The sequence below is a fragment of the Methanolobus sp. ZRKC2 genome, assembly GCF_045291185.1.
Classification (GTDB): Archaea; Halobacteriota; Methanosarcinia; order Methanosarcinales; family Methanosarcinaceae; genus Methanolobus.
This window is the reverse complement of sequence record NZ_CP146980.1, coordinates 1,441,527-2,364,272: the sequence shown is the minus strand read 5'-3', so window position 1 is coordinate 2,364,272 and position 922,746 is coordinate 1,441,527. Positions and strand designations below refer to the sequence as shown.

General features: G+C 42.7%; 896 protein-coding genes, 19 tRNA genes, 6 rRNA genes, 1 other RNA gene and 14 pseudogenes (2 of these 936 running past the window's edge). 462 read left to right on the top strand and 474 right to left on the bottom strand.

Annotation, left to right across the window (positions count from 1 at the left end; genetic code table 11):
* From V7O62_RS11385 to V7O62_RS11335, 11 genes are all read left to right on the top strand, one after another.
* Positions 1–919, top strand: the 3' portion of a protein-coding gene (locus V7O62_RS11385; protein WP_406656447.1) for a U32 family peptidase. Its footprint begins 116 nt before the window's first position; the window shows 919 of its 1,035 coding nt (coding positions 117–1,035); its start codon lies beyond the left edge, outside the window; the stop codon is at positions 917–919.
* Positions 916–1,302, top strand: coding sequence for a DUF5402 family protein (locus tag V7O62_RS11380; RefSeq protein WP_406656446.1), 387 nt, complete (start codon positions 916–918; stop codon positions 1,300–1,302). Before V7O62_RS11385 ends, V7O62_RS11380 begins: the two co-directional genes overlap by 4 nt.
* A gap of 255 nt (positions 1,303–1,557) precedes the next feature.
* Entirely contained in the window at positions 1,558–2,469 is a 912-nt protein-coding gene (gene mtrE / locus V7O62_RS11375; RefSeq protein WP_406656445.1) for a tetrahydromethanopterin S-methyltransferase subunit E, read from the top strand.
* A gap of 5 nt (positions 2,470–2,474) precedes the next feature.
* On the top strand, positions 2,475–3,185 hold the full coding sequence (gene mtrD, locus V7O62_RS11370) for a tetrahydromethanopterin S-methyltransferase subunit D (protein WP_406658291.1): 711 nt from the start codon (positions 2,475–2,477) through the stop codon (positions 3,183–3,185).
* A 1-nt stretch (position 3,186) separates the two neighbouring features.
* Positions 3,187–4,071 (top strand): tetrahydromethanopterin S-methyltransferase subunit MtrC, encoded by an 885-nt coding sequence (mtrC, locus tag V7O62_RS11365; RefSeq protein ID WP_406656444.1) that lies wholly within the window; start codon positions 3,187–3,189, stop codon positions 4,069–4,071.
* Positions 4,068–4,382: a tetrahydromethanopterin S-methyltransferase subunit B gene (locus V7O62_RS11360; protein ID WP_406656443.1), complete on the top strand. Its 315-nt coding sequence runs from the start codon at positions 4,068–4,070 to the stop codon at positions 4,380–4,382. Before mtrC ends, V7O62_RS11360 begins: the two co-directional genes overlap by 4 nt.
* 1 nt (position 4,383) lies before the next feature.
* Complete coding sequence (mtrA, locus tag V7O62_RS11355) at positions 4,384–5,112, top strand: tetrahydromethanopterin S-methyltransferase subunit A (protein WP_406656442.1); 729 nt, start codon at positions 4,384–4,386, stop codon at positions 5,110–5,112.
* Between the two features lies 1 nt (position 5,113).
* Positions 5,114–5,341: a tetrahydromethanopterin S-methyltransferase subunit F gene (locus V7O62_RS11350; RefSeq protein ID WP_406656441.1), complete on the top strand. Its 228-nt coding sequence runs from the start codon at positions 5,114–5,116 to the stop codon at positions 5,339–5,341.
* Position 5,342: 1 nt separating this feature from the next.
* Positions 5,343–5,573: a tetrahydromethanopterin S-methyltransferase subunit MtrG gene (mtrG, locus tag V7O62_RS11345; RefSeq protein ID WP_406656440.1), complete on the top strand. Its 231-nt coding sequence runs from the start codon at positions 5,343–5,345 to the stop codon at positions 5,571–5,573.
* Between the two features lie 15 nt (positions 5,574–5,588).
* Entirely contained in the window at positions 5,589–6,545 is a 957-nt protein-coding gene (gene mtrH, locus V7O62_RS11340) for a tetrahydromethanopterin S-methyltransferase subunit H (RefSeq protein ID WP_406656439.1), read from the top strand.
* Between the two features lie 309 nt (positions 6,546–6,854).
* Positions 6,855–7,421: a hypothetical protein gene (locus tag V7O62_RS11335; RefSeq protein ID WP_406656438.1), complete on the top strand. Its 567-nt coding sequence runs from the start codon at positions 6,855–6,857 to the stop codon at positions 7,419–7,421.
* A gap of 27 nt (positions 7,422–7,448) precedes the next feature.
* Here V7O62_RS11335 and V7O62_RS11330 read toward each other — a convergent pair whose 3' ends face one another.
* The 5 genes from V7O62_RS11330 to V7O62_RS11310 form a co-directional block, all read right to left on the bottom strand.
* The gene (locus V7O62_RS11330; protein WP_406656437.1) at positions 7,449–7,664 is read right to left on the bottom strand and encodes a PspC domain-containing protein; all 216 of its coding nucleotides are present in this window, start codon (positions 7,662–7,664) and stop codon (positions 7,449–7,451) included.
* Positions 7,665–7,863: 199 nt separating this feature from the next.
* A complete protein-coding gene (locus V7O62_RS11325; protein ID WP_406656436.1) occupies positions 7,864–8,142 on the bottom strand; it encodes a DUF1894 domain-containing protein in 279 nt (92 codons plus the stop codon).
* Between the two features lie 20 nt (positions 8,143–8,162).
* A complete protein-coding gene (gene purM, locus V7O62_RS11320; RefSeq protein ID WP_406656435.1) occupies positions 8,163–9,164 on the bottom strand; it encodes a phosphoribosylformylglycinamidine cyclo-ligase in 1,002 nt (333 codons plus the stop codon).
* A 13-nt stretch (positions 9,165–9,177) separates the two neighbouring features.
* Positions 9,178–10,572: an aspartate kinase gene (locus V7O62_RS11315; RefSeq protein WP_406656434.1), complete on the bottom strand. Its 1,395-nt coding sequence runs from the start codon at positions 10,570–10,572 to the stop codon at positions 9,178–9,180.
* A gap of 105 nt (positions 10,573–10,677) precedes the next feature.
* A complete protein-coding gene (locus V7O62_RS11310; protein ID WP_406656433.1) occupies positions 10,678–11,895 on the bottom strand; it encodes a hypothetical protein in 1,218 nt (405 codons plus the stop codon).
* A 110-nt stretch (positions 11,896–12,005) separates the two neighbouring features.
* On the opposite strand from V7O62_RS11310, the gene V7O62_RS11305 reads away from it, so the two are divergent.
* From V7O62_RS11305 to V7O62_RS11295, 3 genes are all read left to right on the top strand, one after another.
* Positions 12,006–13,217 (top strand): cofactor-independent phosphoglycerate mutase, encoded by a 1,212-nt coding sequence (locus V7O62_RS11305; protein WP_406656432.1) that lies wholly within the window; start codon positions 12,006–12,008, stop codon positions 13,215–13,217.
* A gap of 153 nt (positions 13,218–13,370) precedes the next feature.
* Positions 13,371–13,829, top strand: coding sequence for an Hsp20/alpha crystallin family protein (locus V7O62_RS11300; RefSeq protein WP_406656431.1), 459 nt, complete (start codon positions 13,371–13,373; stop codon positions 13,827–13,829).
* 208 nt (positions 13,830–14,037) lie between these two features.
* The gene (locus tag V7O62_RS11295) at positions 14,038–14,799 is read left to right on the top strand and encodes a coenzyme F420-0:L-glutamate ligase (RefSeq protein WP_406656430.1); all 762 of its coding nucleotides are present in this window, start codon (positions 14,038–14,040) and stop codon (positions 14,797–14,799) included.
* Between the two features lie 10 nt (positions 14,800–14,809).
* On the opposite strand, the gene V7O62_RS11290 is transcribed toward V7O62_RS11295, so the two are convergent.
* Positions 14,810–15,259: a deoxycytidylate deaminase gene (locus V7O62_RS11290; protein WP_406656429.1), complete on the bottom strand. Its 450-nt coding sequence runs from the start codon at positions 15,257–15,259 to the stop codon at positions 14,810–14,812.
* Between the two features lie 103 nt (positions 15,260–15,362).
* Here V7O62_RS11290 and V7O62_RS11285 point away from each other — a divergent pair, with 103 nt between their 5' ends.
* The 6 genes from V7O62_RS11285 (at position 15,363) to V7O62_RS11260 (ending at position 22,016) form a co-directional block, all read left to right on the top strand.
* On the top strand, positions 15,363–16,265 hold the full coding sequence (locus tag V7O62_RS11285; RefSeq protein WP_406656428.1) for a protein translocase subunit SecF: 903 nt from the start codon (positions 15,363–15,365) through the stop codon (positions 16,263–16,265).
* Complete coding sequence (locus tag V7O62_RS11280) at positions 16,262–17,959, top strand: preprotein translocase subunit SecD (protein WP_406656427.1); 1,698 nt, start codon at positions 16,262–16,264, stop codon at positions 17,957–17,959. The genes V7O62_RS11285 and V7O62_RS11280 overlap by 4 nt, the downstream gene beginning before the upstream one ends.
* Positions 17,960–17,985: 26 nt before the next feature.
* On the top strand, positions 17,986–19,014 hold the full coding sequence (locus V7O62_RS11275; protein ID WP_406656426.1) for an AAA family ATPase: 1,029 nt from the start codon (positions 17,986–17,988) through the stop codon (positions 19,012–19,014).
* 53 nt (positions 19,015–19,067) lie between these two features.
* On the top strand, positions 19,068–20,732 hold the full coding sequence (locus tag V7O62_RS11270) for a tRNA uridine(34) 5-carboxymethylaminomethyl modification radical SAM/GNAT enzyme Elp3 (protein ID WP_406656425.1): 1,665 nt from the start codon (positions 19,068–19,070) through the stop codon (positions 20,730–20,732).
* A 97-nt stretch (positions 20,733–20,829) separates the two neighbouring features.
* Positions 20,830–21,174: a transcriptional regulator gene (locus V7O62_RS11265; protein ID WP_406656424.1), complete on the top strand. Its 345-nt coding sequence runs from the start codon at positions 20,830–20,832 to the stop codon at positions 21,172–21,174.
* Between the two features lie 95 nt (positions 21,175–21,269).
* On the top strand, positions 21,270–22,016 hold the full coding sequence (locus V7O62_RS11260; RefSeq protein WP_406656423.1) for a MinD/ParA family protein: 747 nt from the start codon (positions 21,270–21,272) through the stop codon (positions 22,014–22,016).
* A gap of 20 nt (positions 22,017–22,036) precedes the next feature.
* Here V7O62_RS11260 and V7O62_RS11255 read toward each other — a convergent pair whose 3' ends face one another.
* Positions 22,037–22,846, bottom strand: coding sequence for a hypothetical protein (locus V7O62_RS11255; RefSeq protein WP_406656422.1), 810 nt, complete (start codon positions 22,844–22,846; stop codon positions 22,037–22,039).
* A gap of 551 nt (positions 22,847–23,397) precedes the next feature.
* Between V7O62_RS11255 and V7O62_RS11250 the strand changes: the two genes are divergently transcribed.
* On the top strand, positions 23,398–23,799 hold the full coding sequence (locus V7O62_RS11250; protein ID WP_406656421.1) for a DUF1699 family protein: 402 nt from the start codon (positions 23,398–23,400) through the stop codon (positions 23,797–23,799).
* 57 nt (positions 23,800–23,856) lie between these two features.
* Here the strand turns inward: V7O62_RS11250 and V7O62_RS11245 are convergent, their stop codons facing one another.
* Together V7O62_RS11245 and V7O62_RS11240 are read right to left on the bottom strand one after the other, a co-directional pair.
* Complete coding sequence (locus tag V7O62_RS11245) at positions 23,857–24,276, bottom strand: secondary thiamine-phosphate synthase enzyme YjbQ (RefSeq protein ID WP_406656420.1); 420 nt, start codon at positions 24,274–24,276, stop codon at positions 23,857–23,859.
* A gap of 14 nt (positions 24,277–24,290) precedes the next feature.
* Positions 24,291–24,476, bottom strand: coding sequence for a hypothetical protein (locus V7O62_RS11240; protein WP_406656419.1), 186 nt, complete (start codon positions 24,474–24,476; stop codon positions 24,291–24,293).
* 90 nt (positions 24,477–24,566) lie between these two features.
* On the opposite strand from V7O62_RS11240, the gene V7O62_RS11235 reads away from it, so the two are divergent.
* On the top strand, positions 24,567–25,067 hold the full coding sequence (locus V7O62_RS11235) for a hypothetical protein (protein WP_406656418.1): 501 nt from the start codon (positions 24,567–24,569) through the stop codon (positions 25,065–25,067).
* Positions 25,068–25,074: 7 nt separating this feature from the next.
* On the top strand, positions 25,075–26,457 hold the full coding sequence (locus V7O62_RS11230) for a DHHA1 domain-containing protein (protein WP_406656417.1): 1,383 nt from the start codon (positions 25,075–25,077) through the stop codon (positions 26,455–26,457).
* A gap of 16 nt (positions 26,458–26,473) precedes the next feature.
* Here the strand turns inward: V7O62_RS11230 and V7O62_RS11225 are convergent, their stop codons facing one another.
* From V7O62_RS11225 to V7O62_RS11210, 4 genes are all read right to left on the bottom strand, one after another.
* A complete protein-coding gene (locus V7O62_RS11225; protein ID WP_406656416.1) occupies positions 26,474–27,226 on the bottom strand; it encodes a DUF128 domain-containing protein in 753 nt (250 codons plus the stop codon).
* A 70-nt stretch (positions 27,227–27,296) separates the two neighbouring features.
* Positions 27,297–28,025 carry a glucose-6-phosphate isomerase family protein gene (locus V7O62_RS11220; protein ID WP_406656415.1) on the bottom strand — a complete coding sequence of 243 codons (729 nt, stop codon included), beginning with the start codon at positions 28,023–28,025 and terminating at the stop codon, positions 27,297–27,299.
* Between the two features lie 106 nt (positions 28,026–28,131).
* Complete coding sequence (uvrC, locus tag V7O62_RS11215) at positions 28,132–29,928, bottom strand: excinuclease ABC subunit UvrC (RefSeq protein ID WP_406656414.1); 1,797 nt, start codon at positions 29,926–29,928, stop codon at positions 28,132–28,134.
* A 1-nt stretch (position 29,929) separates the two neighbouring features.
* Positions 29,930–30,685: a ribonuclease H-like domain-containing protein gene (locus V7O62_RS11210; protein WP_406656413.1), complete on the bottom strand. Its 756-nt coding sequence runs from the start codon at positions 30,683–30,685 to the stop codon at positions 29,930–29,932.
* 160 nt (positions 30,686–30,845) lie between these two features.
* Here V7O62_RS11210 and mdh point away from each other — a divergent pair, with 160 nt between their 5' ends.
* The 6 genes from mdh (at position 30,846) to V7O62_RS11180 (ending at position 36,477) form a co-directional block, all read left to right on the top strand.
* A complete protein-coding gene (gene mdh / locus V7O62_RS11205; RefSeq protein WP_406656412.1) occupies positions 30,846–31,760 on the top strand; it encodes a malate dehydrogenase in 915 nt (304 codons plus the stop codon).
* A 96-nt stretch (positions 31,761–31,856) separates the two neighbouring features.
* Positions 31,857–32,126 carry a PRC-barrel domain-containing protein gene (locus V7O62_RS11200; protein WP_406656411.1) on the top strand — a complete coding sequence of 90 codons (270 nt, stop codon included), beginning with the start codon at positions 31,857–31,859 and terminating at the stop codon, positions 32,124–32,126.
* Between the two features lie 7 nt (positions 32,127–32,133).
* Positions 32,134–32,880, top strand: coding sequence for a tRNA(His) guanylyltransferase Thg1 family protein (locus V7O62_RS11195; protein ID WP_406656410.1), 747 nt, complete (start codon positions 32,134–32,136; stop codon positions 32,878–32,880).
* A 59-nt stretch (positions 32,881–32,939) separates the two neighbouring features.
* Entirely contained in the window at positions 32,940–33,890 is a 951-nt protein-coding gene (locus V7O62_RS11190; protein WP_406656409.1) for a tyrosine--tRNA ligase, read from the top strand.
* A gap of 73 nt (positions 33,891–33,963) precedes the next feature.
* Complete coding sequence (locus tag V7O62_RS11185; protein ID WP_406656408.1) at positions 33,964–35,097, top strand: hypothetical protein; 1,134 nt, start codon at positions 33,964–33,966, stop codon at positions 35,095–35,097.
* A 96-nt stretch (positions 35,098–35,193) separates the two neighbouring features.
* Positions 35,194–36,477, top strand: coding sequence for a methanogenesis marker 16 metalloprotein (locus V7O62_RS11180; protein ID WP_406656407.1), 1,284 nt, complete (start codon positions 35,194–35,196; stop codon positions 36,475–36,477).
* Here the strand turns inward: V7O62_RS11180 and comE are convergent.
* The 10 genes from comE to V7O62_RS11130 form a co-directional block, all read right to left on the bottom strand.
* Positions 36,440–37,009 (bottom strand): sulfopyruvate decarboxylase subunit beta, encoded by a 570-nt coding sequence (gene comE / locus V7O62_RS11175; protein ID WP_406656406.1) that lies wholly within the window; start codon positions 37,007–37,009, stop codon positions 36,440–36,442. The genes V7O62_RS11180 and comE overlap by 38 nt on opposite strands.
* A complete protein-coding gene (gene comD / locus V7O62_RS11170) occupies positions 37,006–37,524 on the bottom strand; it encodes a sulfopyruvate decarboxylase subunit alpha (RefSeq protein ID WP_406656405.1) in 519 nt (172 codons plus the stop codon). Before comD ends, comE begins: the two co-directional genes overlap by 4 nt.
* A gap of 6 nt (positions 37,525–37,530) precedes the next feature.
* A complete protein-coding gene (locus tag V7O62_RS11165) occupies positions 37,531–38,166 on the bottom strand; it encodes a (Fe-S)-binding protein (RefSeq protein ID WP_406656404.1) in 636 nt (211 codons plus the stop codon).
* Between the two features lies 1 nt (position 38,167).
* The gene (locus tag V7O62_RS11160) at positions 38,168–38,866 is read right to left on the bottom strand and encodes a GTP-binding protein (RefSeq protein WP_406656403.1); all 699 of its coding nucleotides are present in this window, start codon (positions 38,864–38,866) and stop codon (positions 38,168–38,170) included.
* Positions 38,863–39,627, bottom strand: coding sequence for an ATP-binding cassette domain-containing protein (locus V7O62_RS11155; RefSeq protein ID WP_406656402.1), 765 nt, complete (start codon positions 39,625–39,627; stop codon positions 38,863–38,865). The genes V7O62_RS11160 and V7O62_RS11155 overlap by 4 nt, the downstream gene beginning before the upstream one ends.
* On the bottom strand, positions 39,624–40,880 hold the full coding sequence (locus V7O62_RS11150) for a cysteate synthase (protein WP_406656401.1): 1,257 nt from the start codon (positions 40,878–40,880) through the stop codon (positions 39,624–39,626). Before V7O62_RS11150 ends, V7O62_RS11155 begins: the two co-directional genes overlap by 4 nt.
* Before the next feature lie 170 nt (positions 40,881–41,050).
* Positions 41,051–41,404 carry a hypothetical protein gene (locus V7O62_RS11145; protein WP_406656400.1) on the bottom strand — a complete coding sequence of 118 codons (354 nt, stop codon included), beginning with the start codon at positions 41,402–41,404 and terminating at the stop codon, positions 41,051–41,053.
* Between the two features lie 107 nt (positions 41,405–41,511).
* Positions 41,512–42,234: a tetratricopeptide repeat protein gene (locus V7O62_RS11140; RefSeq protein WP_406656399.1), complete on the bottom strand. Its 723-nt coding sequence runs from the start codon at positions 42,232–42,234 to the stop codon at positions 41,512–41,514.
* A 41-nt stretch (positions 42,235–42,275) separates the two neighbouring features.
* Positions 42,276–42,923, bottom strand: a complete 648-nt coding sequence (locus tag V7O62_RS11135; RefSeq protein ID WP_406656398.1) for an HAD family hydrolase — start codon at positions 42,921–42,923, stop codon at positions 42,276–42,278.
* Between the two features lie 61 nt (positions 42,924–42,984).
* Entirely contained in the window at positions 42,985–46,200 is a 3,216-nt protein-coding gene (locus V7O62_RS11130; protein WP_406656397.1) for a tetratricopeptide repeat protein, read from the bottom strand.
* 749 nt (positions 46,201–46,949) lie between these two features.
* Here V7O62_RS11130 and V7O62_RS11125 point away from each other — a divergent pair.
* A complete protein-coding gene (locus tag V7O62_RS11125; RefSeq protein ID WP_406656396.1) occupies positions 46,950–49,595 on the top strand; it encodes a tetratricopeptide repeat protein in 2,646 nt (881 codons plus the stop codon).
* A 614-nt stretch (positions 49,596–50,209) separates the two neighbouring features.
* On the top strand, positions 50,210–50,908 hold the full coding sequence (locus V7O62_RS11120; RefSeq protein ID WP_406656395.1) for a dihydrofolate reductase family protein: 699 nt from the start codon (positions 50,210–50,212) through the stop codon (positions 50,906–50,908).
* 611 nt (positions 50,909–51,519) lie between these two features.
* On the opposite strand, the gene V7O62_RS11115 is transcribed toward V7O62_RS11120, so the two are convergent.
* Positions 51,520–51,660, bottom strand: a complete 141-nt coding sequence (locus tag V7O62_RS11115; protein WP_406656394.1) for a hypothetical protein — start codon at positions 51,658–51,660, stop codon at positions 51,520–51,522.
* Positions 51,661–52,083: 423 nt separating this feature from the next.
* Between V7O62_RS11115 and V7O62_RS11110 the strand changes: the two genes are divergently transcribed.
* Both V7O62_RS11110 and V7O62_RS11105 read left to right on the top strand, forming a co-directional pair.
* Positions 52,084–52,905 (top strand): hypothetical protein, encoded by an 822-nt coding sequence (locus V7O62_RS11110; protein ID WP_406656393.1) that lies wholly within the window; start codon positions 52,084–52,086, stop codon positions 52,903–52,905.
* Positions 52,906–52,984: 79 nt separating this feature from the next.
* Positions 52,985–53,497, top strand: a complete 513-nt coding sequence (locus V7O62_RS11105) for a gamma carbonic anhydrase family protein (protein ID WP_406656392.1) — start codon at positions 52,985–52,987, stop codon at positions 53,495–53,497.
* Positions 53,498–53,523: 26 nt separating this feature from the next.
* Here the strand turns inward: V7O62_RS11105 and V7O62_RS11100 are convergent, their stop codons facing one another.
* Together V7O62_RS11100 and V7O62_RS11095 are read right to left on the bottom strand one after the other, a co-directional pair.
* Complete coding sequence (locus V7O62_RS11100; RefSeq protein WP_406656391.1) at positions 53,524–53,898, bottom strand: hypothetical protein; 375 nt, start codon at positions 53,896–53,898, stop codon at positions 53,524–53,526.
* Between the two features lie 74 nt (positions 53,899–53,972).
* Positions 53,973–54,653 carry a PEF-CTERM sorting domain-containing protein gene (locus tag V7O62_RS11095; protein WP_406656390.1) on the bottom strand — a complete coding sequence of 227 codons (681 nt, stop codon included), beginning with the start codon at positions 54,651–54,653 and terminating at the stop codon, positions 53,973–53,975.
* Between the two features lie 569 nt (positions 54,654–55,222).
* On the opposite strand from V7O62_RS11095, the gene V7O62_RS11090 reads away from it, so the two are divergent.
* Entirely contained in the window at positions 55,223–55,873 is a 651-nt protein-coding gene (locus V7O62_RS11090) for an undecaprenyl diphosphate synthase family protein (RefSeq protein ID WP_406656389.1), read from the top strand.
* A 39-nt stretch (positions 55,874–55,912) separates the two neighbouring features.
* Here V7O62_RS11090 and V7O62_RS11085 read toward each other — a convergent pair whose 3' ends face one another.
* The 10 genes from V7O62_RS11085 to V7O62_RS11040 form a co-directional block, all read right to left on the bottom strand.
* Positions 55,913–56,386 carry a VOC family protein gene (locus V7O62_RS11085; RefSeq protein WP_406656388.1) on the bottom strand — a complete coding sequence of 158 codons (474 nt, stop codon included), beginning with the start codon at positions 56,384–56,386 and terminating at the stop codon, positions 55,913–55,915.
* Between the two features lie 49 nt (positions 56,387–56,435).
* A complete protein-coding gene (locus V7O62_RS11080) occupies positions 56,436–56,777 on the bottom strand; it encodes a DUF3795 domain-containing protein (protein WP_406656387.1) in 342 nt (113 codons plus the stop codon).
* 454 nt (positions 56,778–57,231) lie between these two features.
* Positions 57,232–57,546 carry a hypothetical protein gene (locus tag V7O62_RS11075; RefSeq protein WP_406656386.1) on the bottom strand — a complete coding sequence of 105 codons (315 nt, stop codon included), beginning with the start codon at positions 57,544–57,546 and terminating at the stop codon, positions 57,232–57,234.
* 269 nt (positions 57,547–57,815) lie between these two features.
* Positions 57,816–58,931 (bottom strand): DUF3179 domain-containing protein, encoded by a 1,116-nt coding sequence (locus tag V7O62_RS11070; RefSeq protein ID WP_406656385.1) that lies wholly within the window; start codon positions 58,929–58,931, stop codon positions 57,816–57,818.
* Entirely contained in the window at positions 58,928–59,629 is a 702-nt protein-coding gene (locus V7O62_RS11065) for a cytochrome c biogenesis CcdA family protein (RefSeq protein WP_406656384.1), read from the bottom strand. Before V7O62_RS11065 ends, V7O62_RS11070 begins: the two co-directional genes overlap by 4 nt.
* Position 59,630: 1 nt before the next feature.
* Positions 59,631–60,155, bottom strand: coding sequence for a redoxin family protein (locus tag V7O62_RS11060; RefSeq protein WP_406656383.1), 525 nt, complete (start codon positions 60,153–60,155; stop codon positions 59,631–59,633).
* Between the two features lie 131 nt (positions 60,156–60,286).
* Positions 60,287–61,081: a helix-turn-helix transcriptional regulator gene (locus V7O62_RS11055; RefSeq protein WP_406656382.1), complete on the bottom strand. Its 795-nt coding sequence runs from the start codon at positions 61,079–61,081 to the stop codon at positions 60,287–60,289.
* 540 nt (positions 61,082–61,621) lie between these two features.
* Positions 61,622–62,524, bottom strand: coding sequence for a CBS domain-containing protein (locus V7O62_RS11050; RefSeq protein WP_406656381.1), 903 nt, complete (start codon positions 62,522–62,524; stop codon positions 61,622–61,624).
* A gap of 210 nt (positions 62,525–62,734) precedes the next feature.
* Positions 62,735–63,511, bottom strand: coding sequence for an HPP family protein (locus V7O62_RS11045; RefSeq protein ID WP_406656380.1), 777 nt, complete (start codon positions 63,509–63,511; stop codon positions 62,735–62,737).
* A gap of 186 nt (positions 63,512–63,697) precedes the next feature.
* Positions 63,698–64,306: a YkgJ family cysteine cluster protein gene (locus V7O62_RS11040; RefSeq protein WP_406656379.1), complete on the bottom strand. Its 609-nt coding sequence runs from the start codon at positions 64,304–64,306 to the stop codon at positions 63,698–63,700.
* Between the two features lie 475 nt (positions 64,307–64,781).
* Here V7O62_RS11040 and V7O62_RS11035 point away from each other — a divergent pair, with 475 nt between their 5' ends.
* The 3 genes from V7O62_RS11035 to V7O62_RS11025 all read left to right on the top strand — a co-directional run bounded on the left by V7O62_RS11035 (position 64,782) and on the right by V7O62_RS11025 (position 67,537).
* Positions 64,782–65,573 carry an archaellin/type IV pilin N-terminal domain-containing protein gene (locus V7O62_RS11035; protein ID WP_406656378.1) on the top strand — a complete coding sequence of 264 codons (792 nt, stop codon included), beginning with the start codon at positions 64,782–64,784 and terminating at the stop codon, positions 65,571–65,573.
* Between the two features lie 347 nt (positions 65,574–65,920).
* Positions 65,921–66,307 carry a winged helix-turn-helix transcriptional regulator gene (locus V7O62_RS11030; RefSeq protein ID WP_406656377.1) on the top strand — a complete coding sequence of 129 codons (387 nt, stop codon included), beginning with the start codon at positions 65,921–65,923 and terminating at the stop codon, positions 66,305–66,307.
* 18 nt (positions 66,308–66,325) lie between these two features.
* Positions 66,326–67,537 carry a low temperature requirement protein A gene (locus tag V7O62_RS11025; protein WP_406658290.1) on the top strand — a complete coding sequence of 404 codons (1,212 nt, stop codon included), beginning with the start codon at positions 66,326–66,328 and terminating at the stop codon, positions 67,535–67,537.
* Positions 67,538–67,599: 62 nt separating this feature from the next.
* Here V7O62_RS11025 and V7O62_RS11020 read toward each other — a convergent pair whose 3' ends face one another.
* The 5 genes from V7O62_RS11020 to V7O62_RS11000 all read right to left on the bottom strand — a co-directional run bounded on the left by V7O62_RS11020 (position 67,600) and on the right by V7O62_RS11000 (position 73,321).
* On the bottom strand, positions 67,600–68,706 hold the full coding sequence (locus tag V7O62_RS11020; RefSeq protein WP_406656376.1) for a COG1361 S-layer family protein: 1,107 nt from the start codon (positions 68,704–68,706) through the stop codon (positions 67,600–67,602).
* A gap of 22 nt (positions 68,707–68,728) precedes the next feature.
* Positions 68,729–69,799, bottom strand: a complete 1,071-nt coding sequence (locus V7O62_RS11015) for a COG1361 S-layer family protein (protein WP_406656375.1) — start codon at positions 69,797–69,799, stop codon at positions 68,729–68,731.
* The gene (locus tag V7O62_RS11010) at positions 69,792–72,056 is read right to left on the bottom strand and encodes a hydrophobe/amphiphile efflux-3 (HAE3) family transporter (RefSeq protein WP_406656374.1); all 2,265 of its coding nucleotides are present in this window, start codon (positions 72,054–72,056) and stop codon (positions 69,792–69,794) included. The genes V7O62_RS11015 and V7O62_RS11010 overlap by 8 nt, the downstream gene beginning before the upstream one ends.
* Positions 72,057–72,234: 178 nt before the next feature.
* On the bottom strand, positions 72,235–72,735 hold the full coding sequence (locus V7O62_RS11005; protein WP_406656373.1) for a GbsR/MarR family transcriptional regulator: 501 nt from the start codon (positions 72,733–72,735) through the stop codon (positions 72,235–72,237).
* A gap of 214 nt (positions 72,736–72,949) precedes the next feature.
* Positions 72,950–73,321: a winged helix-turn-helix transcriptional regulator gene (locus V7O62_RS11000; RefSeq protein ID WP_406656372.1), complete on the bottom strand. Its 372-nt coding sequence runs from the start codon at positions 73,319–73,321 to the stop codon at positions 72,950–72,952.
* 135 nt (positions 73,322–73,456) lie between these two features.
* Here V7O62_RS11000 and V7O62_RS10995 point away from each other — a divergent pair, with 135 nt between their 5' ends.
* On the top strand, positions 73,457–74,032 hold the full coding sequence (locus V7O62_RS10995) for a flavodoxin family protein (RefSeq protein ID WP_406656371.1): 576 nt from the start codon (positions 73,457–73,459) through the stop codon (positions 74,030–74,032).
* 303 nt (positions 74,033–74,335) lie between these two features.
* Here the strand turns inward: V7O62_RS10995 and V7O62_RS10990 are convergent, their stop codons facing one another.
* A complete protein-coding gene (locus tag V7O62_RS10990; protein ID WP_406656370.1) occupies positions 74,336–74,752 on the bottom strand; it encodes an ester cyclase in 417 nt (138 codons plus the stop codon).
* Between the two features lie 163 nt (positions 74,753–74,915).
* Here V7O62_RS10990 and V7O62_RS10985 point away from each other — a divergent pair, with 163 nt between their 5' ends.
* The 4 genes from V7O62_RS10985 (at position 74,916) to V7O62_RS10970 (ending at position 79,835) form a co-directional block, all read left to right on the top strand.
* Entirely contained in the window at positions 74,916–75,443 is a 528-nt protein-coding gene (locus V7O62_RS10985; protein ID WP_406656369.1) for a GNAT family N-acetyltransferase, read from the top strand.
* A gap of 247 nt (positions 75,444–75,690) precedes the next feature.
* Positions 75,691–77,271 (top strand): phosphoenolpyruvate carboxylase, encoded by a 1,581-nt coding sequence (gene ppcA, locus V7O62_RS10980; protein WP_406656368.1) that lies wholly within the window; start codon positions 75,691–75,693, stop codon positions 77,269–77,271.
* Between the two features lie 242 nt (positions 77,272–77,513).
* Entirely contained in the window at positions 77,514–78,143 is a 630-nt protein-coding gene (locus V7O62_RS10975; RefSeq protein WP_406656367.1) for a type 1 glutamine amidotransferase family protein, read from the top strand.
* Between the two features lie 573 nt (positions 78,144–78,716).
* Positions 78,717–79,835, top strand: coding sequence for a hypothetical protein (locus V7O62_RS10970; RefSeq protein ID WP_406656366.1), 1,119 nt, complete (start codon positions 78,717–78,719; stop codon positions 79,833–79,835).
* Between the two features lie 164 nt (positions 79,836–79,999).
* Here the strand turns inward: V7O62_RS10970 and V7O62_RS10965 are convergent.
* The 14 genes from V7O62_RS10965 to V7O62_RS10900 form a co-directional block, all read right to left on the bottom strand.
* Positions 80,000–80,070, bottom strand: a tRNA-Gly gene (locus V7O62_RS10965).
* 85 nt (positions 80,071–80,155) lie between these two features.
* A complete protein-coding gene (locus tag V7O62_RS10960) occupies positions 80,156–81,109 on the bottom strand; it encodes a mechanosensitive ion channel domain-containing protein (RefSeq protein WP_406656365.1) in 954 nt (317 codons plus the stop codon).
* A gap of 65 nt (positions 81,110–81,174) precedes the next feature.
* On the bottom strand, positions 81,175–82,338 hold the full coding sequence (pscS, locus tag V7O62_RS10955) for an O-phospho-L-seryl-tRNA:Cys-tRNA synthase (RefSeq protein WP_406656364.1): 1,164 nt from the start codon (positions 82,336–82,338) through the stop codon (positions 81,175–81,177).
* A 71-nt stretch (positions 82,339–82,409) separates the two neighbouring features.
* Entirely contained in the window at positions 82,410–82,985 is a 576-nt protein-coding gene (locus V7O62_RS10950) for a flavodoxin family protein (protein ID WP_406656363.1), read from the bottom strand.
* A gap of 136 nt (positions 82,986–83,121) precedes the next feature.
* Entirely contained in the window at positions 83,122–83,400 is a 279-nt protein-coding gene (locus V7O62_RS10945) for a DNA-directed RNA polymerase subunit L (RefSeq protein ID WP_406656362.1), read from the bottom strand.
* Positions 83,401–83,444: 44 nt separating this feature from the next.
* Positions 83,445–84,251, bottom strand: a complete 807-nt coding sequence (locus V7O62_RS10940; RefSeq protein WP_406656361.1) for an exosome complex RNA-binding protein Csl4 — start codon at positions 84,249–84,251, stop codon at positions 83,445–83,447.
* 97 nt (positions 84,252–84,348) lie between these two features.
* Positions 84,349–84,936 (bottom strand): METTL5 family protein, encoded by a 588-nt coding sequence (locus V7O62_RS10935; RefSeq protein WP_406656360.1) that lies wholly within the window; start codon positions 84,934–84,936, stop codon positions 84,349–84,351.
* Entirely contained in the window at positions 84,937–85,929 is a 993-nt protein-coding gene (gene dph2, locus V7O62_RS10930) for a diphthamide biosynthesis enzyme Dph2 (protein ID WP_406656359.1), read from the bottom strand.
* Between the two features lies 1 nt (position 85,930).
* Positions 85,931–86,485 (bottom strand): hypoxanthine/guanine phosphoribosyltransferase, encoded by a 555-nt coding sequence (hpt, locus tag V7O62_RS10925; protein ID WP_406656358.1) that lies wholly within the window; start codon positions 86,483–86,485, stop codon positions 85,931–85,933.
* Positions 86,486–86,561: 76 nt separating this feature from the next.
* Entirely contained in the window at positions 86,562–88,142 is a 1,581-nt protein-coding gene (locus V7O62_RS10920; protein ID WP_406656357.1) for a VWA domain-containing protein, read from the bottom strand.
* A gap of 13 nt (positions 88,143–88,155) precedes the next feature.
* Complete coding sequence (locus V7O62_RS10915) at positions 88,156–89,277, bottom strand: ATP-binding protein (protein WP_406656356.1); 1,122 nt, start codon at positions 89,275–89,277, stop codon at positions 88,156–88,158.
* A 43-nt stretch (positions 89,278–89,320) separates the two neighbouring features.
* Positions 89,321–89,728, bottom strand: coding sequence for a hypothetical protein (locus tag V7O62_RS10910; RefSeq protein ID WP_406656355.1), 408 nt, complete (start codon positions 89,726–89,728; stop codon positions 89,321–89,323).
* A gap of 150 nt (positions 89,729–89,878) precedes the next feature.
* Positions 89,879–90,808, bottom strand: a complete 930-nt coding sequence (gene cofD / locus V7O62_RS10905; RefSeq protein WP_406656354.1) for a 2-phospho-L-lactate transferase — start codon at positions 90,806–90,808, stop codon at positions 89,879–89,881.
* A 158-nt stretch (positions 90,809–90,966) separates the two neighbouring features.
* Positions 90,967–91,455, bottom strand: coding sequence for a DUF4231 domain-containing protein (locus V7O62_RS10900; RefSeq protein ID WP_406656353.1), 489 nt, complete (start codon positions 91,453–91,455; stop codon positions 90,967–90,969).
* A 187-nt stretch (positions 91,456–91,642) separates the two neighbouring features.
* Between V7O62_RS10900 and mutS the strand changes: the two genes are divergently transcribed.
* The 8 genes from mutS to V7O62_RS10860 all read left to right on the top strand — a co-directional run bounded on the left by mutS (position 91,643) and on the right by V7O62_RS10860 (position 101,529).
* Entirely contained in the window at positions 91,643–94,306 is a 2,664-nt protein-coding gene (mutS, locus tag V7O62_RS10895) for a DNA mismatch repair protein MutS (RefSeq protein WP_406656352.1), read from the top strand.
* 6 nt (positions 94,307–94,312) lie between these two features.
* Positions 94,313–96,211: a DNA mismatch repair endonuclease MutL gene (gene mutL / locus V7O62_RS10890; RefSeq protein ID WP_406656351.1), complete on the top strand. Its 1,899-nt coding sequence runs from the start codon at positions 94,313–94,315 to the stop codon at positions 96,209–96,211.
* A 41-nt stretch (positions 96,212–96,252) separates the two neighbouring features.
* The gene (locus tag V7O62_RS10885) at positions 96,253–97,269 is read left to right on the top strand and encodes a cobalt-precorrin-5B (C(1))-methyltransferase (RefSeq protein ID WP_406656350.1); all 1,017 of its coding nucleotides are present in this window, start codon (positions 96,253–96,255) and stop codon (positions 97,267–97,269) included.
* Positions 97,266–97,847, top strand: coding sequence for a cobalt-precorrin-7 (C(5))-methyltransferase (locus V7O62_RS10880; protein ID WP_406656349.1), 582 nt, complete (start codon positions 97,266–97,268; stop codon positions 97,845–97,847). The genes V7O62_RS10885 and V7O62_RS10880 overlap by 4 nt, the downstream gene beginning before the upstream one ends.
* 265 nt (positions 97,848–98,112) lie before the next feature.
* A complete protein-coding gene (locus V7O62_RS10875) occupies positions 98,113–98,808 on the top strand; it encodes an energy-coupling factor ABC transporter permease (RefSeq protein ID WP_406656348.1) in 696 nt (231 codons plus the stop codon).
* Positions 98,805–99,089, top strand: coding sequence for an energy-coupling factor ABC transporter substrate-binding protein (locus V7O62_RS10870; protein ID WP_406656347.1), 285 nt, complete (start codon positions 98,805–98,807; stop codon positions 99,087–99,089). The genes V7O62_RS10875 and V7O62_RS10870 overlap by 4 nt, the downstream gene beginning before the upstream one ends.
* A 295-nt stretch (positions 99,090–99,384) precedes the next feature.
* Positions 99,385–100,167: a cobalt ECF transporter T component CbiQ gene (gene cbiQ, locus V7O62_RS10865; protein WP_406656346.1), complete on the top strand. Its 783-nt coding sequence runs from the start codon at positions 99,385–99,387 to the stop codon at positions 100,165–100,167.
* Between the two features lie 9 nt (positions 100,168–100,176).
* Positions 100,177–101,529 carry an energy-coupling factor ABC transporter ATP-binding protein gene (locus V7O62_RS10860; RefSeq protein WP_406656345.1) on the top strand — a complete coding sequence of 451 codons (1,353 nt, stop codon included), beginning with the start codon at positions 100,177–100,179 and terminating at the stop codon, positions 101,527–101,529.
* Between the two features lie 238 nt (positions 101,530–101,767).
* Here the strand turns inward: V7O62_RS10860 and V7O62_RS10855 are convergent, their stop codons facing one another.
* From V7O62_RS10855 to V7O62_RS10840, 4 genes are all read right to left on the bottom strand, one after another.
* On the bottom strand, positions 101,768–102,442 hold the full coding sequence (locus tag V7O62_RS10855) for a hypothetical protein (RefSeq protein ID WP_406656344.1): 675 nt from the start codon (positions 102,440–102,442) through the stop codon (positions 101,768–101,770).
* Positions 102,443–102,897: 455 nt separating this feature from the next.
* Positions 102,898–103,515, bottom strand: a complete 618-nt coding sequence (locus tag V7O62_RS10850; RefSeq protein WP_406656343.1) for a hypothetical protein — start codon at positions 103,513–103,515, stop codon at positions 102,898–102,900.
* A gap of 132 nt (positions 103,516–103,647) precedes the next feature.
* The gene (locus V7O62_RS10845; protein ID WP_406656342.1) at positions 103,648–104,199 is read right to left on the bottom strand and encodes a winged helix-turn-helix domain-containing protein; all 552 of its coding nucleotides are present in this window, start codon (positions 104,197–104,199) and stop codon (positions 103,648–103,650) included.
* Between the two features lie 531 nt (positions 104,200–104,730).
* Positions 104,731–104,925: a hypothetical protein gene (locus V7O62_RS10840; RefSeq protein WP_406656341.1), complete on the bottom strand. Its 195-nt coding sequence runs from the start codon at positions 104,923–104,925 to the stop codon at positions 104,731–104,733.
* 188 nt (positions 104,926–105,113) lie between these two features.
* Between V7O62_RS10840 and V7O62_RS10835 the strand changes: the two genes are divergently transcribed.
* On the top strand, positions 105,114–105,305 hold the full coding sequence (locus tag V7O62_RS10835) for a hypothetical protein (protein WP_406658289.1): 192 nt from the start codon (positions 105,114–105,116) through the stop codon (positions 105,303–105,305).
* Positions 105,306–105,762: 457 nt separating this feature from the next.
* Positions 105,763–106,449, top strand: coding sequence for a sulfite exporter TauE/SafE family protein (locus V7O62_RS10830; protein ID WP_406656340.1), 687 nt, complete (start codon positions 105,763–105,765; stop codon positions 106,447–106,449).
* A 10-nt stretch (positions 106,450–106,459) separates the two neighbouring features.
* Here V7O62_RS10830 and V7O62_RS10825 read toward each other — a convergent pair whose 3' ends face one another.
* The 4 genes from V7O62_RS10825 to V7O62_RS10810 all read right to left on the bottom strand — a co-directional run bounded on the left by V7O62_RS10825 (position 106,460) and on the right by V7O62_RS10810 (position 108,806).
* The gene (locus V7O62_RS10825) at positions 106,460–107,293 is read right to left on the bottom strand and encodes a TIM barrel protein (protein WP_406656339.1); all 834 of its coding nucleotides are present in this window, start codon (positions 107,291–107,293) and stop codon (positions 106,460–106,462) included.
* Positions 107,293–107,625 carry a hypothetical protein gene (locus V7O62_RS10820; protein WP_406656338.1) on the bottom strand — a complete coding sequence of 111 codons (333 nt, stop codon included), beginning with the start codon at positions 107,623–107,625 and terminating at the stop codon, positions 107,293–107,295. Before V7O62_RS10820 ends, V7O62_RS10825 begins: the two co-directional genes overlap by 1 nt.
* A gap of 60 nt (positions 107,626–107,685) precedes the next feature.
* Positions 107,686–108,147, bottom strand: a complete 462-nt coding sequence (locus tag V7O62_RS10815) for a phosphopantetheine adenylyltransferase (protein WP_406656337.1) — start codon at positions 108,145–108,147, stop codon at positions 107,686–107,688.
* 116 nt (positions 108,148–108,263) lie between these two features.
* Complete coding sequence (locus V7O62_RS10810) at positions 108,264–108,806, bottom strand: GNAT family N-acetyltransferase (protein ID WP_406656336.1); 543 nt, start codon at positions 108,804–108,806, stop codon at positions 108,264–108,266.
* A gap of 128 nt (positions 108,807–108,934) precedes the next feature.
* Here V7O62_RS10810 and radA point away from each other — a divergent pair, with 128 nt between their 5' ends.
* On the top strand, positions 108,935–109,912 hold the full coding sequence (radA, locus tag V7O62_RS10805) for a DNA repair and recombination protein RadA (protein WP_406656335.1): 978 nt from the start codon (positions 108,935–108,937) through the stop codon (positions 109,910–109,912).
* Between the two features lie 147 nt (positions 109,913–110,059).
* A complete protein-coding gene (locus V7O62_RS10800; RefSeq protein WP_406656334.1) occupies positions 110,060–110,752 on the top strand; it encodes a phosphoglycolate phosphatase in 693 nt (230 codons plus the stop codon).
* 46 nt (positions 110,753–110,798) lie between these two features.
* Here V7O62_RS10800 and V7O62_RS10795 read toward each other — a convergent pair whose 3' ends face one another.
* Both V7O62_RS10795 and V7O62_RS10790 read right to left on the bottom strand, forming a co-directional pair.
* On the bottom strand, positions 110,799–111,074 hold the full coding sequence (locus V7O62_RS10795; protein ID WP_406656333.1) for a PRC-barrel domain-containing protein: 276 nt from the start codon (positions 111,072–111,074) through the stop codon (positions 110,799–110,801).
* 48 nt (positions 111,075–111,122) lie between these two features.
* Positions 111,123–113,360, bottom strand: a complete 2,238-nt coding sequence (locus V7O62_RS10790; protein WP_406656332.1) for a CDC48 family AAA ATPase — start codon at positions 113,358–113,360, stop codon at positions 111,123–111,125.
* A gap of 273 nt (positions 113,361–113,633) precedes the next feature.
* On the opposite strand from V7O62_RS10790, the gene V7O62_RS10785 reads away from it, so the two are divergent.
* The 3 genes from V7O62_RS10785 to V7O62_RS10775 all read left to right on the top strand — a co-directional run bounded on the left by V7O62_RS10785 (position 113,634) and on the right by V7O62_RS10775 (position 115,048).
* A complete protein-coding gene (locus tag V7O62_RS10785; protein WP_406656331.1) occupies positions 113,634–113,843 on the top strand; it encodes a TRAM domain-containing protein in 210 nt (69 codons plus the stop codon).
* A gap of 170 nt (positions 113,844–114,013) precedes the next feature.
* Positions 114,014–114,664, top strand: a complete 651-nt coding sequence (locus V7O62_RS10780) for a flavodoxin family protein (protein ID WP_406656330.1) — start codon at positions 114,014–114,016, stop codon at positions 114,662–114,664.
* Between the two features lie 186 nt (positions 114,665–114,850).
* Complete coding sequence (locus V7O62_RS10775; RefSeq protein WP_406658288.1) at positions 114,851–115,048, top strand: DUF378 domain-containing protein; 198 nt, start codon at positions 114,851–114,853, stop codon at positions 115,046–115,048.
* Between the two features lie 34 nt (positions 115,049–115,082).
* Here V7O62_RS10775 and purL read toward each other — a convergent pair whose 3' ends face one another.
* Positions 115,083–117,230 carry a phosphoribosylformylglycinamidine synthase subunit PurL gene (gene purL, locus V7O62_RS10770; protein WP_406656329.1) on the bottom strand — a complete coding sequence of 716 codons (2,148 nt, stop codon included), beginning with the start codon at positions 117,228–117,230 and terminating at the stop codon, positions 115,083–115,085.
* 89 nt (positions 117,231–117,319) lie between these two features.
* Complete coding sequence (locus tag V7O62_RS10765; protein ID WP_406656328.1) at positions 117,320–117,676, bottom strand: DUF192 domain-containing protein; 357 nt, start codon at positions 117,674–117,676, stop codon at positions 117,320–117,322.
* 83 nt (positions 117,677–117,759) lie between these two features.
* Here V7O62_RS10765 and yciH point away from each other — a divergent pair, with 83 nt between their 5' ends.
* From yciH to V7O62_RS10730, 7 genes are all read left to right on the top strand, one after another.
* Positions 117,760–118,068, top strand: a complete 309-nt coding sequence (gene yciH, locus V7O62_RS10760) for a stress response translation initiation inhibitor YciH (RefSeq protein ID WP_406656327.1) — start codon at positions 117,760–117,762, stop codon at positions 118,066–118,068.
* Between the two features lie 158 nt (positions 118,069–118,226).
* On the top strand, positions 118,227–119,396 hold the full coding sequence (gene nifS, locus V7O62_RS10755; RefSeq protein WP_406656326.1) for a cysteine desulfurase NifS: 1,170 nt from the start codon (positions 118,227–118,229) through the stop codon (positions 119,394–119,396).
* Between the two features lie 22 nt (positions 119,397–119,418).
* A complete protein-coding gene (locus V7O62_RS10750; RefSeq protein WP_406656325.1) occupies positions 119,419–119,826 on the top strand; it encodes an iron-sulfur cluster assembly scaffold protein in 408 nt (135 codons plus the stop codon).
* A gap of 4 nt (positions 119,827–119,830) precedes the next feature.
* Positions 119,831–120,160, top strand: coding sequence for a transcriptional regulator (locus V7O62_RS10745; protein WP_406656324.1), 330 nt, complete (start codon positions 119,831–119,833; stop codon positions 120,158–120,160).
* 8 nt (positions 120,161–120,168) lie between these two features.
* On the top strand, positions 120,169–121,392 hold the full coding sequence (locus tag V7O62_RS10740; protein ID WP_406656323.1) for an Nre family DNA repair protein: 1,224 nt from the start codon (positions 120,169–120,171) through the stop codon (positions 121,390–121,392).
* Positions 121,393–121,555: 163 nt separating this feature from the next.
* Complete coding sequence (locus V7O62_RS10735) at positions 121,556–122,542, top strand: inorganic phosphate transporter (RefSeq protein WP_406656322.1); 987 nt, start codon at positions 121,556–121,558, stop codon at positions 122,540–122,542.
* On the top strand, positions 122,539–123,231 hold the full coding sequence (locus V7O62_RS10730) for a TIGR00153 family protein (RefSeq protein ID WP_406656321.1): 693 nt from the start codon (positions 122,539–122,541) through the stop codon (positions 123,229–123,231). Before V7O62_RS10735 ends, V7O62_RS10730 begins: the two co-directional genes overlap by 4 nt.
* Positions 123,232–123,247: 16 nt before the next feature.
* On the opposite strand, the gene V7O62_RS10725 is transcribed toward V7O62_RS10730, so the two are convergent.
* Together V7O62_RS10725 and purC are read right to left on the bottom strand one after the other, a co-directional pair.
* Entirely contained in the window at positions 123,248–124,699 is a 1,452-nt protein-coding gene (locus V7O62_RS10725) for a phytoene desaturase family protein (RefSeq protein WP_406656320.1), read from the bottom strand.
* A 56-nt stretch (positions 124,700–124,755) separates the two neighbouring features.
* Positions 124,756–125,472: a phosphoribosylaminoimidazolesuccinocarboxamide synthase gene (gene purC, locus V7O62_RS10720; RefSeq protein ID WP_406656319.1), complete on the bottom strand. Its 717-nt coding sequence runs from the start codon at positions 125,470–125,472 to the stop codon at positions 124,756–124,758.
* Positions 125,473–125,615: 143 nt separating this feature from the next.
* On the opposite strand from purC, the gene nikR reads away from it, so the two are divergent.
* Positions 125,616–126,035 carry a nickel-responsive transcriptional regulator NikR gene (gene nikR, locus V7O62_RS10715; protein WP_406656318.1) on the top strand — a complete coding sequence of 140 codons (420 nt, stop codon included), beginning with the start codon at positions 125,616–125,618 and terminating at the stop codon, positions 126,033–126,035.
* Positions 126,036–126,039: 4 nt separating this feature from the next.
* On the opposite strand, the gene V7O62_RS10710 is transcribed toward nikR, so the two are convergent.
* From V7O62_RS10710 to V7O62_RS10660, 11 genes are all read right to left on the bottom strand, one after another.
* Positions 126,040–126,411: an ArsR/SmtB family transcription factor gene (locus tag V7O62_RS10710; RefSeq protein WP_406656317.1), complete on the bottom strand. Its 372-nt coding sequence runs from the start codon at positions 126,409–126,411 to the stop codon at positions 126,040–126,042.
* 88 nt (positions 126,412–126,499) lie between these two features.
* Positions 126,500–126,907 carry a bacteriohemerythrin gene (locus V7O62_RS10705; RefSeq protein ID WP_406656316.1) on the bottom strand — a complete coding sequence of 136 codons (408 nt, stop codon included), beginning with the start codon at positions 126,905–126,907 and terminating at the stop codon, positions 126,500–126,502.
* Positions 126,908–126,993: 86 nt separating this feature from the next.
* A complete protein-coding gene (locus tag V7O62_RS10700) occupies positions 126,994–128,340 on the bottom strand; it encodes a hypothetical protein (protein ID WP_406656315.1) in 1,347 nt (448 codons plus the stop codon).
* A 4-nt stretch (positions 128,341–128,344) separates the two neighbouring features.
* Entirely contained in the window at positions 128,345–131,038 is a 2,694-nt protein-coding gene (locus V7O62_RS10695) for a cation-translocating P-type ATPase (protein ID WP_406656314.1), read from the bottom strand.
* A gap of 36 nt (positions 131,039–131,074) precedes the next feature.
* Positions 131,075–132,010: a carbohydrate kinase family protein gene (locus V7O62_RS10690; protein WP_406656313.1), complete on the bottom strand. Its 936-nt coding sequence runs from the start codon at positions 132,008–132,010 to the stop codon at positions 131,075–131,077.
* Between the two features lie 26 nt (positions 132,011–132,036).
* Positions 132,037–132,504: a PAS domain-containing protein gene (locus tag V7O62_RS10685; RefSeq protein ID WP_406656312.1), complete on the bottom strand. Its 468-nt coding sequence runs from the start codon at positions 132,502–132,504 to the stop codon at positions 132,037–132,039.
* A gap of 102 nt (positions 132,505–132,606) precedes the next feature.
* Positions 132,607–133,779 (bottom strand): cation:proton antiporter, encoded by a 1,173-nt coding sequence (locus V7O62_RS10680; RefSeq protein WP_406656311.1) that lies wholly within the window; start codon positions 133,777–133,779, stop codon positions 132,607–132,609.
* A gap of 3 nt (positions 133,780–133,782) precedes the next feature.
* On the bottom strand, positions 133,783–134,265 hold the full coding sequence (locus tag V7O62_RS10675) for an HPP family protein (RefSeq protein ID WP_406656310.1): 483 nt from the start codon (positions 134,263–134,265) through the stop codon (positions 133,783–133,785).
* A 118-nt stretch (positions 134,266–134,383) separates the two neighbouring features.
* Positions 134,384–134,659 (bottom strand): ferredoxin-thioredoxin reductase catalytic domain-containing protein, encoded by a 276-nt coding sequence (locus tag V7O62_RS10670; protein ID WP_406656309.1) that lies wholly within the window; start codon positions 134,657–134,659, stop codon positions 134,384–134,386.
* Positions 134,660–134,707: 48 nt separating this feature from the next.
* Positions 134,708–135,922: an FprA family A-type flavoprotein gene (locus V7O62_RS10665; RefSeq protein ID WP_406656308.1), complete on the bottom strand. Its 1,215-nt coding sequence runs from the start codon at positions 135,920–135,922 to the stop codon at positions 134,708–134,710.
* A 15-nt stretch (positions 135,923–135,937) separates the two neighbouring features.
* Positions 135,938–136,426, bottom strand: a complete 489-nt coding sequence (locus V7O62_RS10660; protein ID WP_406656307.1) for a ferritin family protein — start codon at positions 136,424–136,426, stop codon at positions 135,938–135,940.
* A gap of 291 nt (positions 136,427–136,717) precedes the next feature.
* Between V7O62_RS10660 and V7O62_RS10655 the strand changes: the two genes are divergently transcribed.
* The gene (locus V7O62_RS10655) at positions 136,718–137,821 is read left to right on the top strand and encodes an inositol-3-phosphate synthase (protein WP_406656306.1); all 1,104 of its coding nucleotides are present in this window, start codon (positions 136,718–136,720) and stop codon (positions 137,819–137,821) included.
* An 11-nt stretch (positions 137,822–137,832) separates the two neighbouring features.
* Positions 137,833–138,654, top strand: a complete 822-nt coding sequence (locus V7O62_RS10650; RefSeq protein ID WP_406656305.1) for a hypothetical protein — start codon at positions 137,833–137,835, stop codon at positions 138,652–138,654.
* A 30-nt stretch (positions 138,655–138,684) separates the two neighbouring features.
* On the opposite strand, the gene afpA is transcribed toward V7O62_RS10650, so the two are convergent.
* The 8 genes from afpA to V7O62_RS10610 form a co-directional block, all read right to left on the bottom strand.
* Positions 138,685–139,230, bottom strand: a complete 546-nt coding sequence (afpA, locus tag V7O62_RS10645; RefSeq protein WP_406656304.1) for an archaeoflavoprotein AfpA — start codon at positions 139,228–139,230, stop codon at positions 138,685–138,687.
* A gap of 52 nt (positions 139,231–139,282) precedes the next feature.
* Positions 139,283–139,990, bottom strand: coding sequence for a ferredoxin--NADP reductase (locus tag V7O62_RS10640; protein WP_406656303.1), 708 nt, complete (start codon positions 139,988–139,990; stop codon positions 139,283–139,285).
* Positions 139,987–140,613, bottom strand: coding sequence for a flavodoxin family protein (locus tag V7O62_RS10635; protein ID WP_406656302.1), 627 nt, complete (start codon positions 140,611–140,613; stop codon positions 139,987–139,989). Before V7O62_RS10635 ends, V7O62_RS10640 begins: the two co-directional genes overlap by 4 nt.
* 21 nt (positions 140,614–140,634) lie before the next feature.
* Complete coding sequence (locus V7O62_RS10630) at positions 140,635–140,826, bottom strand: ferredoxin family protein (protein WP_406656301.1); 192 nt, start codon at positions 140,824–140,826, stop codon at positions 140,635–140,637.
* A gap of 15 nt (positions 140,827–140,841) precedes the next feature.
* Positions 140,842–142,227 (bottom strand): multiheme c-type cytochrome, encoded by a 1,386-nt coding sequence (locus V7O62_RS10625; protein WP_406656300.1) that lies wholly within the window; start codon positions 142,225–142,227, stop codon positions 140,842–140,844.
* Between the two features lie 180 nt (positions 142,228–142,407).
* Positions 142,408–142,779 (bottom strand): carboxymuconolactone decarboxylase family protein, encoded by a 372-nt coding sequence (locus V7O62_RS10620; RefSeq protein ID WP_406656299.1) that lies wholly within the window; start codon positions 142,777–142,779, stop codon positions 142,408–142,410.
* A 26-nt stretch (positions 142,780–142,805) separates the two neighbouring features.
* A complete protein-coding gene (locus V7O62_RS10615; RefSeq protein ID WP_406656298.1) occupies positions 142,806–143,024 on the bottom strand; it encodes a DUF2180 family protein in 219 nt (72 codons plus the stop codon).
* Positions 143,025–143,032: 8 nt separating this feature from the next.
* Positions 143,033–143,272: a DUF2180 family protein gene (locus tag V7O62_RS10610; protein WP_406656297.1), complete on the bottom strand. Its 240-nt coding sequence runs from the start codon at positions 143,270–143,272 to the stop codon at positions 143,033–143,035.
* A 432-nt stretch (positions 143,273–143,704) separates the two neighbouring features.
* Between V7O62_RS10610 and V7O62_RS10605 the strand changes: the two genes are divergently transcribed.
* The 4 genes from V7O62_RS10605 (at position 143,705) to V7O62_RS10590 (ending at position 146,968) form a co-directional block, all read left to right on the top strand.
* Entirely contained in the window at positions 143,705–144,178 is a 474-nt protein-coding gene (locus V7O62_RS10605) for a GyrI-like domain-containing protein (RefSeq protein WP_406656296.1), read from the top strand.
* Positions 144,179–144,395: 217 nt separating this feature from the next.
* A complete protein-coding gene (gene mer, locus V7O62_RS10600; RefSeq protein WP_406656295.1) occupies positions 144,396–145,376 on the top strand; it encodes a 5,10-methylenetetrahydromethanopterin reductase in 981 nt (326 codons plus the stop codon).
* A gap of 29 nt (positions 145,377–145,405) precedes the next feature.
* Positions 145,406–146,434, top strand: coding sequence for a F420H2 dehydrogenase subunit FpoF (gene fpoF / locus V7O62_RS10595; protein ID WP_406656294.1), 1,029 nt, complete (start codon positions 145,406–145,408; stop codon positions 146,432–146,434).
* A gap of 12 nt (positions 146,435–146,446) precedes the next feature.
* Positions 146,447–146,968 carry a nicotinamide-nucleotide adenylyltransferase gene (locus V7O62_RS10590; protein WP_406656293.1) on the top strand — a complete coding sequence of 174 codons (522 nt, stop codon included), beginning with the start codon at positions 146,447–146,449 and terminating at the stop codon, positions 146,966–146,968.
* Between the two features lie 13 nt (positions 146,969–146,981).
* Here the strand turns inward: V7O62_RS10590 and V7O62_RS10585 are convergent, their stop codons facing one another.
* Entirely contained in the window at positions 146,982–147,524 is a 543-nt protein-coding gene (locus tag V7O62_RS10585; protein WP_406656292.1) for a (2Fe-2S)-binding protein, read from the bottom strand.
* 20 nt (positions 147,525–147,544) lie between these two features.
* Positions 147,545–148,573, bottom strand: coding sequence for an arsenite methyltransferase (gene arsM, locus V7O62_RS10580; RefSeq protein WP_406656291.1), 1,029 nt, complete (start codon positions 148,571–148,573; stop codon positions 147,545–147,547).
* Positions 148,574–148,738: 165 nt separating this feature from the next.
* Here arsM and V7O62_RS10575 point away from each other — a divergent pair, with 165 nt between their 5' ends.
* Complete coding sequence (locus V7O62_RS10575; RefSeq protein WP_406656290.1) at positions 148,739–149,377, top strand: LysE family translocator; 639 nt, start codon at positions 148,739–148,741, stop codon at positions 149,375–149,377.
* Between the two features lie 59 nt (positions 149,378–149,436).
* Here the strand turns inward: V7O62_RS10575 and cysS are convergent, their stop codons facing one another.
* Together cysS and V7O62_RS10565 are read right to left on the bottom strand one after the other, a co-directional pair.
* Entirely contained in the window at positions 149,437–150,870 is a 1,434-nt protein-coding gene (gene cysS / locus V7O62_RS10570) for a cysteine--tRNA ligase (protein ID WP_406656289.1), read from the bottom strand.
* Positions 150,871–150,913: 43 nt separating this feature from the next.
* Positions 150,914–150,986: transfer RNA gene (locus V7O62_RS10565), tRNA-Cys, on the bottom strand.
* A 220-nt stretch (positions 150,987–151,206) separates the two neighbouring features.
* On the opposite strand from V7O62_RS10565, the gene V7O62_RS10560 reads away from it, so the two are divergent.
* Together V7O62_RS10560 and V7O62_RS10555 are read left to right on the top strand one after the other, a co-directional pair.
* Entirely contained in the window at positions 151,207–151,545 is a 339-nt protein-coding gene (locus V7O62_RS10560; protein WP_406656288.1) for a hypothetical protein, read from the top strand.
* Positions 151,546–151,811: 266 nt separating this feature from the next.
* Complete coding sequence (locus tag V7O62_RS10555) at positions 151,812–152,108, top strand: hypothetical protein (protein ID WP_406656287.1); 297 nt, start codon at positions 151,812–151,814, stop codon at positions 152,106–152,108.
* A 42-nt stretch (positions 152,109–152,150) separates the two neighbouring features.
* Here the strand turns inward: V7O62_RS10555 and V7O62_RS10550 are convergent, their stop codons facing one another.
* The 7 genes from V7O62_RS10550 to V7O62_RS10520 form a co-directional block, all read right to left on the bottom strand.
* Complete coding sequence (locus V7O62_RS10550; protein ID WP_406656286.1) at positions 152,151–152,702, bottom strand: adenylate kinase family protein; 552 nt, start codon at positions 152,700–152,702, stop codon at positions 152,151–152,153.
* Between the two features lie 24 nt (positions 152,703–152,726).
* Positions 152,727–153,314, bottom strand: a complete 588-nt coding sequence (locus tag V7O62_RS10545) for an anthranilate synthase component II (RefSeq protein WP_406656285.1) — start codon at positions 153,312–153,314, stop codon at positions 152,727–152,729.
* Positions 153,314–154,882: an anthranilate synthase component I gene (gene trpE / locus V7O62_RS10540; RefSeq protein ID WP_406656284.1), complete on the bottom strand. Its 1,569-nt coding sequence runs from the start codon at positions 154,880–154,882 to the stop codon at positions 153,314–153,316. The genes V7O62_RS10545 and trpE overlap by 1 nt, the downstream gene beginning before the upstream one ends.
* Complete coding sequence (locus V7O62_RS10535; RefSeq protein ID WP_406656283.1) at positions 154,875–155,552, bottom strand: phosphoribosylanthranilate isomerase; 678 nt, start codon at positions 155,550–155,552, stop codon at positions 154,875–154,877. The genes trpE and V7O62_RS10535 overlap by 8 nt, the downstream gene beginning before the upstream one ends.
* Complete coding sequence (gene trpD, locus V7O62_RS10530) at positions 155,545–156,567, bottom strand: anthranilate phosphoribosyltransferase (RefSeq protein ID WP_406656282.1); 1,023 nt, start codon at positions 156,565–156,567, stop codon at positions 155,545–155,547. Before trpD ends, V7O62_RS10535 begins: the two co-directional genes overlap by 8 nt.
* A 196-nt stretch (positions 156,568–156,763) precedes the next feature.
* On the bottom strand, positions 156,764–157,069 hold the full coding sequence (locus V7O62_RS10525; protein ID WP_406656281.1) for a hypothetical protein: 306 nt from the start codon (positions 157,067–157,069) through the stop codon (positions 156,764–156,766).
* Positions 157,070–157,659: 590 nt separating this feature from the next.
* A complete protein-coding gene (locus V7O62_RS10520) occupies positions 157,660–159,141 on the bottom strand; it encodes a cobyric acid synthase (RefSeq protein WP_406656280.1) in 1,482 nt (493 codons plus the stop codon).
* 122 nt (positions 159,142–159,263) lie between these two features.
* Between V7O62_RS10520 and cbiT the strand changes: the two genes are divergently transcribed.
* The 7 genes from cbiT to V7O62_RS10485 are packed head-to-tail and all read left to right on the top strand — an operon-like array spanning position 159,264 to position 163,550.
* Positions 159,264–159,821, top strand: a complete 558-nt coding sequence (gene cbiT, locus V7O62_RS10515; protein ID WP_406656279.1) for a precorrin-6Y C5,15-methyltransferase (decarboxylating) subunit CbiT — start codon at positions 159,264–159,266, stop codon at positions 159,819–159,821.
* Between the two features lie 15 nt (positions 159,822–159,836).
* Positions 159,837–160,448, top strand: coding sequence for a cobalt-factor II C(20)-methyltransferase (locus tag V7O62_RS10510; protein WP_406656278.1), 612 nt, complete (start codon positions 159,837–159,839; stop codon positions 160,446–160,448).
* An 18-nt stretch (positions 160,449–160,466) separates the two neighbouring features.
* A complete protein-coding gene (gene cobM / locus V7O62_RS10505) occupies positions 160,467–161,210 on the top strand; it encodes a precorrin-4 C(11)-methyltransferase (protein ID WP_406656277.1) in 744 nt (247 codons plus the stop codon).
* Positions 161,211–161,254: 44 nt separating this feature from the next.
* Positions 161,255–161,725: a cobalamin biosynthesis protein CbiG gene (locus tag V7O62_RS10500; protein ID WP_406656276.1), complete on the top strand. Its 471-nt coding sequence runs from the start codon at positions 161,255–161,257 to the stop codon at positions 161,723–161,725.
* Positions 161,722–162,075 (top strand): cobalamin biosynthesis protein, encoded by a 354-nt coding sequence (locus tag V7O62_RS10495; protein ID WP_406656275.1) that lies wholly within the window; start codon positions 161,722–161,724, stop codon positions 162,073–162,075. The genes V7O62_RS10500 and V7O62_RS10495 overlap by 4 nt, the downstream gene beginning before the upstream one ends.
* Positions 162,044–162,841, top strand: coding sequence for a precorrin-3B C(17)-methyltransferase (gene cobJ, locus V7O62_RS10490; protein ID WP_406656274.1), 798 nt, complete (start codon positions 162,044–162,046; stop codon positions 162,839–162,841). Before V7O62_RS10495 ends, cobJ begins: the two co-directional genes overlap by 32 nt.
* On the top strand, positions 162,831–163,550 hold the full coding sequence (locus tag V7O62_RS10485; protein WP_406656273.1) for a precorrin-8X methylmutase: 720 nt from the start codon (positions 162,831–162,833) through the stop codon (positions 163,548–163,550). Before cobJ ends, V7O62_RS10485 begins: the two co-directional genes overlap by 11 nt.
* Before the next feature lie 64 nt (positions 163,551–163,614).
* Here V7O62_RS10485 and V7O62_RS10480 read toward each other — a convergent pair whose 3' ends face one another.
* From V7O62_RS10480 to V7O62_RS10455, 6 genes are all read right to left on the bottom strand, one after another.
* Positions 163,615–164,271, bottom strand: a complete 657-nt coding sequence (locus V7O62_RS10480) for a cytochrome c biogenesis CcdA family protein (protein WP_406656272.1) — start codon at positions 164,269–164,271, stop codon at positions 163,615–163,617.
* Between the two features lie 20 nt (positions 164,272–164,291).
* Positions 164,292–165,194 carry a thioredoxin family protein gene (locus V7O62_RS10475; RefSeq protein ID WP_406656271.1) on the bottom strand — a complete coding sequence of 301 codons (903 nt, stop codon included), beginning with the start codon at positions 165,192–165,194 and terminating at the stop codon, positions 164,292–164,294.
* 113 nt (positions 165,195–165,307) lie between these two features.
* Positions 165,308–165,985 (bottom strand): 2,5-diamino-6-(ribosylamino)-4(3H)-pyrimidinone 5'-phosphate reductase, encoded by a 678-nt coding sequence (locus V7O62_RS10470; protein WP_406656270.1) that lies wholly within the window; start codon positions 165,983–165,985, stop codon positions 165,308–165,310.
* A gap of 59 nt (positions 165,986–166,044) precedes the next feature.
* Positions 166,045–166,899: a CBS domain-containing protein gene (locus V7O62_RS10465; RefSeq protein ID WP_406656269.1), complete on the bottom strand. Its 855-nt coding sequence runs from the start codon at positions 166,897–166,899 to the stop codon at positions 166,045–166,047.
* 15 nt (positions 166,900–166,914) lie between these two features.
* Complete coding sequence (locus V7O62_RS10460; RefSeq protein ID WP_406656268.1) at positions 166,915–167,370, bottom strand: universal stress protein; 456 nt, start codon at positions 167,368–167,370, stop codon at positions 166,915–166,917.
* Positions 167,371–167,401: 31 nt separating this feature from the next.
* Positions 167,402–168,505 carry an amidohydrolase family protein gene (locus tag V7O62_RS10455; RefSeq protein ID WP_406656267.1) on the bottom strand — a complete coding sequence of 368 codons (1,104 nt, stop codon included), beginning with the start codon at positions 168,503–168,505 and terminating at the stop codon, positions 167,402–167,404.
* Between the two features lie 338 nt (positions 168,506–168,843).
* Here V7O62_RS10455 and V7O62_RS10450 point away from each other — a divergent pair, with 338 nt between their 5' ends.
* Both V7O62_RS10450 and V7O62_RS10445 read left to right on the top strand, forming a co-directional pair.
* A complete protein-coding gene (locus tag V7O62_RS10450; RefSeq protein WP_406656266.1) occupies positions 168,844–169,170 on the top strand; it encodes a DUF167 domain-containing protein in 327 nt (108 codons plus the stop codon).
* A 405-nt stretch (positions 169,171–169,575) separates the two neighbouring features.
* Positions 169,576–170,028: a toprim domain-containing protein gene (locus V7O62_RS10445; protein ID WP_406656265.1), complete on the top strand. Its 453-nt coding sequence runs from the start codon at positions 169,576–169,578 to the stop codon at positions 170,026–170,028.
* 22 nt (positions 170,029–170,050) lie between these two features.
* Here the strand turns inward: V7O62_RS10445 and V7O62_RS10440 are convergent, their stop codons facing one another.
* The 3 genes from V7O62_RS10440 to V7O62_RS10430 all read right to left on the bottom strand — a co-directional run bounded on the left by V7O62_RS10440 (position 170,051) and on the right by V7O62_RS10430 (position 171,961).
* Positions 170,051–170,428 carry a DUF356 domain-containing protein gene (locus V7O62_RS10440; protein WP_406656264.1) on the bottom strand — a complete coding sequence of 126 codons (378 nt, stop codon included), beginning with the start codon at positions 170,426–170,428 and terminating at the stop codon, positions 170,051–170,053.
* 191 nt (positions 170,429–170,619) lie between these two features.
* Positions 170,620–171,435: a pyrroline-5-carboxylate reductase gene (proC, locus tag V7O62_RS10435; protein ID WP_406656263.1), complete on the bottom strand. Its 816-nt coding sequence runs from the start codon at positions 171,433–171,435 to the stop codon at positions 170,620–170,622.
* A gap of 43 nt (positions 171,436–171,478) precedes the next feature.
* Positions 171,479–171,961 (bottom strand): multiprotein bridging factor aMBF1, encoded by a 483-nt coding sequence (locus V7O62_RS10430; RefSeq protein ID WP_406656262.1) that lies wholly within the window; start codon positions 171,959–171,961, stop codon positions 171,479–171,481.
* A gap of 81 nt (positions 171,962–172,042) precedes the next feature.
* Between V7O62_RS10430 and V7O62_RS10425 the strand changes: the two genes are divergently transcribed.
* Positions 172,043–173,332 (top strand): proteasome-activating nucleotidase, encoded by a 1,290-nt coding sequence (locus tag V7O62_RS10425; RefSeq protein ID WP_406656261.1) that lies wholly within the window; start codon positions 172,043–172,045, stop codon positions 173,330–173,332.
* A gap of 106 nt (positions 173,333–173,438) precedes the next feature.
* On the top strand, positions 173,439–174,029 hold the full coding sequence (locus tag V7O62_RS10420; RefSeq protein WP_406656260.1) for a DUF99 family protein: 591 nt from the start codon (positions 173,439–173,441) through the stop codon (positions 174,027–174,029).
* 14 nt (positions 174,030–174,043) lie between these two features.
* Here the strand turns inward: V7O62_RS10420 and glmM are convergent, their stop codons facing one another.
* Positions 174,044–175,387, bottom strand: coding sequence for a phosphoglucosamine mutase (gene glmM, locus V7O62_RS10415; RefSeq protein ID WP_406656259.1), 1,344 nt, complete (start codon positions 175,385–175,387; stop codon positions 174,044–174,046).
* 105 nt (positions 175,388–175,492) lie between these two features.
* On the opposite strand from glmM, the gene larE reads away from it, so the two are divergent.
* From larE to V7O62_RS10395, 4 genes are read left to right on the top strand one after another with little or no spacing between them, the layout of a single operon-like run.
* Positions 175,493–176,293, top strand: a complete 801-nt coding sequence (gene larE, locus V7O62_RS10410; protein ID WP_406656258.1) for an ATP-dependent sacrificial sulfur transferase LarE — start codon at positions 175,493–175,495, stop codon at positions 176,291–176,293.
* A complete protein-coding gene (locus V7O62_RS10405) occupies positions 176,290–176,715 on the top strand; it encodes a GNAT family N-acetyltransferase (protein WP_406656257.1) in 426 nt (141 codons plus the stop codon). Before larE ends, V7O62_RS10405 begins: the two co-directional genes overlap by 4 nt.
* A 21-nt stretch (positions 176,716–176,736) precedes the next feature.
* The gene (locus V7O62_RS10400) at positions 176,737–177,294 is read left to right on the top strand and encodes a DUF531 domain-containing protein (protein ID WP_406656256.1); all 558 of its coding nucleotides are present in this window, start codon (positions 176,737–176,739) and stop codon (positions 177,292–177,294) included.
* Positions 177,295–177,318: 24 nt separating this feature from the next.
* On the top strand, positions 177,319–178,068 hold the full coding sequence (locus V7O62_RS10395; protein ID WP_406656255.1) for a DUF166 domain-containing protein: 750 nt from the start codon (positions 177,319–177,321) through the stop codon (positions 178,066–178,068).
* Positions 178,069–178,159: 91 nt separating this feature from the next.
* Here the strand turns inward: V7O62_RS10395 and V7O62_RS10390 are convergent, their stop codons facing one another.
* Positions 178,160–182,785 carry a fasciclin domain-containing protein gene (locus tag V7O62_RS10390; RefSeq protein ID WP_406656254.1) on the bottom strand — a complete coding sequence of 1,542 codons (4,626 nt, stop codon included), beginning with the start codon at positions 182,783–182,785 and terminating at the stop codon, positions 178,160–178,162.
* A 341-nt stretch (positions 182,786–183,126) separates the two neighbouring features.
* On the bottom strand, positions 183,127–183,621 hold the full coding sequence (locus V7O62_RS10385; RefSeq protein ID WP_406656253.1) for a PEF-CTERM sorting domain-containing protein: 495 nt from the start codon (positions 183,619–183,621) through the stop codon (positions 183,127–183,129).
* A 228-nt stretch (positions 183,622–183,849) separates the two neighbouring features.
* Between V7O62_RS10385 and V7O62_RS10380 the strand changes: the two genes are divergently transcribed.
* On the top strand, positions 183,850–184,971 hold the full coding sequence (locus V7O62_RS10380; RefSeq protein WP_406656252.1) for a DUF362 domain-containing protein: 1,122 nt from the start codon (positions 183,850–183,852) through the stop codon (positions 184,969–184,971).
* A gap of 10 nt (positions 184,972–184,981) precedes the next feature.
* On the opposite strand, the gene V7O62_RS10375 is transcribed toward V7O62_RS10380, so the two are convergent.
* Both V7O62_RS10375 and V7O62_RS10370 read right to left on the bottom strand, forming a co-directional pair.
* Entirely contained in the window at positions 184,982–186,460 is a 1,479-nt protein-coding gene (locus V7O62_RS10375) for a phenylalanine--tRNA ligase subunit alpha (RefSeq protein WP_406656251.1), read from the bottom strand.
* A gap of 19 nt (positions 186,461–186,479) precedes the next feature.
* Entirely contained in the window at positions 186,480–187,778 is a 1,299-nt protein-coding gene (locus V7O62_RS10370; protein WP_406656250.1) for a tryptophan--tRNA ligase, read from the bottom strand.
* Positions 187,779–188,011: 233 nt separating this feature from the next.
* On the opposite strand from V7O62_RS10370, the gene V7O62_RS10365 reads away from it, so the two are divergent.
* Positions 188,012–188,569, top strand: a complete 558-nt coding sequence (locus V7O62_RS10365; protein ID WP_406656249.1) for a hypothetical protein — start codon at positions 188,012–188,014, stop codon at positions 188,567–188,569.
* Positions 188,570–188,575: 6 nt separating this feature from the next.
* Here V7O62_RS10365 and V7O62_RS10360 read toward each other — a convergent pair whose 3' ends face one another.
* The 5 genes from V7O62_RS10360 to V7O62_RS10340 form a co-directional block, all read right to left on the bottom strand.
* Positions 188,576–189,778 carry a radical SAM protein gene (locus V7O62_RS10360; RefSeq protein ID WP_406656248.1) on the bottom strand — a complete coding sequence of 401 codons (1,203 nt, stop codon included), beginning with the start codon at positions 189,776–189,778 and terminating at the stop codon, positions 188,576–188,578.
* On the bottom strand, positions 189,759–190,643 hold the full coding sequence (locus V7O62_RS10355) for an RAD55 family ATPase (RefSeq protein ID WP_406656247.1): 885 nt from the start codon (positions 190,641–190,643) through the stop codon (positions 189,759–189,761). The genes V7O62_RS10360 and V7O62_RS10355 overlap by 20 nt, the downstream gene beginning before the upstream one ends.
* A 59-nt stretch (positions 190,644–190,702) precedes the next feature.
* Positions 190,703–191,311: a translation initiation factor IF-2 subunit beta gene (locus tag V7O62_RS10350; RefSeq protein WP_406656246.1), complete on the bottom strand. Its 609-nt coding sequence runs from the start codon at positions 191,309–191,311 to the stop codon at positions 190,703–190,705.
* A gap of 30 nt (positions 191,312–191,341) precedes the next feature.
* Positions 191,342–191,860, bottom strand: coding sequence for a 50S ribosomal protein L16 (locus V7O62_RS10345; protein ID WP_406656245.1), 519 nt, complete (start codon positions 191,858–191,860; stop codon positions 191,342–191,344).
* Positions 191,861–192,030: 170 nt separating this feature from the next.
* Positions 192,031–193,110, bottom strand: a complete 1,080-nt coding sequence (locus tag V7O62_RS10340) for a DUF1786 domain-containing protein (protein ID WP_406656243.1) — start codon at positions 193,108–193,110, stop codon at positions 192,031–192,033.
* Positions 193,111–193,155: 45 nt separating this feature from the next.
* Here V7O62_RS10340 and V7O62_RS10335 point away from each other — a divergent pair, with 45 nt between their 5' ends.
* From V7O62_RS10335 to V7O62_RS10325, 3 genes are all read left to right on the top strand, one after another.
* Positions 193,156–193,695, top strand: a complete 540-nt coding sequence (locus tag V7O62_RS10335; protein WP_406656242.1) for a molybdenum cofactor biosynthesis protein B — start codon at positions 193,156–193,158, stop codon at positions 193,693–193,695.
* A gap of 182 nt (positions 193,696–193,877) precedes the next feature.
* A complete protein-coding gene (locus tag V7O62_RS10330; protein ID WP_406656241.1) occupies positions 193,878–194,585 on the top strand; it encodes an RAD55 family ATPase in 708 nt (235 codons plus the stop codon).
* 138 nt (positions 194,586–194,723) lie between these two features.
* Complete coding sequence (locus tag V7O62_RS10325; protein ID WP_406656239.1) at positions 194,724–194,984, top strand: YhbY family RNA-binding protein; 261 nt, start codon at positions 194,724–194,726, stop codon at positions 194,982–194,984.
* Between the two features lie 14 nt (positions 194,985–194,998).
* Here V7O62_RS10325 and V7O62_RS10320 read toward each other — a convergent pair whose 3' ends face one another.
* Complete coding sequence (locus V7O62_RS10320; RefSeq protein ID WP_406656238.1) at positions 194,999–195,331, bottom strand: DUF190 domain-containing protein; 333 nt, start codon at positions 195,329–195,331, stop codon at positions 194,999–195,001.
* A gap of 185 nt (positions 195,332–195,516) precedes the next feature.
* Between V7O62_RS10320 and V7O62_RS10315 the strand changes: the two genes are divergently transcribed.
* Together V7O62_RS10315 and V7O62_RS10310 are read left to right on the top strand one after the other, a co-directional pair.
* A complete protein-coding gene (locus V7O62_RS10315; protein ID WP_406656237.1) occupies positions 195,517–195,969 on the top strand; it encodes a hypothetical protein in 453 nt (150 codons plus the stop codon).
* Positions 195,932–197,068: a cytochrome c biogenesis protein CcdA gene (locus V7O62_RS10310; RefSeq protein ID WP_406656236.1), complete on the top strand. Its 1,137-nt coding sequence runs from the start codon at positions 195,932–195,934 to the stop codon at positions 197,066–197,068. The genes V7O62_RS10315 and V7O62_RS10310 overlap by 38 nt, the downstream gene beginning before the upstream one ends.
* A 24-nt stretch (positions 197,069–197,092) precedes the next feature.
* On the opposite strand, the gene V7O62_RS10305 is transcribed toward V7O62_RS10310, so the two are convergent.
* The 9 genes and pseudogenes from V7O62_RS10305 to V7O62_RS10265 all read right to left on the bottom strand — a co-directional run bounded on the left by V7O62_RS10305 (position 197,093) and on the right by V7O62_RS10265 (position 202,634).
* Positions 197,093–197,470, bottom strand: coding sequence for a fluoride efflux transporter FluC (locus tag V7O62_RS10305; protein ID WP_406658287.1), 378 nt, complete (start codon positions 197,468–197,470; stop codon positions 197,093–197,095).
* Positions 197,471–197,593: 123 nt separating this feature from the next.
* Positions 197,594–197,959, bottom strand: a pseudogene (gene crcB, locus V7O62_RS10300) (fluoride efflux transporter CrcB); the annotation flags it as partial.
* Positions 197,952–199,142 carry a gephyrin-like molybdotransferase Glp gene (glp, locus tag V7O62_RS10295; protein WP_406656235.1) on the bottom strand — a complete coding sequence of 397 codons (1,191 nt, stop codon included), beginning with the start codon at positions 199,140–199,142 and terminating at the stop codon, positions 197,952–197,954. The gene glp and the pseudogene crcB, both read right to left, overlap by 8 nt.
* A 22-nt stretch (positions 199,143–199,164) precedes the next feature.
* Positions 199,165–199,446, bottom strand: a complete 282-nt coding sequence (locus V7O62_RS10290) for a ubiquitin-like small modifier protein 1 (protein ID WP_406656234.1) — start codon at positions 199,444–199,446, stop codon at positions 199,165–199,167.
* Between the two features lie 113 nt (positions 199,447–199,559).
* Positions 199,560–199,637, bottom strand: a tRNA-Pro gene (locus tag V7O62_RS10285).
* A 108-nt stretch (positions 199,638–199,745) separates the two neighbouring features.
* Positions 199,746–200,519: an ABC transporter permease gene (locus V7O62_RS10280; RefSeq protein ID WP_406656233.1), complete on the bottom strand. Its 774-nt coding sequence runs from the start codon at positions 200,517–200,519 to the stop codon at positions 199,746–199,748.
* Position 200,520: 1 nt separating this feature from the next.
* Positions 200,521–201,072 carry a UbiX family flavin prenyltransferase gene (locus tag V7O62_RS10275; protein ID WP_406656232.1) on the bottom strand — a complete coding sequence of 184 codons (552 nt, stop codon included), beginning with the start codon at positions 201,070–201,072 and terminating at the stop codon, positions 200,521–200,523.
* A gap of 1 nt (position 201,073) precedes the next feature.
* Complete coding sequence (locus tag V7O62_RS10270) at positions 201,074–201,439, bottom strand: hypothetical protein (protein WP_406656231.1); 366 nt, start codon at positions 201,437–201,439, stop codon at positions 201,074–201,076.
* Positions 201,432–202,634 (bottom strand): HD domain-containing protein, encoded by a 1,203-nt coding sequence (locus V7O62_RS10265; protein ID WP_406656230.1) that lies wholly within the window; start codon positions 202,632–202,634, stop codon positions 201,432–201,434. Before V7O62_RS10265 ends, V7O62_RS10270 begins: the two co-directional genes overlap by 8 nt.
* Positions 202,635–202,918: 284 nt before the next feature.
* On the opposite strand from V7O62_RS10265, the gene V7O62_RS10260 reads away from it, so the two are divergent.
* The 3 genes from V7O62_RS10260 to V7O62_RS10250 all read left to right on the top strand — a co-directional run bounded on the left by V7O62_RS10260 (position 202,919) and on the right by V7O62_RS10250 (position 204,453).
* Positions 202,919–203,593 (top strand): winged helix-turn-helix domain-containing protein/riboflavin kinase, encoded by a 675-nt coding sequence (locus V7O62_RS10260; protein WP_406656229.1) that lies wholly within the window; start codon positions 202,919–202,921, stop codon positions 203,591–203,593.
* A complete protein-coding gene (ribB, locus tag V7O62_RS10255) occupies positions 203,593–204,342 on the top strand; it encodes a 3,4-dihydroxy-2-butanone-4-phosphate synthase (protein ID WP_406656228.1) in 750 nt (249 codons plus the stop codon). Before V7O62_RS10260 ends, ribB begins: the two co-directional genes overlap by 1 nt.
* A 33-nt stretch (positions 204,343–204,375) precedes the next feature.
* Positions 204,376–204,453: transfer RNA gene (locus V7O62_RS10250), tRNA-Pro, on the top strand.
* 156 nt (positions 204,454–204,609) lie between these two features.
* On the opposite strand, the gene V7O62_RS10245 is transcribed toward V7O62_RS10250, so the two are convergent.
* Together V7O62_RS10245 and V7O62_RS10240 are read right to left on the bottom strand one after the other, a co-directional pair.
* The gene (locus V7O62_RS10245; protein WP_406656227.1) at positions 204,610–204,792 is read right to left on the bottom strand and encodes a CxxC-x17-CxxC domain-containing protein; all 183 of its coding nucleotides are present in this window, start codon (positions 204,790–204,792) and stop codon (positions 204,610–204,612) included.
* 139 nt (positions 204,793–204,931) lie between these two features.
* Complete coding sequence (locus tag V7O62_RS10240) at positions 204,932–205,339, bottom strand: fasciclin domain-containing protein (protein WP_406656226.1); 408 nt, start codon at positions 205,337–205,339, stop codon at positions 204,932–204,934.
* Between the two features lie 102 nt (positions 205,340–205,441).
* On the opposite strand from V7O62_RS10240, the gene V7O62_RS10235 reads away from it, so the two are divergent.
* The 3 genes from V7O62_RS10235 to V7O62_RS10225 all read left to right on the top strand — a co-directional run bounded on the left by V7O62_RS10235 (position 205,442) and on the right by V7O62_RS10225 (position 208,205).
* Positions 205,442–206,422, top strand: coding sequence for an ABC transporter ATP-binding protein (locus tag V7O62_RS10235; protein ID WP_406658286.1), 981 nt, complete (start codon positions 205,442–205,444; stop codon positions 206,420–206,422).
* Positions 206,419–207,210: an ABC transporter permease gene (locus V7O62_RS10230; protein WP_406656225.1), complete on the top strand. Its 792-nt coding sequence runs from the start codon at positions 206,419–206,421 to the stop codon at positions 207,208–207,210. Before V7O62_RS10235 ends, V7O62_RS10230 begins: the two co-directional genes overlap by 4 nt.
* Before the next feature lie 77 nt (positions 207,211–207,287).
* On the top strand, positions 207,288–208,205 hold the full coding sequence (locus tag V7O62_RS10225) for a DUF5803 family protein (RefSeq protein WP_406656224.1): 918 nt from the start codon (positions 207,288–207,290) through the stop codon (positions 208,203–208,205).
* Positions 208,206–208,242: 37 nt separating this feature from the next.
* Here V7O62_RS10225 and V7O62_RS10220 read toward each other — a convergent pair whose 3' ends face one another.
* From V7O62_RS10220 to V7O62_RS10210, 3 genes are all read right to left on the bottom strand, one after another.
* The gene (locus V7O62_RS10220; protein WP_406656223.1) at positions 208,243–208,983 is read right to left on the bottom strand and encodes an MBL fold metallo-hydrolase; all 741 of its coding nucleotides are present in this window, start codon (positions 208,981–208,983) and stop codon (positions 208,243–208,245) included.
* Between the two features lie 11 nt (positions 208,984–208,994).
* Positions 208,995–210,272 (bottom strand): ATP-binding protein, encoded by a 1,278-nt coding sequence (locus tag V7O62_RS10215; protein ID WP_406656222.1) that lies wholly within the window; start codon positions 210,270–210,272, stop codon positions 208,995–208,997.
* Between the two features lie 194 nt (positions 210,273–210,466).
* Positions 210,467–211,003: a DUF5817 domain-containing protein gene (locus V7O62_RS10210; RefSeq protein WP_406656221.1), complete on the bottom strand. Its 537-nt coding sequence runs from the start codon at positions 211,001–211,003 to the stop codon at positions 210,467–210,469.
* A gap of 57 nt (positions 211,004–211,060) precedes the next feature.
* Here V7O62_RS10210 and rimI (V7O62_RS10205) point away from each other — a divergent pair, with 57 nt between their 5' ends.
* On the top strand, positions 211,061–211,480 hold the full coding sequence (gene rimI, locus V7O62_RS10205) for a ribosomal protein S18-alanine N-acetyltransferase (RefSeq protein WP_406656220.1): 420 nt from the start codon (positions 211,061–211,063) through the stop codon (positions 211,478–211,480).
* A gap of 11 nt (positions 211,481–211,491) precedes the next feature.
* On the opposite strand, the gene V7O62_RS10200 is transcribed toward rimI (V7O62_RS10205), so the two are convergent.
* Positions 211,492–212,157 (bottom strand): undecaprenyl diphosphate synthase family protein, encoded by a 666-nt coding sequence (locus V7O62_RS10200; RefSeq protein ID WP_406656219.1) that lies wholly within the window; start codon positions 212,155–212,157, stop codon positions 211,492–211,494.
* Between the two features lie 33 nt (positions 212,158–212,190).
* Entirely contained in the window at positions 212,191–213,372 is a 1,182-nt protein-coding gene (locus tag V7O62_RS10195; protein ID WP_406656218.1) for a redox-regulated ATPase YchF, read from the bottom strand.
* A gap of 126 nt (positions 213,373–213,498) precedes the next feature.
* Between V7O62_RS10195 and V7O62_RS10190 the strand changes: the two genes are divergently transcribed.
* A tRNA-Arg gene (locus V7O62_RS10190) sits at positions 213,499–213,570 on the top strand.
* A 709-nt stretch (positions 213,571–214,279) separates the two neighbouring features.
* Here V7O62_RS10190 and V7O62_RS10185 read toward each other — a convergent pair.
* On the bottom strand, positions 214,280–214,567 hold the full coding sequence (locus V7O62_RS10185; protein WP_406656217.1) for a hypothetical protein: 288 nt from the start codon (positions 214,565–214,567) through the stop codon (positions 214,280–214,282).
* A gap of 92 nt (positions 214,568–214,659) precedes the next feature.
* Between V7O62_RS10185 and V7O62_RS10180 the strand changes: the two genes are divergently transcribed.
* Complete coding sequence (locus V7O62_RS10180; protein WP_406656216.1) at positions 214,660–215,046, top strand: hypothetical protein; 387 nt, start codon at positions 214,660–214,662, stop codon at positions 215,044–215,046.
* Here the strand turns inward: V7O62_RS10180 and V7O62_RS10175 are convergent.
* Positions 215,031–216,281 carry an ATP-binding protein gene (locus V7O62_RS10175; RefSeq protein WP_406656215.1) on the bottom strand — a complete coding sequence of 417 codons (1,251 nt, stop codon included), beginning with the start codon at positions 216,279–216,281 and terminating at the stop codon, positions 215,031–215,033. The genes V7O62_RS10180 and V7O62_RS10175 overlap by 16 nt on opposite strands.
* A gap of 307 nt (positions 216,282–216,588) precedes the next feature.
* On the opposite strand from V7O62_RS10175, the gene V7O62_RS10170 reads away from it, so the two are divergent.
* The 10 genes from V7O62_RS10170 (at position 216,589) to V7O62_RS10125 (ending at position 225,467) form a co-directional block, all read left to right on the top strand.
* On the top strand, positions 216,589–217,914 hold the full coding sequence (locus tag V7O62_RS10170) for a hypothetical protein (protein WP_406656214.1): 1,326 nt from the start codon (positions 216,589–216,591) through the stop codon (positions 217,912–217,914).
* Between the two features lie 177 nt (positions 217,915–218,091).
* Complete coding sequence (locus V7O62_RS10165) at positions 218,092–218,247, top strand: hypothetical protein (RefSeq protein WP_406656213.1); 156 nt, start codon at positions 218,092–218,094, stop codon at positions 218,245–218,247.
* A 218-nt stretch (positions 218,248–218,465) separates the two neighbouring features.
* Positions 218,466–218,876 (top strand): hypothetical protein, encoded by a 411-nt coding sequence (locus tag V7O62_RS10160; RefSeq protein ID WP_406656212.1) that lies wholly within the window; start codon positions 218,466–218,468, stop codon positions 218,874–218,876.
* Between the two features lie 191 nt (positions 218,877–219,067).
* The gene (thsA, locus tag V7O62_RS10155; RefSeq protein WP_406658285.1) at positions 219,068–220,666 is read left to right on the top strand and encodes a thermosome subunit alpha; all 1,599 of its coding nucleotides are present in this window, start codon (positions 219,068–219,070) and stop codon (positions 220,664–220,666) included.
* A gap of 289 nt (positions 220,667–220,955) precedes the next feature.
* A complete protein-coding gene (locus V7O62_RS10150; protein WP_406656211.1) occupies positions 220,956–221,501 on the top strand; it encodes a biotin transporter BioY in 546 nt (181 codons plus the stop codon).
* Positions 221,502–221,509: 8 nt separating this feature from the next.
* Positions 221,510–222,325 (top strand): energy-coupling factor transporter ATPase, encoded by an 816-nt coding sequence (locus tag V7O62_RS10145; RefSeq protein ID WP_406656210.1) that lies wholly within the window; start codon positions 221,510–221,512, stop codon positions 222,323–222,325.
* Positions 222,310–223,140 (top strand): ATP-binding cassette domain-containing protein, encoded by an 831-nt coding sequence (locus tag V7O62_RS10140; RefSeq protein WP_406656209.1) that lies wholly within the window; start codon positions 222,310–222,312, stop codon positions 223,138–223,140. Before V7O62_RS10145 ends, V7O62_RS10140 begins: the two co-directional genes overlap by 16 nt.
* The gene (locus V7O62_RS10135) at positions 223,137–223,913 is read left to right on the top strand and encodes an energy-coupling factor transporter transmembrane component T family protein (RefSeq protein WP_406656208.1); all 777 of its coding nucleotides are present in this window, start codon (positions 223,137–223,139) and stop codon (positions 223,911–223,913) included. The genes V7O62_RS10140 and V7O62_RS10135 overlap by 4 nt, the downstream gene beginning before the upstream one ends.
* 82 nt (positions 223,914–223,995) lie before the next feature.
* Positions 223,996–224,349, top strand: coding sequence for an ArsR/SmtB family transcription factor (locus V7O62_RS10130; RefSeq protein WP_406656207.1), 354 nt, complete (start codon positions 223,996–223,998; stop codon positions 224,347–224,349).
* Entirely contained in the window at positions 224,349–225,467 is a 1,119-nt protein-coding gene (locus V7O62_RS10125; RefSeq protein WP_406656206.1) for an SO_0444 family Cu/Zn efflux transporter, read from the top strand. Before V7O62_RS10130 ends, V7O62_RS10125 begins: the two co-directional genes overlap by 1 nt.
* A gap of 27 nt (positions 225,468–225,494) precedes the next feature.
* Here V7O62_RS10125 and V7O62_RS10120 read toward each other — a convergent pair whose 3' ends face one another.
* The 4 genes from V7O62_RS10120 to V7O62_RS10105 all read right to left on the bottom strand — a co-directional run bounded on the left by V7O62_RS10120 (position 225,495) and on the right by V7O62_RS10105 (position 227,014).
* A complete protein-coding gene (locus V7O62_RS10120) occupies positions 225,495–225,701 on the bottom strand; it encodes a hypothetical protein (RefSeq protein ID WP_406656205.1) in 207 nt (68 codons plus the stop codon).
* A 116-nt stretch (positions 225,702–225,817) separates the two neighbouring features.
* Positions 225,818–226,366, bottom strand: a complete 549-nt coding sequence (locus tag V7O62_RS10115) for a TOBE domain-containing protein (protein ID WP_406656204.1) — start codon at positions 226,364–226,366, stop codon at positions 225,818–225,820.
* A gap of 21 nt (positions 226,367–226,387) precedes the next feature.
* Positions 226,388–226,594, bottom strand: coding sequence for a helix-turn-helix transcriptional regulator (locus V7O62_RS10110; RefSeq protein ID WP_406656203.1), 207 nt, complete (start codon positions 226,592–226,594; stop codon positions 226,388–226,390).
* A gap of 21 nt (positions 226,595–226,615) precedes the next feature.
* Complete coding sequence (locus tag V7O62_RS10105; RefSeq protein WP_406656202.1) at positions 226,616–227,014, bottom strand: hypothetical protein; 399 nt, start codon at positions 227,012–227,014, stop codon at positions 226,616–226,618.
* Between the two features lie 186 nt (positions 227,015–227,200).
* On the opposite strand from V7O62_RS10105, the gene wrbA reads away from it, so the two are divergent.
* The 3 genes from wrbA (at position 227,201) to V7O62_RS10090 (ending at position 233,174) form a co-directional block, all read left to right on the top strand.
* Positions 227,201–227,818, top strand: a complete 618-nt coding sequence (gene wrbA, locus V7O62_RS10100) for an NAD(P)H:quinone oxidoreductase (protein ID WP_406656201.1) — start codon at positions 227,201–227,203, stop codon at positions 227,816–227,818.
* Between the two features lie 240 nt (positions 227,819–228,058).
* Positions 228,059–228,733 carry a hypothetical protein gene (locus V7O62_RS10095; protein WP_406656200.1) on the top strand — a complete coding sequence of 225 codons (675 nt, stop codon included), beginning with the start codon at positions 228,059–228,061 and terminating at the stop codon, positions 228,731–228,733.
* Between the two features lie 220 nt (positions 228,734–228,953).
* Complete coding sequence (locus V7O62_RS10090; RefSeq protein WP_406656199.1) at positions 228,954–233,174, top strand: alpha-2-macroglobulin family protein; 4,221 nt, start codon at positions 228,954–228,956, stop codon at positions 233,172–233,174.
* A 40-nt stretch (positions 233,175–233,214) separates the two neighbouring features.
* Here the strand turns inward: V7O62_RS10090 and V7O62_RS10085 are convergent, their stop codons facing one another.
* A complete protein-coding gene (locus tag V7O62_RS10085) occupies positions 233,215–233,703 on the bottom strand; it encodes a small multi-drug export protein (RefSeq protein WP_406656198.1) in 489 nt (162 codons plus the stop codon).
* 108 nt (positions 233,704–233,811) lie between these two features.
* Here V7O62_RS10085 and V7O62_RS10080 point away from each other — a divergent pair, with 108 nt between their 5' ends.
* Entirely contained in the window at positions 233,812–234,495 is a 684-nt protein-coding gene (locus V7O62_RS10080) for an SAM-dependent methyltransferase (protein WP_406656197.1), read from the top strand.
* A 10-nt stretch (positions 234,496–234,505) separates the two neighbouring features.
* Here the strand turns inward: V7O62_RS10080 and V7O62_RS10075 are convergent, their stop codons facing one another.
* Both V7O62_RS10075 and V7O62_RS10070 read right to left on the bottom strand, forming a co-directional pair.
* The gene (locus V7O62_RS10075; RefSeq protein WP_406656196.1) at positions 234,506–234,820 is read right to left on the bottom strand and encodes a DUF86 domain-containing protein; all 315 of its coding nucleotides are present in this window, start codon (positions 234,818–234,820) and stop codon (positions 234,506–234,508) included.
* A 30-nt stretch (positions 234,821–234,850) separates the two neighbouring features.
* Positions 234,851–235,153, bottom strand: coding sequence for a nucleotidyltransferase family protein (locus V7O62_RS10070; protein ID WP_406656195.1), 303 nt, complete (start codon positions 235,151–235,153; stop codon positions 234,851–234,853).
* 109 nt (positions 235,154–235,262) lie between these two features.
* Between V7O62_RS10070 and V7O62_RS10065 the strand changes: the two genes are divergently transcribed.
* Positions 235,263–236,858, top strand: a complete 1,596-nt coding sequence (locus V7O62_RS10065; protein ID WP_406656194.1) for a DUF2254 family protein — start codon at positions 235,263–235,265, stop codon at positions 236,856–236,858.
* Between the two features lie 3 nt (positions 236,859–236,861).
* On the opposite strand, the gene V7O62_RS10060 is transcribed toward V7O62_RS10065, so the two are convergent.
* The 7 genes from V7O62_RS10060 to V7O62_RS10030 form a co-directional block, all read right to left on the bottom strand.
* On the bottom strand, positions 236,862–237,554 hold the full coding sequence (locus tag V7O62_RS10060; RefSeq protein ID WP_406656193.1) for a fibrillarin-like rRNA/tRNA 2'-O-methyltransferase: 693 nt from the start codon (positions 237,552–237,554) through the stop codon (positions 236,862–236,864).
* Positions 237,554–238,597: an NOP5/NOP56 family protein gene (locus tag V7O62_RS10055; protein ID WP_406656192.1), complete on the bottom strand. Its 1,044-nt coding sequence runs from the start codon at positions 238,595–238,597 to the stop codon at positions 237,554–237,556. The genes V7O62_RS10060 and V7O62_RS10055 overlap by 1 nt, the downstream gene beginning before the upstream one ends.
* Before the next feature lie 3 nt (positions 238,598–238,600).
* Positions 238,601–239,560: a beta-ribofuranosylaminobenzene 5'-phosphate synthase gene (locus tag V7O62_RS10050; protein ID WP_406656191.1), complete on the bottom strand. Its 960-nt coding sequence runs from the start codon at positions 239,558–239,560 to the stop codon at positions 238,601–238,603.
* Between the two features lie 50 nt (positions 239,561–239,610).
* Positions 239,611–240,291 carry a DUF2953 domain-containing protein gene (locus V7O62_RS10045; protein ID WP_406656190.1) on the bottom strand — a complete coding sequence of 227 codons (681 nt, stop codon included), beginning with the start codon at positions 240,289–240,291 and terminating at the stop codon, positions 239,611–239,613.
* A gap of 78 nt (positions 240,292–240,369) precedes the next feature.
* On the bottom strand, positions 240,370–240,795 hold the full coding sequence (locus V7O62_RS10040; protein ID WP_406656189.1) for a GerW family sporulation protein: 426 nt from the start codon (positions 240,793–240,795) through the stop codon (positions 240,370–240,372).
* Positions 240,796–240,884: 89 nt separating this feature from the next.
* Positions 240,885–243,074, bottom strand: a complete 2,190-nt coding sequence (locus V7O62_RS10035) for an ATP-dependent DNA helicase (protein ID WP_406656188.1) — start codon at positions 243,072–243,074, stop codon at positions 240,885–240,887.
* 47 nt (positions 243,075–243,121) lie between these two features.
* Entirely contained in the window at positions 243,122–243,766 is a 645-nt protein-coding gene (locus tag V7O62_RS10030; protein ID WP_406656187.1) for a type IV pilin N-terminal domain-containing protein, read from the bottom strand.
* A 262-nt stretch (positions 243,767–244,028) separates the two neighbouring features.
* Between V7O62_RS10030 and V7O62_RS10025 the strand changes: the two genes are divergently transcribed.
* The 3 genes from V7O62_RS10025 (at position 244,029) to pyrH (ending at position 245,784) form a co-directional block, all read left to right on the top strand.
* Positions 244,029–244,205, top strand: a complete 177-nt coding sequence (locus V7O62_RS10025; protein ID WP_406656186.1) for a DUF362 domain-containing protein — start codon at positions 244,029–244,031, stop codon at positions 244,203–244,205.
* Positions 244,206–244,329: 124 nt separating this feature from the next.
* The gene (locus V7O62_RS10020; protein WP_406656185.1) at positions 244,330–245,064 is read left to right on the top strand and encodes a hypothetical protein; all 735 of its coding nucleotides are present in this window, start codon (positions 244,330–244,332) and stop codon (positions 245,062–245,064) included.
* A gap of 15 nt (positions 245,065–245,079) precedes the next feature.
* Complete coding sequence (gene pyrH / locus V7O62_RS10015) at positions 245,080–245,784, top strand: UMP kinase (protein WP_406656184.1); 705 nt, start codon at positions 245,080–245,082, stop codon at positions 245,782–245,784.
* Positions 245,785–245,823: 39 nt separating this feature from the next.
* On the opposite strand, the gene V7O62_RS10010 is transcribed toward pyrH, so the two are convergent.
* The 3 genes from V7O62_RS10010 to V7O62_RS10000 all read right to left on the bottom strand — a co-directional run bounded on the left by V7O62_RS10010 (position 245,824) and on the right by V7O62_RS10000 (position 248,036).
* Positions 245,824–246,120, bottom strand: a complete 297-nt coding sequence (locus V7O62_RS10010) for a hypothetical protein (protein ID WP_406656183.1) — start codon at positions 246,118–246,120, stop codon at positions 245,824–245,826.
* Between the two features lie 261 nt (positions 246,121–246,381).
* Positions 246,382–247,509: an isocitrate/isopropylmalate dehydrogenase family protein gene (locus V7O62_RS10005; protein WP_406656182.1), complete on the bottom strand. Its 1,128-nt coding sequence runs from the start codon at positions 247,507–247,509 to the stop codon at positions 246,382–246,384.
* A gap of 47 nt (positions 247,510–247,556) precedes the next feature.
* On the bottom strand, positions 247,557–248,036 hold the full coding sequence (locus V7O62_RS10000; protein ID WP_406656181.1) for a 3-isopropylmalate dehydratase small subunit: 480 nt from the start codon (positions 248,034–248,036) through the stop codon (positions 247,557–247,559).
* A 172-nt stretch (positions 248,037–248,208) separates the two neighbouring features.
* Here V7O62_RS10000 and V7O62_RS09995 point away from each other — a divergent pair, with 172 nt between their 5' ends.
* Positions 248,209–248,652 carry an Lrp/AsnC family transcriptional regulator gene (locus V7O62_RS09995; RefSeq protein ID WP_406656180.1) on the top strand — a complete coding sequence of 148 codons (444 nt, stop codon included), beginning with the start codon at positions 248,209–248,211 and terminating at the stop codon, positions 248,650–248,652.
* Between the two features lie 23 nt (positions 248,653–248,675).
* Here V7O62_RS09995 and ablB read toward each other — a convergent pair whose 3' ends face one another.
* The 4 genes from ablB to V7O62_RS09975 form a co-directional block, all read right to left on the bottom strand.
* Positions 248,676–249,512, bottom strand: a complete 837-nt coding sequence (gene ablB, locus V7O62_RS09990; protein WP_406656179.1) for a putative beta-lysine N-acetyltransferase — start codon at positions 249,510–249,512, stop codon at positions 248,676–248,678.
* Positions 249,502–250,818, bottom strand: coding sequence for a lysine 2,3-aminomutase (ablA, locus tag V7O62_RS09985; protein WP_406656178.1), 1,317 nt, complete (start codon positions 250,816–250,818; stop codon positions 249,502–249,504). Before ablA ends, ablB begins: the two co-directional genes overlap by 11 nt.
* 587 nt (positions 250,819–251,405) lie before the next feature.
* On the bottom strand, positions 251,406–252,809 hold the full coding sequence (locus tag V7O62_RS09980) for an NAD(P)/FAD-dependent oxidoreductase (RefSeq protein ID WP_406658284.1): 1,404 nt from the start codon (positions 252,807–252,809) through the stop codon (positions 251,406–251,408).
* A 43-nt stretch (positions 252,810–252,852) separates the two neighbouring features.
* Complete coding sequence (locus tag V7O62_RS09975) at positions 252,853–253,920, bottom strand: formate--phosphoribosylaminoimidazolecarboxamide ligase (RefSeq protein ID WP_406656177.1); 1,068 nt, start codon at positions 253,918–253,920, stop codon at positions 252,853–252,855.
* Positions 253,921–254,056: 136 nt separating this feature from the next.
* Here V7O62_RS09975 and V7O62_RS09970 point away from each other — a divergent pair, with 136 nt between their 5' ends.
* The 3 genes from V7O62_RS09970 to V7O62_RS09960 are packed head-to-tail and all read left to right on the top strand — an operon-like array spanning position 254,057 to position 256,497.
* A complete protein-coding gene (locus V7O62_RS09970; protein ID WP_406656176.1) occupies positions 254,057–255,058 on the top strand; it encodes an ArsR/SmtB family transcription factor in 1,002 nt (333 codons plus the stop codon).
* A 16-nt stretch (positions 255,059–255,074) separates the two neighbouring features.
* Complete coding sequence (gene truA / locus V7O62_RS09965) at positions 255,075–255,884, top strand: tRNA pseudouridine(38-40) synthase TruA (protein WP_406656175.1); 810 nt, start codon at positions 255,075–255,077, stop codon at positions 255,882–255,884.
* Positions 255,885–255,930: 46 nt separating this feature from the next.
* Positions 255,931–256,497, top strand: a complete 567-nt coding sequence (locus V7O62_RS09960; protein ID WP_406656174.1) for a M48 family metallopeptidase — start codon at positions 255,931–255,933, stop codon at positions 256,495–256,497.
* Positions 256,498–256,531: 34 nt separating this feature from the next.
* Here the strand turns inward: V7O62_RS09960 and V7O62_RS09955 are convergent, their stop codons facing one another.
* From V7O62_RS09955 to V7O62_RS09935, 5 genes are all read right to left on the bottom strand, one after another.
* Positions 256,532–257,569 (bottom strand): N-6 DNA methylase, encoded by a 1,038-nt coding sequence (locus V7O62_RS09955; RefSeq protein ID WP_406656173.1) that lies wholly within the window; start codon positions 257,567–257,569, stop codon positions 256,532–256,534.
* Between the two features lie 71 nt (positions 257,570–257,640).
* A complete protein-coding gene (locus tag V7O62_RS09950) occupies positions 257,641–257,928 on the bottom strand; it encodes a YunC family protein (RefSeq protein WP_406656172.1) in 288 nt (95 codons plus the stop codon).
* A 37-nt stretch (positions 257,929–257,965) separates the two neighbouring features.
* Positions 257,966–258,580, bottom strand: a complete 615-nt coding sequence (locus tag V7O62_RS09945; protein WP_406656171.1) for a hypothetical protein — start codon at positions 258,578–258,580, stop codon at positions 257,966–257,968.
* A gap of 169 nt (positions 258,581–258,749) precedes the next feature.
* The gene (map, locus tag V7O62_RS09940) at positions 258,750–259,649 is read right to left on the bottom strand and encodes a type II methionyl aminopeptidase (RefSeq protein WP_406656170.1); all 900 of its coding nucleotides are present in this window, start codon (positions 259,647–259,649) and stop codon (positions 258,750–258,752) included.
* Between the two features lie 44 nt (positions 259,650–259,693).
* Entirely contained in the window at positions 259,694–260,869 is a 1,176-nt protein-coding gene (locus V7O62_RS09935; protein WP_406656169.1) for a M24 family metallopeptidase, read from the bottom strand.
* A 242-nt stretch (positions 260,870–261,111) separates the two neighbouring features.
* On the opposite strand from V7O62_RS09935, the gene V7O62_RS09930 reads away from it, so the two are divergent.
* Positions 261,112–261,498 (top strand): hypothetical protein, encoded by a 387-nt coding sequence (locus tag V7O62_RS09930; protein WP_406656168.1) that lies wholly within the window; start codon positions 261,112–261,114, stop codon positions 261,496–261,498.
* Positions 261,499–261,548: 50 nt separating this feature from the next.
* On the opposite strand, the gene V7O62_RS09925 is transcribed toward V7O62_RS09930, so the two are convergent.
* Together V7O62_RS09925 and V7O62_RS09920 are read right to left on the bottom strand one after the other, a co-directional pair.
* Positions 261,549–261,989 carry a hypothetical protein gene (locus V7O62_RS09925; RefSeq protein WP_406656167.1) on the bottom strand — a complete coding sequence of 147 codons (441 nt, stop codon included), beginning with the start codon at positions 261,987–261,989 and terminating at the stop codon, positions 261,549–261,551.
* A 95-nt stretch (positions 261,990–262,084) separates the two neighbouring features.
* Positions 262,085–262,870, bottom strand: a complete 786-nt coding sequence (locus tag V7O62_RS09920; RefSeq protein WP_406656166.1) for a helix-turn-helix transcriptional regulator — start codon at positions 262,868–262,870, stop codon at positions 262,085–262,087.
* A 1,201-nt stretch (positions 262,871–264,071) separates the two neighbouring features.
* Between V7O62_RS09920 and V7O62_RS09915 the strand changes: the two genes are divergently transcribed.
* From V7O62_RS09915 to V7O62_RS09870, 10 genes are all read left to right on the top strand, one after another.
* Positions 264,072–265,367 carry a hypothetical protein gene (locus V7O62_RS09915; protein ID WP_406656165.1) on the top strand — a complete coding sequence of 432 codons (1,296 nt, stop codon included), beginning with the start codon at positions 264,072–264,074 and terminating at the stop codon, positions 265,365–265,367.
* A gap of 9 nt (positions 265,368–265,376) precedes the next feature.
* Positions 265,377–265,595, top strand: coding sequence for a hypothetical protein (locus V7O62_RS09910; protein ID WP_406656164.1), 219 nt, complete (start codon positions 265,377–265,379; stop codon positions 265,593–265,595).
* A gap of 639 nt (positions 265,596–266,234) precedes the next feature.
* Entirely contained in the window at positions 266,235–266,474 is a 240-nt protein-coding gene (locus V7O62_RS09905) for a hypothetical protein (RefSeq protein ID WP_406656163.1), read from the top strand.
* Between the two features lie 21 nt (positions 266,475–266,495).
* A complete protein-coding gene (locus V7O62_RS09900) occupies positions 266,496–268,286 on the top strand; it encodes a hypothetical protein (RefSeq protein ID WP_406656162.1) in 1,791 nt (596 codons plus the stop codon).
* Position 268,287: 1 nt separating this feature from the next.
* On the top strand, positions 268,288–268,590 hold the full coding sequence (locus V7O62_RS09895) for a hypothetical protein (protein WP_406656161.1): 303 nt from the start codon (positions 268,288–268,290) through the stop codon (positions 268,588–268,590).
* Positions 268,587–268,781: a hypothetical protein gene (locus V7O62_RS09890; RefSeq protein ID WP_406656160.1), complete on the top strand. Its 195-nt coding sequence runs from the start codon at positions 268,587–268,589 to the stop codon at positions 268,779–268,781. Before V7O62_RS09895 ends, V7O62_RS09890 begins: the two co-directional genes overlap by 4 nt.
* 154 nt (positions 268,782–268,935) lie before the next feature.
* Positions 268,936–269,109, top strand: coding sequence for a hypothetical protein (locus V7O62_RS09885; RefSeq protein ID WP_406656159.1), 174 nt, complete (start codon positions 268,936–268,938; stop codon positions 269,107–269,109).
* 8 nt (positions 269,110–269,117) lie between these two features.
* Complete coding sequence (locus tag V7O62_RS09880) at positions 269,118–269,291, top strand: hypothetical protein (protein ID WP_406656157.1); 174 nt, start codon at positions 269,118–269,120, stop codon at positions 269,289–269,291.
* A 91-nt stretch (positions 269,292–269,382) separates the two neighbouring features.
* Positions 269,383–270,135 carry a zonular occludens toxin domain-containing protein gene (locus V7O62_RS09875; RefSeq protein ID WP_406656156.1) on the top strand — a complete coding sequence of 251 codons (753 nt, stop codon included), beginning with the start codon at positions 269,383–269,385 and terminating at the stop codon, positions 270,133–270,135.
* 544 nt (positions 270,136–270,679) lie between these two features.
* Entirely contained in the window at positions 270,680–271,582 is a 903-nt protein-coding gene (locus V7O62_RS09870) for a tyrosine-type recombinase/integrase (RefSeq protein WP_406656155.1), read from the top strand.
* A gap of 101 nt (positions 271,583–271,683) precedes the next feature.
* On the opposite strand, the gene V7O62_RS09865 is transcribed toward V7O62_RS09870, so the two are convergent.
* The 3 genes from V7O62_RS09865 to V7O62_RS09855 all read right to left on the bottom strand — a co-directional run bounded on the left by V7O62_RS09865 (position 271,684) and on the right by V7O62_RS09855 (position 273,349).
* Positions 271,684–271,756 (bottom strand) — tRNA-Asp (locus tag V7O62_RS09865).
* Positions 271,757–271,829: 73 nt separating this feature from the next.
* Positions 271,830–271,940, bottom strand: a tRNA-Tyr gene (locus tag V7O62_RS09860).
* A gap of 212 nt (positions 271,941–272,152) precedes the next feature.
* A complete protein-coding gene (locus V7O62_RS09855) occupies positions 272,153–273,349 on the bottom strand; it encodes a methionine adenosyltransferase (protein WP_406656154.1) in 1,197 nt (398 codons plus the stop codon).
* 254 nt (positions 273,350–273,603) lie between these two features.
* Here V7O62_RS09855 and hisG point away from each other — a divergent pair, with 254 nt between their 5' ends.
* From hisG to hisB, 3 genes are read left to right on the top strand one after another with little or no spacing between them, the layout of a single operon-like run.
* Positions 273,604–274,458 (top strand): ATP phosphoribosyltransferase, encoded by an 855-nt coding sequence (gene hisG / locus V7O62_RS09850; protein WP_406656153.1) that lies wholly within the window; start codon positions 273,604–273,606, stop codon positions 274,456–274,458.
* Between the two features lie 9 nt (positions 274,459–274,467).
* Positions 274,468–275,205: a 1-(5-phosphoribosyl)-5-[(5-phosphoribosylamino)methylideneamino]imidazole-4-carboxamide isomerase gene (gene hisA, locus V7O62_RS09845; protein ID WP_406656152.1), complete on the top strand. Its 738-nt coding sequence runs from the start codon at positions 274,468–274,470 to the stop codon at positions 275,203–275,205.
* 26 nt (positions 275,206–275,231) lie between these two features.
* On the top strand, positions 275,232–275,807 hold the full coding sequence (gene hisB / locus V7O62_RS09840) for an imidazoleglycerol-phosphate dehydratase HisB (protein ID WP_406656151.1): 576 nt from the start codon (positions 275,232–275,234) through the stop codon (positions 275,805–275,807).
* Between the two features lie 7 nt (positions 275,808–275,814).
* Here hisB and V7O62_RS09835 read toward each other — a convergent pair whose 3' ends face one another.
* The 10 genes from V7O62_RS09835 to V7O62_RS09790 form a co-directional block, all read right to left on the bottom strand.
* Entirely contained in the window at positions 275,815–277,929 is a 2,115-nt protein-coding gene (locus V7O62_RS09835) for a MutS-related protein (protein WP_406656150.1), read from the bottom strand.
* A 20-nt stretch (positions 277,930–277,949) separates the two neighbouring features.
* On the bottom strand, positions 277,950–278,786 hold the full coding sequence (locus tag V7O62_RS09830) for a DUF4130 domain-containing protein (protein ID WP_406656149.1): 837 nt from the start codon (positions 278,784–278,786) through the stop codon (positions 277,950–277,952).
* Positions 278,786–279,925 carry a radical SAM protein gene (locus V7O62_RS09825; RefSeq protein WP_406656148.1) on the bottom strand — a complete coding sequence of 380 codons (1,140 nt, stop codon included), beginning with the start codon at positions 279,923–279,925 and terminating at the stop codon, positions 278,786–278,788. Before V7O62_RS09825 ends, V7O62_RS09830 begins: the two co-directional genes overlap by 1 nt.
* Positions 279,926–280,039: 114 nt before the next feature.
* On the bottom strand, positions 280,040–280,594 hold the full coding sequence (locus V7O62_RS09820) for an ArsR/SmtB family transcription factor (RefSeq protein WP_406656147.1): 555 nt from the start codon (positions 280,592–280,594) through the stop codon (positions 280,040–280,042).
* Between the two features lie 127 nt (positions 280,595–280,721).
* Positions 280,722–281,711 (bottom strand): sugar phosphate isomerase, encoded by a 990-nt coding sequence (locus V7O62_RS09815; protein ID WP_406656146.1) that lies wholly within the window; start codon positions 281,709–281,711, stop codon positions 280,722–280,724.
* Between the two features lie 19 nt (positions 281,712–281,730).
* A complete protein-coding gene (locus tag V7O62_RS09810; protein ID WP_406656145.1) occupies positions 281,731–282,918 on the bottom strand; it encodes an adenosylcobinamide amidohydrolase in 1,188 nt (395 codons plus the stop codon).
* Between the two features lie 130 nt (positions 282,919–283,048).
* Positions 283,049–284,482 carry an MATE family efflux transporter gene (locus V7O62_RS09805; RefSeq protein WP_406656144.1) on the bottom strand — a complete coding sequence of 478 codons (1,434 nt, stop codon included), beginning with the start codon at positions 284,480–284,482 and terminating at the stop codon, positions 283,049–283,051.
* On the bottom strand, positions 284,479–284,961 hold the full coding sequence (locus V7O62_RS09800; RefSeq protein WP_406656143.1) for a MarR family winged helix-turn-helix transcriptional regulator: 483 nt from the start codon (positions 284,959–284,961) through the stop codon (positions 284,479–284,481). The genes V7O62_RS09805 and V7O62_RS09800 overlap by 4 nt, the downstream gene beginning before the upstream one ends.
* Before the next feature lie 88 nt (positions 284,962–285,049).
* Positions 285,050–285,964: an ATP-binding cassette domain-containing protein gene (locus V7O62_RS09795; RefSeq protein WP_406656142.1), complete on the bottom strand. Its 915-nt coding sequence runs from the start codon at positions 285,962–285,964 to the stop codon at positions 285,050–285,052.
* Between the two features lie 84 nt (positions 285,965–286,048).
* On the bottom strand, positions 286,049–286,855 hold the full coding sequence (locus V7O62_RS09790) for a mechanosensitive ion channel family protein (protein ID WP_406656141.1): 807 nt from the start codon (positions 286,853–286,855) through the stop codon (positions 286,049–286,051).
* A gap of 131 nt (positions 286,856–286,986) precedes the next feature.
* Here V7O62_RS09790 and V7O62_RS09785 point away from each other — a divergent pair, with 131 nt between their 5' ends.
* Genes V7O62_RS09785 through V7O62_RS09770 form a run of 4 tightly spaced genes read left to right on the top strand, consistent with a single transcriptional unit; the run spans position 286,987 to position 292,187 of the window.
* Positions 286,987–288,807, top strand: coding sequence for an ABC transporter permease subunit (locus V7O62_RS09785; RefSeq protein WP_406656140.1), 1,821 nt, complete (start codon positions 286,987–286,989; stop codon positions 288,805–288,807).
* Positions 288,800–289,906, top strand: coding sequence for an ABC transporter permease (locus tag V7O62_RS09780; protein WP_406656139.1), 1,107 nt, complete (start codon positions 288,800–288,802; stop codon positions 289,904–289,906). The genes V7O62_RS09785 and V7O62_RS09780 overlap by 8 nt, the downstream gene beginning before the upstream one ends.
* A 19-nt stretch (positions 289,907–289,925) precedes the next feature.
* Entirely contained in the window at positions 289,926–291,758 is a 1,833-nt protein-coding gene (locus tag V7O62_RS09775; RefSeq protein WP_406656138.1) for a hypothetical protein, read from the top strand.
* A gap of 24 nt (positions 291,759–291,782) precedes the next feature.
* Positions 291,783–292,187, top strand: coding sequence for a hypothetical protein (locus tag V7O62_RS09770; protein ID WP_406656137.1), 405 nt, complete (start codon positions 291,783–291,785; stop codon positions 292,185–292,187).
* A gap of 386 nt (positions 292,188–292,573) precedes the next feature.
* Here V7O62_RS09770 and V7O62_RS09765 read toward each other — a convergent pair whose 3' ends face one another.
* From V7O62_RS09765 to V7O62_RS09735, 7 genes are all read right to left on the bottom strand, one after another.
* A complete protein-coding gene (locus V7O62_RS09765; protein WP_406656136.1) occupies positions 292,574–293,386 on the bottom strand; it encodes an AIM24 family protein in 813 nt (270 codons plus the stop codon).
* A gap of 240 nt (positions 293,387–293,626) precedes the next feature.
* Positions 293,627–293,896, bottom strand: a complete 270-nt coding sequence (locus V7O62_RS09760) for a ferritin family protein (RefSeq protein ID WP_406656135.1) — start codon at positions 293,894–293,896, stop codon at positions 293,627–293,629.
* Positions 293,897–293,911: 15 nt separating this feature from the next.
* On the bottom strand, positions 293,912–294,196 hold the full coding sequence (locus V7O62_RS09755; RefSeq protein ID WP_406656134.1) for a ferritin-like domain-containing protein: 285 nt from the start codon (positions 294,194–294,196) through the stop codon (positions 293,912–293,914).
* A 229-nt stretch (positions 294,197–294,425) separates the two neighbouring features.
* Complete coding sequence (locus V7O62_RS09750; RefSeq protein WP_406656133.1) at positions 294,426–296,192, bottom strand: ribosome biogenesis/translation initiation ATPase RLI; 1,767 nt, start codon at positions 296,190–296,192, stop codon at positions 294,426–294,428.
* 44 nt (positions 296,193–296,236) lie between these two features.
* Positions 296,237–296,641 carry a hypothetical protein gene (locus tag V7O62_RS09745; RefSeq protein ID WP_406656132.1) on the bottom strand — a complete coding sequence of 135 codons (405 nt, stop codon included), beginning with the start codon at positions 296,639–296,641 and terminating at the stop codon, positions 296,237–296,239.
* Positions 296,642–296,732: 91 nt separating this feature from the next.
* On the bottom strand, positions 296,733–297,737 hold the full coding sequence (locus tag V7O62_RS09740) for an MBL fold metallo-hydrolase (RefSeq protein WP_406658283.1): 1,005 nt from the start codon (positions 297,735–297,737) through the stop codon (positions 296,733–296,735).
* Between the two features lie 111 nt (positions 297,738–297,848).
* Positions 297,849–298,118, bottom strand: coding sequence for a thioredoxin family protein (locus V7O62_RS09735; RefSeq protein ID WP_406656131.1), 270 nt, complete (start codon positions 298,116–298,118; stop codon positions 297,849–297,851).
* 305 nt (positions 298,119–298,423) lie between these two features.
* Here V7O62_RS09735 and V7O62_RS09730 point away from each other — a divergent pair, with 305 nt between their 5' ends.
* Positions 298,424–301,177 (top strand): PKD domain-containing protein, encoded by a 2,754-nt coding sequence (locus V7O62_RS09730; protein WP_406656130.1) that lies wholly within the window; start codon positions 298,424–298,426, stop codon positions 301,175–301,177.
* A 109-nt stretch (positions 301,178–301,286) separates the two neighbouring features.
* Here the strand turns inward: V7O62_RS09730 and V7O62_RS09725 are convergent, their stop codons facing one another.
* The 6 genes from V7O62_RS09725 to V7O62_RS09700 form a co-directional block, all read right to left on the bottom strand.
* On the bottom strand, positions 301,287–302,078 hold the full coding sequence (locus V7O62_RS09725; protein WP_406656129.1) for a nicotinate-nucleotide pyrophosphorylase: 792 nt from the start codon (positions 302,076–302,078) through the stop codon (positions 301,287–301,289).
* A gap of 92 nt (positions 302,079–302,170) precedes the next feature.
* Complete coding sequence (gene acs, locus V7O62_RS09720) at positions 302,171–304,060, bottom strand: acetate--CoA ligase (RefSeq protein ID WP_406656128.1); 1,890 nt, start codon at positions 304,058–304,060, stop codon at positions 302,171–302,173.
* Between the two features lie 318 nt (positions 304,061–304,378).
* A complete protein-coding gene (locus V7O62_RS09715; RefSeq protein WP_406656127.1) occupies positions 304,379–304,729 on the bottom strand; it encodes a nascent polypeptide-associated complex protein in 351 nt (116 codons plus the stop codon).
* 65 nt (positions 304,730–304,794) lie between these two features.
* Complete coding sequence (locus tag V7O62_RS09710; RefSeq protein ID WP_406656125.1) at positions 304,795–305,121, bottom strand: HesB/IscA family protein; 327 nt, start codon at positions 305,119–305,121, stop codon at positions 304,795–304,797.
* A gap of 120 nt (positions 305,122–305,241) precedes the next feature.
* Entirely contained in the window at positions 305,242–306,396 is a 1,155-nt protein-coding gene (locus V7O62_RS09705) for a hypothetical protein (protein WP_406656124.1), read from the bottom strand.
* Between the two features lie 110 nt (positions 306,397–306,506).
* A complete protein-coding gene (locus V7O62_RS09700; RefSeq protein WP_406656123.1) occupies positions 306,507–307,271 on the bottom strand; it encodes an RAD55 family ATPase in 765 nt (254 codons plus the stop codon).
* A 153-nt stretch (positions 307,272–307,424) separates the two neighbouring features.
* Between V7O62_RS09700 and hisI the strand changes: the two genes are divergently transcribed.
* The 3 genes from hisI to V7O62_RS09685 all read left to right on the top strand — a co-directional run bounded on the left by hisI (position 307,425) and on the right by V7O62_RS09685 (position 311,471).
* On the top strand, positions 307,425–307,787 hold the full coding sequence (hisI, locus tag V7O62_RS09695; RefSeq protein WP_406656121.1) for a phosphoribosyl-AMP cyclohydrolase: 363 nt from the start codon (positions 307,425–307,427) through the stop codon (positions 307,785–307,787).
* A gap of 116 nt (positions 307,788–307,903) precedes the next feature.
* A complete protein-coding gene (locus V7O62_RS09690; protein ID WP_406656120.1) occupies positions 307,904–309,754 on the top strand; it encodes a PINc/VapC family ATPase in 1,851 nt (616 codons plus the stop codon).
* A gap of 133 nt (positions 309,755–309,887) precedes the next feature.
* Positions 309,888–311,471, top strand: a complete 1,584-nt coding sequence (locus V7O62_RS09685) for a hypothetical protein (protein ID WP_406656119.1) — start codon at positions 309,888–309,890, stop codon at positions 311,469–311,471.
* 220 nt (positions 311,472–311,691) lie between these two features.
* Here V7O62_RS09685 and V7O62_RS09680 read toward each other — a convergent pair whose 3' ends face one another.
* Complete coding sequence (locus V7O62_RS09680) at positions 311,692–312,252, bottom strand: class I SAM-dependent methyltransferase (RefSeq protein WP_406656118.1); 561 nt, start codon at positions 312,250–312,252, stop codon at positions 311,692–311,694.
* 220 nt (positions 312,253–312,472) lie between these two features.
* On the opposite strand from V7O62_RS09680, the gene V7O62_RS09675 reads away from it, so the two are divergent.
* Positions 312,473–312,931, top strand: coding sequence for a GyrI-like domain-containing protein (locus V7O62_RS09675; protein WP_406656117.1), 459 nt, complete (start codon positions 312,473–312,475; stop codon positions 312,929–312,931).
* A 168-nt stretch (positions 312,932–313,099) separates the two neighbouring features.
* Here V7O62_RS09675 and V7O62_RS09670 read toward each other — a convergent pair whose 3' ends face one another.
* Positions 313,100–313,507: an HNH endonuclease gene (locus V7O62_RS09670; RefSeq protein WP_406656116.1), complete on the bottom strand. Its 408-nt coding sequence runs from the start codon at positions 313,505–313,507 to the stop codon at positions 313,100–313,102.
* 129 nt (positions 313,508–313,636) lie between these two features.
* Here V7O62_RS09670 and V7O62_RS09665 point away from each other — a divergent pair, with 129 nt between their 5' ends.
* The 4 genes from V7O62_RS09665 to V7O62_RS09650 all read left to right on the top strand — a co-directional run bounded on the left by V7O62_RS09665 (position 313,637) and on the right by V7O62_RS09650 (position 317,531).
* Entirely contained in the window at positions 313,637–314,932 is a 1,296-nt protein-coding gene (locus V7O62_RS09665) for a UDP-glucose dehydrogenase family protein (protein WP_406656115.1), read from the top strand.
* A gap of 46 nt (positions 314,933–314,978) precedes the next feature.
* A complete protein-coding gene (locus V7O62_RS09660) occupies positions 314,979–315,239 on the top strand; it encodes a hypothetical protein (RefSeq protein ID WP_406656114.1) in 261 nt (86 codons plus the stop codon).
* A 348-nt stretch (positions 315,240–315,587) separates the two neighbouring features.
* Positions 315,588–316,196: an imidazole glycerol phosphate synthase subunit HisH gene (gene hisH, locus V7O62_RS09655; RefSeq protein WP_406656113.1), complete on the top strand. Its 609-nt coding sequence runs from the start codon at positions 315,588–315,590 to the stop codon at positions 316,194–316,196.
* Between the two features lie 12 nt (positions 316,197–316,208).
* Entirely contained in the window at positions 316,209–317,531 is a 1,323-nt protein-coding gene (locus tag V7O62_RS09650; protein ID WP_406656112.1) for an AIR synthase-related protein, read from the top strand.
* A gap of 7 nt (positions 317,532–317,538) precedes the next feature.
* On the opposite strand, the gene V7O62_RS09645 is transcribed toward V7O62_RS09650, so the two are convergent.
* Together V7O62_RS09645 and V7O62_RS09640 are read right to left on the bottom strand one after the other, a co-directional pair.
* Positions 317,539–318,876 (bottom strand): NfeD family protein, encoded by a 1,338-nt coding sequence (locus V7O62_RS09645; protein ID WP_406656111.1) that lies wholly within the window; start codon positions 318,874–318,876, stop codon positions 317,539–317,541.
* Positions 318,877–318,890: 14 nt separating this feature from the next.
* Positions 318,891–319,643, bottom strand: coding sequence for a slipin family protein (locus V7O62_RS09640; RefSeq protein ID WP_406658282.1), 753 nt, complete (start codon positions 319,641–319,643; stop codon positions 318,891–318,893).
* A 383-nt stretch (positions 319,644–320,026) separates the two neighbouring features.
* On the opposite strand from V7O62_RS09640, the gene V7O62_RS09635 reads away from it, so the two are divergent.
* The gene (locus V7O62_RS09635) at positions 320,027–322,150 is read left to right on the top strand and encodes an OB-fold nucleic acid binding domain-containing protein (protein WP_406656110.1); all 2,124 of its coding nucleotides are present in this window, start codon (positions 320,027–320,029) and stop codon (positions 322,148–322,150) included.
* 30 nt (positions 322,151–322,180) lie between these two features.
* Here the strand turns inward: V7O62_RS09635 and V7O62_RS09630 are convergent, their stop codons facing one another.
* Positions 322,181–322,792, bottom strand: coding sequence for an orotate phosphoribosyltransferase-like protein (locus V7O62_RS09630; protein ID WP_406656109.1), 612 nt, complete (start codon positions 322,790–322,792; stop codon positions 322,181–322,183).
* 56 nt (positions 322,793–322,848) lie between these two features.
* Positions 322,849–323,328 (bottom strand): NOB1 family endonuclease, encoded by a 480-nt coding sequence (locus tag V7O62_RS09625; protein WP_406656108.1) that lies wholly within the window; start codon positions 323,326–323,328, stop codon positions 322,849–322,851.
* A gap of 156 nt (positions 323,329–323,484) precedes the next feature.
* On the opposite strand from V7O62_RS09625, the gene V7O62_RS09620 reads away from it, so the two are divergent.
* Both V7O62_RS09620 and V7O62_RS09615 read left to right on the top strand, forming a co-directional pair.
* Positions 323,485–324,207 (top strand): RAD55 family ATPase, encoded by a 723-nt coding sequence (locus V7O62_RS09620; RefSeq protein WP_406656107.1) that lies wholly within the window; start codon positions 323,485–323,487, stop codon positions 324,205–324,207.
* A 41-nt stretch (positions 324,208–324,248) separates the two neighbouring features.
* Positions 324,249–325,046, top strand: a complete 798-nt coding sequence (locus V7O62_RS09615; protein WP_406656105.1) for an NAD+ synthase — start codon at positions 324,249–324,251, stop codon at positions 325,044–325,046.
* Positions 325,047–325,052: 6 nt separating this feature from the next.
* Here V7O62_RS09615 and V7O62_RS09610 read toward each other — a convergent pair whose 3' ends face one another.
* Positions 325,053–326,357: a DUF1743 domain-containing protein gene (locus V7O62_RS09610; RefSeq protein ID WP_406656104.1), complete on the bottom strand. Its 1,305-nt coding sequence runs from the start codon at positions 326,355–326,357 to the stop codon at positions 325,053–325,055.
* A gap of 55 nt (positions 326,358–326,412) precedes the next feature.
* The gene (locus tag V7O62_RS09605) at positions 326,413–328,293 is read right to left on the bottom strand and encodes a GAF domain-containing protein (protein WP_406656102.1); all 1,881 of its coding nucleotides are present in this window, start codon (positions 328,291–328,293) and stop codon (positions 326,413–326,415) included.
* A gap of 266 nt (positions 328,294–328,559) precedes the next feature.
* On the opposite strand from V7O62_RS09605, the gene V7O62_RS09600 reads away from it, so the two are divergent.
* From V7O62_RS09600 to V7O62_RS09575, 6 genes are all read left to right on the top strand, one after another.
* The gene (locus V7O62_RS09600) at positions 328,560–329,531 is read left to right on the top strand and encodes a transcriptional regulator (RefSeq protein ID WP_406656101.1); all 972 of its coding nucleotides are present in this window, start codon (positions 328,560–328,562) and stop codon (positions 329,529–329,531) included.
* Between the two features lie 62 nt (positions 329,532–329,593).
* Positions 329,594–330,202: a phosphoribosylglycinamide formyltransferase gene (gene purN / locus V7O62_RS09595; RefSeq protein WP_406656100.1), complete on the top strand. Its 609-nt coding sequence runs from the start codon at positions 329,594–329,596 to the stop codon at positions 330,200–330,202.
* A 53-nt stretch (positions 330,203–330,255) separates the two neighbouring features.
* The gene (gene glyA / locus V7O62_RS09590; RefSeq protein ID WP_406656098.1) at positions 330,256–331,491 is read left to right on the top strand and encodes a serine hydroxymethyltransferase; all 1,236 of its coding nucleotides are present in this window, start codon (positions 330,256–330,258) and stop codon (positions 331,489–331,491) included.
* A 46-nt stretch (positions 331,492–331,537) separates the two neighbouring features.
* Positions 331,538–332,398 carry a bifunctional methylenetetrahydrofolate dehydrogenase/methenyltetrahydrofolate cyclohydrolase FolD gene (gene folD, locus V7O62_RS09585; protein ID WP_406656096.1) on the top strand — a complete coding sequence of 287 codons (861 nt, stop codon included), beginning with the start codon at positions 331,538–331,540 and terminating at the stop codon, positions 332,396–332,398.
* Positions 332,399–332,469: 71 nt separating this feature from the next.
* Entirely contained in the window at positions 332,470–333,705 is a 1,236-nt protein-coding gene (gene folP, locus V7O62_RS09580) for a dihydropteroate synthase (RefSeq protein ID WP_406656095.1), read from the top strand.
* Entirely contained in the window at positions 333,702–334,313 is a 612-nt protein-coding gene (locus tag V7O62_RS09575) for a methylenetetrahydrofolate reductase C-terminal domain-containing protein (RefSeq protein ID WP_406656094.1), read from the top strand. Before folP ends, V7O62_RS09575 begins: the two co-directional genes overlap by 4 nt.
* Here V7O62_RS09575 and V7O62_RS09570 read toward each other — a convergent pair whose 3' ends face one another.
* A complete protein-coding gene (locus V7O62_RS09570) occupies positions 334,314–335,054 on the bottom strand; it encodes a winged helix-turn-helix transcriptional regulator (protein ID WP_406656092.1) in 741 nt (246 codons plus the stop codon). It abuts the gene before it with no gap.
* A gap of 319 nt (positions 335,055–335,373) precedes the next feature.
* Here V7O62_RS09570 and V7O62_RS09565 point away from each other — a divergent pair, with 319 nt between their 5' ends.
* From V7O62_RS09565 to cofE, 7 genes are all read left to right on the top strand, one after another.
* Entirely contained in the window at positions 335,374–335,574 is a 201-nt protein-coding gene (locus V7O62_RS09565; RefSeq protein ID WP_406656091.1) for a hypothetical protein, read from the top strand.
* Between the two features lie 9 nt (positions 335,575–335,583).
* Positions 335,584–336,279, top strand: coding sequence for a hypothetical protein (locus V7O62_RS09560; protein ID WP_406656089.1), 696 nt, complete (start codon positions 335,584–335,586; stop codon positions 336,277–336,279).
* Between the two features lie 247 nt (positions 336,280–336,526).
* Entirely contained in the window at positions 336,527–337,174 is a 648-nt protein-coding gene (locus V7O62_RS09555) for a hypothetical protein (protein WP_406656088.1), read from the top strand.
* Positions 337,175–337,215: 41 nt separating this feature from the next.
* Positions 337,216–337,842 carry a hypothetical protein gene (locus V7O62_RS09550; protein ID WP_406656087.1) on the top strand — a complete coding sequence of 209 codons (627 nt, stop codon included), beginning with the start codon at positions 337,216–337,218 and terminating at the stop codon, positions 337,840–337,842.
* A 61-nt stretch (positions 337,843–337,903) separates the two neighbouring features.
* Positions 337,904–338,785 (top strand): methylenetetrahydrofolate reductase, encoded by an 882-nt coding sequence (locus V7O62_RS09545; RefSeq protein ID WP_406658281.1) that lies wholly within the window; start codon positions 337,904–337,906, stop codon positions 338,783–338,785.
* Entirely contained in the window at positions 338,785–340,032 is a 1,248-nt protein-coding gene (gene thiC / locus V7O62_RS09540; protein ID WP_406656086.1) for a phosphomethylpyrimidine synthase ThiC, read from the top strand. The genes V7O62_RS09545 and thiC (V7O62_RS09540) overlap by 1 nt, the downstream gene beginning before the upstream one ends.
* Complete coding sequence (gene cofE, locus V7O62_RS09535) at positions 340,033–340,809, top strand: coenzyme F420-0:L-glutamate ligase (RefSeq protein WP_406656084.1); 777 nt, start codon at positions 340,033–340,035, stop codon at positions 340,807–340,809.
* A gap of 75 nt (positions 340,810–340,884) precedes the next feature.
* On the opposite strand, the gene V7O62_RS09530 is transcribed toward cofE, so the two are convergent.
* Positions 340,885–341,529: a hypothetical protein gene (locus V7O62_RS09530; RefSeq protein WP_406656083.1), complete on the bottom strand. Its 645-nt coding sequence runs from the start codon at positions 341,527–341,529 to the stop codon at positions 340,885–340,887.
* 246 nt (positions 341,530–341,775) lie between these two features.
* On the opposite strand from V7O62_RS09530, the gene V7O62_RS09525 reads away from it, so the two are divergent.
* Both V7O62_RS09525 and V7O62_RS09520 read left to right on the top strand, forming a co-directional pair.
* Positions 341,776–341,910 (top strand): hypothetical protein, encoded by a 135-nt coding sequence (locus V7O62_RS09525; protein ID WP_406656081.1) that lies wholly within the window; start codon positions 341,776–341,778, stop codon positions 341,908–341,910.
* Between the two features lie 189 nt (positions 341,911–342,099).
* Positions 342,100–343,542, top strand: coding sequence for a PAS domain-containing sensor histidine kinase (locus tag V7O62_RS09520; protein WP_406656079.1), 1,443 nt, complete (start codon positions 342,100–342,102; stop codon positions 343,540–343,542).
* A gap of 16 nt (positions 343,543–343,558) precedes the next feature.
* Here V7O62_RS09520 and V7O62_RS09515 read toward each other — a convergent pair whose 3' ends face one another.
* The 7 genes from V7O62_RS09515 to V7O62_RS09485 all read right to left on the bottom strand — a co-directional run bounded on the left by V7O62_RS09515 (position 343,559) and on the right by V7O62_RS09485 (position 350,947).
* Complete coding sequence (locus tag V7O62_RS09515; RefSeq protein WP_406656078.1) at positions 343,559–344,992, bottom strand: dihydrolipoyl dehydrogenase; 1,434 nt, start codon at positions 344,990–344,992, stop codon at positions 343,559–343,561.
* A gap of 175 nt (positions 344,993–345,167) precedes the next feature.
* Entirely contained in the window at positions 345,168–345,542 is a 375-nt protein-coding gene (locus tag V7O62_RS09510) for a hypothetical protein (RefSeq protein ID WP_406656076.1), read from the bottom strand.
* Between the two features lie 395 nt (positions 345,543–345,937).
* A 5S ribosomal RNA gene (gene rrf, locus V7O62_RS09505) occupies positions 345,938–346,059 on the bottom strand.
* Positions 346,060–346,090: 31 nt separating this feature from the next.
* Positions 346,091–346,162, bottom strand: a tRNA-Cys gene (locus V7O62_RS09500).
* Positions 346,163–346,261: 99 nt separating this feature from the next.
* Positions 346,262–349,189: ribosomal RNA gene (locus V7O62_RS09495) — 23S ribosomal RNA — on the bottom strand.
* A gap of 125 nt (positions 349,190–349,314) precedes the next feature.
* Positions 349,315–349,387 (bottom strand) — tRNA-Ala (locus V7O62_RS09490).
* 85 nt (positions 349,388–349,472) lie between these two features.
* Positions 349,473–350,947, bottom strand: a 16S ribosomal RNA gene (locus tag V7O62_RS09485).
* 647 nt (positions 350,948–351,594) lie between these two features.
* Here V7O62_RS09485 and V7O62_RS09480 point away from each other — a divergent pair.
* From V7O62_RS09480 to V7O62_RS09450, 7 genes are all read left to right on the top strand, one after another.
* Positions 351,595–353,133, top strand: coding sequence for a 2-isopropylmalate synthase (locus V7O62_RS09480; protein ID WP_406658280.1), 1,539 nt, complete (start codon positions 351,595–351,597; stop codon positions 353,131–353,133).
* Between the two features lie 509 nt (positions 353,134–353,642).
* Positions 353,643–355,814: a methyl-accepting chemotaxis protein gene (locus tag V7O62_RS09475; RefSeq protein WP_406656075.1), complete on the top strand. Its 2,172-nt coding sequence runs from the start codon at positions 353,643–353,645 to the stop codon at positions 355,812–355,814.
* Positions 355,815–355,999: 185 nt separating this feature from the next.
* Positions 356,000–356,758 carry a TatD family hydrolase gene (locus tag V7O62_RS09470; protein WP_406656074.1) on the top strand — a complete coding sequence of 253 codons (759 nt, stop codon included), beginning with the start codon at positions 356,000–356,002 and terminating at the stop codon, positions 356,756–356,758.
* Between the two features lie 27 nt (positions 356,759–356,785).
* Positions 356,786–357,421, top strand: coding sequence for an MBL fold metallo-hydrolase (locus V7O62_RS09465; RefSeq protein ID WP_406656073.1), 636 nt, complete (start codon positions 356,786–356,788; stop codon positions 357,419–357,421).
* A 66-nt stretch (positions 357,422–357,487) separates the two neighbouring features.
* Positions 357,488–359,290 (top strand): YgiQ family radical SAM protein, encoded by a 1,803-nt coding sequence (locus V7O62_RS09460; RefSeq protein WP_406656072.1) that lies wholly within the window; start codon positions 357,488–357,490, stop codon positions 359,288–359,290.
* Between the two features lie 115 nt (positions 359,291–359,405).
* On the top strand, positions 359,406–360,302 hold the full coding sequence (locus V7O62_RS09455) for a hypothetical protein (RefSeq protein ID WP_406656071.1): 897 nt from the start codon (positions 359,406–359,408) through the stop codon (positions 360,300–360,302).
* A gap of 150 nt (positions 360,303–360,452) precedes the next feature.
* Entirely contained in the window at positions 360,453–361,304 is an 852-nt protein-coding gene (locus V7O62_RS09450; RefSeq protein WP_406656069.1) for a hypothetical protein, read from the top strand.
* Between the two features lie 17 nt (positions 361,305–361,321).
* Here the strand turns inward: V7O62_RS09450 and V7O62_RS09445 are convergent, their stop codons facing one another.
* Together V7O62_RS09445 and V7O62_RS09440 are read right to left on the bottom strand one after the other, a co-directional pair.
* A complete protein-coding gene (locus V7O62_RS09445; protein ID WP_406656068.1) occupies positions 361,322–362,380 on the bottom strand; it encodes a (Fe-S)-binding protein in 1,059 nt (352 codons plus the stop codon).
* Positions 362,381–362,382: 2 nt separating this feature from the next.
* Complete coding sequence (locus tag V7O62_RS09440) at positions 362,383–363,765, bottom strand: FAD-binding oxidoreductase (RefSeq protein WP_406656067.1); 1,383 nt, start codon at positions 363,763–363,765, stop codon at positions 362,383–362,385.
* A gap of 85 nt (positions 363,766–363,850) precedes the next feature.
* Between V7O62_RS09440 and arcS the strand changes: the two genes are divergently transcribed.
* Both arcS and rimI (V7O62_RS09430) read left to right on the top strand, forming a co-directional pair.
* Positions 363,851–365,692, top strand: a complete 1,842-nt coding sequence (gene arcS, locus V7O62_RS09435) for an archaeosine synthase subunit alpha (RefSeq protein WP_406656066.1) — start codon at positions 363,851–363,853, stop codon at positions 365,690–365,692.
* A gap of 28 nt (positions 365,693–365,720) precedes the next feature.
* Entirely contained in the window at positions 365,721–366,194 is a 474-nt protein-coding gene (gene rimI, locus V7O62_RS09430) for a ribosomal protein S18-alanine N-acetyltransferase (protein ID WP_406656064.1), read from the top strand.
* A gap of 41 nt (positions 366,195–366,235) precedes the next feature.
* Here rimI (V7O62_RS09430) and V7O62_RS09425 read toward each other — a convergent pair whose 3' ends face one another.
* Positions 366,236–366,520: a UPF0058 family protein gene (locus V7O62_RS09425; protein WP_406656063.1), complete on the bottom strand. Its 285-nt coding sequence runs from the start codon at positions 366,518–366,520 to the stop codon at positions 366,236–366,238.
* Positions 366,521–366,786: 266 nt separating this feature from the next.
* The gene (dnaG, locus tag V7O62_RS09420; RefSeq protein WP_406656062.1) at positions 366,787–368,145 is read right to left on the bottom strand and encodes a DNA primase DnaG; all 1,359 of its coding nucleotides are present in this window, start codon (positions 368,143–368,145) and stop codon (positions 366,787–366,789) included.
* A gap of 693 nt (positions 368,146–368,838) precedes the next feature.
* Between dnaG and V7O62_RS09415 the strand changes: the two genes are divergently transcribed.
* Positions 368,839–370,212: an FAD-dependent oxidoreductase gene (locus V7O62_RS09415; protein ID WP_406656060.1), complete on the top strand. Its 1,374-nt coding sequence runs from the start codon at positions 368,839–368,841 to the stop codon at positions 370,210–370,212.
* Positions 370,209–371,204: an RNA 3'-terminal phosphate cyclase gene (gene rtcA / locus V7O62_RS09410; RefSeq protein ID WP_406656058.1), complete on the top strand. Its 996-nt coding sequence runs from the start codon at positions 370,209–370,211 to the stop codon at positions 371,202–371,204. Before V7O62_RS09415 ends, rtcA begins: the two co-directional genes overlap by 4 nt.
* Here the strand turns inward: rtcA and V7O62_RS09405 are convergent, their stop codons facing one another.
* Complete coding sequence (locus V7O62_RS09405) at positions 371,205–371,840, bottom strand: RNA 2'-phosphotransferase (protein ID WP_406656057.1); 636 nt, start codon at positions 371,838–371,840, stop codon at positions 371,205–371,207.
* 142 nt (positions 371,841–371,982) lie between these two features.
* Here V7O62_RS09405 and V7O62_RS09400 point away from each other — a divergent pair, with 142 nt between their 5' ends.
* The 7 genes from V7O62_RS09400 (at position 371,983) to V7O62_RS09370 (ending at position 379,241) form a co-directional block, all read left to right on the top strand.
* Positions 371,983–373,107: an OB-fold nucleic acid binding domain-containing protein gene (locus V7O62_RS09400; protein WP_406656056.1), complete on the top strand. Its 1,125-nt coding sequence runs from the start codon at positions 371,983–371,985 to the stop codon at positions 373,105–373,107.
* Between the two features lie 256 nt (positions 373,108–373,363).
* Positions 373,364–373,972 carry a cyclic nucleotide-binding/CBS domain-containing protein gene (locus V7O62_RS09395; RefSeq protein WP_406656055.1) on the top strand — a complete coding sequence of 203 codons (609 nt, stop codon included), beginning with the start codon at positions 373,364–373,366 and terminating at the stop codon, positions 373,970–373,972.
* 328 nt (positions 373,973–374,300) lie between these two features.
* A complete protein-coding gene (locus V7O62_RS09390; RefSeq protein ID WP_406656053.1) occupies positions 374,301–375,263 on the top strand; it encodes a CBS domain-containing protein in 963 nt (320 codons plus the stop codon).
* Between the two features lie 38 nt (positions 375,264–375,301).
* Positions 375,302–376,141 carry a CBS domain-containing protein gene (locus V7O62_RS09385; RefSeq protein ID WP_406656052.1) on the top strand — a complete coding sequence of 280 codons (840 nt, stop codon included), beginning with the start codon at positions 375,302–375,304 and terminating at the stop codon, positions 376,139–376,141.
* 54 nt (positions 376,142–376,195) lie between these two features.
* A complete protein-coding gene (locus V7O62_RS09380; protein WP_406656050.1) occupies positions 376,196–376,972 on the top strand; it encodes a CBS domain-containing protein in 777 nt (258 codons plus the stop codon).
* Positions 376,973–376,987: 15 nt separating this feature from the next.
* The gene (locus V7O62_RS09375; RefSeq protein ID WP_406656049.1) at positions 376,988–378,148 is read left to right on the top strand and encodes an RNA ligase; all 1,161 of its coding nucleotides are present in this window, start codon (positions 376,988–376,990) and stop codon (positions 378,146–378,148) included.
* Between the two features lie 55 nt (positions 378,149–378,203).
* Positions 378,204–379,241, top strand: coding sequence for an EF-Tu/IF-2/RF-3 family GTPase (locus V7O62_RS09370; protein ID WP_406656047.1), 1,038 nt, complete (start codon positions 378,204–378,206; stop codon positions 379,239–379,241).
* Between the two features lies 1 nt (position 379,242).
* On the opposite strand, the gene V7O62_RS09365 is transcribed toward V7O62_RS09370, so the two are convergent.
* Positions 379,243–379,758: a hypothetical protein gene (locus tag V7O62_RS09365; RefSeq protein ID WP_406656046.1), complete on the bottom strand. Its 516-nt coding sequence runs from the start codon at positions 379,756–379,758 to the stop codon at positions 379,243–379,245.
* A gap of 12 nt (positions 379,759–379,770) precedes the next feature.
* Complete coding sequence (locus tag V7O62_RS09360) at positions 379,771–380,514, bottom strand: RAD55 family ATPase (RefSeq protein WP_406656044.1); 744 nt, start codon at positions 380,512–380,514, stop codon at positions 379,771–379,773.
* 106 nt (positions 380,515–380,620) lie between these two features.
* On the opposite strand from V7O62_RS09360, the gene V7O62_RS09355 reads away from it, so the two are divergent.
* Positions 380,621–381,652: a stage II sporulation protein M gene (locus V7O62_RS09355; RefSeq protein WP_406656043.1), complete on the top strand. Its 1,032-nt coding sequence runs from the start codon at positions 380,621–380,623 to the stop codon at positions 381,650–381,652.
* A gap of 20 nt (positions 381,653–381,672) precedes the next feature.
* Here V7O62_RS09355 and V7O62_RS09350 read toward each other — a convergent pair whose 3' ends face one another.
* The 4 genes from V7O62_RS09350 to V7O62_RS09335 all read right to left on the bottom strand — a co-directional run bounded on the left by V7O62_RS09350 (position 381,673) and on the right by V7O62_RS09335 (position 385,679).
* Positions 381,673–382,707 (bottom strand): methionine synthase, encoded by a 1,035-nt coding sequence (locus tag V7O62_RS09350; protein ID WP_406656042.1) that lies wholly within the window; start codon positions 382,705–382,707, stop codon positions 381,673–381,675.
* Between the two features lie 84 nt (positions 382,708–382,791).
* The gene (locus tag V7O62_RS09345; protein ID WP_406656040.1) at positions 382,792–383,178 is read right to left on the bottom strand and encodes a VOC family protein; all 387 of its coding nucleotides are present in this window, start codon (positions 383,176–383,178) and stop codon (positions 382,792–382,794) included.
* A 72-nt stretch (positions 383,179–383,250) separates the two neighbouring features.
* The gene (locus tag V7O62_RS09340) at positions 383,251–383,556 is read right to left on the bottom strand and encodes a hypothetical protein (RefSeq protein ID WP_406656039.1); all 306 of its coding nucleotides are present in this window, start codon (positions 383,554–383,556) and stop codon (positions 383,251–383,253) included.
* 155 nt (positions 383,557–383,711) lie between these two features.
* Positions 383,712–385,679 carry a sodium:solute symporter gene (locus tag V7O62_RS09335; RefSeq protein WP_406656037.1) on the bottom strand — a complete coding sequence of 656 codons (1,968 nt, stop codon included), beginning with the start codon at positions 385,677–385,679 and terminating at the stop codon, positions 383,712–383,714.
* Between the two features lie 364 nt (positions 385,680–386,043).
* Here V7O62_RS09335 and V7O62_RS09330 point away from each other — a divergent pair, with 364 nt between their 5' ends.
* Both V7O62_RS09330 and V7O62_RS09325 read left to right on the top strand, forming a co-directional pair.
* On the top strand, positions 386,044–387,327 hold the full coding sequence (locus V7O62_RS09330) for a DNA double-strand break repair nuclease NurA (RefSeq protein WP_406656036.1): 1,284 nt from the start codon (positions 386,044–386,046) through the stop codon (positions 387,325–387,327).
* Positions 387,317–389,176 (top strand): ATP-binding protein, encoded by a 1,860-nt coding sequence (locus V7O62_RS09325; RefSeq protein ID WP_406656035.1) that lies wholly within the window; start codon positions 387,317–387,319, stop codon positions 389,174–389,176. Before V7O62_RS09330 ends, V7O62_RS09325 begins: the two co-directional genes overlap by 11 nt.
* 64 nt (positions 389,177–389,240) lie before the next feature.
* Here V7O62_RS09325 and V7O62_RS09320 read toward each other — a convergent pair whose 3' ends face one another.
* Entirely contained in the window at positions 389,241–389,735 is a 495-nt protein-coding gene (locus tag V7O62_RS09320) for an RDD family protein (RefSeq protein WP_406656034.1), read from the bottom strand.
* Positions 389,736–389,966: 231 nt separating this feature from the next.
* Between V7O62_RS09320 and V7O62_RS09315 the strand changes: the two genes are divergently transcribed.
* Together V7O62_RS09315 and V7O62_RS09310 are read left to right on the top strand one after the other, a co-directional pair.
* Positions 389,967–390,040: transfer RNA gene (locus V7O62_RS09315), tRNA-Lys, on the top strand.
* Between the two features lie 124 nt (positions 390,041–390,164).
* On the top strand, positions 390,165–390,335 hold the full coding sequence (locus V7O62_RS09310; RefSeq protein ID WP_406656033.1) for a ribbon-helix-helix domain-containing protein: 171 nt from the start codon (positions 390,165–390,167) through the stop codon (positions 390,333–390,335).
* 24 nt (positions 390,336–390,359) lie between these two features.
* On the opposite strand, the gene V7O62_RS09305 is transcribed toward V7O62_RS09310, so the two are convergent.
* From V7O62_RS09305 to V7O62_RS09295, 3 genes are read right to left on the bottom strand one after another with little or no spacing between them, the layout of a single operon-like run.
* Entirely contained in the window at positions 390,360–391,133 is a 774-nt protein-coding gene (locus tag V7O62_RS09305) for a sugar phosphate isomerase/epimerase family protein (RefSeq protein ID WP_406656032.1), read from the bottom strand.
* A gap of 12 nt (positions 391,134–391,145) precedes the next feature.
* Positions 391,146–391,589, bottom strand: coding sequence for an RNA-binding domain-containing protein (locus V7O62_RS09300; RefSeq protein WP_406656031.1), 444 nt, complete (start codon positions 391,587–391,589; stop codon positions 391,146–391,148).
* 5 nt (positions 391,590–391,594) lie between these two features.
* Positions 391,595–392,131 (bottom strand): dephospho-CoA kinase, encoded by a 537-nt coding sequence (locus V7O62_RS09295; RefSeq protein WP_406656030.1) that lies wholly within the window; start codon positions 392,129–392,131, stop codon positions 391,595–391,597.
* 99 nt (positions 392,132–392,230) lie between these two features.
* On the opposite strand from V7O62_RS09295, the gene dusB reads away from it, so the two are divergent.
* From dusB to nth (V7O62_RS09265), 6 genes are all read left to right on the top strand, one after another.
* Complete coding sequence (dusB, locus tag V7O62_RS09290; RefSeq protein ID WP_406656028.1) at positions 392,231–393,190, top strand: tRNA dihydrouridine synthase DusB; 960 nt, start codon at positions 392,231–392,233, stop codon at positions 393,188–393,190.
* Positions 393,191–393,451: 261 nt separating this feature from the next.
* On the top strand, positions 393,452–393,997 hold the full coding sequence (locus V7O62_RS09285; protein WP_406656027.1) for a pyruvate ferredoxin oxidoreductase subunit gamma: 546 nt from the start codon (positions 393,452–393,454) through the stop codon (positions 393,995–393,997).
* The gene (gene porD / locus V7O62_RS09280) at positions 393,994–394,254 is read left to right on the top strand and encodes a pyruvate synthase subunit PorD (protein ID WP_406656026.1); all 261 of its coding nucleotides are present in this window, start codon (positions 393,994–393,996) and stop codon (positions 394,252–394,254) included. Before V7O62_RS09285 ends, porD begins: the two co-directional genes overlap by 4 nt.
* Complete coding sequence (gene porA, locus V7O62_RS09275) at positions 394,255–395,469, top strand: pyruvate synthase subunit PorA (RefSeq protein WP_406656025.1); 1,215 nt, start codon at positions 394,255–394,257, stop codon at positions 395,467–395,469.
* Entirely contained in the window at positions 395,466–396,341 is an 876-nt protein-coding gene (porB, locus tag V7O62_RS09270) for a pyruvate synthase subunit PorB (RefSeq protein WP_406656023.1), read from the top strand. The genes porA and porB overlap by 4 nt, the downstream gene beginning before the upstream one ends.
* Before the next feature lie 185 nt (positions 396,342–396,526).
* Entirely contained in the window at positions 396,527–397,186 is a 660-nt protein-coding gene (gene nth, locus V7O62_RS09265) for an endonuclease III (protein ID WP_406656022.1), read from the top strand.
* Positions 397,187–397,216: 30 nt separating this feature from the next.
* Here nth (V7O62_RS09265) and V7O62_RS09260 read toward each other — a convergent pair whose 3' ends face one another.
* Complete coding sequence (locus V7O62_RS09260; protein WP_406656021.1) at positions 397,217–397,924, bottom strand: DNA alkylation repair protein; 708 nt, start codon at positions 397,922–397,924, stop codon at positions 397,217–397,219.
* Positions 397,925–398,265: 341 nt separating this feature from the next.
* Positions 398,266–399,114 (bottom strand): TIGR02391 family protein, encoded by an 849-nt coding sequence (locus tag V7O62_RS09255; RefSeq protein ID WP_406656020.1) that lies wholly within the window; start codon positions 399,112–399,114, stop codon positions 398,266–398,268.
* A 260-nt stretch (positions 399,115–399,374) separates the two neighbouring features.
* On the opposite strand from V7O62_RS09255, the gene V7O62_RS09250 reads away from it, so the two are divergent.
* Positions 399,375–400,085: a 4Fe-4S double cluster binding domain-containing protein gene (locus V7O62_RS09250; RefSeq protein ID WP_406656019.1), complete on the top strand. Its 711-nt coding sequence runs from the start codon at positions 399,375–399,377 to the stop codon at positions 400,083–400,085.
* A 27-nt stretch (positions 400,086–400,112) separates the two neighbouring features.
* On the opposite strand, the gene V7O62_RS09245 is transcribed toward V7O62_RS09250, so the two are convergent.
* Both V7O62_RS09245 and V7O62_RS09240 read right to left on the bottom strand, forming a co-directional pair.
* Positions 400,113–400,526: a GNAT family N-acetyltransferase gene (locus tag V7O62_RS09245; protein ID WP_406656018.1), complete on the bottom strand. Its 414-nt coding sequence runs from the start codon at positions 400,524–400,526 to the stop codon at positions 400,113–400,115.
* Between the two features lie 116 nt (positions 400,527–400,642).
* Positions 400,643–401,848, bottom strand: a complete 1,206-nt coding sequence (locus V7O62_RS09240) for an aldo/keto reductase (RefSeq protein WP_406656016.1) — start codon at positions 401,846–401,848, stop codon at positions 400,643–400,645.
* A gap of 100 nt (positions 401,849–401,948) precedes the next feature.
* On the opposite strand from V7O62_RS09240, the gene V7O62_RS09235 reads away from it, so the two are divergent.
* Positions 401,949–402,650 carry a class I SAM-dependent methyltransferase gene (locus V7O62_RS09235; protein WP_406656015.1) on the top strand — a complete coding sequence of 234 codons (702 nt, stop codon included), beginning with the start codon at positions 401,949–401,951 and terminating at the stop codon, positions 402,648–402,650.
* 53 nt (positions 402,651–402,703) lie between these two features.
* On the opposite strand, the gene V7O62_RS09230 is transcribed toward V7O62_RS09235, so the two are convergent.
* Both V7O62_RS09230 and V7O62_RS09225 read right to left on the bottom strand, forming a co-directional pair.
* Positions 402,704–404,722 (bottom strand): nitrous oxide reductase family maturation protein NosD, encoded by a 2,019-nt coding sequence (locus V7O62_RS09230; protein ID WP_406656014.1) that lies wholly within the window; start codon positions 404,720–404,722, stop codon positions 402,704–402,706.
* Position 404,723: 1 nt separating this feature from the next.
* Positions 404,724–404,858 carry a hypothetical protein gene (locus tag V7O62_RS09225; RefSeq protein WP_406656013.1) on the bottom strand — a complete coding sequence of 45 codons (135 nt, stop codon included), beginning with the start codon at positions 404,856–404,858 and terminating at the stop codon, positions 404,724–404,726.
* A 197-nt stretch (positions 404,859–405,055) separates the two neighbouring features.
* Here V7O62_RS09225 and V7O62_RS09220 point away from each other — a divergent pair, with 197 nt between their 5' ends.
* The 3 genes from V7O62_RS09220 (at position 405,056) to V7O62_RS09210 (ending at position 407,687) form a co-directional block, all read left to right on the top strand.
* Complete coding sequence (locus V7O62_RS09220) at positions 405,056–405,877, top strand: TrmB family transcriptional regulator (protein ID WP_406656012.1); 822 nt, start codon at positions 405,056–405,058, stop codon at positions 405,875–405,877.
* A 177-nt stretch (positions 405,878–406,054) separates the two neighbouring features.
* The gene (locus V7O62_RS09215; RefSeq protein WP_406656010.1) at positions 406,055–407,347 is read left to right on the top strand and encodes a hypothetical protein; all 1,293 of its coding nucleotides are present in this window, start codon (positions 406,055–406,057) and stop codon (positions 407,345–407,347) included.
* Between the two features lie 16 nt (positions 407,348–407,363).
* Positions 407,364–407,687 carry a hypothetical protein gene (locus V7O62_RS09210; RefSeq protein ID WP_406656009.1) on the top strand — a complete coding sequence of 108 codons (324 nt, stop codon included), beginning with the start codon at positions 407,364–407,366 and terminating at the stop codon, positions 407,685–407,687.
* Between the two features lie 6 nt (positions 407,688–407,693).
* On the opposite strand, the gene V7O62_RS09205 is transcribed toward V7O62_RS09210, so the two are convergent.
* Positions 407,694–408,848 (bottom strand): Vms1/Ankzf1 family peptidyl-tRNA hydrolase, encoded by a 1,155-nt coding sequence (locus tag V7O62_RS09205; RefSeq protein ID WP_406656008.1) that lies wholly within the window; start codon positions 408,846–408,848, stop codon positions 407,694–407,696.
* Between the two features lie 290 nt (positions 408,849–409,138).
* Here V7O62_RS09205 and V7O62_RS09200 point away from each other — a divergent pair, with 290 nt between their 5' ends.
* From V7O62_RS09200 to fhcD, 11 genes are all read left to right on the top strand, one after another.
* Positions 409,139–410,104, top strand: coding sequence for a serine O-acetyltransferase (locus V7O62_RS09200; protein ID WP_406656007.1), 966 nt, complete (start codon positions 409,139–409,141; stop codon positions 410,102–410,104).
* An 18-nt stretch (positions 410,105–410,122) separates the two neighbouring features.
* Complete coding sequence (gene cysK / locus V7O62_RS09195; protein ID WP_406656006.1) at positions 410,123–411,070, top strand: cysteine synthase A; 948 nt, start codon at positions 410,123–410,125, stop codon at positions 411,068–411,070.
* A 90-nt stretch (positions 411,071–411,160) separates the two neighbouring features.
* The gene (locus V7O62_RS09190) at positions 411,161–412,219 is read left to right on the top strand and encodes a GNAT family N-acetyltransferase (protein ID WP_406656005.1); all 1,059 of its coding nucleotides are present in this window, start codon (positions 411,161–411,163) and stop codon (positions 412,217–412,219) included.
* Positions 412,220–412,271: 52 nt separating this feature from the next.
* Entirely contained in the window at positions 412,272–413,360 is a 1,089-nt protein-coding gene (gene dinB / locus V7O62_RS09185; protein ID WP_406656003.1) for a DNA polymerase IV, read from the top strand.
* A gap of 9 nt (positions 413,361–413,369) precedes the next feature.
* Entirely contained in the window at positions 413,370–414,224 is an 855-nt protein-coding gene (locus tag V7O62_RS09180) for an ion transporter (RefSeq protein WP_406656001.1), read from the top strand.
* Positions 414,225–414,410: 186 nt separating this feature from the next.
* On the top strand, positions 414,411–416,012 hold the full coding sequence (locus V7O62_RS09175; protein ID WP_406656000.1) for an ATP-binding protein: 1,602 nt from the start codon (positions 414,411–414,413) through the stop codon (positions 416,010–416,012).
* A gap of 109 nt (positions 416,013–416,121) precedes the next feature.
* The gene (cooS, locus tag V7O62_RS09170) at positions 416,122–418,026 is read left to right on the top strand and encodes an anaerobic carbon-monoxide dehydrogenase catalytic subunit (protein ID WP_406655999.1); all 1,905 of its coding nucleotides are present in this window, start codon (positions 416,122–416,124) and stop codon (positions 418,024–418,026) included.
* A 317-nt stretch (positions 418,027–418,343) separates the two neighbouring features.
* Complete coding sequence (locus V7O62_RS09165; RefSeq protein WP_406655998.1) at positions 418,344–419,714, top strand: monomethylamine:corrinoid methyltransferase; 1,371 nt, start codon at positions 418,344–418,346, stop codon at positions 419,712–419,714.
* 129 nt (positions 419,715–419,843) lie between these two features.
* Entirely contained in the window at positions 419,844–421,025 is a 1,182-nt protein-coding gene (locus V7O62_RS09160; protein ID WP_406655996.1) for a Cdc6/Cdc18 family protein, read from the top strand.
* 220 nt (positions 421,026–421,245) lie between these two features.
* Entirely contained in the window at positions 421,246–422,922 is a 1,677-nt protein-coding gene (locus tag V7O62_RS09155; protein WP_406655995.1) for a hypothetical protein, read from the top strand.
* 162 nt (positions 422,923–423,084) lie between these two features.
* Complete coding sequence (gene fhcD, locus V7O62_RS09150) at positions 423,085–423,978, top strand: formylmethanofuran--tetrahydromethanopterin N-formyltransferase (protein WP_406655994.1); 894 nt, start codon at positions 423,085–423,087, stop codon at positions 423,976–423,978.
* 458 nt (positions 423,979–424,436) lie between these two features.
* Here the strand turns inward: fhcD and V7O62_RS09145 are convergent, their stop codons facing one another.
* Complete coding sequence (locus tag V7O62_RS09145; protein ID WP_406655993.1) at positions 424,437–424,655, bottom strand: hypothetical protein; 219 nt, start codon at positions 424,653–424,655, stop codon at positions 424,437–424,439.
* A 149-nt stretch (positions 424,656–424,804) separates the two neighbouring features.
* Positions 424,805–425,680 (bottom strand): hypothetical protein, encoded by an 876-nt coding sequence (locus tag V7O62_RS09140; protein ID WP_406655992.1) that lies wholly within the window; start codon positions 425,678–425,680, stop codon positions 424,805–424,807.
* A 348-nt stretch (positions 425,681–426,028) separates the two neighbouring features.
* On the opposite strand from V7O62_RS09140, the gene V7O62_RS09135 reads away from it, so the two are divergent.
* The gene (locus V7O62_RS09135) at positions 426,029–426,397 is read left to right on the top strand and encodes a hypothetical protein (protein ID WP_406655990.1); all 369 of its coding nucleotides are present in this window, start codon (positions 426,029–426,031) and stop codon (positions 426,395–426,397) included.
* Positions 426,398–426,829: 432 nt separating this feature from the next.
* Here the strand turns inward: V7O62_RS09135 and V7O62_RS09130 are convergent, their stop codons facing one another.
* A complete protein-coding gene (locus V7O62_RS09130; RefSeq protein WP_406655989.1) occupies positions 426,830–427,132 on the bottom strand; it encodes a winged helix-turn-helix domain-containing protein in 303 nt (100 codons plus the stop codon).
* A gap of 862 nt (positions 427,133–427,994) precedes the next feature.
* Between V7O62_RS09130 and V7O62_RS09125 the strand changes: the two genes are divergently transcribed.
* The 9 genes from V7O62_RS09125 to V7O62_RS09085 all read left to right on the top strand — a co-directional run bounded on the left by V7O62_RS09125 (position 427,995) and on the right by V7O62_RS09085 (position 435,535).
* Positions 427,995–428,729 (top strand): ABC transporter ATP-binding protein, encoded by a 735-nt coding sequence (locus V7O62_RS09125; protein WP_406655988.1) that lies wholly within the window; start codon positions 427,995–427,997, stop codon positions 428,727–428,729.
* Positions 428,730–428,735: 6 nt separating this feature from the next.
* Complete coding sequence (locus V7O62_RS09120) at positions 428,736–429,986, top strand: COG1361 S-layer family protein (protein ID WP_406655987.1); 1,251 nt, start codon at positions 428,736–428,738, stop codon at positions 429,984–429,986.
* A 27-nt stretch (positions 429,987–430,013) separates the two neighbouring features.
* On the top strand, positions 430,014–431,279 hold the full coding sequence (locus V7O62_RS09115) for an ABC transporter permease (protein WP_406655985.1): 1,266 nt from the start codon (positions 430,014–430,016) through the stop codon (positions 431,277–431,279).
* A gap of 150 nt (positions 431,280–431,429) precedes the next feature.
* On the top strand, positions 431,430–432,029 hold the full coding sequence (locus tag V7O62_RS09110) for a transglutaminase family protein (RefSeq protein WP_406655984.1): 600 nt from the start codon (positions 431,430–431,432) through the stop codon (positions 432,027–432,029).
* Between the two features lie 24 nt (positions 432,030–432,053).
* Positions 432,054–432,413 carry a nuclear transport factor 2 family protein gene (locus V7O62_RS09105; protein ID WP_406655983.1) on the top strand — a complete coding sequence of 120 codons (360 nt, stop codon included), beginning with the start codon at positions 432,054–432,056 and terminating at the stop codon, positions 432,411–432,413.
* A gap of 133 nt (positions 432,414–432,546) precedes the next feature.
* Positions 432,547–432,987 (top strand): universal stress protein, encoded by a 441-nt coding sequence (locus V7O62_RS09100; RefSeq protein WP_406655982.1) that lies wholly within the window; start codon positions 432,547–432,549, stop codon positions 432,985–432,987.
* Positions 432,988–433,223: 236 nt separating this feature from the next.
* Positions 433,224–434,528, top strand: coding sequence for a hypothetical protein (locus V7O62_RS09095; RefSeq protein WP_406655981.1), 1,305 nt, complete (start codon positions 433,224–433,226; stop codon positions 434,526–434,528).
* A gap of 133 nt (positions 434,529–434,661) precedes the next feature.
* Positions 434,662–434,982, top strand: a complete 321-nt coding sequence (locus tag V7O62_RS09090) for a DMT family transporter (protein ID WP_406655980.1) — start codon at positions 434,662–434,664, stop codon at positions 434,980–434,982.
* A gap of 58 nt (positions 434,983–435,040) precedes the next feature.
* Positions 435,041–435,535, top strand: coding sequence for a GbsR/MarR family transcriptional regulator (locus tag V7O62_RS09085; RefSeq protein WP_406655979.1), 495 nt, complete (start codon positions 435,041–435,043; stop codon positions 435,533–435,535).
* 75 nt (positions 435,536–435,610) lie between these two features.
* On the opposite strand, the gene V7O62_RS09080 is transcribed toward V7O62_RS09085, so the two are convergent.
* The 3 genes from V7O62_RS09080 to mfnA form a co-directional block, all read right to left on the bottom strand.
* Positions 435,611–437,026, bottom strand: a complete 1,416-nt coding sequence (locus V7O62_RS09080; protein ID WP_406655978.1) for a TraB/GumN family protein — start codon at positions 437,024–437,026, stop codon at positions 435,611–435,613.
* Between the two features lie 27 nt (positions 437,027–437,053).
* Positions 437,054–438,145, bottom strand: a complete 1,092-nt coding sequence (locus V7O62_RS09075; protein ID WP_406655977.1) for a CBS domain-containing protein — start codon at positions 438,143–438,145, stop codon at positions 437,054–437,056.
* Between the two features lie 218 nt (positions 438,146–438,363).
* Positions 438,364–439,530 (bottom strand): tyrosine decarboxylase MfnA, encoded by a 1,167-nt coding sequence (gene mfnA / locus V7O62_RS09070; protein WP_406655976.1) that lies wholly within the window; start codon positions 439,528–439,530, stop codon positions 438,364–438,366.
* A gap of 561 nt (positions 439,531–440,091) precedes the next feature.
* Here mfnA and V7O62_RS09065 point away from each other — a divergent pair.
* Positions 440,092–441,327: an ORC1-type DNA replication protein gene (locus V7O62_RS09065; protein WP_406655975.1), complete on the top strand. Its 1,236-nt coding sequence runs from the start codon at positions 440,092–440,094 to the stop codon at positions 441,325–441,327.
* Here V7O62_RS09065 and V7O62_RS09060 read toward each other — a convergent pair whose 3' ends face one another.
* A complete protein-coding gene (locus tag V7O62_RS09060; RefSeq protein WP_406655974.1) occupies positions 441,328–441,888 on the bottom strand; it encodes a signal peptidase I in 561 nt (186 codons plus the stop codon).
* Positions 441,889–442,033: 145 nt separating this feature from the next.
* On the opposite strand from V7O62_RS09060, the gene V7O62_RS09055 reads away from it, so the two are divergent.
* Positions 442,034–443,551: a DNA-directed DNA polymerase II small subunit gene (locus tag V7O62_RS09055; protein WP_406655973.1), complete on the top strand. Its 1,518-nt coding sequence runs from the start codon at positions 442,034–442,036 to the stop codon at positions 443,549–443,551.
* A 7-nt stretch (positions 443,552–443,558) separates the two neighbouring features.
* Here V7O62_RS09055 and V7O62_RS09050 read toward each other — a convergent pair whose 3' ends face one another.
* From V7O62_RS09050 to V7O62_RS09000, 11 genes are all read right to left on the bottom strand, one after another.
* Positions 443,559–445,190 carry a methylamine methyltransferase corrinoid protein reductive activase gene (locus V7O62_RS09050; RefSeq protein WP_406655972.1) on the bottom strand — a complete coding sequence of 544 codons (1,632 nt, stop codon included), beginning with the start codon at positions 445,188–445,190 and terminating at the stop codon, positions 443,559–443,561.
* A gap of 328 nt (positions 445,191–445,518) precedes the next feature.
* Positions 445,519–447,600 (bottom strand): methyl-accepting chemotaxis protein, encoded by a 2,082-nt coding sequence (locus V7O62_RS09045; protein ID WP_406655971.1) that lies wholly within the window; start codon positions 447,598–447,600, stop codon positions 445,519–445,521.
* A 482-nt stretch (positions 447,601–448,082) separates the two neighbouring features.
* The gene (pylD, locus tag V7O62_RS09040) at positions 448,083–448,862 is read right to left on the bottom strand and encodes a 3-methylornithyl-N6-L-lysine dehydrogenase PylD (protein ID WP_406655970.1); all 780 of its coding nucleotides are present in this window, start codon (positions 448,860–448,862) and stop codon (positions 448,083–448,085) included.
* A 2-nt stretch (positions 448,863–448,864) separates the two neighbouring features.
* Positions 448,865–449,971: a 3-methylornithine--L-lysine ligase PylC gene (gene pylC, locus V7O62_RS09035; protein ID WP_406655969.1), complete on the bottom strand. Its 1,107-nt coding sequence runs from the start codon at positions 449,969–449,971 to the stop codon at positions 448,865–448,867.
* Positions 449,968–451,035: a methylornithine synthase PylB gene (gene pylB / locus V7O62_RS09030; RefSeq protein ID WP_406658279.1), complete on the bottom strand. Its 1,068-nt coding sequence runs from the start codon at positions 451,033–451,035 to the stop codon at positions 449,968–449,970. Before pylB ends, pylC begins: the two co-directional genes overlap by 4 nt.
* A 21-nt stretch (positions 451,036–451,056) precedes the next feature.
* Entirely contained in the window at positions 451,057–452,400 is a 1,344-nt protein-coding gene (gene pylS / locus V7O62_RS09025) for a pyrrolysine--tRNA(Pyl) ligase (RefSeq protein WP_406655968.1), read from the bottom strand.
* A 586-nt stretch (positions 452,401–452,986) separates the two neighbouring features.
* Positions 452,987–453,211 (bottom strand): hypothetical protein, encoded by a 225-nt coding sequence (locus V7O62_RS09020; protein WP_406655967.1) that lies wholly within the window; start codon positions 453,209–453,211, stop codon positions 452,987–452,989.
* 353 nt (positions 453,212–453,564) lie between these two features.
* Positions 453,565–453,969 carry a response regulator gene (locus tag V7O62_RS09015; RefSeq protein ID WP_406655965.1) on the bottom strand — a complete coding sequence of 135 codons (405 nt, stop codon included), beginning with the start codon at positions 453,967–453,969 and terminating at the stop codon, positions 453,565–453,567.
* 10 nt (positions 453,970–453,979) lie between these two features.
* Positions 453,980–456,856 (bottom strand): PAS domain S-box protein, encoded by a 2,877-nt coding sequence (locus tag V7O62_RS09010; RefSeq protein WP_406655964.1) that lies wholly within the window; start codon positions 456,854–456,856, stop codon positions 453,980–453,982.
* 49 nt (positions 456,857–456,905) lie between these two features.
* On the bottom strand, positions 456,906–457,706 hold the full coding sequence (locus tag V7O62_RS09005) for a helix-turn-helix transcriptional regulator (RefSeq protein WP_406655963.1): 801 nt from the start codon (positions 457,704–457,706) through the stop codon (positions 456,906–456,908).
* Positions 457,707–458,531: a helix-turn-helix transcriptional regulator gene (locus V7O62_RS09000; RefSeq protein WP_406655962.1), complete on the bottom strand. Its 825-nt coding sequence runs from the start codon at positions 458,529–458,531 to the stop codon at positions 457,707–457,709.
* Between the two features lie 377 nt (positions 458,532–458,908).
* Here V7O62_RS09000 and V7O62_RS08995 point away from each other — a divergent pair, with 377 nt between their 5' ends.
* From V7O62_RS08995 to V7O62_RS08950, 10 genes and pseudogenes are all read left to right on the top strand, one after another.
* Positions 458,909–459,559 (top strand): methyltransferase cognate corrinoid protein, encoded by a 651-nt coding sequence (locus tag V7O62_RS08995; RefSeq protein ID WP_406655961.1) that lies wholly within the window; start codon positions 458,909–458,911, stop codon positions 459,557–459,559.
* Between the two features lie 14 nt (positions 459,560–459,573).
* Positions 459,574–460,950: pseudogene (locus V7O62_RS08990) on the top strand (monomethylamine:corrinoid methyltransferase).
* Between the two features lie 285 nt (positions 460,951–461,235).
* On the top strand, positions 461,236–462,615 hold the full coding sequence (locus V7O62_RS08985) for an APC family permease (protein WP_406658278.1): 1,380 nt from the start codon (positions 461,236–461,238) through the stop codon (positions 462,613–462,615).
* 5 nt (positions 462,616–462,620) lie between these two features.
* On the top strand, positions 462,621–462,884 hold the full coding sequence (locus V7O62_RS08980; RefSeq protein WP_406655960.1) for a monomethylamine permease: 264 nt from the start codon (positions 462,621–462,623) through the stop codon (positions 462,882–462,884).
* Positions 462,885–462,895: 11 nt separating this feature from the next.
* Entirely contained in the window at positions 462,896–463,141 is a 246-nt protein-coding gene (locus V7O62_RS08975) for an AcrB/AcrD/AcrF family protein (protein ID WP_406655959.1), read from the top strand.
* 75 nt (positions 463,142–463,216) lie between these two features.
* A complete protein-coding gene (locus V7O62_RS08970; protein ID WP_406655958.1) occupies positions 463,217–463,663 on the top strand; it encodes a desulfoferrodoxin family protein in 447 nt (148 codons plus the stop codon).
* A 26-nt stretch (positions 463,664–463,689) separates the two neighbouring features.
* Positions 463,690–464,709 carry a methylcobamide:CoM methyltransferase MtbA gene (gene mtbA, locus V7O62_RS08965; protein ID WP_406655957.1) on the top strand — a complete coding sequence of 340 codons (1,020 nt, stop codon included), beginning with the start codon at positions 463,690–463,692 and terminating at the stop codon, positions 464,707–464,709.
* A gap of 360 nt (positions 464,710–465,069) precedes the next feature.
* Positions 465,070–465,714 (top strand): dimethylamine corrinoid protein MtbC, encoded by a 645-nt coding sequence (mtbC, locus tag V7O62_RS08960; RefSeq protein WP_406655956.1) that lies wholly within the window; start codon positions 465,070–465,072, stop codon positions 465,712–465,714.
* 14 nt (positions 465,715–465,728) lie between these two features.
* Positions 465,729–467,132, top strand: a pseudogene (gene mtbB, locus V7O62_RS08955) ([dimethylamine--corrinoid protein] Co-methyltransferase).
* Positions 467,133–467,250: 118 nt separating this feature from the next.
* Positions 467,251–468,735, top strand: coding sequence for an APC family permease (locus tag V7O62_RS08950; RefSeq protein WP_406655955.1), 1,485 nt, complete (start codon positions 467,251–467,253; stop codon positions 468,733–468,735).
* 145 nt (positions 468,736–468,880) lie between these two features.
* Here V7O62_RS08950 and V7O62_RS08945 read toward each other — a convergent pair whose 3' ends face one another.
* From V7O62_RS08945 to V7O62_RS08935, 3 genes are all read right to left on the bottom strand, one after another.
* On the bottom strand, positions 468,881–469,660 hold the full coding sequence (locus V7O62_RS08945) for a helix-turn-helix transcriptional regulator (RefSeq protein ID WP_406655954.1): 780 nt from the start codon (positions 469,658–469,660) through the stop codon (positions 468,881–468,883).
* Between the two features lie 83 nt (positions 469,661–469,743).
* Positions 469,744–470,145: a response regulator gene (locus tag V7O62_RS08940; RefSeq protein ID WP_406655953.1), complete on the bottom strand. Its 402-nt coding sequence runs from the start codon at positions 470,143–470,145 to the stop codon at positions 469,744–469,746.
* Positions 470,146–470,165: 20 nt separating this feature from the next.
* Complete coding sequence (locus tag V7O62_RS08935; protein ID WP_406655952.1) at positions 470,166–472,208, bottom strand: histidine kinase dimerization/phosphoacceptor domain -containing protein; 2,043 nt, start codon at positions 472,206–472,208, stop codon at positions 470,166–470,168.
* 326 nt (positions 472,209–472,534) lie between these two features.
* On the opposite strand from V7O62_RS08935, the gene V7O62_RS08930 reads away from it, so the two are divergent.
* The 6 genes and pseudogenes from V7O62_RS08930 (at position 472,535) to V7O62_RS08905 (ending at position 483,261) form a co-directional block, all read left to right on the top strand.
* Complete coding sequence (locus tag V7O62_RS08930; protein ID WP_406655942.1) at positions 472,535–473,185, top strand: methyltransferase cognate corrinoid protein; 651 nt, start codon at positions 472,535–472,537, stop codon at positions 473,183–473,185.
* A gap of 14 nt (positions 473,186–473,199) precedes the next feature.
* A pseudogene (locus V7O62_RS08925) lies at positions 473,200–474,576 on the top strand (monomethylamine:corrinoid methyltransferase).
* A 92-nt stretch (positions 474,577–474,668) separates the two neighbouring features.
* Positions 474,669–475,688 carry a methylcobamide:CoM methyltransferase MtbA gene (gene mtbA, locus V7O62_RS08920; protein WP_406655951.1) on the top strand — a complete coding sequence of 340 codons (1,020 nt, stop codon included), beginning with the start codon at positions 474,669–474,671 and terminating at the stop codon, positions 475,686–475,688.
* 521 nt (positions 475,689–476,209) lie between these two features.
* Complete coding sequence (locus V7O62_RS08915) at positions 476,210–478,138, top strand: hydantoinase/oxoprolinase N-terminal domain-containing protein (protein WP_406655950.1); 1,929 nt, start codon at positions 476,210–476,212, stop codon at positions 478,136–478,138.
* Between the two features lie 21 nt (positions 478,139–478,159).
* Positions 478,160–480,079 (top strand): hydantoinase/oxoprolinase family protein, encoded by a 1,920-nt coding sequence (locus V7O62_RS08910; protein ID WP_406658277.1) that lies wholly within the window; start codon positions 478,160–478,162, stop codon positions 480,077–480,079.
* 545 nt (positions 480,080–480,624) lie between these two features.
* Positions 480,625–483,261 carry a PAS domain-containing protein gene (locus tag V7O62_RS08905; RefSeq protein WP_406655949.1) on the top strand — a complete coding sequence of 879 codons (2,637 nt, stop codon included), beginning with the start codon at positions 480,625–480,627 and terminating at the stop codon, positions 483,259–483,261.
* Positions 483,262–483,297: 36 nt separating this feature from the next.
* Here the strand turns inward: V7O62_RS08905 and V7O62_RS08900 are convergent, their stop codons facing one another.
* Positions 483,298–485,223: a hydantoinase/oxoprolinase family protein gene (locus V7O62_RS08900; protein WP_406655948.1), complete on the bottom strand. Its 1,926-nt coding sequence runs from the start codon at positions 485,221–485,223 to the stop codon at positions 483,298–483,300.
* A 697-nt stretch (positions 485,224–485,920) separates the two neighbouring features.
* Here V7O62_RS08900 and mttB (V7O62_RS08895) point away from each other — a divergent pair.
* From mttB (V7O62_RS08895) to V7O62_RS08855, 9 genes and pseudogenes are all read left to right on the top strand, one after another.
* Positions 485,921–487,411, top strand: a pseudogene (mttB, locus tag V7O62_RS08895) ([trimethylamine--corrinoid protein] Co-methyltransferase).
* Positions 487,412–487,428: 17 nt separating this feature from the next.
* A complete protein-coding gene (locus V7O62_RS08890) occupies positions 487,429–488,076 on the top strand; it encodes a methyltransferase cognate corrinoid protein (protein ID WP_406655947.1) in 648 nt (215 codons plus the stop codon).
* 401 nt (positions 488,077–488,477) lie between these two features.
* Positions 488,478–489,524 (top strand): hypothetical protein, encoded by a 1,047-nt coding sequence (locus V7O62_RS08885; protein ID WP_406655946.1) that lies wholly within the window; start codon positions 488,478–488,480, stop codon positions 489,522–489,524.
* A 1-nt stretch (position 489,525) separates the two neighbouring features.
* Complete coding sequence (locus V7O62_RS08880; RefSeq protein WP_406655945.1) at positions 489,526–489,816, top strand: hypothetical protein; 291 nt, start codon at positions 489,526–489,528, stop codon at positions 489,814–489,816.
* A gap of 13 nt (positions 489,817–489,829) precedes the next feature.
* Positions 489,830–489,979, top strand: a complete 150-nt coding sequence (locus tag V7O62_RS08875; RefSeq protein ID WP_406655944.1) for a hypothetical protein — start codon at positions 489,830–489,832, stop codon at positions 489,977–489,979.
* A gap of 305 nt (positions 489,980–490,284) precedes the next feature.
* Positions 490,285–490,929, top strand: coding sequence for a dimethylamine corrinoid protein MtbC (gene mtbC, locus V7O62_RS08870; protein WP_406655943.1), 645 nt, complete (start codon positions 490,285–490,287; stop codon positions 490,927–490,929).
* Between the two features lie 14 nt (positions 490,930–490,943).
* Positions 490,944–492,347: pseudogene (gene mtbB / locus V7O62_RS08865) on the top strand ([dimethylamine--corrinoid protein] Co-methyltransferase).
* 272 nt (positions 492,348–492,619) lie between these two features.
* Positions 492,620–493,270: a methyltransferase cognate corrinoid protein gene (locus tag V7O62_RS08860; RefSeq protein ID WP_406655942.1), complete on the top strand. Its 651-nt coding sequence runs from the start codon at positions 492,620–492,622 to the stop codon at positions 493,268–493,270.
* Positions 493,271–493,284: 14 nt separating this feature from the next.
* A pseudogene (locus V7O62_RS08855) lies at positions 493,285–494,661 on the top strand (monomethylamine:corrinoid methyltransferase).
* A gap of 146 nt (positions 494,662–494,807) precedes the next feature.
* Here V7O62_RS08855 and V7O62_RS08850 read toward each other — a convergent pair.
* On the bottom strand, positions 494,808–494,939 hold the full coding sequence (locus V7O62_RS08850) for a hypothetical protein (RefSeq protein ID WP_406658276.1): 132 nt from the start codon (positions 494,937–494,939) through the stop codon (positions 494,808–494,810).
* A 284-nt stretch (positions 494,940–495,223) separates the two neighbouring features.
* Here V7O62_RS08850 and V7O62_RS08845 point away from each other — a divergent pair, with 284 nt between their 5' ends.
* Positions 495,224–495,823, top strand: coding sequence for a 4Fe-4S binding protein (locus tag V7O62_RS08845; protein ID WP_406655941.1), 600 nt, complete (start codon positions 495,224–495,226; stop codon positions 495,821–495,823).
* A 56-nt stretch (positions 495,824–495,879) separates the two neighbouring features.
* On the opposite strand, the gene V7O62_RS08840 is transcribed toward V7O62_RS08845, so the two are convergent.
* On the bottom strand, positions 495,880–497,253 hold the full coding sequence (locus V7O62_RS08840) for a monomethylamine:corrinoid methyltransferase (RefSeq protein ID WP_406655940.1): 1,374 nt from the start codon (positions 497,251–497,253) through the stop codon (positions 495,880–495,882).
* 576 nt (positions 497,254–497,829) lie between these two features.
* Between V7O62_RS08840 and mtbA (V7O62_RS08835) the strand changes: the two genes are divergently transcribed.
* The 4 genes from mtbA (V7O62_RS08835) (at position 497,830) to argS (ending at position 503,038) form a co-directional block, all read left to right on the top strand.
* Complete coding sequence (mtbA, locus tag V7O62_RS08835) at positions 497,830–498,849, top strand: methylcobamide:CoM methyltransferase MtbA (RefSeq protein WP_406655939.1); 1,020 nt, start codon at positions 497,830–497,832, stop codon at positions 498,847–498,849.
* Between the two features lie 149 nt (positions 498,850–498,998).
* Positions 498,999–499,937 carry a 4-demethylwyosine synthase TYW1 gene (gene twy1, locus V7O62_RS08830; RefSeq protein WP_406655938.1) on the top strand — a complete coding sequence of 313 codons (939 nt, stop codon included), beginning with the start codon at positions 498,999–499,001 and terminating at the stop codon, positions 499,935–499,937.
* Positions 499,938–500,069: 132 nt separating this feature from the next.
* Positions 500,070–501,314, top strand: a complete 1,245-nt coding sequence (prf1, locus tag V7O62_RS08825) for a peptide chain release factor aRF-1 (protein WP_406655937.1) — start codon at positions 500,070–500,072, stop codon at positions 501,312–501,314.
* A 20-nt stretch (positions 501,315–501,334) separates the two neighbouring features.
* Entirely contained in the window at positions 501,335–503,038 is a 1,704-nt protein-coding gene (gene argS, locus V7O62_RS08820; protein WP_406655936.1) for an arginine--tRNA ligase, read from the top strand.
* A gap of 14 nt (positions 503,039–503,052) precedes the next feature.
* On the opposite strand, the gene V7O62_RS08815 is transcribed toward argS, so the two are convergent.
* The gene (locus tag V7O62_RS08815; protein WP_406655935.1) at positions 503,053–503,856 is read right to left on the bottom strand and encodes a class I SAM-dependent methyltransferase; all 804 of its coding nucleotides are present in this window, start codon (positions 503,854–503,856) and stop codon (positions 503,053–503,055) included.
* A gap of 119 nt (positions 503,857–503,975) precedes the next feature.
* Between V7O62_RS08815 and V7O62_RS08810 the strand changes: the two genes are divergently transcribed.
* Positions 503,976–504,527, top strand: a complete 552-nt coding sequence (locus V7O62_RS08810) for a peptide-methionine (S)-S-oxide reductase MsrA (protein WP_406655934.1) — start codon at positions 503,976–503,978, stop codon at positions 504,525–504,527.
* Positions 504,528–504,585: 58 nt separating this feature from the next.
* Here the strand turns inward: V7O62_RS08810 and V7O62_RS08805 are convergent, their stop codons facing one another.
* Entirely contained in the window at positions 504,586–506,223 is a 1,638-nt protein-coding gene (locus V7O62_RS08805) for an acetolactate synthase large subunit (RefSeq protein ID WP_406655933.1), read from the bottom strand.
* A 2-nt stretch (positions 506,224–506,225) separates the two neighbouring features.
* Positions 506,226–507,593 (bottom strand): NAD-dependent succinate-semialdehyde dehydrogenase, encoded by a 1,368-nt coding sequence (locus V7O62_RS08800; protein WP_406655932.1) that lies wholly within the window; start codon positions 507,591–507,593, stop codon positions 506,226–506,228.
* 174 nt (positions 507,594–507,767) lie between these two features.
* On the opposite strand from V7O62_RS08800, the gene V7O62_RS08795 reads away from it, so the two are divergent.
* The 4 genes from V7O62_RS08795 to V7O62_RS08780 all read left to right on the top strand — a co-directional run bounded on the left by V7O62_RS08795 (position 507,768) and on the right by V7O62_RS08780 (position 510,119).
* Positions 507,768–508,148 (top strand): hypothetical protein, encoded by a 381-nt coding sequence (locus V7O62_RS08795; RefSeq protein ID WP_406655931.1) that lies wholly within the window; start codon positions 507,768–507,770, stop codon positions 508,146–508,148.
* Positions 508,149–508,159: 11 nt separating this feature from the next.
* Positions 508,160–508,576, top strand: coding sequence for a DUF3795 domain-containing protein (locus V7O62_RS08790; protein ID WP_406655930.1), 417 nt, complete (start codon positions 508,160–508,162; stop codon positions 508,574–508,576).
* Between the two features lie 169 nt (positions 508,577–508,745).
* Positions 508,746–509,522 carry a YoaP domain-containing protein gene (locus tag V7O62_RS08785; protein WP_406655929.1) on the top strand — a complete coding sequence of 259 codons (777 nt, stop codon included), beginning with the start codon at positions 508,746–508,748 and terminating at the stop codon, positions 509,520–509,522.
* Between the two features lie 123 nt (positions 509,523–509,645).
* On the top strand, positions 509,646–510,119 hold the full coding sequence (locus V7O62_RS08780; RefSeq protein ID WP_406655928.1) for a GNAT family N-acetyltransferase: 474 nt from the start codon (positions 509,646–509,648) through the stop codon (positions 510,117–510,119).
* A gap of 35 nt (positions 510,120–510,154) precedes the next feature.
* On the opposite strand, the gene V7O62_RS08775 is transcribed toward V7O62_RS08780, so the two are convergent.
* From V7O62_RS08775 to V7O62_RS08765, 3 genes are all read right to left on the bottom strand, one after another.
* On the bottom strand, positions 510,155–511,522 hold the full coding sequence (locus V7O62_RS08775; protein WP_406655927.1) for an NAD-dependent succinate-semialdehyde dehydrogenase: 1,368 nt from the start codon (positions 511,520–511,522) through the stop codon (positions 510,155–510,157).
* An 87-nt stretch (positions 511,523–511,609) separates the two neighbouring features.
* Complete coding sequence (locus tag V7O62_RS08770; RefSeq protein WP_406655926.1) at positions 511,610–512,038, bottom strand: DUF61 family protein; 429 nt, start codon at positions 512,036–512,038, stop codon at positions 511,610–511,612.
* 139 nt (positions 512,039–512,177) lie between these two features.
* Complete coding sequence (locus V7O62_RS08765) at positions 512,178–513,956, bottom strand: histidine kinase N-terminal 7TM domain-containing protein (protein ID WP_406658275.1); 1,779 nt, start codon at positions 513,954–513,956, stop codon at positions 512,178–512,180.
* 208 nt (positions 513,957–514,164) lie between these two features.
* Here V7O62_RS08765 and V7O62_RS08760 point away from each other — a divergent pair, with 208 nt between their 5' ends.
* Positions 514,165–515,085, top strand: a complete 921-nt coding sequence (locus V7O62_RS08760; RefSeq protein ID WP_406655925.1) for a ribose 1,5-bisphosphate isomerase — start codon at positions 514,165–514,167, stop codon at positions 515,083–515,085.
* 21 nt (positions 515,086–515,106) lie between these two features.
* On the opposite strand, the gene V7O62_RS08755 is transcribed toward V7O62_RS08760, so the two are convergent.
* Genes V7O62_RS08755 through V7O62_RS08745 form a run of 3 tightly spaced genes read right to left on the bottom strand, consistent with a single transcriptional unit; the run spans position 515,107 to position 516,807 of the window.
* Positions 515,107–515,385, bottom strand: coding sequence for a helix-hairpin-helix domain-containing protein (locus tag V7O62_RS08755; RefSeq protein ID WP_406655924.1), 279 nt, complete (start codon positions 515,383–515,385; stop codon positions 515,107–515,109).
* Positions 515,382–516,119 (bottom strand): SagB/ThcOx family dehydrogenase, encoded by a 738-nt coding sequence (locus V7O62_RS08750; protein WP_406655923.1) that lies wholly within the window; start codon positions 516,117–516,119, stop codon positions 515,382–515,384. Before V7O62_RS08750 ends, V7O62_RS08755 begins: the two co-directional genes overlap by 4 nt.
* A 46-nt stretch (positions 516,120–516,165) precedes the next feature.
* Positions 516,166–516,807, bottom strand: a complete 642-nt coding sequence (locus V7O62_RS08745; protein ID WP_406655922.1) for a class I SAM-dependent methyltransferase — start codon at positions 516,805–516,807, stop codon at positions 516,166–516,168.
* 79 nt (positions 516,808–516,886) lie between these two features.
* On the opposite strand from V7O62_RS08745, the gene V7O62_RS08740 reads away from it, so the two are divergent.
* Positions 516,887–517,462, top strand: a complete 576-nt coding sequence (locus V7O62_RS08740; protein ID WP_406655921.1) for a DNA-3-methyladenine glycosylase I — start codon at positions 516,887–516,889, stop codon at positions 517,460–517,462.
* 3 nt (positions 517,463–517,465) lie between these two features.
* Here the strand turns inward: V7O62_RS08740 and V7O62_RS08735 are convergent, their stop codons facing one another.
* Both V7O62_RS08735 and sppA read right to left on the bottom strand, forming a co-directional pair.
* Complete coding sequence (locus tag V7O62_RS08735) at positions 517,466–517,993, bottom strand: metal-dependent hydrolase (RefSeq protein WP_406655920.1); 528 nt, start codon at positions 517,991–517,993, stop codon at positions 517,466–517,468.
* A 6-nt stretch (positions 517,994–517,999) separates the two neighbouring features.
* Positions 518,000–519,181, bottom strand: coding sequence for a signal peptide peptidase SppA (gene sppA, locus V7O62_RS08730; protein WP_406655919.1), 1,182 nt, complete (start codon positions 519,179–519,181; stop codon positions 518,000–518,002).
* 134 nt (positions 519,182–519,315) lie between these two features.
* Between sppA and metG the strand changes: the two genes are divergently transcribed.
* The 3 genes from metG to V7O62_RS08715 all read left to right on the top strand — a co-directional run bounded on the left by metG (position 519,316) and on the right by V7O62_RS08715 (position 522,499).
* Positions 519,316–521,355: a methionine--tRNA ligase gene (gene metG, locus V7O62_RS08725; RefSeq protein ID WP_406655918.1), complete on the top strand. Its 2,040-nt coding sequence runs from the start codon at positions 519,316–519,318 to the stop codon at positions 521,353–521,355.
* Positions 521,356–521,600: 245 nt separating this feature from the next.
* Positions 521,601–522,092: a hypothetical protein gene (locus V7O62_RS08720; RefSeq protein ID WP_406655916.1), complete on the top strand. Its 492-nt coding sequence runs from the start codon at positions 521,601–521,603 to the stop codon at positions 522,090–522,092.
* Positions 522,089–522,499 carry a hypothetical protein gene (locus V7O62_RS08715; protein ID WP_406655915.1) on the top strand — a complete coding sequence of 137 codons (411 nt, stop codon included), beginning with the start codon at positions 522,089–522,091 and terminating at the stop codon, positions 522,497–522,499. The genes V7O62_RS08720 and V7O62_RS08715 overlap by 4 nt, the downstream gene beginning before the upstream one ends.
* A gap of 100 nt (positions 522,500–522,599) precedes the next feature.
* On the opposite strand, the gene cyaB is transcribed toward V7O62_RS08715, so the two are convergent.
* From cyaB to V7O62_RS08690, 5 genes are read right to left on the bottom strand one after another with little or no spacing between them, the layout of a single operon-like run.
* Positions 522,600–523,115 (bottom strand): class IV adenylate cyclase, encoded by a 516-nt coding sequence (gene cyaB, locus V7O62_RS08710; RefSeq protein WP_406655914.1) that lies wholly within the window; start codon positions 523,113–523,115, stop codon positions 522,600–522,602.
* Positions 523,116–523,505 (bottom strand): Zn-ribbon domain-containing OB-fold protein, encoded by a 390-nt coding sequence (locus V7O62_RS08705; protein WP_406655913.1) that lies wholly within the window; start codon positions 523,503–523,505, stop codon positions 523,116–523,118.
* A gap of 5 nt (positions 523,506–523,510) precedes the next feature.
* Entirely contained in the window at positions 523,511–524,683 is a 1,173-nt protein-coding gene (locus V7O62_RS08700) for a thiolase domain-containing protein (RefSeq protein WP_406655912.1), read from the bottom strand.
* 9 nt (positions 524,684–524,692) lie between these two features.
* Positions 524,693–525,742, bottom strand: coding sequence for a hydroxymethylglutaryl-CoA synthase (locus V7O62_RS08695; protein ID WP_406655911.1), 1,050 nt, complete (start codon positions 525,740–525,742; stop codon positions 524,693–524,695).
* 34 nt (positions 525,743–525,776) lie between these two features.
* Positions 525,777–526,517, bottom strand: a complete 741-nt coding sequence (locus V7O62_RS08690; RefSeq protein ID WP_406655910.1) for a helix-turn-helix domain-containing protein — start codon at positions 526,515–526,517, stop codon at positions 525,777–525,779.
* A gap of 134 nt (positions 526,518–526,651) precedes the next feature.
* Between V7O62_RS08690 and V7O62_RS08685 the strand changes: the two genes are divergently transcribed.
* From V7O62_RS08685 to V7O62_RS08670, 4 genes are all read left to right on the top strand, one after another.
* Entirely contained in the window at positions 526,652–527,470 is an 819-nt protein-coding gene (locus V7O62_RS08685) for a Dna2/Cas4 domain-containing protein (RefSeq protein ID WP_406655909.1), read from the top strand.
* Between the two features lie 56 nt (positions 527,471–527,526).
* Positions 527,527–529,431, top strand: a complete 1,905-nt coding sequence (locus V7O62_RS08680) for a phosphoadenosine phosphosulfate reductase family protein (protein WP_406655908.1) — start codon at positions 527,527–527,529, stop codon at positions 529,429–529,431.
* Between the two features lie 109 nt (positions 529,432–529,540).
* Entirely contained in the window at positions 529,541–531,157 is a 1,617-nt protein-coding gene (purH, locus tag V7O62_RS08675) for a bifunctional phosphoribosylaminoimidazolecarboxamide formyltransferase/IMP cyclohydrolase (RefSeq protein WP_406655907.1), read from the top strand.
* Between the two features lie 263 nt (positions 531,158–531,420).
* Complete coding sequence (locus tag V7O62_RS08670; RefSeq protein ID WP_406655906.1) at positions 531,421–532,179, top strand: helix-turn-helix transcriptional regulator; 759 nt, start codon at positions 531,421–531,423, stop codon at positions 532,177–532,179.
* A 7-nt stretch (positions 532,180–532,186) separates the two neighbouring features.
* Here V7O62_RS08670 and V7O62_RS08665 read toward each other — a convergent pair whose 3' ends face one another.
* Complete coding sequence (locus V7O62_RS08665) at positions 532,187–533,107, bottom strand: UbiA family prenyltransferase (protein ID WP_406655905.1); 921 nt, start codon at positions 533,105–533,107, stop codon at positions 532,187–532,189.
* A gap of 415 nt (positions 533,108–533,522) precedes the next feature.
* Between V7O62_RS08665 and V7O62_RS08660 the strand changes: the two genes are divergently transcribed.
* Complete coding sequence (locus V7O62_RS08660; protein WP_406655904.1) at positions 533,523–534,017, top strand: hypothetical protein; 495 nt, start codon at positions 533,523–533,525, stop codon at positions 534,015–534,017.
* On the opposite strand, the gene V7O62_RS08655 is transcribed toward V7O62_RS08660, so the two are convergent.
* On the bottom strand, positions 534,014–534,532 hold the full coding sequence (locus V7O62_RS08655; RefSeq protein WP_406655903.1) for a hypothetical protein: 519 nt from the start codon (positions 534,530–534,532) through the stop codon (positions 534,014–534,016). The genes V7O62_RS08660 and V7O62_RS08655 overlap by 4 nt on opposite strands.
* 10 nt (positions 534,533–534,542) lie before the next feature.
* Here V7O62_RS08655 and V7O62_RS08650 point away from each other — a divergent pair, with 10 nt between their 5' ends.
* The 6 genes from V7O62_RS08650 to V7O62_RS08625 all read left to right on the top strand — a co-directional run bounded on the left by V7O62_RS08650 (position 534,543) and on the right by V7O62_RS08625 (position 539,101).
* Complete coding sequence (locus tag V7O62_RS08650) at positions 534,543–535,646, top strand: PhoU domain-containing protein (protein WP_406655902.1); 1,104 nt, start codon at positions 534,543–534,545, stop codon at positions 535,644–535,646.
* A gap of 156 nt (positions 535,647–535,802) precedes the next feature.
* Positions 535,803–536,438: an Era-like GTP-binding protein gene (locus V7O62_RS08645; RefSeq protein ID WP_406655901.1), complete on the top strand. Its 636-nt coding sequence runs from the start codon at positions 535,803–535,805 to the stop codon at positions 536,436–536,438.
* Between the two features lie 5 nt (positions 536,439–536,443).
* Positions 536,444–536,806: a DUF2073 domain-containing protein gene (locus tag V7O62_RS08640; RefSeq protein ID WP_406658274.1), complete on the top strand. Its 363-nt coding sequence runs from the start codon at positions 536,444–536,446 to the stop codon at positions 536,804–536,806.
* A 14-nt stretch (positions 536,807–536,820) separates the two neighbouring features.
* On the top strand, positions 536,821–537,330 hold the full coding sequence (locus V7O62_RS08635) for a hypothetical protein (RefSeq protein ID WP_406655900.1): 510 nt from the start codon (positions 536,821–536,823) through the stop codon (positions 537,328–537,330).
* A gap of 37 nt (positions 537,331–537,367) precedes the next feature.
* Positions 537,368–537,976 carry a 6-phospho-3-hexuloisomerase gene (gene hxlB / locus V7O62_RS08630; protein ID WP_406655899.1) on the top strand — a complete coding sequence of 203 codons (609 nt, stop codon included), beginning with the start codon at positions 537,368–537,370 and terminating at the stop codon, positions 537,974–537,976.
* A gap of 12 nt (positions 537,977–537,988) precedes the next feature.
* On the top strand, positions 537,989–539,101 hold the full coding sequence (locus V7O62_RS08625; protein ID WP_406658273.1) for a pyridoxal phosphate-dependent aminotransferase: 1,113 nt from the start codon (positions 537,989–537,991) through the stop codon (positions 539,099–539,101).
* A 53-nt stretch (positions 539,102–539,154) separates the two neighbouring features.
* On the opposite strand, the gene V7O62_RS08620 is transcribed toward V7O62_RS08625, so the two are convergent.
* Complete coding sequence (locus V7O62_RS08620) at positions 539,155–540,117, bottom strand: NOG1 family protein (RefSeq protein WP_406655898.1); 963 nt, start codon at positions 540,115–540,117, stop codon at positions 539,155–539,157.
* A 155-nt stretch (positions 540,118–540,272) separates the two neighbouring features.
* Here V7O62_RS08620 and V7O62_RS08615 point away from each other — a divergent pair, with 155 nt between their 5' ends.
* On the top strand, positions 540,273–541,148 hold the full coding sequence (locus tag V7O62_RS08615; protein ID WP_406655897.1) for a CBS domain-containing protein: 876 nt from the start codon (positions 540,273–540,275) through the stop codon (positions 541,146–541,148).
* A gap of 83 nt (positions 541,149–541,231) precedes the next feature.
* Here V7O62_RS08615 and hisE read toward each other — a convergent pair whose 3' ends face one another.
* The 4 genes from hisE to V7O62_RS08595 all read right to left on the bottom strand — a co-directional run bounded on the left by hisE (position 541,232) and on the right by V7O62_RS08595 (position 546,130).
* Positions 541,232–541,531: a phosphoribosyl-ATP diphosphatase gene (hisE, locus tag V7O62_RS08610; RefSeq protein ID WP_406655895.1), complete on the bottom strand. Its 300-nt coding sequence runs from the start codon at positions 541,529–541,531 to the stop codon at positions 541,232–541,234.
* Between the two features lie 215 nt (positions 541,532–541,746).
* Positions 541,747–543,030 (bottom strand): 3-isopropylmalate dehydratase large subunit, encoded by a 1,284-nt coding sequence (locus V7O62_RS08605; RefSeq protein WP_406655893.1) that lies wholly within the window; start codon positions 543,028–543,030, stop codon positions 541,747–541,749.
* A 28-nt stretch (positions 543,031–543,058) separates the two neighbouring features.
* The gene (locus tag V7O62_RS08600) at positions 543,059–543,784 is read right to left on the bottom strand and encodes a YkgJ family cysteine cluster protein (RefSeq protein ID WP_406655891.1); all 726 of its coding nucleotides are present in this window, start codon (positions 543,782–543,784) and stop codon (positions 543,059–543,061) included.
* Between the two features lie 921 nt (positions 543,785–544,705).
* A complete protein-coding gene (locus tag V7O62_RS08595) occupies positions 544,706–546,130 on the bottom strand; it encodes a DHH family phosphoesterase (protein ID WP_406658272.1) in 1,425 nt (474 codons plus the stop codon).
* A 638-nt stretch (positions 546,131–546,768) separates the two neighbouring features.
* Between V7O62_RS08595 and V7O62_RS08590 the strand changes: the two genes are divergently transcribed.
* The 8 genes from V7O62_RS08590 to V7O62_RS08555 all read left to right on the top strand — a co-directional run bounded on the left by V7O62_RS08590 (position 546,769) and on the right by V7O62_RS08555 (position 552,847).
* Positions 546,769–547,557, top strand: coding sequence for a helix-turn-helix transcriptional regulator (locus V7O62_RS08590; RefSeq protein WP_406655889.1), 789 nt, complete (start codon positions 546,769–546,771; stop codon positions 547,555–547,557).
* A gap of 220 nt (positions 547,558–547,777) precedes the next feature.
* A complete protein-coding gene (locus V7O62_RS08585) occupies positions 547,778–549,253 on the top strand; it encodes an NAD(P)H-hydrate dehydratase (RefSeq protein ID WP_406655887.1) in 1,476 nt (491 codons plus the stop codon).
* Between the two features lie 2 nt (positions 549,254–549,255).
* Positions 549,256–549,438 carry a hypothetical protein gene (locus V7O62_RS08580; RefSeq protein WP_406655885.1) on the top strand — a complete coding sequence of 61 codons (183 nt, stop codon included), beginning with the start codon at positions 549,256–549,258 and terminating at the stop codon, positions 549,436–549,438.
* A 12-nt stretch (positions 549,439–549,450) separates the two neighbouring features.
* Entirely contained in the window at positions 549,451–549,927 is a 477-nt protein-coding gene (gene moaC / locus V7O62_RS08575) for a cyclic pyranopterin monophosphate synthase MoaC (protein WP_406655884.1), read from the top strand.
* A gap of 55 nt (positions 549,928–549,982) precedes the next feature.
* Positions 549,983–550,831 (top strand): ribose-phosphate diphosphokinase, encoded by an 849-nt coding sequence (locus V7O62_RS08570; protein WP_406655882.1) that lies wholly within the window; start codon positions 549,983–549,985, stop codon positions 550,829–550,831.
* Positions 550,832–550,863: 32 nt separating this feature from the next.
* On the top strand, positions 550,864–551,406 hold the full coding sequence (locus V7O62_RS08565) for a hypothetical protein (RefSeq protein ID WP_406655880.1): 543 nt from the start codon (positions 550,864–550,866) through the stop codon (positions 551,404–551,406).
* Positions 551,407–551,430: 24 nt separating this feature from the next.
* A complete protein-coding gene (locus V7O62_RS08560) occupies positions 551,431–552,078 on the top strand; it encodes an endonuclease III domain-containing protein (protein WP_406655878.1) in 648 nt (215 codons plus the stop codon).
* Complete coding sequence (locus V7O62_RS08555; RefSeq protein WP_406655876.1) at positions 552,068–552,847, top strand: C15orf41 family protein; 780 nt, start codon at positions 552,068–552,070, stop codon at positions 552,845–552,847. The genes V7O62_RS08560 and V7O62_RS08555 overlap by 11 nt, the downstream gene beginning before the upstream one ends.
* Here V7O62_RS08555 and V7O62_RS08550 read toward each other — a convergent pair.
* Together V7O62_RS08550 and V7O62_RS08545 are read right to left on the bottom strand one after the other, a co-directional pair.
* Positions 552,838–553,110, bottom strand: a complete 273-nt coding sequence (locus V7O62_RS08550; RefSeq protein ID WP_406655874.1) for a hypothetical protein — start codon at positions 553,108–553,110, stop codon at positions 552,838–552,840. The two genes, V7O62_RS08555 and V7O62_RS08550, sit on opposite strands and share 10 nt — an antisense overlap.
* Positions 553,111–553,277: 167 nt before the next feature.
* On the bottom strand, positions 553,278–553,706 hold the full coding sequence (locus tag V7O62_RS08545) for a metal-dependent transcriptional regulator (RefSeq protein ID WP_406655872.1): 429 nt from the start codon (positions 553,704–553,706) through the stop codon (positions 553,278–553,280).
* Between the two features lie 230 nt (positions 553,707–553,936).
* On the opposite strand from V7O62_RS08545, the gene lysS reads away from it, so the two are divergent.
* Together lysS and V7O62_RS08535 are read left to right on the top strand one after the other, a co-directional pair.
* Positions 553,937–555,529, top strand: a complete 1,593-nt coding sequence (lysS, locus tag V7O62_RS08540) for a lysine--tRNA ligase (protein WP_406655870.1) — start codon at positions 553,937–553,939, stop codon at positions 555,527–555,529.
* Position 555,530: 1 nt separating this feature from the next.
* Positions 555,531–556,160 (top strand): class I SAM-dependent methyltransferase, encoded by a 630-nt coding sequence (locus V7O62_RS08535; RefSeq protein WP_406655868.1) that lies wholly within the window; start codon positions 555,531–555,533, stop codon positions 556,158–556,160.
* On the opposite strand, the gene V7O62_RS08530 is transcribed toward V7O62_RS08535, so the two are convergent.
* The 8 genes from V7O62_RS08530 to hisF form a co-directional block, all read right to left on the bottom strand.
* Positions 556,157–556,405: a pro-sigmaK processing inhibitor BofA family protein gene (locus V7O62_RS08530; protein WP_406655866.1), complete on the bottom strand. Its 249-nt coding sequence runs from the start codon at positions 556,403–556,405 to the stop codon at positions 556,157–556,159. The two genes, V7O62_RS08535 and V7O62_RS08530, sit on opposite strands and share 4 nt — an antisense overlap.
* A 101-nt stretch (positions 556,406–556,506) precedes the next feature.
* Entirely contained in the window at positions 556,507–556,935 is a 429-nt protein-coding gene (locus tag V7O62_RS08525) for a nucleoside 2-deoxyribosyltransferase (RefSeq protein ID WP_406655864.1), read from the bottom strand.
* On the bottom strand, positions 556,932–559,394 hold the full coding sequence (locus V7O62_RS08520) for a DUF3656 domain-containing protein (RefSeq protein WP_406655862.1): 2,463 nt from the start codon (positions 559,392–559,394) through the stop codon (positions 556,932–556,934). The genes V7O62_RS08525 and V7O62_RS08520 overlap by 4 nt, the downstream gene beginning before the upstream one ends.
* 62 nt (positions 559,395–559,456) lie before the next feature.
* Complete coding sequence (locus V7O62_RS08515; RefSeq protein ID WP_406655860.1) at positions 559,457–559,792, bottom strand: hypothetical protein; 336 nt, start codon at positions 559,790–559,792, stop codon at positions 559,457–559,459.
* Positions 559,785–560,765 carry a hypothetical protein gene (locus V7O62_RS08510; RefSeq protein WP_406655858.1) on the bottom strand — a complete coding sequence of 327 codons (981 nt, stop codon included), beginning with the start codon at positions 560,763–560,765 and terminating at the stop codon, positions 559,785–559,787. Before V7O62_RS08510 ends, V7O62_RS08515 begins: the two co-directional genes overlap by 8 nt.
* A 97-nt stretch (positions 560,766–560,862) precedes the next feature.
* Positions 560,863–561,321 carry a peroxiredoxin gene (locus V7O62_RS08505; RefSeq protein ID WP_406655856.1) on the bottom strand — a complete coding sequence of 153 codons (459 nt, stop codon included), beginning with the start codon at positions 561,319–561,321 and terminating at the stop codon, positions 560,863–560,865.
* Positions 561,322–561,381: 60 nt separating this feature from the next.
* Positions 561,382–561,669, bottom strand: a complete 288-nt coding sequence (locus V7O62_RS08500; protein ID WP_406655854.1) for a MazG nucleotide pyrophosphohydrolase domain-containing protein — start codon at positions 561,667–561,669, stop codon at positions 561,382–561,384.
* Between the two features lie 10 nt (positions 561,670–561,679).
* Entirely contained in the window at positions 561,680–562,501 is an 822-nt protein-coding gene (gene hisF / locus V7O62_RS08495) for an imidazole glycerol phosphate synthase subunit HisF (protein ID WP_406655852.1), read from the bottom strand.
* Positions 562,502–562,708: 207 nt separating this feature from the next.
* On the opposite strand from hisF, the gene V7O62_RS08490 reads away from it, so the two are divergent.
* Entirely contained in the window at positions 562,709–563,665 is a 957-nt protein-coding gene (locus tag V7O62_RS08490) for an Acg family FMN-binding oxidoreductase (RefSeq protein WP_406655850.1), read from the top strand.
* Positions 563,666–564,052: 387 nt separating this feature from the next.
* Positions 564,053–564,883: a UbiA family prenyltransferase gene (locus V7O62_RS08485; RefSeq protein WP_406655848.1), complete on the top strand. Its 831-nt coding sequence runs from the start codon at positions 564,053–564,055 to the stop codon at positions 564,881–564,883.
* On the opposite strand, the gene V7O62_RS08480 is transcribed toward V7O62_RS08485, so the two are convergent.
* Positions 564,872–565,534, bottom strand: a complete 663-nt coding sequence (locus V7O62_RS08480; protein ID WP_406655846.1) for a hypothetical protein — start codon at positions 565,532–565,534, stop codon at positions 564,872–564,874. The genes V7O62_RS08485 and V7O62_RS08480 overlap by 12 nt on opposite strands.
* 280 nt (positions 565,535–565,814) lie before the next feature.
* Here V7O62_RS08480 and V7O62_RS08475 point away from each other — a divergent pair.
* Positions 565,815–565,953: pseudogene (locus V7O62_RS08475) on the top strand (IS1 family transposase); the annotation flags it as partial.
* 85 nt (positions 565,954–566,038) lie between these two features.
* On the opposite strand, the gene V7O62_RS08470 reads toward V7O62_RS08475, so the two are convergent.
* The 3 genes from V7O62_RS08470 to V7O62_RS08460 form a co-directional block, all read right to left on the bottom strand.
* A complete protein-coding gene (locus V7O62_RS08470; protein ID WP_406655844.1) occupies positions 566,039–566,746 on the bottom strand; it encodes a DUF1614 domain-containing protein in 708 nt (235 codons plus the stop codon).
* A 49-nt stretch (positions 566,747–566,795) separates the two neighbouring features.
* The gene (locus tag V7O62_RS08465) at positions 566,796–567,206 is read right to left on the bottom strand and encodes a bifunctional nuclease family protein (protein ID WP_406655842.1); all 411 of its coding nucleotides are present in this window, start codon (positions 567,204–567,206) and stop codon (positions 566,796–566,798) included.
* Between the two features lie 114 nt (positions 567,207–567,320).
* The gene (locus tag V7O62_RS08460) at positions 567,321–570,950 is read right to left on the bottom strand and encodes a hydantoinase B/oxoprolinase family protein (protein WP_406655840.1); all 3,630 of its coding nucleotides are present in this window, start codon (positions 570,948–570,950) and stop codon (positions 567,321–567,323) included.
* Positions 570,951–571,328: 378 nt separating this feature from the next.
* Here V7O62_RS08460 and V7O62_RS08455 point away from each other — a divergent pair, with 378 nt between their 5' ends.
* From V7O62_RS08455 to V7O62_RS08425, 7 genes are all read left to right on the top strand, one after another.
* Positions 571,329–572,189 carry a class I SAM-dependent methyltransferase gene (locus V7O62_RS08455; RefSeq protein ID WP_406655838.1) on the top strand — a complete coding sequence of 287 codons (861 nt, stop codon included), beginning with the start codon at positions 571,329–571,331 and terminating at the stop codon, positions 572,187–572,189.
* A complete protein-coding gene (locus tag V7O62_RS08450) occupies positions 572,179–573,747 on the top strand; it encodes an ABC transporter substrate-binding protein (protein WP_406655836.1) in 1,569 nt (522 codons plus the stop codon). The genes V7O62_RS08455 and V7O62_RS08450 overlap by 11 nt, the downstream gene beginning before the upstream one ends.
* Before the next feature lie 89 nt (positions 573,748–573,836).
* Positions 573,837–574,769, top strand: a complete 933-nt coding sequence (nikB, locus tag V7O62_RS08445; protein ID WP_406655834.1) for a nickel ABC transporter permease — start codon at positions 573,837–573,839, stop codon at positions 574,767–574,769.
* On the top strand, positions 574,762–575,673 hold the full coding sequence (nikC, locus tag V7O62_RS08440) for a nickel transporter permease (protein ID WP_406655832.1): 912 nt from the start codon (positions 574,762–574,764) through the stop codon (positions 575,671–575,673). The genes nikB and nikC overlap by 8 nt, the downstream gene beginning before the upstream one ends.
* Complete coding sequence (locus V7O62_RS08435) at positions 575,670–576,617, top strand: ABC transporter ATP-binding protein (protein WP_406655831.1); 948 nt, start codon at positions 575,670–575,672, stop codon at positions 576,615–576,617. Before nikC ends, V7O62_RS08435 begins: the two co-directional genes overlap by 4 nt.
* 2 nt (positions 576,618–576,619) lie before the next feature.
* On the top strand, positions 576,620–577,318 hold the full coding sequence (locus V7O62_RS08430; RefSeq protein WP_406655830.1) for an ATP-binding cassette domain-containing protein: 699 nt from the start codon (positions 576,620–576,622) through the stop codon (positions 577,316–577,318).
* A 45-nt stretch (positions 577,319–577,363) separates the two neighbouring features.
* Complete coding sequence (locus V7O62_RS08425; protein WP_406655828.1) at positions 577,364–578,389, top strand: methyltransferase dimerization domain-containing protein; 1,026 nt, start codon at positions 577,364–577,366, stop codon at positions 578,387–578,389.
* 396 nt (positions 578,390–578,785) lie between these two features.
* Here the strand turns inward: V7O62_RS08425 and V7O62_RS08420 are convergent, their stop codons facing one another.
* From V7O62_RS08420 to V7O62_RS08380, 9 genes and pseudogenes are all read right to left on the bottom strand, one after another.
* Positions 578,786–579,436 (bottom strand): methyltransferase cognate corrinoid protein, encoded by a 651-nt coding sequence (locus V7O62_RS08420; protein WP_406655826.1) that lies wholly within the window; start codon positions 579,434–579,436, stop codon positions 578,786–578,788.
* Between the two features lie 31 nt (positions 579,437–579,467).
* A pseudogene (gene mttB, locus V7O62_RS08415) lies at positions 579,468–580,928 on the bottom strand ([trimethylamine--corrinoid protein] Co-methyltransferase).
* A gap of 358 nt (positions 580,929–581,286) precedes the next feature.
* Positions 581,287–581,493 (bottom strand): annotated as a pseudogene (locus V7O62_RS08410) (uroporphyrinogen decarboxylase family protein); the annotation flags it as partial.
* A gap of 137 nt (positions 581,494–581,630) precedes the next feature.
* A complete protein-coding gene (locus V7O62_RS08405; RefSeq protein ID WP_406655824.1) occupies positions 581,631–582,728 on the bottom strand; it encodes a hypothetical protein in 1,098 nt (365 codons plus the stop codon).
* A 177-nt stretch (positions 582,729–582,905) separates the two neighbouring features.
* Positions 582,906–583,193, bottom strand: a complete 288-nt coding sequence (locus V7O62_RS08400) for a hypothetical protein (protein ID WP_406655822.1) — start codon at positions 583,191–583,193, stop codon at positions 582,906–582,908.
* A 30-nt stretch (positions 583,194–583,223) separates the two neighbouring features.
* Positions 583,224–584,291: a hypothetical protein gene (locus V7O62_RS08395; protein ID WP_406655820.1), complete on the bottom strand. Its 1,068-nt coding sequence runs from the start codon at positions 584,289–584,291 to the stop codon at positions 583,224–583,226.
* A 153-nt stretch (positions 584,292–584,444) separates the two neighbouring features.
* Positions 584,445–585,833 (bottom strand): annotated as a pseudogene (mtbB, locus tag V7O62_RS08390) ([dimethylamine--corrinoid protein] Co-methyltransferase).
* Positions 585,834–585,856: 23 nt separating this feature from the next.
* A complete protein-coding gene (locus V7O62_RS08385; protein WP_406655818.1) occupies positions 585,857–586,507 on the bottom strand; it encodes a corrinoid protein in 651 nt (216 codons plus the stop codon).
* A gap of 399 nt (positions 586,508–586,906) precedes the next feature.
* The gene (locus V7O62_RS08380; RefSeq protein WP_406655816.1) at positions 586,907–587,857 is read right to left on the bottom strand and encodes a tyrosine--tRNA ligase; all 951 of its coding nucleotides are present in this window, start codon (positions 587,855–587,857) and stop codon (positions 586,907–586,909) included.
* A gap of 309 nt (positions 587,858–588,166) precedes the next feature.
* Here V7O62_RS08380 and V7O62_RS08375 point away from each other — a divergent pair, with 309 nt between their 5' ends.
* Both V7O62_RS08375 and V7O62_RS08370 read left to right on the top strand, forming a co-directional pair.
* Positions 588,167–588,946 (top strand): helix-turn-helix transcriptional regulator, encoded by a 780-nt coding sequence (locus V7O62_RS08375; RefSeq protein WP_406655814.1) that lies wholly within the window; start codon positions 588,167–588,169, stop codon positions 588,944–588,946.
* Positions 588,947–588,967: 21 nt separating this feature from the next.
* Positions 588,968–589,750, top strand: a complete 783-nt coding sequence (locus V7O62_RS08370) for a helix-turn-helix transcriptional regulator (protein ID WP_406655812.1) — start codon at positions 588,968–588,970, stop codon at positions 589,748–589,750.
* Positions 589,751–589,897: 147 nt separating this feature from the next.
* On the opposite strand, the gene V7O62_RS08365 is transcribed toward V7O62_RS08370, so the two are convergent.
* Together V7O62_RS08365 and V7O62_RS08360 are read right to left on the bottom strand one after the other, a co-directional pair.
* On the bottom strand, positions 589,898–590,554 hold the full coding sequence (locus V7O62_RS08365) for a protein-L-isoaspartate O-methyltransferase (RefSeq protein ID WP_406655810.1): 657 nt from the start codon (positions 590,552–590,554) through the stop codon (positions 589,898–589,900).
* Positions 590,521–591,174 carry an HVO_0476 family zinc finger protein gene (locus tag V7O62_RS08360; RefSeq protein WP_406655808.1) on the bottom strand — a complete coding sequence of 218 codons (654 nt, stop codon included), beginning with the start codon at positions 591,172–591,174 and terminating at the stop codon, positions 590,521–590,523. Before V7O62_RS08360 ends, V7O62_RS08365 begins: the two co-directional genes overlap by 34 nt.
* Positions 591,175–591,424: 250 nt before the next feature.
* On the opposite strand from V7O62_RS08360, the gene V7O62_RS08355 reads away from it, so the two are divergent.
* From V7O62_RS08355 to V7O62_RS08340, 4 genes are all read left to right on the top strand, one after another.
* Complete coding sequence (locus tag V7O62_RS08355) at positions 591,425–592,255, top strand: hypothetical protein (protein WP_406655806.1); 831 nt, start codon at positions 591,425–591,427, stop codon at positions 592,253–592,255.
* A gap of 65 nt (positions 592,256–592,320) precedes the next feature.
* Positions 592,321–592,590: a hypothetical protein gene (locus tag V7O62_RS08350; protein WP_406655804.1), complete on the top strand. Its 270-nt coding sequence runs from the start codon at positions 592,321–592,323 to the stop codon at positions 592,588–592,590.
* 6 nt (positions 592,591–592,596) lie between these two features.
* Positions 592,597–593,121 carry a winged helix-turn-helix transcriptional regulator gene (locus V7O62_RS08345; protein ID WP_406655802.1) on the top strand — a complete coding sequence of 175 codons (525 nt, stop codon included), beginning with the start codon at positions 592,597–592,599 and terminating at the stop codon, positions 593,119–593,121.
* Positions 593,122–593,383: 262 nt separating this feature from the next.
* Complete coding sequence (locus tag V7O62_RS08340; protein WP_406655800.1) at positions 593,384–594,073, top strand: hypothetical protein; 690 nt, start codon at positions 593,384–593,386, stop codon at positions 594,071–594,073.
* A gap of 127 nt (positions 594,074–594,200) precedes the next feature.
* Here the strand turns inward: V7O62_RS08340 and speB are convergent, their stop codons facing one another.
* The 3 genes from speB to V7O62_RS08325 all read right to left on the bottom strand — a co-directional run bounded on the left by speB (position 594,201) and on the right by V7O62_RS08325 (position 597,403).
* A complete protein-coding gene (gene speB, locus V7O62_RS08335; protein WP_406655798.1) occupies positions 594,201–595,076 on the bottom strand; it encodes an agmatinase in 876 nt (291 codons plus the stop codon).
* Positions 595,077–595,103: 27 nt separating this feature from the next.
* Positions 595,104–595,487 (bottom strand): translation initiation factor IF-5A, encoded by a 384-nt coding sequence (locus V7O62_RS08330; RefSeq protein ID WP_406655796.1) that lies wholly within the window; start codon positions 595,485–595,487, stop codon positions 595,104–595,106.
* A 188-nt stretch (positions 595,488–595,675) separates the two neighbouring features.
* Positions 595,676–597,403: an aldehyde ferredoxin oxidoreductase family protein gene (locus V7O62_RS08325; protein WP_406655795.1), complete on the bottom strand. Its 1,728-nt coding sequence runs from the start codon at positions 597,401–597,403 to the stop codon at positions 595,676–595,678.
* 376 nt (positions 597,404–597,779) lie between these two features.
* Between V7O62_RS08325 and V7O62_RS08320 the strand changes: the two genes are divergently transcribed.
* Positions 597,780–598,547: a UbiA family prenyltransferase gene (locus tag V7O62_RS08320; protein ID WP_406655793.1), complete on the top strand. Its 768-nt coding sequence runs from the start codon at positions 597,780–597,782 to the stop codon at positions 598,545–598,547.
* Positions 598,548–598,555: 8 nt separating this feature from the next.
* Entirely contained in the window at positions 598,556–599,233 is a 678-nt protein-coding gene (locus V7O62_RS08315) for an undecaprenyl diphosphate synthase family protein (protein ID WP_406655791.1), read from the top strand.
* Between the two features lie 85 nt (positions 599,234–599,318).
* On the opposite strand, the gene V7O62_RS08310 is transcribed toward V7O62_RS08315, so the two are convergent.
* Both V7O62_RS08310 and V7O62_RS08305 read right to left on the bottom strand, forming a co-directional pair.
* Positions 599,319–599,672 carry a methylated-DNA--[protein]-cysteine S-methyltransferase gene (locus tag V7O62_RS08310; RefSeq protein WP_406655789.1) on the bottom strand — a complete coding sequence of 118 codons (354 nt, stop codon included), beginning with the start codon at positions 599,670–599,672 and terminating at the stop codon, positions 599,319–599,321.
* A complete protein-coding gene (locus V7O62_RS08305) occupies positions 599,669–600,424 on the bottom strand; it encodes a matrixin family metalloprotease (RefSeq protein WP_406655787.1) in 756 nt (251 codons plus the stop codon). Before V7O62_RS08305 ends, V7O62_RS08310 begins: the two co-directional genes overlap by 4 nt.
* A gap of 74 nt (positions 600,425–600,498) precedes the next feature.
* Between V7O62_RS08305 and V7O62_RS08300 the strand changes: the two genes are divergently transcribed.
* The 9 genes from V7O62_RS08300 to V7O62_RS08260 all read left to right on the top strand — a co-directional run bounded on the left by V7O62_RS08300 (position 600,499) and on the right by V7O62_RS08260 (position 608,994).
* Complete coding sequence (locus V7O62_RS08300) at positions 600,499–601,308, top strand: HAD family hydrolase (RefSeq protein ID WP_406655785.1); 810 nt, start codon at positions 600,499–600,501, stop codon at positions 601,306–601,308.
* Positions 601,309–601,568: 260 nt separating this feature from the next.
* The gene (gene atwA, locus V7O62_RS08295; RefSeq protein WP_406655783.1) at positions 601,569–603,185 is read left to right on the top strand and encodes a methyl coenzyme M reductase system, component A2; all 1,617 of its coding nucleotides are present in this window, start codon (positions 601,569–601,571) and stop codon (positions 603,183–603,185) included.
* A gap of 41 nt (positions 603,186–603,226) precedes the next feature.
* Positions 603,227–604,789: a methanogenesis marker 3 protein gene (locus V7O62_RS08290; protein WP_406655781.1), complete on the top strand. Its 1,563-nt coding sequence runs from the start codon at positions 603,227–603,229 to the stop codon at positions 604,787–604,789.
* On the top strand, positions 604,789–605,220 hold the full coding sequence (locus V7O62_RS08285) for a methanogenesis marker 6 protein (protein WP_406655779.1): 432 nt from the start codon (positions 604,789–604,791) through the stop codon (positions 605,218–605,220). The genes V7O62_RS08290 and V7O62_RS08285 overlap by 1 nt, the downstream gene beginning before the upstream one ends.
* A 24-nt stretch (positions 605,221–605,244) precedes the next feature.
* Positions 605,245–605,706 carry a methanogenesis marker 5 protein gene (locus V7O62_RS08280; protein WP_406655777.1) on the top strand — a complete coding sequence of 154 codons (462 nt, stop codon included), beginning with the start codon at positions 605,245–605,247 and terminating at the stop codon, positions 605,704–605,706.
* Entirely contained in the window at positions 605,703–606,944 is a 1,242-nt protein-coding gene (locus tag V7O62_RS08275; RefSeq protein WP_406655776.1) for a methanogenesis marker 15 protein, read from the top strand. Before V7O62_RS08280 ends, V7O62_RS08275 begins: the two co-directional genes overlap by 4 nt.
* A 5-nt stretch (positions 606,945–606,949) precedes the next feature.
* Entirely contained in the window at positions 606,950–607,549 is a 600-nt protein-coding gene (locus V7O62_RS08270) for a methanogenesis marker 17 protein (protein WP_406655774.1), read from the top strand.
* A complete protein-coding gene (locus V7O62_RS08265; protein ID WP_406655773.1) occupies positions 607,549–608,484 on the top strand; it encodes a methanogenesis marker 7 protein in 936 nt (311 codons plus the stop codon). Before V7O62_RS08270 ends, V7O62_RS08265 begins: the two co-directional genes overlap by 1 nt.
* Before the next feature lie 39 nt (positions 608,485–608,523).
* Entirely contained in the window at positions 608,524–608,994 is a 471-nt protein-coding gene (locus tag V7O62_RS08260; RefSeq protein ID WP_406655772.1) for a carboxymuconolactone decarboxylase family protein, read from the top strand.
* Positions 608,995–609,007: 13 nt separating this feature from the next.
* On the opposite strand, the gene V7O62_RS08255 is transcribed toward V7O62_RS08260, so the two are convergent.
* Positions 609,008–609,922 carry a presenilin family intramembrane aspartyl protease PSH gene (locus V7O62_RS08255; protein WP_406655771.1) on the bottom strand — a complete coding sequence of 305 codons (915 nt, stop codon included), beginning with the start codon at positions 609,920–609,922 and terminating at the stop codon, positions 609,008–609,010.
* A 141-nt stretch (positions 609,923–610,063) separates the two neighbouring features.
* Here V7O62_RS08255 and V7O62_RS08250 point away from each other — a divergent pair, with 141 nt between their 5' ends.
* The 3 genes from V7O62_RS08250 to fen all read left to right on the top strand — a co-directional run bounded on the left by V7O62_RS08250 (position 610,064) and on the right by fen (position 611,842).
* Entirely contained in the window at positions 610,064–610,387 is a 324-nt protein-coding gene (locus V7O62_RS08250) for a hypothetical protein (RefSeq protein ID WP_406655770.1), read from the top strand.
* Positions 610,388–610,497: 110 nt separating this feature from the next.
* Positions 610,498–610,788 (top strand): hypothetical protein, encoded by a 291-nt coding sequence (locus V7O62_RS08245; RefSeq protein WP_406655769.1) that lies wholly within the window; start codon positions 610,498–610,500, stop codon positions 610,786–610,788.
* A gap of 37 nt (positions 610,789–610,825) precedes the next feature.
* Positions 610,826–611,842, top strand: a complete 1,017-nt coding sequence (gene fen / locus V7O62_RS08240) for a flap endonuclease-1 (protein WP_406655768.1) — start codon at positions 610,826–610,828, stop codon at positions 611,840–611,842.
* Positions 611,843–612,191: 349 nt separating this feature from the next.
* Here the strand turns inward: fen and V7O62_RS08235 are convergent, their stop codons facing one another.
* From V7O62_RS08235 to V7O62_RS08220, 4 genes are all read right to left on the bottom strand, one after another.
* Entirely contained in the window at positions 612,192–613,052 is an 861-nt protein-coding gene (locus V7O62_RS08235; RefSeq protein ID WP_406655767.1) for a hypothetical protein, read from the bottom strand.
* 599 nt (positions 613,053–613,651) lie between these two features.
* Positions 613,652–615,196, bottom strand: coding sequence for a 2,3-bisphosphoglycerate-independent phosphoglycerate mutase (gpmI, locus tag V7O62_RS08230; RefSeq protein ID WP_406655766.1), 1,545 nt, complete (start codon positions 615,194–615,196; stop codon positions 613,652–613,654).
* 79 nt (positions 615,197–615,275) lie between these two features.
* The gene (locus V7O62_RS08225; protein WP_406655765.1) at positions 615,276–616,637 is read right to left on the bottom strand and encodes an MATE family efflux transporter; all 1,362 of its coding nucleotides are present in this window, start codon (positions 616,635–616,637) and stop codon (positions 615,276–615,278) included.
* A 129-nt stretch (positions 616,638–616,766) separates the two neighbouring features.
* Positions 616,767–617,096 (bottom strand): hypothetical protein, encoded by a 330-nt coding sequence (locus V7O62_RS08220; RefSeq protein WP_406655764.1) that lies wholly within the window; start codon positions 617,094–617,096, stop codon positions 616,767–616,769.
* A 198-nt stretch (positions 617,097–617,294) separates the two neighbouring features.
* On the opposite strand from V7O62_RS08220, the gene msrB reads away from it, so the two are divergent.
* A complete protein-coding gene (msrB, locus tag V7O62_RS08215) occupies positions 617,295–617,693 on the top strand; it encodes a peptide-methionine (R)-S-oxide reductase MsrB (protein WP_406655763.1) in 399 nt (132 codons plus the stop codon).
* A 41-nt stretch (positions 617,694–617,734) separates the two neighbouring features.
* Here the strand turns inward: msrB and V7O62_RS08210 are convergent, their stop codons facing one another.
* On the bottom strand, positions 617,735–618,130 hold the full coding sequence (locus V7O62_RS08210; protein ID WP_406655762.1) for a hypothetical protein: 396 nt from the start codon (positions 618,128–618,130) through the stop codon (positions 617,735–617,737).
* A gap of 113 nt (positions 618,131–618,243) precedes the next feature.
* Between V7O62_RS08210 and V7O62_RS08205 the strand changes: the two genes are divergently transcribed.
* Positions 618,244–618,531, top strand: a complete 288-nt coding sequence (locus tag V7O62_RS08205) for a DUF1294 domain-containing protein (RefSeq protein WP_406655761.1) — start codon at positions 618,244–618,246, stop codon at positions 618,529–618,531.
* A 7-nt stretch (positions 618,532–618,538) separates the two neighbouring features.
* Here V7O62_RS08205 and V7O62_RS08200 read toward each other — a convergent pair whose 3' ends face one another.
* Entirely contained in the window at positions 618,539–618,898 is a 360-nt protein-coding gene (locus V7O62_RS08200; RefSeq protein ID WP_406655760.1) for a carboxymuconolactone decarboxylase family protein, read from the bottom strand.
* A gap of 241 nt (positions 618,899–619,139) precedes the next feature.
* Between V7O62_RS08200 and V7O62_RS08195 the strand changes: the two genes are divergently transcribed.
* Positions 619,140–620,165, top strand: a complete 1,026-nt coding sequence (locus V7O62_RS08195; protein ID WP_406655759.1) for a DUF2278 family protein — start codon at positions 619,140–619,142, stop codon at positions 620,163–620,165.
* Between the two features lie 655 nt (positions 620,166–620,820).
* On the opposite strand, the gene V7O62_RS08190 is transcribed toward V7O62_RS08195, so the two are convergent.
* A complete protein-coding gene (locus V7O62_RS08190; RefSeq protein WP_406655758.1) occupies positions 620,821–621,477 on the bottom strand; it encodes a DUF2284 domain-containing protein in 657 nt (218 codons plus the stop codon).
* A 168-nt stretch (positions 621,478–621,645) separates the two neighbouring features.
* Here V7O62_RS08190 and V7O62_RS08185 point away from each other — a divergent pair, with 168 nt between their 5' ends.
* Positions 621,646–622,464 carry a plastocyanin/azurin family copper-binding protein gene (locus tag V7O62_RS08185; protein WP_406655757.1) on the top strand — a complete coding sequence of 273 codons (819 nt, stop codon included), beginning with the start codon at positions 621,646–621,648 and terminating at the stop codon, positions 622,462–622,464.
* A 347-nt stretch (positions 622,465–622,811) separates the two neighbouring features.
* Here V7O62_RS08185 and V7O62_RS08180 read toward each other — a convergent pair whose 3' ends face one another.
* Positions 622,812–624,206, bottom strand: a complete 1,395-nt coding sequence (locus V7O62_RS08180; RefSeq protein ID WP_406655756.1) for an MATE family efflux transporter — start codon at positions 624,204–624,206, stop codon at positions 622,812–622,814.
* A 435-nt stretch (positions 624,207–624,641) separates the two neighbouring features.
* Between V7O62_RS08180 and V7O62_RS08175 the strand changes: the two genes are divergently transcribed.
* Positions 624,642–626,210: an ankyrin repeat domain-containing protein gene (locus V7O62_RS08175; RefSeq protein ID WP_406655755.1), complete on the top strand. Its 1,569-nt coding sequence runs from the start codon at positions 624,642–624,644 to the stop codon at positions 626,208–626,210.
* Positions 626,211–626,303: 93 nt separating this feature from the next.
* Here the strand turns inward: V7O62_RS08175 and V7O62_RS08170 are convergent.
* The 5 genes from V7O62_RS08170 to ilvE form a co-directional block, all read right to left on the bottom strand.
* Positions 626,304–626,376: transfer RNA gene (locus V7O62_RS08170), tRNA-Gln, on the bottom strand.
* Positions 626,377–626,438: 62 nt separating this feature from the next.
* Positions 626,439–627,530 carry an OBG GTPase family GTP-binding protein gene (locus tag V7O62_RS08165; RefSeq protein ID WP_406655754.1) on the bottom strand — a complete coding sequence of 364 codons (1,092 nt, stop codon included), beginning with the start codon at positions 627,528–627,530 and terminating at the stop codon, positions 626,439–626,441.
* Between the two features lie 60 nt (positions 627,531–627,590).
* Positions 627,591–629,507 carry a molybdopterin biosynthesis protein gene (locus V7O62_RS08160; RefSeq protein ID WP_406655753.1) on the bottom strand — a complete coding sequence of 639 codons (1,917 nt, stop codon included), beginning with the start codon at positions 629,505–629,507 and terminating at the stop codon, positions 627,591–627,593.
* A gap of 9 nt (positions 629,508–629,516) precedes the next feature.
* Complete coding sequence (locus V7O62_RS08155) at positions 629,517–629,765, bottom strand: sodium:proton antiporter (RefSeq protein ID WP_406655752.1); 249 nt, start codon at positions 629,763–629,765, stop codon at positions 629,517–629,519.
* Positions 629,766–629,896: 131 nt separating this feature from the next.
* Positions 629,897–630,775, bottom strand: a complete 879-nt coding sequence (gene ilvE / locus V7O62_RS08150; RefSeq protein WP_406655751.1) for a branched-chain-amino-acid transaminase — start codon at positions 630,773–630,775, stop codon at positions 629,897–629,899.
* 151 nt (positions 630,776–630,926) lie between these two features.
* Here ilvE and V7O62_RS08145 point away from each other — a divergent pair.
* A tRNA-Arg gene (locus tag V7O62_RS08145) sits at positions 630,927–631,001 on the top strand.
* A gap of 66 nt (positions 631,002–631,067) precedes the next feature.
* Here the strand turns inward: V7O62_RS08145 and V7O62_RS08140 are convergent.
* The 14 genes from V7O62_RS08140 to V7O62_RS08075 all read right to left on the bottom strand — a co-directional run bounded on the left by V7O62_RS08140 (position 631,068) and on the right by V7O62_RS08075 (position 645,059).
* Positions 631,068–631,874, bottom strand: a complete 807-nt coding sequence (locus V7O62_RS08140) for a PKD domain-containing protein (RefSeq protein WP_406655750.1) — start codon at positions 631,872–631,874, stop codon at positions 631,068–631,070.
* A 235-nt stretch (positions 631,875–632,109) separates the two neighbouring features.
* Complete coding sequence (locus tag V7O62_RS08135; protein WP_406655749.1) at positions 632,110–632,727, bottom strand: superoxide dismutase; 618 nt, start codon at positions 632,725–632,727, stop codon at positions 632,110–632,112.
* Between the two features lie 274 nt (positions 632,728–633,001).
* Positions 633,002–635,410: a phosphoenolpyruvate synthase gene (ppsA, locus tag V7O62_RS08130; RefSeq protein ID WP_406658271.1), complete on the bottom strand. Its 2,409-nt coding sequence runs from the start codon at positions 635,408–635,410 to the stop codon at positions 633,002–633,004.
* 165 nt (positions 635,411–635,575) lie between these two features.
* On the bottom strand, positions 635,576–636,868 hold the full coding sequence (locus V7O62_RS08125) for a hypothetical protein (RefSeq protein ID WP_406655748.1): 1,293 nt from the start codon (positions 636,866–636,868) through the stop codon (positions 635,576–635,578).
* An 88-nt stretch (positions 636,869–636,956) separates the two neighbouring features.
* Entirely contained in the window at positions 636,957–638,081 is a 1,125-nt protein-coding gene (locus V7O62_RS08120) for an ABC transporter ATP-binding protein (RefSeq protein WP_406658270.1), read from the bottom strand.
* A 9-nt stretch (positions 638,082–638,090) separates the two neighbouring features.
* Positions 638,091–638,759 (bottom strand): molybdate ABC transporter permease subunit, encoded by a 669-nt coding sequence (gene modB / locus V7O62_RS08115; RefSeq protein WP_406655747.1) that lies wholly within the window; start codon positions 638,757–638,759, stop codon positions 638,091–638,093.
* Between the two features lie 16 nt (positions 638,760–638,775).
* Positions 638,776–639,585, bottom strand: coding sequence for a molybdate ABC transporter substrate-binding protein (gene modA, locus V7O62_RS08110; RefSeq protein WP_406655746.1), 810 nt, complete (start codon positions 639,583–639,585; stop codon positions 638,776–638,778).
* A gap of 239 nt (positions 639,586–639,824) precedes the next feature.
* Positions 639,825–640,256, bottom strand: a complete 432-nt coding sequence (locus tag V7O62_RS08105; protein WP_406655745.1) for a peptidylprolyl isomerase — start codon at positions 640,254–640,256, stop codon at positions 639,825–639,827.
* Between the two features lie 85 nt (positions 640,257–640,341).
* Positions 640,342–641,826 carry a hypothetical protein gene (locus V7O62_RS08100; RefSeq protein WP_406655744.1) on the bottom strand — a complete coding sequence of 495 codons (1,485 nt, stop codon included), beginning with the start codon at positions 641,824–641,826 and terminating at the stop codon, positions 640,342–640,344.
* A gap of 20 nt (positions 641,827–641,846) precedes the next feature.
* Complete coding sequence (locus V7O62_RS08095; RefSeq protein ID WP_406655743.1) at positions 641,847–642,617, bottom strand: hypothetical protein; 771 nt, start codon at positions 642,615–642,617, stop codon at positions 641,847–641,849.
* A 14-nt stretch (positions 642,618–642,631) separates the two neighbouring features.
* Complete coding sequence (locus V7O62_RS08090; RefSeq protein ID WP_406655742.1) at positions 642,632–643,108, bottom strand: hypothetical protein; 477 nt, start codon at positions 643,106–643,108, stop codon at positions 642,632–642,634.
* The gene (locus V7O62_RS08085) at positions 643,105–643,956 is read right to left on the bottom strand and encodes a hypothetical protein (RefSeq protein WP_406655740.1); all 852 of its coding nucleotides are present in this window, start codon (positions 643,954–643,956) and stop codon (positions 643,105–643,107) included. The genes V7O62_RS08090 and V7O62_RS08085 overlap by 4 nt, the downstream gene beginning before the upstream one ends.
* Positions 643,957–643,969: 13 nt before the next feature.
* Positions 643,970–644,584: a hypothetical protein gene (locus tag V7O62_RS08080; protein ID WP_406655739.1), complete on the bottom strand. Its 615-nt coding sequence runs from the start codon at positions 644,582–644,584 to the stop codon at positions 643,970–643,972.
* 1 nt (position 644,585) lies between these two features.
* Positions 644,586–645,059 (bottom strand): hypothetical protein, encoded by a 474-nt coding sequence (locus tag V7O62_RS08075; protein WP_406655738.1) that lies wholly within the window; start codon positions 645,057–645,059, stop codon positions 644,586–644,588.
* A gap of 202 nt (positions 645,060–645,261) precedes the next feature.
* On the opposite strand from V7O62_RS08075, the gene V7O62_RS08070 reads away from it, so the two are divergent.
* Both V7O62_RS08070 and V7O62_RS08065 read left to right on the top strand, forming a co-directional pair.
* The gene (locus V7O62_RS08070; protein ID WP_406655737.1) at positions 645,262–650,781 is read left to right on the top strand and encodes a VWA domain-containing protein; all 5,520 of its coding nucleotides are present in this window, start codon (positions 645,262–645,264) and stop codon (positions 650,779–650,781) included.
* 281 nt (positions 650,782–651,062) lie between these two features.
* On the top strand, positions 651,063–651,956 hold the full coding sequence (locus tag V7O62_RS08065) for an SdrD B-like domain-containing protein (RefSeq protein ID WP_406655736.1): 894 nt from the start codon (positions 651,063–651,065) through the stop codon (positions 651,954–651,956).
* A 115-nt stretch (positions 651,957–652,071) separates the two neighbouring features.
* On the opposite strand, the gene V7O62_RS08060 is transcribed toward V7O62_RS08065, so the two are convergent.
* The 11 genes from V7O62_RS08060 to V7O62_RS08010 all read right to left on the bottom strand — a co-directional run bounded on the left by V7O62_RS08060 (position 652,072) and on the right by V7O62_RS08010 (position 660,157).
* Positions 652,072–652,803, bottom strand: a complete 732-nt coding sequence (locus V7O62_RS08060) for a hypothetical protein (RefSeq protein ID WP_406655735.1) — start codon at positions 652,801–652,803, stop codon at positions 652,072–652,074.
* Entirely contained in the window at positions 652,787–653,230 is a 444-nt protein-coding gene (locus tag V7O62_RS08055; RefSeq protein ID WP_406655734.1) for a hypothetical protein, read from the bottom strand. Before V7O62_RS08055 ends, V7O62_RS08060 begins: the two co-directional genes overlap by 17 nt.
* Positions 653,231–653,232: 2 nt before the next feature.
* Positions 653,233–653,694: a hypothetical protein gene (locus V7O62_RS08050; protein WP_406655733.1), complete on the bottom strand. Its 462-nt coding sequence runs from the start codon at positions 653,692–653,694 to the stop codon at positions 653,233–653,235.
* Positions 653,682–654,194, bottom strand: a complete 513-nt coding sequence (locus V7O62_RS08045) for a hypothetical protein (RefSeq protein WP_406655732.1) — start codon at positions 654,192–654,194, stop codon at positions 653,682–653,684. The genes V7O62_RS08050 and V7O62_RS08045 overlap by 13 nt, the downstream gene beginning before the upstream one ends.
* A complete protein-coding gene (locus tag V7O62_RS08040; RefSeq protein WP_406655731.1) occupies positions 654,191–655,156 on the bottom strand; it encodes a hypothetical protein in 966 nt (321 codons plus the stop codon). The genes V7O62_RS08045 and V7O62_RS08040 overlap by 4 nt, the downstream gene beginning before the upstream one ends.
* 269 nt (positions 655,157–655,425) lie before the next feature.
* Positions 655,426–656,898 (bottom strand): hypothetical protein, encoded by a 1,473-nt coding sequence (locus V7O62_RS08035; RefSeq protein ID WP_406655730.1) that lies wholly within the window; start codon positions 656,896–656,898, stop codon positions 655,426–655,428.
* A gap of 18 nt (positions 656,899–656,916) precedes the next feature.
* The gene (locus tag V7O62_RS08030) at positions 656,917–657,705 is read right to left on the bottom strand and encodes a hypothetical protein (RefSeq protein ID WP_406655729.1); all 789 of its coding nucleotides are present in this window, start codon (positions 657,703–657,705) and stop codon (positions 656,917–656,919) included.
* 13 nt (positions 657,706–657,718) lie between these two features.
* Positions 657,719–658,192: a hypothetical protein gene (locus V7O62_RS08025; RefSeq protein ID WP_406655728.1), complete on the bottom strand. Its 474-nt coding sequence runs from the start codon at positions 658,190–658,192 to the stop codon at positions 657,719–657,721.
* Positions 658,189–659,052: a hypothetical protein gene (locus V7O62_RS08020; RefSeq protein ID WP_406655726.1), complete on the bottom strand. Its 864-nt coding sequence runs from the start codon at positions 659,050–659,052 to the stop codon at positions 658,189–658,191. Before V7O62_RS08020 ends, V7O62_RS08025 begins: the two co-directional genes overlap by 4 nt.
* An 18-nt stretch (positions 659,053–659,070) precedes the next feature.
* Entirely contained in the window at positions 659,071–659,688 is a 618-nt protein-coding gene (locus V7O62_RS08015) for a hypothetical protein (RefSeq protein ID WP_406655724.1), read from the bottom strand.
* A gap of 1 nt (position 659,689) precedes the next feature.
* On the bottom strand, positions 659,690–660,157 hold the full coding sequence (locus V7O62_RS08010) for a hypothetical protein (protein WP_406655723.1): 468 nt from the start codon (positions 660,155–660,157) through the stop codon (positions 659,690–659,692).
* A 163-nt stretch (positions 660,158–660,320) separates the two neighbouring features.
* On the opposite strand from V7O62_RS08010, the gene V7O62_RS08005 reads away from it, so the two are divergent.
* The 11 genes from V7O62_RS08005 (at position 660,321) to V7O62_RS07955 (ending at position 677,221) form a co-directional block, all read left to right on the top strand.
* On the top strand, positions 660,321–661,832 hold the full coding sequence (locus V7O62_RS08005) for a metallophosphoesterase (protein ID WP_406655722.1): 1,512 nt from the start codon (positions 660,321–660,323) through the stop codon (positions 661,830–661,832).
* The gene (locus V7O62_RS08000; protein ID WP_406655721.1) at positions 661,829–664,489 is read left to right on the top strand and encodes an AAA family ATPase; all 2,661 of its coding nucleotides are present in this window, start codon (positions 661,829–661,831) and stop codon (positions 664,487–664,489) included. The genes V7O62_RS08005 and V7O62_RS08000 overlap by 4 nt, the downstream gene beginning before the upstream one ends.
* A gap of 156 nt (positions 664,490–664,645) precedes the next feature.
* On the top strand, positions 664,646–665,470 hold the full coding sequence (locus V7O62_RS07995; protein WP_406655720.1) for a hypothetical protein: 825 nt from the start codon (positions 664,646–664,648) through the stop codon (positions 665,468–665,470).
* A gap of 57 nt (positions 665,471–665,527) precedes the next feature.
* Entirely contained in the window at positions 665,528–669,052 is a 3,525-nt protein-coding gene (smc, locus tag V7O62_RS07990) for a chromosome segregation protein SMC (protein WP_406655719.1), read from the top strand.
* Positions 669,049–669,882, top strand: a complete 834-nt coding sequence (locus tag V7O62_RS07985; protein WP_406655718.1) for a segregation/condensation protein A — start codon at positions 669,049–669,051, stop codon at positions 669,880–669,882. The genes smc and V7O62_RS07985 overlap by 4 nt, the downstream gene beginning before the upstream one ends.
* Positions 669,883–669,899: 17 nt before the next feature.
* Positions 669,900–671,003 carry an SMC-Scp complex subunit ScpB gene (scpB, locus tag V7O62_RS07980; protein WP_406655717.1) on the top strand — a complete coding sequence of 368 codons (1,104 nt, stop codon included), beginning with the start codon at positions 669,900–669,902 and terminating at the stop codon, positions 671,001–671,003.
* 133 nt (positions 671,004–671,136) lie between these two features.
* Positions 671,137–671,688 (top strand): TATA-box-binding protein, encoded by a 552-nt coding sequence (locus V7O62_RS07975; protein WP_406655716.1) that lies wholly within the window; start codon positions 671,137–671,139, stop codon positions 671,686–671,688.
* Between the two features lie 26 nt (positions 671,689–671,714).
* Entirely contained in the window at positions 671,715–672,632 is a 918-nt protein-coding gene (gene aglJ, locus V7O62_RS07970; protein ID WP_406655715.1) for an S-layer glycoprotein N-glycosyltransferase AglJ, read from the top strand.
* A gap of 308 nt (positions 672,633–672,940) precedes the next feature.
* Positions 672,941–674,230 carry a phosphomethylpyrimidine synthase ThiC gene (gene thiC, locus V7O62_RS07965; RefSeq protein ID WP_406655714.1) on the top strand — a complete coding sequence of 430 codons (1,290 nt, stop codon included), beginning with the start codon at positions 672,941–672,943 and terminating at the stop codon, positions 674,228–674,230.
* A gap of 117 nt (positions 674,231–674,347) precedes the next feature.
* Entirely contained in the window at positions 674,348–675,118 is a 771-nt protein-coding gene (locus V7O62_RS07960) for an S-adenosyl-l-methionine hydroxide adenosyltransferase family protein (protein WP_406655713.1), read from the top strand.
* Positions 675,119–675,226: 108 nt separating this feature from the next.
* Positions 675,227–677,221: a methyl-accepting chemotaxis protein gene (locus V7O62_RS07955; protein ID WP_406655712.1), complete on the top strand. Its 1,995-nt coding sequence runs from the start codon at positions 675,227–675,229 to the stop codon at positions 677,219–677,221.
* A gap of 48 nt (positions 677,222–677,269) precedes the next feature.
* Here the strand turns inward: V7O62_RS07955 and V7O62_RS07950 are convergent, their stop codons facing one another.
* Positions 677,270–678,244, bottom strand: coding sequence for a radical SAM protein (locus V7O62_RS07950; RefSeq protein ID WP_406655710.1), 975 nt, complete (start codon positions 678,242–678,244; stop codon positions 677,270–677,272).
* Between the two features lie 246 nt (positions 678,245–678,490).
* Here V7O62_RS07950 and cbiM point away from each other — a divergent pair, with 246 nt between their 5' ends.
* A complete protein-coding gene (gene cbiM, locus V7O62_RS07945) occupies positions 678,491–679,150 on the top strand; it encodes a cobalt transporter CbiM (RefSeq protein ID WP_406655709.1) in 660 nt (219 codons plus the stop codon).
* The gene (locus tag V7O62_RS07940; protein WP_406655708.1) at positions 679,147–679,455 is read left to right on the top strand and encodes a PDGLE domain-containing protein; all 309 of its coding nucleotides are present in this window, start codon (positions 679,147–679,149) and stop codon (positions 679,453–679,455) included. The genes cbiM and V7O62_RS07940 overlap by 4 nt, the downstream gene beginning before the upstream one ends.
* Before the next feature lie 56 nt (positions 679,456–679,511).
* Here V7O62_RS07940 and cbiQ (V7O62_RS07935) read toward each other — a convergent pair whose 3' ends face one another.
* Together cbiQ (V7O62_RS07935) and V7O62_RS07930 are read right to left on the bottom strand one after the other, a co-directional pair.
* On the bottom strand, positions 679,512–680,318 hold the full coding sequence (gene cbiQ / locus V7O62_RS07935) for a cobalt ECF transporter T component CbiQ (protein WP_406655707.1): 807 nt from the start codon (positions 680,316–680,318) through the stop codon (positions 679,512–679,514).
* Positions 680,299–681,183 (bottom strand): energy-coupling factor ABC transporter ATP-binding protein, encoded by an 885-nt coding sequence (locus V7O62_RS07930; RefSeq protein ID WP_406655706.1) that lies wholly within the window; start codon positions 681,181–681,183, stop codon positions 680,299–680,301. Before V7O62_RS07930 ends, cbiQ (V7O62_RS07935) begins: the two co-directional genes overlap by 20 nt.
* A gap of 245 nt (positions 681,184–681,428) precedes the next feature.
* Here V7O62_RS07930 and V7O62_RS07925 point away from each other — a divergent pair, with 245 nt between their 5' ends.
* Positions 681,429–683,051 carry an ABC1 kinase family protein gene (locus V7O62_RS07925; RefSeq protein ID WP_406655704.1) on the top strand — a complete coding sequence of 541 codons (1,623 nt, stop codon included), beginning with the start codon at positions 681,429–681,431 and terminating at the stop codon, positions 683,049–683,051.
* Positions 683,052–683,208: 157 nt separating this feature from the next.
* Here V7O62_RS07925 and rpl12p read toward each other — a convergent pair whose 3' ends face one another.
* The 8 genes from rpl12p to V7O62_RS07885 all read right to left on the bottom strand — a co-directional run bounded on the left by rpl12p (position 683,209) and on the right by V7O62_RS07885 (position 689,375).
* Positions 683,209–683,523 carry a 50S ribosomal protein P1 gene (gene rpl12p, locus V7O62_RS07920; protein WP_406655703.1) on the bottom strand — a complete coding sequence of 105 codons (315 nt, stop codon included), beginning with the start codon at positions 683,521–683,523 and terminating at the stop codon, positions 683,209–683,211.
* Between the two features lie 57 nt (positions 683,524–683,580).
* Positions 683,581–684,618 carry a 50S ribosomal protein L10 gene (locus V7O62_RS07915; RefSeq protein ID WP_406655702.1) on the bottom strand — a complete coding sequence of 346 codons (1,038 nt, stop codon included), beginning with the start codon at positions 684,616–684,618 and terminating at the stop codon, positions 683,581–683,583.
* Entirely contained in the window at positions 684,619–685,260 is a 642-nt protein-coding gene (locus tag V7O62_RS07910) for a 50S ribosomal protein L1 (protein ID WP_406655701.1), read from the bottom strand. It lies immediately after the preceding gene.
* A 164-nt stretch (positions 685,261–685,424) separates the two neighbouring features.
* Positions 685,425–685,910, bottom strand: a complete 486-nt coding sequence (locus V7O62_RS07905; protein WP_406655700.1) for a 50S ribosomal protein L11 — start codon at positions 685,908–685,910, stop codon at positions 685,425–685,427.
* Between the two features lie 40 nt (positions 685,911–685,950).
* Positions 685,951–686,418 (bottom strand): transcription elongation factor Spt5, encoded by a 468-nt coding sequence (locus tag V7O62_RS07900; RefSeq protein ID WP_406655699.1) that lies wholly within the window; start codon positions 686,416–686,418, stop codon positions 685,951–685,953.
* 2 nt (positions 686,419–686,420) lie between these two features.
* On the bottom strand, positions 686,421–686,600 hold the full coding sequence (locus V7O62_RS07895; protein WP_406655698.1) for a protein translocase SEC61 complex subunit gamma: 180 nt from the start codon (positions 686,598–686,600) through the stop codon (positions 686,421–686,423).
* Between the two features lie 214 nt (positions 686,601–686,814).
* A complete protein-coding gene (gene ftsZ, locus V7O62_RS07890) occupies positions 686,815–687,924 on the bottom strand; it encodes a cell division protein FtsZ (protein WP_406655697.1) in 1,110 nt (369 codons plus the stop codon).
* A 29-nt stretch (positions 687,925–687,953) separates the two neighbouring features.
* The gene (locus V7O62_RS07885; RefSeq protein ID WP_406655696.1) at positions 687,954–689,375 is read right to left on the bottom strand and encodes a D-aminoacyl-tRNA deacylase; all 1,422 of its coding nucleotides are present in this window, start codon (positions 689,373–689,375) and stop codon (positions 687,954–687,956) included.
* Between the two features lie 204 nt (positions 689,376–689,579).
* Here V7O62_RS07885 and V7O62_RS07880 point away from each other — a divergent pair, with 204 nt between their 5' ends.
* A complete protein-coding gene (locus V7O62_RS07880; RefSeq protein ID WP_406655695.1) occupies positions 689,580–690,233 on the top strand; it encodes an MBL fold metallo-hydrolase in 654 nt (217 codons plus the stop codon).
* Between the two features lie 24 nt (positions 690,234–690,257).
* Positions 690,258–690,605 (top strand): ribonuclease P protein component 4, encoded by a 348-nt coding sequence (locus V7O62_RS07875; RefSeq protein ID WP_406655694.1) that lies wholly within the window; start codon positions 690,258–690,260, stop codon positions 690,603–690,605.
* Here V7O62_RS07875 and V7O62_RS07870 read toward each other — a convergent pair.
* The 3 genes from V7O62_RS07870 to ffs all read right to left on the bottom strand — a co-directional run bounded on the left by V7O62_RS07870 (position 690,591) and on the right by ffs (position 691,354).
* Positions 690,591–690,821 (bottom strand): hypothetical protein, encoded by a 231-nt coding sequence (locus V7O62_RS07870; protein WP_406655693.1) that lies wholly within the window; start codon positions 690,819–690,821, stop codon positions 690,591–690,593. The genes V7O62_RS07875 and V7O62_RS07870 overlap by 15 nt on opposite strands.
* Before the next feature lie 72 nt (positions 690,822–690,893).
* Positions 690,894–690,978 (bottom strand) — tRNA-Ser (locus V7O62_RS07865).
* A gap of 61 nt (positions 690,979–691,039) precedes the next feature.
* Positions 691,040–691,354, bottom strand: an RNA gene (ffs, locus tag V7O62_RS07860) — signal recognition particle sRNA.
* A 120-nt stretch (positions 691,355–691,474) separates the two neighbouring features.
* Here ffs and V7O62_RS07855 point away from each other — a divergent pair.
* Positions 691,475–691,714 carry a winged helix-turn-helix domain-containing protein gene (locus V7O62_RS07855; RefSeq protein ID WP_406655692.1) on the top strand — a complete coding sequence of 80 codons (240 nt, stop codon included), beginning with the start codon at positions 691,475–691,477 and terminating at the stop codon, positions 691,712–691,714.
* Between the two features lie 23 nt (positions 691,715–691,737).
* Here V7O62_RS07855 and V7O62_RS07850 read toward each other — a convergent pair whose 3' ends face one another.
* Complete coding sequence (locus tag V7O62_RS07850) at positions 691,738–693,114, bottom strand: RAD55 family ATPase (RefSeq protein WP_406655691.1); 1,377 nt, start codon at positions 693,112–693,114, stop codon at positions 691,738–691,740.
* A gap of 95 nt (positions 693,115–693,209) precedes the next feature.
* On the opposite strand from V7O62_RS07850, the gene V7O62_RS07845 reads away from it, so the two are divergent.
* Entirely contained in the window at positions 693,210–693,353 is a 144-nt protein-coding gene (locus V7O62_RS07845) for a hypothetical protein (protein WP_406655690.1), read from the top strand.
* Between the two features lie 26 nt (positions 693,354–693,379).
* Here V7O62_RS07845 and V7O62_RS07840 read toward each other — a convergent pair whose 3' ends face one another.
* The gene (locus tag V7O62_RS07840) at positions 693,380–694,159 is read right to left on the bottom strand and encodes an ATPase domain-containing protein (protein WP_406655689.1); all 780 of its coding nucleotides are present in this window, start codon (positions 694,157–694,159) and stop codon (positions 693,380–693,382) included.
* A 525-nt stretch (positions 694,160–694,684) separates the two neighbouring features.
* On the opposite strand from V7O62_RS07840, the gene V7O62_RS07835 reads away from it, so the two are divergent.
* From V7O62_RS07835 to V7O62_RS07820, 4 genes are all read left to right on the top strand, one after another.
* Entirely contained in the window at positions 694,685–696,664 is a 1,980-nt protein-coding gene (locus V7O62_RS07835; RefSeq protein ID WP_406655688.1) for an S-layer protein domain-containing protein, read from the top strand.
* Positions 696,665–696,767: 103 nt separating this feature from the next.
* A complete protein-coding gene (locus tag V7O62_RS07830; RefSeq protein WP_406655687.1) occupies positions 696,768–697,349 on the top strand; it encodes a hypothetical protein in 582 nt (193 codons plus the stop codon).
* A gap of 77 nt (positions 697,350–697,426) precedes the next feature.
* Positions 697,427–697,535, top strand: a tRNA-Met gene (locus V7O62_RS07825).
* A gap of 118 nt (positions 697,536–697,653) precedes the next feature.
* The gene (locus tag V7O62_RS07820; protein ID WP_406655686.1) at positions 697,654–700,374 is read left to right on the top strand and encodes a DNA-directed DNA polymerase; all 2,721 of its coding nucleotides are present in this window, start codon (positions 697,654–697,656) and stop codon (positions 700,372–700,374) included.
* 40 nt (positions 700,375–700,414) lie between these two features.
* Here the strand turns inward: V7O62_RS07820 and phoU are convergent, their stop codons facing one another.
* From phoU to V7O62_RS07795, 5 genes are read right to left on the bottom strand one after another with little or no spacing between them, the layout of a single operon-like run.
* On the bottom strand, positions 700,415–701,065 hold the full coding sequence (phoU, locus tag V7O62_RS07815; RefSeq protein ID WP_406655685.1) for a phosphate signaling complex protein PhoU: 651 nt from the start codon (positions 701,063–701,065) through the stop codon (positions 700,415–700,417).
* A gap of 6 nt (positions 701,066–701,071) precedes the next feature.
* Positions 701,072–701,842, bottom strand: a complete 771-nt coding sequence (gene pstB, locus V7O62_RS07810) for a phosphate ABC transporter ATP-binding protein PstB (protein WP_406655684.1) — start codon at positions 701,840–701,842, stop codon at positions 701,072–701,074.
* 59 nt (positions 701,843–701,901) lie between these two features.
* Entirely contained in the window at positions 701,902–702,759 is an 858-nt protein-coding gene (gene pstA, locus V7O62_RS07805) for a phosphate ABC transporter permease PstA (protein ID WP_406658269.1), read from the bottom strand.
* Positions 702,760–702,764: 5 nt separating this feature from the next.
* Positions 702,765–703,658 (bottom strand): phosphate ABC transporter permease subunit PstC, encoded by an 894-nt coding sequence (gene pstC / locus V7O62_RS07800; RefSeq protein WP_406655683.1) that lies wholly within the window; start codon positions 703,656–703,658, stop codon positions 702,765–702,767.
* A 22-nt stretch (positions 703,659–703,680) separates the two neighbouring features.
* Positions 703,681–704,586: a PstS family phosphate ABC transporter substrate-binding protein gene (locus tag V7O62_RS07795; protein ID WP_406655682.1), complete on the bottom strand. Its 906-nt coding sequence runs from the start codon at positions 704,584–704,586 to the stop codon at positions 703,681–703,683.
* A 255-nt stretch (positions 704,587–704,841) separates the two neighbouring features.
* Between V7O62_RS07795 and V7O62_RS07790 the strand changes: the two genes are divergently transcribed.
* Complete coding sequence (locus V7O62_RS07790) at positions 704,842–706,212, top strand: dihydroorotase (RefSeq protein ID WP_406655681.1); 1,371 nt, start codon at positions 704,842–704,844, stop codon at positions 706,210–706,212.
* An 83-nt stretch (positions 706,213–706,295) separates the two neighbouring features.
* Positions 706,296–707,204 carry an RAD55 family ATPase gene (locus tag V7O62_RS07785; RefSeq protein WP_406655680.1) on the top strand — a complete coding sequence of 303 codons (909 nt, stop codon included), beginning with the start codon at positions 706,296–706,298 and terminating at the stop codon, positions 707,202–707,204.
* Here the strand turns inward: V7O62_RS07785 and V7O62_RS07780 are convergent.
* The 4 genes from V7O62_RS07780 to eif1A all read right to left on the bottom strand — a co-directional run bounded on the left by V7O62_RS07780 (position 707,190) and on the right by eif1A (position 709,638).
* Complete coding sequence (locus V7O62_RS07780; RefSeq protein ID WP_406655678.1) at positions 707,190–707,882, bottom strand: DUF1614 domain-containing protein; 693 nt, start codon at positions 707,880–707,882, stop codon at positions 707,190–707,192. The two genes, V7O62_RS07785 and V7O62_RS07780, sit on opposite strands and share 15 nt — an antisense overlap.
* A 65-nt stretch (positions 707,883–707,947) precedes the next feature.
* Positions 707,948–708,484, bottom strand: coding sequence for a KH domain-containing protein (locus V7O62_RS07775; RefSeq protein ID WP_406655677.1), 537 nt, complete (start codon positions 708,482–708,484; stop codon positions 707,948–707,950).
* A gap of 32 nt (positions 708,485–708,516) precedes the next feature.
* On the bottom strand, positions 708,517–709,314 hold the full coding sequence (locus V7O62_RS07770; RefSeq protein ID WP_406655676.1) for a serine protein kinase RIO: 798 nt from the start codon (positions 709,312–709,314) through the stop codon (positions 708,517–708,519).
* Between the two features lie 6 nt (positions 709,315–709,320).
* Positions 709,321–709,638 carry a translation initiation factor eIF-1A gene (gene eif1A / locus V7O62_RS07765; RefSeq protein WP_406658268.1) on the bottom strand — a complete coding sequence of 106 codons (318 nt, stop codon included), beginning with the start codon at positions 709,636–709,638 and terminating at the stop codon, positions 709,321–709,323.
* Positions 709,639–710,349: 711 nt separating this feature from the next.
* Between eif1A and V7O62_RS07760 the strand changes: the two genes are divergently transcribed.
* The 5 genes from V7O62_RS07760 (at position 710,350) to rrf (V7O62_RS07740) (ending at position 715,359) form a co-directional block, all read left to right on the top strand.
* Positions 710,350–711,824: ribosomal RNA gene (locus V7O62_RS07760) — 16S ribosomal RNA — on the top strand.
* Positions 711,825–711,909: 85 nt separating this feature from the next.
* Positions 711,910–711,982: transfer RNA gene (locus V7O62_RS07755), tRNA-Ala, on the top strand.
* Positions 711,983–712,107: 125 nt separating this feature from the next.
* Positions 712,108–715,035 (top strand): 23S ribosomal RNA (locus tag V7O62_RS07750).
* 99 nt (positions 715,036–715,134) lie between these two features.
* A tRNA-Cys gene (locus V7O62_RS07745) sits at positions 715,135–715,206 on the top strand.
* Between the two features lie 31 nt (positions 715,207–715,237).
* A 5S ribosomal RNA gene (gene rrf / locus V7O62_RS07740) occupies positions 715,238–715,359 on the top strand.
* Positions 715,360–715,598: 239 nt separating this feature from the next.
* On the opposite strand, the gene V7O62_RS07735 is transcribed toward rrf (V7O62_RS07740), so the two are convergent.
* Positions 715,599–716,621, bottom strand: a complete 1,023-nt coding sequence (locus V7O62_RS07735) for a DUF21 domain-containing protein (RefSeq protein WP_406655675.1) — start codon at positions 716,619–716,621, stop codon at positions 715,599–715,601.
* Positions 716,622–716,882: 261 nt separating this feature from the next.
* On the opposite strand from V7O62_RS07735, the gene tgtA reads away from it, so the two are divergent.
* From tgtA to V7O62_RS07720, 3 genes are all read left to right on the top strand, one after another.
* Positions 716,883–718,358: a tRNA guanosine(15) transglycosylase TgtA gene (gene tgtA / locus V7O62_RS07730; RefSeq protein ID WP_406655674.1), complete on the top strand. Its 1,476-nt coding sequence runs from the start codon at positions 716,883–716,885 to the stop codon at positions 718,356–718,358.
* 309 nt (positions 718,359–718,667) lie between these two features.
* Complete coding sequence (locus V7O62_RS07725) at positions 718,668–718,907, top strand: hypothetical protein (protein ID WP_406655673.1); 240 nt, start codon at positions 718,668–718,670, stop codon at positions 718,905–718,907.
* A gap of 448 nt (positions 718,908–719,355) precedes the next feature.
* Positions 719,356–720,384, top strand: a complete 1,029-nt coding sequence (locus tag V7O62_RS07720; RefSeq protein WP_406655672.1) for a hypothetical protein — start codon at positions 719,356–719,358, stop codon at positions 720,382–720,384.
* 67 nt (positions 720,385–720,451) lie between these two features.
* Here V7O62_RS07720 and V7O62_RS07715 read toward each other — a convergent pair whose 3' ends face one another.
* Positions 720,452–722,422, bottom strand: a complete 1,971-nt coding sequence (locus V7O62_RS07715) for an ATP-binding protein (RefSeq protein WP_406655671.1) — start codon at positions 722,420–722,422, stop codon at positions 720,452–720,454.
* Between the two features lie 281 nt (positions 722,423–722,703).
* Here V7O62_RS07715 and V7O62_RS07710 point away from each other — a divergent pair, with 281 nt between their 5' ends.
* Genes V7O62_RS07710 through V7O62_RS07700 form a run of 3 tightly spaced genes read left to right on the top strand, consistent with a single transcriptional unit; the run spans position 722,704 to position 725,991 of the window.
* Entirely contained in the window at positions 722,704–723,648 is a 945-nt protein-coding gene (locus V7O62_RS07710; protein WP_406655670.1) for a UbiA prenyltransferase family protein, read from the top strand.
* A 38-nt stretch (positions 723,649–723,686) separates the two neighbouring features.
* Positions 723,687–724,844: an NAD(P)/FAD-dependent oxidoreductase gene (locus tag V7O62_RS07705; RefSeq protein ID WP_406655669.1), complete on the top strand. Its 1,158-nt coding sequence runs from the start codon at positions 723,687–723,689 to the stop codon at positions 724,842–724,844.
* A 1-nt stretch (position 724,845) separates the two neighbouring features.
* Complete coding sequence (locus V7O62_RS07700) at positions 724,846–725,991, top strand: radical SAM protein (protein WP_406655668.1); 1,146 nt, start codon at positions 724,846–724,848, stop codon at positions 725,989–725,991.
* Positions 725,992–726,043: 52 nt separating this feature from the next.
* Here the strand turns inward: V7O62_RS07700 and V7O62_RS07695 are convergent, their stop codons facing one another.
* Both V7O62_RS07695 and serB read right to left on the bottom strand, forming a co-directional pair.
* Positions 726,044–726,904: a coiled-coil protein gene (locus V7O62_RS07695; protein WP_406655667.1), complete on the bottom strand. Its 861-nt coding sequence runs from the start codon at positions 726,902–726,904 to the stop codon at positions 726,044–726,046.
* Positions 726,905–726,973: 69 nt separating this feature from the next.
* Positions 726,974–727,639, bottom strand: coding sequence for a phosphoserine phosphatase SerB (serB, locus tag V7O62_RS07690; RefSeq protein WP_406655666.1), 666 nt, complete (start codon positions 727,637–727,639; stop codon positions 726,974–726,976).
* 199 nt (positions 727,640–727,838) lie between these two features.
* On the opposite strand from serB, the gene V7O62_RS07685 reads away from it, so the two are divergent.
* Together V7O62_RS07685 and V7O62_RS07680 are read left to right on the top strand one after the other, a co-directional pair.
* Positions 727,839–728,660, top strand: a complete 822-nt coding sequence (locus tag V7O62_RS07685) for a F420-dependent methylenetetrahydromethanopterin dehydrogenase (RefSeq protein WP_406655665.1) — start codon at positions 727,839–727,841, stop codon at positions 728,658–728,660.
* Between the two features lie 34 nt (positions 728,661–728,694).
* A complete protein-coding gene (locus tag V7O62_RS07680) occupies positions 728,695–728,880 on the top strand; it encodes a hypothetical protein (protein WP_406655664.1) in 186 nt (61 codons plus the stop codon).
* Between the two features lie 89 nt (positions 728,881–728,969).
* Here the strand turns inward: V7O62_RS07680 and V7O62_RS07675 are convergent, their stop codons facing one another.
* Positions 728,970–729,563 (bottom strand): pyruvate kinase alpha/beta domain-containing protein, encoded by a 594-nt coding sequence (locus V7O62_RS07675; RefSeq protein ID WP_406655663.1) that lies wholly within the window; start codon positions 729,561–729,563, stop codon positions 728,970–728,972.
* 325 nt (positions 729,564–729,888) lie between these two features.
* Between V7O62_RS07675 and V7O62_RS07670 the strand changes: the two genes are divergently transcribed.
* The 5 genes from V7O62_RS07670 to V7O62_RS07650 all read left to right on the top strand — a co-directional run bounded on the left by V7O62_RS07670 (position 729,889) and on the right by V7O62_RS07650 (position 735,183).
* Complete coding sequence (locus V7O62_RS07670; RefSeq protein ID WP_406655662.1) at positions 729,889–731,760, top strand: AAA family ATPase; 1,872 nt, start codon at positions 729,889–729,891, stop codon at positions 731,758–731,760.
* Positions 731,761–732,060: 300 nt separating this feature from the next.
* Complete coding sequence (locus V7O62_RS07665) at positions 732,061–732,633, top strand: TetR/AcrR family transcriptional regulator (RefSeq protein ID WP_406655661.1); 573 nt, start codon at positions 732,061–732,063, stop codon at positions 732,631–732,633.
* An 88-nt stretch (positions 732,634–732,721) separates the two neighbouring features.
* Positions 732,722–733,927, top strand: coding sequence for an aldo/keto reductase (locus V7O62_RS07660; RefSeq protein ID WP_406655660.1), 1,206 nt, complete (start codon positions 732,722–732,724; stop codon positions 733,925–733,927).
* A gap of 115 nt (positions 733,928–734,042) precedes the next feature.
* Positions 734,043–734,789, top strand: a complete 747-nt coding sequence (locus tag V7O62_RS07655; protein WP_406655659.1) for a proteasome assembly chaperone family protein — start codon at positions 734,043–734,045, stop codon at positions 734,787–734,789.
* Positions 734,790–734,793: 4 nt separating this feature from the next.
* Complete coding sequence (locus tag V7O62_RS07650; RefSeq protein ID WP_406655658.1) at positions 734,794–735,183, top strand: DUF473 domain-containing protein; 390 nt, start codon at positions 734,794–734,796, stop codon at positions 735,181–735,183.
* Positions 735,184–735,197: 14 nt separating this feature from the next.
* Here V7O62_RS07650 and V7O62_RS07645 read toward each other — a convergent pair whose 3' ends face one another.
* From V7O62_RS07645 to V7O62_RS07625, 5 genes are all read right to left on the bottom strand, one after another.
* Positions 735,198–735,827: a DUF169 domain-containing protein gene (locus V7O62_RS07645; protein ID WP_406655657.1), complete on the bottom strand. Its 630-nt coding sequence runs from the start codon at positions 735,825–735,827 to the stop codon at positions 735,198–735,200.
* Positions 735,824–736,525 carry an endonuclease V gene (locus V7O62_RS07640; protein WP_406655656.1) on the bottom strand — a complete coding sequence of 234 codons (702 nt, stop codon included), beginning with the start codon at positions 736,523–736,525 and terminating at the stop codon, positions 735,824–735,826. Before V7O62_RS07640 ends, V7O62_RS07645 begins: the two co-directional genes overlap by 4 nt.
* The gene (gene sepS, locus V7O62_RS07635; RefSeq protein ID WP_406655655.1) at positions 736,518–738,137 is read right to left on the bottom strand and encodes an O-phosphoserine--tRNA ligase; all 1,620 of its coding nucleotides are present in this window, start codon (positions 738,135–738,137) and stop codon (positions 736,518–736,520) included. The genes V7O62_RS07640 and sepS overlap by 8 nt, the downstream gene beginning before the upstream one ends.
* A gap of 34 nt (positions 738,138–738,171) precedes the next feature.
* Entirely contained in the window at positions 738,172–738,807 is a 636-nt protein-coding gene (locus tag V7O62_RS07630; protein ID WP_406655654.1) for a haloacid dehalogenase, read from the bottom strand.
* A 137-nt stretch (positions 738,808–738,944) separates the two neighbouring features.
* Entirely contained in the window at positions 738,945–739,211 is a 267-nt protein-coding gene (locus V7O62_RS07625; protein WP_406655653.1) for a UPF0147 family protein, read from the bottom strand.
* Positions 739,212–739,329: 118 nt separating this feature from the next.
* Between V7O62_RS07625 and V7O62_RS07620 the strand changes: the two genes are divergently transcribed.
* Positions 739,330–739,845: an Sjogren's syndrome/scleroderma autoantigen 1 family protein gene (locus V7O62_RS07620; RefSeq protein ID WP_406655652.1), complete on the top strand. Its 516-nt coding sequence runs from the start codon at positions 739,330–739,332 to the stop codon at positions 739,843–739,845.
* 34 nt (positions 739,846–739,879) lie between these two features.
* Here V7O62_RS07620 and V7O62_RS07615 read toward each other — a convergent pair whose 3' ends face one another.
* The 4 genes from V7O62_RS07615 to V7O62_RS07600 all read right to left on the bottom strand — a co-directional run bounded on the left by V7O62_RS07615 (position 739,880) and on the right by V7O62_RS07600 (position 745,777).
* Positions 739,880–742,138, bottom strand: coding sequence for a DEAD/DEAH box helicase (locus tag V7O62_RS07615; protein WP_406655651.1), 2,259 nt, complete (start codon positions 742,136–742,138; stop codon positions 739,880–739,882).
* Between the two features lie 72 nt (positions 742,139–742,210).
* The gene (glyS, locus tag V7O62_RS07610) at positions 742,211–743,956 is read right to left on the bottom strand and encodes a glycine--tRNA ligase (protein ID WP_406655650.1); all 1,746 of its coding nucleotides are present in this window, start codon (positions 743,954–743,956) and stop codon (positions 742,211–742,213) included.
* A gap of 464 nt (positions 743,957–744,420) precedes the next feature.
* Positions 744,421–745,212 (bottom strand): 2-amino-3,7-dideoxy-D-threo-hept-6-ulosonate synthase, encoded by a 792-nt coding sequence (locus V7O62_RS07605; RefSeq protein WP_406655649.1) that lies wholly within the window; start codon positions 745,210–745,212, stop codon positions 744,421–744,423.
* 52 nt (positions 745,213–745,264) lie between these two features.
* Positions 745,265–745,777 carry a deoxyuridine 5'-triphosphate nucleotidohydrolase gene (locus V7O62_RS07600; protein ID WP_406655648.1) on the bottom strand — a complete coding sequence of 171 codons (513 nt, stop codon included), beginning with the start codon at positions 745,775–745,777 and terminating at the stop codon, positions 745,265–745,267.
* A 248-nt stretch (positions 745,778–746,025) separates the two neighbouring features.
* Between V7O62_RS07600 and V7O62_RS07595 the strand changes: the two genes are divergently transcribed.
* The 3 genes from V7O62_RS07595 to V7O62_RS07585 all read left to right on the top strand — a co-directional run bounded on the left by V7O62_RS07595 (position 746,026) and on the right by V7O62_RS07585 (position 747,455).
* Positions 746,026–746,232: a hypothetical protein gene (locus tag V7O62_RS07595; protein WP_406655647.1), complete on the top strand. Its 207-nt coding sequence runs from the start codon at positions 746,026–746,028 to the stop codon at positions 746,230–746,232.
* A gap of 292 nt (positions 746,233–746,524) precedes the next feature.
* Entirely contained in the window at positions 746,525–746,887 is a 363-nt protein-coding gene (locus V7O62_RS07590; protein ID WP_406655646.1) for an STAS/SEC14 domain-containing protein, read from the top strand.
* A gap of 208 nt (positions 746,888–747,095) precedes the next feature.
* Complete coding sequence (locus V7O62_RS07585) at positions 747,096–747,455, top strand: STAS/SEC14 domain-containing protein (protein ID WP_406655645.1); 360 nt, start codon at positions 747,096–747,098, stop codon at positions 747,453–747,455.
* A gap of 23 nt (positions 747,456–747,478) precedes the next feature.
* Here the strand turns inward: V7O62_RS07585 and V7O62_RS07580 are convergent.
* The 6 genes and pseudogenes from V7O62_RS07580 to V7O62_RS07555 all read right to left on the bottom strand — a co-directional run bounded on the left by V7O62_RS07580 (position 747,479) and on the right by V7O62_RS07555 (position 753,373).
* Positions 747,479–747,552 (bottom strand) — tRNA-Val (locus V7O62_RS07580).
* Between the two features lie 61 nt (positions 747,553–747,613).
* Positions 747,614–747,811 (bottom strand): hypothetical protein, encoded by a 198-nt coding sequence (locus tag V7O62_RS07575; RefSeq protein ID WP_406655644.1) that lies wholly within the window; start codon positions 747,809–747,811, stop codon positions 747,614–747,616.
* Positions 747,812–747,984: 173 nt separating this feature from the next.
* Complete coding sequence (locus V7O62_RS07570; RefSeq protein ID WP_406655643.1) at positions 747,985–749,370, bottom strand: monomethylamine:corrinoid methyltransferase; 1,386 nt, start codon at positions 749,368–749,370, stop codon at positions 747,985–747,987.
* Between the two features lie 190 nt (positions 749,371–749,560).
* Entirely contained in the window at positions 749,561–750,652 is a 1,092-nt protein-coding gene (locus tag V7O62_RS07565) for a uroporphyrinogen decarboxylase family protein (RefSeq protein WP_406655642.1), read from the bottom strand.
* 612 nt (positions 750,653–751,264) lie between these two features.
* Positions 751,265–752,653 (bottom strand): annotated as a pseudogene (gene mtbB / locus V7O62_RS07560) ([dimethylamine--corrinoid protein] Co-methyltransferase).
* Between the two features lie 30 nt (positions 752,654–752,683).
* Positions 752,684–753,373 (bottom strand): methyltransferase cognate corrinoid protein, encoded by a 690-nt coding sequence (locus V7O62_RS07555; RefSeq protein WP_406655641.1) that lies wholly within the window; start codon positions 753,371–753,373, stop codon positions 752,684–752,686.
* Positions 753,374–753,693: 320 nt separating this feature from the next.
* Between V7O62_RS07555 and V7O62_RS07550 the strand changes: the two genes are divergently transcribed.
* The 4 genes from V7O62_RS07550 (at position 753,694) to V7O62_RS07535 (ending at position 757,617) form a co-directional block, all read left to right on the top strand.
* Positions 753,694–754,764 carry a hypothetical protein gene (locus V7O62_RS07550; protein ID WP_406655640.1) on the top strand — a complete coding sequence of 357 codons (1,071 nt, stop codon included), beginning with the start codon at positions 753,694–753,696 and terminating at the stop codon, positions 754,762–754,764.
* 17 nt (positions 754,765–754,781) lie between these two features.
* Positions 754,782–755,066 (top strand): hypothetical protein, encoded by a 285-nt coding sequence (locus V7O62_RS07545; RefSeq protein ID WP_406655639.1) that lies wholly within the window; start codon positions 754,782–754,784, stop codon positions 755,064–755,066.
* A 139-nt stretch (positions 755,067–755,205) separates the two neighbouring features.
* On the top strand, positions 755,206–755,352 hold the full coding sequence (locus tag V7O62_RS07540) for a universal stress protein (protein ID WP_406655638.1): 147 nt from the start codon (positions 755,206–755,208) through the stop codon (positions 755,350–755,352).
* Positions 755,353–755,493: 141 nt separating this feature from the next.
* A complete protein-coding gene (locus tag V7O62_RS07535) occupies positions 755,494–757,617 on the top strand; it encodes an S-layer protein domain-containing protein (RefSeq protein ID WP_406655637.1) in 2,124 nt (707 codons plus the stop codon).
* A 912-nt stretch (positions 757,618–758,529) separates the two neighbouring features.
* Here the strand turns inward: V7O62_RS07535 and mtbA (V7O62_RS07530) are convergent.
* The 3 genes and pseudogenes from mtbA (V7O62_RS07530) to mttB (V7O62_RS07520) form a co-directional block, all read right to left on the bottom strand.
* Positions 758,530–759,549 (bottom strand): methylcobamide:CoM methyltransferase MtbA, encoded by a 1,020-nt coding sequence (mtbA, locus tag V7O62_RS07530; RefSeq protein ID WP_406655636.1) that lies wholly within the window; start codon positions 759,547–759,549, stop codon positions 758,530–758,532.
* A 311-nt stretch (positions 759,550–759,860) separates the two neighbouring features.
* Complete coding sequence (locus tag V7O62_RS07525) at positions 759,861–760,508, bottom strand: methyltransferase cognate corrinoid protein (protein ID WP_406655635.1); 648 nt, start codon at positions 760,506–760,508, stop codon at positions 759,861–759,863.
* 39 nt (positions 760,509–760,547) lie between these two features.
* Positions 760,548–762,002: pseudogene (gene mttB, locus V7O62_RS07520) on the bottom strand ([trimethylamine--corrinoid protein] Co-methyltransferase).
* Between the two features lie 351 nt (positions 762,003–762,353).
* On the opposite strand from mttB (V7O62_RS07520), the pseudogene V7O62_RS07515 reads away from it, so the two are divergent.
* Positions 762,354–762,674: pseudogene (locus V7O62_RS07515) on the top strand (IS5/IS1182 family transposase); the annotation flags it as partial.
* A gap of 32 nt (positions 762,675–762,706) precedes the next feature.
* Here V7O62_RS07515 and V7O62_RS07510 read toward each other — a convergent pair.
* The gene (locus V7O62_RS07510) at positions 762,707–763,159 is read right to left on the bottom strand and encodes a YqaA family protein (RefSeq protein WP_406655634.1); all 453 of its coding nucleotides are present in this window, start codon (positions 763,157–763,159) and stop codon (positions 762,707–762,709) included.
* A gap of 222 nt (positions 763,160–763,381) precedes the next feature.
* On the opposite strand from V7O62_RS07510, the gene V7O62_RS07505 reads away from it, so the two are divergent.
* The 5 genes from V7O62_RS07505 (at position 763,382) to tpiA (ending at position 769,281) form a co-directional block, all read left to right on the top strand.
* The gene (locus tag V7O62_RS07505; protein WP_406655633.1) at positions 763,382–765,295 is read left to right on the top strand and encodes a PAS domain S-box protein; all 1,914 of its coding nucleotides are present in this window, start codon (positions 763,382–763,384) and stop codon (positions 765,293–765,295) included.
* A gap of 113 nt (positions 765,296–765,408) precedes the next feature.
* Entirely contained in the window at positions 765,409–766,020 is a 612-nt protein-coding gene (nth, locus tag V7O62_RS07500) for an endonuclease III (RefSeq protein ID WP_406655632.1), read from the top strand.
* Positions 766,021–766,059: 39 nt separating this feature from the next.
* A complete protein-coding gene (locus tag V7O62_RS07495) occupies positions 766,060–767,037 on the top strand; it encodes a ketopantoate reductase family protein (protein ID WP_406655631.1) in 978 nt (325 codons plus the stop codon).
* Between the two features lie 283 nt (positions 767,038–767,320).
* Entirely contained in the window at positions 767,321–768,499 is a 1,179-nt protein-coding gene (locus V7O62_RS07490; protein ID WP_406655630.1) for a bifunctional 5,6,7,8-tetrahydromethanopterin hydro-lyase/3-hexulose-6-phosphate synthase, read from the top strand.
* 113 nt (positions 768,500–768,612) lie between these two features.
* On the top strand, positions 768,613–769,281 hold the full coding sequence (tpiA, locus tag V7O62_RS07485; protein ID WP_406655629.1) for a triose-phosphate isomerase: 669 nt from the start codon (positions 768,613–768,615) through the stop codon (positions 769,279–769,281).
* A 271-nt stretch (positions 769,282–769,552) separates the two neighbouring features.
* Here tpiA and V7O62_RS07480 read toward each other — a convergent pair whose 3' ends face one another.
* The 8 genes from V7O62_RS07480 to V7O62_RS07445 form a co-directional block, all read right to left on the bottom strand.
* Positions 769,553–770,272, bottom strand: a complete 720-nt coding sequence (locus tag V7O62_RS07480) for an AAA family ATPase (protein WP_406655628.1) — start codon at positions 770,270–770,272, stop codon at positions 769,553–769,555.
* A 194-nt stretch (positions 770,273–770,466) separates the two neighbouring features.
* Positions 770,467–770,769: a hypothetical protein gene (locus tag V7O62_RS07475; protein ID WP_406655627.1), complete on the bottom strand. Its 303-nt coding sequence runs from the start codon at positions 770,767–770,769 to the stop codon at positions 770,467–770,469.
* 142 nt (positions 770,770–770,911) lie between these two features.
* Complete coding sequence (locus tag V7O62_RS07470; RefSeq protein WP_406655626.1) at positions 770,912–772,228, bottom strand: prephenate dehydrogenase; 1,317 nt, start codon at positions 772,226–772,228, stop codon at positions 770,912–770,914.
* A gap of 2 nt (positions 772,229–772,230) precedes the next feature.
* On the bottom strand, positions 772,231–773,046 hold the full coding sequence (gene aroE / locus V7O62_RS07465) for a shikimate dehydrogenase (RefSeq protein WP_406655625.1): 816 nt from the start codon (positions 773,044–773,046) through the stop codon (positions 772,231–772,233).
* Entirely contained in the window at positions 773,043–773,747 is a 705-nt protein-coding gene (aroD, locus tag V7O62_RS07460) for a type I 3-dehydroquinate dehydratase (protein ID WP_406655624.1), read from the bottom strand. Before aroD ends, aroE begins: the two co-directional genes overlap by 4 nt.
* Positions 773,748–773,764: 17 nt before the next feature.
* Positions 773,765–774,907, bottom strand: coding sequence for a 3-dehydroquinate synthase II (locus tag V7O62_RS07455; protein ID WP_406655623.1), 1,143 nt, complete (start codon positions 774,905–774,907; stop codon positions 773,765–773,767).
* A gap of 36 nt (positions 774,908–774,943) precedes the next feature.
* Positions 774,944–775,741, bottom strand: coding sequence for a 2-amino-3,7-dideoxy-D-threo-hept-6-ulosonate synthase (locus tag V7O62_RS07450; RefSeq protein WP_406655622.1), 798 nt, complete (start codon positions 775,739–775,741; stop codon positions 774,944–774,946).
* A gap of 175 nt (positions 775,742–775,916) precedes the next feature.
* Positions 775,917–777,284, bottom strand: coding sequence for an RAD55 family ATPase (locus V7O62_RS07445; protein ID WP_406655621.1), 1,368 nt, complete (start codon positions 777,282–777,284; stop codon positions 775,917–775,919).
* A 197-nt stretch (positions 777,285–777,481) separates the two neighbouring features.
* Here V7O62_RS07445 and V7O62_RS07440 point away from each other — a divergent pair, with 197 nt between their 5' ends.
* On the top strand, positions 777,482–778,051 hold the full coding sequence (locus V7O62_RS07440) for a GMP synthase subunit A (protein WP_406655620.1): 570 nt from the start codon (positions 777,482–777,484) through the stop codon (positions 778,049–778,051).
* A gap of 32 nt (positions 778,052–778,083) precedes the next feature.
* Here the strand turns inward: V7O62_RS07440 and V7O62_RS07435 are convergent, their stop codons facing one another.
* The 3 genes from V7O62_RS07435 to V7O62_RS07425 all read right to left on the bottom strand — a co-directional run bounded on the left by V7O62_RS07435 (position 778,084) and on the right by V7O62_RS07425 (position 780,476).
* Positions 778,084–779,403, bottom strand: a complete 1,320-nt coding sequence (locus V7O62_RS07435; protein ID WP_406655619.1) for a signal recognition particle protein Srp54 — start codon at positions 779,401–779,403, stop codon at positions 778,084–778,086.
* Positions 779,404–779,500: 97 nt separating this feature from the next.
* On the bottom strand, positions 779,501–780,349 hold the full coding sequence (locus V7O62_RS07430; RefSeq protein ID WP_406655618.1) for an EamA family transporter: 849 nt from the start codon (positions 780,347–780,349) through the stop codon (positions 779,501–779,503).
* 52 nt (positions 780,350–780,401) lie between these two features.
* Positions 780,402–780,476: transfer RNA gene (locus tag V7O62_RS07425), tRNA-Met, on the bottom strand.
* 143 nt (positions 780,477–780,619) lie between these two features.
* On the opposite strand from V7O62_RS07425, the gene V7O62_RS07420 reads away from it, so the two are divergent.
* The 4 genes from V7O62_RS07420 to V7O62_RS07405 all read left to right on the top strand — a co-directional run bounded on the left by V7O62_RS07420 (position 780,620) and on the right by V7O62_RS07405 (position 783,648).
* Positions 780,620–781,318, top strand: coding sequence for a phosphoribosyltransferase (locus V7O62_RS07420; RefSeq protein WP_406655617.1), 699 nt, complete (start codon positions 780,620–780,622; stop codon positions 781,316–781,318).
* A gap of 58 nt (positions 781,319–781,376) precedes the next feature.
* Entirely contained in the window at positions 781,377–782,240 is an 864-nt protein-coding gene (gene mtnP / locus V7O62_RS07415) for an S-methyl-5'-thioadenosine phosphorylase (protein ID WP_406655616.1), read from the top strand.
* A 172-nt stretch (positions 782,241–782,412) separates the two neighbouring features.
* Positions 782,413–782,856 (top strand): Zn-ribbon domain-containing protein, encoded by a 444-nt coding sequence (locus V7O62_RS07410; RefSeq protein ID WP_406655615.1) that lies wholly within the window; start codon positions 782,413–782,415, stop codon positions 782,854–782,856.
* A gap of 24 nt (positions 782,857–782,880) precedes the next feature.
* A complete protein-coding gene (locus tag V7O62_RS07405; RefSeq protein ID WP_406655614.1) occupies positions 782,881–783,648 on the top strand; it encodes a DUF1624 domain-containing protein in 768 nt (255 codons plus the stop codon).
* A gap of 12 nt (positions 783,649–783,660) precedes the next feature.
* Here the strand turns inward: V7O62_RS07405 and V7O62_RS07400 are convergent, their stop codons facing one another.
* The 3 genes from V7O62_RS07400 to dinB (V7O62_RS07390) form a co-directional block, all read right to left on the bottom strand.
* The gene (locus V7O62_RS07400) at positions 783,661–784,512 is read right to left on the bottom strand and encodes a pirin family protein (protein WP_406655613.1); all 852 of its coding nucleotides are present in this window, start codon (positions 784,510–784,512) and stop codon (positions 783,661–783,663) included.
* 43 nt (positions 784,513–784,555) lie between these two features.
* Positions 784,556–785,752: a glycosyltransferase gene (locus tag V7O62_RS07395; protein WP_406655612.1), complete on the bottom strand. Its 1,197-nt coding sequence runs from the start codon at positions 785,750–785,752 to the stop codon at positions 784,556–784,558.
* 191 nt (positions 785,753–785,943) lie between these two features.
* Positions 785,944–787,032 (bottom strand): DNA polymerase IV, encoded by a 1,089-nt coding sequence (dinB, locus tag V7O62_RS07390; protein WP_406655611.1) that lies wholly within the window; start codon positions 787,030–787,032, stop codon positions 785,944–785,946.
* A gap of 128 nt (positions 787,033–787,160) precedes the next feature.
* On the opposite strand from dinB (V7O62_RS07390), the gene V7O62_RS07385 reads away from it, so the two are divergent.
* The 4 genes from V7O62_RS07385 (at position 787,161) to dapB (ending at position 789,455) form a co-directional block, all read left to right on the top strand.
* Positions 787,161–787,448 carry a hypothetical protein gene (locus V7O62_RS07385; RefSeq protein WP_406655610.1) on the top strand — a complete coding sequence of 96 codons (288 nt, stop codon included), beginning with the start codon at positions 787,161–787,163 and terminating at the stop codon, positions 787,446–787,448.
* Between the two features lie 129 nt (positions 787,449–787,577).
* Positions 787,578–787,772 carry a 30S ribosomal protein S17e gene (locus V7O62_RS07380; protein ID WP_406655609.1) on the top strand — a complete coding sequence of 65 codons (195 nt, stop codon included), beginning with the start codon at positions 787,578–787,580 and terminating at the stop codon, positions 787,770–787,772.
* 19 nt (positions 787,773–787,791) lie between these two features.
* Positions 787,792–788,667, top strand: a complete 876-nt coding sequence (gene dapA / locus V7O62_RS07375) for a 4-hydroxy-tetrahydrodipicolinate synthase (protein ID WP_406655607.1) — start codon at positions 787,792–787,794, stop codon at positions 788,665–788,667.
* Positions 788,664–789,455 carry a 4-hydroxy-tetrahydrodipicolinate reductase gene (dapB, locus tag V7O62_RS07370; RefSeq protein ID WP_406655606.1) on the top strand — a complete coding sequence of 264 codons (792 nt, stop codon included), beginning with the start codon at positions 788,664–788,666 and terminating at the stop codon, positions 789,453–789,455. The genes dapA and dapB overlap by 4 nt, the downstream gene beginning before the upstream one ends.
* A 244-nt stretch (positions 789,456–789,699) precedes the next feature.
* Here dapB and pyrI read toward each other — a convergent pair whose 3' ends face one another.
* The 3 genes from pyrI to V7O62_RS07355 all read right to left on the bottom strand — a co-directional run bounded on the left by pyrI (position 789,700) and on the right by V7O62_RS07355 (position 791,603).
* Positions 789,700–790,167 carry an aspartate carbamoyltransferase regulatory subunit gene (gene pyrI, locus V7O62_RS07365; protein ID WP_406655605.1) on the bottom strand — a complete coding sequence of 156 codons (468 nt, stop codon included), beginning with the start codon at positions 790,165–790,167 and terminating at the stop codon, positions 789,700–789,702.
* A complete protein-coding gene (pyrB, locus tag V7O62_RS07360) occupies positions 790,167–791,093 on the bottom strand; it encodes an aspartate carbamoyltransferase (protein WP_406655604.1) in 927 nt (308 codons plus the stop codon). Before pyrB ends, pyrI begins: the two co-directional genes overlap by 1 nt.
* A gap of 66 nt (positions 791,094–791,159) precedes the next feature.
* Positions 791,160–791,603 carry a DUF5788 family protein gene (locus tag V7O62_RS07355; RefSeq protein ID WP_406655603.1) on the bottom strand — a complete coding sequence of 148 codons (444 nt, stop codon included), beginning with the start codon at positions 791,601–791,603 and terminating at the stop codon, positions 791,160–791,162.
* Between the two features lie 78 nt (positions 791,604–791,681).
* Between V7O62_RS07355 and hxlA the strand changes: the two genes are divergently transcribed.
* From hxlA to V7O62_RS07310, 9 genes are all read left to right on the top strand, one after another.
* Positions 791,682–792,989, top strand: a complete 1,308-nt coding sequence (gene hxlA, locus V7O62_RS07350) for a 3-hexulose-6-phosphate synthase (RefSeq protein ID WP_406658267.1) — start codon at positions 791,682–791,684, stop codon at positions 792,987–792,989.
* Between the two features lies 1 nt (position 792,990).
* Positions 792,991–793,752: an A24 family peptidase C-terminal domain-containing protein gene (locus V7O62_RS07345; RefSeq protein ID WP_406655602.1), complete on the top strand. Its 762-nt coding sequence runs from the start codon at positions 792,991–792,993 to the stop codon at positions 793,750–793,752.
* Between the two features lie 323 nt (positions 793,753–794,075).
* Complete coding sequence (locus V7O62_RS07340) at positions 794,076–795,221, top strand: C39 family peptidase (protein ID WP_406655601.1); 1,146 nt, start codon at positions 794,076–794,078, stop codon at positions 795,219–795,221.
* Positions 795,222–795,292: 71 nt separating this feature from the next.
* A complete protein-coding gene (locus tag V7O62_RS07335) occupies positions 795,293–796,927 on the top strand; it encodes a nitrous oxide reductase family maturation protein NosD (protein ID WP_406655600.1) in 1,635 nt (544 codons plus the stop codon).
* 18 nt (positions 796,928–796,945) lie between these two features.
* A complete protein-coding gene (locus V7O62_RS07330) occupies positions 796,946–797,293 on the top strand; it encodes a hypothetical protein (protein ID WP_406655599.1) in 348 nt (115 codons plus the stop codon).
* A 454-nt stretch (positions 797,294–797,747) separates the two neighbouring features.
* On the top strand, positions 797,748–798,308 hold the full coding sequence (locus tag V7O62_RS07325; protein WP_406655598.1) for a hypothetical protein: 561 nt from the start codon (positions 797,748–797,750) through the stop codon (positions 798,306–798,308).
* Positions 798,309–798,321: 13 nt separating this feature from the next.
* Complete coding sequence (locus V7O62_RS07320; RefSeq protein WP_406655597.1) at positions 798,322–799,098, top strand: hypothetical protein; 777 nt, start codon at positions 798,322–798,324, stop codon at positions 799,096–799,098.
* A gap of 65 nt (positions 799,099–799,163) precedes the next feature.
* Positions 799,164–800,699 carry a NosD domain-containing protein gene (locus tag V7O62_RS07315; RefSeq protein ID WP_406655596.1) on the top strand — a complete coding sequence of 512 codons (1,536 nt, stop codon included), beginning with the start codon at positions 799,164–799,166 and terminating at the stop codon, positions 800,697–800,699.
* 75 nt (positions 800,700–800,774) lie between these two features.
* Positions 800,775–800,900, top strand: coding sequence for a hypothetical protein (locus tag V7O62_RS07310; protein WP_406655595.1), 126 nt, complete (start codon positions 800,775–800,777; stop codon positions 800,898–800,900).
* A gap of 12 nt (positions 800,901–800,912) precedes the next feature.
* On the opposite strand, the gene recQ is transcribed toward V7O62_RS07310, so the two are convergent.
* Positions 800,913–803,009 (bottom strand): DNA helicase RecQ, encoded by a 2,097-nt coding sequence (gene recQ, locus V7O62_RS07305; protein WP_406658266.1) that lies wholly within the window; start codon positions 803,007–803,009, stop codon positions 800,913–800,915.
* 244 nt (positions 803,010–803,253) lie between these two features.
* On the opposite strand from recQ, the gene guaA reads away from it, so the two are divergent.
* Together guaA and V7O62_RS07295 are read left to right on the top strand one after the other, a co-directional pair.
* Entirely contained in the window at positions 803,254–804,168 is a 915-nt protein-coding gene (gene guaA, locus V7O62_RS07300; protein ID WP_406655594.1) for a glutamine-hydrolyzing GMP synthase, read from the top strand.
* Positions 804,169–805,209: an archaeosine biosynthesis radical SAM protein RaSEA gene (locus V7O62_RS07295; protein WP_406655593.1), complete on the top strand. Its 1,041-nt coding sequence runs from the start codon at positions 804,169–804,171 to the stop codon at positions 805,207–805,209.
* Positions 805,210–805,246: 37 nt separating this feature from the next.
* Here the strand turns inward: V7O62_RS07295 and argB are convergent, their stop codons facing one another.
* Positions 805,247–806,131, bottom strand: coding sequence for an acetylglutamate kinase (gene argB, locus V7O62_RS07290; protein ID WP_406655592.1), 885 nt, complete (start codon positions 806,129–806,131; stop codon positions 805,247–805,249).
* A 155-nt stretch (positions 806,132–806,286) separates the two neighbouring features.
* Positions 806,287–806,577, bottom strand: coding sequence for a non-histone chromosomal MC1 family protein (locus V7O62_RS07285; protein WP_406655591.1), 291 nt, complete (start codon positions 806,575–806,577; stop codon positions 806,287–806,289).
* Positions 806,578–806,987: 410 nt separating this feature from the next.
* Here V7O62_RS07285 and mptA point away from each other — a divergent pair, with 410 nt between their 5' ends.
* Both mptA and V7O62_RS07275 read left to right on the top strand, forming a co-directional pair.
* A complete protein-coding gene (gene mptA, locus V7O62_RS07280) occupies positions 806,988–807,941 on the top strand; it encodes a GTP cyclohydrolase MptA (RefSeq protein ID WP_406655590.1) in 954 nt (317 codons plus the stop codon).
* Positions 807,942–808,002: 61 nt separating this feature from the next.
* Complete coding sequence (locus V7O62_RS07275; protein WP_406655589.1) at positions 808,003–808,323, top strand: DUF2098 domain-containing protein; 321 nt, start codon at positions 808,003–808,005, stop codon at positions 808,321–808,323.
* Positions 808,324–808,347: 24 nt separating this feature from the next.
* Here V7O62_RS07275 and V7O62_RS07270 read toward each other — a convergent pair whose 3' ends face one another.
* Complete coding sequence (locus tag V7O62_RS07270; protein WP_406655588.1) at positions 808,348–809,289, bottom strand: nucleotidyltransferase domain-containing protein; 942 nt, start codon at positions 809,287–809,289, stop codon at positions 808,348–808,350.
* A gap of 154 nt (positions 809,290–809,443) precedes the next feature.
* Here V7O62_RS07270 and V7O62_RS07265 point away from each other — a divergent pair, with 154 nt between their 5' ends.
* On the top strand, positions 809,444–810,643 hold the full coding sequence (locus V7O62_RS07265; RefSeq protein WP_406655587.1) for a M20 family metallopeptidase: 1,200 nt from the start codon (positions 809,444–809,446) through the stop codon (positions 810,641–810,643).
* Positions 810,640–811,077 carry a GNAT family N-acetyltransferase gene (locus V7O62_RS07260; RefSeq protein ID WP_406655586.1) on the top strand — a complete coding sequence of 146 codons (438 nt, stop codon included), beginning with the start codon at positions 810,640–810,642 and terminating at the stop codon, positions 811,075–811,077. The genes V7O62_RS07265 and V7O62_RS07260 overlap by 4 nt, the downstream gene beginning before the upstream one ends.
* A 4-nt stretch (positions 811,078–811,081) precedes the next feature.
* Here the strand turns inward: V7O62_RS07260 and V7O62_RS07255 are convergent, their stop codons facing one another.
* From V7O62_RS07255 to hdrC, 4 genes are all read right to left on the bottom strand, one after another.
* Positions 811,082–811,534 carry an N-acetyltransferase gene (locus V7O62_RS07255; protein WP_406655585.1) on the bottom strand — a complete coding sequence of 151 codons (453 nt, stop codon included), beginning with the start codon at positions 811,532–811,534 and terminating at the stop codon, positions 811,082–811,084.
* Positions 811,535–811,570: 36 nt separating this feature from the next.
* Positions 811,571–811,645, bottom strand: a tRNA-Arg gene (locus tag V7O62_RS07250).
* 109 nt (positions 811,646–811,754) lie between these two features.
* Entirely contained in the window at positions 811,755–812,651 is an 897-nt protein-coding gene (gene hdrB / locus V7O62_RS07245) for a CoB--CoM heterodisulfide reductase subunit B (protein ID WP_406655584.1), read from the bottom strand.
* Positions 812,648–813,169 carry a CoB--CoM heterodisulfide reductase subunit C gene (hdrC, locus tag V7O62_RS07240; protein ID WP_406655583.1) on the bottom strand — a complete coding sequence of 174 codons (522 nt, stop codon included), beginning with the start codon at positions 813,167–813,169 and terminating at the stop codon, positions 812,648–812,650. Before hdrC ends, hdrB begins: the two co-directional genes overlap by 4 nt.
* 392 nt (positions 813,170–813,561) lie before the next feature.
* On the opposite strand from hdrC, the gene glnA reads away from it, so the two are divergent.
* The 5 genes from glnA (at position 813,562) to V7O62_RS07215 (ending at position 819,432) form a co-directional block, all read left to right on the top strand.
* On the top strand, positions 813,562–814,902 hold the full coding sequence (glnA, locus tag V7O62_RS07235) for a type I glutamate--ammonia ligase (RefSeq protein WP_406655582.1): 1,341 nt from the start codon (positions 813,562–813,564) through the stop codon (positions 814,900–814,902).
* A gap of 198 nt (positions 814,903–815,100) precedes the next feature.
* Positions 815,101–816,153, top strand: coding sequence for a glutamine amidotransferase family protein (locus V7O62_RS07230; protein ID WP_406658265.1), 1,053 nt, complete (start codon positions 815,101–815,103; stop codon positions 816,151–816,153).
* Positions 816,150–817,658, top strand: a complete 1,509-nt coding sequence (locus V7O62_RS07225) for a glutamate synthase-related protein (RefSeq protein WP_406655581.1) — start codon at positions 816,150–816,152, stop codon at positions 817,656–817,658. The genes V7O62_RS07230 and V7O62_RS07225 overlap by 4 nt, the downstream gene beginning before the upstream one ends.
* Complete coding sequence (locus V7O62_RS07220; RefSeq protein ID WP_406655579.1) at positions 817,658–818,404, top strand: hypothetical protein; 747 nt, start codon at positions 817,658–817,660, stop codon at positions 818,402–818,404. The genes V7O62_RS07225 and V7O62_RS07220 overlap by 1 nt, the downstream gene beginning before the upstream one ends.
* A gap of 5 nt (positions 818,405–818,409) precedes the next feature.
* Positions 818,410–819,432, top strand: coding sequence for a Coenzyme F420 hydrogenase/dehydrogenase, beta subunit C-terminal domain (locus tag V7O62_RS07215; RefSeq protein ID WP_406655578.1), 1,023 nt, complete (start codon positions 818,410–818,412; stop codon positions 819,430–819,432).
* Positions 819,433–819,634: 202 nt separating this feature from the next.
* On the opposite strand, the gene V7O62_RS07210 is transcribed toward V7O62_RS07215, so the two are convergent.
* The 5 genes from V7O62_RS07210 to V7O62_RS07190 form a co-directional block, all read right to left on the bottom strand.
* Positions 819,635–820,168, bottom strand: a complete 534-nt coding sequence (locus V7O62_RS07210; protein ID WP_406655577.1) for a GNAT family N-acetyltransferase — start codon at positions 820,166–820,168, stop codon at positions 819,635–819,637.
* Positions 820,169–821,497, bottom strand: a complete 1,329-nt coding sequence (locus tag V7O62_RS07205; RefSeq protein WP_406655576.1) for a glutamine synthetase family protein — start codon at positions 821,495–821,497, stop codon at positions 820,169–820,171.
* Between the two features lie 227 nt (positions 821,498–821,724).
* A complete protein-coding gene (locus tag V7O62_RS07200) occupies positions 821,725–822,444 on the bottom strand; it encodes an NAD(P)-binding domain-containing protein (RefSeq protein WP_406655575.1) in 720 nt (239 codons plus the stop codon).
* A gap of 255 nt (positions 822,445–822,699) precedes the next feature.
* Positions 822,700–823,221 carry a hypothetical protein gene (locus V7O62_RS07195; RefSeq protein WP_406655574.1) on the bottom strand — a complete coding sequence of 174 codons (522 nt, stop codon included), beginning with the start codon at positions 823,219–823,221 and terminating at the stop codon, positions 822,700–822,702.
* 123 nt (positions 823,222–823,344) lie between these two features.
* The gene (locus V7O62_RS07190) at positions 823,345–824,334 is read right to left on the bottom strand and encodes a hypothetical protein (protein WP_406655573.1); all 990 of its coding nucleotides are present in this window, start codon (positions 824,332–824,334) and stop codon (positions 823,345–823,347) included.
* 59 nt (positions 824,335–824,393) lie between these two features.
* Between V7O62_RS07190 and V7O62_RS07185 the strand changes: the two genes are divergently transcribed.
* The 15 genes from V7O62_RS07185 to V7O62_RS07115 all read left to right on the top strand — a co-directional run bounded on the left by V7O62_RS07185 (position 824,394) and on the right by V7O62_RS07115 (position 840,782).
* A complete protein-coding gene (locus tag V7O62_RS07185) occupies positions 824,394–824,570 on the top strand; it encodes a hypothetical protein (RefSeq protein ID WP_406655572.1) in 177 nt (58 codons plus the stop codon).
* 330 nt (positions 824,571–824,900) lie between these two features.
* The gene (locus V7O62_RS07180; protein WP_406655571.1) at positions 824,901–825,830 is read left to right on the top strand and encodes a hypothetical protein; all 930 of its coding nucleotides are present in this window, start codon (positions 824,901–824,903) and stop codon (positions 825,828–825,830) included.
* A gap of 28 nt (positions 825,831–825,858) precedes the next feature.
* Entirely contained in the window at positions 825,859–826,764 is a 906-nt protein-coding gene (locus V7O62_RS07175) for a helix-turn-helix transcriptional regulator (RefSeq protein WP_406655570.1), read from the top strand.
* 220 nt (positions 826,765–826,984) lie between these two features.
* Positions 826,985–827,359, top strand: a complete 375-nt coding sequence (locus V7O62_RS07170) for a hypothetical protein (RefSeq protein ID WP_406655569.1) — start codon at positions 826,985–826,987, stop codon at positions 827,357–827,359.
* A gap of 9 nt (positions 827,360–827,368) precedes the next feature.
* Positions 827,369–828,121 (top strand): ABC transporter ATP-binding protein, encoded by a 753-nt coding sequence (locus V7O62_RS07165; RefSeq protein WP_406655568.1) that lies wholly within the window; start codon positions 827,369–827,371, stop codon positions 828,119–828,121.
* A 5-nt stretch (positions 828,122–828,126) separates the two neighbouring features.
* Positions 828,127–829,506 carry a COG1361 S-layer family protein gene (locus tag V7O62_RS07160; protein WP_406655567.1) on the top strand — a complete coding sequence of 460 codons (1,380 nt, stop codon included), beginning with the start codon at positions 828,127–828,129 and terminating at the stop codon, positions 829,504–829,506.
* Positions 829,503–830,747, top strand: coding sequence for an ABC transporter permease (locus V7O62_RS07155; RefSeq protein ID WP_406655566.1), 1,245 nt, complete (start codon positions 829,503–829,505; stop codon positions 830,745–830,747). The genes V7O62_RS07160 and V7O62_RS07155 overlap by 4 nt, the downstream gene beginning before the upstream one ends.
* Before the next feature lie 165 nt (positions 830,748–830,912).
* The gene (locus V7O62_RS07150) at positions 830,913–831,899 is read left to right on the top strand and encodes a transglutaminase domain-containing protein (protein ID WP_406655565.1); all 987 of its coding nucleotides are present in this window, start codon (positions 830,913–830,915) and stop codon (positions 831,897–831,899) included.
* A 97-nt stretch (positions 831,900–831,996) separates the two neighbouring features.
* On the top strand, positions 831,997–832,311 hold the full coding sequence (locus V7O62_RS07145) for a Rieske (2Fe-2S) protein (RefSeq protein WP_406655564.1): 315 nt from the start codon (positions 831,997–831,999) through the stop codon (positions 832,309–832,311).
* Positions 832,312–832,343: 32 nt separating this feature from the next.
* Positions 832,344–832,661, top strand: coding sequence for a Rieske (2Fe-2S) protein (locus V7O62_RS07140; RefSeq protein WP_406655562.1), 318 nt, complete (start codon positions 832,344–832,346; stop codon positions 832,659–832,661).
* Positions 832,661–832,909 carry a glutaredoxin family protein gene (locus tag V7O62_RS07135; RefSeq protein ID WP_406655561.1) on the top strand — a complete coding sequence of 83 codons (249 nt, stop codon included), beginning with the start codon at positions 832,661–832,663 and terminating at the stop codon, positions 832,907–832,909. The genes V7O62_RS07140 and V7O62_RS07135 overlap by 1 nt, the downstream gene beginning before the upstream one ends.
* A gap of 10 nt (positions 832,910–832,919) precedes the next feature.
* Complete coding sequence (locus tag V7O62_RS07130; protein WP_406655560.1) at positions 832,920–833,267, top strand: ferredoxin-thioredoxin reductase catalytic domain-containing protein; 348 nt, start codon at positions 832,920–832,922, stop codon at positions 833,265–833,267.
* Positions 833,268–833,272: 5 nt separating this feature from the next.
* The gene (locus tag V7O62_RS07125) at positions 833,273–833,854 is read left to right on the top strand and encodes a nitroreductase family protein (protein WP_406655559.1); all 582 of its coding nucleotides are present in this window, start codon (positions 833,273–833,275) and stop codon (positions 833,852–833,854) included.
* Between the two features lie 195 nt (positions 833,855–834,049).
* Entirely contained in the window at positions 834,050–840,010 is a 5,961-nt protein-coding gene (locus tag V7O62_RS07120; RefSeq protein WP_406655558.1) for a 6-bladed beta-propeller, read from the top strand.
* Between the two features lie 43 nt (positions 840,011–840,053).
* Entirely contained in the window at positions 840,054–840,782 is a 729-nt protein-coding gene (locus tag V7O62_RS07115; RefSeq protein ID WP_406655557.1) for a hypothetical protein, read from the top strand.
* 60 nt (positions 840,783–840,842) lie between these two features.
* Here the strand turns inward: V7O62_RS07115 and V7O62_RS07110 are convergent, their stop codons facing one another.
* From V7O62_RS07110 to nifH, 7 genes are read right to left on the bottom strand one after another with little or no spacing between them, the layout of a single operon-like run.
* Positions 840,843–842,261, bottom strand: coding sequence for a nitrogenase component 1 (locus V7O62_RS07110; RefSeq protein WP_406655556.1), 1,419 nt, complete (start codon positions 842,259–842,261; stop codon positions 840,843–840,845).
* The gene (gene nifE / locus V7O62_RS07105; RefSeq protein WP_406655555.1) at positions 842,258–843,757 is read right to left on the bottom strand and encodes a nitrogenase iron-molybdenum cofactor biosynthesis protein NifE; all 1,500 of its coding nucleotides are present in this window, start codon (positions 843,755–843,757) and stop codon (positions 842,258–842,260) included. The genes V7O62_RS07110 and nifE overlap by 4 nt, the downstream gene beginning before the upstream one ends.
* A 27-nt stretch (positions 843,758–843,784) precedes the next feature.
* A complete protein-coding gene (nifK, locus tag V7O62_RS07100) occupies positions 843,785–845,155 on the bottom strand; it encodes a nitrogenase molybdenum-iron protein subunit beta (protein WP_406655553.1) in 1,371 nt (456 codons plus the stop codon).
* 13 nt (positions 845,156–845,168) lie between these two features.
* Positions 845,169–846,746, bottom strand: coding sequence for a nitrogenase molybdenum-iron protein alpha chain (gene nifD, locus V7O62_RS07095; RefSeq protein WP_406655552.1), 1,578 nt, complete (start codon positions 846,744–846,746; stop codon positions 845,169–845,171).
* Complete coding sequence (locus tag V7O62_RS07090) at positions 846,743–847,123, bottom strand: P-II family nitrogen regulator (RefSeq protein ID WP_406655551.1); 381 nt, start codon at positions 847,121–847,123, stop codon at positions 846,743–846,745. Before V7O62_RS07090 ends, nifD begins: the two co-directional genes overlap by 4 nt.
* Before the next feature lie 17 nt (positions 847,124–847,140).
* A complete protein-coding gene (locus tag V7O62_RS07085; RefSeq protein ID WP_406655550.1) occupies positions 847,141–847,458 on the bottom strand; it encodes a P-II family nitrogen regulator in 318 nt (105 codons plus the stop codon).
* 10 nt (positions 847,459–847,468) lie between these two features.
* Positions 847,469–848,290 carry a nitrogenase iron protein gene (nifH, locus tag V7O62_RS07080; protein WP_406655548.1) on the bottom strand — a complete coding sequence of 274 codons (822 nt, stop codon included), beginning with the start codon at positions 848,288–848,290 and terminating at the stop codon, positions 847,469–847,471.
* 167 nt (positions 848,291–848,457) lie between these two features.
* On the opposite strand from nifH, the gene V7O62_RS07075 reads away from it, so the two are divergent.
* Positions 848,458–849,288, top strand: coding sequence for a hypothetical protein (locus tag V7O62_RS07075; protein ID WP_406655547.1), 831 nt, complete (start codon positions 848,458–848,460; stop codon positions 849,286–849,288).
* A 369-nt stretch (positions 849,289–849,657) separates the two neighbouring features.
* Here the strand turns inward: V7O62_RS07075 and V7O62_RS07070 are convergent, their stop codons facing one another.
* The 4 genes from V7O62_RS07070 to V7O62_RS07055 form a co-directional block, all read right to left on the bottom strand.
* Positions 849,658–849,996: a P-II family nitrogen regulator gene (locus tag V7O62_RS07070; RefSeq protein WP_406655546.1), complete on the bottom strand. Its 339-nt coding sequence runs from the start codon at positions 849,994–849,996 to the stop codon at positions 849,658–849,660.
* A 5-nt stretch (positions 849,997–850,001) separates the two neighbouring features.
* A complete protein-coding gene (locus V7O62_RS07065) occupies positions 850,002–851,339 on the bottom strand; it encodes an ammonium transporter (RefSeq protein WP_406658264.1) in 1,338 nt (445 codons plus the stop codon).
* Between the two features lie 493 nt (positions 851,340–851,832).
* Entirely contained in the window at positions 851,833–852,810 is a 978-nt protein-coding gene (locus tag V7O62_RS07060) for a DUF128 domain-containing protein (RefSeq protein WP_406655545.1), read from the bottom strand.
* Between the two features lie 85 nt (positions 852,811–852,895).
* Positions 852,896–854,545 (bottom strand): ABC1 kinase family protein, encoded by a 1,650-nt coding sequence (locus V7O62_RS07055; protein WP_406655544.1) that lies wholly within the window; start codon positions 854,543–854,545, stop codon positions 852,896–852,898.
* A 238-nt stretch (positions 854,546–854,783) separates the two neighbouring features.
* On the opposite strand from V7O62_RS07055, the gene V7O62_RS07050 reads away from it, so the two are divergent.
* Positions 854,784–855,053, top strand: coding sequence for a DUF3303 domain-containing protein (locus tag V7O62_RS07050; RefSeq protein WP_406655543.1), 270 nt, complete (start codon positions 854,784–854,786; stop codon positions 855,051–855,053).
* A 23-nt stretch (positions 855,054–855,076) separates the two neighbouring features.
* On the opposite strand, the gene V7O62_RS07045 is transcribed toward V7O62_RS07050, so the two are convergent.
* The 5 genes from V7O62_RS07045 to V7O62_RS07025 all read right to left on the bottom strand — a co-directional run bounded on the left by V7O62_RS07045 (position 855,077) and on the right by V7O62_RS07025 (position 858,836).
* Positions 855,077–855,685, bottom strand: a complete 609-nt coding sequence (locus tag V7O62_RS07045; protein ID WP_406655542.1) for a hypothetical protein — start codon at positions 855,683–855,685, stop codon at positions 855,077–855,079.
* A 23-nt stretch (positions 855,686–855,708) separates the two neighbouring features.
* A complete protein-coding gene (locus tag V7O62_RS07040; protein WP_406655541.1) occupies positions 855,709–856,047 on the bottom strand; it encodes a phasin family protein in 339 nt (112 codons plus the stop codon).
* A 110-nt stretch (positions 856,048–856,157) separates the two neighbouring features.
* Entirely contained in the window at positions 856,158–857,876 is a 1,719-nt protein-coding gene (locus tag V7O62_RS07035) for an ABC transporter ATP-binding protein (protein ID WP_406655540.1), read from the bottom strand.
* Positions 857,877–857,935: 59 nt separating this feature from the next.
* Positions 857,936–858,679, bottom strand: coding sequence for a geranylgeranylglyceryl/heptaprenylglyceryl phosphate synthase (locus tag V7O62_RS07030; RefSeq protein ID WP_406655539.1), 744 nt, complete (start codon positions 858,677–858,679; stop codon positions 857,936–857,938).
* A 7-nt stretch (positions 858,680–858,686) separates the two neighbouring features.
* A complete protein-coding gene (locus V7O62_RS07025; protein WP_406655538.1) occupies positions 858,687–858,836 on the bottom strand; it encodes a 50S ribosomal protein L40e in 150 nt (49 codons plus the stop codon).
* A gap of 206 nt (positions 858,837–859,042) precedes the next feature.
* Between V7O62_RS07025 and V7O62_RS07020 the strand changes: the two genes are divergently transcribed.
* The 5 genes from V7O62_RS07020 to V7O62_RS07000 all read left to right on the top strand — a co-directional run bounded on the left by V7O62_RS07020 (position 859,043) and on the right by V7O62_RS07000 (position 863,266).
* Complete coding sequence (locus V7O62_RS07020) at positions 859,043–859,387, top strand: winged helix-turn-helix domain-containing protein (RefSeq protein WP_406655537.1); 345 nt, start codon at positions 859,043–859,045, stop codon at positions 859,385–859,387.
* A 75-nt stretch (positions 859,388–859,462) separates the two neighbouring features.
* Entirely contained in the window at positions 859,463–860,725 is a 1,263-nt protein-coding gene (locus V7O62_RS07015; protein ID WP_406655536.1) for a sulfurtransferase, read from the top strand.
* A complete protein-coding gene (gene egtD / locus V7O62_RS07010) occupies positions 860,722–861,684 on the top strand; it encodes an L-histidine N(alpha)-methyltransferase (RefSeq protein ID WP_406655535.1) in 963 nt (320 codons plus the stop codon). Before V7O62_RS07015 ends, egtD begins: the two co-directional genes overlap by 4 nt.
* Entirely contained in the window at positions 861,681–862,862 is a 1,182-nt protein-coding gene (locus V7O62_RS07005; RefSeq protein WP_406655534.1) for an aminotransferase class V-fold PLP-dependent enzyme, read from the top strand. Before egtD ends, V7O62_RS07005 begins: the two co-directional genes overlap by 4 nt.
* Positions 862,859–863,266: a SufE family protein gene (locus V7O62_RS07000; protein ID WP_406655533.1), complete on the top strand. Its 408-nt coding sequence runs from the start codon at positions 862,859–862,861 to the stop codon at positions 863,264–863,266. Before V7O62_RS07005 ends, V7O62_RS07000 begins: the two co-directional genes overlap by 4 nt.
* A 95-nt stretch (positions 863,267–863,361) precedes the next feature.
* Here V7O62_RS07000 and V7O62_RS06995 read toward each other — a convergent pair whose 3' ends face one another.
* The 6 genes from V7O62_RS06995 to V7O62_RS06970 form a co-directional block, all read right to left on the bottom strand.
* Positions 863,362–864,252, bottom strand: a complete 891-nt coding sequence (locus tag V7O62_RS06995) for a hypothetical protein (protein WP_406655532.1) — start codon at positions 864,250–864,252, stop codon at positions 863,362–863,364.
* A 340-nt stretch (positions 864,253–864,592) separates the two neighbouring features.
* A complete protein-coding gene (gatB, locus tag V7O62_RS06990; RefSeq protein ID WP_406655531.1) occupies positions 864,593–866,014 on the bottom strand; it encodes an Asp-tRNA(Asn)/Glu-tRNA(Gln) amidotransferase subunit GatB in 1,422 nt (473 codons plus the stop codon).
* Positions 866,014–867,441 carry an Asp-tRNA(Asn)/Glu-tRNA(Gln) amidotransferase subunit GatA gene (gatA, locus tag V7O62_RS06985; RefSeq protein ID WP_406655530.1) on the bottom strand — a complete coding sequence of 476 codons (1,428 nt, stop codon included), beginning with the start codon at positions 867,439–867,441 and terminating at the stop codon, positions 866,014–866,016. The genes gatB and gatA overlap by 1 nt, the downstream gene beginning before the upstream one ends.
* Positions 867,442–867,451: 10 nt before the next feature.
* On the bottom strand, positions 867,452–867,733 hold the full coding sequence (gene gatC, locus V7O62_RS06980; RefSeq protein ID WP_406655529.1) for an Asp-tRNA(Asn)/Glu-tRNA(Gln) amidotransferase subunit GatC: 282 nt from the start codon (positions 867,731–867,733) through the stop codon (positions 867,452–867,454).
* A 149-nt stretch (positions 867,734–867,882) separates the two neighbouring features.
* Positions 867,883–868,227 carry a YnfA family protein gene (locus tag V7O62_RS06975; protein ID WP_406655528.1) on the bottom strand — a complete coding sequence of 115 codons (345 nt, stop codon included), beginning with the start codon at positions 868,225–868,227 and terminating at the stop codon, positions 867,883–867,885.
* The gene (locus V7O62_RS06970; protein WP_406655527.1) at positions 868,224–868,601 is read right to left on the bottom strand and encodes a YnfA family protein; all 378 of its coding nucleotides are present in this window, start codon (positions 868,599–868,601) and stop codon (positions 868,224–868,226) included. The genes V7O62_RS06975 and V7O62_RS06970 overlap by 4 nt, the downstream gene beginning before the upstream one ends.
* Positions 868,602–868,726: 125 nt before the next feature.
* On the opposite strand from V7O62_RS06970, the gene V7O62_RS06965 reads away from it, so the two are divergent.
* Both V7O62_RS06965 and V7O62_RS06960 read left to right on the top strand, forming a co-directional pair.
* Complete coding sequence (locus V7O62_RS06965; RefSeq protein WP_406655526.1) at positions 868,727–869,404, top strand: class I SAM-dependent methyltransferase; 678 nt, start codon at positions 868,727–868,729, stop codon at positions 869,402–869,404.
* Between the two features lie 100 nt (positions 869,405–869,504).
* Entirely contained in the window at positions 869,505–871,196 is a 1,692-nt protein-coding gene (locus tag V7O62_RS06960; protein WP_406655525.1) for a hypothetical protein, read from the top strand.
* A 108-nt stretch (positions 871,197–871,304) separates the two neighbouring features.
* Here V7O62_RS06960 and V7O62_RS06955 read toward each other — a convergent pair whose 3' ends face one another.
* Positions 871,305–871,682: a winged helix-turn-helix transcriptional regulator gene (locus tag V7O62_RS06955; RefSeq protein ID WP_406655523.1), complete on the bottom strand. Its 378-nt coding sequence runs from the start codon at positions 871,680–871,682 to the stop codon at positions 871,305–871,307.
* Between the two features lie 102 nt (positions 871,683–871,784).
* Here V7O62_RS06955 and V7O62_RS06950 point away from each other — a divergent pair, with 102 nt between their 5' ends.
* Positions 871,785–871,985 carry a hypothetical protein gene (locus tag V7O62_RS06950; RefSeq protein ID WP_406655522.1) on the top strand — a complete coding sequence of 67 codons (201 nt, stop codon included), beginning with the start codon at positions 871,785–871,787 and terminating at the stop codon, positions 871,983–871,985.
* A 116-nt stretch (positions 871,986–872,101) separates the two neighbouring features.
* Here the strand turns inward: V7O62_RS06950 and V7O62_RS06945 are convergent, their stop codons facing one another.
* On the bottom strand, positions 872,102–873,325 hold the full coding sequence (locus V7O62_RS06945; protein ID WP_406655520.1) for an aldo/keto reductase: 1,224 nt from the start codon (positions 873,323–873,325) through the stop codon (positions 872,102–872,104).
* 202 nt (positions 873,326–873,527) lie between these two features.
* Here V7O62_RS06945 and V7O62_RS06940 point away from each other — a divergent pair, with 202 nt between their 5' ends.
* On the top strand, positions 873,528–874,346 hold the full coding sequence (locus V7O62_RS06940) for a nitroreductase family protein (protein WP_406655519.1): 819 nt from the start codon (positions 873,528–873,530) through the stop codon (positions 874,344–874,346).
* A 72-nt stretch (positions 874,347–874,418) separates the two neighbouring features.
* Here the strand turns inward: V7O62_RS06940 and V7O62_RS06935 are convergent, their stop codons facing one another.
* The 3 genes from V7O62_RS06935 to V7O62_RS06925 form a co-directional block, all read right to left on the bottom strand.
* The gene (locus tag V7O62_RS06935) at positions 874,419–875,225 is read right to left on the bottom strand and encodes a methyltransferase domain-containing protein (protein ID WP_406655518.1); all 807 of its coding nucleotides are present in this window, start codon (positions 875,223–875,225) and stop codon (positions 874,419–874,421) included.
* 161 nt (positions 875,226–875,386) lie between these two features.
* Complete coding sequence (locus V7O62_RS06930; protein ID WP_406655517.1) at positions 875,387–876,538, bottom strand: Coenzyme F420 hydrogenase/dehydrogenase, beta subunit C-terminal domain; 1,152 nt, start codon at positions 876,536–876,538, stop codon at positions 875,387–875,389.
* 154 nt (positions 876,539–876,692) lie between these two features.
* Complete coding sequence (locus tag V7O62_RS06925) at positions 876,693–877,664, bottom strand: PAS domain-containing protein (protein WP_406655516.1); 972 nt, start codon at positions 877,662–877,664, stop codon at positions 876,693–876,695.
* A 184-nt stretch (positions 877,665–877,848) separates the two neighbouring features.
* On the opposite strand from V7O62_RS06925, the gene V7O62_RS06920 reads away from it, so the two are divergent.
* The 3 genes from V7O62_RS06920 (at position 877,849) to V7O62_RS06910 (ending at position 881,283) form a co-directional block, all read left to right on the top strand.
* Positions 877,849–879,324 (top strand): DUF2193 family protein, encoded by a 1,476-nt coding sequence (locus V7O62_RS06920; RefSeq protein ID WP_406655515.1) that lies wholly within the window; start codon positions 877,849–877,851, stop codon positions 879,322–879,324.
* 56 nt (positions 879,325–879,380) lie between these two features.
* The gene (locus tag V7O62_RS06915) at positions 879,381–880,133 is read left to right on the top strand and encodes an MIP/aquaporin family protein (protein ID WP_406655514.1); all 753 of its coding nucleotides are present in this window, start codon (positions 879,381–879,383) and stop codon (positions 880,131–880,133) included.
* A gap of 169 nt (positions 880,134–880,302) precedes the next feature.
* Complete coding sequence (locus tag V7O62_RS06910; protein ID WP_406655513.1) at positions 880,303–881,283, top strand: radical SAM protein; 981 nt, start codon at positions 880,303–880,305, stop codon at positions 881,281–881,283.
* A 49-nt stretch (positions 881,284–881,332) separates the two neighbouring features.
* On the opposite strand, the gene V7O62_RS06905 is transcribed toward V7O62_RS06910, so the two are convergent.
* The 6 genes from V7O62_RS06905 to V7O62_RS06880 form a co-directional block, all read right to left on the bottom strand.
* Positions 881,333–881,884, bottom strand: a complete 552-nt coding sequence (locus V7O62_RS06905) for a GNAT family N-acetyltransferase (RefSeq protein ID WP_406655512.1) — start codon at positions 881,882–881,884, stop codon at positions 881,333–881,335.
* 45 nt (positions 881,885–881,929) lie between these two features.
* Positions 881,930–882,163 carry a hypothetical protein gene (locus V7O62_RS06900; RefSeq protein WP_406655511.1) on the bottom strand — a complete coding sequence of 78 codons (234 nt, stop codon included), beginning with the start codon at positions 882,161–882,163 and terminating at the stop codon, positions 881,930–881,932.
* 27 nt (positions 882,164–882,190) lie between these two features.
* Positions 882,191–884,962 (bottom strand): heavy metal translocating P-type ATPase, encoded by a 2,772-nt coding sequence (locus V7O62_RS06895; RefSeq protein WP_406655510.1) that lies wholly within the window; start codon positions 884,960–884,962, stop codon positions 882,191–882,193.
* 38 nt (positions 884,963–885,000) lie between these two features.
* Positions 885,001–885,210, bottom strand: a complete 210-nt coding sequence (locus tag V7O62_RS06890; RefSeq protein ID WP_406655509.1) for a heavy-metal-associated domain-containing protein — start codon at positions 885,208–885,210, stop codon at positions 885,001–885,003.
* Positions 885,211–885,324: 114 nt separating this feature from the next.
* On the bottom strand, positions 885,325–886,341 hold the full coding sequence (locus V7O62_RS06885) for a restriction endonuclease (RefSeq protein WP_406655508.1): 1,017 nt from the start codon (positions 886,339–886,341) through the stop codon (positions 885,325–885,327).
* Between the two features lie 3 nt (positions 886,342–886,344).
* Positions 886,345–886,518: a hypothetical protein gene (locus V7O62_RS06880; protein ID WP_406655507.1), complete on the bottom strand. Its 174-nt coding sequence runs from the start codon at positions 886,516–886,518 to the stop codon at positions 886,345–886,347.
* Between the two features lie 295 nt (positions 886,519–886,813).
* On the opposite strand from V7O62_RS06880, the gene trxA reads away from it, so the two are divergent.
* Positions 886,814–887,206 carry a thioredoxin gene (gene trxA, locus V7O62_RS06875; RefSeq protein WP_406655506.1) on the top strand — a complete coding sequence of 131 codons (393 nt, stop codon included), beginning with the start codon at positions 886,814–886,816 and terminating at the stop codon, positions 887,204–887,206.
* Between the two features lie 9 nt (positions 887,207–887,215).
* The gene (locus V7O62_RS06870) at positions 887,216–888,643 is read left to right on the top strand and encodes a methanogenesis marker 14 protein (protein WP_406655505.1); all 1,428 of its coding nucleotides are present in this window, start codon (positions 887,216–887,218) and stop codon (positions 888,641–888,643) included.
* 136 nt (positions 888,644–888,779) lie between these two features.
* On the opposite strand, the gene polX is transcribed toward V7O62_RS06870, so the two are convergent.
* Positions 888,780–890,510, bottom strand: coding sequence for a DNA polymerase/3'-5' exonuclease PolX (gene polX, locus V7O62_RS06865; protein WP_406655504.1), 1,731 nt, complete (start codon positions 890,508–890,510; stop codon positions 888,780–888,782).
* Positions 890,511–890,530: 20 nt separating this feature from the next.
* Complete coding sequence (locus V7O62_RS06860; RefSeq protein WP_406655503.1) at positions 890,531–891,205, bottom strand: DUF166 domain-containing protein; 675 nt, start codon at positions 891,203–891,205, stop codon at positions 890,531–890,533.
* A 96-nt stretch (positions 891,206–891,301) separates the two neighbouring features.
* On the opposite strand from V7O62_RS06860, the gene V7O62_RS06855 reads away from it, so the two are divergent.
* The 3 genes from V7O62_RS06855 (at position 891,302) to V7O62_RS06845 (ending at position 894,486) form a co-directional block, all read left to right on the top strand.
* The gene (locus V7O62_RS06855) at positions 891,302–891,430 is read left to right on the top strand and encodes a hypothetical protein (RefSeq protein ID WP_406655502.1); all 129 of its coding nucleotides are present in this window, start codon (positions 891,302–891,304) and stop codon (positions 891,428–891,430) included.
* Between the two features lie 54 nt (positions 891,431–891,484).
* Positions 891,485–892,090, top strand: a complete 606-nt coding sequence (tmk, locus tag V7O62_RS06850; protein WP_406655501.1) for a dTMP kinase — start codon at positions 891,485–891,487, stop codon at positions 892,088–892,090.
* 179 nt (positions 892,091–892,269) lie between these two features.
* A complete protein-coding gene (locus V7O62_RS06845) occupies positions 892,270–894,486 on the top strand; it encodes a PAS domain S-box protein (protein ID WP_406655500.1) in 2,217 nt (738 codons plus the stop codon).
* An 11-nt stretch (positions 894,487–894,497) separates the two neighbouring features.
* On the opposite strand, the gene V7O62_RS06840 is transcribed toward V7O62_RS06845, so the two are convergent.
* Together V7O62_RS06840 and V7O62_RS06835 are read right to left on the bottom strand one after the other, a co-directional pair.
* Positions 894,498–894,731 carry a hypothetical protein gene (locus V7O62_RS06840; RefSeq protein WP_406655499.1) on the bottom strand — a complete coding sequence of 78 codons (234 nt, stop codon included), beginning with the start codon at positions 894,729–894,731 and terminating at the stop codon, positions 894,498–894,500.
* A gap of 33 nt (positions 894,732–894,764) precedes the next feature.
* Positions 894,765–895,472: a HisA/HisF-related TIM barrel protein gene (locus V7O62_RS06835; protein ID WP_406655498.1), complete on the bottom strand. Its 708-nt coding sequence runs from the start codon at positions 895,470–895,472 to the stop codon at positions 894,765–894,767.
* A gap of 45 nt (positions 895,473–895,517) precedes the next feature.
* Here V7O62_RS06835 and V7O62_RS06830 point away from each other — a divergent pair, with 45 nt between their 5' ends.
* Both V7O62_RS06830 and V7O62_RS06825 read left to right on the top strand, forming a co-directional pair.
* Complete coding sequence (locus V7O62_RS06830; RefSeq protein ID WP_406655497.1) at positions 895,518–896,216, top strand: (5-formylfuran-3-yl)methyl phosphate synthase; 699 nt, start codon at positions 895,518–895,520, stop codon at positions 896,214–896,216.
* A gap of 107 nt (positions 896,217–896,323) precedes the next feature.
* A complete protein-coding gene (locus V7O62_RS06825) occupies positions 896,324–898,561 on the top strand; it encodes a CDC48 family AAA ATPase (RefSeq protein ID WP_406655496.1) in 2,238 nt (745 codons plus the stop codon).
* 45 nt (positions 898,562–898,606) lie between these two features.
* Here V7O62_RS06825 and V7O62_RS06820 read toward each other — a convergent pair whose 3' ends face one another.
* Positions 898,607–900,685, bottom strand: a complete 2,079-nt coding sequence (locus V7O62_RS06820; RefSeq protein WP_406655495.1) for a methyl-accepting chemotaxis protein — start codon at positions 900,683–900,685, stop codon at positions 898,607–898,609.
* 753 nt (positions 900,686–901,438) lie between these two features.
* Here V7O62_RS06820 and V7O62_RS06815 point away from each other — a divergent pair.
* Both V7O62_RS06815 and V7O62_RS06810 read left to right on the top strand, forming a co-directional pair.
* Positions 901,439–902,149, top strand: coding sequence for an RNA ligase partner protein (locus V7O62_RS06815; RefSeq protein ID WP_406655494.1), 711 nt, complete (start codon positions 901,439–901,441; stop codon positions 902,147–902,149).
* A gap of 72 nt (positions 902,150–902,221) precedes the next feature.
* Entirely contained in the window at positions 902,222–903,436 is a 1,215-nt protein-coding gene (locus tag V7O62_RS06810) for a methionine adenosyltransferase (protein WP_406655493.1), read from the top strand.
* On the opposite strand, the gene V7O62_RS06805 is transcribed toward V7O62_RS06810, so the two are convergent.
* The 3 genes from V7O62_RS06805 to V7O62_RS06795 all read right to left on the bottom strand — a co-directional run bounded on the left by V7O62_RS06805 (position 903,437) and on the right by V7O62_RS06795 (position 906,138).
* Positions 903,437–904,288, bottom strand: coding sequence for a geranylgeranylglycerol-phosphate geranylgeranyltransferase (locus V7O62_RS06805; protein ID WP_406655492.1), 852 nt, complete (start codon positions 904,286–904,288; stop codon positions 903,437–903,439). It lies immediately after the preceding gene.
* Positions 904,289–904,301: 13 nt separating this feature from the next.
* The gene (gene nadA, locus V7O62_RS06800; protein WP_406655491.1) at positions 904,302–905,222 is read right to left on the bottom strand and encodes a quinolinate synthase NadA; all 921 of its coding nucleotides are present in this window, start codon (positions 905,220–905,222) and stop codon (positions 904,302–904,304) included.
* 100 nt (positions 905,223–905,322) lie between these two features.
* A complete protein-coding gene (locus tag V7O62_RS06795) occupies positions 905,323–906,138 on the bottom strand; it encodes an aspartate dehydrogenase (protein WP_406655490.1) in 816 nt (271 codons plus the stop codon).
* Between the two features lie 129 nt (positions 906,139–906,267).
* On the opposite strand from V7O62_RS06795, the gene nadC reads away from it, so the two are divergent.
* The 3 genes from nadC (at position 906,268) to V7O62_RS06780 (ending at position 909,661) form a co-directional block, all read left to right on the top strand.
* Complete coding sequence (nadC, locus tag V7O62_RS06790) at positions 906,268–907,092, top strand: carboxylating nicotinate-nucleotide diphosphorylase (RefSeq protein WP_406658249.1); 825 nt, start codon at positions 906,268–906,270, stop codon at positions 907,090–907,092.
* Between the two features lie 119 nt (positions 907,093–907,211).
* Positions 907,212–908,480 (top strand): hypothetical protein, encoded by a 1,269-nt coding sequence (locus V7O62_RS06785; protein ID WP_406658248.1) that lies wholly within the window; start codon positions 907,212–907,214, stop codon positions 908,478–908,480.
* Between the two features lie 74 nt (positions 908,481–908,554).
* Positions 908,555–909,661: a cell division protein FtsZ gene (locus V7O62_RS06780; RefSeq protein WP_406658247.1), complete on the top strand. Its 1,107-nt coding sequence runs from the start codon at positions 908,555–908,557 to the stop codon at positions 909,659–909,661.
* Between the two features lie 39 nt (positions 909,662–909,700).
* Here V7O62_RS06780 and V7O62_RS06775 read toward each other — a convergent pair whose 3' ends face one another.
* Positions 909,701–910,294: a hypothetical protein gene (locus V7O62_RS06775; RefSeq protein WP_406658246.1), complete on the bottom strand. Its 594-nt coding sequence runs from the start codon at positions 910,292–910,294 to the stop codon at positions 909,701–909,703.
* A 139-nt stretch (positions 910,295–910,433) separates the two neighbouring features.
* Here V7O62_RS06775 and V7O62_RS06770 point away from each other — a divergent pair, with 139 nt between their 5' ends.
* Both V7O62_RS06770 and V7O62_RS06765 read left to right on the top strand, forming a co-directional pair.
* Positions 910,434–911,129: an ABC transporter ATP-binding protein gene (locus tag V7O62_RS06770; protein WP_406658245.1), complete on the top strand. Its 696-nt coding sequence runs from the start codon at positions 910,434–910,436 to the stop codon at positions 911,127–911,129.
* 10 nt (positions 911,130–911,139) lie between these two features.
* Complete coding sequence (locus tag V7O62_RS06765; RefSeq protein ID WP_406658244.1) at positions 911,140–911,583, top strand: PPC domain-containing DNA-binding protein; 444 nt, start codon at positions 911,140–911,142, stop codon at positions 911,581–911,583.
* A gap of 4 nt (positions 911,584–911,587) precedes the next feature.
* On the opposite strand, the gene V7O62_RS06760 is transcribed toward V7O62_RS06765, so the two are convergent.
* Positions 911,588–911,971, bottom strand: a complete 384-nt coding sequence (locus V7O62_RS06760; RefSeq protein WP_406658243.1) for a transcriptional regulator — start codon at positions 911,969–911,971, stop codon at positions 911,588–911,590.
* A gap of 143 nt (positions 911,972–912,114) precedes the next feature.
* Between V7O62_RS06760 and eno the strand changes: the two genes are divergently transcribed.
* Positions 912,115–913,389: a phosphopyruvate hydratase gene (gene eno / locus V7O62_RS06755; RefSeq protein ID WP_406658242.1), complete on the top strand. Its 1,275-nt coding sequence runs from the start codon at positions 912,115–912,117 to the stop codon at positions 913,387–913,389.
* A 22-nt stretch (positions 913,390–913,411) separates the two neighbouring features.
* On the opposite strand, the gene larA is transcribed toward eno, so the two are convergent.
* A complete protein-coding gene (gene larA / locus V7O62_RS06750; protein WP_406658241.1) occupies positions 913,412–914,671 on the bottom strand; it encodes a nickel-dependent lactate racemase in 1,260 nt (419 codons plus the stop codon).
* Positions 914,672–914,912: 241 nt separating this feature from the next.
* On the opposite strand from larA, the gene V7O62_RS06745 reads away from it, so the two are divergent.
* The 3 genes from V7O62_RS06745 (at position 914,913) to V7O62_RS06735 (ending at position 917,450) form a co-directional block, all read left to right on the top strand.
* On the top strand, positions 914,913–915,557 hold the full coding sequence (locus V7O62_RS06745) for a LysE family translocator (protein WP_406658240.1): 645 nt from the start codon (positions 914,913–914,915) through the stop codon (positions 915,555–915,557).
* A gap of 87 nt (positions 915,558–915,644) precedes the next feature.
* Positions 915,645–916,814 (top strand): ABC transporter permease, encoded by a 1,170-nt coding sequence (locus tag V7O62_RS06740; RefSeq protein WP_406658239.1) that lies wholly within the window; start codon positions 915,645–915,647, stop codon positions 916,812–916,814.
* A 216-nt stretch (positions 916,815–917,030) separates the two neighbouring features.
* Positions 917,031–917,450: an inorganic diphosphatase gene (locus V7O62_RS06735; protein WP_406658238.1), complete on the top strand. Its 420-nt coding sequence runs from the start codon at positions 917,031–917,033 to the stop codon at positions 917,448–917,450.
* Positions 917,451–917,468: 18 nt separating this feature from the next.
* Here the strand turns inward: V7O62_RS06735 and V7O62_RS06730 are convergent, their stop codons facing one another.
* The 4 genes from V7O62_RS06730 to V7O62_RS06715 all read right to left on the bottom strand — a co-directional run bounded on the left by V7O62_RS06730 (position 917,469) and on the right by V7O62_RS06715 (position 922,290).
* Positions 917,469–918,992: a hypothetical protein gene (locus tag V7O62_RS06730; protein WP_406658237.1), complete on the bottom strand. Its 1,524-nt coding sequence runs from the start codon at positions 918,990–918,992 to the stop codon at positions 917,469–917,471.
* The gene (locus tag V7O62_RS06725; RefSeq protein WP_406658236.1) at positions 918,982–919,770 is read right to left on the bottom strand and encodes a hypothetical protein; all 789 of its coding nucleotides are present in this window, start codon (positions 919,768–919,770) and stop codon (positions 918,982–918,984) included. Before V7O62_RS06725 ends, V7O62_RS06730 begins: the two co-directional genes overlap by 11 nt.
* Positions 919,771–920,004: 234 nt before the next feature.
* Entirely contained in the window at positions 920,005–921,165 is a 1,161-nt protein-coding gene (locus tag V7O62_RS06720; protein ID WP_406658234.1) for an ABC transporter permease, read from the bottom strand.
* A gap of 9 nt (positions 921,166–921,174) precedes the next feature.
* Positions 921,175–922,290, bottom strand: coding sequence for a hypothetical protein (locus V7O62_RS06715; RefSeq protein ID WP_406658233.1), 1,116 nt, complete (start codon positions 922,288–922,290; stop codon positions 921,175–921,177).
* Positions 922,291–922,427: 137 nt separating this feature from the next.
* Here V7O62_RS06715 and V7O62_RS06710 point away from each other — a divergent pair, with 137 nt between their 5' ends.
* On the top strand, positions 922,428–922,746 hold the 5' end (the start) of the coding sequence (locus tag V7O62_RS06710) for a DNA alkylation repair protein (RefSeq protein ID WP_406658232.1). It continues 383 nt past the right edge of the window; 319 of the gene's 702 nt are visible here — the first part of the coding sequence; it begins with the start codon at positions 922,428–922,430; the stop codon falls past the right edge of the window.

Sequence of the window (922,746 nt, the reverse complement as noted above, 5' to 3'; positions counted from 1 at the left end):
AAGGACAAACCTGAGTGCACCTGGGCTAGAGGAAATACGGGAACAGACAGAGTATGCACACGATAAAGGTGTGAAGATGGAGATAGTACTCAATAGCTCGTGCATGGGCGGTCAGCATCTCACACCCCAAGGCTTCAATAAGATTAACTGGTACTTTGACAGGCTCAACGATATCGGTATAGATTCGATAACGATTGCAGAGCCATATTTTGTGGAAATGCTGACAAAAGACTATGATATGGAAGTAGTTGTATCCGTCCTTTCCTTTGTTGATTCTCCTCAGAAGGCCGAGTTCTATGAGGAACTGGGTGCGGATACCATCGTTGTGGACCCGGTTGTAAACAGGGATTTCACAAGACTGGAAGCCATCAAAGACTCAGTTTCATGTGACCTTAAACTACTGGTGAACGAAGGTTGTCTTTATCAGTGTCCTTTCAGATATGCACATTTCAATTTCTTTTCACATGCCAATGGTCCGGGCCCAAAATTGAACGTGCTTGACGATTATTATTACTACAAGTGTTTGTCACTAAGGATAAATGATCCTCAGCAACTGATCAAATCACCGTGGATACGACCCGAGGATCTTAAGGATTACGAGCATATCACGGACACCTTCAAGATAGGCGGAAGAACTCATTTCACTAACTGGATACTGAACAATGTCCGTGCATATACTGACAGAAGTTACGACGGAAACCTGATGGATCTGCTGGATTGTCCCAGGGACATAAGAGACCTGTTCTTCATACCGAACAAAGAGCTTGAGGGTTCTCTTAATCAATGGAAAAAATGCAGCAAAGTATGTTCTAAATGTGGTTACTGCAAAAGGCTCACTGAAAAAATCGTGCAGGTTTATTCTCTCGATGGTATGCAACAGACACTTCAACCCCTGAACAATACGGATGGAACAATATGACTGTAATAGAAAAACTCGCAAAGAACCGGAACGGTCTGGAAAATAAATTGCGAAACCTGCTTGCAAAACCTGTTTTTCTCATAGAGGCAGATGCTTTTGCCCTGCCCTGCGGATGTTGTGGTATAACGGTAAATACACGTGGAATCCAGGTAGATGATCTGGAGATATTCGAGGAGCATATCACAGAATACCTGAAAGAAGCATCTTTTGAACTGGATATCGAACCATCTTTTCTTTTTGCGAGGCTTGTACCCGGTACATCCGAACTGGCATCTCTTAATTCACGTGTACTCTGCAACCGTTGTTATATGGACTTCTCAAAGGGAAGCGGGAAGAGACCAAGACCGGACATATATATACTGAAACTTGATCGCAGGGAATGAATATAACCATTTCCTTTTTGAACAAAATATATTTAGAAATATATTTTAATTTTTTCTTCTGATATGCCTTATACTGGAAAATTAAGGCTTTTTATTCTCTCTCATTCGAAAGGTTTAATAAGTATTTAATATAATGTAAACCACCTGACGTTAGTCTACGCCATATCAATTATGATAAAAAACATCGAATCGAAAAGCGATTATTATAATTTTGGCACGATTTACGCGCATATAATAAAAAAGGAGGAAATGTGAATGGAACCGCTCACAGGCATGGGCGTAATGGCACTTATCGGAGCAGCTGCAACTATTGCAGGGGCATCTGAAGACCTCGAATCAGATATAGGGTCTCAGAGTAACCCAAACTCCCAGGTGCAATTAGCGCCCCAGATGATGTATCCACACAGGATATATAACAAAGCCGTATCTGGTGAACCACCATCAAACGCACTTATGTGTGCAATCGGTGGTACCATCGCTTCAGTTCTGATGGGCACCGGTGCATCCGTTGTTCTTGCATTGACAATTGGAGCTATTCTTGCAGCAGCAGTACATGGCACCTATTCAGTATCATCTTATTTCGGCAGATCGGCAAGTCAGAAACGTTTCAAACAACCAATTTATCTTGACATTTTAAGATCACACACTCCAGTTATTATGGGATATGCATTCATCACAACTTTCTGTATACTTGTGGTATCATATCTTATGATAGCTGTTCTAGGACACCCGTTCTCACTGCCACTACTGGCATTCATTTGGGGAATCACTGTTGGTGCGATAGGATCATCCACTGGTGATGTTCACTATGGTGCAGAACGTGAATTCCAGAATGTAGAATTCGGATCCGGACTCAACGCTGCAAACTCAGGTAACATCGTGAGAAAAGCAGAATCCGGAATCAGGAACGGTATTGACAATTCATGGTTCTGTGCCAAGTTTGGTGGACCGGTCACAGGAATTGCTTTTGGTATGACAGTATTCCTCAGCGGATGGATTACCGTGGTATTCGATGCCACTATGGGTAATGCAGTCGGCTGGGCATCAGTTATTGCAGGAGTAATTATCGTACTGGTACTCATAATCTGGAACAGGAACATTGAAGTCGCCGCCCGCAATGCATATGGTCCATATAAACAAGACGAAGAAGCAGAGGTGGCAGCTTGATAGATATAGTCGGAATTTTAATAGCTAACATTTTGCATATAATACTTATCACACTTGGTGGAGTGCTTATTTCCTGGAGCGTTCACTTCGTTCCAGTAGGTGGTGCTCCAGCAGCTATGGCACAGGCAACAGGTATCGGAACAGGTACTGTTCAGCTTGCAGCTGGTGCTGGTCTTACAGGACTGGTCACTGCCGGTGCAATGATGAATGCTACAGACAGCATGGCACTTGTTCTTGCATCCGGTGCCGTAGGTGCCATGATAATGATATCGGTCACAATGATCGTAGGACAGTTGGTATACGTTTATGGTGTCGGTTGTCCACCAGCATCAGCAAAAGTCAAGTACGACCCAATAACAAAAGACAGGCAGGATCTTTACGTATCCCAAGGTACTGAAGGACATGCACTACCAACAGTATCCTTCGTAAGTGGTGTCATTGGTGGCGCACTTGGTGGATTGGGTGGAGCTCTTATATATTATACTCTACTCAGCATCAATAACGGACTTAGCACTTACGCTTTTGTAGGAATTGCAAGTATTTTCGCAGTTGGTATCTTCTTCGTCAATGCGGTAATCCCTTCATACAACATCGGCGGAACCATAGAAGGTTTCCATGATCCTAAGTTCAAGAAATTCCCAAAAGCTGTAATAGCATCCCTTATTGCAACATTCTTCTCAGCGATTATGGGCGTACTTGCCATAGGAGGTCTCTGAGATGTCAGCAGGAGGAGCTGGAGGAGAAGCCCATGGAGGAATCCCCCAGAACAATATAATAGCCTTTGGACTAATAGGTGGACTTGTTTTAATATACGCTGCTTTTTTCCTTGGTGACGCGTTAGGAGGATACATGTCCTTCCTTGGTAACGTATCAGGAATAAACGAGTTAAAGGAGGTGGCCCCTAAAGCGTCAGAAGGATACATGTCCTTCCTTGGTGGCCTTGCTGCCATTTGCGGTATCGTATGGGGTGCTGCAGCAGTTAGAAGAGTTGCAAGCTACGGTCTTGGTACAGGTGTACCTTCCATAGGTATGCTCGCACTCGGTATGGGTGTTGTAGCCTCTACATTCGGACTTGCAGTCGGTGGCATAGCAGGACCCATAGTTGCAGTGATCTCTGCAGCTATCATCGGACTTATAGTCGGTGTCCTTGCAAACAAAGTACTCAACATGGGTATACCCATCATGGAACAGTCCATGACAGAGATTGCTACAGCCGGTACCATCACTATCATTGGCCTCAGTACTGCCATGATTGGAACATTCATGTTCGATGAGGTACTTATCGGAGTCATCTCAACCGGATACATAGCAGTTATTTTCATTGCAGGCGGTCTTGCAATTCTGCACCCCTTCAATGCAAACCTCGGTCCCGATGAGACACAGGATCGTACACTTGCAACCGGTTTTGAGAAGGGTGCTATCGCAATGATTATTGCAGGAATTGTAGCAACCGTTAACGAAGGTGCATCAGGAACCCTTACAATCCTTATAGGATTGGCAATCTGGTACATCGCCTTTGCAGGATTCTATAAGCGTGTGAAAAGGGATGCATTCCTGGTAACAGGTTCAGGGCTCTTGCCTTCTAAGGAGGAATTGGAATGAGCATGATTCATGTAGCACCGGAAGCACATCTTGTACTGGATCCGCTTACCTCATTGCTCGCAGCAGAAAGAGAGGATATCATTGCTTATTCAATGGATCCGATCATGGAACAGCTTGACGAACTTGATAAAATAGCAGATGATCTTGTAAACTCTCTGGCACCTGACAAGCCGCTACTCAACTCATTCCCGGGACGTGAGAACGCCTCACAGAGTGCAGGTTTCTATGGAAACGCATTCTACGGCATAATTGTCGGTCTGGGAGTTGCAGGACTGATGCTTCTGGTAATGGGCGCATTAGGAGTGATGTAAGATGGCAACAAAGAGAGATGCAGCTCCTGGATGGCCAATACTCAAAGGAGAGTATGACGTTGGCGATATTCAGGACAGCGTAGCTGTTATTACATGTGGTTCACACCTTGCAGCCGGTCCTCAACTTGAAGCCGGCGCAGCAATTACAGGACCATGTAAAACAGAAAACCTCGGTATTGAGAAAGTCGTTGCACACATCATATCGAATCCGAATATCAGATACTTCATAGTTACCGGAGCTGAAGTTAAAGGACATATTACCGGAGAGGCATTCATAGCCCTTCACCAGAACGGTGTAAAAGATAACAGGATTATCGGTGCAACCGGTGCCATTCCGTATATTGAGAACCTCAACGATGAAGCTATCAAGAGATATCAGGATCAGGTAGAAATCATCGATTTAATCGGCACGGAAGATATGGATGCCATCGTTGCCAAGATCAAAGAATACGCATCTAAAGACACAGATGCCTTTGATGATGAGCCACTGGTCATTGAAGTAGGCGAAGGTGACGGTGAAGAAGGCGCAGAGGCCGGCGGACTCAAACCAATGGCTGCAGAGCTGGCAACCGTAAGAAGCAGGATACTTGAAATCAACAAGGAACTGATGTATATCGGTAACCTGAACAAGTTCCATTCAGGAATACATGCAGGCAAGGTCGAAGGAATAATGATAGGTCTTACTATCACCCTAACAGTGCTTGGAATGTTATTGTTCGGAGGTAACTGACATGGCAGAAGAAGAATATGGAAAAGGAGTTCCGATGGTGATCGAACCATCCATGGGACCCATTGAAGCCGTGGTAGAAGATATCCGTTACAGGGCTCAACTTATTGCAAGGAACCAGAAGCTTGATTCAGGAGTATCTGCAACCGGCATAAGCGGTTTTGTTGCAGGGTTTGTCTTCGTCATACTGATGGTAGTCATACTCCCGATGTTCATCTGGAGCGTGATATAAAATGAGTGAACAGGACAAAGTACCAAGCGTCGTCGTAGACCCTGCAGATTTCAACGAAGTACTTGACAAACTCAACAATATAGATGAGAAAATCGAGTTCGTAAACAGTGAAGTTGCTCAGCGCATTGGTAAAAAGGTAGGAAGAGACATAGGAATTCTTTACGGAGCAGTAGCTGGAATTATCATATTCCTGTTATACCTTATGTTCCTTGCACCTATGCTTAGTATCTAAAAAGAGGTTATTCATATGTTCAGATTTGATAAGAAACAAGAAGTATTCGATGTAGGCGGGGTCAAATTCGGTGGCCAGCCAGGAGAATACCCAACAGTACTCATAGGAACGATGTTCTACAACAGGCACAAGATCGTGACTGATGAGGACAAAGGTGTCTTTGATGTAGAAGCTGCAAACAAACTCTGGCAGAGCATCGTTGATATGGGAGAGGTCACAGGTAACCCCTATGTGAACCAGATCGTCGGTGAAACTCCAGAAGCAATCAAAAAGTATATCGACTGGTTTATTGAACTTGATGAGAAAACACCATTCCTCATTGACTCATCTGCAGGTGAAGTTCGTGCAGCTGCAGCAGAATATGTCACAGAGATCGGTGTAGCTGACAGAGCTATCTACAACTCAATCAATGCAAGTGTCCACGCAGACGAGATCGAAGCTATAAGAGACAGTGATATTGATGCTTCCATTGTACTCGCATTCAATGCAACAGACCCAAGCGTAAAGGGCAAGCTCGAAATTCTTGAAACCGGCGGTACCGGACAGGAAAAAGGTATGCTTGAAATCGCAAAGGAATGTGGAATCACAAAGCCATTGATCGATGTAGCAGCAACCCCACTGGGCGCAGGTTCCGGTGCATCCATGAGAGCAGTAATTGCTATCAAGGGACACCTTGGACTGCCTGTTGGCGGTGGATACCACAACATGGCATCTGCATGGGACTGGATGAAAGCATACAAAAAGCAGTTCGAGACAAAAGCAGAGAGGCAGGCAATCTACATGCCAGCTGATATCGGAACAAACCTTGTACCACAGATACTCGGATCAAACTTCCAGCTCTTCGGACCTATCGAGAACACTGACAAAGTATTCCCTGCAACAGCAATGGTTGACATTATGCTTGCAGAGACTGCAAAAGAACTTGGTCTCGAAGTTCAGGACGAGAACCACCCAATCAACAAGCTGGTTTAAACAAACCAGCCCTCTTTTTCTTTTTATTCCATTAAACAGTTACATGAAATGCTCTTACAGAACATATCAGTCATTTGGAAAATTAGTATAATAGAATCCAGGGGTGAACCCACTCCCCAACCTGCTTATAGTAAAAGCAATACTGAAAATGTTTTTTTGTATTGCATACATACAACACAGTTAAAATATAAAAGTATTTTTGAGCAAATTAAAATCTACAATTGAAAATATATCATCTTGATTTATAATTCAGTACATATTGTAAGCTCCCAGGAAAAACAATTAAACCAGAAAAATGTATTTCCCTGCATGACCGAAGTGATGTTGCTGTGGGACAAAACCCTGCTGTTTGAAAAACTATTCCTCGAACATGACATAAAGTGCCAGAGAATAGCCCCTGAAAATCTTGGAACACCTTTTTTACCGCCATGCAAATGCCTGATGGTCCCGACAGGTTTTGCCAACCCTGCATACACAAAAATTCTGAGTGGAATCGAGCGCAGCAGGAAAAAACTTGAAAAATTTGTAGAAAATGGAGGAATCCTGGTAATATTCGGGCCAATGGTCAGCGAATATGACTATCCCTGGCTACCCACAAAGCTTCGGTATGTGCAAAAGCAAATGTCTGCAAAAGCCTTCAGGAAAGGTGAACACAATGCCCAGTGTCTTGTGGACAATCCCGAAGCAGAAATAGAGTTTGATGGCTATTTCTCAGATGCTGAAGGGGAGGTACTGTTCAAGGATGAGAACGGAAATGCTCTTATGGTCATCAAAGAACTCGGTGAAGGAATGATCATCGCAACAACAATACATGAATTCCCTTCAGGAAACTTCCTGAAGTGGGTAGTTCAAAGCGCAAAAAAATCAAAGATATAAACTGGAATCCTGATATGTGAAAACGATCTATGCATAACCTGCCTTTGAACTCTCATCCTGCATAAGAATAGCAAGGACCAGGTACAAAAGTCCGCCAACCCAGATACCTGTAAGCAATGTGAATATTACAAAAGCGATCCTTATCATGGATGATTTTACCTCGAAGTACTGGGCCATTTCGCCACAAACTCCCGCAATCATACAATCTTCATGACTCCTTGAGAGTTTCCTTGAATGATACATCTGGTCCCTGTCTTTTAATTTATAATAGTACCAGGCATTTGCTACCAGCAGGCCAAGGATAATTCCGAGGCCGGTTTTATCAGTGATAGCACCTAACAGAAGACCAACAATAAAACCCCAGAGAAGATAAGTCCCATAATCGGGATTTCCCTGATCATCCTTATCCAGAAAACCACTTCCTCAGATGCTTAAATCGTCGTCACTTCTTGAACTGAGAATGCAACCTTTCGATCTCATCCGAAGCATCCGGCAGTTTGAGAACAAATAGCCCGAAACAGGGTTTTATATACTGGAAGAATATCTCATCTCCCTTTACACCTATAGGAATAGAATCGCCACTTAGGAGCACTCCACGTATTGTATAACCTCCCGGTACATGATACACTTCGTCGGAGTTTTCTCTGATAAGTGCCTCACATTGGGCAGGTGTGCCTCCTTTTAGGAGAATTTCAAAAGGAAGATCGCTAATACAGACCATGGTTAGTTGTCCTTTATTTGTTAAACAATTACAAGGTCTGAAACCTTTATACCACTTTCCACGATCTTTCCGACAATCTTACCACCTGTCATCTCAGCCGCCTTTGCAGCTTGCTCGGGAGGGAGGATAATAACGAAACCCATGCCCATATTGAATGTACGGTACATTTCCAGGTCATCAACATTGCCTTCATCCTGGAGGAACTTGAAGATAGCATTCGGTTCAAGAGGATCGTAGAAATCAAATCCAAGTTCGGTCACACGCTTAAGTTTCAAAAGGCCACTGCCGGTTATATGTGCAAGCCCATGTACATCACATTCCCTGATAACATCAAGGACCTCCATATATATACGGGTGGGTATGAGTAGTTCATCCCCAATGGTCGTAGAAGTATCCAGAGGGAAAGGATCATGATAAGAAAAGGATGATTGCTCTATGATATTTCTTACCAGAGTGTAACCATTGCTGTGAACACCAGCCGCAGGAATACCTACAATTGCATCCCCTACGCTAACTTTCTCACCTGTGATAATGTTTTCTTTTCTGACCATTCCAAGACAGGTGCCTGCAAGGTCAAAACCTTTAATGATGTCAGGAAGTGTTGCAGTTTCACCTCCTACGATGGACATCCGGGAAATCTCTGCACCCTTTCTCAGCCCTTCACCGATCTGGGCGGCGAATTCTTCATCATGTTTCTCAAGGGCCAGATAATCTACAAAGGATATGGGCTCGGCACCAATTGCCAGCAGATCATTTACATTCATTGCAATACAATCGATCCCGACAGTGTTCCAGCGCCTCATCTCATTTGCTATAAGAACCTTGGAGCCTACACCATCTGTTGCCAGCGCAAGAGCATATTCCCCGAAGTCTATGAGACCTGCATAATGTCCGATGCCTGTCAATGGTGCACCAAGACCCGTACGTTCGTAGCTCATACCTTTTGTAAGAGCCTTGATGGTAGTTTCCTCTTCCTCGATGTCAACTCCTGATTCCGCATAGGTGAGATGTTTATCTTTCATTGTGATCCCTGCATTACTGATCCAGTTCGAATTCCCCGTGTAGTATCCTGACAGCTTCAATTGATTGGGTAGTGCTCACAACAAAGGAGATGTTGTGTTGTGAAGAACCCTGACTGATCATTATGACATTAATATCTGCATTTCCAAGGGCATAAAATACCTTACCGGAAACTCCTGGAATTCCATCCATCCCGGCACCCACCACAGCAACAACACACACATCCCTGTCGTATGCAACCTCACCAACTACATTGTTGCTGAACTCAGACCTTATTGCAGCAACTGCCTGCTCAAGATGTTCCTCATTGACAATAAGAGTCATATTAGCTTCAGAAGAGCCCTGGCTGATCATAATGATGTTGACCCCGGCACTCGCAAGTACAGAAAAAACCCTTGCGGCAGTACCTATAGCACCAACCATGCCCGCACCTGAAATATTGATAAGGGCAACCTTGGATATCAGGGTTACAGCCTTTACTACATCTTCTATCTGGTTCTGTTCGGCCACAATCAATGTGCCTTCGAAATCAGGCTCAAAGGTATTCTTCACGCGCACAGGTATCTTGTGTGTGATAGCAGGCTCAATTGTCCTGGGATGCAGAACCTTTGCACCGAAATAAGACAATTCCATGGCCTCAATATAGGATATCTGAGGAATCGACCTTGCCTCCGGTACGATTTTGGGATCGGTGGTCATTATGCCATGAACCTCCTTCCACAACCAGATCTCATCAGCCTTCACTGCAGCACCGAGAATCGATGCGGAGAAATCTGAGCCACTACGTCCAAGAGTCGTGATAATCTCCTGCCGGTTCTGGGCTATGAAGCCGGTAACAACTGAGATGCTTTTTCCCAGTTGAGGAGTCATTTTCTCGTATATTCGGGAATAACTCTCCTCAAGAGGTTTAGCGTTACCATAATTTGAATCTGTGATAATTCCTGCCTCTCCACCTGTAAAAGATCTTGAGTTGATCCCCAGGGAGCAGATGGAACAACTGACAATCGGAGCTGCAAGGCGTTCGCCATAAGATGATATGTAGTCGATGGAGCGTGGGGTCAATTCTCCCAGGTAGCAGATACCTATGAGAGCCTTCTCAAGTTCATCAACACGCTTATCGATAGATTCTATGCATTCAGACCTCAGGTCGTCATTATCAACTGCAACATGAATAGCATCGTAATGTTTCTTAGTCAGATCGGCTATAAACTCTTTAACATGGGATACTTTACCACTTACGGATACTTCATTTGCCGTGTTCAGTAAGCCGTCCGTTACACCGCCAAGTGCCGATGTTACAACAATAAGCTCATCACCATTTTCATGATAGCGCTTCAGGAGCTCAGCCACATGCCGGATCTTCTCTCCGTTGGCAACGGATGTGCCGCCGAATTTCATTACGATTCTCATATTTAACCACGTTTAGTTTGTCTGCTAATTTCGTCTATAAACAGTAAAGACTAATATAAAGATTATGAGTAAAGCCCGTAGCCCTAAATGGTTAATAATACGGGTTTACATGAATTTCCTGAAAAACCAGATAAATATAATGAATACACCAATAGTTACAATGAGAGAAAGCGCATTTGATACATCCGAAGGCAAAGATGGAACAGGTAACTTCGAAGAAACATTTGTAGAACTGTTATCTTTTTCAAAACCTTCTGCTGCCGAACTTGCAAATTCCACAATTGATTCCGTAATATTGTCTTTTATGTTAACAGATACAGAGAATTCTTCAGAATAATAAGAGGCATCATCGTCGTCATCAATTGTCATCAAAGTTGCTTTGTGAATGCCAGCATCAAGTTCCCCGGTTACCGCCTTGTAAGTTCCAGGACTTACCTGATTCCTGCTATCCATAACTTCTCCGTCAATCAGGATACGAACCTCAGAATAGGATTCATCTAGATAATAATTGATAATAGCAACACGCCCGGCCTTCAATCCGCCATCGACCGGAGATTCAACATCTATATCAATACTTTCAGGAACACCAGTATTACCGGATACCGTATCCTGTTGCAACAACACGTGATTGAGAAAAACCGTAATTCCTTCATCAGTCTCAAAAAAACCTTTTACATTTGCAAGGAAGATGGTCTGGGGTCCCGTATCAGAGTAAACAGAATAATGAAAGTATTCCCCTTCCTCAACTTTATCCTCTTTTAGCAATTTGCCATTTAGCCGAAGTTCCAGGGATAATTCATCATCATCCACATCAGTAGCTTCAATAGTATAAAGACCAGCCAGTTCGAGTTCATCACCTTTTTTCAGTGAATAGCTTTTATCCAGGATCAGATAATCATCAACATCTTCTACCGGATCAAGATATTGCTCGATATAAATGGTGGAATACAATTTCCCATCCGAGTTCTTAACAGACCCCTCGGGAGTTATCCTCAGTATGAAATAGTCGATCTCTGTTTCATCATCCTCATCTTCATCTACTATTACAGAACGGATGTATTCCAGAGAATCATCTTCTTTTGCAAAATTATCATCAAGCTCAATCTCTTCTCCGTTCAGGTACAAGCTGATCCAGACATCACCGCTCTTGCTATTCATATCAAGAACCCTAAGAGAATATCCCTGCTCCAGGAATATCTCGTCCCTGACACTTACATCAGGTTCCGAATAGTGTATCATTGTCTTTGTCTCTAAGCCTGCAACGGGAGAGACACACAGGAAAACTACACAGATGCATATAATTACAAAATGTATATATTTCATCGAAACCTCACATCATAGAACCGGATAAAAACGGCGTAATGATATCTTACTTTGCAGGCATATTACTATCTTATGGTTTTTATTGATTACTATAAATATAGGTGAAAATAATGAAATATGTAGTACTCATAGGAGATGGGATGGCAGATGAGCCACTTGAAGAAATCGAGGGCATGACGGTTCTTCAGAAAGCCAATACACCCAATATGGATTATATCACCGCAAACGGCCGTGCAGGACTTGCAAGGACGGTGCCCGAAGGCTTCCCTCCCGGCAGCGATGTTGCCAATATGTCCATTATAGGTTATGATCCAGAAAAGTACTACTCAGGCAGGGCACCCCTTGAAGCTGCAAGCATGGGAGTCGAACTTGAAAAGGATGACGTTGCTTTCCGATGCAACCTTATTACGATCAAAGATGATATTATCGCGGACTACAGTTCCGGGCACATCACCAGTGAAGAAGCAAGGGAACTTATCGAAAGTATCGACTCTGAACTTGGTGATAACAGGTTCACTTTCTACCCGGGAATCAGCTACCGCCACCTTATGATAGCAAAAAACAGCCTTGGAGCAAATACCGAATGTACTCCCCCTCACGATGTAATTGATGAGAACAGGTACGAGCATATGCCAATGGGTGAGGACAGTGAGATCATAAGCGAGCTAACAGAAAGATCCATGGAAGTGCTAAAAGATCATCCTGTAAATAAAAAAAGAATTGAGAACGGGAAGAACCCGGGCAATTCAATCTGGTTATGGGGACAGGGATTTGCGCCTGCGTTTGTTCCGTTCAATGAGCTCTATGGACTTGAAGGTGCCATAATCTCGGCAGTCGACCTTGTTAAGGGAATAGGAATCTACGCAGGACTCGATGTGATTGAGGTTCCCGGAGCTACAGGATATCTTGATACCAATTATCTGGGTAAAGCGGAATATGCTATTGAAGCCCTCAAAGATCACGATTTTGTCTTCATTCATGTGGAAGCACCGGATGAGGCAGGCCACATGGGAGATATGAAAGCAAAGATACAGGCCATTGAGGATTTCGATGAAAAGGTCGTGGGAACCGTTCTTAAGAGTGCCATTGATATGGCAGAGGATGTAACAATAATGGTATTGCCTGACCATCCCACCCCTGTTGCACTCAGGACTCATACTTCCGTACCCATACCTTTTGCTATTTATTCTACAACAGAAGAGGAGCCGGATGCTGCTGAGACCTTCGATGAGGAATCGGTTAAGAAAGGGTCCTTCGGTACGGTCTATGCTGCTGACCTGATTAGTATACTGATCGATCCTGCACGCAAGAATGTGGCATAATGAGAAATGTCACATACTTGAACCCTTTTTTCAAGCAGTCTCCTGATAGCTAATTTTGCAATTTTTATGAATCAAGTATAAATAAGGTCAATCTCAATAGAGGTATGGTGGGTACTAAGGGAGTAGCCCGCCACAGAATGAGGAGTGATGAATATGAGATATGGATTAACACGCTGGAGCCCGGCTGCTATGTCAGCATGGGATCCCATGGAAGAAATTAGCAGAATGCAAAATCGCATGATGGAGATGGCAGGAGAGGGAGAGAGAGGTTCCTGGATGGAATTTGAGACATTACGCCCTCTTGTGGATGTCAAGGAAGAAGATAAAAATGTCGTGGTAAAAACCGACCTGCCAGGTGTTAACAAGGAAGATGTAAACATTGACATCAGAGGCAACAGGGTATGGATAAGTGCAGATACCCACAGGGAAATCGAAAAGGAAGAAGAAGGATACGCTATGAAAGAGCGTTCCTTTAAAAGATTTGCCCGTTCATTCAGCCTTCCAACTGCGGTTTCCGAAGAAGGTGCAAAGGCTAAACTTGAAGATGGTGTACTCACGGTAACACTTCCAAAATCGGAAGCTGAAGAAAAGCACAGAGTAATGATCGAGTAATACTCTCGATATTTCCCGGATGTCCATTAGCCATATGGACATCTCTTTTCTATTTCTGCTTTCTTTAGGAAAAAGTTATTTTTGCGGCATCAGCCAGAGTTATCATCATACTTTACTCAGTGGGGGTAACTATCATCATCGCCGCGAACTATCGTATACGGATAATATTATTTATTCCTAATGCCGTTACTCCCCTGAGGAATATCCTGTGAAGATGGAAGCTTTTACCGTTGAGAATGTGCCGTTGATAAGAGAAGGAGATGACATTGCATCTATCATCTGCGATAATGCCAACATCATAGACAACGACATCATAGTAATAGCCTCGACCATAGTTGCAAAAGCCGAAGGCAGGATATTCAGACTTGAAGATATTCATGCAGGAGAAGAAGCCCAGAGAATAGCAGCCAAACATCACGCAGACCCGAGCTTCATTCAAGCAGTGCTGGACAGGAGCCATGAGGTGCTCATGGATTTTCCGATATTACTAGTGGAAACAAAGAATGGTCATGTTTGCATCAAGGCAGGTATCGACGATTCCAATGTAGAAAAAGGATATTTGGTTGACCTCCCGGAAGACCCGGATGCAAGTGCTGCAAATATCGGAAAGAAAATCGAAGGAATATGTGGCAAGAAAATCAGCGTAATAGTGACAGACACCAATGGCAGGGCTTTCAAAATAGGTCAGACAGGAGTTGCAGTCGGACTGTACAGGATACATCCGATTCTGAACTGGGTAGGGGAAAAAGATCTTTTCGGAAATATCCTTGAGATTACGGAAGAGGCCATTGCCGACGAGATTGCAGGCATGGCAAACCTGCTGATGGGAGAAGGAGACGGCGGACATCCTATCATTATCGTCAGAGGTCTTGAGATGCGATCTCATGAAGATGCATCGATAAAAGAGATGTACAGGTCAGACCGGGAAGATCTAATCAAAAAAGGGCTTCGTGGCCTTAAACAGACCTGAAAATTTTATTTCAGAAAGGAATATTGACTACCTCAACTCCGGAGTCAGCAAAGAATCCCAGTGCATCCGTATCCGGGTAGGGTTGGATATAAACTACTCTTTTTATGTTCGAGTTAATTATCATCTTGGCACACAATATACAGGGCTGGTGTGTACAATAAAGAGTTGCAAAATCGGTACTTACTCCGTGGAGTGCAGCCTGTATAATAGCATTCTGCTCTGCATGGACAGCCCGGCATTTCTCATGGCGTGTACCGGATGCTATATTGTTCTGCTCTCTTATGCAGCCAATATCCAGGCAATGTTCCATATTGCGTGGTGCACCGTTATAACCTGTGGAAAGGATTCTCTTATCCCTTGCGATCACAGCACCTACCCTATTCCTTAAACATGTGGAACGTTTGGCGACAACTGTAGCAATCTCAAGAAAATATTCATCAATGCTGGGTCTGTCGGTCATCGTGTAAGAGAGACAGCAAGTAGTATATATAAGTTCCAGTGTATGGATTGACAACTAGTTTATTAACAACGGGAGATTTAAAAATAATTACGGAGTATAAAAAATGGATGTCGGTTTGACTGAACGTCTGGATTCTTTTGTAAGGAGCCACAGCAATCGCCAGCTTATAGCAATACCGCTTGCTGTATTCCTTGTAGCAATGATCATACTTGGCATAACGTTTGCAAGCAGTGGCGCACCTGTGAAACTTGGAATGGAGTTTGAAGGAGGAACACTCATTTCAGTAGCATCCCAGGATACTGCTGAGTCCTTCGAACAGAAGTATGCCGATTATCCAATTGTCGACGTCCGAGAAGCCGGAGAACGCGTGGTTATGCAATTCGGACCCATGAGCAACGAGCAACAGGGCGAACTTGTGAGAGAAGTGACATCCACTTACTCTGGAGTGGAGATAAAACAGGTAGGACCCTTATACGGGGCAAACCTGCAGCAACAGGCAATCAAGGCCGTCATAATTTCCTTCATAGGGATGGCCATAGTAGTATTCCTGATATTCAAAACATTTGTACCGTCCCTTGCAGTAGTAGTATCGGCATTTTCCGACATCATGATAGCGGCTGCGTTCATGAATATAACAGGAATAGAGCTCTCCCTTGGCACTGTCGCCGCACTGTTGATGCTGATAGGTTATTCAGTTGACAGTGACATACTGCTGACAACAAGAGTACTAAAAAGAAGAGGCACACCTCAAGAGAATATCTCCAACGCAATGCATACGGGTATCACAATGACAAGCACAACCCTTGCAGCACTTGTTGTCATGTACCTGGTTTCCACATACTCATACCTACTCAGCTCATCTCTGTCTCAGATCACTTTGCTCTCAGACATATCAATAGTTCTTATATTCGGACTGCTTGCAGACCTCATGAACACCTGGCTGCTTAACACATCTATCCTGAGATGGCATGTAACAAGCAAGACTTCAAGGGGGAGAAAAGCATGAGAGAGGATGAAGAACAACAGAGTTTTTTCAGGGACATACGAGTCATCATATTCATAATCGCAATACTGGCATCGATATTGTTCATCCAGCCCGGATACTCTTCAGAAGAAGGCTTTCACACAAACCTGAACTACGGACTTGATCTTGAAGGTGGTTCCTGGCTCCAGATTAAATTGCAAGGTGCTGTAGCACAACTGGATGCAGATGCAGAAACACTATCTAAAACCGTAATAGAAAACGGCATATCTGAAACTGTAACAATAGAAAAGATAGACAGCAATAACGGCCAGCTTACTGTCACCTTTACAACCCCTGCCCAGCTCAGCAATAACCAGATGGATCAGCTTGGAATCGGGGAAACCACGATTACCAGGTCTAACAATGTTACCGAAGTAGTTCTGCATACATCAGAAGCAACACTGATAACCACATATCTTTCAGAATCGCTGGAGGCAGAAGTTGTTCCACTTGCCGTTAATGGTGGTGTGGAATACGAAATAAGAACAGCAGTATCACAGGAAGAGCTGGAAGAACTCATGTCCGAAGTCGGAGGTATCATAGTTACCGATGACCAGGGCACTCTCATCTACAAGGAAGGTGTCAGGACAGAGACAAGGGACCTTACAAAAGAGATACTCAGTGACAAGCTGAACGGTCTGGGACTCAAGGACATCCCTGTTAAAACGGTAGGAGAGGATTATATCCTCATTGACTTTGCAGGTATAGACCTTGCTACGGCGAAAGACATCGCCGAAAAACCAGGAAAGTTCGAGATACGTATCATCACCGAAGGCAACAATTCAAGGCATGCCATCTACGGTGATGCCATCCAGAGTGTCGGTATTGCAGGCTACAATGAGAATGATGGACAGTGGTACACTCCTTTCACACTTACTGATGAAGGAGCAAAAGCACTTCAGGAAACTGCCATTGACACAGGAGCTACAAGAGATCCTATGTCCCACTTCCTGGTCATGTACCTTGATGACGTTGAGGTCTACAGTGCACCCCTAAGCCCCTCTGCAGCATCAAGTCTTGAACAGTATCCCATATATTCCTGGCAAGCTTCCACAGGAGGAGACGAGGAAAGCAGGTCACAGGCAGAGCAGCTTCAGATTCACCTGCGTGCGGGAGCACTACCTGTCAATGTAGAACTCATGGGTTCAGGTCATGTTGACGCTTCACTGGGTGCTCAATTCAAGAGTCAGGCAGTCATCGCAGGACTGCTTGCACTGTTTGCGGTTGCACTCGTTATTTACAGACGCTATCGCAAACCAGAGATTCTCATACCTATGGTGGGTACTTCCATCTCCGAAGTGATCATGATCCTTGGTTTTGCAGGTGCTGTCGGCTGGCAACTTGACCTGCCAAGTATCGCAGGAATTATCGCGGTCATAGGTACGGGTATAGACCATCTGGTGATAATTACCGATGAGGTACTCTATGAAGGCAAACTTCCGCCAAGAAAAGTATATTTGTCCAGGATCACAAAGGCATTCAGCATAATATTCGCTGCTGCGGCAACAACTATCATAGCAATGTCACCACTTGTGGTGATGGGCTTTGGCGCACTCAAAGGATTCGCCATTACAACAATAGTTGGTGTCCTGATAGGTATACTGATCGCAAGACCTGTATATGCAAAAGTAATCCATACGATACTGGAAGCAAGGTCTGAAAAAACCCCTGAATAAGGATAAAACTGAATTGGGTGAGGAAAATGAAAGATATATGGACTATGAAATACAGGCCCTCAAAACTTGACGGAATTGTGGGCAACGAAGAATCCATTGACATGATGAGGAAACTCATCTTTTCGAAAAACCTACCTCACCTTGTCCTTTACGGGCCTGAAAACACCGGAAAGTCCTCTTCTGCGTTTGCCATGGCCAATGAAATCTACGGAGAAGAGTACCAGAGTAATTTTACTTATTTCAACGCATCCGATTTCTTCGAGCAGGGAAAAAGATACATTGTCAGGGACAAGAGATTCACCCGCATAATCGGGACTGATGACCCTGCTAAGATTAACAAAAGCGTTATTTCCATCTTCAAGGAAGTAATCAATGAGTATGCAAGCATGGGACCTCTCGATGCAGACTTCAAAATCATCTTCATAGATAACGCGGAGTCGTTTAACTCCGATGCCCAGCATGCGCTAAGGAGGATAATGGAGAAATACACTGCAACCTGCAGATTCATACTCTCTACCACACAGCCCTCAAAACTTATCGCACCCCTGCGCTCCAGGGGTCTTCAGTTGTTCTTTACGCATGTGTCCGATGATAAACTTTCAAGGTTCATCAGATATGTAGCAGATGCCGAAGGATTGGCACTGACCGAAGACGGGGTTGATGCAATTGGCTACCATGCAAAAGGAAATATTGCAAAAGCACTCCATACTCTGCAGCTTGCATCTGTCAAAACGAAAGGGGAGACTATCGGAGCACAGGAAATATATGATTCAACTCTTCTGGAAAGATCCGAGAATATAACCCATCTTTTCGATGCAGCCACATCAAAAGATATTCTGGCAGCAAGGAAAGCCATTGATAGCCTGATACTTGAAGACGGCATGTCGGGACAGGAGATACTTCTACAACTTCATCAAATAGCAATCTCCTCAAACGAGAACAATAATACCATTGCGGAATGGGTAATCAAGATGGCAGATGCCGACTTATATATGACTGAGGCAGCTAATGAAAGGATACAGCTTGAATCACTTGTAGCCCGTTTCTGCGAGTAAATAAACGCCCTTGATACATTTTTATCATAAGTAAAAGATTGTTTTCATCTCAAATGACAGTAAAAGAAAATACCGATCCTGATTTTTGCATTGCATGCCGGGAAATACTCGAAATGGTGATGGAAAAAAAGATCACCGATGACCGGCAGCTAAATGAGGCTAAGAAGAAACTGGCCAAGAAATACAGACTTTCTTGTCTTCCGAAGAATGCCGACGTAATCATGGCCGGAAACCAGGAAGAGCAGGAAAAAGTGCGGGATATACTACGCCGCAAACCAGTGCGCACCATCTCAGGAGTGGCAGTCATTGCCGCAATGACATCACCTGCCCCCTGTCCCCACGGAGTATGCGTACCCTGTCCAGGAGGACCGGCTTCAGAGTTCCATTCGCCACAAAGCTATATGGGTAGGGAACCTTCCACAATGCGTGCGATCCAGTATGAGTACGACCCATACAGGATTGTTACCGGAAGGCTGAAACAGCTCAATCAGATAGGACATGAAGTAAAAAAAGCCGAACTCATCGTAATGGGTGGCACTTTTTCTGCCAGGTCGATAGACTATCAGGAATGGTATACAAAACGCTGCCTGGAAGCCATGAACGATTTTTACGGAAAAGAATGGCGCCGGGAGGTCAGGACCATAGGGAAAGAATTCCCATATGTCACACTGGAAGATGTGCAGTTGATAAATGAGACTGCAGAGATAAGGAATACGGGTATCACCTTTGAGACAAGGCCTGACTGGACTTCGGTCGATCACGTAGACAGGATGCTTGAACTCGGAGCCACCAAGGTGGAGATCGGCGTCCAGAGTACCTATGATTTCGTACTATCAAGAATGAAAAGAGGGCACACGGTGGCTGATAGTATTGAAGCTAACCGCATTCTCAGGGATAGTGGCCTGAAAGTAGGTTTCCATATGATGCCCGGGCTTCCTGGAATGGATTCGGAAAGGGAAATCCGAAATTTTAAAAGATTATTCATCAATTCAGGATTCAAACCGGATTATCTGAAGATATATCCCACACTTGTAACAGAAGGTACTGAACTTAACGAGATGTGGGCAAACGGGGAATACCAGGCGATAAGCGATGAAGACGCTGTCGGGATTCTTGCAGAGATAAAGTCCCTTGTCCCTAAGTGGGTTCGATTGCAGCGTATTCAGCGAGACATACCTGCCCAGCAGATACTGTCAGGTGTCAGGAAAAGCAATATCCGACAGCTTGCACAGGACCGTCTTGGTCAGCAGGGTGGCAGGTGCCGCTGCATCAGATGCCGGGAAGTGGGTCACAACATCCTGCAGGGAAAAGAACCTGATATAGAAAATATAGAGCTCACTGTCGAAAGTTATGATTGCTGCGGCGGAAAAGAGCACTTCATTGCATTTGAGGATACAGTCCAGGATATACTGATAGGATTCATCAGGTTAAGATTCCCTCATACACCCCATCGCAGGGAACTTGAAAACGCCGCCCTTGTAAGGGAATTACATGTATACGGCTCTATGGTATCCGTGGGTGATAAAGCCAGAGATAATGACTGGCAACACAGAGGATACGGAGCTGAACTTGTCTCACATGCCGAAAAGATGGCATCTGATGCAGGATATAAGAAGATAGCCATTATGAGTGGCATAGGAGTACGAGGTTACTATCATAAACTTGGATATGAGCGGGATGGGGTATACATGTCTACAGAATTACAGGGTAAAGAATAAAAATACTTATTTCCAATAGAGGGCATAAATGTTAGAAGTTAAGGCAAGATTGTATATTTTGCCTAGAAACTATTAACTCAAAATTGAAGGAGACTGAATGCCGGAAACTAGAATTCTTGAAGATATACTCGGGAATCTGCAGGAAATTAATGAAAAACTTGACAGGATCGTCGGAAATAAAGAATTGATATCCGACCAACCGAACAAAGAAGACCTCTCTGACTCATTGGACATAATGACATTGCTGTCTCTGCCAGATCATTTACGTACAACAGCAACAACCCTTTTTGAAATAGGACCTGCAACTGCAGAAGAAGTAGCTAAAGTTACATTTAAGGAAAGAGCTGTGGAAAGCAACTATCTTAACCAGCTGGTCAGGATGGAGCATGTTGAAAAATACAGGGAAGGCAGGAAAGTTTATTTCCGAATTAATGAAAAATAAAATAAGAAGTTTTTAGCATTTTGCAAAAACTTTTGATTGAAATATACACTATCATTAACTACAAGAGGCAATATTCTAAGGGGGCTAGGAAAAATATGGCTTTTACGCTGGCAGTGCATTCTGCAAAAGGAGGAACAGGAAAAACCAGTATTGCAGTCAACCTTGCAGCAGCCTATGCCTTGGAAGGCAAAAATGTCTGTCTTTTGGACGTTGACGTCAGAGGACCTTCCTTGTACAGCATCTTCAAACCGGAGACTTCTTTCTGGATGAACAACCTGCTCTCCGGGGAAAGAGGGATCAAAGATGCAATACATGATGTCAGTAAAAAATATGGGACTGAAGGCAAATTCTTTGTGGGTTGTTCAAACCCTGATATTAATGAAATAAGAGAAATCGCAAGAAAAGACCGTAACTGGCAATCCAATGCATTGAGAAATCTTATCAACGGCAAAAAAGAACTTGGGAAGAAAAAAATAGATATTATTATCTTTGATACCAGCCCCGGAGTGGAATATGAGTCAATTAATGCCGTTGCTGCTTCTGATATGGTATTGATCGTACATAATACTTCAATAGCATGTCACAGTTGCACAGACCAGATGATTAAAGGTATATATGCCCCACTTAACAAGCAGTGCGCCATCATCGACAACATGTGCCACGACAACGTTTTAAAACTGTCCGAAGATAAGAGATTCGGAATAGATGTAATTACAAGAGTTCCCTGTATGTGTGAAGTTGCTACAAGGAACGATGAAATACTTTCCCTGACAGACCCGGAACATGCCTTTTCAAGAGCTATAAATGGCATGAAAGCCAAGATAGACCGGCTCTATCTGTAAAAGTGTGCCGGTCCTTTCTATCAATCCTTTTCTTTGTCCTCAATTATCGACATTACATCACTGTATAAATAATCGTCCATGTTCTGGGACTTGATTCTGCTAAAATCATCTTCAAGATCTTCCGATGACAGTATTATATCCTTGATAATAGAAAAAAAGAAAAATGCTACAAAGGTAGCACTTAAAGCCAGAATGATACGCTCCAGAGGATATAGCAGGACTACTGACCTGAATGCTTCAGCATTCAGACCGAATATATAAGAATAAGCAATGCTACCAGCCAGATGATCCGAAAGAACACCCATCAAAGCTGCAAAGAGGATAGATACGAAAACATAAATTCTGGAATGGATAGATTTTATGCTGTTCTTCTCAAAAACCACGAAAGCTACAAGTACGGCTACATGGAACCAGGGGAAAAAAAAGGCATTTCTTCCTACTTCAAAAATATACCAGCTCACTATAAGAGCGCCAAAGATGCTTAAAGCTACCTTATGCTGCCTATTCACGATAAAACCGGATACTACCGAAGAAAGCATTATGAAAAAAGGCGAAAGCATGTCAAAGGCATTTTCGCTTAAGTAACCAGTATTATTGAGCTCATGCAGGAACAGACCAGTACCAGAGACGATAGCACCCCAGAAAGGGCCGTAAAGTATCCCATTCAATGATCCGAAGGCCACAATTGAACTTATTCTTGTCCCCTCGATTCCGATAACTCCTGTGAGATCGGGCAGATAACTTGAAAAATATGTTAGTATAACACCAAACAGAAGATAAATAAAACTGACATCTTTTTTTATCCTTAATTTCGGCATCATTGGTGGCATAACTAAAATAATGAAGGAAAGGAATTTATTTATATCTTTACATTGGAATTTAAATCGAAATGTTAAATATATATTAGTATTTTTATATAATATGCAGAGTAATGCATGTAAGCATCACATTCTACAACAATTCTGATTCATAGGAACGTGAATGTTCATTTTGTATACATCTTGGATGAACTGTACATAAGTATCATTGACAAAATTCAAAATACATCTCTAGTTTTAAAATAAGTAACTAAATTATAATAATAGTTAAAATAGATTTTTTTGATTTTCTATCAAAAGTAATATATATAAGATAATTTATTCAATCTGCAAAAATTATTCTTTGCTTAAAATTAAGCCTCAAGATATCGATTAGAATCATATATCTGTATAAAAAAAAGCATATATTATACGATTAAACTAATTTATACTATGAATATAATCTTATACCCCGGGTTACCTTTAAATAAAACTTTGTATATACAGTAAATTATTACAGTATAAAATGATGAGTCTACGATTATAAATTAGTAGAATCATACAACAATAAATGGAGATTTAATATGAAAATCAGAGTTGTAAGTTCAAAAGAAGAAATCAACACCCTTGGACCAAATGAAGAGATTGTGCACCTTGCATTCAGACCATCAAACACCGATATATTTTCCCTGGTAATGAAATGCCCAAGCGTAAAAGCACTTCACATACCAAGCTCCTACAAGAGAACAATTTCAAATTCCGCAAAAATGTACCTTGAAATGCAGGGAATCGACCTTCTGGAAGGCGACGTATGGGGACACAGGAAAGATATCAACGAATATTCAGAAGTATCACAGGGTGTCTACGACCGCATAGACCAGTACAGAGAAGACGGACTCTCAGAAGACGAAATCGAAGACAAAATGATCAGAGAGACAAGACTCAGTCCCGACTTCGTTAAATTCCTTGTTAAACAAAACAACTAAGACAAAAAAGAGATCCCAATTCTGATAATTGGGGTCCTGAAACTATTTTTAAAATCGTTATTCACCGTATACCTGGACAAGTACTTTTCTTGAACGTGGACGGTTATCCAGGTCTATGAAAATAATCTGCTGCCATGTTCCAAGCTGAATATTTCCTTTAACCAGAGGAAAGGATTCACTTTGGCCAAGAATTGACGCCCTGATGTGAGAGTGACCATTCCCATCATGCCATCTTTCATCGTGATCGTAATCGATGCCCTGAGGGACAAGCCTCTCCAGTGCTTTCTTCAGATCGGAAACCAGCCCGGGCTCATATTCAAGGGTAGTTATTGCAGCTGTGGAGCCTGGTGCGAATACCATAACGATTCCATCCCTGACACCCGATGAAACAACAACATGGGAAATGTCAGAAGTCAGATCTATGATATCAGTATTACCTTTTGTTTCAAATTCCAGATAATCAGTGACAACTACCATACCAGATACCGCAATCAGTCCATCTGATTAATTTTCAGGCCAATTGCCGAAGTAGCGATAATAAAGACCACAAGCGCACCCACAAAACCATATGCCTGGTACGGTGTATCTTGCATGACCTGATGCACAATTATGAAGAGTACTGTCAGCAGGACTACAGAGCCCACGGAAGATATAATTTCAAGTTGTTTCTTGTTCATCAGAAGAATAATTGAACAATAAGTACATCAACTTAACGCAGATGATTAAATAATATAAAGTGAATCTTATTCCAAAAACACGGGTATTTTATGACAGAGTTCGAAAGGACACTTGTGCAGTCTTTTAACACATATTTTGAAGAAAAAAGCATAAAAGGTATAGCACACCGTCTGAAACAGCACAGGTTTACACCACAATTTCTGGATGTGCTTGTGGATTCACTTGATCCTGATTATTATCTGGGGATAGAATGCAAGAGTATTTCGGTGGACAAGGGAGCCAAAGCACTTTACTTCACACAGCATTTCACAATAGACAAGAACGGAATTCATCAGATAGATCGTATATCAGACTACCTGATAAGGTCAGGAAGAACGGGTTTCCTTGCAATCGAACTCAAAATGGGAGTAGGACGTGCCAGGGAAGCATATATAATACCCTGGGACGTGCTCCGGGACAGGTTCCATGAAGACGGCAGGACAAAGTTCACTGTAGACGAGATACAGGATTTCTGCAGGATGGAGAGAAAGGCAAACATGTATGTTATCGATCCAGATGGATGGAAAAAAGTGTCAAGGATAATCTCATGAGGAAAAGATGTCTGAAATCATGATACAAATGGCCCGACGTGCCGCAGTGTGTGCAGAAGAAATAAAAAAGCACAAAGAGGTACAGCTCGTATCCCACATAGATGCCGACGGAATAAGCTCAGGAGCAATCATAGCAAAAGCCCTTGAAGAAGCCGGTATAGAATATGAGATGCTTTTTGTGAAGCAGCTCGATGAAGCAATAGTTAGGGACCTGGCAGACACAAATCCCGAACTTACAATATTCACCGATCTTGGAAGCGGACAGATCGAGCACATCAATAATTACGGACTACGTGCTATTGTCTCAGATCATCATCGACCTCAGGGGGACATGGACCTTCACCTGAACCCACACCTTTTCGGGGCGAACGGTTCCTTTGAGATAAGCGGCTCCGGAACCACATTCATACTTGCCAGTCAGCTAGGGAAAAATAATAATCTTGCAGACCTTGCGATAGTCGGATGCGTAGGTGATATGCAATACCGCAAGTATGGAAAACTTGTAAGCCTGAACCGGGAGATACTGGAAGATAATCCATCTTTCGTAATTCCAAAGAACGACATCTCGCTTTATGGAAAACAGACAAGACCTGTCTTCAAGATGCTGCAATTTTCCTCAGACCCATACCTGCCAGGACTTTCGGGTAGTGAAGACGCATGTATAGACTTCCTCCACAAGATAGGCCTGCGCTCGGCAAACGACGAAAAATGGCGCAGGTGGATAGACCTGACTGAAGAAGAAAAGGTCAGGGTCACATCATCTCTTCTGCAGTACTCAGTCCAGAACGGTCTTTCATCATACAACATCAACCGCCTGGTAAGTGAATGCTACTTACTGCTTCAGGAAAACGAGGGTACTGAGATGAGAGATGCAAGTGAGTACGCTACCCTTTTGAATGCTACCGGCCGATATATGCAGGCAGAAACTGGCATGGCCGTTTGCATGGGAGACAGGGAAGATGCATACGAAGCTGCACGCAGGTTGCTCTATGAACACCGCAAGAACCTGGTAGAAGGATTGAACTTTGTAAGAGATAATGGGGTGACCCAGCTATCGCACCTTCAATTCTTTGATGCAGGCAGCAGTATACCGGAAACCATTGTCGGTATTGTTGCAGGAATGAGCCATGCTTCCAATAACCGCCGCATCCCAATCATAGCATTTGCAGACAAGGATGACGGGCATAAGGTATCGGCAAGAGGCACACAGGAACTTGTCAACAAGGGACTCAATCTTTCGGAAGCCATAAGCCAGATATGCCAGGAAATAGGAGGAGCAGGCGGAGGTCATGATATCGCAGCAGGAGCTACTGTTCCCTTTGGTAAAAAAGAAGAATTCATAGAGAAACTAAACTCAATAATAGCATCCCAGATAGTCAGTAAGGCATGATGCTTAAAAATTGATTTCAAAGATCGTTGATGTGTTTCAGTTCATTAATATCCATCAACGTAGACATTGCATTGGTTCTGATAGGAATTCCATGCTCCTGGACTATTGCCATGGGATTCGTGCCGCCGATTACGACAATACCAAGGTGGTCCCTCTCAACCGGAACATCCAGTATCCTTGTGTTGGGCTCACCTACTTCCAAAATCCCCGTAATACCTGCATCAACCATATCCGAGAGCGTGCTGTCTATGATATCCCTTGCAACCATGGGTGCTTCCCTGAGATTCGCAAGAATCTTTCCGGTACCGGTCCTGAGCATTTCCATAACAGATGTTAGCTCCTGGGACATCAGTACTTCCAGAGGATCTATTGTGGTACTTTGATAAGTGAGCACATTTGTAAAACGCAGAGGAACACCATCACGAATTTCTACAAGGCCACCGAACCGGGGTTTAATCATCACACCCGCTTTCAGCAGGATGCCGTCAATGGTGATACTGCATACTGTTGCAAAGCCTACCTCATCTTTTCCTATAACCCGCTCTCCCACAGAGTCACCTTCATGCAACACTTTCAACATGGGACTTACAGCGAGACCACTATTGATGGCAAGGCTGAATATCTTAAGGACATCTTCAAAATCCCGTTTGTCAATCAGGGAAAGGTTGACGATGACATCTCCTTCCATAGTTTTAGGATTGAAGGTCGTCCTGAACATCAGGTCCTCGATCTTGGAAGATGTAAACTGGATACGGCTATTTTTTAGCAACAATATACCTCTTAGCGCTTTTTTAGTAACACTCAACCACTTATATGCTCGCACAATAAAAATGTTACTTTCAGGCGATCACTTTTTCGAAAATGGACACATAGTCCTGAGGCCTGGTAAGGAACTTAAGCTTGCCACTATCGTTAACAAGATCATACATGTCTTTTCCTCCAAAGATACCAAGTTCCGGATAATCTGTTGTTTCCATGAACCTTATAGCCGGTGCTTCAGAGTAATCAGGATTCCTGACAAATCCATCCACAAGAAGATAATAGGCAGCACCCGAAAGATCTCTGATAGGTTCATAGACCGATGAAAAATCACTTGCCACCCAGTTTGCCATCTTAAGTGTTTCACCGGTTGCATTGATTGTAATATGCCCGTAACCTGAAGGTATGACAACGCAATCTCCTTTCTCCGCATTGTAGACCACTACATCCGTGATCATGTTATCTTCCTGTTTCTGCAAAAGGTAAGTAGCTTTTCCTTCAAGTACCTGGTAAACCTCCGCATAGGAAAGCTTGGTTCCCGGGACAAAAGGATGATAGTGACCCGCAGTCTTTACGTACTCCCTTCCCAGCATTTTAGGAGGAATAACCGTTATATCATACCTGATGTTGTGTTCTTTCATTGTTTCAAGATCAGATTCACTCCTGTACAGGTCCCTGTACATGTAGTAAAGCTCCATATTCTTAACCTGACCCAGCCACTCCCTGTCAAAGAGGACTTCTTTCATGTCATAAAGCATCCTTACATCAGGAGTCCTGATGCTTCCGTAGAAATCCAGTTCATTACCCATTTTACCTCACCCTCGAATAATTGGAATACATTAACTTCCAAATTTATTAGATAAATAATATGAACCCAATATATTTGAATTTAGCCGCCATCAGTATACACGAAGTTCAGGCGTTAAGATACTCATGGATGCGCTCTGCAATCTTTTTGCTGATACCCTTAACTTTCATCATATCATCGAGTGAGGCAGACTTTATATTTTCCACCGAGCCAAAATGTTCGATCAGAAGTTTCTTTTTGCCCGGGCCGATCCCGGGTATAGCATCAAGCTGTGAATGAGTGAGTGTTGCGGATCGCCTGCGACGGTGAGATGTTACCGCAAAACGATGGGCTTCATCTCTTATTCTCATAAGAAGTTTCAGGGCAGGAGAGCTTTTTGGAAGAATTATTACCTCTTTAGGTCCTTTCCGGGGAGTAATAATATGTTCGAAACGCTTTGCCAGGCCAATCAAAGGAATATCAAGTCCTAAGGCATCCAGAGAAGATTTGGCTGCTCCTACCTGCCCCGGTCCGCCGTCGATGAGTATAAGATCAGGTAATGATCTGTTTTCTTTCAACAGGCGTGAATATCTCCGGCTTACTACCTCAGCCATCATTGCGAAATCATCGATTCCCTTGACCGTACGTATGTTATGTTGACGATACTTGTCGTTAGCCGGCATTCCGTCTTCGAAGACTACCATCGACCCCACGGCATTAGTACCAGAGATATTGGAAATATCAAAGCCTTCTATGTGTTGGGGCAATTTATCAAGGGAAAGTACATCTTTAAGTTCATTGAGTGCAATTTTTGATGACTCGGAAGGACCCTTTTCCATCTTTGCAATCCGCATTGCCATCTCTGCATTGCGAATACACATCTCCATGATCTTTTTCTTCTCGACCCTGAAGGGAACCTGTATCTTTACTTCCCGTCCTGTCCTCTGACCCAGCCAGCCGGAGATAAGTTCTTTTTCAGGAATTTCATGCTGTACGAGTATTTCCGGTGGGATGGGTGAATCCTGATAATACTGTTTTATAAAAACTGCAAGTGCAGCAGGCACATCCGCGGAACCTTCGGAATCCACCAAGGTAAAATCAGCTTTTCCTACCATGCTCCCGTGTCGAATAAAAAATATCTGCAAATACACAGTCGAACCATCTGCCACTGCAGCGATCACGTCTCTGTCCTCTATTCCTGAAGTTGCAATCTGTTGCTCAGTGAGACATTTCAGGCCCTCTATCTGATCCCTTACCTCCCCAGCAGCTTCATATTCCTGATTTGCGGCAAGAGCATACATCTTTACTTCAAGTTCTTTCAACAACCCTGCAGTGTCGCCTTTTAAAAAACGAACTGCTTTCATGACTCTCCTGTTGTATTCTTCCTCATCCATGGAGCCTTTACATGGTGCCATGCAGCGCTTTATGTGATAATTAAGGCATGGCCGAGTCTTTCCGGGAACAATCGGTTTTTTGCAGCGACGCAGCAGGAATAATTTAGATATCACCTCAAGGGTGCTGCGAATCGCCCTGCTGTTAGTGTAGGGACCAAAATAAAGAGCATCATCCATGAGCCGCCGACGAGTCAGGAATATCCGTGGAAACTTCTCATTGATAGTGACCTTGACATAAGGATAGCGTTTATCATCCTTCAGGCGAACGTTGTAACGAGGCTTGTACTTCTTAATGAGGTTGGCCTCAAGCACAAGAGCATCGATTTCGGTGTCTGTAACGATAAATTCTATATCGTCGATCTGCTTTACCAGTACACGCGTCTTGGGAATCTGGCTGGCAGATGAGTGAAAATAAGAACGTACCCTTTTAATAAGGGATATGGCTTTTCCAACGTAGATAATATCTCCCGTATTATCTTTCATCAGGTATACGCCGGGAGAATCAGGGATCTTGCTTAGATCGGGAACCATATCAAATGCTTTCGGAGAACTTATGTTCTATGAATCGGGGAAGGGTCATTTCCATTATAGTCTTGAGATTTATCGTGTCTTCCCTGTTATATTCAAGCAGTAGCTCAAGAGCTTCCTGATCACCTTTTCTGTACTGGTGCCACAGGCGCACTGCATCAAAACCCGTGATACCTGCGACATCCTCTTTTCTGGAAATACCCAGTTCGACCTCTATTTTCTTAAGGCCGCCAGTCAGGGATATCCGCCTGAGAGGATACATCAGGTCTGCATGAAGCTTATTCATATTCACTTCCGGGAATTCACGCTTGATAAAAGGAAGATCAAACCTTGCACCGTTAAAAGTTACAAGATATTCGTACTTCTCGAACTCCTCCACTACGTCATCCAGATCTATGCCATGTATGAAGGTCTTGGCATCTTTTCCATCATATATACCGATAACAGTAATATGAGAGCTGCCCGGAGAAAGACCTGTGGTCTCAATATCTACATAGGCTGCCTTTTCCGAGAACATGCTAAACGCACGCCAGTGTTCGGCACTAGGCAGGGACCTGGCAAAGAATTCAAAGTCATGACTTGCAAGACGCTCTTTTGATTCCTCTATTCCGGGAAGAATCATTTCCATCCTGGACCTGGGAATCGGAACCACGTCCTTTTTGTCAGAGAACTCGTCCCATGTGCGCACACCGCTGGCCCATATTTTTTTTTCAATGGTTGCCCCTACTCTAGGGATATGGATATATGTGCTAGTAAGCATTTATTTTCACTTTTCTGTAAGTTTTAATGTTGGACCTAATATATGATAAACTCTGGTATCGCCTGGAAATATACAAGTGGGATAAAAGTTATTACTTATATATCGCACCCTGTGTAAAGAGGGGCCAATATTCGGGGAAAAGAAGAAAGGAGTAAGAAGAATGAAAGTTTCAGTTATCGGAGCAGGTAATGTGGGGGCTACCACTGTGCAGCGTCTTGTCGAACTTGATATTGCTGATGTGGTCATGTTGGATATTGTAGAAGGATTACCACAGGGGAAGGCACTGGATATTTCCCAGGCAGCGCCTATGATGGGCTATAACGTTGATGTCACGGGTTCTAACGATTACGCAGACATAAGCGACTCGGATATTGTAGTGATCACTGCGGGAATTGCCAGAAAGCCGGGGATGGACAGAAGTGACCTGCTTAAAACTAATATAAAGATCACACAGGATGTTTGCGACAATACAATGAATTATTCACCCGAAGCGATCATAATGACGGTAACAAACCCTCTGGATATCATTACATATGCCGCTATTCAGTCTACACAACTTGAAAGAGGAAGAGTGTTCGGGATGAGCGGATTGCTGGATTCAGGCAGATTCGCTTCGTTCATCGCACAGGAGATTAATTGCTCTGTCAAAGATATCAACGCAATGGTACTGGGCGGGCATGGTGATTCAATGGTCCCACTCCCGGGACATACTACAGTATCAGGCATACCACTGACCAGCCTGATGGATGAGGATGCTATTAACAGAATCATTAAGAGAACTGTTAATGCAGGTGCCGAAATAGTCGGACACCTGAAAACAGGAAGCGCATTTTACGCACCTTCCGCTGCAATTGCATGCATGACCGAGGCCATATTGAAAGATACAAAAAGAATAGTTCCAGCTTCTGTTCAACTTGATGGGGAATACGGCCTGAAGGATATATGCCTGGGAGTTCCTGTAAAACTTGGAAAAAAGGGAGCAGAAGAAATAATAGAACTTGAACTTACAGAAGAAGAGATGAAGGCACTTCATAATTCCGCAAACGCAGTGAGTATGGGCATATCAAGTATATGACCCTAAAAACAAAAACTGTATTAGGAAGATAAATCAAGCACTGTACTTACATACAAATATTGATATATAAGTAAAATATAAGTAAGAGGGGATATCATGCGAGTAGACATAACTTCACTTTTCGGCTTGAATATTTACACTGACACCGGCACATATGTAGGAAAGGTTGCTGACCTTGTTCTGGATGTTGACGAAAGAGCAGTAAAAGGAATCGCCGTATCTTCTATCAACAAGGACATCTTCGATGTTACTTCAAAGGGCGTTATAATTCCCTACAGATGGGTGATCACCACAGGCGACATTGTTCTGATAAGAAATATCGTGAACAAATTCAAAAAGCAGCCTAAGAAAGAACCTGAAGATTGATCGGTCTATGAAAGGGCGAGAGATCTACTCGGATCTGCGTTGTGTACCACCTGTTATCGTGCGCGTTGACGGCCGCAATTTCAGGAATGCGCTGTCACGCATGGAATTTGAGAAGCCCTATGACATCAGGTTCGCATCTGCAATGGCGGATGCAATAGAACTCTTTTTTAAGAATAGTGGACTAAGCCCGGTGTTCGCATATGTTTTTTCCGATGAGATCAGCTTTTTTTTCCGGGAACTTGCCTTTGACGGAAGGATAGAAAAGATAGACTCTGTTGTACCTTCCTTTATGAGTAGTGCATTGACAATGCTGCTGAAGCCTGATGAACCCCTTTCCTTTGATTCGCGGATAATACCCGTGCACAGACAGATTGTTGCTGATTACTTTATATGGAGACAGGCAGAAGCATGGCGCAACTGTATTAATTCTTACGCATATTATACGCTGCTCTCCGAGGGAATGAAAGAGGAAGATGCTGCGACGTTCCTGAGAAACAGAGGCACAAGTGATGTTCATGAACTGCTTTTCAGCAGGGGAACCAATGTTGCAAAAGTGCCTACATGGCAGAGGCGGGGAATAATGATTATGAAAGAGGAATATGAGGTTGAAGGTTTTAACCCGCATCTGAACGAAAAGACACTGTCCGTCAGGAAAAAAGTGGTCCAGAACTGGGACATTCCTATGTTCAAATCACCGGACGGAGAGCTGCTTATTGAGAATCTTATGAGTTCTGGAAACCGGGAAACAATATAAGAAAAAGCATTTAAAGGGATATGTGTTTATACAGAGCACGATTTACAAATGGTGAACTCATGGACAGACTTGAGCTTATAAAAAGGAACGTGCAGGAAATAGTAACAGAAGAGCAACTTAAAAACCTTCTGGAAACAAAAGAACATCCTAAAGCCTATGTAGGATACGAACCCAGCGGCAAGATCCATATGGGACATGTCCTGACAGTTAATAAACTCCTTGATCTCCAGAAAGCAGGATTCGAAATTACTGTATTGTTAGCAGATGTCCATGCATATCTCAACCAGAAAGGAACACTTGAACAGGTCCGTGAAACTGCAGACTATAACAAACGCTGCTTTATCGCCCTTGGGCTGGATGCCGAAAAGACTAACTTTGTTTACGGATCGGACTACCAGCTTAGCTCTGAATATATGCTTAACGTGCTCAAACTCACCCAACTTACATCCCTGAACCGGGCAAGGCGCAGTATGGACGAAGTGGGACGCCAGATGGAAGACCCAAAAGTCTCACAAATGGTCTATCCAATTATGCAGGCTGTGGATATTGCATTACTTGGAGTTGATGTTGCGGTCGGAGGAATAGACCAGAGAAAGATCCATATGCTTGCAAGAGAGGGACTGCCTTCACTTGGATTCAAGGCACCACTGTGCATTCACACACCAATCCTCTTAGGACTCGATGGAGACAAGATGTCTTCATCCAATGAGAACTTCATTTCCGTAGATGATTCAGAAGCAGAATTGAAGAAAAAGATGAAGAAAGCTTTTTGTCCGGCCGGAGAAACAGAGAACAACCCTGTGCTTGAATTGTTCAAGTATCATATCTGCCCTCGCTATGAAGAAGTGGTCTTTGAAAGGCCGGAAAAGTTCGGAGGAAACCTTAGCTGCAAAGGATATACAGAACTAGAGGCTGTATTTGCTTCCGGCGAACTGCATCCTATGGACCTGAAGAACGGTGCTACAAAATACATGAACATGATACTTGAAACAGTAAGGTCTGTAATATAAGCCTAACACATCGAAATTTATATAAAAGGAAGAAGGGAATATATTATCAGTATATATTTAAAAGGGGATTTGGATGAAGTACACGTTTCAGGACTCAACTGACTTACCATTACAAAGAGATTTTATTCAGGACCTGAATGAGTTCATAGAAATCGCAAAAAAAGTTATTCCTATGGAAAATTCTGCTATCGAGCTTAATGAAGACGAGTCCGAAGAAGTATCTTCACTTGAATCCAGAATCCTCGGGTTGGAAAAGTTCAGTAAGGATATACAAAGCTACATTGACGAACTTTCCGTGGGTGCCCAAGACAAGGAAATACTTGAATGCCGTAATGCTATTATCGATGCCTGTGTAGCAAGTTCTACAAAGGGACTCAAGGAACTGAACCTTAAACTTGACCAGACCAAACGTGAATCCGAAAGTGGGCTCTATAAGATTGAGAACGATATTCTTGTAACACTCAATCCTCTTTTTAAATCAGGCAGTTACGGAGTAACTAACAAGTATTTCATAACCATGAAGGAAGGAGTGCTCAGAGGCACTATGAAATCATCATTCCTGGGAATGGAATATACTTCTAACCTTAGTTATATGCACGATGTGCTGACTGTTAAGGACGTATACGGAGACCTTTTTATCCCGAAATGGACCAGGGCAGGCATTCTCCATAAGGAAAATAAAGTAAAGATGCTTGATGTTTCCGAGTTCATTATCACTTCTGCCAGCTATGATAGCAACAACCACATTGATGCAAGTTTCGAGAGCAAGAAAAAGGACCAGAAATTCAAGATCGTTTGTGACGCTGATATCTGCCAGATATACTGCGGTGAGACAGATGTGACCGCAGATGAAACCCTTTTGAAATCTGTTAAGCTGGAGAGCATTAATGCCCTGATGGATGAGCTTAAAAAATATGTGCAACAGTCCATCAAGTCCCAGGATCTGACACAGATACTGCTTGACGGGAAAGATGCAGTTCGCAACAATGAAATTTTTGACTGCCTGAAACTTTTCGCTGAGCAGTATGGAGAAGTAATAAGGGAATCTCTTGACCGGGGTTATGTCAAGAATGAGATTACTATTAAAATAGAGGCTTCCGACGGTACACGTACTGAAAAGTACATCACCAAGGAAGAGGCCTTTGACAGGCTTTCCGAAGTCGGGAGCGAAGGTCTTGAATTGGCAAGCATCCTGAATCTGGACTGATGCTGTAGACTGTACTTTTATTTAAAATATAACAGGCCTGTTTAAACCGTTTTTACTTATAGTATTCGGAGATATAGTTATAGAGAGGGGAATTCCATGGAACGTTCAATCGAGGATATCCAAAAGAAAATCAATGAAAAAACAGCTATTGTAATGAGCTCTCAGGAGCTTTGTGAACTCATAGAAAAGGGCGAAGAGGTCACTGCAAAAGATGTTGATGTAGTCACCACCGCAACCAGAGCCATTATGAGTGGAACCTATGCATTACTTTCTTTTCCGGTGAATGCTCCTTTTAGTTTCAAAAGGGCCTCAAAGGTATTCCTGAACGGTGTTCCTGCCCACGTAGGGCCATGTCCCAACGAGAGCCTGGGCATGCTTGATCTCATGGTATTCGGAACGGCACACTCGTACCTTGAAAGCGATTATGGAGGAGGACACTTGTTCCGGGACTTGGTGGAAAGAAAAACCATCAATGTTTCAGTGATTACGGAAGAGGAAGATACTTTCCAGACATCGACTACACTGGACGAGATGCCATATGCAAAAATCTATGCCACCAGACATACATTCAAAAACTATGCTGCATTCGTTAACTGTTCCAGCAAACCGGTAAGTACGATATTTCATGTAACTGAGTTCGAGCCTGATATGAAGACGGCAACATTCTCTGGATGCGGACAAATCAACCCATTAAAGAATGACCCGTATCTACAGACCATAGGCGTTGGAACCAGGGTACTTATGAACGGTGCGGAAGGTTTTGTGACGGGAGAAGGAACCCGGAGCAGTCCCGAAAAGCCTAACATGACAGGTTTTGCAGACATGCATACAATGGACCCGCAGCTAATGGGAGGATTTGCCACCTCAGCAGGTCCTGAGTGTATAGCATCGTGGGCAGTACCGATACCCGTGGTGAATGATAATGTTCTGGATGCCATCACAAAAACTGATGAGCAGACACCCATGTCTGTAATGGATGTAGACAGACGGGTGACAATAAGCAGTACCACCTATGCAGACGGGTGGAAGAATGTTGATCTTTCGGTTGATTTCAAACCTTCCTCCTGCATCAAATGCGACGTATGCAAGGCTGCTGAGAGCTGCCCCATGGATGCCATATATTTCAAAAATGAAAAGCTGGTACTGGACAGGCACCTGTGTTTCAATTGCGGATTATGCAGTACGATCTGTCCGGAAGATGTTTTCAGGGCTGAACTTGGAAGTATCAAATTTAAAACTGACAGCAAGTTAAATGAAGTTCCCATAGTCCTGCGACAATCTGACCGCAAGAGAGCACTGGAACTTGAGGAAAAGCTCAAAAGGATGATTCTTGATGGCTCATTCAAACTGAGCTGGATGGTCGAGAAGATTCATCCATGAATCTTTTAAGGATATCTTCAGGGGACATCTTGATGTTTGGGACATCCGCATTTCCGGACAACACCCTTACAACAACGATGCCGTTGTCATTTTCCTTCAGGATACTCCTCAAATCTTCTTTTGAGTCGGTCTCATAGACTTTCATGTTCCCGGCTCCTTTTGCCACCTCTGCCAGATTGGTTTGCTTCGAGGTGGCGGTAGGCTGGTTGCCAGTGGAACCATAAGCACCGTTATCCACGATAACCAGAAGGTAATTCTCAGGAGCCTGCCATGCTATAGTTGCAAGACTACCCATATTCATGAGTACAGAACCGTCCCCGTCAATGGCAATTATTTTCCTTTCCGGAAGAGATAATGCAAGTCCCAGACCTATTGAAGATGCAAGCCCCATGGAGCCCAGCATATAGAAATTGTTCACCATATCACATGCCTGATGTAGTTCCTTGCATGGGATACCAATATTTCCAACCAAAAGAGCATTGCTGTCTATAGCTTTTTCAGCGATTTCGGAGATAGCATCCATTCGCTTCATGCCTGCCTCCAGAAAGATATGGGCAGGAGAATTGCAGTAGGCATCTTTTTCTCAAAAGCCGAATCCATTGCTTGAATAATCATGTCTGTTGCCTCACATTTGGAATCCGGCAGAAAATACGGGATATCAAGCGTTTCCAGAAGCGGAGCGGTCAGCTGACCCATAGGAACCTGAGCTACAATAGGCTCACCTTCTACCCCCCGGTGACTAATAATCATAAGCAATGGGATACCATACAACTGATTCAGCGATGCAAGCGCATTGATAGAATTACCAAGACCGGAATTCTGCATCAGCATTGCAGGCCTTTTGCCTCCCATAAAAGCTCCTGCACACACACCCACGCCTTCTTCCTCACGGGTCACAGGTACATGGATTATATCGGGATCAGCATCAACCATTGGTATCAGCTCCTTTAAATTGACACAGGGAACACTTACAATAAAATCAATTCCTGCATCCTTTATTCCCTGATACACAGTTCCGGTCGGAGTAAGTTCACTTTCTGCAGGCATGGTTACTCACCAGACCTTCAGATCGATACCCTCAATCCTTACGTCTTTGCCCTCAACACCTACGACCATACCCGAATGGACTTTCTGCATCATACAGTATTCAGGTACGAATTTCACAGTCTGGCCCACTTTTGGCAGTTTACCCTTTGAAATCTTGCCTTCGAAGGCAAGTATCATACAGAGGCCTACATCCTTGAATTCAAAATCCTCCTGTCCAAGCCTGTGGAGAGGACCTACCAGATGAATGGTATATATGCCAGGATCGATGTCTATTACCTTTGCAAAATGCGTTACTGGACAGGCCAGTGGCCTGTAGCGCAGGTAATCACCGACATTTATCTCAATTGAACCATCAAAGGGATGAATGAACTCCCTGCATGAACATTCATCTTTAAGAGGAGCAAGCATAAAATCCGCTTCAAGACCATCTATTATGCCCACTACCTTCTCATCTTCAGGAGAAGGGGAACCTCCTACTAATATAGATAATTTTTCAAAGTTATCCCTGAACATCTCCCGCTCAAGGAAAGGACAGCGTTGAAGATCTTCTTCATTCTTCAACCCCGCAGCAAAATCCCTACATTGCCTGAAACCACAACTTCCACAGTTGTATCCAGGCAGGAGGGACAGGATTTCATCCATTTCACTCACCCTTATACTCCATGAAACCATCTATCTGCCGCAGCACACCCATATGATGCTTACGTGCAACCCTTGTCTCTCCTGTACAGAGAGAGCAGATTGCAAGGGGAGGGTTATAGCGCAGAATCATGTTATCATGAACATCGGGTCCTTCTGCAACCAGTTCGGCAAGTTCGAAAGCTCCTTTTCCGGTAAGCCCGTTTGCCTCAACTATGATGCAATCCGGATTCACATCGAGTATCCTCTCCCTGAAAACCTCGCGTTCCGCCTGTGAGACAAGATCTCCCTTTGTTGTAACAACTATATCTGCAGTAGTAAGCAGCGGACCTACCTTCAAAGGAGTGTTCGGTCCTGTTGTAACATCTATAACACATATTGCCAGGCATTCATCGGGGTATGGAGCACAGCGCAGGCACAGACCTGCAGTCTCATTGAGAACGATATCAGCTCCCTCTTCTTCAGCCCAGCCAAGCATTGTCTCGGTATTATAGATAGTAAAATGGTCGGGACACATGTCCTTTGCAAGCCCTACATGAACAGGAATTTCCAGTTTGCTGAAACGCTGGTCGTCGTCGGTCCAAAGACAGTCTACCTTAACAACAGCGGGATTTTTTCCACTTTTCATAAGGGCTTTAATGGTATGGAGTAACACTGATGTTTTACCGGAACCAGGAGTACCCGCAAGCACTACTAGTTTCATGCAAGTTCCTCCACAACCTCCCCCTTGCGAATGGTCTCCCTCAGGGACATGAGCCAGTTGTCCACCTCGGCGATCCTGCCACAGACGTCCTGTTCACCCATGCTTGTGGTAATGATATCGACCATTCCTCCATTACGAATGACGATCCTGCGGGATGCCATTAGTGCCAGCACTGGATCATGAGTAACTACTACAACGATCTTTCCCTCACCTGAAAGCAGCTGTAGAGCTTCCTGTTTCTTAATGCCCGCATTTTCGATCTCGTCTATGAGCACTACAGGAGAATCGCTAATTACTGCAATGTCCGCAGTCATAAGGGATCTTGACTGCCCACCACTTAGAACTGTCAGATAATGGTCTGCAGATATGGGTTCACCAGTCAGGGTATTTGCAAGCTCTATGACCCTGTCAACCAGCTCAGGTCCTTTCCCCCTGCTGCGTGCATGCATCTGCAGGAAATCCCTCACCGTCATATCAGCCAGGAAATGCATTTTCTGTGATAATTGTGCCACAAGTTTTCTGCGAGGATCCACACGGGTAAGTGCATCAGGACGATTCCCGTTTATCAAGATAGTTCTGGCCGTGGGAGTATCACCCTGTGCGAGCTGTTCTATATCATCTATCAGGGTACTCTTGCCCGAACCGGTTGGACCTACAATACCTATGATCTCGCCTTTGCACATCTCCAGAGAGCTAACAGGCTCCGGAACACCGTCTTTGTCTACGCCTCCAAGAATTGTAAGAGTCAGTTCATCGTTCATAATCTCACACCAAAAAATTGTTCCACTATATTCAAGATCTCGTCTTCCGCATTCGGGTCTCTTGCCGAAACACCTGCAGAAGGGTCAATAGGTCTTACAGGATGATCCTGCATTAATCTCTTCTGTCCGCCACCGGTAATATTCAGGACTATTTTGTCCTCAGTACATACATTACCCTTTTCAATTGCCTGCACAAGTGATGCAACTGCAACTGCTGCGGCGGGATTTATGTCTATTCCTTCTGTTTTTTCAAATAATGACTGTGAATTTGATGCCTCATCGTTGCTTACCCCGTACATCTCACCGCCGGTAGCATCAAGAGCATCCTTTACGCCCCCTTTAATGACATATGGGGGCTTCCTGTTGAAAAGTACATCATCATACATATTTTCGGGACAGGATTCAGCAACCGCATCATTCCCGGACCGGATTGAGTAAAGGGGAGCACAGGGAAGATTCTGCCCCAGATGCAATACAGGAAGTTTTGAACCGAACCTGCCATCATCCACAAGTCTCATGGATGCTTCCCAGGCTGATATTCCACCAGTACCGCTTCCCACAGCCTGGAAATAGTGATCCGGAAGTGAATTCATCGTAAGGACTGCATCGAGCATAACAGTTGCCATACCATCACGTCTGGCGACGTTCTTTGCACCGCCTTCATTCACAAAACCTTCTCGGGAAGCAATCTTGCCTGCAAGAGAAATTGCATCGAAATAATCACCCTCTACAGTAACAAGGCAAACTGATGGATTATCATTATGAGTAGTCCATAACCTGTGAGCACTTTCCTTAGGAACAACCAGAAGTAATGGCTGTCCGGTGATTGTGCACACATGGGAAAAAGCCCTCGCTGTGTTGCCCGCCGAAGCTACAACCATGATCCTTTCTTCATTCAGCTCCTTCAGGCGCTGCATGGTAGGAAATGACTCCAGGTCCTTGAACGTACAGGTCATCATCCCGGCATCTTTCTCAGGCCAGTAACCATTGAAGGCTATCCAAAGGTCTTCAAGTCCATATTCACTTGCAAACCCCTCACTCTTGTAAGTAATAGTCCTTCCCGAGCCTTCCTCAATTACACCATTAACCGGCAACCAGTCGTAATATCGCCAGATACCGGGAAGTTCGGAAGGATGTAACTGTTTTCTCGAATAATTGGTGCGCAGAAGCGCATCATCACCATTCTTACAGTTCAGCGAATGGGGATCATGTATTTCCCCACAGTCTAAACACCTGACAACATATTTCTCCATTGCACAAGTTTGGACGAAAAAGTGTTATAAAACTTTCCCCAATGACAATTCAATTTGCCTTTTTGTAATATACATCATGCCACATTCACACATTGCGGAAAGTTAACACTGTAAATCAGTAAAAAGTATAAGATTTAAGCATATAAATTACAGATTTGTCCATATTAACTTCATTCGGCATCTTTGTAACTGTAAGTAGATCCGAAATCCGAAGAGATCTTTTCAAGAACACCTTTTTTTTCCAGTTTTTTGCAGACTACCTCAATTTCCTGAATCACATAGTTCTCATAAAGATGCTTTATTTTCAGTTCTTCGAGAACCTGAAAAGGATAAAGGAGACTGAAAGCTTCACCTGCGAAGTACAAACCGTAAACTCCTTTCACAAATTTCTCAAGTTTTTTTATTCTCATTTCCATCAAATAAACATCCAACGATAAACCATCAAGTGCCTTTGAAGCATTTTGCTCTGGAAGAAGCAAACAATTTTCCGGAGATAAAGGAACTGAAGAAATGCATGAAGACATATAATCACCTGTCCCAGAGATGAAATTTCGGGCTTTAAAAATGATCCTAATAAAAAATATATAAATATAGAGACAGTATGATAAACACAGACACTGCCTAAATTACTTCATTGTTCAGTATTCTCATCCAGCATTAACCCGTAAGCTTCCCTTCCGGCAAGTTGACCCATCCGGTAAAAATTCCTGACATCAGGACCGAAGTTATCGATGAGGGTGTCAATTAATTTGAAACTTTCTGACATTTTCTTTTTCTGGACTTCTCCGGACTCATCAGACTGCATGTTAGAAACATACTCCTGCATCAGGCCATCAAGCATACCCTTAAAATGCCACTTTGGAGCTTCTTTGGGAGTTATTCCTATGGATGCCTGGTATGCTTTCATTGCCAGGTCGTACTTTTTAACTCCTAATAAGGCAATGACTTTTCCTGAAATTGATTCCAGATCTTCAGGATTTTTTTCCAGCAACTCATCAAATACACTGTAAGCTTCCTCGAAGCTTTTCTGCTTATTAAGCAACATACCCTCATAACTTTTCAGTTGAACATCATCATTGAATTTGCCTTCAGCTCCTTTCAAAACTTCTATAGCCTCTTCATCTCTTTCAAGCATGCTGAGGACCATTGCCGTCTGGATTAGACGTTCCTTTTCATTTTCGATCTGCATAAGGAAAGCTTCAGAAAAGCCAATGCCACGCTCTGTCTGGCCTAATGCATGATAGACAAGAGCTATCTGGTAGAGATTGTCCATGCTTGGAGTTTTACTGAAACTTTCTTTCAGTTTTCCCAGTTCAGCCAGAAGGTCTTCCTTTGAATCGGTTTTATTGGTCATACATAAGTATTGGAGGACTCAGCTTTAATATCTTACGAAAATCAACAGGAAATCATTTCTAACAGATAGCCGGGAAGAGACAAATGATCCTGTAAAACAACATCTGCATCCGATAGCTTCTCTGCAGAGACATAAGTGGGTACTCCTATGCAGTAGAGTCCGGCTCTTTTTGCAGACTCCACACCCATTGGAGCATTTTCGATAACCATGCATTCATCTTTTTCTATACCCAGCATATCCACAGCTTTGATATAAGGTTCAGGAGAAGGTTTTCCCTTAAGTATATCATCGCCACAGACAACAACTTCGAATATGTTCGGGAAGAACTCATTAAGCAAACGATTCACTGTGACCCTTTCAGAACCTGTGACAAGGGCGAGCCTGAAAGATCCCTTCAATTCCTTGAGACAATCATCCATGCCATCAAATGGTTTCACATCTCCCAGGCCTGAAAATATCTCTACTTTTCTCTTCAGTATCATATCATAATGTTCAGCTTTGATTTCCCTGTCGACCCTGTTGAAAAGCCACTGAAGTCCCTGAAAGTGATTCGCACCTTCGATTTCATAGACGTCGTCCCGGGTAATGTGTATACCCCATTCATCGCATACCTGAACCCAGGCATCTGCATGAGATGGCATGGAGTCCAGCAGTACGCCATCCATATCAAAAATCAGTGAGCTTAGCATAAAAGAGAAATGAAGGCTATGCACAATAAAGATTGCGATTTCATAGCCTCATATTTTGAATTTAGCCCTGTGCAGTGTACGTTTCATTTACCGGAATCACTTCTTCCTGCTCACCTTCATACCATCTCTCAGGAAGCTTGTAATCAAGTGTCTCGTTATAAGTGTTCGGGAGGAAGAATGCCGTACCTCGATCCTGCAGAGATTCTGCAAACCCAGGGTCAACTGACTGCAATTTATTGTGTACCGTCTCTGCACTTGTAGATTTACCCAATCGATAAAGAGCGAACTCTTTATTATAGAGTACCGAAGCACAATTCGGATCCAGTGCCAGTGCCCTGTCATAGCTCTCAATAGCACCTCCCACATCTCCCTTTACGTTCAGGATGAAACCTTTATTGTACAGGGCAGTGATACAGTCAGGATCCAGCTCCAGAGCCTTATCAAAATTGTAGATAGCTCCGGAAGGACTACTGAGCATATACGCAAGCGTACCCTTGTAATAATAGGCTGGTGCATTGCGTGGATCAAGGGAAATGGACTTGTCAAACATGCTGGATGCAGTCGCCATGTCACCCTTTAGATAATATGCAAACCCTTTCTTATTCCAGGCTTCAACGTTACCGGATTCAAGAGTTGTGATCCGATCGTAAGTCTCAATGGCCTTTTCGTAATCACCTTTGTTTTCGTGTGCAAGACCTAGCTTGAACAGGACAGCAGTATCTTGTGGCTTCTGTTCAACTATACGATCATAATAACCAATTGCTGCATCGTAATCGCCCAGCTCATCGGACGCCTGTCCCTGGAACATAAGCACGGTTGTATTTACCGGATCATATTTCAGGACATGTTCGAATGACTCCAGTGAATCTTCATATCTGGCCACATGATAGGCTGCAAATCCTCTCCTGTACCAGACATCGGTATTCTGAGGGTCTGTTTTCAATATCTCATCATATGATTCGAAAGAATCATCATACAGTCCATGCCTGTCACTTGCATACGCCTTAGAATAGAGGACCTTTTTATTGGAAGGGTCTTTCTCAAGCACTTTTTCAAAGGCTTCAATTGCAGGCATATCATCCCCTTGATTGTAGTGTGACATGCCCTTCATATACCATATTTCCGTATTACCAGGATCTAGTGATATCGCCTTTTCGTAAGACTCGACTGCTTCGACATACATGCCCTGCATATCAAGTGAAGAACCTTTTCCGGCCCATGCAGTACTGGAACCACTATTAAGCAATATCGCTTTTTCATAGCAAAGAACCGCATCTTCCGGACTGGACATTTCATTCAGTAAGTTACCCTTGGCAACCCAGACAGCATCAAAGGTCACCGTCCCGCCAAGTGTATCGCTACTGCCCACGTTTCGCTTACCACTACCGGATGTTGCCAGAGGCATTTCATCGTTCCAGATGAACAATGCATTGGGGAAAAGCACATTACTTTTGGTTGTTCCTATAATACCTGTATTTTTCTCAAGTATTTCTTCAGAAAGAGCTCCATCATTTATTATTTCAAGGTCAGCATTCAACTGGAACTTTGCTGTAGAATGGCCAGGCTGCAACTCAAGAACTTTTTCATAACACACGATAGCTTCATCGTATCTTTCAAGGTTATCCAGAGCAGTAGCTTTTCTGAACCATGCTTCGCCTGAATTCGGCTGAAGTTCGATCACCCTGTCATAACATGTGATGGATTCTTCATATTTTCCTGCTTTATCAAGATCAACTGCTTTGGCATACCAGGCTGCCGTGAAGTTAGGTTCAACTTTCAAGGCCTTTGAGTAAGATCGGACAGCATCATTGTGTTCGCCAAGTCTGTCATAGGCCTGACCCTGATCATACCAGGCACGTGCACAGGAAGAGTCCGCTTTCAGGGCCTGTCCATATGCAACCACGGCATTATCGTACTGTTCCAACTTATCCAGAGCAACAGCTTTCTTGTACCAAACGATGGCAAAGCCGGGTTCTTTGTCCAGTGCTCTGTCATAAGCATCGACTGATTCCTCATACCTGGCCAAGCGATCAAAAGCAAGACCTTTGTTGTACCAGAGTGAAGATGATTCGTAAGAGAATTGGGGAATCTCATTATATGCTGCCATGGAGTTGACACTTGAAGCAAAAACAGCGCTTGTAGATACGGTATCGGAATCCGGACCATTGCTATCTTCTTCAAGTTGTAATGCCCTGTCATAAGCTTCGATAGCTTCGTCATATCTTCCCAGTTTGTCCAGTAGTGTCCCTTTCCTGGACCAGACTTCCTTGTTCTGGGATTCATATGCAAGAATCTGGTCGTACGCCTTCAAAGCATACTGATAATTTTCCGTTTCCTCCAGGTTGAGGGCCATTCCGTACCAAGCTTCCGTATCATATGGGTCTATAGAAAGTAATTGGTCGTAATACCGTATGGCCAGTTCGGAATTGTTGAGTTTCTCCTGAACCTGCGCCATATTTCTGAAAGCATCTTTGTTGGAAGGATCAAGCTCTGTCACTTTGCCATAACAGTAGCTTGCATTATCAAAGTCATCCATTGCATCGTGGGCAAGACCTTTTTCATACCAGAGCATTGCATTGTCGGGTTCCATTCCAAGAACTATTTCATATATCTCAAGTGATTTGTCGTACCTTTCGTTCTCATACATCCGGAATGCGTGTTCATGCAGCTTATCTGCATGGTCGGAACTCATTCCAATGACTTTATCGTAGGACGAAAGTGATTCATTAAATCTTCCAAGAGCCTTAAGAGCTGCAGCCTTGTGATACCAGATAGCAGCAGATCTCGAATCAAATGCAGATGCATCTAATGTTTCGGCAGTATTCCCTTCAGAGAGCATTAGATTGCCCACATCAAATCCGGTTTCATAATCCGGGTTGTTTCCATCCTCCAGGGACTCCAAGGACATGTCGTAGGAAATTAGTGCATTTTCATAATCTCCAGTTGCAGAGAGTATAAGTCCTTTTTTGAAAAATGCCGCAGGGGATGAAGGATATCTTTCCAAAAGTTCATCGTTGACCTTTGCAGCATCCTCATATCTTCCCATCAAAAACAGTGTGGAAACCTTATTGTCCATTGCTTCATAATAAGTAGGATCTGTTTCCAGAGCCTGTTCATAATAAGCCAGAGCTTCCGCGTAAGTTCCGTTTTTCGTTAAAGCAACGCCCTTTGAATTGAAGTAGTCTGCATCCTGTCCCAGACTGGTAGCAGGAGGACAAAAGAGCGATGTTGCAATAATTAATAACACTAAATTTAGAGCATACCTTTTTGCTTTCATGTGCATCATCGTGTTTTTGGTGGTGTGAAGTGGTTACTCGGGGATAGGTATCAAACTATATACGCACAACGAATAATAGTTACTTATTTGTAATCCGAAACAGGAAATACAAACCAACCCCAAATGACAACAACCTCGGATGTTTTATCCAGAACTATTACTGTCCCCCAAGAATAAAACTTTTTTGATTCGATATATTATACAGTAAACTAATATATGCCATTTTTCTCTCCAAAGCAAGTGTGTAGAATAGCTACTCAGATAATAAATTCCGGGGAGAAAAGTTACGGCTAATGGTATCATTCAGAAACAGAATGGACACCGGAAAAAACTTACTGGAAAACTTACCAAATACCCGAAAAGCGAAAATGTACTTGTCTGCTCTACCAGGAGAAAGTATGCAGGTTGCATCTTAAGTGGAAAGAAACTGAAATTAAGACCTGACGATTTGTATTGTGAGAGAACTCATGATCCCGGGACGGAAGAAACTTTCTATGGGTGCCATTAAGAATGCAGGAGCATGATACATCTCCGATAACACTCTTGCTACAGTAGCAGCAAATCGAAGGTAGAATAATAAAGAATAAAGTAATTACCAGGCCGTCGTTAAAGAATATGTTTTCAGATCATACCTGGACAAAAAAGCCCGATATAGGGGAGAAGCCAGAAAATATAAAGACCATGTGAAATGTGTTTTGATCTGTAATAATTAGAAGCTTAACTAGAAACCAGATTCAGAGAAATATCCTATGTCCAAACGATCAAAAGATATGGCAGTCAGGCACCTGAACAGAGGGGTGTCTTTTATTGAGAAGGGGTTATACGCAGATGCAACCCATGCCCTGGAAGAGGCAGAAAACGAAGCCAGAGAAGCAGGTTCCCCAGAGATACTTGCAGGCGTACTGCAAACATACGCTGACTTTCTGCTGTCAGATGGAAGAGAAGAAGAGGCCGTTGAAAGGTACACAGAAGCAGAAGAAATTGTCGTTGAGCTCTCCGGGAAAGGATATGAAACCACCGAAAAACTTGCAACTATATGTAGCAACATCGCCTCAGTCCTTGAAAAAAAAGGAGATAGATCAGAGGCACGTGCAAGGTATGAAGCCTCAGTGAACAATTATGATAAACTGATTGAAAAAGACAAAGACAATGTAGCGTACAGGTCAAATGCCGCTTCCACGTTGAACAATCTGGGTGCATTACTTGCTGAAGAAGGAGAATACGAAGCAGCACAAAATAGTTTCAAAAAAGCTCACGATTTAATGGAAGATAGCCCGGAGGAAGCAAAGAAGAATATTAATTTCCAGTTCAAGATGGCAACGATACTTGGAAATCTCCTTGATCTTGAAACTGATTCAGGACAACTGAGCAATACTGAAGAAAAATACAGGCAACTGATTGATACTTACAGAAAGATAGTCCGCATGGATCCATCCGAAAAATCCTATATGGAAAGGTTGGCCACAGCCCTTGTCGCATATGGGGATAGGATGACACTGGAAAATAAGACAGAGATTTCAAAGGACAGCTATAAAGAGGCACTTGATATCCTGGAAAAGCTCTCCAGTGAAAGAGAAGATGAAAATGAGTACGACATAAGAATTGTAGCTATTCTGCACAAACTCGCATCCTGCTTTGCCATAAAAGAATACAAAGAGAGCGCAAAGAACAATCTTGTCAAGGCTTTGGACCTTCTTGAAAAGTTACTTGAAAAAGAGCCTTCAAATCCTGAAATCCACTCAAGGACGGTTGCTGTTCTGGGAGAGCTCAATAAGCTTGTGGAGAAAGAAGAGGCATCAGAAGCTAAACTTGCATGCTACGAGCTTATAGAACGCTTATCGGAAAAACTGCTTACTATTAATCCTTCCAGCTCTCCCTTCAGGCTGAATGTTGCCTTTTCACAGAATATCAGGGGAGGCGTCCTGGCAGAGTTAGGCAGAAAAGAGGAAGCTGTTTCCGAGCTTGAAAAAGCCGTTGATAATGCCCTGATAATACTTCAAAATGACACTGATGACACTTACTGTCAAGCCACATGTTCACTTATTGAGGGTCTTGGACTTTTTGCCGATGAAACAGAGTACATTGAAGAAAGACTCCGAATTTACGGGATCGTGTTGAGTAAGCTCGAAGAACTTGCAGACATATATCCTGAGAGTAATTTCATTAAAGCTGATATTGCGGTTGTGCTGGAAAAAATCGGCAAAATTATGATAGAAAAGCAGAATTATGATGATGCAGACTTTGTTCTTTCTGAAACGGCAGCAATATATGAAGAACTTTCATCCAGTGAACCCGGCAATGAGGACTACTCCGCAAGAATGACATCTGCTATGTTGTCCATAGGAGAGCTTCATTCGAAGATGGGAAATCAGGAAGCTACCCTTGAAGCATATCTGAAACTTTTCAGAGTAAAACCTGCAAATAAAATAAACGGAAGGAAGCTTGATGCTATTCTTACTGAAATGGAAACAGCACCTAAACATGCAGACAGCAGAGAAGCATTGCTCGAAGGGTACGAAAAGCTACTTCCAATAAGGGAAGAGTTGCTTCACAGTGAACCGGATAACATACAGTATCGCCGCAACCTTGTAGGGCTTCTTGAGAAAATTGCATGCCTGATGATTGATGTTGGACGTAACAATGAAGGACTGGATGTATTGTGTACCCTGCTTTCAACCCAGAACCAGAACTCATACGAAATTTCTAATGTAATTGGGATACTGGAAAAATTCAGGCGATCAATTCCAGAAAACGATGATACCAACAGAAAGATCAGCAATTACAATTACTTACTGGAAACATTAACTAATTTAAATGATATGGGAATTGCAGATATGCAGATACGCGAACAAAGAGCTGAAACCTTTGAGAAACTTGCGATCCTGCATTACGAAAACAATTCTCTCGAAAAGGCAAAGAACAATTTTATTTTTGCTCTTTCTGCACATTCAGAGCTTTATACTCCCGGATCATCTGAAATTTCAGCACTGTTAAAAACAGGAAGCCTGAAATGCAGGCTGGCCTCCCTGATGACAGATATGAACAATAAGGAAGATGCAGAGCAGATGTTTCAATCGTCCCTCGATGACTACTATCAACTGCTTGAGCATGAACCTTCCAATATATCATATCAAGAGAATGTTGCATATATACTGAACAACCTCGGTTACTTGATTCTTGAAGAGGGACATTTTGAGGAAGCAAAACCATTGTATGAAAATGCTCTTAAGGTTTATGTCCGGATACTAGACGTTGATCCTGATAACATGTCATGCAAAAGAAATGCTGCCTGCACTTTGAATAACCTTGGTTATATCCTTGAAAATATGGGAAAGGAAAGAGATGCTATTTGGATGTATGAAAAAGCAAAAGAGCTGAACAATGAGCATAGTTAAGTGAATAAATTGTAAACTCATGTCATAAAATAAGGAAAAAAATTAACTATTGTTTACGTATCTGGAATTTAGTCCATAAGCTTAAGAGAATTACCACATTCTAAAAAGGATGATACCTTTTTAGCGGAGGAATTTGTGGTAATTCTTTTGTTTGACAATAACCCGATGGTTGACAATAACCCAATACATCCCGGCATTACCGGAATGTAACTCCACCATCGCTCATACTCCGTTTTTAATCGCTCATACTCCACTTACTTTGCATTTTTGCAAAGAAGGATTGGAGGCAAAGTTAACATTTTTAGAGGGATTGAGGGGATGAACTTTGCCGCATTCCTTTTTTTCGTTTTTGTTTCGGATAAGGTTCATATCGTACCAATATGGCAATTAATCATTGCAGACAACCTGTTTCATCAGGTTTGTACCTGCAGACTGTAGTATTAAAACATACTATATAAATATATCTATATTAATATATATAATTATCATCATTATGATGAGGTGATTTGAGCTTTCAAATTAAAAAAAGATAGAGAAACAAGCATCGTAAAAGTGTTATCAATACTTTCAGTATGCATGCCTAACATTAATAATCACATCATCCTATCTTAAAAATGATTATCATGTTACCGGAAATAATCATGCATAATACGATAAGCCTTGATGGGACAATAAAAGAATTTGACATTGATCTCGATTTGCATTACCAAATACTGAGTTCATTCAATCCTGATGCGACACTTGTGGGGTCAGTTACGGCTAAAACAGGAATTGAAATGTTCATAGAAAATATACCTCAAGAAGAAAGTTCGGATTTTACAAAACCTCCGATTGAGGAAAACGGGGATAGCCAATTTTGCAATCCCTACTGGATAATAGTCGACAGCAAAGGAGTTCTTGAAGGCTTGTTGCACGTGTATAGAAGATCAGAGCACTGCAGGGATATAGTAGTATTGGTTTCTGAAGAAACACCCCGTTCATATATCGACTATCTTCAGGAAAGAAACTACGAATACATTGTAAGCGGTAAAGAACAAGTAGATTACAAAAAAGCCCTGGAGATATGCAGAAAAAGATATGATTTCAAAAGGGTAGTCATTGACAGCGGCAATACATTATGCGGCATTTTGCTGGATAAAGGGCTCGTAGACAGAGTCAGTCTGATAATCTCACCAGTTATCGTCGGAAAAGAAGCATTGAGCCTTTTCGGAAAGATAGAAGATTCCCACAAGGATTTGAAACTACTCAGAAGTGAAACTATGGACAATGGACATATCCATGCAATATATGCGATTAATGACAGGAAAGGATAAGACAAGCTATTATTAAATTCTCAGAATAATGGACTATTATTGAAAAGGTATGCACAAACACCACTTATAGCCAGAGTTTTAATGACAGTCGGACTAAATGGCATCGTTCCGGCCGACTGGCAGACAATCAAACTTGCAATTAAACCAATAAATATTGCACAAATAATGATATCTTCAACTTCCATATTTTTCACTTTTTCAATTATCTGACAGGAACCAGTCCTTGCCAATTAATGATGTCTGACCGTTCAGGTCAGTTTCGAAGTGAATAATCCATATCCTATAAAAGTCTTGACAATACAATATCTGACAAGATGTTAGGCGCTTCATACTAAATTTCGAATGTTTGCATGCTTGTTGACAAAAATTTGATTCGCGTAGGATCATAGTAGCATAATCACAAAATATCAAAAAACAAAAACAGATAAAAGACTAAAAAATGACTGATAATGAAATAGCAAAAAAATTCATCATCTCATCAAAATGAAACTTGTCAATTATTTATCAAACAGTAAAATACCAAAAATATGATTAAACAGCATAGAATAAAATAGAAAAGATTTAAAAAAGGCCAAAGCCTGTTAATGAAGGCTTGGCTTATGTTTTACAGGTCAGACAAAATCGTCGGATACAAGGTATCCGCAACCTCTGCAATAGTAAAATACATTCATACCAAGCATCTGTCTCTTGAGTATTTCCTTGCAGCGAGAGCACATTTTGCTTTTTTGATCCTTAATCTTTAATAGTCCCATCTTCCCACCTCAAACAATCATCATTGAAGAATCCAGCCTTGCGGTTCCTTTTCTGACCCAATAGCCGCATGTTTCACAAAACTGTATACCTTTACCATTATCATCCAACCGGGAGTTACACTCCGGACATTTTTGCAGACGTTTCAAATTATTTACCCCACGTGTATCAGGAAAGATACGAACCTCTCAGTCAATATGTACTGAAAGCCCATTCCCAATGTAAGCCTATAGTGGTATATTTTTATTTAACCTAAACCGAGAGGAAATTCATAAGACTCCTTCAAATAAAAGCATCTCTGAATTTTCAACAGGTAGTTAACTGATGCGATTGTCTGAAAATAGTGTCAGATTCGAGAGTATCTCCCATTATTATGACATGAGGAAGAGAATGCCTTAAAATCAATAATCTACCAATGTTATCTGATGGATAAACGCAAAATAACATCCCTTACCCGTCCTCTTGACCTGAGCGACAAAGGCAACCTTCTGATAGTTCTGATTACGGCAATTATTTTCCTTACTTCAACTGCTCACCACTACATTTTCACAGGAAAGATTACAATTGCCTTTTTCGCTGGTATAGAAGTTAGCCTTATAATCTTCCTTACATGGGCAATTTCAAGAGAGCTGGACCCGGACCACGCTTTCTCTGCATTCGTACCTGTAATATTTGTATTGATAATTATATTGCTCTTTGGAGCAAATTCCATTCTTCCAATGCTATGGATAATAATGATCCTGCGTACAATTAACCGTACGACAGGGAGCATGGCAAGTATCCCTGACATTCTCATAATACTTTTTCTGGGAATTCTGCTCACTTTTCAAGTGTCCTGGATATACGGCATGCTTACCGGCCTTGGGCTTATAGCCGATAGCAGGCTGCCACTTCCAATTAGACACGGTTTTATTGCAGGAATCATCATAGTAATTGTTTCTCTCCTTACCCTGATATCAGAAGATATGACTCTATCGGCTCTTTCATTATCGGATTATCCGATCCTCATAGCAATATCAATACTGTTCTTGCCAGTGATGATTGGTTCCTCTGAATTGCAAAGTATGGGAGACAGAACCGGAGAGCCACTTGACCCTGCAAGAGTACGGACAGCGCAGTTAATGGTACTTGTCATTATTTTTTCTTTGAATATAGGAGGAGTTAACGGCTGGTTGTATGTGATGTATTGCATCCTTGCAGGAATCGGGGTCTATTGGATCTTTTCAGGCAGAGTCATTGTTGCCTGATGGAATAAGTAAATAGTAATGGAGCAAATTAAATACAATACAACAAAATTAACCAAGGATATTATCTAAAAGTGATACTATGATAATCGATTTCAAGGACAAAAAATATTCAATTTCAGAAAGCGCTTTCGTAGCAGATTCTTCAGATATAATAGGAGATGTTGAAGTCGGAGACTTCTCAAGCATATGGTTCAATGCAGTTGTTCGTGGAGATATGGGTAGCATACGCATAGGCAACAGAACAAGCATTCAGGACAACGTTGTCATACATACCGATTCTTCCGAAAAAGCAGATATAGGAGATGATGTGACCGTCGGGCACGGAGCTGTACTCCACGGCTGCACGATTGGTAACAATGTAATCATAGGAATGAACTCCACGATCCTGAGTGGAGCACATATAGGAAGCAATTCTGTCGTCGGAGCTAATGCACTGGTTCCTTCAGGAAAGCGGTTCCCAGATAACAGCATCATTATGGGCGTTCCTGCAAAAGCGAAAAGGGATGCCACTGAAGAGGATATCAAAAGTATCTCTGAGAACGCTGCAGAATACGTTGAACTTGCAAAGGAATACAAACGTATGCAGGGATGAACTTTTCTATCCAAAAGTGAGAGAACTCATAGCCAGTCATCTTCTTTGTATATACCAAAACCCTTCACAAGGATTTGATCTATTGCCTCAAATACGGCATCATCATATTTTTTGAGATGGAAGCATGACTTACCTTTGAGAAGCTTCATTAGATGTTCCGGGGTATGGGAAAAATTTTCCCTATGGGTGTATATCGGGAAAAAATAGAACCCTACATGGTGTTTTCTTATTATGACAGATGCGAAAAATATCCCATTGACCTTCCTTTTACCTACAATGACATCTTTGTTGCCTTTGATTTCATAATGCCCGTCCTCATCCACGGCAACAACAAGCGGGGGTACATATGATGAGAGGAGTGACTTCATTTTGATAAATATCCTCTGCTTTTCATCTTCCATACTTTATGATATGAATCCGGCAATAAAGAGCTGATGGGAAGAAAATAACTGACCTGATGAAAAAAATATTCAGATCACATTCCCTTTCTCTGGAACATAAATGCCAATCCGAGTATCACCAGGATGGGAGCGAAAAAGGTAGGAAATTCAGGTATTTCCTCTGGCCCTGTTTTTCCGAAATAGTAGAAAGTTGACTGGTCATTACATACGTTAAGGCTACTCTCACGGCGTGCACTTACCTTTCCAACACTTGAGAAGTTACCTTCCCGAACTATTTCTTCCAGCTTGAAGGTTATACTCTCACCCACATCAAGGGAATCATATGTCGCCACATTACCAAATTCATCATCTATCACAAGGACATCAACGAGTCTGAAGTCACCAATATTACTAATCTCGTATGATACGGTGATTTCGGAACCCTTGATTAAAACGGGGCCTGGAAAAGTACTGGCATCCTGGCCGTTGAGAAGTATACTGATGTCAATAGCTGGAATATCGGTGGACGAAGAATTTCCTTGCCCGGAAAAGGTAGAATAAGACACATGACTGTGGCCGGTATGTTTCCACCAACCGGGTCTTTCATCCGTATCATCCTCCCTGTCATCATCCGGTGCTGACATCAGCGACACCGGTCCTGTTTCATTCTCAGTCAGGTTAGCGGGAATTTCAGAATACTCATGTGGTAATTCAGGTAAAAGAATAGCAATCAAAAATGCAAGGAAAAGCAATAAGATGATATATTTTGATTCCATTTTTTTACCTCACTCCCGGTATTCTGTTTAAGATCGTAAAGTCCTTAATATATTTTGTAGCAATTACCATATATAATTTTATGTAATTTTGTGTGTTCAAACTGCTTTATCGCATAATATGGAATGATAGCAGAACTTCTAAGGAATTTGGAATTTTTTGCATGAAACAGTTGTTTCGATACAGAAAAATTAAGGCCATAGCAAGTAACTGATGTCGGTAACATTGTTACCTAGAATTGTTCTGAATCTCTTTTTTTACTCCTATGTAAATTATGATGGTATTAAAATGTAAAAAACGGTTAGGTTAAATAAAAAAATAACTAATTGTTATTTACGGGTTTGGGGAGTGACAAACGAAAGATGGGAGTGGAGTTGAGGAGATGTGGGGACATCTTGGCTTCGCAAGTAGAGAGGCGTCAAAAGCGTGGTGGTTTATATGGCGCCTCACCCTATCTAAGAAAGTTGCAATACCGTGATATTTTTTTTTGATGCACTTTGTGGCATAGATCAGGCTGTGTGGAATTGCACAGATATGCAAACAGCTTCAGGAAGGGCAGCCAAAGGAGGAATTGAAAATAAGAGTACCAAGACATGTGGGAGTAATACCCGACGGTAACCGCAGATGGGCTGTCAGTAAAGGATTGTCAAAAGAGAAAGGTTACCAACACGGCCTTTCCCCCGGATTGGAGATGTACCGGCTTTGCAGGGACGCCGGTGTGCAGGAAGTTACTTTCTATGGTTTTACGATGGATAATGCCAAAAGGAGTCTTATCCAGAGAATTTCCTTTTCCGAGACATGCATTGAAGCTGTCAAACTTATAGCTAAGGAGGATTCGGCGATCCTGGTGGTTGGAGATACAAAATCACCGGTATTCCCTGAGGAGCTCCTTCCATTCACTGAAAGGAAAAAATATGGAAAGGGAGGAATCAAAGTCAATTTCCTGATTAATTACGGATGGCAATGGGACCTGAGAAATCTTATAGACAACAATGAGGGCTCAAAAACAGGAATTATCGACAAGCTAAGGTCAAAGGATATATCCAGGATCGATCTTATTATCCGATGGGGTGAAAGAAAAAGGCTGAGCGGGTTCCTTCCCGTACAGTCCGTATATGCAGACCTTTATGTCGTTAATGCATACTGGCCCGATTTCAAACCCGATCATTTCTATGAAGCTCTTGAATGGTATGAAAAACAGGATATAACTCTTGGAGGATGACGTTACTAGTAAAACAAAAGCCAATAATTCTAATCTGTTTTAACCTGTTTTTGAGACTGCCATCTCAACAAATTTTCCGGGCATGAAAGTCCTGTCACTTATTTCTTCTATGCTCATCCCGGAATCATGATACCGTAAAACAACAGATTCCATGGTTTCTCCGACCTCTACAATATGATGGTCAGGATCATAGAAGCGGGTAACCCTTTGACCCCAGGGCTGTTCCCTGATATCATGAATCAGATCTACTCCGGTATCTTTGAGCTTGTGAAAAATACCGCCAATATCATCTGTTTCAAAGTATAGATCGAAATTGTTGGACTTCTTCAATATCCGGCTGTGCTCCTGGCCAAGCAGGCTTTTATAATGTTCTTTCAAATGGATAGCAAAGCCTCCTTCAAAAACAACATTTTCCCCATGATCATATTCCACTTTCTGTCCCAGCAAATTCTCATAGAAATCTCGTGAAGTTTCAATATCATTCACAACTATTAAAGAACATACGAATCTCATTCCGATTCCTACCTTTACAATTTAGTAACCAGCTCGATCTGTGTTTCCGTCATTTGTACTTGCCATAAGCGTTTGTCCACGTATCGGCTATCTTCATAAATTCATCATAGCCGTTCTGTTTAATGAATTCAATGGCCTGTTTGTATTTGCCATACTTGTAACTTTTTTTGCTGTGGAAATCATTGATTACCTGGCATTTTTGAATATCAGGACAATCAGCACAGGAAACAAAGCCTTTACCAATACAGCATACTTTTATTTTGCATTTGGCCCTGCTCAGATCCCGCTCACCAGTGTCATATCCCATCTTGCAACCCTTACAGGTTCGTTCCTTCCACTCCTTGCATGTAGCGCAATACGCACCGCAACAACCTATTTCTGTTAGAGTCATATGATCACTTAGCAAATTATTAAATTATAAGAATGATATAACTCAGAAGTTTATTTGTGTGTCGTTTAATTAACTTGTTTGGTTTATGCATTAAGATGTTTGATTTTGAATATGTTAATCCACATAGTTGTGTTATTGGATGATTGTTTCAATCCTTTTTTAATGGATACTGATTTTGAATTTCTGTGGGTGCTTACTAGAAAACAAGTAAAGTAAAAGGCAACACCATCGATGGAAGTCATTAAAAACAGGGATGTATATGACTAACATTTAAACTTCATGTGGAAAAAATACAGGAAATATAAGCCGTCTCAATTCAATCTTCGTCAAATACTGGATTGAGACATTGATTACGAATTTTTATTACTTAGACAATCTCATATGACGAAAAATTATCAATAAGGAGTACTAATTTTAGTTCTCTTTAACACGCCTTTTATAATGTAATGATTTTTTATCTGGCCACTGGGATATTTTTATTAGCTTCAATCATCGCGAATTTTTTGTCAATAAGAATAAGACAATATCCAAGAACTCCATTCAATAAATATGCAAGAATGCTCATATAATATGCACTATTTACTTCAGATTTCATCATTTCGATAAATTTCTCATCATAACCACTAGATCCCAGCGTTTCCTTAAATGAGTTTGAGACTTCCATGAGCCTGATTTGTCTTTCAGCTTCTGAGTGCTGGGCAGAAGACATTATTATACCTACCAGTGCTAGCAAAATGAATACAATTCCAAGTGTTTTTATAAATCCCATTTAATCACGAAACTTACATAATAAGTTTATTCTATTAATAATTATTTGATTATAAATATCTAATTAAATAGATTTTCAATTCAATATCTGTCATATGTTTAAGTATATTAGTTCGTGATGCTTCAATCTAAAATGTGAGGATGACGACGGTTTCAACATAACTGATTCTGGAAAGCTTGCTGTAATTTGAAATAATTGGTCAGCAGGATAATCAGACCACACCCACAAAAATCCTGCTACTATTAATTTCCATTAATCAATTTCCGGGTTTAACCCCGGAATCTTCTTTTACCAAAAATCACCAAAAATGCAGCTACAATTGCTACTAGTGCAATCATAGCACTTAGCGGTGTTGACTGCTCGGTTTCTTCCTCAAAAGGCTCAATTTCCGTGCCCTCGGGAAGATAGAGCTCGGTTTCGGGGTGGAAAGCGTACCATGCGAACCAGAAGTCACGTTCTTTAACTATTTCCTCGCCCGTATCAAGATTGGTTATGGTAACAATCCCGCCTTCATCTCTTTCAACCTTGACATCCGTTCCTGCGACATTATCCTCGATTTCACCCATTTCGATCAGGTCTTCCTCGCGGTAGGCTTTGAATGTATCATTAATCTCTACACCGAAAACAACGGTCTTTGGATGTATCCTGTTGTCTGATTCCTCAACCGGGAATAGCACGAAACTGTCCTCGTAATAGCTTCCGTAAGGGTCTCTTCCGTAGGGCCTGTCAAAACCAGTATCCTGGCTCAATACCTCTGAATCAGGATGTGTTGCTTTCCACTCCCTCCAGGGCACCGTGTCTATGGATAGAGGAGTCAGTTCCATACCGGTAAGCTCACCTACAATAGCCTGCCCTCCTATCTGGGTCCAGTACGAGTTCGTCTTCCGGTCATACATCACAAGATTTGAATTATACAGCTTTCCGGACGTTCCAAACTCGACCGGCTCACCGTCAATTGTCCTCTCGTATGCAATTCCCGAACCACACAACGGACAATAAGTAATTAGAATCGGTTCTCCATTTATCTCTTCATTGACGATCTCGTGCCACACCATAATCTGAAGGGGATAGACTCTCTTCGTGCCATTGTGGATGAAACCGAGCACCAGCTCCTCATCCTCAATCCATTCATCCGCTTCCTCAACCGTAACAAACTTTGGGTCGTCTATAGACGGAATCCCATCCACAGGAGGACCCCCTGATGTGAGATCTTCAGGATTAACTATGTACTTGACACCTCTTTCAGTAACCATTATTCCCTGCTCTTCTTCCATCTCCGTAAGTTCAGGTATCTTTTCAATAGACCCGTTTTCCTGTGCATACCCACTTACCACAAACATGCAGATAACAAGAAATACTCCTAATGCTATCCGTGAAACCTTCATATAATCCTCTCCTGTATTCTGAAAACGAAAACGAGATAATAGACTGAAATTACAAGCATGGTTATACCCGCAAAAAGATTGATCTTCCTTTTATTCAGTACAAGAAAAGTTATGATTTTCATACTCTTTGCAGATGAAAGCACCGAAAAAAGAAGTAAAGGAAAACTTATCCCCAACCCAAAGGCTATGAAGTTTAGCATATTTCCCGCAAAATCTATCGTTGTCAGGGTCTTTGCAAAAAGAGCAGCAATAAATCCCGGATTGCAGGGAACAACTATAGCACCGAAAAAAAAACCATATAAAAAAGCCGTAATCAAAGGATTGCTGGCATCCGAGATGTTTTTTTGTGGAATATATTTTCCAAGATCAACATCGATTATCAGAAGTATACTGAGGATAAACAGTATTCCGAATGCTATCGGTGAAACTATTCCTATAACCCTTGTCAAGGACACCTGAAGTATCGTTGTGAAAACAAGCCCCAGTAAAATCATGAAAATTATGACTCCCGCACTTATGAGAAGTCCGAAGAGTATTGGAAGCCTACTGTTTTCTTCTCTTCCGGACATCTGGCCGGAAAGATATGCAAGAAAGGCAGGATAGAGTGGTAATACACATACAGCCGTAAGAGGAGTGAGTAAACCAAGTATAAAGGATGTGAAAAGATCAGCAAGAAATATCAGGGGAGAACTTGCCATTTCAACACCCTTTTTCCACCTCTTCTTTCAACTGCTCTGCAGTTTTCACACCACTTGGCAGAAGCCTGGCACTCTGGTTTTCACACACAAGTACCACAGGAGCACTTGGAGCCACCACAACTTCCTGACCAAACTCATCTATCATATCACGTGTCATTTCAGGAGGGGCAATCGCGAAATACCATTCAAAACCATTCCTGCTTAAATGCTCCCTTACTTGCTCCTGATCTTCATTGGGATCTGTGTCCAGAGATATGTGTATTATCGCATCACCTTCACTGGATTCAAGCTTTTGGACCTCTTTTTGCTGTTCCAGACAGGTTGGACACCAGACGGCAAAGCTTTCAACCAGAACCGGAGTTCCCTCAAAATCACTTATCCTGAAAGTCTCACCCGTTTCAACATCAGTTAGTTCTGTATCTCTCCAGTCCTCTGCAGTTCCTTCCGAATCCTGCTCGACGCATCCTGCAACTAACAAGACTGATAACACAAAAACAAAAGAAAGAATATTCCAGAAAATATGCATAGCTATCCCCTTTAAATGTAGAGAGCCATTTCACATAAAGATTCTTATCAAAGAATTTTTGTGAAATATCCATGACCTTGCAGGTTTTTAAAATAGTTAAGACGACAGGGTCAAACAGATCACTTAAACCTTCAAATTTCCTCAATTTGCAGTGAATCCTTCTTGTAATGCTCGAAAAACTCTTTTCCCCATTTAAGTGCATTCTGGCTGCATGACATGGACTGCTTGTTATCGAAATAATTCTCATTTGTCAGCAACATGAATTGAACACAATAGTCATTTTCCATAAAAGACAAAAAATGCATGTCTTTCTGGTAGATATAAAAATGGATCTGTTTATTTTCCGCAAGGCACTTGAAATCGCTGTACTGTTCCGATAGCATTTTCTCAAATAATTCGTGGCTGAAGATCACAGATATGTCCACTTTCTGGTCCAGCAGTTCTGAGAACAATGATATAAGCATAGGATGAAAACAGGCTGTAACCATAAAGAAAGAACTTGAAACCCGGGACTTTTCCTGAAATGTTTTGTCGAACTCATAGTACTCTGATAAACGAGGTTCTACTATAGTGCAGGGTCCCAATTCCTGAAGCCTTTCAAGAAGGTTTCGGGGAAGGAAATCCAACCTGTGTTTTTCCCAGTAACCTTCATTTGCATCCAGAACATCAAAGGTTTTCAGAAGAGGCTCCATCTCTTCAACGAGCAACTTTCCAATGGTAGTTAACATGTAAGACCCTCCTGAATCTTCATCTCTGGTGATCAGGTATTCATCTTCCAATATTTTTGCCTGAAGGTCCAATGGTCGTCTCTCAATACCCATGTTTTCCGTAATAGTCTCTTCATCTTTCGGACCATCCTTCAATAATAAAAGCAGATCCTTTCTTGTATCTGACATGAGCAGCACGTCAAAGAGCAATTCCTTCATTTATCGATCATCTCCAAAGAGACACCTTATCCTGCATAGTGAACTTATGTATCACATATTTGCTCCAATGCAAGCCAAAGCAAAACAGAAACAAACAGAGTTTATCCATATAGAACGAATCTATCCTTGATTGTTACATCTGAAAACTCTCAAGCGATTTCAGGCTTTTTGAAATTTAATTTCAGAGGTAAATGTAAGATCAGGCACCAACAGGCAATAATCTCCTGTGCCTTACTCCTTGCCTTCCAGGAATACAAAAATCACTTACATTAGAACATTCTCGCCTTTAACATTTCACTATCTGGCCCACAGACATACTTATGCTTGCTTTTATTTAACCAAAACGTTGTTTAATTTACCAAGACAGGTCTGACTCAAACGTTATACTATGTATGCGTGAAAAACTATCTTTTGATGCCGTTGAATTTTCAACCGGAAAATCACAAGATAAATGATGAATTTATCATGTGAGTAAAAAAAGTACTTTGCAGGTACCTGATAAGCTACCAACTTATAAAAAAAGAGGTGATTCAACCACCCTCATTCGGACATCGCTTTCAGGAAATCTCTTTCAGTAATGATTCCTGCAAGCTTATCATTGTCCATTACAGGTAGTGAACCGATATTTTTCTCCAGCATGAGATGTGCAGCATTTCCCATATCTGCATCAATGCTTATATTAACAAGCTCTTTTGAAATAAGCGAATCCACAGGCTCATCCAGTGCTTCGTGGACATTACCTGTCATTAATCTGTGAAAAACATCCCCGCTACCCAGGAAGTGCATTATATCGGAAGCTGTAACCATTCCCATGATATTCTCCTCCCTCATCACCGGCACTCTCCTGAAACCATTGTCTATCATTGTCTTTGCAACGTTACCAATACTTGTATCCGGTGTGACATTCTTCACTTTCCTGCTCATGTAGTGGGCTACTTTCTTTGTATTTATAACACTTTCAGCGAAACGGAGGAAATCTTTTTCAGTGCAAATAGCAAGTACACGGCCATCACCATCTAAAACAGGCAATCCACCACTATTAGTATCCAACATTACGCTGATCGCCTCATCGATGCCTCCAGCTTCCGAGATGCTAGCAACATCATGCTGCATAATTCCCTTCACGGATGCATTAACTGCTGCAAGCAGGTTGCCCTTGTAATGATTCTCGACAAGTAGATTCTTGCTTCCACCTCCGAGAAAATCAATGATGTCAACAGATGTAACCATTCCTTCCAGCCTATTTGTACCCGCATTAGTCACAGGAACGCGCCTGAAGTCATTTTCACTCATAGTCCTGATTGCAGTAATGATTGTTGTTGTCGGCGGTATGGTAACTACATCCCTGCTGGAGATAGCCATAATGCCACCCTCATGTTCAGCCATTCTTTCATCAAAGTCAACCGGCCCGGAATGAATTATGTCATTACTACTATACATCATCGGGTTTCTCCTGTTGGAGGACCTTTCACTGGAATTCTGTTTTTCCCGTACCTTTAGATTTTTTTGATTTACCATGGAACGTTTATCGCGTATATTCACTTTATAACACCACACTCACTGGATTAGCTAATTAAAAATACTGTCACATACCGCAATAAAAAATATTCATGCGGCAAAGCCCATTACACGATACCTTTCACAGGCAGGAGATCAACGAATCCCTGTACCTGTCAGGCATGCTTTGAGCAAGTCATACCTGTCGGCAATTCCTACAAGTTTGTTATCACTCGTGACACTTATTCTGCCTATGTTGTGCTTAAGCACGGTATGAATGGCTTCACTCACAGATGCCTCAGGAGAGATCGAATACAGAGGCGTAGACATCACCTTCTCCACCTTTGGCGCATCACCCGAGCCACTGCCATGCATGTCACTGGAACCGATCCTTGCATATCCCGATCTTATGATATCACTCCGGGTAACTATACCCATCGTCTGTTTTTTGTGGGAAACCACAGGTATGCCCGTGTAGTCCCACTCAAGCATGTTTGACCACAATTTAGCTATGCTCTCATCGGGATAGGCAGTCTCGACTGATTTTGTCATGATATCCTTCACGGCTTTCGGTGATTTCTTCGTAGGCTGTATATGCCTGAGTATATCTGCTTCACTTACCATTCCCATTAAATCCCGGTCTGCCGAGGAAGAAATAACAGGCGCACGGTGCTGCTTCGCTTCAAGTAACATCTTGGCAGCCACCATTATATCCGTATCCGGTGTAATTACAGGGTACTCTCTTGCATAGCCCCTCACCGTTACGTTGGATTTATTGGATTTGATCTCAAGTATATCCTGATCAGTCAGGATACCCACAACTCTTTGTTCCTCATCCAAAACAGGAAGACCTCTCATGAGATTATCTCTCATGACCTGCCTGGCATGAGTCATGTAATCGTCTTCCCTGACAGAGACAGGGTCTTTCGACATTATCTGGCCAACTTTTATTTTTCCACTCCCTGGGGCAAGTAACTGACATCACAGACTTCTCCCCAATGAAAAATATGAACCCGCAATTATTTAAATGCACCTTCCTTTCGAAAAGATATTGCCGGATCGAACTCAAATAAAATTAAAAACAGTCGCAGTTTCCCAAACAAAAAAGCTTCTTCGAGTTCAGTTTTCTGCAGAGGAGATATCACTTGCTTTTTGGGAATTCTTTGAAGCCAGGAACATTGAAAGCATTTCCAGTTCCTCAAAAGGTATCTGCATTTCTTTCAGTACAGGCTTGGAGTGAAACTCATTAAGTTCTTCAGCATAGGAATCTACATTTCTCTGCCATTCTACAGAGACCCTGATTTTCTCCTCCTCGGATATCCCTGACTTTGAAATAGAATCAACTACCCATGAAGCAAAATCCCGGATTATCAAAAAACCGATGGGACAGGGCTGCAGCCCGACCGAGTTACCGGAAGTGTTAACTTTGAAAGGATACATGCCACATACAGTAGGTCTTTTATCATACGTTTCACATCTGCCGGTTTCATTGAGAAAAGAACAGGGTGCATTCATCAGATACAGGCCTGGGGATAAACCTTCATTTGTGATTTTTTCAGCCTTCTTCTGATTCCGGGCTATCAGGACATCTACTTCATCCTCGAACATATGTATCTGTCCCTTGCTACAGCAGTGTGCTCCACACGTATCCGGACATTCATAATGTTTCAGGATATTCTGAACCACACTATATCGAATCGCCTTTTTGACAGAAGCACTGATTCCCATAGATATTTTTTCACCCGTTTTTCGTTTTTATCACGATTTTGAAACACCTGTATAGATTAAAAAACCAAATATAACTGTTTTGCTTGTAGAAACATTCTCTAAAAAAACAATAAAAACTAAACTATGCAAAAGTGCTTTAATAGAGGTTTTGTGCTAAAAAGCAACATTTTTGAAAGAATTATTATCGTATTAAAAGCTATTCAAAATACTAAGTGACTTAGAAATCCAAGAATTCAAGTTAACACAGGAGATTAGAGCAATGTTTCTAAATCTTCCTATAATTCGGATAAACTGGAAATTATTGATATGAAGATAATGAATGGCTATGATTTTCACAGGCCTAGAATTAACATTTGAGCTTGAAAATGAGTGAATTCTACCACCATATATTTATATATAAATAGATAATACAAATAAAGAGATAAAAAGTTCAAATGATGCACATTGTAACAAACACAAAATTGAGAGTGTTATAATGAAAAGAGTTAAAAAATCTTATGTCAAATCGAGTGATCGCGCGCAGATAGGGATTGGCACTCTCATAATTTTTATCGCAATGGTGCTGGTAGCTGCGGTTGCAGGTGCGGTGTTAATCCAGACGAGCGGAGTACTTCAACAAAAAGCACAATCTACTGGAAAGCAGGCAACACAGGAAACTTCATCGAACATCCAGATCAGAGATATAGAAGGAATCCGTGCAAAAAGTTCGGCTTCAAACCTCTCTGCATCAGTTGACCTTCTCAGGATAAACATTGGGCTTAACGCTGCAAGTGAACCTGTTGACCTTGGACAGGTAATAGTTACTATAACGGATGGAACCAATACCAATGAACTGGTGTACGCCAATGAAGACAAGGCAGGTGTGGGGGCTATGACTGATTACAATGCCAGCGAAGACCTTACATCTCATTTAAGAGCACTTACCATGAGAGGAAGTCCGAATGCTCCACATTTTTTTATCGCTGAGAAAGTAAGGGATGAAGATGGCTCATTTACTCAAGGAACACCAACCATCAACAGTGGAGACCTTATTGATGTTTATGTCTCAACCACAAGCACGGCTGGCACTGCGTACGACTATCTGTACCTTGTAGATTCCACAGGCGGTTCAGGAGGAGCAGCACCTCTGAAGGATTCAGGAATGAACATTCTCCCAAGAACAGAGGTCAGAATTATTATGACTCCGGAATATGGTGCAGTTGCCACATGTGATATGGTAATGCCATCAACCTACGGGTCAACTGAAAACATAAAACTATATCCCTGATATCATCAGGGATGATGCTTTTTATAGAAATTTCCATGTTTTTCTTTATTATTGACTTTGCAGAAATTACGCCATTTACAGTAACTGCGACGATTGGTTTTATTCCAGCGCATATGTGTCCCTTATGAACACAAGATATGCTTCATCTCCGCCTTGTCGCATTGAACAAACCGTCATCCAATGGACAAATTCATTTTCTCCAGCTTTCAAGTTCTACATTTCCATATTTTCATTTCTATCAGACTTTTATGTTGGAATAACATATGGTAACTTAGTGTGATACTAGTATCGAGTAATATTTAGTAACTTAAATACATTATTTTGCCTGATGATAAGTAGGTAACCTGATGATAAGCGAAGAAAAGGAAGACATACTCCCTGAAAAAAAATTTGATGCCCTAATGCGTCGATGTTCAATCCTTATTTTAAAAGACATGTTCATGGGAGAAAAAAAGTCCAATGATTTCCTTGAAATGAATCCAAGAATCAGCGGCAAAGTTCTTTCGGACCAACTCAAAAACCTGGAAAAATGTGGTTATATTGAAAAGATAGTCGTCAGCACAACACCTCTTAAAGCTGAATATCATCTTACAGAGCAAGGAAGGGGATTAAATCGGGTTCTTTATGAATTAATGGTATTTACAAAGACATATATTGTTTCTGAAGAAGAATATGAGATTCTTAATGAAAATAATCTGAAAAAATGCTTCGATTTTGAAGATACTACCAAATAGTTTCTATTTGGAGGTAGTATAATCAAAGAAGGATTATCTCGTCTGTGGCAGTCACCCCGATCCGCACAGGAAATCGAGGATCGGAATGTTACTTTCCTGGAACTATTTTACGATCTGATCTATGTTGTAATCATTGCGGAGTTAGCCCATCTACTTGCACAGGATATAAGTCTTGCAGCTTTCGAATCTTTTGTTTTCTTGTTTGTTCTCGTATGGTGGACATGGCTCAACGCAGCCTATTATCACAATCTGCATGGTTATGATGATCTTAGAACACGCGTTTTTGTATTTCTTCAAATGGCCATTTTAGTTGCAATGACTGTCTTCATCAACAATGCTCTGGAGGAAAGCTCGTACAGATTTGCATTTTCTTATGCCGCCTTTCTGGCACTCCTTGCATTTCTGTGGTGGCGTACTGGTGTCCATGATCCAAAACATCGCCTCCTTTCCATCCCATATATCATTACCTATTCAATTGCAGTTATCCTCTTTATTGTATCTGTTTTCATACCAACCCCATTACGTTTTATTATATGGGGAATAGCACTTCTGCAAATGCTTCTTGTACCCGGCATCTGGATAAGTCGCGGACAAAGAAGTGAATACATCTTAAGCATAGACCCTGCATCAGCCACTCTTCGGGAGCGTTTCAAACTTTTCACAATAATTGTCCTTGGAGAAGCAGTTGTTGCAGTTATTAGTGGTCTGTCCCGACATCACGATCTGAATACTACAACAGGATTACTGGGTACTTTAGGCCTGGCACTGGCATTTGGATTATGGTGGATTTATTTTGAGCCTTCAGCAAAACGTCCGATCAAATCCGGTATAGGTTACTTTTGGATGTGGAATATTATTCATCTGCCAATCTGGATAGGAATTACCGCAATTGGGGTAGGTGTTTTGAGTATCATTTCCATTGAAGGTGAGGTTGTACCGTCCGAAGTTCGCTGGCTGCTGAGCGGTTCAATTGCCATGGTCTTTATTTCTGCAGGGATACTTCTGCAAACTTTAAGTATCAGCGATGAGTTTGAAAGAGTATACAATATTGCATCTTTTCTTTTGATCGCAATGGGAATTGTCACCACAGCCATCGGATTTTTTGGAGAGACTCTTTCCCCGGTTATCCTATTGTTCAGTTTATTGATACTGATGTTGATTCCCATCTTATATGGATTGTATCTCAGACTATATATGTCCGATATGACAGGGATTAGTGTTGGAAGGTAAAAATATAGAGATAATATCCTGAAAAAGATAAAGATAAAAATAAAAAAAAGGCAATGAAGTAATTATTCTTCTGATTCCGGGCCATTGCCACCCGCACGTCGCCTGTAAAGTAGAACCACACCAGTAACTATTGCAAGAATGAGCATAATTGCAATAATCGTGCCATATCCGCCATCTGCTGAAGCAGGCGCTAGCACTGCGGTCCTGATTTTCACAGAATCTGATATTTGGTCGTGACCGTCAGTATCTTCGTACTTTATCTCACTGTTTATGGCATAGTCTTTGAGAACTGCCGTTTCATCCGCTTTAATCTTAAACACAGCCACCGAACTCTCTCCAGGCATTAGATCACCTATGAATGCCTGGTCGTCGGTCGTGCTGAAAGGATCGGCAGGGCTGATGCGTACAATGGCATCTTTTGCAGCGAGATCCCCGGTATTCGTGTAAGTCACATGCATGATGTTCTCTGAATTCGGGTAAAGTTCTCCGGCTACATCCGTTACTGCAAATCGTGCCTCTTCCTCTACAAAGATCGGAATGGTAACATTCTGAGTCCCAAGATCATACCACAAACCTACTTCCATATTTGTTATGCCAAGATCTGTTTCATTGTCACCATTAACCTGAACGTTTTCCTGGTAGCCGTAATAGAGATTCAACAGCAAAGGGTATTCCCCTGAATCAACATTTTTGGACATCTCGACCACGAACTGAACCGGTGCTTCCGTAGTTTCTCCTGCAGCAAGTGTTCCGGCTTCCTGTGGGCCTGATTTTATCTTTATGCCAGGGTCAGGGGAAGTCATGACAGCTACAATTGCAATAGCAGTCGTTCTCTGAGCTTCGTATGACATCTCAGTCTGCTGCAATTTCTGCTCAAGATCAGTTATGACATCGTCTTCATCGGATTCAAATCCTGTAACGACACCCTTGTTCATCAAGTTAATATTCAGGGTGATAGTATCTCCCCTTGAAAACTCAGAATCTCCTACAAGAGTGGCCACGACATCCGGACCACCATAGACATTATAGTAATTTTCGTTAAAGTTGAAATGTTCGGGCAATCCTGCATTAACAGAGGCAAACTCAGCACTTGCAGGCATCACGAAGGATATTGCCAGAATCACAACTATAACAAGGTTTTTTTTCGTGAAATTATACATTTTATTCATAATTTACCTCCTAAGCACGTGTTCATTTCATTCTCTGAACATACCTTAAAACTATATACAGTATAGTCAGAACAATACCAATGTACACAAAAAGTTGCATTGGAATAGCCCCACCTGATTCTTCAAGCGGTATGTCGACAATGAGTGATTCTGAAAGACTGGTCTTATCATTTTCATCAATATACCTGATCTCACTGGACAGTGCGTAATCTTTAGGAATAGCATCAAAATCACCAGCTATCTCAAATGAAACAGTTCTCGTTTCTCCCGGATAGAGTGTTCCGATGGATATCTCATTTTTCAAAGAAGAAAGAGGCTTCATCACAACAATTCTTGCAACGGTATCATTTGCAGGAATTTCACCTGCATTCGCATAGGTGACATTGATTATTGAACTTGAACCGGATTGCAGTTCACCGGTTACATCGACAATCTCAAAACGTGGAGCAGGCTTCACATATACAGGAAGCATAAGCGTCTTGTTTACGTTTTTATAGGATACAACATGATCAATGTCAGGAAGACCAAGAATCGCCGTCCCGCCGTCAGTCATTTCTACATCATTCTGGTACTGGTATTCCACAGGCAGAAGAAGCATGTATTCTCCGGCGGGAGCATACTTGGATACCTCTATTTTGTAGACAAGAGGAGATTCGGGAAGTTCTCCCGGCACCAGTTCATCAAGGGTCTGCAAGCACATACCGGAATCTACTTCGATAAGCTCCGAAGAAGAGACAAGTTCAGCCTTAATACCAATTGCAGTTGTCTTGAAAGTTTCATATTCAAGCTCTTTAAGGGAGGCTGCATGCAAATTTTCTTCATCAAAATCAACAGGTTGCCTATATTTCATTCCATGAAGGACACCCCGGTTTGACAGAACGACATTAAGCAGATACTCCTCACCTCGCTCAAATTCAGAATTACCAACAAGAGATGCATAGAGATCAGGTTCTCCATAAGCCTCGTAATAATTGGTAGAGAACTCGGAAACCGGCCGCAAAAGCTCCTTTGAATGAACTGCCGGAGTCATCATCAGCAACAAAGCCAGACCTATGGCTAGCAAAGTTCCATATTTTTTCAGGAAATCAATCATAAGCTATTCCCTCCTTTTCAGACAGGGTTGGAATTCCCCTCCTTTTTTCACGCCATGTATCGAGATTGACTATCAATGGCGGGAAAACTACAAAGCTTGCAAACAAAGCCAGTGCGACATCAATAACTGTCACAAGACCGAAATTGCTGTTTAGGCCGAAAGGAGAAGCTATCAGCGCAGAGAAACCGAACAATGTTGTCAGACCGGATGCGATAATGGCTTTACCGATCTTTCCACTGGCAGTTACCATAGCTTCGTGGGGTGACGCCCCATTCTCCTTTTCTTCGAAATATCGTTCCATCATAAGAATTGCATATTCCGAGCCAACACCAAGTATAAGCGCTCCGAGGGTAGCGGTCATGGGAGTATAGGGAACATCTGTGAAGTACATAACTCCGCCTGCCCATCCTATTACCACAAACATTGTAGCCACAGGTACAAACGCTTTGAGCCAGTCACGATAGATGATGACAAGACCTCCAAATACCATGAACAGTCCGGTCAATGTCATCATAACACGTCCTGATGTCAGCGCTTCAATGAGTTCGGTCATAACTACAATATCACCTGTAACAGTAACAGAAACTCCTGGCGGCGGTGGCATCCATGAGATATCATCTTCAATATTATCCACCAGAGCATCCATTCCCTGAATACCAAGTTCAGCCCATGCATTACCGGTGTCAAGCTGTACCAGAAGCATGCTGTCGTCATGAACATACCACTTCATCTGTGATTCCGGAATAATGGCATAGAGAGCTTCTATCTCGGAGTCCTTAGTCGGAAGAACTTCATTGTTGTAAAGTTTCAGGGCGCTGTGAATACCATCGGACGCATACACATTATCGCGCCTTTCAACTTCGTATTCGGTAAACTCATCAATCCACTCTATCACAGCCGGATCTGATGCGTCCTCGACTTTAATGAGCAGGTCAACGTGTGTAGATCCACCATCCATGATGCTTCCCATATGTTCCCATTCAAGCAGGGCTTTCATGTCGAGAGGAACAAAAGTCTTAGTGTCTGCCTCAATGGGAACCATCTGGTCAGCATAAACACCTGCAAAACAAAGAAAACCCGCAAAGGCAACAATTGAAACAGGATGTTTTAATGTGAATCTCGTTGAACTTTCAAGGAATTTTTCGAATTTATCAGGAGCATATTCTCTTTTTGTCTTCTTTCGTTTGGGAAGAAGGGAAGATATCTTCGTGAAAAAACCATTTTTCGAGATAGTATCAAGCTTGTAAATAAGGGTGACTCCAACAAACAATGATGCAAGGAAACACATTGCGACTCCTATCAAAAGAAGTTTCCCGAAGTCCTGTATCATCGGTACTGTTGAGGTAAAAAGGGAAACAAATCCCATTGAGGTTATAAGCAAAGCAATCAGGACCGCAGGACCTGTGTGCTTTACAGTCTCAATAACTGCTTCAGCACTTGATTCACCCTTTTCAAGTTCCTCTTCAATACGGTTGTGGAACTGAATGGCATAATCAATACCAAGTCCTATCAGAATAGGGAATGCTGCCATCGAAACCATTGTCATAGGAATATCGAGGAAGCCCATCATGCCGAAAGTATAGATTACACCGAACATGACAATTACAATAGGCAGCAATCTCCATCTTACGTGCCTGAAGACTATGTAGAGCGCAATTACCATGAGAAGAATGGAAATCATCATCAGGAAAGATATACTTTCATTCATCTCATCTTCCATTTCGATATTGAAATCGGCATCACCTGTGACAATGACATCATAGCCGGCCGGAAAGACTGCAAAGGTGACCGATTCTTCGACAATGCGCAGGATTTCCCTGAGCTTCTCATAACTTATGTCACCGTCTACTTCAATGAATACGAATGTGTGCGTGTTGTCAGGAAGCACCTGTTTGGAAGTATACAAGGATAAAAGATGATCGATTTCGTTGTTACTTGAAGGGAGTGTATCTTTGTTGTAATAATCATAGTTAGTCTGCTTCAGTACAGAAGCAATACTTGTAGTTTGAACAACACCGTCTACCGGACCCACAAGCTGCTCTAATCTATCAATAGCCTGCACAACTTCTAGATCCGTGGCATCTCCGTTTTCGATCAGTATTACAATAGATTGCGTGTAGAAGATATCAAGATAAAGATGATCATAGTCCTGATACATTTTTGAATCTTTGTCCACGTACGTGCTTGTATCCGAAGCCATCTCAATCATTGCTGCTCCTTCAAATGCTACGAAGATAAGCAAAACAGATAGAATCAAGAGAGGAACAGGATTATCTTCTATAAATTCACCTATTTTTTCAAAAACGTTTTTTATTGACGTTGCCGCATGCCTCCTGTTTATTTTAAAACCTTGAAGTTTTAGTAATTATTAAAACTTAAATGATATAAAAAAGTTACGAGCCATAAATATGCAGACCTACATAAAAATAGAAAATTTACTTATTCTCTCTGGCTACATTTGATTGGATCTCAGGAAGCAGCTCTATCATGACTTCCAGCAATTGTTTAAACCCTTCAAGTTGAGAACAGTAGTTTTCAAGAATGGAAAGCCTCTCAATTTCATATTCATCAACAGCTTTTTCCCTGTATTCTTCAATAATGGGAGGAAGATATTTTTCTGTAAGCCTTGATTCTATCTCGCAGGCTTTCATGAATAACTCTATCATAATATTACTCATATTTTTTTCCACGTAAAAGTAAGCCTTACGTGAACCGGCTTTTTTTATCCTTTTTACCCCCCATACGTTTTCAAGAGGCCCCATTTTCAAGCTTATGGAGGAGAGACTGTAGCCGGTACTCTCGGCAATCTCTTCCATACTCAATTCATGAGGTTCAAAGTAGAGGGTTGAAATAATCTTTGCAGAAAGATTATCCAGGCCATAAAGACGAAAAATTTCTTCCCCCATTTCTATGACTTTTTGATCAAGTGTATTCATTTCATAACTCTCGTATCTTTTAGTAATAATTCAAAGTTGCAAAAAGTAGTATATATAATTAACTGACGATGCTGCCAAATACATGAAGAATATCAAATTAAGTACTGACAAACTGGGGTATACGGTTATTTATGGAACGCATTTGTGATGATTAGAGTTGTATAACCTGGTTCATTAATCAAAATGATTTTGAAAATATTGCCGCTGAAATGCGTTATTCATCCTGCCCAAGTGTACACTGCCTTCCCAGGTATTCACTGCCCCAGTCACAAAGTGCCTCAAGTATGGGAGCAACGGTCTTACCAAATTCGGTTAATGAATATTCGACTTTCGGAGGAATTTCCGGATACATCTTACGATTTATCAGGCCATCCTCTTCAAGCTCCCTTAACTGTTTTGTCAGCATTCTCGGAGAAACACCATGGAGATTCTGTTGCAGCTTGTTATAACGTATGACCTCTACTTCTTTCAACTTCCAGAGGATTAGAGGCTTCCACTTCCCACCAATTACATCAAGGGTTGCTTCCACAGGACAGTGGTATTCCTTGTTATTCCTGATGTTGATAAGTTTCTTATCGATTACCATGATCTCATCCAGTATACTTTTTGTTAGTAGCTATGCAGAATGTTTGTATGGAGTATTTGTACATCAGTATCTATTTGATAGTATTTAATACAATTTGCTGGAGATACATTTCCCACAAATTGCCGGAAGGATAAAATGAAAGTCGTAGCATTCAACGGAAGTCCCAGAAAAGACGGGAATACAGCAAAGCTCATAGGTAATATATTTTCAGAACTTGAGAAAGAAGGGATCAAAACAGAACTTGTTCAGCTCGGTGGCAATCCTGTAAGGGGATGCATTGCCTGCATGAAATGTTGGGAGAACAAGGACAAACGCTGTGTCATCAAGAATGACATGATAAATGAGTATATTGAGAAAATGATTGAAGCTGATGGAATAATCATTGCAACTCCTACATATTTTGCCGACCTGAATACGGAAACTAAAGCCCTGATCGACAGGGCCGGTTTTGTTTCCCTTGCAAACGATGTACTTTTCAAGCGCAAGGTCGGAGCAGCCGTTGTAGCTGTCAGAAGAGCAGGCTCAATTCATGCATTTGACTCTATCAATCATTTATTCACGATCAACCAGATGATTATTCCAGGGTCAAGCTACTGGAATATGGGGATGGGGCTTGCACCGGGAGATGTCGAGTCTGATGAGGAAGGATTGCGGACCATGCAAACCCTCGGACAGAACATGGCATGGCTGTTGAAGAAGATCCAGGATTAAAATTCGTTGATCATTTGATCAAATCTTTTTTTGTTTTTATTTTTATTTCTGAAAGCATTCATTTGCTGGCTAATAGGGCAGAGTTGCCTGAGAGCTATTTATCCAGTTGGTTCTGATTGTCATGTTGGATTTTACATGGGATTAATCCAAGTTAACACAGCCTTGATTGTGATCTCAAGGAGCATTCGGGTTCATTATTGAGAGAGATTGGAAATGTGGCATAGAAGACTTAGTAGGGAATTATAAAAAATGGAAAAAGGGTTGTATCTCTCTTAAGATCCGATAAAACAGGCAGAAGAAAATTCAGGCCCAATCGAGCTGCCGGAGGGTTATCGTATCGTTCCAGATTTTAGTCATATGGCTGATCAGACCGTTATCGAATTCTATCAGGTAAACATAGTCTGCTGCTGCAGTTTTTCCTGTTGGCGGCACCGGACCACCGGGACCGGTCTGTGTTCCGTGGAACGCGGCACATGCTGTGACCCTGTTACTTTCCTCATCAGCCCCAAGGAAAAGTAGCTCATAATGTCCATCTGGTATTGGAATCAGTAAGTTCTTCATCCATTCGGTGTAGCCTTCCAATGTGTCTATTCCATCAAGTGCTTCTGCCTGGGCAGAAAATGTCGCATCAGGATGACAGTACTGCTTACAGCCTTCCCATCCCTTTCCAGTTTCACATGCATCATAGAACTGTCTTGCAGATTCTAATATTCCACTCATTAACTATCCTCCAATTTTATCAATTCAAGTATATTTTTATTTGGGCTCTTGCATAAATAAATATCCTATTGCAATAAAATAACACTAAATCATTATATGATGTGGAAGTATTCTGCTAAGAGGCAGGATTCAGAGGACATCAGACAAAATATAAAGAGTAAAGATGACACTGAAACTGATTCAGATTAACAGTACTTCTCACAGGTATTTTAAACAGGTCCGGCAGTTGTACGAAGAAGCTTTCCCTCCTGATGAAAAAAGAAGCCCGGATGTGCAAAAGAAGCTTCTGCAAAGAAAAGAGTACCATTTTGAGGTAGTTACTGTTAAGGATGGTTTTGCCGGTTTTATTCTTTGGTGGGATTTTGCTGAACTTTGTTTTATTGAGCACATAGCAACATTATCCGAATTGAGAGGACAGGGGATAGGAAAAGAAATTTTGGAAAATTTTATTCAACAGCATCCGAAGACTATTTTGCTGGAAGTTGAATTACCCAATTCAGAAATAAACCAGCGCAGAATTGCATTTTACCAGCGTTTGGGTTTTCATTTTAATGACTGGGAATATGTCCAACCGCCCTTGTACGAAGGAGGCAAGGAAGTGGAATTGCGTTTAATGTCGTATCCAGGTGCTATTTCAAGTAATTTCGTATCCTGCTTTATTAAAGAATATCACAAGGAAATCTATGCTTAATCAATTTTTAAAAATAAAACTTATTCTGAAAGTATACAAGAAATCCTTTCCTTCATTTTCTTGAAAATTGATTACTTATTTATTGGTTGAATCTTCCATTTTTTTGACTTACACATACAAGATCCGGATACTGTTCTCTTCTTTTTTTACAATCAAATCATGCTTCAAAAAAATGATGATGCAAAAAAGCTGTATAAGGAAACATTTATCTCAAATGTAAACCATTAATGAAACATAGAGGTTTACAATGAGCATGAATAGTGATTTTCCAAAGGTAATATGCACGCAACATCCGGATTCTGTATCAAAATATATATCTACTCAGGAAGAACTCGACGAGGCGTTGGAGGCAGTCATGCAATATGGATGTGATGAATACATGCCTGACTATGAAGGTAAGACGACACCATATCATCAAAACGTCCAGATAGTCTCAAAATTTATGCATGAAGCAGATATAATTCCCGGAAAAGACGTTTTTATCACACCCAGAGCTCCCAGTGCACTTCATGAAAACCGGTTCAGGCAGCTTATGGTTATGATGTCTATTGCCGAGGCAAATTACAATGTACATCAACACTCTGACTTCCAGGCAATAACCGAATTAGTGCATCCCATGACAAGTAATGTTCAGGAAATCGTAGAAGCACAGCAGCATATGATAGATGTAAGTGAACTTGCAAAAAAAGAGTTCAAATTCGAAATGAAAGCACCTAGCATAATACCGCTGCTTGAGGATGTTCCGGGTCTGCTGAACGCAGAAAGCATAATAGGCAAGACCATGGGTGCCTGTCAGGAACTAGTTGATGCATCTCCGGAGAAATATAGAGTATTTATAGGAAAATCCGATTCTGCACTTTCTTTTGGACATGTTGCAAGTACTCTTTCATGCAAATATGCCATTAGTAGCCTTGGTGAACTGGAAATGGAGTCAGGAAAGGACATAGGGATCATATTGGGTGCCGGCACATTGCCTTTCAGGGGACATTTAACCCTTGACAATGCGGATAAATTTCTGGAAGAATACAGGGGTATCGACACTGTAACATTACAATCAGCTATCCGGTATAACCATGATAAGGGGGATGCGGCAAAGCTTGTCAGAAAAGCGAAATCAGGATTATCGAAACCTCCCAGGGTATTCAGCATCACTGAGAAAGAAGAGATCGTAAATATTATAGGAATATTCGGTGCCAGATATAACAGGGCAATAAGGCAGTTTTCATCATCCATAAATCGTATTGCTGATCTTCTTCCCCGTCAGCGCGATCGTCTGATGCGTGATGGAAGTACGGGCTATTCGAGAGATGTACCTGACATCACAGGTGTATACAAGTTATGCCGTAGCGATATCAGAAAGGAGCTGAAAGAGAGCATGTCTACGGAGAATATGGGCCTGCCACGCGCAATAAAGTTCACTGGTGCCCTTTATTCAATGGGAATTCCGCCTGAGATCATTGGTACGGGATCAGCAATAATGGATGTCAGAAGAAAACTGGGAGATGAGGCATGTGAGCGGTTACTCAATGAATATTTCCCTTCACTTCGATCGGATATCGAATTCGTATTCGGATACCTGGATCAGAATGCAATATCAAAATTCCTGCCTGATTCTCTCCAGAAGGCCATTCAGATGGATATCGATATTTTGCGTGAAACATTTGACCTTGAAAGAAAATGTGACCCAGCATACCGAATATTGCTCGATATGCTGCAACCCGATATCCTTTATATGGAAAATGCAGACGATGTTATGGATGAGAAAGTCTCACAATTGATACGTTCAGCGCTAATTCAGATGGCAGAAAAAAGAATGGCAATGGGATAATTGATTCTGCAGGAGAGGAGGAATTCCTATTGACCAACTCCTGCAAACAATTAATTGTCAGGATATGCTGATAGGCAAACAAATTTTGGAAAATTTGTTAGCAACAGCATAGAAATCGGTTTTAGAATTCAGTATTTTGTACTGTAAAAAAGTAATCTGTCCTTCATTCTCTTGGAAAGTGATTACTTATTTATTGGGTTGACTCAAATCGGAATTAAACAATTCATATAGAGAGAAAATTCATGACTAAAATAGCTTATCTTTATGTGTTGGATACAATGGCTGACTGGGAGCCGGGATTTCTGATAGCTGAACTGAATACCGGCCGTGCTTTCAAGAAGGATACTGAAAAGTATACTGTAAAAACGGTAAGCATTACAAAAGAGCCTGTTATCACTATGGGTGGAGTAAAGATTATTCCAGACCTGAGTATTGATGAGTTAACAACTGATAATGCCGATTTATTGATCCTTCCGGGTGGCGATACATGGCTAGAGGATATCCATGATCCATTGATAGAAAAAGTAAAAGAGTTCCTGAATGCGGATATTCTTGTGGCAGCCATATGCGGTGCTACAATAGGACTTGCCAGGGCAGGACTGCTAAATAACAGACTTCACACCAGTAATGATCTTGAATTTTTAAAATCGGTCTGTCCTGCTTACACCGGGGAAGAATTCTATCGCCTGGAGGATGCCGCCCTCGGTGACAAACTCATAACCGCTTCAGGAATTGCCCCTGTGGAATTCGCACGCAAGGTTCTAAAAGAGCTTGATGTTTTTTCTCCAGAGACACTTGAAGCATGGTATAAGTTGTATACTACGCATGATTCGCAGTACTTCTATGCGTTGATGAAATCATTGGATGAATAATCTGAGGTTGAAACTGCAAATAAAACCTCTTAATTTTTATCTTGTTGGATTCCGGACAATAGAGGATAATTGCAAATCTGTTAAATCTCTGGCTCCATATTTCAGTGATCTGCAAAGCATAGTTTACGAACCTTTCATTGATTATGAAATCGGGGAAGTCAAAGAATGTTCTTATTGCTACGAGCAATTGAATAAAACAATTGTTCAGTATGTTAATCATCCTGAATCTAAGTTTAGTGGGGAGACAAGAGTACTTGAAAGAAAGCAGGTCATGCTGATTCTATTATCTATATCGGGAAGGAGCAAGTAACATTGATGAGCAAGCTCTTGATGTAAGGAAGGTACAGGAATTCATTAACAAAGAGAAGGAAATGCAGAGAATTCTTACTTATCTCTATCTGAAGCAAAAGAATTGGGAGTTACAAAGACTACATTAGGGAATATGCAGAAAAGAATAAAGGGAACAGAAGGCTTGAATTTGAATATTCGAGCTGCAAAAATACTGATATAATAATATCTGGAAAACTATTTGAAAGAAGTAAACATATTAATAATCTATTGGTGTAAGGAACAATGTCTTTTCAAAGCGTGTTAATAACTAATGAACCATTAATTGATTTTTTCATAGATGTTATTGTTAAATTGTTAGTTGCCCTTACAGGTGTTTCTATCATAGCCCCTGCTGCTATATCATTCAACAAAAAAATTGATAGAAATGAGAAAAATCAATATCTTAAGATTATCAAATCAAATTATTATATCAGGCAAACATTTTCAAAAATAAGACTTTTAGACGATCATAAATACACATTTCCTTTAATGATATCATTAGGAATGATGTTTGGAGCTATTTACATACTTATTGTACTTATTTTTGTTACACTTGTCTTTGTTTTTATTTTGCAATCTGACAGTTTATCAAATTCTATTTTATTTTTTGATATTGATCCAACTATAGATATAAATAAAGAGTTGCTATTGAGCACGTATTTAAACATTGTAGTTTTACCTTTGTTTCTTTGTACAATGGTATTATTTTACTTAAGAGAGTGTTTGGATACAAAATATATTATTAAATCATATGTAGTTAAAAAGAAGCGCTTAGGTAAAGCTATTCAGAAATTTCAGTACAAAATATTCAATTTTGCAGGAAAGACTAAACCTACTTTTAATAACCAAATGTTATTAACATTGGAATCTAAATTTTTCTTATACTTGCCATCATTTTTAATTGGCATGTTCTTAATGAGTAATTACATTATTTGGGTTTATTTATACGTAACTTTGAACACTGATAGTGGACTAAGCTTTAAGTTTTCATTCCAATATTTTATGCAGCTTTACTTACATACAAAAAGCATTCTTCCACCTAATTGGAATTACTTGGCTCTTATTTTTATATTTAGTTTATTGGTAAGTTTATTGTCTTCAATTATTTTATGCAGAAGTAGTTTTGCTTTTTTAGGAGAGGGGAAAAGTAAAATTATAAATTACTACTCAAGAGGTTATCCTTATGTTAATATCAAAACATCTTCCGGGTCACTTAATGGACATATTAAAGATGTATTTAACAAACATGTAATAGTATTGAATGAAAAGGGAGTACAAAAATTAACGTCTTGGAATAATATTGGGATTATCGAAATAGAGACGAATGATAGTCAAAGATCCAGTAATCTACTCACAAACTAAACAATGTTTTCAGTTCTGGTAGCATTAAACAATTAATATTACTATTGGACAGCTTTATTTATCATAATAAGGGATTTCTATTTTTTGCTCTTTCAGTGGATATTACAAGTATTATTTTTATCACCGTTGCATTTTTTGGTTATTACTATTACTCCACAAAAAAATGCGGCTGCCGGGATTCGAACCCGAGTTAAAGGCTTGGGAAGCCTCTGTCATACCGCTAAACCACAGCCGCACAGAAAATAATAAAAAGAGTACAACTTTCAGGATTATAGGCTTTATGGTAACGGATATCGGGCTTCCTGTGTCTATTTAGAGATTCAGATCGAATACCTTACACTTTTGCTTTCGTGGACACTGGCAACATCGCATGCTCCTGTAAATCCGAGTTCTTCAAGAATAATGTTGATGAGTTGGTGCCTTGTCTTATCCCTTGCTTCGAAAGTTGCTTTGTACTCGGTGATCAACTTCACTCCATCCTTGTCGCAACCCAGGTGGAAATGTGCATCTCCGTGGCCGACTATCCTGGCTTTCTCCCTGATGTTCTCTACCCTTTCATCGAGGTATGTGGGAATCTCTTGCAGGTAGAGGTCAAAGCTCAGCTTGAACTTACCTCTTCCATGATTTCTTATGGTCTTTTCAAGGAAGGTCTTGTTCGGAATCTTATAGAAATCGCTATAGACGCGGGGGTACGGGTCTACCACAACGTAGAAGAGTCCTACGTGTTTTACAATTCCCTGTTCATCGCCTACTTCAATATAGTCGCCTATCTTGAAAGGTTTCTTTGTCAGCAGTATGAACCATGCGAAATAGGAGAAAATAATATCCCTGAGCGCAAAGGCAAAGCCGGTGGTAATCAAACCAAGGAATATAGCTATGTTTTGTATATCCAGTCCAAGCTGCCAGAATGCAATAAGTATTGCAATTGAGTAAATAAAAGACGTGTACATCTTGCTGAACAGGATCTTTTCTTCCTGCTCACCTGCGTCTCCTAAACGGTCGGGGACAAGGTAAACGGTCAGTCTGATAAAAACAGTTGCCAGCGTATAGGAAATCAATACGATGACAATAGCTTCCAGGAATACAAGAACAAGACTGGGAACCATTATTAGTTCCCGACTGCTTGCAATAATCACAGCTTCAAGTGGCAGGATTCCAAAAAGGAAAATTAGCAACAACCTGCCAAAATCTCTGTTAAATATTCTTACCTTATCTTTTACTTCATTTGATGCTTTATCGGTGGGGTTACTTCGGAGTAGTTTCTTAATGGGCATATCTGATTACTTTTTGCGTGGTCAAAAGGCTCCCTACATTATGAGAGCCAGTAAACAGAAGGGCCTTATCCCGTCTTCTGGTGTTTGTCAATTATTTCCTCGAAGGAGTCAGCAATATACATTAAGTTTTCCCTTCCCACTTGGAAGGTACTGAGCTTGAAATACTTAGTAAGTCCCGATTTAATACCGTGGATGTTCCTCTGTTTCAGCTCTCTGTACAGGAAATAGCGACCTTTCTTGGCAGTCTGTGAAATCTCATACAATACCGGGGCTTCAAAGAACATCAGGTCATGGTCGTGAGGCTTAGCTCCCATCTGCATGATCCCGAGGTCTTCAAGCCTTGAAGAGAACCAGCGGGCATCTGCAACTTCATCATACCACTTGTTCGTGCGTTGCACCACATGTGGAAAAGATGCTATCATAGTCATAAGGGGAGCTCCCCTGACAGTACAGCCCAGAAGCTCGATTTCCTTTTTCTTGTGGGTAGGAGATTTCTTGAATACGATGTCTGCATACTCTTCCTTAACACCAAGAACACCTATCGGACCGGAAGAAGCCATGGACTTGTGCCCGCTTCCTACAATAAAATCAGCTCCCATCTTTTTAGCATCAATGGGCATCCTTCCCACGGAATAAGCACCGTTAACCATCAGGGGTACATCATACCTGTGGCAAAGGTCGGATATCCTTTTTACATCTGCGAGGTTTCCATAGCTACCATCGGGATAGGTCACCTGTGCAAGTGCAGGTGCCTTACCGGTTTCCCGTATAATATCCTCAATCACAGTAGCATACCCCTCTTCATCCGTTTTATATTCCGGGCTGCCGCTGTGAGGGACGGTCCTTATGTTAAGCCCTGCACGCTGTGCGGCAACATATGAAGAATAGTGGGCAAGCTCATCAAGTACTACATAGTCACCTTCCTTTGCCATAGAATGCATCACAGCAAACTTAGACTCCCTGGCCCCGTGGGTGACTCTCACCTCATCCGTATTCAAAAACTCCGGCAGGGCATTATGCACAAATTCCTCAACCGGGGGCTTCTTGATAAGATCCAGCACCCCGCCACAGAAATCACAGACTGAATAGCCGTCTCCCCATTCAAGAAGAGTCTGACGTCCCTCTTCGGTAAGTTTGCCGCCTGTCTGTAAAGGATCGATGTTAATCGCATCCTTGGGCTCGCGTCTGATAAAACCAAATTTCTTAAGTGCTGCGTCATCAAGTACCATATCTTCACCGCTTAAATCTATAATAATCCATAAAACTGAACATAATACTAATTAAGAACATTCATTAAAAATTATCCATATATCTTTTTCATGAGCCATGCCATATTACTGCCAAGATTGCGCATGGTTTGTATCCCTTCTTCATCGCCTGCAACATCACCCTTGGCAAGACCTACACCAACATTCCAGTAGCTTGAACCCGGAACTATCATCTCGTTTATGCCAAAGAAATGATTCAGCGTATCGTATACATGAATAGAGCCCGCCCTGCGAACAGCCACAACAGCAGCCCCGGTCTTCCTGGCAAACATATCGTCGTTGGCCTTGGAAACAAAACCGGCCCTGTCCAGAAGTGCCTTCATCTCGGCTGTGACATCTGTGAAATAAGTAGGTGATGCCAGTATAATTCCATCCGCTTCTTCCATCTTAGCTATCCATTTGTTCACGGAATCATCATCGAATATGCATTTTTTGTCCTTTCGCTCAAAGCATTTCATGCAGGCCGTACAGCCCCGGAGTTTTTCACCCGTGATATTCACCAGTTCGGTCTCAATTCCTTCCTTTGCAAGCTCCTCGAATACATAATTCACAAGCATAGAAGTGTTACCGTCCTTCCTCGGACTCCCGTTAAAAGCAACCACTTTCATAGTAATCTCCCTTCCTGAATATAGTGCTAATCACATATTAGACCATACCCCAGCATAACAATAACACCTCAGAATACTGGAAAAATAGATTCCCTCCTGAAGAACAGGAAGGCACACATGTAGTGTCTATTTCAATTTATGCATTAACCGCACTGGTAAAAACCGAAATGAACTCATCACACTGGGAAACCAGGCTCTTCAGTGCGTCTTTTACAACCTCAATCGGGTCGGTACCATCTGTTTTAACAAAAAGTACCGGATCACTGATAGATACATGTTTCATATCATAGGTTGCTATCTGCACCCTCGTGTCATCAAGGAGAGCCGATTTGAGCATATTGAGAAGAGTATGTGTCTCACCTTTGATCTCAAGATGCATCTCATCATCGGTTTTGTCAATGATTTTTAATTCCATTTTTATCTCACCTGAAATTGATTATTAGTAGTATCAGAGTAGTACTAGACAATACCTGTCCCGTAGTCCGAGGAAATCTTCCTCTTCTCGGTGCGCCCGCATGCCGGACATTTTAACCTGTTCCCGTCCATCTCAAGGACAGTCCTGCATCTTGAACAGTATGCCTTCATCACACCAAGTGATTTTTCAGATGTGCTAAGACGCATATTCTGGGTGTTTATGACTTTTGCCTTGACAACATCGGACAGAGCAAACTCCTGTCCAAGATTCTTGACATAAGAATCCCTCACATTGGAAACATGGATCGCTGCAGGTCCGTTCATCTGGAACTCACGTTCCCCTTTACCCTTAATGCCACCGATATCCACCAGAACAACAGAATCACGTAAATTGGTAATGCCACCAATGACGATATCACCCTCGCACAACTCAGGAGGAGTGCTCGTTTTAGGCACTACGGATATAACCCTTGATTTTCTGTCAATTTGCACATAGCCGGTGCCAATTGAGAATATGTCGCTTACGTCCACATACGTTCCGTTTCCTGCCTTAAACTCCTCAGTAGTACCTACAAAGTCACCGGGCATGACAAATTGTTTTTCTTCTTCGCTCATCATATCTTCTTCCGCGGATACATCCTCTGGTTGCTGTTCTGCCGTAGCACATTCTTCTGTATTCTCCTCAGAGTCTTCAACAATGACCTCTTCTTTCTTCACAGACTCATCCGGAGACAGAGAAGTTTCAGCAGATTTGTCAACTTCACCGATCTCTTCATCACCGGAACCGGAAGACTTGATCTTTCTGCGTGAAGTTTTTCTTCTGTTTCTTATCCTAATTAGAATCCCTCTCATAACACTGAAATTCGTATAATTTTGTATGGCATTGAAATCAAATTCAAAATTTGGAAATATAATTCTTTCAAATAAGACTGCATTATGCCTTAAGGAGTTATCGCATAATACGGTATACTTCTACATTAATTGTCTCTACTTCCTTTTTGTGGAATTTGAATGCTCTTTTCAGTGGAAAAACCGTTGTATACCAGTCGCTTATCCTGGCATCTCCTATGAACTTACTTATAAAATCATGGCTCCCACAATTGTGTATCGAGTACACCACATCACTGGTTTTCAATGCACTTAAAAGGAACGGTCGATCATTACCCTTGGCCTGGGCACCGAACGGAGGATTCATCACAACAGTATGCGCATGCCCCTCAACTTCCGAAATATCGCAATGCAAAAACTCAACATCCACATCCATTTTTTCCGCATTCTTCCTGGCAATCTGCAGGGCTTTATTGTCCAGATCAAAACCGGTGACCTTTTCAGCCCCAAGCAGTTTTGCCCCGATTGCAAGTATACCGGTCCCGCACCCGAGGTCAAAGACCGTATCCTCCAGATCACCCTGCATATAGGCAAAATGCAAAAGCTCAGCAGCCAGTACCGCAGGAGTAGCATACTGTTCAAGGACAGCGCTCGGGGAGTCGAAACCCTCCACCTGTTCAAGCAACATCTCAAGCTTGCGTTGTTTCACTTACTCACCCGTTATTTCATCGAAGACAAGGTTCTCCCATTCCTTCTCTCCCAAAACAATCTCGAACTCCTGGGGAGTGAGCATGGGAGCATTAAACCTGCCCACTTCGTCCACAGCAAGTCTCGGGCAGGCAGTATTCACAAAAGCATCTACCTTGAACTGCAATAGCTGGTCAGGGGTCACCAGGTCCATAGAAAGTATATGGGCCTGTTTCTCATGCTTTTGTGCCAGACTTTTAAGTTTCTCTGCCAGTTCTATCCTCTCCTGTCCCGGCTTTGAAGATATTACTATCCCGAAAACACTGGCATCAAGCGATTTTGCAATGACGGCACTTCTTTGCCGAAGTATTCTTGAAGGATCGACCTCACGAACTCCATTAACAAAAGGATCTGCCACAAGCACCCTCTTTCCCGTTGAAAGAGACACACCCAGAGGATGGAATTCTCCGCTGCCAATATAGAGATATTCGTCACATTCCTCGCTACGCGCCGCAGAGAAGTTACATCCCAGCACCTGTCCAGGATACGCTATCTTGCTGTCACCGATTCCGATCACACATTCCTTCCCCCCGGAATCCAGAATACTGCAGGCATCTTCCAGTTTGTGTACGTGCTGGACTGTAGTTATAAGACCTATCTTATGCCCCTTAAGTTCAGGTAGCGCCTTTTTGACAACCTCGGCTATATCGGCATTGGACCGGGTCTCAATGAAATACACTTTACTTTCAAGTGAACTGTCATCAAGCTGAGCATGCCCGAAATGGAAAAGAAGATCAACCTTATCCAGCAGGGCAACATCAAGATCGCATGCACCAAAACACGGATTTCCCGAAATAATGACCCTGACATCTGTTTCCTCTTCGATGCGTTCAGCGATTCCGGGAGACCTGCGTTTAAAGCCTTCCGGGAACTGCAGTCCGACAATTCTTGCATCACTGTCCCTTACAACAGACACGATACGCTCGATCTGGAAATCAAAACTCTCTTTTTCCATGTCAGTCCTCGATTGAAACCCCATTATTATCAACACTTATACGAACCAGGGTTTTGATATCAAAACCCATTTCCCGCATTTCAGAAGCACCTTCGCCTCTCTCAATTACGACAACCGTATCGCATACCTCAGCGCCAATATCCTCAAGGGCACCGATCAATGGCACAAGGGTGCCTCCTGTACTGATAACATCGTCGACTATCAGCACACGATCTCCTTTTTTGACAGCGTTTATGTAAAGTTCACCCTTCGAGTAACCGGTTTTCTGGGACAGGGATACCTCTCCATCAAGCTCATACTGGCGTTTGCGTATGATGGTTAAAGGAATACCTGTTTTCACAGACAGGACTGTCGCGACCGGGATACCCATGGCTTCTATGGAGATGATCCTGTCAACATTCAGATCAGCTATTTCCATGATATGTTCCGCGATCTCCTCCAGCAGTTCCGGCTCAAGGGAAGGGACACCATCGGATACAGGATGAATGAAATAGTAGTATTCGCCCCTGCGGACAATAGGAGCATTCAATAATGATTCATGAAGTTTCTCAAGCATAGTTATGGCTTACAGCCTGCCAATATATAAAACCAAGCTGTAAACTCCTGTATAGTATAATCTCATAGAGGCGGAATCAAACCGCTACAAAAGATGTCTTTGAGTTCCTCTCATCACATATGGCGGAATAGATATCTTCTTTGCTAAGAGATCTTGGATGATAGTAACTACCGTTACTCTGCATAGCAACATCCCTGGAAAGCTTTGAACCATTCTCACTGATATCGATTACCAGGACATTAATATGGTGCAGGGAAAGTTGCCTGCAGACCTGCATGATCTCCCTTCTGATATTACCACCCAGGTTAAGCGAACAGTTAGCTGTCCCGTCTGTAACAAGAACCATAATAGGAACCGCAGATGGCTCTTTTTTTAATTCTCTCAGCAATGTATCCAGTCCGGTGAGCATACCTGAAGCCATGGGTGTAGTACCTCCGAAGGGTACTTTCTCAAGGTATCGTTTGGCAGCCTCTACAGATGAGGTGAAAGGAAGCGCAATCTCTGCAGACCTTCCACAATAGGTTACAAGGGATACCCTGTCACGCTTCTGGTAGGCATCCTTCAGCAGGGCTATAACTACATCGGTTGTAATCCGTATTTTCTTATGGTCATCCATGGAGCCGGAAGTATCAAAAACAATATTTATCAGGCTGGAGATACGTCTTCTGCGCACTTTTTCCCTTATATCGCTCTTTTTTATCTCGATCTTCCCGTCCTTTGCATGGAAAGCCGCTGCACGTACAGTCGGAGCAATAGCAATATCCGTTATCTTCTCTCCGGGCATCCTGTACCTGACATAACGGCCGCGTTTACCCTTGGTCAATACCTCTGCACGCCTGCCGGATTTGAGCCTTCCGGAAGCAAGCCTTTTCTTCTGGGAATTCCTGGCAAAATCGTTGAGTATCTTTCCTACTACCCGGTCGTCCTGCTTATCTTTGAGTAACTTTCCAGACATGTCGTCAGGGAAATTTTCTTCCTGATCAAAGAAATTGTCATCGAGTTCATACTCCCTGGGAATAAGCTCAACAACAGCCCCGGTATTACTGCCTGGAGCAGTCTGGGAAAATACATCAGATGAATCCGGTTCCTCCACAGATAATATTAATTTCTCATCGGAAAGACTGGTTTCATCTATCTGGGACGCAGGTTTTTCCTCGATCCTCATCATGTCACTATCGCTAACTGCAAGTGTCACTGAGCTGGAATCTACCGTGGGAGAATTGCTCTCAGCAACTGAAGCAAATTCATTTTCAATTGCTGCTTCAGGAACAGCATCAATCGGGAGTAGCTCATTCCGGGATAAATCATATGCAGGAGTTATTTCGGGATCTTCAGACAAAGGAGCTTTTATCCCGAATGTAGCCGGATCATAGGCATCGGTCCCTTCCAGGAATGGCTTAAAGAAACGGGAGGGCTCTACTTTCAGATGGTCAGAGTCGGCTATAAAATAGACAGTCCCGATTTCACCGGGCCTTAGCTGATCGATATTGGAGTCCAGAAGATCGTAAAGTTTATCAGTATCTCCTTTGGAGATATCCGATACTGAGGTTCTGGGGACGCGCAGGCCAAGCACTGGTTCGCCTATGTACATCACCCTGATGTCATAGTTTCTTGAAAGATTCCTGCGCAGACGCAGGATAGTTTCTTCGCTGCTCATTCCCCACCCGATTTTAGACATTGCCCTCTACTACGGCACGTAACTGGTCTGCGCTGAACTCTTCTTCCTCGAAAGGCTTTTTGCGCATCCTGTGCGGCAGAACCATCTCCGCAGCTTCGATGATATCATCATTTGTGATACGTTCCCTGCCCTCATAAGCAGCATTGGTACGGGCTGCACGCTCGATCATGATATCGGCGCGGTGGCCATCAACATTAAAAGCAATGCATATTTCGGCTATCGTGCGCAGGTTATCCCTGGTGGTCGCTACCCTTGGAAGCAGTTGAATAGCCTTGAGTATCTTTGAGCGCAGTTTATCCTGCTCCGTCTCGAACTCACGTATGAAATGCTTGGGATCATCATTGAACTGATTCCTTCTCTCAACAATCTCGATACGCTGCTCTACATCGTAGATACCTGTAACTTCTACCTGCAGGGCAATCCTGTCAAGTAGCTGCGGCCTCAATTCACCCTCCTCAGGGTTCATGCTGCCTACGATGATAAAGTTTGCAGGATGGCTGACACTTACACCTTCACGCTCAACGGTATTAACACCCATCGCCGCGGCATCAAGCAACGCGTCCACTACAAAATCATCAAGCAGGTTGATCTCGTCAACATAGAGGATACCCCTGTTAGCCTGGGCAAGTATGCCCGGATCAAAAGCCTGGACTCCCTGACGGACCGCCTTCTCGATATCAAGACTGCCTACAACCCTGTCCTCTGTAGCACCTACCGGCAGGTCCACGACCTTCATCTGGCGCTTGTGAACCCGCAGGTTGCCATTCATTTTCTTTTCCAGACATTCCCAGCAGAATTTTTCAGGATCAGAAGGATCGCAGTTGAATCTGCACCCATCCACGACCTCTATTTCAGGAAGCACTTCTGCAAGTCCTCTTATAGCCGTTGATTTAGCGGTTCCTTTCTGACCTCGTATAAGTACCCCGCCGATTGATGAATTAATAGTATTCAGTATTAAGGCCCGGAGCATTTTTTCCTGACCCACAATAGCAGATACCGGGTAGAGTACCCTTTCCGTTTTCGTAGCTGCCCTTACAATCTCCTCCGGTGAAACGGCAGGAGTTTCTATTTCCTTTGGGACCTCTTTTATCGTCCCGCTGATATTCAAGCTCATATTATCTCCCTCTTGAGCAAAGAATCCTTTTTCCAGATCGTTATTATAGATACCTTAGTATTATTGCTGATATCAGTGCCATAAAAAGCAACACAAGCCCTACGGCAAATAGTCCGAAAAGAATTTTCCTGTGTACCTTTTTTTCCTCGTTTTGCGAAAGCCCGTTAAGTTCGTACAATGCATACATCATTGATATCAGGAAGGTCATTGACGACAACAGCAAGAGCGAACCTGCAACGACAATGTATTCAGCCGTCCATGTCAGGGTCTCTGCAGTCAGAAGATCAATAAAGAAGTTCTTACCATTCCTTTCGTATGCAGACGTGATCCACATCATTGTATATGCTATCTCGGCAGCGCTAAGAATAACGGAGCATATAGCAGTTGCCAGAAGCGTGACCATTGTCCCTATGTCAGGGATCTTCAGATCAATTTTCCATTCATCACCCACAGTTTCACCTTGGAGTTTTTATAAAATTATTTTCCAGCTAGTTTCAGCTACGGTTAGAACTATTTAGTGGTTAAAATAATAAAAATGTATTTATTAAAGAAAATACCAGAGTAGATGAAATAATATCAAAAACAGGAGCATTAACCATTTTTACGAAAGACAGATCTGATTGAATTCACGAAGAATCAGCTTCGATAAATCCACGCTGATATCCACCGATTTCATCATAGTATCCGCACTTACTACTTTACAGGCCATGTTCTCAAAAACAGCAGCATCTGCGGTATCCTGTTCGTCTATAATGAAAGTGTCCAGAAATTCCCCATAGTAAGAAGCAACACCAGCAGAGGATACATCAATTCCCCTGGCGTGCATTAGTTTCCCGGCGGGTCCGCTTACAGGTTCCTTTCCTATAATGGGACTTACGGCAATCACTTTTTTCTTCCGAAGGATATCCACCATTCCCGGAAGCCCTGCTATAGGACCGATGCTTGTTATTGGGTTGCTTGGTCCGATAAGCACCTTGTCATCATTCTCCAGCGCGCGCAGCACTGCAGGTGATATGGAAGCCCTGTTAATGCCTTCCTGGAACACGTCAAGCACCTCGGGTTCCCCGCGCTTGCCAATCCAGAAATCCTGGAAATGCCTTTTTCCGGAAGGAGTCACTATTGTTGTCGAAACCGGATCATCCGACATGGGCAGGATCTTTGCCTTTATGCCCATAGATTCTGACAGCATCATGATAGCTTCTGACAGTGTATGACCATCCCGTAAATAGTCCGAGCGCATTATATGGGTCGCACGGTCAAGATCTCCCAGCATCATCCTTTCCCTGTGCCCCAAAGATTTCATAGTCTCATGGGTTCGGAAGGTATCACCTTCGATACCCCACCATTTTTTGAGATCTATCCTGTCCGAGAAGAGGTAAAGGACAGTATCAATGTCAGGTGTTACAAGGTTCCCGGACACCCACAGGTCCTCTGCGGTATTCACCACGACTGTGATGTCCTGTTCAGGAATCACTTTACGAAGACCGTTCAATAATTTTGGTGTGCCTGTTCCGCCTGAGAAGATGATCATTTACTTTCACCTGTGCCTTATCGGAATAATAGTACGGGAAATTGGACTCAAACAATAAAAAGAATACTCTATGCACGAAATACTCGATTAAACGATAATGACAATCAGAAGAGTTTAAAATTTAAGAGCGGTTACTTTAGCTGTGTCCATTGGCCGTATTAAACGTTATTTGATTCCACTCTTGTTAAAACATTTAATGTCACTGCATTCTCCTCTGCAATTGCACCTTCGATACGGTTAACAAGGAGACGGAATGCACTTTCCCTATCAAGTTCCGAATAATCGCCAATTCCATGAATAAATAATTGTTTCTGCGTTTCGAGGTATTGCTCTGTTGAGCGGTAGTTTTTCCATTGTTCCCGATAGTGGAAAACACCTTCAAATGCAATTGCAAGTGCTACTAAAATTCCAATTACAGTTACAGAAAACTTCGCAATGTCTACACTCCAGTTTTCAATTGGTACTATTATGGAAATATTGTTGATAACCGGAACCAGAACGGCTCCAACAGCTGCCATGACCTGAGTTTGCTGATATTTCTTCTTCATTTTCACAGCTTTACTGTCATACCAGGACCTATATTGTTCAAGTCTGTTCTCAAGATAGTGTTCGGTAGTGTCCCGGGCATCAGCTACATGATTAACCATCGATAAAAAGTATAATTGAAAGTATTTAAAGGAATACGTTTCATTAACCTGTTATTTATTTCATTTACCAATTTGAAAATGGCTTTTAATTTTGAGCCAACTCTGACCACTTCCTATATATTGTCCAATGCAAACACAAAAATACTAACACCCAGATAATTTGGGAAAAACTATTCTATCGATTACTATGAAACAGATTACCCCTGCCATGCAGCAGTATTATGCTGCCAAGGAAGAGCATAAGGATGCCCTCATATTCTTCAGGATGGGGGATTTTTACGAATCCTTCGGAGAGGATGCAAAGACCATTGCCAGAGAGCTTGAAATAACCCTTACCACCCGCGGAAAAGGCAAAGAAGGAGAAAAGATGCCGCTGGCTGGAATTCCATACCATGCTATTGACAATTACCTGCCCCGGCTCATAAAAAAGGGATATAAAGTAGCCATATGCGAGCAACTTGAGGACCCAAAACAAGCCAAAGGAGTCGTGAAACGCGGTGTTGTGAGGGTTGTGACCCCAGGCACTGCAATGGATTCTTCCATGTTCCCGGATTCATCCAATAACTACCTCATGGCTCTTCACGGAGAGGAAAAGGACTTTGGAATTGCTTTTCTGGATATCTCCACAGGAGAATTCCTGACAACACAACTGACAGACAGCGCACCCTATGACAGGATAGCCAGCGAGGCTGCACGCATGGGTCCTTCTGAATGTATCATACCCCCTTCCCTGCACGCAGATGAGAAGCTGGCAGAACGTTTGAAGGGACTGAAGCTAATTATCCATGAGTACGACGAGTATGCCTTTGAAGAGAAAACTGCAAACAAACTGCTGACCGAGCATTTTAATGTGTCCACACTGGAAGGCATGGGTTGCAGCGAGTTACCCTTTGCGATATCATCTGCAGGAGCTGCACTCAGGTATGCAGTTGATACACAGATGCGGGAGCTTTCTCATGTACAGCACCTCAAGACCTATTTTGATTCCGAGTTCATGGTGCTAGATGCCATTACCCTGCGGAATCTCGAGATCGTAAAGAACGTCAGAGGAGAGGGAAACGATTCGACACTCCTGAATGTGCTGGATGAGACAAGGACACCCATGGGTAGCAGGCTACTACAGAGATGGCTGCTCAAACCCCTGGTATCTGTTGATGATATCAATGACAGGCTTGATGCAGTTGCAGAACTCGAGTCGAACACACTTGTACGCTTCGATATGAGATCACACCTTTCCCAGGTACGGGATATGGAAAGACTGGTAGGAAGGGTAATGTATGGCAATTCCAATGCAAGGGACCTGATATCGCTTAAAAGATCATTGGAAGCCGTTCCCCGGATTATCGGATCACTTCAGGAGTGCTCAGACTCAGCCCTGTTGAAGCACATAGGCTCTGAACTTTCTTCCTTCAGTGAACTTGAAGAACTGGCCGGGTTGATCGACAGAGCTATTGTTGAAGAGCCACCCGTGAGCGTCCGGGATGGCGGAATGATCAAATCCGGCTACAACGGGAAATTGGACGAACTTCTAAGTATGTCAAAGGATGGGAAACACTGGATTGCGCAGTTCCAGCAGAAAGAACGTGAAAGAACCGGAATAAAGTCACTGAAAGTCGGATACAACAAAGTATTCGGCTATTATCTTGAGGTCACCAAGGCCAATATTTCCCAGGTTCCGGACGACTACATCCGCAAGCAGACCATGACAAATGCTGAAAGGTTCTATACTCCCCAGCTCAAAGAGCGTGAGAGTGAGATACTCTCCGCAGACGACAAGGCAAAAGCTCTTGAGTATGAACTTCTCTGCGAGATAAACTCCAGGGTGGCATCGCATGCACAGGAACTGCAGAATACTGCATCAATGATAGGCATGATGGATGTCCTTGCCAACCTTGCAGAAGTAGCTGCAAATAACAATTACGTACGTCCGGCCATAACCAATGACTGCAGACTGCTCATCAGAGACGGAAGACATCCGGTTGTGGAGAACTCCACTCCCGGTGGGTTCGTTCCCAACGATACTGAAATGGACTGCCAGACTAATCAGTTCATGCTTATCACCGGGCCGAATATGGCAGGAAAGTCTACGTACATGCGTCAGATAGCTATGATAGTCATAATGGCACAGGCAGGCTCTTTCGTTCCCGCATCCCATGCATCTATCGGCATCGTAGACCGTGTGTTTACAAGGGTCGGGGCTTTTGATGATCTTGCAAGCGGGCAGAGTACCTTCATGGTGGAGATGGTCGAGCTTGCCAACATTCTGAATAATGCAACACCTAAAAGCCTGGTGTTGCTGGACGAAGTTGGTAGAGGTACCAGCACTTATGATGGTTATAGCATCGCAAAAGCGGTTGTTGAGTATATCCATAGCAAGGGACGAGTAGGTGTAAGATCTCTCTTTGCCACACACTATCACCAGTTAACAGATCTTGCAGGCACATTGAAGAGAGTGAAAAACTTCCACATTGCAGTAAAGGAAGATGGTGACGAACTGGTGTTCCTGAGGAAGATAGTGCCCGGTGCAACTGACAAGAGCTATGGTATCCATGTGGCAAGAATCGCTGGCGTTCCTCATAATGTTACCAGCAGGGCAAGGGAGATACTGGAAGACATAGAGAATGAATGTGCCATAGATATGAGTGATACAAAGGCAGGCAAAAAACACCGCAGCAATGCCAAGTATACGCAGGTAATCCTTTTTGACCAGAATGCTTCCGAAGAGGTGCAGGGAACTCACCCTGTTGTCGAAGAGCTCAAGGCAATGGATATTAACTCACTAACTCCACTGGAAGCACTTAATAAACTGAACGAGATAAAAACCAGATTATCTAAAGAACCGGGGAGCTAATCGAAAATGACAGAAGAATCGTGTGATATTTCAGGTTCCAGGATTAAATTGCTGGATGAATCTACTATTAATAAAATTGCAGCAGGGGAAGTTGTAGAAAGACCTGCTTCCGTTGTCAAGGAGCTTCTTGACAATTCAATTGACGCGCATGCCACTGATGTTCGAGTGGAAACAAGGGGGTCCGGCACGAAAAATATTACTGTTGTGGACAATGGTGTCGGAATGAGTCATAACGATGCCTCCTTAGCTTTCCAGAAGCATGCCACCAGCAAGATAAACACTATCGAGGACCTCAACAGAGTCCTGACCCTGGGATTCAGGGGAGAAGCTCTTGCATCTATCTCCTCGGTTGCGAAGGTGGAAATGATCACCCGACAGGAGAAGGATATATCGGGAACCAAAGTAGTCGTGGATAGCAGCGGCCTAAAGAGCATTTCATCAGCAGGATCACCGGTGGGAACTTCAATATTAGTAGAAGACCTTTTCTATACCACACCTGCACGCAGGAAGTATCTGAAAAGCATGAGGACCGAGCTTGCCCATATAACTGATGTTGTGACGAGGCATGCCATTTCTTACCCGGACATATCTTTTACATTAATTAATGACGGAAAAGTAATCCTTAAGTCACCGAGCTCACGTGATCTACTGGACAGTATTGTCCACCTGTATGGTGCGGATGTGGCTCGTTCGCTTGTTCCGCTGGAATTCAAATCCGATCTCATATCTATCTCAGGATATATCTCAAAACCGGAACTCACAAGAAGCGGGAATGACCTGCAGGCCTTTTTTATAAACAGCAGGAGCATCTCTTCAAAGTTGATCAGCAACGCAGTAAGGCTTGGTTACTACACCCTGCTTCCCAAAGGAAGGTACCCTGCAGCATTCCTGAAATTCACCATCAATCCGATTAACGTCGATGTCAATGTGCATCCCACTAAGAGAGAAGTTCGGTTGAGTCATGAAAAGGAAATAGAATCCGCCATAATTTCTGCAGTTGAGAAGGCACTGGCTTTAACGAATCTGGTTCCAGAGGCAAGGATAACAAAAAAGGAAAGTGGAATCCAATCCAGAATTTTCGAGGCTGGAAAAAGTGAATTCCCTGTGGAAGAAAACAAAGTTGGGACTCCAAAAGAAGCGTATTTTTCCCGTAGCAGGATTGATGAAAAAACTCCGGATATAGAAAAAGAAGAAGATACGGAAGTTGTACGGGAAACTAGGGAACCTTACCATTATCCGCGAAAAGATACCCAGAAGCGATTAAAGAAAAGTGAGAGACTTCAACTACAGCATGAGATACAGGATGATTCTCCTGCAAAGCACCCTTTCAATGCTGATGATATAAAGATATACGGCCAGTTTGCAGACCTTTATCTGATAATAGAAACCGAAGAAAAACTTGTAATGGTGGACCAGCATGCTGCACATGAACGAATCATGTACGAGCAGGTACTGAAAATGAAGGATCTGGGCTGGCAGGAACTAATAACTCCGGTTACCCTGGATTTGAGTACGAAGGAAAAGACGATCATAGAGGATTACATCCCCTCCCTGGAAAAGATGGGATTTGCAATATCCGAATTCGGGCCCAACAGTTATGTTGTTACAACTATTCCCAGCATTTTCGGAAAACTTGAGGATCCGTCTGTTATCCATGATATAATATCTGACCTGCTCTCACAGGGAAGGATTAAAGAAGATACTGAAGTCTACGATCGTCTCTGCAGCACAATGGCCTGCCGGGCGGCTATAAAAGCCGGAGCAGTGTGCACTCCGGAGCAGATGCGTGAACTTGTCAGGCAACTTATGTTGTGCGAAAATCCATACACCTGTCCACATGGCCGGCCTACCATGCTCTCATTCACAAAAGAAGAATTGGGCAGGATGTTCGGGAGAAGCAGCTGAGGTCGGTAAATTTTAAAAGTATGGAGGACAATTGACCTGAGATGATCGACCCGGTAAACAAATCCAAGATTCCCGATGAATGGCTTGAGCGCTCGAAATTTCCCCGCAAAGAACTGGAGGAAGGCATAAAGAGCGGGATGCTTGTTGTGCTGAGCGACGGCTCCGTACTGAAGAGGGGTTATACTACCGGGACAACAGCTGCTCTTGCTGCAAAGGCAGCGGTCATGTCACTGAAGGAAGACATAACTCATGTATCTGTCCCGACGCCTGTAGGACTGCGTGCCGAACTGGATGTTAAGGCAAGCAAAGGACATGCTGTTGCCGCTAAGATCAGTAATGATCATGAGTCGGATATCACAAGAGGACTTGAATTCGTAGCCGATGCAAAGGAAGCTGATGACATTTCAGTATATGCAGGCCAGGGAATAGGAATTGTGACCCGTAGTGGCCTCGAATCAAAAAAAGGACATCCTGCAATCAATCCACGTCCCATGGAGCAAATAAGAGCTTCAATTGCAGAGGCCGTGGAAGAACTTGGGCTCAAGGGTGCTGAAGTCACTATTTATCTCCCGGAAGGAAAGGAGATTGCAAAACAGACCCTAAACAGCCGTATAGGCGTCATTGACGGTATATCTATACTGGGTACTACTGGTTTCGTTGAGCCATGGAATGACCACCTTGGAGAAATGAAAGGAGACCTCATCAGGGACTCTGACAAGGTTGTGCTTACAACCGGCAGGATAGGAATACGCTATTCCACAATGCTCTTTCCTGACCATACAGTCGTACTTGCAGGCAGCCGTATAAGCGAGGCGCTTGAAGCTGCCAAAGGAGAAGTTGTAATTTGTGGTCTTCCCGGGCTTGTTCTTAAATGGGGTGACCCGGAAATGCTTAAAGACAGCGGATTTGCAACCGTTGTGGAAATGCTTGAACTTGATCCTGGAAATGAGCGTCTTAAAAGAGCCTTCGATATGGCTGTTGAGAAAGGAAAAGGAGCTCGTATCGTAGTTGTTGCCAGGGATGGAACGGTACTGATGGACAGTGGTGGGAAAGAATGATAATTGTAGGTGTGGGTGTTGGCCCCGGAATGCTGACCCAGGAAGCAATCGAGGCAATAAGCAGTGCGCCTGTGGTATATGGTTCCAAAAGGGCCATCGAACTCGCCCGAGATCACATCAAATGTGAAGCCCACCCTATCAAGAGTTTCAAAAACCTGCATCTTCTGCCTGCTGATGCAGTAATACTTTCTACAGGAGATCCAATGTTTTCCGGGCTCGGAAAGTTCGCAGGAGAAAATGACAGGGTTATTACCGGTGTTTCATCCATACAGGCTGCATGTGCACGTTTTCATGTAGAGATGTCAAATCTTGCCATGATAACAGCCCACGGCAGGGACCCTGCTCCGGCAAGGGAGGTTTTGGTTCGTGAACTGGGCCTTGGTAAAAATATCTTCATGCTCCCGGCTGACTCTTTTGGACCCGTGGAAGTAGCAGAAGTCCTAGAAGAAATGGATATTGATGCCAGGATATGTATTTATGAAGATATAGGCTATTCAGATGAGCGTGCTGTTTCCGGTACCGTGCAGGAACCACCGTTGAATGTATCTGACATGTACTGTTTACTGGTCGTCAGATAAAATCAATAAAAGTTTCTTATTTCTATTTTTCTAATTTAAGCGGTTTACCCTATGATGTTTTTTCTTAAATAGGCTAAGCATATTTCTCGTATATCTGTTTTTTGAAGCAGAAATGTTATCATAATTGATTTTTATATTAACCGAGAAGCTAACGCTAGTTAATGATAATGCGAATCGTTATCTTTATGTATAATAACATATTACATCAGGTAAGTAAATCAACTGTAGTTGATTTAGTGGTTCTAGTAAAAGAAGGTGATATTAATTGCACATATTTGAAGGTTTTCTGCCCGCGCCTTGGTGGCTGATTTGGACATTAATCTCTATCCCTGTTATAATGTATGGTATGTACCAGTTAAATAAACTGGTTAGCAAGAATCGTGAAATTGTGCCTCTGCTTGCTGTTGCAGGTGCTTTTATTTTCGTACTTTCATCCCTGAAGCTTCCTTCTGTTACGGGAAGTTCCTCACACCCCACGGGTACCGGAATGTCGGCAATTCTATTCGGACCTGCCATTACTTCCGTGCTTAGTGTAATAGTACTGTTGTACCAGTCACTATTCCTGGCACACGGAGGCCTGACTACCCTGGGTGCAAACGTATTCTCTATGGGAATCGCTGGTCCTTTTGTTGCTTTCATGTTCTATAAAGCAGCATCAAAAGCAGGTATGAATTTCTACCTGAATGTGTTCCTTGCAACGGCGATTGCTGATTGGATAACTTATGTCATAACGTCCTTGCAGCTCGCGCTGGCATTCCCTGCGGCGCAAGGAGGGATACTAGCTTCGTTCACGGCATTTGCGGCCGTATTTGCGACAACGCAAGTACCTCTTGCAATTATGGAGGGTGCCCTCACCGCACTGATCATGAAATATGTGGTGCAGATCAAGAGCGATGTGCTTGTGGACCTTAACGTACTCACATCTTCCGCTGTCACAAAACTCAAGGAGACTATGCAATGAAGCTCGAATACATTGTCGGTATAATTGTGATACTTTTCGCTGTCCAGTTCCTCTATGGAGTAGCTGCCAACCCGGAGTCAGAATTCGGCGGAGCGGACGGGTCAGCAGGAGATATAATAGCAGGAATAAATCCTGATTACGAACCATGGTTCGGCGGAATTGGCTTCGAGCCACCCGGAGGCGAGACAGAGAGTCTACTCTTTGCCTTGCAGGCAGCATTCGGTGCCGTGATAATCGGATACGTTATTGGATTTTATAAAGGAAAAGGTGAAAGAAATTAACACCATCCATTATGCTTCTATTAAAGAAGCATAATCTCCTTTAGATTTCTTTTTTTTATTTATGTATTATTTAATCTCTAAATCAATTTACCTTTAGCAGAAACACAAGACACCTGCCTTTGTGGCTTCGGATAAACTTACCAGTGTTCATTTTGTTTAAAGGTAAAGGGACTTATTGATAGCGATTCCAGACGAAATACTTATCTATAAGAACAATAACTTATATCCTTACGAATGCAAGTAAAATAGATAAAATCATTTTTACTTATTGTTCAAAATCAAATTGGTTTAAAACATGGCACATATATTAGATGACTACGCCGTACTAAGTCCCCTCAGGTACAAGAATAACTGGCTCAAATTAGCGATTGTTACTTTTGGGATTCTCGCAGGCGTTTCATCAAACTCTCCATTCGTTCCTTTTGTCATAGCTTTATGCATGGCTTTCGCAACAATTCATTTCGGACAGATTCCTGCAAAATTCTACCTGAAACTATTGGCAGTACCTGCAGGTTTTGTTCTGGTAAGCGTTGTAATAATTGCATTCTTCTTTGGAGAAGGTGTTAAACTATTTTCCTTTGAGGTCCTGGGCTTCACCTTTGGCGTGAGTTCAGCCGGCCTGAAGATGGCCATGCTGGTACTTGCAAGGACTCTGGGAGGTATGTCATGCCTGTTCTTCCTCTCCCTCACCACTCCCATGATAGAACTCTTTTCGGTCCTCAAGGCTACAAAAGTTCCTGATTCCTTCATTGAAATCGCTATGATGATGTACCGCTACATCTTTGTCTTCCTTGAAGTGGCAATGGGTGTTAAGTATGCACAAACAGTCAGATTGGGGTATAAGGATTTCAAAACATCTTTCAATTCCATGGTAATGCTCGGGACAAATCTTTTTATAAGATCCTGGGAACAGGGAGAAAAGCTCTACGTGTCGATGAATTCAAGATGTTATGACGGCAAACTTATCCTGCTTGATGAAAAAAGGCCTGTGAAGATGAATGAGATAATGCTCACGTCCGCCTACTTCGCACTGGTCATCATGGTATTTTACTTTACCAGGGGAATGTTCGTTGTTTGAGGTGAAAAGATGGCAATACTAGAAACAAGGAATCTTGGTTTTTCCTATCCTGATGGTACAGTTGCTCTGGACAACATCAATGTAAAAATTGAAAAAGGGAAAAAGATTGCATTTGTTGGCCGTAATGGTTCAGGCAAATCCACATTGTTCCTTACAATGAACGGAACTCACAGACCAAAGAAAGGCGAGATACTTTTCCATGATAAACCCCTGAAATATGATTCAAAATTTCTCAGGGAACTAAGGAAAAATGTCGGCATTGTTTTCCAGAGTTCCGATGACCAGATATTCGCTCCCACAATCTACCAAGATGTAGCATTCGGACCTACCAATCTGGGATATTCGAAGGAGAAGGTAGAGGAAATCGTTCACAACGCCCTTGAATATGTCGGATTGATGCATCTTAAGGACAAACCTCCTCACCACCTGAGCGGGGGACAGAAAAAAAGAGTTGCAATCGCAGGTATTGTTGCAATGGATCCTGAGATCATCATTCTTGACGAGCCTCTTGCAAACCTGGACCCTGTCGGAGCAGACGAAGTTATGGACCTGCTTAATGAACTGAACTACTTCGGCAAGACTATAATTATTTCAACCCACGATGTGGATCTGGCCTACGGCTGGGCAGATTACGTATTTTTGATGAACGAGCACAAGATCATCAGCGAAGGCACAGCGGAAGAAATATTCATGCAGGAAGAAAACTTAAAAACTGCCTCCCTCAAGAGACCCGTAACCCTGGAGATGTATGAAGAAATCAAGAGACGTGGTCTTGTACGACACAATTGTTGTCCCCGGGATATTCCAGATCTTGTTCATGCACTACGCTCACAGCACCTGCTATGGGTGGATGTCCCACCTGAGGTTAAAGAGGGAGATTACATCAACCTTGGCATACTCTATGGAGAATATTCCCAGGATTCCGCATACGAAGCCGCAAATTGTAAGGTCCTGCACATTCACGAAGAAGGACTGGCAATAGTTGAAATGGACAGGAAATCTATCAGGGCAGGTTTCATTGGTATTTATGATACCGCCAGATATTCCAGAGAAGAGCTTTTAGAGATCATGAAGCGTGACGGAATCGAGTGCATAGGTGCCATGGGCAAGAAAAGCAAGCTTCTGGCCGAAAAGGATGAAATCTATCTTGATGTGACCGCAGGGGTCGTTGATCGTTCCATACTTAACGCACTTGCAGGCCAGAGGTGCCTCATCCTTACAAACGGAGGAATGGTATGGCACGCAATGGACAGGATAAAGGATTATATGGAAAAGAGCGGGCTGAATATTCCTGTAAGTGTCGTTAACCCTGAAGCTGAAGCGACACTAGAGCAGGATGTTCCCGAGAGTCTGATGGCCTGATTTAGTGAGCACGCATCACTAGAGGAAGTCTGAGTTTGGCATTCTCAAAACCTATGATCGAGATTTACTCTGTCCTCAAAAAACCAAGTTTCCCGATTCTTTCAGACAGGTAGCTATGACTGGAAGCCGATCATGTATGAAGGAAAAAGACCTGTGAGCTAATCCGATATAGGGCTAACAATTACTTATTTTCACTGATTATCGCAGTATTCTACTTTACAGGAGACATGTTTGTCCTTTAAGGCGAAAATGCTGAGCCAGGATCGCAATGGTGGGTTTGAATTTTAGTTTCCAACATCAGGTGGGACTTTTTACAAGATACGTAATTAAAGCCCACAAGAAAACTTCCTACATGATCCTTACTTTTGAAGCCCATTTTTGACTTGATATATTGGTCAGTTAATTTTGATGGCGATGCTACCATTGCTTCAGAAACAAATTCCAGTTTTTCAATTTCAGGACATGGTTTTGCATCGATAAGTACCATTGGAGGATTGATAGAACCCTTAATACTTTTAAATTTTTTACGATTCACAATTATATTACCAAATACCCGATATTCTTTGGTCTTTTTCAGTCTTTCAATCTCAGAAGCATCACTGATATCTTCCCCTATAACTTCCCCTCGATGGACAATTTTCAGGTTATTTTCGGGCCATTCATATTCCATATTCGTTACAAAGGAAATCAATATGTCAGATTCAAGGACCTTTTTTATTCCTACATTATTCTTTTTACCAAAACAAAGTGAACTTTTTTTTTCATCTTCATCTTCAAGCTGGGTTATCTTTTTTCTATCAAATTCAGTCGTCAAAAGCACTTTTTCGATTCCTTTAATATCATGAAGCGTGGAAATGGCTTTTTCAACAACGCAAGTATCTGAAAAATAAATTTCACTGTCCAATAAGTCCATATTTATACCTTAATCAAATTAAATTGTTTTAAGCAACGAATATGCATGATTCGATATAAATGTATTGATGTAGAAAATAGCTACACTGTTATCGAACTTATTCTTATATATTTGCAAGTGTACTTGTTTTTTAAAATAAATTAATTTTAATTGATTTGTAGAGTGGTGCTGACCCCCATATTATTCACATACTTTCTTGGGACTTATATGTCACCCCAGACCATACTCCAGACTTGTACAAAAGTAGCTTTCTGTGAATTTTTATATAATGTTTGACTCCTGCTAGAAATGGCAGAAAATCAGGAAACATATGTATTTTCCTCATTTCCAACTCTTCGTATCAGTTACAAAATACCAGACCTACTTGTTAATCAGTTGAATGTGATTATCGAGAAAAAAATGGAAAAAATAGGATGTGCAATTTAGATCTAACAGTACTAAAGCTCAAAAGCGAATTATGTGAAAAAATATTTGATTGCAGAAGAGTTCTTCTTTGCAAGCATATTATTTTCCAGATACAACCCAAGGAGAAAACTTCCAACATGTAATTCGTTACTTAAAGGAAATTTGGACCTGATATAATCATCCGTTAATCTCGAGGGAGAAGCAATCAAAGCTTCGGAAACAAAGGCCATATCTTCAATTTCCTTACATGGTTTTCCACTTATCACAAGTAGCGGTGGCTCGGACATATCCTTGAAGTCCCTTACTTTTTCATAATTTATTACTATATTCCCAAATACGCAATGGTCATCCGAACTCTTATATCGTTTGATTTCGGAAGCGTCACTGACATCTTTTCCAATAGTTTCACCTTGGTACATGATTTTCAGGTTATCCCTAGGCCAGTCATATTCTTTGTTTGTTACAAAAGCTATTAATACATCGGCTCTAAGAGCCTGCTTAACTCCTATATTGTGTTTTTTACCGAAATACAATGAATTTGTTTCTTCATCCTGTTTTTCGAGTTTTATTATTTGCTGTACTTCACACTCATCGAGAAAAAAGGCATTTTCGACCCCTTTTGTAATGTGCAATATATCTATGGCTTTTTCAGCTACCGTTAAGCGCAAAATACTCCTCCTAGTACATGTGCCATTTCTGTTTTCGTAGATATTTCTTTATCAGCATAGTCCGTAGATACTCTTACCTGTCAGAAATCAAGTTTCTTTTAAGTTTTCCCCGGAATTTAGTCAATAGAGCCATCATTCTTCAATTTCGATGTTCAGACGCAGTTTTGCAATAGGTTCGAGTTTTTTCCAGACAACCGTTGCATCCTCTTTAAAAATACATTTTTGAACCGTCTGGTTACGAGGCTCTCCATTAAGTTCGTATATGTAAAAGCCTTCATCCCCGTTTGTTGCAACAACTTGTTCGACCCCTCTCAACCTTTTGGTTTCAATTATTGCCACTTCTTTTAGAATATCAAGCAAATTGCTTCCTTTTTTGACTTTCACGCATTTAGTCGGTGCCAGAATATCAAGAGACTTGGCAACATCCTTATTGTTAATTCCCAGAACATGCGTCTTCCCATAGATATGCCTTTGAATAAGATTTGCTCCCTCAAGAATACTTACATGCCTTGATGCCACGGGAACCGAGAGGTCTTGCTCACGAGCCAATTCCGAAATATATTTTTCATTTTCATACAGGCTCTGAATCATCCTCAATCGAGTTTTACTGTCCAATGCATAAAATAATTTTAAAAACCGTGATAATGCAGCTTCAGATTCATGTTCATTATCTTTTAAACTCATGTATATAACTAAATTACAAAACAAATATATAATATTTCTTAAAGATCAGAATTACCTAGAATTCTAATTTTACAAAATAATTTTAGTTATGATGATTTAGATTTAGATTTCACTTCCATTTCAATTATTATTCATACTTTTCCATTTTTCTTTCATTTTAAAGATAGCTTTGAACATCCTGAATATCACCTAGTTACTAAGCTCGCCTTATTCAAATTGAACCAAAAATTTCAACAAACTCTCTGAAGAATTGAAATCCCAGTTCCAGCTGTTTCAAAGCACAAGACAATACTAGAAAACGAATATATTGTCAGAAAAAGGTACGTGATAGGGTTCAGATCTTTTCAACCAATACAGTAGGTGAACCTGAAACCGACAGATTCCATGCTAAAATCGATCGGATTTACCTTAAATTGATTGAAACTATAAATGAACATATGAAAGAAGAAATCAATTTTGACATAGGTTTCCAAGGTAAAAATAAAAAACTTGTCATATCAGACAGGATTCAAGGTTTGATAGACAGGAATTTTACATTTTGACTGCAACAAGAGAAAGACCAAGTTTACCTTCTGCTTCCTCTATCTGCTTCAATTCTTCAGAAGATAGCTCGGCATTCCTGATGTCCTGACCTGAAAAAGCCAACAGTGTAACATTTAGCCTTTTCTCAAGTTCCACTATAGCTTCTACTTTTCCATTGTCTATTTTTGAATAGCTCCATAACATAAAAATATCCTCCATTATAGTAGCTTAAAGCCAATACAGCGTTTAGTAAGATTATGAAGTATTAAAAGATTACTTTCACTTTTCTTAAAAAGTAGCTGCTATTACCCGATTAATTCATGTTTGTGTTTAGATTCGATCTATAGTTTCAGACATTTAGGTAATGCAATTTACTTTTTTTTAGAACATACATAAAAACTGGATGCAGATTACACGCTGAAATTAACATAGCACATCCGGACTTTTCCGTAAGTGAAGGCCACCAGATAGCAGACGATACCAGAAAAGAACTCCTCAAGCATCTCAAGTTTCTCTCAAGGACCACAATTCACATTGACCTATCCAATGAATCGAAAGAAAAGTATCACAGCAAACCCACATAAGAAAAAAAAACTCCAAAGCCAGAAGTCTGAACTTTTGAAATCCGAGATAATCTGCACAAAAACAGTTTAGAAGATACAACTTGTTTTGTAGAACAGATGTGACTTTTAGTAACACAAATTCATAATTCACCTCAGTTACGACATGCAATGTCATCAAAAAATATTTTGTATAGTATTGTATCGTAGTTTCCAGAAGCAACAAGATAAATGCTAATGATCAAAGAATATTCATCTGTATTGGTTATTGAAAAGCAGTCTACTCGAAAAATATAGACTTTAGTGAAATCTTCAAGCTCAGAATATACAAGCTAGCACCCTCATCCAGAGTAACACTAATATACTATTAAATAACATACTTATTCATAATCTATTTATATACCAATGACTGATTAGTGTTACTAAATAAGATACTAAAAATTAATATTTAAATATTCAACTACAAAGGTGGTCAAAGGTCATGGAATTTCTATCACTGGGAACAGGCGCAATGCCTTCAGAACTCAATATACTGATAATAGCATCTGCATTTTTGCTCGGTGCACTTCACGCACTCGAACCGGGCCACGGAAAATCGATAATGGCCGTTTTTGTCATGGGAACTAACGCGGGCCTGAAAGATGCCCTTCTGCTGGGCATCACAATTGTTGCCTCCCACGTAATAGTCGTACTTGGACTGGGAGTTGCATCCATATACCTTGTAGAGATTCTGGATGTAGACCTGACCCATGACATCATGAGTGTGATCGGAGGAATCATATTGATAGGCGTGGGAATATGGATACTGAGAAAATTTTACCATCCGCACGAACATGCAATCGATACCAAAAAAGGAGTATTTGCCATTGGTCTTTCAACAGGACTGATCCCATGTCCTGCAGCACTTGCAGTATTATTGTTCAGCATATCGAACAATCAAGTCTATAACGGTCTTATTTATGTACTTATATTTAGCGTGGGCCTGGCCATAGCTATAACATCCCTCTCAATTGCCTTTGTCAAAGGAAAGGGATTTATTGAAGGATACATGGGTAGCAAGAATGTAAGCAAACTCCCGCTTATTAGTGGCACATTAATCATAGTAATAGGTGCATTCACACTGCTTCACCCCCTGCTTGAGTACCTTTCACCTGGCCTGCATATCTGAGAAAGGGAGTTCAAAAACTCCCATATGTTTTTTGCAACAGGAGAGAATCGCCTTCATTATCAGGACTCTCGCATATCAAAAGGCCCTTTACATTGAATTCCTTCAGTGACCTCATCAGTTCTGAGTATTCAAGGTCTGAGTCATCAAGATTGAGATGATTCCTCTCACCCTTTTCTCCATACTCAATTCCCGAAACATGCATGTGCATATCATCCAATCCTTCCCTTCCGATTTCTTCTTCAACTGTTTCAAGCACGGAAACAAACTCTTCATACTTGTTCACCTTCCCACCCCTTGCATGAAGATGTGCGAAATCGATACAAGGAAGCACATTCTCGATCTCACTACCAAGCCTTAGATTTTCTTTGAGACTGCCAAACTGGGTTGATTTACCTGTGGTTTCCGGGCGAAGAACCACATCTATACCTTCATCAATCAGCCGTCTTGTTAGCTGTTCCAGAATACCGGATACTCTTCCATAAACTTTTTCCGGGGAATCTTTATGGTAGTATGCCGGATGGAAAACGATATTCCTGGCACCGCAAATACTTCCGATCTTTGCAGAATTATATATCCTCTCGATGCTTGCATCTACTTTCTCTGGCTCTGTAGAGTTGAGGTTGATGTAATAGGGAGCATGCACGCTCAATAGAATTTCTTCCTTTGCAGCCTTTTCAGAGACCTGTCTTGCAGTATCCTCTCCCATTTTGACTCCGCGGACGAACTCAAGCTCCATACAACCAAGCCCAAGCTCCCGGACCTTTTCAATTCCAGAGATACTGCTTCTTTTTTTTGAGCTTTTTGGAGTTCCTGCCGTTCCAAAAAAAAGTTTTGCAGGCCTCATTATGCCATGCCGAGCTTTGCTTTGAGTTCTTTCATCTTTTCGGTTGACAACTTAGCCTCAACCATTTCCATGAAGGATTCAATGTCTTCCTCCTCAAGGGACCTGATATCCTCTTTTCCTTCCATTGCAAGTTGTACAAGATAGTCAAGCTCAGTTGTATCAAGTTTATCGAGCCGGTTCCTGAAATCCTCGGCAGATTCTGCGATCTTATGGGAAATAGGCCTGAGGATATAGGGGTAATTGTGCCCTGAGGCAGACATGGTATTTCCGCTGAGTTCAGGTGCAAGCTTGTTGAATATCTGCTGATCCATTTCATTGAATTCTCTGCTCATGGTGGGTAGTTGTAGAATATGATTAATAAAATTTTGTCTTTTAGGTTTCAGAAGAGGCATTCATAAAGACATATGCCCATGAATATCCATTTCTCCGCGGATGATCCTTGTCGATGAAATGCGCTCATCATCTTCTGCAAGAACAAAATTTACTTTTACAATCTTAAAACAAGACATTTTTTTTGCCGCACGGATACGATTGATCTTAAGTGCTACAGGATATGTTTCCGGCGAGACGACAATATAATCATAGTCCTCGCCAAGGGTTTTTCCATAAGGATCATTCAGCTCGACTATGGCATAGTTAGTATTATTTCCGGCAATCTCATCCAGGTATTCGAGCAATCGGGATTTTCGGACAGAATAGTCCACAACCTCACGATCACGTTCGTTTGCCATCTTGTCGGAAGTAAGACCTATGTCGACGTCCCCGCTTTCTGCAAGCTCGAATGCCTTTTTGAGAAGTTCCCGATGCCCGTCATGCAGGCATTCAAAAGTTCCGCCGACTACTACTCTGGCCATGGTGGTAGAAAGGTATTTTCTAAAATAAAGGTTTGCCTGGCCACACAATAAAATGCGTTTGTGAGCAGTTTGAGTAGAGAAGCAGCTGATGATTATACTGATAATTATGCTGAAGATTATGCTTTTTTACGAGAGTTATCAGTCATTTTTTGAGCGAGTGTTTTTTGCATTGGTGTGAAGAGCATGCCATTTTCGTTCACCTCTTCCCCAATTGTTTCAAATCCAATGGTCTTGTAAAAAGACAATGAATTCGGTGAAGAGCTAGCCGTAAACACCGTTCTATCCGGATTCTTTTTCATGCATGCATCAATTCCTACCTGCACCAAGGAACTCCCAATCCCATATCCCTGAAAATCAGGATCCACAAACAGAAGAGAGATATGACTAAGGGCAGTAATTGTCAATACACCAATGATTCTCCCATTATGCTCGGCAATGATCGTGGACCTATCCAGACTGTCCTTCGCCAGAAATGATGGTGAAAGCATACCAAGGAAGGTTTCCACCCCTTCCCCGGAATAGCTTGCTGCGACATCTTTATGAAATACGCGGAGTATCAATTCATAAGCAAGTTCCTCTTCTCCCGCTCTTATAGGGCGAAAACTGCAATCTGCATTTTCATTCATGACACGCACACGGTTGATATTTATCGATATCATATTAAACAGCAGGATCTGTCAAGCCAGAATACTTTCACTCCGCTCTCTTCAGGTATATATACTCACAGGATAATTAAGTACCTGATTGTGCACCAAAAGGAAAACATGTGCACCTATGGAGTAATAAAATGCCTGAAGTACTATTAGAAGACCTGGATCATGTGGGTCCGGCAACTGCACAGAAGCTGATGGAAGCCGGATTTACGACTGTTGAAGCAATTGCTGTATCATCACCTGCGGAACTTGCAACTGCAGCCGATATTGGGGAGTCCACTGCTGCAAAGATAATACTGGCTGCACGCCAATCTGCAGACATAGGTGGCTTTGAAACCGGAGATGTTGTAATGGAGCGCAGAAAGCTTGTTGGAAAACTATCCACAGGTTGCGTTGAATTTGATGAGATGATGGGAGGAGGAATTGACACCCAGGCAATTACCGAAATGTATGGTGAATTCGGTTCAGGAAAAACACAGGTTGCACACCAGCTTGCTGTGAACGTACAACTGCCACAGGAGCAAGGTGGCCTTGATGGCTCCGTCATAATAATCGATACGGAAAACACCTTCAGGCCGGAAAGAATTAAACAAATGGTAGACGGCCTTTCAGAAAAATATGGCATGGAATATGATCCGGAAGAATTCCTGAAAAATATACGGGTAGCACGTGCCTTTAATTCCAATCACCAGATACTGCTTGTGGATTCGGCACTGGAGATGGCTAACGAATTAAAAGATACTGAAAAGCCAGTTAAGCTCATTATTGTAGACTCCCTTACAGCTCATTTCAGGGCCGAGTATATCGGCAGAGGAACCCTTGCTGACAGGCAGCAGAAGCTGAACAAACACCTTCATGGGCTGCAAAGGTTCGGGGATCTTAACAATGCATGCGTCATCGTTACAAATCAGGTAATGTCAAAACCTGATGCGTTCTTTGGAGATCCGACAAAGCCAATAGGAGGACACATTGTTGGCCATACCGCAACCTTCAGGTTGTACCTGCGCAAATCCAAGGGCGATAAGAGAATCGTAAGACTTGTTGACTCACCAAATCTTCCTGATGGCGAAGCAATAATTTCAGTAACAACGCCCGGACTGCGTGATCCTTAATCACACAGGATCCATAGTTCATTCCCTTGTTTAAAGGGAATTATATCTTTTTGATGCCGGATTTTTTCATCCTGCTAAATTCCAAAAAAGCCTGGAACTTCCAGAAAATTAAAAACACTTTTATCTTTCTCATCTAATTAATTGCCTATGAAATTCAAAGCCCTTGCAATAGACATCGACGGCACCATTACACACACTGACAGGAGACTCAGCCTCAAAGCTACTGAAAAACTGCGTGAATTGGATGTACCTGTCGTACTGGCTACCGGAAATATATTGTGTTATGCCAAGGCAGCCGCGAAACTGATAGGAGTATGCTGCAATGTAATAGCCGAAAATGGTGGTGTGGTAGCGGATGGCTTTGATAAAAAACCCTATGTATCCGATGCCATAACTGAGTGCGAACAGGCTTTTGAATTGCTTTCACAGGAATTTGAGATGGAGAAACTTGATCCTGTGCACAGGAAAACGGAAATTGTTCTCAGAAGAAATTTTGATCTTGAACAGGCAAGGACTTTACTTATAAACAGTGAGATAGATGTGGAAATAATTGATACCCATTTTGCCATACACATCAAAAGCAAAAAAATCAACAAAGGAACCGGCCTTACAAGAATGGCTGAAATGATGGGACTTAGTACATGTGATTTTGTCGCCATCGGCGATTCGGTGAATGATGTTGAACTTCTTGATGCCGCAGGATTTGCTATTGCAGTATCAAATGCCGATGACTTCCTTAAAGAAGTTGCCGACTACGTGACAAAGGAACCCTATGGAGAAGGGACAGCAGAAGCTATTGACTATCTTATTACAAATGGAATGCTTGGAACAAATAAATAGTTGAATAACGGCATGCAAAGTCCCATGGAACTTTGCAGTGCAGGAATTACAAATTCACATTCTCTTTAGGAACACCTTTTGCGATATTCTTATCGACGACAATATAGTCCTTGATGGCCCTTACGGATTCAAAGGGCAATAATATATATTGGTCGTCGGTCTGGTACTTAGAGGTATCCAGACTCATGTCAGGTTTTACTATCAGGTCGATCAGGCTACCCGTTCTGACATCCATCACAATATTGAAGAGGATGCCTATCTCTGTGCCATCGGTTGCCATAACCTGTTTGCTTGAAAGGTTTTTTGCAAAGACATTAGCCATTTTCATTCACCCCTGAATATAATATTAACTCTCAAATTTTTGATATATTTATCTGTATCCTATATAAGCACTTGGTTCTTCTTTCTTGGCACCGCCCTTGAACTGCGCCTGAATCTTCTCATAATACTCGATGAGGTTCTCGGATAGAGTTGGCCTTACTTTTGTGAGGGCCTCTTTGAAATACTTCATTCCAACCTTCTCATTCTCAAAATTATCCCTCAGCGAAAGCATAACAGCTTCCCTGCATACGGCTTCTATATCGGAACCTACAAAACCTTCTGTGGAACTGGCAAGCTCATCAATTGTGACATCGTCCCCAAGAGGAATGTCCCTGGTGTGTATTTTGAAAATATCCTTTCTACCGGCAAGAGTTGATTGACCTACAAGTACAAGCCTGTCAAACCTACCTGAGCGAAGAAGTGCAGGATCAAGAATATCAGGACGGTTTGTAGCCGCTATCACTACGATCTCCTTTAGAGGTTCAAGGCCGTCAAGTTCGGTAAGCAACTGGTTTACTATCCTCTCGGATACTTTACCGTCTTCTGTTATCGCACTCCTCATTGGTGCGATAGAATCGATCTCATCAAAGAACACGATACATGGGGCTACCTGCCTTGCTTTCTTAAAAGTTTCACGAATAGCTTTCTCGGACTCACCTACCCATTTTGACAGCATCTGGGGTCCTTTGATACTTATGAAATTAGCATTTGATTCGTTTGCCACTGCCTGGGCGATTAATGTTTTTCCGGTACCGGGAGGACCGAACAGCAAAACACCCTTGGGAGGTTTGATACCCATCTGCACAAACTTTTCAGGCCTCGTGAGGGGCCATTCCACAGCTTCAACGATATCCTGTTTAGCTTTATTAAGACCACCAACGTCATCCCATTTCACAGAAGGAATCTCAACAAGAACCTCTCTCATTGCCGAAGGCTCTATTTCCCGGAGTGCTGTTTCAAAATCATCCCTGCTGACACTTAACATGTCAAGGATCTCAGGTGCGATTTCCTCTTCCTCAAGATTTATGTCGGGAAGTGCACGCCTGAGCGATTTCATTGCAGCTTCCTGGACCAGTGCCAGCAAATCAGCACCAACGAAGGCCTGTGTATGCTGTGCCAGGTATTCAAGGAATTCCTCAGTCACATCCTCACTAAGAGGTACTCCTCTTGTGTGGATCTGGAGAATTTCAAGGCGATCATCATTGTCAGGAACTCCGATTTCGATTTCCCGGTCAAACCTGCCGGGCCTGCGCAATGCCGGGTCTATGGCATCCAGGCGGTTGGTTGCACCGATAACAACGACCTGGCCTCTTTCTTCGAGACCGTCCATCATGGTCAGCAGTTGGGCAACAACCCTCCGCTCCACCTCACCGGTGACATTCTGTCTCTTCGGAGCAATAGAATCAATCTCATCGATGAACACTATAGAGGGAGCATTGTCCTCTGCCTCTTCGAATATCTTGCGTATACGCTCCTCGCTCTCACCGTAATACTTACCCATTATCTCAGGACCTGCGATGTAGAGGAAGTTTGCTCTTGATTCGTTTGCAACCGCCTTTGCTATCAGGGTTTTACCAGTGCCGGGAGGGCCGTACAGTATAATACCTTTAGGCGGTTCGATATTGAGTCTCTGGAAAAGTTCAGGGTGTTTAAGAGGGAGCTCTATCATTTCCCTTACGCGCTGTATTTCTGAGCCGAGACCTCCTATATCCTCGTATGTAACACCTCTTGTAGCACCATCATATCCCCTGACAGGCTTCTGTCGAAGCTCGATTTCTGTGATCTCTCCGATAATGATAATAGTGTCCTCAGGATCTGTTTCAACGGCAATAAGTGGTATTGCCTGGCCACCAGACATCTGGGTAGACATTGGCTGTGTCATAGAACTGATAATAGGAATAACATCCCCCTCTACAAGAGGTCTTTTCATGATGTTCCTCTTAATTATCTCATTAATGTGACTGCCAAACTCCATAGTCACGCCTTCGGGAGGAGCAAGGACTACCTTGTTGGCAATCTCAATCTCTGCTTTTCTGATTATGATCCTTTCCCCGATGCCCACACCTGCATTCTGCCTGATGAAACCGTCTATTCGGACTATTCCCTGTCCCCAATCCTGTCTTTCAGCTCTCCAAACCTTGGCTGCGGTCCTTCTCTTACCCTCGATCTCAACGATATCCCCGGGCGACAGTTGTAAGCTTAGAAGGGTTGTCGGATCCAACCGAACAATACCTCTCCCAAAGTCATTTGGATGCGCTTTTTCTACTTTGATCTGTACTTCGTCCATGGTTTCATCCTGAATATTAATTCAAATATATAATAAACTTATGATTTTATTCTGATCGTAAGTACTTATTTCATTCCCATGCTTAAAAAAGATATGGTCAAGGTTAGGCTCTGACACCCTTTTTTCCAACCGATAAGATTTAAATATGAAATGTATATACTAAACATGTTGATTGGATACTATTCTGTAAGCATTTGTAAATTATTGATTTATGTTGTCTTATAGCCAATATGGTTGAAGATCTTCAGTTTTGAATTTAAAGGAAGTGCATACTTGTTCGGAAACAACGATGAATCAACAGCACCAATCGCTGTCGGAGAGACCTACGAAGTAACAATACAGGATATTGCAAGAGAAGGAGACGGAATAGCAAGGATAGAAGGTTTTGTTATCTTTGTTCCTGGAGCAGAAGTTGGGGACACAGTAAACATAAAAATAACAAAGGTCCTGCGTAAGTTCGCATTCTCTGAGATCGAAGAATGATTGTTAAAAGATAGGCATCCGCCTATCTTATAATTCATTCTTTTATCATACTTAATGCTTATTTGGATTTTCACATACTTTTTTATTCTTACATAGTCTCCCGGTTGCTAAATTAACTATACAGTCCCGCATAGAAATACTTTTAAACTATCATGTTTTACTTTATAAGTATGGGGCTAAAAGCATTATTCTTGAACTGTACATTGAAGAGATCTCCTGAAATTTCCAATACAAGAGCATTGGTTGACAAAGCAGTCAAACTCTTTTCTGAAATGGATATCGAAACCGAGATAATAAGGGTTGTTGACTACAATGTCAAATTCGGTGTCAGTTCGGATGAAGGCGAAAGCGATGAATGGCCTCAGATATTGAAGAAGGTAAAAGAATGTGACATTCTTGTTATTGCCACTCCGATATGGTTTGGTGTGCGTTCTTCGATTTCACAACTTGTTATGGAAAGGCTTGATGGAACTTATGATGAAGAAGATCCTGAAACCGGACAGTTCCCTCTTTACGGCAAAGTTGCAGGAGTCCTTGTAACGGGTAACGAGGATGGCGCACACAACGTAGCAGCCAATACACTATTCAATCTTACCCATCTGGGATGTACTATTCCACCTAACGTCGATAGCTATTGGGTTGGAGATGCCGGACCGGGCCCAAGTTACATAGAAGCAGGTGGTCAGAGGCACCTCTATACGAACAAGACTGTTCGATACATGGTTTATAATCTGGCATTTTTTGCCGAAGTGTTAAAAAATAACCCGATTCCTACAAATCTTAAAAAGTTGTACGCCCAGGCAACAGAAGAAAGCGACTGACCAGAGATTCAGAAGCAACCTCCATTTTTTTGCAAATTGGATAAATTTCCTGATTGACAGCCATTTTTATTAGATGTGATAGGTAGGAAAATTCCTACAAAGATTTACTCCAGCATTTAATAATGTTGCTCACATAAAATAATAATGTATTAAAGGGGAGTTTACGGAGGTGAGAAATTGGCTGTAATGAATGGTCTTGACTGGGCAGCTCTGGTTCTTGTCATTATAGGCGGATTGAACTGGGGCCTGGTAGGCGCATTTAACTATGACCTTGTAGCGGCTATTTTTGGCGAGATGTCATCAATCACAAGGATAATCTATATTCTTGTAGGTCTGGCAGCACTCTATATGATATACTTCGCTACAAAAGCAGGTCAGGATTGATTTGTAATTGTATATACTTATGTTGATGATGGGATTATTCCATCATCAAATTTAATAGACTGTTTTTTGCTTCATTGATTTCCGGCACAGGGACAGAGATGTCAAAACCGTTACCAGAAATAGTAAGCTCGTTTCCACCAACGAAACCAATAACTGCATGAGGAACATCTTTCAACAAGTCTTTTACTACGTCGGGTTCTGAGGTAGAAACGATTGCCCTCGAATATGATTCAGAAAATAGCAAGTCATCCGGCCTCATTCCATCACCGATGTCCTTCAATTCCACACTGGCACCGATATTCCCACACATCTCACAAAGTGATACCGCCAGTCCACCGAGAGATACATCATGAGAAGCTGTCAGTTTACTACTTTTAACTGCACGGATGAGAGACTCAATTATCAATGGGGCATTTTCAGGAACTTCAGGCGCTTTTCCGTTTTCTTTAATGCCTTTTAATCTGTAATATTCCGAGCCACCAAGCTCATCTTTTGTGATTCCGACAAGGAAGATCGTGTCTCCTTCATTCATGAAAAGACCAGAAGGGGCCATGGTGACATCTTCAACGTATCCGACAAGACCGATAGAGGGAGTAGGAGCAATCGCAGTCTTGAACTCCTCACTCTCATTGTAGAGAGATACGTTTCCACCAACTACGGGGATAGACAATTCCCTTGCAGCATCCCCAAGTCCCAGGATAGCCTGTTTGAACTGCCAGTATATATCAGGCCTTTCCGGATTACCAAAATTCAGGCAATCGACAAGAGCTATACCGTACGCACCCTTGACAGCCAGGTTCATAGCATTCTCGGTGACTGTACCCTTTCCTCCCTGATACGGGTCCAAAAGGGTGTGCTTTGGATTGCATCCACAGGAAAGTGCAATTCCCTCGTTTCCATCTATGCGCAGTATGCCTGCATCATCACCTGGCTTTGCTACTGTTCTTAGCTGCACCTCATGGTCATACTGCCTGTATATCCATTTCTTGGAAGCCACATTGTGGGATGAGAGCACATCAAGAATAGCCATTTTCAGGTCAGATGGTATTTCCGGTTTCTCGCCTTCCTCACGGGGAGCAGGTTCACTGGACGGGCGCTCGAAAGTGGGAGCACCTTCTGTAAGGAGTTTGACAGGAATATCAGCGGCAATCTCTCCCTTGAACTCCACGGTATATGTCAGTTCCTCAGTAAGTTCTCCTATCATGCTGCCATTGAGGTCGTATTTTTCAGCAATGTCCAGAACAGCCTGGACATTCTGAGGCTCTACCTCAAGCAGCATGCGTTCCTGTGATTCGGCAATAAGTATTTCATAAGGTGTCATGCCGGTTTCACGCAGGATCACATTATCTGCGATGATGTTCATCCCCAGATTGCCCTTGGATGCCATCTCCGAACTTGCACCGGCAAGCCCGGCTGCCCCAAGGTCCCTGCAAGACTTTACATATCCTTTCCCGATTGCCTCAAGGGTTGCCTCTATCACGAGTTTCTCTGTGAACGGGTCACCGATCTGGATACTTGGCCTGTCCTCTGCCTCAGATGATTCAGAAAGATCCCTTGATGCAAAAGAAGCCCCTCCGAGTCCGTCTCTTCCGGTTGTAGAGCCCATCAGCACGAGTTTGTTGCCTGCCTTCTGTGCACATGCCGTAACAATGTTCTCCTCACGCGCAAGGCCCACACACACTACGTTCACAAGAGGGTTCCCACTGTAGGATTCGTCGAACAGTGCTTCTCCTCGCACTACAGGCACACCGATGCAATTGCCATATCCGGCAATACCCTCGATTATATGCTCGAAAAGATAGAGGTTCTTCGGGTTGTCAAGAGGTCCGAAGTAAAGAGGATCCATCAGTGCAATAGGACGTGCACCCATAGAGATGATATCACGTACAATTCCTCCGACACCAGTTGCAGCCCCATTGTAAGGATCCACATATGAAGGATGATTGTGGCTTTCCATTCCTACGGCAAGAGCCCAGCCATTTCCAAACCTGATGATAGCAGCATCATCACCCGGGCCAATGATCACACGGTCTCCCGTGGTCGTGAAGGTTTTTAATAATGGTGCGCTTGAACGATATGAACAGTGTTCACTCCAGAGATTCAGGAAACATCCCTGTTCCACAAGGTTTGGCTCCCTTCCCATCTCTTTAGTTACTATATTAAGATCATTTTCAGGTAACATTGATGTGCCTCAGTATTTAAACTCACGATTTACTAGGGGCTTAAAGAACCCGGAAGCAAATAAACGTTTCTTTAAGAAAGTTAAGGACTTCAGCACTTGTTCTCAAAGGAAAGCACATCCCCTACATTAAGATTCGCAGCTTTTTCTATTCCCTTGTTAGTTTCAATAATATACTTCACTTTTGTGTCCGATGAGCATACTCCTGTCCAGGGCCTGAGTTCCGAAAGTTTCACAACCCTTTTGTCTTCATCAAGGAATATTACCCCTATGGCAAAATTGACAAAGAGCATATGTAATGATACTTTTCTACATTTTTTCATTACAAACACCAGGGCATAATTTTCAGGAATATCTTTCCTGAACATAAGACCCAGTGCCTGTTTAAAAGTACTACATGCAAATTCGACGTGTGTAGCAACGTATTCACCATTAGATTTTAATATCATCGCTGTTTACATTAATCATCTATTTTAGTTAAAGACTATGGAGTGTTTAAAATAGATAATAATCTCGGAGGAAATACCACAAGATGAGTTCTGAAATGTGTTCGGTATGCGGATTGCCAAAAGAACTTTGCATATGTGAAGAAGTGGCAAAGGAACAGCAAAGAATAACGGTTAAAGTGAATAGAAGAAGATACGGAAAAGAAGTTACTGTTGTAGAAGGCTTTGATGCCCATGAAATAGATCTTCATGAACTTTCCACCTATCTGAAATCTAAGTTTGCATGTGGCGGTACTGTAAAAGGCAATGGTGTCGAATTGCAGGGAAACCACCTCGGACGCATGAAAGAAGTTCTTGTTGAACGGGGATTCTCTCCGGATCAGATTAAGGATTAATGACTTTTTTAAGGAATCTACATAGGTTCTGTTTATCTTGTGTGAAAACTTTTTCACACAATTTTACCGGGCTTTTAAGCCCAATCTCTATCGAATTCTGAAATTACGTGCTGTAGTTACCTATTTATTAAATGTAGCCACTAGTAATTGTGAGTGCTATGAAACGTATCTATATGGACCACAGTGCGACTACACCAGTAGATCCTCTTGTGCTTGATTCCATGTTACCTTATTTTACCGAAAAGTTTGGAAATGCATCAAGTTTGCATTCTTTCGGGCAGGAAGCTGCAGAGGCACTTGCAATTGCACGTCAGCAAGTTGCCGATTCTATTGGTGCAGAAAAGAATGAGATAATATTCACTTCAGGTGGAACCGAATCTGACAATCTTGCCATAAGAGGCATCCTTGACAAAAAAAACAGTGATAAAGGCAAAAATCAACACGTCATCACATCTGCAATAGAACATCCTGCAGTACTCAACACATGCACCTTTCTTGAGAGTATTGGATATGATGTCACGTATGTGTCGGTAGATTCTGAAGGCATCCTTGACGTCGATGAACTTGAAAGATCCATACGGGACGATACATCGGTAATAAGCGTCATGCATGCAAACAACGAAATAGGAACGATACAACCTATCAAGGAAATCGCAAGTATTGCACAGGATAATAATATCTGCTTCCACACCGATGCAGTGCAGTCCATGGGAAAGATTCCTGTTGATGTTAATGAACTGGGAGTTGATATGCTGTCCATTTCCTCACACAAAATACACGGACCAAAAGGTGTAGGTGTATTATATGTCAGAGAAGGAACGGATCTTGAGCCTTCCATATTCGGAGGGGGACAGGAACAGACCTTGAGGCCCGGTACCGAGAATATTCCGGGAATTGTAGGACTTGGGAAAGCTGCTTTCCTGGCAAAAGAGCGTCTGGGACATGATCCGGAATACATGAACAATCTCCGTGATTCCCTTATCACAAAAGTGTTTGACAGTATCGAGGATGTGCGCCTTAATGGCCATCCTACCCAACGTCTTCCGAACAATGTAAACCTGAGTTTCAAGTACGTTGAAGGAGAATCGCTTTTAATGCTACTTGACATAAAGGGAATTGCAGCATCAACTGCTTCTGCATGTTCATCGAAATCGAAAACTTCGTCCCACGTGCTAAATGCTATCGGAGTTGATACTGAGTATATTCATGGTTCTGTCAGGTTAAGCCTTGGAAGGGATAATACGACAGATGAGATTGATTACGTGACTCAGTCCCTGCAAGAAACAGTTGCCAAACTCAGGGAAATGTCTGCTGTTTCAAAGTGCTGAAACATTACAAGGGAAGATATGTATGTATTCAAGAAAAGTCATAGAGGAATTTACCAATCCCAAGAACGTGGGTACAATTGAAGATGCAGACGGCATCGGAGAGATTGGAAGTACCGTTGACGGAGATATTATCACAATCTACATCAAGGTAAAGGATGATGTACTTGAAGATGTCAGGTTCAAAACCTTTGGTTGTGTGGTGGCAATCTCCACTTCAACCATGGTTACACAGCTGGCAAAGGGAAAAACTATTGATGAGGCATTGGACATTAAAAATGCTGATGTTGTTGAGGCCCTTGGAGGACTTCCTGAGGACAAAACTAGATGCTCAGGGTTTGCCCTTGATGCCCTGTTCAAAGCTATTGAAAATTACAGAGGGGAGCGGGACAGTTTAAAAACGAGGAAGGATTCTTGTGAAAACCACTTGTGAAATTATGGTTCAGCGGGTTTTACCTGCTATACGTGCTGAAATTGCCCGCATGATCATCAGTGAACATAGCCGTAGCCAGCAGGAAGCTGCAGAGGTGCTTGGACTTTCCCGTGCGGCAGTATCTCAATACCTTAGTGAAAAAAGAGGAGCTGAAGTTGATTTTTCAGAGGATGCCCACGAAGAGATCAGAAAATTCACTACGGAACTCCTGAATGGCCTTAGCCCAAAGGAAGAGGTTGCAGGAATGTGCAATATATGCAAATATGTGCAGAAATCAGGATGGTTAAATAAGAACGAACCTGAAGCCGGATATTGTGCCCTTTGTGGAGAGTAGGGGAGCCATTGAACAGCAGCCTATGTGTCAAATGCAAGGGAAAAGGACTTTGTGGCCGTCCCTTTTGTCCTATACTTGAAAAATTCAAATCAGTTGAATCTGCATTTTCAGGCATATCCGGGGAAACTTCCATATTCGGAGCTTCACCACCATCTGTTTTTGTAGGCCGTCATAATTATCCGGAAGTGCGGGCAGGCCCCATGATACCGCCACAGCTGGAAGGAAATGAAGCAACTCAGCTCGAAGACCCTAAAGCCCTGTTGAGGATGGGGATACAGGACATAATTTCCTCTCGTTCCCAGCTGGTCCGGGCAAACACAGGCATCAACGTCAAAAATGCCCGTAATCCAGACAATCCCCTGATAGAGAAATCACAGGAGCTGGCCCTCTCAAAAAAACCTGTTGACACCGAAGCCTGGTTCAACAAGCCCATACAAAACAAGCTCAAATTCGATAATGTACTTACTCCAATGGGTCCCTCGGGTGAATTGAAGGATTTTGATATCACCGAGAATCCGAAAGTGCCCAAAAAAGTTGACGCACTTGTCTATGATACCGACGCACTTGCAAAGGATGCCATATCAGAGTTATGGGATAGTAATGTTGCTGCGGAACATATCACACGCCTTTTTTCCATCGGCCTGCTGGGGCAGGAAAGACGCCTGGTACCCACAAGGTGGTCAATAACTGCCGTTGACGATCTCGCAGGCAAGGAGTTACTCGGGGACATAAGGGATTATCAGCAGATAAGCGACATTCAGGTTTTTAGCGGAGGTGTTTTTGGTAACCATTTTGAAGTTCTGCTCATGCCCCGGGCATTCAGCTTCGAGCTCATAGAAGTTTGGATGCCACGCACGGTCTGGTCCGGGCAGAACACATGGATAGACTCGGATAGTGAAGGTTTTGCCGGAAAGAAAAAGTACTCCAATCTTGCAGGAGGTTACTATGCCTGCAGGATTGGAGTGCTTGAGCATTTGAAAAATATCCGCAGGCAAGCTTCTATATTTGTTGTAAGAGAGATTAGACCGGAATACTGGGCTCCCCTGGGTGTGTGGGTAGTACGCGAGGGGGTGCGCAGGGCCATGGAATCCAGACCCAGGGTTTTCGAATCGGTTGAATCTGCACTCCAGGACATGTCTGGTCGCATAAAAACACCTTACAACGAATGGAAAAAGAAAGCAGAAATGTTATCGGATATCAGAGCACAAAGGACCCTGGACTCTTTTTTTTGAATAGGATAACAGTCTAACAGCTATATAAAATAAATACTGCTATATAGTCTATGCAAGACAAGTTTATCTATATATGACCCGTTGCCCTACAAAAAATAAATAGAGGAAAACGATGGTCTTGTTTGATCCGTTAGTAATTTTGCTTGTTATTGCAGGTTTATATATGGCATGGAACATTGGCGCAAACGATCTTGCCAATGCCATGGGAACGTCTGTAGGTAGCGGTGCGCTTTCTATAAAACAGGTTATTATTATTGCAGCAGTTTTTGAGTTTGCAGGTGCGGTATTTTTTGGAAAAAGAGTAACATCCACAATCGCCAAAGGTATAGTACCTATTGACACTATCAGTCTTTTAGACTCGCACCTTGTGGCAATTGGTATGCTTGCTGCGATTCTTGCTGCGAGTTTCTGGATTACACTTGCAACTTTCTACAATCTTCCTGTATCCACAACACATTCTATTGTCGGAGCAGTTCTTGGCTTTGGTCTGATAGCCGCATATAAAGGCATCATTGCATTCAGTGATATACAGTGGGGAGTTCTTTTAAAAATAGTAGGAAGCTGGCTGGTATCTCCCCTATTGGGTGCTTTACTTGCTTTTTTGATATTTTCGCTAATCAGGCATTTCATATTGCAGAAAACAGACGACCCCTATAAGATTGAGAACAAGTTCGTGATACTTCAAATCATGACAGCATGTTACATTGCATTCGCACACGGATCTAATGACGTGGCCAATGCGGTAGGACCATTGTATGCAGGACTCAATGCACTGGGGCTTGCAGGCATAGAGATACCTCTCTGGGTCATGGTCGTAGGAGGTTTCGGAATGGTACTGGGTCTTGCCACATGGGGATACCGTGTGATAGAGACAATAGGCACAAAAATAACGGAACTGACACCTACAAGAGGTTTCTCAGCTGAATTTGCAACGGCTTCTGTAGTCGTATTGCACAGTTTCAGTTCACTACCTATCTCAACTACTCACACACTGGTCGGCTCTGTCATAGGTGTGGGACTTGCAGGTGGCCTTGCAGCGGTTGACTTAAGTGTGATATGGAAGATAATTGCTTCCTGGGTAGTAACAGTGCCTATTGCAGCACTCACATCCGCGCTTATATTTACAGGACTTCTGGGGATCGGAATATGATCAAGAAAGAATATATCCGCTCGGTATTGAATATATTTGCAAGCTCACCGTTTAAGCCACTGGGAATGCACGCTAACAAAGGAGGCGAAGCCGTAAGAAAACTCGGGGAATCCGTGATTGCCTTTTGCGACGGAGACATGGAAAAAGTCGAACGACTCAATCGGGAGATTGATGTTATAGAGCATGAAGCAGATGTGATCAAGCAGACCATCCGGTCCGAACTATCATCTTCCATTATGCTGCCGGTCCATGCCAATGATCTGCTAAACTTCCTCAAACCGCAGGATTCAATATCTGATGATGCACAGGAAGTATCCTACTGGTTGACACTGCGGAAGTTCGAAGCATCAGAAGAAATACGCAAAGGTTTTCTGGAACTCATGACAAAGACGCTTGATACCGTTGAAATATATGAGAATCTCGTAGATACTTTGAGCGAGTTGCTGGAAACATCCTTCAGCAAAAAAGATGTTGAGGAGACTCTTGCACTTGTTGTGGAAGTAGAGGAAATGGAACATCAGGTAGATCTGGTAGAAAAAGATCTCATTAAAAAAGTGTTCAATGAAGAAGATGAGCTTGGAGGAGCAGGTGTGTATCATCTAACCCAACTCATTACCGGAATCGGCGACATTGCCGACAAAGCAGAAAATGCTGCAGATCGGCTAAGGACTATGATAATGAGAAGATGAAACTTCTCTACCCCTCTTATTTGTGAAGGTTGCCGTCCTCATTCATCTTTTTTAATAATTCAATGACAGAGTAAGATGCTCTCGTAATTCCCATGCTGCGTTTATCAGTATCGGTACCCGCAACATAGAGGTTCTTTACAGGTGTCCTGACGTCCGCAAAATAACCATCAATTGTCACGGCAGCCTTTTCAGGAACGGTAATCTGCTCATGCTTCATCTCAACATGATCCTCGACGGAAGGGATGGCATGATAAATAGTCTCATATGCCTTGCTAATCACCGAAGCCTCGTCCTTTCCATCGTTAACGATAAAACTAAAACCAACAAGCTGTTTTCCTTTTGGAGCCAGTGAGGCATCATAATTGCTGATAGGCATGGCCCAGTAGGGATTTTCCTTGAACCATATCTCAGATCCTGTATAACTAAAATCTTTCATTACCTTATCCAGTCCTAGCCAGACTGTAAGACTCTTTGTATGGACTACTCCTTTAAGTTCATCCACATAAGAAGCAGGCAGGTTATCAACCTTTTTTGGCAGATCCGTAACAAAACCGGTGTAAATAATGTTGTCTGCATAATAAATCTCATCAGCTTCAACACCAACCGCTTTCCCGTCCACAGTAAGTATCTTGCTTACTTCACAATCGGTTTTTATTTCAACACTTCTGGGAAGGGAGAAAAGCAAAGCATTTAGAAGCGCCTTCAGACCTTTTCGGGGATAGCCCTGGGAATAGCTTACCTGATTGGTAGCCAGTCTTCCAAGAGATGACATCATAGGTATAGAGACCTTGTCCATCCTTGTTTGCATGGATGTGTGCAGGTTGGTAGGTAAGATCGATTTTAGAACGGAGTCTGTCTGCGGTTTCTCCTCATTATTCATTATGCTTTCAAGCTGTTCCTGAGGCACACTGTCCCTTACAAAGCTGCTCCCCGCCAGGATTCTCTGGGCAGATGTCTGCCTCATATCCTTTCCTGAAAGGAAATGGGAGATAGCATCCATGAAATCATATGTTTCCTTGGAAAGCTTGCCAGGCATTGAATCATATACAGATTGCTTTGAGAGATCAATCCCAAATGTGCAAAGGGTGAGGGCTTTGGTAATTGCCTGTGTGACCACAATCCTGTCTTTTCTGGGGAGAACATCAAACGTAACAAATTCTTTGACGTTGGATGGTACCTTCATAAAAGAGTCTTCAGTACGTACAAAATAATGGCCGTAGTCCTCGAAGATAGGAACATAATCAAAGTAATTATCCATCAGTCTCCTCAAGGGGCCAGCTTGAAGATGCGTAATGGCATGAGCACCAGTGTCTACCTGGAAACCATCCACCATATAACTGTTACAGTTTCCTCCGACAAACTCGTTTTTCTCAAGAACCAGCACTCTGTTTCCATGTTTGGAAAGTGACAGGGCAGACAAAAGGCCGCTTATGCCTGCTCCCACAACTATTACATCATATTTTTCCATTTCATCCCCTCAGGGTCTCTAGTATGGAAAATATAAAAAATAGTATATATTTATTTTCATTCGAAGATCTCAGGCACTATGCGCCTTGCGACTTCCTCATATGCTTTTGAAAGATCGCCTTTATCAAAACGGAAGATATCCTTGTCCATAGACTGCCCTGTACTCTTGTCCCAGAGCCTGCAGGTATCACATGAGATCTCATCGGCTACAACAATCTCACCATCGTCTTTTCTTCCGAATTCAAGCTTGAAGTCAGGGAGAAGGAATCCTTTCTCATCAAGGTAATTCACGAGAATGTTGTTGATCTTAAGTGCCATCTCACGTATCTGTGCTATCTCTTCGTAGCTTGCAATTTCCATGGCAACAGCAATATCTTCATTGAGCATCGGGTCACCATACTCATCACTCTTAAAGTCCAGAACTATCACGGGTTTCTTAAAAACAGTTCCTTCTTCTATAGGGTACTTACGTGTGATAGAACCTGCAGCAATATTACGCGGGATCACCTCTATGGCAATTATTTCCACCGCATCAACAAGCATATCGGTATCAGATTCCATTGAGATATAATGGGTCTTTATACCTTCCTCCTCCAGCATTTCAAAGAGTTTCCTGGATATCTGGGCATTATAGTAGCCTTTCTTAGCAGCCTCACTCTTTTTCTTGCCGTCAAATGCTGTTAAGCTGTCCCTGAACTGGGCAACAAACTTCTTTGGATCATCTGTCTTATAAATCGTCTTTGCTTTACCTGAATACAATTCTTCCCTTTTCATTGGCATCACCGTTCGACTAAGGCCTTTTAAGTTCTAATGCTTTATGCTTGATAAGTATAATTATTTATGTCTTAACTTGTGTACTATAATTGCATACAAAATGTTATTATTTCAGACATATATGATTATTAAAGGTGATCTCAATGGACCAGGAACTTATGCGTATAGGTGTATCACTTCCGGAAAACCTGCTTACCAAGTTTGATACTATTATAGAAAAAAGAGGCTATTCCTCCCGATCAGAAGGTATCAGGGACGCCATAAGGAACTATATTACACACTACGAATGGATGAGCGATGTAAAAGGCAGACGTGTTGGTACCATCACACTGATATACGACCACACAAAACGTGGTCTTTCAAGTGCTCTGACAGACATACAGCACGATTATTCCCACCTTATAAAATCAGCAATCCACATTCACCTTGACCATGATAACTGTCTCGAGGTAATCATCCTTGACGGGGAAGGAGAAGATGTCAAAGTTGTCGCTGAGAGGATCATGTCACTCAAAGGTGTTACCTACGTAAAGCTTAACACAGCCCTTCCTTCCGAAAGCTGAAAAATTATAATTGAGCCTGCAATTTTTCATTAAAGGACGATTCCATCGTCCTTAACAGGACTTTTCCAAAATCCGTCAGACAATACATCTGGAAATTACGTTCCCTTTTTGATTCTACAAGATTTGCATCCTTGAGCAATTTCAGGTGATACGAAAGTGCCGAATGTTTGTAGTCGGTAATCTCCACCAGTACACAAACACAAAGATCGCTAACTTCCAATGCCTTGAGTATGTGTATCCTCACCGGATCGGACAAAACTTTAAAAAGAGATGCCATTGAATCCACATCTTCCTGCATTGCCTTCTGAACCTTTAAGGTCGTTTCGTCAGGAAGAAAGTAGGGTTCCGGACACTCCTGGGTCGATTCTATTTTCATCTGCTTGATTATTGTCTTTGAGGGTTAATAAGTTTTGTAGCCCTCCCGGGACTACAACTACAATATGAGAACATGCATTCAAAAAAGATCAGTTCAGACCTTTTTCATTGAATAAAGGAGAATACTTTTTGTCACTTTCCTGTATGTGAGTAACAAGCCAGTCTTTAAGGAAGTTCAGAAGATCAAAACTTAATCCGGTTTTTCCGCTTTCGTAATCATTCTTGAAATTACCTACCTTTTCAATGAACTTGTCATGTTCTTTTTTGTGTGCAGCATATCCGGGATACTCGAATTGTTGCATGTATTTTTCCTCGGTTGAGAAATGATACTGCGTGTATTCAGCCATATTATTAATGATGCCAAGTGCAACTTCCTTACTCTTTGCCTGTAACATTGCATCGTGCAGTTCGTTTATCATTCGCACCAGGCTTTGGTGCTGTTCATCGATTTCCTTGATGTTCATGCTGTATTTATCTGACCAGGTTACAAGTGCCATTTTAAATCACAAACAAATATTATATTTTAAATATATAAATATATAGTCAGCAACTTTTTTTATCAATTCCCACTACGTAATATATTTCAATACCACACTCTCAATTTCCCATCCTCTGTTCCTGCACCCACTGCAATACTTCCATCCCTAAGCTGTACACCAGCCAGGTTAGTACTGAGCTTTCCTCCAGGTGATAGCTGCCACACAACTTCAGCCCCTTCTTCCGTGTGCCGGATAGCTCCCAGACTCTCAAAGTCCTGTGAAGGCAGCAGCAGTTCAATATTCCCATCCCCATCAAAATCCCCTGCAACAGCCATGTCCAGATTACGGGAACCGATCTGGTGGGAAGTGTATCCCGGAATGCTTGCAACTACCTGCAGCCTGTTGCCCTCCAGTTCATAGAATTCAACAACTCCTCCGATATGTGGCGTCAGTACGGCAGCAATTTCCATCTCCCCTTCAGGCCCGAAAGGAGCAACAGCTATCTGGTGCCTCCATCTGTATCCCTGACCCACGGCAGATCCGGAGGCCAGAATATCTCCATTCTCATTAAAAACAACAAGTCTTGCTCCCTCATCCTTATTGCTCAGGGTCACTATGATTTCACGTATGCCATCCCCGTCGAGATCAGCCCATATAGGAGCAATTCCCTCTGCCACATCATCCGAAGGAAGCTCTATGACGTTGACGATTGCAGTATTTCTTGTGTTCTCCACAATTGTTATGTTTGAAGCTTCTATCTCATCCCCGAGTACTCCGTGACCATAATCTGTTGTTGCACCGGTAAGCAACAATATTCGCTCGTTTTCATCTGTAACCAGGCGTGCATCAGGAAGAGCTTCCACTTCAAAACGTGCGGCTTCCTCTTCGTTTACCCTGAAAACAAGATCATTTCCTGTATCAATGAATACATTCTTTCCAGAGTTTGTAAGAACAATCGGATGCGTTAACAATGATTCATTGGAAGCACCGGAAGCAACAAGAAAAGCTTCTCCGCCTTTTACCGTCAGAAGAGGAGGACTATCAGCATGGATTCTGTTAGGAGTGATGTTAGTCTGTTCCAAAACACCGTCCATGAGACTGAACGCACTAACATTCCCATCATCAGAAACAGCAACCCAGATGCTTTCATTGCCCATTGGTGAGGCCACTATCCAGGAAGGAGTTTCTCCTAAGTCGACTTCAGCATAACTTGCATTCGGAAGATCACTCTGCCCTTCCACAAGGCGGTTTCCGTCCGGTTGCTGGTGGGTGTAACCAAGTGTAAATGGTATCCTGTAATTAAAAGTACAGTAATCACATTCAAGTACTTCTGCCGGGATTTCCTGTTGGGGTTGCGGACCGGGATCATAAATCATCGAAGCAGCTATCAACAATATGACGGCCACCAGGACGAACACCAAAGCCTTACTTAAACTCCTTGTTGATATCATTACTTCACTTCACACTTTTTGTAACAGTCTTTATCAACTCTATAACAAGCATCGTTAGGAATGCGACTCCAAATGGCAGCAACCATTGTTGCAGGGTCAGGGGAACCAGTTCGAATATTTCGCTAAGGACCGGAATGTACATTGCAGACAGCGTCAGCAAGAAACTGACGATTACACCGGCAATCATCAACTTGTTATCGAAGAAACCTATGCTGAATATGGACCGGTCAAGGGACCGGAAAGCAAAGGGAACAAAGAGTATCATGCTAACAACAGTTGCGAAGGTAAGTGTTCTTGCAAGTTGTAGATTTTCATAAGGGTCACTGTATACAAAAACCATGAAAGATGCAAAACCCATCACAGCAGCATTGCTCAACATCAATACACGATTGCGTTTGTTGAGAATACTCTCTCTCGGATCCCGCGGATCCCGATCCATTATACCTTCTTCAGGAGGGTCAAGTCCGAGGCCTATTGAAGGCATAATCTCACTGAACATATTTATGAACAATATCTGCAAAGCCAGCAGGGGAATGAGCTCAAAACCAAGCAAAGTTATACCCAGCAGGATAAGTATGATCTCGGTGAAATTCCTTGAGATCAGATAGGTCGTAAACTTCTCTATGTTCTCATAAATTGCCCTTCCCCTCTTCACAGCTTCAACAATGCTTGCAAAATTATCATCCTGAAGCACCATCACACTGGATTCCTTTGCAACATCCGTGCCTTTAATACCCATAGCAATGCCAATATCAGCCTTTTTCAATGCAGGTGCGTCATTTACACCGTCGCCTGTCATCGCGACTATGTGTCCCTGTTTCTGCAGTGCCTTAACGATCCTGAGCTTCTGTTCCGGTCTTGTCCTGGCATAAACATTGATGTGATCCGCCAGTGCTTCAAACTCATCATCATCCAGTTCATCAAGTTCCTGGCCTGTTACCGCACAGTCCTCCATAATACGCATTATCTTTTCTTCATCTTCGACCTCTACGTGTTCAGGCAAAGCACATTCGGTTTTGTAATCAAAGAGACCTATACCGTTTCCAATGGCTTTTGCAGTTTCCTGGTTATCCCCGGTGATCATAACAACCCTGATACCTGCGTTGTAGCTTGTGACCATAGCTTCCTTTACCTCTTCACGAGGAGGATCGATCATAGCTACAAGTCCCAGAAAAGTCATATGCTCTTCGATTGCTTCTTCGGAAGAAGTGTCCGGGTTCTTCCTATACGCAACCCCGAGTATTCGGTAAGCTGAAGATGCAAGATCCAGATTTTTTTTCATTATGCTTCTGCGCATTTCAGCATTTAGCTCAATGAGTTTATCATTGACTTCCATGTCGTCGCAGACTTCAAGAACATTTTCCGGAGCACCTTTTGTGAATGAAATTGTTTTTCCGTTACTTTCATGCACAGTCGTCATCAGCTTCCTCTCGGAAGTGAATACGACTTCTTCGATCCTCGGATAGACATCTTCAAGATCATCCTTCCAGATGTCCGCCTTTGCTGCAGCCACCGTGAGCGCAATTTCAGTTGGGTCACCAACAACATTCCATTTATCATTCCTTTTCTCAAGGGAAGAATTATTGCAGAGAGATATAGCTTTCAACAGTCTCAAGGTTGTAGTATCGCTTTTGATTGCAGCCTGCTGGTCATTTTCAAGAAACTCTCCTTTTGGAGTATAACCGGACCCTGTGATATCAATTATGTTCTCATTGACGAATATTTTCTCAACCGTCATCTCATTCCTGGTAAGTGTCCCGGTCTTGTCCGTACAGATAACATCTGTGGAACCCAGGGTCTCAACAGCCAGCATTTTTCGTATGATAGCATTATGGTGTGCCATCCTCCTCATCCCAAAAGCAAGGGTCAATGTCATGGTAAGAGGCAAGCCTTCAGGCACTGCCGCCACGGCCAGTGCAATGGCTATAAGGAACATATCTTCAACCGGAGCGCCTTTGACCAGCCCCAGGAAAAATGTAACGACTGAGGCAACCAATGCGAGTATGGCCAGGTTGCGTGACAGGTTGGCTATCTTTTTCTGGAGAGGAGTTTCTTCCTCTTCTATCTGAATAAGCCCTGCAATCAGACCTAAGCGGGTATCCATCCCGGTAGTGACGACAACCGCCATGCATTTTCCATGCACTAGCTGGGTACCTGCAAATATCTCCTCGGATTCATTTTTACCGATCGGATGGCTTTCACCGGTAAGGGAGGATTCATCTACCCTCAAGGCAACACTTTCAAAAACAACCGCATCAGCCGGAACTTTATTTCCACTCTCCAGGACAAGCACATCCCCGGGAACAATCTCCCCGGTCTTCACTTTTCGGGGTTTGCCTTCTCTTATAACCGTAGTCTCGGGCTGGACTATACTCTGAAGGGATTCCATGGCTTTCTCGGCACGAAACTCCTGGAAAAAACCGAGCACAATGACAACAGAAGTAATTGCCATTATGACCCAGAAATTAATGATCTCGTCGACAAGCAAAGAAAGCAGTGCCGCTGCGACAAGCACCCAGATTATGAAATTCTTGAACTGTCTTACAAGAACATCACCGGCTGTGGTCTTCTTCGTTTCCTCAAGTTGATTCAATCCATATTTTTCGAGGCGTTCACGGACCTGGTCTTCATTGAGACCCTGCCTGGAACTGCCGACATTGGTGAATAACTCTTCGATCTGATCTGAACCTTCGACCACTCAAACCCTCCATTAACCCATCAATCTTCTTTTTGATCAACTGTTATCTTCAATCTTTTCCATCCCGGCGGCAAAACTTTTAGAGATATAGTTCTCGTTTCCTCTGCAAACTTCCGAAGCAAAGTCAATACCTTTCCCGATAATTCTGTCCCAGACAGGCTCCGGGATAGTGTCAGTACTTCCGGGCAGGATGCCTTCCCTAATGAGCTGATAAGTGATGCCGGCAGTGAAACTGTCCCCTGCACCAATGGTGCTGACTGCGCTTATTTCATGTGCAGCATAATACTTTGATACTGAAGGAGTCCTGAGATGGACCCCGTTGGTGCCGGCTGTGTACACAAGACACTTGCAACCATTATTGCATACATATTCATAGGCATCATCGGCATTGCTGATTCCTTCGATATTCATCATATCTTCATCCGATGCACGTACAATGCTGGAATATCCGATATTCTCACGCACCATTTTTGTCACTTCATGTGATTGCACATGAGAAGGCCTGAAATTAGGATCATAGATTATAGCCAAACCTGCTCTTTTTGCTTCGTCAAGCAATCTCGTGAGTTCAAATCGGATCTCATTTGAGATGGCCAGTATGGAGCCAAAAATAATAATGTCATCCGGCTTCAGGTCATCAACCGCTTTCAGAGTTCTTTTTTCCGGAAAGTCTTCATAAAAGCTATAACTTGCATCATTCACATGGTCCAGGAAAGCCAGTGAAAGAGGAGATTTCCTTCCGGAATAGATAGATAGGTATTCCGTAGAAACACGATTTTCTTTCAGGAAACTGCAAATCATATTTCCTATATCATCGTCTGCAAACTCAGTTAAGAGGAATACATCTGTCCCCGTCCTTCCAAGGGATACTGAACTATTGAGCATGGACCCACCCGGACAGGAAGAGAGCACCTTTCCATCCTTGAACAGGATATCCAGGAACGTCTCACTGATAGAAAATACCCGGGACATGTTCTCTCCTCAAAATAGCAGTATCATCACTGCTCTGCTATCTCCTTCAGCGTTCCGATGTAGTAAACCGGCCTTCCTTCATCATTTCTGGAAATGAAGGTGTCCTCCCTGAACCATCTGATCAGGCCTTTTTTAGTCCTTATCTTGAAAGTCTGGGAAAACTCATAAGCTCCTTCCCGGGCATTCTCCCTGAGTTCAAGCAATGCTCCGGGGGCATCTTCGGGGTCGATAATGTCCTCATATGCAAGTTTTCCGGAACGGAAATCCTTTGCACTGTACCCCAGATCAGAGATATTGTCTGATATGAACTCAACAATCCCACCTTCTTTTGCCTCCCTCACAAAAGCAATTACAGGAATATGATTGATCAGTTCTTCAAGGACTCTGGCATACATTTCAAAGCCATGTACAGCACGTACAGGCCGCCTCTTTTCACCACAGGCATCTTCAAGAGATATTTGCTCTTCGAGCTCATTCTCCTCATTTCTTGTCATATTCTAGTCCCCGTTGAAACCCTCTTGGTCTTTACAGTTATACCCAGTATTAATCTTTCATTCCCCGATAAAGTATTTACTGAACGAAACCTGTTCCCCGGATCATCGGGCAAAATTTGTTTCTCTTTCCTTGTACCTGATCGCCCTTTCCAGTAAAAAGGGAGAAATGATGATAGAAACTACTACCATCAGGACAATTGCTGAGAATATCTCCTCCCTGATAACCCCCAGTTCCCTGCCAATACTAATTATTACAAGTTCCACACCGGCCCTTGGCATCATACCGATTCCGAAGATGAGACTGTCTTTATTTTTAAAACCAATCAACTTTGTTCCTCCGAATCCGCCTATGAATTTGGCAGCCAGAGCCAGAACAATCACTGCTGCGGCGAAAAAGCCTGAAGCCCCTACTGCAGGAATTTCAACTGAAAAACCGATAAAGGCAAAAAAAATGGGTGTAAATAGCCCGTATGCAAGACCACTGACCTTTTTTTGTACTGTATCTATTTTGGCAAGTGGCAGGTCAGAGAGAACGACTCCTGCAAAAAAAGCTCCTATAGCGGCATGGAGCCCGAAAGCCTGGGAGAGAAAAGCGGATAAAAGGGCAACTATGATTACAAAAGAGAATAATGATTCTCTCGTATGCATTTTCTGGATATAGCCGAAAGCTGGTGGCAACAACTTCAACCCCAACAGTAACATAATAAAGAGGAAAACTGCTATCTTTGCCAATATGATCAGCATAGAGCTCCCCGATGGAAATTGATTGGATGTTGCCAGTGATACAACCATAGACAGGAGAAAAATTCCTATAATATCGTCATATATTGCCGAGGTAAGCATCAGGGAGCCGGGTTTACTCGACAGGTAGTCAGATTCTATAAGGGTCCTTACAACAACACTTATACTGGTAGGACTAAAAGCCACTGCCATAAACAGGCTTTCTACGATGCCAAAGTCAAATGCTCTTCCAAGAAAAAATCCAAAGCAGAATGAAACGAATATCTGGGATATTGTAGGGATTAAGGCACTTCTTGATGTATCTTCCAGATCTTTAAGATGAACTTCCCTGTATCCTGCTGAAAACAGGAGAAAAATAGCTCCGAGCTCTGCGAAAAATTTGAATATCTCAGTATTTTCCGGCCTGAAAAAGAGGGCAAAAGTAAAACCCGCTGCAATCTCACCTACAATAGAAGGAAGACCAATTCTTTCACTTACCTCACCAAGTATCCTGGCAAGGAATAATATTATCAGTATCTGAAAAAGGACTTCCATTCATCAGTTACCCCGAAGCCTGTGAATTTCCTTGATCACGTCCGATTTAGAAACTACACCCAAAAGCATCTCATCCCTGACAACACATATGCGATCAAGATGATGCTTAATCATCAGATCCCCGACATCACAGAGATTTGTTTTGTGATCGACTGTCATGGGATGCTGTATCATTAGCTTTCCAGCAGTCTCGCTCAGCGCTTTTACAGCCATGAGATGCGTATGATCATTACGCGGAATTCTCTCGAAAAAAAGGAACTTCAGTATGTTATCCTGACCGATGATTCCAACAAGCTTCCCCTTCTTATCGGTCACCGGATAAATATGGTAAGGATTTTTCGTCATCATTTCGATAACACTATCAATGGAATCATCTTCCATAACAGTTACCGGATCCCTGGACATTATTTCACTTACGAGGACAGACTTACATCTGTCGGACAGCCTGGAACTGTCCCTTGGAAGAGATTTTCCGTCATAATCCATCCTGCATCACCATTATTCAATTTAGGTGAGGAAAATAGTAGTCAGTACAGTCTCTGGCTGGCACGGGAAACAGACTAAAAAGAGATGTCATAAATCCCGGGCCAGCAATCAATATTGCTTACTTAATATAGAGTCCACACTTGCAGGCACCACGGGTTTCAACATCCCTCGTCCTTGCGGCACATGGACAAATGATTTTCTTGTCTTTTTCTTTATCCCCGGTTCTCTTCTGGCAGAAGCAGTACCATTCGCCATATTCTTTTTTGTTGTTACAGATACCTTTGACCGCAGTAGTGATTACATCCCAGTCTGAATTGAGCCTGTACCCTGCTTTCTCTGCACTTTTCTGTGACCTTTCATAGAATTCTGATTCAAGTTCGCCTTCGAATTTCATTTTTACCACTTCTGACCTTACTTTATTAATTAAACTGTTCGCATGAATTTAATATTTTGCCTCTTCTTTTGCTATCTCTGCAAGCTTCTGACCCACAGCCCTGCATTTCTCAAGATCATCCTCATAGGGCCTGTACTTGACCTGAAGGCTTTCCTCTACAAGTTCAAACCTTGCAGACTCCATTTCCTTTTCCATGCCTTTGACAGCTCCTCCTCCCCATCCATAGGAACCGAAGAGGAAGTATTTCTTGCCCTTGGGGCGAAGTCCGGCTACATAAGTTAGAAAACCGGATATCGTGTAGAACATCCTGTTGTTCATTGTGGGAGATCCTATTGCGATGACAGGAGATTCCATGACCTCTTTCATTGTCATGCTCCAGTCATTCTTCCTGAGATGGCGCAGCCTGACCTCAACACCTGCAGACCTTACACCTTCAACAATTTCCATGGCCATTTTTTCAGTGCTGCCCCACATGCTGTCATAAATTACCAGTACTTTCGGAGATGTTTCACCTTTTGCCCATCTGGCATAGGCTTCTATCACCTTGGCAGGGTTCTTTCTCCATATCACTCCATGAGCAGGTGCTATTGTCATATCCGTGCCTAAGCCCAGTTCACCCAGTTTCTTCATGTACTTCAGGACCTGAGGACTGAAAGGCAGCAGTATGTTGGCATAATAGATAGCCGCATCTTCCATGACATCCTCTACCTCGTCATCAAAGCGCTTGGAAGTAGCAATATGCTGGCCAAAAGCATCGTTGGAGAATAGTATCTTGTCTTCCTTGAGGTATGTCTGCATACTGTCGGGCCAGTGAAGCATTGTGGCTTCGATGAACATAAGTGTCCTTTTGCCAAGGCTTATTTCATCCCCGGTTTTCACAACCTGGAAGTTCCAGTTTTCACACCCATCTTCCTTGTAATGTTCACCTAATCCCGCCTTGCCCTTGGCACTTGCAACAAGTGTGGCATTTGGAGCCTCCTCCATAATGACAGGCAATGAACCTGAGTGGTCCATTTCAACATGATTGGATATTACATAGTCGATCTTTGACGGATCAACTATTTTCTTTATCCTCTTGAGCATTTCCTCGGAAAAAGTTGCCTTTACTGTATCAATAAGTGCTATTTTTTCATCAATTATAAGATACGCGTTATAGCTGCCACCTTTAGGAGTTTCATAGCCATGGAAATCTCTCAGGTTCCAGTCAACAACACCTACCCAGTATATGCCCTCGGCTATTTTCAATGGTTCATTATCATCCATAAAAAGTTCTCCTGCTTATGTCTGCATCCTGAATTGCGTAGCATATTCGAGAAGCTCCTCTATTATCAAATAGTGGCTTCTCTCAACACCTTCCATATCCTCAAAAAATTTTTTCTGTTCTTCGTCGGTGGCCCTCTTTGCCATCTCTGCATAGAAATACTCACTCTTGTGTTCGAATCTAAGAGCTCCCAGAAGTATCCCTATCTCTTCAAGCATTTTGTTAGAGAATTCCTCTTTAAAGGAAGCTTTGAAATCAGGATATTTGAATTCAACAACAGGCACTTTCTTGGATTCACGGAAGTGCCTTAGGTAATCTGCATGCTTCTTTTCTTCATCCGCAAGGAACATATAGATGTCAGTACCGGTCGCATGCTCTATTGTAGATGCTTTTTCCACATAGTACTCCCTTCCTTCCTCCTCCAATTCAATTGCCATGGCAATTGCTTCATCCATCGATTCTAGCTGGTCCAGTTCATCTGCTATTTCATGTAGAACATCTTTCATCTGAATATCCCCTGACAAGTGAATGTCATAATTCAACTTGGCCAATACTATTCGTGTTTGTTTGCCAGACTAAAGAACAAAACCCACTTAATTTGCCTATCTGACTAAGGCTTAATATAACTTACGAAAGCTGATTCCTGCTATCATGTCCACTGATATCACCCATTTAAAGAAAAGGGCCTACGTATTCCTTTATTTAGAAACCTTTTTATCTAAAATTGTCCATTAGAGAGGTTAGATTTAATTTATTCCCAGAATTCTAAAAACTATTATTTTGGCAGAGGTAATGGAATGGACAAGATCAAAATAGCAATTGCAGGAATTGGCAATTGTGCAAGTTCCCTTATTCAGGGTATCGAGTATTATAAAACCAAGGATGAAAGCGATGCTATAGGATTGATGCACTGGGATATTGGTGGTTACAAGCCCTTCGATATAGAAATTGTATCGGCCTTTGACATTGATAAACGAAAAGTTGGAAAAGATGTTTCTGAAGCTGTTTTTGCACTGCCGAACTGCACTACTGTCTTTTGTCCGAATGTTCCAGAAACCGGCGCAAAAGTAAAAATGGGATGGATACAGGACGGATTTTCCGAACACATGGCCAATTATGACGAAAACAGGACATTTGTATTATCTGACGAACCTGAACCTAATAAGGAGGACGTTGTCAGGGAGCTACGAGAATCCGGTGCGCAAATATTGTTAAATTATCTCCCTGTAGGTTCTGAAGAAGCAACACGTTTCTACATGGATTGCGCGCTTGAGGCAGGTGTGGCCTGCATCAACAACATGCCGGTATTTATTGCAAGTGACCTCGAATGGGCAAAAAGGTTCGAAGAGAAAGGCATACCAATAATCGGCGATGATATAAAAGCCCAGCTTGGTGCTACCATCACTCACAGGACACTGGCGGATCTTTTCAACAAGCGTGGTGTAAAACTTGAGAGAACATACCAGCTCAACACCGGCGGCAACACCGATTTCCTTAACATGCTCAACAGAAGCAGACTTGCATCTAAGAAGGAATCTAAAACAGAAGCAGTACAGTCAGTTGTCTCCCAGAGAATGGAAGATGATAACATCCACGTCGGACCAAGTGATTACGTCCCCTGGCAGAATGACAATAAGGTATGTTTCCTGAGAATGGAAGGCAAGCTCTTTGGTGATGTTCCGATGAATCTTGAGTTACGCCTCTCTGTAGAAGATTCACCTAATTCCGCAGGTGTAGTCATTGATGCTATCAGATGCTGTAAACTTGCCTTAGACCGTGGAACAGGCGGTATCCTTTATTCTCCATCTTCATATTTCATGAAGCATCCGCCAAAGCAATTCACCGACGATGAAGCTCATAAGATGACTCTTGATTTCATATCTGGTGAACGTTCTAACTGAAAGGATATTTTATGACACAAACTGAAGTAAAGCACCGCATATACGGTGTTGACTTCAGCGGTTCGAAAACAGCATGCAATAAGATTTGGATCAGCGAAGCTATTATCGAAAAAAGCACTTTGCATATCCTGAGATGTTATCCGATAAAGGACATAGTATCTGGCAAAAAGAAGGACAGGGATTCCTGTCTCCTAGCCCTGAGATCACTCATCAGCAGCAGTCCTGATGGGGTTTTCGGGATGGACTTTCCTTTCAGCTTGCCCAAGGAATTACTATTCACCGACGATTGGGAGTCCTTTGTATCTGGGTTTGCTGAAAGTTATACTTCTCCTGAGCAGTTCCGCAATAAGATGAGAGAACTTACCCACAAGAAAGAGCTAAAGCGCCTTACTGATACAGAGGTGAAAGCTCCTTTTTGTGTTTACAACCTGAGGCTCTACAGACAGACTTATTTCGGCATCCGTGACGTTCTTCTCCCTCTTTTTAAAGAAAGAAGCGCCTGTATGATACCAATGCAAGAGCCTGTAGGAGGTAAGCCGTGGCTTATGGAAATATGTCCTGCCTCGACTTTGAAAAAAGAAGGACTCTACATTTCATATAAAGGAAAATCCGGCAGGGAAAAAGAAGCAAGGAAACACATCCTGGAAAAAATGGAAAAACTTGGAATTTCAGTTACTACTGAGGTCAAAAATTCTATGCTTAACAATGAAGATGGTGATGCTCTTGACAGCATGCTGGCGGCTTTTGCAGCTTCAAAAGCAATTCCCAGGCTAAAAGGGATAACAAACTCACTGCCGCCAATCTATTTCCAGGAAGGTTATACTTTCTTCTGATTACTTTTTCACGTCAACCGGATCGGACAGTTATTTGCGTTTAAGGCCTACGATATCGTATATGTCCTCAGGACTCTCCAAGACAGTAATATTTTCCATCTGTGCAAGTTTCTCGGTATTTGAAACGTCAACTTCCCTCATCTTGAGTTCCATTTCTCTTCCTTCAGGAGAAAAAGTCTTCACTGTACCTCTTTCCCTGTCTACTGCCAGAATGTATATTGGAGTGCTTCCCTTTGCGGTCTGTGAGACAGTGTTGGTTACAAGCGTATCTGCAATACCGTATACAATTTTTGCGACGGAATTTGCAGTAGCAGGAGCTATGATTAATGCATCATAATACCCCACCTGAAGTGGACCGGCAATGAAAGGAGAATTTGGACCACCCTCGGACTTAAAATTGGGAAAATCCTTCTGTATATCATTCCACATATGATACCATTTCATAACGACTTCCCCTTCCTTTGAAAGGAAAACCATCATTTCAATGTCAGTTCTCTTCTTGATATCCACCATCACATCATAAGTTTCCTTAATAAGGTCTCCTGAGCCTGTTATACCCCATGCAATCCTTTTCATTCAAATCCTCCTAATAAATAAGTTTATCAGTAAAACCAATTTAAATTATCTTTCAATAGCCTGCAAGTGATTCCCTTTTAATTTTCTCACGCGGTACACCTACTGACAGAAGCATCTCCACCATAGACTTCACCATGCCGGGAGAACCGCAGATAAAGAACTCCCTCGTATTGTAATCCGGAATCTGTTCTTTCAGGATATCTGCGTTTATTCGATCCCTACAGCCATGCCAGGATTCTGATGCCCTTGTAAGAGTCTGAAAGACCTTTAGATTGGGATTATGCTCCATCATTTGCATTAGCTCTTTCCAGAAAATCATGTCATCCTCAGTCCGGTCACTGCAAATCAGCACCACATCAGTGTCAAGTCCCATATCAGTACAGTATCTGCAGATGCTTCTCATGGGTGTAATGCCTATGCCTCCACTCAAGAGTGCTATCTTGTCATATTTTCCCTCAAAAGTCATCTTTCCAAAAGGCCCACTGATCCCAGCTATATCCCCTACTTCCATAGAATCAAGTGCGTTGGAGAATTCGTGTCCTGTAAGTCTTTTTGTGAATTCGATATAGTCCTTTTCCGTTGGACTGCTTGAGAGACTGAAAGGTTTGCTGACATTTTTTCCATCGACAGCTATGGTTACAATAATATATTGCCCGGCTTTGAAATCAAAACCTTCAGGCCTTTTGAACCTGAAACTCTTTATGTTCTTGCTCCGCGGCAATATTTCGATCACCGCTCCCTCGAACTTCAAGATACTCACCCCTGTTGTATCTTTTTTATCAATTGTGTAGTTTCCATCAGTTTTTTCATTGTCCTGCGAAGGCTCCTTGTACCTTCGGAGTCTTCAGCCGCCCCCTCTGCACCCCGATCCTGAGACCAGAACGTTCCGCCAAAATTAGAGCCAAATGACCCTCCCCCTACGGGTATCATTTCATTGATAACATAGAAAGCATGTATATCCTGGATCGCGGGTTCCTGACCTCCGACCCTGTCACCGCCCACAGCAGCAGCTGCTCCTACCTTATTTAAAAAGGCTTTCGGATCACGAGCGACAACCGCCCTGCACCTGTCCAGTATTGTTTTTGTCTGGGCACTTAAAGTGCCCTGGTATACCGGAGTGCCGATGATCCAGGCATCTGCCCAAATCATCTTCTCGTAGAGCTCAACAAGGTCATCCTTATGTATGCACCCCTTTTTGGTTCGCACACAATAATCACAATGGATGCAGAACTTCATGTCCTTTCCACTTGAAGAGAAGTATTCGGTTTCAGCCCCGAATTTATCCCTTGCATACTGCAGGGCTTCGTTGACTATATAATCCGTAGCCTTTTTCCGTGGGCTGCCCGATATTCCCAACAAACGGATACCTTGATTGTCTGACATGCTGGCACTCCATACTGGTATTTAGTCCAGGGTTATAGCTTCTGTGGGACAGGCATCCACACAGTTTCCACATTCCACGCAATCGTCGGGTCGTGCAATGACGGATTTAAGGTCCCCGTTCTCATTTTCTTCAATGTCTATTACATCGGTCGGGCATGATTCAGCGCATGCACCGATACCTCCACATTTGTTCAAGTCTACTTCTGGTGGCATATTAATCCTCCTTTTTTATTGCTTTTTTAATACATATATAATCAACAATGCTGCAACAGTTGCAAATACAGTGAATCCGGGTGTTGACTGGGACTCAGACTGGGGCTGGGTCCTTGATTCCGGGGGTGTGTCAGGATCATATATGATCCTTGATTTTTCAACCATATCGATTACAGGTACTTCATGAACATCTTCTCCAAAGAGATGATCGATGAGATCCTGCGGAGCCGATCGGTATTTCAGAGTTGCATCGACCGTTACAGGATAAACAGCATCCTCCGGCAGAGAGAACATATGTTCTTCAGCAACAGTCTCCTCCGGACCTATCCTGTTATCGGAAAGAACCCTGTCTGCAAGCCAGAAACTCAATGTAGGATTGCCTTCACTATCGCCTAGCACGTTGTTATAAATCGTATTCGCAGAAATTATTTCTCCGCTTGTGTCTGTTGTTCCGGCACTGTATATTTCATGCCCTTCAGCATCCGTGGCTTTTACTTCAAGCCACATCTGCCGTATCTCGGAAACACCTGTGGGTATGTTGTGACCGGCACCGGAATTCGTGATTGAGATTTCGACAGTTACATCCTCTCCCTTATTTGCTATTTCCGGGGAAACCATATCGAGTGTCGCAGCCATTTCCAGCCTCTCAATAGCCATCTCTTTTTCTTTCTCTGCTCCAAGCATCTCGGTCACGAATGCATTTCCACCTACTATGCTGTGGAGGGAAATATGATCCCTTTTCGGTGCACCTGAACCCGCCCTGCCTGGATTGGCCTCGAATTCCGTAATTCCCGGAGTCATGTGGCAGTCCTGACAGGTTACATCTTCCTGTGAATAGGTACTATTCTTCCAGACAGGATACGTATCATCTATCAACAACCCGTTCACAGGGTGCCTGACTTCGTGGCACATTCCACAGTACTCCGATTGCGTGTACAGTTCAAGGTACTCGGATTCATGGAATGAGGCTTCCGAATCATTAAATGGGCCCCATTTCGTGTCACCCGGGGTAACTATGAATGGTGCATTACCCGTACCATCGCTACCGGAAACCGTATGACAGAAATCACAGTTCACACCCTCCTTTGCGATTTCACTCAACTGGGAGCCGTCTGCCGGAGGGATTTCTCCTGCAACCACACCAATGGGAGTGTGGCAACGGGAGCAGAAAGAATCTACCAAACCGTCGGTATCCTCACTTGCAGCATGGAATTCCTTAAGATAGAATGGATCTACATAGGCATTGGAATGCATTGTTCCTTCCCACTGAACGGTGGTAATCGCATGACATTCTTTACATCTGTCCGATTCGGTAAAATCCGAGGAAGAAAATTCTCCTGATGCCGTTGGTTCCGCCGCATGGGCCAAACCAAATAGTAAAATGACTGCCGCAATCGCCATGAAAATGTGCACGTGTTTGATAGTAATGACCCCCTTTGTTTATTGGAACTTTACTGAAAATTTAAGATTTGATAAGTGAAATTATTGCATATATAGTGCCTGAAAAGCATACTATAAATAAAGATTAACAATAGTTGCGTTAAAGGAGGGGAAAATTGAAATCCCCTGCTACTGCACAACTCATTTCAGCATTTTCAATGCATCCCTGCATGCTGCTACTGCCGGAGCACCGGATGTGATGAAAATAACATCCATTGTCTCCATGATCTCCTCTTTTGTTGCCCCGTTATTCAAAGCACTCTTCATCTGTGAGAGGACACAACGTTCACACTGCTTTGACGCAACTACTGCAAGAGCCATCAAAATTTTAGTTTTGGCCGGAAGTACTCCGTCTGAGAGTATCTTATTGTTACACATGTTGTACTTGTGAAGGAACTCAGGCTCAAGTTCTCCAAGTGTTTTCAGTATTTCAGGAGTAAAACCCAGTTTATCTGACATGTCTCCAATTATCTCATTATGTCCGCATCCTTTTCCCCTATTTTCTCCGCACATGATTCTATCACCTTGTTGTATAATCTTTAATCAAATGAATCTTCGATGGTCTGGTCAAAGCAATAATGACACAGCATTCTTGGCAAACCTTTTGGAAGCCTGTTAACATGAGGTGGTTTTCCCACTGACACAGGAAGTTCAAGTTCTTTTACATGGTCGGTACAAAGTCCTTTTCCGCAAGAGATACACACACACGTTGCTTCTTCGTCCTTCCCGTCTTCCATGCAGTCATAGCATTTCATCATAATATCACCTAGTAGTTCTCCTTGAGGGCTTCATGGCAGGGCATACAAAGCACTTTTTTCCAGTGATGTACGTCCTCGTACTTGCATTCAACCCCCATGCCACATTTCAGTTTTATGCTGTATTCTCCATCCCATATGGGAGTCTCTTCCCTGACCAGGTGCTCCTTGCATACACCCCTTCCACAGACACTGCAGACAGCCAACGTATCAGTTGTTTTACCATTTTTTGCGCACTCATAACATTTCATTATATCACTTCGTAATACTTTCACTTACCCAAAACGAGTCTCATTTCCTAGAACAGATGCATTATGAAATCCACTGCTACTGACAATATCCCTTCTTCACGAATCCCTGGGAATCCACCTCCACATTTACCTTTGCTAGTAATCCATCTGACATTTCACTAATATATCTGTAACGGTGAACATACATTATTTTACAATACTGTGTGCCAGAATATCAGTACTTGAAAAGCCTGTCCTGCACAAAACTCTGTTTCGGACATAAGTACGTATTTTAAGAATTCTACATCTGGTTTTATACAAGAAAATCCGAAAAACATCAGCGTAATTGAAAGCATGGATAAACAATGAAGAAAACTTAATAAGTGAAATTAGCAGGTTTAATTAGAGTTATGATATAAATCTGCGAAGATATGACTTTCAAAGGTGGTCTAAATGGAACCCAGAATAGAAATGCTTGCACCAAAAAAACTCATTGGCATGCACAGGAGAATGTCACTTGAACAAAACACAACGAGAGAACTCTGGCAAAGTTTTATGCCAAGAAGAATGGAAATTCCGGACAGAGTGAATTCCATGTATATCTCAATGAATATTTTCCGCGAGGGTCAAAAGCAGTTGTTCTCACCAACGACCCCGTTTGAAAAATGGGCTGCAGTTGAAGTATTGGCCCATGATAACATTCCCGTCAACATGGAAGCATACACATTGAAAGGTGGCAAATACGCAGTATTTATTCATAAAGGTCCTGCCAGCACGTTCCATGAGACTATGCAATATATTTTTGGAAACTGGCTGCCAAATTCGGAATACGAGCTGGACGAAAGGGAACATTTTGAACTATTGAAGGAGGATTATAATCCGAGCGACCCGGAAGCCGAAGAGGAGGTATGGATTCCTGTCAAATAGAAAATCTTTTATCAATAACATTCTTCCGGACAGCAAAAAGTAATGTTTATTTCTCTGTCTATTAGTGGAAATACAGAACAATAGTTCGAAAAATAGATACTCATAGCTAGCATTTTCCAAATCACAGATAAACCCTCTTTTCTTGCCGAATCAGACCAACAAAGTTTTAAATATGTATAGATACCTGAATAGGAACACACTTTAGAGGAGGATTCAAATGACATTTGGAATAGAATTTGTACCTAGCGACCCGGTTTTGAAAATTGCTCACTATGCAAAACTTGCTGAACAGCAGGGCTTTGACAACGTATGGATCACAGACCACTACAACAACCGTGATGTGTACTCAACTTTAACCGTGCTTGCAATGAACACAAACAGTATCAAGCTCGGAACAGGTGTAACAAACCCATACACAAGGAACGCAGCTATCACAGCATCAAGTATTGCTTCTCTTAATGAGATATCAGGTGGCCGTGCAATTCTCGGTCTGGGCCCTGGAGACAAGGCAACTTTTGATGCAATGGGCATCTCATGGGACAAGCCACTTACCACAACAAAGGAAAGCATTTCAGCAATCCGTGGCTTCATCGCAGGAGAGAAAGTAACCCAGGATGGCGACATGGTCAAGTTCAACGGTGCAAAGATGGCATTTAATGCTGGAAATGTACCAATCTACATCGGTGCACAGGGTCCAAAGATGCTCGAGCTCTCAGGAGAGGTAGCAGACGGTGTACTGATCAACGCATCACACCCAAAGGACTTTGAAGTAGCTGTAAAGCAGATCGCAGCAGGTGCAAAGAAGGCCGGACGCGATCCTAAGGACGTTGATGTAGCAGCATATGCATGCTTCTCAATTGACAAGGACGCTGCAAAGGCAGCAAGTGCAGCACAGATTGTAGTTGCATTCATTGTTGCAGGTTCCCCTGACATGGTACTTGAACGCCATGGCATTGATGTTGCAGCAAAGGCTGATATCGGTGGAGCTATCGCAAAGGGTGACTTCGGCTCACTCATGGGCGGTATGGTTACAAAAGACATGATGGACGCATTCTCAATCTGCGGAACACCAGAAGACTGTAAGGCAAGGATTAACGACTTGCTTGACATCGGTGTAACACAGATCGTAGCAGGATCCCCAATCGGACCAAACAAAGAGAAAGCCATCAAGCTCATCGGTAAAGAAATAATCGGATAAAACAAAAAAATGAACGTCGGAGGCAATTAATGGCCCATCCAAAAATATTAGAGGTCATTGAACACGACGTCTGTACTGCTTGCGGGGCATGTGTTTCAACATGTCCTGCCGGTGCTATTGTTATGAACAAGCGTGCAGAAGTCCGTGACCCTAATAATTTAGAATTGTACGTCAAAGGAGCAGCACCTGATGTATGTGAAGGATGTCTTACATGCGGAAGGCTTTGTCCTGTTATTGACGGATATGAAGAAGATGAATTCGCAAATGTAAAAGAGTTCTTTGGAGCAAAAAGCACCATTCAAGGTCAGGATGGTGGTGTTACCTCATTACTGGCAAAAGCTTTGCTCGAAACCGGTGCTGTAGATTGCATTGTTGGTATCACCAAGGATGACAAATGGGGTACTGAGCTTATACTTATGACAAAACCGGAAGATGTCGACAGTACTACCGGTACCAAGTATACATATGATTCAGTTCTTTCAGCTCTTCAGGAACCTTTTGAGAAATACGATAAAATTGGCGTTATTGGCGTACCCTGCCAGGCACATGGTGCACGTCTAATTGTAGAAAATGCAAGCGACAAGATCGTCGTGATTCTTGGACTACTCTGCATGGAAAGTTTCTATCATGATGTAATGACCGAGACAATTGTTCCTGAAATAATGGGACTTAAACTCGAAGATGTAGTCAAGATGGACTTTGGCAAGGGTAAATTCTGGAACTACACAAAGGACGGCGAAGCCCATAGTGTGAAGATCCCCGAAGTAGCTCACCACGCAAGAAATCCATGTCATCACTGTTGTGACTACACTTCAGTATCCGCTGATATTTCACTTGGATCAGTCGGTACCCCGGATGGCTGGAACTGTGTACTCATACGCACAGATGTAGGTAAGGAGATGTTCGAGCTTGTCAAGGATAAGGTCGAGATCATGGAAGATCCTAAACCCGGATTGGATCTTGTGAAGAAGCTTGCCAAGATGAAACACGATAACAACTCAGAACACTATCTGGAAGTATGTGAGAAGTTCACATTCGACGAATGTGGAATTCACTGACGGTTATCATATATGCACATGAGAAGAGCGTTCTACATAGGACGCTTTCAACCATTCCATCTCGGGCATTACTCGATCATTAACAGTATTGCCCAAGATGTGGATGAACTGGTAATTGGTATTGGTAGCGCGCAAAAAAGCCATGAACCAAGGAATCCTTTTACTGCCGGTGAGCGCGTGATGATGATAAGGCATGCTCTGGAGGATGCCGATGTGATGCATTATGCCATACCTATTGAAGACCTTCAACGTAACGCCGTATGGGTATCACATATTATTTCCATGACTCCGCCTTTTGAACTTGTATATTCCAATAATCCTCTTGTTATCCAGTTATTCAAAGAAGCGGGCATAGAGGTTCGACAGCCTCCGATGTACCACCGGAACAACGGGTACTCAGGAAGGGAAATACGCAAAAGGATGATCGCTGACGAAGACTGGAAGAGTCTGGTACATCCTGCAGTGGCGGATGTTATTGAAGAAATAGATGGCGTAGGAAGGCTTAAGCAGATATCCGAAACGGATATAGATTAAGCCCGTGACTTTTTTATTCCTCGATTTTATCCAATCTGCCTAGTGCTTTTATTATGAACTCATTGAAAGCATTCGTGCAACACTTACCAGTAGGATTTTTCACATTGCAATGGCATTTTCCTTCTGGATCGTAGTACTGTCTGATGGCATTAATTTCCGTTAGCTTTTGCTCTTTTACTGCCCTGAAAACATCCTCTTCGGTAATCCTGCTGCAATAGCAGGCATACCTTGGGCTTGCATCCTCTTTGAACCATAAGGGAACCTTAAGATCATTCTTTTCAAAAATGATACTGAGATCTTCACTATAGTAAGCAACATTACATTTTTTATCCATGCATATACGATAGTCAGACTGACTTGCATTTTCGATCAGTTCTTTTTCAACAAGATGACGTACTGTAATGATTTTAACATACGCGCCTTTAGTTCCACACACAGGACATGGGATAGCTTCAACGGACTCATCCTGTTCACTTTCGCCGCAATGAACGCTTACTAAAGGAATAGCAAACGATTTGTTCTTCTTTGTTTCCGTGCTGCTACAACTTTCTGACATAAAAATCCCCATCATGAGCCTTACTTCTTTGTTAGTTCAAGTTTAAGGCTTTCCAGCGGATATCCCGAATACTGTCTTTTACTGATATCCTGGTCCTCATCAATAATCCTTACATTAAAACCTGCATCCCTTATCAACCGGAGATAGTCATCTCTCAACAAAGCACCTCCTACACATGCACATATGAGTTCCTCGTTGTTTCTCTCCTCCACTGTCAGGTCTTTCAGGAGAACGATATCCGAGATGTACATCCTGCCATTGTCCCTGAGCACACGGTATGCTTCTTTGAAAACCCGGGACTTGTCAGGTGCGAGGTTTATGACGCAGTTACTGATGATAACATCAACAGAATCAGTTTCAACCGGCAATTCCTCAATATCCCCCAGCCTGAACTCAACATTGACGAAATCGTATTCTTTAGCATTTTCCCTTGCCTTTGCAATCATATCTTCCGTCATGTCTATACCAATGACCTTCCCCGTGTTGCCTACCTTCCTAGCAGCAAGGAAGCTATCAAAGCCTGCACCTGAACCCAGATCAAGGACGATGTTACCTTCTTTGATTTCACCAAGTGCAGTGGGATTCCCACATCCAAGCCCCAGGTTCGCTTCGGAGAAGGATTGTGTATCCTCAGGTGAATAACCTATAGAACTCGCTACCTGCTCATTCGTAAGATTTCCACATCCACACCCCTGCACGACTCCTAATGCAATCTTGCCGTAGTTCTTCCTCACAGCATTCTTCTTCGCATCCGCATCCATTAAGCTTCCGGGGCAGCAAGAGTCAACTTCTTCGACTCCACATTTCTCAAGAGTTTCTTTCATTTTATCATCCTTTATACTGTAAATTACATTTCTTCCAGCCTTCTCATATCGAAGAATTCCAGCCTCAACCAGTATCTTCAGATGCCGGGATATGGTAGTCTGGTCTTTCCCGGCAACCGTTGAAAAATCACAGGCACAGTGATCATGTTTCAGCAGGCAACCAACAATCGTCAGCCTTGTCCTATCACCCAGGGCTTTGAAGAACCTAGATTGATCGTCTATCATATATGCATAATTGCACATATATACATATAAATGTTGTGGAATACCACTTATCGGAAGAATCATGAAAAATATCAGCCTCTTGCCCCATAAAGCCTGAGACAGCAACAGGTAGAACAAAAGTAACCAAAACTTTTAAACTCGCTTATAGTATAAACAGGATGAATTATGTCTGAAATTGCAGAATTTCTATTAATGGGAATATTTCTCGGTTTTGCCGCAGGCATCTCTCCCGGACCGTTAATGGCAATGACAATTTCTGAAACTCTCCAGCACGGATCAAAAGAAGGGGTTAAAGTTGCTGTTTCTCCATTGATAACAGACCTTCTGATAGTATCATCCATTATGCTCATTTTGCTACATTTTGAAAGCCAGAATACTGCAATTGCCCTGATCAGCCTTTCAGGTGCAGTGTACCTGATACACCTTGGGATTTCATCACTTAAGGCTAAAAGCATCGATCTTGATATCAGCAATAAAAAAAAGGATTCGCTTAAGAAAGGTATTTTAGCCAATTTCCTGAGCCCACATCCATACTTATTTTGGATAACTATTGGTGGCCCCATTCTTTTCAAAGCGCTTGACATTGATGTGTTGGCGACAGTCCTATTCGTCACCGGATTCTATATTTTACTTGTGGGTTCTAAAATCGCGATTGCTTTTATTACAGGAAGATTCAGATCTTTCCTGAAAAACAGTTATTATCTTAATACGATTCGTGCCCTGGGAATTGTTTACCTGGTTTTTGCTATATTTTTCATAGAGCAAGGGCTGGAGCTGTTGGGTTTGTATATTGCTTCCCAGTAGAAATCCTGTCTACTATAAAAGTAACAAAATAAATTATAGCAAAAAAGAACATTTCAGAATTAGGCTCGCCTCCATCTGACACCATCTTTACTGTCTTCAATTATTATTCCCTTTTCCTTAAGTTCGTCCCGGATAGCATCGGCAAGGTCCCAATCTCTTGCCTTGCGGGCATCCTCACGTTGTTGTATCATGGACTCAACATCTTCATCAGATGCTCCACCGGGTATCTCTTCACAGGTTGCCGGTCCTTCAGAGAAGACACCAAGCACCTGATCGATTTCCGAGAAGAAAGTCAGGACTTCTTCGAGAGCAATCTTTCCAGGATTGCTTTCAGAAATGAGGGCATTGACTTTGCGTGCGAAAACGAAAAGATCTGCGAGTGCTTCCCTGGTATTAAAGTCTTCATCCATGGAGACGATGAATGAATCCCTGGCCTGATTCACTTCTTCCGAGAGGCAAAAATCATCGCCATTTTCAGGCGCATTCTGAATTGCATATTTGATATTGCTTATCGTGTTTGCTATTCTCTCGTAGGCCCTGCCAGCCTCTTCGAGATGCTTCTCACTGAAATCAATTGTGTTGCGGTAGTGGGTGTTCAGCATAAAAAACCTGATAACTTCAGATGGAAATTCTTCCAGCACTTGTTTGATTGTGAAGAAATTACCCTTGGACTTTGACATCTTTTCATGATCAATAGTCAGAAAACCATTGTGAAGCCAATACTTGCTGAAAGGATTTATACCCGTGTAACCTTCTGATTGCATTATCTCAGCTTCATGATGAGGGAATATTAGATCTGCTCCTCCCCCATGAATATCAAGCTGTTCCGAGCCGTGTTTCACTGACATCACAGAACATTCTATATGCCATCCAGGCCTCCCTCTACCCCAGGGACTTTCCCATCCGGGCTCATCCTCCGGAGAGATTTTCCAGAGCACGAAATCAAGTTGGTATTTTTTGTCCTTTTCTACATCCACACGACTCCCCGAGCCTTCAAGCAGGCCGTCGATAGTCTGGCGGCTAAGTACTCCTACAAGGTCCAGGGATCTTGTCAGATCGTAATAGACATTACCTTCAGGAGTTGCATAAGCAAGTTTCTTGTCGATCAGTACTTTTATAGTCTCGATGATCTCAGGTATATGTTCGGTGACGCGAGGTTGTACATCGGGCCTCTGTACATTGAGTTTATCCATATCTTCAATAAAAGATAGAGTGAATCTTGAAGAAAGCTCAAAAGGATTTTCTCCGGTTTCCTTTGCCCTGTCTATTATCTTGTCATCAACATCAGTTATGTTCGAGACATATCTGACGTCATATCCCCTGTAAGCAAGATAGCGTCTGATCACATCAAAAGAAATGTAACTTCTCGCATGCCCCAGATGGCAGTGATCATACACTGTAGGGCCGCAGACGTACATGTTGACTTTCCCGTCATGCAAAGGAGTGAAATCCTCCATCTGTCGCGTTAAAGTATTGTAAACTCTAAGTACCATCAGAAATCTCCAAATTCTTCACAAAAATTATTCACAAAAAACATGCCGAGGGGAAGACTCGAACTCCCGAAAAACCGCTCTGCAGGCGGTCACATTAGCCACTCTGTCACCTCGGCAACTCACATGATTGAGTTTAATATAGTTCAGTGTTACTGATAGCCTTATCTAGTTTTTGCTTGCTTCTTAAGAGAGACCAATGGAAACGGTCCTTGAAAAATTAAGGATGATTCGATTCATATCATATGTAAAATAAAGTAAATTAATAGTAAATTTTTTATGTATTAAAATTAATTATTTAATACACAAACAGGATATAATTATAGAGTGAGAGATTTCATGCAAATTTATGCAAATAAGACCAAAAATATAGATCTGATAGGAATATTTTTATTTTTCCTGGGCATATCAGGCGCATTGATCAATTACTTTGTATACTCTAACAGGCATTATTCCTTTTTACTGATACTATTCTCACTTATAGCATTAATTTCATCAATTAAAATACTATCGCAAAACAATTTACCTGTATTGAAGTTACTTGTAGGTGTTATCCTGGCAGTCGCATTGTTCTCACAAGCATATTTCATCCAAAGCCTGTACAGTGCAATACTTGGTATTATAATGCTTCTGGCATCCGCAATAGAATATAGAAGAGATATGGCAAAAACCAAATAATCTAATTCCTCACTGCCGTATCTAAAATAGTTCAACGGTATCGGATTTTATTTTCACATTAATACATGTTTATGAATTATGTCCTATGAAACATTTGGACAAAACTTTTTTCAATTAAAAATACATTATTAATAATGAACTATAACTCCGACAATTTGTAATTGGTGAAAATATCACACAATAAAAACTCCCCTAGAAGAGAATATGTGAAGACTTCCACCATACCATCATTTTGTTGGAAAGTCCCTGGAAAAGCAGGTATTGACATGAGAGTTACATCCATAGAACAGGTTCTTCCATGCATTGCAGATCCGTGGAAACTCAGGATAATCGCACAACTGGATGAGAAACCTGATCTTCTGCTACTTGCTAAGTACCTTGAAGGTCGCTACTCTGAAAGCCTTGGTGTTGTCATGGTAAAGAGTGGATACCGGGAGATTACATTTTACAAGAATGCCAAAGTAACAGTTCGCATGGTAGATACACCGGAAGAAGGAGAAAAATTCATAAACAGCACGCTTGCAATGGCTTACAACAAAGCATTCATGGAAGAAGAGTTTTAGTTTTCGACAGAAGACAAATGCAGTCAGAAACAATAAACAGAACTATCCGTAAAAATCCTCTGTCCACTCAACAGAACCTGGCTTATACCTCTGTTCTACTTTTTCAGTATTCTTTTTAAGAAGAGACTCTACAATCTCCTCAATACCTTCAACCGTATACTCAATCGACTGGTTTGTAGTATCAATCTCAAAAACATTCCTGCACCACTCTGCAGATTCCACAAGGATAACATCCAGTGCTTCAGCATCCAGGTTTTCCTCAATCTTTTCTGCAGAATAACCTCTTTCTGCAAGTCTTTTTCCGAGCACATCGGGTCTTGTTCGTAACACAACAACCGTATCAGCAATATAGTGGGACAGATGACTGTCCAGCAGGGTTGCAGGATACCTTTTGTTAACCAGTTCCCGGACTCTTTTTTCTACACGATCCATGTCAGCGACGACGCAGTCCCTCTCATGATCGACTTCCGAATAAAGATTCTCTTCCCTGATAAGCTCATTGAGATGGATTACCTGATATTGCCGTTTTCTTTCCAGCATGGCTGTGACAGCAGTCTTTCCTGTGCCGGGAGTCCCGGTGATTCCCACAAGCATAACCTTCTAAAGGAGTGCAAAGGCTTAATCCTTATGCATCCCTGCAATTTTCAGGAAGTTCTCGATAATCTTCATACCTTCCACAGTAAGTATCGATTCAGGATGGAACTGGACTCCGTATATAGGATATGTTCCGTGTTCCACTGCCATGATAATGTCATCTTCTGTCCTTGCCGTTACCTTTAAGCCCTCGGCAAGTTCCTTAATCGCAAGGGAATGATACCTTCCACCCTTGAATACATTCGATACTCCATCAAAGAGCCGGGATGGCTCATGACTTATCTCGGATGTTTTTCCATGTATAGGTCCGCTTTTCGCATGCCCGATGCTGCCACCAAAAGCTGTGTTTATCGCCTGGTGCCCCAAGCATACACCAAGCACAGGAACCTCGGACCCAAATTCCCGGATGATATCCAGGCATGTGCCGATATCTTCGGTTTTGTGAGGAGTACCCGGCCCCGGAGAGACAACGATGGCATCCGGCGAAATAACCCTGACCTCTTCGGGAGATATGGTGTTCGGAACTACCACTGTTTCAGGTTCAAACATAGAAACATAGTCCACCAGATTCCATACGAAAGAATCCTTATTGTTGATGAACAGTATCTTCATTATTTCCCTCCGATTGCCTTTATCATTGCCGCCATTTTCCTTTCTGTCTCCTCAAACTCATATGCAGGGTCGGAATCCGCAACAATTCCCGCACCTGCCTGCACGTATGCAGTGTTGTGTTTTATCAATACAGTCCTGATGACTATTGCAAAATCAGCATCACCGTTCCAGGAATAATAACCAACACCTCCACCATAGATTCCCCGGGATTCAGGTTCAAGATCGTCTATAATCTCCATAGCCCGTATCTTTGGAGCACCAGAGAGTGTACCTGCCGGGAAGATAGCTCTTGTGGCATCGAACTGGTCACATCCGTCCCTCATCTCTCCGCTGACAGTACTTTCGATGTGCTGTACGTGAGAATATTTGATGACACTCATGAGATCATCAACCTTTACGGTCCCACCCTTTGCAACCATTCTCACATCATTGCGGCCGAGATCCACGAGCATGACATGTTCTGCGCACTCTTTCTCATCGTTTAGCATTTTTGCTGCAAGCTTCTGGTCCTCATCATCATCTTTTCCACGGGGACAGGTACCTGCAATCGGATTGGTCATGACCTTATCATCGTAAACGGTCATCAGTGTCTCGGGACTGGCTCCCACGATACCTACGTCCTTGAAGTTGAAGATGTACATGTAAGGACTGGGATTAATATTCCTGAGCCTGATGTAGAGCTGCAGAGGCGTCTGACTCATCTTAACAGAATACCTTCTGGATATGACAACCTGGAAAATATCTCCGTCAATTATGTGCTGCTTTGATTTTCTCACAGCCTCTTCATATGCATCCTGATCCATGTTAGCAACCGGTTTTTCAGAATCGGTAGCCGGGATGTCTTCACTGATACCTATAACAGATGCCATCTGGAGTGACCTTTCCATCAAAAGTGCTTCAGAGAGAGCATGCTCATAAACAGCATCAAGATCGCTTTCTTCAGTCACAAAAGGTGTAACCACCATACATGTCTCATTAGTAATGTGATCGAAGACAAAGGTCTTCGTCATTATGGAGAAGTGCATGTCCGGTGTTTCAGCATCTCCTTTTTTTTCCATGCCTAACCACGAATCATACACAAAATCGTAACTATTGTATCCTATGGCCCCTCCTAAGAAGGTCTGCCTGTCAAAGCGCTTCTGGTTCAGCAGGATAGTATCGTTGCTGGTAGGAAAAATATCACGGAACGCATCAAGGGCATCTTTTCCCTCTTCTATTTTAACCCTGATCTTTCCGCCTACCAGTGACTCAGTCTCGCCCATTGACTTGACATTCCTATAGATATACTTCGTGAGCTCAGAATTTTGCTGGCACTCTATCGTCAGGAACCTGTCCTTTATCGAGACAACAATCTCAGGGTCTGCACCTGCAAACGAATACCTTGCATGTTTCTTTTCCTTCTCTACTGACTCAAGCAAATATGAATGACCTGCATTCTGGAGGGTTGCATACAACTGGAGAGGACTGCAGATACTCTCAACCTTTGCCATAAGCTGTACAATAGCAGGTTTTTGAGCCCCCTTCACTAAAGATACGAATTCTTCTTTGCTAAGATCAAAATTAACCATTAACACACCTTACATTTCTTACAAACCTGCGCACTTTGGCAGGATCTTTCTTTCCTTCTGTCTCTACACCGGATGCAGTATCAACAGCAAATGGTTGTACCTGCTCCACCGCTTCCCGGACGTTTTCGGGTTTTAATCCTCCGGCAAGTATCACCGGCACATCAACTGAATCGACAATCTCCTTGCTTACCGACCAGTCATGAGTAACTCCTGTCCCGCCAACCATGTCTACTTTTCCCGAATCCAGCAATATGGCGTCCACAAGGTCACTATCAACAAGGAAATCGATCTGGGATATAAGTTCTTTAGCAACTCTTTTTTTCCCGACAGGTACAGTGAGAACTTTCACGATAGTTTTGTCGGATACGTTTCTGATAATTCCTATTTCATCGGCATTTATAGCATTGTGGAGCTGGACAACATCAGGCCTTACTTCATCAATTAACCTGAGAGCTTCATTTCCGTTTTCTGGCATTATCACAAGTACTGAACTCACGAAGGCGGGTACTTTCTTTACGAGTTCGGATGCAGTTTGTGCACATATCTTCCTCGGCGTGTTTACCGGCACATCCGTTATGAAGCCAACTGCATCGGCACCGCAGTTTACGGCTATCTCAATGTCATGGGCAGTTTGCATGCCGCATATCTTCACTCGGGGAATCTTAATCATTCAAAGCCTCGATAATGTCGGGGTCATCACTGAACTCAAGGAGCTTCTTCATTGCCCTGCCGCTGTCAATTACTTCTTCAACCATGGGTATAGCATCCCTGACAGAGTTGGCTTTGCCTGCTACATAAAGAGCAGCTGCTGAGTTTATAACAATGATGTCTCTCTTTGGTCCCTTTTCACCCCTCAATATGCGTACAATATCCCGGGCATTCTCCTCAGGAGTACTGCCTGAGATATCATTTACTGTCACTCTCTCAATACCCAGCTCTTCAGGAGTAAGTGTATAGGTAGTGACACTACCATCCCTGAGTTCGGCGACATGTGTTTCGGAGATGTTTGATATCTCATCCATGCCATCACCATGAACCACCATTGCCCTTTCGACTCCCAGCTCCTTCATAACATGAGCGAAAGGTTCGCAGAGATTCTTATCAAAAACACCTACAAGCTGGAACTTCGCATTTGCAGGATTGGTCAGGGGACCGAGCATGTTAAAAACGGTTCTTACTCCCATTTCCTGCCTGATGGGTCCGACTCTTTTCATTGCAGGATGAAATATTGGGGCAAACATGAAACCAATGCCTGTTTTTTCAATGGAGCAACTGACATCTTCAGGCTGCTTATCCACTTTTATGCCTAACTGTTTAAGTACATCGGCACTCCCCGAAAGAGAAGTTATAGAACGATTGCCATGCTTTGCAACAGCCACACCGGCTGCAGCAGTCACAATAGCAGATGTTGTCGAAACATTGATAGTATTATGCAGGTCTCCACCGGTCCCCACCACATCGACAAGCACCCCGTCAACATCAGGATTTATGATGTTAGCAGCTTTTTTCATACCTGTGGCAAAACCTGCAATCTCCTCAGGGGCCTCTCCTTTCATTTTCAAGGCAATGAGAAGACCAGCGATCTGTGCGTCAGAGGCCTCTGTGAATATTTTAGTGATAGCATCCTCTGATTCATCTAATGTGAGGTTCTGCCCTTCACTTATCTTCTTTATGTATGTCTTCATTTTAGCACCTTAAACCACATTGATGTATAATTATGTACACTATTGATTACTAATGGTTGATTTTATATAAGGTTTATGGACTTGCCAGACAAACATGAAAACTAGTTGCGTGCAAGAGATATGTTTCAAAAAGAGCAGAAAAAAAGAAACTTACCCACGTAAGTCAAAATAAAAGGATAAAAGTGTGAATTCAGAACTACCTTTCGCAAACCATCCGGCCTTTTTCCGTAAGTCTGTAAGATTTCACACTACTATTGCCTGAAAAATGTGTACGGCCATCACGTGCATGGAGTTTTGAATATTCAGTATAGCTTCCCGTGAATCGAGCTCCACCCTCATTAATATGTTCAATATCTCCTTTCTTTTCCATAATAATTAAGAGATCCCTGAACTCATCCTGCCTGAGATTGAGTTTTTCTGCTATTGTCATGATGGTAAGATTCTCCCTGGATTCCATCATTGCGGCTATCTTCCTCAGGAAAAAAGCGTAACCTACAACCACTACGTTCCCCTCCCAAATACTGTTCCAAAAAACGAATTGATTACTCCTGCAAATACCAAAACAATCATTTCCTTCATCATTTCACCGGTTGATCTTCTATATGTCTATGAACACTTTTGGACTTATGCAAAAATTGCATACTTTATTTCCAGAGAAGAAAACTCCTATCTCTTGAATTGTATGAAGTCCAAAATTTGTCCCCTACTCATAGTCCATTCTTATACTAGAGCTTTCCAATGCCAAGTATCCTTTTTTGAAGAACTCTCCCCTGTTGACCCAAGAAGCTTCGTCAAACTTTTCAATACAATCAAGCTTATTGAATTTCCCTGCATCTTTGATACAATAAAGAATGCACAACTATTGTAGTAATGCCTATATTTGTTAACATCGCATATATTATTTTTTGTCAACTACATCGAGTGACTAAAACAAATAAACATACAAGAAAAATCTACTTTAAACGATTCCAAGAACAAAACTAAAAGCAAGCTGGCGGATGAATTTATTTTCGATATTGCGAAGTGAAATAAAAATGAAAAATATAATTGAAGTCTGTGCGATAATTCACTACAGAGCAAACAGCAAATTCATCACTGACTTTCAATTAGTTCATAAATCTTTTTCATGTCAAGGCAGCTTTCCACAATCTCAGCAAGTTCCTCGTAAGCTTCCTCTTCTGTTGTCACTGTTTCAGGATGGTAGTCCACACCCTTCTTCTCGGCAAGGTATATCATGAGAGCGTGACGGATATTTTCATTTTCAAACAGCCCGTGAAGGTACGTACCTATCACAGTACCACTTTCATCAATGCTGCCATCATCTCCGAAAACGGTCCTAGGAGTCTTTGTGTCACCCATGTGAATTTCGTAGCCCCATATCTCATCGCCTTTGATATTCTTGAATATAGGACCATCGGCGACTATCTCTTTACGGACCTGAACTGTCTTCTTCTTATATTCACCGAAAACTGTTTCGATATCAAGCAATCCAAGTCCCTCATAATCAGCCTCAACTCCGTTCTCTACACCCGAATCGTGAATGATCTTTCCAAGCATCTGATAACCGCCACAAATACCAAAAATGGTCGCCTTACCTTTAAGATTCTTGATCTGAGCATCCATACCACTTTTCTGAAGATCCAGAAGATCGCTGACTGTATTCTTGGTACCGGGAATCATTATACAGTCAGGCGTACCAAGGTTCTCGTCAAGATCAACATACCTGACATTGGCAATCCTTTCGAGAGGTTCGAAATCAGTGAAGTTAGATATCCTTGGCAAGCGGATGACTGCAATATCAATATCATTGATATCCTCGTTTTCAATACTGCCTTTTTTCTTCCGGATTGCCATTGAATCCTCAGAAGGTATCTTTAGTTTATAATATGGCAATACTCCGAGAACAGGTACGTCTGTTAGCTCTTCAAGCTGCCTTAAACCCGGTTCGAGTATGGCAGGATCGCCCCTAAACTTGTTAATGACAAAACCCTTGAGATTCTCACTAACATCCCCGGGTAACAGTGCCTTAGTTCCGTAAAGGCTTGCAAAGACACCGCCGGATTCAATATCCCCAACCAGTATAATAGGTGCACCTGTTATGCGTGCGGTTCCAATATTAACGATATCACGATCATAGAGATTTATCTCTGCTGCACCGCCTGCGCCTTCCATTACAATCAGGTCATACTCGGTTTCAAGCCTTTCAAGAGCTCCACGGAGTACGCCATGCATTTCTTCAATGGAATCATAGTAGTTGCCTGCGGATTTATCTGCATAAGGCTCACCAAGCACTATCACCTGCGATGTCCTGTCACCTTTTGGTTTAAGAAGTACGGGATTCATGTCTGCAGTTGGTTCCACCCCGGCGGCTTTGGCCTGTATTGCCTGAGCAATACCTATTTCCTTACCATCTTTTGTTATCCATGAGTTCAGGCTCATGTTCTGGGCCTTGAATGGTGCAACCTTATATTTCCTGGAAAGGATTCTGCACAGCCCTGTGACCATTATACTCTTACCAACGTCGGATGCAGTCCCTAATACCAGTAACTTCTTAGCATTTTTCTTGTTTTCCATTGCAACCGCCATAATAATTTTTAAAACCATATACCATATCGCAATAATGCAACAGTTTTATGAAGGACAACTTATATCTACTTAACTCCAATAACTCAAATTTATCTTAGTTAAGGTGGAACATGACAGAACTTTTGCACGTAAGTGGCGGTCCTACGAAACCGGAGATTATTGCAGTATCCCTATCTAAACTTGATTTAAAGGATGATTGCAGATTTTTCGATATAGGTTGTGGTACAGGAGCCGTATCTATAGAAGCTTCAAAAATGGTGCGAGCAATCAACATATGTGCCATTGATGCAAGGGAAGAGGCAATTAATGTAACGAAGAAGAACTTCGAAACATTCAATATCACTAATTCCAGGGTGTTATCCGGAGAGTCTTCCGAAATACTTGAAAAACAGGATATAGGTTCCATCGACTGTGCATTCATTGGTGGTACAAAAAACATTTCCCGCGTGCTTGAAGTGCTTGCCGAAAAAAAGGCAAAGAGTATTGTTGTGAATGCAGTGCGAATAGAAACGGTCGTAAACGTAATAAATAAGATGAAAGAACTTGACTTATTCGATGAGGTACTGCATGTAATAGTTTCACGTGGCGTGCCGCTTACAGGTGAGACTATGTTCAAACCTGAAAACCCGGTGTATATTGTTGTTGGCCGGTCAGGAATAAAAAAGTAATAATGGTGATTAAAAATGCTTGTCGGAGTAGGACTTGGACCCGGTGATTCGGAACTTCTGACGCTGAAGGCTGTTGAGGCCCTGAAAAATGCTTATAAGGTATATGTTCCCGGTCGGCTTGCAGCCGATCTCGTAGCACCCTATGCAGATGCAGAGATCCTGGAATTCCCCATGTTGACAGACTATGATGTGCTCAACGCAGTGTGGAAGAAGAATGCTGATATGCTTGCTGAGGAGTCAAAAGACAATCTTGTGGTTTTCGGTCTGATTGGTGATCCAAATTTCTTCTCAACATTCACTCACCTAAAACGTGTGATGAATAAATTCTACCCGGACGTTGAAACAGCAACGATCCCGGGTATCAGCTCAATAACATCCTTTGCTGCACAGACAGGAGCAGAAGTGGACTCATCTTTTGAAGTAAGTGATGGATCAGACAGCAAATACAGGATCAGATTGAAGGCCAGCAGGCCTCTTGAGATAATCGAGTCCTATGAAAAGGAAGGTTTTAACAAATTCACATTCTGCGAGCGCCTTTTCAGTGAAAAAGAAGTCATTATCACAGAAAGAGAGAAGATTCCTGAAAAAGGGAACTATTTCAGTATCATCTTTGCAGAAAAGAAATGATTGCAGGGAGAATCAAAGATGGCAAACAAGAAAGTATATTTCGTAGGATCAGGTCCCGGAAATGCTAAATACATAACTGTTATGGGAAAAGAACTTCTTGAAGGGGCAGACCTCGTAATATATGCAGGTTCCCTTGTAAACCCAGAAGTGCTTAATTACTCAAATGGTGAGAAAATAGATAGCTACGGACTCACCCTTGATGAAACAAACAAACTTATTGTTGACAATCTCGAAGCAGGTAAGAAAGTTGTAAGATTACACAGCGGAGATCCTTCACTCTATGGTTCCATAGTTGAGCAGATAGAGGAATTGAAGAAATTCGACGTAGAAGTAGAGATCATTCCCGGCGTATCTTCAGTGTTCGCAACAGCAGCTGCATTACAAACACAGCTTACACTTAATGAAGTATCAGAAACTCTAATAATTACACGTCCTGCAGGCAAGACTCTTGAAAAAGACCAGATAAAGGAGCTTTCAAGACATAACGCTACAATGGCTGTTTTCCTGGGAACCCAGAAAATAGAACAGATAATGGAAAAAGTTGAATATGCACCAGATACCCCTGTTGCCGTAGTTTTCCATGCATCATGGCCTGACCAGAAGATCATTAAGGGCACGGTATCTGACATTGCAGACAAGGTCAAGGAAGCAGGCATCAAGCGCTCTGCAATGATCCTTATCGGCGGAGTTGTAGAGCCTGTGGAATATGGTAATTTCGGGAGGTCTTACTTATACGGAGTGGCACAAGAACCGCTGTCATAACCTTTGAGAGAAATCTTGAGGTTGCAGAGCGCCTAGCAGGACATTTGAATGCCGATGTCCTGATGTATGACAAGAGTATCTTCAAAAAAGCCTTTGAAGAATATGATGCTATCGTGGCGGTATTTGCCACAGGCATCGTTGTACGTGAAATCGCACCTCTCATTGAAGATAAATGGAAGGATCCTGCTGTAATAGTTGTAGATTCTAATATGAACTTCGCCATCCCGCTTCTTGGAGGTCATCATGGGGGCAATGAGGTTGTCAGAAAGATAGCCGAAATTGGTCCGGTTCCTGTAGTCACGACTGCCACGGAAGTCCATAATAGAAATTCTGTCGAGGGCATTGCCAAAACACTTGGCTGTGATATTGTAAACAAGCCTTCCACAGTGCAGGTGAACTGTGCCTTGCTCGATGAGGATGTCGAAGTCCTTGAGATCAAGGGTCCCAAAATAGTCATTGTCGGAGATGATGTATCGGTCCTGAAAAAGGATAAGGAAAAGGCTGAAAACGCATGATCATAGGTATCGGAGCCCGAAGAGGTATCGATAGCCAGGAAGCCATCGATGCGATTAACAATGCACTTGCAGAGGCAGGCAGAAGCATTGATGATGTGGAAGGACTCGCATCAGCAAAACTGAAAGAGAACGAAACCGGCCTGCATGAAGCAGCAGAGTTTTTCGGGCTCACTATAACATTCATAGATCACGACGAATTGAATAACTATGATGCGCCATCGGCTTCGCAGGCAAAACGCTTCGGGCTAACAGGTGTGGCAGAACCTGCTGCGCTGGCGTTGTCGGAAAAAAAGGAATTAATACTAAGGAAGAAGGTATATGGAAGGGTCACAATCGCAATCGCAGAGTAAAGCAAAAGGAAAGCTTTACATTATTGGTATAGGTCCGGGTTCTGTGGAACAGTTGACAGTTAAGGCAAGGGATGTAATACTGACCTCTGACTATATTGTAGGAAACGGAACCTATCTTGACCAGATGGCAAGCCTGCTGGACAAACAGGAAATCGTACGTAGTGCCATGGGTAAAGAAGTCGACAGGTCACGCAAGGCTGTAGAGCTTGCACAGGAAAATGTTGTATCCATGATCAGTGGCGGAGATGCAAACGTTTATGGAATGGCGGGCCTTGTCCTTGAAGTGGCAGAACACGCAGACCTTGAAGTTGAAGTAGAGGTACTGCCCGGTGTAACTGCTATCACAGCGGCTGCAAGTGTGCTGGGTGCACCTATTGTCAATGACATGTGTACTGTGAGTCTTAGTGACCTCCTGACACCGTGGGAAGTCATCGAGAAAAGGTTGGATGCAGCAGCATCCGGGGACTTTGTGATGTCACTGTATAACCCAAAGAGCCGTCAGCGTAAATCTAATTTCTCAAAGGCCATCGAGATAATCAGACGCCACAAGGATGACTCCGTTCCTGTAGGTCTTGTGAAGAATGCCCTCAGGGACAAAGATCAGGATTACATAGTTACCACCCTTGGCGAGGTTATGGACCACAATGACTGGGTGGACATGAGCACCACTATCCTTATCACCACCAACGATTCCCGCATATGGGATTCACCACATGGCAAGAGGATAATTACTCCAAGGGGGTATCACCGGAAGTATGACTACTGAAGCCAAAAAGACAGACGCAAGTATCGAAGAACTTGTAGAAATGACAACTGAGATCGATCCTGAACTTGTTGATATCTGCACCGATCTCGGCTCACAGACAGACGAAGCCAAAGCCATATACATGACCAGCCGTAACATCGCCCGCAAACTTGTAGGCGATGAGACTTTAGAGGATAAAGTAAAACAGCGCTGTGTTACTTCAACAGGCGACCCTGCGGTTGCAGACATCATGCGTTTTGTTAACGAGCCCATCAAGGCAGGCGTAGCAGCCATCAAAGCAGGTGCACCCATCCTTGTTGACATCAATATGGTTAAGTCAGGTGTCACCAAAAGGGGACACAACTGTGAGGTTATCTGTGTACTCGACAAAGATGAGGATGCAGAACTTGCCAAAAAATACGGCATCACAAGGACCGCAGCAGGTTTCCTGAAATGCAAGGATATACTTGAAGGTTCCATTGTTGCTATCGGCAATGCTCCGTCTGCTGCATTTGCAGTATGCAGGATGATAGAGCAAGGCATCAAGCCAGCAATAATTGTTGGCACTCCGGTAGGCTTTGTCAATGCTGCAGAGTCTAAGGAAGTTGTCAGGGACGCCGACGTTCCTTCAATCACATGTGTTGGCACACGTGGTGGGACACCAATGGCAGTCGCCTGCGTGAATGAACTTGTCGCAATAGCAAACGATGATGAATGTGCTATTGATTAAGCACATTTAACTTTTTTTATCTTTTTATTTTCTACCAACCTATTTCAGTCCGGATAGCTGGCACTCACAGGTAAAAGACAATATGATTGTTGTACACCATCCACAGACCTGCAAGTACAAGCACAAGGCCTGCAATTTTCTTCAATTTAAGGTCGTACTTTGATATTTCACCCAGTCTTGCAGATGAAAGGTTGGCAAAATATGCAATGATCAGCATGGGTATAGCAAAACCCATCGAATAGATGAAAAGATGTGTTGCGCCGTAAGAGATGTCCCCTTCAAGAGCCACGCTCGTTAGTATTGCTCCGAGTATAGGCCCGACACAGGGAATCCATACAATTCCAAGCGAAGCACCGACAAGAAAACCTCCAAAGATGCCTTTTTTCTCCACATGGAGATTTCCGGTATACCGTACAAAGGCACCGAAGACATCATAATCCATCAACATTGAAAGACCGAATACTATGATCAGAAGTTCTGCCAGTATCCTGAAACCCTGGATATATGACTGGAAGACTGCACCAAAAGCAGAGGCAGTCACACCCATAAGTATGAATGAAATACTTAGCCCCACAACAATCGCAAAGGGCCTCAGCCTGCTCTGACCTGTTGAATAGGCCAGGATCACCGGAAGTAAAGGAAGTACGCAGGGAGAAAGTATGCTTATCACACCAGCAAAAAAGGATGCTAGTGGATCCAGTGCAAATGTGTCAGTGTACATGTTTACATGAGATACAGGGATTAGTTACCCTGCCGAGCCTCTATGGCATTTTCAAGCATTTCTGTGAGCAGGTCTTTCTGAGTAAGTCCAAGGAATCTGGCGTTAGTCCTGTCGGTGGTCGTTTGCCCGTCAAGTCCCATATACACGTATTGACCATCTTCTATATCCACGATGACAAAGGAATCAGGAACATATCCGGCTCCAAACCACACTGCAAGCTCGTTACCGCGTCTGTTATCAACATAAGCCACGCTGGCATCCTGCGGATATTCGGCCGCAATCTCCTCCATTATGGGCTTCTGGGCATTACAGGCAGAACAGCTTTCAGAGCCCACTTCTACAAGCACAGGCCCGTTGAGAAGCGTTTGGTTTAAACCCTCAAAACTAGTTACTTCTATCATTCCAACTGTTTCCTGCACTTCAGGTGCGCCTTCTTCTTCCTGCCGGACCTCAATTGCCTGATCAAGAGTTTCTGTGATGATCTCTTTCTCAGTCAACCCCACAAACCTGGCAGCACTCCTGTCTGTAGTCATCTGCCCATCTGCTCTCATGTATACGTATTGACCATCCTCAATATTGACTATAACGAAAGAATCAGGAACATAATCACCGCCAAACCATGCAGCTACAGAACCCGCACTTCTTGTATCAACATACATAGTAGCAGCTTCACCCTCATACTCTGCTGCGATTTCTTCCATTATAGGTTTCTGGGCAACACATGCAGGGCAGCCATCGTAACCCATTTCCACAAGTACAGGTCCATTAATTAGCGTTTGGTTGATATCCTCAAGGCTGCTGACCTCGATCAAACCTGCTTCATTCTGTGATGATACATCATCCGGACTTTCAGAATCAATACAACCACTAAGCAGGAGTGACAAGGCCACAAGGAGTATTAGTTGCAGGGATTTTCTCTTCATATTATTACCATGATCTTCTTAGATATTATAAACTTCTTTTTACAAGTATTTATGCATGGTTATGAGAATACCCCACAAAACCCTCTCCAAAAAAATATTATTCTTATTCAGCATTAAGACAACACTTTCCACTTCAAAAGAATGCCTTCCTCAATTGATTCTGCCTCAATCAACTTGAGTTTCATAATTTCCTCTTCAACAAAACCGGCACCATCTACAAGAGTAGGAGACATATTCCCACCAATAACCAGGTTTCCTACAAAAGTATATATTTCATCCACAAGACCGTTTGACAACAGGCCCCAGTTAAGAGTGGCTCCTCCTTCAACCATCAGCCTGTTAACACCCATTTCCCTGAGCTTCTCCATGGCTGTAACAAGATCCACTTTATTGTCACCTGCAACGACAATAGTTGCATTTTCCTCAAGCTGTCTCACCTTTTCAGAAGATGCTGCCCTTGAGACAACAATTACTCGCCTGCCTTCTCCTTTTTTAAAGATATCAGCATCCAAAGGGATTCTTGCGGTGCTGTCAACGACAACTCTTATAGGGTTCTCTTCAAGTCCCACCTGCCTACGCTCAGCTCGCCTTGTTTCAGACTTCACAGTCAGACTGGGATCATCAGCAAGTATGGTCCCGATTCCTACCATTATAGCATCGGAACCAGCCCGCAGAGAATCCATCCTGTCAAAATCAATATTACCGGATATGCGTACCTGTATTCTTTCCTTTGTGGATATCTTTCCATCTGCAGACATTGCAGAATTAATGAATACAAAAGGTTTTCCCATAATAACCACTTTGAGCAAAAAAGAAAAAGAAATATGAACCTCCAAAAAAGGTTCAATGATCAGCTGCAGTTAACTATCGCTTCCAGCAGGTTACGGTCTTTCAATAAGCCCAAGAAACGCTGGTTTGCATTAACTATAGGAATCTGGTCTATACGGTTACGCTTCATTTTAAGCGCACACTCGCTGACACCTGAAATATAAGCAGCTTTTACAAGATCACTTACCATTATGTCTTTTGCAGGAATGTCAGGAACCTTCACTCTTGAAACACTGTAGTAGATACTCATTGTGTCTCTCATTGACTCCCATGTCCATTCATCATCGTCCGCACCATTGGACATATCGGCCACCTCTACAGAGTCCTCAATAACGCTTGCACTGATGACATCACGATCAGTGATTATACCGACTACCTCAAGATCACTATCAATTACAGGTACTGCTTTGGATTTTGCAAGTTCCATCACCCTTGCTACAACATTCAGAGGAGTGTTTGTCCATACAGGCACTGACATCGGATTCATATATTGGCCCACATGGTCCGGAATGTTCATCTCAGCAAGAACCGCAACAATATCAGCCACAGACATTATACCAAGGAGTTTTCCATTTTCAACGACAGGCAGCCTTCTAATATTATTCTCAAGAAGTATTTTAGCTGCTACTGTTATGTCTACGTTGGGATCAATAGTTAACGGATTACGTGTCATCAACAAAGCCAACTGTTCCTCTTCAGGATTTCTAAGCAAATTTGCCCTGCTGACAATCCCAACCACCTTCCCGTCCTTGAGGACAGGCAAGCCGGAAACTCTCTTCTCTTTGAGCAGTGCGTGAACTTCATCCCTCGAACCGGGCAATGTCGCAAAAGCAACATCTGTTCTCATTATATCCATTACTTTAACATTCTTTGGCATCTTCAACCCCCGATATTATTTCTCAGCGGATTTTCCACGTACTACAAGTACAGGTACTTTGGAGTTTCTGATGACGTTTTCGGCGACACTTCCAAGTAAAAAGTGATCAAGTCCTCTCTTTCCAAGAGTTCCCATCACAATAAGATCAATTTCCTGTTCCTCTGCGAACTTGACGATCTCAGGACCCGGATGTCCCTCAAGGACAACTGCTTCAAAGGGTACGGATTTCTTTTCTGCCATATCTCCAACAGTAGCAGTTGAGTCATTAGCTTCCTTTTCCAAAAGCTCGTACATCATTTCCCATCCTGCATCCATTGGTATTGAAGCAAAAGCAGCGGTATCAACAACGTATCCTGCATACAATTTAGCCCCACACGTTTTCGCAAGTTCCAATGCATGCTGGACTGCTTTTTCGTTTTGCTCAGATCCATCTGTTGCAATAAAAATTTTCTTGTAGAGATCGCTCTTCATAATCCCTCACCTATTATGTAATATACGGATGTTAAATAATTACAGATAGTATATCGTCAGGTCTCCCTCTTCGAACGATGCTGTTGATAGGGTTTTTTATTCCTGCAAGATTACTTGAATTCCCATTAAGGATCATCACTTTAGCGTTGTTCCTTTCTATAATAGGACCTGTATTTTCAAGTCCTAATACTGCTGCTCCCATAAGCGTACACATAATAAATACTTGTCTGTCCTCGAATCCAAAGACTTTTGACAGTATCTCCATCTCGGAAAACATACTTACAGAGTTGAGCATCACATTGTCAGTACCAACAGCAACATCGATTCCAGCCTTTAACATCTCTCTGACTGGCGCCATGCCTACTCCTGTAATGAAATTTGAACGTGGGCAGACGACAGCAGGTATACCTCGGTTAGCCACATCCCGCAGGTCACTTTTATTAGCCTGTGTAAGATGTATCAAAATGTCTGGATTCAGAGATAGTGCTTTTTCTATATCATCTCTGCTATTTTCTCCTGCATGGATCGCAAACAGCTTGTGCTTGCCTTTTGCAATGTTCCCGATCTTTGTGAGAGTTTGCATGTCCATGTCATTGGCTCCGCTCATTCCGAGGCCATCAGCATCCATGAGAATACGCTCAACCTCGCTTCGCAGTGTATCATCATCGGCGTGAATGTTCTTTGGCCTTCCAAGGAGTCTACACTCGATTTCAAAATCCTGAAGAGCCTCACGAAGAGCAAGAGTTCCGGTCAATCCACCTTCCCTGAAATCAGCGAATGCACATGTACCCGTCTGTATCATATCTGTCACAGAGCGTTTCATACCCTCTACAAGTTCATCATAGGGTGTCCTTTCCAACGTCCTGTGTTTGAGTCCGTGAGGAGGTTGCACCAATGAACTGAGATCTCTTTCCACATAATAATCAACACACTTTCCAAGCACCGGGTCTTTAATTACAGAATCTCCGATATGAGTGTGTGCGTTCACAAAACATGGTGCGATGATATTCCGGGAATCAGTCTTTTCCTCAGCAATCTCGGATATGATACCATCTCTTATGACCATATAACCTTCGATTACTTCCAGTTCCGGCCCGTAAAGGATTGTTCCATGAATGGTTTGCTCACTAACCATAGAATCATCTTTAAGCAGTAGATATTATATTACTGGTATTAGTGTGTTTATACATGCTATTTTGCTGGCTCGACAGATATATATGCCAAATTCCTGATTAATTCTTTGCGTATTATTAGGTCCTTGCATGAGAACATGGCAGAGCCTATCTGTGATTGTACAGACAACCTCAATGCGCTACATCAGGATAATGCGATAAATACCTGTCACGAGGGAAACCGGAAAGGACAGCGGGAATCCCATAGGATGAGCTTCCGGAGTTAGTGCGCCAGGCGACAGCATTATCTTACTTATTCTTATAGCGACTTTTAAAGATATAAAACCCCTTGAGAATTGATATGTCGTTCGAAGATGCGCTAAGAGAAACTGAAGATGGCATCGTTATAGACGTAGAAGTGACACCTGGTTCTAAAAAGATATGTATTCCCAGTGGCTACAATCCCTGGAGAAAAAGAATTGAGGTAAAACTCTCGGAAAACGCTCGCAAGGGAAAGGCCAATGAACAGTTGGTAGAAAAATTTGCTTCTTTGTTCGGTTTGAACGAGTCAGAGATTTCGATAACAAATGGCCAGAAAAGTACTAAAAAATCAGTTCTACTGAAAGGAGTTGGATATCCAAGAGCTGTTTCTGTATTGAAAGATGGCCTGAAGGGGCAAGAAAGCTGATTCTCCTGTTCACATACGAAATGCTGAAATATCCATTTTCATAATACTTTCACCCTGCTCGGAGTCTCTTAATATAGCCAGGGAACCATTTACAGACTGAGGTGAAAAAGATGGATGATTATTTCGAAAGCCTGGTGTCAAGAGCCAGTTATTATGAACAGTTCGAAGAATTCGTTCGTTATTACAAGTGATGGTACTCCGACCTCTGCCGTAAATCCCTCCTGATCCCGAAGCTTTTTGCTTTCATTGCGGCAGAGTTCCAGTACTTACACTTGTTTTCAAGTTATTTGTTATTTAAAAATCGTTTTATAATTTCTGTGGTCAGCTTTTAATGCCATTGCCTTTAATATTAAAGTGAAAAATTTGGCATTTCCCGTATCCACATCAGGAAACCACAGATAATTCATGTTCAAAAGCAGAAGAGACCACCGATCTTTGAAAGCACCGCTTTATGTTTACCAGAAAAGGCTTGAGAGCATCGAAGAAATAATTGACGAACTTCTTCAGCTTGCAGAAGAAGGAAATGTTATCATAGTCGAAGGCAAAAGAGATGTCAGAGCACTTAACAAGTTAGGCATCAATGGTCACTTTGAGATGGCAACACATCATTCCCTTTCAAACTTCTGCGAAGATATCACAAATACCGGAAAAGGTATAATCATTCTAACGGATTGGGACAGGCGTGGAAACATGCTGATGTCCAATCTTGTAAATCATTTTCATTCCCTTGGTGTAAACCCTGACGTAAGAATAAGAGAACGTTTGAAGTCTATAGTCCAAAAAGAAATAAAAGATGTGGAAAGCCTTCCTACTTATGTCCTGAAACTAAGACACATAGCAGGATCGTCCACATATTAAGCTTTACCTATAAAGTGACTGATCAAAAAGTATCCTGATGATGCGGTTCCCACGTCCTCTCAAACTCCGGGTAGAGTTCTGACTTGTCCATTAACTCGGAATATACATCGTGCCTCGGGCTGACTATAACCACGTGAGCAGGTGGATGTATTTTTCTCAGCTTGCTTATTGCCGCCCCTGCATTATTGTCAAGTTCAACCAAAGCAGCAGAACTGCATTTTGCTCTGAGTGGTACGCCGGCAACGCTTACCAGCAGGTTGTCTGCAAAATTAGGTTCAATGCGTTTTGGTTTAGAGGCGAACCTCATATGACCATAGTGTTCAAGGTCGTGCAATGCAACATTCACTTTATCCGGATTATCGCCCCGGATAACGGCGAAAGATTTTACTTCTATCCCCATTTTAATTTTATCCCCCTGTTTTTTTACTAGCTAGTTTATTTCAAACCTTTTTTTCCTACCCTCTCCACGGTAGCATAGAAATACCAGCTTAGATGATATTAAAACTTTGCGATATAATAAGCTTTTCTATATCGATTCAAAAAAAAATAATAAAAAAGAAATATAAGATATGGAAATTTTGAATGTTGCAATTACTTACCAAGTTCTTTTGAGCGATTGGAAGCAGCAATAACAGCATTCATAAAAGCAGCTCTTGTTCCATTTTCTTCCAGTATGTGAACGCCTCTTATCGTCGTTCCTCCGGGAGAAGTAACCATATCTTTTAGCTGGCCAGGATGAGTGTTTGTTTCAAGTACCATTTTTGCAGCACCCAAAACTGTTTGTGCTGCAAGCACTATTGCACTGTTCCTGTCAAGACCCTCAAAAACTCCTCCGTCTGCCATTGCCTCAATAACAGGGAAAATAAATGCAGGTCCACTGCCCGAAAGCCCGGTAACCGCATCCATAAGGTGCTCGGGAACGATCAGGGAACTTCCCACTGATCCGAATATAGCCAGGACATCATCAGCATCGTCTACGGATGCATTTCTACCAGTAGATATTGCAGATGCTGCCTCAGCAACTGTTGCAGCTATGTTCGGCATTACACGGACAACACGAGTTCCTTCCTTGAGTTCGTCCTCAATTGCCTCAAGTTTAACACCTGCTGCAATTGAAACGACCAGTTTGTCAGAGCTTATCTCTTCCCTGATATGAGAAAGAACCGATTTCAATATCTGTGGTTTCACTGCGAGAACAATTATATCGGCATCCCTGATAATATCCGTATTGTCAGTTGATACGTTGATGTGGAGGTTATCATGTAATTCCTTCAACGATGCCTCAAAAACGTCACTTGCATATATATGGGAACTCGGGATAATCCCGGAGTCACATATACCTTTTATCAGCGAACTTCCCATCTTTCCGGTTCCGATAAAACCCAGCTTTTTTCCATCCAAACCCATAATAACCACTAAATCCTGTTAAACAATAAAAAATAAAAGGAAATCATTTCCTTTTGATTGTAACTATATCTCCAAGTGTAGTACCTTTGTTCAGACGGTCTCCACTCCAGTCATCTCCACTGCTTCTCTCTGTAAGCTTGACATCGAGTTCTCGCTCAAGTTTCTTACGAACTTCCTCTTCAGGTACGATTTCTCCACGTTCAAGTTTTTTGATCAGCGATGATTTTTCCTTGATCTTGCGAGCAAGTTCATCATGTGTCAGTTGTTTTTTCTCCCTGGCTTCCCTGATAATAGAATCGTAATCATCTACGAGTTCATCGCTGAAAGTCTCAAAACCTTTTGCTTTTGGTTTTTTCTTTCTTTGTATACCAGGTGCTACTGGTGCTATTTTTCTGGACACCGGCGTGCGTTTTTCCAGGTTTTTACCATACTGGGAACATCTTCCACATACTGTGAGTTCACTACCGTCTATACTTACTTTAAAAGAAGGCCCCTTGATATCAGTGCCACATATTTCACATTGCATAGATCTCAACTCATAAAAGCCAAATCTCGTCTTTACGAAAGGGCTATATACCCTTCCGGCTTAAATAATGTTCGGAGGCATATGAGCGAGACCAGCGAAAGTGATGTGAATCACGAAAGATATGATTTTACGGGCGTTAATAAAGCAGAATTCGGCTATGCAGGTGCGGGGAGTGAAGAAGATTTTTCAAAATACCTGCTTGACCGCATGAGACAACTCGAATCACGCAACAGTTTATTGAAAGAACAGTGTGATCAGATAGAGTCTGAAAAACGCTTTGTTGAAAGCCAGAAACTGAAATATGAAAGAGAAGTCAGAAGGCTTCAGGCCGAGATTGACCGCCTGAAAACAGTGCCATTGGTAGTTGCTACCATAATGGATGTGATCAGCGATGACAAAGTGCTTGTAAGAAGCTCTACAGGACCCCAGTTCATGGTCAACGTGTCCCAGTACATCGACGATAAGACACTTGTACCCGGTACCAAAGTGGCCCTGAACCAGCAAACACTTGCAATTGTCGAAGTTATACCGGCCACAGAAGACCCGGCGGTATCCGCAATGGAAGTCGTGGATTCCCAGGACGTTGATTTCAATGATGTCGGTGGACTTGAAGAACAGATACAGGAACTTATAGAATCCGTAGAGTTACCGCTCCTGAAACCAGAATCATTTACCCGGATAGGCATATCTCCGCCCAAAGGAGTATTGCTTTTCGGCGAACCTGGTACCGGTAAGACACTTCTTGCAAAGGCTGTGGCCCATCGGACAGAAGCAACCTTTGTTCGGGTTGTAGGCTCCGAGCTAATACAGAAGTATATCGGTGACGGTGCAAAGCTTGTCAGAGACCTGTTCGAGATGGCCAGAAAGAAATCCCCGAGTATCATTTTCATTGATGAGCTTGATGCTATTGCATCAAGGCGTCTTAACGATACCAACGGGGCTGACCGTGAAGTACAGAGGACCCTGATGCAATTGCTTGCGGAAATGGATGGCTTTGACAGTAGAGGAGAAGTACGTATCATTGCAGCCACCAACAGGCTGGATGTGCTGGACCCTGCTATTCTGAGACCGGGAAGATTCGACAGGATCGTCTATGTACCAATGCCTGACGAGGAAGCAAGAGCAAATATTCTCAAGATTCACTCACGATTCATGAATCTTGGAGAAGATGTTGATTTTGCAAAACTTGCCCGCCTGACCGATGGAGCAAGTGGAGCAGACCTGGATGCCATTGCAATGGAAGCGGGAATGCTTGCTGTAAGGTTTGACAAAGAATCCATTGGTATGGAAGATTTCATTGAGTCTACTAAAAAAGTCATGTCCAAACTCGAAACCAAGCAGGAAGAATTGCCAACAGGTATGTTTGGTTAATTCAACCCCTCTTTTTAATTTTTATTTTTGTTTTAATTCTTTTTTGTCTATCGTACTCCGGATTTATCGGTAAATTACTTCTGGCATCTTTTGCATAATTTCACATGTGAGCAGGCATTTTCATATAAAAGATGAAATTCGCATACTTGGCATCGATGACTCTGCCCTGATAAGTGAAAATATATTGATAGTGGGTGCCTTTTTCAGAGGAGGATTGTGGCTGGATGGTGTTATGAGTTCTTACCTTACAAAGGACGGACTGGATGGCACGGACAAAATTGCAGAGATGGTAAAAAACAGCAAACATTACCCACAAATACGGATTATAATGCTCGACGGAATTACATATGGGGGTTTCAACACAATTGACATAATCCGTCTGCATGAGGATACCGGCATACCGGTGATAGTCCTGATGAGGGAATATCCTGATTTCAATATGATCGATCAGGCACTTTCCTACCTACCGCACAAAAATACAAGAAAGGAAATTATCGAAAGAGCCGGGAAGATCATAAAAGTTAATACAAAGGATGTACTGAATCCTGTTTACATCCAATGTAGCGGAATAAAAAAGGAAGATGCTGCCAGGATTGTGCAATTAACTGCCACAAGAAGCAATATCCCCGAGCCGTTGCGTGTAGCTCATCTCATTGCCACCGGAATAGTTCTCGGGGAATCAAGAGGAAAGGCTTAAGCCGATTTGGCCAGCTATTCCCTGCATTTCTCTACAAGCTTTACTCCTTCCTGCATCAAAGACTCCGCCCTTTCCTGAGTTTTTGATTCTGCGAAAATACGTATAATAGGTTCTGTACCGGAAGGCCTTATGAGTACCCATCCGTCATCATACCAAACCTTGACACCGTCTATGGTATTTACTTCATTTTCACTACCTACAAAAACATCTTTCACTCGTTCCATGGTGCCTACAAGATCATCACACCTGACCTTTGTCTTGGAATTATAGTATTCAGGCACACTTGAAGCCAGCTCTGAAAGCTTTTGTCCGCTGGCAATGATCTCAAGGAACTTTGCACAAGCCATGGCACCATCGCGGCAGTACTGGTGTTCCGGGAAAATTAGACCTCCGTTACCTTCTCCACCGAATACGGCGTCAATTTCCATCATTTTACGGGCCACATTTATAGAACCCACTGCAGTCCAGGCAAGATCCACACCTGCATCCTTAGTAACATCTACCATCCTTGAGGAGGAACTGACCGGTGTCACCACTGGACCTTTTTTCCTCTCAAGTACGTATTTAGCCATCATCGCAAGCAATACGTCCTCAGGTATGAAGTTGCCCAGTTCATCGATGAACACTGCACGATCGGCATCCCCATCCTGGGCTACTCCCATTACAGCCCCTGTCCTCTTCACAATGTCAATAAGCTCTGTCAGTACATCAGGTGTAGGTTCGGGATTGCGCCATGGAAAAGTGCCGTCTACCTGTGAATTTATCGTAATGATCTCGCAGCCGAGTTTCTGAAGCAGAAAAGGAAGGGTTACAGAGCCAGCCCCGCAACCGGTATCAACAACTACTTTGAACTTGCCCTTACGTATACTCTTGCTGTCAACCGAATCCATTATTCCGTTGATGTAATATTCGTTGGCATTCAGATCTGTTCTCAGGTCACCTGTATTCTCCCATGGTGCAGCTGCAAACTCTCTGGAGTAGTATATTTTTTCTACTTCTTTTTCTCCTTCTCTTGAGAACTCGCTACCGTCTTCAGCTATTAGTTTGACTCCATTATACTCCCTGGGATTATGAGATGCTGTTATCACTATGCCTGCATCAGCATGATCCTTGACATAGTATTGAATAGAAGGTGTCGGGACAATCCCTACATCAATGACAGTCAGACCGGCAGACAGGGCTCCTGCTATTGCGGCTGACTTCAACATTTCACCCGAGGCCCTTGTATCCCTGCCGATGGCCACTGTTCCCTTTGATCCCATATACGTGCCAACACTTCTGGCAACATCAATAACTAATTGAGGATTAATGTACTCATTCGCGATTCCCCTTACACCGTTTGTTCCAAAAAACGCCATTTAAATATCACCCATGTATACAAATCAGGTATTATCTTAAAACCCGAGACTTTTCATATTCCTAATGGAATTATGTTAATAAGGCATTTTCCCATATTCATTACTATGGACACAAGAAAGGTCACAGGACTTGAAGCTGCGATCAGGGAAAAAGAGAGTGCTATTGTAGCATTCTCAGGTGGCGTTGACAGTGCGACCCTGGCATACCTCGCCCACAGGGTTTTGGGAGACAAGGCAGTTGCAGTAACAATCAAAATACGTTCCTTCCCGGATAGGGAACTCAAACATGCAGAAAAGGTTGCTGAGGAGATAGGAATCAGACACAGAATCGTGTTCTTTGATGAATTGACGATTCCTTCAATAGCCAGTAATGATCCGCAAAGATGTTACCACTGTAAAAAAGAGATACTGAAATTGCTTGACGACGTCAGGAAAGAACTTGGTTTCAATGTAATTCTGGAAGGAAGCAATTCCTCGGACAAAAATGTATATCGTCCGGGGAAAAGAGCAATTATGGAAGCAAAAGAGCCTGTATACTCCCCTTATCTCGACCTGGATGTTACAAAGGATGAAATTCGCCAGATAGCCAAAAATGTGAAACTTTCCGTTGCCAGTAAACCTCCATCTCCCTGTCTTGCGTCAAGATTGCCCTATGGGAATGCGCTGACAGAAGAAGCTATCAAAAGAGTTGAGCTTGCAGAAAATTTCCTCTCTGATCTTGGTTTTACCGAGCTGAGAGTCAGGGATCACAGTGGCATGGCCCGGATAGAACTCCATCCCTTCGATTTTAAGGATATGTTACTGCACAGGGAAAAGATTACATCATATCTAAGGAAGATAGGATTTGATTACGTAACCCTTGATCTTGAAGGATTCAGGAGTGGAAGCATGGACGAGATACTTTGATACCGGAGATACAAATCCGCAGTGCATCAAAAGAAGACATGGGGCCCATAGAGGTACTGATGTCAACTTATTTCCATAATGTTGAAGGAATGTCAGCAGACTCTTTTGCAGTTGCGGAGACGAAAGGAAAAATAATTGGTGCCGGTGCCATTGTCAGCGACCCATTTCCCGAGATACATTCCATAGCCGTTAATCCCGGCTACAGAGAAAAAAGAATAGGCACCTCTCTGGTTCATTATCTTGTAAATCGATTTCCTGCCGGAAGTACCATTTATGTAAGAACGACATCTCCTGTATTTTTTGAGAAAACAGGTTTTGTGGAAATGGAACCTTCAAAAAAGGCAGATTTGTGGGAAAACTGTGCTAAATGCGACAAATTAAATAGATGCAAGCAATCAGTCATGTGCCTGGAATTAAAATGACTATGGGAAAACGGTGAAAAAATGCTTACCCTTGGAATAGTAAACACATATGATAAGATCAAAGTACTGGATGCCCACTACAGGGCTATTGCAAGGGCTGCACCCATCTGTTATGCATTTGGATTTTCTCTTGCCTTGTTTGATTTTCCCTTCAAAATGACACCAGATGAGCTTGTAGATTATGTAGCTGATAAGACTACAATAGGCGAATCCGGAAAATTTCTTCGCTTGCTGCACGAAAAAAGAAAACTCTTTGTTTTCGAATTACCTAAGAAAGGTTTCCAGTCCCAGTTCGGGACAGTGGTGGTGACGTCTTCAAAACCAGATGAAAAGCATGTTGTTACACCGGAAGCACTGGCCAATGAAATTCTGCATAACAGGTCATTCTTGCTGCTCGTAGGTCTTGGTCACAAGGGCCTGCCAAAACACCTCTTTGAAATAGTCCCACAGCATCTCGACATCACTGGTAATGGTGTCTCCCTTGAAACATGTACAGCTATAGGATGTATTCCAGCCTATCTTATGGGACTTGTTCATGCAGGAGAGCAGAAAGGCAGTATCCAAGGGAAACCTAATTAATATTTGATACCGACATCTCCTAACATGCGTCTTAACATTTTTTATTCCGGGGATTTCGGAAAAAAAGTGATTGGTAACCTTATCAACTCTGACAGGTTTTGTGTGTCCTGTGGGGACTTATGTGATCATTGCAGGGAATCTCGTGCAAGTTTCGCAAATATCATCACAGGTATCTTTGAATTGCGGACAGACCTGCCGGATTTTGTAGAAGAACCCATGGAATATATGCCTGAAGAAGTTCCTGAATGTGATCTCATCCTTGCCATCGATCTTAATCCTGATATTCTCATGGCAATACCTGAAATTGCGGAAAAATCTGGTGCAAAAGGTGTCATTATTCCAATCGATGATTCCAGACTCACACCTACAGGACTGGCAGAACAGGTGAAAAAAGAACTGGAATCAAGAGGAATCGAATGTGAGTGCCCAAAGCCTTTCTGTGCACTGGAGCTAACAGGAAAAGAATCAATAGATGCTTTCGTGAATTTAGGCTTTGGGAAACCCCTGCTGAAGATAGAGTTGAACAAAGAGAACGATATTTTCACCCATACGGAAGTTCTCAGGGATGCACCATGCGGTTCCACATGGTTCGTTGCAAAGAAACTCAAGTGGTCAGATATCAAAGATTATAAAGAAACGATATCTGGCGCCCACCATTCATATCCATGTACTGCAAGTATGGAAAGAGACCCGCAGATAGGAGATACCATCCTGCATGAAGCAGGTTACATAATCAGGAAAAGTGTTGAAGAAGCAATGGAGAATGCCCATTAATGCAGAAAAATAGATGTCAAGTAATGCTTGAAAAAAACAGAGAGGTAAGCTATTTTTTATTACCTCTCGATTAGTCCTATATTTTATAATTTTATGAAGTCATATTCTCTTCTGAATCTTCCTCCATGTCTTCGGTCATGTTCTCTTCCATATCAGTCCCATTTTCCTCTGAATCTTCAGTCATATTCTCAGAATCATTGGTGCTCTCATTGTCCATATCTGAAGTATCCGTGGCATTCATGTCTGAAGCATTAGTCATGTTAGCCATATCTGAAGCGTTGGTCATATTAGACATGTTCATGTCCGTGTCTGAAGCATTGTTCATGCTGGCCATTTCCTCTGCCATTGAAGGTGGAATCAATACTTCGTCGATGACATGTATCACACCATTGCTGGCTTCGATGTCTGCACCGGTCACATTTGCATTATTGACCATAACCGTATCATTTACCACGCTGATGGTTACATTCTCTCCCTGAACAGTTGTAAGGTTATCCAGTTCGACAAGAGCACTGGAATTATATTCCCCAGAGACTACATGATAAGTCAGTACATTGGTCAGTGCTTCTTCATCTGCAAGAAGTGCTTCAACAGTACCTTCTGGCAGTTTTTCGAAGGCTTCATTTGTTGGTGCAAAGACAGTGAAAGGACCTTCTTCGTTAAGTGTGCCTGTCAGATTAGCTGTTTCCAGAGCAGTAAAGAGGATTGTGAATGAATCATTGTCAGCCACTATTTCTGCAATGGTAGCATTTCCGGTGTCAACACTTTCATTATCATCCATTTCCTCTTCGGTTGCGTTGTCATCTGTAGCAGTTTCTTCAGTTACTGCTTCATCAGTTACACCCTCTCCTACAGAAATAAGACCTTCGTAGGTATCTTCCTCTCCAGTTGATGTGTATTCAACAGTACCGGTGACAAGAATGCTGTACATACTGCCAGGTTCTATCGGACCTGAGTCAAATGAACCATCTTTTGCTGTTACGGTGTGACTCTGGTCGTCTGTATTAACCCAGGTAACTCCATCACCAGAAGCTATCAGAATCTTAGATGGGCTATAGCCAGATTCGGTAATATCTACCTCATTGGTCTCAACCAGCCCATCTATCTCTGTAGTTGCAACAGCTTGGCTTCCATTCATTTGAGTCTGTTCAACCAGATCATCACTACAGGTTACCCATGCACTGTCATCTTCCGTTTCCCCAATGTTTCTGAAATCTACTGCAATCTTATATCCATCCTCATTTTCAGGGAACGTGCCATCCCAGGCGTCATCGAAGTAAATTGTTATCGGACCATTTGCAGTCTCGTTTGTATTCGATGAAGTCCTCATTAGGACAACTCCTTCACCCTGATCAAGTATTGTCCATTCACCCTGGGAATCTATAACGTCGGTTATCATGTCACCAGGTACATTAAGAAGAATGGTATTGATCGTAGCATTCGGGAACTCTGCCATCGTTTCATTCATTATTTCAATCTCAGCTGTATAAGGAGTAGCTGTATTGTTGACCATAAGAGTTGCGTTAAGGATACCTTCGTACTCACTCTTGGCATCTTCTACATCATTCAAGTAACAAGTTGTGTTCTCCATAACAACTGAATCTGCTGGTGGCATCATTCCATTTTCTGCTTCACAGAATCCAAGAGTGATCCAGGCACTATCATTTCCTGCTTCTCCCACATTCTGGACATCTGTTGCAATCACATAACCATCTTCATTTTCCGGTAGTGTGCCATTCCAAGTCTCGTTAAAGTAGATGGTAGCCGGACCTGTTGCATTCTCGGAACTGTCGCTTACTGTTATCATCGTCTGGAAATCACCGAATGGATTGAGCTCTTCTTCATCGGTAGTAAGCATGGTCAGGAAGAAACCGAATGGATTTTCCATTTCCTCGATATCAGTTACAGTCCATTCATTTCCGGCTGAATCATTTGCATTGATTATCTGGTCTGCTGGAACATTGAGTAGAATGGTCTTTACAGTTGAATTCGGGAATGCTTCCTTGGTATCATTTGTCAGATCCAACTGAGCTGTTGAAGGTGTTGTTTCTGTGTCAATTACTACAGTGGCATTCAACTGACCTTCATACTGACTCTTGTTTTCCTCGACAACATTGAGGTAGCATATTGTAGCATTATCCTCGGTGACGTTAGAATCAGTCACGTTGGTTTCTGTCACATTAGCGTCGGTGGCATTAGCATCGGTCACATTGGTATCGGTTGCATTAGTCATATTGTCCATTTCTTCTACCATTGAAGGTGGAATCAATACCTCGTCGATAACATGTATGACACCATTGCTGGTTTCAATGTCTGTAGTAGTTACCGTTGCATTATTGATCATAACCGTATCATTCACCACGCTGATGGTTACGTTCTCTCCCTGAACAGTTGTAAGATTATCCAGTTCGACAAGAGCACTGGAATTGTATTCTCCTGAGACTACATGATAGGTCAGTACACTGTTAAGGGCTTCTTCGTCTGCAAGAAGTGCTTCAACAGTACCTTCTGGCAATTTATCAAAAGCTTCATCAGTTGGTGCAAAGACGGTGAATGGACCCTCGCCATCCAATGTGTCAACCAGATTGGCAGTCTCTAAAGCTACCAAGAGAGTTCCGAATGATTCAGTATCAGCTACTGTAGCGGCAATGGTAACATTTCCGTCGACGCTTTCATTGTCGGTCATATCCTCTTCGGTTACGTTATCAGCCATGTCTTCTTCAGTTACGTTGTCTGCTGTATCATTTTCAGTTACGTTGTCAGCTATGTCCTCTTCAGTTACGTTGTCTGCCGTATCATTTTCAGTTACTGCTTCATCAGTTACACCCTCTCCAGTAGAAATGATACCTTCGTAAGTATCTTCCTCTCCAGTAGATGTGTATTCAACAGTACCGCTGACAAGAACGCTGTACATACTGCCAGGTTCTATTGGACCGGAATCAAAGGAACCATCTTTTGCTGTTACAGTGTGACTCTGATCGTCTGTATTAACCCAGGTAACTCCATCTCCAGAAGTTATGAGAATCTTGGAAGGACTATAACCGGATTCTGTGATATTGACCTCATTAGTCTCAACAAAATCATCACCTATTAAGGCAGTATCTACGACTTCTTCGTCTGTTTCATTGGAATCAGTCGCGTTAGCGTCAGTGGCATTAGTGTCCGTAGCATTAGCATCAGTAACATTAGTATCGGTTACATTAGTATCGGTTACATTAGCGTCAGTGGTATTGGTATCGGTTGCATTAGTCATATTGTCCATTTCTTCTACCATTGAAGGTGGAATCAATACCTCATCAATAATGTGTATGACACCATTGCTGGTTTCAATGTCTGTAGTAGTTACCGTTGCATTATTGATCATAACCGTATCATCTACCACGCTGATGGTTACGTTCTCTCCCTGAACAGTTGTAAGGTTATCCAGTTCAACAATACTACTGGAATTGTATTCTCCTGAGACTACATGGTAGGTCAGTACACTGTTAAGGGCTTCTTCGTCTGCAAGAAGTGCTTCAACAGTACCTTCTGGCAATTTATCGAAGGCTTCATCAGTTGGTGCAAAGACGGTGAATGGACCCTCGCTATCCAATGTGTCAACCAGATTAGCAGTCTCTAAAGCTACCAAGAGAGTTCCGAATGATTCAGTGTCAGCTACTGTAGTGGCAATGGTAACATTTTCGGTGTCGACGCTTTCATTGTCGGCCGTATCCTCTTCGGTTACGTTGTCGGCCATGTCTTCTTCAGTTACGTTATCTGCCGTATCATTTTCAGTTACGTTGTCAGCCATGTCCTCTTCGGTTGCATTGTCATCAGTAGTAGTTTCTTCAGTTACTACTTCATCAGTTACACCCTCTCCAGTGGAAATAAGACCTTCGTAAGTATCTTCCTCTCCAGTTGATGTGTACTCAACAGTACCGCTGACAAGAACGCTGTACATGCTACCAGGTTCTATTGGACCTGAGTCAAATGAACCATCTTTTGCTGTTACGGTGTGACTCTGGTCATCTGTATTAACCCAGGTGACGCCATCTCCAGAAGTTATGAGAATCTTGGAAGGACTATAGCCGGATTCTGTGATATCAACCTCGTTAGTCTCAACAAAATCATCACCTATCAGGGTAGTGTCTACGACTTCTTCATCTGTTTCATTGGCATCAGTCGTATTAGCATCGGTGGCATTAGCATCTGTAGTTTCACCATTCATTTCTCCTTCTTCACAGAATCCAAGAGAAACCCAGGCACTATCACCATCATTCTCCCCTATGTTCTGAATTTCCACAGCAACTGGGTAGCCGGCATCATTTTCAGGAAATGTTCCATCCCATGTATCTTCAAAAGTTATTGTGATAGGACTTGAACTATTATCCCCCACAGCAATTGCCGTTGAAAAATTCTCAAATGGGTTTTCTTCACTTGTTGTTGTTACTGAAAGCTCGTTTCCTTCACTGTCAGTTACACTTGCTATTTGATCCATTGGAACATTTAACAGTACGTTGCTGATTTCCGCATTAGGGAAAAAGAGCAGTGTATCGTCTGTCAGTTCCATTTCAGCGGTAAAAGGGGTTACCTCATCGTTTACTTCTAAACTTACATTCAGATAACCCTCAAACTCGCTCTTATCATCCTGCACATCATTAAGATAACAGGCTGCATTCGCAAGTCCCGTGAACAAGATGGCAATAGCTATTGTCATCAAAAGTATTCTTTGTTTCATATCGTACCACCTACTTATATTGTAGTCACTAAACGTTGTCTTTTTGTTGACATATGCGCTTTGCGAAACAATAATAACTATTTGACTTAATGAAAACAAAAGAGAGTATATTAGTACAGTGAATTATATCTTTAAATTTTAAAAAGAGACAATGAAAAATAAAACAGCAATTAGAGACGTTCTTTAGCATACCCTGATAAGTACTTATTTTATTTTTTTATACTCATAATAGATGTTAAATATTCAGTATTATCTAACCATCTTCAAAAAATCTTACCTATGACGAAAATCACTACAAAAACAAATTCTTCAAAAAAGAGATTAAAAAGGAATGAATCAATTCACTCCTTTCTGCGCTGGAGCAGGAATGCCAGACCAAGAACTGCTGCTATTGGAAGTGCAACTGTAGGGAATTCCGGAATTTCAGTGTCGTTGCCTGAGCAGTAGTGAGATATGACAAATTGTGGATTTTTAGCCATTGTCCCAGTGAACGTCAAAGTTGCCTCCAGATCATCAAACTCATAATAATCGGTGTAGAAATGTACTACTTTTCCTGATATCTTAAATGGGGTTGCAGTCTCTACTACTTCTCCAGATACATTAATCGTGAGTAAATAGTTGTCAGTTGTGCCTTCCATGTGCCCGTTGACAACCCAATGGATTCCCGGGGCTCCCTCAAAATTTTCATCTTCGCAATCCTCATCCGAGTCTGTGCCCTGCCCAGTCCACTCTATTGGCGAGGAAACAGGCCCAGGAGGTGCTGCCATTGCAATCCCTGAGGTCACAAGCATTAGAATACTTGTGGCAATAAGCATAGTCAATATATTTCCTTTCATTACGTACCACCTCTCCTATGTACTAAAGCTTAATTTATACCATATTTACAGAGTATAGTTACGTAATTTTATTCCCCTTCATGTTTATAACATTTACTAAATGACTTCAAAAGTCATAATTATGATGTGATGGTTGTGCTTTACCTTAAATGGAAGAAATATCTACAAGAAAATCCTGACAACATAGAGTCAAAAAACTATTTTGCTGGCAAATTCGATTATACTAGCATGGACAACCGGGTTTCCATAGTCAGATGCAGTGATTATTCAAATTCCTTTGAAGCAGTAAATCAATCGGTAGAACTTATAGGAGGACTTTCAGCCATTGTTTCCAAGGGTGATCGGGTTCTACTCAAGCCTAATGTCCTTGGAGCCCATAAACCTGAAGATGCCGTCACAACCCATCCTTCAATTGTTTCTGCAGTTTGCCAACTTGTTAAGAAAGCCGGAGGAATACCGGTAATCGGAGATGGGGCAGGAATGACTCATCCAGGTGCAACTGCTGATGCATTTAGGGAATCAGGAATCGAAGCAGTATCAAAGGAATCAGGAGTTGAGTTAATCAATTTTCAGACAGCAGGTTTTGTAAAAGTGGATGTTCCGGAAGCCAGACACTTCTCCAGACTCTTTGTTTCTAAAGCAGTTATGGAAGCTGACGTGATCATTTCACTTCCCAAGCTCAAGACCCATGAACTCACCTATTACACAGGTGCAGTCAAGAACATGTTTGGCGCATTGCCGCTAAAGACTCGCAAGGAGATGCACCTGCTTGCCGAAAGGAAACTTTTTGGTGAGGGTATTATCGACCTGTATTCCGTTGCCAAACCCCATCTTGCTATCATGGATGCCGTCGTTGGGATGGAAGGAAACGGTCCGTCTCATGGAACACCGGTACCTACTGGTCTTATATTGGCAAGCAGGGACTGCGTATCCCTGGACATAGTAGCTGCTACCATGATTGGCTTTGATCCGCAGAAAATTCCCACAACAGAAGCGGCCCTTGAGAGAGGTTTTGGCATCAAGAAACCTCAAACAATAGGAGTTTTACCTGAAAACGTAAGAATAAATTACAAGCCTTCCAGCACCGGGATCATATATAATTTCCCACCTTTTATGATCAGATTTTTCGGAGAGCAGTTCACAGTCAGGCCACGTATCGATATTTCAAAATGTATCCAGTGTGGGGCATGCATAATGAACTGTTCTGCAAAAGCCATTGAAAATGAAGATGGTAATCTCCGAATCAATGATAAAAAATGCATCCTTTGTTACTGTTGCCGTGAATTGTGTCCGGAAGATGCAGTAACAGTAAAGAAGTCCCTGCTTGCAAAAATTGTGACAGGGACTTAGAAAAAACAAATCAGAGCTGACACACAGGACTCTTGCGGAGCCAGTCAATATCTGATTGGTACAACAGACGCAGGTCTTTAAGACCTAGTTTGAGCATTGCCAGGCGACTTACACCAAGTCCCCATGCAAGTACCGGATACTTGATTCCCAGAGGTTCCGTGACTTCTTTCCTGAATACTCCTGCACCTCCAAGTTCAACCCAACCCAGGCCATCCACATATACCTCGGGCTCTACACTTGGTTCGGTATAGGGGAAATATCCGGGCCTGAAACGCACGTCTTCGAATCCCATCCTGTGATAGAACTCCTTCAGACATCCCAACAGGTTCGCAAAGGACATGTCCTTATCCATGACAACTCCTTCCAGTTGTTCGAACTCGGGAGTGTGAGTAGGATCAATTGTCTCGCGGCGATAGGCTCTGTCGATGGAGAAGGCCTTTACAGGAGGCTCCGGATTGTCTGCAAGGTATTTTATCGTTAGTGCCGTTGTGTGAGTCCTCAGCACATTCTTACAGGCAATCTCCTCACTCCATTTTCCACCCCATCCTGTGGAGGTAGTATCTCCTCCATGCTCATGCATTGCACAGACATTGTCCTTGTAATCCAGAGGAAGCTCGGAAGTGCTGTCTAAGTGAAATGTGTCCTGCATCTCTCTTGCAGGATGATCCTGTGGCTGGAACAGGGAATCGAAGTTCCAGAATGAACTCTGCACGATCTCACCTTTAATTTCAGTGAAGCCCATATCAAGGAAGATACGTCTCATCTGGTCAATCAGACGCTGGTAAGGGTGAATCTTGGACCCGTATATCTGCCGGGGAGGAGTCTGGATATTATATGATCTGAACTTCATATTCTTCCACTGGCCGCTCTTGAGCATCTCTGATGTAATCTGGGCAACTTCTTCCACTACCTCGATCCCTGAAGCAACGACTTCAATTCCCTCAGGTGTAATGCTCACCGACCTGCATTTGTCCTCTATCTTTATTACGAGTTTACGTTTGAGCATATCTTTCATGAGGTTCTCAGTGACTTCCAGTTCTTCAACAGTCCTTGCCTGACCTTTGAACTTAGCCAGAACCTCCTCATCATCCCCAACTACTGCATTCCCTGTGGGTATGACCATTCCTTTTTCGATATTTGCCCATCCTTTACGACGCAGCCAGCCAGTAGCTATACCTACTACTGCAGGAGAGAATTTCTCCTTCAGTCCATCCATAGCCATGGGTTCTGAGAGTGTATCGATTATCTGCCTCTCGGGAAGTCCTTCCTCCGCATATTTCTTTCCTTCCCCGGTCAGTTCATAGGTCTCGATGACGATTTCATCCACCTTGGCCAGCCCATTATCATCCAATAGGAAAGCAGCCTGCATCGCGGTTTCTACCTTCATCCCCGCTTCTTTTGCAAGTTCTCCCGGACTTGCAGTTTTCAGTTCATCCAGTGCTATCAGCACATTCTTCTCATTGGGTGTGAGATTATAATCCGAAACCATACATTACACCTTGATAATCTTATAATCCATATTCATCAAGCCTGTCTTTTGCGACTTCACGCAGTTCCTGATGCTCTTTCAGGAACTTTTCCATCTTTTCTGCTGCAAGAGCCTTGCAGTTTCCGCAAACTTTCTCTCCGCTAACGCATTCATTGTATATCTGCGCAAGCTCCTGGTCATCTTCAATGAGATTGAATAGTAGCAGTTCGTAGACAGAACATTTGTCAGGTTCACCGCCCAGCTTCTTCTGCTCCTCAAGTGTCATTCTGCCGCCGGTCTTTGCCCGCTTGACCTTTTTGGCAGCTCCCTTGGGATCCTCGGTAAGTGATATATAACTGTCAGGAACACTGCTTGACATTTTCCCGCCCTGCAGCCCGGACATGAAACGATGATAAGTTGAAGACGGAGGTACAAATGCATATCCTCCAAACTCAAGTTCGACCTCCCTGACAATTCTCAGAAGTTCCTCGAAGTTATCAAGATCGAACACATCAACATGAGCTTCGAACATCTTTGTTCTGCCGGGTATGCGATCTCCCAGCTCTTTCAGTGCTTCTTCAGGTGCTGCCTTGCCCCGTATGCTGAAATAACTCCTGCCATTCTTATCTTCACGCCCCTCGATCTTGAACATGTTCATCTTATGACCAAGTCCGCGTGTTAAGCGGATATGGGGGTCCTGATCCGCACCTACGGGAATTACTGTAGGCTTGGGACCGCCAAAGTCCTCAAGTTGGGGATGCAGTATGTCCGCACTCTGGGTGACTGCACTGAGCATATGGGAGACACTTGTCTCACCCGTAAAACCATAAATAGCACTCAATTCCGAGAAGTTGGCCTTTGAACCCAGCTCGAATGCGAGGTCCTTGACCTGCTCCGAGTCCGACTGGAAGTATATATGTCCCTGTGGTTCAAAACCAAGTGCAATGAGGCTTACTATGTACTCATTGACACCGATATCCTTGCACTTTTCCCAGGACATGCCCCTTACTGAATGTGCTTCCCTGTCGGCGATGCCCGCAAATGCGTCAGCTCCCTGTTGCTGATGCCATATTATTTCTTCCATCACCATTTTATGGCCCAGATGTACCTTTCCGGAAGGCATGAAACCGCTCATTACCGAAAATGGCTTGCCGTTGTTCATTGCATCTGTTATGAGATCGTATCCCCTATGGCCAAAGATGATCTTCCTACGCATGTATCTATGGGGATCTGCTATCTCAGGAAGCAGTTGATCAAAAGGAAGAATGCCGAATTCCTCGAATAGTTTGGAATAATCGTCAATATTCAGTGCACTCCATGGGTTGATCTTCATATTCATATAGAGCCTCTTGTATGATCAGATGTTCGGAATAGAACATATCATTTTTTCTGTCAATGAAATTGTTAGTAAAAACACCTGGTGATATGTAAAGGTTCTTATTGCGACCCTGCGAGCATCCTTTATAGTTAAACCTTATTTAGATGGAATACATTCAAATTTTAATCATATATGACATAATTATTTTGTACAACCAGACCTAACCATTAACATTCAACAATGAGGATTCAATAATGGACATTACTATTTTTCATATTGGAGCATTGTTCTTTGCTTCAATCACCATATTCAATATGTATTCAGCCCGTAAGTATAAGGAAAGTTATCTGCCTGCAATTATAGGTATTATGATGTTTTTTTCGTTGTTATTGTTCCTTATCCTCCCCTGGCAATATGGTTATGCCGCTTTGCTGCTCACTATGATCTTTTCAGTTGCTAATTATAGAAAATCATACAGTATTAATAAAAAAAAGATGATGCGGCTTATGGAAAATTCCCAGAGCGCAAAGCCGTCAAAACTAACCGGTCTTTTAACAGGATGGGAGCTGATCTACCATCTGAACAGGAAATACGACCCCTCAAAAGCTTCACTTATCAACTCTATCCTTATGTGGTTCCTTGGTATCCTTCTGATCATTGTGTTCAACCATATATGGCCTGATGTTTTCTCAAATATCCATTACATGGCATTCATAATGACTGTAATCATGCTTGGGTATTACTGGCAAAACAAAAAACTGCTGGAAAGTCTTGATACAAATGATTTCCAACAAGTGAAAAAAAGTAGATGAAGAATATCAGGATTCTATCTTTTCGATATCATAAGGTTTCGAGGCACCTTCCGGTATCCTGTCAACAAGCTTTAGATACTCGGTTTCCTGCATCAGGCATGTACTACGTTGTCCCCTGAATGTCTTATCCTTGCGAATCTTACCCCAGATATCTTTCATGGAACGCTCCTGTATGTTTCCATAACTGAACGGGATGTATGGGCAGGGTTTGACCGCACCGTCCACACATACATGCAACCACCGCTGCCCGGCCATGCAGCCCAGCATTTCTCCTTCGAAATAAGAGTTAGAGAAAATCCTTGGTCCTCCTTTAGTAGAGTTGGTGCGGTGATACATATCAAGTACGATTCTCCTGTCAGCCTCAGTGATTATAGCGTCCCCTCTCTTCTTGGGCACGGATTCCCAGAGGGAGAACTCATGTACTCCGATTTCCTTCGCAAGTTCGTACATTGCAGGCAGTTCCCCTATATTTTTAGGAGAAACGTGTGTAGCCATAGTTACAAGAAGACCAGCCTCAAGTCCCATTTTCATGGCATTTGTAGCCATCTCGAACGCACCGTCAAGACGACGTACGGCATCGTGCTTTGCTGGTTCAGTCGAATATATACTCACCAACAGGTTATGGAGACCAGCCTCCTTCAGACGCTGTGCAGTCTCCGGAGTCATTTCCGTGCCGGGAGTATACATGTTAACTATAGCACGTTCCTTGTCCACGTAGTCGATGAGTTCATAGATATCCTCACGCAGCATGGGATCACCTTCTGTGAATACGATGACCATTGCGCCCATATCAAGCACGTCATCGATAGCATGCTTCATGGTATCGATATCAAGATCACCTTCGCCGCCACTTACAACACAATGTTCACAGTCGCATTTGCAGTTGCGCGTGATCTCAAAAGAAACGGTTTCGGGAATATATCTGCCCAGGGTTATCTGGGTCTCAGCCATAAGAAGTCTCTTGAAAGCTTTACTGGGAATGGGCGGCAGCCATGTAGATGCAATTACCTGCTCGTCTGTGACCAGAGCCGGCTTTTCCTCTTTCAATCTTTCATTTATCCTGTTAAGAAAAGGATTACATGCCTTATGAAGGCCACCGGTTGCCTTCAACTGTATAAAATCCTCTGTTCTATCCATCTTAATAGAAAGTCCCGGTATTGAAAGCAATGTAATTTTCTCGTCCTGTGAATCAGCGAAGTTCTGTTTCATCCAATGTTCCTCTGGAGCTAAATATCTCGGTGGAGAAAACATCTGCTTCCTTGCCTATAACAGACTGGGATGGGTAAACGAATATTCCATGATCACTCATCACATACGGGCGGAGTACTTCATCGTGTTTGGTGCCTCGCATCTTCAGTATGTCGATAGCTCTGATCCTTTCTCCGCCAATCCTGAATACCTTAAGGCAAATAACTCCTTCGGCAAGATACTCCTCAACAGTGAAGTGATCAGTTTCCCTGTGCATTTCACTCGTAATCAGGGTAGTACAATCAAAATTTTCAATATTCTTGATGAATTCAAGAATGATATACCTCACATTAACCGGATCAGGCGATATCTTCAGTGAGGTCATGGAATCAATAAAAAGACGTTTGGCTCCTATCTCCTGTACATTAGCATATATCTGGCGCAAAACAGTTTCAATTGTACGGGTATCGGTTTCCTTATTGGAATCAGGGTCCCTGTTCTTTTCGATATACCTGCCATAGGCGATAGGATCAGCCCGGATTATCCGGAGCTTGTCTTCCTTGATAAGTCTCTCAAGATCCCAGCCGTGCCTCCACATATTACGCATGATACGGGCAGGTGTTTCCTCAAAGGTGATATAGACCCCAGGCTCATCATAGCTGGTAATTCCCTCATATAGATATTGTGCTCCAAAAGTAGATTTACCCGCACCAGGTCCGCCAATCAGAAGGATTACATCATTTTCTATGAAGCCTCCTTCTATAAGTTCGTCAAATCCGGGAATCCCTGTAGGTACGCGAGCCATTTGAAACCTCGACAGATTAGTTTCGAGAATAATTATATTAATGGCTCTTATGCAATATAACTTATTCCTTGAGAATCTCAAAAATATAAAGAAAAAAGAATTGAAAACCGGATAATGGATTAATCGGATCCGGTTTTTGATCAGACCTTCTCTGCAAAAGCAAGAGTACCGCTCAGACGTTTGACTCTGATCTTTACGGCCTGACCTTTTGAGGTGCCCGGTACGAAAATAGTATATTTGTCCACCTTGGCAATACCATCACCCTTGGAACCGACGGCATCAATGTGTACCTCATACTCCTTACCTTCCTCAATTGAATCCTGTTTGACAGGTGCGGTTGCACGTCTCTTCTTTACCGGTCTGTGAGCTCCACAGGCAGCACACTTCAACACAAGTACCCTGTCCATCTTTGTCAACTGGGTATCCGGCCTTGAACACTCGGAACACATGACAAACTCTTCAACATAGGCTTCTATGTTAGACTTAATCTGGTCCTTTGAGAAACGTCCCTGAAATATAGCCCTGCTACCATCTATCTTACCTGCCGTACCCATTTCACGGGTCAGGAATTTCATCAGGTGGTCAGGGTCCCTGTTCAATACATCAGCTATATTGCTTAAGTTGTCCAGGATCGTGGTCTTACCTTCAACCATTATCTTTGGTTCGGGGATCACGAAACGGGCATCCGTAGTCTCCTTGTCAGGTAAATTCGCTATTGCACGGTCCAAAAGCGCTTCGTAATCTTTCATTTAATTCCTCCCGAAATGGGTTCACCACTTTTACTGTACAAGTTCAAGTCCCTGGTCTACAGTTATCCTCACAGGTGTTGGCAGTTTCTGACCTGCCTTTCTGAGAGCGTCCTTTGCAGTTGCAAAGTTCTCTTTGTTGACAGAAATTGTGAAGATTTTCTGGCCTGCTGAAACCCTGGCTGCTGTGCCTACATTCTTACCGAATGCTCCGCGCATACCACTTGACACACGGTCAGCACCCGCTCCGGTTGCCTGTTTGTTCTCTCTCAATACCTCATGGGGGTATACTCTGAGTTTTATGTGGTACCCAGCACGACCTGCTGCTCCCATGACAGACCTGTTGGCTGTGATACGTGCTGCCTCAAGAGCAGTGTGGCGTATCTGACATCTTTCCATAGCTATAAGAGATAACTTAACAGGGAATTCAGCTGTCTTGTTACCCATATCGTAGTGAATTACGTGGCTTCCGGGTACACCACCCATGTATTTTCTTCTTGTGTATGAACGTTGTCTTACGTTCCTGTACATACTTGCTGGTTTTCTTACCATGAATTTAAGTCTCCTTGAATGATTATTGGGATAATTTACATCAATTGCGCCGCTTTGTATCGGTCCCTAATTGATATGTCTGTATATGAATTTGTTGATGTCATTGAACATCAGACGGATACAATTTCATCTGGACGGTTCATTCCCTACTACCTCGGACTTTATAAGTCTTATTGCTCATCGCACCTTTCAAGCAGATAAGGAGTAAGCAGACCATAACAACCGGACAGCATCATGTTCCCGAAAGGTGCGGCGAAATGCAGCCGATTCCACAGTTTCCGGTCCTTTGCCCCTTCATCCATATCCATCAGCAGACTACGCCTCGGACCGGTTATCATTACAGACCTCACCTCATCAAAGTCTATCTTCTCCCTGATATAACAACCATGCCCTCCCTGATCGAAAACTTCCTCAAATGTGATGTTCCCTTCGGCAAAACGTAGCAATTGTTCCTGAAGTCCCTCACCGTTCAGTGAAGAAGTATGGTGTTCGTAGAGTGCGATAATCCGGTTGTCTTTAACAATAGCTGCAAGAGTATGTCCGTTTCCAATGTTAACAACCATGGAAGGTTGTTTTGCAGCCGGATCAAGAAGTGCCCCGAAAATCGCAGCCGGACCGGTATCCATGAAAACAGCATCCTTCTGGCTCAACGATTCAGAAGAGGATAGCATGCGTGTAAACTCAACAGGTATAGACTCATGACCATAGGCAAATTTACCGAAATCTCCTCCCACATCAATCAGCTTCTTGAATATCTCAAGCCTGTACAGCCGGTTACTCTCATGAGGAGAATTTCCATGATCCTGAACAGCAACTGCAATCCTGTCAGGCATTTCAACATCAAAACTCTGAAGTGCAGATCCTATAGACTCTAAATCCACATCCTGCATCAATATCTCTTCATAGTCCCCTGAGGGCCTTTCCTTCCCTTTATCATCAACGATCTTTATTCCCATTTCCTTTACCCTGTCAAGATCGTCTTTTACTGTCAACGCTGCTTTTTCTGTTGCATACACATCCAACCCCTGCCTGATGTGTTCTTTAATGGCCCTGACAGCAGGTCCACCACCCATTACTCCTCCTTTGAGAAAGATCGTTTTTCCTCTGGATGTGGCATGCTGCACTTTTTTGGCAACAATGACAGTGGGAGAAGGCATCACCATCAACAGGCTGTTTTCAACTTCCTTTTCACTATCATACAGGAGTATATCCTGGGTACCCGTACCTATATCGATTGCCAGTATTCGCATATCAAATCGAGTGTTTCATATATCTATTAATGTATAAGACTTCGCATGAAGGACTTCACAGTGAAAGAACATAAGAAAGGAAGCAAAGGCCCTTACATTTTTTATGCAATTACCATCTCAACTTCAAGGTCAGAGAAATATGGAGAGGTAACATCGCCACAGGATGCAGATGACCGTTCAGGCCAGCTTATGAAAGAGATGATCCAAAAAGCAGGACATGAATTGTCCGGTTACACTCTTGTTAGCGATGATAAAGACTCTATTGTTGAAGCTATCAAAAAAGCCATACTATCCAATGCTGATATCATAGTGACCAGCGGAGGAACCGGGCTGGCATCAAAAGATGTTACCATTGAATCCGTATTACCGATGTTCGAAAAAGATATTCCTGGCTTCGGAGAACTTTTCAGGTATAAAAGCATATCACAGATAGGTGCTTCAGTAATACTTACCCGTGCATCTGCAGGAACTATAGCCAACAAGGCTGTTTTTTGCTTACCGGGATCTCCTGCGGCTGTTGAACTTGCACTGGGGGAAATAATAATCCCCGAAGCAGGCCATATCGTGAAACACGTAAAGCAATAAACAAAAAACTTTAATATTGTTTGTAATATGTTAGAGTAAATATTCAGGAAAGACACCTAATATCTTATAATATAAAGACGATAATTATATATCGCACATACCAATAATGAGGGTGCATTGCACTTTCGCAAAGAGATTATAAGCATCTCCAAGCATATCAAATTCAGGAACACCAAGAGAACATGTCCGTTTATTCATTGGGAATCAAAGAGCTGGATGACCTGTTAGATGGCATTCGGGAAGGCACTAATCTTATGATGATAGGCCCGCCTATGAGCCGAAAAGATGAGCTTCTTGATGCAATAATTTTCCAGAATCTTAGCAATGATGATGCAGCAATACTTGTTTCTACCAGAGAACCCGGAGAAAGAGTTCTCACTTGGTTCGAAGGACAGGGAATGGACATCTCATCTATAAATGTAGGTGTAGTGGACTGCGTCACAAAGACTCTCGGGATGGGAGCTCCTGATACTCCCAACATAAAAAGGGCTTCAAGTCCTGTGGACCTTACAGGAATTGGTGTAAAAATAAGCCAGTTCCTCGAAGAATTCCTGGTAAAAAAGAATATTAAGAAAATCAGGCTTTGCATTAATTCACTCTCAACCATACTGATGTATTCGAATCTGCAGACCGTTTTCAGGTTCCTGCATGTATTCACAGGCCGTGTGAAAGCTGCCGGAGGTTTTGGTCTTTATTTAGTTGAAGACGAAATGCATGACCCCCAGACCATAGCTACCCTGAAACAGCTGTTTGATGGAATGATAGAAATCAAAGCAGTAGGCGACACCTATGCCATGAGAGTAGTTGGCCTGACATCAAAACCGACACCCTGGTTCGAATATAGTATAGAGGGTACCGAAGTCAGCCTGAGCAAAACCACAAAAACCTGAATACGAATAATTGCTCATGGAAGGGATTTTCATCTTATCCCTACCGTTGCCCACATTCTATTTTTTTCAAGGCACTTTTCCGAGATCATATCAAACATCATATACCACTTAGACCAATACGATAATCAGGTGTAATTCATGGAAAAAGATAAGTTATATAAATTGAAGAAAGAAGCTTCCGGGCTGAAGCCAATCCTTAATATCGGCAAGAATGGCATTACTGACTCTGTTGTAGAAGAGGTTAAAAAGCAAGTCAAAGCATATCGCCTCGTGAAGATAAAGATGCTAAAGACAATGCCTGACGGGGAGAACATAAAGGATGCAGCTCAAAGACTGGCAGAATCCACCAACACCACCCTTATAGAAGTACGTGGTAATACAGTAGTCCTCTACAGGTAATAAACAGCAATTAATCAAATTTCATCCCTGAAATTGTCTCCTGAAACTATTTCTATCTCCTGGAGAGTTATAAGTTCTGTAGGAAGTATTTTTTTGAGTTCAGGGATTATATTCCTTATTTTTTCTTCTTTGTCCACTGCCTGTATAATGACCGGAAGGTCGGTACCAAGCCGGAGAACGCTTGCAGTGTGTATCTTGTTCTGAATACCATACCCCTCCATACAGTGATGGACCGTGGCACCTGCAATACCTTCGTCCCTTAGAAACTCCAGCACTGCATGATGCGCAGCTTTTCCTTTGTACTTGTCATTCTCGCTAAGATATATCCTTAGCAGTGCTGCTTTCATTACCAAATCACTCCATATCCATGTTACAAGTTATTGAACCTATTTCAAAACCAGAATCATAAGGAAACGTTATACTACCTGATTTAATATGTTTCCGGAACATAAGCCCATATTCCTCCTGGCAGCCACGGTCAGATCATCATATTTAGAAAAATATATAATCTTAGATAAACACAATGAGATTTATGGAGAAAAGAAAATTCCATCCCCTGATAGCTTTTACTTTAATCCTTGTCGCAGGAGGAGCGTACCTGGGAATGGGATATCTTGATCAATTGACCAACGAAGAACCCGATGTAAACATCAATTCTTCCCAGGCAGTTTCCATTGTTAAAAACGATGCCAATGCAAGTGCATTTATCGAGAAGAATTTCAAAGTCCCCAACTGGAGAGTCATAAAAACCACTTTTATGGAAAGCCCAGTTGAAAACTCAAACAACAGTGTCCCATATGCAGGTAACAGGACATGGAAAGTAGAGATGATGGAACGAACCTGCGCATGTCCCGGTACATCAACTCTTTATGTTGTAGAAGGCTATGTCAATGTTAACACCGGAGAGCTTATCAGTGTCAGCACAATGAAAGCTTCAGAGAGGAATTATGAAAAAAAGACCTGTGCCTCAACCAGCTGTCATTAAGATGATGGCTAGAAGCGCATTTTGTTTACTTTTTATCCTCCTGGCATCATCAACAGCTATTGCCGATTCTGGAACTGTGACAGTTGAATTCTTCTATGAGAGCGGCTGTCTTAAATGTGAAAAAGCTGCGCCTACGATTGAAAAAATAGTTGGCCAATACAATAGCGTCAACTATTCCAAACATGATGTAATGGACTCATTTGAGTACATACAGAAATATGACATCACTGTTGTCCCCACTATTGTAATAAACAAAAGCCTGGTAATAAGCTACTACGACTATAATGACGACATTGAAACGCTGGAAAAGCTGCTGATAGAAGGCATTGAGAATGCACCGCCAGTACCCATCACAAGAAGCGATACTGAAGATACTGGCAAAGAAATTATTCCACCAGCTTCCAGGAAGCCCACTCTTGATGATTCTTATATATTAGTACTGGTTGCCGGATTGTTTGCAGGGTTTAACCCATGTCTTATTGCAGTGATGGCTTTTTTATCCTCGGTCATAATCTCATCCAGTGGCACACGCAGGGATCTGCTGACCCTTGTCACGGGTTTTTGCGCAGGAATTTTCATAACCTATATGGTGCTCGGCATTGGGATACTGAATACAGTCAGATATTTTCCGGAAATCGAAGCGATCGTAAATTTATTCATGATCGGCCTGATAGCCTTCCTTGGGCTGTGGCACTTTTACGACGCTTATCATCTGAGAACACATTCAAAATCGTCTTTTAAGAATCCTACCTTTCTCACAAACTTCATGGGAGAAATCAAAGGGAAAAACATACTTTTTTTGGCCTTTGTTGCCGGTGGACTGTTCTCTCTCATAAAAGCTCCATGTGTCGGTGCAGTCTACCTTGCCATTCTCGAAATGCTGATTTCAGGAGATAAAATTCTGGAAGGTGCCCTATATCTCGGCATTTACAACTTTGGAGTTGTATTTCCGATATTGATACTCGGGACTATGCTGGCATTCGGGCTGGACCCGCAAAGGGTTTCTGATTTCAGGAATAACAGGCGTGTTGAGATAAGACTCGTAACAGGAATAACATTGATCGCACTGGCAATATTGCTCCACCTGCGTATAATATGATTAACTTGAGACCTTCCCATCTGATCAGGGACCGAAACCAAACAGTAAGTAAGCAGTGGTAACCCCAATCAGGCACAAAGTAACATTTAGCAGCATATTCATCAAAGAATAAGTTCCTTCACCCTCATCCAGAAGCCTGAATGTTTCGTAAGCGAATGTCGAAAATGTCGTGAAAGAACCAAGCATTCCTATGCTCAGAAAATATATAAGGGAGCCGGAAAGCGATAAGAATGTTAGTGAAGCAAGTACAAAACTGCCGATCGTATTTACTGCAAGGGTCCCAAAAGGTATCCCTCTGAACCGAGGCATGGCGCCAGATACCAGAAAACGGGATGGTGCGCCTATGAGAGCACCTGCACCCACGAGTATGACCTCTGAACCCAGACCGGCGATACCACCTATTACCGGAAAAAACAGGAGAGATGCACCTACAATTCCAGGAGTCATATAACTGGTATACCGACGACTGCTAATTAAATTCGCAAGACCCGGATACATCGGATCTTCCCTTAAATTTGAAAGATAAACAACAGCGCCCCTTCCAAGAAAAACTCCGATCAGTGTCAGCGATATATTTGCAACGATATTCAATAAGGCCATATCAGGAGGCATCTGGAAAGTCTGTAAGGAAAAAGTAGAAAACGTAGTAAAGGACCCCAAAAACCCTATCCCAAGGAACATCTTTTTCCCCGGGCTCACATATCCCAGGGATTCTGAGTTGTACATCAAAAAACCAAGCAGGATACTCCCAAGCACGTTAACTGCCAGCGTACCTGCAGAGGGCAGGAAATAACCTGCCAATACAAAGCGAGATGCTGCACCTAGAAATCCGCCTGCGCCAACTATCAGGAGGGAAAAAGATATTTCTTTAAAGTTGTCACCGTTATTCAATTAGCACAACTTCCACTTCGTTCCCTTCTTCATATCCTTCAACATTTTCAGGTATAATGACAAAACCACCTGACTTTGCAATGGAACTCAAAATTCCTGCCCCTGCAGTCATAAGAGGGCGTGCGGTACTATCCTCAAGGATGACCCTGGCATAACTCACATAACCTTCTCTTGAATTGATTTTGCCGGACAGTCGTACCTTTACAGTTAGGTCAGGCATTGCAGGAATGTTTCCTGCCTTTTGAATAGCAGGCTTTCCAAAAGCAAAGAGTGCTACCAGGCCAGCGGCAGGATATCCCGGCATGCAGAGAACAGGCACATCATCAATGATACCGAGAGCAGTCGGTTTGCCTGGGCTTAAACCAACTCCGTGTACAAGCTTTTTACCTAATGAAGCTACGACATCAGGCACATAATCCTTCTCACCTACAGACGTGCCGCCTGAGATAACTATGAAATCCGCATCCAGGTTCAGGTTAACTGCTTCCTTGATAAGTTCACGGTCTTCGGGTACGATATCACAATATCTTGGTTCACCACCCCATTTTGTGACATACAGGCCAATCATCAGACTGTTAATATCAAGAGTTTTGCCGGCTGGTGGCAATTCACTATCCTTCAAGGATATCAGGTCATTACCTGTGGGGATTATAGCAACTACCGGTTTTGCATAAACAGTGATCTCTGAGATGCCAAGGGAAGCAAGCACGGCTATGTCACAGGATCTTAAAAGATGGCCTTTGTTGAATATAATCTCGTTTTTCCTCACATCTTCCCCTACATCCCCTACATTCTTCCCCGGATGCACCTGTGCACGTACCTCTATCATATCACCGATGGATATTGTGTCTTCCAGCATGAGAACGGCATCAGCTTCATCTGGCACATATGCACCTGTACTGACCCGGACACTGGCACCTTCCTCAATCTCGTCGGAAACCTGCAGCATAACAGGATTTGTTGAGGATGCTCCTATAATATCGACCGAACGAACAGCAAACCCATCCATGGCAGAGCGGCGATAGTGCGGAACATTCCTGGGCGCGAGGACACTGGTGGAAAGAACCCTTCCAACACAATCCTGGATCTCTAATATTTCTGTCCGTTCCAGAGGCTGTATCACTTCGAAGAAAATTTCTTTTGCTTTGCCTACACTGGTACGTTCTTTCATTATCCTGTCCATAACCAATACCCCTTAAGTGAGATTATCCTCCGGAAACGGGAGGAAAAATACCAATCTCATCTCCGTCACTCAGACGGGTTCCGAGATAGTCCATGTGTTTGATATTGTTCCCGTTCAGAAAAACATTGATGTATCCTCGAAGTTCCGGCTCATCTGTCTTTTCAAAAATGAGATCCTCCAGCGAGGGATGAAGGTCTATGAGAGAAAGTAGTACATCCTGCACGGTCTCTCCTTTCAGCATTACTGAAGATTCACCGGCCTTTTCCCTTAAGTTTGCGAATAGTTTTACTTTGATCTCTGGCATGGAGCCTTATTCTTAACGTATGATAAATAAATCTATTCCAGAATACGGAAACATTTCAAAAGTCGAAAACATTTGAAAAACAAACAAAAATCGTAAAAGCCTGAAAGAAAGTTTGGTGGGATAGCGCGGATTTGAACCGCAGTCCAAGCGTCCCAAACGCTCGAGGATGGACCAAGCTACCCTACTATCCCATTCAGAAGGGCAGCACTCCAATAGACCTTTTCAGATAAATAGTTTGCGTGCAGAAAGGCGTTTCTGCAAAGGGAAGATAGCACTTACGAAAAACAGGAGATAATAATTTACTTGTCACCGGCCCTGTCAAAAGACCAGCTTCCAAGAATTATCATCGCAGATGAGAAAATAGTAATCACTAACAGAGAGGTCATTATCGGCACTTCGGAAACACCAAGAAGTGACCATCTCATAGCTTCTATACCGTAGGTTAGAGGATTCAGGCGCACAGGCACACCAAGCCATGAAGGAAGATTATCCATGGGATAGAATGCGGTACTTGCCATAAGCATGGGAAAGGTCAGGAAAGTCATTACCATCTGGAAGCCTTCATGAGAATCGATCCTGGACGCAAGAGCCATACCCATCCCGATGAAACCAAGTCCCATTATGAACATTATCAAAATGCAGAACAATTGCCCTGGTATGGAAATATAGTTAACTCCTATGTATCCGCTGATAAACATCAGTAATGTCCCCTGTATCATGGCAGCGGTAACTCCACCTGTCGCTTTACCCAGAGCGGTAAAAATACGGCTGACAGGTGCAACGAGAATCTCTTTCAGAAAACCGAATTCCCGGTCCCAGATTATGGAAACACCACCCATGAGGGAAGAGAAAAGAACTGACATCCCGATGATGCCCGGCGCCATATAGTCAATATATCGGCCACTGCTAAGGGTCATCGCACTTCCCAGGGCCGAACCCATTATAATCAGGAAAAAAAGTGGTGTTGCTAGGGAACCGATTATTCTGGACCTGGATCTTTTATAACGAAGCATCTCCCTGAGCCACAGAGTATAAACCGTGTTCAGGCAATGTTTCATTTCGGCAAGGTCCATCCTATCCCCAGCGTTTGTAAACCTCATTATCGATTCCTATCAAATCAAGTGCGCGTCCTGCCATTGAATTAATAAGATCATCCAGGGTCTTTGGCCTGGAATAGAATCCGGGACAAGCCGGAAGTATAATCGCACCTGCTTTCTCAAGTTTGAGCATGTTCTCAAGATGTATCTGGTTAAGTGGCGTTTCCCGTGGCATGAGAACAAGTTTTCTTTTCTCTTTGAGACATACGTCTGCTGCACGTCCCAGAAGGTTATCAGACATACCACCTGCGATCTCACCGAGTGTCTTCATGCTGCAGGGAGCAACTATCATTCCCGCGAACCTGTGTGAACCACTTGCAATGGGTGCGGTGAATTCATTTTCACTATAGACATGAGTTGCCAGATTCTCGACCTCGATTACGGAATAGTCAGTCTCGATCTCCATAATCTGCCTTGCAGCCTTTGTTATTACCAGGTGGGTGACTATATCCATTTTCGAAAGTATTTCAAGTAACCTTATTCCATACATGGATCCTGACGCACCACTAATACCGATAACTATTTCCACTTTATTCCTCCTGCAGGATATTTACCAGCTCATCTATCATCTCTTTTGAGACTGTGATGATCTCTTTTATTTCTTTCACCTTAATATCATCCAAATGAATGCCAACCACAAAGACTGTTGCCGAGCGACTGGCCCCACTAAGTTTTCTTGCACCCAGCAGAGCGATCTCATCTTCCCTGTGACCTGGCACAGTCAATACCGAGGATGAAGCACGTCCTGATTCCCGGTCAAAGATACCCAATGCTGTAGCTCCTATGTGAGCCATGCCACCGGTGAGCCTGATGAGATAATCTTCCCCAATTCTTTCCCATTCAAGGAGAAGAGTGATTCTGCCAGCAGTTCTCTCAAGCCGGTGCATTTCAACCATCCAACTCCGTCAAACGGAACTGCTTTACGGTTTTTTTAACATCAAAGAAGTCCCTTGCAGCTTTGCCAACCTTATCGCGGTGTTCCCTGGTAGTATAAACGCCCATTTTCCAGTTGTCCCTGTGAGCATGCTCAAGGGTTGCCACAACATGTGAGCACTCATCAAGGCGGAGCATACGCCCGTTCATCTTAACGAGAGCTTTCATCTCAACAATCTCAGGGTCGCTGGGAATATCAATTAACACTTCTTTACTTTCAATGCCGACCATATCTGCAATCTCAGCCTCGATACGCCTTACATTCTTTCTGTGTTTCAGCACACTTCCACCCACTTCATCAAAACCTACATACAGCGCTCTTTTGTACAATTCCCTGTTGTCCAGTCTTGATGCAAGTTCGCTAGCATAGCCATCGTTATTGCGTATCATTTCAGAAATTTTGGCATCGTCCATCCTCCTTAACTCAAATGGATCAAGGAGTTCGTGCTGTATTAAATCATCCACAGCCCTTGTGAACATTGTCTCCGCAATTCTGGAAACATGATGATAGTAAACAGACGGATGCATCAAAAATCTTGAAACCAGCAAGGATTCCGCAGCTTTTACCCCACCCTGGCTCACTACAAGCTTGTTCTCGTAGAACCGGAGCTCGTTGATAAGCCTCATGTGGTCTACAAGCCCGAAAGCCACACCCGTATAATGGGAATCTCTTACAAGATAGTCCATCTTGTCAACATCGATCTCACTGTTGAGTATTTTGCCAAAATCAGTTATCCCCTGAATATGATTCTCAACCTTTGAAGGACTGATACCATGTTCTGTAAGTATTTCCGAAATTTCGGTCTTTTTGATGATGTCCCTTATATCCTCATGGCCTTTTCTGGTGTAGCGCTTGATCAGCCCTTCGGTGACATGTGAAAATGGTGCGTGTCCTATGTCATGAAGAAGTGCAGCAACTTTGAGTTCATCCTTCTCGTCATTGCCTACAGTGTCAATGCCGGAGGTGAGTATACTGGCAAGGTGCATGACTCCGAGTGAGTGCTCAAAACGAGTATGATTGGCTCCCGGATAAACTAAGTTTGAGAGACCTAGCTGACTTATTCTCCGAAGACGTTGCATTGGAGGAGAGTCGACAAGGGACAGAGTCAACTCGTCAAGTTCGATGTAGCCATGAATGGGATCACGGATGACTTTCATATCGTTTAAACTCCGTATGTGATGTTTTCTTAACCGATATCTCATACACAATGGGACTTCATATCAAACTACCGGCAAATCCGTATGTTTTTGTCGACCCTGACAGTATGTGTTTTTGAGAGTATCTTTTTTGATTTTTTTGATTTGCTATTTAAACCATATTATTTCCTTATTTGATATAATTTGAATCCTTTCCGGAGAAACATTTTTCAAATCAAAAACTTTATCTAGACACATCTCATAAATGAGATTCTGCTCAAATTTGAGATTTGTGTGGTCGATCAATGTATACAATAACATCCCTGAAAAGACTTGCATTGCTTGATGCTATCGAAAAACCTGTAAAGATATCTTCCAGTGAGTTTATGTACCATATATCCGCAAGTTCCAAGACCGCTGCACGAGTCCTGAAGCAGCTCGAAGAAGATGGCTACATCGGAAGGCAGCTCGTTGCAGGCGGGCAGATGGTCCAGCTTACAGATACAGGAGTCGAGATTCTTAAAAAAGAGTATGCAGATTACCAGCAGATATTCTGCAGGGAACATGCTGACCTGGAGCTCTACGGAAATATCATTACGGGCCTGGGAGAGGGACAATACTACATTGCAAAGGAAGGTTATATGTCCCAATTCAGGGACAAGCTTGATTTCAAGCCATTTCCGGGAACTCTTAACGTGAGGCTTGCAGACCAGAGTGTGCAGATGCGCGATAGTATGGATATTAATATCCAGCCACTTGTGATACATGGTTTTAATGACGGGGAACGAAGTTTTGGAGGCGTCAGGTGCTACCCGGTAGAAATAGAAGGAATAAAAGGTGCGGTCATAGTTCCTGACAGGACACACTATCCGGCCGACCTCCTTGAAATAATCGCACCTGTCAAATTGAGAGAAATGCTTGGAATAAGCGACGGCGACGAAGTAAAGATAGTTGTGAAGAATCTTCAAAAATGCAAGTGATGAGTGATAATATGGATTCAGGCTCAAACGGATACAGCGAAAATATAAGAAGAGCTATCACTGCTCTTCAGAATGGCGAGATGATATTGCTTTTTGACCTGGAAGGACGGGAGGCTGAGACTGACTTCACAATCCCGGCAGCGGCTGTTAAGCCTGATGATGTCAGGTGGATGCGCAGGGATGCAGGCGGCCTTATTTGCGTTGCCCTTGATTCCGATGCTTCCGAGAAATTAGGTCTTCCATTCATGGCAGATATCATAAGAGAGGCAAACCAGTGCAGTACTGCCCTGGACAGGATCGTGGAAAAAGGTGGTGACCTCAAATATGATTCACGCTCATCATTCTCCATCTGGGTGAATCACAGGGACACACGCACCGGTATTCCGGACAATGACCGGGCACTGACCATTAATAAACTGGATGAGGTTGTTGAAAAAACACTCAGGAATGAAGATATCCATTTTGGAAATGAATTCAGGACTCCCGGACATGTTGCAACCTTACGTGCTGCAAAGGGACTTGTCCATGAGCGCATGGGCCAGACCGAATTATCCATTGCTCTTGCAAAAATAGCAGGCATAACACCTGCAATGGTAGTCTGTGAGATGCTTGATGATAAGACCGGAAGAGCCCTTGAGAAAGATGATGCAAAAGAGTATGGAAGTAACAACAACCTTGTATTTGTCGAGGGTGAAGAAGTAGTGGAAGCCTACGACATCTGGTTGAGCTCACAGCCTCGGAAAAGCTAAAATACTGTAATGTATATGTACATACAATCCTGCGGGATCGTAGGGTAGCCTGGTCCATCCTGTTAGGCTGGGGGTCTAGCGACTGGAGTTCAAATCTCCGCGATCCCACCATTTTAATAAGATATTCTGCAAGCAAATTAGCGGATAAAAAATGTAAAAATACGAGTTAGAGAAAAATTAACTCATATCTTTTTAAATTCAGAATTGTATGTTAATTATCAATGCAAAGCGGTATAGTCCGCATGCATTCCAATAAACTTTTTCTGATCAATATCTTTGTGGTCTGCTTGGCCTGTGGTTCTGGTAACAATCTCTGCAATATACAGGCCTGTCAGGATCTGGTACAAAAGGGACTTCTGTTTCCTTGCCACAATCAGAACATTTTGCCTTATGCATCTCTCTCGGGCCGCTTGACCTGAAACCGCCACCATCGTTTCTTCTTTGATTCATTTGTTTTCATCCGTTTAGTTTATCAATTAATCAAAGAGCCACAAACAGAACCGGTGATCCTCCAGAGGGCAACAAAAAAATGATTATTTGACAGTTACAAGTAACATCTGATAGTTTATACAACTTTTGTCCAGCATAACTATGGCACCAGAATCTCGTCAATGGCATGTATAATTCCGTTATTGCACTCTATATCTGCCTCTATTATCGTTGCAGTATCGACCTTGGTTTTGCCGTTGACAGTTACTTTCAGCTTGTTTCCACTTACCGTTTCAAGAGAATCAAGCTTCCTGAGATCTTCCATAGTATATTTTCCTTTAACGATGTGGTAATTGATGATTCCCAGCAGGTATGCATGGTCTTCAAAAGATTCGTCAATAACTTCATCCGGAATAGGGTCAAAAGCAGACTCAATAGGTGCAAAGACAGTATAAGGCCCTTCGTTACGGTATTTATCCGAAAGGCCGAGTATCTCCGCAGCCTTAAGCAGGGTTGGGAACGAACCTTTTTCTTTTGCAGTATCAATCAGATTATTCAATTCCGTCATTCAGATCCTCCAGTAAGTAATGTACCCTTCTCTTAAAAACAGTTCCGGGAGAGATTTAAAACCCCTGTTATACATTCAAAGGAGAAGCTGCATCGTTTACAGATAGCAAATCGATACAAAACTATCGAAACGATTAATACATATACTCACAAAATTCATAGAGGAGGATCAATTATAGTTCCCGTAATCGTTGCCGATAAGCTTAAGAAATCTTTCCAGGAACTTGTTGCCGTAGATGAAATTAGTTTTACTATAGAAGAAGGAGAGATGTTTGGCTTCCTAGGGCCTAACGGTGCCGGTAAGACCACTACCATGCGTATGATACAGTGCATATCTCCTGTTACGTCCGGCAGCCTGGAAATATTCGGCATGGATGCCATATCCCATCCACGGGAAATAAAATCTCTCATGGGAGTTGTACCTCAGGAAAACAATCTTGATATGGATTTTACGGTTTATGAAAATCTCATGGTATTCTCAAGGTATTTCGATATCCCCAGAGAAGAAGCTGAAAAAAAAGTAGATGAATTGCTTGATTTCGTTCAGCTGACGGAAAAGAAGGATACTATGACAGAGAGTCTTTCCGGAGGAATGAAACGCAGGCTCATCCTGGCAAGGGCACTTGTGAACCAGCCCAGGCTGCTAGTACTTGACGAGCCGACTGTCGGACTCGATCCCCAGGCACGACACATGATCTGGGACAGGCTGCGCCTGCTCAAAAGGCAGGGAGTTACAGTGGTTCTTACTTCCCATTATCTCGATGAAGTCGAGAAACTTTGTGACAGGCTTGTTGTAATGGACTATGGCAAAATCCTTGTCGAAGGAAGCCCCGCTAGTGTTATAGAAGAATATGTAGGATCAGGTATTGTTGAAGCGGAAAACAATCCCGAACTTCTCGAATGCCTCAACCGAAAAGAAGCATCCTATGAGGTAATTGGCGATCTCGTACACATCTATACGGATAATCCAAAACAGATTGCTGAATACCTGACAATGGAATGCTCAATATCTAAAATGAGTGCAAGACCTGCAACACTTGAAGACGTTTTTCTGAGATTGACAGGCAGGAAGTTAAGAGAATGAAACTGGCAAGCTATTTCGAGATTCCGAGTGTCAGTTCCAAGTCCTACAAGGTCTGGCAACGCAACAAAGATGTTTTCATGAAGGACATCAAATTGAATTTCCTTCCACCCTTCATTGAGCCTTTGTTATATCTCGTAGCTCTGGGTTTTGGCCTCGGTAGATTCGTTGAAAGTATTGATGGTGTACCATATGCAAGGTTCATAGCTCCTGCATTGATATCTATTTCTGTGATGTATGCTGCTTTTTTCGAATGCAGTTACAGTTCTTACGTAAGAATGTACTACCAGAAAACCTTCGATGCGATCATTGCCACACCTTTGACGATTGAAGATGTTATTGCAGGCGAACTGCTCTGGGGTGCTACGAGAAGCATGATAAATGCAACCGTGATGATTCCGGTAATAGCACTGTTCGGTCTCATAGACCTGCGCTATTCACTATTAATAATACCATTTGCGTTTCTGGGCGGACTGCTTTTTGCGGCGATAGGAATGTGTTTTACGGCCGTGACTCCCAACATAATGGCAATCAATTACCCTGTACTACTTTTCATCACACCCATGTTCCTTTTTAGTGGTACTTTCTTTCCACTTGATGCCCTACCTCAGGCAATACAGTATTTTGCAATTGCCTTCCTGCCCCTGACACATATTGTGAACATAATCCGCTCACTGAGTTACGGTATATTGGAATTATCCCTTTTGTTCGACCTGATCTGGATAATAGTTGTTTGTGCTGTCCTTCTGGTGTTTTCAATAAACATGATGAAGAAAAGGTTGATCGTTTGATACATTGACAATTGCTCAGAACTTTACTTTGTCATTTAGCGATAGTTTGATTAAATACATTGTTAATCTGTGTACTGATGAGAAAGTGGATTATGCTTGTATTTTGCATTTCTGTTCTTGGCATCCTTGCAGGAGGCTGTATCGATGACCTGATCCCCGTAGACGAAGAAACGAGTGTTCAGGATACATCTGCATACGAATTCGAGGTTTTCCTGAACAACAGTTTTGCCGATGGAGAGTTCATACCTACCAGCACATTTTACCTGTCAGATGAGGGAGATACAAAAGCAGTTTACATGCTGCATAATGAATCAGTAATCGATGTTATACCGCTGGAAGATTTCAGTTCACCAAACCAGGAGCCTGTCAGCAATATCGTGATTCTGGGAAACTACACAGAGTCAACGAATGTCTCTGAGCAGCATTTCACAGAACTGGCACAAGCCGGTGAACCTGCTGATGTTAATTATACATTGTCAGAGGATGTAATACGTGGACAAAAGCATGTTTTTATCGAATTCAATGAGCCGGTTACAGGATTTGTTGCATTTACCTTGGCCACTCCCATAGGACAGGACTTCCTACATGTAACCACGCCTCCTTCTGTCGTTCGTTTTGTCCTTCCCGAGGGACATACTACAGGCAATCCCTTTATCGGCAAGACAAATCCCGAACCTGACGAGGTCTACCACGATTCTGAAAACAGGGAAAACCTGGTCTGGAATAATGAAGTGGCACAAACAAGCAGTATCCTCGAAAGCGTACAAAAATTTTCAGGAGAAAATAATTCACAAATAGAGCCTGTTCCCAAGGCAATAAGTGTCAAGTATTATTCACAGTCTGCTCCTCAGGGATTAATAATTGCAGTGGCAATTCTTGGTTTGGCAGCGTTAATTGTCTTTTCAAGATATCATCGCGAGAAAAAGAGACTTGGAAAGATAAGAGAAGATATTGAGAGCCAGTTCCAGACCAAAAAAAGAAGGGGAAAAGAGTAAGATAATTCCGGTATGGGATATGAACTAACCAGGTATTTCATAGTTCAAAGACCATACCATCATAAGCAAGAGGATATTCTTTTATTGCCTCTTCATGGGGCTTAAAAAAATGGCTCAGATGCGTGAATACCACTTCTTTTGCCCCTATTGTTTTTGCAAGATCTAGGGCCTCGACAGTATTCATATGTTTTTTAACCTCCACGGAAGGAGGAACTATTGCATCGGCTATAAGCAAGTCAGGCTCTTTTATCAGTTCCATGCTTTTTTGCGGAATCTCTCTTTGGGTATCCCCTGTTATGACCACTTTCTTATTTCCGTCTTTGATAATTACGCCCACAGGATTCTTTGCAGGGGGGTGCAACACTTTAAACAACGTGAATTCCAGACCAATGAGTTCAAAGGTCTCATACATTGATACATAATGCATCCTTGGCTTTAGAAACTGCAAATAATCCATGATGTAATCCAGTGTCTCCTTCAACCCATAAACATCCACATTGTACTGGACCCTGTGGAACTCGGCAAAACCTGCGAAATGATCGTAGTGTCCGTGAGTCCATATTACTCCATCCACATGACCTATGTCGTTCTTCAACATCTGCCAGCGAAGATCGGGACCCGTATCGATTAATACCGAGCCGGTATCTGACTCCACCAGGATCGCACATCTGGTCCTGCGGCTTTTTCCACCTTCATGGGCAGCCATGCAGGTCCTGCAGCTACACCCAATAACCGGAGTGCCGGTTGCATCGCCTGTGCCTAAGAGAGTAATCTTCATGAACGCACCGGTCACATTGTTGCATCGTACTCGTTGGTCTTGAGCACAGCCCTTTCGTCAAAGGATGCAACTGCACTGAGCATATCCCTCTGTGTTAGCTTGGTACGCTCGTTAACAAGGGCGCTGAGGACACATTCCCTTATGACCATTCGAAGATCGGAACCACTGTAGCCATGTGTAAGGGAGGCGATCTCGGATGTGTCGAAATCCCCTTCAATCTCTTTTGTAACAATGTCAAGTATCTTCTTGCGCATATCCGTATCAGGGAGAGGGAATTTCATTATATCATCAAAACGTCTCCACGCAGCTGAATCCAGCATTTTTGGGTGATTGGTAGCCGCCAACAGCAGGACTCCATCATTTGTGAGGCTTATGTCATCTATAGCCTTGAGCAGAGTATTGACTGCTCTTTTAAGTGCAGCATGCTCATCTGAGGAGCGGGTCTTTGCTACGAAATCGAACTCGTCAATGAAAAGTATGCACGGATTCAACTTTTTTGCGAGAGCGAATACACGGTCAATGTTCTTTGCGGTCTCACCAAGATACTGGTCAGTTATCATGGACAGTTTCACTTCTACAAAGGGGATGGCAAGATGTTCTGACATGGCCTTCGCAAGTGATGTTTTCCCGGTACCAGGAGGGCCAACCATCAATATTTTTCCCACATCATAGAGTCCAATGCGCTTCAGGTAATCCCTGTACTGAATAGCCTTGACTATTTTCTTGACTTCTTCTTCCTGTTCGGTCGTAAGAATGAATTCTCTGAGTGTCTGCCTGATATCCTCAGGAGCACTTATCTGGGCGAGCTTGAGCATCTCTCCCCCACCCTCTTCTTTAGAGATTTCCTCAATAAGGGACTCAATCCATTCCCTGTCAACTTCTTTTGGCCTTACCTTGGATTTTGCGCTGCTGTAGTCTGCACCTTCTGCTTGCTTTTTCTCATAATGATAGGCAAGTACCGGGTTGTGCGCTATTTTATCCATCGAGCCATCTCTTTTCTGGAACCAGTCTGCTCCTACTTCAAGAGCTGTTATCCTGACAGAGAAATCCATGTCATCTATTGCGACAAAAGGAAGCATTTTCAACTTGCTATCTACACTGTCAATGTCAAATAATTTTTCTATGTCTGTAGTTTTTACCCTGATAGGTTTTGGAACCGTTCTTTGTTCCCTGTTCCAGTAGAATTTACGTACTTGCTTAGGGAGGTCGTTTACATCCAGTTCAGGATATTTGTTGTATACCTGTGCAGTAAGCAATAGTTCGATGATATCAAGAGTTATGTCGGGCATGTTCTTACCTGGTCAGATGAGCTTGGATTGAAATCCTGCTGAAAGTGAAATCGTTCAGACATTATATGTAGTGCTTCATTTCAAATATATCTTTTGTATAGAAGTAATTAGATAATCAACCATATACAGATGAGAATACTATGGTTTAATGATTAGAATACGACCAAGCTTTAGTAACCAGATATCAGTTAACATTAAATAAGACATATTTTACCTGTTGCAGGCTCATAGACTTCCCCTGCACTAATGAGTTTTTCAAGTATCTGCTCGAACTTTTGGTCGTCAATACCATGTTCTCCGGCAAGATCTTTTAATGACCCGATTTCCATTTTTCCACCGTTTGACCGGAGCAGGTCGAGGATGAGAAGATTTTTGTCTCTTTTCTTTACCGGAAGTTCTCTTTTATCGGTAAAATCCTTTATTGAAACTTCGAACCGGCCAAATTCTTCAGATGAGTCGGTGTTTGCCGATACGAATGTTTCCGAAAAGACTTCCTCAAGTTGATTTTCCTGGCCATGAAGCCTTGCCTGGAGAAGCGTCCTTGCAGACACGGCTTCTTCCAGATTGTCAGATGCCATGAATAAGCGCAGTTTCCTGATCTCCAGATTAGAAGCGCAATTCTGACATCTGGTCGTCTTTGTACCTGAAATCTCGATTATCTGGGCATGCTCCCGGCATTTTGGGCAGATTATAACTCCGAAGGCATCCATGGTGAATTCTTGGTGTATCATATATAAATAATAGTTCCACAAATATTTTGAAGTCCAGAATTAAAATTACGATTAAACATGATACGCAGAGCTATTATTGAAGACATACCTCAAATTGTAAAGGTGGAGAATTCATGTTTTCCGGTACCATGGCCGGACTTTCTGTTCAAGGCTCATCTTAACAATCCGGGATTTGTAGTCTATGAAAAAGAAAAAGAGATTCTTGGCTATGCCATTATCGGGGACTCAGAAAGAAAGGCACATCTTCAGAATATTGCCGTACATCCTGATCTCAGGAGACAGGGCATTGGCACTGAACTGCTTGAGTGGTGTATAGATCTTGTAAAACTCTACGGATATCATGAAATAGTGCTTGAAGTGAGAGAAAAGAATATTGGCTCACAGGCATTTTATGCACACCGGGGTTTTGAGATCAGAGGTACTGTTGAATCTTACTATGTGGATGACAATGCTATCATAATGGGAAAAAATATATAGGCTTTATGTGTTTATTTCCCAAATCTTCTCTGCCGTTTCTGGAAATCCCTTATTATCCTAAGCAGGTCCAGTTTTCTTATATTGTGCCAATTGACATCCGTGAAATAAAGTTCGGAGTACACTGCCTGCCAAATAAGGAAATCAGACAAATGTTTTCCGCCGGAGCGTATGAAGATGTCAGGTTCATGTTTTACTTTCAGGCGGGATTCTATGGTTTCTTCTTCTATATCATATGAGTTCATTTTTCCGTCCTTCACATCGGAAAGTATGGACAGTACGGCATTTGTCACTTCTTTTCTACCGCCAAATCCAACAGATACATAGACCAGCATCTTCTTATCTTCCCTTTTGAAACGAAGTTCCCCGTTATCAGCATAAACTTCAAAACCTATGTCCTGAGGCAATTTTGGAAGGAACTCACCCAGCTTTTCCACAAGCCTTTCAACCATTTCAGACCGGAGTTCCTCTTCAGTATCAAGTACATCAACATAGATACTGGTTATCCGGATATCCAACTGGAAGCACCAGGTAATATACTCTTTTATTTTAACAAAACTATCAGGTTCTGAAAGATCCTTCTCCGAAAGTACCAGAGACACATGTTCTGGAATCTTTGCGGAAGGACTGGATACCTGATTTAGAAGATAGTTCTCATATAAAGAGGTGATAATGTTCATATTCTGCCTTTATTATCGCTTTTCTCATTCGGTTCATTTGGCAGTTGAGACTATCTTCACCACATCACCATCGTTGAGCTCATGCTTTTCCCCAAGGCGCATTTTAGTCTTGGCATCCACAGCATAGAGGAAGCGGTCACCAATATCCGAATGTACCTTGTAAGCCAGGTCGTGGGCTGTGGAGCCTTTCTTCATAAGGAATGCATCTGGAAGCATTCTGTCATTCTTATCGGTCCACTTACCCTCATCTTCAACCGGATATACTATTATCAGATCGAGCAGGTCAAATACTGATTTGTTAATGCACTCCTGTATGCCGGTACCACCCATTTTTTCAAGGAGCATATATACGCTTTCCAGACCTTTTTTCTGTGCAGAAGTCAGTTCTTCCTTAATAATTGTGAAATCCGAATCACCTGAATCGTATTTAATTGCACCACCCTTAGAAGCGGATTTAAGCACGAGTTCGGCTGCTGCACTTGTCGGCACTACTATCTGGTCCAGTGATTGGAGATCACTGACAAAATTTTCAGGAGCAATATCTGCTTTGTTAGCTGCTATTATAGTCGGCTTGCTTATGGTACGTATACCATCACACAGGCGGATAAGATCATCATCACTCCATTTAACATGGTTGTGATCAAGACTGCATTTCGTAAGAGAATAGCTTACATGATATTCATCCACCCCTGCACCTGCAAGTTGTTCTGAGAGCACTTTTTCTATCTTCAGTCCTTCTGCCTGTATCTTGCGTGCAAGACGATCCCAGTTACGCTTAACGATACCGAACATCCACATGGTTATTTCCCGGTTAAGGAAGTCGACATCTTCCATGGGATTGTGTTCTCCCACGTCCACAGGATTACCTTCGATATCAGTTCCACCTGATGCATCGATCACGTGAATGATTGCCTGTGCCTGTCTTAGCTCATCCAGAAAAGTATTACCAAGCCCGCGGCCCTGATGTGCATCGGGTACAAGTCCGGCCACATCAATTAGTTCTATAGGTACGTAACGGATGCCTTCAACACAATTACCGCAACGTTTGCTTTGCTCTATACATGGGCACTCGGCGCGCACATATGTGACACCTTTATTTGCATTGATAGTAGTGAAAGGATAATTTGCAATTTCAACATCCGCCATCGTCGCGGCCTTGAAGAATGTGGATTTCCCCGCATTGGGTTTTCCTGCAAGTCCTATGGTCATTGACATGCTTAACTAATCACTGTCGCAGGATTTAACTTTTATCAATGAGTTTAGGTTATGTACCAAGCATTCAGCACTCTTTTTAACCAATAATCTTTATATTGGAGAAAGACATTAGAACAGAAACCTTGTGTCCCGGTAGGGTAGCGGATATCCTTGAGGCCTGCGGAGCCTTAGACCCGAGTTCGATCCTCGGTCGGGACGTACTTTTTTAAGTAAACTTTTCATGACGATAATCTGTAAATATGACTGTAGTTCTAGCCTTACTATGAATTTAGAAGCTGCTTATTGTTACTGAAAAGTAGGCCTTAGAAAATTTAAGGAAGACTCTTATATAAGTAGATCATATGAAGTAATAATAAGTATAACGTTTCCTTAAAGTGGTGGTGCATGTATTGAATAATTACATGAATAGTGAAACGTGTAATCTGATGTCTGTATATCAGTGCTTGCTGTAATCGAGAGCTTTTATGAGTGCTGCTCAAAAATCCTGATTAAGGCAAATACAACCGATAAAAAATCAAAAACAGCATGTTGGAGGTAGGAGGGAGTCATCAGTTCAAAACACTTATCTGTGGAAATATTTTGCCAGCGGGCCAGAGAAGGTTTTCAAGAAAGGTACAGACCCGCTAACATCGATAAGTGAGGGAACACGGAGCATCCCTCCAATGGATAGACCCCGGATACTATTAATATGCGAGATCAGTTTGTGACACGGCTTCGAACTTATATATAAAAACCTGCTGGTACTATTCACCATACTAGGCTATTGTCTGGAGCTAATGTAATTTGTATATCACATGATAATATTACAACGTTATAATACAATTACTTCCTGAATATACTTCCTGCCCAAAATCCAACATATCACACGGGAAAATATGAATAAATAAAATAGAAAAAGTGAATGCTTTCAACTCATCATTATAATGGCAGCAAACGAAAGAACACCTATCAGGAAAATAACTGACAGTATTAAAATAACCTTCTTTCTTCTTTTTTCATCTTCCGGCGTAATCGGTAAGGGATTGGGATTATACTTTTTCTCCAAGTATGCTCCGACCACAACTCCAAGGACCACACCAATGGCAGGTCCGATGGCTATCATACCCAGTAAGAGACCAATAGGAATTCCGAGAGGAAGACCAATAACTATTCCCACAGACATAAAGTGTCCCTTTGGGTATCTTTTTTCCTGCATAACCTTAACATAGCATTTGAATATATAAACATTAAGTTGATTCTGAACATACAGAAAAATCATGCTTTCATAAGATCAGAGAAGTGATTTTCATGAAAAACAAGATCATTCTGATAACAACAATATTGTTACTTTGTGTTGTAATTACAGGAGGATGCACATCCGCCTATTCAGATAAGGAATCGTTTGTCCTTGAAGCACAGACATACACTTTTTATGAATTCCCAATGCTCAAAGGCGAATATATCGACATGGATATAATGACTCATGAAGGACCTATTGATGCATATATATTAGACAGTGAAAACCTTTACAGGTATGAATCAAACCTTAACTACTTCGAATATGATGCATACTATGAAAATGTTCTTTCCAAAAACATCAAATTCAATGCACCTTTTGAAGGAAACTGGTATCTGGTACTGGTAAACAATGAAACTTATGATATCTCAATGGACATCAGTTATGAGGTATACTGATCCTGTAGACTTGAAACAGGCAGATTAAAAGTGAATACGCTCCCTTTCCCGAATTCACTCTCAACATATATCTCTCCACCATGCATATCTACGAATTTTCTGACGATTGCCAGTCCCAAACCAGTTCCTTCATTTTTACCAGACAGGCAAGAATCTACCTGCTTGAAAGGATCGAAAATTGTATTCTGTTCCTCAGAAGATATTCCAATTCCATTGTCAATTACGGATATTGACAACATGTTATTGACTATTTTACCTTTTAATTCAATCAAACCGCAGGATGGAGTGAATTTGATGGCATTGCTGAGAAGGTTTAACAATATTTGCTTGAATTTCGATTTATCAGCACACAACCGATCGATCTGCGGGTCTATTTCGCTTTTCAACTGGATGTTTTTCTCTAATGCTTGTGGTGAAACAGTATCTAATACATCATGGATAACATTCTGGACAGAGAATGAACTTAAATTCAAATCCATTTTCCCGGCTTCAACTTTTGAGAGATCGAGGATGTCGTTAATAAGCCCGAGAAGATGCTTTCCACTTGATGAAATGTATGTTGCATATATTGACTGTTTCTCATTTAATTTTCCGAAATTTTCAGTCAGCAATAAATCCGAAAAACCGATCACTGAGTTTAAAGGCGTTCTCAGCTCATGACTCATATTTGCAAGGAAATCACTTTTTGCACGATTAGCCAATTCAGCCTCGTTTTTTGCCATTTCCAGCATTTTTTGGCTCTCTCTTAGCTTTTTCTCAACCATCTTTTGTTCGGTAATATCATCAACTGTTACCAACACCATATATTGATCATCAGGTTCAATGAATGTCGTAGATACAACCAATGATCTTGTCGAAAATTTATCACCGATTTTTATTGTTAGTTCACCTTGCGCTTTGAAAATATCCTTTGAAGTCATGAAGGTGCTCATTACCGTATTGCGGACAATGCATTCACTGCAATTATTGTTCTTTCCGCACCCTCCATCATAAAAAGAATTGATGCATCCAAAAAGTTCCCCACCCAAAAGGCCCAAAGCATCTTCTTTTTGTTTTCCAAGTGCTTCTGAAGTGGCGTGATTAATATTTATGACTTTTACATCCTGGTTTACAATCATCATCACAATGGGTGCATTATCAAAAATCTTACCAAACAGGTCCTTTCTCTCCGATTTTTCATCTTGCCCCATCATTTCGGGCTTATAGTTAATATGATGTTTTTCTGGATAATCCATATACGACCACTTTTTGACTAAGATCGTGCTTTTATATTTTTATACACACCATGTAAATTTATATAATGATTTCACTAATAAATCTTTCCATAAAATTTTGTATAGAACAGCATCTTGGTTGTATTTCCCAATTGCCCGTCAGATTGGATTGATTATACTTTCCACAAGTGTACACTTTCTGTATTATTTTTTACCAACAGCTGCTGACTTTAATAACTGCGAATCACATTGAAGTTTAGACAATTATTTAATAAGTGGAGAGTGTATAGTTCTTTGAGAACTAAAATAATCTGAAAGAGGAAGGTATATGAAAAAGACAATGATTTTCATACTAATAGGGATTCTTGCTGTCGGTTCACTGTTCGTTTCAAACGCACTTGCAGACAGCGAAGTCCCTCAGATAGAGCCCCTTATTACAGAAGCAAAGTTGGTTTCTTCTGACTATGCGGTTAGCAATATGCCCGTGGAAGCAGAAGAGGTTGTCATTTACCCCGGCGGAGGAGCCGGTAAGATACTTGTCAAACCAAGTTACTCCAATGTACGGTTGCAACCTGGTGAGAGCGAAGATCTTACCGTAACTGTCACCAACAGGGGAGACGAAAGCGTTTCAATTGATCCTAAGCTGGTTATGCAGCCTTATACTGAAAATTTTCTGGATGATGACTGGGTGACAATTTCACCGGAAACCACGGAACTCGGGCCTGAAGAAGAACAGGAATTCGAAGTTGAAATAGCAATTCCTGAAGATGCAGACCTTGGATACTACAATGCATTCATTGCTTTCGGAGAGCTAAACGAAGAAGAATACAAAATGTATCCCATGTATGACAGCTCTCTTGAATTGTCCATCGAGGTCTGGATGCCACCAAGTGTCCAAATCCAAACAAACTACATCAATGATCGCGTTGAAGCCGGGAACAGTTACGACTATGAGATAGAACTTAGCAACGTTGGTGAAGAAGACATAACTATGGACCCGGAGATAGTCCTGAATGATATATACTATGCAGAGATGGCTATTTCTTCCAGCTATGATACAGGAAACCCCGGAGGAATACTCGATGAAAGTGCCATTACACTTGACGCACCATCGGTGATAAAAGCGGGAGAAACAGCAATTGTGAAAGTACACCTTGAAGTTCCCGATGATGCAGTTGGAAGTTTCAGTGGCTCCATTGAACTGGGTATCGATGATCCTGCACTACGCGACTGGGAAGACCAGGTACAACTCTACTTTACGGTGTGGCAGCAGCCTGAAGAACCATTTGTTAAAGAGTTTAGTACCAACTCTGAAGGAACAATAAGGATTGAAATATCGACTACACAGTACGAATACTACCCGGTTTCAAGAAGCAGCACTTCAGCCAGCGAGTCTCCTTCCTTTGAAGTTACACTTAAGAATGGTGAAGAGTCGGTAGACCTGCAGCTTATTAGCAGCACAAGCAAAGGTTACGTAAGCTACGGAACCGATTCAGTGAGACCATGGATGTCTTCTATGCCTTATAATTACCAGAACACAGGAGCAACGTATACTGAAATCTATGAGGTAGCAGGAACCAGCGGAGACTGGACACTAAGTATACTTCCAAGGAACACGGAAAACTTTGAGTACAGCATTACAGAGATTGTTTAAAAAGGGCAATTTTGCCCTTTTATTTTTCAAATGAATTTATTAACTCATTGAACTTGTTACCAGTTTTTATCCAGCATTTTCAAAGACATATATATTTTTCAATCACAAACTATATATAGGAAATATATATTAATAATTATATTAATATTATTATTCAGTACTAAAATGGAGTCTTGTATGGATAATAAAGATGAAGCAACATTCAATGAATTCAAGGAAGTGTTCAACAGGTATCTTGATCCCGAAAATCTCTCCGACCAGGAGTTTCTTCTAAGGAACAACATGATCCAGTTCATAAAGAACGCTTGCATTGAGAGCCTGCTTGTTTACTAGTAGTACCCGGCAGAATTAACAATTAATCTCAAAGCCGGAAAGTGCCCACCGGCAAACTTCGCAAGGGCCTGTAGCTATTGCGGCCCTTCATTGATTGAAAAATCAAGCAATACCTTTTTTACGATCTCTTCAGATTATCGCCGACAAAACCCTTATTTGCATTAACTTTCATTTTTAAATTAGGACTGTTATTCCTGATTCTATAATGGGTGGCAAATATGGGCGAGAAGGAAGATGTTTTTGAGAAAGTACAAAATAACTCCATGAGGGCTTTTGATGTACCTCTGATGCTAAAAAAACTACGCCAGGATGCCAGGAGTGGTAGCATAGAACTTACTCCTGAAGACCTTGAATGGTTTGAGGTATACGAGTTTACGCTACAACAGCTTGACCTGAGGAGAGGGAATGCACCTCCGACTGTCCATTCAGGGGACTGGCGAGATTCTGTCAAGGACTTTACCAAACTCAAGGCAGTAATAGATGAAATGGAACAAAAAGGAGTTATTTCAAACGTAAACTGGAATGTTGCAGGCTTAGCTCTTTTTACGATACCTAACCAGACATCTTACAGAAGACATATCTGCTGCCTTATCAGTGCACACCTGAACAGGTTATACAGAAACCAGTAAGTCAGAAACATTCCTGATTTCTTTTTCAAAACTTATCTCATAGTGGTTATCTTTATATAGAACTGCTTGCATCTAGATTGTTCAGCATGAGTATCTCTGATACTCTATCAAAATTAACACTAACTTCTATATCGATACGCAATGGTTTGTTATTATAAGGAGGTTATAATTTGTCAGGACAGCCCACGTACATGTTAGGAAACAGAAACAAGAGCTCTCGTGCAAGAGATGCCCAGAGCATTAATATCCTTGCCGGAAAAGCAGTGGCAAAGGCAGTAAGAACCACCCTTGGACCCAAGGGTATGGACAAGATGCTCGTAGACTCACTTGGTGACATTGTCATTACTAATGATGGTGCAACCATCCTCAGGGAAATGGATATTGAACACCCGGCTGCAAAAATGGTAGTTGAGGTCTCAAAGACCCAGGATGATGAAGTTGGCGATGGTACAACAACTGCAGCCGTTATCACAGGAGAACTCCTTACTAAAGCCGAGGAACTTTCGGAAAAAGGTGTTCACTCAACAATTGTCGCATCAGGATACAGGCATGCTGCACAGAAAGCCGCTGAGATTCTCAAGACAATCACAATTGATGTTTCCAGGGACGACAGGGAAACATTGAAAAAACTTGTCAATACATCCATCACCGGAAAGGGTGCTGGCGAGTATAAAGATTTCCTTGCAGACCTGGTTATTGATGCTGTGCTTTCAGTTGCCGAAGAGACAGAGGATGGCATTCAGGTTGATGTGGACGATATTACCATCGAAAAGAGAGAAGGTGGTAGTATTCAGGAAACGGAGCTTGTTCCGGGACTTATCATTGACAAAGAGCGCGTAAGGCCAAACATGCCAAAGAAAGTCGAAAACGCAAAGATCATGCTGGCAAGTTTCGGTATCGAATTCCACAAGATAGAAAAGGATGCTGAAATCAAGATCACCTCTCCGGACCAGATGCAGATGTTCGTTGACCAAGAAGAAAGAATGGTCAAGGAAATGGTAGATAAGATCATTGCAAGCGGTGCCAATGTCGTATTCTGCCAGAAAGCAATCGATGACCTTGCCCAGTATTATCTTGAAAAGGCCGGTATCTATGCCTGCAGAAGGATAAAGAAGAGTGATCTCCAGAAACTTGCAAAGGCTACCGGAGCAACTCTCTTCCAGGACGTTACGGACATAAGACCGGAAGACCTCGGGCAGGCAGATGCTGTCGAGGAAAGAGACATCGGTGGTTCAAAGATGACTTTCCTTACAGGATGCAAGGAAGAAAAGACTGCTTCACTTATCCTTCACGGTGGTACCGCACATATTGTCGACAGCCTTAAAAGCGCACTTACCGATGCACTCTGCGTCACAGCTGTAGCACTTGAAGACCAGACTGTAGTAGCAGGTGGCGGATCCCCCGAAATAGAGCTTGCACTCAGGCTCAATGAGTATGCAGCAACACTCAAGGGTAGAGAGCAACTTGCAGTCAGCAAATTTGCAGAAGCACTTGAAATTATACCTCAGACACTTGCTGAGAACGCAGGTCTTGACCCCATAGACAAGATAATAGAGCTGCGTGCACAGCATGAGCAGGGTAACAAGAATGCAGGTCTTGATGTTTACACTGGCAAGATCGTTGATATGTACGAGAACGACGTTCTCGAGCCACTCAGAATCAAGACTCAGGCAATCAATGCAGCAACTGAAGCAACAGTTATGATCCTCAGGATCGACGACGTTGTTGCTGCAAGTTCCAAAAATGGTCCAATGCCACCTGGAATGCCACAGCCTGATATGGATATGTAAATATCCCTTTTTGTTACTAATATGCCGGAGACTTCCGGCATCCAAACTTTTTTTTACCTTTGTTCCAATCTGTTATTTTTAATTTTGTTTTCTCAATTGCATCTCTGAGACAGAGGGTTTTCACATTGTTTCCGGGAAGAAAAGCCTTTTATAATTTGTAAACCGTTTTTTGGATATTGGTTGACGATGCTTTTGTTTGCTTTATTCCATAGAATAATAAACATACTACTGCAAATGACAAACTCATCGCAGACACAATTTTGAAACAAAGAAAATCAGGAGAAAAACAGTGGACGAAAATTACTATTTCCAGCAGGGAGCAGATATAAGAAAAATGGCATTTGCCTCCCTTTTTGCAGCATTGATAGCTATGGGTGCTTACGCAAAAATACCAATTCCATTCAGCCCTGTACCGATTACTTTGCAGGTTTTTTTTGTATTGCTTGCAGGTGCCATGCTTGGTGCACGGTGGGGCACTTTAAGTGTTATTGTATACATGCTTCTTGGAGTTGTCGGACTGCCGGTTTTCTCAGGAGGATCATCAGGTCTTGGTGTACTGTTTGGACCAACTGGTGGATATCTAATAGGCTTTGTTATTGCTGCTTTTCTAATTGGCACCCTGTCTGAGAAAAAAGGAACATCAAATATTCCTTTAAATGCAATTTTCATGCTTGCCGGGTTGTGTGTAATATATCTTCTTGGAGTCACCTATCTTGCACACACTGCCAACTTGACAATTGAAAATGCTTTCAAACTGGGAGCTCTTCCATTCCTGCCTGGAGCTATGTTAAAAATTGCCCTTGCATCGGTTATTGCTTCAAAATACTCAATCTGAAAGTTACCATGATAGATATCGCAACATTAAACCATAGATATCCTGACGGGAAATTGGCTCTTGATTCTATAGACCTGAGTATAAAAAAAGGTGAGTTTGTCGTTATTGCAGGCAGGAATGGTAGTGGAAAGTCAACGCTTGTACGCCACATGAATGCCTTGCTTTTGCCAACATCCGGCTTTGTTAAAGTGAACGGACTCTGCACGACAAAAAAAGCAAACCTTTTGAATATACGTAAAACCGTAGGCATGGTTTTCCAGAATCCGGATTCCCAGTTTGTAGGCATGACGATTGAGGAAGACGTAGCTTTCGGGCTTGAGAATACACAAGTCGCTCATGAAAAAATAAAACCCCTTGTTGATAATGTCCTGAAATTAATGGAACTTCATGAATACAGAAAATGTTCACCACGGTCACTAAGTGGAGGCCAGAGACAAAAAGTTGCTATTTCCGGAGTCCTTGTAATGGAGCCTGAATACATTGTCTTTGATGAAGTTACCTCCATGCTTGATCCGATCTCAAGACTGGAAGTGCTTGCAACAATAAAGCAGATTAATGAAAAAGGAATCACCATCATCCATGTCACTCACAGGCTTGAAGAAGCAGTTAATGCGGACCGTCTGATTGTTATGAATTCCGGGAAAATTGCCCTTGACGGAGCACCACATGAAATATTCCTTCATCCAGACCTTCTTTCAAAATATGGCCTTGAATTGCCACCATTAATGGAACTTTCAAGAAAACTTTTTAATGCAGGAATTATCAAAGACGGGATTGTCCTTTCAAAAGAAGAACTTGTGGAGGAATTGTGCCAATCGATCTGAAAAACGTAAGTTTTTCCTATAATACGGGCACCAAGCTCGAAAAAAAAGCACTGGAAAACGTAAGTATGTCTATTGGCAGGGGAGAGTTTGTCCTTATAGGAGGAGAGATTGGATCAGGCAAATCAACTCTTATCCGACATTTCAACGGCTTGTTAAAACCCACTTCCGGACAGGTTATTGTTGAAGGAATGCAAGCTCATAACAGACAAGTAAAGACAAAAGTTGGAATACTTTTCCAATTTCCCCAAAACCAGCTTTTTAGTAAGACTGTGTATGAAGATGTAGCTTTTGGACCTTCTAATATAGGAATAAAGGATGAAGAGCTGGAAAAGCGAGTCATCAAAGCCCTGGATATGGCTGGAGTCAGGGAAGAGTTACACAAGACTTCACCCTTCAACTTGAGCGGCGGAGAAATGAGATTAGCAGCCATTGCCGGAGTGCTGGCAATGAAACCTGACTACCTTGTGCTGGATGAACCTCTTTCGGGACTCGATCCTGAGAATCAGAAATCCCTGATCCTTAAACTGAAAAAACTTCATCAGGAAGGTATCTCAATTATAATCGTATCCCATAGGATATCTGAGCTTTTATCCTTTGCAGACAGGATTTTTTTGATGGAAAACGGAAAGATAACATTTGATGGGAGAACAGAAGAATACGTAAATTCCCTTCCATCCACCCTTCCTCAGATTGCAGCCTTAATGAGAGAACTGAGACTGAAGGGCATTGATGTAAGAGATGATATTTTCACTGTAGAGGATGCATTTGATGAAATAATCCGCGTTCAAAAGGAACGAATGAGGCAAGATTCATGAGTAATCTTTTTCTGGCTTACATCCCCGGCACATCTCCGATCCATAAACTGGACCCCAGGACAAAAATAGTCGCTGTCATGATAGCCAGCATAATCATATTCATGGCATCCTCTTTTGCAGAAATGGCATTGATAGGAGGAGTTTTTTTGATTTTGCTACTTATTTCCAACGTCTCCTATAAATCAACCCTAGCTTCTGTAAAGCCCATGTTATTGTTCCTGGCAATTATTTTCCTCATGCAGCTATTCCTGACTGAAGGAAAAACAATGTTCTCGTTATTTGGCTTCAATGCTACGCTGGAAGGATTAAATACAGGAATACTGTTGACAGCCAGATTTCTTTACCTGCTTATGTTCGCCTCACTTCTCACAGCAACAACCGCACCTTCATTAATTACAGTAGGTATCGAGCGCATGCTTCGTCCTCTGCCACTAAAAAAGGCAGGGATATCATCATTTGATCTTGCAACCATGATGACACTGTCCATTCATTTTCTTCCCCTGTTATATGAACACTTCATGTACCTAAAGGACGCACAAATATCCCGTGGTCTTGACTTCAGGAACAGTCCACTTAAAACGATATATTCTCTCTCTGTTCCAATGATAAAGATTGCATTCAGGTCAGCCGATGAAGTTGCTTTCGCAATGGAAAGCCGCTGTTACCAGGGAATGAGAAGGACTTCACTCTACAATCCCCGGATACAGAAAAAAGACTTCTTAGCTCTGTCAGTTTTCATAGCTGTAATGTGGGCTATCTTGATATTTATCTGACAAATCCTGTTCTCAGCCCAAGCAAGTATAAGAAGCCAGGCTTCAAAAAGAAATAAATATATGAACATATGTTCATATATTTATGGGCAATTCAATGGAGCATACCTGTACAGATAGAGAATCAATATCGAAAATGACACATGCACTTCCTTCTGAAGAGGAACTTTCAAGGACATGCGATATTCTCAGTGCCCTGCAGTCTGAAACTCGTCTGAAGATATTGTATCTCCTTTCAGAGAGAGGACTATGTGTCAAGGAACTTGAGATGGCACTTGGAGTATCCCAGCCCGCCATATCCCACAGTCTCAGAACACTCCGACAGTTAAACCTTGTGAAAGTTAGAAAAGAAGGCAGGTTTGCAGTCTATCATCTTGCGGACGATCATGTACGCATTTTCCTTGATATGTGCAGGCAGCACGTGGGAGAATGTAAATAATGCCAGCCTCCGAAACGATCTGGCTTGCAATATCAGGAATTGCCCTTGAGTCATGGAATCTCTTCCTTGAAATGGCTCCCTACCTGTTCCTGGGATTCACCGTTGCAGGGCTACTTCATGTATTCGTGCCGGAAGGACAGATTATAAAATACCTGGGCAGTTCTGCAGGAAAGATAAGATCAGCCCTGAACGCTACACTGATGGGAATACCCATCCCCCTTTGCTCATGCGGAGTAGTCCCGACTGCCCTCTCACTCCAGAAAAGAGGAGCTACAAAAGGTGCAACGCTTTCATTCCTGATCTCCACTCCCGAGACAGGCGTTGACTCAATTGCAATAACCTATGCCCTGCTTGATCCGATAATGACGATTTTCCGTCCTCTGGCAACACTTATAACCGCCCTGTCAGCAGGAATTGCAGAGAATTTTCTAGGTAGGGAGAAAAACACTTCTCCCGTAACCAAAGCTGCTGAAAAGGAAGTAGAAGTGAGTAAAAACGTACTCATGATTCAGCCAGCCGCCACATGCAGTGACAGTTCATGTTCCTGCCAGCCATCTCTCGGGGAAGAAAAAGAACTCTCGAGTAAAGAGCGTCTGATTGATGGTATCAGATATGCATATGTCGAACTGCCCGGAGACATATCAAAATGGCTCTTATTCGGTATTCTGGTTGCAGGCATTATCTCTTATGCAATACCCTATGAACTTGTAGAAACCTACCTTGGAGGAGGAATTGCTTCAATGTTTGTGATGCTGCTTGTAGGTATTCCTCTGTACATCTGTGCGACCGCTTCAACCCCACTGGCGGCTGCTCTCATTGCAAAAGGAATGAGCCCCGGAACTGCTTTTGTATTTCTGCTTGCAGGACCAGCTACCAATGCAGCAACAATAACAATGGTAACAAAGTTCCTGGGAAAAAGAAGCGTCACAATTTATCTTACAACTATAGCCGTATGTTCAGTAACATTCGGGCTGATTCTTGACTTTATATATTTCACACTTGGAATAGAAGCAGTATCTATAGTAGGCAGCGCAAGTGAAATCTTGCCAGTTCAGGTAAAAACAGCATTTGCACTGCTCCTGATACCATTGATGATCTACGGAATATATAAACATTGAGACGAAAGCATAAAGGCAGATTCAAGGCTATTCCTTATGTAATTCCTTTGATAATTTTTCTGCCATTTTCTCTTTGAATTCGTCTACTTCAAAATCAACATCATGCATTGTAGAGTGTCCATCAGCCTCTGCTTCATCAGTGCTGACTTCCGGTGGTATAGCCACTATTTTCCCAAGGTTCCCGTTTTTGTTAACCCGGTCTTTTCCCCAAGTAAAATCATTTTTCTCAGCCATTGTGACACCACAAACATAATCAGATCATTATAAGTGAAACAACTAATGATATATGTCTTTTCTAACTATATACGTTTTTTGACATACATCTAATAAAATCATTAGGCAACTGAAATTTATTTATTTTTAAGATTGCTTTTTCCGATCAACACTTCAGTGGACTTCACTATTGCAAAAACATCATCTCCTGGTTTTATGTCGAGTCTTTCGACGGCTTCGGAGGTGATGATAGATGTAAGGGATGAGGGTTCTATTTCAATACTTATTTTTGAAACCAGGCCTTCTTTTTCCACTTTTGTTACTTTACCGGGAATCTTATTGCGCGCTGAGAGTTTCAACCCGATGTTTTCCCATGAACCTTCGTCTTTCATTGTTTCATCGACGAATTTCTTATGAAGCTCATACTCACGGATTAACTTTCTTCCCTCATCAGTGAGAAAAGTACCCTGTTCTTTTCCTCCACGAACAGTCCTGACAACATCCTTGCCAACTCTTTCATTCATGGTGTTAAGCACGTTCCAGGCATGCTTATAGGAGATCTCCATTTTCTGGCAGGCCTTCCTCAAGGACCTTTCCTCGTCAATCGCTTTGAGCAGGGCAACTTTGCCTGCCCCAATTATCGGCTTTCCATCTTCAGCCAGCCAGACCTTTGTTTTAGTTTCCACACTTTCACCTAACAGTAAATTTCACATCAAGTCATCTTCTTCAAAGATAAATAACTCATCAATGCTCGTTTGCAGGCATCTTGCAACTTTGTAGGCAAGTTTTAGTGAAGGGTTATATTTCCCTTTTTCCAAAAAACCTATGGTTTCCCTCCTGACACCGACCTCGTTAGCGAGATCTCCCTGGGTCATGTCATATCTGGCTCTAAGTTCCTTTATTCTGGTCTTCATCTTTTACTCCGGGGAGATTGCCTATTCCACATCCCCTTTCCTGAAAAGGTACCATTGGAACCCTTTTGCCGTCAGCACCATTACAAAGAGCAGAATTCCAAGTATCTGGCTGACATTGAACCGAACAAGTCCGAAGAGATCGACCCAGAACAACAGAGTCACTAGAACCAATGTGGCAATCCAGGAATATGAAAGCCCGTAAGAACCTAGCTTGACTGTCCTCTCATCCTTCAACGTACCACCTCTGCTGCGTCTTCTACCTCTGACAAAAGTCACGAAGATTATAATGCTTCCTGCGTTTACGAGGGCCAGTGATAGTTCCTGATTTTTCTCAAAGAACGCCAGCATAGCCACTCCGGACATTATCAGGAGAAGAGCTATTGAATATGCTAGTTTTGAATATCTTTCCAGTTTTTCCATAGATTTCACCATATGTAATTCTAACATAATGTTAGATATCAATAATAATATGTTATATATATCTAACATTTGCTATTTAAAATCATCTGTTGGGATAGAACCCGGAAAGCTATTTATCCGGTAATTACCCCATAATAACCTGGATAACGATAGCGCATACAGTTGCGACTAATCAGGGAAGGGGAAATGATGAAAATCAATGTTATATTTTACAGCCTTTTCGGGCATAATTACAAAATGGCCGAAGCAGTTGCAGAGGGTGCAAGGGAAGTCGAAGGTGCGGAAGTAGGACTCTATCAGGTTCAGGAAACCTTTACTCCCGAAATACTCGAGAAGATGGGAGCTACGGAATCAAAAAAGATGTTTAGCCACATTCCGGTTGCAACAGTCGACAATCTGGAAGAAGCAGATGCCATAATCTTTGGTACTCCCACAAGGTTCGGAATGATGATTGCACAGATGCGTGCTTTCCTTGACAGGACAGGAGGAATCTGGGTAAAAGGAGCACTCATCGGCAAGGTCGGCAGTGTTTTCACATCCAGTGCTACACAGCACGGAGGCCAGGAATCCACCATCCTGAACTTTCACACAACCCTGCTGCACCACGGAATGATAATCGTAGGCGTACCCTATTCGGAAGAAAGACAATCCATTCTCACAGAGATCACAGGAGGCAGCCCCTATGGAGCTTCAACCATTGCCGGCAACGGCCCAGATACCAGACAGCCAAGCGAGAATGAGCTGGGTATTGCACGGTTCCAGGGGAAGCATGTTGCGGAGATTACAAAAAAATTAGTAGGATAATAAGACTTGATTTGCTGGTTCCGCCAGAATCTGCAACATTAACTCATTTTATTTATACATTTTTGACTTTGATGATTTAATTTTTTTGCGTCTAGACATTTCATAGTTCAACTGATGATCATAACGAATAAATAAAAAATAAAATATCCTATACATATTACAGTCTGAAATAATGCATTCACTAAATGGAAAAATAAAGGTATGCGTAAAACAAATTATTTGTTGATTGCTATTGTTATCTTGATTGTGGGAGCTTCGCTTGCAACTGCATCAAGTGTAATGTACAACAGTAGTCCAGATGCATTTCCGAAAATAGCAAAAATATCAAAATATGAACTTGCAAACTGTACTGATCCTGCAAGTCCTATATATGACCCTGCTGTCCTGAAAGCTTACGGAAAGGTTCCCGATATTCAAAATGCAAGCCATTTGAATGAATTTACTTCTAAATTGAGGAATATCAGGGATGAATCATGGGATGAAACAAACTTTTACCCGAATGGATCTGTCATCCAGTATGGATCCAGTCCAACTCGTGGATACTTTTGGATAGAGCTATATGATGATGGCAGAAAAGAAATAACATATTCACAAATTTACCTCAATGAGATATACAGCATTGTAGAAAGATATGCACTTGAAAATGGTATTGAGGATGTGCCTGTAGTATTTACTCTTACAAATCAAACTTCAATGATAGGTTTTACAGAATTTCCTTTCTACTTTTATGATATTGATAATGAAACAAAGAAAGAGATTCATAAGCCTAAACAGGAACAAAAAACCTATGAAACTAGGAATCAGACATTGCTAGATTCAAAAATTGGTAGCAAGCAGACACCTGCATTGGGAATATGGGAAAGTCTGTCTATGATTTTTGGCGTTATCCTGATTCAAATCAAGAAAATACAGTGAAGTATGAATTTTCCCGAATAATTGCTCTTGGTTCTACAGTGCAAATTGATATTAGAAGAAAATGGAACATAGAATTTCATATATTTCTCTTTTAGAATCAAACCTCATCAATCAACTTAAGTTCGAACATCTTTGAAGCTTAAGCAAGGTATATACCCTCGTGTTCCTTACATTCTATCACGAACATTATTCCTGATCTGATGTCGGGTGTGGTAGAAAAATGAAGATTAAACAAACCAGGTTAAAATCACTGTTACTTTGTATATTGATACTATTCTCCCTGTTCTCAGGGTGTATCGGAAATGATACCGAAAACGGAGAACTCTCTTCTAATCAGGCCGAGCCCTGTACTGGGCAGTTTGCAGATTCAGGTGACGAATTCTTCATACTCGCCCCAAAGATGCTCTACTCAGGAGGAGAGAGCTCGGTCACAATGGCAGCCTTTGAAGACGGGGAGCCAGTAAGCAGGTGTATCGAGTATACATTAACAGACGAGAATCACAATGAAATACCACTTGCAGAGGTTTCCACATCCGAATCAGGTAATTCAGTCGCCTCCTTTGAAGTACCGGATGTTGAAGAAGGACGCTATGTACTCACTGCAAAACCTGCAGGATATGAACGTAATTTTACAGCCACGGTAGAAGTGGTAAAAAACAATCCACTTTTTATCGAGACTGACAAGCCCATATACAAACCGGGCCAGACAGTACATGGCAGAGTTCTTTCACTGAACAACAACCTTGTGCCGGTCGAGCAGGATATAACCCTTGAAATAACAGACGCTAAAGGAATCAAGGTATTCAAGGAAGAGCTAAGATCAAATGAATACGGTGTAGCTTCCTTCGACATGCCACTTGCCTCTGAACTTAATCTGGGCACATGGAAAATAATCGCAACAGCAGGAGAATCAATGTCCAATGTTGATATCCAGGTGGACAAATATGTGTTGCCAAAATTCGATGTATCCCTCAGCACACCACAGGAATGGTTCCTTGTATCTGACAAGATTACGGGTACTGTCTCTGCAAACTACTTCTTCGGTAAGGATGTGGAAGGAGAAGTACTTGTTGAAGCTTTACGCTATGTAGGGGAATGGGAGCAGTACGCGACATTTAACGGAAAACTTGAGGAAGGTTCAGTTGAATTCGAACTTCCAGCCGTGGAATACGCTGCAGGTACATACGGTGCCGGGGGTCAGGCAAGCCTGATGCTCAATGTTACTGTCACAGATACAGGCAACCACAGCGAGACAAGTAACAAATTATTAACCGTTGCCAGCTCCCCCCTGGTATTGCAATTGATACCGGAGTCTAATTACGTAAAGCCGGGCATGCCTCTCCAGGTGCTTGTGGTTACGAAAGATCCCGGCGGAAATCCTGTGGATACTAAAGTAACAATCAACGCAAACTTCCAAGATGAGTCCTACCACGAAACACAAGAGGAAGATACCATATCGACCAGCAACGGTGTTGTACTTGTTACATATGAAATACCCGAATCAACTGCATCAGTTCACCTTAATGCCTGGGCAGATGAAGCATCTGTCTATAAAGAGATGGGGGCTGTTTACTCACCAAGTGCAAGCTTTATTCACATAAGCCAGACCAGTGAAGGAGTTCCCGAGGTGGGGGATACGATTTCCTTCAGAGTCTACTCCACAAATGCCGGAACCGTGTTCTATGATGTATTTGCCAACGGCAGGACAGTCTATTCGGCAACGAGCAGCGAGCAAGACATCAGTATCCCTGTGACGCCACAGATGAGCCCTCAGGCCAAGATTGTGGCGTACACTATCAATCCCAATAGTGAGGTTTCCGTGGATGCGCTGCCCTTTGATGTGCAGTTCTCCACGCAGATAGACCTTTCCAGTTCCTTTGACAGCGAATCAGTGGAACCGGGAACTGATGTTACCGTTGACTTTGATGCAGGCAGTAAATCCATGATTGGCTTTTCCATCGTTGACGAGTCGGTATATGCACTAAGCGAGGGCAGGCTCAACCTCAAACAGGTGTTTGATGAACTTGAAAGACGCTTCATGGAACCGCAGGCAGAATCCCATCCTGTATGGTATCAGGAGGGAGCACATGAAATACTTGAAAATTCAGGTGTTACCGTCATGGCATCCCCTGGAATCAATGTTCCGAAATCTCCCACCAGATATGAACTTGATGGAGGAGTTAATGTCTTCGGGAAAGGAATGGCTGTTGACGACATGGTGATGGAAGCAGCGGTTCCCGAAATGGCCATGGACGTTGATGAAGAAGTTATGGAAGAAGAAACTTTTCAGGGAGGTGCGGAGCCCCTTGCAGAAGTGGAAAGGGTACGCCAGTTATTCCCTGAAACATGGGTCTGGATGCCGGATTTACTTACAGATGACAGCGGGCTTGCCAGTCTTGACCTGACAGCACCCGACAGTATCACAACATGGAGACTACATGCAGTGTCATCTGGCCCGGAGGGCATCGGTATTTCCGAATCAAGCCTGACAGTGTTTCAGGACTTCTTTATAGACCCCGACCTGCCATATGCTGTAACCCGGGGGGAAGAATTCCCTGTACAGGTGCAGGTCTACAATTATCTTGACAGGGAACAGAAAGTAAGGATTACACTCTCAGGTGCAGACTGGTTTGAAATTGTTGGTGGCGATGTGCAGGAAGTACCTGTAGAAGCAAATAGTGTTGCCCATGCAAGCTTTACTATCCGCCCGACAGAAGTTGGAAAGCAGTTGATCGAGATCACCGGACAGACTACGGAAAAAGCTGATGCGGTCCGCAAAGATATCATCATCGAACCGGAAGGCGCAACCAGGGAGATTGTGGACAACGGAGTGCTGAAGAATAATTCTGTGGAACTTGATCCGACCCTTCCGGGAGATATTGTCCCGGATTCAGGCAAGGTACTTGTGAGCTTTACTCCGAGCATAGTAGCCCAGACCATAAACGGTGTGGATAACCTGCTTGGTATGCCATACGGGTGTGGAGAGCAAAACATGATGCTCTTCTCTACTGATGTTGAGGTGCTGCGCTACCTTGAAGCCACAGGACAGGATAACCCTGAACTGAAGGCAAAGGCTGAAATGTACATCGTCACAGGTTACCAGCGAGAGCTTACATACAGACACAGTGACGGATCATTTTCCGCATTCGGAGAGAGCGATCCTGAAGGCAGCCTCTGGCTGACAGCCTTCGTATTGTCACAGTTCAGTGGTGCAAGGGACCTGACAACAATTGATGAGAACATCCTTGCAGAATCCTCCGCTTGGATCGAATCACACCAACAACCTGACGGTTCCTGGGAGCCTGTGGGCTTTGTGATACATCAAGATATGATGGGAGGTGTCAGCGGCACCTACGCATTGACAGCGTATGTAACCCTGGCACTTGATGAATACGGCTCTGCCAGCCCCACAGTTATGGCTGATGCCAGAAAGTACCTTGAGGACAATCTTGCAGATCAGGACGATCCATATGCCCTTGCAATCGGTACCCTTGCTCTTCAGAAACTTAACAGCCCATTCGCTGATGAGGCCCTCAACGACCTGCTGGAAATTGCCAAACAGGACGATGACGGAACTTACTGGGGATACGGTGACGGTGCTGTGGAAAGGCCTTATGAGCACGAAGGCTACCACTTTATTGCGCCATCAAGCAAGAACGTGGAGACAACCGCTTATGCAACCCTTGTCTTAATAGAAGGCAAGCATTCCACAGCAAGCTCATCATTGAAGTGGATAGCTGCACAGCGTAACTCCAATGGAGGATTCTCCAGTACCCAGGATACTGTTATGGCATTCAGGGCACTGATGACCGCTGCGGCAAACGCGGGCAGAGATATCGATGCTACGGTTAGCGTGCTTGCAGATGACAAAGAAATCAAGTCCATCAACGTAAATTCTGAAAACTTTGATGTTGTGCAAATCGTGGAAATTCCGGAAAACGCATCGAAGGTAAAGCTTGATCTTGAAGGCACAGGAGAACTGAATTACCAACTTGTCAGGCGCTTCAATGTAATCTTACCTGAAGTCATCGAGCAGAAGGAGATAGAGCTTGACGTGGAGTATGATTCTACTGATGTTGCAGTGAACGATATAGTGACCGTAAACACCCGTCTGAAGTACAATGGAATCCAGGGAATCGATGGCTCAGTAAGTTCCAGCGGAATGATGATAGTGGATATCGCGGTTCCTACCGGATTCACACCCGTTTCATCAAGTCTTGAGTCCCTCAAGGAAGATGGCATGATTACCAGATACGAAATCGCAGGACGCAAAGTAATACTTTACATCGATGATATGCAGCCCGGCGAAGAGATCAGGTTCAACATGCAGGTTAAAGCATTGTTCCCTGTGAAGGCTATAGTATCTGAAAGCAGAGCTTACTCATACTACAACCCGGAGGTCGTTGCTGAGTCAAATGGCACCAATGTAACAATTGCCTGAGGGAGGCAATGCCTCCCAGATTTTTTATTCTACATTGCCATCAACCTAAAAACCACTTCAAGCTTTCAATTCCATAATATGAGATTATTGTAACCACCACGGTCCATAGTAGAATACTCAAACTCATCCACAGGATCACCGAATATTTCCTGGACCCCAAACTAAGAGCAATGAGGGCAGCAAGGTGCGTACCTGTAGCAATGGGTGCTATCATTGCAAGTCCTGGCAAGCCATAGGTATCCCATGTTCGCATTGCTCTTCTTTTTCTTCCTTCAGGCTCCGTATCATTATCATTTAACCGGAATTTTTTCCAGAAAGAACTTAGTGAATCATGAGCAAAAACCAGAAGATAGACTGTTGCCAGATTCCCGGTAGCTGCAAGCACTGCAACAGCCAGAGGGTTCAGGCCAATGGCAACCCCTACCGGAATGACGAGAAGCAGCTCAATCCAGGGAATCGCTGCCAGTATAAACACAAGAACATACGCTACAGACCCCTCGGCATTTTCCAGTACCCCGACTCCAATCATTATTAAATGCTAGTTTTCGAAGGCATATATGCTTTCTTGATAATTGTTACAATAAGCATAAAAAATTCCATCGTCTGTTTTATCTGGTATTGGGATAATGAATATTTCATGTCTGTCGAATACAAGAATATCGTTCCCTGGGGTCGCTCCTTCCAGGAATATATCGACATGTTCAACCTAAGCGATGAGGACTTGGACAGGTCTATTCTTGGATGCGGAGACGGGCCTGCCAGTTTTAACTGTGAAATGACACAAGAAGGAAAAACGGTCGTATCTGTTGATCCGGTCTACAATTTTGACAGGGATATTATTGAAAAAAGAATAGATGAGACCTATACCGAAGTACTTGAGCAGACTAGGGCAAATCAGGATAAGTTTGTATGGGAGAGTATTCCCTCAGTTGAAGAGCTGGGAAAAATACGTATGGAATCCATGAAGCTATTTCTCGATGACTTCGAAGCAGGTAAACTGCATGGACGCTATATAGCAGGGGAGCTACCGGAGTTGCCGTTCATAGATGATTCTTTTGACCTGGTGCTTGTATCACATTTATTGTTCCTGTACTCAGAACAGCTATCTCTTGACTTCCATCTTCAGGCAATGGACGAACTTCTAAGGGTTGCAAGAGAAGTAAGAGTTTTCCCATTGCTTGACCTGAACTCAAGACGCTCTTTGTATGTTGATGAAGTGGTTGATTACCTTTCTGAAAAAGGATATTCTGTCCGTGAGGAGAAGGTGGATTATGAGTTCCAGAAAGGTGGGAACAGGATGTTGAGGATTACAAGAGTATAATGAATGAAGTTTAGAGTTCGTTTAATAAATTCTCTATCAAAGGTTTTGCTTCAGGAATACCTTCTTTCACACTAAGCCATACCACTTCAAGATCCACACCAAAATAAGCATGGATTAACTTGTCCCTAATACCAGCAATGTCTTTCCAGGGAACAGCGGGATACTTCTGCCTTATGTCCTCAGGAACATTCTTCGCAGCCTCTCCTATAATTTCAAGTGCGCGTATCACAGCATATTGTGTCTTGATATCCCCACTGAATTCCTCATAGGTACAATCACTGACAAAGTCCTCTGCTGCATCCATAGCATTGTATATGTCCTGCACATAGTCCTTTATGTCCCGAATTCTAACACCTCAAATAGCTTCAACTTCTCTTAATATGTATTTACCGATGTTAGGTTTCAGTGAATTTTTCATGACAAGATCCACCTTGACTTCTAATTTATCTGAAAGGTAGTTTTCAAGATTTACAAAGCGGAAAAGAGTAGGAGCACTGCTGAACTCTACCAAAACATCAAGATCACTTTCCGGCGAATTTTCTCCGCGCACATAGGACCCAAAAAGACCTATGTAACTTACATTATATTCCTCTTTCAACTCCGGCAACATTTCATGGAGCCTTTGTTTGTAAGTTCCGACATCTTTTTTGGCTGGCATAGTAATCTCAGGAAAGGTCTTTTCTGAGTAATATGTTATTTTCATATGTATAAGTTGCTTGTTGCTTCAATAATTTTTTATTTGTTAAAACTGTCTACTTTATGTTGGAATGCTAGCAAAAAAATGGATAGATTATTTAGACAAGCCATCATGGCCAAACAGAATAGTATTTTATTTTGTTCTACTTATTGCTGTACTTTCAGTATTTGGAGCAGTAATATTGATTTTCAGAGCTCTATTTCCTGATTTCAGTATCTTAAACAATACTATCTACACCCAATACAACACCACACAGCTAAATGACATGGGATTCTTCGATAACGAGCGTTATCTCCTCAGCGCCCTAGTCCAGAGTCTCGCAGCCGTCATCGCATTGGTGATCACACTAAGCCTTGTAGCCGTGCAGCTTGCAGCCCAATCCTATTCCGCAAGGGTCATCGATGTTTACAAAAGAAAACCCGATATGTGGATACTTCTGAGCATCTACATTATTACCATCTTCTACGGACTGGGACTGATTAAGATCATCGGGCTTGGTGTTTTGAGTAATTATACGGAGGGCGCCATTTTCACTGCTTATTTTATGGGGTTCTTTGCTTTCATTTGTCTGGTGCCGTATATGTTGAAGACTCTTGATTTGTTGAAGCCTTCGACTGTGATTAAATTGCTATCAGAAGATATTACAAAAGAAAATATTCTTGAATCATTGAAAATCGATGAAGAAATAGAAGATAGAGACACAATTCAACCAATAATTGACATGATAAATAGGGCTCTCGAAAGAAATGACTATGAAACTGCAAGAAATGGACTCACTTCCATAGCAAATTCAATAATATTTATTTTTAAAAACACTCAATTTGAAAGCGAAGAAGAAGCAAAGTTATCCAATCATATAACTTTACATATTGAAAGATTGGGAATACAAGCCCTAAACAAGCAAAATGAAGACTCTACTTTATCTGCAATTGTTAACCTTGAAAGAATAGGAACCCAAGCATGCAATAACGGTTTTTCAAAGGCTGTGTTGAAGACAATAGATGCACTTGAAATTATAGGCAAAAACATTTCAGAAACAGATTTTGAAAATCTTTTACAACAAAATATAAAAGCTTTAGGAGAAGTAGGGGCTAAAGCTATTAAAAAAAATTATGAAGATGAAGCACAAGCAGCTTTAACAGCACTGATGGACGAGGGGGCAAAAGCAGCTGAAAAAAATCTTGGAAATGCCGCAGCAGAAGCTCTAAAATCAATTGGGTATATGGGGACGAAAGCAGCTGAGAATGAATTAGGAGCAACTTCACAAGTAGCTGCATTCACACTTCAAATTGTAGGAACAGAATCCATCAAAAATGACCTTGATATAGCTGCAATGGTAGCTGCAAGAGAACTCGGAAATGTGGGCATAAAAGCTGCCGAAAATAAACTAAAAACCTCCACAGCAGTAGCTGCAAGAGCACTTGGAGATGTGGGCATAAAAGCCGCTCCAATTAAATTTGGGATAGCTGCAAAGACTGCTACAGAGAAACTTGGAGATGTAGGGGCTAAAGCAGCTGAAAAAGAACTTGAAGAGGCAAAGACTGAAGCAGAGAAAGCACTCAAAGCACTATTGAAGAAAGCTAATGAAAATAAATGGGATATTATTGTCAAACTAAGTACAGAAGGACTTAAAAAAATAGAACAAAAAAGTAGTGAAGATAAATAATCCCTATTCTTCATCCACAAACATCTGAGCCACTAAACCCAAATGGTCCTCATGGAACGGCTCAAGTTCTTTTCTCTGCAGCACCTCAAATTCCACGTCAAAGTCGGTCTCTAATTTGCGAACCTCGTCCTTGAATATCTTTTTGGGACTGGCTACGGTGTCGATACTCCTTGACTTGATGGAAAGCATCAAATGACCATTCTCTTCAAGGAAATATTTCGAGTTGATAGCTGCGATCTCTGCCTGGTTGGGCTGGGCAACATCTTGGAAGATAACATCCACTTTTTCAACAATGTGTGCATATGATTGGGGTTTGTTGGCGTCCGCAAGTATAGGGATGATGTTTGGGCGCTGGTCACAGAGCTGGATAAGATCACGCATGGTACGGGGAGAAAATTCGACTGCGTAGACCAGGCCGTCCCGGAGTATATCCGAAACATGACTCACGGTTGTACCCGAGGCTGCACCAAGATATAATACAGTGGAATCGTATGTAAGAGGAATCTCAAATTTCTTCAATGCCATAGCTCCAAGCTTACTACGGCTTGGGTCCCAGAGACGGTACTCTTCACCCTCCTCTTCTATGAGACGCTCGCCGTAAACACTGATACCCGGCATGAGATTTCTGGTAGCAAGTACCTTCCTGTCGTCGATATCGATCTGAAATATGCCGTCACTCAATTCTTCAACTGACATTAACGTTTGCCTCCTTTCTTCTTTCTTCCTTTGCCTCTTGCTCCTGAAGACTTACCCCTAGGCTTTGATGCTTTTTTCGGCGGAGACGGATTAGCATTTCGAATCGCAGTAAGTTTCTTCTCAAGTTCTTCCTTGATGGAAGGATCCTTTTCACCGGTATAAAAGTCAGTCCTCGCAGCCAGGCTTATCTTCGAGGCAAAAGCTCTTGCAAGTTTACCTCTCTGCCACCAGGGTGCGTTTTTGATGATGATGTTATTGAATATGATACCGTGTTTGGGCGACGGCGTGTTTGAACGTAAATGCTTAAACAGTGCCCTGTTAGCACCTATTACCTGCACGGTACTGGAAGGAAAACTTGCAAGTCTCTGCAGGCTTCCTGCAATGCTTATGAGCCTGGCTCCCAGAAGACCCCCGGCAATGTCTGTAAGGTTTGGTGCCAGGGAGCCCATACCTGTTACAATATAACTTTCAATCTGCCTGCGGGTATCATACAGACTGCATAGGTTTGAAGCAAAAGCTCTCAACAGTTCCTCATCTGCAAAAGAGAGTTCTGCTCCCATTGACTTTGATGCCTTTTCAAATAGCGCATGGTCTTCAGGCACATTAGCACGTGAACCAAAGGCCAGCACAAATCTTGCCAGTGGCTCTCCGGTAAGCCCCAGTTCCGGGAAATAGACACCATACCATTCCAGCAGGCGCTCACTGAGCTCATTTACATTCTTATCAATATCATCAAGCGCCTCAACTGCATGCACGATACGTACATCATCGGTATCTGTACTGGATATCTGGCTTTTAGCTGCCCTGATACAGACATCCCTCAGCAGGATGTCATAATCCTCATCCAGTTCTACAAAACCACAATCAAAGGCCAGTTGTCTCAGGTCAGAAGCAGTAGCAGGAATACTCTGGCCACTTTCCTGTAGCTCCAGAAGACGTTCTGCAAGTTTGTCAGGATCCTTTTCAAAAGGCTCACAATCGATAAGTTCTCCCTCTTCATCAAAAGTGAATCTGCCAAACCATGCTGTAAATTCCAAAGTCATGGTTCATACCTCCCTTATATCTGCACCTGAATTGTTTGCCTTTGTTACTATGACCCTGCCACCGATAGTCCTGTCAAGATGATCCTGTACGTCTTCCATAACATAAGCAGCATCCTCCTTATTGTCCACAATTCCATAGACTGCAGGCCCGAAGGAACTCATACCCGCTCCATATGCACCGGATTCCTGCATCAGTGCCATCACATCCCTCACAGCCTGATGCTGCAGCTTCACTTCATGTCTCTTAAAACCCAGACTTTGTATGTGATTAACGGCATGGCCAAATGACTCAATATCATTTTCAATTATTGAAGGCATCATTTTCATAAGAATAATATGAGAAACTTCCTGAACCTCATTCAGAGGTATGGGACATACCTTGCGGAAAATGTCAACCTCTTTTGCATCATGGGCACCCTGGGTATCAGGAAGAGCAAGAACAATATTCCAATCCGGAAAATCATGTCGGAAAATTACCGGTGCCGGATCAGCTCTGCTTGCTGAAGAAGGAGAGAAAGAGCCCTTATCGGAAAATCGGTGCCCTCCATCAACAATAAAACCACCTGATTCAAAGGATGCTACACCAATTCCCGAAGTACCACCACGTCCCACTGCAATGGCGAGATCACGCACACTCATCCCGAGATCATACAACTCATTAACAGCAGCAGCAGCCGAAAGGGAAGCCTGAGTCCCTGAACCAAGACCCACGTGGGTATTCATATCCTCTTCAATAATAATTCGTATCCCTTGCCCTTCGGGAAGGACATTCCTTACTGCAGCCTCTATCCTTTCTTTTAAAAGAGATTCTCCTATAACCTCTATAGCCTCAGACTTTTCCGCAGATATGGTTATATGAGGAGATTCCAGGGATATGCCTGCACCACCATCTATTCGGCCCCATGATGCATTCATATCTATTAGTGTAAGGTGTAACCTGGAAGGAGACGTTATTCTGATCATGCTAATGTCTATCAGTTCAACATACTATTAAACTATTAGCACTTGAAAAATCAGCTTGGGTCAGGGATGTCCTTCTTTCTTATCAGTGCCCATGAAACCCTCAACACATCTCTGTTGAAGATAAACTTAAGAATTGCCGGTAGCAGGTTTGCGATCCTGAACTTGACATCGCCGATAACATTGAAATCAAGCATCATTTCAACAAAATCAGGCTCTGCATATAATTTGACCCTTTCATACTGATGTTCAAGATAACCTCTCAAAGCATATAGATAACCAATCGCCATGCCGGTGTCCGCAGGGTCAGCAAGGCCAAACTTCATATCCAGTTTCAGTTTATGGATGTTGATTGCTTCGAGTATGCCTTCAAGAAGCCTGATAACAGGCACTGTCAATAACCTGAGAAGCTTAATTACATTGGTGACATTCCACCTTTCCGGCTCAGCGGCTTTCTTTTCTTCTTCAGCTTCCCTTTTTTCTTCCCTTGATACTGGCTTTTCAGCAACTTTTTCTTCAGGCTTTGCTTTGGGAACAGCTTTCTTTTTCGGAACTTCACCCTTACCAATAAACCTCTCCGGTTTCAGGGAATAACTTATGAAAAGCCATTTGATAAGTATCCTGTACTGGAAATCTTTGCCTTGTTTGTCGAGCACCAGCAGAACATGGAACGATACGAATAAAATCAGGAGTAACAGAACTACCAGCAAAGCTACAATTATTTCTAAAAGCATTACCGCCCCACACAATAAAGAAATATCAGATACAAAAAGAAGACATGCTGTGGTCTTCTTTCACTTATTATACTAGGATTAAGACTCCGTTTTCGCTTCATCAGTTGCAAGGCCAGCATCTGATTTTTCGGACTTTGCCTCTCCTTTTCCCTTATTTGACTTACAGGTCATAGACTTAACCTTATCAAGTAGACCTGGGACGGATTCCATAACCTGCTCAAGTCCACCCCTGCCGGAAATAGGAAGCAGATTCACACCATCGGGAGAAATCACAATGAATGCTACAGGTTCAATCTTTGCACCTGCACCGCCTCCTCCACCAAATCCTTCTTCCTTATCAGTTCTTTTGCCTTCACCGCCACCACTTCCAAAACCAAAGGAAACTTTGGTGACAGGAATAATAGTCGTATCTCCGAAAGTAGTAGGATCTCCGATAACGGTTTTTGTGTTCACAAGTCTTTCCAGTTCCGAAGAAATATCCTTAATAATGTCTTCAACTGCCATTAGATAACCCCTTAAAAGGAAAAATATTCATTCTCCTATTCAGTATAGACTCTCATAATAAAAAAACGTATCTGAAAATTCTAAAAACATCAGGATGTGCTTTCAGCATTATCCTGGAAAAAATTCATAAGAGAATATTTTACCCTATCCGGTTCGACATCAACAAACTCTTCTCTCTCTTCCGGAGGAAAAGCTTCGAATACTGAAAATTTGCCAAACTTATCGGGTGCATCTGTAAGAAAGCGACCATCAAGCAAAATCCTTACACCATAGTCCATAGGAGAGCGTACAACCCTTCCCATTGCCTGCCGTATCTTTCGGACTGTCGGCACCTGCACGGCATACTCCCAGCCGGCACCATATCCAAAAGTATGGTCGTAGGCAGACTCAACCGCATTCATCCGGTCATTGAGAGCCGGGTATCCGACACCTACGATGATAACAGTCCTGCCTCTTCCGTCACGGTAATCGATTCCCTCACTAAGAGTACCCCATAGATAGGATATCAGCACCGCTTTACCGCCTTCTTCACCTATGCGGAAGAAATCCTCCCTTACTTCCTGGGAAGACACGCCCACCTCATCAAGGAAAACAGGGATATTGAAATTCGCATCTAGTTTACCATAATAACGCTTTGCTTCGAAATAACTCTGGAAGAAGATGATAACATTTCCCTGGGTGTTCTCCACAGCATCAAACAAGACCTCTTCTACAGCCTGTAATGTCTGGGGATCATCCCGGCTTTTGGCAAAAAGCGGAGGGACGGAGGCAGCAATGGTCAGACGACGATCTTCCGGGAACGAAGTCCCAAAGGCTATCTCACATATCTCTCTGCCAATTCCCAGAGTTGATTTTATCATATCAAAAGGCCTCAAGGTTGCCGACATGAGTATGGCCGAGAAAACAGAATCGAAAAGTGGCTCAGTGACGTTTTTCGGGATGCATGTAAACAGCTCCAGACGGCCGTATATCTCATTGTCCATGTCCCGTCTTACGTTCAGGATAGGATAATAATTCGGGTTGTTCGAGAGCACAAGGTAAGAAGAAAGAAAATCTGCAGCATACCGAATATGGGAACGCTTCAGTATCTTGCTCAGGCCCTTCTTGTACTGTTCACGATAATTGTCATCAAGCATCGAACCAAAAGCACTTGCCTCGGAGAGTGTCGTTTGTATTCCTTCTTCATCCCCGAATCCGGCTTCCTTTGCAAGTCTCAGGAACTTACCGGCAATCATATCATTACGTTCATAAGGATCACTTATGCGCATGTCGTACCAGTTCTTTCCAACCCTTTCACGTTCACCGAACTTAAAACGGGAATTATATGTATCCTGCATCAGGTTCAGGAGTATCTTGAAGAGATTATGCGAACCGCCATCAGGCATCTGATCCAGATTGGCTTCTATCTCGGAGATTGCTTTTTCGATAGTATGTTCTGTAATTGTAAGCGAAGAGTGTGACCTTGCCGCAGATTCTATATTGTGGGCCTCGTCGAAAATAGTAATGACATCCTGAGGTTCCTTTTCCAGCCAGTTCAGAACTGTCGAAAAGATGTCACTATTAAGTACATGGTGATAATTGCATATGACAAAGTCAGCATGTTTAAGTTCACGTTTAAGCAGCTCGTAGCCGCACATACCCTTCTGGAAAGCATAGTCATTGACTTCTTCAGGTGTGCGCACATCCGCAAAGAGCCACTGTCTGAAAGACTCACTGTCGCTACGCAGGACCTCATATAGATAACTGCAGGAACGATTCCTGACATCCTTGATTTTCTCTTCCGCAACATCCAGTTCCTTTGCTAGAGCATCACGCAAAGCAATCAGTGCGGGATCACGGGAACGTTTGTAATTTTCATTTGCAGACTTCATTTCCTGCTTTTTCAGAGCAATTTCGCGTTCAAGCTCAAGCATCTCAAAAGTGTTTTCTCTTTTCAGGGAACATTCGTCATAGTCAACCCCATTAGGACACATGGTAGTTTTACCCTTGACAACAGCAACTTTTACATCATTGGATTGCTTGATCTCACGAGCTTCATTAATAAACTGCACCATCTGCTGGTGCACATTTGTAGCAATGATAACGGTTTTCTGAAGCTGCTTTCCCACATGCAAGGAGGGAGCAAGTGCACTGAGAGTCTTACCCGTGCCACATGCACCCTCAAAAAGGATGATATCCTGATTCATCAGTGCAGCATGTATCTTATCCATGGCATCCTGCTGATTGGGATAGCAGGCAGTCTTAGGGAAGTACCTCATGTAACCGCTTTTAGCACTCATTGCACTACCCCTATGAGCTCACATTACTTAAACGGTTTTGATGAAGATCACTGTGCCAATTCTACATAGTGTTCACACTCTGCAATGAGCCTGTTAGTTTTCCGGTCATATACTTTGACAATAACAATGCTACCATCTTTGAGTCCGTAGTTGTCCGAAGTATTGGTCATGCAATTTATTGTAACGTGTACTGAAGAAGGAGTACTTCCAACAGCACTATCATATCCGTTCAGAATCAGTTCTTCTCCTGCAGACCAGGTCCCATCAAGAAGATTTGGATTACGGGAGGCATATGGTGAATCTTTTCCGTTAGTAGTCAAATCGTCATAACTGATGAATATGTCACCAAATCGAGTAGTTCCACCTGATCCGAAAACCCCTGTATAGGCACTTCCCTCACCAGTAATGATTATCTTTGTGTTACCCGTCTGCAAGGATTCACCACCTTTGTGCAAAAGCACGATGTAGTTTTCCTTGAACTTTACTTTGTTAGGCACACCACCTTCTATGCTCTTCACTTCAATCACAGACATAGGGGCTTTGCTCAGTGAGCTGGAAAAGCCATTCCCATATACAACAGAAAAAGATATTACTGCGAGCAGAACCGCAAGAATCAGCATAAAAATAGCACCAACCACAGAAGATACTGCACTACTTTCATATATTGCATCAGTCCGCAATATTTTTTTCATAGTTTAAAATTGAATAAATAAGATATAAATTTTACTTAATATAACCAACATATATTTTAATAGTCAGGTTATGCCCAAATAAAATGTAAAATAGCCAGATAAGTTTAAATTGCCTGTACTTAACTATGGAAACGCTATTCTTTAGACAGACAACGATAACTTTTTATTTTACTTATGTTATGATAGATTGTAGGTTACTACTAATATAAAGCATATTTATATAATATGCTTAACCAATCGAAAAATAAAGGAGAAAAGTAAAATGGTAGCAATTATTACTGTCAGCGAATGTGTCGGTTGTGGAGCATGCATAGATGAGTGTCCAGCAGACGCAATCGTCTTGAACGGCGACAACATTGCAGTCGTAGATGCAGACGAGTGTCTGGACTGTGGTGCATGTGTCGATGTGTGCCCAACAGACGCAATAGCTATGGAATAAGCGATTAGCTTATTCCGAAATATCCTATTTTTTATTCTTTTTTTATTTTCCGGGGAAATGGCGGTGCAAGTGTCCTCAACATCAGGTCCCTTCACAAGATGGAAAACTCTGATAAGGTGATATATTGGAAAAGAACAGTAAAATGTGGCTGGTAACGATAACCTTGCTGTTGCTTGCATGTACCATCACTTCTGCAAACGCTTCAATATTCGAACTTGAGGTAGTTCCGGTCTCAAAGATCATGGAAGATCCTACCATTTATGACAGCACGATGGCATATCGTAAGATAAGCGTTGTTGGCAACCTTTCCGAAATTGGAAAGCAATCTGCTGTGATAACAGAAGATGATCAATCATTGAAAATAGATATCAGTAAAGCCGAGTTATTCAGTGGTTTTACTCAAGGAGAGCAGGCCATGATCACCGGAGAATTCAGGTATGACCCCATCGGAGATGACATCATGCATCCGTCCTATGTGCTACGCTATCCCATACAGGACATTGGAGAAACAAACATCAGTGATGTTAATACCGATCCTGCTTCCCATAACGGGAAATATATCACAATACGAGGAGAACTCACGGGCATAGATTATTCAATGGGGCGTCATACGATAACCCTTACCGAGAATTCCACGGGAAACCAGATGAAAGCTTTCTACTATGGAGCCACAGACCTGGAAACCGGAGAAGCGGTAAAAATTTCAGGGCTGTACAGTGGTGAAGTTCTACACAGCGAAAACCTGGCAAAGGACAAAGGACCACTATCCATCTCAACAATTATCCCGGGATTTAGCTTCCTTATTGGCCTCATAGCCTTAGGATCCATGGCGATACTTTTAAGCCAAAGACAGCGTTAACCACTAAAGATTATTATGTTGGTCGTTTTATCAGTAGGCGGATCTATTCTAGCAAAGGAACTGAAGCCGGAAAGTTTTCTGGCTTATGCAGATGCACTTAAAGAAATTTCAAAAGAGCATGATTTAGTCGTTGTCACCGGTGGGGGGGTTGCTGCACGGGATTATATCAATGTAGCACGTAGCACAGGTTCAAATGAAGTAGAATGTGATTACATTGGAATCGACATAACGCGGCTGAACGCAAAACTATTGATATCTGCGCTTGGTGATGCCGCATATCCAAGAACACCACATGACTATATACAGGCTGAAGATGCATTGTCTTCCGGTAAGATAGTTGTAATGGGAGGAGTTATCCCCGGCCAGACAACAGATGCTGTTTCAGCAATACTTGCCGAATACCTGAAAGCGGACCTGCTTGTAATTGCTACTGCTGTAGACGGCGTATATACTGCAGATCCGAGACAGCATCCTGATGCGGTGAAGTATGAGACCATGACACCTAAGGAGCTTGTCAAGACTGTGATGGTCACGGAAATGAAAGCCGGCTCCAAATCACCGGTAGATCCTCTGGCTGCAAAAATAATCGAACGTTGCAACCTTGAGACAATTGTCATGGATGGCAGTGATGCCCAAAATGTCCTGAATGTGATCATGCAGGAAAGTGAGAGAACAGAGCCCTTGAAGAAAGTTCATCTTGGAACCCGCATCAAAGGTTAATTATAAGGATGGATTGAAAACAAACATCCTTTGCTGTTTTTAATTATAGGCAACAAGATAATCTATCTTTTCATCTCTGGAGGTAACGTCCTTGATTTTCGTTCTGGACTCCTTCAGAACCTTGATTGTTTGCTCAAACTTCTCGATCTGCAACTTTGCTTTCTGAACCTTTTCATTTTCCAGGGCAAGCTTTTCAAGCAAAACATCGCGCTGCTCTTCCGGTATCTCCGCATTATCGATCTGTTTCTGATAGTGTGATGAAAGCTTCACATATTTGCGGAACATCTCATTCATGGTATCAAGGTCTTTCTCAAGGTCTTCAATTGATCTAGCCATACAAATAACACTTCCTTCTGGAAACAAACCATCATCCCGAGTGTGAAACAGACATCAGGATTCCGCTTCCAGCTGACATATGATTTCAATTATAGTTGAAAAATCCGCCCTCAGCTATATAATCATTTCTATATTTGTGTATATAATCCTACTCATCATAATGAGGTATGAAAACGAAGCAACTTACGGAAAAAGCATAGAAACATGAATAAAAATGAAAACAAAAATGCATTCCGAAGAATGCAAAAAAAAGAGAAGTAATTATTTGCCCAGTACTATCCTGGCAATGTCGTCACCGACATCGGATGTACCTGCTGAGCCACCCATATCATAGGTCTGGACTTTAGCTTCGAGAATATTTGTCTCGATTGCAGATACAATGGAATCTGCTGCTTCCTTTTCTCCAATCTGTTCAATAAGCATGGCACCTGCCCAGATAGTTGCTATCGGGTTGACCTTATTCTGTCCCTTGTATTTAGGAGCTGAACCGTGTATAGGCTCAAACATGCTGGTACCTTCAGGATTGATGTTTCCTCCGGGAGCCAGTCCAAGTCCACCCTGAACCATTGCACCAAGGTCTGTAATGATGTCACCGAACATGTTAGGTGTTACAACCACATCGAACCACTCAGGATTCTTCACAAACCACATGGTAATTGCATCAACGAAGTTGAAGTCCGTCTTTACATCAGGATGTTTCCCTGCGACAGCATTAAACTCCTCTCTCCAGAATCCGTAGATATCCGAAAGGACGTTTGCCTTGTCAACTGATGAAACATGCTTGTTCCTCTTTTCAGCAAGGTCGAAGGAGTATTCAAGCACCCTTTGTGTACCTTCCTTTGAGATCATACCTATCTGGTATCCGATTTCCTCACTGTCAGTCTCGATGTCAAGACCGAACTTTGCATTGTAGAGTGTCCTGTTGACCTCAAGCAGATCTTTGCTTGCGCCTGACTTTGCACGTCCGCCTATGCCGATATAGAAGTCCTCAGTGTTCTCCCTGACAACAACAAAATCAATGTCTTCAGGGGTCTTGTCCTTGAGAGGACACCATACGCCATCCAGAAGCTTGATCGGACGCAGGTTGACGTACTGGTCAAAGTAGAATCTCGCAGAAAGCAGGATACCTTTCTCAAGTACACCCGGTGCGATCCTGTCATCTCCTATAGAACCAAGATAAATAGCAGAATACTGTGAAAGCTCCTTCAGTGAATCTTCCGAAATAAGCTCACCTGTTTCAAGATAGTGGTCAGCACCGTGTGGGAACTCTACCCATTCAACGTCAAAACCGAACTTCTCACCTGCAGCATCGATGACCTTACGACCTTCTGCAATGATCTCAGGTCCGATACCGTCTCCGGGTATTACGGGTATTTTATACTGGGTCATGTTATTCTCCTGTAATAATCATTTTTTATCGGATCATAAGAAAGATTTCAGATGATCCTGCGTATATACTCTATCAAACCGCCTGAATCCATGATACCCCTCACAAAATCGGGAAGGGGTGTTGCCTGGTATTTTTCATCCTTTGTCAGGTTTGTAATAACACCTGTTGCGAAATCAACATCAAGCTCATCACCGTCGGAGATCTTATCGGTCTCCGGGCACTCAAGAAGTGCCACACCGATGTTGATAGAATTCCTGAAAAAGATACGTGCAAATGACTTAGCAATCACACAGCTTATCTTTGTACCTTTCAATGCGATTGGGGCATGTTCCCTTGAAGAACCGCAACCGAAATTGTTACCTGCGACGATGATGTCGCCTTCATTTACCTCTTTTGCGAACTCCGGCCTGACACCTTCAAAGGTGTGTGCTGCAAGTTCTTCAGGCGTATTGAGAATAAGATATCTGCCAGGTATAACAGCATCCGTGTCGACGTCATCTCCGAATTTCCATACTCTTCCTTTCATATTAACACCGGATATTGATTATTTGATTATAAGCTAAGTTGAAACCATACCATAGATACAATCATCCTAAATAATACTACTGGAAATAACAGTACGGCACAGAACACCATGCGAAATAATTAACATATCCTCATGAGAAAATCTTAATAGAAGCAGCTATTACTTTATTGCAATGGTAACCAAAAAAGACATGGCGATTCTTTCTATCCTTCAAAAAGGTGCTAGAACTCCGGTTTCCGAGATTGCGAAGCAAGTTGGTCTCAGTGAAAATGGTGTCAGGTACAGGCTGGAAAAGCTGGAAGATGAAGGTTACATAAAGAACTACGTTGTCCTACTCAACCCTAAGAAGTTCGGGAAAAAGACATTTGCCATATTCAATCTTGAAATGGAACCAAAAAAGATGAGAGCGAGCATAAAAAAACTGCATGCAATCGAAGAGTTCATCAAGGTTTACCAGACCACAGGACAGTATTCTATTAAGGCATTCGGGCTTTTTGATGATGAAGACGAACTCACAGACTTCATCAGCGACAAGCTCCTTTCAGAAATACCCGTGCAGAACTACAGTGTTGAAATAGTTACGAAAAATATCAAAGATAGCATCTACTACGTGTGATCTATCGACAGACAGCAGCATCTTTAGCCCAGTGTCTTGTACCACACGTTCATATTCTCGAGTTTGCCGGCAATATTCGTATTTTTCACAAGCATACCTGCGTATTCATAATAATTCCTAGAAAAAACAATGTTCATCCCACAGGAAGCAGCTCTTGCAATGGTATAGGATATGACCATGCCCCTGAGTGACATTTCTTTCTCCATCTCACCCAACAGATATAGGGAATAACCTTTGCCACGACATTCCGGAACTGTTGCAAAATCGGTCATCTCTACATTCCTGTTCTCAATATCCATCTCACAGGATGCCAGTGCTACGATCCGGTCATCTTCTTTTATGCAGAAATAAAGAACATTCTCTGACATCATCTTGAGCAAGTATGAAGGATCATGTATAGGGAAAGGATATGTAGTAAATACATCCTGATAAATCTCTCCCATTCGGAAGACATCTTCTTCTATGCAGAAAACGCAGGAAGCATTCTCAGCAAGTTGAATGTCCTTGACTTCACCATTTTTAGACAGAGCAGTCTCCAAAACTTCTCTGTTACTTTCAGTTTCATCATTAAGCATCCTTGATTGCGAGAAATATTTGCACATGAAACTGGCACCCTTACTCCCATCAAAGAAACCGGGAATATACGCCTCTTCCCTGTATCCGGAAGAAAGAAAATTCTCTTTCTGGCAGGAGGGAATTTTGGCAAATATTTTAGAGTAGCCATTTTCCTGTACGATCTTCTCCAAGTCTTCCAGTATGGAATCATAATCCAACGGGGAGAGATGTATCAAGTAGATTCTGTCATTGAAACTGCCATGCTGGATTACGGAATTTCCCAGAGATTCTACCTTATCCGTCAAAGTCCCTTCTCTCCAGTCTTGCAGTATCTCCCGGAACCAGACTGAGGGTTTCGTCATAATCCGACAGGAGTTTTGCAATTCCAACCGACTTTGACTCCGGCGCATCATCAAGTTTAAGCTGCAGTTTGCAACCCTCGCACTTGCGGTCACAGTACACAGGAGTATAGGATTCGGGCTCCTTATAGGATGTTATGATGCCTTCGTAATTTCTCAATATAACCTTGTGGGTTGACCTTGATATCATATATGTGGGAAGTATCGGTATCTTGCCTCCACCTTCTGGAGCATCTATTACATAAGTTGGAACCGCAAAGCCACTGGTATGGCCTACAAGGTTTTCCATGATCTCAATTCCCTTTCCAACGGAAGTCCTGAAATGGGTCAGACCTTCCGACAGGTCACACTGATACAGGTAGTAAGGGCGAACCCTGTTTGCCACGAGTTTGTGGAAGAGCCTCTTAAGTATCCTATAACAGTCATTCACTCCCGAGAGCAAAACGGTCTGGTTCCCAAGGGGTATACCGGCATCTGCAAGTTTTCTCAAGGCCTGCTTTGAAGAGAAAGTTACCTCACGTGGATGATTGAAATGGGTATTTACCCAGACCGGATGATGCTTCTTCAATACATCAACAAGCTGGTCGGTTACACGGTATGGCAGCACCACTGGCATCCTTGTGCCAATTCTTATGACTTCCACATGTGGTATTGAGCGAAGTTCCGTAAGTATCCAGTCCAGGTAATCATCCGAAAGCATGAACGGATCCCCACCTGACAAAAGTACGTCCCTGACCTCGGAGTGAGTGGCGATATAATCAAGGCCTTTTTGAACTTCATCCCTATCAGGAACTGAATCCGTATCCCCGACTTTTCTTTTCCTAGTACAGTGCCTGCAGTACATGGAACAGACATTGCTTACATGAAGAAGCACCCTGTCAGGGTATCTGTGCGTTATTCCCGGCACGGGGCTGTCCATGTCTTCTGAAAGAGGGTCATGCATGTCATCCTCAGAAACAATCAGTTCACTTGGTGAGGGGAAGGCCTGCATGAATATCGGATCGTTCTTAAGGTCCCCGGCTTCAATAAGCGATAGATAATACGGGGTTATGGAAAGTGGGAATTTCTTAAGTGTTTCCTCGAGCAACTTTCTCTCTTCAGATTCGAACTCGACATCAAGAAGTGTTTCAAAAGTATCTATATCCCTGACACAATGTCTGATCTGCCATTTCCAGTCTTTCCAGTTGGAAATTGCGAGCTCGGGATTTATCTTTTTGGCAATATTTTTTTGTCTGACTGAATGGGTTTTCATCAAATCACTATCGAGAAGCTAGAAAATTTATCCTTTTTTAGAATTCACTAAAACTGCTGCAATATAATCCACAACAGCAGTTAAAAGAAAGCGCTGCAATAACATTACAAGTGCAGCGAATGTATAGCTTAACTTTTTTAGATGTTACAAAGAAACTAGCGAGATGAAACAATAAATAATTAATTTGAGCATTCATAGAAAAAACGGCATTTTTTTTGAGGAAAGGGAAGTTAGTAAAAATAGTTGACCTGACCGATTCAAGAACGAGAATAAGTATGTCGTCCTGAGACGTATTATGGATTAGAAAATACTATAATAACTTAGTATATATGTTAAGAAATTAAACAATTGCTTGAATGCTTGAGAGTTGCTTTTGCAGATAATTAAGAAGAAAAATACCATCCTATAAACAGGAAAAAGCCGGTTCGGAATGTTTATATAGAACTATATATATCTACAGGCGCGGAGGAATCTCTTGCATTAATCATTCCCCTCTCTGATGCATTAATTCTTTTTGGCTAAATGTATCATACCCCAAACTTCACCCAACCATCATTATGCGAGATTCCTCTTTTCTCTCTTGTTTTTTATCCCGATAGTATACCTCTTGCTGCCAGAACCCCCGTAGCTGCAGAATTAATAAGGTCCCTGGACAGGCCCGCACCATCCCCTGCAGCGAACATGTTTGTAATGCTTGTTTGCATCCTTTTGTCCACTTCCAGTTTTATCGAATAGAACTTCACCTCAGGTGCATACAGCAATGTTGAGTCAGAGTTTACTCCGGGAATTATCTCATTGAGAACTTCGAGGCCCTCTATGATATCCATGACAATCCTGTGAGGCATCGCCATTGAAATATCTCCGGGAGTAATATCCTTTAAAGTGTTGACCACAGTGTTCCTTTCGATGCGTTTCTCCGTAGAACGCCTGCCCCTGCGAAGGTCTCCCATCCTCTGAAGAACCGGTTTGCCCCCACCTATAGTAGTTGCAAGCTTTGCCACGGATCTTGCATATTTGATAGTATTTTCCATTGGCTGGGTCAGTTCCACATGCACAAGAAAAGCAAAATTTGTGTTTTCAGATTCTTTCCTGTGCATTGAATGACCATTGGTTGCAACAAAACCTTCGTACTCTTCTTTCACAACAAAACCATGTTCATTGGTACAAAAGGTCCTTACGAAATCGTCGTAGCGTCGTGTATGAATGCGGAATTTAGGATCATGGTTTACCCGGGTTATAGGGTCCATTATTATCGAAGGCACCTCCACCCTTACACCGATATCAACCCCGCTAAAAGAATACAATATCGAATGCCTGTTCACCAGCTCGTTGACCCAATCGCACCCAACTCTCCCGGGAGCTAGCAGGGTAAACTGTGCGCTTAATCGCTTTCCATCAGCAAGCAGAACACCACGGCAGACATCCTCCTCTACAATCAGGTCGGCAACATCGGTGTTGAGAAGGAAATTTATTCCTTTTGCTTCAAGGTCTTTCTTAAAATTAGAAATCAGGGCAATGGAATTGTCCGAGCCTATATGACGTTGTTTTATCTCGATAAAATTTGCACCAACAGATGCAGCTTTCCTTTTGAGGAACTCAACTTCACTGGCAGGGGGTGAAGACAGGTCATTCGTTGCACCATATTTCAGAAAAATCTTATCAACATAATCTACGATGTCCCATGCACTATCCGAATCTGCTGTAAACTCTGCTATATCTCCTCCTATATCCGGACGCAGATTGAGAGTACCATCAGAATATGCACCGGAACCTCCGACACCCCTCAATATCGAGCAGGGTTTACAATGCTGGCAGTCTTTAACCGAAGTCATAGGGCAAATTCTTTCATCAATATCCCTACCTGCATCTATGACAAGAGTTCTAAGGTTTGAAGAGGCAAGCTCATGTGCCGCAAAGAGACCTGCAGGTCCGGCACCTACAATAATAACATCATAATCCCACTTGGATAAAACCAAAAATATCACATCCATGGACATACCGGGCAACGGTACATCCAATGGAATATTAAATCTATTAGGATAAAATCTTGTCCAGTTGGTTCACGGACCTTGCATACTTGAGTTCCTGAGCTATCCGCTTGCCAGTGGACAGATTCTGCTCTACAAGATCAGAATAAGGTGAACCTGTAAGATAGAGATTGGTACCTGCAACAATTCTCGCAGATATCTCAAAGACTTTTATTTCCAGATTATCGGTTACCACAGTCTCAAGACAGAAAGGACCGATCATTCCTCCGAATAACTCCAGAGACTGCTCGACTACTTTCTCTCCTAGCTCGAAGATCAATGGCAAAAGAGATTCCCTAGCTACCAATGGTACGTTTCCGGTAACAACATATGTGGGATGTATGCCCGCTTCTTCCAGTTCCCTTGGGGAACCAAGCCTGAAAATCTCATCGGCATTGGACTCCACCCTGCGATCCATGCTGAGCATCTCGAGAATACCCTCGCTGAGCTTGTAACCTTCTTCCCTCAAAGGTGAATAGAAGAAATGCAGGTAATACCTGGTACCGGTTATGAACTCCTGAATTGTATATTTCTCATCGAGATTCACATGTTCTTTGAACTCTTCATATGTCTTGGCGACAAAGAAACCTTTTCCACCCTTTGCGCCATGATACTTTACCATCACAGGCCCGTCAATGTCCTCTGGTTCTATCTTTTTTGGCATATGGATGCCAGCACCCTCAAGCCAGACTCTCTCCTTTTCCCTGTCAGATTCCCATTCCAGCACTGCCCTGTTACCAAATGTAGGAACAGGAAGCTCAACGAATTCTTCATAACCCAGATATTCAACGAATGAACCGTGGGGAACTATTATCGCATTTTTTGCGACCAGTTCGCTGGCTATCCCGGGAATGTCCTGATAACTGTCTACTACGATAAACTCATCAGGCTTTGCTTTGGGAAAAGCATCATAGAATTTTGGTGGCTTTTTCACGCATATACCTATTGTTTTCAGGCCTTCCTTCCTTGCCCCGTCAAAGATCTGAAGGCTTGAATGGGAGCATACAGTAGCAATACAAAGATTGTCAAGGTCGTAGTTCCCGATTATTTCCATGATACGTTCTTTTGAAATCATAAATATGGCCCCGAAATTTAGCACATATTGTCCTCACCACTCTTTAACTTTTCGAGTTGTACCCCATATACTGAAGACTTCAAACAGATTTGAAGCTTAAGGAAACAATATAATCACCTTTTTATATACTACCCTTATGCAAGAAAACGAAGAAAACACAGGATCTGATAAAGTTTTGATCCTGCCCCTTAGTGAGGGGTCAAAAAAAATAACGCAAATCCTGTCCAACGACAGGGCAATGAAAGTCCTGGAAATTCTTACCGACATGCCCATGTCTGCAACTGATGTGGCAGAAAAAATGGGAACTCCACTAACTACCATTAAGTACAATATCGATGCACTTGTCGAAGCAGACCTCATCAAGGTCAAACAGACAAAGTGGAGCAAGAAAGGCAGGGAAATCAAAATATATGAACCCGTCCAGAAGATCATTGTCGTGGCTCCCGGCAGTATGAAGGGAGACAAGTCATCGATTCTTGACATGCTCAAGAAATATCTGGTTCTGGCAGGAGGAGCTATCTTTGCAGCGACAGGGCTCGAAATTCTCACAAATAAAATGGGCTTTGGTGCAGCCCCTATGGCCAGTTCATTCCAGTCGACCGGATATCAGGAAAATATGGCACCTATGATCAACGAAGATCTCCCTGAAGCTGCTTCTGGAGAAGCATCAATTGATGAAGCTCTGAAAGGAAAATCAGCTCCTGCTGAAGAAGAAGCTATTGCTTATGATGCGATAGAGGAGGAGATGCCTGAAGCGGATTACTTTGATGAAACGGTAATGGATGAGCCTGTCGAAGAATTTGACTATGAGATCACAGAAGCACCTCCATCAGATGACACGCTGATTCCGAGAGAGGTTGATTCAGAAACTGTTAGCTCTGCTATCCCTCAGGAAAGCATTGATAGCGGGGCCGATGTTATCAGAGATGGCTTCAACTCAAGTTCTCCAGGCCAAGTACCTATGGCAGGAGAATCACAAGCAGTTGCGGACAGTATACCTCTTGCATCCCAGCCATTTTCCGGCCTGATCCCACATGACCTTCTTTCACATTCAAGCGTATGGTTCCTGTTCGGATGCCTTTTTGTCATTGCCCTTTTGTTCATAAGAGAAGTATATTATAGAAAAAAAGAGATATGATTCCTAGTGAATGGGCATGAGAGTAGCACTTAAGATTGCATATGTCGGAACAGGATATCACGGATCGCAGGTACAGCCGGATGTTGGGACCATCGAAGGTGAACTCTTCAAGGCACTTACTGAACTCGAGATAATCGAAGACCTGAAAACTGCCAGGTTTTCAAGTTCCGGCAGAACAGATACCGGAGTACATGCGAGAGAGCAGGTCATAGCCTTTGATACGGATAAACCGAACCTTGCCATTCCAAGGGTGATCAATTCCAAACTCCCTACTGCCATATGGGCCTGGGCACATGCCGAGGTTCCGGATGACTATGACCCGAGAAGATGGGCCACATGCAGAAGATATCGCTATGTTATGAGCGGGGAACAATACGACATTTCCAGGATAAGATCTGCCTCAAGAATTCTTGTAGGAAAACACGATTTTGCTAATTTCTGTACCAAGGAAGGAGACAAGAGCACAATCAGGACTATCGAAAAAATTGATGTAAGGGTTAGTGGAACATTAACAAAAATCGATATTCAGGCAAACAGTTTCCTCTGGAATATGGTACGCAAGATAGTGACCGCGCTCACAATGGTTGGGAGTGGCGTAAGAGACGAGGAATGGCTTCAACAGATGTTGGAACCGGAATTCTATGAGGAAGGGTTAGAATGCGCTCCCGCCTACGGACTCACACTTATGGAAGTGATCTATCCGCAGCCCATAGAGTGGTATGAAGATGCCTACTCTATACGTCGGGCTAATGAGAGATTCCATGAATACATGGTTCGCCACCGGGTAATGGCAGATGTTATAGACCATTTAATTCCAAAGGAATGAAGATCCCATTTTTTTTAAGAAACACGCAGGGTAATCGGGCACAGCGATGGAACACTATGTAAATATAAAGGATGCTACAATCAAGTATCACGTTATCCACAGGAAAATAAAGAATCCTAGGCTGGAATTCAGGGAAGGAACATTCAACCTGATTATCCCAAAGGATTATCCCGATCATGAGAAAATAATCCTCAGACACAGAAGATGGATATATAACAGGCATATACGCATGCAACACCTGCTTGCAGCTTCAAAAACTATGGAGCTTGAACAGAACAGGTCTGAAGATGAATTCAAGGAACTTGTAAGGATATGCGTGCTCTCTATTGGAAAAGAGCTCAAAGTACAGCCAGATACAGTACGTTTCAGGAAAATGCGAACAAAATGGGGAAGCTGCAGTTCCAAAGGCAACCTCAATTTTAACACTTATATGAGACACCTTCCGGAAGATATGATAGAATATGTGGTGTATCATGAGATGGTCCATCTTATCGAACTTAACCACGGTCCCAACTTTTGGAATTACATAAAGTCACATTTTAAAGACCATAAGAATTACGAGGAACAACTTTCAAACTACTGGTTCCTGATACAAGAAGAGATTAAGAAGTAAGTATCCTTTCAAGGGAAAAACAAAAATAATGAAATCAATCCTTACGCAGTACAGTGAATGTTCTCGTAAGGCTACCATGAATTTTCTGGGTAAAGATATCTACAACTGAAAAGCCGACTTCTTCTGCAAAATCGATAACCTGCATTTCAGACACAACAACAGCTAATTTCCCTTTTTTGAGCACCCTGTACATTTCCGAAAAAGAACCGGAGTAGAGATGATGAAGCGACTCGGCTTTGATGGCAGCTGAGCGGCCATAGGGAGGGTCAGTAACAATTGCATCCACCGTGCAGCTTTTAATGGGGATTCTGCAGGCATCGCCAACGAGTAGAGAATAGTCAGAGTCGAATAGGTCCATGTTCATTTTTGCCCCGCGGGCTATTTTCTGCCGGACCTCAAGACCGATCACATGGGATGAAAGCAGTCCGCCCTCCACAAGTATCCCTGCGGTGCCGCTGAACGGGTCGAGGAGCACCTCACCGGACCGAATTTCACTTATGTTCACAAGGGCCCTTGCAACTCTTGGCATGAGCACACCGGGGTAGAAGAAAGGTTTCTTCTGCGGAGACCTGTGTTCATAAGCACCCCTGTCTATCGAAGCAACCACAGAGCCAAAGATAGCCCTGTCAGTCATTATGAGACGGAACACAACATCAGGAGACTTCAGATTTGCCCTGAAACCTTTCCTGTAGATACTGCCTCCTATCCTACCCTCTATTTTTTCCCTTTTGACATTTCCTGAATGCTTAATCCTTTTGGCACGTACTACATATGTCTGGCCGGGCTCGATATGTAATGAAATATCCATTGTTTCAGCCGTCGAGATGATGGCATCTGCCTGGACATCACACATGCCCGCAACCTTCACTATGTGATGTGACATGGCAAGCCTTTCTGCCACATAAAGGAGAGCTTTGTCGATATCCTTGTCATTTCCCGATATGTCGACCACAAGACACTGGTCAAAATATGCATGTTCCCTGAACTCAAGACCTGCAACATGCAGGCAGGATATGATTTCTTTGCGGGGAAGAGCATCGTGTTCCCCTGACAATTCAAAAGCATACAGCATGTAGCGCAATAGAAGCAGGAAGTAATATTAAAAGCCTTTCAATAAAATACAAAGAAAACCTGAACTTCCGTCTAGAACATCAGTTCAAGTGCTTCTTTTCCTGTCATTCCCACCTTTATTCCAAGATTGATAGCTTCCTGGGTGGCACCCACAACAGCAGCTTGCAGTACATCATCAAAAGTTTTCACGCCCTTTACTTTGACGGCCGCATCACCGAGTGCTGTTGCTGTATCCATATCAAGGTAGCCGCACATGACAAAACCCTTATCGGCTTTTATGAGTATAAGAGAAGCATTTTGCATCTGCATGTCCAGGCCAACTGCCGAACCATTGTTGAGTTCTATTTTTTCGATTATCATGAGAATTATCGTCCTTTCTCAAATATTAGACAGAGAATCATATTAACGAACTACCTTTCAAATTTTCCAGGAATTCTTCAGTGAATCCAGGAAAAATTTCGTCCACAAGTGAACTGAAAGATTGCTCATCAGAATCAGCAGGAAAAGCAGACGCCATTTCCAGCTCCCCTTCATCTGCGAACTGAAGCTCGTCCATCTCGAAATAAACCACAGCTTCACCGGTAGAACCAAATTTTCCGCTTACTATCGAAACAGGATTCCCCGGGTCGATTGTTGCATTGTCAATCCCTTCAGTAGATGTCACTTTGATATTTTCAGGAAAACGGATAGTAACAGGCGTGTCGGGTTCACCTAAAAACCACATCATTTCTCCCAAAGATGTTACTGGGTCCTCGAAAGTATAGTGAGCCTCATAGATGTTGACAATCCTGTCATCTTCATCCACCAAGCCTAGGCTTTCCATAGAGATATCTGATGCCACACTGATGGAGTTTATGCCATCTGATGAACCGTTTATCTTCAAATCCATATCATCTTCGATTGCTGCTAATAGCATTTTTCTGCTCGAGACATCTACTTTAAAGAGTTCCCATGCAGCAACAAAACTATCGTTATCACCAAATTCGGAATCTATAAAAGATTTAAACTGCACTGATCTCTCTCCCGAATATTGCTCGGTATAGGTCCAGTACACATTGTTCATATCTACAGTTATTTCATTCTCCCAGCTATAGGAGGCACCTGCCGGCAATGTAAAAAATAAAAAAGATATCAAAAGAACAAACAATTGGGTTGTTTTTGGGATAAAAAGTTCCTCCTGCTCATTTCGTTGTTATTTCGCATCCGTCATCTGTAACAATAACTGTGTGTTCTGCCTGTGAAACCATTCCACCATCTGCTTCCTTAAGTACGGGGAATGAGTGCACTATTCCTGCCTTTTCAAGCTGCATCAAAGCAAAGTCGAGCTTTTCGGTCTTAAACCATCTCTTTGCAAATGGAAGTGTCTTGTAAGGTTCAAGTTCTTTGAGCAATTGCCTGGCAGCAGGCAATCTGACAGGTTTGCTTTTTACTACTTGAAAGATTTCAGTAAGAGTTCCGTCAACGACTTTTCCTACTCCGTCGGTCGCAAAAGGTTCGATGGCAATGATATCACCAGTCTTGAGAACGGAACCTTTCCCTATCCTCCTGTTGGGAATGCTGGGCGGTGAATGGGGGACATACCGGCTGAGCCCATGTCCGGTAAGGTTACTTATGGGTTTGAAACCAAGAGATGTTATGGTATCTTCAATGACAGCACCTATATCAGCAGTATTAGCACCGCTTTTCACATTGTCGATAGCAGCATAGAGAGCAGCCTCGGAAGCCCTGACAAGATCGCCATAATCACCTGTTAGATCTACAGTAACGGCAGAGTCTGCAATATAACCGTCAATCTGAACACCAAGGTCGAGTTTTACTACATCTTCCCCGAAAAGAGTTTCATCATCTGCATAGGGAGTTGCATGTGCAGCTTCGTCATTCCTGGAAAGATTGCAGGGAAAAGCGGAACCGTCAGCACCCAGTTCCACTGCCCGGTTCTCGACAAACTCGGCTACCTCAAGCATGCTTGCACCTACCGTAATTCGTTCCTTTGCTTCACTTCTTACCTGGGAGAGTATCCTGCCGGCCTCAAAGTATTTTTCGAACATCTCTTCTGCCTGATCCTGCGTTATCTTTGCCATATGCTATCTCCTGTTCTTAAGTGACATAAACTTTTTCAAAGAAGTTAGACCACAAACATCTTTTCCATCTCGGTAAGATTCTCGAAGCCCTCATCAGTCACAAGTATGAGATCTTCAAGGCGAATACCGCCCACATCAGGATAATACAAGCCTGGTTCAATGGTGATGATATTTCCTGCCTCCAGAACGATCTCACGTTCTCCTACATAGGGAGATTCATGTATCTCCAGTCCGACCCCATGGCCAGTAGAATGTATAAACCCGACACTTGAACCACTTCTGGTAGTATCATATCCTCTTTCCTCGAACACATCACATACCTTGCCGTGTATCTCATTACATTTCACACCGGGTTTCACCATTTCCGTTGCCACCTGCTGGGCTACAAGCACCGCCTCATACATATTCGCCAGCCTGTCCGATACTTCACCCTTTAGTACTGTGCGGGTCATGTCCGCATAGTACCTGTTTTTCTTGCTGCGGGGAAAGATGTCGATGACAATAGGTTCATCCGGCCGGAGCACACCCGTACCTTCCCAGTGAGGATTTGCGGAACCCATTCCACAGGCAACAATCGTGCCTGCTGACTCACATCCATGTTCCAGAAGAGTAATATCTATCTGATTGCGAATTTTTTCCGCTGTAAGGTCAAAACCATGATAGTTTAGCTTTCCATCCATTTCTTCGGATTTGTGAATCATATCCACGGCAGCTTTCATTGCAAGGTTGCAGGCATCCTGGACCTCCCTCACTTTCTCGATCTCCGATTCATTTTTACGGGAGCGTAGCTGCTGAAACGGACTTTTGATGGCCTCGAAGGAAAAGCCTTCCTCCTTTAGAGTTTGTGCGATATGATAAGGAAAATCCCTTGGAACCACGATCCTGCGAGCACCGTGCCTTTGCAATATATCAGCCAGGCAATCACAGTAGGCAAGAGAGGGATCTCCTCTTTCCTTAACTTTATCCCGGTAATTGCAGTCTTGCAGGGTAAGCACCCCGGCAATCCTTGATTCAATTTCAGCACGCCCACGTTCCATCTCCGAAACCAGCAGGATCTCTTCAGTTCCTTTTGTCTGGATATAGGCAAAAGAGTCGGAAGCAAAAAAATGAGTAGAATAATACATGTCAGCATTATCGGAATTGCCCACGATCATGAAAGCATCCGACTTATGCTCCTGAAGTGCTTCACTTATATCAAGAGGATTCTTTTCTGTTGTCATGTTGATTATTCTGTAGTTACTAGTACAAAATTGTTGCCAATGTTGAAACTTTGAAACCCGGACACATGATTACATGTCTTGCAGCTAGCACCAGGCAAGAGAACTAAAGACAACTGGGGAATATTCAGGGTCATAGGTAAATATGGAAATTCACTCTATGTACATGCCATGTGAATATATGTGCATATTTTGCCATACAATCCACATACTAAATATATACATCTCCACAAAAATTTTGTTCCATGCATAATGCAAACGGACACTTATCTCCAACGGCAGATCTCATTAATTTTTTGTATGATATCAAGTACATCATCCTTTTTTACGTACTGGGCGATTTTTTCACTACCCAACATGCCCTGAATTATGGTTTTGAAGAAAACGGGTTTCTCCGGTTTGTGATGGCAGAATATGGCGTATGGTCTCTATTCATATTGAAGTTGCTTTTCCTTGTAGTAGTATATTTCAACTACAAATTGTTGAGACAGGAAGGGCCAGAATGGGCAAAACTGTGGGATGTTTCAAAAGTTGTTATCGGATTTGTAGGTATTTTCCTGGTCGTTAACAACCTCATGGTCATCTTTCTTGAGTTCAGCCTGATCCAGCTAATTGGAAATATCCCATTCTGATGATTAACGCACAAAAGTAAAGATGGAACCTGATCATCGGTCAAGTAAAATCAGGGGAAAGGCATTATGAACATGGAGTTTACTTCGATTTCAGTAGTGAATGTTTCAATCTGAAAGATATCTTCCTTTGAAAGATCCGTCATATTAAACTCTGCATCCCCGGATATCTGCACAGTTGATTCCGGAATGATGCTCTTATTCACATATACCCTATGATCATCTGATAGCAATAGTTTTCCAAATTCTTCGCTGAATACCGGTTCAGCGTACTCTACATATATTTCCTCGTTCCCATGATTGTATAATGTGAAGTTGTAGGAGTAAAGCTGTACATCCGTGCTGTTATCAGCTGCAGAGCCAATTGAATGAGTGCTATCAGATATGCTCAGAACAGTTTCCTGCACAGGACTATGGCTTTCCCAGGGTATTGAAAGCCCCAACATCAACCCGAACAAAAACAGTATGATCCCAAAAACCAATGTCCTATCCATAAACAAACCTCCAGCACCAGAACACATCCATTTTTTATTTATCTTGTGACTCAGTTGTGATGCAGGCTTTATGAATTTTGAAAATGCATTAGGGTTTAAATTTCAGTAATCTCTGTAGAATCCTGTTTATAGAACTCAAAGAGCTCTCTGCCCCAATCAACAGCATCCTGGCCATCCGCGATTAAATGTTTGCCATCATGCTCACCAAATTTTGTTAATAATCTGAAGAATACAGAGTAGTCATTTACTGAGAAATTAATGAAACCAATTGGTTTAGAATATACGAAAAACCTGATATTGCTTTCATTTAAAAAGCACTTGAAAGCATCATGTTCGTTCATTTTCATTTTTTGGAAAAGATCCTCCGATATAATCATGGAGATATTTACTCCGTTATTCAGTAAATTTGAAACTAAGTCCTTACCTTCCGGATGCATCAATGTAGAAATCATGAATATGGATTTTGATGCGAATGATCGATCCATTTGAATGCTGTTAAGTTTAAACATATCAGTCATGGAGGGTGTTGCTATAGAACAGTTTTGCAAATCCCTTATTCTTTCTAACAGAGAAGGAGGCAAGAAACCAAGATCATGCGTACCCCAATAATCCATATCATTATCTAGGGTATCCATAGTACCTAATAAAGGCTCCATTTTGTCAACAATTATCTTTCCAATGTTGGTCAACTCATAAGAATCAGCATTCTTAACTATAAGATAATTGTCTTCCAGTATCTTTGCTTGTGGAAGCAACGCCTGCCTGCTGGTTTCAAGATTAGAAAGAAGAGAAGATATTTCAGCAGGACCATCATTAAGCATTAAAAGCATGTTTTTCCTTTTCCCGGACGCAAATATTACATCTAGCAAAGCTTTGTTCACAATTTACACCAACCTAAATCTACATCCCCCAATGCAGTATTTGAAAGGATAGCTGTACCATATCCCACACTTGGGAAAGAAGGTAATACTATAATAAAAAGCTTATTGCTGACATGGTAAAATTATTGATGTTACCAGTTCATATCGATAAATTTTGTAAGCTCCGCAAATCACATTCACCTATACATTGATGCTTGTGGGAAAATTTATTATATCAAAATTCATGAAAGTGGATTTTGAAATTGCCACTTTTTTGACAGGACAAACGCCCTGAATAATTCCGATATGTAGAAGCGATATCCGATATTACAAACTTAATATCATACTTGAACACTTACCTACAAAGCATTAGCATAACCTGCAAACAAAGAGACAACTAACAACAATGAAAGATAGACAATTGCGATTGTCAGGATTTTGATTATGTTAGATTTGCCATGATTATCCATACTACCACGGGCAAGAGTACTGCAATGTACTATAAATAGTTATGCCACAGTAGCTATTAATTAAGTAAGTAATAATAAAATATGAAGATTAAAAATATGTGAAAACAAAAAATAATGTCTTTTATCCAGATATAAAATAAAAAAAATCCGGAAAAACCGGAAATTAACTAACAACGCCCGAACCGGGATTCGAACTCACTCTAGAAATGAATTCGATCCCTCGAGCGTTCTGACCTTGTAACTGTTATCACGAAACGCTACCAAGCGCGTGTACAAAAAACTTGTTCACGTTCCGGACTTGACCTGTTACCAGCAGGCACAGTACAAGTCAATTTCTAGATAGACTTTCATGATTAAAAACCTTTTTATATTTTGACTTCATTTCGAAAAATGTTGAGTTTTACCAGACTTGACAAAAGTTGTTCAGGTGCACCACACCTGACCAAACGAATCTGGTCGTGAACAAAATGAAATCTACTAATTTGATTAGCCCCAGCTTTAGCTCTAGCTCAATTGCTAGTATTCCCCAATCATTGCGGAATTTGCCTGTATTCTCAGAGGTGATCTGATTATGGTCAGGGAGTTTTATTCCGTCCGGCAAAATGACCGAGGTTTATCTATCTGCCTTCCTCAAGAGGTTGCAGTTGCATTAGGTATCATTGATCTTGGAGGTAATTTACAAGTACCTCTTGTGTCAATGGATCTGGCGCCTGATAGAACTTCAGTTTCCATTAAGCCAGCTAGGGTCTAGAATGCAAGCTGCCTTTGAATCTGATTTTGAGGCTATGCGCTCTGAAGAGAAAAGAGCACATAAACGCAAGTATTCTAAAAAATTACAATCTGATTTAGATCTCGATTATCAAAGGCGTAATGATGAATTATTCGATCCTGACACAACACCTTTAAACAGTGGTAACTTCACGATTCCTGGCCTGGGTCCACAACCTGATTATTGTCATACAAAAACATTGTCTCATATTCATATTTCTGGTAATAGTGCAGCATCCACTTTTAAAACCTGTAAATTGTTGCGCTGTCCTTCCTGTGCCCATTTTAAAGTTGACTCTAAAGTATTCAAAGATGCTTTTCTTATTGAGTGTTATTCCCGGATAACTGGTGAACGTCCGTTTAGGTATGTAGGCTCTATGCATACTGAAACAGTAGATAATCTTACACTAACTGAAATTCGCAAATTTAATAGAAACGTAAAAGACCGTGTTAAACGTCAGGGTGTTACTGCTGGCCTTCAAATATTACATCCGTTGCGGATTAAAAAGAAAGTACAAGAGGCTATTAGAATTCTAAACGGTGATGATACATCTTCCGGTGGTTTCTGGTCCTTCATTCAAGATCCGGAAAATATTCAAAAAATAAATTCTTATCTTGGCACCAATTACAATACCTGGCGTGCTTGTACTAATTTTTCACCACATATACATGGTCTTGCTTTCCCTGGTCATCAGAAAATAACAGGTGACAAAAAAGTTGTAATTGCTAAATTACAGGCTGCTGATTGTTCATATACTCTTGATTCTTCTCGTGATGTTGTTAAACATATTCGCTATCTAATGACTCATTGTGGTGTACTTGTCAATGCAGATGATGATTCGCGCCTTAAACCTGATAATTTCTTTGGAGATCTACATAGCTGGAAACCTGAAGAATACTTAACTACCGAAGAGATTCAAGATATCCAGGTTGAAATTCTCTCTGTTCTTAATGAAAATAGAACTAAGCCTTATTCAGTTGATGATAAAGGTGAGTTGTGTTATCTTGGTGACGAATCAACTTCTGATGAAAAACTGAAAGATAGAGGTTACTATCCCTTAAAGGATTTTGATGCTCATGATGAATATAGTGCTGAGTGTCAGGATGCCTGGTTAAAATCAATAGAAAATCCTGAAAATCGTGTCTATGTTGAATACCTGGTTAGTGAACGCTCTCGAATTCTGAAAGATAAGACGATACCGCAAAAGCTACGGTGTCTTTTCCTGAAGGATCTAAGAGATCCTCCTGATAATTTTGAAATCATCGAATTAGATTGGTGAGGTCGGCATATGAAAAGAAAACTTAAATCTAAAATAGTATCGAAGAAGTGCCCCGATTGTGGTGTTTTGATACATGTACATGTAGACAACAAAGAAATCAAGTGTTCAGGCTGCAAAATTGTATGGGATGTTATCTGTAGATATGACAGCCTTGAACTTTACTGTAAGCCTGGTAAAAGAGCACGCCCTAATGATGGAACTCTTGCTTTGTGGGGTGTTTCTTGTTGACTATTCGATATATTATTCATGATCCATTTGATTCTACTAAAATATCTCGAATCATTACGTTTGAGAAGTTTCGTTTTAGTCGTGTCAAAAATGGAATTATAAGGCAGTCTTTAAGGACTCCAAATCGTTTTCGGTGAAATTGTTGGGGACTAAATTTTGAGTGGAACCAAATTTATATTAGTTCTTCTTTTTTTCATTTTAGTTTTAGGTCTACCTTTCTATATTTTAATAAAGACTGAAAACATTGGTGCATTTTTTGGAATCATACCTGCCTGTATTATTTTTTGGTTGTTCATGGTCAATATGGCCGATGATGAATCATATTACTGAAATGACAATATAGAAATAACTGAAACAAGATGCTCATTGATTCCCCTTTTTCTCACACCTATCCCCATAAAGAAAAAAATATGCCTTGCGGCATTGGAAGGGGCCCCGGTCGGCGTTAGTTCCGGCTGCGCCGGAAGTGTTGCCGATTGGGTGAGGGTCCAAATAGAGCATTCCCCGTTGTTCTCAGAAACTTTAAAGCATCTCTTTTTCTTTCCCATAATATTTTGTGTGTGTAACTTTATTCCATAAAAATTCCTGTTTATATACAAACTCCTTCTTACTGTTCTTTACCCAATGGAGGGTGATAATATGTCTGAAGGAAACGGAAACGGTAAACTACTTGTGCCTTTTATGGGCGGTAATATTGTAATAAAAGAAGGCGGATCATTCAAGAACGACAAGGGTGAACAGGTAAATTTTGATCCCTGTATTGATGTTTCTTCCATAGTGGATTCGAAAAAGCGTGTTAATCCCGCTGTTTTCAAAAACATGATTGAAGCGGTTTCAAAGCATCCTGAAGCAATGAAAGCCGTAACGGCTCTTGCTTAAACCACCTGAAGGGGGCCAATCATGCCAACCTTACCAAAGTTGCTTTTCTTTTCTTTGGTCCTCTTCGTACTTTTCTCCTTTAATGCTTCTGCTGTTACTTATTCGCTAAATACATACGGTGTGAATAACGGAAACGGGTACTTGTCGGAAGATGAGAATTATAATGTATTTGCAGTTGCATCAACCTCCGGTGTAAATTTCGTAAATTCAAATGGAACACTTAATCAAAATATAATATCTCCTGCATCTGGTTATACTATTTATGATGCGATTGTATCTTCAAATGGTAAAATTTATGTTGCGACTAACAACGGTATTTTTGTAAGGGCAGATGGAGGCACATCTTCCGTATCTGTTGATACACTTGATTTAGTATCATTGCATTCTGCCAGACGTTTAAGGGAAGATTCTGGGTATATTTATTACGATAACAATGGCGATACATCATTCTGGCGCATAAATTTAGATAATGATCAATGCGAATTTTATATGGATTGGTCCTTTCCTTGGAGTGGTGATGCTAAATATTTTTATGATTATGATATCTTTGAAGGAACTGTATATACCTATTCCATGAAGTACGGTAATGCCGGAATAGTTTCTGTTAATAATACACAGGTACATACTTCCGGTGCTGATGCTAAATTGAATATGGCAGGGATGCTGCAACGTACTTCTGATGGGATGATTTACTTTGCCGAATTCAGCTATAATTACCCGGCGTCTATTTACAAAGTATCAACTGTATTAAATCCAGATTATTCTGTAAATTCTGCATTATCCAGCAATTTTGATTTTGATCATCAGTTAAATGATCAATTTGGCACTCGACGCGGATTTGGTTACATTGGTTCAAAAGAACCTACCTGTGCCATAATGTACGGTTTTGATTTACAGATTGTTAATGTTGATTCAACAGGCATACCCATTGATCCGCCAGAGCCTGAGCCTGATTATCTTTACTTCACTGATCCCAGCTATTCTTATAATGAGTCCGTTTTATTGCGTTATAATCAATGTGCCAATTATGAAGATATGGGCTATGTCTGGAATCCTGCCGAACCTTTGTATTACTGGCATAAATACCTGGTATTAACTCTTGAAAATGGAGACTATTATAACAATACTTTCTATCCTCTTGGTTACGATTATATCCATGAGGGTGTGGTAAATCCATCAGAAGGTTTATGCTGGCAAACTGAATCTTTCGATCCGTCTTTTACTTACCCATATCTTGGCCAACATTTGCGGGGATCTCTGATTGAACGGAGCGATTATTATTTTGGAGTATATGGTGTTAGTGGTCGCTTTATCGGCTCCTCTGATACCGTCCTGGATTCTGATATTACAGTCCTTCTAACTGTCAATGGCACGATTCCAGATGGTAACATTACCGATCCTGTAAGTCCTCCAGATCCACTTAATCAAACAGATCCTGTAGCTCCTCCTGATCCCTGGAACGGCACACCTCCTGTAACTCCTGATCCAGGGGTGGACTATGAAGAAAACAAAACTTATAATAGCTCTTTTCTAAGCACCTACTATACTGCTGTTGATGATATGGCAGATGGTCTTTTTTCTCCTGTTGAAAGCATTTTTAGTTACCTTCTCGGACCTGTGAACAGCTTAAACACAAGTGTTAATCAAGGATCTGCTTACTTTGACCAGGCATCCGGCTCTATGCGACATTATGACGGTGCTGTTATGGTTCTGTTTGTTCCGTTAATCAATGCACTGCCTAATAAGCTTGTGAATCTCGTAACCTATTATCTGGCCTGGTTACTGGTTATCATGCTGTTAAGGAGGCGTTAAAGTGGATATTGACGTTGGCCTGGGTCAGTTCCTGGAAGAGATAATAAACTTCCTTCTCTACATACTGCAAACAATCATAGATCAAATCCTGAAATTGATTAATGCAATAATTTCACCTTTTGTTGGTCTTCTGGGTTCTATTACCGCCTTGTTTGATTCCGTGTATTCTTTCGTTTCTTCTTTATTCAGCTTATTTTTACCCTCTCTCTGGGTTGCGATAATGCTGCTAATGCTGTTTATCGTGGTGATCCTGCGAATTTACAGCTTTGTAAAGGATATCAGTATCGGAGGGTTCAAAATATGAGTGACTTTCTGTTAGTTTTCCCCTTCCTGGCGGGTGTTGTTGCCCAGGTGTTTGATGCTATAGATACTGTTATCGTTTTTAATTCCTATTCGGTCCTGGATCTCTTAGTATCCATTGAATATGTGCATATAACACTTTGGGGGGTCTTTGAGTTGATCGGATCGGATAACAGTAAAGGAAGTGAGGAATAAATGACGTTTCAACTATCTGATAATCTTTTTAACTCTACGGCTGCCGGGTCAACATATCCCTGGGGACAGCATGTAATTGTTGGGTTACTGCTTGTAATTGCATTCTGTGAGATCTTGCAAACTTTTTACATGCTCTACAGGAGGACTTCACGCCATGACTGATAGCGGTGTAATGGATATTGTAAATAGTTTCCTGGGAACTCCGGTTTCTGATGTTGAACAAATTATCTTTATGCTTATTGCAGGTTGCTTCCTGGTCATAGTTACCGTTGGTGTCCTGGATCTTTTCAAACTCATTGGTTCATATATAGGAGATGGGGGGAGGTGAAAAAGTAAATGGGAGTACAAGAACAACTCGATAATTTAACCATAGTCATCACATGGATTATCGGCCTCGCAACTGATGTCATGATGCTATTCTTAGAAATGCCACTTGTTATCTTCACGGCCTTGGCTATTGTTGGTGGTATTTTTGCACTTGTCCGCCGGTTCTTCAGAGCTAAGAAATAACGTTGGGTTCAGAGGGGATCTATGACCTTTCCGATCAATTGGTTATGGGTTCCTTCTGGACCTGACCCTACATTTTTAAGAGGTGTTTTTCATGTTTAATATTCTACTGTTTTTGTTGAGTATGATATACGTTTACTGGGCTCCTCCCAGGAAAGGAAAGACTTATTCCTGTACTGATGATGCACTTAGAGCGATGGAGGAGTTCCACAAGAAGAGAAAAAAAGATTCTAATTTCAAAGGTCGGGTATTCTCTAATTATCCCATCAAACACCCTAAACTTGGCTTCTGTGATGTCTGGGAGCCTCATATGTGTGAGTGGCCTATCTATGATAGCAAAATATACATTGATGAAGCCTACAGGGATTATAACAGCCGTAAACACAAAATGTTTAGTGATGATGAGCATTTGTTCTTTTCAACTAATGGCCATAACGGAAATGACATTAATCTCATTGCTCAAAATCCTGCCAGGATAGATCTTATTATCCGGGAAATGACAGATACTTTCTTTTATATCAAAAAAATGGAAATTCCCTTGGTTGGTCGGCCTCTCTGGTTTACTCTGGATGCGTACCTATCTGAAGATGATTTTAAGCGTAGACATATGGATAAAGAGGCTTTGTATAATCGAACCCGTAAGATCTTCAAGGCAAAGGTAGCAAATGCATATAATACCCATCATTTCCGCAAGGCATGTGACCAGGAACCCGTCTTTGTCAATTGGGGTGAAAAGCTAGATCTTGATGATCCAATTAATGAAAATGAAAAATCCAGAATTAAAACCGTATATGATCGGCTTTGCAATAGGGTGAAGTCCCAGGAGCTGGTAAGCAATGAACAATAGTTCCCTGGTACAATATGGATCTGATTTTCTGATATCCAATAATCAGGTTTTCCTTTCTCACTCCTTTGTCCTAGAGTATCAAAAGGTAATGCTTGTAATGTTCTTAATGGGTTTTTTGATGGGGTCGGGTTTTACTGTGTTTATAACTCTGTATGCTGACCAGATAAAAGAGAAGTTGGATTGTTTGTGCATTAAGGGCTAATTGTCCTCATTGTACACTTATTTTTTTTTAGTATTATTGCTATTTTTATTTTAACTGTTTTGATAGATTGTGTTTTGGTTTGTTCCGGACCTTCTGGCCTGGCCAGCTGCAGGAAGATCCAGGGAAAATGAAAATTGCCTTTTTAGGTAAATTCTCGATATTCGGTTTGTTGGTTGCATACTCCCAGGAAGCCAGGCTTTAGCCTGGCTTCCCTATGCTCCTTATACCGAAGGATAATCCTACGTATGAACTATAGACTCATACCGAAAAAAACTATTTTTGAATGTGCTCTTTTCCCATTTTTGGCAACTATAAAATATATTAAAGTTTTATATTTATGTTATGAATAATTTAATAGACGGTTTTGTTATCGATTGCAAGACTATGGGTTATTCATGTCGCACAATTGAATCTTATACGGGTCATGTGAAATATTATCTTGATCGCTATTCCATTAAATCCCAGGTAGAAGTTGATGACCTTCAACCTTTTCTCATGCATCTGAGAGATGAGAGAAACCTCACATTTTCAACCATTAATGCATATTTTGCATCTCTTAGTACTTTTTTTGATTATCTTGAACATATAGGAATCCTTCAAAAACATGAAATTGGAAAGTTCCGGAAACGATATCTTAGACGCTACAAAAAGAGACATACTCCACAGCAAAAACAGCTTATTAGCATTGACAAGATGCGAGAGCTCATAGAATCCGCTGATTCCCTGGAACATCTAACTTTAATGATCTTTCTTGCTAAGACTGGAATACGTCGAAATGAACTCATTACTCTTGATAGATCAGATATTTCTCTGGTAAGCAATACTGTACTCTTGAAACCTACTCCTAAGAGGTCTAATAGGCTTGTATACTTTGATGATGAGTGTAAAGCTTTTTTGAAAGCATATCTAGATACTAGAAAAGATAAAAATCCGGCTTTGTTTCTTTCTACTACTGGTGATCGAATTAGTCGTAATATGGTTTATAAGATCGTTATTGAGTATGCACAAAAACTTGGTATTCATAAACCAAAAGGTCATGTACATGAGAAATTCACACCACATTGTTTCAGAGTATGGTTTACTACTCATCTCAGACGTTCAGGTATGTCTAAATCCTTCATACAGGAGCTCAGAGGGGATGTAAGAGGGGAAGCAATAGACATCTATGACCACATTGAATGTGACGAACTAAAAACAGCTTATATGAGACATATTCCACAACTCGGAATAGTTCCAAAATTCTAAATGTTGTATATACAAGAGTTGCGGCAAAATTTTCAATAGAGGATTGATTTTTTAGTAAAAATAGCTAAAAATTCCCGGAAAAACCGGGAATTAGGTCAAAACGCCCGAACCGGGATTCGAACCCGGGTCGGAGCCTCGACAGGGCTCCATGATAGGCCTCTACACTATTCGGACATTTTCGAGTTTTCGCTTGTGAGCACCCCTACAAGGGCGTGCTTGTATATAAGGCTTTTCTTGATTTAAAAAGTCCCGCCTCCCAGACTCGAACCGGGGACATCGCGGTGCCTGCGCGGAATTTGTGAACGTGTCACATGAACCATACTACAGCCGCGCACTCTACCAACTGAGTTAAAGCGGGACAGGCAAATCATGCACTAGCACGGCAGTGCTGTGCGATGTAACACTCCAATACGCACAATGATACTTATCTCTTTCGCCGCAAAGTCACAGGAAGCCAGAGCAAGTGCAATAATTAGAACAGAATCACAGGTAAAAAGTTCGATTCAGCACAAAAACAGAAAAAAGAATGAGTATTGAATCAATGCACTCATTCTTTTTAAATGAATGATATCAGAAAGTATCCAGTTCTCCCTTGATTACCATGTCAGTTATCTTGGTAACATTGGAGAGCCATTCATCGATTACGGATTCCGTTTCTGCCTTTACAGATACGAAATTGGCACCATCCTCGGGAATTATCTGAGCACTGGCAACAAGTGGCTGGTCGATGGGCATTCCGATCTGTGATAAAAGCCTTATGTGCACATCCTGTACCTCTGGCACAGCCTTCACAATATCCCTTGCCATCTGGGTGGAAAGCAGATTATAGATCTTGCCAATATGGTTGATTGGATTCTTACCGCTGGTAGCTTCCATGCTCATAGGCCTGCTTGGAGTAATTAGACCGTTACTGCGGTTTCCACGACCTACCGAGCCGTCATCTCCCATCTCTGCAGAGGTACCTGTAACAGTCAGGAAAACAGAGTTGCAATCACAATTATCTGCTGCATTGATACGGGTTATGACATTCCTTTCAGTATGTTTCAACGCAAGGTCTGTGACATAATCTGCCATCTCTTCCTTGACGTTCATGTAATGGGACATATCATCGACGTGCCTGCCTACCATTCCACAACAAATCGTGAGTGTAATATCATCTCCATCCCTCAGACCCATGACCTTGATATCAGTTCCGATTCCGGGAATCTTTTTCTTCAGGTCGGTAATGAGCTTTCTTTCGGATTCATAGACAATCTGCTCAAGCTCTGAGAAAGGTGCATGGCCCACACCAAATGAAGTGTCATTTGCCACAGGAACTTTGTCCCTGTTGAAAACATCCCTGAGATCAGATGAACCTGTGCCAAGTTTACAGTCGATGATCATGTCACTTTCAAGGTCAAGATCAACTATATTAGTTCGAAGATATTCTCTTGCAGCCTTAAGTGCAACCGACTCAGCGGGAATTTCCACACCATCGAATTCCTTGGTAGCCCTACCTACAAGAAGAGTGTATATAGGCTGGGTAACCTCTCCGCCTCCGAACTGTGGATTGGACCTTCCTGCAACAATCTGTGTTTCATCAGTATTGTGATGAAGCACCACACCGCATTTCTTTATGTATTCCCCACATAATGCACGGCTCACTGCCTCTGCAAGACCATCCGAAATACTGTCGGGATGACCAATACCCTTCCTCTCTACAAGTTCAATCTGTTGTTTTTCGATAGGCGTTTCTACAAGATGTTCGACTTTGATATTCCTTAACATTTTGATATCCTCATGCAATGTCAGTAGCATTACGAACAAGAATAGATAATCGGACAATAAATTAAGTATTCTTTTCTGTATCAACGGACCACGTATTATTTAATATTATCTTTTCAGTGGCATTACTAGAGGTTATATAACATACTGATTGGAGATGCCAGACAGGAATAGCCGTCAGCGTGAAATCTATATGTTATAAATGTCTTTGAAAGGATATTCAATTTATATAGTTCACCTATTCAGAAGGATCACATATGATACGTATTGCCATACCCAACAAAGGACGTTTACATGACCCTACCGTCAGCCTGCTCAGGGAAGCAGGACTACCGGTACTAGAAGGTGGCACCAGGAAACTGTTCGCAAAGACCACCGATCCTGAGATCACATACCTTTTCGCACGGGCTGCCGATATCCCCGAATATGTCCAGGACGGCGCTGCAGATGTCGGTGTCACCGGACTCGACCTCATCCACGAAACAAAATCGGATGTAGAAGTACTTCTGGATCTTAACTTCGGAAGAGCAGGACTTGTGCTTGCTGTTCCCGAAGAAGCAACGATCTCTTCTGCAAATGAACTTAACGGCATGCGTGTTGCAACCGAGTTTCCCAACATCACTGAAGATTACTTCAAAAATCAGGGAATTGACATCGAAATCATAAAGGTAAGCGGTGCCTGTGAGATGACGCCACATGTCGGTATTGCCGATGCAATAGTGGACATCTCAAGCTCAGGTACAACCCTCGTAACCAATCATCTCAAGATGATAGATAAGGTATTTTCCTCTTCTGTCCAGCTTATTGCAAACAAGGAAAGCATGCAAAAAAATGGTAAGATCGAACAAATCAGAACAGCACTGGAAAGTGTCCTGCGTGCCAAAGGAAAACGTTACCTGATGATGAATGTTCCAGCCGAGCATCTCGACGAAGTAAAAAGAGTTCTCCCCGGAATGGCCGGACCCACAGTCATGAAAGTGGAATCAGGAGAATCAATGCTTGCAGTTCATGCAGTAGTCGAATCAGATCAGATATTCGCAACGGTAGGAGAGCTTAAAAATGCCGGTGCCAGGGACGTACTGGTCGTACCCATAGAAAGGATGATGCCCTGAGGTACCATCATGTCCTTTGAGATAATCCCCGCCGTGGATATGAGAAACGGCAAATGTGTGCAACTAGTACAAGGTGTCCCGGGAAGTGAAATGGTTTCACTTGATGACCCCGTAGCTGTTGCAAAGGACTGGATTTCCCAGGGCGCCAGGACACTCCATTTGATTGACCTTGACGGTGCCATCGAAGGAGAACGCCAAAACGCTCCTATTATAGAGAAGATAGTGAAAGAATGCAAGCCTATGGGAGTTGAAATCCAGGTCGGAGGAGGCATCCGGTCTTTTGAAGATGCTGCCGGCCTGCTTGAACTTGGAGTAGATCGCGTGATCCTCAGTACCGCAGCTATCAATAACCCTGACCTTGTAAAAGAACTTGCTGATGCTTTTGATAACAAGCATGTGAACGTTGCTCTTGACTCAAAGAACGGGAAAGTATCCATAGAAGGCTGGAAGAAGCAATCCGAACACACTGCTGTGGAAATGGGAACAAAATTCGAAAATTTGGGAGCAGGAAGTCTCCTGTTTACAAATATCGATACCGAAGGCCTTATGCAGGGAGTCAACACCCGTCCAACTGAAGAACTTGTGAAATCTGTCAAAATTCCCGTCATTGCATCCGGTGGAGTCACAAGCCTTGATGACCTCATTTCAATCAGGAAGACCGGGGCTGTTGCAGTTGTCGTAGGAAGTGCACTCTACACAGGAAAGTTCACGCTAACAGAAGCAATAAATATCATCAATGAAGAATAATAAAACAGTATATCAAAGGTGCATCCATGAGATCAGCAGAAGTTTCACGTAAGACCAGCGAAACCGACATCCGCATTGAACTGAACATTGACGGTACGGGAATATCGGACATCGATACTGGCATAGGGTTTTTTGACCACATGCTCACGGCATTCTCAAAGCATGGCAACTTCGATCTTACCGTCAAGGCCACAGGTGACCTGATTGTGGATGACCACCACCTTATAGAAGATACTGGCATCGTTCTGGGGCAAGCCCTTTCAAAGGCACTTGCAGATAAGGCAGGGATAGCCAGGTTCGGAGAAGCCCGCATTCCCATGGATGAGGCGCTTGCAAGCGTAGCACTGGACCTTGGAGGACGCAGCTACCTCGTACTGGACGCAAAGTTCATGTCCGCAAAAGTAGGGGAGTTCAGCACCCAGATGACCAGGCATTTTTTTGAATCCATAATTCAGAATGCAAAAATCAATATGCACGCAGATGTCTACGGTGATAACGACCACCACAAGATAGAAGCACTCTTCAAGGCATTCGCATACGCCCTGAGAAGAGCAGTGATTATTGAAGGACAGGGAATCAAAAGCACCAAAGGAACCCTTTAAATCACGATCAGTGGAACTTTTCCTTCAGCTTTTCATAAAATAGTTGTTCTCCACCTGATGTTTTCTTTGACAACCGCTCTACTATGAGCTCAGGCGTACTTTTGGCAACATAGTTGTAACGCGGACTTCGGTCAACTATAAGATTAAGATCAGCATCAAGACCACTTGCCTCAATACCATCAACCCTTATCTTACATTCAGTATTCTCAAGTATAAGTTCGGATAGATGGGAAACGAACACTGACATACTCTGCTGGTTCTCAGTGAGTACTTCAAGTATACCGGAAATTATCTTTGCCGAAGCCCCGGGCTCAGTTATCGACTCAAGCTCATCAGCCAGTACCATCTTAGCAGAATCATCAGCTACCACAGAAAATTCTGTCAGTGTGGTCTCAAAAGCTCCTGCATCCAGTGTACCCTTGGATTTGGCAAAATAGTAGAATCCGTTAGTAAGAGATATCTCAGAGGATGATGCCGGCACAGGAAAACCCATATGGGCCAGGATCACGGACTGGGCTATCAGCTCAAGCATGGAAGTCTTACCTCCGGAATTAACACCACTGAGCAATACCACACGACTGCCATCATTATCCAGGCCATAACTGTTCTTTCCGATGGAATAATCAATCGGAACTACATTCCCATGTCTTGAAGCTATGAAGAGATTACGGCCTTTTTCAAATCCAAGCCCCGGACCATCAACTATTTCCGGCATTTCAAGCTCATGTGCCATGGCAAAGCAACCTATGGCAAAACCAACATCAAAATCCAGAACTTCCTTGACCATGTTCCTGGCAAGTCCCAGACAGGATGAAAGTAACTTAGCAATCTCACGCTGATGCTCAAGTTGCCTTTTGAGAACCTTGCGTTCCAAATGTTGCCTGAATAAGGACAGTTGTTCACGGTCGATCTCAACCGGGTGGCTGATATCCTCAGGAAAAAGAGAATCTATGAACAGGGTTTCCTTCTTCTGCAAAGTCAGATCACTGCAGATAGAATCCATGCATTCCTTCATTACGGAATGATACGATTTGTGGAGTTTCTTTCCAAGAATGTCTTTTAAATCCACAGAACCTTTCATTACCTTGAGCATATCCTGGCCTCCAAGTGTGAACTCGCTTTTCACAAGACATTCGTCAAACTTTGTGTTTGCGTCTTTCAAAGCATCTGAAACACAGCTGTCAAGATTTCCAATGATATATCGCAGACGATCTATTTCCTCATCAGTACCATCTATTATGTTCCCGTCGCTATCGATAAGTGACAAGGTGGAAGCAAGCATTTCCAGATCATCTTCAGGAACAGGATCCATAAATGATACACCTTTGGAACGCAACAACATGACAATCTCTATGGCAGATTGCAGACTGGCATGGTTCTTGGAGAATGCAATGATTTCCTTCTCAGGAATTATCTCCCAATCTTCACATCGAGTTATATCCGAAACAAATTCTGGTTGGACCTCCTCGGGAAGATCAAAAGACAGATAAGCATCATCTGCAGCAATAACGTGCGAATACCCCCTTGCAATATCAACGAATTCAGAAAGAGAGGTCGCCAGTTGTACATCCAGCATGGAACCAAACCTTTCTCTTGCATATTCGAAAGTATTCTGGTCTGCTGTAACAATTACCCTATCACGCACCCTGGAAACGGTATACCTTAGATTCAAGGGTTTTACCTTCGGAAGCATGGAGACTACCATTGAGTCGTTTCCCAGAAGCCTGGCAGTTTCCATATATCCTGATACCGAACTGCGCATCTGCATGATGGTATCCATCTTTTTTGAAGGATAGGGTATGAATATATGCAGTTTGTCCCTTGCATATGTTGTATGCGCGAAACCTTTGACCAGATCCAGCAGCTTCTCATATACGTCAGTCGCCTCCCCGGTTTTAAGGAAATCAGAGATGTCCACTCCTTCAACCTTAGATCTTATGTCATGGACCAGTGAGATTGCATAGCGTTGTCCTACACCCTCTACCTGGGAAATTCCTGCTATATCGGCTCCCATAATTGCTTCAAGGGCCAGGCTTTCATTTCCGAAATGCTCGATGAAACGCTTTGCCATCTTATCCCCTATACCAGGGACAGCACGCAAACTCTTAATATCTGCTGACATTTTGTACCAGTATCCTGTTTTTAAATATTGAAACTGTCAAGGGTACAGTTTGCTATTCCACGTTCCACTTTATATCTGTCCCTTCGTGACATGTCACTCACAGAAGCCGAACTCTTGGGCTGTACGTGCTTAGCATGCCTTTTATTTCTGCGATTCTCTATCATCTGCGAATCATAATAGGCATCCCAGAGTTGGTCAATCTCGTCATCTTCCCTTGAAAAACTCAGGCTTTCCACAAATGATGAGCGCACAGTCGCAAAATGCTCAAGACCAAGATAGTGACCATTACCTATCCATGCAATGTCCTTTTCCACAACCGAGACAGGCAGATCGGGATTCTTTCCCGCAAGCCAGCGACAGAACATATCACCTATACGGTGAGGGGAATCAACTTTTACCGATAGCAGACCATTCATAAAATCCGGGCGTGCGAACATGCACAGCCTTTGATAGGCTCGTGTCACATCTCTCATATAATTGTAATATCTCTTGCCCGTAAGGGTCTTTCCTGAATACAACTGATCAGCATTTCCTGCACATGAGCATAAGAAATACACCAGGTCCACAGGATTACAGGAAGAATGCCTGAGGACGAAATCGATGTATTTTTCCACATCAGGATCTCTCTGAAACATCCGGCCCTTTCTCTTACCGAGTATTCTTATAGCAAGCTCGGAACAGTTGGCTGCAGGTTTGAACCCGACTATTTTCACATCGTCATCAAAACCTGAAAAAGACATTTTGTTTCTCAATTCATTCAGGTTCTCTGCAAATACAAGATCGTAATCAGGAGAATCCAGAAGTTCGGAGCATGCCAGAAGTACTCCCTCCACATTTTCCTTAAAAGCTATTATCATTAGCTTGCCTCCGTAAAAGAGAACAGGTTAGTCTGCCTGTTTCCATTAATCTCAATAAACGGACGAGCCCTGGAAATAACAACACCCATACGCATAAGCTCCTTCTCGGAGGATACGGGCCTTGACCTGATAATCCTGTTAGCACCTACAGGCCCTATACCCGGAACAAGCAACAAATCACCCATACTTGCAGAATTGATATCCACCGGGAATCTTTCAGGATTAGATTGCGCAAGCAGCATTTTGGGATCAGTGTCCAAAAGGAAACCATTGTCATCGTAAACCGCGTCAAAATCAAAAGCCTTTAAACCATAATCCTTTAAGAGATAGGATGTCTGGTAGAGCCTGATCTCTCTCCACTTAGGAGAAGAAGGAATGTTTTCAAGGGGAGTAGACGGCACAGGATCAAAGCTCATAAAATACGGGCGTCTCAGTTCATATTTATCCATGAACTTATCCACGGTCCGGACTATATCACGGTCAGGTTCTGACAATGCTCCCACAACGAATTGGGTGTCATTAGCACCTACTATCCTGCCACCGTATCCAATTTCCTTCCTTTTCTTGTTTATGAGGTCCCGTGTCCACTTGAGCCTCTGAAGAACATCACTCTTGTAATCGAAATTAGGACATATCTCCGAGTAATTCACAGAACTGGTCGTCTCTGCATTCACGCCGAACTTATTTGCATAATCGGCTATTTCCTCAAGCAGGTACAAGGGAGTTCCTGGCATCACCCGCATATGGATATACCCTGTGAAACCCTGGCTGCGCAAAAGCTTTGCAACCTCAAGTTGTTTCTCAGCAGTTCTCTCAGCATCCCCTATAACTCCCGAAGACAGGAACAGGCCTTCTATTGCATTTTTCCTGTAGAAGGACCAGGTGATCTTCGTAATCTCCTCGGGAGTGAGAGAAGCTTTTGTTGAATGCCTTCCACACCTGTTGGGACAATATGTACATTCACCCGAACACGTATTTGTGAGAAGAGTTTTATAAAGCTGTATACAACGCCCATCGGGCCCGAAGGCATGACATACGGCACTCTGGTTACAACTATCATATTTTGTCCCCTCGGAAAGGATTTTCATCCGTTCCATCAGAGTCATATGATGCTCATTAACCGGGTGCCTGCTGGTCATTGCATATAAATTGTTTATTGAAGTATATAGGCACCTTCCGAGCAGGGTGAAAGTGTTCCATCGGGCATACCGGGAATGATAGAAAAAAGAAAAGAAAGAACAAGAGGAAGAAAATTACTCTTCCTTGATTTTGACTTTGATCTTCAGAATGCTCACGGGTTCAAGTTTCTTCCACATTACCGTGGAATTCTTATCGAACGTGAAATTGGTTACAGTCTTATCAGAAAACTCGCCGTTCACTTCATAAACAAAGAAACCTTCCTCGCCATTTGTTGAAACAATATTCTCCTGGCCGCGTATATTCCTCACCTCTACAACAGCCACTTTCTTCAGTGTTTCAAGCAAGGTTGCTCCTTTTTCCACTTCAACGGTCTTGGAAGGTGCAAACATATCAAGTGCCTTAAACAGATTCCTGTCGTTTAATTGGAGTACATGTGTCTTGCCGTATACTTTTCTCTGGATCAGGTCTGCTGCCTCAAGTATATTTGCATGCTTTGCTGCAACAGGAACTGAGATCTCCAATTCTCGTGCAAGCTCAGATATGTGCATTTCCCCTTCAGTCAGCTTTTCGAGCATTCTCAGGCGAGTCTCACTTCCAAGAGCACTGAACAGCTTTAAACGGTCAAGATGCTCAGGATCTTCAATTTCGTTATTATCGGCTACGCTCATAGATATAAGGAATTATACAGCCCTATATAAATCTATTCCGCATTGCATCATTGCAAATCAAAGGTAAGCTTTAGCAGGTATTTTCAAATATCCTTCATATCAGGCAATAGAACCTGATTCCAAGAGCTTAAAAAACTCCCCTATTCAGAGCAGAACGCTGAGTCCTTATTTTATTGTCAATAGATTGTAGGTCATGGATTATGAATTCGTGAGTCAGGTAATCAGGAGATACATACTCAACGATCTCCGAACAACGCTCATGTGTGAAGGGCATATGCTGATCCATTTTCTCAACTATTTCCATTGTCTTGCCCAGACGATCGAAAAAGGGCATTTCTGCAAAACCTTCAGGAATAGGAATATCCGGACCTGACTGCATGATATCACCGGAAAGGCTGTGGTGGAAATGCATACCCTCTATGCGCTCTACTATGTCTTCAGGAAGTTTTGAAAGCACTTCCAGAACAGTATCAACAGCGCATTCCTCTTTTTTGCATACCATTGTCGCATTCATCAAATGTCCAACATCAAGTACAAAGGCCCAGTTATCAAAATCAAGCTGTTCGGTAAAATGCCTTATAGCCCCAGGATCGAGAAAAGTCAGGCCCGGCCACCAGAGATTCTCAAAAAACAGGCGAACGGGAGGCTCTCCTCCCGGAAAAGATGAAACGGACTCGTTCAGGAACTCTGCAGTCGTATCCATGACATCATGATCGGTACAGTCAAAACGACGTGTAAAAACGTGCTCAAGTTCGACATACGCAACATGAAATACTCCATAAGCAGCATCGAGAGATTCAGCATTTTCCATTGATTTCCTGAAGTTAAGAAGAATCTCCTCACGACTGAGACCACCGAAGAGATATATTTTCTCAACGTCTTCTACATCCGAGCAGAAAACAGTATCATCAAGCCATGCACGGTGTCTTCCCATCCAGTAGGGAAGATGTACACCTCCTATCAGATCAGCAGGTATATCCGGCAAGGGAGAATGATCCACATAAAGCTCGATACCATCGAGCTGGTGCCGTGTCAGGAAATTCGCGATTTTTCCCCAGTCAGAATCGAATATATCCATTTCAACTTTGAAAGTAGAGAGATTCATTAATTCTTTCATAGATTATCCTGCTTCCCTTTCACTTTCCTGCTATCCCACTACACTTTCCATTCTTGGCCAGCCATGCGGTGATATTTATCCAGTTTTCAATTATAGTTCCTTTTTCATCCAGAAGATAATCAAAAGGTACTGGTTCCTTGCATTTCAACAAGTCCGGAAGGGATTTCATAATGGAGATTGCAGTCTTCTTCCCGGCAGTTTCCGGAATAAGGTCCCATGAGATTTCATCAACAATATGTAAAATAGCAGCCGTACTTCCCACAAGAGAAGGATTCTTGGAAAAGTCACGAAGCGTTTTCAAAAAAATACCCTTGCGGTTCTGCCCTTCCATCTTTGAAGCCGCTTTCCAGTACATTGCCTCATCAATGCCAAATCTCTCAAGACGCACCATCATGTCCCTCTGATACAGAGGTGTAAGATCTGACTGACGCTCCAGGGCCTTAAGAGTTGCTTCCAGCACGCACAGTCCTATCATCTCCCCTAACTTGGAGTGTTTTCCGGTATCAGTAAGCGAAATCGAACTGGTACGATCTGCAACAATAGCTATCATATCAGTACCTGAACCCGTTGCAATTCCCTGGGAATGTCGGCTGGGCGCAACAAGCTGCTGCAGTGCCGCAGTCTTTGCTTCGGTAGCTGTGACAACAGCTCTTGTCATCGAGTAAGCCGGCAGGTTAGCACCTATCACGAGTATTGTATTGATAGTACCCTGAATGAACTGGTATGTCCCATCTTCCTGATAATATGAAGCAGGATCACCTACCCGACCTCCATTGACCTCAATACCACCGGTAACTATTGCAGTTACCTCAACACCCCTGAAGGAACGTGTTACTATGGCAACATTTTCCATGCAGGCAGCAGTCAGCAGGCCGGATGACCTTTCAGGATCAAGACCCAGATTATTAGAAATGAACTCCAAATAAGCAGGAATGCTGCCACCCTCAAGTTCCTTTGGCGAATGTTTTCCTCTCGGAACATGGTGATTGAAAATCGCCTGCAGATCTTCCCTGTATCCACCATTGACCCAGGAAGTCGTCAGGGTGCTCCTGCCATCAGGAAGGGCAACTACGATGGAATCAAAACTCCTGTAAACTTTTTCTCCGCCGGAGGTCTCCAGTAGCAGAACACTCTCTTCATCCGGCAAAGGTAAACAGTCCTTTGAACCAGATTCCTTTTCGGACCTCTTTTCCGAATCTTTCACCATAATTAATTCACCGTGGTTTGTCTGTATACTATGAAAGCTACAAATTCAATACAATAGGGGACATTATTAGTTATCCAACAAATGCTTTAACAAGCTTTTGCAAAAGGTCCTTTTGTGCAGGACAGCAATCCTACGCAGTTTCCGCAACAATAACACCACCTTCTTTTTTAATCAAGGTTCCCAGATATAATCTCACCCACAGGAAAGTGATTACAGCACCCATAACATTCCCGATTACTATGCCCCACCAGATACCGACCAGTCCTAGACCCAGGCTTACTGCAAAAAGAGCAGCAAATGTGGGAACAAAGATCAGGGCTCGCAGTATAGTTGCCGCAAGTGCATTCATACCCTTGCCTATACCCTGGAAAAGAGCGGATGAAAGCATACCCGGCGCTACCATTGGATAGAAGATGCAGATAATCCTTATGAAAATTGTCAGATCACCGGTAATGTGGGACGCACTTTCCGACATGGTAAAAATATAAGCAATCTGCGGGGCAAAGACAAAAGTCATCACTGCAATGACAGCCTCGACAAGAAAACCCATTTTTATCGCATACATATGTATGAAAGACACTTTCTCATATGATCCCTCACCGAAAGCAAAACCACTCATTGTAACAACAGCAGTCAAAATACCGGTTAGTGGCGCGATGGCAATTGTAGCAACACGCCAGCCCACTGTGAAGACAGCTACACCATCGGTATTGCTGACATAAATGATTATGACATTCATAATCAGCATCATCAGGGCCATTGAAGACTGGAGGAATGAAGAAGGGATGCCAACTCTGAAGATATCCTTAAGGATATCTCTGTCGAACCTGAAATCATTGAAATCAAAGCAAACATATGTATCCCTGCGGAAAAAAAGCCAGTTAGCTATGAGAATGGAACTGACACCCAGAGAAATCACTGTTGCCCAAGCTGCACCCGTGACACCCATATCGAACCAGTAGATCAGGATAGGATCCAGTACTATATTGAGCAATGAGCCAAGCACCATTGCATTCATGGCACGTTTAGTATCACCTTCACTGCGCAGAATGGCACTTGCGACGTTGGGGAAGAACATGAGAATACTTCCGGCGAAGATGACCTTTCCGTAAGAGCTTGCCAGAGCTGCTGTTTTTCCAGCACCTATGAAGGCGAAGATGCTGTCTGCATAGAAATAGAGCGGTAATGTGAACAGTACTACCAGTATCAGCATCAATATCATGGTATGAACTGCAACGTTGTCTGCTTCCTGCTTATTCCCGGCTCCGAGCTTGCGGGATATTGCAGAACCGCCGCCCACACCAAGTCCGTTGGAAAGAGCTATGGAAGCAAAGAAAAATGGAAATACAAAACCCAATGCAGCGAGCGCATCAGCTCCCAGGCCGGATACCCAGAAAGTATCCACCAGATTATAGAGAGTCTGGATGGACATGGCAAACATCATCGGTAGTGCGAGCTTCACGATGGCTTTTTTCGGATCACCGGAAAGCGTTTGCATGCCCGAAGTCATGTTAGAAGATTCACTTTCCTGAACTTCATCTGGCAGGGCTGCCTCGCTCTTCATTTTCCGCCCTTCCTTGCATCGTTCTCTGTTGCAATATTGTCTAAAGCCCTGGTAATCATGCTCAGAAAGAGAACTTTTTCATCATCGGTGAATCCTCTGAAGATTACATCATTGATCTGTGAAGAAATTTTCCTTATCACAGGCTCCAAAAGACTTGATTTTTCCGTCAGGAAAACACAATAGGCCCTTTTATCCCGAGGATCGGTGTCCCTGCGTACATACCCCTTCTCTTCCAGTTTGTTCAATGCCCTGGTACCGGTAGCCCTGTCACAATTCAGCGCCCTTGTAAGACTCTCCTGGCTGATGCCATCATGATGCAGCAAACGCATCAGAAAAGGAAACTGCCCGCTTCCGATACCATAAGGCTCCAGTTCCCTTGCCAGAAAGATGTGAATCTCCCTTGAAAGAAGAGTAGCCTCCCTTCCTATTGATTCATGTGTTCTTGTCTTTGGAAGATGTATTTTTTCAGATTGAGACATTAAAATACCTGTAATTGTTGCTATCGCAACTATTGCATATGCAACAATTTGTATTTAAACTAATCTGAAGAAAAACAAACACAAAATTTCAATCCGCAAAAAGCTCAATCCCCATAATGCTGAGGAAAATATCCTCCAGAGATGGAACGATGGTGCGCATTTCTACAATGTCCCCACCCCTGGCTGCAACCCATTTGGTAGTATTGTTAACAATATCAATATCGTCGGTTACAATGACATAATCGCCGTTCACCTGCTTCACTTCTGCCAGGCCATAGCCTGCCAGATTATCAACCCTGAACTCAAGGCGGTATTGTATCTTGCCGTACTCCTGCCGGATGTGTTCAGCCGTTCCCTGTATGATCTCCGTGCCATTTTTCATTATAAGGATATTATCACACAGGCTCTCCACCTGATAGAGATTGTGTGCAGTGAAAATTACCGTTTTGCCGGCTTTTTTAAGGGAGCGCACATAATCGGTAATGTACCGGGAAGTCATGGGATCAAGACCGGATGCGGGTTCATCGTAGATCAGGATATCAGGATCATTAATAAGAGAGCGGGCTATGGCAACCTTGCGCTTCATACCCTTGGAAAGGTCACCTATCCTCTTGCCGTCTGCATTAAGAGAAAGATCAAACAGAAGGTTACGGATTCTCTTTTTAGCTTCACTCTTTCCCACACCATAGAGTTCTGCGAAGAAGATAAGGTAGTCATCCACCGACATACCTTCGTATAAGGGAGATTCCTCCGGCAGAAATCCCAGAAAAGACTTAATTTCAACAGAATCCCTGGACATGTCCAGGCCTTTCATGGCAATGTTGCCCCTGCTTGGCCTGATAAGACCTCCGAGCATCTTCAAGGTAGTAGTCTTACCGGCTCCGTTGGGACCCACTATGCCAAATATTTCACCCTTACCTATGGAAAAGTTCAGGTTCTCAACAGCAACAAAATCCCCGTATTCTTTTCTAAGTCCATTGACTTCGATAATTTTCTGTTCCACAAGAAGGTAATATTCTTCGCTATATATAAATGGTTTTATAAATTTTAGAAAAGGAGAATGGTTGCCATCGGCAACCCAAAAGAATCACTTATCGAGATGAACATCCAACTGTGGGAACGGGATCTCTATACCTTCCCTGTTGAAAGCATCGTAGACGCCATTGGTCAGGTCGTTCTTAACAGTCCAGTAGTCCGAGGTCTTTGTCCATGCGCGCAATTGCAGGTTAACCGAAGAGTCAGCCAGTTCGGTTGTCACGACCGCTGGGGCAGGGTCAGTAAGTACAAGTGAATGGGCCTTCATCAGGTCCATTGCAACGGTAACCGCTTTACCGATCTCACTACCGTAGCTTATACCCACACCAACATCGACCCTGCGTGTAGGCATTCGGGTAGCATTGATAATAGGGCTGCCCCATACCAGCTTGTTGGGAACGGTGATGAACTGGTTATCAGGAGTAAGGAGTTCGGTCGCCATCATACCTACCGCATCAACCGTGCCTGAAAGACCATCAACGGTTACATACTCACCTTTATCCAGGGGCCGAAGCGATGCAATCCAGACGCCAGCAGCCACATTGTTCAGGGAATCCTGCATACCGAAACCAAGGATCAGTCCGATTACCGCAGAAAGACCCACAACAATGGCACTTACATCAAGTCCCAGCGCACTGACAAAGGCCAGCAGCACAGCCACGTAGAGTAATGCCCGCAGAAACCTTACAAGAAATTCAGATACAAGTTCTGGAAGCTTAGTCTTCTTCAGACTGTTCCTGAACATCCTGGAAAGAATTCCGGCCACAATGAGACCGGCAATAAGTACTACCAGTGCAAACAGCAACTGCGACACTAAAATACCCGTATAGGGTATTGTTTGAGAAAGAATATCCACCATTTTTGACAACTCCACAAACATCCAAGAGATATGCGTATACGAGCTTTGTTTTTATTACATATAATAATTAGGAAGTCAGTCAGCTTATTACTTACATATCTATTAATATAATAAAATACTAATAAAATCTGATGCCAGGCTGGTTCACAATAGCAAAATGGGAGTTCTTCAGGTCCAGACTCAAATTCGATGCAAGATCATCCATCATGCTCATTTTTTCTCTTATACTGGTAATAGCCGCATCTTTTGCTGCTGCACAGACCGAAATGAGCATGAACCAGAAAATCTACAGCGTATCGACAACCGAACCCGGTCTGGAACATGTTTTGGAAAACGACCAGAGATTTGATAGCAGGATCGTAAATGTATATGAAGCAAGCCAATTCTACGTTTATGGAGACGATCTTGCCATTATAGGGAGTAGCGCATATCTGGGAGAAACAGGAAAAGCAGCCGCTGCCGGAAGTGCACTGGAGAACACTATCAAAGAGTATCGTGAAGCGGTACTTACTTCCTACAATGACGTAAATAACAGCCATCCCGTATGGGTTACAGTCCATGATCTTGAGAGGCCGCAGGATTTCCAGCTGCTTAGTGCCGGAGAAGCAGCAGGTAAGATAGAAGAAAGCACCGAAGAAGAAACCACAGGCCAGGCTCTGGCAGAAGAAAGCACATCAGGTAACCGCGGCATTACACCACAATCCCTGAACCATGGTTCTTCTTTTACTCCGCCCAGAAATATCGATGAACTGGAAGAATATACCGGAAAGACATTCTTTGAGAGACAGACAATCTCCACACCAACTCATTTCTCACCACCCATACCTTTCACTGCAATTCTCTACGCATTCCTGTTCATTTTCCCCATATATTTTGTATCACAGTTTTATTCCACAAGCATTATGGATGAACGCACCAATAAGAAAGGTGAACTTTTGCTTGCAGGACCTCTCCGGGGCAGAGACATAGTGATGGGAAAAACAGTGCCTTACCTTTTAGTCACGGTTCTCATACAGGCAGTTATTACTCTTTATATTCTGGGAATGCCGTCAGACATCGGAAAACTACAGGACATACTTGCCGTTATTGCCACCATATTCCCCGTGGTGCTGCTGTTCTTCGCACTCTCCTTTTTCGGAGCTATCCTTTCAAGAAGTTTCAAGGAGCTTACCTTTGCAAGCGTATTTCTTTCGGTAGTAATTTCAGGCTACCTGTTCTTCCCGGCTATGTTCACAAACATCCATGCAATAAGCTCCATATCCCCAATCACGCTCATAGTACGCCTTATAGAAGGCCAATCCGTAGCAATTGGAACATACATGTTCTCTACACTTCCCTTCTATTTTGTGGCATTGTCGGCCTTTGCATTCGGGACATTCATTTTCAGGGAAGAAGACCTTTTCACCCAGAAACATGTATCAGATAAGATAATAGACTGTTTCGAAGTTTTCCTTACATACAAATACGGTTCCGTTTTCCTTCTCAGTATCATATTCATTCCTTTCGTTTATATGACTCAGTTGATGCTGATTGTCATGCTCTTCAATCTACCCGCACCATACTCGGTAGTTACAATGATAGTACTGTCTGCAATGGCGGAAGAACTTGTAAAGTCCGTAGGTATTTACACTATATTCAAGAGGAAACTTGCTGATATCTCCCTGAAGAATGCTATCCGGCTTGCGATTCTCTCGGGAACAGGTTTTTTTGTGGGAGAGAAAGCTGTTGCAGTGCTGACACTGGCACCTATAGCGAGTTCAGCATTCGGTTCGGTTATGACAATGGGGACACTCTTGCTGATACCACTACTTCTCCATATTTCCACAACGATGGTATGTTCACTGGGCATCTGGCGTCTGGGAACCAGAAGATACCTGATCTCAATATTACTGGCTACATTGCTCCACAGTTGTTACAACATGTTCATCCTGAGGGGGATTCTCTTTGGTTAGATCTACAAATTCTTACAGGAAAATAAAGGCCATTGCAAAAAAAGAGCTTGCAGATCTCATGCACGAGAAGACATTCATACTTTCCGTTTTGATCCAGCTTTTCATAGCATCCTTTTCAACCTTCCTCGTGATAGGACTTACTTCCTTCTATGACCCAACTGCAATGGGCGACATGGAAATACAGGGGACAAAAATCGCAGTTGTAGGTACTGAAGATAATGAGCTTTACAAGCTGCTAGAAGAGAGCAAACTCAATACCGTACTGTACAGGGAGTTTCCGGATGCACACACTGATTTTTACGAGCGAAGGGCGGACGCCATAATAATCGCCCCTTCTGGACCTCCAGATGGGAAAGATATATTGAATGTTGAAATATACCTGCCAAAATCAGAAATAAAGGCCACGCTCATCTCCATGCAACTAAAAGAGCCTCTTGAGAAGTTCGAGCAACAGGTACGCGATATTCGGACACAGCGCCTGGTAGGTTATTCCCCTATAGATATCAACATCATAAAAAGAGGGGTGGAAACCTCTTCTACTTACTTCGAATTCATCTACGTAGCACTGCTTCCATTGCTGGTATTCACACCTGCATTCATATCAGGAGGACTTGTAATTGATTTTATAACAGAGGAATATGAGAGAAAAACGATGGAACTGTTGCTTGCCTCCCCGGCATCACTGTTGGATATCGTTAACGGGAAGGTGTTGCTGGCGACTGCCATAGTTCCTTTGCAGTCCTTTGCGTGGATGTTACTCCTGATGATGAACTGGATCAAGATAAGCAATTTTTTCGAGATATTGCTGTTGGTTACAATAATAGGGCTGATACTTGTCCTGTCAAGCAGTGTCATAGCACTCACGTTCAAGGACAGAGGCGTTTCCCAGTTGTTGTATTCCATGATATTGATCTTTCTGTTTATGGTTTCATATCTCTTTACCAACTCCCCCCTGAATCTTGTCACACGCCTCTCAATAGAAAGCATAGGGAGTTTAGAATCAGGCATCTGGATGCTGACCTATTCCATGATAGCAGTTGTATTGTACATCCTGATGAGAGCGAGCGTCAGTAGGAATACAATAACATTTAAAAGATAAAAATACATAGATGATGATAATGGCCGTAAGGAAGCTGATAATCCTCATATTTATTTTATCTATTTTTCCACCACCAGCTAATGCTTACGATTTCCATTACGAGAACATATGGATATTCAAAGGTATGTATGAACTCGGATCGGGAGAGAGAGCCGAACTTGAAGGGTTCAGCGTCAAGGTACATACAGTTGATATGAACAACAGCAAACCTTCTGCTATACTGCTGATCTATCTCAATAAAGAATTCAAGGAATCCTTTTACGTTGATGCGGCTGCAAACAGCGAGCAAGTCTATAATGACGAATTAAAGATCAAGGTACTGGATATCAATGAAGGCATTGTTTCGCTGGAAACATACAGGCAGAGATACGAACAGGTCTGGATAACAAACATGCCTAAGACCTCACTTGGAGTAGGCGACAGTGTTGAAGACAGCGGCTACACTATAAAAGTAAAAGATGTAACAGAAGAAGGAGCAATGATAGTTGTTGAGAGTGAAGAAGGTTCTGTGGAGGATAAATATCTTTCAGGCAACCACAGGAAATTCTCCGATGAATTCATGCTCCATGTCGTTTATGTCGGCAAAAAGAACCGGGAAGTATTCATTGAAACACTAAAACCCGGAGCACCTGAGATACAGATAGAGGTCCTGACCGATAAAAGCAGCTATGATTCCGGAGAAATTATAGAATACCAGTTGATGCTTACCAATAACGGGACGGTTCCCCTTCACGGTCTGATACTGACCACCAGCTCCCCCGGAGGAGATGTAAAGGAAGTAAAAATACAACATTCGGGACTTGACCCCACAAAAACCAAGAAGTTCATTATTCCGGCATCTGCGCCTGTAACGCCGGCTGCAAAGAATGTCAACATAATATCTGAAGTGATCGGCTATGACTACAAGGGCAATCAATACTCCGGATCGGAACAGATAGAAGTCTTGGTCGAGCCATATATTTCTGTAGAGAAGAAAATTGAAAAACTGGAAAAGCTTGCAATTGATAACGACTTTGGAACCGATGAGTATTTCAGAATTGACATTTCACTGGAAAATACTGCCAACTTTCCAACAGCAGTGACAGTAATAGATGAAAATGATCCATCACTTATCCCCTACGATCTGGAGAATACCGAATGGGCAGTACTTGTTGAAGCAGGTTCTTCCAAAGAAATCACATACTACGCAAAACCTACGATTCCCGGCAATTTCACATTTGAAAGCACAGTTGCACAGTGGAAAGACAGTGGAAAAACCTACACAATAAATTCCAATCCTGTAGAGGAAGTGTTCCAGGTACATGGTTCCAGGGTCACAGTGGAAAAATACCTTTCACCAAATTACGCGTTACCTGGAGAGGAAATAGAAGTAACCATTAACATGGTAAATATCGGAGACAGAGAAGTCGAAGTACTCCTTTCCGATAATATTCCTGAACAGTTTACACAGGTCTCCGGAAAAAACAACTGGGAGGGAGAACTTGATGCGGGCGAATCAAAAGAGATGAAGTATATCCTGGTTACAGAAGATACAGGAAAACTAAAGCTTCCGTCAGCTACAATAGATTTTATTGATGAGAAGGGACAGCGTGGCAGTTCATTTTCCGAAGAGCCGGTATTCTATGTCGATGATATGACGGGAAGCGAGTACCCCGAAGAATCACCCTATGAGGAAACAACGTACAAAGAGACACAGGTAGTACATACAGATCCCGGCCTGGATTTCCAAAAACCTGAAATTAGTCGTGTAGAAGCTGCGGGATTCATGGCATCATCATTTGTTACTCTTTTTTGCCTGCTTTCAATTCTACCTGTAATAGCATATCTATATATAAATAGAATATATAAATGAATTAATAATCATAAGAGGGTAGCAATGGAATTTCTCGCATTTATCGGATCTGCACTGCTTTTTGCAATATTTGCTCTTACAGTGCTTTTCGTACTGGTCGCCGTTTCATCCAGACTGGCCACGTTGATACTCCTGGTTTTACCGATACTTGCTGTCATTGTTCTGCCCGGAACATCCCTTGCCTTTCTCTCATACCGGCATTTCCTGTTTGCAGAAGGACTTGTACCGGTCAACAATTTCCATATACTGCTTACAGTCTGGTCAACGCTTATAGGAATCATCCTGTATACAGAATTCCTTACATGGTACCTTAAAACCGGAAAAAGAAAAAGATCAGAAGGACAGAAAACTGAGCTTCCGGCAAATGTCAGGGGATTACTCGAGAAGAGTGTGGTCAGATTAAAAGCCATACTCGCAAAACGTAGCTAACCGGGAAATTCTAATATAGTAACGGGGACTAAATTTATCCGGGGGACTACGACTGGAGGAAGAACAAAGCCCGGTATCGGAAGATAAAGGGATAACAGAAGAGGAACGCGCACCTGAACCTTGGAAATCCGCATTGTTTTCATTAATATTTCCGGGACTTGGCCAGATAAACAACGGGGAAACAAGTAAGGGGACGTTTTATTTCGCCATTGCTTTCATTCTTATAATAGCGATATACCTGATAATCCCTATTTTCATCTATATAGTATTCTGGCTTTACAATATCTACGATGCTTACACGGTTGCAAAAAAAAGGCAATAGAACCAGACAGTATTGAATAAAGGAGAACAAGCTCCTTTCTTGAAGGATGAGCTGTCTGATACTATTATTGAGTGGGTGGTGCTATTAACGTTGATACTCCGCCATTTCTCATTACAGAATACACTCCCTGAGTCGGTGCAAGCCAGACAATTCCTGTTCCTTCAAATGTTTGCAGGCGCCCTTCTCCAGATGTCATTGATCCTGCAATTCCCTTTGAGGATCTTTCCACACTGAAATTAACTGAGTCTGACCTGAGCAGGGCAAAATTGCCATCTACCTGTAACCTTTCATTATTCAGGTTGCACTTGAGTATCTCATTCATTGGTACGGGACTCTCCAATACACAGATGCCTGTACCACTGATCCTGGTCTGGAACCAGTCTCCTCCAAAGAGGCCTGCAGAGATGTTCTTCTGGCTTGCAACCCCAACTTCAAGAGTGTCCTCACAGCAGTAGAATATACCCTTGTCCACGATTACTGAGCCATTGTCAAGCTTTACTATCAGGAAATGGCTGAAACCCGGTTCAAGGAATACCTCACCTGTTCCGGTGTAGCGGGGTTTGAAAGTTGATTCGTTTGTCAGTTTATTGTGGAGCATTTTCTTGGCAAGACCGCCAACGCCACCGATATTGGATTCACAACTTATGTTTCCTTTATGGAAGTGAAGCGTTCCAGGTTCGGTTATCATTCCACCATCTTCCAAAGTTAGTTTGACCTGCCTTAGTTTCATCCCCGATTTCTGGACGTAATACAGATCTTTTCCAATTTGAGGATCATTGCTGCCGCTCAATTCTTTGTATTCGAGTATCTCCACTTTAAATCTCTCGGATTCTGCAGAATCGAGGACAGTTATGTTGTCAGAAAAGTGTTTTTCCATTTTAGAACCTCTGCACGGGATAAAAATACTTATGCAGAAATGTGTTGAGTACATATAATAATATCTTTTCTGATTCCTTTTACCATGTATCTGGTCTTACAAGCCTTAATTTGAGCAACAGTCAAATGTCTCCTAATTCCGGTTTTTTCCTTATTTACTTCCGGATGGACTATTTATATACAGCCTCAGGAAGGAAAATAACCTGCTTAAAGATAAGCGAAGACAGGATGCATATAGGTTTCATTTTTTTACAAGTGCATAATCTGCAAGAATTTTCAAATACTCCGGGTCCACTTCCATAAGCACAGTCTGAAACATGGCGACATGCACTTTTTCCTCTCTGGCAACATCCAGCAGCACAGTTGAAAGCTTCCGGTCTTCCGTAAGGGAGGCCATGGATTCATAAAGGTTTGTTGCATCCAGTTCTGCAATCATTGCAAGTCTCATGATCTCCTTATCGATATCTTCCTTTCTTACTTTATCAAGATCTATAGGTATCTCTGATAGCATCTTCTTACCCCCGGATTACTTTGACAATTTTTCATTGACCTTTTCTTCCCCGGCCTTTAGTTCTTCTTTTTGCTGCCCGTCTTGTCTCAACAACATCACCTGGAACTCTCCCACATGAGTCTTCTCTTCCAGTGCGACATCCAGAAGTACTCTTCTTACTTCCTCATTTTCGGCAAGATCTGCCATCTGTTCATACAAATTAATAGCATCCAGCTCAGCAACTATCGCAGCTCTCAATATTTCTTTGTTCAGGTCCTCGGGACTTACCTTATCGAGGTCTACCGGAATCTTTGACATCATAATCTATACTCCCCCTGATCGAAACATAGACATCATCCCGAAAAACAATATCATATGTATTGACCACTAACTACTCCCATCACTTCATGGGGGCTGTACATATTAATAAATATCGTAAAAAAGATACCATCGCAATTTAGTTCCTAAATTAAAATGGCAACTTCAACTACATGCTAGGAATTCGCCAGGATGAGTTTTCCAAAAAAAATTGCCAAAAAAGTGAAGAGCTCTACTCCAGGTTGTGGTAGTAGTACTCTTTTTTAGCTTTCTGTTCCCGGTCGAGCCTTGAATTGGGCTTGTTGACACGGGGACGGGAAGTGTCTTCGTCACGCCTGAAGGTAATATCCAGATTCTCAAGGAACTGGTTCATTCCATCCTGCATACTGGCCGGCTGGTGAGCCTTACCGTAAACTGCAGGTTCACCCTCAAAGACTATGAGGCGCTCACTGAGCATGTCTATCATATAGATGTCATGGTCAACAACCATTGCGGTTTTGCTGTTATTTTCTGCAAACCTTTTGATAACCCTGGTAGTCATGGAACGCTGTTCAACATCAAGATGTGCACTGGGCTCGTCAAGAATATACATATCCGCATCCCGGCAAAGACAGGCAGCAATAGCAACCCTCTGCAATTCACCACCACTCAGATCTTCAAGGGAACGCTCGTAAAGACCCTCAAGCTGCATGGGCTTGGCGACCTCTGACTGGAAATAGCTGGTATCGAACTTCGAGGATATGCTGCGCAGGTAATATTGCACCTGCATGGGATTATCACCTTTGATATATTGGGGCTTGTAGGAGATGGAGATATCCAGGTCAAGCTTACCCTCGTCCGGCTCAATCTCGCCTGCCAGCATCTTCACAAAAGTGGACTTACCGATACCGTTCGGACCGACTATACCCAACACTTCACCCTGTTTTAAGGAGCCTTCTTCTGTCTCAAGGTAGAAAGCCTCATCGTATCTCTTGGAGAAGCTGTCATATTCCACAAGAGTTTCCACATCAGTTTCAGCTCTTGGGGGATGGACTTCAAATTTGATGGCATCGGGTCGGATACGCACATTTTCTTCGGGCAGGTATCCCTTAAGGTACTGATTAATACCAATACGTACACCCTTTGGATAAGTGATTACACCATAAGCACTTGGCTGGCCGTATGCAACATGCACGACGTCAGCAAGCATATCGAGTATTGCAAGGTCGTGCTCCACCACAAGTACAGCTTTTTCCTCTGCAATCTCCTGGATCAGCTGGGCGGAATTGATACGCTGGTAGATATCAAGATACGGACTAATCTCGTCAAAGAAATAGAAATCCGCATCTTTTGCAGCGCAGGCGGCAATGGCGACTCTCTGGAGTTCTCCACCACTAAGTTCTGTGATCTTTCTGTCAATGATATGGGAAAGATCAAGCCTCTCTATTAGTTCTTCAAGAACACCGCGCTCATCGGTCTTTTCAAGTAGTTCACTGGTCTTACCCTTGAATGCCTTAGGTATGAGATCCACATACTGGGGCTTCTGTGACACTTTTACGTTGCCATCAACCACATCACTGAAATAATCATAAAGAGCCGTACCTGCATAATGTTCCAGTACTTTCTCCCAGTTACCGGTTTCCTCACCAAAATTAGGAACAAGGGTACCTGATAATATTTGTACGGCAGTACTTTTTCCGATACCGTTGGGTCCCAGTATACCCGTGACTCTACCGACCTGGGGAACAGGAAGTCCATAAAGTGCAAAGGCATTTGGACCGTACCTGTGTGTTGGTTCCGTGAGTTCTTCAGGAAGCCCGATGATCATGATAGCATCGAACGGGCATTTGTTGATACAGATACCGCAACCGACGCAGAGCTCCTCTGAGATAGATGGTTTTCCGTCATCCAGGAAAACGATAGTTTCGTCTCCTGTTCTCACACGAGGGCAGTATTTTTCACATTCATGACTGCAACGCCTTGGCTGGCATCTGTCTTTGTTCAGTATGGCTATTCGCATGTAAGATCCCTGTCAATGAAAATAAAAATGATATGAAAAAGATATCAGTTCAGAAGCAGCGTCCATGTTACAAGGCAGAAGTCTATGACAATGAACTCAACATAGAACCAATCCTTGAAACCGAATTCCTTTGTATTTATCTTGATGAGTGGGAAAATCACCCTCTGGATATAATACGCAAAACCAGCAACAATAACGAGCACGGCATACCATAAGGTATCAGTACCTACACCATAGACAATGTTGGCCAGTATACCAGCTATGATACCGAGTATGGATGCTACTGCGGTCTTGATAATACCTTCGACATGCGCCTTTTTCCTCTCTTCTGGAGTTTTAGGCTTGTAAGCAACCTTTTCGACGGACTCACCCTGCTCGGATTGAGTGACTTCGGCAGACTGCTTAGCAGAGGCAGCCTTAGGTTGTTTTTTCTTGGACGGTTTTGACAATTGATAATCTCCTGAATAAGTTGGATATCCGGGTACTATAAAAAACTGTTAGTTATATAAACTTTTATCTTGCATCTGGTACAGAGCACAACTAGATAAACTCATTGCTCAATACATTGCTTATCCTGTCAATTGAGATGGCATTGAATCCCAGGGAATTCAGGTGACTGGCAAATTTTCCGGGCCTGTGTCCGGCCGGATGATACACAACAGTGAATTCGGGATTCAGGTCCTCGACCATCTGTGTCAGTCCCCTGGCGTCCAGATGATCGCTTATCTGGATAGAAGGATAACGGTAATCAGCTCGTCCTGTCATGACATATTTGGGCATATCCGAAGGCAGCTTGTCAAGGTCCCAGGGAGGTACGACGCAAACCTGATCACTGCATGACTCACCAATACTTGCAAGATCACCGGCATCATCAAGCAAGCTACGAGTCAGTTGCAAAGATTTCTCCTCCATCTCCACAGCTCCGTTGTAACCACAATCGCGCATCAGTTCCACGGCCCTTTGCGCTTTGCCGAAAGCATAGGCCCCAAAGGCAACGCAGGTGTTATCCTGCAATGCACTCCTGAAACCCTGGATATCATCATCAAAATAGCATGTGGTATCTCCCGGGTCGCCATAATTGGCCTCGGTGATTAATACATCACAATCAGGGAGCCCTGATGCATCTTTCACATCGCCTGTAACAAGTATACGGGTGCCCACGTCATTTTCCCAGTAAAAAGCAGTTGATCCTACTGTATGAAAATTCGAGTAAGTACTGATATTGACACCATTAACTTCTATGGTAGCACCGACTTCCACGGTCCTGCCTTTGTAGCTTTTGTCATGCCTGATTTCAAGTGCATGGGCAGTTTTGTCCGAGCAGATGGCGCGTTCGGACAACATTGCAGATTTGCCGTTATGATCGGAATGTGCATGGGTGATAAGATAGGCGTCAGGTTGTGGATATTTTGCAGGAGTTCTTGTGGTGTCGACGGAGAATGTTACAAGTTCACCCTCTTCGGAGCGAAACTTGACAGAAAGATGAGGCTTGAAGGAACCTCTTGAATTCTTCTGCCTGAAAATCATTATCCCAAGATCGACCATTTCCTGCAATATCAGTATCCCTCGGACAGGGATTAATCTCAAAGTATTTACATCTTTTTCAGGAAAAGTTATTATAAAAAAATACGGAAGAAAAAAAGAATGTGAAGATGCTCAGAGTACTTTATTGAGCTCTTCGATAAGGACACCGGCAGTTGTTACTCCCGTGAAGCGTTTTACAGGTTCCCCGTCCTTCAGGATAACCAGAGTAGGGACGGCCTGAACACCATACTTACGCGCCATGTCCTGATTCTGATCAACGTCGATAACCTTTACGTCTACCTTGTCCCCAAGCTCCTCCTTTACTTTATCAAGGATGGGCTTTTGCATTTTACAGGGTCCGCACCAGGTTGCACTGAAATCCAATAGTTCCGGTTTGCTCATATTAACACCTTTTCTTTTTAAAGGGAAAACGACTTATGATTTTATTATCTTTTCGACGCCCATTGGACAGGAAATATCTTTCCGACACCCTTCCCCAGGGATGCTGGCTATTTGCAACGGTAATGCACGTCTTGTACACAACCTTTGTGTTTATAGTATAAATAAATTGTCCACGAATATTTTCAAATCAAGTAACTTATACTAAATGCAGAAAGCCTCATGGTTCCCATTAATTTAAATTTGATTAGTTATATAAAAGTATTTTTTAAGATATGTTTATATATAATTATACACACCAACAATTTATGGGAATTACACAGAATATTAAGAAAGTAGCCTTGTGTTCAGTAGTAGTAATTATCTTTTTGGTTATGTCCTCAGGAATGGGAAGTGCTGCAAACACAATTGAAGTAGCTGACCTGTCAAGTGACCTTACAGCAAACGATCTGGTGACACTCCTGTTAGGTGAAAACAGCACCATTGTGGTTTCTAATATTACAGTCACAGGTACCGATCTGGCAATTGGCAATTTCACAAGTGGTGGAACTCTTGGATTTGACACAGGCGTTGTGATGAGTTCAGGTTTAGTTTCAGATATACCAAATCCGATGTCTTCTCACGCCGATACAAACAATGGCCAAGCTGGAGACAGCGATCTGTATACACTTGTTGGTAATAATACTACATACGATGCTATTGTTCTTGAATTCGATTTCGTTCCAGACAAAAGCAGTCTTGCTTTCAATTATCGTTTTGGTTCGGAAGAAGATTTCATGGATACTTTTGATGATGCATTTGGTCTTTTTGTCAACGGCGAGAATGTTGCTCTGTTGCCGGATGGAAATCCCGTAAGTATCTTTAATATCAGGGAAGGACCATATTATGAAGCAGGACCTCTGAATAATTGTTTTGGGGGATTCAGCATAATGTTGACAGCAAATGCGGAAGTGATACCTGGTACTTTGAACAGTATGAAGTTTGCCATAGCTGATATGGGGGATTCGGCAGTGGATGCTGTTGTTTTTATAGAAGGGGACTCGTTTGTGTCCACCACAAGTCCTGATTCTCCTGTTTCTCCTGCCTGTGAAGGCGAGATAAATGTAACCAACATAACAGATCTCACTCCTGAATTCAGCTGGACTTTCTCAGATAACGACAGTGGCGATGTACAGGCTGCTTACCAGATACTCGTAGGTACAACCGAAGGTGCAAGTGACATGTGGGACAGTGGTAAGATCGAAAGTTCTTCATCCGCTGACATATCATACGCAGGTTCTGCGTTAAACTGGGGCAATACCTATTTTTGGAGAGTGAGGACATGGGATAACAATAATGCTGCAGGAACATACTGTGTTAATCAGACATTTACAACTGCATCCGGACCATTAGCACCTGTTGCCAACTTCACATCCAATGTGACTTCCGGAGCAACTCCACTTACGGTAGGATTCTCCGATCTTTCAACAAACACTCCAACGTCGTGGTTGTGGGATTTCGGTGATGGGAATACTTCAACAGATCAGGACCCAATACACACCTATGCGTCTGTAGGCACCTATAATGTAAGTTTGAATGCAACAAATGTGGCCGGAAGTAATGTCAACACACAAATATCTTACATCACAGTTGCTATAACTCCTATAGCCAATTTCAGTGCTAATGTCACTTCCGGAACTGTGCCCCTAAAAGTTGGTTTTACCGATTACTCAACAAACTCCCCTGTCTCATGGCTATGGAATTTTGGTGATGGGAATACTTCAACTAATCAGAATCCAACACATACCTATGCAGCCGCAGGGACCTATAATATCAGTCTTAACGCAACAAATGTAGCTGGAAGTAATGTCAGCACACAAATATCATACATCACTACTGCAGCAATTCCAGTTGCCGATTTTAGTGCTAATGTTACTTCCGGCACGATTCCTCTTTCTGTTGGTTTTACCGATATTTCAACAAATTCGCCAGTGTCCTGGTTGTGGGATTTCGGCGATGGGAATACTTCAACAGATCAAAACCCGACACACACCTATACGTCTGTAGGCACCTATAATGTAAGTTTGAATGCAACAAATGTGGGAGGTAGTGATATCAGTACCAAACTGTCCTACATTACTGTAGCTATTGCTCCTGTTGCAAACTTCACATCCGATGTTATCTCAGGAACAGCACCACTGACAGTTACTTTCACCGATAATTCAACCAACAGTCCGACAGCATGGCTCTGGGATTTCGGAGACGGAACTAATTCGACATCCAAGAACACGAGTCATACATATTCAAGCGCAGGCACTTATAACGTCAGCCTGAATGCAAGCAATGTTGCAGGCAGCAATGTAAGCACACATGTGAGCTATATCACGGTGACTGCTGCAAGCTCAAGTAGTTCCGGCAGCTCCAATTCCGGATCTCGTACATCTGTCGGTCCGAGCCAGCCACCAGAAACAGTAACATCTACTGACACATCCGTAAGGCATGTGATGGGTGGCACGTCCGTGGAATTCGATCTTTCCGGAGGAGATGACCCGGTAATAGGCATTAGTTTTGATGCAAAAGACAACGAAGGTGTTGTTGTAACGAAAGTCCAGGTCCTTGATCACAAGCCTGCTGACGTAGCGGCTCCAAAAGGCAGATCTTATTCAATAATGAGCATTGATGTCGGAAGCGAGGGCACGGTCTCAGAGCACAATGCTGACAACATAATGATCCGTTTCAAGGTAAGCCGGGAATGGGTCATCGAAAACAATATCGATCTCGACACAATCCGCCTTACACGATTCCATGGAGAGGAGTGGCAGGACCTTCCAACCTATCAGGAAAGGGAAGAAGAGGAGTTTATATACTTCACAGCTGAAACAACAGGTTTCTCAATATTCTCGGTTGTCGGTGACACTATTGGTGAAAAGTCAGTTGAAGAAGAAACTGAATCGATTGTTCTTGCAAAAGAGCAAACATACGAGCCAGTTACTGAAGAAACAAAAGACACTCCCGGAATCGGTGTGCTGATGGGAATTATCTTTGTGTCGTTTGCACTTCTTGTGCTCAGAGAAAAGAGATAATAAAGGAAATGATGACGGGGCATTTGTCCTGTCAACTTTTTTTGTTTTTTAAATTTCGGTCCTACTTTCCTTTTTGCCAGGTACGAACATGATACTACCTGTGACATAATCACAACTTTCTGATCTTTGTCGTAAGGTCAAGGGGTTTAGAATAATAAAGGGAACTTGTCACGATAAAGTCAACATGTTTTGCATACTCGGAAACCATTTTAAGCTCGATTCCGCCAACACCGACTTCCAGGTGCGGGTTAATAGAACGAAGCTCAGGCACAAGGGTTTCCAGTTCTTCAGGACTGTAGTGGTCCAGCAGAAGCACATCTGCAAGAGCTGCGTATTCGAAAGTTTCCTCCCGGGTTCTTGGCTCAATCTCTACTTTTTTCATTGCTTTCAGCCGGTCAAAATCCCCGGCAACATTAAAATGATTCTGCGTGACAAGGATAGAATCACTCAGTGAATTGCGGTGATGTTGTCCACCTCCGGCCTTTACGGCTTTGAGTTCATACTTACGAAATCCCGGATGAGTCTTTCTGCTGGTCGCAATTTCCACATCAGGATTGACCTTATGTGCAATTTCAACTGCAATACGGGTATTTGAAGCAATAGCACAGACAAGAGAAAGAAATGTCTGGGACACCCGCCACAATTTAAAAAGCATTGGCAGATCACCCTGGGCTTCGAATATTACATCATTGGGATAAAACTCCGCACCATTCTCAGGACATGTAACTACTTCCAGGCCCTTTGAAGTGTAAAACGTAGTCAGGTCATCCATACAGGCTGCAACACCATGCTCTCTTGAAACAATGCGTAGCCTGCCTTTACCCTGAATACCAAGAAGTTCTGTAGTCTCATCTCCGTAGGGACAATCCTCTGAAAGGTAAAGCTCAAAAAAATCAATCATAATTCTCACCTTGCTGTGGATAATAGTTATGGGACATACTTCATAACTATTACCATTGTTTTCAAAGGAGGAAAAAAGGAGGTTTGAAGAATTTAATCCTCCAGTGTTGAAACATCTCCCGGATCCATTCCAAGCTCTTTTGCTTTGAGCAACCTTCTCATGATCTTTCCACTTCGGGTTTTTGGCAGGGATTCTACAAATTCTATTTCCGATGGTATTGCGATAGGCCCAAGGATCATTCTCACGTGATATACCAACTCCGGTTTCAGTTTGTCGCCGGGTTCGTAGCCCTCGCAAAGCATGATGAAAGCCTTTATAGAATCACCTTTCAGGGGATCGGGTTTTCCAATAACAGCAGCTTCGGCAACCGCTTCATGGGACACCAGTGCACTTTCGACTTCCGCACTTCCGATGTTGTGTCCGGCGACAATCAGTACATCATCCGATCGGCCGAGAATCATGATATAACCGTCTTTATCCTTTACCGCAAGGTCACCGGCTGTATAGTAATTACCAATGGTGTTCCAGTACTGGCGATATCTCTCATCATTGTTGTAAACAGTTCTCATCATAGATGGCCAAGGCTCCTTTATCACAAGGAAACCTCCTGTTCCGGCCGGAACCGGCTCACCGTTCTCATTCACAACATCTGCAACAATTCCCGGCACCGGTCTTCCCGCAAAGCCGGGCTTCATAGGTTCACCCACTACGGTAGTAAGCATATGCATTCCTGTTTCAGTCTGCCACCAGGTATCCAGAATCGGACATTTCTCTTTTCCTATGACACGGTAATACCATTCAAAGGCCTCAGGATTCAGGGGCTCTCCAACAGAGCCAAGTACACGCAAAGAACTCAGGTTGTACTTTTCCGGCCACTGCTCACCCATCTTCATAAACATGCGAATTGCCGTAGGAGCAGTATAGAAAACCGTTACGTCGAATTCCTCGATCATGTTCCACCAGACACCTGGGTCCGGATAGTCAGGAGTTGTCTCGGATATCAGGATGGTAGCTCCCATTGCCAGGGGACCGTAGACAATGTAACTGTGACCTGTAATCCATCCCGGGTCGGCAGTACACCACATAACATCACCCTCTTTAAGATCAAACATATTCTTCGTGGTATAATAGGTACCTACCATGTATCCGCCACAGGCATGAACGATGCCTTTTGCAGGGCCGGTAGTACCACTGGTATAGAGGATGAACAGCGGGTCTTCGGCGTCCATTACTTCAGGTTCACATTCTTTCTCCGCATCTTCCATGATCTCGTAGAAATCCACTTCAATCTCAGAGAAAAGCTCCATCGGAGGAGACATCCTTCTGAGGACCACTATTTTCTCCACACTGGAAGAGTTGACAACAGCCTCGGAAACAATAGATTTAAGATCAAGACGCTTGCCACGCCGGAAACTTGCATCCGCAGTTATGACGATCTTTGCCTGCGCATCCTTTATCCTGGAATGCAGGGCATTTGCACCAAAACCTCCGAAGACTACACTATGAACAGCACCAATACGGGCACATGCAAGCATAGCGATGATCTGTTCGGGGACTAACGGCATGTAGATGCATACCCTGTCACCCTTATCAACACCAAGAGACTTCAAACCGTTTGCAAACCTCATCACTTCACGGTAAAGCTGGCGGTAAGTAATTACCTGCTCCTCACCGTTATCCCCAACCCATATTAAAGCTACCTTGTTCTTTCTGCCATTGAAAACATGACGATCCAGGCAGTTACAGGTGATGTTAAGTCTGGCATTTATGAACCATTTTGCATAAGGGTGGTTCCATTCCAGTACCTTGTCCCACTTCTTAAACCATTCAAGCTCTTCTGCGATACATTCCCAATGCTTTTCAGGATCACTGAGAGATTCACTATAAACCTTTTCATAATCCCGGATCCAGGAATTTTCTTTTACCGAAGGATCAGGAAAGTAGCTCTTGCTCTCCAGTTTCACATCAAAATTCTCAGACATGTTCAATTCATTCCTAACTATTAATAATTAAATATCTTACATGACCTGACACAGTCTCAGATCAATTCAATTTAGGCTCCGGAACCATGCAATTAAACCCTGAGAGCAGTAAAAACTGATCAATCATACGGATATTGGTGGAACCAGATAAGGAAGAGATAATGAAACCAGAGGTTAATAGTTCCCATCCATCATGTATAATCGTGATATTAATATAAACCTATTTTGGTCCCTGAATGAAAATGACAAATTATACACTCAGAGTAAAAAGAAAAGTAACGTTGAAAAGAAAGTAAGAGTAAAAGAAAGAAAAAGAGATCAGGCCGAAAGTGCCAGAATGGCTTCCGCAAGGTCACCGTTGGCATTCTTCAAGGCATCTCTTGCTTCTTCTTCTGAAACACCGGTCTGTTCGGCTACCAGCCTTACATCGTCGTCAGGAACTACAAGTTCCCTGGCAACTTCTTCCGGGGTACCGACTATCTGATAAGTATCAACACCCTGTGCGTTCATAATAGAAACATTCGCATCGTTGAAAACAATCTCCTTGTCAGGAGTCCTAATGATGACCTGTTCCACATCATTAATCTCTTTGATGTCTATACCCATCTGTTTCATCATCTGTTTGACCTTTGCAGGGTTCATGCCCCTGCCGCCGATTCCCGGAAACATGTAATCACCTCGTAGCAATAATTAAATTTTATTATTTAAGTGTTCTTATGCTATCGTTGGCGTGTTTAAGAACAGCCGCCACCACATGATCCGCATGCGTTTGCAGAAGAAGAATTGTCAATAATGAAACCTTTACCCTGCGGCCCGTCGACATAATCGATTGTTGCGCTGGAAAGGCCTTCTACATCATTCTTGTTCATGACTATTTTAAGGCCATCAATCTCCTCAACGACATCTTCCTCTTCACTGATCTCGTTCTCCAGTGACATTCCATACTGGACACCGCAGCAGCTCATTCCTGCTATAAATATCCTTAATGAATGGTCCTCTTTTTCCTGTTCTACAAGCAATGATTTCAATTCTGCTGCTGCCTTTTCACTTACTTCTACCATATTAATTCCTCTTTGTCTACTTACTACAAGATGATTTATCCGGTAATCCCTTATATGGGTTTTTGATATATAAATTATTCGTGCATGTACGAACGATATGGGAGAGCCTGTTATGCAATCTCATACGAATTCTGCATCATCATCTACCGGGTTGCTTAGTACTTCCGAATTATAGGCATTAATCTCAACGGAATTACGGGGGCCTTTGACCTCCCAGACAGGTACATAGACCAACTTCACATTCAGCTCGACATCATCTGACGCAGGCTTAAATCTCTTGTGCTCGGATATAATAGCTTCGCCCTGAGTATTATCAAATCGCAGGTCTCTTGTATGCTCATCGATGATACAATCAAGCAATTCATTCCGCGCTTCTTCCTCCGTTGTTACAGGATGCTTTACTTCATAAGGTACATCCGGAACTGAAACTGTTTCGCGTACGTCATGCAGCACAATCTGCTCATTGTTCCCGTTAAGTGCGTTCATGCAACCAGAGCCTTCCCCTGAGATGTCTACTATCTTGGACCTGTATCTTTGTTCGGTGCTCAGGTGGAATTCATATTTCCAGAAAGGCACGAGTTTCAGTAATATATCCTGGCAATTGTAAACATAAGGCCTTGCAGCAGAAATGGCATGATCCCTGTTCATGTTTACCGGAGCCGAGCGAAGATTGAGCAATATGCCGTCCGTTTGCGGAGGTGCCTCTGGAACATCCTTTTGCTGCTGTACAGGAGCGCTGGCAATAACCGGCTCAGGAGAACGTTCGGAATAACCGGAGACCAAAGGTTTTTCCTCAGCAGGAGTTTCTTCCTTAAAGGCAGTACCGTTTCCGAAAATAGAATCTATTGCAACCTTTGCAATTTCATCAGCACTGGAAGTTGCAGTAATTACAGGTTCGTCAAGCGAAGCAGTTTCTCTTTTTTTCGCAGTTTTGTTTAGCAGGTCAAGCTCGCCGGCACTTCCTTCAATATCGGCCAGGACCGCCCTGCCAATCTGGAAAGACATATCGTCACGGTCCCATACGTTCAGACCTGCATCTTCAGCATATTGAAGAAGATCACTATCTACTATGCCTGTTGTCACATACAGCCCTTCCCCATCCTGAATCAGGTTTATAAAATCCCTGATCTCCGGAAGACTCGGGTAAGAGGACAGTTTGATGTAAGTCCTGTGACCGTTTTTCTCAGCAATAAAATCATGATTATGAGAGTCTACGACATTGTAACCAGCCGAAGAGAATATGTCTCTCAAGATGCGCACTAAATCTTGTTTCATGAAAATCATTATCCCCTGTTTTTCAAAAATAAAATGGCCTTCATAAAATAAAAAGATAAGCAATAAATCGATATATCAAAAAATAAAGGAATAGTTAAGAACTTCCCGTATCAGAGAACCCTTGTCGTTGTTTCCAATTCAATACCCTTGGCGGTAATCACATAAGAGATAGTCCTGTTAGGCACTATCATTCCACGCATCTTGCGAATCATTATAGTACGTTCGATCTCACTGCCACGCTCCTTGAGCCTGAACTCGATAACTCCGTCGCAAATATGCTTGAGATTGTTCTCGGTGATAGAATCATGCATACCGCTGGTCATGAGTATCAGCTGGATGGCACCTGTTGCCTTTCCTATAGAAGATACGATCTCTATCGCCTCGACCACATTATTGAGATTATAGGATCGCAGGAAATAGGAGATAGAATCTATCACACCACGGTACTTATTTTCCCTTTTCTGGACTACCGTGGACTTGAGCATATTAATGGAATCGGTTCCTTTTTTCAGGAAATCTTTTGCAGAGAGATTGTTGGTGAACTCCTTGGGAAGAACATTATAGAACCTGGGCCCATAGGCATCAATAAATTCAAGGTTACCGTTCTCAATGTGCTTTCTTACTTCCCATTTGTGATCTTCCATTTCATAAATGATCTCGGATACTGGATGCTCCGATGAAAAATAATAGACATCCTCATTATTCAGGAGACCTCCGTAAACGAACTGCTTGGCAAACATCTCTGAATTTGCCCCGGGCTCCCCCAGAGCAAGTATTGTCGTACCTGGGGGGACACCTCCGCCAAGTTGTACATCCAATCCACTTATTCCTGTAGGAATGCGATATCCACCACTGCCATCAAAACTGTAATCCATGTTCTCACCCGCTTTTAAATGTAATTAGTAAATCGAATATCTAAATTAATGCAGTAATTATATTTATATTGATAGATAATAAGCTTTTATAGTATATATCAATTAGTGATTGCTGTAAATAAACCGAAAATTAAGGGAATGCCAGTGATCACCATGATAAACCTAGATGACCTGAAGTACGATAACGGCCTGATACAGGCAATTGCACAGGACAACGATACAAAGGAAGTTCTCATGTCTGCTTTTATGAACAGGGAAGCACTTGAGAAAACCATTGAAACAGGTATAGCCCACTACTGGAGCCGAAGTCGTGGCAAACTGTGGAAGAAGGGGGAGAGCTCAGGCCACATGCAGACAGTAAAGGCAATTTATATTGACTGTGACATGGACGCGGTGTTGCTTATGATCGAGCAGGAAGGCGGCGCCTGTCATACAGGATACAGGTCATGCTTCTACCGTAATATCGAGGGAGATGTTATCGGTAAGAAAGTCTTTGATCCTGAAGACGTATACTAATTATAGACAATAGACCCGGACTTATTGTCAAAAGGTAACTTTGACAGAAGATCTTTCTTCAAGAGGCTTTCGAGGGTCGCAATTGAATTATATAATCCAGACCATATACCAACACAATGACAGAAAGCAGCAAGGATGGACAGAAGATCGTTCCTGATACGAGTTCGGTCATCGATAGCATTATTTCTGAAGGTGTAGACAGGGGAGACTTCAAGGATGCCAGGATCATTGTTCCCGAAGCGGTAGTAGCAGAGCTTGAAGCCCAGGCTAACCGCGGGCTTGAGATAGGATTTGAAGGGCTTGAAGAGTTACAGAGATTACAGGACCTGGCAAACAAAGGCAAAATCAAAATTTCATTTCACGGGACAAGGCCCAACCTCGATCAGGTAAAACTTGCAAGGGGAGGAGAAATTGATTCCCTGATACGTGAGACTGCAATTGAACTTAAGGCAAAGTTTGTTACCGGGGACAGGATACAATCCATGGTTGCAAGGGCTATGGGCATAGACGTGGAATTTGTAAAACCCGAGCCAAAAGAGTTAGGTCCCCTGCTCATAGAGGATTTCTTTACAGCCGATACTATGTCGGTACATCTGAAAAACAATGTTCCGCCCATGGCAAAGAAAGGTTCCATAGGAGATGTCCGGTATGTCAGTATTAGAGATGAGCCCAGCACCTATGCCGAACTGAAAGAGATATCCAGGGAATTACTGGACAGGGCACGTTCTGATCACAATTCATTCTTTGAGTTATCCTTTAGCGGGGCTTCGGTGCTTCAGATAGGCAATATGAGAATTGCTATTGCAAATCCTCCGTTTTCGGACGATTTTGAAATAACGGCAGTACGTCCGGTAGCATCTGTATCCCTTGAACAATATCGCCTGAGCGATAAGCTGAAAGAGAGAATATGTGACCAGAGAGGCATACTCATTGCCGGACCTCCCGGAGCAGGCAAGTCAACTTTTGCAGCAGGAGTGGCCAATTTCCTGAACAATATGGAATTTGTGGTGAAGACAATGGAGTCACCCAGGGACCTGCAGGTGCCGGACGAGATCACCCAGTACGCACCTCTTGACGGCAATCTGGAGAATACTGCTGATGTACTGCTGCTGGTGCGTCCGGACTATACTATTTACGATGAAGTGCGCAAGACCAAGGATTTCGAAATCTTTGCGGACATGAGGCTTGCAGGCGTGGGAATGATCGGTGTTGTACACTCCAACCGCGCCGTGGATGCCATCCAGAGGCTTATTGGCAGGGTAGAGCTTGGTGTGATACCTCAGGTAGTGGACACAGTTATTTTCATAGACAAGGGAGAGGTCGCCAAGGTGCAGGTACTGAAATTCACTGTGAAGGTGCCCGCAGGCATGATGGAAGAGGATCTTGCAAGACCGGTTATTCTTATATCAGACTTTGAGACAGAAAAGAGCGAGTTCGAGATATACACCTACGGCGAGCAGGTCGTGGTGATGCCACTGGGCGAAGAGAAGGAAAGAAAACCCTCCTGGAAACTCGCGGAGGGGGAAGTAAGGGCTGTGCTTGAGGACTATTCCAAGGGCCCTGTGAACGTGGAAATGGTCTCGGATAGCCGTGCACTGGTGAAGGTTCGTGAGAAGGATATGCCACGTATCATTGGCAAAGGTGGAAGCACCATTGACGATATCGAGAAAATGCTCGGTATTCACATAGATGTGCGCAAGTCCGATGAAAAGGGTGAAAAGAAGAGACAGGAAGAAAAAGATACAAGCCCCCATCGCCCGATAATTGAGCGTACTGACAGACATGTCATTCTTAATGTCCCGGAGCTGGCAGCCCAGGATGTAGAAATCTACGCAGGAGATACTTTCCTCTTTTCAGCCACCGTTGGTCGGCATGGTGACATCAAAGTCAGGAACGATTCCACTGTGGCGGACAGTGTTATTGAAGCTGTGGAAGAAGGAGAGGCTGTTACCGTACGTTCTCTTTGAATAATTTTTTGTTATGAATGCTTACCCGGCCTGACAGCCGGGATTGTTTTTTGTTGTGAGGATCGCAAATATAGTACTGCCAGCCAGATGATACAAATATTTTTATATATAAATTGTATACTTTTATAATTATATGAGGACTGACATAAAACGTGGCTATGAAATCCTACCAAACAATAATGTCAGGTTTGGAGTCAGGGTTACCAATAGTAGCGACTCAGTCATTTCTGATGTTCAGGTTATTCTTGACTATAATGAATCGCTTTTCAATTTACGGGGAAAGGGGATTCAAAAACTGGGAAACATACCCCCGGCAGCTTCAAGGACGGCCAAATTCATCCTGAAACCACTTGGTTGTGTACATGAGGAAAATGTAGAAGCAACCATAAGCTACCGTGATCATAAATGGGAGAAGCACATTGAAACAATGAGGCCAAAGGAGGTACATTGTGTCTGCCCATCCCTCAGCTTAAGGCCCATGAAAAAAAGTGAGTTTCTTTCTCTCTCTGAAAAAGGATACTCAGCAGAAGCAGGTATCAATTTCCAGGGGATCAGTGCGGAGCGAATCACATCTTTTCTGATGCAGACCTGTGCCACACGTCTTTATGTTGTTGATGGCCATTCCACGGGAGAAGATAGCGTTATATATTTTTCAGGGGAAGCGGCGAATGAGAAGACCTACTACCTGCTGACAGTCCTGGTAAAAGAGAAGGACGATATGACCCAGGTCATGTTAAGGGCTGTGTCCGACAAGAACTATGGTATAAACGGATTTCTCAATGAGATCGTTTCAGAACTGAGACACCTTGCAGATACTGTCAGTTCTGCAAGGGAAATTGGAATAATCAAACATGAGCAGGCAATCAATATCATAGATTCCGTTGTTCAGCGAAGCAACATTACAAATGACACCGATGCAGCTTCAATAAACATAAAGGACAGTGTGGTCCAGAGAGTGGGAATAAATGTCTCACGCCCCACTCCGTCGAATGATGATGATATAGTTATCCGGAGCAGGACTCCAATGCCAGAGAACATGGACGAGGATGATGATGACATCTCCGACATGTATAATATGTATCTGGAAGAGGTCAAAGCAAAACATTCGGAAACCGACAAAATGCGGAGAGAACGTCTCGAGGCTGGCTCACAGGAGAAATTGAGAGTTAGAAAACAGGCATCATCGGAGCGGGGTTCTCTTTACAATTCATTGAGAAAAGACGAGGACATAGTTAAAAAACGCAGGTATGACAGCAAAAAGATATTCCTCCGCCTAGCAGTAGTCGCGGTTATCCTTTTGACCTTTTCTATCATTACACCTCTGATAAATAGCTATGCAGTAAACGAAGAGGTACCATTGCTTAGTGATTTTTATCATATTGAAGCGGAGGTAAAGGATTTCATGAATGCTGTAAATGCAGGGGATTCGGCCACTGCATATGATATGTACGCGGGCAAGGATTTCCTTACTCCTGACGATATAACCACTGCATTTGCAAACAAAGGTATAGAAAAGGGGTCCATCAAGCATCTTGGTATAGTCTCAAAAAGTATAGGAAATAACCGGAACGCTACAGTGAAAACAAGATGTACTGTTTCTATTAAGGACGCTACAGGCGAGGAAAAGTCTGTTTCAATCATAACTATTTATTTCGGGCTTCAGAAGACAGAATCAGGATGGAGTATTACAAGTGTAACCTTCTCTAATCATAGATAACAAGGAGACACGTTGTATCCCTGAAACAAATTGTGGCTTAAATATTGAGGAGTGTACAGTTTTTAGTCAATAGATGATGAGCTATGTAGCAATCATCTACCGAAGTCGACACATTCCCCCGCTGCCGTTCCAAAGAATAGTGAATTGATGTAAGTTCTAAATCCCAGTTGTTCAGGAGAAACATCTTTCGTTCAATGTAAGGCATCCTGCAAAACCAGAATCAGAGTCTTTTCTGCAACACTGCCGCCTTATCGGGAAAACGGTTCGGCCTGTCCACAGCCGTGAGCCCGGCTTCAGCAGCTATCTCAAGAGATTCTTCAAACTCCTTTTTTGAAACATGGAAAGGTGGCTCCTCTATGTATACCCGGCCACCGTCTTTGAGCAGGGATACCATTTCCGTGAAAAATGCTTCCCTGTCAGGCAGCTCATGGACTATGTAGAAGAGGAAGGCAAGATCAAAGCTGCCGCTAACGCCGATGCTGTCCCCGGTACATCTATGCAACTCGATGTTCTGTTCTATCTCGGACCCACTGATCTTTTCCTGTACCTGCTCAAGCATGCCCTCCTGCAGGTCGACGGCCACCACCTTACCGCTTTTGCCGACCATCCAGGCCATGTCAAGGGTAAAGAAACCCGGACCGCAACCGACTTCCAGTACGTCCATTCCTTCTTTAATATATGGAGCAAGTATCTTTTGGGGGTTTTGCAGCCATCTCCTGACCCTGTTATCAAGGCTACCGGACTTTTTTACCGGACAAACGTGGGTGTTTCTGGTACTCATCACAACACTCTCCCTTTTAAACTGATTTTACAGTCAGTAATTTTATCGATAATAGGTATATCGTTAAACAAATACGTTAATTTACCGGTCAACCCAAATTTTACAAAAAGGAATACATGATGCAAAAGCAGATGACTTAGGGGTGCTTGAACCAAAATAAGAAGAATTATTTACCTGTAGCATACAGTAATCCATAAGTTTACAATCCGGAGAATTTGATATGGACAGTAAAATTGAGATAAAAGAAGAGCAGGCACAACCAGTCCTGTCGATCAGGACCCGTACAGCGGTCCGGGACCTTCCCGCCGTGATCGGTGAAAGCTACGAAAAGATCATGCAATACATGTCCGGTATCGGCCAGGAGCCTGCAGGAGCCCCCTTTGTTGCCTACTATAATATAGATGTAGAGGATCTCGATCTGGAGATCGGTTTCCCTGTTGCTATACCCCTTAAAGGCAGCGATGATATCAACAGTTCGGAAATACCTGCAGGAAAATACGTATCTACTACCTACAAGGGCCCCTATCAGGGCATGGAAAAGCCCTACATGGAAATGGCACAATGGGTCGAAGAACACGGATATAAAGCGAAGGGTATTTCCTACGAGTATTATTTCAATTCTCCCATGGAAGTACCGGAAAGCGAACTGCTGACACGTATTGTGTTTCCTGTTGAGTGAAAGGAGCATGTTCCGCTGTAGGTAGTACTATAGTCTGCAAAAATATTCCAGAGAAGATTAAACGAAGAATATTATGGAGTTCCTAGTAGAGCATTACAGGAGGAAGGGATAAAGTGACTACAAAAGAGATCGGGATTTGTGGTCACCTGCTAAATGCATTGAATCAATTCAAACACTTTGTAATTCAAAAACAATAATTTTCCTTCGATTTTTCTTCCTGTCGAAGCCTTCTTTTTCAAGGTAGTCTATGAATTTCATTTTACTCAAAAACTTAACATGTCCTTTACCAGATTGTTCAAATAAATACAGTGATTTTCCATTTGAAAAATGATCTCGTATGGCTTTATTACCCCTCTCAAATTTCATATCACCGATTTGACCTTCTCCAGTGTAATAGAAAACATCGTTACTTTCCCATCCATCTTCATATCCATGTTCTTTTCCAGAAGGACCGGTGAAAAGGAAAACCAAATCAGCTTTTTTCGAAGGAGCAATTCCACTTTGACGATTGCCACCATATTCATCGTGGAGATGACTTCTCTTATAAATCTGTCCAACTACAAACATAATACTCATATAAAATACTTAGACAAGTTACATAAATATAATGACCACTGATAATGCACTTTATTGTAGGAACATCAAATTTCAACAACATCCTAATATACACTCCCTAACAATTTACATTCCTGGGTGAATCACATCATGAAAGTATCAATCATAGGTTCCGGCTACGTAGGCTCAGTCTCTGCAGCCTGTTTTGCAGAACTCGGCCACGAGGTTATCTGTATCGATATCGATGAGAAAAAAGTAGAGATGATCAATTCCGGCAGGGCTCCCATATGGGAGGAGGGTCTGGATGAGCTGCTGGAAAAGTACTCACAGAAGACACTCATTGCTACACCAGATTATGACTATGCCGTGCAGAACTCCGATGCATCTTTTATCTGCGTGGGGACACCCTCGGGAAAAGACGGGAGTATCGACCTCTCCATTGTTAAGGCTGCAAGTGCCAGTCTTGGCAAGGCCATCGCCAAAAAAGACCACTACCATGTGGTTGTGGTTAAGAGCACCGTTGTGCCTGAGACCACCGAGAAAGTGGTGCTTCCCATAGTTGAAGAGAACTCCGGCAAAAAAGCCGGAAAAGACTTCGGGATCGTGATGAACCCTGAATTTTTGAGAGAAGGCAAAGCCGTTTATGATTTCATGAACCCGGACAAGATCGTAGTGGGTGCAATTGATGAGAGGTCTGGCTTTGTGGTGTCAGAACTCTATCGGGGGCTTAATTGCAAGGTCACACACACCAATCCAAGAACTGCCGAGATGATCAAGTACGTCAACAACTCATTCCTGGCAACCAAGATATCTTTCGCCAACGAAGTCGGCAATATCTGCAAACAGCTTGGCATCGACACTTACGAGGTCATGGATGCCGTAGGCACAGACTTCAGGATCGAGCGCAGGTTCCTCAATTGTGGTGCGGGCTTTGGGGGCTCGTGTTTCCCCAAAGACGTCAAGGCCATTATCGGCAAGGCCAATGAAATCGACTATAAACCTCAGCTTCTTGAATCCGTGGTGGATGTAAACGATCGTCAGCCTCTGAAGATGGTGGAATTACTTCAGGGCAAACTTGGAGAACTTAAGAACAAAAGGATAGCAGTACTCGGGCTAGCCTTCAAGAATGACACAGACGACATTCGCGAATCACGTTCAATTCCTGTCATCACCGAACTCCTGCGCCAGGGCACAGACATCGCAGCCTACGATCCAATGGCCGAGGAAAGCATGAAAAAAGTGTTCCACGACATCACCTATTGCAAGACCTCATCCGAGGCCCTCGAAGAGGCCGAAGGATGCCTGATCATGACCGAATGGGATGAGTTCAGGAAACTGGACAAGGAGTTCGGGCTCATGGCAGGAAAGGTTGTCATAGATGGTAGGAAGATGATAGACCCGAAAAAGCTCAGTATGGAGATTGATTACGAGGGAATCTGCTGGTAAACAGGTAAGGCAAACAAAATAACTGCACAGGAGAAGAGGACAAAGTATGGGAGAAACGTTTATCCTTGGAACCGGCGAAAGCAGGATGATAACAGGGAGTATCTTCGGGAAAGCCGTGCACATGGTATATTGTGGAATCAATTCAGAGAATACCTTTTCTATCGGTCTGCTCTCCTCTAAAGGTAATCGGGGACATGGCCTGAATCTTTTCTTTCCAAAGAGAGCATCCTACATAATGATAGATAAACAAAAATACTACGTTATCAACGTCACTCCCGAGAATATAACCCTTCAGACGCCTGAATGAAAATCGAAGGGAAGAAAAATTAATAGTCAACTTTCAGGTACCTTTTTTCTTTTTGAACTTGTTGATTATTTTCTCAAGATTGCATATTAATTCAAATATAGCGTTCGCTACAGTTACGATTGTTATAATATCCATTCATACCTCACAAATTCGAAAGCATGCAAATTAACCTAAATTACTGGGTTTGGAGAAGCTCTTTTAAGTAATTTTGCAAAACTTATGACACTGTTTTGATGTTGATTATGTAACGAGTTTCATCTTCTACTATATAAATCAAAGTTGAAAATACGATAATGTGAAGAACAATAATCGTTACATTCATGTACCAAAACCCTGCTTTAAATCTTCATGAAAAAGATTGTCATCATCGATTACGGACTCGGTAACCTCAGAAGTGTTCTCAAGGGGCTTGAATACGCAGGTGCCAATGTAGTCATATCCAGTGATCCTGCCGAAATTAAAAGCGCAGACGGGGTCATCCTGCCGGGAGTCGGCGCATTCAAAGATGCAATGAAGAACATTGCAGGGCTGCTTGATACCATAAACGAGTATGTGGATTCCGGGAAGCCAATGCTTGGAATCTGCCTTGGACAGCAGATACTAATGAGCAAGTCAGAAGAAGGCGGCCACACGCCCGGACTTGATCTTATCAAAGGTGAGGTCCAGAGGTTTCCGCATTCCGATCTCAAGGTTCCCCACATGGGCTGGAATTCCATCAGTATAAACAGCAAACATCCTTTTTTCGAAGGCATACCCGATAATACCTATGTGTATTTCGTGCATTCCTTCTACGTAGATACAAAAGAAGAAAATACACTTGCCTCATGCGAGTACGGAGAACAGTTTGCAGCATCTGTAGTCAACAACGCAGGTAATGTCATAGGCACGCAGTTCCACCCGGAAAAAAGCGGAGATATGGGCCTGAAGATGCTCGAAAACTTCGTGGCAATGTGTTAAAAAGAGGCAAACATGGACATCGAAGGCTACGCAAAAAGAGGGATCAGGAACAATGACCCCGATCTTGAGGAAAAGCTCACCTCAAGGATACAGGAAGTAAAAAAGACTACTGAAGAACATGCCCGCAGCCTTGCCAGGGCTACCATCGTAGAAGCAGAGGCCACCATCAATGTAAGCGGAGATGTGCTCGAGCCCACCATATCCGGCATCAGCATGGGAGAATTCGGTGTAGGTTCAAGAGGCATCGGCGATTTCTATACCCATGAAAAGATAGCGGAAGTCATCGGCAAGACCAATGCTGTGGTTGACACCACACACCTTGATGACTCAGGTGTTGTCAAGACAAAGGAAGCCGGAGAATACATCATACTGACCGTTGACGGGATACATTCCCGCTTAAGCGACTTCCCCTTCCTTGCAGGTTTCCACGTAGCCCGTGCAGCCCTGAGGGATGTATACGTAATGGGTGCACGTCCCGTGGCAATGCTCTCGGACATCCACGTAGCTGATGACGGGGACGTCGGCAAGATACTGGACCACATCGCAGGCATCACAGCCGTTGCCGAACTTTCCGGGATACCACTCATAACCGGAAGTACTCTCAGGATAGGCGGTGACATGGTCATCGGTGAACGCATGACAGGTGGCGTCGGAGCAGTGGGTGTTTCATCAGACCTCACCGCACGCGAGCAGACTCAGGTCGGTGATGTAATCCTCATGACCGAAGGAGCAGGCGGAGGCACCATATCCACAGCAGCACTGTACTACGGAATGCACGAGGTTGTTGACGAGACAATCAACATAAAGTTCCTGGAAGCATGTGAAAAACTCCTGGACTCAGGACTTGTAAAACATATACACGCAATGACAGACGTAACCAACGGCGGTATACGCGGTGACGCAAAGGAGATATCAAGAACCGCAGGCGTCAGGCTGGTATTCCGGGAGCAGGAAATGAGAAAGCTTGTTAACCCCGTTGTACTTGACATGCTCGAATCCCTGGAAATCGACTATCTGGGAGTCTCACTGGACGCCCTTCTCATCATCGCTCCCGGAGAAGTGGCTGAAAGCATCATGGAAACCATAAGGTCAGCCGGAGTCGACATAAGCATCATAGGAAAAGTTGAGGAAGGTAGCGGTGCCATGATCGAAATCGACGGGGAAATGAGAGACTTCACCCCACGCTTCAGGGAATCCGCATACACACCCATCAAAAAAATGATAGGCGAAGAAGAGCCCCGTGACTTTGCAGAGATGCAAAAAGCCATTGACAAGGCAACTCTTGAGGCCGTAAGCAAAAAAGCACGTGTTGTTGAGAAAGTCAGAAAAAAATAGACAACGATTACCAATCTATATCGTCATAGTCATCTTTTTTCTTCAAAGGTTTCACGATAACAAGTACACCATCCTTTTTCAGTATCGTGACCTTTTCTCCTTTCTCTATCGATACCTTCGAACGAGCCTTCCAATATTCTCCTCTGTGTAGCACATAGCCTTCACTTCCTGGTTCAATGGGCCTGATGACAATTGCCGTCTCACCCAGAAGCTCACCGAACTGTGGTTTGCGTTTTCTGACTTCCACAACCTTGTACAGAGCAAAAAGCAGGAAAACACCTATCAGGATAGTCGGAGCTACTACTGAAACCAATATAGTCCTCTGGAAGTCCGCAGGAGTGTAGTTTCGCGGGAAATCCGTTGGAGCAAGAAGCACGCTTCCAGCAACAATACACACAAGCCCTGCAATCCCGAATATCCCGAAACCCGGTGCCTGAAATTCCAGCACTAGCAGACCAATACCTACCAGGATGAGGAAAACAGCCCCGATGCTAACATCAAAACCGGTACCTATGAGACCAAGTGCAATAGCCACGACTCCGAACAGTTCTGCACCAAATCCGGGATTTGAGATCCCGAGTATTATCGCATAGATACCCAATAACAGCAGCAACGAAGAGACAATAGGGTTGGATATGATATTCATGAAAGCAAGCCTTAAAGGTGTCTCATAGTTCACGATAGTGGCACCTTCTGTCTCAAGCACCCTGCCCTTTACCTCATCACCGTCAACCTGCACAAGCAGATCCTCGACGGATGGAGACACATACTCTATCACCCCATATTCAAGGGCAGTATCAGCATCAAGATTCAGGTTCTCAGTAATGAACTCGGCAGCAGCAGTCTGGTTACGACCGTGTTTCTCGGCATTCTCAGTTGCACGTGTCACCAGGGCATTTACGACCTTGGAATCATTAACAGGTTCAGTACCACTTGGAGTCACGGTCACAGGCTGGGCAGAGCCGATGACAGTAAACGGAGCCATTGCAGCAATATCCGTACTGATAAGAATGAGCGTCCCGGCAGACCATGCCTGCGTACCCTCCGGATAAACATAGCCGATCACAGGCACATCGGTAACTGCAATCTGCTCCACAATATTGAGAGTCTCATCAAGACCCCCCCCGGGAGTATTCAACGTTATTACAAGAGCCTCATAATCCTCCCTTTCCGCAAAAGCGATAGCATCGGCAACAATATCATCAGTGACCGGTGTGATGGAATCGGATATCTCAAGAACCAGTACTCTCCGCTCTTCCTGAGCTGATGCTATGCCCGGTGCCAAGGCAGGAAGCACAAAAAAAAGTAAAATAAGGAGAATACAAAGGCTTTGCTGCGATTTCATATTACTCCTTTGGCTCAGCTTTTCTCTACAAATGCCTTTGACATAGCTGCAATTTCACCCACATCAGTAGAGTTCGAGACCACTATCATGTTCCCTTCCCTGGAAATCTCTGCCAGTGTTTGCAATTCTCTCAATTTTATGGTTACCGGTGCCTGTTCATACAACCTGGCAGCTTCCTTCATCTTCTCAGCAGCATTGAACTCACCGTCTGCAAGGATCATACGGGCACGCTTCTCACGTTCTGCCTCTGCCTGTTTTGCAATTGCACGCAGCATTGTCTCGTCAATGCTCACATCTCTTATCGTTACATTGGTAACCTTGATACCCCAGGGATCCGTGGAAGCATCCAACAGTTCCTGTATCTGAAGGTTTATTTCCTCTCTCTTGGACAGAACATCATCCAGTTCGATCTGACCGATTACATCACGGAGGGTTGTCTGGGACAGGGTCGATGTAGCATACCTGTAGTTCTCAACTTCATTGACAGCCTTTGAGGGCTCTATAACCTTGTAATAAATAACAGCATCAACTGCAACGGTGACATTGTCCTTGGTGATAACCACCTGTTTGGGAACATCTATGGTAACCACACGAAGGTCCACTTTCACCACCGTATCTATGATAGGGATGATGAAGAACAGACCGGGGCCTTTCACCCCACTCAATCGCCCTAAACGGAAAATTACCACACGTTCATATTCCTTTACTATCTGTATCGCTTTTGATAGAACTATGAAGGCAAAAACTGCCACTACCAGTATAAGAATTTCACCATTAACCACTATAACACGCTCCTCGCTAGCAACATATATAGTTAGTAAAAAGAGGGCGGAAATTAAAAACACATCGGTTAAAAGTTAGAAACGTGAATATGAAGAGGTATAGGAGACGGGCCTGAAATCTGGTTTGAGGGGATTGTACACGAAAGCATGATAGCAAATTGTTATCATTGGATCAATAACCTTCAGGCCCAGCAAACAATAGAACTATTTTATTCTTTATTAATGTGATTGATTTTGATGTTAATAATTTCAAACCTCACGAATGAAAACATAGTCAGCAAGCACACTTGAATGTTGAAGATATATAAATAAAATGATTATACACGCAAAGACATAAATCTAACATACACCATTTAAGACTTGATATAATGAGCGAAAAATGTCAGGAGTGCGGCGGAAAAGGCTACAAGGTCGTCGGCTCAAATAAATGCCCCGAATGCAAAGGGGCTGGGAAATCAAAATCTATAGATCTTATGAAACTTTCCGAGAAGGATGTCAACAGCTTTCTCAAAAACGGTTCAAACTGTAACCGCTGCGGCGGAACAGGCGAGATTGAAGCAAGAGAACCTTGTGTCGTCTGCGACGGAAAAGGCGCCTTTTATACCTGCAAGATATGCGGAAATTCAATAGCTGACCTGTACAACGGTGAAGAAGTATGCTCCGGCTGCGCAAAAAAGCAGATTGTGTACAAACTTGATGATTCCTGCGACATCAATGAGGTAGAAGTAGGGAAGTATTACCACGCGGTTGTCAGGAACCTTGCTGATTTTGGAGTTTTCGTCGACATGAACTCCAGTCTCAGAGGACTGATACATTCCAGCAACATAAAAGAAGAACTTAAAGTCGGTGAACCGGTCATAGTCGGGGTCAAAGAGATCAGGCCAAAAGGTAAACTGGACCTCTTACCGGTAAAAATAAAGGAATACCAGACAGTTGAGCTTGAGAAAGGCTTGCCCGTTAAATTCGCATCCGAGGCTTCCGAACTTGTAGGCATGAGTGTAAGACTGGAAGGAGAGGTCATACAGGTAAAGCAAACTGCAGGACCGACCATATTTACCATTGCTGACGAGACAGGTCAGGTATCTGCTGCTGCTTTTGAGAGTGCAGGAGAAAGAGCCTACCCGCACATAAGCTCGGATATGATTGTTTCTGCAACAGGAGAGATAACTTCCCGTGGTGACAGCGTACAACTTGAGATTAAAAGTCTTAAGAAGTTGAGCGGACCGAAAGAATCCGAAATATTGAAACGGATAGAGGCCGCTCTTGACAGGAGAGCAGAACCACACAGTGTGGAGTTCATGGTAGAAAGTGAAGTTCTTGAGAAACTCAGGCCCGCCATGATGAAAGTTGCAAAGGAGATACGCAAGGCAGTCATCAAATCGATTCCCATACTGCTCCGCCACCATGCGGATGCAGACGGAATGACAGCCGCCATAGCAATTGAAAAAGCAATTTTACCCCTTATACGTGAAGTTAACGGCCAGGACGGAGAATACTATTTTTACAAGAGAGCCCCTTCCAAGGCACCTTTCTATGAGATAACGGATGTTGTACGTGACATAAGTTTTGCACTTGAAGATGCAGCACGTCACGGCCAGAAGATGCCCCTTGTCGTAAGTGTCGACAACGGTTCTACACTTGAGGACGTGCCTGCCATGAAACAGGCCAGGGTATACGGCATCGAGATGGTCGTAGTGGACCACCATCATCCGGACAAAGAAGTTGACGATTACCTTATAGCACATGTGAACCCCGCACACGTTGGCGGCGACTTTGGCATGACAGCAGGAATGTTGTGTACAGAAGTAGCACGCATGATAAACCCGGAAGTTGAGGAGCAGATAAAGCATCTGCCTGCAGTTGCGGCCGTTGGGGACCGTTCTGAGGCTGAAGAGGCGAAAAAGTATATCGAGATGGTATCGGACACATACTCCTTGCAGGATTTGAAAGATATTGCTCTTGCACTTGACTTTGAAGCATATTGGCTCAAGTTCAACAACGGAAAAGGTATACTTGATGACATACTCAACTTTGGTGATACAAAAGTACACAAGAATCTCGTGAAACTACTGTGTGAGCAGGCAAACGAGATGATAGATGAGCAGATAGACGTATGCATGGCCCACGTTAAAACGCAGACACTTCCAAACGGAGCACTGTTGAATGTCCTGGATGTCGAGAACTATGCCCACAAATTCACCTTCCCTCCACCGGGAAAGACGTCAGGAGAAGTCCATGACCGCCTGTGCAAAAAATTTGAAGGCAAACCTGTGATAACCCTGGGTTATGGTCCTGACTTTGCAGTCATTCGTTCAAAGGGCGTCAGGATGAATATCCCACAGATGGTAAGGGAACTCCATGACGAAGTAAAAGGCGGCGGAGTCAACGGAGGAGGTCACCTTGTCGTAGGCAGCATCAAGTTCGTGGAAGGTATGCGTACCGACGTCCTGTCCAAGCTTGCAGAAAAAATAGGAGTCGTAGAAGTAGATTAATACTTCTACCTTTTTTTAAAAAACAAATATTCAGTCAACCCGCACTATGCGGACCAGTGAGTTCACAGGCACCTCAGAGAGTGATGTTGAACCACTTTTATCAACAAGAACTGCAACTGCAACCGGTTTAGCACCTGCTATCCTCAGGTGATCGATTACATCATTCATTGTGCTTCCTGTTGTAATGACATCGTCAACAATCACGCATTTCTTGTCTTTAATACTTGCAAAGTTTCTGCTGAACGCACCTCTGGTCTGCGCCTCTTCACTTTGCTCGTTGTACGCGTGGTAGACAGAGAGTTCAAGCTCAAGTTCATCCGCCATGAGACTCGCAAGGGGAACACCACTAAGGCCGATTCCGACAATGACTTCTGCCTGGGTGCCTGCTTTTTCCAGGGAATCAAGTACCATATCACAAAGAGCAATACCAATGTGGCGGAGTCTGAAAGCACTTGTGCCGATATTGCTCCAGTTAACGGAGATGTCCTTGGGAGCAGGAGGAACCTCTTCTTTTTTGGAACGGGTCAAAAGCCATGTAACCGTGTCCCTTGAAACATTCAATTCATCTGCTATCTGCCTTGTAACAAGCCCGTTAGCCTGCAACTCCTCAGCTTTCTGGATCAATTTATCAATATTCTTCATGTGAACCCCGCTATCGTAAGATAAGATTCATTAGTTCCTAATACATGTGAAAGATGTTATATTTTTCTTTTACGCCTTTTTTTCAAGGTACACCCACAAACCTCACAGACTTCTCCGGTGTCAAAGCGCCTGCGGCATCCCGTACATTCTTTTTCCCACTGGAGCACATCACGTATCTTTTTCTGAACCACAGGCATTACTTTTATGCCCAACACTTCCGCAACATTCTGAACTGCATAGTCATCGGAGAACAACACAGCTTCATTCCCATACTCAAGGGCCTTGGAAAGTATATCTATATCTGTTGCCGATAATTCCTCGGCATCCCGTGTATCCCTGGCAACTTTGAGCACCTTTTTTCTCATGGCAGGATCAGGCAGTTCCACCCTTGCACCGCCTTCAAGGGCAAGTTCGAATCTCAGCGAAGCTTCAGGACTCCTGAGTTCTTCCACAACGGAACTGACCGTTATGATCATTCCGGGATCAAGATCTTTTCCCATAATAAAAACTGCTGAATCGGCGATATAGTAAACCATTACCCATCATAATGTATCCGATCCAGATTAACTCTTTGGATATTTCCCGGAACCTGACATATGACCCTGGCAGTGCAAAATACAGGACATACTCAAATCATTAGCACATAACAGAATAGTATATATATTTAATTTATATAAATAAATATGATTATAATGGCCAGGTTATCTACAGGCATATCCAAACTTGACAAAAAGTTACAGGGAGGCTATCCGGCAGGAGAATCTATTCTCATAACCGGAGAGCCAGGTACCGGGAAGACAATTTTGGGGATTCAGTTTCTTCATCAGGCATGCGTAGAAGGCAAGAAATGTATGATGATAGCTACTGAAGAGACACCTGAAAAGATACTTCTCCATGCAAAAATGTTGGGTTTTGATCTTGAGCCCTTCTTTGAGAACGATTGCTTTTCGGTAATGCGCGTACTGGAGATGAGAACTTCATATACCGGAATTTCAACTGATGGCCTGTATGATACAAGTAGTATGCATCTTGATGATCTCAACAATCTCACACACCTTATAGAAGATGATGTAGAGGTAATTGTTGTTGACAACATAGGCACTTTTTCCATCGGAACCGAGCTCAGGGCATTCAGAGATAAACTGGAGACATTGACTTACCTGCTCTCGGTACAAAAAATGACATCTTTGTTGATGATGGATGGAACGGCCCATGAACTCACGCACAGGATTGCCGAGTACTCCACATACGGGACAATCAAATTGATGGTTAAGGAAAATCCATATACAGGAAAAATGGAGCGCTTCATGCATATTCCCAAGATGAGAGGAACAGAAATTTCACTAGATCCTATTATTTATGATATAACCGACGAGGGTATAAAATTGTCAATATCCCAGGGCAAAAAAGATTAAGCATAATTGCCGATAGTCTCTAAAATAGCAGGTCTGGTAACATGGACATCAGTAAAGCCAAGGATATTATTGTTGATTTCATAAGGGAAAGAGCAAAGGAAGCAGGAGTAAAAGGAGCTGTTGTAGGAATTAGCGGGGGTATTGATTCAGCTTTGACAGCATACCTTACTGTTGAAGCCCTTGGTAAAGAGAATGTGCTGGGAATCCACATGCCTGAGCTCAATCTCACCCCTGCGGAAGATGTTCTTGATGCAACGGAGGTTGCAGAACGCCTTGGTATCGAATTCAAGACCATCGACATTTCAGGCCCCCTTGCAACTTTCATGGAAGTAATACCTGAAAGTGGACAGGCTTCCAACCATGCTAACGGTAACCTAAAGGCAAGGATACGCATGTCAATACTCTATTATTATGCCAATATCATGGGAAGGATGGTCATGGGAACAGGCAACAAAACGGAGATACTGCTTGGCTACTTTACAAAATACGGCGACGGCGGTGTTGACCTCGAGCCCATCGGGGACCTGTACAAGACTGAAGTAAGGGAAATGGCACACCTTGTCGAGGCACCCGTAGGTGTAATAGATAAAGCACCTTCTGCAGGACTTTGGGCCGGCCAGACAGACGAAGAAGAGTTGGGGATAAGCTATGAGAAAGTCGACAGGTTTTTGATGCTGCTTCTTGAAGGAGAAAGTCCCCAGATGGCACAGAACATATTGGGAATAACAGCCCAGCAGCGGGATTCGGTAGTCGCAAGAATACATGCGAACCTCCATAAACGAAAAGCTCCTCCTGCTGCGGACCTGGACTCTCTCAGGACATCATACATCACAGTATAATCGCACTCATCTGCCGGGGAAAAGGACGGCATCCGAAACTTTGAATCTGGCAAGAGGTTTTGCCAGATGTCTTCTGGCACAGGGTGGCACCTCGTAGAACCCTTTTTCAATATTTCTTTCCAGAGATACTGTTTCAGGGTCCTGTGCACTTGTCCCGCATTTCTTGCACCTATATCCCTGCTCAGCACCTGCGGATTTCATTCTCTTTCCACAGGAAGGACATTCAGGATTCCTTTTTTCACTCATTTGCGCCAGTGACAGAATATTGATCTTCTCAATATTCAGAGTAACATCCATAACACTGCCATATACAACGATCCTGTCCCCAGGAATAAGTCTGCGGATCACATCCCTGAAATTTTTTGTCGGTTCAAAGGCTGCACAATCAATAGTTTTCCCGGAATCATCACTTAGTACGAATATGGAATGGCCCCCTTTGATTGTATTTGCAGCGGTTTCAACGGTTCCTTCCAGTATATAGGAGTGCATTTCACAAATATCATCTATACATGTTGCACGAAGAAGGTGCATATCAGTCCCCTGATTGGTTTTGTATATGCATGAACGTTCAGTATCCTCTGATCGGATCAGCTCCACGGCTTTTGAAACTGCCTGCCTGCTGTTACCTCTGATTCCGTAAAGCACCGGATCGGGAGAGCGAGGTACACATACAGCAACCCTGTTTGCTCTGTCAACAGAGTCCCATGTTTCAGGATATGTGGATTCGTCTGCCTCATAAAGGGAGTTGCTGTCAACAAAGCGAGGAGTACCCCACAATTCTTTTTTTCTGTATGTAAGGTATTCATAACTGTGGTCCCAGCCCGGATTCAACATTGCTCCGCATGCTGCAAGTGCGCCTATCAAGCCACGTCCGTTCTTAAAAGCCCTGAAAGTCAGGCCAAGCTTACCTGCAAGTGCCTTTGCCTCATCAATTACAATAACATCCTTCACTGCACTCCTGAAAAAATCACCAAGTTCAGTCTTAGTTTCTGTGAAATCAGTCTCAAGTACAAAAACAACTCCCGGATTAGTATTTTCACAGTCCAGTTCTGCAAGAGAGGAAATTCTTGAGACTACATGATCGATCACCTCATCAGGTTCCCGGCATTCTACACAGAAAGCAACAGAAGCATTTCCCCGTGTCTTATAGGGAATTGTAGGATTCAGGCGAATAAGCAAAGGATCGCCAGTATGCTTACAAAATGACGAAAGCTCATCCATAAGCAGGGCTCCGAGATACGTTGTACACATGCCTTCCCTGGAATCAGTATCATCAATTCCGATAACCATTTTGATATGATCGCTGCTCATCGAATCACTAACACATATTCCTGATCACAATTAATGATTCCGCATGAGGAATAAGTCAGGGAAGATTGGTTATTTTCATAACAGGGAGAATAACTTCGACCTGTGTACCCTCGCCGGGCACACTTTTCAGTTCGATAGTTCCACCGTGACCTTCGACAATACTCTTGCAAAGATACAGGCCAACTCCATTTCCTCCGTATTTGCGAGCCAGCGAACCATCTACCTGATAAAAAAGCTTGAAAATATCAGGTATTCTTCCCTCAGGGATACCAATACCGGTATCCTGGAAAATAACATGTAAACTATCATTATCTGAATATGCAAAAACTGTAATAGACCCAGTAACCGGAGTAAACTTGACTGCATTTTCAAGGAGATGAGAAAATACTATTTCCAGATAAATCAGATTACCGAGCACCAAAGGAAGGGAGATCGGCACTTCTTTTTTAATCATAGGAAGTTCTTCATCCTGGGAAAGAGAAGCTTCATAGAGAACTTTTTCTAAAAGATCGCTTATATGAATTACATCAAGGTCATATTGTATATTGTCCGACTGCACATTTTGCATGCAAAGCAACGAGTTTATTCTTTTATGAAGGCGTTCAGAGCTTTGCACAATGTTTTCTACGCTTTTGTTCTGGTTCTCATTGAGAGGACCAAGCTGTCCCTCAAAAAGAAGTTCACCATAGCCCTTTATAGATATAAGCGGAGTCATTAGTTCATGAGTAAGATTAGACAGGAACTCATTTTTCATAACATCCAGTGATTCCAGTTCCTCATTCTTTTTTGCCAGTTCCTCTGTGTATTGCCTGAACCGGTCAGCATCTTTCTTTTTCTTGATAATGTTCCACATCCCATTCATAAGAAGCGTCATCTGGCGGACATCCGAACTGTCATAATCTTTTTCTTTATTCCCGACACCGGCAAGCACAACAATCTTATCATTTTCAAAGATTGGAACCCCCAGATGATTCCTTATTTCCACATGGCCTTCAGGATAACCTTTTTTCTGGATATTGTCAGCCTTGAAGTCATTAATGATTACAGGTTTTCGCTGGCGTATTGGCTCACCCCAGATCCCCACATCAGCTACCCGGTATTCAAGTGGAAGAGAATCGATTCCACACATTTCCATTGATATTCTGGACCACGAATTTATTGTTATTAACGATTCATCCTTATTAAGGAAACCAAGATAGCCAACCTTGCTTTGTGTAAGCTTCACAGCTTCTTCAAGGGTGAAAAGTGTGATCTCATGGACCGTGGAATCCATCATTTGATTAAGTTTAAGTAATGCTTCCAGGCGTAAATCATCCAGAAGAAGAGCAGTTTCAGCTTCCTTCTTAGAGGTCACATCACTGAAGATCAGCATAAACTGTTCATCGCTCGTTCTGGTAAAGTGGAACTCTATGTCCTTTACTGAACCATCCTTGCATGTCACCTTCCATTCAGCCTGGCAAACCTTCCCTTCATTCATCATTTCTTTTTCGGCATTGATCCACGCAGAACGGGCCTTTTCCCTGTATTTCTCGTCAGGGTAGGCAAGTTCCCACCATTTTTCCATAGTGGAAATATCTTCCGGTGAATAGCCAAAGGTTTCCGTGAATTTTTTATTAAAGAATACCGGATCAACATTCTGATTCATAAGCACGATAGAGAAAGGGAACTCTTCAACTGCTTTTCTGAAACGCAGTTCACTTTCCTGCAATGTTTTATCGTGTTCGCATATCATCTTTGAACTCAGAATACCTAAAATGAGCATAAAGATCAGGAAAGAAGAGCGCACATAGAGTTCGTGTGCAGGGACATCGAATATCATTAAATCGCTGAGAAGGCCTTCATAAAAGAAAAGATAATCAACTACAGAATCAAATATCCAGAAAAAAATGCCTATTGACAAAAAGATAGCAATTGTTTTTGGAAATTTGCTACCCATCCTCGATGATTTGGGATTCAATTTTACACCTTTTTTCTGGAAAGAATTATTCCCGTTTTAAATTAAGTGCTCATATGCGGGTAATATGTTGATTCTTTCATCTTTTTTTGTATATACAGTATACTTTTAGACCGTGTATAAATAAATTTTCTCAAAACGCCTATTTGGGACGTAAAAATGGCAACTATGTAAAAAAACACGAATGGATTGTGAATGGATTATTACAGACATATTTATATAGACCTGCAAACAAAGCCTATTTTGTAATGACGAAGGAAATTCTAATACATCAGATAGTTGATGTATTAAAACAGGCAGGATTCATCGTTTCAAAACGCTGCAACATAAGGCCCCGGAGTTTCGATCTGGCGGCCAGGAATGCTGAAACACTCCTTTTCTGCAAGGTGTTATACAATATCGACGGCCTCAATGAAGAGACTGCAAAGGAGATGAGATGCCTTGCAAGGTACCTGGGTGGCTCGGCGTTGCTTGTAGGAGCAAAGACCAGAAACCAGCTGCTAGAAGATAGTGTAGTTTACATGCGTTATGATATTCCTGCGGTTAGTGTCCAGACCTTTTATGATTATTTTGTAGAAGATACTCCCCCGCTTGTTTCAGCATCACCGGGAGGACTCTATGTATCGATAGATGGCGATGTACTAAAAGAAGCACGTCAGAAAGTCTCCATGTCACTGGGATCACTTGCCTCCGAACTGGGAGTTTCACGCAGGACAATAAGCAAGTATGAAGACGGCAACATGGATGCTTCCATAGATATTGTACTGCATCTCGAGGAAATACTCGACGTAGCCCTAGCGCAATCCATAGATCTGCTGCAGCGTTTCGATAAACTCGGAAGGATAGAAGTTTCACCGGAAGAGACAATTGAAAAACAAACACCTGATGACGGAATATTAAATATGCTCCATACACTTGGATATCAGGTGATGTCAACCAGCCAGGCACCTTTCAGGGCCATCTCAAAGGATACATCCGACACACTACTTACAGGCATCAGCAACTACAGCAGTGCAATGATAAAACGTGCTGACCTTATGAGCAGTATCTCATGTGTGACAATGACAAAATCAGTGTTCATCATCAACGGGGAAATTAAAGCCCAGAATGTTGAGAACACTGTTCTTATCGAAAAAAGGGAACTTGATCAGTTATCCGGCACTGAAGAGCTGGCGGAATTGATCGATGAGAGGACGAAAAAGCCCAGCATTAAAACCTGATTCTTTTTTAAAAGAGAGGAAGCCCAAAACCCTAATATATGGAAATCCCTTTAGGAGTAGCAATGACTACCAACATCGCAGTGCTTGTTTCAGGAAGGGGCTCCAATCTACAGTCTGTTATAGACAACATAGAAAACGGCTATATCCAGAATGCAGCAATAAAGGTTGTTATTAGTGATGTAGAGGATACCTATGCTCTGGAGCGGGCCCGAAATCATGGGATATCTGCTATTTTCATAGACCCTTCTTCCTTCAGGAATAAGCTGGCTTTTGAGCAGGAAATACTCAGAACTCTTGAGGAATATGAAATAGGGTTAGTACTTCTTGCCGGCTATATGCGCATAGTAGGCAGGGAGATAATCAGTGCCTATGCCAACAGGATCATAAACATCCACCCGGCATTGCTTCCATCCTTTAAGGGATTACATGGCCAGCAGCAAGCTTTCGATTACGGAGTAAAGATATCCGGCTGCACAGTGCACTTTGTCGATGAAGGTATGGATACAGGGCCGATCATATTACAGAAATGCGTACCTGTCCTTGAAGGTGACACTGCGGACAGCCTTTCCGCACGCATCCTTGAACAGGAACATAAGATATTACCCGAAGCGGTAAAACTTTTCGTTGAGGGCAAACTTAAAGTGGAAGGCAGGATTGTAGTACGCACATAACTTAGATTCATTTACCCAGGAATTTATAATTACGGATATAACGGTTGATTGAAATGTCTTATATCTCGGAAGTTGACCCAGAGATCGCCGAAGCCCTTAAGCTTGAGGCGAACCGTCAGGATTACAAGTTAAACCTGATTGCATCAGAGAACTATGCAAGCCGTGCAGTAATGGAAGCACAGGGCTCTGTGATGACGAACAAATACGCTGAAGGATATTCAGGAAAACGCTACTACGGCGGATGTGAATTCGTCGATATTGCAGAGGATCTTGCAATCGAGAGAGCAAAGGCAATCTTCGGTGCCGAACATGTTAACGTACAGCCACATTCAGGTTCCGGTGCCAATATGGCATGCTATTTCTCAGTCCTCAAACCCGGCGACACTATCATGTCTATGGACCTATCACATGGCGGACACCTTTCACACGGAAGCCCTGTAAACTTTGCAGGCCAGCTCTATAATATAGTACCTTATGGTGTTGACAGGGAAACCGAAGCTCTTGATTATGATGCACTTATGGAAATGGCAAAGGAGAAAAAACCCCGGATGATAGTCTGTGGTGCTTCAGCATACTCTAAAACCATTGATTTCAAAGCTTTCAGGGACATAGCCGATGAAGTAGGAGCATACCTGCTCGCAGACATTGCACATATCGCAGGACTCGTTGCCGCCGGAGCACATCCAAATCCCGTACCCTATGCAGACTTTGTTACAACCACAACCCACAAGACCCTCAGAGGACCGAGAGGTGGAATGGCTATGTGCAAAGAAGAATATGCAAAGGACCTGAATAAGGCAGTGTTCCCCGGAATCCAGGGTGGTCCCCTCATGCACGTTATCGCAGCAAAGGCCGTTGCATTCAAGGAAGCCATGGGTGAGAAATTCAAGGCAGACCAGAAGCAGACAGTAAAGAATGCAAGTGTACTGGCTAAAGAGCTACAGGACAGGGGCTTTGACATTGTCTCAGGCGGAACTGACAACCATGTGATGCTGATCAACCTGAACAAGTTTGATATCACAGGAAAAGAGGCAGAGGCCGCAATGAGCAAGGCAGGTATTGTACTTAACAAAAATACCATTCCCTTTGAGACAAGGAGTCCTTTTATCACCAGTGGAATAAGGATCGGTACACCTGCACCTACGACCAGGGGAATGAAGGAAGAGAACATGAAAGAGATCGCAGGATTCATTGCAGAGGTTATCAACAACCTCAATGATGATACAGTCCTTCATGGTATCAACTCTGACGTCGAACAGCTTTGCAGCGGGTTCCCTATATATAAATAAGTGAAGCACATTCCTGTATTGGAAAAATATCACAGGGGTTTGCATAATGACAGAAGAGAACTACGATTCCAGGAAAATAGATGGAAGAAGCCTGTCAAAGAAGTTGGAAGAGCAGGTTAAGCAGGGAGTTGACAAACTTAAAGCACAAGAAGGAATTACTCCCGGACTTGCAACGATACTTGTTGGTGAAGACCCTGCATCCAGAATGTATGTACGCCTGAAACACAAGGCATGCGAAAGGGTGGGCATACATGCAGAAGACCAGAACATGCCAGAATCTTCCACCCAGGAAGAACTCATGCAGCGTATCCGGGAATTGAATTCAAGGGAGGACATACACGGAATCCTCCTCCAGTTACCTCTTCCGGAACACCTTGATGATAAGGCAGCAATGCTTGCAATCGATCCTGCAAAGGACGCCGACGGATTCCACCCATACAATATGGGCAAGCTCCTGATAGGTGAGGAAGGTCTTGTACCCTGCACACCAAAAGGCGTAATCAGGGCGCTTGAAGAATACAACGTACCAATACAGGGCAAGCACGCAGTTGTTGTGGGACACAGCAATGTTGTAGGAAAACCTATGGCTGCGATGCTTATCAACAGGAATGCAACGGTTTCTGTTTGCCATGTATTTACAGATGATCTGAAGAAGTACACCCTTGATGCCGATATCCTTGTAGTGGGAACAGGTGTCAAGCATCTTATAAAGGCAGACATGGTTAAGGAAGATGCAGTTATCTTCGATGTTGGCATCACCGAGGAGGACGGCAAGGTCTACGGTGACGTTGATTATGATAACGTGGTCAAAAAAGCCTCGTTAATAACTCCGGTTCCTGGAGGTGTAGGTCCCATGACCATCGCCATTCTTATGGAGCACGTGCTTATGGCAGCAAGAAACTCCTGATAAGCACATTTATATTTTAATTATGTCAATTATATATTATAATATCCTGAAATGATAGTACAGGTTAAATAATGGCTATTGATGTTGATATATGCGGCTTGAAGGTTGGAGATGAGCACCCTGTAAGATTGATGGGTGTTATCAACCTCAGCAAGGAATCCTTCTACAAAGATTCGGTTGTTAGTACTGATTCTCTTCTTGATGTTGCCCATAAAATGGTAGACGACGGCGCAACTATACTGGACATCGGTGCACGTTCTACGTGGCCTCTTGCAAAACCCGCCATTGGAAAGGAAGAAGAACTGGAACGCATGATCCCCGCACTGGACATCCTGAAGGATAACGTGGATGCACTAATCTCCGTAGATACGATATACTCCACCATTGCGGAAGAATCCCTGAAACATGGTGCAGATATCATTAATGACGTTTCGGGATTTACGGCTGATCCGCATATGATCAATGTTGTAGCAGATCACAATTGTCCCGCAGTGGTAATGGCATCAGAAGAGTTTCCAGGGGATCCTGTCGGAATGAATGCTATCATGGAGTCGCTTGCATCTATAATTGCCAGGGCTGATGCCAGAGGTATAGATACAAGCAATCTCATACTGGACCCGGCCATAGGGAAGTGGATTCCTGAAAAGGATCCAATATTTGATTTTGAGACCATAGACCAGTTCGAAAGTCTGAAGGTTTTCGGAAAGCTACTGCTTGCAGCAGTCTCAAGAAAATCCTGCATTGATGCTATACTGCACAAACCCGCAAGTGAAAGACTATATGGAAGCCTTGCTGCAACGGCAATCGTGGTCCACAAGGGAGCACATATAATAAGGACACACGACATCCCTGAAACAAAGGACGTGGTCGAGGTTGCAAGGGTAATGAGAAAGAGACAGTCCTTTGTGAAATCAGGGAATTTTGAGGTGGCCGTTATGGATATAACCCACCCAGATGATGCCGAATACCTCATGAAAAGTATTGGTGTCACCTCTGCCGGTGCTAAAGTCATGAAGAACAAAACCGTGAGCAAAGTAGTACGTGTGAATAACATCACCACTACTGAGGCACTGATAATCAAGCAGGAGATACTGGCGCGTGGAGGAGATGCCGCTCTTGAGCGTGACGCTGTTTCCCATGAAACCGAGAAGACAGATATTCTCATAATAGGAACGCTTCTGCAATTTGAAAAACTGGTCCGGAAACTATCATTCCAGGCACGCAATCTTCCACTTATTGCTGAAATGATAGCAGAGGTCCTTGAAAATGACATGGATGTAGAACACCGTTATCAGAGGGAACTATGATAGTCTCATCTGCAAAACCCTTTGAAGAGATAATCAAACTGCTGAAGGATGAGGATGATATCTTTATTATAGGCTGTGGAGCTTGTGCTGCAAAATTACATGTTGGTGGGGAACCCGAAGTCCTGAATATGCGCCAGCGCCTTGAGGAAGCAGGAAAGCATGTAGTTGGATGGTGCATCCCGAGTGCTGCCTGCAGTGTGGCATCCTTTGATTCACTTGTTAAAAAGAATCCTGTCATAAAGGAAGCAAAGTCAATCCTTGTTATGGCATGTGGAAGCGGGGTTTCTATTGTGTCTAAAGTAGCAGAGACACCAGTCTACCCTTCGAATAACACTGAATCTCTTGGAGGACGGTCACAGGGAGAAGTAGTCCCTGAACTCTGCGCCATGTGCGGAGATTGCAAGGTTTACTATTTCGGTGGAATTTGCCCCAAGGGCCAGTGTCCCAAACAGCTTCTCAATGGTCCCTGTGGTGGTTCAATTGAAGGAAAGTGTGAAGTTGACCCTGAAAAAGACTGCGTCTGGGAATTAATTTTCGAGAGATTAGAGAAAATCGGCAGGCTTGACCTGCTGGAAAAGATATGGACCTGTGAAAAGGCAGAAGGATAGTTACTTTGAAAACCCGGGAGTTTTCTTATCAGAATTCATCTTTGGACCAACCTTCGGATAATATCTTTTGAACCTTCCATGCTTTTCGTAATTAATCACATCTTCTTCCTCTAACTTATTGATATGCCAGTTGATGGTGCTTTTATCCAACCCCAACTTTGACGAAAGTTCCTTGTTCGTGATCCCTGGTTCTTTAAGAATAGCTTCAAACACTTTCTTTCTTGTGTCTTTCCTCATATGTGTGCTTGAAGAAATAGTTTTATCATCCATTAAAAGTTCATTGCGAAAATAACTGGTAAATTTTCCTTTTTTAGCAAAGACAAGCATATTTGCCAGTCCAAGTTTTTCCACATGATACCTGAAAGTTCCCCTTTTCATGTCCAGATCATTGAGGATATCAGTTTCTGAGCATCCAGGATGATCTGAAATATAGGAAAGAATATTTTGCCTGTTTTTGTTCCTTTTAACGAATTTGGACTTACCCAAAAGAATAGGAAGAAACTTCAAAGGTCCGAAAAGTGAAAATGAAAGGAAGCAACCTATGGATATTAATTTGAAATAAAGTGGTAATTCCCAGAAAGTTAGAGTTCCTTCTGCTCCACTACTACATACATATTCATCAGGAATAGATGCATTTTTTGTAGTTTCTATAATATATTCAGCGCTTGACGTAAAACAAGTGATGGAGACCAGAAACAACACGCATACTGCTCTAAGGATTGCATATGATTTTAGAGTCAAATTTTTCAACCTCTTCAGGCTATCAAGAATGTATAAAATTCAAGAAGATAGTGTCCATTAATTGAGTCATGTACTTAAGCATTTATTTATGCTTAAAGTAAAAAAGATTGCATTTATAGATTATGGCCAATGTTCCAACTATGAAATGAAGGACACTTACAAAATAATTGGCTGAGATTTAGAACTTAACCGTTAATTACTTAGTTTATGCTTAAAATTTTTAGAGCAATTGTTATATTATTTTAAAGCATTGACTTAATAAAATTTTCATACCCACATGCATTTTCGAATGAAATAAGCAAGCGAACCTGGACCGAATATGCCAATGGAATATTTTTATGGAACTGAAAACAATCTTCCAGCTCTTTTTGTCGAAATCATGCTGTTCAGTTCCATGATCCTGATGGTAGACTTGCTGGCAACAAAAAAGAAATGGAAAGTAAGCAAATTGTACTGGTCAGGAATTATCATTTTGTCAATTATAATTACGAATATAATTTCATCAGTAATAGTGCTTTGAGAGATGAAAATGTTGAAGACAAAGCATAAGAAAATAATCTTTGTTGCAGCAGTTAGTCTCATCCTGTTTGCTACTGTTTACACATTTTTGCCGATGATAGCAATCGGCCCGGGACTGCCCGAACCGGAAGATATGGTATACTGGTATGTGCCTGACTATCTGAAGGACAACAAACTTGATCCTTCTCCCTATTTTCCTGCGATATCACAATATTCCGACTCTATGAATTATACAAGTAAGACTATTATGACAGTATGGTATTTCGATGATTCAGACGATCTGGAAAAAGGGGAAAAGGAACTTTGTAGATACCTGAGAGAGCATGGAGATGTCTTTAGTGATACTATAGATATTACTGAAGAGGGACAGGACTACAAAAACAAAACGGATTTAAGCCCGACGAATCTTAATGTAACACGATATGAAAGCGAAGAAACATCTGGATACTTTGAAGTAATAGTAAAGCCCTTCGGAGACGGACTGGACCATTATTTCATTATTTATTACGGTACTAAGGGGAAAACACTGAAAGAAAACAATGGTATAAAGGAGACCGTAGCAAAGCAATACCACAGAGGCTATAAAGGAGGACATATCAGAGCATTGAATAACTGTATTGCAGATCAAAACACAGGAATCATAAATAATTCAAAAGAAGATTACAAACAGTTACTTTCAACTGGTATTTTGGGAACCTTAAGTTAGTTTTCATTGCCATTTTATTCAGGAACAGGATTAACAGCTAGTTCAAATCTGGTGGTTTTACTCTTTTTCAAATAACCATTGTTGCTTTCAGTTTGATGACCTGGCCAAAAATTTTAATACTCTTAGAATCTTTTTTAAGAAATGAAGAATTATTAAGCGATGGCTCGGTAAAATTGGGTTACATCTTCTATATCAGCAAGCACAATAAAGGAAATATTCACACATTAAGAATAAGAGAGTTTTTTAATTGTCACCAGAATACAAGAACATATCTGATAAAGCGATAAAGAATGGACCCCGCTACGTTGAGAAAATGCGCGTCCAAATACAGATTATAGACTTTCGCTCATTAGCAATACTCATTGTACTCATACTTTTGTGGTTGACTACATCCTTCATCGACCACCTTTACAGAACGATCTGGACCTATCTTATTTATGCTCTGTTTACTAATGCAATATTAGTATTGCTTTTTTTACAGAGCAGCAAGAAAATATCAATTGATAATGAGAGATTGCAGATACATGATCCCATTTCGGGAAAAAAGATACTTTCAAAGGACAAAATTCAAAAAGTAACCTATACTGACAACTTCAACTACAAGCACAGGAATATCCAGTATATAGTAGTTGGAATAGCTGCTCTAATAACCTGGAGCATACAAATCTCCAGTCTATATAATTCAGTCAGCAAATATGGATTCGAAGATGGAACGAATGTTTTCATGCCTACTTTCATGATACTGCTGTTTAGCTTCCTTCTATATCGACTCTATAATTGCTCTAGGTACCAAAAAATAATCAAAATAGATATTAATCCCGGCGAGATTACTTTGTACCCCGAAAATGAATCAAAGTATCTGCTCCTGAAAGAAAAACTCGATCTTCTGAACTGATCCTTAATGTTAAGGATCCATGATCAAATTGGAGCAACCAGATGGATATGCAAACTATAAATTCAAAATCCATAATTCGCGTAGATATACCCAAGGATTTCAGCCTGCTGAAGATCCTGATAATTCCAATGATAGTTGTGTACTTCTTTCTAATTTTAGGCATCTTCAACGCAACTTTTGAAATACTGGCCTATATCTTCTCGTATCTGTCCATTGCAGCATTAATTCTTCAAGACCGAAATACCCTGAAAATCAGAAACAATAAGATGACAATCCACCGACAATTTTTCGATCCTGTTAATCTAGACATGAAAGAAATAAAGGATATCAAAACAAAAAAAATCAACTTCTTGCTACGCAGTATGGTGTACCTGTGCATAATAGGAGTGATGGGATACTATAGTTATGATATAATTCAATCTATTCAAAAATATCAAATTTTACATGCCCCACCGGAAGCAATAATAGGTTTGATCATCGCAAAAATTACACTTGCCATTTATTTCTATGTAGCAATATTATCAAGAGCGGAGAGACGGGTAAAACATTCCACATACGTCGAAGTTAAAACAAATAATGGAAAATTTGGATTTTATCCTGACAAACCAGAAGAGTTCAAAAAAATCATTACTGATCAAGTAAATGCAATCAACAAAATTACATCCTGAAAAATAAACCCGATCTCCTGCTGCGATGAATTTAAAAGCCGGACCTACATATAATCCCTCGATGTCCCTGACCTTCAAAGACAAACTCGAATCAGACGATTTTCTTATCACTGCGGAGATCAGTCCACCGAAGGGAACAGATCTCTGCGAAGCTCTTGCAGATGCAGAGCTTATACGAGACTTTGCTGATGCCCTCAACGTCACGGATAACCAGCGGGCAGTCATGAGAATGAGCCCCATAGCAGTCAGCAAGGCGTTGCTGGACGCAGGACATGAGGTTATCATGCAGTTGACATGCAGAGACCGCAATTGCCTTGCATTGCAATCTGAACTTCTGGGAGCATACGCGCTTGGTGTCAGGAACATTTGCGTGATGACAGGTGATTACACCACCAAAGGAGACCATCCTGGTGCAAAGCCGGTCTATGATATGGACTCAGTGCAACTTCTTGACATCATCCGAAAAATGAAAGAAGGATATGATCTTGAAGGTAACTTAATAGAAAAACCGCCTGTTTTTACAGTCGGTGCAGTCACGAACACCGACCCTACAAAATTTATGCAGATGATGAAGCTGCGGAAAAAGGCAAAAATGGGACTTGATTTCGTCCAGACGCAGGCAGTCTATGATACCGGGCAGTTCGAGGCATTTATGGAAGAAACAGGAGATATTGGAATTCCGATAATTGCTGGCGTCATTCCTCTTAAATCCACGAACATGGCACATTTCATGAACCGAAATGTTCCGGGCATCAATGTTTCCACTGAAATTATAGAAAGAATGGAAAATGCTGAAAATCCGATAGATGAAGGTATGTCCATATGCTCGGAAACTATAATTGAGCTTAAGAAGCTCTGCCGTGGAATCCATATTATGCCAATCGGAAAACACGATAAAACACCCATGATACTTGAAATGGCCGGGATAAGGAAGAACATTTGATGATTAAAACGCAGATAGACCATGCAAAAGGTGGTACCCTCACACCTGAGATGCTGGAAGTTGCAAGAATTGAGGGCATTGAAGAAGAACTCATTCTTGAAAATGTCGCAAACGGCAGTCTTGTCATAATGACACGCAAAGGATGTCCACCTGTTGCAATTGGTAAGGGTGCAAGCACCAAAATAAATGTGAACCTCGGAACATCTTCAGCCTCGATAGACCCTGCTGCTGAGATTGAAAAAGTAAAGATAGCACAAAAATACGGTGCAGGTACCATTACGGATCTATCTATGGGAGGAGATATATCTGCTATCAGGGAGATGGTGTTTGAGAATACAGAACTTCCCGTCACAACCGTCCCCATCTACCAGACTATAGTCGAATGCGGAATGGAAAGCGTGACCTTTGATGGCATTCTCTCATACATGAAAAAGCACATCGATGAGGGCGTAAGTTCGGTACTTCTCCACTGTGTCGAAAGGAAAATGCTGGAAAAGCTGAAAAATTCAGGAAGGGTCATGGGCATGGTATCCAAGGGCGGGTCCTTTACCAGCAGTTTTATGCTGCTCAACGATTGTGAGAATCCGTTCATTGAGTATTTTGATGAAATTATGCAGATACTCAGGAAAAATGATGTTGTTCTCTCCCTCGGAAATACAATGAGAAGCGGATGTATTCATGACCTGAAGGACAGTGCCCAGTTAATGGAGATAGAGACAAACGCCACTCTTGCAAAAAGAGCAAATGAAAATGGAGTACAGGTAATCATTAACGGAATGGGTGGACATATCCAGGCATCTGAGATACCTGCTTCTGTCAGATTGTATAAAGAAAAAGCAGACTTTCCTTTATTCGTAGCAGGCCCCTTGCCAACTGACATAGCCGTTGGATACGATCATATTGCAGGTGCTGTCGGTGCAAGCATAGCAAGTGGAGCAGGTGCCGATTACCTTTGCTACATAACTCCTGCAGAGCACCTGTCATTGCCAAATCCCCAACAGGTCAAAGAAGGCCTTATTGCATTCAGAATCGCAGCCCATATCGGCGATTCCATGAAATACGGCTTAAGCGAAAATGATCTCATGCTTGCCACAAAAAGAGCTAGCTTTGACTGGAGAGGACAGGCTGAGCTTGCTATTGACCAAGACAGACCGACTCAGATGTGTCCTGATGAAGGACCCTGTTCCATGTGCGGGGACTATTGCGCGATAAAGATAATGAAGAACTATCTTTCCGGAGAGGAGTAAGTGCAAACCGATCATCCATCTTTGCAGATGCTTGGAATTAAAACACCTCTTATCAAACCGGGAGACAATATTGCAGATGTCATAATCGATTCTCTCGGGAAGCAGGGAATGCGATTTCAAGATAATGATATCCTCATCATTGCCGAATCACCGCTGGCAACAGCCGAGAATCGCCTCATGTGCTTAAAGGATGTTAAACCCTCAGGAGAAGCAGAAGAACTGGCTCGAAAATACCAGCTCGATCCGCGAGAAATGGAGCTTATTCTGCAGGAATGTGATGAGATATTCGGAGGAGTGCCGGGTGCAGCACTCACTATCACAGACGGAACCCTCTCTCCAAATGCAGGTATCGACAGCTCCAATGCTCCAAAGGGTTACGTTGTACTACTTCCTGAGGATCCCCAGAAAAGCGCAGAGAGAATTCGCATGGACATCGAGAAACGCTGCAAGTGCCACATCGGAGTGATAATTGGGGATAGCCGCACTCAACCTCTCAGACTCGGATGTGTCGGCATAGCTCTTGGAACTTCAGGTATAATTCCTGTAGAAGATGAAAGGGGAAAACTGGATCTTTTCGGAAAAGAAATGAAGATAAGCCGCAAGGCTGTTGCAGACAACCTTGTCTCTGCTGCCCAGATACTCATGGGGGAAACGGGAGAAAGTGTACCTGCAGTACTGGTCCGTGGTGCACCGATCCAGGTTGTAAAGAAATCCCTGGAAATGCCTCTTTTTTCACCGGATGAGTGCATGTACTACAGTAACATAAGAAAAGCATGAATGCTCGAATTTCATTAATAGTGTCCTAAAAAGAGAAAGAAGGAGCACATTGTACTCCAGAGTTTTGCATTATGCTCAAACTTCTTTCGAGTATTCGCACCATTCCATAACACTATGTGCAGCTATGTAAGCATCGCATTGATAACCACAAACTTCTACCTGAATCCATCCAGAATCAGTGGTTTTAGGATCATATTCCTTTGAATAATCGAAGTGTCCGGGAATAGGATTACCTTTTTTTGTTGTTACAGTATTGAAATCGATAGCTTCATCCACCACTTGCAGATGATACTCATTAAATCCCACCCATGAACCAACATATCCATTTTTGTAAATGGGTTCTGATCCACTTAATTTATACCTGAGATAGATAGTGCCATAATATCCCGGACCACACTCACCTTCGGATTGATACGTAGTTTCATCATAAACTTTCAGGGTTCCAGCCCGATAAGTCTGTCCTGCATAGATCGGATACCTTACAGGACTGGACTCTGTGCCTGTACCTAAGTTATACTTTGTGTAAGTCGCCCAGTTACCCCGGTCAACAAAACGGTGATCTCCAGGTTTGCACTGAGCAGCCCACGCAGTCTCCTCAAAGCATTCCGTTTTTACACAATCGGTTCCCATTGTCTGATCTTCAGTTCCTGATGCAAATCCGGTTACAATCAAAGTTATAATAGCGATTAGCATAGCTAAAACAAAGCAATTCTTTAACATACCCCAATAACCTCCGATAAAAAGCAAGTACTTGAATTTATTTAAGAATTATGATTTAGTGCAAGCAAGATAATTTATTTCAATGATTCAGGTAACCTATTGATTGGGCTTTCGGAAAACAGTACATAAGAACATTTTCCGAAAATAGATGTGAAATAAAATCAGAATTCACCAAATGGAGATTGGAATACAGCAAATCACATTCTCTCGATATGTATTTTAAAGAGCGTCATGACCCGGTAAATAATGGAGTTTTGTATCTTAAAATACGATCTTGAGGGTATTGTCGTAGCTGCCCCAATGGCTAATGGTGATGCAGCACTCAGTGAAGACGACAAATTCTTCATCCCACAAGAAGCAGCAGACATTATCGACAATTAAAACCCAAGTGATCCAAGGGGATGTTCACCTTTCCTTTTTTATTTGAAATTAGAAGATAGAGATGATACGTCATTAATTTTACTTGACAAAAATAAAATAAAAAGTGATATATATAGGGACATCACTTTGTGCAAAAGTGACACCTTTATCATTATCCAGCATTTAAAGGACGGATCTTTCTTGGGAAACTTGATAGAAGAATCTTTCGTAGCAATAATACTGATATTCATAACAACGTACCTCTGGCTTTCAGGGAAAAAGAACAGAGAGATATCCAATACAGGATGGAAGTTAATTGTTGCAGGATTCTCCCTGATGAGTATAGGGTACATTGCTGATGCTTTTGACGATATATGGTTTATTGAAAATTATGTAGAAGGTACGATATTTGAGACAATTTTCGAAGATATCCTAGGTCGTATTCTAAGTTTCATCCTGCTGGGAATCGGGATTATAAGCTGGATCCCAACCATCTCAAGTGCAGAAAGGTTGAGAAGTGAAGTTGAAGGGCATCGTGTAGCAAGAAACGAACTTGGCAAAAAGACATCTATCCTCAAAGGGCTTCTGGATTCTATTCCTGACATGGTCTTTTTCAAAGATAGCAACGGGGAATATATGGGATGTAATCCGGCATTTTCAGAACATGTGACACTTCCGGTCGAAGAGGTGAAAGGGAAAAAGGACCATGAACTTTTCCCTGAAAAAAAAGCGACATATCTCTGTAACCTGAGCAAGGAGATAATGGAAACCGGCAAAATCAAAAGATATGAGGAGTGTATCGACGATGGCAACAGGCAGATTTTTATTGAAACTATAAAATCTCCGCTACTCAACGGAGAAGGAAAATGTATTGGAATTGCCGGAATCAGCCGCGATATAACTTCCAGAAAAAAAGCTGATGAAATACTCAGAGCCAAAGCATCAACTGAAGCTGCAAACAAAGCCAGAAACCAGTTCTTTGCAAACATGAGCCATGAAATTAGAACACCTCTGAATTCGATAATAGGTTTTTCCGAGATACTATTCGAGGGAATTGCGGGGGACTTGAATAAACAGCAACAGCAGTATATAATGAACATTAATAAAAGTGGAAACCACCTGCTGGAGCTTATCAATAACATACTCGATCTTTCAAAGATAGAAGCCGGCAAAATGGAAATTGATCCTGAGCAGTTTACTGTATCCGAAACTTTCCAGGAAATATCTGACATAATGGAATCCCTCTCTATAAAGAAGAGAGTACACCTTAAATTCATTATAGGCAAAAACATTCCTGCCATACATGCTGACAAGATGAGATTTAAACAAATAATCTATAATCTGGTGAGCAATGCTATCAAGTTTACACCTGAGGGCGGGAAAGTTGAAGTGTTTGCAGAAAAGGCAGAAAACATGCTCATTATTAAAGTATCAGACACAGGAGAAGGAATATCAGAAGAGAATCAAAAACGTCTTTTCCAGCCCTTTGAACAGGCCAACGCTTCTCACACATATGAGGGGACAGGACTTGGATTATTCCTGGTAAAAAAATATATTGAAATGCACAAAGGGAATATCCGCATTGAAAGTGAACCCGGAAAAGGGTCCTCTTTTATTCTCGAGCTGCCCTTAAATGCAGAAGAAAAGGACTGAATGCATTTTAGCGATCCTATGCATTTTCTTCCAGACCAAGACCTTTCATGATCATATGATACTCACTTACATGCATTCTTGAATAAAAAGCCCTTTTTATAACCTCACTCAAGGAAGGATGAATGTCCATTGCATGCATTATCGGATCGGCACTCTGGTCAGCAGTGTAGAGAACTGGTATGATCTCGTGGATGAGTACTGAAGCTTGAGGTCCTATTATATGGGCACCTAAAATCTTCTGTGTCGCTGTTTCGAATATAATTTTAACAAATTCATCCTGAAGACCCATTGCGACACCTTTTGCTGTTTGGTCAAAACGATAGAAACCTATTACGATGTTCTGTTCTCCGTATTCTTCTGCTGCCCGGGCTTCACTCATACCTACACCTGCTATCTCCGGATAGGAAAAGACAGCATGTGGAACAGCATGATAGTCTGCTTTGACTTTTTTACCGAGCACAGCATTGTAGTAAACTACAGTTGATTCATGATTGCCAACATGTTTGAAAAGATATTTTCCAATAGCATCCCCGAAAGCCCAGACATTCTTTGCTGATGTTTCCAGATGCTCATCAACTTTTATCCAGCCCCTTGAATCGGTCTCGATGCCAGCCTTTTCAGGTTTCAGAATATCGGTGTTCGGAGACCTGCCTGTGGCAACAAGTATCTCACTGGATACGATCTCAATCTCTTCATCTGTCTCCCGGTTTTTTGCAATAATCTTTTTTCCCTCTTCCGACGAGAATATCTCAAGAACTTCATAATTTGTGAGTATATCCATGTAATCCGACATCATCTTTTTTGCAAGGGTAGAAATCTCCGGCTCTTCATTTGGAAGGATAAAAGGGTTTCTTCCTATTATTGTTACCTTTGAACCCATAGCAGAAAAGAAGTGCCCATATTCAGCAGCAATATAACCACCGCCAATTATTGCAATACTTTCAGGGAGTTCTTCAAGGCCAAGAACGGTGTCACTGGTAAGATAACCCGCCTCTTCAAGGCCCCTGACAGGTGGTATCGCAGGCTTAGAACCGGTACTTAAAAAAATCATCTTTGCCGTAATTGTATCTTCGCCTGTTTTCAGTGTATAGGGACTTACAAATTCTGCCGCATCTGTATATAGGTCAATTTTCGGACTATAAGAATAGCTCTCTTTTATGCTTTCAATATCCTCGGAAATAGACGACCTCATCCTGTCCATTACAGCCTTGAAATCAATACTTTCTATATCCGCATTAATTCCAAATTTATGCGCTTGCTGTATATCCCTTACAAGTTCTGCAGGATAGAGAAGCATCTTTGAGGGTATGCAACCACGTGTCAGGCAGATGCCACCAGGTTTATCTTTTTCCACAACAGCAACCGTAAGATCCGGGTTTGCATCCATCATGGGATAAACATAGTTCATGCCGGAGCCTGTGCCAATTACAATGAGATCATATTCTTTCATCTGATTCCCCACATGATATTCACTGGATATTAGATGCTACGCACTGTTATAATTATTGCCGGGAAAGAATTTACGACAGGTACCCAAGCAAATATGCAAGAGAGCCAAGTTGAATTATCAATACCAAACTCAAAAAAATCATGCAGAACGCAGCCTGCTCACAAAATGACCTCATTCAGTCAGGAACCGCAGCCACTTTTTCAGACACCAATGATTTCAACTCATCAAGGTTGCTAAGAGCGTTCATTTCATCTGAATTTATCAAGAGTTCCAGTTCACCTTCTGATTCAATAAATGCACATGGAAATGATACATCTTCAAGATCATATTTTTTAGAGAACTCATCCTTATGGAGAAATTCTACAGGGAATTTCAGTCCTGAAACGAATGATTTCCAGCTTTGTTTCATCATCCCTGTATTACCGTATGTAAGACCACAGAGATTGCACCCATATGTAGATGGTGAAACAACCTTGTGCACATAATCTCCAATTGAACTGAATATTCCACTATCAGCATTGTAAACAAAAACTATTTTTTTCTTTCCCATATTAAGCTCCCCACAATAAGCCTATAATATCAGGGATCTTATGTTACTTTATACTTGCTTTTGCCTTCATCTTGGCAAGAAGCACTAATGCAGCAAGCTGCCACGTTAATACAGAAAATCAAAACCTTTTACTGAGATAAAATTAAAAACAGAGCACATCGAAAAAGTAACAAGGGTCAGTTGACCCCATTACTTTCGAACGAGAGAGAAACAAGTAGTGAACGTATTTGATACTATAAAGATGCTTTTGAGTATATTAATTAGGAAATACTAATTAGATAAAATATTTTTGGTTATTAGAGTGACAATGTAAAAATAATGATAGCATCTGCTCTTATTCTTCTGGATAGTGTTGTAGAAAAAGTAGTAGTGATAGTAGTAAAGGTTAGTAAGTGAGCCAGCAGCGATCCATAGTTCCCGAAGACTCGCGTACTTCAGTACAATATGGAACGCTGGCAGACTTATCTTCTGTGTTCGGAAAGGGTACAGGAATTGCCCTGCCGCTATGGCCGCCAGACTCACTTACGATGAATTTTTTTTATAGGTAAAGCCAAGGTCCGGATTCGAACCGGAATGGAATCGCTCTGCAGGCGATTGCGTAGCCGCTCCGCCACCTTGGCGTTTTGAGCGATAAATTATTGGGACCATTATGTTAAATACTTTACCTTTTGATCTTGTATAATTTGCATGTACATATCAGATTTCGCCTGGACAAAGTAAGGTAGATAGGCACGGATGGTTAGTAGCCGCGGACTGAACACCTCGTTGCCTTGGTGCTTACATCCCGACCCTATCAAACCGATCTTCTATCGGAACCCTTAATGCAGTCTCTTTTCAGGTCAGATTTCGAGCTTAGATGCATTCAGCTCTTATTCCTTAGCGCGTAGCTGCTCGGCGATGCCTTGTCAGACAACCGATACACCAGAGGCGCCGCTACCCTGTTCCTCTCGTACTAAAGGTAGCTTACCCTCAGACCACGTACACCTCTAGTAGATAGTAACCGACCTGTCTCACGACGGTCTAAACCCAGCTCACGATCTCCTTTAATAGGCGAACAACCTCACCCTTGGCCGCTGCTGCACGGCCAGGATGGAAAGAACCGACATCGAAGTAGCAAGCTGCCGGGTCGATATGTGCTCTTGCCGGCAACAACTCAATTATCCCCGAGGTAACTTTTCTGTCATTTTTGGCCCGCACCAAGCGGGACACAAAAGTTCGCTAGAACCGACTTTCGTCTCGTCATCCACTACTGTGCTGAATAACGTCAGGCTGACTTATGCTCTTGCACTCTTCAGTGGGTTTCCGACCCACTTGAGTCAACCTTTGTGCGCCCTTGATATCTTTTCAAGGGCGTCCCGCCCCAGGCAAACTGCCTACCTATCGGGGTCCTCCTCGCGGAGTTAGGATCGTAATCTCAGAAGGGTAGTGTCCCAATGGCGACTCCATCGATGCTGGCGCACCGACTTCGATGTCTCCTACCTACACTGTACATCCAAGATCACAACCCAACGACAGGCTGCAGTAAAGCTCTACGGGGTCTTCACTTCCCCCTAGAGGTCTCTAGACTGTGCACTAGAAAGTAAGCTTCACCGGACTCTGGCTAGGGACAGTAGAGCTCTCATTGATCCATTCATGCAAGTCGCCAATTAAGCGACAAGGTACTACGCTACCTTAAGAGGGTCATAGTTACCCCCGCTGTTTACAGGCCCTTCGTCCCGTTGAACCGGGTTTTCAGGTACCTGCACTGAGCAGGATTCAGAGATCGTACTAGCCTTTTCAGGTTTGCGATCTCCTATGTTGATATTAGACAGTTAGAGCTCTCTTGTCACTGCGACCTGCTGTCTTCACAGCAGGCACTCCTTCTCCCGAAGTTACGGAGCTAATTTGCCGAATTCCCTTAGCCAAAATATTCCGACACGCCTTAGCCTTTTCAGCTAGGGGCACCTGTGTCAGTTCTCGGTACGGACATCTGACTCCCTTTTCACGGGTTCCCGGGTGCAGTTGATTTTCACCATAACACATTCGTCTGCTTCTCGCCATTACGGCTCTCCACAGATTTAGGTGCTTAGACGGCGCGACGACGCCGCTCAACCTGCCCAAAAACGTCGGTTTTAATGTCAGATGGTACAGGAATATTAACCTGTTTCCCTTTTGATGTACTCGGATTACGGTACAACTTAGGACCGACTAACCCTCGGCTGACGATCATTGCCGAGGAAACCTAGCCCCTTCGGCGGATAGGATTCTCACCTATCTATGCTGCTACTATTACCAGGATTTTCGTTTCCGCACGGTCCACAGGACTTCACAGCCCTGCTTCTGCCCGAACGCAACGCCTTCCTACAAGATCACCTTTCGGTGCTCCGTGGTATCGGTGGTCGACTTGAGCCCCGTCCATTTTCGGGGCCCTAAACCTCGACTGGTGGGCTGTTACGCACTCTTTAAAGGATAGCTGCTTCTAAGCTAACCTTCCAGCTGTCTAGGGCTTAGGACGCCCTTTAGTATTAACACTTAGTCGACACTTGGGGACCTTAACCACGGGCTGGGTTGTCTCCCTTACGGACTACAAGCTTACCCCGGTAGTCCGGACTCCGACTTTCTATGACGACGGTGGTTTTGGAGTTTGACAAGAGAGTGAGGAATTTCTTCCCCAGGATCTCCAATCAGTGCTCTACCCCACCGACTATCTCCAGTCAGGTCATGCTACGACATGTTTCGGAAGGAACCAGCTGATGCCGGGTTAGATTAGCCTTTCACTCCGAGACGCAGGTCACACGAATGATTTGCAGATCAATACCGCTTGCGGTCCTCCACGTAGCTTTCGCCACGCTTCAACCTGCCCACGCCTAGATCACCCGGCTTCGGGTCGTATCATAATGACTCCACGCACTTGTATACGCCGCTCCTCACCTTGCGGTTGCGAGCATGTTGCTTTCGCTTCGGCTTCCTAAGTAAAAAGTTAGCCATCGCCATTTTGATACACTCCCTGGCCCGTTCTTCAAAACGTAAGATATGACATCGGCAATGACACTCGTACTGCAGCCTCGCGACTGTTTCCTTCGTGTCAAAGATCCTTTCATGCCATATCGCTCCATCGCTTCCAGGTTTCAGGCACTTTTAACCTCCCTTTTTGGGGTACTTTTCAGTTTTCGGTCACCCTACTAGTTCGCTATCGGTCTCAAGAAGTATTTAGTTTTGGAAGTTGGTGCCTCCCAAATTCGCGCGAGAATTCCGACCCACGCTACTCAGGCTACATCCCAGATCCTTTGATTAATACCTACGTGACTTTCACACTCTTTGGTCTAACGTTCCAGAAAAGTTTGATTATAATCAAGTGGGATCTTTAGGAAAAGCCTATAACACCACATCTCCCACATGTTACCAGTGGGATTCAGTTTGAACTTTACCGTGTTCATTCGCCATTACTAACGGCATCTCTTCGATTTCTTTTCCTGCCCCTACTAAGATGTTTCAGTTCGGGGCGTTCCCGATCATTACTGATCAATGCGCAAAACGCATTAGGAAGACCCATTAGGAAATCTCAGGTTCATCGGTTCCATGCACCTACCCTGAGCTTATCGCAGCTTGGCACGTCCCTCATCAGCCCTTGAGCCGAGCCATCCACCTGAAAGCATAATTACCAGAGTCCACCTCACTTTATCCAGTGAGCGTCTGATATATGCATGCTTATACATGATCTCATTATGTTCAACATGGGGTTGTTGAACACTTCATCCTTCCCGGGCAAAATTACTTGCCTGGTGCACTTAAATGGACTTGCTGGGATTCGAACCCAGGGCCTTCGCCTTGCAAAGGCGACGATCTTCCAACTGATCTACAAGCCCTTGAGCGTCCCGCTTGTTTGATGGATTTGACAGTTATTCGATTTCTGACCGGTTAGTGGTGATAGACTTTGTGCCTATCTTGCTTAGGAGGTGATCCAGCCGCAGATTCCCCTACGGCTACCTTGTTACGACTTAACCCCCCTTGCGAAATTTAGGTTCGAACACGGCACAAAATCCGTGCCCTCACCCATACCTCACTCGGGTGGTTTGACGGGCGGTGTGTGCAAGGAGCAGGGACGTATTCACCGCGCTATATTGAAACGCGATTACTACGGATTCCAGCTTCACGAGGGCGAGTTGCAGCCCTCGATCCGAACTAAGGCCGGGTTTATGAGATTACCAACCCCTTTCGGGGTAGGAGCCCATTGTCCCGGTCATTGTAGCCCGCGTGTAGCCCTGGAGATTCGGGGCATACTGACCTACCGTAGCCCGCACCTTCCTCCGCTTTAGCAGCGGCGGTCCCCACAGAGTACCCATCATCCCGAAGGATATGCTGGCAACAGTGGGCACGGGTCTCGCTCGTTGCCTGACTTAACAGGATGCTTCACAGTACGAACTGACGACGGCCATGCACCTCCTCTCAGCGATTCAGGTAAGACCTTCAGCCTGACCTACATATTGCTGTCGCCCCAGGTGAGTTTTCCGGCGTTGAGTCCAATTAAACCGCAGGCTCCACCCGTTGTAGTGCTCCCCCGCCAATTCCTTTAAGTTTCAGCCTTGCGGCCGTACTTCCCAGGTGGCTCGCTTCACGGCTTCCCTGCGGCACCTGAAACGGTCGCACCATCCCAGACACCTAGCGAGCATCGTTTACGGCTGGGACTACCCGGGTATCTAATCCGGTTCGTGCCCCCAGCTTTCGTCCCTCACCGTCGAACCCGTTCTGGTAAGACGCCTTCGCCACTGGTGGTCCCACAAGGATTACAAGATTTCACTCCTACCCCTGTAGTACCTCTTACCTCTCCCGGTTCCAAGTCTGACAGTATCCCCCAGAAGCCTAACAGTTAAGCTGTCAGATTTCCCGGAAGACTGATCAAACCGGCTACGGACCCTTTAGACCCAATAATAGTGATTACCACTCGGGCCGCCGGTGTTACCGCGGCGGCTGGCACCGGTCTTGCCCGGCCCTTGCTATCACATGTTATTTATACATATGGACAGCCAACATAATATGCTGGCACTCGGTGTCCCCTTATCGCGGTTTCCCGCATTGTAAAGATTTCGCGCCTGCTGCGCCCCGTAGGGCCTGGATTCATGTCTCAGAATCCATCTCCGGGCTCTTGCTCTCACAACCCGTACCCGTCGTCGGCTAGTAGGTACATTACACCCACTACTACCTGATAGGCCGCAGATCCATCCTAAGGCACCGGAGCTTTTAACCACAGAACATTCCAGTATCTATGATTTATCCGGAATTATCCCCAGTTTCCCGGGGTTATGCCGGACCTTAGGGCAGGTTATCCACGTGTTACTGAGCAGTACGCCATGTTCACGAAGAACATTTGACTCGCATGGCTTAATCGCACACCGATAGCAGTAACCTCTGGCAGGATCAACCAGAATTGTTGATCACACACAAAGTTTTGGAAGTCATTTTAAGGAATCGATTGGAGAATTCTATTTGAGAGAATTTCCTATGCACATAGTTTGGTTAATTCCTTATTGTAGTATATAATACACTACCGGTCAGAATTAACCGAACTGCCAAATCCAACGTCAGACAGGAAATAACTCCTGCCTCCACATAATAAGGCGGTGATTGTAAGTGTTTCTCGCATTTCGCGAGGACCCCTAAAAGACTGCAATCGTATATATACCTTCCGACCGGCTTGGCCGAAGGAGTTGATCGCATCTTTCTCGAAGTCATTTCCGCACGCGGACGCGCGGAGATTCACAAAGGCTGCAATCGTATATATACCTTTTCATTTCGAACAATGAAAGGCAAAGATTGTCAGCTTTTGATAAATGTGTCAATTGAAATATTTGATACCTCAATCGTGCATCTCCCAGAAATCATTTTCTGGCGCACCAGTGCGCCATTCTTCCCGGCGAGAGCACCCCTAAAAGCACACCCTGCTATAAATAGTTTCTGCTTAAGCATTTCTAAGTTTCACAGGCAATGCAAAATCACATATACATTAGCGGAGAATTTTTATATGATCAATCATAATCGGAACTGATTAATATGAATTCAACTGTCGAACTGAGGGATCGCTTTTTACAGCGATGAACCAATTGTAAACAAACGCAAGACTATTTTTGACACTACACTGCGCGATGGTGAACAAACACCTGGCGTATCTCTTACAAACGAGCAAAAACTCAAAATTGCACGACAGCTGGACAAACTCGGCGTAGATGTTATCGAAGCCGGTTTCCCGATATCTTCACCGGGAGAAAAGCAGAATGTAAGAGCTATTGCCAGCGAAGGCCTCAGCCTTGATGTCTGTGGTCTTGCCCGCGTCCTCCCAAAAGATCTGGACGCATGCATAGATTCAGGAGTAGATATGGTACACACTTTTGTATCAACATCTGACATCCAGAGGATACACACCATCAGGAAGAGCAGAGAAGAAATCCTGAAAATGGCAGTAGATGCTGTGGAACGAGTAAAGGAACATGGCGTGAAATGCATGTTTTCCGCAATGGATGCAACAAGAACAGATGAAGATTACCTCATGAATATCTTCAAAGCTGTTGAAGGCGCAGGCTGCGACATAATCAATGTTCCTGACACTGTAGGCGTGATGTCGCCATCAAGAATGTATAACCTCATCAAGGGAATACACAATGAAGTGAACATCCCCATCGATGTACATTGCCATAATGACTTTGGAATTGCAGTAGCTAACAGCCTTATGTCCGTTGAAGCAGGTGCCAGCCAGGTCCAATGCACCGTAAACGGAATAGGAGAGCGTGCAGGCAATGCAAATCTCGCAGAAGTGGTAATGGGCCTCCATTCAATCTACGGTGCAAAAACCAACATAAAAACAGAATACCTGCTTGAAACCTCAAAGATGGTTGAGAACTATACAGGTATCCACATTCCACCCAATACACCAATAGTTGGCGACAACGCTTTTGCCCACGAGTCAGGCATTCACACACATGGAGTTCTTGAAAATGCTGACACATTTGAACCCGGCATAATGACCCCCGAAATGGTAGGTCACAAGCGCCGCATTGTTGTAGGGAAGCACGCCGGCAGGCACGCTGTCAAGAAATCACTTGATGAGATGGGATTCGAGACAACTGATGAGCAACTCGAGGAGATTCTTTCCAGAATAAAGGATATCGCTAACAAGGGAAAGCGTATTTGTGATGCGGACCTGCATGCGGTTGCATCAGCAGTCCTTGGCAGAAACCTTGGTCATGAAACCATCATGCTGAAGGAATTCTCCGTAATGACAGGGAACCTCACAACACCAACAGCCGTTGTCAGAGCAAAGATAGGTGATGAGGAAGCTGTTGCTTCTAACTTTGGAGTAGGACCGATAGACGCTACCCTCAAAGCTGTAGAAGAAATGATTGGTGGATATACCAAGGTCAAAGTACGTGATTTCAGCCTTGAGGCCATAACCGGCGGAAGTGATGCCCTTGCAGAAGTGACCATATCCGTAGAGGATGAAAAAGGTCGCATCGTCAGTGCACAATCAGCCAGTGCAGATATTGCTACCGCATCCGTGGATGCCCTAATCGCTGCCATCAACATACTTCTGGAAAAGAAGAAACTTCAGAACACAGAGTAAGCAAGTATAGGACCGTGATTTCACGGTTCTTCATTTACTATCTTTCAACTATTGATTATAACCTTTTTTTGACAATTAGTTCATTTGTTGCTATATTGAGCAGAATATATTACTTTTGCAAGTTAAGAGTATCAAAACATAATTTGTAGCAATATTTTGCCAATTATTTCTTTAAAGTTTGTTTGACAAACTACTCTATCATACCACAATGAAATTGTTGCTTTTATAAAAATCAACTCATTTTAGGCATCATTAGACGCTATTCTGAAGAGTGCATAATAAATTCATTTTTCAGTAAATAATTGAGCATTTACTTAAAAATAAAAATACATAATTCTGAATTAGGTTACCCAAAAAAGTAATTTAATTAATAAATATACAAAAAACATATATATAAAATTAAATATATATTGGAAGAAGTTGTGCAATTGCTGCTATGATGATGTTTGCCTCGTATATCACCCGGAAAAATGGCAAATTCAATTGCATGGTTAGGAAGAGGTTTTGCAATGAATTTATTAAAAAATATGAAAATCGGAAAAAAACTAATTGCTATTATGCTTGTTCTGAGCATAGTACCGCTTTTATCGGTAGCATCAATAAGTTATGTACAAGCCAGTGATGCACTTCAAGAAGAATCAGTTGCTAAGCTGACTGCTGTAAAAGCAATAAAATTATCTCAAATCGAGAGTTACTTTGAAGAAAGAAAAGGAGATTTATCAATATTGTCTGAAAATCCCCTGGTAACAGAAAGTCTTCCTCTTTTTTCAGATGCCTTCCAGGAAGGAACCAACAGTGAAAGCTGGAAAAACCTCAATGAAAAGTACGACCCGAAATTCAACCATTATCTGGAAGAATATGGATATTATGACATATTTTTAATAGACACTGAAGGGAACATCGTCTACACGGCTGCAAAAGAAGCGGATATGGGAACAAACCTCGAAACCGGGAAATACAGTGACACGAGCCTTGCCGATGCATATGAACTGGGCAAGAATAAGATATCATATGTAGATATGGAGATGTATGAAGCATCCAATGAACCTGCAATGTTCATTGCAGGCCCCATACTTGAAGACGGTGAATTAATAGGTGTGCTTGCATTCCAGATGTCTACTGATGCAATTAATGCAATCATGAACGAGAAAAGCGGACTTGGTGAATCAGGCGAGACATATCTTGTAGGACAGGATAGGTTAATGAGATCAGACTCCAGGTTTGAACAAGACTCAACAATACTAAACAAAGAAATCGACACACTAGGAGTTACGGAAGCATTAACCGGCAGAGAAGACACAAAATCATTTGAAGACTACCGGGGAATAACAGTCCTTAGTTCTTACTCCCGCATAGAATTTGATAATTTTAACTGGGTACTTCTGGCAGAAATAGATGAGGCGGAAGCCCTGGCAGCAGTCTCAACTCTCAGAAACATATATGCAATAAGTGTTCTTGTGGCCATCATCGTTGTTTCAATTGTTGCATTTTACTTCTCCCGCTCCATCACAAAGCCAATAGAAGAGATAGCAGAAATTGCCGAAAAAATAGCTTCCGGAGATTTGACAGTTTCTATTGAAAATGATTCAAATGATGAAATTGGAATGCTATCAAGATCTTTCCTGACAATGACAGACAATCTTAAGAAGCTAATAGGGGACATCAGATATAGCTCCAACTACCTTGCCAACACTGCAGAGGAGACCTCAGCAGCATCTGAAGAAATATCAGCATCAGCAAATCAGATTTCAGATTCAATTTCAGAGATAGCCAAAGGTACACAATCACAATCTACTAAATCTGAAGAAGTAGCAAAGGCAATGCTTGACATGACCCGGACAGTTCAGGATGTTGCAAATAATTCTCAAAAGGCAGCCGAAACTGCCAAAGAATCCAATGAGCTGATCAACGACCTTGGAGTGGTCGCCAAAGACCTGGTAAACAAGATGGAGAGCATCAAAAGTGCGTCTTCCGAATCATCTCAGGTCATAATGGATCTTGACAGCAAATCCAGGGAAATAGGAGAAATAGTTAATCTTATTACCAGCATTGCAGACCAGACCAACCTGCTGGCACTGAATGCTGCCATTGAAGCAGCCAGAGCTGGCGAACATGGGCATGGGTTTGCAGTTGTTGCGGATGAAGTAAGAAAACTTGCAGAAGATTCAGGCAATGCCGCCAAACAGATAGCAGGCCTTATAAGCCAAATACAGGAAGGTACTGCCAATGCAGTGACTTCCATGCAACAGGGTTCCGAAGAAGTATCAGAAGGTGCAGAAGCACTCAATGAGGCTTCCAATGTTGTCGATAAAGTTGTGGTCGCAGGAGATACAATTGCAAATATGGTTCAGGATATTGCGGCTGCCGCACAGGAACAGTCTGCTTCAATAGAAGAGATTACGTCCTCAGTTGAAGAGGTGTCTGCAGTAGCAGAACAATCTGCTGCCGGAACAGAGCAAACAATGGCATCAGTCCAGGAGCAGACCGCTTCAATTGAAGAGCTTGCACAGTCTTCACAGGTTCTCGCAGGCATGGCCGAAAAACTAAAGGTAGTAATTTCTACATTCAAATTAGAAGAAGGAAGCAATGAAGAAACTACACTAACTGAAAACAAGGAACAAGCCAGTGCAATAGCTGAAGACAAAATGCACTTACCAAAATCCGAATCCTTACTTGTATAATAGTTGGGTTCCTTGGCAAAAAAAGAACATGATACAGCTCTTCAAAACAGCTGTATCAACCTATTATTTTTCAAGCTGAATGATTAAATCACAAGCTCATTTATGCTCTTTTTTCGAAACACTTTTCTTTGAACCAATTCATAAAACAGGTCATACCTAAATACCAGGACCAGAATTGAATGCATATGAGTTATGAAGTGATAGATTCCCATTGTCATCTCGATTTTTCAAAATTCAACAAAGACCGGCATGAGACAATAGAGAGGGCCAGAGCAAACGGTGTAATTGAAATGATTAACTCCGGCATAGACTACAAAACAAATGCAGACTCCCTTGAACTGGCCAAAAAATACGATTTTATCCATGCAACCCTCGGACTCAGTCCCCAAATGGTACCCAATTCTAATGACGGGAAAATAAAACAAATACTCTCACAGATGGAACGCAACATAGACAAAGCCGTTGGAATCGGGGAAGCAGGGCTTGATTTTTATTATTGTAAGACGGATGCCGGAAGAAAACGGCAGGAAGCTGTATTCAAACAGGTCATCGAAATTGCAGACAGGTACAACAAGACCCTGGTGATACATGGCAGAGATGGAGAGGAACTTGCACTTGAATTGAGCAAGGAACTGAACAAAGTAGTCTTCCATTGCTTTGGTGGCTCACTTGAGACTATGGAAAAAATAGTTGACTCAGGACACTACATATCGGTCCCAACTCTGGTTTGCTTTTCAGAACACCACAAGAAAATAGCACAGAACCTGCCTCTTGAAAATATGCTTATTGAAACTGATAGCCCCTACCTTTCACCAAGAAAAGGCCGGAACGAGCCGGCATTTGTATGTGATTCCGTCCCGGTGATAGCACAGCTCAATGAAGCTGATGAAGCTGAAGTAGCCATGGCGACAATGCAAAATACCCGCAGGGCATTTGGGCTCTAAATCTATTCCTTTTAAAGGAGAATAAACATGCAGGTCAAACATTTCAACATCGGTCTTTACGATGCCAACTCATATCTCATCAATGGAAAAATTCTCATCGACACAGGAATGAGTACTGAAGGTCTAATTGCAGCAATCGAAGAAAGCATAGAGATAAAAGATCTTGAACTTATCATACTCACACATTGCCATTATGATCATACGGCATCGGCACAGGAGATTGCACGTCTGAGTGGTGCAAAGATAGCAATTCACAAAAAAGATGAGCCTTTTCTGAAAAATGACAACATGAGCGCTTCCGCCATGTTCGGACACCGGGCACCATCCATTGAACCTGACATGTTACTTGAAGAGAGAGACAGAATACCCATAGGAGATGACGAGGAACTTGAAGTCATTCACACCCCCGGACACACTCCCGGAGGGATCTGCCTGTATGAAGCACAAACTAAAAGCCTCTTTTCAGGAGATACAGTGTTCCCCAACGGAAACATTGGACGTACGGATTTTCAAGGAGGAAACTCCTCTGAATTAACCGAATCCATCAGTAAATTGGTGAAGCTTGATGTCAAGACACTTTACCCGGGGCATGGAGAAGTCACTTCAAATGATGTAAACAGACAAATTGATTTATCTCTGAACATGTCCAGAAGCATACTCTAAGGACGCATCATGAAACATAAAAAGAATAAAAAAGGCAATAAAACTGATTCTTTGAAGTTTCTCCCAATGAGCCTTGAAGAAGCAAAAAGAAAGGGCTGGGATGAACTCGATATTATAATCGTCACTGGCGATGCCTATGTTGACCATCCCGGTTTTGGAATCAGCATCATAGGCAGGGTACTGGAAGATGCAGGCTATAGAGTAGGTATTATTGCACAACCCAAGTGGGACGATGTAGAAGACTTCAAAAAGCTTGGAAAGCCACGCCTGTTTTTCGCCATCAGTGCAGGAAATACGGACTCAATGGTCAGTAATTACACCCCGTCAAAGCGATTAAGACACGATGATGCATACTCTCCGGGAAATAAGTCAGGGCTGCGTCCAAACAGGGCAACCCTTGTCTACTCCAATCGTCTGAGAGAAGCGTATCCCGATGTTCCCCGGATCATCGGCGGCATTGAAGCATCCCTGCGTCGCTTTGCACAATATGATTACTGGTCTGACAAGGTACGCCAATCCATCCTTGCAGATGCACCTGCAGATATCCTTGTTTACGGCATGGGAGAACTCCAGATACGAGAGATCGCAGACAGACTGGACAAAGGCATACCTGTTTCGGATATTACCGATATAGACGGAACTGTCTGGAAGACAGATATCAAAACCTGGAAAGCAAACCGGGAAGAACTTCTCAGGGACCGCATAGAGATTGCACCATATTCAGAAATCTCAAAGAACAAGGAACTCTATGCAAAAACATTCAGGACAGTATACCAGGAACAGGACCACATAAGTGGCCATGCAATCATACAGGTCCACCCAAAAACCGTGATAGTCCAGAACAAGCCCATGCGCCCCCTGACAACCAAAGAGCTGGATCATGTATACGAGCTTCCGTTCACCCGTGAGACACACCCGTCATACAAAGAGCCAGTTCCTGCCCTGGACATGGTAAAATTCTCTATTAATACCCATAGAGGATGCTTTGGAGCATGCTCTTTCTGTGCTATTGCCCTGCACCAGGGAAGAATAATACGCAGCCGTAGCATGGATTCCATACTCAGGGAAGCAGAAAGCTTCAGGGATATGAAAGGATTCAAAGGCACCATCAACGGACTTGGAGGGCCTTCTGCCAATATGTATGGAATGGACTGCAAAAACTGGGAAGAAAAAGGGATATGCAAGAACAAAGCCTGCATCTATCCTAAGGCTTGTCCTTCCCTTGACACCAGCCATAAGAAACTCATAGAACTAATGCGCAGGCTCAGAGAGCTGCCCGGCATCTCAAAGGTATTCGTCGGTTACGGCGTACGCTATGACCTTGCACTGCTTGACGAAGAATACATGGAAGAACTGTGTGCCCACCATGTCAGCGGACAATTGAAGGTTGCACCTGAACACTATTGTGATCATGTAACCGATGTGATGAAAAAGCCCGACAGGGAAATTTTTGAGAAATTCGAGCAGAAGTACCGGAAAATAAACAAGAAAATTGGCAAAGACCAATACCTTGTGGCTTTCCTCATGTCAGGCCATCCGGGATGCACCCTTAAGGATATGGTCGAGACTGCAGAATACATCAGAGATACCGGCCGGTACACCAAACAGGTACAGGACTTCACGCCCACACCCATGACCTCTGCAACATGCATGTTTCACACAGGGATAGATCCCTTCAGCGGAAAGAAAGTCTACGTAGCTACTTCTCAAAAAGAAAAGAGTATCCAGAGAGCCATGCTGCATTATAAAGAGCAAGCAAACTATAATCTCGTCTATGAAGGCCTTAAACGCACCAACAGGCTTGATCTTGTGGGTAACACCTGGAACTGCCTCATTGGCCGGAAGAAGAAAGGCAAAAGCTGCTGGTAGATAAGGAAGAACTCCCTTATCAAATCCCAAAAAATAGAGTGGGAGAAATCGTTAATCTTTTAAGTTTGATTGCACAAGCTTATAGTGTACGTTTATGGAAGTGGGAGGTACACACATGATATTTAAATTGGGGTTAGTTAGCTTGCTTTTTATTCTTTTCCATGTTTCTGCTGCAATGGGGAGTCCTGTAATAAGCGTGGACGGAAACATAAGTGAAGAGGATTTTGATTCTATCGCATATACGAATCCCGACAGTTTAGAAGCTCATGATATGGCAGCTAACGAAGACGGAGAATATTCACAGATACGGATACATGACGAATTGATACCAAGAGAGACTTTCAGCCCGGACGGCAACTTTACAGTTGCCATGAAAGCTGTTTCCACAGGTTCCGACATGGGCATAGAGGATTATGTTATCACTAATGAACTGACAGGCAGTGAGACAAAAATACCCGGTGTCGCCACCATGGGCTATTACGCAGTCGCCTTCTCTCCTGACAGCAAGATGTATGCTGCACCGATGATTGTGTCCTGTGATGATGGCAGGAACTGCCAGTATGCCATAGATATTGTCTCAACGGAAACAAACGAACTGCTGCATCGGGAATTTACTCCTTTCTATAAAGAAAACACGAAATATACGCCAATGGAATGGGACCTCTCAGTCATCTATGGAATTTACTGGTCATGGGACGGCTCTACTATCGTCTATGAAGTCCTTGGAGCTGACATCAACGGAGGAACTTACCCTACAACGCTGACCATGAACCAGCTCAATGTCAACTACACCCAGCTCAGGGAGATGAACGGATATGTTGACCCTATGGCAGAATTTACTGAAGCGGTTAACGAGTCCGAGGACCAGGCATTGGATAACCTATCAACTGGACAGGAAGAAGAGAACACATCCACGGATGATACAGAAGCCGTAGCAACGCCAGGATTTGAGACATTGCTTGCTGTAGCTGCTCTTTTTGCCGTCAGGAAATGGAAAGGAGGTAAACCCTGAAAGAAGATTTACAGCCCCAAATCATGTTGATAAGAAAAAAGAGATGAGGAAAAGATAATGATTCCCTGACATAATCGTTATCTTTTTAAGATATATGTTTTAACTGTATTTCAAATGCATATTTATTAAACAAAAATGTGAGTAATGCAAATGAAATACAAGTTACTACTGATTAGCCTATTAATACTTTTCATCCAGACATCTTCTTCCACAGCCAGCCCGGTCATCAGTATCGATGAAAATATCAACGAAAATCTTTTTTACTCAAATTCATACACGAATCCGGACAGCATTGAAGCTCATCAGATAGTTGTGTACAGCGAAGATGGAGAACACTCCCAAATAGGTCTGCATTACAGACTGACACCACGGACAACCACCAGTCCGGATGGCAATTATAGCGTTTACAAGAAAGCATTGGATTCTACCAACGGCGTGGGGGTTGAGGATTTTGTCATAAACAACACCATAGGGCAGACCGAGACGAACATCAAGAATATAATTACAATGGGCTACTACGCTGTTGCATTTTCTCCTGACAGTAAAATGTACGCCGCACCAAGGATAGTATTCTCAGAGGATTGCAGAAACGGCCAGTATGTCATTGACATTTGCTCAGTCCACAACAACACCTTGCTCCACAGGGAATTGCTTCCCTTCTACAAGGAGAGCACAAAGGATACACCCATGGACTGGGACAGGGCAGCTATTTATGAGATTTACTGGTCAGAAGATGGTTCTGCCATCATTTATGAAGCCCTAGGAGCTGACATCGACGGCGGAAGATATCCAACATACCTTGTGAGCAGGAAACTCAACATCGATTACCAAAAACTCAGGCAGATGAATGGATATGAAGAGCCCGAAGTAGAGAGCCTACAGACAGAAGCAGAAGAAAGGGAAGGTAATGCTGACCAAAGCAATCTGCTTCCGGGATTTGGCTGGACCTGTACACTGGTCGCTCTGGTATTAAATAGAAAAATAAAAAGAGCACAGCGCTGAAACTAAAGACGAAATGACTATTCCATAGCCATTTCAAGCAGATCTATGATATCAAGCACTTCAACCCTCGGCTCACCACGCTTGAGATTTGTTCTGCATAGAGGACATGACGTAACGAGATAATCCACACCTTCAGGTATTTCCTCGAGCCTTTTCTTTGAGAGCTCCAGCGAAAGCTCGGGATATCCCTTCAGGACACCGCCACCGGCTCCGCAACATCTTGATTTCTCGCGGTTACTCTTCATCTCTTTGAGGTCGGACACCTTCTTGATTATCTCCCTTGGTGCATCGAAGACGCCGTTGCACCTTCCAAGATGACAGGGATCATGATAGGTTACTTTCAGGTCAAGTTTATTCAGGTCCATTTCGGCCAGGCGGTCCGCCAGGAATTCGGAGACATGAATAACATTAAGCTCTTCGGGATAATCGTTCTTCAATGCTGTGTAGCATCCGGCACAGCCAGTGATTACAGTGTGTGCACCAGTCTTTTTGATCTGCTCCAGGTTCTTTGAGGTAAGCCTGGAAGGATCGGAGCCAGTCCTCATAAGAGGTGAACCACAGCACACCTCCTCTTGAAGTACAGTAACATCGAACTTTTTGAGTATGTCAAAGGTCCTCTTTGTAAGCTCGGGATATCTGTATGACCCCAGGCAGCCTGCAAAGAATACATAATCAGCCTTTTCTTTGGCATCCTTTGCAGAATCACCAAGCCAGGCCATCCTGTCTTTTTCCTCCCCAAGTGGATTGCCAAGTTCCTTTGCCTTGTCAGCCAGTTCCTTTTGTGCCTCGGTCATCTTCCCATGCAAAACGAGCTGGCGTCTCGTATCCTCGATGACTTTTGGAGGAGCTGCTCCTGACGGGCAAAGTTGCTCACAAAGTCCACAGGTAGTACACATGTTCAGGCTGTTAAGCACGTCCTTATCGGCTTCAAGTCCCAAGGAGACACCATGTGCCACAAGCATTCGTCCACGGGCACTTGAAGATTCCCAGCCGACTACATCAAAGACAGGGCAAACCGAGCGACATGTACCGCACCGGACGCATTTCAGTAGTGAACGCATATCTGATCCAGCCATACTCAGACCCCCATCTTACCAGGATTCAATATTCCCTTGGGGTCAAGGGCCTTTTTTATAATCATCATTACATCGAGGGCTTTCCCAAGCTCCAGTTCAAGATAATCCGCTCTTGCACCACCAACACCATGTTCGGCGGTAACAGTGCCACCCATCTCGATTGCCGTGAGATGAATCTTATCGGCCGCCCTGTTAAGCTTATCCCAATCACCATCTTCCAGCACGTCGATACACATACCTGTGTGGAGGTTCCCATCGCCAATATGACCATATGTCATGATCGGAAGACCGAATTCGTCTGAAATCTCACGTACCTTGTGTAACATCCTGGGTATTTCCTTTATGGGCACACCTACGTCCTCACCCACGTATACACGGGTGCGCATGGGGTCCAGGCGTGAGACCGCTGCCCCGACGAGCCTTCTGGCAGCCCATATCTCATCACGTTCTTCCTTGTTGGCCGCGGCCCTGATGTTTGTTGCCAGTGATTTGCAGGCATCTTCTATCATCACAATACCTTCACGTACGGTATTCTCAGTACCATCTACCTCAAAGAGCAGGATGGCTCCGGCCTTAGGAAGACCAATATGCGGATCATAAGCATTTATTGCCTGTATTATATTGCTGTCAAGTATCTCACAGGCAGAAGGGACGATACCCGAAGACAATACTTTTACTACTGCTTTGCCTGCAAGTTCCGGGTTCTCAAAAGAAGCAAGCAAGACTGAGCGTTCCTTTGGAAGGGCCCGTACTTTTAATGTTGCCTTGGTAATGATCCCGAGCGTACCCTCCGAACCTACAAAAAGGTCCGTCAGAGAATAGCCTGAAACCGATTTCATGGTCTTAGAACCTGTATTTATCACAGTGCCATCGGCCAGCACCACCTCAAGAGCAAGCACATAGTTGCGGGTAGTGCCGTACTTTACAGAACGCATGCCACTCCCGTTGTTTGCTATGAGCCCTCCCAGGGTGCACATTGCAGAACTTCCCGGGTCCGGAGGGAAAAAGAAACCATGAGGCTCCAGGTGAGCATTCAGCTTTTCCTGGACTATACCAGGCTCCACAACAATCTGGAGATTATCAAGATCCAGATCAAGGACTCGCTTCATGGATGACATATCGAGTACTATGCCGCCCTCGACGGGCACTGCTCCTCCGGCAAGACCTGTGCCTGCACCTCTTGGAGTTATTGGAATCTCATTGTCATAAGCAAGTTTAACTATCTCTGATATCTGCTCGGTGGTGTCCGGCCTGATTACAAAATCAGGCATTCCCCGTATCTGGGAAGCATCACATGAATAACAATAAAGGTCTGCAGTTGAAGTTGAGACATTCGTTTTGCCAACTATTCCCTGCAACTTTTCAAGTAGAACGGTATTTTGCATGAAATCAGTATTTAAATAAAAGGGAAGGATTTATACTTGTTGGTAAAGGCAAAACTTTACATCTACCTACACCATTTAGCCAGCAATGACACGATACTTTGAGGTACTGCAACGTGATGGAGCGGCCCGGATCGGGAAAATGCTCATAGGAGAGACTAAGCAGACCCCTTTTATTTTAGACACACAGACCCTGAATTCAAAAAACAGCCTTATAGTAGATGCAGGGTCATTATGGGAGCTGGACTCCTGCGAGGAAGCAGAAAAAGAGCTTAACAGGATCAGAGATGAAAACGGGGAAGACTCACTGATAATCCTGCCTCAGCAGTCCTATCCTCCTGAAGTAGCGGAAGACATTAAAAATAAAGCTGCTTCCAAACTTGATTTAAATATCAGAGGAGCCACAGGAATTGTATACAGGCCAGGCTGCAAGCCAGACGGAAGGGACATGTATATTTTGGAAGGTGCCGGCTGTTTTGAGAACAATGCAAGGCAATTCTTCAACAACCTGCTTGACCTGAAAAAGAATGTCTCCCCGGATAGTGCAGTTTACGCTCCTAACATCTGTCTTCCCGAGAACCTTGCCATGCTTGTCTACCTTGGAATAGACATACTTGACAACACAAGAGCCCTTGTCGCAGCTCACAGCGACATGTACCTTACAACAGCAGGCAGGTTCTACCTTGATTCGCTTGCCGAACTTCCATGCAGGTGCGAAGCATGTGCTTGCACAAGTGCCGCAGAGCTTAAAGAAATGGAGAAAAGGAAGCGTGCAAAAATCCTTGAACGCCATAACATCAACACTCTTGAAGCTGAGATTTCCCTTGTAAAAGAAAAAATACGTGCTGGTATGCTGCGGGAATACGTTGAAGGACAATGCAGGACAAGACCCTGGCTGACCGCACTTCTAAGATTGGCAGATGATGAATACGATTACCTGGAAGAAAGGAGCCCTATAGCCAGATCCAACGAGATGCTTGCAAACAGTAGTGAATCACTCACCAGGGCGGAGATAAGAAGGTTTGCAGAAAGGGTTCAGGAGCGCTATACACCTCCAAGGGCAGATGTGCTGGTACTGCTGCCCTGTTCCGCAAAGAAACCATATTCCACTTCGAATTCCCACTGGAAATTCATCAATGCAATTGGAAATAACCGCCGATATGTCCATGAAATGATAATCACATCACCAATAGGTATTGTACCCAGGGAACTGGAACTGACATATCCGGCAGCACACTACGATACCGCTGTCACAGGCTACTGGGATGCAGAAGAAAAGGAATGGGTTGCAGGTTGCCTTGAGAGATACCTTCAAAAGAATAACTACGGTACCATCATTGCACATGTAGAGGATGCCTATAAGCAGATATGTGAAATAGTGTCTGAACGACTTGGAACAGAGATAATATTCACAAGTACCGGCAATGTTACATCCCCGGATTCATTAAAGAAATTGAAAGAAGAAGTTTCAAAATACAGTACGGGAAGAACGCGCAATGTAGAAGAGCGGAAGAAAGACATGATGCGCTGTCTTGCAGACTACCAGTTCGGCAAAGGTGCCGGAGAGCTACTTGTTCCTGAAAACTCTATTATAAAAGGACCGTTTCCAAAGTACCAGATATTCGTTGGGAAAAAACAGCTAGTTACCCTTATACCCCAGTATGGCACGCTTGCCCTTACCATTGCAGGTGCTGAGATAATGATATCCTCCAGAAGATACGTGGTAAAAATCGACGATTTTGTACCCAGAGGGTCTTTACTTGCACCGGGTGTGACAAAAGCTGATCCTTTGATAAGACCCGGTGATGAAGTGTTTGTAAGCGGGGAAAAAGCTACCTGTGTCGGCAGGGCTGCAATGAGCGGAACAGAAATGCAGGAGTCCGGGCGTGGAGTAGCAATAGACCTCCGTCATGTTAAAAAAGTAGAATAATAGAGTAGTTTGGGGTGATATTTAAGTCATGATAGTCCGACACTTCGAGCCGCAAGATTTTGGAAAAGTACTGGAGATCGAATCAGAAGCTTTTGCAGAACACAATCCATTCATCTATATGAATTTTTACGAGATGAATAATGACTGTTTTCTTGTGGCCGAAAACAACGGATATGTTACGGGTTTTGTGGCTGGCTACCAGATGTCTGAGAGCGAGGGAAGAATTTTTTCACTTGCAGTAAGGGATGGTTTCAGGGGTTTTAGTATCGGCACCAATCTGCTCAATGCCATAAATGAAATTTTCAAAAAGAGAGCACTTCGATATGCAAGCCTTGAAGTAAGGATCAGCAATACCAAAGCACAGAGGCTTTACCGAAAAATGGATTTCATTCCCTGTTGGATCGAACATGGCTATTATTCAGATGGGGAAGATGCTATCATAATGAAGAAAGTACTCTCCCCTGATACAAAAACAGCAGTAGATCAGATCCTCAGCAGGTGACCAGATCATGAAGTCACTGCCCTAAGAGGTAGGAACAGCATTTAGCTGCTTTTAACAAGTCTCGCACTGGCTCGATGGGCAAGTTCCTGCATCCTCGAAGAAGTGCCTCCAAAACCCGATAAGTTATCTTTTGAGAGAACAGATGCAAGGTCATTTCCAAGCACGAATATGGCGTGTTTATGTTCAGCCTTACTTCTGTGGACATGTAAAGGACTTATGGCCAGTGAATTATATTCACTGAATTCTTCCTCGATTCCCATGTGTTCGAAATGTTTTTTAATCTGAGCCATCAGAGCATGTAACTGTATAAGTTCATCTTTATGCATACCAACCAACCAACCTGAGTAACGACAATCGATAATAAAAATGAACCATGTTTTTGCGCACAGTCCAAATTTTGTACCTCAATATAGTTTATTATCTCAAAATAAAGGTATTTCCCCCGGAAAGGAGGGGCATGTTTTGGTATATAAATTTTTCGAAAAGATTCCAATTATTAATCGTGATGATTGGAAGATTGTAACATGCACATTAAAAAATAGTCATAAAAATAAAAGTAGTGGTGCTTGCAGGCAAGCACTCTTAAATAAAATTACAGGGCATCAGCGGTGAAAACCTTTACAGATGCAGGCCTTTTTGTAACACTTCCGACCTTTGCACCAACAAGATTCTCAATCCCCTTGTCTGCTGCGATGTCCAGAATCCTTTGGGTAACAACACCGTCAAAAACAACAGTCTTCACTTCGCTGTCATAATCCTTGAGAGTGTTTACGAGATCTCTCACAGCTGTCTCATTTACAACCTTATCTTTTCCATCCAGGAAGCGTGCGCTGAAAGTACCCAGAAGATCAGTTGCATGGGGCTTAAATTTAGCACTTGCAGGAGACGGCTTTGTGATTTCTTTAGCTCTCTTTGCAGGTTTTTCTTCTGTTTCCCTGGACTTTGCCCTTTCACGGGATGACACCCTCTTAGACGTCTTGGATCTCTCAGTAGCAGGAGAGGCCTCTTTAGCCCCGACCTTCTGAACTTTTGGCGGAGTTACCCTTTTAACTTCTGAACCTCTCCGATCTTTTCTCTTGGGCAAACGTGCCACTCTTCCGGATTTCTCTTCAGATTCCTTGGTGCTGTACTTATCGATCACCTGCTCTACAGGGACTTTCTGCCTCAAAGACCGCACAATCTCTTTCTGTACGAGGTCCTCAACACTCTTTCCGTCAGGAGCACGCGCAATATAATCAACATTAGCTATCTGAACCATTTCCTTGACAATGAGCTCGCCGCCACGATCACCATCGGTAAATACAGTAACCGTATCTTTCTTCTTTGTGAGTTCTGCGACCTCAGGAGGAACATTGGTGCCTCCAACACATATAGTGTTCTTTATGCCGTAGCGAAGAAGATTCAGAACATCTGCCCGCCCCTCAACAACTACAATAGCATCCGAGTCAAACACAGCAGGACCACAAGGAATCTTGTTTTTACCGAAATACTGCATTTCCTCAACCCTTACGGACTGACGCACCTGATCTGCGATCTCCTGGGATTCAGGAAGGTTCTCATCAAACATGCCTGTGAGAATGAACTTTGCTCTTTCTATGATCTGATGCCTTTTGGTTGCCCTGACATCTTCCATCTGTGTTATTTCGATCTTTGCACTGCAAGGACCTACCCGATCAATAGTTTCCAGAGAAGCAGCCAGAATTGAAGTCTCAACCCTGTCCAGGCTTGAAGGGATGAGAATCGTACCCCTGGTCTTACCACCCTTTGCATTCACAACAACCTCGATCCTTCCGATTCTCCCGGTCTTCTGGAGATCACGCAGGTCAAGATCCGATCCCAGAAGTCCTTCGGTTTGACCGAAGATAGCTCCTACTATATCAGGACGTTCAATTATCCCGTCAGCATTAATCTTAGAATGAATGATATATTTTGTAGTATCTGCATTTTGCATTTGAATTCTCCTTAGGTTTTATATATTTGAAGATGCCTCAAATCTTCATTCAATGCAAAAATAGTAGAATCTGTTAACATCACATGTAGGTGGTACATGTACAGAGGCAGACAGTACAAAGAATACATATGAATATCAGGAAAGGGACACCCATCTTCTAAAATATAACTTAGGACTTATTAAATTGAAGTATTAGCCACCATTGCTAAACTACACCTGCTAAATGCCCTACATTACGCCATTAATTTAATATGCAACGTGGTCCTTATGGCAATCATTCAATATCCAATACGGACATGTCAGCAGTTTTCCAAATCCCTGATTAAATCCCGATAACTAGTACTCTACCTTGCACTTTATTTTTCCCTGCTCTCCTTTTATCTGTATGATATGGTTTTACATGTAATGAATAATGAATTATGATTAAACTATATTTGCATTATTTGGAAATGTTCGTTACACCAGAACATTTCTGTGACCTTGATTTCATATCAAGTTTTATACGTAACCAACCAAATGTGGTTACATATGACAATATAATCCATAGTCTTATAAACTTATGGGTATCCGTCAAGCAGACGTTCAAACACATAACACAAGCAATCTTGACTGATACACACATAAAATACGCAAGCTATTTAGTTAATAGCCAAGAGAAGTGGAGTACCCACATATAAAAAAATTCAGATTTGTATGCACAGCACAGGAAAATCAGACAAAAAGAAATTGATCATCGTAGGAGGAGGAGCCGTTGGCCTGGCGGTGGCAACAAGCGTAAAACGTCATGGCAATTATGATATTACAATATTCTCATCCGACTCCCATGCAGCTTACAGCCAGTGCGGAATGCCTTTTGTGATCTCCGGGGAAATAAAGGATTTTCAGTCACTCATCCTGAGAAAAAAAGACTTTTTCAGGGAAATGGGGATTGACCTGAGACTGAATACCACAGTGAAATCTCTTGACCTTGAAAAGCGCACGGTAGTTACAAAGGGAGAGAAACACCATTTCGACAAACTCGTGATCGCTACAGGTGGCAGGTCTGCGGTGCCCGACAACCTGAAACCGAAAGATGATCTGAAGAATGTCTTCACACTAAGAACCCTTGAAGACGGAATGAAAATAGATAAAGCTCTTGAAAGTGCGAAGAACGTAGTTATTATAGGAGGAGGAGGCATTGGGGTTGAAATTGCTATCGCATCTGCAAAAAAAGGAGTGAAAACACTTCTGATCAATCGTGGTAGTTCTTTGCTTTCACATAATATCGATCCCGACATGGCCGATATAGTCCAGGAGCACCTCGAATCGATGGGAGTGAATGTTATTACAGGCGAAGCACCCCGGGCCCTAAATGGCGAAGACATAGTCAAATCAGTAACTATAAGTGAAGAGGAATTTCCTGCGGACACTGTAATAATTTCCACGGGCACAGATCCCGAAATAAAGCTTGCCTCAGATGCCGGAATTGAAATTGGGATAACCGGTGGCATCATTACCAATGAGTACTTGCAGGCAAAAACAGATCGAGGCTATGATCAGGATGTATACTGCGGAGGAGAATGCGTCCAACTGCAAAATTTAGTAACAGGCACACCGATGATCAGCCAGCTTGCAAGTACTGCGAGAAGGATGGCCGGTGTCATACGTAACAATCTTGTGTCCAAACCAACTCCTTTTGGTCCCATCGTCAATCCATGGGTAGGAGCTATCGGGGAATTGCAGGTCGGAACCGTGGGGATCACAAGCAAGGAAGCTAAGAAACATGGAATAGACATAGTGAGCGGACTTGCCACAGGCACTACCAGAGCAGGATATTTTCCGGGTTCAACCAGGATTTTCATAAAACTGCTGTTTAGTAACAGAATACTCGTAGGTGCACAGGTAATCGGAGGAGAAGGTGTCAAGGAAAGAATAGACGGACTTTCACTTGCCATAAGGAAAAAGACAACATTGGATGAGCTCCTGAACCTTGAAACGTGTTATACTCCACCACTGTCCATGCTCGTCGATCCCTTGACATTCGCAGCACAGGGTGCTCACAAAAAAATACCGGGAAGTAAAAAGTGATAAAGATAGACGGTTCCTATGGCGAAGGAGGAGGCCAGATACTCAGGACTGCAGTCTCTCTCTCGGCGGTTATCGGAGAGAAGGTTAGCATAAGGAACATACGCAAGAATCGTCCAAATCCGGGATTAAAGGCCCAGCACCTCAAATCAATTGAAACTGCCGCCCTAATATGTGGAGCGGAAGTCGAAGGTCTTCAACCCGGCTCTACAGAGATTACATTCTCTCCAGTGGAAATAAGGGGGTTAGATGCGATAATAGATATTGGCACTGCAGGAAGTATTTCACTCCTGGCTCAATGTATAATGCCTGCTGCTTCTGCTTCTAGAGAAAAATTCAATCTCAGGATTAAGGGAGGAACAGACGTTGCCTGGTCACCGTCTACGGACTACTTAAAAAATGTAACTCTCAAAGCTTTGTCCCATATGGGCTACAACGCCAGCTTGGAAACCATTGACAGGGGTTATTATCCGAAAGGTGGAGGACTTGCCAGACTGACAATTGAACCCGCAAAACTTACAGGATATGATTTTTTTCGGAAAGAGTGCGATATATCAGGAATATCCCATGCTTCGAACCTGCCCGAAAATGTAGCTAGAAAACAGGCAGAATCAGCAGAAATGGTCCTGAAGGAAAAAGGCTTTGATTGCAACATAGTCCAGGAAAACAAGAAGTACCTTTCCACCGGAAGCGGGATTAATTTGTGGTCGGGTTTCATGGGCTCCACAGCACTCGGAAAAAAAGGATTAACTGCAGAAAAAGTAGGAACCAAAGCTGCAAATGAGATAGCTGCAAGCATGTTATCAGGTGCAGCTGTTGATTGTCATCTTGCCGACCAATTAATTCCTTTCATGGGACTTGCAGGGGATGGTTCTTTCACAACTACGGAACTGACCGGCCATTTAGAGACAAATATATGGGTGACAGAACAATTCCTTGATGAAAAGTTCGACATAAAAAAAGCAGATGGTCTTGTGACTATCTGTGTTAGATGATTATTCCCCGAATTCCTTAATGCTGATATACTCGGCAGGTATGCTCTTTGCAAGGACTATGTCATCGTTTACAACAACGATATCTATACCATTCTCCTGAGCTGATACAGCATCTATTTCGAAAATCACAGGATTCTCCGTGTGTATAGAAGCAGCTCTCATAGCTTTATCCAGTGATGTGCTAAGATGCACGTAGCATTGCCTCACAGGGGTTATGCCGTTTTCAAGCAGCATATCAGCTTCTTCCTGACTGACTCCATAGTACAGGTACGGAAGATCGTTTTCAGGATAATCGGAAACAAGGTCTACCTCTACTGAATGACCGTAACGCGCCCGAATGAAAGATCCGTCTATCTCATAACGACCTTTTTTGTCCGATTCCACAAGAGAGACCAGACGCTCCATGGTACCCCATTTATAGCGTTTTTTCATGATGTCACACAGGATATCCATATCGACCCATCCCTGAAGATCCATCTCAAGGCCGACATCATCCGGGAAGTGTCTAAGTGAACCGGAGACAAACCTTCCAAGCCGCTCTTCCCTCTCATCATCCAGCACATAACGTCCTTCGTCATCACATTCAGGGCATAGATCACCCCTGAAGTACCCATGCTGTTTACATTTACGGATCATGATATCTTCCAGATATATCTTATAATTAATATAAGTTGTCAAAAAGAAGAGATTCAATCATAAAATTAAAATTAACTGCTAACTCTGAAAAAGAACAAAGGATTTAAGATAAATAGCACATCTAAGTCTTTCAGGTATTAACATGGACGAAGTTATCGAGATATACAACAAACTTGGAGGCATCATCAGCCAGGAAGACTTCCAGAAAAAGGTTGACGAAAAAGTAGACCAGATGAGTGGGCTGTGCGATATGAGAACCGCAGCAATGCTGGTGGCACATGACCTGGGAGTCAACGAGACTGATAGTCCTTCACAGAAAATTGCAGATATTACCCCGGAAAGTGGAAACGTCAGGATCATTGCAAAGGTAATGTCAGTTTTCCCTGCAAAGGAATTCAACCGCAACGATGGCACGGTTGGAAGGGTTGCAAACCTTATAGTCGCAGACGAGACAGGGTCCATACGCCTGACACTCTGGGATGATAAGGCAGATCTTGTAAAAACCGGGGATATTGAGATCGGACAAAGTTTCCAGATAAGTGGTTACGTAAAAGAAGGCTATTCCGGAGTTGAGGTAAACATTGGAAACAATGGCATCCTCTGTGAAACTGATGAGAAGATTGAAGCCTCTGTAGCCTCTACTAAAATAGAGGATGTGAAAAATGGGATGGGAGACCTGAATCTTAAGGGTATGGTCCTGGATATCTCCGATGTCAGGACTTTCAATCGCAAGGATGGGACTGAGGGAAGGGTCTCAAATATCACAATAGGCGATGATACCGGAAAAATAAGGGTCACACTCTGGGATGAGAAAACAGAGCTTGCATCTGAATTGAAAACAAATGATGCCGTTGAGATTATCAACGCCTACGCAAGAGAGAATAATTTTAACCAGCAAGTGGAAGTGCAGGTAGGAAGCCGCACTATTCTGAAAAAAATAGATGAAGAAGTTAGTTATTCTGAGAATTTCACTTCCATATCCGACATAATTCCCGGTGAATCATACTCCGTCAAAGGTTCGGTATCGGGCCTTGGAGAACTTCGAGAGTTCACCCGTGATGATGGTACCGTAAACATGGTCTCCAATATCTATGTTTCGGATGATAGCGGAAGGATAAGAATTGCACTCTGGGGAGACCATGCACTGCTGGTAGACGAACTTGACATCGATACCCAAATAGAGATCATCGACGCCTTCTCCAAATCAGGATTCAATGATGAAATCGAGCTGAGTGCAGGTAACAGGACCAGAGTAGTAGTTCTGTAAAAGGCAATTGTTTTCCATTGAAACATCCTGTATGAGAGGATGTTTCAAGCTATTATTTCATAAGTACATTAGCAGCACATAAATTAGTCTGCATTTTTATCCTGATGCTGCAGGCTACAAATCAACTTTACTTGTTTTCTACTCAAGATTCCTAAACCGGATAGAGCCTACGATCATCTATAAATACCATTAAGGTAACATTTTAATTGTGGACTATTAGTGACCTGCTCCTTACTTCAAACATTAGAGGATGTGTATGGTCTTGAATACTCAGAGAGATCTGGAAACCGAAATCTCGGTCAAAGAAATGCAGGACGAGATGACAGTTAAAGAGGCAATGACAAAGGAAATCTTTGTCATGGATGCCAATGCAAGTGTTCTTGAAGTTGCCAGAGAGTTGATCGGCCGCAATGCGGACAGTATAATTATCATTGAGGACGGTGACAGCGTCGGCATCATCACCGAAAGAGATATTGTTTCTAAGACGGTGATCAAGAACAAGCTCCCGGATGAGATACTTGCCCGGGAAATAATGTCATCCCCTATCATATCCATAAAACCCTCTACAGGAATAATAAAAGCAGCCGAGCTTATGACAAAGTCTGATATCCGCAGGCTTGTCGTAATGGACGGAAATGTGATGCTGGGAATGATAACCGACAGGGATATCATGGCTATATCCCCTGGTTTGAACACCATTCTTGTGAACCTCATAGAAATGAATCGTGAGAGTGATTACATACGGGAACCAGATGTTGAGCGTGGCATATGCCAGCGTTGCGGTGCTTTGACTGACAACCTGACAGAAACCAACGGGATTCCTATGTGTGAAGACTGCAGAGAAGAAGAAGGTTACTACGACTAGTTCTTGCTATCCGCTTAGATTAAAAGACACTTGAAAGCTGGTGAAACAGATGTTTGCCTCGATATATGATGAAAAATACAGTGTATCGGCCTATAAATCAATCAAAACTATTTCTATAGAATCCACAAAAGCTGTGTTTACAAAAAACACATGCATAAAAGGCAGACATTATGGTTTATCTGTGTGCTGAAAAGTCTCATTTGCTACACATCTTCTTAATGAGAGGGACTACGACCTAAGTCGAAGTCACGACTGTCAAAGGTATGTAGAAGAATATTTCGGACAATTGACAGGTAAACCTGCAAATCCCAAGGGAGTTGGTGGTTACTTGAAAATACAGAAAAAAAGAAGTATGCCTGGTCAGGAACGACCATTGCTCAGCCAGAAAAAGAACACATTAAAGTGGAAATTCAACTGGAAAGGTCCGAAGATAATGAAAATTGTCTCAACTATGGATTTTGGCCCTGTTGACTTCATGGCCCGCATATCCAGGCATAATTGTGACATTATGATAGTAGCTACCGAAGAACCAATAACCTTGCCCCCTACAACGTCCATCTTCAATGCAGCAAGAATAATGAGCAAGGGCCGAATCAGCAAGATACCCGTAGCAGATACAGAAACTAATCACCTGGAAGGTATGATCACATCAACCGATACAATCAATTTCCTTACCAGTAACCCATATGCAGCGGCAAATACAGACATACGTTCTGTAATGCATGATGAAGCGATGTATCTGGAAAGAAAAGTAAGGGTTACAGACACTATCAAGATTATGAAAGAGAAAAACATCGGAGGAATTCCAGTTGTAGACGAACTAAGACACGTATGTGGAATCTGTACTGAGAAGGACTTCATGGGACTGGTTGCCGGAATCCCTGCAAACAGATCCATAAGCCAGTATATAAACAAAGCAGTAGAAAAAGTACCATCTTATTCAACTATTGAAAGTGCTGTAGTGACGATTGTCAGAAGAGGATTTCAGAAGATCCCTGTAATGAGTAAAGACAGACTTCTTGGGATTATAACAGCATCTGATATCCTTGGATATCTGACAACAGAACATGCCTTTGGGAACATTATTAAAGGCAACTTCCAGAAAAACCTGAAGAAACCCATCAGTTCTCTTATAAAAAAGAATGCTGAACCTATTTCTTCAGATGCTGACCTGGGGAAGGCGGCTCAAATCATGATCGACAATGAAGTTGGTTCACTTACGGTCATGAAGGATGGTATTTTTCACGGAATCGTTACCTCAAGGGATATCCTAAATGCGATATCCGAATGATTCGGGAAGATAAAAGATTTTAGAAATGGAGGAACAACATGAATGTTGGAGACATTATGAGTTCACCGGTCTATACCATAGAACCGGAAGAAAACGTGGCACATGCAAGAAGACTAATGCTGAAGCACAAGATAAGTACGCTTGTGGTCATCAGAAATGACAAAATGGCCGGCATAGTGACAAAGACCGACCTGAGCAAAAGACTTGCGCAGGCCGAGCCCATGTGGCGCAGAAGACCGATCGACAAGATCCCGGTAAACATGGTGATGAACGATGCTCCGATATCGATCTATCCTGAAGCTTCAATAACACAGGCAAGCAATCTAATGCTTGAAAACACGATCAATTCACTTGCAGTTGTAAAAGACAATGTTGTAGGGATTATCACAGGAACAGACATAATGAGGTACATATCTCAGCAGGACATCAACACAAAGGTTTCAGAGGTGATCGGCGACGATATCGTATTCGTACACAGACATCACACAATAAACCATGTGATACAGGAAATGGAAAAAAATGAGGTCAACAGGGTTATTGTGACCGACGATTCCGATGAAGCTGTGGGCATCATAACCACAAGCAATGTAGCGCTCAGCGCTATGGTTGACAATGAAGGAAAACTACCATCCAAGAGTATAAAAATGGCACGCAAGTCAACTCCGGCAGGACAGAAGACCTACAGGTATGTCAAGGAAGTCCCACTCGTAGCTGAAGACATTATGTCAGAGCTGCCATCAAGCGTCAATATTGATGATCCTGTCGTACAGGCTGCAAAGGTTATGATAGAGGAACATGTTATCGGCCTGCCTGTCATTAATGCGGATGAGATAGTAGGCATGGTCAGTAGAAGAGACATCCTGAAAGCTGCACAGTGAATAAGATAATGCACCGATTGAGTATGAATATAATTAAAACACGGAGGGAAAACAATGGAAGTTAGAGAAATCATGACAGAACCTATGTGCATTGATAAGGCAGACACGCTTTCCCATGCACTTGACGTAATGGAAAAAAAGGGAACAAGAAGGCTTCTTGTCACTCACAACGATAAATTCCTGGGAGTCCTTACAATGAGGAACATCACAAAGGAGCTTGGCACTCGCAAGAAGGGTAACAAGCCGGCTTCTTCCCTTCATGTGGCAACGGCAGTATCAAATAATTACGTGAAGGTACTTCCCGATACCAGACTAAATGATGCTGTCACTCTCATGGCAAAGAATGAAGGAGTGATAATTGTCTTTGAGAACGAGAAAGTTCTTGGATGGGTCACTCCGACAGAACTTCTGGAAAATAACAACCTCAACGGTTACGTCGCAGAGGTTATGCAGAAAAACCCGATCGTTGCCGGCCCTGCGGATCGTGTAAGTCATATAAGACACCTGATGCTTGACAATAATATCGGAAGAGTACCCGTTGTCGAGGGAGACAGGCTGGTGGGAATGGTCACTGAGAAGGATATTGCAAAAGCGATGCGTTCATTCCGTGATATTGTCGAGGGCAGCAAGCAGGACTCACGTATCAAAAATCTCATAGTCGAGGACATAATGAAAATCGGAGTCAAGACAGTTTACACCAACACTCCTACAAGTGATGTTGCTAAACTGATGCTCCAGGAAAATATAGGTGGCGTTCCGGTTGTCAACCTTGAGGAACAGATGGTGGGATTTGTCACAAGAAGAAGTATCGTTAACGGCCTTGCCCAATAAGAGCCTAAGAAAACCATGAACGGTGATATTGGAATAGATGTTGAGAAGGCGGCAGAATTCCTTGAACTGCCGCCATCCAGATTTTATAAGCTTCTTGATAAAAAGACCATCGTCCGCAATTGGGACGAGTATGAAGATATTTTGAGGTTTGACAACCATGTTTCCGGGATAGAAACAGGCAGCGTGCTTATTGAAAAAAATGATACTTTTGAAATGATAAGAGGCTTTCCCAAAATAAAACGTGCTATGATACTTATTCCTTCCATAGAGAAGAATTTCCAGGGTATTGAATCTGTTATTGTCGAAGAGAAAATGAACGGTTACAACGTTCGAGTAACGGAATACAAAGAAAAACTGATCGCTCTGACACGCAGTGGCCACGTTTGCCCATATTCTACGGAGCGTGCACAACACCTGCTTAACCATGATTTTTTCAGGGAGCACCCCGAACTTGTAGTCTATGGGGAAATGGCAGGTCCGGATAACCCTTATGTCCCAAAGGATATCTATGGGTTGGATTCCCTGGATTTTTTTGTTTTTGATATAAGATTCAAATCAGACGGATCACCCCTTCCTGTATCGGAACGAAGAAAACTCGCCAGCGATTATGGCTTCAGCCAGGTAGAGCTTTTCGGTGAATTCGATATTGAGGAAGCACCCGCCGAGATCACCAGGATAATTAAAGAACTTGGAGAAAAGGAGCATGAAGGCGTGGTTATCAAAGATCCTGAAATGGTATTGCAACCAATAAAATACACATGTTCCCAAAGTAACTGTGCCGACCTTCGCCATGCATTCAAATTCTACAACGATAGTGGCAGAGACTATATGTTCCCAAGGGTAGTAAGGGAAGGTTTCCAGTCGTTCGAGTGGAACGAAAGTGAGGAAGAACTCAAAAAACGCTGTCTCAGGCTCGGGGAAAGCATCCTCAGACCCATGATTCAATCGATCCGGGAAGTGCAAAGGAACGAGCGCATTTCTGATGAGGTTCGCATAAGGGTCAGAGACAGGGATACTATATACAAATTCAAGTCATACCTCGAAAGACTTGGTGTCGATGTTATCTTCAGTTCTCCTGAAAGGATAGGAGATGATTATCTGGTCAGGATAAGCAAGATTAACAGAAGCACAACTGACAAAACAAAGGGTATAATGGAAGGTCAGTTGTGGTCATGAAAAAGAAATATATCTAAAAAGACTTATTCGTAAGACCATACTCGAGGGTGCTTACATGACAAAGATTACTATAATCGGAAGTGAAAAAAGCGGAAAAACCACGCTTGCAGGAAAACTTGGCAAAAAGGGTAGTGTATCAGATATTACTATGTACGACTTTGCCAAAAACGAAAGAGTGCTTACGACAATCGATGCTACAGGATATCCCGCATCTCCAAAAGCACTTGTTACCGCCCTTAACCTTTCTGATATAGCAATCCTGTGTGTGCCTCCGGAAGGACTTGACCCTTTAGCTGCAGAATGTATCATTGCCCTGGACCTGTTAGGATACAAGCATGGAATGATTGTCCTGACAAAATCAGACCTTTCCTATCCCTTTGCCCTTGAGGAACTAAAAGAGAAACTCCAGAAGATCACAAAGGGAACTGCCCTTGAGAACTGGGAGTATCATACTATTTCCACAACCACCTTTGAAGGCATGGAAGAATTAAAAGAAATGATATTCACTCTTGATGAAAAGGTTGAGGCAGAACAAAGAAAGCAGGATGAACTACCTGCTCGTGTTGTCATTGACCAGTCTTTCAATGTCACAGGCATCGGATGCGTTGTACTTGGCGTAGTCTCACAGGGAACGATTAACGCGAAGGATAAGATGACTGCATACCCTGTCAAAAAAGGCCTTGAAATCCGTTCTATCCAGATGCACGATATAGATGTAAAAAGTGCTCCCACGGGTGCAAGAGTCGGCCTTGCTTTGAAGAGTATACAATCAAAGGATATAGACAGGGGTTTTGTTATTTCCAATGATGAAATAGTAGCAACCGACCTGACTCTTGAATGCACACTCTCACAATTAGCCAAAGAATTCCAGGTAGGAGACATGCTGCATCTTTTCGTAGGCCTGCAGTCCTCACCGGTAAAAGTGGTGAGCATAATCCAAGATGGAGAAAATTGTGAAACAGCAAAACCCGGAAAAAAATATGTTATCCAGCTCTCCGGTTCAAAAGAAATAGCCTACAGTAAAGGTGACAGGTTCGTTCTTGCAAACCTTGATGGGAAACAAAGATTCTTTGCAGCCGGATACAGTCAATAAATTACTTCTTTTTGGGAAGCAGATGCTTGGAACCCTCAATAACAGGGGGTCTTTCAACTGCTTTTGTGAGCTGTACATTGTCAGGCAGGTCTGTGAGAGTTGGCTGTTGTATTGCGCCGGAAGAGCTCTCAAGGGATATTCTTGGAACTGTAAAACCGGAATCATTCTTCGAAAAGGATGCAATCTGAGCCAGACGGTCCGTTGTCAGTCCTGAAAAATCCGGTTCCACTTTACTGTCTTTGCCTGTTCCCCTGTAGAGACCTGATTTTGTATCCCTGTCTTTTGCCTTGGAACCTTCTTCCTTGCCTTTTATGTAACTTTCACGAGCAAAGTCCCTCAGGTCATATTCCTCAGCAAATCCGTAGAGTTTGTTGAGCTGTTCCTGGACCCAGCCTATTTCCGAATGCCTGTGGTAACCTACTTCATACCCTAGCTTGTAAGAAACTTCTGCAAGATGATGTCTTTCTTCTTCAGATATCTTCTTGCTTTCTTTCTCTCGTTTGAATAATGCGACCATTGAAAACAACCATTATTCCAGATATCCTTCGATCTTAAGCCCGTTTTCCGAGAAATTGACTGCACGCATATTACAATCATGTCTTGTACCGCGCATCTTGATCAACTGGATGGCACGTGTCATGGTCTTATCATACAGGAAATTGTGCATGAAAATGACACCGTGTGCAGCAAACTGCTCAGTAGAATACGCTGTGGGGTCTGTCATTTCAGACAGGAGTACTGTAGTACAGCCAAGTTTCTTAAGGTTCCTTATGAACCTGCTCATCTCTTTTTCCTGCAAAGAGAAATCATTTGTAGTAAATCTTATAGCTGAAACAGAATCAATAACAAGCCTTTTTACATCATATTCGGAAACATATGCCGCAATCTCCTTGAAAACCATTGAAGGCGAAGGAGCCTCACTTTCGATGGATGCCCTGCCTACGTTGTAATCCGGAGTGATGAACTCATTAAGTTCATCCATGTATCCGTATTCCATCCTTGGACCAAGATCCGCAAAGAGAAGTTTTTGCCCTTTTATGAGTGCGGGAATGTTTAGAGAAAAATTGGACATATCGTCGATAATGTTCTGAGGACATTCAAGCAACGTTGCATATAATCCTACTTCACCCCTTGATGCCCCACTTGCGAGGAACTGAACACCAAATGTCGTTTTTCCGCTACCGGGAGGACCACTCAACACATAGACTCTCTCTGACAGGAGACCTCCCTGTACCAGCTCATCAAATCCCTCTATTCCTGTAGGTATTCTCATAATACTGCCTCATTGAGTAACTAGACTAATATAGTTTTATGTGTATTATAACATTGCTATATATTTTAATGTATCGGATATCTTTTATAAAATAGACGCGAAATAAATGGCCGTAGAAATGCCGGAATATAATCAAAAATTTCAAATCAAGAATAAAGACCTGATGTGGTCTGCAAAGACCTTTACTTCATCAATACTGATATCATTAGTATTCAGCATGATACTGTACACATTCATGCTGGCAGTATCGGAACCGGCTCCCGTAAGTGAGGCAATCACATCCACAGCCTCGGCTGCGACAGCCAAGGTAGTGGTCACTGCGGAATATATCAATCCTATGTGGGCTATCTTCATTTTCAACAGTCTGGCGGTTTTCAGTGCCTCAGTTGGTACGGGACTGTTCCTGCTTATCCATCCTTTGCTTGTCAGGGATATAGAATTGAGAACCGACAATAGGGTATACTCTTTTTTTTCAGTCAGCTTCGAAAAACTACTTATGCCTCTCAACAGGCTTCTCCAGAAAATCGTATCTTCCAGAGACCAAGATTTTTCAGCATTGAGCAAAACCGGCAGTGAAAGAGAAGGAACTATCTGGCAATACTGCGGGTATGAAAAAGATGACTACCGGATGTTTGCTTATATGCTCCCACACATCGTACCCTTAATGATACTTGTCGTTAACGGCTTTTTAATAGGAATCTTGCTGGCATTCTTCATATTCGACGGAGCTATGACGGGCTTCCGGTTATTCGGGGAAAAAGGAATCATAGTCGGACTGCTTTATAATGTCACTTACTTTTTCATCTCTATCGTCCCCCACGGCATCATAGAGATACCTGTTATCCTGCTTGCCGCTGCAGTGGGCCGTAGATTTGCCTATATCCAGTCCCATGAGGTCATAGACAAAGAACTCTTCCTCGGAGACAGCATTGAAAGTCTGAAAAATGATGTCTCAAATGTGATGAGTACGGTGAAAGAATACCTGAACTCCCGGTATCTGTGGAAGAGTTTTGCCCTGATGGCAATCATGCTGCTTATAGCTGCATATATTGAAACATATGTGACTCTGAGAATTTCAGAAAATGTTATGTATTTACTTGATTCCGGAATCGACACGTACTTTACAGGAAACCAGTAAAACATTTTCGCATAAAGGTTTTACAGTCCTTTTTTAAAGTCTGCCAGACTCTCTGCTGCATTTCTGAGAAGTTGCGCAGCTATATCCTGACCTGGCCATGAGCCCAATCCGCAATCCGGTCCGGCGTACTTTATTCTTTCACCAAAGATAGAGTATGCCTTTTCAAGCCTCTTTTTAATGATTTCAGGAGTCTCCATTTGTGTGATTATCTCTTCCATATGTTCCTGATCTTTCCAGACATTGGTATTGTACTTCTCGTTAAGCACTGCAACAAGATTGAAGATATCCGTTCTTGCAATTCCCACCCTCAGGAAGGAATCGCTATCCTCAATTTCCTTTTTCTCTATCAGGTCGAGGTATGAAGGAGTTGCTGCGGATTCCACACCAATAACACTGATATTCTCAGCCTGGCAGGCGAGCTTGTAATGTAAGGGTGAATGCAGATGTATTTCCACATCAAGACCGGCCTTTTTTGCAGAACTGCATGCAACATCCATAGCTTTCACAAGGTCGTTATCAGAGAACATGACCTGGGGATTTATACCGATGCTTGGCTCATCAATAGAAATAGTCCTTATGTTGAAATCCTTCGCGTTGGAAAGCGAATTTTTCACAAAACGATCGACACTTTCTGCAAGTACGTTCAATATGTCAACGTATTCAGTACCTCCAAATTCTTTGAGATAAAGTTCAAGAGGACCTGTGACACAGACACGTACATCGAGTTTTTCCCCGTACTCTTCCCTGTAGAGCTTTGCAACGGATTCAATTGCTTCGAGCTCAATGATACGGGCATTGGCAAGTTTCACTTTGAATGGTTCTTCAGTGCAATCCGAATCTCTAATGATTGACAGGAACTGTTCATTCATATCCTGATATTGCGGATAGGTGGGGACTTCCACGCCGGCTTCTACCTTCTTCATAAAAGCATCGTTTATGATCCTGAAGAGGCCTGCATCGTTCTTTTTTTCTGAGAACTTATCTACCATCCATTCTTTGGACGTCCCTGCCGGAAGAGGAAAACTGCCAATATCATCAAAGATAATCTCTGCCATGGCAGCATTATTATCTTATATTTCACTTATAAGTTTTGAGTGATAAAAAAATCTGTTCAGTTTAGAAATAAAAGATATTGCAAATCATTTAATGTCCACAAATATCTCATGTATGTTACCGTCAGGATCTGAAAATAATGCGGTTCTCTGGTCCCATGGCATATTTCGTGGCTCTTGAACAGCATTGCCGCCGTTTGAAATTATATACTGATATGACCTATCGATATCATCAAGGTCTTTGCATTTGAATGCCAGTTCAAAAGACTGACCCATGCTTTTCTTTTTGTATTCTTCACTATACTCATACATGACTTCTCTGGTGCAAAGAGCAAACCTGGCACCCTCATTTTCAAATTCTATGTATTCTCCAAGATCATTTTCAATTTTGAATCCCAAAACTTTGTTATAAAATTCTTTCATCGGACTAATGTCATCCGTCCATATCGTAATCAAATTAACTCTTGCTTCCATTCTGTTACCCTTCAGCATCCTGCTATTAAGCAATGGAAAATAAAAAACAAAAGCCAGTAACAAATACCAGCCTTACTTCTTCACAGCAGAAGCGATCTTTGTAATATAATAATTGATACACAACTGGGAATAATCCAGAGACCTGGGAGACATATGGGAAATTATCTCATTTGCATCCCTTTCAGTTTTCTGCTCGTTCTTTGGTATCCCATACGTCTCACGGTGATAGGATACTTTTTGAAGCATAATGTTCTGGAGTTCCACAACATCAAACTTCTCTTCAGAGCTCAGATTTTCAAAACCTTCTTTTAAGGATTGAAGTTCTTCACGGTTAAACTCAGTTACTTCAGTATCTAAAATAGGATTTTTTAGCTCCATTATACCACCGGGAGAAACTATGTAATTAACATTAAAATAATTATCCTTCTCACATTCTATGTATTTTATGGGTGTGAATCAAAAACAAAAATCTTGTATTTGCCTGAAAAATAGAAATTAGGAAGCTTTAGGCAATAGCCTAAAGCAAAAAGAGTTCAGGCTTCTTCAGGTGTTGGCAGGGTCAGGAGTATACCGATATTTTCCAGAGCCTGCGAAACCTGTTTGAAAGCACTGAAGAACTCCTTTCCATGATTTTCCAAATCCTGTGCCATCGGTTCGGAAGCAAACCATATTTCCTTTTCAGTTTCTCCACGGCTGAGGGATACACAGGCAAGCATATCACCCTTTGTCAACCTGTAAACTGAATTTACGCCTGTAGGTGTTACCCAGGAAGGATGAATGGTTTTGAGCTCACCTACGAACTTGTCCCAGTTAACCGTTGCAGATGCCTCCAGGTTAAGCTTGAAGATAGCACGGTCACCTGTAACTTCTCTTTCAAGGCTGCCAATCAGTTTCTTGTACTGAGGATCGGATTCTTCGATAACGAACTCTTCTTTTGCAAGCTTTTCAGCTTCATCTGCAAAGAAAGGTGCCAGGTGGATTGTATCAGATGGCTGTGTTGCAAGAGAAACTCCGAAGAAGGAAATTCCACTCAGGAGCATTCCGATAATTACTCCATGATTCGCAAGCAACGGACTGATTGCAGAAAGGGAACCGATCGCCAGCAGAGGGGTACTTGAATAGTCGATTAGAGTGAATGATATCTGTGCTATCGCACCGACTATAAGTCCTGCAAGAGCACCTTCCTTTGTTGCACGCTTCCAGTACAGACCTCCCATAAGAGGGAAGAAATATGATGCGCTTGCAATGAAAGTAGCTATGTGGATAGCCTCGATGATACCCTGAATGTAAAAGGACAGTACAGTTGCAGCAGCGATGATTATCAGTACGCTTATCCTGTTGATAGCCATCATTTCTTTCATGGTTGCATCAGGTTTTATGTACCTCTGGTATATGTCACGGGAAAGACATGAAGCACCGGATGTTGCAAACGTGTCAGCAGAAGACATTGCAGCTGCGGCCAGGCCTACACCTGCAAGGCCGATTCCAAGAGGTGTGAGAGTGTCTGAAATGAATACTAGCAATGCCGGCTCTGCCTGTGCCATGGCTCCCATACCAATGGTTGCCATAGAGGCAGATATCTCAGGATACAGGTAATTAAGACCCACAGCAATTACCGTACATACAACACCAAAGATAAGGAAAATACAGAAAGAACCAAGTATCATACCTGTCCTTGCAGACTTTTCATCTTTTGCTGCCCATACCCTCTGCCACGGGTCCTGCTCCGTAACCCATCCGGGAATTATCGCAATTAAGAAGACTATTGCAGCAAGCAAACCAAAGATAGCGGGGTCTCCTGCAGGAAGTCCGAAGTTGAAGGCATCCCACCAGCTTGACGGAACACTGGCAAAGAGATCGGATGTCCCGATGCCAGGAACAGAATCAGTTCCTGTCATAGTTGCATTCATGACTACCAGAGCGATCGCTATTGAGAAGGTAGCCAGCAGGATGAATTGCAACATGTCGGTCCATATTACAGCTGAGAATCCTCCAAGAGTCACATACAGGGAAATGGCAATAGCTACTATAGCAGCAGCATAAACCGGATCAAGGCCAAAGAAGATACTAAGCACAAGTGAAAAACCGATTATATCGGCTACCGCAAAAAGAATCATAACAATAGCAATGATAATTGCAACCGGAGCTCGAATAGAACTGCTGTATCTCTGCTCCAGTAATTCCGGCTGAGTGATAGCAGGCAGATGTTTGATTTTACCTACAAGCAGGGCAATGAGCAACAGGGCCAGGACATTCGGAGCAACGAATCCCCAGACAGAACCCATACCAAGCAACATATAAAGACCAATGACAGCAAGAATTCCTCCGGCTGTCATCCATGAAGATGCGGCTGAAAAACCGACTGCTATCGAACTTACCTTACGTCCGGCAAGCCAAAAGTCGGTCACAGACTTTTGTTTTTTTGAGAAATATACCCCAATGGATATCAGCCCAATTAAATAGACTGCCATCAGTATTATAAAGATCATATAATTTTCCATAACTACAACCTCTTTTGTTAGTTTTAACCCGTTTTTAAACAAATGCGGGCCAAAGCTTTGGATATAATTGGTATAGTCCTTATATAGAGTTCTATATAAGGGTTTTCAAAAAGTGCAATTTAAATCTATAACAAGGCAAGAATATTTGACTTTCATTGGGAAGAGCGCTATTTGCTTTTAAGTTATCTGAATTTCATGTTGAATGACAAAAATAATTTAATTGTGAATTGAAGAAGCAGACTTATATATAGACTCTAAAATATTATTGCCTGCCAATTCCTGGAAAGGTCTTCGTTACTCGAAGGAACATGTCTTCAGACTTTGGAACAAAACAATATTAGCATCAAGGAAGTATCCCTAGCCCATGACCCTTGAACCCGTTCACATTAAAGAGATACACGATCTTGTGTCACGTATCGATTCATGCCTCAGGAATGACGAGTCTGATGACGATGACACGGATAGCGTAAAAGATATACTGAAACTTCTGGGTGAGCTCAGGTACGAAGGGAAGACCGTCCTCAAGGCGATTGGAAAAGTCAAACGTGGCAAAGCAAGTATTGAAAGGATGATCGGCTCAGAAGATCCTTTCGGAATCAGTTACGCTTGTGACAGTGGAAGTACTACCGCGAGAACCTTCGATAACGGCCTGTATGTTGATTTCTGCCACTGTGCCCTGGCATCCAGTCCTACGGACCTGGAAATTCACAATATGCGCACTATCGTTGCGGCTACATATACAGCAAGCAGGAAAGTGACCATTGACACAAGCAGCAACTGGGAATTGTTTGATTCGGGAGCAGGACGCAAAAAGATCATTCGCATCCAGCCGGGAATCCTGAATAAGAAGACTAATGACATGCTCCACGATATCGCACTTTACCTCTGTGAATCCGAGCATCTTTTATGGATGCTGGAAAAAATGCAGGATGAAAGTTTCCTTATCATGGACGGACCCATCTACCCCAAACGCCTGATGTACTGGATGGTAGTTGCGTCCGATGACATACAGATACGGACTGATCCCCACAGTGAAAAGGTCCTCCAGAACTACATTGATATCATGGACCATCATATCGGCACACAGAAACCTCTTGTGGGTTTTGTTAAGAACCCCGAGGATATGCAGATAATGCAGATCCTGAAAAAGAAGGAAAGTGACCTTGATCTGCCCTGGATGCTGGATGCCCAGTTCTTCAAGAATGCTCTCTCTCCTGAGAAGGCAGGGATCAAAAGTAAAGATGCTAGAAAGTACATAACGTATACCAACTGGTTTTTGCAGCCAAACCAGTTCTATGAAAAAATGATCAATACCACCTCTCCACTGGTGAGGGATAAGCTCAGTCATAAGTTTCCGGCGGAAGATTATTCTCTGGCTTTTTTCATGGTGCTTGTGCCTTCCATGAATACTATTTTCAAGATAGAGTCGCCTTATGGCCTTGTAAAAAACGAAGATATGAGAAAACTGATAACAAGAAAAGTGCTCTATGACATAGCACTCAATGGCATACCGAAAACCCTGTCAAAGGCTGATTCAGTGGCAAAGATACAGTTGTCTGAGCGGCGCCAGATAATTGACAGGTTCAAAAATTCAAGGATCGACACCAATTATAACGACATCAGATGGGGTGAAATGGATGAGAGATGAGGACATACTGGCTTTTGTTCCAAAAGAAGAAGGAAGCAGAGCTCAAGGCATAAAAAAGGAAAAGGAAGAGAATGCTTTTCTTAAGGAAAAATCCAGAGAACATCACCACGAATTGCAAAGTGATTTTGAGGATTATGATCCGGAGAGCAAAATCATCTCCACTTCCACAAACAACGGCTTTGAAACTGCCTTTGGTATAATCACAACAGGTATCGACCCACTGGAGATTACAGAATCCGGTGCAAGAATCACCGGATACATTACAACATCAAGTCGTGGGGACATACGCCTGGGAACCTATGTCCTTGTACCCTACGGAGATGAGGACCTTTTTGCCAGGATATGGAAACTGCAATATCTGCAGGAATATGCAGTTGACGATGCTACAGAGATCCACTCACGCAGGATGCTACAGTTCAATCACACGGATGAAGTGGACTACAAATTCCTTGCATACCTGGACCCCATTTGTATACTCTACGAACAAAAGACAGCAAATGGAAGCTTCCTTGCCAGGAGAATGGGAGACAGGATTCCACGTCCTAACACACCAATACTGCCGGTCACTGAGAAGATGAAGATACAGACCGGTCTCAACATACCCAAAGAAGGCATCTTCCTTGGACACTTAAGTGTCGGGGGAGAACTTGTGAAGACACATGCAGTACCCCCTACGGTTCCGTATTACCTTAGAAACGACTACTCCATGGGCGATCCCCTGATTTTCAGGCACATGCTGGTATGTGGAAGTACAGGTACCGGAAAGACTTTCCTTACAAAGAATATCCTCCGCCAGTTCATGAACGAGGAGAACAGGTATAACCTGCGAGGTTCCCCGGAGAAGAAGAATCCCTGCCTTGTGGTGATGGACCCCCAGGATGAATATTCGCAACTGTTCGAGAACAATCCCGAGCTTACGTCTGACGATGATTTCACATTCAGGGCCGAGAAAGTTAACTACGGAGCCTGTAAGAATACAAAAACCTTTGTTGCAAAAATTGACGGGGAAGCCTATAAAGGAAGGTCAAGGGCCGAACAAATCGAGTTTACCATACCCTTTGAGATGGTACGCAACAATTCCTGGCTTATAGCACCCGTGGGCATGACCGAACTGCAGTACGTGGGTGTGGACCTGCTGCTTGATGACTATTTCAAGAGAGGAGGACAGCATACATATAGCGGCTTTATTGACTTCGTGGGTGATGATGCCGCAAGGGATCACTACGTAGAGAGTGGAAAGATACACGAGTCATCCTACGATGGTATCGTACGCAGGGTAAAGAATCGTGCTCTTTCAAGAGTATTTGACCAGCCTGCAAGACCTATCACCGAGATTCTGGGCCAGATATTCAAGCCTGGACAGGTCAGCGTCTTCCCAACCGAGTACATTACCAGTTCCCGAATACGCGACCTGATAACCCTCACTTTGATGAGCATGATTGTGGACAACAAGCTCAACACCTCGGGAGAAACTGCGGTGAAGGAAACACCCATCATCCTGGGTCTTGATGAAGCACACCGCTACCTTGCAAAAGCAGGTGGAGAGCACTCAAGGATGCTCATTTCCAAGTTTGCAGATGCTGCACGCCAAGGCAGAAAAGAAGGTCTTGGACTTTTCCTTATTACCCAGGACCCTCAGGATATCGATGAGACAGTCTTCAAGCAAATCAACACACGCATCATTCTCAACCTCAGCAACGATGCAGCCATAAGTACCATGAAAGTGAAAAAAGAGTTCGAAAAGCGCATTCCATACCTAAAGAAAGGTCAGATGATAATCCAGAGTCCTGATAACAGTGACATGGTGGAGATTGTCGGGCTGTCAAAATGTGTTGTGAAGCATGTTTGATAGGGTTTGAGCCTTATTGACTAACTTTTAGAAAAGAAAAATGAAAGCTTCCTCTTGGAAACTTTTATTCGCGAATTACTGCCGTTCCAACAGCCATATCATAAAGGCCCTGCTTTTTTTTGGAAAAAATTATAGCCAGATATCCAATTCCAAAGATAGCACCAGTTATCGTTTTAAGAAAATATCTGGCAGTTGCTTTTCCAAAAGATATTCTATTACCTTCGAGATCTGTTACTTTAACACTAAGAAATTGCTTACCAAAAGTTGCTTGATATGATGAACTCTCAAGACCAGCAAAATAAGTGATTCCAATTACCAAATGAAGTAAACTAAAAGATGCAAAAAGCAGATAAAATGAATCGTAAAAGAAATACATAATAACAGGGCTAATAACAAGAAGAACTATGCGACTGACGATGCCCAGTATTATGCCGTCAATAAATAAAGCTCCAAACCTTCTCCAAAAACCTACGCAAGGAAGAGCGCCGGTAGGTTTACAACATATACCGCATGAGACTGCAGTGTCTTCATTAAAAGTACCACAATTGGGACAATACATTATTAAAAACTCCAATTGTATAATTATATTTCTTTAATAATAAGTGTTTTTATTTTATTAGATAGTTTCTAAACTTGAGATGAAAATTGTTCCGTATCAAAAAATTCGTCTCAATATGGAGGAAATATAGAACACGATTACAAACGGAAGGCAAAAAACAGGGATGTTTGCCACATTCACCGAAACCTATATATGAAGCAATTACGTATGGGAGTCTCGCTCACTCAGCGCGGGCCGGTAGCTTAGCCAGGAAGAGCGACGGACTCTTAATCCGTAGGCCAGGGGTTCAAATCCCTTCCGGCTCGCATTAATTCTTCTTTTCATTTTATCAGGCATTGAGCTTGGATTTTCTTTCTAAAAGGCTTAAGCCATTAGTTTTATCTACATCTGTTAGTTTATCCATTAACACGTATTTTAAAAGGTGAAACCATGCCAAAAGTGAGTGTTGACATTCCACAGGAACTCCTCAATGATCTTAACGAACACGTAGGGGATAACAAGAAATTCGTTACGCAGGCAGATGCTATAAGAACTGCCATCCGCAAAATGCTGGACCAGATGGACAGCATAGACCGCAGGCATGGCAGGCTTGAAGAATAAAACAAAAATACATTTTTTACTTAATCACAGGCTTTTCAAAAACTCAACACACTGCCTACCTTCCTCTAGATCACCCATCTCCGTAACCATGAAGCCTTTGTAGCCTGAAAGACTCTCCATAAGTTTTTTCCAGTTGATATTGCCCTGTCCAAGGGGAAGATGCTCGTCATGTGCACCATAGTTGTCGTGGATATGCATGTGTGAGAGCTTGCTTTTGCACTTTTCCACAAATTCATTCACCAGGCCCATTGTGTTTGCATGTCCTACATCCAGGGTCATGCCTACATTTTTCCGGTCAGTTCGCTCAAGAATTTCCAGCATATCTTCCGGTCTCTGGCCGAATATTTTGGGAAAATTCGGCATGTTTTCTACTGCAATAGTAATACCCAGGTCTTCCGCATGATCGCATAAGATCTGAATCGAGCCAATACTTGTCTGCATTGCCTTCTCAGGAAGCTTTGCACCGTATGGAGAAAGATAACCCGGATGCAGTACCGCAACCTCTACAAGACCCGAAGCCATCTGGAGGTAATGCTCCATTTGCCGCAGGACCTCGTTGTGTATTCCCGGATTGAGGCTTGCAAGGTTCATATCAGAGAACGGCAGGTGCATACTCAGTTTAAGATTTGTTGTCTCCTTGATCTCCCTGACCTGTGGGAGATTCTCATCTGTCAGGCATTGGGAACCTTCCTGTACGATCTCCCATCCCTTGTATCCAATATCCTCAAGTTCGTACGCCCACAAAAACGGGTCATCTAAAACTGCGCGTGATGAAAAACTCAGGTTCCTGATCCTCATAAACAAAGCTCCTTAAACGCTATCAATGTTGATTTCAAAGTCTGGAATTCCGTTTTCTGTGGGAGGGGTCAGCCAGTCGAAGAATCTTTCCATCTCTTTTTCGGAATCTGCGACTACCTCTATATTTATAGAACCAAGAGGCTCTTCCTTTGCAGGGTAGTTCAGGCGACCGACAGTTGCTACCTGCTTGCTGATGATAAATGAAGTGGACAGACCATCCTCCGACAAACCTACATTTAACCGGGTGCGGGATGTATCGATGATCTCCTCTTCCCTGATAAGGTTATGAAGACTTGTGAGTGCAAACTTATCACCTTCTCCTGAGAAAGTAGAACTGCACTCTGACAGCTTCTCTTCCACAAGCTCGATATCCGGGAAGATATTATTGATTGCCTCACAGACCTTTTCCCTGTCCTCCGTGGGGTTCACATTCGCAGAAACTGTAACCTTTATCATTGCATCTATTCCAGAAGTGCTGTTATCTTTTCCGTAAACTCTTCAAGGGTTGAATTATTGGTGATAACGATATCCGCCACTTTCATAGCTTCACCCATCCCCCAGCCAAGCTCCCTCTCATCCCTGACCTTAAGGGCATCGATGTCCTGCATATCGTCGCTTCTTCCACGGGCCATCACTCTTGCAAAGCGGACCTCAAGGGGAGAATCAATGGATACGAGGGTGAAATCTTCCCCGAAGGCTTTCTTGAAACATTCCACTTCCGGCACACTCCTGACACCATCTATGCCAATGAAATCCGAATTTGCATCTTTTATTTTCGGTACACAACGACATGCAACGGCATCCCTGCCTTCCTTTTCACGAAGATCTGTACCGACGCCGCCGGTATTGGCATCAGTGGGCTCCAGTCCCCTGCGGACAACTTCTTCCCTGATGACATCACCCATGTTTATAACTGCAATCCCCTTGCGGTGCAGGACCGCAGAAGCCTCTGATTTACCCGAGGCCGGCATACCTACAAAAGCTAGTATTCTGGTCATTGATTAACCTGTCGAAATTTGTAAAAGAACACTGTTATTATAGCTCTTTTTCCATACATTCTACTTATATATTAGTATCCCCTTCGATACCCCAGGTAAATGAAGATAGGCAAAGTAAAAATTCCGGGAAACATTCTTCTGGCTCCAATGTCCAATGTCACAAACCTGCCTTTTCGCCTGATGTGCAGGAAATACGGAGCTTCCATGACCTATTCAGAGATGATAAGCTCTGATGCCGTCATCTATGAAAATGCTAAGACTTTCAATCGTGGCAAAAGTTCCAGAGACGAGAGACCCTTTGGGATACAGGTATTCGGCAATTCCCCACAAGTGGTAGCCGAAGCAGCCCTTAAGATTGAGGAAGCCTACCACCCGGACATAATAGACCTGAATTGCGGATGTCCTGCAAAGCTGCTCACAAAAGACGGTTTTGGCTCTGCATTGCTCAGGTCACCCGAACTTATACATTCGATAATTAACGAACTTTCGGAAACAGTTTCCACACCGGTCACAGCAAAGATACGCGTGCTTGAAGATACGGAAAAAACTCTTGAAATTGCACGGCTGATAGAAAATGCAGGTGCATCCGCTCTTACAGTTCACGGAAGGACCAGGCAGCAGCAGTACTCCGGCAAATCGGATATGGAATATGCAAAAAGGATTAAACAGGAACTTTCCATTCCTGTCATTGCTAACGGGGATGTCGTTGATGAGTCCTCCGCAGAGCGTATCCTGGAATATACCGGCTGTGACGGGATAATGATAGGAAGAGCTGCAATGGGGAATCCATTTCTTTTTAAAAGAATTTCTTACTACCTTGATACCGGGGAGATACTTGAATTCGAAGAATGTGCACAGAGGGTCACCGACTTGCGTGAATATTTCAAGCTTCTTGAAGACCATGAACTCATGCATACAATAAATGTGAAAGCACATGCCCAGTGGTTCACACGAGGAATCCGCAACGGCAGACACATAAGAAACAGGATCGCCGAAGCAAGAGATGCTGATGAAATGCTCCTGCATGTGGAAGAGATGTGCGGGCATGAACAACCTTAAAGTCTTTCCTCATTCTTGTCAGGACCAGTTTAATAAATTTATTTTTAATTTAATTAACGGCGTAAATCACCGAAAGACTAAATACTAATTAACCGATTCTACACAATTAAACATTGCATTTTACGACAGATGACGATAATTTCATGTGATACAAGCAACATGAGCCGGAATCTACGGAATGCAGATGTCTAAAAAACCTTATGAAAAATGCTTTGTTGAATTGATCTATTGTTATCTCACATGGTTTATGGAGAATTTTAGATGAAAGAAATAAGAATACACGGCAGAGGCGGTCAGGGTTCGGTAACTGCTGCCGAACTCTTGGCTGTTGCTGCTTTTGCTGACAGCAAGTTCAGCCAGGCTTTCCCCGCTTTTGGAGTGGAAAGAAGGGGGGCACCAGTCCAGGCTTTCACCAGAATAAGCGACGCTCCGATAAGACTTAGAAGCCAGATCTACAAACCGGACTATGTAATAGTCCAGGATCCTACATTACTTGAGGTTGTTGATGTTGCCAGCGGCCTGCAGGATGATGGAATCCTTATTGTGAATAGTGATTTCGATCCTGAAAAATTCAACCTCGATACAAAGGCCAGGATCATGACTGTCAATGCTACTAAGATTGCACTCGACATCATCGGAAGGCCAATCGTAAACACCGTACTGCTCGGTGCTTTCGCAGGAGCCACAGGTGAGATCAGACCTGAGTCCATCATGGAAGCAGTCAAGGAAAGATTCCCGGGCAAGGTTGGAGAAAGGAATGCAGAAGCTATCATGGAAGCATACAAGATGATGGAGGCTAACAAATGAAGATCCTACCGGGAGGCGTCTGTGAGGGAGGTACCACCAGGGTCAACAAGACCGGCGGATGGAGAACCTTCAAGCCTGTTTACGATTACGACAAATGCATCAAATGCAAGTTATGCGAACTCCTGTGTCCGGACATGTCCGTACTCCCAAGAGAAGACGGATTCTTTGAGTTCGATTACGATTTCTGCAAAGGATGCGGAATCTGTGCAAATGAATGTCCGAAGGACGCAATTACCATGGTGCTGGAGGAGAAATAAATGGCACATGAAATGCAAATAGACAAGAGTAAGATGGTCGTTGTTGAGGGTTCATATGCAGTTGCACATTCTGTAAAGGTGTCCAGGCCAAATGTTATATCTGCTTACCCTATCACACCCCAGACACATATTGTCGAGGACCTCTCACAATTCATGGCAGACGGTGAGATACCAAACTGTGAATACATCAACGTAGAATCTGAGTTTTCAGCACTTTCAGCACTGGTCGGATCATCTGCTGCCGGAGCAAGGTGCTACTCAGCCACAACCTCACAGGGTCTTGAACTCATGCACGAGGTACTGTTCAACATCTCAGGTATGAGACTGCCTGTTGTGATGACAATCGCAAACAGGGCTGTCAGTGCACCTATCAGCATATGGAACGATCAGCAGGATGCAATCTCCCAGAGAGATACCGGCTGGATACAGCTCTACGCCGAGAACATACAGGAAGTCTCGGACATGACAGCACAGGCCTACAAGATTTCCGAGGACAAGGACATACTTATGCCTTCAATGACATGTATGGACGGTTTTATCCTCTCACACGTTTACGAACCTGTCGTACTGCTTGAGCAGGACCTGACGGATGATTTCCTGCCAACCTATGAACCCGAGCATGTGCTTGATCCAAAGCACCCATTGACCTTCGGTGCATTTGCAGATCCTAACTATTACACAGAGTTCAGGTATATCCAGGAGCAGTCAATGCAAAAAGCTCTTAAGAAAATAGAGGATGTTGCAGATGAGTTCTACGATGTATACGGAAGACACTTTGGAGGACTTATCGATGAGTACCAGACAGATGATGCAGAAATCATCATCATGGCAATGGGATCCATTGTTGGAACCATTAAGGACGTCATTGATAAACTCAGGGACAGGAATGTGAAGGTAGGACTTTTGAAGGTCAGGGCATTCAGACCATTCCCTGCAGAAGCTATCAAGAACGTTGTAAAGGATGCAAAGGTCGTTGTTGTCCTCGACAAGAACATCTCACTGGGACTTAACGAAGGAGCTCTCTTTACCGAAACCAAATCCGCACTCTACAACACCGATATCCGCGTACCTACAGTCGGTTACATGATCGGCCACGGTGGACGTGACATTAAGGTGGACACGATCGAGAAGATAATCGATGAGGCAAAGGAAGTCATGAAGACAGGTATCAAGATCGAAAGCCAGTTTACCGATGTGAAGGAGGAACTATTATGAAAACATTGTTTGCCTCGGGACACAGAGGTTGTGCAGGTTGCTGTGATGCAATGGCTGCAAAGTTCACACTTATGGGCGCCGGAGAGGACTGTATAGTTGTCAATCCTACCGGATGTCTTGAAGTTATGACAACTCCGTTCCCTGAGACTGCATGGAATGTACCATGGATTCACTCACTTTTCGAGAATGCCGCTGCTGTAGGATCAGGTATTGAGGCAGCCCTTAAGGCCCTTGGAAAGAAGGGAGATACAAAGGTCATTGTTATGGGAGGAGACGGTGCAACTCTTGATATAGGCATGCGTTCTGTTTCAGGTGTCTTTGAGAGAGGCCATGACATCACTTACGTCTGTATTGACAATGAGGCTTACATGAACACCGGTGTGCAGAGAAGTGGTGCAACACCATTCTATGCATCAACCACTACAAGTCCTGCAGGTAAGGAGTCTTTCGGAAACCCAAGACCAAAGAAGAACATGCCTGCGATTATGATTGCACACGGTTCACCATACGTTGCTACAACATCCCTTGCATACCCAAGAGACATGATCAACAAGGTGAAAAAGGCAACGGAAATTGAAGGTCCGACTTATGTCCACTGCCACGCACCATGTACTACAGGATGGGGATTCGATACATCCAAGACTGTGGAGGTAGCAAGGCTGGCTGTACAGACCGGTCTCTGGCCACTTTATGAGGTAGAGAACGGCGAAGTCACCAAGGTCAGGAAGATCGGCAAGAACAAGAAGCCTGTTGAAGAATATCTCAAGATGCAGCGCCGTTTCAAGCACCTTTTCACTAAGGAAGGCGGCGATGAAGAGATCGTAAAGATCCAGGCACTTGCAAATAAGAACATTGAAGAATTCGGGCTCTAATTTTATTAGCCCGCTACTTTTTTCTTTTTATTTCTATTTTAATCTACAGTGGAAACTATGGGCCTTTGGAATTAGCTAAAGAGAGTGGATATGCCACTGACAATGTCACTGCAAAAGCTGTTTGTTAATACCACAGTCATACTCCCTTAAAAAACCATAAGAACCATCAGTCCGTATCTTATGCCATGACCCCGAAACCTCCGGCACCGGTTCCCGATAATACTGAAAACTTCGATACCATTTTCGAGCTCCTGCGTGATGAGTATCCCAATGCTGCTCCTATGCTTCATTTCAGTAATCCCCTGGAGCTGATGGTGGCCACGATTCTCTCGGCCCAGTGCACGGACAGGCAGGTCAATCTGGTTACAAAAGTGCTGTTCAAGAAATACCGCAGTGTGGAGGATTACGCCAGTGCTGACCTTGAAGAGCTCGGAAAAGACATTTACACAACAGGCTTTTACCACCAGAAGGCAAAGCATATCATCCGCAGCGCCCGGATCATTCTGGAAGATTATGATGGAAAAGTCCCCAACACTATGGAAGACCTGCTGAAACTCCCGGGTGTGGGCAGGAAGACAGCCAACATAGTTCTTGCAAGAGGTTTTGGCATCATCGAGGGTATTGCAGTTGACACGCATGTAACCCGCCTCTCACAAAGGCTTGGATTCACCCAGCACCATGACCCTGTAAAGATCGAAAAAGACCTCATGGCAATTGCAAAAAAACAGGAACTTGAAAACCTTTCTATGACATTGATACTGCACGGACGCAATGTCTGCATTGCACGAAAACCCAAATGCGGGATATGTGTAGTTAATGAGTTGTGTCCTTCCAGTGAAGTCTGAACTTATTTTGAAAGCTTTAAACTCACTTTTTCATTTTTCCATAGCTTTAGTCCTCAAATCCTTCGGCATTTTCTCGATAGCATACCTCAGTGCAGTACAGGGCATTACCTTCTTATTTTGCATGACGTAGTCGAAAATCTCCTGCTGATGTTCCCTGCTTGCTTCCTTGAGCATCCAGCCGTACCCTTTCCTGACAAGATCATCTTCGTCCGTCAGCAGGAGGTCGGCGATCTCCAGTACATCATCCAGATAATCTCCCCGTCGGGCGGGCAATATCAGTGTAACGGCAGCAGCCCGCCTGTACCAGCGGTTATCAGAAGCCGTCCAGGTTTTGAGTGATTCGATATACTCGGGATACATGTCGATAAAAGTCCCCACTGCATGATTACAAAGGGTGTCACATTTTGCCCAATTGTTTATGTACTCCCCGATCCATCTCTCAAAAACTGCAAAATCCTTGGGCTCGTAGTGAGGATTAAGATAGTCAGCCCATTTGAGCGCAATGAAGGCTTCCTCGTTGTAATCTGAACTCAAGAGTTCCTCACAAAGCGCAAAAATGTCTTCCTTACTTTCGGAGGATATGCTTTTGAAGTACTGTTTTGACATTTTCGTAACTATGGCTGTTTTCACGCCGTAAGATTTCGTTTCCTCTTTGAAAAAACGGTTTGAACTTGCTCTTGTTTGCTCATCTACGTTCTGCTCAAGTTCTCGTCTGATCTCGGAGATGACATCATTCATAATTCTTTTATTAGTTGACTGACAGATAACATTAATGGATGATTGAAGATTTTAAACTAAGTTCACTTAACTATGCTATGAGTGGGATCAAATGAATACAAGAACTCTTGATATTGCATTCAAAATTTTCATAACAATAGCCTTGACAACTGCATTTTATAACGCTTATCAGGGATGGTTTTATGACAAGTCCAGCTTGACCTTGTTATATATCACAGTGATTTTTTCTTTATTAGCAAGCTTGAGCAAGGAGATTCTTAAAAAAGAAAGTAGTTAAGCAATGAATCGAGTGGTTTTAACGAAGGATGAAAAAGTAATTTTCCAAAAGTCAAGTACAAGAATCAATTATTATCTTTAACTTGATCGCTTTCATTTAATGTCATTCCATCTAAAATTCGTAGAAGGAAAGTGAAAAATGAAAGATATTCAATAGCAATAAATGGATTTTCAAGATAGATATCTCTATGCATGAATTGATTTCTAATTGCCAGCACGAATCCTTTAAAAAGAAAGTGTACACCTTTTTGCTCAGTATCATCCCCTAATCCATATTGGCCGGTAGACAAAACTGGATTTACCGGCGAAAAAACATTATCTACTAAATCGGAACCATCCAAATCAATTCTTCCAGTGATTTCTTTAATTTCTTGCAGCACCGCAAGTGTTCCATTCATTACGGATTCTCTAAAATGAGAGTTCACAAAGGTTCTCTTGCATTTTTCAACTAATAGAGGATGAAGTCCTCTTAACTCAAAAACAGCTTCTAATTCTTCTTTAGATAAATCTGGGCACTCTGTTTCCTTAGGCAAGGAGTTTAGTTCTGTCGTAATCAAGTCTGGGTCTGATTCACTGAGTTCACGATATTCGTCACAAGCCAAATTCCACTCTTCAATTTCTTCTTCACTTAGATTTTTTAGATTCTCTTCACTCAGAATTCTGCCTGTTTTCAGAGTTGCATAAATGATAGACTTAGAAATATCAGCCTTAGTCATATAGTCCACCATTTTACAGCCCCAGTCATATTCAGATTCTTTTTCCATCCAACCAAAGAATCTTGAATCTAAAATGTGACATTGGGGTATTAAAGAAGTTAAAACATCAGTCGTGCACTTATTGAGACGAATCTCTTTGGTTGGTTCAGGAAAAAGCTGATTCCTTGGTTTAACTTTCTTTTTTGACTTTTTAGACATGTGCCATCACTCTTCAAAGAAATAAGTGTCTGAATGATAGAAAAAGCTTTTTTGCATCAACCAGTATTTTTGTTGGTTAAGTTACCTAAAAATCATAAAATATATTCAACTATCTCACAGTTCCACCATCATCCCATACTCACCATAGGCCTCTTGAAGAAAACCAACTTTGTCACTCCTTCATGAGTCCAAAAATTGAATCCAGAAGATAAAGAATTAATTAACTAATAACGTAACCAGATAGAGTAAGAGGTATCATTGTGACTCTTCAGGACGAATTGAACAGAATCGCACTGGAAAACGGCGTCCAGTACTTTGGTGTGGCAGATCTTTCAGATGCTGCGGAGTTTATTTTAGATCAGGGTGACAACGAACTGTCTGCATATCCGTTTGCGGTCTCGATCGGAATACGGCTGATGGACCCTATCGTTGACAAACTCCCGCACAGAGATGAGAGAGCAGTTGCATTGAATTATAAACATCATGCATACGATGTCATCAATTCACGACTTGACATGATAACTTCAATCCTGAGTAGCTATATTCAAGATAGTGGCTATTCGGCACTTCCACTTCCTGCATCAAAAAGAATAGATGATGAGAGGATATGCGCCCAGTTCTCTCATAAGCTAGCCGCTCACCTATCCGGACTTGGCTGGATAGGAAAGAGCTGCCTTCTGATAACTCCGGACAACGGTCCGAGGGTCAGATGGGCTACAATACTGACAGATGCATCCCTTCAACCCACCGGCAAAAAGCTGGAAAATAGATGTGGCACCTGCAACGAATGTGTGAACATATGTCCGGTCCAGGCCTTTAACGGAAGGAACTTCATTGAAAGTGAAAGCAGGGAACTGAGATATGATGCAAGGAAGTGTGAAGACTACTTCAAGAAGATGGAGAACAACGGCCAGATACCAGCATGCGGGTTATGTGTGTATGCCTGTCCTTATGGGAGAAAAAAGGATTGAGGTAAGATTTTGCATCCAAGGCCGATATCAAAACTCCACCATCATCCCACACCCATACTCACCAGTAGGCCTCTTGAAAAACCCGAACTTCTCATAAAAGCCCTCCATACCCTTTGCCGACATCAGGGTGATGTAGGAATATTCCTGTAAGTTCTCTCTAAGATAAGCCATTATCTTTTCCATAAGTGCTGTGCCGATGCCCTGTCTCTGGTATTCGGGCAGAACGATGACATCAGCTACGAAAAAGATGAAACTGTCATCTCCCACCACACGGCCCATTCCGATTATCCTGCCATTTTCCACAGCACAGACGCAGTAGTTGGAATTGTTAAGACTCTTCTCTATGGCTTCATTGTTTGGGTAGGGCCAGCCGACGGACTCCCGGATATGGATGTACTCTTCTACTGATGGGAGCTTCTCTTCGATGGTGTAATTGGTCATAACTCTCATTTTTTAGTTGCCTTATTTAAGATTTCAGGTTTTCGGCAACCTTCATGAATCAAGTTTTTCATCATTCCATTTAGCAAATTTCTTTCAAAAAGACAGACATGATAGCTTTAACAGCTATCATCTGTGAACAACTGTTTCGCAATCGCTATTCTTTGCTCCAGATCGGGACCTTCAAACTCCCCGATGACATCTTCAAGCATGTCAGGAATGGCAATATGCTGCGGACATGCATCAAGGCATTTTCCACACTGTATGCACTGCGAAGCAAAACTCTTCTCGGGTCCTCCCAGGATACCACCCAGTCTTGCAGCATACATCAGCATCAGCATATCATCTGAGCCGAACATTTGCAGGTTATTGTACATTTCAAAACACGAAGGGATATCAACACCCTCAGGACATGGCATACAGTACCTGCATCCCGTACAACCAATCTTCATAAGTTCGCCGTACTTCTCAGCTACCCTGCTCACAAGCCCGAGCTCTTTTTCCGTCAGCGAATTTGGCAAACCTTCCTTTGCAAACCTCAGGTTCTCTTCAACCTGGGAGGGTTCACTCATACCGGAGAGTATAACTGTAACCTCAGGATGGTTCCATATCCAGCGCAATGCCCATTCCACAGGGCTGCGTTTTACATCTGCCTCATTCCAGATATCCATCACCTGGGAAGGAACAGGATTTACCAAGTTGCCACCTCTCAGGGGTTCCATTATCACAACACCAAGCCCTTTAGATGCAGCATATTCAAGCCCTTTTTTTCCTGCCTGCACATTCTCATCCAGGAAATTGTACTGTATCTGGCAGAAATCCCAGTCGTAGCCATCAACTACCTCACTGAAATCCTCACTTGCACCGTGGTATGAAAAACCTGCATTAATGATTCGCCCGTCAGCCTTCGCCCTGTCAAGGAACTCAATAACACCAAGGTCCTGAATAGTCTTCCAGCTCTCACCGGCAAGACTATGGATCAGGTAATAGTCGATATGATCGGTATTCAGCTTCTCAAGCTGGGCATTCAGGAACCTGTCCATATCCTCAGGCTTTTTCACCATCCACTGGGGCTGTTTCGTAGCAATCTTCACCTTTTCCCTGTATCCGTCTGCAAGTGCACGGCCAAGGAAAGGCTCACTCTGTCCCATATGGTAGGGCCATGCAGTATCGATATAGTTCACGCCATTATCAATTGCATAACGGACCATCTGCGTAGCCTTTTCCTCATCGATACTATGATCTTCCTTAACCGGCAGGCGCATGGCACCAAAGCCAAGTATTGAAAGTTCATCTCCGTTTTTTGGCATTTTCCTGTATAACATGATGCTCCTTCTCATCCTCTGTAATAAAGAAAATAAGTAGTGATATCGTTTAAGGATTCTGCAAAGAATATATAAAGTAGAAAATAGTCCAGCTTTTTACATGTCTTCCGCAAACCCTCCAGGAAACAAAACGCCTCATCTACCCGAAGATTATGATACCAAGATAAAATCTGTCCTTCCCTACTACTCATCTTTCCATCTTGAAACAATCAACTTTGTAAAGTCACTTCCTTCTACCCCAAAGATCTGGATGGATACGGGCTGCGGGACAGGCTCACTCATTTCAGAGGCAATTGAACAATTCCCGGACACGAAATTTCTGATGCTCGACCCATCAGAAAAAATGCTGGAGCTGGCAAAGGATAAATTCCCCTCATACAATCACAAAAGAGTTGAATTTCTGAAAGCTTCACCAACCCAGGAGTTCTCCCAAAAACTCGAAAAAAAGCCGGATGCTATTACTGCAATCCAGTGCCACCATTACCTTGATCGTGAGAATCGTACAAAAGCTTTGAAGAAGTGCTATGAACTGCTGAAAAAAGGCGGCATTTTCATCACCTTTGAAAACATCAGTCCGCTCACTGAGGAAGGGATCTCTGTCGGGAAAAGATATTGGGGAGAATTCCAATCTGTACATGGAAGAAGTGAGGATGAAGTGGAAGCCCACCTTAAGCGCTTTGGAGCCGAATATTTCCCCATAAATGTTGAAGAACACCTGAAACTGTTAAGGGAAACGGGATTCAGGACAGTGGAACTCTTCTGGTACTCCTACATGCAGGCTGGTTTTTACTGCATAAAGTAGAGCCTGAAAAAAAGAGTGGGATAGACCCACTATTTTAAAAATGTGCACTCTTTTCACTCATTATCTTCCTCTTCATCCCTTCTTCTTTTCCATAACAGTAAGAAGAACAAAAGCGCTATCAGAGCTATCCCCGAAAATGCCATCGTGGTTGAATTTCCTTCACTGTCCACAGTTGTATCCGTTGTCGAAGATGATGCAGTAGTCTGATAGGCACCTGTATTATCCGTATTTTCAATATCATCAGCAAATGCACTTCCTGTACTGATAGTCTCATTTGAAACTTCGCCTTCTGTATCTGTTTCATCTGTCTCTTCCGTTTCATCCTGCTCCATTATCTGTTTCTTCCGATAGACAGACATTCCATCATCACTGCCCGAATAAGGCGTAGATGTAGGTACAGAAGAAGCTGCACTCCAGAAAAGTCCAAATGTGCCATATTCAGTAAGGTTTGCTGTTACGAAATCATTGCTTGTATCAATAAAAGGGTTTGTTACTTCTGTCCAGTTAGAACTGTCCCACCTGAACAATGATAGTTCCGCTTCATCTGATGAGCTAAGACCTGCATCATCGTAAAAGATGTCCATATTCATGCTTGTCTCAGTGGAACTTATCAAAACATATCCATTGACGTTTGTTTTTCCAGTAAATGTGTTTGCATCTGTAGCTGCATATCTAATATTTGAAAACGAACTACCGCTTACAAATGACAGTTTTGGAAATCCACTACTCAGTATCAGATCACCAATTGAGTTATTTGGAGATGAAGTCAGTAATAAAGCAGTTGTTGTATCGTTTGCATAATTATTGGTCAACGTATTATTTTGAGAACTTTGCAGACGGAATCCGGTGCCACTATTGTTGATATAGTTACCCACGAGATAATTGTGATCTGAACCGGAAAGGAAAAACCCATTGTAATTGTTATTGCTTACATTGTTACCAGTCAGATTGTTATTGTTATCTGCATAAGAAAGGTAAATGCCATGGTTGTTATTGTTTACATTATTGCCGGTCAGATAATTGTCGCTTGAACCTGAAATGTACACCCCATAAGAATTATCATGAGCATTATTGCCGGTCAGGTTATTGTAATTGCTGGAATACCAGACAACAATACCGGAATCAGTGGCGTTGTTTGCCTCATTGTTTGTCAGGGTATTATTGCTTGAGCCACGGAGGCAAATTCCCCAATAATCGTTATAGGCATTATTGTTATCCAGATAATTATAGTCGCTTGAGGAGAAAAGGTAGATACCGTAAAAACAGTTTGCTGCAGTAACATTTTCTATTGTTGAATTAGTAGTACTCACGAGCATAGTACCATAATAATCTGAAACTTCGACATCTTTGACAGTAATACCTGTACAATTGACCAAATACACTGCTCCTGCATTTGAGCTTGAATTAATTTGACCACTGGTCACACTTGTCCAGTAGAAAATAGGTTTGCCATCAACTTCATTACTTGGACCAATGTTGTGTAAATAATGATTGACAGCACCTCCATCTGTTTTAAAATTGTATTTGTTCGATGAGATCGTATTTCCGGTCAGCGTATTGTTAGTTGAAGCATAAAGATAACATCCAAGCTCACTGTTATTGCTGGCATTATTGTTTGTCAGAATATTGTCATCTGCAGAAGAAACGTAAATACCGTAATAATTTCCACTCAGAGTATTATTCAAAACAATACTACTCGCTGTGCCCGAATGCAGATGAATACCGGCCTTATAAGAATCTGAAGCCCCCTCAATGTTGAATCCGCTTATATTTACACTGCTTGTATATACATGAAATACATCGTCGGAACTTGACTGAGCCTGAACAGTCGTATTTGCCGAACCGTTCTGGGACCTTATGACAACCTGTTTCATAACATCCACATTCTCAATGTATGTACCATCGGTCACAGTAATAATATCGCCGTTACTTGCATTTGCAAGTGCAGCAGTGATAGTTGAATTACCCAGATCGGCACCGACAATGATCTCTTTTGCTGAAACTGTTCCCGTACAAGCCAGTAAAATACAGATTAATGATACTAAAACAATAGAATACTTGTTTGATATCACATCATCCCCTCCTGCAAATATCCCCGGCTTCTGATAATGTGTCTGACTGCCGTACGCCTGTGAATGAAAATCCACAGGAAATTTTGAAAAGAGCGATCCTGTCGCGTAACTGTTCGGTCCTTGTTACTGTATTCAAAAAAACAACTCCCTTGTAATAATTTCAGACAGACGGATCCGTCCATTTCCTGGGATCAAGTATTTATTTTGAAACACCTGATTAGTTGTGTTAATTGGCTTGGCGTGGGTTTGAAATTTATATTAATGCAATTATATAGATAGAGAACTTTATTTAAGCCGTTTATACTCAGAAAAGCACATGTAAAAGGTTTCAAAATGCTGGAAAATAAATTGATCAGTCTGGGATTGAACAAATACGAGGTTGACTCATATATTCACATCCTGAAACACGGGATATGTGAAGCCAGTAATGTCCATAAGGAGACCGACATCCCATATGGCAAGATATACGAAACCCTGAATTCCCTCGTAACAAAAGGATTACTTGAGGTCCAGAACAGCCGTCCTAAGAAATACATGGCAAAAAAACCCTCCATTGCACTGAACGGATTCTATGCCGAAAAGAAAAGACAGCTTGATGAGGAACTGGAGAACACGAGGAAGCTTATCGTCAATATTGGAGAAGAAATCGATAAGATAAGGGTACAGGAACCGGCCGGGAAAACATTCTGGAAAACCGCAATGGGAGCAGAGATACCTGAGATGATCAGGGCAAACTTTGAAGAAGTGGAACATGAGAAATCTATCCTTCTCCATTTGCCTAAAAAACAAATTCTGGATTCAAAGTCAGACAGAGTCAATGAATGTGACATATCCCTGCCGTCAATGCTGCAAGCCCTTGAACGTGGGGTCAGGCTGAGAATAATTAGTATAAAAGAAGAAGGAATGATAGAAGCAGCAGAGGGTCTGCTTCAAATGATGGGCGATCCTGCAGAAAATGTAGAGATCCGGTATCAGGATGAACCATTCACTACCTGTTTTGCAGTCATTGACAACGATAGGGTGGTCATCAGCATAATCGACCCGGTGGAACAGAAGAACCTGCTCTCCATGACAAAGATCTGGGACCAGCGGCTGGCAGCCAGACTACAGGGTGAGTTTGAGCAGATGTGGAATTCAGCTAAGAAGCTGCACTAACAACGGAAAAATAAGCCGGTTTAAGAACTTTCCTGATTCCCAGAAATCTTAAATCCCATGCCCTACAACCCTAAATGGGAGCGGGAAAAGATAGCAGATACCAGCCTTATGGAATGCATTTAATTCTAGGCACAGCCCTCCCGTCAACTGGAAATGGTACTTGAGGAGGAAATTAATGTGGGGGACAAATCAAAATTTCCACCAGGATTCGAAGATGTGTTGAACTTCAGGCTTTCAGACGCACTTTTTGGGAGGAGGGCACGCAGGTTCTTTATGGGAGCATCAATTCCTGATGGCTACTTCAAATATACATCAAAACATGCAGCAATGCCACTCTCAGAACTCGAGCAGATGACACTGTTGACAGCAATGGGGGGAAACACAGGCTGGCACAACCTTATCATGCGGGGAGAAATATACGCACCGCACCTATCGAACTATGCCGGTAGCGCCGGAGGCAGGACATTCCCTTCAGCAGCCGGATTCCATACAAGTGAGCTGTTTTTCACGGATGATAAAGGTACTTACGTACTAAAAACAAGAGATGCACCTGCCATGGTTGAAAGAAAAGATGACGGTACATTTGATCCCGATGAATTAATGGAAGCACACCGTAGCCGTGTAAAGAAGATATATGACGGACGCCTGAAGGTACCTCCTGAGACACCTCATATAGAAGCACATAACACATGGGTTGTCAATCAACCGGGTACGACACTAGTAATACCTGTAGGGGACCTTGCACAGCACGTTCTTGCAGGAATCTGTTACTATGTGCAGAATGGCGTCTGTTTCTATGATGATGTGAACGGGAAGCAGATAGATGGGATCGAGCAATTTTCGGACATCGTGGATGTGAAAGAGCCTTATCCTATTACATTCCTCGAGATGTGGTCTCTCGGAGAACTGACAACCGAACTGGGTACATCATGCTATGCCGGAATGCTGATGCTGCAGTCAATGGGCCTTGGAGGGTGGCTTTTCAACGGTATGGACCCATTCTCACTTCTTGGAGCAAGCGGGGAGCCTGAAGTACAGGGACTGGGTTTCAGGTATGATACCGATGAGCGCTGGTCACTTCCAAATCCCACAGGACTTGAAGGTGTTTTTGAAGGATTCACACCACCTCACTATCGAGACATGCGACATGCCGTAGATGTGCTCATGGAAAGGAAATTCGGCCCCGGTGGACCATTCAATCCCGAGACACCTGGTTATTACAAAGACACTCCGGGAGTTCGCAGCAGTGCACAGGTACCTGATGAACATTTCAGGGAATGTGCAGCCCTCCAGGCCCAGTATATCTATGATACATTTGGTAAATTCCCCGGAACCATGCCCAGCATCTTTGTACTACCGTACCTGCAGGCTCACCATCTGGACCTTGACTTCTATGACAAGTTCTATGAAAAGGGAGCTTACCTGAAAACACATGCTGAACATATGCAGCGCTGGCATCCCGGGAAATAAATAAAAGGGTGGTAGAGTGGAAAATAAAGAAGATACAGACAATAATGATACAATAGATGTTCCTGTGATCGTAGCCTATGAAACAGGGGATGGCGAACTGGATGCCGACGGATACTTTGTGATAGCACTGGACACAGACAGGATGCTAATCCTGGCAAAACACTATTCCTACCGTAAGGAACTGTTGAGGATCATTGAAGGGCCTGATGCAAGGTCAATCTACCTTACAATTATCAAATACAAGTGGGCAAGCACGTTAAACCATGCTGCCTACCTGGGTCAGGAACTTACAAAGGCTGAGATTGCGATGAAAATCGGCTTCGGATATGTCCAGGGGTAAAAATATCTAATATCTCAGCAGCGCACCCACCGCATCATCAGAATCAAGGAAATCCCTTTGTTCAATGAACTCCACTTCTGCACCCGTGCGCTGGGCAAGTTCATAGAGTTCTTCCACTATATTTACAGATGATGTCGGTCCTCCACACCTGTCGCATTGTTCCGGTGGCCGGGTGTTTGCCTGCAGGTTCTGGCATCTCTCACATATCCATCCCGGGACTGAAGAGCCTTTAACAATCAAGAGTACGTTTACCCTTGCCTGCTCCAGGGCATTCCGGACGTCTTCCACACCGGCTACAGCCAGACCACCTTTTAGCATCTCACCTTTGAATTCTTTTGATCTATTAAGTGAGCTTTCAAACTCATCTTCCTGCAATACAGAGTCTCCTGCCTCGATTAGCTTGTCCCCGGAAATATCCATTGGAACATCGATTACATCCAGTATATTCTGTTGAATGTCTTTTGGGAGCATTTCAACCAGTTCCTGCTTTGCCTCACCAGGTCCGGCAATTACCAGTCCCCTTGTCTGCAACTCATCACATGTACCCTGAACATTCTCTACCACCTCTGAGAAAAATGATTTGATCGCCTCCTTTCTCAAATGGTTGAAACGCATCTGGCTCCATCCTCCCTTCTTGTGCTTTTTCATAAGGTCTGTAGACAGGTGCTTTTTCTCTTCTGCAATATCCGAACGTATGCAAACAAATCTGGCTTCCCTTGAATCCACAAGGAGCATGCCGTAGTCTTCATAATCTGCCCTCAGTCTTGCCAGAGGCAGTAAAAATGGAGACGTATCAAGAACCAGAGACTTTTCCGGCTCCACAGCCAATCTATAAACATGCAGGAAAGAATCGGGTGCAGATGCAAAAATTATCCTTCCCCTCTCACCTGAAACCGCAGGTTCAAAAAGTAGCTCTTCTGCCATGTCAAATGTCTTCTCGAACTCCGGTCGAAGATCCGCAGGCAAAACTTTCTTTATCGCCCCAACCCTGGAATTCACAAATACCCTGTTCACATGCTCATTTTCCCTGCTCACAGGCAGATAAACTGAAAGGTAAACATTCTCCTCAGCATATATCTCAGCCAGTGCCCTGAGATCTATATCTGTAACAGAGACAGGACCTTCAGGAGTGATTTGCCGGAAAGACATTTCAGGTTTCATAAAAAAACTGATACTCGCTTGTATTTAAGCCTAGGGATTGTCCCCTGATTATCAAAGTTCTTAAATGCAATTGCAAATATAGGTTGTTTGGGGCTACGAAAACTTTCCGCTTGTGAGGGTTAATAATTGCTGATCCTTTTCCAGCTACAGCGGCTTTATGAAGCAACGATCAAGCAAAAAATATGTAAAGTAGTTCTGCGTTGTTAACACTGTTAACAATTGGCTGAAATCTAATAGAAAAGAAAAAATAGAACAAACCAGAACCTGAAAATGCAAAGCAGGGGAATAATATGAACAATGAAACAGAACTGGAACTTAAAAAATGTACCATCCTTAGTTCCATGATCGACAACAAGTACCGTGCACAGATACCTGAAATTGTTGATATGGTTGCTTCCAGCTGCTCTGACAAAAAATGTTTTGATCATGTGGATGCAGCAATAATACCTTCCAGGGAATCTATTGTAGAGATCATAAATTTGATAAAAGATATATTGTTCCCCGGTTATTTTGGCGACCAGACTGTCGATAGGAGTGTTCTATCCTATCATATAGGCAATGAAATAACAGAACTCTTCGAGCAGCTTTCAAAGCAGATAACAAACAGCATCATCCATGATTGTGACAGATATGAGGAAGAATGTGCCGAATGTGTCGAAAGCGGGCAGGAAGAGACACTTAAATTCCTGAGAAAAATACCCCAAATACGTGCTTTACTTGCATCGGACGTAATAGCTGCATACGGAGGGGACCCTGCAGCTAAGAGTTATGATGAAATTATTTTCAGTTATCCCGGAATATTCGCCATGACTGTTTACAGGTCAGCCCACGAGCTTCACAAGCAGGGAATAACTGTAATCCCCCGAATAATGACCGAGTATGCTCATAGTCTGGTGGGAATCGATATTCATCCCGGAGCAAGAATAGGAGAAGGATTCTTCATTGACCACGGAACCGGTCTTGTCATTGGAGAAACCTGCGAAATCGGTAATAATGTACGTGTTTACCAGGGTGTGACCCTGGGTTCTCTGAGTTTCCCGAAAGACGAGAGAGGACAGATCATCCGGGGACAAAAAAGACATCCTACCATAGAGGATGACGTCATAATATATTCCAATGCTACCATCCTTGGAGGCGGTACAGTCATCGGGGCCCGCTCGATAATAGGCGGCAACGTATGGATAACCAGATCGGTTCCACCGGACACCAAGGTTGTTATTGAAGAACCGCATCTTATATTTAAGGAAAAACACTGAATCGGGAGTTTGGGTAAAATGAGCAATATCTACGATGACATAACAAAAACTGTTGGTAAAACACCACTTGTAAAGTTGAACAGGATAACCGAAGGATGCTATGCAACTGTAGCTGCAAAAATCGAATCCTTCAACCCGTTAAGTTCTGTGAAGGACCGTATTGCCCTTAATATGATCGAAACGGCTGAAAAAGAAGGGTACATGAGCAACGAAACGGTTGTTATTGAACCCACTTCGGGAAATACAGGCATCGGCCTGGCATTCGTCTGCGCATCAAAGGGTTATCGCCTTATCCTGACTATGCCCGAAACAATGAGTATGGAAAGAAGAAAGATCCTGAGATTGCTTGGAGCAGAGATAGTTCTTACTCCCGGTGCCGGAGGTATGAAGGGTTCCATAGAAGAAGCGGAAAGAATGGCAAAAGAGATACCTAATTCTTTTGTACCTCACCAGTTCATGAACCATGCAAACCCTGAGATCCATCGCAGGACAACTGCCGAAGAAATTTGGAGCGACACCGACGGGGAAGCAGATATTCTGGTAGCCGGTGTAGGTACAGGTGGTACTATAACAGGAGTCTCCGAGGTTATCAAATCCCGCAAACCTGAGTTTAAGGCAGTGGCAGTTGAACCTGAGGAATCACCCGTGCTTTCCGGTGGCAAAGCAGGACCACACAAGATACAGGGTATTGGGGCCGGTTTCATACCTGAGGTCATGAACATGGATATCGTTGATGAGATAATTCAGGTAAAGAGTGAAGATGCTTTTAAGACCGCTCAGGAGCTTGCGAAAAAAGAAGGTATACTTGCGGGAATATCGTGTGGTGCAGCCCTTCATGCAGCATTACAGGTGGCCAGAAGAAAGGAAAATGAAGGAAAACTAATAGTAGTTATTTTACCGGATACCGGCGAAAGATACCTGAGCACAGCGCTTGGAGATGTCGGTATCGAGACAGAGCCTAAATAGATTCCCAAAATGAATATATCGAATCAGATTCCAGCTTCATTTGGGGACAATATCTTAACTTAGCATCTAAAACAAAACCGGGGGATTCGAGTGGCTAATATCAGGCCTTTCAGCGAAGAAGACAACAAGACTCTTTTAAGCATTGAGAAACTGTGTCCGCAGGGTGACGAAAGACTTGCAATGGTAATTGACAAAGGACCGGAAATCACAATAAGGTATGAAATCTATGACAACTGGCAGATAATGGTGGCTGAAGAGGAAGGCCAGACTGCAGGCTGGATAGGTTGGACGGTGAAACAGCATCCTGATGAGCAATACATCTATATGGCAGAAGTGATGGTCCACCCCGATTTTCGGAGGAAGGGAATAGCTGTCAGTCTCATAAGGGAAGCCGAAGAGCAGGCAAGAAGCATCAATGCAACACATCTTTACTGTTATGTATATGCCCACAACCAGGCTTTCATCAGCCTCCTGGAAAAACTGGGATACATCCGGAAAAAAGAGATAATGGTATGCGAGATGTCAGCCTACAGGAAAGAGGAGACCGACCGGAAATATACCCTGGAGCGTATCGAAGACAAGGATCTTCCCGAGGCTGTAGAACTGCTGAATCGTTATTATGCGGGAAGGACTCATTTCAGCCCCTTCACTCCTGAAAGCTTCCGGGAATATGCAAACAGGATACTCGGATATGGCCTTGAGAATTTCCTGGCAGCCAAGGAAAACGGAAAGATAGTTGCATGCGGTGGTTTCTGGGATAGCGCCGTCCTGATGGAGATGGCCTATACAAAAGAACCGATTCTCTGGAAAACCATGTCAAAAGTGTTCGGAATGCTCAGGCATTTCACAGCTATGCCGAAAGTTCCTGAAGAAGGCGAGTATTTCAAGTTGCGCTTGATAGTCGACCATGCATTCGAAACCGGATACAAGGATGCTATGGAGGAGATACTGGGATACTGTAATAACATCCTGTACGATGCAAAGTGTGATTTCTTCGGAACGTATATAGATCCGGATGATGATTTCCTTGAAGTAATAAAGCATCACAGACCCCAGTTTGAGAAAATGTACCTCTACGCCAGGCCTGTTGCAAGAAAACTCACGGACTTTGATTCCCTGTATGTGGATTGCAGGGATGTCATACTATAGACTCGTATCAAAAAGAGTTAATCATAAAAACCTTCCTCCCTAAATACTAGCAATGCAACGCGTGATCATCCATGTTGACATGGACTATTTCTATGCCGCCATAGAGGAGCGGGAGGACCCTTCCCTTAAAGGTAAAGCGGTAGTTGTCTGCATGTACTCTAACCGGGGTGAAGAAGGCGGGGCTGTGAGCACCTCTAATTATGTTGCAAGAGAAACAGGCATTCGTTCTGCCATGCCATGCAGGCAGGCAAAGGCCTTGAATCCCGATGCTGTGTTCCTTCCGGTACGTAAGCAGTTCTACGAAGAAGTTTCTGACAGGGTAATGGAAATACTGCGCTCCAGTGCCGACAGCGAAGAATCTTTTGAAAAAATAAGTATTGATGAAGCTTTTCTTGAGATCACCCATTCTTCAGATTCTGATTTCGAACACGCAAGAAAAATAAGCATGAAGATAAAGGAAGAGATTAAAGCCAGGGAGAAAATTACCTGCTCCATAGGTATCGGCCCCAATAAGCTGATAGCCAAAATGGCATCCTCTTTCCAGAAACCCGATGGTATCACTATTGTAAGACCTGAAGAAGTCCAAAATTTCCTGAAACCCATGCCTGTGAAAAAACTCTGGGGAATAGGCAAAGTTACCGGAGAAAAACTTGCTGAAATGGGGGTCGAGACCATTGATGACCTGGAAAAACATGATATACTGGAACTTATCAATGCCTTCGGAAAGAACAGGGGTACATGGCTCAAGCAGGCTGCATCCGGCATCGATGAAACACCTGTTAAAGAGAGAACAGCAACTGACCAAATTGGCAGGATGGCATCTCTTAAACATGATACCCGTGATGAGAATATGATATTCTCGTTGCTTGACGAACTTGCCGGTGATGTGCTATCCAGAGCAAAATCCCGAAAGGTTAGTTTCAGGTCAGTGACCGTAACAGTTATTTTATCAAATTTCAAAACATCTACAAAGAGCCGTACTTTCAATCATCCCGTCTCAGATATGGAATCCCTTCACAAAAGCGCAAAAGAGATGATGCAGCAATTCCTTGAAGAAAGCACATCAAACTTCAGGCGTATCGGGGTACAGGTGGGAAACCTTCACGAGATGGCAGGACAAAAAAGCCTGTTTGACTTCTGAGGAAAAAGCATGCCTGAAACGAATAACGCAAATAGGAATAACAGGCCGGGTGGCGCAAAGTGGAGAGCAGCAATATACGATATTATCTTCGAAGCCGATACACCGGCTGGAAAGTATTTTGATATCCTGCTCATCATAAGTATACTTCTAAGCGTCCTTGTCGTGATGCTGGACAGCATCAACTCCATTAGAGAAGTTTACGGTGAGATTCTCTATTACCTTGAATGGTTCTTCACAATTATTTTCACCATAGAATATTTTCTGCGCCTTATATGCGTCAGGGACAGGATCAGGTATGCCACCAGTCCGCTTGGAATCGTCGACCTTGTGGCAATAGTACCTACGTATTTGAGTCTCTTCCTGCCCGGCAGCCAGTTCCTGCTTGTTATCAGGGTGCTGAGAGTACTGAGGATATTCCGTGTCCTCAAGCTGGTCCATTATGTCAGTGAAGCGGAAATGCTCTCCAAGGCCCTGCGTGCCAGCAGGCAGAAGATCACAGTCTTTCTGTTCACAGTGATCACCCTTGTAATAATACTCGGGTCCCTGATGTATCTCATAGAAGGAGAAGAAAACGGTTTCACCAGCATACCCACCAGTATCTTCTGGGCAATAGTAACTCTTACAACCGTGGGTTTTGGGGACATAGTCCCCCAGACTCCTCTGGGGAGGATTCTGGCGTCGGTGATAATGATACTCGGTTACAGCATAATAGCTGTCCCGACAGGTATTGTGACCTCTGAAATCAGTTTTGCTTCCATTGAAGAAAGAAAAAAAGCGGGGCCGGAAAGAACCTGTGCACAATGTGGGAATTCAGATCACGACAGTGATGCTCTTTTCTGCAAACACTGTGGTACAAAGGTCTGATATTGATCCCGGGATCTTTCTCTACCTGTATATTTATCATCATCATCATCATTCCTTTTTATACGGATACGTATAAATAAGAGAACAGGACAACTTTTTTCCAGCACTAACCAGTCACACAACTCCGTTATGCTACTTTAACATGAAAACAAGCTAAAAAGAGGGATCGGTATCTCAAGTTATGAAATGAAAGACGGGGAGGAAAAGAACTTCCAGCTCGACCTGCTCAGGAAAGTACTTAGTTCGATCCAGGACCTTGTTGTAGTTATAGACAGGGATCTGCGTGTTGTGACAAGTAACTGGAAAGAATGTGATTCGGTTCCCCCAGTGGATAAACAGGGGCATCCTTACTGTTATAACTGCCTTATGAAGCGCAGCACCCCATGTGAGCCATGCCATTTGCTTGAGGTCTTTACCACCGGCAAATGCAAGAGATTTGAAATTGAGGACCCTCTTGACGGAAAGAAAAAGGCTATCGAATTGTCCCCTATTTTTGACGATGAGCATCATGTCACTATGGTTGTAAGGCATTCAAAAGACATCACCGAACGTAAAAATGTTGAAAAAATATTGAAGATGAGGGAACGCCAGCACGCAGCAGTCGCAAAATTAGGCCAGCAGGGGCTGTCAGGAATGGACCTTGACCTGCTCATGAAGGAATCTGTCATACTTGTAGCACAGACACTGGATGTGGAATATTGCAGGATAATGAAACAGGAAAATGACGGAAACTATGTGATGTTAGCAGGGATTGGCTGGGAAAAAGAAGACGAAAAAACCGAGGAACTTTCCCAAAAAGAGAATGCCAACGGACAGAACATACTCTGCTATACCTTGTACAATGGAGAATCATCCATTGTTGAGGACGGTGAAACAAAGGACAAGTTCAGCGGTCATTCATTACTCAGGGATCATGGTATGGTAAGCGGTATGGATGTGCTCATTGGTTGCAAAGACAAGCCTTTCGGAACTATGAATGTCCATACGACCCAGAAACGAATGTTCACAGAAGACGATATACATTTTGTCCAGTCCGTAGCCAACGTGCTTGCAGAATCAATCAGCCGCAGGGAAAATGAGGAGAGACTGGAAAAATACGCAAAGGAACTCGAAGATACTGCGGAACTTAAGGTTCTTTTCACTGATATTCTCACCCATGACCTTCTCAATCCTGCCAACATCATTCGTGGATTCACTGAGGAACTAATCATCCTTGAGGATGATTCGGGCAAAAAGAAACTACTCAATAAGGTCCACAAGAACAATGAGAAACTAATTGAGATGATGAAATCGGCTGCAAAGTTCATTAAACTGGAATCTGTGGATGATATCAGATTTGAAGAACAGGATATCGTACCGATAATGGAAAAGACAATAAGGGGTTACCGGAACGATATTGATAAAAAAGATATTACTCTCGTATTCAATCCGACATGCAAGTGCATGGTAATGGTGAGCCCCCTTATCGAAGAAGTCTTCATCAATCTGCTCAGTAATGCTATCAAGTATAGCCCTGAGAAAGGAAAAATAGTTATCAGTATTACGGATCAAGGGGACGAATGCAGAATTCAGATCACTGATTTTGGTCCCGGTATCAGTAACGAAGATAAGCCGAGGATATTCGAGCGATTCAAGCAGGCAGATAAAGGCAGCGTTAAAGGAAGTGGCCTTGGACTTGCTATCGTAAAAAGAATCGTTGACCTTCATAAGGGAAATGTCGGGGTCGATGACAATCCGCTCGGCAGCGGAAGTATCTTCTGGGTCAATCTGAAAAAGACCAGACGATAGCTTTCGGTTCTGACTTAATATCCAAAGAGTTTTTATTCTACACTACCCCAAGTACACATAGGTTTATGGTAAAGTGATTTGAATCAAAGTAAACCAGTGGGGAATTAATGTGGAAGATGAAAGAATATCATATCATGACTCAGTGCGAACAGTATACAGAAAGATAAAAAAAGACGGTATGACAAATGTCTGGGACCGATATGAGGCTCAGGGTTTGGGAGGCAACCCGGACAGGAGATGTACTTTTTGCCAGCAAGGTGTACGTTGCGACCTCTGTTCCAACGGACCATGTCGTGCTGACGCTGCAAAAGATAAGAGAGGGGTTTGTGGTATTACAGCGGATGGAATGGCAATGCGTATGATGCTTTTACGCAATGTGATGGGAGCATCCACATATCACTATCATACCACCCAGACAATAAAGACCCTGAGAGCAACCGCAAAAGGAGAAACTCCTTTTAAAATCAGCGAGGAAGGAAAACTGAGGAGCTTTGCAGGCAGGCTGGGTATCGATGCAAACGGTGATTTAAATGATGTTGCACTGAACTTTTGTAATTTCGTTGAAAATGATTTTAACAGGGAATATGGGCAGCCAAGCAAAATAGTCGAAATGCTTGCACCTCAGGAGCGCCAGGAATTATGGAAAGAACTTGATATTTTCCCTGGTGGTATCTATACTGAAATGATGAGGGCAACAAGTTCCTCTCTGACCAACGTTGATGGTAACTACGTCAGCCTGGCACTCAAGGCAATGAAGCTTGCAATTGCAATGGCCTACCAAAGCCAGATAGTTAATGAATACTGCCAGGATGTTATCTACGGTATTCCCAGACCGCATAACATGCGGGTGGACCTGGGTGTACTTGACCCCAATTACGTTAATATACTGCCCAACGGCCACGAACCTTTCCTTGGCTTTGCCATGGTGCAGCTTGCAAGGGAGCAGGAATGGCAGGACAAGGCAAGAAAGGTTGGCTCAAAGGGACTTCGAATCATTGCCAACATCGAGACAGGACAGGAAATGATCCAGAGATGGGAGATGGATGATGTGTTCTATGGATTTACAGGAAACTGGATCATGCAGGAAGCAATACTTGCCAGTGGCTGTGTGGATGTCTTTGTATCCGATATGAACTGCTCCATGCCTATTGATCCTCTTTACGCCGAGAAATATAAATTCAAGCTCATACCCGTGAGCGATCTGATTTCATTCGAGGGAATCACGGAGCGGATAGACTACATTCCTGAAAAGGCAAAAGAGCAGGCTGGCAAACTCCTTCAGATGGGAATTGATAATTTCAGGGAGAGAAGATCATCCGTATCAGCGGTCACAGGCCTGCCTTTAAGAGAAGCTGTTGTGGGTTTTTCCACTGAAAGCATTCTTGATGCACTGGGTGGCAAACTCGATCCCCTGCTTGATGCCGTAAAGGATGGAACACTAAGAGGGGTAGCAGGCATGGTTTCCTGTACAACTCTCAGGGACACCGGACATGATACACACACAGTCAATGTAGTAAAGGAGCTGATAAAGCGCGATGTACTGGTGCTTTCAATGGGATGTGGAAATGGCGCCGTACAGGTTGCAGGATTGTGCAGCCCTGAAGCAAAAGAATATGCCGGTCCTGGTCTCAAAAGCATTTGCGAGGCGCTCGGAATACCTCCTGTTCTGAGTTATGGTACATGTACAGATACCGGCAGACTGGCTGACCTGCTCGCTGCAGTGTCGGACGGGCTGGGAGGAGTACCATTGCCCGACCTTCCGGTTGTTGCCACAGCTCCTGAATACATGGAACAGAAAGCAACTATAGATGCCGTATTTGCACTTGCACTCGGCCTTCACACACACGTGAATCCGGTACCAACCGTGACCGGGGGACCTGATCTGGTAAAACTGCTCACTGAAGATTGTAAGGAAATCACCGGTGGATTGTTGAATGTTGAAACTGATGCTTCCAAAGCAGTTGACTTAATGATGGAACACATCGAAGACAAACGTGAGAAACTGGGAATCTGATGATTCCCGGCTACCCGCTCTCACAGGCCTGAACCAAAAAAGCGGGAGTAACAAATTTTGATATTTAGATAGAAAACCATAGTTGAAACTGTAGGTAATGTTTACAGACTGTACAATAGTTTGTATAAAATGAGTATTTGAAATAAGTATATTTTTGAATTAAATTTAGACATTTCCATGTGAAAATAGGTGTTTTTATATCACGTGGAAATGTATATATATTTCCATGTGAAAAATGGTATAATTACGGCACATGGAAGAAATGTACAAATTGCTCTATGTGAAAAGCGGTAGTATAAAGACAAGCAGGTGAAATCATGAGTGATGTCTACAAATACTTGAAATATGCAATGACAGGTGACAAAAAAAGTGAAAATCAGCATGATATGTCAATTTTCATGAAATCTGAAGAATTAGCAAAAAAATATGAAATCGAGTACGATCCAAATACCTTTGTACCTACAGATTATTCAATGGCTGACTCAGTATTTGAAGCCGCAGTTGAATTGTTGACATCTATCGGAATCTATTGTATTGACACAAATAAGTCAATCCAAATCGATGAAGAGGACATACGCAAAGCTACCAAATCTACAGAGACACTGGAAATCGGTCGCCTCAGGGAAAAAGTTCTTGTTCCGAACAGGTACATGCAGGATACGGAACCACCAATCATAATTGGCGGACCTATGGGAGGTACGGTCTCTGAAGAGAATTTTTTAGAGGTGCATCTCAGTTCTGCAAAGGAGCCTATTGTTCAGGGAATTTATGCCGGTGCAATCGAGAATATGGGTCACAAGAGTATACAAGGCAAAACCCCTATGGAGATGCTGGCAGCATTGAAAGAAGCAAGACTGGAAAGGCTTGCCACAGAACTTGCGAATAGAGAAGGTATGACATTGATGGGACCAGGTACACCGACCATATCTCAGGCATACATGCTTGTATCAACAGACAAACTGTATTCACCTTCTGATGTTCAGGAAGTCTATCAGCTTGATGAACTAAAGACAGACTTTGAAACATTTTATAAATCTATTTTTCACATAGAAAGAGGTGGCAATTTCCTCACCGGGCAATGTCCGATATTTGGAGGACCAAGTATTGGATCTCCTGCAGGTCTTGCTATTATTGACGTTGCAGAAACCATACAATCAAAAGTGGTGACAGGGGCAAACCTGCATTTGTCAGGTGCTGTACATATAAATACCAATTCTTCTTCAACAAAGGAAATCCTTTGGGCATCCAACCTTTCATCAATTGCAATTTCCAGAAACTTTCATCATTATACAGGAAGATACTACTGGAACCTTGGAGGATGCTGCACTGACATGATGTTTTACGAAACTGCTGCCCAGGCAATAGGAGATACGGTTAGCGGCAGAGATGTTCTGGTTGGACCAGTAGGTGCACGTGGTGCAGGTGCCGATCATTCCACAGGTCTTGAATCAAGGTTTATGGGAGAAGTTGCCCATATGGCTACGGATCTATCTGCAGATGAAGCAAATTATATTATCGGAAAGATCTACTCAAAATATGAGAATATGCTAAATGCAGCACCGGAGGGAAAACCATTCAGCGAGTGCTATCTGGTAGACTCAGAATATGAGATGCGGCCAACTGATGAGTATATGCAACTATATATGAAAGTGAGTAATGAAATAAAGGACTACATGTCAATTGAATGAACAACGAGTGAGTTTTATAAAAAGTTGGGTGAGAAAAGAATCAAAACTTTGGCATTCCTCCATTTTGCCACACACAAATTGTCAGGTTCTTGACCCAACTTTTTATCCTTGATTCAATAGGTGATCCCTATGAGTGAGATATTTAACGTCGAATCCAGCATCTTCGAAAAAAAAGCAGTTCTTTCGGAACAATATCTTCCTGATAAATTGATTGCAAGAGATCAGCAAATCAAGGAAATTGCAAAGCAGATTGAGCCTGCTCTTCACAAAGGAGTTCCGGGAAATGGATTGATCCTAGGGGAAAAAGGTGTTGGCAAGACAAGTGTTGTTAAGTATGTAATTAAGGAGTTCACTGGTATTGCAGCAAAAGATAATATAAGTGCCAAGGTCATTTTTCTTAATTGTGGTGTCACAAACACAACCAGTCGTATAATTCTTGAAATTGTTCATCAGGTAAGCCCCGAGTTGCAAGTTCCTAAAACCGGTTTATCTTTGAATGAATACTACAACATTCTCTGGCAGGCACTGAATGAAAAACAGATATCCATTATCATAGTTCTTGATGACATAGAAATGTTGAAAAACTTCGATGTTCTGCTCTCTCTGAGCCAGGCTGGAGAAAAAATGTGCATCGGAAATGATGTGCATATAGGGATTATTGGAATCTCGAATGACCTTTTTTTCCCGGAAAAATTACCTTCAATCCTTGTTCAGTCTTTTAATTACAAGGAAATGATTTTCCCCCCTTATAACGAGAAAGAAATGGAACAAATTCTGGAAGCTCGATCTTCTATTGCTTTCAAGGAAGAGATAATTGATGAACATGTAATACCAACATGCATTTTACTCTCCCGGAAGAATGGTTATTCCTACAAAGCAATCAAACTTTTAGAGAAAGCAGGGGAAATTGCGGAAAGAAAGAAAGAGGATTTCTTGAATGATAAACATGTTTTTCTTGCAAACGATGAATTGAAAACCGAAAGTGGAATCAGTGCTTTAAAGAAATTGCCAATACACCAAAAATTGGTTCTTTTAAGTGTTGTAAGGCTTCTAAAAATACCTGATGACAAAATAACTACAGGACAGGTTGTAGCGGAATACCAGAATCTTTGTACAAAACTTGAAATCAATCCTCTTGGAAGAACCAGCGTCTCAAAGATAATATCTGAATTTGACATGCAGGATATCATTTCTGCATTCCACAGAAGCAGGGGGCGCTATGGAAAAACAAGGCTGATTAGTTTAAAATGGGATCCAAATCGCATTAAAGAAGCATTGAATTATGATTACCGGCTCAAAGACCTACAATAATTCTCCAGAGCCAGGCAATCAAAAGACATAATTCATCATTATTAAAGTTCATTTTACAAAAGTAGTTACAAAACCGCTTTTTAAAATGAATTTGTATATATGTACAATCTTTACATACATGGGTGGATTATATTATAATGTACCTTAAGAGTTAGTATTCTTCTTCATAAATGGAAAATCTTCCTTAATTTATATAAATACCAATGACATTTATATCTTCATGCAGATCCTGATAACTGATATCGTTGACGCTGCCTTGATAATGGGTGTTACTACAGTTTTTCTATTTGTTGACATTGTTGCAAAGAATCACCTGAAGATAGGACTCAAGGATATTGGCGCAGATCTGGCATTAGGCGCATTTGTCGTACAGCTTGCTTTCCTTACAAATCTGCTTACGGCTCAGGAAATGAGCTATTTTAACAATAATGTCATTCTTGCAGTCTGTTTTGCAATATTCTGGATAATATGCCTCTGGCTCCCGGGCAAGAAAGATATACTTGCTGACATGTTTTCATACACTCTTGGAGCATTCGCGCTTGCAGTGTCAATAATGCATTCTCTGGGTGCACCCAACATTACGGGAATAATAATTGTAATGATTGCCTCTCTCGTCCTGTCAATTATCGGATTCCTCTTTGCAGACCATTTGAGAGGTGAGGCGGTTACTCAAAGGTTCATTGACATCACCAGAGATATGAATGTCTATGAGATGAACGAAAGTTACCGGAAAATAGATTCAGGAAAAGCAGGTGTTGATCCACTTCAGCCCATTGTCGATATCATTCGGGGAGCTATAAGGAATGATGATACACTCACAGCTACCAGAGGCATACGTGCTCTCAGTACTTATGGTTCGGACCTGATACAGGGTCATGAGAACACTTCCCTGATCATCAGGCATCTGAACGCACACCTTTACGGGATTGCCATGCTGGCAGAAGATGAGAAGAACAGGGATCTGATAATCGAAATCATAGATGCTTTTGAAACCATAGCCTGTGTTTGTATGGAAAAGAGCATGGAAAAAACGACATTGCAGACAATTGAATACCTTCACAACTTCTTTAAATGGCATATGGACAGAAGTTTTTTCCCGGCACTTGGAAAAATTGAACTGGTCAGAAGAGCCGAAACTACAAACGACCTTTACAATGTCCTGAATAAAAAGACAATTTCCTCTCCAAGACATAAATTTGCTAAAGCCAGCGGAAAGATCGGTGAGAGAGCCGCAAGATTCAAAATGATCGAAGCTGCCGAGAAGTCTGTTGCCCTTTTAAAGATAATTGCCATTGATGCAGCATCCAAAGAAGATATCGATACACTGGAATATGTACGTACCGCGCTTGTGGATGTTGCTGCTACGGTTAAGGAGAACAAGCTGAAACACCTTGAGAAGCAGATAATCACCACCCTGAGGGATATATGTATCAAAGACGTGCAGGAATCATCCGACAGGAAGAAAAATGACTCACTTCCAAAGGCTGTTGCAGCACTGAAAGATATCGGGGAAATATTCGGGGAAAGTTCCTATCTTGATGTGACGGATTCCCTGAAAGACATAGGAATTGTTGCCGCGAGGCGACATTCGGATGCAAAGGTTTCCTATGTGATCCCTCATATAGAATATTTCTGTATACTTGCCTCGGAAAAAGAAATGAAAGAGCAGGCATCCCGGTCAGTGGTCTCAATCATGGAATTGTGCAGGGCCTCAATAAGGGAGCAAATGGTGGAATCTACTGCCAGGTCATCAAAGACGCTCGCCAGCCTGTCAAATCGGAATAACCTCAAGGTCTTTGTGAACGAAGCTGTTTTAGAACTTGGAAAATACAGAGAAATGGACAGGGAAATGTTCGCACTGTTCGAGAAGACCTATAATAACTCCGGCGGCAAGTAAAACCGGCTTTTCGAAGATTATATGTACTGTCATTGTATTCTAATATTGCTGAGTGGTTACGTTATAGATGTAACGAGCTCAAACATTGAGTTTATGCAAGTTTAAAAAGCAAGGCAAAAGGCAGGTTCAAACCTGAACTTGAGCCTGGAATAAGGGATTATCATGGAAATCAACGGAGTAGAAATTGAAGATACTTTCGCAGAAGCGTTTCCGATCAAGATTGCAAGGGTTCTCATAACCGCAGCTACAAAACGCTGGGCAGAGATAGCCGCCCTGGAAGCAACAGGATTCGGTACATCTGTTATCATGTGCCCTGCAGAAGCAGGTATTGAAAAGTTCGTGGGTCCTGATGAGACACCTGACGGAAGACCTGGTGTTTACATCCAGATCTGCACCTTCGGATACGAATCACTTGAACACCAGTTACTTGAGCGCCTCGGACAGTGTGTGCTTACGGCACCAACCACAGCTGTCTTCAATGGTCTTCCAGATGCAGAGAAGCAGTTTAACGTAGGTTTCAAACTCAAATTCTTCGGTGACGGTATGGAATCCGAGACTGAAGTTGGTGGCCGCAAGATGTACAGCATCCCAATCATGGAAGGCGATTTCCTCGTAGAAGAGAACATCGGTGCTGTTGCAGGTATCGCAGGTGGTAACTTCTTCATCTTCGGTGACAGCCAGATGACAGCACTCACAGCAGCAGAGGTTGCAGTGGACGCTATCAAGGACCTTGAAGGCACCATCACTCCATTCCCAGGCGGAATCGTCGCCAGTGGTTCCAAGGCAGGTTTCAACAACTACAAGTTCATGAAAGCAACAGCAAACGAGAAGTTCTGCCCATCCATCAGGGACAAGGTTGAAGACACCCAGATACCTGAAGGTGTAAAAGCAGTATACGAACTTGTCATCAACGGCCTTGACGAGGATTCTATCCAGAAAGCTACAAAAGCAGGTATTGAAGCAGCTATCGCAGTTCCTGGCGTTTCAAAGATAACAGCAGGAAACTATGGCGGAAAGCTCGGTAAATACCAGTTCCACCTGAAAGACCTCGTGTGAGGGTCTTTTCTTTTTCTTTTTTCAATTACCTTACAATCCACATATTTCTTCAAATTTCTTTGTTTGCGTAGTTATGAGAGACTGGAAGGAATCTCTTCAGAATATGCTTTTTGAAATTTTATCAGCTTTTGCTGGTAATCTTCCTGGCTTTCAATCAAAGTAGTTTACTTGAATGAGACAGGCAGCTACTCCCAGAAATCCTGCGATAATCAAGAAGGCTAAAAAAAGTATTGAATTTCTTTGTAGCATGTCTTTTACTAAATACTAAATCCACACATCCTACGCAATGGTCATATGTAGTTCTAATGGTTCTTCTGGATATTCGTTAATCTCAATGATCAGGAACTCCAGGCTTAGATCTTCAGGATATTCTCCTGTGACTTGTCTCTTTATTATATTATTGTCCAAGGTTACTTCGTACATATAGGTGGCTTTTTTTAGACTGACAGGAACTGGTTTCAATTTTCATCCGGAGCTACATTATATGTTTGGTTGAATTTAGAGACATTTCCTAAGTCGAGTATTTCTACTGTTACTGTATGATTTACATTGTCATTGTTTTTCATGAAATAGCCTATAGTGCCATTCTCTGGATCAGGTGATGTTGGAGATACTACAAAGGAAATGACTAAGGATATGCCGATAATTGCAATTATGCCAATGTATCCTTTTTGCATACACTATATAGAATGACTTTATTATGCAATATAATTTTTGTTAATCCTGAAATGAAAATTTAGGATTAATCATCAAAAAACTATTAAGTACTCTTCTGTATCATGAGGAGATTAAAGCTCTTTAATTAATTGGAGAAGGTATATTAAATTTACCTTCTTATTCTGATCAATATCAATATGCATAAAATGATCATAATTGACGTGAAACCTAATGTTGATTGTGTAGAAGCATCATCATTTTGTGCAGTTTCACTTTCAGAATCGTATTCTATTGGAACAGGTTCCTCTGCTAGAGCTTCATCTAATTGCACTGGCATGTCCCACACAAAAACAACCGGAATGTTACTTATGCCTGCATCTTCAAAGTGTTCATCAATTATCTGATATACCTCGCTTAGAGATGAATCATTAACAATATTCGGTGTCTCTTTATTGACTCCTACCTCAACATATCCACTATACTTTTTGAATCCATATGACAAAAGAGGGCCACCCTGCGAGAGAAAATAAGGTTCCAGATCAAAAATATACCTGGCTTCATGAACTTTCTCAGACCACTCCAACCATTCATCCTCATCAGTGAATAGCGGGACAATTCCTCTGGCAGCTACATATCTGGAACTGTTCTTTGCCTTTTGAAATGCATCTGGATCGTATTCATATATCAGATCTTCTTCATCTTCTGCCCACATGAAAACAACAGGAACTTCATTGAAACCTGTACTTTCTTCACAATGAACTTCTATTTTCTTATACAGGTGATCGATTCTGGAATCGTTGATCTCTCCTTTGTGCTCAGAGCTTAAATCAACTATTATGAACTCATTATTGCATGAAAAAGAATGTATAGCTTTATCAAATTTGTAATAAGAAAAGGAATCGGGGAGACTTGCCCAGCAATCAACAATTGTTTTCTTCCATTCTTGGTCAACTGTATCTATAAAAGCACCTCTGCTGGCTATGAAATGAGAGTCTTCTGTATACTCCTCAAATTCTTCAGTTTCAGCGCTTGCATATCCAGACAACAATACAGTAACTAATAAAAACAATATCATTGTTCTTTTATGCCGTTTTTTCCAGAATATCCTATCAGATTCATTGAACATTGTACACCTTATTTGTTATGTCTATCAACTTTACACTAATTTTTATCAAGATTTTATAAATATTTTGTGGCTGTCAAATCCAATTTATGTTATCTCATTCAATTCTGACTCTAAAGTGTGCTTCTGCTATGCAGAATATGAGTTGGACGTTATGACCATAAGCAATAAGTAAATTGCTTAATATTATAAAATTATTTTTTAGTGAACACCAGAAATCTTGATAGATAGGAAATTATATACAGACCAGAATAACGAGGAAAAAATATCATGAAAACAAGGGCTGAGACAATATTTGGAGTTTGCGGCGGTTTTTTGGGTAGCGTCATAGCTGCTTTCATATTTTATGTCACACTGGTTAATATCTGGCCGGGAGGGAGAACTATGATGTATGTTACTTCCACGGTTTTTGGATATTCTAATCCTTTCGTGATAATGTTGGGTATTGGTACAATAACAATATTATTGAGTTTGATGGGAATTGCCGGTGGAATTGTTGCTAAAACAGATCGGAGAAAAGGAGGAAAATTAATGCTGACAGCCGGTATACTTGGAATTCTCTTATTTTTCTGGATGTGGATTCTCCCAGGAATACTGCTTACAACCAGCGGAATCATGGCAATGCGAGCTAGTGAGTAAACCATACGGAAAACATCAATGAAGCTTAATCAAATGCTTTTGTTGGATAATGTGAACATTATATATTTTACCAATTTACAATGTGCTAAAAAAGAGGTCGACATGGATACCAGCGTCTGAGTAGGGATGATAAAGGAACACCATTCTACCTGCATGCTCTCAATGCAGTCTACCTTGAAGACATCGGATGGATGCCAGGGGAAATAAGGAAGGAGTGAATTCCAATTTAATCCTCCACATGAGAAGCTGGCATACAAGACAAGGATTGAAGGGGAAACGGATCTTCCAGAAACATGGGCAGAGTGACTTCCTGTTGTTGAAGTTTTAAGCAAGTATGAGAACTAAGATGAGTTTTACAAAAATCTGTCAGATATCTTACTGATATAAAAGTGAAAAAATTTGAAATATATTTGTGAGCTATGAAAATGAGGATTATAACCCGAAATCAGCCAGGAAAGCCACAAAATCCTCATATTTATCAAGAAAATTTCTGCCCCTGTCTGTCAGGGAATAGATTTTGCGTTTTTCCTTATATGGTATGGCAACAATGAGCCCTTTTTCCTCAAGGTCTCCTACATATTCCTCAAACATCTGGAAAGACAGGTTTGATAATCTCTGAAGTTTTGTTGGACTGATGGTATTGTTGGACTCGCGGATAACCTTGAGTATATCTCTTATAATTTCCAGCCTGCTTCTTTTCTGGAAGGGCTTTAAATTGCTAGAATGCGAGTCCATTTTCGAATTCCTGTAAAAATCACTAAATATACCAGGATCGTCAGTGAATTAATTATTGATTCAGCAAGAAAATAGTCCATTAAAGGATAATCCATGATGGAACCCAAAAAGTTCAATGTTAACAACAATATGAGCCCAAGATAATACGGATGGGTTATATGTCCTATCCTACCCGATAATCTTTGGTTGTGCCTTATCATCAATAATATCAATATAAAAATTATTGTTTTATAAATTATTCCATAGTAAAAGTGTTCCAGAAGTATCCCGTAGATTATCTCATCAATCAAAATGAAAAACATAAGAGCTGCAAATGATAATATTTTGAACCTTTTTTTCGTAGAGATATTATCGATCGACCTCCATAGTATTGCATAAAGAAGATGTGCTTTTGCCAGCCACAAAGAAACAACCACCACTACCAGCAAAAAAGCACACATAAGAGCCAGGAGCAGTATTAAAGCATCATTCGAATACTTCATTGCAGCTAACAAAAATACTATCATAAGACTGGAAAAATATCCAATACCAAAAAAAAGAAAAACATTTTTGAAATGCTTCAAGCCTCCATACCGGCTGGCATTATACAGCTTGGACACTTCTGTAAATATCAGCAGTGCAAGGACTGATATGAGCGAATATAACACAATGTCAAGCAGTATTTGTGCCGCAGTATACTCAGACACTATATCTGTCGATATACCAATGACTTCCTGTGCCAATAAAGAATTAGCAACATCAAAAACCATGGCAGCTTCTATATCTGCTTTAGTATATAAATAAAAGGTAGTTGAACTATATTTTTCAACTATATTTCTTACCTACTTTGCGCTCTTATACCTGATAGCGTTTATAGTGGTTCATGCCAGAACAACTGATCACTTTTAAGGATGTCTGGAAAATCTACCAGATGGGAGAAGTGCAGGTTAATGCCCTTCAGGATCTGAATGTTTCAATAGACAATGGAGAATTCGTAGCTATCATCGGACCTTCAGGAAGCGGAAAATCCACAATGATGAACCTTGTGGGCTGTCTTGATGTTCCTTCAAGAGGACAGATTTTCCTTAAGTCAAGAAACATTTCTGAAATGGAAGAGTCCGATCTTTCCACACTCAGAGGAAAAACTATCGGATTTATTTTTCAGCAGTACAACCTGATACCGGGAATGACAGCCCTTGAAAATGTTCTTCTCCCTCTTGAGATGCAGGAAATAGAAGATAGCATTGCCCTGGAAAGAGCAAAAGAAGTTCTTGAAATGGTAGGGCTCTCAGATAAGCTGAACAACAGGCCCAGCCAGCTTTCAGGCGGGCAGCAACAACGTGTCTCTATTGCCAGGTCACTAGCATGTGATCCTGAACTTATTCTTGCAGATGAACCTACAGGCGCACTGGACAGTAAGACCGGAAACGAAGTCATGGGAATTCTTCGCAAACTCTGGAAAGAGAAAGGAAAAACTGTGGTTATGGTTACCCATGATCTTGATCTTGCACAATATGCAAATAGACATATTGTTCTGAAAGACGGGGAAATCATTCACGATGAAATCAATGAAGACTTGATTGAAACTACAAACAACGGAAATGAAATTAAATGGTGATAGTTAATGGATTTAAAAAAAGTATTAAAAATATTGATCTTATGCTTCATAGTCTCAGCACCACTTATACAAAGTGCTATGGCTGTAAGTAATCTTAACGCAGGACTGACAATAGACCTCCTCAACCAGAAACCAGACCCCGTAAAGCCTGGTGATGTACTTGAAGTAAGTTTTTCCATTCAAAATACGGGATCAAATGAAAAGAAAAATGTGATTGTTGAACTTGTACCAAAATATCCTTTCAAGGAAATTTCGGGACATGGCCTGATTGACAACATTGGCACTCTGGGAAAGCGTTACGTGGATGAAAGAAGCAAGGTTGTTAAATTCGAAGTCCTTGTTGATAACAATGTCAACAAAGGCCAGTATCCTCTGGAAGTACAGGTCTATGAGAGTGGGAAAAAAGATAAAGTCTGTGTATCCCGAGAATTCAATATCTATATTGACAGTGAATCAAATGCCGAGATCGAATCTCTAAGCCTTGAAAAGCTGGTTCCGGGAAAAAAGACAAACATGTCTTTTATAATTAAAAATGTAGGAAATTCTCCTCTGAAAAATGCCATGTTTTCCTGGGAAAGTACAAATGACATTATACTTCCAGTAGGCTCAAGCAATGTGAAGTATATAAATTTCATAGATGTTGACGAAAATGTGACTGTTAACTTTGAAGTAATGACGAATGTCAACACAGTTCCAGGACTCTACAAGCTTGACATGAAACTTGTATACGATGATGTTGAAGAACTGAAAACTATTACCGAAGCCGGAACACTGGAAAACCAGAAACGTAAGACCATTGAAAGTAAAGCAGGAATCTATGTAGGTGGTACAACTGAATTTGACATTGTGTTTACAGAACAGACAGCAACTGGTGACTATTCTTTTTCAGTTTCAAATATCGGAAATAATAAAGCAAATTCAATAACAGTTTCTGTTCCCGAACAGGAAGGATGGGCCACAAACGGCGGTTCCAATTCCGTTGTAGTCGGCAGCCTCCAGAAAGGAGACTATACCCTGACAGATTTTAGTCTTACACCTGACAGGTACGACGAATCCCTGCCTTTAAAATTCCTGATATCTTATACCTCAAGTGACGGGGAAAGAAATGTGCAGGACAAGGAATTGTCCGTATTTGCATCAGAACCTGTCAATCCCGGGAAATCTGCTGGAAAAAGCATCTTGAGCACTTGGCTAATCGGTGGTCTCCTGATAATTGGAGTTGCAGGATTGCTATTCTACAAGAAGAAGAAAGCCTGATGATCCACATTAACCGGGTGTGTTTAAATGAAACCGGCAAAAATTTTCAAAATATCACTGAATATGGTCAAGGCCAACAAACTTCGAAGTTGGCTGACCATCATTGGTATTATCATTGGAATAGCCTCTGTTATGACAGTCGTCACAATAGGAGACTACTTCCAGGATCAGGTTACTGGTACTCTGGAAGACCTGGGTAGCAGTGTAATCACTATTGTTCCGAATACGCCTTTTAGTACTGAAGAAGAAGACTATGTTTCGGAAAACGAAACAAGTGATTCCGATACCAGTAGTAAATTAACCAAAAAAGATGTCCAGACCCTGAAAAGAATAACGGAGGTACAGTATATCGGTGTATTGGTCGAAACATACACACCAATAAAGATTGGATCTGAAGTGACAACGGTAGCAATAACCGGTGTTGACCCAAAGGTATGGTCTTATATGACCACAGAGAAGATCGCCCAGGGACGTATACTAAAACCCGGTGATAGGAACGTTGTTGTTATATCCGATTCACTGGCAAATGAAGCTTTCAAGAACAAAAAAATAATGCTTAACCAGATGATTCCCTTAAATGGAAATTACTACCGTGTGGTGGGCATCCTTGAAAAGAAAAAAGGATTACTTGGAGGAATAACCGGTATGTTCGGCAGTAGTATTTACATGCCATACGAAGATGTCTATAATGTCCGGGGAGACACAGACAAAACTGAGAAGGAATATGACTATATTGAAGTCAAGCTCCACGAAGGCACAGATGTAAAATCTACTGTTGATGACATGGAACAAAAAATGCTGCTTTCAAGACGGGTAAACAAAGACAATAAGGACTTTTACATCTTTTCACCAGAGAATTATGTAAAGGGAACACGTACGATAGTGACAGGACTAACAGCATTCCTTGCCTTTATTGCAGGTATATCTCTGCTTGTGGGTTCAGTAGGTGTGGCAAATACGATGTTTACCTCTGTCCTTGAAAAAACAAAAGAGATCGGTATAATGAAAGCTATCGGTGCCCGGAATGAAGATATACTTGCAATCTTCCTTTGCAATGCAGCCTTAATAGGACTGGTCGGAGGGATTATTGGTATCATTGTCGGAATTACAGCAGTACAGATTATAGTGCTGGCAGTATCAATGAAACTGGGAGTCCCATTTGAATTTACTCTAAGTTTGAAGGCAACTATAATAGCTACTATTGTTTCAATAATAGTCGGATTGATAGCAGGCTTTATGCCGGCAAAAAATGCTTCAAAGCTTAATCCTGTCGATGCATTAAGATACGATTAAAACATGTTTGATGATAAGCATCGTATTGCTTTAAACAGAGAGAATCGAGTAAATAATACCCGATTCTTTCACCTTGTTTTAGTCAGTAATTGTTTTGCCGTATATTTTTTCTAAAATGATGAAATTCTCTTGTAAGGAGCTTGATACGTTATGACAGAAATGCAAGATTATCTGAGACCAACATCCATTATCGACTTCAATCATTCCATCGTCAAGGAGAAGGCAGAAGAAATCGCAGGAGACATTCAGGACCCAGTGGAGATAGCCCGACTTTGTTTCGAATTTGTCAGGGATGAAATAAAACACAGCTACGACTATCAGCTGAACCCAGTTACCCTGAAAGCTTCCGAAGTTCTGGAATACGGTACAGGTTACTGTTATGCCAAAAGTCACCTTCTGGCAGCTCTTCTCAGAGCTAATTCGATACCTACAGGTATCTGCTACCAGCGCCTGAGCATAGATAACGATGAGGAACCATTTTGTTTGCATGCTCTTAATGCAGTATATCTTGAAGATATCGAATGGTATCGGATAGATGCAAGAGGAAACAAGGAAGGAGTGAATGCCCAATTCAATCCTCCACATGAACAACTGGCATACAAGATAAAGATTGAAGGAGAAGCTGATCTTCCGGAAATATGGGCAGAACCGCTTCCGGTTGTTGTGGACGTTCTGAGTAAGTACAAAGACTACAATGAAGTCTATCAAAATCTTCCTGATGTTCCATTGATTAAAAATAATAAATGCTGAAGTGAACTTGGAAAATAGAGTAATATGCGTCCAAAAGAACTCGTGGAAAAATGGGTTGACGCCTTTAACAATGCAGACACTACCAGACTTGCAGAAATGTATGATGGGACTGCTGTTAACCACCAGGTCCCTAATACACCCATAGAAGGTAAAGAAGCGATCCGTAAAATGTTTGAGGAAGAGTTTGCCCGGGCTGAGATGGTCTGCATAGTGGAAAATATCTTTGAAGATGGTGAGTGGGCCATTCTGGAGTGGAAAGATCCCCTTGGATTGCGGGGATGCGGCTTTTTTCATGTTGTGGATGATAAGATTATTTTCCAGAGGGGATACTGGGATAAACTGACTTTTTTAAAACAGCATAGTCTTTCAATTCCTGATGAATAGATGGAAAGATACTGCAGCATCCATCATTTCAGAATAGGAAAACAGAGTCTGACCTTAGTAAACTGAAAGGTCAAAAAATCGAGCCAACAAATATATATTGCTCAAAATCTGAGTTTAAATTGGGGGTAAAGACATGAAAGTAAAAATAAAAAAGATATTGATAGCGACCGATGGTTCCGAAAATGTAAAGAACGCAGTAGACTGGGGTATCCAGCTTGCAAAATTAAATGACGCCAAAGTCAGTGCTCTTTATGTTTTCCCACACGCATCTGTTACTATTGGTATGCGTGGTGAGATGTGGGCCAAGGGACTGAACCAGCACCTAAGAGAAGAAGGTAACAGGGCAGTGGAATATGTGGTCGACATGGGCAAAAAAGAAGGGATAGAAGTAGAACCTGTAATCATTGAAGGTGAAGAACCCACAAATGGAATCATGAATTTCGCTGCAGAAAATGATATAGATATCATTGTGATGGGAACACTGGGTAAAACAGGGTTTGAGCATATCCTTCTCGGAAGCGTTGCAGAAAATGTGATTCGCCATGCAAAAAAGCAGGTACTTGTTGTTCCTTAAGCATAAAGATAAGCCAAGCACTATAATTGAAATCCCGGAAGAATCGAATCATCTGTTTCTGAAGCATCCATACCTTTGGTTATAACCGGATTCGAAGATATTAGTCATAAGGCCGGGAAAATTGTCATTGCACCTCCATTCATTCTTTAAATTCAAAGCAAGCATGAACTAATGTTATGCTTTTAGTTTCTGGCTTGTTTAAAAGCAGTAACGATCATACTTTTAAATGGTATGCTATGGAAGAAGTAAATGAGCTGGGCAAACTTCTAAGGAATACTTCACTTAATGCTTTTATAGGATGGGTATTGGTATCACTGCTTTTTTTAGCCGGGATCACAAACCTGATGCAAGGCAGGCTGGCATGGTTCATCCTTATCGTTTTCGTTATCTGTGCTATAACAGCTCCTGCGATGCTGCTGCGTGAACCTTCTGTCATGCCCTCATGGTACTTCATTGTAATAGCAATCATGCCCATAATAGGAGGTACAACAGCTTACTATTTTTTTTCAACAGGCATACCTGCTTATTTTTCCGTGGCGACTATTGCACTACTTCTCGCAGCAGAGATTAACAGGTTCACTTTTGTGCACATGAATTACAAGTTTGCCATAGTCTTGGTAGTGATTACAACACTTGCTATATCAGGTCTCTGGCATCTTCTGCGATGGGTGATTGACATCGTTTTCGGGACTGCTTTCCTACTCGACGGCAGATCACCTGAAGCCATCAACTCTGCAATGATGCATGAGTTTATCTACGCCACAATAGCAGGAATTGCTGCAGGAATACTTTTCGGATTGTATTTCAGATCAATCGGATCCGATAGCAGTGCTGAACTTCCTCAACAGGAACATATAAAGAAATATGAATATCCTGCCCGCGAAACATCTCAGCCTATCCAAAATTTTCTGGGTTTGTCCAGCGAAAAGCAGAAGCTTGCAATAAGGATAATGCAGGGAGGACTTTTAGTGTTGCTTATAGTAGGAATGCTCCAAAGGGATATACCGACTGCTCTAAATGCTATTACGGGTTTGGCTATCACATTTATACCGTATTTTATCACACGCAAATTTGATATTCCACATTATACAGGACTGACACTGTGGATAACACTCGCCATTTTCCTGCATTCCATCGGGACTTTTGCGTTCTATGAGAGCATTGCAAGATGGGATAATATAACCCATGTCCTCTCAGCCAGCATTGTAGCAACTGCGGGGTACACAATTATAAGGGCTATAGATATCTATTCCAATGATATTTTTATACCACCAAAAGTGCTGTTCCTTTTCATCCTGCTTTTTGTGCTGGCAACCGGTGTCCTGTGGGAAATTTTTGAATTCCTTAGCGGAGGAATTAGCTCAGAATTAGGCTACGAAGCAGTACTGGCTCAACATGGTATTAACGACACAATGGTAGACCTGTTATTCAACCTGCTGGGAGCTATCCTTGCAGCTGCATGGGCAACTGTTTATCTTTCCGATATATCTTACCGGCTTGCGGACAAGTTTGAGGAAATGAGTGGCAGAAGAACAAAGTAAAACCCAGAAACCTTTCCCGATCTGCTGAATAGTTTTTCTGATACGTAGCGTAATGAATAAATATTATACATCTTTTTAACATTTAACGTTTATTAAAAGTAATAAAAATTAAAATTGAAAAAGCAGGGTCAATATGGAATGGATATACCTTATCATTGCAGGGATTTTCGAAACGGGCTGGGCCGTTGGTATGAAATACAGTGAAGGACTAACGCGATTATATCCAACGGTCTTTACTGTATTATGTCTGATCATCAGTATGTTGCTGCTGGAAAAATCACTAAGAGTGCTTCCAGTAGGAACAGGATATGCAGTATGGACCGGTATTGGTATTATTGGTACGACTATCCTTGGAATATTCCTCTTCAATGAGTCTATGGATATACTACGAATACTGTGCATTATGTCGATAACTTTGGGTATAATAGGTCTCAAACTGCTTTCAGTCAACTGAATGCTACTTGCTGCCGAAATCTTAAAACCGGAATCCACCAGAAAGGTCTGATAAGAATATGGATGAAACAGAATCACAGATACATGAGATTGGAGTTGAGATATTCAAAGGATATGGTGTTGACGAGCTCACGGCAAAGATATTATCTATCCTGAACTTCGAACCCGAGGATATCAGTCTTGAAGAACTTTCACAGAAGACAGGTTACAGTCTTGCCTCCATCAGCCTGAAAATGCAGAACATTGAGACTTTCTGGGGTATTAAAAGGAAGCACAAACCCGGCTCCCGCAAAGTATACTTCCACATGGAAAAGAACCTGCTGGATGCATTCATTCTCCAGATAAAGAACGGATACGAAACCGAGCTCAACATCGCAAATGAAAAGATAGCACCCCTTGTGAGCAAATACCGAGAAACAGCTACTTCTGAAGAGAAAAAGAAAAAGCTTGAGCTTTTTGAGAATTACCAGCAGCAAATATCGAACTTTGAAGAGGTAATCCATTTCATCTATGAAAAGGTAGATCAAATGAAAGAAAAGGACAAGACACTTTGATGTGTCTTGTGAGTAATGTTACCATCTAATAACGGAAATCTCAGGTATCTATAGAGCTAGCCAGAGATAATCCGGTTATCCCATTCCCAGAGCCATAAGCCCTGCACTCAGACCACTTTGAATTATTTCCTTTGGGTTGATACCCGTTACTTCAAGCATGACATAGACTCCCAGGAAGGTGCCTATCATGCTTCCAAGGTTTGCAAGAGCTGCCACCAGTATAACCCTGAAAAGATTGTTCTTCATCATGTCTTCAGTGGACTCGATATCCGCCATTCCCTTGAAATCGTCCGTTGTAGGGTTGCGATATTTAGCCTCTGTCAATCCGGCAAACCAGCCTGCAGCCATCATTGGGTTCAGGGATGTCAGCCATGCAACCGAAAAAGCGGTTAATACCGAATACGGATGACCTTTTGCAAGGATTGCTCCTGCAGCACTTAATACCCCATTGATAACAAACCACCAGGCAAAAGCCATCATCATCGTCTCGAGGGGTACACCTGAGAGTATTAATAATGCAAAAGTTGCAAGTGCAATACCTACAATCACAAAACCAAATACTTTCATTACACTGAAGCGTTTTTTCGGCGCTTCAGTATCATATTCAACTTTGGGAAGAGTGCTGGGATCCTTAAGATATCTCTGGATACCGGCCCTGTGTCCTGCACCGACGACAGCAACTATCTTTTTTCCTCCGCCTGCTGCAGCCCTGAGAAGATTTCTGGCCATGTAGGCATCCCTCTCATCGATCAGGACCTTGACAGCATTGGGAGAACTTTCCCTGAATTCGTCAACAAGCATGGAAACGATGTCCTGATTGGTAATGGTATCCATATCGATGTCCTTGGTACCGCCAATACCAAGTACAGCAGCAACAAGACCTGCAAGCATTTTCAGCTTTTCGATTAAACCCATCTTGCTCCAGAAGCGCTGGAGAGTTACCTGAACATTCCTGTCTATCAATAGGATTCGGGCACCGTTTGCTTCTGCAGTATCCATTGCACTAATCATTTCAGCACCCGGCTGGATGCCCATCTGGTCAGCGAATTTTTTCTGAACGTGGGCAAGCAACATGTGTACTATATAGAAGTAGATCTTGCCTTCCTTTAGTAAATCCTTCACAGGAATATCCGTGTTTTCAACATTGCCTTTCAGTGAATCGTATCTGGGCTTACACAGTTCCACTGCTACAATATCAGGCTTTTCACGCTCTATTGTGCTGACAACTTCCCTGACACTTTTCTCAGATACGTGAGCAGTTCCCACAATTATAATCTCAGAAGGAGCATTGGAAGGTGAATCAGTTGATACCTCAGTTTCCTGAGATTCTTTAGGTGTGACGACATCTTTGACAATATCGATTTCCGCCTGCTCATCCCCAATCGGAGTAGAAGTCACATCATTATCCACAGGATTAAGATCACTTGAATAATTCAATTCGTATCCATCAACTATTTCCTGTGAATCGTCAAAATTACTGGATTTTTTCAATTGATATCCTCTTGAAATATTTCGAATTTATTCATTCAGCAACATCATGGTCCGCATAAGATCAGATCTCGAAAGTATCCCGACCAATTCATCGTCACGTACGACCAGCAGGCGTCCGATGTTATTTATTGTCATCACCTTGAACGCATCCGAAGCCGTGTCATCCGGGGAAACCGAGATTATATCCCGGGTCATAATATCAGATACAAGGGTCGCAAAACGATCATTTGGAAGAATGTTGCGTATATCTGTAAATGTCACAATCCCTTTTAAAGAGTTGCCCTGAATTACAGGATAACCCAGATGTTTGTTCTCGAACATGAACTTTGCAAGCTCTTCCACACTAATATCCGGTGGGACAGAAAGAACATCCTGTGTCATGATATCCCTGACATAGTATTTTTCCAGAAGTATGGAAATAGTAGTTGACTTGTCCTCCTCGGAAGCACCGATATAGACAAAAAGTGCTATAAGAATCAACCAGGGATTGAAGAACAGGCCAAACAATCCCATCATAACCGCAAATATCTTCCCGAAACTGGCTGCATAATGAGTGGCCTTGATGTAACTCATTCTTTTTGCATACCATGCCCTGAGAAGACGTCCGCCATCCATCGGAAATGCAGGCAGGAGATTAAAAAGCCCAAGTACTATATTGATGAAACCCAGAATGGAGAACATTAAATAGATAGACGTATCGGCATACTCCGGAATAAGTGATGATACAATGAAATTCATCCCAAGCAGGACTACACCAATTACAAAACTCACGAAAGGACCTGCGAACGCCATTCTCAGCTCCTGGGAAGGTTCTCTGGGAATCTCTTCCATAGAAGAGACACCACCAAACAACAGCAAAGTAATGTCCTTGATCTCAACACCATAACTCTTTGCGATATAAGAATGCCCGAGTTCGTGCAAAAGTATACAGACAAAAAGCAGAATTGTTGTCAGAAGAGAGAGTGCATAATTCAGGATCAATGGAGTCGTTCCTGCAAAACCAAGAGGTGGCTCATTGATAGAAAATACTAAAGCAAAAACAGGAAGAATCAGCAAAAAAGTAATGTGGAGTTTTACAGGTATACCCAGCAGACTCCCGATCTTGAACGATGACTTCATGGTTTGATGTTAGATTACCTTCGTATTTAATTTTATCTGGGAGCGATGAATATCAAAAAGAAGAGAGCCACTTACGAACCTATGTATCGGATGAATAATACTTTCACTGCGCTTGGATCATGAGTATATATTTCAGATACAAATTCTAGTCCAGCACAGGACTGATGCACACACGCCTTACACGTTTCAAGGCATGGTGTCATCAGCCTTTTCCCCTCTCAATTTTTCTCTAAATCCTTAAGAGCTTCTTTCAGATCATCTACAAAACAGTCGATGATTTCAGCATCCAGGTGTGGCATTATTACAAGTCTTAATGCTTTTGGGTCCTGAGTAATGGAAACCTGCCAGTTGTATTCCCTGGAAAGCCTGGCCCTCAATGCTGTAGGATGAGGGACATCAAGCGTTACAACATTCATAACGGGGTCTATGAAAGGCTGGATTCCTATTTCCTGCACTTTTTTTACGAGATAGCGGGTGAGATCCATGCATTTGTCTACAACCTTGGTGTAACCTTCTTTTCCAAGGAATTTCATAACCGCATAAGTCGCTGCAACAGCCGCCCCGCTTCGGGTTCCGGTTAAGGTGTACTGGGTATCAACAGTCAGGTAAGGAGCATGAACCCTGAGATGATTAAGATATTCAAAATTCCTGAAAAGCAGGACACCTGAAGGAATTGTACTAAGGCCCATCTTATGAGGATCAACAGCTATTGAGGTTATTCCCGGAAGAGAAAAATCGAATTTTGGATGGGTAGAAAGGAAGGGTAATACAAAACCGCCAAATGCAGCATCTATGTGCAAGGGAAGAGAATGAGAAACAGCAAGATCAGATATTTTTTCTATCGGATCGATTTGCCCGAATTCCGTGGAACCTGCAATGGCAACCAATCCAAGAGTATTCTCGTCAATCAAGGATTCCATTGATTGTACGGAAACTCTCATTTCATAGTCCAGATCAGCCTTTCGGACATCAATATCCAGGATATCGGAAATCTTATCAAAGGAAAAGTGAGCAGATGCAGGCACTACAATATTTGGTCTGACTTTTGAGCTGTCGTAGGATCTTTTATCTCTGGAAAAATTACGCATTGCACGTATTGCCTGTATATTGGATTCTGTTCCACCGGTTGTAAGATAACCTTCAACGGAATTACAATTGTATATGGAACCCAGCATAAGGAGGATTTCCTTTTCCATATCATGGGTTCCCTTGAAAAGACCAAAATCACCCATATTAGATTCAATGAATTGCATATGCGCTTTCACAGCTATCTCATGTGGATAAGTACACATGGAACTGAGAACTCGCTGATAAGTGAAATCCTTCTTTTTTGCATTATTAAGAAGAGAGAAGATTTCCTCTTCACTAACTCCGGTTTCGTTCATTTCCACACATGAATATTATCGGATGTTTAAAACTATTGTGTTTGAAAAGATTTTATGATTTCTCATTGTTAAGAGAGCTACCCCATTATTTCTACTGGAAACCTGGTTTTTGTTATGACATATTGTGAAAAGTAATCTTTATATATTATAATTCTTATACTTACACTACCAGGTTTTTTTTGAAATTTTTAAAAAAGTGTTCAACATCTTTTTTTCGTCTTCCAATTGAAATCATAGGGTCACTCTGGTTTATAAACACTCCAGTAGAAACAAAGGGGTTATTTCCAGAGGAAACTTTTCAGTTTATATTCACCTGATTTTTGGACATTAAATTATCTTTAAAACTGCTTTCTAAGGCATGTTTTAACCCTTGTTACCTTAAAAAATCTTTAGTTCCATTTGAAGTAAAGGGGTCTTCACCATAACCATTAATAACCTACTCTTCCTATGTATCCTTTGGAACAGAGAGATGGATGAAAAACGCTCTATTGTCTTTAAGGTTTTTGTTCCTTCAAAATAATGTTGTAGTCTTGTTGCTGGATGGGCAGGGTGACGTAAAAAATGCAGAATAAGTCGTTGGATGGTTTATTTCAGGAATTATTGGAGAGCGAGCCAATCTTCAAGAACAAGGAGGTTTTGAGGCATTCCTATACACCGGATTCTTTAGTCCATAGGGATGACCAGATAAACGGTCTTGCTTCAATTCTGGTTTCCGCTTTAAGAGGAGATACTCCCTCAAATATTCTTATTTATGGTAAGACTGGTACGGGAAAAACAGCTGTTACCCGACATGTGGGTATTGAACTGGAGAGAAAAGGGGAATCTCTTGGTACTTCCTGTAAAGTTGTATATTTGAATTGTGAGGTTATAGATACTCAGTATAGGTTGCTTGCCAATCTTTCAAGGCAGTTCGGGGAAGATGTCCCGATGACCGGATGGCCTACAGATCAGGTTTTTGCAAAGTTCAAGGAAGCTATTGATTCTGAAAAACAGGTAATTATCATAATTCTTGACGAGATAGACAAGTTGATCAAAAAAGGTGATGATGTTCTTTACAATCTTTCCCGTATAAACACAGATCTTGAGCAGGCAAAAGTAAGCATGATAGGTGTTTCAAACGATCTGAAATTCACCGAATTCCTGGATCCAAGAGTTAAAAGTTCTCTCGGTGAAGAAGAGATTATTTTCCCTCCGTATGATGCTGATCAGATAAGTGATATCCTTCATGAAAGAGCACAGATAGCGTATAAAGAAGACGCACTTGATGAACTGGTAATTCCCCTCTGCGCTGCATTTGCTGCTCAGGAACATGGTGATGCAAGACGCGCACTGGATCTTCTGAGAGTTGCAGGCGAGATCGCAGAACGCGAAAACAGGTCTCAGGTTGAGGAGCAGCATGTCAAGAATGCTCAGGAAAAAATCGAGATTGACCGTGTTGTTGAAGTTGTGCGTACACTTCCTACCCAGTCAAAACTTGCTCTCTATAGTGTCATGCTCTTAAGGAACAATGGTTACAGAAACGTCACTACAGGTGAAGTCTATAATGTTTATCGTCAGTTCTGCATTCATGTAGATATGGATATTCTTACCCAGCGCAGGGTAACTGACCTGATGTCGGAGCTTGACATGTTGGGTATCGTCAATGCAGTGGTAGTAAGTAAGGGAAGATATGGCAGGACAAAGGAAATTGTCCTGAGTGTGCCCATAACAAGTACGAAAAAAGTTTTGTTTGAAGATTACAGGTTAAAACCGCTGGATGGTTTTAAACCTGTAATGACGACTCAACTTCATTTATGATCAAAAGCTTGGGAGCATCAGTCTCAGATATCCAAGATAGGGTATTCTGTACTCTGCAACACCTATCACCCATTCTTCTTTCACGGGCAAAAGGTAACTTACCTGACCTTGCTGGTCATAGTATTTGTTCGTTACTTCATTGTCACCTTTTGTGATATAACCGGAATGTGGTGCGCTTGGTCCTCCTTCCCACATGGGTTCTCCCTCTTCAACATAATACATTGCCCTGTGGATAATAGGCGTGACTCCCTCCTGTCCATAGGGTTTGTACAATATTACGTTTCCATAACTTTCAAAGGAGCTGAAATCGTTCATACCTTCCTCATAGGTTACGACCTCTGTGCGGTCAATACTTTTGATGAAAATGATATCACCGACATTCATATGGGGCTCCATGCTTCCGGATTCAACGGCAACCATGGGTGTCCACATTCCAAAGACTATTTGTGAAAAAGAGGCAAATATCAAGACGGCTAAAAATACCGACAAAATATCGCGGGTGAGTGATACGTAAAAATTATCACTTTCTTTAAAAGCCTTATATTTATCTTTAAAGGTCATTTTATTCCTGCTTTAAGTTTTAAAATACAAAAGGGTATTTTAGGATAAAGAATATACTTGCAGCCAATAAAATCTTAACGAATGGATAATTAACTGCTCTATTTATTGTATAATTCATATATTAAAAAACTCTCTCAGATCAACCATGAATGAAGTTGATGTCCTTACGGTTTTTGTCGAAGAAGGCTATCAGATAAGTTCCGAAGCAGTGGAACTCATATGCTCCCACTGTTCTCCTGAGAAGTTGATAAAGCAGGTTCTTGAAAATATCGATGCATCTGTACTGGTGATCGGTATTGAGCATATTGACCTTAGTTCCTTTGGTGATAATGGCGGCATCCCTGATGATGCGTTCACTATCCAGGCTGCTAAACCTTTATCCTCAGTTGTTGCCAGCAATGATACTTTGCTATCTGATAATCCTGTATCTATCGTTTCAGACATCTCTGACAATTCCACCTGCGTTGGGGAATACATGGAATTTGTCCAGTTTTTCAGGAATCGTTACAGCAGGCTAAGTGAAATAATTCGCTCCCGGATCAATTCAAGACCGATCGAGAGTTTGAAAAAGAACCGCTCTCCTGGTTTTCGTGGAGGTAAAGATTCCGGTGAAATATCGATAATCGGTATGATATCAAATATTAAAAGTACCAGTAATGGCCATAAGATCCTGGAGGTCGAGGACCCCACTGGTTTGTTTTCGGTGCTTGTGCGCATGGCGGATAAGGAGCTTTATGAACAGGCCACACATCTCGTACTGGACGAGGTAGTGGGCTTTTCAGGAATCCTCACAAATGATGGGAAACTCATGATAGCTCAGAAGATAATTCTTCCCGACCTGCCAAACAGCATGGCCAAAAAGAGTGTCAGCTTTGGGAAAGCAGTGCTCACTTCCGATGTACATGTGGGTAGCTCTACTTTCATGGATGAGCCGTGGGAACGTTTCATAGATTTTTTAAGAGGAGATACTGACAATGAAGCTCTTGCCTCAATTTCCAGGGAAGTGCGATACCTTGTAGTTGCAGGTGACCTTGTCGACGGAGTTGGTATTTACCCCGGACAGGATAATGAGCTCAATATTCCTGATGTATATGACCAGTACAAAAGGGCTGCCGAATATTTTGACGAGATCCCAAAGCACATAAGGATCATCATTTCTCCTGGAAACCATGATGCTGTACGCCAGGCAGAACCCCAGCCCAAATTACCTGAGTGCATAAGAGCTGATTTTTCTTCCAATGTAACCTTCGTGGGCAATCCTGCAATGGTGGATCTGGACGGTGCGAAGATACTGATTTATCACGGTCGATCCATCGATGACCTGGTAGCTGCTGTACCTGGTGTATCATATCACGCGCCTACCAAGGGCATGGTCGAGATGATGAAATTCAGGCATCTCTCACCTATGTACGGGAGCCGTGTTTCCATTGCACCTGAAAAGAATGATCATTTCGTACTAAACCAGGTACCTGATATACTACACTGCGGTCACGTTCATACTGTGGGTATAGAATGGTACAAGAATGTACTGCTCATAAACTCAGGCACATGGCAGGACCAGACTGAGTTTCAGAAAAGGATGAATGTCGTCCCTACGCCATGCCAGGTGCCTGTTGTGGACCTTGCAACGTATAAGACGAGTATTCTAAGGTTTGATGAGTAGTGAAAATTCACATACTCTTTTCTTTTATCTGTAGCAACGTGTGGTTTATGGTCTGCTCGGGACAGATGGCGACACATCGTCTGCAACTGGTTCCCAGGCAATGCTGGCTGTCGATGTCTACAAACCTGCCCCAGTCCCTTTCGACTATCACAAGAGCATCTTCAGGGCATTCTTCCTCACACTTGTGGCACAAAATACATTTTTCTACCGGTGCTTCGAGAATTATACCGATGTCCTTAACAATATCCAGTCCAAGGTAGCCAACGTCATCGATATCCCTTTTAACCCTTTTCTCGATGTGAACTTCATCGAGGTCCTCAGGGAAGCCTGGAATGCCATACATTTGCAGCATTTGGTTGTACATTTCATGTGGCATACCATGCTGCCATGTTGAAAGTTCACAGACATATATGTCCTTGAATGTCTCGCTGGTTGCCATCATTAAATGGTCGGCCTTTATCTTTTCCGCAACATCTTTAACTTCCTCAAGCCTGGAGCTGTCGATGGCAAGCTTTCTTGCGAGCCCTATAGAAGTGTTACCGAACTGGATGATTCCTTTGGAAAAACCAGGAACAGAGCCTATATGTCTTGCTTTTTCAGCGTCTACATATGTGCCGGTTGCTCCGGACATGTATGAGTACTTAAGGTCCTCGTATTCCATGCCTGCCTCAACCATCAAAGTCATATGTGCCGCCCTGATGGCCCCGATTGCTTTTCCAACTTCTTCTACATCTTTTTCTGTTATTACTATACCGTCGCCGAGTATTAATTTCCCATTGGGCAGTTGTGGGAGTTTTTCTATCAGTTTTGTCTCTAAGGCTACTGCAATTGTGGAAATAACCCCTGTTCCTGTAATTCCTTTCGGAACAATCTCCGTACTTTCTATACAATCTCCACTGAGCGGATCTACCAGAGGTCCCTTCGCAGGATTTATAGCACTGTCCAGCACTGTAAGCCTCCAGTATCCGTTTTCGAGATTGACATCGCTTATAGCCCCTGGGCCTGCAAGCATTCCACAGTCTATTCCCTGACCTTCGATTGCAGGACCTGCAGCCGCACTTGCAGTCATTATCCGGTCACCTATCTTTAATGCCATTTCTGCATTGGTACCGTAGTCTGTTACAAGACATGTCTCTTCCTGGTGGATGAAATCAGTTTCCAGCATCATGGCAAGGGCATCGGCCCCGATCTCATGTTTGATCGCAGGCGGTACAACGATCTCACAGTTGTCCATTTCGAAGATATCCTTGAAAATCTCGTTTGCGGGAAAAATCCTTGCCTCCCTCTTGACGTCTTCGACACCCAGGGCAGCCAGTTTGTTCTTTCCTGCGTATGCAAGATCCCTGATTTCCAGGTTCTGGAAGATTGAGAGCTGGATGGGGTTTCCGCAGATCGCTATTCTTGCTATCTCTTCAGGCTTGACTGCAAATTTTTTCAGTATTTCTTTCACTGTCTCAATCATAAGCCTGTGTGCCACATCTGCACCGGTAGTGATAGCAAAATCCAGATGGTCCATCACATTCCCTCCGGGAAGAGGATGACCCATAGTTATAACTGTTTTGACGGTTTCCTGCTTTTCAAGATCGATTAGCTGTGATCTGAAACCGCTAGTTCCAAGGTCCAGTGCAATTACGTACATGATGTTTTCCTTCTTAAAATATTTAAAATAATTTAGTGCAGACTTTGTTTTGAGACACTTAAATATATATTTTGTGCTTAGAATCCGAATATGCAAAACCCAGCCTGAAAAAAGAAGAAAAAATACCAGAAAATATAGCGTTTATATTTTGCTATTCAATCGCTTTTGTAATATCTTCTTTTAAAGAGCTTATTTTATAATCTCTCTGAAACCCTTTTTTCAGACAACATAAAACATGCAATATCTAAGAACCTTTATACCATTATGGAAGATAGCATTCATAATTTTGAAATGGGTTCAATAGGAAATAGGAAAAAAGAATGGCAGGTTAAGCCATTCTATTCTGAATCTCTGTATTCTTTGACGCATCTTCAGACATTACATCTTCTTCAGCAAGAACGAACTTGTCTATCATTTCCTGCATGGTGACTGCCATTGAGGTTAGTTCCTGTGAATTATTTGCAAGTTCCTGTATAGAGGAGCTTTGCTGTTCCACAGCAGCAGATGTTTGTTCTGTACCAGATGCTGCTTCCTGTGAGATTGAAGCAACTTCATCAACTGAAGCTGTGATCTCTTCAATGGAAGCAGACTGCTCCTGTGATGCGGCTGCTATCTCCTGCACCATTGTAGCAACTTCTGCAATATTATCAACAACATTTGAAATAGATTCCACCGTTTCATTTAATGACTTTGTTCCTATCTCTACGTCCTCACTTCCCTTTTCCATTGATGATACTGCGTCCTGTGTACTTGCCTGTATGTCATAGATGAGACCGGATATTTCCTCAGCCGCTGACCCTGATTCTTCAGCAAGTTTTCTTACCTCATCAGCAACTACTGCAAATCCACGTCCGTGTTCTCCTGCACGGGCTGCTTCGATTGCAGCGTTAAGGGCCAGAAGGTTTGTCTGGTCAGCAATAGAGGTAATCAGGCTTACGATTTCCCCTATTTTTTTGGATTTATCATCAAGCTCCTTAATTACGCCCGCTGTGTCACCTGTTGCATTTTGGATAGCTTCCATTTTTGTAAGGAGATCCTCAGATGCTTTTCCAATATCTTGAGCTACGTCATTTGCGCTGTTTGCACTTTCTGCTGCTCTTTGTGAATTGGCAGCCACTTCCTGAACTGTCCTGTTCATATCGTTCATTGCCCTGGCAATTTCATCTGCTTTTGAAGACTGTTCCTTTGAACCTTTTGCTATGTCTCCGACAGTTTCTGAAACCTGGTTAGCTGCAGCGTTTGTTTCTTCTATTGAAGCTGACATATCCTCGGATGTACTGGCAATGATATTTGCGTTCCTGCTTACCTCACTTACAATGTTTGTAAGGGAATCCATTATTTCATTCAGTCCTCTGGGTATTGCCTCAAAGTCTATGCCTACATTTGTATCTGCTCTTCTGTCCAGCCTACCTTCAAGAGTATCAGTTGATATTTTCTCGAAATCATTCACAATGTCGGTTATTGGCTTGGTTATGGAACGTGCAATTAAGAATGCAATTGCAGCCATTGCAATGACTCCAATTATGGAAATTGTTGCAAGTTCGTTCCTGAAAGCAATTACATCCGCAAGCATGTCATCCTTGGGGAAAGCCAGGATGAATGCGAAATTGGCAGTTTCCACCGGATGGTATGCTATATATGAATCCTTACCTGTCACAGGATCTATTGCCTCTATACTGCCGGCTTTTCCATTTTTGATATCAATTGCCATCTTATCTAATTGCGGATCATTGAAGTCGGCAAGTGTTTTACTGCCTATCCAGTCTTTTTCAGTAGGGTGGGAGATAATCACACCTGTGTTACTTACCATGAAAGAATAACTTGAAGCCAGGAAATTACGCTCTGCTTCTTTAGTATCAACATTCATTTCGTCAAGAACGACATCTACGCCTGCCACACCTGCAAACTTGCCATCCTTCATAATTGGCGACACGTAACTTACCATCATAAATCCTGTATACAGATAAGGTTCAATCACAGCATCGTTTTCGAGGCTTTTTGGAAGCTGATAATAGTCATCGGTTTCATATCCAACAAGTGGTTCCAGGGCTACTGAACCGCCAAGTGTGTTCCAGTAAGGAACAAATCTGCCTGTAGAATCATGTCCTGCGTTATTTACGTATGCTGCATCATTGCCATCAAAACTGTTGGGTTCGTATCCGACATAAACTGCCTGTACTTCGGAATTTGATTCCAGCATGTCCTTGAGAATAGCATTGACTTCACCTCTGTCAGATGAATCATAATTTGACATTGTAGTTGCAAGGTTCTGTGCAATCAACTTATTTGCTCTCATTTCATTGTCGTATTTGTAAGCTGAACTCTGGGTTATATCTGCTGCTTTACCCTGTACATTTGCTATTTCCTGTTCAGTGACTTTATCGACGATTATGTAAGAGCTGATTGCCATCAATAAAGTAATGCTTACTACGATGTATAATAGTAATTTTTTCTGTATTGTTAAATTTTGAAGGCTCATAAGAATTCATTCCGAATAAATATGTGGTTTTTTATTGTGTGCATTTTTGTCACAATTACGCACATATATACTATTCTTCTATTTATATTTTTTTATTTATTATATATATTATTGAATAACTTGTGCTAACTTCGTTTTTGAATAGTATATATATATTTCGATTATATTGTTCAAACTGTTAACTGTCTTTTTCCGACAAAAAAACTAAAATGTTGGTTAAAGAGAAGCCATTCTATTAAGTAAAAAATAAAAACTGTCAAAATCAGGTTTGAAGGAAAAACAGAGATGAGTGCAAGAGCAGACGTTAATCCATCATAACGATGAAGGGGTTGTGACCCATTACCAGGGTACAATCCAGGATATTACGGGACTAAAGAAAAAAGAATGAAAAAAATTTCATTCTCTTTTAATCTTCAGATGACGGAATATAACATTGAAGCAACTCCTATCACAAGGGGTTCCATAACAAGGTCAACACGATATTTACTTCCTATTTGGGGAGGTAAGCCGCAGGGTATCCCGGGAGTCGAGACCAGGCATCTTTCCTCAATCATGCCTTCGGAAATGGTATCGGCATTTGGTGTAGCTTCAAGTACCATAGAGAATTTCTTGCGGTCATCACTGCAGTAGGGTTTTATGCCTAATTCGTCGACAGCTTTCCTGAGGAATTCCTTGTTAGGATCACAGGCATAAACATTGAAACCCTTATTCACAAGATGGCTTGCTCCTGCATAACCTACTCTTCCGAGGCCAATGACAAGTATATCTTTTGAAGAAGCTTCTTTGAATTTTGATGCAATCTCAGCATATATCACTCCGGTTGCAACATGATTGCTAACTATCTTCTCGTTGCGTAGGTTATGTGCAACAAAGATATGGTCATCTGCCATCAGTAAAATGTCAGCACCCTGGGAAACAGCTTCATGATAGCCTGTAATGTCAGGATGTTCTGTAATAAAACCTTCAAGCCCGAAATACTGCACTATGAAAAGCAATGATGAAGTAAAGTTGCTGATTATCCCGTTTCCTGCTGTTATGGGGATAATTCCGATTTTAGGGGAATTAAGTTTTGTTTCGTACAGTTCCTCGCATATTTCTTTGATATTAAGGCCGGTGACTCTTTTTATTATTTCATCGTTTTCCTCAATTTGTACCGACAGGTTTTCGAGGTCCTCTGGTGTTAAAAGTGCCATTTTTATTCCTCCTTCTTTGTAATTCCGAGATGTTCCCTCACAATACCTAGTCCCCTTTGCCTGTTGTTCTCAGCCTCTTCTTTTTCCGGACCCCAGCTTACAAGGGTGAAGACCCTTGTGTTTCCGATGCATTCGAAGATATCAAGTCCTCCGGAAGTATGGAATACATGATAATCTGTACCCTGTGAAATCACATGCTCGCCCACCGGTACGAGTTCTCCTTCATTTAAAGCAAGATGTTCAAAGGTGCAGTGATTCCTGTCGGGAACGGCTTTTGAACTGTCTGTCTCTTTGATACCGGTCATGAAGGCCTGGAGCAGCACTTCTACAAGGTTTATTCCTGAGGAGTGGTAAACGATAGAAGGCGTCTGGCTGGGAAATCTTGCATCTATCTCCAGCACTTTAGGCCCGTCGGGACTGTCTATTGCTTCGATGTCCATTATTCCCCGAAGTTTCAGGTTTTTTGCCAGTTTAAGGGAAATATCTCTCAGTTCCTGGTGATGGCGGATTGGTGTTACCATATGGCAGTCATAGGTTTCATCAACATGTACTTTTGTTTCCTTTGCAAGCTTAAAATTCTCCCCGTCCCCGACAACTTCGAGAGAGACAACATCTCCTTCTACATACTCTTCCACCAGCATGGAAGGGTCAAGTCCTTCCAGCTCTGTGTCATCGTATATTATAGAAGTACCCACGCTGCTGCTTTCACACGGAGGTTTGACGAAATACGGAGGTGATCCGGGATTGTCAGCAGGTGTGGGTATGTCAATTGAATAAAAGAAATCCTTCGAGCGCTTCTTATCCATGCTGGTATAGTAGGAAGTAAAATCAAACAGCAGGGGGCAAGATAGTCCATCTTTCAGGTTTTTCAGGGATTCGATGGTCTCCAGGTTTTCATTTACGGGTATTATAGCATCCACATTCTCTGAAATTTCCCTGAGTTTTTCAGGTTCCCTGATTATGTCAAAACATTGAAAATCGTCCACAACATTTTGTATCAAGGGTTTTTCCTTGCGGTCCACCAAGACTACTTTCATTCCTGCCTTATGTGCAAGGTATGTTACCTCAAATCCCTGCAGTTTGCCACCTATGATGCAGATTTTCCTCATAGTGGTACCGCCGGGATTTCATGTTTCCTTTCCAGAATTTTGTTAAAATCATCCTGGCTTGCAGGTTCCATGCCCATGGCTTTGAGACTCTTAATAACACTTTTCGGGTCCCTGTCCCTTTCTTCGAGGTCCCTGTCATAGTTGACAACACCTTCAAGGGTTGAGTTTGAAGGAATTATGGATGTAACTACATTTGCTCCGGCATTTAACCTGTGTACCATGCCGGGAATACCTTCAAGGTCGAGAGATGCCGGTATGAGCCTGTCAGGGAACATGAGTCTCAGTATTGCTATTATTTTGAGTTCTTCGATGCTTGACTCCGGGTCCTTCTTTCCAAGAGGGGTTCCTTCCTGTGGAACAAAAGTCATGACCCTTACCATGTCAGGTCTGTTGTTTTCCATACCTCTAAGGGACTTAATGGTCGATTCTATGTCGTTACCGACACCTGTCAGTATACCGTCCTCGACGCAGTAACCTATGCTTTTTGCGAAACTGCGTGCATTGACCCTGTCTTCAAAGGACTGTCCTACTCTCAGTTTTCCGTAGAGTTCCCTGTCATGTGTCTCCTGGTACAGTGCAAGGAAATTGGCACCATTGTCGTGGAGTTCTTTCAGGGACTCGTTTTGCAAAACTCCCGGAGAGATCATAATTGGCAGGTTTAGTTCTGTTTTTACCATCCTGACAACATCAGTGAATCTTTCAGGGTGCTCATGGAAATAAGGGTCTTCTCCCATGGTCAGGTCTACCATGTGAATGTTCTCTCCCTTCAGGGCGCGGCATATGTTCCTTACTTCATTGATGTCAAGTCTGTATCTGTTTATGCTGTTGGATTCCCTGTAATAGCAGAATGTGCATTTATTCTTGCAATATGTTGAAAAATAAACGAAACTGTAGAGGAAGACCTTATTTTCGAAAAAGTGGTCTCTGACTTTCCTTGAAACATAATAGAGTTTTTCAAGCTCTTCCTTGTCAGTAATGCTGAGCAATTCCCTGAGCTCGTTGTCTGTGAGCTTTGAGCCATTCAATATTTCTTCTGCAAGGTTGTCAAGATCTTGTTGCATCATGTTTTTAAGCAATTTCTCACCTCACAGGTTTATGCTGACCCCGTTGTAGTAGGACTCAGACCTTGCGGCACGCTTTATGTTCTTGAAATTGTGTTTTGCCTTCAACAGTCTTTCAAGACCAAAGCCAGCTCCTATCCAGGGTTTATCGATACCCCAGTCCATATCCATGGGTATGGGTCCGACCACTGCGGATGAGAGCTCCATTTTCTTATGCATCACATCCATGGTCTCTCCGTAGACCATGCAGCTATCAGCAACGATCTCATACTCAATTCCCAGAAATTCCAGGAATTCATCAATCAGAAACTCGAGGTTCTTTCTTGTGCAGTTTGATCCCATCTGGCAGAAGTTAAGCATGGTGAATTCTTCAAGATGGCTGCTGCCGTCCGATTCTTTACGATAACATGGTCCGATCTCGAAAATCCTGACCGGGTCCGGAAGTACATTATCCAATTTGCGCAGATGATTGTACAGGCCGGGTGCAAGCATGGGACGCAGGCACATATTGTCATCGACCCTGAATATCTGCTCGGAGAGCTTCTTATCTTCCCCGACTCCCATTCTTTCCATATACTCGAATGGGATGAGTATGGGTGATTTTACCTCAAGGAAACCCATATCCACGAAGAACTCTGTTATTGTTCTCTCAAGTTTTCCAAGCAGGTTTTCCCTGCTGTTTTCATAGATTTCCCTGATGTCTTTTTTCCTTTCTGTTACCATTGCGGATTCCATTTCTGCAAAGGAACGCTTTTCCTTTGAAAATGATATCATTTCCCCTGGTCCGAGCAATGATAGAATTCTGTTCTTCTGGCTCTGGGTGAAATCCGCTTTTGCAGCTTTGACAGGTTTTGGGGAAGGTCGGTTGATTTCTTTCTTGACCTTGGGTTTGTGCGTCTTTGCTTGTGGTGCAGGGGTCTGTGCAGCAACAGGTTTAGTTTGCTTTTGAATCGCATCAGTAGAATGAGTAGGTGGTGCAGTTTCAACCTGACCGGACTGTTGCTGAAGTGAATTTGAAGTTGGCACCGTCATGTCCGGGCTTTTACTTCTGTATGAATTGAATTGTGACGAAGGTATGGTCCTGACTGTTACTTTTACTTCGCTTTTGGATACTTTTGCTGAGAATTCTTTTATTTTGTCTTCCGGGAGACGGCATCTTTTGCAGGGTTTGTTGAATTTGCGATTCCTGAGAGATCTTGCAGCCCTGCTGGATTTAGAGTTCCTGACTGTAACAACTTCTCCACAATCCATAACTATTCGCAGGTTCTTCTGGGATGCCTCGCAACTTCTTATTCCATGCAGGCGACCGTTTCTTGACACCCATAAACCGTTTTTAGATATTAATGAGTCTAATGGCTTTTTTTCCATGCTGTACGCTCCTTATATTGGGCTCTTTTTTAATCATTTCCTAAAATCCGAGAAATTCATTTTTCCAGTTGCTTCCATTGCTTTTTGTGAATAACATTTGGTTTCCTTCCTTCTTCTTCAGGTTTTATTGTAAACTCCGACAACGCGATTTTTGTCTACCGGGATAAATAATGAACCGAACAAAATATGCCTAATCGATTTTATCCTATTAAAGGCTGAGAATTATTCCGAATGCATTGAAATAACGGATTACCGTTGTAATTCTTCTCTGAACTGAAATATGCTAATTTTGTAGCATTTTCTACTTCAATGTCATCGAAAGTTCCAATATTTTAGAAGTTCGACCCATTGAAGAGTCTTCCTCATCGGCATATATATTTATTGTCCCTATGGGGAAGTACTTATACCTTTTGTCTTGCTGGATTACTTTTTGTTATATAAAATTACTGATTCACAGCTGGGGGAAGTAAAGGAGATGTACGGATACATCTCCTCTATGGATATAGACGAGTATATTCTTTCCCTGTATGCACAGAAAAGAACTCCTCATCCTCCTGATCTTGAGTATACTTTTCGTCTTTTTCACTCATTCCATATCAGCCTCCTTAAATATCTTTACTATAGTGGTGAAAAAACATAATGCAGGCCCTGAAAAATCTTCCTCCCATGATTCTACATCAGTATCAAGGGTAGAAAAACGGTAGACGTTATTGAATACTCCTGTTGTTAAAATCATTTCTGCTAGAGCTTGTTCTTCATTCTTTAGACCAAAACCGTCAAATTTCAACAACATCATTTTCAAGGTTGACATATCAGACACCATCCTATCACTATTACACAAAACAGAAACATCGCTATGGTGAACTGTTTTATAGCATCATCAAGATTGAAAGGAGCAAATATTTTACCCATTATTTTTCCTCTATCACAGCTTGTGTCAAAGACGTTACCAATAATGGCAAAATTGAGTCTCATAAATATTAAATCAAGATATATTTAGCATGATTCTATGTCAATATTCAACTAGTTTGCAAACTTTCAGCTCACATGGTACTTTTCAGAAGCAAAAAGACTGATATCCCAACGAGTATGGATGCAAATAAGAAAATAACAAAACCTGTCACTATGTTTGTTTTTGGTTTGACCTTTTTTTAAGTTAGAACTTTATGCTTTTTCTTCTTCACTTTCAGGTTTTTTCTGATTCTTATAGAGAGCAACTTCGATAATTGTACGCAAATCATCTTCTTCAAAAGGCTTTAGTATATATCCTTCGGGAGCTGTCTGTTTTGCCCTTTTAAGCGTTTCTTCATCCGAGTGGGCGGTAAGGTAGATCACGGGGGTACCGAACTGCTTCCTGATCTCATTTGCAGCTTCAATACCATCCATTTCCCCTTTGAGCCTGATATCCATAAGCACTAGGTCAGGAAGAAAGCCTTTTGCTTTGCTGATGGCATCTTTTCCAGATGCAGCCACACTGGGTACCACGTATCCAAGTTTTACCAGTCTCTTCTTTATTTCCAATGCTACAACGTTTTCATCTTCGACAACCAATATTTTCGGCTTCTCCATCTCTCCACCTCTAATTCACTTCTTTAAAATCTATGGTAAATTCAGTTCCTTTCTCAGTATTCAGTTTGATAGTACCATCAATTTGATCCACCAGGGTAATCACAAGTTGTAAACCTAAGGATTCTGTATTCCTGAAGTCCATATCAGATGGAAATCCGATACCGTTATCCTTGATTTTAAGGACAAAACGATCATCCCGGACTCTCAGTCCTACATTGATTGTCCCTTGTTCACCATTGAGGAAAGCATGTTTCAATGAGTTTGAAACAAGTTCGTTGATAATCATTCCAAGTGGAACAGCAGTATCAACTCCCAAATGCACATCTTCGATGTTTGAATTAAGTGAGATATTTTTGCTGTCTAACACATATGATTTGGACAGGTATTCCAGCAGGTTCTCGGTATATTCTGCAAAATCGATATTGGACATATCTTTTGACTGGTAAAGCTCTTCGTGTATCAGGGCCATTGATCTTACACGATTGCGGCTATCCAGAAAAGCTTCTATGACATCCTTGTCCTTGAAATTATCAGATGCAAGGTAAAGCAGGCTTGATATTACCTGCAGATTATTCTTAACACGATGATGGATTTCCTTCTTACGTATTTTCTCGTTTTGCAACAGTGCTTCTTCGGCCATTTTACGCTCGGTGATGTCAAGTATGATACCCTGCAGGGTAATACTTCCGTCGTTATTGTGGCGGATAAATGTTCTTTCATCGACCCACCTGACCTCTCCTGACTTGGTGAATATTCTGTATTCCCAATTAAATTCGGTGGTTTTCGTATGATAGTATTTGGACAGGCGTAAATGCATTCTCCATGCATCCTCTGTGTGAACTATATCAGCATAGTTTATGCGATTGGATGTGAAATCTTCAACTGTATACCCGATCTGTTCTACGTTACTAGATACGAATTCCACAGGCCAGTTTCTTTTTGATCTCCATTTAAAAACGATAACAGGACTGTGATTGATAATGTTTTCCATTTCTTCTTTTAATTCATTGGAGCGCTTGAGTTCTTCTGCATAATCTTTCAGGGCTCTCTCAGTCTGCTTTCTTTTGCTGATATCACGTGCAATTGTAATTACTGCGGTACTTCCGTTATACTTGACAATTCGACTGCTAAGTTCCACAGGAAAAGTCGAACCATCTTTTCTCATATGGACTGTTTCAAGAAGATTGCTTCTTAATCTGCAGAGTACCCGGATTCTCCTCAGAAGCTCTCTTCCGCTATAGGAAGCGTCGATATCCATTTGAGTCATTGTAAGAAATTCGGAATAAGTGTAACCCATTCTTTCGCATGCAACTTCGTTTACTTCTATGAATCTGCCCCACAGGTCATGTAGGTATATCGCATCATTAGGGCTTTCAAACAATGTCCTGAACTTTTTTTCAGAATCTCTCAGGGCCTTCTCGGCTTTTTTCTGCTCTGAAACGGCCATGCTTAAGGAATTTCTGGTCTCTTCAATTCCATCGGTCAGTATTTTGAAATCTCCTTCACCATGTACCCGTACACCACGTGAAAAATCGTCATTCTGTATGGCAGTAAGCACTTTATTGGAGTCTGCAACAATGTCATTCAGAGAATCTGCAAAATTGTTAAGCGTATCTCCCAGTTGTTTGAACTCGCCTTTCAGTTCCAGCTCAGTACGTGCCTCCAGTTCACCCTTTGCAAGGGCATTTGTCACTCTCCTCGTTTCACGTAAAGGAGCAATGACAGCTTCAAGGATATCGTTAAGGCCTGAAGGTATCTCCTTGAAATCTTTTTCCACATCCATTTCCGCCCGGGTATCAAGTTTTCCGTTTACAGCATCCTTTGCTATTTGCCTGAAATTATCGACTATCCTGTTTATGGGGGAAGTAATTGATACTGCGATAAGGTAAGAGATCGCAGCCATAAAGCCGATTGAGATTGCAGATATGACCATCAGCTGGTTTCCGAGATAAGTTGCTCCTGCATACATTTCTTCTTTTGGGACTACCAGCACGAAGGAATAATTTCCGGTCTTAACAGGCTCATAGAACATGATAACTTCTTTACCACTGGCTGGATCAATGGTTTCCAGGCTTCCTCCTTTTCCATGCTTGATATCGTCAGCAGCTTCTGAAATTGAAGGTATGTCAAAATCATAAAGTGTCTGGGTGCCCATCCTGTCTTTATATTCAGGATGAGATACGATAATTCCGGTGTTTCCGGTTACAAACGCATAGCCCGTGTCAAAGGCCTTTATGTCGCTTACTTCCTCGTCGATATACTCTAACGATACATCTACACCTGCAATTCCCACAAATTCCTCATCCCGGAAAATCGGTGCATCAAAACTGACCATGAAAATACCCTGATAAAAGTAAGGCTCGGTGACAACTGAGGCTTTCGTTTTTTCAGGTACTTGATAATAGTCTTGTTCTTCGTAGTTTACCAGTGGTTCAACGCTGATAGGTCCTCTTATTGTGTTCCAGTAAGGGACGAACCTTCCTGTTGAATCATGGCCAGGGGTCCCTGCATATTCATCGTCCCTGCCATCAAATGCATTTTCCTCATATCCTACATAGACTCCGGTGAGAGAAGGATACTCCTCAAGTACGTTTTGAAGGATATCGTTGACTTCTTCCCTGTCTGCTGACTGGTATCTTTCCATAGTGCGGGCAAGAGTATTTGCAATTGCCATGTTTGCTTTCATGTCCCCGTCAAATTGGTTTGCATAGTGTCTTGCCATTTCCACTGACTGCAAGTACGCCAGTTCCCTTTCCTGTGCAATGACAGTTGAGATGCTCACGGCTGTTGAAGTTGCAAGCACCAGAAAGACCCCTATTACTATATACAGGGTCAACTTTGCTTTGATGGGCATCTGGCTGGGTCTTAATTTATGGAGTGTTTTCATCTGATGATACCTTTTTTTCCTGTGTGACGGGATAATTGTCTTGCAGATTTTATTTTCCGGGATCTGTCAATTCGCAAGAGTTAACTTTGTAGTGTTCGAAAAGTCCTTCACCCCATTCCATGGAACTTTCTGTAAAACTCATAACGTCCCTGTGGTCGTATTTTCCATTGGATCTGAAGAAACTTGCCATGAATATCCTGTTTGTGGCCACTATTGAAGGAGGAATCATACCTGTCTTTTCTGTTCTGTATAGGAACAGGTTTGTGTTCTGAAGGTGTCCCATTTTCTTTATCTCTTCTCTGCAGTCTTCCTGCATCCTTTCAAGCACCGGTTCGGTGACTATTAATGACACGTGGATACCTTTTTCGGCAAGCTCGCAATAGAGTGGCGGATACAGGGGATGATATATTGAAAATACCGAATACACAAAGCTGGAGTTTCTGAGGAGGCTGAAAACCTCTTCAGGTGGCTCGAACATATGGTTCAGGTCGGGTTCAATGATCCTGTGATCTCCTATTTCACCGATTCTATCCCGAAGTTGCTGTGGGATTGTGGTCAGATTCCGGTGAGCCCAGTATTCCGTGTTATCTTCGAAAAGATCCAAAACACTATCTATAGGCTTTACACTTTCAGTGAGAAGTTTACCGGTAAGCGACAATTGATAATTTCCATCTTCTTTAAGGACAAGCCCTTCCTCCCTGAGTTCTTTAATGGGTAATATCAAAGAACGCCAGTTAACTCCAAAGGCTTTCTTTATTTCTTCGGAGCTCTTCGGACCGTCAAGTAGCAACAAGAGTAATTTCTTCCTTTTTTCCGAAAACCAGACCGTTTCTAATAGGGAGGACCCCATTTAACTCATCTCCGAAATACCTATTAATGGTTCTGCAATTTTTTCAGGATTGAATTTTTTTGAGTTTTGCATGTAATGCTCAAACAGGTCTTGACACCAGCTTAGGGCACTTTCATCAAAGCTTATTATGTCTCTGTGATCATACCTTCCTTCCTTGTTAAAAAGGCAGATGTAGCTGAACCAATCAGTTACCGTTACCATCGGGATTTTAAGATTTCCCTGGTAAAGGAATATATCTATGTTATCGACTTCGGTCATATTCCGGAAATCCTCATAATGCTCGTGTTCCAGCTTTTCAAGGGTTTCCTTTGTTATTAAAAGCGATATTTTCACACCTGAAAGGGATGCTTCTGAGTAAAGTGAAGGAAAAGCAGGATGAAGATATGAAACAAAAGTTGTAACATGCTTCGATTTTGGTATGTTTTCAATAAATTCCCTGGGAAGTTCGAATAAATGGTTTATGTCGGGCTCAATCAGAAAATAGTGCCCAAGTTTCCTGATATTGCTGAACAGGTGCGGGGGTATTGCATCTATATTGCGACTGGCCCAAAATTCCCTGTTTTCTTCCAGTATCCTGGAATTTTCCATGAAAGGAAGCATGTTTTTAACAACGATTTCGCCTACCCCTGTAAGGCTATAATAGTCGCCTTCCTGGACAATAAGATGATAATGCTTAAGTGTCTTTATCTGTGGCATTATAGACCTGCTTGTCACATTCAGGGATTTTTTTATCTGCTCGATATCCCTTTTACCCTCTTTCAAAAGCAGTAGTAGGTTTCTTCTTTTTTCAGAGAACCACACAACGTTGACCAGTGATGATTTCATGCTCTTAATATCCTGATTATTAAGCTTCTTTGAGTTAGTATTATATTAATGTAATTTAGCTGTAAATTCATATAGGTTCTTACAAGTCACGAGGTATATGACAATTCACATACTTCCTGCAAATAGCAGGTCTATGTTAATATTCAGTTTTGGTCCGGAATGTTCCTCCTTTTTTCAAATTCACATATTCAGGATAATGTAAGGAAGTTAATGGAAAATCAGCACGAATTATGCTATATGTCACAATGTCTTTCCATTCATTAGGTGTTGTTTGCCGTTGAATGAGTTCCCGGTATGTGTTGGTTTTCCGGGATGCTGGTTATCGGATAGTTGCAACACTGTAAAAAAATATGAAATTGGAATTTTAGAGGTAAAACATGTCCAATCAAGAACTTTTAGACAAACTCAGAGACGCTATAGTCAATCAGGATATCAATGGCTGTGCCGCAGCTACCCAGGAAGCCCTGGATGCAGGTATCGGTGCAGTTGAAGCAATCGAAGGCGGTCTTTCCGTAGGAATGAAAATCGTCGGTGACAGGTTTGAAGCAGCCGAGATCTACCTTCCACAGATCATGATGTCTGCCAAGGCAATGAACGCAGCAATGGAAATTCTCACCCCTATCCTTGCAGAAGAAAAGACTGGAGAAGGTGTAGGAACCGCAATCACATATGTACAGGAAGGAGACATCCACGACATCGGTCACCGCTTAGTCTCAACCATGTTAGGTGCAAACGGATTCAACATCATCGACCTTGGTGTAGACATACCAAACGACTCAATTGTTGAAGAAGTAGCAAAGAACAAGGGCCAGAAGCTCATCCTTGTGGGTTCAGCACTCATGACAACATCCATGCTCGGCCAGAAAGACACAGTAGAGATGCTCAAGGAAGAAGGTCTCAGGGACGACGTCAAGATCATGTTCGGCGGAGCACCTGTATCCGACTCATGGATCGAGGAAATCGGCGCAGACGCAACAGCAGAAAATGCAGCAGATGCAGCACGTGTAGCTCTTGAGATAATGAAATAAGGGAGAGTTCAAAGATGGCATTTTCAAGATCATTAGATTGTTTTGAATTCTATGAGCGTGCAAAGAAGGGAGAGAAAATGACCCAGGACGACTGGGACCTCATGACAATCCCTATGAAAGCAATGGAGCTCAAACAGAAATACAACCTTGACTTCAAGAACGAATTCGTTCCAACCGACAAGGACATGATGGCAAACCTGTTCAAGGCAGGTTTCGACATGCTTCTTGAGTGCGGTATCTTCTGTACCGACACAAGCCGTGTAGTAAAATACACCGAGGATGAAATCTGGGACTCAATCAACAACGTGCAGAAGGAATTCGTACTCGGAACCGGTCGTGACTCCGTAAACGTCAGGAAAAGAAACGTAGGCGACAAGAAAAAGCCAATCGTTCAGGGTGGTCCAACCGGTTCCCCTATCTCAGAAGACATGTTCATGCCTGTTCACATGAGCTACGCTCTTGAGAAGGAAATCGACACCATCGTTAACGGTGTCATGATGACTGTCCGTGGCAAGCCTCCAATTCCAAAGACTCCTTACGAAGTACTCGCTGCCAAGACCGAGACAAGGCTCATCAAGACCGCAGCAGCAATGGCCGGAAGGCCAGGAATAGGCATATAGGGACCAGAGACTTCCCTGTCCGCTCAGGGAAATATCGCTTCAGACTGCGTCGGTGGCCAGGTCTGCAGTGATAGTCACGAAGTATCCCAGCTCAATGAACTTAAGATCGACCTTGACGCAGTTTGTGTCATGGCACACTATCAGGGTAACAGCGACATCATCATGGATGAGCAGATGCCAATCTTTGGTGGCTATGCCGGCGGCATAGAAGAGACTGCTATCGTTGATATCGCAACCCACATCAATGCTTTTGTTATGAGCAATGCCAGCTGGCACCTTGACGGTCCTGTGCACATCCGCTGGGGCTCTACCAACACCAGGGAAACTCTGATGATCGCAGGCTGGACCTGTGCAACCATCTCAGAGTTCACTGACATGCTTTCCGGTAACCAGTACTACCCATGTGCTGGTCCATGTACCGAGATGTGCCTGCTTGAAGCATCCGCACAGTCCATGACTGACACTGCATCCGGCCGTGAGATTCTGTCCGGTGTTGCAGCTGCAAAGGGTGTTGTTCAGGACAAGACAACAGGTATGGAAGCAAGGATGATGGGAGAGGTCGCAAGAGCAACATCCGGTATGGATATTGGAGAAGTCAACAAGATTCTCGACTCTCTTGTCAAACTCTACGAGAATGACTATGCAAGTGCACCAGAGGGTAAGACTTTCCAGGAATGTTACGACATCGCTACCGTAACACCAACCGATGAGTACGTGAAGGTCTACGAAGGTGCACGCAAGAAGCTCGAAGAGCTTGGACTTGTATTCTGAGTATACTGCAAGACTTTTTGCCGGTGAAGAACTTCACTGGCATTTTTATTCAAAACGATGGAACTAATGGAAAAAAATCAGGAACAGGAGGCAATCCGATGGATGGGTATTGGACAATCATTAACGGACTGATCTATTTGCTGGCTTTTGCATTGATAGCTTGGGTTCTACTGGACGCCAGCAAAGTATCCAAAAAGATAAAGAGGTGATTATGTGACTGATAAAGTTATAGAATCACAGGAAGTGTTTATTCCTCAAAAAGATGAACACTTCGTAGAAGAGGGGGTGTCAGAGTCACCGGGATTTGTGAAGACCCTGCGTCCCTATCATGTATGGGCTCTGGGAGTAGGCATAGTTCTGGTGGGCGAGTATATGGGATGGAACTTCACCATAGCAAAGGGTGGGGTTCTTGGTGCGCTGCTGGCAATGCTTGTCGCGGGAACAATGTATATCATGATTTCTTTGTGTGCAAGCGAACTGGGAGCTGCAACCAAACTTGCAGGAGGACCCTATGACTGGGCAAGACTGTTTGTAGGGCCGGGAGCTGCGGGAAGTGTAGGACTTGCCGTGTATATGGAATTCATAGCTCTTGAAGCTGCGGATGCAATAGTTGTTGCTTTTATTGCGCAGGAGATTTTCCCCCAACTGGAGGTATTTCCGGTAACATTACTGGTAATTGCGACCCTGACATTCATTAATTATAGGGGTGTTGTGGCTGCTCTGACTCTTAACTTCTTCATGACTGCTATCGCATTTGTTGCTATTATAGCGTTTTTCTTCTCAGGAACACTAGGAGTATTTGAACTTCACCCTGAAAACCTGTTCCAGGGAGCAGTTCCGAATGGGTTGATAGGTCTTTTTGCAGCTTTGCAGTTTGGTCCCTGGTTCTTCCTGGGAATAGAGGGAGCCGCAATGTGTGCTGAGGAATGTAAGAGTCCTTCAAGGGCTGTACCTCTGGGACAACAGGCCGGAATGATTACACTGCTCGTCGGAGCAGCAATGACTCTCTTTGTATGTACAATGCTGCTTGATTCCAGTTTGCCTGGAGAAGGTCTTGGAGTATCTGTCTACCCGCTATTTGAAGCAGCGCAGTCAACTGGTGTATTCTTCCTGGTAGCTCTTCTTGCGCTTGGAACCCTGCTAACATGTCTGTCAAGTGCTAACGGTTGTGTATGTGATTCCTCAAGGTCATGGTTTGCACTATCAAGAGATCACTTCGTGTCCAACTGGTTCTCTTCAGTACACCCGAAATACCAGAGCCCTTACAAGGCTGTTATTTTCACCATGCCCATTGCCATAGCATTTGCTTTCAGTGGATATCTTGACCAGGTTATTACCTTCTCTATTGTATCGGGTCTGGTATGCTATGTTTTGATACCGTTCTCCCTGATACGCTTCAGAAAGATGTTCCCGTCACATATCAGCAAAGTACGTCCCTTTGCAAGTCCTTTGCAGCCCTGGATCGCCTGGTTTGCAATGGCAATCGCAATAGTGATCATGTCAACATTGTTCTGGGGTTACAGGTACAACCTGCTCTTTGCGCTCATATTCTATCTGATAGCATATTTCTACTTCCATTATAAGCATAAGAAGCACATGAAACATTTCGACTGGGAGAAAGAAATGGGCTGGCCGAATCCGAGCCATCATGAGGCAAAGGAGTGATATGAATGGATGCTGTCAAAGAGGCAAAATATAAAGATGGACTGCGAAAAGATACTTATCTGATAGCAGGTGCAATACTGCTGCTTATATTCGTAGAGGGTTACGTGGTATATACAATATTGTCCTATGCAGGATCAGCTGTTTCAAGCGGAATCATGGGGCTGTATATACTATTCTTCCTACTGGTAGTAGCTATTGAGACTATTGGGTATTGGAAAGTTCGCCATTCGATCAAGCAGCACATGTACGAATTCAGGTACTATGATTAAGGAGGTTCACTATGCCAGATGAAATACAAAAGAAAAATGTGTTTATGGAAGTATTTGATATAGTTTTCATATTCGTGCTTGCTTTTGTCTGTCTTGTGGTGCCCACAGAGATACAGGGTTCAGTACTGGTAGGATGGAGTGAGACAGGTTCCATAGTTTTCCTATGGGATCCTGTAGGCTACTTCAGCTTGCTAGCAGGAATACTGCTTTTCTTTGTGGTAATGTTGTACCATTCGGTTAGTCACTATAAATATTGAGAAGGATGCCAGTACATGGCATTCTTTTTTTTCTGAACTGCAAAATTCAATTATAGCAATGATTGAGGTGAAATTATGATATCGCAGAACAATAATGATGAAAAGCAACATCTTCCGCTAATTGAAGCTCCTGATGAAGTAATAGCCGGAGAACCTTTTGAAGTAAAAGTCAGCGTCGGAAGTCTTCCTTATGAGGTGGAAGAAAAACATTCCATAGATGTAGAATTATACTTTGATGAAAATCCGGTTGGTAAAAGCACATCGGTCGTAAGTGAAGGCAAGACTGAGGTAGCCTTTACAGTAGTTGGAACTGAGGAGATGATTGCTGCACGTGAAATAATGAATTGTACCATACATGGATTCGGTGTATGTGGTACGTGTGGTACGAAGTCAGCCATTGTTAATCTAAAGGCGGTGGTAAATTGCAGCATTCATGGCTCACGGGAAAATTTAAAAGGAGTAGAGATAATTTCTGCAACCACAAAATCTGGCAGTAAATGCAAGTGGGGACCAGAGTTATAATTTTTAGATAAAAAGAGGAAACTTATATGGAAACATATTCACCAAAAGAAAGATTAGCAAGAGCACTTAAAGGTGAGCCTGTTGACAGGATGCCTGCAATATCAGTCACTCAGACCGGAACCGTTGAACAGATGGAAGCCTGTGGAGCATTCTGGCCCGAGGCAAACTATGATGCTGAAAAGATGGCAACACTTGCAGAGGCAGGCCACACCGTAGTCGGTTTTGAAGCTGTGCGTGTTCCTTTTGACATCACCGCAGAAGCAGAATTCTTTGGCTGTGAGATTAAAGACGGTACACAGGAACAGCAGCCATCCGTTGTTGGCCACGTTGTCAAGACCATTGAGGACATCGACAAGCTCAAAGGCTATGACCTCAACGAGGGAAGAATTAACGTTGTCTGTGATGCTATCAAAATCCTTGCAGACAAGTACGGAGACGAACTTCCTATCATGGGCAGTATGATCGGTCCTTTCTCCCTTTCACAGCACATCAATGGTGATGACTGGTTCATGGCTATCATGACAAATGAGGAATTCGGTCTTGCACTCATGGAATTCTCAACTGATTTCAGTGTTGCATATGCCAAGAAGATGGTCGAGAACGGTGCAGACACAATGGTCATCATTGACCCAACCGCAAGTGCACAGCTTATCGGTAATGAATTCTACGAGAAGTTCGTTGTACCTTTCCACAAGAGAATCTGCGACGCAATGCGTGAGCTCGGTGTAACTACCGTACTGCATATCTGTGGTGACACAACCCAGGGTCTTGCACTCATGGAAACATGTGGTGTAGACGGTATCAGTGTTGACCAGAATGTAGATGCTGCAACAGCTGTAGGAAATGTAGAGAGAGCTGTCATAGTAGGTAATCTCGATCCTGTTAACATGCTCTGGAACCAGACACCTGAAGCTATCAGGGAAGAGTCACAGAAGGTACTGGATGCAGGAATTGGCCTCCTCGGCCCTGGATGTGGTATTGTGAGCAAGACTCCTACCGAGAACCTCCAGGCAATGGTCGAGATGGCAAAGAATCACAAATATTAAGAGATTTCTCCGGGCAAAATTCTTCATGTGAGTAGTTATCATCCCCTGCCTGGGGACATTATTTTTTTATTTGACTTTATCTTTTAGTTTAGTTTTTGATTTATCGTAGCTTGAAGCTCTTCAGTAGATTCATTTCATACTAACAATATGTTTTAGTCACTCTATTAGATTACAACCACGTTGTAATAATGTCTTCGCGATCAAACATTTCTTTATTATGAATCAACTCATATGCAGTAGCCACATTTTGCTGAGTTTATGCTATATACTTTCTTTTTATGCTTATTGTTACTTATTGTTTCTCGGTTCTACTTGCTATTTGGAGGAGCGCCGGAAAACTAAGTTTAACGAGGTATAGTAATGAGCAATGAAGAAATGTTCAAAGAACTGTCAGATGCCATCGTTTCCTGTAAAAACGATGCAGTCGAGGCAGCTGTAGAAAAAGCAAGAGGCCAGGGTATCCCTCCCGCAGAGATCATCGAAAAAGGTCTTGCAGCCGGAATGAACGAAGTGGGTATTCTCTTTGAAAGAGGTAAGTTATTCCTTCCACACGTTATGATGGCAGCCGGTGCAATGGAAGCTGGTGTAGCTCTTCTTGAAGAAGACATGCCAAAGGACGCTGCAAGCAGTAAACTCGGCGTAATCGTCAATGGTACAGTCGAGGGAGACGTTCACGACATCGGAAAATCCATTGTGTCCACAATGCTTCAGTCCGCAGGATTTGAAGTCCACGACATTGGCAGAGATGTTCCTCTCCAGGACTTTATTGACAAGATTAAGGAAACTGATGCTGACATGGTAGGAATGTCCGCACTCATGACCACAACCCTTCCAGGTCAGAAAGATGTCATCGAGATGCTCAAGGAACAGGGCATGCGTGACAACATAAAGGTCATGGTAGGTGGCGCACCTGCAACCCAGGCATGGGCTGAGAAGATCGGCGCAGACTGCTATGCAGAGAATGCAAGTGAAGCTGTTGCAAAAGCTAAAGAATTACTCATTTAAGTCAGGTGTTATTCATGACAACAGAATATGCATTGAGAATGGGAGACGGAAAAAGAATCTCCATGACAAAGGAGCAGATCATGGCAGACCTCAGGGAAGGTATGGCAGATGCTGCAGACCTTGGAGAAATCCCCAACCTTAGTGAAGATGAACTTGACAAGCTTGTTGAGATTATGACAATGCCAGCTAGAATGGTTGGTGTTGAAGCAGGTAAGGAAGTTCCTGTAACCCACGATATCGGTACCATCAGAATCGATGGTGACCAGGGTAACAGTGGTGTAGGTATTCCATCCAGCAGGCTCGTTGGTGCAATGATGCACGAGAGGGCATTTGGTGCTGACACAATGGAACTGGGCCATATTGACTACAGTTTCAAGCCAGTAAAACCTGTCATTGCACAGGAAATGCAGACCATGGAAGTTTGCCAGCAGAACATGATAGTTCCTCTTCTCTACGGTGCAATGCCAAACATGGGTCTTTACTACACTCCTGATGGTCCTTTCGAGAACCCAGGAGATCTGATGAAGGCTTTCAAGATCAGAGAAGCACAGGAATCCATGGAACATTCAGCTGAGCACCTTACAAGGGACATTGTCTGGATCATGCAGAGACTCATGGCATCCGGTGCAGACGGTGTTAACTTCGATACAATTGGTGCTGCAGGAGACGGTGACATGTTCGCATCCCTCCATGCAATCGAGGCATTGAGAGAGCAGTACCCTGACATCTACATTGAAGCAGGTATGGCAGGAGAACTTCTGCTCGGTCTTCACGGTGAGATGGAATACGACGGTACAGTACTTGCAGGTCTGTGGCCACACCAGCAGGCTCCATTGGCAGCAAAGGCCGGTGCAAACGTATTCGGTCCTGTTGTGAACACAAATACCAGCAAAAGTGCAGCATGGAACCTTGGAAGAGCTGTTACATTCATCAAGGCAGCTGTTGAAGCTTCACCACTTCCATGTCATGTAGACATGGGTATGGGTGTAGGCGGTATTCCAATGTTCGAGACCCCTCCAATTGACGCTGTTTCAAGGGCCAGCAAGGCGATGGTCGAAATTGCTGGCGTCGATGGTATATAGATAGGGGTCGGCGACCCAGTGGGTATGCCGATCTCTCACATAATGGCTTCCGGAATGAGCGGTATCAGGGCAGCAGGAGACCTTGTTGCAAGGATGCAGTTCGAGAAGAACATGAGAATTGGAGAAGCAAAGGAATACGTTGCAAAGAAACTGGAAGTTTCAACTCTTGACCTCAGTGACGAGTATGTCATGAGGGAACTCAGAGAAGAGCTTGGTATCGGTGTAATCACTTCTGTTGCAGGAGCTCCAAAGGGAATTGCAGCAAAGATGAACATCGAGAAGATCTTGGATATTAAGATCAACAGTTGTGAGCAGTTTAGACAGCAGGTAGAGTAAATAATATCTGCTTCCGAATCCGGCCGGCGGCTGTTTTTGGAAGCTTAAAAGGTACTTGTACCTGTCTTGATTGGCAGGTACTTGTATCGATTATTCTCTAAACAAGGGGTGAATATAAATGGATAAAGAAGAAGGAATAGACTGGCACCATGCAGAACAGTGCTCCAAAGTGGTTTGCGAAACCGGTGACGATAGCGGACTTGAACGTTCGATAGACTGGAAACAGGGTCTTGCAATTGCTGTGGGTGTGCCTCTGCTTATCTTGCCATCAATCGGATACTTTGCTAGCTGGCTATGGTCGGCTGCTATTATTGTATGGGGACTCTCTGTGTTCCAGGGTTTCATGCAGAATCTGGCCTACGGTGAACTTGCAACAACTTTCCCGAAGGCATCTGGTCTTCCCGGATTTGCACAAAATGTCTTCAAAACACCAAACTTCAAGGGAAAGTATGACAAAAGTAAACTAATAGGTGGATTCAGTGCATGGAGTTACTGGTTTGCCTGGAATCCCGTGCTTGCTATCTTTGCCATTCTTGTAGGTTTTTACCTGCACAGCTTGTTCCCTTCATTGGCAAATACTTTCAGTGAATACCAGCTTTCATTGGCTGCAGGTATTGTTATATTCGGAGCTCTTATACTTATTAACTACCGTGGTGTCTCAAGCGGCGCATTGGTAGGTTATATCCTCGCAGCATTGGCATTTGTTCCATTGATTATTATTGCACTGGCACCATATGCAACAGGTGATTTCGTACTTACAAATATCACCAGCACCTGGTTGCCAACCGACTGGGTATGGAATTTGAACAGCATTCTGATCCTGTTGGGTATCTTTGCAATGGCACAATGGAGTGCATGCGCATGGGAAACAGCAGCTATCTATGGTCCTGAGTACAAAAATCCAGGCAAGGATGTACCAAAAGCACTCTTTACCTGTGGTGCAATTTGTCTTCTGGCATTTGTAATCGTACAGACCACAGTTACCGGTGTACTCGGTATTGATGGAATTGCTAATGCACCAATCGACCCTATGCTTCCTGTTGCACAGATCGCTCTTGGTGACATGGGTTCAACGATTGCTATCGTAATGCTCATTGCTGCAATGGTCCTCATCATCCAGACTGCATACCTTGGTTCTGCAAGGGCAATGCACTCAATGGCAGTTGAAGGAAACCTTCCAAGAGTATTCGGTAGAGTTAATTCCCACGGTACTCCTATACTGGCAATGGTTGTTATCGGTATCTTCAACCTGGCACTCATTTCAATGGGTACTCCAACAGCTATCCTCGCAGCATCCGCTATAGGATACGTTTGTGCAAACGGTATCAGTCTTTTTGCATACGTAAAAGCAAAGGCAGATCCACATCTTGTAGGTCTTGAAAGGCCTTTCAAAGCACCTTCTGGCTGGAAGAATGTTGCATTGATGTTTGGTCTGTTCAACCTTCCTCTCTGTTTGATCGGTATTATTTACCTCAACAGTATCGAAGGAAGTTGGTTCTCTACTGGTGTAGGAATTCTTGTACTGGGTCTGTACATACCCATGTGGTATTACTCACAACATGAGAACCATGTTACAAAACAGGCAGAGTCACAAGCTTCCTGAAATTAAAATAGTAGTGATGGACTCTAAAAAGAGTTCATCGTATACTTTTTTTATTGTCTTAACTCCAATTATTCAACAGATTTGAACTGACAGTTAGCTGGAGAATATCAGCAGTCTAGATTGTATCTTTCTCAATTAATTGTGCTTAAGAAATTTTTTCTGCTTTAGTTTTAAAAGAGGAGAACAATTCCTTACTCCATTGGAGCGCATTACTGTTAAAGCTCATAAGAATAGTATGGTCATATTGTTCCTGGTTGTTAAAGAAACAAAGGAAAAGGAAGCGATCTGTGCTGACCAATGTCGCAAGTCCTGTCTTTTCACCTGATACAAGCATCTCAGTATTTTCAAAATCCATGAATTTTTTCATATCTTCCGAATAGTCTTTTTTCATTCTTTCATGGACGGAACTTGTTACAATAAGGGAGACATTGATTCCCTTCTCGGCAAGACTTGAGTAGAGGGCAGGATATTCGGGATGGAAATAAGCATTAAATGCCATCACATAGCTGGATTTGGCTATATTTTCCGTAAACTCCTTCGGAAACTCAAAAAGGTAGTTAAGATCAGGCTCAATAATAACGCAGTTGCCAAGCTCACCGAATCTTTTTAACAGTGGTTCGGGAATTCCTTTGAGATCACGATTCAACCAATAACCGCTGTTCTCTTCAAAAACATCCACTGCATTCAAAAGAGGCATCATGTTTGCTACGAGCACTTTTCCCATATTGGTTAAGATGTAATAGTCTCCATTCTGGATTACAAGGCCATGTTCTTTGAGTTTCTTGATCTGGGGAATAAGAGCTGTAGATGTAACGTTTAGACTTGTTTTTATTTCTTCACGGCTTTTTTCTCCTTCTACTAGAAGAAGCAGAACATTTTTCCTTTTTTCAGAATTGAGAATTATGTCTATTAGTGAACCGTTCATTTGCATCAACTACTGCAACTTTATCTTTTAAACATCTTATTTCTTTTGAATATTCTTATTCAAAAAGTCTATGTGCTGCCATGTCAATTTTCATCCTGCGTGTTTTTATCCATTTTATGTCTGTATAATGCCATTTCAATATTGCTACGCAGGTCATTTGCCTTGAAAGGTTTGACAATGTATCCGTAAGGTTTTGTTTTTTTTGCTTTTTCAAGTACTTCATCATCCGAATATGCAGTGAGATAGATTATCGGGATGTCAAATTTTTTGCGGATTTCCTCAGCAGTTTCCACTCCGTTCATATTCCCCTTCAACCTCACATCCATTAAAATGAGGTCAGGAAAAGTTATCTCTGCCATCTTGATAGCTTCTTCTCCGGTTGCTACTATAGCTGGTACAGTGTATCCGAAACTTTTCAGTTTTTTCTTTATATTAAGACCAATGATGCTTTCGTCCTCTACTACAAGAATTTTTACATCTTCCATGAGTTCACCTTAATTCTCCGTTATTTCAAAATTATTTTGAATTTTGTGCCTTTGCTTCTGTCGAGTTCAATGGTACCATCGATTTGGGATGTCAGGGTTGTGACCAATTGTAACCCCAGGGATTCAGTCTCTTTGAAATCGATATCATCAGGGAAACCTACGCCATTGTCCCCAACTGTCAATGTCAGTTTTCTGTTTTCAAGATTCAAGTAAACGTATATCTCTCCTTTTTCCCCGGGCTTAAATGCATGTTTGAATGAATTCGAGACAAGTTCATTTACAATCATACCCAGAGGAATGGCAGTATCCATGTCAAGGAAAGTGGGATCAACGTTCATTTTAACTTTAATGCACTCTTTGTTAATTGCATATGAATATAATAGCTCGTTAACAAGTTTTACGAGATAATCGGAAAAATCTATGCTCTCCATATCCTGTGACCTGTAAAGTTCTTCGTGTACCAGAGCCATAGATATCACACGGTTCTGGCTTTCCTTGAAAGCTTCGATAATTTCTTCATCTTCAAATTTATCAGATTCAAGATCTAGCAGGCTTGAGATGACTTGAAGATTATTTTTTATCCGGTGATGTATCTCTTTTTTGCGTATTTCCTCGATTTTCTCACGCTCATCCATCATTCTTGACAGTGTTTCTCTCGTTTTCTCGATTCCTTCTGTCAGTATCCGGAAATCACCTCCTCCATATACCTGTACTTCTCTTGAAAAATCGTTTTTCTGTACTGATGTAAGCACCTGGCTTAAGTCTTTAATTATAGTATCGAGTAATTCGGCAAAATTATCCAGTGTATCTGCAAGTTGTCTGAATTCTCCCTTTACATTCAAATGGGATCTTTCGCTAAGATTTCCTTTAGCAAGTGCGTTTGTAAGTCTTATAGTATCACGGATAGGTGTTATTACAGCATCAAGAATTTCATTGAGACCCATTGGTATTTCCTTGAAGTCGCTTTCCACATCTGTTTCAGCCCTTGAGTCAAGTTTTCCTCTCACTGCATCATTTGATATACTCTTAAAATCACTAACAATTTCTTTGATAGGTCTTGTGAAGGACAGTGCTATGAGGTATGAGATTCCGGCCATGAAAATTATGGCGACAAAAGATATATGCAAAAGTTTGTCACTGAGGGTATGTACGCCTGCGAGCATCTCATCTTTCGGAATTACCAAAATAAATGAAAAATTGCCTGTTTCTATTGGCTCGTAAAACATTACCACTTCTTTACCTGTAATAGGATCGATGGTTTCAACATGGCCGCTTTTTCCCTCTTTAATATCATCTGCAGCTTTTGAGAATTCTTCAATTCCAAGATCATAGAGTGTTTTTTCTCCAATCCCTTCTTTTCTGGTAGGATGTGAGACAAGGATGCCGGTGTTACCGGTCATGAAGGCATAGCCAGTATCGAATGCTTTTATTTCACTGGTAATTTCGTCCAGGTAATTTAGTGAAACATCAACTCCGCCGATTCCGACAAATTCACCATTTTTCATTATCGGGGAAACATAACTTACGAGGAAGACCCCTTCATAATAGTAGGGCTCTGTTATTACTTCATTTTTTGTGCTTTTTGGCAGTTGATAGTAATCAAGTGTTTCATAATTCAGAAGAGGATCGATTTCTATGGGCCCGTCTATCTTGTTCCAGTAAGGAATGAATCTTCCGGTGGAATCGTGCCCAATAGAGTTCACATATAAATGATCATTACCGTCAAAAGCGTCAGGTTCGTAGGCAACATATGTGCCGAGCAGGTGAGGATGTTCGACTAACAGGTTGTGAAGCATGTTGCTTGCTTCCTCCCTACTCATAGAATCATAGCTGCCCATGCTCACAGCTATGGTTTCTGCAATAGCAAAGTTTGTTTCCATATCACCATTGAACTCATTTGCATAGTTTCTGGCCATTTCTATGGATTGCTGGTAGGCAAGTTCCTCTTCCTGGGTGGTCACAGTAGAAATGGTCATTGCAGTGCTTGCTGCAAGCACAAGTAGGGTACCTGTTACTATGTACAGAATGAGTCTGAATTTCAACGATGTGTTTTTCCATTTCATTTTTAGGGCCTGAAACCATATAATATTGCATTAATTTGCAATGTTGCAATGTTATGATGTACTGATAGTAGTCATGTATTAATGGTAGTTTGTAATCTTCTACTTTAAAATATACCCATATTAAAATTACAATGGCTTTGTAATAATGCAATGTTATTACAATCATTCTGATTGGTACGAATATTTTTTTCTATTTTACAAATTCAAAATCAATAGCATGTTTTGCTGAGTTTATGATTTATACCATTTTTTATATTTGGCACATGTAGTCCTTATTCCTACCCGTAATTTCAAAAGCGAATAAAGGAATATTTAGGAGGTAAAACATGTCCAATCAAGAACTTTTAGACAAACTCAGAGACGCTATAGTCAATCAGGATATCAATGGCTGTGCCGCAGCTACCCAGGAAGCCCTGGATGCTGGTATCGGTGCAGTTGAAGCAATCGAAGGCGGTCTTTCCGTCGGAATGAAGATCGTCGGTGACAGGTTCGAAGCAGCCGAGATCTACCTTCCACAGATCATGATGTCCGCTAAGGCCATGAACGCAGCAATGGAAATTCTCACCCCTATCCTTGCAGAAGAAAAGACCGGAGAAGGTGCAGGAACAGCAATCACATATGTACAGGAAGGCGACATCCACGATATCGGTCACCGTTTAGTCACAACCATGCTCGGTGCAAACGGATTCAACATCATCGATCTTGGTGTAGACATAACAAACGATGCTGTCGTTGAAGAAGTAGCAAAGAACAAGGGCCAGAAGCTCATCCTTGTGGGTTCAGCACTCATGACAACATCCATGCTTGGTCAGAAAGACACAGTAGAGATGCTCAAGGAAGAAGGTCTCAGGGACGACGTCAAGATCATGTTCGGCGGAGCACCTGTATCCGACTCATGGATCGAGGAAATCGGCGCAGACGCAACAGCAGAAAATGCAGCAGATGCAGCACGTGTAGCTCTTGAGATAATGAAATAAGGGAGAGTTCAAAGATGGCATTTTCAAGATCATTAGATTGTTTTGAATTCTATGAGCGTGCAAAGAAGGGAGAGAAAATGACCCAGGACGACTGGGACCTCATGACAATCCCTATGAAAGCAATGGAGCTCAAACAGAAATACAACCTTGACTTCAAGAACGAATTCGTTCCAACCGACAAGGACATGATGGCAAACCTGTTCAAGGCAGGTTTCGACATGCTTCTTGAGTGCGGTATCTTCTGTACCGACACAAGCCGTGTAGTAAAATACACCGAGGATGAAATCTGGGACTCAATCAACAACGTGCAGAAGGAATTCGTACTCGGAACCGGTCGTGACTCCGTAAACGTCAGGAAAAGAAACGTAGGCGACAAGAAAAAGCCAATCGTTCAGGGTGGTCCAACCGGTTCCCCTATCTCAGAAGACATGTTCATGCCTGTTCACATGAGCTACGCTCTTGAGAAGGAAATCGACACCATCGTTAACGGTGTCATGATGACTGTCCGTGGCAAGCCTCCAATTCCAAAGACTCCTTACGAAGTACTCGCTGCCAAGACCGAGACAAGGCTCATCAAGACCGCAGCAGCAATGGCCGGAAGGCCAGGAATAGGCATATAGGGACCAGAGACTTCCCTGTCCGCTCAGGGAAATATCGCTTCAGACTGCGTCGGTGGCCAGGTCTGCAGTGATAGTCACGAAGTATCCCAGCTCAATGAACTTAAGATCGACCTTGACGCAGTTTGTGTCATGGCACACTATCAGGGTAACAGCGACATCATCATGGATGAGCAGATGCCAATCTTTGGTGGCTATGCCGGCGGCATAGAAGAGACTGCTATCGTTGATATCGCAACCCACATCAATGCTTTTGTTATGAGCAATGCCAGCTGGCACCTTGACGGTCCTGTGCACATCCGCTGGGGCTCTACCAACACCAGGGAAACTCTGATGATCGCAGGCTGGACCTGTGCAACCATCTCAGAGTTCACTGACATGCTTTCCGGTAACCAGTACTACCCATGTGCTGGTCCATGTACCGAGATGTGCCTGCTTGAAGCATCCGCACAGTCCATGACTGACACTGCATCCGGCCGTGAGATTCTGTCCGGTGTTGCAGCTGCAAAGGGTGTTGTTCAGGACAAGACAACAGGTATGGAAGCAAGGATGATGGGAGAGGTCGCAAGAGCAACATCCGGTATGGATATTGGAGAAGTCAACAAGATTCTCGACTCTCTTGTCAAACTCTACGAGAATGACTATGCAAGTGCACCAGAGGGTAAGACTTTCCAGGAATGTTACGACATCGCTACCGTAACACCAACCGATGAGTATGTGAAGGTCTACGAAGGCGCACGCAAGAAGCTCGAAGAGCTTGGACTTGTATTCTAAGTCCTAAATCCTCGTGATAAACTAGTTTATCACTTCCCTAATGGCCAGCGTCTAATCACCGCTGGCTAACTTTGTTTCAGGAGCTTACATTTATGACAGAATATACTCCAAAAGAACGATTAGCAAGAGCGCTTAAAGGCGAGCCTATTGACAGGATGCCTGCAATATCGGTCACCCAGACCGGAACCGTTGAGCAGATGGAAGCCTGTGGAGCGTTCTGGCCCGAGGCTAACAACGATGCTGAAAAGATGGCAACACTTGCGGAAGCAGGCCACACCGTAGTCGGCTTTGAAGCTGTGCGTGTTCCTTTTGACATCACCGCAGAAGCAGAATTCTTTGGCTGTGAGATCAAGGACGGTACAAGAGAACAGCAGCCATCCGTTGTAGGTCATGTAGTAAAGAACACAGAAGAGATCGACAAGCTCAAAGGTTATGACCTCAACGAGGGAAGGATCGGTGTTGTATGTGATGCTATCAAGATTCTTGCTGACAAGTACGGTGATGAACTTCCTATCATGGGAAGTATGATCGGTCCTTTCTCCCTTGCCCAGCACCTCAATGGCGATGACTGGTTCATGGCAATCTTTACAGACGAGGAATTCGGTCTTGCTCTTATGGAATTCACAACCGAATTCAATGTAGCTTATGCCAAAAAGATGGTCGAGAACGGTGCAGACACAATGGTCATCATTGACCCAACCGCAAGTGCACAGCTCATTGGCGCTGAGTTCTACGAGAAATTTGTGGTACCTTATCACAAGAAGATCTGCGATGCTATGCGTGAACTCGATGTAACTACCGTACTGCATATCTGTGGCGATACTACCCAGGGTCTTGCACTCATGGAATCATCAGGTGTGGACGGTATCAGTGTTGACCAGAACGTGGATGTTGCAACTGCTGTTGCAAGCGTTGAGAAGGCTATCATAGTCGGTAACCTCGATCCTGTTAACATGCTTTGGAACCAGACACCTGAGGCTATCAAGGAAGAGTCACAGAAGGTACTGGATGCAGGAGTAGGTCTCCTTGGTCCTGGCTGTGGTATTGTGAGCAAGACTCCTACCGAAAACCTCCAGGCAATGGTCGAGATGGCAAAAAGCCACAAATATTGAATATAAAAAATGCAGGTGAAATAAATTTCACCACACCTTATTTTTTTGTCAATGATGTTTGGGCTCAGGAGACAAAAATATCGAGTCTTAAAATCTTGTATTTATAATTTTGGTATGGATCGATCAAATAACTATTATAAATAAGTTTCTGCAATACATTGCCTGGTAAATCGTTGCTCAATTATGAAATAAACGCTATCTATAGTCTTATACCGTGCATGAATTTGTTTCATTTGTGTTTATCTTCTTATGTAAGCTAGCAAAAAATATAAATAAGAGTTGTGTGTAGCATTGTTTGAGATTAAAAGTAGTCTTTGATATTCATTCAAAGGTCTATATCCATCTAAGACTACCGTAGTCTCTGCAGTTATTCAACTCCACAACTCCTTTGTTGTAAAACAAAGGAGTAGAATTCCTGCAAAAAATCGCGCTGTTACTAACTACCTTTTGAAGTGCTTCAAAGCAGGATTGCTTATGCAAAGCACGTACTTGTTGATATTCAAAGTAAGGAATGATGTAGAATGCGGTATAGTCTTGGAATAGATGCCGGGGGAACCTACACTGATGCGGTGATAATAAGAGATAGTGATGGTAAGGTTATTGATCTCAATAAATCTCTTACAACTTACCCTGATCTGCTTGCAGGTATAAAGAATTCATTGGATGGACTTGATCCTGCAAATCTTGAAAAAGTCCGTTTTGCTTCTGTTTCTACCACACTTGCAACAAATAGTGTGCTAGAGGATACAGGCTCTAACGTAGGCCTGATACTTGTGAATGAGAGCGTTATCCCTAACAGATCTGGAATAGAGCATTTCATATGTGTGAAGGGAGGACACGACAATTCTGGCAACGAAATATGCCCTCTGGACATTGAATCTGTAAAATTGTTCGTTTCCAATGTCAAAAGCAAGATATCTGCTTTTGCTGTCTCTTCCTATTTTAGTGTGAGAAATCCTGATCATGAGCTTAAGATAAAGGAACTGATAACCGATCTTACAGGATTACCCGTTGTCTGCGGACATGAGCTTTCCCAGGACCTCGGTGCATATGAGCGGGGAGTTACTGCTTATCTTAACGCGCGTCTGATACCTGTTGCGAAGGACTTCATGAGTGCAGTTCAGAATGAGCTGTATAGAAGAAATCCCGATATAAACATAATGATGCTCAAGTGTGATGGCTCAATGGTTGGCATCCGTGAAGCACTAAAAAAGCCTATAGAGTCCGTTTTTTCAGGCCCGGCAGCAAGTCTTGTTGGGGCATCTTATCTGGCAGGTCTTGAAACTTGTGCAGTTATTGATGTTGGCGGAACCAGTACGGATATTTCTCTAATTCATGAAGGAATTCCAAAGCTTTCGGATGCAGGAGCAATGGTCGGTGGATGGCAAACAAAGGTCAAGGCCATCAATATGGAAACATCAGCTATGGGAGGGGATAGCCATGTATGGGTCAGGAATCATGTAACAAACATAGGCCCGAAAAAAGTAATTCCTCTGTGTTTTGCAGCAACCATCTATCCTGAAATCATTGAAAAGCTCCAAAAAGGTCAGGTTATCCTCAGGAACCAGTATGGGGAAAATATTCAGTCAACCAAGTTTTTTGTCAGGACAGGCAAAACTCCTACCGGGCTCAGTTCTTCAGAAAAAGAACTTCTGGACCGAATAGGAGAAACACCGCTTACTGTGAGTGAAATTTACTGGAACGAAAACCGTCTTCCGAGTCCAGGGACACTTGATCTTCTCATCCGGAAAAAACTCATTAGAGCTATTGGTTTTACACCTACTGATGCCCTTCATGTACTGGGTGAGTACAATGAATGGAATGCAGAAGCTTCAAAGATAGCTGCCAGTAGGCTGGCTGCCCTGATCGGTATTGATGAATTCGAATTCTGTACACAGCTCAAGAAAAGATTTGCCAGGAATATGGCGTTAAATCTGGTCTCATTTATCCTTGAGAAAGTTGACAGGGATGAAATTGACAAAGTATTGCAGGGAGATGTTTTTGCAAGATTCAGGATCGATGTTCCTGTTGTTCTTTTGGGAGGCCCGGTATCTGCATACCAGAGTGAAATAGACAGCATAATAGATGCAAAAATAATAATACCTGAAAATGAAAAAGTCGGCAATGCTGTGGGAGCTGTGACCGGTAAGGGTGTCAGCAGGCTGGAAGTCCTTATCCAATCGAATTTTAGCGAGTCCAAATATAACCTGCGTGCAAAATCCTTTGTTGTTTTTTACCCGGGTGGAAAAAAAGAGTTTTCTGATTATCATGAAGCTGTCAAATTTGGAGAAAAGATAGGAACAAAGATTGTTCTTGAATATATGTCTAATTCAGGTTTAGATGAGAATGAAGTAAAGATCGATATCAGTAAAAAAGACATTCATGTACATGATGTGGGTTTACCCCTGGAAACAAGACTTGTCTTTTTAGGAATAGGAGAAGCAAGATAATTGGAGTTCGAGGTGATAGAAGTGCAATATAGTCTGGGAATAGATGCTGGTGGAACCTACACGGATGCAGTGATAATAAGAAATGCGGACAGGGAGATAATTGATTCAAATAAAGCTCTCACAACTTATCCCGATCTTTTGAAAGGCATTGAAAATGCGATTGACGGTCTTGATGGAGAGTACCTTAAGGATGTAAAACTGGTATCTGTTTCAACCACCCTTTCAACCAACACGATACTGGAAAAAACAGGATATCCAGTGGGTTTGATTCTGGTCGGAAAGCATACTTTGCCCAAAAGCACTCCTATCAGAGAACTTGTGGTCGTGGAGGGTGGCCATAATATCAGCGGCAAAGAGGATCAAAGACTTGATGTTGAAGCTATCAGGAATTATATTCTGAAAATTAAGGATAAAGTTTCTGCCTTTGCTGTATCTTCCTATTTCAGCGTGAGAAATCCAGATCATGAACTTAAAGTAAAAGAGATCGTAACTGAACTTACAGGTCTTCCGGTTGTATGTGGACATGAGCTTTCTCAGGACTTAGGTGCATATGAGCGTGGAGTAACTGCTTACCTGAATGCTCAACTGATTCCCATAGCAAGCCACTTCATAGATGCTATCCAGTCTGATATTAAGAAAAGAGGTATAGATGCCAAACTGATGATGCTCAAATGTGATGGATCTGTCATTAGTATAGAAGAAGCTGCTAAAAGGCCAATCGAGTCAATATTTTCAGGTCCGGCTGCCAGTTTAATGGGTGCTTCTTTTTTGATAGGAAATGATACATGTAGTGTTATTGATGTTGGTGGGACAAGTACGGATGTCTCTCTTGTACATTCGGGTCTTCCTGAGCTTGTGGATACAGGTGCTGTGGTTGGTGGATGGCATACGAAGGTTAAAGCCATACGCATGGAAACATCAGCCATGGGAGGAGACAGCCATGTTTGGATCAAGAACCGTATGGTAAATATCGGTCCCAGAAGGGTCATGCCTCTTTGTCTTGCAGCTGTGAAGTACCCCGGTTTCATTGAGCAGCTAAAATCCGGACGTACACCCTCCAGGGTCCAGCTTGGAGAGAACATACAACCTACGAAGTTCTTTGTACGAACCGGTAAGCAAGCTTCCGGCTTAAGTGGATATGATAAGGATATATTTGAGATAGTAGGAGACGAACCGGTATGTATTAATGATATTTTCTGGAGGCTTGGAAAACCCATATCTCCTGATCGTGTAGATAGTCTGATTCAGAAAAGATTGGTTCAGGCTATAGGTTTCACTCCTACTGATGCGCTTCATGTGCTTGGGGAGTATACTGGCTGGGATGTTGAAGCTTCCATGATTGGAGCAAACCTGCTTTCAAGGCTGACATATATGGATGAATATGAGCTTTGCAGAAATATTAAAAAAGAAGTTGCTGTCAATATGGCTTTGAATCTTATGGGATTCATGTTCAAAGATGTGGAAAAAAGTGAAATCGAGAAGATCCTCAGAGGTGATTTCCAGTCACAGTTCAAGGCAAACGTTCCCGTTGTTCTCCTAGGGGGGCCTGTTAGTTCTTATGTTGAAGAGCTCTCTGAGCTTATAGATGCGGAAATAATAGTTCCTGAGTACGCTTCAGTTGGAAATGCTGTAGGGGCACTGGTGGGTAAAGGTATCAAAAGGTTCGAAATACTTGTCAAATCCTTCTATGAAAAATCGGAAAGATCTATTATTGTATTTTCACAGGAAGGAAGGGAGGTATTTGCAAGTTACCAGGATGCTGTTAAATATGCGATGGAATTGGGCAACAAACTCGTTCTTGATTATATGGTAGATTCAGGAGTCGAGTATGATGATATTGAGATCGATGTTAAAAGAGAAGATGTTACTCTGGATGAAGATGGTGGTGTACCTATCGAAACAAGGCTTGTTTTCCTGGGAATCGGTATCCCAAAGACTTAAGCCTTATTTTTTTGGGCTTGATGTCATGTCAAATGTCTGACTTCTTGTAGCTGCATTCTTCATGGGAAACTTATAAATAGTATTTTTTCGTACTGATTCTTGATACAATCCATTCATGTGGAAATCAGATCAAGTTGATCGAATGGACTCTAAATCCGTTCAGCCGGGTTAAATTCCCGGGGTTTCCGCCAATTTTGTGAAGTATCATTATGTGTAGAAGCACATGATGATAATATTCTTCTTTTCAAATTCTTCAACACTCCTTTAAAAAGAATTTGCTTGTCCTATTCCCGGCAAATATATTGCTTTGGTTATTTATTGGATTTGACAACGGCTTACGTCTCTGATTTTTTTTTAGTATGAATTATTTGAGGATTACAAATAAATAGAATGAAATTGCTTTACGGGCGTTATCTATTTATGTAGGTTCCAAGTCAAGAGTTGACTCTATAGGGTCTAATACTTGGTAAAACAGTTTCGCAAAATATATGAATAGTACATGCGGTGCAGCAATAACATTAAAGTCTATTAAGTCCAAGAATAGGGTGATAACAATTTTCTACTTTGGAGATTCCGGTAAAAAGAAAACTTATGGGAGAATGATGTCTGCTGCAACACCTATAGACAAGAAGTTGGAAGCTGTTTATAACAGTAGCCCTGTGATTTCCTTTTTATGGAAAGCAGTAGACAACTGGCCAGTTGAATCAGTTTCAGGTAACGTTGCCCAGTTGGGCTATACTCCCGAAGATTTCCTTTCCGGAAAATTGCTTTACGGGGATATTGTTCATCCTGATGACCTTGAAAGGGTTCATCTTGAAGTAGCGAGGCATTCGGAAAAAAAGAATACTTCCTATTTTGCTCTTAATTATAGAATTTTTGCAAAATCCGGTGAAGTCCGCTGGGTTACCGAAAGGTCCTTCATAAAACGTGATGAAGGCGGTAAAATCACTCATTTCCAGGGAATTATAATCGATAATACCGAACTCGAAAAAACGGAAAGAGCTCTCCTTGAGACCGGAAAAAAATACCAGACAATATTTGAGAAATCTCCAGTGGGTATACTTTATTTTGATGAAGGTGGAGTTATTACCCATTGCAATGAAAGTTGTGCCCAGATACTTGATTCACCAATAAAAAAGATAGTTGGTTTTAATGTCCTTTCTTCACTAAACAGTGAAATGTTGAAAAATGCTGTTGAAATGGTTTTCCTCGGAAACTCTGGTTTTTATGAGGGAGAACATGTCTCTGCCATAAGCGGGAAATCTGTAGTTATCAGAGCCAGCTTTACACCCATTATGGATGATTCTGGTTCCCTGATAGGTGGTGTCGGCATTCTTGAGGACATAGGGGAAAGCAAGCGAGTGGAAAAAATAATTCATTTGAACGAATTACGTCTGGAAACCATGCTTCAGCTTCATCAGATGCAGGATGCTCCGATGCATGACATTGCAGAATTTACAGTCAAAATGGCAGTTGAGCTTACAGGTAGTAAGGTCGGCTATCTTGAGTTTTTAAATGAAGCTGAGAATGTCCTGGAGATGTACCAATGGCCTCTTGATGAAGTTGGTATGTCGTCAGTTGATGATGAACCATTTGTCCATCCTGTCAAATCCACAGGATTCTGGGGTGAGGCGATAGGGGCGCGAAAGCCTGTTATTGTGAACAAAAAGTATGCTTTTGATCGTGATGATGAGGTCTACTCTAAACCCAATGCAGTTCTGTTACGGCATGTTACAATACCCGTATTTGACAAAGAGCAGATAGTTGCAGCGGTAGGGGTGGCTAATAAGGATTCGGATTATGATGAATCAGATGTCCGGCAGTTGACACTATTGATGGAGGGTATGTGGAAACTTGTCCAGTACAAACAGGCGGATGATCTGCTGATCGAAACCTTAAAAATGCGCAGGGTCTTGGAATCTGTGATGAGCTCAAGTCCTGCTGTTGTTTTTCTATGGAAGGCTGAAAAGGATTGGCCAGTAGAGTTTGTTTCGGAAAATATTTCACAATTCGGTTACGATGTTAAAGATTTCCTTACAGGCAAGCTGATTTACGGAGATATTATACACCCTTCGGATCTTGAAAGGGTTCGCCAGGAAGTCGCCAGGGCTTCAAAGGAAGGCTTTTCTGATTTCAGCCAGGAGTATAGAGTACTTACGAAATCCGGGGAAGTTAGATGGGTTGATGAGAGGACGATGCTCCATTATGATATACATGGAAAGGTTGATTATCTGCAGGGTATTGTGGTAGATGTTACTGAACGAAAGCAGGCAAGCAGTTTCATGCGCCTGGAATGTGATTTTGATAATGTTATTGGTGCAACAGGCAATCTTCAAGATACATTTGAAAAGTTGCTTGATTTTACCCTTGAAACAAAATCGATAGATAGCAGTGCTATATATCTTGTTGATGAGCAGAGCGGAGATTTCAAGTTGGTAGCACATAGGGGCCTGTCAGAACGCTTTGTAGAGAACATATCTAATTTTTCCCAGAACACTCTAATAGCCCGCCTTTTTACGACAGGATATCCTGTTTACAAGTATTTTTCGGAGATCAATGCAATGATACCTGGAGTAAATCTCGGATTTGAGAGGCTTCAGGCAATGGGATTCGTACCTGTAAAGTTCAATGATGAACTTGTTGCAGGCATGATCCTGGGATCTCACAAGGATCTGGAAATACCTGCTAACTCCAGAAACCTCATAGAGACCATAGCTAATCAGGTAGGTATTATTATTTCCCGCACGAATGATGATTCCGGGATTCAGAAAAGTAAGAATTATCTGAGATCATTGCTTGATGCACTTGATGAGATAGTATTTATCATGGATCTCGAGGGAAAGGTGCTTCATACTAATGATTCACTACGCAAACAGCTTAACTATTCGGATAAGGAGCTTTTCATGAAAGATTTTCTTAAACTTTATCCGAGTGGATGGGAAGATGACGTCCTGTCAAACCTTGATGAAATAATGGAGGGTAAATCTTCCTCTTGCGAGATTCCGCTTATAAGTAAAGAAGGAATACTGGTTCCTGTAAGAACTAAGTTCACCATAGGGGACTGGGGAAAACAGGATGTTTTGATTGCTACTGCCTCAATGGTAAAAGAGCCTGCATATGCTGACCCGGATGTTTCCATGAAAAAAAAAGATGAACTTCCTTCGAAGTCCCATGTTTCATAATATTCGAAAATTTGTACCGGCCTGAAAATTCCTTGTTTATATTGCCTCGTTTTTTGTACCAACTCCAAGGACAACAAGTTTTGTCTCCATTGGTTTTACCCATCCTTCCGGGATTATTTCTTCCTTTTTAACGTCTATCTGGATGTGTTCTGACCCCAATCCTGCATCCTTCATGTAATCAATTATCATAGTTTCCCCGAGATTGATTGCATATTCAAGGGCTTCCTCATATTGATAGAAACTGTCTTTCCCTCTTTCGGAGAAGACCAGGAATTCCCAATCAGGAGCAGCCATTGATGCTGGTCGGATGAGTATCTCTGCACGGCGAATTCCTTTTGCAGCAAGTGCACCGGCAGCGTTTCCTACATTTGAAAAAGTAGGCAAGATTATTTCTGCGTCCAGTATTTTACGTAAGTCTTCTGCAAAAGGAGCAACAGGTCCTCCTATGAGAACTATGGGAACATCTACTTTGAACTTAGCCGGAGAATCAATGTCAAATATTCTTCTGACCTCGTTTTTAGGAATGCCTTCCAGGAAGAAGGAAACAAGATTAGATGCCATATTTTTGGTAAATTCTCTCTTTACATGATTTGCAAATTCATATCTGTCCATATCTGCAAGTGATGCCAGCATGTCAGCACCGGTGTTTGCAGCTTCAACATTCCTTTCGGTGTAGTCTCCGAGCACATGAAGCGCATCCGTAGGAGTGAAACCGATTGCCTGTATGAGTCTTTTCTGTATGAGACGATCTATCAATTCGCTTGATGGGTACTTTTTTATCCTGTTGAATATTTCCGTAATAGATGTAGGTTCTTTTTTGACCGAGTCCAGTATCTCCTTTTCACCATCACTTATTTCAATGGCCTCATAATCGGTTCTCACATAGAATTTTGTAGGTTGATGGTTTATTCCAAGTATTCGTTTTGAAGGAATAGGATTTACTTTCAGATGTTTCAGGAAATCAGGATAAAGGACTGCTGCACGGCAAAGTGGTATGACTCTTCTGGGTCCGATGCTGATTTTTTTAGCTTTGACCCATATATGGCTGTCTCCTCCCATTGCAGATGTTTCCATTCTAATGGCCTTGACTCTGGTCTGCCAGCCACCTACGACGGCTCCCGCATCACTCATTTCGGGAACACCATTGTAGATTACTGAGACATCCGTGCTGGTTCCTCCCACATCTATAACGGCACAAGTTCCTTTTTCTGCAAGGAATGAAGCTCCTACAAGGCTTCCTGCAGGTCCTGAGAATATGGATTCAATTGGTTTTCTGAGAGCTTCCTGTATTCCTACTACTGAACCGTCACATTTGAGCATGAACACCTTTGCATCCATTCCCCTTGACTTAATCTCTGATTTTACTGTGCCCATGAATCTTTCTGTCACCGGTATTAATTGAGCATTCAAAAAAGCAGTAACTGCTCTTTCATATGCACCCAGGTCCTGGGAAAGTTCATGTCCACAGACTACAGGTAATCCTGTAAGTTCCCCTATTATTTTCTTTGCTTCAAGTTCATGATCATGGTTTCTTATACTGAAGTATGATGAGATAGCAAAAGCTGAAACCCTGTCTTTAACCTTAAGTGCGAACTCTTCTATGGAACGAAGGTCTACTGCCTCGGTTTCAATGCCATTATGATCGTGTCCTCCAGCTACCTGTATATGGTGTTTTGTGGGGAGTTCTTTTGTAATTTCATACTTGCCGATAAGTATCAAAGCTACCGGAAATCCTGTTCCCTCAAGGATACTGTTAGTGGAAAGTGTGGTTGAAACTGATACGACCTTAACCTTATCCAAATAACTCTGATCAAGTCCGTTAATAGCGTTCCTGATTCCTTCGAGAGGGTCAGGATAACTTGTCAATGCTTTGCTTGAGTCGATTATCTCTTCATCAGTATCTCTCAAAAGCACTGCATCTGTATACGTTCCACCTGCATCGATTCCAAGGCTGTATTTCATATTTCCGTAGCACCTCATGTGATTTTTAGGCCCTTCTAATTATTTTATGTGGATGCAGTTATCCAAAACATGTAGATAAACATTGCGCATTGGTTTAAACGCCGTTAACTCAAAAATCATTATCAAGAGGCACTTACTTCTATCTTTGGGTAGCTGGTACATTTGCACTATTAGAAATGTATATATAGTGAAGAAAATCACCCTTGTTATCATTCTTTCTTCTACTAAGACAATCATGTGCGGCAGAAAAATTAATTATATATTTTTAAAGTATAATTTATCTGGTTAATTGTTTTTTATCTCTTGATCCTGGTTTTATAATATACTCTTTTCTGAATAGATATTGCTTTATACTAGAAAATTTGCATAATTTATGCGAAAAATATTTATTCTAGGAAAGCAGTAAACTTTACTTGTCTAATAGTAAATTAGGTTTACTAATTTATAACCGGCGTCTGTCAACGTTATTTTTTTTCTAGCAATGATTTTTAAGGGCAATCTTTAAATAAAATCCTTTTTTCGCCAAATGAAGAAAAATATAAATACTAGACTCGTATGAAAAGCTTATATACAAGAAACAAATACGCATGTCTAGGAGAAAAATGCTGTAAAGCATGATTACATCCCCTTGACATCCCGTACAATATTTCTTGGTACGATGTCTTGAATTTAAATTGCATAAATTGGAGGTTAAGAAATGGTAAAACAATATTTCCCAGGTAGAACTCCATTAGATGGTGTAAAGCTGGAGCTTTTCTCTGAGGACGATCTCAGAGCTCTTCACTATGCTACAATGGATGTCTTTATTAACACTGGTATCCAGGTTTCAGACGCTGAAGCAAGAGCTATCTTTAAAGAAGGTGGCTGTTTAGTCGATGAAAAAACACAAATCGTCAGGATTCCTGAGTTTGTAGTTAACAGAGCATTACGCGACTGTCCTTCTAAGTTTGTCCTCTGGGGCCGTGACAAGAAGAACAATGTCAAGCAGGAGCACAAAGGAAAGGTACACTGGACCTGCTTCGGTACCGGTGTCAAGATGTGCAACTACGAGGCTCCTGGTAAGTACGTAACTGTTGATTCAACAGACAAGGACCTCGCTGACACAGCAAAACTCTGTGACTGGGCAGAGAACATCAACTACTTCTCACTTTCAGTTTCCGCAAGGGACTGGGCAGGAAAAGGTGCACAGGATGTCCACGAGACACTGACACCATTGATGAACACAACAAAGCACTTCCACCACATCGACCCTGTAGGCGAGAACGTGGAATACTATCAGCAAATAGCTACCGCATACTATGGCGGAGATGATGAGGAAGCACGCAAGAAGCCTATATTCTCAACACTGCTCTGTCCTACAAGCCCACTTGAACTCGGTGACAATGCATGTCAGGTTATCATAAAGGGTGCAAGATTCGGTACACCAGTTAACGTACTCAGTATGGCAATGGCCGGCGGTTCATCCCCAGTACACCTTGCAGGTACACTTGTAACACACAACGCTGAGGTACTCTCCGGTATCGTACTCGCACAGCTGGTCAAGCCAGGTGCAGCAGTATGGTACGGCAGTTCCACCACAACATTCGACCTGAAGAAGGGTACTGCTCCTGTAGGTTCCCCTGAGCTCGGTCTTATAAGTGCAGCTGTCGCAAAGCTTGGTCAGTACTATGGCCTCCCAACATTTGTGGCAGGCTCGTAGGCAGATGCCAAGATACCTGATGGCCAGGCTGGCCATGAGAAGACAATGACTACTCTTTTCCCCTCATTGGCTGGTGCAAACACCCTTTACGGCGCAGGTATGCTTGAGCTTGGTATGACCTTCTCACTTGAACAGCTCGTTCTTGACAACGACATGATCTCAATGACAAAGAAGGCAATGCAGGGAATCCCTGTGAACGAAGAGACCATGGCAGTTGACTCTATCGACCAGGTAGGTATTGGAAACAACTTCCTTGCACACAAGACTACAAGGAAGAACATTGATCTCCCATCCAGCCCAATGCTGATTGACAGGCTGATGTACGGAGACTGGGAAATGGCTGGTGCAAAGGATATCGCAACGGTTGCTCATGAAAAAGTCGTTGACGTCATGAAGAACCACGAAGTAGCACCAATAGATGCTGACCTGCTCAAGGACATGCAGGCAGTCGTAGAAAAGGCTGACAAAGCATTCAGAGCCAGTATGTAAATATGGAGGTTATAAAAATGGCAACTAAAGAAGAAATTATTGCGAAAGCAAAAGCAGCTATTCTCGATTTCGATGATGAAGAAGCAGCAGCAGCAGCCCAGGAAGGCCTTGATGCAAATGTAGATCCTGTAGACCTTATCCAGGACGGTTTCACTGCAGCTATGAACGAAGTTGGAGATCAGTTTGAAGCAGGTACATTATTCCTTCCTCACGTAATTGCAGCATCAGAAGCAATGAGTGCAGGAGTAGCTGTACTTACACCTGCACTTGAGAAGGCAGGAAGCGAGACAGAGAGCAAAGGTACAGTCGTTATCGGTACCATCGAGGGAGATATCCACTCAATTGGTAAGGATATCGTTGCAACAATGCTCAAGATCGCTGGTTTCAAGGTTGTAGACCTTGGAAGAGATGTAGCAATTAAAGACTACGTTGAGAAAGTAAAGGAAACCAATGCTCAGGTAGTTGCTTCATCTGCTCTTATGACCACAACAATGGTCAGCCAGATTCAGATCGAAGAGCAGCTCAAGGAAGCAGGAGTTCGCGACTCAGTCAAGACAATGGTCGGCGGCGCACCTGTAACCCAGGACTGGGCTGACAAGATTGGTGCAGACATCTATGGCGAAAATGCTACCGATGCTGTAGCCAAGATCACTGAACTCTTCTGATATCAGAAGATTTACAGTAGTGATGTAGCTTCGGCTACATCCTTTACTGTTCACAAAGGTTATTCCTTGTGGTAATGGGTGCTTTTGGGAAATGTGGTAATATTTCCAAAATATGATCCGGATCTTTTGGAGCCGGTCATTGGTCTGTCCCTTAATATTTTTGTGCACCTCAAAAAGATGATGAGCTGTCAGCAAGGCATTATCATGTTAGCGGTTACAAAATCATTGGAATCCAATTATCTTTATAGTAGACCTTTATCCAGGTTTTTAGTCGGATCGCGTAACAGCAGAGCTGGCATCAAATCATTTTTTTGTATCTACTCCCCATCTGGATTATTCCGGATAAAAAGGTATTTGTCTTTTGTAGGCAAATAAAAAAAGCTTAAAATGGAGGTATTTGCGTGGATTTAAAACTATTAAAAAAACAGGAACACCAACGTCGAGTAAAGTTCGGTTATATGTGGGCCCTATTTTGTGCAGTGCTCTGGGGTCTGTGGTATATCCCCGGTACTGTCGTCTGGGTACTTAATCCTTTCGATGAGATGTATGGTGAAATAGCTGCAGGAAGTGGCGATGGGGTCGCACTGGTAATAGTGGCGGTTCTCATTACGGCGCTTAATGCATTAACAGTTATTATTGCTCTTGGAGTCTGGAATGGAGTTCTTGGAAAGTTCGGAGAAATGAAGAGAACGGTAAAAGAATTCAACCCGTGTTCCAAATGGTTCTTCCTTGCGTCTATTTTTGGTGGCCCTATGGCCATATTGGGTTCTTTCATTGCTATGGGTTTTGTAGGAGGAGCTTTTGCAGCAGTTGCAGCTCTTATGTATCCTGTAGTAGGTTCAATACTTGCTTCCAAATGGTATGGTGAAAAGATAACCAAGCGTGCATTTGTAGGTATTGGTTTCATCATTGTCGGTGGTATCACTATATTCGGTGGCGGTCTGCTTACAGAACTTGGTAACGGCAACGTTGCGTGGATCGGCTACGTTGGTGGACTTATGGCAGCTGCCGGCTGGGGTATTGAAGGTGCTGTTGCAGGTAAGGGTCTTGATATCGCAGAGCCTGATGTTGGTCTTACACTAAGGTTCCTTGGTGAAAATATCATCTGGTGGATCATTGCTATTCCTCTGCTTGTTATAGCTGGATTCCCAATGATCAAGTACGCACTCCTTGCATTCGAGCCACTTACAATTCTGGTATTGATGTTCGCAGGAATTACGTTTGGTTTCTGTTATGTTGCATGGTACAAATCCTTCCCGCTTATTGGTGTGGGCAGAGGACAGGGTATCGGAAACCTCTACGGTCTGATGGCAGTTGTCTTCATTGCACTTTTCTTCGGAGATATTCCTGGATGGACTATCCTGCTTGGAGGTGCTCTTTGTCTTGCCGGAAGTACTATAATGTTCTCAGAAGATACAGGTGAAATGGAATCTTTGAGAGGTGACTAAAATGGCGGAACTACGCCCGATAAAGTTCAGAATACTTGAGCTGTGTAGCGATAGTAAATGGAACTACGAAATCGTTCAGCAGATTCAGAAAGAGTACAATCTCAAAGGAGATTTCCGAAGAGATTCTATCAACTTCGATATAATCGAACTTGCTTCAGGTGGAATGCTCAAGGATGTTGAGGTCAAGGTTGATGAAGACGGAATCTACAAGAAAGGTTTCCTTCTTCATAGATATGTGCTCACCGACTTTGGAAGAGCAAGGGCCGCAGATGCTTGTTTGACGTATGTCTGATGGAGGATTTCAAATGGTACAATCAGAAGCCGCAATGGAAGCTTACAACGCTTACTGGGTAAATTCACCTTTGCCTGCTGCAGATGTGTTATGGATGGTAGTGATTCTTGTCGTTGCTTTACTTGCACTCTGGCAGGCACGAACTTTCGTTTCACAATTCTAAGCGGGGATTGAGAAACAGCCACAATATATTGAATAGAAAAGTCAGGTATACCTGCATCTTCGTGATGTAGGTATATTTTTTATAGTCTACTTTTTCTATTCTTTTATTTGATGGTTTGTGGCATTATATGCAGAAAAATATATATAGTAGATATTCGCCCCCGGATGGGGAAAAGTTTATATGCGGACTTTGGAGGGAATATATATATATGTCGTATATATATGCTATTTGTCTTGCTGAAGGTGTCTTTCACTATTAGCAGGATGATAAATTCTAAAATTATCAAAATTTAACGAGGTATAGTAATGAGTAACGAAGAAATGTACAAAGAACTGTCAGATGCCATCGTTTCCTGTAAAAACGATGCTGTCGAGGCAGCTGTAGAAAAAGCAAGAGGTCAGGGCATCGCTCCTGCAGATATTATTGAGAATGGTCTTGCAGCAGGAATGAACGAAGTAGGTATTCTCTTTGAGAGAGGTAAGTTATTCCTTCCACACGTTATGATGGCAGCCGGTGCAATGGAAGCTGGTGTAGCTCTCCTTGAAGCAGACATGCCAAAGGACGCTGCAAGCAAGAAGCTCGGCGTAATCGTCAACGGTACAGTCGAGGGAGACGTTCACGACATCGGTAAATCCATTGTGTCCACAATGCTTCAGTCCGCAGGATTTGAAGTCCACGACATTGGCAGAGATGTTCCTCTTCAGGTCTTTATTGACAAGATTAAGGAAACTGATGCTGACATGGTAGGAATGTCCGCACTCATGACCACAACCCTCCAGGGTCAGAAAGATGTCATCGAGATGCTCAAGGAACAGGGCATGCGTGACAACATAAAGATCATGGTAGGTGGCGCACCTGCAACCCATGCATGGGCTGAGAAGATCGGCGCAGACTGCTATGCAGAGAATGCAAGTGAAGCTGTTGCAAAAGCTAAAGAATTACTCATTTAAGTCAGGTGTTATTCATGACAACAGAATATGCATTGAGAATGGGAGACGGAAAAAGAATCTTCATGACAAAGGAGCAGATCATGGCAGACCTCAGGGAAGGTATGGCAGATGCTGCAGATCTTGGAGAAATCCCTGAACTTAGTGAAGATGAACTTGACAAGCTTGTTGAGATTATGACAATGCCAGCTAGAATGGTTGGTGTTGAAGCAGGTAAGGAAGTTCCTGTAACCCACGATATCGGTACCATCAGGATCGATGGTGACCAGGGTAACAGTGGTGTAGGTATTCCCGCCAGCAGGCTCGTTGGTGCAATGATGCACGAGAGGGCATTCGGTGCTGACACAATGGAACTGGGCCACATCGACTACAGTTACAAGCCAGTAAAACCTGTCATTGCACAGGAAATGCAGACAATGGAAGTTTGCCAGCAGAACATGATCGTTCCTCTTCTTTACGGTGCAATGCCAAACATGGGTCTTTACTACACTCCTGACGGTCCTTTCGAGAACCCAGGAGATTTGATGAAGGCTTTCAAGATCAGAGAAGCACAGGAATCCATGGAACATTCAGCTGAACACCTTACAAGGGACATTGTCTGGATCATGCAGAGACTCATGGCATCCGGTGCAGACGGTGTTAACTTCGATACAATTGGTGCTGCTGGAGACGGTGACATGTTTGCATCCCTCCACGCAATCGAGGCATTGAGAGAGCAGTACCCTGACATTTACATTGAAGCAGGTATGGCAGGAGAACTTCTGCTCGGTCTTCACGGTGAGATGGAATACGATGGTACAGTACTTGCAGGTCTGTGGCCACACCAGCAGGCTCCATTGGTAGCAAAGGCCGGTGCAAACGTATTCGGTCCTGTTGTGAACACAAATACCAGCAAAACTGCAGCATGGAACCTTGGAAGAGCTGTTACATTCATCAAGGCAGCTGTTGAAGCTTCATCACTTCCATGTCATGTAGATATGGGTATGGGTGTAGGCGGTATTCCAATGTTCGAGACCCCTCCAATTGATGCTGTTTCAAGGGCCAGCAAAGCGATGGTCGAAATTGCTGGCGTCGATGGTATATAGATAGGGGTCGGCGACCCAGTGGGTATGCCGATCTCTCACATAATGGCTTCCGGAATGAGCGGTATCAGAGCAGCAGGAGACCTTGTTGCAAGGATGCAGTTCGAGAAGAACATGAGAATTGGAGAAGCAAAGGAATACGTTGCAAAGAAACTGGAAGTTTCAACTCTTGACCTCAGTGACGAATATGTCATGAGGGAACTCAGAGAAGAGCTTGGTATCGGTGTAATCACCTCTGTTGCAGGAGCTCCAAAGGGAATTGCAGCAAAGATGAACATCGAGAAGATCTTGGATATTAAGATCAACAGCTGTGAGCAGTTCAGAAAGCAGATTGAGTAAATAACTTTTGCTTCTGAAAACGGTCGTTGACTGTATCCGGAAGCTTAAGAATGCCTGTACCTGCCTTCGTTGGCAAGTGCAGGTATAAATTATTTTCTATATTTGCTTTATACCTATCTAATATAAGAGGTAACGTAAATATTATAGGATCACGGTAGATGGATACCGTATTCCTTAGCTCTTTGCAGGAAGTTGATGGAAAATCGTATCCAAAAACTTCCATCACTTCCTTGTCTTGAGCTAGCAATCAATCATTAACATGGAGGTAAAACATGTCCAATCAAGAACTTTTAGACAAACTCAGAGACGCTATAGTCAATCAGGATATCAACGGCTGTGCAGCAGCTACCCAGGAAGCCCTGGATGCTGGTATCGGTGCAGTTGAAGCAATCGAAGGCGGCCTTTCCGTCGGAATGAAGATCGTCGGTGACAGGTTCGAAGCAGCCGAGATCTACCTTCCACAGATCATGATGTCCGCTAAGGCCATGAACGCAGCAATGGAAATTCTCACCCCTATCCTTGCAGAAGAAAAGACCGGAGAAGGTGCAGGAACAGCAATCACATATGTACAGGAAGGCGACATCCACGATATCGGTCACCGTTTAGTCACAACCATGCTCGGTGCAAACGGATTCAACATCATCGATCTTGGTGTAGACATAACAAACGATGCTGTCGTTGAAGAAGTAGCAAAGAACAAGGGCCAGAAGCTCATCCTTGTGGGTTCAGCACTCATGACAACATCCATGCTTGGTCAGAAAGACACAGTAGAGATGCTCAAGGAAGAAGGTCTCAGGGACGACGTCAAGATCATGTTCGGCGGAGCACCTGTATCCGACTCATGGATCGAGGAAATCGGCGCAGACGCAACAGCAGAAAATGCAGCAGATGCAGCACGTGTAGCTCTTGAGATAATGAAATAAGGGAGAGTTCAAAGATGGCATTTTCAAGATCATTAGATTGTTTTGAATTCTATGAGCGTGCAAAGAAGGGAGAGAAAATGACCCAGGACGACTGGGACCTCATGACAATCCCTATGAAAGCAATGGAGCTCAAACAGAAATACAACCTTGACTTCAAGAACGAATTCGTTCCAACCGACAAGGACATGATGGCAAACCTGTTCAAGGCAGGTTTCGACATGCTTCTTGAGTGCGGTATCTTCTGTACCGACACAAGCCGTGTAGTAAAATACACCGAGGATGAAATCTGGGACTCAATCAACAACGTGCAGAAGGAATTCGTACTCGGAACCGGTCGTGACTCCGTAAACGTCAGGAAAAGAAACGTAGGCGACAAGAAAAAGCCAATCGTTCAGGGTGGTCCAACCGGTTCCCCTATCTCAGAAGACATGTTCATGCCTGTTCACATGAGCTACGCTCTTGAGAAGGAAATCGACACCATCGTTAACGGTGTCATGATGACTGTCCGTGGCAAGCCTCCAATTCCAAAGACTCCTTACGAAGTACTCGCTGCCAAGACCGAGACAAGGCTCATCAAGACCGCAGCAGCAATGGCCGGAAGGCCAGGAATAGGCATATAGGGACCAGAGACTTCCCTGTCCGCTCAGGGAAATATCGCTTCAGACTGCGTCGGTGGCCAGGTCTGCAGTGATAGTCACGAAGTATCCCAGCTCAATGAACTTAAGATCGACCTTGACGCAGTTTGTGTCATGGCACACTATCAGGGTAACAGCGACATCATCATGGATGAGCAGATGCCAATCTTTGGTGGCTATGCCGGCGGCATAGAAGAGACTGCTATCGTTGATATCGCAACCCACATCAATGCTTTTGTTATGAGCAATGCCAGCTGGCACCTTGACGGTCCTGTGCACATCCGCTGGGGCTCTACCAACACCAGGGAAACTCTGATGATCGCAGGCTGGACCTGTGCAACCATCTCAGAGTTCACTGACATGCTTTCCGGTAACCAGTACTACCCATGTGCTGGTCCATGTACCGAGATGTGCCTGCTTGAAGCATCCGCACAGTCCATGACTGACACTGCATCCGGCCGTGAGATTCTGTCCGGTGTTGCAGCTGCAAAGGGTGTTGTTCAGGACAAGACAACAGGTATGGAAGCAAGGATGATGGGAGAGGTCGCAAGAGCAACATCCGGTATGGATATTGGAGAAGTCAACAAGATTCTCGACTCTCTTGTCAAACTCTACGAGAATGACTATGCAAGTGCACCAGAGGGTAAGACTTTCCAGGAATGTTACGACATCGCTACCGTAACACCAACCGACGAGTATGTGAAGGTCTACGAAGGCGCACGCAAGAAGCTCGAAGAGCTTGGACTTGTATTCTAAGTCCTAAATCCCTGTGATAACTAGTTTATCACTTCCCTAATGGCCAGCGTCTAATCACCGCTGGCGATTTTATTTTTTGAGTTCTTTTTGGTAGATTGATACCGATAGAAGTCTACTGCTTTTACTTATTGATTCCAAGCGCAGAATTAGAGTTCAAGAATTGTACTATTTCTGGCTCCATTGATCATAGAACGTAAAATTCCAGCCCGATTACTGCCTTTTTCAGTCAGACAATATTTCACTTTTATAGATGTTGTAGTTTCAACATTTCTCTCAATAATTTTGTACGAAACATTTCACTTGATGCCTGTTGATTCCAGAGCAGTAGAATTCCAACTTAAATATCTGGAAGTTCTAGAAAATGCTTCTCAAAGTGAAACCAGGAAGAGTTCATGTAGGCAGTGCAAACTGCTTATCTGAGTATGGAGATGACATAATTCCTCGAAATGACTGTTAATAATTTCTACAGTTTGTGAGGAATATATTATCAAGCATCAGGAACAAGTTCCCATGAAGAATTTGTCCTATTCAATTTTAGCAATAAAGGTTATGGTGTGATGAAATGGAAGATCCACTGAAATTTTTGAGAAATATAAAATCCGTATCTGTTGCAACTGTTGATAAGGGTATGCCGGCAATTAGAATAGCTGATGTAATGCTGAATGAAAATGGCAAACTTTATTTCGTTGTTGCACGGGGAAAACCATACTATAAGCAACTGCAGGAAAATCCTGAGATTGCCATTGTGGCAATGGATAAAAATTACGTCACTGTAAGGGTCAAAGGAAAAATAGAATTTATCGGTCAAAGTCTTCTCGAAAAAATATTTGAAAAAAACCCTGTTCTCAACCAGTTATATCCAGGTGATACAAAAAGCATTCTTGAGGTTTTTTGCCTTCCAAAAGGTACTGGAGAGATATTTGATCTGTCAATAGCTCCTCCTAAAAGTGAGAGGTTTGCTTTTGGAGGTGCCACAGTAGAACAAAGCGGTTACCTGATCAATGAGAATTGTATTGCATGTGGCATTTGCAAGGATGCATGCCCTGTTGGAGCTATCAGTGAGGGGTCTATCTATGACATAGATAGTTCGATCTGCCTGGAATGTGGAAATTGCTACGAGAAATGTCCGGTTGATGCGATTGATTTGCCAAAGGGACTTTAAGATAAGGTTACTTGGGCCTGAGACGATTTTAAAGAAAATGTTCCTGTTTCTTCTTTTTAGACAGGTTCTCCCGGAAAATCGCCCAATATCTCGTATGAAACTTTTCTGTAGAGTGAGTTATATTCTTCGGAGGGTTCGAGATCATATTCGGATTTGATTGTATAGCACTTGTCGAAAGGTTTTCCTTCAGGTGGATCATTGAGTTTATCTTCGTATTTGGAGTAGATCTTAGATACCAGCTTGTCAGCTTCTTCCAGTGACAGGTGGGTTGCCATCTGAGAAATTTCTCCCATGAATCTTGATTCCAGGCCGGATGAGTGGTCTGGTACTCCTCCCCGCGCTCCTACCGGTCCAAGAAGTATGTCCCTTCCGCAGACAGTATCTCCTATTGCCTGGGCGGCAGTCTCATAGAACATCATTTCCGTGCATATGCCAGCTGTATTCCAGTAATATCTTGCGGTGTAATAGTTCATATTGCGGGAGATTGCAAGAGATGAAAGGTTGGAGGCCCACATTACTTCCTTTGTCGAAGATGAACCGGAATCCACATGTACGGCCCCGGAAGCATGGATGCTGGAGTGTGCAAGCACCTTTGATTGAAGTGTCTCTGCCACATCGACGATTGCCAGTCCTTCAGGTGTGCCAATACATGGCCCTCCGAAAACAGGCACCTGGCCGGAAATGTAATGATTGCCATGTTCCTGATGGAAGATACATTTGGAGAGCGTTTCATAATCAATTTTAAGATCATCCATGTAGACTTCCTGAGGATCAGCACTTGAGTATAGTTCGCCGGACGAAAGAAGCAGGTAAGATGTTGGAAGAGTAGGTGTGCTCGGTCCCATAAGTGCAAGCCCTTCACGTCCTGCTATTTTTGTAGCAAGTCTTTCATTTCTTGCTGCCTTCAGGACAGCTAACATCTCCAGAGGGCTCTTTGGCTGAATATATTCCCCACAGAACTGTTTCATTGCTCCACTGTAGATTCCCTGGACAACATTTTCCATCGCTGCACTTAAATTGGTGTATATAAACATCTTCTCGGAGACGCTTCCGCCCATCGGCCCGCCTATGATAATCGGTGGGATTGAAACCAGTGGATACCTGTGTGGTATGGAAACTTTTTCCTTTAGTCTGCCAATTTCTAGTGGGTTGATAACGTTAAGAGATTTGAGTATATCCTCTTCATCTATCTTGATTACTCTTTCCGTACTTCTGCAGTAGATTCCTACAGAATGCAGGAGTTCTATTCCTGCCTCAAAAGTAGCGTCTGCCATTACGAGATCATTAGGTACGAAACTTTCTCCATCATATTCAATGTCATATTTTAAGGCAAGCTCCTCTGACAGCTTGAATACTTCTAGATCATGTTGCTTTTCGGTTTTTCTCTCACCTTCGATTGCGCTTTTAAGATATTTGTACATGTTTTGCATGTTCACACCTGTGTCTCAAAGTAATTTCTCAAAGTCCCCCTGTACAATAAATAAATGCTTAGTACTTTTTTCTGAACAAAATGCTCTTTACTGTTATGTATATATAGTTTTCTAAGCACGTCTGCTTTACCAATCTATAAATTTTAGTTAAAGAACTGTTTTTTAACTGTATCCTTGTTATTGGTAAATCATCATAGTAATACAAATATCTCAGATAAAATACAAGCTCAGCTTTTTCAGATGGGTATGTGTTATGCAATTTATATTTTTCCCTTTCTTGTATCTTTGGTGAAATTACTCTTGTCTTATCTTTATATTGATTATTCTTTTCAAGAACATAAAATTAAATTTGAAAGATTCTCTTTCTTTTTCTTGAAAAACGCTATCTTTCAAAGGTTTTATATTTATTTTCGTTAATCTGTCTTTTATACTTCAAACTTTAGTTTTCTTCTACTTATCCTTTACGGGTAATTCTGAGTCATAGGTTCTATTTAAGCTTAGCTGATAGTGTATCGCAAAATATATATTCGTGTAATCCTTTTTCCACCCTACTATACATATCAGGAGCTTAATATTATGGTTGAATACACTCCAAAAGAAAGATTAGCAAGAGCACTTAAAGGCGAGCCTGTTGACAGGATGCCTGCAATATCAGTCACTCAGACCGGAACCGTTGAACAGATGGAAGCCTGTGGAGCATTCTGGCCCGAGGCAAACTATGATGCAGAAAAGATGGCAACACTTGCAGAGGCAGGCCACACCGTAGTCGGTTTTGAAGCTGTGCGTGTTCCTTTTGACATCACCGCAGAAGCAGAATTCTTTGGCTGTGAGATCAAGGACGGTACACAGGAACAGCAGCCATCAGTTGTTGGTCACGTTGTCAAGACCATTGAAGATATCGACAAGCTCAAAGGCTATGACCTCAACGAAGGAAGAATTAACGTTGTTTGTGATGCTATCAAGATCCTTGCAGACAAGTACGGAGACGAACTTCCTATCATGGGTAGTATGATCGGTCCTTTCTCCCTTTCACAGCACATCAATGGTGATGACTGGTTCATGGCTATCATGACAAATGAGGAATTCGGTCTTGCACTCATGGAATTCTCAACTGATTTCAGTGTTGCATATGCCAAGAAGATGGTCGAGAACGGTGCAGACACAATGGTCATCATTGACCCAACCGCAAGTGCACAGCTTATCGGTAATGAATTCTACGAGAAGTTCGTTGTACCTTTCCACAAGAGAATCTGCGACGCAATGCGTGAGCTCGGTGTAACTACCGTACTGCATATCTGTGGTGACACAACCCAGGGTCTTGCACTCATGGAAACATGTGGTGTAGACGGTATCAGTGTTGACCAGAATGTAGATGCTGCAACAGCTGTAGGAAATGTAGAGAGAGCTGTCATAGTAGGTAACCTCGATCCTGTTAACATGCTCTGGAACCAGACACCTGAAGCTATCAGGGAAGAGTCACAGAAGGTATTGGATGCAGGAATTGGCCTCCTTGGCCCTGGATGTGGTATTGTGAGCAAGACTCCTACCGAGAACCTCCAGGCAATGGTCGAGATGGCAAAAAGCCACAAATATTAAGGTACCAAACCACATTTTCTCTCCTTAAATACAGGGGAACCGCCTTTTAGGCACCTCTGTATTTTCTCTAATTTTTTTTAAATATTGGCTTACAGTATTCTCTATCTGTACCTATACTTTATATATATCAAAATTTTAACTACACCAAAATGTCCAGAAGAAAGCAAAAGGTCCGGGATATTACGGATTTCAAGAGCCTTTTGAAGAAACAGGGATATAGTCTTGCAGGTAAGCATTCGGCAGTGAAGACATGTCTCTGGCTTGGAAGAGCCATCAAGGATGAAGGCGAATGCTATAAATCCGTTTTTTACGGTATACAGTCACATCGTTGTTTACAGATGACGCCTACTCTTATGTGTAATCAGAAATGTCTTCACTGTTGGAGGCCTACAGAAATCGATGTGCCTATTCCTGCAGACTGGAATTCTCCAGTGGAAATAGTGGGGTCATGTATTGATTCTCAGCGAAAGTTAATTTCCGGCTTTGGAGGCTCAGCTCCCCGGGAACTCTGGGCGGAGGGCAACGAACCACGTCATGTAGCAATATCCCTTTCAGGGGAACCCACACTTTTCCCACAACTTCCGGAACTTATCGGAGAGTTTAAAAAACAGGGTTTTACTACCTTTGTAGTAAGCAATGGTACGGTACCCCTGATGATTGAAAAAATAAACCCCTCACAGCTTTACATGAGCCTGGATGCACCGGACCTGCAAACTTATGAAAAAGTCTGTGTTCCAAAGTCTCCTGAACTCTGGGACAGGATAAACGAATCCCTGGATATACTTCGGAGCAAAGATACAAGAACTGTCATACGTATAACTTTGATCAAGGGTGTAAATATGTTCAAGCCGGAAGCTTATGCTGAACTTATTAAAAAAGCAGAGCCTGATTATATAGAAGTCAAAGCTTACATGCACCTTGGCTTTTCCAGGAAAAGGTTGCCACGTGAAGCTATGCCTTCTCATGAAGAGGTTCTTGACTTCTCCGGTAAGATCGCTGAAAACCTTGGATACAAAGTTGCCGATGATGTTGAGATCAGCAGGGTAGTCTTGCTTTCCAAGGACGGATCAGTATCACATCTTGTTTGACTGAAAGGAAACTGGCTTGCAGAAGTCTCCGTGTCACAATCTATATTTATAGTTAGAAGTACATATGGCATCACAATCGAATCGAAGATAGGAAATAATCATAGTTCACTTCAATCGCGGAGTATTTTCAATATGTCAGAACAATCTGCTCATTCTAAGTACGAATTCAAGAAACAGTTAGAGGAACTGCGAAGCAAGAAGGGTCGTGGTACCGAACTGATATCACTTTATATTCCTCCCGGAAAGCAAATATCCGATATCACCTCCCAGCTCAGGACAGAGCACGGCCAGGCTTCCAACATTAAATCAAAGGTTACAAAAGATAATGTCCAGGGTGCGTTGGAATCCCTGCTTTCGAGGCTCAGGTATGTGGAAGTCCCTGAGAATGGTATCGTTTTCTTTACCGGTGCCGTAGACATAGGTGCCAACAAGACAAATATGGAGTCTATGATAGTCGAGCCTCCACAGCCTATAGTTACCTACAGGTACCATTGTGACTCATCGTTCTTCCTTGAACCGCTTGAGGAAATGCTAAGGGACGCAAAAACATTCGGCCTGCTTGTGCTTGACAGAAGAGAGGCAACAGTTGGTCTGCTGGTAGGCAAACATATCGAGTCATACAGGCATCTCACATCTGCAGTTCCTGGAAAACAGAGAAAAGGTGGTCAGAGTGCTCACAGGTTCCAGCAATTGAGACTTATTGCCATCCATGACTTCTATAAACGAATCGGTGATGCTGCAAGCGAAGTATTCCTTACGGTAGATCATAAGGACTTTGAGGGTGTTCTCATAGGTGGTCCTTCACCAACTAAGGAAGAATTCGAATCAGGAGAATTCCTGCACCATGAATTGCAGAAGAAAATGCTGGGACTTTTTGATGTCGCTTATACGGATGAATCAGGTCTTGCCGAACTGGTCAATGCTGCCAGTGAGAGGCTTTCAGATATTGATCTGATGGTTGAGAAAAAACTCATGCAGCGTTTCCTCACTGAGCTAGTATCTGATTCCGGAAAAGCTGCCTATGGCGAGGCACAGGTCAGAGAGAATTTGAGCATAGGAGCCGTAGAAGTATTGATGATATCCGAGGGTCTCAGGGCTGAGCGCCTGACCTTGCAGTGTCCCACAGGTGATTATGAGAGCAAGGAAACCCGAAAATTCACACCGGGCGAACAGGAAAGTTCAGCAGGTAACTGTCCTAAATGTGGCAGCACTCTTGAGATAGTTGAAAGAGTTGATACAGTGGATGAGTTGTCTGAACTTGCAGACCAGATGGCAACTGATGTACAGTTCATATCAACTGACTTTGACGAGGGTTCACAGTTGCTCAATGCCTTTGGTGGAATAGTTGCTATACTGCGCTTCAATACAGGTGTATAAACTCATTTTGAGGTGTTATCTTGTTCCTTGAATTTAAAAAACAGGTTACTTCAGCTCTGGGAGATGCCCTTGCATCACTGGGTTTTCAGGTAGATGATCTGGGATTGGAAGCTTCCCAGCATGCCGATATTGCTTCAAAGGTTGCTTTCCGGCTTGCAGCACAGGCAAAGCAGAATCCCAAAGAACTTGCCGAAAGGATAGCAGAGGCAATTATCCTGCCGGATGATTCTCTCATTGGTAAGGTCACCACGGCGGGTCCCTACATAAACATAGATGCAAGCCGGGATTATATCGATGAGACTGTTCTCAGGATAAGGCAGGAGGAAGATGGATTCGGAGGAGGTTTCTGTGAAGGAAGGATATTGCTGGAGCATACATCCGCAAATCCCAACGGTCCCCTTCACGTGGGCCATATCCGTAATTCCATAATAGGTGATACCCTCAAGCGTGTGCTCATGCGTGCAGGCTACGATGTGGAGACTCAATACTATGTCAACGACATGGGTCGCCAGATTGCTATTGTTTCATGGGCTCTTTCGCAGTTTGAGTTTGACACCACGAAAAAACCCGATCATGCAATCGCAGATGTTTACATAAAGGCCAATGCAGAGCTAACTGAAAATCCTGATAAAGTATCTGAGATTGACAGTCGTATGCAGCTGGTAGAAAAAGGTGATGAGGCGACCATTAAGAGCTTTGATGAGGCTGTTTCTTTTGCAGTGGATGGTATCAAGGAAACCCTCTTACGCATGAATGTTGAGCATGACAGTTTCCCATATGAATCCGGTTTTATTCATTCAGGTGCGGTTTCCCGTATAGTTGAGGAAATAAAGGCAACTGGCAGGACTGAAATTGATAAAGGTGCCCTTGTTGTAGACCTCTCAGATTATGGCTTTGAAAAGACACTTGTTATCCAACGTTCCGATGGAACATCTCTCTATACCACACGTGACCTCGCATACCATGAATGGAAGGGTGAGAGGGCTGACAGAATGATAGATGTCTTAGGTGCGGATCACAAGCTGATATCCGGACAGCTCAAGGCAACATTGAATGCTATAGGCAAACGTGAACCGGAGATAGTTATATTCGAATTCGTTTCCCTTCCTGAAGGTTCCATGAGCACTCGCAGAGGAAAGTTCATCTCTGCTGACGAATTGCTTGACCAGATAGAGAAGCAGGCATATACTGAAGTGGATAAACGCCGGCCTGAGATGCCGGATGAGTTCAAAAAAGAAGTTGCCAGAAACGTAGGTATAGGTGCTGTAAGGTATGATATAGTTAAAGTCTCCCCTGAAAAGTCCACGGTTTTCAATTGGGAGGAAGCCCTTGACTTTGAGAAACAGGGAGGTCCCTTCATACAATATTCACATGCTCGCGCATGCAATATTCTCAAGAAAGCAGAAGAAGACGGTCTCTGGGATTCTTCCAGGCCAATTGATCCGTCCTTGCTTGTAGAGGATACTGAAGTGGACCTGATAAAGAAGATGGCTTCCTTTGACAGTGTCATTGAAGCATCTGCAAGGGAATTGAAACCTAATTCAATTGCAATTTATGCAAGGGAACTTGCAGAGTCCTTCAATCAGTTCTATCGTTTTGTGCCTGTAATAAATGCCGAAGAGGAAGAGCTTAGGGATGTCAGGCTCGGTCTTGTGGACTGTGCAAGGATAGTTCTTGCAAATACACTCGACACGCTTGGAATAGCTGCTCCCGAATCAATGTAAGTAGCCGTTCCTTTCTATTTTTCTTTTTTTCTCAGATCAAACACCCATCTGCTGACTCCGGGTGCTACATTACCACATCTTCGATAGAATTCGGTCTCGAATCCCATATTTTCATAAACTTCGACAAGCTCCGGTATCTGTTCTTTGACCTTGAAAGTGTAAAAATGTAAATGTCCGCCAGCTTTCACGAGTCCAGAAATTGTTTCCAGAAAATGATCCATCCCATAAGGAGTGGGAATGATAGCCCTGTCAAAATCTTCTCTCAGAATATTGGGTATGTTATTGGCATCGGCATTGATGATGCTGATATGCTCTTCAACCTTATTGAGCCTGCAATTCTCTTTTAGGCATATGCAGGCATCACTATTCATTTCCACTGCAACTACCCTTGCCCCTGCTGCTGCAGAGGGAATTGCGAAGGGACCTACTCCCGAAAAAGGAACAAGTACATTTTCTCCGGGCTTCACCAGAGAAGCAATCCGCTTTCTCTCAAATGCAAGCCGTCCGTTGAAAAAAGATTTTTGAAGATCAATCCTGTAAGAAAAGCCGAATTCCCTGTGAATAGTTTCGGTGCTGTTACCCACAATGATCTCAAATTCGGCAATCCTTCTGTCACCTTCAAGTTTTGAGATTTTGTTGAGTACCATTCTTATGTTCTTCATCCTTTCCATGATAGCTGAAGCTATGTCCTGCTTGTAATTGCCCATACTTCCGGGAATTGATACTACGGCGATATCACCGATAATATCAAAACGGTTGGGAAGTTTCTCAAGGACATTTGTGGGAATTTTTCCATGGAGTTCGTCTTTTAAGCTCATTTTTTCTTCCGGATCACTGGTTCATATGCAATAAAGACTTAAAAGGATTGATGATAAGAAATATCTAATACCATGAAATGAAAATTTGACTCTAAGTAATCACTAAAAGGAGACCTACTATGGAAAAAGCTACATTTGCCACAGGTTGTTTCTGGGGAGCTGAAGATGTTTTCATGAAGATCGAAGGTGTTACAGGAACGCGTGTAGGATATACGGGAGGTTTCAGGGAAAACCCTGGCTACATCGAAGTGTTAAGTGGAAAGACAGGTCATGCTGAAGCAGTTGAAGTTATTTTTGATCCTTCCGTCGTAGGCTATTCTGAGTTGCTGGAGTTTTTCTGGAACCTGCATGATCCCTCCCTGACCCATGAAGAATTGATAAAACAAAACTGGGATGTCAACGACGCTTCTTCACTGGCTGGCATGCCAGAGTATGCAGGCAGCCATTACAGGTCATCTATATTCTACCATGATGAAGAACAGAGGCAAGCAGCCATAGACTCAATGGAAAAGATGCAGAAATCACTGGGTCCGAAAAAGAAAATACTTACGGAAATCGTCCCTGCAACTACATTCTATCAGGCTGAAGATGAGCATCAACATTATTTTGAAAAACATGCTGATGAAAAAGGGGCCAACAAATGCAATACAGGAAGCTGCTTGATAAAATGATGCTTAGATGTCCAAAAAAGTAGGAATATGATGACAATCACGGAAAGGCATTCCAACTTCATGTGTCACAGAAACTTTCCTTCAGTTTCTCTGTGAGCTTGATGTTTTCGGAATAGTCCACTCTGACATCAAATATCCAGACACCGCCTGCATCAAGTGCTTCCCTGAGTCTGGGCTGGAATTCACTGGCATTTTCTATTTTCACTCCCTTTGCCCCGAAGCTCTCTGCAAGCATTACAAAATCCGGATTGGTGAAATCGGTACCTATAGTTTGGTTGAATTCTTTTCTTTCGTGCCACTCGATGAGGCCGTATTTGGAGTCATCAAAAATGACTGACACAAAACTGCATCCAAGTCTCACGGCAGTTTCGAGTTCCTGCAGGTTCATCAGGAATCCACCATCACCCAGCACGGCTACCACCTTAAGCTCGGGTTTTAAGAAGCTGGCAACGATAGTAGCGGGAAGTCCGAATCCCATTGATGCGAGGCCATTCGACATGAAGACGGTATTTGCTTCATATGCCGGGAAAAGTCTTCCTACCCAGAGTTTATGGGCACCTACATCGCTTACAAGTATATCGCTTCTTCCCATACATTTCCTGATATCATATATTATCTTCTGAGGTTTCATCGGGAAAGACATATCGTCCTTGTAGTCTTCAAGCTCAGCTGTCATCCTTAAACGCACATTCTTGAAATTTTCATGAATTTCTTTCTTAAAATCGCATTGCTGGGAAAGCTTAAACAATGAATGCCTTATATCCCCCAACAGCATCATGTCCGGGATATAGCTCTCATCTGTCTCAGGATAGTCGGAATGTATATGGATTATCTTTTTTGATCCTTCAGAGTTCCAAAAATTTGGGCTGTACTCCACATAATCATAGCCGACGGTTATAACCAGGTCCGCCATTTCCAGGCCGCATATAATATGATCCCTGTCCTGAATTCCCATTGAACCGAGGCTTTGCTCGTCATCTGCCGGGAAGGCTCCCTTCCCCATGAATGTAGTGATTACCGGCAATCCTGAAAAGCTGGCAAATTTTCTCAGCTCGTTAGACGCGTCTCCTCTGAACACACCATTTCCTGCAAGGACGACGGGCATTGAACTCTCCCTGATCATTTCCGCAGCTTTTTTCAGGTCCTCTTCGTCGTGCATGACAATATGCATGGTGCTTTTTTTGGAAAGTGGTAGTTTCCGGCTATCTTCTCTGGCAACGTCTTCAGAGAGTTCTATATGTACCGCGCCGGGTTTGCTTCTGGCAACTCCAAAGGCCTTACGCAGGATCTCAGGTATGAAATCCGATCTTGTAACCTTTGAGTTCCAGCTTGTAATTTCCTTGAATATATTGACGATATTGATGTACTGGTGTGACTCCTTATGGGTTTTTTCAAGCGATGATTGGCCTGTGATAGCCACCAGAGGTGCCTTATCGAGCTGCGCATCTGCTATTCCCGTGATAAGGTTTGTAGCACCCGGTCCCAGGGTTGCAAGGCATACTCCTGGTTTATGTGTCATCCTTCCGTACATTTCTGCCATGAAGGCAGCACTCTGCTCATGCCTTGTGACAATAAACTTGATCCAGGACCTGGAAAGTGAATCAGTAAGGTCTATTGTTTCCTCACCGGGAACACCGAATATGTACTCAACTCCTTCGCTTTCGAGGCATTTTACGAAAAGGTCACTACCTTTCATCTTTAATACACCTTTAGTGACTTGATCTGCATGAATTCCTGCATACCCACACGGAACAGTTCCCTGCCAAGACCACTTTTCTTCACTCCTCCAAATGGCAGGCGTGGGTCGGAAGCTACCATATTGTTAATTGCAATGACACCTGTCTGGATATCCCTTATCAGAGTCATAGCCCTGTCCCTGTCCTCGGTCCAGACACTGGCACCAAGACCGAATTCTGTACTATTGGCCAGTTTAACAGCTTCCCTTTCATCAGCAAATGTGACTATGGGTGCAACCGGGCCAAAGGTTTCTTCCCGGAGTACGGGAGCATTCTCATTTATATTCGTGAGAACGGTTGGCATATAAAAGAAGCCTTCTCCTTCCATTGAGCCACCCTCAAGAAGAGCATCAGCTCCCATTGACAGGCTTTTATCCACCTGCTCCTGCAATCTTTGCCTTTGCTTTGCATTTACAAGGGGACCCATTTGTGTACTCGGGTCCATGGGATCTCCAACTTTGAGTTTTCCGACCCTGTTCACAAATTTCTCGGTAAAGTCTTCTGCTACACTTTCAGCCACAAAGAAACGCTTGGCTGCAATGCAACTCTGTCCGGCATTCTGGAATCTGGCCTTTACCGCTTCTTCTGCAGCTTTTTCAACATTTGCATCTTCAAGAACTATGAAAGGATCACTGCCTCCCAGTTCCAGCACGAACTTCTTCATGTAACGTCCTGCTTCAGCTGCTACCTTTTTTCCTGCGTGGCTACTTCCGGTAAGGGATACTGCATTAATCTCTTCCCTGGATATCAATTCCGAGGCTTCCTTTCCCCTGATGAGCAAAGTCTGGTAAGCTCCTGGAGGCAACCCTGCCTGGCAGAATACCTTCTCAATTTCAAGTGCGCACATAGGTACATCGCTGGAATGTTTGAGCAATATAACGTTCCCTGCGGCAAGCGCGGGAATAGCTGCTCTCATTGCCTGCCAGAACGGGAAGTTCCAGGGCATAATATTCAGGATGGTACCCATAGGCTCATAAAGGAAACCCGATGTCTGGGCATCGGTTTCCACAAATTCGGCTGCAAGGAATCCTTCAACGTTCATGGCAAAGAATTCGCTCAACCAGGCACATTTTTCAACCTCAGCCAGGGAATCAGTAATTGTTTTCCCCATCTCCCTGGTTATGATCTCAGCAAGTTCCTGTTTTTTCTCCCTCAACACACCGGCAACATTCTCAAGGTACATGGTCCTGTCAAAAGCCGATGTGCTTTTCCAGTCCGCAAAATCTTTTCTGGACAACCTGATCTTCTTTTTAACAATAAATTCAGTATCCAGCTCAAAATCTCCGATGATCTCTTCTGTTGCAGGATTGATAGATTTTATACTTTCCATACTCAATGTCCCCCGGTAAATCCTGTTATGCAGTAAACAACCTGAAACTACTCCTCCAATTTCACTTGTATTTGATCACATATAAAAGTGGTTCCAGACTTCCGTTCCAATTACAGGAACTCATTTTCCATAAAATGCAAATATTTAAATAGATATATTTTTTGAATAACTTCCATGAACAAGTATTCAAGGAATATCCTTTATGGTTTCCTTTCCTGGCTTATACCCCTTGTAGCCTCTTTTTTCTTTTATACGAGTGAGGGAGAGCTGACAATTGACATATTCCTGTTCAAATCAATTATGATTGTAGTAGGTTCGATCACGGCATCTATTCTTTTGATATCCTATTTCAAGAAAATCTATTCGGATTTCTTAAAGGAAGGCATTATCCTTGGATTAGTATGGTTTTTTATAAACATACTAATGGACCTGATAGTACTGGTTCAGATGTGGGATATGCCTTTTGAGGATTATTTTACCCAGATCGGATTAAGATATGTGGTAATTCCTGTGATGTGTATAACTGTCGGAGCGGCTCTGGAAAATAAAAAATAGTGGAAAATGTTATGGAATCTTCAAACGATATCTCACTTTTAGCTCCCTGTGGAATAAATTGTAGTGTTTGCATGGTGTATCTGAGGGAGAGAAATAAATGTCCTGGATGCAGGGGTCCCGATGACAACAAACCAATCAGTCGTACGGGCTGCAAGATCAAGAATTGTACTACATTCTGCAAAGGTGATGCAGAATTTTGTTTTGAATGCGAGGATTTTCCCTGCAAAAGACTGAAGGGCCTGGACAAAACCTATCGGACTAAATACAGCATGAGCATAATAGATAACCTTGAGAATATCAGGGAATTCGGTATTGTGGAATTCCTGGAAAATGAAATAACAAGATGGACTTGTGCCAAATGTGGGGGTACTGTTTGTGTTCATAAGGGCTATTGCTATAGTTGTGGAGAGCGAAAACTTAATGATTGAAATGTTTTACCTCTAATGAAAACCGCAACAGAAGATAAATCAGAAGAAGAGAAGAACAAGATTGTTGATGAAATAGCCAGTAATGTAGAAAAATTAGGTTTAATTCTGAACCAAAAACAGCTAAAAATATAGAAAAAGACATTTAACCCAAAGATTGATAATTATTAGCATGGACGATGTTAAAATTATAGACCTGACCCCGGAAAACATTTCTGAATACGGGGTCTGCGGGTACAAAGATGTGAAAAAACATCTTGAATTGAGAAGGAAAATAGACTGGTTCAAAGAGTACTATCCGAAGGGTTTGAGGATAAAAGCCCTTATTTCCGAAAAGGGTGGTTATCAGGGAATGCTTGAGTATATTCCAGGTGAGTATGCTCACAGGCCCGTGGATGCTGAAGGATACATGTTCATCCATTGTATCTTTGTAGGATTCAAAAAAGATTTCAAAGGAAAAGGTTACGCTTCTTCCATGATTGAAGAATGCATCAAAGAAGCAAAAAATGAGAACATGGATGGAGTCGCTGTTGTCACGAGAAAAGGATCATTCATGGTAAAAAAAGACATTTTTGTCAAAAAAGGATTTGTTTCGGTTGATAAAGCAAAGCCTGATTTTGAGTTAATGGTACTAAAATTCAATGAAGATGCAGTAAATCCTCAGTTCAGGGAAATGAAGCAGCAGCTAGAGGACTATCAGGATGGTCTGGTTGTCATGCGTTCTGTCCAGTGTCCATACACCGAAAAGAATGTGAATGCTATCCTTGAATCTGCAAAAAAAGAATTCGGACTGGATGCTGATCTGGTCGAACTTGAAGATTCGGATGCTGTTCAGAACTCTCCGTGTGCTTTTGGAACTTTTTGCATTATTTACAATGGTGAGATAATAAGTCATCATCCGATAAGCAATGGTAGATTTATGAATATAATGAATAAAAAGATGAAATGAAGCTTAAATGCTTTCATTCAATTGTATTTTTCCTGTTGTATTTATGAGTCGGAAATTTTTGCTCTCTGTTTTTATCTGATAGATGACATGAGGTATAACTGATCAGAACTGTTTGTGAAAACCATGCAACAGAACTTAATGATCACTGATTATTCGGAGAAGCATTCTGAGGAGATAGCTGATCTTTTTCACAGGATCGTACATATGATAGATTCATCTTTCTATTCAGAAAGAGAAAAAGAAGCATGGGCTCCGACACCACCGGATTATTTGAAGTGGGCTGAAATCCTAAGGTGCAAAAAACCATATATTGCGTTCTGTAATGGAAGAATTGTCGGTTTCATGAACATGGACCCTGATGGTCATATTGATTATGCCTATGTAGCTTCGGAATATCAGGGTAAAGGGGTGGGAAAGTTCCTTTACGATCACATAGAGAAAATCGCCATAAAAAAGTCGATTCGGAAGATGAGTGTTGAAGCTTCAAAGCTGGCAGTGCCTTTTTTTAAGAAAATGGGTTTTTGCATTTTGAATGAAAACCATATCCTCAGAAACGGGCAGATACTGGTGAATTATACGATGGAAAAAGAAATATGATCCTGCTATCAGGGCAGGAATCATGATGGCAATTATCACATCATCTTTATTGACTTAATGTTCATGAATTCATAGAACCCATGCCATGAAAGTTCCCTGCCTATGCCACTTTTCTTTACTCCTCCAAATGGAAGGCAGGCTTCAGGTTTGCAGAAGGCATTGATTCCAACCATGCCTGTCTCAAGTTCAGATGCAATTCTCATGGCTTGATTTCTGTCCTGACTCCATACGCTGGCACCCAGCCCGAATTCGGAATCATTTGCAACTTCAATAGCTTCGCTCTCATCCTTCACGGTAATTATCGGTGCGAGGGGTCCGAATGTCTCTTCCCTCATAACCTTCATATCCCTGCTAACATCTCCCAGAACTGTTGGGGAATACATATAACCCTCATTTTCCATTCTTCCACCGGGAATGAGAACTTTTGCACCCTTTGATATTGCATCACTGACCTGCTTTTCCAGTATCTTAACCTGTTCTTCCCTTACCATCGGCCCGATATCCGTTTCAGGGTCCATAGGGTCACCGACTTTCAGGTTTTGTGTCTCTTCAACAAACATTTCTGTAAATTCCTCTGCCACGTCTTCCGCAACAATGAAACGCTTGGCAGCTATGCAGGTTTGTCCGGTATTGATGAAACGACTCGCAACTCCGACCTTTGCAGCCATCCCAACATTTGCGTCATCAAGAATAATGAAAGGGTCACTGCCTCCGAGTTCCAGCACAAACTTCTTCATGTTACGAGCAGCAATTTCGGCAACCTTCTGGCCGGCATCATATCCACCTGTGAAGGATACGGCCTTGATTTCATTTCTTGAGATGAGTGAGGATGCTGTTTCCCCATCTATGAGCAGTGTCTGGAAGACACCTTCTGGAAATCCTGCCTCAACAAAGATGTTTTCAATTTCCAGTGCGCACATGGGCACATAGCTGGAATGCTTGAGCAGCATGACATTCCCACCTGCCAGCACATGGGCTGCTGCACTTAGCACCTGCCAGAACGGGAAGTTCCAGGGTTTTATGGCAAGTACGGTGCCCATAGGTTCGTAATGTATCATGGAGTCACATGAGTTTTCTTTCGCAGGCTCGGGTTCAAGCATTCTTTCCGATTTGTCAGCAAAATAATCGAACATGTCAGCACATTTGGTGACCTCTGGAACAGCCTGTTTGATGACTTTTCCCATTTCAGCTGTGATGAGTTTTCCATATTGCTGCTTATTTTCACGTAAAAGATCGGCGAACTTGTGCAGAAGTTCATTCCGCTCGGAAACATCGGTGCTTTTCCATTCCCTGAACGTATCAGCGGACCTTTTGAGCGTCCGGCTGACCTGCTCATCAGAGTGCATTTCCACTTCGCCGATCATTTTTCCTGTTGCAGGGTTGACGGATGAAATAGTATTCATGATGATTACCTGTAAGATTATGAGAATATAATTACATCCTCTTATATTTGCCATTGATGATTTATTGTTCGCTTAAGGCAGCAGATATCATGCCATTACTATCTGTATGGCTGTAGGATACTTCTTCGCAATTGAATATGCAATAGACCTGCCTACCCAAATTTTCCCCTTCTGCATACGGCGCATTTTGCTGAAGTCCCCTAATATCTGGAGAGCGTGGAGAACAATGGGATCGTTAAGGTAACAGTTGTCAGGTACATTCATGCTGTAGAAAAAAAGGATAGGCAGCTTGAGTTTATAATGAAACTCCTTGGGGAGATTATCCCGGAGAAATATTAGGATTTCTTTATTGAAAAGGTGTTCATCTCCTGCTTTTGTCTTTGAAGCAGGCTTCTCTTCAAGGAGAAGTTGAGCAAGGCTTTTGCGCTCTGTGACTATTCCTTCGTTTATCTTGCTGACTTCCAATCTCATCCAGCGCATAAGAATATCATCGCTTTCCGATCTTCTTTCAGGCATTAATTCCCATCTTCCGGTCCCATTTACTATAATTGTATGCTGGCACTGTTTAAAACTGTCTTGCTGTTCTAAGAGAAGATTGTCTTTGAAATAGTCTTAATGTTGGCCCTTAACGGCTTTTTTATGATTGAAAATATTTTTATTGCATAGATTGCGATTGAAATGTTTGAATATTCCCATCATTGCAACATTTCTGGTCTTTGATGGTGAATATAAAGGTACTTCCTTTTCCTTCCTCACTCACAACCCGAATACTTCCACTGTGCATTTCGACAAACTCTTTTGCAAGAGCAAGCCCAAGACCGGTCCCCTGGTATTTCCTGCTGGTCGAAGAGTCTATTTGCTTGAAGGGTTCGAATATATCCTCCAGCCTGTCTCCGGCAATTCCGATGCCAGTGTCTGAAACAGAAACAATGATTCCGTCATTGGTATCTTCGGAAATTAACTTTACCTCACCTTCTTCCGGTGTGAACTTAATAGCATTACCAAGAAGATTGTACACAACTTGCTTGAACTTCTTCCTGTCAGCACATATTTGAGTTTTTTCGGATTCATGTTCAATTGTAAGTTTTATTCCTTTCTTGATAGCCAGCGGTGATATCACCTTGCGAATTTCTTCCAGTGTGTCCGGGACGGGAAAGTCTTCACATTCCAGTATTGCCTGGCCTGCTTCTATTCTGGAAATGTCAAGAATGCCGTTGATTAAATCAAGAAGATGTTTGCCTGCAATTTCGACATTAGTCAAATACTTTGTCTGTGTATTATTTAAATCCCCGAAAGTTTGTTCCTGAAGTAATTGTGAAAAACCAATTATAGCATTTAGAGGAGTACGTAATTCATGGCTCATGTTCATAAGGAACTCGCTTTTCATGCTGCTCGCCTCTTCAGCCATAAGCTTGCTTTTGATCAGCGTCTCCTCTGCTAGTTTCCTGTCAGTAATGTTGTCCAGAACTATCATCCTTCCACGGATATTGCCATGCTCGTCATGAAGTGAAAGAAGATTTGCAGTGAACCAATTCTCTGTACCTGCAAAGGTGTATTTTAATTCGAGATTTTCCTCTCCAATTCTGTCCTTTTCGGAATCCGGAAACTGAGTCCAGAAATCAAAGACTTCCGAAGCATGTTTGCCCATGTCTTTTGCAGACGTGCTCAGGTATTTTGTTGCGGCCTGGTTAATATCTATCACCCTGTCCTTTCTGTCGAGAACAACTACACCCGAAGGAACATTCTCAAAAAGGAAACTGCGGGCCAGGGGTGCTACATCGAAGAGTCTGTAGTGGAATATGCCGATATAGACAATCAGCGCACCGACAGTGAAGACAAATGGTATAGGGTCCACCCCTTTATGGAAGAAACCTGCCAGGTAAAGCACATAGACTGAAAAACAAAGTGCTGAGCAGATTATAAGCATAAGCAGATGCCTGTTAAAGAGGAACTTGCTCTGAGCCCACATCTTAAAGAAAAGTGCAATACCAAACACTATGAAGATGGTAGAATAAGTTTGGTAGAACCAATAATAAATCCCCGGTTCAAATACCAGACTATAGAATGGACCCACAGAACTAAAAATGACGTTCTTGTGAAACAGATGATGCACCTCGTTAGTTATCACTACGGAGATTGTGATAGCAGAAATCACAAAAACGCTGTTTCTCACCATTGGTGTTATCAAATGCTTTTTTCCTGTATAGCTCATGGAGAATAGCAGGAAAAAAGCCGGTATGAACGATATTCCGAGGTACTGTATCTTATAGAATAAAAGTGCAGCTTCCATTTGAATCGATGATATCTCCAGTGCATAGAATATCGAATAGATGGCAAGTGCTATAAGGAAAAAAGAGAAATGATCTACACCATCATTTTCTTTGAACTTTCTGATATAGAGTGCGAGTCCTAAGAGCACCAGCCCGGAAAATATCAGTGTCCCAGAATAGAAACTAAAATATATCCTTAATAACTCCTTATGTTTTCATCAAGTGTATGTATTATAAAAAATTCAAACAGAATAAAAGTGTTTCCGTCTGATTTTGCTTTGGGGCAGTACAGATAATCTTGTTTTTGATTAAAAGCCTCTTATTTTTTTCATCACAGGCTAGATATAAATTCTTTAAGTCCAACTTATAGTCATGGATGATCTACAAAACATAGCGGAAAAGATATGCACAATGGAGATCCGTGGCGCGGGAAGGATAGCTGTTGCAGCTTCAGCTGCACTCAGGGATTATGCAAGAACCCTCAGTTCACTGAACATAGATGAGTTCAATGCAAAAATCGAGAAAGCTTCAAAAACACTTGTGGACACCCGGCCTACGGCTGTTTCTCTTCCCAATGCTGTTACCCTGACAAAAAGACATAGTGCTACAAATGTCTATGATGCTATCGATGAAATTGTAAAGAACTCGGAGAGTTTCATCAAGAATGCAGAGGAAGCACTGGACAAGATCGGCAGGATCGGTGCCCAGAGAATTCATGATGGAGATGTGATTATGACCCATTGTAATTCCCATGCTGCCCTCTCTATTATCAAGACTGCTTTTGATCAGGGCAAGGATATCTCGGTGGTAGCTACGGAATCACGTCCAAGAAGGCAGGGTTTCATTACAATTCGTGAACTGAATGATTATGGAATTCCCACTACACTGATTGTGGATTCTGCTGTCAGGCTTACCATGAAGAAAGTAGATCTTGTGGTAGTTGGTGCGGATTCTATTTCTGTCAACGGTGCCCTCATAAACAAGATAGGTACCTCTCAGCTTGCACTGGCGGCACAGGAAGCCCGTAAAAATGTGATTGTGGCGGCTGAAACCTACAAGTTCAGTCCCAGAACCCTACTCGGGGAAATAGTCGAGATAGAAGACCGTGCAAGTGAGGAAGTCATTGATCCTGAGATATTGACAGAGCTTCCGAATGTAAAGGTCAGTAATCCGGCATTCGATGTTACACCTGCCGAATACATCGATCTTATGGTCACCGAGGCCGGAGCCTTCCCTCCGGCTATGGCCTATATGATAATAAAAGAATACCTGGGGATTGAACTGGAGATTTGAAATCAAAGGAATTCGAAGGACCTAGTCCTTCCAGTTCCACCATTTCAACAGTTGCGGGTCATGTTCATCATTTGATGCAAAATAGACTGCACATCTGAAAACATAGAGCATGCACCTGTCCACATGAATTCCCTGAAAGTCACATAACTGCTGATAGAGTTCTTCAGGATTTTTGTCTTTCAGGTCTGCAATACTACGAATGTTCAGATTCCAGAGATCATCCGCGATAGTCTTCCCGACTCCCGGTATTTGCATGAGTTCATTTGTTACAGTTTCATAAGTCGGCTCTTTATTTTTCATGTTAATGTTTTACCTACCGTTGCAATGTATATGGTAAACTCCTTCTCGCCGTCGATTTTGAGCAGTGTGTTCATGTTGTCGTCAAGAAAAGCAGCGATTGCACAAACTCCGCAATCGATGGACTGCGCGCTAAGATAAAGGTTCTGGCAGACGTGCCCGGCATCCAGATGCAGATATCTGTATCCTCTTTCACCATACCTCCATTCCATCCTGTAAGGCACAGCAGTCCAGATGAATGTGACAGCGCTGTTTATTACAAAAGGCTGCTCAAGGCAGGCGGTTTTGATATCTCCTGCAATATGTTCTCCAGCCTGTATCTGAACAAGCCTGTGCTCTATGGGAAGAAAATGGTATAGCCCGCTCTCAAGTCCTTCCACGTTGTTCACAAGTATGTAAGTCTCAAGTGCATGCCTGGCTCCTGCAGAAGGTACTGTCCTGAAGGTTACCGAACTTTTTATATGCTTGACACCCTGGGTGCACCAGAGCAAGTATGATAACTCTTCAAGGGAAATTGATTCAAGAAGGTAGCTTCGAGTACTTTTCCTGCTTTCGATGACCTCCCTGAGATCTGTCCTGTTAACTTGAATATTCTTTGGTTCCGGAAGATCGAATATTTGCCCTTCTTCCCCGGTTACTGATTCCAGAGGAGGCTGAGGATATCCAAGTGACTGGTCCGAATGCTCAGCGTACTGGAATTTGGTTTTTTCTATGAATTCTTTCCCTATTCCGTTCATCCCATGACCCCACGTCGATTTGGAAGAATGATATAGAAAAGATTGGTTACCTGTCTTTTATATTTATTGCCTTTATGACAACAAAAGAACCTTTGCCAAAGCCTTCTTCCGGTTTTTCGTAAACTTTGATTTCAGAGAGGGGTTTGAACAGGGTCTGTCTTATATGATATTCCTGGAAACCATTTTCTTTGAGATTGCTTATGATTTCAGTTGTGGTATAGAAATTTGCATTTCTGAAAAAACTACTTCTTGGTGCTTTTTTTCTATATTCTTCTCCGAGAGGGCTGTCACGTTCGATGAATGCAACAATAAGTTCACCTCCGGGTATAAGTACACGACGTATTTCCCTGAGTGTTCTTTCTTTATCTGTGAAGCAAAGGGACGTGACCATCAGCACAAGTTTAACAGATGAATTTTTCAGGGGCAGCTCTTCTGCAACTCCCCTGATAAGTTCAATTCCACGTTTTTTTGCAATTTCCAGCATCTTCTCTGAAGGGTCAAGTCCGTAACTGATGTCCAGAGCTGATGCAAATCTTCCTGTCCCAACTCCTATTTCAAGACTTTTTTCGGGTACAATCTCGGGAAGTACTTCTCTGATGGCTTCAAGTTCGGATTCGTAGACCGCATGGTGTTCTTCATACCACCTGTCATATTTTTTCGCATGGATATTAAATGGACTTTCCTTCATGATCAGAGCCTTGATATTCTCTTGTCATATGAAATTTGAAATAAGAAAATATAAAACGTTTGATTGTCTTTTTTAAAATATGGAAACCCGATGTGAATGGGCTGAGATGAACGAGCATGAAATAGAGTATCATGATGCCGAATGGGGTGTGCCCGAGCATGATGACCGGAAATTGTTTGAGTTCCTGATACTTGAAGGAGCGCAGGCAGGACTTAGCTGGGATACGATTCTCAAGAGAAGGGAGAACTACAGAAAGGCCTTTGATGGTTTTGATTACAACAAGGTTGCAGCTTACGATGAGACTAAGGTAGAGGAACTCCTGCAGGACAAAGGTATCATAAGAAACAGGAGGAAGGTACTTTCTTCAGTCAGTAATGCAAAAGCATTCATTGAAGTAAGGAATGAGTTCGGTTCATTTGATAATTATCTCAGTACGTTTCTGCCGGATGGTAAACCCATACAGAATTCCTGGGAATCGATGTCTGATGTCCCTGCAAAGACTGAATTATCCGAAAAGATAAGTAAAGATATGAAAAAACGGGGATTCAATTTTGTCGGGCCCACTATAATGTATGCTTTCATGCAGGCTGTGGGAATGGTCAATGATCATGTTATAGGATGCTTCAGGCATCAGGAATGTGCAGGCCTTCGATGAAGCTCAGGAGGATTCTGCTTCTATTTTATTTTTAGAGAATGAAAGGTGATGCTGTCTTTTCCGGTACCTGTGGAAATAAATCCCTATTGCAGGCAGGAATGAGAGCAGACAAAGTGCATAAATTGTGCCTGATGCCGACATTCCAGCTAAAGGGTTTGCTGTAAGAGGCCATAATGGCCTGATGTCCGTGTAAAGAAAAGAATCAAGAAACACATGGCTCCAGGTTCCTATGAGAGAACCTGCCAGTAAAGACATGAATGAATATTTCTGTTCTATCTTCAATTTATCAGTGATTCTTTGCAGCCATTTCCTTTGCGAAAACAGCAGCAATGATAGTAGAAAAGCAACTGTGGTTGCACCCAAAAATGTATGCAGTGGTCCGTGAAGGGGCCGGCATCCGGCAAAGAGACAGTATGTTGCTCTCAGGTCTACAACGGTGCTTCCCAGAAGAATTGAAATGAGGGAAATTTTCTTTTCGAATATCTCCCCCAGAAGAAAGGCGGGTCCGAGATGGAATGGTGTGAAAGGCATTTTATCTCAGATTAACTGGCCATATGGGCTCTCTTCGTAATAGCTCAGGAATTCCTGAACTGCTACTGAAGTACCAGCCTCTGAACCGAAGAGCAGGCTTGACAGTGTTGGCCTGTTCACATAGACAATAGTTGGCTCGCCTTCTATTCCTCCCAGTTCAGCTGCCCTGTCGAGGGCATAATAGAAGTTACCCATTTCATCTACGAGGCCCAGTTCCTGGGCTGTCTCTCCCGTATAGATTCTGCCGTCTGCAATGTCCTTAACCTCTCCGACGTTCATATTTCTGCCTTCAGCGACATCTTCCACAAAGTTACCGTATACCTGGGCGACGACTCTGTTAGCATACTCTTTTTCTCCTTCTGTGAGTCCCCTCCATGTACCGCCCATGTCCTTATACTCTCCTGACTTTGCTACGTAAATGTCGACTCCTTCCTGATCATAAAATCCCGAAAGATTCTGGAACATCCATATGGTACCGATGCTTCCTGTCATTGTGGACGGATTGGCAACTATAAGGTCTGCCGGCGAGGATATGTGGTAAGCTGCACTGGCTGCAAGATCACCCATAGATACAATCACGGGTATACCGCTTTCGCTAGCCATTTTTACTTCGGAGTATACTTCCTCTCCTGCGGTAGATGAGCCTCCTGGGCTGTTAACACGCAGCACTATGGCTTTTACATTTTCATCAGCGGTTGCTTCCCGGATACTTTCAACTATGTCTTCGGATGTTGCGTATCCAAGGCCTCCTGGCACACTGCTGCTAACCAGGGTTCCCTGGACATAGATGACTGCTATCTTGTCACTCGATGAATAAAGTTCACCGCTGAAAGCCTGGAAAATGATAATGAAACTCGATCCGATGATAAGTAAAAGAACAGCCACGATTGCTAAGTACTGCCATTTACGACTTTTTTTTCCTGATGCAGGTGCCTTACCGCTATAAGGAACATCAGGAGGGGATGAATTGTTCTCTCTGTTGCTATTTTGGTTCATATCCTTTTCAGATACTGTTGCCTGCCCACCGGCTGATGTATTCGTTTTTTTTACCGGCTCTTCTTTTTCCTCTTCAAAGGTGTTGTGCTGGCCCTGCCCATCCTGTCCGGTTTCGCCATAAGAATAGGGATATGTATGATATTCGGCATCATCCGAAGATCCCTCTCTGCTATCAGGATATTTTCCGCTCATCAGTAAATTCCATCCTCTATATAAAATGAGCCTGAATGTTGAAAAAGCTTGTGTGTTTTGCAAGCGAAATATATTTTATAATTGCAGGCAATCAACATCAGATATACTGACCATAGCCATAACGGAGAAAATACATGCCAGATATTCCTTCCGAAAAGGCCGTACTTGTGACATGCGGTCTTCCATATGCCAACGGGAAAGCACACGTTGGCCATCTAAGAACATATATTCCCGCTGATATCTATGTGAGATCCCTTAAAAAGAACTCACAGGAAGTAACTTTTGTCTGTGGTTCCGATACTCACGGAACTCCGATCGTTGTGAATGCCGAAGAGCTCGGGATTACACCTAAAGAACTTGTCCAGAAGTACCACGTCCATTTCGACGAGGTATTCAAGAAAATGGAAGTGGAATTCGATGCTTTCGGGACTACAGATGATGAAACAAACCACAAGCGTACACTGGATATTGTTGATAGGCTTATCGAGAAAGGCTATGTTTACCCCAAGATAATAGAGATAGCATATTGCCCTCAATGTGACCGTTTCCTGCCTGACAGGTATGTTGCAGGTACATGTCCCCACTGCGGAGAGCAGGCCCGTGGTGACGAATGTGATCAGGGATGCGGCAAGCACTTAGAACCCGGGGAGCTCAAGGAACCTGTATGTACTATATGCAGAGGCCCTGCTGAGTATAAGGAACAGGAACATTTCTTCTTCAAGCTTTCGGAATTCAATGACTTCCTGCTTGATCACCTGGAACACCTTGGCGGAACCCTGAATGCGCGTAATTATGCACTTGGATGGGTAAAACAGGAGCTTACGGACTGGTGCATTACAAGAAATCTTGAATGGGGTGTGAAATTCCCCGGACATGACGATCTTGTTGTGTACGTATGGGTGGATGCTCCCATCGGTTACATTGCATTTACGGAAGAATGGGCAGAGGCTACCGGTGGAGACTGGGAGAAGTTCTGGAAGGGTGACTGCCCGATAGTTCACTTCATTGGAGGTGACATCATCTACCATCACTGTATTTTCTGGCCGGCAATGCTCAAGGGAGCTGACTACAGCCAGGCATCTGCAGTTGTTGCATCAGGCATGGTGAAGATCGAGGACAAGACTTTCTCAAAGAGCCGCGGTTATGTGGTATGGGTAGAAGAGGATTACCTGGATCATGGTTTCCATCCTGACCTTCTGAGATACTACCTTGTAAGTTATACTTCACATACAAAGGAAGTCAATTTCTCCTGGAAGATATTCCAGGACAAGATCAACACCGAGCTTGTGGGTGTATTGGGCAATTTCCTGTACAGGAACCTGCTCTTTGCTTTCAAGAATTTCGGTGAAATCCCTGAAGGTGACATTGACCCTGAGGTAATGGAAAAGATCAGTTCCACTGTAGAAGAAGTGGTAAAGGCAAATGCGGACTATGAGTTCAAGAAGGCTGCTGATACGGCAATGGCCCTTGCATCATACGGTAATTCATACTTCCAGTCAAACGAACCCTGGAAGCTTATCAAGGAAGACAAAGAGGCCTGTGGCAGGGTCATCAAGAACTGCGTACAGCTCGCCAAGGCATTGATACTGCTTTTCGAACCCATGACCCCGGGTAGCATGGAGAAAGCCTGGAAGCAGATTGGCATGGAATCCGATGTCCACACGGCGACTTACGAGGAAGCAACTATTCCTGTAGTAAGCGGTACAAAACTGGCAAAGCCCGATATCCTGTTCACCAAGCTTGAGGACGACAAGATTGCGGAGATGGAAAAGATATCTGCAAAGCGCATAAAGGATGCAATGGCAAAGGAAGCAGGCATTGAGGAAGTAGAAATTATGGAATACAAAAACGAAATTGAATACGATGACTTCGCTAAACTTGATATCAGGGTCGGCAAGATCGTGACAGCTGAGAAGATCAAGAAATCCAAGAAACTACTACGCCTGGAAGTCGATATCGGTGATGAGGAGCCAAGACAGGTAGTTGCAGGTCTTGCAGAATACTACGAACCTGAAGAGATGGTAGGTAAGATCGTGAACGTGCTTGTCAACCTAAAGCCTGTGAAACTCTGCGGTGTCGAGTCCAGGGGAATGCTTCTGGCAGCGGATGCAGGTGAGCGGGTGTCTTTGCTGACTACCGATAAGGAAATGGGTCCGGGTTCCTGTATCAGGTAAACCCGGCTTTTAGTTCTTTTTTGCTGAGGGTGGGCTTTGAGAGTCCATCCGAATTTTGATTTTTCTTGAAATTTAGTTTTATACTTATGTTCAATTCTTTGAGGCTCTTCATATAAGATTATCATTTTTTCAGTATCAAGAATAAAGAAATATTACCATGAGATGCAGCAATGTTTGGATTATTACTTTCACTTTGGTGACAAATGTATTATATGCAATGTAATGACTTTAACGAAGTGGTTGGAATGAAGGGTCATGAAAAGGTTGCATATCTTGGCAGCATTTTGAAGAGAGTTGGAAATTTTAATATGGATTCATTTGAAAACCGATTAATTTTCCAAAAAACGGTCTATTTAATTGAGGTTTTTGTAGGTGTAAATCTTGACTGTGGTAAATTTTCATGGTATAAAAGAGGACCATACTCCCCTGATCTAACCAAGATAGGATACGATTTAAAGGATAGTTACCGGGATTTAATACCTAGCAGGTTTGTGGACGAAAAAGTAGAATCAAGATTCAAGGAATTTTTACAGTTCATAGGGGAAAAGAAGGATGATCAGCAATATTTAGAATTACTTGCTTCCATGCACTGGTTGAAGCATCAAAATCCTGATCTTGAGGATGATACAATAAGCCAGTACTTAATGGAAACAAAACCACAAATTGATTTATCCTTGTATGATGAGGCATGGGCAAGTCTGAGAAAATACGGGCTGGTTGATGGAGGCAGGACATGATAGCAAATAGTTTTTCTTTATCTCTTTCTTTGTTCACGACTTCTGCTGTCTTACTGGGAATCACCTTTGCAACTTTAAACTTTACACATTCAACATTGCTGAATCCACTTGTTGAAGAACCAAAAATAAAATTGCATAATAAAGATTACAAGCAAGTATTGATACAAACTTCAAAGTATTTAGTGATCGCTGGCATCATATTTGTAATCAATATTGCACTAAACCTATGTTTTCTTTGTTGCAACGATTTTACATACTTGGATATTTCAGTTTACCTGTTTGTAATTGGATGTGTACTCATCGCTTTTAGTTTACTGACAGGAAAAATCAGTTTAAGCTTCCACACTCCTTCCGATGAAAAAGCTCCTGAAATCAAAACACCTGAAATAGAAACTCCTGAAACATAAAATTAGTCTTTATGCATCAACATGTGCTGGTTTCTGGCAGGTTGTTTACAATAAAAACAAAGAATTAAACTTTAAAAGTCTACAGTCCTCTGTAAACCTATTACCCAAGCATCATCTCAAGATAAGAAGTCCTGATAGAATCCTCTTCCCCTATCCCGAATTTTTCCAGGAAGGCGAATATCCTTTTTGTATGCAATTCAACGTCCGATTCGGCGGTGATTTCAACCTCGATGAACTCGCCGATGTCTTTTACGTTGTCAAGGCAGATTATGAGCTTCTCGTAGCTGAATATCTCCCGTGTTTTCCGGACTATTCCGGATTCGTAAAAACCCAGGGCCAACAGGATACTGCGGCTGTTTGCGCCGTCAACCGGAGTTTCGAATTCCTCGCGTGTTTTGGATATGGTATCCAGTTTCTTACCCTTGTAAGTCATTACGGACCTGCCGTTGACAGAGCGTATTCTCAGGGCTTCGTCTGTGCTTGCAAAATCCCTGTGCGGGGCATTAAAGTAGGTGTCACAGTGGTGCTGGACACCCAAAAACTCAGCACCCATGCCAAAGAGCAACTCTTTTGCCTGCTCGTGATCGGCACGGGCTTTTACTTCTATTTCTATCATTTATGCCGGGACGAATTTTGTACCATAGTATATCATGCCGCGCTCACCGCTCTGACCGAGCTTCCTGAACACAGGCTTGACTTTCATGCCTATGTGCATATCTTTTGCTTCGCCTACTACCTGGGTAGTAAGCCTTGGACCCTCTTCAAGCTGGACAATGGCAAGTACATAGGGTGTCATTCCCTCGAAACCTTCTGCTGCGGTATGGATCACTGTATATGTCACAAGCTCTCCGTTTCCGCTGAACTTGAAATCCTCGATTTCTCCTTCACGCCTGCATCCGGGACACATGTTGCGTGGCGGGTAAAAATATTCATCGCATTGTTTGCAGTGCGTACCTACCAGATTATACCTGGCGATTTGCTTTCTCCAAAATCTTGGTACTGACATCGTGATCACCTGTTCCTCGAGAAAATGTGCACAACAGCAGTTGCACCTGATCCACCCACATTGTGGGTCATTCCTACTTCTGCTCCTTCAACCTGGCGCTTACCTGCCTCTCCGCGAAGCTGTTCTACTATCTCAACAGCCTGCTTCACACCGGTGGCTCCCACGGGGTGTCCGCATGACTTGAGTCCTCCGGAAGTGTTCACGGGTATCCTTGCACCGATGGCTGTCTCGCCGTTCTGTGTAACAGTCCCGCCTTCTCCCTTCTTTGCAAATCCAAGATCTTCAATAGCACATATTTCCGCAATAGTGAAACAGTCATGGACCTCCACAAGGTCAATGTCCTTTGGTCCCATCTTAGCCATCTCGTATGCACGCTTGCCTGCCATCACAGATGCGTCCAGAGTTGTAATATCTCTCCTGTCATGCAGTGCAATGGTATCGCTTGCCTGGCCGGTACCTTTGACATATATAGGTGTGTCCGTGTACTCATGGGCTATATCCGCAGGTGCAAGTATGACTGCGGATGCACCATCAGTAATTGGTGAACAGTCAAATATATGCAGAGGATCTGCGACCATTATAGAATTGAGTACGGATTCGATCGTGATTTTGTTCTTGTACTGTGCTATCGGATTGAACTGGCCATTGTGGTGATTCTTGACTGCAACGGCTGCAAGCTGTTCGCTGGTAGTGCCGTACTTGTGCATGTGCATCCTTGCTATCATAGCATACAGTCCGGGGAAAGTTGCTCCCATGATACCTTCCCATTCCCTGTCAGCTGCAGCAGCCAGAGCGGAAGAGGCCTTATTTGAGGGCACATCTGTCATCTTTTCTACACCGGCCGCAATGACAATATCATCCATGCCGGATGCCACCGAATAGATTCCCTGTCTCAGTGCCAGCCCGCCGGAAGCACATGCAGCTTCCACACGGGTAGAAGGTACATGCAAGTTCTTCGCGAGACCTGAATAATCTGCAATAAGCGCACCTATGTGCTCCTGCTCCACAAACTGTCCACCGCTCATGTTACCGACGAACATGGAGTCTATCTCATCACCGGTAATACCGGCATCTTCAACGGCACCGACACCTGCCTTCACAACAAGGTCCCTGAAGGAGCGGTCCCACTGTTCTCCATACTTAGTGTTTTTCACACCGATGATTGCAACATCTCTCATTTTCTCACCTCACGCCAGCCTGATCTTTCCTTTATATCTTGCATATGTTGCATAGTCAACGTATATCGGATCTGCAAGCAATTCCTCTACTTTGGGAGCATTGTCGCGTATCTCATCGATCTTGTCGGTGACTGTGATGCTGAAAGCATCGGCACCTGCACCTGATCCAAAGGCTGTTGCAAAGATTCTGTCTCCCGGTTTTGCCTGGTCCAGAGTCGCTGCGATACCCATCATGCAGGAGCCGGAATATGTATTTCCGAGCCTTGGGACGACCAGCCCTGGCTTGATCTGCTCTTTACTGAATCCAAGCATTGAAGCTGCACGTGACGGAAACTTGCCGTTTGGCTGGTGGAATACTGCATAATCGTAATCTTCAGGTTTTGTGTCTATCTTCTGCATAAGTCCCTTTGCAGCATTCGTCACATGCTTGAAGTATCCTGGCTCCCCTGTAAAGCGTCCTCCGTGTTCCGGATACGGCATTCCCTCACGCCTCCAGAAGTCCGGGGTATCTGTTGTAAATGAATATGTATCTTCAATAATAGCTGCAAGTTCTGATTCCTTATTACCGATAACATATGCCACACCGCCGGCAGCAGCTGTATATTCAAGCGCGTCCCCGGGTGCTCCCTGGGCTACATCAGCTCCGATGGCAAGTCCCAGGTCTATCATACCTGAGGATACCAATCCCATACATGTCTGGATTGCGGCGGTACCTGCCTTGCACGCAAATTCATAATCTGCAGCAGTTAACACCGGTGTAGCACCTACTGCCTCGGCAACTATTGTACTTGTGGGCTTTACTGCATACGGATGGCTCTCCGAACCTGTATACGCCGCACCCACTCTCTGTGCATCGATCCCGGCTCTGTTAACTGCAGATCTTGCAGCCTCAACTGCAATGGTAGCTGCATCTTCATCAACATCCGGAACTGATTTTTCATTAACCATTAATCCCGCTTTTAAAATTTCAGCATCGTCTCCCCATACGCGGGCGATATCTTCTATTTTGATCCTATATTTAGGAATATAGGCACCGTATGAGACTATCCCTACACTCATATTAACACCGTTCTGATCTGTTTTAGTCTTAGAACTATTCCATAATTTGGTAATCACTGTATTTTTTCAGTGCTTCTACCATTTCATCGATGTCCATCGTTGTTGCAAGAAGAGGAATCCTGTCTATTTCTGCCATTTTTTTTGCCATAAGGTCTACTTCACTTCCACGCAGGCCGTGTATAACAACGGCTCCTGGCTTCAGGTTTGTGACTCGAATGGCAACCATCGGCGATTTTCCGGTGGTTACTTTTGTAAATATCAATGCTCGTTCTGTGCTCCATCCGTAAAGTTTCTGGAATTCATGGGATGAAAGTTCAAGAATTGCTTTTTTACTGTCGACGACCGTGAACCCGTACAGTGGCTTTTCAATGCCTTTATGAACGACATCAGCTTCAACAAGGCTTGCAAGCTTTGCCATCTGCATGGGAAAGGTGTATTCGTACGTAGCGTAAATGGCTTTTGATGTTTTCTCTGTGAAAAGCATCCCCTCATAAGCATGAATTTTCTGTCCTCCTCGCTGTGCGTCTATTTCGAGAAGAGCCTCGACGATCCTGCTAACAATAAGCGTACCGGGAGATTTCCTCCTGCCGCTTTCGTAATCACTGATGACCGAAGGTGAAACACCCAGGTAACCTGAAAGGTCTGTCTGGGCAATCTCGAAGTTCAACCGCCATTTCTTCAATGCCTCGCCAGGCTTTTCAGACAGGGTAATCTCGCCTGCCATCTTTTCTGCAAGACGCCGGCGAATCATTTCATGCGATTCGTCTTCCTTCATGCTTTATTTTCCTAAGGATAGATTCACATATATATTTAACGAATACAAGTTCGTTAATTGACGATCATGTAATAACCGGATTTGTTACTAATCATTCGGTTATATATACTATGTTCTGTATCCACTATAAAAATATGTTTCTCAAAAATCAGAAAATTAAGGTAAATGTTTCTGAACTCGTATTATATCTCTTGTGTCCAAGGAAAGTTTATTACTCCTGCCGTGGACATGAAACATTCCCAATAAGCACGTTTTCCCACATTGAACATCTGATCCTGAAGGAAGTAGGCCTGAATTATTCTGATCTCTTGAAAACATGTTCGTCAAAAGACGATGACATCTTAGTTTACCTGGAAACAATGCTCTCAGGAATAAATGAAGAACTGGCAATCATCTATCCGGAAGAACTTGCAGGTATCAGTTCCGATGTAACGGAAGAAGCCATTTCCCGTGTACGGTCCTGTTTCAGCGAAATATCTCAGAATCTATCTTATTTCATAGATGATGAAACGGCAGATGAATTACGTAATCAATTGATATTCTCTGAACCGGGGTGTCTTTTCCATTCGGAAAAGCTTGCTTTCAGCGGTATACCCGGATGTGTTATTGATATAGGTGGCACTTTATCCCCTCTGATTATCAAAACGGGCCGATGCCCGGAAAAAGGAGTCTGGAAAAACGATCGGCTGCATATTGCTTCCCTTGCAATACTTATGGAAGAAAGCGGTGATAATCCTGTTCGATCCGGTATCGTGGTTTATGCCAGGCATGGTAATATAAGGAATGTCAGTGTCCGTCCGGATGATCGGAGACAAGTATTGAAGATTCTGGGGAGAGTAAGAAAAATAAAGGATGGTTCCCTCCCTGACAGGAAGGAAAGTTCCCTTTGTGATGATTGTACTTACCTGGAAATGTGCAAGGTCCGTTCTTCCCTTGCATCCAAATTCTTTTGATATACAGGCCGTTAGTACCCAAAAGTTATTTAATCATTGACTCTTGAGGTCGTACAATGTCAAAACCTCTGTATCTTGGTGAATTGCTCCTTTACTGGTGTCCTTCCTGTAACGTCCCTGTACTTGGAAAAGAATGTTCCTGCGGAAAAGCTACAAAGCATGTGACAATAACTCCTCCGGGGGACATCCGTCCTGCATTCAAGTATGAGATAGACTTGATAAATTCTGTTGCATTAGAACAGTTCAATGCTCCTCTCATAGCAGACGATCGTCTGGTGGTGTTGAACAAGTCTCCATATGATGACCGTATGGACGAAATTATCGTTGATGGTGAGGTACTCGGAAACATTCGTTTTGAGATCGAACATCTCCGCTGGGCACTTTTACTCAGAATTAACGGTGCAAGGCGCATATTCAATAGCATTGACAGAGCTTCCCTGAAGAACTGGGTGGTCATCGATGAAGGTGCCGAGAAGTTCATTCTGGGTGGTGCAAGCGTGTTAGCTCCCGGCATAAATGATGCCGATTCTCAGATAAAGGAAGCTGATGAAGTTGTAGTGCTGACCCATGAGGGAAAAGTACTGGCAACAGGCCGTGCTCGTATGCATGGTTCCCGCATGCTTGAAAGGGGCAAAGGTGTTGCCGTAAAGGTCAGGTTCAAGGAAACTCCTGCCGATGTCACAGTTCCGGATGGTGGTCGTACATGGGATGATGCTGTCGCTGCCAATGAGAATTATTTGCAGGAATTTGTCAGGCGTTCCCATAAGTTCATAAAAAATGTCGCTTCCTCAATTGATCGCCCTGTAACTGTATCATATTCCGGGGGTAAGGACAGCCTTGCTGTGCTGCATCTTGTAAGTGAATGTCTTGATGACTATGAGCTCCTGTTCGCAGATACGGGTATCGAATTCCCTGAAACAGTGCAAAACGCAACTGATGTTGCCAATCATTATGACAAACCGCTTAAGTCTATCAGCTCGGGAGAAGCATTCTGGAACTCCATTGATAATTTCGGTCCTCCAAGCGTTGAAGTCCGCTGGTGTTGTAAAGTATGTAAGCTGGGTCCCATAACACAGCTCATAAATGATAACTACGATGACGGATGCCTTACTTTCATAGGCCAGAGAAAATACGAGTCTAATACGCGTGCCAAAAGTGAGAGCGTATGGAAAAATCCCTGGGTTGGTAATCAGGTTGCAGCAGCGCCTATACAGAATTGGACAGCTATGCACGTATGGTTGTACATCTTCAAGCACAAGCTTCTCTACAATCCGATGTATGAGAATGGTTTTGACCGCATAGGTTGCTGGCTCTGTCCTTCGTGTTCGGTGGCTGATCTGATCCGGCTAAAAGAAACTCATCCGGAAATGGAAAAAAGGCTCAATGATTACCTGCTTTCCTATGCAGAGCGTATGGGCCTGTCAGATGAATGGGTTAAACATGGCTTCTGGCGCTGGAAAAAACTTCCTCCACAGTTGCAGGAGATTGCGAAGAAAAAGGGAATAAACCTTGTTCCAAAAAGCAGTGGTACCGGGAAATTGAGTTTCAGTGTTACTTCAGGTTACCGCCCATGTAAACAGGGTGGTATCTCCGCAGAAGGTGGATTTGATACCGCTATCGATCTGGAAAAGCTGGAGTACACAGGAATGCTGGAAGCTGTTGGCAAGACCGCATATATGGAAGGTGTGGTTTCCCTGCTTCAGGATGAGGATCGTGCCCAGGTCTTTGCTTCCGGGACAGTGACAGCACGCAGTGATACTGATAAGAAGGCAAGGTCTTTAATGAGGAAGGTTGAATTTTCGATTCGCAGGGCACTTCTTTGCAGTGGATGTGGTGTATGCATCGGAAAATGTCCTGGTAACGTAATTCGCCTGAAAAAAGGAATTGCTGTGATAGGCAAGGGCTGTACGCATTGCGGAAAGTGCATTGATGTGTGTCCGGTGATCAAATTTAATTCCTGAGATCACAAAAGGCAGTATTTGCATTTTTCTCCTATATATTTTTTTATTTTTACTGTTATACGACCAGAAACCTTATACATGATTGATGCGAATCTAACTCGGTGATTTTTTGGTAAAAAGAGCACTGCTCAGCGTTTCTGATAAGACCGGTATTGTGGATTTTGCTCGTGGACTCGAAAAACTTGACATACAGATTATCTCAACCGGTGGCACGGCACGTATTCTTCGTGAAGCTGGTTTGGAGGTAACAGATGTTGCAGAAGTTACCGGTTTTCCGGAAATGATGGGCGGGAGAGTAAAGACTCTTCACCCTATGATACATGGTGGCATTCTTTGTGTTCGAGACGATCACGACCATATGGGGGAAGCTGAAAAAGTAAATGTCGAACTAATCGACCTCGTTGCAGTGAACCTGTATCCCTTTGAAATAACAGTTTCGAAAGAAGGTGTCCTCCTTGAAGATGCCATCGAGAACATTGACATCGGCGGACCTGCCATGCTGCGGTCGGCTGCAAAGAATTATCGCTCTGTATCAGTGGTCTGTGACCCTGAAGATTATGGTTCCCTCCTAAAGGAAATACGTTCAAGTGGTATCGTTTCCCAGAAGACAAGGGAAAAACTTGCTGTCAAGGCTTTCAGGCATACCGCAGATTATGATGCAAACATCGATACCTATCTTAGCAAAGTGTTGCTTGGTGAGGAAGTCCTTCGCATGAATTTCAATGACGGTGTAACTCTCAGATACGGGGAGAACTGGCACCAGGATGCTAAATTCTACAAAGAGGTAGGTGTTTCCGGTCCAAGTCTTGCAAATACGAAGCAGCTCCATGGAAAAGAACTTTCTTATAATAATTATATTGACGCTGATAATGCTCTGCAGACAGTCAAGGAACTGGGTCATAATAAACCTGCAGTTGTAATTGTAAAACACAATAATCCATGCGGACTTGCAACAGGAAATTCGCTTCTCCAGGCACTCGGATCGGCATGGGATGGTGATCCAATATCTGCCTATGGCAGTATAATATGTACGAACACCGTATTTGACCTTGAATCTGCACAGTTCCTCAACGGAAAATTCGTCGAGATTATCCTTGCACCGGGCTTTGAGCATGATGCTCTTGAATACCTGAAAAATAAGAGTGCGAACCTGAGACTTCTTGAAATGCCGGAATTGAATGAAGAATTTGAGGTTCAGGACACTTATAAGTATGTTCTGGGTGGGATGCTGAAACAGGCCCGCAATATTGGCATATATGAAAAATGGGATTGTGTTACAGAAACACCTTATCCTGAAGAGCTACGTCCTCTGTCGGAATTCTGTCTTCATGCATGTAAGTGTGTTAAATCGAATGCTGTTACCATTGCCTTTGAGTATGCCGATGGATGCTACATGATGCTCTCCATGGGAGCCGGACAACCCAACAGGGTGGATTCTATCAGGAAACTTGCAGCCACCAAGGCCAGGGAAAATCTGGCTGTTATCTATGAGCGTGAAAAGCCGGATATGTCTTTTGATGAGTATTGTGAAAAGATCCTCTCGAAGTGTGTAATGGCTTCAGATGCTTTCTTCCCCTTTGATGATAGTATTGTACATGCCGCTGAAAATGGTATTATGTATATTCTTTCACCAGGCGGTTCCATCAGGGATGATGAAGTGATATCAACGGCTAACCGGCTGGGTGTTTCTCTGGTGTTCACCGGAATGAGGCATTTCCTTCATTGAATGCTGTGTTTCCTATTTCGGGAACATTGCTTTCATTAATTTTTAGTCTAAGTTATTAAATTGATTCTTATGAAAATCAAGGACTTCAGGTACACTCAAAAACGGTTTGAGGTATTTATTTAGTTTTTTTCGTTGATAAAGTATATAAGCCATCAGAACTTCCGTTCTCCTACAGTAACATACTTTATCTGGTCGGATTTTAAGTTTCAAGTGAAATGATGTGGTTAAAGTGATATCAAAAATCAAAAGGATTGTTAAGCATATTGACTTATTCAGAAAAACGCAAGGATATTCTTTTTTTGCTTGCGGAAGAACCACGAAATCTCTCCGACATAAAAGAATATTTTGATGTATCTTCGCCCGAGATATTCCCAAGACTTAAAGAGATGGAGAACTCAAATTTAATTTCCAAGGATGACAAAGTCTACTCTATCACGCCAATTGGTAGAGCTATACTGAAACATTATACACCGTTTCTGGATATATTGAGCACTATAGAGAAGAATGAGACTTTCTGGAAAGAACACATGCTTGATGATATTCCTGAAACTTCGCTTGAAAACCTGTCGGAACTTCTTGAATGTGATGTAGTCGCAGACAGCATTGAAAATATCTATGAATCACACAAGGTATTCAAAGAGAATATTGACAAATCCCGTGTGCTAAAAGGTGTATCTTCTATTTTTATTCCTACTTATCCTGATTTTTTTGTCGAGCTTGTCAATAACAATGTTTCCACTTCCCTTATACTGACGGAAAATGTTTTTTCCAAGGTCGCAACGGAGCACAGGGAAAAGCTGGAAATCTATCTTGAATCCTCCGATTCAGAACTTTATGTTATCGAGGATGTTAGACTTGCTTTTGTGGTTACTGATTATTTCTTTTCCCTGTCGCTCTTCTTTTCCAATGGTTCCTATGATCCCCGTAGTGATCTGGTTGGTTATGATACTTCGGCTATTAAATGGGGAAATGACCTTTTCGAGCACTACAGAAAGCTGTCTCGTCGAGTCACTTCAATTTGATATCTCCTCAAAGAACAATTCCAGAAACTGCTCTCAGACCTACGATTGAGCTTGATTCTCCATCTACGAGAAAGAGTCTCTTTGTTTGCCTGGCCTTGCTTTCTATTTCTACAGGTCTTGTAAAGTTCCTGATTGTCAATATGCCTGCAAGCAGACTATAGAGCAGTATGACCGGCTCAAAACCAATAGTTCCGTTCAGCAGGAAAAAAATAAGCACTGCATGTGAAACAAAATGCATTAACAGCAGGACTTTCCTCGTTCTTTTTTCTCCCAGTGTGACAGGTAATGTCTTAATTCCTGCCAGGAAATCACCTTTGACATCTTTGAAATCATATATTGCAGAATTGACGAAAAGCTTGGTTCCAAAGAAAAGGAATACTAAAAGGGTTGGCAGAACATTTCCAGACGATGCACCTGCAATTCCTGCAATAAATGCTCCCCATGTAAGTCCTACGATTGTGTTCTTGACTCCCATGCTACCTTTGAGCCTTAATTTGAATTTTCCCACTGTTAGTCCTTTGGTATAAAGATAACCTGTAACAAGTGGGAGAAAAGCAATTGCCAACAGTCCGCCTGCAGCAAGAATTAAAGCTCCTATGATAAAGCATAGTAACGATATCAAAAGTGCTGTTTTATTAGACGCTCCTTTGAGTTCTGTTCTGTTGACGGCGTCTTCTTCAGTGTCCATTGCTCTGTCCAGGGTATAAACAGCGTATATGATCAGTGCTCCTGCAACACAGTGCAAAGCAATGTATTCTGCCTGGATGAGCAGAAAGGCAATATATATTCGAAAAGCACCTGAGATCGAAACAAGCAGGGAGCTCTTCAGGAGGTGAAGTGTGGCTATTCTTCTGTCGTTAAATAGGTTGTTCAGTGCGTATTTATTGACTGAGAACTGGGGTAGGTTTATCAGGCCATTCGAACTCATAATAGCAAATGGCACAAACGCCGTAATATTATTTATTCAGTATAATATTACATCATTAAGCTAATTTTAGTTCATAGATATAACTATCCCTGATCAGAAAAAATAGGGTTTTTTCTTACTAAGGCGGCCCAAGCTACGTTTTTTGAGTTCCTGTTGCTCGCCTGACTTAATTTACAAATTGTATATACTTCTATTATATAAATAATTTTGGGACTTAAATATTATATTTGTTAATTTTATTATATTATTAAACTAATCTTAGCTCAAGATTAATATATATATTCTAAAGATCAATGAATAAATTATATAATCATCAGCAGACGTTATTCAATAAAAAGAAATTTTGAAAAGCTTCTGTTTCCGCATATGGATTGTGTGTAAAAATGGCTTCTGTTTATACATTCAGGTGAAAGAAATGTGTGTAAAAATGGCTCCTGTTTATACAACTTCGGGTGAAAATAACCATCTCCCTTCCAAAGCGGCTCTTCTTCAAAAGAGAAGATCGGATCTTGAGATCACTTTTGATTTCAATCAAAATTGCCTGAATCATGACTTAGTCTATCTTAAAGGAAATGAAGGTTCTTGCTACTGGGTAGATTCAAAAGGACTAAGTATGCATTTTTGTGGTGTCGATTGTGCAGAAGACCTTTCTCTGGAAGACCTCCATTCAGTATTGGCTGCTGTGCTTGAATCTGTGTCCTTTTTTGATGGAGAGCATGTCCTCGGGTTTGCCCGAAAACTTATGTCAAAAATAAAAGCTGTCTTTGACATGGAAGTCAATTTTGATGAAAGCATTGATATCCAGCTAGGATGGAAATCCATTGCACTTCTTATTCTCTCATCAAACCACTCATCGAAAGCTGTCGTTGGTGTCAGAATCGGTTCCGGGGAGTATAATATTTTCTGTTAGGAATCCATATGCTTGCATTCAGGGATTTTTTCGGAATATTTGGTCCTGCTTGTTTGGAGGAGCAAATAGCTGCTTAATGCAAAGAAGATCGGGGCAACCGGGATGCTCTTGAAAGAACTGTTCCATACTGCAGCCGAACTTATCAATGTCAGGAATGCACAAACAAGCAGTATTATTCCAGTGGTTCTGATACTCAGTTTAATTTCCATGTTTTCCCTGAAAAGCTCATACAATACAATTGCAATGCACATTAAAGCTGCTATAAACCAGGTGATTGTTCTTAGTGAAGGTAGGAATCCTCCATAGGAAAGCAGTGTCATTTGCTTCACAATATCTACAAAAAGAGTCCCATACTGGCTGTCGAAATTTGCATAAAGGACAGAGAATTTGATTCCCCATCCTTTTGAATAGTCGCCAGTATAGTAATAGAATTCCCATGGAATTGTAAGACACACAAGAGGTAATATCTTTCTCAAAAGAGGAATATCTTTTGGACTTATTTTTATATTGTTCATGTAATATAATATGGATATCTATTATATATTGCTCTCCCCATCAAAAGAACACCTATATATAGTACTAGGTGTTCTATATATTCGTCGAAATAACGATTATTACAGAGGGATTACAATAGAAACAAGAAAAGTTCAGCAGACAGGTGGTTCTACATATATAATTTCTCTTCCGAAACCCTGGGCGGATAAAGTTGGAATTAAAACAGGAAGCAGGATCACCTTGCACCCGCAACCTGACGGTAAACTTGTTATAGATCCCATTCATGATTCTCCTCCTATCAAGAGATGCACAATCGATGTCAGTGGAAGGATGGATGCCGTCCTTAAAAGAGATATCATTGCAGCTTATCTTGTAGGTTCCGATATAATTGAGATCAAGGCTGATCGCATACTTGCAGATCAAAAGAATATAATCCGGGAAATGTGCTATAAACTGATAGGACCGGAAATTATTGAGGAGACTGCAAAAAAGGTTGTCATTCAGGATTTGCTTAATCCTGATGAGATATCCATTAAGAAAAGCGTTCGTCGCATGTTCCTGATCTCAAACTCCATGCATATGGATGCGATAAGGGCAATTAAAACTCTTGATAATGACCTTGCACTTGATATAGACCACAGGGATGACGATGTTGACCGCTTGTTCCTGTTGATTGCCAAGCAGTACAGGGCCGTGCTGCGGGGGGCCAAATTGCCGGATGCAGCAGATACGTCTATAGATGAATATCACGATCTAAGAATGGCTGCAGGTCCAATTGAGCGTATCGCAGATCACGCACGTAAAATAGCAAGGGTCACGTTCTCCCTGGAAAATAACATACCTGAAGACATCATGTCAATGGTCGAAAAAACAAGTGACCTTTCCCGCAAGATTGTAGAAGATGCCATTGATTCCCTTTATAATTCGGATGTTGATCTTGCCAACCAGGTTATTGAAAGGGTCGAAAAGCTTTCTCCCCTGATTACAAAACTGAATGAAGCCAGCTTGAAACTGGAGTCAAGTGAGGCTATAGTTGCTATGGGTACGGTAATTGACAGTATTGACAGGACCGGCGATTATGGTGCGAACGTGGCTGAAATTGCAATAAACTCCGCAATGGCAAGACAAAAATGATCACAGAACTTGAAGCCGGAATTAACAGGAAAACTTGATCCGCCGTCTTAAAATTCTATTATTGGGGCAGGCATATATAATAACAAATATATGCAAATGATTGTTTATACTAGGAATAAGGTTCAAAAATCCTAATCCGATGCACGGAGGGAATGAATGGGCGTAATAAAAAGGTTTAAAAAGAATTTTGCAGACCTCTTCAAAAAACTGTTTAATAAACAGAATGCACGTATTGGAATATATGGTCCTCCAAATGCCGGGAAGACTACTCTGGCAAACAGGATTCTAAGGGACTGGACAGGTGATGCGATGGGTTCTGTCTCCCATGTTGCACACGAGACTAGGCGGGCAAGGCGAAGGGAAGGTGTGACCATAAAGACCAATGGCAACTCTATTACCCTCGATATTATTGATACTCCGGGACTCGCTACAAAGATCGATTTCCATGAGTTCATGGAGCAGGGTATGGATGAAGCCGAGTCCAAAAGGCGTGCAAAAGAGGCCACCGAAGGTGTCATAGAAGCCGTAAAGTGGCTTGAAAACCTGGATGGTGTTATTCTTGTTATGGATGCGACCGAAGATCCCTTCACTCAGGTTAATGTGACAGTTATTGGCAATATGGAGGCTCGCAGTCTTCCTCTTCTGATAGTCGCCAATAAAGTGGACCTGCCTGAATCATCTCCTTCTACTATCAGGGATGCCTTCCCACAACACCCCATGGTTGCTATATCCGCTCTTGAAGGAAAGAACATAGATACCTTCTACGAAGAAATTGGAAAGAGGTTTGGGTGATCATGATGCAAGGTTTCCAGATGGATTTGATATCGGAACACAGGCTTGCTGAAATGACTCCTGTTGAAAAGGTCAGATTCATTATTGATGAGGTCAAAGAGGGTAAGATACTGGTCCTTGAGAAGGGTCTGAGTCCCGAAGAAGAAGCCAGTCTTATTGAAATGACAATGACACTTATCGAACCTGACGGTTTTTCGGGTATTGAGATGGAGAGCTACCCATCAGAGGTAGATACCTCTTTCCTGGGTAAGTTATTGAAAAAGAATACTACCAAGTCGAGACTTACGGTTATCGGTCCTGCGGATCAGTTGAGGACTCTGAAGAAAGATCGTAACATGATAAGTGCTCTCGTTTCTAACCACAAATAATTGCGTGAACCTTAATGAGGACAAAAGAAAGTAAAGAAAGTCTGATATCTCCTCACCTCCCCCTTTCATCCTTTGAGATGGGAAGGGATGATGTGAATGTAGTGTGTACATACGGCAAAATCTCCATATGGTTTGGGCGCCAGGTTCCTGATGTTGTCATAGGCCAGATATTCCTTGGTATTGCCAAGATAGATCAGGCTGCTGTCCATGAACTGGAGATGGTTTGTGCTTTTGATGAGATCACGGATTTCGAAAGTAATGGTTACGTGTTGGTATCCTATGCAAGGTCTGAGGATGGTTACAGGACTACTTTCAATGTTCCTTTTTCAAGCAAAAAAGCTCTTTTTACTCTTGCGAACTCAGTAACCAGAGAACTTAAGAATGAGAACGCAGTTCTGGATTGCTATTGGACCGGCGATGGCTCTGATATCATGCGTCTGCATGAAGAACTTAGTAACATCAAGGGCTGGAAAATCAAGAACATCAATTATAAAGAAGATTCAAAAGATAAGAATTATGAATGATGTTATGCATTTTTTACCTATGTGAGGTTATCCGATTATGAAAGAAACAGATATGACCGAATGTGAGCACCTAAAATCCTCTATTCTTTTGATGGCGGTACATCTTGAAAAATTAGCAGAGGAGCTTGACAACGATTCGATAAAAGAGATGCTAACAGAGATTCTTAATGCCAGGCGTGTTTTTGTATTAGGGGCAGGAAGGTCGGGTCTTGTGGGCAGGGCTTTTGCCATGAGACTTATGCACCTTGGTCTCTCTTCTCATGTAGTGGGAGAGACAACGACTCCAGCCGTAAGTGATGAAGATGCGGTGATCGCCATATCCGGTTCCGGACAGACACGTTCAGTTGCTGATCTGGGAAAGGTTGCAAAGGATATCGGTGCTACTGTGATAGCAATAACTTCTAACAAAGAATCGAAACTTGGCAATCTTGCAGATGTCGTGGCCGAATTGCCCGGAAGGACAAAGGAAGATGCAGGAGGCTATCTGGAACGTCATATGCGTGGTGAATACAGTTACCTTACACCTCTGGGTACTTCATTTGAGACTTCTGCAAGTGTATTCCTTGACGCTGTTATCGCAGAACTGATCTATATAACAGGTGCTTCTGAAGCTGATCTGAAATCAAGACATACTAATATTGAGTAACGGTGATAAATGATGGCCAGTCCGAAGTTTGCACAAAGGGTTCTGGATATAGATATTTCCGGTATCCGGAAAATGTTTGAGGCCGCAGGGTCGGATGCTGTAAATCTGGGCCTGGGTCAGCCGGATTTTGATACTTCTGAACACATAAAGCAGGCTGCAATTGAAGCTATAAATGATGGTTTTACTGCTTATACTTACGGAGCAGGTATCCAGGAACTTCGCCAGGCCATCAGTTCCAAGTTCAAAAGAGAGAACAGTTTCGATGTTGCACCTGAAGAAGTTATTGTTACATCCGGTGCTTCTGAAGCGCTGGAAATAGCCATAGCTTCTCTCGTAGGCCCCGGGGATGAGGTAATGATCGCAAATCCGGGTTTTGTTTCTTACAATGCACTTGTGGAGTTGATGGGTGGAAAGGTATCATCACTTCCTCTTGGGGATGACCTCACAATCAGGCCCGAAGATGTTGTTGAACGGATCACTCCGAAAACCAAGGCATTAATCGTTAATTCTCCTGCAAACCCTACCGGTGCTGTCCAGAGCAAGAGTGACATGAAAGCATTCGCTGAGATTGCTGATGATCAGGGTATCGCATTGATCTCTGATGAAGTCTACGAACATTTCATTTACGAAGGAGAGCACATAAGCCCGGCTCGTTATTCGGATAATGTGGTCACTGTGAATGCCGTATCCAAGACTTATTCTATGACTGGCTGGAGGCTTGGTTATGTTGCTGCTAGAAGTGAATATACCGAGCAGATGATAAAGGTGCACCAGTATGTCCAGGCATGTGCCAATTCAATTGCCCAGAAGGCAGCGGTTGCAGCTCTGAATGGACCTCTTGATCCTGTCATCCAGATGCGGGAAGAATTCAGGCAGCGCAGGGATATTCTGGTTAAAGGTCTGAATTCTCTTGGCTTGGAGTGTGAACTTCCAAAGGGTGCCTTTTACGCATTTCCAAAAGTTGAAGACTCAGCAGAAATTGCAGGGAAATTGATTTCCAATGGTGTGATAGTTGTTCCGGGAACAGCTTTCGGGGACCTTGGGGATGGTTATATTCGCCTTTCTTACGCAGCATCCCAGGAAAACATAAAAAAGGCTCTGCAAATAATGGAAAACGTTCTCTGAATGTTAAAAATATATTAAAAATTCATAGAGGTATAGATCTAAATCTGAAACCTCTATTCCTCACTTTTTTCAATCATTCCTACCAGTCTTTCCAGGACTTCCTGTACTCCTTCTCCGGTAGCTGTGGACATTTGCATATCAGAAATATCCAGTTCTCTGAATTGGGGAAGGTCGGACTTGTTCGCAACAGTTAGCAGGGGTAGTGTAAACTGTTCTCTGACCTCATCAAGCATGTTAACCTGCTCATGAATCTCATAACCGCATGTCTCAGAGGCATCTATGATGAAAAGGACAACAGCATTCAGGTGTTTTAGTGCCGTGATAGCCTGCAGTTCAATTTCATTTCTTTCCGACATTGGCCTGTCAAGAAGTCCTGGTGTATCCATTACCTGATATCTCTCATTTCCAACCATGAAATGTCCGATGGAAACTCCTTTTGTTGTGAATGGGTAGGATGCTATCTCAGGTCTTGCTCCGGTTGCCATGGAAACAAAACTGGACTTGCCAATATTCGGATAACCTGCAACTACTATGGTAGGTTCGTTGTGAACATCGGGAAGTTTCCTGAGTTTGTTACGTGCTTCATTGAGAAATTTGAGTTCCTTGTCTATTGAACCCATAATGGATCCGAGGCGTCCGAAGCATTGCTTCCTTAAGGACATGGGATCTTTTGAACGGCGCATCTTGGCTACATATTCCCTTGCTACTTCGTGTATCTTGGCGCTGGCCCAATCTATTCTGGCGAGTGCCTTCCTCATTTCGTCAACGCCTACAAGAATGTCGGCCAGTTCATAATAAAAAGGAGGTAAATCTTCAAAAGTGGGAAAACGGCGAACTATGTTTGCCAGATTGTCCGTGAGTATATTGGCAGAAGTCAATACCATGGATTCGTTTGCTTTGAGTAACGTTTCCCTTCCTGTGATCTTTTTTCCGGACATTGCCCGGGTTGCTCTCCTGAATGACTTGTCCACCAATTCGTCAGATGTCGGGACAGTGTGGATTTTTTCAAATATCATATTCTCTTTACCTGCCGGGCTCAATCACCTGAAGATATAAATTTGTATTCCTTACCTGAAGAATATATTCTTTTTGTGTATCGTGTAGTTGAAATACTACAAATATATATATCTCTTTTGAGTATTGTAGTATTGTTTTAGGGAACGGTGATTTGATGGAGCTAGCTCCTATCCAAAAAGATATTCTCATAGCATTAATCAATCTTCAGAGGGAAAAAGACCGCGCAGTCAAAGGCGAGGAGATTGCTGAACTTATAAATCGCAATCCAGGCACTGTTAGAAACCAGATGCAGTCTCTCAAGGTACTAGGTCTTGTAGAAGGTGTTCCCGGTCCGAAAGGCGGGTATAAAGCCACAGGTGAGGCCTATGAGGCACTTAGCATTACGGCAATGGACCATGAGGCCCAGGTGCCGATCTTCCGTAATGATGAGATAGTGAACGGTGCAACAGTAGCAGAAATAAGTTTTACGACGGTCCGACATCCAGATCTCTGTCATGGTATAATTAAAGTACTTGGTAATATCAAAAGTTTCGAGCAGGGAGATAAGGTCCAGATGGGTCCGACGCCGGTAAATAAGCTGGTTGTCCGTGGAGATGTGGTTGGTCGTGATGATACTCACAATACCCTGGTATTTTCAATAAACGAGATGATCTCTCTACCAAAGAAACCCGTAAAGAATTATGCACGCATGGACATCATTACTATCAATGCAAACGCAACAATCCAGGAAACTGCAAGGATACTTGTCGAAAATGGTATACACGGTGCACCGGTGAAAGATAATGAAGAGATAATCGGTATAGTTACCTTCACTGACATCGGGGATGCGGTAGCAAGTGGCAAGATGACTGCAAAGGTCAAGGACATTATGACAAAGGAATTGATCACGGTAGATTCTGAAACATCCTTATATGATGCCGTAAAGGTTTTCGATAAACACAATATAGGCTTCTTGCTAGTTGCTTTTGAAGGAGTCCCAAAGGGCATTCTCTCCAAGAAAGATATTTTCCATGAACTGACTGTTTATTAATACTGAATAGTCATTTTATTCTTTTAGTTTTTTGCACTCTTTCAGCTCAGCATCCTTGCGTGCCTATATATGATAATTCAGAACTATTTTCTACGCTTTTTGAGTTCTTCCGCTATTTCGTCAAGGGTAATTCCTTTTGCCACAAACATTACCATGAGATGGAAAAGCAGGTCAGATGACTCATAAATCATCTCTTCTTTATTATTTCCCTTTACTGCAAGTATTGTCTCAATTGATTCTTCTCCCACTTTTTCGAGTATTTTATCAATACCCTTTCTGTGACTTAGCAGGGAGCATACATAGGAATTCTCAACCGGGTTGCTCTTGCGTTCAAGTATGACATCATAGATTTCATTGAGAATGGAAAGGTCAGTATCGGTCATGATTTATCTCCTGCGGCGAAATATGAATGTATCTCATTTATGTCTGTCTGTAGCCGACTTGGTGAATAATATTTAAGAAATAGTATAGTGACGTTGGCTGTAATCCTACACAATATGACGGGACTGTGTTGGTTATCCAACGCCTAAAGTATCATATTAATTTTGTCATATAATTGTTTTGGTCGCAGATCGAGGAAAGATGGAGCAGAAGAGGCTCAAATCTTTCTTGGGTCTGTGATTTCTCCGGTGAGGGCTGAAGCTGCTGCTGTTGCAGGTGAGCTCAGGTATACAAAGGATTGTGGGCTTCCTTCTCTTCCTTTGAAGTTACGATTGGATGTTGCAAGTCCTACCTCGCCATCTCCCAGAAGTCCGAATGAACCTCCCATACATGGTCCGCAACATGGTGATTCCACCATTGCCCCTGCCTCCATGAACTGCTCAATGTAACCTGCTTTCAGCACCTTCATGTATTCAGTCCTTGATGCAGGTATTATGAGAAGCCTTACATCTTTTGCAACAGGCTCGTCTCCCATCATCTTGGCGACAACTTCGATGTCTTCGAACCTTCCGTTGGTACAGGAACCTACGAAAACCTGGTCGACCTTTGTACCTTCCACTTCAGTTACCGGTTTGACATTGTCTACATTGTGCGGACATGCGACCTGTGGTTCAAGGTTACTGACGTCGTACTCATGAAGTTCGTATTCTGAATCTTCGTCAGATGCCCAGTAAGGATCGAATTCATAATCCGGCATACGCTCTTTGAGGTACTTCTCGGTGACCTTATCCGCTTCGATGATACCTGCCTTTCCTCCCATCTCGATGGCCATGTTAGAAACAGTCATGCGCTCGGACATTGGCATTGACCTGATGGTTGAACCTGCATACTCTGCTGCCTTGTATCTTGCACCTTCCGCTCCCACATCTCCTATGAGATGGAGAATGACATCCTTTGAATAGACATTCTTTGGGAGCTTTCCTTCAACTTCAAACCTGATAGTTTCGGGAACTTTGAACCAAAGTTTCCCGGATGCAAACACTGCAGCCATATCTGTTGATCCGATGCCTGTTGAGAATGCACCGAGTGCTCCGTAGGCACATGTATGTGAATCGGAACCCACGATAAGATCGCCGGGCTTGACGTGTCCCTTTTCAGGCATTACCTGATGGCAGACACCTTCGTATACATCATAATTGATTATGCCTTGCTCCTTCGCAAACTTCCTGAGCATTGTGTGGTTGGCAGCAGCGTTAAGGGAATCTGCCGGTACCTGGTGGTCAAAAAGGATGACTATTTTGCTTGGATCCCATACTTTTTTCTCTTCCTTGTCCTTCATTATTTCATAAAAACCTTCGACTGCAAGGGGTCCTGTGATGTCATGGGTCATTGCCCTGTCTATATTGGCCAGTACGAATTCTCCGGCTTTTACCGTTTTTCCGGAAGCTCTTGAAAAAATCTTCTCGGAGATTGTCATTGCTTGCTCAGTATTGCTGGACATGTAATCACTTCACAAATTTTATATGTTATTAATTAATCGATGATCTGTTTATTTTTAGTCTAGTCCTGTGACTTCCTTTGCTGTCATGTACTATATAGTTAATAAGACCTTCCCGTATATTGTCCAGGGCCTTATTAAGATTTTCAGGTCCCAATTCGAATCCTTCGTATCCTTTGTAGAGCCTGATGGTTTCCTCGGTTTCTGCAACGTATCTTGATACAACTTCTCCTGCAAGTTTCCGGCTGTTTTCAATGGATATTTGTTGCCCGAGTCCTTCACATTCGGATGTCTTCAGTTCGCCGTTTTCCATGTAAAAGGGATATGTACTACACAACATGGGACGAGCTTGATAAATGCTGCAGCGGTTCCCTGCTTCTTTCTCCTCTATGAAGTTGCAGTCTCCGTTTATTTTCTGAGATAACTTCCACCCGAAGGTATGGATATTGCCGTCTGTATCTATCAGGTCTCTGTTATCTTCGAGATATTTCCTGTCAGGTATAGTTTCATGTTCCGTAAGGGGCATGACAATCCGATGGTGTTCGGTCCTGGTGTAATTACAAATACGCTCAATTTCTCCGGGGCTGACTATTACGGTATTGTCTCCGTAATCTTTTCTGCAGCATTTACCACACATATTGCAGGAAAAGCCGATGTTACGTATTTGCAATGCAATTTCCTCAACGTCTATTCTTTCTGCGTTCTTGATTTCTTCTGTCAGATTTCTTATGAGGAGTTCTTTGAAGTTCGTGCTCATTTTTGTTGTTCTAAGTGAAATTGGTATAAGGATTTATTGTAGGCAGTTTGCATCTTAGTTCCTGAATAAGGTGCAATTGTTTTTTTTAAGTAGCAGCACCTAGCATCATTGAATTATATATTTAAAATTAGATGCATTTTCATATCTATGTTTTCAAATAGCCTTTATTATATGTATCATTTTGTATATCTGGGTGACGAAGTCATGTTTATTCAATCTTTAAGAAATCCTTTTCATGTTTTCTCTTGAAACACTATTCTTTATCTCCTTCTCTGTAAACTATTGCTTCAAAAGGGAGTCACTAGTAGAATGCTGGTATTTGCTTTGCAGTATGATTTTTATGATTATACAATACCGTCCAAGGATGTTGATTTTTCGTCGTGGCAGTAAAATCTTCATTTGTAGATGTGCTTGTTTCATACATGTATTCTTCACGTGGCATTAATATCGTACTGTACATACGGTTGCATACTCTTCGTAGCGTATATGTGGTTGATTCACTTGTGCCTGCCTACTTCGGAGTGTTAATCTTATGAATATGCATGATAATTCATGAAAACTGCTTGATGCTACGTATTACAAAATCACAACCTTGTAGTATCCTTTTCTGCTGGATCAGGAATCCACATTTGTGATAATAATCCTGTCTTTGACGCAAAAGAGTCTCTATTTTCCGAGATGGTTGACGTAGGGCTGCAGGCCCTCAAAGAAAATAATATCCCTGGTCAATCTGCTGAAATGATTTGTCTTTGAATAAGATCCTTGGAAGGTACAAAAGCAATAAATTAAACATATTGGAAACAATGTGTGAATTTAAATCTATATTTGAGTATACTGTTCCCAATGCATATGGTTTGTTATATATAATCTGATGCAAAGCCTCTTCCCTGCGAAATCATAAAAAAAGATTGTTGGAAGATTTTATTCTCCGTTCTCTTCTACACCGACAGCACCCAGGAAGCGCTTGACTACAGCCTCATTGACCAGTCTGAGAAGAGTTTGCCTGTCCTTTGCAGAACTGAAAAGTCCTAGTTCTATCTGCGCTGCAGCTGCGTTGGCATGTCCTCCTCCGGCATCTTCGCCGAAAGCGCGTTTCATGACATCTCCCAGATTTACACGGATGTCATTGCTTCTTCCCGAAAGGAATATTTTGTCCTCACTCACTCCGAACACCAGCGATGTTGAAATGCCTTCAAGGTTTAGCAGGTAGTCTGCAGCCTGTGGCAATGTATCCCTGTCACGGACACTTCCAACATTGGAGAGTAAGTAACTTCCGGTAACCTGTCTGTTATTGATTGCTTCGCCCAATACGTCCAGAGTTTCTATTGACATAGAAGGACGTTCAAGCTGGTCTAGTATGTCATGGTCTGAAAGTGGATACAGGTATGATGCAGCCGAGAGATCAGCCGAATCCGTATTCCTCTTAAAGTCCATGGTATCGGTCCTGATGCCGTACAACAGGGCTGTTGCAAGCTTGCTGTCGATATCCACATTTAGTTCCTGCAGGTATTTTGTAACGATAGTTGACGATGCGCCAACGTTCGGGCGTATGTCAATAAACTCTGCATCGATTTCGACATCAGTGATTGGATGATGGTCGATTATGACTCCTATGCTGGTGTTTGGAGAAAGAGGATTATTAGCCCCTGGGACTGAACAGTCGATAAGTGCGATCTTGTCGTAGCTTATCAGATCTATATCCTCAATTCTGTAAAGGTCGATGTCCAGCAGATTTACAAAAGCCTTGTTTTCCTGATGTCCGATTTCTCCCTGGTACACTATGTCTGCTGCGACATCATATGAATTGGAGATCGCCATAAGTCCCAGTGCACCGGCAATGGCATCAGGGTCTGGATTATTATGGACCACAATGGCAAGCTGTTTGCCCCTGATACTTTCAAACCATTGTGTAAGTTTGTTACCACGCCTGAGTCCTTCTGCACGTTCCAGTGACCTTGAAAGGGATTTGGCAACCATTCTGGGTGGCATGATAACAAGGTCAGCACCCATTGTCTCCATTTCCTGCATATTAATAACATCAGGAGCCCTTGCAACACAATAAACATCCCTTGAGACCTTTTTTCTTACGTTTTCAAGAGCTGCCTTGTTTGCCTGCGGGTCGGAACTCAGAATGAGTATACCTGCAAGATTCTTCGTATTGATCCTGTCAAGAAGTGTGGGGTCACTTACATCTCCTACAATGGCTTCGTAAGCTTCATCACGTAAAGTTTCCACCTTCTGTGAATCCTTGTCGACAATAATCAGGTCCTTTTCAAGTTCCCTGAGTTCTTTGGCCAACGCAAAACCGAAGCTCCCACTGCCAAGTATGAGGTATGTGGGTTTTATTTTAATCCTGTCTGCAGCACTGACCTCTTTTGCAATGGCGTTAATAAGATTTCCTCCATTTTGTGTAGAATCCGTTTAATATATTTAAACAATTGTGGTAAAAGAGAATCTGCATTTAAACGATAAATAAATGCTTATCAAGGAATAAATAGTTAACTTAATAAATACTCCTGTTCTGAATGCTTTTTTCCATAGCCTGAACCTTTGTACTTTACTTTGTCTATTAATCAGGTGATTATTTTTTCGGCTATTGAAATTTCAATACCTTTAAAATTAGACCTTTTGTTTGAAGATAACTTATGCTTGTCTTTTTTGGCAAAAATTTAAATTAACCAAGGTTTAGGTTATATAAAAAAAAGCCAATTAGGTTTTGCGGGTCGTGGGGTTATGAGCCGCATTATTTGGGAGTGGAATTGAGGGATATGGGGATATCCCGGATTCACAAGGAGAGAGGCACCGAAAGCGTGGTGGTTTATCTGGTGTCTCATCTTTACTTCTTATACGAGATTCAAAGAACAGATATTGTAGATGTGTGATTTATTTTATTCTCTTTATTTAGTTTTTAATTACATCACAAAACATCAAGCAAACCTTAAATAATGCGATTGGTAAAATTTTACTGTGGGATGGGAGAACCAATGAAAAAGAATTTACTTGATGTGATATTTGCTTCAGACAAAAGAAAGAATGTGCTTCTTTTTCTGCAGGATGGCCCACAGGAGATGAGATCTATTCTTAATTCTCTTCGGACAACCCGTCAGGCCTTACTGCCACAGGTCCGTGTGCTTGAAGAACATAAGCTTCTCCGTAAAGATGAAGGGGATGTTTATGAACTGACTGTCATTGGAAAACTGGTTGTAAGCGAAATGTTGCCCCTCCTGGATCTTGTGGATGCATTGGATGAGAATATTCATTACTGGGGAACCCATGATCTGAGTTTTATTCCTCCTCATTTGCTGAAAAGGCTTGATGAACTTCAATCTTCTACTGTCATTGAACCCGACCTTTCTGTGATATATGAGATCAACAGAGGTTTCATGGAAAAGACCAGAAAATCAAAATCATTGACTTCATTCACAACTTTTCTGTTTCCCAACTATGCTTCATTCATTTCGGAATGGAGGGATTGCGGGGTGGATATATCCCTTATAATTACCAAAGAACTTTTTGAGAAGCTAAAAATAGAGAATACCGATTACCTTCGAAAATATGTGACGGAAGGGTATGGTGAGCTATTCGTATATGACAAGGATATTAATGTAATCTCATTCTCCCAAAATGATTACTGTCTTATGTTCAGGTTGTTTACGAAGGAGGGCAATTTCGATAATAAGCTGCTAATGATTCATGGCCCGAAAGCATTTGAATGGGGCAAGGAACTGTTTGAATACTACAAACAGGAATCAATACCCATTACCCAAGTTTGATACATGGCTTTGAACCATTGTTTTCTTCAATTTTCCTGAAGTGCATTATGGTCTTTTAAGAGGCTGGCTAAAAGTTTATTTGGCTTCACTCTTATAATCTAACATTAAAGCAAGTAAAACATGAAGCGGTAATTTCGGGAATAATTTATTTTTTGGATATCGGTCAATAAACTGATTCGTGAAATCCTTGCTGTCTCAATACAATAAAAAACAGGTAACTATGGATGCTATCACATTTCCCCGTATGAAAGCTATCGATATCAATTGTGCATATCTGGGCTTAAGTCCCTTTCAATTGATGGAGAATGCCGGTGCAGGTATTGCACGTGAAATCATTTCACGGCTAGATTCAGGAACTGTTGTTTTTATTGCCGGGAGAGGTAACAATGGCGGGGATGCCTTTGTAGCCGCAAGACATCTTGCGATCAGGGAAGATTACAAGATAAAAGTTGTTCTTTTAGGACGCAAATCCCAGATCAGGACCGAGGAGTCCCATTCCAATTTTTCATTGCTCCACCGCAGTGGCATAAATGATATAAGGGAAATTTCCGATTCCTCCGAACTAAAAACATATCAGGGGTGGAGTGAAGCAGATATTATTGTTGATGCAGTGCTTGGCTCCGGTATAAAAGGCTCCGTAAGAGAACCTGAATCAACGGCAATTGATCTCATCAACAATGTCGGAAAATTCGTTATCTCAGTAGATACTCCTTCAGGCTTTGACCCGGGCGCTGATATTCCCGGAAAATGTGTGAGCGCAAATCTCACTCTTACATTTCACAGGATGAAAAAAGAACTGCTTTTACCTGCTGCCGGACAGTTTACAGGTGAGCTTAAGACTGTGGAGATAGGTGTCTGCAGAGATGCGGAGGATTTTGTCGGAAAAGGGGATCTTATGAACCTGCACAAAAGAAGTACGCTTTCCCACAAAGGTGATTCCGGCAGGATACTGGTGATCGGGGGAGGACCTTATTTCGGAGCGCCGGTGTTTGCAGCTATGGCGGCCCTGGGGACGGGTGCGGATATAGTAACACTGGCAGTTCCCGGGAAAATTGCAGATAATGTAAATTCATTTTCACCGAATCTAATAGTGTCCGGTCTTCCAGGAGATTTCCTGAAGCCAGAGCATGTCCCGAAAATCCGGGAATTATTGGAGTCCCATGATGTAGTAGTGATAGGGCCTGGTCTGGGAAGGGAGGAACAGACTCAGGAGGCGATCTCCCAAATACTACCTTTGTGTAAAAAAGCAGTAATAGACGCAGATGGTCTTTACAATCTTTCCATACCAGAGGCTGGAAACGGAGAGTTCATAATAACTCCCCATGCAATTGAGTACTCCCGACTTGCAGGTGGCAGGCTTCCGGAGGCTATTGGGGAAAAGAAAGATATTATATGTGCCTTTTCAAAGGAGAAACAGGTCGTGACACTTCTCAAAGGAAGTATCGATATAGTCTCCGACGGGAAGGATGTAAGATTTAACAGGACCGGAAATGCCGGTATGACTGTTGGAGGCACCGGTGATGTACTTGCCGGAATCGTAGGTGCATTGTTTGCAACCAACGGGGCCATGAGTGCTGCATGTTGCGGCTGTTTTATCAGTGGACTGGCAGGAGATCTTGCTTTTGAACAAAAAGGCTGGGGTTTGCTTGCAAGTGATGTCATCGAAAAGATTACTGATGTAATGAAGGGGTTATGAATATGGGAAGTGAAGGACGCAAAATATTTGTGGATATAGAAAGGAAACGTGTGCGAATCACGGTTGTTCATGGTGAGGATGAAGATATATTAAAGCTGAGTCTCGATGAGGCAAGGGACCTGGAAGAAAAACTAAATAGCACCATTGAGGATTACTTCCAGAGGCAGAATCTAAGGATCGATTAAAACGGTGATCTGTTGAAAAAAGAATTCACACACATTCAGGACGACCGGGCGGTCATGGTTGATATAGGTAACAAGGATGTAGTCACCAGGAAGGCTATTGCATCGGGTGATATTGTTCTTAGCAGGGATACTGTAGAAATGATTACGAAAGGCACCATCGAAAAAGGGAATGTTCTTTCAACTGCAAGGATCGCTGCTATACTGGCCGTCAAGAAAACACCGGAAATGATACCAATGTGCCATCAGATACCAATTACAAGTGTTGATGTGGATTTCTCCATTGGTGAAGAACATGTTTCCGCAATTGTTGAAGTACGTTCTTTAGGAAGAACCGGTGTTGAAATGGAAGCACTTACAGGTGTCTCTGTAGCACTTCTTACAGTGTGGGACATGGTTAAGTCTGCCGAAAAGGACAACACAGGTAACTATCCCCATACCTGTATACGTAACATAAAAGTCGTTGAGAAAATAAAAGGCGACCAAAACTAATGTATTGTATGATACATTACCAATACAAAAATGAAGTTCTAAAGAGGTAAATTATTTGAAGATTATAGGAGGACCCGCGTCTCAGGCTCTTTCATCACGTGTTGCAAGGGAACTTAATCTGGAACCTACGATAAGTGATTTCACCAGGTTTCCGGACGGCGAACTTTATACCCGCATACTTGATGAGGATGTTGATGAAGTAACCATCATACAGAGCACGATGACAGATTCTGATTTTGTAGCACTGCTACAGCTCATAGATGCATGTGAGGATTCACCTGTCATCAATGTTGTCATCCCTTACATGGGGTATGCAAGACAGGATAAGAAATTCAAAACAGGCGAGCCTATCAGTGCAAGGGCTATTGCAAGAACAATAAATGCAGACAGGGTCTTTACCGTGAATGTACATGAGGCCAATGTATTGGACTATTTCAATGCTGATGCCTTTGATCTGGATGCAGCATACCTGATAGGTCACCACTTGAGGTCCCTGGGTCTTCAGGACCCTCTGCTGGTTTCCCCTGACTTGGGAGCTCTTGATTTTGTAGAGAGAACTGCAAAGGAAATAGGCTTTGATTATGATTATCTTGAGAAGACCCGTCTGTCTGGTGACACAGTAACCATAAAAACAAAGAACGTAGATGTAAATGGCAAGGATATAGTGCTGCTTGATGATATGATCGCGACCGGAGGGACGATGGTTGAGTCAATAAAGCTTCTCAAAAGCCAGGGTGCAAAAGATGTGTATCTGGCATGTGTGCATCCGGTGCTGGCAAGAAATGCCGTAATGAGGCTTTACAATTCCGGTGTTAAGAACATCATCTCTACAGATACCATCGAGAAGATCCAGAGCTCTGTTAGTGTTGCACCTCTGATCGCCAGTGCTATCAAAGGACTGTAATAGTATTAATTACTAATTATAATTAGAGGCGCATGACCATGACGTTACCTGATGTCTGCCCCAGAGATGGGGTATCACAATGCAAGAAGGCCGATTGTCATCTTTATATTATTGACTGGCGTTCAGGGGATGAACAGTGTATCATAGGCTATAGTTCTACACGTAAGAAGATGTCAAAATCTTCTCCTGTTGTGGATACCTATGCTGAAAGGACTCGCCTGAAACGCGAAACCAAAAGTGAACGGACGTTTACAAGAGAGCAACCAGCAAGGACATTTCAGGAAACAGGATCAACGGAAACAAGACTACCACGGCCCGAGCCTGCCGGACATAGATCACCAGAACCCATCCATTCTGAAACAAAGTCGAGCCTGAAGCCAGAACCGGTTGTTCAGGATGAAAGTTCAAAAGATCGGTTTAATGAAAAGGTAGTTTCAAGTGACAAAGATACGACTCTGATTGAATCCGATATCACTTCGGACAGTTGTCAGTCCTCCGAAAAGAAAAGGAAGTCCATAGATGACGTAATGAACCTTGATCTTCCTGATAACTATGAGGAGGAATTCTGGAAATAATAACGGTTTTATTTCCCTGTGAGCATGAAAAACAATGAGCTTATTGAAATATATAGGATTCTTCTGGATGAGCTGGGTCCCCAATACTGGTGGCCCGCAGAAACAGCTTTTGAAGTTGTGGTAGGCGCTATACTTACTCAGCAGACAAAATGGTTTAATGTTGAAAAAGCTATAGACGGCCTGAAAAAGCGTAAGTTGCTTGAACCTCGCTCTCTTGCTGATGCTGACATTTTACTGGTGGAGGAACTTGTCAGATGTTGTGGTTTTTACAGGCAGAAATCCTCAAGGTTGAATGACATTGCTAACTTTTTTATTGAGAATAATATGGAAACCCTTTTCTCCCTTCCGGTTAATGAACTCAGGGAAACACTATTATCGATCAGGGGTATAGGTAATGAGACTGCTGACTGTATCATACTCTATGCTGCCGGCAGGCCGAAGTTCGTAATAGATGCATACACTACTCGTATTATGAGTTGTATGGGTATAGAAGGTAACTACATGCAATTGCAAAGGCTTTTTGAGAATAATCTTCCCGAAAATGTTGATCTCTATAAGGAGTATCATGCTTTGATAGTTGAATATTCAAAGGCCTTCTGCGGAAAAAAAAGGTGTGAGGACTGTTTGCTTAAGAGAATGTCGACAGGTGAGGAATTCAGGCATGGACATTGATACTTACGAACAGATATATGGTGCCTTGGATGGAGTTGATGATGTTGCCAGGGTTGCGGAACACTTTTCAGAGCCTGTAGGAGTAATCTATTCGATACTTAATCAGAAAACGGTAACAGAAGTCAAAAAGAAATTCTCCAGAGTGCAAAGCAAAAGTAAGATTCATTTGAAACTGTGGGAAAAAGGAAAGACAATAGATCAGATAGCCGGGAAGAATAAGATCCCTGCAACTCTCATGGTTTCAATGCTCCTGAAAGAGATGGGAATTCCCAAGAAATCATTTTTTAAGAGCATCAATGAACTTCCCGAAATGCGCCTGAAGAATGAAGCAAAGGAAGCTATTGAATCTGATTTCTTTTTCTCTCCCCGAGCACATGAACTGCACTCCATCAAGGGCAAACTCGGAGAGAGCATTCTTGAAGCATGGCTTGTAGAGCAGGGGATATCCTTCAGCACGGAGGAAGACCTCAGGGAAATGGGAATGCTAAAGACACCGGATTTCCTGCTGGACGAAGATATAGAAATAGACGGCAAAAAAATATCCTGGATAGAAAGTAAAGCTTTATTTGGTGATGAAAAAGAACACCAGTATTATGTAAAAAAACAATTCACCGATTATGAAGAAAATTATGGTACCGGTATGGTTGTATACTGGTACGGTTTCATTGATACAATCACAATGAAAAGACACCTTATTAAGGATTATCGATTCTTTGGAAAGGATTGGGGCATAATCGATGAACTGCTGAACTATGAGACTCAGTGGTAAATAGTACCGACGTCTGGCTCAACCACGTTTTCCTGAATAACAGTGACCTTTGGAGTGCTTCCGAAGACATTCTTTGTATAAACGTGAGCAACTTCTTCATCGTCATACAATACTGATTCTTCATTAATGGTTGCGTGGTTAGCGTGAACTGCTAGAAATGGCAGTACTTCTTCACTTGTTGGGTCTCTTCTGTTTTTCATATGGAAAATATCCATTGAAGTACTCAACGGCATATCCTCTCGAGTGGTGGTTATGCGGGTCATCAACTACTAGACTAGTAGTTAGTTATTAATACCTTCCGGTTCGCATCGGTACGAACAATCTGCATTATTTAAGGAGGATAGGGGGCGCCAGATATCAATTTTTTGATATTTAAAAAATTTTGAATTCCGGTGTATGGTTGCTTTTTTTCAGATGTTCAACTAAAAAATTACTGAGATAACTTACAGCATTTCCTTCCTTTAGAGTGCCTTTCACATTTAGGGCAGATCTCTGCATGCTGCATGTACTGGCAGATATGGTCAAGCACTATCTCTGATGTGGCATGCTCAAGTATAGATGCTTCCTTTGTTGCCCTCTCAGGGTCTATTCCCAGTACTTCAGAAAGAAATCTGCGAAGGACCCTATTACTATGTCTCAGTTTTATTGCCTGCAGACTTCCCAGTTTCGTCAGTTCCGCCCCATAATATGGTTTATAATCCACAAGTCCGGCTTCCGAGAGCCTCTGGACCATTTCAGTAACACTTGGGGCTGAAACATTTAAAGTCTCTGCAATCTGATTTGTTCTTGCCGGTGAGTTGTTCTTCCTTACCAGCAGAAAGATTGTTTCAAGATATTCGTCTGTGCGTTCCGGATACATTCAACTCTCTCCGATCCCGTATGATTACCGTAAGCAATTAAGTAATATATGCTTTTTGAGTTAATTACAAGCTCTATGTTTCAGCATCATGAATTTAGTGGGATGTCTTTGACTGAGCTTTTGTCCTGTCTTTAGCAAAGGTTATAACGGTAGCAATAATTAAGGTAACAATCTCTTCAGAGATAACTAACAAAAAATAACAATTATTCATTCTTATAATGGTGAAAAGAATGGCAGATATCACACACTGGGCGGATGTAGTTGCAGATGAGGTTCTTGAAAAAGGCAAGAAGCACCTTGTTGCAACAGGGATCACGCCTTCTGGTCACATTCATATAGGCAACATGCGTGAGGTAGTAACAGCGGACGTAGCATACAGGGCTCTGCTTGACAAAGGTGCAGAAGCTGAGTTCATCTATATTGCAGATACCTATGATCCTCTCAGGAAAGTCTATCCTTTCCTTGATGAGAGCTATGCCCAGCATGTAGGAAAACCTCTTTCGGAGATCCCCTGTCCCTGCGGGGAACATAAGAGTTATTCCGAACATTTCCTGGAACCTTTCCTTGTAGCCCTTGAACATCTTGGAATCCATCCCAAAGTCTACAGGGCTGATGAGCTATACAAGCAGGGTCTTTACACCGATGCGATTAAAACAGCTCTTGTAAAGAGGGATGAGATAGCAGCCATTCTTCAGAAACTATCAGGAAAAACACCTGCAGAAGAATGGAGTCCTTTCAACCCTGTGTGTAATGCATGCGGTAAGATCAACACAACTATAGTAACTGGGTTTGACCTGGATGCGGAAACCGTGGATTATACCTGCTCTTGCGGTGACACGGGCACTGTTCCAATGACAGGTGGTGGAAAGCTTACCTGGCGTGTAGACTGGCCGGCAAGGTGGAAAGCTCTTGGTGTCACAGTGGAGCCATTTGGAAAAGATCATGCATCTAAGGGTGGTTCTTATGATACGGGCCGTGCTATTGCAAAGGAGATATACGGATATGAGGCTCCTTTCCCCATAGTCTATGAGTGGATTATGCTGGGTAAGGAAGGTGCAATGTCATCTTCTACTGGTGTTGTTGTATCGATTTCGGATATGTTGAAGGTGGTACCTCCTGAAGTACTTCGTTATCTCATCATCCGTACGAAACCTGAAAAACATATCAGGTTCGATCCTGCACAACCTTTGCTCAACCTGGTTGATGAATTCGAACGCCTTCATTCAAACGAAGAGCCAGGTTCCTATGAAAGCAGGATAATCGAGCTGTCGCATGCAGCGGGCCTATGCCATACTGATATTCCTTTCAAGCACATGACGACTATTTATCAGGCTGCAGGTGGGGACTTTGATCGCATCATAAATATTGTCAAGAGAGTGGGTTATGACACAAAGAACGAGAAATGCATAAGGGAGCTTGCCGATAACGTAGGCAACTGGCTTGAAATGTATGCGCCGCCCTTTGCAAAGTTCAGTGTCAAGGATGAACTTCCGGTTCAGACTGCCAGTCTTTCGGATATGCAGCGTGCATTCCTTTCATCGCTTGCCGACATACTTGCCAGCAGTGATGAACTAAGTGGAGAAGATTATCATAACCTGGTATATTCTGCAAAGAATACTGATTCGGAACTTCACAAAATGATGGCAACCATGCTAGGTGTAAGCTCTGAGGAAATGGAAGTTGCACCCAAAGACCTGTTCAAGGCAATTTATACCTCGGTTTTAGGACAGCAATCGGGTCCCAAGGCAGGATGGTTCCTCTCATCAATGGAGAAAGACTTCCTTATCAAGCGCTTCAGGGAAGCCTCAAACTACAGACCCTGATATGAAAGGCCTGGGTGAATCTCACCGTGCCTGGGAAGAGGAATACAGGCACGTAAGATGGGGCGGACCTCGCCCTGTATCTGCGGTGGAAAAAGTACTTGCTCCTGGTTCCCGTGTACTTGATGCAGGTTGTGGGAATGGCAGGTATTTGCTTCCGCTTTCAAAAAAGTTTGTTGTCGCAGGTACGGATATCTCCGTAACTGCTCTCTCAAGTGCAAGGAATTACCTGAAAAAAAGCGGGCAAACTGCTGGATTAGTTGCTTCTTCTATCACACATCTTCCGTTTTCAGACGACTCTTTTGATGCTATTGTCTGCTATGGCGTGTTGCAGCATTTGCTTGAGAGTGAAAGAGAAATTGCTGTTGAAGAGCTCAGAAGGGTGCTTCGTCCTCATGGATCGATATTTTTCGAAGTTTTCGGTACGGATGACATGAGGTTTGGCGGAGATGAGGTTGAAAATAACACTTTTCGGCGAAATAGCGGTATAATCTATCATTACTTCACAGAAGAAGAACTTGAATCTCTGTTTGCAGAATTCAATGTCGAGGAAATGAAAAGTATCAGGACTGAAAAGAGATTTCGGGGTGAATTATATACCCGACATCAAATTAAAGGGGTTCTAAGCCTTTAAACAAAAGCAATTCCAGTGTAATTTAATACTATTATCAGCAAAGCGCCAAATACACCTGCAATAGCGCAGATCAGGAAAACCAGCCAGTCGTATGCGATATTGAGTCCGAGTACAGCGTTTGCGACGATAAGTACGACCAGTCCAAGGATTGCGTTGATTACCATTTTTGTGGCTGTTTTCAGTATTTTGAACAGCACATATGCAACTATAATTGCTACAATAAGTATTACTATCTCACCTAGCATAGTGACCAGCCTTATATTATCTTGGTTAGTATTTAATAATTACCAAAAAAATGACTTATATGAAAATAAAAAAATGTAGTCGGAATAGAATCTGCCTGCATTTATACCTTGTTTTCCAGTCCTGATAGGAATGATGTGACAATTTCCTGCAATTCCTGTTCATTTCCATATTCTTTTGCAATAAGTTTCGTATTGGTATTCCCAAGTATCATTGCCGAGACATTGGCCTCAGGAGAATGCAGGCAAAGTACTGGCAGGCCAAGCTGCAGGGCGCCGCAGACTTCATAGCCAACTCCTATGGAAGGTATGCTGACCTCGGCTATCATGCACTCACTTTTTTTAAGAAGGCTCATGTCCCGCTCGTATATTTCCTGCTCTGTCATGACTGATTCTGTTTCCTCTACAGCAGGGTCTGCTACATGTTGACTCAGGACCTCATGCCCTTCCTGCCGGAGAAGCTTGCATACCTTCATGTACACAGGGAGCATTTCCCTTCCTCCGCGTATGGAGCCTGAAAGGAATATCCTCATAGTACACCTCTGTGGAAATGTCCTCTTGTGTATTCTTTTGATATATCCTGGCATTTTTCTGTTTCTGCCTGCCGATCTTCATTGGAGAAGTATGAATCGATTGCTTTTCTGTAGGAAGCTGTGACCTTTCCGACAAGTGTATCTTCAATCATTCTTACATCGATCCTGAATCTTGATACGCCGCTTTCTATCAATTTGGGTATTTCTTCCAGAAGGCAGAGCTCTTTTGAATTGAATATATGTGTCCTGTCTGAACAGTCGGTTTTTACCGGGAAGGTAAACCCCTTTTCATCTGCGAGTTCAAAGCTTGCTGTCTTGGTGGATGAGCCCGGACCTTTTTCAGGTCCTGTCAGATTTCTAATAAGGCCGTGTTCGGATACCATGACTTGCAGGCGTCCGTGTACGATGACCTCCGTTTTCATCACAGGTCCGATACCTTTGATCTGTTCGAAATTCATCTCCGGGGAAAGTACTACCGACAAGACACCTTTTTCAATAAGGAGTTCGGTGGTTTTCCTGTTAAAGATATTCAGGTGGCTGTCAGCGATAACCGGAATGCCAGTCTCCAGTGCCTTCCTGAGGACTCCGGGATTTGCTGCAAGGATACCTTCAAAACCGGCTTCCATTGCAATATTTATCCTTTTCTCAAGCTCCGGCATCTCGCTGTCATTCACTATGAGCGGAGTGTGCATGTAGATAGGTATGTTCGCCTGTTTTGCATGAGCAGCCGCCAATATCAAATCTTTTCCATTATCACTGACACAATTTTCTCCTTCATAATATACTGTGCCAATACCATTGGATATTGCAGAATCAAGCCCTGTAATATTACTGACACTTGCTGCGAGAATTTTTTTTCCCGTTTTTTGAGGTAGCGGCAATTCATCGGAGTCGATATAAGGGGAATGTTTTGATCTTCTGCTGCTTTCAATTCTCATTTTTTCAAGCTCTTCTACGGCTTTATTCCTGGCATCATTGATCTCCTTAATTGGCAGGAAGATGCTATTGCCGATTGATATCTCAATATCCTCTGCCTTGAAAACAGTGCTACCCAGCTTGGAAAGTTGCTTTTTCATCTCTTCTTCGGTTGTTGCTTTTTTTATTGCAGGTTCTACACAATAGTTTGAGATGATACTTGCCTGATTGTTATCTTCATCCCGGATGCTCACTTCCATTTTTTCTCCGGGGAAAGCCTTTGCTTTAATCGTCACAGGTGTTTTTTTGTTCTTTCCGGTGGATTGGAAGGATTGTTTAAGTTCTTTCATAAGAGAGCTGTCAAGTGTCCTGTAAATCCGGGTACCTTTTTTCAACGACATATGGTAAGGAATGTTGACAATATCGCCCTTATCTGCTTCTTTTGTAAGCTTTCCTTTTTTGTACATTTGCTGGATAGTGGTTCCTGATTCCTGTTCCGTTTCAAAACCGATTCCATCGCCTGCCTTCAGTGGTCCTGTCAGTTCCAGGGTGAGCTGTCTGTGCTTTTTGTCATATCCTGTCACTTTTCCAATGTTCACTCCCCGATTGTAAGGCCTCTCCCGGCTCATAAGAGCATTTCCCGGATTGCCTTTGAAGTATCCACTGGTGAAACCGCGGTTGAATAACTGCTCAAGCTGCATACTCTCTTCTTTGGATACATAGTATCCGGATGGATCTTCCATGCACCTGTCAAGAAGACGACGGTATATACGCACCACTCCGGCCACATATTCGGGACGCTTCATACGGCCTTCGATTTTGAAAGAGCTTATACCTGCTTCCACAAGTTCAGGAAGTATTGGGGAAGTATTCAGGTCTCTGGGGCTCAGCAGGAATTCTCCGGGAGTGCTGACCTTTTCATCTTGTCGTTTCAAGCCGTATCTTTTTCTACAGGGTTGTGCACAGTGTCCCCGGTTTCCACTTCTTCCGCCGATTATACTGCTCATCAGGCACTGTCCCGAATAGCAGATACACAGTGCTCCGTGGACAAAAGTCTCAATTTCTATTTCCGTATTCTGCCTGATATCCCTTATCTCGTCAAGTGTTGTCTCTCTTGCAAGTACTACCCGCTTCACACCCAGATCCTGCAGGAAACGCACTCCTTCGGTATTATGTATAGTCATCTGGGTGCTGGCATGGACCGGGAGGTCGGGTACAAGCTTCCTTGAAAGTGACAGAAGTCCTATGTCCTGGACAATAATGGCATCGGTTCCAAGTTCATCCAGTATCTGCATCAGATTTGTGGCTTTTTCAACTTCTGTATCCTTTATGAGTGTGTTCAGGGTTACGTAGACCTTGACGCCTCGAAGATGGGCATAGTCCAGTGCCTCTTTGAATCCTTCAATTGTAAAGTTGCCTGCATATGCTCTTGCACTGAAATCCTTTATCCCGAGATATACTGCATCTGCGCCGTTTTCTACGGCTGCGATGAGTGATTCCATATCCCCGGCAGGGGCAAGTAATTCGGGTTTTCCAATCATCATGAACTTTGCAGTATACTCATGAAACCTATATAAAAATGAAGATGAAAAAAGGGAAGCAGGTTTTAAGCCTGTTTCCTGAATACGAAAAGTTTTATTATGTAGATACAGAGGACGATTACAACAATATTGTATATTGATTTGAACAGGGAGACATATTGCCATTCAAACCAGATTCTTATGGTATCTTCCATGGAAAAATAAAGTTGTATTGTTGCCATGCAGAGCAACAGCATTGTTATGCCGAAGACTGCCCACCTGAAATATTCTTCAGGTGTTCTGTTTTTAATTCCCGTATTCCCGGTACTTGCAGTATATTCTTTACTCATGTTTTCCTCCGAAGTGACGGGTATGCCAAATGCATTATTCTTCCCGGCCCCTGTGCTATTCTCTTCACTCATTTTTTCCCCTCCTGTTTCCTCTTTTGATAATCAGTAATGCAGATAACAGGGTTGTCGTTGCTATCAAGAACCCGAAACCGGGGGCTGGCTCTTCTTCGGCATATTCCGCGGTATTAGCATCCTCCCAATCTTCTTCCATAACAAAGTCACTGGTCTGGATGCTTTTTGCCTGAATGATCTCTTCCTTGCCGATCACTTTTTCAGGATTCAGTTGTACGTAATCCTCGCCGGTCATGACTATGATGTCGCCATCCCATACGGTGACTTCTACTACATAATTGTAGTTGTCTGGTACTTTCAGGTTGACAGTCCGAATGGCTGTTGATTCCGGTTCTATTTCTCCGGTGACTGTCCATTCCTTGGCTGCCAGAAGCCTGGCATCTATTTCTCTTGCCTTGACAAGTATCCTGTAATCCTTTGTGGATATTGAACCCTCATTTTTCAGGTAGATGTCATTCTCAATGAGAACTTTCCCGGATGTCACGTTCTTCACCATGAAATCCATTCCAGCTATCTGAATGCCGGTTTCCTGAAGGTCAGTTGGCATACCAACGAGGTTGCGGATGGTTATTGAGGAACTGGCTTTTCTGTCATTGTTTTCATAGAAACTAAGTGCCAGTGCGTAATTTCCATCCTTTGGAAGCCTGACGGTCTGGCTTACGGCGACAGTACTTTCTTTTTCAATTTTCCCTACTTCTTTTTCCTGGGAAACTTCAAGCAGTCCTGTCTGCTCGCTGAAAGCCTTGAGTACCAGTGTAGTGTTTCCCTGGCTGTCATGTCCCAGGTTTTCGACGTAGGCTGTCACGTTCAGGTCAACATAGGAACTTCTGACACTTTCGGCAGCCATCTCAATATCTGTTATTCTGTAGCTGTTTTCTTCTTCAAAGTCCTGTATGCATCCGCCGGAAGCGGCGAAAGAAAAGGTGATGAGCAGAATAAGAATAAAATGTATTCTCCTGTCACTTTTTTTCATGAGTGTACCTCTGTGGTACAAGAACAGGATACTATTTAAAAATTATGAAATAATCACTCAAAAATATAAACAAATGCCGCAATGGCAAACTGTTGCATTAGTCTTCCATAGCAGCAAATATCTCTTCTATGTCCGGTAATTTATGAATCTCATAGGTTCTGACAAATCTGACTCTCTGCTCCTCATCTACAAGGATACTTGCTCTTTTTGATATTCCTATTTCCTCATTGAACATCCCGTACATCCTTGCTACTTCGCCGTGTGGCCAGAAATCTGCCAGAAAAACCGTGTTTTCAATTCCCAGTTCTTTGGCCCAGGCTTTTTTGGAAGGCACTGAATCGATGCTGATTCCAAAGGCTACTGCATTCATGGAATTGAATCTTTCGTAATTGTCCTCCAGCAGTTTCATGTGCTTTGCACATCCACTGGTCCAGGCCAGTGGATGGAATGCAAGCAATACTTTTTTGCCTTTCAGGTCACTTAAACGTATTTCATTGCGATTGCTATCGTAAAGTGTGAAATCTCCGATTATTTCACCTGGTTTTATTTCGCTCATAACTAACCCCCGTTTAGTTATGAATAGGATATGCAAGCGAGGCTATAAAAGATGACCCGGTCAATCCGGGCAGATACAGGGCTTTTTACCACAGGTGGGGCACTTATCGGGATATTTCTCGAGAAATGCTGCTTCAAGGTCTATGTCGTAAAGGTTTGCCAGGGCTCCCACCCAGGCAAAGCAGTCTGCAAGCTCTTCCCTGATGTTTTCTTTGTCGTCCCTGCGGATTGCTTCTGCAAGTTCGCCTACCTCTTCCACCAACCAGAGCATGGTTGCAGTGGGTCCTCGCCTTTTATCGTTATGTGCGTACAGGTCAGACATGAGTTGCTGGAACTCTGCGATCTCCACTTTATCACCTTCAAAGCCTGACTGGTATGCTTTTATCTTTGAGGTATTCTTTGGTGTCGTTGACGGTGTATTCTCCGAAGTGGAAAATACTTGCTGCCAGGGCAGCATCGGCTTTTCCATTTACAAATCCCTCATACATGTGCTCAGGATTGCCTACTCCACCGGATGCAATGATGGGTATTTCCAGTTCTTCGGAAAGCTTCTTTGTAATGGGTATGTCGAAACCGTCATAGGTGCCGTCCCTGTCCATACTGGTGAGCAGAATTTCCCCTGATCCCAGCTCTTCGACCTTTTTAGCCCATTGCACGGCATCGAGACCAGTGGGCTGGCGTCCGCCGTAGATGACAACCTCGTACCATGCAAGGGTGCCGTCTTCCAGCTCAAGGATGGTCTTGTCGGAATTGTCCTCAATATTGGTGTTTCTTTTGCAGTCGATGGCTGTGACAATGCACTGGGCGCCGAATATTTCAGAAGCTTCCTTGATTAGCTGCGGGTTTTTCACGGCTGCCGTGTTGATGGATACTTTGTCGGCACCGGCACGCAGTATCTGGCGGACGTCCTCAATGGAGTTTATGCCTCCTCCCACGGTGAGAGGAATGAATACCTCGTCAGCGGTTCTCTCGATGACATTGATCATAGTGGAGCGTCCTTCATGGGATGCTGTGATATCCAGGAAGACAAGTTCGTCTGCTCCCTGCTCGTTGTATTGCTTGGCAAGCTCTACAGGGTCACCTGCCTTTCTGAGGTCTACGAATTCTATTCCCTTGACTACAGTCCCGCCTTCCTCATCAAGCGTAACATCAAGACACGGTATGATCCTTTTTGTAAGCATGTATGATTTTATCCCTTTCACTGCATTTGATTATTCGTCCCTGCCAGCAAAGCTGACAGGTGGTATATTTAATAAGAAGACATCAATTCTTTATTTAATACTTGTTGTGTGGGAATTTTGCATGCTCTTGCAACGAAGTTTCATGTGGCAGACAAAGTCAGAAAGTATAACCTTTCCCATTGAGATATCACATGTAAGGGTGAACAGATGGCAGATATGAACGAACTCATCAGCTATGCAACAATGGCTCCTTCGGGGCATAATACACAACCCTGGAAGTTCAGGATACAGGAAAGATCTGTCTGTATCTATCCTGATTTTTCAAGAAGACTTCCTGTCGTTGATCCTGATGACAGGGAACTGTACATCAGCCTGGGATGTGCGGTGGAAAATCTGGTGATAGCTGCGGAGCATAAGGGATATGAAACCTCTGTTTCTCATTCTTCTGATGATGGCTCAATTTGTGTGAACCTGGAACTTTCGGATGGCAAAGCCGGAAATGACCACCTATTCAATATCATCCCCGAAAGGCAGAGCACCCGGAGCCGGTATGATGGAAGACCTATCCCGGAAAATGATATGGAAATGCTCGAATCGTTACCATTGGAACAGGGTGTGTCGGCACTTTCTGTTACTGACCCAGAAACGATTGAAGATGTTGCAGGACTTGTCAGTGAAGGCAATAACATACAGATGAACAATCGTGCTTTCATGCAGGAACTTGCCTCATGGATCAGGTTTAACGGAAAGGAAGTGGACAGATACCGTGACGGTCTCAGTTTTGAGACTACTGGAAGCCCGTCTGTGCCCCGTTTTATCGGAAAACTGTTCATGAAGTTCTTCCTGAACGCGAAATCTCAGTCTAAAAAGGATGTAGAGAACATCAGAAGTTCGTCCGCATTGATGGTCATGCTGTCAGATAACAATGATGTGGATTCCTGGATCAAGACCGGTCGCAGTTTCGAAAGGCTGTCTTTGTGTGCTACATCCCTTGGTATAAGGAATGCTCATCTCAACCAGCCATGTGAGATGCCGGAGCTTAAACGTAAGTTGCAGGAACTGTTATCTGCAGGTAGCAGGCATCCCCAGATTTTACTGAGACTGGGATATGCGGAGATGTTGCCGCGTTCACCGAGAAGGGATGTAAGTGAGGTTATTATTTGATAGCTGGATGGGTTCGGGTTTGGAGGCTGCCACTTTGATATGCTCGAGCTAAACATATTCGATGATTAATGGCCATGAAAATGTAAGTGAGAACTCTTAAATATTCCTGAGTAGAGTTTATAAGAAAAATTCAAGCCATCTTTTTTCGTTCATCTTTACATTTTTAATAAAAACTAAATTGGAATCGGGAAAGAACTGTCACTTATTTTTAGTACTCTATATTCATAATCAGTGTCTACTAATCTTGTTCAATGCATTTCTTGATTATATATGAAGATTACTTTGTTTGCATTTAGCCATATCTATGATTTTTATTTTAGCTTTTAGTGAATTTTTATCATATTCTTAAAATCATATTGGTCACTTTGATATCTTTGAGGTATAAAAATGATTCAAAAGAATCCATATATATCAATTCTAAAACTAAAAGGAAGTATAGTCGATGTGTCAGTGGTTGCAATAAATTGCGTTGTTCTTGGAATGTGGGATTATAGAGCATTTTTAATAATTCTGGCAGGGACAATGATACACAGTGGTTGCGACATCATAAATGATATTTTTGATGTCGATATCGATAAAATTTGTAAACCCGAAGGAGCCATTTCATCTGGTAATATTTCTGTAAAAAGTGCATTAACATATATGCTTTTATTATTTTCTGTGGCACTTGTTGTTTCTCTGCATTTAAGTTTCATATTGTTCCTGTGTCTACTGGCAGGTATCATAATTGGTGGAGTAATGTATTCACATCCATATTTTCGCATGAAGGATATACCTGGTATTGCTATGCTTAATATGGCAGTATGCTTTGCTTTGGAATCAATTGGTGCTTGGAGTGTCTACTCACCATTGACAATCGATAGTTTAGTGGTTGCTGCTTACATATTTATATTGATATTTTCACTTACGTTTTTAAAAGATTTTAAAGATGTTGATGGAGACGTAAATTCTCTACCTTTACTGGTTGGAGTTAAAAAAGCAGCAGGTATTTGTGTTTTGCTAACAGTACTTCCACTAATTCCATTAGTTTATTTGCCAATAAAAGAGCAAGAGATGTTTGTTGGTGTTTTTGTCTACATTGTATTGGCAATTGGATGCATCCAAATCTTAATGTTTGATCCTGTATCCAAAGGAAAAAAACTAAAAAATAGAATGGTGATGACTCTCACAGTACCAAACTTTTCTATGTTAGTCATGAATGTAATATTAACTTTCTAATTGTTCCAGTTCGTTTATAGTATGGGAGGATCTTTCTTCTGATAAGTGGAAAAATCCTTTTACTTTTTTAACGACATTTGTATCGATAATGAATTCACTAACCGTTTTATATTTATTCATCAGAAGATTTATCTTTAGATCAGGGTACTTGTTTACAAGATAATTCTTACAATAAACAGCAGCATCTTGATCTGAAGTGGCTCTGCCAATTATAATTGCCATTATTTTATCTCCAAAACAATGGTAAATATTTTGCAAGATTACACAACCAGAAATTGTAGGTGTCACTACGATATCACCAATTTTGGATGCATAAATTTCAGTTTCCATAATATGTATTTTTTCAATTTCAAGTAATTGCTCTTCGGTTTCAGCTTCTGCAAGTATGATAAACTCAGTTGACAATCCTATTTTTTTCCAATTTGGAATGAGCGTATATCTATCTAGAAGTTCTTCTTTTTGCATACTGCGAATGTGATAAGCAACAGAATTTCCATCTTTAAAATCTAGTATTTTAGCAAGTTCAGCATTCGTAATCTTGCTGTTTTCCATTAAAGTTAATATAATAAATATATCAGTTTCATTAAGATAAGTTGTTTCCGAAATTTTTTGAGCAATTTCTTTTAATTTTTTAGTATTCTCATTCTTCATTATAACCACGCTAATATAGATTTGGTGTAATAATATTTCAACCATATTTGATTTGTACAAATTATCTATGGCAACTACATAACTAAAAATAAATAAATTATTTGCCATGTGGCAGTATTTTTGTTTATTTCTTTGGTTTTAGAAAGAGATAAGGAGCTGGTCTTCAACCTCAGACTATGTAAAACTAGTTTCATCCCCATCATCTATAAAGGACTATTATGCTTGATGGAGGCATTGGTATTCAAATAGAGCTAGATGCTGTGACAACTTATAATTAAATATGGATTGTCCTAAGTACAAAAGTTTCAATAACAAGAAGAATGGTAAAATCAATGAACTTCAACGTTACAAATGCCATGATTATGGATACACTTAATGCAGTAGAACTCAAGTCAATTGATTTTCCTCCATATGTTAAAATACTCTGTCCTTCTCTTGATGAATCACAGAAATAGCTATTAATTAACAATGGCCCTATTTCCTAAATCATAATCTACATATTTCTCACAACAACAACACCGCAATAACCCCTGCCAGGAAAACCCCGTCAAACGTCCCCGCACCGCCAATACTTGCCACCGGTGCTCCTATTTTAGTTATAGCCTTCAGGTTCAGCAAATCAGCTCCGATGAGTGTTCCCATAGTCCCACTCACGTAGGCTGTGATGAAAAGCATGTCACGACTGGCTCCTCCCAGGGAGACCACCAGCATAGAACTCAGTGCGGCTGCAACCGGGGGGATGATTGCAGGTGAAACAATGCCCACACCTTTAACGGGGCGGGCCACCAGCTTGGTGACCAGGGCCACCATAGTGGTTGCGAAAATAGAATAGATGATAGCTTCGGGGAAAAGGAAAAGCAGGTAGAATGACACCATTGCGGGTATCACGGCACCACCTACGTTAATCGCCAGTGTAGTCTTTGTCTTGTAGGTTTCCTTGTAGGGAACGCGGTAGGAAACACCGAAGACCTTCACATATTGGTGATCTTCTATAGGTGTTTCGGATTCTATGGTTATTAGCGGTATATTGATCCCGCTTCCTATAAGAGAGAGGAATAGCAGGATGAAAGCATCGGTCCATGAGAACCCTACCCTCGCAAAAGCCGTACTTGCAAGACCGAAGAAAAGAATGGATATACTAAAGGCAAGTAGCATCGCCAGCATTATGGTGAAAAAGAATTTCAACGGGTTGTAAAAAATTCTATGTCTCATGGAAGTACTTCTTTAGATTTCAACACACTATTTTTGTGCAGGTGTCCGTCTATTCCATCTCGTCAACGGACTTTGAGAGCTGGAAACTCTCCTTGCTAATAGAATCGTCCGCGAAGATATCCCGGTCAATAAGAATAGGCGCACTCTGCCTCAGGGCCATCGCAATACAATCGCTCGGACGGGCATCAAACTCAATACTACTCCCTTCCCTGTCGAGACTCAGCCTTGCATAATAAATATTATCTATCTTCTCGTCGATGAAAATGCTCTCTATTCTTGTCCCAAGCCTTTCAAGCATAGAGACGATAAGATCGTGTGTCATTGGCCGGGGCATAGTCTCATTTCTCAGAACCGAGTTAATAGAAAGTGCTTCTGCATTGCCGATGTGTATCGGCATAAGTGACCCCTCTTCATCCTCAAGCATCACGGCAGGAACCGATCTCCCCACTATATTTACCATGAAGACCCCCTTCACGGTAACTTCCTTTAAATTTGTATCAGAGTTCATATGATTAACAGAATTTTGCATTGTTCACGATTTACATAGTAAATTTACAAGCGTCATTAATTAAGACTATCTTTCAGGATTCCCCTTTAAATATCCGAAGCCTCCACCTCCCGGAGTCTCAATGACAAAGACATCTCCTGCGTCTACCGCACATTCTGCCTTTCCCCCTAGTTCAATAACTACTCCATCCTTTTTAACGATATAGTTGTGTCCCGTCTTCCCGTCCTCACCGCCTTTAAGTCCCATTGGGGCTACCTTCCTGTGACCTGAAAGTATAGCCGCTTCCATAGGCTCTAAAAAGCGTATCTTTCTAATGGCGCCACATCCGCCTGTGTATTTTCCTTTCCCCTCACTATTCTTTCTGATAGAGAACTCCTCCAGGAGCACCGGGAAGCGCCACTCCAGGACTTCCGGGTCCGTAATTCTTGAATTTGTCATATGGGTATGCACTGCATCCGTTCCGTTAAAACCATCTCCAGCTCCCGAACCGCCACAGATGGTCTCATAATACTGGAATTCTGAATTCCCGAAAGTGAAATTATTCATCGTACCCTGCGAGCCTGCCATCACCCCAAGAGCTGCAAAGAGTGCATCTACTATTGCCTGGGATGTCTCCACATTCCCTGCCACCACCGCAGCAGGATATGATGGATTAAGCATACAATCCTTTGGTATGAAAATTTCCAGAGGCTTCATGCAGCCCTCATTCAGCGGAATATCCTCATGTACCAGCGTCCTGAACACGTAAAGTACAGCCGCCCTGCAAACAGCTACCGGCGCATTGAAATTACCCGGATGCTGGGGCGATGTTCCTGTAAAATCTATGTGTGCAGCTCTTCTCTCCCTGTCAATGCTCACCTTTACCCTGATCTCACTTCCATCATCAAAGCGCAGCACCGATTCCCCACTTCCCAGGAGTGTGATAACTTCCCTCACAGCCTGCTCGGCATTGTCCTGCACATGGTTCATATATGCTTCTACGGTCTCAAAAGAAAAGTGCTCTACAAGCTGTTTTAGCTGCATTACACCTTTCTCGTTCGCAGCAACCTGGGCATGCAAATCCGCTATGTTCTGTTTCGGATTCCGTGCCGGATACTTACTGTATAGCAACCATTGGTTTACCACGTCCTCCAGGAAACGGCCGTGTTTGACTATTTGCATTCCGTTAGTCATGACCCCTTCCTCCTCTATGTTCTTGCTTCCGGGAGGCACGGAAGCCGGGCTGATTCCTCCAATATCCGCATGGTGTCCACGTGAGGCCACATAGAAGGCTGCCTTGTTCCCAATAAAAACAGGTGTGACAACAGTAACATCTGGCAGATGTGTCCCACCTCCGAAAGGAGAATTGACCATATAGGCATCGCCAGCCTGCATATCTCCGAACTGTTTCATCACTGACCTGACACTTTCTCTCATGGAGCCCAGGTGAACAGGTATATGGGGTGCATTAGCCACGAGATTCCCTTTACTGTCAAAGACCGCACACGAAAAGTCAAGCCTTTCCTTAATATTAACCGAATAGGCCGTATTCCTGAGTGTATAGCCCATTTGTTCTGCAATAGACATGAAGCGGTTGTTGAATATCTCAAGCATCACGGGGTCTACTTCTTCGCTTACCGCCTTAATTTCTGAGACTTGCTGTGTTTTTGTGAGTATCAGGGAATTTGAAGGAGTGAGTTTGGCCTTCCAGCCTGGCTCAATAACAACTGTTGTATTCGTCTCCGCGATTATGGCAGGCCCGAAAATATCCGTTTCTGTTTCTATATCCTCACGTCTCATAACTGGCGTTTCATGGAACCTACCATAGGTGTACATAAGTACGCCGGATAAAGTCTCACTTTTGCCATCCTTCAGGAACGATATCTCATTTTCCTCTACACTTTCGCCGGCACCTATTATCTCTACTGAGATGGCTTCAACGACAAGTTCCTTATCTTCCATCAGGAATCCGAAGCGTTTTTTATGCTCACGGTCAAAAGCGTTGGCAATGTCTTCCGTTTCCCCGGAATCAACTATCAGGGGGGTATCGGTTCCCTTATACTTCACATGCACTCTCTGCAATGCCCTGATGTTTTCCTCTTTAACCCCCTGCATCCGCATCTCTTCTTTTCCTTCTGCCCCTATCCTGGCAAAATCCGCGTTCAGGCTAGCGACCAGTCCGTCATTCAGCACATGCTCCACAGCATGCTCCTTCAGTATTCTCTGGTCGGCAAGTCCCATGCCGTATGCAGAGAGCACACCTGCAAGAGAATGGATAAAGACAGTCTTCAGTCCGAGTGAATCCGCCACCCGGCATGCATGCTGGCCTCCGGCTCCACCGAAGCAGCAGAGAGTGTAATTCTTGATATCGTATCCCCGCTGGATGGATATTTTCTTAATTGCATTTGCCATGTTCTCCACAGCAACTTCCAGGAACCCTTCAGCAACTTTCTCCACCGGGTATTCCTCACCTGTGAACTCAGTGACTTCTGCAGCAAGTTCCCGGAATTTCTCCGTAACGATATCCCTGTCAAGAGGTTGATTTGCCTTCGGGCCGAAAACATGCGGGAAGTGTTCCGGCTGTATCTTCCCAAGCATCAGGTTGCAGTCTGTAACGGTCAATGGTCCACCTTTACGGTAACATGCAGGTCCGGGTTCCGAACCTGCTGAATCAGGGCCTACACGGAACCTGCCGGAGTCAAAATGAAGTATGGACCCTCCTCCGGCTGCAACTGTATGGATATAGAGCATAGGTGAACGCAGGTGAACTCCTGCAACCTCAGTTTCAAAGCTCCTTTCGTATTCTCCACTGTAATGTGCGACATCCGTGGATGTCCCTCCCATGTCAAAGGTAATTATATTCCTGAAACCTGCCATCTCCGATGTCCTGATGGCTCCTACGATTCCCCCGGCAGGGCCTGAAAGTATACAATCCCTGCCCCGGAAATACCGGGAATCGATAAGTCCCCCGCCGGATTGCATAAACATCAGGTGTGTTTTCTTCCCTGATTTTTCCAGCGTTCCGGCTATTCCATCGATATATCTTCTCAATACTGGGGACAGGTAGGCATCCACCACGGTAGTTTCTCCACCGCTCACAAATTTCATCAGGGGACTTACCTCATGAGAAAGTGAGATATGCGGAAAACCAATCTCCTCTGCGATTTGCTTAAGTTCCAGCTCATGTTCCGGATAGCGGTAGGCATGCATCAGAACTATAGCAACGGATCTTATGCCCGCAGCATATGCTTTTTCAAGTTCTTCCCTGGCTTTGCTGATGTCAAGGGGCACCAGTTCTTCACCTCCGGCATTGTAGCGTCCCCTGATTTCCACCACTCTGTCATAGAGCAGCCCGGGCAGCTTAATCTCCAGCGCAAAAATATCGGGTCGGTTCTGGTAGGCTATGCGCAGTGCATCCCCGAATCCCTCTGTTGTGACAAGAACCGTAGTTTCACCCTTGCGTTCCAGCAGGGCGTTGGTTCCTACTGTGGTCCCCATCTTTACGGATGATATTTCTTCTGATTCTAACGCTTTCCCTGATACGGGATCCAGTATCCTGCGCATGCCGTGTATTGCTGCATCCTCATAATGTTCGGGGTCAACCGAGAGCAGTTTATGGGTAATCAACCTTCCTTCAGGTGATTTTGCTACAACATCGGTAAAAGTACCGCCACGATCAATCCAGAATTCCCATGTGTCACTTTTCTCTGAAGGCATGTTAATCTCCCCGGAAGGTCTGACAAAGGCTGTTAATAAGTACCCTCTTCAGAAGCAAGGTTTAATTAAAAATCTCTATTACAATGTTTCTGCTAACATTGTGGGTAAATACTCATTCTCCTCTTTGATGTTCCAAAATCCGTTTCTAGTACAAATCAGAGAGGAGTTATTCCTTGTTGGATGAGGTCTTTGTCTTCCATTGAGAGAAATTGGATAAAACAGGATATTAACTTACCTACTTTGTGTCGTGGAGATTCCAGTCTTCGAATTTCCAATAAGCGCATGTTTTTGAATTTTAGTAGCATCAGTTGTTACGAATAAACACATTTATATGTAATCAACTTATTCACTCCCGTAGATACTAAAAGAGTTGAGAATATGGCATACAAAAATGTGATTGATTGGAATGGAATATGGAAAGAACAGACATTACTTCAAAACCAATCCCATCATGGAGTTGATTGTGCTTCCATCTGGGAAGAAAAAGAAAGCGCACAATTGTTTTTAAAAATGTTTGAAGAAGATGGAACTTTACTTATCAGAAAAACCATCGATGAACTTCCGCTCACCCCGGATTCCAGGATTCTGGATATAGGATCCGGGCCAGGTACGCTGGCAATCCCTCTCTCAAAAATGGTTTCCCACATAACCGCAGTTGAACCTTCAGGCGGAATGGTGGATGTGCTTGAGGAAAGGATTGCAAAGGACCGGATAGATAACATAACTTGTGTAAACAAACGCTGGGAAGATATTGATACCGGGGTGGATATCGATTCATCCTACGATATTGTAATCGCTTCTTATTCATTGGGAATGCCTGATATAAGGGAAGCTGTCAGGAAAATGGAAGAAGTCTCTTCAAAATACATATGCCTTTACTGGTTTGCGGGTGAGACTTCATGGGACAGCAATTTTAAGGAACTCTGGCCTTCTCTTCACGGAACCCAGTATTATCCTTCACCAAAATGTAATGTCCTCTATAATGTCCTGTATGATATGGGAATTTATCCCAATGTAAGTGTTTTTCCATTCGAGCACATTCACCGTTTTTCATCCGAAGAAGATGCCGTTGAGCACTTCAGGTCATATTACAAAATATCAGAGGAAAATCAGGTAGAAATCCTCAGTAATTATCTTAAAAATCACCTTGAAAAAGACAATAATTCCCTTATTTTGAGAGCTACGAATACCAGGGTAAAGCTCTGGTGGGAAAAAGGAGAACTCAGCCATGGCAAATAATAAAAAAAGAATTAATCTGAATGGTTTGATTACATGCGTGTTCATAGTAGCTTTCTTATTGATATCCGGTTGTGTAGAATCAGGGGAAGGAGCAACTACTAACGAACTTACAGTAGGCATTAGTAGTGATGTGAACAACTGGTACCTTAGCCAGTTCCCTGCTGGTGACGGAAGATTCGTATGGTCACAAATATATGAAACACTGATCCGCCTGGATACTGACCTGAATATAGAACCGGGACTGGCCGAATCATGGGAAACCCCGGATGGAGGTAAAACCTGGATATTCCATCTGCGGGATGATGTGTATTTCCATGACGGTACACCACTGAATGCGGATGCTGTTGTATTTTCCTATAGCAATGAATCCTATGTCAAAAAAGTAGGAGCTTTGAAGGCTCTGGATCACGTTGAAGCTGTTAACGATAGTACAGTGAAATTTGTTATGAGAAAATCCATGTCACTTCCATTTTACCTTACACACGTTGCGTGGCCTGTCATGAGTCCAAACTGTGTCGATGAGGCAGGTAGCTTTATTTCACCTATTGGAACCGGACCATTCAAGTTTGAAAATCAGGTCAATGCCCAGGAAATAGTACTTGTCAGAAATGACAATTACTGGGATGAAAAATCCACAATTGACAGTGTTGTATTCAAAGTGATTCCAGAGGCTACCACACGTGTCATGGCGCTTGAAACAAAGGAAATAGACATGGCAATAAAGCTGCCGGAATATGATGTATCAAGACTTGAAGAGGAAGATGACATAGAAGTCTACAGGACACTGACCACTTTCACAGATTTCCTGCAATTCAATTGTAACAATGGAGCTTTTGAGGATAAGGAAGTCAGAAAAGCCGTAGCATATACAATTGACTCTGAAGAGCTGGTTGACACTGTTCTTGAAGGAATAGGAACAGCAGCAAATGGAAGGGCATTTTCACCTGTAATGATGTATTCTGATCCGGATCTGGATCTGTACGAACCTGACATTGACAGGGCAAAGCAAATACTGGCAGAAGGCGGTTGGTCGGACTCCGACAACGATGGGATTTTGGACAAGGATGGGGAACCGCTTACAGTGAAACTTGTTGTTGGAAAAGGAGTATGGGCTTCAAGGCATACTGCCATGGCGGAAGCTATACAGGGCAGTTTACAGGAAATAGGCATGAATGTGGATATCCAGGTGCTTGAAAGTGCAGCCATCACAAGTCTTGAAAAAGAAGGCAACTTTGATATTCTCCTGAGAACCGGATACTTTGTATGGGGACCGTATCCGCGCCATTTCCTTGTACACCAGTCAGCCTACCCATTTTCACATTACAATAACTCTGGGTATGATACACTTTCAAATGCGGCTGATTCCACGGTTGATACCGATAAGCAGCAGGAATTATACTACCAGCTCCAGGAGATGGTGCTTGAGGAACTTCCTGCCTTCTATATGGTACATGAGGAAAAGATAGTCGCAGCGAACTCATATGTGAAAGGGTATGAGATTACTGCTGAGGATCCATGGCTTAATCTTGACGGAGTATACATCGAAAAAGAGCAATGAGCCTTGCGACCATTGCTTCTTTTTTTGATTATGTCCGTAGTGAATTTTTTTCTGAACTGAAGAAATAGTAATCATTCGGGCCGGGTAAAATGCTGAAATACATCTCTAAAAGAATATTTCTTGTATTTTTTGTAATTCTGGGAGTTACCATTGTAACCTTCTGTACAATGCACTTTGCACCCGGTGAACCTGAGGAAGTCATTGCGATTGCCAGGTATGGCGAGGATCTGACACAGGAGCAAATAGAATTGGTAAAGGTTACCGAAGGTTTTGATGCACCGGTTTATGTCCAGTATCTGAAATGGCTTAACCATGTGCTGCATCTTGATCTTGGGCAATCACTTGTAACATCTGATGACGTGCTCAAAGAGATTACAACCAAATTCCCGGCTACACTGGTACTGGCATTTGCAAGCTTAATTATATCACTGACTATTGCCATTCCTGCGGGAATTATCAGCGCCATCAAGAAAAATACAATAACAGGACAGTTCTTTATGACAGGTTCGCTGATAGGTGTGTCCATTCCCAATTTCTGGCTGGGACTGTTATTGATATGGTTATTTGCATATACATTTCGTTTATTGCCAAGCTACGGATATGGAGGACTTAATCACCTCATCCTTCCTGCGCTGACACTGGGAGCATCCATGGCTGCCATTACAACCCGGCTGACCCGTTCCAGTATGCTGGATGTGCTCAATCAGGAATATATTGTGACAGCAAAGGCAAAAGGCCTGGACAACAGGACAATAATACTGAAACATGCATTGAAAAACGCAATGTTGCCGGTAATCACATTTGCAGGTATGCAGCTTGGTTTTTTACTTGGTGGAAGTGTGATCGTCGAAACAATTTTTTCCTGGCCCGGAATCGGGAAATTACTTGTAGATTCCATATATGCCAGGGATTTTTCCATGGTTCAGGGTTGTGTATTATTCATCGGTGTGACATTCGCACTTGTTAACCTGGCAGTCGATGTTACATATGCATTCCTGGACCCGAGGATCAGATATGAATAAGTATAGCAATCAAGAGAATAAATTGAGCAGCCTGTACAGGGATAAGCATATCAGTAAATTACACCTGCCTGAAGCTTTTCTGCAGAACAGGATGGCAGTTTTTGGTGCTGTGATAATAGCTCTGCTGGCTTTTATTGCGGTCCTCGGTCCTTATATCAGCCTGCATGACCCGCTTGAACAGAACCTGGAAAACAGGTTATGCTCTCCTTCTTTTGAATATCCCTTTGGTACGGATAATCTGGGAAGATGTGTTTTTTCACGAATTCTACTTGGGACCAGGTATTCTCTTGGAATAGGGATAATGGTAGTTGCTATTTCTTCTTTGATAGGTACGGCACTGGGAATAATTTCAGGCTACCATAGGGGGATTATCGATGAAACCATAATGAGGTTTGTAGATATTGTGCTGGCATTTCCGGGAATAATACTTGCTCTTGTAATTGCCGGTGTCATGGGTCCCAGTTTATTGAATGTGGTGATAGCACTGGCTTTAACTCACTGGCCTACTTATACAAGACTTGTAAGAGGAATATCTTTCTCGCTGAGGGAAAAAGAATTTGTCGAAGCTGCAAAAGCACTGAGGGCTTCTGACATCTACATTATGCGCCGCCACATTTTGCCAAACTGTATAAATCCTATCATAGTGCTTGCAACACTTGATATTGCAAATGCGATTATCTTTGCGACAGCCCTGAGCTTCCTTGGCCTTGGGATCCAGTCCCCCACTCCCGAATGGGGTTCAATGCTTAAGGCAGGAATTCCATTTATGCGAACATCACCGCTCCTGACTGTATTTCCCGGCATTGCCATAATGACAATTGTTCTTGCTTTTAATTTTTTAGGTGACGGTCTGAGAGACATGCTTGATCCGAAAGGAAATGAATTGATGCTGGTGAATGAATGAACCTGCTGAAAATCGAAGGACTAAGGGTATTTTTCAGGTCAGGGGACAAGATCGTAAAAGCCAACAACAGCATTGATCTGGAAGTTACGGATAACGAGATAATTGGCATCATTGGGGAGACCGGATCTGGGAAATCCATACTGGGTCGCGCGATCATGACATTACTTTCGGAAAACACGGAGATAAGTGGGAAGATCATCTACAGAGGTGAGGATTTGCTCTCCCTTTCAGAAAGCAGACTGAGAAGTATCAGAGGTAAAAGCATTGGCATTATACTTCAAAATCCTTCTGCTGCATTAAATCCTGTTCTCAGTATTGGTGACCAGATCACAGAAATCTTCCGTTATCATGAGGGAATGAGTAAGCAGGAAGCAAGGATAAGAACTGCCGGTATACTCGAAATGGTGGGTATCGACCCTGACAGGATGGGAGAGTTTCCTCATCAATTCAGCGGAGGAATGAAGCAGAGGATAATGATTGCAATGGGAATGGCTTTCAGCCCCGAACTATTGATCGCTGATGAACCCACAAAGGGTCTTGACCCTGAAACAAAGGATAATATTGTAAACCTTCTTCGGGATCTGGTTCGAAGCAAGAACATGAGCCTGATCCTGATCACGCATGATCTTGATGTTGCGGAAAAAATGTGTGATCGTATTGCTGTTATGTATGCAGGCGAAATAATTGAGATGGCGTCGATCAGTAACATATTGGCAGAACCCAGGCATCCGTATACACAGGTATTGCTGGCTTCTCTTCCTGACAAAGGTTTAAAATCAATTCCCGGAGAAAGCCCGGGCCTTAGTTCTCTTCCTTCCGGATGTCGCTTTAATCCAAGATGTATATATGCTACGGATAAATGCAAAAAGGATCACCCCGCTATGCTTTTGACTGAAATCGGAACAGATGTCAGATGTTTTCTGTATGATGGAGGGCAGGACTAAGCATGACTTTACTCTCGGTTAGCAATCTTAAAAAATACCATTACTCCGGCCTGTTTAATAGAACTGAAGTAAGGGCAGTTGATGGTGTTGGTTTTGAGATTGAAAAAGGTAAAGCAATGGGGCTTGTAGGAAACAGCGGATGCGGCAAAACAACTGTTGCCAGAACAGTGCTGCGCTTGCTGGAACCCACAGAAGGGAATATCGTTTTTGAAGGAAAGGATATTACAAGGCTAAAGGGTCGCAGCCTTAAACCCCTTGGCAGGCAGATGCAGATAATTTTCCAGAATCCCGAATCTTCCCTTAATCCCGGAATGAGGATTTACGATGCTCTTCTGGAACCTTTGAGAATACACGGGCTATGCAATTCGGATGAGGAAAACCGGAAAGTCCGGGATCTGATTGAAACTGTCAACCTGAATGAAGAACTTTTGTTCCGCTATCCTCATGAGTTAAGTGGCGGACAATTACAGAGAGTAGTCATTGCCCGTGTTTTAAGTTTGAACCCGAAACTGATCGTTGCGGACGAGGTCACATCGATGCTTGATCCTCTTGTCCAGTCCCAGATATTGAATTTGCTGAAAGACCTGCAGAAAAGATTAGGAATCAGCTACCTGTTCATTTCTCATGATATGAATGTTGTGGAATGGATGTGCGATGATATCGCCGTAATGGATAAAGGAAAAATCGTGAAATGGAAATAATTTCTTGTTACATTATTTTGAAATCAAACAACAGGACGTATAAAAATGAGTTCAGCAAAGGAATTAATGAAAAGGCCGGAAGTGTGTTCTGAGAAGTTAGTAAAATTTATAGATGACTCTATGCATGGTTTCAGGAAATATAAGATCCTGTCTGTGGCTCTGAAACTGCAACTTTTTGAATATGCGAAGAATCCCGTCTCACCTGAAGAACTGGCAGACAAAACAGGATGCGACCAAAAAATGATAGCATTACTCTGTGATGTTCTCTGCGAATGTGATTTTCTCTCCCGTGCCGGGGGAAAATATGCTAACACAGAATTAACTGACACTTATCTTGTTAGTGGTTCCACATATTCCCAGTTAAATTATCTCTCGGATATGGACAGGAACATGACAATGTGGGATAAACTGGATGAAATTATCACCAATGGTCCGGTAATTGTTGAAAAGCAAAGTTTCTTTGGTGACAGAGTAATACATTCCATGGCAGAAAATGCGAAATGTGGTATGCTTCAGGAAGTTGTTGAGACTGTCATAAAGAACATTGATTTTGCCAGTGCCAGGAAAATGCTTGATCTTGGTGGCGGGCATGGACTCTATTCCATAGCTTTTGCAGGCCAGAATGAAAAACTGAAGGCATTTGTTTTTGATTTACCACCGGTGACCTGGCACACAAAGAGTTATGCTGAGAAGTATGAAACGGATCAGGTTGATGTAATACCAGGCAATTTTTTCACTGATGATATTGGAAATGATTATGACATTATTTTTTCATCACTTAATCCTGGTGGTAAAGTTGCGGAACTTATTCCCAAAATCGTATCAGCATTAAAAACAGGCGGTGTCTTCGTTAACAGGCAGGTACCTGGAGAGTCTGCAGATCCAATGGAATCTCTTAACTGGAATATGTGGACGTTCAACGATACAAAAAAAGGTCACTCACTGTACAGCTTTGAGAACAGTGTTTCTTTAGAGGAATATATTTGCGTTCTGAAAACAAACAAACTTGATGTTTTTAAAGAAGTTGATCTTGCTGATGGTTCCAGAATAATCTTTTCACGTAAGATATGACCATGCTCCTTTAGAATTCGCATAAGACTAAAAACCAGACAATATGGGCTCTGCAGAATATCTATCAAAATCAGGTTCAATCGATTGAAAGTGTTAAACCGGTTAAAAAGCGGCAATACATTTTAAATTTATGTCAATACTGGTCACTGCCTGAATTTCGAGGAGTTCCGCAGAGCTGAAATTAGTTCATAGTTTTTCGTTAGGCTTTTCAAGCCTTCGACCCGAAATTAAATCCGTTCTTCCCCACAAGTGGCACAAAGGTCACTACTCCCCAGTCTTTCTTGATAATACTTCCATCATCATCCTTTTTCAGATACATGCATGAAAACAGATAATGGAGGTAGGGGGTAATTCAATACCCCTTAGCAATGTTTAGATAAACCCATACGCATGTCCTCATGTAAACAATTCATTGACCTTGGATACTGCATCTCCTGCATTTTCACCATAGATGTCTGCACCAATCTTATCAGCCCAGTCCTGGGTTACAGGTGCGCCACCAACCATAGTCTTGACAGTATCACGAAGTCCTGATTCCTTGAGCTGCTCTTCTACCTGGATCTGGCTGACCATTGTTGTAGTCATGAGAGCAGATGAAGCAACTACGTCAGCATTGTTTTCCTTTGCAGCTTCAACATAGGCGCTAATTGCTACATCCCTTCCAAGGTCTACAACCTTGAAATCAGCGATCTTGAGCATTGTTGCAACAATATCCTTACCGATTGAGTGAATATCTCCCTCGATTGTGCCAATAACGACTGTTCCCTTGGTCTCAGTCTCTGCACCCTTTGCCTCAAGTGCCGGAGTAAGCACATTTATGCCTGCAGTCATTGCTTCAGAAGCCGCGATAAGATGTGGCAGGAAAAGCTCTCCAGCCTCAAATTTGTTTCCAGCTTCGTTCATTGCTACAGTGAAACCGTCCTGGATAAGGTCTACAGGATCTACGCCTGCATCAAGGGCTTCTTCAGCAACTTCTTCTGCCATTTCATCATCAAATTCCATGATAGCTTCTTTTGCTTTTTCAATAATTTCTTCTTTTGTAGCCATAAAATTACCTCAGTTAATCAATAATTTGTCTTTAGTTTTCTGTAACCATATTGTCAACTTTTGTGACGATGGCTTTCATATCCTTAAGAATATCAGCGTCAATTGGTATAGGTTGATAGTTTTCCAGTATATCTGTTACCTTGTCATGTGCGACACTTGCCATGTCTTTTGAACCTGCATTTTCCCAGTCACCTATCATCTGTCTGTTGATGATTTCCGGATGGGAAGGAAGATCCACATTCTTCAGTGTAGACTTATGTGCAAGGAAATGCCCGCCAAATCCTGTTTTCTTAATAGCTTTATAGGCAAGGGTTTCTTCATTTACAGGAACACCATTCCTGGATTTCATAATCATATTGATAAACTCGTTATCTATTACAAGCTGCTCGAGTGAGAAAGTCATACCAAGTTCAAGCATACCTGCACCATATATCACACTGGCACCTGCATATGCAGGAATAAGTCCGGTAATGGTTTTCTCATGCCCAACCTGGGCATCAGGTATCTTGGCATCTGCCTACGAGCCTGCTACTACACACGGAAGACCATAGTATTGTGCAAGCTTTGCGACTCCCGCACTAATTAACCCGAGCTCAGGCGAGCCAACTGGTGCTGATCCTCCTTTTATGTCGAATGATGTTGTAGAACTGCCGTAGAATGTCGGATGCCCCGGTTTGAAAAGCTGTGTAAGGACAACACCGGCAAGAACTTCAGCATTATGTGTCACAAGAGTTCCTGCAATAAACACTGGTGATGATGCAGCTCCCATAGCCATGCTCAGGACCATCATCGGCATGTCATATTTGGTAGCCTGAAGTGCCATTTCACAGATCGTGTAGTCAAGTTCCAGAGGACTTGTAGGACAGCCGCCAAGTGTGAACAGCGATCTCTTGCGCGCCTCTTCCTCATCTCCGCCATAGAACGCTTTTACCAGTTCAAAATAATAAGGTACTTTGTCGGCCTCCGGGTCCAGAAGAAGGTGCTTTGAAGTGTTCTCCGTAAGTGCCATTACTTCATGCATAGTTCTGGATACAGGCTCACCTGCCAGATCAATTGCAGAAACAGGAGAACACAGGTAGCTTATATTTGATGCCCAGTCAGCTACCTTGGCTATGTTTGCCAGATCTTCCAGAGTACTATCCCTTATGTAATAGTCATTTGGTCCCCCGTAATCAGCCATTTTGGTTCCGATACCAAAATTGATCCAGTTTACATCCTTTCCATTACTTGTCAGATTGACAGTGTTCTTTTCATTTCGACCGTAAAGATTGAATGAGGAAGGTGCGGTTTCAATTGCTTTTTTAACAAGCTCTTCAGGAAACTTAACGACACATGTTTTATCGTCTACGTCACAGCCATTATCCTTGAGAACTTTCCTTGCATGCTCATGTGAAATCCTTATTCCAGGATCAGCCAGTACTTTCAGTGTAGTCTGATGAATTGCTTCGATACCCTCGTCATCAAAGAGTTCGAATTTAAATCCGTTTGTCATTTTTTTGCCTCCATGCTTACAAAATTAAAGAGTTACCACTAACCGGTAAATCAATATCATTACAACTCACGATTATGCAAATCGTAGTCTTGTAAGCTACTTGATTGAAAGAATTAACTAATAGTATATAGGAAAAAGGACTATGCGGAAAGTTGGTGTTGATTTCATAATGTGTATTAACATTCGATAAACGCAGTTGTAAATTATGACTTCAATTGCAGTTTATTCATGCTTTTGCAGGAGGTACGTGCTTTAGCGGAAAAAGTCTGTATGAATTTACTACGATTATGGCTTTTCAATATGCAATCTGATCATACAACATTTCAGGTTGCTGTTCTTTTGTACCGTCCTTGATTTAACTGCCGAAAAACTCTGTTTCTGTGGTGATGTCAAAGGGTACACGTACGGCTTCAAAGCCAACCACCGTGTGGCTTGCTTCAGAAAGTATTCTCATTTTTTCAGCATCATTGTTAGCCTCTGGCCAGAATGCTCCGCAGGCTTCCATCTGCTCGATTGTTCCGGCCTGAGTTACAGAGATGACAGGCATCCTGTCACCAAAAAAAATCTCCTTTTATCATTCATATTTTTAAAATTCTTGATGGCAAGCTTCGCTACTAAAAAGCTTGATCAGCATAAATTCAACTTCCAGGCCGTATATCTAAAATAAACCGCGGAGCTCATGCTCCGCTGTAACCTTCTTTTTTAATCGAAATCTTTCAGCTCATCGAGTGCTGGCTTGCAGTCACGGGTACATTCAAGTAACGAGTCACCACTTTCCCAGTACATCACGAAAGTACCGGCAATTGCAATCGAAGCACCAAGAATAAGCCACCAGGCAACCGGTACACCCATGAATATATACAGAAATACGATTGCACATGGAACATAAAGGGTTGAAATGCTCAATCCTCGTCCGACACCTATGAGAGGGTACGTCTTATACAGTGCAACGTAACAAACTCCTAATGACAGGGAGGTAATTATTACCCATATCAGGAAAGAAGAACTTGTTAGTGTAGCACTGATCACTGTTATCATTGTATCAAAACCGAATACTAGCATGGAAACCGGCCAGAGTATGAGAATCCATATAAGAGATTCAGAAATGAAGCGAACTACAAGTCCGGTATCCGCATCCGTAACATCCAGTACCCTTGCAGCAACTGCACCCTCCAGTCCCCATCCTATTGCTGACATAATGCCTCCCAGGTAACCAAGCCATATACCTTCAGGGGCTGCAGGATTCATTATTTCAGCCACCATCTGGGATGGATTCCATATGAACACTCCACCGGTCATGATGAGACAAATACCAATCCAGGCTCTTCGAGTAATGTTTTCTCCATACCAGAATTTAGCTGTTATAGCACCGACAACACTGCACAGAAGTGCAGCAGACGCTGCAAATGCAGCACCAATGTAGCCAATAGCTATTGTAGAACCAAATATTGCAATCGGTCCTCCAAAAGCTGCAGCAAGTGCATACCATTTAGAAACTTTAAAAAAACGAATTGTTCGTGTCAGATCTGCGAGTTTTCCCTGCCCTCCGATCCAGTAAAGGGTCAACACTAATGAAAAGAATATAGCTGTTGAAGTTGTGATAATGATTGTTGCTACAATATAGCCTGAAGCTCCTTCAGGAAATATCAGCCACTCACCGAACGGGGGAACTATCCATAACATGGAGAGGGCTACGTATCCAAGACCCCATAGCACAGCACAGATTATTGCCCAGGTAAAGCCCCACCTAACACGACTTTTATTTTCGTTCCGAACGAGATTTTCAAGATTGTCATCCATACTTTCAACCTCCATAATAGAGAGGATGAATCCATTTCCATCCTCTAGTTCCGTTCATATTTTTCTTGTGAAAGTACGTCCTATGTAAAGTGCCAGCAAATCAAGAAGCAAAACCAATGCAAGGTACACATAGTCTGCTCCTGCAAATGCCCACACTCCTTCTATGTGAAACATGTCTTAAGCCTCCAGAAGTTCGCTAACACGCGCTTTTCCAAAGTCTGTAAGGTTATACCGGTACAGAACTTTCCCGCTTTCAAAATGCTTACCATCGTCAGCTGCGATGTCTACGATGTTGAATATGCCTCCGCATGAGAGTTCTGCCATCCAGAAGCGTGCCATCCATTTCCAGTAGTCACCGGATTTTCCGTATTCTGCCAGAAGCTTAGTAACCAATTCATAGTCCCACGCCTCTTTTTGTTCAGAGAGAATCTGAACAAGCCTTGATTTCATAGGCAGTTTTGTCATTTCATTATCACCTCTTTGATTTCTCTAATCTTAACCCTCGGAACGGGTGGACTCCAGTAGTGAATCGCCACTATCCCAGTACATAACGAAAATTCCGGCAACTGCGATCACAGCACCAAGAATAACCCACCAGGCTGTTGGAATTCCCATGAACACATACAGGGCAATTATCGCAAACAGCACATAAAGGGTAGAAACACTCATTCCACGACCAACACCGATAAGCGGATAGCTCTTCCACATAAATACGTATGAGAAATTAGCAGAGAGAACTGCAATTGAAGTCCATATCAGGAAAGAAGGACTTCCAAGGGCTGCACTGAGAGCTGTGTACACAGCACCCGGACCTATAATGAAAATATAGATCGGCCAGATAATCACCAACCAAATACAAAGTTCAGCAAAGAAACGGGTCTGAAGACCTGTATCCGAATCAGTCAGATCAATAACACGTCCTGCTATGGCACCTTCAATACCCCAGCCAATAAATGATGCGATAGCACCGAGATATCCCAGCCAGAGACCTGCAGGAGCTGAAGGATTTGTTATCTCTGCAATTGTTTGCGGGGGATTCAGTATAAAAATACCACCGACGAGCATAATGATAATTCCTGTCCACGCCCTTCTGGTGATATTCTCACCATACCATACTTTAGCTGTAAAAGCACCAATAACGGCACTCAGAAGTGCAGCTGATGCGGCAAATGCAGCACCGATATAACCAATTGCAAGAGTTGTACCATAAATTGCTATAGGGCCACCAAGAACTGCGGCGAATGCATACCATTTGGAGATCTTAAAAGCTGAAATGGTTCTTGGAAAATCTGCTAATTTTCCGGTTCCGCCAAGATAAAAAATACTCAATATTATGATCGCGAGTGCTATTTGGAACGTAAGTATTGTAGCTGTTGCCACCAGCATACCCATTGCACCTTCAGGGAAAGCAGACATATCACCGAATGGTGGAACAATCCACTGCATGGTTAAAGCCACGTATGCAAATCCCCAGAGTACTGCACAAAGGAATGCAATGATAAAGCCCCATGTAATTCGATTTTTGTTTTCTTTTTTGATAATAGTTTCAAGATTTGTATCCATAATAATCACCTCATTTAAGATCAGTCGTGATTCAGGGAGTGTCATATTCAGATTTATGGAGGTATTTTCTGTAAAAGAACTGTAGATAGGGGAGACATTGACAGATTCCCCGAATCATGACATGATTGTTTGTACTCAGTAGATGCTGATTTTTTACCTCAACAGGCCAACACAGGGAATATTGATGTCAAGCAGTTCAGCAATCTTTGCCTTTGCTTTCAGTCCCTTGGGCTGACCGGGAACAGCAGAGATGGTTCCAATGCCAAGTTCTTCCCTGATCTCCTTCATTTCATGTTCATCAGAAAGAGTGTATACATCAGTACCCAGCTTTTTGGCGACGTATTCCTTTGATTCGTTGAGTCTCATTCCTTTCATCTGCATCCTCATGACGAGGTCACCTGCAGTCCTGATTCCGTGCATACCGACAGACATCTCATTTGTGATGAGAAAACCCACTGGGTCTCCAAGCCCGCACTATATTCCATCTGCTTTGCCGATCTCAACAAGTGCTTTTGCAGCTCTTGATACGGCATCAATAGCAGGAATCTCGGACATCGGAGCACCACAGACACCCATTCCAAGGTTCGGGTGTACCGGTATATTGGAAACCCTTGAAGCTTCTTTCATAATAGCAACACTTCTTGCTACATTCCAGGCGACAGATTTCTTCGTGTTTGTGTTTACTACAGGACCGCAAATGTCAGCACCTGCTTTCTCTGTGATTTTAACCTGATCATGTGGCATCATACTGCCGAGGATCTTGCCATCGTACTCGACTTCGCCATGCATCCCCATTACAAAGTGGTTTGCCATATTGATCGCAACTCCCATCTTTGTATTCTTTTTGATCTCCTCGGTTGCTTTGAGTACCGCAAGGAATTCTGCATCTCCTGCTGCTGCTGACGTATCAATATTGATCGCATCAGCTCCCACAGCAGCTGCATTTTCAGCAAGGAATGTAAGGTCTCTTACTGAACTTGGAATAATTTTCTCGTATGTCTTCCTGCCTTCTTCGATCTTACCTGCTGCCATCAGGTCACCACAATTATCAAATGGACCGTCCGGTTTGTAGTATGCTCCAAAGTTAGGCATGGTGACATAGAACATTGGATTGATAGTGTTCGTAAGCAGCATTTCAGTTTCCTGCTGGATCTGTATTGCTGATACATTCGAACCTTTTGCATTCCCACCTCTGAATGCATTCATAACACAGTCAAGACCTGTTACCCTTTCTGCTACAATGTTTGCAGTTACGGTATCAGTTGGTACTCCGACGCCACCATACTCACTGTAGTTCATGAATATTGTATCAGGTGCAACATCGGTGCTCATGACGATAAGGTCTTCAGGTTTTACACTTAAGATTCTCTCAGGAGCGGTAAATATCTCGAGAAGATGGTCTTTTTCATCATCAGTGAGATCAGGGACCTTTGCTTTTTTGACAGCTTTGTTAATACCGTCTTCAATATCGCTCCTGATCTCTTCTTTTGTCATTTCGACGCGTCTTCCGTCACCCATCCTGGTATGATATGTTGTGGTCATGCTTGAATCTCCGTTTTTGCCGGTCAGTTTGCTACTGCCATAAGCTCACGTGCTTTTGTCACTGCTTCACTGGCATTTTCTGCGTAAGCATCCGCACCAATTTTTGCGGCCCAGTGGTCTGTGCATGGAGCTCCACCAATCATTGTCCTGACATTGTCACGGAGTCCGGCCTCCTTCAGTAGTTCTTCAATTGTAGCCTGGAACTGCATGGTTCCTGTCATAAGTGCAGAGGATGCTATGATGTTCGCATCAACTTCTTTTGCTTTGTCAATGAATGATGCCAGAGGTGCATCCCTTCCAACATCAAAGACCTCAAACCCGTTAGCCTGGAAAAGAACCTTTACGATATTTTTGCCAATGTCGTGTACATCTCCTTCTACAGTGCCCAGAACAATTCTTCCGGCACTTTCCACCTTTTCATCTGCTGGAATTTCTTTCTGCACTACTTCTACAAGTTTTGCCATCAAAGCTGCTGCAAGCATAACTTGTGGGAGGAAAATCTCGCCGTCTTCAAACATTTCTCCGACTTCAAGCATTCCGGCAGAAAGTCCCTTCTCTATAATTTCGACAGGATTTACACCATCTGCAAGGGCCTGTTCTATTAGTTCCATACCTGTGTCTTCATCATTTTCTACGATACTCTCGGCTAATTTTTCCATTACTTCTTTGGTCATTTATTACCTCCAGGTTGACAAAACTACATAGCTAACACTAATTAATAAATCAACATCAGTATAACTTGTGACTTCACAAATCGTAGTCTTGTAAGCTGTTAATTAAGCGTATCAACTAATAGTATATAGGAAAAAGGACACTGACATGATCAATGCCTTGCAGATATCTACAGCTATTTGTGTAATCGTAGGCTATAAGTCCAAGTGCAGAGCATTCATGCTTTTTCAGGTGGTTCGTACTTTTGAAAAACTTATATCATCTAAATATATCTAATCAATAGCATGCAATGCATCTCAACTCGATACATTGCAAAAAAAGAGTAAGATGTTACTTTATTTAAAATTTAAAATTAAAAAAAAGACGAAATCACATCTGAATTGTCTACAAGTTCTTGATCACTATAACAGATTTCTCACAGGTCCAAGTATGTTGTTAAGGTATTCGGCTGCAGTTTCCTTTATATCCATCGGATGGATCTTTCCACCTGAAAACAATTGCTCCAGCTCAGAGTATTTTTTACAAATAATGTTCCCACCATATTTTTCAGGTCTTTTAAAAAGAACTTCATCATAACGAGGGAATATGTAATACCTGAACAACTGAAGAACAGGGTTATTTTCAAGTTCTTCTGCAGGACAAAAAGCTTTCTTCATCTTTTTCTTCAATTCTGCTTCTGAATCATCTACTGAAATGAAATTCTCATTGGATGAGGACATCTTCTTACCGTCGAGTCCAAGAATTATGGGTATGTGAATACAGAGAGGAGCTTCATAGCCGATCAATGGAAGGCCTTCGCGAGCAAGCATGTGTATCTTTCTCTGGTCGATACCGCCTACTGCAACATCAACTCCAAGCATCGCGATGTCAGCAACTTGCATCATAGGGTAAACCATCTGGGAAACTTTGGGATCAGCCATATTCCTTCCCACTTCATCCATGCTCCTTCTTGTCCTGTTAAGGGTGAACAGGCGTGTGAGTTTGAGGACATTAAGCATGTATTCAGGATCCGTCTGGAAAGTTGATCCATAAACAAAGTTTGTTTTTTCGGGGTCCAGTCCAAGTGCAATAAAGCATCTTTTGTTAAAATCGGCAATTTCCCTTATCTCTTCGAAGGTACCTTTTTGATTCATATATGCATGCAAATCAGCAAGTAACACCGTAATTTCAAAGCCGGCATTCTGAAAATCTAACAATTTGTTGACCGTCAAAACATGTCCCATATGTATCTTGCCACTTGGCTCATAGCCAACATATGCAGTAGGATGTTTCTTTTTTGCAAGCAGTGCATTTAGTTCATCTTCTGTTACGACTTCCTGGACATTTCTATATACGAGGCTGATTTTATCCATTAATTCACCTGGTTTCACAGGCAATATTCCATCTGAATTTTCTCATTTATTGCCATGTGCTTGTATGCTGGATGCAAAAAGAGTAAGATACTTCTATATAGGAAAAACTATAATGCTTCGTTAAATGAAAAATGATTTATATTGAATATTGTGAAACTACATGTTGTACGTTCTTTTGCGAAGATAGCACTCTTTCGCAAAGGGTTTGTGCTCTATGAGGAAAGTATCTGCTACTGTACCTTATATGCAAAATATGTTATCGTTAAGCAATTACGATGTTATCCAAACTGATTTGACTACTTGGTAAAAATGCAATCTTCACTAGTTAACCTTGTATGGCTCTCAGAAAAGAGAAGGCATCTTCTGGACTATTTACAGGAAGGGCCAAAAGACATAGAAGAAATTAAATCTTTTTTTGATATTACTTCCAGACTTATAATTCCTGAAATCAAGAAGTTGATAAAAACAGGTATCATTGTTGAAACAGAAGGATCGTACAAACTATCAACAATAGGAAAGTTGAATCTGGAACATTTGAATTACCTTATAGATACCGCGGAGTTGGTAGAGCTTGATCCTGAATTTTGGGAAAATAGTGATCTTACTCCTTTGCCCCGGGAATTATATCACAGAATAGGGGAATTGCGGAATAGTACAATATACACCTATGATCTGGACGATATATTTGATTGTCCCACAGCCTTAAGAGAAAAAATCTCGACAGCCAGGGATATACTTATTTTCATGCCTTTTTTACCCCCTACACATCCATCAATATTTATAGAACCACTGAAAAGAGGCGTAAATATATCGATGGTTTTCACAAAGCCAATAATGGAAAAAATGAAAAGGGAATTTACCCGGGAATATGAGGAGTATCTAAAGTCACCCAATTGTCAGTTGTTTACATGTGAAGCAGATATCCTGCGACCAATGATAGTGGCAATGGATAATTTTTTGCTGCTGGGATTCTTCAAGCATAATGGAATTTATGGAAATAAAGAACTGATGAGCCATGATAAAAGAGCTATTGAATGGGGCAGGGATTTGTGTCAGTATTACATAAGCATTTCAGAATCTGTTGAGTAGATATGAAAAGGAAGAAACAAAATGAGCTCAACAATCATTGACACACTAATGCTATCTGAAAAAAGAAGAGATATCATGCTTTTGTTATCCAGCGGGCCAAAGAATCGTGATGAAATAACAGAAGACCTTTCTATGCCCTGGCAATTGTTAAAGCAGCCTGTTAAAGAACTGAAAGATACCGGAATGATCTTTCAAAAAGAAGATAATTACAGATTATCAAATAACGGACAGTTGATGATAACTGCTCTGATGCCCTTATTGACGATAGTCAATACATTTTCATCTGATATTGATTACTGGATAAACAGAGATTTACAATCAATTCCTCATAATCTGGCAAAAAGAATGGGTGAACTTGAAAATTCCACCGTTAGTACTCTTTCACTGGATTACATGTTCGAGCCGCTTAAGCATTTTGTCGAGAATACTACTCAAACCAGATACTTGAACATCGTTCTATCTCTTTTTGACCCGGAAGCTCCTTCAATTCTTAAGGAGCTTTCAGAAAAGGATGTTGAAATATCATTGGTGTTTGAACGTAATACCTACGATAAAATGAATGAGAATTATGGGAAAGAACTTCAAGAATTAATAAAATCTGAAAAAATCAATTTTTATCAGATTGAAACTGAAATAAATCCTCCTGAAATTATTCAGAGCGATGAGGAAATTGCGATCATATTGTTTAATAAGAACGGGAAATATGATTACAGGGAATTACTCAGCTCCGATGAAAAGGCCATTGAATGGGGAAATGAACTTTTCGAATATTACCAAGGGATCTCAAAACCTTTGTTTGATTAACCATTTTTTTGGTTTACTATCATTGTAGTTACTTCTAAAAACACATCTTGTAGCAGTCTGTGCAAGCTAACCACAATCGGCACTTACGTGACTTGAAATTTATGTGATTTTATGCCAAATCTCTATCACAGTCTTTCGTTAAATGTTTCAGGGATTTGATTGAAAAGCAAACCCGTCTTCTCCGATGAGCGGTACGAAGAGCACACCTCCGCAGTCTTTCTTGATAATACTTCCATCATCATCCTTTTTCAGAAGGTAGAGATGCTGGTAGATATCTCCCTCGGGTATTACCATCAGGCCACCTGTCTTAAGTTGATCCACCAGAGCCTGGGGTATGCAGGGTGCTGATGCCGTTACACATATTCTGTCGTAGGGTGCTTTCTCAGGGTATCCCTGGGTGCCATCTGCAAAGATCACCTCGATATTGTTATATCCGGCTTCTTCCAGATTGGCTCTGGCAAATCTGATAAGTGGTTCCAGACGCTCTACAGAATATATTTTACCTTCAGTGCCTATGATTTCGGCCATAACAGCAGCATTGTATCCCGAACCGGTACCTATTTCGAGTACTTTAAGCCCTTTTTCAAGTTCAAGCAGGTTGCACATTATGGCAACCATATGAGGAGCGGAGATTGTTTGGGCATAGCCTATAGAAAGAGGCGTATCTACGTATGAACTGCCCCGGTGAACTTCGGGAACGAACAGGTGCCTTGGCACCTTTCTAATTGCATCAAGTATTTTCTCACTTATTCCGTAATTTTTCAGGGAGCTTACCAACTGCGCCCTTTGCCTCGCATACTCCATGCTGTTCTGCCTTCTCCCCATCCCTGTCTTTTGGCTTCGTCTGCAAATACCCTTTTGATATCCTTTGCTTCAACGACTGTGCCTCTGGAAGATAAGAAAGTCCCATCCCTTTTTTTTATCTTAGTTACCCTGAAGTCGATGCTATCCGCTTTATCATTGTTGCCGATTGTGAATTCGTATCCTCCGGGAACTCTCTTTTCAACAGCCTGGGTATTTCTGCCTTTGTGTATGGATATCCTGACAATCACTTCATCGATGGCTCTTCCCCATATTGTGCTAATGTCCGGGGCTTTTGCAGCATTGACCCTTTTTTCATCCGTATCGATTGCAGTTACGATGATGGGGTACACTTCATCTGCAACTTCATCATCGATTATCATCTCATCTTCAACTCTGACAACATCTTCGGATGTCATTCTGTGGATACAGCTAAAGGAATCCTCCCCTCTGCTGATGATTACTTTTACATTGGCATTTTTCGGCCTTTCTATCGTAGTCGGATGCACGTTCCCGCATTCCTGGCACTGTACGATAATGTTCTGGCCTGACTTCAATACATCATGAGGCACCTCTATTTTAGGTGAACATGACGGACATACAACTTCTACTTCTTCGTTCATAATCTCAATAATATCATTGTCCGGTGGATGTAAATAATTAACTGAGTGAAGGTGCTTTCCATGCTGATTTATTTCTGGGTGGACTATGTAATTTTTAAAAGATAATTTTCCATCTGATAAATAATCCGGTTTATTAGATTCGAAGTTTGTATTAATATTCGATGACTGTACCAGAATCGTTAATATAAGACACAACAAAGATTGAATTGAAAACCTTTGATCTGTCCGGAGGAGAAAAGGGAGGTTTAATATGAAACGAAAACTGGTAAGAAATGCATTATTTGTTCTCCTGGGTGTGCTGGTCGTTCTTGCGTCGGGATGTACGGATACCGGCTCAGAGGAATCATCCGTCCAGGAAGAACCTGTACAGGAAACAACAGACGAAGAAATGTCAAATGAAACCGACAATGCTACTGATGAAGAAACAGTTGTCGATGAAGAATCAACTGATGAATACGATCCAGAAATAGACCCTGCGAATTTTGTAGAAGAAATCGACAATCCCTATCTGCCGTTTGAACCCGGTACTACCTTTGTCTATGAAGGAGAGTCTGATGGAGAAACTATAGATGTTGAAATCTATGTCACCAACCAGACAAAGGAAGTTATGGGTGTGACTACCACTGTTATCAGGGAACGCGAGTGGGAGGATGGAGAACTGGTAGAGGATACTTTTGATTGGTTTGCGCAGGATAAAGATGGAAATGTCTGGTATTTCGGTGAGGATTCAAAAGAAATTGAAGATGGTGAGGTTGTTAGTACCGCAGGTTCCTGGGAAGCTGGTGTAGACGGTGCACAGCCTGGAATCATAATGAAAGCTGACCCACAGCCAGGTGATGTCTACAGGCAGGAATACTATGAAGGTGAAGCCGAGGATATGGCAGAAGTACTCAGCCTTGAAGCATCTGTAACGGTTCCATATGGTTCATTTGAGAACAGTCTTCAAACAAGGGAATGGACTCCTCTTGAGCCCGGAGTCGAGGAAAACAAGTATTATGCCAGTGGTGTCGGCCTGCTTCTTGAAGAAGCTGTAGAGGGCGGAGATGGAAGGCTGGAGCTTGTTGAGATAACTACCGAATGAAAGGCGCTATGTCTTTCATTCAACTTTTTAATATCAGGTTTTGGAAAACGAGGTGATTCTGCTACATGGAAATGGAAATTGACAATATGATAGTCTTGCTATCAAGCATACTTGCTCTGCTGCTTTTTACAATCTCACTTTTTGCCTATCTCAGGGAGCGAAGAAAGAAACTGCTAATGGTCACTGCAGCCTTTTTCTTCTATTTCCTTATGGGATTTCTTGATGCTTCGGAATCTTTTTTCCCTGTAATTGGCGAGAAGCTTGAGATATGGAGCAGTATCCTCAACTTTGTCGTACTGTTATTGTTCTTCTCTGCGATGCTGACAAAAGAGTAGGTTCCAATGGAATTAGATCTCGATACCAGGAAAAGGATTTTTGAAGCAATAAGGGCCTCGCCGGGAATACATCTGCGTGAGCTTGAAAGATGTCTTAGCATGGCGGTTGGTAGTCTTCAGTATCATCTACATTACCTGGAGAAGAGAAACTTGATTTTACAGATAAAGGATGAACAATTTGTTCGCTATTTTATCAAAGATAAAGAACTGGATGCTAACGACCGGAAGGTACTGTCATTTTTAAGAAAGAAGGCTTGCAGGCATATTCTGATGAGCCTTATAGAAGAGCCGGGTATGAACAATAAAGACCTGTCTTCAGCTATTTCTCTTTCTCCGTCAACTGTTTCCTGGCATCTTAATAAGTTAGTTGCTTCAGGAATTGTACAAAAGACTGTTAATGGAAGAGAAAGCAACTTTGAGGTTGTTGACGCTGATAATGTTGCAGGGCTTATGATTACTTATAAAGGGAGTTTCTTCGACAAACTGCTTGATAATTTCATTGAGATGTGGGAACTGGAAAGAAAAAAGTAAGTTGAAGTGGCCTGTATATTAATGGGTACATGATGATTCTGAAATTGTGGGAACCAGAATTGTTATTACAAGATACGACACACTTTGATATGATTAATTTTGAAATTTCCTGAGGATAAAGGGGGAGTGTAGTACGAAAAGAGAACTGGTAAGAAATGCCCTGCTGGTTGTTCTGGGAATTCTGATTATCTTTGCATCAGGATGTACTGATAGTTCAGATTCAGAAGATGTACCTGTCCAGGAATCGGTAAATGAAGAAACGATGAATGAAACCGGCAATACCGGGGAAGAAGATACGGAAGTTGATGAGGAATCTACAGGCGAGGACAGTCCTGCAATAGATCCTGCTAATTTTGTTGAAGAAGTCGACAATCCTTATTTCCCGTTGGAGCCGGGTACGACCTTTGTTTATGAGGGTGAAAGTGAACTGAAAGAAGTTGATGCTCAGATGTATGTCACCAACCAGACAAAGGAAGTCATGGGTGTGAATGCCACAGTTGTCAGGGATACGGAATGGATTGACGGTGAAATTGTTGAAGAATCCTATAACTGGTATGCTCAGGACACAGACGGGAATGTCTGGTATCTTGGAAAAGATGCGAAGGATTATGACAATGGTGAAGTTATTGACACCGTAGGTTCATGGGAGGCAGGTGTGGATGGCGCAGAGCCGGGTATCATTATGCTTGGCGACCCGCAGCCAGGTCTTGCTTACAGGGAGGTATACTATGAAGACAGGATTGAGGATCAGGCTGCAGTTGTCAGCCTGGGTGAGAATGTCACGGTTCCTTACGGTTCCTTTGAGAACAGCCTTCTAATCCAGGAGTGGTCTGATCTTGAACTTGGATATGAAGTTAATAAGTATTATGTAGAGGATGTTGGCCTGGTTAAAGAAATGACTGTAAGGGGTGCAATTGAGGATCTGGAACTTGTGGACATAACCACCGAATGAAAGTGCCATGTCCTTTCTTTCTATTTTTGAAAATGTGTCTGAAACCGTTATTATCTTACTGCTCAAAAATGTTACCCGATTACCGATTGCTGTCAACCGATGGGAATGGGCAAAAAATGAATTGAAATTAAAGCTGTTTCTCACTTGCAGCATGGGCTGCGATGAATTCCCTGAGAAGCTTAGTGCCTAGCAGGGCGCTTTGTCCGTTATCATATTCGGGTGCAATTTCTACAATATCAAAGCCCACTGACCGTGGTGCAAGGGCGTGTATGATCTCCCTTACCTCAATATCGCTGAGCCCGAAGGGTTCGGGTGTGCCGAGGCCGGGAGCATATGCAGGATCAAGCGCATCCATATCTAGCGAGAGGTATATCTTCGAGTATCCCAGGTAATCGATAACTTCTGAGAGCACTTTTCTGATTCCCTTTTCACGGACGTCGTCGGGAGTGTAGTATTTGATATCGTTCTCCCTTGCAAAGTCCCACTCTTCCCTGGAACCACTGCGAACGCCGATGGTAACATATTTGTCTGTTACCTCGTTCAGGACATGTCGTGAGACGCATGCGTGGCTATATTTTACACCACTGTACTCTTCGCGTAGGTCGAAGTGTGCATCCAGTACCACAAAGCCGATATCCTCATCTGCATGTCTGGCACATGCCTTCACACATGGGAGAGTGAGTGAGTGTTCCCCGCCAAGCATGATGGGTAGCTTTCCATCCGTAACTATTGGTTCCACGGCGGGAAAAAGCTCTTCCAGGGTTTCATCTACTGTTGTGTAGTGCTCAAGGTTACCTGCATCATGTATCAGCAGATCTTCATAATCAATATCAAAATAAGCGTTGTAGGTCTCGAAGTTTGCAGACGCCTGCCTCATGGCATCAGGTGCCCAGCGGCTTCCTGACCTGTAGGATGAGGTTCCGTCAAAAGGGACGCCGAATATCACATATCTTGCAGATTCATAGTCTGCAAGGGCGTCCATCATTTCAGGTTTGTAAAACATAATAGAAAAAGCAGGAAATGGGAACGATCATCTCAGATCGATCTTCATCTTGCCCATTGCAGTAAGGTAGGTAATCTCTTCTCCCTCGTTAACCCTGTCCTTGTATTCTTCGGGGACGGTTATTTCAAAGGTGGAAAAGTCACCCATGTCCATAAGCTGGGCAATGTTGCCTGATACGCTAAGAACCTGTGCGGTCTTCCTTTCGACTATAGGTACGTATACTTTGTCTGAGATCGGGCCTACAATGGATCTTTTTTGTCCGTCAAAGAGACCGATTACATCAATTCTTGCTTTTGCAGAACCGTGCTTTCCTGGTTTTGACTTGGATATACTTTTGATTGTACAGGGTTCATCGTCAACGATGACGTATTTTCCTTCTTTAAGCTCTTTTACTTCAACTTGCACTTTCATTTTATAATCCTCCAGATTCGAAAAGATATTCGTGATAATAATTTTGTGGGTATAATTCCTATCCCATATATCAATTTAACCTATGATCACAGAAGCCGGAACTATTTTATAGAGGGCAATAAGTTGCACATTCAACTATATAAATCAACTTGTTAGTTTCATCTTAATTCTCGCTCTATCAGTACTTTTTAAGGAGATTTGGTTCCGATTTCTCCTGCGATGCCCAACTCCTCAAGTTTTTCCTGAGTAGGAACCCCGTTTGCCTTCCAGCCCCTGAAATGATAGTAATCTGACAGTGCTTCTTCGAATAGTTCCCTGTCAATACCATCTTTTCCGAAAAACCTATCTGGGAAAATATCAGCCTTCCCTGAGATGCCTGACCTGTTGTTAAAGACTCTCTCCAGGTTGTATGTACGCTCCCCTGCACGTAGTAGTTCTTCAGCAGAGTAGGATATGCCTGTTGCAGCACTTAGTAAGGCTGCAAGCTCAACTTCTCCCAAAGCAAATAATGCAAAGGGACAGAGCACCAATGAATCGATTACTGCGGAGAGATTCTGGAAATATTGGACAAGAGCAGCCTTCCCACTAAAACTCTGCCTGTTGAGTGGCATGGGCTTTCCCATAGCCTCAGGTGCTGCCATGAATGCACTTAAGTGACATCCTCCTCTGTTGGACGTTGCGTAAGCAAGTGCCATACCTGCCATTCCTCTGGGATCATAACCTGGTATTTCAAGTCCTTTGACACTCATGCTGATATCTTTGGCATCCTTTGAACAAAGGTAGGAATATGAACCCGCAGAAAGCTCACTTTTTCCTTCTCCAATGTCTTCAAGCAATCCTTTCAGGTCAACATCTTCGGCATTGAAAGAGTTAAGCTCCATATATGCGGCAATAGAGGCACCACAGGAAACAGGATCAAGGCCATAATCAAGGCAGGTATTGTTCAGTTCGGTGATCCTCTTGAGGTTATCATTACCGATAGTTGGTCCGAAGGCCCATATTGCATCGTAGTCAGGAACAGGAGTGCCATTGTCGAATGTTCTCTTACATCCGATGGCACAGGATTCACAGGGAGTTTTCAACACATCATAGTTATCCTTGATGTACTCTCCCGATATCCTGTCTGCTCCCTTGAAATCTTTTACTTGGAAGTTGTTCGCTGGCAGGATGCCCATATAGCTGAGCAGGTTCACAAATACCGATGTTCCATAGCTGGCAAGTCCCTTAGATGAGGGTGGGTTTGCAACCAGCAGTCTGCCGGATCTCTCAACAGCCCTGTCAAAAGCATCCGGGTCCGCGATCTCAGGTACGTTACTACCTTTTATGACCACAGCTTTCAGGTTCTTTGAACCTGCCACTGCGCCATGTCCGCCACGTCCTCCCGAATAGAGGCGGTCATTGACTATGTTGGCCATGGGGATCATTTTCTCACCGGCTCTGCCGATGCATGCAACCTTGCCCTTTGGTTCAAGCAATTCGGTTGTTTCGGCAGTATTCTTGTCCTGGAGATGGTCCGCAGGGAGTATTTCTACTTCTTCATCTTCTATGCGAATGTAAACGGGATTTTCCGCTTTTCCGGTGATTACGAGGGAATCAATACCCGCAAATTTCATCTCGGCGCCAAAAAATCCTCCTGAATTGGAATCAAAGATTGTCTGCGTAAGAGGAGACTTAGTGCAGACACTAAAGTGCCCCGACATGGGTGCAGAGGTTCCTGTAAGTGGGCCGGTGCTGAAGATGAGCGGATTATCGGGACTCAGTGGCTCAACTTCCGGGTCTGCTATCCTGTGCATGAGAGTGCAGCCAAGACCACGTCCACCTACAAAGTTCTCAGCATCCTTCTTCTTTGTCTTTGATTCGGTGATCGCGTTATTTCCAAGGTCGATAATTATTGTTCTTCCCGTCCATCCAAACATGTTTCCTCCGGTTGTATAGAAATTGAAAGATAAGGATGTTTCATCTTTCATACTTCTGGTTTAAAGTACCTTTCTTGTAAATTGAGATATCCGGCATAATTGTTGAGTTTACTTTTTTCTGGTCATGCCTCAATTTTTCCTGAAAGGAAATAATCTCGATATTATGATCAAAATTGGAATTGTCGTTCTTTTATCTTTCATAAATTCAAATTTTCCGAAGTCAGAGCTCCAAAAATAATAATTTTTTGGTATATTTTCTATTTGTTTACTTCTCCATTATTTATATATAAGTCAGCGAATAATTATTTATTCTATTAATATATTAAAATTAAATATGAAACAAAAAAATTTCTCGCCACACAATTTTGTTTGCCTGATGACTGAATTCTTTTCTTTCATTCGCTTTAAAATATGCCTTTTTGTTACGGGCATAGGTGTTTCCGGATATTTGTTGTTTAATTCTTTGGGTTTTGATGTTGTCTTTGTAACTCTATGTTGTTTCTTTGCAGGAGCTACCGGCTATGCATATAATCTTATAACCGACAAGTCCGAAGATCTCATCAATCACAAGAAAATAAACCGATTTGCTGACAGCTCAACTGGCATGTATTTGGTTTATATTTTCATGCTCTTGGGTGGTTTGTTCTCACTGTTTCTTTCAACCAGCTCCATGTTTTTTTATCTTGTAATAACTATCCTCAACGTAAGCTACTCTCGTTTTCGACTCAAGAAAAGGTTCCCACTAAAAAATATTATGACGGGTTTTGGTCTTACCCAGGTATTCATGATCGGAGCGGCGAATGCGTCTCTGTCCAATATGGTTTTTACCTATTATTTTATTGTGTCATTATTCATTTTGCTGACAAGTCTGATCTCGGATTTGCGGGATTTTGAAGGTGACAAGAAGACAGGTATAAAGACTGTTCCTGTTGCACTGGGCTATAATTTTAGCAGGAAGTTGTCCTTCATTTTGCTATTTGCATCTTCATGGACGATTTATTTGTTTGGCCTTAGTGGGTTGAATACACTGTTGATTTTTTCCATACCTATAGCCTATTATTTGTATGTTGACAATCCCAAATCCGCTCACAAGAATCTATTATACTCATTCATGGCCCTTCCGTTTGGAATATTAGTACTCTAGGTGATCTTATGTATTGTAAACCAGAACATGTTTTATTGATACCCGATGGAAACCGCAGATATGCAAAAAAGTTTAACCTTGATTTAAACGATGCCTATGTATGCGGTGCTTCGAAGATAACAGATACTATATCTTGGATACTTGATATTGGTGATTCCAAGCAGCTTACTGTTTATGGACTTGCCTATGAGAATATCGCTCACCGCAATTCTGAAGAATTAGACCCTATTGTTGATGCCTGGTCGAATGAATTCATCAGATGGTCAAGGTTACCTCTCGTACATGATTTGAAAATAAACATTACTATCCGTGGTGAGTGCGATACATTATCAACGAAATTCCAAAGGGCAAAAAATATGGTGGAAAGTGCAACACGCGGCTATAACAATAAGAATCTTGTAATTCTGATTGGTTACAGTGGTCGTCGTGAAATCCTTAGTCTTTTCAGCAAATCCTTTGATGGTTTTGTAGATGAAAAGGCAATCCTTCGCAATATGACTGTAAACAATCCTATCGATCTTGTTATCAGGACCTCGAATACTTTGCGTCTCTCTGATTGTCCTTTGTTCCAGATAAGCTATGCTGAATTTATTTTCATAGAGAAATATTTCCCGGAATTGAATCGTGACGATATATTGTCTATCTACGATCGTTTCAACACTATTGAGCGAAATTTTGGCTCCTGAAATTAGTGTTTACTTTTTTTGCATGTGCTTTGACAAAGCCTTGCATTTTATTATAAAATCATTTCCGGCTAGTGTAGACGACTTCTCACCTTATTTCCATTTCCAGCATCTTTTTTTTGAACTCAACTTTTTCGCCGCAATTTTCCCCGCAAAAACCACCGATTCCAGATGAAGAAACGACCCTGTGGCATGGTATAACTATTGGATAGGGGTTTTTGGCAAGTGCACTTCCTACAGCCCGTGCTGCACCTCTTCTTCCTATACGACAGGCAAGTTCGGCATATGTGATTGTCTGGCCGTAAGGTATTTTCCTGGTCTCTACGAGCACCTTTTGCTGGAATTCGGTAAGACCTGAGAGGTCCAGCTCATAGTCAGAAAAATCAACCTTTTCACCGCTGAAGTAGCGCAGTATATCCTGGAAAACAGTGCTCTGCTTCATTTGTCTTTTCTTCCGAAGATCTCTTCTTCGAGTTTTTCCCTTTTCTTTCTGGAACGCATCCATCCGGCATTATAGTAAAGTATCAGCAATGAAGCAAGGATGATACCTGCTATCAGGAAGGGTCGCGTAGCCTCAAAGAATAGAGGGTCTGCTTCATTTATCTGGTCGTAGCTTGGGTACATGACGTCATTTCTGTCATTGCTGTGACCCAGGCCCAGGGCATGTCCGATCTCGTGGATGGCCAGTTCTCTCATAGTAGTATCGCCATATTGTCTCCATGCAAAACCCTGATAGTTGCCGACCTCCAGCACGATTTCCACACGCTCGTATTTGCCATTGACTTCATAGGGTCTTGCAAAACCTGCAACTCCATCCTGGGCTTCTGCATCCTCTTCAAGATTCTCCACCCACATTATGAGAATATCCGCATTATCTTCTTCAACTATAACGAATTCAGGCGTGTATCCCAGTTTGCCGTTCCCGCCATTGCTCCAGTATTCGAGAGCATTCTCTACCTCTGACCTGTAGCTGGGACTGTAGTGCTCGGGAATATTCCGATCATCGATAAAGACTGAGATCGTTGTATTTTCCCAGGGCATGGGGTTCAGCTTAGGATATTCTTTGCTTCCCGGTGAAAAAAGTGTTGTGATGAATAAGAGGACCAGGATGATCAGCAGTGCGGTTTTGAGCTTTTTACTTGGCATCGTATTCCTGAATATGGTTATATCCGCTTCTACATATATCTGATGCAACACATTCTCATATTTCCATGTTATTTTTCTTTGCCAGCGCAAAGATAATTATGCTTCTGAACAAATCATCTCCCATGAAAAATCAAGTGGCTGTGGTTTTTGATAGTGCAGGTACGTTGCTTCATATGTATCGTGTAGCCAAGGATGGAAGTACTGGCATGATTCTGGAGAATGTCCAGTCTACTCTCCTGGTAGCCCGGAAACCCCACAGGGCACTTGTGGTTATAAATGCCAACCTTGAAGAAGTTTCATATTGTGATCCGCAACTAACCCTGCATAATCTGATAGAGGAATATGATATCAAACTGGATGTCAGCTGTGCAAGCCGGCCTTTCGGGCTTGATGAAGTCTATGGGATCATAAGGACAAGTAACGTATGTGTAAGTGATCTTAACGATGTGGTGTCTATTGTCAGAGGCCATTGCCCGGACACATTCTATCTGGCTGCAGGTATTATTGTTGATGCAGAGGAAAACGTGGTACCTTATGTACTGAGTACGGGGGGAAGGATGTATTCCGATACGCCTGTAACCATCAAGCTATTGCAGGATATGGGTGCCGACATCTTCATTGCTTCGGGAGATGGGTATGAAAATCTTGAGAAACTTGCTTTGTCCGTAGATATTCCCATAAGCTACGTGCACGGAGTTGCAAATACCCGTGATAAAGAAAGGATAGTCCGGGAACTTCAGGAAACATATGATCTTGTGGTGATGGTGGGGGACGGAATGAACGATATTCTTGCGTTGAAGGCCGCTGATGTAGGAATCCTGACTGTGCAGCAAGGGGATGAACGACCCCAGGTTTTGTGGGAAGCTGCGGATGTAATTGTAAATAACATCCTTGAGGTAACAGCAGTTATAGAAAATTTATCAAATTCCTAAACATTAGAAAATCAGTATCAATATACGGTTTTTAGAAGTTAACAGCGCTAAATATATGCGTTATGTTTATGTAGTGAGTTCAATAATCCAAGTGTAATCTATTTAAAAAAATCATTAAAATGTTGCCACCTGGATTATGTGGAATTTATCCATCTAGTTTTGTATGCACTATGCAAAACCGTTAAGTAATTTGTGCATATATGCATAGAAACATATAATGGACAGTAGACCCCATGCATCCAGTAGGCGGAGGTAATCGTATGGCAGTATTTATCGAGGTCAAAGACCTTTCACTGGAATTCGACGGTGTTAAAGTTCTGAAAAATATCAACCTGAATATCAATGAAGGCGAAGTACTGGGTATTCTGGGAAGAAGCGGTTCAGGCAAAACTGTGCTGATGCACGTTCTGCGTGGAGTCGAGGAGTATGAAGGCATTAGTGGTGAGGTTATCTATCATCTTGCCAGGTGTGAAAAATGTGGTCATGTAGAGCCTCCGAGCAAGGTGGGACAGGAATGCCCCCATTGCAGTGGCGAAACTTTAAAATCGTTCGATGCTGATTTTGTTAAACTCTCACTTCATGATTCCAAAAGAAGAGATATCACCAAAAGGATCGCTATCATGCTCCAGCGTACCTTCGCTCTTTATGGTGATGACAGGGTCATTGCCAATGTGGTGAATTCTCTCACGGAAATCGGTGTAAACAGTGAGGATGCACTTGGCAAGGCAGTGGATTTGCTGGAGAAAGTGGAACTTTCCCATCGTATGATGCATGTTGCCCGTGATCTGAGCGGTGGTGAGAAACAGAGGGTCGTACTGGCACGCCAGCTTGTAAGGGATCCCATGCTTCTGATTGCGGATGAGCCCACAGGAACCCTTGATCCCCGGACTGCAAGGGTTGTACATGACGTTATCGAGAAGGCTGTAAAGGACTACAATATGACTATGGTGATCACATCCCATTGGTCCGATGTTGTAGAGGACCTTGCAGACAAGGCCATAATACTGGAAGAAGGTGCCATAGTCAGTGAGGGCTCCCCCGCAGATGTTGCAAAGGAATTCATGCAGCGTGTATGTGTTGTGGAAAAGAATTGTGATGTCAGGGTAGGTGACCCGCTTATCAAGGTCGAGAACCTGGTCAAAAAATATATCTCCGTTACCAGAGGTGTAGTCTACGCTGTTGATGATGTCTCTTTCGAGGTAAATGAAAGTGAGATTTTCGGGCTCGCAGGTACGAGTGGTGCAGGAAAGACGACAACTTCTGAAATACTCATGGGAATCGTACAGCCGACAAGTGGCGAGGTCCAGGTAAGAGTAGGTGATGAATGGGTAGATATGAAGAAGCCAGGACCTGAATGCAGGGGCCGCGCATTACAGTACATGGGTATATTGCACCAGGAATATGGCCTGTACAATCACAGGACTATTATTGATAATCTTACGGAGTCCATCGGCATTGACCTGCCTTATGAGCTTGCCGTCAGGAAAGCCATTAATACTTTGATGTCGACCGGTTTTACTGAAGAGAAAGCAAAATCTATATTATCAAAGATGTCAGATGAGATCAGTGAAGGAGAAAGGCACAGGGTAGCCCTTGCCCAGATACTGATGAAAGAGCCGGTTATAGTTGTGATGGATGAACCGACAGGTACCATGGATCCAATTACAAAGAAAGAAGTAACAAAATCTATCCTGATGGCACGTGAAAATATGGGTGACACATTTGTCATAGTTTCCCACGATATGGATTTCCTTCAGGAGATATGTGACCGTGTTGCTCTTATGAGAAACGGCAAAATCGTAGATGTCGGTGAGCCTGAAGCGGTTCTTTCGCAACTTACGGAAGAAGAGCTTCTTGAAGCTGCTGCAGAATCATGACAGAAAAACTTAAGGGGTAATTAACCCCGTTTAAACAAGAGGTGTTTGACACGAGTGATGAAATTAAGGTGGAGATCAATGGTTACGAAATCAAGTTGCTGGAAGGTTCAACCCTTGAAGATGCGATTAAGGTGTCAAATGCCCCTCACAGAAAAGGTACGGCAGTAGGAATACTTATCGAGAAAGGTGATCGAAAAGCGCAGAGTTCTCGTGAATATACTGTCAGGACATCAAAGGGTGATTTCAAGATAGAATTACATGATACTCCATCTCTTTCATTGGAGCGATGGTTTTCCGATTATGAGAAATACAGCGATCTGGCCGTGCGCTGGGTAAGCAGGGATGCCATTGCCTTTGGTCCTTTTGTTTCTGATACCGAAAGTGTCAGGGGAAACATGGAGTTCAAGGCTTTTGAACTCATGTTCGCTGCAGGGGGCGGTGACCCCGATAACACTCATCTCATTTTTTCCAGGGATCGGCATATAGCGGAGTATGGTGCACCTGAAGAAGGTACATTTGCAAAAGTGATAAGTGGTAAACATGTACTGCTTGATCTTAATAAGAACGACCGGATACTGGGTATCGAACCTTTTGTAGAGTGGGAGAAGATCGGAGAACACATCTCCACTACAGATCTCTCAACAATAATTGAAGATGGTGCGAAGATATTCACCTATGTCGAGGTCGAATTGGACCCGGAGGCTCCCGAAGGTGCGGAACACTTCTATGCGGTTACAAGAGATGGTACATTCAATGTTGACTTTGTTTCAACGTCTTTCATTTCCGATCATCGTTTCCAGGGTGAACTGGTAGCTTATGAGAATTTCGAGTCCAGGTCGGCAGGTTCCGTATTTGTCAGGACCGTAGGATACGGTTCCGGTAAACTGTTCATTGCTACGGACGACAGGACTTCAACTATTATGCATTCGGTGGTCGGTCATGTAGTCAAAGGACTTCAGCTTGCAAAAATGGCAAAAACCGGCCAGAGAATTACAGTGGAGAAATCTCCTCATTCCATCATGCTTCCGGGAATGAACCATCTGGAGGCTGAAAATGAAATGGATGCCCTTGGAATTGAAGTTGTCAGGGAAGGTTATGTAGGTGATGATGGTTTTATTGTCAGCCAGGCTCCTGAAACCACTATGGATATATTGATTCAGGGAAAGGTTGTCCTGACAGGCGTAGACCCTGACCACCTTGTGAAGATCGAACTCTATGATGACCTGGCTCAAAAAACACTTGATTTTTTCAGGCATGCTACGGAAATGCAGTATAAGCCGGTTGGTGTCCTGCCAGTTCTCATGACATATGAGAATACTTATATTTTCAAGGCAGAGAAAGAAGCTGAAAAGTATAAGGAGATCCTGCCCGAGAACACTCCTCAGGGTAAGGTTGTTGCCGGGGAGATCGGTGTGACAAACCAGGCGGCTAAGAGGGCCGGTATGGTAGGTGTAAAGGCAGAAGATAGTGATTTGTTCGGCCCTACCGGTGAAAAATTTGCCAATACGAATATAATCGGAAGGATTCTTGAGATGGACAAGCTCAAAAATCTCAAGGATGGCGACATCATGTACGTAGTAGAAAACAGCAAGGAGGAGGAATAATGCCGGAGAATGAAGAGGATGTTATAACCAAGCTTGTGGTAATAAGCTCTGACAGTGTCCTGCCTATAGATGCTGCAATGAAGATATACGAATCCGAAACCAGTATTGTTATAAAGGAAACATGTTTCGGGACTATGGTAACAGGTCCGAGAGAGGCTGTAAACAGGGTTGTACAGGAAGTTATCAATCTGGACAAAAACCACATCTTTGTAAAGGAAAGAGGCTTTCCGCCCGGAGATGAAAGACGTTGTCGTGCAAGCAGGGGAGGAGGTCCCAGGCCTGGTTTCCATTACCTGAGAGAAGAGATACAGACACTTCCAATGATAGGAAGGGCCCTTGATGATTATGATAAGGAAGTTCCCCTGAAAGAGACTACTAACAAAAAGAAACTTGAGGTCGAAAAACTGGAAGAGATCATCGAATCCACTTAATTAGGCGCTCAATGAGGTATTATTATGGTAAAAGTTATTATTTATCCTACGAACAGCCTTATCCTCTCTGACCTTGTCGAGAGATTCGGCCACACACCCCTTGCTATGATGGAGAAGATAAAGGAAAAGATATCCACCGTGGGTGTGGACTCTCCTCCGTTGAACATAACGGCAGAAGAGCCGAAAACCGGCCTAAAATACGCTGCTGTTGAAGTGCCTGCAGGTGTCAGGGGAAGGATGGCGATAGTAGGTCCCATGATTGATGAGGCGGAAGCCGGGATAATCGTGAACGAATCTCCGATGGCTTTTGGCTGTATGGGTTGTGCACGCACCAATGAATTGACGAAGTTCCTTATCAGGGAACGTGATATGCCTGTCCTTGAAGTAGACTATCCCCAAGGGGATGATGAAGCCAGGGAATTCGTGTACAAGATCGGTGAGTTCCTCAAATCCCTGCCTAAAAATGAAAAGGAAGGTCAAGAATGAGTGACGAAGCAGTTGTAAAAGTGGCCTTGGTGTCCTGTGGTTCTGAGTATGCCGGAGTGCACGGTGAACTTGAATCTGTTGCAAAATCTGTCAACGCCAAGCTTGTATATCCCGAAATAGATGTTTCTTCCCTGGACACAATTGGGAAGGAATTCGGTATCGAGGCGGCAAGTCCTGATCTGCGTCTTATGATGTCAAGGGCAAAGGCTGTTGTAGAGGGCATTGCAGATGTGGATGGTGTTTTCATTACATCATGTTTCAGGTGTGCAGAGGCTGCCATAGTCAGGAACGAGGTAAGACGCTATATTCACAAACATTCGGATCTACCTGTTATCAGCTATTCTTTCACCGAACGTACCACAGCCGCGACCCTGATGACACGTATGGAAGCCCTGACTACCATTGCAAGGCGCAGGCATCTGCTTGCAAGGGAACACCAGACGGGTCTTACCGCAGGAATTGATTCGGGTTCCACTACGACCAAGGCAGTGATAATGAAAGATGATAAGATCCTTGGTTCCGGCTGGGTGCCAACTATAAAGGTAATTGAAAGTGCCACTGAAGCCTTCGACCATGCACTTGAGGAAGCAGGTGTCAAACGTGAGGATATACAGGCTTTAGGGACAACCGGGTACGGTCGCTTCCTGATAGGCGAACATTTCAATGCCCAGCTTGTACAGGAAGAAATCACTGTGAACTCCAAGGGAGCTGTATACCTGGCCGATAAACAAAAGGGTTCAGCTACTGTTATTGATATTGGTGGTATGGACAACAAGGCCATATCCATAGAGGATGGCATACCGGGCATGTTTACCATGGGAGGTATCTGTGCCGGTGCATCAGGCCGTTTCCTGGATATGACTGCCAAGAGACTGGGTGTAGATATCACCGAACTCGGGGCACTTGCGGTAAAAGGTATGCAGGATAAAGTAGACATGAACAGTTACTGTATTGTTTTCGGAATCCAGTCACTGGTAAATTCTCTTGCCAAAGGTGCAACACCTGAGGATGTTGCTGCTGCTGCCTGTCATAGTGTTGTTGAACAGATTTTCGAACAGCAGTTGCAGGAAGTGGATGTCAAGGAACCACTTATTCTTGTGGGCGGTTCATCCCTTATTGAAGGTGTTCCCAAGGCACTTAGCGAACTGCTTAAGATAAAAGTGCTTGTTCCTCCGAACTCTCACCTTATCGGTGCGGTGGGAAGTGCTTTGCTTGCATCAGGATATGTGGAGGAATAACTCCTATGGAAGCTCTTGAGACCTTCATTGTGGAATCACCTGTGCCGGAAGAAGGTGCAGCTTACAGGAGCATCATTTCGGATGTAATCTCAGAGCTTGTGCTGGGAGGAGCTATAGGGCGGATAAAGGTTGTTATCAGGCCCGAAGATTCCCTTTTTCAGATGGCTGTAGTCCTGAGAGGAAGCCAGAAACCCGTGAAGGTATCGGATTTTGCCGAAGTAGGATACGGAGCGCTGGAAAAGAACGAGGTCAAGATTATCATAGATGAAGAAAAATACCTTCCTGCGCTTCTGGAAAAACTCTGGGCAAGGTATAGCCGTGGAAATGTCATGCAGCCTGAAAGAAAGACCCTGCTGATAAGGCAGAACGAAGACTCTGAAAAGGAGATTGCTTTTCTGGAAGAGATGATAGTTGCTGATCCTAAACAAACTCTGCTTTCAAGACTGGTGGAAATGGCAATAAGGTCAACTCCTGAGGGCTTCAGGGTTCGTTATCATTCCATGAAAGAGAATCATTTCATTTTCGTTGCCAGTGAAGATACCCTGAAACCCGAATGGATAGAGGAAGGGCATAAAATTCTTGCGGAAATACTGGAGGAAAAATAATGGCTGCAGTGCTTGAACCGTATATCTATGAAGGTGGTATCCATAAGCACACACTGATAACCGAGCTTCTGGAAGACCTGGGAGGTTATCTTATCCAAAAGGTCCCGGCTGCAACTGAAGTTACACTGACTATGCTTATTCCCCGCGATGACGTTCATCTTATAGATGAGCTTGGAAAGAAGCTTTTAGGTAAGCTCACAAAGGCTCCGCTAACAGGCACGGAAATAGCCGTGGTGTCTCCTACCCTGGCTTCCCATCACCTGCCTCATTCCGCGTGTGATGTTGCAGAACATCTCCGCAGGGACGGTGCTAACACGAATATGATTGGCCTTGCCAGGGGAATGGGCAGAAGGGTTGCTCTTTCTGCAGATTATGAGCGGAAACTTATCAATGAACATGATATTGCAGTTTTTTCCTTCGGGACCTTCAGTGACTGTATCAAGAATAAGAAACCAAAACTTCTCGAAGGTGTGAAGATCCCCAAGGTTGTGACCGGAGGTCCTGATCTCAAAACAGAGGATGTAGCCAATGCCGACGTGTACGTTGGTAACATCGGAAGAGTTGCTCATCGCCTTCGCAAGTCCGATGAACTAAGTTCACTTGATATTATGAACCAGAAAGTTGGCGAGGTCGTAGAAGGTATGCGTGAGGAAATTGCGAAGGATCCTCTTGCAGTATTGCCGCCAAGGGTCATGAAAGAGATACATGAGCAGGTCCCTCAGATAGAAGACGTGCTCTCACCTGCTCCGATAACCCTGCAGCTTGACGGCCTTCGGGTAAAACTTCCATATGAGGAGTTCCATAAAAAGATAGAAGACCTTGAATTCGATGAAGGAATAAAGCTTTCTGATCTTGCACGGATAACTCCTTCTAAAATGAAAAATTATATATTGGTCAAAATCAAACGTGAGTCTGAAGTTGGTTTTGCCATTTAAGTAAAACCATCCTGCCCTATAGCAGACGAGGCTGTTCTAATGGAAATCGAAAAGATACGGAAAATCCTGGATCAGGAAACCGACGAAGCTGTGGAAGATATTCTCACAGATGTGGAAAAACGCTACGGTGAAATTCCCTATATCGTGAATTTCATGAAGGACATGCCGGAACTGTTCATCCCACGAATGATATACGAGAACAGTGTCATGCGTGAGTTTAAGCGCATGGACCCGAAAACAGTCGAACTGATATGCATAGCTGTTTCCTCTGCACTCAGGTGTGAATACTGTCTCAAAACTCATGTAAGGGTTGCCAAGAGACTTGGCGTATCAAAAGAAGAGATATTCGACTCCATCCTCATAGCATCCACAATTTCCAATGCTGCTGTTCTTGCAGAGGGTACGCGTTCCCTGGATTCTGAGTTCAGTGATCTTGGATCTAAAAAAGAATGCGGGGATCAGGCCTGCTCCGTTTGCAATATCGCTTCGGAACTTCCCGAGGAAGAATAATTTTTTAATATTCCTAATAGAAGGGTGTTCCTCCTATCAGGACGCCTGCAATGTAACCCAGGATTACGCCGCCGTTCAAAAATGGTAATCCTGCCTGTGGTTTTCCTCTCATTACCAGTACTGTCAGCGCAATAAATCCTACAATGGTGCCTATCATGGCTCCCAATGCCGGGATATTTATGAATCCTCCTATTCGGTATACATCGGTCAGGAAAACGTTTGCCGATACTACAAGTATGGTTGGCATTATAGCATCACCCAGACCCATGAAGAAAGCTTCCCGTTCCTCACCTTCGTTCTTTTTGAAAGAGTCCTCAATAAAGGAATATTTCATGTGTTTTGGCATCACAAACAGTATGGGTAAGCGCAGGTCCATTACTCCTTCGGCAAGGTCAATCATATGTTTTGTTTTGTATACGGCTATTGCATCGTATATTGCCAGGAGTGAAAGAAGAATTACTACGGGTATTATGGAAAGAGAAATACCAAATATGGCACTGGCTCCCGCACCGATAATAAGTCCGATAGTATTTATGACGTACCATTCCGGGAATTTATAGAGTAACAGCGTCAGTATCGCAGCAACGGCCATAGATATTGCGTTGTTGGCCAGAGCTGATAACCCGGTAAGTGATAGCAAGGCGAAGAACACATAATACATTGTAGAGGCCACTGCAAGCAGTATAGTAAGCTGTATGATCCACTGCATTCCTCTTTTTATGGCTATTAATAACAGAAATGTGAATATGAGTATGACAAATATGTAAATGATGGGGTTAGAAGTGTCATCAGGGTTTTCGAATGCCCTCATATCTTCAGCCACCATCGGGGCTGCCAGAAGCAGGGCAATTAACTGTACAATGATAATAATACCTGCCATTGCGAGCATTGGCTTGTATTCTTCAATACTTTTTTTCTCTGAACTCAATCAATGAACTCCCGTTATTACAAATATTTATATCTTTTACAAAGATGTTATAAGTATATATATCATATTATTCCAATTCCTACACGAATAGAAAATAATATAAGTACATAGGAAGCCCATATAATCAAAGAGGGAACAATAATGGAAAGCCGAGATATAATATTCTCAATCGTAATGGTAGTGTCTGCGTTTGTTCTGACTTATGAGTGGCTTGGAAGATTCAAATACAGTCCGGCAAATGCTCTGATCGTGCTATCTGCCATCGTTATGGTGGGATCTTTGGCTGCTATGATTCTTTCGGTCGATATGCGCCTTAGAAAAATAGACAGTATGCTTGAAGCAAAAGAACGTTCGTTGAGGATAAATATCCAGAGTGTTGAGGGCAATCTTGACAAGAAAATGGACGAGGTGCTTGTAAGGGTCGATGATGTTATGAACTCCCTGGAAAGAACCCGTTATAGATGAAGGCTGCCTTCTTTTTCCGTATTTATAGTTCCGAATTAATCCGAAAACCATATTAATAAGGTATTACGTACAGGAATTCAATGTTTTCCATTCTAACCAGAGGTGCGTAAATGCGCATTAATTTAGAACCGGTAGGAATAATTAAAAAGGCTGGGAAATGTTCTGAAATTCTGATTTACTCCGAGTTTGAACAGTTGATTAAGAATATCGCTACAAAACTGGGAAAAAATGAATCCTCAGAACAAAGTCTTCTCATTGTTCACAAGAACAATGACAACAGCGACATTCATCAGGTACAGATTACGAAGACAAATCTTATTGATCGGGTGGGGAACATCTTAAGAGTGGGGAAGATAGATGCTAACGATGATTCGGTCATCGATGTAAGACTGAGCGAATAAACCTTTTATTGATTTTAAAGCAAAGGAAGGTAATGAAATGGGTACTGATATAGGGGACCTTTTGAAAAAGAAGCCTGTAGAGCTCTCTGGATTATCTTCCAGAGTAATTGCCATAGATGCCTACAATACTCTCTACCAGTTTCTCAGCATTATACGTCAGAGGGATGGTACTCCCCTGAAAGATTCCAACGGAAATATCACTTCCCATCTTTCAGGAATACTATACCGGCTCACGAGTCTTATGGAAGCCGGAGTAAAGCCGGTATTTGTTTTTGACGGCAAGCCTCCTGAAATGAAATCCCGGACAATTGAAAAACGTGCTGAAATCCGCGAGAGTGCACGGATAAAATCGACTGAGGCCCGGGAAAAGGGGCATGCTGAAGAGGCGTACAAGTATGCTCAGGCTTCCTCAAAGGTTGATGCCACAATAGTCGGGGACTCAAAGAAACTACTTGGTGCAATGGGTATTCCTTTCGTGGATGCACCTTCTGAAGGTGAGGCCCAGGCGGCCTACATGGTCCGAAAAGGGGATGCAGACCTGATTGGCTCTCAGGATTATGATTCCTTGCTGTTTGGTGCTCCTTCTGTAGTAAGAAATCTGACAGTTTCAGGGAAAAGGAAACTTCCGGGGAAGAATATCTATGTTGATGTCAAACCCGAAATTATAAATCTGGATGAATCACTTGCCGAGCTTGGGATAAATCATGAGCAACTTATTGATATTGCTCTTTGTGTTGGTACTGACTACAACGATGGACTTGAGAGAATCGGCCCTAAAAAAGCCCTCAAACTTGTAAAGGAATATGGCAGCATTGAAAAAATACTCCTTGAAAAGGAAATGGATATCCCAGGGCTTGAATCCACAAAGGATTTTTTCACAAATCCACCGGTATCAGATGATTATGAACTGAAGTGGAGTAAACCCATAAATGAGGACGTAATTGAGTTCCTTTGCGAAGAACATGATTTTTCTAATGACAGGGTGGTAAAGGCTCTGGAACGCCTGGAAACTTCTTCTGGAGGCGGCCAGAGCACTCTGGATAAATGGTTCTGAGCCCGTATTTGAAAAGTGAAAATTCTGCTATTGAGCTTGGCTTTTATCTTACTGTTTTTTAGGGCATGGTGGATTGCAGATCAGAAAGCTTTTCATTTTTCTTTTCTGCATTCAATGTGAATACATGTCAATGTAAAAATACCTTTAAAAATCATTAGACTTGACCTATAGCTCCTTATTTATAAGGTCTTAATATTTACTAATATGGCTGGTTTATGGTTGAAAAGCTTATAATAGAAATGAATACTAAAATTATTACTTACGATCTCCAATGATACAATCAATCATTTTCCATTTCATTAACTTCAGTAACATGCCATTCCAACCCAAAAAAAGAAGAAGACTTCAGTTAGAAGTCTATCTCGATACTGGAGTATTTAACGACTCCTCCATCACCGTCGTAAGGTCCAAAGTCTGATTCAGCTCCACCATATCCGTACGTAGATACACTTGTCTCTACCACTAGATAAACAAGATATTCATGACCACCCTGTAAATTGATGTTAATACCTTTATTAAAGCTTGTATCTACCGGATAATATCCTGCGCCACCTGTTGACTTACTGTATACTACAGTATCATAAACTGTCCCAGTTGTTGTATCTTTCACTACTAAAGTAATTTCAGATTCACTTGCTCCACCTGCAGCTGCAAAGGTCATTCCCTCGTATTCTCCATTCATTTTAATGTTTGCGGATCTACTGCCACTACCTGGAATATAAAATGACTGGCCGACCCATGACCATGCTGATGCTCCTCCGATTCCAATGGGTGCGACCGTTGAACCAGCAAAGCTACTTTTTGTACTCAGAGAATAAGCACATCCATGATCAGTTGGGATGATTCCCCAAGATAACTTTCCACAATCTCCATCATCTGCGCTATAAAATGTTTTGTCCGTGCCCAATATAACGTATTCTGAAGAGCGGCTTACAGAGATACTTTCATCGTTGATTGCATTTTCTATAGAAGCTGCTATTTCTTTTTCCATTTCTTCTTCTAGCTTTTCTCGAATTTTTTCAGCTTCTTCTGTAGCCTTAGCTAAATCTGAAGTAGTCGGCACCTTAGAAGCTGCTATTTCTTCTTTTATACCAATGTCTGATATATTGTCTACTGTCTCAGCACCTGCAGTTGTCACAAACAACATACTTACTAAAATCATTCCTACAAGGAACATGTTCTTAAATCGATTTTTCATTATTTTCCTCATTTATTCTACTCCAAAAGCAAAGCTATGCTCATAGCTACAAATTACAAACCTAGTTTACTTTTGTGCAATGTGGGATTTTTTCATTAGACACTAATCTCTCATCCCACATTATACATAAATATAGTTTAATACATAAATAATTTATGTAAATTTTTTTTAAATTTTAGAAAGAAAAAAAATACAACAAATATATGACAAAAAAATTTACATTCCATCTTATAACTCCATTTTGTAGGTTTCCCTGTTTTAGTTTGATATCAAAGGAACTTCAATAGGATCAGCAAGTTCACTTATCCTCAGCAGTGATGTATTGCTATGTAAAACAATGTTAGTCTAGTTCAGTAACATTGTATGTTCAAAATTATAACTATAAAACAATCTGTTCTGAATATCAAAAATAATCGTTTCAAGATTATTTACCAGAGTCTCATGAACCTTGTATAGGGCTCTTTCACTGAATTTTGTCAAAATATCCAAACATATTTGGAAAAAATAATGCCAAAAAACTTTTAATTTCTTTCTTTTGAAGTGGTTGCAAAGGCTCTGGAACGCCTGGAATCTTCTTCCAGAGGCAGCCAGCAGACCTTTGACTAGTGGTTTTAACTTCGTGAAATCAGGGAATTGCCTGTCATCTCTTTCGGCTTTTCAATACCCAGTATATCGAGCATGGTGGGTGCTATATCAGCAAGTTTCCCGGGTTTTAGGGTTATATTCTCATCTTCATTAACTAGAATTAACTCTACAGGATCGCAAGTATGTGCTGTATGTGCCTCTCCGGTGGTATAGTCCACCATTTTTTCCGCATTTCCGTGGTCTGCAGTTATAAGTGCAGCTCCTCCCTCATCTATCAGGGCATCAATTGTTTTTCCTATACAATCGTCAACAACCTCAATAGCTTTTACAGTAGCATCAAAGATGCCGGAGTGTCCAACCATATCCATATTTGCAAAGTTGAGGATGATAACGTCGTATTTGCCGGATTTGATGTGACTGACAAGCTCGTCAGTTACTTCATAGGCACTCATTTCCGGTTTCAGGTCGTATGTCGATACCTTTGGGGATGGTACAAGGCATCTTTCTTCTCCTTTACTCTGCCTTTCTTCCCCCCCATTGAAAAAGAAGGTTACATGGGCGTATTTCTCGGTTTCAGCTATACGAAGCTGTTTCATGTTGGCTTTGCTGAGTACTTCTCCAAGAGTGTTACTTATGCGCTCAGGCGGGAACGCGATAGGTACGTCCAGCTCTTCATCATACTCGGTCATGCATACATAGAACACATCAGGTTTTGCCTTTCTCTCAAAGCCTTCAAAGTCCTTTTGTACAAAGGAATATGTCAACTGACGCGCCCTGTCCGGCCTGAAATTGAAGAATATTAACGAATCTCCTTCTTTCACTGTTGCAACAGGTTTTCCTTCTTCATCCACAACAACGGTAGGTTTGACGAATTCGTCATTTTCTTCCCTGTCATATGCCATCTTTATAGCTGTGACAGGGTCTCCTGCAATGAGTCCCTCTCCCAATGTGAGTGCATCATAGGCAAGCTCGGTTCGCTGCCAGCGCTTGTCACGGTCCATTGCGTAGTATCTTCCTGAAACCGTCGCCACCTGCCCGAACCCATTTTCTTTCATGAGTTCTTCCTGCTCTTTCATATCCTTCAGAGCTGCTCTTGGTGGCACATCTCTTCCGTCAAGGAATGCATGGATATACACGTTTTCAAGGCCTTCTCTTTTTCCCATCTCTACGAGTGCTCTCATGTGACTCATATGACTGTGTACGCCACCGTATGAGAACAATCCCATAACATGAAGTGATGAATTGCTCTTTTTAACATTGTTAATAGCCTGAAGAAGGACTGGATTTTCAAAAAAAGATCCGTCTTCTATTGCTTTGTTTATCCTGGTATAGTCCTGGTAAACTATCCTCCCGGCTCCAATGTTAAGGTGTCCGACTTCCGAGTTTCCCATCTGGCCTTCGGGAAGTCCTACAGAGTTGCCTGAAGCTCCAAGCAGGCAGGAAGGATACTTTTTAACAAGGTTGTCAAGTACCGGTGTTCTCGCAGCGAGAACCGCATTTCCAGTTTTTTCATCCGTGTAGCCCCATCCATCAAGTATCATCAGCAAAAGGGGCCTTTTGACCTGTGCCATATGATTGAAATGTCTTTAAAGGTTCATAAATGCGTTGTTATTTTCCTTGGATCTCAGGTTCCTTCAAAGTGAATATTCACTATTCCGGGAGAATATCATTATTCAGCAGCCGGAATTCCTTGTTTATCATTATAAGGGTGATCAGAAATGAAAGACTGTCTGAAAGAGGAAATGCCATCCAGATGCCAGTGAGCTGGAAAAAGTGAGGAAGTATAATTACTAAGGGTATAAGGAACAACAACTGCCTGCTCATTGATAATATGAATGAAGGTCTTGCCTTTCCGATAGCCTGGTAAAAGGAAGCTCCCACAATCTGGAAACCCACCAACGGTACTGCAATCACCATTATGCGAGTGGCATACTTGCCTGAATATATTAACTCCTGGTCACTGCTGAATACGCTAAACAGTTGTTCAGGGAACAGGAACAATAGAAGAAAACCTGCAATTGACATCGCTGTAGTTATTGCTATTGATAACCTGACAGATTGTTTCACACGGTCAAAGTTCTTTGCACCATAATTATATCCTACAATAGGTTGCAAACCCTGTATTACACCGAACATCGGCATGAAAGCGAACATGAACAGTCGGTTAATCACCCCAAAGATAGCAATGGCAATGTCTCCTCCGTAAACGGCAAGTGCGTTGTTCAGTACTATTACCATGAGGCTGCTGGATGCGTTCCTTGTAAGCGGGCTAAGGCCTATCGCGACTATTTCTTTTACAATACCGATGTTTAGTTTGAGATGTCTTGTGTGGAACCTCAAAATACTCTTTCCTGTCGCAAAGTAGTGAACAAGATAGAATGCTCCCACTGCCTGTGCAATGACTGTAGCGATTGCAGCACCCTTTATGCCCATATCAAGGGCGAAAATGAATAACGGGTCAAGTATTATATTGAGTCCGGCGGAAGCAATCATAGTATACATGGCTACTTTCGCATTGCCTTCAGCTCTCACCACGTTGTTCATTGCCAGCGCGTAGATGAAAAATACCGAACCGTAAAGGATTATGCTCAAGTAGTCCAGGGAGTATGGCAATATGGTATCTGTAGCCCCGAACAGTTTCAGCATAGGTACTATGAGGATACTTCCGATAATGGTAATCAGTATGCTCGATACCCCTATGAGGGAAAGGATATTTCCCATTGTGTTCTCAGCCTTTTCAATATTCTTTTCTCCCAAGGCGCGTGAGATTACGGATGATCCGCCGATACCTATTGCAAGGGCAATGGCCATCCCGATCATCATTATCGGGAAAGCTATGGAAATACCTGCGATTCCCTGTATGCTGTTTTCTCCCAGGGCCTGGCCTACAAAAATGGTGTCTACAAGATTGTAAAGAGCTTGCACCATCATGCCTATTGTTGCAGGTGCTGATAGTTTTAAAAGCAGTTTCCCTATACTCTCATCGGCCAGTAATTTACTATGCTCTTGCAAAACCTTCATCCTCGTTCTTAACCCAAAAATAGAATGTACATTAGAAGAGCAAAGCTATTTATTGTTTTCTTTGGCAAAGACCATGAATAAAAGTGACAGGCATATCTCTTTTTTCTATTAAGTTTCAGGTTAAGCCGCTCTTATTTGCGATAGCACCATGTTGAACAGTAGCAAGAGGTTACTCTCGAACAGCAGTATCTCACTGTTGTTCCTGTCACTTCTGGTAGCACTTAGTACTGCGAACTCAAGGTCCTTTTCGGCTTCAGCGCGTATTAGATTAAAGGGATCTCCATAGCCTTCTTTTCTATCTATAACAGCCTTGCAAATGTAAAAAGGGTCCAGATAGTTGTTGACCCAAAGGGATAGCTCTTTCTGATATTTCATGGAAAGTGGCATATTCCTTATTGTCTTCAATGCATACTCTCGGTTTTCCTCACAATACGCAATCCACTCAGGCATTTTATACTCTCCCACGTTTGATCCCGGACAGGATCTTAAACATACCCAATGTAAACATTGTTTTTGACAATAATAAATTTCTCGCTCTCATTATTTATATTTATCTAATTATTTAATTGGTTTTTTCTGCTCGATATTTATTTATCCGAAGATCAGCCACTTTTAAGCGGGGTATAATTCAAATTTCGGAGTTAGAAGATGCCAGAAAAGATTGAAAAGTCAGAAGAAGAGTGGAAACAGATTCTGTCAAGGGACAAATTCCTGGTTCTAAGAAAAAAAGGTACAGAACCGGCTTTTACCGGAAAATATCATAATCACAAGGAAAAGGGTACATACCTGTGTGGAGCATGTGGACAGGAACTCTTTAGTTCGGATGACAAGTTTGATTCAGGTACAGGCTGGCCAAGTTTTTCAAAACCTATTTCTGAGGATCGTGTAGTACGACAGGAAGATAACAGTTATTTTATGAAACGTACGGAAGTTTTGTGTAGCAGGTGTGGCAGCCATCTGGGACACGTGTTCGATGACGGTCCAAAACCTACAGGTGAGAGGTTCTGTATGAACTCGATATCGCTTGATTTCAAAAAAGAAGACTAAAAGATTGGATTAAACAGGATTTGAGGCAAGAAACCTCAAATTCATGTTACAGTTATGGTAAGTGTCATATCCGGAACATCTTTTATACTGAAAATGTAGGTTCCTTTTTCATCAAAAGCGTGGTTAAACATGTTTCCGAATTTCATTTCCTGTTCTTCGAAAAGATCATCATCGCTGACAAGTGTATAGACCTTTTGTTTATTTTGGTTTCTCCATACAATGATGTCTCCCTGCCCGATTTCCATTTCAGAGGGAACAAAACCGTAATATTCCATCCTGATAGCAAATTCTTTGGCTGTACTTTCAGTCGCTTGTTCTCCTGTAGTTTCTCCGGCAGATGCTTCTACAGTTTCCTTACTCTGGCTGTCCGTACATCCACTGACCAGCACACAGCCAAGCATCAATATTGTTATAAATATAATCCATTTTTTTGCCATAATTACCACCCTTTCGTATTGTTATGAATGACGTTAGTTTTTCCTGATGGATACTATACTTATTGAAATTGTTTTCAGGAAAAATATATACGGAATATCGTGAAATAAAGGCTATGGACACATCCTTTATATTTTTTATGTATCTGCTGCTGGTCAATATAGTTGCGTTTTCTCTCATGGGAATAGATAAAAGGAAAGCTAAAAAAAAAGAGCGCAGAATTCCTGAAAAGACTCTTTTTATATGGGCAATCATAGGTGGCAGTATCGGTTCGATAATAGGGATGTATTTTTTCCGCCACAAAACAAGGCATCCCACCTTTAAGATAGGGTTGCCCTTTATATTGCTGCTTCAGGTCTTGATCTTTATTCGGTTCCTGCTACCTCTTTTCATTATAATATAAGCCTGGCTTAGAATCCCAGACGCTCCATTTCCTTGAGGATTTTTGGAGTAAAGTCTGTGAAATTCTGTATGCCGCCTGTCCATGCAGCTATCATCATAGTATCTTTCACTTCTTCAGAGGTAGCCCCAAACTTTTTCAGTCTCTGTAGTATCTTAACTGCGCTCTCAGTTTTCAGGTTGGAGCATGCAATGGCAAAAACAAGCAGATGCTTATTCTTCTTAGAAAGTCCGTTTTCCCTGTCTGCCCAGACTGCACTGTAAAGTCCTGAAAGCCCTTCTGCAAAATCTTCGTTCAGCTCTTTCGCATAACGCACGGACCTTGGCTGGAATCCTTTAACGTTCTTTACTTCCTGTATATCGTCTGCCATAATTATCGATGATTATCTGGCAGGAAATGATTTAATATTTTCTTAACAGGCAATATGCATGGGTAAATTATTCCGGTTATCAAAGAAAGGTATCATCCTGTTCTCCGTAAGATTGTCTGTAACTTTAATGGTTGCAGGTCAAGGACTGATGATAAGTATAAGTTATTGAAGAACAGCATTTCTTTCTTTAGTACAAAAACAATAGAAAACCTTTAATGCCGGCTACTACTAAAGTTCCTGTATGTCTCTTGAAAGCTATGGGGTATTAAAGGGCATGCCCAAAGATTGGAGATACGGGGTGGGAAGAAGTCCGCATTTTCAGATACTTGTGCATGATGGTCAGATGGAACATCGTATTGCTATCAATGTCAAATCAAATATGCCGTCTTCGGAACTGCTGTATTTTTTAGATGAAAATTTCACTCATCCGATTTTATCCAAACTTGAGGGCCATGAAGCGGGCTTCCATTCCCTTGAGGATCATAATAACATGTCGCTGGATTATGTCCGTGGAGATCTTTTTGATCTTTCCTCTATTGAAGCACTCAATCATAATATTCCGAGTTCCGGGAACGATCTGAATGAAGTAATCAGGGACTATGTCAAAGTAGCTATTAAAACAAAGGGTACACTATATGCCTTCGGAAAAAGGTGGGGACCTGAAAATTATTTGCAGGACAGTTTTTTCGGTTTCAGGCCTGGCAGTGGTATCCATGATATTCACATGAATCAGGGCAATTCTAAAAAATGGAAAGACTCTGATGCGCCATATAATGACGGAGGATTGCTCATACACCTGCCTGAAGAGGGTCGGTGGGTGGCTTTATTCCTTGCTTTCCACTCCCAGTGTTTTGTGACAGATGAAGTAACAGGACATTGTAAGGAAGATATGTCCGGTAAAGAGACTGTTTCCGGGTCTTTAGAGCCTAAGAAATGCTTGATATCTGCGGGTACTATCAGGATTGTTGCTGCTCTTGCTGATCCTGCTGGTGATGACCCTGGCCTGGAAAGTATTACGCTGTTCAATGCCTCTCCTGAAGATGTCAACATTGATGACTGGACGATAGTGGATGGAAACAACAGGACTTCTCTACTTAAAGGAACGATCAGGGCAGGTGCCGGAGTAAAGGTCCACTTATCAGGTAAAGGAGCCCAGTTGTACAAAAAAGGTGGAAGTATCAGTCTTTTCGATGAAATGGGTGTTCTGATGCATGAAGTGGATTACGCTAAAGAGGATGTAAGAACTGGTTGGATGACTGTATTTTAGATCGATCCGTTTACTTTCTTTATTTTGGAAATCTTTTTCTGGTCATCGTTCGGAATGACTATTTGTTTTTTGGAAGTTTCTGAAAAGGGAATTTGGGTTTGATAATAATAAAATAGTTCGCTGCAGTCCGTATTATCCTGGATGGGAAAAGGAATTCTTTTATCGTTATATAAAGCATTTATTATCATTAATTAATATGACACATGCTTTTTTAAGCGATGGTTTAAAAATTCAAAGTGGCTAAAAAACACGCTTCCCAAAAAAGATAGCTCTTCTGTTGTGATTAATAATCGGTTGGGTTATATATTACGGAAGCATAGTTATCTTTGCGGGTCGTGGGGTTATGAGCCGCATTACTTGGGAGTGGAGTTAAAAAAGGGATATGGGGATATCCCAAATTCACAAGGAGAGAGGCACCGAAAGCGTGGTGGTTTGTCTGGTGCCTCATCTTACCTATATTTAAAGAAGTATATTCCCTTAAGTGTAGTTCCTACTATAAATATTAATCGTAGTATTTAAAGAAAATTCTACTATAAGATACATTGCTGTATTTTTTAAGTCATTTATGTCCTGATTTGTTTTTTAAACATCTTGCCTTTTATTGTAGAAAATCCAATATCGGGTGAGAGCTAAATCCGGTAAGTGAAAAAAGAATTCATTCCAGTAAAATTAGCGTATACTGGGATGGTATAGTATCATCCATTGGGAATTTCTTAAGAGGGATTCCTAAGTTCTCTAATGTTTTGTCCAGGCGTATTCCAAGGCCCATAATACATGGTCTTCGAATAGTGGGGTGGTGGCATGCTCCATTGGACCCGGCACAGTTAACCTCTGAATAATCGTTGTTAGCACACCATGTACACATGCCCGGGAAAGTAGCAAGAGCTGTATTGTATCCAAGTCCCCAGGCGAACTTCTCGAGTTCAATACTTCCTGGCTGTATTCTTTCTTTGCGCTCTTTGATGACTGTTTTTAATGTATCAGCATACTGTTGTTTTGTATTTTTGTCTTCAGGTGGAATTATGCTGTATTTTATAAAATTCTCACTTATTTCCTTGGAAAAGAGATTTTCAGATTTCCAGTCAACCAGTAATACCCATTCATATTCTCTGAGCATTTCCCTGAAATCTTCAACTTCCGGTATGAAAGGCGGACATACCTGGCTTCCGTAACCATTGCATCCGAATATGCATTTTAAAATTGTCCTGTTCTCGACTATTATGTCTCTGGCAGGTATTAGCTTTACACTATTTGCCCCGAGCTCTCTGGATTTTTTCTCCAGAAGTCTGTAGTTATCATCGCTAATAATCATATTTGAATGTACATGGACAACATTGATTTAGCTTTTGCTTTCTTTACTTTGGCAGACTTGATCAAAAAACATTTTACAGAGCCTCTGTTTTTGAGCAATGCAACCGAAAGTTCTCCACAGGCATAAAAGTATTTCAATCGAGCCACTTAATATCTAATGGGGTTTGTTATGAAAAGTGGGATAATCGTCCTTTTGATTCTTATGCTTGTATTTTCAGCTTTTGGTTGTGCAGAAACCCAGGAAGATAATGCTTCAGCTCCTGCCGAACCGACAGATGCAGACACTCCATCCGGGGACACCTCGTCTGTGCAATCAGAATTGCCGGAGCCAAACGGTACTGATGTATATACCTACATAACTGAAGAGAACAACTACAGAAACTGGGACTTGTGGCCTTTAAAGGAAGAAAAATATGCGAGCACCAGCATTCACGGTCCTCTGCTCACCACATATGTTTCGGAAAACACCGCTTCTGCTATCCAGGACAGGACCGGAACTTTGCCTTTTGGTAGTATTGCAGTGAGGGAAAGTTATGATTCTGACGGTGAGTTGGAGGAAATAGGTGTTCGGTATAAGGTTGAGGGCTACAATCCCGAACACAATGATTGGTTTTGGGCAGCTTATACTCCTGAAGGGGAAATAATAGCTGAAGGAAGGGTTGAAGCCTGTCAGGACTGCCATTCAGTGGAAGCAGATAATGATTACATTTACACAAGCTATATAATCGATACCCCTTTCAGGGAGATTGATGTGGAGATACGGGACTTCAGGTTTAATCCGCAATCTGTTACCATTGAAGTGGGAGATACGGTCAAATGGACCAACACTGATTCTGCAGTGCACATAGTAGACGGTGGTTTTTTCAGGTCTCCGGCTCTTTCACAGGGAGAATCTTACAGCTATACATTTACAGATCCAGGCACATATAATTACATTTGTTCCGTGCATCCATACCAGACATCAGGGCAGATTGTCGTAACGGGCTGATCTTTTCTTATCAGCCTTTTATTTCTGTGTACTTTTGGTGCCATTAAAGTAAACGTTTTTTTCTGCTACTGCTTAAAATACTCTTTTAAAATGTGCATACTTTTCTTCTCGTGGAAAAAGTGCAGAAAAACAAATCATAGTAAAAAAGGTGTGTGATTTAAGGAGTGGGGGTGGTTGGTTGGGTGGTATAAAAAATGATCTCACACACCTTTAGGCCCGTTAACGATGTAACCTTATATAAATATGGTCGTTTTAAAAAAATGATGCTAAATTCAGGAATTAGTCAGTTGATATTTCGATCTTAGTAGCCAGAGTGGAAGATAGTATCATTGTTTTTCTAAGCGTTTTTATTGCTGGGGCTCTGGCCAAGATTCTATAGCTCCTTTATTTTTTGATATACCAAGTTTCCTGACTTCCCTTTTCATCAGGACCACCGCCACGACAAATCCGAGAAAATCGGATATCGGGAATGATAACCATATGCCTGTCAGGTCCATGAATAACGGCAGTATGAATATAAGGGGTGGCAGGAAGAATACCTGTCTTGAAAGTGTGATCGCCAGTGATTCTTTTGATTTTCCCAGAGACTGGAGCAGGGCCATGGCCACTACCTGGGTTCCTATAAATGGCATCATAAGGAAGCTTATCTTTATGGCAGGAACTCCCATTTCTATCAGCTCAGCATCATTGCTGAAAATCCTGAATATCTGCTCCGGGACCAGGAAGACAACTATGACGCTCAGAATGCACATGCCAAGTACGATATAATTCGAAAGGGAGACCGTTTCCCTGACTCGCTCGAAGTTGTTGGCACCGTAGTTGAAGCCGAATATGGGTTGTATCCCATGCTTAATCCCTATTATAGGCATCAAAGTGAGCATGAACACCTTGATAATAATGCCAAATACAGCAATTGCCATGTCTCCTCCGTATGCCAGAAGACTCTGGTTCAGGAGAATAAAGACCAGGCTTTCAACTGAGTTGAAAATAAATTCAGACATTCCGATGCCTGTTATTTCCTGTGAAAGAGCAAGATCGGGCATCATATATCCTAACCTGAATGAGACCATGCTTATGCTGCTTGAATAATAGTAGATGACCATTACAGAGCCGATCACTTGGGATATGACAGTCGCAACTGCAGCTCCCATGATTCCCATGTTGAACTCGAAGATGAAGATCGGATCGAGTATTATGTTCACAACGCTTGAGAACAGCATGATGGCCATTGCGAACTTTGCATGTCCCTCTGCTCTAATGGCATTGCTCAGTGCTGCAGAGAAAGCAAAGAATATGGTCCCCATGAGGATATACTTCGTGTATTCCCTCGCAAAAGGAAGGACGCTCTCGGAAGCCCCGAATATCTTCAGCATGGGATCAATGAATATCAACCCGAGAACTGTAAAGATCACACTCGATACAATGACCAATGTGACCATATTGCCCAGTGTCTTCTCTGCCTTGTCGGGATTATCCTCTCCCAGTGTCCTCGAGATTATGGATGATCCACCGATACCTATTCCAAGAGCAATTGCCATCATGAGCATCTGTATGGGAAATGCCACGGAAATTCCCGCAATTCCAAGCGAACTATCGGCTCCCAGTCCCCTGCCCACAAATATGGTATCCACAAGATTATAGAATGCCTGCACGAGCAATCCCACGATTGCAGGAGTTGACAGCTTGAAGATGAGCTTTTTTATGTTCTCGTTTGCAAGCATATCATATCTTTCGTGCTTCATTCAATAGACCTCCGTATGATTATGGATTGTTAGGGCTACGGAAAAGGCACTTGTTGTATTTAAGAATTTGGAAATTTAAATTTACTTTATATGTTTTCAGTAATACAAGTTTACTCTTGTAAGATTGCAACGATTGCCTAAGTAGAACGCACACAGGCATTGAACGATGAATGGATTCAACATAAAATTGTCAAAGGCTAGTTGATATTAATCACATAGCTACAGCTACGCGTGTCTAACAAAAATAGATGAAATAGAACATTTGTTACTTCTTTAATTAATATCATAAATAATTGCAATCTCTTGTACGTATCTTTGTCCTACATATACTCTATAACACATATAGAACGATTTAGGAAGAATTTATATATTAATAAAATTTTTAGCTATGTCTAGCAACTTAATCAAAATGTTTCCAACTAAAGGAGTATTTTCATGAATTCTAAGATGTTTGTTTATGCTATGCTATTGTCATTTTCAGTTGTAATAATCATGGGATGTGTCGATCAATCAGGTTCTCATCAGTCATTAGAGCACAAAAATATTTGTGATTCTGAACAATTACAAAAACTCCTAGATGATGGTGTGAATGTTGATACATATTATAGAGGAGGCACTATGTTGCATTCAGTTGCTTCCAGTGGGTGTTATGATTCTGCGTGGATGTTGCTTGAAAACAATGCCGACGTCAACGCTAAAAATTCAGAAGGAAAAACTCCTTTACATGCAAGTACAACGTGGGGAGAAAAGGATACTGCCTTGCTTTTATTGAAAAATGGAGCGAATGTTAGTTCCGTAGATAACTCTGGAAAAACTTCTCTCCACCTAGTTGCTGCTCGAGATCATATTGAGTTTGCAGAGTTACTGATGGATTACGATGCAGACATTAATGCAGTGGATGATCAAGGTGCTACACCTTTACATTATTCAAGTCATTTAGGAAATTTAGAAATCACTCGTCTCTTTATAAACAGTGGAGCAAATATTCATGCATCAGGTGAAGTGGGAACTCCGTTGCTTGTGGCAGCTTCCTCTTTACACGATTTAGGTTACACTTCAAACTGGGATGAAATAGAATCAGAAAAAGTCAAAATTATAAAATTGTTGATAGAGAACGGAGCTGATGTTAACGTTATCAATAGTGAAGGTGAGACTCCCCTCCATCTAGCTGCAGGAAGTGGAAGTCTGAAAATAGTAAAATTGTTAATTGAAAACGGTGGAGATGTCAATGCTTTGGATAATAAAATGAATACACCACTACATTTTGTAGTTGAATATGGGGAATATAGGGATGAAGAAGTTGTAAAACTCCTACTGGGAAACGGAGCTGACCCTTCTATAGAGAATATGGATGGAATAACTCCACGTTATTTAGCTGTTTCCAATGGCCTTAGTACAATTTCTGAACCTCTGACAAAATATGAAGATATGGGTGAAACTTATAGTGATTATAGCATAAACTTCGTACCTACTAATGAGGACTCTAATGATGGTACAAAATCTAATCCTTATGAAAACATAACACTTGAAAACGCAATTATTTATAATTATGAAAATGAAGAATGGGGTTCATATAAGGCAGTTATTATTGATGGCAAAAAATATCTTGTAGCATATACAAAGAACTCAGAATTTCTTATTGGTTCACCAGCACTAATTTCATATGATATTACATCGGAGATTATCATAGATAGTGATGAGACAATAGCTCTATTTCCTGGCTTATCTGTAAAGCTAGAAGATGACTATTCGCTATACATCGCAGATATAATTGATGATGTAGTTTGTTTCAGATTGAAAAAGGGTGATCGAGAAGTCGACGACGGTATAGTTGCTACTCAAGATATCGACTACAAATATGAAAGCAGACTCGGCACTAATTTTGACTTTCCAATTATTGTTATCGATTTTAGTTCTACCGAAGATGAAGAGTTGTATATTAGTGGTATTTTTCAAATATCTGAAGATTATATCAATATAAAAAGTACTAATTTCCTTTTGTAAAGAACCTAACACGACTTGAAAATGGAATCACAGATCTAAAAGGAGATATTTATGACAAAAAAGACTGAATTTCTACAGGATTTTTAAAAAAGATAGTCCCGGCCGGATTCGAACCAGCGTCTTCGGCTCCAAAGGCCGGAAGGATTGACCACTACCCTACGGGACTACGCAGGCTTAGCAGAATAAATGCATTATGGTACTTAATTTTTATGCAGAAAAGGATATTTTTCACTTTGCGATGATAAGTGTCAAAAGGTCCTTATCGTGCAACTCATGGTCAAGACCTGCTCTCTGGCCCGGGTGCTTGGCTGATGTTCCCCATACCAGTGAATACCTGAATTTTCTCCTGAAATCGCGGTGGAGGTGGTCACAGATTTCTCCAACCGTGACACCTTTGCGTACAATGAGTGGCTCTTCCATGTCAGCGGGGCCACCCTGGGGTTTCAGGTAAACGCGAATAAAGTCCAGTGATTCGTATATCAGGTCCTTGACGGCATCAAGGTTCAGCTCCTTATCGGCTGAGATGTATGTCGCATCAGGGTAATCCTCCCTGCATTTATCCAGTACATATTCATCTGCCATGTCCACCTTGTTGACAACAACAACCGAAGGGATATACACCCTGTTACCCATGATGGCGTCTATCAGCTGGTCAACGTTGATATTGTCCCTGATGAGCACATGGGCATTGTGTATTTTATACTCTGCAAGTATTGCCTTGATAAGATCATCTGACAGGTCGAGGTCAAGAGTGCTGCTGACCGTGACACCGCCTCTGTCATGCCTCTTTATGACGACATCAGGTGCTTTCTGGTTCAGGCGGATCCCTGCATCATACAATTCCTGGGTAAGAACATTATGGTGGTAATTCTGGAACACATCCAGTATAAAAAGCACAAGGTCGCAGTTCCTTACGACAGAGATTACTTCTCTTCCACGGCCTCTTCCGCTTGCAGCTCCCTTCACCAGCCCGGGAACATCAAGTATCTGGATAGTTGCATTGTTGTATTCAAGCACTCCCGGAATCACATCCAGGGTTGTAAACTCATAGGCTCCGACCTCTGAATTTGCACCGGTCAGCTTGTTAAGTAGTGTGGATTTTCCCACTGACGGGAATCCTACAAGCGTGACGGTGGCATCTCCTGACTTTCTCACGGAGTATCCTTCACCGCCTCCCTTGCTTGCAGCTTTCTTGACAACTTCATCACGCAGACGTGCAAGCTTAGCCTTCAGCTTACCAATGTGATGTGATGTTGCCTTATTGTAAGGAGTCTTTTTGATCTCCTCTTCTACTTCCTGTATATCCTCGTGTATGCCCATTTGAACCTACCATAACGTCAAAATAAAAAAGATTTTCCCGATTTTAGACTTGCCATATCGTCAAAAGGGGGATATTATACTACCGGTCATTTCATACGTATGAATTCCGGCCGGAAGTCTTCTTGAGAATTCTTCGGAGCGGAGAGCATTCAGGAAAACCTGTATCTCCCTGATATCCAGAAGATCCTTTCGTATGACAAAATCAAATTCGTCCTCTGTAACAGGAACAAACCCAAGCCCGGATTCCTCTGCAGTGTTCCGCAGTCCGAATCCCACGTCAGCCCTGCCATCCTTGATAGTATCACAGACTGAACGATGTGTCTTCGAAGTAGAATTGTAGCCTTTAATACTCTTTGTGAGTTCATTTCTGGAAATGCCTTTTTCCTTCGCCAGGCGATCAAGTTCCGTCTCAAGTACGGTCCTTGTTCCCGAACCCCGGTTCCTGTTTATAAATTTAAATTTCAGGCCGATCAGGTCTTCAAGTCCCGATATTCTTTCTCCTTTTCGGAATATAAGTCCCAGCTCTCGTTTGTAACCCTTTGCCAGCACGACATCTGAAAGATTCATTTTCCTGACTACAGGTAAGTTATAATTGCCATCTGCACCAGGCATGTTGATTCCTGCAATATCAGTAGTCTCCCCTGCAATAGCTGTCAACCCTGCACTTGAACCCATGTTGAGCATCCTGAAGACCATCCCTGTTTCTTCCTCAAGAATATCAACTCCCGGGCACTGCCCACCTACATACATCAGGTCCGGGATTCTCACATTACCAAACATAGTAACCTCAACCGGGCTTCCTGCGTCGATATACTCAGTCTCTGCGTTGATCTCGATAATCCCGTCAGCATCTGAAAGAGTTGTGATTGCTCCTGAGGTCTTGTCTGCGGGGTATGCTCTCCCGCGGATCACTCCCACAGGGAATAACTCCTCACGTCCTCCTGAACGTATGCCTGTTCCCATGACAGCCTGAACCTTTGTCCTGAAGGATGGTGCGGTTCCAAGTGAATTATGGATTATCGGTGCCACAAACTCATTGAATATACTGAGTGCAGAGGTTGGGTTTCCCGGAAGGCCGATAGTAGGTATGCCATCTATCATCCCGATGACGACCGGTTTGCCGGGTTTAATGGCGATTCCGTGGGTAAGTGTTTTTCCCTTATCCTCAATTATCTTGTACATTATATCCCCGACACCCGCAGAAGTGCTGCCCGAGGTGAGAACCATATGACATTCTCTGATCGCCCTGTCCAGGCCTTCTTCCATCATTTTTCCGTCGTCGGGAATTATGCCATACATTTTCGGAATAGCGCCTGCCTCTTCCACGCTTGCAGCTATTGCATAGGAGTTTGCATCGAATATAAGTCCTTTTCCAAGTGAGTTGCCGGGTTCTATGAGTTCATTGCCCGTTGAGATTATGCCCACCAACAGTTTTCTGACAGGTACTTCTTTCATGCCGACTGATGCAAGAACACCGATCTCCCTGGATCCGATACGTGTATTCTTCCTGAGTACACGTTCTCCCTTCATGATGTCGCTGCCGGCTTTCATGATGTTCTCATTGATGTGGACCGGCTGGTAAACAAGTATATTATCATCTACCCCCTTTGTTTGTTCAACCATCACCACAGCATCTGCTCCGTCGGGGATGGGTGCTCCTGTGGATATCTCAATAGCTTCCCCTTCACCTGCAAAAAAAGTGTCAGAGCACCCGGCAGGTATGGAACCTGTCATTTTGAGCTTCACAGGCTCAGGTTCACTTGCCTGATAGGTATCCTTTGCATGTATTGCATAACCGTCTTTGACAGAGCGGTTGAATGCAGGTACGTCAACGGGTGAAAAAATGTCTTCAGCTAATATGCGCCCGGCAGAATCCTCTATCTTTAAATGTTCAGTATCCGACCTGGCAATGATTCGGTTTATAAGTTGCCTTGCTTCTTCTACGGGGGTGAGTTCCCTGAATTCCTTGCGTTCCATTATGCTCGCTTATTCATCGTCAAGATACGCTATAAGCGTTTTGTTGAGCTTGAATACTCTTGAAGCAACATACCACAGACCCATGAGATACACGATCCATGTAGCAAGGGAAAGTATCTTCAGGTTGTGGGTGGAATCCAGGGCTTCGAAAGTGATCACAAGGGTCACAGGCATGAGCAGCAATATTGCCATTACCGAATCATTGAGGTATTTGAGGTTCTGCATTACCACTTTGCCTTTTTCTCCTGTTATGTCCATTATTATTCCTCGGCTAAATTATTACATTTTTCTAGAATATATACTATTATTATATTAATATATAATTATGTAATGCCTGAGGAAAATTTCAAATGGAAAAATTAGGGGAATAGTCCCCTTTAAAAAGTCGATTAAGAAAAGATAGGAGTTCCGCTGTTCTGGGTAATGTACTCGAAAGCTGCAACCATCTTCTTTGTAATAGGTCCTGGCTTTCCGTCACCGATATCACGGCCGTCCACCTTGACAAGAGGGGCAGCTTCAGCAGCCGTACCTGTCACGAATATCTCATCAGCAGTATAAAGGTCGAAAAGTCCCATGTTCTCTACAATAACCTCGATATTCATTTCCTTCAATAATTCGATTGCAGTAGCTCTTGTAATGCCTTTTAGGTTGTTTATTGTCGGAGGGGTGTAGACTTTTCCGTTCTTAATTATGAAGATATTGTCGCCTGAACCTTCGGAAAGATAGCCGTTCCCGTCAAAGAAAATAGCTTCATCTCCACCTTTCTCATTTGCCTCGATCTTTGCAAGGATGTTGTTCAGGTAGTTGAGTGATTTGATATTCGGGGAAAGAGCATCAGCCGAGTTCCTCCTGATTGCAACAGTAACTCCTGTGAGCCCGACTTCATAGAGGTCTCCGTACATTGCACCCCATTCCTGGCTTATGATGAAAATATTGGGGTTTGGGCATTTTCTGGGGTCAAGTCCAAGGTCTCCTACACCCCTTGATACAATAGGCCTTATATATGCGTCTTTCAGATTGTTTTTCCTGAGTGTTTCCAGGACAGCTTCTTCCATCTCTTCCTTGGACAGGGGGATTTTCAGAGCTATTGCCCTTGCTGAGTCATAAAGCCTGTCAATATGTTCCCGTAACTTAAAGACACGTCCGTTGTAGGCCCTTATGCCTTCGAATACACCATCACCGTACAGGAATCCATGGTCGTATATCGAAGTCGTGGCCTTCGATTTGGGGACATATTCGCCGTTGTAATATATCAAAAGTTCACTCATAATGAAGCCTCATCAAATTGATGGTAGGTTTGATGTCAAACTATTATATATTTGTATTCACAATGTGTGCAAAACCCGGCCGCAGGCTTGCATGGCACAAAAAGCTTTTATGTTTAAACGTCTATTTCGTACCCCTACAACCATTATCCGCGGTCCCGTGGCTTAGCCAGGATATAGCATCGGGCTTCTAACCCGAGGGTCAGGGGTTCAAATCCCTTCGGGATCGCTATTATTTTTTTAAGGGCAACAAATATGCAAAAGTTTGTTTGCGTCCAATGTTTCCTTTTACGCACTAATCCTTGCGTCTGAGCACAAATGCCAGGACAATTAATGCTGCCATAGGAATCGTGATTGGTATGAAATCAAGGGCCATTTCATTGAAATCCAAAATGGAATTCGGGTTGGTAACAGTTACAGTAGCCTTATTTGTATCGATCGCTCCCTGATCATCGATTACTGTCAAAGTCACTTCATACGTTCCTTCACTTGTATAGGTATGGAAAGAGGTTTTTGAATCACTGGTCGAATTGTTCTCACCGTCAAAATCCCATTGGTAACTCACAATTGTTCCATCTGTATCAGAAGAATTCGTACCGTCAAACTTGATAGCTGTATTAACAGCGGCTGTGTAAAAACCACCAGAATCCGCTTTTGGTGGACTGTTTATATCTCCGTTGATAGTTCCATAGTTTTTGATTGTTCCATAATCATTAATAATTCCATAGTTGCTGATAACTACCGGAATCAGATTAATTTCATAGTTGATGATGAGTCCATGGTTATCAATAGTTCCATAATTTTTGATTTTTCCATAATTTGAAACTGTTCCCTCGATATTCATAGAAGAGCCGGCTTCAAGTTCAAAAGTAGCTCCTGATTTGAGGACAAGGCTTCCTCCGGACTCGATCAGAAGGCAGGCTTCCGGTTCAATTGTAAGCCTCTCATCTTTATTGATTGTGAGAGAATCTCCTTTCTGGATCACAAAATATTCACCCTCAGTAATTGTGACAGGATTTGTTATCGTATCTGCTGCAGCTATGCCTGAGAAAATCAGAAAAGGAACTATTGCTATAAGAAAAACTTTTTGACGTATATTCATTCGTACCACTGGAGTATTATGATTTTTAGGATAAGTGGTCTGGATTTTTTGTAGCACTGCTATATTTATGAACCAGCTCCAACTTTGCACATATAATTTGATTTTTACATAACATAAACTAATATTTAAAATATATCATTTATTTTTTCAAAAGAAGTAAAAAAATCAATAGTCTTGATTTCCCTGTCTGAAAAAAGAAAAGTTGAAGGCATCTATCTCAATGCCCTCGGTAGCCTTACTTCGTATTTTGCATTTTCCGGAACAACTTGTCGATTTCCTCCCAGTTGACAATATTCCAGAATGCATCTATAAACTTGCCTTTCTCATTCTTGTAGTCAAGATAGTAAGCATGTTCCCATACATCAAGAGCCATGATTATCGGGAAATCCGGCACCAGATTTACGTTGTGTTTCTCTATCTGCACTATTCCAAGCCTCTGGGTATCGTTGCAGTAGGTTAGTGCTGCCCATCCTGAACCCTCTACTGTTGCTGCTACCTGGCTGAATTCCTTTTTGAACCTTTCAAAACTTCCGAATTCTTCCTTTAGTGCCTCATCCAGTTCACCTACAGGCTCTTTACTTGCTTTCTCTGCAGGTGTCATGCCCCACCAGAAATAGTCATGCAGCACATGGCCCGCCAGATTAAAAGAAAATGCCTTGGCGGTTGCCTTATAATCAAAATCCGTTCCTTCTTTCCGGGCATTCTCCATCATTTGTATAATCGAATTTACATTATTCACGTAAGATTGATGGTGTTTATCATGGTGTATCTTCAATTGTTCCTCTGATATGTATGGTTCCAGATCTGCATAACCATATTTCAAAGCCGGTAATTTATAGTATTCTTTAGCCATATTCTCCCCCAATTTCTATTACATTGATTACATAGAATTTCCTTAAGGGTCACATCCTGGGAATTTCTAACCTCAGATTCAGTTCCCTGAAATCCTATTTACAAACCTACTAACGAAACTCCCCACGTGTGCATGCTAGCAGTTTTGTACAGAATAATTATCAGGAGCAGATATTATATAGTTATTGAAATACGGTTCTGTAGAATATGTTTCTCTCATCATTAATTTATAGAAAAATCCAGGGTTGTTTTTCCGTTTTTATCTTCAGTCCTGCTTACTTTTTCATCTGCTTTTCAGTATTCAATATTTTGGGTACGATTTTCATTACTGAGTCAGGATTAAGAGATATAGAGTCGATTTCTTCCCTTACAAGGAATTCTGCAAACTCAGGGAAATCACTGGGTGCTTCTCCGCAAAGCCCGCTATGCTTGCCGTTTCTTCTTGCCCCCTGTATGGCCATGGCGACTATTTTCTTTACCGCCTCATCTCTTTCATCGAAGGCTTCGGCAAGTATCTCAGAGTCCCTGTCCACACCGAGTGTCAATTGTGTCAGGTCATTGGAACCTATGGAAAAACCGTCAAAGTACTTGCTGAACTCATCTATCAGTAGGACGTTGCTTGGTATTTCACACATGACATAAACCTGCAGACCATTCTTTCCTCTCTCCAGGCCATTCTTTTTCATTTCCTCCAGTACTTTTTCCGCTTCCTCTATTCTTCTGCAGAACGGGATCATTAGAATGATATTTTTGAGCCCCATTTCTTCCCGGACCCTTTTCATTGCCCTGCACTCCAGGGCGAACCCTTCTCTGTACCTTTCATCATAGTAACGTGATGCTCCCCTGAAACCCAGCATAGGATTATTTTCCTCAAATTCGAAATGCTTTCCACCAAGCAGGGTTGCATATTCGTTAGACTTGAAATCACTCATACGTACTACTACAGGCTTAGGATAGAAGGCTGCGGCTATTGTTCCCACTCCAAAGGAGAGTTTTTCCACAAAATAGTCACCCTTGCTTTTGTATCCTTTCGTTAGATTTTCTATCTTCTCAAGCACAGCGGTGTCTTCTACTTTTTCGGGATGCACAAGCGCCATCGGATGTATTCCTATGTAGCTTGAGATGATGAATTCCAGTCTTGCAAGCCCTATGCCGTCATTCGGTATCATTGAAAGGCCAAAAGCTTCTTCCGGGTTGCCCAGGTTCATCATTATCTCTGTTTTTGTTTTCTCTATTCCCTTAAGGTCAATGCTTTCAGTATGGAATTTGAGCATGCCTTCGTACACTTTTCCGACATCACCCTCCGCACAACTGACAGTGACATCCATATCGGTGTTCAATTTTTCTGTAGCATCTTCTGCACCTACTACCGCAGGAATTCCAAGCTCACGACTTACTATTGCTGCATGACAGGTTCTCCCACCCTTGTTGGTGATGATAGCAGCAGCTTTTTTCATTACCGGTTCCCAGTCAGGAGTAGTGGTATCCGCCACAAGTACTTCTCCTGCTTTGAAAGATGGGAGCACGGACACATCCGGGATAACATGTACTTTTCCGGAAGCGATCTTATTACCAACACTCCTGCCTGTGACAATAACTGGTGATTTTTCTTCCAGGATATATGTCTCCAGTGTGTCCTTTTTCTTCTGGGACTGCACGGTTTCGGGCCTTGCCTGCACAATGAAAAGTTCCCCGGTTTCGCCATCCTTTGCCCACTCGATATCCATAGGTGATTTTTTTCCCTTCTTTTTGGTGTAATGATCCTCGATAGTTACTCCGTATTGAGCAAGCTGGAGTACCTCTTCATCGTTAATACAGAAACGCTTTCTTTCAGCAACCGGGACCTCCACGTTACGGGTAAGCACCCTGGAATCACCGCGACCGTATATCATCTTAATCGCTTTTTCACCCAGTCTCTTGTCGATTACGGGTCTGTAACCCTCTTTCAATGTGGGTTTGAATACATAGTACTCATCAGGATTAACAAGACCCTGCACAATATTTTCTCCAAGTCCATAAGACGCTGTTATAAAAACTACGTCCTCAAAACCACTTTCCGTGTCTATGGTGAACATAACGCCGCTTGATGCAAGGTCTGAGCGTACCATCTTCATTACTCCGATGGACAGGCTGACCTTAAAGTGATCGAAGTTGTTATTGACACGGTAAGATATTGCCCTGTCAGTAAAAAGTGATGCAAAACATCTGCTGCAGGCATCTTTGAGGGAGTGGTAACCGTGAATGTTAAGGTAGCTTTCCTGCTGACCTGCAAAAGATGCATTAGGAAGATCTTCCGCAGTTGCCGAACTACGCACAGCTACATCCGTATCTGGTCCGTACTGTTCACAGAGCTTATCATAGGCCTCTTTTATCTCATCCCACAGATCATCGGGAATACCTGCATCAAGAATAATCTCTCTTGCCTTCTTTCCTTTTTTGGAAAGTTCGAGAACATCTTCCGTATCAAGCCCTTCGAGAGTCTGCTTGAGTTCTTCAAGTGCACCGGAAGATTTCACCACATGCCAGTAGGCATCTGCAGTGATTGCAAAGCCGTTGGGAATTCTAAGATTTTTATCTGTCAGTTCCCTGTACATTTCCCCCAGGGAGGCATTCTTGCCTCCCACCAGAGGAACATCATCTATTGTAATTTCTTCAAACCATCGTATGTACTTGCTGCTTCCCATCATTAAACCCCTGAATTCTGAAATGAGTCACGTTTGTAGTTATGATTGTTTTCCAAAAGCAATATGCTTTTGGGACTTCCTTCCCAGTACAAAATTCAGTAAGAAGAAAATCAGTAATAAGCTTTGCAGGTTTTAAATCTGCACAAAAAAGAGAGCTTTCTACTATCAGTATACTATCTGAGCATCATTTCCGAAAATATCTTTTATTTCGGAATTGAGTACATATCTTGAGTCCTCCAGCTGACCTTCCAGATCTTCAAGGTGTCGCTGTTCAGCTTCCATGTCGCTTATTATTACCCCGATTGAATCATTGCATTTTGCTATCTGTTTTTCAAGATCTTCCCTGTTTTTATATACATGCAGCAGGTTCAATTTTTCTGTCAGTTCTTCAATTTCCGCCAGATACTGTTCCCTTTGGGTATGCAGGTCAGACATTGTTGCAGGGTCTTTCAGTTTTTCGATTTGCTTCAGTATCTTCTCATACATCTGTTCCTTAAGACCGAGATCCCTGTTTTCAATTCTCTCCTCAAGCACATTAAGAAAAGATTCGAGCTCTTCTACCTGAATGGAGATAGGGTTATCTTTAATCTTTCTGAGCACTTCCCTGTTTTCGGGGGAAAGCACATACATCTCATTTTTGTCCTGTTTTTCCATCCTGGAAAGGGCTTTGGACATAGGTGTAAACAGTCTTTTGACTTCGGAATCCACTGATGCTATCTTATTTTTAAGTTCCCTTATTTCGTTTTCCAGAGCTTTTGTTTCTTCAAATTCGCTGCTTTCTTCGAGTTTTTCTATACTGGCATCGGTATTTGCCAACTCCTTTTTTGCAGATTCGTATCTTGATTCAAAGTCAAGGATCTTTTTCCGGCTTTGTTCCATGTGTCTTTCATTCTCACGGACATTTTCCACATGTTCCGGGATTTTTTCGAAAGCATCTATCTTATTCTTTTTATTTCGGATCAGGGCAAATAGTTCGTCAAGCCGGGCTTCAAGGTTTGCCATGGCGAGATTTATCCTTTCAAACTCCCGGGGATACAACGCTTTTATGTACATCTGGCTTCTTCGGGTGTTGTCTAAAACGTTTTTAAGAACAGATTTTGAATCTTCATAGAATGCAAAAGCATTCCCTGGTTCATTATTTGAGGGTATGCGAATCTTTTCGATTATCAGGTCCAGATTATGGGCAATATTGTCTCGATTCGAGTCCCCAAGTTTTTCCGCCCTTTTATTGGCATTTGCTATTGCTTCAGCTTCAAGCAGGCTTTTTTTAACATCTTTTATCTCTTTGATGGAGATGCCGATCTCTTTATACTTTTTTCCGATAACCGGTCTTAGCGTACCAAGCTCTTTTTCATACTCTTGTTTGACCATTTCGGAAAGCTTGTTAAACTCAAACCTTACAGGTCCGGTTTCGACTTCTTTCCGCTTTTTCCCGAATATCTTCTCTATAAAACTCATTCTCTTAGTAAAAGACGAAATTCTGTCTTAAAAGCCTGTTGGAATGTCTTATGCGGGCATTCTCTGAATATGTGAAAACATAAGGCCTCTAGAAAACCACAATCTTGTTTTTATCAAGTGTTATCCGGCATATGTCTCCGACATCAAGTCGCGTGTCTTCAAAGAACTGGTTTGCAACTTCTGCAATAAGCAGGTTTCTATGCTCTTTTATTTGAAATGCAATCACTTTGCTTGATCCTTTATTTACAATACTCTTAACCGATGCATCGAATGTATTATCTCCCAGCTTTCCGTTTTCATCTTCACTCACTTTCAAAATACGGAGGTTCTCCGGCCGGATTCCCCATGATATTTTCTCATCCTTTTTCAGTCCGGGATGCTCTACTCTAACCGGCATTTCCTGACTCTTTATCAGGGTAGAACCTTCTGCTTCATCTATTTCCACAACGAAAGCATCCTCGAAGATGTTGGACATACCTACAAGTTCTGCAACATGCCTGTTCTTCGGATGATAAAAGACTTCTTCGGGTGTTCCCAGCTGCTGCACGCGTCCGTCGTGGAAAATTATTATCTTGTCAGCAATCGTGAAGGCTTCTACATGATTGTGGGTTATGAAGAGCACCGGAATGCTAAGCTCCCTCTGTATCTCCTTGATCTTCTCCCGAAGTTTCATACGCACTACCATGTCCAGTGCTGAGAATGGTTCGTCCAGCAAGAGGATATCAGGCTTGGGTGCAAGGGCCCGTGCAAGTGCTACCCTTTGTTTCTGTCCACCTGAAAGCTGTGAAGGATAATTGTTCTCCAGGCCTTCTATATGGAGTAGCTGCAACATTTCCTGAATTCTCTTTTCTTTCTCTTCTTTGCTCCATCCTTTCAGTCCGTAGGCAATGTTCTTTTTCACATCCATGTGGGGAAACAGGGCATAGTTCTGGAATACGTATCCGAGGCTTCTCTGCTGTACCGGAAGGTTTATTCTTTTATGGCAATCGAAATACACTTTGTTATTAACGATTATCTTTCCACCGTTGGGTTCAAGAAGTCCGGAAATGCATTGGAGTGCTGTAGTCTTCCCTGACCCCGAACGTCCGAAAAGTACTACCAGCTCATTTTCAATCTCAAATTTGGCATCAAGTGTAAAAGAAGGCTCTATGCCTTTTTTCTTGTCGCTTTTTTTCTTGTAATATCGTTTTCTGAAATCCACTTTGATGCCTATACTAACACCTCAGACCTTCCATGTGTCGACAAGTTTTGCAGTTATGGCCATAGAGAGTAGTGACATTGCTATCAATATTATTACCAGCGTATTGGCAAGTTCGTTATTCCCTGTCTGGAATGCGCTGTATATCGAAAGTGACATAGTGTTAGTTCTTCCGGGTATATTCCCTGCGACCATGAGTGTTGCTCCGAACTCTCCCACCGACCTGGCAAAACTCAGGACTATTCCTGCGAGTATCCCTTTTTTTGCAAGTGGAAGTGTGATGAAAAGCGCAGTTTCCAGTTCTTTTCTTCCAAGGGTGAATGCGGCATATTCGAAATCTCTGTCCACTGCTTCGATTGCAGCAGCAGTAGTTTTTACCATAAGTGGAAGCGATACGATAAAAGCTGCAATGACTGCTGCCTCCCATGTGAAAAGTATGGTCCACCCTGTCAGGTTGTAAATGATATTTCCGAGGGCTCCGTTTTTTCCCAGTAATACTACCAGAATGTATCCTGTTACAGTGGGGGGGAGTACAAGAGGTAAAGTAACGAGGACATCTGCGAACCATTTTCCCCTGAAATCACGTCTTGCGAGCACATATGATATTATCACACCTACCACTGCTACTACAAGGGTGGATAATATTGCTATTTTCAGCGTGATCCCAAGGGGAAACCATATCTGGTCCAGCATTTCTTTTTAATCCTTATTATGCCGTGAATCCATGTGATTCTAATATTGATCTTCCTTCATCTGAAGTGACAAAGTCTACGAAGCTCTGTGCTTCTTCTTCATTCTCTGAAGATGAAACCACTGCTATCGGATAACTGATTTGTGTAACAGTCGGCAAAGTTGCAACAATCTCTATTCTGTCAGGATCGGCTGTTGCTGCATCTGTACTGTAGACAAATCCTGCATCAACTTCGCCTCTTTCAACATAGACCAGCACCTGCTTGACATCATCTGCAAGTATGGATTTGCCCTGAAGGTCATTCCACAGGCCTGCTTCTGTAAGTGCTTCTACTGTATATTTCCCTACTGGTGCGGTTTCAGGATTTCCGATGGCAATTGTTCCGGCTTCTGCCAGGTCTTCCGGCCCGTTAATATTTAGCTTGTTGTCCGCAGGAGTTATGAGAACTACGGTGTTCTCCGCAAAATCTTCCCTTGAATCTTCAACGATTAAGGACTGGTCATTTAACAGGTTCATGTGGTTTTGTGATGCTGATGCGAATACATCGATGGGTGCACCACCTTCGATCTGCATTCTGAGAGTTCCTGAACCTGCAAAGTTGTAATTGACATCCACAGCGGGATTCTCTTCTTCGAATTCTTCTTCTATCTCAATAAAAGCTTCAGTAAGACTTGCCGCAGCGGATACTGTGATTGAAACTGGCTCTGGAGCGGATGTGGTTTCTTCACTTTCAGTATCTGACACGGTCTTGTCTGCACATCCGCTTGCAAGGAGTGCAATTGTCAGTATGGCTGCAACGACCAGGATTATTTTTTTGTTCAGCTCCATGATAGTACCCTCTTAATTGTCAGCCGGCTTCATGGTGAATGTCAGCTTCCAATCGTTATGTTCATTCACACATAACGCTTCTGTTCTTTTTTTCGTATAAGTATTTTTCTAATTTCTCGTCTATTCGAGTTATCTTGGCCGGTACCTGAACTATTCGTATATATTACAAAAAAACAGGTAAGTTAAAAAGCATCCTAAAAACAGAAATGGGAGCATCACAGACACTCCCGGAAATGAGTTTATTCTTCTACAACAGTAACTTTTTTCATCACATCATTTGGCTTAATCTTGTTGACAACGTCCATACCTTCGACTACCTGGCCGAAAACGGTATGTACATTATCAAGGTGTGGCTGTGGTGAGTGTGTGATGAAGAACTGGCTGCCTCCGGTGTCCTTTCCAGCATGTGCCATTGAAAGTGCGCCTTTGCCGTGTTTGCGTGGGTTACCTTTTGTCTCACATTTGATGGAGTATCCTGGTCCACCTGTACCGTCTCCTTTAGGACATCCGCCCTGGATGACAAAGTTTGGTATGACCCTGTGGAAAGTAAGGCCGTCGTAGAATCCCTGCTTAATGAGTTTCTCGAAGTTTGCTACGGTTTTTGGTGCATCCTTCTCGAAAAGTTCCAGTACAATGTTACCTTTATCGGTTTCTATTATTGCTTTCTTCATGAGTTTCACCTTTGATGAAACTGTTTAATGACCGGGGCTGATTTAAGGATTTCTGTGAAACTCCCGGTGTGCTTTGTGAAATAATTCAATTAACAGTTGCTTTAAGTTCGTTGGTCGTTATATAAAGATAAGTTACGCGTGTTCCTCCTGCATCATAAAGGAGGGTGTAGCTGGAATCATCAAAATTGATTTTATTGTTCTTCATCTCTATATTCCAAGTACCTTCAATAGTCCCTTCCTGAGACATGAGTCTCAAGTAATGTTGGGTTATGGTATTCAATGACTGTTCATTTCCTGCTGTGATGGCTATATTTGGTACCATTGTCGTAGAGCTGATATTTGCCCAGGAATATTCGGTATCAGCACCGCTGTCATATTTCATTATATAGGTATCACTGATGAGATCATATGTACAATTTGCAACTTTATTTCCTTCCTGGACTATTGGAAACTCACTATAATCCGGATCATTGCTCTTGAGCTGTACCCATATTTCCCAGTCATCACCAGTGCCAACAGAAGAATCGGAGTACTTTATATGTTCTATGTAATTCTTGGTAATTTTATATTCCAGGTGCTTTGTCCCTGCTGAAGCAGTTACAGTCATTTTTTTGATAGAATTAAAATTTGATGCATCTTTTGATACTGCTTCAAGGTAGTATGAAAAATTGTATATGGGTTCGGGATTTGATTCATTCAGTTGAACTATCTTAAAATTGTAGGCCAATGGATATGTTCCCATCTCTGGTACGGTATCAAGGTCCAGAATTGCTGTTTTGTTTTCGTCATCAAGGGTTGCTGTGGTGGTTATTAGTGTTTCCGCATATTCTGCCCATCCATCATAATAATCACTCTGGATGTAGATGATTATCTTGTCAGCCTTGAGAGGATTGACAAAAAGGCTGTTCTTGGTACTATTCGGGAACAGTATATCTGGATCGCTGGTTGATGCAACGGAAATCGCTGCATTTGTACTTCCTGAAACTGAAGTATTTCCTGTTATTTTCATAATAGGAATTGTTAGTGTTTCACCATTGAAATGAAACTCTGGTGGTGAAATCATTACCGTCCCACCGGTGGGATATTTAGACCACACGCCACCGCCTTCATAGGCAATGATCCTTTCTCCTGAAGTATAAACTATCTTTCCCATGGATGCGTTGAATCCTGCAAAGTCTGGTTCGTTCTCATAGCTTTTCCATGCATCCCAATATTTGTGATTTTGATAGAAGTTGTTATACCATGAAGTGTTGGATGACAATACTACTACCATTATTCTATTTTCATCATAGGTCTCATCATTTCCCAGTACTTCGACATCTCCTCCCATAAGGGAAAGGCCCGTCGTCTGAAGAGGAGCTTCTCCGAGGGCTGTCTTGCTGGTTCTGGAGTCAAAAACTGTGAATCCCTGCTCAATTTTTTGAGCCTGGGCCATATCTTCCATGCTTTCTATTGCGGGTAGTGTGTAGAGGACCATTATACCTATTGATAGGAGCGTGATTGCAAACATGATTGTAATTCCCACAACCGATGAAACTGCAGCTTTATCTTTTAAAATATTTTTGAGCACTGTTGTCACCTGCTAAAGTATTAATCGATCCTCACATCCATCGCTGAGTTTACGATATACACATCAATATTCGGATTGTAATTCTTACTTGCAGTAAATGTATTGTTGGCTGCATCAACGTCTACTATCTGCATCTCCATTGATTCATTCAGGTATTTTTCCCATGCTTTAAAATAATCACTCGTTATGCTTATGTTTACATGTGAGACGTTTTGATAGCTGTTTATGGACCTTGTCCCGGCATCAGTTGTCACACGCACAAGTCCTGAACCGGAAATGGAGTCTGCACCCGAAACACTTCCGTCAGGGATCACCAGAACGTTATTTGCATAGGTAAAACGTGGCTCAGATGCCATAATTGCTTCTCCTGTGCTGTATTTGATCCACACTCCGGTGTTCTCATAACCCGTAGAAGTATCTTGAAAATCATTCTCTATCTTTCTCATCTGTTTTCCATAAAATGATGAGCTAAACGAATCTGATGAACTGTTCCATGTCTGCATAGTTATGCCAATCTGGCTGTTTCCCGTAACAGACAAAGACCCCCCGTACATTTTCAATTCGACTGATTGTGTAGGAGCATTTCCGAATACTACCTTATTGATATTGAGGGCCAGTACCTGGAAACTTTGTTTTATATTTTCGGTATGATGGGCATCCTGCATGTCTTCCAGAATCGGTACGCCAGCAACTATGATTATCCCGGTTGCAAAGAGTATGATGGCTAAAATGATGCTGTAATCAACAATTTCCGATACTGCATCATTCGAATATTTAAATGATTTTTCCATATACATCTTCCGGTTTAATCGATTTCTATCATGTTCGTGTCAGGATCATAGTATAATATGAAATCATCAGATCCGCTGAAAAGTTTTACCGACGCGACTTCGGTTTCATGTACCTTGTAGGGTACTTTTACCCGGGTAGCATACTTCCCGTGGGACTCGAATATGATCTCACTAGTCTGGTTCGATATCTCCATTGAATACTGTTGGCCTGCGATCTCATCAGGAAGTGGTAATTCAAAGAAAAAACTACCTACTTCCCCTCCTGCATTCTTGGTTATCTGTACGGCAGTATCGATGTTCGATATCTGTAATGCCATATCGTTACCGTGTATCTCAAATTCGTCTCTCATTATTGTATGTTCGGCCCTGTCTATCATATCGTAAAAAGAGCTGATCACAACTACCATAGTTATTACTGTAATAGCCAGGGTTAACACGAAACCAACGGAAACGGATATCGCTCTCTCATCATCTTTGAATTGCCGGATCATATCTGCCCCTTTGGTAACGTAATAGGTATTGTCGAATTAATCTCAAGATGTCCGTTCTTGTTCAGTTTCATGGTGCTATTGACGATATGTACTCGTTCAATGTAGAATTGCTCTCCGTTAACTAGATCGCCTGATGTCAGAAATGTACCCATTGCCTGACTTCCATTTATGAATTTGATGCTGTAAGTTTCTCCTGAAGTTTGACCGGAAAAATAAAAATTGAATGGAATTCCATCAATCTCATTGCCTATAATATCAATGTCAATAAACGTACCGTCTTTAGAATTCAGTATGGAACTGCTGTCGTACACAGTGAGGTTGATGTCACCACTTGAATTGAACAGACTGGCTGACCAGATTGTACCTGACTGATTATTAATTTCTATTACAAACTTGTTTGATTCATTCCCCAGAGTGGATGCATTAAGCCTGGATAAGGAAAATGAATCTGTATAATTAACCCTTTCGACAACTATCCAGTCATCGTTTCCGTCACTCAGACCATTTTGCGTAAAATAAGCATCCTGCAGTGTTCCTGAATCAAGGGAAAATATGAATCCTGAGAATGAATAGCTCTTTACAACTTTTTCTGAGTAGTTTGCCAGGTAAGCATTGAATTTGGCATTGTCTGATCCGCCATTTGAGTCTGCATAAGCTTTCTCATAGGCTTCGACGGTGATTTGTACAACGTTGGAATAATCAAAGACGTTTGTCTCGATACTGGAATCTGAGGCTGTGTTACTTGCATAAACGATGTTGTTAAGCATGACAGTCAGAACTACGATGCCTATTCCGACAATAAAACCGGCAATCAATATCATCTGACCGGATTCGTTCAGTCTTTTCATGTTAACACCTGTTTCACATTCGCCATAATGTCATCTTCACATCAACAAGATTATAGAAATCCGTACTTGTATCGGCATCAGGTATGCCTGTATCGGATCTGAATTGGGAAGTATCAGCTATATCTGAGTTAGACAACAGCACTCTCCTCGAAACTATTACCGCATTATCCGAAGGTTCGCCGTTGTATATGTAAGGCAGGGTCATAATTGTCCCTGTGCTACCGATCACAGCAAATTCTACATTGTGTGCTATGCCTTTGGGAGTAATCACAGATTCCAGAATTCTGGCAGTTGAACTGCTGGCAAGGTCATTTCCTGCCTCAGATGTGTATGTTTTTGAGTTCCAGGTATATTTCTCTCCGTCCCAGTTCAGTATGTCTTCTTTGAGGCTGGAATTCTGCCCGTAGTGGGAATGGTCAAGCACATTCAACATATCCCGGCCCATTGTCTGAAGCTGTGCTTCTATGTGGGCATTTGCCGTTGAGGATGTAAGGGGAGTGAGAGAAGTTGCCTGGACAGTGAAAATTATTATTCCCGTAATGATTATGAGAGTCATGAGAGCTTCTAGGGTGTGTAGCTGGGCTGAAGCATCATTTCTCATTTCCCAAAGGTACTTTCCAAGTTTCATGTTACCACACTCTTATGGCTAACATTGCCTGGTATTCATCACCAGTGCTTTCATTCTGAACCAGCACTATTCTCTTTGTCTGGCCGATATTTCCATACAGAGGTAGAACCTTGCCCGCAGAATAGTCGATTGTTCCCGATGATGTGTTCTGCATTGTGATGTTGAGATTGTAACTCAGGAACGAGCTATTCATACCATAGTAATCGATGGTGCCTTCATAATTTGCATTCACCTGACTGAAGAAATTATCAACCTTTGTACCGTTCAGCAGGTTTGGGGTCCGGGGATTCCCTGCGCTCATGCTTTGCTCGATTATGCTTGTCGATATCCTGTCAGCGACTAATGTAACTTCGTCTGAGTTGGACTGGAATGGAGTGAAAAGACCTGTTGTATATGAAAATACAAAAATTATACTTACCAGAAATATTGCAATACCGATGAGGTAATCTATGTGCATTTGGGCATTGTTGTTCATGAGCGCATAATATCAATTGTGTATTAGTTACATTCGAATATTTTGGTCGCTTATTATATATATTTGTTCATAATAGTATTATCTATATTTAATTGGAGATATATCCAATATTTTATTCAACAATGGTGTTTTTAAAAAAGCTTCAGGGGTGCGTTAAGTGAAGTATTCGAAAAAAATCTTTCTGGTCATTTCTTTGTTTTTAATGTTCAGTGTGTCAGCCTTAGCCTTGGACGTGGTGATCCTGCCCATTAACAATGAGACCAATGTAGGAGATCCGGTAGATATCAGTGTATTGGTGATGAACGATTCGACGCCTGAAAATAATGCACTTGTTAATTTCACGACTAGTTTGGGTTTATTTAATTTGCCGTCGAACTACACAAACTCTTCAGGAATTGTCGAGGTGACGCTAAACTCTACGGTTTCCGGGGTTGCAGACATCAATGTAAGTTCCGGGGGCTTTTATAACTCCACTAATGTGACTTTCTCCCCACTTTCTGTAAACTCGATCATGATCACAGGTGGCCACACTGAAGTAGCAGGCAATGTCTCAAACTTTACATTTACACCATTAGATGCTTTTGGCAATATTAATTCAAGTGAAGACATTGAACTTAACATCCTCATACATGACGTTTTTGGAAATACTGTCCATGATATTGATCTTGCAGGCACTCCATCCACAATAACCTCTCTTTTTGCTAACGAATCAGTCTACACATCAGTGGATTCTGCAGGAAGCACCCCTAATTTTACATTGAGCATTAATTCCACAATAGCCGGAAACATTTCCATTAGTGCATCTCTTGGCTCTGCAAGCAATTTGAGCTATCTTCAAGTGCAGCCTTCTGATCCCCACAGTATGGTCATGGCATACAACGATGAATACACCGTAAACACCAGTTCCTCATTTTCTGTGAGCATATATGATGTTTTCAATAATCCTGTTGAAGGGGTGAACATAGCTTTCTCGGTCACTTCCCCCGCAGATACGATCTACAATAGTCCAACGGAGTATAATTCTGCCTACATTGCAGACAGCAGTGGTCTCACAGCCCTTGATGGGTCATTCTCCACCCAGTTAATAACCGATAAGCGTGCAGGATCAAATTTAATTGAGGTGTCGGCAGTAAGCACTAGCATTAAACAAAATATCACCGTAACCGGTACTGCAGATGATGTGGAAGATCTCTTCCTGTCTTATTCCCCCGGAACGGTACTGGCAAACAATGAAGATTCATATTCCCTTTCAGCCAAGCCTACAGACCAGTTTTCAAATCCGAAGATACCCCTGGTGTCCCCAATAGAGGAACAGGTTTACTTCTCACTGAATAGCAATAGTGTGATAGTGCCACTAAGCGATCAGGGTGTTGCCAGCATGATTGTAGGTCCAACTCCTTACATTGAAGATGTAAGCGTCACGGCAACTTACAAGAACAATACCGGATTAACAGGTATTTTCAATACAACTGACATTTATTTTGTCGGAGGTAATCTTTCGCGTATAGATATGTATGCGGTACCGAATGCCGTGCTGGCACAGAATTTGAGTGGAAACCATGAATCAACCGTTTCTATTGTTGCAATTGATGAATGGGGACATACATTGCCGAATATTGATATTGTCCTTAATAATACTGACACTTCATTCGGAAGCCTATCTGTTGAAGGAATCAATGCAACAAATCTTATCAATGTGACTACAGATTCAGACGGAAAGGTTAAAGCCACTTTCATAAGCAGCAATTTTTCAGGAAATGCAACTTTTACGGCAACATCCGGTGATGTAAATTCGTCTACTGTGGTTGCTGTCAAAGCTGAACCTTTCCTCAGTGTAGACCTTAAAGTGGACCCTTCTTCAACAATAAACACCGGTGAAAAAATCAATATAACTACAATTATATCGATAGAAGGTGAACTACCTATCTACAGACCGGCTGCAAGTGCAATGCTTGTTCTTGATCGCTCAGGAAGTATGGATCCTGATTATTATGCAGGTGATCCTCTTGATGTTGTTCTGGTGATAGACAGGTCAGGAAGTATGAAATATTTGGGTACTGACCCTGAGCAGCCATTGACAGATGCCAAGGGTGCAGCAAAAGCATTCAAGAACAATCTTGCATCGAATGCCTTGGTGGGTGTGGTTTCTTACAGTGGTAGTAGTACTAAAGATTTAGAATTGACATTATTAAATAGTGCTTTTAACAAGAGCCTGGTAGATTCTGCAATCGATCTATACACTGCCGATGGTGGTACGGCTATGGGCGATGCTATGGCCGATGCTAATGAGCTTCTTATTGCCGGTCGCTCAGAGTCCCGCAAAGTTATGATAGTTTTGACGGACGGTAAAGTCACTGCAGGCAGTGACAGAGATGGTGAAACTGCTGTAGCGGTTGCGAATGCAAACGGAATAAATATTTATACAATAGGTCTGGGTTCCAGTAATTATCTTGATGAATCGTTGTTGCAAAGTATAGCTTCATCAACAGGTGGTAAATACCACAATGCACCAACAAGTGCAGAATTAGATGCGATCTATTATTCTATTGTACAGGAAATAAGTGACTACGATATAAGTGAGGTGCAATATGGTGTTGAAGGTTTCACACCTTATGATTATACTTTCTCAAATTCACTATCTGGAGTTGATTCCTATGAAACTACGTTCCTAATAAATGAGACTATCAATGACCTGAAAGTGCAGTTGGACTGGACTGATTCGGCGAAGAATCTGGACATCCAGTTGAAAAGTCCATCGGGTCGGATATACGGAGATGGAAATGATACCACCGGATATTATCCGAACGAAACTGCCGAAAGCTCCGAATATATCTGGATACATCCTCTGTCATACACTTATCCGGACACCGATGATGACTATGTGGAAAACGGGAACTGGACATTGAAGGTATCGAAATCAGGAAGTGGAACTGAATCGTTCGATGTATCCACATACATTGATAAGAAAAGTGCCACTATCCTGTCTTCACATGCTTTCATGACAAGCTTCGATGAAGTTACGGGCGACAAGGCAGGTCTGGTACTTTATAGTTACGATTCTGTAAATAGCACTAGCAACCAGACCAGCTATGTGTATGACAATAGTAGTTGGGTTGGATACTTTGCTGCAGAAAGTGATGCTTTCCACAATTTCAATGTCACCTGGGATGATGGTGCAATTCTTAATGTAAATCTTTATGATGGTGTTGACTTGCTAAGTTCTTCAAATGGAACAGGCTTTGCAATGGTAAATAGTTCCCTGTCAAACAGTGAAACATACTATATTGAAGTTATCAAAAACTCCAGTTCAGGAGCAGATACCAAGTTCACCATAGATGTCTCAAGCTCAAATTCCCAGTCTTCTGTAATGATGGCTTATTATGATAGCAATGGAGGAGGTTCCACTCCTAAATATCGAGATTGGGATGGTTCGGAATGGTCTAATGAACAGTCTGCAAATTATGTTGGTGCAAGACCACGTTATGTAGTAATGGAAGCAAGTCCTGTTAGTAGTGAAATGATTCTTGGTACTTCTGATGAGTACCGTGATGTTAATCTCCAGGTTTGGGGTGGTAGCTCCTGGAGTTCTGCTACTCAGGTGACAGGCAACCTTGATTCCTATGAAAGAAGAGGTTTTGATATCGCTTATGAGCAGGTATCAGGTGATGCAATTGTAGCTTTCATGGATATGAACATAAATGATGGGGTTGCACGCTATCAGGTCTGGGATGGTAATTCATGGAGTAGTGAGTCCGCAACGGTTGGTACAAACCCGGGTGCTGGAGATGTTGGCTGGCTGGAACTTGCATCCAGTCCGGACTCTGATGAAATCATACTCGTGACACTTGATGATGAGAGGGATATTCGTGCCCAGGTCTGGGATGGTTCTTCATGGGGCAACTCTACCACAATAACAAATAATGCCAGGGCAACAAGCTACAAGTGCTTTGATGTTGTCTACGAACAGGGCACAGGCAGGGCAATGGTTGTCTGGTCAGATAGAACTGATAATGATGTGAAGTATGTCATCTGGAACGGTAGTTCATGGAGCAGTGCTATTGATATAGATTCTTCCCTGAGTGAGCGAGTTTACTGGGTAAAAATGGCAGCAGATCCGAATTCAAACAATATCATAATGGTTTCCCAGGATCGGGGATATGATGTTTACAATAATACATGGGATGGTAGCTCATGGACATCCAGAGGCAGAATTGAAACTTATACCGAAACTTATGGCAGAAGGGCAATGGATGTTGCTTATGAACAATCAAGCGGGACAGGTATGGTTGTATGGGGTGATGGTGGCTCAACACCTAAGTACAAAACATGGGATGGTTCCTCATGGAGCTCCGAATCATCAGCATCAAGTATTGGTGGTGGGGATGTAAGGTGGGTTCAGTTGACATCCAATGGTGCTTCAGATGAAATATTCCTGATGACCTCCGATAATACTGATGACATAAATGTGCAGAGATGGGATGGTTCTACATGGGGTGATGCTTTGCAGGTTGAATCCAGCTCAACTGATAACTATGAATGCTTCGATGTAGCTGTGTTTTCACAGAGTATGTCATCACCAATGACAACTGTCTCATGGACTGAGTGGACGGCTGAAGTGACGTCTACTCTGGAAAACGATTCATTGCCACATCTTGAGAATTCGCTTGATACTATCACGGCAGATGGTCTTACGGCTATTGATGAAGGTATCTTTTTAGCAAACAATGAACTATCCTCTGTTGCTGGAAACTCTACAATTGTGTTGATGACAGACGGCCTTGATAATGCAGGTTATCATTCTATTCTTCAGGAGGCTCAGAAGGCAGACGCCAATGGTACTGTGATCTATACGGTAGGTTTTGGGAATAATGAGTCGGAGGTTGACCCCGTACTGGCTGAAATTGCCAGCCTGACCGGCGGAGAATATTATTTCGCTCCGAATTCAAGCGTACTGGAGAATATCTTCGTAGGCATCGCCAGCCAGCTGACTAATTTCAGTGCCCAGGGACCGGTACTGAACATAAATGTTCCGTACAACTATATATCCCAGGATTATAGTGGAAAGGTTACGTATGTTGGTGGAAGCAGCAATCATACTACTGGTAATCAAACTCTGTTTACATCTCCTTCCTATCCGGGTACAGCCAGTTCTGAACCTACAATCAACACTTCCGGTTCGAAGACGTCTCTTGAGTGGCAACTACCAAACCTTAAGCCGGGAGACAAATGGGGTATATGGTATCAGTTGATTGTAGAAGGTGAAGGATATATTCCAGTAATAATGTCTGATTCAACTGTTACATATACTGATCTCTCCGGAAAAATCGTTGAAGTCTACGTACCTGCCGCTGGAGGTGCGAGCATGGGTGGAAGCCATGCTAATGGTTCTTCGTATAATCTTGGTTCTTTGCACGTGGTTCCTGATGAGAGGATTATGCTCATTGGTGATTCTACAGGAATTAACGTATTTGTTAAGGACATAGAAGGTAATAATAGTCTGGCGTATGTGCATCTTTACACCAGCCTTGGTTATTTCAATGATCATGAGAATCCGGTGAATATTAGCGTCGTAGGTTCAGGAAATAAGGTTAGTTTCAATAGTGCAATTGCAGGAAAAGCCTACATTACTGCATACGCTTACAACCCAAATCCTCCTCATGATATGATTCAGGTAAGCGATGAGTTGGTTGTCAGGCCAAAGGGAATGATAACTATAAGTTGAAGGAAATTGTGCAGCACAATTTCCTGACTTCTTCATTTATTTAGGGTCTATTATACTGTACCATCTATTTTTTTGTGCGGCATGATGTCGAAAATAGCTTGTTTTTCGATCTGAAACTTTTCAGTTTTTCATGTTTGTTCCTATAAATGCAAGTCATTTTTCTTTCAATTATTCAATATTTTGCCTATATCATCATAATGATGCTCTTAAGAAATATCTAGTTACTAAACATTTATATGTAACATAGTCAACAACCACCATACGAAATGTTGGTGGTACACATGTCTACTAAGGATATACACACTGGAAGTTTTCCTGGCAAAGTTGCCAGAGTAGCACTATTTACAATATTTGTTTTGATTGCATTTACGTTTCAAGCATCTGCTTGCCATGTAGGCGATAAAGTATGGAACGATCTGAATTTAAATGGCATTCAAGATGACGGTGAACCTGGTATTGAGGGTGTTGAAGTAAAGTTATTCAGACATTACAACAATGGCACCGTTTCTTATATTGAGAGCACGACAACTGATGAGGATGGCAAGTACAACTTTTCAGTGAGATACAGAAAATGTTATCATCTTCAATTTGAATTGCCTGAAGGATATGCTTTTACTTCGCAGGATCAGGGTACACATGATTATCTTGACAGTGATGTAAACATCACAACCGGTGAGACAAAAAAATTCAAGATATGGAGAGCTAGATTTTATAAAAAGTGGGATGCTGGCATGTATGAACTCGCAAGTGTCGGCAATTTTGTCTGGAAGGATGTGAACAACAATGGTGTACAAGATCAGGGAGAGCCAGGAACTGAAGGTGTTACGGTTGAACTGTATGATTGTACGGGGGAATTTGTAGCTTCTACAAACACTGATTCAACAGGATTCTATGAATTCACAGGGCTTCTGCCCGGCAGCTATTATATGAAGTTCATCCTGCCAGATGGATATGTTTTCGCTCCTTATGGCCAAGGTGGTGATCCTGCAAGTGACAGTGATGCAGGAGATGGCGGAGTAACGCCTTGTTTTGATCTTTCAGCAGGAGAATACAACGAAATTATAGATGCAGGTCTTTTCACTCATAATGAGGAAATACCTGAATTCCCAACAATTGCTTTGCCAATGGCTGCAATCCTTGGTCTGGCATTTGTGTTCCAGCGCAGGAAGGAGTAAACTATACTCCTTCTCTTCTTTTTATTTTTGAATTTATTCTACAAGATACAGAATGCAAAAAAAATAGTGTTTCCATTTAAGAGAACGCTTTTCTCAAATGGAATGATGGTCAAATTTAAGTTATTTCAACATATACGATATGCTTGCTAACAGTAAGTATTGTTTCATTCTTTCGGGCAGAAACCGTTGAATCAGTACTGTTTGTTATCTCGAATCCTGTTTCTTCAAGGTATTGTTTCCATTTGGGAGCATATGTACTGTTGATCTGGAGTGTGACATCGGTCAGGCCGGATGACATATTCATTTCACTTGCTCCGTGTTTCATCATAACAGTCGCAATTCCTCTTCCTGCCATTCCTGTATCCCCGGTTACTGACACAATCCCGATAGTTGTTATGCTGACGTTATTAATGGTATCTATGTACATGGGAGGTTTTGATACCATAAGCATGCCTCTTGGAGGATATCGTTTAAAAACACTCCCCATTTCATAAGTAATGGCCTTGTCATCTTTCAGGAACTCTATATCCCCGATGGAGCTATGAATCGTATTATTATCATAGCTGATAGTGATCGACGAACCGTTGCCTACTGAAATAGAAGTTCCCTGAAGCTTTACTTTGAGTATCTTAACAGGGGCCTGGTCAAAGGAAACTTTTTTCATATTACCCTGAAGTACTATGAAATTCTGCTCTGCACTTTCAAACACGTTTGCATCCATATTCGACTGTAGTGCAGGATATCCGACAGCATAGATAACACCCATTGACAACGTTACAATTGCAAACAATATAATGTATCCAACTGCTTCGGATACTGCAGCATTATTTCTATCTTCTCGAGTCATAGCTGATCATGTGGTTTGTGGAGCTGCTTGAAGCAGTCCCGTTTATGGGCATTGTCGTAGCTATTCCGCCGATGGTTACTCTTACTTTTTTGTCCGACGATAATGAAGAGACTTCTATTATCTGGTCTGTAATTGCAACATCCGCGTTGATTGTATATTCTTCACTTCCTGCTCTTGCAGGTATTCTGTACCCTGTCTCTATTTCTCCGTTAGCGGGAAGTATAAGGTACATGTCGGTTATCATAGTACTCATCATATTTCCGATGTCACTGAATTCATTCTCCATCACGACATCGTTAGGGCGCTCTATGAATATCTCGTCCGCATTGAGACTTATCATCAGAAAAAAAGAAATGCATATAATTGAAAGCAAGATGTATTCCAGTAAAACAGAAACTCCCTGTTCATCATTTAATATATTTCTCATTTTCACACCTCTATTATTTCAGGATTTGCGACATAGCGGCTTTTTCCGTTAAGGTATGTAATATCTACTTTCAGGGTGCTGATTTCGGAAGAATTCGTTCCATTGATAGTTGAATAATTCATTCCTACCATTGTAACATCAACGGTTTCCCCGTGAATTGCGTAAAGTGATTTCATTTGTGAGCTGCAGTTGTTAAAAATATCTTCATAGATGCTTTGTAAACTTTCATTAGTTGTTCCGTTTATCTTGTAAGAAAGATCCTTCGCTATCTTTGCATTTTCCCTGGTCTGCAGGTTTAGCTCACGAATATTCTCTTTAGGAAATTCAAGAGCTGCATCAGATGAATAATAACCTGCAATGACGGCCTGGTTGGCCAGCACTGCAAGACTAATGATTATTAGAGATATGACCAGTCCGGAGAGGGCTATCCATTGCCCGCTTGTATCCTCTTTCATATTCTCCATGCTGTTAGTTTCACCTCCACAATCAATACTTCGTCATTTGCTATGTTCCACGATCCGCCTGAACTAACAACATCTGAGTTGGTAAGAGCTACAAGACGCCTGACTACGACTGCATCTTCAGTCGGTGCGCCGTTGATTATTACCTGCTTTTTGCTTAAAACGCCGTTCTTAAAATATGAGAGGTCTACATTGTATTGTGTTCCCGACAGCAGATATGAGAGTTCACCATCAAGGGTGTCCAGATTGTTTCCTGTAACGTTTGATTCTTTCATGTCCCAGCCTGCAATGCACTCAGTCAGGTTGTACTCAATTGCTGTGTCCGGTGCCATGTCAAGTACTGCGAGTGCGTCGGATGATACCTGTTCAAGCTGGACAGTCATGGACAATTCGTTTTGAGGAGTGACTATCATTGTACTCTGGACTATTGTGAGCATTGTCAATGTCATCAGTACTGCTGCAGCCAGACCTTCAAGTGTGTGAAGCTGTGCCCTGTCGTTCATTGCCAGACCTCCACAGTAAGATAGGCAGGTTCATACAGAATCTCGTTCCTGTCCCTATACTCCAATGTGGGAGGAGCGCTTTGAGTGAAAGACACATTGTTAAAAATAAATTCCAGCTGATGTGTCTGATTAGTGTTGAAAAGACTGTAATTGAATTCCAGGCATAATAAATCCGTACTATCCAGCTTCCCGTTAAATGTTGAATATTTCCAGCCTGCTTTTTTGTATGCTGTATAATTTGAGGAAGCGACAAGAGTAGTACCGTTCAATGTGATATTCTCAAACGTTGGATTTGTTCCGGTTACATTAAAACTGCCAATCTGTATCGTTATGTTGTCACTATATGGCCCAGTGACGTTCAGGATAGCCATTTCAGATGGTGGTGCATGTTTTGTTGTAAGTTCGGCTGCATCAAAGTATGCTGCATTTCCGGTTTCCACCAGGACTATACGTGTTATTTTTGCTATCTCTCTGTCAACAGGGATTGTTTCTCCTCTCTGGATAGCCGTATTGTTGAGGACAAAAGGCACATTGTCCCTTGTGATGGAAATATTGTATCCATAGGAGAAAATTGCGTCGTTGACGTTATTGTACAGGCCAAGTTTCTCAACAAGTATGCTTTTATTTACCAGCATCATCCGTTCAATTTTATTTTTTGACAAAAGATTGGGAGTATTGGTTAACTTTGAAGTATTATCATCATCAACCGCAAGACCTATTCTGAGAATATCGTCAGGATGTTCTTCCCATTCTGTTCCACTTGTCATACTGTTGCCCCACCATCCTGTATCTTCGGCGAGTACGGCAGATGTACGATAAGCTGTATAGTCAAGACTGCTCTCTCCTGCGGAGCCGGGAATGAAAAGTCCCGGAATAAATTGAACCGTGAAGGTAAGTGCAATAAGGAACAATGAAATTCCAAGAAGGAAATCTACTGAAATTTGCCCATCTTCATCCATCATTTTATATGTATATATATAATATTATATAAAAATGGTTTGTTTGCACAGAAAAATTTGAGGCTACCATTCCGCATAGAATGTTTTATGTCTTCTTGATATGCTTTTGTAAAAAGCAGATGAGTTGGGAATTGAGTTTAAATCCTTCGACTTGCACAATTCCTCTAGCAATCGAGCTATTGCAATATGTCTGGAAAATATGATGCTTCTTCTCCTGAAAAGAAAATACTTTGCAAACTAATGCTGACATATTTGTCTTTCCCATCAACTCCTCATGCTAAGGATGCCATAAGATCGTTCCTGCTCACATGCAGGTAAGTTATACTGCCCGGCATGCCGTCATAGTAAAGGGTCAGGGTGGATTCATCATAATCTACAGGGTCTGATCCTCCTCCTTTGCCTTTTCCACTGCCGGGATGATCTAGAACGAAAATCACTGATCCTTCCATTGTGATGAGCTTCATGTAATGCTGGGTAAGGTTGTAGAGTGATGTCGTATCACCGTTGGTATAGGCGATATCCGGATCAATACCTAACGAACTATTATTGTCCCATGAAAAATCACTGCTCTCGTCGTACTCAAAGGTAAATGTCTGACTTAAGAGGTCTACTTCAGCAGCCTGATCATCTTGTTTGCCACTTACAGGGAAAATATCCATTCCATCCCATGTTTCAACTCCTCCTCCGGTGGCTGTGTCTTCGTAGATGACACTCATGATTAGCTGGTTTGCACCTCCTTTCTTCGCAAGTGTATAGGTTAGTTTCCTTGTGCCTGAGGATGCAGTTATCCTGTAGTTGCTGGGATTCAGCCCTGCAGAAGCCCTTGCTTCAAGGTCAAGAGAGAAATTGTATATTGGTGCAGGGTTTGACTGGTTTACTGCCCCTACCTTGAAAGCCTGTTTCAGTCTATCTTTTCCCATTGCAGGGATTACTTCCAGCTCTACAATGGCAGTCTCATTTGCATCATCTGTTTCAGCACTAGTATACGCAAGGGAATTTGCATAGTCCGCCCATGCGTTATAGAACTCACTCTTTATATAGATGAGAACTTTATCCGAGTTAAGTGGATTGACTCTCTTGGAATCTGCCGAAGGGTTGGGATACAGTACAGTTGGCATATTATCGGAACTGACAGTGACATCCACATCGGTTGTTCCGCTTGATCCCTCATTTCCGACAACTGTCATGATGGGTAATGTGAGTGTCTCGCCGTTGTAGTGGAATTCCGGAGGTGATATCATAACTGCCTTGCCAGTGGGGTACTTTGACCAAATGCCGCCACCTTCGTATCCGATTATCCTGTCTTCTTTTGTGTAGGTTATGCTGCCCATAGAAGCATTGAATTCATTCATTTCACTCCAGCTAATATACGGTTCCCATGCTCCCCATCTATGTCTGCTTCCCTGAAAACTGCTATACCACGAGGCATTCATGTCTACACAGATAATAACTATGCTGCTTTCATTATAGGAAGCATTGTCACCGTTTACTTCTACATTTCCTTCCATGATAGAAAATGAGGTTGTCTGGCTTGGAGATTCTCCCAGGGCTACCTTGCTTGTTCTTGAGTCAAATACCGTGAAAGCCTGCTCTACCCTCTGGGCGTTTGCCATATCCTGCATGTCACTAATCGTAGGTGTTGCGTAAAGCAGGATCACACTTATGGATGTAACAGTAAGCATCAGGATAATGAGCAATCCGACAACGGCAGAAATAGCTTTTTCTGATCCAAGCAGGTTTTTCAAAATTCGTCACATCCTTTTTCATTCTACTGTTACGCTCATAGGTGATATGGTGATCACAACGTCTATATTCGGGTTGTAGTCCCTGCTGGCAACAAAAGTATTGTTGGCTGTATCAACATCTACTATCTGCATTTCCATCGATTCGTTCAGGAACTTTTCCCATCCGTCGTAGTAATCACTCGCCATTGTTATGTTTACATGTGAAACATTTTCCAGTCTTGCAACCGATAACTGTCCCCCGTCAGAAATTACCCTGATGAGTCCCGATCCTGAAATTCCTTTGGAACCGGCGATTGTTACCATTGGTATCAAAAATGTATTCTCGCTATAAGCAAAATCAGGTTTTGATATAGCTATGGAACTTCCCTGAGGATATTTTGCCCATGCTCCGGTGTTCTCGTAGCCGATTGAAGTATCCTCAAATTTGTTTTCTACCATTCTCAGTTGTCTCTCAACAGACAGCACTTCTATGGAAGATGTCGATTCATTCCATGTCTGCACGCTCACGTTCATATAGCTGGTTCCCGTGACAGAAACCATTCCTCCGTGCATCTTAAGTTCTACTGACTGTGAAGGCGCTTTTCCATAAACTACTTTATTCATGTTAGGTTTGAGGACTGAGAAACTCTGCTCTATATTCTCGAGATGTCCTCTTTCCTGCATATTCTCGAGCATCGGGTATCCGGCAACTCCAATCATTCCCACAGCTAAGAGCATAACACCTAGAGTAATCGTGAAATCAAGTACCTCTGTGAGGCCTTCTTCGGATAAGTTAAGATCCTTGTGTTTGTCCTCTTTGCTAGTCATATGTTTTTCACTTTCAGTTTATCTCTATAGTATTGGCAGCCGGGTTGTAGTTTATCCGGTATTCTCCTTTTGAGCTGTAAAGGGTTGTTGAAAGAAGGGTTGTATCTTCAGTTGAAAATGGTATTTTTACCCTGGTATCATCTCTTTCTTCCGAGGAAAAAATCATTTCGTTTGTCGCATTGGAGAACTCAATAGAGTATTCTTTTCCTGCAATTTTATCGGGGAGCGAGATCTCATATCTTATCTCTCCAACACTTGAACCCGACCTTATTGCAGTTCCTGCCATTGTATCAATTGTTGTAATCTTTACTGCGATATCATTTCCATGTATCTCGAATTCGTCACGCATGACAGTTTGTTCTGCCTGATTCATCAATGAGTAGAATGATGTCAGGATGATCACAAGTACCAGTACCGTAATTGAAAATGTAAGAATAAAACCTATCGAGAGGGAAACTGCATTTTCGTCTTTTGCCAGCGTTCTCATTGAACTCCTCCTGGCAGTGAAATGGGGATCGTTCTGTTGATTACCATTTCTCTGGAAGACATTGTGATTGTGGGGTTTACCACCCAGTATCGCGCCTGTGTGAAAGGCTGGTCTGTTGAAAGATTACCTGACAGGAAATATGTTCCAATCGCATGGCTTCCGTTTATGATATTTATCGAATATTCCTTTCCTGCGGTACGATCTGAGAAACGGAACCCTGGGATGATTCCCGATCCATCTATCAGGTCGCTTGTTATATTTATTTCTCCGGTATTACTCTGGTAGTTCCCGATGATTGATGATTGGTCCGAGATGGTGATATTGATTTTTCCGCTTGAATTGTAAAATTCCATTGACCACAATGTATTTCCTGAAATATTGATGGCCTGTATCGTGACTCTGTTGGATTCATTGCCGAGTTCGGATGTATCTGGAATTGAAAGTGCGAATAAGTTTGTGATTTTTATATTTTCTACAAGAGTCCAGTCGTCTTTGCCGTCTGCAAGTCCGCTCTGTGTGAAGTACGCTTTTGAGAGATTGCTGTTCCGGCAGGAAAATGTCAGGCCTGAAATCCCGTAATTTGATGATGCTTTATCAGTATAATTTCCAAGATATTCTACAAAGGAATCATTATCAAATGAGCCACCTTTTATGGCATACTGGTAGGCATCTTCATGTGCTTCGGTTGTTATCTGGATGGCATTTGCTATATCGTAACGTGAAGTGTCGATACTGGATTCCGAAGCGATATTGCTTGCATAGATCACATTATTGAGCATCACCGTGAGAACTACTATGCCGATACCCACTGCAAAACCTGCGATCAATAACAACTGTGCGGAATCATCAAGTTTTTTCATGTCATCACTTTCCGGAATTCACATTCTCCAAAGCGTCATTTTAACGTTAACAATATTGTAAAAATCAGTGCTACTATCAGCATCAGGGATGCCGGTATCTGCGGTAAAAACAGATTTATTGCCTACATCATTGTCTGATAATACTACTTTCTTTGAGATTATCACTGCATTATCAGAGGGGTCTCCGTTGTAGATGTATGGTTCATCTGACATAATCCCATCATCTGTAACCCAGCTAAAGTGGACATTGTGCGCAATTCCCCTTGGAACTGCTATCAATTTAAGGACATCTGCCAGTGAACTGTCCTGAAGGCCTTTGTTCTGTGAATCTGTTGAACGGTAGCCAGAGCCATTCCATACATATTTTGTTCCATCCCAGTTCTGTATGTCTTTTTTGAGCTGTGAATCCTGTCCGTATGCGGAATATGCAAGCGCACTGAGCATATCCTGTCCCATTGTCTGAAGCTGTGCTTCTATATGGGCATTGGCTGTTGAGGATGTAAGTGGTGTAAGTGATGTTGCCTGGATTGTGAATATGATTATGCCGACCATTATCATGGAGGCAACAATAGCTTCAAGCGTATGCATCTGAGCAGAGTTTTCCGCCGCGGATTCAGGTGACGTTTTTCCCTTCATGTTACCACACCCTGAATGACATAACGAGGGTTTCGGTATTTCCTGAAATGTCATCCTTCGACAGGACGACCCTTCTGGTCTGTCCGACATTCACACCGGCCGGAACTCGTTTTCCAGCTGCATCTATTACATCAGTACTGTTTTCCAGTGTAACATTAAGGTCATATCGCAGGTAACTGCCGTTCATACCCAGAGAGTCAATAAGTGGGTCGTAGTTCCCATCAAGTTCGGTAAAGAAATTGTCCATCTCTGTCTTGTTGACAAGGTTAGGGGTACTTTCATCTCCGGCGTTAAGCCTTTTTTCGACAAGAGTAGTCGATACGCGATCGGCAATAAGCGTGACTTCATCAGAATTGGACTGGAAAGGTGTAAAAATCCCGGAAGTGAAATTGAACACGAATACGACGGCGAATAAGAAAACTGTGATGCTGATAAGATAATCTATGGTGATCTGGCCTTTGCTATCCATAATTCTTACTTCAATATAGTAATCAATAATATATAAACAAAAGGTATGTTATAATCGGGATGAGTAGACTCTATATTAAAATTGGGCCCATGCCAAAATTTTCCTAGGAATAAACCCGGAGACGGGCAATCTTAAAAACGGAGAGTGCGTATCATACCTCCTGATGGATGAGATAAGGATTATCCACACCGCGGATACGCATTTAGGCTATCGCCAGTATCAAAGTGAAGTGCGCAGACAGGATTTCATGGATGCTTTTTCAAGAGTGATAGATGATGCTATTGAAATGAAAGCTGATGCCGTAGTGCATGCAGGAGACCTTTTTGATTCAAGGAACCCGACACTGGATGACATATTGGGGGCTATGGAGCTCTTTTCCAGATTAAAAAACGCCGGGATTCCGTTGCTGGCAATAGTTGGAAACCACGAGAGTAAACAGAGTACCCAATGGCTGGACCTTTATGGCAGCATGGGGCTTGTTATACGGCTTGGTGCAACGCCTTACAGGCTTGGGAATGTGGCTATTTACGGAATAGACTGTGTTTCCAAATCCCGCATCCCTTTATTTGACTATTCCGTTTTTGATGGCACGGTTACTGATGCACAGCATAACCTGCTTGTGATGCACCAGCTTATGAAGCCTTTTCCTTTCGGGGAATGGGACGTACATGAGGTAATTGGCTCCCTTCCATTTGATGTAAATGCAGTGCTTCTGGGAGATAACCACAAACATGAGATCATCAAAGTGGATGATGCCTGGGTGACTTATTGCGGTAGTACCGAACGTAACAGCACCTCCGAACGCGAGCCCCGTTCTTACAATATTATTACTGTCAACGAGGAAGGAGTTGATATCAGCAGGCGTATAATCCCTACCAGGGACTTTGTTTTCATTCCTGTTCATCTTGAGGGGGATGCGGATGCTTACACTGAGATTTTTTCAGCCATAAAGGAACATGACATTGAAGATAAGATCACATTTGTCAATATATCCGGAGACCCGACGGCCAAAGTCACATTTAGTGAAATTGAAAAGTTCCTGCTCTCCCGCAATGCCCTCGTGCCCGGAATAAAAGACCTCAGGACAGGGGAGGTATCTCTTGATGATGCCCGGATGCATGTTTCCTTTGCAGACCCTGATGATGCGGTAAAGGAAGAAATCAGGAAAATGCATCTTACCGAGGGTGGACTCCTGATTGACGAGATTGTAAGGGACTCGAAGGTTGTAAAGACAAAGGTAGATGCTGAAGTTGAAAAAAGGATTGGGGAATTGATAGATAATACTGATTTTTCGGAAAGTGTTGTCATAAGGTCCGTAGGCCGGGATGAGTTCCAGATGTCCGATGGACAAAGCGGTGAAGTGTCAATACCTGCGGTTAATGTCGATGTCGATGCCATTCCTGCTGAAAACACTGAGGTAATGAGTGAGATTTACAGGGATGAAAGCGTTACTTGTACAGAGTCTTCTACTCCTGCGGAAGGGGAAGTGGTTTCGCAGGAAGAATCTCATCACGAAGAAGATACACTTAATTCGGAAAGTGAGGATGAGACATCTGTAAAGAGTACAACTGATCATGAGGTAACAAAAGATGAAACTCCTTCTGATGAAAGTTCTTCTTCAAAGGAGGAGATCGATCATAAACCCCGGCAGTACAATCTTGGTGACTACCTATGATGATAAAAAGGCTGAAAATCCAAAACATAAGGAGTTATGAAAACCTGGATTTATCCTTCGAAGATGGTGTGACAGTAGTCTCGGGGGTTAACGGCAGTGGAAAATCCAGCCTGCTTGAAGCCTGTTTTACCTGTCTTTTCGGGAGCAAAACGCTTGATAAGGAATTTGTTCTCTCTGATATCATACGCAAGGGTGCTACAAAGGCATCCATTTTACTTGAATTCGAGCAGAACGGGCATGATTATTACATTGAACAGACTTTCAGGAACGACCCGGAAAAAGGCCGTGCCTCCAATACCGGTGCAATCCTCAAAAAGAACGGGGAGATAATTTTCGACCAGGCATCACGCACCTATGAAGCTGTCAGGTCACTGTTGAATATGGATGAGGAAGCCTACAGGAACTGCGTTTACATCAGGCAGGGTGAGATTGATGTCCTGATCAATTCAAAGCCCAAGGACAGGCAGAAGATGATCGATGACCTGCTAAGGCTTGGTAAACTGGAAGAATACCGGGAGCGGGCATCCGGAGCACGTATCGGTGTTGGTCGCCACCAGAGAGATGCCGAAAGGCGCATCAAGGAAGTGACAGCCGATATTCAGGGGATTGAAAATTCAAAACCCGGTGAACGGCTGGCAGAGTTACGTTCACGTTCCAAGAATTTGGAAAATTCCATTTCTTCCCTCAATGAAAAAAGGGACCGTGCCCTTTCCTTTAAAGATGAGGTTTCGAAAAAGATCTCTTCGTTCAGGGAACTTGCAGGGAAAAAAAGTGCTGTCCAGGCACAGATCAAAGATTTCGGCGAGAAGAAATCCAAAGCTTATGCCCAGATAGAGTCCCTGTCCGGGGATATTGCATCCAGGAAGGATGTCCTTGAAAAGACGCAAAAGCAAATCGATGAGATGCGCTCGAAACTAGGTGTCACTGGTGATGATATTGAGACTGTGGTCGTAGAGCTTGATGGCAAAGAGCGCACATTGAGGGACAAATTAAGCAGCATCATTAAGGACAAAGCGGTTTGTGAAAAGGAGTTATCAGGTCTGTCTTTATCCGTTGAAGAGAACAGGAAACAGGCAGGTTTGCTGGAAAGGTCAGGTGAGGAAACAGGGAAAAAGATAATTTCTGTGGAGGCAGAGGTCCACAAGATACAAAAGACGATTGAAGACGCCGAGACAGCAAGATCCGCAGTATTATTGTCTATCGAATCTATGGCTCTCACGCCTGAAAAACTCGAAAACATCGAAGAGATATTCGACTTGGTCAATGATCAACTAAAGAACCTGCACGGAAAGGAGAGGGAAATCTCAGTGAAGATGACCGATCTGCGTGGAAATATCAAAAGGTCAGAGGAATTACTGAGCAAGGGAAAGTGTCCTACCTGCAGCCAGGATCTTCAGGGATCGGCTATCGAAGAGACTACCCGGGCCGATTCCCTCAAGGAAAAAGAACTTGCTGGGGAGCTCTCCACTCTGAAAAAGAAGCAGGAAGACCTGGAATCAAAGCTTGACAGGGTAAAGAAAGCCAGAGTGCATAAAACAGATATTGAGAATAAGGCACGTGAAATCAAATCTCTCAATGACCAGTTGTCTAACCAGGAAAAGATGTTAGAAGAATATCAATCTCATGTCGAGGACAACGAAAAAAAGAAAGAGGAACTTCTTTCACAGAAAATATCCCTGGAGAGTTCACTATTAAAGCTTAAAGATAATCTCTCTCAACTGGAACGGGATGCTGTAGAAGCTCACAAAGAACATGAAAAGTCCCTTGAGCTCCTTGGAACTGCGAGGAATGTACGAAAAAGCCTTATCGAAATTGAAAAGACTTTGTCTGATATCAGTAAAATGGAGGAAAGGATAACAGGTATCCGGGAGATGGTATCTCTTTTTGATAGCCAGGTTGCTGAGAAGAAGATTCATCTCAATGAGCTAGGGGAGCAGATGGGTGAGCTTGATATTGCTGAACTTGAGTCCCGGCTTAAGGATTATGAGGTTGCATTCAAAAATATAAATTCCGAGATTGCAAAATTAACAACGGAAAAAGAAGGACTGACAAAGCAGGCCGGGATGGTTGAAAGTGAGTTAAAGCGCCTCGAAGATCTCAAAAAGATGCTTAAGGTGCTCAAGAATAAATCTGCTTACCTGAATGCGGTTTATGAAGATGCTGAAGGACTGGAAGCAATGTACATGAGGGTGCGTGCACAATTGCGCTCAAACAACATTGGCATCCTGGATGCGCTTATTAACGAGATATTTGCTTTCATGTATTCCAACAATGCATATTCTCATATCAGGCTTGACCATGAATACAACCTGACAGTATTTGAGAAGGATGGTACCCCTCTTGAACCTAAACTGTTGAGTGGTGGGGAAAGGGCCATCTTCAATTTGGTACTCAGGTGCGCCATATATCGTTTACTTTCACTTGGGATGTCAGGGGAAGAATCGGGGCTTCCGCCGCTTATAATGGATGAACCTACAGTTTTCCTGGACCGGGGCCATGTTCAACAGCTTATAAAACTGATAGATATGATGCGTGATATCGGTGTGGGGCAGATTCTTGTGGTGTCCCATGATGACTCACTAATTGATTCGGCAGATCATGTTTTTATGGTAGAGAAAGATCCGATTTCCAACAGCTCATCAATTTATGCCAAATAGTGTTAAGATTCATGAAGGATTCTTTGACCTGAAAAAGTGTACAAGCTAAGAAAAATGACAATTGCAACCATAAATTATATTATACTTTTACCCATATATTAACACAAGATTTTTGAAACACTTAATGAGGGACTGAATGGATTTGCGAGGTATTTAATGAATTCTGAAAACAGGGACTTTATAATTGAGCGTCTCGAACGCCAGTTAAAGGAAAAAGAGGCGGAAATTGAGGACATAAAAACGACTCTCCGCGATTCTATTCTCCGGGAAATAAGAAGTGATCTGAAAAGTGACCTTGATATTAATAATCGCATTGTCCAACTTGAGCAGAAAGTTCAGGCAATGACGAGCAACCTGAATGGAATAATGGATGAACTTCTTGACCAGAAATCAATGATCCGCTCCCTTGGGGAGCTTTCCGTCTCTCAACATATGAAAGAGGAAGTTAAGCCGGAAGAGGTAAAACTTGTTCCTGAAAAGACTGTGGAAAAAACGGAACCGCGTCTATACAGGCCTGAAAATGAACCTGCGATTCCCAAACAGACGCCTGATCCGGCTGAAGATCAGTTACCTCCCATGACGCCGGTGATCACTGCTCCGGTCAAACCTTATGCTCCGCCGGAAATGCCTGTCCCAGCCAGCAGAGTAAATTCCAAGGTGTCTATAAGATCAACCGATGAAACTGAAGGTTCGCCACGTAGTGCTCCTGCCGGAAGTCCTGCAAATGTCTCTTTCAACGTACGTGATGCGGGTCCTGCTGTTGTTCCAAAGGTTCAGGAACCCGAACCTCCCTCAGAGTATATAGTTGCTGAGACTGATGATGAAAGGGAGATGCGCAACATGAGCCAAGGTCAGGGCGAACCCTGTGACTATATTGTTGCTGAAGAACAAAGTGCACGCAGGCAAACTGAATCCGAGTACGAGACCGTTGAGGCGCGTGAAGATGAAGATGCGGTGATTACTATCACCAGAAGGAAGTAATTCTTTACCGTAATCTCGTTAGAATTAGAATTAGACCTTTACTAAAAGGGGAATCACGTGCATATCAAGGAAATTGAGTTCGTTAACTTCAAATCCTTCGGTAAAAAGGTAAAGATCCCGTTCTTTGAAGGTTTTACCACTATTTCCGGACCTAATGGTAGTGGCAAGTCCAATATCATAGACGGTGTCCTTTTTGTTCTGGGACTTTCCAGCTCCAGGACCATGAGGGCTGAAAAGCTCACTGACCTAATCTATAACGGTGAAAGTTCCAAGAAACCTGATTTTGCCCAGGTCACCATCAAATTCGATAATACAGACCGCAAAATGCCGGTTGCAAGTGATGAGGTTTCCATCACTAGAAAAATACGCGAAACAGACTCCGGTTATTACAGCTACTTCTACTTCAATGGCAAGGCTGTCAGCCTCACGGATGTACACAACAATCTTGCAAAAGCAGGGGTCACTCCCGAAGGTTATAATGTTGTGATGCAGGGTGATGTTACCCGTATAATCAACATGACGGCGGGGGAGAGGCGTAAGATTATAGATGAGATTGCCGGTGTCGCGGAGTTTGACAACAAAAAAGACAGGGCAATAAACGAGCTTGAGATCGTGCGTGAAAGGGTCGAAAGAGTCGATATAATCATTGAAGAAGTCGGCCAGCAACTCCAAAAGCTCAAAGCTGAACGGGATCAGGCACTTAAGTATCAGTCTCTCAAGGAAGAGAAGATGAAGTTCGAAGGCTTTGTGCTCCTTGCCAAGCTCAAGGATGCAAAGATCGAACTTGGTTCTGTGGAAGCTGATATCCTGTCAAAGGAAGAAATGCTTGATAAGCTTGGAGCTGCACTTGAAGAGCGTCAGGAAAAGGTAGAGGAACTTGAGAAGGCTCTGGAAGAGATGACATCCACCATTCATAAGATGGGAGAGGATGAGCAAATCCGGATAAAGAAGGATATTGAAGAGATCAGGGGTGAAATATCCCGCTGCAATGACAGTATTGAGCTTGCAGATAATGAGATGGAGGATATCGAATCCAGAAGAAGGAAGACCTTTGTGGAGATCGATGAGATCAAAGGTAAGCTTGAAGAGCTGGATTTAAAAATATCCGAAGAATCCATGCGCAAGGATGGTATTCTTGCCGAGATGTCGGAACGTAAGACCGAGAGGATGATCCTGCAGAGCAAGATAGCTGATGTGGATGCCGAATTTGCGGAGACCAGGGATGAGGTTTCCGGATTGAAATCCAAGCTTGAACTTGCAAAAAATGAGAAAAACGAACTTATGCGCCAGGAGGATCGGCTACTGGATGCTCTCAGGAGAAAGTCTGCTGAGGTTAGGGATATTGAAAGTGAGATAGAGGATGCGAAATCCAAAGCTCAGTCCTCTGACAGTGATACTCTCTCCGTAAAATATGATATTGAAAAACTTAATGAGAAAATCGATGCCCTGACAAAGGACATTGATGACCTTGAACGTAACCGTGCCCAGATTCAGTCTGTTATTAAGGACCTTGAGGATGAACTGCGCACCTATGAAAAGGATTATGCACGCATTGAAGTGCGTGTAAGGGCTTCCGAGGACCATAGTAACTATTCTAAGGCCGTTGAAATGGTCATGAATGAGAAAAAGCATCATGGATTGCCTGGTATATACGGCACAATCGCCGAGCTTGGAAGTGTGGACCAGAAGTATTCCACAGCTCTTGAGATAGCTGCAGGCGGAAGGATGCAGGCTGTTGTTGTTGAGAATGACGAGGATGGTGCCCGTGCGATTGATTTCCTTAAGCGCAGGCAGGGTGGAAGAGCCACTTTCCTGCCCCTGAACAAGATGGATCAACGCAGGCCGTATAAGAACCTCTCTGACAGGGAAGGGGTGATAGGTTATGCTCTGGACCTTATTGATTTTGACCCGAAATTCGAGCCTGCTTTCTGGTATGTGTTCAGGGATACGCTGATTGTTGACACCATGACCAATGCCCGGCGCCTGATGGGTGGCTTAAGAATGGTAACCCTTGATGGCGATGTTATTGAGAAAAGCGGTGCTATGGTGGGAGGTTCAAGACAACGTTCAAGTGGTCTGTCATTTGCAGCTTCCGAGAAAGATAAGCTCGTTAAGCTTGCGGAAAAGATCACCGAGTATGATTCCAGGCGAAGCACTGCCATAAAGAAACTTGATCAGATCGAGGGTCATATTTCACAGGTGAATCGTGAAATCCATGAGCATGATAAGGAAATTTCCAAGAAGGAGATGCATATCGAGGAGATTGCAGGACGCGGCGAACGTCTCTCTCAGCTCATTGAATCAAAGAATGCCGAACTTCTTGAGATCGAGGGATCACGTAAACAGTTGAGAGATGAGATGGAAACTGTTGTCTCCTGCAAGGAAGAAAAGAGCAAACTTGTGGAATCTCTGGAAGAGGACATCTCCAAGCTTGAAGAAAAACTTGCAGGTTCTGAAGTTCCTGAACTCAACCGTCAGGCAGAGCAGCTTGACGGGGAAATAAGGCGTCTTGACGGCAGGGTGAGAGATATAGAATCGGATGTTAATGCGTTGAATCTTGATCGGGATTATGCAGCTTCTAAGATTGAAGAAAACCGTGAACTCATTAAGACCATGGATGAGAAGAAGTCCACTCATAAGGAACGTGTCCAGCAACTGAATGAGAAGATCGAGGAGCTGGAAGGGACACTCCAGGAGAAAAAGCAGCGTGAGGATGAACTTGCAGAAGAACTGAAAGAGCTCCAGCAAGAGCGTACAAGGCTGCATGATGAACATGTTTCTGTGAAGAAACAGTTTGATGAGATCAAGTCAAAACATGATGAAGGTAACCGCCAGAAGCTTGCATTGGATGCCACAAAGGCTGCACTTGAAGAGCAGGTTGGAGAACTTGGTGAGGAACTGCTCAGGCGGGGTATTGAGGAAAGCGAAGAAGTTCCGAATTATGAGACCGTGCGCACAAGGATAGCTTCCATTGAAAGAGCAATGGAAAAACTAGAACCTGTAAATATGCGTGCCATTGACGAGTATGACGAAGTGGATTTGAGGCTGAATGAGCTTGTAACACGGCGTGACACTCTATCTTCCGAAAGAGAGCAGATTCTTGAAAGAATTAAGCAGTATGAAGAGCTCAAAAAAGATACTTTCATGGCAACATTCGACGGGATCAACGAGCCTTTCAAGGAGATATTCAACGAACTTTCCGATGGTATTGGGGAACTTGTGCTTGATAATTATGATGATCCCTTTGCAGGCGGCCTCACACTCAAAGCCCAACCTAAGGAAAAGACACTCCAGCGCCTTGAGGCAATGTCCGGAGGGGAGAAAAGTCTTACAGCTCTCTCCTTTGTCTTCGCAATCCAGCAGTACCGACCTGCTCCATTTTATGCCTTTGATGAAATCGATATGTTCCTGGACGGTGCCAATGCAGGAAGGGTTGCCCAGCGCGTGAAAACGGCTGTCAGGAATGCTCAGTTCATTGTAGTCTCTCTTAGGAAACCGATGATTGAGGCTGCGGAAAGGACTATAGGAGTCGCCATGCAGGAAAATAACATAACAAGTATCACAGGAGTGAAGTTGCGTTGAGCGAGATCATTGAAGATATAGATATTGGTCAGCCCCTGGAAGCGGTCTCTATAACGGAAGTCCCTCTTCCTGTTACTATTGATCCCGGATTCATGGAAACTCTCCGGGGACTTGGTGTAGATGAATCCCTGCTGGAGTTTTCTGATGATGTGCTTAGCGAGCCTGTCGAGATTCTCATGAACCTTGCGAAGAACGGGGATATTAATCCCTGGGATATCGATATCGTTAATGTGACTGATATGTTCCTTGAGCGCATAGAGCAGATGCAGATGACAGATCTCAGGATATCCGGCAGGACTCTGCTGTATGCATCAATCCTTCTGCGCATGAAATCCACGGGAATTGTGCAGGAGGAAGAAGAGGAAGGCGATTTCGACATGTTCGATGATGAACTGGACTTCTATGATGTTGAAGAATACCCGGTTCCCAAACTTCCTATTCGGCGCCGTGCCACCCGCCCGGTAACACTGCAGGAACTCATTCTGGAACTTCAGAAAGCAGAAAAGGTCGAGACCCGGAGGAAAGACCGTAAGGTCCGCCGCAAACTTGAAGAAAGGTCTGCGGTAACTACGGATGAAGTACTCGGAATAGCTCACGAGGAAGACATACTGGGGCGTGTCAAGACACTTGGTGAACGTCTCAGCAGGGATCTTGCTGAAAAGGAGTTCGTGATACTTTCCGATCTCCTGGGTGACAGCCGATCTGAGAACATAATGACTTACGTGTCCCTTTTATTCCTTGCTACTGAAAAAAAGGTATGGCTGACACAAAAAGAATTGTTCGGCGAACTATATGTGTATCCGTTTGATAATATGCGGGACACTGCCTGAGGAATGCTGTATCGATCATGAACGACAGGGAAACAATTGAGGCGGCTTTATTCGCTGCAGGCTCCGCACTTGACATCGCAACCTTATCAAAACTGGTAGGTAAACCCAAAAAACAGGTAATTCCTATCATAGAGAAGCTGATCAGTGAATACGAAGGTCGTGAAAGTGGAATTGAGATGCTGGATCTCGGCGGACGCTATGTGATGCAGGTCAAACCTGAATATGCCGAGCTTGTACGGCCACTGGCTCCAAAGGAGTTGAGTGCTCCTATGCTTCGTACTCTTTCTATGATTGCCTATCACCAACCTCTTGTCCAGTCCGAGTTGATTGACATGAGGGGTAACTCGGCCTATGATCATATACGTGAACTCAAGGAGAGGGGTCTTGTGGAGGCAACTCCTCACGGAAGGACCAAACTTCTTCATACAACTTCTCTATTCGCAGACTATTTCGGGCTTGAGTCCAATGATCCTGAGCTGGTAAAGAAAAAGATAGTTGAACTATCAAAAGTGCAGAGCGGTCAGAGTGGTCTTAATAAGTGGCTTGGGCGCAGGTTTATTGGAGTGACTCCTATGTATGAATCTCTGATGGGGATGTGCGGCATCAAGGATTATAAGGTAATCAATGCCTATGAGCCTACAGAAGAGGAACTGGAGGAGCTGGCAGATGTCTATAAGCTTGTGATCTCCAGGGGATATGCCGAGAAGGTCAGCAAACATTATGATGGTGAGGTCATTGAGGCAGGTTCTACAACTTTTGATGACCTTATTGAAGCTGTCAGGTCCCTGGAAAACGTTTCCGACCCTGAGCAGGTCCGGGAGAGTGTCGAACTGATAGAAGATCTCAAGGAAAGGTATGCTTCAAAAGCTCTTGTTTTCAGTAAAAAAGTGAGGCCTGCAACTGATATGGTTGCGCGCATCGTGAGTGACTTGCGTCTTGGCGTATCAGCAGATGGATTTGTCATAGCTCCTGATTACGGACTGTCTGGTGAAGGACTTGATGTTAGTGAAGGGGCCGATATACTTGTTCCCACACATAGGAGTCTTGAAGGAAATCTTATCGAAAGGGTCAGCAGTAAGTATGATGCCGTGGTTGCCGGCATGAAAAAATTTGAAGATTGACTCTTTTTTGATTGTTGTTCAGTTGAAGTTTGTCGTATTCATGCATTTATTTAAAAAGATATATAAACGAGAGGGTATAAGTTTATATAGTCAATTGCTGAATATAACTCCGCTTTAAATACGAGGATATACCATGTCAGATTATAACATAAAGATTGAAAATGTAGTAGCATCTACTAAGCTTGCAGAAGAATTCGATCTTACTAAGATCGAGGCAGAATTCGAGGGTGCCGAATATAACAAGCAAAAGTTCCCCGGACTTGTATACAGGGTTTCTGACCCAAAGGCTGCATTTTTGGTTTTCACATCTGGAAAAGTGGTATGTACAGGGGCAAAGAATGTTGATGACGTTCATACTGTCATAGGCAACATGGCAAAGAAGCTCAACGATATAGGTATAAAAACCATAGACAACCCTGAGATCACAGTACAGAACATAGTTGCTTCTGCTGATCTCCAGGCAGTTCTCAATCTGAATGCTATTGCTATTGGTCTTGGTCTTGAGAATATTGAATATGAACCCGAACAGTTCCCGGGACTTGTCTACCGCATCGATGACCCGAAGGTCGTAGTACTCATTTTCAGTTCAGGTAAACTTGTGGTCACAGGCGGTAAATCACCGGAGAACTGTGAGCAAGGTGTTGAGGTCGTAAGGCAGCAACTCGACAGTATGGGCCTGCTCTGAATCTAAAAATGGCAAGTGTGAGTTCTTTGCCAAACGAAGACGTTTGTGTCCTGATACCTGCGTTAAATGAAGAAGCCACAATCGGGCAGGTTATAAAAGATTTCCGTGCCGAGGGCTTCGACAATATCCTTGTTATGGATGGCCACAGCACCGACAGGACCCGTGATATTGCGGAGAGTGAAGGTGCAAAGGTTATTATTCAGCACGGTAAGGGCAAAGGCCAGGCTATTCAGGAAGCCTTTGAAATCATTGACAATGACTATATTGTCATGGTTGACGGGGATGGCACGAACCTTGCAAAGGACGCTCATGTGGTTCTTGCTCCTGTTCTTGAGGGTAAGGCCGACCATGTGATGGGTAACCGGCTGGTTGACTATGAAGATGGAGCATTTACCCGTCTCAATCTAATCGGGAATAAGCTAATCAATAAAATGTTCGGAATGGCCTATGGGGTGTGGCTTGAGGATATTTTAACCGGTTACAGGGCTTTTAACAAAAAAGCTTTCAAATCCTTTGAATTAAAAAAACTGGGATTCGAGATCGAGTCCGAGATCACTATTGAAAGTGTTGCAAAGGATCTGCGGATTGAAGAAGTTCCGACTACCTATCTTGCACGGCACTCTAAGGGTGCTACTAAACTGAATCCTCTTAAGGATGGTTGGAGGATCGGTTCCACTATTTACAAAATGGCAAAATTGCATAACCCGATGTTCTATTTTGGATTGATAGGCGGCTGTTTTATTCTGGCAGGTTTTATCACGGGAATTTTTGTAGTTTCCCAATGGTTTGAGGGTATCACCCGTGTCCCTCTCACGGTGTTAACTGCTCTTCTCATCATTGCAGGATTCCAGATGTTTGTTTTTGGAATGTTGAGCGATCTTGTAGTTACCCTTCATAGGGAAAATTTGCGCATGCTACGGAAAATTTCCGAAGATAAAAAATGATATTTTTTCTTTCTTTTCTTTTTATCAATATCCTGCTTAATCCGTAAATCAATACAAGTTTTCATGATTACTTCTAAAGACAACTTTATTTGTTTTAAGTGATGGGAGAATTGAAGTCTATCTGTGCAATTTCTATGCTACTGTCTTCTGTTGCATATTTTCAAGCATGTCTATTTAAATCGGATCTACTTCTATCTCATTATCTTTTAATAATAAAGTAAACTTGACTTTATCTAAAGTTTGATTTTTGACAAGCCTTTTATACAATTTGATTCTTCTAAGGTACATCGAACACTGAGGTATAAACAATGACAATTGTAACAGATGCAAAAAATGGTAAGATCACAGAAGAGATGAAGATCGTTGCCGAGGCAGAAGGCAAAGATCCTGAATTTATCAGACGTGGAATTGCCGCAGGCAGAATTGTAATCCCCATGACCCCATACAGGGATATCAAAATCTGTGGTATGGGTGAAGGACTCAAGACAAAGGTCAATGCATCCATTGGTGCATCATCAGACATCGTTGATCTTGACATGGAAGTAAAGAAAGCAAAGGCTGCTGAAGCTGCTGGTGCAGACACACTTATGGAGCTCGGAACAGGTGGAGACTTCCTTGGAATCAGGAAAGCTGTCTGTGACGCAATCTCCCTGCCAGTAGGTTCAGTACCACTCTATCAGGCATTCATTACAGCAGCAAAGAGGGATGGTTCCATTGTCCACATGACCGAGGATGACCTCTGGTATGCAACCGAGGAGCAGGCAAAGCTCGGTACGAATTTCATGGCTATCCACACAGGCATCAACCAAATTGTCCTTGACAGATTGAAGGCACACGGCAGATACGGTGGTCTCTGTTCCCGTGGCGGTGCATTCATGAGCACATGGATGCTGCACAACGAGAAGGAAAACCCACTTTACGCAGACTTCGACTACCTCTGTGAGATTCTCAAGGAGCACGAAGTTACTCTTTCAACTGGTAACGGAATGCGAGCAGGTGCAGTTCACGACGCAACAGACAGGGCACAGGTTCAGGAGCTCATCATCAACTCAGAATGTGCACAGAAAGCACACGACAAATACGACCTTCAGGTTATCGTAGAAGGACCAGGTCACGTACCACTTGATCAGGTAGAGATGAACGTCAAGCTTATGAAGGCAATGAGTGGCGGAAAACCATTCTACATGCTTGGTCCACTCGTATCAGACATCGGTGCAGGCCGCGACCACATCGTAACAGCTATCGGTGCATCAGCTTCAGCAGCAGCAGGCTGTGACTTCCTCTGCTATGTAACACCAGCAGAACACCTTGCACTTCCAAACCTTGAAGATGTAGTTGAGGGTGTCAAGACCTCAAAGATTGCTGCTCACGTTGGTGACATGGTCAAGTACCCGGAAACAGCCCGTGAAGTTGACCTTGCAATGGGCAGGGCACGTGCAAAACTTAGCTGGGAAGAGATGTACAAGTATGCACTTGACCCGGAGCTTGCAAGGAGCATCAGGGACAGCAGGGCACCAGGCGACGAAGACGCATGTACCATGTGCGGTGACTTCTGCGCACTCAAAATCGTAAACCAGAACTACGATCTTTGTAAGTAATGCTTCCGGCATTACTTTCTCTCATTTTCTTTTTCCCTCCACTTTTTTTCATTATGGATAGTTGATTGATTTCTCTTAGCAAATACTTCTTTTAGAAGGAAATTCAAATCATTCTTCATGGCAATTGTGACCCTTACAACTGATTTCGGATCACTCTATCCTGCGTCTCTCAAGGCAGTTATTCTGGGAATTGAGCCGGAAACAAAAATAGTGGATATTACTCATTCTATCCGACATGCAGACATACGTGCCGGAGCATTTGCACTGTATTCGGTAGTTGATTATTTTTCGAAGGGGACGGTCCATGTTGCAGTAGTTGATCCGGGTGTGGGGACACAGAGAAATTCTATAGTCATATCCTCCGGCGGTCAGTTCTTTGTAGGTCCGGACAACGGCTTGATGATCCCGGCGGCACTGAAGCTTGGGGACATGCAGGTTTACAGGATTACAAATAGAGAGTTGCTTGGAAAAATATCCGCTACTTTTCATGGAAGGGACATATTCGCCCGCATCGGTGCCTATCTTTCAGGAGGCATGAATCCTGAAGATGTAGGTAAGAAGACCGGGGATTATGTGAACCTGGATTTTGGAAAAGTGCAAGTCAAAAATAACTCGATTTCAGGAGAGGTCATCTATATAGATGATTTTGGTAATGTCATAACCAATATTCCTGCGAAGACTGTACTGGACGTGGCACATTTTGATCAAAAGGTACATGTTTTTGACAGAAACATGTCATTTGTACAGACTTATGCTCTTGCGGGGGAAGGGGAGTTTGTAGCATTAATCGGAAGTCATGGCTTTTTTGAGATTGCCATAAACAGGGGATCTGCCGGAGAAGAACTTGATGTTGATTGCGGAGATTTGGTGGAGATAAATTTTTCTTAATAACGGCGTAGTTTTTATGCTATTTGTTGACGATAAATTTAATATGACGTACATCTATTATATGTTTAATTAATATAATTATCAATCCATATAATAAAGGTGTACTGTTTGAATCTAAAAAGCAAGATGATCCTTTCCTTTATCGTGTTATCTATATTATTGATAGCTCTTTTTGCGATCCAGAGTTCCAACAATCAGGAGCTTCTTATAGAGTACCAAAAGCAGGAAGTTGCTTTACAGGTGGAGAAAAGTGTTAACACGAGAATGCAGATGCAACTTGAAACCGTTGAGACATCCCTGATGCCTGTAACCCAGAACCAGGAGGTTGTGCGGCTTTTTGCTGAGAAGGACCGACAAGGTCTCACTACACTTCTGCTGCCGATTTATGAAGGTCTTTCAGCAAAAGGAGTGGAGCAGTTTCAATTCCATTTGCCGGATTCCACATCTTTCCTGCGATTACACAAGCCTGAGAAATATGGGGACGATCTTTCAACATTCAGGCACACTGTCAATGAAGCAAATTCCGGAATGAAGACTGTCAGCGGTCTGGAGGAAGGGAAAGGCGGATACGGCTTCAGGGTAGTCTCTCCTTTGGCATATAATGGAGAACACATAGGTTCAGTGGAATATGGTCTGGGCTTTGATGAGTATTTCCTTTCCCAGCTACAGGATGACTTTGCAGGTGAGTATTCAATCTACAATTTCCCGGATGATGAAAGTGTTTCATGGGAATCAAGTGATGGCGGACTTTTGGCAACAACTATGGAGAACGATGATTTTCATGTAGTAGAGGAACATTTGAGTGTACTGAAACAGGGGGATGCTGTGTCATTTACTTCTGATGATGGCAAATACCTTGTTGTGCTGATACCTTTCAATGATTATACAGGCACAACGAAAGGCTATATAAAATCGCTGATTTCCCTTGACGGTGTAGCTCTTCTTTCCGAAAAGACTTCCGATAATACTCTTGTCATTTCGGTGATCGGACTTATACTATCCTTATTGCTTGGTCTTTTCATTGCTAATTCACTGACAAAGCCTCTAAATAATATTGTGGAAGCAACTGAACATATTGCCGAAGGGGATATGACAGTACGGGTAAAGGAATCGGATGATGAAATAGGAAGACTTGGTGCATCTATCAATAAGATGGTTACCGGCATCAGAGAGATAGTGCAGGAGGTCCAGGATAAATCACTATCTGTTAACTCTACATCCGAACATTTCCAGGATTTCACTGAAAAGCTGACAATTTCTTTTGGAGCCGTAAAAGACGATGTTTCCAAAATATCTGCCGGAGCAAATAACCAGTCTCAGAAGGTTTATGAGATTACAGGCGCAATGAACGATATGACTATGGCAGTGCAGGAAATTGCCAATAATGCCGGAAATGCTTCGGCTACTTCGGTCAATGCTAATGAACTGATGCATGATATCGGGACCCAGTCGGAAGCACTGCTACTGCAGATGAATGGTATAAAGGATTCTTCTTCTGAGTCTGTAAAGGTAATAGGACGGCTGGATGAAAAGTCTGCCAAGATAGGTGAGATAGTCACTTTGATAACCAGCATTGCAGACCAGACTAATCTGCTTGCCTTGAATGCTGCCATCGAGGCTGCAAGAGCCGGCGAGCATGGACGTGGCTTTGCAGTAGTCGCAGACGAAGTGCGCAAGCTTGCTGAAGAGTCAGGTTCTGCGGCCGAGGAAATAGCCTCTCTCATTAAAGATGTCCAGGCAGAAACAGAAAATGCCGTGAATTCGATAAGGCAGGAAACTACTAAGGTAGAAAGAGGTTCCAAAGCCATCAATGAAGCTGTCGGAGCGGTGAAAAATGCGATGAAGAATGGAGAGGAGATTGCCAGGATGGCGCAGGAAATTGCTGCAGCAACAGAGGAACAATCTGCTTCAATCCAGGAAGTAACTGCTTCCCTTGAAGATGTATCTTCCATATCTGCGGATTCTGCATCCGGGACTCAGAAGATATCTCTTACCATTGAGGAAAAGTCATCTATGATGTCAGACCTCTCCAAAGCTGCAGATGATCTGGCCCTTATGGCAGAACATTTGCGTGAAAGTATATCGCAGTTTAAACTGGAATAAGAATCGATTCGGACAGGGTTTTTTGGGCTCTGTCCTTTATTCTTATTTTTACATCCAATCGTAATGCCTCATTACTTCCAGATCAAAATTATACATGAGACTGTTTTCAACATAGCCGAAGAAAAGGCATTTAGAGCAGTTTTCTGACACATTTTTCCTTTTTTTCCTGCTGGCTTCCCAGACATTTGCAATACCATCCCTCACATGCCCGATAGGTTCCCTGTGAACCCGGCAGTTCTCGATACTTCCGTCTGAAGCAACGTCCAGTATGATGTCATTGGCATGACAGGTAAATTCAGTCTTCAGATCCCTTACCATTTTCAGGTATGTGTAGGAATTAATGATTGGATAACCCTCTTTTTTCATTTCGATGATTCTGTCAACTACCGTGCGATACTTTTGCATGTCCCTTATGCCAAGCTTTTCCCATGTGTCATTCCCGATCCCTCCGAATTCGTAAAGTGGTTCAAAGGATATTTTTACATCCAGTTCTCTTGTGAGTTGGATTAGTTCTTCTATGTCGTCGAGATTTTTCCCGCTGATGACACAGTTCAGGAGCAGGGAATTTTTCATGCTCTCCTTTGCCTTGACAATGCCCGGGAGAATCCTGTCAAATTCCATGCCTCTTATCTCCCTGTAACTTGATATGCCGTCCACTGAGACTGAAAGATAGTCAAGGTTCTGAAGCTCATCTACCCTCTTTTCCAGTAGTAGTCCGTTGGTTATTAGTGAGGTTATCATTCCCAGGTCTTTAGCATGTGCAAGTATTTCAGGGAGATCTTCTCTGAGTAGTGGCTCAACAGTCCATGCATTGTAAGCAAGTATTCCAAAGGCTCTTGCTTCTTCAAGTAGTCTGAATACGTCTTCGAGTTCCATTTGTGACCCGCTTTCTTTCCAGTATTCGCAGAAACTGCATTTCATGTTGCATCTGGAATTGATTGCGTGTGAGAGAACAAAAGGTCTTCTTTTTACCCGCATCTGCCAGAGGGCCTTTGCGGCAATTACAGGTGAGAATGTGTTCATCTTGTTTCCCTAATGGTTCTTCCGGGTTTTTAAGTGCTTGCCCGGTAAACACTTGTAACATAATTTGTTTTTGTCCTCGTTATTGGTTGATATAAATAAATAATAATCCTAATAATTCCGTAATACGAATAAATACTCTGATACTCCCAAAAGTATATATAACAATATTTCTGTATGCATTAGTATTACAAATGAGAGCATTTTTCATATTGATTTATGTTCCATCCATGAAAAAGAGGAACTAGAATGCATATACCAGATTCATTTATGCCTCTAAGTCAGGCAATAATTTATTGGGTCATCGCCCTTCCCTTTATATTTATGTCCGTTAAATGGGCACGAAAAGAACTTGACGATACAAAAGTACCGATTCTGGCAGCCCTCGCCGCCGGAATATTTGCAATACAGGCATTGAACATTCCTATTGGTATGGGTACCAGTGGCCATATGGTCGGAGCAGTCCTTGTAGCTATTATCTTTGGTAGCCCTATGGCAGGTGTTCTTGTGCTCACCCTTGTCCTGCTTGTTCAGGGTTTTGTTTTTGCTGACGGTGGAATCACTGTAATGGGTGCAAATATCCTGAATATGGGCGTTATCTCAGGATTCGCAGGATACTACACATTTGTCATTCTCAGGAAGAGCAAACTCAGCATACCGGTTTCAGCCTTCATTGGTGCATGGCTTGGCCTGTTCGTATCTGCTCTTGCAACTGCTGTTGAGATGTACGTAGCAGGGACTTTCCCGCTTGCTGCCGGCCTTGCTACAATGGGTCTGTATCACCTTGTTATAGGGTTCGTAGGCGAAGGTCTTATCACTGCTATAGTTATAACGGCAATACAGAAATCAAGGCCCGACCTCCTTGAAAATTCCTTTCTGAGTACAGATTCAAGAGGTGTGCCACTATGAGTGAGACTATGTCAGGAAACAACATGAAGTTCCTTTACGCAGGAATAGCCATTGCATTGCTGATATCTGTTCTTGCTCCTTTCCTTGCATCTTCTGATCCGGATGGTCTTGAAAGTGCAGCAATGGGTGTGATCGATGAAGCAAAAATGACTGCCATTGAAGAGATGGCTCCTGTATTTGAATCTCCAATGCCTGACTATGCTATTGAAGGTCAGGGCAAGATGGGTGAGGTCGGGGCTATTGTCGCTGGCACTCTGATAGTACTGCTTATTGGTTTTGCACTGGGTAAATTAGTAAAGAAATAATTATTTGATTTCCAGCGATAAGGATCGCAGAGTCCTTTTCTTTTTTTTCAATTTTTCTATACGGTGACGGTAAATAGCAGAATTGCAGCCGTGGTTAAGAAAAAAACACCATCTCTGAATGTTAATTTGCTCTTATGCATGTATATCTCGGCGCTATCGTTCCCGTAGCCTCTGCATAACATACTGGTGTATGTTCGCTCTCCTTGTTCATAAGAACGGATGAACAACGAGCTAATGGTATATCCTACCTGCTCAAGTATCCACCTGCGTGGTGCATTTTTGTTCCAGATGTCAAAAAGGCGGGTCTTTTGGGCTGTTCTGATGCGTTTGAGCATTATCCAGAATACAAATAGGTACCTGACCATCATTGTCAGCAGAAGTGTGAATTCCCTGGGAATTCCAAGACGTCTGGCGGATACGACCATGTCATTCATCTTCATTGTGGATGAAAGAAGTACGATGGAAGTCACGCAGACGGTGTACTTTGCCAGCAGAGTCAGGCCGAAGTATATGCCCTCATAGGTCATTGAAATACCAAATGGAAGTTCTGCATATACTGTGAATGTATCAATGAAGGGTTGCCTTACAAACGGTTGTATCAGGATCATGGCCAATCCGAAAGGCAGCACTGCAAGGAACCTGACCAGTACGTAGAACAGGTTTAGTCTTGCCAGCAGTATCAGGGAGATAAGATATAATTCGATTAGTGCAAGGCGAATAAAATTGCTATCATCTATACGCGGAAGGCTTACAGCAAAGACTATTATCGCTATCGTTGCAAGTATCTTGATCCTGCCGTCAAGCCTGTGGACAGGACTGTTCTTATAGGATTCTCTTTCGATGTCAGTAAGCGTTATTTGCATTTTCCTGCCTTTGCTTTCCCGCCTGCATTGCAAGAAGGCGCAGTATCTCATCCCTTGCATCAGATGGTGTTATCTTTATATCCACGTCAATTCCGCTTTCAAGTAAAAGCTCGAAAAGTTCTGCAATTCGTGGCATCCTGAGATGTGCATTTTCCAGAATATCATGTTTTTTGAATATTTCCCTGGCAGTCCCCTCTGCTTCGATCTTTCCGTGATGTATAACATAGACTCTGTCAGCGAAAAGTGGCACAATGTCTACATCATGCGTGGAAAGTATTACAGTAATCCCAAGTTCCCTGTTCATTTTCTCTATTACACTGATTACCTGATTGGCTGTCAGAGGGTCCAGTCCGGCAGTGGGTTCGTCAAGTACGACTACCTGAGGTCGCATGGCAAGTATACCGGCGATGGCAACGAGTTTTTTCTGCCCCCCGCTAAGGTGATGAGGTGAACGTTCCTCAAAACCGGACATATGTACAAGTTCAAGAGCTTCAGCAACCCTGCTTTCAACTACATTTTCCGACAGACCCATATTCATTGGTCCGAAGGCGACATCCTGTTCAACTGTGGGAGCCAGTATCTGGTCATCGGGATTCTGGAAAACAATTCCCACTGTCTGCCTAACATCTCTTATGTTTTTTCTGGAGATCTCCTGTCCATTAACAAAAACCTGTCCTGAGCTTGGTTTGATTATGCCGTTCAGGTGTTTGAATAGTGTTGATTTTCCAGCACCATTTGCTCCTAGGAGTGCTATTTTCTCTCCGGGATAAATTTTGAGGCTGACATTGTCAAGAGCTCTTGTTTTGCTGCTTGCATAAAAATATGAGGCGCTTTTTAGTTCTATTACAGGTGTATCTGGTGTCATGTTGATCGGTCGCTGTGCCTCTCAAGGAAATATGAGATTAAGTTTGCCGGATGGCACGTTTGGTTTTACATAAGGATGCTATTATAAATAGTTGTTTAGTGTTACCATTTTTGTATTTTATCACATCACTTTTATTTTGTTGATTTGTTCTGCCTGTCTAATCATAATGTAGAATATGTTCGATACGAGATACGAAAAGAGTACTAAGGCGCTAAAATATATCTAGTAACAGGACAAATAATAAAATGATGTTCAAAAAACTCCGCAGGTACCTTATTATTTTTCGTGTTTTTTTGAAATACAATCTTTTCAGTCTCGTATACTCAGAAGTCAATAATTATTATGTTTCCAATAAGCGCAACCTCTGTGTGCTGGATGTCAAGAATAGGAAAAAAGCCAAAAATTTAAGGATGGCTCTGGAAGAACTTGGCCCGACATTTATCAAGTTGGGGCAAATTTTGAGCAAAAGACCTGATATCGTCTCTCCGGTATATGTGGAAGAACTGTCTAATCTCCAGGACAACGTCAGGTCTGTTGATTTTGAATCTATGAAAGTGGCTTTTGATGCTTTTCAATGCAGGGTAAATGGCTCGAGTCAGGAAGAAAGTGATTTCAATGTACTGGATGTTTTTGATCATTTCAACACTACTCCGATAGCCTCTGCTTCTATTGCACAGGTATATGAGGCAGTACTGAATGGCAGGAAGGTTGCAGTGAAGATCACACGGCCTGATCTTGTTGATACAATAAATCTGGATCTTGATATACTCGATGATATGAAGCCTCTCATTGTGAGGGTTCTGGGTCTGGGTAGTAATTTTGATATTGATGCTTTCCTTTTTGAGTTCAGAGACCTCCTGAACAGGGAAATTGATCTCAGGAATGAAGCCAGGAACATTAAGCGTTTCAGAGATAATTTTGAGGATATTAAGGACGTGCATGTCCCTGCTGTCTATGATGAATATTCCAATGAAGGTGTGCTGGTCATGGATTACATGGAAGGCATTCCTGTCAGGAAACTTCCACAAACGTCTGCTGAAAAAAGTAAGTGGTATGCAAAGATTATCAGCCAGAGCTACCTGAAGCAGGTCTATCTTGATGGCTTCTATCATGCCGATCCTCACAGTTCTAACATCCTCATTCGGGAAGACGGCATTGCCTACATTGATTTTGGGGCTGTAGGAACTCTTGATGATGAACTACGTCGCAATATGCTTAACCTATTTTATGGCATCTATAAGAAAAAAGTGGACATAGTTTTTGAGGCATTCCTGAAGATATCTGGAACCTACAAGGAAGATATCGATGTGCGTCGCTTCAAGATAGATCTTGATGATATCATTTCGAAGCAGAATTATTCCGTAGGAGAGAGGCAAAGTGATAACTATGCGACGCTTGGTTTGAAGTACAACCTCTCACTTCCCAGTGAGTTCTCGACCCTGGAGAGAGCATTAATACTCATCGAAGCCAACTGCTTTGAACTTGATCCGAAGTTCAACCTGCTGGAAAATGCGAAGAATATTATCACCCAGGTATTTCTCAAGCGTTATTCTCCCTTCGAGGCTGCAGAGTATCTCCAGCTCGAAGGAGATCGATACCTTGAAATTGTTAGAAACCTGCCTCAGGGTGTGAACGATGTAATCGAGACGATAAGAGGTTACAGGATCGAGAGGTTTGAGCAGAAGAGCCGGGAGATCAAACGCTATCGTACTGCTGACACTGTTCTGAAATATATCTTCCTGTTGACAATCCTACTTTCTTCGGCATACATGGCTGTAAATGGTGGAGGATATCTACCAATACTGGGCGTTGTCGGATTCAGCAGTGCCATTATTCTTTTTGGAATGATGTTCTTCAAACATTATTGAATGAAGGAGTATTTAGTCGATTATTCATCTCTATATCCTGGCTTGATATTTTAACAATTAAGCAAATCATGCCTACGGCTGGATACTCAGGATGTCTGATTAGTTAAGTAAAAAAAGAAGATGTTGCCCGCCACAAGGCGAGCAAAGTAATTTATTCTTATCCGAAGAGTGCTCCGAGGCCGGCCATTCCGTCCTCTTCTGCTTCTTCCTCAGCTTCTTCTTCTGCAGCTGCCTCTTCCTCGGCAGGTGCTGCTTCTGCTGCTGCTGCAGGTGCGCCTGCTGCTGCTGGTGCTGCAACTGCTGCGGTTGCCATTGCCTCTTCGATGTCTACATCTTCAAGAGCTGCAACGAGTGCCTTGGCACGTGCGTCGTTAACTTCTATACCTGCTGCCTGAAGTACGGCAACAATTGCTTCTTCTGTAATGTCTTTACCAGCTTTGTGCAATAAAAGTGCTGCATATATGTATTCCATGTGAAATCACCTTTTGTTTATCAATGTAATTTATGTGTAAATGTCTAAAACTTATTCTTATCCGAAGAGTGCTCCAAGGCCGGCCATTCCGTCCTCTTCTGACTCCTCTTTTTCTTCTTCCTTCTCTTCAGCTGCTTCCTCTTCTTCAACAGCTTCGGATACTTCTGCTGTCACAGCAGCAGCTGTAGCCCTTGCGCCAAGAGCCTCTTTCAGTTCATCGTCAACAGCTTCTTCATCATTGGCAGATGCTGCTGATGCAACTGAAAGCATCTGGGACTGTGCCTTTCCAAGCAGGGATCCCATAATTTCCGGCTCGAACACTGCTGCATTGATTCCAAGATTGCGAGACTCTGCTGCAGCCTTTGAGATGAGCGTAGTGATATTGTCCTTTGTCGGATATGTTGCGTTGACTGACAGGTTGAATGCCTGCTGAGTTGCCAGAACGATATCTGAGAAGTACTTGCTCTCATCGATTGCCAGTACATCTGGTGTGAAAACAGATCCAGCTTCCATAACTGCCCTGAGATCAAGACCAACTTCTACAGGGTAGATTTCAAGCCTTGTGAGCATAGATGCAAGTTTCTGTGAAACGACTTCTCCTGCTTTTGCAACGACTTTTGTCTCCCTGACAACTACTTTTCCACCGTCGATCGCTGCAGGTATTCCTACGCTTTGCAGATCACCCAGTATTGGTCCGGGTGGGAAGCTTGTTGGCCCTTCCTCGACAACAATATCATTGGGTGCGATTGCTCCACCTTTGATCGGGGATGGGCTTTTACTCTGCTCTAACGTCTTATAAAGCTTGAAAGGATTGTTCTCGGTGAACACCAGAGCGGTCTGGACATCGATGTATTCATCCATCTTTTTGATGTCATCGTCTGATTCGTCAAATGCTCTTTTAATGAGAGTGTTCCTTGCCACCTTTAAAACAGCTGTTCCCTGAAGACCTCTTCTCATCTTCTGGAGCTGCTTTGCCGGAATTCCGCCGATACCTACTACTCCGAGCAGGGGATAGTTGTTTATGAGCTCCTTTATGTCCTCAACTTCTTTTTTCTTCCATTGAGGTACATGCTCTGTGTGGTGAACTTCTTCCATTTACATCACCTTCACGGACTTACCCATAGTAGTCGTAACATAGATCGATTTTATGTTGTGCTTTCCCTTTTCGAGAGATTGCTCGACCCTATTCAAAACAGTCTCGACATTATCTGCCAGTTTGTTGACTTCCATGTCCTTGCGTCCGACTGCTACGTGGAAAGTGAGCTTATCTTTGGATCTTATCCTGATAGAGCTCCTTGCATTGTTCACAAGATCTGCAACGTTCTTGCCAGGTGGCAGAGGCGTTGGCATTTTACCTCTCGGGCCCAAAATAGCACCCAGGTTCTTACCTATCTGGGCCATGTACTGGACCTCTGCAATGAAGAAGTCGCATTCATTGGCAATGCTTCTGGCACGTGCTTTGTCTGAACCCAGTTCAGAAAGGTCTTCTTCTCCGAAGACATACTCGACACCTGCTTCCTTTGCCTGGAGGCTTACTTCTCCTTTTGCAAAAACAGCAATCCGGAGGTCTTTTCCAAGGCCATGTGGCAATAGAATTTCCTCATCGACACGATTTTTAGGTTGACTCATGTCAAGATTCTTTAAGTTAATTGCCAGGTCTACGCTTTCTGCGAATTTACGCTCCGAAGATTCCTGAAATAACTCGTTAATTGCATCTATTATATTTTGTTCTGCCATTCTTTACCTCCCGTAGTTTGAACATAATGTTCAGGCAGGACCATTTCGGTCTACTACGGCTTTTTTGCTTGAGTCCATCGGACTAAAGTCTATAGTCTAACGGGCTCTCCTTTATTTAAGCAATAGTTTTAAACTTATCGGTTAAAGCTGAATCTCGCCTGGAATTACCAAGCTTCATTTGCAAGCACTTCGTCAAATTTGCCTTCATCTATCTCTTTCTGGCATTCTCTTGCATCCATTCCTTCAGCAGTTACACCCATTGGCACGCATGCTCCAAGGACTTCTTTTACGGCTGCCTTCAATGTATAGGCAAGAATGTCGTCCTTTTTCATACGGGCTATCTTCGCAGCCTGTGGTAATTTTAGATCGCCTACGACTTCTGTGCCGGCAAGGCCGGACCCCTTCTGGATACCAACTTCCTGAAGGATCAGTGCTGCGGTAGGGGGAGTACCGACTTCTATCTCGAAGTTTTTGTTCGAATCAACTATTACTTTGACAGGGACCTGCATCCCATTGAAATCTTTTGTTTTCTCATTGATCTTATCGATCACGTCTTTGACGTTAATCCCGAGGGGGCCAAGAGCCGGACCAAGTGGTGGTCCGGGATTTGCCTTTCCTCCAGGCACCAGTGCTTCAACAACATCTGCCATTTGACTATCACCGTTGGATTTTAATTATTGATAAAATGTATCAGGAATTTTCCTCTTCCTCTTTCCTGAGGACTCTTACAGTATCACCACGAATAGTTATAGGTATCGGTACGACTGCATCAAAGAGTTCCACTGTAATTTCTTCATGACCTTCATCCACTCTTTTTACACGTGCCCTTTCTCCCTTGAAAGGTCCGGATGTTACTTCGATTATTGCACCCTCTGTGATGCCTGTAACAGTTGGTTTTGGTGTAAGGAAATGGGATATTTCTTCGATGCTTGATTTTCCTTTCACTACTGCCCTTGCATGTGGAACTGTCTGGATTGCCTGTTCCACCTCTCCGGGGTCTGGGGCTTCAATAAGAACGTACCCTTTTAGTTCGTCAGGTGCAATTATTGCCCTGATGTCCAGATGATCTTTCCGTGCAACTAAGGTAATCAGATTTGCAACAGAACGTTCCTGATTTGCAGTGGTTTTTACAACAAATATTGCAGACTCTTCGACCATACTCACACCAATTGTGGTATCTCTACCAGCAATACATATATAAGGAATCCGACAAACCCGATTGCAAGAATTCCAAGTCCTGCGACCTTGGCAATCATCTGGAATTCCTCGCGTGAAGGTTTCTTTGTCAGTTTGAGAACCCTGAGATATGTCTTCAGAGTCTGGCCCATATTACTGTTCATTTTGTTTAGATCAAATGCATTTTCTGCCAAGTACATCACAACCGGTCATACCTGATGAATATATAAGAATGGATTGTTTGAGGCTGCATTGAAATATAAGCATTTCTATCAAATGCCGAATTCCAGCGCCATTTAAATAACGTCAATAATAAAATACTTTTCGATTGAAGGGTGAGTTTCTCACCTTCCAATCTTTATCTCTTAAAAATAGGTATTACTTTACGAAATCAATTCCGTATCTTCTGGTCACGTTCTTCGCGCCGCCGTGGCCGTATATCTGTGGAGATTTTACACCTGTAACAACAATCATTGTGCGCACTGTCTGCTCAAGTGAATTGTCGATCTGTGCTCCCCAGATGAGTCTTGCGTCAGGGTCAATTCGACTGTACACTTCCTGTACAACACTCTCTGCTTCTGCAATTGTCATGTCAGGTCCACCGACAACATTTACAAGAGCTGAAGTTGCACCCGAAATATCAACATCGAGTAATGGACTGCGAAGTGCTTTTTGTACTGATTCAACAGCTTTCATCTCGCCATCGGCTTCACCAAGCCCGATCATGGCGACACCACCGTTCTGCATTACTGTTCTCACATCTGCAAAGTCAAGGTTTACAAGACCTGGTTTTGTAATAAGCTCCGTAATACCCTTAACAGCTCTCATCAGTACCTCGTCGGATACCTTAAAGGCTGCCTGAAGTGGAAGTCTTGGAACTACTTCAAGAAGCTTGTCGTTGGGCACAACAATAACAGTGTCAGCTACTTCTCTCAGCCTTTCAAGTCCTGCTTCTGCATTTGTGCGTCGGACATGTCCTTCAACACCGAATGGAAGTGTCACGACAGCAATTGTCAATGCGCCCGCATCTCTTGCAGCTTCGGCAACCACCGGTGCAGATCCTGTTCCGGTTCCTCCGCCCAAGCCTGCAGTAATGAACACCATGTCACTGCCGGTTACGGCATCTGCAATATCATCTACGCTTTCAAGGGCTGCATCTTCTCCTATTTGTGGAAGGCTGCCTGCACCAAGTCCTCTTGTCTTTTTCTTTCCGATGAGTATCTTCCTGTCGGCGCTAATATCCAGAAGATGTTGTGCATCGGTGTTAAGGGCAATAAGCTCAGCACCCTTTATTCCTTCGTCTGCCATTCTCTGGGTACTGTTGGATCCGCCGCCGCCGCAACCGATTACTTTAATATTGGTTTGCAACTCACGTAACAGGTCTTCAAGCTCGGCATTGATTTCTTTATGGTCAGGATTTGCAGCCGAACTACGAAGATGTGACTCCTGTTCAGATCTCGCCAGTGCCTCTTCTACTATGGATTTCATCTTTTTTCCCTCAAGTGAAAATCGTATGTTTAACTCCGGGTAGGGTTATATGGTGGATTAATTAATGGGATTTCTTTAATCTTTCGCATATGGACCATTTCCGGCCCGATCGTCCTTCCATTAACTGTAACTGTTTCCCTGTTTGCCAGTTTACCGTACAGCGGACCGGGGTTTACGCCCATTTCTTTTGCCATCTCGGGACTGAATCTTTCGGTAACTATGTACAGCAGATTCTCCTGTGGGACATATTTAACTTCATAATGCTCTTTTAGTATTTTAATGCATTCATTTATGATATCCTGCATCGTAATTTTGATATGTTCCGCAAGGCCAAGCATGTAATTCGATAAGGTTCCGTTCTCTTTTTCTATGTAAACGACCGGGAACTTCTCCAGGGATTCCATGAAGGCTTCCCTGTCAACTATAACAGTTTCCTGCAACAATTCTTTGCTTAATTCTATTTTTTTGACATCGTCACTTTTTTGTAAATTTTTCCGTGTCCTGTCATATTCACTTCTGAATTTTTCTGTTATCCTGAATCCTCCTCCTGTGCATAACTCCTCTACTTTTTCCTTTATTTTGAGGAACATGTCCCACTTTAGATGTCCTAGTTCCTTGATTTCGCCCTCACGTAATATCAAATATCCGAGTTCCCGGATAATTCCATGCATCTTTTCTCTTTCTGAAGATGACATCGACTTCCTGTCGAAATACACAAAATTCGCTCCGGACTTATCAAAAGCTTGCTCTATCAGATTTTTATCAATGTCAGCAAGCTGGTAATCCGGGAAATTATGGCCAAAGGTGATCTTCTCCTCAAGCAAAAGTTTTGTCTGCCTGCTTGCATAGTGCCCTCCTCCGAAACCAATAGCAATCGGAACATTTTCAACATTTATATCCAGAATTGCTTTTGCAACAATTTCTCCTGCTAGGGGGTCAGACCACTGTTTCTCTCCACTTCCTATTTCTGCATACACCATTGGAGTTCTGATGTCCGTAGGTCCATGGTGTGTGGACTCCATATTAATTTCGTAGTTTGTCCCTTGTGCCATTTTTTGCATATTTTTCAGAATAGAACGTAACATATAAGGTGCAGGTGTCGATAACTCGTAAGGATTTCCTCCGAAGTCTGCATTTTTGACGTTACCTGTGAAATGCGCGGTCAATACTGATCTCCCATCATTGCTTTTGTGTTTTGAGGCAACGATAATGAGGTCTGTGTCGTACCCGTATTTTTTCATTTTCTCGTCGATACGATCCTGATATATATGGTGCTGATCAATTTCTATAATGCGATACTTGTTATTCTCATGAATGCTGACGAGCTCGTTCCATGACTCAGGAAGTTCTTTCTGGATTTTCCATTCTCCTGATAAAAGCAGATGTTCTTTGATGTTCAGGCCCGCTTTGTCAACTGTCGAACACAATATATTGATTTTTTTTTCATTCATAAATTTTCAGCAAGTATGTTATTTTTATAAATATAGCTTGTTCTAATGAGTTTATATTTTTTTTGCTTATTTTATAAAATCCCTTTCTACTATACTATAGAAGCAACAATGTCTCATTTCAGTAAACTTAAAACATATTGTGCCATCTGTATGTTTTGATCTCAGAAAAAGTATGATTCCGGTTAATACAAGTGAAGTGATGATATGGGCAATATTACTATTGACAATGTTTTTATTGAATGGTTAGGATACGCAGGTTTTATGATTAAGGCAGATGATCTGGTGATACATATCGATCCCTATATTTTGCCTGACCCTCTTCCTCTTGAAGATATGGCAGACATCATCCTGATTACGCATGAGCATGAGCATCACTGCCATCCTGATTCTATTAGAAAAGTCCGCAAATCAAATGCTACTACTTTAATTCCGGAAAATCTGAGTTTGCAGTTTCGGGGAGATGCAAGGAGGGTCATAGAAGGTGATTCTCTGACCGGTGAATTGACTATAAAAGATGTAGGTGTCGAAGTAGTTCCTGCTTACAGCAAAGAATCACCCTGCCATGCCAGGGGTGAAGGGGTAGGATATGTGGTTGATGTGGGTGACCTGAGGATATACCATGCAGGTGACACAGATCTCATACCTGAAATGAATGGTTTGTATGCTGATGTAGCATTACTCCCCATCGGAGGAACCTTTACAATGAATGAGGAGCAGGCAACTGAGGCAACTATGATGCTTTCACCAAAAGTCGTGATTCCCATGCATTATGGTGCGGATGATTCTCTGGCAGATCCTAAAAAATTCCGGGAACTTGTAAATGAAAAGGCTCCCGCGGTAGACGTTGTGATCCTTTGACTTGCATATATGGGCAGGATATCCATGGCGAAACATAGGCAGAAAAAAAAGGTCCTGGCAAAGGAAATTGCTATTGAGCGCATAAATTATCTGTTCGACATTGCTGGCCGGGAATATTCGGACAATCCTGGTAAGAGTGACAGGTATGTTTCCCTTGCAAAGAAGATAGGTATGCGCTATCGAGTAAGCATTCCTTCGGAACTGAAAAAAAGGATGTGCAAAGGATGCGGCTCTTTTCTGACTCCTGGTGGTAATTGCAGGGTTCGTTTGAAGGGCGGATTCCTTCTTATCACATGCATTAAATGCGGTAAAGTGCAGCGTTATTTGCTACCAGAAGAGGAGAATCCTTCAGTTCCGTTAGCTGATAAATGATAACAACTTAGTTATCAGGTAGGCAACAATGAACATAATTGCACCCATTGCAACGTAGAGAAAGATGTTTCTGTACACCTCTTCTTTTTCGGAGCCGGGCTTTATACCAAATCCTCCACTACATCCGCCTGAGCCGCAGGAATTACAAGCTATGTTTTTATTGGAGGGCTTCTGAGGATTTTTGTTGAGCACCGGAAGAATTATCTTTTCTGACATTAGTTGCCACTTATGTTTTCATTTGATTTAGCTATTTGCAAGATTAGTGTTCAAAACAAAATAAGCGTGAAGCGACGAGAGGGGGATTCGAACCCCCGAGGCGCATAGCACCACAGGATTAGCAATCCTGCGCCATACCGGGCTTGGCTATCTCGTCAAAAAGCGAGTTCATTCCTTAATGCAATTCATCTATTTAATGCTTTCCGGCTTTATTAAAGTGACAGGCATGCCGCAAGTCGTTGTTTTTCCCATTTCCAAGTAGTCTATAATCTCTTCTCCACCCCGCAGCCCTACAAGCGATAGCTGTCCACGGTAGGTCTGCTCCCTTCCGGGCCTGGACTGGTTCCCGCAGTTAAGATATAAAAACAAGTTCTCCAACAAGCTCTTATATCAACACCATCCAAGCAGGACGGGGTTTCTCAGTTGAGATCACAGGTTTGAAAATGATCCGAACATCTCCTATTGGCTTCGTCTCCCGCATATCGGCGATTTCGGGTTACAGGTAACGCCGGCCTACCCAGACTAGCCCGCCACCACCTACATATGCATAACTGTTTATAAATGTATCCTTTGCGATTCATGAAAAAATGAGCAATAATCCCGGTAAGAAAACAATTATAGTATGTAGTCATATTTACCAAGGGAGGCAAAAAATGGAAGACTTGATCGGATTTGTAAGCGGTAATAAAAATCGTCAGAAATTACTTACTCTATTGGGGTCAAAACATAGCCTGGATGCAGGAAAAATGGCCAAGAACATGCATGTAGCTTCTCCTTCGGTGAACAAGATAATTCAGGAGTTGCTTGAAAAGAATCTTATAAAACAGGATGGTAACTCTTATAGTCTAACAGAGCTCGGTGAAACTGTTGAGAAAAAAATACAGAGTATCTGAATTCCTTTTTCTATATTGCGGGATTAAATCAGTGTGTCTGTGCGCAATTTAATCCCTTCTTCTGTTATTGCGTACTCTTTCACAGACCTTTTGTGTTTTGTTCCCCTTGATTTTATTATACACATGTATCTGCGGTTCTTTGCTTTGGAATTGTGAAGGACGACAACTGAGTCCATCAAAAAGGCAACGTCTATCTTCTCATCGCTCTGACCTTCAGAAGGACTTATTTCTGTCGTGAAAAGTGATGTGATGTTCTTACTTTTAAGGTGACTTGTAAGTGAGTGGATGTATGTTCGTAATTTCAGGTTATCGGATATTGACATCTCTAAATTGTTAATTCCATCAAAAAATACTCTGCATGCCTGCATTTTTTCAATGGTGTTTTTTATGTGGGTCGAATGTTCGGCGGGATATATGTTACCGGGGTTAGTACAAATGAATTGCAGAAGGCCGCTGTCAACGTAGGATTCCAGTTCCCAGCCAATTCTTTTTGCATCCATTATTAATTGATGAGGTGAGTCCTCAAAAGTTACTATAAGACAGGGTTCATCGTTCTCAAGCCCGTGGTATATGAATTGAAGACCGAATATCTTTTTCCCGGTGCCAGGTCTCCCTGCAATGAGAGTGCTACTGTATTTGAGCAAACCTCCTCCCAGCATTGCATCAAGGCCCGGAATGCCTGCTTCAACACGCAGGTCTTCCAATTTGAAATCATTCTCCGGTTTTATGGGCGGATAAACTGTGAAACCACTTGATGTTATATCATACAGGTATTTCCAGGAGGTGATTTCTGAACGTTTTCCGGGATCTATACCACGCATTTTAATAAATTCCAGATAGTGATCCGCTCTTGAACCGTTCTCCCCTCTTGACATGTATATTATCCCGTCTGAAAGATGACTTACCACTGATTGATGCAATTCGGACTTGACAAGTTCTCCGACAAGCAAGGTTAGCATATCTCTTTCCTGAAGCATTGAGTCCAGAGTGTAAAAAAACCGTCTCCTTTCCTGTTCAACGAATCCGAATCCCAGAGGAGTGATGGGATCAATGACCAGTCTGTCGGGCTTGACCGATTCAATTACATTTCCTATGTCGATCAATGTTGTCAGGGGATCTTTCTCAGAAAGTTGTCGGTTTATAGCATGCACTTCAAAGGAGTCGTCGAAGAAATCAAGAGTGGAATGGTACATTTTCAGTTTACTGACTTTAGAGGTGGTTATCGGGATGTACAGGGTTGTTTCTCCCTGCTTGGATGCTTCTGAAAGCATCTGGAGGGACATTATGGTCTTCCCTACTCCTGCCGTACCAGCTATCAGTAATGTGGCAGGTGACTTAAAGCCTCCGAGTAACTCATCCAGGCTTTCAATTCCACAGGTTATGTTCTTTAGTTCTTCCATTTTATCTTCTGGCTTTTTTGTGTGGCTGAATTCCGATAGTGTTTTTATTCATAAAATTAAAATATATTTAAAAATATTACTTTTTAGGTGATTCCATGAACTATCGGTGTTCTGTATGTGAAGGAAAAATGAACAGGTGGAGATTTCCGGTTCTTAAAAGGCATGATCACTTCGGCCGTGCCCTTGCAATTTATAAATGTGTGGAGTGCGGTCATGAGGAAATGTATCCGGATATTTGATTTTCCTTTATTAACATACTTTTTTATTAGAACATTGAGTATACTTCTTCATGCGGATGTATGACAAAACCTTCGGGTGTAATGTCGTACGGATGGATTTTTTTGCTATGGTCTGAACCGCGCATTTTAAAGATCTCCATGCTTCTCATACGCACGTTCTCATGTCTTTTGTAATATAATACTATGGTCCCATCTGTCACGAAGTTTTCAACACCGAATCGTGAGGGGTTTTCCTCGTCTATAAGCTCACATGTCATCATGGAAGTCAGGCCGATAACTTCGAGCGTAGTACTCAATTTAAGGAGTTCTATCCTTATCTTGGCCGGGTCCTGAAGATAGAAACTTACCGAAGTTGTTGAATCTACAAGTGCACGTCTGGCGTTAATTTCTTCCTGGGTGGCAATGATCTGATCCATCATTGAACGTATGTCAAAAGGACGGACATCCACATATTTCTCCTGTGAAGGGATGCCTATTTTCGTCGAACATGCGTCAATAATCACCAGTTTGTTCTCTTCTTCAAGTGCTTCTAGGTCCCAACCGAATTTCATGACATTTTCCCTGATTTGTTCAGGTCTTTCTTCTGTGGCCACTATGACTCCGTTTTCACCGTACTTGGTAATTCCGTTGTAGATAAACTGAATTGAGAAGTTGGTTTTTCCAGCTCCCGATGTGCCGGATATCAGGTATGTTCTGTCTCGGATGAGCCCGCCTCCGCACAACTCATCAAATCCGGGTATCCCTGTTTTTACCCGGTTAGCCTCATCTTCCATTGAGATTTCCTCAGAAACTGCACCATCGAACATTTTACTTTTTCACTCCTATGATCTCGGTAATTTCCTGCATACGTCCTGAGATAGATGATATTTATCCGGACCTATATCTGTAGATATAATTTGAATGCTATGTCTTTTATTGTATTGCGCATATAAATATATTGAGGTGATTCTAATGATTATGGGGACTTTCCATTTTCTGAAAAGTCTCATATCAGGATCATGTATCGACAATATCCAAATTCTATTGTTGTTCAGGTACTTTTCTATTTAAGTATCCTCCAGGCACTTCGACATTTCCCGTTAAATGCATCGATATTTGCCAATGCAACGTGATAATTACTCGAATTTAGACCACAAAAGATTTAAAACGGCAATTGATTAATAGAACACTTGTAATCCAATATGACGGGATTAGGAGGGTGATGAAGTCTCCTTCGGCAATTAACGAATTTGACGGATTGTCGCGTTCGGCTGAAGATTCTGTAAAACGCACTTGCGTTTTATGAAATGATTCTCACTCCTTCACAAGTTAGAACTAAACGGAGGAAAAAAATGAACAGATTTACAACAATTGCACTCGTTGCTCTCTTAGCAATTGCAGCACTTATTGTGCCAGCATCTGCTCAGATGGAAGTAATCGAAGTGCGCAGCAATGTGTACAATGGTACACAGGCTGCAGCCACAGTTACAATAACACCAACAGAATTTGCAGGATTTTTCTACGACATTGACGACGACATTGGTTCAGAATCAATGAATCTCACAACTGAAAGTGACACAAGCAGGACTATTCCTGAGGGTGACCTTAACTACTCAACCACAATCGAACAGGTAGAGTATGAAGCAGACTTTGAAGTTGAAGAAGGTGCAACCAACAATGACAGCTACCCGGTTCTCGGTCTCTTTGCAGAGAAGTTTGTCGCAACAAATGACGACACTCCTGATGAACTTATGAAGTTGCTTCTCGACAACGATGACAAGTACACACTCAGGACCGGTTCCGCACTTGAGCTGCCAAACGGCTACGAACTTACCGCAAAGCAGATCGATGTAGAGGGTGACAAGGTCTGGATGGAACTCTCCAGGGATGGCGAGTTCATCGAGGATGAAGTTATCGATGTAATAGGTGGCGAAGCAACATGGACCTATGACACAGATGTAGGCGACACAGACGATGTAATCGTCTTCAGGGCACTCATCACCGATGTGTTCCAGGGTCAGGTCGACAGTCTTGCAGTAGTCGAGGGTCTCTACCTTGTAGAATACGAGGACTTGCTCACCATCGAGAACGATGATGAATTCGGCGACCTTGAAGTAACTGAAATTGCTGACGCAACCATCACAATGGAGAGTACCGGTTCAGTAACTCTCAGTAAGGACGACACCGTTGACATCGCAGAAGGCCTGAGCTTCGAAGTAGCAGATGACGACGATATCAGATTCTATCTCATGAAGGAATACACCGAGCCAGGAACCTACGAGATCAGGGGAGAAGTTGCAACAGGTGCAGAGACCTGGACTCCAACAAACTTTGCAGGATTCTTCTACGACCTTGATGACGATATCGGCGCAGAGGAGCTTAAAATAGCATCACTTGACGACAGGACTATTCCAGAAGGCGATCTTACATACAACACTTCAATCCAGCAGGTAGAGTATGAAGCAGTCTTTGAAGCTGAAGAAGGTGCAACCAACAATGACAGTTACCCAGTTGTCGGTCTCTTTGCAGAGAAGTTTGTCGCAACAAATGACGACACTCCTGATGAGCTTATGGAGCTGCTCCTTGACAACGACGACAAGTACACACTCAGGACCGGTTCCGCACTCGAGATGCCAAACGGTTATGAACTTACCGCAAAGCAGATCGATGTAGAGGGTGACAAGGTCTGGATGGAACTCTCCAAGGATGGCGAATTCGTCGAGGATGAAGTTATCGATGTAATAGGTGGCGAAGCAACATGGACCTATGACACAGATGTAGGTGACACAGACGATGTAATTGTCTTCAGGGCACTCATCACCGATGTGTTCCAGGGTCAGGTTGACAGTCTTGCAGTGGTCGAGGGTCTCTATCTTGTAGAATACGAGGACTTGCTCACTATCGAGACAGACGATGAATTCGGCGAACTTGAAGTTATGGAGATTGCTGACGAAACCATCTCAATGGAGAGCACAGGTTCAGTAACACTCAGCAAGGACGACACAGTTGACATCGCAGAAGATATGAGCTTCCTCGTTGCAGATGACGACGATCTCAGATACTACCCATTCGTCGAAATGACTATTGCCGGTGACGGCGTAGAAGCTCCAGAAGACGAAGCTCCAGAAGACGAAGCTCCAGAAGATGAAGCTCCAGAAGACGAAGCTCCAGAAGATGAAGCTCCAGAAGATGAAGCTCCAGAAGATGAAGCTCCAGAAGAAGAGCCACCTGTTGACAATGAGACTGGAGATGAAGAGCCAGCTCCAGGATTTGAAGCAGTCTTCGCAGTTGCAGGTCTTCTTGCAGTCGCATACCTTGTCAGAAGGAACTAAATAAACAATAAATGATAGAAGGGATTTTCCCTTCTAACAATTCTTTTTTTTAAGTTACTATTAAATCAACGTCTTTTTTTGCTGTTTAAATCGAGGTGAAGCAGTGGTAAATAAATTAATATTAGTATCAGTTTTGATCGTATTGGTGCTATGTGTTTCCGGTTGCACGGACGAACAGACTCCTGAAAGTGGGCAGGAAAATGCAAATACTACAAATGATGGTAATAGTTCAGACATTACCGAAATGTCATCAGAAGACCTGGCCGTAATAGCTGATCTTCCGGAAGGATATGAATATCTGGGAAGCCCTTCATTGACAGCAGAAGATGTCCAGGAGGATTATGTGAATTCTTCCGGCGTAGTTGCTGCGGCTGAGGGTTTGTATAAGGTAGATAGTGTTGATCTCTATGTGGATGTGATTGAATTTGAGAGCCCTGAGCTTGCAGAGGAGTTTGTATCCGATTACATATCAAGTTTCGATGAACTCCCGAGTGGAACACGCTTTGAAGAGGATTCCTTCAATGGGCACTCTGTCACGAGGATCAAGACATATGCTACTGTTGGCGGGGAGGATGTTGCCCGATACACTTACGTATGGAGTAATGAAAATTTCGTCTTTGTCGTTGGCGGAGCTACGGATGATTACTCAATTGTGCGTACACTTGCAGAAGCTACCGGGTATTAACCCGGCCTTTTTCCTTTTATGAAATAACATCCAATCGACATGTTTTAATACAACTTTCCCCTTCTAGATGCTGCATTGCCCGGATAGCCTAGTTGGTTGGGGCGCCAGACTCATAGGGAATATTAACCGTGCGTCCAAATCTCCTGAGACATCTGGAGGTCGCGTGTTCGAGTCACGCTCCGGGCATTTTATGCTTCATTTTTTCATTCTGAGCTTATGATTTTTCTGTATCTCTATTATATGTCCTGAATAGATGCTTTGTTAAAACAAAACATATATGAATAGTACAACCCTAAGATAGGGCATGAATTTCCAGATACTTGATGCCGATTATATCCGTGAGGACAAAGGGCCTGTCATTCGCCTTTTTGGAAGGGGTGAGGATGGTAAAAGTGTCTGCTGTTTTGTACCGGGCTTTGAGCCATATTTCTACGTAAATATTACCAGTGACCTTGATTCGGCTGGCGAACTGCTGAAAGAGCGTTTTCCCTCGGCAATCAAAAGGGTGGAAGTTGTTGAGAAATTAGAACCTGTTGGATACCAGGTATCCAAAAAACCCATGCTCAAGGTCATTACATATGAACCCGGGAATGTTCCTGAGATACGTGATGATATTGTAAATATACCTGCTGTAAAAGAGATATATGAAACTGATATCCTTTTCAGGAACCGTTTTCTGATTGATAAGGAATTGCATGGTATGGGCTGGGTGACAGCATCCTCATTTTCCAAAGAAACATTTTCAGGTGGAACGGCCAAATACTGCGATGAGGTATTCACTGCCTCTTCTCTGGAAGAGATCGAAAAGCTCTCTAACGCTCCTCTAAAGCATTTGGCCTTTGATATTGAATGTCTTCCTCTGGGGGGTTCGATGCCTGTTCCGGAGACCTCTCCTGTCATTATGATTAGTTTTTCCTTCAGCCCTGCTTATGAAGGATATGATACTAAGGTCCTTGTTGCCAAGGAAGTTGAAGGCGTTTCTGAAAATGTAGAATGTTTTGAGAATGAAGCAGCAATGCTTGAACGCTTCTTCGAGCTGTTCCAGAAATATGATCCTGACATTGTCGCAGGTTATAATGAAATTGATTTTGACATTCCCTATATCGCTGATCGAGTGAATGTACTAAATGAACTGGGATATAGTATTAAATCTGCCGTGGGCAGGGATGGCAGGATACTTAGTTATCGTAAGATCGGCAATCGTACCATGGTGTCAATACCCGGTCGTGTTGTTGTCGATGCTCTTCCTCTCATCAGAAGCCAATATAGTCTCAAACGATACACACTAAGAAATGTCGCGAAAGAGTTACTTGACAGAGAAAAGCTGGATGTAGCTCCTTCTGAGATGGAAGAATACTGGAATGATACTGGAGAAAAGATACTTCATTTTATAGATTATGCACAACGTGATTCCGAACTGGCACTGGAGCTTTTTATGAAACTCAGGCTTCTCGACAAACATGTCGCAGTAGCCCAGGTAAGTGGTTCCTTGCTTCAGGAAGTTGTGGATGGTGGGCAGACCTCTATGGTTGAGAACCTGCTGTTGCGTGAGTATGGCAAAAGAGATCGTGTAATCCCTCCTAAACCCTCTGATGACCTTGTTAGTTTCCGTAATCGCAGCAGTGAAGGTCTCAAGGGTGGCGAGGTACTCGAGCCCAAAAAAGGTCTTCTTGAGAATATTGTTATACTTGACTACAAATCTCTTTATCCTACCATCATGATGGCCCATAACCTTTGTTATACTACTGTTGTTGAACATGATCGTCCGGAAAGTGAGACTATAAAGCCTCCTTCCGGGGGAGAGTTTGTGTCCTCAGAGGTATCAAAGGGTATAATGCCTTCTATTCTTGAGAACCTGCTCAACAGAAGGGTGGAAACAAAGAAACGCATGAAAAGTGCTGCAAGTGAGGATGAGTATCGTGTCCTTGACGCAACACAACTTGCCCTGAAAATACTCCTGAACAGTTTTTATGGTTACTCTGGTTACACAAGAGCAAGGCTTTACAGCCTTGCACTTGCAAATGCGGTGACTAGCTTTGGGAGAGAGAACATCCTGAATACCCGTGCAATTGTCAATGGCAGCATAAATAAGGTGGTATTAAGGGATAGTACTGTCTATTTCACAGAAGAGGTCGATGCCATCAAGCCCGATGATCGTATTGTTTCACTTTCGGTTGTGTATGGGGATACGGACAGTGTATTCGTGCAGTGCAGCTCAGAAGATTCTATTTCTCTTGAGGATGCTGAACTTGTAGGTAACAAAATTGCAGGAACTGTTTCATCATCCCTTCCTGATCCTATGGAACTTGAGTTTGAGTCTATTGCCCGCAGGGGTCTTTTCATAGCAAAGAAGCGTTATGCTATCTGGGTCTTCGAACGTGCCGGTGATGAATGGAAGGATTCCATAAAGGTCAAGGGCATGGAGACTGTAAGGCGAGACTGGTGTGAATTGACTTCCAAGACGCTTAACAGGGTTTTGGAACTTGTTCTCAAAGAAGGTAATGTCGATGCTGCTGTATTGCATGTCAGGAAAGTCGTTGATGGTGTGAGAAATATTGATGTCCGCAAAGATGAGGATGTAATCGATGATCTCACAATGACAAGAATGTTCTCTAAAAGTGCTTCACGTTATAAGAACAAGCAGCCACATCTTACGGTTGTAGAGAAAATCGAGAAAAGGACAGGTAATCCTCCTCCTGTGGGGGAACGCATACCCTTTGTCATAGTAGCTGGTAAGGACCTGTTTGTCAATCGTGCCGAAGATCCGGAATACGTCAGGGAACACAATGTGCCTATTGATGTAGATTATTATATCAAGAAGCAGGTACTTCCTCCGGTAGAGAGAATACTGGGTGTATTCGGTGTGGATATTGCCAACCTGGATTATGATTCAAAGCAAAAGGGTCTTTTCGATTTCTCGGATAAGCCAAAAGAAGTTCCTTTAACAAAAAGAAATAAAATAGAAGAAAAGCCGTCGGAAAACTCGCAGGCAAGTAAGTCTCAGAGTTCCCTATTTGACTTTTAGTTGCTGGTTCAAATCTGGATATAATGTTTCTCTTCCGACTCTAGTTGAGGTCTACTCTTTCACCGGATGCCATGTAGACAACACTTTCACAAATATTGCATGCATGGTCTCCTATCCTCTCCAGGTATCGAAGAACGAAGAGCAGATATGAGGCATTATTGATCATTGATTTATTCTCAACCATCATTTCAATAAGTTCAATCTGTGTCTCATGGAAAAATCTGTCTATTATATCGTCCTTTGAGGCTGTTGAACGTGCTAGGTTTTCGTCCAGCGTCTCGAAGGCCTTGATTGACTGCTCCAGCATATCCTCTCCGACTTCTCCCATCTTCAAAATGTTGGCAAAAGGCTTTGTATGTTCCTGTTCGAGACACTTTGTCATTTTTGCAATATCAACAGCAAGGTCACTCATTCTCTCCAGATCAATAGCTATTTTGAAGCAGGCGGTGACAAGTCTCATGTCTCCTGCTGTTGGGCTCTGGCGTGCAATTAGCTGGGATACACATCTTTCGATCTTCAGTTCGTATTCATCAATTATCTCGTCACCCTGGATGACTTTTTCTGCAAGTTCTATATCCAGGGAACTAAGAGATTTCATGGAATTTTCAACTGCATAATAGGACTTTTCTCCCATTTCAGCGATGTATCTTTTGAGGGCATCCAGATTGTGTTGATATTGTTCACGTGTCATTTTTCTTCACCCGAATCTTCCGGTGATATAATCTTCGGTTTCCTTTTCTCTGGGACTCTCGAATATCTGTTCGGTTTTCCCGAATTCAATCAAATCTCCCAGAAGGAAGAATGCTGTGTAGTCGGATATTCTAGCAGCCTGTTGCATATTGTGAGTTACTATGACTATAGTATAGTTCTTTTTCAACTCAAATATAAGGTCTTCGATTTTGCCGGTGGATATGGGGTCAAGAGCACTGCATGGTTCGTCGAAGAGTATTACTTCGGGTTTTACGGCAAGTGTCCTTGCAATACAAAGTCTCTGTTGCTGACCACCGCTTAAGTCCAAGGCCGAAATGCTCAGCCTGTCTGAAACCTCTTCCCACAGGGCTCCGGATTTGAGGGCTCCCTCTACGATTCCATCTATCTCTTTTTTCTTTACTCCGTGAATACGTGGGCCATATGCAATATTATCATGTATTGACATAGGGAAAGGATTCGGTTTCTGGAAAACCATGCCTACTCTTTTTCTGAGGTCGACAACATCTACATTTTTTGAGTAGATATCTTCCCCGTCAATATTAACGTCTCCTTCTATCCGGCAACTTGGGATAAGATCGTTCATCCTGTTCAAGCATCTCAGGAAAGTGGATTTACCGCAACCTGATGGCCCGATAAAAGCCGTAACACTATTTTTTGGAATATCGATAGATATGTCATGGAGGGCGTGGTTATCGCCGTACCAGAGGTTCAGGTCCTTAACTGCTATCTCTGTTCCGTTCTCAAAATTATCTGACATTTAAAGTTACCTCTGAATTCTGAAACTCTCTTTTTGGCTAAATACATGAATTATCGTGATTAACGTTGCAGTTTCTTCCTGTAGTGATTCCTGATGTATATTGCTATAAGGTTCACACCAAGTACTATTATCAGCAATACAAGTGCGGTGCCGTACTGGGTTGGTCTTGTTTTTGCGATATTGGTGCCTGCAGTGGCGAGTACAAACAGGTGGTAAGGAAGTGCCATGAACTGTGAGTATACCGAGTCCGGCAATCTTGGTAAAAAGTAAGCTGCGCCTGTAAGCAAAATGGGTGCGGTTTCTCCGGCTACTCTTCCGACACTAAGTATAGCTCCGGTAACCATCCCGGGGATTGCTGCCGGGAGTACAACCTTGCGTATTGTCTGCCATTTAGTGACTCCTAAAGCAAGTGAAGCTTCCCGGTATTCCTTTGGCACCGTGATGAGAGCTTCCTGGCTTGCTCTTATTATTACTGGTAAGATGAGCAATGCAAGTGTTAAAGAGGCTGCCAATAATGAAGGGCCAAAACCCAGATATTTTACAAACATTGCAAGCCCGAACAGTCCGAAGACCACTGATGGTGTTCCTGCAAGGTTGTTGATTGCCATTTCTATTGTCCAGGTGGTTCTTCCGGGTTTTGCATATTCATTCAGGTAAATCGCTGCAAGAATTCCCACTGGAAGAGCAACTGCCATGGACATTATTATCAGGTAGATCGTCCCCATAAGAGCAGGATATATGCCACCTTCTGTCATTCTATTTCGTGGCATCTCGGTAATGAATTCAATGCTGAGTGCACCGATTCCATTGTAAATTATGTAAGCAAGTATGGCAACAACAAAGAAGACAACCAGTGCAGCGGCTAATCTCAGCAGTGTAAATGCTATTTTTTCATTTATTTTTGGATTGAATAACATCGCTATCACAGGTTGAACTTGTATTTCTTTTTAATATGGCTGGCTATTATGTTAATGATGAATGTTATTATGAAAAGCACGGAACCAACTGCGAAAAGTGCATGAAAGTGAGCGCTTCCCTGAGGCACCTCTCCCATTTCAAGGGCTATGGTGGCTGTCATCGTCCTGACGGGTGAAAATAATCCTGAAGGGAATCCTGGTATCACTGCTGCATTTCCTGTGACCATCATAACAGTCATGGTCTCTCCGATCGCACGTCCTATTCCGAGCATTACTGCAGCTGATATCCCTGAGAGGGCAGCAGGTATTGTAACTTTATAGATGGTTTGCCATTTAGTAGAGCCCAGTGCAAGGGAACCTTCTTTTATTGAGCGTGGTACCGAACTTATGGCGTCCTCTGAAATTGATATGATTGTAGGCAATGCCATTATTCCAAGCATTATTGATCCTGTGAGTGCTGTTTGCCCGGTGGTAAGGTCCAGACTATTTCGAATAATCGGTACAAGAACAACAAGACCAAAGAATCCGAAAACGACTGATGGGATGCCCGCCAGTATTTCTGTGAAGGGTTTCAATACTCTCGCAACTCTTGGGTTCGCGAGTTCTGCGATATAAACCGCCGCAGCTATTCCGAGAGGGACTGAAAATATGATTGCTCCTATAGTTACTATGACCGATCCCAGGAACAAAGGTACAAGTCCGAATAGAGGTGGTCTTGCGGTAGGGTACCATAATTTTCCTGTAAGAAATTCTAATAGTGTCGTGTCACTTTTTGTAAAAAGAAGTATTCCATCCCTGAATAAAAAAAGACAAAGAAGGAAAAGGGTTACAACTGCCACTGCTCCTGATAGGAAGAGCATTGATTCAATTGCCTTTTCCTTTTTATTCCTGTTTGTCATTTGTTTCCCTTTTAGGAATCACTTAAGCTACGGGGAAATATCCCACTTCTGAGACTATTGCCTGTCCTGTTGGGCTCATTACAAAGTCGATATATTCCTTTGTAAGACCTTCAGGTTCACCGTTAGTGTAGTACTGAAGTGGCCTTGCGAGTGGATAGTCGCCGCTGATGATGTTCTCTTCGGTAGCTTCTACGAATCCTTCTCCAGAATCAAGTGAAATTGCCTTTGTACTTTCATCGAGATATGCAAATCCGATGTAACCGATTGCACCTTCATTCTGAGATACTTCCTGTACGATGGCACCGGTGCTTGGCTGGGTGAGAGCATCCTGGCGGTAAGCTTCGTCCTCAAGGATCTCTTCTTTGAAGTATTCGTAGGTCCCTGAACTGCTGTCACGACTCATGACTGCTATCTTACGGTCATCTCCGCCAACATCTGCCCAGTTGCTGATGCTTCCGTCGTAGATTCCCTTAAGCTGGTCGTAGGTGAGTTCATTTACGGGATTTTCCGGGTTGACTATGACTGCAATACCGTCGATTGCAATTTCATGTCTGAGAGGTGTTACACCGTTTGCTTCTGCTTCCTCTACTTCGGATTCTTTCATAAGTCTTGAAGTCATTGCGATCTCTACTTCATCGTCAATAAGTGCTGCAACACCTACTCCTGATCCTCCACCGATGATGGTTACACTTGTTTCAGGATTTTCAATCATGAAATCTTCGGCTTCTGCCTGGGACAGAGGGAGTACTGTGTCAGAACCTTTTACTATTATACTTCCGGTAAGTGTTTCTTCAGTAGCTTCGGCTTCAGCTCCTTCCGTTACTGGTTCTTCTCCCTGGTCGACACATCCGACACCTGCAAATACAGATATCAGAATAAGTAATACTATGGAACAGATGGAGATATTTCTTAAAAGCTGCTTCGTCATGATCTTTCTTCTCCTATTGATTTTATACGATACGACTGTGTTTAATGGTCAGTGAACCAATACGAAAAGACTACATAAAAATTATGTATTTACAATATATATCTCTACCATGTTCAGGACATGCCGTGTACTCTATATAGCAACTATTGTCTCAATATAGTTGTATGTAGGTGTATAATTTCCATTTCTTAGTTGGAATGTTCTCCTACTTTACTATCATAAAATGGATATACTCTGAAAAAGATAATTGGTGTCATGCCTGATATCCTGATTAAGAATACTAAAGTATTCGTGAACAATTATCTTCAGCCTGCCGAGGTGCTGATTGAGGATGGGAAAATAACGAAGATCGCAAGGCAGATAGATGTCCAAAGGCTGAATGAAGTCATAGATGCCAAGGGTGCCCTTACTTTGCCTTCGGCCATTGATGTACACGTTCATTTCAGGGAACCTGGCATGACGGAAAAAGAAGACTGGTATACCGGTTCCTGCTCTGCAGCAGCCGGAGGAGTCACTACTGTTATAGAGCACCCGAACACTATTCCTCCTACAACAGACAAGAGGACCTTCAAGGAAAAATTGAAACTTGCAAATAGGAAATCAATTGTCGATTTTGGAATATATGGTGGTGTTACCGGGAATATTGAAAAGCTTCCGGAACTCTGGGAACTTGGAGTGACTGCTTTTGGTGAGATATTTATGGCTGAATCCACGGGTGAGCTCAATATAAGTGAGGAAACTCTTGATAAAGCTTTATCGGCTATTGCGGGACTTGGTGCAATGGCATGTATCCATGCGGAAGATGAAAAGATACGACAGGAATGTGAATCTTTCCTGAAAGGTGATTTTTCACCGCAGTCTCATTCTAAGGCCAGGCCCAATCTATGCGAGGCAATGGCTGTTGAGAAGGCTCTTAAACTTGCTAAGACTAATGAAACACAGACACATTTCTGCCATATCAGTGCATTTGAGTCTGTCGGCCTGTTACGCAGGGAGAGGTATATTGAGCAAAGTTCCGGTGCTCCTGTGAAGATCACTAGTGAGGTGACTCCGCACCATCTCTTCCTTTCAACTAAAGATTGGGATAGGTTAGGATCTTTTGGAAAAATGAATCCTCCTCTGAGGGAACGTCGCAATCCTAAAATGCTTTTGAATGCCCTGAATGACGGTACTATCGACATGGTAGCAACAGACCATGCGCCGCATACTGAGGCGGAAAAAGATGCGGGTATAAAGTCTACTCCATCGGGTGTTCCGGGTGTGGAAACGTTGCTTCCATTGATGCTTGTTGCTGTAAAAAGGAATCTGATTCCTCTTGGAAGGATGATCGATGTTACAAGCAGGAATCCTGCAAGGATATTTGATCTTACAAGGTATTCAAAGGGTGTTTTTGCCGAAGGTTTCGATGCGGACCTGGTAATTGTTGATCCTTCGAATGTGCGTAAGATTAAGGGTGATCATCTGCACAGTAAGGCCGGCTGGACACCTTATGAAGGAATGGATGGTATTTTCCCTGAGTACACAATAGCCAAGGGTGACGTTGTTTGGGATGGTGAAATTCTTGCATCCCGGGGTCGTGGTAATTTCTTACCAGGTCGGGGAATCACCTCTAATGATGAAGACTAATCATGGACATAAAATTTTGTGTATGTACACAAAACCATAACATTTTAAATATATAAAGCACTATTAATGTTCATGGTGGTGTGATGAAAACAAAATTCCCCATTCATACTACATTAAGTGCAGATGCTATCAAGGTCCTTGAAAGATACGAAAAAGAACTTGGTGCGAAAAACGTCGTGCTGGAAAAAGCTCTCCTAAATCTCGATACTACACGCTTTAAAGCAAAACTTGATACCCAGAATATTGACAGGCTGATTAAACGTATAAACACCGGTATACCCGGTCTTGATGATTTCCTCGAAGGAGGCTTCCCTAAAGGTTTCGCAGTTATAGTGACTGGTCCTCCCGGAACAGGAAAAACAACATTTTCCATGCAATATCTTATGGAAGGTGTGAAAAACGGAGAGAGGTGTATCTTTTTCTCATTCGAGGAAAGAGCGCAACAGCTAGTGCAACATTTCACAAGGTTTGGCTGGGATGTGGGGAAGTATATTGATGATGGCTATCTTGAAATCTTCGGTATTTCCATGCTTACTTCCGAAGAGATGATAGAAATCATTGATTCACACAAGCCTGAACGTGTTGTGTTTGATTCGTTGAACGTATTCACGGCTCCCGGGGATTTCAGGACTTCTACCTCATGGAGGGGACTCCACAGGCTTCTCAAGAAGAATATGATAACGTCCCTGCTGGTTACTGAAAAGACTCATGGAATCGAACAGAAACAGTTTGATGATTTTGATTTCCTTGGGGATGGTGTGATATTCCTAGATTTTATCCAGACCAATGATATAGATACTACTCCGATGCCAGTTATGGCCGTACAGAAAATGAGGGCTACGAGAGTGGATCATACGCCGCAACCTTTCAGATTCACAAATACCGGAATAGCCAAGTATCGTGCACTCAATATTCCGTCACAGGTGCTGCAGCAAAGGATAGAAAAAAGAAGGTCAGAACGTTTAGGACCGTCATCATCAGGTGAAATATGAAATGAGGCTGGCAAGAAGTGCGGTAATATATATTGCCTTGAAGTTTCCTGCCCCTCCTATACTTATGTAGGCACTGCCACTCTTTTCTTTATTGAAAGCAACAATGGCTGCTATTGTTCCCAGTAGTATGCCTGCTATTCCTGCAATAAAAATAATGGATTCGGAATCCTGTGGTGCTGTCAGCAGGGCGAATGGAATTGCTATGATTCCAATGTACTGCGGGACTACGATGCCCACTCCGTTTACCATTTCTGACAAAAGGGTTACGGCAATTATTACAATTAGCATCACTTCAAGGGCAGTAATATTTGATTGAGTTACCAATAAATAAGCAATCGCTATTAATGGAACTATAAATCCGCCTACGTTTAATGTGATAGTGGTCTCAAAAACTCTTTCCTTGCCGATATTGAGTTCCTTTACAATGGGGACAGAATATATATTTTCAATGAGCGGCGCAAATCTGAGTAGCTGCTCGGTTTTTTTAGATCTGGTTTTCAGGACAGGAATTTCTACAAGGGATCCTGCCAGCATAAGGATAAGGATTCCAAGAAGTGGATATGCGGATATGGTGCCGATGGACAGGTTCCCTTTGTAGCAGAGAACTGCAATGGGTAGCAGTGTAAGGGCAAAAGCTGCATACATTCTGATTTCAGATATATTGGTGTATCCTCTCATTTGTCCACCGGTGTTATATTCATTTCAAGACATTTAAATATTTTTGTTAAAATATAATTTTAGGATTAGTAATAATCAAGCTGGGATTGGAGTAGTTCCTGTCTTTTTTTCTCAAGGAAGCTATATACAGTTCCGTGGGGTGCGCCTTCGACAAGCATTTCAATAGCTGTTCTTGCTATCTGTATCTGCTCCGGATTCCCGATTATGCTGACAGTTTTTCCGTAAACGGATATTTTTACTCCGATGAGCCTTTCGGTAATTTCTCTTGTTTTACCTCCCTTGCCTATTATCCGCCCTTTTAGACGAAGCATGTCTTTTTGTGTGCTGGCTGTCTTGGAAAGGTCTATTACTTCAAGCATAATGAGGTCATCATCGAGCATGGACATCGTTTTGTCCGGGTTGAATCCTCGTGCTATGGCATTAACAACTTCTGTTGCCCGCATAGCGCCCACCGGATCATCTCCTGGGATTATTTCCACAACTCCGCTCTCACTGTCAATATCAAGCTCCGCACTTGATTTCGTTTCTATCAATTGCTTAACGCTTCCCTTCGGGCCGATAATGGCACCAATTCTGTCTTTGGGAACTTTTACATGTGTCATGGTGAATCTACCGTTTAAATAATTATGATACTCTATTTGTTCTCTTGTTTTATTTCCTTCATGGTTAGGTAAAGCTCTTCTGCTTGCCCTTCTATTCCGTAACGCTTGAAGAAACGCATTATGTTCTCTATATCCCGTATCAGGAATTCTCTTGCTTTTGGATGTTCAAGTGTTACGGATTGACCCATATCGATAAGAATGGGTTCCATTGTACGTGGGTTCACTATTATATTATATTCGCTCAGATCGCCATGCACGAGATTTGCCTTGACATAAAGAAGTTCCAGATATCTGACAATAGTATCAAAAATAAGTTTTGCATTCTCCGAATCAAGGGTTATGTCTTTTAAAAGAGGGTAAGGTTTCTCGTTTTCTCCCATAAACTCCATAATGAGTATGTTGCGTTCGGCATAGATGGGCTTTGGAACACGTACGCCTGCTTCTTTTGCACGTGTGAGGTTGCGGTGTTCTTTCTTTGTCCAGGCAAAGATGATATCTTTTTTTGCATGCCTGACATTGCGGAACCTTGGGTCTCCAAGGATGTATTCTTCCATTGAGTTGAAGGTGCTTGATGATATTCTGTATATCTTTATTGCGATGTCCCCATCTTTTCCTTCTCCCAGGAATACATTTGCTTCTTTTCCTGTACTGATGGAGCCTCCGATAGCATTGAGAACTCCCCTGTGGGATGCTGTGTAAAGGGCTTTTAGGGTGGCTTCGTCAAATACATTCTCTTTTACTTTGAGTGTATCAGTGTCTTTGCGCCGCATGCGCATTTTGTCAACTTTGGTGTCGATACGCTGCACCCTTTTAGTAACTTCTTTTTTCATGATGACTTAACCTTTAAGGTATCCTTTACGTTCCAGCCAGTTTACCTGCGGGCGGGTATATTTCCAGATTACGTCTGCTTTTTCATCCTGAAATTCCCATGGAACTGCTATGACAATGTCACCTTCACGTATCCATGTTCTCTTCTTCATTGAGCCTGGTATTCTTCCCATGCGTACGACACCATCCATACATCTTAGTCTGACACGGTTCGCTCCGAGCATGCTTTCCACTGTTGCAAGTACTTCTCCTTTTTCTTTGCGTGGTGTCCTTACTCTGGTAACGGTAGGTGCATTTGTATTTTTGGCTCGTTTCTTCTTCTGCAGTTATGATTCCTCTATTGAATTCGATCTTTTCTTGATTTTGAGTATGCTATGTCTCATATGTTGTTAAATGTTATGTAAACGCTACTGTTTTGCGCTGCTGCTTTTTTTATAGTTATTAAATTAATTAAATCCGTAATACTTATATAGCAGTGTGTTTATGTAGGTATCCCTGCAAAGGTGGCTTGTGTGCATGCTTAGGATGCATCACTGAGCTGGGTTTTGCAAAATTTATGATAAATCACAAATCTTATATCGGATTAAAACTAACAGTTAAAATCCGAGTGGAAATGTGATTATTGTCGTTTACATTCGTCAAAAGCTGACAATCTTTGCCTTTCATTGTTCGAAATGAAAAGGTATATATACGATTGCAGCCTTTGTGAATCTCCGCGCGTCCGCGTGCGGAAATGGCTTCGTAAAAGATGCGGTCAACTCCTTCGGCCAAGCCGGTCGGAAGGTATATATACGATTGCGGTCTTTTAGGGGTCCTCGCGAAATGCGAGAAACACTTACAATCACCGCCTTATTATGTGGAGGCAGGAGTTATTTCCTGTCTGACGTTGGATTTGGCAGTTCGGTTAATTCTGACCGGTAGTGTATTATATACTACAATAAGGAATTAACCAAACTATGTGCATAGGAAATTCTCTCAAATAGAATTCTCCAATCGATTCCTTAAAATGACTTCCAAAACTTTGTGTGTGATCAACAATTCTGGTTGATCCTGCCAGAGGTTACTGCTATCGGTGTGCGATTAAGCCATGCGAGTCAAATGTTCTTCGTGAACATGGCGTACTGCTCAGTAACACGTGGATAACCTGCCCTAAGGTCCGGCATAACCCCGGGAAACTGGGGATAATTCCGGATAAATCATAGATACTGGAATGTTCTGTGGTTAAAAGCTCCGGTGCCTTAGGATGGATCTGCGGCCTATCAGGTAGTAGTGGGTGTAATGTACCTACTAGCCGACGACGGGTACGGGTTGTGAGAGCAAGAGCCCGGAGATGGATTCTGAGACATGAATCCAGGCCCTACGGGGCGCAGCAGGCGCGAAATCTTTACAATGCGGGAAACCGCGATAAGGGGACACCGAGTGCCAGCATATTATGTTGGCTGTCCATATGTATAAATAACATGTGATAGCAAGGGCCGGGCAAGACCGGTGCCAGCCGCCGCGGTAACACCGGCGGCCCGAGTGGTAATCACTATTATTGGGTCTAAAGGGTCCGTAGCCGGTTTGATCAGTCTTCCGGGAAATCTGACAGCTTAACTGTTAGGCTTCTGGGGGATACTGTCAGACTTGGAACCGGGAGAGGTAAGAGGTACTACAGGGGTAGGAGTGAAATCTTGTAATCCTTGTGGGACCACCAGTGGCGAAGGCGTCTTACCAGAACGGGTTCGACGGTGAGGGACGAAAGCTGGGGGCACGAACCGGATTAGATACCCGGGTAGTCCCAGCCGTAAACGATGCTCGCTAGGTGTCTGGGATGGTGCGACCGTTTCAGGTGCCGCAGGGAAGCCGTGAAGCGAGCCACCTGGGAAGTACGGCCGCAAGGCTGAAACTTAAAGGAATTGGCGGGGGAGCACTACAACGGGTGGAGCCTGCGGTTTAATTGGACTCAACGCCGGAAAACTCACCTGGGGCGACAGCAATATGTAGGTCAGGCTGAAGGTCTTACCTGAATCGCTGAGAGGAGGTGCATGGCCGTCGTCAGTTCGTACTGTGAAGCATCCTGTTAAGTCAGGCAACGAGCGAGACCCGTGCCCACTGTTGCCAGCATATCCTTCGGGATGATGGGTACTCTGTGGGGACCGCCGCTGCTAAAGCGGAGGAAGGTGCGGGCTACGGTAGGTCAGTATGCCCCGAATCTCCAGGGCTACACGCGGGCTACAATGACCGGGACAATGGGCTCCTACCCCGAAAGGGGTTGGTAATCTCATAAACCCGGCCTTAGTTCGGATCGAGGGCTGCAACTCGCCCTCGTGAAGCTGGAATCCGTAGTAATCGCGTTTCAATATAGCGCGGTGAATACGTCCCTGCTCCTTGCACACACCGCCCGTCAAACCACCCGAGTGAGGTATGGGTGAGGGCACGGATTTTGTGCCGTGTTCGAACCTAAATTTCGCAAGGGGGGTTAAGTCGTAACAAGGTAGCCGTAGGGGAATCTGCGGCTGGATCACCTCCTAAGCAAGATAGGCACAAAGTCTATCACCACTAACCGGTCAGAAATCGAATAACTGTCAAATCCATCAAACAAGCGGGACGCTCAAGGGCTTGTAGATCAGTTGGAAGATCGTCGCCTTTGCAAGGCGAAGGCCCTGGGTTCGAATCCCAGCAAGTCCATTTAAGTGCACCAGGCAAGTAATTTTGCCCGGGAAGGATGAAGTGTTCAACAACCCCATGTTGAACATAATGAGATCATGTATAAGCATGCATATATCAGACGCTCACTGGATAAAGTGAGGTGGACTCTGGTAATTATGCTTTCAGGTGGATGGCTCGGCTCAAGGGCTGATGAGGGACGTGCCAAGCTGCGATAAGCTCAGGGTAGGTGCATGGAACCGATGAACCTGAGATTTCCTAATGGGTCTTCCTAATGCGTTTTGCGCATTGATCAGTAATGATCGGGAACGCCCCGAACTGAAACATCTTAGTAGGGGCAGGAAAAGAAATCGAAGAGATGCCGTTAGTAATGGCGAATGAACACGGTAAAGTTCAAACTGAATCCCACTGGTAACATGTGGGAGATGTGGTGTTATAGGCTTTTCCTAAAGATCCCACTTGATTATAATCAAACTTTTCTGGAACGTTAGACCAAAGAGTGTGAAAGTCACGTAGGTATTAATCAAAGGATCTGGGATGTAGCCTGAGTAGCGTGGGTCGGAATTCTCGCGCGAATTTGGGAGGCACCAACTTCCAAAACTAAATACTTCTTGAGACCGATAGCGAACTAGTAGGGTGACCGAAAACTGAAAAGTACCCCAAAAAGGGAGGTTAAAAGTGCCTGAAACCTGGAAGCGATGGAGCGATATGGCATGAAAGGATCTTTGACACGAAGGAAACAGTCGCGAGGCTGCAGTACGAGTGTCATTGCCGATGTCATATCTTACGTTTTGAAGAACGGGCCAGGGAGTGTATCAAAATGGCGATGGCTAACTTTTTACTTAGGAAGCCGAAGCGAAAGCAACATGCTCGCAACCGCAAGGTGAGGAGCGGCGTATACAAGTGCGTGGAGTCATTATGATACGACCCGAAGCCGGGTGATCTAGGCGTGGGCAGGTTGAAGCGTGGCGAAAGCTACGTGGAGGACCGCAAGCGGTATTGATCTGCAAATCATTCGTGTGACCTGCGTCTCGGAGTGAAAGGCTAATCTAACCCGGCATCAGCTGGTTCCTTCCGAAACATGTCGTAGCATGACCTGACTGGAGATAGTCGGTGGGGTAGAGCACTGATTGGAGATCCTGGGGAAGAAATTCCTCACTCTCTTGTCAAACTCCAAAACCACCGTCGTCATAGAAAGTCGGAGTCCGGACTACCGGGGTAAGCTTGTAGTCCGTAAGGGAGACAACCCAGCCCGTGGTTAAGGTCCCCAAGTGTCGACTAAGTGTTAATACTAAAGGGCGTCCTAAGCCCTAGACAGCTGGAAGGTTAGCTTAGAAGCAGCTATCCTTTAAAGAGTGCGTAACAGCCCACCAGTCGAGGTTTAGGGCCCCGAAAATGGACGGGGCTCAAGTCGACCACCGATACCACGGAGCACCGAAAGGTGATCTTGTAGGAAGGCGTTGCGTTCGGGCAGAAGCAGGGCTGTGAAGTCCTGTGGACCGTGCGGAAACGAAAATCCTGGTAATAGTAGCAGCATAGATAGGTGAGAATCCTATCCGCCGAAGGGGCTAGGTTTCCTCGGCAATGATCGTCAGCCGAGGGTTAGTCGGTCCTAAGTTGTACCGTAATCCGAGTACATCAAAAGGGAAACAGGTTAATATTCCTGTACCATCTGACATTAAAACCGACGTTTTTGGGCAGGTTGAGCGGCGTCGTCGCGCCGTCTAAGCACCTAAATCTGTGGAGAGCCGTAATGGCGAGAAGCAGACGAATGTGTTATGGTGAAAATCAACTGCACCCGGGAACCCGTGAAAAGGGAGTCAGATGTCCGTACCGAGAACTGACACAGGTGCCCCTAGCTGAAAAGGCTAAGGCGTGTCGGAATATTTTGGCTAAGGGAATTCGGCAAATTAGCTCCGTAACTTCGGGAGAAGGAGTGCCTGCTGTGAAGACAGCAGGTCGCAGTGACAAGAGAGCTCTAACTGTCTAATATCAACATAGGAGATCGCAAACCTGAAAAGGCTAGTACGATCTCTGAATCCTGCTCAGTGCAGGTACCTGAAAACCCGGTTCAACGGGACGAAGGGCCTGTAAACAGCGGGGGTAACTATGACCCTCTTAAGGTAGCGTAGTACCTTGTCGCTTAATTGGCGACTTGCATGAATGGATCAATGAGAGCTCTACTGTCCCTAGCCAGAGTCCGGTGAAGCTTACTTTCTAGTGCACAGTCTAGAGACCTCTAGGGGGAAGTGAAGACCCCGTAGAGCTTTACTGCAGCCTGTCGTTGGGTTGTGATCTTGGATGTACAGTGTAGGTAGGAGACATCGAAGTCGGTGCGCCAGCATCGATGGAGTCGCCATTGGGACACTACCCTTCTGAGATTACGATCCTAACTCCGCGAGGAGGACCCCGATAGGTAGGCAGTTTGCCTGGGGCGGGACGCCCTTGAAAAGATATCAAGGGCGCACAAAGGTTGACTCAAGTGGGTCGGAAACCCACTGAAGAGTGCAAGAGCATAAGTCAGCCTGACGTTATTCAGCACAGTAGTGGATGACGAGACGAAAGTCGGTTCTAGCGAACTTTTGTGTCCCGCTTGGTGCGGGCCAAAAATGACAGAAAAGTTACCTCGGGGATAATTGAGTTGTTGCCGGCAAGAGCACATATCGACCCGGCAGCTTGCTACTTCGATGTCGGTTCTTTCCATCCTGGCCGTGCAGCAGCGGCCAAGGGTGAGGTTGTTCGCCTATTAAAGGAGATCGTGAGCTGGGTTTAGACCGTCGTGAGACAGGTCGGTTACTATCTACTAGAGGTGTACGTGGTCTGAGGGTAAGCTACCTTTAGTACGAGAGGAACAGGGTAGCGGCGCCTCTGGTGTATCGGTTGTCTGACAAGGCATCGCCGAGCAGCTACGCGCTAAGGAATAAGAGCTGAATGCATCTAAGCTCGAAATCTGACCTGAAAAGAGACTGCATTAAGGGTTCCGATAGAAGATCGGTTTGATAGGGTCGGGATGTAAGCACCAAGGCAACGAGGTGTTCAGTCCGCGGCTACTAACCATCCGTGCCTATCTACCTTACTTTGTCCAGGCGAAATCTGATATGTACATGCAAATTATACAAGATCAAAAGGTAAAGTATTTAACATAATGGTCCCAATAATTTATCGCTCAAAACGCCAAGGTGGCGGAGCGGCTACGCAATCGCCTGCAGAGCGATTCCATTCCGGTTCGAATCCGGACCTTGGCTTTACCTATAAAAAAAATTCATCGTAAGTGAGTCTGGCGGCCATAGCGGCAGGGCAATTCCTGTACCCTTTCCGAACACAGAAGATAAGTCTGCCAGCGTTCCATATTGTACTGAAGTACGCGAGTCTTCGGGAACTATGGATCGCTGCTGGCTCACTTACTAACCTTTACTACTATCACTACTACTTTTTCTACAGCATTATCCAGAAGAATAAGAGCAGAAGCTCTTTTTTATTTCTCTTTTAAAAAGACATTTTTCTTCCTTTGTAATTCAATTAACATGATATATGAGAACGCAAAGTGTAAGATTAATTCATTCTCTATGGCGGCATCAATCCTTTGCGCTTGTAACAATGTTCAAAATTCCTGAATGAAAGGTTGGCTAAAAGGGATTTATTCAACCCTAATAACCAATCCTCGTAGCAGTCGCCCTAGAATATCAGATCCTGTAATGATCTTTTTCTCAGGATCATCCTTGTTCCAGTAAAGTATCAGGTCTTCATCGATGACATCATCCTCTGAATCAATTGGATATACCTTAAGCTTGTTTATCACATTCCCTATCTTTTCTTCAGGGTCTGACACAACTATGGGATGATGACAGTATCTGTGAGGTTCAAAATGCCTGTCAACAAGCATTGTCCCCCGCAAAAAACCATCTGAATCGATAGCAATCAGTGGTTCGTCTTTTTCATTGATAACTATGGCCCACTTCTTGCCGGAGGCTGCTATCTGATTGACCAGTTGTTCTCCATAATAACTATCCAGTTCAGGGAAAACTGGCAAGCCGTTGCTAAACGGTAGGCGTATAATGCTCAGGGGATGTATTGGTGTTCCCTCCTTCTTGATGCCCAGGTCATCTATTGAAAGGAAATTCAATGCACCGATAGCTTCAAACCTGTCAATATCCGAATATGCAGATTTCATATGCTTGCGTAACATGGTTCTGAAGGCCCTCTCCTTGTAGTAATGCACCTGCTCTTTTCCCAGCCACCAGTCAAGAATTATCTCTGAGGGTTTTGCAACCGGGTATAGAAGTCCTCCATAGAATTTGATAAGAGGCGTCAGGTATGCTCCCATCTTCAGGGCATTACGTGAAAAATACGCTTGAGGCATTATCTCCCCAAAACAGGTTATTGCCACAGTTGAGAATAAAAATGCAGCAGCACCTGTCATAACAGTATCTGTCAGGAGTGTCAGCAATACGTTAATTCCAACGTTTCCCCAAAGGAGTGTAGCCAGGAGATAGTTGGATTTTTTCCTGAGGTTCAGAATTTTCAATGCATAAGGATTCTTTAGTTCTGCCTCAATCTCAAGTCTTAAAGGGCTCAGCCCGAAGAGGCCAATAGTGAGACCGGAAAAAATCGCCGACTGAGCAAGACATAGTAAAATAAATATCCAGGTAATCGATATCATATGGTTCAGCTGTAATGTAAAAGATGCATGGCAATATGTTTTCAAACACTTAATTTTTTAAGCTGGCTAGCAGTTTACTATTATTTCTATTTTCAAAATATTCCTGAAATACCCTGATAGCAAGCATGTTTATTCTCTTAAACACTCACCATATGGATGTGCTAATTCATATTACTTTCTTCAGTTTAAAGCTTCTCTGCATTTTCAACAACCATATGAAGTGAGAAGTTACATATATCTTCACTTTTATCTACCCCCTACATGTCATCAAGATTCGATATTATTCATAAGGATGCGGCAGGCCGCATCGGAAGGCTGGCAACTTCGCACGGTGTAGTTGAAACACCAACTGTCATGCCTGTTATCAATCCCAATCTCCAGACTATCAAACCTTCCGAAATGAAGGATTTCGGGGCAGAGATACTCATTACTAATTCATACATTATCTTCCGTAAGGATGAGCTGCGCGAAAAAGCACTCAAAGATGGTTTACATGCTCTTCTCGACTATGACGGCCCGATCATGACCGATTCCGGTTCATTCCAGCTATCAGTTTACGGTGAGGTTGAGGTCACAAACGAGATGATCATTGATTTCCAGAAAAAGATAGGCACCGATATAGGTGTTCCCCTGGATATTCCTACTCCTCCTGATGTACACTTCAGGCGCGCTGAAGAGGAACTCGAAACAACCATAGACCGCCTGAAGGCAGCCCGTGAGTTAGTCAAAGAAGAAGACGGCATGCTTCTTGCAGGCCCTGTGCAGGGTTCCACTTATCCAGAACTCAGGGAAAGATGCGCAAGAACTTTGTCTGAAGTCGGTTTCGATGTCTATCCTTTCGGGGCTGTTGTCCCACTCATGGAGTCCTATCGCTATGCAGACCTGGTGGATGTCATAGCATCTTCCAAGAAAGGACTTGATCCGACTGCTCCGGTGCATCTCTTCGGTGCAGGCCATCCAATGATGTTTGCTTTAGCCGTGGCCCTTGGCTGTGATCTCTTTGACTCGGCAGCCTATGCCCTATATGCTAAAGACAGGCGCTACATCACCTCCAGAGGCACCTACCATGTTGACGATCTGAAATACCTGCCCTGCTCCTGCCCTGTGTGCATGAACCACACGGCTGAGGAATTGAAGAAAGCCCACAACTGCACCGAACTGCTGGCAAGGCACAACCTCTATGTTACCTTCGAAGAGGTACGTGAGGTCAAGCAGGCTATATGGGAGGGCAATCTCCTGGAACTAGTTGAGCAACGATGCCGTTCTCACCCACGCATGCTTGAAGCCCTCAAGCAGATGTACACTTATTCACCCAGGATCGAGGAGCTTGATCCGGCATCCAAGTCTACTTTCTTTTACTGCGGCCCGGAATCCTCAAAACGTCCCGAGGTGTTGCGCTTTGCAAAGCAGTTGGACAGGTTCACTATCACCGGCTCGACCCTGATACGCTCAACTCCGGTAAAGTCCGAGAAAGAGTATGACAATGTGCTTATCTTTAAGCCTCCCTTTGGTGCATATCCCCAGGAACTTGCAGAGATATATCCGCTCAATGCAGAGGTTGTGAGAACTCCTGATTATGAATCACTGGAGCAGGCTTATCTTAATACTATTAGGCTTGTGGAGTTGAATCCTGAAGCGGAGTTTACTTTTGTTATGCAGGAGAGATTCGCTCATTCGCTGGTGGAGAAGCTGGAGGAAATGGATAACTTCACGGTGGTCTATCCGAAAAGCGAGTGATTTTGGATATTTAGATATTGATATCATGGCTAACAGAGGCATCATATTTCTTTTACCGGAGGTTGTGACCAACCTTCCTCCTCAGCAGGATATGGGAACTTGCTGAGGGGGAGGCGAATTAAAGGCATTGGTTCTATACCAATATCTGGTAAACAGAAATTAATAATTCATGATGTCAACATTCCTATGTTATTAGCATTCAGGTTAACTCACATTTTTCCAAGCAATATACAAATTGACAGAAGTTATGTTTGCCAAAAGAGTTTTGAGCATCGGCTCTATAAACTACCTGTCAACGGTTGTGAGAATGTGAAAGATGAAAAAAAGGAGTACCTTGTACACAAACAGATCTATGATGAAACTGTGAGAAGGAATAAAAAGATAGGCATGGTGAGTCTGCTGATCTTTGGTATTGGTTTGGCCTTGAAGTATCTGGATATGCCTGAAACAGGAGGGCATTTCATCTGGCTGGGTTTTGTGATCCTTTTGTACACGATCGGTTCCAACCTGATGGCAAAATACGAGAGGCAGAAACATAAGTTAAAATGATAAAGTATTGATTTTCTTTTTTGGCCTTGTAGGTATTTCCGATATTCAGAAGACTCAAAGCTAATGATGTCGAGTTCCCTGAACAGGCATATCTTAATGCCGTCAGGCTCGTGGAATTGAATCCGGAAGCGAAGTTTACTTTTTTTGTACAGGAGAGCTTTGAGCAACGGCTGGTTGAGAAGCTGGGGAGATTGGGGAATGTGAGGGTTGTGAAAGCTGTATTAGGAGATTCACAAGTACAATCAAATTTAAAGTAGTCTATCTATAAAATTTTAAGAGAAAAACAAAGCGACGACTGAAAAAGTGAACTGTACTATTGATATTTATAATGTTTTTATTAATACTATGTGTGCATTTCTCATTAAAAGAGGCATAAAAGCTTATTCTAATAGTGAAGAAATCTATAAATTTGATGGCAAACGTTTAGCTTTTTAAATAAGGGATAATTGTGCATATAGAATTTATTAATGTTGCTGATATCACCGATGATTACAAAGAAGCCTTCATCAAAAATTATAGGAATTTCAATGACATCTGGGATAAAATTGCTATTTCAGATTATAGGCAAGTAAACAATCCTAAAAATTTGGAAACTAAATGTTATTTTGGACGTGGGTCTTATCCTTCGCGTATTAATTCATGGCAAGTTAAGACTAACTCTCTTTTGTATGACAAATTTATATTCGATGTGAATACATTTAGGGAATTAGTTATAGGATTTCCTCTTGATAATTTGGAAAATGATGAAGACATTTTGAAATATATGTATCCTATTGATCTCAATGCTTCGAGTTTTCTAATTGACTTGTATAAAAAAGGGCATGTTGAAATTGTTAGTACAGTAGACATATGGATTAGTGAATTTGATAGTGAAGAATATCAAACTCTCAAAGAAAGAGGGAATCTATACACGGACAAAGAGGAAATTGATTCTATTTCAAGAAAAGCTGCACTATTTCCTGATGATGAAAGTAATTATCCGGGTTTACTTAATATGATGAGTCAAGACATAATGGCTTCTTATTTGATGGATTCTTCTATAATAACACAAGAATATTCTTATTATATTGAGAGAAAACTTGATGATTTTAAGCGAATAGATTCAAAACATAATATTATTGATCAATTGTTAAATTATGAAGTCCCAAATTTTGATAGCTTGGATTTTAAAGAAATTAGTGCTATACGTAATTTAAGAAGCTTACCTCATTTGAGAAGCAAAATTGAAGAAGCATCACTAAATATCGATAACGATGATTATAATATTCAAGAGGCAGTGCAAAACCTTAGAGATGAGTTGTGGAATCTAGCATTAGACAACATTGAAGACAACAAATATAAAGTCATAGTTGAAAGTGTAATTTCAAATCTTCCACTAGTTGGTAGTTTAATTTCCGGCAAAAATTTAATTAAAGTCGAACAGCTCCACAAGCACTGGGGTTACACAATCTTGAATATGAGAAAAAGAACCAAGTAATATTTTTCTGCTGAACAAATAGTTTGTGTGAAAATATGTACTTTTATAAAGAAGATACCGAGTTTAATTAATCATTTGGCACTGATAATGACTCAAAGTCTTCAAATCCTTTCTGCTTAAGAACTTCTTCAACTTCTTCGTCATTATCATACTCTATATTCTTATTCTTTCGAATTTTATCCATTAATTTAAATGTTCTTGAATGCGCTTGACGTAATACTAAACTGAAGGAACGTGGATGAATTGTTATTGATCCCATCTCCATAGATTTAAGTATAGGATCTACTTTTGTTCCTAGGACATAACATACTATTGAAGTGTCGTGTTCAATTTTACCAGATTTTATGATTTCTGTGGCATAATTGTTAGCTTGATATATATTGTCAAGTGTGATTGTAGAACCCCCTCTTTTTAATTCAATTATCAAAACTTTGGAAGTTCCGCAGACCTCTACAGTTTCACCGTTTTCGCCATACTTATCACTACTATAAATACCAAAAGAGCAATCGGGTAGGACTACAAAATCCGGTCTCTGTCGTGGGTTTTTAAGAGTGGTTGTGTCATCTACATTAAAATGTGTTTTTAAGACCGTTGCCAAAGATTTATTTGATGAAAATTCGATACTTTCATATTCAGGACCAAATATCCATAATCCATATTCAAATAAAGGTTGCAACTCATGCAACTCGTTTGTCTTAGAATTTTCAACTATATCATCAAGTTGCTCTATCAAATCCAGTCTTTTCTTAAGTTCGTCTAAAACCAATTTTGCATCCATAATGTCCCATTCATCTAAAATATGAGATAGGGAGTCCATATCATCGGGACTCATATTTGAAAGTTGCTTTAATAATTTGTATACAGATTTGCTTTTCTCCATACTTGCTAGAACTTCAACAACATTCTCCAAGTGGCTTGTTTTTATGGTTGGACATCTCTGCTGGACTTGAGTAATGAAGCTGCCAATAGCATTTCTTGAAGGTGTACTTAACTCTTTAAGTGTTCGTCTTTGGGATTCAAGGATAGATATTTTTTCTTCCCTACGTACATCTTGCATTAAATCACTAATTGTTTCAAGAATGAAAGTGTTGATACTTTCTTGTACTATTTTCACTTTTTCTGTTTCATTAAAACCTGTCCAATCATCTTTTACTTCATCTACCAAAATGTCAGCTTTTACAATTATTGTATATCTTCTTGCTTCGCTGCTTCTTCCGTCAAGAAAACTACCCTTAAAATCTTTCCAGGAAGGGTCACCTACTAATCTACCATTTACCCACCATACAACACCATGTTGTTTAGTAGTTCTGCCAACAACTTTACTATCGATTAAATATAGTGTAATGTTGCCATAACTAGGCAATTCATACTCATACTCTTTTGCATGTTTTAAGATGTCAGAATGTTGAATTAGTTCATCATTGATGTATATCTTAAAATGGGTTGGATCTACGATGAACTTTGTACCAATTAACTCTTTGATTTCATCTACTTCAAGCCATTTTTTTTCTTCCAGATTGGTACTGAAGTTTGTTGATATTCTCGTGCCATTCCCAATATGATTAGTTTGCTCTACTAATTCAATCTTGTAAGGAGCATCACCCGAAGACATTGTCACAGTAAAAACAGATTTTGTGCTGTCTTTCCAAGTTTCAACTTTATACTTCTTGGAAAAACAAAACAAACTATGTCTTCCTTTTCCATTTCTGCCAAAAACTTGTCTTTCAATATTCGCATTTATTCCTATTATCTTGGCAGTTGACCCTTGTACATTTATTCGATTATAGTTGAATTCACTCCACCTTTTTATGAATTCATCTTTTGTCATTCCACAACCATTATCAGATATTTCAAAAAAAACATCAGGATGAACCGGCCAAATAATTCTTACCTCTGTTGCCCCTGAATCCCAAGCATTAGCTACTAGCTCTATGATTGCTACTTTTGGATCACTAATCATTTTCCCTGCATAGTTTTCAAAAAAACGACTGCTAAATCGAGGATTAAATAAGTTAGGCTGGGATTCGTTTTCAAACATGATAACAACCACGTATTTATTTAGAAAGATAACATTTATTTGTACTATTTTGTAAGTAATATTACTTTTCAGTATAAATAAAATACTTTTTGATATCGTTCGAGTGAAAATATTCTAATTTCTTACTGTTTTCGATAATCTCAATTAAGTTATTTTGAATACATGAATTTGTAGGTGCACATCTCAGAAGAATACAAAACTCCCTCCACATTTTCCCACCTCTCTCCAAAACTAAATATACAATACCGAAAATTAGGAGGCTATAACTTACTGGTGATAACGTGGTTTCCACTTCCGAATCAAAAACTAGGAATCCTTATGTCGAGCTTCTCAGGCCTGAGATTGCCGACATGGATCTTGCTCTTCCTGCGGCCAGTGCCCTGCTGGCAGCCTACCTTGCTACAGGGGCTTTCCCTCCGTTGATACCTTTCATAATCGCGATCATCGGTGGTTACGCAGCGATCACGAGTTCTTATGTGTATAATGACTGCTGTGATATGGACATCGATGAGATTAACCTTCCAAATCGTCCACTGGTATCCAACCGGCTTTCGCGGGATCAGGCGCTCAAATATGCGCTTTTCCTGTTCCTGGTTGCAGGTGCGGCTGCGCTTTACCTGAATCCCGAGTCCTTCGTGGTGCTTCTGATAGCTGTCGCAACAATCAGTGTCTATTCGGCCATAGCTAAAAGGGCCACATTCCTGAGTTTTGTGCCTGTAGGTATTGCCTACGGCCTTGTTCCAATAGGTATCTGGCTTGCATTCGACCCCGCCGGTATTCTCAAGGAACCGTCCTATGGTTCAATACTACCACTTTCTGCCATCTTTTTATTTTTGATGATGTGCTTTACCGATTGGGGCTTTACACTCTCAGGAGTTGCCAGGGATGTAGAAGGAGATCGTGCAAGAGGTGCTCCAACATTTCCAGTAACATTCGGTGTCCCTGCGACAGCTAAATTCGTAACCCTCATGTGGATTATAGGAGTAATTGCCTCCATTGCAATCGGAATCACAGCACAGCTTGGCCCGATATTTTTTGCCGGTGCACTGCTTGCAGGTGGGTGGATACTCATACAATCATTCGATTTCATAAAGAACCCGACACCTGATCGTGGGGGAAGATTGTTCCTTCAGGGTTCCAGATACAGGGGTGTCATGTTCGGTTCACTCATAATTGATGTAATACTCCTGGTACTTGTCCCGGCATATTCCGGCATACTCTGGTAAATGATAATAATGAATGACAAATTTGAATGAGGCTCAACATGGACGCGGATATCATTGTAATAGGGGCTTCCCCTGCGGGAGTCATGGCTGCAAGGAATGCGTCAGCCAAAGGTTGCAAGGTCATACTACTCGACAGGAAGGAAGCAGCAGGCGTTCCAACCCACCCGGCAAACACCTTCTTCAAGGGAATGTTTGACCGTACAGGAGAAGAAGTTGACCAGAGCTATATAATCAAGAACCTCAAAGGAGCCTACATAATAACACCCTCTGGAAGGAACGTTATTTTCGAGGGAGAAGCTTACTTCCTTGATCGCAGGAAATTCGATGAATTCTACATAAAACAGGCTGAAGATGCAGGCGCAGACGTTCGCTTCGGAATAGAAGTTCTCAACGTCCTCAGGTCTGAAGGCAGTTTTTTGCTAAGCACCTCAAAGGGAAAGATGAAGTGCAAACTTGTCATAGTCTCGGACGGCATAAACTCAAGAATCAGTGGACTTCTTGGTCTTAAGCCCATAAAATATCCGGATGACATAGCCTGGTCCCTGGAAGCCGAGATCGAAGCTGAAGGTATCGGTGAACCTGATTATTTCGAATACTATGTAGGAAACCATGCCCCTGGCTGGAAATCAACCTATTCTCCCTGCGGTGGCAACAGGGCAACACTCGGTATGTATGTTAGAAGGCACGGAATGGACGTTTCCGACTTCTTCGATGACTGGCTTGAAAGGTTTAAGAAAATTAAGGGACTCGATGATGTGAAGATCATCAGCAAATCTACAGGTGGTGATCCAATAGCTGCCATTCCGGGTGATATTGTTGCAGATGGTGTAATGATAGTAGGTGGTTCCGCCGCACAGTCAGGCATAGGATATGGTATGCATGCAGGGCAAATGTGCGGTGATGTCGCGGCCGATGCCATTAAAAAAGGTGACACTTCAAAGGGCTTTTTATCAGAATACAGGAAGCGCTGGAATGAAGCTTACAGGACAGAATATTATCTTGGAAGATTTGCACTTGAGACTCTCAGGAAGATGTCTGATATGGAAATCAACGAAATGATGAAAGTTTTTGAAGGTGAGGATCTCAAGGTACTCGGTGGAAGTCCTTTTAATCAGGCAATCCAGATATCAAAGATGATATTGAAAAATAACCCATCTTCAATATTCTCATACAGGGCTATCTTCAGGAACAAATGAGATGAAGAACAAATACTACTTTTACAGGAACCCTCTTTTCAAAGTCTACGCACAGATAGAAAATGATCGGGTCAGGATGAAGACTTCTGGTCTTGCTTCCCCTTTCATGGGTTCTTTTGTTTCTGAGATGATGGAGATATTCGAGGGTACAAAACCATCCAAAGTAGATGGTGACCGGCTTATATACTCCACCTGGATGCCTCCCATACCCAGCAAAGCATTCGACAGGCTTGTCTCAAGCCAGATGAGTGCAATGAGGGGCAAATACGTCCCGGAACAGATCACGATATCTATCACTGAAGAGTGTCCGAACAAGTGCCTACACTGTGCCCTGCCGGATACTAAGAACAAGGCAAGGCTCAGCCCGGATGTTGTCAGGAGAATCATTGACCAGACCCAGGATCTGGGTACGACCCTGGTTATCTTCGATGGGGGAGAACCCTTGCTCTATGATGGTCTTGAGGATCTCATAAGTTATGTCGATCAGGCACGTACAATTCCCGGTCTGTTTACATCCGGTGTGGGCCTGACTTCAGAGCGTGCATTGAGTCTGAAGAATGCAGGTCTTTCCATGCTCAGTATAAGCCTTGACAGTGCAAATGAAGCAGGTCATGACTTCATGCGTGGAAGACCCGGAGTTTTCAAAGAAGCAGTCAACGCCATAAAAAATGGTCTGGAAGCCGGGCTCCTGGTTGGTATTTATGTAGTCCTTTCACCCAGGAATATCGATGAACTCGATGACTTCTACGAGCTCGCAAAAGAATTAGGTGTACACGAACTTTCCTTTTACGAGATAGTTCCCACAGGCAGGTGGCAGGGTCATGAAAAAGAAGTTCTTTCCCCGGAAGATTTGAAAAAGTTCGATGATTTTGTGGAGCGAACTTCCCATGCCGAAGGACCACGAGTGTTCCCCATACCTCAGATAATCAGGAAGATGGGCTGCTTTGCAGGCAGAAAGTGGCTTCACGTAACCCCCGAAGGTGACGTGCTCCCATGTGCATGCATGCCGAAACCATACGGTAACATCCATGAGGAGTCCCTGGGTTCTGTCTGGAAGAAGATATACAAAGACCCTGTTTTCAATTCCGGTCCGTGTCTTATGCGTGACAGTGAGTTTAGAAAAGTCCATTTAGGACTCGAAAAATAATTTATTATAAAACAGTTGAAAAAAGGGTGAAAGATCACCCTTTTCATTTTGATTATTTCAAGAAACCTGATCTCTGTAGAGCCATAAGGTTCTCGGTAGTAAGCTTGCCACCGGACTTGAATTTATCGAAAATATCCTCGGCATCCTTACGTGCATCTGCTTTTGCAGCCTCTTTCTTACCATCGACATCGCCTTTCTTGATCTTACGGATCTCTTTATCGATGTCACGGATCTCTTTCTGGGCTGCGATGAAGAGTTTGTGCTGCTCATCGGCGCTTTCCTGGAATTTAACAAAATCCTTGTGGGCAGCGTCGGACTCGGCACGAACTTTATCAGCTTCCTTGAAAGTGGTAATCATCTTATCGTGATAATCCTGTGCTTTCTGGGCATAATCGGAAAGTACCTTGTGGTGCTCGGAAGCCTCATCCCTTATTTCCTGGGCTTTTGTCAAAAGGTCTTTTAGTTCCTGATTGCCTTCAAGCTGTTCCTTCTTTGCAACGTAGAGCTTCTGAAGTTCGGTAATCCTGTTGACAAGTTCTCTTTCCTTGCTTGTCGTAAGAACTTCGGTCTGCTGTGTGAATTCCAGTCTGTCAATCTCTTTGCGTATGTCCTTAATGGAAGGACCGCCAAGATTGTTAACATTACGGATCTGGTCTATCTGTGCAAAGATGTCATTTGCCCTTGTATTGACCTCATCACGAAGTACCTTATACTCTTTTACCTTCTCGTTGTTCTCGTCACGGAGTTTCTTGTATTCCTGTGCTTCGTTGATAAGGTCCTTGGTCTTCTTGTTGAGTTCGTTACGCTTTGCGGCCAAAGTGCTTGCTTCTGCGTTGAGTTCGTTTCTTTTTGTCTTGTATTCTTCAGACTGCTTCTTAAGCTCAGTCTTCTTGTCGTTTAATTCTTTCAACATATCCTTTTTATCCTCCCGATCCAGCAAAAAAGCTGGCATTTCATGCATTCCTAATGCACGATTCTGGCTTTACGAGTCCAGTGCCTGGATCACTGGTATTACTGCTTCAAGGTTTTTTTCTGTTATGACAATGTCGGCGTGCTCATGTAATATAGGTTTTGAATTGAATGCTATAGCATACCTGGCTCTTTTGAAGATACAGATATCATTAGCCCCATCACCTATTACAATACACTCTTCGGGTTTTATTCCATATTCACTGGCGATCTCTTCCAGGACAAGTTCCTTTGATCCTTCTCCTGTAAGAGGGCCTGTGACCTCTCCTGTTATGCATCCGTTGTCTATCAGAAGCTCGTTGGAAACCACATGATCCATGCCCAGTGTTTCACCCACACGTTCTGCGGCAAGGGTGAAGCCACCGGATATCATTGCAGTTTTATATCCCTGGGATTTTAAATATTTGATCAGCTCTTTTGCGCCAGGCATGAAAGGCATCCTATCCAGTGCTTCCTGTGCCTTTTCAAGAGTTAAGCCTTCAAGAAGGTGCACTCTTTCTGTAAGGGCTTCTGAGTAGTCAAGTTCTCCATGCATAGCCATTTCGGTTATCATGGCCACCTTCTCTCCTACTCCGGCCGCCTCCGCAAGTTCGTCAATGGTTTCAGCATCTATCAGGGTACTGTCCATATCAAAAACAACTAACTTGATCCTCTTTTCAGAATTGTCAGTATTATTCACTTGATCAAACCTAGATTTTAAATCCCGTCATGAAACAGCATTTAAGTGCCGAGATTGATGTGAAATAAGTTACATTGCTTTTAAGGTTTTCGGGCAGTTTGCTCTGTAGCAGTGCTCCATCATAGCTTATATTGTGTCCTCTTACCTTATTCCAAAAGTAATATATGCTACACCGCACATTGCAATACTGTGATTTTACATGGCAAAGATTGGATTTATAAAACTAGGTAACCTTGGTATGAGCCAGGTTGTTGATTTGGTACAGGACGAAATCGCAGCAAGAGAAGGAATCACCATCCGTTCTTTTGGAACCGGTCCTAAAATGGGCAAAGATGAAGCTGCTGCAACAGAGGAGCTTAAAAAATTCGATGCTGACTTTTACGTTATGATCAGCCCTAACTCAAGTGCACCAGGTCCAACCGCAGCTCGTGAGATCTACAAGGATGTACCATGCATCATTATTTCAGACGGTCCTACCAAGAAGGATGACCGTGCAGCACTCCAGGAAGCAGGCTTTGGTTACATTATCATGACCGTTGACCCACTCATCGGTGCAAAGACAGAGTTCCTTGACCCTGTAGAGATGGCATCATTCAACTCCGATGCAATGAAGGTCCTCTCAACCTGTGGTGTAGTAAGACTTATCCAGGAAGAACTTGACAAGGTTGCTGCAATGGTAGACGAAGGTAAGGAGCTTGAGCTTCCACATATCCTTGCAAAGCCAGAGAAATGTGTCGAAAGGGCAGGATTCAACAACCCATACGCAAAGGCAAAGGGTCTTGCAGCACTCCATATGGCTGACATGGTCGCAAAGATCAACTTCCCTGCATGCTTCATGATGAAAGAACTCGAACAGGTTGCACTCACAACAGCAGCAGGTCACGAGATGATGCGTGCAGCAGCACAGCTGGCAATCGAAGCAAGAGAGATCGAGAAAGCAAACGACAGTGTCTTCAGGCAGCCACACTCCAAGAAGGGCAACCTGATGACCAAGACAGCTCTCTACGAGAAACCACAGTAAAGTACCTTAATCGGTACTTTTCCTTACTTTTTTTATGGACTCCGTAACCGTTTTTATTATTGCCATCGTAACTTTTGCCGTATTCGTACTTCTGACTGCTTATGCTCTTAAAATGGCTGTAATTATGGGTAAAGAAACCAGAAAAGCCAGGTTAAATGCAGATGCGAAGAAGAATAAAAGCACCACTGCAGAAGAAGATGATGATGATATTTCTGAATAAGTTCATCAGAATAAACTGCTAAAAAGTACAGTGAGCTGGCCATTAATGGTCTTGGAGCTTCACTGAAAAACGGTTGATTTTTGAATAGATTACTTAGGTTCTTCCTTTGCCCTTGGCATTGCAATTATTTCTCTGACCTGAAGGCTGAAGAAATCAAAGGAATGTGCAGGCCTCAGTACTACTGAAACATCAGCTCCCCATCGGGTTCCACCAATTGCGATTATCTCCGTATCTTTTGAAACTGGTATGTGTCCCGAGTCTGCTGCCATCATAGCACATTCAATTGCTACCTTGAATCCTTTTCCAAAAACAGCACGAAGAGTATCAGAAATCACGTCTGCCCTGCTGGCACCACCAATACGCTTCTGGATGGCACGTTCCACGCCTGAGAACATGTGTGACTGGGTCGTCATAACGACTCCAAGTTCATTCAATTTCTTGAGATTCTCCTCATCAACTTCCCATTTGCCGCTCTCTTTCAGGCCGTACTGGTGTGTGATTGCGATTATCTTTACATCCTGGTCCTTAAATGCCTCTGCCGCCATGAGTGCGGTCTCTCCGCTTGTACTGGAAAGCACCACATATTCTATTCCAAGCTCAGCTGCTCTTTTTGCAGATGCATTAAGAAGTTCTTCGGTATTCTCCGGGCCTACATCGTCAAAATATGTTATTGATTTTTCCATCCTATCACCTTTAATTTCAGAATAAACAATTGCTTTGCTTATGGCATATTAATAATGTTATTTTTGTATTGTGCCTTGAGAATATTTTCTCAAAGCATGTAGTAATGGTGATATCCAGTGTTCCGATACATTTGATGGAATTATTTTTATTTTTTTTGATTTTGTTGATGTTAGGTGAATTAAGAAGGAGATATACCAAGGTTGTTTATAGCAATCAATTGAGGATTTCTAAAGAATTCTAATGTCGCAATTGTTATAATAAATAATAGAAATTGAAACTAAGTAAACAACATTTTAGAAAGACAAAGCTACAAAGGCATGAAATATGTTACTAAAAGAAATAAAAATTCATAATTTTAGATCAATATCGCATTTAATTTTCAAAGTAAAGAAATATGGAAATAGCTACACTTCAATGTTTGTAGGCATTAATGAAGTTGGTAAAAGTAGCATATTGCAAGCAATGTCTTTTTTGGAAACACCGGCAGAGGAATTCAATTTCTTAGATTTGAACAATCAAAATAATGATAAAGAAGAATATATAGATCTTTTTTTTAAGTTTGAATTTGAGAATAATAGAACATATTTTGATGTGTTAGAAAAAGAAATTATTGAATCTAATGCTTTTTTAAGTTTATTAAATATAAGCAATGTCACAAAAAATGTATACCTAAAAAGAGGGAATAGCTACTTTCAAGAAACTTATAGTGTTGAATGGGAACCTTTTAATCTTAAAGACTACTATTATTTTAAATCATCAACAGGTGATCTAAAAATCAAGCTTTCGAGTGGATTTACCCCAGATGAATTTAGAGTAGCTAAAAAACTTACTGAAAAGGAACTTGGGAACATATTGGTAGATTTACTTGTAGCTACAATTAAAAAATATGAAAGTAAAGTTTCTTTCTGGAAACCAGAAAAAGAGTACTTAATAACTGATGCAATAAACCTTCAAGACTTTAAAAATAATCCATCGACAAATATTCCTTTGAAAAATATTTTTGCTCTGAGTGACTACAAAACCGAAGAAGAAATAAAAACAAAAATAGAAGAGATTAGCGAAAATCACACCCATCGTAGAGGTTTAGAATCAGTTCTATCAGACAATGCAAGTGAATATTTTGGTAGTGTTTGGGAGCATGAAATAACAATTGATATAGAGATTTCTGAAACACTAATGTGTAGTGTTCATGTCAAGGACAAAGGAAAAGCTAACAAAAATAAGTTTTTTAATATGAATTCGAGAAGTCAAGGTTTTCATCAATTTGCTTCTTTAATACTTTCTTTATCTATACAAAATCATAGTTTAGAAATGAAGAATAGACTTATTCTTATCGATGAACCCGAAAATCATCTTCATCCTTCAGGAGTCAGAGATATAATGAAAGAGCTATTAAGAATTGGAGATAGCAATTACGTATTTTTGGCAACTCATTCTTGTTTTATGATTGATAAAAAGACTAGGCAAAGAAATTTTATAATCAAAAAAGACGATGCAAAAAACACAATCTATCAACAAATAAATAAAGATTCTGAAGTTATTGATGATGAAGTATTACGAGATGCGTTTGGTATCAATGTTTACAAAGATTTTCTTAGCCCACATAAGCTATTAGTTGAAGGCTTGTCTGACAAAAAGATAATAGAAAAAATATTATCCAAATTAAAACCCAAAGAAACGATTCTTATAACCAATGGTCATGGCAGCAATATTGATTCTATAGCAAGTAGGCTAAATTTTGAAGATATATCTCCCTTAGTTATTTTAGATGATGATGAGGAAGGTAGAAAATATAAAGACAAAATAGTAAGAATAGGCGGAAATTTTACAGAAAAAAATGTATTAACTTTGAGAGATTTAGAAGCAAATCTCATAGCTGGAGGAACTATTGAAGATCTTTTAGGAAAATCTTTTGTAGAAAGTACATTCAGAGAACAATATAATTCAGAATTTGAAAAAGATCCAGACGCTTTTTCATTAGATGAAAAGACCCCTTTCCTTGATCAAATAAAAAAATATCTATATAGAAATGAAAAGGAAGCTAATATCAATAAGTTTCTAGAAAGATTTAAAATAAAAATTTCAGATGAGTTGAACCCTAGTGATAACGCACTTAATAACGATTTTTCTCTTCTAAAGTCTTTTGTTGAAAAAATAGTTGAACAACTGGTGAGTGGGGATGTATCATCAAAATAATACATATACTTTCAAGAATTTAAAAATAATTGCATTATCCATTAAATCTCAAATATCTTTGTTGTAGTTTTTCACCCATTTTTCTCCACTCTCCTCATATCCTTCTTCAGAGGCCATTTTTGCTAAAGAGATGTTTCCCTATAGTCCTCATGTTCGGCTAAAATATGCGTGATCACTTTACTTGTGTTTTCATCAACCTCTGCCTTAGATCTGATTTGCTTTCTTGTTACTTAAAGAAGGTTTTTATATTAGAAGAACAACATGACTGATTAGTCAATATGTATAATTGAGAGTTAAAACATGAGTAATCAGGTCAAAGATAAAAGAACAGCAATAATGGATGCAGCTCTGAGACTTTTCACTGAAAGAGGTTTTCATGGTACTTCCACCGCACTGATCTCAAAAGAGGCAGGTGTGTCCACAGGTTCCCTCTTCAACTACTTTGCCACCAAGGAAGAGCTCATAAACAATCTTTATTTTGAAGTCAAGAGAAGGCTAAGTGCCTGTGTAAAAACAGGGCTTGATCCTGAAGCTTCTTTTGAGGACCAGATGAGGATATTATGGTCGAACTTTATCAACTGTGGTGTAAACAACCCTGAAGAATTTCTTTTTGTGGGACAATTCTGCTCTTCCCCGTATATCACAAAGATTACCCGGGAAGAAACAACAAAGGAGTATGAATTCATTCGCACTCTGATAGAAGAAGGATTCGGGAAAGGTAAAGATTACTCAATGGAGCTTAACATAGCCATCTTTTACCAATCCAGCAGGGCTGTAGTGGAATTAATTCTAAGTACCGATCGCCGGGAAAATATGGATGAAATCATCGAGGACGGATTCCGGATGCTCTGGGAAGGTATGGCTCCGCAATAATTTTTTTGAATAGGTAAAAAGTGACCAGTCAATCATTATAATGAATTATAGATCAGAAATAGAACAAAGGGACAAAAGGAGAATAGGAATGTTATACAGAACAATACCAAAGAACGGGGACGAATTATCAATATTGGGATTCGGAGCCATGCGTCTTCCTATGAAAGAGGACGGAAACATCGATGAGGAAAGAGCTACAAATCAGGTCCGCTACGCAATAGATCAGGGTGTGAACTATGTAGACACTGCCTGGCCGTATCACATGGGCCAAAGTGAGCCATTCCTCGGCCGCGCACTTAGTGACGGTTACAGGGAAAAAGTCAAACTTGCAACAAAACTTCCTACCTGGATGATTGATAGCCGGGAGGATATGGATAAGTTCCTCAATGCCCAGCTTGAAAAACTCAACACCGATCATATCGACTACTATCTCATTCACAGTCTTGCGGGAGAATTATGGGAGAAGGTGAAGCCTCTCGGAATCCTTGATTTCCTGGACAAAGCAAAAGCTGACGGTCGCATAATTAATGCCGGTTTTTCCTTCCACGGTTCGCCGGATGAATTCAGGCCAATAATTGATGCCTACAACTGGGACTTCTGCCAGATACAGTACAACTTCCTGGATGAAAAAATGCAGGCAGGAACCGAAGGACTGGAATATGCAGCCTCAAAGGGTCTTGGGGTTATCATCATGGAACCTTTGCGTGGAGGAAGCCTTGCAGGAAAGGCCCCACCTGCTGTAGAAGAGATATGGAATGAAGCTCCTGTAAAGCGAACGGCTGCAGAATGGGGTCTGCGGTGGGTCTGGAATCATCCTGAAGTCACAGTTGTGCTTTCAGGTATGAACGAGGAAGCCCATGTAGAAGAGAACCTGAATATCGCAGGAGAAGCTCTCCCGGATTCCCTTACAGAAACCGAACTGGAACTTGTTAAGAGATCCGAGAAGAAGTACCGTGAGATCATGAAAGCCGGCTGTACAGGTTGCAGTTACTGTATGCCCTGTCCGGTAGGTGTCGACATCCCTACCTCCTTTGAATTGTATAACAGCCTGCATATGTTTGGCGATGAAGACCAAACAAAACTCATGTATGCAGCAAGGCTGAGTGGTGTATTGACAGGCGATGAGTCTTCATTTGCATCTCTCTGTGTGCAATGTGGCGAATGTCTTGATAAATGTCCTCAGCACCTTGAGATTCCAACCCTTCTAGAATCCGTTGTAGAGGACCTTGAGGGACCGGATATTGATCAGAGGATAGAAATGGCGAAGATGTTCCTTGCAAATAAGGATATCTGAGATATTCCTTTTTTTCTTTTTTTTGTTTTTTACGGGCAAACGATGCTCTTATCTATGTAGTATGTGTAATATCTTTATCAGGGAGTTGACTTAGTTCCTTTTGGAAGGTGATTTTTTGTCAGAAACAGATTACGATGATAACGATGTAAAGATAATCACAAGTGAAATAAAGTCTGAAAATCCTGTTCTAATAGAAGGCTTTCCGGGGATAGGCCTGGTCGGTAATATCGCAAGCCAGCAGATTATCGATGAATTGGAGATGGAATACAAAGGTTCTATGGACTCAAGACATTTTCCACCTATTGCCGTCCTCTATGAAGGGCTTATAAATATGCCTGTAAGAATCTACGAAAGTGTCGAACATAATATTGTCATGGTAGTGTCCGACATTCCTGTAAATCCGGTGGTAGCCTATGATATCAGCAAGGCTTTTCTTGACTGGGCAAAAGCTATCAACGTCAAGGAGGTTGTTTCTCTTGCAGGAATCGCCACAATGAGCGAGGACCATGAAGTCTTCGGTGCGGCAACAAACAATGATATGCTGGAGAAAATTAAGGATAAGGTAGAACTTTTCAAAATGGGCACGATATCCGGTATTTCAGGAAGTATAATGTCTGAATGTCTTGTGCGGAACATGTCTGCCATAAGCCTGCTGGGGTCGACAAGGAGTCAGAATCCTGACCCAAGAGCTGCTGCTGTCGTGATCGATGTGCTTAACGTTCTCTATGACCTGAAAGTCGATACAGAAAGCCTGATTGAACAGGCTGAGAAGATTGAGGTAGAGATGCAAAGGCTTGCCGAAGATATTAGAACAAGTGAACAGCCTCCTGGTCCGAGAAAGGAATTCCCGATGTATGGGTGATAACATGGAATACGTTGCATTAACCGGTTTATCTGAACGTGTAATTGCAGAGCTAAAACAGAACAGGCTACTTACGATCGAGATTCGAAACCCTCATAATTTCTTTGCGGCAATGAATCTTACTGTGGGTGAAATTATCTTTCTCACACGTACCAGTGCCGATGACCTTACAGGGGGGACGACCGGTATAGTGGCAAGATTGCTCAAACACCAGGTAGTTACACAGAGGGTCATGCAAAGCGGTGAGATGTACTACGAGGAACGCGAAACGACGACTCTTAGGCTACAGCTTGATCCCAGGTGCATTGCCCGTGTCCGTAGGGTCCTGAGCAATAAGATCGGCGAGGTTTCAAAAGTCGATGCAGAGGAAATTCCTTTGTACAATGCACAGTAAACCTTTGTAATGCTTCAGTCATAGGTTTCGGGGGTTTTTTCAATCCCCTCTTCTATTTTTAGAATGATGTCCCTGCTTATACCGAGAGGAATCTCCGTATTCCGGTAATGGGTATGTTTCCTGGAACCTTTGCATCCGAAGGACAGTCCAAGTCCTTCCGTGAGAGGGCGTGCCGTACAATCGCCGCATATGGATGCAGCTCCTATTGTGCTGATATCCGGTACTTTTCCGAAATGATATGCATATGCCTGTATGATTCTCATCGCTTTTTCCGGATTAACAAACACCATGAGTACATCGAATTCCCCTTTGTTAACGGATAGTGGTTCGATGCGAATGGATGCAAATTCCTTCCTAAGTCGTGGAAGGGAGGCAACTGCAGTAGCAGCAGTTTCCATATCGGCATATCTTCCGGAACGCAGGTAGTAATCTGCAGGGCTCCTGGAAGTCCTTCCAAGGATGTACTCTCCTGCACTACAGCGTTGCCTGTCAATAAGGAACGATTCCCCATATCTTGCCTTTTGTACGATTTCACAGTATAGCAGTTCGGAAGAGTCTCCCTCAGAATCCTCAAATGTAATGCATACAGGTTCACCACTGTCGATCATTGATCGAATATTCGGAATTCCATCTGATAATCTCATGCAGATTCCTCATTTTTCCTTTTGAGTTCATCTCTCATCTCGCCTGCATAAAGATGTGCAAGCCTTGTGGGTTCGGGAAGTTTGTATCCTTTAAGGCAGTGTTGTACCACATCAAGGCAGCTTTTCATGGAAACTTTATTCCCGGGAGCTATAATTATCGGATTGCTTCTTTTATTGGATTTAAGGACCCATCCGATCTGTTCACCATCCTGCATAAGTTCATGGTATTCACCTGTTTCAACAGGCGTGGTTGCATGGCCGCATAGTATCTTTTTTGAGACTCCTATAGTAGGGACATTCATTACCGCGCCGAAATAAGCTGCCATTCCGGCTCTTATCGGATGGTTGATTCCGCACGAATCAAATATTGTGATGTCCGGTTTTGTAGATGCCTGTAGAAAAACAGAGACCATGGCACATCCCTCTCTGAAATGGAGGTATGTGGGTATATACGGCAAGCCTACTTCCCGGACAACATGTTTTTTCTCAATGATTTCCATGCTTGCATAGTCAAGTATGACCATTGCACATATTATATATCGGTCAAAGTATGCGCAGTCCATACCTGCGATGGTTTCAGGCCGCTCAAAATCATCATCAAGACTTATCTTTTGAACGGCTTTGTGCTGTAATTCCCTGAGTTCTTCAAGACTTCGTCCCTGTGGGTCGAACCACTCACGAAGTCTTTCTTTATTCAATCGTTGCCCTCACTGTGGTAAAGACCGGCCCTCGAATGTCGATTTTCTGTTTTTTACTCGTTATGAAGCGGCTTGCAAGAGGTTCCAGGCGTATATTGATCTCAGAGGGAACCTTAACTATACGTACCCTTGTCTCAACTTCATTTTCACCATTTGCAATTGCCTGCTCTATGTCACTTGCAGCCTTTGCCGCAAAGGAATCAAGGAACCTAACATTCGTTCTGGCTGAATGGTTCTCCAGGGCTTTTTTCCACTTCTTATTATCGGGTATGCCCAGAATATCATTATTGTACGCAACCACTTCATTGAAAACAGCGGGTCCGCAGAGTTTTGTTTCTTCTTCAGGTTCTATGACACTGACTTTCACATTCTTTCCACTGATCTCGCCTTCCCAGGCCGTGAACTCGCACGGGCTAGGAGTAGAGCCATGCTCCTCACATACTGCAACAATAGCCTCTGCAATATCCCTGCCCTCTGTAGTCTCAGGGACATCCTCTACATAGATCATCTTTGCAAGTTCGTCATCTGACATGTTCCATTCGGAATATTGTGCGATCTGCGGATATATGAGCGAGCGGATGTCAGTTGCATTGTACAGTATCATTGCAAGCCTTTCGACACCGAGTCCGAGGTTCATAACCGGACAGGAAATTCCGTATTCTGCAAGGGCTGTTGGTGAATATATTCCAAAGGTGGCAATTTCCACCCATCCGTCGGAGTATTTTGTCTTTGATCCGACCAGTTTCGGATGGTATGCAAAGACCTCTATCTGGGTATCAGGAACATAATATTTGCTGCGCTTATCATCCGGCCTGAACATGAACTTCTCGAAACCGAACTGGGATAGCAGGCTCTGGGCAACGGCTTTTCCGTGATCCACGGTAACATCCTCATCCATTATCACACAGGATGCCGAGTAATATGTCATCAAACGTGCAGCGTCTTCTTCCTGTTCTCTCCTGAAACAGCGGTCAATAGAAAACAAATTGAATGGAGGATTTGCACGCTCCATAAGAGATGCAAGACTGATGAACCAGCCGGAAGTCATGTGGCTTCTCAGGGTTCTTCTTGTGGACTGGGGTACCAGTTCCTTGAATTCGGGGAATACCTGGTCTATCATCTCGACTACCAGAGAATCGGAAACATTGATGGCAGCTGATATTTCAGGAATAAGGTCGTCTCCTTCGATATCTCCTTTTTTATAGGAGTGCAGGATTTTCCTTATAGTCTCGATTCCTTCTTCACCGATATCCCCTAGGATTGTATTTATGGCATCTATGCTCTCGTCAGAGATCCCTACGTTCGGACGTGGCAGGCCGGCAAGGTAATAACATCTGTCAAGGACTGCAAGGGCCTCGTGCCCGAACTGCTTGTGAACCTCTCTTTCATCAACTATAAGGGGATTCATCATCTCTTCAAAGCCCATGCGAAGATATGCTTCACGTAGTCTTGAGATGGTTTCGTATATTGGATGCGGTTTTCCATATTTTATGGACATATGAGGGTACTGTTCGTTTAGTCCTGTTTTTTTTACGAACTCTTTTCCCGCATTCCATGTGCTGTCAAAATCTTCATTAGCCTTGTCTTTTATCTCATCAGGATCGAATCTCATAAACAGTCCTCTTAGGTAACTATGATAAAGAAAATTAATCTAGTTTTCTCTCAAAATCCCTCATCGCGTTTTCCAGCTTTAACTGCCGGATAGCAGTTGACACATCTCCGCGAGTCCGCTCAAGAATCGAGCGTGTAGTGTCGGTCTTGTGTCTGAGGCCCCGTGTCATGGCATCCGGGAAATCGAACATCATGAGACATGAGTAAATATCTTCCATTACGTCCAGGAATTTTTCTGCCTCCGAAGTCTTCTCTTTTCTGATAAGATCGAGTATGTGTCTTCGGAGTTCTCCGTTCACATCACCCAGACCATTGAGGTAAGCAGAATATTCTACCTCCAGTTCTTCGGGTCCTGGTATCCTGTCTGTTTCAGTTCCGTGGCTGAGAAGTTCAAATACTATGGAACATTCGACAAATTCCTGCTGTGCATGCTCCACAAACCCTGAATGGTATACGTCAGGATGCTTCTCAAGCAGAAAACCGAATTCTTTAACAGACCTTCCGGAAGATTCAAGGAGCGCAGCAGCCTTTTCAAATTTACCTTTATGTATATTGAACATGGCTGTCCTGCAATTGCGTACCACTTCACGTGACATAGCAAGGCTACGTTCACGGGCTGCATCTTTTTCTTCAAGTTTTGATCTGATCCTATCGGAGATATCAACAATCATATTTCCCCATTTTCAGGTTGCAGCAGCAGATGAGCAATTTGCAACTTGCTCCTCTTTCAGGAAAAAAAGAGTGCATTGGCCTTAAATGGCCTGCACATCGGACAAAAGCAACTATAAAATTTCTGATGAATTACTCCTTATTCATCAACAGGTATTGTTTCAAGCTGGCTGGCTACGTCCCAGATAAGGGTTCTGGTATGAACGGGAATATTAGGATCATTGCTTATATCTTCAAGCACTGATATGCTGGATGAAGTCCTCAGGAACAGTGGTTCATCTTTTTTGTTCAACGTTTCCAGAACTTCGTTTGCAGAACGCCTGATGTTTCTCGGGACTGAATTGTCGTTAGCTATGTATTCCAGCTTCTGCTTGCATTCCTCAATGACTTGCTCAAAATCTGACATATGATCACCTTGATAATTTTAGAATGAAAATAAGAGTTACCTCAGTTATTCCTAAATAGTTACGTTCTATAAAAAGACTTTCATTGGTATATATTTTGCGTAAACAGGATGGAATTCGATGACAAATACGGACGATGATACAATAAAAAAGATCTCCAGGATGCTGGAAATCGGCGGAACCATGCTTGCACAGCATTGTGGCACTTGCGGAGCACCTATGTTCAGGTACCACGGCAATGTAATATGCCCTGTATGTGATAGTGTGGATGATCCGCGTGCAAGGTTGCAGCAAAAACAGGATTCAGAGCCCAGTTCCGATACTAAGATAGCTCCCATCTCTCCTGAAATCTCTTCTCTCCCCGTTGAGCCAGTGGAAACAAAGAAGCAGGTTGTGATGGAGGATACGACAAAAACAGATGCCCTTTCACAAGAATCAAGACCAGAATCAAGCAAATATTCATTGGTACAGTCAGACTCATCTTCCGCTGTAGAACTTGAGTCTCTGTTGATGGAAAAAATGATTTCCCTTGCAAATTCCATGCGTTCGGAGGATGATGTCAGGAAAATATCCGATTACATGGATATAATGGAACGAATTCTTTCAATAATTGAAAAAATGAAAAAGACTTTGTAGAGAACATGTAAGTTACAGGGATAGTACCTTTGTATTATCCTGTATATTCACTACTGACCAGTTCCCGTATACGGCTGGCAGTCTTTGGACCGACGTTCTTGACTTTCAGAAGTTCCTCATAGTCTGCCCTGATAACATTCTCTATTGTTCCGAAGTGTTTCAGCAGGCTTCTGGCAGCTTTTGGTCCGATATCGGATATGGATGAGATCACGTATTCCTGTTGCTCAGGAAGCATCCGGGCAGCTTTTTTTCCGTGGAGGGCAATTTCCTTTTTCTCATCTATCTGCTCTTTTTTTGCAATTTGTTTTATAAGGCTGGCAGTATCTTCAGCATCTCTCGTATACAACACCGCCACTCCAAAATCAAGAGCAATGGAAGATAATGCACCATGTATGGCAGCAGGATTAAGATTCCTGCTTGTGAACAAATTACTTCCTTCAAGTATTAGCACGGGCTTTTCATATGTCCTTGAAAGATTCGATATCTGTTCGAAGAGTTTGTGTTCGATGAGTGAACCTGTGAAGTCTTCTGTACTCTTTCTTTCCACAGCAACACGTTCGCTCAGGATATAATCTCCGACTTCCAGCATTTTAAGTGCGATATCAACACCTGCTTTCTCAAGTGCCCTTGCAACGGAACTTTTGACTTCTCGCTGGTCAACGATAACCTTCAGGGAATTTCCTTCAAAATCAGCTAGTGTGACCTGGTCCCTGTCTTCCATTTCGATCAGTTTTTCCTGGAAATTTCCTTTATCCTGCGGAGGCATCATTTCCTGAAGCATCTGCATATTGCTTTGCATTTTTTTCTCTTTTGACAGGCTGCTCCAGTAATATCCTTCATCCCTTGTTCCCTTGGTGACAAGGACCACAACACGTCCTTCGTGCTTCCTTCCGGTTCTTCCTTTTCTCTGAATGCTTCGTATCTCCGAAGGGACGGGTTCATAGAAGAGTACCAGGTCTGTGGAGGGGATGTCCAGGCCTTCCTCTGCAACCGACGTGGCTACAAGAGTGTTATATTCTCCTGCCTTGAACCTGTTAATAATCTCTACCTGCTGTTTCTGTGTAAGTCCCTTGTCCTTGTACTTGGAAGCCTGTCCTACAAAGCGAACAGGTCTTATTTCTTCAATCTCTTCAAGCGTTTTTGTTATCATCTCAGCAGTGTCACGATAATTAGCGAAGACTATAACTCTTGACTCCGGCTTGTTGCTAAGCTGTTCAAGTACTATTTTCTTCACATGCTCCATTTTTGGATGCTCACAATCACAGTCTCTGAGACGATGTGCCACTTGCCTTATATATAGGTCTTCTGCCAGTCGCTTGGATGCCTTACTTCCTTTACTGGAACCAGCCTCATTGTCAAGCCTTTCCATATACATACGCAGGGCGCCAAGCCCCTGTGTTTCTGTGACCTCTACTGCATGACTTATCTTGAGGATCTCGGCAAGTATGGAAATAGCGCCGTATACAGACGAGTCTGGTGTGCCTCTCAGTTCTCCTTGGAGTCTCTGTTGCAATGAAAGCAAGTCCTTTTTAGAAACATACCTATGGTTGTGTATGGGATATCCTGCATCTGTGAGTCTTTTGTACCTGTCGTCAAGAACCTTCTGAAGCAGGTCCTTTATCTCCTTCATCTCCGAAGGAAGATTGATTCGTTTCCACTCGATATCTTTCTTCTGGATATAGGAAGCCACATCTTTGTCAGACTCGGTTTTTACAGCAACAGATTCAATATGCAGGGCCTGGCATACCTCGGCTATCCTTTCATCTGAGCTTCCGGGGCTTGCCGTTATGCCCAGGCAGAGTGCATCCCTTGCAGTTTCAAAATACTTTTCAGCAATATAGGTGTAGGCGTAGTTCCCGGTTGCACGGTGTGCCTCGTCAAAGGTTATATGCGTCACATCATCCAGATGGATACGTTTTGTAAGGATATCGTTCTCGATGACCTGTGGGGTGGATACGATCACCTTGCCACTTTTCCACAGTTCCTCTCTTTGTGAGGGACTGATGCTGCCTGTAAAAGTAAGTACTTCTTCTTCAGGTATGGATAGTACTTTTCGGAAAAAAGATGCGTGTTGCTCTACAAGGGGTTTTGTAGGAGAAAGTACCAGTACCTTTCCTCCTGCTTTTTCCAAGCGTGATGCGATGACAAGAAGAGATACTATCGTCTTTCCGAGTCCGGTGGGAAGGACTACAAGCGTAGAAGCTGCAAGGGCCTTACCGGCCAGATCAAGCTGGTAAAGCCGCTGCTCAACAGCATCCTGTTTGATCAGTGGGTGTCTGATATATTCTGGCATATTTTCAAGTTTAAAGTTTGTCAGATATACAATCTTTAAACTTTTAAACCTGTGGCAAGCATTGTGAAAGTATTAGAGTACATCTCCGGCACTCTCAAAATCCCTGTCTTTATACATAAGATCGTAAAGTATCTCCTCTATACCTTCAATAGATGTACGGACCTGCTTCATGCTGTCACGTTCGCGAATTGTCACAGTATTGTCTTCGAGTGTGTCGTAGTCGATGGTTATTGAGTACGGTGTACCTATCTCATCGTTTCTCCTGTAACGACGTCCGATAGTACCTGAATCATCGTATGACACAAGCAGTCCCTTCTCCTTTAGCCTGGTTTCGATCTTCCTGGCAGGTTCGATAAGTTCTTCTCTGGTCAATAAAGGAAGTATGGCAATCTGGACAGGCGAAACCTCGTTCTTGAACCTGAGGATGATCCTCGATTCTTCTTCAACGTCTTCCTTTGCAGGCACAGTTTCTTCATCGAAGGAGTGTTCCATTACAGTATAGAATATCCTGTCTATTCCGAAGGAGGGCTCAATTACGTGAGGTACTATGTTCTCACCACTGACCTTGACAGTCTCTTCTGCAAATTCAACGACATCCCTTGGCACTGTAATCTCCTCGGAATCCACGGTGATCTTGATTTCTTCCTTATCCAGTTCTTCTTTAGATAGTGCTTTAAGAGCCTCAGATACAGCCTTTGCTTTTCCCTTGAAGAGTGGTCCGAGTTTTCCCATATTCGGTTTCACGACAAACTGTGTAACCATCTTAGGTTCAGGGTATTCCCTGTAAATAGAAAGCTCGGTTTTGCTAACTGTTGCGTGTGCAGAAAGGTCGTAATCTGTCCTGTCGGCAATCCCTACAACCTCTACCCAGCCGAATCTGTCAGTGTTGACTTCTGCATCCCAGCAATCTATAGCATAATGTGCCATCTCATCTTTCTTGTGCTGCCTGAATCTCATCATGTCAGGTGAGACGCCTACACGCTGCAGGAACAGGTTGGTAAGGCCGATCTGGTATGCGAGGAATTCGTGGGCAATGATGCCTTTCTCCAGGGCTTCGGTGATAGATAATTTCTCAATTTCTCCCTTCTCCTGAGCAGCATCTGAGTACAGGTTCAGCACAGTGTCAGCAAATCTCTTGATGTTCGGGTGACTTTTATCCTGGGGATCTATGAAGATTTCAGCTTCTGCCTGTGTAAACTCTCTCAACCTGATAACTCCCTGTCTTGGAGATATCTCATTACGATATGATTTTCCGATCTGGGTAGCACCAAAGGGCAATTTTTCCCGGTAAAAGCGCGCTAATCTCAGAAAGTCTACGAACATTCCCTGGGCCGTCTCCGGACGCATATATCCCTGTCTTCCTGATCCGGGGCCGATTTGGGTCTTAAACATAAGATTGAATTCATATGTCTCACCAAGCTCTCCTTCACACTCAGGGCATTTTACCTGGCTTTCCCTGATTATCTCGTCAAGCTCTTCATTACTGAGTGCATCTGCAACAGGAACAATCTTGTCTACCAGATGGTCAGCCCTGAAGGCTTCACCACATGCTTTGCATTCGCACAGGGGGTCTGAGAAACCGCCGACATGGCCAGATGCCACAAAAACATTTTCAATGCCTACTGTGGGAGTCTCTATTTCCATGAATCCTTCCTGGATTACAAATAGCTCCCGCCATATTTGTTCGATCCTGCGCTTGAGGGTGCTGCCAAGGGGTCCATAATCATAAAATCCTGCTGTTCCTCCGTAGAGCTCAAACGAGTTCCATAAGAAGCCTCTACGCTTCGCCAGCTCAATAACCTGTTCGTATTTATCCATAAAATGTCCTCATGATAAATCAGTCAATTATAATGATAGATAGAACACCGACATTTCCATTGGATTTAATAGTAACGCGACTTGCCCAATGAGGCATGTATGTTTTATCCGTATTTTTGTGTACATACTTTGACCAAAGCCTCACATTCTCTTTATATATATGTTCATATATTTTTTGCTTTGAGCAAGGTCAACAATACAATCATATTTCATATCGTACCACCACTTAATATGATTCAATTGGTCATTCTACACTTTGGCCTTGCTTTTCTTATTCATTGTTTTCTGTGTTATTTTTTGCTGGAATAACTAGTATGATCCAGGATTATCACATTTTATCCTAATGTTTGATTTGTAGGATATATCAGGAACTTGACCCCCTTGTTTCCGGTGGAAAAAAGAAACTAGGCGACTGTACCTGTAACGTAGAATTAGATAAATATTAAAATAAAAATTGGAATCGATTAAGATTCCAGAGCTTCATCCGGAGTGAGTCCTTTGTGAACTATCATGGAGATGCGGGATACCAGTTTTGTCGGATCATCAGACTGGAACACATTCCTTCCAATTGCGACACCTTTTCCGCCTGCTTCCAGAGAATCATGAATCATCTCAAGAAGTTCCTTATCTGTCTCCATTCTCGGACCGCCGGCAATGACTACAGGTACGGGACATCCCTGGACTACCTCCCTGAAAGAATCGATGTCTCCTGTGTAGTTTGTCTTTACAATGTCAGCACCAAGCTCAGCTCCTATTCTTGCAGCGTGCTTAACATATTCGACATCATGCTCGGATGCTACTTTTGCTCCTCTGGGGTACATCATCGCAAGCAATGGCATTCCCCATTCGTCGCACTTGCGTGCTATGTGTCCCAGGTCCTGTAGCATCTTTGCCTCATCTTCAGCACCGACATTAATGTGTACTGAGACTGCATCAGCTCCTACCTTGATAGCTTCTTCTACTGTTGTTGCAAGTACCTTGTGGTTAGGATCAGGCCCAAGGGATGTGGAAGCTGAGAGGTGAATGATAAGTCCCACGTCTCTTCCGTATCCTCTGTGTCCGTATTTCGGAAGTCCCATATGTCCGAGAACGGCGTTTGCTCCTCCTTCTGCAATCTTGTTAACAGTTGAAGGCATGTCTATTAATCCTTTTATGGGTCCAGCCCCTACTCCGTGGTCCATAGGGATTATTATCGCATTATGTGTATTACGGTCAAATATCCTTTCCATCCTGACGGATTTGCCAATTTCGCTCATGCATTCTCCATATGCTTGATTGTAGATAATTTTTACGTAAACTAAAGTATGATTACAAGTTCTCGTTCTGGTACCTGCCACAGTATCCTTCACTGACTTCCCGGTGGAGGCTATAGAATACAAGCTGGAGCAATCGTGCATCTCTCTTTACTCTGAATCCATGAGGATTATGGACTACTAACATTGATTCGCTTCTTCCCCTGTATCCGGAATCCCATACTGCTGATTCCACGGTTACTCCACATCTCAAAAGACTGGACCTTGGCCTTGCAATCGCAGCCAGGTCCAGAGGTATATTTACTATCTCGTTAAACGTTATTTTATATGTGCCTGCTTCCAGCAAGGCCCAGCCTTCATTATCGAACTCTATATTCTCGCTTTCCGGTATTTGTCTCTCTCTGTTATCAAAATCCACCGCTCCTGAACCTTTAAGCAATTCTATACTTTTAAGGGTAAGCTCAAAACTATTTGGCTGTAGCTGGGTATCGGTGTCTATCATGTTCTGAACCAGCGGAACATCGCTGTTTATTCTCTCTTTGAGTTCGTCTCTGGATAGCATGGTCATAGGCTTAGTCTTCGGAATGATAACATATTACGATTTCGGATTATGTTTGCATTCAAGTTGGTTATATTTACTCATAGGTTAATTATTGTAAACATATTTGTTTATATATGTTGCTTTAATACATAATAGTGGTGTAGGTTATAATTTCCCAATTTCGGAAATGAGGACACTGGATCAGCGTGATAATCACGTGGATGGATGCCCTTTCCTTCACTTGCAAAAAAGACAGATTCAAAGGAACGATATATATGAGAAGCACAGATTTGGTAAAAAATGGAGCAAAACCTGAATTATTATTCCGTATAACTACAGACGGAGAAACATACCGGAAAGAAATATCACTCGTTTTTCCCAAGTATGTGAGTGCTGATCTTCCACGGTACAAAGAAGAGTATGAAGCCGAATCAAAGGACAGTAGGCAAAATGAGATGAAATGCAGTTTCATCATTGAATAATGAATTTATTTGACACGACAATTTATTATTCAATTTTTTGATTTTTATGCATGCAATCGCTTTCTCCGGTTTTAGTTTTTCTATAAAATGTATTATTCTCTGTCTTTTATGGAAAATCCGTTGTATTTATGAGTGACATGCTTCTCTTCAATATCAATAAGTTTGAATTGATGAATGTTATTGCTGGATAAATACGTGGGATAACTGTTGTTCTTACACACTTATATGGTCCGGACAATTAACTCTCAGGTAATGCTTTGTTAAACAAAGTACATAGACTTGGAGGAGTTGAATGATAGAAGTCATGGAAGGTTTGCCGGATAAGGTGGTAGGAGCCCATTTTAGTGGAGTTGTAAAAGAAGAGGAATACAATAAAGTATTGGTTCCTGCAATTGTGGACGAAGTAAAGAAGTATGGGAAAGTTCGCTTACTCTACGACGTGGGTCCGGATTTCGAAAAAATTACCCGCGGTGCGGTGCTTGAGGATATGAAACTTGCTGTTGATAACTTCAATTCGGTTGAGAAGATCGCGGTTGTCTCAGACGTGGACTGGATGGTTGATGCCGTTGAAATGTTTAAACATATTATGCCGGGTAAAGTAAAAGCATATGGCAATGAGGAACTTTCTGAAGCAGAAACCTGGATAAGCGAATAATAAATTATTCTTTTCTTTTTTCTCCATGATGTGAAAGTTGCTATTGTGAATTCTTCCATCATTTTTTACTGTATCTTTATAATTTTGTTATATTGCCAGTTGAGTCCGAAGCTATTGATTTATTTTTCTTACAGACTTATATGATTTGGACAATAAATTCAATGTTAATGTTTTGTTAGACAAAACAGGTTAGAATAGGGGGAGTTAAATGATAGAATTCATAGAGGGTATGCCTGAAAATGTAATAGCAGTCCGTTTAAGTGGAGTAATAGAAGAAGAAGATTATGGCAATGTGCTGATTCCTGCAGTTGAGGATAAAGTAAAGAAATTCGGGAAAATTCGCTTACTTTATGATGTACAGGATTTCAAAAAATTTTCCCGTAGTGCAATGCTTGAGGATATGAAACTTGGTGTGGAGAACTTCAACTCGTTTGAAAAGATTGCTGTTGTCGCAGATGTGGGCTGGATGATCGATGCCGTTGAAGCATTTAAGCATATTATGCCTGGTACAGTGAAAACTTATAAAAATGAGGAACTTTCTGAAGCAGAAGCCTGGATTAGCAAGTAAGGTTATAAGGAAAACAAAGGTAGTGGGCCCGGGGAGATTCGAACACCCGACCTCTGCCGTGTGAAGGCAACGTCATGACCAGCTAGACCACGAGCCCGAGAAAAAGATAAATGCATATGCAAGGCTATAAATGTATCGAATTATTGAGTGCTGGTTTTTTATTGTGATTTTGATTTCACCAGAGCATATGTCAATAATGATACTATGATAGCGCTACTGAATACTGATACGAGAGCAGTTGTCGGAGGTAAATACGTGTACGCGGCGATTGCGATAAGTGTTCCTGCTGCAAATGCTATTGGTATCAACACCGAATTTTTGATCAGTGTTTTCTGGTCCAGGTCGATTTCTGTCATCTTAAATTCAATCCAATATTCTTACTATCATTATATATAATTAAATTAATATTGATGTCTGAGTATATAAACCTATCCAAAATGAATTCAAAATAAGGGGCAGCAATTTTAATTAAAAAGGTGGTATGGGATTAAGCCAAACGCAATGTTGGAGCCTGAATTCCACAAAAAAATTACAATCGGCATTCTGCAATAATACTCTGCACTTCATCCATGCAATTGTTGTAAAGGTTCATGTACTCTGGTGTTGGTTCAATTTTATTAACATCATAACATTCATTAAATGGCTTACCAAAGTCTGGACTTTCGACCTTCGATTCATATTTTTGGAATATTTCCTGACAGATCATATCTGCCTCTTCCAAGGACAAATTATGGGTACTATCTGCTGTTTCTGCCATAAAGAGTGAATCATGCCCTGCTGCATGATTTTTCTCAGCACCTGCATTTCCAACAGGCCCGGATAATGTATCTATGCCACAAACAGTGTATCCTATTGTTTGCACTGCCGTTTCGTAAAACATCATTTCGGTACAGGGTCCAGCAGAATTGTTTACTACTTTACCATAGAAACAATTGCTGTTTTGTGCCATTGCCATTGTTGCAATAAAAGAAGCCCAGAGTAGATCCTTTGATGTTGATGCATTGAATTGTTTTATTCTGGAAGAAGTTTCACGGACATAAGTGGGATAATCAAAGGTGAGGCTGGAGTTAAAGACAACTTTGTTCATCAAAGCATCCGCAACCATTTCAATGGCAAACTGTTCCGGATGAATGCTTGTCGGACCACCCATTATCCCAACATTAGTGCATACGTAATTGATTCCCATTCTGCCATAATGGATGGCCTTTTTCATCTCATCAAAGATTGTCTTCAGGTTTCCTGGAGGATAAACCTCTGAAATGTCTCCTTCTTTCATGATTGTATAATTCGAAATTGATATTAATGCTGCAATGTCCCTGACAATTGGTGGATTCATGCAGCATAGTCCAGTCCTGTTTTCAAGGTTACATGCCTCTTTTAGATTGCTCATTGTCTCGTAAACACTGAACAGTTCGAATGGGATTTGGTACATCTTGCCTGTCGGATCATGAAGCATACCGGGACTGATTATGCCCATCTTATTTACTTTCATGAATGATCTATGGATGGGGATGTATAGGTCTTTTGATACTAAAATTCCAGTGGGCCCTCCTACGATTGTAGGCGCCTTGTTGTCAAGTACCCGCCTTTTGGTAATTGCTGAAGCGTCTGTCCCGGTTCCATAGTTAAATCTCTCTCTTACGTTCCGGCTCTTGGAGATTATTGTCTCAGCATCTATTTTGATAACCCGGTTTGTATCAGTCAAAAATATACCCGTTTTGTCAATAAGTTCGACTGCAGCAGCATATACACGATTTGGCATTTCCCTGTCACAAGGGACAATCTCATCCCCATTAAAAAATATGTCATGTTTTTCAATAAGCTCGAGGGAGGTTTCAAAAATTAGTTCTTCGTGTTTTGTTTCTGTTCTTGTTTCTCCTTCAAAAGATTTTTCGACTAGATTGTATATGCTCATAGCCCTTTAATTGATTATTATCGTATATCTCTTTGTTTGTTATTTATTCATGAGAACGACTAGTATTGTTGTTTTTTGTTTATTACGTAAGTTTATACATTCTTGACTTTGCCAAGACTAACCTTGATTACGTTTCCATCCTTGTAAGAAAAATGGGGCATTAGGAACAATTAATCCTTCAGAATCTAATTCATTCTGTATTACTTATTGGATAGTTGCCGTATGATTGTGGTACTTCATAGAATTTTTCAATATTTTCCAATGGACAATCATATGCAAAATCACATCCTGCCCAATATATAAATCCGCCACCTGATGCAGCATCACTTATGCATTGCTTACCAGCTTGTTCTACAGCTTCAGGGGTTCCAAAGCAAACAATGTCTACTGGATTAATATTTCCAACCATACAAAGCTTATCTCCAGCTTTCTCTTTTACTTCTTTAAAGCTGACTCTGTTATCCAAACTAATCATACTGGACTCCACAGCGATAAGATCTTCCAGTCGATCCTGTGTTTCGCCACATATGTGGTAATGGTAAGCATATTTGTCTTTGTATTTTTGAATCTCTTTGCTTTGTTTTTTCGCATAAGGGAGTGCAAATTCCCTAAACATTTCCGGAGATATTAGACTACCAGAAGCAGTTGGGTCAGCAGCCCAGATTTGATCTGCACCAGCATCAATTTGTGCTTTAGCATATTCTGTAGTAACATCTGTACAGAATTCGATCAATTCTTTTGCTTCATCAGGGTTTGTTATCAATGAATACATGAATTTATCCATTCCCAACACCACGCCTGCAAATGTAAATGGGGATGCACCTATTGTACCGGATATAAATATGTCCTCGTCCCTTTTTGTATTCAATTCTTTTTCGACCATTCTGATAGCATCATATTGCTTCAGCATTTTCTCATGGTCCATAGCTGGGAAGTTCAGATTTTCCCAGTCCTTTATATTGTCGATGGGAGTTTTGGATATGACTGGTGCATCCCAATCTGGTATGGTAACTGTACATCCCATTGCCTCAAATAAGACATCCTCCCCTAAATAAGGCATAATAATATCATAATCAAGATGATCAAATGATTTTATCAAAGAATCAACATGTACATCAACATTGTTGAGCCACTGGTTGCTATTTATATCTTTTTCTTTTTGACCTAAACAATTCATATTGTTTCCGGCAAAGTTGATCGTCCAACTCATTGGATTGTATATTGGGACTCTATCCGGTTCTTCAAAATCCATTGCTTTCTTTACTCTTTCTCTTCTACTCATTTTATACTCGCACATTGCATCATTTCCTGTTTAATTTGTTTTTCGCGAATTTTCTCAAATTATGGTAATGTGTATCTAGTTCCAGGTGGTTTATTGTTAATTGGACTGCATATGTTATATAATATATAGTTTGTGATTAAAAAGAAAAAACTATATATAATATTGTTTCTGTACACAAAAAAGAAAGCCAAGAATTAAGAACATTCAGATAATTTATTTTAAGTAATAAGATATGTCAATAAAATGAAGACATTGCAAAAAATAAGTAACCAAAATGCTGAATGAAGAAAATGGGACTGAGTACGACCATAATCAGTTGATATATGAAACCACATTAGAACTCACTGGAACGTATGATCTTTTTTTTTTTGAGACGCAAAAAGTTGTTCCTGAAGGTTAATAAAAGAGAAATCTATGGGTTACATTATCTCTTTACTTCAGCTATTAATTGCTCCTTGTGAGCGAAATTTGTGAAAACCCTCTCATATCGTTTTTCAAAAAGATGGTGAAATGGAGGTTGTAAAACAGTCTATCTACAGAAGAGGGTTTTCTTGTTTAGTTAATGTGTAAAAAAAGAAGTAACTTTGCCATTTCTGGCAAAGTTCATTTTTCTTACCTTAGGAGGTCTACACAGGGAATCTCAATATCAAGAACTTCAGCGATATTGGCTTTTGCTTTAAGTCCCTTTGGCTGACCTGGAACTGCGCTGATAGTTCCGATACCCAGCTCTTCTCTGATTTCTCTCATTTCATGTTCATCAGAAAGGGTGAAGACATCGGTGTTGAGTTTCTTTGCAACATATTCTTTTGCATCTTTGAGTCTCATTCCTTTCATCTGCATCCTCATGACGAGGTCACCTGCAGTCCTGATTCCGTGCATACCGACAGACATCTCATTTGTGATGAGGAAACCCACTGGGTCTCCAAGCCCGCACTATATTCCATCTGCTTTGCCGATCTCAACAAGTGCTTTTGCAGCCCTTGATACTGCATCAATTCCCGGAACTTCGGACATAGGGGCACCACAGACACCCATTCCAAGATTTGGATGTACTGGTATGTTAGAAACCTTTGAAGCTTCTTTCATGACAGCGACACTTCTTGCTACATTCCAAGCGACTGATTTCTTGGTGTTTGTGTTTGCAACAGGTCCGCAAATGTCAGCACCTGCCTTTTCACAAACTAGTACCTGGTCGTGTGGCATCATGCTACCAAGGACCTTTCCATCGTACTCAAGTTCGCCATGCATGCCCATTATAAAATGATTTGACATGTTGATAGCAACTCCCATATTTGTTTTTTCTTTGACCTTCTCGGTTGCTTTGAGTACGGCCAGGAATTCTGCATCACCGGCTGCCGCTGCTGTGTCGATGTTGTACGCATCTGCTCCTACAACGGCTGCATTTTCAGCAAGGAATACAAGGTCCTTTACTGAAGCCGGGATGATATCCTCGTAGGTTCTTTGGGCTTCTTCGATTTTACCTTCTGCCATCAAGTCTCCACAGTTATTATATGGGCCGTCTGGTTTGTAGTATGCTCCAAAGTTTGGCATGGTGACGTAGAACATTGGGTTGATCGTGTTCATCAGTAATGCTTCGGTTTCCTGCTGGATCTGTATAGAAGCAACATTTGATCCTTTAGCATTTCCTCCTGGGAATGAGTTCATGACACAGTCAAGTCCGGTTACTCTCTCTGCTATCATATTTGCAGTTAAGGTGTCAGTTGGTACTCCGACACCACCCAACTCACTGTAGTTGCCGGCTATAGTTTCAGGTGAAGCATCAGTGCTCATGACAATTAGGTCTTCAGGATTTACGCTTACAATCCTCTCTGGAGCAGTGAATATTTCGAGAAGATGGTCTTTCTCATCGTCTGAAAGATCAGAGACTCTTGCTTTCGCAACCGCTTTATTTATACCATCTTCAATGTCGCTCCTGATTTGTTCTTTTGTCATTTCGACGCGTCTGCCATCACCCATTCTGGTGTAATATGTCGTGGTCATAGTTTTACTTCCATTTATTGCAGATCTGTTTTACATTGCCATAAGTTCACGGGCTTTTGTTACTGCTTCACTGGCATTTTCTGCATAAACATCCGCACCTATCTTTGCCGCCCAGTTGTCTGTGCATGGTGCTCCGCCGATCATTGTCTTGACTTTGTCACGCAGTCCTGCATCTTTGAGCATTTGTTCAAGTGTGGCTTGGAACTGCATGGTTCCTGTCATAAGTGCAGAGGATGCTATGATGTCTGCATCAACTTCTTTTGCCTTGTCAATGAATGATGCCAGGGGTGCATCCCTTCCAACATCAAATACTTCGAAACCATTTGCTTGAAGGAGAACCTTTACGATGTTCTTACCAATGTCATGAACATCTCCTTCTACGGTTCCTAGGACGATCTTTCCATCACTTTCTGTTTTTTCATCTGCTGGAATTTCTTTCTGTACTTCTGCTACAAGCCTGTCCATCAATGCAGAAGCCATCATAACCTGTGGAAGGAAGATTTCACCATCTTCAAACATTTCTCCAACTTCAAGCATTCCTGCAGAAAGTCCATTTTCAATCATTTCTACCGGGTTCAATCCGCTTCCCAGTCCCTGCTCTACTGCTTCCATTCCTGCATCTTCGTCGTTGGCAACTATAGCTTCTGCCAACTGAGCAAGTATTTTATCAGTGTTCACATTTGTGTTTTTCATATTTTCCATAGTTATCTCCGATTCCATATTAATCACCAATTTCTAATTCCATATTATCCACCAATTTTTAGGGAACTTTTCAGTTCTGCTATCGTTGCAAATTCACATATCCAAATTCCAATATAAATAGTTTGTGATTTTTAATAGAAAAGTATATATTCAGATGTATAAACATCAATTGATATTCTCTTTATTTTTTGGGTTTGTGTACTTGAGCAAGTTGCTTTATTTTTTATTATATATAAGTTTCGTATTTGTTTAGTAATTCTTATATAACATTACAATCAACTGATGCCTGCTAATATACAAATCCACAAAAATCTTTTGTAAAAATATGGAGGCATTGCATGGATTTAGAACTAAAAAATAGAATTGAACTTGAAAATAAAAGGCGTGTTAACTGGGGTTTTGGCGTAGCAATCCTATGTGCACTTTTATGGGGAATAGGATATGCTGCCGCAGAAGTATCCTGGTACATTCCACCATTTGATACATTTGAAGCATTCCCTGAAGGTGCAGAAGGAATGCTTGTAGCAACATGTGCCAGAGCGGCAGTCTATGCCATAGTTGCATTCGCTGTCATAAATACAATCTGGCTAGGCACAATGGGAAAAATTGGTGATTTTTCAAATAACATTAAAAAGTATCACATCTCCAAATGGTATCTCATTGGAGCTGGCCTAGGGGGCCCTTTTGCCGCATATGGGACTGATCTTGCTATTGGGTATGTTGGTGCAGGTTTTGCTGCTGCTGCCTCTATCTTAACCGCATTAGTCGGAGCTTTTGCTGCGAAATTGTGGTACGGTGAAAATATTACTAGCAAAGCATGGATTGGAATCGGCGTACTGTTTATTGGTGGAATACTTATTTTAAATCCAATCAACTTAATATATGAACTGAGAAATCCGGCTGCGCCTGACGGCCTATGGATGGGTTATCTGGGAGGATTCGCAGCAACAATAGGCTGGGGACTTGAAGGTGCCATTGCAGGCAGGGTTCTTGATGTATCTGACTCCGATTTAGGAGTTGCCATGAGATTGTTCTACGAAGCAGCCCTCTGGACAGTTCTGATCACGCCAATTTTCGCTCTGATATTTGGAGTAGATGTCATGATCACTGCAATAGTAGCAACAGCAACAAGCATACCATACATTTTCTGGACAATAATTACTATAATGACATTAGGACTCTCATACGTATTCCTGTACAAAAGTTATCCATTAATAGGAGTTGGAAGGGGTATGAGTATATCTACAACCTACGTCTTGTTTGCTATTCTATCTCTTTATATATTCCTTGGAAGTGCCACCGATTTGTGGATAATAGCTGGTGCTGCCGTAGCCGGAGCTGGTGTATTCATTATGTACTGGGATAGCGGAGAATCTTTGCTTGAATCCACTCGTACGGGTGAGGAATAAATTGGGACGTGATGATTATGCAAGAACCAATGAAACCAAGACTTATGCAAATCCTTCGTGAAAAACAGGAAGCATGGGATTATGTGTTGTCAGATGCATTACTTTCTGAATACGGTAAATCCGGAGATTACTGGAAATTAGTAATCCGTTTCTGGATGACAGAACTTGCTACAGGAGGCCTGTTCGAAATAATCGATGCAAAGGCTGATGAAGATAAGTACTATTCAGATGACAAGATTGTGTATAAGTATAGTCTGAGTGATTATGGAATAGATACTTTAGAGTATTTCCAGCTGGAGTGATAAATTATGTTTGGAACCGAAGGATTTTGGGCTTTCAACGGTGCCTATGAGCTATACTTAGGGCTAATCATATTGCTTGATATTGCAGCTTTATACGTTGGTAGGGCCATTGTGAGAAAAATATAATTTAAAAGCAGATGTGGATGTGTTCACACATCCTTTTTTAGTCAGGCGTGGGCTGAGCATTGATACGCATGAGCTAGCAGGCATGAAGAATCTATTGATTGGCAGCGTAGCAGAAAATGTCTTCAGGCATTCCGAGGTGCCAGTTCTGATTGTGCGATGATCTACTGCATTTCGAACTTGATTAATAAATCTAAATAAATTTAAGAATTTTTTGTTTCAGTTGTATGAATCTCGTAAAGCAATTTCTTAGCTTGAGCGGATAGGCTGAAAAAATTGGAAAGTGGATTGGAAGGTGGATTATATGGAAAAACTAAGTATTGTAAAAAACGGAAAAAGTGTATCGTGGAAGATGAGCATTCTACTGTCCTTCATTCTTCTGTTGTCGACTATTGGGCCGGTCGGAGCAGTTGACCTTACAGGAGAGATATTTGATGCAGGATCTGATAACCTCTCATGGAATGCTACAAACTGGGATTTCATGTTCATGGACATTAATGACTATACTGCCTGGACTGAGCGATTCTACTATGAGAACTCTGCAGAAGGATCAAATGGTCCTATCGGTGTTGCAAACGAAAATACCATTGATGAAGGTGAACTTATCTATTCTGCAACTCCCTATGTCGTACCTTTCGGACTTACATTGAATGAAGGTGTTGTTGTAGGTGACGATGGCACCTATGCAGGATTCCCGTTCTTACAGGGATACTATGTAGCAGTAGATTCAGATGCGACAGCAATCGTACCTCTTCTCTTTGAGTACTACTGGCCTGAGGATGTAACTACCCTTGCAGTAGGAGAGACATTTGACCTTGGAGAGAATTACAGCATTAAGTGCAACCAAATCGATGTCGAAGGTGACAAAGTATGGCTTTCACTATTGAAGGATGGTGAGGAACTCGACTCCGGAGTTCTTGATACGAGAACTGAAAACGGAAGTCTTTTTGTTGCAAGAGATGATTTTGCAGGCAAGGATGATGCAATATACTTCATGACCTATGCAGACAAACTTTTCCAGGGTACATCTGACAGCTTTGTAAAGCTACAGTATACATGGCTGGTTGACAAGGATAGTGTATGGCACATAACAACTGATGAGACGCTTGGAGTACTTGAATGTACACAGGCAGATGAAGATGAAATCGTTTTCGAGAATCCACATTCAATTTCATTGAAAATAGATGGTGCCACATACCTTACAGATGACATGTACCTGTATACCTCTGATGAAGGAATGTCTGAAAGCGGAGGATTCCATATCTATCCCGGTATTACAATGAATTCATCCGACCTTTACGAAATAAGGGGAGAAGTTTTTGATGCAGGGTCTGATAATCTCTCATGGGATGCTACAAACTGGAATTTTATGTTCGCAGATATCAATGACTATACCGCCTGGACTGAGCGATTCTACTATGAAAACTCTGCAGAAGGATCAAATGGTCCTATCGGTGTTGCAAACGAAAATACCATTGATGAAGGTGAACTTATCTATTCTGCAACTCCCTACGTCGTACCTTTCGGGCTCACATTGAATGAAGGTGTTGTTGTAGGTGACGATGGCACCTATGCAGGATTCCCGTTCTTGCAAGGATACTATGTAGCAGTAGATTCAGATGCGACCGCAATCGTGCCTCTTCTCTTTGAGTACTACTGGCCTGAGGATGTAACCACTCTTGCAGTAGGAGAGACATTTGACCTTGGAGAGAATTACAGTATTCAGTGCAACCAGATAGATGTCGAAGGTGACAAAGTATGGCTTTCACTATTGAAGGATGGTGAGGAACTCGACTCCGGAGTTCTTGATACGAGAACTGAAAACGGAAGTCTTTTTGTTGCAAGAGATGATTTTGCAGGCAAGGATGATGCAATATACTTCATGACCTATGCAGACAAACTTTTCCAGGGTACATCTGACAGCTTTGTAAAGCTACAGTATACATGGCTGGTTGATAAGGATAGTGTATGGTACATAACAACTGATGAGACGCTTGGAGTACTTGAATGTACACAGGCAGATGAAGATGAAATCGTTTTCGAGAATCCACATTCAATTTCATTGAAAATGGATGGTGCCACATACCTTACAGATGACATGTGCCTGTATACCTCTGATGAAGGAATGTCTGAAAGCGGAGGGTTCCATATCTATCCCGCTCTTGGAGTAACAATTGAAACAGATGAAACAGAGCCTGTTGAAGTGGATTCTACAAATGCTGAGGAGCCTGTTGAAGTGGATGGGATGCCAGAAGAGGATGAGACTTCAGAAGAGTCAGAAGATGTGGTGGAAGAAATTGAATCCGATTCTGTTGAAAATGCCAGTTTCGAACCCGAACCTGAGGAATCTAAAGCAGCTCCTGGTTTTGGAATGTTGTTAAGCATACTAGGACTTTGCCTGGCAATTGTCTATTCCAGTAGGCAATAAGTTAATTGGTATTCAGGGACATGGATTGATTTCCCGGGGTCCCATTATATTTTTTCAATGCTTTTCTGTCCTATAATATATGTGTAGTCTCTGTAGCTACTAAAAATGGAGCTATTTCATTTGAAAAAGCAGAAATAAAGGGACTTAAGACACATTTCTAATGAGTGGCATGGGAACAGGAAATGATATGTTTTTAAAACCAGAATAAAAGTTGAAGATAAAAAATTCCTCAATTTTATCCCACAATACCACATATGTATACTATAGGACCATGTATCAAAAGAATTCATAGTTCTATTATCATTCCGGACAATGCAGATGACAATTCCGGAAAGCCAGTATTACTATAGTAGACACAATGTCAGAGTAGTTTGCTGTGAAAAGGGACTCCATTCTAATGACAGCATGTTGTACTATTTATTAAACAATTTGGAATTTTATTGAGATCTCTTCAGCAGAGCACTCTATTATCAAAAGAACGGCGTTAGAATAAGCAATCTTCTGGTTATGGCAATAATGTAGCTTGTAGGGGGAGAATGAAACCAAGAGTTATAGGTTGTATCGCAGAATGTCCAGGAACATAGTTCATATAGCTTGAATTCTTCTGATAGATTTTATAAAAAACAGATTTTTAATCAAATCGCAGATTCGCGCTATTTTTAATGTTTGTAGAATTCCAAACCCCTTTGCTTGACACAAAAGGGTGTGGAGATGGAATTCTACGGAGGAAATTGCATGGTTTGGATGGATATAGACACTTTGTTAAAGGAGGAACTATTTTGTAGCTCTGATTTTAACTAGACAAACCATGCAATAAACCGGATTCGAAACTAATAACGAGGTAAATAAGTTCCCCGGGAAAGTTGTGACTACTACTCTACGAAGGATTCGTCCCGGGGAACAAATTTAATATTAATACTTGTGGCTTTTTGCCATCTCTACTATTGCTTGGAGGTTCTCGGTAGGGGTTTTGCTTACAATGCCACATCCAGGGCCAAGGAGGCCAATTCCTGCATCCAGTACCTTCTGTGACTCTTCCCTGATGGCTTCGGGTGTCTGGTTCCAGAGCATGTTAACAGGATCAAGATTGCCTACTATAACTGCTCTCTCTACATTTCCTACAGCTGTTGCAGCATCTACATTCTGGTCAACACTGATTCCGTCCACTCCACATGTTTCCATGAGTGAGAGGCCCTTGGTAGTGTCACCACAGATATGTAGTACGGTAGCAACGTTGAGTTCACGCATCGCATCGCAGATTCTCTTATGGAAAGGTACGACGAACTTCTCGTAGAATTCATTGCCGATAAGCTGGGCACTTGCGGTTGGGTCAATGATTACCATTGTATCTGCACCGCTCTCAACCATCTTCTTTGCATATGCAACACTGAAATCAGTTGTGAATTCCATGAGTGCAAGACCAAATTCCTCATCTGTCATGATAGACATGAACCAGTCATCACCTTTGAGGTGCTGTGCAAGAGAGAAAGGACCAAGCATGCTGCCCATGATGGGCAAATCACTGGCATATTTATCTGCGAGCAGTTTGATAGCATCACAGACAACGTTAATTCTTCCCTCGTTGAGGTCATAACCTTTGAGCTTGTCGATATCTTCAATGGTCTTGACAACATGACCAACAACGGATGGCTGCTGTTCCTGTGTGCCGTCCTTGATCTCACAGCCAAAGAATTCTGCTTCTGCAGTAATATCGAAAGGTACACGTACGGCTTCAAAACCGACTACGGTGTGGCCTGCTTCTGCAAGAGTTGCCATTTTTTCAGCATCGCTGTTAGCCTCGGGCCAGAAGGCTCCACAGGCTTCCATCTGGTCAACTGTTCCTGTTTGGGTGACTGATATCGCAGGCATCCTGTCAACAGGCTGACCTTTAAGTGCTCTTGCCAATCTTTCTTTAGGGGTATATTCTGCCATGGATAATTCTCCTATTATTGACATCGGTTTTTTATTCTGAATAGATAATTGGTATTGGAATAATTTGAAAATTGTAATTATTGAATACAATTTATCCTGTATTGCAACCTCTGAAGACTCAGTTAGTTATGAATTCACATGCTTGGTGTGAGTGGGGGATAAGTTTTCAAGCAATTCCGTAAATTCAACAAGAAACATTCTGATACTTTTTTTATAGGTTCTTTTTTACATTTATGCAGTTACAATCCAGAAGGGGAACGAAAGGCAGAGAGGTATTCATAGTACCTCTCCGGGATCTACTCTCATCGATTTTAGAACATCTCGTTCAGCTTGGTAACGGCATCATTAGCATTTTCGCCGTAGATGTCTGCACCAATCTTATCAGCCCAGTCCTTAGTCACAGGTGCGCCGCCGACCATTGTCTTGACGGAATCACGAACTCCTGCTTCCTTGAGCTTTTCTTCGAGCTGGATCTGGGCGACCATCGTAGTAGTCATGAGGGCGGAAGAACCTACAACGTCTGCATTGTTTTCCTTTGCAGCTTCAACATATGCGCCAATTGCTACATCCCTTCCAAGGTCTACAACCTTGAAACCAGCGATCTTGAGCATTGTTGCAACAATGTCCTTACCTATTGAGTGAATATCTCCCTCGATTGTGCCAATAACGACTGTTCCCTTCGTCTCAGTTTCTGCACCCTTTGCCTCAAGTGCTGGGGTAAGTACATTTATGCCTGCAGTCATTGCTTCAGAAGCTGCGATAAGATGTGGCAGGAAAAGCTCTCCAGCCTCAAATTTGTTTCCAGCTTCGTTCATTGCTACGGTGAAACCGTCCTGGATGAGGTCTACGGGGTCTACGCCTGCATCAAGACCTTCCTGAGCTGCTTCTGCTGCTTCATCTTCATCGAAATCGAGAATAGCTGCTTTTGCTTTTGCAATAATTTCTTCTTTTGTTGTCATTTTTCAACTTCCTAAAATTTTTATCATATTGTTATCGATTTACATGTTTTTTCTGAAGGCTTTATCCGCCTCGTCAACAACTGCCTGCATGTCCTTAAGGATGTCAGCATCGATTGGTTTAACTTCATAATTCTCCAGAATATCAGCAGCTATTTCATTAGCTACTACTGCAATGTCCTTTGATCCATTTGCTTCCCAGGCTCCATACATTTGCCTGTCGAAAAGAGTTGGGTGTGATGGAAGGTCAATGTTTTTCATTGTTGTCTTGTGGGCAAGGAAATGTCCACCGCTTCCTTGTTTATTAATAGCTTCAAAAGCCATTGTTTCTTCTGTAACGGGAATGCCTTCCATTGATTTCTTGATCATGCTAATCATCTCATTGTCAATAATCAGCTGTTCATTGGAGAATGTCATTCCTAACTCAAGCAGTCCTGCCCCATAGATTACACTTGAACCTGCGTAAGCTGGCAACATTGCAGTCATCGTCTTTTCGTGCCCAGCCTGTGCATCAGGGATCTTGGCATCTGCCTACGAGCCTGCTGCAAAAGAAGGAATCTTATAGTACTGTCCAAGTTTTGCGACAGCTGCACTAATAAGACCAAGTTCCGGAGATCCTACTGGTGCAGTACCACCTTTTACATCAAATGAGGTGGTAGAACTTCCATAAATTACATTGTGCTTTGGTTTAACGAGCTGTGTAAGTGTGATTGCTGCAAGAACTTCCGCATTGTGCGTAACAAGAGTTCCTGCTGGGAAGACTGGTGCTGATGCAGCACTCATGGCCATACTCAGTGAAATGATAGGAATGTTGTTCTCTGTACATGTGAATATGGAATCACAAATTTCAAAGTCGAGTTCCAGAGGACTTGAAGGACATCCGCCTCCTGTATATATGGGTCTTTTTCTTACCTCTTCTTCATCTCCTCCATAAAGTGCTGTTAGCAGCTTAATAGCATTATCATCTGCTCCTGCCATCAAATGCTTGGAGGTATTTTTGATCATGGTGTGAACTTCGTGTACAGCTGAATCAACAGGTGTATCTACAAGGTCAAGTGCTGTCACAGGCTGGCAAATGTAGTCCATATTTTCTGCCCAGTCAGCAATTTTAACAGAATCCGCAAGATCCTGAAGTGTACTATCTCTGTTGAGGTATTTTCCCGGACCCTGGTATTCCGCAACTTTTACACCAACACCAAAAGTGATCCAGTTAACTTTGCTTCCATCACTTTCCAGTTTTACAGTATTTTCCTTTTCGCGTCCATAAAGATTGAATGAAGAAGGTGAATTGCTTATAGCTTCGTTTACAAGGTTTCCTGGAATCTTTACATTAAGTGTTTTGTCATCAACCTCACAGCCATTCTTCTTAAAAACATCTCTGGCTTCCTCATGATTTACTCTGACGCCGGTTTCTGAAAGTACCTTTAATGTGGTGTGATGAATTGCATCTAGGTCCTCCTTTGTGAAGAGATCTAGTTTGATGGTTCCATTTGTCATTTTTGTCATGTCTCCTTATCTAAATATTTGTATAGAATGAGGTGAGCATTCTATAGTTCCTTCTCACCAATCATGTGTATACACTACTAATATTTAATATTTTCTAATTAAATGCAAAAAGTATATATATGCGTATGTTTTACCGCCCTTTTTTTAGAAAATGAAACAATTAATTAAATAAACAAGATGTAACGGTGAAGTACAACTTCGACTGATGTGGAATATGCTTGCAAGACAACAAAAAACTATAAATATGGGTTTACTGAACTCAAAATATTACATTGTAGTGAACTCAAATAAAAATAAAAGCTCTGTAGAAAACCAATTTTATTTTTCATTTAACACTTTTAAGAAAAGATTAAACCCCAAATGATTCCTTTACGACAAAGGAAAAGAAAGAGGATTAAAGGAAAATTCCGTGGGAAAATGGTACAAGAGTTTGATGAAAAAATCTACCATTACAGAAATCTGGTGGAAACTATGTTCTCAGTCCTCAAAAGAAAGTATGAGGAAGAAATCAAGGCAAGGAAATACTGGAATCAGGTAAAAGAGATGAAAATAAAGTTATTAGTACACAAACTTGTCATGTATGCCAAGTTTGTCTATGCAATTCAAATGAGGATTTCTACAGAGCTCCAAACTATCATCAACACCAGGATTTATTCAGCCTGAAAATTCCAACAATATTTTAGGCATTTATTCTCTCATAAATTCAGGGCTATATATGAAATGGCAATGTACCTTAGAAACTTCCCGAGGAATACGTAGATTGAAAATATCTTAAAATCCAGTTTCAAAATTCCTCCAGATGCAGTAATAACATCTCCGATGAAAGGAAGCCAGGTAAACAGAAGCAAGAAGGGTCCGTAACTGCCAAACCACTTATCAGCTTTTTCAAGTTGTTCTTTAGATATCGAAAAATACTTTTCGATAACATCACTGCGACCTTTAAATCCTATGTAATACGTAGTACATGCGCCCAGGTAGTTACCGAATGTGGCTACCATCACAACAGCAAGAAAGTCAAAACCTGATCGTATAAGTATAACTACCAGAGTCTCCGAACCCAGAGGAAGGATAGTCGATGCCAGGAAACTTGCTACAAAAAGACTAAGGTATGCATAGTCGGACAACGTTATCAGTAAATTTTCCAGCATCAGCCCATTATTATCCTGTGCCTATTAAGAGATTATGGGGTTTACGGATAATTTCCACAGGTACATTTATATAAAAGCAAAAACTTCCCCTAAAATATGACATTCATGTTGAAACAAGTAGTTATTGAAAAACAAATTTGTTATGTAAATTTATTATTATCATTATTGTAACGAAAAAATGTAGTATGTTTTCTTTTAGAGAAATTTAATTGGTTTTTTAATATGATTGAACAGTATAGGTCCAGAATTCTGGTTGTAGATGATGACCCTGTCAATGTCCAGTTAATAGAAGCACAACTGGCCAATGAATATGACATAATAACCGCTCTTAGTGGTGAGGAAGCCCTTGAAGCTGTTTGCCATAAAAAACCAGATCTCATTATTCTTGATGTCATGATGCCCGGGATTAATGGCTTTGAAACATGCAGGCGCATAAAATCATCAAAAGAGACTTGCTTTATTCCTGTAATAATTGTCACAGCTCTTTCCTCCAGAGATGACCGTCTGGAAGGTATAGAGTCAGGAGCTGATGATTTCCTTACAAAGCCCATTGACAGGGTAGAGCTGATAACCCGTGCAAATAATCTCCTGAAGAGCAAAAGATTGCATGACAGGTTGGTTGCCGAAAGTGAAAGGACAAAAAAATATTTTGAGGTTGCCGGCTCTATGATGGTTGTTCTGGATGCTAACGGCACTGTTGTCCTTGCCAATGCGAAGTGTTGTGAGGTGCTCGGGTATGCCGAGAATGAACTACTCGGCTCAAACTGGTTTGATATGGTTATCCTGCCGGCTGGCCGGGAAAAGTTGCTGGATGCTTTCAGTAGTATATTAAAAGGTGACCTGAATTCTGCTGAATACTTGGAAAATCACATCTTAACGAAGAATGGTACTAAAAAACTGATATCGTGGCAAAATTCCTATATGAGAGATTCTTCCGGAAAAATAACAACTGTTTTAAGTTCGGGTTTGGACATCACCGAGCAGAGGGACGCTGAAAGAAAGATACAGTCCTCTGAAGAAAAATTCAGGACACTTTTTGAGAACTCGGTGGATGCTATCATGATCTTAAACACCGAAGGCGATATTCTGGAAGTGAACAATGCAGCCTGCAATATGTTTGGATATGACCGAGAAGAGTTTCTTGCAATATCAAAGAACAAGCTTGTTGCACCTGAGTACTGGCAGAGATGTGTGGAAAATACCGTCTCACTTATGGAGAAAGGGCAGGGTAGGTTTGAAGCTCTTTATGTCAGGAAAAATGGTTCCAGAATTCCGATAGAGGTGAGTGTTAAGATTATAGATTACAACGGAGTACCTGCTATACTGAGCAACGGACGTGACATCAGCGAACGTAAAAAGGCGGAAGAGTCTATCAGCAAATACACTGAAGACCTTTCAGAGGCAAACCTGGCTCTTAAATCACTGGACAGAATGAAAAACGAGTTCATTTCCAACCTGAGTCATGAACTCAAGACTCCTCTCATCTCTATTAAGGGGTACAGTGAACTTGTACACGACGAGGTACTGGGTCCGCTGAATGAAAAGCAGAAAAATGCCATGCAAATAGTACTGGATAAGTACGATCACCTGAGCTTTCTGCTGGATTCTCTCATCTATATGAGCATCGTGAAGTCCGGAAATGTCAATTACAGGTTCGATCCCATCAGGATTGAGGAAAGTCTTAAAAGAATAGCAGAATACTTTTCCTTCAAGGCCGAAGAAAAACAAATCATATTAACAACTTCTTTTGAAAAAGATCTTCCACTGGTGAAGGGTGATGTTGAATACCTGCCGTATCTTTTCAGATCCCTTGTCGACAATGCTATCAAGTTCAGTTCGCAGGGTGCTACCGTGGAAATCGTGGCTTTCAGGGATAATGATCATGTTCATGCTCTAATAAAAGACAGTGGCATAGGTATCCCAAAGAATGAATTCTCAAATATCTTTAAGCGCTTTTACCAGATCGATGGTTCAATGGCAAGAAAGTATGGCGGCAGCGGACTTGGATTGTACGTGAGCAAAATGATTACGGATGTCCATGACGGAGAGATATGGATCGAGAGTGAAGAAGGCTCCGGAACAACCGTTCATGTAAGATTCCCGATTTATTCTCCTTCCTCTTCATCTGGTATATAGGAATGTGCATTCAATTGGGCAAGAGAAGGTGCTTTTTAGTATGGGACTGCCAGACTCCTGTCCTGCTCCTTTATAGAAAACAGTTTATAACTTGCTAAACTATTCATTTTCTGATGTATGTGGAAGAAGTGCTCTCTCGCCTGAAAGAGCTTTATCCTGATGGATATTTTCATGTGAACCGGGATCCTTTCTATCTTCTTATCTCAACCGTCCTTTCCCAGCGAACCCGTGATGATGTTACCATTCCTACAACACAGAAGCTTTTCAAAGTATTCGGTAGTGTCCGGGAAATGGCAGAAGCAGATGTGGATGAAATACAGGAACTGATAAAGAACGTAGGTTTCTACAGGGTGAAAGCCCAGCGCATAATAGACATTTCCAGAATCATTTTACAGGATTACGGGGGAGTTGTCCCAAACAATATGGATGAACTTCTAAAACTTCCCGGTGTTGGCAGAAAAACTGCTAACTGTGTGCTTGGATATGGATTTGAACAGGACGTAATAGCAGTAGATACACATGTACATAGGATTTCCAATCGTATGGGACTGGTTGACACATCGGAGCCTGATGAAACAGAAAAAGAGCTTGAGAAGGTAGTCTCTAAGCAGGACTGGAAAGATATCAACGGGCTTATGGTGCTGTTCGGACAGAATGTTTGCCGTCCCGTGGGTCCGAAATGTAATGAATGTATAATGAACAATATATGTCCTAAGATTATTTAATATTTATTTGGTTGCTACTTGTTAATAGTTGCTTAACCAATGACAGGCAAAGTATGCATAAAAAATAATGGATACAGGTTTATGAAAATCTGCTTTTTTGGAGTTGGAGGAGTCGGAGGATACTTTGGTTCTCTCGTAACGAAAAAATTCAATTCAACACACGATATTTTCTTTGTTGCAAGGGGTGCTCATAAGGACGCAATAAAATCACAAGGTTTAATGTTGAAGAAATCAGGAGGTAAAGAGCTAATAATTGCTTATCCTAAGTTGTGCACGGATAAGGTTGGCGATCTTCCAATATGTGATATTATTGTATTGTCGGTTAAATCCTATGACTTAGAATATGCAATTGCTGAAATTGAAAAAATATCCGATAAGAATTCTGTTATTCTTCCGTTGTTAAATGGTGTTGATATTTACGAAAGAATAAGAAAGCAATTGCGTAAGGGAGTTGTTTTTCCTTCATGTGTTTATGTTGGTACCCACATTGAAAGTCCCGGGGTTGTTTATCAAAAAGGTGGCAATTGCAAAATATCACTGGGCAGAGACCCAATGTTTCCTGATTTTTATCCGGATGCATTGTTATCATTATTAAATGATTCCTCGATTGACTTTGACTGGGAAGACTCGGTTCAAACATCGATATGGTCAAAATACATGTTCATAGCTGCATTTGGATTGGTAACAGCTGCTTATGACAAAACTTTGGGTGAGGTTCTAGACAGTCCTGAATTGAGCGAGCTAACAAAGTCAATAATGGCCGAGATTGAAAAAATAGCGGAAAAGCTGGATATTCCTCTAGATGATGATATTGTAGAAACTTCATTTTCAAAAGCAAAAGGATTTCCATATGAAACAAAAACTTCTTTCCAGCGGGATGTGGAGTTAAAAGGAGAAATAAATGAAGGTGATCTGTTTGGAGGAACATTGATCCGCTATGGGCAAGAGTTGAAAGTGGCGACTACAAATACGGAAACTGTATATGTAAAATTATTAAAAAAATTAAATCAGGCTTGAAAAACGATTTTTTATTTTGATAAAGTCGTCTGTGCCGATATTCTCTTGGATATACTAACTGAAAACAGAAGTTTCAACAAACTATTTATTGATCTATATTATATAAGGCACAAATCTGGTGTCATGCCGCAACTATAATATAAAAAGCGCTGGTTTTGCACGAGAAATGATAATTTCCATATCTGCAAATTATCATTAAATATTAATAAGGAAATATAACCAAGTTAATATTAAACAAATTACAAATAAATTGATATTTATCTTGTACATACGTAGGTGAATCATGTTACTAATCGGAGAAGCATTAATTGGCGAGAACCCAGAACTCGCACACGTTGACCTTATGATCGGAAATAAAGACGGTCCTGTAGGTCAGGCATTCGCAAACGGCTTAACACAGTTGTCAGCAGGTCACACACCTCTGCTTTCGGTTATCCGTCCAAATCTTCCGGCAAAGCCAGCTACACTTATTGTGCCAAAGGTTACGGTAAAGAATATGGATCAGGCTGCCCAGATATTTGGTCCTGCACAGGCTGCAGTTGCAAAGGCTGTTGCAGATGCTCTTGAAGAGGGAGCATTCGGTGACCTCGATATTGAGGACCTCGTTGTAGTAGCAAGTGTTTTCATCCACCCTGAGGCAAAGGACTACAACAGGATCTACAGATACAATTACGGAGCTACTAAATTGGCAGTAAAACGTGCAGTAGATGGCTTCCCTGACATTGATACGGTACTCAAGGAGAAGGATAGAATGGGTCACGCAATCATGGGATTCAAGGTATCCAGACTCTGGAACCCACCATACCTGCAGGTTGCACTTGACAACCCGAACCTCCCGGTTATCCAGGAAATTGTCAGACAGATTCCAAAGAGCGATCACGTAATCCTGGAAGCAGGTACACCTCTTATCAAGCGCTATGGTGTCGACGTTGTCACCAAGCTCAGGGAGATCCGTCCGGATGCATTCATAGTTGCTGACCTCAAGACTCTTGATACAGGAAACCTCGAGGCACGTATGGTAGCAGACGCAACAGCAGATGCAATTGTTGTTTCAGCTCTTGCACCAATCGCAACTCTGAACAAAGCAATCGAGGAAGCCCACAAGACCGGTATCTATGCTATCATGGACACCCTCAACTGCGATGATCCTGTAGCTGTACTTAAGGAGCTTGATGTACTGCCTGATGTGGTTGAACTCCACCGTGGAATTGACATAGAAGAAACTGCGCATGCATGGGGCAACATCGAAGACATCAAGGCACTCTCACCAAAACTCCTTGTAGCAGTGGCTGGTGGCGTACGTATCGACACAATGCCTGACGCACTCAAAGCAGGCGCTGATGTCCTTGTAGTCGGAAGAGCAATCACCAATGCAAAGGATGTAAGGCAGGTTGCAGAGAAATTCATTGAAGGTCTTAACAACCCTGAAATCGACCAGTTCAGAGTAATGACTGACTTCTAAGCGTGTGGTTTTCCACACGTCCTTTCATTTTATTCGTACTTTTTTTATTCTTACAGTTACCTTTATACTTCTGTTTACCTTTATACTGGTTATTCATATTGGAGTGATCGAATTTGAGTTCTACATTAATAGTCCTGAATCTTAAGACATATCTTGAGGGTACAGGAGAAGGCGCCGTAAAGGTTGCACAGGCATGTAAGGAAGTTGCAGATGATTCTGGAATCGAAATTGGTGTTGCACCGCAGTTCTGTGATATCTATCGTGTAGCATCACAGGTTGACCTGCCGGTATATGCACAGAGTCTTGATCCGGTAGGTGCAGGCAGCTTTACAGGACATGCTTTTGTCCAGTCTATCAAAAATGCAGGTGCAGTAGGAACCCTAATCAACCACTCCGAATGTCGCCTTACCCTGGCAAACATCGATGCATCCATAACAATTGCAAAGGATGCTGGTCTTAAGACAATAGTATGTACCAACAATGTAGCAACATCAGCCGCAGCAGCAGCTCTTGACCCTGATTATGTGGCAGTGGAACCCCCAGAACTCATTGGTTCTGGCATCCCTGTATCAAAAGCAGACCCGGGAGTTGTCACAGGTTCAGTTGAAGCGGTAAAGAAGATCAATCCGGCAGTACAGGTTCTCTGTGGTGCAGGTATCTCAAAGGGAGAAGATCTTGCAGCGGCTCTTGAACTTGGTTCGGTGGGTGTCCTGCTGGCATCGGGTATTGTGAAGGCTGCCGATCCGAAAGCAGCACTGAAAGACCTTGTGAGTAAGGTCTGAACACTCTTTTTAAAATCATATCATCTTCCCCGGGTTATTAGCAACGGGTATAAATCCTTTTTTTCTTGCCTGAACAGTGAAAACATGTAGGTTTCATGCTTTTGCGGATGCCAGGGGAATAGCTGTTCCTGCTCTCGGGATAGCACGGTAAGCATGCTCTGAAAAAGCTGCAAATACCGTATGCTTGGTGTGATGCTGGACCTTGATGTTACGGGTCTCTCATGTTTTTTAAATTTAATTGTATCATAAGAACAATATAATTTTTTTAGCATCAGTTCCTGAACAGTTCCTGCAAATACCTTTCCCTGTAATTTAAAAAATCTCTTGTTAATTTGTAGTGGTCGGTATCCTCGTACTCAATATTTTCTATACATGAACCGTTGAAGTTCAGTATCTGAGCTTCAGGATATGCCATTAGTAATGGAGAATGGGTGGCAATTATAAACTGCGCTTTTCCATTGCTTTCAAGATCATGAATGATCTTAAGCAGAGCCATCTGGCGCAGAGGTGAAAGTGCAGCTTCCGGCTCATCCAAAAGATATATTCCATCTTTTCCAAACCGGTTGTTGAGAAGCGAAAGGAAAGCTTCGCCGTGTGATTGTTCATGAAGTGATTTACCACCGTAATGGATGATCGATTCGGGGCCAAGGTCATCGATATGGGATGCAAAATCATAGAATGTTTCAGCTCTCAGGAAAAAACCGCTTGTGATTTTTGGCATCCATGACAAACGGATAAAATCTCCAAGCGAAGAGCCCGACTTTTCAAGTGTAAAGCAATTGTCTCTGCTGCCGCCAGCGGTATTGAAGCCTGCCTGATATGCAATAGCTTCAAGTAAGGTTGATTTCCCGGTCCCGTTCTCACCTATAAAAAATGTAACATTGCTTTTAAAATCAACATTATGCAGAGTCCTGATAGATGGAATGCAAAAAGGGTATTCTCCGTACTTCTCAGAATCAACATTTTTTAATGAAACTCTTTTCAGAAACATGATTCTCAATAAATTATGGAAAAATAAAGCATATTCTTCTTCAATTGGTTTTCTTTCCCCGAAGTTCGACTGCCATATACCTTAATTTGAACTTCTGGACTTTACCACTTGCTGTCAACGGGCATTGTGACGGCTGTTGATCCGAAAGCAGCACTGGAAGACCTTGTAAGCAAAGTCCAATCTTTTTTACTTTTTTAGGGCAGACTCAGCCATGCAATAAGCAATAGCAGAGTTGTAGCTATTATCCTTACACCCATCGAAATATCAACATTGAATTTTTCTTTAAGCATTCCGTATATGCCTACCGGAGGAGGTGCGATCAAAAGTGCGGCAACAAATAGTGGGATACCAGCTATGAAATTGTTTTCCACAATTATAAGGTAAAGTCCGTGGATTCCCAGATATATTCCAAAAGCTGCGGTAAAAAAGACACCTATTTTGTAGAAACGGATGTATTGTTGGGGATTTTGGGTAGAAGCATTCACATTATCACTCATTGTGTGCATGTCTGGATGTCAGATAATATTTACCCTGAGTTTTGACCAAAGATGCCATCATATAATGGATAGGTTGTGAAAGCCGTAGATTCGAAGGCTGCACTGAAAGACCTTGTAAGTAAGATATGAACATTCTTTTTTCTTATCCACGAATAATACAACCTATGCCTTTAAGCTGTCTTTCAGTTTCCTGTTGAATCTCTTCAGCTTCAAGGTCACCCATTATCAGAATACGATATGTTACACTCAGGCGGTCAGTTCCCTGGATACCTTCGTACCTGTCAATTATTTTAGTGGAAACGATACCTTCATTGCAGGAAATAAGCTCCATGATGATGTCTGCATCTGCTTCTTCAGGAAGCAGCACCGATATGTCCCTTAAGTGATGTTCAAGATTGTCGAGTTTCCACTGATGCATTTCTTCTTCACTCAGCAGACGTATATTTTCTATTTTTAGTGGTGTCATCCTGCTTCCGCTTTCGATCACAACAGTCTTCGGAGTCACTTTCTCAACAATGCCCGTGTGCACTATGCCTGAATATATGTGCCTGACTCCAATTTCCTGGCCAATGGAAGCCAGCAATCTGTCAAACTCAGCTATCTTTGAGTTGATGAGTTTGTCCGAACGGCGCAGTGCCGATGCCGTATCCCCGAAATGCACCGCTGCATCTTTCATTTTTGCGGTAAAGGCTTCAACATCTTTTTTTCTGACGATGGAAGACATTTCGCTGCACTGCTCCATGAAAGCATCATGTACCTTGAGTACTTCCGGGTTCTCCATCTGGATATATGCATAGAGATATGGATTTTGTCCGATTATCCTACCAACGAAATCAAGCATAATGTCGTAAACCGGACTCATGAAGCGTCGGGACTCGTTCACACTGAAATCAAGGCTGTCAAAGGTCGTGCCAATGGTTATGTATGCAAAATGTGTCAGTCCCTGCACAATGGACACGAACCTGTCATGTTCTGTCGGATTGATGACTTCGATGTGTGCCCCGTTATCCTCAAAAAGCGATCTCATCACAGGGAACCATTTATCACAGCGTCCATTGATAGGTGTAAGTATGAATATCTGGCCGTGCAGGCTTGGAATGGATGGTCCGAACATAGGGTGAGTACCAAGAATCTCAACATCTTCAGGAGCGTATTTTTTCATGGCCTCCGTGGGTCCTACCTTAAGAGATGTAAAATCCATTAACAGGCTTCCACTCTTCATTTTAGGTGCAGTTTCGCTGATGACCTTTTCAGTTATATTGATGGGTACAGTAACGATTACTATGTCGCTTGTACTTATGGCCGCATCAAGGTCATGGGCAAATTCAACTCCCATTTGCTCTGCGACATCAACCTTTCCACTGCTGCCCCATACGGTAACCTCATAGCCGTGTTTTTTGAAGAAAGGGGTGAACCACTGTCCCATTTCTCCGGTACCGCCTATGATAAGGACTTTCAAATTCAGAGTCCCTCCAATACTGCTTTTTTCATCACGTCAATCGGGGGCTCCACTCCTGTCCATATTCTGAATGCTTCGGCACCCTGGTAGATGAGCATCATTTCACCGGTGACAGCTTTTGCACCTGCCTTCTTTGCTTCCTTCAAAAGTCTGGTTTCAAGGGGATTGTAAACGATATCAAAAACTGTGAGTTCAGGATGCATGTCCTCTGCTGTAGCTATCGTTCCATCGGTATTGGGATGCATTCCAAGGGTAGTGCAGTTAATAAGTATATCACTGTCAGCTATCACTTTTTTAATGTCTTCAAGACCACATCCGGTGGCATTACCAACTGCTGAAACCTCAGAAGCCAGGTTAACCGCCTTACTTTCGGTTCTGTTGGCTATGTTTATATTTGCCCCTTCCTTTGCAAACTGGAATGCAATTGCCCTAGAAGCGCCGCCTGCACCCACAATAAGAGCATTTGATCCTTTTATTTCAACATCCTTTTCTTCAAGAGTGCGTTTTGCACCTAGTCCGTCGGTGTTGTAACCTTTCATTCCGTCTTTGAAATCCACAGTGTTCACTGCACCAATACCTTCAGCAAGCGGATCGGCATCAACGATCTTCAATGCTTCCTGTTTAAGGGGGACTGTGAGATTCACTCCTCCAAAACCCATTGCTTTTGCTCCGAGAAGTGCATTTTTAAGATTCTCTGGTTTAACTCTGAATGCATGGTATGTACATTCCATATTGAGCTCCCTGAAAGCTGCATTATGCATGTCAGGGGATTTTGAATGCGCTATGGGGTCTCCGAATACACCGAAAACTGTTCTCAAAAGAGTATCTCCAGGGCTGATTTTAATTCATGTATCTTGATCTGTCCGGGCGCGACAGCTTTTGCTATTGCTCCGTATGTAAGAAGTGATCCGTAGCATGGGGCAACTATGCGGCTATGCTTCCCGACTTCACCCATTGCAATGGTGCACACAGGCTTTTCCATGTCTGCAGTTGCCTGTAATACATTAAGCACGTCCTGCTTTGATTGCGCCATAACTGCAAGTTTAGCAATATCTGCTCCTGATTCATGAGCTATGCTAAGTATTTTTTCCATTTCTTCAACGGAAGGCGTGACATTGAAATCATGAGCAGAAACAATAACTGTGACTCCAATTGCTTTTGCCGCCTCTATTACTTTATTTCGTTGCTCTTCATCTGCACTGAGCTCGATATCAACAGCTTCTACAAAGGGGAGTATGTCGATCAGGACTTTGATTCTTTCGCCCTCGCTACCTTCCCACTTGCCACCATCAGATTGTAATCTATTGGTTGCAATACATGGAAGGTTAGTGTTCGCTTTAATTCTTTCAATGGTTTTTTTAGTTTCATCAAGGTCTGAAAAATTGAGGAGATCAAGTCTCAGCTCAAGTACGTCAGCACCCAGCCAGTTTGCAGCCTTTGCGTTCTCTGCCGGATCATCGTCTATCACTGAAACGATCGCAGGCTTCTTATCAAGATCGAAGGTCCCTATCTTAACCATAAGCAACACCCCGGTGTTTACTTTTCGATAATTGTCTCTTCTATCTTCATTCCGAAGTGGCGGCCAATGTCTTCTGAATGGACAAGTATCTCATCGCCAACTTTGAGATCCGTAACAGCTATAGGTTCTTTATCCTTTGTAACGAGTTTAATGGTTTCAGCATTCTGCAGGATATTTTTGATGATCTTGCCGTTGAGGTCTGCCTCAACAAGGATCAGCGGCCTTCTTTCTATTTTCACCCTGCCGACTACTCCCGTTCTCTGCTTTCCTTCGCCGTCTACTATTGTGACTTCGTCACCTGCTTTAAGTTCGGAGAGGTAGCGGGTCTTTTCTCCTACCTTTATGTAAGCATGTACTGCACCGGCATTAACCCTGAAAGGACGGGATGCAACGTAAGGACTTTCTTCAGATTCCGAATGCACAAGGAACATCCCGTTTGCCTGGGAGCCCACAAGCATGCCCTCGCCCCTGATCATGAGGTTGCATGTATCTACGCAGACCCTGTCGCCCATACCGATGGACTCGACCCTTGTAACAACGGCAGTCTGAATTGGAAGGCTCTTGACACCTGCACTTTCAGCAATTTCCGCTGTTTTCTTGATCTGGCTCAGGTCCTTTGTATCAAGCAGGACACCGTCTGTTCCATGCTCCATCGTCTCGAACGCAAGTTTAGCCTCTTCTGAGGTCTGGACTCCGGACAAGAGCTTGACATCCTTTTTCTGAAGTCCTGCGATAAGGTTCTCCAGGGGAATTACCTGCCAGTCCGTACCTATGGTGATGAGATAATCACAAACGTTTCCCATCTCTGCTGCAAAGTTCTCATAATTCTTGTTGCGAATGATAACATAACCTGCAACCTTCAATCCTTTTTCCTTCAGACGAAGGGCTGTTGTTACATCAAGAGAACCACTGTAATCGGGTGGTAATGGCTTTGTACCGTCACCTTCTCCGCCTTTGCCTACTACAATTATGTCTGCTCCCTCTACGGGCTCTGAAGCAAAGGCAGCTACTTTAGTATTTCCAAGTTCCTTTACTCTCTCAACATCAGCAGCATCGACCAGTGTGGCATCCACGCCGGATTCCATCCCGGTGGTGATCACTGCCTTACGTTCATCCCAGTCGCCTTCATCGGCCTTGATCCAGATTATCTTATTATTCATATGAGCACGTCCGCAAACACAGAAAGCCGGCTGAGTTCATTTAAGCATTTCCAGTGCTTCTTCAACTGACTTTTTATGGTGCACTATCTCTGTTATTGCTCTTGTAATTTTTGTAGGGTTGTCGTGCTGGAATACGTTCCTGCCGATAGCAACACCTCTTGAACCACCTTCCATTGCACCTTCTATCATTTCAAGGAATTCCTTGTCAGTGTTTGTCTTCGGTCCGCCTGCAATTACGATTGGTACAGGGCATCCGTTCACGACTTCCCTGAAAGTATCAGGGTCCCCGGTGTATACGGTTTTTACGATGTCTGCGCCAAGTTCCGCACCTGCCCTTGCTGCATGTGCCACAAGTTCAGGATCATGTGGGTTTGTTATCTTCTTTCCGCGGGGGTACATCATAGCCAATAATGGCATTCCCCAGAAATTGCATTGTTCGGCAACAGTTCCCAGTTTCTGCAACTGGCCGGCTTCTGTTTCGGAACCTATGTTTACATGGATGGAAACCGCATCAGCTCCCATTTTCATGACCTCTTCAACAGTGCAGACCTGCACTTTGTTATTCGGGTCAGGTCCGAGGGACGTGGATGCGCTCATGTGGACGATGAGTCCTACGTCATGCCCGTATCCCCTGTGGCCGTGTTTTACTATTCCCTTCTGCATTAGTACGGCATCTGCTCCTCCTTCCGCAACCTTGTTTATAGAACCGGCTACGTCTATGAGTCCTTTTATGGGCCCGTCAGATAATCCATGGTCCATAGGTATGATGACCATGTTCCTGCTGTCTCTGTGCATGATTCTTTCTATACGAATACTTTTTCCGATATCTGTCATAGTATCTTCCCTTTTACGTGGTATGTTATTGTAAAGTATCAGAACACCAATGTACTGAATTATACATCAATGTATTTATTAATTCTTTGTTACTATGTCACATAGTAGCACGGTTTATTATTTAAGTTTTTTGCGCTTCCCTAAAAAAAGAAATTCAAAGAACGGTTCAGAAAGATCACATATCATTCAGGAATTCACCAAGGTGTATCCCTTCAGAATCGATATCATATTCGATAAGGCGTTTTTCATGGTTGCTTCCATGCATTTTCAAAATATAAAGGGATTTTTTTATCTCATTTCCTATCTCCAGGTTTCTCAGGAGTATAAGGTTGTCAACAATAGACGAGATCGGTATTTTAGAGACGAGCACGTCACTTCCCGCAGCCATATTGCCACTGATGAATACTGATGTAATGCCTTTACTTTTAAAAATTCGGATAAGGTTTGAGAGATGATCTATCTTTTTTGAACAATCTCCAAAAGCGTGGTCTAACCCTGAGATATCGTCAAGTACTACTCTTTTTGCTCCAATGGCGTCAATATTTTCCAGGAGTTTTGTGGCATGTTTACAGGCATTTACTTCGGAAGGAGGAATATGTTGTATTCTGACAAGGTTTTTTTCTTCCAGTTCTTTGAAGTCCAGCCCAAGATTTGCAGCGTAGTGTCTGATCTCTTCCGGTGTTTCCTCAAAACTGCTTATAATACCCGGTTCACCTTTCCTGGCACCGTCAACAATGAAACTCAGACCGAAAAGAGTCTTACCGGTTCCTGTATTGCCTGCCAGTAATGTGGAAGAATGCCTGAACATCCCCCCTCCCATGAAACTTTCGAGTTCTTCTACACCGAAGCCTACTCTTTCGATACTCCATTCCGACTCGGGAACTAAGGGCTTCATTCTGGGATATATGTGTACTCCTGAATCTGATATCTCAAAGAAATGCTCTCCGCTAAGATAACTCATGCCACAGAATTTCATGACTCTCAGGCGACGGTCGGTATGCACGCGATCTATCTTCTGGGAGAGATATATTACGCCATCAACAATGTCACTGATAACTGACCTGCACATCTCTCTGGTTTCCATCGTGCCTGTAAGGTAGACAATAGCATTCCAGTCGTTCATTGCTGAATTGAGTGAATACATGAATCTTCTTCTTTCGGCTTCAGGGAACCCAAAACCAATTGGAGTGACCGGATCGATAAGTATTCTGTCGGGTTTCAGGGACGCAACTATGTTACCAAGATCTACCAGCATTGTCAGGGGATCCCTCTCTACCGAACTGATATTGTATGTGCGGATATTCAGGTCTTTTTCATAAAAATCATAATTTGATAGGATCTCACGTATGGAATCTTCTGTTTTTGTTGTGGGACACACGTAAAGAACCTTTTCGCCTTTCTTGGATGCATAGCAAAGGCTCTGTATTCCTAGTGTTGTTCTCCCTGTGCCGGGATTCCCTGCTATGAGTATTGTTGAGGGTCTGGGAATCCCGCCGTCAAGTATCTTGTCCAGGCCGGGTATGCCCGTAGGTATTATCTCCAATATAATCCCTCTATTGATAAGGTGGTAACCGGGGCAATTATATTTATTTTTATATTAAATTTTCTCTCCCTGATGTAGTTTACATTTTGATTTTACTTAACACTATTTGTTTTAGTGGCCGGGGAGTATGAAAATGTCTTATAGTGTGAATTACAATAGCAACATTATCTATAATATCATTACAAAAGGACAAACACATGAGAGAATTAAAGATTCTTGTTATCAATAACTATGGGCAGTTTTGCCATCTGATTCACCGTGCTGTCCGTGATCTGGACATGGAAACAAAGATTGTTGCCAACACAAGCTCCGTCGAAGATATACTTGACGAAGAACCTGACGGGCTTATACTAAGTGGTGGTCCCACAATGGAGCGGGCTGGTATATGCTCGGAATATATTGAAAGCATTGACCGTCCTATTCTGGGTATCTGTCTCGGGCACCAGCTCATCGCAAAGACTTTCGGTGGGGAAGTAGGTTCGGGTTCATCAGGTGGATATGCGGACATCGAGATTGAGATCGTTGATGAAGACGAGCTCCTGAAAGGATTGGGTCCGAGGACCTCTGTGTGGGCATCACATGCGGATGAAGTTGTAAAGCTACCCGAGGACTTCATACAGCTTGCAAAGTCAAGTATTTGTGAATTCGAAGCAATGAGGCACGTAGATCGCCCAATATTCGGTGTCCAATGGCACCCGGAAGTGGCACATACGGAAAAAGGAGAACAGCTTTTGATGAATTTCTTTGAGATTTGTGAGAACTATTAGGTCTCACAATCTCTATGTGAGAACTACTGCTCTCACATACCCATTTTCTTCATCATTTTTTGCATATTGAATTTTCCACCACGGAATCCTTTCATGGCGGTTTGCATCATTTTGTGATATTTCAGTAATTCTCTGACGTCGTCGGCGCTGCATCCTGATCCCATGGCAATCCTTTTGATACGAGAACTGCCGATAAGCCTCGGATTGAGCATTTCTTCTTCTGTCATCGAATCCATGAGTACCCTGTAGCGCTGCATCTTGTCGCCGGTAACCTGGTACGCATCTTCCGGTATCTTGGCACCCATGCCTCCCAGAGGCAGCATCTGCATTATCTGCTTCATAGGCCCCATCTTGTTGAGACTTTCAAGCTGCTTGTACATATCTTTGAGGGTGAAACGCCCGGTCATCATTGCTTGGACGTCGATTTCTTCTTCACCCATTACCTCTTCTGCCTTTTCAATGAGACTCTTTATATCGCCCATTCCCAGAAGCCTGGAAATGAATCTGTCCGGCTCGAATTTTTCAAGGTCATCAGGTGTTTCCCCGACACCGATAAAAGCTATCGAAGAGTTTGTTTCGGATACAGCGGAAAGCGCACCACCACCCTTTGCGGTACCGTCAAGTTTAGAGATTACTACTCCGGATATTCCTACCGACTCGTTGAAAGCACGGGCTTGTTCGCTTGCCTGCTGTCCGATCGCACCGTCGAGTACAAGCAACTTGTAATCAGGTTCTGCGATTGCATGTATGTTTTCCATCTCAACAATAAGGTCGCTTTCAAGAGAGTGACGTCCGGCTGTGTCCACGATTATGACATCGTTCTTCTGGACCTCTTTAAGACCTCTTTCAACTATTCCCACGGCATCAGGGTTGCCTTCTTCTCCGTAGAACGCAACATTAAGTTTGTCACACAAGGTCTTTAGCTGCTGGTAAGCACCGGGACGGAATGTATCGGCACAGATAACCGCAGGCTTAAGTCCTTTTTTCTGGAAATAACGGGCAAGTTTGGAAGAGGTTGTTGTCTTACCGCTACCCTGCAACCCTATCATCATTATTTTCTGGGGTTTGAGAGGAATATCCGTACTCTTTCCGATGATGTTGGTCAGTTCCTGGTATACTATCCTGATCACATGTTCCCTGGGGTTCATTCCCGAGGGTACTTCTTCCTTGAGAGCACGCTCTTTGATGTGCTTTGACATCTCCATGACCAGTTTGACATTCACGTCGGCCTGAAGCAAAGCTCTCTGGATATCCTTCACAACTTCGTTTACAGTGCGTTCGTCAATACGTCCGGATTTTACCAGTTTTTTGAGGGCATCCTGCAAGGAACTTCCTAATTTATCCATAACCATTTAAGGATCGTCCTGTTCATCTTTTTGCTTTAATAAATGGGCAGTTCGTATTTAACATTGTTGTGAAACTCTTTTGCAAGCTGCGTATACACTTTTGTCAGGAAATAAGAACAACTGCTATCATGACGGAAAGTACGCCAATCCATTGTCTTCGGGCTAAGCGCTCTTTCAGGAACATCCATGCAAGCAGTACAGTTACGGCAGGGTAAAGCGATGTAAGGACTGCTGCGATATCCAGTCTTCCTGCCTGGGCTGCCAGCGCGTAGAACAGGTTTCCTCCGGTATCAAATATGCCTGCAAGGGCCATGAGGGGGATGTACCTGACTGCCGGTATTTCTGCCTTTCTGAGATATAGTGCTGCCAGGAAAAACATTGTAAGTGAAGCTATCCTGGCTCCAACAAGCGGCCACAGGATACTGGCTCCCTGTATTCTATCTATAAATATCATGAAGAATCCAAAGCCGAAGCCAGCGATAAGTGAAAGTTTCAGGTCGTTACTATTCATCTTTGCCCCATACTCTTCCCTCGAGATGAGCCAGACTCCTGTAAAAGCAAAGAAAAAACCTATAAGCTGGATAGTTGCAGGAAATCCTTCCATTGCGATCCCAAAGACTACAGGGACAATAGCACTGAATACTGCTGCCGCCGGAGCAACAACTCCCATTTTGGAGACTGAAAGCGCATGGTAAAGTGCCAGGAGTCCAATACCACCGGAAATCCCTGCCAGAGCTCCCCATAGGATGTCCTGCCAGGGTGCCATAGCTTCTCCGATAATGAAAGCAGAGAATGCCAGTAGTGCTAGTCCAACAAGCTGTGAGATGATAGCAACCGTGAGCACACTGCTGCGTTTTGTAGCTACGCCTCCGCAAAAGTCACCTGTGCCCCAGGATACTGCGGACCCCAGTCCGAATATGGTAGATAAATCCATCCCTGTTATCTTTATCACGTCTTACTTGATAAAGTCAAAGATGTTAAATTAGTGAAAAAGAGTTTATCAATAGCGGGGGATGGATTCGAACCATCGGTCTACGGGTTATGAGCCCGTCGGGATCTCCTGGCTACCCCACCCCGCTTCCTTGATCGCTTCTATTTGTTGTATGGGAGGGTACTTCCCTAGAACAATACCATTGCAGATAAAGGTTGCGTATGAATGTGCTTGAAACCAAAAGATATATGCCTTGTCTACGTAAATTATATCCTGATTCTGAGGGATAAAATGGTGTTACCTGATAAATTCAAATGTGTTGTTACTAACTGGGATTACATTTACGACCTTTGCAGGGAAGTTGCAAATGATGTGAAAGCTTCAGGATATGAACCTGACATGATAATAGCCCTCGCAAGAGGTGGATGGTTCGCAGGGCGCGTACTGTGTGATTTCCTCGGTCTTGATGACTTGACAAGCCTGAAAATCGAACACTACCTGGGTACTGCACTCGCAGGTGACGAACCCAAAATCAAGTATCCTCTCGCTGACAATGTCGTTGAAGGAAAGAACATTCTCATAGTTGACGATATCACAGATACCGGCAAGAGTCTGGTGCATTCTATTGAATATGTGAATCAAAGGGGCCCCAAAGAAGTAAGGACTGCAACCCTCCAGTACCTTGACTCATCTGAGCATGATCCTGATTATTGTGGTGAACGTCTCGAGGAATGGGCATGGGTTGTCTTCCCCTGGAATTTTATTGAGGATATGATCGAGCTGATATCGACCCTCATGGAAAAGGAGGACAGAAGCACATGGGATATACCTGCTATCCGGCATGGTCTTTATGTTTATCATTCACTTGACTCCTTTGCATTTGAGATTGCACAACCAGGCCGACTTCCTGAGGTTATGGCAGAGATGAACCGCAGGGGAATTGTTAAATCGGTTACAGAAGATGGAACCCAGTTCTGGAAATTGGTTTAACCGGTTTCGCAGGCTACTATGTACTATTACATTTGATATTTATTCTCAGAGGAATTAAATGAACAGCGAAAATGTTGATATTGCGATAATTGGCGGAAGCGGCATATATGATGGTAATCTTCTGGACAGAGTTCGTGAAGTTGATATTGATACCCCCTTCGGAAAGCCTTCCGATTCTATCACCATAGGTGAACACGGTGACAAAACCATATGCTTTCTCCCCAGACACGGTGTAGGTCACAGGATTTCACCTTCCGAGCTGAATTCAAGGGCAAACATCTTTGCACTTAAGAAACTGGGTGTCAAACGTATTATTGCCGTATCTGCGGTGGGAAGTCTTAAGAAAGAACTGGCTCCGCTGGACATTGTTATTCCCGACCAGATATATGATCGCACCAGGTCAAGACCAAGCACTTTTTTTGAGGACGGTATCGTTGTTCACATAGGATTTGCAGATCCTTTCTGTCCTGAAATGTCGGAGACTGTAACGAACGTTGCAAACTCGAAAGGGTACAATGTCAGGCAGGGAGGCACTTATGTATGCATGGAGGGCCCCCAATTTTCAACACGTGCAGAATCCTGTGTCTACAAGGCACTTGGTTTTGATATAATAGGTATGACTGCTATCCCTGAGGCAAAACTAGCAAGGGAGGCTGAGATATGCTATTCCATGATAGCCACGGTTACGGATTATGACGTGTGGCATGATGAGGATGTCACCATTGAGACTGTCATTGCAAATGCAATGAAGAACGAAGAGGCTGTAAAGGATATTCTAATGGATGCCCTGGAGAAAGTAAGCATTGAGCAAAACTGCATGTGCAAAGATGCCCTGGCAGGTGCTATTACTACAACTCCTGACATGATACCGCACGAAACAAAAAGAAGGCTTGAACCTTTAGTATCCAAGTACCTTAAGTAAGGTAATGATTGCATTTGCAGGTCTGAAACCATAAGAAATAAGTCCGTGCAGAACATGCAATCCTACAGGATAGTCCAATTGCTTTGACCTCATCGCTTTGCATTTTATATGCAAATACCTGTTTATCGCAAGAATTTTAATATATCATTATGCTTATATAATTCGGTGAATCATGCCTCACAAATGTACCAGATGTGAATCTATCTTTGATGACGGTGCTTCTGTCATATTGAGCGGATGTCCTAATTGTGGCTGGAACAAATTCCTTTACGTAAAGGAAGATGAAATGGAAGGTGCTGAAAAAGAGGTTCATGAGGTTGAGGTTGAAGAACACGCTGTTATTGATGAGAGCCATGAACATGTACCTGAGGAGAAGATCATCAGGGAGATCGATGATATCATTGGTGATGATAAGGACATGGACAGTGTTACCGAGGAGGAAGGTGATCGTGTGGAATCCGTACGTATCCTTGGTCCTGGTTCATATGAACTCAATCTTGATTCTCTTCTCGACCGCAAGGAAATAGTCATGGCGATAAAGGAAGATGGAGCCTATGCCCTTCATCTGCCCTCGGTTTTCAAAAAGGATAAAGACCAGGAAAAGGACAAAAAGTAACTTTGCTTATGTTGGGGGGCAACTATGGATTCATATCTCCAAAAGCGCTTCTGGGAGGTTGATGTTTTCCGTGGTATCGCAATCATCTGTATGGTGATCTACCATATATTTTTCGATCTGTACTTTTTAGGCATATATGAAACTGACATTCACTCCGGTATTCCGCTCCTTATAGGAAGGGGTGCTGCTATTATTTTCATTTTCCTGGTGGGTGTATCCCTGACCCTCAGCTATTCCCGTGCAAGGCTGTCTTCCGGTGGGAAGAAAAACCTTTTTCCCAAGTATCTAAAAAGAGGTTTGATCATATTCTTCTGGGGTCTTGTCATAACGGTCGTTACAGGTCTTTTCCTGGAGAGGGGCGTGATCGTTTTCGGAATACTCCACCTTATAGGCGTTTCAATCATACTGGCCTATCCTTTCCTGAAGTATCGTGGCACACCCCTGATCATTGGATTCTTCATCATTCTCCTGGGTTTTTTCATGGAGGGTGCTTACGTGGATTTCCCCTGGCTGCTCTGGATCGGCTTCAAACCCTTCGGATTCTATACTTTTGATTATTTTCCTCTCGTCCCCTGGTTTGGTTTTGTCCTTCTTGGTGTCTTCACGGGCAATGTCCTCTATGAAGGCTACCAGAGACAGTTTGAGATATGTGATTGTGAAGATAGACCATCTGTAAGGGTGCTTGATCTTTTTGGAAGGCATTCCCTTTTCATCTATCTGGTGCACCAGCCGATAATCCTGGGATTGCTGATGCTGTTAGGATATACTGATGTGAGTTTTGTTGGATTTTGAAATCGTGCGATGCTATTTTGTAAAAGTCCCTTCTCTGTACTCTTCGAATGCCTGCCGTGCCTCTTCCTCTGTATTCATTACAACTGATCCCATCCAGGCAATTGGTTCATTGATTGGCTTGCCTGTCATCAGCAAAAACCTTACATTTTCGTCTGTGGCTTTAATCTCTGCCAGATTTCCATGCTCGAATATGACCAGGCTTCCACTTTCTGCAACCTGTCCCGATTCAGGATCGGGATAAGCTTTTCCTTCAAGGATGTATACCAGCACGGTGTGCTCAATTTCTGTGGAATGCCTGTAAGATCCGTTAGCAGGTATTTTCACATCAAGGTACTCTATTTCTGTAACTATATTCTCCACGGGTCCGTGCATACCTTCAGCATCTCCACAAATAATTTTGACCCCGGTACCGTTTGCGGTATATATCTCAGGTATCTGCTCACTTTTGATTTCCCTGTATCTGGGCTCTGTCATCTTGTGGGAAGCAGGCAGGTTTATCCACAACTGTAGTCCCCAGAGCTCTCCATTCTGATCTCCTGCCGGCATTTCCTGGTGTATTATTCCGCTGCCTGCTGTCATCCACTGCACATCACCCGGTCCGATCACTCCTTTGTTCCCCTGGTTATCACTGTGTGTGACTTTTCCCGCCAGCATGTAGGTTATCGTATCTATGCCTCTGTGAGGATGATACGGGAATCCTGCTTCGTACTCTTTCGGATTATCTGAATGGAACTCATCCAACATCAGAAAAGGATCTGTTTCTTTCGTCTGATGGTGACTGAAAGCCCTTCTAAGATGCACTCCCGCACCTTCTGTAACGGGTACGCTTTTGATTATCTTCCTGACAGTTCTAATATTATCCATTGCATGTCCCACTCCCAAAAGTTACTTCCAGACAAAATTAGTATTAACTTTCTGTCATTATTTCCTGCTGCAAATCTTCGAATATGATGGCATTTTCACGAATCCATGCCTCAGCTTCCGAGAAATCCATGTCTTTGCACTCATTGTAGAAAGTTACGAATCTGGCAAGCCACATGACCCTCAATGCATCAATAAGGGCTATATCATAAGTTTTGGAGTATTCCTTGTAAATATGCCAAACGATTCGGGCCCATTGTTCGGCATCCAGTTGTTCTTTTCCATCAAGAAAACCTCGCAGATGATGCAGTACGTCTGAGGGTAACAGGGTATCATATATATCCACGTATTCCCCATAGCGCATGGATACTGTTTCAAGCATCTTCTCCTTGTTTACATCAACCGGAAGTGGTATAGGGCCATAGTATTCCGATACTTCCACACCGTCAGTTATAGGCGGTTTTTTGTTCTTTTCTTCATAATATACAGCGAGGTCGAACATTGTTTTTACTACCTGCCTGAACATCGGTATCAGGGACGATTCGGGGTCCGCATATTTTGTTGTTGATTCATGAAGCTTAAGTCCGAGCATTGCTTCCCTTATTCTGCGTCTTTCGGCTGAAGCAACTGTGGTAATAAATATATCTATACCAAAATCAGTGGGAAATAGGGGGTGGTTTCGAAGTATCTCCATGAGTTTGTGGGATATACAAAACTCTCCGCCGATAGGCTGTCGGATATCACTTCCATAGTATGCCCTTGTAAAAGGGTATGCCAGGTTATTGGTGATTACTCCATCGAACTTGTCTCGTACATAGAAAGGTACTACCAGGTCGGTACGCCCATATAACACTGGTCTGACCATTTCCTGTATCCATTCACCTTTGATCGATAGGAGGTCCCCGTCCACGAAGGCTATGGCTTTTGAATTAAGCTGGTGCGCTATCTCCATGACAGTTCTTATCCCATCACCCTTTCCGGGAACACCCATCTGTTCGACAACTATTTTTTTCACAGGTGATATGTCGAACATACCTGCAATCTCTGCTGTTCTGTCGGTAGAAAATCCATCTGATACGACTATCAGTGTATTGTACGGAGAAAGATACTGCAATATTCCTTCACGGACTACGTTCATTACATGAAGTATAGTAGGCTCTACATTCTTGGTGAGTATTCCTATGACTACATCTGCTTCTTCTAGCTCTTCAAGGCTGTCTCCGATACTCTGTTTAAGTTCCATTAAATTCCCACACCACGTTGATTAGACAATAGATAAGAAGTCTATTTGGATGGTATTTAAATCAAACCTCCAAAAATCCCTTGGTTAACACAGGCTCTTTGTCTGGAAAATTAAGTGTGATGCAGTCTGCTACAGTGTAGATTGTTGCATCCGGATTTCAAGAAAGTTCAGGGATCTTGTATTAATTGTTTTTAGAAAAAGTCGTCAAGCAGCGTTTGCTTCTCATCTATTTTCTCAAGTTTGCTCACACCTATTCCGAGAAGCCTGAACCTTCCCTTTCCAATGAACTCCTCCATCAGATTCAAAGCAGCCTTTGTTATAGCTTCCTTATCAGTGGTTGCTGCATGCAGGGTCTTTGCCCGTGTGTAAGTTCTGAAATCTTCAAAGCGGACTTTTATTGTCACTGTCCTGAATCGGAATCTTTTCCTTGTAAGAGAATCATGTACTTTTTCCGAAAGCGCAAGAAAGGTATTTTGTATTGCGACCGGATCGAAGATATCTTCATGGAATGTGTCTTCGGTACTTATGGATTTTACTTCTTCCCTCTCTCTGACTTCCCTGAAGTCGATACCGTTTGCAAGCTGATGCATCAGGACTCCTGATTTCCCGAAACGTGCAATAAGAAGCTGTACATCAATGGTAGCAAGTTGTCCTACCGTTTCTATACCCATTTCCTTCAGGATGGGCCGGGTCTTTTTCCCTATGCCGGGTATTTTCGAGACAGAAAGAGGAAACAGAAAATCTTCAACCTCTTCAGGCCTTACGACTGTCAGACCATCGGGTTTGTTGAAATCAGAGGCTATCTTGGCTATTATTTTGTTAGGCGCCACTCCAACAGAACAGGTCAACCCATGTTTACGTAATACTTCGTCCTTGATCTTCCTTGCAAGCAGGGTTGCCGACTCATAATCATCGATTCCTTTGCCTACGTCAAGATATGCCTCATCCACGCTAACCTGCTGGAACCTGTCTGCAAAGATGCGTATCAGGTCCATTATGTTTGCTGAAACTTCCTTGTAGAGTTTCATATTCACAGGCAGGTAGACTGCATCAGAGCAGAGCTTGTATGCTTTGGATATGGGCATTGCTGAATGTATCCCGAATTCTCTTGCTTCATATGAACATGTGCTGACAACACCTCTCCCTTTTCCTTTTCTTGGATCCGAGCCAACGACCACCGGAAGTCCTTTTAGTTCCGGCTTCTCCCTGGCCTCCACTGATGAGTAGAAACTGTCCATGTCCACATGGAGTGTTATCCTGTTTCGGGATTGATCATTCATTTTAATTGTTTTATATAATAAGTTCTTTAATTAAATTATGGATTGCTCTATCAGGAGTATCCAAACCATAAGTATACGGGAACGCTGAAATATTATCCCATCCTAAAGTGCATGGTTCAGGTGTACAAATGTATGTTTATATCTCGATGCTGGCTTATGTTGTTGTTCTGTTCCTGACCCTGCGTGATATTCGTATATTCAGGCGTACGGATATTATTTCCTATCGCAAGGGTGCACTGAAAGGAATAATCGCATCGACAGTGATACTCTTTGGAGTCATTATTACGCCTGCAAACCCGGAAATGGGTCTTCTTGCGGTTTTCGTCGGACTTCTCATAAACCGCAAGGGTGTCCGGGAAAAAGTCTTCACGGAAGCGGGAACATTTGATCGCCTGATGGGTAAGACTGATATCTGATGTGTTAATCTTCTCCCGGCTGCAATCCAAAAGATATAAATGTAAGAGTCTTTATTATAAGCCGATACACACTTAGTGTCATAACTTTAAGTCCAATTTACAATTTCATCATACTAATGGAGAATTTTCATGGGAAATATTAGACAGACTAATATCAAGAACATTGCATTACGCTTAGTTGATAATTATGGTAACAGTTTTACAACAGACTTCGACACGAACAAGCACCTTGTAACAAAGTACACAACTATCGAGAGCAAGGTTATCAGGAATCGTGTTGCAGGCTACGTAACAAGAAAGATGACCCACAAGCCTAAAGAATAACCTTTGAGGGGACGATCCCATGTTCGAAGGAGTTCTACCCGCGCTTGTAACCCCGTTTTCTAAGGATAATACAATTGATTCTGAAAGTCTGAGGAATATTGTCTCTTTTGTTGAAGACGGCGGTGTTTCAGGTATAGTTGCCTGTGGTACGACCGGTGAATCGGCAACTCTCTCAATGGCTGAGCACAAAGAGTTGATCGACATTGCGATGGATTGTGCCAGTGTACCGGTAGTAGCTGGTACAGGGTCCAACAATACGGTTGAGGCGGTGGAACTTACCAAACATGCGGCTGATGTGGGAGCTGATGCAGCTCTTGTTATTTCTCCTTACTATAATAAGTCCAATAAGGCCGGGCTCATGGCCCATTTCAAGGCTATAGCCGAAGCTGCGGACATTCCAATTATTTTATACAATGTACCTTCCCGTACAGGGCAGGATATCTCTGCTGAAATCATTGCAGAGCTAGCCGAAGTCGATAATATCGTTGCTGTCAAGGAAGCGAGCGGAAGTCTGGAAAAGATATCGCGTATACTTGAACTGACAGTTAATGAGGACTTCGAGATTCTTTCCGGGGAAGATGACCTGACATTACCCATAGTAACTCTGGGAGGCAGCGGTGTAATATCCGTTGTTGCAAACGTAGTCCCTGAAATGATGGTAAAGCTTGTGGATGCTGCAAGCAAAGGAGACCTGAAGACTGCCAGAGAGATGCACTTTAAGATGGCCCCGCTTATCAGGGCACTTTTTTCGGAGACTAATCCTATACCTGTCAAGCGCGCTGTGGAACTGATGGGACTTGCAAGCGGAGATCTGAGGCTTCCTCTTGCACCGCTGGCCGAAGAGAATGATAAGGTTCTGACAGATGTTCTTCGCGGACTGGGGTGCATATCATGATTAACATAGCAATAACCGGTGCATCTGGAAAGATGGGAAAACTCATTATCTCGAAAATTCTAACGGCTGAAGATGCCAGACTGTCTGCGGCATTTGACCTTGTGAACATAGGAATGGATGCCGGTGAAGTTTCCCAGCTGGGCACCCTTGATGTTCCCATCTCGGATGTAAATGACATGGAATCTGTTCTTGCATCATCGAAGACTGATGTACTAATTGATTTCACCATTGCGCAAGCAACTGTTGTCAACGCTCCGCGCGTTGCTTCATGCGGTGTCAGTCTGGTCATAGGTACGACAGGCCTGACTGCTGAACAAAAGGCTCTGATCGAGGAATCCATACTGAAGAACAACGTTGCAGGTATCATCTCACCGAACTATTCCGTAGGTGTGAATGTTTTCTTTAAAATATTAAAAGAAGCTGCAAAGTATCTTGGAGATATGGATATCGAAATTATCGAAGCACATCACAACCAGAAGAAGGATGCTCCAAGCGGTACTGCTCTCCGGGCTGCGGATGTCATCAGTGAGACTCTTGGGGGCAAAGACTATGTTCATGGCCGTCAGGGACTTGCACCTCGTGGAAAAGAGATCGGCATCCATGCCGTGCGCGGAGGAGACATAGTAGGCGATCATACCGTACTCTTTGCAGGTGATGGTGAGAGGATTGAGATCAAACACCAGGCACATTCGCGACAATCTTTTGCAAGTGGCGCAGTAAAGGCAGCTGTATGGATTGCAAATGCAAAGCCGGGTGTCTACACAATGAATGATATTCTCGGAATATGATTATGCTATAATTATCTTTTTTTCTTACAGCATATCCTTGAAATTTTAACTTTAACAGTTTTTGTGAACAAATGTGGCACAGATAATTCTATTTACGTTCACAAATCTTCACGTTTTATCATTAATAATAGCCATACATATTATATATATGTCTTTATATATTTGTATATTAGCACCAGAATTCTTCGCTCGGGTGCTATGTCGTCTATACCTCCAATATTCCTTTTTTTATTTTTTGAGTTGCTCAGAGCAGATGCCTTGCAATGTTCTCTGATATGATTCTTCCACAGTATATGCAGCGAAGTTTTATGTTGTCATCATCGACAGTGACATTGAACTTGGATGTTATGGGTTCATTGCTGTTGGAAATACAATTAGGGTTTATACACCTTACCACACCTTCTATGAATTCCGGAATATGGACTCTCTTTTTCTGGGAAACATTAAAATTGCGTATGATATTTATTGTTGCATTAGGCGAGATAAGGGCTATCCTGTCAACTTCAGCTACTTTGAGTTCCCTCTTCTCTATCTTGACAACATCCTTTTTCCCATGCTCTCCTGGTGAATTCAGCAGAACACTCACAACTCCCTCGCTGGAGTCAGGGATGCCCAGTATTCTGAGCACGATGAGGGCATGACCTGCTGTAATGTGATCTATTACCGTACCGTTTTCTATCCTGCGTACCCTTAGTTCTTTTTCTTCGCCCATTACTCCATCGCCCCCAGTACAAGTGCCATGAGTGCCATACGCACAGGTACACCATAGAATGCCTGTTTGAAATAACATGCATGAACGGTTTCATCCACATCAGGATGTATTTCATTGACCCTTGGCAGGGGGTGCATGATCCTGAGTTCAGACCTGGCTTCCTTTAGTGTCTCAGTTGTGATTTTCAGCCGGTTTGCAACTTTTTGGTACTCGGCAGGGTCAGGAAATCTTTCTTTTTGTATGCGTGTCATGTACAGCACATCGACGTCATTGATGGCTTCTTCTATAGAATCGACCTCTGTGACCGTTGAGCCTCTGCTCTCGAGGTCGTTTATTATCTCTTCGGGCATTCTCAACTCTTCGGGAGATATCATGGTGATCTGTGCACCGTACAGGGAGAGGGCATAACAGAGTGAGTGTACCGTTCTTCCATATTTGAGATCACCGACGAGTGCTATCTTCAAACCTTCCAGGTGGCTTTCCCGCTTGATGGTATAAAGATCGAGCAACGTCTGGGTTGGGTGATGCCCCGCACCATCGCCTGCGTTGAGTATTGGTATTGTGGAAAACTCAGATGCAAGACATGCGGCTCCTTCCTTGGGGTGCCTGAGCACAATAGCGTCTGCATAACTGCCAACAACTCTTATGGTGTCTGCAAGTGTTTCTCCCTTCGCAATAGAACTGGCGTCAATCGAACCGAGGTTGAGTACATTTCCTCCTAGCCTGTACATTGCAGTTTCGAAGGACATGCGTGTTCTGGTGCTTGGCTCAAAGAAAAGTACTCCCAGGATTTTCCCGGTGAGAAGGTCGGATTTTTGCTTCCCAAGAGCTATTGGTTCCATCTTTTCAGACGTTTCAAGTATATGATCTATCATATCCCTTGAAAAAGATGTCATTGAAATGATATGATGGTCCTTGAATCTCATCGACTACTAAAGGAATTCCATCAGATATATGTTTACTGATATGTGCTCTTCTCTATAATTAAACAGTCATTTTTTTGAGTTGAGAACTTTCATTAGCCTTTCCCATTCATCTGTCTTTACATTTTTGCAGATGTGCTTTGTTTCATTACAATGCATATTCTTTGATGGTTCTGCTAATTCCTGAAGGTCCATGATGGCGCGCATCAATCCTGCAGTTTCATTGAAGATATCTTTTGCCTCTTTCTCCGTGAGATTTCCTTCTTCCAGCTGTCTTTCACATTCCTTTTCTTTCTCATAGAGTAAGTCAAGGAAGATCTGTATGTTATCAAGATCTTCTGGAGAGTACTTTCTCTTGTTAACTATCTCCCAGACTACTTCGTGCAGGTTCACTTCCTTTCCGTCAAGCATAATCTTGCTTGGTATCTGCTCACCCACCCAGAAAAGTCGCTTATGCAGGTTGTTTAGTAGCTTATTTCTTTCCCGTTCGGATATTTCACTGTCTTCGCCCATTTCTCTCTGATTAGAGTTGATCTATATATTATTAAGATTTTATCCAGATTAAATTTATAGGCTCTAAAGTATTTACTAATAAAGAAAATAAGTGAAGGTGATCAGATTAAACCTATAATTCAGGTTGCCCTGGATCTTCTGGAAACAGATCGTGCTATCCAGATAGGGCATGAGGCTATTGAGGGCGGTGGCGACTGGATAGAAGCCGGCACACCCCTTATCAAAAGTGAGGGCATGGATGCCATCAGAAAATTAAGGGAAGCATTTTCCGGAAAAGTCATCGTAGCCGACATGAAGATTGCAGACACCGGTTCCATGGAAGTCGAAATGGCTGCGAAAGCAGGTGCTGATGTTGTTGTAATACTTGGAAGTGCGGATGATTCCACGGTTCTTGAGGCTGTCAGGGCAGCAAAGAAATATGGTGCGAGAATCATGGCTGATTTGATATCGACCTCAGATCCGGTATCCCGCTCAAAGGAGCTGGAAGAGATGGGTGTCGATATTATCAACGTGCATGCCGGAATAGACCAGCAGATGATGGGTAAAGATTCACTTTCCATCATGAAGGAAGTAGTCAGGGAAGTGGACATACAGGTTGCTATTGCAGGAGGGCTTGATGCCAGCTCGTGTGCAATGGCAGTGAAAGAAGGTGCAAATATCGTAATTGTCGGAGGCAACATTGTCCGTTCTGCTGATGTAACTGCCTCTGCGAAGGCAATAAGGGATGCAGTGGATTCACCTTCCATTACAGAATCTTCAAAAAAGACGGTCGATGAAGAGATTCGTTCAATCTTGACGTCGATTTCAACTCCCAATATTTCGGATGCAATGCATCGTAAAGGTGCTATGCAGGACATATTTTCTATGGTTTCCGGGAGGAGGATGATTGGCACTGCAGTCACCGTCCAGACCTTCAAAGGTGACTGGGCAAAGGCTGTGGAGGCTATAGATGTGGCCGGCAAGGGAGATGTTATTGTTATCTACAATGGCAGCAGGCATGTGGCCCCATGGGGTGGTCTTGCGACCCAGAGCTGCCTTAATAAGGGAATTGCAGGTGTGGTCATAGACGGAGCAGTAAGGGACATTGACGATATACGTTCCATGGGCCTGCCTGTCTTTGCGACCTGTAACGTCCCCAATGCAGGAGAACCCAAGGGATTCGGTGAAATAAATGCTGAAATCGTATGTGGAAACCAGACCGTAAGGCCGGGAGACTATATTATAGGAGATGACAATGGTGTCGTGGTCATACCCCGCGAGCGTGCATACGAAATCGCAAGGCGTGCAAAGGAGGTCGAGAAGACCGAACAGCGCCTTTTCGAGGAGATAAGCAGGGGATCAACCCTGTCAGAGGTAATGAAACTTAAAAAATGGGAGAAACACTGAAATGATGGAAATACTGAAAGTGCTTGCATGCATGCCTTTTTTACTTTACGCCTGCTACTCGGATATAAAAACACGCAGGGTTGTTAATGAGGTATGGGTGGTGATGTTCGGCGTCGGTTATGTCTTCATCCTCTACGACCTTATGAGACTCGGCCTGCCTTACCTTGTCAGGAATGTGCTTACGTTCATCTTCATTTTCATCTTCGTGTATATCCTTTTCCAGCTCGGAGCTTTCGGGGGTGCCGATGCGAAGGTCCTTATGGTCATATCACTGATAGTCCCAACTTTCCCGGCAATAATGATATACGGCACACAGCTTCCAATCAACGGAGTACCACCACTTGGCCTGTTCGCTTTCAGTGTTTTCGGAAATTCTGTGATACTCACTATTGTTGTTCCCATAGGACTGTTCCTTTACAACCTGCTGCGTAACCCGTTAAAGGAAAATCTGAAAAGACCTTTCTATATGCTTATCGGCTACAGAAGTCCTGTCTCAAAACTGGAAAAAGGCCATATTCGTATGATTGATTCATATAGCGAGACTGAAGATGGCATAAGTTTCGGATTTACCAGGACAGGGACTGAGCTGACTTCTAACGTCATCGCAGAGCTCAAAGGCTATTTGAGGGATGGCAGGATGAACGACAGTGTATGGGTTACACCTGGTCTTCCTTTCATGATTCCCATTACCGCAGGATTTATCACAGCAGTTGTTTTCGGGGATCTGATATTCTATCTGACAATGCAGTTCATGATGATGTGAACTGCTTTTGAACTATTTTTGTAAATAAGTTTTTTGTCATTATACAGCAGTTCTCAAAAATAAGATCAAGTATATTCCATCCGATTTTCTTTTTCTCTTGAAACCAAAATCAAACAAATTTGTTGTGCTAATGGCTATAATATATTTATAGTAATATGCAAATTACTTCATATCACATTGTGAAAATGTGAGCCGGAGTCCAAACAACAATTGCAAAGTAGGCTTGAACCCCGGAATGCCCTGAGGCATGGTAACTTTGGCTTTGATGGTGCTTAAAGTTTACGTGATCTTGCCTCTGGAGTAATGGAAATGAGGTAAACAGGATGCAAAAACTGAAAACAAAAGCAATTTTTGGTGTAATGCTGCTGATGTTAGTGGCATTTGTACCTATGGGAAGTGTTCAGGCAGGAGTACTGTCTGACAGTTCAGATGTCAGGCAGGTTGTAATCGATCTTGATGAGAAGAAAGGTGTTCTGATCGTTCCAACAGATGGTGACAGAATTGAAGAGTTGAGTACGACCAAAGTATCTGAAAAAACTGCTGCAGCATCTTTAGCAGGTACAATCAACAGTGAGAATCTTGTGACGCTTGAAGGTGAAATTATACTGGATGGGAAGAAAGATAAAGTAAAGCTAACTGGGAAAGCTACACAGGTATTTATTGGATGGGATGTTCCTGAGGGAGCAAAGCCAATCTATACTGAGGTAGCAAACAGGACCATGACTCGATACGAAGGTGCAACAGAAATGTATGCAACTTATGTCGATGTTAAGGACAAATCTGGCAAATATAGTTTACATGGAGAATTCTATGAAGGAGGAATTGGTGGTTTTGTTGGTTCTGTAGAAATTGATGGGAAAGAGTGCCAACTAGGACTTCGTGGTGATTCGGTTAGTATGTATGAAAATGTGATGCCAACAGTTGGAACAAGAAGTAGTAGCTTCTTGACTGTCCCTCAAAGGAGTCAATATGAATTGTATTGGGATGGCCATGGTCTTAATGCTGCTGAACGCGCATGCGGTGAAACCAGTGCAGCGATGCTCGAAGAATACTGGTCTGGAGACCATCCTGACATATGGGACATATGGGTCTATAATGGATATGATGAAATGAACGCTGCTGAAGCACAGGATTATCTCGACGACCAAGGTGTCTATCTCTCAAGAGGAGTGAAGTCTGGATCATTGTTGTATACAACTGGTAAAATCGAAGATATGATCGATGCTGGAAGACCATTCTTCCTGACAGAAGAAAGTAAATGGGGTAACTGTCATGCTGTTGTCCTTAGAGGATACGATAATGATATCCTGGATCCTTTCTTCAAGTTGAATGATCCAAATACCTGGACCGGAGAAACTACAATGTACTGGTATGATACAGACAGTCCATCCTTCAATTACGAAGAAAATGTCTACCAGTATACCTGTTCGACTGACACATCATCAACAGGCTACTCTTATTTGGGATAAGAGTATTGATTGAATCAGAAATCTAGGTGAACCTTATGGTTCACTTTTAATTTATAAATGGAAATTCTGTAATGATCAAAAATATATTAATTATAGCATTTGTTCTTTTAACAATTAATTGTGTATCTGCAGCAACAATTACAGTAAATAGCGATAGCACAAATAATTCTTTTTCTTCGATACAAGATGCTATTGCTTCATCTCAAGAGAACGATTCTATAATTATTGATAATGGGGTGTATACTGGAAATCTCATAATAGACAAACCTTTAAGAATAAGTTCCAGTTCACTTGATCCAGAAGATGTCATCATTACTTCTAATAATTCATCATCTCCAATAATCTATGTAATATCAGATAATGTAGAGATAATTGGTTTGACAATTGTAGGGAGTAGTGAGATTCAACCTATAGCAGGTATTTCTTTAGATAATGTGAGTAATTCTCGGGTCGACAATAACAAAATCACTTATGTAAAAGATGGTATTTTAATCAATCATTCCTCCCGAAACCATGTTCAAAACAATGCTTTATTCTTAAATACTTTACATGGGATTTATTTGGTCAATTCAGCAGACAATGATTTGGAAGCTAATCGTATTTTCAATAACAAACATGGGTTTTATCTCGACCTGTCTAATCAGAATATTGTAAATCGCAACAATATCAGTAACAATTCGAATTATGGAATTGCACTTCGAGGTTCAGATACTAATGAAATTACGAATAATCAATTGTCGTTTAATAACTATGGTCTGACTCTGACAGATTCTCATCAAAATATGATCGTTGGCAATAATGGCAGCAATAACAAAATGCATGGTTTTTTGTTATGGACGGCGACATCAAACATTTTAAAAGGTAATTTTCTTTCAGAGAACAAAGGCTCTGGTGTGTATCTTTTACCTTCTTCTTCGAATAACACCCTGGATGAAAATATCCTATCAAAAAATTTCAATGGCATGTCAATTGAAAGTACAAGTAACAATTTTATTGTGAACAACACTTTCAATTCTAACGATGACTACGGTATTTTTCATTTGTTTGCGGGTGACGAAAATATAATTGAGGGGAATGTTTTTCAGGATAATATTCCAGAGAACAAAAAGATTGTATTTTGGCAGCAAATAGTTCTGTTCATATTGGTTTTTCTAATAATCACCGGTATTGCATTCTACTTTAAAATACCATGGTTGAAAAAGGGGCTTCTTGGATTAGGTATACTGATAGCAGTATCACTTATTTTGATAATTGCCTGGTATTTCCCATTTGAGTCTGATCTTCCTGGGAATAATGTTTATGTTGAAGATCTGGAGATTAATGCAGTTCCTATAAACGAAACGCATTCCAGAGTTACTCTTTCGATGAACTTGAACTACCTTTACAAAAACTCTTTCTCACAAACCAATGATCATGGCCAAATGACTGATAATCTGCCGGTTTTTGTACAGGTGATGTCCTCAACACCCATGGATGGATCTTACTCTGATGATGAGATGGTATTAGAATGCGAAGATGAAGTGATTTTGGAATATTCAGGAAAGAATCTCCATGAATGTACAATTGATCTGGAGTCTGAAAAAGCATACTATCTATTGATCCAGGTACAAATGGTAGAAGAGTTACAATATCCACATCCATATTATGGGGAAACAAAGTGGAAACTACTTGGAGGACTGAGTGAGGATTTAGATTTAAGAGAATAGGTAGTGTAGGTGAAGGCAATGCAACTAAAAAGAAGACCAAATACGATTACTATTTCCTTTGTGATATTAACTGCGGCTTTGTTGACTATCTTTTTCCTAGTGATATACCAGCCAGGAGCAGGAATGTATATTAGAGCAGATGTTCTTCCAGAACAACCTGATAAATACGTTGAATTCACGTTTGAAGAGCTGGAAAGTTACCTCTATGTAAAAGAAGCAGTATCGAATCCTGGAGAAGAGGTAAAGCTTCCTTTTGATCGCACTGAAAGTATTGATCAGTTTTCGAAAATTATCAGGACAAATGACACAGAGAACATAAAGATTGGAAGTACTTACTATAAAATCAATCTGTATTCTGCCGATTAAAAATGAATTCAATTAAAAATTTTGGCAAATATGCACTTGATTGCGATTAAACAATAGACTTACAGAGTCTACTTATAATCCAAAGTATGTATAGCTTTTTGGGCGCACTATTCTTTCCTTTCATGAATCCCTATGAATATACAGGTGAAACCACTTACTATCCTGCATTGAAAATAATTGCTGAAACTTCTAATTATGGAGAAGAAGTAATTATGATAAAAGCGGCGTCTTCCCTCTCTTTCTCGAATGAATAATATCAATATGGAATTAATACGGGAGCCAAAAGCGTATTGATTGTGTTGTTTTTCCTTTTTTTCAGCCTATGTTTCCTTTTCAATTGGAAGTTTTGGCCATAATGTATTAATAATAAAAATTCTAACGTCTTTGCCATATAAATTAATAATGAAGTTTGCTGATCGGGAAGAGATTTGTTATAGACATTTGAGGAATGTGCATGCAAGTATCAGGATACAGAACAATTTTCATGTATATTCTTATTATATCGATCTCTTTTGTCGCGATTGCATGCATCCAGGCAGATAGCCCACTCTCAAATTCTAATGTGAACTCTGTCACTGTACTTATGGATTCAGGACATGTATATGTGCCTGTTGAAAACCAAGCAGTTGCACCCATAGAAGTTCGCTCGGATGTACTTGTCGAAAAACCTGCTGCAGCCACTCTCTCTGGAACAATCGATGAGAATGATTTTGTCGTTCTTGAAGGTATAATCATTCTCGACGGGCAAAATGAGACAGTAAAACTATCCGGCAATGCAACTCATGGTATTGTTGGCTGGTCAGTATCTGAAGGAGAAGCATATGCGGCAAAAGTGGATCTGAAAGATGAGAATAGCATTTTTTTCTTACAGGGAACATTCCTTGAAGATGGTCGTGGAAGTTTTTTTGGAAAAGCTGCGGTAGGTGGAAAGAAATGTACAATTCGACTTGAAGGTAACTCTACCGGCATCTATGAGAATGTAAATCAAGTAGAGGTCGATGAAATCGATCCTTAATAAGGTGATTAATATGAATAAGGACACAAGGTCCAGAATAATCGCTCTTGTTGTTGCAGTGTTAATCATAACTGTGGCAGTAGTTGCTGCAATTGTGGGGGATATTGGTTCAAAAGGTGAGCTGAGCTATACGGATGAAGAACTCCAAGTTCTTTATCAGAACTATGGAATAACGAATAATGACATTAAATTTGCAAAGGGAGAATTGCCAAACTTCTTGGATGGGACTATTCTGAACAGTGGTAAGATGGTACTCGTAACAGAAGATGGTACTCCTCCAGAAAATATGGAAGAAGGCAAGGATTATGATGTAATCCTTAGTGAGCAGGAAATGGAGCATATCATTGAAAATGCAAGAATGGATTATATTGAAGCATACGGTGTTGACCCCTCTGATCCAAAAATAGATTCTGTAAATGGATACCTGTTACCAAAAGAGGAAGTTGATCGGTTAATGCTTTTCCACATAAATGCTGAAACCATGGAAAGTGCTAATATAGAGAATCAAGAAGAGGCGGCATGTCCCTGGTTTGAAGGGGATGAGCTGGGTCGTCTGTCAACGGATGAGCTCCGTGAACTGGCTGAGACAAATGAAACCGTGAGAGAGCTTATCGAGGAGGATTTGAAGATTGATGGAGCTAAAGTTGAATCCCTTGAAGATCTGGAGCATTTGCCTGAAGGTTATCCAGAGGAGTTAAAAGAAAAGTACTTGGAAGAACTGGGATACGCGGCTGGCAATCAATCGCAGGTGAATGTAGAGTTTAATAATTCTTCAGATCCGTTTCTCTAAGTATGAATTGCTTTTTATGAATTGTGAATCTCCGGGAAATTCGTATGCAATGGGGAATCTGTTTCTTGGTATTGCTTACGTTTGCAATGATCGCAAGTACCACAACGGCAGCTACTGTCGTAGTAGATAGTACTGGTAATGGAGATTACAGTTCCATACAGGAAGCCATTGACAATGCAGCTCCCGATGATCTCATTATTGTCAATGAAGGCCAGTATATCGAGACCGTGGTGGTTGATAAAGAGTTATCTATAACTTCAGATTCTGCTTCCCCCGAAACTACTATTGTTCAGGCTGATGCTGTTGATGAAAATGTTTTTTTGGTCCGGGCAAACAATGTTACTATTAATGGGTTTGAGATTTTAGGAGTAAGCAGTGTCGGAGGATGTGGTATATCACTTGATAGGGTAAGTGGTTGTTCAATAAAAAACAATGTCATATCCAATAATTTTCGAGGCATTTATCTCCAGGATTCAAACAATAATACCATCTCACATAATACTTGTATGGAGAATGGCCGCAGTGGAATTTTTCTTGTTGAATCCAGTGACAATATATTGGACCATAATGGTGCAAGTAATCAACTGGAAGGGATTGTTCTTGGCTCATCCGATGATAATGTTTTAGAAGGAAATATTGCGGGTTCAAACAATGAATCTGGTATTTTGTTGCGAGAGAATTGCAAAAATAATCAGTTACATAATAACAGTATGATTGCAAATCGATATGATTTTGGAGATGATGGAAAAGGGAATATTATTGACCAGAGTAATCTTGTTAATGGTAAGCCGATTTATTACCTGAACAGCTTGTCAGATATTGTAATAGATGGTTCTTCAAATGCCGGTACGTTATATTGCTATGATTGCAGAAATATTACGATAAAGAATCTGGTATTAAAAAACAATAAATATGGAATTTACTTGTCTGGAACAGAAGAATCCTATTTGTATAACATTACTTCTTCTGGGAACTACAACGGAATCTATTTAACAAATTCTGAAATAAACATGGCTACAGATTGTATTATTAGTGATAACACTTTTAGTGGTGTATTTTTAGAAGAATCTGAAGAGAATTTAATAGAGAACAATCAAATTTTAGCTAATAAATATGGTGTCCATTTTCACGTATCGGGGGACAATATGCTAAGCAGCAATTTGATTTCTAAGAATTTAGTGGGTATTGAGCTTGTCTTTTCTGATAATAATATGATAAAAGGCAATACGGTATCTAAGAATGAGGGTGGCATCTTTTTGTACAAGTGTAATGGCAATGAGATAACTGGTGACAATATCAGTTCAAATGCTGATTATGGCATTTTTCTGCGATATTCTGATGATAATCTTTTTGTCAATAATAAAATAAGTTCTAGTATTGTTGGTTTCAGGCTGGCAGATTATAGTTACAATAATACGGTTAATAATAATAGCTTCTCAGAAGCCTATATTGGGATAACAGGAAATGAGTCTGAAAATATGGTAGCTAATAACTCCTTAAAGAATAGCCTGGTTCCCAGTGTATCATCTATTAATTCTGTGCAGTTGCTTACAATAATTCTGATTGTATTTGGGATACTCAGAAATAAACATGGTGAATGATGTAATCTGGTTTCCAGTTCTTCACCACCTTTTAATACCACCACAAATAAACTACTAATCAGGAGGTGGGCTCTTTTGGCAGAAAAGACCACAGAAGAAAAAGACAGGAAAGAAGACGAAAAAGAAGTCAAGATATCTCCTGTCAGGCCCGGCGATTCGCGCCTGCGGGGAAGAAGACATTTGCTGGATACGTGCGAGTAAGGCTGTCAGCAATCAGGACTGCTTAGTTTCTGAAAATATAGAAGACCACACTGCTCTGATCTCCTCTTCTGAAAAAGTGTCATCAAGCTTTGCTTTTGCCAGGATGGTTATTTCCTTGTCCAATCCTTTTATGATTTCAAGGATTTTTTCATGTTTACTTGCATGATCTACCTTTTTTTCTTCTTTATTATCGCTTACAGGCTCCTGTGATACAATATCTCCAGGGACCCTGTCTTCACTATCTGACGAAGGCTTCTCTTGTTCTTCACAGTATTTGATGATCTCTTTCAGGAATATATCACCGTATTTCTTCAGCTTATACTCCCCGACCCCTGTGATCTTCAGCATTTCCTCACGGTTGCCTGGCTTTTTCGAGGCCATCTGCTTCAGGCTTGTATCCGCGAATACCACATAAGGCGGTACGTCCTGCAATTCTGCCATGGTCTTGCGCAGTTGCTTCAGCCGCGCGAACAACTCATTTTCCTTTTTCGATGTACTTTTACTGGTGTACGTCGGAGATGCTTTAACCTTGCTTTCTGTAAACAGCATGGCTTCTTCAGGAAGTTCTTTTTCTATTTCTTCAACTTCGGATACGTCTGTTGTTACTGTTGTAAGGGTAACTGTCTGCTTACCATTGAGGATATCCATGCTTGTTTTGTTGAGCTTCAGGAGTGGATATCTGGCTCCTTCCACTTTTATCAGGTTTTGCTGTACCATCTCACGGGCTATCTCCATCCACCTGTCCTTGGTATGCATGTCACCCGAATTGTAGGACTTCAGCTTATTGTGTTTTTTATCCCTGACCTTCTTTGCATTTGAACCACTGAGGACGTCGATTACATGGGTCATGCCAAAGCGCTGGTCAAGTTCATTGATACAATTAATCAGCAGCTTTGCATCTTCTGTACAATCGATTTTCTGTCTTGGTTTAAGGCAGACATCGCATTTGCCGCAATTGTCTTCTGCAAGTTCTTCTCCAAAATAGCCAAGAAGGACCTTCCTGCGGCATGTAGTACTTTCACAATATGCAACCATTTCCTGGACTTGTTTAAGGGCGATATCCCTCTCTTCTTTCTTCCCTTTTTGCTTTATGAAATATTCAATCCTGTACCTGTCTCCGCGGCTGAAAAAAAGGATACATTCACATTCAAGTCCGTCACGTCCGCCCCTTCCTGTCTCCTGATAGTATCCTTCCAGGTTTTTTGGAAGGTCATGATGGATAACAAAGCGGACATTGGACTTGTCAATCCCCATCCCGAAGGCGATAGTTGCCACAATGATGTCCACGTTGTCCTTGATGAACATTTCCTGATTCTTTTCTCGCCGGGAATCGCTAAGTCCTGCATGGTAGGGAAGTGCATTAAAGCCATCCTTCCTGAGTTTGGCAGCTAAGGTGTCTACATTCCTGCGGCTCTGGCAATAAATTATCCCGCTTTCTCTCCTGTGCTTTCTCAGATATTTCAGGATTTGGTTATAGGTGTCCTTCTTTGGCTTGATTTCGTAAAGCAGGTTCTGCCGGTTAAAACTGGCAACATAGGTCTTGCAGTTCCCGATGCCCAGTTGGACTATCGTGTCTTCCCGCACCTTGGGAGTAGCGGTGGCTGTCAAGGCAATAATGGGTACATCAGGGAACTTTTTCTTAAGAAAACTGAGCTTGCGATATTCCGGTCTGAAGTCATGCCCCCATTCGGATATGCAGTGGCTCTCATCAATGGCAAAAAGACTCACCTTTGCCTTCTGTATCAATGATATAGTATGGGACATAGTGAGTCTTTCAGGTGCCACATACAGTATCTTGATTTCATTATTCTCGATTTCCCTGTAGATTCTCTTTGATTCGGCTTGATTCAGGGTGCTGTTCAGGTATGCGGCACTTATTCCGCTTGCCTGCAAACTGTCAACCTGATCCTTCATAAGAGAAATAAGTGGAGATACAACAACAGTCAGTCCATCCAGCATAAGAGCAGGTAACTGATAGCACAGGGACTTTCCTCCTCCCGTAGGCATCAGTACAAAAGTATCCCTGCCTTCAAGTACATCCCTGATAATGTCTTCCTGAAGGGGACGAAAACATGAGTAACCAAAGTACTTCTGGAGAGTTTGATGCATCTTTTGACCGGCAATCTTTTTTCTGCCTATACGAATTCTCTGTATATAACGTTCTGGCAAGCGGAGTGTAAGTATTGCTTCAATGGGTTTGCATTGTTGCGTATTTATGATTATGGCTTGCTTCATTGAAGTTTCAGGCAAGGCGAGCATTAATATGTACGAACTTATATTTGAGGAATAAATCTCATTTAAATCATCCAATAATTAAAAATCATTTGTAATTCGTTTGCCGGAGCTCATATTCATGGTTAAAGTAGAAAAATTCATTCCAAAAGCAGTAGATAAGATCAGCCAGCAGGTCGATGGCAAAGCCATCATAGCACTCTCCGGAGGTGTTGACAGTTCAGTCTGTGCAATCCTGGCCCACCGTGCCATAGGTGACAGGCTGACACCTATCTACATTGACACAGGCCTGATGAGGAAAGGAGAAACCGAAAGGATAAAAGAGATTTTTTCCGACATGAACCTCCAGGTCGTTGACGCAAAGGATCGCTTCCTCGGAGCCCTTGCAGGTATCGAGGATCCTGAAGATAAACGTAAGGCTGTGGGCGAGACTTTTATACGTGTTTTTGAAGAAGAAGCAAGATTACTGAAAGCTGAATATCTCATACAGGGAACTATTTATCCTGACAGGATCGAATCAGAAGGCGGAATAAAGTCACACCATAACGTAGGTGGTCTTCCTTCTGTAATGGATTTCAAGTCAATAGTGGAACCTATAGAGGACCTGTACAAGGATGAGGTAAGGGAAGTAGCACGTGCCCTTGAACTTCCGCATGAGATTTCCGAAAGGATGCCGTTCCCTGGCCCTGGACTGTCGGTAAGGATAGTAGGCAAGGTGACCGAGGAACTGGTGGATATTGTAAGGGAAGCTAACGCCATCGTTGAAGAGGAGCTCGTAGAGCAGTTCCATCCGTGGCAGACCTTCGCGGCTATCATCGGTAAAGGGACCGGTGTAAAAGGTGATGTCAGGGTCCACGGCTGGATTGTTGCGGTGAGGGCTGTAGGTTCAAGAGATGGCATGACTGCAGAGGCTATGGAACTGCCCTGGGATGTCCTGAGCAGGATCGAATCCAGGATTTCAGCAGCGCTTCCTACGGTTTCACGCGTGGTCTATGACCTTACTCCCAAACCTCCGGCTACAATAGAGTTTGAGTAAATGTCCCTCAATAAAGCAGTCCTTGAGATAAGGAACAGGCAGAGGGTTAAACCCTCTTCTCCTGACAGGCCCTGTGCGGCATGGACAGGCACCGACCTGCTTGATGACCGGAAAGTCGACACTCTGACTGTTATTTTCAGGACATCAGGATGCTGGTGGGGTAAGGCAGGAGGCTGTACAATGTGCGGTTATGTCTATGACAGTGCCCAGACTCCGCCATCTGATGAAGACCTTGTGAAGCAGCTTGGAAACGCAATGGAAAAGGCATCCGGCTTCAACGAGTTCATGGTAAAGATATTCACTTCCGGAAGCTTTCTTGATGTTCGCGAGATTCCGCTTGAGGTGAGGCATAGCATCCTGTCTGTTCTCGAAGAAGATTCCAGGGTTGTAAAGGTGCTTGTAGAAACTCGTCCTGAGTTCGTCAACAAGGAAACTATGGCAGATTGCCGTAGCTCTCTCGGGGACAAATCTTTTGAGATAGCCATGGGTCTTGAGACGAGTTCTGATCTTATCAGGAAAGACTCTATTAATAAGGGTTTTACCTTTGATGATTTCAAAAGGGCTGCTACAGTTGCGAAAGATAGCAATGCAACTGTAAAAACATACTTGATGTTGAAACCTCTATTCCTGTCTGAGAGGCAGGCCCTTGAAGATATGGTAAAGTCGGTCAGGGATGCCGCTCCGTACAGTGATACTTTCTCAATAAATCTCTGTAACATCCAGAATGGCACATTTGTGGAGAAGCTATGGCAGAGGGGACAGTATCGTCCTCCGTGGTTGTGGAGTATTATTGATATTCTGAAAAGGACTAAGGAAGAGTTTCCCAATGTGGTAATAACTTCAGACCCGGTAGGTGCAGGTTCAAAGAGAGGCCCTCATAATTGCAAGAAATGCAGCAGGGACGTTGCAGATGCCATACGGCAGTTCTCGCTCACTCAGGATGTCTCCAGAATTGAAACTCTGGACTGTGAATGTAAGGATCTCTGGGAATGTGTGCTGCAACTGGATGACCACACTTTTGGTGCCCCTATCACAGACTGAATTAAAAGATGTTTCAGGAAAGGGAAGGTATACTTTTCTAATTAGTATATACCATTGTTCCTATTCCGGAGTCTGTGAATAGTTCCAGTAGTATGGAATGAGATATGCTTCCGTCGATAATGTGAACTTTTTCCACGCCGCTCTCAACAGCAGTTGCGGCACCCCTGAGTTTAGGAATCATGCCTCCTGAAATTACTCCTTCCTTCACAAGATGCTCTATTTCTTCTACTGTTACTCTTGATATGCGTGACGACCTGTCTTCTATGTCCCTGAGAAGTCCGGGCACATCGGTCATAAGGACAAGTTTCTTGGCTCCTATTGCAGCTGCAATATCGCCGGCTATTGTATCTGCATTGAGATTCAGGGCCTTTCCGGCCAGATCCGTGGCAATTGGTGATATTACTGGAATATAGCCTTCTTTTATGACAATGTTCAGTATCTCCGGGTTTATTATCTCAGTATCTCCGACCCATCCAAGATCAACTTCATGCTCGACACTTTCGATGACCACTTTCTGGGATGGTTTTTTCTTTGCGATAATCATCCTGCCATCTTTGCCGGAAAGTCCTATACCTTTGCCACCATGGCTGCCTATGAGTGAGACGATTTCAGTATTGATGTTACCGACAAGGACCATTCTTGCTATCTCCAGGGTTTCGTCGTCGGTTATGCGTAAACCACCTACGAATTCCGGTTTCTTGCCCATGCGTTCCATCTTTTCCGTGATCTCAGGTCCTCCTCCATGAACAATTATAGGATGGATGCCTACGTACCTGAGTAAGACAATATCCTGTACGATGTCGCTCATTATTTCAGGGTTGACCATGGCATGGCCACCTACTTTGATTACCATTGCGGAGTCATGGAATTCACGTATATAAGGAAGCGCTTCTATTAGCACGTTCTCTCTTTTGAGTGTCATGTTGCTGCCTGTGTTATTGCTGGGAACCGGAAGAAGAATGCAAATGCTCCAGTACCTGTAAGCTGATATAGATTATTTCTGCAACGATTTAAACTTGTTTGGCAAAATTATCGCCAAAGTAAAAAAAGAAACCCATTAACATGGGCTGTGAATGATCAGATCTTGTCCAGTTTTTCAATGCCTACTTTCTTTACGAATGGCTTGTTGATCTTGTCAGGCATCCAGTCAGGCTTGTTCTTTGGAGCTGCAACCATCTCTCTCCATCCCTTGAATATGTGGATCTTCTTTGTTCCACGCTCACGAAGCCTGATATCTTCTGGCTTTGATTTTGTTCCTTTTCCTCTGTTAGCTACCTTCAATGCTGCCTGACGTGGCTGCTTTCCGGTGAACACCCCATGTTCATTTCCTTTCTTGTCTCTTAACACAAAGTTTCTTGTTTCAGACATCTTGTCACCTCGTAATCATTATGCGATTACCACTGCTTATCGTATTTAGTAGATCAAGTATATATATTTTTCTTCTAATGTCGTCCTTTGTTCTTGATTTGCTGGAATAACAAAATTTTAGTGCCGGAAAATCCTCAAATGGAGGTGATTTTAGCATTTATTTTTACTGTAACTACATCATTTGAGCGCTATTGGGCAACAAGACAAGTTAACTTGATTTAATCTGCATACCTTCAAGTGCAATGCAGAGGCTTTTTGTATGGCTGAAATAAATATTTTTCTAGTTGCGGCAGTAAATTTCAGAGTTATATGCTCTTAACACAACATTTACATGCAATGAGTCCGTTTCAAGTGGTTATTATAATGTTAAAAAGCGCACTATACTTTTATTTTTAATTTGAGGTAATATCATGGAAGTTCCAGTTGTCAAACTACCGGATATACAGGCTAATAAGCCTCAAATCCCAATCAACCTTACCCGTGTAGGGGTTACTAACGTAAAGAAACTTGTTGAGGTCAAGAGAAAAGAAAAACGTCCTGTTGTTCTTATAGCTACGTTCGATATTTTCGTAGACCTTCCTTCTCATTTAAAAGGGGCAAACCTGTCGCGTAACTTCGAAGCAGTTGACGAGGTTCTTGAAAAAGCAGTCAATCTACCTGTTTATGAGATTGAGCAGCTGTGCAGCGATGTGGCGCAGAGTCTGCTGACGCGTCATGAATATGCAACCCGTGCAGAAGTGATCCTGAAAAGTGAATATGTTATAAAAAGAGAATCCCCTTCTACAAAAATGGAATGTCAGGAAGTAGTGGATATCTTTGCGGAAGCAATTGCATTGCGTGGGGAAGGGGAAAATATGGTTGTCAAAAAACTCATAGGTGCTGAAGTAGTCGGAATGACTGCTTGCCCCTGCGCGCAGGAAATAATGAGAGATAACGCCAAACAGGAGCTTGAAGCTATGGGGATCGACAATCAGAAGATTGCCGAATTCCTTCACAGGGTACCCATGGCAACCCATAACCAGCGTGGACGTGGCATAATCTCAATCGAAGTAGAAAATAATCAGTTCGTTTCCCTGGAAAAGATCATTGAGATCATTGAAAATTCCATGAGCTCAAGTGTTTTTGAGCTCCTCAAGCGTTCCGATGAGGCAATGGTTGTTCAGAGGGCCCATAACAATCCCAAGTTCGTGGAGGATTGTGTACGTACGATGGCGAAAAATGTCGTAAGGGAGTTCCCTTCGTTGGCTGACGAGGCCATCATAACTATAAAACAGGTTAACGAAGAAAGTATTCACAGGCACAATGCCTTTGCTGAAAGAGTTGCAACCCTCGGCGATCTTCGAAATGAAATCTCCAGGGAATAAAGATGGACAGGTATTAATCCTGTCTGTTCCATACTCCAGTACAGGAAAATGAGGAGTTAAATTGGCGGCCGAAACCGAGATTCTGACTGCTTCCGATATCAACGGGGAACCTATCACAGCCGGGAGTATTGTAAGGTACATAAATACCGGTACTGTGGGAAGAGTCACTGAAGTAAAAAAAGATGAAGAAGGTATATGGGCTTTAGTGGATAGCACAGGTCTTTATTATAAAGTCGAGACTCTTGTCATAACAGATGCCAGCGAGTTAAAAGAGGAAACCGAGACTACAGAGACAGCTTCTGCAGCAAAAGAATACATGCGCAGGTATGGTTCAGGTGGCTCGGATTCTGTTGATATAGGACAGGTTACAGGTGGAGGTTAATCCTCTCACCTGTTAACTTTTGATTCAGAGCGATCCTTCTTTTTCAAGCAGTGTCAGGGAACGTATCCATTCTCCTTTTGGTTCTCTTGACGTGCCCACTACAAGTCTTTTGAGGTTTCCTACCTGCTCTACCGTGCCGCTGGCTTCTATTACTTCGCCGGCAAGAGCCTGGCCTGCATAGGTATGTGTATAGGAAAGTACATGGTCAATTTCCTCATGCTCAACTATGTATACTGAAGGGCTGTCAAATGCGAGATCCGCATTCACGACCTTTGCTTCGATTTTCATTTTTCCAATATCTTCTCCCCTCTGAATGGACTCATTTATCTGTTCCCAGTCGCGCACAAAGAGAAGATCAAAATATGTTCCTTCAACCATTCCACGGTTGCCTTTTCTTTTCTCATGGAGGACGAACTCCTCGAAGCTGATCTCTGGAATACGCTTACGATATATCTTGTTCCACATATCCTCATCAATATCTTCTATGGGGCCATCTTCATTCTTTGCTTCCCTTATTGCATCCCGTGCCACGAACCAGTTTGCTCCGTATACGACAAAATCCACGTCAGAACCTTCATTTTGCAACCCAGGTAAGAACGAACCCGTGACTCCCATTTTGTCCGTTGGGACACCTGCTTTTTTAAGGGTGCTGACAATTGTATTAACACGGCTGTCAGACTTGGCAAGTTCTTCAATCACATCGTTTGGTCTAAGGACTTTTTTAATACTGTCTTCGGGAACCACATGTACATCCTCTACCCATTCGGGCCGGTTCTCGCGCATAAAATCAAAAGATACGTCAAAATCATATTTTTTGTAACGGATACCATTGAGTTCTCTTTCTCCGTTCTCATCCGGCACGTACCTTAAAGTTGACCTGATGCCGTGGGGATGGAAATAATCGGAAACTGCGAAAATCCAGTCATCTTCTGTTATAAGGAAGTCCCTTATCCTTGTTTTTATCATTGGTATCATCCTAAAGTGCTTTCCATGTTGGGTTTAATTAGATTGTATTAATGCATAAAAATAGTTTGCAACAATCCCGGTGTCTTTTCAAACGTGTTAAATATATCGGATTATATGAATAGGAGTGTATTTGTTCTGCACATGCTAATTTCAGGTGAATATTTTGGAACCCCTTGATGAATGGATAATAAGTCTTAGACGCCAATTCCATCGTGATCCGGAACTGAGTTTTAAGGAATACCGGACACAGAAAAAAATAATGTCTGTACTTGGTGATCTTGGTATCAGCTCCAGGAAAATAGCAGATTCAGGGGTTCTTGCTGATATCTCCGGGAAAGGGCCGGGCCCTTGCATAGCAATCCGTTCGGATATCGATGCCCTTGCAGCAACCGAAAAAACGACTGCATTAAATGAAACCTATATCTCCGGGAATCCGGGAGTTATGCATGCCTGCGGTCACGATGGTCATATGGCTATCGTGCTTGGGGTTTCCCGGCTTTTTCAGGAACAAAGGGATAAGTTCAATGGGACCGTTCGGTTGATATTCCAGCCTGCTGAGGAAGTTCCTCCCGGCGGAGCTGTAAGGGTTATAGAAGAAGGAGGCATTGAAGATGTGGATGCCATTATCGGTCTTCATATATTCGGTGACGTCGATTCGGGCAAAATAAACATACGCCCGGGTCCTTTCATGGCAAGCTCGAATCGCTTCACCGTTAAGATATTCGGGAAAGGCGGGCACCACTCAACACCTGAGTACTGCATCGATCCCATAAAAATGGCTTCTGAATTCATATGTTCTCTTAATTCCTTGATATCCCGGAAAGTACCTTCTTCGGACTATGTGCTTGGTTTTGGTACTATCAACAGCGGTAAGCAGTTCAACAGGACGCCGGATGAGATCGAACTAGTGGGCAGTTTCAGGACATTTGATGACAACGATATTGAGACCATAAAGTCCACGATGTCTTCACTTCTTGATTCTCTAATAGATTCTTACTCCTTGAAAGAACAGGGAGTAGTTCCTTCCTATGAGCTCAACGTCCAGTACGGGTATCCTGTTCTCTTCAACGATCCAGTCTTCACGAATGCTGCTTCAGAGATTCTCAAAAGCAGATTCCCTGATGTTAACTCCGAAGCCAGTGCAATATTCGGTGCGGAGGATTTTGCATATTACCTGAGAGAAGTGCCGGGAATGTATGCCATCATTGGAACAAGAAATCTGGAAAAGGGTATTGTGGAAGGGAATCACTCTTCCAGTTTTGATATCGATGAAGATGTACTAATCATTGGTGTTGAGTTACTTCACTCTGTTGCCTTTGAATTTCTGAAAAACCCGGGAGCCTATATTAAATGAAGATATTACTGTTTTCAGCTGTTCACTCTTCCGGGACAAAGTCATTTGTACTTGGTGTACTTGCAGATGAAGGATTCGCGTATGATCCTCTGAAGGACTTTGACCTCGATGACATAGGAGGCAATTATCTCCGTGCAGGTGGTGCATTTTTCATATCATTGCACGATGGTAAGGTCGTTGGGACATCTGCTGTGAGGTGTTTGGATTCGGATTCCTGTGAAATCAAGCGGTTATATGTAAAAAACGAATGTCGTGGAAAAGGCCTTGGTCTGGCTCTTTTCCGAAAGGCACTGGATTTTGCAGAACGGAACTATTCATCTATACAATTAAAGACAGACAGTTCTCTTGAAAAAGCTATATCGATGTATCTAAGGCATGATTTTATTGTTATAAAAGAAGAGAACGGAACAGTTTATTTTGAAAGATCCGTGTAGCTGCTCAGATAGTTTTCATCATTGCGACTTCGTCACAATTAGGGAACTTGGGACATTTTATACATCCTGTCCAGACTTTGTGTGGAAGTAGCTGTTTGTCTATCTTTTCAAATCCCTGCTTCTCAAAAAAAGGAATTGCATAAGTCAGTGTGAATACATTTTTGATACCAAGGTCCCTTGCTTCTTCAAGGCAGGCCTTTATCAGATCTGTGCCGATTCCCTGTTCTCTGTACTCTTCCTTCACAGCAAAGGACATCACTTCAGCCATATGCTCCCAGCTAACCTGAAGAGCACAGCATCCCACGATTTCATCATCTATCTCACAAATATAAAAACTACGAGTGAATTCATACAACTCGCTCAAAGAGCGCTGAAGCATCATTTCCTGTTTTGCATAATGGTCTATGATGCTTTTGATTTCTGGTATATCACTGACAGTAGCCTTTCTGATTGTCAATTATCGTTCTCCGGTAGTTATATAAAAGAAAAATAGCGAGCGTGAAGGGATTTGAACCCCCGGCTTGCAGCTTAGGAGGCTGCCGCCATATCCTGACTAGGCCACACGCTCATAACGCGGTACACTGTAATAGCATTCAGTATCTTAAACTTATTGGTGGTATTACCCTTTCACAGGTTTGAATTGACAGGATTATCACCTTGCTTTAAAACTTATATCTTCATGACTGCAGCATTTCCCCTGTTTTTTTAATGAACTCTTTGTTGACCGTGACATTCATGTCAATCCCGAGCATTTCCGGGGGGAATCCCAGAGCAAGTCCCAGAAGTTGAGTGTAATGAAGTACAGGTATGTTGTAATCTACTCCTGTTCTCTGTTTAATTTCATCCTGCCCGGCATCAAGCTGCATATGACAGAAAGGACATGCATTGACTATGCAATCTACTTCTGCTTCCTTGATTCTTGAGAGTTTGTGGTCAGCCATTTTCAGGGAATCATCCTTCAATGCAGAGCGTACCCCTCCGCCAGCTCCGCAGCATTCCATCTTGTCCGGGTAATCCACGCTTGTGGCTCCAAGGCATTCTATCAACTCATCGAAGAACTCAGGCCTCTCAAAAGCTCCAAGTCCTCTGCTTTTTGAAGGTTTCAGCAGATGGCAACCATAATGCACAGCTATCTTTAATTCCAGCGGCTTTTCAACGTGGGATTTGATATTTTCAGTTCCAATTTCCCTGTAAAGGTATTCAATAATATGCCTGACCTCGATGTTTCCTTTGAATTCCTTTCCTATCTTTGCAAGATGTTCATTGGTTTTTTCTCTCAGCAGCGTGTCGTTCTTGAGTATGTGATTTGCATCTGCCAATGAGGCAAAACAGCCATTGCATATGGTCAGTATATTGCGCTGCAGTTCTTCTGACAGTACTATGTTCCTGCTTGCAACGGCCAGCCAGGTAGGTTCATCGAATGACCTGAAAACGCCTGGTGCGGGGCAGCAGGAAGAACCTTCAAGGTCGCTGCAATCAATATCAAGTTTAGCCAGGCATAACCTCGTTGCAATTTCAATGCCAGGATATCTGTTTGGTATCAGGCAACCAAGGAAAAGTGTTAGTCCTTTCATGTTTCCCCGCTTTTTTCATCTTTTTTATCTACCACTCTGTTAAATTCACATGAATCAAGGAGTATTTTTACCTCTTCGAGTTCTTCGGGGTATTTATGGACGGTTTCAGGTAACTCATTGAGTCCGAGTTTTATCCTTCTTTTCCTGTTTTCTTCATCTATAGGAACAGCATGGCCATATTCCAGAAGAAGTTCACTGACTGTTATGTGCTCCGGATGCATGATTCCTTCGTGTGCTGCAATTGCTCTTATTTTAAGCATCGCATCCACAATATCTATGTTCCTGGGGCATCGTTCCTGGCAGTTATAGCAGGTCGTGCACATCCACAATTCTTCATCCTGCAGGATATTGGAATTCTTAGCAGCTTTCCTGACAAGCTTTCGGATGTTAAGGCTTGTATGCCTGCCCGAGGGGCAGCTTCCACTGCATACGCCGCATTGCATGCATTTGAATATATCCTTGCAGGCTTCTTTGACTTCATCCAAGAGTCCTGCATCATTTTGTGGTGTATTAAGCATTGTACTCACATTTTTGAGAGTCTTTGAGGAAACAAAATAATAGTTATCCGTATGTGTATTTTTTGCAAATTTGATAAATCTTCCGACAAAGGTGTTTCAAGGATATTTATCAGACGATTTCTGGAAGATAAGTGTGGATGAGATTGTTGATTTTGGGAAATTACGAAAGCCGGGTAAAAATGTTGAAGTGAACTCGTTGGCACGGAGGATGCGGTATTCCGGGTCATTTGATAAAGCATCAATTGTGCAGGTTTATTATTCATAGTGTCTCTTTCTTCCTTGGGGTGAAAGTAAGGGCAACTTGTATTCAAATCAACTAACCATTAATTTTATATATTAGCTAATAGGTAATGGGTTACTTATAACCTCTAGTGAATAAAGGAGTAATCAAAATGGTAAAAGCAAATCCAGTAACAAAGGAAGACGTGTTACAGGCTGTAACCGAGTGTGATGTTAAGTTTATAAGAACCCAATTCACCGATACCCTCGGCATGATAAAAAGCTGGGCAATCCCTGCAGAAGATCTTGAGGGTGCATTTGAAGACGGTGTAATGTTCGATGGTTCATCAATCGAAGGATTCACGAGGATCGAAGAATCCGACATGATTCTCAAACCGGACCCAACTACCTTCAGAGTACTCCCATGGAGACCAAAGGAAGGTGCAGTTGCACGTATTATTGGTGATGTATACAGGCCTAACTGTAAGCCATTCGAAGGCGACCCAAGATATGTCCTGAAGAAGGCTATAGCAAAAGCAGCAGAAATGGGATTCACAATGAACACAGGTCCCGAACTTGAGTTCTTCCTTTTCGAACTAGATGAGAAAGGCCATCCGACAACAAACCTCACAGACAAAGGGGGATATTTTGATTTTGCACCTCTTGACAAGGCACAGGATGTCAGAAGGGCTATCGACTTTGCTCTTGAGGAGATGGGTTTCAAACTGGAAGCTTCCCACCACGAGGTTGCTCCGTCACAACACGAAATCAACTTTAGATTCGGTGATGTTCTCACCACATGTGACAACATTGTGACATTCAAGTACGTTGTAAAGTCCATAGCAGCACACATGGGCTATTATGCAACATTCATGCCAAAGCCACTCTTCGGTGTAAACGGTTCAGGAATGCACTCCAACCAGTCACTCATGAGTAATGGGGAGAATGCATTCTACGATGAAAGCACCCCGGACCAGCTCTCAACAACTGCAAAACAGTACATTGCAGGTATCCTTGCACATATCCGTGAGTTTGCTGCAATCACAAACTCAACTGTCAACTCATACAAGAGGCTTGTTCCGGGATACGAGGCACCTATCTACTGTACCTGGTCCGCATCCAACCGCAGTTCCCTTATCAGGATCCCTGCATCAAGAGGTCTTGGTACAAGGGTAGAACTAAGATGTCCTGACCCGGCATGTAACCCATATCTTGCATTTGCAGCAATGCTCAGTTCAGGTCTTGACGGTATCCAGAATGAGATGGAAGCACCAGCACCTACTAATGTCAACATCTTCAACCTTACTGAAGAAGACAGGGCAGAAAGAGGTATTGAGTCTCTTCCAGGCAACCTTAAGGAGGCAATCGATCTCATGGCGGGTAGTGAGTTCATTAAGGAAGTAGTTGGAGATCACGTATTCGAAAACTATCTCAAAGCAAAGAATGCCCAGTGGGATGACTACAAGGCTCAGGTCCACCAGTGGGAGCTTGATACCTACCTTAGTACATTGTAAGGAGAAATTCCTTACTCCCAATTTATGAAAAATTCAATATATTAAATTGTATCTTTAGCCGGCAGTATTTTCCGGCTGCTAAAACGTGAATTAAGTTGTTCATGAAATTCGGGCTTTCCCTTTGTGAATTTTTGCATGGTTAAATTCATACCGGGTATATATCATGGCCCCCAGAATAAAATACTTATAGTGATCAACATGTGCGGAATTATAGGCGTAATCGATCGGAACATGGGCAGAATGGATGGCTCCAGCATTAAAAAGGCCCTTAGTCTGATGGATGAAAGAGGAAGTGGAGAAGGAGCCGGATATGTAGCCTATGGCATATATCCCGACTATGCAGATTGCTACGCTATCCACGTATTTTTTGATAATCTGCTTGAACCGAAGTCCCAGGTGGACAATATTCTGCAAAAATGGGGCAGAATAGTCCATCAGGAAGAGATCCCGACATATGAACAGCCGGATCTCAAAAGAGAACATATTCCCTGGAGATATTTTTTCAAACCTTATACTGATCTGATGGTGGGTACCACAGACCCTGATGATGATAACGTAAACCATCTCGTGATGACCATAAATTCAACTGTGGAAGGTGCTCTGGTCTTTTCATCCGGGATGAATCTTGGAGTCTTCAAGGCTTCAGGATGGCCTGAGGATGTGGCTAACTTCTACAGGATAGAGGACTACAAGGGCTACATCTGGCTTGCACACAACCGTTATCCTACCAATACATCCGGATGGTGGGGTGGAGCTCACCCGTTCAACCTGCTTGACTGGTCGGTTGTCCACAACGGTGAGATCACATCCTATGGTACTAACCGCCGCTATGTGGAAAGCAACGGTTACAAGTGTACGATGCTGACTGATACGGAAGTTGTGGCTTACCTTTTCGACCTTATCGGAAGAAGGCACGGTCTTCCTTCTGAGATGGTGGTTGAAGCTCTTGCTCCTCCTTTCTGGGATGAGATCGACGAGATGCCCGAGAAGAAGGAAGAATTCATGCGCACACTACGCCTTACATATGGCCCTGCACTGATGAATGGTCCCTTTGCAATAATTGTTGCCACAAAGGACGGAATTGTCGGTTTCACTGACAGGATAAAGCTGCGTCCGCTTATCGTAGGAGAGAACGGCTCACGCCTTTACATCTCCAGTGAAGAGGCAGCAATTCGTATAATGGACCCGGATGTGGAATCAATATACATGCCAAGAGCTGGTGAACCGGTTATCGGGAGGGTTTCACAATGAGTCTCGGAAGTGTTCCTCTCAAGTACAAGATAAGCATTGACCGTGACCAGTGTATGAAGTGTATGCGTTGTGTCGATAACTGCTCCTATGGTGTTTACCGGATTGAAGAAGACAAGATCATCATTGACTCCAGAAAGTGTACTGCATGCCACCGCTGTATCTCTATGTGTCCAAGGGACGCTATTATGCTTCAGGAAAGGCCAGTGGATTATCGCAGCCATCCACTCTGGACAGTAGAGGCACGTGAAGATGTCATTAACCAGGCACGTTCCGGAAAGATCATCCTGGCTGGAATGGGTAATGCGATTGATTATCCCATCATATTTGACAGGCTAGTACTGGATGCATGTCAGGTTACCAATCCAAGTATCGATCCTCTCAGGGAGCCAATGGAGCTGAGGACTTACATTGGAAAGAAACCTGCAAAACTCGAATTTACAAAAAACAATGGTGATATCGATCTTAAGACGAAGCTGACTCCCAACCTTAAGCTTGACACCCCGATTATGATCGGCCACATGAGTTATGGTGCCATTAGCCTTAACGCACAACTCAGTCTTGCAAAGGCAGTTGCAAAGACCGGAACTTTCATGGGAACCGGTGAGGGAGGAATGCATGAAGCAATCTATCCTTATCAGGACCATACGATTGTGCAGATCGCATCAGGACGTTTTGGTGTTGACATTAACTACCTTGAGCGTGGTGCGGCAATTGAGATTAAAGTAGGTCAGGGTGCAAAACCCGGAATAGGTGGTCACCTTCCGGGAGAGAAAGTATGTGACGATGTGTCCTGTACCCGTATGATTCCATTGGGTTCGGATGCTATCAGTCCTGCACCTCATCATGATATTTACAGTATAGAAGACCTTGCCCAGCTTGTGCGCAGTCTCAAGGAAGCGACAAATTGGGAGAAACCGGTCTTCGTGAAAATCGCCGCAGTGCATAACGTAGCCGCGATTGCCGCAGGTATCGCAAGATCATCGGCTGATGCTGTGGTAATTGACGGATTCCGTGGCGGTACTGGTGCGGCACCAAAGGTATTCAGGGACAATGTAGGTATTCCTATTGAAGCCGCTATTGCCGCAGTTGACCAGAAGCTCAACGACCAGGGAATCAGGAATGAGGTCTCTATCATAGCCAGTGGAGGTATCCGCAATAGTGGTGATCTGGCAAAGTCAATAGCACTCGGTGCCGATGCAGTCTATATTGGAACTGCATCGCTCATAGCACTGGGATGTCGCGTGTGTGGAAACTGTTATCGTGGGCTCTGTCCGTGGGGAATTGCTACCCAGAAGCCTGAACTTGTCGAGCGTATCGATCCTGAGACTGGCTCTGAACATGTTGCAAACCTCATCCACGCCTGGACGCTTGAACTGAGTGAACTTATGGGTGCTGCGGGTCTTAACAGCATTGAAAGTCTTCGCGGTAACCGTGAACGTCTGCGTGGCTACATGCTTGATGAAGGTCTGCTTGATGTGCTCAAAGTAGAATCCGTGGGGGCCTGATGATGGCGGAACCTTTAGTAATTGATGTAAAAGGTATGCATTACACTCCACTGAACAGGAAAATTCGTGAAGTAGTAGCTTCAGGTACAAAGGAGATAGTGCTCAATAACGTTCTGGGACAGCGTTTCATAGGTAACGGATTAAGAGGGGATGCGAAGATAACTATCAACGGAGTTCCCGGAGGAGACCTCGGAATGTTCATGAGTGGTCCGGAATTCGAGATTTTCGGCGATGCTGAACATGCTCCCGGCAATACAATGGATAGCGGAGCTTTGATCATTCACGGAAGTGCGGGTGATGCGGTGGCACACAGTATGCGTGGAGGAAAAGTTTTCGTAAAAGGAAATATCGGCTATCGTGGTGGCATTCACATGAAGGAGTATGAAGACAAGCGTCCCATACTTGCAGTAGGTGGTACATCCCACGCATTCCTCGGGGAATATATGGCTGGTGGTCTCATCCTTGTGCTTGGCATTGGTCAGGAACCAGCGGTCCTGGATCGTGGAATAGGAAGTGGCATACACGGTGGAGAGATTGTGATCAGAGGTGATGTCAGCGATAAACTGCTGGGTGTCGGAGCCATGAAAGTTAAATTTACTGAAGAAGACTTGGAAAGGTTAACTCCTGTAATTAAAGAATTCTGTGAAAAGTTTGGCATAGATGCTTCCGATTTCCTGGATACGAATTATTCAAGAATAATTCCTGCTAGCAGCAGGCCCTTTGCAGGTAAATACACATGGGAGTGATCAAAATGGCAGGTAAAAATTATCTAGATCTTAAGGCAGAAGTCTGGGATACCGGAAAGTGCGCAGCATGTGGTGCCTGCGTTGCTGTATGCCCGGCTGATGCTATATACTTTAAAACCGGTGAAGAATCAACCCGTCCTTTCAACAGTGGATATTGTAAGGATGTGAATGACGATGTACCCTGCGGTGCATGTTATGAAGTGTGTCCCAGACTCGATAGACAACCTTCTGAGGTCCTTGGCAATTATCTCGATATAGTGTCAGCAAAGGCATCATTTGAGATACCGGGAAAACAGAGTGGTGGTGCAGTCACGGCAATTCTTTCAAACGCATTGGAGCAGGGAATGATAGATGCGGTTGTAACTGTCGTGGAAGACCCATGGAGCCGGAAACCTTCCTCAGCAGTAATAACATCAGAAGAGGCACTTATACACCATGCGGGAAGCCGCTACAACTGGTGGGTACCATTGCTGGCATCCCTGAAAGAGGCTGCTGTCAAGCGTAAATACGTAAATATTGCTGTTGTGGGAGTTCCCTGTGTGGTACAGGCAATCCAACAGATGCGTGAGAGTGACCTTGACCTCATCAGGCCCTTCAGGAAATATATTCGTCTTGTTGTGGGTCTATTCTGTACGGAAACTTTTGACTATGAGAAGCTTGTACAGGACAAGCTGATCTCGGAGAAGCATATCGATCCCTTGGACATCATCCATTTCGATGTGAAAGGTAAACTGGAAATATCTCTTAAGGATGGCTCAATGGCTGTCATTTCCCTCAAGGAAGTAGATGACTGTGTACGTCCCGGGTGTAAGATATGTACGGATTTTACAGCACTGAATTCCGATTTTTCCGCAGGCTCAGTAGGAAGCCCGCAGGGTTCTACAACTCTGGTCATTCGGAATCAGGTAGGCAGGCAATTTGTTAACAGTGCTGTAGAGCATGGCAAATTGACGCTGGAGAAGAACACAGATCTGGAATCCATTGAAAAGCTTTCTGCAAAGAAAATTGAGAGGATGCCAGAGGAGTAATCTGAAAAGAAATCACATTTATGGGCACGATACCTATACACTTCCTCTATTCTTCCTAACCATGCGATAGGTATCGTGTCCGGACTTTTTCAATGTTCAAAGCGATCAGGCATGGCAATAAAGTCTTAATGCCACACAATCGCTATGAAAGTAATTTTGTGATGTTTTTCAGGGGAAAATCTCTCTTATCGAGAGCATTATCTTATATGATTGTTTTGCAGATTTCTGCTGTTGACAATTTCTTTCTGTAGTTGAAAGTATTGATTCCTTCTCCCCTGTCGTTCAGGATTATCGAATAGACTCTATAACCAAGCTTCTCATAGAATCTCATTGCTTTTTTGTTACCCGACCACGTACAAAGGTATATAGTCCTAAAACCCTTACCAACCAGTTTTTCCTCAAGCTTTGCATATAGCAGCTCACCGATTCCATTCTTACGGCAGGAAGGATGTGTTGCAAAGAAATTGATGTATGCACCGTCTTCTCTCTTCCATTTTTCAGTGCAGCCTACCATTGCAACGAATCCCTGCAGTTGATCGGATATGTCTGGATATCTGAGTTGTGCGACAAGGTAGTTTGCATCAGGGGTTGCAAGGGAATTCTCAACTCTCTCACATATTCCTCCCCCTCTCTGTGACAGGGGAGGGTAAAAATCATTGTCTACAAGTTCAATAAAGCGGGAGACTGTATCGAAGTCTTTCCTCGTAGTCTCCCGTATAACTATACCTTTTTTCATTTAAAATGCATTAAGGTATCTTTTGACTTCCCATTCATGAACCTGTTTCCTGTAGTCGTCCCACTCGGCTTTTGCAAGCCTGAGGATATTATCATGTACATGGGCTCCGAGTTTTTCCCTTAGCAATTCATCTTTTTCCAGGTATTCGGCACTTTCGCTGATAGTAGTTGGAAGTGTCTCAATGGACCTTTCCTTAAGTTGTTGCGGTGTCATGTCGAACACGTTCTGGTCCATTATCCTTGGTGGTTCCTTCATGTTCTTTATGCCTTCAATACCTGCTGCAAGTATAGCCGCAAAGGTCAGGTAAGGATTGCATGAAGGGTCGGGGCTTCGGAGTTCAGTTCTGGTACTGTTTCCTCTTGCTGAAGGTATACGTACCAGGGAACTGCGGTTTGCACCGGACCATGTAATATAGACAGGTGCTTCATAACCCGGTATGAGTCTCTTGTATGAATTCACAAGCGGGTTTGAAATACAGGAGATAGCTTTTATGTGGTCCAGAATCCCTGCAATAAAATACCTTGCATCATCACTGATTTCCATATCCGCATCAGGATCATAGAAAGCATTTTTCCCGTCCTTTGAAAGTGAAAGGTTAATGTGCATTCCTGACCCGTTCTCAGCAGCAATAGGCTTTGGCATGAAAGTGGCATGCAACCCGTGTGTTTTTGCGATTGTCCTTGTGACATACTTGAAAGTCACTACATTATCGGCCGTAGTAAGAGCATCATCGTACTTGAAGTCGATTTCATGCTGCCCGAAGGCAACTTCATGGTGAGAGGCTTCTATGTCAAAATTAAGGTCCGTCAGTGTAAGGACGATATCCCTTCTGATGTCCTCTGCCAGATCGGTAGGAGCGAATTCGAAGTAACGACCATAGTCGTTGGGGATTGTTGTAGCCTTGCCATTCTCTTTTGTGAAAAGGAAGAACTCGAGTTCAGGTCCTACGTTGAACTGGAATCCCATCTCTTCAGCTTCTTTTATCATCTTTTTAAGTACATAGCGCGGATCGGCCTCGAACTCTTTTCCGTCCGGCAGGTATATGTCGCATATCATTCTGGCAACGACACCTTTTTCATTTCCCCAGGGGAGAATTGCAAAAGTTTTCGTGTCAGGCTTGAGTACCATATCAGACTCATCTATCCTGACCATTCCTTCGACGGATGAGCCGTCAAAGGAGATTCCTACAGTCAATGCCTTCTCTATTTGTGTGACCGGGATTTCAACATCCTTAACTATTCCCTGAATATCAGTGAATTGCAATCGTATGAACTTTACATTGTGTGTCTCAATAGATTTGATGACATCGTCTTTATTGTTGATTATCATTCAATCGCCTACTGTGCTTCCTCTAATTCCTGGCAGTCCATGCAAAACTGCGGTTGAATATTATTTGAAGATAGAGTTATACCTTCCTGTCGGAAGATGAAGTTTGATTTTATTTCAAAATACAATTTTGAATATTTTAGTCAAGAGCTGCTTGCTTTATTTATATTGAAGTAGAGTTCAGCTATTTCTATTGAAAGATTGATCATCATAGCTGGAAAAGGAAATATTCAGACAAATTTTATACTTATGTCTTTCATATCATTCCTTGCAGAAACATTAATGATGAGTGGTGTAAGTGACTCCAGCATCGCGGAAGCATCAAGTGGTCCGACATCAAGAGGTCTCATCTTTGATATGTCTCTTACAAGCCCGAAGGCTACTTCCTTTGAGTATTCGGAATTACCACAGACTCCTATGTCATAATCAAGTTCCAGTTCAAGTTTTGCAAGTTTTTTCGCAGGGACCGTGTGGAAAGCGGAAACCAGTTCTGTCCCTTCCGGTAACATCTTTTCGATTTCCTGTGCTGCACTTCCTGCTTCAGGCATTGTAAAACAGAAATATTCGGCGTTGAACTGGTCACTTGTGATAGGTATGGTACGAGGTTGGGCATTCGGGCTGATGTAGCACATATTCTTTTCCATGGGCACGACAACACTGACGAATATTTGCTTATCAATCACAGGAGTTATCAGGTCTATTAAAGATTGAAGCTGGTTGTACCTGATAGCAATAACTACTATTTCAGCTTCCTTTGTTGCCTCCTTATTGTCTCTGCCTGTGATATGTGCATCATATCCATGACTTTTGAGGACTGCACTGTACTCGGCAGCGAACTCCTCGGCTTTTTCAGTATTTCTGGATCCGACAATTATTTCATGTTTTCGGCCCCAACGAAGTGCAAAGCCCCTACCTATATGGCCCGTACCTCCAAGTATCGCTATTTTCATGCCCGTTCTCCATTCCGGTCTTGATCATTACCTTCAAATTAATTAATCAATGCTCTTGATTCTTTTATGATTGACCTGTAAGTACTGCGTTAATCAGTGTCATGCTATTTATAGTATTCTTCATTTCCCTTTGATTCGGGGTTTTGGAACCGAGGCCTGAAAATATTCAATAAAAAAAGAAATCAATGTTTTTCACATTTTAATGTTCTGATATATTAATAAGAACAATTGAAATAAGAATAATAATTTAGTATTTTATTGGAACAGTGACATGATCTTGTTGATAAGATCGCTTAACATGCTATTGTTCTCGCCTTCCGTTTCAGATTGCTGTTCCTCTTCTGCATCTTCCATTCCGTTTATCCCTTTTCCTTCAGAACCTCTTTTTCCTCCGCCCATTCCATTTTCCATTAGGGCTTCCTTGATCTCTTCAGGGCTTTCTTCGATCAAGGTCATGAGTGTGCTCCTTATTTCATAGACAGCTTCATCCTCTTCCGCACTTTCGAGTTCTGATTTCAATGTTTCCAGCTGTTCCAGGAGATCATCTATGGAATCGTTAAGTTCATTGCCATCAGTTTCTGACTGTAGTGATTCGAGTGATTCTATGTTCCTGTCGATCATCTCAAGACTTTTCTCTTTAATATCCTCCACATCGATGGGAGGTATTTCTTCCTTTGTATTGTTACTATCAATGGCATATGCTCCCTGTGCTGTCAGGCTTAGCAGAATCAACATAATTGTAAACGGTAACGTAATTTTTCTGTCCAGTAATTTCATAGAAAATCCCCATAGTTTTTTATTCATAGTTAAGATAGGGTCAGCGACCCTATCTCGCAGTTGGTTGGCATTAAACGAAAAGGTCTTCTTAATCAATCCTTTCTAATGAAAAGGATTGTTTGATCAGTTCTCTTCTGCTTCCTCCATTGGTCCCATATGGTGTGGGATTCTTTTTCTGTTGTTCTCAGGGGCAGGGATATTCTCTCTGACAGTTTCCATTATCTGGAAAATGCTTTTCTTCATCTCTTTAAGGTCATCAAGTGTGAGGTCTTCATTATCAAGACTTGCTTTGATGTCTTCAAGCTGGCTTATAATAGACTCTATATCATCACTTGTCAGTTCCTCGAAATTTTCAGGATCAATGCTTTCAAGCATCTTGATTCTTCTGTCTATTGACTCTGCAATCCTTTCCTTTACAAATTCTATTTCTTCCTCTTCTGTCTCAAATACCGGCTTTTCCATTCTGTGTTCTGGCCTTTTCATCTCAGCCATGATTTCCTTCAGCTCTTCAAGAGTTGATGCATTGTTCACTTCTTCTATCAATGTCTCAAGTTCAGCTATTTTCTCTTCAACTGATTCCTCAGTTACATTCTCATTTGTTGTCTCATTGAAGTTCTGAAGCCTTTCAATCTTTTTCTCTGTCACTTCAGTTATCCTTCCCTTCATAAACTCCAGTTCTTCTTCTTCAGTTTCAAATTCCGGTCTTTTCATCTCAGCCATGATTTCCTTCAACTCTTCAAGAGTTGATGCATTGTTTACTTCTTCAATCAATGTCTCAAGTTCAGCTATTTTCTCTTCAACTGATTCCTCAGTTACATTCTCATTTGCTGTCTCATCTAAGTTCTGAAGTCTTTCAATCCTTCTTTCGGTTGCTTCAGTTATCCTTTCCTTCATAAACTCCAGTTCTTCTTCCTCTGTTTCAAATTCCGGTTTTTCCATTCCATGTCCATTTCTCAATGGCCCCTTTTCCCTGAAATGGCATTCCGGTGAAAGCATATATGTTCCGTTGCTATCCGTGTCAGTTGTGTTAACCACTGCGCCGGATGGTACTATACTAAGTACCATAAGCATCAGTGAAAAACAGGCCAGAACCTTTTTTCCTTGTAGTTTCATTCTCTTTTTCCTCCTTTTACATTGGCTATACATTTGCCATAACCTGGTGGCTTGCTTGTGTGTACCATGCTGTTGTGGCAATCGTTCCATTAGCAGGCTCAAATATAAGGATACTTGTAAAAATATGGCTTACAAAGACTTTAATTGGAAAATTAAATCTTGAAAAAAGGTTTGTTAAGTTTTTAAAAGATAATACGCTCTATAAAAACCATTTAATCTTAATTAAGCTCTTTTGACTATAGTTCTGAAAAATCCCAATTTTCCTATTTAGCCATCAAGGTAACAATTATTGGGCTCTATGGTCCAACAAACAAATCAAAAAGCTCTAAAGTAATTCCTTATAGAAAAAAAGCTACTATTTTCTGTTAAATGCTATTTTTTGTCACTATAAAGCTTTAATTAGTTTTAAAATCTCTATTTGCCTTTCAAAGATTCACTAAATATACTCATTGTTTCTTGTGTCTTTCAAGTATGTTTATATTCAAAAGAGCCCATCATACAGAAACAGGCCAATCAGTTTATCAGAAAGTAAAAACGGAGCAATACTGCAAAAGATGTGATTATTAATGAAAAGGACACCAGTCATACTTTTGATGTTCCTTATTTCCCTTGTTGTAATATCGGCTTTTGTTGGTGCCGACAATAGTGACAATGATCCCTGGGAAAGAAGAGGGGATGGTCCTATGTCTGTTATTTCACCCAACCCCGCACGTGAATTTGATAAAAATCCATCAGGAAACTTCTTGAAGCTACCCTTCCACGCTAATGATGTGAAATTCCTTGAAGACAATATAGAAAAGTCAGAGATAATTTCCCTGCGTCTTAATGATACAGTACGCCGGATGAAGGCAGAAGGTAATGATGTTGAGAAATTGGAGAAACTTCTGGAAGAATATAATTTGCTCGTTGAAGATTCGAAGATGTATCTTGAAATGGCAAATGTACCGGATAATGTGACTCAGGCAGACATCACCGGATCAGAATCCAAATACTCCGAGGAGGAGCAAAAGTATCTGGAAGAATCAAGGAAGAGCATCATCCGGGCCAATCTTTTGCTCAGGGATATTTTCCATGAGTTCAGGCCATACCTTGCACCCCATGTCAGGATACCTGACAATGGTAATTTGTCTGCAGAAGGAAAAGGTACTGTTATCCTTTCAGGTGATCTTGATGTGGAAATATCCCTTTCGGAGGGAAGAATTTCTTATGTGGACTTTGAGAATGACTTGTCCATTGAAGCGGAAGAGACAACAGAGCCTGAAATAATTCGTATGCCGGATATGAAACGAGAGATAGTATCATACGAGAATCTGAACGGTAACATAACTCTGTCTGGTTCCGGTTTTATTATGGAGCTCACAGGAGAGAATATCTCTCTGGATGCAACAGGAACAGGTAAAGCAGAACTTTTCGGTAACGGAACTTATTTCATCGGCAATGATAGCATTCCTGGAAAAAAGCATATCTGGGTCTCTCCGTTATTTGAGAATAATTGATATAGCAGTAAGCAATTGTGTGATGTGAATGAAGTTCATACACTACATAAGTTGCCTCGCCATTTTGATTTCTATGTCAGGACTTTCCGGTGCGACGGGAATCGCAACGGTACATGGCGTTGCCTACGAATGGAGTACCTTTGAGCCGCTTGACAATGCTATAGTAGAGGTTAATTCTACTCCCTCCCAGTCAATAGTAGCGAAATACGGTGTTTATTCCTTTGAACTTCCTAGCGGTAGCTATATGATAACAGCAAAATATTATCAGGATGGTACTCTTTCACATTACGCTGAAGAGGAAATTACTGTTTCTGATGATGGTAACTATGTAGTTGACTTGCTACTTCTGCCTTCTTATAGTGACTCTTCTGAAATTGAGTCCACGATGGTTAATGCAAATGGCATTGAAGGAAACTCAGAAACAATGTCAGAGGCAAAGAGCGGCAATCTGCTTGCAGGCGCTTCAATTGTGGGAATTCTGGTTTTAGCTCTTCTACTCTATCAGGTGCGTTTTAAGACCCGCACATTTTTCCCAAAATCAAAACCCGGGAAAAAGAAACATATTGCAAATGAAGAGTTGCAAACCAAAGCTGTCGATGAAAATGATGATAAAAGTATACTTCCCGAGGCCACAACAGTATCTTTCGATATTGATATTCCGGTAACAGAATCCGAACCGGATGTCAACTCCCTGGAAACAGTTCAGGAAGATGTTTCGGATACCTCCCCGGAATCTGTTCCCAAGGATTTGCAGGAAATACTGGATATTCTCGAATCACAAGGCGGAAGAATGACGCAAAAGGATATGCGTAGCCGTCTTAAATACTCTGAGGGAAAAGTCAGTCTCATGCTTCTGGATCTTGAAAAGAGGGGAAAAATCCAGAAATACAAAAAGGGAAGAGGCAACATTCTCTTTCTTGTAGATGATGAGTAATGGGCTTTCTCCTTGAATTCATATATTTTTTAATAATTTTCTAGATAATGATAGATTCTCATTTGGTGTATTCAGAATATTCTTCTCATTTTTGACTAACTATCCTTTATATGGGGTTTGATAAGGATTTAATTGCTAAAAAAAGGTTTACCAGTCATATTCGTAGATTTAAAAGCTTTATTTTTATTTTATATCTCCATTTTGGTCTTTTCCTGTAAGTATGCTTTTATTTAAAACTGCAAATTGGGAAATTGTCTGGCAGAACATTGCCGGATCATCAACCACCCCCAAAAGTGGCACCCGTATCACCAGACAAAATGATCTGATCCGGGGCGCCACAAATACCACCAACGTACATCCAGCAGCTCGTTTAAGGGGCATCTACTATCCACGATGCCTCTTATCGAGTAAAAGGAGACAGGATATGAAAGACACATTCAAGCAACTCACTGAACTTCATACACAATCCAAAAGTTCGTCAGAATCCTATGTTGCACAGGAGCTGATCCGTAAACTTACGCCGGAACAGATGGATCGTCTGTTGAGCATTTCCTCACATAAGGAACAGAAACAGGATTTTCGCTGGAAAATATGAGGCATTGTAATGGACGAAAATCACAGTAATTTAGTGACCACTGAAGGCTCTTCGGACAAAGCAGCTCCCCTTATGAGGTTAACTGATGTCTGGAAAATATACAGGATGGGTGAGGTCGAATTTGCGGCTTTGAAAAATGTTGATCTGGAGATTCTCCATGGTGAATTTGTCGTTATACTCGGCCCCAGTGGAAGCGGGAAAAGTACAATGATGAACCTCCTGGGCTGCCTGGACCTTCCAAGCAAAGGCATTGTGGAATTGAATAACAGGGATATTTCCAGAATGCAAGAATCAGAACTAGCCCAGATCAGAGGTCAGCTTATAGGTTTTATTTTCCAGCAATTCAACCTGATTCCTACATTGAATACAATCGAAAATGTGATGCTTCCTCTTGAATTCCAGGAAGCTGATCCGGATTTGTCCTGGAAAAGGGCGGAAGAGTTGCTTAATGTCGTTAGTCTCTCTGATAAAAAGTACAACCTCCCCTCCCAGTTGTCCGGTGGGCAGAGGCAGAGAGTTGCAATTGCAAGGTCTCTGGCAGTTGATCCCAAGGTCATCCTCGCTGATGAACCAACGGGGAACCTGGATAGCGAAACCGGAAATTACATTCTTGAATTCTTGAGTGATCTCCATCAAAAAGAGGGTAAAACTATCATTATGATTACCCACGACCCGGATCTTACACGGTATGCAGATCGTGTGGTCCACATCAAAGACGGAATGGTAGACAGTATAGAGATAAAAAACCGTGAAGCAATGTGATAAAAATGAAAAAAATTTTGTTATTGACACTAATATTAATCCTCTCATTAAGCACAGCATCAGCAGCCATGTCTGCCAGCGCATCAGGTGTAGAGCTGGATCTGATGACCCAGAGCCCAAACCCGGCAAGACCCGGTGAAACAGTTGAACTTACTTTCAGTGTGAGGAATATAGGAAACGAGGACCTGGCAGATGTGGCAATTGAGATAGAACCTGAGTATCCTTTCTCTCAGCTATCGGGAGAATCCCTGACAAAAACCATATCTTTCCTTGAAGCCCGTCAGGACGAGGAAGATGCAACTCTTGTCAAATTCAAACTGAAGGTTGATGCAGACGTTGCGGAAGACATCTATGAAATAGATGTACTTGTCAGTGACAGTGAAAGTGACTCAACTATGTCTACAACAGTTGATGTGGATATACAGGGTAAGGAGTATGCCCAGATTGTCACTATAAGTGAATCCTATATCGATGTTGCAACCGTTGAACCCATGGAATTCGTTATTACGAACACAGGCAGTTCTCCGCTAAAGAATATGGCTGTTTCATGGGATGAATCTACAGGTACTATTCTGCCCGTATACTCATCCAATACCAAATACATAAGTTACCTTGATGTCGGTGAATCAGTGTCAGTGGAATATTCCTTAATGTCTGATGTGAATGCTGTCCCGGGATTGTATCAGCTTGATATCACTCTTGAATTTGAGGACTATGATTCCAACACCAACACCATAGAAACCAGGGCAGGTTTGTTTGTAGGAGGCAATACGGATTTCGACCTCAGTTATTCTGAGAGCGATGTGGGTGAAGTGTCCCTTTCCCTTGCAAATGTAGGTAACAACGAAGCTTATTCTGTCAAGGTTTCAATACCGGAGCAGGACAATTTCCTGGCTACAGGGAGTACTTCAACAATAGTCGGTAACCTTGAAAAGGGAGACTATACCATCACATCATTCGCCATATCCCAGGCAGGCTCAACGACTTCCGCAGAAAAAGATTCTTCCGGTATCGCACAGGCACGCTCCGACTTTTCAGAGATGACAGATGAGGAGAAGGCAGCGATGAAAGAGGGAATGTCTTCCAGAAACGAACTTCTTGTTCTTATCGAGTATACTGATTCTACAGGCCAGAGACTTTCAGTTGAAAAGTCGGTTCAGGTAGAAGAGCTGACCGGTGGGACCACAGCAGCAGGCGTGGGTCCGGGAAGAAAACAACAATCATCCGGAAACAATTACCTGTTGTATGGTGCTGTGCTTCTGGTAGCCCTGGTTGTGGCTTTCAATTACAGAAAGAGGAAGATGCTCAAAGAAGGTAATTACGAGCCTCTCAGTGTCCAGTTCAGAAACCTGAAAAGGAATGTATTGAAACAGGAGAAGCAATGAGGCGAAGTACCTATCTTAAGCTTGCTACAAATATCCTGGTTCACAGTAAGATCAGAAGCTGGCTCACCATAATAGGTATTGTCATAGGTGTAGGTTCAGTTGTTACTATCATGGCACTTAGTGACAGTATGGAAGCAGATATGGAAGAGAGATTTGCCGATATGGACCTTACATCAATAACGATCACCCCGGGTTACACCAAGGCCCAGTCAGGTTTTGGTAAATTTGGTCCCGGAGGAGGGGGAGGAGGTGGTTCATCTTCTTCCGACGCGGAACTGACCGATAAGGATATCATGGCCATAAAACTGGTCGAGAATGTGGATTACATTTATGGTAAGATATCCGACAGCGGTATGGAAGTCTATTTCATGGGTGAAACTGCGGATCTTTCAGTGACAGGTGTTGATCCCCAGGTATGGCAGTACACTGTGACATATGATCTGGATTCCGGCAGATTGCTGGATACCACTGATAACAATGCAGTGGTCATAGGTTACAGGATAGCCCATGAAATGTTCGATGAGGAAGTCGGTTTGAACCGTGTGCTTACAATCGAAGGCAAATCTTACAGAGTAGTAGGTATACTGGCAGATGGTGAAAGCGATAATTCTATCATCATGCCGATAGATTCGGCTGTGGAGATCATCGAAGATGCGGAGGATGATGTCTATGATTCCATAGTCGTAAAAGCGGATGATGTCGATAATGTAGAGACAGTGGTGGGTGCTGTCGAAGAGAAACTCATGATCTCCAGGCATGTTATTAATGACGATGACAGGGATTTCACGGTATCTGATTCTCTTTCATCGGCCGAATCCGCAAGTGAGATGATGGATTCAATGACCCTTTTCCTGGGAGCCATAGCAGGTGTATCCCTTGTGGTCGGTTCTGTAGGAATTGCAAACACAATGTTTACATCTGTACTGGAAAAGACAAGAGAGATCGGTACCATGAAGGCCATAGGAGCTAAGAACAGGGATATTCTCATGATTTTCCTTGTAAATTCCGCACTTGTGGGCTTTGTGGGAGGTGTTCTCGGTATAATACTGAGTCTCGGATTATCCTCCATGCTGCCGTACCTTGGAATTTCAATGATGCGCTCATCCATGGGTTCCACTATTGCCCCCGAGCTTATGCTGCTGGGTATTTCCATAGCCGTTGGCATAGGAGTTCTTTCGGGTGTGATTCCGGCATACAATGCTTCCAAGATGAAGCCGGTGGATGCGTTGAGGTATGAATAAAGTCCCTTCCTGAGTAGGGAATCGTTTCACCTGAAGCGGTCTCCTGCTTCAGGTAGGACAATGGTAAGATTACTTGCACAGATGCCTGAAAGGATTAGTGAAAAAAGGAGTATATGTAACAAGATCGAGTGAAAAGCCTGTTCTTGAATAAATGAGGTGAGGATTATGAATAAGCCAGTAGTGTACTTGCTGTTATCAATGGTCGTATTATGTTCGGTCTATACAGCCCTTGGTGACGAAATTTTTGACGGAATATCAGGTAATTCGTCTCAGGTTGAATCACAGGGAGTTTCAGAAAGCTCCCAGAATAACAAAGCAGATTCCGGAACAATTTCTTCGGAAGGTCGCCATGCCTTTGCAAATCAAAGATCCGGTTCAATGGGGAATGCACCTATGTTCCGCAGCAATCGCCTGTTTGTTCCTGCAAATGTTCCCGCATATAATAAGGAAAAACAGATGGCTTATAACCCTCGGGTAGTTGTGAAGGATGAAGTACTTGACAGGAGCGAGCTTTCAGATTTCCTGAAGCAGAATACTCATGTTGTCAGGGGAATCTCGCATTTCCAGGAATATGTTACTCCATACGAGGATGCCATTCTGTCTTATCTTGAAGAGGAGGGACTGGATGACAAATATGAGATATACGAAAAAGCAGTTTCGTGGGTATGGGTCTCGGATATGACTCTTACCGGCAGGCAAGAATCCTGGCTGACTCCTTCGGAGTTCCTGTATGATTCCCCTGAATACACTTCCAACCCGCTTGAGGGAAGCATTGTGAGTGATTGTGAAGACCAGGCCAACGCACTTGCATCCCTGCTGATCGCATCTGGTGAATATGATGAGAGTTCCGTAAGGGTCGCCATAGGAGAGGTAAGTTTCGGAGATGTTGTAGGAGGCCATGCATGGGTAGAGGTTTATGAAGAAGGCCGATGGTTCCCTCTGGACGCCACTGTAGGGCCCTACTATGATGACAACAAGTCGGAACTTGTTGATTCTGATTCCTCGGAAACGGGTTACTATTACTTCAGGGATGAAGGATATTCTGTTCTGGAGATCTGGTATTACTACAACAATGAGTACTTCATTGACATTGGGAACCGTATTGGCAATGCACCTGATAACTGGATGAGCATATCATCCGGTTATTATTGATTTTTATTTCCGGGTTTTTCCCTTTCTGATAACTTGGATAGGCTCCACGACAATTATTTATATTTTTGAATCCCTGCTTAATATGGGAGGTTATCAGATGCCCGAGAAATCCTGGTTCTTTGCAATGAACGAAAAAGATCTGAGTGAAGGAAAAATAGAGTTTTCCAGAGTAAAGGGAACTCCCGTACTTCTTACAAAGAAGGAAGGAACTATATACTCTCTCTACGGGAAATGTCTTCACAAGGGTTGTCGTCTTTCCAAGGGCACTTTCAGCGATGCATATATCCTGAAATGTGGCTGTCACGGCTGGGAATACGATATAAGGACCGGTAAGCATCTCGGAGATGATAGCACAACTCTCGAAACTTATGAGAACAAGGTCGAAGACGGGGAAATATTTGTCCTGCTTTGAAAATTTTAATCCTTATTGGAAGGTGTAGGTTTTTGGCTTCATGGGTCTTTGCTATAAATGAAAATGAACTTGGCGACGGTGAGAAGAAGCCGGTGCTTTTGGAAAGTAATGCAATACTTCTGGTCAGGCAGGAGGGAAATTTTTACGCAATGTCCAACAAATGTCCTCACATGGGCTGTCCGTTTTCAAAAGGAGTCCTGGATGGATATACTGTAGAATGTCCCTGTCATGACTGGAAGTTCGACATAAAAAGCGGTGAGTTCTTAACTGCACCGGAGATAAAAGCTCCTGTTTACGATACAAAAGTTTCTGACGGACAGGTCTTTGTTAATATGGAAGGTGATCTTTAATGAAGAAAGTGGTACTGTATACTCTTAGTACCTGTCCCTGGTGCATGCGTGCAAAGAAATATTTCAGGGAACGGGATATTCCCTATGAGTACACTGATTACGATAAAGCAGATGATGATACCCGTGAGATGATCAGGGAGGATTGCCGGTTACACGGAGAGGAAATGTCTTTCCCTTTCGTCAAGATAGGAGAAGATGTTGTCGTTGGCTACAATCCCAAAAAATACTCAAAATTGCTGGAATCATGAGGGGAAGCTGATGGATACTGAGAAGCGTAAAGAAAAGTTAAGGACAATGTTCCAGAGGGTGATCGATCCTCTGGGTTACAAATATAGTCCTGATGAGGAACTTGTTGATTTCCTTCTGGAACAGGAAGTGATGCTGGAAAAGGAGAAAGGTCATCCATTTTGCCCGTGCCAGGGATTGACAGGTGAGCGGGAACATGACATGCAACTGGTATGCCCTTGCATACCTTTTCACAGGGAACACTTTGATGCAATGAAACGTTGCTGGTGTGGCCTGTATGTTCATAAGGACGTTGAGGATCCTGATGAGCTTCTTCAGATATCCAAAAAGGAGTTTGAGGAATCAAGAAAGAAGGAGTGAAATAAATGGTGGGGGAAGAGAATGAAGTCATACGGAACATAAAAACAAGGAAAAGTGTCCGTGACTATGTTGACAAACAGGTGAGTGAGGATTCAATAAACACAATAATAGATGCCGGAATACATGCTCCAACGGGTTTCGGATCGGAACCCTGGTTCTTTGTTGTAATTCAGAACAGGGAAATGATGAAGCGGATGTCCGATTATTGCAAACCACGTTTGCTTGCACAGCTTCAGGATTTGCCAAATGAAAATGTATCGGAATTCAGAAAAAGATTGTCACAAGAAGATTTTGACATCTTCTACAATGCTCCTTTGCTTGTAATTGTACTCGGAAGCAATGCAGGTTTCACCACGGATTATGATTGTTCCATGTGCGCACAGAATATGATGCTTGCAGCCCATTCAATGGGTATCGGCAGCTGCTGGGTGGGTACGGCATGTTTCATCCAGGACAATGAGGAGTTCATGAGCGAACTCGGAATACCCTATGATTACAAGGTCATAGCACCTATTGTATTCGGATACGAAGGAAAGATTGTGGAAAGGCCACCGAGACAGGACCCTCAAATAGTCTGGGTTCACTGAGGCAGGAATATTTTCCTGTCGTTTTTTGTATATTCTGTTTTTCTGGTTTTTGCTTAGGTTATTGGTTTTTTTCTATTCGACAAATCTTATATATTTAACACAGTAGTAACTTACTTATATAATAACTTTCTAAACCACCCACGTGGTGGTACTATTTGTCGAAAAACATTATTTAAAGTACTTGTTGTTATAGTTTTGTTACTTGCTCAATTCTATCCTGCAGCGGCAGCGAGCAGTGAAGATCTGTTTGAGAAAGATGATTCTTACGTCCCTAAGGACACTGTTGTGGCCTTATCAATGCTTTCCCAGATAAAAGCGCAGACTCCTTCCAACAACGGCCTGGATGTCCAGCGGCTTATAGATGTTACAACAGATCCGGTTGATACTGATGGTGACGGATTGCCGGATTCTGTGGAATCTATTCTTGGGACCGATATTAACAATGCTGATTCTGATTTTGACCAACTTGACGATTATAATGAATCAGTGGTTTACCTCTCCGATCCACTGGAGCTGGATTCTAATTATGATGGTCTTGCTGATAACTTTGAGGTGATTGATGTACCATCCCTTGATGTTGATGGAGACGGACTGTCTAACATATGGGATTTCGACAATGATGATGATGGTGTAGAGGACAATGTGGACCCTTCACCTTTTGCACGTTCAATAGATTATGAAACTTTTAATTTTGATCTCAAGACAAACGGTAATCCTGTCTACATGGATTTCCAGCTTCTTCCCGAGGAGCCTGATCATGTAAGACTTGCCTATCAGAAGTGGGACTGGCCTTATGATAATAAAAGCACGATGCAGGATCTTGATAATTCCACAGATGACTTGCATCTGATCCCTCTGCTTGAGCTTACAATGGATTCTGTTCCGAAACAGTCGGAAGTAGAAGACTATGGTATAGGTATTTCCGGAAACAGGGCATATGTTCCGCTTTTCCAGGTCAACGGCATAGGAGGGGAAACTGCCCTTGCAGGAAAGATGTTCTATCCCCAGTCCAACACTACTGATGTTCATGTAAATGCAAGTCTTCTGTGGCTTGTGCAGGCGAAGACAGACAGCCTGGATGAAACCAATGTTACGATAATTACAGATACCACCACTATTGTATCATACAGGGAAAAATTCACCCTGACTGGTTTCAGTGTTGAGGAAAGTTATGGCAGTGATGTTGGTATTTTCTACACCGGTGACCTGAATCAGAGTGTAGCCAGTAATTTCATGCTTGCATATTCATTCCTGAGAAATAACCAGTCCACTGTTCAGGATATGCCACAGGAACTTTCCAGTCACAATATTGCTATTTCATCTAATATAGAGAGTTTTGAGCACCGTGATCTCGGACTACAGGGTCTTACTACCAGAATGACACCCAATGCCCTTGATTCTCTTCCGGATAACCGTGTTCTTCCGATAATCACAGCATTGCAGAATGATTTTGCAAAGAAAGACCTCTCTGAGATTGATTCAGGTTCTCATATAGTTGGTAACGATATTTCAATTGATATCAGCGGTGACCCCATCATTTCCTTAAAAACCCTGAAGACAAACTGGTATAATACGGCGGATAACTCTCCAGCAGATACCGGATCCCTGCTAAGCGAACTAAAAAAGTGGGGTGAAGCGGTCAATGTGAATGAGGATACCCTGACATCCGTTATGGCCCTGTCAATTGTCTGGAATGTGGGCGAGTCAAAGGTCACAAAGACAGGCGATTTGCTGACCGATTTCGGTAATCTGGAAGAAATTGATATTATAGACAGCATCCAGTCCTGGATCAGCATTGGTTTCTTTGCCACTTCCGCTTTTGCAGACCTTGTTTCCAATGTAACGGAAATAGGATACAGGGTCTTCTTTTCAGTAAATTATGTTCTTGAAGCTGCAAAGGGATTTCTGGGCATTTTACTGACCACGAGCAAATCACTGGACAAAGCTATCAAAACCGTAGGTTCTATTGTCAAGTGCTTAAATGGTCTGGGTAAAGTCCTTTCTGTAATCGGTGTGGTTATGCTGGTAATAGGATTTGCACTGGAAGTTGGTTTTGCCATATGGGGTTTCTTTAAGATCGCCATGAGCGAGGGCTGGTCGAATACCGGTACTTTCCAGGGTGCGGTCTATGCTGCTATTATGATAACATACGCTGCTGTGATGCTTGCTATTGGTGTCATCCTCCTTGCATGTGGGTTCATACCTTACGTAGGATGGATAATCGCACTGGTAGGAGGCATTATTCTTGGGCTTATAGGCCTTGTTGACTTCATACTCGGCTTCTTCGGGCTAGGTTTCTCTGACTTTGCGGCATGGGTCGTGAGCAAATTCCATCAGACCTATCCTAACACGGAGTATTCCCTGGACATAATTGATACTTCACTTGATATGGAAGATCATGACAGCAACGGATTGAGTGCAGGTGACAGGATCACTTTCAAGAGCCGTATAAACGGGACTATCACAAAGACAGCGGACGGAACCTGGAAGGATGTCCAGGATAGTTATGTTGTTCCGCACTACAATATCAGGCGATGGATGACAGGAGATACACCGGTTTCCTACTGGAAGTCAGATTATGGTGAGTTCACCAACACCGTGGCAACTGTCGAATCATATCCGAATTACAGGAATACCACCTATGAGGTGGGTGCATGGATAGAGCCTGTTGAAGGTACCGTCAACTTCCCTGTCCCGATTGTATTCAATGCTGACTATAAGGTAATATATACTGACCGCAGGATAGAGTGGGACTTCTGGAATGGATATAAATACACAACTATGAATGACACCGGTACTGTGACAAGTGAAATCGATATGCTTTACTTCGATGTCCTTCCTGGTAATGTTGGTGATCTTGCAGATTGGTACCACATTTCTTCAGAAGATCACGATTACGATGGTCTTGATAATGATATTGATCCATATCCATGGGGCTGGGATGCTGATGGAGACGGATTAAGTGATAAGTTTGAGGTAAACACTTTGGGTTCAGATCCTTCCAGTTCAGACAGGGATGGCGACGGTCTCAATGATAAAATGGAACTTATCTACGGCACGAATCTCACAGACCCCGATACCGACGGGGACAACATGTCCGATTTCAAGGAAATCAATGGCTGGGATATCAGTTTCAACTACAGCAATCATACTTTCAATATGACTGTCCACTCCGATCCACTTTTGCCTGACAGCGATGGAGATGGTATTGGTGACCAGATGGAATACTGGAGTTACCTGAATCCAATGTCAAAAGATACGAACGGAGACGGAATCACAGATGAACCCGACCCGCAACATATGACCTATGTGAATTTCGAAACAAAATGGGGTAGTGAAGGTGCAGGTGACGGACAATTCACTTATGCAGCAACAATTGAAGTGGATGATTACGGTTATGTTTATGTTGCAGATCCGGAGAGTAACCGCATTCAGAAATTTGATTCAAGCGGGAATTTCATTACCAAATGGGGTACTTATGGAGAAGGTGACGGTGAGTTCCAGTACATAAACGATTTTGCAGTTGATTCTGATGGCAGCATTTATGTTCTTGATCCCCTCAACCGTATCCAAAAATTCGATTCCAATGGTAGTTTCATAACTTCATGGGACACAAGTTCCAGTCGTACCTTTGCTATTGATGCTGATGATTTCATATACAGTCCTCTGTATGGTTCTGTTATTCAAAAATTCAATTCAAGCGGAAAGCTGGTTGAGAATTTAACATTCACGGATGGAGATAAGGTGTTTGAAAGTCCTAATAGGATGGTTATCTCTGATGACGGCAGTTTCTATATCACCGACGGTTACGATTCTACCAACAATGGAATATTCAAATTTGACCGAAATGGTATTTTCATAGATCGATGGGGAAGTGAAGGATCTGCTGACAAGAATTTCAGCTGGGCTGAAGGACTCGCTGTTGACACCAAGGAGTGTGTTTATATTGCTGATGCTGGCAATAATCATATCCAGAAATTCAGCTCAGATGGTTTTTTCATAACGAGATGGGGACAGTACGGTGAAAATGATGGTGAATTCAAATCCCCGACAGGAATAGCAGTTGATTTAGATGAGTATATCTATGTTGCAGATTCAGGAAACAGCCGTATCCAGAAATTCTCCCAGGTAACAGGTCTTCCACCACGTATCGTATCTGATACGATCGATACTGATGGCGATGGCCTGTTTGACAACAATGAAACCGCAGGATGGAATGTGACCTTCACGAATTCCAGTGGTACATTTGCAATCCATGTGGACAGTGAACTCCTGATGGAAGACACTGATCATGATGGCCTGACGGATCTTGAAGAATACAATAATTCGTCTAATCCACGTGATGTCGATACTGATGACGATGGCCTGAGTGACTTTGTCGAGATCATCCTAGGCACGAACATCACACACTACGATACCGACGGTGAAGGCCTGGATGATGGTACTGAGATCATCTTTGGAAGTAATCCTAAAAAGGCAGATAGTGACAATGACGGCCTGACTGATTATGAAGAGTTCCACTTCAACTCTGATCCGAAAAAGAAGGATACTGATGGTGATGGCCTGACCGACAGTGAAGAACAGGAATTTGGCTCAGATCCGAAAAACCCGGATTCTGATGGTGACTTGATGTTCGATAAGTCGGAAAAGGAGAAAAAGGGCAATCCAAGGAACCCGGATTCTGATGGAGATGGCCTACCTGACGGTTATGAGCTCCTTTACAATACCAGTGCAACGAATAACGATACCGATAAGGATGGTGTGCCTGACGGAAAGGAAGTCGAGAAGAGAATGAATCCGAAGAATAACGATACCGACGGAGATGGCCTTCCCGATATGTTCGAACTCAATAACGGTACTGATCCGACAAACGGGGACACAGATGGGAACGGCTTGAATGACTCTGTTGATCCATATTCATTCGCATCCAATGTCGAGAGAATCTGGGTGAGCTTCGATGAAAATGAAGATACTCTTCAGCTTATAGAGGAACTTGGAGAATATACCAATGTAACTATTTTCCAGCCGGAAAACATCGGGAATTATTCTGATAAAGAAAATATACTGTTTGTAGGAAGGCCTGGAATTGATAATACCACTACAGGTAATATGACTATGAACATATTGGCTTCCGTGGCACCTGATACCCTGGATTCGATGAAGGCATCCGATTACGAAAGGTTTGCTGTCGAGTATGATGTATGGGCCGATAACCAGACTGTTGTTATGCTCTCACATCCGTATCCGAATGATCATTACAGGGTGCTTGAACTGTTCAAGACTGATTCCGGTGAAATGGGATATCCGGATGTTGTAAGTGAGTTCAGGGCAGATGCAATAGATAAGATGGGACTTTATGTTATGGTTGAGCTCAGGAATCCTGTAAAACCTTCTATAGAACTCACACATTACAACAAGGACGAACTTCCTGAAAACATGACATATGGCCTGGCTTCAGGCGGATCAGGTGTGAAGTACCTTGACATCAATGTCAGCGAGAATGTCATAAACGGAACTTTCAACAATATCCAGAGGGCTATGATAGTCATTTATTATACTGCCCGTGACCTTGACAGGACCGGCGATCTTGACGGCAATGATGCAGGGGATATTGATGAATCCTCCCTGTCAATGATCTGGTTCAATGAGACCAGTGGCAACTGGGAAAAGCTTACAACTGACATGGACTGGGTGAGTGGTGTTGGAATAAATACGGACAATGAGATAATCGATGGCGTGGAATACGAGGGCTATATGTGGGCCAATGTATCCCATTTCAGTATGTACGGACTTGCCGGTGCCGAAAGGATTGAAGCTACTGCAGATGGAAAGAAAGATGACGATCATCCCCTCGATTCTGATCGTGATGGCCTCTACGATTTCATTGAGCGCAGGATGGGGACAGACCCATTCAACCAGGACACTGATAATGACGGCATTATTGATTCGGAAGATGATGACCCATTGAATCCGTATAGATCGGTAACTTCAGTAGAAGCTGAGTCTGCAATATCAACTGATCCTGCAGAGCTGGATGGAGCATTTGAGGGTGAGCAAACGCCAGAGGACAGTCCCTTGAAATCCCTCCCGTGGATAGCTGCCATTGCCATTGTAGCACTGTTAGCTTATCTGGTGGCTTTCCGGCGAAAGGAATAAAGCGGAATCATGAATCATTTGATTATGAAAACGGGTGATCTGATTGGACTCTTCAGATAAAGAAAAAAGTAACAAGCAGCTCTTTGCTGCTGTTGCTATTGTTTGTTTACTTCTTCTTTTCGCCCTTTATTACGCGGAATATCGGGAGATCAATGATCCGTATTCACTTGCGGGCAGAGTAATCTATGTCTCTGAAGATATCAGTTCCTATCATTTTGGCATGGGCAGCAATATTTCCATCCTTGGTGAATCACTATCCATTATGAGTGGAAACGGTTCTGTGGATTACAAAAATGGAAGGATGAAAATTGCATTTTCTTCAGCAGAAGATTCGATGAATCTGGTCGTTGTTGATGAAAATGCTTATTTTAAGAAAAATAATAATTCCTGGGAAAAGAAGAATCTCAACGATCAAACCTGGAAGAGCTATGATCAGCTGTCTCAGAAAAACCTTCTTTTGGATGAATCCACAAACCTGAGCATGCAGAGAACAGATTCCGGTATAGTACTGACTGCAATTCCTGACAAAAATAATTTGGTTCAGGAGGCAGGTAAAGTTGGTCTGGACCTTCAGGGAGACGAGCAGTTAAGGGATTATTATGTAAGATACCTGATCGATGATGAAACTTATCATATCATTTCCATTGAAACTCATATTGAGTTCCTGATGAAGGTGCAGGGTTTGATGTCGCCGGTTATCATAAACAACAGGGTAGATATTTCCAGCTATGATGAAGAAATCGAGATTGAAGCACCTTTAAAGCCCGAATAAAAAATAGGTCGGGTTTGGAGGACAGATTCCAAACCCTATCAAACGTTTTTAGTATTTTCTTCACGCTTCTGCGGAGTGAAATGAATCCTCGCCGAGCGGAACATAGCTTTCCGGTTCGGACCATTTCGCAGCGAGCTTCTCCTCTTGCGCTTCCAGAATTGTATTCGTGATCCTGTCAAGTATTTCCATTGCGCCGCGATATCCCATAGCAAGTACTCTTTGGGCTCCTACGCGATCATGTATGGGGAAACCAACCCTTACAAGAGGTATTCCCATCTCCTTTGCAATGTACTTGCCATTGGAGTTCCCTATTAGCATTTCAGGTTTTGCCTTTCTTACAGCATCATTGAATGAGTCAAAGTCCACATCCTCAAGTATTGTAACATCGCAGTCCGGCTTAACCTGTTTTACCCTTTCCATTGCATATTCTGCAAATTTTGGAGATTTGCTGGAAGCTACGACCAGTATCGGATGCATACCATTTTCAAGTACAAGGGAAAGCATTCCCAAAATATTGTTCGGATCTCCGTAAATAGCTACCTTGATGCCATAGACGTACTTATGTGAATCCACCATGGCATCTATCAGACGCCCCCTTTCCTTCTGGTAGTCTTCAGGTATGTCCGTTCCTGCTATCTTGGACAGTGCAGCCAGTAACCTGTCAGTGTATTCCAATCCTATGGGTAGTGGCAGATTCCATGAAGGGATATCGAATGTCTGTTCCAGATAACTGACTGCTCTGTTATCGTTAGTGATTCCCAGGCCAATGGTAGCAGCACTGTTCTTCATATCCACTATATCGGCATGGGTAGTTCCTCCGGGGAATATCTTCTGAAGCTCTCCTGTCATGGGTGCGTCAAAAGTTTCCGAGATATCCGGGAGGAAAATGAAGGAATTAGAGCCAATGGTGTCGGATAATATGCCCTTGAGTTTGCGTGTGTCTTCGGGAGAAATATTCTCTGAAAGTACTACATTGAGCTTATTATTGAAAATGTCACTTGCATCTTCTCCGATAGTGAATTCCTTAACAATAGCTTCTACAGCCTTAATATAACCACTATTGTGGCTATCTTCATAGCTGGGTGTTGGTACGGGAATAATTATCAGGTCATTTGAAAGCTCCGTTTCTTCTTCCCTGAACTCGTCGATGATACGTCCGATGTCATCTCCTATGGTTTCGGCAAGACAGGTTGTAGATACGCCTATGACCTTTGGATTGTAACGCAGGATGAGGTTTTTAAGACCCTTCTTAAGGTTCTCGCTGCCCCCGTATACGGCTCCCTTCTCACTCAGAGAACTCGATCCGATATCTACGGGTTCCCTGAAGTGATGTGCAAGATGCAGTCTCATGTAGGTGCTGCATCCCTGTGAACCGTGTAACAGTACCATGGAGTTCTCTATCCCCTTGAATGCCATTACACTGCCTATGGGCTGACACATGATGCAGGGATTAACAGTAGTATGATTTCTCTCAGTCATGCCATTGACCCCTGTAGTGTATTGGTATTGAGATCTTGCATATTATTTCTCTCCTTCATTGCCTTTCTCAGTTTTGTCCCGTTTTCTGTCCTCAGACCGGAATCCTCCTCAACAGCCGAATCTTCACCAACGGCTGGCTTTAACTTGCTTCCGTATGCTTTCCATACAGGACTGTTTATGGAAGCATCCAGCTCTCTTGCAAAGTTCAGAAAACCGTCGTAACCCTCAAACTCAATGACTCTGTCATGATTGAAATCACAGAAAGCTACACCAAGCTTGTAGGCAAGGAACCTTTCCTTGACACCTGCAACCATCAGGTCTGCCTTCTGTTTTACAAGGAGGTCGGCAAGTTCCAACGGATTTGCATCGTCTACGATTACCGTGCCATCCTTTACCTGGTAGCTAATTTGCTTATAGTCATCTCGCTTTCCCGTTTGTGTACCTATTATAACGACTTCCATTCCAAGCTCGCGGAAACCTTTGATAAGTGTTAATGCCTTGGCAGCACCGCCCATGTAAATAGCAGCGGTCTTTCCCTGAAGCCTGTTTCTGATTGCTTCTATCTCAGGCATAATCCTCTTTGTTTCATGCTCGATTAGTTCTTCAGCAGTCTTCATCATCTCTTCAGAATCAAAGAACTCAGCTACTGTCCTGAGGGCAATTGCAAGATCCTCTATTCCAAAGTAGCTTACCTTGCGGAAAGGAATTCCGAATTCCTTCTTCATCCATTTTGCAAGGAATGTCATGGAACCTGAGCACTGTACCAGGTTCAACTGGGCTCCGTGTGCTTTTGAGATACTATCTGCTGTTGCATCTCCTGTCATCGAAGTAATAACCTGTACTCCCATCTTCTCAAAAAGAGGTTTTACCAGCCAGACATCTCCTGCCACATTGTAGTCGCCAAGTATGTTGATCCTGTACTCAGATGTGATTTCAGGTTCTTTTGTTCCGACAAGATGCATGAGTGCATTACATGCTGCTTTGTATCCGTCGGACTTTGTTCCCTTGAATCCTTCTGACTTTACAGGTAATACCGGTATACCAACTCTTTCGGTTGCTTCCTTACAAACCGCTTCAAGATCATCGCCGATTATACCGACAATACAGGTTGAATAGACAAAGATGACCGGAGGATTGTATAGCTCGACAAGTTCGTCGATGCACTTGGAGAGTTTTTTCTCACCACCGAATACTACGTCAAGTTCTTTCATGTCGGTTGAGAAGCTGGTACGGAACGTTTCCTTATTGCTTGACAGGCTACCTCTGATATCCCAGGTGTAGCTTGCACACCCGATGGGACCGTGTACAAGGTGTATTGCATCGGTTACGGGATTTAATGCCACACGTGCTCCTGAATATACACAGGCTCTCTGGCTCATTGAACCGGCGATGGATGTATTATCACAGGCAAGCTGACTGCTCTTCTTTGCCTGCTTCAGGGCGATGTATGGTTGTCTTTCATCCAGCGTGTTTATCACACTTGTAATGTCTGGCATGTTCTCACTCCTAAATTTATGAGGTCGTTACTGTACGACCTCAAGCTCTTCCTCAGGGACTGTCTTGTCCTTAATGTCAAGGAAAGTGTTTCCGATCCACTCAACCATGCGGGCTGCTCCTGCATATCCCATAACAGGGAAGTGGTGGAGATTTGCCCTGTCCATGATCGGGAATCCAACCCTGATCAGTGGTATGTCTTCTGCAAGTGCTATGTGTTTGCCGTAGGTGTTACCTATCAGCATGTCCACAGGTTCGTTCTTGATAATCTGGTGGAGGGTGAACAGGTCTGCTCCGGTAAGGATCTGTGAGTCAGGGTACAATGGGTGTACCATTTCTGACATTTCCTCTTCGAATTTCTTGCTCACAGTACCTGAAAGGACTACTGTTGGTTCCATTCCCATCTCAAGCACCAGGCTTGTCAGCCCCTGGAGTATGTCAGGATCACCGAAGATAGCTACCTTCTTCCCATAGTAGTGTGGATGGGCATCTGTCATCATGTCAACAATCCTTGCTCTTTCCTGTTCCAGTTCCGGTGGGATCGGGACATTTGCCAGCTCAGCCGCCTTCATGATGAATCTGTCAGTGTAGCGTACACCGATTGGTGCAGGTCCTATTTGGACAGGCATCTTGAACTTGTTTCTAAAGATGTTTGCTGCTGCGCCTCCTGCCATGCTGCAAAGTGCTATGGTTCCCATGGAGTTTGCACTGTCTTCCATATCTCCTATTGGCGTTCCGCCCTTTGCATAGAGTGCTCCTTCCCCGGAAAGCCCGGAATCGAATACATCTGTCTGGTCAGGAAATACGATTGCAGGGATATTCATGACAGAGAGTATCCTCTTTATCTCACGAATATCTCCCGGGTCCACAAAACCCGGTATGATGTTGAGCTTTCCATTTGGTTTTGTTTTTGTGGCAAAGGTTGTAACAAATGACTTTACCATGTTGTCGTAACCTGTTACGTGTGAACCTACATAACTCGGAGTTGATGCAGCACAGAGCTTGATTGAAGGATCAATAAGCTCTTCCATCTCAACATCTTCTATTATCTGGTTAACGTCATCACCTATGGTTTCTGCAACACATGTTGTGTGAATTGCAACAACTTCCGGAGTATAAACCGCTTCAATATTGGCAAGCGCCTGCTTGAGGTTTGATGCACCGCCGAAAACTGCTGTTCCTTCATAGAAACTACTGGTAGTACCTACGTTTTGCTCCCTGTAATGTCTTGTAAGGCACATTCTCAGGTATGAGAGGCATCCCTGTGAACCATGACTGTGGGGCATACAGTTGTGTATACCCATTGCAGCATATACTGCGCCAATAGGCTGGCATATCTTGGCAGGGTTGATAACCAGTGCATCTCTTTGAATTGCTTCCTTTGGAGTATAATCTAACATCTTTTCTCCTCCCTTACTCTGCCTTCCACGGGGTTTTCATGAGCTTCCAGGTTGGGTTGTTAACTGCCATGTCTACGTCTCTTGCGAAGTTAAGCACACCAGAGAATCCGGTGTAACGGCCACTGTAATCATAGGAGTGTATCTGCCTGGATGGAACTCCGCATTTCTGTGCCATGTACTTGTCCTTAATACCTGAACAGAACAAATCCGGTTTGAGTTCCTTGATGAGGAATTCTGTCTCGTAGTGGTTCAAGTCGTCTACCACTATTGCGCCGTCAATCATTTCAGGCATCATTCCTTCGTAGTCCATAAGTCCAAGCTTTTCCTTAAGCTCCTTCATGCGTTCTTCACTGATTGCTGGCTCAAATCCTTCTTCCTTTTCATAGTGAAGATCTTCAAGGATTCCACTCGAAGCTTTTTCCTTCATGCCTTCAAGGATTTGTCTGCCTTCGTAGTCATCACGATGAGCAAACTGGTATCCTGCAACAACTACTTTCATTCCAAGATCTTCGAAGAGGTTCTGGTAGTGATGTGACCTGGACCCGCCAGAGTAAATAAAGACTTTCTTGCCTTCGAGTCTGTTTCTGTACTTCTCAAGTTCCGGCTGGATCTTTGCCATTTCTTCTTCTATCACTTCTTCTGTCTTCTTTTTAAGTTCAGGATTATCGAAGAACTGGGCCATCTTTCTGAGTGACTTCTTTGTGCCTTCGACACCAACATAGTTGACTTTTAACCATGGAACGCCGTACTTTTCTTCCATCATACGGTTAGTGTAGTTAACTGATCTGTGACAGAGTAGTATACTGAGCTTTGCATGATGCGCTTTAGCAAGATTGTGATACGATCCGTCTCCTGTGAAACTTGAAACCATGCGGTATCCTATCTTCTCAAAGAGTGGTCTGATCTCCCAGAGATCACCACCGATGTTGTATTCACCAAAGATGTTGATGTCAAATGGTGTTGGGTTCTCCAGTTCTTCTGTGCCGATCAGGTGCTCCATAAGGACATTACTTGCGATGTGGTGTCCAGCTGACTGGCTGACGCCTCTGTAACCTTCGCAGCGAAGGGACATTACTTTTACACCATGTTCAGCTTCTGCTTCTGTTGCGACTGCCTCGATGTCGTCGCCAATGAGTCCTACCGGACATGTTGCACAGACCGATATTGCACCGGGCTTGAAGATTCTCACTGCATCGTCAATGGCTGCTTTTAGCTTTTTTTCACCACCGAAAACAATATCTGTTTCTACCATGTCGGTGCAGAAACTGTATTGTATGAAGTTGTCACCGCCGTCTTCAGCTTTTGCCATGTTACGCCTGGTTCCCCAGGTGTAATATGCACAGCCGATTGGTCCGTGGACAATGTGTACCATATCCTTGATCGGTCCCATGACTACACCCTTACCACCGGCAAAAGCACAACCCCGGTTTGTCATGATACCGGGCACTACCTTGCTGTTGGCTTCGATATGCTGTTCGGAGCAGGAGTTCTTTACAGCAAAATGCTTTCTCCTGTCCTTTGCCACTTTTTCAGGATATATCTTCATCATTTCGTCAATGACTTTTTGAGAGGATTCTATTTCAGAACTCATTGTCCTTCCCTCCCCACAGTGATCTCTCCTTCTTCTCCGGTCCTTATCCTGAATGCTTCAGGTATGTCTGTTACGAAGATTTTCCCATCCCCTGCATGTCCGGTCCTGTTGATGTTAATGATGCGCTGGATTACCTTCTCAGCTGCCCTGTCATCGACAATAATGGTGAACATACGCTTTGGGATAAACGGGATGCAGTTCTTTGCTGTAACACCTTCCTGTTCTGGAAGTGGTGGGTCGAATTCATAGCATAATCCCTTTTGCTTTCCTCTTCCCATCACCTTTTCCACTGTAAAGGAAGGGTATCCGCATTCTGAAAGTGCATCAAGTGTCTTGTGCACCTTGTTCATGCGAATGATTGCTGTAATTTCCTTCATTGAAATCCCCTTCTTATTTACAGTCCGCATTCACCGCTACGTATTGTGTAAGCGCTTTCAACCGGGTTTACGAATATCTTCCCGTCTCCGTATTTTCCAGTATGGGCTGAACTCTTGATAATGTCTACAACCTTTGGCTTGTCTTCGTCTTCCACAACCATCATGAGCATTGTTTTTGGAAGCTCATCGAACTGCACTTCAGCAGTGTGAATGCCTCTTTGCTTTCCTCTTCCGAAGACATCTGTCTTTGTAAGTGATACGAAACCTTCCTTCTCAAGTCCTTCAACAATGTCGCTTACCTTGTTGGGCCTGACTATTGCACGGATCATTTGCATTTGTTTCACCTCACAATTCGATGATACCGAACTCTACCATCATTGCTTCAAGATCGTCCATTTCAAGAGGCTTCGGAATGACGAACTTGTCATTGCTCTGGATGTTCTCAGCCAGTGTCAGGTATTCCTGTGCCTGGTCACAATCTTCATCGAAGTCGATGACAGTCTTCTTGTTGATCTCGGCACGCTGGACAATATTGTCTCTTGGAACAAAGTGGATTAGCTTGCTTCCAAGCCTTTCCGCAAATGCTTCGAGAAGTTCGCGTTCGCCGTCTACCTTTCTGCTGTTACAGATGATCCCTCCAAGACGTGCACCGCCCTTTGCGTACTTCTGGATACCCTTGCAGATGTTGTTTGCTGCGTAGATAGCCATGAGTTCCCCACTGGCTACGATGTAGATCTCCTGTGCCTTTCCTTCTCTGATTGGCATTGCGAAACCTCCGCATACGACATCACCGAGTACGTCATAGAATACGTAGTCCAGTTCATCCTCGTATGCACCAAGATTCTCAAGGAGACCAATTGAAGTTATGATGCCCCTGCCTGCACAACCAACACCGGGCTCAGGCCCGCCGGATTCCACACACTTGATTCCGCCAAATCCCGGTTGAATGAGATTGTCGAGTTCGATGGATTCGTCGCCTTCTGATCTTAATGTATCGAGTACTGTCCTTTGGTTAAGACCTCCAAGAAGCATTCTTGTAGAGTCAGCCTTAGGGTCACATCCTACCAACAGTATCTTTTTTCCCATGGTGGCGAGTGCTGCAGTCAAATTCTGTGTTGTTGTCGACTTTCCGATTCCGCCTTTTCCGTATATTGCTACTTGTCGCATGGTCTTTTCCTTCTGTACTTTGTAAATTTTTATGTTGTACTGTTTTGGAGCTGACGTGCTTTATAGTACAACGGAATCCTATGTTCTATGTTATATTATAAAAAACTTTGTGTTACTTGATTCTGTTAAGTTATTATGTATAGAAAAAAGTTAAGGAGTATAGAGAAATGAAAAAGAATATAAATCATCATACCTTTTTTTCAACACAATATACAAAATATCAGAAGGATGAAAATATGACTTACATTTTGGGTGCTAGGTGTTCAGACGGTGTTGTACTTGTAGGAGATACAAAAATAACAATGGAAGATGGTGCTGACTTTTCAAATGCCAAAAAAATATTTAATCCTTTCAATTCTGTTGTTTTTGGTGCAGCCGGTTTCAGTGGATTATACAAAGCTTTTCAAAATCGATTAGACTCTACCATAATGGATATGGGTGAAAACGGTGAAAGAATATCGACATCTGCCAAATTCTCTGTAATTACGGAAAATGTGATCCGAGAAATGCATGAAATCTATGGAGATGACAAATACATTTTACGAAACCTAAGTGTTTTGATGGCCACAAGAATTGGATATGAAGCTGAACTTGTGCACTTTCAACCTATTGGCTTCCCAGAGCCAGTTAATGACTACAAAGTGATAGGGCACGGTGAGCCTTACGGAAGCATTTTTCTGAAAAAGATGTGGTCAAATAAAATGAACATGGAAGAAACTGCTTTGATTGGTTGTTTTATTTTGAAAATAATTCAAGAATTTAAATTGGATTATAGTGTTGGTTACTCTGACCAATACCTCCCTCAAATATGGTATATACCAGACATACCTTACCCAGGAGAAAATATTGAAAATGATAACGATTTAATTGAACATATGGGATCATATCCTATAAGGGAACTTGGAGAAAGTGAAGTCCTTTCTTTGATGAACAGGGTTAGCAAACAAGTTGAAAATCTGCGTTCGTTTTTTGTAAATGGAGAGTTAAAGCTATACTAGTCATCCAAGTCTCAAAACTAGTTAAATTTTAAAATTTTTCTAATATTTATTGTAGCTTTTTCATTCTTCATATTCCAAAATACTCTTTTCTTCGAGTGATTCAACCAAGGACGTAATCATTTTATTCAAGTGGCAAATTTCGCCTTCAATCTCTCTTTTTATGACTTCACGACTTTAAACAAGATTGTTGTTATCTATCATTTACATCAACTTGCCACATTTATGAATATCAAGAAGGTTAATAAGTGCTGTGGAAATTTTCTTTGCAAGGGTTACTGTCAAAAACAGCTACTACTTAAAATCAACAAGAACAGGATAGGAAAAAAGCCCTAGAAAATAGATGGAATGTTTTAGGAGGTGAAGATGCGCTTAAAGCGCATCTCCGTCGGTTTCGCCTGTACGAATTCTGAGTATCTTCTCCACCGGATAGATGAAAATCTTACCATCGCCGATTGAACCGGTTGCAGCGTTCTTCATGATGATATCGACAACTTTGTCCATGTCATCGTCGCTGACAACCACTTCCATCTTGATTTTTGGAAGCAGGTCTACGCAGTATTTCCTGCCTCTCCACTGCTGCATGATGCCCTTCTGCTTTCCGCGTCCCTTTACGTCGGTTACGGTCACACTTTCAAAGCCTGCATCTTCCAGTGCGTCCTTTACTTCGTGAATCTTCGTAGGCCTTATGATTGCTTCTATTTTCCTCATTTAAATCACTCCTTTGCGATAAGGAATTCCGGATATGCAGTGATACCGTGTTCAACAACATCCAGTCCTGCAATTTCATGTTCTTCTGATACACGGAGTCCTATTACCAGATCGATCAGCTTGAAGACTATGAGTGAAATACCAAATGCCCATACTATGCTGAGTACTATTCCAACTATTTGAATAAGGAATTGTTCGTAGCCACCATAGATAAGTCCCACTCCTTCTGCAGCATACACTGCATCTGCAAGTATTCCATTGCCCATTCCTATTGAAAAGATACCTACTGAAAGAAGCCCCCAGCTGCCAGCATAACCATGTACTGCAATAGCACCTACGGGATCATCTACCTTGAGTACGTTTTCGTTGAACATTACACCCATGTAAACTATAATTCCACCTACAAGGCCTATGACAATTGCTGCCCAGTTAGCAACTGAACCACATGGCGCCGTGATTGCCACAAGACCTGCAAGAAGTCCGTTTGCGGTAAGGGATGGATCAGGCTTCCCTGTTTTTATCCAGGTGATGATCATGACTATGATTGCCCCTGCACCTGCTGCAAGGAATGTGTTGACAATTACAAGATTTGCGTATGGGTCGTTTGCATCGAGTGTACTGCCGCCGTTGAATCCTACCCATCCGAATGCCAAAATAAGTGTACCGAGGAATGCAAGTGGAAGGCTGTGACCTGGAATTGCCATTGGCTTTCCGTTCTTGAACTTTCCGATTCTTGCGCCTACCAGCAGTACGCCTGCAAGAGCTGAGTATCCACCGATTGAGTGCACTACTCCTGATCCTGCAAAGTCGTGGATTGGAACACCAATTGCGTCAACGATGAAACCAGTTGTGAGTATTCCCGAACCACTCCATACCCAGTGTCCGTATACAGGGTAAATAAGTGCTACCATAAGTATTGTGTAAATGAGATATGCCCTGAAATCAGTCCTCTCAGCCATCGCACCGGAAACGATTGTTGCACCGGTTGCTGCAAAGACCATCTGGAACCACCAGCTGTTCCATAGTCCGTTGTCTGCACCCATAAGGAAGAACTGGTCAATACCAATCAGTCCTGCAAAATCAGCCCCGTACATTATTCCCCAGCCTACTGCCCAGTATACGATGATGCCAAGGGAGATTGTCATAAAATTTTTCATGAGAATGTTAGCAGTATTCTTTGTCCTGGTAAGACCTATCTCTACCAGGGAAAAGCCCGCATGCATCAGGAAGACAATTGCGCCGGCTAGCAGGAGCCACATGAAAGTAAGTGCAATCTGAAGGTTTTCGATTGCTACGCTGTTCTCTTCTATTGAACCGGCAGATGCCGGGACAATAAATGCCATAAATATTACGCTGACCAGCAGCAGGAACTGCCAGATCTTCTTTGAATTATATTTCTTTGATGTTTCGTTCATAAATGCACACCTTTATTTGTCAAAACTATCGGAATACGGATGCTATGTGTAGACTTTATTATATTTAAAAATTTTGGTAACTTTTATTAGGTTTGAACTATGTATGTGTAAGAGTTGTAATTTTACCACGCAGTAATCATCCTTTCAAAATCTCAACTACATATAAAATTTTAAACACTTTTGTAGATTAATACCCAAAAAACGAAGTTAAACATGCTCAATCCTCATTTCAATTTAAAGAAAAGATAAGCAAAAAAAAGAATAAGCGATGTTTTAGGTCACCACCAAACCATAAACGCACAGGTACTACGGACAGTTACGCGTGAACACACTTGGGAATTGGCTTACTTCTCCATGTGAAAATAGTAAAAAAAGTACAGGTATGTTCCTGATAAACCCTGAATCATATTTCAGGTTTTGGTCAGAGTAACTTCATTTTCCTGTATTCCATTACAGTGGATACAGGATGTGTCTCAATTTGGATACCTGCTTCTTCGACTGCTGCCACCGAATTAATTCCTACAATGACAGGAATACCCACTTTTCCTCTTTCTACGGGAGCGTAAAAAACTTCAGTTCCGGACTCTCCTATGCATATGCTCCCACTGATGTCATCCTTCTTTGCACGTTCGATCAGTGTACCTGCTTTTTCAGAAGCAGAAGCAGGTATTTCACGCATGTTGGCAAGCATTTTGCCGCTGCCGGTGTCTATTGCCTGGAGGATGGATGTGGATTTCCTCCTGAGGAAGATCTTGATAGGATCAATGGAAGTTCCGCTATAGGATATCAGGTCAACGAACCCTTCTGGTTCATGTTTCTCCATCTGCATCAAGCCTCCGTATGCAGGAATCGTAGGTATACCATTTTTTAACAAAAGACTGTCAAAGGTGATACTGCATACAGTTGCAATAGCAACTTTTCCTTCCGGAACATAAATATCATACTCGCTGGATTCTTCTTCAAAAATACCGACCTTCGGACTTATGGATGCTCCGTTGGCCATTGCATATCTTATGACATCAGTAGCGTTGTCAAAATCATCCTTGTCTATGTAGCTTATATTAACGATAACGTTACCTTTTCCGGTGTCGAGGTCGTAATCAGCTCTGTAAATCAACTCTTCGATCTTGGTGATAATAAATCCAAGCCTGTCACTGATTAATGCATCACTGAGTTCTTTTTTTCCACGTTCTGTTATCGTTCGGCCGATATAGCCGTGTTTTTGAGTAAAGCCTCTTTCATCAAGTATCCTTAAATGGTATCTGACGGCTCGCTCCCCTATTGCGTAACCGCGATTGTGCATTTCATCGGCTATGAGCCGTGCACCCACCGGTTTATCACTTTCGCTGATGATGCGTATTATTTCAATAAGTTTTCTCTCTACATTAGGGTCCGTCATTTTTCACACCATTCTCGGTCTATACTTTTCCTGAATATCTCTAATTTATAGGCTATGTCTATTATTTAAGTTGTGTGTATAAATGCTAGATACGGCCTGTTCTGAGTATATAAATTATGAGCCACATCCCCAGCAGACCTGCCATTACAAACCCGATTACACCAAGACTTGGCATACCCCAAATGTATGGTTCCTGTCCTGTTTGGATAATAAGGGAGGAACCCACTATTATTGCTGATATAATAAGACTGAAAGCAAGGCGATTGCTTGCAGCATCGAGCTCAGCGACGATCCGGTCTAACCCGTGAGAGTCAAACCGCAACTTGAGATATCCTCTTTCGGCTATATCGAGAATGTGAGATAGTTTTAAGGGTGCACGATGAATTACTCTTGACCAGTTATACATATCACGGTATGTACCTTCGGCAATGTTGTGCAATTTGAAGCGGTTTTTCATTGCTTTTTTGGCAAAAGGCTCCGCGATCGCAGTCATACTAATATCCGGGTCCATCAATGCACCAAAACCTTCCACTGTCATAGCCCCTTTTGATAGCAGGGCAACGTTAGAAGGCACACGCACATGGTGTTTCCGAAGTAATCCTATCATCTCTTCAAGTATGGCTACAGTATCAAGCTGTTTGACAGACCTGCCATAGTACCTGTAGAGCAACTGATCTATATCGATCTTTAAGGACTGGATGTCTACTTCCTCCTCGATGGAACCGAAGTCTCGAAGTATCTCGATGTACAGTTGACTATCATTCTTTGTTATGGCAATGAGTTCATCAATAAGCAGGTTTCGGGTTTCAGATGAAAGAAAACCAGCCATTCCAAAATCAAGGAGAGCTATCCTGCCATCGCTCATTATGAACACGTTTCCTGAGTGCAGGTCCGCATGGAAGAAACCGTCCTCATAGACCTGCTTCATAAAGGCTTCGATAACAATATTAGCTATCTGTTTTCTATCGAGTCCCGATTCGGCAAAGTCATCGAACAAAGTGCTTTTTGTACCATCAATGTACTCCAGTGTCAGGACTTTCATACTGGTGTAGTCCCAGTAGACTTCAGGAATGTATATGTGCGGATCATCCTTGAAATTGTGCGCAAACCGCTCAGCGTTCCTGCCTTCCTGTGTGTAGTCCATCTCATTATGGATGGAATGCTCAAACTCTTCTACGATTTCAAGAGGTTTGTAAAGCCGGGCTTCAGGAATATGCTCTTCTGCAAAGCCGGCGATACTGTACATTATGTCCAGGTCTGCATCGATGGTTTTCTTGATTCCCGGACGCTGGACCTTTACAACTACATCGTCACCGCCTTTTAGTTTTGCACGATGGACCTGGCCGATAGAAGCAGCAGCAATAGGTTCTTTTTCAAAAAATATGAATATTTCTTCGATGTCTGCGCCCAGCTCTTCCCTGATTACCTTTTCAACTTCCGTGAACTCAAAAGGCTGAACTTCATCCTGCAATCCGGAAAATTCTTCGATGTATTCTATAGGTATAAGGTCATGACGCATGCTGAGTATCTGGCCAAGCTTTACATATGTGGGTCCGAGTTCTTCCAGCACCATCCTGACTCTTTGTGGATGGGATATAACTCCCTCCATCTTCCCATCTTTTTTTCTGAATCTTGAACGCAGAGGTCTGAACTGATTGATCCTCAAGCGGTCAGCGATGTGCCCGAACTCGTATTTTATCAGCGTATCAACGATCTTTCCATATCTTTTTATCATTGAATACCTGTGTAATTTGCGGTTCAGCATAATTCTCAAAAAATTTAAAAAATTAAGTTTGCTTGCTTACATATGTTTATTTTGTCGGAAAAGAATTATTAAACTATCGTTTAATGTTCCCGAATATGCACAATTGGGGAAATTGTTAAATAATTACCATTCAAAGTTGTAATGGGTGGAGTTGGGTGTAGGCTGCGAGGTGTATGCTCTGCCTGCCGTTAAGAACAGGAGTGGTAAGATGTTATTTTTAGATATAAGTACATGGGAACCTGAAAACAGTGAAAAGATAATTGAGCATTTCAAGCAGTTAAGACCACCGGCCGGCGTGAACATAATCAATCAGTGGGTAGATATTTCCGGTGGCAGGTATTTCATATTATATGAAGCGGATGATGCAAAAGCATTTGCTGAATTCAACCTTCCATGGTCTGACATATGCTTTATTGAGAGCTGTCCGGTGATGGAGTCTACGGAATTCATAAAATTAATGGCTGCAAAGGGAGTATAATCTCCTCTTTTTTATTAGGCAGGTCAACTTACCTGTCTTAACGTTATTTTCTTTTCAACATTATTTATCCTTACTGTGAAATCACCTTCAGGGAGTGCGTTTGTTTCATAGTTATGATAAAAGTTTCCTTCAGTGTCAGACTTCATTGTTTCCATGGCAGTGAAATCTATGCAGACTTCTTCTTCACCGTCCATTGCTTCCCCGTTGATGGCTATATCATAGGTTCCGGGGGGGACGTTATCTTCAGCAAATTCTGCTATTCCCTCCTTGGAGTCAAAGCTCCTTTTGAAATCGACAAACATCTTGACGATAAAGTTCAGGTCCTTTACAGGACTTGATCTGACTGCAAAGCGGTTTTTTCCTTTTGGTATCCTGATATTCTCAAAATTGTATTCGTAATTACCGCCGTTGACTTTTACATATCTGGAGAATGAAACTGCTACATCGATAAGTGCATTGGGTTCTGCTTTTCCCTGGATGGTAAGTACATCCCCGGCAAGTGGATCAGCAGGTAAGATATTCCATTCAGTAACCGTATTTTCTTCAGTAGAAAACCCCGACTTTGTCTGGGTCAGTGAATAAAGAAACTTCACAAAACCAAGAAAAAGGCTATGGCTCTTGCTAAATGCCACACATATCTCCTTCCCGGTGTGTATTAAAGATCTTTCTCTTCTTTTTCTTCACTCGCAAGGGCGTCTATTTTGCTTTCCAGTGCTTTAATCATTTCCTTAAGCTCGCGGATTTCGTCCTTTTTTGCAACATCCGCTTTGTCCACAGCTTCCTGAACCTTGGATGATATTTTGTTTTCCATCTCTTCTTTTTGTTTTTTGTGCTCATCTTTGAGATCGCGTATGAACTTCTTTCCTTCTTCTTTCTTCATCTCGCCGTTTTCTATGAGCTCATCGGTAATGTCCTGGAATTTTTCTTCAGTTAGCGCCCACATTCCAATTCCTAAAAGGCCAGCCTTTTTCCAGATATCTGTTATTTCTCTCAAATGCAAACCTCCATTAATCAATTGGAGATTGATTGATAAATATCTTATTCTGTGTGAAACAGTTCCGGAAGCAAAGTACAATAAAAAAAATAAGGGTAGTAAGGCAACCGTCAGGATGCAAGTTCCTGAAGATCATGCTCAAGGTAGCTCGCATTGCTCATTTCGATGAGTCTGCTACATACTTCTTCAGGTTTGCTATCCATTATTATCTTGCCATTGTCGACGAGTACTGCCCTATGTGCAACTTCTTTTACAAAATCCATGTGATGACTTACAAGGATCACAGTAGTTCCAAAAGTGTCATTGATTCTTTTCAGGGAATTGGTGACATCCCTGAGAGTTACCGGATCAAGGTCCCCGAAAGGCTCGTCAAGAATCAGTATTTCCGGGTTTGTTGCAAGGGCGAGTGCGATGTATGCACGCACATGCTCCCCTCCACTTATCTGGTAAGGTGTCTTGTCAAGGACTTCCATGGGCAGGTCAAGGGCAGCAAAGATATCCTTTGCATGCTCATCCACATCGTCTTTAGTTATAAAGGGGAAAAGAAGTGAATATATGTCCGGGGTCATATTGATCTGCTGCATGATCTTCTCTTTCTCATCCTCTGACATATCAGGAAGGCTGTACAGGGTGTCAAGCACTTGCTCCGGGATGCCGATCTCTGCTGCCTTTTTCCTGGCAAAGTCCAGGGATTTTTCTCCTTTGAGCCTTAACTTGAAAGCCATCTGTTCCCTGACAGTTGAGTGAGGTGAAAGTGTGAATTCCTGGTGCATTATGCTGATCTTCTTGCGCAGATCCAGGCGCTGTCTTGTGAATTCAAGGATGTTCAGCCATTCCCCTTCATGAAGGTAGCTGATGTTTCCTTCTTTCGGAGTTCTCAACCCTTCTATCATTTTCAGGATTGTTGTTTTACCTGCACCTGACTGGCCTATAAGTGCTGTTATCTCTCCACGGTTTATATCAAGGGAGATATCTTCAAATTTAAGCACTTCTCCGACTCTAAGCAGTGAAAAGCGATTTGAAAGGTTCCTTACCTTTATGACAGGTTCTTTTTGCCGGATTTCCGGCAATTCTACCTGTTTTTCCAGGTCTCTAAGGAAATGCTTCAAAACCTTTTCAGTTTCTCCTATCTCCAGAAGTTTTCCATCTTCCAGATATGCTACCCTGTCCGAAAGGTAAAGGTGTACTTCCGGAAGGTGAGAAACAACAACAATAGGGATGTTTAGCCTGCCTTTCATATTCTTTATGACATCTAGTATCTCCTGTTTCGTACCAGGTCCTGTCATGGTTACCGGTTCGTCAAGAAGTAGCATTTTTGGTTTTGCGGCGAGCTGGCGGGCTATAATAAGCCTCTGTTTTTCCCCGCCACTCAGGAGATTTGAAGAATGCAATGCCTTATCATCAAGACCAACGAGCCTCATGTATTCCATGGCTTCTTCATACATGTCTTCATAATGCAGGGAGTCCGGCTCCGGAAGCCCTTCATCTCCGGTATACTGGAAGTTCAGTCTGCGAATAATATTTTCAATGGCAGGTCCGTTCCATAGCCCGAAATTTCTTTGCAGATGGATCGCAGTACTCAGATGAAGAGACTTTAATGTATCTTTTTCTGATGTGGGTGTTATCTCAAGTTCCCCAAGACGGAAAGATCCTTCATCAAAGCTTTCTGTCCCACGGAGTATCTTCAAAAGGGTAGTTTTTCCGCTTCCGCTCTTGCCTGTTACTCCAAGTATCTCCCCGTCGGCAACGCTGAAACTTATGTTGTCCAGAACACGCTTTTTATCGTTTTTGAAGTCATATTCCTTAACAATGTCAGATACATCAAGCATTGTCAAACCTCTGTTAGGATGATGAAAATATGTAAAAAGGAATATCCAGCTCAGATATTTTAGTTTTTGATAGCTGATACTAGTTCTTCAATCTTGGCAGTAACATTGGAGTTCTTCTCTACAACGGTACCTGTGACTATCATGTCAGCTCCGGCAAGAGCGCATTTCTTTGCGGAAGCTCCGTCACGTATACCTCCGCCGACTATCAGTTTATTGTCGCCGAGGACGTGTTTGACAGCACCTATCATCTCCGGCCTTACAGGTTCATCAGCCCCTGATCCGGCTTCCAGATAGGTATAGTGCATTCCAAGGTACTTGCCTGCAAGTGCATAGGCAACTGCAATATCAGCCTTATTTTTTGGGATGAGCTTTGCATCCCCTACCCAACCAACAGTGCCTCCTGGCTCGACTATAAGGTATGCCATGGAGATGGGTTCTATGCCACTCCTGTATACCACCGGGGCACCCATTGCCTGGTTGGTTGTTATGAAACTAATGTCCCGGGAGTTTAGCAGGCTCATGAAAAAGATAGCGTCAGCATAACGGCTGACTCCTGCTGCATTTCCGGGAAAAAGAACTGTAGGTTTGTCAGTCTGTTCTTTTATTTTAAGAAGTGTCTGGTCAAGCAGTACACCTCCGGCTCCTGTGGAACCACCGACCATAATAGCATCCGTGCCACCCTGGGCAGCGGCAAAAGCAATTTCTGCAGCTTCATCGGGAGACTGGGATGCAGGGTCGATAAGTGTCAAGTGAACTGTACCTTCGCTTTCTGCGATATCATTGAGGTACTTTTCCACTTGCATGAAAAGATCAGCCGCCTCTGGATTCCTTGGATTTTGGACGCAGGCTTTTGTTGTTGCATTTTCTACATCTTGTTGCACGAATAGCATTGCGTGCATTGCATTTCATACAGATCTTCTTATTGAGTATTCTATCTTCAGCTTCTGGAAATCTTCCCATGATTTTCACCTGATCATTGTAATGTGATTAATTAGAATAATGATAGGCTGCTTACATGAAGTTCAAAACATATAATTGTTTTGGCGAGAATATAGCTCTTCAGGATGCAAAAATGTCTTCCCGTTTATGTGCTCTCAACATTATAGATTAGCATCTTTCAAGCAAAGCCTATTTAATACTATAATTATTAATAATGATTGATTATTATGGTTGATGAAGATCTGATGAAGAGAAGTGATGAATGGTACGAGAAAGCAAAAAAAGAGGGAAAGCTCAAGGCAAATCCTACCGAAGACCATAAGGCGGGATTGAATGCACTTCAGCATCCTGTACGCAGGGGAATACTCAGGAGGCTTGGTGAGGGCAGGATGAGCTACGAACAGATCAAAGAAGAATTCCAGCTTGACGACATGCATGCAAGTTTTGACCTGCGTATGCTTGAAGATACTCTCTATATTGAAAAAGAGGAAAAAGGTGACAGTTGTGAGTATTATCTCACGCCCCGTGGAGAGGCTTTCCTTGAGAATGTCGAGTCAAAGCATGAACATTAACAGAAAATGAACCGGGAAATATCTTTGCTACCAAGCCGAATAGTATAAATAAAAAAACAGACCAATTTCATCGGTATGAAAGAAATTTCAACTGAGGGGTTATCTGAAAATCTGTATCGGTATAAGCTGATCGACATAAGATCCGTCGACGCTTATAATGGGTGGAAAGAAGGTGAAGAAACAAAAGGGGGGCACATTAAAGGCGCAAAATCACTGCCTTATAAGTGGTTACACTACATTGACTGGATAGAGATTGTCAGGAATAAGGGAATCCTGCCAGAAGATTCCCTGGTCATTTATGGATATGATCAGCATAAAACAGAAGAAGTAGCAAGGCAGTTTGAAAAAGCCGGATACTCCGACTTAACTGTTTTTAACTCCTTCCTTGAATGGACAGAAAAAGATTTGCCTATGGAACATCTGGAAAGATATGGACAACTGGTTTCGGCTGACTGGCTTAGTCAATTGCTTACAACTAATAATGCTCCGGAGTATAATAACAATAAGTTTGTTTTGTGCCATGCACACTACAGGAATCCTTCTGATTATGATGAAGGGCATATTCCGGGAGCTATATCTATTGATACCAATTCACTTGAATCCCCGGAGACATGGAATCGCCGCTCTCCTGAAGAATTAAGGGAAGCATTGGAAGATTTGGGCATAACTCATGATTCTACTGTCATTCTTTACGGGAGATTTTCCTCTCCTAACAATGATGATATGTTTCCGGGAAGCAGCGCAGGCCATCTGGGTGCAATGAGATGTGCATTCATAATGCTTTATGCCGGTGTAAAAGATGTTCGAATGCTTAATGGAGGTCTCCAGTCGTGGCTTGATTCGGGTTATGATATCACGAAGGCTCCTGCCGGAACTAAAAAAGTACTTTTCGGAGCTGCTATCCCTCAAAAAACCGAAATTGCGGTTGATCTTGAGGAAGCAAAAGAGATTCTCTCATCCCCGGACAAAAACCTGGTGAGTGTCAGGAGCTGGAGGGAATACATCGGAGAGGTAAGTGGCTATAATTATATCGAGAAGAAAGGAAGAATCCCGGGCTCGGTATTCGGGGATTGCGGAACAGATGCTTACCATATGGAAAATTATAGGAACCTGGATCATACCATGCGTGAATATCAGGAAGTTGCAGAAAACTGGAAGAGGATAGGTATCACTCCGGAAAAACGCAATGCTTTCTATTGTGGGACTGGTTGGAGGGGCAGTGAAGCCTTCTTCAGCGCATGGCTTATGGGCTGGGACAAATCAGCGGTCTACGACGGTGGATGGTTTGAATGGAGTAATAATAACCTTCCTTTTGAGACCGGGGTACCTGAAGAATGATCATTGAAGATTTCATGCCACAGGTAGGTGAAAGTTCGATCAGGGAACAACTGGTAACCTGCCTGCGTTCGAATCCTAAAACCCTTCCTTCCATGTTCTTCTATGACCACAATGGATCGGAATTGTTTGAGCAGATCACACAGCTTGAAGAATATTATCCACCAAAGATCGAGATCCCGTTGCTGCGGTCTACTGCCAGGAAGTTGAATCACGAACTTAAGGACTGTGACCTTGTGGAACTTGGAAGCGGGGACTGCTCCAAAATTTCAGTATTTCTGGATGAAGTTCCAAGGGATATTCGTCAGACTATGGTATATTATCCGGTTGATGTCTGTAAAAACGCTATAGAAAAATCCGCCTGTAATCTTCAGGATAAGTATCCTGAAATGGGAATACATGGAATTACCGCTGATTTTCTTGAGCATATTGAGAAGATTCCGGGAAATAGAAAAAGGTTTTTCTGTTTCTTCGGAAGTACAATAGGCAATCTTACTGTAGTAAAGGCAATGGAGTTCATGAAAAATCTAGGGGACATTATGAATGATGATGACAGGCTCATTCTTGGAATGGATATGGTAAAGGATGTTTCTGTAATCGAGAAAGCTTATAATGACTGCCAGGGGGTCACTGCAGAATTCAATAAGAATATATTGAAAGTTACAAACAATCATCTTGGGACGGATTTCGATCCGGAGGAATTCGATCACGTTGCATTCTTCAATGAAGAATATTCCCGAATCGAAATGCACCTGAAAGCAAAAAGAGATATGGAAGTCATTATCCCTGCATTAAACGAGCGGATAATGTTCAAAAAAGATGAAACAATCCACACGGAAAACTCTCATAAATATACCGTAGAGGGTATTAAAGAAATGGCAAAAGCCGGGGAACTTTCTGTAGAGAATATCTTCAGTGATGATAAAAAATGGTTCTCTCTTGTTGAAATGGTGAAAAGATGACGGATTTTAGAGATGATTTTCCGATACTTGAAAAAAAGGTTTACGGAAAGAGATTAGTTTATCTGGACAATGCTGCTACAACCCAGAAACCGGATTGTGTGATTGATACTATCTCTGATTTCTACAGGACAGAGAACAGCAACATTCACAGGGGAGTTCACTATCTGAGTGAGCTGTCAAGTGAAAAATATGAGCAAGCAAGAAAGAAAGTCAGTGATTTCATAGGTGCACGTGATCCTGGTGAGGTGACATTTACTTCAGGAACTACTGATTCCATTAATCAGGTCGCACTTTCACTTGCACCTTTTCTGAAGGGGAATGAAGTCCTGGTAAGTGGTATGGAACATCATTCGAATATAGTGCCCTGGCAGCTTGCAGGAGCAAAAGTTAAGGCCATTCAACTGGACGATGACTGCAACTTATTGATGGATTCTATAGATATTACAGATAAGACTAAACTTGTGGCGATATCTCATGCCTCGAATGTTCTTGGCTGCGTGAATAAGATTAAAGAGATTACTGAAATTGCAAAGGATTACGATGTTCCTGTTCTTGTGGATGCAGCCCAGTCAATACAGCATTTGTCCCTTGATGTCAAGGACATTGGTTGTGATTTCTTAGCTGTCTCCGGCCATAAGATGTATGCAGCAACAGGAATCGGGATGCTTTATACAAGTGACCGCTTCAGTGATCTTATTCCTGCAAGAGGGGGAGGGGGCATGATAGATAAGGTAAGTTTTGAAGAATCGACCTATCTGGAACCACCTTTGAGGTATGAAGCAGGCACTCCACACATTGCAGGAGCAATAAGTGTCGGTGCAGCAATTGATTATTTGCAGAATATCGGCATGAGCAATATCAAGAAACATGAGCATGACGTTTACTCCTACGCAAAGGACCGGCTTCTGGAAATGGATGGTGTGGATGTTTATGGAAATACCGATGAGATGTGCGGTTCCATTTCGTTTAACCTGGCTGGTATACACCATTATGATGTGGGGCTTATATTGGATAAGATGGGAGTTGCTGTCAGAACCGGACATCACTGTGCACAACCATTGATGGAAATCCTTGGAATAGGGGGCACGGTGAGGGCAAGCTTTGCATTGTATAATACCAGAGAAGACGTTGATCAGTTGATCGAAGGCATAAAGAAAGTAGAGATGATGTACAATTGACAGACGCTATCCAGGATGAAATTATAAAAGAATTTGAAGGTCTTGAGTGGTTTGACAAGTACGAACTTCTCATATCTTCTGCAAAAAGACTTGAGCCAATGGATGACAAGTTCAAGACCGAGGAAAATTCGATTAGTGGATGCCAGTCTAAAGTCTGGATAAGCAGTTATCGTGAAAATGGCAGACTGATATTCAATCTCGATAGTGATGCCATGATTACCAAAGGTATCATTTCCCTTTTGATGAGGGTAGTAAACAACCGTCCTCCTCGGGAAATACTTGATAATGAGCTGTATTTCATTGAAGAGATAGGGTTAAAGTCCAATCTCTCACCTGCAAGGTCGAATGGACTGGAGTCAATCATTAAGAGAATAAAAGAAATAGCTGAGAGTGAAGCTAATTAGAAGCGCCACCTGCTTTTTAAGTTTTTTTTTGCATTGAAACCCGTTGATCTGAGATAGAAGGTGGCTTTCCTAAAGCTGCTTATTGCTTAGTTTGCTTATTTTCTTCTTGTAAGATAGAAGCACAGCACTATAGCAGTAAATGCTATTATTCCTGTAAATCCGGGTTCCTTTTTCTGTTCATTTTCAGTATCTGCAAATTGCAGGCTGCTGCTATCTTCTTCTCTCACTATCTGCTCTTCTTCAAGTGCACTGGAAGTGGTTATTAGACCAAGTTCACTCATAAACAGATAATCATCTTCAGTAATTTCATCGGGATACCTGTCCCAGATATCCTGAATTTTAGTTTTGTATTCTTCCCTCACCTCTTCAGGGATAGGTGCATTGTCGATATATCTTATGATCTCTACCTGATCTTCAGGAACATGAGCAGCAAAAGCGAGTCTACCATATGGCATATTTGTAACTACATCTGGCAAAGAATCTTCCATTTCCAGATATTCCTCATTTTCATGCAATCTGAATAAATCTGCCTTAATTTCAGGAAGATCCTCAGGCATGTCTGTGTTTCTCATTGCTTCCAGTTCTTCTGCAGTATATATGCTGAAAGCTTCAGCTTCAATCATGGGTCCTAGCTCAGCCATAAATGGATAATCCTCTTCAGTAATATTGAATGGGTATCTGTCCCAGACATCCTGAAGACCGGTTTTATACCTTTTCTTTTCTTTTTCAGAAACATCGAAATTATCAATATATCCCATATAGACGGTTTGACTTTCCGGTCTGGTAGCAGCGAAAGCAAGTCCGCTATAAGGCATGCCCTTAACAACATCCGGTAAAGAAGCTTGCAATTCCAGATATTCTTTAACTTCCTGCATTCCTTCTTCGCCCAACTCAGCTTCTAGCTCCTCAATCTTTAATTGGGCGTCATCTTTCTCTTCTTCAACTGAAGCCATTGCTAGCGGTGTCAGGCACAGGCATAATACCATAGTAGCAATGCATAAAACTAATAATCTGATTTTCATTCTTTCTCAAATCCGACAATAATCTTGCTTTTTTGTATTCCGGGTTCCAATTTCAGTTGTATTTTCCGTCAGGCTCCGAATTATCTGGTATTTCATAAATAACTTAATTAAATTCTATTAAAAATTTATGGAAAAAACTAACTGAAAAATAAAAGGATTACTAAAGGCTACTGCGTATTACACAGTTTTTGTCTTAATTCCTATCTGCTGACTTATAACCCAGGAATTTATGAACAGATGCAAATGCTAAAATTAGAATTAAAATGAAATTAAGATAAATGAGGTGGATCACCTCATTCAAACATCAGGCATTAATCTTTTCAAGTACCTTTTCCCTGGCCTCTCTTGCATCTGCACGCCCTTTTGTCTTCTGCATGACTTTGCCTACGATGAAGTTCAGGGATTTTTCCTTACCTGCGAGGTAATCAGCTACAGCTTCTGGATTTTCGGTAACTGCTTCTTCCACAGCTTTTGCCACGATATCGTCCTCAACCTTGAGCAGGCCTTTTTCTTCTACAATATCCTGTGGCTTTCCACCCTGGTCAAGGATAGTGCGTATAATCTCAACACCGCTTTGCTCTGTGATCTTGTTATTTATTACAAGTTCTATTACTTCGACAATGTCCTCCACAGTGAAAGCATCTATTCCAAGGTCACGGTAATTGAGCTCTCCTTTGAGGATATCGGCAACCCAGACTGCTGCATCTTTGGGATCAACTTTTGCTGCAACCTCTTCGTAGAAGTTGGCGACCTTTATCTGTGAGGTCAGTGCCTTTGCATGCATGTTGGACATCTCGTACTGCTTCAGGAAACGCTCGCGTTTCGCATCCGGCAATTCCGGCAGTGTCTCCAGGATTGCAGGTACCCTGTCGGCAACTCTCATAGGCACAAGGTCAGGTTCCGGGAAGTAGCGGTAGTCGTGTTCCTCTTCTTTGGTACGCATGGACAGCGTGACACCTCTTGCCTCATCGAAGTGCCTTGTTTCCATAACAATCTCTCCACCACGGCGGACTTGGTTTTTCTGTCTCATTATTTCGTAGAGCAGTGCCCTTTCGGCTCCCTTGAAGGATGAGATGTTCTTGACCTCAACACGTTCTCCCCAGAATACGGAAACGTTTGCATCAACTCTCATGGCACCCTCCAGGTCACCATCGAAAACATCAAGGTAATCAAGGATGCTCCTGAGCTTGTCCAGATATCGCCTTGCCTCCTTCGGGCTTCTCATGTCAGGCTCGCTGACGATCTCGATAAGTGTCATTCCGGAACGATTGTAATTGATGAGTGTTCCTTTGGACTTCTCGATGGTTCCTATGTGCTGGAGTCTTCCCGGGTCTTCTTCCATGTGGGCACGGGTGATGCCGACAACGTGTTCTCCATCTTCTCCTTCGATGACAATTTTTCCATTGCCTGCAATAGGGAAATCATACTGGGTTGTCTGGAAGCCCTTTGGAAGGTCCGGATAATAGTAGTTTTTCCTGTGGAACTGGGTCTGCCCTACGATTTCGCAGTTAAGTGCGAGCCCTATTTTGATGGCAAATTCAACTGCCTTTTCATTGATAACAGGTAGTGATCCCGGAAGTCCCAGGCATACGGGACAGACATGGGTGTTTGGCTCGTCGTTGTGGTAGTCGGTGGAACAGCCACAGAACAGCTTTGTGTTGAGCTTGTTCAGCTGGACGTGGACCTCAAGTCCTATCCTGACACCGTCGGGGTTTTCGTAAACCATTATGCCACCTCCCCTGGTCTCTTTGTATGATGATCTGTATTCTGCTCGAAGCTGTAAGCAGCCCTGAGGATATTATTCTCATCAAAGTGCTTTCCTATTATCTGTAATCCTACAGGCATTCCATCTGAGAATCCGCATGGAACGGATATGGATGGTACGCCTGCAAGGTTGATTGGAACGGTGTTGACATCAGCAAGGTATAATGAAAGTGGGTCATCGATCTTCTCACCGATCTTGAAAGCAGGTGTTGGCATGGTTGGTGCCATGAGTACATCAACTTCAGATAGTGCTTTATCAAAGTCCTGTTTCACAAGGGTTCTGACCTTGAGGGCTTTGAGATAGTATTTGTCATGATAACCTGCTGATAATGCATAGGTTCCCAGAAGTATTCTGCGCTTGACCTCGTCACCGAATCCTTCAGCACGGGTTTTTGAGGCCATCACATGCCAGTTGTCACCATCTGCACGGAATCCATATCTTGTGCCGTCAAAACGTGCAAGGTTGGATGATGCTTCGCTCATAGCTATAATATAGTAAGATGCAAGTGCGTACTTGGTATGTGGCATTGATACTTTTTCCCAGGATGCTCCCATGTCTTCGTATTTTGCAATGGCATCCCAGACTGCCTTTTCTACACCTTCGTCAATTCCTTCTCCGAAATACTCATCAGGAACACCGATCTTCAGCCCGTTGACATCATCTTTCAGTGCTTCACTGTAGTTGTTCTCCCTGTTGATTGATGTGCTGTCCCTGTTATCATAGCCTGCAACAATGTCCATGAGTGTTGCAATGTCAGTCACATTGGTTGCAAGAGGCCCTATTTGCTCCAAGGAGTTTGCATAAGAAATAAGTCCGTACCTTGAGATGCATCCGTATGTTGGTTTCAGTCCGACTACACCACAGAAGGCTGCAGGACATCTTACTGAGCCGCCAGTGTCCGAACCCAGGGAAATTGGTGCCTCGCCTGCTGCAACGACTGCTGCACTTCCGCCTGATGAGCCTCCGGGGACCCTGTCGTTATCCCAGGGGTTGAGGGTTGCTCCGTAGTAGCTGGACTCTGTGGATGTGCCCATGGCGAATTCGTCCATATTGGTCTTGCCGAGTATCACAGCACCGGCAGCCTTGAGTTTCTCAATTACATGTGCATCGTAAGGAGGAACATATCCCTGCAGTATCTTAGATGAACATGTGGTTGAAAGTCCTGTTGTGGAAATATTATCCTTGATGGCAATAGGCACACCTGCAAGTGGTCCCTCGTGACCATCAGTATCTATGTTTTTGGCTACTTCCAGGGCCTTATCCCAAGTGGCGACAAAGCCGTTGACACAGCTTTTGTCGATAGTTTCAAGATATGAGGCTGTAACCTCTTCTGCGGAACTTTCCGCAATTTTCTGTTTTATTCCAGAGATGTCTGTCCATGCTGCCATACTTCTCACCTCATATAATCTTGGGGACCTTGAAGTTGCCTTCCTTCTTGTTCTCGGTGTTGGAGAGAACTTCATCCTGTGGCATGGATTCTGTCACTTCGTCTTCTCTGAATACGTTTACAACGTCCATAACGTGATATGTGGGAGCTACATCTTCGGTATCAACTTCGTCAAGCTGTCCGAAATAGTCCAGTACGGAGTTGAGCTTCTCTGCATAGGCATCGGATTCACTCTCTGCAATCTCAATGCGTGCGAGCCAGCCTACGTGTTCTACTTCTTCTTTAGTGATCATCGTAAGTTCCTCGAATGTGAAAGGATATAATATGTAGATATTTAAGTGTTAGAAAAGCAAACGATAATATTAAAAATGTTGGTTTAAGGGCTCCAATCATAACTTCTGATGTTCGATAGGTGTGTTTAATCGGATGATCGTTCCAACTCTCACCTTGGAATATAAAACATAATGAAAACTCCTATCAGCGCAATCAGTGCGCCAATTATCTCATACCTGTCCGGCTCGGTTTTATCTACGTATTTTCCCCAGATGAGTGAGGATACTATGAATATCCCTCCGTAAGCAGCATACACCCTTCCAAAGTGTGCAGGCTGAAAAGTAGGGATTATCCCATAGACAGCAAGTACAAGCCCTCCCATAAGGCCTATCATTAAACCTTTTTTCTCCCGCAGCCAGAGCCAGACAAGGTATCCTCCGCCTATCTCAAAGAGAGCTGCGAGGAAAAACAGTCCCAGGGATACAAGTGCAAATGTGAATATATCTTCACTCATGCCTTTTCATCTCCCCGGGGCCAGTAGTAAATGATCCCTACGCCGGTCAGAATAACAATGCAGCCAATGATGTCATAGGTATCAGGTGGTATCTTGTCAAACACCCATCCCCACAGCAGTGACATCACAACGAATATCCCTCCGTAGGTGGCGTATATTCTGTGGAAGTGCGAGGGCTGGAAGGTTGGCACAATCCCGTAGAGGAACAGGACGATAGCCCCTAGGATTGCGAAACTGATATCCTTGTTTTCCCGTACCCATAGCCAGACCAGATATCCTCCTCCTATCTCGAAAATACCCGCAAGGATAAAAAGAAGGATGGTATAGATGATACATCTTGTTTTGGAGATGCATTTGTTTTCTATCCGGGTCATGCATTTTAGTTGTCGTAGTTAATATAATAAAACATTTGCTTATGGCAGATTATTACTTACGTACCAGATATTCAAATAGTCTACAGGATAATTAGAAGCAGTAATACTATCCGGGAGCTTGCCAAATGAAAAGTCAATCATCTTCATGGTCACGAATTCAGGCAAAAAATATACCTACGACTCTGGAACTTGATCTGATTCTAAATGAGTACACTTTCCCGGGATGTAAGATTCTTGATATCGGTTGTGGCAGTGGAAAAGCGAGTAATCTTCTGGCATCTCTTGGTTTTTCAGTAACAGGTGTTGACATTAACACCGAAGCACTGAGAATGGCTAAATCTTCTTCAGAATCACAGAACTGCTTGCAGATTCCTTTATTTATTCGGACCGATGCCAGGGCTCTACCTTTCCCCGATGCCGCCTTCAACGTAGTCATCATGCAGGCTTTCCTGACAACTATAGTTTCAAAGGATGACCGTGCCAGAATAATCAGGGAAGCATGCAGGGTGCTGGAGCCTGGTGGTTATCTCTACCTTGCGGATTTCGGACAGACCTGGCATTCGAAGGTCTATCGCGAACGTTACATCAATGACCTGCCGGTGACAAAGGAGGAGGGCTCGATTGTTGCTTATGATGAGGGGACCGAGGAGATTGCTTATGTTGCTCATCATTTTACAGAAAAAGAACTGGTTTTTTTATTAATTGATAACGGTTTTGAGATCGAGTTCTTCAAGAGGGATGAGTTTGTAACGAGGACGGGGAATCGGGTGAATGGGTTTGTGGTGATGGGGGAGAAGCGATAAAAATAATATATGACTGTTAGAAAACTTCATATACTGTTTTAACCGATTGTACTATAATTTTTTATAGAACTGGTATATGCTTAAACAATGAGGGTATTTCATGTCAGATTTGTCTCCAGATGGAATAAATGAAAAAAAATATGATAATAAAGTTTATTTCTGGGATAAATTTGTCTCAAACTCCGGTACCGAAGATAATATGCGATTTTATGAAATTGAAAACGATTTAGAATTAAGAAACGTTATCCGAGAATTGGAGTCTAAAACAATTAATCATAAATTATCTTTTACAGAGGTATCTCCTAAAAATGCATCAATTAAGAAATGGATTAGCAATATCAGAAATGCTTATCCTGGAACGTTACAAGATGATGTGGAATATTTGTTAGATACTTTTAGGGAGTCTTTATATTCAAGATCAAGGGAGAGCAATAAAATTATTGTAGGTTTCCTGTTGACAAAAGACGTGATGTTGCTCATTCATTCAAAAAAAGACTCTTCACTTGCAGAATTAAAGGATGGTATTTTTTCAGCAAAATTGATATTGCATCCAAAAAATGTGCTACGAGCTACACTAATCAAGAATGAGGATGGTCGTACTACTTTCTCTGCATTTGAATCTAGTAGAAAATGGAGTAAAGGTCATGCTGAGTTTTGGGGAATTGAGCCTGAATCTGTTTCTTGGGATTCCCTTGGAAATATTAATCTTACAATTGAAGTAGATTCATTTCCTTATCCGATTCAGTTAGCACTTGAAAATGAAGAACTAGATGAGATGATTAGAGAAAATCGTATATCTCCCTCAGGAAGTATTAAAATTGGCAGGAATGAGGGTAGAATTATTGGGGTAAATGTTTTTAAGAAATCGATGGATTTCTCGGAATTTTTTGATTTTTATATTACTCGAAAAGAAAACTTGGAAGAACAACGCCAACAATTTAAAAATTTGGTCCCATTGCATGCTGTTCAAAATTATTTTCCGGAGCAATCCTACAAGTACCACGATGACATTGATAAGGTATATGAGATAACAGCTGCTGATGGGATGAAACTTTGTCATGATAAAAAGCACCCACGTTTTAAGGTAGGCTTTTTCACAAAAAAGTATCCTGGAATTAATCCATCCAGTAAATTTTTGCACGTGCTTTATGAGAGTATTTTTGAAAATAGACCACTAGAATTTTGGCATGCTGGAGAAGCTACGTCTCGCGAATGTTTTGAAGTTGGTTCTTTAAGCATTTTTAATGAGGTAGAACTAAATACGCAAATGCTTGAATTAAGTAATACATTATTGAATTTAGCTCAAGACTGTAATAGTAAAAAGAAAAAATATCTTTTCCAGAACTATTTCTGTGAGTTTTGGAAGAAGAATTTAAGCAATGGGTATCTAAGTTCATTGTTTGATTTTCTCAAAGATGATATTATAAAAAAAGAAATAGCTTATGAGTTTGAAAATCAAGCTATCATCGAAACAGAAGATTTTCTCGAATTTAAATCATCAAGTGATTTCAATCCAAAACCTACTCGCTTTGCCAAAGACACATTGGTACCTACCGTCAAGAAATATATTAATGATAATGGCAGTCAAAATCGATATTGTATATTGTATGGTATCGAAGACAATGGTGCAATAAATCCTTTGTATCATTTAAAAAGTGATCAAATTGATATTATTCAAGAAACAACTAACAAGATTCTGGCAGATAGCCGGTATCATGTTGAATTGAATTCCATCCCTTTTAATGAAGGGAACATTCTAAGTGTATTTATACTCCCAGTAGTGTCCAATTGATTTGAAATCAATTTTTCATTTTCTACTATACTTAAAGAACATATATTTGAGTGTCCCGTACTCCGCTGTTGACTAATGTGTGTATCACTCTAAAGGGCTTTGATGCGTCTATGGATTTTTCTGTGCTTCTTTTTTGAAAGCCCACTCCATCAAAGGTATCATTGCATCTCTTACTTCAATTCCATCTTCTGTTAATGAGTACTCCACTCTTGGAGGTATTTCTGCAAAAGCTTCTCTTTCAATCAGTCCGAATTTTTCCAACTCTTTCAATCTGTCTGCTAATGTTTTAGGACTTATGTTTCCTAATTTCTCCTCAATTTCATTAAATCTTATTTTTTCATTGTTTCCAATAGTGCAGATGATCAGCAAAGCCCATTTTTTACTTATCACATTGATAACGCCATCAAGAGGACATAAACAAATTTCTTCTCCTCCTTTTTTCGCACAGCGGACATTCTTACAGTGGTCATTACTTTCTGTCTTCATAGTTGATTCCTTTTCCACTACTGCCTATGTCTCTATAAACTTGACACGTTAAATACTTTCTAATTAATAGTTAGTATGTAAAATAAACTATAGGTGCATAATATGTGTTGCGGACAAAAAGAACATCAAAGAGACTTTGGACATTTGAAACATGCTTCAGCCTGTGAGTGCGAATGCGGACATTCTTTCCGTCGTTTTGTATCTGCCAGAGAAAAGCAAGAGCTTCTGGAGGACTATAAAGATCAACTTGAAAAAGAACTGGCTGCAGTAAATGAATGCCTCGGAGAGATCAAAGGTAGATAAATACAAAAGAGACCGGAGGTGGAGGCGCTATTGAAAAATTCTCCATCTTCTTACTTATTTATTTTGAATAGTATTGCAATTTTGAAGGATACCGGGTTTTTATTTATGATATTCAGCTATCGATATTTCAAGACATTGATATGCCTGAAAACCGGCAGGATAGTTCTCATGGCCGAAGCCTTGATCTTCACTGCTGGCTGCTCGAACTGAGCCTCCACATCTTTCATCTTCAAGGGAATGTCGATTTGCTGGGGGCAGAGTTCCTTACATTTTCCGCAATCCACACAAAGCGAAGCGGATGACCTTTCTCCAAGAATTCCCATCTGATATAAGAGATATTTGTGCTTTGCACCGCTATCGTTTGCACCCCCGAATATTTGGTTGCTGTTGTAGAGATCAAAGCATCCTGGAATATCTACTCCTGTGGGGCAGGGCATGCAATAATTGCAACCCGTACATGGTATTGTCATCAAGCCTCTGTACTTTTTCGCGACTTTACGCACCGTTTCCAGCTCACCTTCTGTAAGTGAATCAGGTTTCGCTTCTGATGCTATCCTTATATTTTCATCTACCTGTGAGATGTCGTTCATCCCGGAAAGGACAACAGTAACCTCTGGATGATTCCAGATCCACCGAAGACTCCACTCTGAAGGTGTCCTTTTCACATCCGAACTATCCCAGATTTCCTCCACATCAGATGGTATGTTCCTGGCAAGGTTTCCGCCACGCAAGGGTTCCATCACGATGATGCCTATCCCTTTTTCTGCTGCATATTCCAGTCCTTCGGTTCCCGCCTGGTGATTCTCATCAAGGTAATTGTACTGAATCAGGCAGACGTCCCAATCATAGGAGTCAACGATCTCCTTGAAAATCTCTGGGTTATCATGGAAGGAAAAACCAACGTTCTTTATGCGACCGTCTAGTTTTGCCCTTTCAAGGAATTCCAGCACTCCGTTCTCTTTAACCTTTTTCCATCCGCTCTCTGTCAGGGAATGGATTAGATAGTAGTCTATGTAATCGGTACGCAGCCTCTTTAACTGTAATTCGAGGAATTTATCCATATCCTGCTGGCTGTTGACAAGCCAGTGAGGCATCTTTGTAGCAATCCTGACCTTTTCGCGGTAGCCATCCTTTAGGGCATCACCAAGAAAGCTCTCACTTTGTTCTTTGTGATACGTCCATGCGCTATCGATATAATTTACTCCGTTATCGATTGCGTGGTGCAGAAGAGTAGTTGCTTTCTCTTTGTCAATGCTGCCATCTTCTGTGGGAAGCCTCATGGCTCCGAATCCAAGTATTGATAGCCTGTCCCCACTTTTAGGTACTTCTCTGTAGAGCATTTAGTCTGTCTCCAACCATGCACTTATTAGATTGATTACCAGACGAATATTTAGCTTTGAGGCATATAGGATTTTTGGATTAAATCCTATCAAATGCAATAGACAGGAAGAGGAAAGTAAATAAATATTGTCAGTTGCATGTCTGTCTCAGAAAGAACTTTTACGTACCTGTAAATCTGTTCTTTATCAGGATTTGATGCATATGACTCACATTATTGTTGATCAGGATCTCTGCACAGGCTGCGGTATTTGTACAAAAGTATGTCCGCCGGGTATAATCGATTTAGCTGAAGCGCCTAATCTCCCGCAAGTGCAGGAAGCAAAAGTCCTGCGCTGTATCAAATGTGGGCATTGTGAGGCTTTCTGCCCGTCCGAGGCGCTGCTTCTGGATTTTCGTCCCGATGAAAAAATATCCCTTCCTGTCGATGCCGGAGCTCTTTCTACTGAAGATATAGGGTTCTATATCAAGAAGCGCAGGTCTGTACGTCATTTCACCAGGAGTCCCGTTCCGCGGGAGAAAATTCTTGAAGTTCTCGACGTTGCTCGTTATGCCGCATCGGGAACCAATGGCCAGCCAGTACAATGGCTTGTTATTCATGATCCCGAAAGAGTCAGAAAGATTGCTGAGCTAACTGTCAAATGGATGAAGACTCTTGTTAATACTTCTCACCACATGAGTGGCTACGTACCTGCTTTTATTTGGGCATGGGAAAATGGACACGATGTCATCTGCCGGGATGCTCCGCACTTGCTCTTCGCACATATCCCGGAAGAAAATCAGATTGCACCTGTTGATGCCATTATCGCTCTCACTCATTTCGACATCGCTGCACCGGCATTTGGGATAGGTACTTGCTGGGCGGGTTTTGTAGCTGCAGCTGCAACCTCTTATGAACCTCTCCAGAAAGAACTCGGTTTGCCTACAGGAAGAAAAACTGCTTATGCGATATTGTTCGGAAATCCTAAGTACAAGATACATGGAATTCCTCGCAGAAAGCCCCTTGAAGTTATGTGGCAGTAATCTCTAATAGGCTTGAAATCTGCTTGAAAACCCTAAAAAAGGTCCTCTGGGGTTTTAAAATCTCTTTTTGGTTTATTTTCGTCCTACACCTTTAAAAAACATGTAATTGAATGTCCCGTATTCTCCAGCAGTCCTGTGGATATCCTCAATCCCACGGTCAAAGGTCTCTGCATCGATAATTCCCATCTCAACTGCATTCTCACGCACACCTTTCACCATTGGGATAATGGTTTTTCTCACAAAGCCTTCCTCCATATGTGGAAGGCTTGAATCGCTGTAAACCATGCGAGGTGAAGCTACAATATCAGAAAAACCTGCCTGTTTCAGAAGTGGGTAGACCTGTCTGCCGATGAGCGAATCGCCACCAAGTCTTGCCTGCACTTCAATCAGGCTGTTCCAGGCTTTAACTCCTGCTTCGGTCTCGGGGTGGAAGAAGCATGAGCCGTGGTCGCCTTCGATAACTGTGATTGTGCCACCTTTTTTTAACACTCTGCGCAGGCTTGCCAATGCTTTTACCGGTTCCTTGAGATGCTCGAGAACGAAGCAGACAAAAATGTGGTCGAAACTCTCATCTTCAAAAGACAGGTTGAAAATGTTTTCCAAACTGAACTCTACATTGGTAACTCCCTCTTTCCTAGCACATTCTTTTGCCAGATTCAGGGAGTCTTCTGATATGTCTATGGACGTGATCTGCGCTTGCGGGCTATTCTTTGAGAGTATCACTGTCTGTGCGCCGATACCGCACCCGGCCTCAAGCACGATACTATCCGGTGGGTACTTTGTATCGCTGTGCAGGAGTTCTTCCAGTGTATTTGCCTGGTCGCTGAGGCGGACAGATTCCCTTTCGGAGTAACCGTGGACGTAATCATGAGAGGTCATGGTGGAATATTACATGACTTTGCTTAAAAATAGAGAGGTTTCATGTCTCTTTTATAAATATGGTATCCATGAAACCGTTATCCTTCTGCATCAGGCAAATTTACGATCTTTTCATAAATCAATTATTTACATGTCTCTGCATCATAGAAACATCAAATAATCTACCTGTGGATCGCCGAATACATCTGTGTTTTCTTCATCCTGGCCAGGTTGAGAACGTTCTTCATCTCTTTATCCTCAAGTAAACGGGACTCAATATAGCCGTTGTCTACAGCCTCGTTGAATATCTCGTAACCGATGCCGGAACGTGTAAGTACTGTAGTCCAGTCCTTGGGTGTACCCACACCTCCAAAAGAAATATCAGCATTCTCGGCAGCAAGATCCGTGCAGTATTTGCATGAGCTGCTTCTATACATGTCCAGCTCATCAAGATCGAATACCCTGAGTTCGTCATCTGTCTGGAACTCGAATTTTCCCTTGCGTATCTTCATAGATTCAATATTTTCCAGTTGCATTCCCTTATTTTCTACAAATTCCTTGATCCCTTCATAATGGAATGTATCCATGCAAAAAAGTCCCAGTCTGAGTATATTGGCACGCATGAACAGGTGCAGGAAACCATACGGACTTTTCTGCATTTTGTAGACTGCATCGATATTGCAGCTTGTTCCCACAAAGGCAATGCTCCTCATGTCTTGTTTCACCGCACTCATAAGCGCATCCAGCGTCATGCTGTGACTGTATATGCTCCCGGCCGCCTCAACAATTTCATCGTAGGTTTTTGCTACGATGGGTACAGGTTTCCATGGCTCTTCCTCGGATTTTACTGTCACTATAGCACAGTCTATGAGTCCTTCCTCGAGGCCATAGGCCAGCATGGATGTTACCACTGCCCCGTCCTGTCCTTTAAGATCAGATATGGCTGTTCTTGCACTGTAGGCGTTTCGTAACTTGCCGATTAGCCCCTCTTCCGTTGTGATGGTTCTCGGACACTGATTGTAACACACTCCACATGCAGTGCATTTTCCAATGAGCTTTGGTTGGTTGTTCTCTATAGTAACAGATTCACATGATGCAACACAAGCACCACAAAGTGTGCAGATACCGGGTTTGATGATCTCTTTCCTGAGTTTTCCAAAAGATATTCTATCCTGTTCAGCAATGGATCTTTTCAGGCGTATAACGCTTTTTTCAAGCCTGTCAAACTTATCTTTACACTCCGGGGAGCAAAAGCAATATTTCTTCCCGCCTTCCTCTGAAAAATATAGTGTATTTTCTGATACTATTTTTTTGCATATTGGATCGATTGGCATAGTATAGCTTTCTCCTTCCATGTGGTAACAATTACCATGAAATTATAAAATCCATCTACTATCTATTCCTTATTAAAGACTTAGGAGTATATGTTTAAAAACTATTGTTCAGGGAAATAATTGTCTTTTGTCCAGTCAGCAAAAAAGAAGAATTTCACTCCTTTTCAGTGATATCATCAACAATACAGACCCCGCCAGTAACCTTTCCTCCGACTTTGATGGGTGAGAACCACTTATGGTAAGTTCGTTCTATTCCCTTTTCACTGATGCTGCAGGCTCCCTGGTATTCACAGCTCTCTCCATTGAGACATCTCCTGTACCATTCTTCAAGTCTGCCGTCAACAGCGTCCTGAAACACATTTCCGCCTTCGAGGTTTTCGTTGCTGCACTGGAGAAGCTTCGGGAATACATCATTGAAAGACGTTACATTGCCTTCCTTATCAAAAGTGATTATACCCAGGGGTGCATTTTGAACAATACTCTCATTGAACTGTTTTAAATAAGCAATCTCGTTTATCATTCTCTGATGTTCACTGAGATCATCCGCCACACCTACCGCTTCCATCACCTTCCCATTTTTCATAAGAGGGCTGATACTAACGTTCAGGTATTTCTCATTTCCTTCCTCATCAAGGAATTTCAACATCTCTGTGCTTTTTTCTCCTTTCCGGAGGTCTTCAATGATAGCTTCCAGTTTGGCTGCATCGTCCTTGTGTACAAAATCAAGGATATTTTCCCCGACAGCTTCACTGCTTCGTATCTTCAGGTAATCATGGATGACAGGATTCACATAAGTAAAATTGCCCACAGGATCAATAGAGAAAACAAGGTCGGGATTCGTTTCCACAAGAGTCTGGTACTTTTCCTGTGACCTTTTGAAATCGTTGATGATCCTTTCGACTTTGCGAATTGCTCTTTCCTGCATTTTCTGGGTTGTGCTGATCAGATGTTGCATTTCAGCTGATATCGAATCAATACTCTCCAACTCCGGTGCACGGTCTCCCATTTCAATCGTGGCTTCTTCGATAACATCTGAAATAGATACCCCCCTTTCTTTGGCAATCTTTTTCAGAATATCGTATACCGGGGTTTTGATAGTGGTACTTGAATATCCTTCAGCTGGCATGTGTGTCTCATATGTTCTTTATCTTCATAAATGTGTTTCCCACACTGGGGGTGTTTTCTCATGTAAAACGGTAGCAATAACTTGGAGTGGTAGTATTAAACTTTTTACGGTAAACAAAACCGTAAGACTTTTATTATACCTGTTGCCATGGTTATCATTGTTACCTACTATGGAGGTATAGGAAGTGAAGGAATTATACGACAAAATGGCCAAAGAGGCCATAAATGCACAGAAATCAGTTGTAAGCACGATAAACGAAAAAAGAGGCACTGAGTTCAAAGTAACCGATGCCAAACCATATGTGGATGCAGTCAACACGATGGCCCCTATGGGTGAGCAGAGCAAGGAAGTCTTTGATCTGCACATTGACTCTGTCAATGCACACTATGATGTCATGACATCTCTCACTGACACGGTAAGGCCGGAAGACGATCCATTTGTTGAGCACTACCAGACACCCCCGATCCTTGAGATACTCTATGATGAGGACCCGGCTTTCAGAGCATCTGCCGAGAAGTTCATCGATGCCATTGGCAAGGCTGAAGCTCTCATCGGAAAAGAATCAATAAGAAGATACGGTGGATTCTATGGTCCTACTTGTGTTGTGGACTTCGCATTCACTCCGGGAAGTACCAGCAATGTAGTTAACAGGATTCTACAGAATCTGGACATCCCTGTTGATCACAAGCGAGCAATACTCTCCTCTAAATCCTGGGGTATGAACACCTCATACGGCGTAGGCGCCCAGTTCCAGGCCTCACTGGAGGATGGTAAAACCGCAGCTGACGCAGTGAAAGATGAGATTGAAATGCTTAAGATGGTCTACGACACTCCGGTCGAAGCCCAGGCATTGCTCATGGAGAATCACGGTCATACTTCATTCGACGTCAAAAAATACATGGATGGGTACAGGAAGAAAATGGAAGGCACAGTGAAGGCTGCCATGGATGCGGAAGTGTTCTACGGTAACATAGTAACTGTCCCTGCATACGGTGTAGGAGACGTGGCACACCACATATCACAGTCAATGTTCAACATGACAAAAGATGATATGACAATGGCCATTATCAATGCTGTCAGTGGTGTACTCTATGATACACTCGAGGGCGGAATGGGCAAATTCAAGAACGAGTTCTCCCCACTTACAATTGCAACAGATGCAACAGCAGCTGCAACAACAAAGATTCTCTGGATGGACGGCTTTACAACCATGATGGTAAACGACCTGCTTGTAAAGAGGTTCCACAACTACGTTCTCAACAACCCTACAAGAGGGGCAGCAGCAGAGTTGCACAATGTGGACTTCATTGATCTGATCGAAAAAGGTGAGCGTATCATAGATCACAAGCCAAGAGGTGCCGGATCTGTTGTTCAGGGAATCCCTATCGATTACAGTGCAATTGAGAACAACGATGTCATAAACAATCCTCAGCGCTATGCATATCCTGCATGTGCAATAACAGTACGCTTCTCCTCCCTCATGAGGCTTTCTGACTTCCCATGCCTGCTTACGAGTGAGCCGGTAACTGCAACTCTCATGACGAATATCATTTCCCTGCACAAGGATGAACCACATTCTCCTGCCAGGGTATGTAAGTTCTGCGCTGCAAACTATTTCAATTACAAGTGTGAATACTGCAACTGGAAGGAAGCAGTGTGAAAAAATAAGGATGGTGTGTCATCAGTACACACTATTTCTTTTTTAGAGGTGGTTCTATGGCAGAAATCAGTTTGTTGAAGCGCTCGTTAGCTGAGCTTATCGGTACTTATGTTCTGGTCTTTCTCGGAACAGGATCCGTGGTGACAACGGTTCTTCTTATCCAGGGATGGACAACACCATACGCAGATAATACTTTCAACGTAGGAATCGATATTGCCAGTTGGTTTGCGATTGGTATTGCTTTTGGTATAGCTGTGCTCGCGATGATATATACGTTCGGTCACATTTCCGGGACGCATATTAATCCCGCAGTCAGTATAGCTCTCTGGGCAACCAAAAGGATGCCCACGATAGATATGGTCTATTATATTATAGCGCAGCTTATAGGTGCAACCCTTGCTTCACTGAGTATTGTGGTCATATGGGGCTCACGCTCGGTTGCTACGGGTCTGGGTGCTACTGCTATGTTTGAAGGCGTGACTTATGGCCAGGCTATAGTATGTGAGGCAGTAGCGACATTTTTCCTTATGCTCGCTATAATGGGCACTGCAGTTGACAAACGTTCCCCGGCAGGATTTGCAGGATTGATAATAGGTCTTGTAGTTACTGCAGATATCATTGTTGTCGGCAATATCACCGGTTCATCCCTGAATCCTGCACGCACGTTTGGTCCTTATCTGGTAGAAACTATCATGGGAGGAGTAAACCTGTGGTGGCAGTTCCCGATATACCTGATCGGACCTATACTTGGGGCTATCGTGGCTGCTTTTGTTTATGACTATGTCGCAGGTTTAAAAAGTAGTGAATAAAGTGATGTATTTCCTCCTCTTTGTGACTACTTTTTTATTTTTTTCTTCATCAATTCAAACGTTGTCCCTCTTTTGAGATCACTCAGGGAAACAATAAAGTAGCCCTGTAAAAATAGCCTATATGCTTATTATCACTGAAACTTGCTATTCATCTGGTAACGGAGAATTCATGAAAGCAGAAACCAAAACACAACTCATTTCGGTAGGCTCCGTGAATATGGACCCTTCCCTTATCCATTGGCTAACTATCCCCACAGCAGGTCCGGGCGCAGGAAATGTTGCCTTCTTTTTCAGTTCTGGAGGTCATCGTGTTCGTCTTGCCGTTAAAAAGGAATCTCCTTTGCAGGCAGAAATGGAAAATGGAGAGCTTGTAATAAGAAAAGACGGTGTTGAGATCGCAAGGGGGGACATTGAAGAGGAACTCATCCATTGTCCTGAACAGGCTTTCATAACCATGTGCGAGAAATGCGTCTTCGACTGCAAGTTCTGTCCGGTTCCCAAACTTGAAGGCAAGATTAAGACAATGGATGAGATGCTTGGGATGATAGGGAAGGCCAATGAAACAGGAAAGATGCATGCCATTTCCATAACATCGGGGGTTGAGATATCTCCGGAATCCGAAGTTGACAGGGCCGAGGAACTAATCCGCAGGCTTAGGGAGACCTACTCAGTTCCCATCGGTGTCTCTGTGTATCCTACTGAGGATTCCACCCCCAGACTTAAAAATGCAGGTGCCGATGAGCTGAAGTATAATGTGGAGACCATGGATCGTCCTCTCCACAAAAAACTCTGTCCTGACCAGGATCTTGAATTCATACTTCAATCACTGGAACAGGGTGTTGAGATATTCGGAAGGAATAAGGTCTGCTCCAATTTCATAATCGGTCTTGGTGAATCTGACAAGTCCGCAAAAGAAGGTATTGAAGAACTGGTTTCTATTGGTGTTGTTCCAATCCTCAGGGCTGCTGCAAAACATCCTTTACGAGAAGGGGAGCTCACTGTCGAACGTCCGTCAGCCGAAAGGCTGCTGATGCTTAACCGTTTCCTCCGGGAAAAACTGGACGAATACGGTCTGCGCGCGGATATTTTCAAGACCATGTGTCTTCCGTGTACTGGATGTGACATTAATCCGCATTCTGATCTTGAATGAAGGTTTATTAATTGAATTTTATCCGTGACGGATGTGCAGGTTTAGGCCGTTACATTTCTTCTTTTAATTCTTCTTTGAGAATTGCATATATGCAACTATCCTGCACAACATTATTTTTGATTATGCTGTTTTTCAGGACAGCTTCAAGCCTGAATCCTGCCTTCTCAAGCACTCTTCGAGATGCTATGTTACTGGCAAAAGGTTCTGCATAGACTCTGATAATATCGAAGTTCTGAAAAATATATTGTGTCATACACCTGACCATATTTGCCATTATACCCCTTCCCCAATATTCCTCTCCCAGAAAATAACCGATCTCCATATTCTTTCGGTGAACATCCTCTTTGAAATATGCACCTATGCTCCCGGCAATAACTCCGTCAATTTCAATGGCAAAAGTCACAAAGTTCACCTCGGTTTGCCTGGCAAGGAAAATGAATTCCTTCGCATCATCGACAGAATAAGGATGAGGAAATCCATCTCTCAGATAATCAGATATCTTCTTATTGTCAGCAATAGCTGCAAGCCTTTCAGCATCACTATCTTTCCATGGCCGGAGCGTGAACTCATCAGTCTCTATGACCATTTTCCTTTTTTCCATAAGGGCCCTTATTAAACAGGCCTCAAATAAGAAACTAACTCAAGATCAATGCATCTTTTTCTCAATGATCGCCGGCCAGACAGAAGCTGAGACTATCATGCTGAGTACGAAAACAAAAACCATACCTGCAATGATATCCACCTGGCTGTAAAGGGGTATGATCCTCGAACTGTTCACAATCAAAGAGAGTGCTGCAAAAATAATAACCAGTAAGAGGGATGACACAAGGCTTGCTATCAGAGCATATTTTCCTTTTTTACTGGTATCCTGTCCATTCATAATCTTCTTTCCTCCTCGATTATCTTTTTACTTTATACTCTTCCTTTTCATCAAAAGAGAGTTTGTCGTAACCGATATGGAGCTCATTGCCATGAAGGCTGCAGCAAGTGCGGGTGTTATTAGTATGGTACTGACGAAGGGGTAAAGTATACCGGCTGCAAGCGGGATGCCTATGCTGTTATAGCCGAAGGCCCAGAAGAGATTCTGTTTTATCTTGCTCATGGTCAGCCTGCTCAGCCTGATAGCTGCAAGCACATCTCTCAGGTCATTCTTAATAAGCACTATCTGTGCAGATTCCATAGCAATGTCAGTCCCTGCTCCCATGGCAATGCCGATATCCGCCTGTGTAAGTGCCGGTGCATCGTTTATTCCGTCACCGACCATTGCAACTATGCGTCCTTCATCCTGAAGTTTTGTTATTTCGACAGCCTTGTCTTCGGGAAGTACCTCGGAAAGCACCTTTTTTATGCCGATGCTGCCGGCAATTGCATCTGCTGTTCTGCAGTTGTCACCTGTGATCATCACAACTTCAATACCCATGTTGCGTATCTTCTCCACAGCCTCTTCGGAGTTTTCCTTCAGGGTATCTGCGACCGCAACAAGGCCTATAACATTGCCATCCTTTGCAGCTATCATGGCGGTCCTGCCAAGGGATTCCAGTTCTTCCATCTTTTTTTCTGCAGAGGAAATACCAATATTATTGTCTTCCATCAGCTTGCGCGTACCAAGAAGTATCTTGCTACCCTTTACGCTTGCTTCAACACCTTTTCCGGCAATAGAACTGAATCTTTCCGCGTTGTCAGTTGTAAGGTTTCTTTCTTCTGCGCCCCTGACAATAGCCTCACCAAGGGGATGTTCGGATCCCTTCTCAGCACTTGCAGCGATTACAAGCACTTCATTTTCCTCAAAGTCTCCAAATGGAATCACGTCAGTAAGTTCAGGCTCACCTTTTGTCAGTGTCCCCGTCTTGTCGAAAACAATCGTATTTATTTCCAGGGTTTTCTCAAGTGCTTCCCCACCTTTGATAAGTATTCCATTCTCAGCACCTTTGCCCGTACCTACCATGATGGCTGCAGGGGTTGCAAGACCCACAGCACAGGGACAGGATATTACCAGTACGGTGATGGATATGAGCAGTGCGAACAGGAATGGACTGAGTATTTCGGAATTAATCGGAACATTATATCTCTCGAATCCGATGAAATACCAGAAGAAGAAGGCAAGCAGTGCCAGTACGTGCACGACAAGGATAAACTGGCCAGCTACTACGTCGGCAATCCTCTGTATAGGCGCCTTGGAGTTCTGGGCGTTTTCCACAAGCTCGATTATCCTTGCAAGTGCGGTATCCGCACCTACATTCGTTGCTCTTAATTTGAGGCTCCCACTTTTGTTCAATGTTGAACCGATTACTTCGGCTCCTTTTGTCTTCTCAACAGGTATGCTTTCTCCGGTTATCATGGATTCATCAACAGCAGATGCTCCTTCAACGACTATGCCGTCCACTGCTATCTTCTCGCCGGGCCGGACAAAGACTATTTCCCCAACTTCCACATCCTCAACAGGCACTTCCTTTTCCTGCCCGTTCTCGATGATACGCGCAGTCTTTGCCTGCAGGCCAATGAGCTTTTTGATGGATTCCGATGTTCTGCCTTTTGCACGGGCTTCCAGGTATCTCCCCAGTGTTATGAAAGTAATAAGCATTACAGCGGTATCGTAATAGAGGTGCTCGTAACCGGGTCCAAGGTCAAGGTAGCTGGATGCGACACTGATAATATAAGCTGCTCCCGTTCCGGTTGCAATGAGCAGGTTCATGTCTGTAACGCCGTGCTTGAGTCCCCGGTAAGTTCCAACGAAGAATTGTCTGCCGGGGAAAACAATGACAATTGTTGTCAGCAGGAACAGCAGGTTTTCGTTTGTAAGAAAATCCGGCACAAACCAGAGCAATTCAGGAAATCCGCCTTTCATGCTTCCAAGCATGACAGGCACGGCGATAGCGGCGGATATTATCAGATTATTTCTCTGACGGCGTACCTCTTCTTCTCTTTCTTTCTTTTCCCTGTCCTCAGTTTCCTCTCTTCCGGCAGGCAGGGAAGCAGAGTAACCTATCCCTTCAATTGCTGCTATCATATCCTCGACTGATGTCAGTGAGGAGTTGTACTCAACACGTGCTTTTCCTGTGGATACGTTGACGCTTACGGAACTTATCCCGTCCTGACTCTTTAGTATTTTTTCAACGTTCATTGCGCATGATGCGCAAGTCATACCACCCACATCAAGTGTGGTCCTGTCCTTTACCACATGGTATCCTATGGATTCGATTTCTTCTTCAAGTTCCTCACGGCTGACTATTGAAGGATCATATTTGACAGCAGCTTTTTCTGTAGTCAGGTTAACATTAGCAGAAACCACCCCGACACTTTTGTTCAGGATTTTTTCAACATTTTGTGCGCATGATGCACATGTCATTCCTGCTATCCTGAAAATAACATCTTCCACGTGACCGGGTTCTGTTTCTGTCTTTGCTCCCCGCTCTTCGTCAGGGATTACCTTGCATACGCGCTGCTCCCCGTTATCAACCGGCAGAGGGCATTCTTCTTCCCCAACCTCGTATCCTGCATCTGTAACAGCCTGCTTTATGTTTTCGATACTTGTTTTATCAGGGTCGAATTCAACTGTCGCACTTTCATCCTCTAGATTTACATCTACCGAGAATACGCCCTCCAGGGATGATATTGCATCTGTCACACGCTTGTGACAGTGCATGCATGTCATGCCGTATATTTTGATCTTTGTCTGCATATTTTATTTTCAGAAACACTGGATTATACAAATTGAGCTTAATCAATGACTTTGTAGCCTGCTTTTGTAACAGCTGACTTTATCATTTCAAGGTTGACTGATGCAGGGTCATATACAACCCTGGCCTGTTTTCCCTCCAGATCGACAGTTACGTCCTGAACCCCGCTTACGGATCGAATTGCCTTATCAACTGTCGACTGACAGTGTCCACACATCATTCCTTCGATGCTAATTGATTCTTCTGCCATATTGAAACTCCCTGTTACACTATTTCTATTTCTCAGTTATAGTATTAGTATTGAAGTACACATTTGCAGTTATAATTTATAGTTAACGCTGTTAACAAAGAGCCATAATTATATTCAACTTACCTTTACAATTTGCTCGATCTCTTTCTTCCATTTGATAATATCGTCAACTTCCAGATAATGCTTGTTAATCCCATTGGAAGATTCCGATATCAGAAGTCTGCCTTTTTTAAGAAAACCACCTTCAAGTTCTATCTCCACAATCCTCGAGAGCATGACATCGTTCATGGTACCACTCTCAATATCCATCTGTACTACTCTCTTATTGGTGAGAATTGTCATGGATGAGCTCTTTCTGGAAGACACTATAAGATGCTCCGTGCGTACATATTCCGGTCTGAGATTTTCGAGAACCTCTACTATCTTTTCTTTCCTTTTAGCTGACAACGGGTAAACAGTCAGATTTTTCTGGCCAGCTATCAGGAAAAGGTATTGTTTTTCCACATGAACACCGACCAAGTCCTTGGACCGGATGCTCAGCTCTACATTTTCTTTTCTTGAGAGGATTGCATTGCTCTCTTTTTTGAAAAAGAGATTCTTGTTAGTTATCACCATAATGAGCTTTTCTTTTCCAAGCTTCACAGGCTCCTTTGCAAGGATTTCTTCTCCTCTCCTGAGGATGGTTGATGTTTCCCGGTCCTTAATCGTTTCATCCGGGGTTTTAGTATTCTGGCTACTTTCGTTCTCTCCCGGGAGATAATGATTCAGCATTTCAGCAAGCAGGTTCCCATCGATGAGTTTTACATTGTGTTCGGCAGCTTCTTCCTGGGCTTCTCTTGTAAAATTTGATGTTGTAGCGATGATTACCCCGTCTACCCGGTCCCGGTATCGCAAACTGCTGTATTCGCGGATGGCTTTCACTCCCACGGATTCCCTGTACCTTTTAGCCTGTACGATCCATGTATGTGAGAGTCCGAAATGTGCTATTTTTATTATCAGGTCTATGCCTCTGTCATGGGATAACTGCGTTTCTTCAACGATATATCCCATCTTCCTGAAAAGTTGTGCCAGGAGTTTTTCAAACTCAAAAGGGTCAATATCCTGCAGTTGTCCGGAAGACCATCTTTCCATAGATTATTCATCCACTGTATAGGAAAGTCCGCACTCCGGACAGGAATAGGTCAATGTCCTTACGCCGGTCCTGTTTGAGTTCACTGTCCTTTGCATCCATGTGCCACATGTGATACATTTCTGGTCAAAGATGCTTCTGTCTGTATTTGAGCCCTGTTTTTCATTTTTTTCTGCCATTCTACCACTCATCAAAGCACTCTGCCTTATCCTGTATTATTAATAATCTTACTAATTATTATTGTTTAGCTATTTATTCCTCTGATCTTTTAATTGTATTTGCATTGTTTCTATATACGGTTATTGATAATGGTATTGTGTGATTTATGCCCAACCATGCAAAAGGTTAAATGCATTGAAGATTAAGTGAATTAAAACAGATTTGAGGAATATCCCATTAAATATTTATCAGGCCAAAGTCACATAAGGAATATCTGTTGCTGCAGTTTACATTGTTTTCAGACCGGTGACCATCATGGATGAATTGGAATCTATCAGACAAAGGAAAATGGAAGAATTACAGAAAACACTTCAGGAACGCCAATATCCTGCAGCCCCCATCATCTTGACAGATGCTGATCTTGATCAGTCCGTTTCCAGGTATCCCCTTATCGTTGTGGACTGCTGGGCTCAGTGGTGCGGTCCCTGTCGTATGCTTTCGCCGGTAATAGATGAACTTGCTGCTGAACTCCAGGGTAAAGTGGTCTTTGGGAAACTCAATGTTGATGAAAATAAAATGACCGCTGCTAAATTCGGCATAAGCAGCATACCTGCCATGCTTGTATTCAAGGAAGGCATGCTCGTAGACAGAATTATAGGTGCTGTTCCAAAACAGAGAATAATCGAAAAACTTCAACCTTTTATGTGAGATTTATTTATGAAACCTAAGATTGTAGAAAGTCCTTCCGTACGCCTGATAGATCTTAAGTCCAAGGCTTATTTTATAGTAGCTTCAGTGGAAGTGGGCAATACAACTACCAAATGCATTCTGACCGCTACAAACCTTGAGGATGGTAAAACAAGACTTGTAACAAAAACAGTTAGTATGACAAGGGATGTCCGACCCCCAAAGGCAGATGAAGAAGTATTTGGCAGGACACTTACAGGTGTGGAGCTTACAAGACAGTCAGTGGGAGAACTCGTTCGGGATACATTGGTCGGTGCTGTGAAAAAAGCGAACCTCGATATCAAGGAAGACATACACTTTGTTGTGAGGTCCACAGGAGTTGTTGCAGGTTTCGATACGCCTGATGAAGTAGGAGAGTTCATAAAAGCCCTGGCAGATGGATGTCTTATGGCAGGTGTTCCGCCAAACCGTATGACTCCTCCGATGGCCTTATCCAATATTCCTGAAAAATTCCGTAAACACAGTAAGCTCGAACAGGTTGTCTTTGACGGTGCAGTGGCAAGTGTAACACCACCTACAGGTGCAACAGGTGTGGAAATCGTTGCCAACGAGATGGAAGGTGAACTGGCAACTGCAGGTATCAAGGAAGGTGCCAAGTGGGTTGATGTTGATTTCCGTAATCCCTGCATCTCCATAGACTTTGGTACAACCCTTGACGGCAGGATAATCAGTCCTGATCTTCCTTATGCAAAGACCATCGGAAATTTCTGTGGTTATGCCGGAGCCATCCCCGATGCCATTATTCAGGGAACCAGCCTGGTCGACTCAAAAAAGGGTACTGCTCTTGATGTTTCTGATAACGTATCACTAGGTAGGCTTGCTCATAAGCTCAAGGAGAAGGCTATAAAGGGATATGCAGAACGGATAAATGAATATATAATTATCGAAAAGGTTCCCAGTGGTCGTAAAAGATATGGCAGTGTGCCAGTAAACTCTGAGGCTGCAGATGAGATTGGAGTTGTTCTCATAGGTTGTGATGTAGGACACAATGGCACTGATATGGAAAAACTTTCAGAGATTGGGGCTGAGGTCTATGAAAAACATGATCTTAAGGTGCTCTTTGCAGTGATTGACGAGGTCATGGCACGAGTAGTACAGCGTCTTGTGAAAGTAGCACAGGAAGAAGGTCTTGTGTTCGAGGACACAGCCATCGGTGTCACCGGCAGGGCCGGAATTACTGGAGATAAACCAAAGCTGATATTGAAATACCTGCAAGAACTTGGTATCAATAACAAGATTGAAGAAAATGTTATTTTTGTAGATGACGGCCTTGCACGCGGCGCTGCTGTCATGGCAAGATGCATGAATTCCCTTGGCACCACATTCAATCCACTGGGTGGTCACAGGGGTGGAAAATGCATACTGGGACAACGTATGAAGTTGCAGAACAGGAAATAAAAACCTCAGGGAAAAGTTGCTGGCAGGAATTTCCTGCCAGATAATATTCAGAAATCGAAATAAATTCCGTCAGGAATATCAGGACTTCTCCTTTTTACTGCCTTGCCATCTCATTGGAACTCGATCTGGTGCTTTCTCACTGTATTCCAAGTAGTGAAGTGATACTTTTCATATCCATTGTATTCACAACATCCTGCGGTTGGATCCATGCACGGCGGGCTACATCGATTCCATATCTTATGTTATTAAAATTGTCAAGCTTATGCGTATCAGTGTTAATTGCCAGCTTTATTCCCATCTTTTTAGCCATTTTTGCGTGAATGTCATTCAGGTCCAGACGCGCAGGAGATGAGTTGATCTCAAGTATCTTATCATTGTCAAGGGCTGCCTGAAACACTTTTTCCATGTCAAAGTCGTAAGCTCCTCTTTTTCCGAACTTTCTCCCCGTGGGATGGGCAAGGATATCAACATGTTCATTTTCAAGTGCCGTAATTATCCTTTTCGTCATAGTTTTTCTGTCCTGCTCCAGACCGGCATGTACTGCGGCTATAACAATATCAAGGTCTTCCAGGATTTTATTGCTGTAGTCAAGTTTACCGTTGGACCGGACGTCACACTCGGTACCTGAAAAAAGTGTTATACCTTCAATTCCATCATTCACCCTGTCGACATCTCTGGCATGCGCAAGTAATTTCTTATCAGAAAGACCGTTTGCTATGGCTGTAGAATGAGAGTGATCCGTGATAGCTATGTACTCGTATCCTCTTTCAAGGGCATTCCCGGCAATTTCTTCAATACTGTTTTCCCCGTCACTCCAGTTTGAGTGGACATGAAGATCACCTTTTATGTCCTTTACTTCGATAAGTTCAGGAAGAGTCTTTTCCATGCCTGCTTCTATTTCTCCCCTGTCCTCCCTGAGTTCCGGTACAGGATACTCTAGTCCGAGAAAATCGTAGACTTCCTTTTCATTTGCACATTTCTTGGTGACATTCGTGTTATTATTAGTAAATCCATATTCATTGAGGCTGTAACCTTTTTCGAGTGCAAGTTTGCGTAGGCGTATATTGTGTTCCTTTGAACCAGTGAAATATTGCAGCAATGTGCCAAAGGAATCTTCAGGGATGATACGCAGGTCAACCCTTATTTTTTGATAAATAATAGAGCTCAGAGCATTTCCTTTCTCAAGAACCTCTGTCACGTTTTCAAGATTCAGGAATTCATTCATTGCCTTTGCAGGATCATCTGAGAATGCAATGAGGTCGATATCCTTTACGGTTTCCTTTCTCCTGCGGAGGCTTCCTGCAACAGTAATCTTCTTTAAGTGGGGAAGGCTGCTAAGTTGTTTTTTTATATCTTCTGCAATGGGATCTGCGGTTGCAAGGGGTGTCCTGCCAAAGTCGTTGCTTTTCAGGTATCGCTGCACGGACCTTAAGATTTTTTCCTCCTGTTTTGGTCCCATGCGTGCAAGCCTTCGGATACGATGCTCCTGCGCAGCTTTCATCACTTCATCAACAGATTTGACATCCAATTTTTCGTAAAGTAATTTTGCAGTTTTGGGACCGATTCCGGGTATATCCATAATTTTCAAAATACCCGGAGGGACTGTTCTTACGGTTTCTTCATATGCCCTGAAAGTACCTGTGAGAAAAATCTCTTTTATCTTTTCCTGAATGGCTTCTCCTACGCCTAGTATTTCCGGGATACGATCCTGACTATACAGGTCGCTGAGGTCTTCATCAAGCTCCTTGATATTTCTGGCAGCTCTTTGATATGCCTTTATTTTGAAAGGATTCTCCCCCTTGAATTCCAGCAATAAGGCCATCCTGTCAAAAATTGCTGCAACCTCAGTATTATCCATTGTAACCATTCCCAATGAATAATTGGCTTTCAGGATTTTTTATCTTTTTGCACCCTGATCGCTTTTTCAACGGTATCTTTGTGTATGTCGGCAGATTTATGGATGCCTCCGAGCGTTCCTCTTATAGCTCTGCATGGGTACTGCTGGATGAGCAGACCTGCTTTTGAGGGTGCATCTTCGACATTTATTCCGACCAGTTTCTCGGCCATGTGCCAGGTGCTTCCACATGGTGCTCCGCGTAAAACGCGAACCGAGGATATCCTGCCATCATGTGTCTCAATTTCAAGTTCCGGCATTGCAAGTTTTGACGTGAAATCTGATATTGCCGGATTGTCGGAAAGAGTGCAGCATATCTCTTCTATTTCAATATACATGTCATATTGCTTTGCGATCTGCTCCAGCTCAAGTACAGGGGCTTTCGCAGCGCCTCCGGGTATAATCATTGACCTGACACCTTTCTTTCCTGCTTTGTGTGCTATCGCAACTGTAAGGTCCGGGTGCAGGGAGTAGGTGATAAGGATGTCGGAATTGAAAACAGAATCATCAAGATTTACTTCTTCAAGGAACTTCTGGGGTTCATCGATAAAATCGGGAAGATATTCAGGCAGGGCTGCAGAAACAACATCAAGCTCGGTTCTTGAGAGTATTGTCTCGATAAGTCTTTTTCCGTACTTCCCTCTGGTTATAACTCCTATTGTGCTCATGAAGATCCTTTCCTTGGGGAAGAATGTTCCATTTACTTAATATGTTTTAGCATTGATTTTTATATTAATACTGTATAGTTTATTTGAGGAGAAACTATGGATGAATACGACTCTTCCAAGGTATATTTCAGGTGTAACGTTTGTGATCACATGTTCCAGGAAAATCCGGATTTCTTCCCGATAAAATGCTTCCAGTGCAGTTCAGAGAATGTCTCACGTCTTTAGGCAGCATATCTGTACAAATAGGCTAAAATACCATATGCTCTCTTTCATTACTGCATGTCAGCAAAGGGAAAACTCATAACTCTGGAAGGTATCGACGGTTCAGGTAAGTCTACGGTAGTAAGGCGTTTGACTGCAAATCCTGAATTCTCAGACTTTATTTTTACCCGTGAGCCCACCGGTAGCTGGATTGGTGAGGCTGTTGACCGTGCCATTCACTCGGATACGGATCATCTGGCTGAACTTTTGCTTTTTACCGCGGACCATGCGGAGCATATATCTAAATTAATCCGGCCTTCACTTGAAAGCGGCAGGAATGTTATCTCAGACCGTTACTCTGCCAGCCGTTATGCATATCAGGGAATGACACTTGCAGATAGGTTTGATGATCCTCTTAAATGGGTTCAGGAAATCCATAGGGGATGGACAATTAATCCTGATCTCACAATACTTTTTGATATAGATCCCGAAATAGCAGTTGCAAGATGTGGCAACCGTGGTGACAAGACCAAATTCGAAAAAATAGGTTTCCTGAAAGGTGTAAGGGAAAATTACCTGCGTCTTGCAGAAGAGAGTCCGGAGTCTTTTGTAATAATTGATGCTGAAAAAAGCATGGATTATAACGAAAAGAAAGTTGTTGATATAATATCTTCTTTTATATGATGCTGATTTACAAAAATATGCCCTCGATCCTGTTTTGACATAGCAATTTTTCATGCGCATGTATAAAAAGGTTCTTAATCTATAATCTATATATTGCCAGTAATTATAGTTATGTCCAACAACAATCTGTATTACTTGTTCCGATCAGTGTTTGGAATATATGTGATTGTAGGTAACAGATGATAGATTCAGATATTGTGCAGAATGCTCCTGTCGGGATATTCGTTGTGGATAAGAATGACAATTTCACTGTCTTCAACAAATCGATGGAGTTCATTTACGGGCTTTTGGCAGATGATGTCGTGGGGAAGAACCTGCTACTTGCATTTCCTGAGCACACTCTCGGAAGGAAAGAAGGTATAAGGGACTTATTTTTAGAATCGAAGGCTTCTCTTCAGCAATCCTCCAGAAAAAATGTGCCTGTCATCACTCCGACAAACAGGCTGAGTTACCAATCCATATCTTTCGTACCCCTGGTTAATGAGTCCGGGGCTTACGATGGCATGATTGGCTATATAGAGGAGAGTATTGAGCATATTTCCAGTGAGAAAGGTTTGCTGGATGAGATATCCAGTGCAAGGGAGCAGTCATCTGTCTACAGGGACATTCCCATTATGGTTTTCAGGTGGTCCGCCGAAAACGGATGGCCTGTTTTGTTCGTGTCTCAAAACATATCCCAGCTGGGTTACACAAAGAAAGAATTCGAGTCGGGAGCTATCAGGTATATAGATATTGTTCACCCGGATGACCGGGAAAAGCTGCTTCTGGATACTTTAAGGTTTGAAATGGCTGAGAAAGTCTATTTTTCAGGAGACTACAGGCTTTTAAGCAAGTCAGGAGACACTGTATGGGTAAATGAGCTCTCCTTGATCAAAAAAGAAGGAGACATCCCGTTTCGATATGATGGTATAGTTATTGATATTACTAAAAGGAAACAAGCAGAAGCTTCTCTTCAAACTGAACATGATCGTCTTGAGAGGATAACTTCGAGTATGGGTATCGGTCTCGCAGTAATTTCCCGGGATTTCCATACCGTATGGGCTAATAATGTACTCAAGGACATTTTCGGCGATGTTGAGAACAAGCTTTGCTATGAGATTTACAATAACAGGCAGGATATATGTGAGAAATGTGCTGTGAAAGCGGTTTTTGAAAATAGCCTGGACAGGTCCGTAAGTGAACAATATGGTACTGATAAGGATGGAAATCCTATCTGGTCCCAGATTATTGCAACTCCGATAAAGGATGAGGATGGAAATATAACTGCTGCAATGGAAGTGGTAGTACCTCTGACTGAAAGAAAATTAAAGGAAATAGAGCTCAATGAGAGTAAGGCCAGGATAGAAAGCATATTAAGGTCTGCTCCGGTCGGTATAGGGGTTGTCAGAAACGGCATAGTTGAAGATGTCAATGACATGTGTTGCGATATACTGGGCTATTCAAGAGAAGAGCTAATCGGCCAGAACACACGGACATTCTTTGAAGTCGGCAATGCCTACAGTGATGTGGAATCCGTCATGAAGTCCGGAATAAAAGAGCATGGTGTCGGTACAATGGATGTTCAGGCCAGGCGTCGGGACGGGAATATCATTGACCTTTTGATAAGTGCTACTCCAATGTATTCCGATAATCATTCAAAAGGTATCAGTTTTACAATAATGGACATAACTGAAAAGAAAAGGAATGAAAGGGAACTTAAAAAACGTAGTGCGGAGCTGGAACAACTTAATCGTCTTAAGGATCTTTTTTCGGATATCATTCGACATGATCTTCTCAATCCGGCCGGTACCATCAAGGGCTATTCGGAGATACTGGAAGAACTCGAGGAAGATGAAAATAAGCTTAATCTGCTACAGATGATACGGGAAAGCAATAAAAGGCTCATCGACCTTATTGAAAACGCTTCTAAGTATGAAAAGCTGAATTCCATAGATGAGATCGACTACTCAAATGACAACCTTGTGGAGATTTTCCAGAGAACAATTCTGGATTTTGAACAACCTTTGAAACAAAAAAATATAAATGTGTCTCTTTCTTCTGAAGGACCGTGTGTCTATGCTGTTAATCCTCTTGTAAGCGAGGTGTTTGCTAACCTGCTTTCCAATGCCATTAAATACAGTCCTGCGGATGAGAGGATAAACGTTCATTTTCATAAGAATGAAAGTAGCTGCAAGGTTACGGTTGCCGATCATGGGGATGGCATTCCGGATGAAGATAAAGCCTTTGTGTTCAATCGTTTCAAACGTCTTGATAAAAAAGGTGTCAAAGGTACGGGTCTCGGACTTGCTATCGTAAAACGCATCATGGAATTGCACAATGGCTCTTACGGCGTTGAGGACAATCCCGAAGGAAAAGGTTGTGTTTTCTGGGTCACATTCAGCAAAGCTGACATGTGACCTCGGTTCGTTTAAAGTTCGTTCTGGTCGGCAAATTTGATTAGAGCTTCACCAAGTGTGCGTGCATATTTGGGGTTCAGGTTAAATCGCCCTTTTTTCTGTCCGCCTCTTTCTTTTGCAATCTCTATGTATTCATTTTCGTATCGTTCGCTGGAGGCAAGGGAGATTGTCAGGAACCAGCCGGCGCCCATCTTTATCTCTGCGTATCCTTCACCTACTTCAATAATATCTTCATTCTCTGCCATAGTTACACCGTAAATAATGTATTTAATTTATTTTTACTGCACCATTTCCAGGGGAATCGATCCATTGTGTAGTGCTGTAGCCACAATGGCTCCTTTAAGACCGATCTTCTCAAGGGTTTCAATGTCTTCTGTATTACGAACTCCCCCACCAAGAAGCACATTGTGCTTTGAAATGGAAACAATTTTACTTAAGAATTGTGAATCCACACCACTTGATGTGCCAACCCTGTCGAGGTCAAGTATTATGATATCCTGAAGCTCGAATTCGTTAAGCAGCTCTACTATTTCGAAAGGGTCGTTTGGCATGTCGGGATCGTTGCTGAGTATTTTCCCGTCTTTTTTATCGATGCTTACCACTACCCTTCCCGGGTGTGTGGCAGCTACTTCCCGAATGGTATCAAGTGAAGCTGTTTCTGTTCCCAGGACCACGGTCTGCACTATTTCCAACACATCATGTGTTTCAGAAGGCGAGTTTATTCCGGGATCAACTATTGTCTTTGCCTTTTGGGCAATCTGCTCAATGACTTCAAAGTTTTTCTCCCGTTTGCCAATATTTTCGAGAATATTCAGGTCGGCGATATAGACTTCCCGGGGTTTTATAGTTTCAACTACCTTTAGAGGGTCCGAACTATCGCATATGAGACTGGAATAATGGATGGGTTTGTATTCATGCCTGTTCCCGCCCTGAGCGTGTACAACTGTCCGGTTGAATATGTCAAGAACTAAAAGGATACGAAACATATTTAATTCATACATCTGTCATGCTATAAAAAAGAGGTTTATACAATGAAATTGCTCGTCAGTCCCATTAGCCCCGAAGAGGCAATTGCAGCACACCAAGGTGGTGCTGACATAATTGATGTTAAAAATCCAAAAGAAGGTTCATTGGGTGCCAACTTTCCATGGGTAATAAAGTCTGTGAAAGAAGCCATCGGTTCCCAGAAACCTATCAGTGCAACCATCGGGGACTTTAACTATAAGCCAGGTACCGCATCCCTTGCAGCTCTGGGAGCTGCTGTTGCCGGTGCACACTATGTCAAAGTCGGACTCTATGATGTACAGACCGAGGAACAGGCACTTGAGATGCTCACAAATATCACAAAGTCCGTCAAGGATCTGGATCCCAGCAAGAAAGTTGTTGCATCAGGTTATTCGGATTACAAGAGGATAAACTCAATATCTCCCCAACTGCTCCCTGCAATCGGCGCGCAGGCAGGTGTTGATGTTGTCATGCTTGATACCGGTATTAAAGACGGTCGTTCCACATTCGAATTTATGACAGAAGAAGAGCTGACCATGTTCACAGGAGCTATCCGTGATCAGGGCCTTGAATCCGCGCTTGCCGGGACTCTTAAGTTTGAGGACCTTCCAATGCTCAGGCGTATCAATCCCGATATAATCGGTGTACGTGGAATGGTGTGCGGAGGCGATCGTACTTCCTGCATACAGGAAGAGCTTGTTGTTAAATTGAAGAATGAGATGTGAACCGGTTTCCGGTCATATCTTTGTTTATCCATCCGGTATGTTTTTTATCTCTATCTGACCATTAATATTTTAGCGGATGCTTTATACTTTTATCGTGGTGATTCAAGTTGACCGAAGAGATTACCGTAAGTGTGGGGCAGGCATACCCCCGTGATGTCGGAAGAGGCATTGCACGGCTTGATAAGGACCTGATGCAAAAAATAGGGGTTATCAGCGGTGATATCGTTGAGATTGGGAACCGTGAAAAATGTTACGCGATAGTCTGGCCCGGATACCTGGACGATGCTGGCAAGGACATCATCAGGATTGATGGGAATCTCAGGAGTAATGCCAAGGTCAGCATAGATGATAGGGTCACTGTCCGAAAGGTCGCTGTAACGGAGGCCGAAAGAGTTGTTCTTGCACCGACAAAGGAGACCCGTCTTGTGGGTGGTGCACGTTTCATACTAAGGATACTGGAAGGCCGGCCAATTTCAAAAGGACAGAACATCCGGGTCGAAACAGTTAACAATCCTATCTCTTTTGTCGTGACGTCAACAAAACCATCCGGCCCGGTGATCGTAAGCAGGAACACGCAAATACAGCTCAGGGAAAGCGCAGTAGTACAGGAGGGAGTTGCAGGCCAAATCACCTATGAGGATATAGGTGGACTTAAGCGCGAGCTTGGACTCGTTAGGGAAATGATTGAATTACCTCTGAAGCATCCCGAGCTTTTCCAGAAGCTTGCCATTGATCCTCCAAAGGGTGTTCTGCTTTTCGGCCCACCCGGAACCGGGAAGACCATGATAGCAAGAGCGGTTGCAAGTGAGACTGACGCCAATTTCACCTCAGTGAGTGGTCCTGAGATCGTGTCAAAGTACTACGGGGAAAGCGAGCAGAAATTGCGTGAGATATTTGAGGAAGCAGAAAAGAATTCTCCTTCCATTGTTTTTATTGATGAGATTGATTCCATAGCCCCAAAACGTGACGAAGTTGTAGGAGAGATGGAACGCAGGGTAGTAGCACAATTGCTGTCCCTTATGGACGGTCTTGCTTCAAGGGGCAAGGTTATTGTTATAGCTGCAACCAATCGTCCTAATTCAATTGATGAGGCCCTGCGACGCGGAGGACGTTTCGACAGGGAGATCGAGGTAGGTATTCCCGATGCTGAAGGCAGGTTACAGATTCTTTTTGTTCACACCCGTGGAATGCCGCTTGAGGAAGGTCTGAACCTTGAAGAAATTGCCGGAGTTACGCATGGCTTTGTGGGTGCGGACATTTCATCTTTGTGCAAGGAGGCCGCAATGCATGCTCTCAGGCGGATGCTGCCTGAGCTGAAAATGGATGATGTGGAGGATGAAATTCCTCCGGAATTCATGGAAAAGCTCATAGTTACCAGAAAGGACTTCGATGATGCACTGAAGAATATTGAACCATCCGCCATGCGTGAAGTATTCGTAGAAGTTCCATCGGTGAAATGGGACGATATTGGGGGGCTGGATAATGCAAAGCAGGAACTGGCTGAGGCTGTGGAATGGCCTTTGAAGTTCCCGGAGCTTTTCGATGTCGTAGGCACAAGACCTCCAAGGGGTATTATGCTCTTTGGACCTCCCGGCACTGGCAAGACTTTGCTTGCAAAAGCCGTTGCCACGGAAAGTGAGGCAAATTTTATCAGTATCAAGGGTCCTGAGCTGTTAAGTAAGTATATCGGTGAATCCGAACGTGCGGTGCGCGAGACTTTCCGTAAAGCAAAGCAGGCTGCTCCCACTGTTATATTCTTTGATGAGATTGACTCAATGGCTTCAGAGCGCGGTTCGAGCACTGATGCCCACGAAAGTGAACGTGTGGTGAGTCAGATTCTCACCGAGATCGATGGTGTGGAAGAATTAAAGGATGTTGTCATAGTTGCAGCTACCAACAGGCCGGATATCGTGGACCCTGCCCTGTTGCGTCCCGGTCGCTTTGATAGGCTCATCTACGTGCGTCCTCCTGATAAAAAAAGCAGGGAAAAAATATTCAGTATACATCTGAACAATAAGCCTCTCTCGGACGATGTGGATGTCCATGAACTTTCAGAGATGACAGAAGGCTATGTAGGTTCTGATATTGAGGCTATCTGCCGTGAAGCTTCAATGCTGGCTCTGCGTGAGGTGGTCACGCCTGGTATCACAAGGCAGGATGCTATTGAAAAGGCTGCGGGTATTAAAGTAAAATCCGATCATTTCCGCAAGGCTATACGTAGAGTAAAGCCGACAACTTCACGCAGTGCCATGAGTTTCTATGAACAGGCTGCGGAGACTTTTGCAAGGTATGCTGCAAATGAAGAAGAGAAAGTCACCGACGAGGATGAACGTGCATATCAGTGAATGATAGATGTATTAAATTTAAAAAAAAGAAAGTAGGAAGGCTTTTTAAGCCATTCCTTCGTCATTCTCTATGTTTTCTGGCGCATCATCATGCTGGAAGTTTTCCTCCTCGGCAATAACAAACCTGTTTACCATTTCCTGCATTGTAGTTGCCATGCCTGCCAGTTCCTGGGAGCTATGTGCAAGTTCCTGCATAGAAGCAGTCTGTTGTTCAACTGCGGCAGATGTCTGCTCGGTACCTGATGCAGCTTCCTGTGATATTGAAGCCACTTCATCAACAGAAGCTGTTATTTCTTCAATAGAAGCAGACTGTTCCTGTGATGCGGCTGCTATTTCTTGTACCATTGTTGCAACTTCTGCAATATTGCTGACAACGTTTGAAATGGACTGGACAGTTTCATTAAGGGATTCTGTTCCTACTTCCACATCCTGACTTCCTTTTTCCATTGATGTTACAGCATCTTGTGTACTGGCCTGTATATCATAGATGAGGTTGGATATTTCCTCGGCTGCTGTGCCTGACTCCTCGGCAAGTTTCCTTACCTCGTCTGCAACAACTGCGAAACCGCGTCCGTGTTCACCTGCACGTGCAGCCTCTATTGCTGCATTGAGTGCAAGAAGGTTTGTCTGATCGGCAATGTTTGATATAAGACTGACTATGTCTCCTATCTTTTTGGATTTCTCATCGAGTTCCTTTATCACAATTGCTGTGTCGCCTGTAGTATGACGAATTGCACTCATCTTATCCAGTAGATCTTCGGATGATGTTCCTATTTCCTGGGCTATTTTATTCGCATTATTTGCGTTTTCAGCTGCTTTTTGTGAATTAGTCGCTACTGCCTGGACAGTCTGGTTCATATCACTCATAGCTCTGGCAATCTCGTCTGCCTTTGAAGATTGTTCTCTGGAACCCTTTGCAATTTCTCCGACGGTCACAGAAACCTGGTTTGAGGCAGCAGTTGTTTGTTCTATTGAAGCTGACATCTCTTCGGATGTGCTGGCAATGATATTTGCATCCCTGCTTACATTGCTGACAATACCTGTAAGAGATGCCATTATGTCATTCAGGCCTTTAGGTATTGCTTCGAAGTCGATACCTACGTTAGTATCTGCCCTTCTGTCCAGTCTGCCTTCAAGTGTATCGTTAGATATAGTTTCAAAGTCTTCCACGATTTCTGTTATCGGCTTTGTTATGGAACGTGCTATAAGGAAAGCAATTCCGGCCATTGCGATAATCGCAACCAAAGATATCATTACCAATTGGTTTCTGAGGGCTATTGCATTTGCAATCATCTCTTCTTCCGAGGCAACCAGAATGAATGCGAAATCGGCAGTTTCTACCGGATGATATGACATGTAAGACATTTTACCGGTTTCAGGATCAATGACTTCTATACTGCCTGCTATTCCATTTTTGATATCGGCTGCCATCTTATCAATTTCTGGATTCTTGAAATCCGCAAGGTTTTTGATACCAACCGCTTCTTTATCTGTAGGGTGAGAAAGAAGAATACCTGAGTTACTTACCATAAAGGCATAACCTGTATCTAAGAATTTAATCTGTGATACCTCTTCGTCAATATAGTCCAGGGCAACGTCCACTCCGCTAATCCCGACGAATTCATCTTCTTTAATAATTGGTGATACGTAACTTACCATCATGACCCCACCGTACAGGAAAGGCTCAAGAATTACGTCATCTTCGAGGGATTTTGGTAGTTGGTAATAATCACCTGTTTCATAGTCAACAAGTGGGTCAAGAGCTACGGAGTCTCCTATTTTGTTCCAGTAGGGAATAAATCTGCCTGTTGAATCATGTCCTGCGGTATTTGCAAATTCCGCATCTTTACCGTCAAAGCTGTTAGGCTCGTATCCAACATAGGTTCCTAATACATCATCATTTGATTCCAATACATTCTTGACGATAGCAGTAACTTCATCTCTGTTTTCTGAATCATAGCTTTCCATTGTGATTGCAAGATTCTGTGCTATCAGCTGATTTGCTCGCATGTCGCTGTCATATTTATATGCATAGCTCTGTGTTATTTCTGCAGCTTGAGCATATCCGTTTTCCATTTCCTGCTCGGTTACTTTATCGATGATGACATATGTGTTTAAAGCCATCAATATGGTAATACTTACCACTATATACAATAGTAGTTTATTTTTGATAGTTATATTTTGAAGTTTCATTTATAACACCACTATGTTAAGTGTGTAACATTTGAGATCTGTGTATATTTTTAACATATTATCGTTATACTAGTTTTAATATATAAAAAGTCCGATATATGTCCTCTACTCTTGTTATTTTTTCTATTTTTATCTAAAAACATATGCATTGGGCACTCACTAAATTTGAATGATATTAGTTTCTGCTTTCTTGTTGAATACTAATTGTGCATTGACTGCAAATGTTGTGCTAAATTGTTGAACTATATACACTCAATGTAGATTTTTTACTAATTAAATCAACAATTTTCAATCTATGTTTCTGTCTAAAAAGGTGAAAATGTTTGAGAAATGCATTTTAAATTTGTAAAGAATAGTGGTGTTTAGATAAAGGAGTACCTCAGCAAAATTTACTTAATTATAAAACTTGTGTCCAGTAGTGGATAATTCAAGGGCATTATCATTTGCTTAAGGAAATTCCCGTAACTTCCAGGAGAGGTTCGGGGAAATGTCTTGAATCTCTCTACTTAGAATTTTTGAGGAAAATAATACGAAGGTAAAGAAGATTCCCACCTTCTACACTCAGGCTATGAACAAGAAATTATATCCCGTCAAACTAGCAAAAATACTTTAACCTCGTTGAACACATTAATCTATGAATGACAGGTCATTTCTGCAATGACTTCGTCATATCAGGGGAATTGCATGCTAAGACAGCGTTTTGTTCTTGATACCACTGCATTGACAGATCTGCATGCCAGACAGAAGATGGGCATCGAAGACATGTGTGACGGGATGAGCAGAATTCTGGAGCTGATAGCTTCCTCAAGGCTGCAGCTTGGAATCAGTTGCTATGTACCTTTTCCTTCGGTGTACAATGAGCTGCGGGAGTTTGCACAGAATAACGGATGTGATCAGGATGCAATTGCAAAGATTGACACATGGCTTGTTAAGAAGGCTCCTGACAGGTATAATGTGCAAATACCTTCCAAGGTATTTCATGAGTATGTTTCTTACATGCGAGAGCGCATAAATAAAGGGATGGGAATTGCAGAAGAGACAATATGGGATTCTTCTACCGACTGTCTTTTTATCACTACCAAGGCCAGTGACAAGAAAGATATTGATGCTGATATTGAGAGGAGAGTTATAGGTGGATATATCGGCAAATTCAGGAATAAGTATCGCTCAGCAATGCGTTATGGAATACTTGATAGTGCTCCTGATATTGATGTACTCATACTTGCAAAGGAGCTGGATGCCGCGGTAGTTGCAAGTGATTTCGGGATACAGAAGTGGGCTGAAGAGCTGGGAGTGCGTTTTGTTCCTGCGAGTACGTTCCCTATGATACTGCAGGAATATCTGGAACATGCATCCGAAGCAAATATCCTTCCCGTGGAGGACTCGGAAGTTTAAACATCCTTGCATAATAATATCATATTACTTATCAATCACAAAGAAGGCATAGGGGAATGTGGGGTTATATCTTTGAGAAACATAACAGTAGAAGAATTCAGAGCATCCTGTGCGACAGCACAGCAGCTTGAGATTGTTGAAAGAAAAGGACTGGGGCATCCTGACAGTATCTGCGATGCAATAATGGACAGAATTTCCGTAAGGTTGTCAGAAGAGTATCTTCAGGAGTTTGGGGAGATCTTACACCATAATGTAGATAAATGCTTACTGGTAGCAGGAGAAGTCACAGGGATATTCGGAGGTGGGATGGTCGTGGACCCCATGAGACTGGTAATCGGGGATCGTGCCACGTTCTCTGCTGAAGGGAAGGACATAGACGTCCATAATATAGCCATAGACACTTCAAGGCGATGGCTCGACGATAACCTGCGCTTCGTTGAACCTGAATTTATGGAATACCAAGTGGAGCTTAAGCCGGGTTCTGCGGAACTGACCGACATCTTCAGAAGAAAAGGGGAGGTCTTAGGTGCCAATGATACGTCTGCTGCAGTGGGATATGCTCCTCTGTCTTTTACCGAGAGGATGGTCCTGGATTCAGAGAAATACCTGAATTCTCCTGAATTTAAGGAAGAGCATCCTGAGTCAGGAGAGGACATCAAGGTCATGGGTGTAAGGAAAGGCAAAGACCTAGACCTGACGGTGGCAATGCCCATCGTTGACCGCTTCCTGGAATCCGAAGAGCACTATTTCCGCATGAAGAATGATTTAATGGATGCGATTGAGAATTTTGCTTCCGGTTATGTTGAGGAAAAAGGAGTCTCTATGAACACTACGTTCTCACTGAACAATCTTGACATGCCGGGTCGTGGAATGAAAGGAATATACACCACTGTCACAGGCACTTCGGCTGAAGATGCGGATTGTGGGCAGGTTGGTCGTGGAAACAGGGTAAACGGCATAATCCCGCTGAACCGGCCTGTAAGTAGTGAGGCTGCTGCCGGGAAAAATCCTGTGAGTCATGTGGGGAAGATATACAACATACTCTCGCACCGGATAGCTGACAGGATATATGCCAATGTGCCTGATGTGGAAGAGGCATATGTGTGGCTTCTGAGCGATATCGGTGCCCCGATTGATCAACCAAAGGTGGCTGCGGCACAACTCGTAATGAAAAAGGGTACTGTGGAATCCGTGAAGGACGAAGTCGCTGAAGTAATGGATAGTGAGCTTGAAAACATCAAGGAATTCACAATGGAACTTGCAAGGGGCATGATATCTCTTTACTGATCAGGCGCCTGCAATGAATGAAAGCAAAGCAAAGGCCATTGCCAGCTTGAACATCTTTGATGATCCCTTAGGATTATCTTTTGCCAGAATCTCATAGACTGCGACAGCAAACAGGATGTCTGCAATAGCTACGAGGAAAAGATATCTGATGCTCATCAGGGACTGTAAATAGGGAAGTGGGCTTGCAAGCACGGCAATAAGACCTATAGCAGATGCAAGATAGGCAGCCTTCTTTGGCCCGATGACTATGGGAAGGGTACGAGCACCGTCTTTAGTATCACCTTCGATGTCCTCTATGTCCTTTACGATTTCTCTGGCAACAGTTGCAAGAGTGGCAAGCAGGAATAGTACGAAAACGCTTTCAAGTCCACCTTTATCATAGAAAACGGCTCCTCCGAAGAGAAATGTAGAGCCTGTGAGATAGCCTACAGCCAGGTTTCCAAGAAATGCTGTTCTTTTGAGTGTCTTTGCATAGTATATTAAGAGAAGAGAATTGACAAATGCGATAATGCCACAAACAGGGTTAATCAAGAGTGCGAAAAGTGTTCCGAGCATGAACAGCGCAAGCGAGAAATACAGGGCTGTTGGCAGGCTTATCTTTCCGGAAGGTATGGGTCTGTCTGGTTTGTTGACACGATCTATCTCCACATCAAAATAATCATTGATGGCATTCCCTGCTCCGGTTACCATAAAAACAGTCAGGAATACCAGAATTGATTCGTATAAGGGAATGGGAATAGTTTCGGAAATATTTGATACCAGAATATTGTATGCAATAAACACCCCGATGGTTGCAGCTATTGCAGCCATGGTACAATTTCCGGACCTTATCAACTTAAGATATGCATTCATTTTTTTAAAAGACCTATCTGCTTCTTTTTATGGCGAGCATCCTGTCCAGTGTGTATTTTGCTTTCACTCTTACATCTTCGGGAACAGATATTATATGTTGCATCTTCTCAAGTGAGAGCAACAGGGCATTAAGGTCAATAGCCTTCATCTCGGGACAGATTGCGAACTCAGATGCATAGTAGAATTTCTTTTCGGGATTTTCCTTCTCCAGCCTGTGCAGGATACCTTTCTCGGTAGCTATGATAAATTCCTCTGTGGTGGATTTTTTGGCATAATCCAGCATCCCTGTGGTACTGAATATTCTGTCGGAGATGTCCAGAACATCCCTGCGACACTCGGGATGAGCAAGTACTTCGGCATCAGGATATTTTTCTCTCACACGTACGATATCACTGGCCAGTATCTGGTTGTGAGTAGGACAGTAACCTTCCCAGGGAATGATTTTCTTCGTGCTGTTTTGGGCCACATAGTCGGCAAGATTCTTGTCAGGTACAAAGAGTATTTCTTCTTCCTCGAGAGAGTTGACAACTTCAACGGCATTTGCAGAAGTACAGCAGATATCACTCTCTGCTTTGACCTCTGCAGTCGAGTTCACATAACAGACGACAGCTGCTTCCGGGTATTTTTTCTTTTCAGCCCTCAATGCTTCTGCTGTGACCATTGATGCCATGGGGCAACCGGCATGTATCTCAGGCAACAGCACTGTTTTCTGAGGACTCAGTATGGCTGCACTCTCCGCCATGAAATGTACTCCGCAGAATACTATTATATCTGCATCCTGCTGAACAGCCTGCTGGCTGAGTCCCAGGGAATCGCCGGTAAAATCAGCTATGTCCTGTATCTCTCCCCGTTCATAGTTATGAGCCAGAATCACAGCATTTTTCATTTTCTTAAGATCGTTAATTTTGTCAATAATAGTTTGCATGTTCTGCATAAGATCACCGATAAATCGTCATGTTCCTGAAGCTGTCGATAATTTCCCGGGTTGTGATCATCTCACCCAAGATGAATATTCAGGACAGTATCTCTATTGATCATGTTCCTATCTGGAACGGATCAGATATTTTCTTGAGTGTGGCAATAGCAGATAGTGGTGCCAGGTAGCTGCTTCTGGGGTTGGTAGGTGAAGGTATGTTTTCAACCCTTGTAGTGAATTCCCCAAAGGCACCTTTTACTGTAATTTCATGAATGTTACGTGTCAGTGCAGGATTTGCAACTATCCGTACTTTAGTTTTCTCAAAACCAAGACCTGCAAGGCTTAACGTTGCTGCAACGTTCACGTTGGCCGGGAAAGCTTTGACTGCTTCGCTTGCAGATCCTTCAAACAGGATGGTCTTGCTGGTAATTTTGTCAAGTTCGATTTTGTTCCTGATAATAAAAGGTGCACCTGCAAGTCCCCTGGGAGGTTTTTGTGTTGTCAGTGTAACTGAATATATATCCTCAACTGATGCCGACTTGATCCCGTCAAGACCCACAATTGCACCGGATGGCAGGTATACCTTGCAGTTGTTATCTATTGCCAGGTTCTCTATGGTCTTGCGAAGTTTTTCATCCGCAAAAGCCCCGACACTCATGACCATTACATCACAATGTGCCAGAAGTGCAGCGGGTATCACTTCATAGACTGCTTTCTGAGAGGCACACTCTACCAGGAGGTCTATTTGCTTGGACATATCCGTTATTTCCAGCATATCGGGCCTGCAACCCTTCAATGAGCCTTTCAGCTTTTCAACATCTTCTACATTCCTGTCATAGATGGCGACCAGTTCTGCCTTGATGATCCCGTCATCTATAGCTTTGCATATGCTTGTTCCAATAGTTCCGCAGCCGATTACTCCTATCCTAAGCATTCTGTTCTCCCGGAATTGCACAATCGATTGTCATTTTCATTACTGCTTATATTGATTGCTTAAGTAGATTTTCCTTAATACATTAAAAGCATATAAATCTCTTGAGGGTAATTATTGCGCGGTGAAAGGATGCTGACGTCTGAAATTGAACATTATCTACGGGAGGACCTTGGATACAATGATGTCTCATGTACCCTGGTTCCGGACATGGAAGCGCATGCTGTCATTTTCACGAAGGAGGATTGTACTCTTGCAGGGCTTGATGTTGCAAAGTCCTTTTTTGATTATCTTGGAATAAATGCTGAAACCGAATACATGGAAGGAAACACTATCAAAAAGGGCGATGTTATCTTTTCTCTCCATGGCAGTTCCGTATCAATACTCCGGGCAGAGCGTATAGTACTAAATTTCCTGGGTCATCTGTGCGGCATTGCAACTCTTACCCGCAGATGTGTGGACATTGTCAGAAATTTTTCAGATACGAAGGTTGCATGCACAAGGAAGACAACTCCCGGACTGCGTGAGCATGAAAAAAAGGCTGTTATTGCAGGAGGTGGTGACCCTCACCGCTTTAACCTGTCAGATTCTGTTATGATAAAAGACAATCATGTTAAGATGATGGGTATTGAATCTGCAATTGAATCCGCAAGGAAAATGGCAAGTTTTACCCAGAAGATAGAAGTGGAAGTGGAATCTTCCGGGGATGCGCTGCTTGCTGCCAGACTTGGGGCGGATATTATTATGCTTGATAACATGGAACCAAGTGCTATAATAGATACAATGACAACTCTGAGAAAGGCATCTGTGCCGGAACATGTTATTATAGAGGTTTCAGGAGGCATAAACCTCGGGAATCTGGATGAATATGCCAAGACAGGTGTTCATGTAATATCCATGGGTTCACTCATACATCAGGCTCGCTGGGTAGATATAAGTCTTGAATTCTTGTCCTGAAACTGGGATAATATGAGAAGTATTAAATGAGGGCATAATCATAAGGTTTATATTAAACTCCACATATTTATCTCACAATGCAAATTACGGTCACAAATGTTCTATTAGCCTGAGGGAATATGCTTCGTTCTAAAAAAACACTTACATTAGCATCACTGATTCTGTTTTTAATATTGATATCTGCAGGTGGTGCCTCCGGTAAAGTATTGTACAATAATACAATCGCAGAAGGCGACGGTTACCAGATAAACGATTATGTTATTGACGTAGCCGAAGTATTCACCAGTCAGGATTCTGCTATCATTCAGATATATGAGGGAAGTGCTAAAGACCCCAAATACGATAAATTGATATCAGTTGATAGTTCCTACAAGTTTGAAATAGAAGATGAGGATGTAGAGGTTACTCTAGTATCTGTACACTCAGGAGTCATACCCCAGGCAAAATTAGCCATCACTGTCACAGATGATGATTTCATTAACAGCAAGACACTAGGTGTTGTTGACGGAGGTCACAGTGAAGCAGAATTATCCCGCACTCCGGTATTGTTAATAAAAAAGTCTGTTGATAAGAGTAACATTAATGTCGGGGATGTTGTTCGTGTAACTGTTACCGTTGAAAATACGGGTGATGGTGATGCTATTGATGCCATTTTTTCAGACCCCAACCAGGAAAAATTCATTTTAGTTGATGACATTCTTGGTTCACCTGGTAAGACTGATGTTTCCGTTGACGATAAAGAAAAGAAGATATATGTTTATGATTTGAAGTCTACGGAAGCAGGAACATTTTCATTAAATCCCGTGAGTGCCGTTTTTACAAATTCGGTAGGAGAATCTTTCCCCGAGGCATCTTCAAACAGACCCACAGTCATAGTCAGCGGTTCATCTGTGACAAAGAGCGCAGACCTTGATGTCACAATGGAAGTCGACAGGTATACTATTGACAGGAACAAGGATCTTCAGGGAATTATAAGACTCAAGAACAACGGAAATACTCCCGCGAGTGCAGTCACGGTAGGGATTGTCGTTCCGGATGGTTTCGAATACCTTAATGGTGATCCGAAAATAGAAGTTATTTCAGGCATCCCTACATTATACCTGGAATCCTTTGGGGTTCAACAGGAAAAAGAAATCCTTTTCAATCTAAAAGCCTCTGAAGAGGGGACATACACGCTCTCTGCAGAAAGTTCTTATCTATTCAATAATGGAATAGATTCGGAAATGCAGGAAGTCAGTTCCTCGCTTGTGACAAATACTATCTACGTTACAAAGGGAGAGTACGATCATCTTTTCGAGCAGCCTATCTATGTTTACCTGATTCCTTTGATTATAATCGGAGCCATAGCGGGTTGGATCTATCATAGGCACAAACAATATAAGTTCTGACAGGTCCATTAATAAAAGATTAATTTTATATTGTATAATATTCATCATATTTAATTTAGATAAGGAGGACTTAGTTGCTCAACGTACTTATCATCGGAAACGGGCAGTGTGGAAACCGTATACTTGATGCTATCAACAGGGATGCTTTTGGAAAACAAAGCCGGTTTGCCAAGTTCTATTCCCAACAAAAATACAAAAGCAATGTTCAGACCATTGCTATAAACACTGCTATTAACGACCTTAAAGAAATGAAATTTACAAAGGCGAAGGATAGGATCCATATCCCGCACCTGCATGGTGTAGGTGCCAACAGGAATGTGGGAAAACATGTTTTTGAGGATAACAAAGCTCACATCATGAAGCAGATTGAGGAAAGAGGGAATTTTGATATTGCCTTCATTCTTACTTCTGCATCAGGTGGAACCGGCTCATCCTTCACCCCTATGCTTGTGAAAGAGTTAAAACAGAGGTTCGATTTCCCTGTTTATTCCCTGGTAGTTCTGCCTTTCAGGGAAGAAGGAACTCTTTATCTCCAGAATGCCGCTTTCTGTCTCAGGGACATACGCGAAAGTGGTGCGGACGGTATTATCCTTGCCGATAACCAATTCCTTAAACAGATGGGAGGAAATGTCGAATCCGCCTATAATGGTATTAATGACATGATTGCAAAGCGTCTTCTTTTCCTGCTGGATGCTCTTGACAGTGAAATGATGATGGTCACCGATCTTGGTGATTTCAAGACTGTCATGAGTGGTGGTGCAGGACTTGCAACAATAGGCTTCTTTGAAGCGGATTCCGATATGCCTATCCGGAGTGCTATAAGACAATCACTTTCTCCTTCCGGCCTGCTGTTCTCAACGGACGTTTATGAGGAAGCAAGCAGATCTATGGTCATCATTAAAGGTGACAGAAAATACCTGAGCATTGACGATATCTCATCCGAGGTTGAAAAGTTATCCAGTTCCGTAGGTCATGTTTTCAAGGGTATTATCGTGAGAAATGAGGAACTTCCCCAGGTGCTCACTGTGCTGACACTTGAATCTGCATCGGAGCTTGAGAACCTGTATTCCATAGCAGTGGATGCTATAAACTATGAGAAACAGAAAAAGGAACGTGTAAACAACGACAAGGAAGTTGACCGTGCATTTTCACAGATAGATGGCATGGATCCTTCTTATTGATCCATCTATTCTTTTTAGATGTGGATTCCTATAATGCTTTTATAAACTGTTTTTTACTGACGGGCTATTGGAATGGCCTGTCAGGATCTGGTGCTTGAGAGCTATCCCGAATAAGGCAGTAAAGACTTCATTTTTCAAATTTTCGATATAAATTGCTTCATCAAAGCTAATCCGGACACTATCTGTGTTTTTACTTCTTTCCGGTTCTATCTGTATGGTGTATGAGTTTACCTGCCTTTCCCAGAACCAATTGGCACTCCCAAACTGGATGTAAGTGAGATCTATTTTCGTAAGATCCTGAATGTCCTGGAATAATTGTTTTCCGGCATCATCATTCCGAATACATAGAGCCATGTATGCAATACGATAGTTAACTTCTTTGGTTTTGTCAGGAAAATTACTGAGTTGTTCGACATTATGGAAATCTGATTCTTTGTCGTGAACAAAATGTCCATAACAACTCTGGAGAGTGAAGCAATGAGGGATTTTTATGAACTCTTCCAGCAATCCTATGATTGGCGGATCTATTGAGCCTTTTTTTAGTTCTTCCCTTAGCTGTGGTAATGCCTTATGGCGTTCAATTTCAAAAGAATCATCTTGAACGAAAGGTCTTGCATCCGTGAAGGTTTGCATGTGAAAGTATCTAAGGGTAAATTACTTATTTTTTGCTTTTAGTTTCCGGAAATTTCTGTAAACGTATCATACCCAAAAAAATAACATACATTGAAATAGTGTAAATTCAAATCTAATCTTACTGAAATCTGTGTTTATCATGAACGATGAATCAACCATCATTGAGATCAAGGACCTCTCTAAAGTCTATTCAGACGGTGTAGAAGTGCGTGCACTGGATGGTATTGAGCTTAATATTAAGAGAGGTGAATTCTTGTCGATTATAGGGCCTTCCGGCTCCGGTAAAAGTACTCTTTTGCATATTATCGGCATTCTTGACACACCTACAACGGGTAAGATCACAATAGATGGTCGTGTTATTACGGAAATGTCGGAAAAGGACCGTTCGCAGGCTCGCAATGAGATTTTGGGTTTTATTTTCCAATATCACCATCTGTTGCCTGACTTTTCAGCACTAGAAAATGTAATGATGCCTCTCTTGATAGGTGGAAAAAGCAAGAATGAGGCAAAGACGATAGCAGCAAGTCTTCTTAATGATGTGGGACTTGGTGATAGGATGAACCACCGGCCTGCCCAGTTGTCAGGAGGTCAGGCCCAGAGGGTTGCCGTTGCCAGGGCTCTTGCAAACAATCCAAGTATTGTCATCGGTGATGAGCCAACAGGCAATCTTGATACAAAGTCGAGTGACATGATATATGAGCTGCTAAGGAAACTCAACCGCGATAAGGGCCAGACTTTCATACTTGTTACACATGATGAAAAAATGGCCAGAAAAACAGATCGCATAATCAGACTTGTGGACGGCAAGATATTCGAAGACAATTATTTTGAATGATGGTGAATTAATGGAATACTCAAAAGGATCGATAGGAAGAGTCTTTACAGTGAGGATAGACCACGGAGATGACCTGCTTTACGAACTGGAAAATCTCGCAAAGAAAGAAGGTATAAGGTCTGCAATGTTCGTGCTGCTTGGAGCTGTAAGGGAGGCCAATCTGGTAGTCGGTCCGAAGGAAAATAAAGTTCCCCCTGAGACCCAGTGGGTAAATTTGAATGATGTGCACGAGGTCATAGGTGTTGGCAATATCTTTTTCGAGAAGGATGAACCAAAAATTCACCTTCATTCCGCAGCAGGCAGGGGCATGGCTTCGGTAGTAGGTTGTCTGCGAGGTAAAAGTGAGATATTCATGGTTGTTGAGGTTTTCATCCTGGAAATAACTGGGATTTCTGCCAGCAGGATGTTTGATGAAAAAAAGGGCTTTGCGCCAATAAGTTTCGGAAGTATCTAAGTTCTTAATTGCTGGAACTTAACTCTTTCAGTTGTTCCAGTGCTTCCTCTATTTCCCTGTTCTTCTTGAGAACTTCATCCTCGAAAATCTCAACGATGTGGTCAAAAGGAACTATAAGCTTGTAATATTTTAAAGGCCTGCCTTTATCACTGTTCTTTTTCTCATTGCGTTCCTCTATCCACTTCCTGTCTCTGAGTGGACGCATCGCAATGCTAACCTCAGGTTGCCTGAGACCCGATGTTTTTTCTATATCCTGTGACGTTAATTCTTCTCCGCAGACCAGACAGGCTATGCATATGGATTCTGTTCGGGGTACGTTCAGTCCCTGTAGTAATTCCACGATTTCGTATCCTTTGCCGTCTAAAATATTAAGTTCCGGAGTTTTCATTTAACTACTATAATACTTTTAAGTTTATATAATTTGTGTGAATATAAATGGCATATTTTACTCAATACTATGCTCGGGTAGGAACGGTAACAATATATACGGTAATTGCAAAGTAGGTGTATAAATTAAAAAGGTGGATCAGGATGGCGTATATCAGCGAAGATTCTAAATATAAAATTCAAAAGATTCGTGCAAGGGAAATCTTGGACTCAAGAGGCAATCCGACGGTAGAAGTGGATGTTTATACACCGAGTGGTTTTGGCAGGGCAAGTGTTCCTTCCGGTGCTTCAACCGGGAGTAATGAAGCTCTTGAGTTGCGCGACAAGGAAGACCGCTACGGCGGAAAAGGTGTACTCGACGCAGTCGACAATGTAACCACAACCATTGAGAGTGAACTGCTGGGCATGGATGTCAGAAACCAGCGTGAGATCGATGGGCTGATGATTGCTCTTGATGGGACTGAAAACAAGATGGAGCTTGGTGCCAATGCAATACTCGGAGTTTCGATGGCTGTTGCAAAAGCGGCAGCTGATTCCCTGAATCTGCCTCTTTACAGGTACCTTGGCAGTGTTAATTCTTACACACTCCCTGTTCCAACGATGAATGTGCTCAATGGTGGTAAGCACGCAGGTAATGCGTTGTCCATTCAGGAATTCATGATACAGCCAAAAGGTGCTGATTCTTTTTCCGAAGCCCTGCGCATAGGTACTGAAACCTACCATGCCCTTGGCAAGGTCCTGGAATCCAAGTACGGTGCATCAGCCACGAATGTGGGTTATGAAGGCGGATATGCTCCTCCAATTGAAATGACCCATGATGCCCTTGATTCTCTTATTACCGCAATAGAAGAAGCAGGATATAGTGAGTCTGAGATATCTTTGGGTCTTGATGCTGCAGCATCAGAGTTCTTTGACGGCCAGAACTATTCCATAGATGGAAAAATGCTTCAGCCTGCTGAACTTATTGATTACTACCTGGATCTTATAGAGACATATCCTATAATCCTCATTGAAGATCCGTTCCATGAGGAATCTTTCGAGGACTTTGCAGCCCTCACGGCTGAGGCATGGGAAACTATCATCGTAGGTGATGATCTGTTCGTGACCAATGTTACACGCCTTGCAAAGGGTATAGAAATGTGTTCAGGCAATGCCCTTCTTCTTAAGGTCAATCAGATTGGTTCTATTTCCGAAGCTCTTGATGCAGCTCAAATGGCAATGCGTAATAGCTACAGTGTGGTTGTAAGCCACCGCTCGGCAGAAACGGAAGATTCTACCATCGCCGACATATCCGTAGCCATTGCTGCTGATCTTATCAAGACCGGAGCACCTGCAAGAGGTGAAAGAACTGCAAAGTACAACCAACTCCTCAGGATCGAAGAAGATCTTGGGGAAGTTGCACGTTACATGCAGCTCTAATTTCTTTTTTTATCTTTTTATTTTATTCCAGAAGAGGGACTGTCAGGCTACCCTGTGGCAGAATTACTGCATAGGGTTCTTTTCCCTGGCTTTTTATTTCCTCAACGGCCCTGTCAAAGGTTTCCTGTATGTTTTTGTAGGGTTCAAGCTTTGCTCTTCTGAGAGTATCTTCATCAAGGTCCGAAACTGCCCACATTTCGGCATAGATACCTATCTGTGCCATTTTAGCAGCTTTGTGATATCCAAGCTTGTAGCCTTCTTCTATCCTGCTCATTACATCTTTGCAGGTATTTGAGGAACAGAGCAGGTCGAGGAATGCATCGTCACCCACACCTTCCCTGCATTTGGATACCAGGATAATTATTCCTCCTTCTTCCAGTGCCAGCTTCCCGTTTTCAAGTGCCTTCTGGGACTGGTAAAGGTCAATGTCCATAGGATATGGCGCTGCTGTCAGTACAATATTTCCCTTTCTTTTGCACTTGGCACCAAACACTTCGTTAGCTTTCTCAACTGCAATATCAAAAGTCCTGAATAGGTCACCTGCGACCATTGCATACAGTCCGTGGTCTGCTGTCAGGACTGTCTGAATAGAGAAAATGTGCAAATCCTTCAGCACTTCCATAGCATCATCCATATCTTCGGCAACAGGATTATCTTTGATGGCCAGTGGCTTTGCAGCATCTGACAGTGCATGCTTGTGGTTCATCTCTATGGTCTTATACGCAGCAACCCCGGGAAGGAAAGATTTTCTTCCTCCGGTATAACCTGCGAAATAGTGAGGCTCCACACTACTGATGGCAATGATATTTTTACTTTCGTTTACCATCTTGTTGATATACATCTCCGTTCCATTGCTGGAGATTCCAAGATATTCCATGTCCTCGTCCCTGCGAGCATCATGGACGAATATTTTGTCCTTGAATTCCTCGTACATTTCCCCGAAAATATACATGAATTCATCTTCTGTCGGTCCCCTGTGTGCGCCCGTGGCCACCAGGAACCTGACATCATTGTGGTCCCTGAGGATTTCTCTCATTTCCAGAAGTACTTTTGCAGTAGGTGTCGGCCTTGTCGCGTCATTGACAAGTATGAGCAGTTTGTCGCTGCCAAGTACAAAGTCTTTCAGGGATTCCATTCCCACAGGTTTTTCCAGTGCTTTTGAGATTATCTCTTTTTCAGGTTCTGTTTTAACTTCATTCGGTGCGATGACTTCATGAGTTATTTCAACGTCCAGGTTGATGTATTCTTTTCCGTAAGGTATCTTAACTTCGATAAAAATCACTCCTGATAAGGGAAGAATAGTTATGTTATGATCATTCCGGCTTTTCGGAAGTCACCTGACATCCTTAATACTAAGCTTAAGCCTGCATTTGATCTTAGTTACATTCTATAAACGGTCATTTTCATAAATGAAAGGTTCATTTATATGATTTTTGTCTTATACATCCTGAATAAGCTTAAGGATGCAATATGAAATGAAATTAGGCATATCATTAATTTTATCTGCAATGGCTCTATTCTCAATGCAAGGTGAATATTTGCTGGAACCTTTACAACTGGTATATTTCATTACTGCATCCGTTGCCCTCACCTTACTGCCGGGACCGGATATCATTTTCGTACTTACCCAAAGTATATCCCGGGGTAAAATAGCCGGCATTGCAACGGCATCAGGCTTGTGTACAGGACTACTGTTCCACACTACAGCTGCAGCACTGGGTGTATCTGCCATTCTCTATAATTCAGCCCTGGCTTTCAGCATTCTGAAATATGCAGGAGCCATATACTTGCTATACCTTGCCTTCAAGGCATTGAAGGATGGTGAACAATTGTTCTCTTCGGATGTTGCCGGAGAAAATGACTTTTCACTTTTGTACAAGCGTGGCATCTTCATGAATCTGCTGAATCCCAAAGTTTCTCTTTTCTTCCTTGCGTTCCTGCCTCAATTCGTAAATCCGGAAACAGGAAGCGTCGCTTCACAGATGATTCTTCTGGGCATCGTGTTCCTCGTACAGGCACTGGTTGTGTTCTTCATTGTCTCCGCGTTTGCAGGATACATCGGAGTAAAGGTGATGGAAAGGCCGGGAATTGGCAAACATGTCAACCGTGCAAAGGCTGGTATATTCTCTGTTATAGGGCTGGAGCTTGCTTTTTCTAGCAGGTTATGATTCTACTTTTTCTGCTATCCCTTGCACATACAAAACATATTATAAGTAGACATACCAACTACCAATAACAAATCCTGAGACAAACCGATGTATGAACTGCAGATTGCCCTCAGGCACATAAGTGCACGCAAAAGACTCACATTCTTTGCTGTTTTTGCTGTAGCTCTGGCCATAGGGGTCATTGTTGTCCTGATGTCCATGATGTCTGGGTTCACGGAGGAATTGGTCGATACGACGGTAGAAAATTCACCTCATATCGTTATAGGTCCTATGGAAGATGATCAGGAGTACATTCATTTCTACAATTATTTCTCTGAATTGATCCGAAACCAGGAAGGTGTCGTGGCAGTATCTCCTGTTTTTTCGGGTCAGGCTGCATTGCAGTTTAAAGATAATGCAGAAGGGGTAAATCTCTTTGGAATTGAACCTGAAGCTGAAAATGCTGTTGTCAATATTGAGGATGATATTATTGCCGGGGACCTGTTTGAACTGTCAAGATCGAATAACGGTATAGTGATTGGTGACAGGCTTGCAGAAGATCTTGATGTTGTGGTAGGGGACAACGTAGACGCAGTTATTCCCACAGAAGAGCAGCGATCTTTCAGGATAGTGGGTATATTCGATAGTGGTACGCCTGCCGATGAAACTACTGCCTATGCAAGGTTTGATACGGTCCAGGAATTTTTTGGTGAGCCCGGAGTGGCAAGCAACATAAATGTGCGTGTGCAGGACCCGTTCCAGGCTGATACAATTGCAAGTTCTATAGAATCGGAGACTGGTCTTGATGCGGTAAGCTGGATCGAGGCTAACAGTGAGATACTCGAACTGCTTAATACTCAGCAGGTGATCGTATGGCTGTTCTACGGGCTTATCTATGCGATAGCTGGTTTTGGGGTTGCCAATACTCTTATCACCGTGGTAATGGACAAGAAAATGGAAATTGGAATGCTAATGGCGATGGGTGCTTCGAAAAAGCATATAACCAGAATCTTCCTGCTGGAATCGCTGATAATGGGGACTATGGGTGTTTTAGTTGGTTGTGTTCTCGGTTATGTGGGTATTATTCTGCTTTCATCATACGAGATTGAACTGCCCAGCGAGGTGTATTTCGGACTGACCACTCTCCCTGTAAAGGCCGACCCGCTCAATTTCGTCTATGCAATCATCTTCTCATTCCTGATTAATATCGTTGCAGCCGTCTATCCTGCAAGGCGTGCTTCAAGACTTGATCCTGTTGAAGCGATTGAAAGTGAGTGACTTTTTCTTGTGCTTAAACTGGCTTCTCTTTATGAAAAAAAATTGTTCGTATGAAGACGAAAGATTTATATCGAATAAAGTCATTTGTATAATTGCGAACGGGTTTTTCTAGTACCTCTCCAACAAACCAATGTCACCAACCTGTGCATTCAACCCTTCTTTCCCGTTCGCACCTCCTATGTTATCTTTTAGTACAAGTTTTGCTAATATGCTTACATGAAAATTGTGATCGAGACTCCTAAGTACAGCTTCCTGAAATATCGGAAGGAGGGATCACAATTCAAAACAGAGTTTTTCTCCCCCATACCCACTCTTTTTAATTACGGTTTTGTTGATGGAAGTTTAAGTGAGGATGGTATGGAAGAGGACGTTGTGGTCATAGGTCCACGCATGCATCAGGGCACTGTGCTCGAAAGATCACATTTTGACGGCGTCGTAAGGTTTGTGGATGATGGTATGCGGGACGACAAGCACATAATCCATGTCGACGGTGCATTCCCGATAGGAATGTTTTCCTTTTATTTCCGGCTGTATGCAATGTTCAAGTTCTTCTTGTATCTGGCTCTAAAGGGAAAAATGTCGAGGTGCCGATTTGAGGGAATTGATTTTCCAGAAATGGGTTCTGCTCACGGCTGAGAACTATACATTCTGTAATCACTTCCTTCTGTATACAATAACACATAAGAGGAAGAACAAAATAGTCATAGTCGATGAAAATGAAGGCGACTTTTTCACTCTTGTATCCGAACCATTTTCTGTATTCAGAACATTCGTTTCCTGTTCGTCAGCAGGCATTGAGTCATCAGCATGTTCTTCAATGACGATGTCACAATCTACGAAACGAATATCATAATCTACGAATTCAATATCACTATCAGGCTCATCACCATAGTAATCAACACGTTGGATAGTATCTTCCCTTACTATTCCATTAACATAATCAAACGTAATTTCCTCTGATACGGTATTCCCACCCAGGTCTGTAGCATAGACAACAAGAGTATTCCCTCCATCGACTGCGTGCTGCTCCAACTCCACCACATCGGTTTCGTTGTAGCCGTTCAAGCTGTAGACCAAAGTCACTTTCTCATCTGTCATAACATTGATCCGAAAGAAAGTGCTGTCAGCGGTGCTATCCTCGGGGAGGATAATGGTAATCTGCGTGATATCCGGTGGATACGAATCAATTATTTCAAAATCTTCAGAGAAAGTAGCTATATTACCTACACAATCTTCCATAGAAACATTGACCGTGTACGTACCTGCATCCAAATCGCGGAATTTGAATGATTCATCGAATGATTTTGAAGTCCTGATGAACCATGTACTACCATCGACATGATCTGTACCTCTTTTGATCTTGCATTTCATCATGGAGAGCTTGTTTGCATCGTTCGCATAAATGGAGACCTTCACTTTCTGGCCATATGGAAGGACAGTAACATTCAGATCAGGAGCTGTATTATCTATGGTGAAATTGACTGACTTGCTGGAAGATTTAGAATCACTTGCTTTGACTTCCACCACATAGTCACCATCGGCAAGAATCATCGACTGGTTAAAAGTATACAAATAACCATCCTGCACATATGGAAGAGCAAAAGACTCCTCATTTACCTCATAGGATAAAGTAGCAAGATTATCATCCAACACATTTCCAGATAGCGTAAAATTGTGCAATATGCTGGCAGGACGGTCTATATTGATCACAGGATGCAGATCCAAAGCATCGCCATAACACGCATAGATTGCCATATGGTGAAGACCACTACTAATAGACTGTCCGGGAGATATTTCAGAAGAGCCATCAATTATCCTTATGGTAATGCCTTCTATGGCATTTGGGTCCCAGTTGAGTTCCGTTGTCTGGCCATCTGGAACCCTTACTTTAAAGTCCCAACTTGCACCGTTGTCACTCTGTTTTATATTTTTTGAAAAACACCCATCCAGTAACAAAAATGTTTTATCGAACGGGTAAGGCGGGAGACTCCCGCAATCTACAGGGTCTAGCCCTTCGGAAGCAGAGGGGTCAATACCGATAGTCAGGTCTTGGATGGAATTGGGAGCAGTGATGTCGAGAGTCCATGAATCCGGTGCATTTTCTTCTTTACAAAAAACTTGCTGAGAAGACATTAACAAAAAAAAGCAAATAATCAAGGCAATTTTTTTATTTATCATTAAGGTTCCTCCTTCTCAGGAATAAAATAGTAATTGATAAACTCAGAAGACTAAAAATGAACTGAAAACCAGAAGTTGTTTTGCTACTTACTGAATTTTCATCAACAAATTCTCCCTCCGGGAAGGACATACCTTTTACAAGGTCTTCAGTTGCAATAATAGGAATATTGCTTTCATTTGTTTTAATTATACAGTTAAATGAATAGGGGTACATTTTAAACTTGGGAAGCGACGTTGAATATTTATTTGCAATAGCCTGCGCTTCTTCGTATGTTACATCGTCATAAAAAGCAATCCACAATTCCGCCTGTCCGTCTTCTATCTTTGCCCATTCCGGCACGTGCAAGCCATAATTTCGATCATACTTGTTCTCAACAGGTATCTCGCCCATCCAGCGAAGTCCGCTTTCGTCTGGCAGATCAGCGGGAGTTAGATTTGCGGGTATTGAAACAATATAAGTATAGTCTGCAGCAACACCTACGCGCTGAACTCCATACTCTTTTAATAATTCCCGTTGTTCCTCATTAGGATTTGCATAGAACTGGAGTAATACGTGTTTCCTTTCAGTTTCGTTATAGGTAGATGCATTTTCCGGTGTAGTACCATTGATGAGATTTGCTCCAAACTCCATCGGCTCAGGGGTGTAAACTTCTCTGCCGTAATTATCGAACGTGTATTTGTTCGAATCATTTGTTCGGTTTGCATTTGCCAATGAAATGAACAATACACAGCAAATAAGTAAAGCGACAACAAGAATCCGGATTACATTTTTCGACATGTTCTCACCATCAAAATGTTTTAAGTCCCATCTTCTTTCCCGAAGCAACTGGAATTTATTGCATGGTCGTTGTAATAATCAAAGTTTAATAGTGTAAAACGACATTATGTGTTTATTTAAGTTTTCATTGAAAATTGTTTGGTTTCAATTTATTGATTATGAAAATTTCCTGCTTGCTTGAAGAAAAGAAAATTTATAAAATCAGGGATTCCTGGGAAAAGGACAACTTCTCTTTCACTTAGCAGATATCGCCGTTACCGGATCAAAGCTCGCAGCACGTCTTGCAGGATATATCCCTGCGATAAGGTTCAAAAGGAAAACGCCGACTATTATAAAAAGTACATCAAGGGGCCTTATCAATACAGGTATTGAAGTAATTTCTCCGAATGAGCCTGCAGGTACCGGGTAACTACCTATTGCAAGTGCAAGAAGAGTTCCGGAAAGTGTGCCGAGAAGTGCACCTGCAAGTCCCAGTATGCCGCTTTCCATCAAAAAAATCAGTCCAATGCTTGACTTTTTAGCTCCCATCGCCATGAGGATACCTATTTCTCTGATCTTTCCCATTACGACCATATTGAGTGTACTCACCACTCCGAATGATGCTATGACCAGGATGAATCCCAGCGTGATGTTATTGGATGTGCTTTCAATGGCTATGGTTCTCAATATTTCCGGGTTGTTTTCGGTCCAGCCGCTGGCCTTGTAACCCTCATCCTGTATTATTGAAGCTACTTCCCTGTCATTATTGAAATCCTCCAGCCTCAGGTCTATTCCATTGATAACATTGTCCGTATCAAAGAATCGCTGGGCTGTCTCAAGAGACGTGTAAGTCAGGCTTTCATCTGCTGGCGTGCCGGTGTCAAAAATTGCGACCACTTCAAGAGAAAGTGTATTCGCATTTGGGAATGATACCTCCACATCATCGCCAAGCTCAAGTTCCAGGTCATCTGCCAGGTCGTCTCCTATCATTATTGTATCCCTGGAAAATGCCAGTTCCTCAAAGTTACCCATAATCACGTCTTCTTCAACATTGGCGACCGCTTCTTCCTCTGAAGGAATAACACCTTTGAGTGCTGCGTTTTTCGTATTGTCCCGATTACTGAAGGACGCTTCTCCTATAAGATAGGGAGACGATGCTACAACTCCTTCGATGCTGTTAATCCTTACAACCAGATTTTGGTAGAGGTGGATATAATCATCACCTTCCTGGGGTGAAACAACCACATGGGGGAGATTGGCTACTGTCTTATCAAAAAGTTCCTGGGTAAAACCTGCCATGAATGCCTGTGAGACCATCAATATCATAACAGCTATCCCTATAGCTGCGATAGAGAGTATTGTCTGGCGTTTTCTCGCTTCAATATGGCGGATCGCGATGAACAGTTCGTAACGCATCTGGTATACCTACCGCTTGCTATTCAGCCGGATGATGAAAATGGCTGCAACAAGAGTGATAATTAAGTAAATACCTTGGAAGCCGGGAGTTTCATTGGTAGAATCCGATGTTTCATTGGTGGCATTAGTTACATTCACGGGAGCTTCGGCTTCAATAATGGTCTCCGTAACATCAAGTGTGTCTCCATCGTTGCCAATCACTTCGATCAGTAATTTGTATATGCCTTCATCAAGCCTTTCTCCCCAGATCGCTTCCACGGTCTCGTCATCACCACTGAGAAGTATCGGGGAATTGATGGTCATTCTTTCAACAACAGTTCCCATATCATCATTTTCCATGACCGTAAATCTAACCGCACCCTTGAAGGGTACCTGGGATCTGCCTTCAATTGTTGCACTCGCGCCTATTGCATCCTTGTAGGTGTCGCTTATAAAAACATCATCTTTTGCCGTGAATTCCTGCATGGCTGCCGTGGTTTCAGAGGGTGTGTACATTTCGACTTTTACACGGCCTTTGTATTCTTTGCCATTTATCAGCAAAGTATTCCACCTGTCACTCAATTCCAGTGGTAATGTGTCCAGGGCGATTCTTTCCTGCTTGTCTGTATAGATTACGTCGGAGCCGTCCACAAGCATGTAGGTAGCATCCACTATCACAGGTTGTACCGGGGTTACCATCATGCTGAACCCTTCTGAATTGGCTATAAAGTCATCGATTTTTATCCTGGGAATTACCTGCCTTCCATTTACAAATGTGTAATTATTGGTATACAGCAGGCAGTCGTCTTTCGATATACGGATGTTTACATTATATTTTCCGTCATCCTTGTTATCTGTCTCCCATTCGAATACCTTGATAGCATTTGAGCCCGGAGCCACCCTCTTAATCCCAAGAGTTTGTTCATCCAGCATCTCACCTTCGTGTTCCAGTTGCAGCTCAAGATCCATGTCTTCAACTTCAGTTTCAGAAAATACGGTCAGATCCCCGCTTTCAATGTCTGAGTAGAAATCAGTAACACCTACTCCGGTATTTTCAGGACATTCTGCTGCCAGCGAGTTGCCGGTGAAAGCAAGCATAAGTAAGAAGCAGCTAAGAAAAACGAAATTGAATCTCATTTTAAGCATTTTAAGGCTCCCGGAGTTTAAATCAAATTTATTCAGTGATAGTATTTATAGCAATGCATTTTTATTGTGTATACTTATCATAAATTTTAATTTAAATCGAGCATAAGTTATCCTTCATGGAAAAATGGAGAATGCGAATGGACGACACTACAGGCACCAAGTACCATAAGATTCTCGAAAGACTTGAATCCCTTTCAGATTCCAATGCAATTGAGGGAATGGCCAGGTTTGGTATTACTCCTGGAAAAGCATTCGGTGTTTCCATACCTGAACTTCGCAGGCTTGCAAAAGAAACCGGAAAGGACCACGAACTGGCTCTTAAGTTATGGGAAAACGATTCCCGGGAAACTCGCATTCTTGCCAGCATGACAGATCGGCCCGAAATGGTCACAGAAGTACAAATTGAAGAATGGGTGACGGATTTTGATTACTGGGAAATATGTGACCAATGCTGCA

What these genes read in the sequence shown, in the direction of transcription:
- V7O62_RS11380 (WP_406656446.1), top strand. Translation starts at nt 916, where the DNA reads ATGACTGTAATAGAAAAACTCGCAAAGAACCGGAACGGTCTGGAAAAT.
- mtrE (WP_406656445.1), top strand. Translation starts at nt 1,558, where the DNA reads ATGGAACCGCTCACAGGCATGGGCGTAATGGCACTTATCGGAGCAGCT.
- mtrC (WP_406656444.1), top strand. Translation starts at nt 3,187, where the DNA reads ATGTCAGCAGGAGGAGCTGGAGGAGAAGCCCATGGAGGAATCCCCCAG.
- V7O62_RS11360 (WP_406656443.1), top strand. Translation starts at nt 4,068, where the DNA reads ATGAGCATGATTCATGTAGCACCGGAAGCACATCTTGTACTGGATCCG.
- mtrA (WP_406656442.1), top strand. Translation starts at nt 4,384, where the DNA reads ATGGCAACAAAGAGAGATGCAGCTCCTGGATGGCCAATACTCAAAGGA.
- V7O62_RS11350 (WP_406656441.1), top strand. Translation starts at nt 5,114, where the DNA reads ATGGCAGAAGAAGAATATGGAAAAGGAGTTCCGATGGTGATCGAACCA.
- mtrG (WP_406656440.1), top strand. Translation starts at nt 5,343, where the DNA reads ATGAGTGAACAGGACAAAGTACCAAGCGTCGTCGTAGACCCTGCAGAT.
- mtrH (WP_406656439.1), top strand. Translation starts at nt 5,589, where the DNA reads ATGTTCAGATTTGATAAGAAACAAGAAGTATTCGATGTAGGCGGGGTC.
- V7O62_RS11335 (WP_406656438.1), top strand. Translation starts at nt 6,855, where the DNA reads ATGACCGAAGTGATGTTGCTGTGGGACAAAACCCTGCTGTTTGAAAAA.
- V7O62_RS11330 (WP_406656437.1), bottom strand. Translation starts at nt 7,664, where the DNA reads ATGTATCATTCAAGGAAACTCTCAAGGAGTCATGAAGATTGTATGATT.
- V7O62_RS11325 (WP_406656436.1), bottom strand. Translation starts at nt 8,142, where the DNA reads ATGGTCTGTATTAGCGATCTTCCTTTTGAAATTCTCCTAAAAGGAGGC.
- purM (WP_406656435.1), bottom strand. Translation starts at nt 9,164, where the DNA reads ATGAAAGATAAACATCTCACCTATGCGGAATCAGGAGTTGACATCGAG.
- V7O62_RS11315 (WP_406656434.1), bottom strand. Translation starts at nt 10,572, where the DNA reads ATGAGAATCGTAATGAAATTCGGCGGCACATCCGTTGCCAACGGAGAG.
- V7O62_RS11310 (WP_406656433.1), bottom strand. Translation starts at nt 11,895, where the DNA reads ATGAAATATATACATTTTGTAATTATATGCATCTGTGTAGTTTTCCTG.
- V7O62_RS11305 (WP_406656432.1), top strand. Translation starts at nt 12,006, where the DNA reads ATGAAATATGTAGTACTCATAGGAGATGGGATGGCAGATGAGCCACTT.
- V7O62_RS11300 (WP_406656431.1), top strand. Translation starts at nt 13,371, where the DNA reads ATGAGATATGGATTAACACGCTGGAGCCCGGCTGCTATGTCAGCATGG.
- V7O62_RS11290 (WP_406656429.1), bottom strand. Translation starts at nt 15,259, where the DNA reads ATGACCGACAGACCCAGCATTGATGAATATTTTCTTGAGATTGCTACA.
- V7O62_RS11285 (WP_406656428.1), top strand. Translation starts at nt 15,363, where the DNA reads ATGGATGTCGGTTTGACTGAACGTCTGGATTCTTTTGTAAGGAGCCAC.
- V7O62_RS11280 (WP_406656427.1), top strand. Translation starts at nt 16,262, where the DNA reads ATGAGAGAGGATGAAGAACAACAGAGTTTTTTCAGGGACATACGAGTC.
- V7O62_RS11275 (WP_406656426.1), top strand. Translation starts at nt 17,986, where the DNA reads ATGAAAGATATATGGACTATGAAATACAGGCCCTCAAAACTTGACGGA.
- V7O62_RS11270 (WP_406656425.1), top strand. Translation starts at nt 19,068, where the DNA reads ATGACAGTAAAAGAAAATACCGATCCTGATTTTTGCATTGCATGCCGG.
- V7O62_RS11265 (WP_406656424.1), top strand. Translation starts at nt 20,830, where the DNA reads ATGCCGGAAACTAGAATTCTTGAAGATATACTCGGGAATCTGCAGGAA.
- V7O62_RS11260 (WP_406656423.1), top strand. Translation starts at nt 21,270, where the DNA reads ATGGCTTTTACGCTGGCAGTGCATTCTGCAAAAGGAGGAACAGGAAAA.
- V7O62_RS11255 (WP_406656422.1), bottom strand. Translation starts at nt 22,846, where the DNA reads ATGCCACCAATGATGCCGAAATTAAGGATAAAAAAAGATGTCAGTTTT.
- V7O62_RS11250 (WP_406656421.1), top strand. Translation starts at nt 23,398, where the DNA reads ATGAAAATCAGAGTTGTAAGTTCAAAAGAAGAAATCAACACCCTTGGA.
- V7O62_RS11245 (WP_406656420.1), bottom strand. Translation starts at nt 24,276, where the DNA reads ATGGTAGTTGTCACTGATTATCTGGAATTTGAAACAAAAGGTAATACT.
- V7O62_RS11240 (WP_406656419.1), bottom strand. Translation starts at nt 24,476, where the DNA reads ATGAACAAGAAACAACTTGAAATTATATCTTCCGTGGGCTCTGTAGTC.
- V7O62_RS11235 (WP_406656418.1), top strand. Translation starts at nt 24,567, where the DNA reads ATGACAGAGTTCGAAAGGACACTTGTGCAGTCTTTTAACACATATTTT.
- V7O62_RS11230 (WP_406656417.1), top strand. Translation starts at nt 25,075, where the DNA reads ATGTCTGAAATCATGATACAAATGGCCCGACGTGCCGCAGTGTGTGCA.
- V7O62_RS11220 (WP_406656415.1), bottom strand. Translation starts at nt 28,025, where the DNA reads ATGGGTAATGAACTGGATTTCTACGGAAGCATCAGGACTCCTGATGTA.
- uvrC (WP_406656414.1), bottom strand. Translation starts at nt 29,928, where the DNA reads ATGGTTCCCGATCTAAGCAAGATCCCTGATTCTCCCGGCGTATACCTG.
- V7O62_RS11210 (WP_406656413.1), bottom strand. Translation starts at nt 30,685, where the DNA reads ATGCTTACTAGCACATATATCCATATCCCTAGAGTAGGGGCAACCATT.
- mdh (WP_406656412.1), top strand. Translation starts at nt 30,846, where the DNA reads ATGAAAGTTTCAGTTATCGGAGCAGGTAATGTGGGGGCTACCACTGTG.
- V7O62_RS11200 (WP_406656411.1), top strand. Translation starts at nt 31,857, where the DNA reads ATGCGAGTAGACATAACTTCACTTTTCGGCTTGAATATTTACACTGAC.
- V7O62_RS11195 (WP_406656410.1), top strand. Translation starts at nt 32,134, where the DNA reads ATGAAAGGGCGAGAGATCTACTCGGATCTGCGTTGTGTACCACCTGTT.
- V7O62_RS11190 (WP_406656409.1), top strand. Translation starts at nt 32,940, where the DNA reads ATGGACAGACTTGAGCTTATAAAAAGGAACGTGCAGGAAATAGTAACA.
- V7O62_RS11185 (WP_406656408.1), top strand. Translation starts at nt 33,964, where the DNA reads ATGAAGTACACGTTTCAGGACTCAACTGACTTACCATTACAAAGAGAT.
- V7O62_RS11180 (WP_406656407.1), top strand. Translation starts at nt 35,194, where the DNA reads ATGGAACGTTCAATCGAGGATATCCAAAAGAAAATCAATGAAAAAACA.
- comE (WP_406656406.1), bottom strand. Translation starts at nt 37,009, where the DNA reads ATGAAGCGAATGGATGCTATCTCCGAAATCGCTGAAAAAGCTATAGAC.
- comD (WP_406656405.1), bottom strand. Translation starts at nt 37,524, where the DNA reads ATGCCTGCAGAAAGTGAACTTACTCCGACCGGAACTGTGTATCAGGGA.
- V7O62_RS11165 (WP_406656404.1), bottom strand. Translation starts at nt 38,166, where the DNA reads ATGGATGAAATCCTGTCCCTCCTGCCTGGATACAACTGTGGAAGTTGT.
- V7O62_RS11160 (WP_406656403.1), bottom strand. Translation starts at nt 38,866, where the DNA reads ATGAAACTAGTAGTGCTTGCGGGTACTCCTGGTTCCGGTAAAACATCA.
- V7O62_RS11155 (WP_406656402.1), bottom strand. Translation starts at nt 39,627, where the DNA reads ATGAACGATGAACTGACTCTTACAATTCTTGGAGGCGTAGACAAAGAC.
- V7O62_RS11150 (WP_406656401.1), bottom strand. Translation starts at nt 40,880, where the DNA reads ATGGAGAAATATGTTGTCAGGTGTTTAGACTGTGGGGAAATACATGAT.
- V7O62_RS11145 (WP_406656400.1), bottom strand. Translation starts at nt 41,404, where the DNA reads ATGTCTTCATGCATTTCTTCAGTTCCTTTATCTCCGGAAAATTGTTTG.
- V7O62_RS11140 (WP_406656399.1), bottom strand. Translation starts at nt 42,234, where the DNA reads ATGACCAATAAAACCGATTCAAAGGAAGACCTTCTGGCTGAACTGGGA.
- V7O62_RS11135 (WP_406656398.1), bottom strand. Translation starts at nt 42,923, where the DNA reads ATGCTAAGCTCACTGATTTTTGATATGGATGGCGTACTGCTGGACTCC.
- V7O62_RS11130 (WP_406656397.1), bottom strand. Translation starts at nt 46,200, where the DNA reads ATGAAAGCAAAAAGGTATGCTCTAAATTTAGTGTTATTAATTATTGCA.
- V7O62_RS11125 (WP_406656396.1), top strand. Translation starts at nt 46,950, where the DNA reads ATGTCCAAACGATCAAAAGATATGGCAGTCAGGCACCTGAACAGAGGG.
- V7O62_RS11120 (WP_406656395.1), top strand. Translation starts at nt 50,210, where the DNA reads ATGATTATCATGTTACCGGAAATAATCATGCATAATACGATAAGCCTT.
- V7O62_RS11115 (WP_406656394.1), bottom strand. Translation starts at nt 51,660, where the DNA reads ATGGGACTATTAAAGATTAAGGATCAAAAAAGCAAAATGTGCTCTCGC.
- V7O62_RS11110 (WP_406656393.1), top strand. Translation starts at nt 52,084, where the DNA reads ATGGATAAACGCAAAATAACATCCCTTACCCGTCCTCTTGACCTGAGC.
- V7O62_RS11105 (WP_406656392.1), top strand. Translation starts at nt 52,985, where the DNA reads ATGATAATCGATTTCAAGGACAAAAAATATTCAATTTCAGAAAGCGCT.
- V7O62_RS11100 (WP_406656391.1), bottom strand. Translation starts at nt 53,898, where the DNA reads ATGGAAGATGAAAAGCAGAGGATATTTATCAAAATGAAGTCACTCCTC.
- V7O62_RS11095 (WP_406656390.1), bottom strand. Translation starts at nt 54,653, where the DNA reads ATGGAATCAAAATATATCATCTTATTGCTTTTCCTTGCATTTTTGATT.
- V7O62_RS11085 (WP_406656388.1), bottom strand. Translation starts at nt 56,386, where the DNA reads ATGAGATTCGTATGTTCTTTAATAGTTGTGAATGATATTGAAACTTCA.
- V7O62_RS11080 (WP_406656387.1), bottom strand. Translation starts at nt 56,777, where the DNA reads ATGACTCTAACAGAAATAGGTTGTTGCGGTGCGTATTGCGCTACATGC.
- V7O62_RS11075 (WP_406656386.1), bottom strand. Translation starts at nt 57,546, where the DNA reads ATGGGATTTATAAAAACACTTGGAATTGTATTCATTTTGCTAGCACTG.
- V7O62_RS11070 (WP_406656385.1), bottom strand. Translation starts at nt 58,931, where the DNA reads ATGAAGGTTTCACGGATAGCATTAGGAGTATTTCTTGTTATCTGCATG.
- V7O62_RS11065 (WP_406656384.1), bottom strand. Translation starts at nt 59,629, where the DNA reads ATGGCAAGTTCTCCCCTGATATTTCTTGCTGATCTTTTCACATCCTTT.
- V7O62_RS11060 (WP_406656383.1), bottom strand. Translation starts at nt 60,155, where the DNA reads ATGCATATTTTCTGGAATATTCTTTCTTTTGTTTTTGTGTTATCAGTC.
- V7O62_RS11055 (WP_406656382.1), bottom strand. Translation starts at nt 61,081, where the DNA reads ATGAAGGAATTGCTCTTTGACGTGCTGCTCATGTCAGATACAAGAAAG.
- V7O62_RS11050 (WP_406656381.1), bottom strand. Translation starts at nt 62,524, where the DNA reads ATGATGTATAGTAGTAATGACATAATTCATTCCGGGCCGGTTGACTTT.
- V7O62_RS11045 (WP_406656380.1), bottom strand. Translation starts at nt 63,511, where the DNA reads ATGTCGAAAGACCCTGTCTCTGTCAGGGAAGACGATTACATGACTCAT.
- V7O62_RS11040 (WP_406656379.1), bottom strand. Translation starts at nt 64,306, where the DNA reads ATGGGAATCAGTGCTTCTGTCAAAAAGGCGATTCGATATAGTGTGGTT.
- V7O62_RS11035 (WP_406656378.1), top strand. Translation starts at nt 64,782, where the DNA reads ATGAAAAGAGTTAAAAAATCTTATGTCAAATCGAGTGATCGCGCGCAG.
- V7O62_RS11030 (WP_406656377.1), top strand. Translation starts at nt 65,921, where the DNA reads ATGATAAGCGAAGAAAAGGAAGACATACTCCCTGAAAAAAAATTTGAT.
- V7O62_RS11020 (WP_406656376.1), bottom strand. Translation starts at nt 68,706, where the DNA reads ATGAATAAAATGTATAATTTCACGAAAAAAAACCTTGTTATAGTTGTG.
- V7O62_RS11015 (WP_406656375.1), bottom strand. Translation starts at nt 69,799, where the DNA reads ATGATTGATTTCCTGAAAAAATATGGAACTTTGCTAGCCATAGGTCTG.
- V7O62_RS11005 (WP_406656373.1), bottom strand. Translation starts at nt 72,735, where the DNA reads ATGAATACACTTGATCAAAAAGTCATAGAAATGGGGGAAGAAATTTTT.
- V7O62_RS11000 (WP_406656372.1), bottom strand. Translation starts at nt 73,321, where the DNA reads ATGGTAATCGATAAGAAACTTATCAACATCAGGAATAACAAGGAATAC.
- V7O62_RS10995 (WP_406656371.1), top strand. Translation starts at nt 73,457, where the DNA reads ATGAAAGTCGTAGCATTCAACGGAAGTCCCAGAAAAGACGGGAATACA.
- V7O62_RS10990 (WP_406656370.1), bottom strand. Translation starts at nt 74,752, where the DNA reads ATGAGTGGAATATTAGAATCTGCAAGACAGTTCTATGATGCATGTGAA.
- V7O62_RS10985 (WP_406656369.1), top strand. Translation starts at nt 74,916, where the DNA reads ATGACACTGAAACTGATTCAGATTAACAGTACTTCTCACAGGTATTTT.
- ppcA (WP_406656368.1), top strand. Translation starts at nt 75,691, where the DNA reads ATGAGCATGAATAGTGATTTTCCAAAGGTAATATGCACGCAACATCCG.
- V7O62_RS10975 (WP_406656367.1), top strand. Translation starts at nt 77,514, where the DNA reads ATGACTAAAATAGCTTATCTTTATGTGTTGGATACAATGGCTGACTGG.
- V7O62_RS10970 (WP_406656366.1), top strand. Translation starts at nt 78,717, where the DNA reads ATGTCTTTTCAAAGCGTGTTAATAACTAATGAACCATTAATTGATTTT.
- V7O62_RS10960 (WP_406656365.1), bottom strand. Translation starts at nt 81,109, where the DNA reads ATGCCCATTAAGAAACTACTCCGAAGTAACCCCACCGATAAAGCATCA.
- pscS (WP_406656364.1), bottom strand. Translation starts at nt 82,338, where the DNA reads ATGGTACTTGATGACGCAGCACTTAAGAAATTTGGTTTTATCAGACGC.
- V7O62_RS10950 (WP_406656363.1), bottom strand. Translation starts at nt 82,985, where the DNA reads ATGAAAGTGGTTGCTTTTAACGGGAGTCCGAGGAAGGACGGTAACACT.
- V7O62_RS10945 (WP_406656362.1), bottom strand. Translation starts at nt 83,400, where the DNA reads ATGGAATTAAAAATCATTGACAAAACCGATGATGAGATGCATCTTGAG.
- V7O62_RS10940 (WP_406656361.1), bottom strand. Translation starts at nt 84,251, where the DNA reads ATGAGAGGGATTCTAATTAGGATAAGAAACAGAAGAAAAACTTCACGC.
- dph2 (WP_406656359.1), bottom strand. Translation starts at nt 85,929, where the DNA reads ATGGAAAAAGAGAGTTTTGATTTCCAGATCGAGCGTATCGTGTCTGTT.
- hpt (WP_406656358.1), bottom strand. Translation starts at nt 86,485, where the DNA reads ATGCTTGAGAAACTTCATGAATCATTATTGAATGCTCCTATTGTCCGC.
- V7O62_RS10920 (WP_406656357.1), bottom strand. Translation starts at nt 88,142, where the DNA reads ATGAGCAGCGAAGAAACTATCCTGCGTCTGCGCAGGAATCTTTCAAGA.
- V7O62_RS10915 (WP_406656356.1), bottom strand. Translation starts at nt 89,277, where the DNA reads ATGAGCTTGAATATCAGCGGGACGATAAAAGAGGTCCCAAAGGAAATA.
- cofD (WP_406656354.1), bottom strand. Translation starts at nt 90,808, where the DNA reads ATGATCATCTTCTCAGGCGGAACAGGCACACCAAAATTATTGAACGGT.
- V7O62_RS10900 (WP_406656353.1), bottom strand. Translation starts at nt 91,455, where the DNA reads ATGGTTAATCATGTAGCTGATGCCCGGGACACTACCGAACACTATCTT.
- mutS (WP_406656352.1), top strand. Translation starts at nt 91,643, where the DNA reads ATGAAACAGATTACCCCTGCCATGCAGCAGTATTATGCTGCCAAGGAA.
- mutL (WP_406656351.1), top strand. Translation starts at nt 94,313, where the DNA reads ATGACAGAAGAATCGTGTGATATTTCAGGTTCCAGGATTAAATTGCTG.
- V7O62_RS10885 (WP_406656350.1), top strand. Translation starts at nt 96,253, where the DNA reads ATGATCGACCCGGTAAACAAATCCAAGATTCCCGATGAATGGCTTGAG.
- V7O62_RS10880 (WP_406656349.1), top strand. Translation starts at nt 97,266, where the DNA reads ATGATAATTGTAGGTGTGGGTGTTGGCCCCGGAATGCTGACCCAGGAA.
- V7O62_RS10870 (WP_406656347.1), top strand. Translation starts at nt 98,805, where the DNA reads ATGAAGCTCGAATACATTGTCGGTATAATTGTGATACTTTTCGCTGTC.
- cbiQ (WP_406656346.1), top strand. Translation starts at nt 99,385, where the DNA reads ATGGCACATATATTAGATGACTACGCCGTACTAAGTCCCCTCAGGTAC.
- V7O62_RS10860 (WP_406656345.1), top strand. Translation starts at nt 100,177, where the DNA reads ATGGCAATACTAGAAACAAGGAATCTTGGTTTTTCCTATCCTGATGGT.
- V7O62_RS10855 (WP_406656344.1), bottom strand. Translation starts at nt 102,442, where the DNA reads ATGGACTTATTGGACAGTGAAATTTATTTTTCAGATACTTGCGTTGTT.
- V7O62_RS10845 (WP_406656342.1), bottom strand. Translation starts at nt 104,199, where the DNA reads ATGAGTTTAAAAGATAATGAACATGAATCTGAAGCTGCATTATCACGG.
- V7O62_RS10840 (WP_406656341.1), bottom strand. Translation starts at nt 104,925, where the DNA reads ATGTTATGGAGCTATTCAAAAATAGACAATGGAAAAGTAGAAGCTATA.
- V7O62_RS10830 (WP_406656340.1), top strand. Translation starts at nt 105,763, where the DNA reads ATGGAATTTCTATCACTGGGAACAGGCGCAATGCCTTCAGAACTCAAT.
- V7O62_RS10825 (WP_406656339.1), bottom strand. Translation starts at nt 107,293, where the DNA reads ATGAGGCCTGCAAAACTTTTTTTTGGAACGGCAGGAACTCCAAAAAGC.
- V7O62_RS10820 (WP_406656338.1), bottom strand. Translation starts at nt 107,625, where the DNA reads ATGAGCAGAGAATTCAATGAAATGGATCAGCAGATATTCAACAAGCTT.
- V7O62_RS10815 (WP_406656337.1), bottom strand. Translation starts at nt 108,147, where the DNA reads ATGGCCAGAGTAGTAGTCGGCGGAACTTTTGAATGCCTGCATGACGGG.
- V7O62_RS10810 (WP_406656336.1), bottom strand. Translation starts at nt 108,806, where the DNA reads ATGATATCGATAAATATCAACCGTGTGCGTGTCATGAATGAAAATGCA.
- radA (WP_406656335.1), top strand. Translation starts at nt 108,935, where the DNA reads ATGCCTGAAGTACTATTAGAAGACCTGGATCATGTGGGTCCGGCAACT.
- V7O62_RS10800 (WP_406656334.1), top strand. Translation starts at nt 110,060, where the DNA reads ATGAAATTCAAAGCCCTTGCAATAGACATCGACGGCACCATTACACAC.
- V7O62_RS10795 (WP_406656333.1), bottom strand. Translation starts at nt 111,074, where the DNA reads ATGGCTAATGTCTTTGCAAAAAACCTTTCAAGCAAACAGGTTATGGCA.
- V7O62_RS10790 (WP_406656332.1), bottom strand. Translation starts at nt 113,360, where the DNA reads ATGGACGAAGTACAGATCAAAGTAGAAAAAGCGCATCCAAATGACTTT.
- V7O62_RS10780 (WP_406656330.1), top strand. Translation starts at nt 114,014, where the DNA reads ATGGGGCTAAAAGCATTATTCTTGAACTGTACATTGAAGAGATCTCCT.
- V7O62_RS10775 (WP_406658288.1), top strand. Translation starts at nt 114,851, where the DNA reads ATGAATGGTCTTGACTGGGCAGCTCTGGTTCTTGTCATTATAGGCGGA.
- purL (WP_406656329.1), bottom strand. Translation starts at nt 117,230, where the DNA reads ATGTTACCTGAAAATGATCTTAATATAGTAACTAAAGAGATGGGAAGG.
- V7O62_RS10765 (WP_406656328.1), bottom strand. Translation starts at nt 117,676, where the DNA reads ATGATATTAAAATCTAATGGTGAATACGTTGCTACACACGTCGAATTT.
- yciH (WP_406656327.1), top strand. Translation starts at nt 117,760, where the DNA reads ATGAGTTCTGAAATGTGTTCGGTATGCGGATTGCCAAAAGAACTTTGC.
- nifS (WP_406656326.1), top strand. Translation starts at nt 118,227, where the DNA reads ATGAAACGTATCTATATGGACCACAGTGCGACTACACCAGTAGATCCT.
- V7O62_RS10750 (WP_406656325.1), top strand. Translation starts at nt 119,419, where the DNA reads ATGTATTCAAGAAAAGTCATAGAGGAATTTACCAATCCCAAGAACGTG.
- V7O62_RS10745 (WP_406656324.1), top strand. Translation starts at nt 119,831, where the DNA reads ATGGTTCAGCGGGTTTTACCTGCTATACGTGCTGAAATTGCCCGCATG.
- V7O62_RS10735 (WP_406656322.1), top strand. Translation starts at nt 121,556, where the DNA reads ATGGCATGGAACATTGGCGCAAACGATCTTGCCAATGCCATGGGAACG.
- V7O62_RS10730 (WP_406656321.1), top strand. Translation starts at nt 122,539, where the DNA reads ATGATCAAGAAAGAATATATCCGCTCGGTATTGAATATATTTGCAAGC.
- V7O62_RS10725 (WP_406656320.1), bottom strand. Translation starts at nt 124,699, where the DNA reads ATGGAAAAATATGATGTAATAGTTGTGGGAGCAGGCATAAGCGGCCTT.
- purC (WP_406656319.1), bottom strand. Translation starts at nt 125,472, where the DNA reads ATGAAAAGGGAAGAATTGTATTCAGGTAAAGCAAAGACGATTTATAAG.
- nikR (WP_406656318.1), top strand. Translation starts at nt 125,616, where the DNA reads ATGGACCAGGAACTTATGCGTATAGGTGTATCACTTCCGGAAAACCTG.
- V7O62_RS10710 (WP_406656317.1), bottom strand. Translation starts at nt 126,411, where the DNA reads ATGAAAATAGAATCGACCCAGGAGTGTCCGGAACCCTACTTTCTTCCT.
- V7O62_RS10705 (WP_406656316.1), bottom strand. Translation starts at nt 126,907, where the DNA reads ATGGCACTTGTAACCTGGTCAGATAAATACAGCATGAACATCAAGGAA.
- V7O62_RS10700 (WP_406656315.1), bottom strand. Translation starts at nt 128,340, where the DNA reads ATGATATCAACAAGGAGTTTAAGTAAGGCTTTGGTGTTCGTCCTGGTG.
- V7O62_RS10690 (WP_406656313.1), bottom strand. Translation starts at nt 132,010, where the DNA reads ATGTCCCGGGTATTTTCTATCAGTGAGACGTTCCTGGATATCCTGTTC.
- V7O62_RS10685 (WP_406656312.1), bottom strand. Translation starts at nt 132,504, where the DNA reads ATGACAAGAAATGAGGAGAATGAGCTCGAAGAGCAAATATCTCTTGAA.
- V7O62_RS10680 (WP_406656311.1), bottom strand. Translation starts at nt 133,779, where the DNA reads ATGGAAGTCCTTTTTCAGATACTGATAATATTATTCCTTGCCAGGATA.
- V7O62_RS10675 (WP_406656310.1), bottom strand. Translation starts at nt 134,265, where the DNA reads ATGGATTATGACGGAAAATCTCTTCCAAGGGACAGTTCCAGGCTGTCC.
- V7O62_RS10670 (WP_406656309.1), bottom strand. Translation starts at nt 134,659, where the DNA reads ATGAAATTCGAAGGCGAACTTGAATCAGAATTCTATGAAAGGTCACAG.
- V7O62_RS10665 (WP_406656308.1), bottom strand. Translation starts at nt 135,922, where the DNA reads ATGGATGATAATGAACCATTGAAAATAGCCGAGGGCATATACTGGGTA.
- V7O62_RS10660 (WP_406656307.1), bottom strand. Translation starts at nt 136,426, where the DNA reads ATGAAAGATGTTCTACATGAAATAGCAGATGAACTGGACCAGCTAGAA.
- V7O62_RS10655 (WP_406656306.1), top strand. Translation starts at nt 136,718, where the DNA reads ATGGACAAGATCAAAATAGCAATTGCAGGAATTGGCAATTGTGCAAGT.
- V7O62_RS10650 (WP_406656305.1), top strand. Translation starts at nt 137,833, where the DNA reads ATGACACAAACTGAAGTAAAGCACCGCATATACGGTGTTGACTTCAGC.
- afpA (WP_406656304.1), bottom strand. Translation starts at nt 139,230, where the DNA reads ATGAAAAGGATTGCATGGGGTATAACAGGCTCAGGAGACCTTATTAAG.
- V7O62_RS10635 (WP_406656302.1), bottom strand. Translation starts at nt 140,613, where the DNA reads ATGTCAGACAATCAAGGTATCCGTTTGTTGGGAATATCGGGCAGCCCA.
- V7O62_RS10630 (WP_406656301.1), bottom strand. Translation starts at nt 140,826, where the DNA reads ATGCCACCAGAAGTAGACTTGAACAAATGTGGAGGTATCGGTGCATGC.
- V7O62_RS10625 (WP_406656300.1), bottom strand. Translation starts at nt 142,227, where the DNA reads ATGGCGATTGCGGCAGTCATTTTACTATTTGGTTTGGCCCATGCGGCG.
- V7O62_RS10620 (WP_406656299.1), bottom strand. Translation starts at nt 142,779, where the DNA reads ATGTGCGGAGAAAATAGGGGAAAAGGATGCGGACATAATGAGATAATT.
- V7O62_RS10615 (WP_406656298.1), bottom strand. Translation starts at nt 143,024, where the DNA reads ATGATGAAATGCTATGACTGCATGGAAGACGGGAAGGACGAAGAAGCA.
- V7O62_RS10610 (WP_406656297.1), bottom strand. Translation starts at nt 143,272, where the DNA reads ATGAAATGTTATGAGTGCGCAAAAAATGGTAAAACAACTGATACGTTG.
- V7O62_RS10605 (WP_406656296.1), top strand. Translation starts at nt 143,705, where the DNA reads ATGGAACCCAGAATAGAAATGCTTGCACCAAAAAAACTCATTGGCATG.
- mer (WP_406656295.1), top strand. Translation starts at nt 144,396, where the DNA reads ATGACATTTGGAATAGAATTTGTACCTAGCGACCCGGTTTTGAAAATT.
- fpoF (WP_406656294.1), top strand. Translation starts at nt 145,406, where the DNA reads ATGGCCCATCCAAAAATATTAGAGGTCATTGAACACGACGTCTGTACT.
- V7O62_RS10590 (WP_406656293.1), top strand. Translation starts at nt 146,447, where the DNA reads ATGCACATGAGAAGAGCGTTCTACATAGGACGCTTTCAACCATTCCAT.
- V7O62_RS10585 (WP_406656292.1), bottom strand. Translation starts at nt 147,524, where the DNA reads ATGTCAGAAAGTTGTAGCAGCACGGAAACAAAGAAGAACAAATCGTTT.
- arsM (WP_406656291.1), bottom strand. Translation starts at nt 148,573, where the DNA reads ATGATAGACGATCAATCTAGGTTCTTCAAAGCCCTGGGTGATAGGACA.
- V7O62_RS10575 (WP_406656290.1), top strand. Translation starts at nt 148,739, where the DNA reads ATGTCTGAAATTGCAGAATTTCTATTAATGGGAATATTTCTCGGTTTT.
- cysS (WP_406656289.1), bottom strand. Translation starts at nt 150,870, where the DNA reads ATGGTACTTAGAGTTTACAATACTTTAACGCGACAGATGGAGGATTTC.
- V7O62_RS10560 (WP_406656288.1), top strand. Translation starts at nt 151,207, where the DNA reads ATGCAAATTTATGCAAATAAGACCAAAAATATAGATCTGATAGGAATA.
- V7O62_RS10555 (WP_406656287.1), top strand. Translation starts at nt 151,812, where the DNA reads ATGAGAGTTACATCCATAGAACAGGTTCTTCCATGCATTGCAGATCCG.
- V7O62_RS10550 (WP_406656286.1), bottom strand. Translation starts at nt 152,702, where the DNA reads ATGCTTGTGGGAATCACCGGGACTCCCGGCACAGGAAAGACTGCTGTC.
- V7O62_RS10545 (WP_406656285.1), bottom strand. Translation starts at nt 153,314, where the DNA reads ATGAAGATACTGTTCATCAACAATAAGGATTCTTTCGTATGGAATCTG.
- trpE (WP_406656284.1), bottom strand. Translation starts at nt 154,882, where the DNA reads ATGGTTAATTTTGATCTTAGCAAAGAAGAATTCGTATCTTTAGTGAAG.
- V7O62_RS10535 (WP_406656283.1), bottom strand. Translation starts at nt 155,552, where the DNA reads ATGATTAAGATTCCCCGAGTGAAGATATGCGGCATGCAAACTGCCCAT.
- trpD (WP_406656282.1), bottom strand. Translation starts at nt 156,567, where the DNA reads ATGAAGACATACATAAAGAAGATAAGTGAAGGGCAGAACCTCACATTA.
- V7O62_RS10520 (WP_406656280.1), bottom strand. Translation starts at nt 159,141, where the DNA reads ATGGAAAACAAGAAAAATGCTAAGAAGTTACTGGTATTAGGGACTGCA.
- cbiT (WP_406656279.1), top strand. Translation starts at nt 159,264, where the DNA reads ATGACAGAACTTTTGCACGTAAGTGGCGGTCCTACGAAACCGGAGATT.
- V7O62_RS10510 (WP_406656278.1), top strand. Translation starts at nt 159,837, where the DNA reads ATGCTTGTCGGAGTAGGACTTGGACCCGGTGATTCGGAACTTCTGACG.
- cobM (WP_406656277.1), top strand. Translation starts at nt 160,467, where the DNA reads ATGGCAAACAAGAAAGTATATTTCGTAGGATCAGGTCCCGGAAATGCT.
- V7O62_RS10495 (WP_406656275.1), top strand. Translation starts at nt 161,722, where the DNA reads ATGATCATAGGTATCGGAGCCCGAAGAGGTATCGATAGCCAGGAAGCC.
- cobJ (WP_406656274.1), top strand. Translation starts at nt 162,044, where the DNA reads ATGGAAGGGTCACAATCGCAATCGCAGAGTAAAGCAAAAGGAAAGCTT.
- V7O62_RS10485 (WP_406656273.1), top strand. Translation starts at nt 162,831, where the DNA reads ATGACTACTGAAGCCAAAAAGACAGACGCAAGTATCGAAGAACTTGTA.
- V7O62_RS10480 (WP_406656272.1), bottom strand. Translation starts at nt 164,271, where the DNA reads ATGTACACTGACACATTTGCACTGGATCCACTAGCATCCTTTTTTGCT.
- V7O62_RS10475 (WP_406656271.1), bottom strand. Translation starts at nt 165,194, where the DNA reads ATGAAGAGAAAATCCCTGCAACTAATACTCCTTGTGGCCTTGTCACTC.
- V7O62_RS10470 (WP_406656270.1), bottom strand. Translation starts at nt 165,985, where the DNA reads ATGGGAAAACCTTTTGTATTCATTAATTCTGCAATGTCTGCAGATGGA.
- V7O62_RS10465 (WP_406656269.1), bottom strand. Translation starts at nt 166,899, where the DNA reads ATGCCAAAGAATGTTAAAGTAATGGATATAATGAGAACAGATGTTGCT.
- V7O62_RS10460 (WP_406656268.1), bottom strand. Translation starts at nt 167,370, where the DNA reads ATGAAGAGCGATCTCTACAAGAAAATTTTTATTGCAACAGATGGATCT.
- V7O62_RS10455 (WP_406656267.1), bottom strand. Translation starts at nt 168,505, where the DNA reads ATGGTTAGTGAGCAAACCATTCATGGAACAATCCTTTACGGGCCGGAA.
- V7O62_RS10450 (WP_406656266.1), top strand. Translation starts at nt 168,844, where the DNA reads ATGTCGTTCGAAGATGCGCTAAGAGAAACTGAAGATGGCATCGTTATA.
- V7O62_RS10445 (WP_406656265.1), top strand. Translation starts at nt 169,576, where the DNA reads ATGTTCAAAAGCAGAAGAGACCACCGATCTTTGAAAGCACCGCTTTAT.
- V7O62_RS10440 (WP_406656264.1), bottom strand. Translation starts at nt 170,428, where the DNA reads ATGGGGATAGAAGTAAAATCTTTCGCCGTTATCCGGGGCGATAATCCG.
- proC (WP_406656263.1), bottom strand. Translation starts at nt 171,435, where the DNA reads ATGGGTTTGGATGGAAAAAAGCTGGGTTTTATCGGAACCGGAAAGATG.
- V7O62_RS10430 (WP_406656262.1), bottom strand. Translation starts at nt 171,961, where the DNA reads ATGCAATGTGAAATATGTGGCACTGATATCAAGGGGCCTTCTTTTAAA.
- V7O62_RS10425 (WP_406656261.1), top strand. Translation starts at nt 172,043, where the DNA reads ATGAGCGAGACCAGCGAAAGTGATGTGAATCACGAAAGATATGATTTT.
- glmM (WP_406656259.1), bottom strand. Translation starts at nt 175,387, where the DNA reads ATGGCGTTTTTTGGAACAAACGGTGTAAGGGGAATCGCGAATGAGTAC.
- larE (WP_406656258.1), top strand. Translation starts at nt 175,493, where the DNA reads ATGGACACAAGAAAGGTCACAGGACTTGAAGCTGCGATCAGGGAAAAA.
- V7O62_RS10400 (WP_406656256.1), top strand. Translation starts at nt 176,737, where the DNA reads ATGCTTACCCTTGGAATAGTAAACACATATGATAAGATCAAAGTACTG.
- V7O62_RS10395 (WP_406656255.1), top strand. Translation starts at nt 177,319, where the DNA reads ATGCGTCTTAACATTTTTTATTCCGGGGATTTCGGAAAAAAAGTGATT.
- V7O62_RS10390 (WP_406656254.1), bottom strand. Translation starts at nt 182,785, where the DNA reads ATGAAACAAAGAATACTTTTGATGACAATAGCTATTGCCATCTTGTTC.
- V7O62_RS10385 (WP_406656253.1), bottom strand. Translation starts at nt 183,621, where the DNA reads ATGAAAGGAAATATATTGACTATGCTTATTGCCACAAGTATTCTAATG.
- V7O62_RS10380 (WP_406656252.1), top strand. Translation starts at nt 183,850, where the DNA reads ATGGACAACCGGGTTTCCATAGTCAGATGCAGTGATTATTCAAATTCC.
- V7O62_RS10375 (WP_406656251.1), bottom strand. Translation starts at nt 186,460, where the DNA reads ATGGTTTCGGATTATAATCTCACACCCAATGAGAAGAATGTGCTGATA.
- V7O62_RS10370 (WP_406656250.1), bottom strand. Translation starts at nt 187,778, where the DNA reads ATGAATATGAAGATCAACCCATGGAGTGCACTGAATATTGACGATTAT.
- V7O62_RS10365 (WP_406656249.1), top strand. Translation starts at nt 188,012, where the DNA reads ATGGACATTACTATTTTTCATATTGGAGCATTGTTCTTTGCTTCAATC.
- V7O62_RS10360 (WP_406656248.1), bottom strand. Translation starts at nt 189,778, where the DNA reads ATGAAACAGAACTTCGCTGATTCACAGGACGAGAAAATTACATTGCTT.
- V7O62_RS10350 (WP_406656246.1), bottom strand. Translation starts at nt 191,311, where the DNA reads ATGAAAGATTACGAAGCGCTTTTGGACCGTGCAATAGCGAATTTACCT.
- V7O62_RS10345 (WP_406656245.1), bottom strand. Translation starts at nt 191,860, where the DNA reads ATGGTAAGAAAACCAGCAAGTATGTACAGGAACGTAAGACAACGTTCA.
- V7O62_RS10340 (WP_406656243.1), bottom strand. Translation starts at nt 193,110, where the DNA reads ATGCGAATACTGGCAATCGATATAGGTACGGGTACCCAGGATATACTC.
- V7O62_RS10335 (WP_406656242.1), top strand. Translation starts at nt 193,156, where the DNA reads ATGAAGGACTTCACAGTGAAAGAACATAAGAAAGGAAGCAAAGGCCCT.
- V7O62_RS10330 (WP_406656241.1), top strand. Translation starts at nt 193,878, where the DNA reads ATGTCCGTTTATTCATTGGGAATCAAAGAGCTGGATGACCTGTTAGAT.
- V7O62_RS10325 (WP_406656239.1), top strand. Translation starts at nt 194,724, where the DNA reads ATGGAAAAAGATAAGTTATATAAATTGAAGAAAGAAGCTTCCGGGCTG.
- V7O62_RS10320 (WP_406656238.1), bottom strand. Translation starts at nt 195,331, where the DNA reads ATGAAAGCAGCACTGCTAAGGATATATCTTAGCGAGAATGACAAGTAC.
- V7O62_RS10315 (WP_406656237.1), top strand. Translation starts at nt 195,517, where the DNA reads ATGGAGAAAAGAAAATTCCATCCCCTGATAGCTTTTACTTTAATCCTT.
- V7O62_RS10310 (WP_406656236.1), top strand. Translation starts at nt 195,932, where the DNA reads ATGAAAAAAAGACCTGTGCCTCAACCAGCTGTCATTAAGATGATGGCT.
- glp (WP_406656235.1), bottom strand. Translation starts at nt 199,142, where the DNA reads ATGGACAGGATAATGAAAGAACGTACCAGTGTAGGCAAAGCAAAAGAA.
- V7O62_RS10290 (WP_406656234.1), bottom strand. Translation starts at nt 199,446, where the DNA reads ATGCCAGAGATCAAAGTAAAACTATTCGCAAACTTAAGGGAAAAGGCC.
- V7O62_RS10280 (WP_406656233.1), bottom strand. Translation starts at nt 200,519, where the DNA reads ATGGACCTTGCCGAAATGAAACATTGCCTGAACACGGTTTATACTCTG.
- V7O62_RS10270 (WP_406656231.1), bottom strand. Translation starts at nt 201,439, where the DNA reads ATGGTTGAAATGCACCGGCTTGAGAGAACTGCTGGCAGAATCACTCTT.
- V7O62_RS10265 (WP_406656230.1), bottom strand. Translation starts at nt 202,634, where the DNA reads ATGAAAGTCATCCGTGATCCCATTCATGGCTACATCGAACTTGACGAG.
- V7O62_RS10260 (WP_406656229.1), top strand. Translation starts at nt 202,919, where the DNA reads ATGTATACAATAACATCCCTGAAAAGACTTGCATTGCTTGATGCTATC.
- ribB (WP_406656228.1), top strand. Translation starts at nt 203,593, where the DNA reads ATGAGTGATAATATGGATTCAGGCTCAAACGGATACAGCGAAAATATA.
- V7O62_RS10245 (WP_406656227.1), bottom strand. Translation starts at nt 204,792, where the DNA reads ATGAATCAAAGAAGAAACGATGGTGGCGGTTTCAGGTCAAGCGGCCCG.
- V7O62_RS10240 (WP_406656226.1), bottom strand. Translation starts at nt 205,339, where the DNA reads ATGACGGAATTGAATAATCTGATTGATACTGCAAAAGAAAAAGGTTCG.
- V7O62_RS10230 (WP_406656225.1), top strand. Translation starts at nt 206,419, where the DNA reads ATGAAACTGGCAAGCTATTTCGAGATTCCGAGTGTCAGTTCCAAGTCC.
- V7O62_RS10225 (WP_406656224.1), top strand. Translation starts at nt 207,288, where the DNA reads ATGAGAAAGTGGATTATGCTTGTATTTTGCATTTCTGTTCTTGGCATC.
- V7O62_RS10220 (WP_406656223.1), bottom strand. Translation starts at nt 208,983, where the DNA reads ATGAAGATTACTCTCTTAGGCACAGGCGATGCAACCGGCACTCCGGTT.
- V7O62_RS10215 (WP_406656222.1), bottom strand. Translation starts at nt 210,272, where the DNA reads ATGCCCGACATAACTCTTGATATCATCGAACTATTGCTTACTGCACAG.
- V7O62_RS10210 (WP_406656221.1), bottom strand. Translation starts at nt 211,003, where the DNA reads ATGATACACCAAGAATTCACCATGGATGCCTTCGGAGTTATAATCTGC.
- rimI (WP_406656220.1), top strand. Translation starts at nt 211,061, where the DNA reads ATGATACGCAGAGCTATTATTGAAGACATACCTCAAATTGTAAAGGTG.
- V7O62_RS10200 (WP_406656219.1), bottom strand. Translation starts at nt 212,157, where the DNA reads ATGAACATTATCACCTCTTTATATGAGAACTATCTTCTAAATCAGGTA.
- V7O62_RS10195 (WP_406656218.1), bottom strand. Translation starts at nt 213,372, where the DNA reads ATGTCAATGACCATAGGACTTGCAGGAAAACCCAATGCGGGGAAATCC.
- V7O62_RS10185 (WP_406656217.1), bottom strand. Translation starts at nt 214,567, where the DNA reads ATGCAGGAAAAAAGATACCCAAAGGGACACTTTATGTCTGTGGGAATA.
- V7O62_RS10180 (WP_406656216.1), top strand. Translation starts at nt 214,660, where the DNA reads ATGAAAAACAAGATCATTCTGATAACAACAATATTGTTACTTTGTGTT.
- V7O62_RS10175 (WP_406656215.1), bottom strand. Translation starts at nt 216,281, where the DNA reads ATGGATTATCCAGAAAAACATCATATTAACTATAAGCCCGAAATGATG.
- V7O62_RS10170 (WP_406656214.1), top strand. Translation starts at nt 216,589, where the DNA reads ATGAAAAAGACAATGATTTTCATACTAATAGGGATTCTTGCTGTCGGT.
- V7O62_RS10165 (WP_406656213.1), top strand. Translation starts at nt 218,092, where the DNA reads ATGGATAATAAAGATGAAGCAACATTCAATGAATTCAAGGAAGTGTTC.
- V7O62_RS10160 (WP_406656212.1), top strand. Translation starts at nt 218,466, where the DNA reads ATGGGCGAGAAGGAAGATGTTTTTGAGAAAGTACAAAATAACTCCATG.
- thsA (WP_406658285.1), top strand. Translation starts at nt 219,068, where the DNA reads ATGTTAGGAAACAGAAACAAGAGCTCTCGTGCAAGAGATGCCCAGAGC.
- V7O62_RS10145 (WP_406656210.1), top strand. Translation starts at nt 221,510, where the DNA reads ATGATAGATATCGCAACATTAAACCATAGATATCCTGACGGGAAATTG.
- V7O62_RS10135 (WP_406656208.1), top strand. Translation starts at nt 223,137, where the DNA reads ATGAGTAATCTTTTTCTGGCTTACATCCCCGGCACATCTCCGATCCAT.
- V7O62_RS10130 (WP_406656207.1), top strand. Translation starts at nt 223,996, where the DNA reads ATGGGCAATTCAATGGAGCATACCTGTACAGATAGAGAATCAATATCG.
- V7O62_RS10125 (WP_406656206.1), top strand. Translation starts at nt 224,349, where the DNA reads ATGCCAGCCTCCGAAACGATCTGGCTTGCAATATCAGGAATTGCCCTT.
- V7O62_RS10120 (WP_406656205.1), bottom strand. Translation starts at nt 225,701, where the DNA reads ATGGCTGAGAAAAATGATTTTACTTGGGGAAAAGACCGGGTTAACAAA.
- V7O62_RS10110 (WP_406656203.1), bottom strand. Translation starts at nt 226,594, where the DNA reads ATGAAGACCAGAATAAAGGAACTTAGAGCCAGATATGACATGACCCAG.
- V7O62_RS10105 (WP_406656202.1), bottom strand. Translation starts at nt 227,014, where the DNA reads ATGGAAAAACTGGAAAGATATTCAAAACTAGCATATTCAATAGCTCTT.
- wrbA (WP_406656201.1), top strand. Translation starts at nt 227,201, where the DNA reads ATGATGAAAATCAATGTTATATTTTACAGCCTTTTCGGGCATAATTAC.
- V7O62_RS10090 (WP_406656199.1), top strand. Translation starts at nt 228,954, where the DNA reads ATGAAGATTAAACAAACCAGGTTAAAATCACTGTTACTTTGTATATTG.
- V7O62_RS10085 (WP_406656198.1), bottom strand. Translation starts at nt 233,703, where the DNA reads ATGATTGGAGTCGGGGTACTGGAAAATGCCGAGGGGTCTGTAGCGTAT.
- V7O62_RS10080 (WP_406656197.1), top strand. Translation starts at nt 233,812, where the DNA reads ATGTCTGTCGAATACAAGAATATCGTTCCCTGGGGTCGCTCCTTCCAG.
- V7O62_RS10070 (WP_406656195.1), bottom strand. Translation starts at nt 235,153, where the DNA reads ATGCCAGCCAAAAAAGATGTCGGAACTTACAAACAAAGGCTCCATGAA.
- V7O62_RS10065 (WP_406656194.1), top strand. Translation starts at nt 235,263, where the DNA reads ATGCTAGCAAAAAAATGGATAGATTATTTAGACAAGCCATCATGGCCA.
- V7O62_RS10060 (WP_406656193.1), bottom strand. Translation starts at nt 237,554, where the DNA reads ATGTCAGTTGAAGAATTGAGTGACGGCATATTTCAGATCGATATCGAC.
- V7O62_RS10055 (WP_406656192.1), bottom strand. Translation starts at nt 238,597, where the DNA reads ATGACTTTGGAATTTACAGCATGGTTTGGCAGATTCACTTTTGATGAA.
- V7O62_RS10050 (WP_406656191.1), bottom strand. Translation starts at nt 239,560, where the DNA reads ATGATCAGAATAACGTCTCCTTCCAGGTTACACCTTACACTAATAGAT.
- V7O62_RS10045 (WP_406656190.1), bottom strand. Translation starts at nt 240,291, where the DNA reads ATGCTTTTAGAAATAATTGTAGCTTTGCTGGTAGTTCTGTTACTCCTG.
- V7O62_RS10040 (WP_406656189.1), bottom strand. Translation starts at nt 240,795, where the DNA reads ATGGCAGTTGAAGACATTATTAAGGATATTTCTTCGGAACTGGAAAGA.
- V7O62_RS10035 (WP_406656188.1), bottom strand. Translation starts at nt 243,074, where the DNA reads ATGAGTGCTAAAAGCGGTTACATGAGGTACTTCCCTAAGACTGCCTGC.
- V7O62_RS10030 (WP_406656187.1), bottom strand. Translation starts at nt 243,766, where the DNA reads ATGAAAAAAATATTGCGGACTGATGCAATATATGAAAGTAGTGCAGTA.
- V7O62_RS10025 (WP_406656186.1), top strand. Translation starts at nt 244,029, where the DNA reads ATGGTAGCAATTATTACTGTCAGCGAATGTGTCGGTTGTGGAGCATGC.
- pyrH (WP_406656184.1), top strand. Translation starts at nt 245,080, where the DNA reads ATGTTGGTCGTTTTATCAGTAGGCGGATCTATTCTAGCAAAGGAACTG.
- V7O62_RS10010 (WP_406656183.1), bottom strand. Translation starts at nt 246,120, where the DNA reads ATGGCTAGATCAATTGAAGACCTTGAGAAAGACCTTGATACCATGAAT.
- V7O62_RS10005 (WP_406656182.1), bottom strand. Translation starts at nt 247,509, where the DNA reads ATGACCCAGTATAAAATACCCGTAATACCCGGAGACGGTATCGGACCT.
- V7O62_RS10000 (WP_406656181.1), bottom strand. Translation starts at nt 248,036, where the DNA reads ATGAAAGGAAGAGTATGGAAATTCGGAGATGACGTCGACACGGATGCT.
- V7O62_RS09995 (WP_406656180.1), top strand. Translation starts at nt 248,209, where the DNA reads ATGGTAACCAAAAAAGACATGGCGATTCTTTCTATCCTTCAAAAAGGT.
- ablA (WP_406656178.1), bottom strand. Translation starts at nt 250,818, where the DNA reads ATGAAAACCCATTCAGTCAGACAAAAAAATATTGCCAAAAAGATAAAT.
- V7O62_RS09980 (WP_406658284.1), bottom strand. Translation starts at nt 252,809, where the DNA reads ATGGATGTGATATTTTTGGTTTTATCCAAGTGGGATTATGATGTTATT.
- V7O62_RS09975 (WP_406656177.1), bottom strand. Translation starts at nt 253,920, where the DNA reads ATGATTTCAAAAGAACGTATCATGGAAATAATCGGGAACTACGACCTT.
- V7O62_RS09970 (WP_406656176.1), top strand. Translation starts at nt 254,057, where the DNA reads ATGCAAGAAAACGAAGAAAACACAGGATCTGATAAAGTTTTGATCCTG.
- truA (WP_406656175.1), top strand. Translation starts at nt 255,075, where the DNA reads ATGAGAGTAGCACTTAAGATTGCATATGTCGGAACAGGATATCACGGA.
- V7O62_RS09960 (WP_406656174.1), top strand. Translation starts at nt 255,931, where the DNA reads ATGGAACACTATGTAAATATAAAGGATGCTACAATCAAGTATCACGTT.
- V7O62_RS09955 (WP_406656173.1), bottom strand. Translation starts at nt 257,569, where the DNA reads ATGCTGTATGCTTTTGAATTGTCAGGGGAACACGATGCTCTTCCCCGC.
- V7O62_RS09950 (WP_406656172.1), bottom strand. Translation starts at nt 257,928, where the DNA reads ATGATAATCGAAAAAATAGAACTCAACAATGGTTCGGCAGTTGGCCTG.
- map (WP_406656170.1), bottom strand. Translation starts at nt 259,649, where the DNA reads ATGGCAAAGATAACGCAGGATCAGGCAGAAGAGATGTTCGAAAAATAC.
- V7O62_RS09935 (WP_406656169.1), bottom strand. Translation starts at nt 260,869, where the DNA reads ATGACAACAGAAAAGAATCCTCTTGATATAAGTGAAGCACTTCAGGAG.
- V7O62_RS09930 (WP_406656168.1), top strand. Translation starts at nt 261,112, where the DNA reads ATGCATAATGCAAACGGACACTTATCTCCAACGGCAGATCTCATTAAT.
- V7O62_RS09925 (WP_406656167.1), bottom strand. Translation starts at nt 261,989, where the DNA reads ATGGATAGGACATTGGTTTTTGGGATCATACTGTTTTTGTTCGGGTTG.
- V7O62_RS09915 (WP_406656165.1), top strand. Translation starts at nt 264,072, where the DNA reads ATGCAAGCTGCCTTTGAATCTGATTTTGAGGCTATGCGCTCTGAAGAG.
- V7O62_RS09910 (WP_406656164.1), top strand. Translation starts at nt 265,377, where the DNA reads ATGAAAAGAAAACTTAAATCTAAAATAGTATCGAAGAAGTGCCCCGAT.
- V7O62_RS09905 (WP_406656163.1), top strand. Translation starts at nt 266,235, where the DNA reads ATGTCTGAAGGAAACGGAAACGGTAAACTACTTGTGCCTTTTATGGGC.
- V7O62_RS09900 (WP_406656162.1), top strand. Translation starts at nt 266,496, where the DNA reads ATGCCAACCTTACCAAAGTTGCTTTTCTTTTCTTTGGTCCTCTTCGTA.
- V7O62_RS09890 (WP_406656160.1), top strand. Translation starts at nt 268,587, where the DNA reads ATGAGTGACTTTCTGTTAGTTTTCCCCTTCCTGGCGGGTGTTGTTGCC.
- V7O62_RS09885 (WP_406656159.1), top strand. Translation starts at nt 268,936, where the DNA reads ATGACTGATAGCGGTGTAATGGATATTGTAAATAGTTTCCTGGGAACT.
- V7O62_RS09880 (WP_406656157.1), top strand. Translation starts at nt 269,118, where the DNA reads ATGGGAGTACAAGAACAACTCGATAATTTAACCATAGTCATCACATGG.
- V7O62_RS09875 (WP_406656156.1), top strand. Translation starts at nt 269,383, where the DNA reads ATGTTTAATATTCTACTGTTTTTGTTGAGTATGATATACGTTTACTGG.
- V7O62_RS09870 (WP_406656155.1), top strand. Translation starts at nt 270,680, where the DNA reads ATGAATAATTTAATAGACGGTTTTGTTATCGATTGCAAGACTATGGGT.
- V7O62_RS09855 (WP_406656154.1), bottom strand. Translation starts at nt 273,349, where the DNA reads ATGTTAAGGAATATCAAAGTCGAACATCTTGTAGAAACGCCTATCGAA.
- hisG (WP_406656153.1), top strand. Translation starts at nt 273,604, where the DNA reads ATGATACGTATTGCCATACCCAACAAAGGACGTTTACATGACCCTACC.
- hisA (WP_406656152.1), top strand. Translation starts at nt 274,468, where the DNA reads ATGTCCTTTGAGATAATCCCCGCCGTGGATATGAGAAACGGCAAATGT.
- hisB (WP_406656151.1), top strand. Translation starts at nt 275,232, where the DNA reads ATGAGATCAGCAGAAGTTTCACGTAAGACCAGCGAAACCGACATCCGC.
- V7O62_RS09835 (WP_406656150.1), bottom strand. Translation starts at nt 277,929, where the DNA reads ATGTCAGCAGATATTAAGAGTTTGCGTGCTGTCCCTGGTATAGGGGAT.
- V7O62_RS09830 (WP_406656149.1), bottom strand. Translation starts at nt 278,786, where the DNA reads ATGATAATAGCTTTTAAGGAAAATGTGGAGGGAGTACTTCTGGCATGC.
- V7O62_RS09825 (WP_406656148.1), bottom strand. Translation starts at nt 279,925, where the DNA reads ATGACCAGCAGGCACCCGGTTAATGAGCATCATATGACTCTGATGGAA.
- V7O62_RS09820 (WP_406656147.1), bottom strand. Translation starts at nt 280,594, where the DNA reads ATGAGCGTAGCCGATAATAACGAAATTGAAGATCCTGAGCATCTTGAC.
- V7O62_RS09815 (WP_406656146.1), bottom strand. Translation starts at nt 281,711, where the DNA reads ATGAAAGAATTAATGAATCTCTCTACTTTCAAAGTTGAAATGGATATA.
- V7O62_RS09810 (WP_406656145.1), bottom strand. Translation starts at nt 282,918, where the DNA reads ATGGTGAAAGATTCGGAAAAGAGGTCCGAAAAGGAATCTGGTTCAAAG.
- V7O62_RS09805 (WP_406656144.1), bottom strand. Translation starts at nt 284,482, where the DNA reads ATGAAGAGCGAGGCAGCCCTGCCAGATGAAGTTCAGGAAAGTGAATCT.
- V7O62_RS09800 (WP_406656143.1), bottom strand. Translation starts at nt 284,961, where the DNA reads ATGTCTCAATCTGAAAAAATACATCTTCCAAAGACAAGAACACATGAA.
- V7O62_RS09790 (WP_406656141.1), bottom strand. Translation starts at nt 286,855, where the DNA reads ATGGTGGATATTCTTTCTCAAACAATACCCTATACGGGTATTTTAGTG.
- V7O62_RS09785 (WP_406656140.1), top strand. Translation starts at nt 286,987, where the DNA reads ATGCCAGGCTGGTTCACAATAGCAAAATGGGAGTTCTTCAGGTCCAGA.
- V7O62_RS09775 (WP_406656138.1), top strand. Translation starts at nt 289,926, where the DNA reads ATGGCCGTAAGGAAGCTGATAATCCTCATATTTATTTTATCTATTTTT.
- V7O62_RS09770 (WP_406656137.1), top strand. Translation starts at nt 291,783, where the DNA reads ATGGAATTTCTCGCATTTATCGGATCTGCACTGCTTTTTGCAATATTT.
- V7O62_RS09765 (WP_406656136.1), bottom strand. Translation starts at nt 293,386, where the DNA reads ATGGAAAAACACTTTTCTGACAACATAACTGTCCTCGATTCTGCAGAA.
- V7O62_RS09760 (WP_406656135.1), bottom strand. Translation starts at nt 293,896, where the DNA reads ATGCTATCAGAGATACCTATAGATCTTGATAAAGTAAGAAAGGAAGAT.
- V7O62_RS09755 (WP_406656134.1), bottom strand. Translation starts at nt 294,196, where the DNA reads ATGATGTCAAAGATTCCGGTAGACCTCGATAAGGTAAGTCCCGAGGAC.
- V7O62_RS09750 (WP_406656133.1), bottom strand. Translation starts at nt 296,192, where the DNA reads ATGCGAATAGCCATACTGAACAAAGACAGATGCCAGCCAAGGCGTTGC.
- V7O62_RS09740 (WP_406658283.1), bottom strand. Translation starts at nt 297,737, where the DNA reads ATGGTCGATCTTGGGATAATGATTTTCAGGCAGAAGAATTCAAGAGGT.
- V7O62_RS09735 (WP_406656131.1), bottom strand. Translation starts at nt 298,118, where the DNA reads ATGAGCAAACCGGAACTATTGGATTTCAGTGCAACCTGGTGCGGACCC.
- V7O62_RS09730 (WP_406656130.1), top strand. Translation starts at nt 298,424, where the DNA reads ATGGGAATTACACAGAATATTAAGAAAGTAGCCTTGTGTTCAGTAGTA.
- V7O62_RS09725 (WP_406656129.1), bottom strand. Translation starts at nt 302,078, where the DNA reads ATGATTGATTTTTTTGAGCTTTACCTTTCAGAGGATTGTCCCTACGGA.
- acs (WP_406656128.1), bottom strand. Translation starts at nt 304,060, where the DNA reads ATGTCTGAGAATTTTGATGTGAAACTGGAGAGCAAGAGCTACTTTCCT.
- V7O62_RS09715 (WP_406656127.1), bottom strand. Translation starts at nt 304,729, where the DNA reads ATGTTTCCGGGAATCGGCGGCAGGGGCATGAACCCTGCAAAGGTCAAA.
- V7O62_RS09710 (WP_406656125.1), bottom strand. Translation starts at nt 305,121, where the DNA reads ATGGTAGAAGTAAGTGAAAAGGCAGCAGCAGAATTGAAATCATTGCTT.
- V7O62_RS09705 (WP_406656124.1), bottom strand. Translation starts at nt 306,396, where the DNA reads ATGAAACAAGATTTAGTGCGCATCTTGAGAGACATATTCTCTTCGGCT.
- V7O62_RS09700 (WP_406656123.1), bottom strand. Translation starts at nt 307,271, where the DNA reads ATGGATTACAGTTTTGATGGCAGTGGTGGATATCGCATTCCTACAGGA.
- hisI (WP_406656121.1), top strand. Translation starts at nt 307,425, where the DNA reads ATGATAAACCTAGATGACCTGAAGTACGATAACGGCCTGATACAGGCA.
- V7O62_RS09690 (WP_406656120.1), top strand. Translation starts at nt 307,904, where the DNA reads ATGACAGAAAGCAGCAAGGATGGACAGAAGATCGTTCCTGATACGAGT.
- V7O62_RS09685 (WP_406656119.1), top strand. Translation starts at nt 309,888, where the DNA reads ATGAGGACTGACATAAAACGTGGCTATGAAATCCTACCAAACAATAAT.
- V7O62_RS09680 (WP_406656118.1), bottom strand. Translation starts at nt 312,252, where the DNA reads ATGAGTACCAGAAACACCCACGTTTGTCCGGTAAAAAAGTCCGGTAGC.
- V7O62_RS09675 (WP_406656117.1), top strand. Translation starts at nt 312,473, where the DNA reads ATGGACAGTAAAATTGAGATAAAAGAAGAGCAGGCACAACCAGTCCTG.
- V7O62_RS09670 (WP_406656116.1), bottom strand. Translation starts at nt 313,507, where the DNA reads ATGAGTATTATGTTTGTAGTTGGACAGATTTATAAGAGAAGTCATCTC.
- V7O62_RS09665 (WP_406656115.1), top strand. Translation starts at nt 313,637, where the DNA reads ATGAAAGTATCAATCATAGGTTCCGGCTACGTAGGCTCAGTCTCTGCA.
- V7O62_RS09660 (WP_406656114.1), top strand. Translation starts at nt 314,979, where the DNA reads ATGGGAGAAACGTTTATCCTTGGAACCGGCGAAAGCAGGATGATAACA.
- hisH (WP_406656113.1), top strand. Translation starts at nt 315,588, where the DNA reads ATGAAAAAGATTGTCATCATCGATTACGGACTCGGTAACCTCAGAAGT.
- V7O62_RS09650 (WP_406656112.1), top strand. Translation starts at nt 316,209, where the DNA reads ATGGACATCGAAGGCTACGCAAAAAGAGGGATCAGGAACAATGACCCC.
- V7O62_RS09645 (WP_406656111.1), bottom strand. Translation starts at nt 318,876, where the DNA reads ATGAAATCGCAGCAAAGCCTTTGTATTCTCCTTATTTTACTTTTTTTT.
- V7O62_RS09635 (WP_406656110.1), top strand. Translation starts at nt 320,027, where the DNA reads ATGAGCGAAAAATGTCAGGAGTGCGGCGGAAAAGGCTACAAGGTCGTC.
- V7O62_RS09630 (WP_406656109.1), bottom strand. Translation starts at nt 322,792, where the DNA reads ATGAAGAATATTGATAAATTGATCCAGAAAGCTGAGGAGTTGCAGGCT.
- V7O62_RS09625 (WP_406656108.1), bottom strand. Translation starts at nt 323,328, where the DNA reads ATGGTTTACTATATCGCCGATTCAGCAGTTTTTATTATGGGAAAAGAT.
- V7O62_RS09620 (WP_406656107.1), top strand. Translation starts at nt 323,485, where the DNA reads ATGGCCAGGTTATCTACAGGCATATCCAAACTTGACAAAAAGTTACAG.
- V7O62_RS09615 (WP_406656105.1), top strand. Translation starts at nt 324,249, where the DNA reads ATGGACATCAGTAAAGCCAAGGATATTATTGTTGATTTCATAAGGGAA.
- V7O62_RS09610 (WP_406656104.1), bottom strand. Translation starts at nt 326,357, where the DNA reads ATGAGCAGCGATCATATCAAAATGGTTATCGGAATTGATGATACTGAT.
- V7O62_RS09605 (WP_406656102.1), bottom strand. Translation starts at nt 328,293, where the DNA reads ATGGGTAGCAAATTTCCAAAAACAATTGCTATCTTTTTGTCAATAGGC.
- V7O62_RS09600 (WP_406656101.1), top strand. Translation starts at nt 328,560, where the DNA reads ATGACGAAGGAAATTCTAATACATCAGATAGTTGATGTATTAAAACAG.
- purN (WP_406656100.1), top strand. Translation starts at nt 329,594, where the DNA reads ATGACTACCAACATCGCAGTGCTTGTTTCAGGAAGGGGCTCCAATCTA.
- glyA (WP_406656098.1), top strand. Translation starts at nt 330,256, where the DNA reads ATGTCTTATATCTCGGAAGTTGACCCAGAGATCGCCGAAGCCCTTAAG.
- folD (WP_406656096.1), top strand. Translation starts at nt 331,538, where the DNA reads ATGACAGAAGAGAACTACGATTCCAGGAAAATAGATGGAAGAAGCCTG.
- folP (WP_406656095.1), top strand. Translation starts at nt 332,470, where the DNA reads ATGGCTATTGATGTTGATATATGCGGCTTGAAGGTTGGAGATGAGCAC.
- V7O62_RS09575 (WP_406656094.1), top strand. Translation starts at nt 333,702, where the DNA reads ATGATAGTCTCATCTGCAAAACCCTTTGAAGAGATAATCAAACTGCTG.
- V7O62_RS09565 (WP_406656091.1), top strand. Translation starts at nt 335,374, where the DNA reads ATGCCAATGGAATATTTTTATGGAACTGAAAACAATCTTCCAGCTCTT.
- V7O62_RS09560 (WP_406656089.1), top strand. Translation starts at nt 335,584, where the DNA reads ATGTTGAAGACAAAGCATAAGAAAATAATCTTTGTTGCAGCAGTTAGT.
- V7O62_RS09550 (WP_406656087.1), top strand. Translation starts at nt 337,216, where the DNA reads ATGGATATGCAAACTATAAATTCAAAATCCATAATTCGCGTAGATATA.
- V7O62_RS09545 (WP_406658281.1), top strand. Translation starts at nt 337,904, where the DNA reads ATGTCCCTGACCTTCAAAGACAAACTCGAATCAGACGATTTTCTTATC.
- thiC (WP_406656086.1), top strand. Translation starts at nt 338,785, where the DNA reads ATGATTAAAACGCAGATAGACCATGCAAAAGGTGGTACCCTCACACCT.
- V7O62_RS09530 (WP_406656083.1), bottom strand. Translation starts at nt 341,529, where the DNA reads ATGTTAAAGAATTGCTTTGTTTTAGCTATGCTAATCGCTATTATAACT.
- V7O62_RS09525 (WP_406656081.1), top strand. Translation starts at nt 341,776, where the DNA reads ATGGAGTTTTGTATCTTAAAATACGATCTTGAGGGTATTGTCGTAGCT.
- V7O62_RS09515 (WP_406656078.1), bottom strand. Translation starts at nt 344,992, where the DNA reads ATGAAAGAATATGATCTCATTGTAATTGGCACAGGCTCCGGCATGAAC.
- V7O62_RS09510 (WP_406656076.1), bottom strand. Translation starts at nt 345,542, where the DNA reads ATGGGAAAGAAAAAAATAGTTTTTGTTTACAATGCTGATAGTGGAATA.
- V7O62_RS09475 (WP_406656075.1), top strand. Translation starts at nt 353,643, where the DNA reads ATGAATTTATTAAAAAATATGAAAATCGGAAAAAAACTAATTGCTATT.
- V7O62_RS09470 (WP_406656074.1), top strand. Translation starts at nt 356,000, where the DNA reads ATGAGTTATGAAGTGATAGATTCCCATTGTCATCTCGATTTTTCAAAA.
- V7O62_RS09465 (WP_406656073.1), top strand. Translation starts at nt 356,786, where the DNA reads ATGCAGGTCAAACATTTCAACATCGGTCTTTACGATGCCAACTCATAT.
- V7O62_RS09460 (WP_406656072.1), top strand. Translation starts at nt 357,488, where the DNA reads ATGAGCCTTGAAGAAGCAAAAAGAAAGGGCTGGGATGAACTCGATATT.
- V7O62_RS09455 (WP_406656071.1), top strand. Translation starts at nt 359,406, where the DNA reads ATGATATTTAAATTGGGGTTAGTTAGCTTGCTTTTTATTCTTTTCCAT.
- V7O62_RS09450 (WP_406656069.1), top strand. Translation starts at nt 360,453, where the DNA reads ATGAAATACAAGTTACTACTGATTAGCCTATTAATACTTTTCATCCAG.
- V7O62_RS09445 (WP_406656068.1), bottom strand. Translation starts at nt 362,380, where the DNA reads ATGGCTGGATCAGATATGCGTTCACTACTGAAATGCGTCCGGTGCGGT.
- V7O62_RS09440 (WP_406656067.1), bottom strand. Translation starts at nt 363,765, where the DNA reads ATGCAAAATACCGTTCTACTTGAAAAGTTGCAGGGAATAGTTGGCAAA.
- arcS (WP_406656066.1), top strand. Translation starts at nt 363,851, where the DNA reads ATGACACGATACTTTGAGGTACTGCAACGTGATGGAGCGGCCCGGATC.
- rimI (WP_406656064.1), top strand. Translation starts at nt 365,721, where the DNA reads ATGATAGTCCGACACTTCGAGCCGCAAGATTTTGGAAAAGTACTGGAG.
- V7O62_RS09425 (WP_406656063.1), bottom strand. Translation starts at nt 366,520, where the DNA reads ATGCATAAAGATGAACTTATACAGTTACATGCTCTGATGGCTCAGATT.
- dnaG (WP_406656062.1), bottom strand. Translation starts at nt 368,145, where the DNA reads ATGCAAAATGCAGATACTACAAAATATATCATTCATTCTAAGATTAAT.
- V7O62_RS09415 (WP_406656060.1), top strand. Translation starts at nt 368,839, where the DNA reads ATGCACAGCACAGGAAAATCAGACAAAAAGAAATTGATCATCGTAGGA.
- V7O62_RS09405 (WP_406656057.1), bottom strand. Translation starts at nt 371,840, where the DNA reads ATGATCCGTAAATGTAAACAGCATGGGTACTTCAGGGGTGATCTATGC.
- V7O62_RS09400 (WP_406656056.1), top strand. Translation starts at nt 371,983, where the DNA reads ATGGACGAAGTTATCGAGATATACAACAAACTTGGAGGCATCATCAGC.
- V7O62_RS09395 (WP_406656055.1), top strand. Translation starts at nt 373,364, where the DNA reads ATGGTCTTGAATACTCAGAGAGATCTGGAAACCGAAATCTCGGTCAAA.
- V7O62_RS09385 (WP_406656052.1), top strand. Translation starts at nt 375,302, where the DNA reads ATGAATGTTGGAGACATTATGAGTTCACCGGTCTATACCATAGAACCG.
- V7O62_RS09380 (WP_406656050.1), top strand. Translation starts at nt 376,196, where the DNA reads ATGGAAGTTAGAGAAATCATGACAGAACCTATGTGCATTGATAAGGCA.
- V7O62_RS09375 (WP_406656049.1), top strand. Translation starts at nt 376,988, where the DNA reads ATGAACGGTGATATTGGAATAGATGTTGAGAAGGCGGCAGAATTCCTT.
- V7O62_RS09370 (WP_406656047.1), top strand. Translation starts at nt 378,204, where the DNA reads ATGACAAAGATTACTATAATCGGAAGTGAAAAAAGCGGAAAAACCACG.
- V7O62_RS09365 (WP_406656046.1), bottom strand. Translation starts at nt 379,758, where the DNA reads ATGGTCGCATTATTCAAACGAGAGAAAGAAAGCAAGAAGATATCTGAA.
- V7O62_RS09360 (WP_406656044.1), bottom strand. Translation starts at nt 380,514, where the DNA reads ATGAGAATACCTACAGGAATAGAGGGATTTGATGAGCTGGTACAGGGA.
- V7O62_RS09355 (WP_406656043.1), top strand. Translation starts at nt 380,621, where the DNA reads ATGGCCGTAGAAATGCCGGAATATAATCAAAAATTTCAAATCAAGAAT.
- V7O62_RS09350 (WP_406656042.1), bottom strand. Translation starts at nt 382,707, where the DNA reads ATGGCAGAGATTATCTTTGATGATATTGGCAGTTTTCCTCTTCCGGCA.
- V7O62_RS09345 (WP_406656040.1), bottom strand. Translation starts at nt 383,178, where the DNA reads ATGGAAGCAAGAGTTAATTTGATTACGATATGGACGGATGACATTAGT.
- V7O62_RS09340 (WP_406656039.1), bottom strand. Translation starts at nt 383,556, where the DNA reads ATGGAGCTAAAAAATCCTATTTTAGATACTGAAGTAACTGAGTTTAAC.
- V7O62_RS09335 (WP_406656037.1), bottom strand. Translation starts at nt 385,679, where the DNA reads ATGGAAAATTATATGATCTTTATAATACTGATGGCAGTCTATTTAATT.
- V7O62_RS09330 (WP_406656036.1), top strand. Translation starts at nt 386,044, where the DNA reads ATGACCCTTGAACCCGTTCACATTAAAGAGATACACGATCTTGTGTCA.
- V7O62_RS09325 (WP_406656035.1), top strand. Translation starts at nt 387,317, where the DNA reads ATGAGAGATGAGGACATACTGGCTTTTGTTCCAAAAGAAGAAGGAAGC.
- V7O62_RS09320 (WP_406656034.1), bottom strand. Translation starts at nt 389,735, where the DNA reads ATGTATTGTCCCAATTGTGGTACTTTTAATGAAGACACTGCAGTCTCA.
- V7O62_RS09310 (WP_406656033.1), top strand. Translation starts at nt 390,165, where the DNA reads ATGCCAAAAGTGAGTGTTGACATTCCACAGGAACTCCTCAATGATCTT.
- V7O62_RS09305 (WP_406656032.1), bottom strand. Translation starts at nt 391,133, where the DNA reads ATGAGGATCAGGAACCTGAGTTTTTCATCACGCGCAGTTTTAGATGAC.
- V7O62_RS09300 (WP_406656031.1), bottom strand. Translation starts at nt 391,589, where the DNA reads ATGATAAAGGTTACAGTTTCTGCGAATGTGAACCCCACGGAGGACAGG.
- V7O62_RS09295 (WP_406656030.1), bottom strand. Translation starts at nt 392,131, where the DNA reads ATGACCAGAATACTAGCTTTTGTAGGTATGCCGGCCTCGGGTAAATCA.
- dusB (WP_406656028.1), top strand. Translation starts at nt 392,231, where the DNA reads ATGAAGATAGGCAAAGTAAAAATTCCGGGAAACATTCTTCTGGCTCCA.
- V7O62_RS09285 (WP_406656027.1), top strand. Translation starts at nt 393,452, where the DNA reads ATGAAAGAAATAAGAATACACGGCAGAGGCGGTCAGGGTTCGGTAACT.
- porD (WP_406656026.1), top strand. Translation starts at nt 393,994, where the DNA reads ATGAAGATCCTACCGGGAGGCGTCTGTGAGGGAGGTACCACCAGGGTC.
- porA (WP_406656025.1), top strand. Translation starts at nt 394,255, where the DNA reads ATGGCACATGAAATGCAAATAGACAAGAGTAAGATGGTCGTTGTTGAG.
- porB (WP_406656023.1), top strand. Translation starts at nt 395,466, where the DNA reads ATGAAAACATTGTTTGCCTCGGGACACAGAGGTTGTGCAGGTTGCTGT.
- nth (WP_406656022.1), top strand. Translation starts at nt 396,527, where the DNA reads ATGACCCCGAAACCTCCGGCACCGGTTCCCGATAATACTGAAAACTTC.
- V7O62_RS09260 (WP_406656021.1), bottom strand. Translation starts at nt 397,924, where the DNA reads ATGAATGATGTCATCTCCGAGATCAGACGAGAACTTGAGCAGAACGTA.
- V7O62_RS09255 (WP_406656020.1), bottom strand. Translation starts at nt 399,114, where the DNA reads ATGTCTAAAAAGTCAAAAAAGAAAGTTAAACCAAGGAATCAGCTTTTT.
- V7O62_RS09245 (WP_406656018.1), bottom strand. Translation starts at nt 400,526, where the DNA reads ATGACCAATTACACCATCGAAGAGAAGCTCCCATCAGTAGAAGAGTAC.
- V7O62_RS09240 (WP_406656016.1), bottom strand. Translation starts at nt 401,848, where the DNA reads ATGTTATACAGGAAAATGCCAAAAAACGGAGATGAACTTTCAATACTT.
- V7O62_RS09235 (WP_406656015.1), top strand. Translation starts at nt 401,949, where the DNA reads ATGTCTTCCGCAAACCCTCCAGGAAACAAAACGCCTCATCTACCCGAA.
- V7O62_RS09220 (WP_406656012.1), top strand. Translation starts at nt 405,056, where the DNA reads ATGCTGGAAAATAAATTGATCAGTCTGGGATTGAACAAATACGAGGTT.
- V7O62_RS09205 (WP_406656008.1), bottom strand. Translation starts at nt 408,848, where the DNA reads ATGAAACCTGAAATGTCTTTCCGGCAAATCACTCCTGAAGGTCCTGTC.
- V7O62_RS09200 (WP_406656007.1), top strand. Translation starts at nt 409,139, where the DNA reads ATGAACAATGAAACAGAACTGGAACTTAAAAAATGTACCATCCTTAGT.
- cysK (WP_406656006.1), top strand. Translation starts at nt 410,123, where the DNA reads ATGAGCAATATCTACGATGACATAACAAAAACTGTTGGTAAAACACCA.
- dinB (WP_406656003.1), top strand. Translation starts at nt 412,272, where the DNA reads ATGCAACGCGTGATCATCCATGTTGACATGGACTATTTCTATGCCGCC.
- V7O62_RS09180 (WP_406656001.1), top strand. Translation starts at nt 413,370, where the DNA reads ATGCCTGAAACGAATAACGCAAATAGGAATAACAGGCCGGGTGGCGCA.
- V7O62_RS09175 (WP_406656000.1), top strand. Translation starts at nt 414,411, where the DNA reads ATGAAAGACGGGGAGGAAAAGAACTTCCAGCTCGACCTGCTCAGGAAA.
- V7O62_RS09165 (WP_406655998.1), top strand. Translation starts at nt 418,344, where the DNA reads ATGAGTGATGTCTACAAATACTTGAAATATGCAATGACAGGTGACAAA.
- V7O62_RS09160 (WP_406655996.1), top strand. Translation starts at nt 419,844, where the DNA reads ATGAGTGAGATATTTAACGTCGAATCCAGCATCTTCGAAAAAAAAGCA.
- V7O62_RS09155 (WP_406655995.1), top strand. Translation starts at nt 421,246, where the DNA reads ATGCAGATCCTGATAACTGATATCGTTGACGCTGCCTTGATAATGGGT.
- fhcD (WP_406655994.1), top strand. Translation starts at nt 423,085, where the DNA reads ATGGAAATCAACGGAGTAGAAATTGAAGATACTTTCGCAGAAGCGTTT.
- V7O62_RS09145 (WP_406655993.1), bottom strand. Translation starts at nt 424,655, where the DNA reads ATGCAAAAAGGATACATTGGCATAATTGCAATTATCGGCATATCCTTA.
- V7O62_RS09135 (WP_406655990.1), top strand. Translation starts at nt 426,029, where the DNA reads ATGAAAACAAGGGCTGAGACAATATTTGGAGTTTGCGGCGGTTTTTTG.
- V7O62_RS09130 (WP_406655989.1), bottom strand. Translation starts at nt 427,132, where the DNA reads ATGGACTCGCATTCTAGCAATTTAAAGCCCTTCCAGAAAAGAAGCAGG.
- V7O62_RS09125 (WP_406655988.1), top strand. Translation starts at nt 427,995, where the DNA reads ATGCCAGAACAACTGATCACTTTTAAGGATGTCTGGAAAATCTACCAG.
- V7O62_RS09120 (WP_406655987.1), top strand. Translation starts at nt 428,736, where the DNA reads ATGGATTTAAAAAAAGTATTAAAAATATTGATCTTATGCTTCATAGTC.
- V7O62_RS09115 (WP_406655985.1), top strand. Translation starts at nt 430,014, where the DNA reads ATGAAACCGGCAAAAATTTTCAAAATATCACTGAATATGGTCAAGGCC.
- V7O62_RS09110 (WP_406655984.1), top strand. Translation starts at nt 431,430, where the DNA reads ATGACAGAAATGCAAGATTATCTGAGACCAACATCCATTATCGACTTC.
- V7O62_RS09105 (WP_406655983.1), top strand. Translation starts at nt 432,054, where the DNA reads ATGCGTCCAAAAGAACTCGTGGAAAAATGGGTTGACGCCTTTAACAAT.
- V7O62_RS09100 (WP_406655982.1), top strand. Translation starts at nt 432,547, where the DNA reads ATGAAAGTAAAAATAAAAAAGATATTGATAGCGACCGATGGTTCCGAA.
- V7O62_RS09095 (WP_406655981.1), top strand. Translation starts at nt 433,224, where the DNA reads ATGGAAGAAGTAAATGAGCTGGGCAAACTTCTAAGGAATACTTCACTT.
- V7O62_RS09090 (WP_406655980.1), top strand. Translation starts at nt 434,662, where the DNA reads ATGGAATGGATATACCTTATCATTGCAGGGATTTTCGAAACGGGCTGG.
- V7O62_RS09085 (WP_406655979.1), top strand. Translation starts at nt 435,041, where the DNA reads ATGGATGAAACAGAATCACAGATACATGAGATTGGAGTTGAGATATTC.
- V7O62_RS09075 (WP_406655977.1), bottom strand. Translation starts at nt 438,145, where the DNA reads ATGAAGTCATCGTTCAAGATCGGGAGTCTGCTGGGTATACCTGTAAAA.
- mfnA (WP_406655976.1), bottom strand. Translation starts at nt 439,530, where the DNA reads ATGAACGAAACCGGAGTTAGTGAAGAGGAAATCTTCTCTCTTCTTAAT.
- V7O62_RS09065 (WP_406655975.1), top strand. Translation starts at nt 440,092, where the DNA reads ATGCAGAATAAGTCGTTGGATGGTTTATTTCAGGAATTATTGGAGAGC.
- V7O62_RS09060 (WP_406655974.1), bottom strand. Translation starts at nt 441,888, where the DNA reads ATGACCTTTAAAGATAAATATAAGGCTTTTAAAGAAAGTGATAATTTT.
- V7O62_RS09055 (WP_406655973.1), top strand. Translation starts at nt 442,034, where the DNA reads ATGAATGAAGTTGATGTCCTTACGGTTTTTGTCGAAGAAGGCTATCAG.
- V7O62_RS09050 (WP_406655972.1), bottom strand. Translation starts at nt 445,190, where the DNA reads ATGTACGTAATTGCACTGGACCTTGGAACTAGCGGTTTCAGATCACAG.
- V7O62_RS09045 (WP_406655971.1), bottom strand. Translation starts at nt 447,600, where the DNA reads ATGGCAATCAGCTCTTACATAATCGTCGATAAAGTCACTGAACAGGAA.
- pylD (WP_406655970.1), bottom strand. Translation starts at nt 448,862, where the DNA reads ATGGCACTTTTAACACCAGAGGACCTCGAAAACCTGTCGGTACAAATT.
- pylC (WP_406655969.1), bottom strand. Translation starts at nt 449,971, where the DNA reads ATGAGGAAAATCTGCATCATAGGTGGCAAACTGCAGGGATTTGAGGTA.
- pylB (WP_406658279.1), bottom strand. Translation starts at nt 451,035, where the DNA reads ATGATGCAACAAGATCTTGACAACCTTGCAGAAGAAATATTGAATGGC.
- pylS (WP_406655968.1), bottom strand. Translation starts at nt 452,400, where the DNA reads ATGGAAAAAAAGCCATTAGACTCATTAATATCTAAAAACGGTTTATGG.
- V7O62_RS09020 (WP_406655967.1), bottom strand. Translation starts at nt 453,211, where the DNA reads ATGTCAACCTTGAAAATGATGTTGTTGAAATTTGACGGTTTTGGTCTA.
- V7O62_RS09015 (WP_406655965.1), bottom strand. Translation starts at nt 453,969, where the DNA reads ATGGAGAAGCCGAAAATATTGGTTGTCGAAGATGAAAACGTTGTAGCA.
- V7O62_RS09010 (WP_406655964.1), bottom strand. Translation starts at nt 456,856, where the DNA reads ATGAAAACACTCCATAAATTAAGACCCAGCCAGATGCCCATCAAAGCA.
- V7O62_RS09005 (WP_406655963.1), bottom strand. Translation starts at nt 457,706, where the DNA reads ATGGGGTCCTCCCTATTAGAAACGGTCTGGTTTTCGGAAAAAAGGAAG.
- V7O62_RS09000 (WP_406655962.1), bottom strand. Translation starts at nt 458,531, where the DNA reads ATGAAATCATCACTGGTCAACGTTGTGTGGTTCTCTGAAAAAAGAAGA.
- V7O62_RS08995 (WP_406655961.1), top strand. Translation starts at nt 458,909, where the DNA reads ATGTCCAATCAAGAACTTTTAGACAAACTCAGAGACGCTATAGTCAAT.
- V7O62_RS08980 (WP_406655960.1), top strand. Translation starts at nt 462,621, where the DNA reads ATGGATGCTGTCAAAGAGGCAAAATATAAAGATGGACTGCGAAAAGAT.
- V7O62_RS08975 (WP_406655959.1), top strand. Translation starts at nt 462,896, where the DNA reads ATGCCAGATGAAATACAAAAGAAAAATGTGTTTATGGAAGTATTTGAT.
- V7O62_RS08970 (WP_406655958.1), top strand. Translation starts at nt 463,217, where the DNA reads ATGATATCGCAGAACAATAATGATGAAAAGCAACATCTTCCGCTAATT.
- mtbA (WP_406655957.1), top strand. Translation starts at nt 463,690, where the DNA reads ATGGAAACATATTCACCAAAAGAAAGATTAGCAAGAGCACTTAAAGGT.
- mtbC (WP_406655956.1), top strand. Translation starts at nt 465,070, where the DNA reads ATGAGCAATGAAGAAATGTTCAAAGAACTGTCAGATGCCATCGTTTCC.
- V7O62_RS08950 (WP_406655955.1), top strand. Translation starts at nt 467,251, where the DNA reads ATGGATAAAGAAGAAGGAATAGACTGGCACCATGCAGAACAGTGCTCC.
- V7O62_RS08945 (WP_406655954.1), bottom strand. Translation starts at nt 469,660, where the DNA reads ATGAACGGTTCACTAATAGACATAATTCTCAATTCTGAAAAAAGGAAA.
- V7O62_RS08940 (WP_406655953.1), bottom strand. Translation starts at nt 470,145, where the DNA reads ATGGAAGATGTAAAAATTCTTGTAGTAGAGGACGAAAGCATCATTGGT.
- V7O62_RS08935 (WP_406655952.1), bottom strand. Translation starts at nt 472,208, where the DNA reads ATGAAATGGAAAAACACATCGTTGAAATTCAGACTCATTCTGTACATA.
- V7O62_RS08930 (WP_406655942.1), top strand. Translation starts at nt 472,535, where the DNA reads ATGTCCAATCAAGAACTTTTAGACAAACTCAGAGACGCTATAGTCAAT.
- mtbA (WP_406655951.1), top strand. Translation starts at nt 474,669, where the DNA reads ATGACAGAATATACTCCAAAAGAACGATTAGCAAGAGCGCTTAAAGGC.
- V7O62_RS08915 (WP_406655950.1), top strand. Translation starts at nt 476,210, where the DNA reads ATGCGGTATAGTCTTGGAATAGATGCCGGGGGAACCTACACTGATGCG.
- V7O62_RS08900 (WP_406655948.1), bottom strand. Translation starts at nt 485,223, where the DNA reads ATGAAATACAGCCTTGGAATCGATGCAGGTGGAACGTATACAGATGCA.
- V7O62_RS08890 (WP_406655947.1), top strand. Translation starts at nt 487,429, where the DNA reads ATGGCAACTAAAGAAGAAATTATTGCGAAAGCAAAAGCAGCTATTCTC.
- V7O62_RS08880 (WP_406655945.1), top strand. Translation starts at nt 489,526, where the DNA reads ATGGCGGAACTACGCCCGATAAAGTTCAGAATACTTGAGCTGTGTAGC.
- V7O62_RS08875 (WP_406655944.1), top strand. Translation starts at nt 489,830, where the DNA reads ATGGTACAATCAGAAGCCGCAATGGAAGCTTACAACGCTTACTGGGTA.
- mtbC (WP_406655943.1), top strand. Translation starts at nt 490,285, where the DNA reads ATGAGTAACGAAGAAATGTACAAAGAACTGTCAGATGCCATCGTTTCC.
- V7O62_RS08860 (WP_406655942.1), top strand. Translation starts at nt 492,620, where the DNA reads ATGTCCAATCAAGAACTTTTAGACAAACTCAGAGACGCTATAGTCAAT.
- V7O62_RS08845 (WP_406655941.1), top strand. Translation starts at nt 495,224, where the DNA reads ATGGAAGATCCACTGAAATTTTTGAGAAATATAAAATCCGTATCTGTT.
- V7O62_RS08840 (WP_406655940.1), bottom strand. Translation starts at nt 497,253, where the DNA reads ATGCAAAACATGTACAAATATCTTAAAAGCGCAATCGAAGGTGAGAGA.
- mtbA (WP_406655939.1), top strand. Translation starts at nt 497,830, where the DNA reads ATGGTTGAATACACTCCAAAAGAAAGATTAGCAAGAGCACTTAAAGGC.
- twy1 (WP_406655938.1), top strand. Translation starts at nt 498,999, where the DNA reads ATGTCCAGAAGAAAGCAAAAGGTCCGGGATATTACGGATTTCAAGAGC.
- prf1 (WP_406655937.1), top strand. Translation starts at nt 500,070, where the DNA reads ATGTCAGAACAATCTGCTCATTCTAAGTACGAATTCAAGAAACAGTTA.
- V7O62_RS08815 (WP_406655935.1), bottom strand. Translation starts at nt 503,856, where the DNA reads ATGAGCTTAAAAGACGAACTCCATGGAAAAATTCCCACAAATGTCCTT.
- V7O62_RS08810 (WP_406655934.1), top strand. Translation starts at nt 503,976, where the DNA reads ATGGAAAAAGCTACATTTGCCACAGGTTGTTTCTGGGGAGCTGAAGAT.
- V7O62_RS08805 (WP_406655933.1), bottom strand. Translation starts at nt 506,223, where the DNA reads ATGAAAGGTAGTGACCTTTTCGTAAAATGCCTCGAAAGCGAAGGAGTT.
- V7O62_RS08800 (WP_406655932.1), bottom strand. Translation starts at nt 507,593, where the DNA reads ATGGAAAGTATAAAATCTATCAATCCTGCAACAGAAGAGATCATCGGA.
- V7O62_RS08795 (WP_406655931.1), top strand. Translation starts at nt 507,768, where the DNA reads ATGAACAAGTATTCAAGGAATATCCTTTATGGTTTCCTTTCCTGGCTT.
- V7O62_RS08790 (WP_406655930.1), top strand. Translation starts at nt 508,160, where the DNA reads ATGGAATCTTCAAACGATATCTCACTTTTAGCTCCCTGTGGAATAAAT.
- V7O62_RS08785 (WP_406655929.1), top strand. Translation starts at nt 508,746, where the DNA reads ATGGACGATGTTAAAATTATAGACCTGACCCCGGAAAACATTTCTGAA.
- V7O62_RS08780 (WP_406655928.1), top strand. Translation starts at nt 509,646, where the DNA reads ATGCAACAGAACTTAATGATCACTGATTATTCGGAGAAGCATTCTGAG.
- V7O62_RS08775 (WP_406655927.1), bottom strand. Translation starts at nt 511,522, where the DNA reads ATGAATACTATTTCATCCGTCAACCCTGCAACAGGAAAAATGATCGGC.
- V7O62_RS08770 (WP_406655926.1), bottom strand. Translation starts at nt 512,038, where the DNA reads ATGCCTGAAAGAAGATCGGAAAGCGATGATATTCTTATGCGCTGGATG.
- V7O62_RS08760 (WP_406655925.1), top strand. Translation starts at nt 514,165, where the DNA reads ATGGATGATCTACAAAACATAGCGGAAAAGATATGCACAATGGAGATC.
- V7O62_RS08755 (WP_406655924.1), bottom strand. Translation starts at nt 515,385, where the DNA reads ATGAAAAATAAAGAGCCGACTTATGAAACTGTAACAAATGAACTCATG.
- V7O62_RS08750 (WP_406655923.1), bottom strand. Translation starts at nt 516,119, where the DNA reads ATGAACGGAATAGGGAAAGAATTCATAGAAAAAACCAAATTCCAGTAC.
- V7O62_RS08745 (WP_406655922.1), bottom strand. Translation starts at nt 516,807, where the DNA reads ATGAAGGAAAGTCCATTTAATATCCATGCGAAAAAATATGACAGGTGG.
- V7O62_RS08740 (WP_406655921.1), top strand. Translation starts at nt 516,887, where the DNA reads ATGGAAACCCGATGTGAATGGGCTGAGATGAACGAGCATGAAATAGAG.
- V7O62_RS08735 (WP_406655920.1), bottom strand. Translation starts at nt 517,993, where the DNA reads ATGCCTTTCACACCATTCCATCTCGGACCCGCCTTTCTTCTGGGGGAG.
- sppA (WP_406655919.1), bottom strand. Translation starts at nt 519,181, where the DNA reads ATGAGCGGAAAATATCCTGATAGCAGAGAGGGATCTTCGGATGATGCC.
- metG (WP_406655918.1), top strand. Translation starts at nt 519,316, where the DNA reads ATGCCAGATATTCCTTCCGAAAAGGCCGTACTTGTGACATGCGGTCTT.
- V7O62_RS08720 (WP_406655916.1), top strand. Translation starts at nt 521,601, where the DNA reads ATGAAGGGTCATGAAAAGGTTGCATATCTTGGCAGCATTTTGAAGAGA.
- V7O62_RS08715 (WP_406655915.1), top strand. Translation starts at nt 522,089, where the DNA reads ATGATAGCAAATAGTTTTTCTTTATCTCTTTCTTTGTTCACGACTTCT.
- cyaB (WP_406655914.1), bottom strand. Translation starts at nt 523,115, where the DNA reads ATGATAGAAATAGAAGTAAAAGCCCGTGCCGATCACGAGCAGGCAAAA.
- V7O62_RS08705 (WP_406655913.1), bottom strand. Translation starts at nt 523,505, where the DNA reads ATGTCAGTACCAAGATTTTGGAGAAAGCAAATCGCCAGGTATAATCTG.
- V7O62_RS08700 (WP_406655912.1), bottom strand. Translation starts at nt 524,683, where the DNA reads ATGAGAGATGTTGCAATCATCGGTGTGAAAAACACTAAGTATGGAGAA.
- V7O62_RS08695 (WP_406655911.1), bottom strand. Translation starts at nt 525,742, where the DNA reads ATGAGTGTAGGGATAGTCTCATACGGTGCCTATATTCCTAAATATAGG.
- V7O62_RS08690 (WP_406655910.1), bottom strand. Translation starts at nt 526,517, where the DNA reads ATGAAGGAAGACGAATCGCATGAAATGATTCGCCGGCGTCTTGCAGAA.
- V7O62_RS08685 (WP_406655909.1), top strand. Translation starts at nt 526,652, where the DNA reads ATGTTTCTCAAAAATCAGAAAATTAAGGTAAATGTTTCTGAACTCGTA.
- V7O62_RS08680 (WP_406655908.1), top strand. Translation starts at nt 527,527, where the DNA reads ATGTCAAAACCTCTGTATCTTGGTGAATTGCTCCTTTACTGGTGTCCT.
- V7O62_RS08665 (WP_406655905.1), bottom strand. Translation starts at nt 533,107, where the DNA reads ATGAGTTCGAATGGCCTGATAAACCTACCCCAGTTCTCAGTCAATAAA.
- V7O62_RS08660 (WP_406655904.1), top strand. Translation starts at nt 533,523, where the DNA reads ATGTGTGTAAAAATGGCTCCTGTTTATACAACTTCGGGTGAAAATAAC.
- V7O62_RS08655 (WP_406655903.1), bottom strand. Translation starts at nt 534,532, where the DNA reads ATGAACAATATAAAAATAAGTCCAAAAGATATTCCTCTTTTGAGAAAG.
- V7O62_RS08650 (WP_406655902.1), top strand. Translation starts at nt 534,543, where the DNA reads ATGGATATCTATTATATATTGCTCTCCCCATCAAAAGAACACCTATAT.
- V7O62_RS08645 (WP_406655901.1), top strand. Translation starts at nt 535,803, where the DNA reads ATGGGCGTAATAAAAAGGTTTAAAAAGAATTTTGCAGACCTCTTCAAA.
- V7O62_RS08640 (WP_406658274.1), top strand. Translation starts at nt 536,444, where the DNA reads ATGCAAGGTTTCCAGATGGATTTGATATCGGAACACAGGCTTGCTGAA.
- V7O62_RS08635 (WP_406655900.1), top strand. Translation starts at nt 536,821, where the DNA reads ATGAGGACAAAAGAAAGTAAAGAAAGTCTGATATCTCCTCACCTCCCC.
- hxlB (WP_406655899.1), top strand. Translation starts at nt 537,368, where the DNA reads ATGAAAGAAACAGATATGACCGAATGTGAGCACCTAAAATCCTCTATT.
- V7O62_RS08625 (WP_406658273.1), top strand. Translation starts at nt 537,989, where the DNA reads ATGGCCAGTCCGAAGTTTGCACAAAGGGTTCTGGATATAGATATTTCC.
- V7O62_RS08620 (WP_406655898.1), bottom strand. Translation starts at nt 540,117, where the DNA reads ATGATATTTGAAAAAATCCACACTGTCCCGACATCTGACGAATTGGTG.
- V7O62_RS08615 (WP_406655897.1), top strand. Translation starts at nt 540,273, where the DNA reads ATGGAGCTAGCTCCTATCCAAAAAGATATTCTCATAGCATTAATCAAT.
- hisE (WP_406655895.1), bottom strand. Translation starts at nt 541,531, where the DNA reads ATGACCGATACTGACCTTTCCATTCTCAATGAAATCTATGATGTCATA.
- V7O62_RS08605 (WP_406655893.1), bottom strand. Translation starts at nt 543,030, where the DNA reads ATGTCCAGCAATACTGAGCAAGCAATGACAATCTCCGAGAAGATTTTT.
- V7O62_RS08600 (WP_406655891.1), bottom strand. Translation starts at nt 543,784, where the DNA reads ATGAGCACGAACTTCAAAGAACTCCTCATAAGAAATCTGACAGAAGAA.
- V7O62_RS08590 (WP_406655889.1), top strand. Translation starts at nt 546,769, where the DNA reads ATGAAAAAGAATTTACTTGATGTGATATTTGCTTCAGACAAAAGAAAG.
- V7O62_RS08585 (WP_406655887.1), top strand. Translation starts at nt 547,778, where the DNA reads ATGGATGCTATCACATTTCCCCGTATGAAAGCTATCGATATCAATTGT.
- V7O62_RS08580 (WP_406655885.1), top strand. Translation starts at nt 549,256, where the DNA reads ATGGGAAGTGAAGGACGCAAAATATTTGTGGATATAGAAAGGAAACGT.
- V7O62_RS08565 (WP_406655880.1), top strand. Translation starts at nt 550,864, where the DNA reads ATGACCATGACGTTACCTGATGTCTGCCCCAGAGATGGGGTATCACAA.
- V7O62_RS08560 (WP_406655878.1), top strand. Translation starts at nt 551,431, where the DNA reads ATGAAAAACAATGAGCTTATTGAAATATATAGGATTCTTCTGGATGAG.
- V7O62_RS08555 (WP_406655876.1), top strand. Translation starts at nt 552,068, where the DNA reads ATGGACATTGATACTTACGAACAGATATATGGTGCCTTGGATGGAGTT.
- V7O62_RS08550 (WP_406655874.1), bottom strand. Translation starts at nt 553,110, where the DNA reads ATGACCCGCATAACCACCACTCGAGAGGATATGCCGTTGAGTACTTCA.
- V7O62_RS08545 (WP_406655872.1), bottom strand. Translation starts at nt 553,706, where the DNA reads ATGTATCCGGAACGCACAGACGAATATCTTGAAACAATCTTTCTGCTG.
- lysS (WP_406655870.1), top strand. Translation starts at nt 553,937, where the DNA reads ATGGCAGATATCACACACTGGGCGGATGTAGTTGCAGATGAGGTTCTT.
- V7O62_RS08535 (WP_406655868.1), top strand. Translation starts at nt 555,531, where the DNA reads ATGAAAGGCCTGGGTGAATCTCACCGTGCCTGGGAAGAGGAATACAGG.
- V7O62_RS08530 (WP_406655866.1), bottom strand. Translation starts at nt 556,405, where the DNA reads ATGCTAGGTGAGATAGTAATACTTATTGTAGCAATTATAGTTGCATAT.
- V7O62_RS08525 (WP_406655864.1), bottom strand. Translation starts at nt 556,935, where the DNA reads ATGAGGATATTCCTTTCAGGCTCCATACGCGGAGGAAGGGAAATGCTC.
- V7O62_RS08520 (WP_406655862.1), bottom strand. Translation starts at nt 559,394, where the DNA reads ATGATGATTGGAAAACCCGAATTACTTGCCCCTGCCGGGGATATGGAA.
- V7O62_RS08515 (WP_406655860.1), bottom strand. Translation starts at nt 559,792, where the DNA reads ATGAGTGAAGAGAATAGCACAGGGGCCGGGAAGAATAATGCATTTGGC.
- V7O62_RS08510 (WP_406655858.1), bottom strand. Translation starts at nt 560,765, where the DNA reads ATGAAAAAAAGTGACAGGAGAATACATTTTATTCTTATTCTGCTCATC.
- V7O62_RS08505 (WP_406655856.1), bottom strand. Translation starts at nt 561,321, where the DNA reads ATGAGCGAAATAAAACCAGGTGAAATAATCGGAGATTTCACACTTTAC.
- hisF (WP_406655852.1), bottom strand. Translation starts at nt 562,501, where the DNA reads ATGCTTACAAAAAGGATCATACCGTGTCTTGATGTTACGCTTGATGAG.
- V7O62_RS08490 (WP_406655850.1), top strand. Translation starts at nt 562,709, where the DNA reads ATGGCAGATATGAACGAACTCATCAGCTATGCAACAATGGCTCCTTCG.
- V7O62_RS08485 (WP_406655848.1), top strand. Translation starts at nt 564,053, where the DNA reads ATGATTCAAAAGAATCCATATATATCAATTCTAAAACTAAAAGGAAGT.
- V7O62_RS08480 (WP_406655846.1), bottom strand. Translation starts at nt 565,534, where the DNA reads ATGAAGAATGAGAATACTAAAAAATTAAAAGAAATTGCTCAAAAAATT.
- V7O62_RS08470 (WP_406655844.1), bottom strand. Translation starts at nt 566,746, where the DNA reads ATGAGACATAGAATTTTTTACAACCCGTTGAAATTCTTTTTCACCATA.
- V7O62_RS08465 (WP_406655842.1), bottom strand. Translation starts at nt 567,206, where the DNA reads ATGGTAAATATAGTGGGGAGATCGGTTCCTGCCGTGATGCTTGAGGAT.
- V7O62_RS08460 (WP_406655840.1), bottom strand. Translation starts at nt 570,950, where the DNA reads ATGCCTTCAGAGAAAAGTGACACATGGGAATTCTGGATTGATCGTGGC.
- V7O62_RS08455 (WP_406655838.1), top strand. Translation starts at nt 571,329, where the DNA reads ATGGCATACAAAAATGTGATTGATTGGAATGGAATATGGAAAGAACAG.
- V7O62_RS08450 (WP_406655836.1), top strand. Translation starts at nt 572,179, where the DNA reads ATGGCAAATAATAAAAAAAGAATTAATCTGAATGGTTTGATTACATGC.
- nikB (WP_406655834.1), top strand. Translation starts at nt 573,837, where the DNA reads ATGCTGAAATACATCTCTAAAAGAATATTTCTTGTATTTTTTGTAATT.
- nikC (WP_406655832.1), top strand. Translation starts at nt 574,762, where the DNA reads ATGAATAAGTATAGCAATCAAGAGAATAAATTGAGCAGCCTGTACAGG.
- V7O62_RS08435 (WP_406655831.1), top strand. Translation starts at nt 575,670, where the DNA reads ATGAACCTGCTGAAAATCGAAGGACTAAGGGTATTTTTCAGGTCAGGG.
- V7O62_RS08430 (WP_406655830.1), top strand. Translation starts at nt 576,620, where the DNA reads ATGACTTTACTCTCGGTTAGCAATCTTAAAAAATACCATTACTCCGGC.
- V7O62_RS08425 (WP_406655828.1), top strand. Translation starts at nt 577,364, where the DNA reads ATGAGTTCAGCAAAGGAATTAATGAAAAGGCCGGAAGTGTGTTCTGAG.
- V7O62_RS08420 (WP_406655826.1), bottom strand. Translation starts at nt 579,436, where the DNA reads ATGGCTACAAAAGAAGAAATTATTGAAAAAGCAAAAGAAGCTATCATG.
- V7O62_RS08405 (WP_406655824.1), bottom strand. Translation starts at nt 582,728, where the DNA reads ATGGATGACAATCTTGAAAATCTCGTTCGGAACGAAAATAAAAGTCGT.
- V7O62_RS08400 (WP_406655822.1), bottom strand. Translation starts at nt 583,193, where the DNA reads ATGACAAAACTGCCTATGAAATCAAGGCTTGTTCAGATTCTCTCTGAA.
- V7O62_RS08395 (WP_406655820.1), bottom strand. Translation starts at nt 584,291, where the DNA reads ATGGATACAAATCTTGAAACTATTATCAAAAAAGAAAACAAAAATCGA.
- V7O62_RS08385 (WP_406655818.1), bottom strand. Translation starts at nt 586,507, where the DNA reads ATGACCAAAGAAGTAATGGAAAAATTAGCCGAGAGTATCGTAGAAAAT.
- V7O62_RS08380 (WP_406655816.1), bottom strand. Translation starts at nt 587,857, where the DNA reads ATGGATAAAATCAGCCTCGTATATAGAAATGTCCAGGAAGTCGTAACA.
- V7O62_RS08375 (WP_406655814.1), top strand. Translation starts at nt 588,167, where the DNA reads ATGCAATCTTCACTAGTTAACCTTGTATGGCTCTCAGAAAAGAGAAGG.
- V7O62_RS08370 (WP_406655812.1), top strand. Translation starts at nt 588,968, where the DNA reads ATGAGCTCAACAATCATTGACACACTAATGCTATCTGAAAAAAGAAGA.
- V7O62_RS08365 (WP_406655810.1), bottom strand. Translation starts at nt 590,554, where the DNA reads ATGGAGTATGCGAGGCAAAGGGCGCAGTTGGTAAGCTCCCTGAAAAAT.
- V7O62_RS08360 (WP_406655808.1), bottom strand. Translation starts at nt 591,174, where the DNA reads ATGAACGAAGAAGTAGAAGTTGTATGTCCGTCATGTTCACCTAAAATA.
- V7O62_RS08355 (WP_406655806.1), top strand. Translation starts at nt 591,425, where the DNA reads ATGAAACGAAAACTGGTAAGAAATGCATTATTTGTTCTCCTGGGTGTG.
- V7O62_RS08350 (WP_406655804.1), top strand. Translation starts at nt 592,321, where the DNA reads ATGGAAATGGAAATTGACAATATGATAGTCTTGCTATCAAGCATACTT.
- V7O62_RS08345 (WP_406655802.1), top strand. Translation starts at nt 592,597, where the DNA reads ATGGAATTAGATCTCGATACCAGGAAAAGGATTTTTGAAGCAATAAGG.
- V7O62_RS08340 (WP_406655800.1), top strand. Translation starts at nt 593,384, where the DNA reads ATGAATGAAACCGGCAATACCGGGGAAGAAGATACGGAAGTTGATGAG.
- speB (WP_406655798.1), bottom strand. Translation starts at nt 595,076, where the DNA reads ATGTTTTACAAACCTGAAATGATGGACGCCCTTGCAGACTATGAATCT.
- V7O62_RS08330 (WP_406655796.1), bottom strand. Translation starts at nt 595,487, where the DNA reads ATGAAAGTGCAAGTTGAAGTAAAAGAGCTTAAAGAAGGAAAATACGTC.
- V7O62_RS08325 (WP_406655795.1), bottom strand. Translation starts at nt 597,403, where the DNA reads ATGTTTGGATGGACGGGAAGAACAATAATTATCGACCTTGGAAATAAC.
- V7O62_RS08320 (WP_406655793.1), top strand. Translation starts at nt 597,780, where the DNA reads ATGACTGAATTCTTTTCTTTCATTCGCTTTAAAATATGCCTTTTTGTT.
- V7O62_RS08315 (WP_406655791.1), top strand. Translation starts at nt 598,556, where the DNA reads ATGTATTGTAAACCAGAACATGTTTTATTGATACCCGATGGAAACCGC.
- V7O62_RS08310 (WP_406655789.1), bottom strand. Translation starts at nt 599,672, where the DNA reads ATGAAGCAGAGCACTGTTTTCCAGGATATACTGCGCTACTTCAGCGGT.
- V7O62_RS08300 (WP_406655785.1), top strand. Translation starts at nt 600,499, where the DNA reads ATGAAAAATCAAGTGGCTGTGGTTTTTGATAGTGCAGGTACGTTGCTT.
- atwA (WP_406655783.1), top strand. Translation starts at nt 601,569, where the DNA reads ATGGCAGTATTTATCGAGGTCAAAGACCTTTCACTGGAATTCGACGGT.
- V7O62_RS08285 (WP_406655779.1), top strand. Translation starts at nt 604,789, where the DNA reads ATGCCGGAGAATGAAGAGGATGTTATAACCAAGCTTGTGGTAATAAGC.
- V7O62_RS08280 (WP_406655777.1), top strand. Translation starts at nt 605,245, where the DNA reads ATGGTAAAAGTTATTATTTATCCTACGAACAGCCTTATCCTCTCTGAC.
- V7O62_RS08275 (WP_406655776.1), top strand. Translation starts at nt 605,703, where the DNA reads ATGAGTGACGAAGCAGTTGTAAAAGTGGCCTTGGTGTCCTGTGGTTCT.
- V7O62_RS08270 (WP_406655774.1), top strand. Translation starts at nt 606,950, where the DNA reads ATGGAAGCTCTTGAGACCTTCATTGTGGAATCACCTGTGCCGGAAGAA.
- V7O62_RS08265 (WP_406655773.1), top strand. Translation starts at nt 607,549, where the DNA reads ATGGCTGCAGTGCTTGAACCGTATATCTATGAAGGTGGTATCCATAAG.
- V7O62_RS08260 (WP_406655772.1), top strand. Translation starts at nt 608,524, where the DNA reads ATGGAAATCGAAAAGATACGGAAAATCCTGGATCAGGAAACCGACGAA.
- V7O62_RS08250 (WP_406655770.1), top strand. Translation starts at nt 610,064, where the DNA reads ATGGAAAGCCGAGATATAATATTCTCAATCGTAATGGTAGTGTCTGCG.
- V7O62_RS08245 (WP_406655769.1), top strand. Translation starts at nt 610,498, where the DNA reads ATGCGCATTAATTTAGAACCGGTAGGAATAATTAAAAAGGCTGGGAAA.
- fen (WP_406655768.1), top strand. Translation starts at nt 610,826, where the DNA reads ATGGGTACTGATATAGGGGACCTTTTGAAAAAGAAGCCTGTAGAGCTC.
- V7O62_RS08235 (WP_406655767.1), bottom strand. Translation starts at nt 613,052, where the DNA reads ATGAGGAAAATAATGAAAAATCGATTTAAGAACATGTTCCTTGTAGGA.
- gpmI (WP_406655766.1), bottom strand. Translation starts at nt 615,196, where the DNA reads ATGGCACAGGTCAAAAGGCCCCTTTTGCTGATGATACTTGATGGATGG.
- V7O62_RS08220 (WP_406655764.1), bottom strand. Translation starts at nt 617,096, where the DNA reads ATGCCTGAGTGGATTGCGTATTGTGAGGAAAACCGAGAGTATGCATTG.
- msrB (WP_406655763.1), top strand. Translation starts at nt 617,295, where the DNA reads ATGCCAGAAAAGATTGAAAAGTCAGAAGAAGAGTGGAAACAGATTCTG.
- V7O62_RS08210 (WP_406655762.1), bottom strand. Translation starts at nt 618,130, where the DNA reads ATGGCAAAAAAATGGATTATATTTATAACAATATTGATGCTTGGCTGT.
- V7O62_RS08205 (WP_406655761.1), top strand. Translation starts at nt 618,244, where the DNA reads ATGGACACATCCTTTATATTTTTTATGTATCTGCTGCTGGTCAATATA.
- V7O62_RS08200 (WP_406655760.1), bottom strand. Translation starts at nt 618,898, where the DNA reads ATGGCAGACGATATACAGGAAGTAAAGAACGTTAAAGGATTCCAGCCA.
- V7O62_RS08195 (WP_406655759.1), top strand. Translation starts at nt 619,140, where the DNA reads ATGTCTCTTGAAAGCTATGGGGTATTAAAGGGCATGCCCAAAGATTGG.
- V7O62_RS08190 (WP_406655758.1), bottom strand. Translation starts at nt 621,477, where the DNA reads ATGATTATTAGCGATGATAACTACAGACTTCTGGAGAAAAAATCCAGA.
- V7O62_RS08185 (WP_406655757.1), top strand. Translation starts at nt 621,646, where the DNA reads ATGAAAAGTGGGATAATCGTCCTTTTGATTCTTATGCTTGTATTTTCA.
- V7O62_RS08180 (WP_406655756.1), bottom strand. Translation starts at nt 624,206, where the DNA reads ATGAAGCACGAAAGATATGATATGCTTGCAAACGAGAACATAAAAAAG.
- V7O62_RS08175 (WP_406655755.1), top strand. Translation starts at nt 624,642, where the DNA reads ATGAATTCTAAGATGTTTGTTTATGCTATGCTATTGTCATTTTCAGTT.
- V7O62_RS08165 (WP_406655754.1), bottom strand. Translation starts at nt 627,530, where the DNA reads ATGGGCATACACGAGGATATACAGGAAGTAGAAGAGGAGATCAAAAAG.
- V7O62_RS08160 (WP_406655753.1), bottom strand. Translation starts at nt 629,507, where the DNA reads ATGGAACGCAAGGAATTCAGGGAACTCACCCCCGTAGAAGAAGCAAGG.
- V7O62_RS08155 (WP_406655752.1), bottom strand. Translation starts at nt 629,765, where the DNA reads ATGGACATAACAGGAGAAAAAGGCAAAGTGGTAATGCAGAACCTCAAA.
- ilvE (WP_406655751.1), bottom strand. Translation starts at nt 630,775, where the DNA reads ATGAGTGAACTTTTGATATATTACAACGGCGAATATGTCCCCAAATCG.
- V7O62_RS08140 (WP_406655750.1), bottom strand. Translation starts at nt 631,874, where the DNA reads ATGAATATACGTCAAAAAGTTTTTCTTATAGCAATAGTTCCTTTTCTG.
- V7O62_RS08135 (WP_406655749.1), bottom strand. Translation starts at nt 632,727, where the DNA reads ATGGCTAAAGAATACTATAAATTACCGGCTTTGAAATATGGTTATGCA.
- ppsA (WP_406658271.1), bottom strand. Translation starts at nt 635,410, where the DNA reads ATGGGAAGCAGCAAGTACATACGATGGTTTGAAGAAATTACAATAGAT.
- V7O62_RS08125 (WP_406655748.1), bottom strand. Translation starts at nt 636,868, where the DNA reads ATGAGTTTTATAGAGAAGATATTCGGGAAAAAGCGGAAAGAAGTCGAA.
- modB (WP_406655747.1), bottom strand. Translation starts at nt 638,759, where the DNA reads ATGCTGGACCAGATATGGTTTCCCCTTGGGATCACGCTGAAAATAGCA.
- modA (WP_406655746.1), bottom strand. Translation starts at nt 639,585, where the DNA reads ATGGAGCTGAACAAAAAAATAATCCTGGTCGTTGCAGCCATACTGACA.
- V7O62_RS08105 (WP_406655745.1), bottom strand. Translation starts at nt 640,256, where the DNA reads ATGAAGAAAGCAATAATAGAAACCGATAAAGGTAACATTGTACTGGAA.
- V7O62_RS08095 (WP_406655743.1), bottom strand. Translation starts at nt 642,617, where the DNA reads ATGGAAAAATCATTTAAATATTCGAATGATGCAGTATCGGAAATTGTT.
- V7O62_RS08090 (WP_406655742.1), bottom strand. Translation starts at nt 643,108, where the DNA reads ATGATCCGGCAATTCAAAGATGATGAGAGAGCGATATCCGTTTCCGTT.
- V7O62_RS08085 (WP_406655740.1), bottom strand. Translation starts at nt 643,956, where the DNA reads ATGAAAAGACTGAACGAATCCGGTCAGATGATATTGATTGCCGGTTTT.
- V7O62_RS08080 (WP_406655739.1), bottom strand. Translation starts at nt 644,584, where the DNA reads ATGAAACTTGGAAAGTACCTTTGGGAAATGAGAAATGATGCTTCAGCC.
- V7O62_RS08075 (WP_406655738.1), bottom strand. Translation starts at nt 645,059, where the DNA reads ATGAACAACAATGCCCAAATGCACATAGATTACCTCATCGGTATTGCA.
- V7O62_RS08070 (WP_406655737.1), top strand. Translation starts at nt 645,262, where the DNA reads ATGTTCAGTGTGTCAGCCTTAGCCTTGGACGTGGTGATCCTGCCCATT.
- V7O62_RS08065 (WP_406655736.1), top strand. Translation starts at nt 651,063, where the DNA reads ATGTCTACTAAGGATATACACACTGGAAGTTTTCCTGGCAAAGTTGCC.
- V7O62_RS08060 (WP_406655735.1), bottom strand. Translation starts at nt 652,803, where the DNA reads ATGACTCGAGAAGATAGAAATAATGCTGCAGTATCCGAAGCAGTTGGA.
- V7O62_RS08055 (WP_406655734.1), bottom strand. Translation starts at nt 653,230, where the DNA reads ATGAGAAATATATTAAATGATGAACAGGGAGTTTCTGTTTTACTGGAA.
- V7O62_RS08050 (WP_406655733.1), bottom strand. Translation starts at nt 653,694, where the DNA reads ATGGAGAATATGAAAGAGGATACAAGCGGGCAATGGATAGCCCTCTCC.
- V7O62_RS08045 (WP_406655732.1), bottom strand. Translation starts at nt 654,194, where the DNA reads ATGAACGACAGGGCACAGCTTCACACACTTGAAGGTCTGGCTGCAGCA.
- V7O62_RS08040 (WP_406655731.1), bottom strand. Translation starts at nt 655,156, where the DNA reads ATGATGGATGAAGATGGGCAAATTTCAGTAGATTTCCTTCTTGGAATT.
- V7O62_RS08030 (WP_406655729.1), bottom strand. Translation starts at nt 657,705, where the DNA reads ATGACTAGCAAAGAGGACAAACACAAGGATCTTAACTTATCCGAAGAA.
- V7O62_RS08025 (WP_406655728.1), bottom strand. Translation starts at nt 658,192, where the DNA reads ATGAGAACGCTGGCAAAAGACGAAAATGCAGTTTCCCTCTCGATAGGT.
- V7O62_RS08020 (WP_406655726.1), bottom strand. Translation starts at nt 659,052, where the DNA reads ATGAAAAAACTTGATGATTCCGCACAGTTGTTATTGATCGCAGGTTTT.
- V7O62_RS08015 (WP_406655724.1), bottom strand. Translation starts at nt 659,688, where the DNA reads ATGAAGGGAAAAACGTCACCTGAATCCGCGGCGGAAAACTCTGCTCAG.
- V7O62_RS08010 (WP_406655723.1), bottom strand. Translation starts at nt 660,157, where the DNA reads ATGGATAGCAAAGGCCAGATCACCATAGATTATCTTATCAGCATCACA.
- V7O62_RS08005 (WP_406655722.1), top strand. Translation starts at nt 660,321, where the DNA reads ATGGATGAGATAAGGATTATCCACACCGCGGATACGCATTTAGGCTAT.
- V7O62_RS08000 (WP_406655721.1), top strand. Translation starts at nt 661,829, where the DNA reads ATGATGATAAAAAGGCTGAAAATCCAAAACATAAGGAGTTATGAAAAC.
- V7O62_RS07995 (WP_406655720.1), top strand. Translation starts at nt 664,646, where the DNA reads ATGAATTCTGAAAACAGGGACTTTATAATTGAGCGTCTCGAACGCCAG.
- scpB (WP_406655717.1), top strand. Translation starts at nt 669,900, where the DNA reads ATGAACGACAGGGAAACAATTGAGGCGGCTTTATTCGCTGCAGGCTCC.
- V7O62_RS07975 (WP_406655716.1), top strand. Translation starts at nt 671,137, where the DNA reads ATGTCAGATTATAACATAAAGATTGAAAATGTAGTAGCATCTACTAAG.
- thiC (WP_406655714.1), top strand. Translation starts at nt 672,941, where the DNA reads ATGACAATTGTAACAGATGCAAAAAATGGTAAGATCACAGAAGAGATG.
- V7O62_RS07960 (WP_406655713.1), top strand. Translation starts at nt 674,348, where the DNA reads ATGGCAATTGTGACCCTTACAACTGATTTCGGATCACTCTATCCTGCG.
- V7O62_RS07950 (WP_406655710.1), bottom strand. Translation starts at nt 678,244, where the DNA reads ATGAACACATTCTCACCTGTAATTGCCGCAAAGGCCCTCTGGCAGATG.
- cbiM (WP_406655709.1), top strand. Translation starts at nt 678,491, where the DNA reads ATGCATATACCAGATTCATTTATGCCTCTAAGTCAGGCAATAATTTAT.
- V7O62_RS07940 (WP_406655708.1), top strand. Translation starts at nt 679,147, where the DNA reads ATGAGTGAGACTATGTCAGGAAACAACATGAAGTTCCTTTACGCAGGA.
- cbiQ (WP_406655707.1), bottom strand. Translation starts at nt 680,318, where the DNA reads ATGCAAATAACGCTTACTGACATCGAAAGAGAATCCTATAAGAACAGT.
- V7O62_RS07930 (WP_406655706.1), bottom strand. Translation starts at nt 681,183, where the DNA reads ATGACACCAGATACACCTGTAATAGAACTAAAAAGCGCCTCATATTTT.
- V7O62_RS07925 (WP_406655704.1), top strand. Translation starts at nt 681,429, where the DNA reads ATGATGTTCAAAAAACTCCGCAGGTACCTTATTATTTTTCGTGTTTTT.
- rpl12p (WP_406655703.1), bottom strand. Translation starts at nt 683,523, where the DNA reads ATGGAATACATATATGCAGCACTTTTATTGCACAAAGCTGGTAAAGAC.
- V7O62_RS07915 (WP_406655702.1), bottom strand. Translation starts at nt 684,618, where the DNA reads ATGGAAGAAGTTCACCACACAGAGCATGTACCTCAATGGAAGAAAAAA.
- V7O62_RS07910 (WP_406655701.1), bottom strand. Translation starts at nt 685,260, where the DNA reads ATGGCAGAACAAAATATAATAGATGCAATTAACGAGTTATTTCAGGAA.
- V7O62_RS07905 (WP_406655700.1), bottom strand. Translation starts at nt 685,910, where the DNA reads ATGGCAGATGTTGTTGAAGCACTGGTGCCTGGAGGAAAGGCAAATCCC.
- V7O62_RS07900 (WP_406655699.1), bottom strand. Translation starts at nt 686,418, where the DNA reads ATGGTCGAAGAGTCTGCAATATTTGTTGTAAAAACCACTGCAAATCAG.
- V7O62_RS07895 (WP_406655698.1), bottom strand. Translation starts at nt 686,600, where the DNA reads ATGAACAGTAATATGGGCCAGACTCTGAAGACATATCTCAGGGTTCTC.
- ftsZ (WP_406655697.1), bottom strand. Translation starts at nt 687,924, where the DNA reads ATGAAATCCATAGTAGAAGAGGCACTGGCGAGATCTGAACAGGAGTCA.
- V7O62_RS07885 (WP_406655696.1), bottom strand. Translation starts at nt 689,375, where the DNA reads ATGAATGAAAAAAAAATCAATATATTGTGTTCGACAGTTGACAAAGCG.
- V7O62_RS07880 (WP_406655695.1), top strand. Translation starts at nt 689,580, where the DNA reads ATGGGCAATATTACTATTGACAATGTTTTTATTGAATGGTTAGGATAC.
- V7O62_RS07875 (WP_406655694.1), top strand. Translation starts at nt 690,258, where the DNA reads ATGGCGAAACATAGGCAGAAAAAAAAGGTCCTGGCAAAGGAAATTGCT.
- V7O62_RS07870 (WP_406655693.1), bottom strand. Translation starts at nt 690,821, where the DNA reads ATGTCAGAAAAGATAATTCTTCCGGTGCTCAACAAAAATCCTCAGAAG.
- V7O62_RS07855 (WP_406655692.1), top strand. Translation starts at nt 691,475, where the DNA reads ATGGAAGACTTGATCGGATTTGTAAGCGGTAATAAAAATCGTCAGAAA.
- V7O62_RS07850 (WP_406655691.1), bottom strand. Translation starts at nt 693,114, where the DNA reads ATGGAAGAACTAAAGAACATAACCTGTGGAATTGAAAGCCTGGATGAG.
- V7O62_RS07845 (WP_406655690.1), top strand. Translation starts at nt 693,210, where the DNA reads ATGAACTATCGGTGTTCTGTATGTGAAGGAAAAATGAACAGGTGGAGA.
- V7O62_RS07840 (WP_406655689.1), bottom strand. Translation starts at nt 694,159, where the DNA reads ATGTTCGATGGTGCAGTTTCTGAGGAAATCTCAATGGAAGATGAGGCT.
- V7O62_RS07835 (WP_406655688.1), top strand. Translation starts at nt 694,685, where the DNA reads ATGAACAGATTTACAACAATTGCACTCGTTGCTCTCTTAGCAATTGCA.
- V7O62_RS07820 (WP_406655686.1), top strand. Translation starts at nt 697,654, where the DNA reads ATGAATTTCCAGATACTTGATGCCGATTATATCCGTGAGGACAAAGGG.
- phoU (WP_406655685.1), bottom strand. Translation starts at nt 701,065, where the DNA reads ATGACACGTGAACAATATCAACACAATCTGGATGCCCTCAAAAGATAC.
- pstB (WP_406655684.1), bottom strand. Translation starts at nt 701,842, where the DNA reads ATGTCAGATAATTTTGAGAACGGAACAGAGATAGCAGTTAAGGACCTG.
- pstA (WP_406658269.1), bottom strand. Translation starts at nt 702,759, where the DNA reads ATGTTATTCAATCCAAAAATAAATGAAAAAATAGCATTTACACTGCTG.
- pstC (WP_406655683.1), bottom strand. Translation starts at nt 703,658, where the DNA reads ATGACAAACAGGAATAAAAAGGAAAAGGCAATTGAATCAATGCTCTTC.
- V7O62_RS07795 (WP_406655682.1), bottom strand. Translation starts at nt 704,586, where the DNA reads ATGACGAAGCAGCTTTTAAGAAATATCTCCATCTGTTCCATAGTATTA.
- V7O62_RS07790 (WP_406655681.1), top strand. Translation starts at nt 704,842, where the DNA reads ATGCCTGATATCCTGATTAAGAATACTAAAGTATTCGTGAACAATTAT.
- V7O62_RS07785 (WP_406655680.1), top strand. Translation starts at nt 706,296, where the DNA reads ATGAAAACAAAATTCCCCATTCATACTACATTAAGTGCAGATGCTATC.
- V7O62_RS07780 (WP_406655678.1), bottom strand. Translation starts at nt 707,882, where the DNA reads ATGAGAGGATACACCAATATATCTGAAATCAGAATGTATGCAGCTTTT.
- V7O62_RS07775 (WP_406655677.1), bottom strand. Translation starts at nt 708,484, where the DNA reads ATGACACATGTAAAAGTTCCCAAAGACAGAATTGGTGCCATTATCGGC.
- V7O62_RS07770 (WP_406655676.1), bottom strand. Translation starts at nt 709,314, where the DNA reads ATGAAAAAAGAAGTTACTAAAAGGGTGCAGCGTATCGACACCAAAGTT.
- V7O62_RS07735 (WP_406655675.1), bottom strand. Translation starts at nt 716,621, where the DNA reads ATGATATCGATTACCTGGATATTTATTTTACTATGTCTTGCTCAGTCG.
- tgtA (WP_406655674.1), top strand. Translation starts at nt 716,883, where the DNA reads ATGTCATCAAGATTCGATATTATTCATAAGGATGCGGCAGGCCGCATC.
- V7O62_RS07715 (WP_406655671.1), bottom strand. Translation starts at nt 722,422, where the DNA reads ATGTTTGAAAACGAATCCCAGCCTAACTTATTTAATCCTCGATTTAGC.
- V7O62_RS07705 (WP_406655669.1), top strand. Translation starts at nt 723,687, where the DNA reads ATGGACGCGGATATCATTGTAATAGGGGCTTCCCCTGCGGGAGTCATG.
- V7O62_RS07700 (WP_406655668.1), top strand. Translation starts at nt 724,846, where the DNA reads ATGAAGAACAAATACTACTTTTACAGGAACCCTCTTTTCAAAGTCTAC.
- V7O62_RS07695 (WP_406655667.1), bottom strand. Translation starts at nt 726,904, where the DNA reads ATGTTGAAAGAATTAAACGACAAGAAGACTGAGCTTAAGAAGCAGTCT.
- V7O62_RS07685 (WP_406655665.1), top strand. Translation starts at nt 727,839, where the DNA reads ATGGCAAAGATTGGATTTATAAAACTAGGTAACCTTGGTATGAGCCAG.
- V7O62_RS07680 (WP_406655664.1), top strand. Translation starts at nt 728,695, where the DNA reads ATGGACTCCGTAACCGTTTTTATTATTGCCATCGTAACTTTTGCCGTA.
- V7O62_RS07675 (WP_406655663.1), bottom strand. Translation starts at nt 729,563, where the DNA reads ATGGAAAAATCAATAACATATTTTGACGATGTAGGCCCGGAGAATACC.
- V7O62_RS07670 (WP_406655662.1), top strand. Translation starts at nt 729,889, where the DNA reads ATGTTACTAAAAGAAATAAAAATTCATAATTTTAGATCAATATCGCAT.
- V7O62_RS07665 (WP_406655661.1), top strand. Translation starts at nt 732,061, where the DNA reads ATGAGTAATCAGGTCAAAGATAAAAGAACAGCAATAATGGATGCAGCT.
- V7O62_RS07660 (WP_406655660.1), top strand. Translation starts at nt 732,722, where the DNA reads ATGTTATACAGAACAATACCAAAGAACGGGGACGAATTATCAATATTG.
- V7O62_RS07650 (WP_406655658.1), top strand. Translation starts at nt 734,794, where the DNA reads ATGGAATACGTTGCATTAACCGGTTTATCTGAACGTGTAATTGCAGAG.
- V7O62_RS07645 (WP_406655657.1), bottom strand. Translation starts at nt 735,827, where the DNA reads ATGAGATTATCAGATGGAATTCCGAATATTCGATCAATGATCGACAGT.
- sepS (WP_406655655.1), bottom strand. Translation starts at nt 738,137, where the DNA reads ATGAGATTCGATCCTGATGAGATAAAAGACAAGGCTAATGAAGATTTT.
- V7O62_RS07630 (WP_406655654.1), bottom strand. Translation starts at nt 738,807, where the DNA reads ATGATTGTTGATATCTCCGATAGGATCAGATCAAAACTTGAAGAAAAA.
- V7O62_RS07625 (WP_406655653.1), bottom strand. Translation starts at nt 739,211, where the DNA reads ATGTCAGATTTTGAGCAAGTCATTGAGGAATGCAAGCAGAAGCTGGAA.
- V7O62_RS07620 (WP_406655652.1), top strand. Translation starts at nt 739,330, where the DNA reads ATGACAAATACGGACGATGATACAATAAAAAAGATCTCCAGGATGCTG.
- V7O62_RS07615 (WP_406655651.1), bottom strand. Translation starts at nt 742,138, where the DNA reads ATGCCAGAATATATCAGACACCCACTGATCAAACAGGATGCTGTTGAG.
- glyS (WP_406655650.1), bottom strand. Translation starts at nt 743,956, where the DNA reads ATGGATAAATACGAACAGGTTATTGAGCTGGCGAAGCGTAGAGGCTTC.
- V7O62_RS07605 (WP_406655649.1), bottom strand. Translation starts at nt 745,212, where the DNA reads ATGAGCGAAATTGGCAAATCCGTCAGGATGGAAAGGATATTTGACCGT.
- V7O62_RS07600 (WP_406655648.1), bottom strand. Translation starts at nt 745,777, where the DNA reads ATGACCATGCTATCCAGAGACGAACTCAAAGAGAGAATAAACAGCGAT.
- V7O62_RS07595 (WP_406655647.1), top strand. Translation starts at nt 746,026, where the DNA reads ATGAGAAGCACAGATTTGGTAAAAAATGGAGCAAAACCTGAATTATTA.
- V7O62_RS07590 (WP_406655646.1), top strand. Translation starts at nt 746,525, where the DNA reads ATGATAGAAGTCATGGAAGGTTTGCCGGATAAGGTGGTAGGAGCCCAT.
- V7O62_RS07585 (WP_406655645.1), top strand. Translation starts at nt 747,096, where the DNA reads ATGATAGAATTCATAGAGGGTATGCCTGAAAATGTAATAGCAGTCCGT.
- V7O62_RS07575 (WP_406655644.1), bottom strand. Translation starts at nt 747,811, where the DNA reads ATGACAGAAATCGACCTGGACCAGAAAACACTGATCAAAAATTCGGTG.
- V7O62_RS07570 (WP_406655643.1), bottom strand. Translation starts at nt 749,370, where the DNA reads ATGAGCATATACAATCTAGTCGAAAAATCTTTTGAAGGAGAAACAAGA.
- V7O62_RS07565 (WP_406655642.1), bottom strand. Translation starts at nt 750,652, where the DNA reads ATGAGTAGAAGAGAAAGAGTAAAGAAAGCAATGGATTTTGAAGAACCG.
- V7O62_RS07555 (WP_406655641.1), bottom strand. Translation starts at nt 753,373, where the DNA reads ATGGAATCGGAGATAACTATGGAAAATATGAAAAACACAAATGTGAAC.
- V7O62_RS07550 (WP_406655640.1), top strand. Translation starts at nt 753,694, where the DNA reads ATGGATTTAGAACTAAAAAATAGAATTGAACTTGAAAATAAAAGGCGT.
- V7O62_RS07545 (WP_406655639.1), top strand. Translation starts at nt 754,782, where the DNA reads ATGCAAGAACCAATGAAACCAAGACTTATGCAAATCCTTCGTGAAAAA.
- V7O62_RS07535 (WP_406655637.1), top strand. Translation starts at nt 755,494, where the DNA reads ATGGAAAAACTAAGTATTGTAAAAAACGGAAAAAGTGTATCGTGGAAG.
- mtbA (WP_406655636.1), bottom strand. Translation starts at nt 759,549, where the DNA reads ATGGCAGAATATACCCCTAAAGAAAGATTGGCAAGAGCACTTAAAGGT.
- V7O62_RS07525 (WP_406655635.1), bottom strand. Translation starts at nt 760,508, where the DNA reads ATGACAACAAAAGAAGAAATTATTGCAAAAGCAAAAGCAGCTATTCTC.
- V7O62_RS07510 (WP_406655634.1), bottom strand. Translation starts at nt 763,159, where the DNA reads ATGCTGGAAAATTTACTGATAACGTTGTCCGACTATGCATACCTTAGT.
- V7O62_RS07505 (WP_406655633.1), top strand. Translation starts at nt 763,382, where the DNA reads ATGATTGAACAGTATAGGTCCAGAATTCTGGTTGTAGATGATGACCCT.
- nth (WP_406655632.1), top strand. Translation starts at nt 765,409, where the DNA reads ATGTATGTGGAAGAAGTGCTCTCTCGCCTGAAAGAGCTTTATCCTGAT.
- V7O62_RS07495 (WP_406655631.1), top strand. Translation starts at nt 766,060, where the DNA reads ATGACAGGCAAAGTATGCATAAAAAATAATGGATACAGGTTTATGAAA.
- V7O62_RS07490 (WP_406655630.1), top strand. Translation starts at nt 767,321, where the DNA reads ATGTTACTAATCGGAGAAGCATTAATTGGCGAGAACCCAGAACTCGCA.
- V7O62_RS07480 (WP_406655628.1), bottom strand. Translation starts at nt 770,272, where the DNA reads ATGTTTCTGAAAAGAGTTTCATTAAAAAATGTTGATTCTGAGAAGTAC.
- V7O62_RS07475 (WP_406655627.1), bottom strand. Translation starts at nt 770,769, where the DNA reads ATGAGTGATAATGTGAATGCTTCTACCCAAAATCCCCAACAATACATC.
- aroD (WP_406655624.1), bottom strand. Translation starts at nt 773,747, where the DNA reads ATGGTTAAGATAGGGACCTTCGATCTTGATAAGAAGCCTGCGATCGTT.
- V7O62_RS07455 (WP_406655623.1), bottom strand. Translation starts at nt 774,907, where the DNA reads ATGAATAATAAGATAATCTGGATCAAGGCCGATGAAGGCGACTGGGAT.
- V7O62_RS07450 (WP_406655622.1), bottom strand. Translation starts at nt 775,741, where the DNA reads ATGACAGATATCGGAAAAAGTATTCGTATAGAAAGAATCATGCACAGA.
- V7O62_RS07440 (WP_406655620.1), top strand. Translation starts at nt 777,482, where the DNA reads ATGAGAGAATTAAAGATTCTTGTTATCAATAACTATGGGCAGTTTTGC.
- V7O62_RS07435 (WP_406655619.1), bottom strand. Translation starts at nt 779,403, where the DNA reads ATGGTTATGGATAAATTAGGAAGTTCCTTGCAGGATGCCCTCAAAAAA.
- V7O62_RS07420 (WP_406655617.1), top strand. Translation starts at nt 780,620, where the DNA reads ATGGTGTTACCTGATAAATTCAAATGTGTTGTTACTAACTGGGATTAC.
- mtnP (WP_406655616.1), top strand. Translation starts at nt 781,377, where the DNA reads ATGAACAGCGAAAATGTTGATATTGCGATAATTGGCGGAAGCGGCATA.
- V7O62_RS07410 (WP_406655615.1), top strand. Translation starts at nt 782,413, where the DNA reads ATGCCTCACAAATGTACCAGATGTGAATCTATCTTTGATGACGGTGCT.
- V7O62_RS07405 (WP_406655614.1), top strand. Translation starts at nt 782,881, where the DNA reads ATGGATTCATATCTCCAAAAGCGCTTCTGGGAGGTTGATGTTTTCCGT.
- V7O62_RS07400 (WP_406655613.1), bottom strand. Translation starts at nt 784,512, where the DNA reads ATGGATAATATTAGAACTGTCAGGAAGATAATCAAAAGCGTACCCGTT.
- V7O62_RS07395 (WP_406655612.1), bottom strand. Translation starts at nt 785,752, where the DNA reads ATGGAACTTAAACAGAGTATCGGAGACAGCCTTGAAGAGCTAGAAGAA.
- dinB (WP_406655611.1), bottom strand. Translation starts at nt 787,032, where the DNA reads ATGAATGATCAATCCCGAAACAGGATAACACTCCATGTGGACATGGAC.
- V7O62_RS07385 (WP_406655610.1), top strand. Translation starts at nt 787,161, where the DNA reads ATGTATGTTTATATCTCGATGCTGGCTTATGTTGTTGTTCTGTTCCTG.
- V7O62_RS07380 (WP_406655609.1), top strand. Translation starts at nt 787,578, where the DNA reads ATGGGAAATATTAGACAGACTAATATCAAGAACATTGCATTACGCTTA.
- dapA (WP_406655607.1), top strand. Translation starts at nt 787,792, where the DNA reads ATGTTCGAAGGAGTTCTACCCGCGCTTGTAACCCCGTTTTCTAAGGAT.
- dapB (WP_406655606.1), top strand. Translation starts at nt 788,664, where the DNA reads ATGATTAACATAGCAATAACCGGTGCATCTGGAAAGATGGGAAAACTC.
- pyrI (WP_406655605.1), bottom strand. Translation starts at nt 790,167, where the DNA reads ATGGGCGAAGAAAAAGAACTAAGGGTACGCAGGATAGAAAACGGTACG.
- pyrB (WP_406655604.1), bottom strand. Translation starts at nt 791,093, where the DNA reads ATGAGATTCAAGGACCATCATATCATTTCAATGACATCTTTTTCAAGG.
- V7O62_RS07355 (WP_406655603.1), bottom strand. Translation starts at nt 791,603, where the DNA reads ATGGGCGAAGACAGTGAAATATCCGAACGGGAAAGAAATAAGCTACTA.
- V7O62_RS07345 (WP_406655602.1), top strand. Translation starts at nt 792,991, where the DNA reads ATGATGGAAATACTGAAAGTGCTTGCATGCATGCCTTTTTTACTTTAC.
- V7O62_RS07340 (WP_406655601.1), top strand. Translation starts at nt 794,076, where the DNA reads ATGCAAAAACTGAAAACAAAAGCAATTTTTGGTGTAATGCTGCTGATG.
- V7O62_RS07335 (WP_406655600.1), top strand. Translation starts at nt 795,293, where the DNA reads ATGATCAAAAATATATTAATTATAGCATTTGTTCTTTTAACAATTAAT.
- V7O62_RS07330 (WP_406655599.1), top strand. Translation starts at nt 796,946, where the DNA reads ATGCAACTAAAAAGAAGACCAAATACGATTACTATTTCCTTTGTGATA.
- V7O62_RS07325 (WP_406655598.1), top strand. Translation starts at nt 797,748, where the DNA reads ATGCAAGTATCAGGATACAGAACAATTTTCATGTATATTCTTATTATA.
- V7O62_RS07320 (WP_406655597.1), top strand. Translation starts at nt 798,322, where the DNA reads ATGAATAAGGACACAAGGTCCAGAATAATCGCTCTTGTTGTTGCAGTG.
- recQ (WP_406658266.1), bottom strand. Translation starts at nt 803,009, where the DNA reads ATGCATCAAACTCTCCAGAAGTACTTTGGTTACTCATGTTTTCGTCCC.
- guaA (WP_406655594.1), top strand. Translation starts at nt 803,254, where the DNA reads ATGGTTAAAGTAGAAAAATTCATTCCAAAAGCAGTAGATAAGATCAGC.
- V7O62_RS07295 (WP_406655593.1), top strand. Translation starts at nt 804,169, where the DNA reads ATGTCCCTCAATAAAGCAGTCCTTGAGATAAGGAACAGGCAGAGGGTT.
- argB (WP_406655592.1), bottom strand. Translation starts at nt 806,131, where the DNA reads ATGACACTCAAAAGAGAGAACGTGCTAATAGAAGCGCTTCCTTATATA.
- V7O62_RS07285 (WP_406655591.1), bottom strand. Translation starts at nt 806,577, where the DNA reads ATGTCTGAAACAAGAAACTTTGTGTTAAGAGACAAGAAAGGAAATGAA.
- mptA (WP_406655590.1), top strand. Translation starts at nt 806,988, where the DNA reads ATGGAAGTTCCAGTTGTCAAACTACCGGATATACAGGCTAATAAGCCT.
- V7O62_RS07270 (WP_406655588.1), bottom strand. Translation starts at nt 809,289, where the DNA reads ATGATAAAAACAAGGATAAGGGACTTCCTTATAACAGAAGATGACTGG.
- V7O62_RS07260 (WP_406655586.1), top strand. Translation starts at nt 810,640, where the DNA reads ATGAAGATATTACTGTTTTCAGCTGTTCACTCTTCCGGGACAAAGTCA.
- hdrB (WP_406655584.1), bottom strand. Translation starts at nt 812,651, where the DNA reads ATGAAAGGACTAACACTTTTCCTTGGTTGCCTGATACCAAACAGATAT.
- hdrC (WP_406655583.1), bottom strand. Translation starts at nt 813,169, where the DNA reads ATGCTTAATACACCACAAAATGATGCAGGACTCTTGGATGAAGTCAAA.
- glnA (WP_406655582.1), top strand. Translation starts at nt 813,562, where the DNA reads ATGGTAAAAGCAAATCCAGTAACAAAGGAAGACGTGTTACAGGCTGTA.
- V7O62_RS07230 (WP_406658265.1), top strand. Translation starts at nt 815,101, where the DNA reads ATGTGCGGAATTATAGGCGTAATCGATCGGAACATGGGCAGAATGGAT.
- V7O62_RS07225 (WP_406655581.1), top strand. Translation starts at nt 816,150, where the DNA reads ATGAGTCTCGGAAGTGTTCCTCTCAAGTACAAGATAAGCATTGACCGT.
- V7O62_RS07220 (WP_406655579.1), top strand. Translation starts at nt 817,658, where the DNA reads ATGATGGCGGAACCTTTAGTAATTGATGTAAAAGGTATGCATTACACT.
- V7O62_RS07215 (WP_406655578.1), top strand. Translation starts at nt 818,410, where the DNA reads ATGGCAGGTAAAAATTATCTAGATCTTAAGGCAGAAGTCTGGGATACC.
- V7O62_RS07210 (WP_406655577.1), bottom strand. Translation starts at nt 820,168, where the DNA reads ATGAAAAAAGGTATAGTTATACGGGAGACTACGAGGAAAGACTTCGAT.
- V7O62_RS07205 (WP_406655576.1), bottom strand. Translation starts at nt 821,497, where the DNA reads ATGATAATCAACAATAAAGACGATGTCATCAAATCTATTGAGACACAC.
- V7O62_RS07200 (WP_406655575.1), bottom strand. Translation starts at nt 822,444, where the DNA reads ATGAAAATAGCGATACTTGGAGGTACGGGCCATATAGGTAGGGGCTTT.
- V7O62_RS07195 (WP_406655574.1), bottom strand. Translation starts at nt 823,221, where the DNA reads ATGAAATTACTGGACAGAAAAATTACGTTACCGTTTACAATTATGTTG.
- V7O62_RS07190 (WP_406655573.1), bottom strand. Translation starts at nt 824,334, where the DNA reads ATGAAACTACAAGGAAAAAAGGTTCTGGCCTGTTTTTCACTGATGCTT.
- V7O62_RS07180 (WP_406655571.1), top strand. Translation starts at nt 824,901, where the DNA reads ATGAAAAGGACACCAGTCATACTTTTGATGTTCCTTATTTCCCTTGTT.
- V7O62_RS07175 (WP_406655570.1), top strand. Translation starts at nt 825,859, where the DNA reads ATGAAGTTCATACACTACATAAGTTGCCTCGCCATTTTGATTTCTATG.
- V7O62_RS07170 (WP_406655569.1), top strand. Translation starts at nt 826,985, where the DNA reads ATGCTTTTATTTAAAACTGCAAATTGGGAAATTGTCTGGCAGAACATT.
- V7O62_RS07165 (WP_406655568.1), top strand. Translation starts at nt 827,369, where the DNA reads ATGGACGAAAATCACAGTAATTTAGTGACCACTGAAGGCTCTTCGGAC.
- V7O62_RS07160 (WP_406655567.1), top strand. Translation starts at nt 828,127, where the DNA reads ATGAAAAAAATTTTGTTATTGACACTAATATTAATCCTCTCATTAAGC.
- V7O62_RS07155 (WP_406655566.1), top strand. Translation starts at nt 829,503, where the DNA reads ATGAGGCGAAGTACCTATCTTAAGCTTGCTACAAATATCCTGGTTCAC.
- V7O62_RS07150 (WP_406655565.1), top strand. Translation starts at nt 830,913, where the DNA reads ATGAATAAGCCAGTAGTGTACTTGCTGTTATCAATGGTCGTATTATGT.
- V7O62_RS07145 (WP_406655564.1), top strand. Translation starts at nt 831,997, where the DNA reads ATGCCCGAGAAATCCTGGTTCTTTGCAATGAACGAAAAAGATCTGAGT.
- V7O62_RS07135 (WP_406655561.1), top strand. Translation starts at nt 832,661, where the DNA reads ATGAAGAAAGTGGTACTGTATACTCTTAGTACCTGTCCCTGGTGCATG.
- V7O62_RS07130 (WP_406655560.1), top strand. Translation starts at nt 832,920, where the DNA reads ATGGATACTGAGAAGCGTAAAGAAAAGTTAAGGACAATGTTCCAGAGG.
- V7O62_RS07125 (WP_406655559.1), top strand. Translation starts at nt 833,273, where the DNA reads ATGGTGGGGGAAGAGAATGAAGTCATACGGAACATAAAAACAAGGAAA.
- V7O62_RS07110 (WP_406655556.1), bottom strand. Translation starts at nt 842,261, where the DNA reads ATGACTGAGAGAAATCATACTACTGTTAATCCCTGCATCATGTGTCAG.
- nifE (WP_406655555.1), bottom strand. Translation starts at nt 843,757, where the DNA reads ATGCCAGACATTACAAGTGTGATAAACACGCTGGATGAAAGACAACCA.
- nifK (WP_406655553.1), bottom strand. Translation starts at nt 845,155, where the DNA reads ATGTTAGATTATACTCCAAAGGAAGCAATTCAAAGAGATGCACTGGTT.
- nifD (WP_406655552.1), bottom strand. Translation starts at nt 846,746, where the DNA reads ATGAGTTCTGAAATAGAATCCTCTCAAAAAGTCATTGACGAAATGATG.
- V7O62_RS07090 (WP_406655551.1), bottom strand. Translation starts at nt 847,123, where the DNA reads ATGAAGGAAATTACAGCAATCATTCGCATGAACAAGGTGCACAAGACA.
- V7O62_RS07085 (WP_406655550.1), bottom strand. Translation starts at nt 847,458, where the DNA reads ATGCAAATGATCCGTGCAATAGTCAGGCCCAACAAGGTAAGCGACATT.
- nifH (WP_406655548.1), bottom strand. Translation starts at nt 848,290, where the DNA reads ATGCGACAAGTAGCAATATACGGAAAAGGCGGAATCGGAAAGTCGACA.
- V7O62_RS07075 (WP_406655547.1), top strand. Translation starts at nt 848,458, where the DNA reads ATGAAAAAGAATATAAATCATCATACCTTTTTTTCAACACAATATACA.
- V7O62_RS07070 (WP_406655546.1), bottom strand. Translation starts at nt 849,996, where the DNA reads ATGAGGAAAATAGAAGCAATCATAAGGCCTACGAAGATTCACGAAGTA.
- V7O62_RS07065 (WP_406658264.1), bottom strand. Translation starts at nt 851,339, where the DNA reads ATGGCATTTATTGTCCCGGCATCTGCCGGTTCAATAGAAGAGAACAGC.
- V7O62_RS07060 (WP_406655545.1), bottom strand. Translation starts at nt 852,810, where the DNA reads ATGACGGACCCTAATGTAGAGAGAAAACTTATTGAAATAATACGCATC.
- V7O62_RS07055 (WP_406655544.1), bottom strand. Translation starts at nt 854,545, where the DNA reads ATGATAAAAAGATATGGAAAGATCGTTGATACGCTGATAAAATACGAG.
- V7O62_RS07050 (WP_406655543.1), top strand. Translation starts at nt 854,784, where the DNA reads ATGTTATTTTTAGATATAAGTACATGGGAACCTGAAAACAGTGAAAAG.
- V7O62_RS07035 (WP_406655540.1), bottom strand. Translation starts at nt 857,876, where the DNA reads ATGCTTGATGTATCTGACATTGTTAAGGAATATGACTTCAAAAACGAT.
- V7O62_RS07030 (WP_406655539.1), bottom strand. Translation starts at nt 858,679, where the DNA reads ATGCAAGTGGAAAAGTACCTCAATGATATCGCAGAAAGCGAAGGTACA.
- V7O62_RS07025 (WP_406655538.1), bottom strand. Translation starts at nt 858,836, where the DNA reads ATGGGAAGATTTCCAGAAGCTGAAGATAGAATACTCAATAAGAAGATC.
- V7O62_RS07020 (WP_406655537.1), top strand. Translation starts at nt 859,043, where the DNA reads ATGGTTGATGAAGATCTGATGAAGAGAAGTGATGAATGGTACGAGAAA.
- V7O62_RS07015 (WP_406655536.1), top strand. Translation starts at nt 859,463, where the DNA reads ATGAAAGAAATTTCAACTGAGGGGTTATCTGAAAATCTGTATCGGTAT.
- egtD (WP_406655535.1), top strand. Translation starts at nt 860,722, where the DNA reads ATGATCATTGAAGATTTCATGCCACAGGTAGGTGAAAGTTCGATCAGG.
- V7O62_RS07005 (WP_406655534.1), top strand. Translation starts at nt 861,681, where the DNA reads ATGACGGATTTTAGAGATGATTTTCCGATACTTGAAAAAAAGGTTTAC.
- V7O62_RS06995 (WP_406655532.1), bottom strand. Translation starts at nt 864,252, where the DNA reads ATGGTATTATGCCTGTGCCTGACACCGCTAGCAATGGCTTCAGTTGAA.
- gatB (WP_406655531.1), bottom strand. Translation starts at nt 866,014, where the DNA reads ATGGTTTACGAAAACCCCGACGGTGTCAGGATAGGACTTGAGGTCCAC.
- gatA (WP_406655530.1), bottom strand. Translation starts at nt 867,441, where the DNA reads ATGGCAGCATGGACAGACATCTCTGGAATAAAACAGAAAATTGCGGAA.
- gatC (WP_406655529.1), bottom strand. Translation starts at nt 867,733, where the DNA reads ATGATCACTAAAGAAGAAGTAGAACACGTAGGCTGGCTCGCACGCATT.
- V7O62_RS06975 (WP_406655528.1), bottom strand. Translation starts at nt 868,227, where the DNA reads ATGAGTGAAGATATATTCACATTTGCACTTGTATCCCTGGGACTGTTT.
- V7O62_RS06970 (WP_406655527.1), bottom strand. Translation starts at nt 868,601, where the DNA reads ATGACCCGGATAGAAAACAAATGCATCTCCAAAACAAGATGTATCATC.
- V7O62_RS06965 (WP_406655526.1), top strand. Translation starts at nt 868,727, where the DNA reads ATGAAAAGTCAATCATCTTCATGGTCACGAATTCAGGCAAAAAATATA.
- V7O62_RS06960 (WP_406655525.1), top strand. Translation starts at nt 869,505, where the DNA reads ATGTCAGATTTGTCTCCAGATGGAATAAATGAAAAAAAATATGATAAT.
- V7O62_RS06955 (WP_406655523.1), bottom strand. Translation starts at nt 871,682, where the DNA reads ATGAAGACAGAAAGTAATGACCACTGTAAGAATGTCCGCTGTGCGAAA.
- V7O62_RS06950 (WP_406655522.1), top strand. Translation starts at nt 871,785, where the DNA reads ATGTGTTGCGGACAAAAAGAACATCAAAGAGACTTTGGACATTTGAAA.
- V7O62_RS06945 (WP_406655520.1), bottom strand. Translation starts at nt 873,325, where the DNA reads ATGCTCTACAGAGAAGTACCTAAAAGTGGGGACAGGCTATCAATACTT.
- V7O62_RS06940 (WP_406655519.1), top strand. Translation starts at nt 873,528, where the DNA reads ATGACTCACATTATTGTTGATCAGGATCTCTGCACAGGCTGCGGTATT.
- V7O62_RS06935 (WP_406655518.1), bottom strand. Translation starts at nt 875,225, where the DNA reads ATGACCTCTCATGATTACGTCCACGGTTACTCCGAAAGGGAATCTGTC.
- V7O62_RS06930 (WP_406655517.1), bottom strand. Translation starts at nt 876,538, where the DNA reads ATGCCAATCGATCCAATATGCAAAAAAATAGTATCAGAAAATACACTA.
- V7O62_RS06925 (WP_406655516.1), bottom strand. Translation starts at nt 877,664, where the DNA reads ATGCCAGCTGAAGGATATTCAAGTACCACTATCAAAACCCCGGTATAC.
- V7O62_RS06915 (WP_406655514.1), top strand. Translation starts at nt 879,381, where the DNA reads ATGGCAGAAATCAGTTTGTTGAAGCGCTCGTTAGCTGAGCTTATCGGT.
- V7O62_RS06910 (WP_406655513.1), top strand. Translation starts at nt 880,303, where the DNA reads ATGAAAGCAGAAACCAAAACACAACTCATTTCGGTAGGCTCCGTGAAT.
- V7O62_RS06905 (WP_406655512.1), bottom strand. Translation starts at nt 881,884, where the DNA reads ATGGAAAAAAGGAAAATGGTCATAGAGACTGATGAGTTCACGCTCCGG.
- V7O62_RS06900 (WP_406655511.1), bottom strand. Translation starts at nt 882,163, where the DNA reads ATGAATGGACAGGATACCAGTAAAAAAGGAAAATATGCTCTGATAGCA.
- V7O62_RS06895 (WP_406655510.1), bottom strand. Translation starts at nt 884,962, where the DNA reads ATGCAGACAAAGATCAAAATATACGGCATGACATGCATGCACTGTCAC.
- V7O62_RS06890 (WP_406655509.1), bottom strand. Translation starts at nt 885,210, where the DNA reads ATGGCAGAAGAATCAATTAGCATCGAAGGAATGATGTGTGGACACTGT.
- V7O62_RS06885 (WP_406655508.1), bottom strand. Translation starts at nt 886,341, where the DNA reads ATGGAAAGATGGTCTTCCGGACAACTGCAGGATATTGACCCTTTTGAG.
- V7O62_RS06880 (WP_406655507.1), bottom strand. Translation starts at nt 886,518, where the DNA reads ATGGCAGAAAAAAATGAAAAACAGGGCTCAAATACAGACAGAAGCATC.
- trxA (WP_406655506.1), top strand. Translation starts at nt 886,814, where the DNA reads ATGGATGAATTGGAATCTATCAGACAAAGGAAAATGGAAGAATTACAG.
- V7O62_RS06870 (WP_406655505.1), top strand. Translation starts at nt 887,216, where the DNA reads ATGAAACCTAAGATTGTAGAAAGTCCTTCCGTACGCCTGATAGATCTT.
- polX (WP_406655504.1), bottom strand. Translation starts at nt 890,510, where the DNA reads ATGGTTACAATGGATAATACTGAGGTTGCAGCAATTTTTGACAGGATG.
- V7O62_RS06860 (WP_406655503.1), bottom strand. Translation starts at nt 891,205, where the DNA reads ATGAGCACAATAGGAGTTATAACCAGAGGGAAGTACGGAAAAAGACTT.
- V7O62_RS06855 (WP_406655502.1), top strand. Translation starts at nt 891,302, where the DNA reads ATGGATGAATACGACTCTTCCAAGGTATATTTCAGGTGTAACGTTTGT.
- tmk (WP_406655501.1), top strand. Translation starts at nt 891,485, where the DNA reads ATGTCAGCAAAGGGAAAACTCATAACTCTGGAAGGTATCGACGGTTCA.
- V7O62_RS06845 (WP_406655500.1), top strand. Translation starts at nt 892,270, where the DNA reads ATGATAGATTCAGATATTGTGCAGAATGCTCCTGTCGGGATATTCGTT.
- V7O62_RS06840 (WP_406655499.1), bottom strand. Translation starts at nt 894,731, where the DNA reads ATGGCAGAGAATGAAGATATTATTGAAGTAGGTGAAGGATACGCAGAG.
- V7O62_RS06835 (WP_406655498.1), bottom strand. Translation starts at nt 895,472, where the DNA reads ATGTTTCGTATCCTTTTAGTTCTTGACATATTCAACCGGACAGTTGTA.
- V7O62_RS06830 (WP_406655497.1), top strand. Translation starts at nt 895,518, where the DNA reads ATGAAATTGCTCGTCAGTCCCATTAGCCCCGAAGAGGCAATTGCAGCA.
- V7O62_RS06820 (WP_406655495.1), bottom strand. Translation starts at nt 900,685, where the DNA reads ATGGCTTTAAACACATATGTCATCATCGATAAAGTAACCGAGCAGGAA.
- V7O62_RS06815 (WP_406655494.1), top strand. Translation starts at nt 901,439, where the DNA reads ATGCTAAGACAGCGTTTTGTTCTTGATACCACTGCATTGACAGATCTG.
- V7O62_RS06805 (WP_406655492.1), bottom strand. Translation starts at nt 904,288, where the DNA reads ATGAATGCATATCTTAAGTTGATAAGGTCCGGAAATTGTACCATGGCT.
- nadA (WP_406655491.1), bottom strand. Translation starts at nt 905,222, where the DNA reads ATGCAGAACATGCAAACTATTATTGACAAAATTAACGATCTTAAGAAA.
- V7O62_RS06795 (WP_406655490.1), bottom strand. Translation starts at nt 906,138, where the DNA reads ATGCTTAGGATAGGAGTAATCGGCTGCGGAACTATTGGAACAAGCATA.
- nadC (WP_406658249.1), top strand. Translation starts at nt 906,268, where the DNA reads ATGCTGACGTCTGAAATTGAACATTATCTACGGGAGGACCTTGGATAC.
- V7O62_RS06785 (WP_406658248.1), top strand. Translation starts at nt 907,212, where the DNA reads ATGCTTCGTTCTAAAAAAACACTTACATTAGCATCACTGATTCTGTTT.
- V7O62_RS06775 (WP_406658246.1), bottom strand. Translation starts at nt 910,294, where the DNA reads ATGCAAACCTTCACGGATGCAAGACCTTTCGTTCAAGATGATTCTTTT.
- V7O62_RS06770 (WP_406658245.1), top strand. Translation starts at nt 910,434, where the DNA reads ATGAACGATGAATCAACCATCATTGAGATCAAGGACCTCTCTAAAGTC.
- V7O62_RS06765 (WP_406658244.1), top strand. Translation starts at nt 911,140, where the DNA reads ATGGAATACTCAAAAGGATCGATAGGAAGAGTCTTTACAGTGAGGATA.
- V7O62_RS06760 (WP_406658243.1), bottom strand. Translation starts at nt 911,971, where the DNA reads ATGAAAACTCCGGAACTTAATATTTTAGACGGCAAAGGATACGAAATC.
- eno (WP_406658242.1), top strand. Translation starts at nt 912,115, where the DNA reads ATGGCGTATATCAGCGAAGATTCTAAATATAAAATTCAAAAGATTCGT.
- V7O62_RS06745 (WP_406658240.1), top strand. Translation starts at nt 914,913, where the DNA reads ATGCAAGGTGAATATTTGCTGGAACCTTTACAACTGGTATATTTCATT.
- V7O62_RS06740 (WP_406658239.1), top strand. Translation starts at nt 915,645, where the DNA reads ATGTATGAACTGCAGATTGCCCTCAGGCACATAAGTGCACGCAAAAGA.
- V7O62_RS06735 (WP_406658238.1), top strand. Translation starts at nt 917,031, where the DNA reads ATGAAAATTGTGATCGAGACTCCTAAGTACAGCTTCCTGAAATATCGG.
- V7O62_RS06730 (WP_406658237.1), bottom strand. Translation starts at nt 918,992, where the DNA reads ATGATAAATAAAAAAATTGCCTTGATTATTTGCTTTTTTTTGTTAATG.
- V7O62_RS06725 (WP_406658236.1), bottom strand. Translation starts at nt 919,770, where the DNA reads ATGTCGAAAAATGTAATCCGGATTCTTGTTGTCGCTTTACTTATTTGC.
- V7O62_RS06720 (WP_406658234.1), bottom strand. Translation starts at nt 921,165, where the DNA reads ATGCGTTACGAACTGTTCATCGCGATCCGCCATATTGAAGCGAGAAAA.
- V7O62_RS06715 (WP_406658233.1), bottom strand. Translation starts at nt 922,290, where the DNA reads ATGCTTAAAATGAGATTCAATTTCGTTTTTCTTAGCTGCTTCTTACTT.